The organism is Sporomusa intestinalis (assembly GCF_055383785.1).
Window position 1 is genome coordinate 4,155,588 of sequence record NZ_AP042390.1, and the last position, 922,746, is coordinate 5,078,333.

855 protein-coding genes, 1 other RNA gene, 2 pseudogenes, 11 riboswitches and 2 other annotated features (2 of these 871 running past the window's edge) are annotated in these 922,746 nt (G+C 52.8%); of the genes and pseudogenes, 151 read left to right on the plus strand and 707 right to left on the minus strand.

Annotation, left to right across the window (positions count from 1 at the left end; translation table 11 throughout):
• The 4 genes from ACZ481_RS19340 to ACZ481_RS19355 all read right to left on the minus strand — a co-directional run.
• Positions 1-249: the beginning of a helix-turn-helix domain-containing protein gene (locus ACZ481_RS19340; protein ID WP_464766972.1), read on the minus strand. Its footprint begins 780 nt before the window's first position; only the first 249 of its 1,029 coding nucleotides appear in the window; the start codon lies at positions 247-249; the stop codon falls past the left edge of the window.
• 101 nt (positions 250-350) lie between these two features.
• A complete protein-coding gene (locus tag ACZ481_RS19345) occupies positions 351-1,826 on the minus strand; it encodes an ABC transporter ATP-binding protein (protein WP_464766973.1) in 1,476 nt (491 codons plus the stop codon).
• Positions 1,823-2,650 (minus strand): energy-coupling factor transporter transmembrane component T, encoded by an 828-nt coding sequence (locus tag ACZ481_RS19350; RefSeq protein WP_464766974.1) that lies wholly within the window; start codon positions 2,648-2,650, stop codon positions 1,823-1,825. The genes ACZ481_RS19345 and ACZ481_RS19350 overlap by 4 nt, the downstream gene beginning before the upstream one ends.
• A gap of 68 nt (positions 2,651-2,718) precedes the next feature.
• Positions 2,719-3,312 (minus strand): MptD family putative ECF transporter S component, encoded by a 594-nt coding sequence (locus ACZ481_RS19355; protein WP_464766975.1) that lies wholly within the window; start codon positions 3,310-3,312, stop codon positions 2,719-2,721.
• A gap of 243 nt (positions 3,313-3,555) precedes the next feature.
• Between ACZ481_RS19355 and ACZ481_RS19360 the strand changes: the two genes are divergently transcribed.
• Positions 3,556-4,176 (plus strand): DUF2271 domain-containing protein, encoded by a 621-nt coding sequence (locus ACZ481_RS19360; protein WP_464766976.1) that lies wholly within the window; start codon positions 3,556-3,558, stop codon positions 4,174-4,176.
• A gap of 137 nt (positions 4,177-4,313) precedes the next feature.
• Here ACZ481_RS19360 and ACZ481_RS19365 read toward each other — a convergent pair whose 3' ends face one another.
• Positions 4,314-6,278 carry a methyl-accepting chemotaxis protein gene (locus tag ACZ481_RS19365; protein WP_464766977.1) on the minus strand — a complete coding sequence of 655 codons (1,965 nt, stop codon included), beginning with the start codon at positions 6,276-6,278 and terminating at the stop codon, positions 4,314-4,316.
• Between the two features lie 430 nt (positions 6,279-6,708).
• On the opposite strand from ACZ481_RS19365, the gene ACZ481_RS19370 reads away from it, so the two are divergent.
• Positions 6,709-8,010, plus strand: a complete 1,302-nt coding sequence (locus ACZ481_RS19370) for a methyl-accepting chemotaxis protein (protein WP_464766978.1) — start codon at positions 6,709-6,711, stop codon at positions 8,008-8,010.
• A 246-nt stretch (positions 8,011-8,256) separates the two neighbouring features.
• Here ACZ481_RS19370 and ACZ481_RS19375 read toward each other — a convergent pair whose 3' ends face one another.
• On the minus strand, positions 8,257-8,769 hold the full coding sequence (locus ACZ481_RS19375) for a GNAT family N-acetyltransferase (protein WP_464766979.1): 513 nt from the start codon (positions 8,767-8,769) through the stop codon (positions 8,257-8,259).
• Positions 8,770-8,836: 67 nt separating this feature from the next.
• On the opposite strand from ACZ481_RS19375, the gene ACZ481_RS19380 reads away from it, so the two are divergent.
• The gene (locus ACZ481_RS19380) at positions 8,837-9,754 is read left to right on the plus strand and encodes a cation diffusion facilitator family transporter (RefSeq protein ID WP_464766980.1); all 918 of its coding nucleotides are present in this window, start codon (positions 8,837-8,839) and stop codon (positions 9,752-9,754) included.
• Here the strand turns inward: ACZ481_RS19380 and ACZ481_RS19385 are convergent.
• Positions 9,729-11,972, minus strand: a complete 2,244-nt coding sequence (locus ACZ481_RS19385; RefSeq protein WP_464766981.1) for an ATP-binding protein — start codon at positions 11,970-11,972, stop codon at positions 9,729-9,731. The two genes, ACZ481_RS19380 and ACZ481_RS19385, sit on opposite strands and share 26 nt — an antisense overlap.
• 399 nt (positions 11,973-12,371) lie before the next feature.
• Here ACZ481_RS19385 and nikA point away from each other — a divergent pair, with 399 nt between their 5' ends.
• From nikA to ACZ481_RS19410, 5 genes are all read left to right on the plus strand, one after another.
• A complete protein-coding gene (gene nikA / locus ACZ481_RS19390) occupies positions 12,372-13,955 on the plus strand; it encodes a nickel ABC transporter substrate-binding protein (protein ID WP_464766982.1) in 1,584 nt (527 codons plus the stop codon).
• Between the two features lie 63 nt (positions 13,956-14,018).
• Positions 14,019-14,951, plus strand: coding sequence for a nickel/cobalt ABC transporter permease (gene opp1B, locus ACZ481_RS19395; protein WP_464766983.1), 933 nt, complete (start codon positions 14,019-14,021; stop codon positions 14,949-14,951).
• 1 nt (position 14,952) lies between these two features.
• Positions 14,953-15,798, plus strand: coding sequence for a nickel/cobalt ABC transporter permease (opp1C, locus tag ACZ481_RS19400; RefSeq protein ID WP_464766984.1), 846 nt, complete (start codon positions 14,953-14,955; stop codon positions 15,796-15,798).
• A complete protein-coding gene (locus ACZ481_RS19405) occupies positions 15,795-16,616 on the plus strand; it encodes an ABC transporter ATP-binding protein (protein ID WP_464766985.1) in 822 nt (273 codons plus the stop codon). The genes opp1C and ACZ481_RS19405 overlap by 4 nt, the downstream gene beginning before the upstream one ends.
• Positions 16,610-17,371 (plus strand): ABC transporter ATP-binding protein, encoded by a 762-nt coding sequence (locus ACZ481_RS19410; protein WP_464766986.1) that lies wholly within the window; start codon positions 16,610-16,612, stop codon positions 17,369-17,371. The genes ACZ481_RS19405 and ACZ481_RS19410 overlap by 7 nt, the downstream gene beginning before the upstream one ends.
• 90 nt (positions 17,372-17,461) lie before the next feature.
• Here the strand turns inward: ACZ481_RS19410 and ACZ481_RS19415 are convergent, their stop codons facing one another.
• Positions 17,462-18,745, minus strand: coding sequence for an ammonia-forming cytochrome c nitrite reductase subunit c552 (locus tag ACZ481_RS19415; RefSeq protein ID WP_464770660.1), 1,284 nt, complete (start codon positions 18,743-18,745; stop codon positions 17,462-17,464).
• A complete protein-coding gene (locus ACZ481_RS19420) occupies positions 18,738-19,211 on the minus strand; it encodes a cytochrome c3 family protein (protein ID WP_464766987.1) in 474 nt (157 codons plus the stop codon). The genes ACZ481_RS19415 and ACZ481_RS19420 overlap by 8 nt, the downstream gene beginning before the upstream one ends.
• Positions 19,212-19,637: 426 nt before the next feature.
• Here ACZ481_RS19420 and ACZ481_RS19425 point away from each other — a divergent pair, with 426 nt between their 5' ends.
• The gene (locus ACZ481_RS19425) at positions 19,638-19,685 is read left to right on the plus strand and encodes a hypothetical protein (RefSeq protein WP_246589005.1); all 48 of its coding nucleotides are present in this window, start codon (positions 19,638-19,640) and stop codon (positions 19,683-19,685) included.
• Positions 19,686-20,718: 1,033 nt separating this feature from the next.
• Positions 20,719-21,147, plus strand: coding sequence for a hypothetical protein (locus tag ACZ481_RS19430; protein WP_464766988.1), 429 nt, complete (start codon positions 20,719-20,721; stop codon positions 21,145-21,147).
• A 176-nt stretch (positions 21,148-21,323) separates the two neighbouring features.
• Here the strand turns inward: ACZ481_RS19430 and ccsA (ACZ481_RS19435) are convergent, their stop codons facing one another.
• The 7 genes from ccsA (ACZ481_RS19435) to ACZ481_RS19465 all read right to left on the minus strand — a co-directional run bounded on the left by ccsA (ACZ481_RS19435) (position 21,324) and on the right by ACZ481_RS19465 (position 28,310).
• Positions 21,324-23,519 carry a cytochrome c biogenesis protein CcsA gene (gene ccsA / locus ACZ481_RS19435; RefSeq protein WP_464766989.1) on the minus strand — a complete coding sequence of 732 codons (2,196 nt, stop codon included), beginning with the start codon at positions 23,517-23,519 and terminating at the stop codon, positions 21,324-21,326.
• Positions 23,516-23,887 (minus strand): cytochrome c maturation protein CcmE domain-containing protein, encoded by a 372-nt coding sequence (locus ACZ481_RS19440; RefSeq protein WP_464766990.1) that lies wholly within the window; start codon positions 23,885-23,887, stop codon positions 23,516-23,518. Before ACZ481_RS19440 ends, ccsA (ACZ481_RS19435) begins: the two co-directional genes overlap by 4 nt.
• On the minus strand, positions 23,884-24,528 hold the full coding sequence (gene ccsA / locus ACZ481_RS19445) for a cytochrome c biogenesis protein CcsA (protein ID WP_464766991.1): 645 nt from the start codon (positions 24,526-24,528) through the stop codon (positions 23,884-23,886). The genes ACZ481_RS19440 and ccsA (ACZ481_RS19445) overlap by 4 nt, the downstream gene beginning before the upstream one ends.
• Positions 24,529-24,536: 8 nt before the next feature.
• Positions 24,537-25,214: a heme exporter protein CcmB gene (locus tag ACZ481_RS19450; RefSeq protein ID WP_464766992.1), complete on the minus strand. Its 678-nt coding sequence runs from the start codon at positions 25,212-25,214 to the stop codon at positions 24,537-24,539.
• Positions 25,189-25,803 carry an ABC transporter ATP-binding protein gene (locus ACZ481_RS19455; RefSeq protein WP_464766993.1) on the minus strand — a complete coding sequence of 205 codons (615 nt, stop codon included), beginning with the start codon at positions 25,801-25,803 and terminating at the stop codon, positions 25,189-25,191. Before ACZ481_RS19455 ends, ACZ481_RS19450 begins: the two co-directional genes overlap by 26 nt.
• Positions 25,804-25,957: 154 nt before the next feature.
• Positions 25,958-27,709: an ABC transporter ATP-binding protein gene (locus ACZ481_RS19460; RefSeq protein ID WP_464766994.1), complete on the minus strand. Its 1,752-nt coding sequence runs from the start codon at positions 27,707-27,709 to the stop codon at positions 25,958-25,960.
• A 250-nt stretch (positions 27,710-27,959) separates the two neighbouring features.
• Positions 27,960-28,310 carry an Rpn family recombination-promoting nuclease/putative transposase gene (locus ACZ481_RS19465; RefSeq protein ID WP_464766995.1) on the minus strand — a complete coding sequence of 117 codons (351 nt, stop codon included), beginning with the start codon at positions 28,308-28,310 and terminating at the stop codon, positions 27,960-27,962.
• A 378-nt stretch (positions 28,311-28,688) separates the two neighbouring features.
• Between ACZ481_RS19465 and ACZ481_RS19470 the strand changes: the two genes are divergently transcribed.
• The 5 genes from ACZ481_RS19470 to ACZ481_RS19490 all read left to right on the plus strand — a co-directional run bounded on the left by ACZ481_RS19470 (position 28,689) and on the right by ACZ481_RS19490 (position 33,902).
• On the plus strand, positions 28,689-29,678 hold the full coding sequence (locus ACZ481_RS19470) for a class I SAM-dependent methyltransferase (protein WP_464766996.1): 990 nt from the start codon (positions 28,689-28,691) through the stop codon (positions 29,676-29,678).
• Between the two features lie 23 nt (positions 29,679-29,701).
• Positions 29,702-30,736, plus strand: coding sequence for an ABC transporter substrate-binding protein (locus tag ACZ481_RS19475; RefSeq protein ID WP_464766997.1), 1,035 nt, complete (start codon positions 29,702-29,704; stop codon positions 30,734-30,736).
• Positions 30,733-31,761 carry a FecCD family ABC transporter permease gene (locus ACZ481_RS19480; RefSeq protein WP_464766998.1) on the plus strand — a complete coding sequence of 343 codons (1,029 nt, stop codon included), beginning with the start codon at positions 30,733-30,735 and terminating at the stop codon, positions 31,759-31,761. Before ACZ481_RS19475 ends, ACZ481_RS19480 begins: the two co-directional genes overlap by 4 nt.
• Complete coding sequence (locus ACZ481_RS19485; protein WP_464766999.1) at positions 31,745-32,548, plus strand: ABC transporter ATP-binding protein; 804 nt, start codon at positions 31,745-31,747, stop codon at positions 32,546-32,548. Before ACZ481_RS19480 ends, ACZ481_RS19485 begins: the two co-directional genes overlap by 17 nt.
• Positions 32,549-32,639: 91 nt before the next feature.
• On the plus strand, positions 32,640-33,902 hold the full coding sequence (locus ACZ481_RS19490) for a purple acid phosphatase family protein (protein WP_464767000.1): 1,263 nt from the start codon (positions 32,640-32,642) through the stop codon (positions 33,900-33,902).
• An 82-nt stretch (positions 33,903-33,984) separates the two neighbouring features.
• Here the strand turns inward: ACZ481_RS19490 and ACZ481_RS19495 are convergent, their stop codons facing one another.
• The 21 genes from ACZ481_RS19495 to ACZ481_RS19595 all read right to left on the minus strand — a co-directional run bounded on the left by ACZ481_RS19495 (position 33,985) and on the right by ACZ481_RS19595 (position 52,250).
• Positions 33,985-34,761, minus strand: coding sequence for an ABC transporter ATP-binding protein (locus tag ACZ481_RS19495; protein WP_464770661.1), 777 nt, complete (start codon positions 34,759-34,761; stop codon positions 33,985-33,987).
• A gap of 124 nt (positions 34,762-34,885) precedes the next feature.
• Complete coding sequence (locus ACZ481_RS19500; RefSeq protein ID WP_464767001.1) at positions 34,886-35,977, minus strand: FecCD family ABC transporter permease; 1,092 nt, start codon at positions 35,975-35,977, stop codon at positions 34,886-34,888.
• A 44-nt stretch (positions 35,978-36,021) separates the two neighbouring features.
• Positions 36,022-37,125, minus strand: a complete 1,104-nt coding sequence (locus tag ACZ481_RS19505; protein ID WP_464767002.1) for an ABC transporter substrate-binding protein — start codon at positions 37,123-37,125, stop codon at positions 36,022-36,024.
• 8 nt (positions 37,126-37,133) lie between these two features.
• Positions 37,134-39,137: a TonB-dependent receptor gene (locus ACZ481_RS19510; protein WP_464767003.1), complete on the minus strand. Its 2,004-nt coding sequence runs from the start codon at positions 39,135-39,137 to the stop codon at positions 37,134-37,136.
• Between the two features lie 92 nt (positions 39,138-39,229).
• Positions 39,230-39,979 (minus strand): Rossmann-like domain-containing protein, encoded by a 750-nt coding sequence (locus ACZ481_RS19515; protein ID WP_464767004.1) that lies wholly within the window; start codon positions 39,977-39,979, stop codon positions 39,230-39,232.
• Position 39,980: 1 nt separating this feature from the next.
• A complete protein-coding gene (locus ACZ481_RS19520; protein WP_464767005.1) occupies positions 39,981-41,066 on the minus strand; it encodes an ATP-binding cassette domain-containing protein in 1,086 nt (361 codons plus the stop codon).
• Between the two features lie 4 nt (positions 41,067-41,070).
• On the minus strand, positions 41,071-41,757 hold the full coding sequence (locus ACZ481_RS19525) for a GTP-binding protein (protein ID WP_464767006.1): 687 nt from the start codon (positions 41,755-41,757) through the stop codon (positions 41,071-41,073).
• A gap of 15 nt (positions 41,758-41,772) precedes the next feature.
• Entirely contained in the window at positions 41,773-42,207 is a 435-nt protein-coding gene (locus ACZ481_RS19530) for an ExbD/TolR family protein (RefSeq protein WP_464767007.1), read from the minus strand.
• The gene (locus tag ACZ481_RS19535) at positions 42,204-42,809 is read right to left on the minus strand and encodes a MotA/TolQ/ExbB proton channel family protein (RefSeq protein WP_464767008.1); all 606 of its coding nucleotides are present in this window, start codon (positions 42,807-42,809) and stop codon (positions 42,204-42,206) included. Before ACZ481_RS19535 ends, ACZ481_RS19530 begins: the two co-directional genes overlap by 4 nt.
• A gap of 35 nt (positions 42,810-42,844) precedes the next feature.
• Positions 42,845-43,558 carry an energy transducer TonB gene (locus ACZ481_RS19540; RefSeq protein WP_464767009.1) on the minus strand — a complete coding sequence of 238 codons (714 nt, stop codon included), beginning with the start codon at positions 43,556-43,558 and terminating at the stop codon, positions 42,845-42,847.
• 343 nt (positions 43,559-43,901) lie between these two features.
• Complete coding sequence (locus tag ACZ481_RS19545; protein ID WP_464767010.1) at positions 43,902-44,600, minus strand: type 1 glutamine amidotransferase; 699 nt, start codon at positions 44,598-44,600, stop codon at positions 43,902-43,904.
• A 206-nt stretch (positions 44,601-44,806) separates the two neighbouring features.
• Positions 44,807-45,742 (minus strand): nitrogenase cofactor biosynthesis protein NifB, encoded by a 936-nt coding sequence (gene nifB, locus ACZ481_RS19550; protein ID WP_464767011.1) that lies wholly within the window; start codon positions 45,740-45,742, stop codon positions 44,807-44,809.
• Between the two features lie 2 nt (positions 45,743-45,744).
• Positions 45,745-46,290 carry a pyridoxamine 5'-phosphate oxidase family protein gene (locus tag ACZ481_RS19555; protein ID WP_464767012.1) on the minus strand — a complete coding sequence of 182 codons (546 nt, stop codon included), beginning with the start codon at positions 46,288-46,290 and terminating at the stop codon, positions 45,745-45,747.
• A 32-nt stretch (positions 46,291-46,322) separates the two neighbouring features.
• Entirely contained in the window at positions 46,323-46,760 is a 438-nt protein-coding gene (locus ACZ481_RS19560; RefSeq protein ID WP_464767013.1) for a hypothetical protein, read from the minus strand.
• A gap of 124 nt (positions 46,761-46,884) precedes the next feature.
• Complete coding sequence (anfK, locus tag ACZ481_RS19565; RefSeq protein ID WP_464767014.1) at positions 46,885-48,273, minus strand: Fe-only nitrogenase subunit beta; 1,389 nt, start codon at positions 48,271-48,273, stop codon at positions 46,885-46,887.
• Between the two features lie 66 nt (positions 48,274-48,339).
• Positions 48,340-48,690, minus strand: coding sequence for a Fe-only nitrogenase subunit delta (gene anfG, locus ACZ481_RS19570; protein ID WP_464767015.1), 351 nt, complete (start codon positions 48,688-48,690; stop codon positions 48,340-48,342).
• Positions 48,691-48,706: 16 nt separating this feature from the next.
• Entirely contained in the window at positions 48,707-50,275 is a 1,569-nt protein-coding gene (anfD, locus tag ACZ481_RS19575) for a nitrogenase iron-iron protein, alpha chain (RefSeq protein WP_464767016.1), read from the minus strand.
• 29 nt (positions 50,276-50,304) lie between these two features.
• Positions 50,305-51,132 (minus strand): nitrogenase iron protein, encoded by an 828-nt coding sequence (nifH, locus tag ACZ481_RS19580; RefSeq protein ID WP_464767017.1) that lies wholly within the window; start codon positions 51,130-51,132, stop codon positions 50,305-50,307.
• Positions 51,133-51,200: 68 nt separating this feature from the next.
• Positions 51,201-51,608 (minus strand): P-II family nitrogen regulator, encoded by a 408-nt coding sequence (locus ACZ481_RS19585; protein ID WP_464767018.1) that lies wholly within the window; start codon positions 51,606-51,608, stop codon positions 51,201-51,203.
• A 13-nt stretch (positions 51,609-51,621) separates the two neighbouring features.
• Positions 51,622-51,948, minus strand: a complete 327-nt coding sequence (locus ACZ481_RS19590; protein ID WP_464767019.1) for a P-II family nitrogen regulator — start codon at positions 51,946-51,948, stop codon at positions 51,622-51,624.
• 59 nt (positions 51,949-52,007) lie between these two features.
• Positions 52,008-52,250, minus strand: coding sequence for a hypothetical protein (locus ACZ481_RS19595; RefSeq protein ID WP_464767020.1), 243 nt, complete (start codon positions 52,248-52,250; stop codon positions 52,008-52,010).
• A 241-nt stretch (positions 52,251-52,491) separates the two neighbouring features.
• Between ACZ481_RS19595 and ACZ481_RS19600 the strand changes: the two genes are divergently transcribed.
• A complete protein-coding gene (locus tag ACZ481_RS19600; protein ID WP_464767021.1) occupies positions 52,492-52,737 on the plus strand; it encodes a hypothetical protein in 246 nt (81 codons plus the stop codon).
• 373 nt (positions 52,738-53,110) lie between these two features.
• Here ACZ481_RS19600 and codY read toward each other — a convergent pair whose 3' ends face one another.
• The 31 genes from codY to allC form a co-directional block, all read right to left on the minus strand.
• A complete protein-coding gene (codY, locus tag ACZ481_RS19605; protein ID WP_464767022.1) occupies positions 53,111-53,887 on the minus strand; it encodes a GTP-sensing pleiotropic transcriptional regulator CodY in 777 nt (258 codons plus the stop codon).
• Between the two features lie 275 nt (positions 53,888-54,162).
• Positions 54,163-54,990: a phosphoenolpyruvate hydrolase family protein gene (locus tag ACZ481_RS19610; protein ID WP_464767023.1), complete on the minus strand. Its 828-nt coding sequence runs from the start codon at positions 54,988-54,990 to the stop codon at positions 54,163-54,165.
• 13 nt (positions 54,991-55,003) lie between these two features.
• Positions 55,004-56,221, minus strand: coding sequence for a Tm-1-like ATP-binding domain-containing protein (locus tag ACZ481_RS19615; protein ID WP_464767024.1), 1,218 nt, complete (start codon positions 56,219-56,221; stop codon positions 55,004-55,006).
• A gap of 170 nt (positions 56,222-56,391) precedes the next feature.
• Positions 56,392-57,351: a sugar kinase gene (locus ACZ481_RS19620; protein ID WP_464767025.1), complete on the minus strand. Its 960-nt coding sequence runs from the start codon at positions 57,349-57,351 to the stop codon at positions 56,392-56,394.
• Between the two features lie 96 nt (positions 57,352-57,447).
• Positions 57,448-58,302 carry an SDR family oxidoreductase gene (locus ACZ481_RS19625; RefSeq protein ID WP_464767026.1) on the minus strand — a complete coding sequence of 285 codons (855 nt, stop codon included), beginning with the start codon at positions 58,300-58,302 and terminating at the stop codon, positions 57,448-57,450.
• On the minus strand, positions 58,299-59,348 hold the full coding sequence (gene uxuA / locus ACZ481_RS19630; RefSeq protein WP_464767027.1) for a mannonate dehydratase: 1,050 nt from the start codon (positions 59,346-59,348) through the stop codon (positions 58,299-58,301). The genes ACZ481_RS19625 and uxuA overlap by 4 nt, the downstream gene beginning before the upstream one ends.
• 48 nt (positions 59,349-59,396) lie before the next feature.
• Positions 59,397-60,665, minus strand: coding sequence for a nickel pincer cofactor-dependent isomerase, group 22 (locus ACZ481_RS19635; protein ID WP_464767028.1), 1,269 nt, complete (start codon positions 60,663-60,665; stop codon positions 59,397-59,399).
• Positions 60,666-60,700: 35 nt separating this feature from the next.
• Positions 60,701-61,717, minus strand: coding sequence for a zinc-binding alcohol dehydrogenase family protein (locus ACZ481_RS19640; protein WP_464770662.1), 1,017 nt, complete (start codon positions 61,715-61,717; stop codon positions 60,701-60,703).
• Between the two features lie 107 nt (positions 61,718-61,824).
• Positions 61,825-63,147, minus strand: a complete 1,323-nt coding sequence (locus ACZ481_RS19645; protein ID WP_464767029.1) for an MFS transporter — start codon at positions 63,145-63,147, stop codon at positions 61,825-61,827.
• A 106-nt stretch (positions 63,148-63,253) separates the two neighbouring features.
• Positions 63,254-64,537 carry an MFS transporter gene (locus tag ACZ481_RS19650; protein ID WP_464767030.1) on the minus strand — a complete coding sequence of 428 codons (1,284 nt, stop codon included), beginning with the start codon at positions 64,535-64,537 and terminating at the stop codon, positions 63,254-63,256.
• A gap of 238 nt (positions 64,538-64,775) precedes the next feature.
• Positions 64,776-65,408 carry a corrinoid protein gene (locus tag ACZ481_RS19655; protein ID WP_464767031.1) on the minus strand — a complete coding sequence of 211 codons (633 nt, stop codon included), beginning with the start codon at positions 65,406-65,408 and terminating at the stop codon, positions 64,776-64,778.
• 101 nt (positions 65,409-65,509) lie between these two features.
• Positions 65,510-66,304, minus strand: coding sequence for a methyltetrahydrofolate cobalamin methyltransferase (locus ACZ481_RS19660; protein WP_464767032.1), 795 nt, complete (start codon positions 66,302-66,304; stop codon positions 65,510-65,512).
• A gap of 92 nt (positions 66,305-66,396) precedes the next feature.
• Positions 66,397-67,524, minus strand: a complete 1,128-nt coding sequence (locus ACZ481_RS19665) for a uroporphyrinogen decarboxylase family protein (RefSeq protein ID WP_464767033.1) — start codon at positions 67,522-67,524, stop codon at positions 66,397-66,399.
• Positions 67,525-67,607: 83 nt separating this feature from the next.
• Positions 67,608-68,321, minus strand: coding sequence for a GntR family transcriptional regulator (locus tag ACZ481_RS19670; protein WP_464767034.1), 714 nt, complete (start codon positions 68,319-68,321; stop codon positions 67,608-67,610).
• A gap of 245 nt (positions 68,322-68,566) precedes the next feature.
• Positions 68,567-69,010: a universal stress protein gene (locus tag ACZ481_RS19675; RefSeq protein WP_464767035.1), complete on the minus strand. Its 444-nt coding sequence runs from the start codon at positions 69,008-69,010 to the stop codon at positions 68,567-68,569.
• An 18-nt stretch (positions 69,011-69,028) separates the two neighbouring features.
• Complete coding sequence (locus ACZ481_RS19680; RefSeq protein ID WP_464767036.1) at positions 69,029-70,612, minus strand: DHA2 family efflux MFS transporter permease subunit; 1,584 nt, start codon at positions 70,610-70,612, stop codon at positions 69,029-69,031.
• Positions 70,613-70,633: 21 nt separating this feature from the next.
• Positions 70,634-71,653: an HlyD family secretion protein gene (locus ACZ481_RS19685; protein ID WP_464767037.1), complete on the minus strand. Its 1,020-nt coding sequence runs from the start codon at positions 71,651-71,653 to the stop codon at positions 70,634-70,636.
• A 71-nt stretch (positions 71,654-71,724) separates the two neighbouring features.
• Positions 71,725-72,084, minus strand: coding sequence for a PadR family transcriptional regulator (locus tag ACZ481_RS19690; protein ID WP_464767038.1), 360 nt, complete (start codon positions 72,082-72,084; stop codon positions 71,725-71,727).
• 175 nt (positions 72,085-72,259) lie between these two features.
• Positions 72,260-73,495 (minus strand): pyridoxal-phosphate-dependent aminotransferase family protein, encoded by a 1,236-nt coding sequence (locus tag ACZ481_RS19695; protein ID WP_464767039.1) that lies wholly within the window; start codon positions 73,493-73,495, stop codon positions 72,260-72,262.
• 240 nt (positions 73,496-73,735) lie between these two features.
• Complete coding sequence (arcC, locus tag ACZ481_RS19700) at positions 73,736-74,743, minus strand: carbamate kinase (RefSeq protein ID WP_464767040.1); 1,008 nt, start codon at positions 74,741-74,743, stop codon at positions 73,736-73,738.
• Positions 74,744-74,761: 18 nt separating this feature from the next.
• Complete coding sequence (locus ACZ481_RS19705; RefSeq protein ID WP_464767041.1) at positions 74,762-74,923, minus strand: hypothetical protein; 162 nt, start codon at positions 74,921-74,923, stop codon at positions 74,762-74,764.
• 5 nt (positions 74,924-74,928) lie between these two features.
• Positions 74,929-76,521 (minus strand): L-lactate permease, encoded by a 1,593-nt coding sequence (locus ACZ481_RS19710; protein WP_464767042.1) that lies wholly within the window; start codon positions 76,519-76,521, stop codon positions 74,929-74,931.
• A gap of 10 nt (positions 76,522-76,531) precedes the next feature.
• Positions 76,532-77,938 carry a YlbE family protein gene (locus ACZ481_RS19715; protein WP_464767043.1) on the minus strand — a complete coding sequence of 469 codons (1,407 nt, stop codon included), beginning with the start codon at positions 77,936-77,938 and terminating at the stop codon, positions 76,532-76,534.
• Entirely contained in the window at positions 77,928-79,490 is a 1,563-nt protein-coding gene (gene fdrA, locus ACZ481_RS19720) for an acyl-CoA synthetase FdrA (protein WP_464767044.1), read from the minus strand. Before fdrA ends, ACZ481_RS19715 begins: the two co-directional genes overlap by 11 nt.
• A complete protein-coding gene (locus ACZ481_RS19725; RefSeq protein WP_464767045.1) occupies positions 79,487-80,449 on the minus strand; it encodes an oxamate carbamoyltransferase subunit AllH family protein in 963 nt (320 codons plus the stop codon). The genes fdrA and ACZ481_RS19725 overlap by 4 nt, the downstream gene beginning before the upstream one ends.
• A gap of 222 nt (positions 80,450-80,671) precedes the next feature.
• Positions 80,672-82,108, minus strand: a complete 1,437-nt coding sequence (locus tag ACZ481_RS19730; protein WP_464767046.1) for an NCS1 family transporter — start codon at positions 82,106-82,108, stop codon at positions 80,672-80,674.
• A gap of 57 nt (positions 82,109-82,165) precedes the next feature.
• Positions 82,166-83,518: an allantoinase AllB gene (allB, locus tag ACZ481_RS19735; RefSeq protein ID WP_464767047.1), complete on the minus strand. Its 1,353-nt coding sequence runs from the start codon at positions 83,516-83,518 to the stop codon at positions 82,166-82,168.
• A gap of 12 nt (positions 83,519-83,530) precedes the next feature.
• Positions 83,531-84,889, minus strand: coding sequence for an allantoinase AllB (gene allB / locus ACZ481_RS19740; RefSeq protein WP_464767048.1), 1,359 nt, complete (start codon positions 84,887-84,889; stop codon positions 83,531-83,533).
• A gap of 66 nt (positions 84,890-84,955) precedes the next feature.
• Positions 84,956-86,005 (minus strand): ureidoglycolate dehydrogenase, encoded by a 1,050-nt coding sequence (allD, locus tag ACZ481_RS19745; protein WP_464767049.1) that lies wholly within the window; start codon positions 86,003-86,005, stop codon positions 84,956-84,958.
• A 29-nt stretch (positions 86,006-86,034) separates the two neighbouring features.
• Positions 86,035-86,796: a (S)-ureidoglycine aminohydrolase gene (allE, locus tag ACZ481_RS19750; RefSeq protein WP_464767050.1), complete on the minus strand. Its 762-nt coding sequence runs from the start codon at positions 86,794-86,796 to the stop codon at positions 86,035-86,037.
• Positions 86,797-86,813: 17 nt separating this feature from the next.
• Positions 86,814-88,049 (minus strand): allantoate deiminase, encoded by a 1,236-nt coding sequence (gene allC / locus ACZ481_RS19755; protein ID WP_464767051.1) that lies wholly within the window; start codon positions 88,047-88,049, stop codon positions 86,814-86,816.
• 344 nt (positions 88,050-88,393) lie between these two features.
• Between allC and ACZ481_RS19760 the strand changes: the two genes are divergently transcribed.
• Together ACZ481_RS19760 and ACZ481_RS19765 are read left to right on the plus strand one after the other, a co-directional pair.
• Entirely contained in the window at positions 88,394-90,073 is a 1,680-nt protein-coding gene (locus tag ACZ481_RS19760) for a PucR family transcriptional regulator (protein ID WP_464767052.1), read from the plus strand.
• Between the two features lie 37 nt (positions 90,074-90,110).
• On the plus strand, positions 90,111-90,509 hold the full coding sequence (locus tag ACZ481_RS19765) for a thioesterase family protein (protein WP_464767053.1): 399 nt from the start codon (positions 90,111-90,113) through the stop codon (positions 90,507-90,509).
• 90 nt (positions 90,510-90,599) lie between these two features.
• Here the strand turns inward: ACZ481_RS19765 and ACZ481_RS19770 are convergent, their stop codons facing one another.
• From ACZ481_RS19770 to ACZ481_RS19810, 9 genes are all read right to left on the minus strand, one after another.
• On the minus strand, positions 90,600-91,775 hold the full coding sequence (locus tag ACZ481_RS19770) for a quaternary amine ABC transporter ATP-binding protein (protein WP_464767054.1): 1,176 nt from the start codon (positions 91,773-91,775) through the stop codon (positions 90,600-90,602).
• A 17-nt stretch (positions 91,776-91,792) separates the two neighbouring features.
• The gene (locus tag ACZ481_RS19775) at positions 91,793-92,653 is read right to left on the minus strand and encodes an ABC transporter permease (protein WP_464767055.1); all 861 of its coding nucleotides are present in this window, start codon (positions 92,651-92,653) and stop codon (positions 91,793-91,795) included.
• A 20-nt stretch (positions 92,654-92,673) separates the two neighbouring features.
• Positions 92,674-93,684, minus strand: coding sequence for an ABC transporter substrate-binding protein (locus tag ACZ481_RS19780; protein ID WP_464767056.1), 1,011 nt, complete (start codon positions 93,682-93,684; stop codon positions 92,674-92,676).
• A 169-nt stretch (positions 93,685-93,853) separates the two neighbouring features.
• The gene (locus ACZ481_RS19785; protein WP_464767057.1) at positions 93,854-94,477 is read right to left on the minus strand and encodes a GntR family transcriptional regulator; all 624 of its coding nucleotides are present in this window, start codon (positions 94,475-94,477) and stop codon (positions 93,854-93,856) included.
• A 76-nt stretch (positions 94,478-94,553) separates the two neighbouring features.
• Complete coding sequence (locus tag ACZ481_RS19790) at positions 94,554-95,495, minus strand: phosphate butyryltransferase (RefSeq protein ID WP_464767058.1); 942 nt, start codon at positions 95,493-95,495, stop codon at positions 94,554-94,556.
• Positions 95,496-95,691: 196 nt separating this feature from the next.
• On the minus strand, positions 95,692-96,978 hold the full coding sequence (locus ACZ481_RS19795) for an FAD-dependent oxidoreductase (protein ID WP_464767059.1): 1,287 nt from the start codon (positions 96,976-96,978) through the stop codon (positions 95,692-95,694).
• Between the two features lie 147 nt (positions 96,979-97,125).
• On the minus strand, positions 97,126-98,517 hold the full coding sequence (locus ACZ481_RS19800; protein ID WP_464767060.1) for an MFS transporter: 1,392 nt from the start codon (positions 98,515-98,517) through the stop codon (positions 97,126-97,128).
• A gap of 50 nt (positions 98,518-98,567) precedes the next feature.
• Positions 98,568-99,596: a Nif3-like dinuclear metal center hexameric protein gene (locus ACZ481_RS19805; RefSeq protein WP_464767061.1), complete on the minus strand. Its 1,029-nt coding sequence runs from the start codon at positions 99,594-99,596 to the stop codon at positions 98,568-98,570.
• A gap of 162 nt (positions 99,597-99,758) precedes the next feature.
• Positions 99,759-100,103: a hypothetical protein gene (locus tag ACZ481_RS19810; RefSeq protein WP_464767062.1), complete on the minus strand. Its 345-nt coding sequence runs from the start codon at positions 100,101-100,103 to the stop codon at positions 99,759-99,761.
• Positions 100,104-100,390: 287 nt separating this feature from the next.
• Between ACZ481_RS19810 and ACZ481_RS19815 the strand changes: the two genes are divergently transcribed.
• Positions 100,391-102,058, plus strand: coding sequence for an ABC1 kinase family protein (locus ACZ481_RS19815; protein WP_464767063.1), 1,668 nt, complete (start codon positions 100,391-100,393; stop codon positions 102,056-102,058).
• 7 nt (positions 102,059-102,065) lie between these two features.
• Here ACZ481_RS19815 and ACZ481_RS19820 read toward each other — a convergent pair whose 3' ends face one another.
• From ACZ481_RS19820 to ACZ481_RS19830, 3 genes are all read right to left on the minus strand, one after another.
• Positions 102,066-102,425: an arsenate reductase family protein gene (locus ACZ481_RS19820; protein ID WP_464767064.1), complete on the minus strand. Its 360-nt coding sequence runs from the start codon at positions 102,423-102,425 to the stop codon at positions 102,066-102,068.
• 12 nt (positions 102,426-102,437) lie between these two features.
• Positions 102,438-104,471, minus strand: a complete 2,034-nt coding sequence (locus ACZ481_RS19825; RefSeq protein WP_464767065.1) for a methyl-accepting chemotaxis protein — start codon at positions 104,469-104,471, stop codon at positions 102,438-102,440.
• Between the two features lie 113 nt (positions 104,472-104,584).
• Positions 104,585-104,672: riboswitch (cyclic di-GMP riboswitch) on the minus strand.
• Positions 104,673-104,771: 99 nt separating this feature from the next.
• Positions 104,772-104,912 carry a hypothetical protein gene (locus tag ACZ481_RS19830; RefSeq protein WP_464767066.1) on the minus strand — a complete coding sequence of 47 codons (141 nt, stop codon included), beginning with the start codon at positions 104,910-104,912 and terminating at the stop codon, positions 104,772-104,774.
• 502 nt (positions 104,913-105,414) lie between these two features.
• Here ACZ481_RS19830 and ACZ481_RS19835 point away from each other — a divergent pair.
• Positions 105,415-106,695, plus strand: a complete 1,281-nt coding sequence (locus ACZ481_RS19835; RefSeq protein ID WP_464767067.1) for an MFS transporter — start codon at positions 105,415-105,417, stop codon at positions 106,693-106,695.
• A 62-nt stretch (positions 106,696-106,757) separates the two neighbouring features.
• Here the strand turns inward: ACZ481_RS19835 and ACZ481_RS19840 are convergent, their stop codons facing one another.
• From ACZ481_RS19840 to ACZ481_RS19875, 8 genes are all read right to left on the minus strand, one after another.
• On the minus strand, positions 106,758-107,474 hold the full coding sequence (locus ACZ481_RS19840) for a peptidase C39 family protein (RefSeq protein ID WP_464767068.1): 717 nt from the start codon (positions 107,472-107,474) through the stop codon (positions 106,758-106,760).
• Positions 107,475-107,549: 75 nt separating this feature from the next.
• Positions 107,550-109,523 carry a methyl-accepting chemotaxis protein gene (locus ACZ481_RS19845; RefSeq protein ID WP_464767069.1) on the minus strand — a complete coding sequence of 658 codons (1,974 nt, stop codon included), beginning with the start codon at positions 109,521-109,523 and terminating at the stop codon, positions 107,550-107,552.
• 252 nt (positions 109,524-109,775) lie between these two features.
• Positions 109,776-109,861, minus strand: a riboswitch (cyclic di-GMP riboswitch).
• A gap of 163 nt (positions 109,862-110,024) precedes the next feature.
• Entirely contained in the window at positions 110,025-111,530 is a 1,506-nt protein-coding gene (locus ACZ481_RS19850; RefSeq protein WP_464767070.1) for an acetyl-CoA hydrolase/transferase family protein, read from the minus strand.
• 15 nt (positions 111,531-111,545) lie between these two features.
• Positions 111,546-112,949: an SLC13 family permease gene (locus ACZ481_RS19855; RefSeq protein ID WP_464767071.1), complete on the minus strand. Its 1,404-nt coding sequence runs from the start codon at positions 112,947-112,949 to the stop codon at positions 111,546-111,548.
• 157 nt (positions 112,950-113,106) lie between these two features.
• Positions 113,107-113,889: a LytR/AlgR family response regulator transcription factor gene (locus ACZ481_RS19860; protein WP_464767072.1), complete on the minus strand. Its 783-nt coding sequence runs from the start codon at positions 113,887-113,889 to the stop codon at positions 113,107-113,109.
• Positions 113,846-115,597: a LytS/YhcK type 5TM receptor domain-containing protein gene (locus ACZ481_RS19865; protein ID WP_464767073.1), complete on the minus strand. Its 1,752-nt coding sequence runs from the start codon at positions 115,595-115,597 to the stop codon at positions 113,846-113,848. The genes ACZ481_RS19860 and ACZ481_RS19865 overlap by 44 nt, the downstream gene beginning before the upstream one ends.
• Before the next feature lie 188 nt (positions 115,598-115,785).
• Positions 115,786-117,039, minus strand: a complete 1,254-nt coding sequence (locus ACZ481_RS19870; RefSeq protein ID WP_464767074.1) for a nickel pincer cofactor-dependent isomerase, group 22 — start codon at positions 117,037-117,039, stop codon at positions 115,786-115,788.
• Positions 117,040-117,080: 41 nt separating this feature from the next.
• On the minus strand, positions 117,081-118,586 hold the full coding sequence (locus tag ACZ481_RS19875; protein WP_464767075.1) for an SLC13 family permease: 1,506 nt from the start codon (positions 118,584-118,586) through the stop codon (positions 117,081-117,083).
• A gap of 461 nt (positions 118,587-119,047) precedes the next feature.
• Between ACZ481_RS19875 and ACZ481_RS19880 the strand changes: the two genes are divergently transcribed.
• Positions 119,048-119,941 carry a hypothetical protein gene (locus ACZ481_RS19880; RefSeq protein WP_464767076.1) on the plus strand — a complete coding sequence of 298 codons (894 nt, stop codon included), beginning with the start codon at positions 119,048-119,050 and terminating at the stop codon, positions 119,939-119,941.
• A 137-nt stretch (positions 119,942-120,078) separates the two neighbouring features.
• Here the strand turns inward: ACZ481_RS19880 and ACZ481_RS19885 are convergent, their stop codons facing one another.
• Positions 120,079-120,429, minus strand: a complete 351-nt coding sequence (locus ACZ481_RS19885; protein ID WP_464767077.1) for a hypothetical protein — start codon at positions 120,427-120,429, stop codon at positions 120,079-120,081.
• Between the two features lie 180 nt (positions 120,430-120,609).
• Here ACZ481_RS19885 and ACZ481_RS19890 point away from each other — a divergent pair, with 180 nt between their 5' ends.
• On the plus strand, positions 120,610-120,942 hold the full coding sequence (locus tag ACZ481_RS19890) for a hypothetical protein (protein WP_464767078.1): 333 nt from the start codon (positions 120,610-120,612) through the stop codon (positions 120,940-120,942).
• Positions 120,943-120,984: 42 nt separating this feature from the next.
• Here ACZ481_RS19890 and ACZ481_RS19895 read toward each other — a convergent pair whose 3' ends face one another.
• Entirely contained in the window at positions 120,985-121,455 is a 471-nt protein-coding gene (locus tag ACZ481_RS19895) for an ASCH domain-containing protein (protein WP_464767079.1), read from the minus strand.
• A gap of 425 nt (positions 121,456-121,880) precedes the next feature.
• On the opposite strand from ACZ481_RS19895, the gene ACZ481_RS19900 reads away from it, so the two are divergent.
• Positions 121,881-122,180, plus strand: coding sequence for a hypothetical protein (locus ACZ481_RS19900; RefSeq protein WP_464767080.1), 300 nt, complete (start codon positions 121,881-121,883; stop codon positions 122,178-122,180).
• Here the strand turns inward: ACZ481_RS19900 and ACZ481_RS19905 are convergent.
• The 7 genes from ACZ481_RS19905 to ACZ481_RS19935 are packed head-to-tail and all read right to left on the minus strand — an operon-like array spanning position 122,137 to position 128,700.
• On the minus strand, positions 122,137-122,658 hold the full coding sequence (locus ACZ481_RS19905; protein WP_464767081.1) for a 2-oxoacid:acceptor oxidoreductase family protein: 522 nt from the start codon (positions 122,656-122,658) through the stop codon (positions 122,137-122,139). The two genes, ACZ481_RS19900 and ACZ481_RS19905, sit on opposite strands and share 44 nt — an antisense overlap.
• A 1-nt stretch (position 122,659) precedes the next feature.
• Positions 122,660-123,478, minus strand: coding sequence for a 2-oxoacid:ferredoxin oxidoreductase subunit beta (locus ACZ481_RS19910; RefSeq protein ID WP_464767082.1), 819 nt, complete (start codon positions 123,476-123,478; stop codon positions 122,660-122,662).
• Between the two features lie 12 nt (positions 123,479-123,490).
• Entirely contained in the window at positions 123,491-124,627 is a 1,137-nt protein-coding gene (locus ACZ481_RS19915) for a 2-oxoacid:acceptor oxidoreductase subunit alpha (RefSeq protein WP_464767083.1), read from the minus strand.
• 27 nt (positions 124,628-124,654) lie between these two features.
• Positions 124,655-124,837 (minus strand): 4Fe-4S binding protein, encoded by a 183-nt coding sequence (locus tag ACZ481_RS19920; protein ID WP_464767084.1) that lies wholly within the window; start codon positions 124,835-124,837, stop codon positions 124,655-124,657.
• A 41-nt stretch (positions 124,838-124,878) separates the two neighbouring features.
• Positions 124,879-126,255, minus strand: a complete 1,377-nt coding sequence (locus tag ACZ481_RS19925) for an FAD-binding oxidoreductase (RefSeq protein ID WP_464767085.1) — start codon at positions 126,253-126,255, stop codon at positions 124,879-124,881.
• 12 nt (positions 126,256-126,267) lie between these two features.
• Positions 126,268-127,536, minus strand: a complete 1,269-nt coding sequence (locus ACZ481_RS19930; RefSeq protein WP_464767086.1) for a (Fe-S)-binding protein — start codon at positions 127,534-127,536, stop codon at positions 126,268-126,270.
• On the minus strand, positions 127,537-128,700 hold the full coding sequence (locus ACZ481_RS19935) for an FAD-binding oxidoreductase (protein ID WP_464767087.1): 1,164 nt from the start codon (positions 128,698-128,700) through the stop codon (positions 127,537-127,539). It lies immediately after the preceding gene.
• Positions 128,701-128,979: 279 nt separating this feature from the next.
• On the opposite strand from ACZ481_RS19935, the gene ACZ481_RS19940 reads away from it, so the two are divergent.
• The 3 genes from ACZ481_RS19940 (at position 128,980) to ACZ481_RS19950 (ending at position 130,984) form a co-directional block, all read left to right on the plus strand.
• Entirely contained in the window at positions 128,980-129,699 is a 720-nt protein-coding gene (locus ACZ481_RS19940) for a thiamine diphosphokinase (RefSeq protein ID WP_464767088.1), read from the plus strand.
• A gap of 70 nt (positions 129,700-129,769) precedes the next feature.
• Positions 129,770-129,873: riboswitch (TPP riboswitch) on the plus strand.
• A 63-nt stretch (positions 129,874-129,936) separates the two neighbouring features.
• Entirely contained in the window at positions 129,937-130,599 is a 663-nt protein-coding gene (thiT, locus tag ACZ481_RS19945) for an energy-coupled thiamine transporter ThiT (protein WP_464767089.1), read from the plus strand.
• Positions 130,600-130,834: 235 nt separating this feature from the next.
• A complete protein-coding gene (locus ACZ481_RS19950; RefSeq protein WP_464767090.1) occupies positions 130,835-130,984 on the plus strand; it encodes a small acid-soluble spore protein P in 150 nt (49 codons plus the stop codon).
• 108 nt (positions 130,985-131,092) lie between these two features.
• Here ACZ481_RS19950 and ACZ481_RS19955 read toward each other — a convergent pair.
• The 3 genes and pseudogenes from ACZ481_RS19955 to ACZ481_RS19965 form a co-directional block, all read right to left on the minus strand.
• Positions 131,093-131,383 (minus strand): annotated as a pseudogene (locus ACZ481_RS19955) (ECF transporter S component); the annotation flags it as partial.
• Positions 131,384-131,401: 18 nt separating this feature from the next.
• Complete coding sequence (locus ACZ481_RS19960; protein WP_464767091.1) at positions 131,402-132,889, minus strand: cbb3-type cytochrome c oxidase subunit I; 1,488 nt, start codon at positions 132,887-132,889, stop codon at positions 131,402-131,404.
• Between the two features lie 12 nt (positions 132,890-132,901).
• Positions 132,902-133,330, minus strand: a complete 429-nt coding sequence (locus ACZ481_RS19965; protein WP_464767092.1) for a c-type cytochrome — start codon at positions 133,328-133,330, stop codon at positions 132,902-132,904.
• A gap of 385 nt (positions 133,331-133,715) precedes the next feature.
• Between ACZ481_RS19965 and ACZ481_RS19970 the strand changes: the two genes are divergently transcribed.
• Both ACZ481_RS19970 and ACZ481_RS19975 read left to right on the plus strand, forming a co-directional pair.
• Positions 133,716-135,134, plus strand: coding sequence for an FMN-binding glutamate synthase family protein (locus ACZ481_RS19970; protein WP_464767093.1), 1,419 nt, complete (start codon positions 133,716-133,718; stop codon positions 135,132-135,134).
• A 48-nt stretch (positions 135,135-135,182) separates the two neighbouring features.
• A complete protein-coding gene (locus ACZ481_RS19975; protein WP_464767094.1) occupies positions 135,183-136,583 on the plus strand; it encodes an FMN-binding glutamate synthase family protein in 1,401 nt (466 codons plus the stop codon).
• A 101-nt stretch (positions 136,584-136,684) separates the two neighbouring features.
• Here the strand turns inward: ACZ481_RS19975 and fliB (ACZ481_RS19980) are convergent, their stop codons facing one another.
• From fliB (ACZ481_RS19980) to ACZ481_RS20020, 9 genes are all read right to left on the minus strand, one after another.
• Positions 136,685-137,794, minus strand: a complete 1,110-nt coding sequence (gene fliB, locus ACZ481_RS19980) for a flagellin lysine-N-methylase (protein WP_464767095.1) — start codon at positions 137,792-137,794, stop codon at positions 136,685-136,687.
• 200 nt (positions 137,795-137,994) lie between these two features.
• Positions 137,995-138,582, minus strand: a complete 588-nt coding sequence (locus ACZ481_RS19985; RefSeq protein ID WP_464767096.1) for an LOG family protein — start codon at positions 138,580-138,582, stop codon at positions 137,995-137,997.
• Between the two features lie 122 nt (positions 138,583-138,704).
• Positions 138,705-138,881, minus strand: coding sequence for a helix-turn-helix domain-containing protein (locus tag ACZ481_RS19990; RefSeq protein WP_464767097.1), 177 nt, complete (start codon positions 138,879-138,881; stop codon positions 138,705-138,707).
• Positions 138,882-138,933: 52 nt separating this feature from the next.
• Entirely contained in the window at positions 138,934-140,346 is a 1,413-nt protein-coding gene (locus ACZ481_RS19995; RefSeq protein ID WP_464767098.1) for an aspartate ammonia-lyase, read from the minus strand.
• A gap of 65 nt (positions 140,347-140,411) precedes the next feature.
• Complete coding sequence (locus ACZ481_RS20000) at positions 140,412-141,719, minus strand: amidohydrolase (protein WP_464767099.1); 1,308 nt, start codon at positions 141,717-141,719, stop codon at positions 140,412-140,414.
• Positions 141,720-141,897: 178 nt separating this feature from the next.
• Positions 141,898-143,148, minus strand: a complete 1,251-nt coding sequence (gene dcuC / locus ACZ481_RS20005; protein ID WP_464767100.1) for a C4-dicarboxylate transporter DcuC — start codon at positions 143,146-143,148, stop codon at positions 141,898-141,900.
• Between the two features lie 498 nt (positions 143,149-143,646).
• A complete protein-coding gene (locus ACZ481_RS20010; protein ID WP_464767101.1) occupies positions 143,647-144,972 on the minus strand; it encodes a GTP cyclohydrolase in 1,326 nt (441 codons plus the stop codon).
• Positions 144,973-145,260: 288 nt separating this feature from the next.
• Entirely contained in the window at positions 145,261-145,575 is a 315-nt protein-coding gene (locus ACZ481_RS20015) for a DMT family transporter (protein WP_464767102.1), read from the minus strand.
• 1 nt (position 145,576) lies between these two features.
• Entirely contained in the window at positions 145,577-145,912 is a 336-nt protein-coding gene (locus tag ACZ481_RS20020; RefSeq protein ID WP_464767103.1) for a DMT family transporter, read from the minus strand.
• Positions 145,913-145,991: 79 nt separating this feature from the next.
• Positions 145,992-146,087, minus strand: a riboswitch (guanidine-I (ykkC/yxkD leader).
• A gap of 152 nt (positions 146,088-146,239) precedes the next feature.
• Between ACZ481_RS20020 and ACZ481_RS20025 the strand changes: the two genes are divergently transcribed.
• Both ACZ481_RS20025 and ACZ481_RS20030 read left to right on the plus strand, forming a co-directional pair.
• Positions 146,240-146,458: a helix-turn-helix domain-containing protein gene (locus ACZ481_RS20025; RefSeq protein ID WP_464767104.1), complete on the plus strand. Its 219-nt coding sequence runs from the start codon at positions 146,240-146,242 to the stop codon at positions 146,456-146,458.
• Positions 146,440-146,703 (plus strand): hypothetical protein, encoded by a 264-nt coding sequence (locus ACZ481_RS20030; protein WP_464767105.1) that lies wholly within the window; start codon positions 146,440-146,442, stop codon positions 146,701-146,703. Before ACZ481_RS20025 ends, ACZ481_RS20030 begins: the two co-directional genes overlap by 19 nt.
• A 76-nt stretch (positions 146,704-146,779) precedes the next feature.
• Here the strand turns inward: ACZ481_RS20030 and ACZ481_RS20035 are convergent, their stop codons facing one another.
• The 9 genes from ACZ481_RS20035 to ssrA all read right to left on the minus strand — a co-directional run bounded on the left by ACZ481_RS20035 (position 146,780) and on the right by ssrA (position 156,287).
• Positions 146,780-149,086: a hydratase gene (locus tag ACZ481_RS20035; RefSeq protein ID WP_464767106.1), complete on the minus strand. Its 2,307-nt coding sequence runs from the start codon at positions 149,084-149,086 to the stop codon at positions 146,780-146,782.
• A 49-nt stretch (positions 149,087-149,135) separates the two neighbouring features.
• On the minus strand, positions 149,136-150,143 hold the full coding sequence (locus ACZ481_RS20040) for an isocitrate/isopropylmalate dehydrogenase family protein (RefSeq protein ID WP_464767107.1): 1,008 nt from the start codon (positions 150,141-150,143) through the stop codon (positions 149,136-149,138).
• A gap of 44 nt (positions 150,144-150,187) precedes the next feature.
• Positions 150,188-151,294, minus strand: a complete 1,107-nt coding sequence (locus tag ACZ481_RS20045) for a citrate/2-methylcitrate synthase (RefSeq protein ID WP_464767108.1) — start codon at positions 151,292-151,294, stop codon at positions 150,188-150,190.
• 713 nt (positions 151,295-152,007) lie between these two features.
• Positions 152,008-152,439 (minus strand): hypothetical protein, encoded by a 432-nt coding sequence (locus tag ACZ481_RS20050; protein WP_464767109.1) that lies wholly within the window; start codon positions 152,437-152,439, stop codon positions 152,008-152,010.
• Between the two features lie 770 nt (positions 152,440-153,209).
• Entirely contained in the window at positions 153,210-153,863 is a 654-nt protein-coding gene (locus ACZ481_RS20055; protein ID WP_464767110.1) for a flavodoxin family protein, read from the minus strand.
• A gap of 107 nt (positions 153,864-153,970) precedes the next feature.
• Positions 153,971-154,636, minus strand: a complete 666-nt coding sequence (locus ACZ481_RS20060; protein ID WP_464767111.1) for a Crp/Fnr family transcriptional regulator — start codon at positions 154,634-154,636, stop codon at positions 153,971-153,973.
• 247 nt (positions 154,637-154,883) lie between these two features.
• Complete coding sequence (locus ACZ481_RS20065; protein WP_464767112.1) at positions 154,884-155,108, minus strand: HNH endonuclease; 225 nt, start codon at positions 155,106-155,108, stop codon at positions 154,884-154,886.
• 257 nt (positions 155,109-155,365) lie between these two features.
• Positions 155,366-155,863, minus strand: a complete 498-nt coding sequence (locus ACZ481_RS20070) for an HNH endonuclease (protein WP_464767113.1) — start codon at positions 155,861-155,863, stop codon at positions 155,366-155,368.
• A 77-nt stretch (positions 155,864-155,940) separates the two neighbouring features.
• Positions 155,941-156,287, minus strand: a transfer-messenger RNA (tmRNA) gene (ssrA, locus tag ACZ481_RS20075).
• Between the two features lie 171 nt (positions 156,288-156,458).
• Between ssrA and ACZ481_RS20080 the strand changes: the two genes are divergently transcribed.
• Positions 156,459-157,367, plus strand: a complete 909-nt coding sequence (locus ACZ481_RS20080; protein ID WP_464770663.1) for a DMT family transporter — start codon at positions 156,459-156,461, stop codon at positions 157,365-157,367.
• Here the strand turns inward: ACZ481_RS20080 and smpB are convergent, their stop codons facing one another.
• The 39 genes from smpB to ACZ481_RS20275 form a co-directional block, all read right to left on the minus strand.
• Positions 157,368-157,838 (minus strand): SsrA-binding protein SmpB, encoded by a 471-nt coding sequence (smpB, locus tag ACZ481_RS20085; RefSeq protein WP_144351313.1) that lies wholly within the window; start codon positions 157,836-157,838, stop codon positions 157,368-157,370.
• A 78-nt stretch (positions 157,839-157,916) separates the two neighbouring features.
• Entirely contained in the window at positions 157,917-160,187 is a 2,271-nt protein-coding gene (gene rnr, locus ACZ481_RS20090) for a ribonuclease R (protein ID WP_464767114.1), read from the minus strand.
• A gap of 1 nt (position 160,188) precedes the next feature.
• Positions 160,189-160,584, minus strand: coding sequence for a PaaI family thioesterase (locus ACZ481_RS20095; protein WP_464767115.1), 396 nt, complete (start codon positions 160,582-160,584; stop codon positions 160,189-160,191).
• Positions 160,585-160,604: 20 nt separating this feature from the next.
• Positions 160,605-161,336 (minus strand): alpha/beta hydrolase, encoded by a 732-nt coding sequence (locus ACZ481_RS20100; protein ID WP_464767116.1) that lies wholly within the window; start codon positions 161,334-161,336, stop codon positions 160,605-160,607.
• 178 nt (positions 161,337-161,514) lie between these two features.
• Entirely contained in the window at positions 161,515-163,521 is a 2,007-nt protein-coding gene (locus tag ACZ481_RS20105) for a sodium-translocating pyrophosphatase (protein WP_464767117.1), read from the minus strand.
• 81 nt (positions 163,522-163,602) lie between these two features.
• Positions 163,603-163,833 carry a preprotein translocase subunit SecG gene (gene secG, locus ACZ481_RS20110; protein WP_144351318.1) on the minus strand — a complete coding sequence of 77 codons (231 nt, stop codon included), beginning with the start codon at positions 163,831-163,833 and terminating at the stop codon, positions 163,603-163,605.
• A 189-nt stretch (positions 163,834-164,022) separates the two neighbouring features.
• A complete protein-coding gene (locus tag ACZ481_RS20115) occupies positions 164,023-164,262 on the minus strand; it encodes a hypothetical protein (RefSeq protein ID WP_464767118.1) in 240 nt (79 codons plus the stop codon).
• A 27-nt stretch (positions 164,263-164,289) separates the two neighbouring features.
• Positions 164,290-165,579, minus strand: a complete 1,290-nt coding sequence (gene eno / locus ACZ481_RS20120) for a phosphopyruvate hydratase (RefSeq protein ID WP_464767119.1) — start codon at positions 165,577-165,579, stop codon at positions 164,290-164,292.
• A 12-nt stretch (positions 165,580-165,591) separates the two neighbouring features.
• Positions 165,592-167,133 (minus strand): 2,3-bisphosphoglycerate-independent phosphoglycerate mutase, encoded by a 1,542-nt coding sequence (gene gpmI / locus ACZ481_RS20125; RefSeq protein WP_464767120.1) that lies wholly within the window; start codon positions 167,131-167,133, stop codon positions 165,592-165,594.
• A gap of 22 nt (positions 167,134-167,155) precedes the next feature.
• Positions 167,156-167,905 carry a triose-phosphate isomerase gene (gene tpiA / locus ACZ481_RS20130; protein WP_464770664.1) on the minus strand — a complete coding sequence of 250 codons (750 nt, stop codon included), beginning with the start codon at positions 167,903-167,905 and terminating at the stop codon, positions 167,156-167,158.
• Between the two features lie 21 nt (positions 167,906-167,926).
• Positions 167,927-169,114, minus strand: coding sequence for a phosphoglycerate kinase (locus tag ACZ481_RS20135; RefSeq protein ID WP_464767121.1), 1,188 nt, complete (start codon positions 169,112-169,114; stop codon positions 167,927-167,929).
• 78 nt (positions 169,115-169,192) lie between these two features.
• Positions 169,193-170,200 carry a type I glyceraldehyde-3-phosphate dehydrogenase gene (gene gap / locus ACZ481_RS20140; protein WP_464767122.1) on the minus strand — a complete coding sequence of 336 codons (1,008 nt, stop codon included), beginning with the start codon at positions 170,198-170,200 and terminating at the stop codon, positions 169,193-169,195.
• 19 nt (positions 170,201-170,219) lie between these two features.
• Positions 170,220-171,248 carry a sugar-binding transcriptional regulator gene (locus tag ACZ481_RS20145; protein ID WP_464767123.1) on the minus strand — a complete coding sequence of 343 codons (1,029 nt, stop codon included), beginning with the start codon at positions 171,246-171,248 and terminating at the stop codon, positions 170,220-170,222.
• Between the two features lie 175 nt (positions 171,249-171,423).
• Entirely contained in the window at positions 171,424-173,184 is a 1,761-nt protein-coding gene (pyk, locus tag ACZ481_RS20150) for a pyruvate kinase (protein WP_464767124.1), read from the minus strand.
• 277 nt (positions 173,185-173,461) lie between these two features.
• On the minus strand, positions 173,462-174,655 hold the full coding sequence (locus tag ACZ481_RS20155; RefSeq protein ID WP_464767125.1) for an anaerobic glycerol-3-phosphate dehydrogenase subunit C: 1,194 nt from the start codon (positions 174,653-174,655) through the stop codon (positions 173,462-173,464).
• Between the two features lie 54 nt (positions 174,656-174,709).
• Positions 174,710-175,954, minus strand: coding sequence for an anaerobic glycerol-3-phosphate dehydrogenase subunit GlpB (gene glpB, locus ACZ481_RS20160; RefSeq protein WP_464767126.1), 1,245 nt, complete (start codon positions 175,952-175,954; stop codon positions 174,710-174,712).
• Positions 175,941-177,551 carry an anaerobic glycerol-3-phosphate dehydrogenase subunit GlpA gene (gene glpA / locus ACZ481_RS20165; RefSeq protein WP_464767127.1) on the minus strand — a complete coding sequence of 537 codons (1,611 nt, stop codon included), beginning with the start codon at positions 177,549-177,551 and terminating at the stop codon, positions 175,941-175,943. The genes glpB and glpA overlap by 14 nt, the downstream gene beginning before the upstream one ends.
• 165 nt (positions 177,552-177,716) lie before the next feature.
• Complete coding sequence (gene glpK, locus ACZ481_RS20170) at positions 177,717-179,213, minus strand: glycerol kinase GlpK (protein WP_464767128.1); 1,497 nt, start codon at positions 179,211-179,213, stop codon at positions 177,717-177,719.
• Positions 179,214-179,261: 48 nt separating this feature from the next.
• Positions 179,262-179,987: an MIP/aquaporin family protein gene (locus ACZ481_RS20175; protein ID WP_464767129.1), complete on the minus strand. Its 726-nt coding sequence runs from the start codon at positions 179,985-179,987 to the stop codon at positions 179,262-179,264.
• Positions 179,988-180,267: 280 nt separating this feature from the next.
• Positions 180,268-180,834: a glycerol-3-phosphate responsive antiterminator gene (locus tag ACZ481_RS20180; RefSeq protein WP_464767130.1), complete on the minus strand. Its 567-nt coding sequence runs from the start codon at positions 180,832-180,834 to the stop codon at positions 180,268-180,270.
• Between the two features lie 212 nt (positions 180,835-181,046).
• On the minus strand, positions 181,047-182,468 hold the full coding sequence (gene rpoN / locus ACZ481_RS20185) for an RNA polymerase factor sigma-54 (RefSeq protein ID WP_464767131.1): 1,422 nt from the start codon (positions 182,466-182,468) through the stop codon (positions 181,047-181,049).
• 85 nt (positions 182,469-182,553) lie between these two features.
• Entirely contained in the window at positions 182,554-183,570 is a 1,017-nt protein-coding gene (hypE, locus tag ACZ481_RS20190; RefSeq protein ID WP_464767132.1) for a hydrogenase expression/formation protein HypE, read from the minus strand.
• Complete coding sequence (gene hypD, locus ACZ481_RS20195; protein ID WP_464767133.1) at positions 183,563-184,660, minus strand: hydrogenase formation protein HypD; 1,098 nt, start codon at positions 184,658-184,660, stop codon at positions 183,563-183,565. The genes hypE and hypD overlap by 8 nt, the downstream gene beginning before the upstream one ends.
• Positions 184,644-184,871: a HypC/HybG/HupF family hydrogenase formation chaperone gene (locus ACZ481_RS20200; RefSeq protein WP_464767134.1), complete on the minus strand. Its 228-nt coding sequence runs from the start codon at positions 184,869-184,871 to the stop codon at positions 184,644-184,646. The genes hypD and ACZ481_RS20200 overlap by 17 nt, the downstream gene beginning before the upstream one ends.
• Positions 184,872-184,873: 2 nt before the next feature.
• Entirely contained in the window at positions 184,874-187,144 is a 2,271-nt protein-coding gene (gene hypF / locus ACZ481_RS20205; protein ID WP_464767135.1) for a carbamoyltransferase HypF, read from the minus strand.
• Positions 187,145-187,160: 16 nt separating this feature from the next.
• Positions 187,161-188,531, minus strand: coding sequence for a thioether cross-link-forming SCIFF peptide maturase (scfB, locus tag ACZ481_RS20210; protein ID WP_464767136.1), 1,371 nt, complete (start codon positions 188,529-188,531; stop codon positions 187,161-187,163).
• 95 nt (positions 188,532-188,626) lie between these two features.
• The gene (gene scfA, locus ACZ481_RS20215) at positions 188,627-188,767 is read right to left on the minus strand and encodes a six-cysteine ranthipeptide SCIFF (RefSeq protein ID WP_144351330.1); all 141 of its coding nucleotides are present in this window, start codon (positions 188,765-188,767) and stop codon (positions 188,627-188,629) included.
• 162 nt (positions 188,768-188,929) lie between these two features.
• Positions 188,930-190,018 carry a copper amine oxidase gene (locus ACZ481_RS20220; protein WP_464767137.1) on the minus strand — a complete coding sequence of 363 codons (1,089 nt, stop codon included), beginning with the start codon at positions 190,016-190,018 and terminating at the stop codon, positions 188,930-188,932.
• 97 nt (positions 190,019-190,115) lie between these two features.
• On the minus strand, positions 190,116-190,874 hold the full coding sequence (locus ACZ481_RS20225; protein WP_464767138.1) for a polysaccharide deacetylase family protein: 759 nt from the start codon (positions 190,872-190,874) through the stop codon (positions 190,116-190,118).
• The gene (gene whiA, locus ACZ481_RS20230; RefSeq protein ID WP_464767139.1) at positions 190,867-191,832 is read right to left on the minus strand and encodes a DNA-binding protein WhiA; all 966 of its coding nucleotides are present in this window, start codon (positions 191,830-191,832) and stop codon (positions 190,867-190,869) included. The genes ACZ481_RS20225 and whiA overlap by 8 nt, the downstream gene beginning before the upstream one ends.
• Before the next feature lie 5 nt (positions 191,833-191,837).
• Positions 191,838-193,193 carry a gluconeogenesis factor YvcK family protein gene (locus tag ACZ481_RS20235; protein ID WP_464767140.1) on the minus strand — a complete coding sequence of 452 codons (1,356 nt, stop codon included), beginning with the start codon at positions 193,191-193,193 and terminating at the stop codon, positions 191,838-191,840.
• Positions 193,194-193,249: 56 nt separating this feature from the next.
• Entirely contained in the window at positions 193,250-194,125 is an 876-nt protein-coding gene (gene rapZ / locus ACZ481_RS20240) for an RNase adapter RapZ (protein ID WP_464770665.1), read from the minus strand.
• 215 nt (positions 194,126-194,340) lie between these two features.
• Positions 194,341-196,077 (minus strand): methyl-accepting chemotaxis protein, encoded by a 1,737-nt coding sequence (locus tag ACZ481_RS20245; protein WP_464767141.1) that lies wholly within the window; start codon positions 196,075-196,077, stop codon positions 194,341-194,343.
• A 211-nt stretch (positions 196,078-196,288) separates the two neighbouring features.
• Complete coding sequence (locus tag ACZ481_RS20250) at positions 196,289-197,977, minus strand: putative bifunctional diguanylate cyclase/phosphodiesterase (protein ID WP_464767142.1); 1,689 nt, start codon at positions 197,975-197,977, stop codon at positions 196,289-196,291.
• Between the two features lie 12 nt (positions 197,978-197,989).
• On the minus strand, positions 197,990-198,415 hold the full coding sequence (locus ACZ481_RS20255; protein ID WP_464767143.1) for a response regulator: 426 nt from the start codon (positions 198,413-198,415) through the stop codon (positions 197,990-197,992).
• Positions 198,416-198,516: 101 nt separating this feature from the next.
• Positions 198,517-199,317 (minus strand): Cof-type HAD-IIB family hydrolase, encoded by an 801-nt coding sequence (locus ACZ481_RS20260; RefSeq protein ID WP_464767144.1) that lies wholly within the window; start codon positions 199,315-199,317, stop codon positions 198,517-198,519.
• A gap of 117 nt (positions 199,318-199,434) precedes the next feature.
• Positions 199,435-199,767 (minus strand): phage holin family protein, encoded by a 333-nt coding sequence (locus ACZ481_RS20265; protein WP_464767145.1) that lies wholly within the window; start codon positions 199,765-199,767, stop codon positions 199,435-199,437.
• Positions 199,768-199,955: 188 nt separating this feature from the next.
• Positions 199,956-200,495, minus strand: coding sequence for a methylated-DNA--[protein]-cysteine S-methyltransferase (locus ACZ481_RS20270; protein WP_464767146.1), 540 nt, complete (start codon positions 200,493-200,495; stop codon positions 199,956-199,958).
• Positions 200,489-201,502: an alpha-hydroxy-acid oxidizing protein gene (locus ACZ481_RS20275; RefSeq protein WP_464767147.1), complete on the minus strand. Its 1,014-nt coding sequence runs from the start codon at positions 201,500-201,502 to the stop codon at positions 200,489-200,491. Before ACZ481_RS20275 ends, ACZ481_RS20270 begins: the two co-directional genes overlap by 7 nt.
• Positions 201,503-201,652: 150 nt before the next feature.
• Here ACZ481_RS20275 and ACZ481_RS20280 point away from each other — a divergent pair, with 150 nt between their 5' ends.
• The gene (locus ACZ481_RS20280) at positions 201,653-202,192 is read left to right on the plus strand and encodes a DUF3231 family protein (RefSeq protein WP_464767148.1); all 540 of its coding nucleotides are present in this window, start codon (positions 201,653-201,655) and stop codon (positions 202,190-202,192) included.
• 81 nt (positions 202,193-202,273) lie between these two features.
• Here the strand turns inward: ACZ481_RS20280 and rd are convergent, their stop codons facing one another.
• The 21 genes from rd to ACZ481_RS20385 all read right to left on the minus strand — a co-directional run bounded on the left by rd (position 202,274) and on the right by ACZ481_RS20385 (position 229,065).
• Positions 202,274-202,432, minus strand: coding sequence for a rubredoxin (gene rd / locus ACZ481_RS20285; protein WP_144351342.1), 159 nt, complete (start codon positions 202,430-202,432; stop codon positions 202,274-202,276).
• Between the two features lie 75 nt (positions 202,433-202,507).
• On the minus strand, positions 202,508-204,319 hold the full coding sequence (uvrC, locus tag ACZ481_RS20290; RefSeq protein WP_464767149.1) for an excinuclease ABC subunit UvrC: 1,812 nt from the start codon (positions 204,317-204,319) through the stop codon (positions 202,508-202,510).
• A 6-nt stretch (positions 204,320-204,325) separates the two neighbouring features.
• Positions 204,326-207,160 (minus strand): excinuclease ABC subunit UvrA, encoded by a 2,835-nt coding sequence (gene uvrA / locus ACZ481_RS20295; RefSeq protein ID WP_464767150.1) that lies wholly within the window; start codon positions 207,158-207,160, stop codon positions 204,326-204,328.
• Positions 207,161-207,379: 219 nt separating this feature from the next.
• On the minus strand, positions 207,380-209,455 hold the full coding sequence (gene uvrB, locus ACZ481_RS20300; RefSeq protein ID WP_464767151.1) for an excinuclease ABC subunit UvrB: 2,076 nt from the start codon (positions 209,453-209,455) through the stop codon (positions 207,380-207,382).
• Between the two features lie 27 nt (positions 209,456-209,482).
• The gene (locus ACZ481_RS20305) at positions 209,483-210,724 is read right to left on the minus strand and encodes a PDZ domain-containing protein (protein WP_464767152.1); all 1,242 of its coding nucleotides are present in this window, start codon (positions 210,722-210,724) and stop codon (positions 209,483-209,485) included.
• An 81-nt stretch (positions 210,725-210,805) separates the two neighbouring features.
• A complete protein-coding gene (locus ACZ481_RS20310) occupies positions 210,806-211,942 on the minus strand; it encodes a S41 family peptidase (protein WP_464767153.1) in 1,137 nt (378 codons plus the stop codon).
• 101 nt (positions 211,943-212,043) lie between these two features.
• Positions 212,044-213,174, minus strand: coding sequence for a murein hydrolase activator EnvC family protein (locus tag ACZ481_RS20315; protein WP_464767154.1), 1,131 nt, complete (start codon positions 213,172-213,174; stop codon positions 212,044-212,046).
• 17 nt (positions 213,175-213,191) lie between these two features.
• Entirely contained in the window at positions 213,192-214,079 is an 888-nt protein-coding gene (gene ftsX / locus ACZ481_RS20320; RefSeq protein WP_464767155.1) for a permease-like cell division protein FtsX, read from the minus strand.
• Positions 214,069-214,755 carry a cell division ATP-binding protein FtsE gene (gene ftsE / locus ACZ481_RS20325; RefSeq protein ID WP_464767156.1) on the minus strand — a complete coding sequence of 229 codons (687 nt, stop codon included), beginning with the start codon at positions 214,753-214,755 and terminating at the stop codon, positions 214,069-214,071. Before ftsE ends, ftsX begins: the two co-directional genes overlap by 11 nt.
• Positions 214,756-214,884: 129 nt before the next feature.
• Entirely contained in the window at positions 214,885-215,625 is a 741-nt protein-coding gene (locus ACZ481_RS20330; RefSeq protein WP_464767157.1) for a site-2 protease family protein, read from the minus strand.
• 84 nt (positions 215,626-215,709) lie between these two features.
• Positions 215,710-216,651, minus strand: coding sequence for a transketolase family protein (locus ACZ481_RS20335; protein ID WP_464767158.1), 942 nt, complete (start codon positions 216,649-216,651; stop codon positions 215,710-215,712).
• Positions 216,652-216,835: 184 nt separating this feature from the next.
• Entirely contained in the window at positions 216,836-217,678 is an 843-nt protein-coding gene (locus tag ACZ481_RS20340; protein ID WP_464767159.1) for a transketolase, read from the minus strand.
• A gap of 415 nt (positions 217,679-218,093) precedes the next feature.
• Positions 218,094-218,939, minus strand: a complete 846-nt coding sequence (locus tag ACZ481_RS20345) for a YitT family protein (RefSeq protein ID WP_464767160.1) — start codon at positions 218,937-218,939, stop codon at positions 218,094-218,096.
• 57 nt (positions 218,940-218,996) lie between these two features.
• Positions 218,997-220,085, minus strand: a complete 1,089-nt coding sequence (gene csaB, locus ACZ481_RS20350; protein WP_464767161.1) for a polysaccharide pyruvyl transferase CsaB — start codon at positions 220,083-220,085, stop codon at positions 218,997-218,999.
• Complete coding sequence (locus ACZ481_RS20355) at positions 220,078-222,147, minus strand: DUF5693 family protein (protein ID WP_464767162.1); 2,070 nt, start codon at positions 222,145-222,147, stop codon at positions 220,078-220,080. The genes csaB and ACZ481_RS20355 overlap by 8 nt, the downstream gene beginning before the upstream one ends.
• 59 nt (positions 222,148-222,206) lie before the next feature.
• A complete protein-coding gene (locus ACZ481_RS20360) occupies positions 222,207-222,899 on the minus strand; it encodes an LmeA family phospholipid-binding protein (RefSeq protein ID WP_464767163.1) in 693 nt (230 codons plus the stop codon).
• A gap of 27 nt (positions 222,900-222,926) precedes the next feature.
• Positions 222,927-224,037, minus strand: a protein-coding gene (prfB, locus tag ACZ481_RS20365) for a peptide chain release factor 2 (protein ID WP_464767164.1) whose coding sequence is annotated in 2 segments (ribosomal slippage) — positions 222,927-223,964 and positions 223,966-224,037 — 1,110 coding nt in all. Because the reading frame shifts where the segments join, the coding sequence is not laid out codon by codon here.
• A gap of 13 nt (positions 224,038-224,050) precedes the next feature.
• Positions 224,051-226,573, minus strand: a complete 2,523-nt coding sequence (gene secA / locus ACZ481_RS20370) for a preprotein translocase subunit SecA (protein ID WP_464767165.1) — start codon at positions 226,571-226,573, stop codon at positions 224,051-224,053.
• A 190-nt stretch (positions 226,574-226,763) separates the two neighbouring features.
• Complete coding sequence (locus ACZ481_RS20375; protein ID WP_464767166.1) at positions 226,764-227,468, minus strand: cytochrome b/b6 domain-containing protein; 705 nt, start codon at positions 227,466-227,468, stop codon at positions 226,764-226,766.
• Between the two features lie 13 nt (positions 227,469-227,481).
• Entirely contained in the window at positions 227,482-227,793 is a 312-nt protein-coding gene (locus tag ACZ481_RS20380) for an iron hydrogenase small subunit (protein ID WP_464767167.1), read from the minus strand.
• 12 nt (positions 227,794-227,805) lie between these two features.
• Positions 227,806-229,065 carry a [FeFe] hydrogenase, group A gene (locus ACZ481_RS20385; protein WP_464767168.1) on the minus strand — a complete coding sequence of 420 codons (1,260 nt, stop codon included), beginning with the start codon at positions 229,063-229,065 and terminating at the stop codon, positions 227,806-227,808.
• A 270-nt stretch (positions 229,066-229,335) separates the two neighbouring features.
• Between ACZ481_RS20385 and ACZ481_RS20390 the strand changes: the two genes are divergently transcribed.
• Positions 229,336-229,566 (plus strand): hypothetical protein, encoded by a 231-nt coding sequence (locus tag ACZ481_RS20390; protein WP_464767169.1) that lies wholly within the window; start codon positions 229,336-229,338, stop codon positions 229,564-229,566.
• Between the two features lie 41 nt (positions 229,567-229,607).
• Here ACZ481_RS20390 and hpf read toward each other — a convergent pair whose 3' ends face one another.
• The 32 genes from hpf to ACZ481_RS20550 form a co-directional block, all read right to left on the minus strand.
• Positions 229,608-230,153, minus strand: a complete 546-nt coding sequence (hpf, locus tag ACZ481_RS20395; RefSeq protein ID WP_464767170.1) for a ribosome hibernation-promoting factor, HPF/YfiA family — start codon at positions 230,151-230,153, stop codon at positions 229,608-229,610.
• Between the two features lie 199 nt (positions 230,154-230,352).
• Entirely contained in the window at positions 230,353-230,553 is a 201-nt protein-coding gene (locus ACZ481_RS20400) for a cold shock domain-containing protein (RefSeq protein ID WP_084574156.1), read from the minus strand.
• Positions 230,554-230,655: 102 nt separating this feature from the next.
• The gene (locus ACZ481_RS20405) at positions 230,656-231,375 is read right to left on the minus strand and encodes an amino acid ABC transporter ATP-binding protein (protein WP_464767171.1); all 720 of its coding nucleotides are present in this window, start codon (positions 231,373-231,375) and stop codon (positions 230,656-230,658) included.
• On the minus strand, positions 231,362-232,027 hold the full coding sequence (locus ACZ481_RS20410; RefSeq protein ID WP_464767172.1) for an amino acid ABC transporter permease: 666 nt from the start codon (positions 232,025-232,027) through the stop codon (positions 231,362-231,364). Before ACZ481_RS20410 ends, ACZ481_RS20405 begins: the two co-directional genes overlap by 14 nt.
• A 132-nt stretch (positions 232,028-232,159) precedes the next feature.
• Positions 232,160-232,945, minus strand: a complete 786-nt coding sequence (locus tag ACZ481_RS20415) for a basic amino acid ABC transporter substrate-binding protein (RefSeq protein ID WP_464767173.1) — start codon at positions 232,943-232,945, stop codon at positions 232,160-232,162.
• A 228-nt stretch (positions 232,946-233,173) separates the two neighbouring features.
• A complete protein-coding gene (locus ACZ481_RS20420; RefSeq protein ID WP_464767174.1) occupies positions 233,174-233,470 on the minus strand; it encodes a zinc-ribbon domain containing protein in 297 nt (98 codons plus the stop codon).
• A 598-nt stretch (positions 233,471-234,068) separates the two neighbouring features.
• Positions 234,069-234,662 carry a flagellar filament capping protein FliD gene (gene fliD, locus ACZ481_RS20425; RefSeq protein WP_464767175.1) on the minus strand — a complete coding sequence of 198 codons (594 nt, stop codon included), beginning with the start codon at positions 234,660-234,662 and terminating at the stop codon, positions 234,069-234,071.
• 35 nt (positions 234,663-234,697) lie between these two features.
• Positions 234,698-235,024 (minus strand): hypothetical protein, encoded by a 327-nt coding sequence (locus ACZ481_RS20430; RefSeq protein ID WP_464767176.1) that lies wholly within the window; start codon positions 235,022-235,024, stop codon positions 234,698-234,700.
• Between the two features lie 14 nt (positions 235,025-235,038).
• Positions 235,039-236,880, minus strand: coding sequence for a flagellar filament capping protein FliD (fliD, locus tag ACZ481_RS20435; RefSeq protein WP_464767177.1), 1,842 nt, complete (start codon positions 236,878-236,880; stop codon positions 235,039-235,041).
• Between the two features lie 53 nt (positions 236,881-236,933).
• On the minus strand, positions 236,934-237,290 hold the full coding sequence (locus ACZ481_RS20440; RefSeq protein ID WP_464767178.1) for a flagellar protein FlaG: 357 nt from the start codon (positions 237,288-237,290) through the stop codon (positions 236,934-236,936).
• Positions 237,291-238,507: 1,217 nt separating this feature from the next.
• Entirely contained in the window at positions 238,508-239,767 is a 1,260-nt protein-coding gene (locus ACZ481_RS20445; protein ID WP_464767179.1) for a glycosyltransferase family 2 protein, read from the minus strand.
• A complete protein-coding gene (locus ACZ481_RS20450; RefSeq protein ID WP_464767180.1) occupies positions 239,742-240,617 on the minus strand; it encodes a hypothetical protein in 876 nt (291 codons plus the stop codon). The genes ACZ481_RS20445 and ACZ481_RS20450 overlap by 26 nt, the downstream gene beginning before the upstream one ends.
• On the minus strand, positions 240,614-241,435 hold the full coding sequence (locus ACZ481_RS20455; protein WP_464770666.1) for a type III PLP-dependent enzyme domain-containing protein: 822 nt from the start codon (positions 241,433-241,435) through the stop codon (positions 240,614-240,616). The genes ACZ481_RS20450 and ACZ481_RS20455 overlap by 4 nt, the downstream gene beginning before the upstream one ends.
• A complete protein-coding gene (locus ACZ481_RS20460; protein ID WP_464767181.1) occupies positions 241,339-241,836 on the minus strand; it encodes a hypothetical protein in 498 nt (165 codons plus the stop codon). Before ACZ481_RS20460 ends, ACZ481_RS20455 begins: the two co-directional genes overlap by 97 nt.
• A 1-nt stretch (position 241,837) precedes the next feature.
• A complete protein-coding gene (locus ACZ481_RS20465; RefSeq protein ID WP_464767182.1) occupies positions 241,838-243,367 on the minus strand; it encodes an amino acid adenylation domain-containing protein in 1,530 nt (509 codons plus the stop codon).
• A gap of 49 nt (positions 243,368-243,416) precedes the next feature.
• A complete protein-coding gene (locus ACZ481_RS20470; protein ID WP_464767183.1) occupies positions 243,417-243,665 on the minus strand; it encodes an acyl carrier protein in 249 nt (82 codons plus the stop codon).
• The gene (locus ACZ481_RS20475) at positions 243,655-244,902 is read right to left on the minus strand and encodes a hypothetical protein (RefSeq protein ID WP_464767184.1); all 1,248 of its coding nucleotides are present in this window, start codon (positions 244,900-244,902) and stop codon (positions 243,655-243,657) included. Before ACZ481_RS20475 ends, ACZ481_RS20470 begins: the two co-directional genes overlap by 11 nt.
• Before the next feature lie 122 nt (positions 244,903-245,024).
• The gene (locus ACZ481_RS20480; protein WP_464767185.1) at positions 245,025-246,047 is read right to left on the minus strand and encodes a radical SAM/SPASM domain-containing protein; all 1,023 of its coding nucleotides are present in this window, start codon (positions 246,045-246,047) and stop codon (positions 245,025-245,027) included.
• A 155-nt stretch (positions 246,048-246,202) separates the two neighbouring features.
• Positions 246,203-247,552, minus strand: a complete 1,350-nt coding sequence (locus tag ACZ481_RS20485; RefSeq protein ID WP_464767186.1) for a polysaccharide pyruvyl transferase family protein — start codon at positions 247,550-247,552, stop codon at positions 246,203-246,205.
• 210 nt (positions 247,553-247,762) lie between these two features.
• Positions 247,763-248,692, minus strand: a complete 930-nt coding sequence (locus ACZ481_RS20490) for a glycosyltransferase family 2 protein (protein WP_464767187.1) — start codon at positions 248,690-248,692, stop codon at positions 247,763-247,765.
• A complete protein-coding gene (gene rfbF, locus ACZ481_RS20495) occupies positions 248,674-249,453 on the minus strand; it encodes a glucose-1-phosphate cytidylyltransferase (RefSeq protein ID WP_464767188.1) in 780 nt (259 codons plus the stop codon). The genes ACZ481_RS20490 and rfbF overlap by 19 nt, the downstream gene beginning before the upstream one ends.
• A 23-nt stretch (positions 249,454-249,476) precedes the next feature.
• Positions 249,477-251,372 (minus strand): tetratricopeptide repeat-containing glycosyltransferase family 2 protein, encoded by a 1,896-nt coding sequence (locus ACZ481_RS20500; RefSeq protein ID WP_464767189.1) that lies wholly within the window; start codon positions 251,370-251,372, stop codon positions 249,477-249,479.
• Positions 251,373-251,463: 91 nt separating this feature from the next.
• Positions 251,464-252,633 carry a flagellin N-terminal helical domain-containing protein gene (locus ACZ481_RS20505; protein WP_464767190.1) on the minus strand — a complete coding sequence of 390 codons (1,170 nt, stop codon included), beginning with the start codon at positions 252,631-252,633 and terminating at the stop codon, positions 251,464-251,466.
• A gap of 333 nt (positions 252,634-252,966) precedes the next feature.
• A complete protein-coding gene (gene fliS / locus ACZ481_RS20510) occupies positions 252,967-253,359 on the minus strand; it encodes a flagellar export chaperone FliS (protein ID WP_464767191.1) in 393 nt (130 codons plus the stop codon).
• Positions 253,360-253,414: 55 nt separating this feature from the next.
• The gene (gene csrA, locus ACZ481_RS20515; protein WP_464767192.1) at positions 253,415-253,645 is read right to left on the minus strand and encodes a carbon storage regulator CsrA; all 231 of its coding nucleotides are present in this window, start codon (positions 253,643-253,645) and stop codon (positions 253,415-253,417) included.
• A 2-nt stretch (positions 253,646-253,647) separates the two neighbouring features.
• Positions 253,648-254,106, minus strand: coding sequence for a flagellar assembly protein FliW (fliW, locus tag ACZ481_RS20520; protein ID WP_464767193.1), 459 nt, complete (start codon positions 254,104-254,106; stop codon positions 253,648-253,650).
• Positions 254,107-254,120: 14 nt separating this feature from the next.
• Positions 254,121-254,696: a DUF6470 family protein gene (locus tag ACZ481_RS20525; protein ID WP_464767194.1), complete on the minus strand. Its 576-nt coding sequence runs from the start codon at positions 254,694-254,696 to the stop codon at positions 254,121-254,123.
• 15 nt (positions 254,697-254,711) lie between these two features.
• Positions 254,712-255,977: a flagellar hook-associated protein FlgL gene (gene flgL / locus ACZ481_RS20530; RefSeq protein WP_464767195.1), complete on the minus strand. Its 1,266-nt coding sequence runs from the start codon at positions 255,975-255,977 to the stop codon at positions 254,712-254,714.
• Between the two features lie 11 nt (positions 255,978-255,988).
• On the minus strand, positions 255,989-257,539 hold the full coding sequence (gene flgK / locus ACZ481_RS20535; protein WP_464767196.1) for a flagellar hook-associated protein FlgK: 1,551 nt from the start codon (positions 257,537-257,539) through the stop codon (positions 255,989-255,991).
• Between the two features lie 32 nt (positions 257,540-257,571).
• The gene (locus tag ACZ481_RS20540; protein WP_464767197.1) at positions 257,572-258,069 is read right to left on the minus strand and encodes a flagellar protein FlgN; all 498 of its coding nucleotides are present in this window, start codon (positions 258,067-258,069) and stop codon (positions 257,572-257,574) included.
• 17 nt (positions 258,070-258,086) lie between these two features.
• On the minus strand, positions 258,087-258,380 hold the full coding sequence (gene flgM / locus ACZ481_RS20545; protein ID WP_464767198.1) for a flagellar biosynthesis anti-sigma factor FlgM: 294 nt from the start codon (positions 258,378-258,380) through the stop codon (positions 258,087-258,089).
• Positions 258,381-258,529: 149 nt separating this feature from the next.
• Positions 258,530-258,907 carry a flagellar protein gene (locus ACZ481_RS20550; protein ID WP_464767199.1) on the minus strand — a complete coding sequence of 126 codons (378 nt, stop codon included), beginning with the start codon at positions 258,905-258,907 and terminating at the stop codon, positions 258,530-258,532.
• A 228-nt stretch (positions 258,908-259,135) separates the two neighbouring features.
• On the opposite strand from ACZ481_RS20550, the gene ACZ481_RS20555 reads away from it, so the two are divergent.
• Complete coding sequence (locus ACZ481_RS20555; RefSeq protein ID WP_464767200.1) at positions 259,136-259,807, plus strand: HD-GYP domain-containing protein; 672 nt, start codon at positions 259,136-259,138, stop codon at positions 259,805-259,807.
• 2 nt (positions 259,808-259,809) lie between these two features.
• Here ACZ481_RS20555 and ACZ481_RS20560 read toward each other — a convergent pair whose 3' ends face one another.
• Positions 259,810-260,466 (minus strand): ComF family protein, encoded by a 657-nt coding sequence (locus ACZ481_RS20560; protein ID WP_464767201.1) that lies wholly within the window; start codon positions 260,464-260,466, stop codon positions 259,810-259,812.
• A complete protein-coding gene (gene recD2, locus ACZ481_RS20565) occupies positions 260,460-262,682 on the minus strand; it encodes an SF1B family DNA helicase RecD2 (RefSeq protein WP_464770667.1) in 2,223 nt (740 codons plus the stop codon). The genes ACZ481_RS20560 and recD2 overlap by 7 nt, the downstream gene beginning before the upstream one ends.
• Before the next feature lie 100 nt (positions 262,683-262,782).
• Here recD2 and ACZ481_RS20570 point away from each other — a divergent pair, with 100 nt between their 5' ends.
• The gene (locus ACZ481_RS20570) at positions 262,783-262,926 is read left to right on the plus strand and encodes a hypothetical protein (RefSeq protein WP_464767202.1); all 144 of its coding nucleotides are present in this window, start codon (positions 262,783-262,785) and stop codon (positions 262,924-262,926) included.
• 79 nt (positions 262,927-263,005) lie between these two features.
• Here ACZ481_RS20570 and ACZ481_RS20575 read toward each other — a convergent pair whose 3' ends face one another.
• Positions 263,006-263,218 (minus strand): DUF2922 domain-containing protein, encoded by a 213-nt coding sequence (locus tag ACZ481_RS20575; protein WP_464767203.1) that lies wholly within the window; start codon positions 263,216-263,218, stop codon positions 263,006-263,008.
• Positions 263,219-263,260: 42 nt separating this feature from the next.
• Positions 263,261-263,485, minus strand: a complete 225-nt coding sequence (locus tag ACZ481_RS20580; RefSeq protein ID WP_464767204.1) for a DUF1659 domain-containing protein — start codon at positions 263,483-263,485, stop codon at positions 263,261-263,263.
• Positions 263,486-263,694: 209 nt separating this feature from the next.
• Here ACZ481_RS20580 and ACZ481_RS20585 point away from each other — a divergent pair, with 209 nt between their 5' ends.
• Together ACZ481_RS20585 and ACZ481_RS20590 are read left to right on the plus strand one after the other, a co-directional pair.
• On the plus strand, positions 263,695-263,994 hold the full coding sequence (locus ACZ481_RS20585; RefSeq protein ID WP_464767205.1) for a type II toxin-antitoxin system Phd/YefM family antitoxin: 300 nt from the start codon (positions 263,695-263,697) through the stop codon (positions 263,992-263,994).
• Entirely contained in the window at positions 263,972-264,286 is a 315-nt protein-coding gene (locus tag ACZ481_RS20590) for a type II toxin-antitoxin system RelE/ParE family toxin (protein ID WP_464767206.1), read from the plus strand. Before ACZ481_RS20585 ends, ACZ481_RS20590 begins: the two co-directional genes overlap by 23 nt.
• A 193-nt stretch (positions 264,287-264,479) precedes the next feature.
• Here the strand turns inward: ACZ481_RS20590 and ACZ481_RS20595 are convergent, their stop codons facing one another.
• Together ACZ481_RS20595 and ACZ481_RS20600 are read right to left on the minus strand one after the other, a co-directional pair.
• Positions 264,480-265,055 carry an RNA polymerase sigma factor gene (locus tag ACZ481_RS20595; RefSeq protein ID WP_464767207.1) on the minus strand — a complete coding sequence of 192 codons (576 nt, stop codon included), beginning with the start codon at positions 265,053-265,055 and terminating at the stop codon, positions 264,480-264,482.
• Positions 265,056-265,210: 155 nt separating this feature from the next.
• On the minus strand, positions 265,211-267,124 hold the full coding sequence (locus ACZ481_RS20600; protein ID WP_464767208.1) for an ABC-F family ATP-binding cassette domain-containing protein: 1,914 nt from the start codon (positions 267,122-267,124) through the stop codon (positions 265,211-265,213).
• Between the two features lie 160 nt (positions 267,125-267,284).
• On the opposite strand from ACZ481_RS20600, the gene ACZ481_RS20605 reads away from it, so the two are divergent.
• Positions 267,285-267,872, plus strand: a complete 588-nt coding sequence (locus ACZ481_RS20605; RefSeq protein ID WP_464767209.1) for a hypothetical protein — start codon at positions 267,285-267,287, stop codon at positions 267,870-267,872.
• Here ACZ481_RS20605 and ACZ481_RS20610 read toward each other — a convergent pair whose 3' ends face one another.
• The 29 genes from ACZ481_RS20610 to ACZ481_RS20750 all read right to left on the minus strand — a co-directional run bounded on the left by ACZ481_RS20610 (position 267,873) and on the right by ACZ481_RS20750 (position 297,565).
• Positions 267,873-268,355, minus strand: coding sequence for a glycosyltransferase family 2 protein (locus ACZ481_RS20610; protein ID WP_464767210.1), 483 nt, complete (start codon positions 268,353-268,355; stop codon positions 267,873-267,875).
• Between the two features lie 60 nt (positions 268,356-268,415).
• Positions 268,416-269,081: a response regulator gene (locus ACZ481_RS20615; RefSeq protein WP_464767211.1), complete on the minus strand. Its 666-nt coding sequence runs from the start codon at positions 269,079-269,081 to the stop codon at positions 268,416-268,418.
• 173 nt (positions 269,082-269,254) lie between these two features.
• Entirely contained in the window at positions 269,255-270,052 is a 798-nt protein-coding gene (locus ACZ481_RS20620; RefSeq protein WP_464767212.1) for a tyrosine-protein phosphatase, read from the minus strand.
• Positions 270,053-270,179: 127 nt separating this feature from the next.
• Positions 270,180-270,395, minus strand: coding sequence for a hypothetical protein (locus ACZ481_RS20625; RefSeq protein WP_464767213.1), 216 nt, complete (start codon positions 270,393-270,395; stop codon positions 270,180-270,182).
• Between the two features lie 254 nt (positions 270,396-270,649).
• Positions 270,650-271,942 carry a SpoVR family protein gene (locus ACZ481_RS20630; protein ID WP_464767214.1) on the minus strand — a complete coding sequence of 431 codons (1,293 nt, stop codon included), beginning with the start codon at positions 271,940-271,942 and terminating at the stop codon, positions 270,650-270,652.
• Positions 271,935-273,119, minus strand: a complete 1,185-nt coding sequence (gene yhbH / locus ACZ481_RS20635) for a sporulation protein YhbH (protein ID WP_464767215.1) — start codon at positions 273,117-273,119, stop codon at positions 271,935-271,937. The genes ACZ481_RS20630 and yhbH overlap by 8 nt, the downstream gene beginning before the upstream one ends.
• Positions 273,120-273,157: 38 nt before the next feature.
• A complete protein-coding gene (locus tag ACZ481_RS20640; protein ID WP_464767216.1) occupies positions 273,158-275,086 on the minus strand; it encodes a serine protein kinase in 1,929 nt (642 codons plus the stop codon).
• 399 nt (positions 275,087-275,485) lie between these two features.
• Positions 275,486-275,875, minus strand: coding sequence for a hypothetical protein (locus ACZ481_RS20645; protein ID WP_464767217.1), 390 nt, complete (start codon positions 275,873-275,875; stop codon positions 275,486-275,488).
• Between the two features lie 102 nt (positions 275,876-275,977).
• The gene (locus tag ACZ481_RS20650; RefSeq protein WP_464767218.1) at positions 275,978-276,442 is read right to left on the minus strand and encodes a VanZ family protein; all 465 of its coding nucleotides are present in this window, start codon (positions 276,440-276,442) and stop codon (positions 275,978-275,980) included.
• 104 nt (positions 276,443-276,546) lie between these two features.
• Positions 276,547-277,569, minus strand: a complete 1,023-nt coding sequence (gene galE / locus ACZ481_RS20655; protein ID WP_464767219.1) for a UDP-glucose 4-epimerase GalE — start codon at positions 277,567-277,569, stop codon at positions 276,547-276,549.
• A gap of 39 nt (positions 277,570-277,608) precedes the next feature.
• Positions 277,609-278,526 carry a hypothetical protein gene (locus tag ACZ481_RS20660; RefSeq protein ID WP_464767220.1) on the minus strand — a complete coding sequence of 306 codons (918 nt, stop codon included), beginning with the start codon at positions 278,524-278,526 and terminating at the stop codon, positions 277,609-277,611.
• A gap of 167 nt (positions 278,527-278,693) precedes the next feature.
• A complete protein-coding gene (locus ACZ481_RS20665; protein ID WP_464767221.1) occupies positions 278,694-280,238 on the minus strand; it encodes a capsule assembly Wzi family protein in 1,545 nt (514 codons plus the stop codon).
• A 313-nt stretch (positions 280,239-280,551) separates the two neighbouring features.
• On the minus strand, positions 280,552-281,619 hold the full coding sequence (locus ACZ481_RS20670) for an O-antigen ligase family protein (RefSeq protein WP_464767222.1): 1,068 nt from the start codon (positions 281,617-281,619) through the stop codon (positions 280,552-280,554).
• A 67-nt stretch (positions 281,620-281,686) separates the two neighbouring features.
• Positions 281,687-282,631, minus strand: coding sequence for a glycosyltransferase family 2 protein (locus tag ACZ481_RS20675; RefSeq protein WP_464767223.1), 945 nt, complete (start codon positions 282,629-282,631; stop codon positions 281,687-281,689).
• 79 nt (positions 282,632-282,710) lie between these two features.
• Positions 282,711-283,664 carry a glycosyltransferase family 8 protein gene (locus ACZ481_RS20680; protein WP_464767224.1) on the minus strand — a complete coding sequence of 318 codons (954 nt, stop codon included), beginning with the start codon at positions 283,662-283,664 and terminating at the stop codon, positions 282,711-282,713.
• Between the two features lie 108 nt (positions 283,665-283,772).
• A complete protein-coding gene (locus ACZ481_RS20685) occupies positions 283,773-284,525 on the minus strand; it encodes a lipopolysaccharide kinase InaA family protein (RefSeq protein ID WP_464767225.1) in 753 nt (250 codons plus the stop codon).
• A gap of 87 nt (positions 284,526-284,612) precedes the next feature.
• Positions 284,613-285,377, minus strand: coding sequence for a glycosyltransferase family 32 protein (locus ACZ481_RS20690; RefSeq protein ID WP_464767226.1), 765 nt, complete (start codon positions 285,375-285,377; stop codon positions 284,613-284,615).
• Positions 285,374-286,510, minus strand: a complete 1,137-nt coding sequence (locus tag ACZ481_RS20695) for a glycosyltransferase family 4 protein (protein WP_464767227.1) — start codon at positions 286,508-286,510, stop codon at positions 285,374-285,376. Before ACZ481_RS20695 ends, ACZ481_RS20690 begins: the two co-directional genes overlap by 4 nt.
• Positions 286,511-286,787: 277 nt before the next feature.
• Entirely contained in the window at positions 286,788-287,615 is an 828-nt protein-coding gene (rfbD, locus tag ACZ481_RS20700; RefSeq protein ID WP_464767228.1) for a dTDP-4-dehydrorhamnose reductase, read from the minus strand.
• Positions 287,616-287,634: 19 nt separating this feature from the next.
• A complete protein-coding gene (rfbC, locus tag ACZ481_RS20705; protein WP_464770668.1) occupies positions 287,635-288,192 on the minus strand; it encodes a dTDP-4-dehydrorhamnose 3,5-epimerase in 558 nt (185 codons plus the stop codon).
• A gap of 68 nt (positions 288,193-288,260) precedes the next feature.
• Positions 288,261-289,139 carry a glucose-1-phosphate thymidylyltransferase RfbA gene (rfbA, locus tag ACZ481_RS20710; protein WP_464767229.1) on the minus strand — a complete coding sequence of 293 codons (879 nt, stop codon included), beginning with the start codon at positions 289,137-289,139 and terminating at the stop codon, positions 288,261-288,263.
• Positions 289,140-289,144: 5 nt separating this feature from the next.
• On the minus strand, positions 289,145-290,203 hold the full coding sequence (gene rfbB, locus ACZ481_RS20715) for a dTDP-glucose 4,6-dehydratase (protein WP_464770669.1): 1,059 nt from the start codon (positions 290,201-290,203) through the stop codon (positions 289,145-289,147).
• Between the two features lie 104 nt (positions 290,204-290,307).
• Positions 290,308-291,033, minus strand: coding sequence for a glycosyltransferase family protein (locus ACZ481_RS20720; RefSeq protein WP_464767230.1), 726 nt, complete (start codon positions 291,031-291,033; stop codon positions 290,308-290,310).
• A 174-nt stretch (positions 291,034-291,207) separates the two neighbouring features.
• Entirely contained in the window at positions 291,208-291,702 is a 495-nt protein-coding gene (locus ACZ481_RS20725; RefSeq protein ID WP_464767231.1) for a hypothetical protein, read from the minus strand.
• A 372-nt stretch (positions 291,703-292,074) separates the two neighbouring features.
• Positions 292,075-293,472, minus strand: a complete 1,398-nt coding sequence (locus ACZ481_RS20730) for a sugar transferase (RefSeq protein WP_464767232.1) — start codon at positions 293,470-293,472, stop codon at positions 292,075-292,077.
• Positions 293,473-293,710: 238 nt separating this feature from the next.
• Positions 293,711-293,941: an ElyC/SanA/YdcF family protein gene (locus tag ACZ481_RS20735; RefSeq protein ID WP_464770670.1), complete on the minus strand. Its 231-nt coding sequence runs from the start codon at positions 293,939-293,941 to the stop codon at positions 293,711-293,713.
• Positions 293,942-294,123: 182 nt separating this feature from the next.
• Positions 294,124-295,323: a glycosyltransferase gene (locus ACZ481_RS20740; protein ID WP_464767233.1), complete on the minus strand. Its 1,200-nt coding sequence runs from the start codon at positions 295,321-295,323 to the stop codon at positions 294,124-294,126.
• 5 nt (positions 295,324-295,328) lie between these two features.
• A complete protein-coding gene (locus ACZ481_RS20745) occupies positions 295,329-296,477 on the minus strand; it encodes a glycosyltransferase family 4 protein (RefSeq protein ID WP_464770671.1) in 1,149 nt (382 codons plus the stop codon).
• A 29-nt stretch (positions 296,478-296,506) separates the two neighbouring features.
• Entirely contained in the window at positions 296,507-297,565 is a 1,059-nt protein-coding gene (locus tag ACZ481_RS20750) for an EpsG family protein (protein WP_464767234.1), read from the minus strand.
• Between the two features lie 626 nt (positions 297,566-298,191).
• On the opposite strand from ACZ481_RS20750, the gene ACZ481_RS20755 reads away from it, so the two are divergent.
• The gene (locus ACZ481_RS20755) at positions 298,192-298,956 is read left to right on the plus strand and encodes a transposase (RefSeq protein ID WP_464767235.1); all 765 of its coding nucleotides are present in this window, start codon (positions 298,192-298,194) and stop codon (positions 298,954-298,956) included.
• Positions 298,957-299,035: 79 nt separating this feature from the next.
• Here ACZ481_RS20755 and ACZ481_RS20760 read toward each other — a convergent pair whose 3' ends face one another.
• The 15 genes from ACZ481_RS20760 to ACZ481_RS20830 all read right to left on the minus strand — a co-directional run bounded on the left by ACZ481_RS20760 (position 299,036) and on the right by ACZ481_RS20830 (position 315,973).
• Positions 299,036-299,935: a glycosyltransferase gene (locus ACZ481_RS20760; RefSeq protein WP_464767236.1), complete on the minus strand. Its 900-nt coding sequence runs from the start codon at positions 299,933-299,935 to the stop codon at positions 299,036-299,038.
• A gap of 165 nt (positions 299,936-300,100) precedes the next feature.
• Positions 300,101-301,216, minus strand: a complete 1,116-nt coding sequence (locus ACZ481_RS20765) for a polysaccharide pyruvyl transferase family protein (protein ID WP_464767237.1) — start codon at positions 301,214-301,216, stop codon at positions 300,101-300,103.
• Positions 301,213-302,325 carry an NAD-dependent epimerase/dehydratase family protein gene (locus ACZ481_RS20770; RefSeq protein WP_464767238.1) on the minus strand — a complete coding sequence of 371 codons (1,113 nt, stop codon included), beginning with the start codon at positions 302,323-302,325 and terminating at the stop codon, positions 301,213-301,215. The genes ACZ481_RS20765 and ACZ481_RS20770 overlap by 4 nt, the downstream gene beginning before the upstream one ends.
• A 16-nt stretch (positions 302,326-302,341) precedes the next feature.
• The gene (locus ACZ481_RS20775; RefSeq protein ID WP_464767239.1) at positions 302,342-304,087 is read right to left on the minus strand and encodes a thiamine pyrophosphate-binding protein; all 1,746 of its coding nucleotides are present in this window, start codon (positions 304,085-304,087) and stop codon (positions 302,342-302,344) included.
• Positions 304,088-304,093: 6 nt separating this feature from the next.
• Positions 304,094-305,551 carry a lipopolysaccharide biosynthesis protein gene (locus ACZ481_RS20780; RefSeq protein WP_464767240.1) on the minus strand — a complete coding sequence of 486 codons (1,458 nt, stop codon included), beginning with the start codon at positions 305,549-305,551 and terminating at the stop codon, positions 304,094-304,096.
• Positions 305,552-306,082: 531 nt separating this feature from the next.
• Complete coding sequence (locus tag ACZ481_RS20785; protein WP_464767241.1) at positions 306,083-306,769, minus strand: CpsD/CapB family tyrosine-protein kinase; 687 nt, start codon at positions 306,767-306,769, stop codon at positions 306,083-306,085.
• Positions 306,770-306,790: 21 nt separating this feature from the next.
• Complete coding sequence (locus ACZ481_RS20790; protein ID WP_464767242.1) at positions 306,791-308,251, minus strand: GumC family protein; 1,461 nt, start codon at positions 308,249-308,251, stop codon at positions 306,791-306,793.
• A gap of 30 nt (positions 308,252-308,281) precedes the next feature.
• Positions 308,282-308,914, minus strand: coding sequence for a polysaccharide biosynthesis/export family protein (locus ACZ481_RS20795; RefSeq protein ID WP_464767243.1), 633 nt, complete (start codon positions 308,912-308,914; stop codon positions 308,282-308,284).
• A gap of 343 nt (positions 308,915-309,257) precedes the next feature.
• Positions 309,258-309,464: a hypothetical protein gene (locus ACZ481_RS20800; protein WP_464767244.1), complete on the minus strand. Its 207-nt coding sequence runs from the start codon at positions 309,462-309,464 to the stop codon at positions 309,258-309,260.
• 174 nt (positions 309,465-309,638) lie between these two features.
• Positions 309,639-310,322 (minus strand): helix-turn-helix transcriptional regulator, encoded by a 684-nt coding sequence (locus ACZ481_RS20805; protein ID WP_464767245.1) that lies wholly within the window; start codon positions 310,320-310,322, stop codon positions 309,639-309,641.
• Positions 310,323-310,512: 190 nt separating this feature from the next.
• Entirely contained in the window at positions 310,513-310,779 is a 267-nt protein-coding gene (locus ACZ481_RS20810) for a hypothetical protein (protein ID WP_464767246.1), read from the minus strand.
• A gap of 404 nt (positions 310,780-311,183) precedes the next feature.
• Positions 311,184-311,975 carry a GAF domain-containing protein gene (locus ACZ481_RS20815; RefSeq protein WP_464767247.1) on the minus strand — a complete coding sequence of 264 codons (792 nt, stop codon included), beginning with the start codon at positions 311,973-311,975 and terminating at the stop codon, positions 311,184-311,186.
• A gap of 147 nt (positions 311,976-312,122) precedes the next feature.
• On the minus strand, positions 312,123-313,607 hold the full coding sequence (locus ACZ481_RS20820) for a glucose-6-phosphate isomerase (protein ID WP_464767248.1): 1,485 nt from the start codon (positions 313,605-313,607) through the stop codon (positions 312,123-312,125).
• A gap of 76 nt (positions 313,608-313,683) precedes the next feature.
• Complete coding sequence (gene galU, locus ACZ481_RS20825) at positions 313,684-314,598, minus strand: UTP--glucose-1-phosphate uridylyltransferase GalU (RefSeq protein ID WP_464767249.1); 915 nt, start codon at positions 314,596-314,598, stop codon at positions 313,684-313,686.
• A 13-nt stretch (positions 314,599-314,611) separates the two neighbouring features.
• A complete protein-coding gene (locus tag ACZ481_RS20830; protein ID WP_464767250.1) occupies positions 314,612-315,973 on the minus strand; it encodes a phosphohexomutase domain-containing protein in 1,362 nt (453 codons plus the stop codon).
• A gap of 206 nt (positions 315,974-316,179) precedes the next feature.
• Between ACZ481_RS20830 and ACZ481_RS20835 the strand changes: the two genes are divergently transcribed.
• Positions 316,180-316,518: a hypothetical protein gene (locus tag ACZ481_RS20835; RefSeq protein WP_464767251.1), complete on the plus strand. Its 339-nt coding sequence runs from the start codon at positions 316,180-316,182 to the stop codon at positions 316,516-316,518.
• 99 nt (positions 316,519-316,617) lie between these two features.
• Here the strand turns inward: ACZ481_RS20835 and ACZ481_RS20840 are convergent, their stop codons facing one another.
• Positions 316,618-318,000: a mannose-1-phosphate guanylyltransferase/mannose-6-phosphate isomerase gene (locus ACZ481_RS20840; RefSeq protein WP_464767252.1), complete on the minus strand. Its 1,383-nt coding sequence runs from the start codon at positions 317,998-318,000 to the stop codon at positions 316,618-316,620.
• A 208-nt stretch (positions 318,001-318,208) separates the two neighbouring features.
• Here ACZ481_RS20840 and ACZ481_RS20845 point away from each other — a divergent pair, with 208 nt between their 5' ends.
• Positions 318,209-318,871, plus strand: a complete 663-nt coding sequence (locus ACZ481_RS20845) for a hypothetical protein (protein ID WP_464767253.1) — start codon at positions 318,209-318,211, stop codon at positions 318,869-318,871.
• Positions 318,872-319,078: 207 nt separating this feature from the next.
• Here ACZ481_RS20845 and ACZ481_RS20850 read toward each other — a convergent pair whose 3' ends face one another.
• The 88 genes from ACZ481_RS20850 to ACZ481_RS21285 all read right to left on the minus strand — a co-directional run bounded on the left by ACZ481_RS20850 (position 319,079) and on the right by ACZ481_RS21285 (position 409,734).
• Complete coding sequence (locus tag ACZ481_RS20850) at positions 319,079-320,107, minus strand: CgeB family protein (protein WP_464767254.1); 1,029 nt, start codon at positions 320,105-320,107, stop codon at positions 319,079-319,081.
• 63 nt (positions 320,108-320,170) lie between these two features.
• Entirely contained in the window at positions 320,171-321,193 is a 1,023-nt protein-coding gene (waaC, locus tag ACZ481_RS20855; protein ID WP_464767255.1) for a lipopolysaccharide heptosyltransferase I, read from the minus strand.
• Between the two features lie 19 nt (positions 321,194-321,212).
• The gene (rfaE2, locus tag ACZ481_RS20860) at positions 321,213-321,686 is read right to left on the minus strand and encodes a D-glycero-beta-D-manno-heptose 1-phosphate adenylyltransferase (protein WP_464767256.1); all 474 of its coding nucleotides are present in this window, start codon (positions 321,684-321,686) and stop codon (positions 321,213-321,215) included.
• Positions 321,683-322,681 carry a bifunctional heptose 7-phosphate kinase/heptose 1-phosphate adenyltransferase gene (locus ACZ481_RS20865; protein WP_464767257.1) on the minus strand — a complete coding sequence of 333 codons (999 nt, stop codon included), beginning with the start codon at positions 322,679-322,681 and terminating at the stop codon, positions 321,683-321,685. The genes rfaE2 and ACZ481_RS20865 overlap by 4 nt, the downstream gene beginning before the upstream one ends.
• A gap of 20 nt (positions 322,682-322,701) precedes the next feature.
• Positions 322,702-324,081 carry an LPS-assembly protein LptD gene (locus ACZ481_RS20870; protein ID WP_464767258.1) on the minus strand — a complete coding sequence of 460 codons (1,380 nt, stop codon included), beginning with the start codon at positions 324,079-324,081 and terminating at the stop codon, positions 322,702-322,704.
• Positions 324,082-324,231: 150 nt separating this feature from the next.
• Entirely contained in the window at positions 324,232-325,161 is a 930-nt protein-coding gene (locus tag ACZ481_RS20875) for a hypothetical protein (RefSeq protein ID WP_464767259.1), read from the minus strand.
• A 135-nt stretch (positions 325,162-325,296) separates the two neighbouring features.
• On the minus strand, positions 325,297-326,514 hold the full coding sequence (locus ACZ481_RS20880) for an S-layer homology domain-containing protein (RefSeq protein ID WP_464767260.1): 1,218 nt from the start codon (positions 326,512-326,514) through the stop codon (positions 325,297-325,299).
• A 330-nt stretch (positions 326,515-326,844) separates the two neighbouring features.
• Positions 326,845-328,062: a porin gene (locus ACZ481_RS20885; protein WP_464767261.1), complete on the minus strand. Its 1,218-nt coding sequence runs from the start codon at positions 328,060-328,062 to the stop codon at positions 326,845-326,847.
• Between the two features lie 341 nt (positions 328,063-328,403).
• Positions 328,404-329,630 carry an S-layer homology domain-containing protein gene (locus tag ACZ481_RS20890; protein WP_464767262.1) on the minus strand — a complete coding sequence of 409 codons (1,227 nt, stop codon included), beginning with the start codon at positions 329,628-329,630 and terminating at the stop codon, positions 328,404-328,406.
• A 306-nt stretch (positions 329,631-329,936) separates the two neighbouring features.
• Positions 329,937-330,350 (minus strand): RuvC family protein, encoded by a 414-nt coding sequence (locus tag ACZ481_RS20895; RefSeq protein ID WP_464767263.1) that lies wholly within the window; start codon positions 330,348-330,350, stop codon positions 329,937-329,939.
• Positions 330,351-330,554: 204 nt separating this feature from the next.
• Entirely contained in the window at positions 330,555-331,712 is a 1,158-nt protein-coding gene (locus tag ACZ481_RS20900) for an S-layer homology domain-containing protein (protein ID WP_464767264.1), read from the minus strand.
• Between the two features lie 398 nt (positions 331,713-332,110).
• The gene (locus tag ACZ481_RS20905; protein ID WP_464767265.1) at positions 332,111-333,382 is read right to left on the minus strand and encodes a DUF3084 domain-containing protein; all 1,272 of its coding nucleotides are present in this window, start codon (positions 333,380-333,382) and stop codon (positions 332,111-332,113) included.
• Between the two features lie 36 nt (positions 333,383-333,418).
• Positions 333,419-334,507 carry an LptF/LptG family permease gene (locus tag ACZ481_RS20910; RefSeq protein ID WP_464767266.1) on the minus strand — a complete coding sequence of 363 codons (1,089 nt, stop codon included), beginning with the start codon at positions 334,505-334,507 and terminating at the stop codon, positions 333,419-333,421.
• A gap of 10 nt (positions 334,508-334,517) precedes the next feature.
• A complete protein-coding gene (lptB, locus tag ACZ481_RS20915) occupies positions 334,518-335,237 on the minus strand; it encodes an LPS export ABC transporter ATP-binding protein (RefSeq protein ID WP_464767267.1) in 720 nt (239 codons plus the stop codon).
• Positions 335,238-335,280: 43 nt separating this feature from the next.
• The gene (locus tag ACZ481_RS20920) at positions 335,281-336,021 is read right to left on the minus strand and encodes an LptA/OstA family protein (RefSeq protein WP_464767268.1); all 741 of its coding nucleotides are present in this window, start codon (positions 336,019-336,021) and stop codon (positions 335,281-335,283) included.
• Positions 336,018-336,572 (minus strand): LPS export ABC transporter periplasmic protein LptC, encoded by a 555-nt coding sequence (lptC, locus tag ACZ481_RS20925; protein ID WP_464767269.1) that lies wholly within the window; start codon positions 336,570-336,572, stop codon positions 336,018-336,020. Before lptC ends, ACZ481_RS20920 begins: the two co-directional genes overlap by 4 nt.
• The gene (locus tag ACZ481_RS20930; protein ID WP_464767270.1) at positions 336,572-337,453 is read right to left on the minus strand and encodes a lysophospholipid acyltransferase family protein; all 882 of its coding nucleotides are present in this window, start codon (positions 337,451-337,453) and stop codon (positions 336,572-336,574) included. The genes lptC and ACZ481_RS20930 overlap by 1 nt, the downstream gene beginning before the upstream one ends.
• A 230-nt stretch (positions 337,454-337,683) precedes the next feature.
• On the minus strand, positions 337,684-338,229 hold the full coding sequence (locus ACZ481_RS20935) for a KdsC family phosphatase (RefSeq protein WP_464767271.1): 546 nt from the start codon (positions 338,227-338,229) through the stop codon (positions 337,684-337,686).
• The gene (locus ACZ481_RS20940) at positions 338,229-339,203 is read right to left on the minus strand and encodes a KpsF/GutQ family sugar-phosphate isomerase (protein ID WP_464767272.1); all 975 of its coding nucleotides are present in this window, start codon (positions 339,201-339,203) and stop codon (positions 338,229-338,231) included. The genes ACZ481_RS20935 and ACZ481_RS20940 overlap by 1 nt, the downstream gene beginning before the upstream one ends.
• A gap of 25 nt (positions 339,204-339,228) precedes the next feature.
• Positions 339,229-340,053 (minus strand): 3-deoxy-8-phosphooctulonate synthase, encoded by an 825-nt coding sequence (gene kdsA, locus ACZ481_RS20945; RefSeq protein ID WP_464767273.1) that lies wholly within the window; start codon positions 340,051-340,053, stop codon positions 339,229-339,231.
• A gap of 14 nt (positions 340,054-340,067) precedes the next feature.
• Positions 340,068-340,811, minus strand: a complete 744-nt coding sequence (gene kdsB / locus ACZ481_RS20950; protein WP_464767274.1) for a 3-deoxy-manno-octulosonate cytidylyltransferase — start codon at positions 340,809-340,811, stop codon at positions 340,068-340,070.
• A gap of 15 nt (positions 340,812-340,826) precedes the next feature.
• The gene (lpxK, locus tag ACZ481_RS20955) at positions 340,827-341,981 is read right to left on the minus strand and encodes a tetraacyldisaccharide 4'-kinase (protein ID WP_464767275.1); all 1,155 of its coding nucleotides are present in this window, start codon (positions 341,979-341,981) and stop codon (positions 340,827-340,829) included.
• A 23-nt stretch (positions 341,982-342,004) separates the two neighbouring features.
• Entirely contained in the window at positions 342,005-343,318 is a 1,314-nt protein-coding gene (locus tag ACZ481_RS20960) for a 3-deoxy-D-manno-octulosonic acid transferase (RefSeq protein WP_464767276.1), read from the minus strand.
• A 32-nt stretch (positions 343,319-343,350) separates the two neighbouring features.
• Positions 343,351-345,075 (minus strand): lipid A export permease/ATP-binding protein MsbA, encoded by a 1,725-nt coding sequence (msbA, locus tag ACZ481_RS20965; protein ID WP_464767277.1) that lies wholly within the window; start codon positions 345,073-345,075, stop codon positions 343,351-343,353.
• Positions 345,072-346,223 (minus strand): lipid-A-disaccharide synthase, encoded by a 1,152-nt coding sequence (gene lpxB, locus ACZ481_RS20970; protein ID WP_464767278.1) that lies wholly within the window; start codon positions 346,221-346,223, stop codon positions 345,072-345,074. The genes msbA and lpxB overlap by 4 nt, the downstream gene beginning before the upstream one ends.
• Before the next feature lie 19 nt (positions 346,224-346,242).
• Positions 346,243-347,049 carry an LpxI family protein gene (locus ACZ481_RS20975; protein WP_464767279.1) on the minus strand — a complete coding sequence of 269 codons (807 nt, stop codon included), beginning with the start codon at positions 347,047-347,049 and terminating at the stop codon, positions 346,243-346,245.
• 114 nt (positions 347,050-347,163) lie between these two features.
• Positions 347,164-347,985, minus strand: a complete 822-nt coding sequence (lpxA, locus tag ACZ481_RS20980) for an acyl-ACP--UDP-N-acetylglucosamine O-acyltransferase (protein ID WP_464767280.1) — start codon at positions 347,983-347,985, stop codon at positions 347,164-347,166.
• 192 nt (positions 347,986-348,177) lie between these two features.
• Positions 348,178-348,609 (minus strand): 3-hydroxyacyl-ACP dehydratase FabZ, encoded by a 432-nt coding sequence (gene fabZ, locus ACZ481_RS20985; protein ID WP_464767281.1) that lies wholly within the window; start codon positions 348,607-348,609, stop codon positions 348,178-348,180.
• Positions 348,610-348,628: 19 nt separating this feature from the next.
• Entirely contained in the window at positions 348,629-349,474 is an 846-nt protein-coding gene (gene lpxC, locus ACZ481_RS20990) for a UDP-3-O-acyl-N-acetylglucosamine deacetylase (protein ID WP_464767282.1), read from the minus strand.
• 86 nt (positions 349,475-349,560) lie between these two features.
• Positions 349,561-350,334, minus strand: a complete 774-nt coding sequence (locus tag ACZ481_RS20995) for an amino acid ABC transporter ATP-binding protein (protein ID WP_464767283.1) — start codon at positions 350,332-350,334, stop codon at positions 349,561-349,563.
• Between the two features lie 16 nt (positions 350,335-350,350).
• Positions 350,351-352,726, minus strand: a complete 2,376-nt coding sequence (locus ACZ481_RS21000; protein ID WP_464767284.1) for a hypothetical protein — start codon at positions 352,724-352,726, stop codon at positions 350,351-350,353.
• Between the two features lie 160 nt (positions 352,727-352,886).
• Positions 352,887-353,753 carry a lysophospholipid acyltransferase family protein gene (locus tag ACZ481_RS21005; RefSeq protein ID WP_464767285.1) on the minus strand — a complete coding sequence of 289 codons (867 nt, stop codon included), beginning with the start codon at positions 353,751-353,753 and terminating at the stop codon, positions 352,887-352,889.
• A gap of 9 nt (positions 353,754-353,762) precedes the next feature.
• Positions 353,763-354,380, minus strand: a complete 618-nt coding sequence (locus ACZ481_RS21010) for a YjbH domain-containing protein (protein WP_464767286.1) — start codon at positions 354,378-354,380, stop codon at positions 353,763-353,765.
• Between the two features lie 629 nt (positions 354,381-355,009).
• The gene (gene lpxD, locus ACZ481_RS21015; protein ID WP_464767287.1) at positions 355,010-356,029 is read right to left on the minus strand and encodes a UDP-3-O-(3-hydroxymyristoyl)glucosamine N-acyltransferase; all 1,020 of its coding nucleotides are present in this window, start codon (positions 356,027-356,029) and stop codon (positions 355,010-355,012) included.
• An 18-nt stretch (positions 356,030-356,047) separates the two neighbouring features.
• Positions 356,048-356,470 carry an OmpH/Skp family outer membrane protein gene (locus ACZ481_RS21020; protein ID WP_464767288.1) on the minus strand — a complete coding sequence of 141 codons (423 nt, stop codon included), beginning with the start codon at positions 356,468-356,470 and terminating at the stop codon, positions 356,048-356,050.
• A 56-nt stretch (positions 356,471-356,526) separates the two neighbouring features.
• Positions 356,527-357,468: a hypothetical protein gene (locus ACZ481_RS21025; RefSeq protein ID WP_464767289.1), complete on the minus strand. Its 942-nt coding sequence runs from the start codon at positions 357,466-357,468 to the stop codon at positions 356,527-356,529.
• A 97-nt stretch (positions 357,469-357,565) separates the two neighbouring features.
• The gene (locus ACZ481_RS21030) at positions 357,566-358,036 is read right to left on the minus strand and encodes an OmpH/Skp family outer membrane protein (RefSeq protein WP_464767290.1); all 471 of its coding nucleotides are present in this window, start codon (positions 358,034-358,036) and stop codon (positions 357,566-357,568) included.
• An 87-nt stretch (positions 358,037-358,123) separates the two neighbouring features.
• The gene (locus ACZ481_RS21035) at positions 358,124-359,389 is read right to left on the minus strand and encodes a hypothetical protein (RefSeq protein WP_464767291.1); all 1,266 of its coding nucleotides are present in this window, start codon (positions 359,387-359,389) and stop codon (positions 358,124-358,126) included.
• An 83-nt stretch (positions 359,390-359,472) separates the two neighbouring features.
• Entirely contained in the window at positions 359,473-361,203 is a 1,731-nt protein-coding gene (locus tag ACZ481_RS21040; RefSeq protein WP_464767292.1) for a BamA/OMP85 family outer membrane protein, read from the minus strand.
• A gap of 22 nt (positions 361,204-361,225) precedes the next feature.
• On the minus strand, positions 361,226-361,786 hold the full coding sequence (locus ACZ481_RS21045; protein ID WP_464767293.1) for a hypothetical protein: 561 nt from the start codon (positions 361,784-361,786) through the stop codon (positions 361,226-361,228).
• 189 nt (positions 361,787-361,975) lie between these two features.
• Positions 361,976-362,614: a sigma-70 family RNA polymerase sigma factor gene (locus ACZ481_RS21050; protein WP_464770672.1), complete on the minus strand. Its 639-nt coding sequence runs from the start codon at positions 362,612-362,614 to the stop codon at positions 361,976-361,978.
• A gap of 52 nt (positions 362,615-362,666) precedes the next feature.
• Positions 362,667-367,004, minus strand: a complete 4,338-nt coding sequence (locus ACZ481_RS21055) for a translocation/assembly module TamB domain-containing protein (protein ID WP_464767294.1) — start codon at positions 367,002-367,004, stop codon at positions 362,667-362,669.
• A 163-nt stretch (positions 367,005-367,167) separates the two neighbouring features.
• Positions 367,168-368,514 carry a TolC family protein gene (locus ACZ481_RS21060; RefSeq protein ID WP_464767295.1) on the minus strand — a complete coding sequence of 449 codons (1,347 nt, stop codon included), beginning with the start codon at positions 368,512-368,514 and terminating at the stop codon, positions 367,168-367,170.
• 105 nt (positions 368,515-368,619) lie between these two features.
• Positions 368,620-369,891: an MlaD family protein gene (locus ACZ481_RS21065; protein WP_464767296.1), complete on the minus strand. Its 1,272-nt coding sequence runs from the start codon at positions 369,889-369,891 to the stop codon at positions 368,620-368,622.
• On the minus strand, positions 369,888-370,646 hold the full coding sequence (locus ACZ481_RS21070; RefSeq protein ID WP_464767297.1) for an ABC transporter ATP-binding protein: 759 nt from the start codon (positions 370,644-370,646) through the stop codon (positions 369,888-369,890). Before ACZ481_RS21070 ends, ACZ481_RS21065 begins: the two co-directional genes overlap by 4 nt.
• 21 nt (positions 370,647-370,667) lie before the next feature.
• The gene (locus ACZ481_RS21075; RefSeq protein ID WP_464767298.1) at positions 370,668-371,438 is read right to left on the minus strand and encodes an MlaE family ABC transporter permease; all 771 of its coding nucleotides are present in this window, start codon (positions 371,436-371,438) and stop codon (positions 370,668-370,670) included.
• A 191-nt stretch (positions 371,439-371,629) separates the two neighbouring features.
• The gene (locus tag ACZ481_RS21080; protein ID WP_464767299.1) at positions 371,630-373,456 is read right to left on the minus strand and encodes a SpoIVB peptidase S55 domain-containing protein; all 1,827 of its coding nucleotides are present in this window, start codon (positions 373,454-373,456) and stop codon (positions 371,630-371,632) included.
• 83 nt (positions 373,457-373,539) lie between these two features.
• On the minus strand, positions 373,540-373,854 hold the full coding sequence (locus tag ACZ481_RS21085; RefSeq protein WP_464767300.1) for a biotin/lipoyl-containing protein: 315 nt from the start codon (positions 373,852-373,854) through the stop codon (positions 373,540-373,542).
• Between the two features lie 64 nt (positions 373,855-373,918).
• Entirely contained in the window at positions 373,919-375,346 is a 1,428-nt protein-coding gene (locus tag ACZ481_RS21090) for a phosphodiester glycosidase family protein (RefSeq protein WP_464767301.1), read from the minus strand.
• 123 nt (positions 375,347-375,469) lie between these two features.
• Entirely contained in the window at positions 375,470-375,868 is a 399-nt protein-coding gene (locus ACZ481_RS21095) for a rod-binding protein (protein ID WP_464767302.1), read from the minus strand.
• 155 nt (positions 375,869-376,023) lie between these two features.
• The gene (locus ACZ481_RS21100; protein WP_464767303.1) at positions 376,024-377,145 is read right to left on the minus strand and encodes a flagellar basal body P-ring protein FlgI; all 1,122 of its coding nucleotides are present in this window, start codon (positions 377,143-377,145) and stop codon (positions 376,024-376,026) included.
• Positions 377,146-377,165: 20 nt separating this feature from the next.
• Positions 377,166-377,750 (minus strand): flagellar basal body L-ring protein FlgH, encoded by a 585-nt coding sequence (locus tag ACZ481_RS21105; protein WP_464767304.1) that lies wholly within the window; start codon positions 377,748-377,750, stop codon positions 377,166-377,168.
• A gap of 19 nt (positions 377,751-377,769) precedes the next feature.
• Positions 377,770-378,744: a flagellar basal body P-ring formation chaperone FlgA gene (gene flgA, locus ACZ481_RS21110; protein ID WP_464767305.1), complete on the minus strand. Its 975-nt coding sequence runs from the start codon at positions 378,742-378,744 to the stop codon at positions 377,770-377,772.
• Positions 378,745-378,753: 9 nt separating this feature from the next.
• Positions 378,754-379,536 (minus strand): flagellar basal-body rod protein FlgG, encoded by a 783-nt coding sequence (flgG, locus tag ACZ481_RS21115; protein ID WP_464767306.1) that lies wholly within the window; start codon positions 379,534-379,536, stop codon positions 378,754-378,756.
• Between the two features lie 283 nt (positions 379,537-379,819).
• Positions 379,820-380,557 carry a flagellar basal-body rod protein FlgF gene (gene flgF, locus ACZ481_RS21120; protein WP_464767307.1) on the minus strand — a complete coding sequence of 246 codons (738 nt, stop codon included), beginning with the start codon at positions 380,555-380,557 and terminating at the stop codon, positions 379,820-379,822.
• Between the two features lie 117 nt (positions 380,558-380,674).
• The gene (mreB, locus tag ACZ481_RS21125; RefSeq protein WP_464767308.1) at positions 380,675-381,703 is read right to left on the minus strand and encodes a rod shape-determining protein MreB; all 1,029 of its coding nucleotides are present in this window, start codon (positions 381,701-381,703) and stop codon (positions 380,675-380,677) included.
• Between the two features lie 274 nt (positions 381,704-381,977).
• Positions 381,978-382,238 carry a sporulation transcriptional regulator SpoIIID gene (spoIIID, locus tag ACZ481_RS21130; protein ID WP_144351525.1) on the minus strand — a complete coding sequence of 87 codons (261 nt, stop codon included), beginning with the start codon at positions 382,236-382,238 and terminating at the stop codon, positions 381,978-381,980.
• Positions 382,239-382,348: 110 nt separating this feature from the next.
• Complete coding sequence (locus tag ACZ481_RS21135) at positions 382,349-383,044, minus strand: peptidoglycan DD-metalloendopeptidase family protein (RefSeq protein WP_464767309.1); 696 nt, start codon at positions 383,042-383,044, stop codon at positions 382,349-382,351.
• A 202-nt stretch (positions 383,045-383,246) separates the two neighbouring features.
• The gene (spoIID, locus tag ACZ481_RS21140) at positions 383,247-384,260 is read right to left on the minus strand and encodes a stage II sporulation protein D (protein ID WP_464767310.1); all 1,014 of its coding nucleotides are present in this window, start codon (positions 384,258-384,260) and stop codon (positions 383,247-383,249) included.
• Positions 384,261-384,404: 144 nt separating this feature from the next.
• Positions 384,405-385,658, minus strand: coding sequence for a UDP-N-acetylglucosamine 1-carboxyvinyltransferase (gene murA / locus ACZ481_RS21145; RefSeq protein WP_464767311.1), 1,254 nt, complete (start codon positions 385,656-385,658; stop codon positions 384,405-384,407).
• 262 nt (positions 385,659-385,920) lie between these two features.
• Positions 385,921-386,322 (minus strand): F0F1 ATP synthase subunit epsilon, encoded by a 402-nt coding sequence (locus ACZ481_RS21150; RefSeq protein WP_464767312.1) that lies wholly within the window; start codon positions 386,320-386,322, stop codon positions 385,921-385,923.
• Positions 386,323-386,325: 3 nt separating this feature from the next.
• Entirely contained in the window at positions 386,326-387,735 is a 1,410-nt protein-coding gene (atpD, locus tag ACZ481_RS21155) for a F0F1 ATP synthase subunit beta (protein WP_464767313.1), read from the minus strand.
• A 32-nt stretch (positions 387,736-387,767) separates the two neighbouring features.
• Positions 387,768-388,619: an ATP synthase F1 subunit gamma gene (gene atpG, locus ACZ481_RS21160; RefSeq protein WP_464767314.1), complete on the minus strand. Its 852-nt coding sequence runs from the start codon at positions 388,617-388,619 to the stop codon at positions 387,768-387,770.
• Between the two features lie 6 nt (positions 388,620-388,625).
• A complete protein-coding gene (atpA, locus tag ACZ481_RS21165) occupies positions 388,626-390,149 on the minus strand; it encodes a F0F1 ATP synthase subunit alpha (protein ID WP_464767315.1) in 1,524 nt (507 codons plus the stop codon).
• A gap of 153 nt (positions 390,150-390,302) precedes the next feature.
• The gene (locus tag ACZ481_RS21170) at positions 390,303-390,857 is read right to left on the minus strand and encodes a F0F1 ATP synthase subunit delta (protein ID WP_464767316.1); all 555 of its coding nucleotides are present in this window, start codon (positions 390,855-390,857) and stop codon (positions 390,303-390,305) included.
• Positions 390,851-391,354 carry a F0F1 ATP synthase subunit B gene (atpF, locus tag ACZ481_RS21175; RefSeq protein WP_464767317.1) on the minus strand — a complete coding sequence of 168 codons (504 nt, stop codon included), beginning with the start codon at positions 391,352-391,354 and terminating at the stop codon, positions 390,851-390,853. The genes ACZ481_RS21170 and atpF overlap by 7 nt, the downstream gene beginning before the upstream one ends.
• 87 nt (positions 391,355-391,441) lie before the next feature.
• Positions 391,442-391,693, minus strand: coding sequence for a F0F1 ATP synthase subunit C (atpE, locus tag ACZ481_RS21180; RefSeq protein ID WP_075757102.1), 252 nt, complete (start codon positions 391,691-391,693; stop codon positions 391,442-391,444).
• 57 nt (positions 391,694-391,750) lie between these two features.
• Positions 391,751-392,434, minus strand: coding sequence for a F0F1 ATP synthase subunit A (atpB, locus tag ACZ481_RS21185; RefSeq protein ID WP_464767318.1), 684 nt, complete (start codon positions 392,432-392,434; stop codon positions 391,751-391,753).
• A 10-nt stretch (positions 392,435-392,444) separates the two neighbouring features.
• Complete coding sequence (locus tag ACZ481_RS21190) at positions 392,445-392,876, minus strand: ATP synthase subunit I (protein ID WP_464767319.1); 432 nt, start codon at positions 392,874-392,876, stop codon at positions 392,445-392,447.
• 166 nt (positions 392,877-393,042) lie between these two features.
• Positions 393,043-393,249 (minus strand): AtpZ/AtpI family protein, encoded by a 207-nt coding sequence (locus ACZ481_RS21195; RefSeq protein ID WP_464767320.1) that lies wholly within the window; start codon positions 393,247-393,249, stop codon positions 393,043-393,045.
• Between the two features lie 152 nt (positions 393,250-393,401).
• Positions 393,402-394,556, minus strand: a complete 1,155-nt coding sequence (wecB, locus tag ACZ481_RS21200; RefSeq protein WP_464767321.1) for a non-hydrolyzing UDP-N-acetylglucosamine 2-epimerase — start codon at positions 394,554-394,556, stop codon at positions 393,402-393,404.
• Between the two features lie 116 nt (positions 394,557-394,672).
• Positions 394,673-395,722 carry an MraY family glycosyltransferase gene (locus tag ACZ481_RS21205; protein ID WP_464767322.1) on the minus strand — a complete coding sequence of 350 codons (1,050 nt, stop codon included), beginning with the start codon at positions 395,720-395,722 and terminating at the stop codon, positions 394,673-394,675.
• A gap of 172 nt (positions 395,723-395,894) precedes the next feature.
• Positions 395,895-396,566 carry a nucleoside triphosphate pyrophosphohydrolase family protein gene (locus ACZ481_RS21210; protein ID WP_464767323.1) on the minus strand — a complete coding sequence of 224 codons (672 nt, stop codon included), beginning with the start codon at positions 396,564-396,566 and terminating at the stop codon, positions 395,895-395,897.
• A 319-nt stretch (positions 396,567-396,885) separates the two neighbouring features.
• Positions 396,886-397,347, minus strand: a complete 462-nt coding sequence (locus ACZ481_RS21215) for a deoxycytidylate deaminase (RefSeq protein ID WP_464767324.1) — start codon at positions 397,345-397,347, stop codon at positions 396,886-396,888.
• A gap of 65 nt (positions 397,348-397,412) precedes the next feature.
• Positions 397,413-398,039 (minus strand): uracil phosphoribosyltransferase, encoded by a 627-nt coding sequence (upp, locus tag ACZ481_RS21220; RefSeq protein ID WP_464767325.1) that lies wholly within the window; start codon positions 398,037-398,039, stop codon positions 397,413-397,415.
• 36 nt (positions 398,040-398,075) lie between these two features.
• On the minus strand, positions 398,076-399,311 hold the full coding sequence (locus ACZ481_RS21225; RefSeq protein ID WP_464767326.1) for a serine hydroxymethyltransferase: 1,236 nt from the start codon (positions 399,309-399,311) through the stop codon (positions 398,076-398,078).
• Positions 399,312-399,349: 38 nt separating this feature from the next.
• Complete coding sequence (locus tag ACZ481_RS21230) at positions 399,350-399,904, minus strand: TIGR01440 family protein (RefSeq protein ID WP_464767327.1); 555 nt, start codon at positions 399,902-399,904, stop codon at positions 399,350-399,352.
• Positions 399,905-399,919: 15 nt separating this feature from the next.
• Entirely contained in the window at positions 399,920-400,366 is a 447-nt protein-coding gene (gene rpiB / locus ACZ481_RS21235) for a ribose 5-phosphate isomerase B (RefSeq protein WP_464767328.1), read from the minus strand.
• Positions 400,367-400,424: 58 nt separating this feature from the next.
• Positions 400,425-400,889 (minus strand): low molecular weight protein arginine phosphatase, encoded by a 465-nt coding sequence (locus tag ACZ481_RS21240; RefSeq protein WP_464767329.1) that lies wholly within the window; start codon positions 400,887-400,889, stop codon positions 400,425-400,427.
• A gap of 50 nt (positions 400,890-400,939) precedes the next feature.
• Positions 400,940-401,536 carry a manganese efflux pump MntP gene (locus tag ACZ481_RS21245; RefSeq protein ID WP_464767330.1) on the minus strand — a complete coding sequence of 199 codons (597 nt, stop codon included), beginning with the start codon at positions 401,534-401,536 and terminating at the stop codon, positions 400,940-400,942.
• A 118-nt stretch (positions 401,537-401,654) separates the two neighbouring features.
• Entirely contained in the window at positions 401,655-402,701 is a 1,047-nt protein-coding gene (locus ACZ481_RS21250; protein ID WP_464767331.1) for an L-threonylcarbamoyladenylate synthase, read from the minus strand.
• Positions 402,702-402,795: 94 nt separating this feature from the next.
• A complete protein-coding gene (gene prmC / locus ACZ481_RS21255) occupies positions 402,796-403,653 on the minus strand; it encodes a peptide chain release factor N(5)-glutamine methyltransferase (protein ID WP_464767332.1) in 858 nt (285 codons plus the stop codon).
• 1 nt (position 403,654) lies between these two features.
• A complete protein-coding gene (gene prfA / locus ACZ481_RS21260; RefSeq protein ID WP_464767333.1) occupies positions 403,655-404,722 on the minus strand; it encodes a peptide chain release factor 1 in 1,068 nt (355 codons plus the stop codon).
• Complete coding sequence (locus ACZ481_RS21265) at positions 404,715-405,551, minus strand: DUF1385 domain-containing protein (RefSeq protein WP_464770673.1); 837 nt, start codon at positions 405,549-405,551, stop codon at positions 404,715-404,717. The genes prfA and ACZ481_RS21265 overlap by 8 nt, the downstream gene beginning before the upstream one ends.
• A gap of 134 nt (positions 405,552-405,685) precedes the next feature.
• On the minus strand, positions 405,686-405,895 hold the full coding sequence (rpmE, locus tag ACZ481_RS21270; protein WP_464767334.1) for a 50S ribosomal protein L31: 210 nt from the start codon (positions 405,893-405,895) through the stop codon (positions 405,686-405,688).
• Positions 405,896-406,086: 191 nt separating this feature from the next.
• On the minus strand, positions 406,087-408,168 hold the full coding sequence (locus ACZ481_RS21275) for a diguanylate cyclase (RefSeq protein WP_464767335.1): 2,082 nt from the start codon (positions 408,166-408,168) through the stop codon (positions 406,087-406,089).
• 54 nt (positions 408,169-408,222) lie between these two features.
• Positions 408,223-408,855, minus strand: a complete 633-nt coding sequence (locus ACZ481_RS21280) for a LysE/ArgO family amino acid transporter (protein ID WP_464767336.1) — start codon at positions 408,853-408,855, stop codon at positions 408,223-408,225.
• A 57-nt stretch (positions 408,856-408,912) separates the two neighbouring features.
• Positions 408,913-409,734 carry a carbon-nitrogen hydrolase family protein gene (locus ACZ481_RS21285; RefSeq protein WP_464767337.1) on the minus strand — a complete coding sequence of 274 codons (822 nt, stop codon included), beginning with the start codon at positions 409,732-409,734 and terminating at the stop codon, positions 408,913-408,915.
• A 161-nt stretch (positions 409,735-409,895) separates the two neighbouring features.
• On the opposite strand from ACZ481_RS21285, the gene ACZ481_RS21290 reads away from it, so the two are divergent.
• On the plus strand, positions 409,896-411,014 hold the full coding sequence (locus ACZ481_RS21290) for an HD-GYP domain-containing protein (protein WP_464767338.1): 1,119 nt from the start codon (positions 409,896-409,898) through the stop codon (positions 411,012-411,014).
• Here ACZ481_RS21290 and ACZ481_RS21295 read toward each other — a convergent pair.
• The 6 genes from ACZ481_RS21295 to ACZ481_RS21320 form a co-directional block, all read right to left on the minus strand.
• Positions 410,995-412,095, minus strand: coding sequence for a PP2C family protein-serine/threonine phosphatase (locus tag ACZ481_RS21295; RefSeq protein WP_464767339.1), 1,101 nt, complete (start codon positions 412,093-412,095; stop codon positions 410,995-410,997). The two genes, ACZ481_RS21290 and ACZ481_RS21295, sit on opposite strands and share 20 nt — an antisense overlap.
• A 204-nt stretch (positions 412,096-412,299) precedes the next feature.
• Complete coding sequence (locus ACZ481_RS21300; protein ID WP_464767340.1) at positions 412,300-413,436, minus strand: protease complex subunit PrcB family protein; 1,137 nt, start codon at positions 413,434-413,436, stop codon at positions 412,300-412,302.
• Positions 413,437-413,562: 126 nt separating this feature from the next.
• Positions 413,563-414,468, minus strand: a complete 906-nt coding sequence (locus tag ACZ481_RS21305) for a hypothetical protein (protein WP_464767341.1) — start codon at positions 414,466-414,468, stop codon at positions 413,563-413,565.
• On the minus strand, positions 414,446-415,039 hold the full coding sequence (locus tag ACZ481_RS21310; protein WP_464767342.1) for an RNA polymerase sigma factor: 594 nt from the start codon (positions 415,037-415,039) through the stop codon (positions 414,446-414,448). The genes ACZ481_RS21305 and ACZ481_RS21310 overlap by 23 nt, the downstream gene beginning before the upstream one ends.
• Before the next feature lie 235 nt (positions 415,040-415,274).
• Positions 415,275-416,900, minus strand: a complete 1,626-nt coding sequence (locus ACZ481_RS21315; protein ID WP_464767343.1) for a hypothetical protein — start codon at positions 416,898-416,900, stop codon at positions 415,275-415,277.
• Complete coding sequence (locus ACZ481_RS21320) at positions 416,893-418,068, minus strand: MFS transporter (RefSeq protein ID WP_464767344.1); 1,176 nt, start codon at positions 418,066-418,068, stop codon at positions 416,893-416,895. Before ACZ481_RS21320 ends, ACZ481_RS21315 begins: the two co-directional genes overlap by 8 nt.
• Positions 418,069-418,231: 163 nt before the next feature.
• On the opposite strand from ACZ481_RS21320, the gene ACZ481_RS21325 reads away from it, so the two are divergent.
• On the plus strand, positions 418,232-418,522 hold the full coding sequence (locus ACZ481_RS21325) for a hypothetical protein (protein WP_464767345.1): 291 nt from the start codon (positions 418,232-418,234) through the stop codon (positions 418,520-418,522).
• An 88-nt stretch (positions 418,523-418,610) separates the two neighbouring features.
• On the opposite strand, the gene ACZ481_RS21330 is transcribed toward ACZ481_RS21325, so the two are convergent.
• Entirely contained in the window at positions 418,611-421,544 is a 2,934-nt protein-coding gene (locus ACZ481_RS21330; protein ID WP_464767346.1) for an insulinase family protein, read from the minus strand.
• A 335-nt stretch (positions 421,545-421,879) separates the two neighbouring features.
• Complete coding sequence (locus ACZ481_RS21335) at positions 421,880-423,118, minus strand: Glu/Leu/Phe/Val family dehydrogenase (RefSeq protein ID WP_464767347.1); 1,239 nt, start codon at positions 423,116-423,118, stop codon at positions 421,880-421,882.
• Between the two features lie 316 nt (positions 423,119-423,434).
• On the opposite strand from ACZ481_RS21335, the gene ACZ481_RS21340 reads away from it, so the two are divergent.
• The 3 genes from ACZ481_RS21340 (at position 423,435) to ACZ481_RS21350 (ending at position 426,469) form a co-directional block, all read left to right on the plus strand.
• Positions 423,435-425,300: a sigma 54-interacting transcriptional regulator gene (locus tag ACZ481_RS21340; RefSeq protein ID WP_464767348.1), complete on the plus strand. Its 1,866-nt coding sequence runs from the start codon at positions 423,435-423,437 to the stop codon at positions 425,298-425,300.
• A 185-nt stretch (positions 425,301-425,485) separates the two neighbouring features.
• Positions 425,486-425,758: a hypothetical protein gene (locus ACZ481_RS21345; RefSeq protein WP_464767349.1), complete on the plus strand. Its 273-nt coding sequence runs from the start codon at positions 425,486-425,488 to the stop codon at positions 425,756-425,758.
• A gap of 153 nt (positions 425,759-425,911) precedes the next feature.
• Positions 425,912-426,469, plus strand: coding sequence for a UbiX family flavin prenyltransferase (locus ACZ481_RS21350; protein ID WP_464767350.1), 558 nt, complete (start codon positions 425,912-425,914; stop codon positions 426,467-426,469).
• 58 nt (positions 426,470-426,527) lie between these two features.
• Here the strand turns inward: ACZ481_RS21350 and ACZ481_RS21355 are convergent, their stop codons facing one another.
• On the minus strand, positions 426,528-426,935 hold the full coding sequence (locus tag ACZ481_RS21355; RefSeq protein ID WP_464767351.1) for a VOC family protein: 408 nt from the start codon (positions 426,933-426,935) through the stop codon (positions 426,528-426,530).
• 4 nt (positions 426,936-426,939) lie between these two features.
• Entirely contained in the window at positions 426,940-427,707 is a 768-nt protein-coding gene (locus ACZ481_RS21360; RefSeq protein ID WP_464767352.1) for a histidinol phosphate phosphatase, read from the minus strand.
• 167 nt (positions 427,708-427,874) lie between these two features.
• Between ACZ481_RS21360 and glgA the strand changes: the two genes are divergently transcribed.
• Both glgA and ACZ481_RS21370 read left to right on the plus strand, forming a co-directional pair.
• Complete coding sequence (glgA, locus tag ACZ481_RS21365) at positions 427,875-429,428, plus strand: glycogen synthase GlgA (protein ID WP_464767353.1); 1,554 nt, start codon at positions 427,875-427,877, stop codon at positions 429,426-429,428.
• Positions 429,418-431,970 (plus strand): glycogen/starch/alpha-glucan phosphorylase, encoded by a 2,553-nt coding sequence (locus tag ACZ481_RS21370; RefSeq protein ID WP_464767354.1) that lies wholly within the window; start codon positions 429,418-429,420, stop codon positions 431,968-431,970. The genes glgA and ACZ481_RS21370 overlap by 11 nt, the downstream gene beginning before the upstream one ends.
• Before the next feature lie 52 nt (positions 431,971-432,022).
• Here ACZ481_RS21370 and ACZ481_RS21375 read toward each other — a convergent pair whose 3' ends face one another.
• The 33 genes from ACZ481_RS21375 to gndA all read right to left on the minus strand — a co-directional run bounded on the left by ACZ481_RS21375 (position 432,023) and on the right by gndA (position 467,557).
• Positions 432,023-432,256, minus strand: coding sequence for a hypothetical protein (locus ACZ481_RS21375; protein WP_464767355.1), 234 nt, complete (start codon positions 432,254-432,256; stop codon positions 432,023-432,025).
• Positions 432,257-432,387: 131 nt separating this feature from the next.
• On the minus strand, positions 432,388-432,630 hold the full coding sequence (locus ACZ481_RS21380) for a hypothetical protein (protein WP_464767356.1): 243 nt from the start codon (positions 432,628-432,630) through the stop codon (positions 432,388-432,390).
• A gap of 213 nt (positions 432,631-432,843) precedes the next feature.
• Positions 432,844-434,190, minus strand: coding sequence for a hypothetical protein (locus ACZ481_RS21385; RefSeq protein WP_464767357.1), 1,347 nt, complete (start codon positions 434,188-434,190; stop codon positions 432,844-432,846).
• A 142-nt stretch (positions 434,191-434,332) separates the two neighbouring features.
• Positions 434,333-436,918 (minus strand): TonB-dependent receptor, encoded by a 2,586-nt coding sequence (locus ACZ481_RS21390; protein ID WP_464770674.1) that lies wholly within the window; start codon positions 436,916-436,918, stop codon positions 434,333-434,335.
• A 171-nt stretch (positions 436,919-437,089) separates the two neighbouring features.
• A riboswitch (cobalamin riboswitch) is annotated at positions 437,090-437,270 on the minus strand.
• A gap of 147 nt (positions 437,271-437,417) precedes the next feature.
• Positions 437,418-437,606: riboswitch (cobalamin riboswitch) on the minus strand.
• A 51-nt stretch (positions 437,607-437,657) separates the two neighbouring features.
• On the minus strand, positions 437,658-438,500 hold the full coding sequence (locus tag ACZ481_RS21395) for a hypothetical protein (protein ID WP_464767358.1): 843 nt from the start codon (positions 438,498-438,500) through the stop codon (positions 437,658-437,660).
• A gap of 15 nt (positions 438,501-438,515) precedes the next feature.
• A complete protein-coding gene (locus ACZ481_RS21400) occupies positions 438,516-438,917 on the minus strand; it encodes a hypothetical protein (RefSeq protein ID WP_464767359.1) in 402 nt (133 codons plus the stop codon).
• A 22-nt stretch (positions 438,918-438,939) separates the two neighbouring features.
• A complete protein-coding gene (locus ACZ481_RS21405; RefSeq protein WP_464767360.1) occupies positions 438,940-439,980 on the minus strand; it encodes a type II secretion system protein GspD in 1,041 nt (346 codons plus the stop codon).
• A 284-nt stretch (positions 439,981-440,264) separates the two neighbouring features.
• Positions 440,265-440,446: riboswitch (cobalamin riboswitch) on the minus strand.
• A gap of 256 nt (positions 440,447-440,702) precedes the next feature.
• Positions 440,703-441,551: a methyl-accepting chemotaxis protein gene (locus ACZ481_RS21410; protein ID WP_464767361.1), complete on the minus strand. Its 849-nt coding sequence runs from the start codon at positions 441,549-441,551 to the stop codon at positions 440,703-440,705.
• Positions 441,552-441,655: 104 nt separating this feature from the next.
• Positions 441,656-442,594 (minus strand): tRNA glutamyl-Q(34) synthetase GluQRS, encoded by a 939-nt coding sequence (gluQRS, locus tag ACZ481_RS21415; RefSeq protein WP_464767362.1) that lies wholly within the window; start codon positions 442,592-442,594, stop codon positions 441,656-441,658.
• The gene (locus ACZ481_RS21420) at positions 442,591-443,523 is read right to left on the minus strand and encodes a DMT family transporter (RefSeq protein WP_464767363.1); all 933 of its coding nucleotides are present in this window, start codon (positions 443,521-443,523) and stop codon (positions 442,591-442,593) included. The genes gluQRS and ACZ481_RS21420 overlap by 4 nt, the downstream gene beginning before the upstream one ends.
• Positions 443,520-443,876, minus strand: coding sequence for a cupin domain-containing protein (locus ACZ481_RS21425; protein WP_464767364.1), 357 nt, complete (start codon positions 443,874-443,876; stop codon positions 443,520-443,522). Before ACZ481_RS21425 ends, ACZ481_RS21420 begins: the two co-directional genes overlap by 4 nt.
• Before the next feature lie 154 nt (positions 443,877-444,030).
• Positions 444,031-445,308: a uracil permease gene (gene uraA / locus ACZ481_RS21430; protein ID WP_464767365.1), complete on the minus strand. Its 1,278-nt coding sequence runs from the start codon at positions 445,306-445,308 to the stop codon at positions 444,031-444,033.
• 16 nt (positions 445,309-445,324) lie between these two features.
• The gene (locus tag ACZ481_RS21435) at positions 445,325-446,071 is read right to left on the minus strand and encodes an AIR synthase related protein (protein WP_464767366.1); all 747 of its coding nucleotides are present in this window, start codon (positions 446,069-446,071) and stop codon (positions 445,325-445,327) included.
• A 3-nt stretch (positions 446,072-446,074) separates the two neighbouring features.
• Entirely contained in the window at positions 446,075-446,584 is a 510-nt protein-coding gene (locus ACZ481_RS21440; protein ID WP_464770675.1) for an ECF transporter S component, read from the minus strand.
• Positions 446,585-446,622: 38 nt separating this feature from the next.
• Positions 446,623-447,366, minus strand: coding sequence for a transposase (locus ACZ481_RS21445; RefSeq protein WP_464767367.1), 744 nt, complete (start codon positions 447,364-447,366; stop codon positions 446,623-446,625).
• Positions 447,367-447,489: 123 nt separating this feature from the next.
• On the minus strand, positions 447,490-448,236 hold the full coding sequence (gene pflA, locus ACZ481_RS21450) for a pyruvate formate-lyase-activating protein (protein WP_464767368.1): 747 nt from the start codon (positions 448,234-448,236) through the stop codon (positions 447,490-447,492).
• Between the two features lie 85 nt (positions 448,237-448,321).
• Positions 448,322-450,550, minus strand: a complete 2,229-nt coding sequence (gene pflB / locus ACZ481_RS21455) for a formate C-acetyltransferase (protein ID WP_464767369.1) — start codon at positions 450,548-450,550, stop codon at positions 448,322-448,324.
• A 324-nt stretch (positions 450,551-450,874) separates the two neighbouring features.
• Positions 450,875-451,768, minus strand: a complete 894-nt coding sequence (locus tag ACZ481_RS21460; protein ID WP_464767370.1) for a radical SAM protein — start codon at positions 451,766-451,768, stop codon at positions 450,875-450,877.
• Positions 451,769-451,869: 101 nt separating this feature from the next.
• A complete protein-coding gene (locus ACZ481_RS21465) occupies positions 451,870-453,150 on the minus strand; it encodes a 4Fe-4S dicluster domain-containing protein (RefSeq protein WP_464767371.1) in 1,281 nt (426 codons plus the stop codon).
• Between the two features lie 20 nt (positions 453,151-453,170).
• Entirely contained in the window at positions 453,171-453,800 is a 630-nt protein-coding gene (locus ACZ481_RS21470) for a nucleotidyltransferase family protein (protein ID WP_464770676.1), read from the minus strand.
• On the minus strand, positions 453,797-454,552 hold the full coding sequence (yqeC, locus tag ACZ481_RS21475) for a selenium cofactor biosynthesis protein YqeC (RefSeq protein WP_464767372.1): 756 nt from the start codon (positions 454,550-454,552) through the stop codon (positions 453,797-453,799). Before yqeC ends, ACZ481_RS21470 begins: the two co-directional genes overlap by 4 nt.
• A 1-nt stretch (position 454,553) precedes the next feature.
• Complete coding sequence (locus ACZ481_RS21480) at positions 454,554-454,865, minus strand: XdhC family protein (protein ID WP_464767373.1); 312 nt, start codon at positions 454,863-454,865, stop codon at positions 454,554-454,556.
• Entirely contained in the window at positions 454,858-455,640 is a 783-nt protein-coding gene (locus ACZ481_RS21485) for an XdhC family protein (RefSeq protein WP_464767374.1), read from the minus strand. The genes ACZ481_RS21480 and ACZ481_RS21485 overlap by 8 nt, the downstream gene beginning before the upstream one ends.
• A 186-nt stretch (positions 455,641-455,826) precedes the next feature.
• The gene (locus ACZ481_RS21490; protein ID WP_464770677.1) at positions 455,827-457,131 is read right to left on the minus strand and encodes a nucleobase:cation symporter-2 family protein; all 1,305 of its coding nucleotides are present in this window, start codon (positions 457,129-457,131) and stop codon (positions 455,827-455,829) included.
• A 4-nt stretch (positions 457,132-457,135) separates the two neighbouring features.
• Entirely contained in the window at positions 457,136-459,505 is a 2,370-nt protein-coding gene (locus tag ACZ481_RS21495; protein WP_464767375.1) for a xanthine dehydrogenase family protein molybdopterin-binding subunit, read from the minus strand.
• Positions 459,502-459,957, minus strand: a complete 456-nt coding sequence (locus tag ACZ481_RS21500) for a (2Fe-2S)-binding protein (protein ID WP_464767376.1) — start codon at positions 459,955-459,957, stop codon at positions 459,502-459,504. Before ACZ481_RS21500 ends, ACZ481_RS21495 begins: the two co-directional genes overlap by 4 nt.
• Positions 459,948-460,754, minus strand: a complete 807-nt coding sequence (locus ACZ481_RS21505) for an FAD binding domain-containing protein (protein WP_464767377.1) — start codon at positions 460,752-460,754, stop codon at positions 459,948-459,950. The genes ACZ481_RS21500 and ACZ481_RS21505 overlap by 10 nt, the downstream gene beginning before the upstream one ends.
• A 286-nt stretch (positions 460,755-461,040) precedes the next feature.
• The gene (locus ACZ481_RS21510; RefSeq protein WP_464767378.1) at positions 461,041-461,814 is read right to left on the minus strand and encodes a formate/nitrite transporter family protein; all 774 of its coding nucleotides are present in this window, start codon (positions 461,812-461,814) and stop codon (positions 461,041-461,043) included.
• Positions 461,815-461,930: 116 nt separating this feature from the next.
• Positions 461,931-463,487: an ABC-F family ATP-binding cassette domain-containing protein gene (locus tag ACZ481_RS21515; protein ID WP_464767379.1), complete on the minus strand. Its 1,557-nt coding sequence runs from the start codon at positions 463,485-463,487 to the stop codon at positions 461,931-461,933.
• A 275-nt stretch (positions 463,488-463,762) separates the two neighbouring features.
• Positions 463,763-464,521 (minus strand): amino acid ABC transporter ATP-binding protein, encoded by a 759-nt coding sequence (locus ACZ481_RS21520; protein WP_464767380.1) that lies wholly within the window; start codon positions 464,519-464,521, stop codon positions 463,763-463,765.
• Positions 464,522-464,531: 10 nt separating this feature from the next.
• A complete protein-coding gene (locus tag ACZ481_RS21525) occupies positions 464,532-465,185 on the minus strand; it encodes an amino acid ABC transporter permease (RefSeq protein ID WP_464767381.1) in 654 nt (217 codons plus the stop codon).
• Positions 465,186-465,196: 11 nt separating this feature from the next.
• Positions 465,197-465,961 carry an amino acid ABC transporter substrate-binding protein gene (locus ACZ481_RS21530; protein ID WP_464767382.1) on the minus strand — a complete coding sequence of 255 codons (765 nt, stop codon included), beginning with the start codon at positions 465,959-465,961 and terminating at the stop codon, positions 465,197-465,199.
• Between the two features lie 180 nt (positions 465,962-466,141).
• Positions 466,142-467,557 carry an NADP-dependent phosphogluconate dehydrogenase gene (gndA, locus tag ACZ481_RS21535; protein ID WP_464767383.1) on the minus strand — a complete coding sequence of 472 codons (1,416 nt, stop codon included), beginning with the start codon at positions 467,555-467,557 and terminating at the stop codon, positions 466,142-466,144.
• Positions 467,558-467,728: 171 nt separating this feature from the next.
• On the opposite strand from gndA, the gene zwf reads away from it, so the two are divergent.
• The 3 genes from zwf to pgl are packed head-to-tail and all read left to right on the plus strand — an operon-like array spanning position 467,729 to position 471,162.
• Entirely contained in the window at positions 467,729-469,264 is a 1,536-nt protein-coding gene (zwf, locus tag ACZ481_RS21540; RefSeq protein WP_464767384.1) for a glucose-6-phosphate dehydrogenase, read from the plus strand.
• A 24-nt stretch (positions 469,265-469,288) separates the two neighbouring features.
• Positions 469,289-470,446, plus strand: a complete 1,158-nt coding sequence (locus ACZ481_RS21545; RefSeq protein WP_464767385.1) for a glucose-6-phosphate dehydrogenase assembly protein OpcA — start codon at positions 469,289-469,291, stop codon at positions 470,444-470,446.
• Positions 470,410-471,162, plus strand: a complete 753-nt coding sequence (gene pgl / locus ACZ481_RS21550; protein ID WP_464767386.1) for a 6-phosphogluconolactonase — start codon at positions 470,410-470,412, stop codon at positions 471,160-471,162. Before ACZ481_RS21545 ends, pgl begins: the two co-directional genes overlap by 37 nt.
• A 51-nt stretch (positions 471,163-471,213) precedes the next feature.
• On the opposite strand, the gene ACZ481_RS21555 is transcribed toward pgl, so the two are convergent.
• Together ACZ481_RS21555 and ACZ481_RS21560 are read right to left on the minus strand one after the other, a co-directional pair.
• Complete coding sequence (locus tag ACZ481_RS21555) at positions 471,214-471,990, minus strand: 4Fe-4S binding protein (RefSeq protein WP_464767387.1); 777 nt, start codon at positions 471,988-471,990, stop codon at positions 471,214-471,216.
• An 81-nt stretch (positions 471,991-472,071) separates the two neighbouring features.
• Entirely contained in the window at positions 472,072-472,683 is a 612-nt protein-coding gene (locus ACZ481_RS21560; protein ID WP_464767388.1) for a peptidylprolyl isomerase, read from the minus strand.
• A gap of 216 nt (positions 472,684-472,899) precedes the next feature.
• Here ACZ481_RS21560 and ACZ481_RS21565 point away from each other — a divergent pair, with 216 nt between their 5' ends.
• A complete protein-coding gene (locus ACZ481_RS21565) occupies positions 472,900-473,304 on the plus strand; it encodes a hypothetical protein (protein WP_464767389.1) in 405 nt (134 codons plus the stop codon).
• 371 nt (positions 473,305-473,675) lie between these two features.
• Here ACZ481_RS21565 and ACZ481_RS21570 read toward each other — a convergent pair whose 3' ends face one another.
• The 3 genes from ACZ481_RS21570 to ACZ481_RS21580 form a co-directional block, all read right to left on the minus strand.
• Positions 473,676-475,718, minus strand: a complete 2,043-nt coding sequence (locus ACZ481_RS21570; protein WP_464767390.1) for an LTA synthase family protein — start codon at positions 475,716-475,718, stop codon at positions 473,676-473,678.
• 317 nt (positions 475,719-476,035) lie between these two features.
• Positions 476,036-477,061, minus strand: a complete 1,026-nt coding sequence (locus ACZ481_RS21575) for a molybdopterin-binding protein (protein ID WP_464767391.1) — start codon at positions 477,059-477,061, stop codon at positions 476,036-476,038.
• Positions 477,062-477,087: 26 nt separating this feature from the next.
• On the minus strand, positions 477,088-477,414 hold the full coding sequence (locus ACZ481_RS21580; protein WP_464767392.1) for a DUF1904 family protein: 327 nt from the start codon (positions 477,412-477,414) through the stop codon (positions 477,088-477,090).
• Positions 477,415-477,675: 261 nt separating this feature from the next.
• On the opposite strand from ACZ481_RS21580, the gene ACZ481_RS21585 reads away from it, so the two are divergent.
• Positions 477,676-478,881 carry a hypothetical protein gene (locus tag ACZ481_RS21585; RefSeq protein ID WP_464767393.1) on the plus strand — a complete coding sequence of 402 codons (1,206 nt, stop codon included), beginning with the start codon at positions 477,676-477,678 and terminating at the stop codon, positions 478,879-478,881.
• Between the two features lie 54 nt (positions 478,882-478,935).
• Here ACZ481_RS21585 and yqeB (ACZ481_RS21590) read toward each other — a convergent pair whose 3' ends face one another.
• The 23 genes and pseudogenes from yqeB (ACZ481_RS21590) to ACZ481_RS21700 form a co-directional block, all read right to left on the minus strand.
• Entirely contained in the window at positions 478,936-479,736 is an 801-nt protein-coding gene (gene yqeB, locus ACZ481_RS21590; RefSeq protein WP_464767394.1) for a selenium-dependent molybdenum cofactor biosynthesis protein YqeB, read from the minus strand.
• A 488-nt stretch (positions 479,737-480,224) separates the two neighbouring features.
• On the minus strand, positions 480,225-481,523 hold the full coding sequence (locus ACZ481_RS21595; protein ID WP_464767395.1) for an amidohydrolase family protein: 1,299 nt from the start codon (positions 481,521-481,523) through the stop codon (positions 480,225-480,227).
• 39 nt (positions 481,524-481,562) lie between these two features.
• Positions 481,563-482,897 carry an NCS2 family permease gene (locus ACZ481_RS21600; RefSeq protein ID WP_464770678.1) on the minus strand — a complete coding sequence of 445 codons (1,335 nt, stop codon included), beginning with the start codon at positions 482,895-482,897 and terminating at the stop codon, positions 481,563-481,565.
• A 181-nt stretch (positions 482,898-483,078) separates the two neighbouring features.
• Positions 483,079-483,180, minus strand: a riboswitch (purine riboswitch).
• 35 nt (positions 483,181-483,215) lie between these two features.
• A complete protein-coding gene (locus tag ACZ481_RS21605) occupies positions 483,216-484,037 on the minus strand; it encodes an FAD binding domain-containing protein (RefSeq protein ID WP_464767396.1) in 822 nt (273 codons plus the stop codon).
• Complete coding sequence (locus ACZ481_RS21610; protein ID WP_464767397.1) at positions 484,031-484,498, minus strand: (2Fe-2S)-binding protein; 468 nt, start codon at positions 484,496-484,498, stop codon at positions 484,031-484,033. The genes ACZ481_RS21605 and ACZ481_RS21610 overlap by 7 nt, the downstream gene beginning before the upstream one ends.
• Complete coding sequence (locus tag ACZ481_RS21615; protein ID WP_464767398.1) at positions 484,479-486,611, minus strand: xanthine dehydrogenase family protein molybdopterin-binding subunit; 2,133 nt, start codon at positions 486,609-486,611, stop codon at positions 484,479-484,481. Before ACZ481_RS21615 ends, ACZ481_RS21610 begins: the two co-directional genes overlap by 20 nt.
• A gap of 222 nt (positions 486,612-486,833) precedes the next feature.
• Positions 486,834-487,781 carry an NTP transferase domain-containing protein gene (locus tag ACZ481_RS21620; protein ID WP_464767399.1) on the minus strand — a complete coding sequence of 316 codons (948 nt, stop codon included), beginning with the start codon at positions 487,779-487,781 and terminating at the stop codon, positions 486,834-486,836.
• A 143-nt stretch (positions 487,782-487,924) separates the two neighbouring features.
• Positions 487,925-489,313 carry a dihydropyrimidinase gene (gene hydA, locus ACZ481_RS21625; RefSeq protein ID WP_464767400.1) on the minus strand — a complete coding sequence of 463 codons (1,389 nt, stop codon included), beginning with the start codon at positions 489,311-489,313 and terminating at the stop codon, positions 487,925-487,927.
• A gap of 94 nt (positions 489,314-489,407) precedes the next feature.
• Entirely contained in the window at positions 489,408-490,715 is a 1,308-nt protein-coding gene (locus ACZ481_RS21630; RefSeq protein ID WP_464770679.1) for a nucleobase:cation symporter-2 family protein, read from the minus strand.
• Positions 490,716-491,282: 567 nt separating this feature from the next.
• Positions 491,283-492,638 carry an 8-oxoguanine deaminase gene (locus ACZ481_RS21635; protein WP_464767401.1) on the minus strand — a complete coding sequence of 452 codons (1,356 nt, stop codon included), beginning with the start codon at positions 492,636-492,638 and terminating at the stop codon, positions 491,283-491,285.
• A gap of 221 nt (positions 492,639-492,859) precedes the next feature.
• Positions 492,860-494,188, minus strand: coding sequence for a putative aminohydrolase SsnA (gene ssnA / locus ACZ481_RS21640; protein WP_464767402.1), 1,329 nt, complete (start codon positions 494,186-494,188; stop codon positions 492,860-492,862).
• Positions 494,189-494,201: 13 nt separating this feature from the next.
• Complete coding sequence (ygfK, locus tag ACZ481_RS21645) at positions 494,202-497,312, minus strand: putative selenate reductase subunit YgfK (protein WP_464767403.1); 3,111 nt, start codon at positions 497,310-497,312, stop codon at positions 494,202-494,204.
• Positions 497,313-497,337: 25 nt separating this feature from the next.
• A pseudogene (locus ACZ481_RS21650) lies at positions 497,338-497,475 on the minus strand (Rid family hydrolase); the annotation flags it as partial.
• Between the two features lie 8 nt (positions 497,476-497,483).
• Entirely contained in the window at positions 497,484-500,039 is a 2,556-nt protein-coding gene (xdh, locus tag ACZ481_RS21655) for a selenium-dependent xanthine dehydrogenase (RefSeq protein ID WP_464767404.1), read from the minus strand.
• Between the two features lie 60 nt (positions 500,040-500,099).
• Positions 500,100-501,413: a nucleobase:cation symporter-2 family protein gene (locus ACZ481_RS21660; protein WP_464770680.1), complete on the minus strand. Its 1,314-nt coding sequence runs from the start codon at positions 501,411-501,413 to the stop codon at positions 500,100-500,102.
• 242 nt (positions 501,414-501,655) lie between these two features.
• Entirely contained in the window at positions 501,656-502,606 is a 951-nt protein-coding gene (gene arcC, locus ACZ481_RS21665) for a carbamate kinase (protein ID WP_464767405.1), read from the minus strand.
• Between the two features lie 2 nt (positions 502,607-502,608).
• A complete protein-coding gene (locus tag ACZ481_RS21670) occupies positions 502,609-503,613 on the minus strand; it encodes an ornithine carbamoyltransferase (RefSeq protein WP_464767406.1) in 1,005 nt (334 codons plus the stop codon).
• A gap of 80 nt (positions 503,614-503,693) precedes the next feature.
• Positions 503,694-504,935, minus strand: coding sequence for a YgeY family selenium metabolism-linked hydrolase (locus ACZ481_RS21675; protein WP_464767407.1), 1,242 nt, complete (start codon positions 504,933-504,935; stop codon positions 503,694-503,696).
• Positions 504,936-504,989: 54 nt separating this feature from the next.
• Positions 504,990-506,210 (minus strand): diaminopropionate ammonia-lyase, encoded by a 1,221-nt coding sequence (gene dpaL / locus ACZ481_RS21680; RefSeq protein ID WP_464767408.1) that lies wholly within the window; start codon positions 506,208-506,210, stop codon positions 504,990-504,992.
• Positions 506,211-506,765: 555 nt separating this feature from the next.
• Complete coding sequence (locus ACZ481_RS21685; RefSeq protein WP_464767409.1) at positions 506,766-508,526, minus strand: sigma 54-interacting transcriptional regulator; 1,761 nt, start codon at positions 508,524-508,526, stop codon at positions 506,766-506,768.
• Between the two features lie 169 nt (positions 508,527-508,695).
• Entirely contained in the window at positions 508,696-509,607 is a 912-nt protein-coding gene (gene fliB, locus ACZ481_RS21690) for a flagellin lysine-N-methylase (RefSeq protein ID WP_464767410.1), read from the minus strand.
• Positions 509,608-509,682: 75 nt separating this feature from the next.
• Positions 509,683-510,456: a transposase gene (locus tag ACZ481_RS21695; RefSeq protein WP_464767411.1), complete on the minus strand. Its 774-nt coding sequence runs from the start codon at positions 510,454-510,456 to the stop codon at positions 509,683-509,685.
• Between the two features lie 76 nt (positions 510,457-510,532).
• Positions 510,533-511,759, minus strand: a complete 1,227-nt coding sequence (locus ACZ481_RS21700; RefSeq protein ID WP_464767412.1) for a capsular polysaccharide export protein, LipB/KpsS family — start codon at positions 511,757-511,759, stop codon at positions 510,533-510,535.
• A 438-nt stretch (positions 511,760-512,197) separates the two neighbouring features.
• Between ACZ481_RS21700 and ACZ481_RS21705 the strand changes: the two genes are divergently transcribed.
• On the plus strand, positions 512,198-512,773 hold the full coding sequence (locus ACZ481_RS21705) for a DUF3786 domain-containing protein (RefSeq protein WP_464770681.1): 576 nt from the start codon (positions 512,198-512,200) through the stop codon (positions 512,771-512,773).
• Between the two features lie 83 nt (positions 512,774-512,856).
• On the opposite strand, the gene ACZ481_RS21710 is transcribed toward ACZ481_RS21705, so the two are convergent.
• From ACZ481_RS21710 to ACZ481_RS21735, 6 genes are all read right to left on the minus strand, one after another.
• On the minus strand, positions 512,857-513,309 hold the full coding sequence (locus ACZ481_RS21710) for a HutP family protein (RefSeq protein ID WP_464767413.1): 453 nt from the start codon (positions 513,307-513,309) through the stop codon (positions 512,857-512,859).
• 79 nt (positions 513,310-513,388) lie between these two features.
• Complete coding sequence (hutH, locus tag ACZ481_RS21715) at positions 513,389-514,918, minus strand: histidine ammonia-lyase (RefSeq protein WP_464767414.1); 1,530 nt, start codon at positions 514,916-514,918, stop codon at positions 513,389-513,391.
• A 287-nt stretch (positions 514,919-515,205) separates the two neighbouring features.
• Positions 515,206-516,594 carry an amino acid permease gene (locus tag ACZ481_RS21720; protein ID WP_464767415.1) on the minus strand — a complete coding sequence of 463 codons (1,389 nt, stop codon included), beginning with the start codon at positions 516,592-516,594 and terminating at the stop codon, positions 515,206-515,208.
• Between the two features lie 302 nt (positions 516,595-516,896).
• On the minus strand, positions 516,897-517,094 hold the full coding sequence (locus ACZ481_RS21725) for a hypothetical protein (RefSeq protein ID WP_464767416.1): 198 nt from the start codon (positions 517,092-517,094) through the stop codon (positions 516,897-516,899).
• Between the two features lie 86 nt (positions 517,095-517,180).
• Entirely contained in the window at positions 517,181-517,612 is a 432-nt protein-coding gene (locus ACZ481_RS21730) for a YkvA family protein (protein ID WP_464767417.1), read from the minus strand.
• A 1-nt stretch (position 517,613) separates the two neighbouring features.
• A complete protein-coding gene (locus tag ACZ481_RS21735; protein WP_464767418.1) occupies positions 517,614-519,104 on the minus strand; it encodes an MFS transporter in 1,491 nt (496 codons plus the stop codon).
• A 249-nt stretch (positions 519,105-519,353) separates the two neighbouring features.
• Here ACZ481_RS21735 and ACZ481_RS21740 point away from each other — a divergent pair, with 249 nt between their 5' ends.
• Entirely contained in the window at positions 519,354-521,519 is a 2,166-nt protein-coding gene (locus ACZ481_RS21740) for a HelD family protein (protein WP_464767419.1), read from the plus strand.
• 101 nt (positions 521,520-521,620) lie between these two features.
• Here ACZ481_RS21740 and ACZ481_RS21745 read toward each other — a convergent pair whose 3' ends face one another.
• The 4 genes from ACZ481_RS21745 to ACZ481_RS21760 form a co-directional block, all read right to left on the minus strand.
• Positions 521,621-522,376, minus strand: a complete 756-nt coding sequence (locus ACZ481_RS21745; RefSeq protein WP_464767420.1) for an HD domain-containing protein — start codon at positions 522,374-522,376, stop codon at positions 521,621-521,623.
• A 149-nt stretch (positions 522,377-522,525) separates the two neighbouring features.
• Positions 522,526-523,896 carry a sodium-dependent transporter gene (locus ACZ481_RS21750; protein ID WP_464767421.1) on the minus strand — a complete coding sequence of 457 codons (1,371 nt, stop codon included), beginning with the start codon at positions 523,894-523,896 and terminating at the stop codon, positions 522,526-522,528.
• Between the two features lie 90 nt (positions 523,897-523,986).
• Positions 523,987-525,558 carry a DUF3369 domain-containing protein gene (locus ACZ481_RS21755; protein ID WP_464767422.1) on the minus strand — a complete coding sequence of 524 codons (1,572 nt, stop codon included), beginning with the start codon at positions 525,556-525,558 and terminating at the stop codon, positions 523,987-523,989.
• Complete coding sequence (locus ACZ481_RS21760) at positions 525,551-527,086, minus strand: sensor histidine kinase (protein WP_464767423.1); 1,536 nt, start codon at positions 527,084-527,086, stop codon at positions 525,551-525,553. Before ACZ481_RS21760 ends, ACZ481_RS21755 begins: the two co-directional genes overlap by 8 nt.
• A gap of 224 nt (positions 527,087-527,310) precedes the next feature.
• On the opposite strand from ACZ481_RS21760, the gene ACZ481_RS21765 reads away from it, so the two are divergent.
• The 5 genes from ACZ481_RS21765 (at position 527,311) to ACZ481_RS21785 (ending at position 531,759) form a co-directional block, all read left to right on the plus strand.
• Positions 527,311-528,066 (plus strand): ABC transporter permease, encoded by a 756-nt coding sequence (locus ACZ481_RS21765; protein ID WP_464767424.1) that lies wholly within the window; start codon positions 527,311-527,313, stop codon positions 528,064-528,066.
• On the plus strand, positions 528,063-528,785 hold the full coding sequence (locus tag ACZ481_RS21770; protein ID WP_464767425.1) for an ABC transporter ATP-binding protein: 723 nt from the start codon (positions 528,063-528,065) through the stop codon (positions 528,783-528,785). The genes ACZ481_RS21765 and ACZ481_RS21770 overlap by 4 nt, the downstream gene beginning before the upstream one ends.
• Before the next feature lie 37 nt (positions 528,786-528,822).
• A complete protein-coding gene (locus ACZ481_RS21775; protein ID WP_464767426.1) occupies positions 528,823-529,794 on the plus strand; it encodes an ABC transporter substrate-binding protein in 972 nt (323 codons plus the stop codon).
• 60 nt (positions 529,795-529,854) lie between these two features.
• Positions 529,855-530,066, plus strand: a binding site (T-box leader).
• 50 nt (positions 530,067-530,116) lie between these two features.
• Entirely contained in the window at positions 530,117-530,596 is a 480-nt protein-coding gene (locus ACZ481_RS21780; RefSeq protein ID WP_464767427.1) for an Lrp/AsnC family transcriptional regulator, read from the plus strand.
• Positions 530,593-531,759, plus strand: coding sequence for an aminotransferase class I/II-fold pyridoxal phosphate-dependent enzyme (locus ACZ481_RS21785; protein ID WP_464767428.1), 1,167 nt, complete (start codon positions 530,593-530,595; stop codon positions 531,757-531,759). The genes ACZ481_RS21780 and ACZ481_RS21785 overlap by 4 nt, the downstream gene beginning before the upstream one ends.
• Positions 531,760-531,855: 96 nt before the next feature.
• On the opposite strand, the gene ACZ481_RS21790 is transcribed toward ACZ481_RS21785, so the two are convergent.
• The 4 genes from ACZ481_RS21790 to ACZ481_RS21805 all read right to left on the minus strand — a co-directional run bounded on the left by ACZ481_RS21790 (position 531,856) and on the right by ACZ481_RS21805 (position 536,564).
• Positions 531,856-532,824, minus strand: coding sequence for a P1 family peptidase (locus ACZ481_RS21790; RefSeq protein ID WP_464767429.1), 969 nt, complete (start codon positions 532,822-532,824; stop codon positions 531,856-531,858).
• On the minus strand, positions 532,824-534,104 hold the full coding sequence (locus ACZ481_RS21795; protein ID WP_464767430.1) for a uracil-xanthine permease family protein: 1,281 nt from the start codon (positions 534,102-534,104) through the stop codon (positions 532,824-532,826). Before ACZ481_RS21795 ends, ACZ481_RS21790 begins: the two co-directional genes overlap by 1 nt.
• 295 nt (positions 534,105-534,399) lie before the next feature.
• On the minus strand, positions 534,400-534,600 hold the full coding sequence (locus ACZ481_RS21800; protein WP_464767431.1) for a hypothetical protein: 201 nt from the start codon (positions 534,598-534,600) through the stop codon (positions 534,400-534,402).
• A gap of 50 nt (positions 534,601-534,650) precedes the next feature.
• Positions 534,651-536,564: a [Fe-Fe] hydrogenase large subunit C-terminal domain-containing protein gene (locus ACZ481_RS21805; protein ID WP_464767432.1), complete on the minus strand. Its 1,914-nt coding sequence runs from the start codon at positions 536,562-536,564 to the stop codon at positions 534,651-534,653.
• Positions 536,565-537,037: 473 nt separating this feature from the next.
• Between ACZ481_RS21805 and ACZ481_RS21810 the strand changes: the two genes are divergently transcribed.
• Positions 537,038-538,453: a DEAD/DEAH box helicase gene (locus ACZ481_RS21810; RefSeq protein ID WP_464767433.1), complete on the plus strand. Its 1,416-nt coding sequence runs from the start codon at positions 537,038-537,040 to the stop codon at positions 538,451-538,453.
• A 118-nt stretch (positions 538,454-538,571) separates the two neighbouring features.
• Here the strand turns inward: ACZ481_RS21810 and ACZ481_RS21815 are convergent, their stop codons facing one another.
• Complete coding sequence (locus ACZ481_RS21815) at positions 538,572-539,069, minus strand: hypothetical protein (RefSeq protein WP_464767434.1); 498 nt, start codon at positions 539,067-539,069, stop codon at positions 538,572-538,574.
• A 233-nt stretch (positions 539,070-539,302) separates the two neighbouring features.
• On the opposite strand from ACZ481_RS21815, the gene ACZ481_RS21820 reads away from it, so the two are divergent.
• The gene (locus ACZ481_RS21820) at positions 539,303-540,505 is read left to right on the plus strand and encodes a metallophosphoesterase (protein WP_464767435.1); all 1,203 of its coding nucleotides are present in this window, start codon (positions 539,303-539,305) and stop codon (positions 540,503-540,505) included.
• Positions 540,506-540,595: 90 nt separating this feature from the next.
• Here the strand turns inward: ACZ481_RS21820 and ACZ481_RS21825 are convergent, their stop codons facing one another.
• The 7 genes from ACZ481_RS21825 to ACZ481_RS21855 all read right to left on the minus strand — a co-directional run bounded on the left by ACZ481_RS21825 (position 540,596) and on the right by ACZ481_RS21855 (position 547,696).
• Positions 540,596-541,828 (minus strand): aminopeptidase, encoded by a 1,233-nt coding sequence (locus tag ACZ481_RS21825; protein ID WP_464767436.1) that lies wholly within the window; start codon positions 541,826-541,828, stop codon positions 540,596-540,598.
• Positions 541,829-542,030: 202 nt separating this feature from the next.
• Positions 542,031-542,525, minus strand: a complete 495-nt coding sequence (locus ACZ481_RS21830; protein WP_464767437.1) for a DUF134 domain-containing protein — start codon at positions 542,523-542,525, stop codon at positions 542,031-542,033.
• 160 nt (positions 542,526-542,685) lie between these two features.
• A complete protein-coding gene (locus ACZ481_RS21835) occupies positions 542,686-543,675 on the minus strand; it encodes a DMT family transporter (RefSeq protein ID WP_464767438.1) in 990 nt (329 codons plus the stop codon).
• A gap of 73 nt (positions 543,676-543,748) precedes the next feature.
• Positions 543,749-544,549: a helix-turn-helix domain-containing protein gene (locus ACZ481_RS21840; protein ID WP_464767439.1), complete on the minus strand. Its 801-nt coding sequence runs from the start codon at positions 544,547-544,549 to the stop codon at positions 543,749-543,751.
• Between the two features lie 16 nt (positions 544,550-544,565).
• Positions 544,566-545,477, minus strand: coding sequence for a DMT family transporter (locus ACZ481_RS21845; protein ID WP_464767440.1), 912 nt, complete (start codon positions 545,475-545,477; stop codon positions 544,566-544,568).
• 86 nt (positions 545,478-545,563) lie between these two features.
• Complete coding sequence (locus ACZ481_RS21850; RefSeq protein WP_464767441.1) at positions 545,564-546,901, minus strand: MATE family efflux transporter; 1,338 nt, start codon at positions 546,899-546,901, stop codon at positions 545,564-545,566.
• Between the two features lie 87 nt (positions 546,902-546,988).
• Positions 546,989-547,696, minus strand: a complete 708-nt coding sequence (locus ACZ481_RS21855; protein ID WP_464767442.1) for a hypothetical protein — start codon at positions 547,694-547,696, stop codon at positions 546,989-546,991.
• Positions 547,697-547,957: 261 nt separating this feature from the next.
• On the opposite strand from ACZ481_RS21855, the gene ACZ481_RS21860 reads away from it, so the two are divergent.
• Together ACZ481_RS21860 and larAH10 (ACZ481_RS21865) are read left to right on the plus strand one after the other, a co-directional pair.
• Positions 547,958-549,256, plus strand: coding sequence for an MFS transporter (locus ACZ481_RS21860; RefSeq protein ID WP_464767443.1), 1,299 nt, complete (start codon positions 547,958-547,960; stop codon positions 549,254-549,256).
• A 73-nt stretch (positions 549,257-549,329) separates the two neighbouring features.
• Entirely contained in the window at positions 549,330-550,628 is a 1,299-nt protein-coding gene (gene larAH10, locus ACZ481_RS21865) for an NPN-dependent 2-hydroxyacid racemase, LarAH10 family (protein WP_464767444.1), read from the plus strand.
• Between the two features lie 70 nt (positions 550,629-550,698).
• Here the strand turns inward: larAH10 (ACZ481_RS21865) and ACZ481_RS21870 are convergent, their stop codons facing one another.
• Positions 550,699-551,844, minus strand: coding sequence for a metallophosphoesterase (locus ACZ481_RS21870; protein ID WP_464767445.1), 1,146 nt, complete (start codon positions 551,842-551,844; stop codon positions 550,699-550,701).
• Positions 551,845-552,147: 303 nt separating this feature from the next.
• Between ACZ481_RS21870 and rbr the strand changes: the two genes are divergently transcribed.
• Positions 552,148-552,732, plus strand: a complete 585-nt coding sequence (gene rbr / locus ACZ481_RS21875) for a rubrerythrin (protein WP_464767446.1) — start codon at positions 552,148-552,150, stop codon at positions 552,730-552,732.
• Between the two features lie 119 nt (positions 552,733-552,851).
• Here the strand turns inward: rbr and ACZ481_RS21880 are convergent, their stop codons facing one another.
• The 3 genes from ACZ481_RS21880 to ACZ481_RS21890 form a co-directional block, all read right to left on the minus strand.
• Complete coding sequence (locus ACZ481_RS21880) at positions 552,852-553,217, minus strand: VOC family protein (protein WP_464767447.1); 366 nt, start codon at positions 553,215-553,217, stop codon at positions 552,852-552,854.
• Positions 553,218-553,240: 23 nt separating this feature from the next.
• Positions 553,241-553,975, minus strand: a complete 735-nt coding sequence (locus ACZ481_RS21885) for an MBL fold metallo-hydrolase (protein ID WP_464767448.1) — start codon at positions 553,973-553,975, stop codon at positions 553,241-553,243.
• A gap of 87 nt (positions 553,976-554,062) precedes the next feature.
• Positions 554,063-554,764 carry a two-component system sensor histidine kinase NtrB gene (locus ACZ481_RS21890; RefSeq protein WP_464767449.1) on the minus strand — a complete coding sequence of 234 codons (702 nt, stop codon included), beginning with the start codon at positions 554,762-554,764 and terminating at the stop codon, positions 554,063-554,065.
• A gap of 161 nt (positions 554,765-554,925) precedes the next feature.
• On the opposite strand from ACZ481_RS21890, the gene ACZ481_RS21895 reads away from it, so the two are divergent.
• Both ACZ481_RS21895 and ACZ481_RS21900 read left to right on the plus strand, forming a co-directional pair.
• Positions 554,926-555,318: a helix-turn-helix domain-containing protein gene (locus tag ACZ481_RS21895; protein WP_464767450.1), complete on the plus strand. Its 393-nt coding sequence runs from the start codon at positions 554,926-554,928 to the stop codon at positions 555,316-555,318.
• A 148-nt stretch (positions 555,319-555,466) separates the two neighbouring features.
• The gene (locus ACZ481_RS21900; RefSeq protein ID WP_464767451.1) at positions 555,467-556,678 is read left to right on the plus strand and encodes a DUF401 family protein; all 1,212 of its coding nucleotides are present in this window, start codon (positions 555,467-555,469) and stop codon (positions 556,676-556,678) included.
• On the opposite strand, the gene ACZ481_RS21905 is transcribed toward ACZ481_RS21900, so the two are convergent.
• Entirely contained in the window at positions 556,662-557,744 is a 1,083-nt protein-coding gene (locus tag ACZ481_RS21905) for an MBL fold metallo-hydrolase (protein WP_464767452.1), read from the minus strand. The genes ACZ481_RS21900 and ACZ481_RS21905 overlap by 17 nt on opposite strands.
• Before the next feature lie 107 nt (positions 557,745-557,851).
• Here ACZ481_RS21905 and ACZ481_RS21910 point away from each other — a divergent pair, with 107 nt between their 5' ends.
• Positions 557,852-558,139, plus strand: coding sequence for a hypothetical protein (locus ACZ481_RS21910; protein ID WP_464767453.1), 288 nt, complete (start codon positions 557,852-557,854; stop codon positions 558,137-558,139).
• 60 nt (positions 558,140-558,199) lie between these two features.
• Here ACZ481_RS21910 and ACZ481_RS21915 read toward each other — a convergent pair whose 3' ends face one another.
• From ACZ481_RS21915 to ACZ481_RS21925, 3 genes are all read right to left on the minus strand, one after another.
• The gene (locus ACZ481_RS21915) at positions 558,200-558,766 is read right to left on the minus strand and encodes a CBO0543 family protein (protein WP_464767454.1); all 567 of its coding nucleotides are present in this window, start codon (positions 558,764-558,766) and stop codon (positions 558,200-558,202) included.
• Between the two features lie 468 nt (positions 558,767-559,234).
• Positions 559,235-560,005, minus strand: a complete 771-nt coding sequence (locus ACZ481_RS21920) for a DUF3794 domain-containing protein (RefSeq protein WP_464767455.1) — start codon at positions 560,003-560,005, stop codon at positions 559,235-559,237.
• 76 nt (positions 560,006-560,081) lie between these two features.
• The gene (locus ACZ481_RS21925) at positions 560,082-560,990 is read right to left on the minus strand and encodes a LysR family transcriptional regulator (RefSeq protein WP_464767456.1); all 909 of its coding nucleotides are present in this window, start codon (positions 560,988-560,990) and stop codon (positions 560,082-560,084) included.
• Between the two features lie 140 nt (positions 560,991-561,130).
• On the opposite strand from ACZ481_RS21925, the gene ACZ481_RS21930 reads away from it, so the two are divergent.
• From ACZ481_RS21930 to ACZ481_RS21965, 8 genes are all read left to right on the plus strand, one after another.
• Positions 561,131-562,534, plus strand: coding sequence for an anion permease (locus ACZ481_RS21930; RefSeq protein WP_464767457.1), 1,404 nt, complete (start codon positions 561,131-561,133; stop codon positions 562,532-562,534).
• Positions 562,535-562,586: 52 nt separating this feature from the next.
• Complete coding sequence (locus ACZ481_RS21935; RefSeq protein WP_464767458.1) at positions 562,587-563,432, plus strand: fumarate hydratase; 846 nt, start codon at positions 562,587-562,589, stop codon at positions 563,430-563,432.
• A gap of 11 nt (positions 563,433-563,443) precedes the next feature.
• Entirely contained in the window at positions 563,444-564,001 is a 558-nt protein-coding gene (locus ACZ481_RS21940; protein ID WP_464767459.1) for a Fe-S-containing hydro-lyase, read from the plus strand.
• 55 nt (positions 564,002-564,056) lie between these two features.
• Positions 564,057-565,766 carry an FAD-binding protein gene (locus ACZ481_RS21945; RefSeq protein WP_464767460.1) on the plus strand — a complete coding sequence of 570 codons (1,710 nt, stop codon included), beginning with the start codon at positions 564,057-564,059 and terminating at the stop codon, positions 565,764-565,766.
• Positions 565,766-566,716, plus strand: coding sequence for a succinate dehydrogenase/fumarate reductase iron-sulfur subunit (locus tag ACZ481_RS21950; protein ID WP_464767461.1), 951 nt, complete (start codon positions 565,766-565,768; stop codon positions 566,714-566,716). Before ACZ481_RS21945 ends, ACZ481_RS21950 begins: the two co-directional genes overlap by 1 nt.
• A complete protein-coding gene (locus ACZ481_RS21955; protein WP_464767462.1) occupies positions 566,713-567,585 on the plus strand; it encodes a CoB--CoM heterodisulfide reductase iron-sulfur subunit B family protein in 873 nt (290 codons plus the stop codon). Before ACZ481_RS21950 ends, ACZ481_RS21955 begins: the two co-directional genes overlap by 4 nt.
• A gap of 496 nt (positions 567,586-568,081) precedes the next feature.
• Entirely contained in the window at positions 568,082-569,932 is a 1,851-nt protein-coding gene (gene dnaK / locus ACZ481_RS21960; protein ID WP_464767463.1) for a molecular chaperone DnaK, read from the plus strand.
• 37 nt (positions 569,933-569,969) lie between these two features.
• On the plus strand, positions 569,970-570,968 hold the full coding sequence (locus tag ACZ481_RS21965) for a DnaJ C-terminal domain-containing protein (protein ID WP_464767464.1): 999 nt from the start codon (positions 569,970-569,972) through the stop codon (positions 570,966-570,968).
• Between the two features lie 71 nt (positions 570,969-571,039).
• On the opposite strand, the gene ACZ481_RS21970 is transcribed toward ACZ481_RS21965, so the two are convergent.
• From ACZ481_RS21970 to ACZ481_RS21985, 4 genes are all read right to left on the minus strand, one after another.
• Positions 571,040-573,013 carry a methyl-accepting chemotaxis protein gene (locus ACZ481_RS21970; protein ID WP_464767465.1) on the minus strand — a complete coding sequence of 658 codons (1,974 nt, stop codon included), beginning with the start codon at positions 573,011-573,013 and terminating at the stop codon, positions 571,040-571,042.
• An 84-nt stretch (positions 573,014-573,097) separates the two neighbouring features.
• Positions 573,098-574,024: a diguanylate cyclase domain-containing protein gene (locus ACZ481_RS21975; RefSeq protein WP_464767466.1), complete on the minus strand. Its 927-nt coding sequence runs from the start codon at positions 574,022-574,024 to the stop codon at positions 573,098-573,100.
• 24 nt (positions 574,025-574,048) lie between these two features.
• Positions 574,049-575,281, minus strand: a complete 1,233-nt coding sequence (locus ACZ481_RS21980; RefSeq protein WP_464767467.1) for an EAL and HDOD domain-containing protein — start codon at positions 575,279-575,281, stop codon at positions 574,049-574,051.
• Between the two features lie 30 nt (positions 575,282-575,311).
• Complete coding sequence (locus tag ACZ481_RS21985) at positions 575,312-575,533, minus strand: helix-turn-helix domain-containing protein (protein ID WP_464767468.1); 222 nt, start codon at positions 575,531-575,533, stop codon at positions 575,312-575,314.
• Between the two features lie 135 nt (positions 575,534-575,668).
• On the opposite strand from ACZ481_RS21985, the gene ACZ481_RS21990 reads away from it, so the two are divergent.
• From ACZ481_RS21990 to hsp18, 4 genes are all read left to right on the plus strand, one after another.
• The gene (locus tag ACZ481_RS21990; RefSeq protein WP_464767469.1) at positions 575,669-575,971 is read left to right on the plus strand and encodes a helix-turn-helix domain-containing protein; all 303 of its coding nucleotides are present in this window, start codon (positions 575,669-575,671) and stop codon (positions 575,969-575,971) included.
• Between the two features lie 225 nt (positions 575,972-576,196).
• Positions 576,197-576,751, plus strand: a complete 555-nt coding sequence (locus ACZ481_RS21995; RefSeq protein WP_464767470.1) for a V4R domain-containing protein — start codon at positions 576,197-576,199, stop codon at positions 576,749-576,751.
• Positions 576,752-576,754: 3 nt separating this feature from the next.
• Complete coding sequence (locus ACZ481_RS22000) at positions 576,755-578,401, plus strand: PAS domain S-box protein (RefSeq protein ID WP_464767471.1); 1,647 nt, start codon at positions 576,755-576,757, stop codon at positions 578,399-578,401.
• 255 nt (positions 578,402-578,656) lie between these two features.
• Complete coding sequence (hsp18, locus tag ACZ481_RS22005; RefSeq protein ID WP_464767472.1) at positions 578,657-579,106, plus strand: heat shock protein Hsp18; 450 nt, start codon at positions 578,657-578,659, stop codon at positions 579,104-579,106.
• A gap of 94 nt (positions 579,107-579,200) precedes the next feature.
• Here hsp18 and ACZ481_RS22010 read toward each other — a convergent pair whose 3' ends face one another.
• From ACZ481_RS22010 to ACZ481_RS22080, 15 genes are all read right to left on the minus strand, one after another.
• Complete coding sequence (locus tag ACZ481_RS22010; RefSeq protein ID WP_464767473.1) at positions 579,201-579,764, minus strand: 2-oxoacid:acceptor oxidoreductase family protein; 564 nt, start codon at positions 579,762-579,764, stop codon at positions 579,201-579,203.
• On the minus strand, positions 579,761-580,516 hold the full coding sequence (locus ACZ481_RS22015; protein WP_464767474.1) for a thiamine pyrophosphate-dependent enzyme: 756 nt from the start codon (positions 580,514-580,516) through the stop codon (positions 579,761-579,763). Before ACZ481_RS22015 ends, ACZ481_RS22010 begins: the two co-directional genes overlap by 4 nt.
• Position 580,517: 1 nt before the next feature.
• Positions 580,518-581,585 carry a 3-methyl-2-oxobutanoate dehydrogenase subunit VorB gene (locus tag ACZ481_RS22020; RefSeq protein ID WP_464767475.1) on the minus strand — a complete coding sequence of 356 codons (1,068 nt, stop codon included), beginning with the start codon at positions 581,583-581,585 and terminating at the stop codon, positions 580,518-580,520.
• Positions 581,586-581,601: 16 nt separating this feature from the next.
• Positions 581,602-581,805 (minus strand): 4Fe-4S dicluster domain-containing protein, encoded by a 204-nt coding sequence (locus ACZ481_RS22025; protein WP_464767476.1) that lies wholly within the window; start codon positions 581,803-581,805, stop codon positions 581,602-581,604.
• Positions 581,806-581,852: 47 nt separating this feature from the next.
• Positions 581,853-583,256, minus strand: coding sequence for an amino acid permease (locus ACZ481_RS22030; protein ID WP_464767477.1), 1,404 nt, complete (start codon positions 583,254-583,256; stop codon positions 581,853-581,855).
• A gap of 157 nt (positions 583,257-583,413) precedes the next feature.
• Positions 583,414-584,472: a Glu/Leu/Phe/Val family dehydrogenase gene (locus ACZ481_RS22035; RefSeq protein ID WP_464767478.1), complete on the minus strand. Its 1,059-nt coding sequence runs from the start codon at positions 584,470-584,472 to the stop codon at positions 583,414-583,416.
• Between the two features lie 172 nt (positions 584,473-584,644).
• Positions 584,645-586,417, minus strand: coding sequence for a sigma 54-interacting transcriptional regulator (locus ACZ481_RS22040; protein ID WP_464767479.1), 1,773 nt, complete (start codon positions 586,415-586,417; stop codon positions 584,645-584,647).
• A 191-nt stretch (positions 586,418-586,608) separates the two neighbouring features.
• Positions 586,609-587,568 (minus strand): aminopeptidase, encoded by a 960-nt coding sequence (locus ACZ481_RS22045; RefSeq protein WP_464767480.1) that lies wholly within the window; start codon positions 587,566-587,568, stop codon positions 586,609-586,611.
• A gap of 515 nt (positions 587,569-588,083) precedes the next feature.
• Complete coding sequence (locus ACZ481_RS22050) at positions 588,084-588,914, minus strand: DMT family transporter (protein ID WP_464767481.1); 831 nt, start codon at positions 588,912-588,914, stop codon at positions 588,084-588,086.
• A gap of 59 nt (positions 588,915-588,973) precedes the next feature.
• Positions 588,974-589,741 carry an ABC transporter ATP-binding protein gene (locus ACZ481_RS22055; RefSeq protein ID WP_464767482.1) on the minus strand — a complete coding sequence of 256 codons (768 nt, stop codon included), beginning with the start codon at positions 589,739-589,741 and terminating at the stop codon, positions 588,974-588,976.
• Positions 589,738-590,796 (minus strand): FecCD family ABC transporter permease, encoded by a 1,059-nt coding sequence (locus tag ACZ481_RS22060; protein ID WP_464767483.1) that lies wholly within the window; start codon positions 590,794-590,796, stop codon positions 589,738-589,740. Before ACZ481_RS22060 ends, ACZ481_RS22055 begins: the two co-directional genes overlap by 4 nt.
• A gap of 32 nt (positions 590,797-590,828) precedes the next feature.
• The gene (locus tag ACZ481_RS22065; RefSeq protein WP_464767484.1) at positions 590,829-591,962 is read right to left on the minus strand and encodes an ABC transporter substrate-binding protein; all 1,134 of its coding nucleotides are present in this window, start codon (positions 591,960-591,962) and stop codon (positions 590,829-590,831) included.
• A gap of 28 nt (positions 591,963-591,990) precedes the next feature.
• A complete protein-coding gene (locus ACZ481_RS22070; protein ID WP_464767485.1) occupies positions 591,991-593,301 on the minus strand; it encodes an opine metallophore biosynthesis dehydrogenase in 1,311 nt (436 codons plus the stop codon).
• Between the two features lie 149 nt (positions 593,302-593,450).
• Positions 593,451-594,248: a nicotianamine synthase family protein gene (locus ACZ481_RS22075; protein ID WP_464767486.1), complete on the minus strand. Its 798-nt coding sequence runs from the start codon at positions 594,246-594,248 to the stop codon at positions 593,451-593,453.
• Between the two features lie 706 nt (positions 594,249-594,954).
• Positions 594,955-595,134, minus strand: a riboswitch (cobalamin riboswitch).
• 353 nt (positions 595,135-595,487) lie between these two features.
• A complete protein-coding gene (locus tag ACZ481_RS22080) occupies positions 595,488-596,819 on the minus strand; it encodes a hypothetical protein (RefSeq protein WP_464767487.1) in 1,332 nt (443 codons plus the stop codon).
• A gap of 433 nt (positions 596,820-597,252) precedes the next feature.
• On the opposite strand from ACZ481_RS22080, the gene ACZ481_RS22085 reads away from it, so the two are divergent.
• Positions 597,253-598,359, plus strand: a complete 1,107-nt coding sequence (locus ACZ481_RS22085; protein WP_464767488.1) for a helix-turn-helix transcriptional regulator — start codon at positions 597,253-597,255, stop codon at positions 598,357-598,359.
• Positions 598,360-598,564: 205 nt separating this feature from the next.
• Here ACZ481_RS22085 and ACZ481_RS22090 read toward each other — a convergent pair whose 3' ends face one another.
• A complete protein-coding gene (locus tag ACZ481_RS22090; RefSeq protein WP_464767489.1) occupies positions 598,565-599,995 on the minus strand; it encodes an HD domain-containing phosphohydrolase in 1,431 nt (476 codons plus the stop codon).
• A gap of 112 nt (positions 599,996-600,107) precedes the next feature.
• Positions 600,108-601,799, minus strand: a complete 1,692-nt coding sequence (locus ACZ481_RS22095) for a methyl-accepting chemotaxis protein (protein ID WP_464767490.1) — start codon at positions 601,797-601,799, stop codon at positions 600,108-600,110.
• A 253-nt stretch (positions 601,800-602,052) separates the two neighbouring features.
• On the opposite strand from ACZ481_RS22095, the gene ACZ481_RS22100 reads away from it, so the two are divergent.
• The gene (locus ACZ481_RS22100) at positions 602,053-602,403 is read left to right on the plus strand and encodes a helix-turn-helix domain-containing protein (RefSeq protein WP_464767491.1); all 351 of its coding nucleotides are present in this window, start codon (positions 602,053-602,055) and stop codon (positions 602,401-602,403) included.
• A 378-nt stretch (positions 602,404-602,781) separates the two neighbouring features.
• Complete coding sequence (locus ACZ481_RS22105; RefSeq protein WP_464767492.1) at positions 602,782-603,270, plus strand: hypothetical protein; 489 nt, start codon at positions 602,782-602,784, stop codon at positions 603,268-603,270.
• Between the two features lie 256 nt (positions 603,271-603,526).
• Here ACZ481_RS22105 and ACZ481_RS22110 read toward each other — a convergent pair whose 3' ends face one another.
• The 21 genes from ACZ481_RS22110 to ACZ481_RS22210 form a co-directional block, all read right to left on the minus strand.
• Positions 603,527-604,087 (minus strand): beta-class carbonic anhydrase, encoded by a 561-nt coding sequence (locus ACZ481_RS22110; protein WP_464767493.1) that lies wholly within the window; start codon positions 604,085-604,087, stop codon positions 603,527-603,529.
• Positions 604,088-604,138: 51 nt separating this feature from the next.
• Positions 604,139-605,248, minus strand: coding sequence for a M24 family metallopeptidase (locus tag ACZ481_RS22115; protein ID WP_464767494.1), 1,110 nt, complete (start codon positions 605,246-605,248; stop codon positions 604,139-604,141).
• Positions 605,245-606,261 (minus strand): 4-hydroxy-2-oxovalerate aldolase, encoded by a 1,017-nt coding sequence (gene dmpG / locus ACZ481_RS22120; RefSeq protein WP_464767495.1) that lies wholly within the window; start codon positions 606,259-606,261, stop codon positions 605,245-605,247. Before dmpG ends, ACZ481_RS22115 begins: the two co-directional genes overlap by 4 nt.
• On the minus strand, positions 606,258-607,130 hold the full coding sequence (locus ACZ481_RS22125; protein WP_464767496.1) for an acetaldehyde dehydrogenase (acetylating): 873 nt from the start codon (positions 607,128-607,130) through the stop codon (positions 606,258-606,260). The genes dmpG and ACZ481_RS22125 overlap by 4 nt, the downstream gene beginning before the upstream one ends.
• A complete protein-coding gene (locus tag ACZ481_RS22130; protein WP_464767497.1) occupies positions 607,127-607,924 on the minus strand; it encodes a 2-keto-4-pentenoate hydratase in 798 nt (265 codons plus the stop codon). The genes ACZ481_RS22125 and ACZ481_RS22130 overlap by 4 nt, the downstream gene beginning before the upstream one ends.
• Positions 607,905-608,813 carry a molybdopterin-binding protein gene (locus ACZ481_RS22135; RefSeq protein ID WP_464767498.1) on the minus strand — a complete coding sequence of 303 codons (909 nt, stop codon included), beginning with the start codon at positions 608,811-608,813 and terminating at the stop codon, positions 607,905-607,907. The genes ACZ481_RS22130 and ACZ481_RS22135 overlap by 20 nt, the downstream gene beginning before the upstream one ends.
• A gap of 5 nt (positions 608,814-608,818) precedes the next feature.
• Entirely contained in the window at positions 608,819-609,616 is a 798-nt protein-coding gene (locus ACZ481_RS22140) for a hypothetical protein (RefSeq protein ID WP_464767499.1), read from the minus strand.
• A gap of 23 nt (positions 609,617-609,639) precedes the next feature.
• The gene (locus tag ACZ481_RS22145) at positions 609,640-610,926 is read right to left on the minus strand and encodes a benzoate/H(+) symporter BenE family transporter (RefSeq protein ID WP_464767500.1); all 1,287 of its coding nucleotides are present in this window, start codon (positions 610,924-610,926) and stop codon (positions 609,640-609,642) included.
• A gap of 148 nt (positions 610,927-611,074) precedes the next feature.
• Entirely contained in the window at positions 611,075-612,520 is a 1,446-nt protein-coding gene (locus tag ACZ481_RS22150) for a hypothetical protein (protein WP_464767501.1), read from the minus strand.
• Positions 612,520-613,134 carry a 4Fe-4S binding protein gene (locus tag ACZ481_RS22155; RefSeq protein ID WP_464767502.1) on the minus strand — a complete coding sequence of 205 codons (615 nt, stop codon included), beginning with the start codon at positions 613,132-613,134 and terminating at the stop codon, positions 612,520-612,522. Before ACZ481_RS22155 ends, ACZ481_RS22150 begins: the two co-directional genes overlap by 1 nt.
• A gap of 223 nt (positions 613,135-613,357) precedes the next feature.
• Complete coding sequence (locus ACZ481_RS22160; RefSeq protein WP_464767503.1) at positions 613,358-614,137, minus strand: IclR family transcriptional regulator; 780 nt, start codon at positions 614,135-614,137, stop codon at positions 613,358-613,360.
• A 60-nt stretch (positions 614,138-614,197) separates the two neighbouring features.
• A complete protein-coding gene (gene larC, locus ACZ481_RS22165; RefSeq protein WP_464767504.1) occupies positions 614,198-615,394 on the minus strand; it encodes a nickel pincer cofactor biosynthesis protein LarC in 1,197 nt (398 codons plus the stop codon).
• Between the two features lie 551 nt (positions 615,395-615,945).
• Complete coding sequence (locus ACZ481_RS22170) at positions 615,946-617,157, minus strand: pyridoxal phosphate-dependent aminotransferase (protein ID WP_464767505.1); 1,212 nt, start codon at positions 617,155-617,157, stop codon at positions 615,946-615,948.
• Positions 617,158-617,227: 70 nt separating this feature from the next.
• Positions 617,228-617,989, minus strand: coding sequence for an aspartate dehydrogenase domain-containing protein (locus tag ACZ481_RS22175; RefSeq protein ID WP_464767506.1), 762 nt, complete (start codon positions 617,987-617,989; stop codon positions 617,228-617,230).
• A gap of 10 nt (positions 617,990-617,999) precedes the next feature.
• Positions 618,000-618,833 carry a glutamate racemase gene (gene murI, locus ACZ481_RS22180; protein WP_464767507.1) on the minus strand — a complete coding sequence of 278 codons (834 nt, stop codon included), beginning with the start codon at positions 618,831-618,833 and terminating at the stop codon, positions 618,000-618,002.
• 75 nt (positions 618,834-618,908) lie between these two features.
• Positions 618,909-620,447, minus strand: coding sequence for an N-acyl-D-amino-acid deacylase family protein (locus ACZ481_RS22185; protein WP_464767508.1), 1,539 nt, complete (start codon positions 620,445-620,447; stop codon positions 618,909-618,911).
• A 120-nt stretch (positions 620,448-620,567) separates the two neighbouring features.
• Positions 620,568-621,554, minus strand: a complete 987-nt coding sequence (locus ACZ481_RS22190) for an ABC transporter ATP-binding protein (protein ID WP_464767509.1) — start codon at positions 621,552-621,554, stop codon at positions 620,568-620,570.
• Positions 621,541-622,554, minus strand: coding sequence for an ABC transporter ATP-binding protein (locus tag ACZ481_RS22195; protein ID WP_464767510.1), 1,014 nt, complete (start codon positions 622,552-622,554; stop codon positions 621,541-621,543). The genes ACZ481_RS22190 and ACZ481_RS22195 overlap by 14 nt, the downstream gene beginning before the upstream one ends.
• A 31-nt stretch (positions 622,555-622,585) precedes the next feature.
• Entirely contained in the window at positions 622,586-623,440 is an 855-nt protein-coding gene (locus tag ACZ481_RS22200; protein WP_464767511.1) for an ABC transporter permease, read from the minus strand.
• A gap of 14 nt (positions 623,441-623,454) precedes the next feature.
• Entirely contained in the window at positions 623,455-624,411 is a 957-nt protein-coding gene (locus ACZ481_RS22205) for an ABC transporter permease (protein ID WP_464767512.1), read from the minus strand.
• A 21-nt stretch (positions 624,412-624,432) separates the two neighbouring features.
• Positions 624,433-625,989: an ABC transporter substrate-binding protein gene (locus ACZ481_RS22210; RefSeq protein WP_464767513.1), complete on the minus strand. Its 1,557-nt coding sequence runs from the start codon at positions 625,987-625,989 to the stop codon at positions 624,433-624,435.
• Positions 625,990-626,023: 34 nt separating this feature from the next.
• Here ACZ481_RS22210 and ACZ481_RS22215 point away from each other — a divergent pair, with 34 nt between their 5' ends.
• Together ACZ481_RS22215 and ACZ481_RS22220 are read left to right on the plus strand one after the other, a co-directional pair.
• Positions 626,024-626,200, plus strand: coding sequence for a hypothetical protein (locus tag ACZ481_RS22215; protein WP_464767514.1), 177 nt, complete (start codon positions 626,024-626,026; stop codon positions 626,198-626,200).
• A 176-nt stretch (positions 626,201-626,376) separates the two neighbouring features.
• Positions 626,377-627,276: a LysR family transcriptional regulator gene (locus ACZ481_RS22220; RefSeq protein WP_464767515.1), complete on the plus strand. Its 900-nt coding sequence runs from the start codon at positions 626,377-626,379 to the stop codon at positions 627,274-627,276.
• A gap of 180 nt (positions 627,277-627,456) precedes the next feature.
• On the opposite strand, the gene ACZ481_RS22225 is transcribed toward ACZ481_RS22220, so the two are convergent.
• The 7 genes from ACZ481_RS22225 to ACZ481_RS22255 all read right to left on the minus strand — a co-directional run bounded on the left by ACZ481_RS22225 (position 627,457) and on the right by ACZ481_RS22255 (position 635,396).
• The gene (locus tag ACZ481_RS22225) at positions 627,457-628,641 is read right to left on the minus strand and encodes an MFS transporter (RefSeq protein WP_464767516.1); all 1,185 of its coding nucleotides are present in this window, start codon (positions 628,639-628,641) and stop codon (positions 627,457-627,459) included.
• A 211-nt stretch (positions 628,642-628,852) separates the two neighbouring features.
• On the minus strand, positions 628,853-629,749 hold the full coding sequence (locus tag ACZ481_RS22230) for a uroporphyrinogen decarboxylase family protein (protein ID WP_464767517.1): 897 nt from the start codon (positions 629,747-629,749) through the stop codon (positions 628,853-628,855).
• Between the two features lie 26 nt (positions 629,750-629,775).
• The gene (locus ACZ481_RS22235; RefSeq protein ID WP_464767518.1) at positions 629,776-630,414 is read right to left on the minus strand and encodes a cobalamin B12-binding domain-containing protein; all 639 of its coding nucleotides are present in this window, start codon (positions 630,412-630,414) and stop codon (positions 629,776-629,778) included.
• A gap of 1 nt (position 630,415) precedes the next feature.
• Entirely contained in the window at positions 630,416-631,162 is a 747-nt protein-coding gene (locus tag ACZ481_RS22240) for a GntR family transcriptional regulator (protein WP_464767519.1), read from the minus strand.
• Positions 631,163-631,292: 130 nt separating this feature from the next.
• Positions 631,293-632,720, minus strand: a complete 1,428-nt coding sequence (locus ACZ481_RS22245; RefSeq protein ID WP_464767520.1) for an S-layer homology domain-containing protein — start codon at positions 632,718-632,720, stop codon at positions 631,293-631,295.
• A 74-nt stretch (positions 632,721-632,794) separates the two neighbouring features.
• Complete coding sequence (locus ACZ481_RS22250; RefSeq protein WP_464767521.1) at positions 632,795-634,165, minus strand: uroporphyrinogen decarboxylase family protein; 1,371 nt, start codon at positions 634,163-634,165, stop codon at positions 632,795-632,797.
• Between the two features lie 28 nt (positions 634,166-634,193).
• The gene (locus ACZ481_RS22255; RefSeq protein WP_464767522.1) at positions 634,194-635,396 is read right to left on the minus strand and encodes an MFS transporter; all 1,203 of its coding nucleotides are present in this window, start codon (positions 635,394-635,396) and stop codon (positions 634,194-634,196) included.
• 791 nt (positions 635,397-636,187) lie between these two features.
• Here ACZ481_RS22255 and ACZ481_RS22260 point away from each other — a divergent pair.
• Entirely contained in the window at positions 636,188-636,673 is a 486-nt protein-coding gene (locus ACZ481_RS22260; protein WP_464767523.1) for a CarD family transcriptional regulator, read from the plus strand.
• A gap of 93 nt (positions 636,674-636,766) precedes the next feature.
• On the opposite strand, the gene ACZ481_RS22265 is transcribed toward ACZ481_RS22260, so the two are convergent.
• The 4 genes from ACZ481_RS22265 to pdxR form a co-directional block, all read right to left on the minus strand.
• Positions 636,767-638,023, minus strand: coding sequence for a purple acid phosphatase family protein (locus ACZ481_RS22265; protein ID WP_464767524.1), 1,257 nt, complete (start codon positions 638,021-638,023; stop codon positions 636,767-636,769).
• A gap of 4 nt (positions 638,024-638,027) precedes the next feature.
• Entirely contained in the window at positions 638,028-638,594 is a 567-nt protein-coding gene (locus ACZ481_RS22270; RefSeq protein ID WP_464767525.1) for a 3'-5' exonuclease, read from the minus strand.
• Positions 638,595-638,753: 159 nt separating this feature from the next.
• Complete coding sequence (locus tag ACZ481_RS22275) at positions 638,754-640,418, minus strand: methyl-accepting chemotaxis protein (protein ID WP_464767526.1); 1,665 nt, start codon at positions 640,416-640,418, stop codon at positions 638,754-638,756.
• 79 nt (positions 640,419-640,497) lie between these two features.
• Entirely contained in the window at positions 640,498-641,970 is a 1,473-nt protein-coding gene (gene pdxR / locus ACZ481_RS22280; protein WP_464767527.1) for a MocR-like pyridoxine biosynthesis transcription factor PdxR, read from the minus strand.
• Positions 641,971-642,090: 120 nt separating this feature from the next.
• Here pdxR and pdxS point away from each other — a divergent pair, with 120 nt between their 5' ends.
• Positions 642,091-642,969 (plus strand): pyridoxal 5'-phosphate synthase lyase subunit PdxS, encoded by an 879-nt coding sequence (gene pdxS / locus ACZ481_RS22285; protein ID WP_464767528.1) that lies wholly within the window; start codon positions 642,091-642,093, stop codon positions 642,967-642,969.
• A 7-nt stretch (positions 642,970-642,976) separates the two neighbouring features.
• The gene (gene pdxT / locus ACZ481_RS22290; RefSeq protein ID WP_464767529.1) at positions 642,977-643,570 is read left to right on the plus strand and encodes a pyridoxal 5'-phosphate synthase glutaminase subunit PdxT; all 594 of its coding nucleotides are present in this window, start codon (positions 642,977-642,979) and stop codon (positions 643,568-643,570) included.
• Here pdxT and ACZ481_RS22295 read toward each other — a convergent pair.
• Positions 643,525-643,764, minus strand: coding sequence for a hypothetical protein (locus ACZ481_RS22295; protein ID WP_464767530.1), 240 nt, complete (start codon positions 643,762-643,764; stop codon positions 643,525-643,527). The genes pdxT and ACZ481_RS22295 overlap by 46 nt on opposite strands.
• A 166-nt stretch (positions 643,765-643,930) precedes the next feature.
• Entirely contained in the window at positions 643,931-644,995 is a 1,065-nt protein-coding gene (locus ACZ481_RS22300; protein WP_464767531.1) for a DUF2680 domain-containing protein, read from the minus strand.
• 469 nt (positions 644,996-645,464) lie between these two features.
• Here ACZ481_RS22300 and ACZ481_RS22305 point away from each other — a divergent pair, with 469 nt between their 5' ends.
• Both ACZ481_RS22305 and ACZ481_RS22310 read left to right on the plus strand, forming a co-directional pair.
• Positions 645,465-646,229 (plus strand): DUF2087 domain-containing protein, encoded by a 765-nt coding sequence (locus ACZ481_RS22305; RefSeq protein ID WP_464767532.1) that lies wholly within the window; start codon positions 645,465-645,467, stop codon positions 646,227-646,229.
• 25 nt (positions 646,230-646,254) lie between these two features.
• Positions 646,255-646,614 carry a GIY-YIG nuclease family protein gene (locus ACZ481_RS22310; protein WP_464767533.1) on the plus strand — a complete coding sequence of 120 codons (360 nt, stop codon included), beginning with the start codon at positions 646,255-646,257 and terminating at the stop codon, positions 646,612-646,614.
• 159 nt (positions 646,615-646,773) lie between these two features.
• Here the strand turns inward: ACZ481_RS22310 and ACZ481_RS22315 are convergent, their stop codons facing one another.
• The 19 genes from ACZ481_RS22315 to ACZ481_RS22405 form a co-directional block, all read right to left on the minus strand.
• On the minus strand, positions 646,774-647,664 hold the full coding sequence (locus ACZ481_RS22315) for an HlyD family secretion protein (protein ID WP_464767534.1): 891 nt from the start codon (positions 647,662-647,664) through the stop codon (positions 646,774-646,776).
• A gap of 36 nt (positions 647,665-647,700) precedes the next feature.
• The gene (locus tag ACZ481_RS22320) at positions 647,701-650,133 is read right to left on the minus strand and encodes an ABC transporter permease (protein ID WP_464767535.1); all 2,433 of its coding nucleotides are present in this window, start codon (positions 650,131-650,133) and stop codon (positions 647,701-647,703) included.
• Positions 650,126-650,878 (minus strand): ABC transporter ATP-binding protein, encoded by a 753-nt coding sequence (locus ACZ481_RS22325; protein WP_464767536.1) that lies wholly within the window; start codon positions 650,876-650,878, stop codon positions 650,126-650,128. Before ACZ481_RS22325 ends, ACZ481_RS22320 begins: the two co-directional genes overlap by 8 nt.
• 58 nt (positions 650,879-650,936) lie before the next feature.
• On the minus strand, positions 650,937-651,743 hold the full coding sequence (locus tag ACZ481_RS22330) for a transposase (RefSeq protein WP_464767537.1): 807 nt from the start codon (positions 651,741-651,743) through the stop codon (positions 650,937-650,939).
• 72 nt (positions 651,744-651,815) lie between these two features.
• The gene (locus ACZ481_RS22335; protein ID WP_464767538.1) at positions 651,816-653,576 is read right to left on the minus strand and encodes a formate--tetrahydrofolate ligase; all 1,761 of its coding nucleotides are present in this window, start codon (positions 653,574-653,576) and stop codon (positions 651,816-651,818) included.
• A gap of 586 nt (positions 653,577-654,162) precedes the next feature.
• Positions 654,163-655,860, minus strand: coding sequence for a ribonuclease J (locus ACZ481_RS22340; protein ID WP_464767539.1), 1,698 nt, complete (start codon positions 655,858-655,860; stop codon positions 654,163-654,165).
• Between the two features lie 138 nt (positions 655,861-655,998).
• Positions 655,999-656,877 carry a LysR family transcriptional regulator gene (locus ACZ481_RS22345; RefSeq protein WP_464767540.1) on the minus strand — a complete coding sequence of 293 codons (879 nt, stop codon included), beginning with the start codon at positions 656,875-656,877 and terminating at the stop codon, positions 655,999-656,001.
• A 514-nt stretch (positions 656,878-657,391) separates the two neighbouring features.
• Positions 657,392-658,444 carry a nicotinate-nucleotide--dimethylbenzimidazole phosphoribosyltransferase gene (locus ACZ481_RS22350; protein WP_464767541.1) on the minus strand — a complete coding sequence of 351 codons (1,053 nt, stop codon included), beginning with the start codon at positions 658,442-658,444 and terminating at the stop codon, positions 657,392-657,394.
• Positions 658,425-659,477: a nicotinate-nucleotide--dimethylbenzimidazole phosphoribosyltransferase gene (gene cobT, locus ACZ481_RS22355; RefSeq protein ID WP_464767542.1), complete on the minus strand. Its 1,053-nt coding sequence runs from the start codon at positions 659,475-659,477 to the stop codon at positions 658,425-658,427. Before cobT ends, ACZ481_RS22350 begins: the two co-directional genes overlap by 20 nt.
• A 104-nt stretch (positions 659,478-659,581) precedes the next feature.
• Positions 659,582-659,773, minus strand: a riboswitch (cobalamin riboswitch).
• A gap of 63 nt (positions 659,774-659,836) precedes the next feature.
• Positions 659,837-661,321, minus strand: coding sequence for a UxaA family hydrolase (locus ACZ481_RS22360; protein WP_464767543.1), 1,485 nt, complete (start codon positions 661,319-661,321; stop codon positions 659,837-659,839).
• Between the two features lie 24 nt (positions 661,322-661,345).
• Positions 661,346-662,863: a tagaturonate reductase gene (locus tag ACZ481_RS22365; RefSeq protein ID WP_464767544.1), complete on the minus strand. Its 1,518-nt coding sequence runs from the start codon at positions 662,861-662,863 to the stop codon at positions 661,346-661,348.
• A gap of 22 nt (positions 662,864-662,885) precedes the next feature.
• On the minus strand, positions 662,886-663,899 hold the full coding sequence (locus ACZ481_RS22370) for a zinc-binding alcohol dehydrogenase family protein (RefSeq protein WP_464767545.1): 1,014 nt from the start codon (positions 663,897-663,899) through the stop codon (positions 662,886-662,888).
• A gap of 13 nt (positions 663,900-663,912) precedes the next feature.
• Positions 663,913-665,193 (minus strand): TRAP transporter large permease, encoded by a 1,281-nt coding sequence (locus tag ACZ481_RS22375; RefSeq protein WP_464767546.1) that lies wholly within the window; start codon positions 665,191-665,193, stop codon positions 663,913-663,915.
• 1 nt (position 665,194) lies between these two features.
• Positions 665,195-665,692, minus strand: a complete 498-nt coding sequence (locus tag ACZ481_RS22380) for a TRAP transporter small permease (protein WP_464767547.1) — start codon at positions 665,690-665,692, stop codon at positions 665,195-665,197.
• Between the two features lie 79 nt (positions 665,693-665,771).
• Complete coding sequence (locus ACZ481_RS22385) at positions 665,772-666,797, minus strand: C4-dicarboxylate TRAP transporter substrate-binding protein (protein ID WP_464767548.1); 1,026 nt, start codon at positions 666,795-666,797, stop codon at positions 665,772-665,774.
• Between the two features lie 163 nt (positions 666,798-666,960).
• Entirely contained in the window at positions 666,961-667,608 is a 648-nt protein-coding gene (locus ACZ481_RS22390; protein WP_464767549.1) for a sigma 54-interacting transcriptional regulator, read from the minus strand.
• Positions 667,563-668,801: a sigma 54-interacting transcriptional regulator gene (locus ACZ481_RS22395; protein WP_464767550.1), complete on the minus strand. Its 1,239-nt coding sequence runs from the start codon at positions 668,799-668,801 to the stop codon at positions 667,563-667,565. Before ACZ481_RS22395 ends, ACZ481_RS22390 begins: the two co-directional genes overlap by 46 nt.
• A gap of 829 nt (positions 668,802-669,630) precedes the next feature.
• Positions 669,631-670,797, minus strand: a complete 1,167-nt coding sequence (locus ACZ481_RS22400; RefSeq protein WP_464767551.1) for an ABC transporter substrate-binding protein — start codon at positions 670,795-670,797, stop codon at positions 669,631-669,633.
• A 359-nt stretch (positions 670,798-671,156) separates the two neighbouring features.
• The gene (locus tag ACZ481_RS22405) at positions 671,157-672,524 is read right to left on the minus strand and encodes an N-acyl-D-amino-acid deacylase family protein (protein ID WP_464767552.1); all 1,368 of its coding nucleotides are present in this window, start codon (positions 672,522-672,524) and stop codon (positions 671,157-671,159) included.
• A gap of 383 nt (positions 672,525-672,907) precedes the next feature.
• On the opposite strand from ACZ481_RS22405, the gene ACZ481_RS22410 reads away from it, so the two are divergent.
• The 3 genes from ACZ481_RS22410 (at position 672,908) to ACZ481_RS22420 (ending at position 675,210) form a co-directional block, all read left to right on the plus strand.
• The gene (locus ACZ481_RS22410) at positions 672,908-673,606 is read left to right on the plus strand and encodes a DUF6883 domain-containing protein (protein WP_464767553.1); all 699 of its coding nucleotides are present in this window, start codon (positions 672,908-672,910) and stop codon (positions 673,604-673,606) included.
• A gap of 55 nt (positions 673,607-673,661) precedes the next feature.
• The gene (locus tag ACZ481_RS22415; protein WP_464767554.1) at positions 673,662-673,853 is read left to right on the plus strand and encodes a DUF4926 domain-containing protein; all 192 of its coding nucleotides are present in this window, start codon (positions 673,662-673,664) and stop codon (positions 673,851-673,853) included.
• Positions 673,854-674,769: 916 nt separating this feature from the next.
• A complete protein-coding gene (locus ACZ481_RS22420) occupies positions 674,770-675,210 on the plus strand; it encodes a hypothetical protein (RefSeq protein ID WP_464767555.1) in 441 nt (146 codons plus the stop codon).
• Positions 675,211-675,280: 70 nt separating this feature from the next.
• Here the strand turns inward: ACZ481_RS22420 and ACZ481_RS22425 are convergent, their stop codons facing one another.
• Complete coding sequence (locus tag ACZ481_RS22425; RefSeq protein ID WP_464767556.1) at positions 675,281-676,030, minus strand: 3D domain-containing protein; 750 nt, start codon at positions 676,028-676,030, stop codon at positions 675,281-675,283.
• Between the two features lie 324 nt (positions 676,031-676,354).
• Here ACZ481_RS22425 and ACZ481_RS22430 point away from each other — a divergent pair, with 324 nt between their 5' ends.
• A complete protein-coding gene (locus tag ACZ481_RS22430; protein WP_464767557.1) occupies positions 676,355-676,924 on the plus strand; it encodes a xanthine phosphoribosyltransferase in 570 nt (189 codons plus the stop codon).
• Here ACZ481_RS22430 and ACZ481_RS22435 read toward each other — a convergent pair.
• Both ACZ481_RS22435 and ACZ481_RS22440 read right to left on the minus strand, forming a co-directional pair.
• Positions 676,921-677,283 carry a hypothetical protein gene (locus tag ACZ481_RS22435; RefSeq protein ID WP_464767558.1) on the minus strand — a complete coding sequence of 121 codons (363 nt, stop codon included), beginning with the start codon at positions 677,281-677,283 and terminating at the stop codon, positions 676,921-676,923. The genes ACZ481_RS22430 and ACZ481_RS22435 overlap by 4 nt on opposite strands.
• 56 nt (positions 677,284-677,339) lie before the next feature.
• Entirely contained in the window at positions 677,340-677,822 is a 483-nt protein-coding gene (locus tag ACZ481_RS22440; protein WP_464767559.1) for a GNAT family N-acetyltransferase, read from the minus strand.
• A gap of 226 nt (positions 677,823-678,048) precedes the next feature.
• Between ACZ481_RS22440 and ACZ481_RS22445 the strand changes: the two genes are divergently transcribed.
• Complete coding sequence (locus tag ACZ481_RS22445; protein WP_464767560.1) at positions 678,049-679,263, plus strand: diguanylate cyclase domain-containing protein; 1,215 nt, start codon at positions 678,049-678,051, stop codon at positions 679,261-679,263.
• A gap of 136 nt (positions 679,264-679,399) precedes the next feature.
• Positions 679,400-680,629: an EAL domain-containing protein gene (locus ACZ481_RS22450; RefSeq protein WP_464767561.1), complete on the plus strand. Its 1,230-nt coding sequence runs from the start codon at positions 679,400-679,402 to the stop codon at positions 680,627-680,629.
• Positions 680,630-680,659: 30 nt separating this feature from the next.
• Here the strand turns inward: ACZ481_RS22450 and ACZ481_RS22455 are convergent, their stop codons facing one another.
• The 3 genes from ACZ481_RS22455 to ACZ481_RS22465 all read right to left on the minus strand — a co-directional run bounded on the left by ACZ481_RS22455 (position 680,660) and on the right by ACZ481_RS22465 (position 683,729).
• The gene (locus ACZ481_RS22455) at positions 680,660-681,181 is read right to left on the minus strand and encodes an isoprenylcysteine carboxyl methyltransferase family protein (protein WP_464767562.1); all 522 of its coding nucleotides are present in this window, start codon (positions 681,179-681,181) and stop codon (positions 680,660-680,662) included.
• Positions 681,175-682,227, minus strand: coding sequence for a type III polyketide synthase (locus ACZ481_RS22460; RefSeq protein ID WP_464767563.1), 1,053 nt, complete (start codon positions 682,225-682,227; stop codon positions 681,175-681,177). The genes ACZ481_RS22455 and ACZ481_RS22460 overlap by 7 nt, the downstream gene beginning before the upstream one ends.
• Positions 682,228-682,334: 107 nt before the next feature.
• The gene (locus ACZ481_RS22465) at positions 682,335-683,729 is read right to left on the minus strand and encodes an FMN-binding glutamate synthase family protein (protein WP_464767564.1); all 1,395 of its coding nucleotides are present in this window, start codon (positions 683,727-683,729) and stop codon (positions 682,335-682,337) included.
• Positions 683,730-683,886: 157 nt separating this feature from the next.
• Between ACZ481_RS22465 and ACZ481_RS22470 the strand changes: the two genes are divergently transcribed.
• Positions 683,887-684,342 carry a hypothetical protein gene (locus ACZ481_RS22470; RefSeq protein WP_464767565.1) on the plus strand — a complete coding sequence of 152 codons (456 nt, stop codon included), beginning with the start codon at positions 683,887-683,889 and terminating at the stop codon, positions 684,340-684,342.
• A gap of 78 nt (positions 684,343-684,420) precedes the next feature.
• On the opposite strand, the gene ACZ481_RS22475 is transcribed toward ACZ481_RS22470, so the two are convergent.
• The 3 genes from ACZ481_RS22475 to ACZ481_RS22485 all read right to left on the minus strand — a co-directional run bounded on the left by ACZ481_RS22475 (position 684,421) and on the right by ACZ481_RS22485 (position 687,570).
• Positions 684,421-685,023, minus strand: coding sequence for an ECF transporter S component (locus tag ACZ481_RS22475; RefSeq protein WP_464767566.1), 603 nt, complete (start codon positions 685,021-685,023; stop codon positions 684,421-684,423).
• A gap of 192 nt (positions 685,024-685,215) precedes the next feature.
• Entirely contained in the window at positions 685,216-686,127 is a 912-nt protein-coding gene (locus tag ACZ481_RS22480) for a Na/Pi cotransporter family protein (protein WP_464767567.1), read from the minus strand.
• A 234-nt stretch (positions 686,128-686,361) separates the two neighbouring features.
• Positions 686,362-687,570 carry an MFS transporter gene (locus ACZ481_RS22485; protein ID WP_464767568.1) on the minus strand — a complete coding sequence of 403 codons (1,209 nt, stop codon included), beginning with the start codon at positions 687,568-687,570 and terminating at the stop codon, positions 686,362-686,364.
• Between the two features lie 175 nt (positions 687,571-687,745).
• Here ACZ481_RS22485 and ACZ481_RS22490 point away from each other — a divergent pair, with 175 nt between their 5' ends.
• Positions 687,746-687,949: a hypothetical protein gene (locus ACZ481_RS22490; RefSeq protein ID WP_464767569.1), complete on the plus strand. Its 204-nt coding sequence runs from the start codon at positions 687,746-687,748 to the stop codon at positions 687,947-687,949.
• 169 nt (positions 687,950-688,118) lie between these two features.
• Here ACZ481_RS22490 and accC read toward each other — a convergent pair whose 3' ends face one another.
• The 17 genes from accC to ACZ481_RS22575 all read right to left on the minus strand — a co-directional run bounded on the left by accC (position 688,119) and on the right by ACZ481_RS22575 (position 705,011).
• Positions 688,119-689,519, minus strand: coding sequence for an acetyl-CoA carboxylase biotin carboxylase subunit (gene accC / locus ACZ481_RS22495; RefSeq protein ID WP_464767570.1), 1,401 nt, complete (start codon positions 689,517-689,519; stop codon positions 688,119-688,121).
• Between the two features lie 12 nt (positions 689,520-689,531).
• Positions 689,532-690,485: a DUF979 domain-containing protein gene (locus ACZ481_RS22500; RefSeq protein ID WP_464767571.1), complete on the minus strand. Its 954-nt coding sequence runs from the start codon at positions 690,483-690,485 to the stop codon at positions 689,532-689,534.
• A complete protein-coding gene (locus tag ACZ481_RS22505; protein WP_464767572.1) occupies positions 690,475-691,188 on the minus strand; it encodes a DUF969 domain-containing protein in 714 nt (237 codons plus the stop codon). The genes ACZ481_RS22500 and ACZ481_RS22505 overlap by 11 nt, the downstream gene beginning before the upstream one ends.
• A 43-nt stretch (positions 691,189-691,231) precedes the next feature.
• Positions 691,232-691,696 carry an acetyl-CoA carboxylase biotin carboxyl carrier protein gene (gene accB, locus ACZ481_RS22510; protein WP_464767573.1) on the minus strand — a complete coding sequence of 155 codons (465 nt, stop codon included), beginning with the start codon at positions 691,694-691,696 and terminating at the stop codon, positions 691,232-691,234.
• A 14-nt stretch (positions 691,697-691,710) separates the two neighbouring features.
• Positions 691,711-692,715: a 5-oxoprolinase subunit C family protein gene (locus ACZ481_RS22515; protein WP_464767574.1), complete on the minus strand. Its 1,005-nt coding sequence runs from the start codon at positions 692,713-692,715 to the stop codon at positions 691,711-691,713.
• A complete protein-coding gene (pxpB, locus tag ACZ481_RS22520; RefSeq protein WP_464767575.1) occupies positions 692,712-693,425 on the minus strand; it encodes a 5-oxoprolinase subunit PxpB in 714 nt (237 codons plus the stop codon). The genes ACZ481_RS22515 and pxpB (ACZ481_RS22520) overlap by 4 nt, the downstream gene beginning before the upstream one ends.
• Before the next feature lie 37 nt (positions 693,426-693,462).
• Complete coding sequence (locus tag ACZ481_RS22525) at positions 693,463-694,230, minus strand: LamB/YcsF family protein (protein ID WP_464767576.1); 768 nt, start codon at positions 694,228-694,230, stop codon at positions 693,463-693,465.
• 194 nt (positions 694,231-694,424) lie between these two features.
• Positions 694,425-695,363 carry a 5-oxoprolinase subunit C family protein gene (locus ACZ481_RS22530; protein ID WP_464767577.1) on the minus strand — a complete coding sequence of 313 codons (939 nt, stop codon included), beginning with the start codon at positions 695,361-695,363 and terminating at the stop codon, positions 694,425-694,427.
• Entirely contained in the window at positions 695,360-696,121 is a 762-nt protein-coding gene (gene pxpB / locus ACZ481_RS22535; protein ID WP_464767578.1) for a 5-oxoprolinase subunit PxpB, read from the minus strand. The genes ACZ481_RS22530 and pxpB (ACZ481_RS22535) overlap by 4 nt, the downstream gene beginning before the upstream one ends.
• An 8-nt stretch (positions 696,122-696,129) precedes the next feature.
• Positions 696,130-697,026, minus strand: coding sequence for a LysR family transcriptional regulator (locus tag ACZ481_RS22540; RefSeq protein ID WP_464767579.1), 897 nt, complete (start codon positions 697,024-697,026; stop codon positions 696,130-696,132).
• Positions 697,027-697,142: 116 nt separating this feature from the next.
• Positions 697,143-697,421, minus strand: a complete 279-nt coding sequence (locus tag ACZ481_RS22545; RefSeq protein WP_464767580.1) for a helix-turn-helix domain-containing protein — start codon at positions 697,419-697,421, stop codon at positions 697,143-697,145.
• Positions 697,422-697,671: 250 nt separating this feature from the next.
• Entirely contained in the window at positions 697,672-698,916 is a 1,245-nt protein-coding gene (gene ilvA / locus ACZ481_RS22550) for a threonine ammonia-lyase (RefSeq protein ID WP_464767581.1), read from the minus strand.
• 46 nt (positions 698,917-698,962) lie between these two features.
• Positions 698,963-699,188: a binding site (T-box leader), on the minus strand.
• A gap of 135 nt (positions 699,189-699,323) precedes the next feature.
• Positions 699,324-700,253: a DMT family transporter gene (locus ACZ481_RS22555; protein ID WP_464767582.1), complete on the minus strand. Its 930-nt coding sequence runs from the start codon at positions 700,251-700,253 to the stop codon at positions 699,324-699,326.
• Between the two features lie 143 nt (positions 700,254-700,396).
• Complete coding sequence (gene rocF / locus ACZ481_RS22560; protein WP_464767583.1) at positions 700,397-701,308, minus strand: arginase; 912 nt, start codon at positions 701,306-701,308, stop codon at positions 700,397-700,399.
• A gap of 605 nt (positions 701,309-701,913) precedes the next feature.
• Positions 701,914-703,275: a C4-dicarboxylate transporter DcuC gene (gene dcuC, locus ACZ481_RS22565; RefSeq protein WP_464767584.1), complete on the minus strand. Its 1,362-nt coding sequence runs from the start codon at positions 703,273-703,275 to the stop codon at positions 701,914-701,916.
• 74 nt (positions 703,276-703,349) lie between these two features.
• The gene (locus tag ACZ481_RS22570) at positions 703,350-704,441 is read right to left on the minus strand and encodes a mandelate racemase/muconate lactonizing enzyme family protein (protein ID WP_464767585.1); all 1,092 of its coding nucleotides are present in this window, start codon (positions 704,439-704,441) and stop codon (positions 703,350-703,352) included.
• A 228-nt stretch (positions 704,442-704,669) separates the two neighbouring features.
• Entirely contained in the window at positions 704,670-705,011 is a 342-nt protein-coding gene (locus ACZ481_RS22575) for a DUF3870 domain-containing protein (protein WP_464767586.1), read from the minus strand.
• A 239-nt stretch (positions 705,012-705,250) separates the two neighbouring features.
• Here ACZ481_RS22575 and ACZ481_RS22580 point away from each other — a divergent pair, with 239 nt between their 5' ends.
• A complete protein-coding gene (locus tag ACZ481_RS22580) occupies positions 705,251-706,021 on the plus strand; it encodes an exodeoxyribonuclease III (RefSeq protein ID WP_464767587.1) in 771 nt (256 codons plus the stop codon).
• A 97-nt stretch (positions 706,022-706,118) separates the two neighbouring features.
• Here the strand turns inward: ACZ481_RS22580 and ACZ481_RS22585 are convergent, their stop codons facing one another.
• Positions 706,119-706,976, minus strand: coding sequence for a YitT family protein (locus ACZ481_RS22585; protein ID WP_464767588.1), 858 nt, complete (start codon positions 706,974-706,976; stop codon positions 706,119-706,121).
• Positions 706,977-707,305: 329 nt separating this feature from the next.
• On the opposite strand from ACZ481_RS22585, the gene ACZ481_RS22590 reads away from it, so the two are divergent.
• Positions 707,306-708,295, plus strand: a complete 990-nt coding sequence (locus ACZ481_RS22590; RefSeq protein ID WP_464767589.1) for an asparaginase — start codon at positions 707,306-707,308, stop codon at positions 708,293-708,295.
• 126 nt (positions 708,296-708,421) lie between these two features.
• Here the strand turns inward: ACZ481_RS22590 and ACZ481_RS22595 are convergent, their stop codons facing one another.
• From ACZ481_RS22595 to ACZ481_RS22710, 24 genes are all read right to left on the minus strand, one after another.
• The gene (locus ACZ481_RS22595; RefSeq protein ID WP_464767590.1) at positions 708,422-708,595 is read right to left on the minus strand and encodes a hypothetical protein; all 174 of its coding nucleotides are present in this window, start codon (positions 708,593-708,595) and stop codon (positions 708,422-708,424) included.
• A gap of 27 nt (positions 708,596-708,622) precedes the next feature.
• Positions 708,623-709,393, minus strand: a complete 771-nt coding sequence (locus tag ACZ481_RS22600; protein ID WP_464767591.1) for a DUF7973 family transport facilitator — start codon at positions 709,391-709,393, stop codon at positions 708,623-708,625.
• Between the two features lie 34 nt (positions 709,394-709,427).
• A complete protein-coding gene (locus ACZ481_RS22605) occupies positions 709,428-709,979 on the minus strand; it encodes a BMC domain-containing protein (protein ID WP_464767592.1) in 552 nt (183 codons plus the stop codon).
• 18 nt (positions 709,980-709,997) lie between these two features.
• Entirely contained in the window at positions 709,998-711,329 is a 1,332-nt protein-coding gene (locus ACZ481_RS22610; protein ID WP_464767593.1) for a 4Fe-4S dicluster domain-containing protein, read from the minus strand.
• Positions 711,330-711,359: 30 nt separating this feature from the next.
• Positions 711,360-712,796 (minus strand): aldehyde dehydrogenase family protein, encoded by a 1,437-nt coding sequence (locus tag ACZ481_RS22615; protein WP_464767594.1) that lies wholly within the window; start codon positions 712,794-712,796, stop codon positions 711,360-711,362.
• Positions 712,797-712,809: 13 nt separating this feature from the next.
• On the minus strand, positions 712,810-713,790 hold the full coding sequence (locus tag ACZ481_RS22620; RefSeq protein WP_464767595.1) for a cob(I)yrinic acid a,c-diamide adenosyltransferase: 981 nt from the start codon (positions 713,788-713,790) through the stop codon (positions 712,810-712,812).
• A complete protein-coding gene (locus ACZ481_RS22625) occupies positions 713,787-714,077 on the minus strand; it encodes a EutN/CcmL family microcompartment protein (protein ID WP_464767596.1) in 291 nt (96 codons plus the stop codon). Before ACZ481_RS22625 ends, ACZ481_RS22620 begins: the two co-directional genes overlap by 4 nt.
• Positions 714,078-714,114: 37 nt before the next feature.
• Positions 714,115-714,903, minus strand: coding sequence for a flavoprotein (locus ACZ481_RS22630; protein WP_464767597.1), 789 nt, complete (start codon positions 714,901-714,903; stop codon positions 714,115-714,117).
• 18 nt (positions 714,904-714,921) lie between these two features.
• Complete coding sequence (locus ACZ481_RS22635; protein WP_464767598.1) at positions 714,922-715,542, minus strand: phosphate propanoyltransferase; 621 nt, start codon at positions 715,540-715,542, stop codon at positions 714,922-714,924.
• A gap of 40 nt (positions 715,543-715,582) precedes the next feature.
• Complete coding sequence (pduA, locus tag ACZ481_RS22640) at positions 715,583-715,864, minus strand: propanediol utilization microcompartment protein PduA (RefSeq protein WP_464767599.1); 282 nt, start codon at positions 715,862-715,864, stop codon at positions 715,583-715,585.
• Positions 715,865-715,868: 4 nt separating this feature from the next.
• Positions 715,869-716,393, minus strand: coding sequence for a BMC domain-containing protein (locus ACZ481_RS22645; RefSeq protein ID WP_464767600.1), 525 nt, complete (start codon positions 716,391-716,393; stop codon positions 715,869-715,871).
• Positions 716,387-716,845 carry a glycerol dehydratase reactivase beta/small subunit family protein gene (locus ACZ481_RS22650; RefSeq protein WP_464767601.1) on the minus strand — a complete coding sequence of 153 codons (459 nt, stop codon included), beginning with the start codon at positions 716,843-716,845 and terminating at the stop codon, positions 716,387-716,389. The genes ACZ481_RS22645 and ACZ481_RS22650 overlap by 7 nt, the downstream gene beginning before the upstream one ends.
• Positions 716,846-716,862: 17 nt before the next feature.
• The gene (locus tag ACZ481_RS22655) at positions 716,863-718,686 is read right to left on the minus strand and encodes a diol dehydratase reactivase subunit alpha (protein WP_464767602.1); all 1,824 of its coding nucleotides are present in this window, start codon (positions 718,684-718,686) and stop codon (positions 716,863-716,865) included.
• An 11-nt stretch (positions 718,687-718,697) separates the two neighbouring features.
• On the minus strand, positions 718,698-719,243 hold the full coding sequence (locus ACZ481_RS22660) for a diol dehydratase small subunit (protein ID WP_464767603.1): 546 nt from the start codon (positions 719,241-719,243) through the stop codon (positions 718,698-718,700).
• Between the two features lie 21 nt (positions 719,244-719,264).
• On the minus strand, positions 719,265-719,921 hold the full coding sequence (locus ACZ481_RS22665) for a propanediol/glycerol family dehydratase medium subunit (RefSeq protein WP_464767604.1): 657 nt from the start codon (positions 719,919-719,921) through the stop codon (positions 719,265-719,267).
• A 22-nt stretch (positions 719,922-719,943) separates the two neighbouring features.
• Entirely contained in the window at positions 719,944-721,614 is a 1,671-nt protein-coding gene (locus ACZ481_RS22670) for a propanediol/glycerol family dehydratase large subunit (protein ID WP_464767605.1), read from the minus strand.
• 18 nt (positions 721,615-721,632) lie between these two features.
• On the minus strand, positions 721,633-722,427 hold the full coding sequence (gene pduB, locus ACZ481_RS22675) for a propanediol utilization microcompartment protein PduB (protein ID WP_464767606.1): 795 nt from the start codon (positions 722,425-722,427) through the stop codon (positions 721,633-721,635).
• 26 nt (positions 722,428-722,453) lie between these two features.
• On the minus strand, positions 722,454-722,729 hold the full coding sequence (pduA, locus tag ACZ481_RS22680) for a propanediol utilization microcompartment protein PduA (RefSeq protein WP_464770682.1): 276 nt from the start codon (positions 722,727-722,729) through the stop codon (positions 722,454-722,456).
• A complete protein-coding gene (locus ACZ481_RS22685; protein ID WP_464767607.1) occupies positions 722,726-723,154 on the minus strand; it encodes a EutP/PduV family microcompartment system protein in 429 nt (142 codons plus the stop codon). The genes pduA (ACZ481_RS22680) and ACZ481_RS22685 overlap by 4 nt, the downstream gene beginning before the upstream one ends.
• A 10-nt stretch (positions 723,155-723,164) precedes the next feature.
• Positions 723,165-723,500, minus strand: a complete 336-nt coding sequence (gene eutS / locus ACZ481_RS22690) for an ethanolamine utilization microcompartment protein EutS (protein WP_464767608.1) — start codon at positions 723,498-723,500, stop codon at positions 723,165-723,167.
• 318 nt (positions 723,501-723,818) lie between these two features.
• A riboswitch (cobalamin riboswitch) is annotated at positions 723,819-724,008 on the minus strand.
• A gap of 129 nt (positions 724,009-724,137) precedes the next feature.
• Positions 724,138-724,269: a hypothetical protein gene (locus ACZ481_RS22695; protein WP_464767609.1), complete on the minus strand. Its 132-nt coding sequence runs from the start codon at positions 724,267-724,269 to the stop codon at positions 724,138-724,140.
• Between the two features lie 130 nt (positions 724,270-724,399).
• Positions 724,400-726,781 carry an ATP-dependent DNA helicase gene (locus tag ACZ481_RS22700; RefSeq protein WP_464767610.1) on the minus strand — a complete coding sequence of 794 codons (2,382 nt, stop codon included), beginning with the start codon at positions 726,779-726,781 and terminating at the stop codon, positions 724,400-724,402.
• Positions 726,782-726,990: 209 nt separating this feature from the next.
• Positions 726,991-727,197 carry a hypothetical protein gene (locus tag ACZ481_RS22705; RefSeq protein ID WP_464767611.1) on the minus strand — a complete coding sequence of 69 codons (207 nt, stop codon included), beginning with the start codon at positions 727,195-727,197 and terminating at the stop codon, positions 726,991-726,993.
• Between the two features lie 190 nt (positions 727,198-727,387).
• Complete coding sequence (locus ACZ481_RS22710) at positions 727,388-727,642, minus strand: hypothetical protein (RefSeq protein WP_464767612.1); 255 nt, start codon at positions 727,640-727,642, stop codon at positions 727,388-727,390.
• 1,204 nt (positions 727,643-728,846) lie between these two features.
• Here ACZ481_RS22710 and ACZ481_RS22715 point away from each other — a divergent pair.
• Together ACZ481_RS22715 and ACZ481_RS22720 are read left to right on the plus strand one after the other, a co-directional pair.
• Positions 728,847-729,287 carry a hypothetical protein gene (locus tag ACZ481_RS22715; RefSeq protein WP_464767613.1) on the plus strand — a complete coding sequence of 147 codons (441 nt, stop codon included), beginning with the start codon at positions 728,847-728,849 and terminating at the stop codon, positions 729,285-729,287.
• A 466-nt stretch (positions 729,288-729,753) separates the two neighbouring features.
• A complete protein-coding gene (locus tag ACZ481_RS22720; protein WP_464767614.1) occupies positions 729,754-731,004 on the plus strand; it encodes an NAD(P)/FAD-dependent oxidoreductase in 1,251 nt (416 codons plus the stop codon).
• A gap of 142 nt (positions 731,005-731,146) precedes the next feature.
• Here the strand turns inward: ACZ481_RS22720 and ACZ481_RS22725 are convergent, their stop codons facing one another.
• The 4 genes from ACZ481_RS22725 to ACZ481_RS22740 form a co-directional block, all read right to left on the minus strand.
• Entirely contained in the window at positions 731,147-732,688 is a 1,542-nt protein-coding gene (locus ACZ481_RS22725) for an ATP-binding protein (RefSeq protein ID WP_464767615.1), read from the minus strand.
• Between the two features lie 119 nt (positions 732,689-732,807).
• Entirely contained in the window at positions 732,808-733,125 is a 318-nt protein-coding gene (locus ACZ481_RS22730; RefSeq protein WP_464767616.1) for a circadian clock KaiB family protein, read from the minus strand.
• 247 nt (positions 733,126-733,372) lie between these two features.
• Positions 733,373-735,628, minus strand: a complete 2,256-nt coding sequence (locus tag ACZ481_RS22735) for a heavy metal translocating P-type ATPase (protein ID WP_464767617.1) — start codon at positions 735,626-735,628, stop codon at positions 733,373-733,375.
• A gap of 142 nt (positions 735,629-735,770) precedes the next feature.
• Positions 735,771-736,397, minus strand: a complete 627-nt coding sequence (locus ACZ481_RS22740; RefSeq protein WP_464767618.1) for a hypothetical protein — start codon at positions 736,395-736,397, stop codon at positions 735,771-735,773.
• Between the two features lie 195 nt (positions 736,398-736,592).
• On the opposite strand from ACZ481_RS22740, the gene ACZ481_RS22745 reads away from it, so the two are divergent.
• From ACZ481_RS22745 to ACZ481_RS22755, 3 genes are all read left to right on the plus strand, one after another.
• On the plus strand, positions 736,593-737,603 hold the full coding sequence (locus ACZ481_RS22745; protein WP_464767619.1) for a hypothetical protein: 1,011 nt from the start codon (positions 736,593-736,595) through the stop codon (positions 737,601-737,603).
• A 24-nt stretch (positions 737,604-737,627) separates the two neighbouring features.
• Entirely contained in the window at positions 737,628-737,861 is a 234-nt protein-coding gene (locus ACZ481_RS22750; RefSeq protein WP_464767620.1) for a hypothetical protein, read from the plus strand.
• Positions 737,862-738,086: 225 nt separating this feature from the next.
• Positions 738,087-738,236: a hypothetical protein gene (locus tag ACZ481_RS22755; protein WP_464767621.1), complete on the plus strand. Its 150-nt coding sequence runs from the start codon at positions 738,087-738,089 to the stop codon at positions 738,234-738,236.
• Between the two features lie 42 nt (positions 738,237-738,278).
• Here ACZ481_RS22755 and ACZ481_RS22760 read toward each other — a convergent pair whose 3' ends face one another.
• Positions 738,279-738,839, minus strand: a complete 561-nt coding sequence (locus ACZ481_RS22760; protein ID WP_464767622.1) for a hypothetical protein — start codon at positions 738,837-738,839, stop codon at positions 738,279-738,281.
• Positions 738,840-738,894: 55 nt separating this feature from the next.
• Complete coding sequence (gene ddlA / locus ACZ481_RS22765; protein WP_464767623.1) at positions 738,895-739,992, minus strand: D-alanine--D-alanine ligase; 1,098 nt, start codon at positions 739,990-739,992, stop codon at positions 738,895-738,897.
• 333 nt (positions 739,993-740,325) lie between these two features.
• On the opposite strand from ddlA, the gene ACZ481_RS22770 reads away from it, so the two are divergent.
• Positions 740,326-740,955 carry a flavodoxin family protein gene (locus ACZ481_RS22770; protein ID WP_464767624.1) on the plus strand — a complete coding sequence of 210 codons (630 nt, stop codon included), beginning with the start codon at positions 740,326-740,328 and terminating at the stop codon, positions 740,953-740,955.
• A 97-nt stretch (positions 740,956-741,052) separates the two neighbouring features.
• On the opposite strand, the gene msrB is transcribed toward ACZ481_RS22770, so the two are convergent.
• The 4 genes from msrB to ACZ481_RS22790 all read right to left on the minus strand — a co-directional run bounded on the left by msrB (position 741,053) and on the right by ACZ481_RS22790 (position 743,568).
• Positions 741,053-741,508: a peptide-methionine (R)-S-oxide reductase MsrB gene (gene msrB / locus ACZ481_RS22775; RefSeq protein ID WP_464767625.1), complete on the minus strand. Its 456-nt coding sequence runs from the start codon at positions 741,506-741,508 to the stop codon at positions 741,053-741,055.
• Positions 741,509-741,591: 83 nt separating this feature from the next.
• Positions 741,592-741,954 carry a hypothetical protein gene (locus ACZ481_RS22780; RefSeq protein WP_464767626.1) on the minus strand — a complete coding sequence of 121 codons (363 nt, stop codon included), beginning with the start codon at positions 741,952-741,954 and terminating at the stop codon, positions 741,592-741,594.
• Positions 741,955-742,035: 81 nt separating this feature from the next.
• Positions 742,036-742,335 carry a YtxH domain-containing protein gene (locus ACZ481_RS22785; RefSeq protein ID WP_464767627.1) on the minus strand — a complete coding sequence of 100 codons (300 nt, stop codon included), beginning with the start codon at positions 742,333-742,335 and terminating at the stop codon, positions 742,036-742,038.
• A 423-nt stretch (positions 742,336-742,758) separates the two neighbouring features.
• Positions 742,759-743,568, minus strand: a complete 810-nt coding sequence (locus ACZ481_RS22790) for a D-alanyl-D-alanine carboxypeptidase family protein (RefSeq protein ID WP_464767628.1) — start codon at positions 743,566-743,568, stop codon at positions 742,759-742,761.
• Between the two features lie 225 nt (positions 743,569-743,793).
• On the opposite strand from ACZ481_RS22790, the gene ACZ481_RS22795 reads away from it, so the two are divergent.
• The 8 genes from ACZ481_RS22795 to ACZ481_RS22830 are packed head-to-tail and all read left to right on the plus strand — an operon-like array spanning position 743,794 to position 752,243.
• Positions 743,794-744,714: an ABC transporter permease gene (locus ACZ481_RS22795; RefSeq protein WP_464767629.1), complete on the plus strand. Its 921-nt coding sequence runs from the start codon at positions 743,794-743,796 to the stop codon at positions 744,712-744,714.
• Between the two features lie 3 nt (positions 744,715-744,717).
• Positions 744,718-745,638: an ABC transporter permease gene (locus ACZ481_RS22800; protein WP_464767630.1), complete on the plus strand. Its 921-nt coding sequence runs from the start codon at positions 744,718-744,720 to the stop codon at positions 745,636-745,638.
• A gap of 3 nt (positions 745,639-745,641) precedes the next feature.
• Positions 745,642-746,649 carry an ABC transporter ATP-binding protein gene (locus ACZ481_RS22805; protein WP_464767631.1) on the plus strand — a complete coding sequence of 336 codons (1,008 nt, stop codon included), beginning with the start codon at positions 745,642-745,644 and terminating at the stop codon, positions 746,647-746,649.
• Positions 746,639-747,616 carry an ABC transporter ATP-binding protein gene (locus ACZ481_RS22810; RefSeq protein ID WP_464767632.1) on the plus strand — a complete coding sequence of 326 codons (978 nt, stop codon included), beginning with the start codon at positions 746,639-746,641 and terminating at the stop codon, positions 747,614-747,616. The genes ACZ481_RS22805 and ACZ481_RS22810 overlap by 11 nt, the downstream gene beginning before the upstream one ends.
• A 60-nt stretch (positions 747,617-747,676) precedes the next feature.
• Positions 747,677-748,474 (plus strand): serine hydrolase, encoded by a 798-nt coding sequence (locus ACZ481_RS22815; RefSeq protein ID WP_464767633.1) that lies wholly within the window; start codon positions 747,677-747,679, stop codon positions 748,472-748,474.
• A gap of 17 nt (positions 748,475-748,491) precedes the next feature.
• On the plus strand, positions 748,492-750,093 hold the full coding sequence (locus ACZ481_RS22820; RefSeq protein WP_464767634.1) for a peptide ABC transporter substrate-binding protein: 1,602 nt from the start codon (positions 748,492-748,494) through the stop codon (positions 750,091-750,093).
• A gap of 44 nt (positions 750,094-750,137) precedes the next feature.
• Positions 750,138-751,088, plus strand: coding sequence for a S66 peptidase family protein (locus ACZ481_RS22825; protein WP_464767635.1), 951 nt, complete (start codon positions 750,138-750,140; stop codon positions 751,086-751,088).
• Positions 751,089-751,118: 30 nt separating this feature from the next.
• Positions 751,119-752,243, plus strand: coding sequence for an amidohydrolase (locus tag ACZ481_RS22830; protein WP_464767636.1), 1,125 nt, complete (start codon positions 751,119-751,121; stop codon positions 752,241-752,243).
• Between the two features lie 1,069 nt (positions 752,244-753,312).
• Here ACZ481_RS22830 and ACZ481_RS22835 read toward each other — a convergent pair.
• The 9 genes from ACZ481_RS22835 to ACZ481_RS22875 all read right to left on the minus strand — a co-directional run bounded on the left by ACZ481_RS22835 (position 753,313) and on the right by ACZ481_RS22875 (position 761,407).
• Positions 753,313-753,753 (minus strand): putative toxin-antitoxin system toxin component, PIN family, encoded by a 441-nt coding sequence (locus ACZ481_RS22835; protein WP_464767637.1) that lies wholly within the window; start codon positions 753,751-753,753, stop codon positions 753,313-753,315.
• Entirely contained in the window at positions 753,737-754,000 is a 264-nt protein-coding gene (locus tag ACZ481_RS22840; RefSeq protein ID WP_464767638.1) for an AbrB/MazE/SpoVT family DNA-binding domain-containing protein, read from the minus strand. Before ACZ481_RS22840 ends, ACZ481_RS22835 begins: the two co-directional genes overlap by 17 nt.
• A gap of 452 nt (positions 754,001-754,452) precedes the next feature.
• On the minus strand, positions 754,453-755,289 hold the full coding sequence (locus ACZ481_RS22845; RefSeq protein WP_464767639.1) for a class I SAM-dependent methyltransferase: 837 nt from the start codon (positions 755,287-755,289) through the stop codon (positions 754,453-754,455).
• A gap of 49 nt (positions 755,290-755,338) precedes the next feature.
• Entirely contained in the window at positions 755,339-756,418 is a 1,080-nt protein-coding gene (locus ACZ481_RS22850) for an ABC transporter substrate-binding protein (protein ID WP_464767640.1), read from the minus strand.
• A gap of 35 nt (positions 756,419-756,453) precedes the next feature.
• Positions 756,454-758,460 (minus strand): TonB-dependent receptor, encoded by a 2,007-nt coding sequence (locus ACZ481_RS22855; protein ID WP_464767641.1) that lies wholly within the window; start codon positions 758,458-758,460, stop codon positions 756,454-756,456.
• Positions 758,457-759,305 (minus strand): ABC transporter ATP-binding protein, encoded by an 849-nt coding sequence (locus ACZ481_RS22860; RefSeq protein ID WP_464767642.1) that lies wholly within the window; start codon positions 759,303-759,305, stop codon positions 758,457-758,459. Before ACZ481_RS22860 ends, ACZ481_RS22855 begins: the two co-directional genes overlap by 4 nt.
• 21 nt (positions 759,306-759,326) lie before the next feature.
• Entirely contained in the window at positions 759,327-760,358 is a 1,032-nt protein-coding gene (locus tag ACZ481_RS22865; protein ID WP_464767643.1) for a FecCD family ABC transporter permease, read from the minus strand.
• Between the two features lie 135 nt (positions 760,359-760,493).
• Positions 760,494-761,192 carry an energy transducer TonB gene (locus ACZ481_RS22870; protein WP_464770683.1) on the minus strand — a complete coding sequence of 233 codons (699 nt, stop codon included), beginning with the start codon at positions 761,190-761,192 and terminating at the stop codon, positions 760,494-760,496.
• On the minus strand, positions 761,189-761,407 hold the full coding sequence (locus ACZ481_RS22875; protein ID WP_464767644.1) for a hypothetical protein: 219 nt from the start codon (positions 761,405-761,407) through the stop codon (positions 761,189-761,191). The genes ACZ481_RS22870 and ACZ481_RS22875 overlap by 4 nt, the downstream gene beginning before the upstream one ends.
• Positions 761,408-762,107: 700 nt before the next feature.
• Between ACZ481_RS22875 and ACZ481_RS22880 the strand changes: the two genes are divergently transcribed.
• From ACZ481_RS22880 to ACZ481_RS22950, 15 genes are all read left to right on the plus strand, one after another.
• On the plus strand, positions 762,108-763,766 hold the full coding sequence (locus tag ACZ481_RS22880) for an ATP-binding protein (RefSeq protein ID WP_464767645.1): 1,659 nt from the start codon (positions 762,108-762,110) through the stop codon (positions 763,764-763,766).
• Between the two features lie 5 nt (positions 763,767-763,771).
• Complete coding sequence (locus ACZ481_RS22885) at positions 763,772-764,464, plus strand: response regulator transcription factor (RefSeq protein ID WP_464767646.1); 693 nt, start codon at positions 763,772-763,774, stop codon at positions 764,462-764,464.
• Between the two features lie 158 nt (positions 764,465-764,622).
• Entirely contained in the window at positions 764,623-765,168 is a 546-nt protein-coding gene (locus tag ACZ481_RS22890; RefSeq protein WP_464767647.1) for a 4Fe-4S dicluster domain-containing protein, read from the plus strand.
• Positions 765,168-765,413 carry a hypothetical protein gene (locus ACZ481_RS22895; protein ID WP_464767648.1) on the plus strand — a complete coding sequence of 82 codons (246 nt, stop codon included), beginning with the start codon at positions 765,168-765,170 and terminating at the stop codon, positions 765,411-765,413. The genes ACZ481_RS22890 and ACZ481_RS22895 overlap by 1 nt, the downstream gene beginning before the upstream one ends.
• Before the next feature lie 103 nt (positions 765,414-765,516).
• The gene (locus ACZ481_RS22900) at positions 765,517-766,116 is read left to right on the plus strand and encodes an ABC transporter ATP-binding protein (RefSeq protein ID WP_464767649.1); all 600 of its coding nucleotides are present in this window, start codon (positions 765,517-765,519) and stop codon (positions 766,114-766,116) included.
• Positions 766,088-766,765, plus strand: a complete 678-nt coding sequence (locus ACZ481_RS22905; RefSeq protein WP_464767650.1) for a heme exporter protein CcmB — start codon at positions 766,088-766,090, stop codon at positions 766,763-766,765. The genes ACZ481_RS22900 and ACZ481_RS22905 overlap by 29 nt, the downstream gene beginning before the upstream one ends.
• 33 nt (positions 766,766-766,798) lie before the next feature.
• Positions 766,799-767,461: a cytochrome c biogenesis protein gene (locus ACZ481_RS22910; RefSeq protein WP_464770684.1), complete on the plus strand. Its 663-nt coding sequence runs from the start codon at positions 766,799-766,801 to the stop codon at positions 767,459-767,461.
• The gene (locus ACZ481_RS22915) at positions 767,458-767,829 is read left to right on the plus strand and encodes a cytochrome c maturation protein CcmE domain-containing protein (protein WP_464767651.1); all 372 of its coding nucleotides are present in this window, start codon (positions 767,458-767,460) and stop codon (positions 767,827-767,829) included. The genes ACZ481_RS22910 and ACZ481_RS22915 overlap by 4 nt, the downstream gene beginning before the upstream one ends.
• A complete protein-coding gene (ccsA, locus tag ACZ481_RS22920; RefSeq protein ID WP_464767652.1) occupies positions 767,829-769,991 on the plus strand; it encodes a cytochrome c biogenesis protein CcsA in 2,163 nt (720 codons plus the stop codon). The genes ACZ481_RS22915 and ccsA (ACZ481_RS22920) overlap by 1 nt, the downstream gene beginning before the upstream one ends.
• Before the next feature lie 28 nt (positions 769,992-770,019).
• Positions 770,020-771,192, plus strand: coding sequence for a radical SAM protein (locus tag ACZ481_RS22925; RefSeq protein WP_464767653.1), 1,173 nt, complete (start codon positions 770,020-770,022; stop codon positions 771,190-771,192).
• Positions 771,193-771,196: 4 nt separating this feature from the next.
• On the plus strand, positions 771,197-772,180 hold the full coding sequence (nirJ2, locus tag ACZ481_RS22930) for a putative heme d1 biosynthesis radical SAM protein NirJ2 (protein ID WP_464767654.1): 984 nt from the start codon (positions 771,197-771,199) through the stop codon (positions 772,178-772,180).
• Positions 772,170-772,658: a siroheme decarboxylase subunit alpha gene (gene ahbA / locus ACZ481_RS22935; RefSeq protein WP_464767655.1), complete on the plus strand. Its 489-nt coding sequence runs from the start codon at positions 772,170-772,172 to the stop codon at positions 772,656-772,658. The genes nirJ2 and ahbA overlap by 11 nt, the downstream gene beginning before the upstream one ends.
• On the plus strand, positions 772,655-773,119 hold the full coding sequence (gene ahbB / locus ACZ481_RS22940; RefSeq protein WP_464767656.1) for a siroheme decarboxylase subunit beta: 465 nt from the start codon (positions 772,655-772,657) through the stop codon (positions 773,117-773,119). The genes ahbA and ahbB overlap by 4 nt, the downstream gene beginning before the upstream one ends.
• A 98-nt stretch (positions 773,120-773,217) precedes the next feature.
• The gene (locus ACZ481_RS22945) at positions 773,218-773,694 is read left to right on the plus strand and encodes a cytochrome c3 family protein (protein ID WP_464767657.1); all 477 of its coding nucleotides are present in this window, start codon (positions 773,218-773,220) and stop codon (positions 773,692-773,694) included.
• Entirely contained in the window at positions 773,687-774,976 is a 1,290-nt protein-coding gene (locus ACZ481_RS22950) for an ammonia-forming cytochrome c nitrite reductase subunit c552 (RefSeq protein WP_464767658.1), read from the plus strand. The genes ACZ481_RS22945 and ACZ481_RS22950 overlap by 8 nt, the downstream gene beginning before the upstream one ends.
• 110 nt (positions 774,977-775,086) lie before the next feature.
• On the opposite strand, the gene ACZ481_RS22955 is transcribed toward ACZ481_RS22950, so the two are convergent.
• From ACZ481_RS22955 to ACZ481_RS22970, 4 genes are all read right to left on the minus strand, one after another.
• Positions 775,087-775,620 carry a hypothetical protein gene (locus tag ACZ481_RS22955; RefSeq protein WP_464767659.1) on the minus strand — a complete coding sequence of 178 codons (534 nt, stop codon included), beginning with the start codon at positions 775,618-775,620 and terminating at the stop codon, positions 775,087-775,089.
• A gap of 63 nt (positions 775,621-775,683) precedes the next feature.
• A complete protein-coding gene (locus ACZ481_RS22960) occupies positions 775,684-776,796 on the minus strand; it encodes a [Fe-Fe] hydrogenase large subunit C-terminal domain-containing protein (RefSeq protein ID WP_464767660.1) in 1,113 nt (370 codons plus the stop codon).
• Entirely contained in the window at positions 776,739-777,260 is a 522-nt protein-coding gene (locus ACZ481_RS22965; RefSeq protein WP_464767661.1) for a hypothetical protein, read from the minus strand. The genes ACZ481_RS22960 and ACZ481_RS22965 overlap by 58 nt, the downstream gene beginning before the upstream one ends.
• A gap of 50 nt (positions 777,261-777,310) precedes the next feature.
• On the minus strand, positions 777,311-779,260 hold the full coding sequence (locus tag ACZ481_RS22970; RefSeq protein ID WP_464767662.1) for a TonB-dependent receptor plug domain-containing protein: 1,950 nt from the start codon (positions 779,258-779,260) through the stop codon (positions 777,311-777,313).
• Positions 779,261-779,410: 150 nt separating this feature from the next.
• Here ACZ481_RS22970 and ACZ481_RS22975 point away from each other — a divergent pair, with 150 nt between their 5' ends.
• Positions 779,411-780,094 (plus strand): Crp/Fnr family transcriptional regulator, encoded by a 684-nt coding sequence (locus tag ACZ481_RS22975; protein WP_464767663.1) that lies wholly within the window; start codon positions 779,411-779,413, stop codon positions 780,092-780,094.
• A gap of 68 nt (positions 780,095-780,162) precedes the next feature.
• Here ACZ481_RS22975 and ACZ481_RS22980 read toward each other — a convergent pair whose 3' ends face one another.
• The 6 genes from ACZ481_RS22980 to ACZ481_RS23005 all read right to left on the minus strand — a co-directional run bounded on the left by ACZ481_RS22980 (position 780,163) and on the right by ACZ481_RS23005 (position 787,151).
• The gene (locus ACZ481_RS22980; RefSeq protein WP_464767664.1) at positions 780,163-780,510 is read right to left on the minus strand and encodes an MmcQ/YjbR family DNA-binding protein; all 348 of its coding nucleotides are present in this window, start codon (positions 780,508-780,510) and stop codon (positions 780,163-780,165) included.
• Positions 780,511-780,727: 217 nt separating this feature from the next.
• The gene (locus ACZ481_RS22985) at positions 780,728-781,198 is read right to left on the minus strand and encodes a universal stress protein (protein WP_464767665.1); all 471 of its coding nucleotides are present in this window, start codon (positions 781,196-781,198) and stop codon (positions 780,728-780,730) included.
• A gap of 115 nt (positions 781,199-781,313) precedes the next feature.
• Complete coding sequence (locus ACZ481_RS22990) at positions 781,314-782,867, minus strand: HAL/PAL/TAL family ammonia-lyase (protein ID WP_464767666.1); 1,554 nt, start codon at positions 782,865-782,867, stop codon at positions 781,314-781,316.
• A gap of 62 nt (positions 782,868-782,929) precedes the next feature.
• Entirely contained in the window at positions 782,930-784,471 is a 1,542-nt protein-coding gene (locus ACZ481_RS22995) for a BCCT family transporter (RefSeq protein WP_464767667.1), read from the minus strand.
• Between the two features lie 373 nt (positions 784,472-784,844).
• Positions 784,845-786,530 carry a sigma-54 interaction domain-containing protein gene (locus tag ACZ481_RS23000; protein ID WP_464767668.1) on the minus strand — a complete coding sequence of 562 codons (1,686 nt, stop codon included), beginning with the start codon at positions 786,528-786,530 and terminating at the stop codon, positions 784,845-784,847.
• A gap of 66 nt (positions 786,531-786,596) precedes the next feature.
• A complete protein-coding gene (locus ACZ481_RS23005) occupies positions 786,597-787,151 on the minus strand; it encodes a helix-turn-helix domain-containing protein (RefSeq protein ID WP_464767669.1) in 555 nt (184 codons plus the stop codon).
• A 159-nt stretch (positions 787,152-787,310) separates the two neighbouring features.
• Between ACZ481_RS23005 and ACZ481_RS23010 the strand changes: the two genes are divergently transcribed.
• Positions 787,311-788,015: an AzlC family ABC transporter permease gene (locus tag ACZ481_RS23010; RefSeq protein ID WP_464767670.1), complete on the plus strand. Its 705-nt coding sequence runs from the start codon at positions 787,311-787,313 to the stop codon at positions 788,013-788,015.
• Positions 788,012-788,317 carry an AzlD domain-containing protein gene (locus ACZ481_RS23015; protein ID WP_464767671.1) on the plus strand — a complete coding sequence of 102 codons (306 nt, stop codon included), beginning with the start codon at positions 788,012-788,014 and terminating at the stop codon, positions 788,315-788,317. Before ACZ481_RS23010 ends, ACZ481_RS23015 begins: the two co-directional genes overlap by 4 nt.
• A gap of 3 nt (positions 788,318-788,320) precedes the next feature.
• Here the strand turns inward: ACZ481_RS23015 and dapF are convergent, their stop codons facing one another.
• From dapF to ACZ481_RS23265, 50 genes are all read right to left on the minus strand, one after another.
• Positions 788,321-788,755, minus strand: coding sequence for a diaminopimelate epimerase (gene dapF / locus ACZ481_RS23020; RefSeq protein WP_464767672.1), 435 nt, complete (start codon positions 788,753-788,755; stop codon positions 788,321-788,323).
• Complete coding sequence (locus ACZ481_RS23025) at positions 788,748-788,927, minus strand: hypothetical protein (RefSeq protein WP_464767673.1); 180 nt, start codon at positions 788,925-788,927, stop codon at positions 788,748-788,750. Before ACZ481_RS23025 ends, dapF begins: the two co-directional genes overlap by 8 nt.
• 32 nt (positions 788,928-788,959) lie before the next feature.
• Positions 788,960-790,243: a nickel pincer cofactor-dependent isomerase, group 22 gene (locus ACZ481_RS23030; RefSeq protein ID WP_464767674.1), complete on the minus strand. Its 1,284-nt coding sequence runs from the start codon at positions 790,241-790,243 to the stop codon at positions 788,960-788,962.
• Between the two features lie 145 nt (positions 790,244-790,388).
• Positions 790,389-791,678, minus strand: a complete 1,290-nt coding sequence (locus ACZ481_RS23035; protein WP_464767675.1) for an MFS transporter — start codon at positions 791,676-791,678, stop codon at positions 790,389-790,391.
• Positions 791,679-791,921: 243 nt separating this feature from the next.
• Positions 791,922-793,232: an NPN-dependent 2-hydroxyacid racemase, LarAH10 family gene (gene larAH10 / locus ACZ481_RS23040; protein WP_464767676.1), complete on the minus strand. Its 1,311-nt coding sequence runs from the start codon at positions 793,230-793,232 to the stop codon at positions 791,922-791,924.
• A gap of 617 nt (positions 793,233-793,849) precedes the next feature.
• Positions 793,850-794,401, minus strand: a complete 552-nt coding sequence (locus tag ACZ481_RS23045; protein WP_464767677.1) for a 2-oxoacid:acceptor oxidoreductase family protein — start codon at positions 794,399-794,401, stop codon at positions 793,850-793,852.
• Entirely contained in the window at positions 794,401-795,150 is a 750-nt protein-coding gene (locus ACZ481_RS23050; RefSeq protein ID WP_464767678.1) for a thiamine pyrophosphate-dependent enzyme, read from the minus strand. Before ACZ481_RS23050 ends, ACZ481_RS23045 begins: the two co-directional genes overlap by 1 nt.
• A 2-nt stretch (positions 795,151-795,152) precedes the next feature.
• Positions 795,153-796,220, minus strand: a complete 1,068-nt coding sequence (locus tag ACZ481_RS23055) for a 3-methyl-2-oxobutanoate dehydrogenase subunit VorB (RefSeq protein ID WP_464767679.1) — start codon at positions 796,218-796,220, stop codon at positions 795,153-795,155.
• A gap of 15 nt (positions 796,221-796,235) precedes the next feature.
• Positions 796,236-796,439, minus strand: a complete 204-nt coding sequence (locus ACZ481_RS23060; RefSeq protein ID WP_464767680.1) for a 4Fe-4S dicluster domain-containing protein — start codon at positions 796,437-796,439, stop codon at positions 796,236-796,238.
• An 80-nt stretch (positions 796,440-796,519) separates the two neighbouring features.
• Positions 796,520-797,863: an acetyl-CoA hydrolase/transferase family protein gene (locus ACZ481_RS23065; RefSeq protein WP_464767681.1), complete on the minus strand. Its 1,344-nt coding sequence runs from the start codon at positions 797,861-797,863 to the stop codon at positions 796,520-796,522.
• Positions 797,864-798,204: 341 nt separating this feature from the next.
• The gene (locus ACZ481_RS23070) at positions 798,205-798,942 is read right to left on the minus strand and encodes a FadR/GntR family transcriptional regulator (RefSeq protein WP_464767682.1); all 738 of its coding nucleotides are present in this window, start codon (positions 798,940-798,942) and stop codon (positions 798,205-798,207) included.
• A gap of 54 nt (positions 798,943-798,996) precedes the next feature.
• Complete coding sequence (locus ACZ481_RS23075) at positions 798,997-799,209, minus strand: hypothetical protein (RefSeq protein ID WP_464767683.1); 213 nt, start codon at positions 799,207-799,209, stop codon at positions 798,997-798,999.
• A gap of 221 nt (positions 799,210-799,430) precedes the next feature.
• A complete protein-coding gene (locus tag ACZ481_RS23080; protein WP_464767684.1) occupies positions 799,431-800,597 on the minus strand; it encodes an MFS transporter in 1,167 nt (388 codons plus the stop codon).
• A gap of 103 nt (positions 800,598-800,700) precedes the next feature.
• Positions 800,701-800,925, minus strand: a complete 225-nt coding sequence (locus ACZ481_RS23085; RefSeq protein WP_464767685.1) for a YgjV family protein — start codon at positions 800,923-800,925, stop codon at positions 800,701-800,703.
• Positions 800,926-801,029: 104 nt separating this feature from the next.
• Positions 801,030-801,863, minus strand: a complete 834-nt coding sequence (locus tag ACZ481_RS23090) for an MTAP family purine nucleoside phosphorylase (protein ID WP_464767686.1) — start codon at positions 801,861-801,863, stop codon at positions 801,030-801,032.
• A 32-nt stretch (positions 801,864-801,895) separates the two neighbouring features.
• Entirely contained in the window at positions 801,896-802,966 is a 1,071-nt protein-coding gene (mqnC, locus tag ACZ481_RS23095) for a cyclic dehypoxanthinyl futalosine synthase (RefSeq protein ID WP_464767687.1), read from the minus strand.
• Between the two features lie 2 nt (positions 802,967-802,968).
• A complete protein-coding gene (locus tag ACZ481_RS23100) occupies positions 802,969-803,796 on the minus strand; it encodes a menaquinone biosynthetic enzyme MqnA/MqnD family protein (protein WP_464767688.1) in 828 nt (275 codons plus the stop codon).
• Positions 803,793-804,893 carry an aminofutalosine synthase MqnE gene (mqnE, locus tag ACZ481_RS23105; RefSeq protein WP_464767689.1) on the minus strand — a complete coding sequence of 367 codons (1,101 nt, stop codon included), beginning with the start codon at positions 804,891-804,893 and terminating at the stop codon, positions 803,793-803,795. The genes ACZ481_RS23100 and mqnE overlap by 4 nt, the downstream gene beginning before the upstream one ends.
• A gap of 455 nt (positions 804,894-805,348) precedes the next feature.
• On the minus strand, positions 805,349-806,608 hold the full coding sequence (locus ACZ481_RS23110; RefSeq protein ID WP_464767690.1) for a saccharopine dehydrogenase family protein: 1,260 nt from the start codon (positions 806,606-806,608) through the stop codon (positions 805,349-805,351).
• A gap of 28 nt (positions 806,609-806,636) precedes the next feature.
• Positions 806,637-807,734, minus strand: coding sequence for a carboxynorspermidine decarboxylase (nspC, locus tag ACZ481_RS23115; RefSeq protein WP_464767691.1), 1,098 nt, complete (start codon positions 807,732-807,734; stop codon positions 806,637-806,639).
• Between the two features lie 337 nt (positions 807,735-808,071).
• The gene (locus ACZ481_RS23120; RefSeq protein WP_464767692.1) at positions 808,072-808,740 is read right to left on the minus strand and encodes a class I SAM-dependent methyltransferase; all 669 of its coding nucleotides are present in this window, start codon (positions 808,738-808,740) and stop codon (positions 808,072-808,074) included.
• Positions 808,741-808,761: 21 nt separating this feature from the next.
• Positions 808,762-809,613: a methyl-accepting chemotaxis protein gene (locus ACZ481_RS23125; RefSeq protein ID WP_464767693.1), complete on the minus strand. Its 852-nt coding sequence runs from the start codon at positions 809,611-809,613 to the stop codon at positions 808,762-808,764.
• Positions 809,614-809,712: 99 nt separating this feature from the next.
• Positions 809,713-810,576, minus strand: coding sequence for an isocitrate lyase/PEP mutase family protein (locus ACZ481_RS23130; RefSeq protein ID WP_464767694.1), 864 nt, complete (start codon positions 810,574-810,576; stop codon positions 809,713-809,715).
• A 12-nt stretch (positions 810,577-810,588) separates the two neighbouring features.
• Positions 810,589-812,013 (minus strand): glutamate mutase L, encoded by a 1,425-nt coding sequence (locus ACZ481_RS23135; protein ID WP_464767695.1) that lies wholly within the window; start codon positions 812,011-812,013, stop codon positions 810,589-810,591.
• A 14-nt stretch (positions 812,014-812,027) separates the two neighbouring features.
• A complete protein-coding gene (locus ACZ481_RS23140; protein ID WP_464767696.1) occupies positions 812,028-813,161 on the minus strand; it encodes a PrpF domain-containing protein in 1,134 nt (377 codons plus the stop codon).
• Entirely contained in the window at positions 813,161-815,008 is a 1,848-nt protein-coding gene (locus ACZ481_RS23145; protein WP_464767697.1) for a cobalamin-dependent protein, read from the minus strand. The genes ACZ481_RS23140 and ACZ481_RS23145 overlap by 1 nt, the downstream gene beginning before the upstream one ends.
• A gap of 20 nt (positions 815,009-815,028) precedes the next feature.
• Entirely contained in the window at positions 815,029-815,526 is a 498-nt protein-coding gene (locus ACZ481_RS23150; protein ID WP_464767698.1) for a LeuD/DmdB family oxidoreductase small subunit, read from the minus strand.
• On the minus strand, positions 815,513-816,736 hold the full coding sequence (locus tag ACZ481_RS23155; protein WP_464767699.1) for an aconitase/3-isopropylmalate dehydratase large subunit family protein: 1,224 nt from the start codon (positions 816,734-816,736) through the stop codon (positions 815,513-815,515). The genes ACZ481_RS23150 and ACZ481_RS23155 overlap by 14 nt, the downstream gene beginning before the upstream one ends.
• Positions 816,737-816,745: 9 nt before the next feature.
• On the minus strand, positions 816,746-818,161 hold the full coding sequence (locus ACZ481_RS23160) for a hypothetical protein (RefSeq protein ID WP_464767700.1): 1,416 nt from the start codon (positions 818,159-818,161) through the stop codon (positions 816,746-816,748).
• A gap of 16 nt (positions 818,162-818,177) precedes the next feature.
• Complete coding sequence (locus ACZ481_RS23165) at positions 818,178-819,068, minus strand: NAD(P)-dependent oxidoreductase (RefSeq protein ID WP_464767701.1); 891 nt, start codon at positions 819,066-819,068, stop codon at positions 818,178-818,180.
• 23 nt (positions 819,069-819,091) lie between these two features.
• Positions 819,092-819,676, minus strand: a complete 585-nt coding sequence (locus ACZ481_RS23170) for an amino acid synthesis family protein (RefSeq protein WP_464767702.1) — start codon at positions 819,674-819,676, stop codon at positions 819,092-819,094.
• Positions 819,677-819,733: 57 nt separating this feature from the next.
• Positions 819,734-820,567, minus strand: a complete 834-nt coding sequence (locus ACZ481_RS23175) for a hypothetical protein (protein ID WP_464767703.1) — start codon at positions 820,565-820,567, stop codon at positions 819,734-819,736.
• Positions 820,568-820,569: 2 nt separating this feature from the next.
• Entirely contained in the window at positions 820,570-822,072 is a 1,503-nt protein-coding gene (locus ACZ481_RS23180; protein WP_464767704.1) for an indolepyruvate ferredoxin oxidoreductase subunit alpha, read from the minus strand.
• 13 nt (positions 822,073-822,085) lie between these two features.
• On the minus strand, positions 822,086-823,264 hold the full coding sequence (locus tag ACZ481_RS23185) for an amidohydrolase family protein (protein ID WP_464767705.1): 1,179 nt from the start codon (positions 823,262-823,264) through the stop codon (positions 822,086-822,088).
• 72 nt (positions 823,265-823,336) lie between these two features.
• Positions 823,337-824,656 (minus strand): MFS transporter, encoded by a 1,320-nt coding sequence (locus tag ACZ481_RS23190; protein ID WP_464767706.1) that lies wholly within the window; start codon positions 824,654-824,656, stop codon positions 823,337-823,339.
• A 247-nt stretch (positions 824,657-824,903) separates the two neighbouring features.
• A complete protein-coding gene (locus tag ACZ481_RS23195) occupies positions 824,904-826,262 on the minus strand; it encodes an MFS transporter (protein ID WP_464767707.1) in 1,359 nt (452 codons plus the stop codon).
• A gap of 148 nt (positions 826,263-826,410) precedes the next feature.
• On the minus strand, positions 826,411-826,593 hold the full coding sequence (locus tag ACZ481_RS23200; protein ID WP_464767708.1) for a hypothetical protein: 183 nt from the start codon (positions 826,591-826,593) through the stop codon (positions 826,411-826,413).
• Positions 826,590-828,941, minus strand: coding sequence for a xanthine dehydrogenase family protein molybdopterin-binding subunit (locus ACZ481_RS23205; RefSeq protein ID WP_464767709.1), 2,352 nt, complete (start codon positions 828,939-828,941; stop codon positions 826,590-826,592). Before ACZ481_RS23205 ends, ACZ481_RS23200 begins: the two co-directional genes overlap by 4 nt.
• Before the next feature lie 13 nt (positions 828,942-828,954).
• On the minus strand, positions 828,955-829,428 hold the full coding sequence (locus ACZ481_RS23210; protein ID WP_464767710.1) for a (2Fe-2S)-binding protein: 474 nt from the start codon (positions 829,426-829,428) through the stop codon (positions 828,955-828,957).
• Positions 829,421-830,299, minus strand: coding sequence for an FAD binding domain-containing protein (locus tag ACZ481_RS23215; RefSeq protein ID WP_464767711.1), 879 nt, complete (start codon positions 830,297-830,299; stop codon positions 829,421-829,423). Before ACZ481_RS23215 ends, ACZ481_RS23210 begins: the two co-directional genes overlap by 8 nt.
• A gap of 281 nt (positions 830,300-830,580) precedes the next feature.
• A complete protein-coding gene (locus tag ACZ481_RS23220; protein ID WP_464767712.1) occupies positions 830,581-832,176 on the minus strand; it encodes a sigma-54 interaction domain-containing protein in 1,596 nt (531 codons plus the stop codon).
• A 224-nt stretch (positions 832,177-832,400) separates the two neighbouring features.
• Positions 832,401-833,696, minus strand: coding sequence for a pyridoxal phosphate-dependent aminotransferase (locus ACZ481_RS23225; protein ID WP_464767713.1), 1,296 nt, complete (start codon positions 833,694-833,696; stop codon positions 832,401-832,403).
• A 137-nt stretch (positions 833,697-833,833) separates the two neighbouring features.
• Positions 833,834-834,331, minus strand: a complete 498-nt coding sequence (locus tag ACZ481_RS23230; RefSeq protein WP_464767714.1) for a hypothetical protein — start codon at positions 834,329-834,331, stop codon at positions 833,834-833,836.
• A gap of 118 nt (positions 834,332-834,449) precedes the next feature.
• Positions 834,450-835,655: a GGDEF domain-containing protein gene (locus ACZ481_RS23235; protein WP_464767715.1), complete on the minus strand. Its 1,206-nt coding sequence runs from the start codon at positions 835,653-835,655 to the stop codon at positions 834,450-834,452.
• Positions 835,656-835,850: 195 nt separating this feature from the next.
• Complete coding sequence (locus tag ACZ481_RS23240; RefSeq protein ID WP_464767716.1) at positions 835,851-837,341, minus strand: amino acid permease; 1,491 nt, start codon at positions 837,339-837,341, stop codon at positions 835,851-835,853.
• Between the two features lie 218 nt (positions 837,342-837,559).
• Positions 837,560-838,234: an IS630 family transposase gene (locus ACZ481_RS23245; protein WP_464770648.1), complete on the minus strand. Its 675-nt coding sequence runs from the start codon at positions 838,232-838,234 to the stop codon at positions 837,560-837,562.
• Positions 838,231-838,689 (minus strand): helix-turn-helix domain-containing protein, encoded by a 459-nt coding sequence (locus tag ACZ481_RS23250; protein ID WP_464765965.1) that lies wholly within the window; start codon positions 838,687-838,689, stop codon positions 838,231-838,233. Before ACZ481_RS23250 ends, ACZ481_RS23245 begins: the two co-directional genes overlap by 4 nt.
• 231 nt (positions 838,690-838,920) lie before the next feature.
• Positions 838,921-839,304 carry an aspartate 1-decarboxylase gene (gene panD, locus ACZ481_RS23255; protein ID WP_464767717.1) on the minus strand — a complete coding sequence of 128 codons (384 nt, stop codon included), beginning with the start codon at positions 839,302-839,304 and terminating at the stop codon, positions 838,921-838,923.
• A 10-nt stretch (positions 839,305-839,314) separates the two neighbouring features.
• Positions 839,315-840,172 carry a pantoate--beta-alanine ligase gene (gene panC, locus ACZ481_RS23260; RefSeq protein ID WP_464767718.1) on the minus strand — a complete coding sequence of 286 codons (858 nt, stop codon included), beginning with the start codon at positions 840,170-840,172 and terminating at the stop codon, positions 839,315-839,317.
• 248 nt (positions 840,173-840,420) lie between these two features.
• Positions 840,421-841,260, minus strand: coding sequence for an SDH family Clp fold serine proteinase (locus ACZ481_RS23265; RefSeq protein WP_464767719.1), 840 nt, complete (start codon positions 841,258-841,260; stop codon positions 840,421-840,423).
• Positions 841,261-841,440: 180 nt separating this feature from the next.
• Between ACZ481_RS23265 and ACZ481_RS23270 the strand changes: the two genes are divergently transcribed.
• The gene (locus ACZ481_RS23270) at positions 841,441-842,046 is read left to right on the plus strand and encodes a hypothetical protein (protein WP_464767720.1); all 606 of its coding nucleotides are present in this window, start codon (positions 841,441-841,443) and stop codon (positions 842,044-842,046) included.
• Positions 842,047-842,172: 126 nt separating this feature from the next.
• On the opposite strand, the gene ACZ481_RS23275 is transcribed toward ACZ481_RS23270, so the two are convergent.
• The 3 genes from ACZ481_RS23275 to ACZ481_RS23285 form a co-directional block, all read right to left on the minus strand.
• Positions 842,173-843,138 carry a Bug family tripartite tricarboxylate transporter substrate binding protein gene (locus ACZ481_RS23275; protein WP_464770685.1) on the minus strand — a complete coding sequence of 322 codons (966 nt, stop codon included), beginning with the start codon at positions 843,136-843,138 and terminating at the stop codon, positions 842,173-842,175.
• Positions 843,139-843,435: 297 nt separating this feature from the next.
• Positions 843,436-844,296, minus strand: a complete 861-nt coding sequence (gene yqeB, locus ACZ481_RS23280) for a selenium-dependent molybdenum cofactor biosynthesis protein YqeB (protein WP_464767721.1) — start codon at positions 844,294-844,296, stop codon at positions 843,436-843,438.
• Positions 844,297-844,699: 403 nt separating this feature from the next.
• Positions 844,700-846,295 carry a sigma-54 interaction domain-containing protein gene (locus ACZ481_RS23285; protein ID WP_464767722.1) on the minus strand — a complete coding sequence of 532 codons (1,596 nt, stop codon included), beginning with the start codon at positions 846,293-846,295 and terminating at the stop codon, positions 844,700-844,702.
• A gap of 229 nt (positions 846,296-846,524) precedes the next feature.
• Here ACZ481_RS23285 and ACZ481_RS23290 point away from each other — a divergent pair, with 229 nt between their 5' ends.
• Positions 846,525-847,421, plus strand: a complete 897-nt coding sequence (locus ACZ481_RS23290; protein WP_464767723.1) for a LysR family transcriptional regulator — start codon at positions 846,525-846,527, stop codon at positions 847,419-847,421.
• A 155-nt stretch (positions 847,422-847,576) separates the two neighbouring features.
• Here the strand turns inward: ACZ481_RS23290 and ACZ481_RS23295 are convergent, their stop codons facing one another.
• The 7 genes from ACZ481_RS23295 to ACZ481_RS23325 form a co-directional block, all read right to left on the minus strand.
• The gene (locus ACZ481_RS23295; protein WP_464767724.1) at positions 847,577-848,995 is read right to left on the minus strand and encodes a hypothetical protein; all 1,419 of its coding nucleotides are present in this window, start codon (positions 848,993-848,995) and stop codon (positions 847,577-847,579) included.
• Positions 848,996-849,252: 257 nt separating this feature from the next.
• Entirely contained in the window at positions 849,253-850,050 is a 798-nt protein-coding gene (locus ACZ481_RS23300; protein WP_464767725.1) for a methyltetrahydrofolate cobalamin methyltransferase, read from the minus strand.
• A 39-nt stretch (positions 850,051-850,089) separates the two neighbouring features.
• The gene (locus ACZ481_RS23305; protein ID WP_464767726.1) at positions 850,090-850,731 is read right to left on the minus strand and encodes a corrinoid protein; all 642 of its coding nucleotides are present in this window, start codon (positions 850,729-850,731) and stop codon (positions 850,090-850,092) included.
• 27 nt (positions 850,732-850,758) lie between these two features.
• Positions 850,759-852,282: a sodium:solute symporter family protein gene (locus ACZ481_RS23310; RefSeq protein ID WP_464767727.1), complete on the minus strand. Its 1,524-nt coding sequence runs from the start codon at positions 852,280-852,282 to the stop codon at positions 850,759-850,761.
• A complete protein-coding gene (locus ACZ481_RS23315) occupies positions 852,283-852,549 on the minus strand; it encodes a hypothetical protein (RefSeq protein WP_464767728.1) in 267 nt (88 codons plus the stop codon).
• A 52-nt stretch (positions 852,550-852,601) separates the two neighbouring features.
• The gene (locus tag ACZ481_RS23320; protein ID WP_464767729.1) at positions 852,602-854,050 is read right to left on the minus strand and encodes a trimethylamine methyltransferase family protein; all 1,449 of its coding nucleotides are present in this window, start codon (positions 854,048-854,050) and stop codon (positions 852,602-852,604) included.
• Positions 854,028-854,201, minus strand: a complete 174-nt coding sequence (locus ACZ481_RS23325) for a hypothetical protein (protein WP_464767730.1) — start codon at positions 854,199-854,201, stop codon at positions 854,028-854,030. The genes ACZ481_RS23320 and ACZ481_RS23325 overlap by 23 nt, the downstream gene beginning before the upstream one ends.
• A 1,411-nt stretch (positions 854,202-855,612) precedes the next feature.
• On the opposite strand from ACZ481_RS23325, the gene ACZ481_RS23330 reads away from it, so the two are divergent.
• Both ACZ481_RS23330 and ACZ481_RS23335 read left to right on the plus strand, forming a co-directional pair.
• On the plus strand, positions 855,613-855,894 hold the full coding sequence (locus tag ACZ481_RS23330; protein WP_464767731.1) for a CD3324 family protein: 282 nt from the start codon (positions 855,613-855,615) through the stop codon (positions 855,892-855,894).
• A 288-nt stretch (positions 855,895-856,182) separates the two neighbouring features.
• Positions 856,183-856,677 (plus strand): DUF1062 domain-containing protein, encoded by a 495-nt coding sequence (locus ACZ481_RS23335; protein ID WP_464767732.1) that lies wholly within the window; start codon positions 856,183-856,185, stop codon positions 856,675-856,677.
• A gap of 45 nt (positions 856,678-856,722) precedes the next feature.
• Here the strand turns inward: ACZ481_RS23335 and nuoB are convergent, their stop codons facing one another.
• The 12 genes from nuoB to ACZ481_RS23395 all read right to left on the minus strand — a co-directional run bounded on the left by nuoB (position 856,723) and on the right by ACZ481_RS23395 (position 870,837).
• Positions 856,723-857,454 carry an NADH-quinone oxidoreductase subunit NuoB gene (gene nuoB / locus ACZ481_RS23340; protein WP_464767733.1) on the minus strand — a complete coding sequence of 244 codons (732 nt, stop codon included), beginning with the start codon at positions 857,452-857,454 and terminating at the stop codon, positions 856,723-856,725.
• Positions 857,455-857,469: 15 nt separating this feature from the next.
• A complete protein-coding gene (locus ACZ481_RS23345; RefSeq protein WP_464767734.1) occupies positions 857,470-858,972 on the minus strand; it encodes a hydrogenase large subunit in 1,503 nt (500 codons plus the stop codon).
• A gap of 4 nt (positions 858,973-858,976) precedes the next feature.
• Positions 858,977-860,443, minus strand: coding sequence for a hydrogenase 4 subunit F (locus tag ACZ481_RS23350; protein WP_464767735.1), 1,467 nt, complete (start codon positions 860,441-860,443; stop codon positions 858,977-858,979).
• 6 nt (positions 860,444-860,449) lie between these two features.
• The gene (locus tag ACZ481_RS23355) at positions 860,450-861,067 is read right to left on the minus strand and encodes a hydrogenase (RefSeq protein ID WP_464767736.1); all 618 of its coding nucleotides are present in this window, start codon (positions 861,065-861,067) and stop codon (positions 860,450-860,452) included.
• An 18-nt stretch (positions 861,068-861,085) separates the two neighbouring features.
• A complete protein-coding gene (locus ACZ481_RS23360) occupies positions 861,086-861,991 on the minus strand; it encodes a respiratory chain complex I subunit 1 family protein (protein WP_464767737.1) in 906 nt (301 codons plus the stop codon).
• A gap of 4 nt (positions 861,992-861,995) precedes the next feature.
• Entirely contained in the window at positions 861,996-864,026 is a 2,031-nt protein-coding gene (hyfB, locus tag ACZ481_RS23365; RefSeq protein WP_464767738.1) for a hydrogenase 4 subunit B, read from the minus strand.
• Between the two features lie 43 nt (positions 864,027-864,069).
• A complete protein-coding gene (locus ACZ481_RS23370) occupies positions 864,070-865,470 on the minus strand; it encodes a [FeFe] hydrogenase, group A (RefSeq protein WP_464767739.1) in 1,401 nt (466 codons plus the stop codon).
• Between the two features lie 46 nt (positions 865,471-865,516).
• Complete coding sequence (locus ACZ481_RS23375; RefSeq protein WP_464767740.1) at positions 865,517-865,843, minus strand: 4Fe-4S binding protein; 327 nt, start codon at positions 865,841-865,843, stop codon at positions 865,517-865,519.
• A gap of 88 nt (positions 865,844-865,931) precedes the next feature.
• A complete protein-coding gene (locus tag ACZ481_RS23380) occupies positions 865,932-866,804 on the minus strand; it encodes a formate/nitrite transporter family protein (RefSeq protein WP_464767741.1) in 873 nt (290 codons plus the stop codon).
• Between the two features lie 352 nt (positions 866,805-867,156).
• Positions 867,157-868,623: a sigma-54-dependent transcriptional regulator gene (locus ACZ481_RS23385; protein ID WP_464767742.1), complete on the minus strand. Its 1,467-nt coding sequence runs from the start codon at positions 868,621-868,623 to the stop codon at positions 867,157-867,159.
• 23 nt (positions 868,624-868,646) lie between these two features.
• The gene (locus ACZ481_RS23390; protein WP_464767743.1) at positions 868,647-870,521 is read right to left on the minus strand and encodes a PAS domain S-box protein; all 1,875 of its coding nucleotides are present in this window, start codon (positions 870,519-870,521) and stop codon (positions 868,647-868,649) included.
• Between the two features lie 37 nt (positions 870,522-870,558).
• Positions 870,559-870,837 (minus strand): hypothetical protein, encoded by a 279-nt coding sequence (locus ACZ481_RS23395; RefSeq protein ID WP_464767744.1) that lies wholly within the window; start codon positions 870,835-870,837, stop codon positions 870,559-870,561.
• A gap of 240 nt (positions 870,838-871,077) precedes the next feature.
• Here ACZ481_RS23395 and atoS point away from each other — a divergent pair, with 240 nt between their 5' ends.
• The 6 genes from atoS (at position 871,078) to ACZ481_RS23425 (ending at position 878,675) form a co-directional block, all read left to right on the plus strand.
• The gene (gene atoS, locus ACZ481_RS23400) at positions 871,078-872,919 is read left to right on the plus strand and encodes a two-component system sensor histidine kinase AtoS (protein ID WP_464767745.1); all 1,842 of its coding nucleotides are present in this window, start codon (positions 871,078-871,080) and stop codon (positions 872,917-872,919) included.
• 13 nt (positions 872,920-872,932) lie between these two features.
• Complete coding sequence (locus ACZ481_RS23405; protein WP_464767746.1) at positions 872,933-874,291, plus strand: sigma 54-interacting transcriptional regulator; 1,359 nt, start codon at positions 872,933-872,935, stop codon at positions 874,289-874,291.
• Between the two features lie 501 nt (positions 874,292-874,792).
• Positions 874,793-875,452 (plus strand): acetate CoA-transferase subunit alpha, encoded by a 660-nt coding sequence (gene atoD, locus ACZ481_RS23410; protein WP_464767747.1) that lies wholly within the window; start codon positions 874,793-874,795, stop codon positions 875,450-875,452.
• 1 nt (position 875,453) lies between these two features.
• A complete protein-coding gene (locus ACZ481_RS23415) occupies positions 875,454-876,107 on the plus strand; it encodes a 3-oxoacid CoA-transferase subunit B (RefSeq protein ID WP_464767748.1) in 654 nt (217 codons plus the stop codon).
• 13 nt (positions 876,108-876,120) lie between these two features.
• The gene (locus ACZ481_RS23420) at positions 876,121-877,443 is read left to right on the plus strand and encodes a TIGR00366 family protein (protein ID WP_464767749.1); all 1,323 of its coding nucleotides are present in this window, start codon (positions 876,121-876,123) and stop codon (positions 877,441-877,443) included.
• Positions 877,444-877,490: 47 nt separating this feature from the next.
• Positions 877,491-878,675 (plus strand): acetyl-CoA C-acetyltransferase, encoded by a 1,185-nt coding sequence (locus ACZ481_RS23425; protein WP_464767750.1) that lies wholly within the window; start codon positions 877,491-877,493, stop codon positions 878,673-878,675.
• Between the two features lie 60 nt (positions 878,676-878,735).
• Here ACZ481_RS23425 and ACZ481_RS23430 read toward each other — a convergent pair whose 3' ends face one another.
• From ACZ481_RS23430 to ACZ481_RS23450, 5 genes are all read right to left on the minus strand, one after another.
• Positions 878,736-880,115, minus strand: coding sequence for a VWA domain-containing protein (locus tag ACZ481_RS23430; RefSeq protein ID WP_464767751.1), 1,380 nt, complete (start codon positions 880,113-880,115; stop codon positions 878,736-878,738).
• On the minus strand, positions 880,096-880,980 hold the full coding sequence (locus tag ACZ481_RS23435) for an AAA family ATPase (RefSeq protein WP_464767752.1): 885 nt from the start codon (positions 880,978-880,980) through the stop codon (positions 880,096-880,098). The genes ACZ481_RS23430 and ACZ481_RS23435 overlap by 20 nt, the downstream gene beginning before the upstream one ends.
• A gap of 311 nt (positions 880,981-881,291) precedes the next feature.
• Complete coding sequence (locus tag ACZ481_RS23440) at positions 881,292-882,230, minus strand: ketopantoate reductase family protein (RefSeq protein ID WP_464767753.1); 939 nt, start codon at positions 882,228-882,230, stop codon at positions 881,292-881,294.
• An 11-nt stretch (positions 882,231-882,241) separates the two neighbouring features.
• The gene (locus ACZ481_RS23445) at positions 882,242-882,847 is read right to left on the minus strand and encodes a YitT family protein (protein WP_464767754.1); all 606 of its coding nucleotides are present in this window, start codon (positions 882,845-882,847) and stop codon (positions 882,242-882,244) included.
• A gap of 44 nt (positions 882,848-882,891) precedes the next feature.
• Entirely contained in the window at positions 882,892-883,728 is an 837-nt protein-coding gene (locus ACZ481_RS23450; RefSeq protein WP_464767755.1) for a MerR family transcriptional regulator, read from the minus strand.
• 240 nt (positions 883,729-883,968) lie between these two features.
• On the opposite strand from ACZ481_RS23450, the gene ACZ481_RS23455 reads away from it, so the two are divergent.
• The 4 genes from ACZ481_RS23455 to ACZ481_RS23470 all read left to right on the plus strand — a co-directional run bounded on the left by ACZ481_RS23455 (position 883,969) and on the right by ACZ481_RS23470 (position 887,072).
• On the plus strand, positions 883,969-884,883 hold the full coding sequence (locus ACZ481_RS23455; protein WP_464767756.1) for a helix-turn-helix transcriptional regulator: 915 nt from the start codon (positions 883,969-883,971) through the stop codon (positions 884,881-884,883).
• A gap of 221 nt (positions 884,884-885,104) precedes the next feature.
• Positions 885,105-885,440 carry a nuclear transport factor 2 family protein gene (locus tag ACZ481_RS23460; protein ID WP_464767757.1) on the plus strand — a complete coding sequence of 112 codons (336 nt, stop codon included), beginning with the start codon at positions 885,105-885,107 and terminating at the stop codon, positions 885,438-885,440.
• Positions 885,441-885,479: 39 nt separating this feature from the next.
• On the plus strand, positions 885,480-885,767 hold the full coding sequence (locus ACZ481_RS23465) for a Dabb family protein (protein WP_464767758.1): 288 nt from the start codon (positions 885,480-885,482) through the stop codon (positions 885,765-885,767).
• Between the two features lie 396 nt (positions 885,768-886,163).
• Positions 886,164-887,072, plus strand: a complete 909-nt coding sequence (locus ACZ481_RS23470) for a lysophospholipid acyltransferase family protein (protein ID WP_464767759.1) — start codon at positions 886,164-886,166, stop codon at positions 887,070-887,072.
• Between the two features lie 150 nt (positions 887,073-887,222).
• On the opposite strand, the gene ACZ481_RS23475 is transcribed toward ACZ481_RS23470, so the two are convergent.
• From ACZ481_RS23475 to ACZ481_RS23485, 3 genes are all read right to left on the minus strand, one after another.
• Positions 887,223-887,687 (minus strand): OmpH/Skp family outer membrane protein, encoded by a 465-nt coding sequence (locus ACZ481_RS23475; protein WP_464767760.1) that lies wholly within the window; start codon positions 887,685-887,687, stop codon positions 887,223-887,225.
• A gap of 269 nt (positions 887,688-887,956) precedes the next feature.
• Positions 887,957-888,793 carry a DUF6385 domain-containing protein gene (locus tag ACZ481_RS23480; protein ID WP_464767761.1) on the minus strand — a complete coding sequence of 279 codons (837 nt, stop codon included), beginning with the start codon at positions 888,791-888,793 and terminating at the stop codon, positions 887,957-887,959.
• Between the two features lie 142 nt (positions 888,794-888,935).
• Positions 888,936-890,003, minus strand: coding sequence for a DUF6385 domain-containing protein (locus ACZ481_RS23485; RefSeq protein ID WP_464767762.1), 1,068 nt, complete (start codon positions 890,001-890,003; stop codon positions 888,936-888,938).
• A 176-nt stretch (positions 890,004-890,179) separates the two neighbouring features.
• Between ACZ481_RS23485 and ACZ481_RS23490 the strand changes: the two genes are divergently transcribed.
• From ACZ481_RS23490 to ACZ481_RS23505, 4 genes are read left to right on the plus strand one after another with little or no spacing between them, the layout of a single operon-like run.
• On the plus strand, positions 890,180-892,150 hold the full coding sequence (locus ACZ481_RS23490; RefSeq protein ID WP_464767763.1) for a tetratricopeptide repeat-containing glycosyltransferase family 2 protein: 1,971 nt from the start codon (positions 890,180-890,182) through the stop codon (positions 892,148-892,150).
• Positions 892,147-893,877 carry a glycosyltransferase gene (locus tag ACZ481_RS23495; RefSeq protein ID WP_464767764.1) on the plus strand — a complete coding sequence of 577 codons (1,731 nt, stop codon included), beginning with the start codon at positions 892,147-892,149 and terminating at the stop codon, positions 893,875-893,877. Before ACZ481_RS23490 ends, ACZ481_RS23495 begins: the two co-directional genes overlap by 4 nt.
• Positions 893,874-895,436 (plus strand): tetratricopeptide repeat-containing glycosyltransferase family 2 protein, encoded by a 1,563-nt coding sequence (locus tag ACZ481_RS23500; protein ID WP_464767765.1) that lies wholly within the window; start codon positions 893,874-893,876, stop codon positions 895,434-895,436. Before ACZ481_RS23495 ends, ACZ481_RS23500 begins: the two co-directional genes overlap by 4 nt.
• Positions 895,381-896,889: a glycosyltransferase gene (locus tag ACZ481_RS23505; RefSeq protein ID WP_464767766.1), complete on the plus strand. Its 1,509-nt coding sequence runs from the start codon at positions 895,381-895,383 to the stop codon at positions 896,887-896,889. Before ACZ481_RS23500 ends, ACZ481_RS23505 begins: the two co-directional genes overlap by 56 nt.
• 184 nt (positions 896,890-897,073) lie before the next feature.
• Here the strand turns inward: ACZ481_RS23505 and ACZ481_RS23510 are convergent, their stop codons facing one another.
• From ACZ481_RS23510 to ACZ481_RS23520, 3 genes are all read right to left on the minus strand, one after another.
• Positions 897,074-897,307, minus strand: a complete 234-nt coding sequence (locus ACZ481_RS23510) for a type II toxin-antitoxin system MqsA family antitoxin (protein ID WP_464767767.1) — start codon at positions 897,305-897,307, stop codon at positions 897,074-897,076.
• Complete coding sequence (locus tag ACZ481_RS23515; protein ID WP_464767768.1) at positions 897,307-897,627, minus strand: DUF4258 domain-containing protein; 321 nt, start codon at positions 897,625-897,627, stop codon at positions 897,307-897,309. The genes ACZ481_RS23510 and ACZ481_RS23515 overlap by 1 nt, the downstream gene beginning before the upstream one ends.
• A 738-nt stretch (positions 897,628-898,365) precedes the next feature.
• Positions 898,366-898,554 carry a hypothetical protein gene (locus ACZ481_RS23520; RefSeq protein ID WP_464767769.1) on the minus strand — a complete coding sequence of 63 codons (189 nt, stop codon included), beginning with the start codon at positions 898,552-898,554 and terminating at the stop codon, positions 898,366-898,368.
• A gap of 257 nt (positions 898,555-898,811) precedes the next feature.
• On the opposite strand from ACZ481_RS23520, the gene ACZ481_RS23525 reads away from it, so the two are divergent.
• Positions 898,812-899,099 carry a helix-turn-helix domain-containing protein gene (locus ACZ481_RS23525; protein WP_464767770.1) on the plus strand — a complete coding sequence of 96 codons (288 nt, stop codon included), beginning with the start codon at positions 898,812-898,814 and terminating at the stop codon, positions 899,097-899,099.
• A 437-nt stretch (positions 899,100-899,536) separates the two neighbouring features.
• Here the strand turns inward: ACZ481_RS23525 and ACZ481_RS23530 are convergent, their stop codons facing one another.
• The 20 genes from ACZ481_RS23530 to ACZ481_RS23625 form a co-directional block, all read right to left on the minus strand.
• Positions 899,537-900,820: a zinc-binding dehydrogenase gene (locus ACZ481_RS23530; RefSeq protein WP_464767771.1), complete on the minus strand. Its 1,284-nt coding sequence runs from the start codon at positions 900,818-900,820 to the stop codon at positions 899,537-899,539.
• 21 nt (positions 900,821-900,841) lie between these two features.
• Positions 900,842-902,539 (minus strand): phosphoenolpyruvate--protein phosphotransferase, encoded by a 1,698-nt coding sequence (gene ptsP, locus ACZ481_RS23535; protein WP_464767772.1) that lies wholly within the window; start codon positions 902,537-902,539, stop codon positions 900,842-900,844.
• Positions 902,532-902,819, minus strand: coding sequence for an HPr family phosphocarrier protein (locus ACZ481_RS23540; protein ID WP_464767773.1), 288 nt, complete (start codon positions 902,817-902,819; stop codon positions 902,532-902,534). Before ACZ481_RS23540 ends, ptsP begins: the two co-directional genes overlap by 8 nt.
• Positions 902,806-903,795: a 1-phosphofructokinase gene (pfkB, locus tag ACZ481_RS23545; protein ID WP_464767774.1), complete on the minus strand. Its 990-nt coding sequence runs from the start codon at positions 903,793-903,795 to the stop codon at positions 902,806-902,808. Before pfkB ends, ACZ481_RS23540 begins: the two co-directional genes overlap by 14 nt.
• Positions 903,796-903,813: 18 nt before the next feature.
• The gene (locus tag ACZ481_RS23550; protein WP_464767775.1) at positions 903,814-904,575 is read right to left on the minus strand and encodes a DeoR/GlpR family DNA-binding transcription regulator; all 762 of its coding nucleotides are present in this window, start codon (positions 904,573-904,575) and stop codon (positions 903,814-903,816) included.
• An 87-nt stretch (positions 904,576-904,662) separates the two neighbouring features.
• Entirely contained in the window at positions 904,663-905,094 is a 432-nt protein-coding gene (locus ACZ481_RS23555; RefSeq protein ID WP_464767776.1) for a PTS sugar transporter subunit IIA, read from the minus strand.
• Positions 905,095-905,165: 71 nt separating this feature from the next.
• Positions 905,166-906,578, minus strand: coding sequence for a PTS mannitol transporter subunit IICB (locus ACZ481_RS23560; protein WP_464767777.1), 1,413 nt, complete (start codon positions 906,576-906,578; stop codon positions 905,166-905,168).
• Between the two features lie 245 nt (positions 906,579-906,823).
• A complete protein-coding gene (nudC, locus tag ACZ481_RS23565) occupies positions 906,824-907,690 on the minus strand; it encodes an NAD(+) diphosphatase (RefSeq protein WP_464767778.1) in 867 nt (288 codons plus the stop codon).
• Entirely contained in the window at positions 907,665-909,401 is a 1,737-nt protein-coding gene (locus tag ACZ481_RS23570; RefSeq protein WP_464767779.1) for an amidohydrolase, read from the minus strand. The genes nudC and ACZ481_RS23570 overlap by 26 nt, the downstream gene beginning before the upstream one ends.
• A gap of 48 nt (positions 909,402-909,449) precedes the next feature.
• A complete protein-coding gene (locus tag ACZ481_RS23575) occupies positions 909,450-909,965 on the minus strand; it encodes a MarR family transcriptional regulator (protein WP_464767780.1) in 516 nt (171 codons plus the stop codon).
• 234 nt (positions 909,966-910,199) lie between these two features.
• Entirely contained in the window at positions 910,200-911,471 is a 1,272-nt protein-coding gene (locus ACZ481_RS23580) for a nickel pincer cofactor-dependent isomerase, group 22 (RefSeq protein WP_464767781.1), read from the minus strand.
• 28 nt (positions 911,472-911,499) lie between these two features.
• Positions 911,500-912,663 (minus strand): UxaA family hydrolase, encoded by a 1,164-nt coding sequence (locus tag ACZ481_RS23585; protein ID WP_464767782.1) that lies wholly within the window; start codon positions 912,661-912,663, stop codon positions 911,500-911,502.
• A gap of 4 nt (positions 912,664-912,667) precedes the next feature.
• Positions 912,668-912,979: a UxaA family hydrolase gene (locus ACZ481_RS23590; RefSeq protein WP_464767783.1), complete on the minus strand. Its 312-nt coding sequence runs from the start codon at positions 912,977-912,979 to the stop codon at positions 912,668-912,670.
• 181 nt (positions 912,980-913,160) lie between these two features.
• Complete coding sequence (locus ACZ481_RS23595) at positions 913,161-915,047, minus strand: sigma 54-interacting transcriptional regulator (protein WP_464767784.1); 1,887 nt, start codon at positions 915,045-915,047, stop codon at positions 913,161-913,163.
• A gap of 202 nt (positions 915,048-915,249) precedes the next feature.
• A complete protein-coding gene (locus ACZ481_RS23600; protein WP_464767785.1) occupies positions 915,250-918,321 on the minus strand; it encodes an efflux RND transporter permease subunit in 3,072 nt (1,023 codons plus the stop codon).
• Between the two features lie 15 nt (positions 918,322-918,336).
• Positions 918,337-919,431 (minus strand): efflux RND transporter periplasmic adaptor subunit, encoded by a 1,095-nt coding sequence (locus ACZ481_RS23605; RefSeq protein ID WP_464767786.1) that lies wholly within the window; start codon positions 919,429-919,431, stop codon positions 918,337-918,339.
• A gap of 252 nt (positions 919,432-919,683) precedes the next feature.
• The gene (locus ACZ481_RS23610) at positions 919,684-920,265 is read right to left on the minus strand and encodes a TetR/AcrR family transcriptional regulator (RefSeq protein ID WP_464767787.1); all 582 of its coding nucleotides are present in this window, start codon (positions 920,263-920,265) and stop codon (positions 919,684-919,686) included.
• A gap of 227 nt (positions 920,266-920,492) precedes the next feature.
• Entirely contained in the window at positions 920,493-921,476 is a 984-nt protein-coding gene (locus tag ACZ481_RS23615; RefSeq protein WP_464767788.1) for an ABC transporter ATP-binding protein, read from the minus strand.
• Complete coding sequence (locus ACZ481_RS23620) at positions 921,466-922,254, minus strand: ABC transporter ATP-binding protein (RefSeq protein ID WP_464767789.1); 789 nt, start codon at positions 922,252-922,254, stop codon at positions 921,466-921,468. The genes ACZ481_RS23615 and ACZ481_RS23620 overlap by 11 nt, the downstream gene beginning before the upstream one ends.
• A 23-nt stretch (positions 922,255-922,277) precedes the next feature.
• Positions 922,278-922,746, minus strand: partial view of an ABC transporter substrate-binding protein gene (locus tag ACZ481_RS23625; RefSeq protein WP_464767790.1) — the final stretch only. Its footprint extends 1,100 nt past the window's final position; the window shows 469 of its 1,569 coding nt (coding positions 1,101-1,569); the start codon falls outside the window, past its right edge; it ends in the stop codon at positions 922,278-922,280.

Consider the following 922,746-nt stretch of genomic DNA (forward strand, 5'->3'; position numbering starts at 1 on the left):
CTTGTACAGGGAGTGGTCATGCCTGCCGCCCATGGTCATCTTCTTATAAAAGGTCATATCGCTTATCGATATAGTCATTGAGGGCTTGATAACAATCCGCCGGCAATAGCCCTTGCCGATGGCTGCCGGTATTTCCAGTTCGCTTTGAAACGAATCGGCTCGGAAAATACGGTCAAGTCCGGCACATACCGGGCAATTTTCGTCTTGCGGATTAAATATCTGCTGCTGAGGCACGGCATTATCTATCATGAGCATCCACTCCGCATTATTGATCGTGTAAAAATACAAAACTTATAATAGCTTCTCTACTTTATAAAGTCCTGTTAATCAGATTATAAACGAAACAAGGTTCAAGCAAGGTTAAACAAGCGTTTCAGTTGTATGAAATTATTGTCATCAAGAACAAAATCCGCCCCAATTTTTCCTTCTGCCAAATAGACAATCCTGGTACAGGTCTGCACGATAAACTCATAGTCATGGGTGATGACAAATACCGTCTTCCCCTCTTCCGCAACCTTCTGAATCATGGCAGCAACCCGCCGCATATTTTCTGCATCCAGGCCGCTGGTAGGTTCATCAAGAATCAGCAGCTCCGCCCCTTTGACCAGGGCCACGGCAATCGTCACCCGCTGTTTCTGGCCGCCCGAAAGCGAAGCAGGATGCCGGTTTCTGAAAGGGGAAAGACCAAGACTTTCCATCGCTTCCTCTATTTTAGCCGTTACCTGCGGCATGGCTTCATTTCCCAGCCCCAGTTCCTCCTCCACACTCTCGGTAAACAGCTGGTAGTCGGCATCCTGCATAACAAAATAGGAATGCTGCAAGCGTTTGCCGGCTTTGGCCGGAACAGATGCTATCCTTACTGTCCCTTTCTTTTCCCCCAGCAGCCCGCAAAGAATTTTGGCAAAAGTGCTTTTTCCTGCACCGTTTAAGCCGGCAACGCCAATAATCTCACCTTCTCCGGCCTTAAGGCACATTCTGTCCAGCACCTGCGAGCTGCCCCCATAGCCAAAACATAGACTGTCCAGTTCCAAACAACAGCCTTTCCCTGCCTGGTTGTTTCTATCACGCCGCTGCCAAGCCAGCTTTTCCGGAAAAATGGACCGCAGCCCCTTAGCCAGACGGTCTTCATCAGACATAGATAAAAAGTTCTGCCTGTCATATTCCGCTGTGATTCTTCCTTGCTCCATGTAAATCACCCGGTCGGCCAGGTTTCTTAGATAATGCAGGCGGTGCTCGGCGATAATGACAGTATGGCCCTGCTTTTTCAGCATACACAGAATACCCTGGAGTTCTGCCGTAGCTTGCTGGTCTAAATTAGCCGAAGGCTCATCCAGTACGAAAACAGAGGGACCTGCCGCGTGGACGGAAGCAATGGCAATCTTTTGCTTTTCTCCGCTTGACAACTGGAATATATTTTTCTCCAGCAGCTTCTCAATTTTCATTGCCGCCACCGTATCATGCAGCCGGCGGATCATTTCCGCTCTGGCGATGCCCTTGTTTTCACAGGCAAATACAATTTCGGAGGTAGTGTCCACAGTGAAAAATTGCGAACGGGGATCCTGGAATACAGAGCCGACCAATTGGGCAATCTGATGCAGCTTCATTGCGCGGATACTCCGGCCTGCCAGCAGGACCTCTCCCTGCAGGGACCCTTCATAAAAGTGCGGAATCAACCCGTTAAGCAGCCGGGTAATGGTGGTTTTGCCGCAGCCACTGCGGCCACAGAGCAAAACAAACTCGCCTTGTTTAATCTGCAGGTTTATGGAGGAAATACTCTCATCCCGGTCTGCGTGATAACTAAAACTTACCTCGTTTATCTCAATCACAGCCAGAGCCTCCCTGCCGGCAAAGTGGCAAATACATTGTGGTCCAGATACCAGAGCGCTGCCGCCAACGCAACGAAAAGGCCGGTAATCACTGCATCGGCAAAGAAAATCCGCACCTCCCGCAGCGACGTCCGCCGATTCTCTCCGTCGATGCCCCTGGTCAATGCGGCCGCCGACAGCTCATCAGACAGTTTTACGCTCCGTAACAGCAAGGGCACCAATATATACTCCATTGTCCGGACGGGCTGAAAAACCATTCCCTTGAGAGACAACTCGATATTGCGCATTTTCATGGTGTCCGTAATATAGCCGAGTTCCTCTTTCACCGTAGGCAAAAATCGTAAAAGTACCGCCAGCGGGATAACAACCGTTCGCGGCATGCTCATGTTTTCCATAGCAGTAATAAATTCATTTACCTTTATGGTTGTGACCAGCCAGCTTCCCAGCATGATAATCGGAACAAATTTCATTATGCTGTAAATAAAAACACCCAGCAGCACCTTGACACTTTCTATACCGGCCAAGGCTGTTAAAAAGTCTAGGGCCGAAAAACAAGCAAAAGCTGCCAGAAAACGGATACTTTTTTTACCAATGCCGGAAAACAGCATAATTGCGCCTGCAGCAATTACAAATAAATAGATAGTCATCTTCTGGGCGGTAAAAAAAATGGCGGTACTGAAAACCAGGGACAGGAGAATCTTTAGCCGGGGATCGGTATCCTTCATGGTTTTGCTTCTTTGCCCTAATAACAGGCTCTGTATTTTGCTATCCGGAAAAATGCTTATATCTTCTTGCTTAGTCATCATATCCAACTGCCGTACCATGTTACACCTCACAACTTTTACGTTAATGCCTGCTTCAACACAAGCACCAGATAATTTTAGCAGCACGGTTATACAATGCCGGCTTTAACAAAATGTTTTTTCAAAATCCTTTTGCCGAAAACAGCTCCCACTAAGGCCCCCGCTATAGACACCGCCACCACGCCCGCGAGCAACGGTCCGTTTAACAGTTCAATAAAAGTGTTAATATACCCCGCGTCATAGCCCCGGCTAACCGCCATAGCCCTGTAAGCATCGGCAAAAAATACCAGCGGGGCAAAAGAACCCAGGGAATAGCTGCCAATCAGGACTGCATAGCCGGTTGTAATTCTTCTAAAGCTCTTGTATGAGCCGTAAGTAATAATTTCGCCGATCATTGACGCAATAATAATTGCTATGACCAAAGGCCAGTATATGCCTAACAGCAGCAATACCGTCCCCTGTAAAATGCCACTAACCAGGAATGTGCCTGTTTTGGCAACCTTGACCATAAGCAGCATGAACACCACCCCCAGCGGCACGGCCGCTACCGCCGGCATAAACAGATACGTGGCCGGAAACATGCCCAGAGTCATGCCGACGACCGTAAAAATAACAATAAATACCGCATTCAGCACACCCAAAGTAATTAAGTCCTTAACCTGCAGCTTTTCCTTCCCTTCCATTCCATGATCCCCCTTTTCCGCCATCAGGCATAATAAAGAATCATAGCCAGCAGTTAGGCCCCTGGCTATGAACTTGACTCACTATACAGCCAATCATTGATAATCATTTTCATTTGTTTTTGTTTATTATAGATGATATCATAAAAATTGACAACCCTTTCCAGGAAAGATTTCACAGACCACCCAACCGGCGGAGACTCTTTCCAGGAAAGTATCCAGTTTTACCCACAGGGAGGTTTTGCCATGAGAATCATGAACCTGCTGCTGTTGCTGGTGCTAAGCGCGGCCTTGCTTGCGGCCTGCGGCAATACCAATCAGCCGGTGCGCAACGGTTCGGTCCAGGAGTACTCGTCCCGGACCGGGGCGGAAACGGCGGCGCCGGCGGTAAAAAGCCCGGGCCAGGTCACGGTCAGCTTTGACTATCAGCGTCAGCGCCAAAGAGCCAGTGATCAACTGGCCGTCTGGATTGAAGACACCCAGGGGCGGCATATCCGCACCCTGCTGGTCACCAGTTTCACAGCCAATGGCGGCTATCAGAAACGGCCCGAGGCCGTACCCCGCTGGCAGCAGGCCTTTGAGCCGGCCGGTACCAGCCGCCAGGTACTGGATGCCATTAGCTCGGCCACCCCCGAGTCCGGCCCGGTTGCCGTAAAGTGGGACTGCCGTAATCAGGCCGGCGAGGCGGTTCCCGCCGGTCTCTATGTCTATAAGGCCGAGGCCAATATTGAATGGGCCAAAACAGCGCTCTGGCAGGGCACCCTGCCGGTCGGCAACGAAGCCGCCGAGTCGGCGGCCACCCCTGTCACCGGCGACGGGCTCCTGCTGCAGGCTGTACGGGCCAGCTTTGTACCAACCCCTGAATAACGCCGTCAGCCTGCTCGTTTAACTGATCCAATTTGGGAACTGCCAACTGCATACTCCTACATACTCCCACAGCAAAGGGGCTGTCTCAAACAAGCATTGAGACAGCCCCTTATTGTATTGCCGGCCAACTTATTGATTTATATCTGAAATTTAGCCACCGCCGCCTGCAAATCCTGCGACAACCGGGCCAAAGCCTGACTGGCGGTTGAAATTTCTTCCATCGACGCCAGCTGCTCTTCGATAGCCGCCGAAACCCCCTGGGACTCGCCGGCCGATTTTTTGCTGAAGTCGTCAATCTTCTTCACCGACATGACCGTCTGCTGACTGCTGGCCGCCATCTGCTGGATGGAAGCGGAAATGGCTTGCACCTGATCAGATACCTGGGTAACCACCGCCATAATCTCCTTAAAAGCAACACCGGCGCCGTTGACCACAGCCGTCCCCCGCTGCACCTCCTGCGTGCCTTCATTCATGGCCGCTACCGCCTTGTCGGTCTCGCCCTGGATCTCGCCAATCAGCTCGGCAATTTTCTTGGCCGCTTCCTGCGACTGTTCGGCCAGCTTCCGCACCTCTTCCGCGACCACGGCAAAGCCGCGGCCCTGCTCGCCGGCCCGGGCCGCCTCAATCGCGGCATTTAAGGCCAGCAGGTTTGTCTGCCCGGCAATGCCGGAAATAGTGTCCACAATCTGGCCGATTTCCTTGGACCGCTCCCCTAGCTGCACAACAACCTGGGCCGAGGCATTGACAGTATCCCTGATCTGGTTCATCTGGACAACCGCCTTTTCCACCTCCTGGTCGCCATTTTTAGCTTTATCGGCCGCCTGTGCCGACTGGCTGACCACCTGATTGGCGTCTGCGGCTATTTGCTGAATTCCGGTCGATAATTTTTCCATAATGTCCGTAGTCTCATTAGCCACTTCCATTTGAGCGGCAGCCCCAGCAGCCACCTCCGTAATCGATGACGCAATATGGTTGGCGGCCTGTGTCGATTGTTCCGAGTTGGCCGTAAGCTGTTCGGCCGAGTTGGCGACAAGCCCGGCATTATCCTGAATCTTACGGATAAGCTCGGTCAGGTTGCTGATCATCGCATTAAAGGCCTCGGCCAGCAGCCCAATCTCATCGTTCGCTTTTATCTCCATTTTTTTGACCGACAAATTCCCGGCAGCCACACTTTTGGCGGCCGCAACCAGGGCCAGAATGGGTTTAATGGCAATACCGGCAAGAACAAAGGCAATACCGCCGGTAAGAATAATTAAAAACAAGCCGATAAAGGCCGTATAGGTCGCGTCGTCAATGCTTTTGGCGACAGCTGTGTTATAGGGGATTTCCGTACAAATCAGCCAGCCGGATTTTTCATGTTTCATATAGCTTACCAGCATCTGCTGATTGTCTATCTTCACTTCCTCGGCCCCGCTGCTGCCGCCCAAACCGCGTTGGACAAAAGCAAACCCCGACATGTCCGTCCGTTCCTCCGGCTTTTGCATGTCCTTAGTCGGATGGGCCAGCAGCTTGCCCTCCTGGTCCAGAATATAGACGGTAACCTGATCTTTCGATAAGCCTTTGACAAATTCATTTAAAACTGACAGCTCGACCGTGCCCTGAATAACCCCGTTTACCTTGCCGTCACTGCCTTGCACCGGCGTGGCCAGCACCGAAATAAGATGCCCATTGTCCTTGCTTACAAGCACTTCCGAGATAACCTCCGCCTGTCCCTGCATGGCCAGCTTAAAAAAGTTGCGGTCTGACACATTAGTGAGCCGGAGATCGTCACTTCTGGCAACCTGCGTCCCATTGGCCCCGGTAACGACAATCGGATTAAGATCCGTATACACCTTGGCGGCCTCGGCAATCAGGGGCTTGATGCCGGCCGCATCCTGGGCCCGCACACTGGGGTTGGTCGACAGGACTTTTACCCCGTATAAATTCTTATCAATAAAATTATTTATCTTTTCCTGAACAATTTCCGTTCGCTTCAAATTCTCCGATAAGGCTGTTTCTTTTGCTGTTTCCATCGAATTGTTTAAGCTGATACCCGTAAAAATGATAAGCGGCAGTGAACTGGCAACCAGTAGTGCTAATGTTAGTTTTTTCTTAATGTCCATAAATTGCCTCCTCGTTTTTGAAACAGTTACTGAATTAACTTGCCCCTTAGAAGACGGTTGCGCATCAAACTCCTTTCCTTTACCCTTGATAACTTTATACTCCAGCCTTCCTCTCTATCTAAAGCACCTGGCAATACCAACAGAATAATAAGAAAAATCGTTCTATTCTATTCTACCTGTTCATGCCACTTTATGAAATAAGACAAAAGTCCCATATCACCGGCACCGGCAGGCACTGAGCATACTATTCCAGCCGCGGATGACTCACGGGGACGGTTCTCTTGAGTCAAAAACAAACTCCGGCTTGTACCGGAGCAAGTCTGAGTTTCAACTCCTGTCAAAATTAACAAATTGACAGCAGGTAATTGCTGCCAGCCAGCGAAGATTATATGTATTATTAGCAATACAGCATAGTCGGAGGTGCTGAAGTATGAGTATCAAAAACAAAATAATTATGGTTATGCTTTCATCCCTGCTTATCACCACATTACTGGTAAGTGCACTGCAGTTGTATACTGTCTATCGTTCCTCCGGGCACGACGCAGCCTTCAACCTGGAGATGTTAAACGGAATCTATTCCGGCATCCAGAGCAGTGCCCTGGCCCTGCTCGCCGCCCTGATTATCGTGGGTATCGGCTCCTGGCTGATTGTCGGCCGTTTATTTCAGCCGCTTACGTCTATGGCCAGGGAGGTATCCCGTCTGGGCCAGGGTGACTTAACCCTGGCCATTGACAATAAGTCACAGGATGAAATCGGCCAGCTGTCCGCTGTGATTAACGTAACGGCGGAAAATCTGCGGGATATTGTCGGCACAGTACAAACCAATGCCCGGCTGATCGCTTCCGCCAGCGAAGAATTGGCCGCCTCTACCGATGAAGTGGGCCGGGCAGTCGGCCAGGTGGCCCAAACCGCAGGCGAGATCGCCAAAGGTACGGAAGAAACGGGCCGGATGATGCAAAATGCCGCCAGCCGGACAGCCGAGCTCAGTGAGCTGTCAGGGGCGGTTACCCAGGAAATGCAGCTATTAAATCAAAATGCCCAGTCTATCGGCACAGCGGCGGCCAAAGGTCAGACCGCCATTCACCGGGCCACCGATGTTATTCAGGGCATTGCCGACACTACACAGATTAATGCCGGCCTGGCCGGTAATCTCAGTACAAAATCCCAGCAGGTAAGAGACATTGTGGAGATGATTAACGCCATTGCCGGCCAGACGAACCTGCTGGCCCTGAATGCCGCCATTGAGGCCGCCCGGGCCGGCGAGCACGGCCGCGGCTTTGCGGTGGTGGCCGAGGAAGTGCGGAAGCTGGCCGAACAATCCAGCCAGGCCTCCGCCCAGATTGAAACAATTATCCATGATATGCTGACTGATATCGACAAGGTTGTCAGCGAGTCAGGCAAAGCGACAAGCGCAGTGGCCAACGGGGTGACAACGATCCATGAGGCGAACGCCAGCTTTAGCGATATCAACGACCACATTGCGGCCACGGTGAATAAAGTTACTGCGGTCACGCAGCTGGCCGGGCAGCAGGCCCAGGCCGCCAATGCCCTGAAAGAGGTGGTCCAGAATGTGGCCGCCGTGACCGAACAGGCGGCAGCCGCCACCGAAACAACGGCCGCCAGCGCCGAGGAGGTTAACGCCTCGGTCGAAGAAATCACGGCCAATGCCGCCTCGCTTAGCCAGGTGGCCGGTGAACTGCAGGCTGCGGTCGCCAAATTCAAATTAGCCTGACCGGCTTTGGCTGGTCGCAAACAAAGCAGTAAAAAACGTAACGCCTGTATCTTGGGATAACGCTTTCTCTCCCTTTGGCAAAGCCATGGATGTTATATAAGTTCCGCGGGAGCAAAAAATCCGCCGTTATTCCGGTGACTACGGAACGGCGGATTTTTGGTCCTGCGGATTTGCCCGGCTTCCGCACATTGTGCTGAAAAACCGGGGAATATTAACAAACATAGGTAATAAGATTACTATAAAAAATCAAGCAGGAAAAGTGAAAGAATAGCGAATTTCGATCAGTGGTTTTCCAATGTTAATTTCTTTTTTTGAGCCATCAAAGTGGAAGCCGCTCTTTTCGTAAAACCGACAGGCTCTCTGATTCGCTTCGAGTACCCAAAGGATAACCTGCATGCAGCCGAGTTCACGCAAGCGGGTAAGGCAAAACGAAATGGCTTGATCCGAATAGCCCGTTCCCCACGAGTCAGGGAGGAAATATATTGCGCTGATTTCACCCGTAGTATCCGGTAAGTCCTCATCGCGGGCTTTCCTAAGAATCGCCATCCCAATGGGTTGAGTGTCCCTACTGAAAAGATAGAATTCTTCTGACCGCGTCGGAATCACCTTACGAAAGATATCTGCACGTTTTTCAGAAGTAAATGTATCCAAAAATTCAGCAGGGACAATCCCTTTATAGGCCGCTTGCCAAGATTTTGCATGGATATATCCGATTTTATCGGCCATAGCGACAGTAGCACGTACTGTATCAAGTTTCATAAACGTACCTCATCAGACAAAGTTGTTGTGAAACACCGTAAATACTTTAATACAAGGAGGCAACAGTATGGGGCATCACCAACATCACAGCCACAGCCAGGGCGGGCACGCCCAGGGAAAAAACAATCTGGCCGCGCTGACAACATCGCTGCTTATTACCGCCGGCATTATGATTCTGGAATTTTTCGGCGGGCTGTTTACCAACAGTCTGGCCCTGCTCTCCGACGCCGGCCACATGCTCAGTGACACAACCTCCCTGGGGTTAAGCCTGTTTGCCGCCATGCTGGCGCTGAAACCGCCGTCACCGAAAAAAACCTATGGCTTTTACCGCTTTGAGATTCTGGCAGCATTTTTTAACGGCTTGACCCTGTTTGCCATCGCCGGTTTTATTGTCTGGGAGGCCTATGAACGCTTTTTTGCCCCGCCCCTGGTCAACAGCGGCTATATGATAGGGATTGCGGGCATCGGCCTGCTGGCCAACCTGCTCAGCGCCCGGGTCCTGACCCGGCAGGGAGATATGGAGCAAAGCATCAATCTCCGCAGCGCCTATCTCCATATTCTCGGCGACGCGCTGGGTTCGGTCGGGGCTATTGTCGCCGGCTTATGCATGTACTTTTTCTCCTGGTACTGGGCCGATCCGGTTATCAGTGTTATTGTGTCCCTGCTGATCCTGCGCAGTGCCTGGGCTGTAATCAATGAATCAGTCAACGTACTGCTGGAGGGAACCCCCCCAACCATCAACTGGGAGGAGGTAAAAGCGTCCCTGCGCACGATTGACGGCGTCAGGGATGTCCATGATTTGCATATCTGGACCATTACCTCCGGTCTGGACTCACTCACCTGCCATCTGGTCATTGCGGCGGACAAGGACTCCCAGGTGATCCTGGAGGCCGCCATTTGCCTCATCCGGGACCGGTTTCAAATTAACCATACCACGATCCAGATCGAAACAGCAGACTTTACGCACCAGACCTGCCTGCCCTGACCGGTTGGTCCGTACCAACGGCAAAAACAATCCGAACCGATGTGCCGGCCGGGCTTGACTGTACGTAGATCTCCGCCTGGTGCCGCGCGGCAATCCGGTAACAGACAGGCAGTCCCAGCCCGGTTCCCTCATCCTTGGTCGTCACAAAAGGTATGCCGATTTTCTCCAGAATGGCCGGCGCTATGCCCCCCCCCTGGTCGGTGATCGTAAGCTCGATTGCCGCCCTGCTGACAGCCGTGCTGATTGTCACCAGCCCGCTGTCGGTCATGGCTTCCAGGCCATTACGGACCAAATTAACAATCAGCTGCCTGATTTCATTCTCATCAAAATCAAAATCCGGCAGGTCGGCCAGCTCCAGCCGCAGATCATGGCCTCGGCGCAGCGCGTCGGCCTGCAGCAGGGGCGCAAGCGCCTGGATAATGGCATTAAGATTGGCCCGGCGGATCTCAATCTTCTTATTTTTGGCCAGCGATAAAAACTCGGTAATAATCGCATTGGCCCGGTCGATTTCCTCAATCATAGTAGCGATCTGGGAATGATATTTGGCCAGTTCGGCTTTACGCTGGAAGATCTGCAAATAACCGCGGACTGTGGTCATGGGATTGCGCACCTCGTGACCGATGCCGGCCGCCATCTCCCCGACGATGTCCAGGCGGTCGAGACGGGCCATTTCATATTTATAGCGTTTTATATCGGTAATATCGGTAAACATGCCCAGCAGGCACTGTTCATCCTCCAGCGAGATCACCTCACTGGAAAACAGCACCGTCCGGACTTCCTTGTTATTTGTCACGATATCCACCTCGTGATTCTGGCATTTGCCCTGCTGGTGGAGGATATGGCTGCGCAGCTGCTGCAAACAGCCCTCGTCTTTCCACAGGGAAATCTGATCCGAGGTTTTCCCTACCACCTCCTCATATGTCCGGTTCAGCGCCGTTAAATAGGCCTGATTCACAGCGAGAATCTTCCAGTCCTGGAGGGAAACAATATACATCATCAGCGGATTGGCATGAAAGGCTTTCAAAAACCGTTCCTCACTCAACCGCTGCTCGGTGATATCAATGAGGGTGATTAAATACTGCTCCTCCTCACAATATTCGGTCCTGATCACCGAGATTATGCCGTAACGGTTGTCACCGGCCAGCGTTCTGAACTCAACCAGGCCGGCCGTATAGCCGTTCGCCTGCAGCTCGGTCAGCCGGGCGATGGTGGTGGGCGAATCGGCATTGCCGAAATCCAGCTCGCTTACGGTGCGGCCTGTAATGTCCTGCCGCCCGGCCTGCATAAGCTGCTCGGCTGCGTAATTCACATCCAGGATCATCAGGTCTGTCTGGCGGACGATGGCCATTGGCGCCAGATTCCTGGTGAAAAAAATTTTAAATATGATTTGCTGCTGGTTTAACAATGCCAGCGCATGGTTCAGTTGCGTTTTGGCGGCACACTCCTGTTCCAGCCCTTTGCGCAGGGAGGTGACGGCAGCCAGCAGCGGCGCCAGCTCGGGAAATTGCCGGAGCTGCTCGGGACTGTCGTTTTTGGCTACCACCTGCCTGGCTACATTACCAAGCAAGGTATCAAACTGGCGGAAGGTATAGCGCAAAATCAGCATGGCCCCCACCCATAATAAAAAGAAAGTCGCCCCTGATTGCCAGAGGGCAGCCATGAACGTGCTGTTTACATATTCCACTCTCGCATTGGTCCAGGTAAACCAGGCGACCTCGCCGTCCACCACATGGGGATATAAAACGCTGAGGGTCGGTTGATTCCACAGCGTATTGCGGTCATTGGTAAAGGTAACCGGCCTTTTGGTCGCATAAGCTTGCTCGATGGCCGCCAAACCGGCAGCGGCAAAGGGCCGGTTCAGGATATCCGGTCTGGACGGATAGACGGCAAGCCTTTCATCCTTGATTCCATAACCCAGGCCGCAATGCTTAAAGGTCTGGCCCGCTTCGACCAAAACCGCCTGCAGCTGAGGGTTCAATAACCGTAATTTTTCTGCCTGGGACAGCTTGCGTACGGTCTTGTCCTGCAACAGCCCGGCTGCAGACCGGGGCATCTGCTGGTCTAAATAAACGGCGAGCAGCAATAATTCATGCTCTTTTTGCTGAAAAATTTGCTCTTTCATCATTTCTGCATTCCGGTATACAAAAAAAAGCATCAGTACCGTAAACATAACCGTCGTCAGCAGATACGTCCGTTTAGCCACAGATTCTGGAATCATTTTGCCCTATCCCCTGTCTAACTTAATCTTTGTCGCCGGGTAAACACTGTTGCCCTTATTTGGCCTTAGCGGCAGAACCGCTGTGGCCAAGTCCTATTTCCTGTTTTTTTCCACATATATAATATTTCGCCATTTTTTTCCATCATCCTTCCATCATATCTATACAAATTTGGCAAAAAAGGGGCGTTTTTCAAAGAACGGCTTCCGGCTACCGGTTGCCGTCTTTGTTTTTTATAAGCTCATTAACACGACATCCCCTTTAATTTGTCCCCCGCCTGTTGTCGATAACCGATTGACAAGCCATTAATAAGAATGTTACTATTTAGTAAGATTAATAATGGCTATCAATACCAATTGCCCCTGGTATTGCCGGCCCAACACAACAAAGGAGGCATTCCGTTGCGATTGGGAAAAATACTGGTGTTTTTATTGATAGGGCTGATGGCTCTGGCCGTGGCGGGCTGCGGCGGCCAGGACGGCAGTCAAGCCGCGAAGACCGAACTGGTGTATGCCAGCACCAAGGATATCCGCAATATTAATCCCCACTTATACGGCGGTGAACTGGCCGCCCAGAATATGGTGTTTGAACCGCTGGTCATCAACACGGCCGCAGGCGTCAAGCCGTGGCTGGCCGAGAAATGGGATATTTCGCCGGATGGCAGGGAGTATACCTTCCACTTGCGCCAGGATGTCAGATTTAGCGACGGTACGCCGTTTAACGCCCAGGCCGTCAAGCTGAATATCGATGCCGTACTGGCCAATGGCAAGCGGCATGCCTGGCTGGAAATGGTGCAGCAGATTGATCATGGCGAAGTCCTGGATGAGTTCACCTACAAACTGGTGCTGAAGCAGCCGTATTATCCGCTGCTGGAAGAACTGGGGCTGACCCGGCCTTTCCGGTTTATTTCACCCCAAAGCTTTATCAATGGCGCGACGAAGGATGGTGTCAACGAATTTGTCGGCACCGGACCGTGGATTTTGAGCGAGCATAAAGATAACCAATATGCGATTTTTACCGCCAACGCCAATTACTGGGGGACAAAGCCCCGCATTGCAGCGGTGCGCTGGAAGGTGATGCCTGATCATCAGACAATCCTGCTGGCGCTGCAGAAGGGTGAGATTGACTTATTATTCGGCTCCGATGGCGACATGATTGATCTTGACTCCTTTAAAGCGCTGCAACAGGAAGGAAAATACAAGGCGGTTTTAAGCCATCCGATCGGCTCCCGGTCGATTTTGCTGAATTCATCCCGGCCGGTAACCGCGGATTTGCGAGTGCGCGAGGCTTTCCAGTATGCAGTTGACAAAAAGCAGATCGCAGAAGGGATTCTAAACGGCACCGAAGTCATTGCCGACACGCTGCTGGCGTCGACCGTTCCTTACTGCAATGTGCCGCTGGCGGCCCGCTCTTATGATCCGGAAAAGGCCAGGCAGCTGATGGACGCCGCCGGCTGGGTTCCGGGACCGGACGGATATCACTATAAAAACGGCCAGTTGTGCGAGGTGACCATCTCCTTTAATTCCAACAATGCCCAGGAACGCACGATCAGCGAGTTTATCCAGGGCAATCTGAAGGCCATCGGCGTCAAATTGCATGTCCTGGGAGAAGAGAAGCAGGCGTTTTTTGACCGGCAAAAAAGCGGCGATTTTGATTTGCAGTATTCCCAGTCCTGGGGGCTGCCGTATGACCCGCATACTTATGTGTCGTCCTGGCGGATTCCGGCCCATGGCGACTATCAGGCCCAAAAGGGAGTCGCGAAAAAAGCCTGGCTGGATGACTCAATCGGGAAAATTCTCAGCGAACAGGATAAAGATAAACGGCAGCAATTGTATAATGAGATCCTGACCTATGTCCATCAGGAAGCCGTCTATCTGCCGCTGACTTATTCCCGGATCAAGGCGGTGCATGTTCCCGCACTGCAAGGGGTGGAGTTCAATCCCTCGCAGTTTGAGATCGCTTTTGAAAAAATGTATTTCCAATAAGGAGCCTGGCGGCCGCAAGGAACACCTGCCCCTACGGTGTTCCTTGCGTTTGTATCCGGAGGTATGGATGAAAAATATCTGCTGAGACGCGCCCTCGGGATGTTCCCGCTTTTAATCGGGATATCCTTGCTGGCGTTTTTATTAATTAGCCTCAGCCCCAGTGATCCGGCTGAAGTTGCCCTGCGGGTCAACGAAATTACGCCGACGCCCGAGGTGGTTGCCGCCATGCGGGCAGAGCTGGGGCTGGACAAACCTTTTTTGATCCGCTATAAGGACTGGCTGACCGCATCGGTTCAGGGCGATTTTGGCAAGAGTTTTGTCAGCAAAAAGCCGGTATTTGCCGAAATCAGCCAGGCGTTGCCGGCAACCCTGCTGCTTTCGGCGGCGACGCTGGTCATCGTTGTGGCTGTCAGTGTCGCCGCCGGCGTGTTCTGCGCCGTCTATGAAGGCAGCCTTGGCGATAAACTCATCAGAGGACTGGTGTTTTTTGGAACAGCTATGCCCAGTTTCTGGGCCGGTCTGCTGCTTATGTGGCTGTTTGCGGTGAAGCTGGACTGGTTTCCCACCAGCGGCATGACCGGCTTTAGCTCGGTCGTACTGCCGGCAGTCACCATGTCGCTGGTGTATATCGCCACTTATATCCGCCTGCTTCGCAATACGATGATCGAAAACAAGCAGGAAAACTATGTCCTTTATGCGCGGGCCCGCGGCTTGAGCAGCCGGGCCGTCAACCGGCACATACTGAAGAATTCGCTGCAGTCATCGCTGACCGCGTTTGGCATGTCGATTCCCAAGCTGATTGCCGGAACCGTGATTATTGAAAATATTTTTGCCTGGCCGGGAATCGGCCGGCTGTGCGTTACCGCGATTTTCAACCGGGACTATCCGGTTATTCAGGCTTATGTGCTGTTAATGGCAACGCTGTTTGTGATTTGCAATTTTCTGGTCGATCTGGTAAGCGCGGTCCTGGATCCGCGTATCAGGCAGGAGGAGTAGGATGATTTTCTGGCAACGCCTAAAACAGGATAAACTGGCTATGCTGTGCCTGGCGGTCATTGCCGGCGTGCTGCTGCTCGGAGCGCTGGCTCCGGTCGCCGCTCCGCATGACCCTCTTAAACTGAATGTCGCGGCAAAATATGCGCCAGTCAGCTGGCAATATCCGCTGGGAACCGACCAACTGGGGCGCTGTGTGCTGTCGCGGCTGTTATACGGCATTCAGACTACCGTGGGGCTGGCGCTGGCAACAATGCTGGCAACCCTGGGCATCGGCACCCTGCTGGGATTGGCGGCGGGCTTTTTTCGCGGCCGTGTTGATGAAACGGTCATGCGGCTGTGCGATGTTCTGCTGTCTTTTCCCAGCGAGGTGATGATTCTGGCGATTGTCGGCATGCTGGGGCCGGGCCTGACCAATGTGGTAGTGGCCAACATTGCCGCCAAATGGGCCTGGTATACGCGGATGATCCGGTCGCTGGTTATCCGTTATACGGATCAAAACTATGTCCGTTTCGCCAAAATTGCCGGCTGCGGCACCGGCCACATTATGCGCAAACATTTATTGCCCGGGGTTTTCAGCGACATTATTGTACTGGCAACCCTGGATACCGGCTGGGTGATTTTAAGTATTTCGGCCCTCTCGTTTCTGGGGCTGGGAGTACAGGCGCCAACACCGGAATGGGGCATGATGCTGAATGAAGCCAAAAATGTTATGATTACGCATCCGTGGCAGATGCTGGCGCCGGGACTGGCTATTTTGATCGTGGTGGCGGCGTTTAACTTTCTGGGGGACAGCATCCGCGACGCCCTGGATCCGAAATACAGCCGCCGCCGGGTGGTGACGAAATGAATTTGCTTGAGGTGCGAAATTTAACGGTTTATGACCGGCGTACAGGCGAGATGCTGGTGGAGAATGTGAATTTTGAGCTGCAGGCCAACACTTGCCTGGGCATTGTCGGCGAAAGCGGCAGCGGCAAGTCGGTGGCCTGCAAGTCCTTGATCGGCCTGGCTAATCCCTGGCTGCAAACCGCGGGCAGCGCGCAGTTTGCCGGCAGCGACCTGCTGACCCTGCCGGAGGAGACTTTGCGCCGGATCCGGGCCAGACGGATCTGCATGATCCTGCAGGATGCCATGACCGCGTTTGATCCCTTATGCACTATCGGCAGTCAGCTGCAGGAAACCCTGGTTGGGGCAAGAGGCTATGACAAACAGCAGGCCAAAGCGGTGGCCTTAACGGCACTGGCAAAAATGTGCATCCGTCAGCCGGAAAAAGTCAGCGGCCAATATCCGCATCAGCTGTCAGGCGGCATGCTGCAGCGCTGCATGGTGGCGCTGGCGCTGGCGGTAGAGCCGGATATCGTCATTGCCGATGAACCAACAACCGCGCTGGATTCCATCAACCAGGCCGAGGTAGTGGCGGAATTTCAGCGGCTGCGGGAAATAACCGGCAGCGCGATTATTTTCATTTCACACGACCTGGGAGTCGTACAAAGGCTGGCGCAGCAGGTGCTGGTGATGAAAGCCGGCCAACGGGTCGAATACGGTGCTGCGGAGCAGGTCTTTACCAATCCGCAGCATGAGTATACCCGCTATCTGGTCGCGACCCGGATTGCGCTGACACAGGCTTTCCGCGACGCTAGGGCAGGGAGGCGCCGTGAATCATGCTGACAGTCAACCATATTTTTAAAAGCTATCTGAAGTCAGGCGGCCTGTTTGCCCGGGAACGGCAAATGATTTTACAAGGGATTTCTTTTTCCGTCCGGCAGGGCGACTGCGTCGGCCTGATCGGTGAAAGCGGCAGTGGTAAAAGCACTCTGGCCCGGCTGCTGCTCGGCATAGAGAAACCGGACAGCGGCGAAATCCTGATGGAAGGACGCCGGCTGCGGGACTGGTGTCAGAACTGGCCGGGGCAGATGAGCGTGGTCTTTCAGGATTATACTACCTCGGCCAATCCCCGGTTCACGGTGGCGGAGGTGATTGCCGAGCCACTGTTCCGTCTGGATAAAACGGCCGCCGGCGCCCGGGTGGCGGACTTGCTGGACCGGGTCGGCCTGCCTGCCGGTCTGGCAGGCCGCTACCCGCATGAACTCAGCGGCGGACAATTGCAGCGGGTATGCCTGGCCCGGGCGATTTCCACCCAACCACGGTTTATTGTGCTGGATGAAGCGCTCAGTTCTCTGGACGTATCGGTGCAGGCTCAGGTCGTGGAATTGCTCAGACAGCTGAAAACCGAACTGAATCTGACCTATCTGTTTATCGCTCACGATTTACAGACCGTTGCGAATCTGTGCGATCAGGTGCTGTTTCTTTATCAGGGAAAAATTGTCGAGCAGCTTCCCATCGCCCGGCTGTTTGAAGCTGAGAACGACTATGCCAAAAGGCTGCTGGCCTCGGTGATTCCGTTCGGCGGCTGTCCGGTCTGAAAAAACACATAGCAGCCAACAGAGACACCAAAAAAGGCGCATGGCATGCGCCTTTTTTGGTGTCTTGCGGCGATAACTGCAACCTGTTGCCTACAAACTGTTGGTGCCTGCCGCCTTATTCGCCGCATCAATGGCCTGATGGGCCAAATCAATCGCCTGGCCCAGGGTGTTAAGCTCCTGCACCGGATTGTGGAAGCCCATGCTGTTGGCGGCCGCCACATAATCCCAGTACCACTGGGCCTGCCGCAGCAGCTCGCGGGCGTTGGTCAGTTCCGCCTGACTGACGACAGTGCCGGCGCCGGCCTGTTGAATGGCCCCGTGAGCCCGGGCAATTTTAAGGCCGGCCGTATGCTGGAGCTGCCACACGTTATCCTGATAGGCCTTTACCTGGCTGAATAACAGCTCCGTGCCCTGATTGTGGCAGGGCGAGCAGGATTCATCCAGGGTTTTAAGCGGGCTGGTGATCCAGTGGGAGGTATATTTCTGGCCGTTGCTGCGCATATAGGGCATATGGCAGTCGGCACAGGAAACGCCAAACTTGCCATGCACGCCGTTTTGCCATTCCTCATAATCGGGATGCTGGGCTTTCAGCACAGGCACCTGAGAATCGGGATGGATAAAATCCTGGGCAAAACCGTTGGGCTTAGTGGCGTAATACTCATACATCTGCTGGGGCGTCAGCCCTTTATCCCAGGGGAAAATCACCTTAAACGTGCCTGGCTCGAAATAGTACTCCGAATGACACTGGGCGCAGACATAGCTGCGCATTTCTTCCCGGCTGGCTTTGGTGATGTCAATACCGCGCCTTTGCATAGCCTCGGTAAACGCCGGGTTAATAACCCGCAGCCCCATGGTCTCCGGATCATGGCAGCTTGCACAGTTGACCGGGTGCTTGGCCTGATCCATCAGCTCCGTGAGCGGCTTGGCGGCAAACCCCCAGCCCATTTCCCGGTAGGCCTGTTCGACATAAGGGGTTTTGCAGGTCAGGCAGGCCCCTTTGGCTGCCGGACCAATCCGTTTGGACTCCCGCAAGTCTTCCATCGCATAGGGATGGCCCCGGTCCTCGGTATAGTCCTTGCTAAACGGATTCCCTTTAAAATTAGTATATAATTCCGGCTGCATCGCCGCTTTTTGCACTTTCATACTGCCGCCATAGCCGGTCGGGGACGGCGCCATCTCCAGATTCTTCTGATAGCCGGCATACTGCAGCGGGTAGTTTTTGCCCCATACGGCCGTGTCATATTCGCCGGCCGGAATTTTAACAAGCTTGACTGCCGACTGGGGTTTAAACACCCATACCCGGCAGAGCACAACCCCGGTAAAGACAACAATTAGCGCTAAAAAAGCGATAAGCAGTTTCTGAACCCTATTCAACACGAACACCCTCCTTAACAACAAGCCGGTTGTGGATCAACCCCTGATGGCATTTCGTACAGGACTGCCCGCCGGCGGCCATGGCCGTGTTGGCCACAGTATAAGCATGGCAGCGCAGGCAGTTGCGTTCGACAATAGCCCGGCCTCCGGCACTCAGCCGGATGGTGTCAGGATAATCACGCAAAAATTCATGATACGTGTCATGTATGCCGGTCTGATTTTTAACGATCAGCTTCTCCACCATATTCTCCTGCGGCAGATGACAGTCGCCGCAGCTAAACTGGCGGTGGTTGGAGGCCTGCCAGGTAGCGGCCGCGAACTGCATGGAATGACAGCTGCTGCAAAACGAGGCCTTATCGGCATAGGCGATCCCGCCGCCGGCGACGGCCATGGCCGCCACCGCGGCCAAAGCGCCCAGCAGCAGCAGCTTAAGGCTGTTCTTTTCCAGATATTTTTTCCATCCCACTCAAGCCACCCCTCCGGTCACGGCTGCAGACTTGCAGGCCTGTTTACCATATAGCTTGCCAAACCGGTCATTGTTTATACACTGGGGCAGCTAAAACAAATAAGAAAAATACCGGCGCGGCCTTGACGATAACGGGAATGAGGGTTGCTTATAGCTATTTCTTAACAGTACAGGTATTGGTTTTGCTATTGTCCGCAAGGCATAAAGCACGGGAGAACCGGCCCCTTGTGTTGTCCCGGCAGGAAAAATAAAAGGCCGCCCTCATTCGATGCAGGCGGCAGTAAGCCGTGATAACAATCAGATAAAAAAACGCTTTTGTTCTGGCAGAATATGCTATAATTAGCGTAACAGGTTGTCGAGGAGCGGTTAGCCACTTCCTTTTTAGAAGGAGGTGGTGTGATGACAATGTTTGAGGCAATGTATCTCATGATTGCATTTGCAACACTCGTTGTTTTGATCATAAAAAAGAAATAACCGCTTCCTAGCCAAGGTCCGCGGTTATTTCTTAATAACTCTTACTTTAGGCTAACCGTTCGGTTAGACACCCTGTGGGGCTGGCGTGTTGCAAGCACGTCAGTCCTTTTCTTATATTATACCCACAGATTAAAAAATATGCAACCGGTCAGGGAAAATCTTCAATTAGCCTTTTTGCACACATCAGTTGATCTGGAATGCAAGGGCCGTGTCTTACTTTTGTCATCGCCACAAAAGTAAGCAAAAAGTCTAGGCCCGAAGCCTCCAAAAGCTGAAAAGCCGGGCGGTATTCCTAAAATCCGAAACTCGCTCCGCTCAAACAGTACGGATTTTTTTAACGGCATACCGCCCGGCTTTTCTCCTGCGGAACGCTTTTTCCGGCAAAGGGCCGGGGGGCTATCGGGGTTACGGGGGGCGCCGTCTTTGCTCAAGCTGGGCATTTACCTTGGTTCTCCTTATTTTATAAGGACTTTCAGCCTCTCAAAATTTATAAATTTCTATTATATGAAAAAAACCGCTGGCACGGCATTTCCTCTATACCGTCAGAAAAAATCCCTGGCAGACCCCTTACTCTGCTTGCAATTCCCCGGAAACAGGCTATAATTAGAAATAGGTGGAAATTAAAGTCGCCGTGACCTGCAAGTGTTACCAGCACTTTCAGGCCCGCGCAAGGTGAAAGCAGCACCTACACGTAACAGCAAGCTGTCCACGACGACATTTCTATTATACACCGGGCTTTCGCCCCAGCACAAGCCGGGGGAGGCGCGGGGGTACAAGGGATATGGCCGCAGGCACCGGGCTGTGAGTGCGACACAGACGCAGCAACACATTCATCCCCTCCTCACCCGCCAGTTGTCAGCAGCCGGACCGGCCATAGCCGGGGCTTATTGGGCCTGGGGATTTAGCAGCCATTGAAGCATAAGCGCATGTGTAGGCCACAACCTCGCATGCGCTTTAATTTCCCCCTGTAACCAGCTGGCGGCAGCGCTGCCCTGCAGCCTCCTGCCCCAGCCTCAATATAGGGGGTATATATGTGTTTGACAAAAACGGAACCCGGCTCAGGTCAACCGCTCACACCGCCAGGCCCCGCCGGCGGCCGCTCTGCCGGTTCGGTCCCCGGCGCCGGCGGGATGGCCGCACAGGCCGGGACGGGCTGAAAGGGATGGCAAACCAGGCTTTTGATCAGTATATTATTACCAGGGTCGAAGATATCCTCACCCTGGCCGGCACGGAGGATGCCGGCTACAGCCGGACGGTCAGGGAAGTCGGCGCCGCCCTGGACCGGCTGCTGGGTCTGGCCCGGGTGCTGAAAAGCCAGTATCCGCAAATGACCGGTTTCGTCATGGATTTTGAGGCGCTGACGTCGCTGGAGTCCGGCCAGTCGGCGAAAATTGCCTACAGGCAGGGCCTGCGGGACAGCCGCCGGCTACGCCGGGAGTTTATGACCTTTCTGCAGCAGTAAGGATTGCAGTACCCGCCAGCATAAAAAGAAAGCCCTGAACAGGGCTTTCTTTTTATGCTCTTAGAACTGGTTAATGCCGGCCGCCCGCTTGGCGCTTCCACAGCCTGATGAGCCAGTTCGCTGGCCTGCCCCGGCGTATTGAGCGCCTGGGACGAATTATCAGAGTCTAGCGGGTTCTACCCAACAGTCCTGTCAACAGGACTTTGACCCCTTTGTAAACGCTGGCTGTGTCCTGCCAGCCTGTGCATTCCGGCCCAGCCAGTGCCGGCGGTAATCAGCAAGGCACCCAGCCAGACCAGGTTTATGAGTGGTTTGTGGCTGATTTCCGCCGTCAGCTGCTCCAGGGCCGCCGCGCCCGGCGCATTACGATCCTTAAGCTCGATCATGACCTGGCCCTGTCCCGGCCGGATGCCGGTAATATGCAATTCATACCGGTCTAAGGCCGTGACGGTCGAACCGATAATGCGGCCATTGCGATTGGTAAGTTCAGGTCTTACTTGTTCAGTCCGGTCACCGGCCGTCACCTCGATTAAAGCCTGGACCCGCACCTCGGAAGCCCCGTCCATACCGGCCATCGCAAACCGGACAAAATGCAGGCTTACTCCCTCGTGCAGCAAAGACTGGCCTCTGGACAGCGTCAGTTCAGGCCCGGCCGCCCCCTCCTCGCCGGCAGCCGGAGCTATATACAGGTCGGCAAGCAGCCCCCGGTAAATCCCCGGTTCTCTCGCTGCCGGCAGCCCCTCCCGGTTGAGTTTGGTCACCGACCTTACCGTCCCGGCACCGCCCACGTGAAAGCTATAATAGACCGCAGTTGCCGGCAAATCAGTTTCCGTGCCGGCATAACTGACCTGCCGGCCAAAAACGGTCTGCGGCTGCCCCTGGACAAAATTCACCATGGCCGACTGGCCGGCCCCGCCGGAGGCGATAATGCCGGCCAGCAGCACCGCGACGCCAGCATGGCTGCAGGCCGCCGCGCCCGATATTTTGCCGCTAAAGGCTGCGTAGGCATTAGCCGCCACCGCCGCTGCCGCCAGGCACAGCACCGCGATAAACAGGGGCGGCCGCAACCCCAGCCAGGCTGCTACAGCCAGTCCGGCTGCCATGAACAGGCCGAGCCACCAGTACCGGCGGCCGCCGCCATAAACCCCGCCGCCCCATTTGACCAGCATCCCGGCGCTCAGCGCCGCTCCGGCGGCTACCGCCAGCGGCAGGGTAACCCGGTTATAAAAGTCGCTGCCGACACTGCTGGGGCTGCCCAAAGCCAGCGTCACCAGCGGCGTAGACATGCCGGCAAACACCAGACCGGCAAAAAAGGCCAGCAGCAGGGCCGTAAAGGCCAGGACAAATTCCCGGCTGTCAAGACGGGTATACAACTCGCCGGCCGGCATTTCCGGCCATTTAATAATATACACCACAAAAGCCGCAAACAGAGTCCCGAGTACGGTCAGTCCCAACAGGCCGCCCAGGCCCTCATCGGCAAACGAGTGCGTAGAAAAATCACTTAACACCCCGCTGCGGGTAAGGAACGTCCCATACAGTACCAGGACAAAACTGGCAATGACCCCGGCATAGGCCTGTTTCACAGCACCCGCCCGCACCCTGGCCATGACCAGCAGATGAGCCAGGGCCCCGGCGGCCAGCCAGGGCACCAGGGAGGAGTTCTCTACCGGGTCCCAGGCCCAGTAGCCGCCCCAGCCCAATACCTTGTACGCCCAGAAACCACCGATAAACATGCCGGCCCCCAGGGTGGACAACGCCACCAGCGTCCAGGCGGCGGCTGTATCAAGCCACTCCTGATGCCGCCCGGCCAGCATCGCCCCCAGCCCATAGGCAAACGGCACCGCCAGGGCCGCATAGCCGATAAACAGGACCGGCGGATGAATCACCATCCAGGGATCCTGCAGCAGCGGATTAAGACCGGCGCCGTCCAGCCTTGGTTCAGCCAGCATCATAAACGGGCTCTTGACCAGCAGCAGCCCAAGCAAAACGGCCTGGATCACACTGTAGACCGCCATGACCGGCGCCGGGGCACGCCTGGTCAGGAGCACCAGGCCAAACAAGGCATGCAGCACCAGCCAGAGCAGAAAAGAGCCTTCCTGGCCCGCCCAGAAGGCGGACACCTTGTAGACCAGCGGCAAAGCCTGGGAGGAATAACTGAACACATAGGCGTAATCAAAGCGGCTGTTTACGAGCAGATATAATAAATACGCAGCCGCCACGCCAATCAATCCGGCCGACAGGCAGTATAAAAGCCGGGCATTGCCGGCCAGGGTCCGCCGGCCTGCCTGGCGATGACTCGCCACTACTGAATAGCAGACAGTCGCCAGCAACGCACTCAGCAGCGCCAGCACCACTGCACCATAACCAATCATTTGTCTTCACTCCTATGGTATTTTGACGGACATTTGACCAGCAGCCGGTCTGCCAGAAACTGCCCGTTGCTGTATTGGCCGACCGCCACCACCCCGGTCGCCTGTTCCAGTCCCTCAGGCCTTGCCCCCCGGTACACCACCGGGACTTCTTCCCCGGCATCATCGCGCAGGATAAAAAGAATGGACCGGCCGCCGTCAATAGGGGTTATGGCCGGAACGGCCAGGGTGCCTTTAACCTGAACCGTATTGGGGGCACCTTTCGCCTGGGCAAAGGTCACATAAGGCGTGACTGCGTGTTGAAAGGCAAAAACACTGTAGGCAATAAAGCCGGCAATGACTGCCAGGCAGAGCAGACGGGATTTTTTCACAGCGGCAGCCCCGTTCTCCGGGCCACGCCGCGGACCAGCAGCAGGCCGTACAGCGCAGTCCCCCCGGCCAGCGCCGCCAGCAGCACCGCCAGCATAACCGGTTCCATCGCCACCGTGCCCGCGCTGTTCAGGATCGGCTCGGGATGCAGTGAAAAATACAGACGCGGAATAATAAAGACTAAAAAGGGGACGGTCACAAACGACAGCAGCGCGTACACTGCACTCACGGCAGCCCGCCGCTCCTCGTCGGCAATGGCCAGCCGGAGGGCGAGATAAGCGCCATAGATCAGCAGCAGGGCAAACACGGTCGTCTGCCGGGGGTCCCAATTCCAATAGGCACCCCAGGTCAGCTTGGCAAAAACAGCCCCGCTGACTGTCGCCAGCAGGCAAAAACCGAATCCCAGCCGGACCGAGCAGTCACTCAGATCATCGTAGCTGCCCTTGCCTGTTCGCACATACAAACCGGCGGCCACAGCCGCTACCAGAAAGGCCAGCACCGACACCCACGCCGCCGGAATGTGAAAAAACGCCAGCCGGACCAGATAACCCAGGCCGGCGGCCGGCGGCACCAGATAAAACACGGCCCAGGCCACGCCGGCCAGCCATATTGCCAGTAATGTTGCAGCTAATCTAAGCTTCATACATCCTCCTAATCGTGCCAAAGGTAATCAAACAAAAGTACGCCGGCGGCCACAACAGCCGCATCGTAACCAGCCATAAACACCAGGCTGCTGAAGGCGGGGTCTGTACCGGACAATATCCCGGCAGTCAGACTGATAGAGCTTAAAAACTGCGGCAGCAGTACCGGAAAAGTCAGCACGGTAAAAATAGCCTGCTTGCCCTCGGCATACATAACCATCGCCGCTGTCAGCGTGGACACAGCCGCTATACCGGCGCAGCCTAAGGCCAGTACGGCCAGCAAAGCCGGCCAGCCCGGTATCTCAATCCCGAAAAAAATGATAAACAGCGGCACTACCAGGCAGGCCAGCCCAAGCAACAGGGCCAGATTAAACAACAGCTTGCCGAAAAAAACATCCTGGCCCGCGGCATACACCCGCAGCCCCGTCAGGGTGCCGGCCTCCTGCTCCTGCACAAATACCCGGGCTAAGCCGCTCATGGCACAGAAAAACAGGATGACCCACAGCAGAGCCGCCGCCAGGGCCGGCGGCAAGCCGGCGCCGGCGATGGCCATACTGACGCTGGCCAGTGTTGTTAAGGCAAACATCGCCAAGGCCGCGGCGGCATACTTTGTTCGCAGCTCACACACCGCATCTTTGGCCAGCACGGCCCACACCGGCTGGCTAAAGCTCGATTTTAGTATTGCCATAACGGGCCTCCTCCGCCTCGTTGGTAGCAAGCACAATAGCAGCCTGCTGCCTGGCTGCGCCGGCAATCAGTTCTTGTACCAGCGTTCTGCCGCCGGCATCCAGGTTGGAAGACGGTTCATCCAGCAGCCATAGCGGCGGGTTGATCGCGGCCAGTACGGCCAGTTTCAGCCGCTGCCGCATGCCGGTGGAGTAGGCGGCAACCCGCTCATCGCCAGCCCCGCCCAGACCCAGCCGGCGGCACAACCGGCCCGCTTCCGCCTGTGAACAGGCGATACCCCGCAGCTTAGCCCAGAAAATAATATTCTCCATGCCGGTCAGGGCGCCATACATTGCCAGATCAGGCGATACCAGACCGGTATAGGCGCCTGGCGCCCGCAGGGGACGGCCATTAGCCGGCGTCAGTCTGATCTGCCCTGAACTCGGCCGGACCAGGCCGGCGATAATCTTCAGCAGGGTGGACTTACCGGAACCGTTAGGACCGGTTACCGTCAGACACTGCCCGCTGGCTACCTCGGCCCTAAGGTTGGCAAATAACAGCCTGTGGCCAAATTTTTTGCCAATCTGATCAATAAACAGAGTAATGTCCATCGCTCTAGTTTCTCCAATATCAGGAATATTTACGCTATTATACCATTTAGTCAGTCCATTTGAAATAATAAGTTGCAATTTTCAAACAAAACAGCCCAGACGCAGGCGGCAGCGCTGTCGCTGCCGCAGCCTTCCCCTGCGCCGGCACGGCCACCTAATCTCCCTCCAGCTCATCCAGCCCTTCAAACTGCATCTGATAGTATTTTGCATACAAACCATTCTGTGCCAGCAGTTTTTCATGATTGCCCCGTTCCTGAATGCCATGGTGATTGATAACGATAATCTCATCGGCATTGCGGATCGTGCTCAGCCGGTGAGCCACCACAATGGTCGTCCGGTTTTGGGCCAGCCGTTCCAGCGACGCCTGGATATAGCGCTCACTCTCATTGTCCAGGGCGGAGGTAGCCTCGTCCAGAATCAGGATCGGCGGATTTTTCAGGAACACCCGGGCGATCGCCAGCCGCTGCTTTTGGCCTCCGGACAGGCGGGTGCCCCGTTCCCCCACATAGCTGTCATAGCCGTCGGCAAGCCCCATGATAAACTCATGAATATTCGCGTTTTTCGCGGCCTCTCTAATCTCTTCCTCGGTGGCGGCCGGATTGCCATAGGCGATATTGTCCCGTACGCTGCCGGCAAACATGTAAACATCCTGCTGGACAATACCGATCGCACTGCGGAGGGACTTGAGCGTAACATCCCGCACATCATGGCCGTCAATCAGGACCGCGCCGCCGCTCACATCATAAAAGCGGGGCACCAGGGAACACAGGGTCGTCTTGCCGCCGCCCGAAGGCCCCACCAGGGCCACTGTTTTCCCGGCTTCCATGGTGATATTTACACCCGCGAGCACCTGAGCAGCCTGATTATACCGGAAAGAAACATCCTGGAAAACGATCCGGCCTTTAACCTCGGCCAGCGGTATAGCTGCCGGTTTCTCCAAAATTTCCGGCACCGTATCGATGACTTCCTGAAACCGTTTAAAACCGGAATAGCCTTTTTGAAATTGTTCGGTAAAATTAATCAACACATCAATCGGTCCCATAAAAATACCGATATACAAAGCATATACCGCCAGATCGGTTACCTGCAGCGTACCGCCGGCGACAAAAAAACCGCCGCTGACCAGCACCGCTGTGTACAATAAGCCCTGAAAAAGACCGTTGCCGGCATGAAAACTGCCCATGAGGCGATAGCTGTTTACCTTGGACTCTAAAAACTGCAGGTTGCTGCTGCAGAATTTTTCCCGCTCCAACTCCTCGTTGGCAAAGGATTTGACCACCCGGATACCGGCCAGGCTGTCCTGGACCCGGGAGTTAACCCCGGCAATCTTTTGCCGGTTATCCATAAACACGGCTTTCATCCGCCGGTTTTTATAAATACTGAACACAATCATAACCAGGGTTACCGCTAAAAGAATCAAAGTCATTTTGACATTAAGAAACATCAAGAGTAAAAAGGAGCCAAAAATTTTTAGGGTACAGATGAACACATTCTCCGGCCCGTGGTGAGCCAGTTCGGAAATATCAAACAGATCGGCCACCAGCCTGGACATCATCTCACCTGTATTATTGCGATCATAATAGGAAAAAGACAGCCGCTGGTAATGATCAAACAGGTCCTGGCGCATATCGCTTTCCATCCGGGCCCCCATAATATGACCCCAGGTGGTGATGTAATACTGGCAGGCATAACGCAGGCCGTACAACGCAATCATCCCGGCGGCGACAAGGCTCAATACCCCTTGGATCTCCGCCGGGCTCCGGGTAAAAACACCATGGGTGAGAAAATACAGAATCTGTGGAAAGGTGATGTCCACCAGCGAAACCACCGATGCACAGGCCAGATCGGTAAAAAATAGCCACCGGTACGGTTTATAATATTGAATGAATTTTGACCAAATCGACATAAAAGCCTCCGTTTAGCAAGCGTCACAGCAAGTGATTCCGCCTTATTCTTCAACAAGCGGTATAACCTTATACATTCCAAAAACAACATAAAACTCCTGCTGGCCAGGCAGAAATTACCGTATAACAAAGAGACGGTAATTGTGTCTGCTCTTCAAGCATTAACACAACCACCGTCCCTCGCCGCTATCGGAATCCCGCCCCGGCAAATTCGGCAGCAAAAGCAAGGCAATCTTCGCCATTGCCTGCAGTCTAATTGCAGTCGGAAGAGTTGGGGGATTGCAGTTTCTCGACATCGGCCTTAGACAACCCGGTTAATTCTGCCACCTCGCTTACCCTTATGCCGCGTTTTAGCATACGTAAGGCTATTTCTGTTTTGCCTTCTTCGCGTCCTTCTTCGCGGCCTTCTTCTTTGGCTCCCTCCATGGCGGATACATGGTCCAGCAGGGCTTTCTCTCTCATTTCATATAGATATCGCTCTTTATCCTGCTTCAGGAAAATTTCTTCCGCCGTCAGTGCCTTGCGGATTGCTGGCTCGCTCATGGCAATCGCCTCCAGTTCTTGGGAATTTGTGTTGGCAAGATACATAACCCATTTATCCAACCGGTTCTTCGGGGGTATTCCTTATTATACCAGATATTCACAGAAAAGTTACCTTGGTTTTAAACACATCTGATCTGCTTTTGCTTGTTTGACAAACAAGCAAAGTTATTTCCCTGCTTTTATAAGGCCGGTGCAGGCGGAACTTACCGCCAGTGATGGACGGCGGGAGTGTTTGCTCGATACCAACAGACATAGTTATCGCCCCTTCCTTTCCAGCCAAAAACTAACAAAAACTTATTGCACTTTTACCATTGACGGTTTATTATACTATTAAAGTTTGGTTTAATTTGTTTATGTTTATTGAATTATTGTCTATTCTTCCTCCACCAGACAGACGCTTAAGCAAGGCTCATCACAAACATAGGAGGCCCCGCAACCATGCCGATTCCCCAATTATACGAAAAACTGCCTGTCGATCCGGCCCCGGTCCAAAATCTGCTCACGCAGGGCATTGTTTACGAATTAGCCGCCCTGGCGGCAAAGACAGGCCTGTTTACCGCCCTGACGGTGAGAAAGACCGCAGCTGGACTGGCCCGCGAACTGGCCTGGGACGAAACCATCACCGAGCGGGTGCTGCAGGTCCTGACCCAGGCGGGCTATCTAACCTGCAGCAGCGGGACTTACGAAGCAGTCGCCGCCATGGAAACCTATCTGCATAAGAGCAGCCCCTGGTTTCTGGCCGATTCCCTGCTGCCTGAATTCCCTGCCGGTTCCTTTGCCTGCAGGGTACTGCAGGCCCTTAACACCAGGACCTCTCCTTCCGGTGGTCATAAAAAAGCCCCTAACCAGACAGAACGCCTGCGCGGCATCGGCGCCCGCGCCGTAACCGGTGAATTCGTCCAGACTACGGTGCAGGCGGTCAGCCTGGACCGGAAAAAACATTTATTGGACTTAGGCGGCGGTCATGGTTTTTACAGCATTGCCTTTGCCCAAAAATATCCTGCTCTTGCTGTCACCTTGTTCGATGTGCCGGAGATTGCGGCCCTGGCTGCCGCCTCCATCCACCACTACGGCTTAAGCGACCGCGTCCGGACCCTGGCCGGTGATTTTCTGGCGGCTGATATCGGTTCCGGCTATGATGCCGCGCTGTGTTCTTTGATGCTGTCCCCGTTTACGCTGGCTGCGGTGCTGCCCAAGGTCTACGCAGCCTTACTGCCGGAGGGCACCCTGATTGTCCGGACTCACATCAGGGACGGCTTCCCCAGCCTGGCCGGCAGCATTAACCGCCTGTTCTGCGCCCTCAACGGCCAGCGAACCATGTACACGCTGACCGAGTGGCAAAACTGGCTGGCTGATTACGGCTTTGTCGATGTCCAAACTGCCAATATAACCGATATTGTTGCTGTCCTGACGGCAACCAGGCCATAAATCATAACAGGGAGGATGCATACATGAGAAAAATAGCCCTGGTGCTCAGCTTGTTGTGCCTGCTCTTCTTACTCAGCGCCTGTGGCCGGCAGGACCAGGCGGCGGCCGGCACGGCATTTACCGTGACAGATCAGTTGGGGCGGCAGGTGGAGATTCCCCGCCATATCCAGCGGATAGCGGCCCTGGATCATTTTGAAGGCCAGATTGTGTTCGCCCTCGGTCAGCAGGACAAGCTGGTCCATCAGGCGCTGTACAATAAACTCGGCCAGGCTATGGCCAGGGCCGATGCCGGCTTTAGCACCAAACCCCAGCTCCGTCAGACACAAAAAACCATCACTACCGAGTCGCTGGCTGCTTTAAATCCGGAAATTATTTTTATCAACTCGTCTTTTGACAAAACTCAATTGCAGCAGTTTGAAAGCGCCGGCATGAAGGTAATCGCCGTAAAAGGCGAAACCCTGGCGGACAGCTATGAGGCGGTCAGGCTGATGGCCACCGTGCTGGGTTGTCCGGACCGGGGTGAAAACTATATAACCGCCTGCAACAACCTGCTCCAGCTTGTCAAAGAGCGGACAGGCGCGATCCCGGTCGACCAACGCCCCACCGTCATGTTCTCCGGGCCAAGAGACATTTTTGCCGTTGCCACCGGTGACATGGTGCAGGCCGCTATCATTGAAACAGCCGGCGGCCACAATGTTGCCAGCGAACTGAAAGGCTACTGGATCACAGCCTCGCCGGAACAAGTCTCAACCTGGAATCCAGATGTCATTTTCCTGGGGTCCTCCCAGGATACCTATACCCCCGAAACCTTGTACGCGAATCCTCATTTTGCCACGGTCGCAGCGGCCCGGAATAAACGGGTTTACGCTTTTCCCGCCAACATCGGCTGGTGGGATTACCCGGCTCCTCATCACGTTTTAGGTACAGTCTGGGCGGCCAAGACATTGTATCCGGACAAATTCGCCGATATTGACGTGACCGGAATCGCTGATGAATTCTATGCCGAGTTTCTCGGACATTCCTTTACCGAATTAGGCGGGAAGCTGCAGGAGCCATGAGTAAAAAGCTCCTCTTGCTGCTGACGGTACTGTTTGCCGTTTCTTTCGCCCTGGCGCTGGGAACGGGACGGTATGCCATCAAGCCGGTTGAGATTGCCAGTATGTTTTGCACTGCCGTTGGCTGGAACGGGTGGCTGCCGGCCGTGGCCCCCGAGACCTATCTCATTTTTACGAACATCCGCCTGCCCCGGATCATTATGAGTTTTGTGATTGGCGGCGGCATTTCCATTGCCGGTGCCGTTTTTCAGGGAATCTTCCGCAACCCCCTGGCCTCTCCCGACATTCTGGGCGTGAAATTCGGCGCCGCGTTCGGGGCTGCTTTGGCTATTATGTTTTTTACCCAGCTAACCTTCAGCATCTACAGCCTGGCCTTTGCCTTCGGACTGCTGGCCGTCCTGTCGGCGTACCTGCTGGCCCTGCGCAGCCAGGACCCGTCAGCTTCGGTGCTCGTCATTGCCGGCATTGTCGTATCAGCCCTGTTCCAGGCGGCCTTATCGGTATTGATATACCTGGCCGACCCATATGATAAATTAGCGCAAATCACCTTTTGGCTGATGGGCAGCTTCCATACAGCATCGTGGCTTAAGCTGGCCGGCATCTTCCCGATTATCACCGTTTCCTCCCTGCTCATCTGCCTGTTTAGCTGGCGCCTGAACGTCCTGACTTTAGCGGACGAGGAAGCCCTTGCCCTGGGAATCCCGGTTTTCCGGTGGCGTATGTTTTATATTCTGTTAAGTACATTAATTGTTGCAGCCGCGGTGGCTGCGGTCGGCGCCATACTCTGGGTCAGTCTGATTGTCCCCCACATTGCCCGTTATCTGGTGGGCACAGAGCACCGGCAGTTAATCCCGGTTGCCGGCCTGCTGGGCGGAATCTTCCTGATCCTGATGGATACCCTGGCCCGTTCCCTGCTGGTGGCGGAAATTCCAATTAGTATTGTTACCTCCATTTTTGGTGCGCCCTTTTTGGGCTACCTGATTCAAAGCCGTAAAGGAGGTGCTCTCGGCAGTGACCGTACAAATTAACAACATTACCGCCGGCTATACTAAAGTACCGATTCTTAAAGAGATTAGCGCCGCTTTGCCCGGCGGTCAGTTTTGCGCCCTCATTGGCCCCAACGGCTCCGGCAAAACCACACTGATGCGCTGTATCAACGCCATTCTCACCCCTTTTAGCGGCCACATCCTGGTCGCCGGCCAGGATGTGGCCCGCCTTTCCCGCAGCCAGACAGCCCGGCTGATCGGCTTCGTACCCCAAATCACGCCCAGTGTGTTTGCTTTTACCGTGCTGGAAATGGTGCTGATGGGCAGCGCCGCCCGCCTCAATGCCTGGTCGGCTCCCAGCCGGCAGGATAAGTCCAAAGCCCGGGCCATTTGTGAGGAAATCGGCATACTTCATCTGGCCGCCCAGTCTTTCCAACAGCTGTCCGGCGGCCAAAAACAGTTGGTCCTGCTGGCGCGGGCCCTGTTTCAGGAAACACCGGTCCTGCTGCTGGATGAACCCACATCCCATCTGGATTTTTGCAACCAGCACAAAATGATGAGCCTGGTCCACGATGTCATCAAACGCAAAAATGCCACTGCCCTGATTACGCTCCATGACCCCAATCTTGTCCTAAATTACTGCGACGCTGCCCTGCTTCTGAAAGCAGGGCGCCTCATCAGCGCCGGCCCGATAGAACAGGCCTTAAGCGATGCCAACCTGCAGCAGGCCTTCGGTGAAAACATTCAAACAGATACTACCAGCCGGGGCCTGCAGGTGATTGTCCCAAAGCATATCATCAGCCCCCACAGCAATAAGCAAAATAGTTAAAACACAATTATATAGATACTTACAGCAGGTTATTACGCTTGTACTTTAAAAAAACAGGGAGAGAAAAGCAGTGTTGAGGAAAAGGAAATCAATGAATTTTGTTTTTACAGTATTACTGCTGGCTATCCTTATCGTTTCTACCGCCGGTGTGGAAACAGCCTGGTCGGCTCAAGCTGATCCCCCGTATATCGCATTGACTTGGTCAGATGATCCCAAAACAACGCAGGCCATTAGCTGGCAGACAACTGATCCAGCATTGAACCAAATCCAGTATAGCATGGCAGGAATAGGCAATGATTTTTCAATGACTGTCAAAATAATACCGGCTGAAAGGGAATATATTCAAGACAGCGGGGATACTGTGGCTGTTTATTCAGCGCTGTTAATTGATTTAAAACCGGGAACACGCTATGCTTACCGGATTGGAAATGGCGAAACATGGAGTGAGGTGCATTTTTTTCAGACGGCTGCTGACAATGTAACCCAATTTAAGTTCCTAATTTTCGGTGATTCCCAAAGCACATCCTATGATACCTGGCATAAAACACTCCAGCAAGCCTATCAGGCCCATCCCGAGGCAGCATTTTTTACAAACGTAGGTGATTTGGTTGATGTCGGCCATAACTTTACAGAATGGCAGGACTGGTTTGCCGCCTCACAGGGCGTTATTAACCGGATTCCGGCCATGCCATTAACAGGTAATCATGAAATGTACACACCCGTGTGGAAAGTCAATGCCTTGCCTACGTTGTTTACCGCCCTGTTTCAGCTTCCCCTTAATGGGCCGGAAGGGCTAAAAGAGCAAGTATATTCTTTTGATTACGGCAATGTTCATTTTGTAATGCTTGACAGTCAGGAACGGGAAGAAAAGCAGTTCATACCTGATATGTTGAGCAAACAACGGGATTGGTTAGAAAAGGACCTGGCACTGACTGATAAGCCATGGAAGCTGGTATTCCTTCATCGACCTCCCTATCATAGCAAGTCAGCAACGAGCAATGACAAAATACGCGAGACATTTGCTCCGCTATGGGACAAATATCAAGTGGACGCTGTGTTTGCCGGACATGAGCATATCTACGCCCGGACATATCCGTTGTACGCAGATAGCATAGCCGGCCAGGGAACAGTCTATATCACCACTGGCCGCAGTGGAACAAAATACTATGATCAGGCCGAAGCGAATGTCTGGAATGAAGTGTTTTATAACCCCGTAGACCAGCCAAACTATTTAACAGTCCAGATAGCCGGCGATACGCTGACCGTAAAAGCGTGGAAGCAGGACGGCGAGTTAATTGATGCATGGCATGTAGACAAATCAGCTCCGGCACGGCTGGGAATGGCCGCAAATTGATGCGAAATAATAACCGCTAATCTTGCTCTCCGCTAAAGAGGAAGCAAGCCTAGCGGTTATTTTTCTTTTAGTTGCCTTTCGCTCACGCCAGCAGCGGCAAACAAACCTTCAGTGTTTTTGACTCGCCGGCGTCGATCTCAACCACCTTGACCTTTGTCATATACAGGTCGCTTAAAACAGTATCAGTTACTACTGCTTCCGGACTGCCCAGCGCCACAATCTTCCCCTGTTTCATAATCATTACCCGATTGCATAATAAGAAAGCATGGTTGGGAAAGTGCGAAGTCATAATAATCGAATACCCCTGTTTTGCCAGTTTATCAATCACGCGCAATATCCGTACCTGATTGCCATAATCAAGACTGGCTGTTGGTTCGTCCATGATAAGCAGCCTGGCGCGCTGCGTCAGCGCACGGGCAATAAGGGTCAGTTGCCGCTCGCCGCCGCTGATACGGCTAAACAGGGCATCTGCCAAGTGTAAGATACCCATTTCAGCCAGACTCTCTTGGGCAATAGCATAATCCTTAGCAGCAGGAACGGCAGTAACGTCAATATGAGGCGTACGTCCCATAACAACAATATCCAGCACCCGGTACGGAAATACCGTCGCGGCTGCCTGCGGCACATAGGCCAACTCAGCCGCCAGTTCCCTTGCCGGCATTGCCTGGATTTTTTGGCCTCTGATACGTATACTGCCTGTTCGTATTTTGGCAATGCCCAATAAACATCGCAGCAAGGTCGTCTTACCGGCGCCATTGGGTCCTAAGAGACAAACAACATCCCCGCTGGCAACAGAAAAAGAAATATCTGTAAGCAGATTGCCGGCCGACGGATAAGCAAAACTAATATTCTCTGCCACAAGCAAGTGTATGCCACTCCTTTCTCTACACCTAACCCATCTCCTTAGTGTTGCTGCCAAACCTTCCACAACTGCCAGCTTTCCTCATTTCCCGAATCACAGCCTGTCCTGCGGCAGCATTGGCTCACTCCAGGCCCCGTTTGCTTCTGGCCAGTAAAAAAACAAAGAAGGGCGCGCCAATTAAAGAAGTAAGAATTCCGACCTGGATTTCTATGGCGGCAAGGCTGCGGCTTAAATTATCCATCATCAACAGATATGTGCCTCCCAAAAGCATGGACGCCGGCAGGACGATGGCGAAATTTGCCCCGAACAGCATCCTGGCCGCATGCGGAATCAACAGTCCCACCCATTGGATAATACCGCCAATACTGGTAGCCGCCGCTGCCAGCATGGTAGCGCAGGCCAGCACCGCCAAGCGGGTGGTCCGGACATTGATTCCAAGCGTACGCGCTTCTTCTTCGCCGACACTAAGTACGTTAATCTGCCACCGCAGGCAGTATAGCACTGTCATTGGCAGCAGGATGGGAATAAAGAGCAATATTACGTCCTGGCTGGTAACCTTGGAAAGTCCCCCCATTAGCCAAAAGCTGATTTCCGGCAATGTATTCAGGGGATCGGCCAGATATTTCAGCACCGAAACAAGTGCCTGGAAAAAAGCCGAAACCACAATACCGGCCAGCACCAGCGATATGGTTGATTTATTGCCGAACCACGAACTGATCGTAAGGGCGCTTACCACCGACAGCAGGCCGAAGACAAAAGCCAATGACTCCACCCATATCCAGGACAGGTGGAAAACCATGCCCAAAACGGCACCAAAGGCCGCCCCCCAGGAGGCGCCCAGTATTGACGGCGACACCAGGGGATTGCGGAATAAGTTCTGATAAGCCGCCCCGGACACCGCCAGGGCACTGCCCACCAACAGAGCGGCCATGATTCGCGGCAGCCGGATGTCAAGCACAATGGTTTCCATCGTATCAGTCCCGGCCTGCGGCAATGCCAATAGCTTAGAGCAGAGAATAGCCACTACCATATCCGGGGCAACAGGAAAACGGCCCAGCAAAAATGAGCCAAAAAAGGCGGTTACCAGTATCAGCAGCAGAATAGAAAATTTCCACGCGGTGGTATAGGCTCGCCGCTCGCCGGTACCCCTGCCGCCTTGCGCCACACTGGCCGGTTTAGCTTCCTGCCCGGCCGGTATTGAGCTATTATCCAAAATTACCGTCTCCTCACACCTTGTTCTAGCCTGCCGCATTCCGGTTACTGCACTCTTTGCGCTCTGGCAGCCAACTCGTCCAGCTCCTGTTCGGATAGCTGATAATGATAAAACAATGAATAGAACCGTTTAACTTCAGAACGAAAATCAAAAGGATATACATCCGGATACAGCAAGTTTGCCACCCATCGTATGCCAATAAGACGGCTTACCGCCGGCGGCCGGTCAAACCAGTTAAAAGGTCCTGTGGGAATCTCATATACCTGCCGCGCCTTAACCCCACGGACATTTTGCCACGGTTTCTCCTCCAGGATCATGGGGTAGCTGCTGTCTTCCCCATCGCGGAAATAGCTGATTAATATTATCTCCGGGTTCCAGGCCAGCACCTGCTCCATCGAGACCGGGCTGCGGCCAATAGCACCGCTTGCCGGTAAACCGGGCTCGGCAACATTCAGCCCACCGACAAATTCGATGATTTCCGCATGCCAGGAGCCTCTTGGCTCTGTTTCCAAGCCGCGCCGTCCCTCGGCATAATATACTGTCACCGGGTTGCGTTCCTGTAAGAGCGGTTTCTTTGCGGCCACCAGCTCCATTGTTTCCCGGCAATAGGCCGCTAGTTTGCCGGCCCGCTCTTCGCGGCCCAGCACCTTGCCTGCCGTCAGATACAGCTCTGCCATTTTATTGATATTGTTATCCAGCATGACAACCGGTATTTTGGCCAATTGCTCCAGCTTGTCGGCATACTCCTTATTGGCCGCGTTCATTTCGGTTACCATCAGAATGAGGCTGGGGTTCATCTTGATAATTTCTTCCACATTGCTGACAGAACCGCGGGTAGTCCAGGCAAGCACCGGCAGCTGCTTGTACTCAGGCAAGATATAGTCCGACTGGTCGGCCGCCATATGATAGCTCCAGCCTGCCAAAAGCTCTGGCGCCAGCGTATACATAAGCACCATTTCTACCGGTGATACCGGATATACCTTCTCAATCTTCGGCGGCAAGGTAACCTTCCGGCCCGCCATGTCAGTAATAATCCTGCCATTCTCCGGCACTGCCCCTGAATTCACGCTTCCTTGCCGCCCGCACCCGGTTAAGAACAGGAGCAGGATGACACAAAATAAGATGAGCCGTGTGCTTACCCTTTTCATAACCCCTCCTACAGCATAACGCTTACGCCGGCCATGAAGTTAATGCCGTCGCCCCGGTGGTCATAGGTATCCCAGTATTTAGTGTCAAACAGATTGTTGATATGCAAATAATAGGAAAGATTATCATTTTCCCGATAGTTGAAATTAAGATCCACGGTATGATAGCTATCCAGCTTCTTATAGATATTCCCATAGCTGTTGGGTGAGCTAACACCGGTATTCTTAATATTGCCCAGATAATGGCCGATCAAGGTAGCCTGGAACTTGTCCACAGCGTAGGTTGCGCCGTAATTAAACATGCTGTCAGGCAGATTGGCGGCATCGGTTGTAACCCCGGCATTAGTGTCTTCGGCCTTCAAATACGTGTAATTAATAAAGCCCCTCAGCCGCTTGGAAATGTGTTGGTTATATTCCAGTTCCACTCCCCGTATCTCGGTTTTAGCAATATTGCGATATATCTTGTTTTCATCTCTGTCAATCCGGTTGTCAATGTCATTTTTGAAGACAGCAATGTCCAGCGAGGACTTTTCATTAAACCTATGTTTCCAGCCCAGCTCCTGGTTAGTGGCCTTTTCCGTCTTGGGAACGGCATAACCATCCCTGCGATTGCCGTTAGCCTGCTTGGCGGTAACAAAATTATGGGTTTTGCCTGTCGAAAAACGCAGCGTATTTTTCTCATCCAATTGATGGGTCAGGTTAAATACCGGATCGGTGGTAGAATCGTCAATATCTGCAAGTTCTGCCGCTGTTTTACCCGAAATATTGTCAAAGGCTTGTGTTACCTTGTCATGACGCACGCCGGCGGTCAGATTGGTTTTGCTGTCAAGCTGCCAGCTATCCTGCAGATAATAGCCTACTCGCTTATCGCTGCCGCCGTCAGTGATGCCGCCTGGATTTGTACTGGTACTATCGCCGGAATCCCAGTCAAGCTTGTTGTACTTGACACCAAAGGTGATGGTATTGTTTGGGGCTGCCTGCCAGTCGGCGTTAAGCTCCATACCATTGCCGCTTGAGGTCCAGTCGCTGCTGTACAACATCGGGTTGCTCTTGGTATTGATACCCAGCCTGACATTATTGCCATTCGTTACCTGCAGGGTATTGCGGTCAGTAACGTGGTAAAATTTAACATCATATTTAAACCGGTCATCGACCTTTTGATCATACTGTATGGCGATATTAGTTTGTTTAAAATCCCTGTATCGCCAGTCTCTCACATCGGACTTGCCACCATTTTTTATCGTTGCTGGATTTCCATTGCTATCTAACGTTGTATCACCAGACCATGAATTAGTGGTGGCCGATGTCTCGTTACCAGTCTTTTGATCAATGCCATTGGCGATGTCTCGGTCGGTATTCATATACCAGCCGCTGATTGTCAGGTTCTGGCCCTCGCCCAGCTGCCATTTTATTTGACCGTTGAAATACTCTTTATCAAACTCGGAATGTCTTAGATACCCGTCGCCTTCGCTTTTGCCGGCGGTAAAGGAGTAGCTGGCATTATTATCGCTGCCGCGGTAGGAGATGCTGTGGTCAAAGCGCGAATCCGAGCCGCCCGCCAAATTGAGTTGAAACTGGCCCGGTCCCTTGCCCTCCTTGGTTGTAATTAAAATAACGCCGCCTTTATAGTCTGTGCCGTACTGCACCGGTCCCGGTCCTTTGATTATCTCAATTTTTTCGATATTCTCAACCGGGATGCCGGCCAAATCAGAGGCCGAGTTGGAAGCGATGCCTGATAAGGGAAACACCGGCATGCCATCCATATACACTCTCGTCTGGTCGGTGGCTGCCCCCCGGATACGCACCAGCCGGGCATTCTTATCGGCAGTGGCCATATACAGCCCGGGTACCGTTTCCAGAACCTCAGCCAGGTTTCTCGCTCCTGTTTCCTTAATTTTTTCGGCAGTAATGACCGCAGTAGTAACCAGATAATCGGACAGGGTTGTCGAACGGACCTCCACTTCGTCAATAGCAATTGCCTCTTCGGCCATGACAGGATTAAATGAGCTTAGCAAACAAATACAAACTGCCGGTGGAACAGCCATTTTACTTAGCTTTTTATACATTTGATAATTCCTTCTTTCATAATATTTTGAGGATTAACCCTTTACGCTTTCATTGCCACCTTCTGTCCGGTCTTATAGATCGACCGCCGCTCCAGCCCGGACACAATCCGGGCCACGCCGGCATTATCCTTGACCACAAACCCCGACAGGTCGTTGACCCCAAATGAAAACAGGGCCGGTGCCAGCGGCGTAAAGGGGCCGACAAGGACGACATAGGCGTTTTTCGCCAGTGCGAGCAGCCGGGGCAGGGTTTTATACACCAGACTGCTGCAGCTGAGAACAACAAAATCGCTGACCGGCAGGATATACTCCACCGCCGCCTCCGGGTAGTCCCCCTCGCGGGGTTCCCGTTCGATAATGGTCAGCTCACAGACCGGCTGATACAGTTGTTCAATATAGGGAAAATGGCCTAGTACGGCTACTTTCTTATCTTTGATGACATTCTGATAGGTAATAAAGGGATCACTGGTCCGGTCCTCGCTATACAGGCTGTCGGTAATCACAATGCCGTTGGCAGCCGCCGTCACCGGGGAGTTGTACCAGGCGTTTATCGCCGCCATGCCCACAGAGGCCTCGACAAAGTTCCAGGACTTGATGCATTGGGCCAGTTTTTTCAGCGGCATGCCCAGTGATTTCCGCGTCACCTCCGGTAGGGTATCGCCGGGCAGAACATGGCTGAAGCCAACCCCGCCGCCGCTGCGGACCAAGGCGGCGTAGGTGCCGCAAATCAATTCATCAACAAGGCAGGCCTCGGGGATGCCATCAATTAAAGCATCGTATAATTCCCACATGCTACTCCCCCTCCTTTTCCTCCCGCCCGGGGCCTGCTCCCTCATCGGCAGGCGCCGGCTCGCCAAAGTTGACAGCCAGCGGAGAAACCCTTTCGCCATAACGCAGCTGCTGACGGATAGCCAGCATGATGGCGTCCAGTTTTTCAATCGCACTCAGGCTGTTTATTTCCTCAGCCGAGGTCTCTATAATTTTGTGGATGCCGCCGTTTTTTATCACGATCCGCTTGGTGGCACTTAACGCCAGCAGGGGATCGTGGGTAGAAATTAGGACAATTTTTTCATTTTCCGTCAGCAGGCTGATCGCCTGTTTCCGGTCAATGCCGGCATTTTCAATTTCATCAATCAGCACTATCGGCGACGAACTCATATAGGCCGTATCGGCAATCATCAGGGCCCGCGACTGGCCGCCGGAAAGCTGGGTGACTTTCGTATCCAGGGTGAATTTTTCCCCGGCCAGTTCATTCGCACAGGCAAAACACTGCTGTATCACCGCCTCGGCCTCCTTACACAGCCGGCTTTTGGCATGCATGGCCAGAAATTCGGCCACATTCAAGTCCATGACGAAATTCATGTTCTGCGATAACTGGGCCACCATTTTATTGCCTATAGCAAAGCGTTCCTCATCTGTCAAAGAACGGCCGTTAACCAGGATGCACCGTTTGGTCGGCGTATCGCCCTGAGCCAGGCACTCAATATCGCTCAGCAGGCAGCTTTTGCCTGAACCGGTGGGACCAACAATACTCACAACCTCGCCGGCGGCAATGGTAAGGGTTGTATTTTCCGCTTCCCCCTGCTTATTGCGGCCGCCGAGGATGGTAATCGTCCGGACACTTTCCCGTTCTTCCCGGTTATGGGTCAGCGTGGCCATGAACCTCACCAGTTCTTCCGTCAGGCGGAAGGCATCAAGACCGAATTCCTGCAGCTGTTCCGGCGGGATTTTGTCTAGAGCCCTGGCTACTGTTAGGTCCTGCTGTAGGTTCTGTAAATTATAATTGACAAAAAAATCCTGCACGACCGGATAGGTATGGATAAGCTCAGTTATGGTCCTATTAGTAATGATCTCTCTGATTTTTTCGTTGTCCCCCATGGTCTCACCTGAATTCCATCTTTTTCAGCATTCCCATCTGGTAACTCTCACCGACCCGGGTTTCGCCTGTGCAATAGGCGCATACCGAAGCCGGCATTGAGAAACGCAGCCGCCGGTTTCTCAGGGTTGTAATATCAGCGGCTTTGCTGACCTGCTTGCTGAGCATAAATGCCCCCTGACCGGTAATGCCGTTGACAAACAGGATGCGGGCGCCGGGATTTACCTGCCGGACATTGAACATAAACACTTCCCGTTCAGCCTGAGAGACGATATCGCCCTTGGTAATCAGGACAACATCGGCCAGCTTCAGCATCGGGCCAATTTTCCGGGGGGTATTGATGCCGGAGAGGTTATCAATCACACAAACAGCAAGCACGCCCTGAATATGGGGCGAACAACGGTTGCACAAGCCGGCGCTTTCGCTAATCAGGATATCGAGCCCGCTGCGCTGCCCCCATTCAACAGCATCCTCAATATTGCTGATAAAAAAATGATCAGGGCAAAACTTGCCGGAAAAGCCCACCTGAACCGGGACGCCATATTCCTGATAGCGCAGCTGGTCAAAAGAAGTCAGGCAGTCAAACTTTACCACCCCGGCCGCCTGGCCCTCCTCCCGGAGACAGTCGATCAAGCGGAGAATGACCGAGGTTTTACCGGCAGAAGGTGCCCCTGATACGGTAATAAGTTTCATTAAGCAAGCCCCCCATCAACGCGTTTGCCCGGCTGCCGCCCCTTGACCGTCAGGCTGAACACCAATAGCGATTCTGGCCAGCCCCTGCTGCCGGATAGCAGCCATCAGCGCCACCACCTGTCCGTGCTCGACCCCGCTGTCGGCATTAATAATGACCGGGATTTGTTTGTCCCCCTGACTCTGCTGCACCAGCCGCCGGGCAGCCTCCGCCGGCGTCCCGGCCGGCTCCCCGTCACAAAAGAGCTGGCCGTCTTTGGTTACTGTCAGCACCATTGCGGGCCGGTCCCGGTCCTGTACCCCGGCAGCCTGGGGCAGAGCGACCGGCAGGGTGCTCTGGACCGTCATGGCCAAGGTCGCCAGCATGAAAAACACCAGCAGAAAAAACATGGTATCAATCATCGGTATAATCTCAATCCGGGCCTTTTTTACCGGTTTGCGCGGTATTTTCATTCTGGCTGCTCCTTAGCCGGGTTTAATGCCATTTCCAGGCGCGTGGCATAATGCTCGATAGTTTCTGTTTCCCTTTCGATCCGGGCCAGGAAGTAATTGTAAGGAATAAGGGCAATAACGGCAACCGTAATGCCTGTGGCTGTGGCAATCAAAGCCTCGGCTACCCCGCCGGTAACAGCATGGGGTTGTCCCATGCCGGACAAGGCCATAATTTGGAAAGAATCAATCATGCCGATAATTGTACCCAAAAGCCCCAGCAGCGGCGACAGGGTAATAATCGTATCCAGCACCGGCAGGCCGCGCCGCATCGCGGCCAATTCCTGTACGACCACAGCTTCCATGGCTTTTGCCGGCTGATAGGGCCTGGCCATACCGGCCGCCAGGATGCGGATTAACGGCAGCGGCGACCGGCTTGCCTTGGCGGCGGCTTCCGCCCTGCGGTTGTCGGCGACCATGGCCAGTAAGGTTTCGGCCGGCTTGGCTGCATCCATATTCCGGAAGAAGTAGATACGTTCAAGAACAATAGCGATAGCTACAATTGAGCAGGCTGTGAGGGGCAGCATCATCCAGCCGCCTTGTAACAGTTCATGCACCGGAATCATCTCTCTTTCTGCTTGCAGGTTATGCGGCGGCGCGCTTACTCGGCCTCGTCCAGGCTGAACCGGACTCTTACATCGTGCAGGCTGGCAATCGGCACACCCCCTTCTTTCGCCGGGGCATAGCGCCACTTTTTCACGGCTTGTACGGCAGCCTCATCCAGGATGTCATACCCGCTCCCCGCCTTTACCGCTGCCGCTGTGACCGTGCCATCGGCTTCAATAAAAATACGGACCACGACCGCCCCTTCCCAGCGGGCTTTGCGGGCGGCCTGAGGATAGGCCGGCCTGGAACCGGCAATAAACGCCGGCGGGGTTCTGCCGCCACCGGCAGTATGCCGGCCTTCGCCGGCCCCGACGGCAGCTTGTCCGCCCCGGACAGTTACAGCCACTGCCGGTTCTGCTGCTGCGGCCGGGGCAGCGGCAATTGCCGCTATGCTGCTATCTGCCGCCGGGGCCTGAACGGCAGACACCGGCTGGTTTGCAGCCGGCAGCAGCCGGGAACCCGGACGGTTAGCAGCAGCCGGCGGGGAAGACGGGGAGGGCGGGGAAGCGGCCGGCGGTGCCGTTGTCTCCCTCTCCTCTGCGCCGGTCGCAGCAACAGGGACGATATCCACTTCGATTGCTGCCATCACAGCCGGCGGCGCAACCGGTTCCGGCGGTCCCAGCATAGCCAGACAGGCAATCAGTACTCCGTGGAGCAGCAGCGAGATTCCGGCTGTTTTCCTGTAGGACAATTTGCTGAAATCGTTCATTCCGGCCTCCTCCGGGTTCACAACCGTTGACAGGAAAGAATGGTGCCATGTAAACCCAAACTAGTAAAAATATTACACCCATTGGACATGTAAAAAAATCAACTAAACAGTGTCCTGTGTTGTTTAGTTGATACTGCGTTGTATCCATCCACAATTTTACTTTTTATTCATCTTAATACAAAAACAAACTTAGGTCAATATAATTCTTGCTTTTATGATGCTTTTGTTTGTTTTAATTTGTTTTATTTTGTTAATTTTTTTTTGGCCTTTACCATTTTCAGCAAATAAAAAAAAGCCGGCTTAGCCTTTTCGCCAGCCGGTTTTATAGCAAACACTTCCTTTCCTACAGGGCACCCTCCCGGTACATTTTTTCCAGTCGGGTCAGAAACATTGCCATCCAGGCATTATTTTGTTCGATATATTCCGGGTGAGCCAGCAGTTCTGCCGGGGTTTGAACATATTCGGCCGGAATCATTTCGTCCCGGCAATTTTCTATAAGACCGGCAATGATCTCCGGCGTATTTTCCAGATGATACTGAAAGCCGAATACCCGGTTTTTATAGATGAAGGCCTGATGCCGGCAGGCCTCGCTGGTCGCGATACAGGTGGCAGTAGCCGGCAGTTCGCTGAAGGTATCCCCGTGCCACTGAAATACGATGGGGGCCGGCGGAAAAAAAGAAAACAACGGCGACTGCCGCGCCTGGTCGCTCAGCCTGACCGGGAGCCAGCCAATTTCCTTGCACGGATTCGGGGTCACCTTGCCGCCGATCACATCGGCAATTAATTGTCCGCCGAGACAGAGGCCAATCACTACTTTGCCGGTGTCAATAGCCTCCCGGATAAATGCCTTTTCCGCAGCCAGCCAGGGATAGATTGTTTCTTCATAGATATTCATCGGCCCGCCCATAACCACAAGCCAGTCAAAATCGGCCGGCGCCGGCAAGGTCTGCTCAAGGTATAGCTGCGTGGAGGTCAGCCCATGCCCGTTTTCCCTGGCCCACTGCAAAATACTGCCAGGATTCTCAAAAGGGACATGTTGCAAATAATGAAGTCTCATCTTATCGCCTATCCTTTCCATCTGCTTTGCTTTTGTTCATTCTCTCATAAATAAATAAAAAAGCCAACCCTTAAGCGGACTTGTGCCCGCTTAGTTGGCACTTTATTGTCCGCCTGCTGTTGACACTTCATTGTCCGCCTGCTGACGGTCTCCCCGCCTACCGGTGAAGGACCGCTATATACCGGCAATAATCAAATATGACCTGCGCTAACTCCCGGCTGCCCGTCAGGCTGCAATTGCGGAAAAGGCTCACATTTGCTTACAGAGACAGGCTGGCGGCTGCGAAATGCCGGGGACTGATCTTCTGCCAAAAGGCCAATGGCATCAGCCCGGCATTGCCGACAATGACGCATTTGCGCAAGGTAAGACTGGCACAGATCGCGCATCGCCTCTACTTCTTGCCTGCTGGTCGGGGAATAACCCTGAAAGACACTGCCCGGCACGGGAATCAACGGCATAATATTGGTCATGATCGCCCCCAGGCTTTTTACTTTTTTTACTATTGCCGCGATATGCCTGTCATTAATGCCTTTGATCATAACAATATTAACCTTAACCAGGATGCCATGATCAGCCAATAGCTTTATCCCGGTCAGTTGATTGCCAATCAATCGTTCAGCGGCATCTTCCCCCGCATAGTACTTACCCGAATAATGAATGTGACGGTAGATTTTGGCCCCGATAGCAGGCTCCAGGCAATTTACCGTAACGGTTACATGGTTGATCCCCAGGTCGATAATATCCTGACTGTAATGGGGAAGCATAAGGCCATTGGTGGACAGGCAGAAGATCGTAGCCGGCGATTCGGCTTTGATTAACCTGACACTGCTTGTTACAGTCTCCCAATTGGCTAACGCATCACCAGGGCCGGCAATCCCAACCACACTCAAATGAGGGAGTTCTGCTTTTACCCTGATAAACTTTGCCAGACTCTGGGCCGGGGTCAATATTTCACTGGTCACACCAGGACGGCTTTCATTCACACAGTCACACTTACGGTTACAATAGTTGCAGCTGATGTTGCAAACCGGTGCCACCGGCAGATGCATCCTGGCATATTTATGCTGGGCAGCAAAAGAATAGCAGGGGTGTTTAGCCGTAATTGCCGCTAATTCTTGTTTTTCCATAGCTAATCAGCCCCTTTTCCTAAAGCCTGAAACATATGCTCCGGATCAACTGGGTTTTCTTTGGCTGTGAGTTCTTCCGGCGCAATGGCGTAAACGGCAACCGCCTTGTCATCAAAGGAGGAACGGTATTTATCGACGAATTGGGCTGAAAGCGGGGTTTTAAAAAACCGCGGCATAAACTTTTCCAGAAACTGCGCCAGCACTTGCGTTTTTTCTTCTAAGTCTTTGACCAGAACCGCTTTGCCAAAAATAACAACACTCAGATAGGCGGTATCACATTTAGCCGGTACAGGGTCGGCCACTGTACCGAATTCTTCGAAGACGGTAAAACAGACGGCCGGATTGGCGGCAAGGATACGATTTTTCTTGCCGCTGCCCATGCCATGAATATAGATCTTTCCCTGCCAAAAGACATAATTGACCGGCAAGGCATAAGGCCGGCCGGCAGCCTCACTCATACTTAAGGTGCCTACCCTCTTGCCGGTTAGGAAAGCGGCAATTTTTTCTTTATCCTGGCAGATCCGCTGCCTATAGCTTATCTGTTCCATATCCTCTCTCCTTTCGTTGCCGGACAAACCGGTTAACCGGCGTCTGCACTGGCAAAGGCCGCTCTTACGGCCGCAAGCCTTGTTTGGTCAAACAAGGCTTGCACCTGATTGCACATTGCCAGGACACGGTCTGTGTCGGCTGGTTCGGGAACGCCATGATAATAGTTTTCCAGAGAACAAATTCCAAATATTAAATCCAGTGACCGTATTTCCCGGTTTAATGCCGGCAACACGTCAATCACCAGTTCGACAGCATCCATCAGGCAGGTGTAATTGTGATTACCCGGTTCGACCCCGTATAAATCACATAAAGCAATCAGATAGTTTTCCAGGGCAACGGAAGCGACATTGAACACCACACTGAGGTCCTGGCCTTCATCCAGGAACTGTTCAGCCCGGCGATGGTACACCCGGGCACTGCGATAATCTTCTTCAAACGCCTCTATATCGATGTTGCTGATATCAATCATCGTTCTATCCTCTTTCCTTTATCGATTCTGCCAGCACCCGGCCACTGCCGGGCACTGGCAAAACCCAATGATTCCTGCTGAAGCTGCGCCAAGGGTGAACTCAGGCTACGCTGGCAGTGAATACCTACCAGACATTCAGAACCCATTCCTTGTTTTTCTTGTACTCCATATCGGTGAACAGGGTGTTGGCCATCTGTTCAGCCAGCCAGGTCGCGCCGGCATAGCCGACGACCGGATGCCGGTACAGGCCGGCCCGGTCATAGGTGGGGAAGCCGACGCGGACCATGGGGATATTATAATCAATGGAAACAAACCGCCCCTTGGAATGGCCAAGTATCAAATCAAGCTCCAGGCCCTCGTTTTTGATCCGGTTCTCCAGCTCCCACAAATCGGCATTCATAACAATTTCCATCTTGAAATCAACGTTGGCCTGCAAGGCTTTGATCCTGGGGTCTTCCGGATAGGATGTATTGTCGTCGCCGAGCAGCAGCAATACCGGTTTCATTTCCAGATCGAGACAAAACTCAGCCAGACCGATGACCAGATCAGGATGCCCATAGATGGCGACCTTCTTGTCGGCAAAAAACATGTGCGTCAGGTCGGTCAGGGCATCAATCGCGATGCCCCGTTCCCAGACCAGCGAGGGCGGGATCGGTTTGCCTGTCATGTTTTTCAGGTTCTGCAAAAAGGTATCGGTGTTGCGGATACCGATTGGCGTCGGTCCAATGATGGCCGGGATGTCAAATTCAGTTTCCAGATAGCGGGCAGCCTTAGCCCCTTCATACCGATTCAGGGCAATTGTGCCCAGGGCATTGGCGGTGTCGGTCAGGTCGGCAATCGTCGTATCGCCATGAGCCACGATATTGCCGGCCGGCATCAGGGGAGCGTCAAAATTCTCGATTTCAAACAGGACCGTAGCCTCGACCTGCATGGCTGCCAACAGGTGCTTGATCGCCGTCACATCCCCAGGGTTGACCCAACCGGTAATCAGGTTGACCTTGCCGTTCGGTTCGCTTTTTTTGGCAAAATGGCTGACAAAATCCAGCAGGGCAACATCATAGCCGGTTACCTGGCTGCCTTTAAAGCTGGGGGTATGAATAGGAATCAGGTGAACCTCCCGGTCAGCGTATTTTTCTTTTAATAAGCCGTTATTAAGCTTTAATACCACGCCATCCACATCATCGCCAATCACCTCGGTTGAACAGGTAGTAATGATCGGTATTACCTTAACATGAGGATAGCGCATGAGCAGGACATCTACGGCTTCCTCCACCCGGTGGGTGGCCCCGAATACCGCTCCGTCTTCATGCAATGAAGAGGATGCCAGTTCAAAGCTCTCTTTGAAATGCTGCGAGAACAGGAGACGGACAAACATCACGCAGCCCTGTCCGCCATGAACAATCCCAATGCAGTCTTTTATGCCGATGCTGGCATACTGCGCGCCGCAGGGCTGGCAGGTAAATATCGGGTTGATAACGCCGGCACGCTCTTTTGGTTTTACTTCACAAAACATAGCCATACTCCTTTTCCTGTTTGTTTTGTTCTGCGTCCGCCGTAATGGCCCACAGCCTGTCGCTCTTTAATAATGGACGTCAGTCAATTCTTCATTTAATGAACCGGTAATGGTCAGATAGTCCATGCGCTCTTTAAGCCCGCGCATCAATAGCTTGATCTCCGCTTTGTCCATTGCCGCCAGCCATGGATACCGGGCTTTAAAGGCATCAGCCAGGCACACGGCATCAACCCAGTGGCATTTGTCAATTGGCGACAGATTTTCCACAGGTTCATCACATAGCAACTGCATCGTCTTTGTCAGAATCCCCTCATTTTGCTTCTCCCGGTCCCAGGCGCGGGAGTGGAACTGCCAGAGGCATTTTTTCATAATATAATCCACCAGTTGTTCAATCCTGTCTTGTGTCACATTGTCCATTACTATGCTCGCCTCCTTATACTGCCGAAAGCCTGTTAGACGCTGGCGGAAATACCGGATAGGTCCTGGTGCGCAACTCTGAGACCAGGTCATATTTGCCTGTATATTCCCGCAGGGTTGGGGAAGCGGTTATTTCCGGGCTCAAATTTACATCAGAGAGCATTTTCTGCGTAACAAACCCTTTATCGACAGGAATCTCATCTTTGCTGATATCCAGGCAGGCAAGCTGATGGATCGGTGAATAAATCGCATTATAGATGTCCCGGGCAAACCGGACCCAGCCTTCATAACCCTTCCAGGGACCGTTGTGATAGGCATGGGCATTAAGGTAGGGAACCCGGATTTTCTTGGCTACCTCGCCCGGCCGCTTGCCGGTAAAGATGATGTCGGGCTTTAGGGTTTCCATGGCTTCCAGACCTTCCAGCTCATTGGGGTCATCAATGGCCAGGGCCCCTTCCTCGCAGCGGGCAATGCCTTTTTCCATATCTCCCTGATGGCCGAATTTGGTATATACCGAGACGACCTCAACCCCCATCTCCTCATGAATCACGTGCGCCCAGTGCCAGAGCTTGGAGCCGCCCGGCCAGAGGCATACCTTCTTGCCCTGCAGGCGGGCTTTGTACCAGTCGAGCTCCGGTTTCCACCGGGCAGTGTCTTCATCAATAACAGCCTGGGCCCGGTCTTCGATGCCAAAGAATAAACCAACCTTCCGGAGTGACGCCGACAGCGGCTCAAAGCCAAAGCCGTCGATATCCAGCCGGGGCGTCCCATACCGCACTCTCAGCTCATTGCAGATATACTCGGCTGAGCGGGCGCATTCGAGGACATTCAGATCGGCCCGGTGCATCGCCCGCAGGTCGTCGTACGAGCCATTGCCGGTAAAGGTGGACAAAACCTGAATGCCCATCCGTTTAAAATAACTCTGCATAACCTCCTGGTCGCCCTGAATGTTATATTCGCCCACATAGTTGATGACGTAATCACTGGTGAATTCCGGTTCGACATTGCCTACCTTCTGATTGATCCAGGCAATATTGATCTTGTGATGTCCCCCCGACTGGCTCGGTCCGCCGAAGCCGGGTGAATTGCAGACAAAGATGTCTACTTCCGGCATTTCATCCATGACTTCCTGGGCAACGGCATTGATATCATCCCCGATCAGGGCCGAAGCGCAGGTTTGGTAGAGAGTCATCCGTTTTATAGCAGGAAAAGCCTGGAAAGCTTCAATAATGTTTTGTTTGAGGATTTTTTCCGCCCCGAACACAATATGTTTTTCCTTCATATCGGTCGCATACGTATATTTAAGCTGAAAATTATCATTATCGCTGATATAACGTTTGGTCTGCCAGGTATCGTAGGTGCAGCCGACAGGGCCGTGACTCATATGAATCACATCTTTCATGGGTGTACCGATAACGTGCTTGGCGCCGCAATAGGCGCAGCCCCGTTCCGAGATTGACCCCGGGATGGTATTAAGATATCCGAGCGGCAGGGCTGATGTCAAATCCTCGCCCTTTCCTTTTATCACAGCATGTTTTTTTCTTTCCGGGATGCACTTGCTGCATTCAAACTCATGATATGGCATGGATTTGTTCCTCCCTTACTTTTGTTTCATTAATCGGCAATGCCGTATTTCACAACCATGGCTTCCAGTTCATCCATACTGAGCGGTTTCGGAATAACAAAATCCGTATTCTCGATAATCTTTTTCGCCAGCTCCCCGTATTCACCGGCCTGGTTGCATTCAGCATCATACTCAACAACGGTTTTCTTATTGAACTCGGCCTTTTGCACAATATTATCACGCGGGACAAAATGAATCATTTTGGTGCCGATCGCAGCGGTAAACTCTTCCAGGAACTCTCTTTCCCGGTCTACCTTACGGCTGTTGCAAATGACCCCGCCGAGGCGGACACCGCTTTGCTTGGCATATTTAACAAGGCCTTTGCAAATATTGTTAGCGGCGTAGATAGCCATCATCTCGCCGGAAGCGACAATATACACCTCCTGGGCTTTGCCGTCCCGGATCGGCATGGCAAACCCGCCGCAGACAACGTCGCCAAGTACATCAAAAAACACAAAATCCAGGTCCGGTGTATAGGCGCCGTTTTTCTCCATCAGGTCAATGGCAGTGATAACCCCCCGGCCGGCACAGCCTACCCCCGGCTCAGGACCGCCGGATTCAACGCAGCGAATGCCCTCATACCCGGTTTTGACCACTTTATCCACGGTAATTTTTTCTTCGCCTTCATCACGCAGCATATCCATTAATGTCTTTTGGTTCATCCCGCCCAGAATCAGCCGGGTGGAATCAGCCTTAGGATCACAACCATGGATGAACACCTTTTTATCATAAAAGTGGGCCATGGCCCCGGCCGTGTTTTGCTGGGTAGTTGATTTACCAATTCCGCCTTTACCATATATCGCAATTTTTCTTGGCATTGTTAGCACGCTCCTTTAAAAATGTGATTTTTTCTTAAAGATAACAGTACGAAGGTTTTCGCTGCCGGTTACACAGCGTCCTCACCGGTTTCACCGGTCCGGACCCGAATGGCATCAAAAACCGGCAGGACAAATATTTTGCCGTCACCGACCTTATTATCGGTGCGGTTTACTTCGATAATTTTGGCAATGATTTTGGGTACATCCTCATCGTGAGCGAGAATGGTAAACAGCCGGCGGGGAAACAACCGGGTTCCATCCAGAAACTCGACAATGAACTTTTCCGTCCTGGCTGCATCGTCCTTAGACAGGGTCAGCAACATTTTCCGCCGGTCGGCAATCAGCGTCGGATCGGTAACCAGCCGGCCCCGTCCCAGCACTTTGATGGCGGTGAAACCGGCTACCCCAACTTCCACCAGCGCTTTTTTCGTGGCGCTGACTTTGTTCATCCTGATAACGGCAATGATCTCTTTCATCTTCCGCCCTCCCTTATAATCCGGCGGCACCGGTAGAGACAGTGTACACCTCTTCAACCGGGCTGATAAAAATTTTGCCATCGCCAAAGGCGCCCTCACCCGTGCTCTTGGCATGCTTGATGATCAAGGCTATCAGTTCATCTTTGCTGCCGGCAGGAACCGCCATCATAATTAGATTCTTGGGAATCTCATCATATACGACATCGCCGATTTTAATCCCCATCTGCTTGCCCCGGCCTACAACATCAACGACGGTGGCGGCATGGAAGCCGGCAGCCGACAGCTCGGCAAGCAGTTCGTCTTTTTTCTCCGGTCTAACAATGGCTCGAACCATGATCATAGCGATCTACCCCTTTATTTTTTTTATAAACATTGGGCTGCAAGCTTCTTCTATCCCAGCTACACTTTAACGAACAGGCAGGGCGATAGCAGACGGTCAATTGAGGCTACTGCTTTCTTGATTTCTTCCCTATCGGCCAAAGAAATCAGCTCCGCCTTACAGGCAAGTTCACCTTGATTATCTCTGGCTTTGTCTTTAGCGTGTGTGGCCGAAAACAAAATTCCCGCTGCAATAACGCTTTGTTCATCAGAGCTGCCGCCGCCGGTATGTTTTTTATCTGTGTACAATGCCTCCTTTGCCATAGACTATTCCTCCTATTTTTGTTCTTGAAAAAAGAAAAGCAACTTGTTATAATAAAATGGGTAAATTAAATAAACCTGGTGTCACTGGGAATAAAAGATTTGCCTGTGCTTCATGGGTATTCGTGGTACCCATGAAGCTTTTATTGCGGTATGGCTGCTGACCTGATACAAATCACCTCCTTAACCGGCTAATTTCTCGTTTAAACTTTTCAACACAATCAATTTTTTTAAGCTGCATTGCTTGGAAAAACTGACTGTGGTGATAAGTTTATTTGCTATTGATGATTTTTTTCATAATGTAAAAATGGGTAACCCAAATAAACCTAGTGTCACTGGGGTTTGCCAATGGTTTTCCATCTCGCTGAACCTGCGTCTGCCGGATATTCGTGGTATCCTGCAGACTTTTATTTTACTGTCTGCGGGTAAAAAAAAATCAACCAACCGCACCTTAAGACGGTTAATTGATACCCCGTTGTACCTAAATTAGTATTTATACATAAGATACATCAAATCCGGACTATAGTCAATAATATTTTAGCAAATAAATATCTTTTTTCACAACATAACCAAATTAAAACCATTTTAAAAGTTCCCCGCCATAATGTTTTAGTTTGTTTATGTTAGTTTTTATTCTTTTGTGTTTACTTGAGATATACTCCATCGGCTTATTATATTTTTGCAGAAATATAGTAAGAAAAACGTAAGCCTAGCATTAATGTAATGTTTTTTTAATATTTAAACTATTGAAACAAAAGACTAAATTACATTCCCCGCTGGCTCTGCAACCTGAAAACAACCAAACCCGTCTTAGTTGCGGTTTGGTTGTTTTACTGTCCGGACCAATTGGGGCAAACCAGGGCTTAGTTTTTTTTCTTTTTTAATTCGCCGATTAGATGAGCATTAAGAATCCGGATATTGGTGCCTTTCATTCCCAGCGATTTGGACTCAATTACGCCGGCACTCTCCAGTTTTCTCAGGGCATTGACAATAACCGATCTCGTGATCCCGGCCTGGTCGGCGATTTTGCTGGCTACCACCAAATCCTCATCCCCCTCGACGGCACTGAGAATATTTACAGCGGCATCCAGTTCGGAATAGGAAAGGGTGTTTAAGGCAACCTGGACGGTGGTTCGCCGGCGGGTTTCCTCCTCCATCTTGTCCACCCGGCCCCGGAGCAGGTCCATACCAAGCATTGTAGCCCCATACTCAGCCAGCATAAGATCATTTTCGGTAAACTCCGCATGAAACTTGGCAATAACCAGCGACCCCAGCCGCTTGCCAATGCCAACAACCGGTACCACCAGCGAATACTTTTCCCCCACATGGCATTGCAGCTGGTCAGTAAATACGCAGCAGCCCTCTTCCAGACGGATATTGGTGGTGGTCTCACGGACACTGCGCAATACTTTCATATACTCTTCCGGGAACTGGCGTTGATCCAGCACATCTTCCAGTATGGTGCCGCACTCAAAGCTTTCATACAAAGCATGGCCGAGAATGAGGCCCTCTTTGTCAATCAGGTACACATTGGCTGACATGAATTCGCTGAGCAGTCTGGTAACCTTATTGTAATCCACCTTTTCCGATTCCTGGAGCAGTTTATTTATTTCCCGCGTCTGGCTTAATAATGTCGTCACGGTACAAGCCCGCCTTTCTCGCTAATATTTTTGAACCTATATCAAATCCCTGTAAGGTTAGATTGTTTTCATCACCCCTGATTTTCTTCTGGATTATATTCTATTTCTCATAAACCTGCAGAACTCCTGCCACATCCGACAAGATTTGGCAGGAGTTCTACTTTTTTTCCGCAATTTCTCTAAACTTGCCCTAACAAATTAATGATTCTATGCTGATGTTGTTACATTTTGTATTACTATGAAGTCCTAAAAACCTCACTGCCGCTTCGCGGATTCTATTTTTTTATCGCTTTAAAGGCCTCTGTTTGCTGCTTAATCCCCACTTCTGTTGCAAACCGTTCAATACTGGAAGCACCGAAGAACCCTTCCACAGCCCGGGTATTAGCAATAATATACTGGGCATCTGCCGGTTCGGCGATAGGACCGCCATGACACAGGACAATCAGCTCCGGGTTTACGGCTTTGGCCGCATCGCAAATAGCTTGTACCTTCACGACACAATCAGCGAGGGTCAGCGCGGTCTGGGCCCCGATTGTGCCTTTGGTCGTTAAGCCCATATGGGCCACGATAATATCGGCGCCGGCCCTGGCCATTTTTACCGCCTGCTCGGGATCAAATACATAAGGAGCAGTCACCATATCCAGTTCATGGGCCTGACGGATCATTGCCACTTCCAGGTCATAGCCCATGCCTGTTTCCTCCAGGTTTTGCCGGAATACACCGTCAATGAGGCCTACGGTCGGGAAGTTCTGGACACCGGCAAACCCTTGCTCCTTTAGCTGCTTGAGGAATACTTCCATTATACGGAACGGGTCAGTACCGCACACGCCGGCTAACACCGGGGTGTGCTTAACCACCGGCAGCACCTCGGCCCCCATTTCCACAACAATTTGGTTGGCATCGCCATAGGAAAGCAGTCCGGCCAGCGAGCCCCGGCCTGCCATTCTATATTTCCCCGAATTATAAATAATAATTAAATCAACACCGCCGGCTTCGCCGCTCTTAGCCGATATCCCGGCGCCGGCGCCGGCACCGACAATAATTTTTCCGGCCGCGATTTCCGCTTTTAATTTTTTTACTACTTCTTGTCTTCTTGGCAACATAAAAACCCGCCTCCTATTTTTGTTTCTCCCTTAGCAGCCTGAGCAAGGTTTGTGCAGCTGCCGTAGAAAACTCAGGATCATTAATATTGGCCTCCACCGCAATGATTTCAACAAGCGGATTGGTGATATTCTCTTTGAGTGTCGCAAATAATATGGCATCCTCTTCCGGACCATAAAAAGGCTGGCCGGGGGCATCAATCATGGATACCCCTTGCAGCGGCAGCAACAACGCTGCCTTGCTCCGGCACAGGTTCAGCTTGCCGGCAATAACCAGGCCTAATTGCCTGTTTTCTGCCGCCGTGGTCCGCATCAGGGTCACGGTTGGATTGTGTTTATAAAAGTTACGGCCGCTGTATTTGTCCGGCACCGTGGCAATCGGTCCGAAATTCACCATATCCAAAGCCCCGACAGAAACAACCTGGGGGATCTGATTAAGGGCGGCAGCTTCCAGACGGGTATCGCCGGCTGCCATGTTGCCTCCCATAAGTTGATCACACCATTCAGTTGTGGTAATGTCGAAAACGCCCTCAATATAGCCGTCCCTGATCAGCCCTTCCATGGCTTTCCCGCCTGTTCCTGTTGCATGAAAGATTAGCACTTCATAACCTTGCTGCTCCAAAATCTCTCTGGCCTGATTTACACAGGGTGTTGTGACCCCGAACATGGAGGCGGCAATCAGCGGTTTCTTGGCCAGCACCTGATTCACTTCAAACTTTACCATACCGGCGATAGCCAGCGCGGCATTGGTAAAAATCCTGGTTGAAATCGAATTTAAACCGGCAACATCCACAATGGAAGGATACATAAAAATATCACTGGTGCCAACATACATCGACACGTCCCCGGCGGCCACGGTGGAAACCATCACTTTCGGCACGCCAATCGGCAAAGCCCGCATGCCCGGAGTTACCAGCGAGGTGCCGCCGCTCCCGCCGCAGGAGATGATCCCGTCGAACTTGCCGGCCGCATACAGCTGCGGCAGTAAGATTTCCAGTCCCCGGGAGAGAACATCGGTCGCCTGCGCCCGGTCTTTACTGGCGGCGATAGCTTTGATATCAGCCCCCACCAGGGCGGCAATCTCCTCATTGGAAACATCGGTTGCCAGCTTTGCTGGAAATACGCCGGTATGGATCATAAATGTCCGTAAGCCCAGACTTTGAATCAGCTCCTGCAGATAGGCAAACTCGGCCTGCTTGGAATCAAAGGTCCCGGCAATAGCCACTGTTTTCATCCAATCCCTCCTTGCATTATGTTATTGTCGTATTGCTCAACTTTTATCTTCTCATAATAAAACAATACCGTATTTTCAGATAAAATCATATATATAATTGTCTGATTTTCATGCGTTTATGTATTGTTCAGGAACTCTATCATCTAACTTTGTCAAGGTGCTGGTTAATTTTAAGAATCACATTTAGCGGAAATTAAGTACTCTTCTAATTGAATCTTGGTGGGGTATCCTTCTACATCCCCCTTAACCATAACTGCCAGAGACCCAATAGCATTTCCACGAATTACAGATTCATGTAAGGAATATCCCTCCAGTAGTCCAGATATCACGCCAACTGCAAAACCATCCCCTGCTCCGACTGTATCTATAACCCGATTAACGGAAAATGCCTTTGCATAACCCACTTTAACGCCTGTCTCATCCTTAAAAGAGTAATATGTACCACGTACACCATCTTTCATTACAACGTACTTATTACCCATGTCATGGAATATTTCAGATACTTTATCAAAGTCGGACACACCTGTCATAATTTCAGCTTCCGCCAGACCAGGAAGAATCAAATCAGTCTCTGCCGCAATTTTCATTAATGTTTCTTTTGCCTGTTGTCTATTCCATAGCTGTAATCGTATATTAGGATCAAAAGACACTGTGGCTCCTTGCCGTTTCGCCATTCCTATAGCTGAGAGAGTAGTATTAAAGCAATTCTCTCCTAATGCAGGAAATATTCCAGTAATATGAAGTAATTTTGCGCTGGAAAAATAGTTCTCATCCAGATTTTCCGGTTGATACTGACTTGCAGCAGACCCTTTGCGATAATAATAAACCTTTGGGTCTCCAACTTCGTTTAATTCTTTAACAAGAAGCCCTGTAGGATAGTGGTCTGAAAAAATCACCTGACTAGTATCCACGCCTTCACCGCGGATAGTATTACGTATATATATTCCAAAAGGATCTTGTCCAAGCGAACTTATCCATCCCACCTGATGTCCTACTCGGGAAAGACCTATTGCTACATTGGAATCTGCCCCCGCTATCTTACGAGAATAATTAGTAACAAACTGTAATGAATCACTCTGGTCAGCAACCATCATTACCATGCTTTCGCCAATAGTTATAACCTCTGGCATAAAAACCTCCAAACTCAAGTGGATTGAAAATAGAGATATGAACTTGTTTCATATTGTTGAAACAAGTTCATATCTATCAATCGCCTTAAAATTTTTTTAAACTCCGGAATATGCAGAAAAGCCGCCATCAACCGGCACAACCACTCCGGTTATAAAACCTGCCGCTTTTTCGCTAACCAGCCACAATAATGTTCCAACTAATTCCTGACTTTTACCAAATCTTTCTAATGGGGTTTGTGATATGATTTTTTGTGCGCGCTCTGTCGGCGAACCGTCTGCATTAAGTAATAGCGATCTATTTTGCTCTGTCAGGAAAAATCCAGGAGCAATTGCGTTTACTCTAATACCTACTCTGGACATGTGCACGGCCAGCCATTGGGTAAAATTACTAATCGCAGCTTTGGCACCACTATATGCAGGTATCTTAGTTAATGGAGTAAAGGCATTCATGGAAGATATGTTGATTACAATGCCATCTTTTTTTTGTGCCATATCTTTTGCAAAAACCTGAGTTGGCAGCAACGTTCCGATAAAGTTAAGATCAAAGACAAATTTTATCCCAGCCGGATCCAAATCAAAGAAGGTGACCAGTCCCTTCTGGTCGGTCAGGTCTTCTGTAAACAAATACTCTTTACTGGTTGTCCCTTTCGGGTGGTTGCCGCCCGCCCCATTAATCAGGATATCGCAGGTGCCAAAAGCCTGGGTCACCGCATCTTTGGCCGCCAGTAAACTGTCGGTGTCAAGCACATTGGCCTCAACGCCAATGGCTTTGCCGCCGCTGGCGTTGATTTCCCCGGCTACTTTGTCGGCATTGGCTTTGTTTACATCTAAAATGGCAACTTGGGCTCCACATTGGGCTAAGGCTTGGGCAAATGTGCTGCACAAAACGCCGCCGCCGCCGGTAACAACAGCTACTTTATTTTTCAAGTCTATCTGAAACGGTAAGTTCATTTGCATTTCCCCTTTTCTAAAGCTTCCCAGATTCCGGTTAGGTAGATGGCGCCCAGTGCCCTGTCATACAGCCCGTAACCGGGCCGGCCGGTTTCTCCCCAGATCATCCGGCCGTGATCCGGCCGGACATAGCCGGTAAAACCGACATCATGGTAGGCTTTCATAATTTCGTACATATCCAGCGAGCCGGCCGAACTAAGATGAGCCGATTCTTCAAAGCTATGCTGACCGGTAATCTTGACATTGCGGACATGGGCAAAATGAATTCTGCCCATACCGCCGAAATGACGGATGATTTCCGGCATATCATTGTCCGGGCTTACCCCCAGCGAGCCGCTGCAAAGCGTGAGCCCATTATACGGACTGTCAACCAGCTTGACAAAGCGCTCCAGATTGGCTTTGTCGGTTATAATCCGGGGCAAACCGAAGATAGACCAGGGCGGATCATCCGGATGGATGGCCATTTTGACCTTGACTTCTTCCGCCGTCTTAATGACCCGCTCTAAAAAGTATTGTAAGTTAGCCCAGAGAGTTTCTTCGGTAATTGTCTGGTAGGTTTCCAGCAGGGCTTTCATACCTTCCTTTGTATAGCTGGTATCCCAGCCAGGCAGGTTTAAGTCGCCGGTTAAGGGATTCATTTTAGCTACCGTCTCTTCCTTGTAGATGAGCGCGGTTGAGCCGTCCGGCAGCACATAATCGAGCTCCGAGCGGGTCCAGTCAAACACCGGCATAAAATTATAGCAAACCACCTTGATGCCGGCTTTGGCCAAATTGCGCAGTGTCTCGCAATAGTTGGCAATATACTGGTCCCGGGACGGCAATCCCATTTTGATATCTTCGTGCACTGGTACGCTTTCAATAACCTCCAGTTCAAGCCCATGCCGTTCCACTTTATTTTTGAGTGCCAGAATTTTTTCCAGCGGCCAGACCTGGCCGACAGGCACATCATAGATAGCGGAAACAACACCGGTCATGCCGGGGATTTGCCTGATATATTCCAGCGTAACTTTATCGTTGCCTCCATACCAGCGAAATGTCATTTTCATGTAACTACCCCCCTGTAAAATCGACTATTGGAATAAAGCTGCCACCCATTACCAGAGATTGCCTGCGGCATCAAACGGCATAGCCTGCGGCTCTTCCAGGATTTCGATATTGGATATATGCCGCGCTTCGGCCAGCATGGTCTCGGAAATATAAATATATTCGATATGCAGCGAATTAGGAATCCGTACAATCCTCGGGTTTTTAATATCTATCTCATTGCAGGTTTTTAGGGCAGTTTGAATGGCTTCTTTGTCACTTTTTAAGATCATGGCAATTTTAACACAGTTAACAACAGTGGACGTGATAGCATTCGGATAGGTTTTTTCCAGATCCGCTTTATTGAACAGCCGACGGGTAATCAGGTCGGCTGCGCCGATCCCCACGGCATTGCCGTGGGACTCTTCGCTTAAGTCCAGCACCACCACCCGCTGAGCCTTAATCCCGCCGGTGGCGTACGGTGTGGAAAACGTACCGGTAATATTGGGGTCCATCCCATCGCCGGAATAGTTTTTGCCGATTCTATCGACAATTAAAACATCCGTCTGATCAAATAAGATTGTAGGCATCAGGGTTTTGGCTTCCTGTAATAAGCCAGGCTCCGCTGCCGCAATCTCTTCTTTGGCCAGCGCCACGACCTTACAGGTTTCATCAAAAGGATTTTCTAAAGTGGCCACACCAAACAGAATATTGGCATTCGCCAAAATAGCGTTGCCAAACAGCGGCACAAGTTTGGCCATATGCTTAAAACCGGCGGCATGGCAGGTGTCGGCGCCTTTTTGCTTACCAAGACCAATTGTCAGCATTTTCATGAGTCCTGACTCATACTGCCCCCGAAAGCAGGTATGGGGCTTTATCCGGTTCACCACGATAATACCGTCGGCTTCGGCCGCATACTTGTCAATAAATACCGGGTGCTGCTCGGCCGTAAAACCAATCTGCTTGGTTTCCATCGTCGCCCGGACCGGACAACCGCAAAATTCCTCCGTTATACCGTAGCTGGTTAACACCTCGATCTGCCCTTTGTCAGTAGCCCCGCCGTGACTGCCCATGGCCGGGATGATAAAGGGATACGCACCCTGCGCTTTGGCAAAACTCACTATTTCCCGGAGGATCAGCGCGATATTGGTGACACCTCGGCTTCCCCCGGTTATCGCAATCGTCATACCCGGCTTGATCGTGCCGCTGATTTTCCCCTGCAGCAGTTCTGCACGTACGGCCGCCCGCACATCTTCAAGCTTGGGCCGGGAGAAAATCTGTCTTACTTTCACCATTTTTGGTATTGGGATATCTTTAACTAAATCACTGACAACGCCCATACTTACTCCCCCTCCGTTAGAATAGGGATGGCAGCCTAAATAACGGCCACGACTTTGATAAACTTATCCGGCTGCTTGGCAATGTCAACAACCGCTGCCGGAATTTCATCCAGGGTAACCACTTTGCTGATTAATGGCTCCACATTGACTTTCTTAGTCTGAATCAGTTCGATTGCCTCGGCGAATTCCCCGGCGCTGGTTCTGGAACCTACAATATCCAGTTCTTTTTTGGTTATCATGGCTGTATTTAACGGAATTTCAGCATTCGGCCAGCCAACCAGTGAAATCCTGCCGGCGTATGACACATAATCAAACAGACTTTGGATAGCAGCTTTGGCACCGGAAGCCTCAATAACAACTTCGGCCATTCTGCCCTTGGTAATCTCCTTGATTTTCTCCACTGCGTTTTCTGTCACAGGATTTACCGTATACTTTACGCCCAGGCTATGCGCCAGCTGCAGTCTTTCCGCAATAAGGTCCATAACGATAGGCATCGCCCCATAGCTGACAGCCACCTGCGCCGCCAGCAGCCCGATGGCGCCGGCACCGATAATGAGGACATGCTCGCCCGCCTTTACCCCTGGCCTGTGATTGGCATGCAGCGCGATGGTCAGCGGTTCGATCATGGCTACATGCTTCCAGGCAAATTCATCAGGCACTTTGCTGATTAAATCAACGGGATGGGAAAAATACTCGGTCATGCCGCCGTCAACATGGACACCCAAAACACGTAAGGTTTCGCAGCAGTTGATCCGTCCCAAACTGCAGGGATAGCAGTGATTGCAGGGAATATACGGTTCCACAATGACCTTATCGCCCGCTTCAATCCCCTTGCTGTTTTCCCCAATCTCGACCACTTCACCGCCCACTTCGTGACCAATAACCCGGGGATAGCTTACTAATGGGTTGGTACCTTTAAAGGCGCCGATATCAGAGCCGCAGATCCCTAAGGAGCGAACTTTAATAAGCACCTCACCAGCATTCTGCCTCGCGGCCTTAGGCATGATTGCAATGCCAATTTCATTAGGTTTGTTCATTTTTACAACCTTCATCACAAAAAACTCTCCTCCCAAAATAAATACCTGAGGCATTGGCCGGCAGTTTCACCCAGCCACCGGTCGACGCTTTAGTTGAAATATTCACGAAATTGAATAGCTGCTTATGCGTCTTTGCCATTGCTAACGCCGGCAGCCGTTTTATTGGTTTCCTCAATGCCAGCCGTTATCGACGGCAATGTGAAGGAAACCAGGAAACCGGTCAGTAAGAAGCCGGCAAGAACATATATACCGGTATTCATGCTCCCCATGTTAGTTATAATCCAGCCAACCATGAACGGTCCCATAAAACCGCCCAGATTACCGATGGCGTTGATGATGCCCCGAGCACCACCGGCCACTTCACTGGGAAACAACATCGGCGGGATGGACCAGAATACACCGCTGAAACTTTGTAAAAAGAAGCCGCAGACTACAAGGAATGCAAACGAGAGCCCGATCATATCTTTGGTAAGAACAGATAAGATGAGGGCAATAGCAAAGCCCAAAGCCGGTAAGCCGGTATAGAGCCGCCTGTTGCCGGTATGGTCGGCCCGGGAAGCAACCAAATACTGCCCGATAATAGTCGCAATATAGGGAACAGCTGATAAAAAACCAATGGCAGTCATGCCACTATTGGTAAGTGACTTCAGAATCGTGGGCAGCCACATAACATAACCGTAAATGCCGACATTATAGCACAAATAAATGGTGGTTAATTTCCAGACATTAGGGTTAACCAGTATCTGTTTATACGAAACAGGCGTATCACCGGCTGCCTTGATGCTCTGTTGTTCTTCGGCAATCTTCTGATTGATATAGTCACGCTCTTCTTTGGATATCCATTTTGCCTGATCCGGCCGGTCACTGATAAGCGGCCACCAAACAAAAATCAGCGCAATCGATAGTATCCCTTCCCGAAAGAACAGGCCGCGCCAACCCCATTCACTGATCATCCAGCCGTTAAGCGGCCCGCTGATAATTTGTGCGATCGCAGCATTCATAATAAAGAAAGCATTGGCACGGGCCCGTTCTTCTTTAGGGAACCAATGACTAATAATGGCCAGCATGGCCGGCCAAACCCCCCCTTCGGCCACACCAAGGAAAAAGCGCACTACCATGAGCTGCCATTCATTTTGCACAAGACCGGTAAGAATAGACAATCCACCCCAAAAAACAATGGTGCCGGCAATGAACTTCTTGGCACTGGCACGCTCGGCAAGATGACCACCGGGAATTTGTAATAATAAATAACCAAAAAAGAAGATGCCTGCCGCCATCCCGGCGGCCGTTGCCGTAAGACCAATGTCTTTGTCCATGCCGCCGGCTATGGCGAAACCCAGGTTAGTCCGGTCCATATAGGAAAAGATGTAGACGAGCATGGCTGGTGGAATAATCCGCCACCAGCGTTGCTGGGGAATTTTTTTTGCTGTTGCCTCTAACGCCATTTTATAACCCCCTATTTTCTCCATTGAATTAGTTACAAACAACATACCATAACTTTTTTGGTTTTAACGCATGAAGGTACTGCCGCAGTGCAAACCTATTTTGTGTTTAAGTATTCGGCCCTTGTATCGGCTCTACTTTGCCAAGTCCAAAAATGTAAATCAAAGCACTTACCAGACAAGCCGCACCGGAAATAGCAAGTGCCGGAATGAAGGAGCCTGTCACCGTAATAATATAGCCGGTAACAATGGGACCAAGAATACCGCCGATATTGGATGCACAATTCTGAATTCCGGTTAAAACGGACGTCATATTCCGCGGCGCAATGTCGCCTGCTAATGCCCATATGGATGAGGCTGCAAATGCCAACCCGCCATATGATACGCACAATAAGGCAATCGCGACGATATTAGACTGCGCCAAGCCCGCAAATGCGATTGAAGTAGCTGCAAGCAGACCTACCCCCAGGTTAAGCTTGCGTGAAAAAGTAAGACTGCCCGTTTTTTGATAGGTATAGTCGAGTAGAATACCCCCACTCCATTGAGCTATAATACCCGCCAATGGCGGCAGCATAGCGGAGTATCCCATACTCATCATTTGAATCCCACGTTCTTTGACTAAATAAGTTGGAAACCAGGTAATAAAGAAAAACATGGCATAATTAAATAAAAAGAAACCCAAGCACATAGCGATGATGTTGCGATATTTTAGAAGCTCATACCATTTCATCGGTTGTGTTTTGTCAATACCTTCTTTTTTCGCCTGGCCATCACGAATATATTTTAACTCTAATGCATTAATAGACTTATGCTGTTCCGGGTCCCGGTAATAAGCCATCCAGGCTATAACCCAGAAAACACCGATAGCACCACATATGACAAAAGGAATCTCCCAGCCATACACACTGACCATCCAGGCCACCAGGGGCATCGTAAACGCTGTACCAAATTTTGTGCCGCTGTCAAAAAAAGCCGACACCCGCCCCCGTTCATGATCAGGAAACCACTTTGCGGTAATACCGGTATTACAGGGATACACAGCCGCCTCGCCCGCTCCCATGAACAGGCGGGCGCCAATTAACCCGCCAGTAGTCCTTGCCAAGGCCGTAGCGGCTGTAGCCAAAGACCACCACATGACGGCGCAAGCGAAAGTAATTCGCTGCCCAATCTTATCAGCCAGCCAACCGGCGGGGATCTGAAAAGCCGCATAGCTCCAGAAAAAAGCAGACATGATAACGCCCATTTCGGTAGGTGACAATTGAAAATCTTTCATGATAGCGGGTGCGGCTGCTGACATAACAGTGCGGTCAAGATAGTTAATTACCATTGCAGCCCACATAAACACGGCTATTATCCAACGTACATTAGTCTTTTTGCCTGAATTTTCATTCATGTGCTCACTCCATTCATTTGTATGCTTATTAATTCAAATGAAAGGCAATGGCATGACAGCACTGAGCCGCTCGCGCGATTAGGTCTCCATATTCTCGCTTAAAAAGCCAGACTGTTATAATGCTGTACATAGATTCAGCTCAATAAAAATGGATAGACAATCCATATATACTCACACCCAAAATGCCTTTGCAGGCTACCGTACAACTAACACTTCAGTTATTTACCCCTCTTACAGGCTAACAAAGCTGAGCTTTGCAGATCTCTACGGCCGCCCCGGCGTCGGCTGCATAGGCATCGGCACCAATTTCATCGGCAAAATCCTGGGTTACCGGTGCACCGCCAATAACAATTCGAACCTGGTCCCGGATGCCGGCAGCCTTAATCGCCTGTATCGTAGCGTCAATCTCCCGCATGGTTGTGGTAAGCAGGGCACAAATACCAACGATCTGGGGCCGGTGTTCTTGGATAGCGGAGACAAACCTCTCGGCTGGAACATCAATGCCGATATCGACAACTTCAAAGCCGGCTCCCTGCAGAATCATGGCTACCAGATTCTTGCCAATATCATGCAAGTCGCCGTGAACGGTACCGATGAGAAACTTGCCAATATACTGGCGCTCGCCTGGGGCAAACAGCGGTTCGATAAGCTTAACTCCGGCCTGCATGGCCTTGGCGGCTACCAGCATTTCCGGAACGAATATCTCCCCTTTTTTAAAGTCATCGCCAACGACTTCCATCGCCGGAATAAACCCTTCACCAATAATGACACTGGGACTGATGCCTGCAGCGATCGCTTTGTTTACTAGTTCCTGCACTTTTTTAGCCGAGCCATTCATTGTGGCTTCTTTAATTTGTTCGATGACTGACATCTTCTAACTCCTCCTCTTTTCCTGACAATAAATTATACTTTACCTGGCTTCATGCAATCGACTTCGGGTTTGCAGCAGCCCGGCGCAAACCAATTTTTTCTTTATCCTAAGCGCCCGGCGCGAAATCCCTTGATATACGCCATGCAGTATTCATCCCGACCGGTTAAGGCTTCCCCGGCATAAATGGCCTTAATCATCTCTTTGTTCATGGGATCGCAAATGACGGCGTCCAAGCCGGCAATGATACACATGATCATGAATGACCGGTTCAACAGTCCCCGTCCAGGCAAGCCAAATGACACGTTAGAGAGACCGCAAATGGTATGAATGCCGGGATACTCGCGCATAATGCTGGCAATAGTCTCAAAAACGGCTACGGCCTGAGCGCCATCGGTCGATATTGGCTGAATCAACGGGTCAATATAAATGTCATCCAGTTCTATCCCGTCTTTAGTCAGCCTGTCAATTAGTTTTCCGGCCACTTGGATCCGGTCTTTAGCCGTAGTCGGCATGCCGGTATCATCCATAGCCAGAGCCACAACGCCGGCCCGGTGCTCCCGCACCAGCGGCATAATCTGCTCATAACGGTCCCGTTCCCCGCTGATAGAGTTAATAAGCGCTTTGCCTTTGTGTTCTTTCAGCGCCTGAGCCAAAGCTAGCGGGTTTGGACTGTCAATACATAGCGGACTATCTAGCTGTTCCTGTACTGTTTTTACCAGCCAAACCAGGGCGGCCGGTTCTTCTTCCAATAAAGTTCCGCAATTTACATCCACATATTGACTGCCCGCCTTAACCTGATTTTCGGCCTCCAACTGAATTAAGGCAGCATCCCGGTTGCGTACAGCCGGTTCAATGCCTGGACGACTTGTGTTAATTCTTTCGCCAACGATTAGCATGCAGATAATTCTCCTTTCCCGCCATATATGATAGGCTGTCGTAGTTAACTTTCAATACTTAAAGCTTTAAACTTTAAGCTTAAAATACGTTATTAATAATCTGCATACTCCTTATATGCCTCATACATAGCAATGATATTTTCTGTCGGCACTTCCGGCATAATATTATGAACCTGGGCAAATACAAAGCCGCCGCCGGCTTTAAATATGTCGATATTTTTTTTCACCTGTTTTTTCACATCGTCCGGTGTACCAAAGGCTAGCGTATGCTGGGTATCCACGCCGCCGCCCCAAAAAGTAATTTTACCGCCAAACTCTCTTTTCAACTCGGCAGGGTCCATGTTCTTGGCCGTGATCTGAACCGGATTAATAGCATCCACCCCAATCTCAATCAAATCAGGAATAATATCCCGGATTGCGCCGCAGGAATGAAGCAGAATTTTGCATTCGCATTTTTCTTTTATATGTTTATACAGTGCAGCCTGCCGTGGTTTAATCAGTTTTCTGTACATCCGGGGCGATAATATCAGGCTGGTTTGAGTGCCCAGATCGTCCGCTATTTTTACAATGTCAATATCTTTGCCAATGCGTTCTAATATGAAATCTGTCCACTTCAAATAGAAATCCAGTATCCGGTCTAGGAGAGCTTCGGCTAAACCATCATCAGTTGCCAGGTCAGCATAAAAATCAGCATTGCCCCTTAGCCAGGAAGGCAATCCAAACATGCATTCCCGCAAACCTTCGAGAATTAGGCAATAATCCTTTTTATATGTGCTGATTCTTTCCGCCAAACCTGCCAGTACGAGCTCATTGCAGGGATCGGGAAATTGATATTTATCCAAATCTTCAATAACTTGTGCTGCTGACAAAGGATGTTTATAAAAATTATAGTAATTGCCGTCAGGATTCTCTTTGTAGCCAATATGCCACTGGTCTGTGTATATGCCTGTCTTCTCATCGTACTTCCAAGGCAATTCCGAAATAAATATCGACCTTGTATCACAGCCAAAGTACTGTAAAATGGCTTCATCCGGCACTACTACCTTTTGATTGATGGCTTTGATTTCACTGCCATGATCTGTTATGTTTAAATACTGTTTAAGTCTTTTTTCGACCGTTACATGCATGGTGGTATTGTTTATACCGCCAATATCCAATGGAACCCGGTCCGCCTCCCGGTAATTCAAGGCTGCCAGAACTCTTTCTTTTGGTGTTGTCATGTTTTATATCCTTTCTTTATGTATTACTAACTGCGTAGCGCAATGATCACTAATACCACTCTATGCTTCTGCACTACGGCAGTTTAGTTTTGATTAGTCATAAACTCCAGCATATCGCTTTTAACATTCTCAATATGCTGTTCCAGGTTTTTCACAAGCAAGGACTCATTTTTACTGATCAATGCTTCATAAATCAGGCGATGCTCCCTGAGTGCTGCTTCGCCTCTCTTTAATGGCAAATCACGGTAAATATAGTTATTGAAGGCCATATTAATGGCTTTAAGTTTTTTGTATTCCTTCATCATCATTTCATTGTCAGCCAACGATATCAGGGTTAGATGAAATGCCTGATCAATTTTCAGATGACTGATATAGTTATAGGAGGCATGTTGCTCAGCCAGTTGCTCCATTTGCTGCATTTTAGCCAATAATTTAGCTTTGACGTCAGGTCGGTCATCTATCACCTTGACGGCTAGCCGGGCACTAAAGGACTCATACATGAACCGCATATCATTTACTTCAATAATATCTTTAGGTCCAAATTTTTTTACCTGCATGCCCCGTCGAGGTACTGTCTCGACCAAACCTTCGGCAACCAGTCTGTTCAAGGCTTCCTTTATTGGCGTGTTGCTAATATTGTAAGCCTTTATCAGTTCATCAACGACCAACTTGTGCCCTGGAGTAAATTTTCCCAGACAGATGCTGTTACGAATTTCTTCATAAACAATCTCAGTAAGTGATGGACGCTCAAAACCATTTTCAATCATCTTGTTTTCACCAATCTTATGATTTTTCAAAAATATCAGCTTTATGTTTTAAGCTTAAAACATATTATTATTTTATAGCAAAATCAAGTTTTCCGCAAGAAAATTTAGATAATATTTTTATTTTACATTTTTTCTGACAGCGGAAACTATCTGCGAACTAATTAGATCAGTATATTTATTCCTATACATTAGTAGAAAAAAGGTATAGGTCCCCTATACCTTAACCCGCATCTTTGCCAGCAGTTTTCTGCTATCACATACAGCCTCTTCGCCTGCTATTTCGCAACCATAACAGGGCAGGCAGCGCGATGGAGAACATAACTGCTGACACTGCCGAGTACCAGTTCTTTAATTGTGCCCAGGCCGCGGCGGCCCATAACGATTAAATCATAGCCATTGGCAGCGCAGAAGCTTACAATGACTTCCGGCGGCGAACCGATTTTCATAAAGCCCTGGGCCCGGACGGCAGGCGGCAATTGCTGCAAAGCCTCGTCGATCATCAACTGGCCGGCTTCCTGGAGGTTCTCAAAAACGCGGTCCGGGATATATACGCCCATATTGCTTTGGCCGACCGAGGAGATGACCGCCGCCAGATTCACCACATGCAGGATGCCGACAGAGGCCTGGCACAATCCGGCCAGATAGCCGGCATAGGCCAAAGCCCGCCGGGAATTCTCCGACCCATCTACAGGAACCAGAATATTGCTAAAAGCGAGCATTTCCCTTCCCCCTTTTGCTTAATGACGCTCCGGCGGCCCGGGGCTTGCGTCTGCCTGTTGCCGGCGAATCAGCAGTGCCAGCAAGCCGCCGCCAAAGCACACGATGGCAACGGTATAAAACACATCCTGAAATGACAATATTGTCGCCTGACGGGCAATCATCTCATATAATATCGCTTTGAACATGACATACTGCTGCGGCAGGAAGCCCTGGCCGGTCAGCCAGCCCTGGGCGGCTGTCAGCAGCATGGAGTTGTCCATCCCCTGTTTGCCCCACAGGGCCTGAAGCAGGCGGAATATTTCATTCCCCGAATGGGCAGCAGGATGTAAGTATTCCTTTAATACCACAGTATGATATATTTCTCTTCGCGTCAATAGGGTTTCGGCAAAAACTACGCCCATACTGCCGCCAATGATTTTCGACAGGTTAAAAATGCCGGAGCCGACACCGATTTTATCCCGTGGCAGCGACGACACGGCACAATTGGTCAGCGGTGACATGGTCAGGCCGAGCCCCATCCCAAACAGGGCCAAACGGAAAAAGAAGTCGCGCCGCGAATAGTCCGCGCTGATAGTATCCAGGGAGTAAAGCGCAGCGGCAATCATCATAATGCCGGTAAAGGCCGGCAGACGGGAGCCGAAACGATCGGCCAGCCGTCCGCCCAGCGGCGAAAACACAACCATGGCCGCAGTAAGCGGCAGTAACATCAAACCGGCGGTAGTCGAACTATAGCCGAGGATGGATTTCAGAAAAAACGGCAATAAAAAGTTCCCCCCGAAAAAGGCAACAAAGGATATAAACCCGACCAGGTTGGCCACCGTAAAAGTGGCATTGCCAAATAACCGCATATCAAGCATCGGGTTTTCCACCTTGCATTCCACGGCCAGGAACAAGACAAACGCCGCGAACGCCATATAGAATAATAATAAAATATACAGCGAATCCCAGCCTTCTTTCTGGCCCTGATTCAGGGCCACCAGCAGGGCGCTGATGCTGCTGATCAGCAAAGCAGCTCCCAGGTAATCAACCGTAACCCCGGTGTTGCGGCTGGATTTCGGTATTACGGCCCAGGCGATGATAACACTAAGTACACAAACAGGCCCCACCGAAAAGAAAACCCAGCGCCAGTCAAACAGCTCGATTAAATAGCCGCCGACTGTCGGCCCCAGCGCACTGCCGGCAGCAGCCATCGCACTCCACAGGCCTAATGCCTGACCACGCTCATGGGCAGCAAAGGTTTCGGCCACAATCGTCATGGCATTGGGCAATAACATGCCGGCCCCGATACCCTGAACAACCCGGAAAAAAATCATGCTGGACGAATTTGCCGCCAGACCGCAAAGCAAGGACGCCGCGGTAAACAGGATTAACCCCAATATGTACACCGTCTTGGCGCCAAACTGGTCGCCCAGCTTGCCGGTCAGCGGCAGGGTCGAACCGTAGGGCAGCATATACCCCAGCGATACCCATACAATCGAGTCCATATTGAAATTTAAGGCGGCCATTATGTTCGGGAGAGCAATATTAACACAGCTGCTGACATAGGCGCTCAAAACGGTGCCGAGACAAACAGCACATAAGATAACGTATTTTTTTATCATAATAACCCTTCAATCCCGCTGTCAGCCGGTAATAATCCTGATCACAGCCGACATGCCCGGCTTAAGTACATATTCGGACGCCTCCGCCTGGATCTTGATCGGCAGCCGCTGGGTCACTTTGGTAAAGTTGGCTGCGGTGTTTTCGGTTGGCAGCAAGGCAAACTGCGACCCCGACGCCGGCCCCACCTCAATGACCGTGCCGATAAATTTTTTATTAGGGTAGGCATCAATTGTAAACTCAACCGGCTGGCCCACTTTTACCCGCCCGATGTAGGTCTCCTCAATATTGGCGCCAATCCAGACATCGGCCAGGTTGCTTATACTAAATAGCTGCTGGCCAAAAGAAATGATTTCCCCGTCCTCGGCTGATTTCAGGGCAATTACACCGGCGGCCGGCGCTTTAATGGTTGTATCGGCCAATTGGATTTCGGCATTTTTCAATACGGCCAGGGCCTGCTGCACCTGCGCCCGGGCAATCATGATATCCTCCTGCCGGGAGCCTTCGACACTCAGGCTATACTGCTCCGTGGCAGCACTGTACTGGGCCTGGGCGATCGCCAGGGCCGTCCGGCTGGCATCGCGCTGCTGCACGGCAATGGCGCCCTGCTGATACAGGATTTGATCCCGCTCACTGTTTCTCCGGGCATTTTCCAGATTGGCTTTGGCCTGCAGGGCAGCGGCATTGGCCTGGGCTATCTCCTGCGGTCTGTTGCCGGCCAGCACCGCCGCCAGCTTCGCCTGTGCCACGGCGAGATTGGCCTTCGCCTGCTCCACCTGGGCGGCAAACTCCTGCTGCTCAAGCACGGCCATGATCTGACCGGCTTGGACATTATCACCTTCTTTAACCAGGACTTTGTCGATCCTGCCGTTGATTTTGGCGCTTACGGCAATAATTGTTCCTTTTACCCGGGCATCGTCTGTAGCTACAACCCGGCTGCTGTACAGCCACCACCATAGGCCGCCGGCCAGCAGGACCGCTGCCAGCAGACCACTAATGATCAGCAGGTGTCGGTTACTTAGTTTTGCAGTCCCTGTACTCACAGATTTTTCCCTCACCTTTTCTGATTCTTTCCCTGCATGTACGATAGCTGGGGCAGCTTGTTCCGCTCCTGCTACTGTGACAGTAGATCGGCGCGCAGAATCGCAACCTTCCGCTCCAGTTCCTGCAGCCGTTCTTCGAGCATGACGGCCAGCGCCGGGATGCGGGCGGCACCGGTTTCAGTTATGGTATAAATGCGTTTGCCCCGCGTAACCGGGCTGTTCCATTCGCCGGTAATATATCCTTTTTCCTCCATAATCCGCAATAAGGGATACAAGGCATTGGTATTGGGCGTATAAGCGGTTTGCGTGCGCTGCTTGATTTCTTCTGCCAGTTTATTGCCATGGGCAGGACCCTGCTGCAATATTTTTAATATGTATAAGCCCAAAACCAAGCGCATGTAACTTAAATAATCATTTCTTTTGGCCGACAAGCAAATAGCCTCCTTTATTATTGATATTATTATTAATAATATCAAGTTTTTTTTACCAGGTCAATATATAACGCGCCTTCCTTGCCGCCTGCTGATAAATTGATCCATTGTGCGCACAAGAATAACCGCAGGCCCAAAATTTTTCAGGCCTGCGGTCATCAATCCCCCACCATGTCTATACGGCTGACGGCTGCGCCCGGTATACGGCTAAAGCCGCCTGTACCGCCCGGCCGGCGGGGATAGCCGCTCCATGCCATAGCAGAACGGCCTCTAACGCCCCTAAGACATGGAGGATATTTTTCTGTCGGCAGCTGTAGCCCATTGTCCCAATCCGCCAGATTTTCCCTGTAAGCGGGCCGAAGGAGCTGGCTATTTCAATGTGAAAATCCTCCAGCAGCATGCGGCGGACGGCTTCGCCGTCAATCCCGGCCGGAATCGAAACAGCAGTTACCACCGGCAGCTTGCACACCGGATTGCCGTACAGCTTCAGCCCCATGGCCTGAATACCCTGCATAAGCGCTTTTTCATGCCAGGCATGCCTGGCAAATCTCGTCTCAAGCCCCTCTTCCAGTATAATTCGCAGCCCTTCCCGCAGAGCATACAGCATGGTGGTTGCCTCCGTATGGTGATTCAGGCGGGCCGGACTCCAGTAATCCATCAACTGGCTAAGGTCAAAATAGTTGCTGCGGATCATCCGCTGCTGATTGGTTTTGTATTCGTCAGGCTCCACTAATCCCCGCTCAATCTTTTTCCGCGCCAGCAGCAGGGCCTCGATCCGGGAATTAAAGGTAACCGGTGCCATCCCGGCGGGAACAGATAAGCATTTTTGGGTGCCGCCGATGGCGGCATCAATGTTCCATTCGTCCACCTTAACAGCGGTCCCGCCGAGCGTAGCCACCGCATCGACGACAAACAGAATATCCAAAGCCCGGCAGGCTTCACCAATAGCCTGGAGCGGCTGCATGCAACCGGTTGAAGTTTCGCCGTGAACCATGGCCACGATTTTCGGGTTAAGCTGTTGCATAGCCCGGATAACCACCTGAGGCGCAAATACCTGGCCCCACTCGCTCTCAATTGTTGCAACCTCCGCCCCGTAACGCTCGGCAATTTCCGTAAGCAGCTGGCCAAAACGGCCATAAACCGGAACCAGCACCCGGTCCCCGGGTTCAATAATACTGCCGAGAACCGCCTCAATCCCGGCCCGGGAAGTACCGTCAACGGGAAAAGCCCATTGATTTTCTGTCTGAAAAACAGCTCTGAGCATAGCCATCGTTTCATTCATAATCCCGGTAAATTCGGGATCAAACTGTCCCAGAACCGGGGTACCCATGGCTCGCAACACCCGGGGTTCAGCCTCCACCGGCCCCGGGGTCATCAGCGTGCGTACAGAAGTGTTTAAGTCTTTATACATTAGATCAGGTCTCCTTTTTCTTGCTATTACAGCTGGCAGAGCTCCTGGACAAGCTGTTCTCATTACCATAATTAATTTCAACTTACCACAGGCCGCCGGCCCAGTCAATAAACAGCAGACCAGCAAAAAGGCAAAAAAAAGCAGGCAGCAGCAGGACGTGGCTGTTCAGCCCCATCCTGCTGCTTGTTCTCACGGCGAATGCGCCACCCTTTTGTCTTGTGCCTGCCCGGAACAATTATATTATTGCCCCCTGGCCCTGCTGCCGGTTTTCTGTTCTGCAATCAGGCTCTGTCCCTCCGGCCGGCCGCCCAGGCCAATAACCGTCCCGGTTGCCCCCTGGATAGCGGCACAAATGTTATGTAAGGTAGTGATAACGGCCCGCTTACCGCCCTGTCTGACGAATTCGACGGCAGCCCTGATTTTAGGAGCCATGCTGCCTTCGGGAAACTGGCCGGCAGCTAAATACGCCTCGGCTTGCCATACCGGCAAATAGTCCAGCTGCCGTTCATCCGGCTGCCGATAGTTTATGCATACCTTTTCCACGCCGGTCAGCAGCAGAAGATAGTCGGCTCCCACCATCCTGGCCAGGAGCGAGGAGGCCGCATCTTTGTCGACCACGGCCGCGACACCTGCCAGGCCGGTATCGGCTCTGACAACAGGTATGCCGCCGCCACCGGCGGCGATCACCACCTGACCGGCCCGCAGCAGGGATAGAATCGTATTTTTTTCCACAATATCCACCGGCCGGGGCGAGGGTACCACCATGCGATACCCTCGCCCGCTGTCCTCAATCATTGTCCGGCCGTATTTCCGGGAAATTTCCTCAGCCTCCCCGGCCGCATAGAAGGGACCAATCGGCTTGGTCGGCTGCCGGAAGGCTTGGTCTTCTTTATCAACAAGCACCTGGGTGACAACAGCAGCCACCTCTGCCGCCAAGCCGGCCTTATCCAGTTCATTGCGCAATACCTGCTGGATCAAATAGCCTAGCAGCCCCTGTGTTTCGGCGCCACAGGCATCCAGCGTCCCCTCGGCGACAATGGCGGCCGACAGTTTATGCCGCAGTAAGGTCTGCCCCACCTGCGGCCCGTTGCCGTGGGTGACAACAACCTGATACCCCTGCCGGACCAAGCCGGCTATTTTACTGCAGACAACCCGGATATTGGCAAGCTGCTCATCAATCGTTCCCTGATTATTTTCACTTAATATGGCGTTGCCGCCGATAGCTACCACACAAAGGCCCTGTTGCATACACGCCCTCCTTGCCTCTTATCGTGCTTTCCCCCGTTTTATAAGCGGCCCCGCCATCCCCAGGAACAGCATCAGTATCCCTGCGGCTGCGCAAGCGCTGTTGCCGAGCTGGCCGCCAAAGTACAGTAACGGAAAAGCCAGGATAATCAATACCGGCAAAAATATTGCCAGTTGCTGCATTCTTCTCACCACCCCAGTTGATACGCTGTGAAAATAACCACGCCAAAGACCGCGCACAGCAGCAGGGCCCCGGCCAGAACCCGGCCGATAACCTCGCCTTCCCGGCCGAGAATCCCGGCTGCGGTTGTCCCCAACAGGATTTTGCTGGGGGCAATAATGCTGCCCACGGCACCGCCCGCGGTCTGAGCCGCCAGCAGCGGCGCCTTGTCGATCTGCAGCAGCAGGGCAATCTGCTGCTGAAAGCTGCCGAATAGTATATTGGAAGACAGATTGCTGCTGGTCATAAATGTGCCCAGCAGGCCGATAAACGGGGCGAGAATGGGATAAATCCCGCCGGCCACAGCAGCAACGCCCTGGGCCAGCACGGCTGTCTGGCCGGTCTCATCCATTACTTTGGACATCGAAATCAGGCCAATCACCGCAATCGCAGAAGGAATGGTTTTGCTCAGCGCGTTTTTCATAATGCGCTGCAGCCCGCCGGCCTGTATATAGCCCCAGTGTGCATAGCAGCCATAGCCGCAGACTGCCGCCACCAGCAGAAAGGCGCCGGAATGAATGAGCGGCGCCAGTGGCGCATAAGCCGGGTAGCTATGGGTGGCAAACCCCAGCAGGGTTGTTTTGCCGGCAAATGCCAGGGCAAACTGCCATTGCCCGAAATAGGCCTTAAGGCTGCCATTGAGCAGCACGGTGACAGCAAGGATAATCAACAGCACATACGGCAGAAAGGCCTGCTGAATACGCATTGCCGTGCCGGGCAGCCCGTCGTCAGGCTGTTCGTCCGCCGGGTCGTGCAGTTCTGCCGGCTGACGGTAATAGGTAAGCCTGCCGATAACAAAAATTAGGCCTAACGATAAGGTTACGACCACAAAGTTGCACAGCATCGGATTCAGCAGGGCCAGTCCCATCTGGCCGGCCCCCTGCAGCAGTCCCAGCAGCACTACAGTCAGCGCATTGCGCTGCAGCCCCTTGCAACCACCGGCCAGCAGGGCAATCAGCAGCCCGGCAATAAGGTTTACAACCCCCAGCAGGCCTGTAGACCACAGCACCGTTCGCTGCAGGGTCAGCGGGTCGCTTACATCCACCTGGCTGAGCAAGCCGTCCCAGGCGATCCCCAGGGTCCCGAAGGTATTGCCCCAGGCCTGTCCGAGCATGGTAATCAACACGGCAGTCAGCGGCCGGACCCCCATACTGATGAGCAGCGGCGCGCCTACCACCACCGGTACGCCAAAACCGGTAATCCCCTGCAGAAAACCGACAAAAATCCAGCCGACAGCAAGCACCTGCAGCACCTTATCCGGGGTAAAGCGCTGCATGGCGGCGCGGATGACGGCAAATGCGCCGGCCTCCCGCGACAGTTCATAGATAAGTAACGCCGGCAAGACCACAAGGATGATAGACAGGGAAGACCACATCCCCTTGGCAACTGCCAGGGCAATCATATCGGTCCCGCCGCCAAAAACCAGATAGGCAATCAGTATCGAAAACAGCAGTCCGGCTGACGCCGCCTCATCGCCGCCCCATTTACAGCGCAGCAAGAGCGCCAGCAGCACCAGAATCGGCACCAGCGCCGCCAGCCACGGCACTAAACTAACGGACATAATCCATCACCTACTCTGCTAAAGTTTCGGCAAAGGCCGCCAAAGCTCGTTCAAAGCAGCCATAAGGCGCTTTGACCACACCGGCTCCAATCTGGCCAATTCCGGGCTGCCGGTGGGCCATGCCGGTGTTAATAACCGGCACAATCCCGCTTTCAACCACCTTGCGGATATCAATCCCCAGCGGCACACCCTCAAAATTCATGGTCGCCAGCAGGAACTGGGTACTCTTCGCATAGCAAATTTCCCCCATTTCCCTGGTATAGCGCACGGCATCGGCCTGCGAACCGGCGCCCACAAACCGGACTACCGCCGGCGAGGCCGCCATGGCAACACCGCCCAGCCCGATGACTTCAATGATGGCGCTGTCGCCCATGTCCGGGTTGGCATCCTGCGGGCCGTAGCCGGGAAAATACAGGCCTTCCGGCATATTAGCCGGGGCTGTGAACCATTCTTCGCCGGTGGCTGCGACCTTGACGCCAAATTCTGTGCCGTTGCGGCACATGACGGTAACCAGGGAACTGTCCTGCACGCCTTTAGCCGGATCAGTGGTGGCTTTAGCAGCCGCCATAGCCAGATTAAGGAAAAATTGATCATTGTCGCAGATAAACCGGATAACCTTGGCTTTCTCGGCATTATCCAGGGCAAGCCGGGCAAGCTGAGGGCAAATTTTCCTGGCAAACAGGGAGGAGGCTGCCATGTTGCGCTGGTGCATCTCATCCCCCATCGCTACCGCCTGAGCCATAATAACCTTCAGGTTGATGCCGCCGCTTAAGGCGATGGCCTGATCAAGGGCCGGCCCCAGGCTGTCCCTGAACCAGATCAGCCGCTCAATCACCTCCCGGTCATTGGCCCCAAACCGCATTACCTTACCAAGCCCTTCGTTGATCGAGCAATAGGCCATGTTTCCGAAAGTCTCGTTTTGCACTGTGAACACCGGCATATGGTAGGTTATCATGCCTGTCATCGGCCCGACCGAGCCGTAATGATGGTTGGGGGCCAGCTTTATCTGACCGCCTTTAATCCTCTGTACCGCGGTTTCGTCGTCTTCAGCCAGCCCCTCAAACCGCACGGCCCCTAAAATAGCCCCCTGCAGCGGCCCGCACATGTCGTCCCACCGGATAGGCGGCCCGGCATGTAAAATCGTTGCCCTGGTCAGGCCCGGCAGCACCGTATGGGCCGGTTTAACACCGGTCAGTACCGGCTGCGCAGCGTTGTATATCCGGATAACTTTGTCATTGGCGCCGTTAATACGCTCTTCATACCTGTCCAGTAGCTTGGCCACCATCTTGTTGCCACCGGCCGGCGGCCGCCAGGAGACATGTATTGCCGGCACCTCCTGCCTGGCCAGCGTCTGCGCGAACAGCTCCAAGCCAACATTGACAACCTTCAGTTGTTGATTGAACAAATTATTTGCCATCTCCGCCATTCCTTTCTGTACCAGCTATCATTCCGGCCAGTCTGGCCGCCTCGGCATTGGTCCGGGCCACCAGCACCCCGGCTTGCCGGAGTTTCTCGGCTTGTGCCGCTTTGTTTTGCTCATCCTGGCTGGTCCCGCAGACATAGGCCACAACCGTCAGGGTATTGCCGACGGCCGCCGCCGCTTGCCTGGCGCCGGCAATAACAGGCACTAAAGCCCCGGCCGGATCTTCCCCGGCCCCATAGCCAATGACAATATCCAGCAATAATACGGCCGTCTGCCGGTCGCCGGCAGCCTGCATAATATATTCGTCGCGCAGTGAGCCGTCAATCATCGGATGGGGCCTGCCCCTGGTAAAGTGGTCGTCGCCCAGGTCGATCGCCGTATGCTGGCCTGCCACCGCAATCTCCCGGGTCAGCAGCGGCGGTGCCAAGGGAATATTAGAGTAAATAGGGCCAAGGCTTGCACCTAATATCAGCATGGCTTCGTAACACAGGGTCCCGCCGGCGTACAGGGCCCGGACATAGCGCTGGCCGGGAGCCAGCCTGGCTGCCGCCGTTTCCGCCCAATTCGCCAGGGTCGCGGCCGGCGTAGACAGCACCGGCTGCTTACCGCTTAACAGCGCCGCTTGTACAGCGGCTTCTTCCAGGGTGGCGGCAACCGTTATATTCGCTGCTGCCAGCTTGACAGCACTGCCGAGAAAGCAGAGAACCACCGGTTTACTAATGCCGGCCAGCTTTGTCAGAATCTTTTCCACAACCGGCGCTGCCGGCGGCTTGGAGATCAGCACAAGGAGGCGGGTGTTGCTGTCATTGTTCAACAAGGCAAGCGCCTGCAGCATCGTCGCCGCCCCGATGGCGGCCTTTAAATCCCGGCCGCCGGTGCCAATCGCCTGGCTAACGCCCAGTTCCAGCGCGTCCAGTAGACAGATTACCTCCTGCAAGCCGGTGCCGGCGGCGGAAATCAGGCCAATATCACCGGCTCTGACTTTATTGGCAAAGCCGATCCCTTTCCCGTTAATAATGGCGGTGCCGCAGTCAGGCCCCATAACCAGCAAGCCTTTTTCGGCGGCCATTGTTTTCAGGTAGGCTTCTTCTTCAACGGCAACATTGTCGCTGAATAAAAATACGTTTTTGCCCTGCTTCAGGGCCCGCTCCGCTTCGATCGCCGCATATTCACCCGGAACAGAGATAAAGGCCAGGTTGGTGTCCGGGTCAGCCTGATAAGCCTGGGCTGCCGCCCGGATAACCGGCTGCTCCGCCGTTTGGCTGTCAGCCGCTTTTTTCCCCAGCTGTTCATCGATTTTGGTTAATACCCACTGCACATCCACAGTGGCCGGGGCCCGGAAGGCCAGAATCAAATCATTGGGGCCGGCGTTCTCGCCCTCAGGTCCCAGCAAATCAGCTTCCTGCAAAATAACCCGGTTGGCCGGTGTTCCCATCATAACCGAAACATCATCCAATCCTTCCACCTGTTTTAGCTGTTTGGAAATAAGCATGAGGGTAACTGAATCATAATAGTTGTTCTTGCGTACTATGTTATGGATTTTCATTTGCTGACCCCTTTCTCATCACCGGTTATACCTGCAGCCAGTGCGGTAAAACCACCATATACAAAACCTATTAATAAGTCGGCACCGGAAAAGTGCCCTAACTGCATGAGGTTGCGGGCTTTAGCCAGCATTTCCTGCTTAGTTCCGGCCGTAAAGGCCTGCAGCATTTCGCCAAAGCGCTGATGATACCAGCCCTGGACACCGTATCGCAGATACTCAGCCGACAGCAGGGTGGTCAACCGGGGAGCGTTCCGCCTCAGCAGCCGCGCCATTGCCGCCGCGGCCGGCCGGCAGCGCGGCGGCGGGGTATGGACAAGACCGCCGAGAAACCCGAGCAGAAAATCATCGCCCGAGGGGGTTGAACCAGGACCCAGCCCGAGCAGGCCACAAATCCCTTCAGCCAGTGCCTGCTCCCTGTTTTCCAGGCTGCCGGCAATCAGCCGGCCAATGAGCCGGGGTACTTTTTTTCCGCCCCAGCCGGATATTTCCCCGGCCGGGCCCGGCATTCCGGCAGCATACGCATCAAGATATGCCAGCATGCCGCCCGGCCTGCCGTCGTCCCTATGCAACTGCTGCAGCAACCGCAGGCGCAGCGCAAAATCCCCGTCAGCAGCCGCAGGCTGATAAGCATACCGGCAGGAAAAACGCGGGCAGTCCCCCAGGCCCTCTATTGTCAGAGTCTTACCGATTATAACCGCATCGGCCTGGAACAGCACCTCTTGCTGCCGGTCCAGGCCGGCGCCAAGCCAGCTGCCGGCAAGGTCTACCTCCAGGCCGAAGGGAATGTGCTCCCGTCCGGACCGAACCAGGGTTAGCAGGGCGCCAGCCGCAAAGATATTTACATAGTCCCTGTGGACTGATTGTACCTGCCCGGCCGCCCGCGCCGGCGGCAGCGCCAGCGCGGAGGAAACGGCGGCTGCCTTAAGCCGCAGCATAACATCACCTGCCCTGTGCTTCATTATAATGAATTTTCCAACTTTCCCCCTAGTGCATTTGCGCCAAAAAAATCGATCAGCGCTAGGCACAATGCACACCGCCCCGGATACTCCCGCCTAAAATTCTCCAGCCCTTAGCGCACCGTCTCCCACTGCGATAAATTCTGCCGGGGGAAACAAAAAGCTGCTGCCCATAGTTTTGCACCTATCGGCAACAGCCTCTCCGGCTGATTACGGCTGTCTCAGCTAGCGGTTACCGGCAGGACTGCCAGCCACCGGGGCCTGTTTTTCCGCGAATATCGTACCTTTTCTGAATTCTGAGTCCCTGAAGGCAAACTTCATCAGCAGGATATAAACGGCGCCGGCGACTACAAAGCCGATAACCCATGCCAGTTCCACTTTCAGGAAGGCAGCGCCGGCGCCGATCAGCATGGCCAGAATCGCGCTGGGGTTATAGCCGGCAAAGGGGCCGTCCTCTTTATACAAATCGGCGACATTTACCTTTTGTCTTCTTAAGATGTAGTATTCGATCAGCAGGATTGACACAATGGGCCCTAAGAAGGCCGAATAGATAAGGATGAACAATCCCAACCCCTCGGCTGAGGAATCCTGCACAAGCACCCAGGGGCAGGACCCTAAAGCCAGCAGACCCGATATCGTAACTGCCGTTTTATAGTTGAGCTTGGTAATCAGCGTAATCACATAGGTGGGCGGAATAATGTTGGCGACCATGTTTACGGCTACTGCCCCCATAACAATAAAGGCGGAAACAAAGAAGGTAATATACGGGTTGTTGATGACAATGGCAAACGCCTTTACCGGGTTGGAGATGCCGGTGGCGGCGGCAAGCATGGCCCCTATACATAAGACGAAGCCATAGGCTATCAGAATCGGCAGGAAATAGAGCAAGCCGCGCTTGCCATCACTGATGCCGGCCTTCAATTCGCGGGAATAATCGGCGGCGCTTAAAAAAATAGCCGCATAATTTCCCATAAACATCATAATGAAGGCAAAGAACGGCAAGCCCCAGGTACCCCGGGCATGAACCCACTTGTCAATAATCACCTCGCTGTGGCTGGTCAGCAGGATGCCAAAAACATAAATCAGCGCCACCATGATGACGGTGGAGATCACCGATTCCACCCATTTGATGGCATGAAAGCCGTAGAGCGAAAGCACAATCTGCACAGCCTGAAGCACGACAAAGCAGACAAAAATGTTGTCAAAACTGCCGCCGGTAATAATTTTGGCGATTTCATTCAGCGCCGTACCGCCGATCCAGCTTTGAAACCCGTACCAGATGATGGCGGGAATACCGCGCAGCAGGGAGGATACTATGGAGCCTTTCAGCCCGAAGGACATGCGCAGCTGGACTACATAGGGGATGCCGGTTTGGTAGCCCAGGCGGTCATTCAAGGCGAAAACACCGGAGATGATGGCAATGGCAATAATGGCCGCGGCAAAGGTTTGAAGAATATTCAGGGTTGCGATTCCCGCCACCACCAGACTGGCCCCCAGGGTCATATTGCCCAGGTTGACGCCATCGCCCAGCCACATGAACATATAATCGACCGGTCCCACTGTCCGGCCCGCCTCGGGCTTCGGACTGAGGGACTCATCCACCCCCATATCCGGCCGGACCTCAATAGTTGTGGCAACGCCGCTTTCTAAATTTGTACTCATCGTCAGACTGCACCTTCTCTCTTTTATTCTTTAGCCGCAGTAGGAGCATGCGCCGGCTTAGCCCCGGGGGCGCACATGCTTGCCCATCGGTTTTGCTACAATCCTGCCATTTTTAAACACAGTTGTGCCCCTGAGAATGGTCTGCGTCACAGTGCCCCGGAAAGTGAAGCCGGTATACGGGCTTACCTGATGCTTGTAAAAAAGATCCGCCGCCTGTAGGGAAAAAGCCTTATCCACAGCCACCAGGGCAAAATCCCCGTCATAGCCCACAGCAATCTTGCCCTTGCCCGGAATATTGAATATTTCATTGACATGGCCGGACGCCAGCGCGGCAATATCCTCCAGGGCGACCTTTCTGGCATGGGCGGCATGGGTCAGCAGAGCCGGCAGGGTTGACTGGCAGGCGGAGATGCCCCCCCAGACTGTTAAAAACTCTCCGTCTTTCAGCTGCGGGTCGCAGGGGGAATGGTCTGAGGAAATAAAAGCGATCTCGCCGTTTAACAGCCTGGCCCACAGCTTCGCCTGATTTTTGGCATCGCGAATCGGCGGTGAGCATTTTGCCACAGGTCCCAGCCGTTCCACATCCTCCTCGGTAAGAATCAGGTAATGGCCGATGGTTTCGCAGCAGACATCAACCCCTCTGCGCCTGGCCTCGGTAACAAGCGCCACGGCCCGGGCGGTGCTGATATGGGCAATGATTAATTTGCAGCCTGTCTCCTCGGCCAGGGCAATCATGCGGGCCACATTTTCTATTTCCGTAATAGGCGGGCGGGCGGAAAAATAATCCCGGACTGTGGTTCTGTTATTCATTAGGGCATTAGCGGTCAGCGCTTGCGTAATTTCAGCATTCTCACAATGCACCATCAGCGGCAGACGAAGTTTTGCTAATTTCTCCATCCCTACCAGGGCCGTATAATCGTCGGCCCGGCCAAACTCCTCAATGCCACTGAAGCAGGAGAAAGCTTTAAAGCCAATTACCCCGCACTCCGCCAGCTCGGCCAGCTTATCCAGATTGGTGGGGGTAAACCCGCCCCAGAAGCCGTAATCCACCAGCGAGTCCCGCTGCGCCACCGCCAGCTTGGCCTTAAAATTTTTCGCGTCAAGGGTGCAGGGACTGCAATTAAGCGGCATATCAAAGTACAGCACGCCGCCGCCCGCTGCCAGGGCCCTGCTGCCGGTCATAATGGTTTCCCACTCGGTTCTCCCCGGGTCGTTAAAATGCACATGCCCGTCTGTTACGCCGGGGAATACATGCAATCCCGTGGCATCGATCGTTTCAGCCGCATCACCGGCTATCTCCTCGGCTATTTCTACAATTTTTTCATCACAGACAGCAATATCGGCTTTTTTCAGCCCGGCGGGACAAACAAGCGTCCCGTTGCGAATAAGGACCTCATAGCGCTTATTCACCCAATTCCCTCCTTATTTAATTTTTTTAACAAATTCGCCAAAGCCTTGTTGGCCAACCAGCTTGCCGCCGCTGGCGACAAGCTGGCCCCGGACCAATGTGCATACAGGCAGGCCGACGCCTTTTAAACCCACAAAAGCAGATATTTTATTAACATAATACAAAGATTCCGGGGTAATCTCCCATTCCTGGTCAGGGTCAAAGATAACCAGATCGGCATCAAAGCCTACTTCAATGGCCCCTTTTTTGCCGTATATCCCGAAAACCCTGGCCGGTCCCGCACTCAGGGCCCGGGCAAGCAGGGTCGGGCTGTAGCCTCTCTTGACCACACCCTCACTGAACACCACCTGCATCGTGTTCTGCATGCCGCTGATACCGCCCCAGGCCCCAAAGACGCCATGGGCTTGTTCACTTTTCTCGCTGAGTTCGCAGGGGGAGTGATCTGAACCGATACAGCTTACAGTGCCATTATTTACATAATCCCACATTGCCTCTACAGCGGCCCGGTCCCGCAGCGGCGGGGCACATTTAAACAGGCTGCCGTTGTTGAGAACATCCTGATCGGTAAAGGTCAGGTAATGGGCGCAGGTCTCGGCGGTGACATCGACCCCTTCCAACTGGGCATCCCTGATGATTTTTGCCACTTGGGGGTGGCTTACATGGCAGATATGAATCTTGGCCTGTAGCTCTCTGGCCAGGCTGATGATATTCTGCGTGGCCGTCAGTTCGGCGATAACCGGCCTGGAGTCAAGGAAATCCTGCCAGTCCGGGTTATCCTTCTTCCGGGCCCGGGCCTCCTCCCATTTGATGATGGAATAATCCTCGCAGTGGAAGCCGGCCCGGGCGCCGGCCTGCCGCAAAATCTCCAGCGCTTCTTTCGCCTGGCCGACAGTTAGCGATACATAATCCGGCGAAACCGGACCGATAAAGGACTTGAAAGCAACACAACCCTTTTCGTCCAGTTCGGTCAGCTTGGTCAGATTATAATCCACAAGCCCGCCCCAGAAGCAGTAATCGACATAAGCCCGGGGCGCTACATGGGCCAGCTTGCTGTCAAAAATGCTGCCGTCAGTAAGTGCCGGCTCATTTTGGAGCGGCATGTCCACAATGGTGGTAAACCCGCCCACCCCGGCGGCGGCAGTACCATGGGCATAGTCCTCCCGCCAGTTGTAGCCCGGGTCATTCAAATGCGCGTGGCTGTCGATAGCGCCCGGAAAAATATACTTGCCCGCCGCATCAATGACCTCCGCGCCCGCCACAGCCGCCCCTGGTTCTGTTATGGCGGCGATTTTACCGTCCGCGATGCCCAAGGTGGCGGCAAAAATCCGGTCTGCTGTCACAAGCCTGCCGTTTTTGATAACCAGATTAAACATGATAATACCTCCTCGACAATATCCGGCCTGGAAACAGGCGGGCTTTACCCGCCGCTGCAGCACTGTTTACCTGGCAAAAGCTCCTTTTTTGTCATACGCATTGTTGTGAATCACGTCAGAAACAAGGTAGTTGTAAACATCGTCCACAATCTCAATCCCCTCCCGCTCGTAGTTATGTTCTCTGATAAGACTGGACTGACCGGGATACATAACTGCTGCAAAACCGGGCGCAGGCTTGATATTATTTAAGTCTGTCATCGTTTGGTTTATATTTAGCAGAAATTCATGCAGATCAGTAAAATAGGCGGGATTAATTACAATGTGCAGTTGGCCTAAATTGCGGCCTTCGCTCAAATCATGATACATTGAGCTTACCTTGTTGCCGAAAGGGACCCCCAGCAGCACGCCTGACAGCACATCAACCATCATCTGCAGGGCATAGCCCTTAGGACCGGCAATAGGGACCAGGGCATTGACTTTAAAGGGGTCGGTGGTCGGGGTGCCGGTTTCATCCACCGCCCACGTATCCGAGATGGCTTCTTTCCTGGACCGGGCATGGAGGATCTTGCCCCAGGCCTGAACCGTGGTCGCCATATCCAGCATTAATATCCTGCCATCCTGGCTGGGGGCGGCAAAAGCAAGGGGATGGGTTCCGTAATAAGGCTCCGCCCCGCCGTAAGGAACCACCATCGGATCTGACTGGCACACGGCAATGCCGATAAGCTTTTCTCTTGCGGCTTGCTGCACAAAATAAGATAATGCGCCACTGTGGCCGATACGCCGCACCCCTACGACGGCAATGCCAGTGGCCTGAGCCATTTTCACCGCTTCATCCATTGCCAGCTTGGCAGCAACATGCCCTGCGCCGTTGTCGCCTTCAAATATACCGCTGCAAGGCCCGGTTCGGGTAAAGGCAAAGTTCGGATTCCTATTGGTTCCCCCTTTGGCAATCCGCTCGGCGTAATATTCGACCCGCATGGCGCCATGAGAATGAACCCCCCTGGCATCGGCGTGAACCAGCACATCGGCGACAATATCCGCGTGGTCGCCGCTTAGGCCCGCCCGGCAGAATTTTCTTTTCATCAGTTCTTTCAATTCAGCTCTTCCTATTCTCATGTCGGCACCTCACCCCTTAGTATTTGAGCCTATAAGGCAGCATCACGGTTGCAGTCTTTGGAATAAAGATAAGACAGCTTCTCGCGGCCTACGGCATAAACAGCCTGGGGCACATACGGACCAAACCAGATATAATCCCCTTTTTTGACCGGAATCCACTCATTATCCAGATAATACAGGCCTTCGCCGGAGAATAAATAGGCCCCGTGCTCCTGCACATGTGTCTCGACAAAGGGGTGGCTGCCGGCCGGCTCAAAGGTAAGGATGTGCATATTCATGTCAAAGGCCGGATCTGTTGGCAGCAAGTCAATAATTTTGACATTTTCCATATCTTCATATATTCTTTCGGCTATTTCATTGACATTGCCGACAACAACCCAGGGCTGCGCCCCCTCTATCGGTTCATATTTCTGTTTATATAAAAGGAGCCGGGTTTCACTGTCGGCCAGGTTTTGTACATACAGCTTATCTCCGGGCGGGCAGTACATATAGCCGCCGGCGGCCAGGACAGCAGCCTGCGCCTCGGTGGAGGCTTTTACTTTGCCGGTGATGCAATAGACAAAGGTTTCTATCTCCGCCCCGCCGAAGCCGCGGGTATTCCCGCCTCCCGGCGCCATCGTCACCAGGTAATGGACAAAGCTTGCCCCCATCTTCGGTGAGGCCAGAATCGAAATTTTGCACTGTTCAAACCCCGGTATCACATTATTCACCAGGCCTGCCGGGGGAATGATGGCATAACTGCCGTGCTTGACAACGGCCCTGCTGGCCAATAAGTCTTGCGGATATCCCATAACACGGTTCACTCCTTTTATTTATAGGCTAATTCATATAACGCGCCGGCAAGTGCTTTTACCCCCGCCGCCAGGTCATGGGGATCGGTATACTCCAGCGGGGAATGGCTGATGCCTTTATGGCTTGGCACGAACAACATGGCTGTCGGGACAAAGGGAGCCATAATCTGCGAATCATGCCCGGCCCCGCTGTGCATCATTTTATAACTCAGCCCGTTTTTCTCACATTGCTTTTTGATAACCGCAACAATGGCGGGGTCCAGGGGAACCGGCGCGGCGTCCATCCACATGTCGATGTGGATTTTTACACCGGCCTGGCCGGCAATCTGCTGCATTTTAGCCGTCACTGCCTCTGTAAAATCGGCCAGCACAGCTTTTTGTGTGTGGCGGGCATCCAGCGTAAACAGGGCCTTGCCTGGCACCACATTAACAATATTGGGCTCCAGCTCCACTTTGCCCACAGTGGCTACCAGGGGATCACCGTAACCGGCCGCGCTATCCATAATCGCGCAAATAATACGGCTGGCCGCATAAACGGCATCTTTGCGGTACCCCATCGGCGTTGTGCCGGCGTGATTGGCTTCGCCGGTAAGTTCAATCGTAAAACGCCGCTGGCCGGCAATATGCTCCACGATCCCCACTGATTTTTGTTCCATCTCCAGCACACCGCCCTGCTCGACATGAACCTCCAAAAATGCTTTCAAATCTTGCCTGCCGGCACTGCCCTCGGGCCGGAAACGGAAACCGGCTTTGCCCATCGCCGCAGTAAAGGCTATGCCCTCAAAATCCGCCATCGCTTCCACTTCTTCCCGCCGGGCAAGGCCCAGAATATTCTTTACGCCCCAAAAAGCATAAGGGAAGCGGCTGCCTTCCTCCTCGGCCACGGAAACAACTTCCATATTGCGCAGTGGCTGCCCATACTGTTTTTGCAGGTAATTCAGCGCAATAATCCCGGCAATAATGCCAAACTGGCCGTCATACAAGCCGCCATTTTTCACAGTATCCACATGAGAGCCTGTTAAAATCGTCTCTTCCGGATAAACTGAGCCCGGCAGTTGTCCAAACAAATTGCCGACGTCATCATAATAAACAAGAAAACCTGCCTGCCGCATATACTGCGCTAACGCCTGCTGCGCCTCCACCCACTCCGGTTTGTAGAGGAAACGCGAGACTCCGCCGGTAGCATCTTTGCCAAATTCCCCCAGCCAATGGAGAAGTTTTTCCGTTTCCTGCCCAAAATCAAACGCATCCATTGTTTCCCTCCGTCATCAACTGAATTGCAACATATACAAACTCACCGCCTGGGAGAGCGCTTTCCCCATATTGGTCTCCATGCCCTGAAACCGCGTTTTATAAGCTCTCACGCCTCCTTCCGCCCTGTAAGCTAGGTTAATTATACTGAATGTTTTCATTTTTCCACCAGTGCATAGTTTGCAAATAAAACGGCTGAAACTGTGCATATTGCATATTCATTCAATTCCGACAATATAGCTACGGCCGGCCGGCCGGCGGCGGGAAGAGCCTGACCCAAGCTGGCAGGAATTTGCAGAAGAATGTCGAAACAAACAACATTCTGATGTTGCGGCGGGGGCTGATTATGCATTTACTCATAAAAGATGTCTTACAGCTTTTTCAGGATAAATCGGTATCCCTGGCGGCTGGCTTTGCCGGCCTGGATAATACCGTTATATCCGTAAATATCATGGATGCACCGGATATTCTGAACTGGGTAAAACCAGGGGATCTGATTTTAACGACTGCCTATGTTGCCAAAGACGACCCGGTCCTGCAGGAACGCTTAATCAAAGATCTCGTTGCCACCGGCGCGTCCGGGCTGGGCATCAAAACCAAACGGTTTTTGCCGGAAATTCCCGCTATAATAAAAAAAACGGCCGATGAATTGAACTTTCCCATTCTCGACCTGCCGCTGGCTATGTCCCTGGCGGAAATTATGAACCCGATTATCAGCAATATTGCCAACAGGCAATCCTATGTACTGCACCGGACGATTGAAATCCAGAAGGCCCTGACCAGGGTTGCCATTCAGGGCGAGGGCTTAGGCTCGATTATAACCTGTCTCGGCCAGCTCACCCAATGCCCTGCCGGCTGCTATGATGTCAATGGTGCCCCCCTCGCCCGCTGGCTGCCGGCAAAACTGCCGGGAGTGCCTGGCCCTATTATCAGGCAAATTGCCGCCCGGCTGGAAAAGCAGGTGGAAAACAATGACGAGCTGCAGGGTTTGCTGGCCCGGACAAAATCCCCCTGTATGCAGACTCTGACCCTGGAAAGCGACAGCTATCTGCTCACTTCCTTCCCGGTTATGTCTGACAACGAAACCTTTGGCCATATCTCCATTGTCCAGGTCAATGACACGTTCGCAGATATTAACAGTGTAGCCCTGGAACAAACCTGTATTGTGGCGGCCCTGGATTTCGCCAAGCAGAAAGCAATCGCCCAGAGCCGGCGGCTGCATTCCCGCGACATCCTTGAATATATATTATTTGATGATTTGGCAAAACCTAATGTGGCCGAGGTGTTAACCGGCTCCAGGCTCAAACATGCTAAATTCTTTGAGTGCTGGGTCATTCAACTGGCGGAAAATGAAAGTGTGGTCAATATCCCGGTCCTGTTGACCCGTATTTACAAAACCACGCAGCAACTGGTGACGGCAGCCAGTCCACTGTCCATTGTCTCGGAACGTACAGGCAAAATCATTGTCCTTATGGCCTCTGCCCACAGCTTTGTCAACAATGAACCTCATTGGGGAATCGTATTGCACAACACCCTGACCGGCCTGTACCGGGACCTGACCATCTCAATTGGCGTAGGCACACTGGCTACCAAGCTAAGTGATGCCCGGCAAAGTTTTCATAATGCATTGACCAGTCTGCGCCTGGGCCAGCAGCTAAAAGGCAGTGGCCAGATTACGTTTCCTTATGAAATTGCCTGTTACTCCATGTTAGAAAACGATGATTCCTCCTCCATCCTGGCCCAGGTCTGCCGCTCGATTATTGAAAAACTGGAAATGGGGGACAAACACTCCGGGGCCGATCTATTGCAAACCCTGGAAAAATATCTGGAATGTGACAAAAGCCTGACGGAAACAGCCGGCGAACTGTATATTCACCGGAATACGCTCTCTAACCGTCTGGAAAAAATTATGGACACCGTACATTTGGACTTTGCCAACAAAGAATTGGTGTTTTGCCTGCGCCTGGCGTTGCGGCGGCGCAGGATAAGCGGCGATTACGCCAGAAAAAAAAGGCCGGAACGCTAAAATATAGCGCTCCGGCCACACAGGAAAGGGGATGCACATGGAATTTAATTTACAGACAGGTATGAAAGCAGAAAGAGCAGAACAGGTAACCAGTGAAAACACGGCTATAAAATATGGCAGCGGCGGGGTTGCTGTGTATGCCACGCCGGCCATGATCGGGCTTATGGAAGGGACCTGCCTGGCGGCGGTTGATCCGCACCTGCCGTCAGGCCTGGCCACGGTGGGAATTGACCTTGCCGTCAAACATCTGGCGGCCACGCCGGTTGGCATGACGGTCCGGGCCACAGCCGAACTGACGGAAATCACCGGCAAAAAGCTGGTATTCAAGGTTGAAGCCTATGACGACAGGGAGAAAATAGGGGAAGGCACGCACGAGCGCTATATTATCGAGCTTGCCAAATTCCTGAAAAAGGCTGAAAGCAAAAAACTTCTGTAAACACGAAACCGGGCCGCTGCGCTGACTTGTATACAAGCCAGCGCAGCGGCTCGGTTGTTTTACCAGCTCAGGCGGCAAGCTTTGCTGCGCTTACACAACCAGCGAAGAAAGCACCGCCGCTTTCGTTACAATCCCAACAAGCTGTCCATTGCCGTTAGTAACGGCAATGGGATATTTGGCCTCGGCGGCAACAGGCATCAGTTCCTGCAAGGATACCTCCGGCGTTGTCAGCGGGATATCCCGGATGACGGCTTCCTCCAGGGTAAGCTCGCCACTGCGGACCCGCATAGCATGGTCAAGCGTCAATAATCCGGTCAGCCGCATATTTTCATCCACCATGTAGACACTGGAAACACCGCTGGACCGCATCTGCTGCATGGCCACATGCCAGCCGGCGCCGGCATTAATGATGGCCGACGGGGCGGTCATAACCTGCTTCACCGATAAAATCCTGGTCCTGTCAATATCTTTAATCAGGTTTTCAACATATTCATCTGCCGGTTTTTCCAGCAGTTCCTCCGGCGTGCCGGTCTGAATCAGGCGGCCATCCTTCATAATAGCCACGCGATTGCCAATCTTAAAGGCTTCGTTAATGTCATGAGTGATAAAGATGATCGTCTTGCGCACCTTTTTCTGAATACTTAACAGCTCAAACTGCATATCCCGGCGAATAATCGGGTCCAGGGCCGAAAATGGCTCATCCATCAATAATATGTCCGGATCATTGGCCAGGGCCCGCGCCAGACCAACCCGCTGCCGCATCCCCCCGCTCAGGGCGCTGACCGGATGCTGCTCCCAGCCGGACAGACCGACCATTTCCAGCATGGCCAGGGCTGTCTGCTCGCGCTCCGGGGCCGGCACCTTTTTCACTTCCAGGCCATAGGTCACATTCCCCAATACATTGCGGTGGCTCATGAGGCCAAAGTTTTGAAAGACCATGGCAATATTATTGCGCCGGTAATCCATAAGCTGCTGTTTGGAAAACCGGGTCACATTGGCGTCCTTAAAAAAAATCTCGCCGGCGGTAGGCTGATGCAGCAGGTTCAGACACCGGACAAGAGTGGATTTGCCACTGCCGGACAAACCGATGATCACAAAAACCTCGCCGTCGCCAATCGACAGGTTGACATCAAAAAGCCCCACGGTGACCCCTGTCGCTTTCTGTATCTCGTTTTTTGTGGCCCCGGCCTGCAGTTTTTTAAGAGCCGCGGCCGTGTTGGTGCCAAAAAGCATGCTTAACTGATGTACTCTTAAAATTTCCTTCACGGGGTGGTCTCCTTCCCTTATTGCTTCTTAGCGGCTGAGCCCCCCTGGGTCAGGCGGTCAATAATGATCGCCACAATGACAATCGCAACCCCGGCCGTGAACCCGCGCCCGATTTCCAGGCGGTTGATCCCGATCAGCACTTCCATGCCTAACCCCTTGGCGCCAATCATGGAACAAGTGACCACCATGGCGACAGCCATCATAATCGTCTGGTTCACGCCGGCCATAATGGTTGGCAGAGCCTGAGGAATCTGAACTTTAACCAGTGTCTGGCCCCAGGTGGAGCCAAACGACCGGGCGGCTTCCACCACTTCGGCGTCCACCTGCCTGATCGCATGGCTGGTCAGGCGGATCACCGGCGGTACGGCATAGATTGTGGTGGCGATCACTGCCGGCACCTGTCCCAGGCCGAAAAACATGACTGCCGGTATCAGATAGACAAAGGTCGGCATGGTCTGCATGGCGTCAAGGATCGGCCGGGCGGCCTGATTGGCTCTGTCACTGCCTGACACCAGGATACCGATCGGGAAGCCAATGCACAAGGATATCAAAACAGAGGCGATTACCAGCGCAATTGTTTCCAGCATCAGCTGCCATAGGCCCAGAAAACCAATACTCAGCAGCAGGCAGCTGAACAATATGCCCCGGGCGGGCCGGCCGTTTGTCCGCCAGCCCCATACACCAACCCCAATGACAGTCAGCCACCAGGGGATTAATTCGATCACATATTGAATGCTCAGGGTAAAACCTGATAGTATGGCTTTGATGAAATCAAAGACACCGCCATAGTTTTTGCTCAAATACAGGATGGCCTGGTTAATGGGAGTGCCGATGTCAAATTGCAATACTTCCGGAAATGTCGTAAACAAGTTTTCCATACTCTCTCCCAACTGCGTGATTATTTCAGGGCATTTTTAATTTTCTCGGCCTGTTCGGGTGTTACCCACTGCTGCCATAAGGGCTCATTATTGGCCAGGAACCATTTGGCGGCCTCAGGATAACTGGCCTTCGTCTCATTCATATGGGCCAACGCTTTGGCCGTAATCGCGCTTGATGTCTTATATTTTTTCAGGAACTCAACAACATCCGGTGCTTTCGCCGCCAGATCTTTATTAGTGCTGATCGTGACCCTGATGGCGGCAAAGTCACCTTTGCCTTCAGTGAACGTGTCCGGATCGTAAGGCGTGTCCCCCAGTCTGACCAGGTCATATTTGCCTGTCAGCCAGGTCGGCTCCCAGTAATAGCCCACAATCGGCAGCCCTTTCTCGTAGGCGCTGGTAAATGCCGCCGCCAGAGCAGCATCAGAACCGGGACGGAAATAGGTAAAGTCTTTGTCAAGACCATAGTTCATATACTTTTTATAGAGGATCTTATCGACTTCCCAGCCCGGGATTGCCCCGTAAATACGCCCTTTACCGCTGGTTTCCGGGTCAGCAAAGACCGCTTTGTATTTCTTTAAATCCTGTACAGTCTTCAGGTCTGGGGCCAAGGGCGGGAGATTGCGTGTTGCGTCCCCTGCAATCACATACCGGGGAACGTACAGGCCTTGCGCGTTATCGTCAAAGTTTACGCCCAACTCGACGATATTGCCCTGTTCCACATCGGTTTTGTAATCAGTCAGATTATCGGTCCAGGACTCCATGTAAATATCCAGGTCGCCATTTTTCATGGCCTGATAGGTAAGAGTGGAGGTGCCGCTGGTCTCTTCCACTTTGTACCCCATACCATGCTGGATCATAAACATCGCCACCGCATTGTGAAACTTAATGCTGTCCCAGCCGGCATCGGCAAACTTCAGTGTAGCCTGTTTGGCAGAGGGTTGTTGACTTTGACTGCTGCCGCAGCCGGCAAGCAATATCAGCATAGCCCCAAGGCCCAGCAGCAAAAGTACCGTTTTCCTTTTCAACATATTTTCACTCCTTTTTCTTCACAACTCACAACTTTATTTTAGTATGCAAGTTGTTACTATGTCAAGAAAAAACCGCAAGAATAAACAGGCACGGCCTTGCTTGCTAATCCGCTTAGCGGCTTACAAAGCAATGGCCGTGCCTGCTGCCAAGCAGCTGCTGCGTGCCGGTTCAGCCCTCGGTCATCATCCGTTCCACCCGTTTAAAGACGCCGGTGTCGCCAATAAACAAAATAATATCGGTAGGCATGAAGCAGGCATAGGGGCCCGGCGACACAATCACCTTGCCGTCCCGCTTGATGCCCACGATCGTGGCGCCGGTCCCCTGCCAGAACTGAACATCGCCGATCATTTTTCCCAGCAGCGGGGAATTCAGGGGCACCTCAAACTCCATAATGTGGATGGGGTTGATATTCCGCAGCCGTTCACTAAGATCAAACATATGCTCAATGGTTTCCAGTATCTCCAGGTTCAGGCTGTTGCGTTCCTCAATTTTTTTATAGATATCGGCTTTCAGGTCCCGTAAGTCTTTGCCGGTATTATATTTTTCCAGGTACTGCAGGGCATCTACCCGGGACTTAATTGTTACGCCGCTGCCTGTGTGCACCTCGACAATCCCCATGTCTTCCAGCAAACGCAGTGAACGCCTGATCGTTTCCGGTGATACATTGTATTCACTTGCCAGTAAAGAACGCCCGGATATCCGGGCCCCCTCCTTCAACTCGCCTTTGGCAATACGGGTCGCAATATCCAGGGCAATCTGCGAGTACACCGGAGTATCGATAAAGTTTTTCATGTTGTCCCAACACCTCATAATGGATGGTAACTATCATATCTCATTATCATACAATAAACAGAGCCGTGAATGCAAGTCAGCAGGGCTGCCCAGCGCTTTGTCCGGCCGGTCCGGAAGAATGGCAGGCCAGCAGGATGCCGATGGCGATGGAGTTTAGTTTGGCAATATCGGAATCGGCCCGCGAGGTAAGGACAACCGGGGCTTTGGCCCCAACGACAATCCCCGCTATATTGCCTCTGGCAAAGAACACAATGGATTTATACAATACATTGCCTGCTTCTATAAACGGCATTAACAAGATGTCGGCCTGACCGGCCACCGGATTGACAATCCCCTTATGCCGGGCCGCTGCCACCGATACGGCATTGTCCAGCGCCAAGGGGCCGGCAACCGTGCAGCCTGTTAAGGCGCCGGTTTCGTTCATTGCTACCAGCGCAGCGGCATCCAGCGTGGCCTGCATCTTGGTGTTTGTTTTCTCCACGGCACAGACACAGGCTACCTGCGGGTGGTCATTGCCCAGCGCCCGGGCCACCTGCACCGCATTTTCAATAATTTGCTTTTTAATCAGCACATCAGGGTTAATATTCATGGCGGCATCGGTAATGTAGAACAGCCGGTCATAGCCGCTGATTTCGGCTACCGCCACATGGGACAGGACATTGTCTGTCCGCAGGCCGATGTCCTTGTCAAGGACCGCTTTCAGGATTACGGCCGTATCCACCAGGCCTTTCATAACAACCTGGGCTTCGCCCCGGGCCACAAGCTGTACGGCTGTCCGGCAGGCTGCCGTTTTATCGGCCTGATCAACAATGGTGAAATCTTCGCTCCGGATATGATGGTCCCGGGCAATTTGCCGGATTTGCTCCTCATTTCCCACCAATATGGCATCGGCAATCCCCAGTTCTTTGGCCTGTTGCACGGCAAGCAGCACTTCCGGGTCCTGCGCTACGGCAACGGCGATTGTTTTGGGACCTTTGGCCTGGGCGGTCTGGATAATCTCTGCAAATTTTCTTATCATTTCATTACCCCTTACCCGTTTTTTAAGTTGTGGCATTCATTAGGCATTGTATGTTTCTTCCTCCATTTTACCACAAACCTGGCCACAGTTAGATAAAAAAAAGCCGCGCTTTTGGCGGCGGCCGGCCCAGGGGCCCTCATAGCTTTTTCCAGCCCTGTTGTTCTGGGGCTTGCGCTAGGGAACTCAGTTTTGCCTGTTAAGCAAAAATTCCCTTCATATTGGTTTGGCTTACTTTGTTCCGGATCGCTTCCACATCGGTAAGGTAAAGATTTTTCTTTTTCATACGCTCAAAATACACAGAGCCGGAAAAGGTGTATTTTTTAGTCAGCCCGGACGGAGTCTGCATCTGTTCATTCACGTGGGCAATGGCATCCCCGCAGGCCAGTTCTGGGGAAATTTCAATTGGCCTTTTGCCCAGCGCCACCCTGGCTGCATTATGTCCGGCCAGGGTGCCGGTGACAATGGCCTCGGTATGGCCTACCAGCAGTCCGGACTTTTCGCCGGCACAAAAAACATTGTCCAGCCCTTGCACTTGCAGCGTATTGTCCCGGGGCAGCATGCCGAAGTAACGCATGGAATTGCCAATGCCGCCGGCATAGGGATCTTCAAACCGGGCGTTGGCACAGCCGGGTATTTGCCGCAGCACGTCAAGCGGATAGTAGGCTGACATCAGTTTGGCATGACCCGTATCAAGCAGAATGATATTTTCGGCAAATTCCCGCAGGGCGTATTGCTGGCATGCCTTTTGCCCAAGGGATGCCATGCTTTTTTGCAGGCGCGGCGGCACAGCGATCACACAGACGCCGGTCCGGTCAAGCTGTTCCCGGACTGCAGGCGCGAGGGAATCTTTATGCAGCTTGCAGGAGCCGCTCATCGCCCCAAAGGTGCCATCCTCCTTCTCACCAATTATTTCCTCGACCCCCGCCTTGGCGGCAATGCTGAAACGGGGACCAAAGGTCGGACAGCGATAGATGCACATGACACAGCCATTGCCATATTTCATGCAATTGCCCTGCGGACCGGCAGTGCCTGAGGCATCCACAAACGCATCGCCCTCCGCCTCAATCGCTTCCCCGTGCAGCCGGCTGGCAGCCACGCCGGTGATGTTAGCGCCGGCCAGGACAGCATCGTTGATCCGGGTTTGAAGATGAAGGGTTACACCGGCGGCCTGCAAGGCCTGGCGGACCGCCGGTTCAATTAAGGCTACATCATAAAGGCTGACATGGTTGTGCCCGGGAAAGGAGATGTTTTTATGCCGGGAATGGGCATCACAGATTTGAAACAGCTCACCGCCGCCCATAGCGATACACTCTTCGGTCGCGGTAAACCGGCCATTGTTGCGCATAATCCCGCCCACCAGGCCAGTGCCCAGCAGCATATCGGCCCGCTCAAACAACTCAACCTCGCACCCGGCTTTCCTGGCTGCCAGGGCAGCGGCGGCACCGGACCAGCCGCCCCCGGCAATTACTACTTTCTTGCTCATTGGACCCCTCCTCCGCTTTCACTTGCCCGCAAACTTAAGCAACTTATCAGGCAAGAACAGTCTCTCTGCCATATTATTTAAAATTACCACTGATATTATCCTTGATCCCGGCCTGCCGGTCAGTTGCAGCCGGCGGCCTCTAAAAGGTCAGCCCTTGGCCTCATCCCCCGTGACACCGGTACCAGCCAGCGCCAGCGAGGGAGCAGGCTGTTTTTCTGTCAGTTCGTCCAGGGATTTATTCATGGTTTCCTTACCCAGAACAATAATATCGCAGGCAATAATGGCCAGCACGATCGTAAACATCATAAACACGGTGCCATACTGGTCGGAGCCGGTCATCAGCGCGCCTACAACAATCGGGGCGATAATGCCGCCAGTCCGGCCGCAGGCTGCGGCCCAGCCCACACCGGTAGCCCGCGCCTGGGTGGGATATTGCTCGGCTGAATAGGCATGGGTTATTCCCCAGGCCCCTAAGTTGCAAAAGGACATCACACAGCCCCAGAAGATGATGCTGCCGGCCGAGGTGGCCTGGCCAAACATAAAAGCCGCTAAGGCGCAAACTGCCAATAAGGTCCCCATGGTCGCCTTGCGGCCAACCTTATCCACAAAGTAGGCGGCGGCAAAATAACCGGGAATTTGTGCCAATGTCATATATAACAGAAATTCAAACGAACGGATGAGCGTATGCCCGCTTTGCACCAGCAGCGAAGGCAGCCAGGTAAATATGCCATAATACGAATATACCATGCCAAACCAGAGAACCCACAGACAAATGGTGCGGCGGCGATATAACGGGGACCAGAGGTCCATAAAGCCGAACTTTTTTGCGGTGCCTGCCGCCAGGCAGGGCACCGGCGACGGTTCGCCCACCGGCACACCCAATTCCCGCTCGATTTTGGCAACAAGGATATGGGCTTCGGTATGCAATCCCTTGCTGACAAGGTACATGGCCGATTCAGGCAGTACCCGCCAGACATAAACCACCACCAGCGCCGGCAGGGCGCCGATATAAAAAGCAAGCTGCCAGCCGTATTTAGGAATAACCAGATAAGAAAGCACCGCTGCCAGCAGCCAGCCAACAGCCCAGCTGCTATTTTGCAGCACCAGCATTTTCCCGCGGTGCTTTACCGGCGCATATTCACTCATTAAGGCATTGGCCACCGGCGGCTGGCCGCCGACGCCAGCGCCAACCAGGAAACGGAAAGCCAGCAGAGATTCATAATTCCAGGCCAGGCCGCATAAGCCGGTGCCAATGGCATAGATGCCTAAGGTGGCGACAAAAATTTTTTTCCGCCCGACCCGGTCGGCCAGCGTGCCTGACAAAATGGCGCCAACCGCCATGCCTAACAAGCCGGCGCTGCTGATAAAGCCAATCTGGGCCGGCGACAGGTTCCAGGACCCAATCATTTTTGCCAGCACGAAGGCAATAAGTCCGGTGTCCAGGGCCTCAAAAGCAATCCCTGACCCCATTAACAGTAAAAGGCGGTAATGGAAACTACCCAGGGGAAGATTACCTAAACGGTCTGTTATTGTTGCCATTGTCTTATCCTCCTAATATTACAGGTTTGATAGCGTAACCATGTTCCGGGTTACTCAGACCTCCTTTCTTTATTAACCAGGTACTCACGGGCAATATACTCCGCGTAATTCCTGATCGCCGTGGTGCCCACCTTATAGAAAGGGGTAGAAGTAATCCGTTCGCGAAACAGGACAACCTCCACCGCCGGCAGCAGTTTTTGCAGGGCAGCAGCCAACGGCAGCCCGTTCTCCAGCATTTCCATGGCATGAGAATTGCCAATGACAAAATTAAGGCCTAACTCTGCCGCCGTTTTAACTAACTCGCTTTCCGGCCGCACCCGGCTGATGGAGGCGATGACCGTATCTGCTGCCGGATGCTCTTGCTTTATCTGCACAAGATGCCGGGCGGTAAAACCGGTATGAGGAAAGATATGGATAATAGTCCCCACCTTGTTTTCCCGCCTGCCGACAAGCAGCTGACCGCCTGTGGCCACATTGGTTTCACAGATTTCACTGCAATCGCGCACATTTTTTTCTGTCAGCAGCATTTTTTGCTCCTCATCCATGCCCATAAATTCATTAAGCCTGTCTAAAATAGCGCCGATAGTTGGCACCTCCGCCAGTGCCCTGCCGACATAAACAATATTGCCGGGGGTATTGCCGTAAGCGATATCCACCCGGAAAGCCTGGTGCCCATGGATATAGGCGATACCGGGATGCAATCCGTGGAAAGCCTCATGCAGTTCAAAAACCGCCAGCCCATACAGGTCTAAATAGCCGCGCATGTTGACGCCGCCCGAATTGGCGGCATCCACCACCGGATGATGAGCAATAATGGCATCAACACCGGTTGCCCCGGCCAATTCAATGTTGCACTCGGTCAGGGTCATAGTCACAGCCAGCTTCTTTACCGGCGCTGCTAAATTGCCGCACACCAGTCCCGGCAGCTCCATGCATTCTTTGCCGGGGATATGGGAGGATTTCATGATGACGAATTGATTCGTGCCGCTGAAAATATCTGCCAGGTTCTTAACACAGCGGCCGCCGGTAATTTGATCCAGTGCCGCCAAAACATTGCTTACTCTGATAATGTTGTCCAACCTCCTTGTATATAAAAAAAAGCTACCGCAATGTCCTGCCACCGGCTGCGCATGTTTTACGCAGCCGGCGGCATTACACAAAGCGGTAGCTTTCGGCTCTCCTGCAGAGTTCCTACGACCATCCCCAAATATATTTTTTAATCAGGCTGTTTCCACTTGTACTTAACGCCTGTCCGCAAGCAAAATAAAGGTTACAGCCAGTTCATAGCCAGGCGCATAATCTTTCAGGACACAGAGGACAGGCAGCTCGATTTGCTCAATCAGTTCCTGCTTTAAACGGCGTTTATACTCGTCTAATATCGCCACATCGGCAATGCGGGAGGACATCCGGTCCTGCTGGTCAAGAGCAGCCAAGGCCGGAATACGCTTATGATCGGCGGTAATAATAATCTTGTCTTCCACAAGGGTTACCCGCTGCTTCCGCAGGCCTGTCCCAAACAGGGAAAGATTGACCTGATTATTAATCCGGGCAATCTCTTGCTTTAAATCTGTATCCGGTACTTTCATAACAATCGCTCCTGCCATGCCCGGCCTGCGGCCCAAGCGCTGGCCAATGCTGCTCTTAGCCCGAAAAAAATTACCCCTTACGGTGCGGGCAAAAATAAACCTCCCCGGCTACAAGCCCGGGGAGGTCTTCATTGACCAAGTCTCTTAAATTGTTTATATTTTAACACGTATTTGCTTATCTTACAAGGCAGAAATTGGATTTTTTCGATAATAACCGGGTATATGAGCAGTCATTCGCGGGGATATTGACAAAATACCGATTTGTCACAACAGGAGCCGGGATAGCTATGTTTAAAAAGAAAGTACGCCATATCAACCGCTACCGTGAGATTGCTGCCGCCCTTTTCAGCCAGGGCTTTGACTACATTGTCGAAGAAATCGGGCTCATTCAGAAAATCCCCTATTACCAGCGCGTGCGTCCGGTCATCGCCACCGGCGGTATGAGTGAACGGATCCGGCTGGTGCTGCAGCAATTAGGTCCCACTTATGTCAAGCTGGGCCAGATTGCCAGCACGCGGCCGGATCTGCTGCCCCGGGATCTTATTGATGAGCTGGAGAAACTGCAGGATAAAGTAGCCGGCTTCCCCCTGGCCGGAGTCCGCTCGGTGCTGGAGGCGGAGCTGGGGGGAAAGCTGGAAGAAATATTTTTGCAGTTTGCGCCGGAGCCGCTGGCAGCCGCTTCTATCGGCCAGGTCCATAAGGCCGTGCTCACCAGTGGTGAGACTGTGGCCGTAAAAATTCAGCGCCCCCATATTGCCGCCGCTATAGAAACTGATTTGGAAATTCTGTACGAACTGGCCAATCTGGCTGAACGCCGGTTTCTCTGGGCAAGATCCTACCAGCTGGTAGATATGATTGATGAATTTTCAAAATCACTCCTGCTGGAGCTTGATTATACAAGCGAAGCCCGCAATGCCGAAAAAATTGCCAAACAATTTCTACATAACGACCTGATTTGCATCCCCCGCGTATACTGGCCGTATTCGACGCCCAAGGTGCTGACTGCAGAATATATCGAAGGCATAAAAATCAGCAACAGGGACCTGCTGGCGCAGCAGGGTTATCAGCTCTCCCTCTTGGCCGAACGGTTTGCCAAAGGGATCTTGCAGCAGATTTTTATGGAAGGCTTCTTCCATGGCGATCCGCATCCCGGCAATGTTGTGGTATTGCCGGGAGAAGTCATTGCGTTTCTGGACTTTGGCATGGTGGGCCGCCTCAGCGCGGAAATGAAATATAATTTGTCGTCTGTGGTTATCGGCTTGATGCGTCAGAATGCGGATGAATTGACCAATGCCATTTTCCGGATGGGGACGGTGCCCGATCAGGTCAACAGGCGGCAGCTGCGGGAAGATATTGAGTTGTTAAGGGAAAAATATTATGGGGTGCCTTTAAGCAAGGTCAGTCTGGGAGAGGCAGTCAGCAGCATTTTTGCCGTTGCCCGCAAGCATAAAATTAAAATCCCGGCCGATTTGGTATTAGTCGGCAAAGCCTTGCTGACCATGGAGGGGGTTGTGGAAAAACTTGATCCCAACCTAAGCATTCTGGATATTGCCGAACCCTTCGGCCGGCAGCTGCTGCGAGAGCGCCTGCATCCTAAAAACCTGGCCAGAACCTGGCTGAGGAACCTGAATGACTTTAGTGAGATCTTTTTTCAGTTTCCTCAGCATTACCATGAGCTAAGAGCCATTGTCAGACGCGGCCGCCTGCAGGTGGAGATAGCATTGCCTGAGATCGAACAGATCCTGAAAGCCCAGGACCGTATCAGCAACCGCTTGTCCTTCAGCGTGGTTCTCCTGGCCTTCAGCCTGATTATGTCCAGTATTATCATCAGTTTGAGTATTGCCGGGCAATATTCCCTGTTATGGAAGGTGCCGGTTGTGGAAATCGGCTTCGGCATTGCCATGGTTCTGTTTGGCTGGCTCCTGTACGCCATTATCCGTTCAGGCAAGCTGTAGGCGATTACTAAAGGAGCGCCTCCCATTCAGGCTCTTTAAACCCGACTAACACCTTATCGCCGCTAATCAGCAGCGGGCGTTTCACCAGCATGCCGTCGGTTGCCAGCAAAGCCAGCTGCTCCGCTTCCGACATGGCGGCCAGTTTGTCCTTGAGGGCCAGAGATTTGTATAAACTGCCGCTGGTATTAAACAGTTTGCGGACCGGAACCTGGCTTTTCTGCCACCAGTTATTCAACTCGGCTGCGGTTGGGTTGTGGTCCTTGATATTCCGCTGTTCATAGGTAAGCCCCTGGGCATCAAGCCATTTTTTTGCCTTTTGGCAGGTTGTGCACTGGGGATAACAAAGGAACAGATATTTTTTGTCCATAATTACACACTCCTATAACCGAAATTTCGCGATCCCGGCCTGTAGATCGGCAGCCAATACGGCCAGGCTTTGGCTGGAGGCGGCAATCTGCTGCATTGCGGCCGACTGCTCTTCAGTAGCGGCCGAAACGTTCTGCGCTTCAGCCGCCGTCCGGGCACTGGCAGTGTCAATTTCCTGAATGGACTGCAGCAGGGTGGCATTACTGGCATTTATCCGGCTGACAGCGGCTGCCACCTCCTGGACCTGGTTGGCAATGGCCAGAATGGAATCGGCGATATGATTAAAGCTGTCACCAGTATTATTGACAAGGGCGATACCGGTTTGAATGCCGCTGGCACCGTTTTGGGTAATAACAACAACCTCATTCAGATTGGACTCATTTTTTTCGATTAATTGACTAATCTTATTGGCAGCCTGATTGGACTGTTCGGCTAGTTTCCGGACCTCTTCCGCCACAACGGCAAAGCCCCGGCCCTGTTCGCCCGCCCGCGCCGCTTCGATCGCCGCATTTAAAGCCAGCAAATCGGTCTGGCCGGCAATGGAGGCGATAAGGGTAACAATTTCTCTGATCTCCTGGGAGCTTTGCGTTAATTCGCCAATCGTGGCCTGGGTAGTGTCTGTGTTTTTGCCGATTTCATGCATCTGGCCTACAGCCTGATCCACAGACTGGCGGCCCTGTCTGGCAGCTTCTGTCGTGTCTTCCGCAATATGCGACAGCTCCCGGGTCGCCTGGGAGATCTGATTTACCTGGCCGGCCATTGCCTGGGACTGGGCCGTGATCTCGCGTACAACCGCGACCTGGTTTTCGGCCGCCTGGGCAATTTCGGTAATCGAACCGGCGACCTGATTAGCGGCATCGGCCGACTGGTGCGCACTGGCCGTCAACTCTTCACTGGAAGCGGCCAGTGCTTCGGACTGGGAAAGAACACTGGTTACCAGGGTCCGCAAGCTGCTGCGCATTTGCTGGAACCCCTGCGCCAACTGCCCTATTTCATCCTGGCTAGCGACGCGGGCCTGCTGCTCACGCAGATCGCCCCGGGCCAGCAGCAGGCATTCGTCCCGGATCAGCGTAATTGGCTTCGCCAGCCTTTGACTGAGCAGGATTATGAACAAGGCGGCTAAAATAAGACAAAACAGGGAGCCGCTCAGCATGGCATAAGTGAAGGCAGTCATGGCCTGCATGGCTTCGGCCTCCGGCGCGGTTACAATCAAAATCCACTGTTGTCCGCCCGTTAGCTGGATGGGTGTAAAAACACCGATTCGGGTAACACCGTCAACAAATTTATAGGTTCCCCGCACAGGCTTGCCGGTTTCGGCAGCCGTTGTAAACAGGCCGATAACATGGTCGTCAAGCTCGGCTTCTTTGGTGTTGAGCGCCGGGTCCAGCTTTTTTTCGGTGAAGTTTATTTTACCGACAAGCTCCGGCAGCTTGGGATGAATAATAAGTTTGCCGGTTTTATCGGCAATTGCCCCGTAGCCGGTAGCCAGAAACTGCATATCGGCAATCAGTTCAGTCAGTTTCGCCAGCGAAACAGTACCGGTTAATACGCCTGTAAGCTGCTCGTTATGCAGCAGCGGTACAGCCACATTCACAGCGATTTTGCCGGTGGTCCTGGAAACCAGCACATCGGAAACCACCGTTTTTTTGGTAGCCACAACCTGCTTAAAATATTCCCGTTCGCCCAGCTGGGTAGTCGAGCCGTCCGGGCGCAGGGCGGCACCGTCGGGGGCAATGTAGGTTACATTCTCCAAATTCCCCAGGCGTTTGGCGCAATCCTGCAGGGCCGCCTGCAATTGCTGCCTGTCGGCCGGATTATATAAGGCTTTGTTGGTTGAAAAAGCCTCCAGCTGCATGGCCGCCCCCTGTACATAGGACTCGATCCGGTTAGAATAATCGCTGCCGATTCCCATTGCGTTTTCATCAATGCTTGTTGTCAGGGCTTCTTCGGCCAGGTAATAATTCACCCCCAGCAATAATCCGAACGTCAGCATGAAAAACGGCAGTAAGACGAGCAGGAGCCGGGTTCTGATACTTGTAATTTTCATAGCAACCTGTCCTTTCCATAACTTAATTTTTATTATTTCATCCTGGCAAAGCTCTTACTGGCCGTCAATTGGCAAATGCGGCGGCGGCACAATGTAAAGACTGCCAGGATGCAGATTGCAACCTGGCAGTCTTGAGCGCAAACAGCTTGTAGACCCACGGCTTTGCGTCCCTATCTTTCGATAAGTTTGCCAACATGTTAACTTAGTAGCAAGGCATACAGTCATGTATGTTATCTTTTTAACTATGTTCGAAACCTTTTAGCAAAATCCTGCTAAAATAAGTTAATTTTTTCTTAAATTCTACAAAAAACGACTCCAGGAGGAACCCGGCTTAAGCCAGTAGTCGTTGGCTTTATATTGCTTCTGAATGGCAGCCACTTGTTTCCGGTTGCTGCTGAATTTATTCTTGGCCTGGGTCAGCAATTCCCCATGGGCGGACATGCCGGCCAGGGAAAAACGCCGCCGGGCGCGGGGGGCGCAGGTGTGTCCCCATTTCCCTCTTCTATACTTAAAAAATTACTTGACGGATAATCCGGCGATGACTATACTGGATAGTAAAGGTTTACAAGTTTACAATTGGAAATAACCAGTAAAAGTGATGAGGGAGACAAGCTTGCCGCAGCGTAGCAGAGAACTGACGGATGGTGCGAGTCAGTAACAAACCGGTAAAGTCCAATCACTCCTGAACTGCAAAGCCCAACGGCCAGCACGTAGCGGCCAAGTAAGCTGCGCCGGACTCGGCTCCAACGAGCGCAACCGTTATTTGCTTAGGGTTGTTTGACCTGACGAGAAAACCGCTGTTCACACAGACGGTTAATGAGGGTGGTACCGCGGGATTAATCTCTTGCCCCTTAGATTTATTTAGGGGATAAGGGATTTTTTTATTGTCCCGGGTCCGGCAATATTCCCGGTTTTTAGCATTCTTATTTTGCAGGAGGTCATTATGAACACAAAAGCTACTCAGTTTCGCTGGTTTCTGGCAATCCTTATGTTCCTTATCAGTTTCATCTCTTATATGGACCGCGTCAATCTATCGGTAGCAACGCCGGAGATTATGAAGGAATTCGGGTTCAGCAAAATGGATATCGGCCTGCTGCAGACCGTATTCTTTGTCGGTTATTCACTCATGCAGATACCAGGCGGCATTATGTCCGAACTGTTCGGCCACCGGCTGGTCATTGCAGGGGCCGCCACCTTTTGGTCGGTTTTTACGGCTCTGACGGCGGCCTGCAACAGCCTGCCCATGTTCGCTGTCGTCCGTACACTCTTCGGCATCGGTGAGGGACCGCTGGCCCCCTCCTTCAGCCGCTTCATCTACCGCTGGTTCAACGCCAATGAAAAAGCCCGCGGGGCATCGTTTTTACTAGGCGGGGTATTTTTTGGCCCGGTCGTCGGCCCGGCGGCAACTGTCGCCCTCATGCTGGCCTTCGGCTGGCGTTCGGTCTTTGTTATTTTCGGCCTGGCCGGTATTGTTTTAGCTGCCGCCTGGTATTATTTTGCTACCGAATCACCCCGTCATAATAGATTTGTCAACGCGGCCGAAGTGGCCCACATTGAGGGGAATAACCCCGAGGCTGCCCAGCCCCGGAAGGAACTGGCCCCCTGGCGCGGCTTTCTCTCGGCGCCCCAGTTCTGGGCTATTGGCATCCAGTTTTTCATAACCGATTATATTATGTATGTGTTTTTAGCCTGGCTGCCGCTTTATCTCATGGAAGCGCAAAATTTCTCCCTGCAGAAAATGGGCATTGCCGCGTCTTTCCCCTGGGCCGCACTCTGTCTTGTTACCTTTGCCACCGGCTATTTAAGCGATAAGCTGATTATGGCCGGCGCATCCAAGTATAAGGTCCGGACCCTGTCCGGGGTAGTGGGCCTTGCCCTTTGCTGTGTGTGCCTGTACCTGGGGGCAATTGCCACAACCCCGGTAATGAATGTGTTCTGGCTGACCCTGTCGCTGGGCTCGCTGGGCTTGACCTTCAATGCCGGCTGGGCGGCCTGTATTGATCTTGGCGGCCGGTTTTCCGGCTCGGTTTCCGGCTGGATGAACTTCTGGGGCAACCTTGGCGGCGTGGCAGCGCCCCTGCTGACCGCCTGGATAGCCACTCATTACGGCTGGCAAGCGGCAATCATGACCACTTCCGCCTTTGCCATTATTGGCATGTTCGCCTGGCTGCTGGTCAGGCCTGAACGCCCGCTAGTCCCCAAGCCGGTGCCGGGCCGGCCCTAGTGTCTTGACCACATTATCTTTTATCAAAACACCCAGCCTGCTTGTCAGACTGGGTGTTTTGCTTACTGCCGCCGGGGGACAGCAATAATATACACATTGTTTACTAACTTGCCCGGATCTAAATACTTGGCATCAAACCACATGTCCCGAAACCGCCAGGCATTAAAGGAAGAGATGCCGTCGGGGTTGTTGTCGGTCGTCCACTGGACAGCCGGGTCGGCAAAGAAGATGGAATCAACGCCCGGGGCCGGTGATTCGGAGGCGGCATAGTAACCGGTGACGACCACCCAGTGGCCGCCCCAGTCGATCCACTCCACCAGGGTGGGAATGCCCCGCGCCAGGTTTTCCCGCAGCATTTCCAGGGTTCCGTCATATCCGAGGGTCACCTCAAACCCGTTGTTCTTCAACCACGCTTCTATCAGCTGAGGGGGAGTACCGGGGTTTTCATGGCCCAGGCCGCCGGTCCCCATCTCCCGGGCAAGCCGCATTTCCGTGTCATGGTTCATTTCTGCGTCACTTAATAGCTGATACCAGTGCAACAGTGACATGACCGCCGCCGGACCGCAGGTATAGTCGGTTGTTTGTTGATAGCCCTTGACGCCCAGGGACAGGTAATAGGGATTGGGTTTCATCTCGTAATAGTTGGCGGCGCCGGTGGAGTCCGGCCGCGGCAGGGTTGTTTCTTCTCCTGCCGGCCTGGCCGCGGCCAGGTAGGCAAGAAAAACCAGGCAAACCAGAATAGTTTTCCACCGCGCGACCCTCGCCTGTCTGCTAACCATGCAACCCCTCCTCAATTTTATATATGCTTTTACAGATAATTGTAGAAGAGGGGGGCATCTGACCGGAATAGTAAGCTACACAACGAATTTATTAACAGCTTCTCTGAGGTCCATCGCCAGTTTAGCCAATACCTGGCTTGAGGCTGCAATTTCCTCCATGGCTGCCGATTGTTCCTCGGTCGCTGCCGCCACCGTCTGCGCCTCACCGGCGGTTTTCTTACTCAAGTCATCCATTTGCCGGACCGAACCGACAATCTGTTGGCTGCCATCAGCCATTTGCCTGATGGCGGCAGAGATTTCCCCGATTTGTCCTGATACCTGGGCAACAAGGGCGGTAATGTCCGCAAAGGTCCGGCCGGAGGTGTTAACTACGGCTGCGCCCAGCTTTACTTCGCGTGTTCCTTCCTCCATGGCGGTTACGGCTTTATTGGTGTCAGCCTGAATTTCACTAATCAAGCCGGCGATCTTTTTTGCTGCTTCCTGCGATTGCTCCGCTAATTTACGGACTTCTTCCGCTACCACGGCAAACCCCCGTCCCTGTTCGCCGGCCCGCGCCGCTTCAATAGCGGCATTAAGCGCCAGCAGGTTGGTTTGTCCGGCAATACCGGCAATAGTATCCACAATCTGCCCGATCTCTTTCGAGCGTTCCCCTAAATTGGCGACAACACCGGCTGAACTATTCACCGTCTGTTCAATATGCGCCATTTGTTTAACTGCTGCTGCAACCGATTGATTGCCTTCATCCGCCTTTTCCCTGGCCCGGGCTGATTGCTCCGCCACCTGATTCACATGCATGGCGATTTGCTGAATATTATCTGACAGCTGTTGTACGACAGTGGAAGTAGTATCCGCCACCGTCAGTTGTTCTTCTGTCCGCTTAGAAACACCGGCAATGGAACCGGCTACCTGATTGGCAGCCTGCGACGACTGGTGCGCGCTGGCAGTTAGTTCCTCGGCTGAGGTAGCAACCAGTTCGGACGAGGTATCAATTTTGCGGACAAGCTGGCGCAGATTATCGACCATGATTTCAAAGGCCCTTGCCAAACGCCCCAGTTCATCCTGGGAATGTATATTAATATTCGTTATGCTGAGATCGCCGCCGGCAATACAGTTAGCCATTCCTTCCAGTATTTGCACCGGTCTGGCAATGCGCGCAGCGGTGATCAGGATAACGAAAATAGCGGCAATAAGCACTATGACAATCGTAAGCAATGAAATCCAGGCAAAGGTTTGCAGCTGCGCTCTGGCCTCAGCCGCCGGTACAGTCACGCCGATGGACCAGGAGGTTCCTGTAATGGGCGCGTAAGCCAGGTATTTTTCTATTCCCTCATAGTGGTAGCCGGCGATCCCCTTTTCGCCTTGCAGCATCTTGGCCACTGCCGCCTGTAACGGCGGGGTTGCATGTGGATCATTGTTAATATTCATTTTGTTTACTAGCTCATGATTAGGATGAACAATAATCGTGCCATCTGTCCGCAAAACGTAGGCATAGCCGGTTTGGGCAACCTTTATAGCAAGAATGCGTTTTTCCACTTCTTCAATATTGATGGCCCCCGCTAAAATCCCGACAACGCGGCCAGCCGTTTTGATCGGGGTGGCGACGACGACCACCAGCTTGCCGCTTGTTGGCGATATAATTGGATCAGTAATAAAAGTATTGCCTGCAATCGCACTGGCAAAATAGGGCCGGTTGGTTGAGTTGCCGGCTACACCGCGGGTGTCGACGTAGTTGCCGTCGGCATCAGTCCAAAAAATATTTTCATACAGCTTGTTATTGTTGATTTCCGCGCTAATGTAAGCCACCCGGCTGTCACGGCTGCCATCAATCATAATGGGTGACCGGGCGATTGCCTCCAGTTCCTTTTTATGCCCCTCAAGCCACATGCCGACTGCTTCCCCATTGGTCTGGGCCGTAAGGGCAAGTTCATTCTCAATACCCCGGGTCAGCATTTTTTGGGATTGCCAGTAGTTAAGCCCTGCCAGCACCCCCAGAGCGATCATAAATAAAGCGATAACAATGGCCGCAAGCTTTGCCTTAATACTTTTCATATTCAACATCTCCATTCGTGTGGTCAGTGATCTTTAGCATATATGCACTCTTTGATCATCGCCATATATTATTGGTAAAACCCCTGCCCTTTTCCCAGACCCCCTTCCGTTATTCAGCCCCTGCGTCTCCGGTTTGCCGTGCCTTAATGCAATCTGCAAAACGAATGGATCAGCGCGGGCAGCGTGGCACGCAAATAAATCGATAATGACAGACCTGTCCATGGCAGGCCTGTCATTATCGATTTAAAACCGAATTGCAGCCTGGCAATCATAGGCGTACCGCCTTTAGACCCATGGCTTTGCGTCCTTGCCTTTCGACAAGTATGCCGTTATAGGTACTTACTATTTATATCGTTTAAAAATTCAAAAAGTTTAGTCGTTAAAACGTCTATACTAGTTAAAAGGTAAGGCAAACAAGAAATAAAGCAAAGGGCCTGTGCCAAAAACAGGCCCTTTGCCGGCAATAAACAGACTTCCGCTTGCTTGGCAGTACTTTCCCAATCAGAATTTCATTGTCCCGGTTTCCATGAACCGGCAATGCCAGGACAAGGCTTCGGCCAGGATATGCGGTGTATGCGCCCCGCCGGTCGTCTTCTCAGCTCTGGCAAGATAATCAAGCAAGCGGGGCCGGTAGCCGGGATGGGCACAGTGGCTGATAATTTTCCGGGCCCGCTCTTTGGGGCTTAGCCCGCGGATGTCGGCCACCCCCTGCTCGGTTATAAACACATCTACATCATGTTCCGTGTGATCCACATGGGAACACATGGGAACAATACAGGATATGGCCCCGTTTCTGGCGACAGAGCTGCTGAAAAAGAAGGTGAGGTAGCCATTGCGGGCAAAGTCACCGGAACCGCCAATACCGTTCATAATTTTACTGCCCATGACATGAGTGGAGTTAACATGGCCATAAATGTCAAACTCAATGGCTGTGTTCATAGCAATGACCCCCAGGCGCCGCACTATTTCCGGGCTATTGGCTATCTCTTGCGGCCGCAGGACAATTTTGTCCCTGTATTTGTCAATATTGGCATAAAACCGTTTTAACCCCTGCGGTGATGGCGTAAGCGCCGTACCGGAGGCAAAAGCAAGCTTCCCGGCATCAATTAAATCCAGCATACCATCCTGGATGACTTCAGTGTACACCGTGAGATCGGAGAAGTCCGAGTTCACCAGCCCGGTAATAACCGCATTGGCGACAGACCCGACCCCGGACTGCAGCGGCAACAGGCTGGCAGGCAGTCTGCCTGCCTTGATTTCGCCCTGGAGAAAGCCAATAAGGTGTCCGGTCATGGCCTTAGCATCGGCATCCATCTCGGCCAGCGGGCGAACATCATCAGGTATGTCACTTAAGACAATGCCGGCTATTTTATCCTCCGGGCAGGGAATATACGGTACCCCAATCCTGTCGGCCACATTGACAAGCGGCAGCACTTCCCGGTGCGGCGGATCGCCGGGCGTCAGAATGTCATGCATTCCTGCCAGCGCCAACGGCTGCGTCAGATTTACTTCGATGATTACTTTGTCTGCCAACCGGACAAAAGCAGCGGCGTTGCCAACCGAGGTTGTGGGAATAACATGGCCCTCTTCCGTAATGGCACAGGCTTCAATTATAGCAATATCGACCTTGCCGCCCAGAAAGCCGCAGCGGGCCATTTGCGCCACATGGCTTAAATGCAGGTCGGTATATTGCATGCCGCCGTTATTGATTGCCTGTCTGGTAACAGGATTGGTCTGATAAGGCAACCGTTTTGCAATGCCGCCCACCTGGGCCAAAGCAGCATCAAGCTCCTTGCCCACCGAGGCGCCTGTCCACAGATTTACTTTGAATCCCTCCTGCTGGATGCGCCTAGCCAAAGCCAAGGGTACGGCCTTGGGATAGCCCGAGGGGGTAAACCCGCTTGTCCCGATATTCATGCCCGGCGTAATAAGCGACGCCGCTTGTTCCGCCGCCATGATTTTCGCCTGCAGCGCCTTGCTCCGTATTCTTGCGGATAAATCACTCATAATTCCAACCTCCTCCTATTGTACTACCCCCAGCCATTGCCAATAGGTTAGTACCATAACGCTCATAAATGCTGCCGCAATAATACTCATCACCGCACCGGTTTTAATGATCTCGCCTGAGGTTATATGACCGGTGCCAATAGCAATAGCATTTGGCATATTACTTACCGGGAGCAGATACTGGTGCTGCATGTTCATTCCCATAATGAGCGCAAACGGCAGGGGATTGGCACCAATGGCTGCCGCATGGGCAATCACAATCGGGGTGAGCGCAGTAGTTTTCGGGCCGCCGCCGGTAAAAAATATCTGCAGTGCTGTCACAAGCCAGATAAGAATGATCATTTGTACAGCATGAGGCCTGGTGCCAATCGGCCCGAGCATAGTACCGGCCATCCATTTAGCGGCCCCGGAGGTTACAAGTGCCGTTCCCATAGATAAACCGGCTCCGTAGAGAACAAAAATATTCCAGGGTACTTTTTGTTGCGCCTCTTTCCAGGCCATAATCCCCGCACCGGGCCACAACAATAAGACAACAGCTACTATACCTACCAACACGACATTTACTTTGTGCATCGAGTCTGTAGCCCATAAAGCCAGGGTAACTAAGAACACTGCCAGCGTGTACTTTTCCTGGCGGGAAAGGCTGCCCAGGGAAGCAAGTTCCCTGCGCACATACTCCTGGCCTTGACCCAGGTTGTTGATTTCCGGAGCCCACATTTTCTGGAGCAGGAAAACAGATATTCCCGCCAGCAGGAAAGCAGGCGGAGCACCAATTTTGAACCACTCTGCCCAGGAAACGGTTTGCCTGGTGGCGGCCTCAATTAAACCGACGGTAATGGGGTTGCCAACATGAGCGGTTAGAATGCCGATACTCATCATAGTACCGCTCATGGCGACAATAAACAGCAAAGCCTTAACAATATTGCTTTCTCCCGGTTTGGCACCAAAAGCCTGGCCGATACCAACAATGATCGGCAGCATTAGCAGCGTCCGGGCAGTAATCGAAGGCACCAAAAAGCTTGTAAGCAGCATAACGAGTGCAACCGCCCAATACACCTTTATGGCTGAACCTTGGGCCGAGTTGACCAGCAGCAATGCAATTCTTTTGGATAACCCCGCTTTCTCCATGCACCCAGCCATAATAAAGCCGATAACAATGAGCCAGACCGCGGTATTGGCATAGCCGCCAAAGGCTTCTCCCAGCTTGGTGGCCCCCAGAGCTGCCAGTAAAAACACAATGACAAGGCCGCTGATAGCATCATCAAGCGCCTGGGAAACCCACACAATAATGGCAAAAACAGCCACACCCATTGACTTTTTTCCCGCCAGGCTGAGACCTGTAAGCTCCGGTGTCAGCCAGACAATTCCGCCTAAACAGACAAAGGCTAACAGCAGACACATCCATTTCCGCTTACTCATACTTCCCCTCCCAACCAATAAATTATTTTAATACTCAATTAAATTTTAATTTTCTTGCAAATCAGGAAGCTAGCGCATATTGACCAGCAGCGAAAAATCAGCGACCAGCAACCTATACACAGGACAAGAAAAAACCGCCACTACGGCGGTTTAACTCTTATAGTTCAATATAATCTTTTAACCGGGTAGCATACGCCCGGCCTACCGGCACTTCCTGGCTTTTGCCTGCCCCATTTTTTTGCAGGATAAGTATATAGCCTTTATTAAACCAGGTCGCAATCTCTTTTATCTGATTCACATTGACAATATAATTCCGATGACAGCGGAAAAACCGGTCTGCCGGCAATTTTGCTGCAAAATCCTGCAAAGTCAGTTTTGTCCGGTAAATCCCGCCATCACAGGTCTTGATGTATACAAGCCGGTCTTTAGCATAAACCATCTCAATTTTGTCACTATCGATAATTTCCATCCGGTCGCCCTTTTCCACAGAAAACTTACGAGCAGGGCCTGACTTTGAAAATTCCTTATTGGCAAAGGCCTTGGTCTTTACGCTTGATCCGGCAATCATTTTTTCAAACTTTCCCATAACCCGCAGAATGTCTGCTTCATCATAAGGTTTGAGAATATAATCCATGGCATTTACCGCAAAGGCCTGTAAGGCATATTCGTCATAAGCAGTGGTAAAAACCACGGCCGGCGGCTCTTCGCAGGCAATCAGCCTTGCAGCTACTTCCAGTCCTGTCAGCCCCGGCATCTGAATATCCAAAAAAGCAATATCCGGCCTATGCTTCTTAACCAGCAGCAACGCTGCTTCCCCGTCCTGGGCCCGGCCTGCCACCTGCAGGTCCGGATACGCCTCAAGCAACAAAGTTTGTAATTCATCAGCCATCAATTGCTCATCGTCCGCAATAATAATCTTTACATCCTTCAGCCTTGACATCTGACATCACCGCCTCCTGTAAAGGTACCCGGATAAGCACGCAAGTGCCCTCATCCTTATTACTCTCTATTGCTAGGCCGAACTCCCTGCCAAACAGGCGTTGAATGCGGGCATGAACATTGCTGAGGCCAATGCCAATCCCTTCGGATAATTGAGAATCAGCCGTAAGCTTGTCAAAACTTATTAATCGCTCCCTGGGAATACCAACGCCATTATCCTGCACTTGAATATAGAGCATCGTATTATCTTGCCAAATACGAATCTCAATAATACCGCCGTCTCTTTTTGGGGACAGACCGTGTTTAACTGCGTTTTCCACCAGCACCTGAATTGAAAAAACAGGGATAATGCGGCTGTAGGTCTCCGGGTCAATAACCTTAACGATCTGAATGCGATCACCAAAACGGACTTGTTCTAAATAGATATAATTATCGATAAAGTCCAGCTCTTCTGCTACTGTATTCAGTTCTTTACCCGGTTTTATATGCTGCCTGATCATATGTGACAAATTTTTTATCAATAGTCTCGCTTTTTCCGGGTCTGTCCGGGTGGTCGCACTTATGGCGCCTAAAATATTAAAAATAAAATGAGGATGGATCTGGGCCCGTAACGAGTTATACTCGGCCTGGGACAACAGTACGGCCTGCACTTCCAGTTCGGACTGCAATAACTGCAGGCTTAAAAAATCAGCTATCCCCTGCACCAGTTCGGCCTCATACGGCAGAATCATCCTGTTGCCGGTCTTATAGACCTTAATGCTTCCCTGAAAGCGATTATTAATGATCAGCGGGGCATCGATTACTGCGCTCAAGGGACAAGCATTATAGGGACAGCCGATTTCTTCCCTGTTATTGGTAATAATCGTCTGCCGGGACTGTAAAGCCTGCTTAGTAGCCTTGGTAATAAAGGGCTGACCTACAATATGGTGATCGTCTCCCTTGCCTATGAAAGCCAGAATCTTATCCGTATCGGTTACGGCGACGGCATCAGCCCCTATTTCCGCGTGGATAGTTTCGGCAATGCGCCGGGCAGACTCCAGCGTCAATCCCGGCCGCAGCATACTGCTTGTCTTCTGAATGACACGCATGGCCTGCTGGGCAGCCCTGGCCTGAACTTTGTCCTGCTCCTGGTAAACATCGCGCACAATATAAACGAACAGCATAACACCCAGACTATTGGCTATCGTAGTCGGAATGGCGATCACTCGCTCCAATTCCCAGGCGGCCGCAAAGGAAGTGGAAAAACCAAGTACTATTAGTTTGAGTATGACCTCAGCCCCAAAACCAGTCGCTAATGCTTTGCCAACCCCGATCTTGCGGGCGCCGTAGCGGGAGTATATTAATCCGCTGAGATAACCGACCAGAACATTGGCGGCAACTGCCGGCAGCATTGTAAAGCCACCCATAAAATACCGGGGAACAGCCCCAATAATGCCCGCCCCCAACCCGACAATCGGTCCGCCCAGCAGCCCGCCGACCACAACCCCCACAATCCGGGTGTTGGCAAGGGACCCTAAAACAGGCATCCCCAGATAATTCCCGATTGCGGAAAAAAAACCGAAAACCAAAATCAGAATAACCTTATCCTGCCAGCGGTAATGCGATTGATTCAGCGCCCTGCGAAAAGGCGGCAGCTGAGTGGTAAGGTAGGCGGCCACACCAAGCACGGCAATATTTTTGATGACAACTTCCATTAAACCCTGATTCACAGCGCCGCCCCCCTGCCCATGAGATTTACTTCATTATTGTATCACAAACAATCGTGCTGCAACGTGCCAAAACAGCCAATACCTTTGGTATTTTAAAACCTAATCGGCAGGGTGGCAATATTGATTTGCTCATGGCCTCCGCACCTTGGGCCTGCGGTCAAGGCAGGCTGACGGGCTGCCAACTGCAGCTAGTGGAAGGGTAACAGCAGGCGGTTTTGTGAGTCAAATGGTAATTCCTCTGCGTCCTCAACAATTGCTATTTCTTCCCGTGCGTACAGGTCTTGGGCTACGACTGCCGACACCAGGCATTCTGTCAAAAACAGGGTATTAGGAATAACAACCACCCGTAGTTTCTCCGGCGGAATACTGCTCAGACTATGCTGCACGGCCGCCAGCAGCTTGCGGTCATCCTCATAATGGATAGGGGTAACTGCCCGCATTACAAATGTACTGGTAAGGCAATTAAGATAAGTGGCCTGCCTATCCATCTTGTCAACCAGTCTTTGGGTCACAAAATCGGCCAATCCGATCCCGGTCGCGTTGCCGTGGGATTCTGCCGATAAATCCAGCACCACAATTCGCTTGACCGCCGGCAGCAAAGGCTCAGGCACCCCCTGAATCCGGCTGCGGCCTATGATATTGGTATCAATGCCTGTGCCGCTGAAATTTTTGCCCATTTGCCCGATAATCAGGATGTCAATATCCGCAACCGGCAGCGACGGCATCAGCGATTTTGAATAGGATAAAAGCTCACTTTCTTCCTGGATAAACGCGGTCCTGGCCACACTTTTAATTAAGGCGGTTTCCTCATAAGCGTTTTCAATGATTGCCAGCCCGCCCAGGATGGGGAGCTTGGCCAGGATGACCTCACCAATTTCTCCAAGCAGCCGCGGCAATTCCTCACTGCCAAACCCGTGAAACTGCTTGGCCCCCTGCGGGCCGCCCAGGCCCACAACCAGCATTTTAACCAGGCCGCTCTCCACTTTTCCTTTGAAGGAGGTGTGGGTTTTTACCCGGTTCACTACGAATATGCCGTCAAGCTGCAGGGCCGATTGTAAGACATAGGCAGGAATCCCCGCCCGGGTATGGCCGATGATCTCACACGCTGCACAGGCGACAACCTCAGCGCCGATCGTTGCGGCCGTAAGGCCTAAGCTGTCAAGGACCTCCTGTTGCCCTGCCGCCGTACCGCCGCCATGGCTGCCCATGGCCGCCAGCAAAAAGGGCTCGCCTCCCTGCTGCCTGATATATTGTGCAACCTGACGGAGAAAGACGGCGATATGCCGGATGCCGCGGCTCCCCGCCGTGATGCCAATGCGTTTACCCGCCAGCTGCTGCCTGCAGTTCAACCGGTCAAGTTCGGCCAGAACCGTGCCCGGCCCATCCTCAACCAGCGGTCTGGCAAAAGTCTGCCTGATTCTAACCAGCCTGGGAAAATCCATAAAGATCTGCCCCCTCTTTCCTTCTTACTGTTTTTGCCTGCTTACAGCAAGCCGATCCATTGCCACCAGGTAAAGGCCGTTATAATCCATAACCCCCAGATGATCAGGCCCAGTATAACTGAGGCTTTAAGCTGCTCCGTCACGGTGTAGTAGCCCTTGCCGAACATAATGATATTGCCCATGGTATTGAAAGGCAGGAAGAGCGCGTACGCCATCATAATGGCCAGCGGCATAACAAAGGCTACCACATCAAAGCCCAGCGTTTCTGCCAGGCCGATATAAATAGGTATCATAACTCCGGTCATGGCCGTCGTTGTGGACCAGATAACATGGCTGAAGATACTAAAGCCGAGCAACAGCAGCAGCAGCGGCATCATAGCCACGCTTTCCAGGCCCATGGCGCCCAGCAAGGCCTTAATAATCCACTCAAAGGCCCTGGTTTTCATCAAAGCGGCACTTAAGGTCAAGACACCGCCAAAGTAAACGAACAGTTCCCAGGGCAGCGATTTTTCGGTCTCTTTCCAATCAAGCACGCCGATGCGGGGCGTAAAGATCAGCATGGAAACAAAAAAGGCAACCATCGTGGAATTAAAATTGTGGATGGCGTCGGTTGACCACAGAACAAGCGCCAGGACAAAGTACAGCACGGCCTTCTTTTCGCGGACAGACATCGGTCCCATAGCCGCCAGCTCCTGTTTTATATAGTCCGCTCCCCCGGGCAGGGCCTTTACCTCAGGCGGATACAGCCTGAGCAACAGCCAGCCGGTAATGGCCAGAATAACAAGGTTTGTCGGCAAAGCGGCCAAAGCCCAGTAGCTCCAGGTCGTGTAAACAGAGACCCCGGCCGCAGCCGCAATCATGCCGACGGCAACCGGGTTGGGGATCGTGCCGGTCAGAAAGGCCGAACCGGTAATATTCGAGGTAAAGGTAGTGGCCAGCATAAGGGCCCTGCCAAAATTGCTCTGCCCCGGTTTGGCCTTATAGGCCTCGGCAATCCCATCGACGATAGGCAGCATAGCGGCTGTCCGGGCCGTATTGGAGGGTGTCAGCGGCGCGATAATGAAATTTGCCAGCATCGACGCATACACGGCGCCGGTTGGTGTCCGTCCCAGGATTTTCATCATCTGCAGCGCCAAGCGCTTGGCTACGCCGGCTTGGGTCATAGCTATCGACAACACAAAACCGGTAACCAGCAGCCACAAGGAGGAAGAGGCAAAACCGGCAACAGCAAATTCGGCATTGCGAATAAGCTGTCCGGCATTGTCCAGTTTGCCGTCAGGGTTACCGACCCAGAAATACAGAAGTGTCACAACAAAAAAGGTACTGACGGCAAAGTTGACGCCGATGGTTATCCACGCAACCACGGCGCCGCCAAAAACAGCCAGCAGCTTATGCTGCGTCACTGTCATTGTTGCCGGGGCAGGCAGCCCCCAGATTGCCAGCCCGACTAAAATGGCGGCAATAAGACCGTAACGTCTGCCCCATTCCTCGATAACGCTCGTGCTGGCGCCGGCTTTGGTGTTGACAGGTATATTGGCTTTCCCCACCTAGTTCACTCCTCTCCCGCATAGAATACATTGCCGGCGGTTCCCTAACCGCCAGGGCCTGCCGGCTAACCCTCGCCGGTAACCACAAGCTTGCCGGGATTGCCGCCATTGCTGTTTTTTCATACGTCCCTCCATGTTAGATTGAATATTTAGAAATTCAACTTAATTCTAAATATTAAAGGAAATGAGAGCTATTGTATCCTGACCAACAACAAAAAATCGGTAACCAGCGGCCAATAGGCAAGACAAAAAAAAACGCCGCCCCGTAAGGCGGCTGTATTCATGGCAGCTACTACGCTACTGAAATTACTTCCAAACTGCTGATCCTATCGAAGGCCGGATTTAAACGGAATGCTCACTCTCTTAAAACTATATAATCTATTTTTATCGATATAATCCGACAATTAACTACAAGTCGCACAGAGTATAATATTGATAAAAATTTAAATGAGGGATTAGTAATGGGCCGACTTATTTTTATACTTTTGTTACTTGTATTGCCTTGTCTAGCTTATGCAGAATCAGATGTACCTGGTGTTATTCCAGGTAATGCTTATATTCCTAATGGTACAACAATAGCAGTACAGCTAACCAGCACGGTAAACTCCAAACAGGCTATTAAAGGAGCAGTGCTTGAGGTATCCGCCCTTGAGGATATAACAGTGAATAATACGATAGTAATAGAATCAGGTTCTACAGGCTATGTTTTAATCTCAAATATTCGTCCGCCATCTAAATTCGGCAAAGCAGGTGGTATAGAATTAACTCCGCTGTATATAAGAACGATTAATGGGGTTAAGGTTCCCTTGATGAATGGTATAAAAAACGATGGCCAAGGGCATTCAGCCATTCGAACTTACGAACAAGGCATTGGTGGTGCAGGAGGCGCTGTAGGTGTTGATATTATAGCTGGCTTAGCAGGTATTTTTCTGGTTTATCTTGACCCTAGCCCTGGTAAAGAAGCAATCATCCCAGCCGGCACCATGTTTATTACCCAAATTAATGGTAATGTAGATTTAACAATGCCGTTTAGCAGCTTGGATCAGATAAACAGTTCCAGTGCGGGAGAAAAATTTGATTGGTCAGGCAATTATTATACTAATCGCGGGAAAATGAAATTAATGCAAAAGGGTAATAAGGTCACAGGTTCTTATGAACAAGGTAACGGAAAGCTAGAAGGTACTGTAATTAAAAATACATTAACTGGCTCTTGGAGCGAAGCTTCTAACAGCGGTTATTTTAAATTAACGTATTCATCAGAAGATAAAGCTTTGCAATTGTTCTGGAAACCTAATCATAGCGCTTCCTGGATTGAAGATCAGTTTGCTGTAAAGATTACATCTGGTTATTTATAGCTCTTGCATAAAGAAAACACGGCTTGCGCCGAGCCTTTGGCGCAAGCGGAAGCCGCTGTTGCCCTTATCCAGGGAAAGTTAACCTTTCTAGCAGGATAAAAAAGCCCCGGACCGCAGGCCGGGGCTTTTACCGGGCATTATTGAGGAGGAATACCCTGGTTAATATCTTTCAGTGCCTTTTCATGGCGCTCTTTTTCCATACGTTGACGTTCCTGCCAATCCTCGTCTGTCTCGTTCGGGCGCCGTTTCATTTCTTGTTCATGACGCTGGTTTTCCTCGCGGATTTGTTGGTCACGATCTTTAACCTTTTCTTCATACCGTGGTTGATTATCATTTCCTGTTCCCGGTGCCGGTGCCGGCTCCAACGCTGCGGCGGCGACTGTTGCACCTATCCCAATTTGCATCAGCGCTACCAGCGAATAAACAATAGTCTTTTTAGTTAGCTTGTTGATAAAGCATACCTCCTTTTGTTTATTTGCAATTAGCATAACATGGAAATATGACAAAAATATGACAAGCTGGTAAATAGAACCATCTTTTTCTTTAAAATTGCAGCCGCATTGGAAAATAATAAAAGTTTCACTTTAAAAGAATTTTAAGAACTAATTGTTAAGATAAAGTCGTACCAAACAAGGTACTAAAAAACAATTTAGAAAGAGGTTGAAGATATGTTTACTAAAAATAAAACAGTTTTGTCGCTGGCATTGGGATTAGCGATGGTGTACGGTGCCGGCACCATGTCCGCCTTTGCCGCCCCGAATGAGCAGTTACCGGAAAGGCCGGTTGTTCAAAGTCAGGCTCAGAATAATCACCCCAGCCAACACAAACCAAACTGTGACAAAAAGCATCCAATAAATGAACCATGCAACACAAATGCCAAAAAGCCGCTGCCTCCTAAAGATAAGCAGGATAAAAAACCTATATCCAAACAGCACGATAACAAGAGTCAAATGAATCCTGAATTCGAGAATCTACAGGATGTTCCCAATCGGGACCGATAAACAGTTCTAAGAGAAGTGGTTGAACACTTCTCTTTTTTTCGTTTAACTGCGATCATCCCCGCCTGGCCCCTCCCACTCCCACAGCCGCTGCCGCCCCCTGGCCGGCACCGGCTCAATCCGGCGCACATTGGCGAGTATCCAGGCGTAGCGGCCATGTGTATAATTACCAAGCTCAAGTTCATTGCCCGTGACCCTCATGTTATTTTCTAAAATAGCGGCAACTCTCTGTTCAGTGCCGATCTTTAAGGAGGCTGTACCTCTGACTTGAAGGCAGTCAACTAAGTTAGCTATCGCAATCACCGAGCCTAGGCGAATATGCAACCAATGGTCCGAAACACAACTTACTCCCAAAGCGGTAATAATAGGCAGGCTATAAAACGCCCGCTTCGTTTCCTGCCCCGCGTGAATCGCAATTGGCCCCCGGTACTTAGTCGACCAGCTCCGCGTCTCTATCTGTTTCGCGCCGCCGGCAATTAGGCTTGCCCACGGCTCCAGGATTGTTATGGCTTTCATTGTTCTCCCTCCACTTCAATTATTACTGCTGGTATGGCTTATCTTATTCAGGGAAAAGCTAACTTCGACCATTACGCGAAAGAGGTGCATGATGAGTAATCTATACCAAAGTAAAAAAACCGGCAATTCACCCCGTGTTACCCTTGGTGATCCTAAGACTGTCTCCAACAAGGAAAGTGCTAAAGAAGTAAATTCGATCACTAGGCCACAGTTACCGCAAGAAAAATGACGCTATACCGCCTAAAGGCGGTATTTCTTTTTACACTCCAACCATAACGAAAGAGTTGACACCGTATTCATCCCCATGCATCGCAAAGCAGCCTTCCTGCAGTATATTCGCTTGGTGAATGGTCCAATACAGTATTGGACCATTTGCCAATAGAGCGTGATTAGCTTATAATGGTATCAGTACAGGAGGTGCAGCCATGTCCAAAAAGAAAAAAATAATTAAATGTGGCACCATTAATCCAAACACTTTAAAGATTGCCGGTAAACCGAATCGGGCAATGACTCCCGCAGTAAAACTGGCGCCTATCTGGGTCGACCGCAAAAACGACTATATGCGTCATAAAGAGAAACAAAAAATCCGCTGTTATTCCGATGATTATGGATACAGCGGATTTTATTTATTTTACCTTCATTATTTTATGCAAAGCGATAATTTATGTTCACAAGACAATGTTACACTGCCTGATAACCGGTTTGCAAGGCTAACCTGTTCATAGCCTCCGTACCTTTAGGCACACGGGCCAGAACGGCCTTTTCCATGGCCTCCAGGCTGACAGAGCGGGTAAGCTTTATCATTGTCCCCAGGGCGATAATGTTCGCGAACAGCTCCCGGCCGCACCGTTCTTTGGCCAGCTGGGTGATGGGGACGGCATGCACCTGTTTATAGCCTGCCGGTACGTCGCGGACCAAGGTGCTGTCAACGATCAGCAGGCCTGTGTCCTTCAAATCGGGGCCATATTTATGGAGTGCTTCCTGCGTCATCGCCAGGAGCAGGTCGGGGTTGGCCACTTTAGGGTAATGGATGAGGCTGCTGCTGATGATAACCTCTGATTTGCTGGAACCGCCGCGGGCTTCGGGCCCGTAAGACTGGGACTGCACCGCCTCCTTGCCGTCGGCAATGGCCGCTTCGGCCAGGATAATACCGGCCAGGATCAACCCCTGGCCCCCTGAACCGCTTAATCTGACTTCCATCATATTAACCACGCCCTCCCATCGCCTGTGTAATAACCTGGCCATATTCAGCAGTATATTCCGGCGCCATTTCCTGATGCAGCAAGCCAATCGGGATTTTTCCCGCCAATTGCTCCGGCGTGAGCCTGGCTGCCGCTTCGACCGGCACGGTATTGTCTCGCTGCCAGGCCAACAGGGCGGCCGGTTTTCCCAGTTTGTTCTGGCGGCCAAAGGAAATCGGACAACCGGTCAGGGCCTCCACCACGGCAAACCCCTCATGGACAATGGCCTTGGCGATCAGTCCCGCAAGCTGCTTGGCATGGTAGGTGGTTGACCTGGCAACAAAGGTGGCTCCCGCCCCTTTAGCCAGTTGGGCCAAATCGAAAGCCCGGTCGATATTGCCGTAAGGCGCGGTCGTGGCTTTGGCCTGCCGGGGGGTCAGGGGCGAATACTGCCCGCCGGTCATCCCATAGATATTGTTGTTGTATATAATAACCGTAAGATCAATATTACGTCTGGCGGCATGAATGAAATGATTGCCGCCAATGGCGGTCGCATCGCCATCGCCGCTGACAACAAGCACCTTGTGGCCGGGTTTAGTCAGCTTAATGCCGGTGGCAAACGGCAGCGCCCGGCCATGAGCCGTGTGCAGGGTATCAAAGTGCAGGTAACCGGGAGCCCGGGACGAACAGCCGATCCCTGACACGATGGTCGTCTTATCCTGGTCAAGCCCCAGTTTGTCTATAGCCCGGACAATAGCGGCCGTTACAATGCCATTGCCGCAACCGGGACACCACATATGCGGCAATTTAGGCCGAAAGTATTTTTCCAGTAATTGTTCCACCTTATTTCCTCCTCAGTTGGTGCTGGCCTCTTTAATGACTGCCAGCATTTCAGCCGGTGTAATCGGGTCATTATTCCACTTGGCCAGCGATACCACCCTGGCCCGGCCGGCGACAATCCGCTCGACCTCGCCAACATATTGGCCGTAGTTGAGTTCGGCCACAATTATGGTTTTAGCCTTTTCAGCCAGGGCCGCAATCTGTTTTGCCGGCGACGGCCAGATGGTAACAGGCCGGAACAAGCCGGCCCGGATCCCCTGCTCCCGCGCCCCGGCAATGGCGGCATAAGCCGTACGGGCCGTACCGCCGAAAGCAATAACGGCCACTGCGGCATCCTCTGTATACTGTTCTTCAAAGGTAACAATATCGTCAATATGAGCGGTGATTTTGGTATGCAGCCTGGCAATCAGCTCCTGGGAAGTGGCATTAGCCCCGCTGGGAAAACCGGTATAGTCGTGCGCCAGACCGGTAACATGGAACCGGTAACCGTCACCGTAGGCCGGCATCGGCGGCACACCGTCAGGATCCGGCTCATACGGGCGAAACACCCCCGGTGGCAGGCCGGGCTGCTTGCGGTTAATAATTTTTACCGTCCCCGGTTCAGGCAGCTCAAATTTCTCCCGCATATGACCGATAATTTCATCAAGCAGCAATACCACCGGTGTGCGGTATCGCTCGGCCAGGTTAAAGGCTTCTACTGTCAGGCGGTAACACTCCGGTACGCTGGCCGGGCAGAGCGCGATAACCCCCCTGTCGCCATGCGATCCCCACCGGGCTTGCATAATATCGGCCTGCGCCGGCGAGGTCGGCTGGCCGGTACTGGGGCCCACCCGTTGTACATTGACAATAACACAGGGTACTTCGGCCATAGCCGCATAGCCAATTAATTCCTGCTTGAGGGAAAAGCCGGGACCGCTTGTGGCTGTCAGCGACTTAACACCGGTCAAAGCCCCGCCGATGGTTGCCGCCATACCGGCAATTTCGTCTTCCATCTGAATAAAGGTGCCGCCGACCTGGGGCAGCCGTTTGGCCAACAGCTCGGCCACCTCCGTTGACGGTGTTATCGGGTAGCCGGCAAAAAAGCGGGCGCCGGCGGCAAGTGCGCCTTCTGCGCAAGCATGATTCCCCTGCATCAGTACTGCTTTCGCCATGAATCCATTCCTCCGTTCATTATCCTGTTAATCTGCGGTCACATAAATAGCATAGTCAGGGCATCTGAGTTCACACTGCCCGCAAGCCACACAAGCCTCAGCCCCGGCAACCTCGATCTTTCCCAGTGCGTCGAGCTGCAGCACCTTTTTCGGACAAAACTCAACACAAATCCCACAGCCCTTACAATAACGGGATACCGTTTTCAGCATTTTTCTTCCTCCCCCTCATCAATGTTACAACTATTTTATCGTTACGCATTAAAGAGCTTGCCGGGGTTAAACAGGCCTTGCTCATCGAGGACCTGTTTCAGCTTTTGCCCGGCGGCAAAGCCGGTTTCCCCTGTCTCCCATTTGAGAAACGGTGCTTTCATATAGCCAATACCGTGTTCGCCTGACAACGTGCCGCCCAGAGCCAGGGCCGCCTGGAATAATTCCGCTACCGCCTGCTCCACCCGTTCCATTTCTTCGCGGTCATGCTTATTGCTCAATATATTGGGATGCAGGTTGCCATCACCGGCATGACCGAAAATAACCATCTTTAAGTCATACTTGCGGGCGATCTCGCGCAGGCGGCGGACCATGGCCGGGATCTCGCTGCGCGGCACAGTGGCGTCTTCGGAGATTTTAGTCGGATTGAGCTTGCCGCAGGCCGGGGAAATGGCGCGGCGCGCACGCCACAGTTTATCAATATCAGCCGGGGTGGAGGCTGCCTGGATCTCAGTGGCGCCGCACTGTTTGCACACCTTCATGACATGCCCGGCCTGTCTGGCAATAGCTGCCGCACTGCCATCCACTTCAATCAGGAGAATGGCCTCGGCCTGGACGGGCAGACCCACCTGCAGGTAATCCTCGACGGCGCGGATCGTCAGGTTATCCATAATCTCCAGTGTGGTCGGGATGGTGCCGGAGGCAATCATTTCGCTGACAGTGCGGGCGGCGTCATCAAGGCTGTTAAAAATAGCGAGCAGGGTTTGTTTCGCGCTGGGTTTGTCGACAAGTTTTATATATGCCTTGGTCACAAGCCCCAGTGTGCCTTCGGAGCCGACAAGGAGCATGGTCCAGTCCGGACCGGCCATCTCGCCGTCAAACCGGTTGCCCAGCTCAACGACACGGCCGTCAGGCAAGACAACCTCCAGCCCCAGCACATAGTCGCGGGTGATGCCGTATTTAACGCCTCTGGGGCCACCGGCGCATTCGGCAATATTGCCGCCCATGGTTGAGGTCTTGGCACTGGCCGGGTCAGGCGGGTAGAAAAGGCCGGCCTGATTTACAGCCGCAACAAAATCCTCGGTAATTACCCCGGCTTCGACCACAGCCACCCGGTTGGCCTTATCAATCTCAATAATCCGGTTAAGGCGGGTAAGCACAAGGCAAATGCCGCCCTTTACCGGCACCGAGCCGCCGGATAAGCCGGTGGCCGCGCCTCTGGCCGTTACGGGGATATTGTGTCTGCCGGCCAGTTTAACAACAGCAGCGATTTCCGCCACACTGCCGGGCTTAACCACCACCTCAGGCGGAAAATCGCGGAAGGTAGCGTCAAAAGAATAACAGAGCCTGTCTTCCAACTGGTCCATAACATATTGAGGACCAACCAGTCTTTTTAATTCAGCGATAATTTGCTGTTCCATTTCTCCACCTCCTTAGTCCAGGCCGTAAGCCCTGGCAATAATCTCAGCCGTATGCAGCACCTGCATGGGGCTGCCTTTTTGCCCCAGTCCGTCGGTAATATGCATCCGGCAGGCTGAGCAGCCTGTTGCCAAAATATTGGCTCCGGTCTTTTCCGCGTTAGCCAGTTTCCAGTCATTAATGGTCCGGGCTACGTCATAGTAAGCCATGCTGAAAGTGCCGCCGGCGCCGCAGCATTTGGCGGCATCCTGCATTTCTGCGTATTCCACGCCGGGAATAACCTTTAATAACTGCCGCGGTTCTTTGGCAACGCCCATGCCTCGCACCAGGTGGCAGGGGTCATGGTAGGTAATTTTCGCCCGTACTGTCCGCAGCTCGTTTTTGAGCCCCAGGGCCGCCACAAACTGGGTAATGTCCTGTACTTTTCCGGCAATTGCCTCCCAGGACTTTTTTACGGCCGGATCGGCGATAATAGCGCCGTATTCATGCTGTAAGGCCGACCCGCACGAAGCACAGCCGGTAATGATGGCATCGTAATTGCCGGCTGCCAGCAGCTTGACATTTTCTTCAGCCAGATGCCGCCCTACCTGATAGTCGCCGGAAGTAAACGCCGGAGTTCCACAGCAGCTTTGCCTGGCCGGAATGACGACCTCGGCCTTGTGGTCTTTAAGAATCTTAACAATGGCTTCACCGGCTGCCGGATAGACATAATTCAGCATACAGCCGGTATAAAACGCCACTCTCGCTTGCGGCGCCGTTACCCTGCTGGTTTCCGGCAGCCGGGTTCTTAGCGGCGAGACGGCTAGCGGCGGAATGATCCGGCGCTGACTAAGCCCGGCGCCAGGCACCGGGATACGGGCTAATTTCCCCCTGCCGCCTGGGGCATCTTTAAAGACAAGCCCCTGAAAAGCAGCCCCCATTTTGAGCCCCAGATCAAACAGCCGGCGGTAGGTCAGGCCGGTGAACGCCAGCTTTTTAGCCAGAGGCAGTCCATTGTTGGCAGCCAGGACCTGCCTGGCGCTTAAAAACAACTCATCGGTCCTTACGCCGGAGGGACAGCCGCTGACGCAGGCTTTGCACAATAAGCACCTGGACATGCGGGCCTGCAGCGCAGGGGTCAGCGCTAATTTTCCCTCACTAACCGCTTCCAGCAATTTGACTTTGCCTCTGGCTGTGGTGTTTTCATTGTCGGCGGCTTGAAAAACCGGGCAAACAGACCGGCAGGTACCACAGCGAATGCATTTGACCAGTTGTTTTTGCCATTCTCCGTAATGGTTCGCCATTTATTTCCCCCCTTGCAGCGTCAGGCGATTCAGGATAAGATGCGGGTCAAAAGCCAGCTTGGCTCGCTGCTCAAGCTCGGCCAGAGCACCGCCGCCGGGACCTCCGGCCAGCCGCTCATACTTGCCGGCCGCAATGCCGCCCGCCTGCTTAACAGCCGCCTGCAGCTCGGCAATAAAAGCAGCGTCCGCTTCCGGCCCGGGGCAAGCAATATTGAGTTTGCCCTCCGCCACCTGGCCAAACAGGCCGGCTTGAACGCCACAACGCCTGGCCGCTTCATAACAGGCGCCAATGAATTCGGCCTGACGGGTAAAGGCCAGCTTATATTCATCAGTCAGGACGTACCTGCCGGCCTGATGATAGAGACCGTTCCAGGTAACTGCTGTCTGGCCGCGCCCTTCATAAGCCTCCCGGACCGTCCCGCCCTGCTTTTTAATAAGCGCCGCCGCACTTTTGCTTTGCTCATCGGTTTCTTCCCGCAAGCCGTCAAACTCCAGCATAACCAGCTGACCTTGCCGGTTGTTTGGGAAAAAATCCTGCACCCTGTCATCCACCCACAACAAATAGGCCGGTACCAACCGGCTTTCTCTCAGGTCTTTGACAAAGGCCAACATGGCTTCCAGGCTGGAAAAAGTGACGGCCACCCCTTTGCGCGTCTCCGGCACAGGCAATAATTTCAGCAGAAATTGGGCGGTAATGCCATAATCGGTGTAGGGCGCGTTAAAAAAACGGGTAAAGTCATAACCGGTAACATTCTTGACAGTTTTACCGCCTGTTTTCAATACCTCGCCTGTCGGCAGAACAACCTCCGAGCCCATCAGGAAATGCTTGGCGCTCCCGTATTTCAGGCTGGATAGGTTAGAACAGCCTTCATAAAACAGCTGCCCGACCGTTTTGTGATGATAAAACGGGGTGTCGGCCGGGATAAAACGCAGGCCTTGCGCGCCTAACCGCTCGGCCAGCAGCCCGAGTGTAACGCCGGCCTCGACAGTGGCGACAAGGTTAGCCGTATCAATTTCAATGATTTTATCCAATTTTGCCAAATCGATGGTTACGCCTGCAGACTTTCCCGGCCGGTAGTTATATAGCAGACTGCCAGTATCAGCCGCTGTCCGCACTAGATGCTGCAACTCCTCGCTTGACCGGGGGAACACGGATTGGCTCACGGAAAGACCTCCTTCAGAATATTCTAATATAATAGTAGCGGCTTGTTGCTCCGCGCAACATACAATTACGACCAAACGCAGGAATTGGCTGACGAACCCGCCAAATCAGTCCCCAAACACGAAAACATGGGGATAGAAAACATGGGGACAGGTTATGTGTTTCATCCCCAAGCAGCCCCCGGCCTGGTTTATTGACAGCTCTAATTAAAGGCGAAAAGGATAATAAGGACGCGAGGGTGAAGTAAAGATTTAAAGTATTCGAATGGGACAGGTGTAAACATGGGACATACTGTAAAGCTGCCGCAGGCAGAGCTTATATTTGGCAAACCGCTGCCGGCGGCAACGCTGTTGCTGGCGGCCGGCGGCAGACCGCCGGCCGCAGAATGGTTTCTGCAGCTGGCACCCCAGGCCCCTCTGTGGTGTATCGACAGCGGCATCCATATCAGCCGCCAGGCCGGTATAACCCCGGCCCGGATCATTGGCGACGGCGACAGCGCCAGCCCCGAGGCGTGGGCCTGGGGCAAGAGCCTGGGCGTGCCGGTCGAGGCCTATCCCGCCGACAAGGATCATACCGATTTTCAGCTGGCTTTGCTTAGAGCCCGGGCTATGTACGGTCCGGCCACTGCCGTTGTCACCGGTGTCTGGGGTGGGCGGTTTGACCATACTTTTAGCAATATTCAGTCGTTAGCCGGCTGGGAAGCACTTGGCGGCAAAGGGATTGCCGCCGATGAGTCGGAAGTCATGTTGTTTATAGCAGGCCAGGATACCGTGCGGATAAAAGCGGAGGCCAAGCCTGCCGTCGTCTCCCTGCTTTCCCTGTCCGACTGCTGCCTGGGGGTTTCCATTGACGGCGTGCGCTGGCCTTTGCAGAAAACCGAGCTGCGGCGGGACCGGCCCTACGCCATCAGCAACCGGCCGCTGGCCGCCTGTCAGGAAGTAACGGTAGCGGTGGCTGCAGGCTTGCTGGGGGTTTATCTGCAATGGCCCCATGATAAATAAGAACAAAACTTGCAAAACTTATAAAATACTTGCCGGTTAAACCAAACAGTGCTATAGTGGAATAAAATACCAAATATGCTAGGGGTGCCTGCGGGCTGAGAGATGAAAGCAGATTTCATTAACCCTTAACCTGACCTGGATAATGCCAGCGTAGGGAAGCGACTTGACGTACAGCAAAAGCCGCAGGCCTGCCAGGGCCTGCGGCTTGTATTTATTTTCGAATGGAGGAGAAAAGATATGAACGGCAATCTGCTGGACAACCTGGCAACGATTGCAGCCAGCCCGACCGTACTGTTGACGCTGGGAGGAGTTATTCTGCTGGTCGCAGCGCTGCTGCGCATGAAGAAGATAACATGTAACGCCAGGCTGATGTCCCATATCGGGCTCGCGCTTGCTCTGGCTGCCATTCTGCACGCCTTTAAGCTATACCATATGCCGCAGGGGGGCAGCGTAACTCCCGGCAGCATGATTCCCATACTGCTGATGGCGTTTTTTTACGGCCCCGAGGTTGGGTATCTCACCGGTTTTTTATATGGTATGATTAATTTGATCCAGGACCCCTTTATCCTGCACCCGGTACAGATGTTGTTTGATTATCCGCTGCCCTTTATGGCTTTGGGGCTGGCAGGCTATTTCAAGGGCCGGTACCTGACGGGGGCTGCTGTCGGCATTATGGGACGGTTTATCTTCCATTATCTTTCCGGCATCGTGTTTTTTGCCAGCTATGCGCCGCCGACGGTCTCGCCCTATCTGTATTCCTTCCTGTTTAATGCCAGCTACCTGAGTATTGAATTTATTGTTTGCGTAATTATCATGCGCCTGCTGCCGATTGAACGGATTGAAATGACCATTAAACGGCAGGCATTGGTTGGCGACCATGTTAAAGAAACGAAAGTATAACCCTGATTCCTGGATGAAATTTATACTGTCCCGCCATTGGCGGGACAATGTTTATTACGACGCGGGGACAGGCTACTAGGCTACTGTTTTGCTTGTGGCAAAACAGCACAATTAACCGCAGGTTTTCCACGCATAAAACCAGGTAAGCCGCGCAAGTTATATAGTAAGGTATAAGCACCGGCTAATCGCCGGACTGATATTAATATCCAGCAACTACCGGAGGGAGGAAGAATATATGACGAAACCGGAAGCTTACCCTGTGGATCAGCCCCATCCGCCTAAACGCAGCAAAAATCAGGATAGCGATATGCCGGAACCACTTTCCGGCTCCAAGAAGGTTAAAAATCATAACCACACCGGCCAGCGCCACGGCGAAGGCTCCTAATTCCTTGTCTAACACGCATACGAATAGCCGGCGCACTAACAGCCATTACGGCCAAAAAAGATGCCCTACAGTTCCTGAACTGTAGGACATCTTTTTTGAATAGCTGCTTTACTTGCGGCTTCCTGCCCAGAACCAAACAGCCGCATATTTTCTCGACTTGACCACAACCGGCAGTACAATAACCGCCGCCACGCCGCTCTGAACGAGGTTGCCGGGAATGGATGCCATCGGCACCAGCCAGCTGCCGTAAATAATCCCTGCGGCGCCATAATAAGCAACCACTTTCATGCAACAAGCCGCCGCCAGGATCAGGACATAGGCCGTCAACGTCCGGTTGGTTTCGCAGATGGCGCCGACCGTATATCCCATGAGACCGACAATGGCCAGCGTAAAGGGAGCCCATAAAAACCATGCCCCTTAAGGTTTTGGTTTAAGATACTCATCCAATACCATTTTCGTTTTCCTTAATGCCTGTTCCAGTTTATTCGCCGTAACCACTACTTGTTGAAAGCCGGTGTGAAGATCTTTTAGCGCCATACATTGCTGCTCTTCCAACAGCTTCAGCGAAGGAAAACAGAGCGAAAAACTGCTCCAGGCTTTGTTTATAACTACATAGGTGAGCAGCGAGCTGCCCGCGGCATATACCAGCCCGCCTGCCAGCCGCAGCAGCAGCCAGGGAAAAAGCCCCTGGTTGGTTTGACCAACAGTTAAGCCCAGAACATACCAGAAATGCGACTGAAGGCCGCCGGCAACAAGCAGGGCGACTGACATAATCAATAAACCGCCATTGAGCAGCAGGAGTCCGATCCAGCTAAACAAATAATTTTTTGTGTCAAGTGCGACCTCTGAGAAAAAGATGTAATAGCTCAGGGCCAGCACCAGAAAACCAAAGACGCCAAACACCGCAAGATGGGAGTGGGCGGAGGTTATGTACGTTCCGTGAATATATTTGTTAACAGCCGGAATAGCCATAAAAAAGCCCAGCAGACCGGCTCCAAAAATATGATAAAACATACTGCACGCCAGCATGGCTGTAACCATTTTCTCCCGTTGTCCAAATTGGTAAAAATACTGGACTTTTACCGTCCTCATAATAGAATAAAGCAGTAATAACACCGGCACGATCTGGATTGTGCTAAAGGCGCCGCCGACCCAAATCCAGTAGGCTGGTCCGCCGGTCCAGTAATAATGATGGCCGGTAGCCAGAACACCGGTTACCACCATAACTATCATATCCAAATAAAGTACATTTTCAATGACCCGGCGCTGCATTCCCGGCAGTGTCACCACAACGGCCCCCAGCACGCCGGTGCCGATAAGTTCCAGGCTCATCTCCTCCCACAGATGAACGACCCAGAACTTTAAGAATTCTTCTGCGACCGGATGCGAATAACGCAGGATGTTGGGAATAAAAAAAACGATCAGGGTAAAACTCCCCGCTAACATACTAACCAGCGTGGCCCGGCTTTTTGGTACCTTTGCTGCCATATATGTCCGGATAAGATTATAAAACAGGATGCTGATAGAGATCGCAATCCCCACTTTGAGAGGCGGCAGCGCTTCGAGATATTCAATGCCTGCATTGAACCCAAGGATAAGTGAGCCAAGTATTGTTACTATCGTGACTAACAACAGCCAAAAATTTGCTTCGATTAGTCTTACACTATAGATTTCCCTGCCGGCTTCACTGCAAAAAAAATAGTAGATGATCCCGGTTATGCCAAACAGCGGCCACATAATACTGATATTGAGATGAAAGGCTCTGCCGGCAGTAAATGGAAGCGGCATGGGCACATCGGGAAACACGGTTTCCAAGGCACCGGCCAGCGCGATGATCCCCTGCAGGCCAAAAAATAAAAAAGTGATCAAAGCGTACTTATAACACAGTTTTTGGGAGATTAGCATTATAAGCTCCTTTTACCTTATGTCTTCCGGGTGCTGCCCCGAATGACCGCGGTTATTGGCATCAAGGGGCCAGCCAAGGGTATCAATGGTACTAAGGAATTTAAGATAGGCGGCAATGGCCTCAGCCTCTTGCTCGGTAACCTGGGCATGACGCTTGTGTTTGGCTCCGGTTAATATCGGCGGGTGTACCAGATAGTCCTTAAGTACCGCTTCTCCCCTTTTTTGACAGACCTTCGTAAGGTCGCCCCCTACATAGCCGCCGTTGCCAAAAACAGTATGGCATTCGACGCAGGCTCGCTTCTGAAAGGCGGTTTTCCCCGGTATCGCGTCCGGCGGAACCGGCCGGGCCGAGGAAGCATTAAGGATGGAATGATAGACAAGCAAGGTAAAGAGGCTTATGGTAGCTAACAAAAGACTAATAAAGACATACAATTTGGCCACGGCAACTCCCCCTCTTGCCTATTATTGCCGTATTCAACACAAAGTAGCAGTCTTTACAGCAAGCCGGTCATTGCCGGCCCCATAACCACCCCCTGGTTTAAAGCGGCGCGAAATGTTGAATACTACTGGTAGTCCACCACGCCTAAACCTGCGGTGTTCTTAGCGCGGTATTTCCCGTCCGGCTTCGTTGTCGTCACCTTGCAGATGCCCGCTATGCGCGGCCGCGCAAGTAATAAGAGGCCTGTCACCTACCGGCCTCGTTACGGCAGAACTTACTGAATCAGTTAGCGTCCTTCGCCTTGCCGGGCGAAAAACTTCGCGCAATTCAGCCTATAGCTCAGACTTGGCGGACTAGTAAGCAAAAATCCAGGCAGGGAAAAACATTATGCCAATTATTATCAGTAATTCCCAATTATTGCTGTTGCTGCTGCTGTCACTGCTTTTGGCAGCGGCAGCAGCCGTCTTGCTGGCTAAACCAATTGTGCGCTGTATCATAAACCGGGTCTCGGACGCTGCTTTATCCAAGCTGCTGTCCACTGATTATGAGCGAAACCTGGCCGAGCTGTACCCATCACTGCAGCGGTTTTCCGTGCTAAATTTAATTGAGACAAGCTTACGGGCCGAAACCGGCAAAGGTATAGCCAGGCCGCTAGGCTCACCCAAGCATTTTCCCGGTTATGACCACCTGATGTTTACCCCCCGGCAAATGACGGCCTTCGCCCTGCCCCCAAGTGCGCCCATTGACATGAACGTAACCATCGGCCCGCAAGCGGCAAAACCGCTGACTATAAAAATCCCGCTTATGATTGCGGGTATGGCCTACGGTTTGGCCCTCAGCGAGGAAGCGAAACTGGCTTTGGCCAGAGCCTCGAAAGTGCTGCAAACAGCGACAAATTCCGGCGAAGGCCCGTTTTTGCCGGCAGAACCGGTGGTAGCCGGCAAATTTATTTTACAAATTTGCCGTTGGTCCTGGGGCGGGCGAACAGACCAGGAAATCGCCGCCGCCGATATGCTGGAGGTTCAAATGGGCCAGGGGGCTGATATTGGCACATCCCGCATTGATGCGGTGGAAATCGAGGGCAGGGCGCGCCGACTCGGCGGCTTGGCTGCCGGCGAACCGGCTATTGCCCTGCCTGCCCCGCCCGGAATTCAAACCCCTGCCGATTGGCCTGCGTTTATGAATAAATTGCGCCAAAGAGCCAAGGGTATTCCCATAGCCCTCAAACTTATGGCCACTGACCGGATTGAGGAAGATTTAGCGGTTGCCGTCAGCCTGGGCTTTGATGCGGTCGTGATTGACGGGTCCGGCGGCGGAACGCACGCAACAGCGCCCATTAAGCAGGATGATTTTGGCTTGCCTAACATCTATGCCCTGGTGCGGGCCAAGCGGTATTTGGCGAATAGCGGGATTAGTTTAGTGGCAGCAGGCGGCTTTTCTACGCCAGGCCAGTGCCTGAAAGCGTTGGCCCTGGGGGCGGATGCCATCTACCTGGGTACCGTTCCCCTGTTAGCCCTCGCCCATAATCAAACCATCAAAGCCTCGCCCTGGGAACCTCCCACCACCCTTGTGTATTATAATTCACCGGCGAAAAGCCAGCTTAATATCGGTCAGGCCGCGACCAGTGTGGCTAATATACTGAACTCAATGGTGCTGGAGATGGAGGAGACTATACAGGCCTTAGGCAAGTCTTCTTTACAAGAACTTGGCCCTGATGACCTCGTTGCACTGGATTCCCTGACTGCGACGCTTACGGGTGTGAAACTGCATTCTGATTCAGCCGGACCCGCCGGCCCCCTGGTGTAACCAACAGGAAATATTGAAACAATAATACAAAATCCTTAGGATGGCAAAATGCACATAATCATAACTGACTTCCAGTGGTGGCTGCCGCTCTTATTAGTGGCTGTTGTGCTGACAGCGTTAAGCTTGTCAGCCAAACCTATTTTGCGTTATTTTATTAATCGGGTCAGTGACGACTCCTTAGCAAAACTACTTACCGAGGATTATGATCAGAATCTGGCCGAGCTATATACGTCAATGAAACGGTTATCTGCTTTAAACTTGTTAGAGATGAGCCTACGGGCCGAAACCGGCAAGGTTATAAACCGCCCCCTGGGCTCTCCCAGGCATTTTTTGGGCTATGATAACCTCATGTTCACGCCCCGCCAGATGACCAGATTAGCCCTGCCGGAAGGGGCCAGAATAGATATGACCGTAACCCTCGGACCAACGGCGGAGAAACCGCTGCATATAAAAATCCCCCTGCTGATCGGCGGTATGGCCTATGGCACAGCTCTCAGCGAGGAGGCAAAGTTAGCTTTGGCGCAAGCCGCAAAAACCCTGCAAACGGCTGCCAATTCCGGCGAGGGGCCTTTTCTGCCGGAGGAACCGCAGGCAGCAGGCAAATTTATTTTACAAATTTGCCGCTGGCCATGGGGAGGAAGGACTGACGGCGAAATTGCCGTCGCTGATATGCTGGAGGTACAAATGGGCCAAGGCGGTAACGTAGGGACATCCCGCATCGAAGCCAAGGAGATTGAGGGCAGAGCCCGCCTCCTGGCAGGCGTGGGCCCCAATGAATCCGTACCTGCTCTCCCAGGTCCGCCAGGGTTGCAAAAACCGGAAGATTGGCCGTTGTTTATGAAAACATTACGGCAAAGAGCCAACGGCATTCCTCTAGCCCTAAAAATCATGGCCACCGCTAACCTTGAGCAGGATTTAGCCGTCGCCGTCCAGTTAGGGTTTGATGTCATTGCGCTTGACGGGGCCGAAGGCGGGTCTCACGGCTCGGCGCCGACCAAACAAGATGATTTAGGATTACCGAGTTTATGCGCATTAGTCCGGGCCAAGCGGTTTTTAAAAAATACCGGGATCAGTTTAATCATATCCGGCGGCTACTTTACGCCAGGCCAGTGCCTCAAAGCGCTGGCCCTGGGAGCAGACGCCGTCTATCTCGGCACCATTCCCCTGTTTGCCCTGGTGCATAACCAAATCACGAAAGTCGCCCCCTGGGGGCCTCCCACCGCGCTGGTGTATTATAGTTCCGCCGCTAAAACACAGCTTGATGTCGCCCAGGCCGCGACCAGTGTGGCCAACATACTGACATCCATGGTCCTGGAAATGGAGGAGGCCATGCGAGCCTTGGGCAAAAGCTCTCTCCAAGAGCTGGATGCCGGCGACCTTGTTGCCTTAGACGTACTCACGGCCGAGATTGCAGGCGTGAAACAGGCCTTACCCCAGCCTCCCCCCTGAAGCAATCGCCTGTCTGAAACACGGGGACAGGTGATTTGTTTTTATTCTTCGCCGCTCGTTTTTCGGGCAATTGTTTTCGCCAAAACCCCAGCTGGTAAAGGCTACAATACTTCGCCTAGCCTTACGGCCATTTTTGTGGACGTATAAATGCCATGCTGTTTAATCATAGCAGTTATTTTCTGCGAAAACCAGTGAATATGGCCAAAGAAAGCCGTGTCTACGCTTTGAATGGCTAACATTATTATTTCTTCATCCAGGGTACGCCGATAGAACGCGGCATAGCCTGCCATAAATAACTGAATCGAAGACAATAGCATCATCAGCATAATATAACCAAAGGCCGACCCATTAAAAAAATATATGTTGGTAGTCATAAAATTAACGGCATAGTTCTCCAATACATATGTATAGTGGTTATAGTCCCTGACAATAAATTTTTCCTTGACGGCTTGGAAGTCCGCCAGGGAAAAAGCCTGTTCATCGATAATGGAGCGAATTATCCTGAGGTTAGCGAGGTATTGTTCGGTATAATCATTATCTGTTTCCTGGGTTCTACTGATAATCATTGCGTGCAGGCTTCCTAACGCAGCCTTCAGGTCCGGTTCAGGGAAAATTACAGTTTCCCTGTATTCACTCATCTGCAGGGACTTTTCACCTAAAATAAGCAACCGTTTTTGAAATGACAGATGTCTGTTCTGCAAACCGTTTATAGCCTGCGGTAAAAACTCAAAGTATTGTTTTATACGCTCTATATCGTATTCATCAGTAGAGGAAAGCTCGTAATGATAAAAATTGGGCTGTATCAACCCCTCAGGCATTCCCGGGCTGAAACTGATTTTATTTTGATTGATGATTGTTTTTATTGCTTCCCGGCAAACAAAAATCAGCGAAATTTCTATTCCCCGTGTACTTAAGCCGATGATGCGCGGAAAGGTCTTACAGGCATCAGGCAAATACTCGTAACCATACTTGGCATGTATATCGCATAGATGATTCTTATTTAAAAAGGAACAATGATTGCCGGTGCATTTCAACCTTCTCACCTGATTTGGGCTTACAGCAATATTGCTTTTGATTTCGTCAATGCCCGCGCTGGTTATTTTTTCAAAAGTAGCCTCATCCACCTCAAGGTATGAATCCCATTCTTTATTTCTATAACAGCAGTAGCCACAGGCCCGGCACCTGAAGGCGCCAACATGCGATCCAATCATAGTTCCTCCTCTTTTATCCACCCAATATAGGCAACTCTCTATTGGCATTATATTATATTTGCGACAAAAGATATATGAATTGTAAAAGCATATACAAGCCGCTGTCTTTTTAGCCGCTGCCTAAGCTTAGCAGGCAGCTTTGGATGTACCTCAAATTTTTCCGTCAATACAACAGCCCGCCAATTGGGCGGGCTCTGCGTTTAATCCTGCACAGCGGTAAGCCACCGCGGAACAAACACCGGCGGCTCATAGGAATCAATATAGACTAGAGCCGCAGAAATATCTTCTGTCACAAAGTATAGTTCCTGGCATTCCGGTTTGGCAAATTGCTGACTGATGATTGTCTCAAACTGCTCCAGCAGCTTGTCATAGAAATGGTTGATATTCAGAATGATAATCGGTTTATTATGATACCGCAGCTGCTTTAAGGTTATGATTTCCAGAACTTCCTCCAGGGTGCCGTATCCTCCCGGCAAGGCAATAAAGGCGTCGGAACGTTCGTCCATAGTGGCCTTTCTTTCTCTCAGTCCTTTGGTTACAACAAGTTCATCGCACCGGTCATACACAATGCCCTTAACATGTAATGCCTCCGGAATGATCCCGATAACATGCCCATGGTGCTGGTGCACCGACCGGGCGCAGGCCCCCATCAGGCCGGTGAGCCCGCCGCCGAAAAGGAATAGATGCCCTTTTGCTGCAATCTCCCGGCCCAAAGCGGAGGCCGCCTCGAAATAAACCGGATCGATAGCCCAACTGGAAGAACTATATACGCAAATAACTTTACTCATCGATACCTTCTCCATTTTGCCAAAGTATAAAAAGCGCAAACACCTATTATACTACCACCGTCTGTTGTAACTGTCCACATCTGCCCTGGATATCACTAGCGAAATTATGGAATACCGCCGAGTCATAGTTGCGGAACCATTCCACTTTCCAGCGCTTTGCTCATAAGGCTGATACCGGATTGTGTATAGCCCAATTCACCAGCAGCCTTGATAAAACTGCATGATACAAAAACCGCCATCCATCTGCAAGACTGCAGATAAGCAGCGGCTTCTCTTTTTAAAATTTGTGTGTCATACAAAATATAACCACCAGCTCCATGCAAACTGAAAGCGCATTGATGTTTTTATTTATCATGATCCATGAAGCAAGAATTGTTTACCCGGAATACCCGGCTTACACATCTCACTTGGTGACAGGATAATTTCGAGCTGTTCGTCCGGTAAAAGTTCCTTTTGTTTAACAAGCTCCACAACAGGAATGCCTGTTTCCAAGGCTTCTTTCGCAATGGCGGCAGCTTTTTCATAACCAATATGCGGCGACAGGGCGGTAATAATTCCAATGCTGTTTTTTACTTTAGCCTTACAGCTGTCATAATTGGCCTCAATGCCAGCAATGCATTTTTCATTTAATACCTTAACCGCATTAGTAAGAATGGTCAGCGAGTTAAATAAATTGTACGCCATGACAGGTTCCATGACGTTGAGCTCGAACTGGCCTGCCTCGACTGCTAAACTGACAGCAAGATCATTGCCGATCACCTGGAAGGCTACTTGATTAACAGCTTCAGGAATAACAGGATTCACCTTGCCGGGCATAATGGAGGAACCCGGCTGCCTGCTAGGCAGCCTAATTTCGCTGAGACCGGAGCGTGGGCCGGAAGCCATGAGCCGGAGGTCGTTAGCAATCTTTGATAATGACAGAGCGCACACCTTCAGTTCGCTCGAAAGCGCCGCCAAATCATCGGTATTTTGCGTGGCATCCACAAGATTAGGGGAAGAGCGGAAGGTTTCGCCGGTAAGGAGACTAATCTGCTTAACCACTTCTTCAATATATTCCGGGTCGGCGTTAAGGCCTGTGCCTACCGCCGTAGCCCCCATATTGATATTATAAAAATTCTGCAGCTCACCGCTGATGCGTTTGCCGGCCCGTTTGACAGTCATGGCATAGGCGGCAAATTCCTGCCCCAGCGTAATCGGCACCGCATCCTGCAAATGCGTCCGCCCCATCTTAATGCAATCGGCAAACTCTTCGCTTTTCGCGTGCAGGCTGTTTACCAGAGAGAGCAATTCCTGAAGCAGTCTGTGACCTTTACTGATCGCAGCCAGGCGAATAGCGGACGGCATAATGTCATTCGTAGACTGGGCCATATTTACATGGTTGTTGGGCGATACCAGCGAATAATCGCCTTTATGGCCGCCCAGTTTTTCAATAGCCAAATTGGCGATAACCTCATTGGCATTCATATTCATCGAAGTGCCGGCTCCGCCCTGAATCGAATCGACAACAAATTGCTCATGCCATTTGCCATCAATAATTTCGCCTGCAGCCTGCACAATAGCCGCGCCGATATCTGTCGCCAGCTGACCTGTTTTCATATTGGCCTTGGCGGCCGCTTTTTTCAATATTGCTAACGCGATAATAAATTCTTTGCATAATCCCACACCGCTAATCGGGAAATTATGCACGGCCCGCATAGTTTGAATGCCATAATACACAGCCCCGGGAAGCTTCATTTCCCCTAATGAGTCTTGTTCTATACGCACAGTAATACCCCCATATTGTATACCGAAATAATGTATACAATATTTCTTATGAATTGAATTACAAGCTATTCCTTACGCAAAAGCTCGGCCGCGGCCTGGCCTAACATAGCGGTCGCACTAACCAAGCTATCTTCGTCAAAATCAAAACGTGAATCATGATGCCCGGCTGCCAATTCGGTACCAATCATCAGATAGGCAGCCTGCCCGCCTTGTTGCTGCACCCGTTCCATGAAATAGGTACAATCCTCGCTGCCGCCGATGTTTCCTGCCGGCAATATGCGGGCAAACAAGTTGCTCTTTTCAGCAACCTGCCGTAAACGCCCAACAAGTATCGGATTATTTTCACAGTTGGCGGCACCGCCCATCGGCGACAAAACAAGTTTCACCTCATACATCGCGGCGGCTGCCTCCAGGATCGTAAGCGCTCGCTGGTACATATAAGCATTGATTTCGCTGGTAGTCCCGCGGGTTTCCAGCTTCAATACCGCTTTGTCCGGTATGACGTTGCGTCCGGTTCCGGCCTGCAGTACGCCGACATTGATCCGCGAAGCCCCTTGGCTATGGCGGGAAATAGCGTGCAAATTCAGGGCCGCCGTGGCTGCCGCCAGTAAGGCATTTTGTCCGGTTTCCGGCGCTGCGCCGGCATGGGCGGGAACGCCGGTATAGGCTGCATCAAGCTTCGTCGTCGCCAGGAAACCTACTGTGTTGCAGGTCATCGTGCCTTTTTGCCGCAATCCGATCCCCAGATGCAGGCCGACAAAGAAATCGACATCATCCACAATACCGCGCGCAACCATCGCTTTCGCGCCCCTTACCCCTTCTTCAGCCGGCTGAAAAATCAGCTTTACCGTTCCGGCCAGTTCATCTTTCCTTTCAGCCAGAATTTCGGCCAGGGTTAAGCCAATTGCCGTATGACCATCATGCCCGCAGGCATGCATCGCGCCCGCATTGACAGAGGCGAACCCTTCACGCCAGGGACGGTGTGCCTCCACCATAGCTTCCGCTACATCATTGGCATCCATATCAAAGCGGAATGCTGCCACCGGTCCTGGCTGCCCGCAGCGCAGCACGCCCATTACCCCGGTTTTGCCACCCGTCATTCTGCCTACCCAGTTGGGATCAGCCCCCTGCGCTATAGCTCTTTCCTGCTGGCTGACCAATTCCTGCGGGGATGGTACCCCCATCATCACCTCAGCATCAATCACCGCTTCGCCTACTGCCACCTGATAGCCAAGACGGGTTAAGGTCTCAGCCACGATTGAGGCTGTACGAAATTCCGTCCAGGCTGTTTCTGCATGTTTATGTAAATCGCGGCGGCAATTGACAAGCTGCTCCTTTTTCGCTTGCACTAATTCTAAAATGTCCGTATTCATGCGTTAATCTCCTCGTCAAAATAAGTTAATCCTGACATTAAGGCCTTGCCTATAATTGGCGCACAGTTTCGCCGGCTGTAGCCGTTGCAAGCAAAATCGCAAGCCGCACACCGCCGGGCGATGTACAGACTTGCAGCTTTTGCTTATAATTTTATTGAATACAGCTTCCCGCCTGCTATTAATACATCAAAAGGGCCATGCCGATAATCATAGCCCCCACCATCGGCAGCCAGTTGCGTTTTGTCACTTCCATCGGGTTAACACCGGCAATACCGGCTACAATGATCGTGGCGCCGGCAATCGGCGACATCGTACGCCCAAGCGTACCGCCTAAGGTAGCCATACTGCCCATTTGCATAACTTCCATGCCAAAATCGGCGGCATGAGGTGTAACGGCCTGATTGAAAGCCATCGTCGCCGCATCGCCGGAACCAGTGACAAAGCCCAAAAGGAAAGGCCCAACAGCAGCACACAGCTTGACAATGGCCGGATTATGGAGCATGGCGTCAATAAAGGCCTTGACTAACCCCATTGCCGTCAAGCCTGACACAAATACCCCGGCCGCAATAATAATGCCGATAATTTCACCATAGGCTTTGCCCATACCGTCAAAAAAAGCATTGCTAAGGCCGACAGGATTTTTCCTGGTAACGATAAAAGCCAGGGCACTGCCAATAATCATAGCCTGAGGCACATCCGTTTTTAAAGCGGGTACCAAGGTAGCCCCCAAAAGGAGAAGCAGAATCGGAAACATCGGCATCAGCGCATAAAGCAGATTCACTTTAAAGGAGTTATCCACTTCCAGCCCCGCCGCGTGGTAGCCCTTGTGTTCTTTTTTATAGTAGGCAATAACAGTAATTAAAATTGCAGCCACAATCAGCGACGCAATGTTGGCTTTGAATTGAAAGGCAATAACTTCCATAACCCCTACGCCGGCAATTTTTGCCACAATCGGATTATGTGCCAACCCTGGATTAAGCATACTGCCGTATGTACCGCACTTGACTGCTGCCGCCGCCATGGCCGGATGCACACCGGCAGACATCATCAGCGGCACAAAAATTGCGCCTGCCGCCGCCGCGGTTCCTGCCGCACTCGGCAACGCCACATTGACGGCATAGGTGGCAATCACCACGCCGGGAATCAAAAGCGGGCGAACTTTTCCCAAACCACTGGCCATCAGATTGATTAAATGTTTGTCACATTCGGTAAACCGCATAACCATAGCAAAGCCCATAACAGAACATACGGCCTGAATCAGTCCGGCATTGGTCATGTCTTTGGCAAAGGCGTTCAAAGCCGCCATCGGGGTGCCGGCCACACAGGCCATAAGAATACCGGATACTAACAGCACTAAGCGCGCGTCGTAACGTTTGACTAAAAAGTAAATGGTAATAATGACCAAAATCACACCAATAGTGAGCATCATAGCAAACACCTCTCCCCTTATTGCACTGAAATTCGTTACTTCTTATTGCTGAGTCCTAGCTCCTTTCCGGCTTTTTTCAAACTGGTGGCCTGACTACATTGATTATGATTCCAGTGTAGACAGACCACTAGTACCTCATCTTTCTTAAAAGCGAGGGAATAGTTTGCGTAGATTTTTTCGCAATGCAAGGCGGAGGAGCCGCACATATCGGACATATGTAAGGCGACGACAACGAAGCAGGGCGGGAAAAGATGCGCAAAATATCCTTGGTTTGAAGGGAGATGAGGTACTAGGCAAACCGCATAAGCAGTATGCCGTCATTCCATTTTCAGTCTATTTACGGATATTTCCTTAAATAGCAATTTAAAAAACGAGTTTTACCTCGTACTGTACAACAAAAGCCCTCGTATATAAAAATACGAGAGCTTCATTGCTATGTAATATACTATACTTGCTTTTATGGCCATTGTCAATATATTTTAGCTGAATTTATCTTGATTATGTGAAATGCTCCAGCAGTAAGCGGACATTGATTTTATAGAGTTTACGCGGCCGCCCCTTGGCAAGCATCTCTTCCCCGGCCAACTCAGCCAACCCATTCGCCACCATTATAGTTAAGATTCTTCTGGCGCTGCGGGCCGTAATGGTCAGATATACGGCTAACTCCTCCGCCCCAATCGTATCCTTATCCAGTTTATCAATTACTGCCAGCAAACGATTTACCGTAGTGACGCTGAGGTTTAGTTCGTCCGCCACGCGCTTACAGGCCGCAGCATCGGCCTGCACGGAATATTTAAGGTAGACGGCCGAGCTTAATGGGCCGATCACTTCCCGGTCATCATTGACTGCCAGCCATAAGCCCGTGCCTTTCTGCTGGGCAATGCCCAGGGCACGAAATGCATTTTGTTCGGCGTCATAGGCCGTAACACCGAACCCAATGCCGCCGCTGACCGCCGCCTTTACCTGGCAGGATATTTCTTCCAGAATAGGAATAACCGTAAGTTCATTGGTGATTTCTTCCAGTATGCCCCGGGTAGAATACAAAGTATACTGGCCATCACCCCGGCTTACAAGCGAACCTTTGAGCATTTCGGCATAGTCGATTAAAATCTTGTATAAACACATTTCCATCCGTTTCACATTATAGCTTGAACTGGCCCGTACTATATTATCGTATTCATCAATTGCAATTTCTTGTATCGCCAGTTGAGTTCCTTTAAACCGTTGCGCCAAACAGGAATTTATTGCCACATCCAACGTTGTGCGGATATTGCTCCGTGTCGTCCAGACGCGAATAACAGGTACCCCTAGTTCTTTTAATTTTTCATAAGTTGCCAAAAAACAAGTGACGGCAATATCAATCTTGCCAGCCTGCCATAATTCATAATGATGACTCGCAAAATCCTTGGCCGAAACCACATCGGCAAAAGGTTTAACATAGATGGTAGGCAATGGTAGATTTATGTCCTTAAATGTTTCTTCTACATCGCCCTGACTGTAGGTGTCAAAGCTGATTCTATGGAGCTTCCGTTTTTTAATATACGTAATCTCAAACAAGGCCCGGTATAAGCTGGAGCCGGTGTGGGGGATATAAAACACCGGCTTGTGTGTGGCTACAGACAGCGCATAGTGATATGGCACAATGCCGGAGAATAACCACATATCAAATTCCGGGCAGCGGGCTTGCATAATCTCGGGAACCTGTGCTGCATCCTGATAGATGATAACCTGCGGCGCTAAGATATCGTTTCGTTCCCTTGCTACCGCATAGGCTAAGGACACCGAATCGGAAGGCCCGACAATAGCTATTCGTATCTTTTCCATGTATCTTATTATCTCCCATTCTTTTCCAGCTCAATGGTGCCACTATTCAGCGAGAGAGTCCGGGGACGCTCCTTTGACTCAACTGTACTTTCAAAATTATGCCATTCTTTACTATTCTAGCTAAATCCGGCAAACTCCTTGCGCACAAATAGGGTTGTTGCTTGTAAAAAAAAATCGTATTTTTTCCTCCCGCCACCACTCATACCTGCAAATAAACAGCATAAAACCCGCAAAAAATTACGGGTTTTATGCTTCCTCTGAAGCGCCCATCACTAATCCGAATGATGATTATCCAATCAGCTTTAACCCAACAGCAGAGCTTAGCACAATGGCAATAGAAATAATTCTTGCTAAATCTCTAGGTTCGCCATATACCAACATCCCCAGGATTGCGCCGCCTGCAGCGCCAATCCCCGTCCACACCGCATAGGCGGTGCCCATAGGCAGTGTTTTCATCGCCAGCGCCAGAAAGAAAAAACTCAGGCCAAAGCCGGTAAACAACAGAGCAAAGGCCTGCCAGTTGCGGTCTTTGTGCAGCTTGTTAATCATGGCAACCCCGATCATCTCAAAACCGCCTGCCAGGATTAAAAATAGCCAGTCCATACTATGACACCTCCTGCTCTTGCCGCTTACTCAGCATCTTAAGACTGATAACGCCGCTTAGCAATAAGGCAATCAAGGCGAGCTTGGCCGGTACGACAGGGGCAGCAAACAACAGGATCTCCGCCAGTACGGTCCCCGCTGTGCCAAGGCCGACGAAAACGGCATATACCGTTCCCACGGCCAGATCGCGCCCAGCCATAATCAACAGATAAAAGCTAATGATTATGGCGATTACTGTCCCGCCCCATTCCCCGGCATTATCCGCATGCTTGAGCCCGATTACCCAGCCCACTTCAAAGCAAGCCGCAATAACAACTGACAGCCAGATTTTGTTCATATCGCCTTACCTCCTGCTTTATTATTAACACAATACAGATAAATAAAGCCCGGGAAAATAAGCTGCCCTGTTGCAGCTATTCTCCCGGGCTTTTATCCCTCCGTGCCACAGTCCGTAGACTGTCGTTTTCTCTCGGACCAGACCAGCGAACTGCGGAACCCTAGAAAACAATTTATTATATTGGCTAATATTATACACTGTTGGTTTGCGTTGTCAAGGAGTCTGTATCGCTGGTTGTGTTTAACTTGTCATAATGTCACCTTGTAGATTATCGCGATAAAATGTCACTATGAATAACGAGGTGCATTATCTATTGTCCCAAAAACAATGAATAGGCACAGCATTTTACAGCGGCTAGTTGACGGTTCCCTTACCCTTGAGCAGGCTGCAGCGAGTCTAGCTTTAAGTAAGCGTCAAGTCATTAGGCTAAAGAAAGGATTTGTTCAGGAAGGCCCTGCTATTTTAATCCACAAAATGATGCTACAGGCAAGATTATCGGACTTTGCCTCACGAAACATGAAGGTCTTATGGGCTATGTGGATGTGACACGCCAATTTTTACGCAATCATGGCATTCCTCTTAGCCTATATACTGACAGACACGCTATCTTTCTTTCAACGGCTGCTGCCAGGCTTACCCTTGAGGATCATCTTGCCGGTAAAGTAATCAATGATACCCAGTTTGGCCGCGCTATGAATGAGCTGGGGATTACGCTTATCCCTGCTCGCTCACCGCAAGCCAAAGGCCGCTGGATTACTGTTTTTGTAGGAGAATTACCGGCAAATAAATAGGAAAGCACTAAAAGATATTTTAACTTTTTTATAGGCGCAGCTGCTAGTCCTTACCGCCGCTTTAGCCGCAACCGGCTTAGTTTGCATAGTAATTAATTAAACAACCGGCAAGTATAATGTCCCGGTCCTCGGGGGACAGATTCTCCATTTTCAGGGCAATTGATGTGATTCCGGTGGTACTAATCAGGGAAGCAGAAATTACTTCGGTCCCATTTTTAACAGCCTGGTGAATGTTCGGGATAAAAATGTGGTCATTAACCCGCAGTTTATTTTTATCTTCTGCACCAATAGTAAACGGAATCATTCCCCAGTTAATTAAATTGCTGCGATACCGCTTTGTTGCATACTCAATGGCAATATTAGCGTCTCCCCCCAGTACCCTTTGGGAAGAAGCAGCCTGTTCCCTGGCGGAGCCATCTCCCGGTTTTACCGCAAAGATAACGCTGCCTAGCCCGGTATCCTGAATTAGACGCTGCAATTGTTCCGGTTCGTCGGCACCGTCAGCCAAGATTGGCCGTAAAATAGGCTCCAGTTCCTTGGCCACTACCTCCCCCGGCAGAGTCTGGCGCTTTCGCTCAAGTGCCTGAACCGACTTGGCCCGGCCAACATAGTCAGGATCCTTTCTGGCAAGAGTAAACTCCGCCAGTTTTATCGGGTTGGAACGGAACGAAGAAGCCTCGCCTGACGGAATAAGCTCATCGGTTGTTGTGACAGGGTCATGAATCACTGCCGCCACGCTGAGCAAAAGATGCTTCGGTAAGGCCCGAATTTTAGGCCAGGCAGCAATATTAGGCCCAAAGACGATTTGCTCTTCCGGCTTGGCCTTACTGAATCCCTGGTAGACACGGTTTGCATACACCTGCCGGTTAAACTGATAGGGTATCGCTGCGGCCGGAAAATCAATGTCGGTGGCCGGAGTCAGGATACCGCCGTTCAGGGCGGTAGCTGCTATGGAGCGGGCATCCATCAAAGCAACGGAGGCGATCTGGCCATCGCCCGGCTTGGAGCCTTCCCGGTTGGGGAAATTACGGGTCGTATGCCGAATACTCAAACCATTATTGGCAGGAACATCGCCTGCGCCAAAACAGGGGCCGCAGAAAGCGGTCTTGAGAATAGCGCCTGCCGGTAATAGCTTTTCTATTGACTGGCTGCGAATTAATGCAAGGTTCACCGGTTGACTTGATGGATAAATACTTAGCGAAAACTTGTCAGCGCCGATGGATTTCCCGTCAAGCACCTGGGCCATGGCAGCAATGTTTTCAAACGTTCCGCCCGCACACCCTGCCACGATCCCCTGCTCGACCTGTAAACGACCCTTGACTACTTTGTCCGTTAAGCGGAATAATGCGTCAGGGTTTTCCCATTGTTTTTGCCCAAGTAGTTCAACCTCACGGAGTATTTCCAGCGCATTCCGGTTCAGTTCGGAAATTGGCCAGACGTTGCTGGGATGAAACGGTAACGCGATCATCGGCTCAACCCGGCCTAAGTCCACCGCAATTACTCCGTCATAATAACTCAGCTCACCAGGCTCCAGCCTGCCATATTCCTCCGGACGGCCATGGATGCGATAATACTCGCTCACCTTTTCATCGGTACACCAAATGGAGGACAAGCACGCCGTCTCGGTCGTCATGACATCTATGCCGTTTCGAAAATCGACGGAAAGATTCGCTACACCTGGCCCTACGAATTCCAGTATTTTATTTTTGGCAAAGCCATTGCCAAACACAGCGCCGATAATTGCTAACGCTACGTCCTGCGGCCCAACCCCTGGTACAGGCTGGCCGTCCAGGTATACCGCCACAACGTCGGGGTAAGCAATGTCGTACGTCTTGCCCAGCAGCTGCTTAACCAGTTCAGGGCCGCCTTCGCCGAACCCCATCGTCCCCAACGCACCATACCGGGTATGGCTGTCTGAACCCAGGATCATCTTCCCGCCCCCAGCCATCATTTCTCTCATATATTGATGGATAACCGCCTGGTGGGCCGGAACGTAAATGCCGCCAAACTTGCGGGCAGCGGAAAGCCCGTAGATATGATCGTCCTCGTTAATTGTCCCCCCTACCGCGCACAGGCTATTGTGGCAATTGGTCAAAACGTAGGGTACGGGGAATTCGGTAAGGCCGCTCGCACAAGCGGTTTGAATGATTCCCACATACGTAATATCGTGAGAAGCCAGGGAATCAAAACGAATTTTCAAATGTTGAGCGTCCCCGGTCGTATTATGGGCCTGCAAAATTTGATACGAAATGGTGTTGGTCCAGGCGTTCTCTATATCATTTGCTGAATACTTGCCGGCCCCATACGCCCTTAGTTGATTTTTGTCTTCAACAATTATCCGGCCATTGATAAGGTAAACCCCTCTGTTTATTACTTTAACCATCTTCCCCGCCTTTCCCTACAGCATCATAAACAGCTGCCCCTCATCCGCTCTAGTGGTGCTGTAGTTTTTTTATAATAGCTGCCGTCATCTCCACGGTAGTTGCCGCCCCGCCTAAGTCCGGAGTCCGAATCTGACCGTCGGCCAGCACTTTTTCCAGCGCTGACCGAATTTTTTCAGCCACCGTTTTTTCTCCCAGGTGCTCCAGCATCATTACGCCAGACAAAAGCAGCGCCGCCGGATTAGCCATATTTTTACCGGCAATATCAGGAGCCGTACCATGAACGGCCTCAAAAATTGCCCACTCCGCTCCCAGGTTCGCACCAGGCACCAGGCCCAGCCCGCCGACTAACCCGGCGCATAGATCGGAGATAATGTCTCCATACAGGTTCGGTGCCACTAAAACATCGAATTTCCAGGGGCGAACTACCAGCTGCATGCACAGATTATCCACGATGACTTCATCGTAATCTATAGCCGGGAACCGCTCGGCTACTTCCCTGACACACTGCAGGAACAGGCCGTCAGTAAATTTCATAATATTGGCTTTGTGAACAGCAGTTACCCGTTTGCGGCCCTGGGCGGCGGCATAGGCAAAAGCGGCCTGGGCGATGCGCCGGGAGGCCTCGGCCGTAATAACCTTTAGTCCCACTGCGGCCTGGCATCCCGTCCGGTGTTCCGCCCCGCTGTATAAGTCCTCCGTGTTCTCCCGGAAGATTACCAAATCGACCCCCTCCGGATAGCGCGTCCGGACACCGGGCAACGACTTTACCGGCCGTAAATTACAATATAGATCAAATGTCTTGCGAAGGGTAACATTAATACTGCGATAGCCTTCTCCCACCTGAGTGGCAAGCGGGCCCTTCAGCGCCACCCGATTGGTGCGAATACTGGTTAACGTTTGCTCCGGTAATGGTTCGGCCAAGCGGCTCACCCCTGCCTGGCCGGCATAGCAAACTTCCCAGGTTACCGGTGCTCCCGCAGCCGCAAAAATATGTTGGACGGCCTCGGCAATTTCCGCGCCAATGCCGTCACCAGGTATCAATGTCACTTTATGCATAGATTAGTGCTCTCCTCCCTGTTTCAGCCTGCTGGCTGTTGATACTACCTGTTTTCCAGCGGAATCCACGGCACCTCTTTTTTGCCGGTATAGTGGGCGCGCGGCCGAATGAGCCTATTGTCCTCATGTTGCTCCAGGATGTGTGCCAGCCAGCCGCTTGTGCGGCTAATGGCAAAAATCAAAGTAAACAAATCACTGGGGATACCCAGATACAGGTAAACAGAGGCCGAATAGAAATCCACGTTTGGCAGCAGACCTTTTTTCTCGCGGACTAACTTCTCGATTTCCACGGATATGTCGTACCAGCGGAAATCGCCCGTCCATTCGGCTAATTCCCCGGACAGTTCCCGTAAACAGGCGGCTCTGGGATCGCCATTTTTATAAACACGGTGGCCAAACCCCATAATGAGTTCTTTGTTGGTTATTTTACGGTCAATATAAGCCTCGACGCCGCTAACCTCGCCAATTTCATGCAGCATATTGGCAACCTGCTCGTTGGCGTTTCCGTGCAATGGCCCTTTAAGAGTGCCTATGGCCGATACAATGCCGGAATAGATGTCTGACATAGTGGATACCGTAACCCGGGCCGCAAAGGTTGACGCATTCAACTCATGTTCCGCGTGAAGAACGAAACACCGATCCAGCGCCCTCACGGCAATTGGTTCCGGCTTTTCTCCGGTAAGATGCCACAGAAAGGTTTCTGCCAGCGAATGGGAGGCAAAAGCAGGCAGTTCGACGGGCTTTAAGCCTTTGCGAATCCTGTCAATTGCGGCGACAATAGAGGCAATACGGGCCATAATACGAATTGATTTCCGGTGGTCGGCCGCGAAGGAGTGGTCCATTACTTCGTCGTCAAAATGGGTAAGAAAGGATATACAGGTTCTTAGTTTGGCCATAGGGTTGCCCCACGGAGCATATAAATGCAGCAGATCATATATTCTTTCCGGCAGTACGGCGTTCTCATACAAATCCTGCTTGAGCGCCTTTAGCTCGAGTCGGTTGGGCAATCTTCCATACCAGAGAAGATAGATTGTCTCTTCAAATGAAGCATTCTTTGCCAGGTCCTCAATAGAACAGCCATAGTACCGTAAGACTCCATTTTCTATTGATGATATTGCTGTCTGGCAGACCATTTCATCCAAAGCTCCCACAAAGCTTCACCTCTTTTTTATTTTGTCTTGAACAATCGTCGATTGGCCTAACCAAGAGGATATTTATGCGTTTAGGGTAAAGAAAAAAAGCCTCAGCGGAAAATCGTATTCACGACCTTCCGCTGAGGCTTTTATCCTCACGGTGTAATGCACTTAGTGTGCATCTGCGCCACTCGGTTCTGTCCAGCACTACCCTGCGAATCCCTAGGCACACTCGTTTTTCAATATTGCTTCAATACATATATTATTAATATATGTATTCTTGAGTGCATTATAACACCCGGATTCTAAATGCGCAAGCAATTATAAATAGTCGAAATATTTTCATTTTATTCCATAAACTACAGCCCTGATCCGAAATAAATAAGATTTACTTGCAACTGCCTAGCCAATGCTAAATAAATTACGTTTCGGTTTGGAGTTTTTAAAATAGCTGCTTTCGTTGGATTAACAGTGACAATTGGGAACGTCAGGCTGTACAAAAACAAACTTCCAAAAATGATTCCACCACTTTACTATAAAAAACGATATTATTTAACTAAAACACAGAAAACCGCTTAAGAATCACAACATTCACATCTTTAACCATATATTGGTGATGGAATACAGTATGAATAAGCCGCTGCAGTAATTGGCGTAGCTACCTCCCTTTTATGACAAAAAAGGAGCGTCCCCTGCTGTCAAGCGGAGGAAGTAACCGTTGTACTTCCAGCCTAGCGCTGCTGCAGGAAAGTCATAAACTCCTGGTGGATATGGCTGCAGTCCCGCAAGCCCTGCTTATAGGCGATTTCCGCCGACTGGCCCGATTCCAGGGCTGTGAATGACTCCAATTCCATGACCAGGTCAATCAATTCCGGATACTGGTCCTGCAGTTTTCCGGCCAGCTTCAGCAGACGGTTCAGGAGGCTGCTGACCTCATGAACCGTCTTACGGTAGTCGGCATCATTGGTTTCGGCCAGTTTGAGGATATTGTCCACCCTGGTAAAGATATACTGATTAAAGGCCTCATTTAAGATGTTTTGCAGCATCAGCCGGTCGTCCTGCTCGGCCCCGGGCTGCTGCGGCTCCCAGTTCCGCTCTGCCGGCAGGGCCGACACCAGCCCCGGGCAAACAGGCGAACCGGATGCCATGAATTGATCAGACATATATATACCCCCTATATCAGACTGCGGCCGGTAATTGCCGTCAGCTTTTTTACAGGGGGAAATTAAAAAGAACGCATGCAAAGGGTTTATCCCTACACATGCGTCCTGTGGCGATATCTATTACATACTCAACGCTAATAAGCCGGACAATCCGGCCTGAGCAGCAAGGCGGCCATAAACCGTAGGGTCCCGGTTCCCTGCTGCTAATCATCAGCTGCTGAGACTAGTCGGAATCAATTGCTGCGTCCGTCGCACTCACAGCCCGGCGTCACCCGCCGGCAAAGTCTATTAACCCGCGCGCTCCCGCTTGTGCGGCGGCAGAAGCGCGGTGTATAATAGAAATGTCGTCGTGGACAGCTTGGCTGTTACGTGTAGGTGCTGTATTCACCTTGCGCGGGCCTGGAAGTGCGGGAACACTTCCAGGTCACGGCGACCTTTTAATTTCCACCTATTGTTAATTATAGCTCATTTCGAGCGAATTGCAAGTAAACTAAACCCCACCGGCAGGATTTTTTTCTGACCGGTTGCATATTCTTATACTACTTTTTTTTCGCAGTTCAGATTCAATCAGTCACAGGCATTCTCTATCCAGACGAAGTAAAAAACTGGCTCTTATGACAAATACCCTACGGTTCATTTCTTCTTGGAACCGTAGGGCATGTTTCTTTTATTTACCGTGTCTCAAAGTAAGAACGACAAAGCCCCTTTTGTTATTTACGTGAAAGGTCTTTATCGCATCATTATGTTCGACGCCTATTAAAAACTAGTATTTACCCTTTCTTTGCAAGTGCCTCAGCAATCAGCTTACCCAATCTAACTGCCTCTGCCACTGCCGGTTGTTCTTCAAATTTTTTCACACCGGCTTTTGCTACCGTGGCAGTCGGGCCCAATAGCATCTTTAGACCGGATATCTCACACGTGTCGCCGACACCACATCTGATACAAGGCACGTTGCCTACGACTTTTACCCCACCGAGATAATTCATCCCTTCCTCTATCACATAGTACATGATAGCATTTTGCCCCATAGAAGCCGCTGGCGGCAACTCGGGATTTTCTTCCGGTGCCGCGTGTGTAACAACGGAAACAGCTGGTTTACCTTTCATATAGTTCTTTAAATGGCGATTAGCAAAACATCTCTCTATAAATGCCTTTGTCCGGGAATCCAATGATGAGAAAGGCGTCCATCCCCCTATTACAATTGCGCTTGCTTCCCTGGCTTTTTCTATTAGCATAGGACCGTCGTCATCAATGACACACTTATTCGTGTATGTACATTCTAAACAATGCGTGCAACCAGAGTATTTATAGTCGCTCAATTTAATAAACTCTATTTCCAATCCTGTTGCATCCAATATTGCTTTGACGGCACGATCGGTATTGCTGTTGGGAATAGGTGAACCTGAAACTCCAAGTACTTTCATCTAACATACCTCCCATTTTATCCTTTTATGTAGTAGTGATTGGCTTAATTAAATAATAACTCAGGGAGGTGAAAGATGTTGTAAACTGCTTTACAATAATACTTTTTTTAGATAAGTCGATTTTGATACATGGTAATACACTTGTTGGGCAAGACAATACGCTGACCATCTATGTGAACCAGATTTTCTTTGCGTAATTCACCTAAAACATTGGTTACCATTACACGCGAAGCATTTACCAGACTACCGATATCCTGGTGAGTGAGATCTAGTGCTAGGATGATTCCACCACCAGTTTGTTGTCCATAACTTTCAGCAAGCTTACAGAGCACACTTAAAACCCTTCCTCTTACATCCATAAAAACAGTACGAGACATATTCTCTGTGTATTCATTCATTCTTTTCCCTAAATACTGGACAATTTTCAGGGCTGTTTGAGGACTTTCTAAAAGTTTGACAAATAGTTCTTTAGTGCAACAACAGATAAATGTGTCTTCCATGGCCACGGCACTCATCGTATGCACAGCATTTTCAAAAAATGTGACTTCGCCAAAGATATCCTCTGATTTCATATAGTCGAGCGTAAACTCTTTACCGTCTTCAGATATTTTGTAGAGCCTCACCCTACCAGATTTAATAAGATAAATGGCATCCGCTTCCGTTCCTTGATTGAAGATTGGCTCGTTTTTTCTGTAGATTCGCTTAAGAGCAAGGATGCCGATTTGCTCACGTTCGGCGTGAGACAAAGCAGAAAAGATATCCAAATCTTTCATGCAACGATTAATCATAATCGCATGTTCCTCCAGAAAAGCTTTTGTTCACTTATTCTGCACGCCACCATTTTAGTCCTTCCCCCACTATTATCTTAACACGCAAACGCGGGGACAGGGATATTGTTTCCAACTTTCAACCTGAATCATTATGCATATTGCTTTCTGGGAACCTTTTAAGCCAGCAACTTATTTTAGGCGGTATTGTTCAATCTGATCAGATAGTCCAGTACTTATTCTTATTTCATTTCTAGTATATATATAAGCCCGCTTCTTCCTTTGCCTCATTCTTACAGTTGCTCACAAACGTCTTGGTTCCCATCTCATAGTTACATTTTGCATGACTAAAAGCGATATTGTCCATGTCGTAAAAAAGCTGGGCCGGGTTGTCGCTTAGGACCCAGGATTCCTTGTGATCAATGGTAAATTCGCCGATATCGTTAATTTTCCGGCCACACCGAAAACAGGTATCCATATTGCACTTTTTGGCCAGGTCAAACATTAATATTTTATTCAGCTTTGACTTGGCGGTACTTAGCTTTTCACCCAGGAGCTCTTCTATTTTCTTTGTTCGCCGCTGACACGCAAACGCGGGGACAGGGACATTGTTTCCAACTTTCAACCTGAATCATTATGCATATTGCTTTCTGGGAACCTTTTAAGCCAGCAACTTATTTTAGGCGGTATTGTTCAATCTGATCAGATAGTCCAGTACTTATTCTTATTTCATTTCTAGTATATATATAAGCCCGCTTCTTCCTTTGCCTCATTCTTACAGTTGCTCACAAACGTCTTGGTTCCCATCTCATAGTTACATTTTGCATGACTAAAAGCGATATTGTCCAGGTCGTAAAAAAGCTGGGCCGGGTTGTCGCTTAGGACCCAGGATTCCTTGTGATCAATGGTAAATTCGCCGATATCGTTAATTTTCCGGCCACAACGAAAACAGGTATCCATATTGCACTTTTTGGCCAGGTCAAACATTAATATTTTATTCAGCTTTGACTTGGCGGTACTTAGCTTTTCACCCAGGAGCTCTTCTATTTTCTTTGTTCGCCGCTGATATGGTTTTAATCCGTCATCAGGTGTTTTATGCCGTATTTTATTTGCATAAGAAGCTGTACAGCTAAGACTGCAAAAAAAATGATTACGGCCAGCCCGCAACTGACGCCGTATTTCCTTTTCCTCTTTTTCAAAATCCTTCCCGCAAAAGTGGCATGTTAGACGCATAACAAAACCTCCACCCAATAATATATAATACAGGTCATAAACCCATTATACATCAGGTGGAGGCGACAATCATGTTGTGGTGGAGGCGAGGAGAATCGAACTCCTGTCCAAGAATGTTACTGCATAAGCTTCTCCGAGCGCAGTCGGTGATTTAAAATTTCGCGCCGTTGACGCCCACAGACAGGCTTCGCCGTTGCTATCTCGATAAAGTTTCCCAGTCGGCTCTCCGAGAATTGAGCTTCAGGTATCCCACTAATTGACGCCCTATCCTAGGCCGCGGGAGTGCGCAGGCAGGACGTTAGCATTAAGCTGCTAAAGCGTATTCTTCGTTTGCGTTTACTTTTTTCCACCGTGTTGACGGGCTGATGGAACCCCGGCTCGCTACCTATACCATAACTACCCCTGTCGAAACCAGTACGCCCCCATATCAATAAGGGGATCTGGGATTACTGCTGGATTTGCAAACAAAGCATATACTGCTTTATTCGTTTATTATATCATAAACCTCATGTTCAGCCAAATAAAACTTTTACCATCTTAGTACCCATATACAGGATTAATATTACCTATGCCGAATATATTGGGGCTAGAGGAGGTGATTATCTTGTCATCACAACATACCGGGATGCTGCTGGTCGCAGCTTCAGCCGCCGGCTTTGCCACCCTGGCAATTTTCATTAAGTTTGCTTATGCTGCCGGCGCCAACATTATCACCATTCTGGCCGGACGGTTTGTCCTCGCCGCAATTTGCCTGGCACTTATTCTAAAATGGCGTGGTATTCCGCTGGCAGTCGATAAAAAGTTACTGCGCGACCTCTCGCTGATGGGCGGTTTGGGTTATGGCTCCATGTCCCTGCTGTTCGCCCTCGCGGTCAAATACCTGCCGGCCTCACTGGCGGCAATGCTGTTGTATACCTATCCGGCCATCGTCAGTTTGCTGTCTTTTGGCCTTGGCGACGAACAGTACACCTGGCCGAAAGGGGCGGCGCTCACCATCTGTTTTTCCGGCTTGTTCCTGGTTCTCGGCGTCTCCTTTGAGAATGCCAGCCTGCTCGGCTTTGCTTTTGGCCTGGGTGCCGCTGCCGTCTACTCAGTCTACATTGTTGTCGGCAACCGGCGCCTGAAGCAGGTTGATGCCATGGTTACCACTACCTATGTATGCGCATCGGCGGCGCTCGTTTTCGTTCTGGCCGGGCTCCTTACCGGCAGCTTTACCTGGAGCCTGTCATACCAGGGCTGGCTGGCGATCATTGGTATTGCCCTCATCCCCACTATTGTCGGGATTATGGGCTTTTTTGCCGGCATGAGCCGGATTGGCGCTACCAGTGCTTCCATTATCAGCACCACCGAACCGGTAATAACCGTGCTGCTGTCCGTGATCCTGCTTAATGAAAAAATAACGCCGCTGCAGATCGGCGGCGGCGTACTAATCCTGGGCGGCATATTGATTTTGCAGCTGTGGGCTGAAAAAAGCAAGTGCACACAGGCAGTGGAACAACAATAATTATTCCTTCTGCCTGTCGCGCAACGCCCGTTCCATGTCCCGCTTAGCATCCCGCTCAGCAAGGTCCTGCCGTTTGTCATAGGTATGCTTGCCACTGGCCAGCCCCAGCTCTACTTTGACTTTGCCTCTGGTAAAATACATTTTAAGCGGCACCAGTGTATAGCCTTTTTCCTTAGTCTTGCCAATCAGTTTATTGATTTCATAGCGGTGCATTAAAAGCTTGCGGGTCCGCAACGGTTCATGATTAAAGCGATTGCCCTGCTCATAGGGGCTAATGTGCAGATTGTGCAGCATAAGCTCCGCATTATCAATTCTTGCATAAGAATCCTTCAGATTCGCTTTGCCTGCCCGGAGTGATTTCACTTCGGTGCCGGTCAGAGCAATGCCGGCTTCATAGGTTTCATGAATATGATAATCGTGACGGGCCTTCCGGTTCTCCGTTGCTATTTTTATGCCTGCTTCCTTACTCACCGCTGCTCACCTCTTAGAATCGTCAGATACGCATACCTATTGTAGCTGATTTACCGTCTTACGTCAATTCCGGCCCCATCATTTTTTCGTTGCCCGCGGCTTCTTGGGTTTAGCCACAGCAACCGGTTTCTTTTTAGCAGCGGCTGTTTGGTTTTTAGCAGCGCCGCCGCGCCCCGTCCCCGGACGGCTGCGTTTCTTTTCCGGCTTGCCAACGGCCTGCAGTGATTTTCCTTCCGTTGCCACCAGATAATCAATGGTCCGGTCGGCGGGATTTACCTTGGAGACAATAATCCGGACACTGTTGCCCAGCCGGTAGATATTGCTGGTCCGCTCCCCAATCAGGGCATACTGCTCCTCAACATACTGGTAGTAGTCGTCCTCCAGGCTGGACACCCGGACCAGACCTTCAATGCCATTGGTAATCTCAACGAAAAAGCCAAAAGCGGTTACGCCACTGATAATCCCGTCAAACTCCTCCCCGACAAACTGGGCCATATACTCGACCTTCTTAAGATCCACTGTGGCCCGTTCCGCCTCGGCCGCCGCCCGTTCCCGCTCCGACGAGTGCAAGGCGATCTCTGGCAGCATCACCGATAATTTTTGACTGCGCTTGGCGGAAATATCGCCGGTGGTAAAGGTTTCCCGGATGATGCGATGCACGATCAAATCCGGGTAGCGCCTGATCGGCGAGGTAAAATGGGTGTAATAGGTGGCGGCAAGACCAAAGTGACCCAGGTTCTCGGCATCATACCGGGCCTGCTTCAGTGACCGGAGCATAACGGTACTGATAATGCGCTCCTCCGGCCGGCCGGCAATCTTGCTTAACACACGCTGCAGCGCCATCGGCTGAATTTCCTGCGTTTTCGGGATATGCTGGCCAAAATTGCCCAGCAGCACATTTAACCGGCTCATTTTTTCTTCATCCGGCTCTTCATGCACCCTGAACATAGAGGGTACGCCCAACCAGTGCATATGTTCCGCGACCGTCTCGTTGGCGACCAGCATAAATTCCTCAATAATGGATTCGGCAATGCTCCGGATCCTTTTTTCAATGGCAATGGGGTGCCCCGCCTCGTCCAGCTTAACCTTTATTTCCGGGAAATCGAAGTCAATCGCCCCCCGGCGCATGCGGCGGTCCCGCAGAATCCGGCACAGCCTTTCCATCTCTTCCAGCGGCGCCACCAGGTCTGCATAGGTAGCCCGCAGCTGTTCATCATGGTCGGCAATAATCTGGCGCACAACCGTATAGGTCAGCCTGGTTTTTACCCTGATAACACTGGGAAATATTTCATGATTTATCACCTGGCCGCGGCCGTCGATTTCCATCTGCGCGGTCAGGGCCAGTCGGTCCTCACCGGCATTTAAGCTGCAAATCCCGTTTGACAGGCGTGGCGGCAGCATCGGCAGCACCCGGTCAACCAGATAGACACTGGTGCCCCGGATTCTGGCCTCATTATCCAGAGGCGTATTTTCCCGTACATAGTGGCTGACATCGGCAATACTCACATTCAATAAATAACGGCCGTTTTTGAGGCGCTCCACATAGACCGCATCATCCAGGTCCTTGGCATCCTCGCCGTCAATTGTCACCATATTAAGCGCCCGCAGGTCGCGGCGGCCCAGCAGGTCCTCATCACTTATCGTTGTTTTGACCCGTTCGGCCGCTTTTTCAACCGCCGGTGGAAACTCGGTCGGCAGATTATGTTTCTTAATAATGGATAATATCTCAATCCCCGGGTCGCCCTGGCGGCCTAAAACCTCAATAATGCGGCCTTCGGCACTTTTCTGTTTCTGGGGCCATTCTGTAATTTCAACAACAACCTTGGAGCCGGTTTTAGCGCCCATAAACTCTTCTTTGGGTATGAAAATATCCCGGCCGATTTTCCGGTCATCAGGCAAAACAAAACCGAAATTACGGCTGGCCTCGAAGGTTCCCACCACTTTGCGGTTTGCCCGGGTAACCACCCGGATAATTTCCCCTTCCACAGCTTTACCGGACAGATGCCGTTTGTGCATCCTGGCTACGACCCGGTCGCCGTGCATCGCCCCGCCAATCGCATCCGGCGGAATAAAGACATCCTCAAGCTCCGTGTTTTCCGGAAGAATAAAACCAAAGCCTTTGGTGGTTGCCGAAAATTTACCGACAACAAGGTTCATGCGGTCAGGAATTCCATACTTGCCATAGCGGGTTTTTATGATCGCCGCGGTCGCTTCGAGCTTGTCCAACACCAGCCAAAACTCTTCCAGCTCTTTGCCGCGAATACTCAACCCGTCAGCCAAATCCTCGGCAGTCAGCGGTTTGTACGCTTCTTCCCGCATAAACTCCAGGATTCTTTCAGCTAAGTCCATGTTATTCATCTCCTTTTATCGCAACTATCGCCTTTCCCTCAGCTGTTACTGTTCCATCCGGCAAGGTAATGTTGCCGGCCAGTTCATACATTTTTCCCCGTTGGCCGGTAATCCATCCACTAATCGTTAATTCTTGCCCAATTGGTGTGGGCTGGCGAAACCTAACCTCCAGCCTGGCAGTGACGGCATTAAGTCCCCGGGCATGCAAATAACGGGCCATAACCTCATCAAGCAATGTACTTACCAGTCCGCCATGCATAACACCGTCATACCCCTGATGTTCGGGACCTGGGACAAAAGTAGTCAGATATCGCTGATCTTCTTCACGAAAGGAAAGTTTCATGCCGATGGGGTTACGCGAACCGCAGCCGAAACACCATTGATTGCTCTCGTCCATAATGCACCTCACAGTATTTTTTAAGCCAAAAACTGGTCAAGTTTATGAAAAACAAAATCCCGTTCTACATCAAGGGTAACAATATGACCGGACTTATTGAGCCACACCAGCTGCTTTTCGGCACTGCCCAGCTTATCATAGATATATTGGGCACTTTCCGGTTCCACCGTATGTTCGGTCTTGGATTGTATAATGAGGGCCGGTACGGTAACTGCCGGCAACACCCCTCTGACATGCTTGACAAGCTCCAGCAGGCTGGACAGGCTGCTGAGCGGCGTTACCTCATAAGTAATAGAATATTCCTCAGCGGCATCGGCCAGGCGCTTGCGCTTTTTGGGAACAAAATTGGTAAACAGGCGGTACAGCGGCAGGTATTTCAGACGCTTATTGGCGATATAGATCGGGGCGCTGATAACGGCCAGCCGTCGAAGCGGATATTCACTGGCCAGTTTAAGTGACAGCAGCCCGCCCATGGATAAGCCCACCGCCGCTACGCTGGTGCAAATACCGGTTAACAGGTGATACCCGTCTACGACACTGTCGTACCAGTGAGGCCAGGCAGTTTTCGCCATTTCATCCGGAGTGGTCCCATGCCCCGGCAGCCGTGGTGCAAATACAGTATAACCCAAGTTGTTTAAATATTCTCCTGCCAGGCGCATCTCTGACGGCGCACCGGTAAAACCATGTACCAGCAATACGCCTTTTTCACCGCCTTGCAGGAAAAAAGGCTCAGCCCCTCGCATTAAAGCCACATACAATTCCCCCAATGTCGAAGTAATTTACTCTATCTACTGCGCAGAAGTAATTTTGACGGCCCGGCAGCGGCTGAACAATCCCGGTAAAACAAACCCAATAGTATTATTATACCATTATCTGACACAATAACAAAACGCCAAGCTAAAAAATAGCCTGGCGTTTATAGCAATCAGTTTAGAAGAACAGCAGCGGCGCTATGATGAGCGAGATGGTGCCGGCTACTTTAATCAGCGGATTCATGGCCGGACCTGAGGTGTCCTTAAACGGATCGCCCACAGTATCGCCGATAACGGCAGCCGCATGGGTCGGCGTGCCTTTGCCGCCATATTTGCCGGTCTCAATCCATTTTTTGGCATTATCCCAGGCACCGCCGGCATTGGACATGAAGAGTGCCATCAGTACGCCGGCAGCAGTAGCACCGGCCAGGAAGCCGGCTAACGCTTTTGCTCCCAGAATAAAACCTACCAGGATGGGGGCACCGACCGCGAAGATACCAGGCAGCATCATCTCCCGGATTGCTGCTTTGGTGCTGATATCCACACAGCTTGCATAATCAGGGCGCCCGGTTCCTTCCATAATCCCGGGAATCTCACGGAACTGGCGGCGAACCTCGGCAATCATTTCAAATGCAGCCTTGCCGACAGCTTCCATAGTAAAGGCGCATACCAGAAACGGCAGGGTCGCACCCAGGAAGATCCCGATAATTACAGCCGGCTCCGTCAGATTGATTACCAGATGGCCATCGACCAGCAGGCCGGACAGTTTCGGGTTCTTGGCAATCTCTTCCCCAAACGCGGTAAACAGGGCCAGGGCGGTTAACGCGGCAGAACCAATGGCAAAACCTTTGGCAATGGCGGCGGTGGTATTGCCGACCGCATCCAGTTTGTCAGTGGTTTTGCGGACTTCCGGACCAAGCTCCGCCATTTCGGCGATGCCGCCGGCATTGTCGGCCACAGGGCCAAACGAGTCAACAGCAACAACCATACCGGCCGTGCAGAGCATGCCCATCGCCGCCATGGCAATACCGTAAATGCCGGCCTGGCTATAAGCAACCCAGATGGCAACGGCAAACACCAGCATCGGCAAACCAGTGCTTCTCAGGCCAAGGGCAATACCGGCAATCACATTGGTAGCCGGACCGGTTTGCGAGGCATCGGCAATATGCTGGGTCGGTGCCTTATTATTAGCGGTATAGTATTCTGTGATCATACCAACAAGAACGTTAACAGCCAGGCCGCAGATAACGGCAATGGTAATCCCTACGGCTTTGCCCGGCAGCATGGCACTGGCAATCGCATAGGCAGCAACAGCAACAAGGATATTAGTTCCCCAGATGCCTCTATTCAGAGCCGCCAGGGGATCGCCGTCTTCACTGGTTCTAACCAGGAATGTGCTGACAATGGAGGCAAAAATACCGGCTGCGCCAATCACCAGCGGGAACAGCACGCCGTTAATATTGCCAGGGAACACGGTTTGGCCGATAAGCATGGCCGCAATGGCGGTCGCAGCATAAGATTCAAACAGGTCGGCGCCCATACCGGCGGTATCGCCAACGTTGTCACCCACATTATCGGCAATAACGGCCGGGTTGCGGGGATCATCCTCAGGAATGCCGGCCTCGACCTTACCAACAAGGTCGGCGCCTACGTCAGCCGCTTTGGTAAAAATACCGCCGCCGACACGGGCAAAAAAAGCGATGGCACTGGCGCCAAAGGCAAAGCTGTTAATAACAACAGGGTCGCCGAATACTATGTACAGACCTGATACACCCAGGAGTCCAAGACCGGCAACCGACATGCCCATGACCGCGCCGGCCCGGAAAGAAACCCCAAGGGCTTTATTAAGGCTGGTGCGGGCGGCCTCGGTAGTGCGGGCATTGGATTTGGTCGTGGCCGTCATGCCTACGTACCCGGCAATGGCCGAGCAGACAGCCCCTACCAGGAAAGACACCGCCAATTTGTACCCATCAACGTAAAATAGTATAAAGAAAATGACGATAGTGAACGGGATGAGGGTTTTGTACTGACGATTGAGAAAAGCCATCGCCCCTTCAAAAATTGCCTGTGAAATATCTTGCATTTTGGGGTTACCCGGGCTTTCTTTCAAAACACTAGCCATCAAATAACCGGCAAATGCCAGCGCCACAAGACCAGCAAACGGCGCAATGTACAATAAATCCATGTTCTTACTTTCCCCCTTTGAACTAGACCTCAAAAATACCTCAATATGCTGGAGAGTCTCCAGCAATTGAGGTTAGTGACCCTACTGCATTAATTTGACCAGAATCATGGTAACAATGCCAAACAATGCAGCAATAATAATTGTTGCTTTTGCCAGAATCTCATCAAGCCCTTTGCGCTTGCCGCCAAAAATGGATTCGGCGCCGCCGGCTATTGAGCCTGATAAACCGGCACTCTTGCCTGACTGCAGCACTACCACTGCAATTAATACAATCGAAAGTACTGCCTCCAGAATCATCAGCCCTGTTATCACTTTTTAACCCCCTTCGCGACTGAACCATTAACCCCTGCTGTAATGTGCTTGCCAAGGCCTGACAATATTCTAACACACTTAATTGATACTTGACAATTATTTAGTAAATATTTTCACTATTTTTCCATACATATTTTACCCTTTTTGTAAAAATTTAAACAGCCGGCACTAACCGGCTGTTTATGCATCTTACTGGCGCTGACGGGAGGTTTGCACCGGCTGGTGATAATCAACCCGGGACGCGGTGTTGGTAACATGGGTATTCAGGCGGCTGGTACAGCCAAACCGGCCCTCATCCTGCTGGATTACCTCCATGTCGGAACTGCCGCAATGGTCACAGACCTTATGGCTCAAGCATTCCATCAACTCTGCCTCACACTGGTACAGGTAACCGCAGCTGCTGCACCGAATCAGATATCCCTTCGGCATCTAGTTCACCTCCTTCCGGCGCGAACCTTATCTTAGGTTATAGAAAACTTTCCGGCCCCGGTATTGGGCCAGATCTCCCAGTTGTTCCTCAATCCGGAGCAGTTGGTTATACTTCGCCACCCGGTCGGTCCGGGCCGGGGCACCGGTTTTGATCTGGCCGGCATTCACAGCTACGGCAATATCGGCAATGGTAGCGTCCTCCGTCTCGCCGGAGCGATGGGAGATAACGCAGGTATAACCGGCCCGCTTCGCCATTTCGATGGCGTCAAAGGTTTCGGTCAGGGTGCCGATCTGGTTCACTTTCACCAGGATGGAGTTCGCCGTTCTGCTGGCAATGCCCCGGCTTAAGCGTTCCACATTGGTAACAAACAAATCATCGCCTACCAGCTGAATTTTGCCGCCCAACCGCTCGGTCAGGAGTTTCCAGCCGTCCCAGTCATCTTCCGACATGCCGTCTTCAATCGAAATAATCGGATATTTGTCAACCAACTGACTATAGTATTCCACCATTTCCGCCGGAGTTTTCACAACACCTTCCCCTTCGAGATGGTAATTTCCGTCTGCTTTAAATAATTCAGTGGCGGCAACGTCAAGGCCCAGCATAACCTGCTCACCCGGTTTATAGCCGGCCTTTTCAATCGCTTCAATAATAACCTTGAGGGCTTCTTCATTGGAAGCCAGATTAGGGGCAAAACCGCCTTCGTCCCCGACGGCAGTGGCCAGCTTCCGGCCGGCAAGCACCTTTTTCAGGCTGTGATAGATTTCCGAGCCCATTCGCAGCGCCTCGGCAAAGCTGTCGGCCCCTACGGGCAGCACCATAAATTCCTGCACATCCACATTATTATCGGCATGTTTGCCGCCATTTAAGATATTCATCATCGGTACAGGCAGTTCTTTGGCATTCGTGCCGCCCAGATACTGGTATAAAGTCAGACCCGATGCGGCCGCGGCCGCTTTGGCAACAGCCATCGATACACCCAGGATCGCATTGGCGCCTAATTTTTCTTTGTTCGGCGTGCCGTCAAGCTCCAGCAGCGCCTGGTCTACGCCAAGCTGATCCAGGGCATCCATGCCGACAATCTCCGGCGTAATCAGTTCATTCACGTTTTCCACAGCCTTAAGCACACCTTTGCCAAGATAACGGGCACTGTCACCGTCGCGCAGCTCCACCGCCTCGTAGGCGCCGGTGGAGGCCCCGGAGGGAACAGCCGCCCGGCCCAAGGTGCCGTCTTCCAGTAAAACGTCAACCTCTACCGTGGGATTGCCGCGGGAATCCATAATCTCCCGGGCCAGAATATCAACAATCGTCGTAGACATGTCATTCTCCTCCTATTTTTCCATCAGACTTTTGCCCGTCATTTCCGGCGGCTGTTCCAGACCTGCCAGTTCTAAAACAGTGGGGGCAATATCGGCCAGAATCCCTTCGCGCAGCCTGCGGCCCCGCTGGGACTCGGCCACCATGATAAACGGCACTTTATTCGTAGTATGAGCAGTGAACGGATCACCGGTCACAGAATCTTTCATCATTTCGCAGTTGCCATGATCAGCGGTAATCAGGGTAATGCCGCCCCGGGCCCGCATCGCCTCAACCAAACGGCCGACGCAGTTGTCAACCGTTGTCACCGCCTTGATGGCGGCCTCCAGAACCCCGGAATGCCCAACCATATCGCCATTGGCATAATTGAGGATAATCAGGTCATATTTGCCGGACTGTATCGCCTCAATCACCTTGTCCGTGACTTCCGGGGCACTCATCTCCGGCTGCAGATCATAAGTGGCGACCTTCGGCGACGGGATCAGCACCCTGTCCTCACCGGGGAAGAGGTTTTCCTCACCGCCGTTTAAGAAGTAGGTAACATGGGCGTATTTTTCCGTCTCGGCAATCCGCAGCTGCGTATAGCCGGCTTTGCTGAATACCTCGCCCAGGGTATTGGCCGGATGCCTGGCCGGAAACGCCACCGGCACACTGGAGCTTTCATCATACTGGGTCATACTGGCAAAATACAGCGGAAAGCAGCCGTTGGCCCGCTCAAAGCCGTCAAAGGCGGGATCGGTCAGCGCCCAGGTCAGTTGCCGGGCCCGGTCCGGACGGAAGTTAAAAAAGATAACCCCGTCATTGGGTTTAATGCCCGTATAGCCGCAGCCGGCAATGACTGTCGGTTCGATGAATTCGTCGGTGACCCCCGCCTGATAAGCGGCCTCCACGGCGGCGGCGGCACTGGTCGCCTCCGTGCACTGACAATGAACAATCGCCTGATACTGCTTGCTGACCCGCTCCCAGCGCTTATCCCGGTCCATCGCGTAATACCGGCCGGCAATGGTGGCAATCTCCCCGGTCCCTAGAGCCGCCATTTTTGCTTCCAGGGCGGTAATATAGGTAGTGGCACTGGTTGGCGGCACATCCCGCCCGTCCAGAAAAGCATGGACGTAAACGGTCCCGATGCCGTACCGCTTCGCCAGTTCCAGCAGGGCATACACATGGGTAATGTGACTGTGTACCCCGCCGTCCGACAATAAGCCCATCAAATGCAGCGCCGTACCGGCGGCTTTCGTTTGCTCGCAGATCCGGCAGAGTACGGGGTTGCTGAAAAAATCGCCGTCGGCAATCGCCTTGCTGATCCGGGTAAGCTCCTGGTAAATAATGCGGCCGGCGCCAATATTCAGGTGACCCACCTCGGAGTTCCCCATCTGCCCGGCCGGCAGCCCAACCGCTTCGCCGGAGCAGATAAGCCTGGTTGCCGGGTATAACTCGGTTAGCAGACTGATATGTGGCGTATCGGCCCTGGCAATCGAGTTGAACTCGTCATCCTCACGGCCAATGCCCCAGCCATCCAGAATTACAAGCGCAATGGGCGCTGCTAGTTTTGCCATCGTTTCTCTCCTTTGTCCAGTCTTAATACGTGACCAGTTTACTAAAGGAACCGGCCTCCAGGCTGGCCCCCCCCACTAACGCCCCGTCAATATCAGGTTTAGCCATGAGTTCGGCAATATTATCCGGTTTGACACTGCCGCCATACTGAATCCGGACCTGGTTGGCGGCGTCCGGCCCAAAGCCGGCGGCGACGGTGCTGCGGATAAAAGCGCATACGGCATTGGCGTCGGCCGCGGAAGCCGTGCGGCCGGTGCCGATGGCCCAAACCGGTTCATAGGCAATCACCAGCTGTGCTACCTGCTCGGCCGTAAGTCCGGCCAGGCCGTTTTTCGTCTGCTCGCCCACAACCTGTTCAGTCGCCCCCTGTTCCCGTTCTGCCAGGGTTTCACCGACGCACAGGATAGGAGTCAGGCCGGCCTGGCAGGCGGCTTTTACTTTTAAATTCACAGTCTGGTCTGTTTCCGCAAAATACTGGCGCCGCTCAGAGTGACCGATAATGACATGAGTGCAGCCAATATCCTTGAGCATGGCGGGAGAAACCTCGCCGGTAAAAGCTCCCTGGTCTTCCCAGTGCATATTCTGCGCGCCCAGGCCAATAGCCGAACCGGCCACAATCCCGGCTACCGCCGTCAGGGCGGTAAAGGGCGGACAAATCACAATCTCCACAGCGGTCACAGCCTTGGTCAGGGCTTTGAGCTGCTCGGCCAGCGCTGCACCTTCCCCGGCTGTTTTGTGCATTTTCCAGTTGCCGGCAATAATTGGTTTACGCATCATCTCAACTCCTCACTTATTCTACTTGTCAGCCAGAGCGGCAATCCCCGGCAGTTCCTTGCCTTCCAGAAACTCCAGCGAGGCTCCGCCGCCTGTTGATATGTGCGTAATCTTACCGGCCAGGTTGAGCTTTGCCAGAGCAGCGACCGAATCACCGCCGCCGACGATGCTCTTGGCCCCCAAAGCAGCCACCGCCCGGGCTACCGCTTCTGTGCCGACAGCGAACGCATCGAATTCAAATACGCCCATGGGTCCGTTCCAGACCACCGTTTTCGCTCCCGCTAAGGCCGCGGCAAAGCTGGCCGCACTGGCCGGTCCGATGTCAAGCGCCATCCATTCCGGCGGGATCTCAGCCACAGCCACCGTTTTCCGGGCGGCATCGGCGGCAAACCGGTCGGCCACCACCACATCGGCCGGCAGCAGCAGGCTGACCCCCTTCGCCTTGGCGGCAGCTATAAGTTTGCCGGCCAGTTCCAGCTTATCGGCCTCTACCAGCGATTTGCCGGTTTGATGGCCCTGGGCCGCCAGAAAGGTATTGGCCATACCGCCGCCAATAATCAGGGTATCCACCTTCTGCAGCAGATTTTCGATAACGCCGATCTTATCCGAAACCTTGGCGCCGCCGATGATGGCCACAAAGGGCCGGGCCGGGTCGGTAACCGCCTGCCCCAGGAAGAGCAGTTCTTTATCCATCAGAAAACCGGATACGGCCGGTATATATGTAGTGATGCCATGGACCGAGGCATGGGCCCGGTGGGAAACGCCAAAGGCGTCATTGACCAGAATTTCCGCCAGACCGGCAAGCTGTTTGGCAAAGTCAGGATCATTTTTTTCCTCTTCGCCGTGAAAACGCAGGTTTTCCAGCAGCAGCAGCTGGCCGCCGCTCAGGGCAGCCGACATTTTCCGGGCTTCGGGGCCCACGCAGTCCGCAGCAAACTGGACCTCCCGGCCCAACAGCAGCTGCGACAGCCTCTGAGCCACGGGTTTAAGGGAAAACTCCGGCACAACCTTGCCCTTGGGGCGTCCCAGGTGGCTGGCCAGGATAACAGCCGCATTGTTAGACAGTAAGTATTCCAGGGTGGGCAGCGTGGCCCGGATGCGCGTATCGTCCGTTATATTGCCCGCTTTATCCATCGGGACATTATAGTCTACCCGGACTAGGACTTTCTTGCCTGACACCCGGATATCAGTCAAACTCTTTTTTTTCATATGTCATTCCTCCCGTGTGAGCTTAGAGAGAGGAAGCAATCCCAAACGCTGTCTGAGATTGCTTCTTAATAATAAGCGCTATAGGCCTTTGCCGATAATAAAGCGGATGAGGTCGACAACCCGGTTGGAATAACCCCACTCGTTGTCATACCAGGAAACAACCTTGACCAGATTATCGCCCACCATCATGGTTGACAAACCATCAACGATGGAGGAATGGGGATTGCCGTTGTAGTCTTTGGAAACAAGCTCTTCTTCGGAAAAAGCCATAATCCCTTTGAGTTCGTTGTTGGCGGCTTCTTTAAGCGCGGCGTTGACAGCCTCGGCTGTAGCCGGTTTTTCCAGCTGCGCCACCAGATCGGTAATCGATACATTCGGGGTGGGGACCCGCAGGGCAAAGCCGTTGAGTTTGCCTTTGAGTTCAGGCAGCACCAGCGCCACCGCCTTGGCAGCCCCGGTCGTGGTCGGAATGATCGACATGCCGGCAGCCCGGGCGCGGCGCAGGTCCTTATGGGGCAGGTCGAGAATGTTCTGGTCATTGGTATAGGCATGGACAGTCGTCATTAAGCCTGATTTAATGCCGAATTTTTCCTGCAGGACTTTGGCAAACGGAGCCAGGCAATTGGTCGTGCAGGAGGCGTTGGAGATAACCTGATGGCTGGCCGGATCATATTTATCCTGGTTTACGCCCATAACAATGGTAATATCCTCATTTTTGCCCGGCGCTGAGATAACTACTTTTTTGGCGCCTGCTTTAACATGAGCCAGGGCTTTATCTTTTTCCGTGAAACGGCCGGTCGACTCCACCACAATGTCCACGCCCATAGCCTTCCAGGGCAGGCTGGCCGGATCTCTCTCCGCCAGCACCTTAACCAGCCTGCCGTTAACGGCGATGCCGCCGTCCACCGCTTTAACCTCAGCGTTCATCGTACCGTGAACCGAATCATATTTCAAAAGATGGGCCAGCGTTTTAGCATCAGTCAGGTCATTGACAGCAACGATTTCAAAATCAGGATTGTTGACGGCAACCCGGAAAACATTTCTGCCAATGCGGCCAAAACCGTTAATACCAACTTTAATAGTCATTATGAAATTCCTCCTAAATTTAATTTGTGTTTATAAGTAACCGGATGGCCCTGGCTGCAGCTTCATCAGTGATGAGCACATCCTGGCCGCCGGCGCCGGCTACCGCTAAAATAGCCTTAGCCTTGGCACTGCCGCCGGCTACGGCAATGACAGTGCCGATGCCGGCCAGGTCATCCAGCCGTAAACCAATACTGCTGGTAACATATACAATCTCTCCCGGCAGGGCGCAATACTGCCCCAGAGCTTCCCCCACGGCCCCCCGCTGTTCGATCGCGGCAACAGTCGCTGCCGGCAGCCCCCGCCGCTGCGCCATCTCAACCGCATCGCCAATGCCATAGACCAATATATTGGCTTTTTTAATGAGTTCGGCCACAGTCCGCAGATTGGCGTCACCGGCCAGGATGGCCTCCAGGGTTTCCTCACTGACTCCGTCGGGGATATGCAGCAGGCGGTAACGGCCGCCCAGTTTGCCGGCCAGTACGGCGGCAATGGTATTGGCCTGATACTCGACCACCTCGCCCAGGCCGCCCCGGGCCGGTACAACCATGGTTGTCGGCACGCTGAAGTTAATGGCTTCCGCCACTTTGGCCATCGTTGAGCCGCCACTTACGGCAACAACCATATTATCTCCCAGATGCTGGCCAAGTACACCTGCCGCCGCCCGGCCAAGCTCACGCCGGACGGTGCTGTCGGCCTCGCTGTCGCCGGGGATGATAATCACTTGGTTCAGCTTTAGCCGCGCAGCGAGCTCATCCTCCAGCCCAACCAAGCCATGAAGCAAGCGAATATATTCAGCCAGATCGGCCAGCATCGCCTGCCCTTCGGCCGTCACACTCATGCCAAGCTGGGAAAACTCGACCAGCCCGGCAGACTTTAACCAGTCTACCTGAGCCCGGACAACCCGTTCCCCCATAGCCAGCATTGTCGCCACTGCCCGGCGGCCAACAGGCTGGGCATGCTGAATATACCGCAGGAGATTATACCTTGCTTCAATAATTTGCGTTAATTCCGGCGCAATCTTGCGCTGTAGTTGAATGATCTTCTCCACGCTAATCCCCTTTGGGTCGCAAACTGTCCCGGTTGAACATATTTTGTCCCGTAACGGCAACAAAATTTCCACTTCACGTTAATACTATTCGCCCGGGGTAATGAAATTCCTGCCTTTTTAACAAAAATACGGTATTTTTTTCTCTTACTTGCCCGGCGGCCGGAACAACAGGCTGTCAGCGGGCATTAATCTGACCGTTGTAAACAATGCCGCGGGCCGCATCAACAGTAACGGTTGCGCCATCTGTCAGGCGTTCGGTAGCCCCCTCGGCGCCGACGATAACCGGGAGGCCAAAACAGGTGCCGACAATAGCCGCCTGCGAGGTGAGACCGCCTTCTTCAGCCACAATAGCGGCCGCCTTGGCGGCATACACCGCCGTTTCCTCATCGACAGCCTTGATTACCAAAACAGCGCCGGGCTGAAATTTTTCTCTGATCTCCCTCAGCGACCGGGCAATACAAACCGTACCGGTTGCCGCCGTCCGGCCCACACCGGTGCCCCGCAGCAATATATCGCCAACGACATGCACCCTGATCAGGTTCGTCGTCCCGGCGGCCCCTAACGGCACGCCGGCAGTAACCACAACCAGGTCGCCTTCTTTGACAATGCCGGTGGATAAAGCCCCGCTCACCACATTGGCCACCATTTCATCGGTATTCTGCGACCCTGGCGCCAATACCGGATATACACCCCAGCACAAGAGCAGCCGGCGCAGGGTTTTCTCACTGGGGGTAACAGCCACAACCGCCGACTTCGGCCGGTATTTGGAAACCATTTTCGCCGTATAGCCGGTGTTGGTCGAGGTAAGGACGGCAGCCGCCCCCAATACGTGTGCGACCTGGACACTGGCATGGCTGATGGCCTCGGTTGTCGTTTTTTCCTGCCCCAGCCCTTTCGCCTGCAGTAATTGGCCGAACTGCAAAGACTGTTCGGTGCGCGCCGCCAGTCTGGCCATTGTCTGCACCGCTTCAAGCGGGTATTGGCCGGAAGCGGTTTCACCGCTCAGCATGATCGCATCGGAGCCGTCCAGAATCGCGTTGGCAATATCACTGGCCTCCGCCCGGGTAGGCCGTGGATTGGTCAGCATCGACTCCAGCATTTGCGTGGCGGTAATTACCGGCTTGCCGGCCTGATTGCATCTTTCAATCATCTGCTTTTGCACCAGGGGGACATCCTCTACCGGAATTTCCACCCCCAGGTCGCCCCGCGCCACCATAATCCCGTCGGCTACCTTGAGGATTTCATCAAGCCGCAGAACCCCCTCGGCGTTTTCAATCTTGGCAATGATCTCGATTTCCCCCTGGACGCCGGCCTCTTCCAGCAATTTGCGGATCGCCAGAATATCACCGGCCCGCTGCACAAAAGAAGCGGCAATAAAATCAACGCCCTGTTCCAGGCCAAAACGGATATCGGCCACATCCTGCTCCGACAGCAGCGGCAGCTTGACATACACGCCGGGAGCCGCCACCCGCTTCCGGTCGGAAACAGAGCCGCTGTTCTGAACCGTTGTGACAATGTCCTGCCCGGCAACGCGATCAACCAGCAGGCTGATCAGGCCGTCGGCCAGCAGGATCACATTGCCGGGCGCGATTTCCGTATGCAGCAGCCGATGGTTGACTGACGCCATTTGACTATTGCCCAGTAGCTCCCGGGTAGTCAGGGTAAAGGTTTGGCCCTTGGTCAGCATGGCCTTGCCGCCCGCAAATAAGCCTAAGCGCATTTCCGGTCCTTTTGTGTCCAGCATCAGGGCTACAGGGCTGCCCACAGTCCGGGAAGCCTCCCTGACCATGGCCATCCGGCGGGCATGGTCCGCATGGGAGCCATGGGAAAAGTTAAAGCGGGCTACATTCATGCCGGCGGCAATCATCCGCTCAAGCATACCGGGAACATCTGTACTGGGCCCGGTAGTACAAACAATTTTCGTCTTTTTAAGCATACGCTTCCTCCTGCATCGGCAAATTATGTGCTTATTGTTTTGCTAATTCCATAAATGTGTACAGGGAAACCCAGAGGGACATTTTTAGTCCCACTGCATAAATCCACGTCCCATTATAGCAAAAAAAAATTTTTACTGTTTTTTAACTATTCGCCTGTATTTATAAAAAATCCTGCCAGGCGGAGCCAATATGCCGATTTTTTCCTGCAACCGGGTGCAGCCGGGCACCGGCGGCAGAGCGCCAGGCCCTGCCGGCCGGCGGTGCCACCCCGCCTGACTACAGGCCATAGGCTGCCCGGACTACCGCCACCGGATGAACCGCCCTGACCCCGGTGCCATGGGTAATCTGCAGCCGGCAGGTGCCGCAGTCTGACACCACGGCCGCCGCGCCGCTGTTTTTTACTGCGGCAAAGAGCTGGCTGCCAACCGCCATGGCAATCTCATACCGGTCGGCTTTAAAGCCGTAATTACCGGCAATGCCGCAGCAGCCGGCATCGGCGTCCGTTATCTCAACCCCGGGCAGCAGACGCAGCAGTTCCAGGCTGGGCCGGCCAATGCCCTGCGCCCGGAGATGGCAGGGGGCATGGTACAGATACCGGACCTGCTGCCTGACAAACTCCGTGTTAAGCCGCCCTTCGTCATACCGCTCCAGTAAAAATTCCGCAATATCATAGATGCGGGCCGCGACCGCCCCGGTGCCGTCAATGGCAAACAGCTCCTGATATTCCTGCTTCAGCATCAAACCACAGCTGGTGCAGGCCGTGACGACAGCATACCCCTGTTCAACATATTTGCCCAGGGTACTGACATTGTGCCTGGCCTTGGCCTCCGCTTCGTCCAGATAGCCGCCAACCACCAGCGGCGAGCCGCAGCACACGGCCCCCGCCGGCACAATAACCTCAAACTGATTGGCCTGCAGGACGGCGACAACGTCAAGCCCCACCTCCGGCTGGTTATAGTTCACAAAACAGCCTGGGTAAAAAACCACCTTGCTGGCAAAAGGCTGCTGCCTGATTTTGCGGAACTGGTGCATAAAAGACTGGCGGGCATAGGCCGGCAGCGGTGCTTTAGCCGCTATCCCGATCTGTTGCAGCAGCGCCCGGCTCAGGCTGTTGTCCAGGCCCGAATTGGCCAGCCCCGGCGCTATACCGGCCAATTTAGCCATTTGTTCGCCATGTGACAACAGCCAGTCCCGGAGCGGCGGCTTGTGTGTCTGGCGCTGCCGGGCCCGGGCCTTCATATTGAGTGTGGACACCGGCACCTGTGACGGACAGCTGATATCACAGTTCTTACAATTGGAGCAGTACTCCAGCGCGGCATCAAAATCCGCCTCCGACAGCCGGAACCGTTCCCCGGCCGGCCCTGTCAGCTTCGGCCCCCTGAACTCGCGTACCGCCTGCGTAACCGGGCAATGTACAACACAGGCCGTACAGGCCGTACAGCTATCCGGGGTATTATGATGTTTTTTCATACGTTTTCTCTCCATTAATTAAAATTACCGTACAGGCTTCCGTCTCAGAGTCTGTCAACAGTTCATTCCGGCCGTGTAGCCTGTCACCAGCGCCACGCCGTTGCCTGATTTCTCCCGGCAGTAATCATAGCCGGCCAGGTTGCGGCCGGCAATATACACATTTTCCAGCATTACCCGCCCGCCGGCATCTACCGGCCGCAGCTCGCTATTCACCTGCAGGCCGATCCGGGCAAAAGGCTGGTCCGGGCCGCCAAACAGCTTCAGCCCGCCCCAGTCCTCCCGGTCTGCGGGAGCCTGCACCGGCAGGTGCAGCACCGCTTCCTGCACCGCGTCCGGCCCGGCTGTGATACCGCCGCCCCAAAAACCGCCTGTAGCCAAAATGACCGCCTCCGTGCGGTAAGCCCGCTCACGGTCCATATTGTCTGTGACGATCGCCGCCACCCGGCCGCCGGTCTGTACCGCCCAGGCGGCATGGGCCTGCTCCAAAATCCTGACCCCCAGCTTGCGGGCGTGATTTACCAGCAAAGCCCGTAATCTAAGCCCGGTAATCGCGGTCGGCATAATGACGGTTTCCACAAAGCTGCAGGCCAGGGCCTGTTCCAGCTTATTCCTGACCTCATAATCAGGCCGTACGCCCAAAACAGGGGGAATGACCACAACACTGCCCGGCCTGACGAACCGTGCCAGCTGCTCATAACAGGCCTGCTGCCCGGCCGGGGTGTCAAGCCATCTGGCAATATCCAGGGCGGTTACGTCCCGCCCCCCGGCAAAACCGGGGTCAATAAGCACCGGTTCATACTCCCTGTGCCGGCCGGCGTGGGTGCGTAAGCCGCTGCCGACCAGATCCGGGAAATAATCTTTCAGCCTGGCAAATCCCGCTACCAGCACATGGCTGGCCGTTGCCAGCGGTGCCGGGTCCATGGTTAAAGGCAGCAGACAGCTCGGTTTCAGCGTGCCGGCAGCCGTAGGCAGCCAGTGGTTGGCAGCCAGCGTGCCGGTATAAGCAAAGCCGGCCTGCCGGCAAAGGTCAAGGAAAAACTCGACGGCAGCCGCGACCGCCTGCGGGCCGACTTTGCTGTACGGGTGGTCTGCGGCCAGGTTGCCCAGAGCGGCAGCCGGACTGTCAACCGGGCTATTATCCTCAAGGTACCCCAGCACATCAATGGTACCGCCGCCAATCGCCAGCGTACCGGCGCCGGCGGTCAGCAGCGCAACCTGCTTCCCCCTGCCGGCGGCGGCAATGGCCGCCGTTAACCCGGCTAACCCGCCGCCAATAACAATAACATCATTTGTTCTCATGTTTAACCGCTCCATCTATATTTAATGCCGCCCCGTAAATGCCGCGCAGCAGTTCGGCCTCCCGCAGCTGCTGGCCCCATAACACCGGGCGGATTCCGGTCCAGCGGGCCTCCAGGAAGTCTGTCAGCAGCTGCGGGGCGGACTTGCCTGTAATCAGCTGCCTGGTTGCCGCCACCCCTACGCCGCGAAAACCGCAAAACGCCCCCTGGCAGGTTCCCATCCCCATGCGCGTCTTGCGCCGCACGTCTTCCAGACTATAGCTGGCAGGGTCTGCCGCCATAGCCTCCACCTCGGCCAGGGTAACCATCTCACACTCGCACAGCAGTTGGCGTTTCGCCGGCGCGGCCGCCATTGCCCGGACCACTTCCTCCAGCTTGGGGCCCAGCCGGTCCAGGGCCCGGTTGACGCCGTACGCCGGAAAAAAACGTTTAGCCTGCTGTACGGCGGCGGCCGGCGGCTCTGCCAGCAATGCCTCGGCGGCAGTACGGCACCGGGCGGCAATACCCAGCTGCGTACAGACATGATCAGCCATCTTTTCCGCCATCAGGCGGTAGGTTGTCAGCTTGCCGCCGACAATTGTCGCCATCCCCCGGAGTCCGTCCCGGCTGTGGTCAATAATGGTAAAACTGCGGGATGCGGCCCGGCCGGCGGCGTGGGCATCAGCACTGTACAGCGGGCGGGTGCCGGCAAAAGTCCGGAGAATGCGATAATCATAGATATTTTCGAATACAGGCTGACCAAGCCGCAGCAGCTCTGCCACCTCAGCCGACCGCGGCACCGTATCATCAGGCCGGTCGGCGGCGGACGAGGTGGTGCCCAGGATCGTAATGGAACCGTGGGGAACAAAGATATCGCCGTCAGCCGGCGGCCGCAGCCTGTTGACTACGCGGCTGGTAAACCGGTGATTAAAGGCAATGAGCACCCCCCGGTCAGGCCGGACAGGGACATCCTGGCCGGCCAGGCCGGCCACCTGGCCAACCCAGGAGCCGGCGGCATTCACAATATAATCACAGGTTATTACGCCGGTCTCACCGGTTAGCGTATTTCTAACCCGGACCCCTGCCACCTGTTGATTCACCTGTTCAATGGCTGTTGCGGCCGTGTAGGTCAGCGCCTGCCCGCCGTATTTCCGGGCCGAAAGCACATTCTGCCAGACCAGCCGGAAGCCGTCGACGGCGGAATCCGGCACCCGGTAAGCCGAAACCAGCCGGCCTGTCAGCTGCGGCTCCAGACGCCTGGCCTCAGCCGGTGTTACCGGTATGGCCGGAATCCCCGCCTGCTCACAGGCCGCCAGCCAGACCGGCTCAAATTCCTCCTCGTCTTCCGGCAGTCTGACAAACAGCCCTTCGGTTTCCTCCACAGCCTGCCTGGCAATTTTACGTAAAATATGGTTTTCTTCCATACATTCGCGCGCCGATTCCGCGTCTTTGACCGCATAGCGGCCCCCACTGTGCAACAGTCCGTGAAACCGCGAGCTGGTGCCATAAGCTAAGTCTTTTTGTTCAAGTAATATTGTTTTTATGCCGCGCATGGACAAATCCCGCAGTATACCGACTCCGGTTGCCCCGCCGCCAATAACGACTACAGTAGCTCGCATAGCTTATACTCCTTCGGGAGGTCTGGTACAAAGTACTGGAACCTCCATATTTTTCCGGCGAAAAAAAGGCTAGAGAAGTCCCTCCGGGCCGCTTAGGGCGCAAGAAGGACTTCTCTTCATCTCTAAGTCCGTTTTAACAATATAAAGCCGTTTATCAACAAGGTTCTATTCTTCCCAGTCCATCGAGCGCTTGACAGCTTTTTGCCAGCCTGTATACAGTTTGGCGCTTTGCGCGGCCGCCATCTGCGGCTCAAACCGGGTATCGAGTTTCCAGTTTTGGATAAGCTCCTCCTTATTGTTCCATACGCCGACAGCCAGGCCGGCAAGGTAGGCGGCGCCCAGGGCGGTAGTTTCCGTAACCTGCGGCCGGTCGACCGGAACCCCCAGGATATCGGCCTGGAACTGCATCAGAATATTATTGACAACCGCCCCGCCATCCACCTTAAGCGCCTGCAGTGTAATGGCCGAATCGGCCTCCATCGCACTGAGAACATCTTTGGTCTGATAAGCCATCGAATCCAGGGTGGCGCGGACAACATGGGCCTTGGTCGTTCCCCGGGTCAGGCCCAGAATGGCGCCGCGGGCTGTCATATTCCAATAAGGAGCGCCCAGGCCGACAAAAGCCGGTACCACATACACCCCCTCGGCATCGCTGACTTTTTTGGCAAAATACTCAGAGTCGGGGGCGGCATCGATCAGCTTCAGGCCGTCCCGCAGCCACTGAACTGCTGAGCCGGCGACAAAGATACTGCCTTCCAGGGCATATTCAACCTTGCCGTCCAGGCCCCAGGCAATCGTTGTCAGCAAGCCGTTTTTCGACTCAAATACCCTGTCGCCGGTATTCATCAGCATAAAGCAGCCGGTGCCATACGTATTTTTCGCCATGCCAGGCTGAAAACAGGTCTGGCCGAACAGGGCCGCCTGCTGATCCCCGGCGGCGCCGGCAATAGGCACGGCAGCCCCCAGGAAAACACCAGGGTCGGTAGTGCCGTACACCTCGCTGGAGGGACGGACCTGCGGCAGCATGCCGGCAGGAACGGTAAGGACCGCTAACAGCTCTTCATCCCATTTCAGCTCACGGATATTATACATCAGGGTCCGGGAGGCATTGGAGTAGTCGGTGACATGCACCTTGCCGGCAGTCAGCTTCCAGATCAGCCAGGTATCAATCGTGCCGAATAAGAGTTCACCCCGCTCGGCCCTGGCACGGGCTCCCTCCACATGATCAAGAATCCATTTCACCTTGGTGCCGGCAAAATAAGCGTCGATGACCAGGCCGGTTTTCTGGCGGAACACGGTCTCCAGCCCTTTGTCTTTCAGGTCATTGCAAATATCCATGGTCTGCCGGGACTGCCAGACAATCGCGTTATATACCGGTTTGCCTGTGGCTTTATCCCATACCACAGTGGTTTCACGCTGATTGGTAATGCCGATCGCCGCGACATCGGCCACACTGATGCCGGCTTTGGCCACCACCTCGGCCACAACGCTAATCTGGGAACTCCAGATTTCATCGGCATTGTGCTCTACCCAGCCCGGCTTAGGGAATATCTGGGTGAATTCCTTCTGGGCAACAGCAACAATAGCGGACTCCTGGTCGAATAAAATTGCCCGTGAACTGGTTGTTCCCTGATCGAGTGCCAGGACATACTTTTTGGTCATAACAGCAACTCCCTTGTTTTAATTTATCTTGTAGCTAATGCAGGCGGCCTAGAGTATACCGGCCGCTTTAGCCACGATAACGGCGACGCCGGCGCCAAGCATCGGACCGGCAACAGGAATCCAGGCATAACCCCAGTCTGATCCGCCCTTGCCGGCTATCGGCAGGACCGCATGAGCCAGCCGGGGGCCCAGATCGCGGGCCGGGTTAAGGGCATAACCGGTAGGTCCGCCGAGGCTAAGCCCCAGGGCCCAGACCAGCATGCCCACAAGGTAAGGTCCAAAACCAGGGGCCAGGCTGCCAACAGATTTAGAAAAGATGGCAAAAATCATAGTAATTAAAGTGGCAGTGGCAATAATCTCGCACAGCAGATTGGCAAAGGGGCTGCGGATTGCCGGCGCGGTACAGAAAACCGCCAGTTTGAGCCCTTTATCCTCGGTGATCTCCCAGTGGGGCAGAAAAGCCAGCCAGACGATGGCGGCACCGGCCATCCCGCCTGCTATTTCCGCCACCATCGTCAGGACCGCATGGCCGGGCTCATAGACACCCAAAAACATTTTGGCCAAGGTCACCGCCGGGTTGAGGTCGGCCTGCGGCGCACCGGCGGCGATGGCGCTAAATACCCCCAGCATAACCGCCATGGCCCAGCCGGTGACAATGGTCAGCCAGCCGGCTCCCTCCGCCTTCGACTTGCTCAACAGACAGTTGGCGACAACGCCGCAGCCGAACAGACAAAGCACCATCGTGCCAAAGAATTCTCCAAACAAATTTGTCATCCTAAAATCCCCTTTCGCCCTTCTCCTCTAAACTCAGAATTTTCTGACAAAAAATGCCAATGATCCGCCTCCCGTTCTCACCCCCTCCAAACAAAATAAAAGCCCAAATCAACGCCTCCGCGACAGCATTCTGCCAGGCGAAAATTTGGACTTCTCTTCATCTCTGTCCCTGTATGAACTTCTTTGTTAATATATATTCTGCCTGGCGGAGATAATTCCTGCAAATTTTTAAATTGCGTGAAAATTATTATTTTCACATACAATTTCTGTTAATTAACCCCTACCACAACTCCCGTTTACTGGCACTTACCGCACTAAGCCCGCAGTCTATGGCCTGCTGGACCTCGGCTTTGGTATGCATCAGCCCGCCGCCCAGAATCGGCAGCCCGGTCAGGCTGGCCAGCTCGGCGACCACACTGCAGGGCACCGAGGCCGGCAGCAGTTCCAGGGCATCAGGCTTGTAGCCTTTAAGCAGATTTACCCCGGTTTTAATGGCTTCCGAATCCATTACAAACAGCCGGTGGATCACCAGCATGCCCGCTTCCCTGGCAATCTTGCCAAGCTGGGGCTTGGTGGTAATAATAGCCGACACGCCCATGCGCGCCAAAAACAGAATACCCGCTTTATCCTTGCCAACCCCGCCTAACAGGTCCAGGTGCACCAGTACCCGCTTTTTATGCTCACGGGCCTGAGCCAGCAGTTCGGGCAGGATGTTAATATCGCCGAAAAGCAGGCTGATGCTGGGGCTGGCCGAATGGGACAGGGCATATTTAAAATCCTCATAATTGCGGGGCGCCGGAATAATATACCCGTCACTTAATGACATGATCATGGTGTTTTGCGCCATCCAATCACCACCTTAACGTACTATCAGATTCTTATTCGCCATCGATGGCAATTCCCCTTTTCGTCACTTGGGCTTTTTTTGCCAATTAATGGTATATTTACAACCTCATTGCTGAAGCTAGCAAGTAAAATTTCCCGCCGCAAGGATTTATCCCCAAATAAAAAGACCTCTAACAGGAGCAAGCCTGTTTAGAGATCAAAATATTCACAACATTAATGTCTCTTGCGCCTGCTGGAGGCCGGAATTGCCAGTTCCTCCCGGTATTTAGCCACCGTCCGGCGCGAAACCATAATCCCCTTGCCGTTTAAGAGATCGCTTAACGCCTGATCACTTAAGGGTTGTTTCGGATTTTCGGCAACAATAAGCTCTTTCAGTTCCTGTTTGACCCGGCTGGCGGAAATATCCTCGCCGCCGGCACTTTGCAAACCGGCAGTGAAAAAGGTATTCATGCCAAACACCCCATGGGGGGTAGCTACATACTTATTGGCGGTGGCCCGGCTCACGGTTGATTCATGAACGCCAATCTGCTCGGCCACTTTTTTCATTGTCAGCGGCCGCAAAAATTTGGGGCCATGGTCAAAAAAACCGCGCTGGAGGTCAATAATGGCCTCTGTCACATTATATAAGGTACGGCGACGCTGTTCAATGCTTTTTATCAGCCACACAGCCGCATGGATCCGGCCTTCCACATATTTGCGGGCATCTGTGTCGGCTTCGCGGACAATTTGCCGATAATACGGATTGATTGACAGCTGCGGCACATGATTGTCGTTAATATGAATGACATATTCGTCATTAAGGCGTTCAATCGTAACATCAGGTGTAATATACCCGGGCTGACCGCCGCCAAAAGCGCGGCCCGGCTTGGGGTCAAGGGTGCGGATGATATCAACCGCCTGCTGTACTTCGTGGGGGGTACAGTGCAGCTTGTCTGCAATTTGCTTATAGCGGCCGCACGCCACCTGATCAAGATGTTCGGCAATGATTGCCTTGGCCAGGTCGGTCTCCGGCCCCGCCGGCGTCTGCTGCGCCAGTTGGAGCAACAGGCATTCCTGGAGGTTGCGGGCTCCGACCCCCAGCGGATCAAAGGTTTGAATAATTGCAAGCACATCTTCCGTGCAATCCTCGGCCACCCCCAGCTGAGCTGCTGCCTCGGCCAGGGTGCCGCATACATAGCCATTATCATCAATACAGCCAATCAGGTATTTGCCAACAGTAAGATGAATCGGTTCAAACACCGCAAAATGCAGCTGCATTTCCAGGTAGTCCTGCAACGATACCGCCTGGGCGTCAGCCACTTCCCGGGCCTGGGTCGTCTCCGCCATCCCGGCCTGATTGCAGCCGGATACCGGTGTCCCGCCCAGCAGGTATTCAATCCAGCCGTCAGCCTCAGGCTGATTGTCGTATTCGGCACCTGTTGGCTCAGGCACCGCCGGCGGCTCGTCGCCCTGCTCATGGTCATTCTCATTATAGTTGGCATCAGCCTCTAGCACCGGGTTTTCCAACAGTTCCTTGCCTACCAAAGCTGCCAATTCCATGGATGGAAGTTGCAGAATGGCAATCGCCTGGCGTAATTGAGGAGTCATAATGAGTTTCTGTGTTGTTTCTAATTTAAGTCCATAGTCTAACTGCACACCTGTTAACCCTCCCCCTGTGGCATCCGGCAGACCCTTTGCCTGCCCCTATACCATAATACTATGACAAGCATGAGAAAATATGTCAGCAGATCCGCGGTAATTGTTCGCCTGACAACATATCCAAGAGGCGAAGCCCGCCGACGGCAGTCCTGAGCGCCACCTGCCCGGCCGGCTGGGCTGTTACGGACCCGATTATCCGGGCCGCGGCTGCCAGCGGGTTTTGCCGCAATATCGTCAGAACTTTTCCACTATACTCTTTTTCGACAATAAATACGATTTTTCCTTCATTGGCCAGATATAAAGGATCAAATCCCAGTAATTCACAGACAGCCAGCACTTCCGGCCGCACCGGCAGTGTATTTTCTTCCAGGATCATGCCCACGCCGGCCTCGGCGGCAATCTCGTTGAGCGTGGTTGCCAGTCCGCCCCGGGTGGGATCGCGCAGCATCGCCACCTGCGGCACCTCGGTCAGCACCGCCGCCACCAGCTGGTTGAGCGGGGCGCAGTCACTGGCAATGGCAGCCGGCAGGGTAAGCCCGTGGCGCTTACTCATAACCGCCACGGCATGATCGCCGAGATAGCCGCTGACAATGATATCCTGACCGGGTTTAACACAAGCGGCGCCAATGTTGACGCCAGGCAGCACAACGCCAATCCCGGCCGTGTTGATATACAGGCCGTCAACAGCGCCTTTTTCCACAACCTTGGTATCACCGGTAACAATCGTTACCCCGGCTGCCGCTGCCATTTGGCGCATCGATTCGACAATTAATGTAAGCTCAGACAATAACAGGCCTTCTTCCAGAATAAACCCGGCGCTCAGGTACAAAGCCCGGGCGCCGCACATCGCCAAATCATTGACAGTGCCGCATACGGCCAGCTTGCCGATGTCGCCGCCGGGAAAAAACCGGGGTTTAACCACATAGCTGTCGGTTGTAAAAGCCAGGCGGGCACCGCCGATATCCAGCCGGGCCCCGTCGTGCAGTTCAGCCAGGACCGGATTGGCAAAGGCCGGCAGCATAAGATTCCTGATCAGGTCATGACTGAGGCGGCCGCCACTGCCATGGCCCAGCAAGATGCGTTCCTCCCGCTTATTCACAGTTCCACCGTCCTTGTCCGTATTTATACCAGGCGGCACAGGCCCCTTCGACGGAAACCATGCACGCCCCCACCGGCTGCTCCGGGGTGCAGTGCCGGCCGAAGCAGGGACAGGCCGGCGGGGTAATCAGGCCCCGCAGCACCTCGCCGCAACGGCAGCCGGCCGGCTCCTGCGACCCGGCAACCGCCAGCGGCAGCGCCGCCCGGGCGTCAAACCGCCGCCAGGCGGCCCGTAGCTCCAGGCCGGAGCCGGCTATCAGGCCAAACCCCCGCCAGGCGGCGGCAGCCGGCTGGTACACCTGATCCAGAACGGCCCGGGCGGCCGGATTGCCTTCGCTCTTAACCACCCGCCGGTATTGGTTCTGCAGCTCAGCCTGCCCCTGCTTAAGCTGCTGCAGCAGCATATAAACGCCCTGCAGAATGTCCAGGGCCTCAAAGCCGGTAACCACAGCCGGCACGCCAAATTGCCCGGCCACAAACCGATAAGGTTCCAGGCCGCTGATGGCAGCAGTATGGCCCGGCAGCAAAAAGCCGTCAACCTTTGTTGCCGGTGCGGCCAACAGGGCTTTAAGGGCCGGCGGCACCAGTTTGTGGGCCGACAGCACAAAGAAATTAGTCAGGCCCTGCCTGTCCGCCTCCAGCACCGTGGCGGCTGCCGTCGGGGCGGTGGTCTCAAAGCCGACAGCCAGAAAGATAACCGCCTTGCCGGGATTATCCCTGGCGATAACCAGACTGTCCAGGGCGGAGTAGACAATGCGGATATCGGCGCCGCAGGCCTTCTCCGCCATTAAACTGGACGCCGAGCCCGGCACCCTGAGCATGTCGCCAAAGGTGGTAATAATCGTATCCGGGCGGCGGCTGTAGGCAATGGCCGTATCCAGATATTCGTTAGGGGTCACGCACACCGGGCAGCCGGGGCCGCTGACCAGCTCGACCGCCGCCGGCAGCAGCTGCCGGATACCGGCGCGAAAAATGGCCACCGTATGGGTGCCGCACACCTCCATAAGCCGCACCGGCCTGCTGGCCAGGCAGTGTATGGCGTCCGTAAAAAAGCGGGCGGCCCGCTTCTTTTCTTCAGCTGTCAGCAGCATACTGATCCAACTCCCTGAACAAGGCCAGCGTCCGCCGGGCCTCTTCCTCATCAATCGCCTGAATCGCAAACCCGGCATGGACCAGTACATAATCGCCCACCGCCGCTGCCGGCAGCAGCATGAGGCTGACCTGACGGGTTACGCCGCTAATCTCAACCGTGGCCATATATTCTGTTCGTTCAATAATCCTGGCGGGAACAGCCAGACACATAATCAACGGCTCCTTTCCCCGGCAATAACCGCCTGGCCGAGGGCCAGGCCGCCGTCATTAGGCGGCGTCTGCCGGTGTAGATATATAGTAAGCTCATATTGCGTGAGCATTCCGATAACTTGAGTTAACAGGGTAAGGTTCTGGAAAACGCCGCCGCTTAAGGCGACCTGCCTGATACCGGTGGTCCTGCTGATCGCAGCCACCAGCTCACAGGTGGCTGCAGCCAGGGTAGTATGAAAATCCGCCGCCAGCTGCTGGCTGGGCAGCCCTTGCAGCAACGCCTGGCACAGCGCGGCAAATACCGGTTTAAAATCCAGGATCCGCAGCTCCCCGGCCTCATTGACGTCATAGGGCAGCACCCGGCCCGACGCCCCCTGGGCGGCAAGTTCAAGCTCCACCGCTGCCTGGCCTTCATAGTTAATACGCTGCCTGATGCCCAGGAGCGCGGCCGCCGCATCGAACAGCCGGCCGGCGCCTGAGGACAGCGGGGCGTTAAGGCCCTGGCCGGCAGCCGCCAGTACCAGCTGCCAGCCTGCCGGCAGCTGTTGCACAAACGGCAGCGGCAGCTCGGCAAACCGGGGCCCGTACAGGGCCTGCAGCAGCCAGGCAGCCAGCCGCCACGGCTCTTTGATCGCTTGGGCCCCGCCCGGCAGCGGCAGGTAGGCCAGATGTCCCAGCCGGCGGTAACCGCTTAGGTCGGCAACCAGAAATTCACCGCCCCACAGGGTGCCGTCCGGACCATAACCGGTGCCGTCAAAGGCTACGCCGATAACCGGCCCGCTCAGCCGGTGCTCGGCCATCACAGCCGCAATATGGGCATGATGATGCTGCACGGCCACCCTGGGCAAGGCCAGGGTGGCGGCATACTTTGTTGATAAATAATCAGGGTGCAGATCATGGGCCACCACCTGGGGCACAACATTGAGCAGCTTTTGCCAATGGCCGATGGCCGCAATATAGGCCTGATAGGTCGGCACATTCGTCAAATCGCCGGCGTGGGCGCTCAGAAAAGCCTGCCGGCCGCGGGTCAGGCAAAAGGTGTTTTTGAGCTCGCCCCCTACGGCCAGCAGCGGCGGCAGCTCCCGCCCCAGCCTGACAGGGGCCGGCACATAGCCCCGGCTGCGGCGCAGGAAATAGGGCTGATCCAGCACAGTTCTAACCACGGAATCATCGGCCTGACAGTAAATAGCCCGGTCGTGAACCAGAAAATAGTCGGCAATCGCCTGCAGCCGGGAGACCGCATCGGCATCGTCATAGGCAATCGGTTCGTCGCTGGCATTGCCGCTGGTCATTACCCAGATAGCCTCTGCGGCCAGCAGCAGGATATGGGCCGGCGCATAGGGCAGCATGCAGCCCACATACGGATTCCCCGGCGCAATCATGTCAGCCAGGTCATAGCCTGCCGCCTTGGCCAGCAGCACAATGGGGCGCGCCGCACTGACCAGCAGCTGTTCCTCCGCGGCCGACACCCGGCAGCGGGCTTTGATCGCCGCCAGCGAGCCGGCCATAACGGCAAAGGGCTTGTCTTCCCGGACCTTGCGCCGTCTCAGCCGCGCCACCGCGGCGCCGTCAAAGGCATTAGCCGCCAGGTGATAGCCGCCAATGCCTTTGATGGCCAGGATGGCGCCGGTGGCAATCAGCCGGCCGGCCGCCACAAATATATCCTGTCCGGCCGGGGCTGCCGGTTGGCCGGCCCGGTCCAGCAGGCGGTACTGGGGACCGCACACCGGACAGGCATTCGGCTGGGCATGAAAACGCCTGTCAGCCGGATTGTCATATTCCGCCTGACAGGCCGGGCACATGGCAAACCGGCGCATGGTCGTCGCCCGGCGGTCATAGGGGATATCCTCGATAATCGTATACCGGGGACCGCAGTCGGTGCAGTTGATAAACGGATACCGGTACCGCCGGTCCCGGGGATCAAGCATTTCCCGGCGGCAGCTGGCACAGGTGGCGACATCGGGCGCAACCAGCGCGGTTTTCGCGGCGCCGTCAGCACTGGCTCTGATGACAAAGCCTGTATACCCCTGCGGCTCCCCGGGCCGGACCGTGACCGACTCAATGGCGGCCAAAGGCGGCGCCTGCGCCTGTAAAGCGGCAATAAACGCGGTAAGCCGCTCCGCGGCGCCTTCGGCGGCAATGTCGACTCCCCTGGCATCATTGGCAACCCAGCCGGTTACGCCATAGCGGCCGGCCAGATTATAAACAAAGGGGCGGAACCCCACCCCTTGCACAATGCCGGTTATATGAATATGAACAGCTGCACAATTCATAGCGAACTCCTTAGCGTTAGCTTCCCTCCGCCGGCGTCTGACCGGCAAGCACCAGTTTGGCCTGGATCATAATAGCGCATTCCAGCCGCTTTTTCTGCAATTCACACCCCAGTTCATACGGCTTCAGCAGGTCGTTGTGGAACAAATCGGCGTTGGCATGACAGCCGCCGCTGCAATAAAACCGGGCCCAGCATGCACGGCAGGCCGGCTTATTGAGCACATGGGCCTGACGGAATGTTACCGGCAGCGCTTGATTGACGACCCCGGTATCTATATTGCCCAGCTTATATTCATCGCGCCCTACAAACTGATGACACGGATAAAGATCGCCTTCCGGCGTTACGGCAAAATACTCATGGCCGGCGCCACAGCCGCTCAGGCGTTTAGCCACACAGGGGCCATTGCTTAAATCCAGGTTAAAATGGAAAAAGTCGAAACCCCGGCCGGCCAGTTTGCGCTCCAGGTAGGCCTCTGCCAGTTGTTCATATTGGCGGTACAGCTCCGGCAGGTGCGCTGCCGTCAATTCGTAAGCAGCCGCTTTCGCCACCACCGGCTCCACCGACAACTGACTGAAACCGAGATCGGCCATGGACAGCACATCGGCGGCAAAGTCGAGATTGTAGGCCGTAAAGGTGCCCCGCAGATAATAGTTCTGGTCGCCGCGGGAGTCGGCAACCTGCTTACAGCGCTTGACAACCAGATCATAGCTGCCGCTGCCGTTGACACAGGGCCGCATCCGGTCATGCGTCTCGGCCCGGCCGTCCAGGCTGAGCACCAGGCTGATCTGGTTTTCGTTTAAATATTCAATCAACGGCTCAGTCAGTAACAGGGCGTTCGTCGTCAGCGTCAGCTTGAACACCTTGCCGGTTTCCTTCTCCCGCCGCCGCACATAGCTGACGACATGACGGACCGTATCCATATTAAGCAGCGGCTCGCCGCCGAAAAAATCCAATTCGCAATGGCGGCGCCCGCCGCTGCCGGCAATAATAAAATCAACAGCCTTTTCCCCAATCTCCCGGGACATGAGCCCCCGGGCCCGGCCAAAATCGCCGGTGCCGGCAAAGCAGTAGCCGCAGCGCAGATTGCAGTCATGGGCCACATGCAGGCACAAGGATTTAACCAGCGGCCGGTCGCTGAAAGTCAGCGGCACCGTCAGTTCCGGCGAAAACAACTGCCCGGCCTGTACCAGCTCCGCCAGTTCGGCTACCGCTTCTCTTACCGCCGCCCGCCCGTAGGCCGGCTGCAGGGCGGCAACAGCCTCTGCCGCGTTCGCCCCGTTATAAATATCCAGTATATCGTACGCCAGCTTATCGACAAGATGCACGGCGCCGCTATTAATATCAAGTACAATATAGAGACCGTTTAAATAGAATTTATGAACCTGCATTCCTCTTCCTCTTTCTACCGGAGACGTCTTCGTCTTACAAATGCCTCCCAAAAATACAGCCCCTTGGCCTGTCGGGGCAAGGGGCTATGCTGTGTCTACTTCTGGCAGACCTGATTGCCGACAGTGCAGGAAGTCTTGCAAGCCGACTGGCAGGAAGCCTGGCATTCCCCGCAGCCGCCGGTATGTACAGTTTGAGCCAGCGATGCTTTATTGATAGTCACAATATGCTTTTTCATAGTTAATTCCCTCCTTGCCTACTCAAATATATGGGGTAAACGGTTACTATACTATTTTAGCCTGTTTACCGACAGGAAGCAATAGCCAAACGCACCGGTTGCCAGGAGGACGGTTCTGCGCCCTATGACCAAGAACCGTCCCCCCTGACACGGTTCACTGGATTAGGGCCGGGTGACCGGGGCCAGAATAATTTTGACAGGCAGGTTGGAGGCCCCGGGCGGCGAAAAGGTCAGCCACAGCGACTGGCCGCCGCTGAAGTCGCCGAGATGGTCCATGTCGGTTGACGTCTTACTGCCAAAAAACAGCCTGTCCGCCGGGGTGCCGACGACGGCTTCCTCCTGGTGGCGGTATTTAAGCTTGAGGCCGCCGGCATATTCCCCGCCCCGGGGGTTTAAATAAACAGCGTAGTTTTGTTCAAAGGCGGTTGGCAAAAACACCCTGTACAAAACACCATAATTGCCGTAATTCAGGGCCGGTGAACCGTCTGTCGCATCAATACCGGCCACAAAGACATCCCGCTTATGGTCGGCCAGGGTAATCCCCAGCACGCCGTCACGGCCGGCACGATACACCTGGGTGGGCACAACCAGCCGGTCACGGCCGGCGAACGTCCCCCGCAGGCGCTGACTGTCAGTGGGCAATATCTGCGCTTTGTTAATAAACTCTGCCGGATCCGCATCCACCGGCAGCATCATAACAACAACTTTCACCGGCTCCTTGGTCTGGAAATCATAGATGCCATTGACCAGCGCCTCGGGGACAATCACCGTTTCATTAAGCACCGGTTCCAACAGCGCCGTGCCTTGGGCCGGCACCTCGATCAGTTCGACCTCCTGCTGGTTCAGGTAGTTAAGCTGCGCCATTTTCCCCACGGCCAGATAGTCCAGGCTGGGCCCGCCCAGGCCATACTGATTGACAACAACCTGGGCCGCGGTGCGCGCTTCATTGACAAGCAGCACAACCACCTTTTTTAACTCCCTGGTCGAATTCACATGATGGAAAAAAAGGCGGACATCACCGGCGACTGTGTCCTGATACATAATGCCGTCGGCCGGGACCATCTCCGGGCTGTCCGAAAGCAGCAGCGTTCCGCCCAGTTCCGTCACGGTCACAGGCAGTTCGGTGACCCGGGAAACATCAAAGGGTGCGGTGGGACCGGGGTTAGCTAGTCCCGGCTGGGGGGCTGAGATAAAATTAACGGCTACGGTGACAGCAACGGCGACACCGGCCTGACGAAACCAAGTAAACAAATAGCATACCTCCTAACAGGCCAATCGCCTTCCAGGCAATTATAGCAAACTATCGCCTGGCCGGCAACCTGCAGGAGGATTTTACCAGCACCCCGCGTCAGGGAGCCAGGGCTGCCAGCCTGCCATACAGGTGGGCCCGCAGCAGCCGGAGACGAAACTCCCACAGACCATAGCGGGGGCGGGGGATGTTAACCCGTTTGAGCTGATAGGCATCATCCGCCAGCGTGCCTAAGCCGGGCCGGCCCGTACAGGCGCCGGTATAACCGGCCTGCCGGGCAGCCGCTGCCGTCTCCGGGTTGTACTGCCCAAACGGGTAGGCCAGAAACGCCACCGGCGTCGCCAGGTTGTGCTCAAGCACTTGCTTGGAACGCCTAAGTTCGTCCAGAACCCGGTCCTGGCTGAGTTCGTTCAAGGCTGCATGGCTGTAGGTATGGGACCCGATTTCGATCCCTGCCGCCTGCAGGCCGGCAATTTGTTCCCAGGTCAAATACCCGGCCTGGCCAACCTGGCCGGCGATCACGAACACCGTGGCCCGCAGCCCGTATTTTTGCAGGAGCGGCAATGCCGTCCGATAGTTGTCCTCATACCCGTCGTCAAAAGTAATAATGACCGGTTTGGGCGGCAGCGGCCGGACGCTATGGCCGGCAGCAAAGAATTCGGCCAGGGAAATAGCCGTATAGCCATGACTGTGCAAATACTGCAGCTGTTCTTCAAACTGTTCGGGGTCAAGGCTGTAGATTTCCGGCTCACGGCTGATCTGGTGGTAAGCGAGGATAGGCACACCGCCGGCGGGTGTCAGCAGCAAAAAAAGCACTGCGGCCAGCAGCACAGCCGCCGCTTGTACCAATCTACTCATGCTGCTCCTGTGTCTCTGCCGGCTGCTGGCTGCGCAGCGCTTCGGCAATCTCCCCTAGTTTGCGCAGGCGGTGGTTGATGCCTGATTTGCCGACCCGCCCTTCCAGGGCTTCCACCAGTTCCGACAAGGTCGCTTCCCGGTGGGCGAGCCGTGCTTCGGCGACCTCCCGCAGTGTGGGCGGCAGCTTATCCAGCCCCAGCTGCCGGACAATCAGATTGATACTGTCCACCTGACGCACCGCCGCGTTAACCGTCTTCTGCAGGTTAGCGGTTTCGCAGTTAACAAGCCGGTTTACCTGATTGCGCATATCCTTGACCACCCGGACATTCTCAAACAGCAATAACGCATTATGAGCGCCGATAATCTGGAGAAAGGCGGTAATGGCATTGCCGTCCTTAAGATAGACGATGTAGTCGTCCTTGCGGTCGGTCATCCGCCCCGGCAGGCTGACGGACTTCATAATCCGGACCAGCGACTTGGCCAGTTCCGCGTTGCCTGTAACCAGTTCCAGGTGGTACGACCCTTCCGGACGATTGACAGAACCGCCGCCTAAAAACGCACCCCGCAGATAAGCCCGGCGGCAGCATACTTTCCGGAGAATGCTGCTGTCGGACTGGACATTCAGGCCGTCAGCCCCCATGATCCCCAGCGCGGCCAGCAGTTCATTAACGCCCGGCGAGGGAACAACCCGGACATGATAGGTGTTGCTTTTCTTCAGGCGCCGGCCACGGGTAACCACTACTTCGGTTTTTACATTGGAATAACGCTTGATAAGGCTCAGTACCTTGCGGGTAACAGCAGCATTTTCACTGCTGAAATTAATACCCAGATTGGCATTGCCGCCAATCGCCATCGAACCGCCCATCCGGATTAAGGCCGCCAGTTCAGCGGCCAAACAGCAGCTTTGCTCACCGGTTATACGGGCGAGTTCATTTTTTACTTCAGCAGAAAATGACAAAGTCTTCAGTCCTTTAGTTTTTTAATGCTTTCAGCCATAATATAGTAGTCCAGCAGCCGCATCCGGTCGGAATTGATTTTAAGGTCATAAACCATGGACATGATGGTACGGGACAGGCGGGCCGGATCATGCCGGACCAGATTGGTCTCACTGATCAGGTTGGCCTTAACCACCTTGACGCCCATGGCTTCGATGCGGTCCAGATCAGGCACAACCGGCTGCGCTCCCCGCTGGGCATAAAACTCCCGCAGCTCCGGCGCCACCTCCTGGACATTGACAATGGCCATGTCGATCGAACCCGGGCCGGCATGGTCAATAATTGCCTTAATATGATCGGAAGCCGTGTAGCCGTCGGTTTCTCCCGGCTGGGTCATCACGTTGCAGATATAAATCTTAACCGCGTCGCTTTCCCGCAGCATATCGGCAACGCCTTTTACCAGCAAATTAGGAATTACGCTTGTATACAAACTGCCGGGGCCTAAAATGCAGGCATCGGCCTCACGAATCGCCTCAATGGCACCTTTAACCGGCCTGACATCGGCCGGCGTGATCGCTACCCGCTTTATCCTTTTGCCGGACAGCGGAATCTGCGACTCGCCCTGCACCACCGTGCCGTCCGTCATTTCCGCCAGCAGCAATACAGGCTCGGTGGAAGAGGGCAGGACCTGACCCCGCACGGCCAGTACCTTGCTCGATTCTTTGAGCGCCAGTTCCACATCGCCGACAATCTCCGTCATGGCTGCGATATACAAATTGCCGAAACTATGGCCGGCCAGCTCGCCGCTGCCGCCAAACCGGTGCTGAAACAACTTCTCCATCAGCGGTTCCGTATCGGCCAGCGCCACCAGGCAATTGCGCAAATCCCCCGGCGGGATGATGCCAAAATCCTTGCGCAGCCGGCCTGAAGAACCGCCGTCATCGCCGACGGTCACAATGGCGGTAATATTACTGGTAATACTCTTAATGCCCCGCAGCAGCACCGACAAACCGGTGCCGCCGCCAATGACGGCAATCGCCGGCCCGCGATTGAGCTTGCGTTTTTCGAAAATAATCTCAACCAGCTTATCCGAGCCTTCCGGCACCAGCACACTGATAACCGACCGGATAATCTGCCGCGTGGCCGCCAGCATAATACTCATGCCCAACACAATAATAGTAAGCCCGGCGACGGTAGTCACGGCATAATAATAATTGCCTGTCGTCAGGTAAAACAAGCGGAAGATAGCTTCTTCCACCACACCGATATATTTATAGTTGAAGACAATGGCCAAACCTAAGCTGACGAGAATAACGCCTGCCGAAAATAGCAGCAGCCATCGCTTAAACTTCATTCCTGGATATAACCATTTCAAAAAGTGCATGTAATCACCTGCATCATTCAATCATTTTTTTGATTTGCGCAGCTTCTGACGCCCCATCATTCAATGACGTTGTGCTTAATATCGCGGTGTTCCACATTGACTTTAAAGCCTTTGGCCTTCAAATACTCAAACATCTTTTCCGCAATGAACACCGAGCGGTGCAGGCCGCCGGTACAGCCGATCGCAATAATCAGCTGGCTTTTGCCTTCTTTCACATAATGAGGAACAAGAAAGTCAATCAGGCCGGCCAGCTTTTCCATAAACTGCTGCGTAACAGGCCATTTCCAGATATATTCACCCACCACTGCCTCCTGACCGCTTTTGCGCCGGAGGGACTCCACATAAAACGGGTTGGGGAGAAAACGGACATCCATCACCATATCAGCGTCAAGAGGCATCCCGTATTTAAACCCAAAGGATACAACCGTCACCGTCATGCGTTCCAACTCGCGCTCTTCTGCGAACAACGTTGTTATTTTGCCTTTGAGTTCAGCGGTGGACAGACCGGAGGTATCGATAATATGTGTTGCCCGCCCCCGGATTTGCTCCAGCCGGTCCCGCTCCCGGTTAATGCCCTCGCTGATGCGGCCATGGGGCGCCATGGGATGACGGCGGCGGGTTTCCTTATAGCGGCGGATAATGGTCGCATCGGAGGCTTCCAGAAACAGAATCTCATACAAATGCCCCTGTTTTTCCATTCCCTCCAGCACCTGAGCCAGGGTATCAAAAAACTCGCCGCCGCGAATATCGACCACCAGGGCAATCTTGGAGACCTTTCCCCCCGACTGGGCACAAAGCTCAGCAAATTTGGGAATCAGCATCGGCGGCAGGTTATCCACACAAAAGTAGCCTAAATCCTCCATTGCCCGTATCACCTGAGACTTGCCGGCACCTGACATGCCGGTGATAATAACCAGGCGAAAGTTATCTATCGTCATCGTGAACACCTCAACTCTTCCTCCCCTTATCCTTAACCAAGGCGCCAAATCCTGCTGTTGTGCCAGCGGCCGCAGCCCTTAGCCCGGGCCAGGCTTTCTGCCCCGAAATATATTGCCCCCATTACCTATACATTAATTATAGGGCAGTGGCGGGAAAAAAGCAAAAACAGTTCCCGTCATTGCTGAGCAGGAACTGCCGCTGACCAATGTTATAGCTTAAACTTACTGACAGAAAGGTGCAATTCCTGCGCCATCTGCTGCAGCCCCTGGCCGGAAGCCGCAATTTCCTGCATCGAGGCTGATTGCTCCTGGCTGGCGGAGGCAACCGTCTGGGTCTGACCGGCAATATCCTTACTGCTGGCCGAAAACGCCTCAACCGCAGTAACAATCCGCTGGCTGCCGCCGGCTATTTCTCCAATCGCAGCCGATATTTCCCGGATTTCCGCCGACATAGTGGCAATATGGGCGGCAATGTCAGTAAAGACGCCGCCGGCTGTATTCACGGCCTCCGCCCCCAGCCTGACCTCGCGGGTCCCTGCGGCCATTGCTTTAACCGCCAGGCCGGTCTCGGACTGAATCTCGCCAATCAGGGCAGCAATCTGTTTTGCCGACTGGCCGGCTTGTTCAGCTAAACGGCGCACCTCCTCGGCCACGACGGCAAACCCCCGTCCCTGCTCACCGGCCCGGGCTGCTTCAATCGCGGCATTCAGGGCCAGGAGATTGGTCTGACCGGCAATCCCGGCAATGGCGTTAACAATCTCGCCAATCTGCTGGGAATAGCCGCTCAGCTTGCCGACCACAGCCGCCAGGCTGTTGACCGTTGCTTCAATGTTTTCCATCTGCGACACCGCCTTGCCCACAGTCTGGCTGCCGGCCTGAGCCGCTGCCGCCGTATCCTGCGAAGCGGTTACGACCGTGCCGGCATTGGCGGCGATCTGCTGAATGCCGGCCGCCATCTGGCCGGCCACAGCCAGGGCATCATTGGCGGCCGCCAACTGGCCGTCGGCATCTGCGGCCACATGGGCGATCGATTCATCCACCTGGCCGGCGGCCCGGGCCGAGTTCTCCACAACCGCCGCCAGGGTGTCGGCAGCGGCGGCTACCTGGCCGGCAGAACCCAGGATTTCCCGGATGGTGGTTTTAAAACGGCCCTGCATGGTAGTAAGCGCCGCCGCCAGCTTGCTCAGCTCATCGCCGTCAGCCACCGGCCTGGCCGGGATGCTCAAATCCCCCTCGGCCAGGCTGTTGGCAACCGTAAGCATACTTTCAATCGGCCGGCACACCATGCGGGTAAGCACCAGGCTGAGACCGCCGCCAGCCAGCACGGCAACCAGGGCGACCAGGGCCGTAACCCCTGAAATTCTGTCCATACTCAGATAAGCACGGCCGGCCTGTTCATCAACAATAGCCTTATTATCTTCAACCACTTTTGTCAAAATAGCGGTGATCTGCTCAGAGTAAGGTGTAATCCGGGCATTAATGACAGCGGCTTCCGCTTTCAGCTGCTGGGCCTCGGCCGCATTGCCTGCCGCCAGTTGCCGGTGGTAAGCACGGACAACCGGCGCCAGGTCGTTGACAACCCCGTCGGCATGCTTGCTTGTCAGCTGAATCAGCTTTTGCACATCCGGGCGGGAGCTTTCCTCCACTACATCGACCAGCTGGTGCTCCAGCACTACCGTATTACTCATGGACTGATCCTGCAGCTTGGCAAATTTCTCATCCCCGTAGGCAATAAACCCGCGGGTGGCAGCCACACCGGCGCCAAAACTGTTTTCAATCGCCAGCGCCAGCTGCAGCCGCTTGTTGGCCGTGTCAATCGCCGCCAGGGTCTTGCCGAAGGAATTCATCGACAGGTAAGCTATGGCCCCCAGCATAATAATCAAGCCGAACATGACAGCAAACCCCAGACTGATTTTAGTACCTATCCGCCATTTTCCAAGAACCATATGTATCTCCCCCAGCCGCTAATATCCCCTATATAAAAAAAACGCCAAGCCAGCATTACTACCACTGTACAAAAGCGTCTTTGCTATCACCGATATGTGTTTATAGTGTAATAATACCAGGTTGTCTGTCACTTGACAAGATACACTTTGCCAAAGCGGCCCCGGCCTGCTAAAAATATTTGCACTATTTCAAAAAGAGACCGCCCTGGGGCTACCAGCGGCGGTCCAGCATAGGCTCCACCTGCGCAGCCGGCAGCGGGCGGCTGAACAAATAGCCCTGCATGGTATTACAATTCATCTCCCGCAGAAAGGAACGCTGCTCCGCTGTTTCCACCCCTTCCGCCACCACCTTAAGGCGAAGATTATGGGCTAACACAATAATAGCGGAAATAATGGCCGCATCCTCGGCTGCGCGGGTGGCATCCTGGATAAAAATCCGGTCAATCTTAAGAGTGGTAATCGGGAACCGCTTTAAGTAGCTTAAGGAGGAATAGCCTGTGCCAAAATCATCGATGGCAATTTTTATGCCCATCGCCCCCAGTTCCTGCAGGATAGCGATGGTATAATCGACATCCTGCAGGGCAATGGTTTCGGTTATCTCCAGTTCCAGATACTCCGGGGCCAATCCGGTGGCAGCCAGGATCTGGCTGACCCTGCCAATAAAATTAGGCTGCCGGAACTGGCGGCCGGACAGGTTAACCGATACCACGACCGGCGGATAGCCCCGGTCCTGCCAGGCTTTATTCTGAGCGCACGCCGTCCTGAGCACCCATTCGCCAATGGGCACAATCAGGCCTGTTTCCTCAGCCAGCGGGATAAAGTCCATGGGCGGCACCAGGCCGCGTTCGGGGTGCTGCCACCGGACCAGGGCCTCAACGCCGGTAGTGCGGCCGCTAACGCTGTCAATTAGGGGCTGATAATGCACAACCATTTCATTATTGCTGAGGGCCTGCCGCAGGCTGTTCTCCAGCATAATCCGCTCAAGCACCTTTTCATTCATGCTCTTGGTATAAAACTGATAGCCGGCACCGCCCTGCTCCTTGGACCGGTACATGGCCGACTCGGCATTTTTCAGCAGCGAATCCACATCCTGGCCGTCATCAGGAAAGACCGCAATGCCGACACTGGCGGCCGCATGCCAGGTATAACCGTTCAGGTCGATGGGCCGGCGGATTTCTTCAATCATAATTTCAGCAAAAATGGCGGCAATTTTAGACTCCACCAGCTCGGGCAGCAAAATGGCAAAAACATCGCCGCCAACCCGGGTAACCACTGCCTTTTCCCCTAAGCAGCGGGTCAGTCTGATGGCAATAATACTGATAAGTTTGTCGCCAAGGCTATGGCCTAACGTATCATTAACGACCTTAAAGCGATCAATGCCGACAAAAAACAAGGCCATCATCCTCTGGTTGCGTTCCGCTGCCGACAGGGCCATTACCAGGCGGTCAATCAGCAGCAGGCGGTTGGGCAAACCGGTCGCCCGGTCAAAATAGGATAAATATTCAATCATGGCCTCGGCCCGGCCAAGCCTGATCGCGGTCCGCAAGCCCCGGGACAGAATTTCTTCGGACAGTTTTCCTTTTACCAGATAGTCAGTGGCACCGGCCTTCATGGAATCGACAGCCAGTTGTTCGTCTCCCTGGCCGGTCAGAATAATCACAGGCGTTTTGACGCCGGCCGCCCGGATCGCCGCCAGCACGGCCAACCCGTTATCACCAGGCAGGCAATGGTCCAGAAAAATGCAGTCATAGCCGCCCGCACGGGCTTTTGCCAGGCCGTCGGCGCCATTATCGGCTTCATCAATGACAATGTCGGCGTAGGCCGCCTTCAGCGCCCGTATGACCATGATTCTGTCAACCTGGTCGTCATCAATAAGCAGTATACGGAGTTCTTCAGCCATGCCAAGCCTCCCTTATGGCATTTCACTTAAGGTCCAGTAATGATCCAGTGCCGCCATCGCTTCAACAAACTGCTCAAAGGATACCGGCTTAATGATATAACCGGCAACGTTGAGCTGATAGGCAGCAATAACATCACATTCTTCATCCGAGGTTGTTAAAACGATCACTGTCAGGATTTTATATTCCGGGTCCTGTCTGATGGCACGCAAGAACTCAATCCCGTTCATGCGCGGCATATTGATGTCAAGCAAAACAATACCAGGCCTGCCCATGCCGTCAGCGCCGCTCTGCCCGCGCAGCAGGGCGAGCGCCTCAACCCCGTCGCGGGCGATATACAGCGGATTGGTCAGGTTGATTTTTTTAAAGGCCCGTCTTACATTCATGATATCGACTTCATCATCTTCCACCAGCAGTATACTCATGCTTTTATCCCGCATATTGAGCCTCCCATACTGGTAATGTCCTGGTAATGGGTATTCTCACCGGCGCCTGTAATTTCCTGCTGAACGCTGTCAGAATACAAGGTATTTTTCCAGCTTCATCCTTGCAGTACGTATTTTTCAATCGCTTCCGCCACACCGTCCGCATCATTGGACAGCGTCTCAAGCTGGGCGGCCGCTTTGACGGCGGCACTGGCATTGCCCATCGCCACCCCCCAGCCGGCATACTGCACCATCGCCAGATCATTGCCGCTGTCGCCCAGGGCCATGATCTCCGCTTGCTCAATCCCCAGCCGGTCGGCCAAAAACGCCAGGGCCTGTCCTTTATTGGCCAGCGGGTCGGTAAGCTCCAGAAAAGTCGGTTTGGAAACAGCAATGCTGAGTTTGCCGGCAAAAGCAGCCTTCAACTCGCCGGCAATCTTGACAATCTCGGCCGGGTCGGCCATAATCAGGATCTTGCTGGGGCACCCCTCTTCCGTGTATAAACGGTCGCCCAGCACCACTGCCGGCACCCTGGCCAGCTCGGCATAACGCTGCGCATAGTGGTTAAGCTCAGTCACATGGAGCTCATCATCAACATAGGTCTGGACATGCCAGCCCCGTTCCCGGCACAAGGCCAGGATCTGGTCGGCGAGCTGCCGGGGGACCGGCCTGCTCAGCAGCACTTCGCCTGACAAGCAGGACTTAATCAGCGCCCCGTTATAGGTAATAATCGGCACATCAAGCCCCAGCTGCCGGGCATAAGGCAGGGCCGAGGCGTACATCCGCCCGGTTGCAATCGTTACCGTAACCCCCCTGGCCACGGCCTGCCTGATCGCCGCGCAGGCCCGCGGTGAAACGGCCAGCTTACTGTCCAGCAGGGTGTCGTCCAAATCCAGGGCTATTAGTTTTATCGTCATTGTACCTCTCCTTTGCTTATTGAATACAAGGGCGGAATTCCCGGCGGCCAACCGGTTAGAGCCTGCCCCGCCGCTAACAAAAAAGGAATTTTGCTATTGGCAAAATTCCATAAATATTTACCTGTCCTGTATCACTTTAGACAAGGTAAAGCTGCACAGAGTCATCAGCGATACGCCTGCCAGCAAGGCAATGGCACCGGTTACCTGAAAACCCGGCAGCGCCTTGACGACCATCAGCGGGGTAAAGATGTTCGTCATCATGGTCACACCGCCCAGAGTCAGCATATTAAACGGCAACTCCGCCAGGGCTAACAGCGGTCTGATGGCGGCATTGGCCAGGCCGACAATCGTCGCCCCCAGCAGTGTCCCCCCCAGAGTGTCAACAAAAATCCCCGGCAGTTTGGCCGCCATGACCACCAAAATAAGTGCATTGATTATGATTCGCAACAAAAAACCTGCCACCGGACTTACTCCCTCCTGCCGAATCACCATTTTTTATGTCGGACCGGTACCTATTATTATATCCCACCGGACAAAATTCCCGCAACCTTTTTTTGCCTGTGATTAGCTTGCAGAGGCGTTGACCCTGAACCAGTATTGTTTACAGCCCGGCCCCGTTACCGGTCCTTGCCGGCGGCTTACCGCAAACTGTCAGCAGTTTCCAGCATGAGCAGGGCTTTTTTCAGATCGAGTCCGCCCCCAAAGCCTGTAAGGCGGCCATTGGCCCCCACTACCCGGTGGCACGGCACTACCAGGGGGGTGCGGTTGCGATGCAGAGCCCCGCCTACGGCCCGGCTGGCCCCGGGTTTGCCAATAGCCCGGGCAACCGCCTGATAGCTGACGGTGGTCCCATAGGGGATTGCTGCGGCCGTATGCTGCAGCACGGCTGTCTGAAAGGGGCTGTAGGCGCGCCAGTCAAGGGGAACGGAAAACGTGACCGGAAAGCCCTGAAAATACACTCTCAGGTCACCGGCCAGCTGCTCCGACCACAGGCAGGCCCGGTGACCGGCAGCCAGCGGCCTAACCGTGGCCTGCTGGCACTGAACCTCAGCAGCAGCCAGCTGCGCATCGGGCCGCGGAAAGCCCAGGGCCCACAGGCCGGTGTCAGACCAGACGGCCGCCACCAGGCCCCAGCCGGTAGTGATTATTTGGCTGTAAAGGCTGGCCGGCGCTACCATAATATTTCCACAGGCACATCACTCAGGCCGGCTGTACCGGTCAGGGTCATCGCCGCACTAAGCTCAGCCTTATATTTATTAAGAACAAACGCTACCCCGTCAGCGCCGCCGCCTACCGCCGCAATCGCCAGCGGCCGGCCGAGCAGCACGGCGTCAGCACCCAGGGCCAGCATCTTCAACACATCGGCGCCGCTCCTGATGCCGCCGTCCACCAGGACTGTCATTTTGCCTTTGACGGCTTCCGCCACATAAGGCAGCACCTCGGCCGTACCGGGGGTATGGTCAAGGGCCCGCCCCCCGTGATTGGAAACAACAATGGCATCCACCCCGGCCTGCCAGCAGGCTTCGGCATCATCAGGGGTCATGATCCCTTTGACAATAAACGGGATGGACGTATGATTCTTAATGTATTCAAGCTCCTGCATGGTTTTGGGGCCTACAGGCTGACCGGCATTGGTCATATTTACCAGGGCGGCGGCGTCAATATCCATGCCGAAGGCCGGAGCACCGGCCACGGCGGCCTGCTTGGCCAGCTCGACGATTTTATCCGGCTCCCGCGGCTTAATGACCGGTATGCCCCAGCCATCCTCCCGGCCCATGGCCTCCAGGCCGGCGCCAAAGACAACCGGCACCGGGCCGTCGCCGGTCATGCCGATTGTGCCTGCTTGCCGACAGCCGCTGATGATCGCGGCAGTGTACTCCGCCTCCGGCAAGGCCCCGTTCATATTAAGGGCAATACCGCCAATGGCGGCGCCAATCACCGGCAGCGCCAAATCCAGCCCCAGAATACGGCAGGACAGGTCCGGCTTCCTCACACTGTGAACTGTCCTCAAGTTCAGCCGGCATTCAGCCAGCGCTTGTATATTATGACGAAAGGCTGCACCTGTACCGAGGCCGCCCATACCAGGCACCTCGCCGGCACAGATAATCCCGTTGCATTCTGGGCACACCCGGCAGGCCCCGCGAAATTTCTCCTGCGCTGACCGGCGAATTGTATTTATATCCATACAGCTTCCCTCCCCAGTGAAACATTTGTCTTTTGTTGAAATTCTTTTTTAGCCGGTAAATTCCTGCTGAACCGTTGCCAAACAGGTATAAATTTTATTAACCTGACCATATTACAAAGTAGACAATCGTTGCGCTGAGGAGGTTATGTTATGACTGTGATGGACAAAATTAATTCCCAAACCCGCACAATCATGAATTCCATTTTTGACAAAGAGCCCTTAAACTATATTGAGGCCGCCGGCTTATACGGCATCATTGCCCAGGGCCGTTTCAACATCTCGCTGCTGCAGGTGATGTACAACCATACCACTGACCCGGAGCTGAAGTCCCTTGTGAAGGAAGCGATTGACCGGCATGTGGAAATGACGGTGGAAGCAGCGGAAGACAAGCTGGCCGGCAGCAAAGGCCAAACGCCAAGTCTCCAATCCGTTAAACGCAACCTGCACGATTCCCCGCTCAGCATCCCGGACGACGCCCGGCTGACTGACCGGGAGATCGCCATTGCCGTCGGGACAATGGCCAAGGCTTCGCAAGCCGTCATTCTGACCTGCCTGCATCAGTCCTATCAGCTGGATGTCGCGCTGATGTACCGTAAGGCCCTGGATGACGGCCTGGACTTTGACTACCGCTTATTACAGCTCATGCTGAAAAAAGACTGGCTGCCCCATCTTAATAAAGTCTCGCATTAGCCCTTCGCTCTCAGCCTTTTCTTTCAGCCAGGCTGCTGGCAGTAAAAAAGTCGCGCTCTGCGCGACTTTTTTCTATCTAAATTAAAGCTTTTCAAACTGATCCTTGCCTACCCCGCAAATCGGGCATTGCCAATCCTCGGGGACATCGGCAAAGGCCGTTCCCGGTTTAACGCCATGGTCGAGATCACCCTCAGCCGGATCGTACTCATAACCACATACCATACACTTATATTTTTCCATTGACAATCACTCCTTTTCGCTAATTACACTGCCTGTCTATATTTTACTATTTACGGAACAGGATTGCAAACTAAATTAGCGGCGGAAGAAATGGTATACCGCCTCGGCGGCCGGTGTGCTCATGCCGTCTACCTGGGCCAGTTCGGGGATTGGGGCAGCTTTAATCTTAGCCAGGCTGCCGAAGTGATCCCACAGGGCTTTGCGCCGCTTGGGGCCAATGCCGGGGATGTGGTCAAGGACCGACACCAGGTTTCGCTTTGACCGCAGCTGCCGGTGATAGGTAATGGCAAAGCGGTGAGCCTCGTCGCGGATGCGCTGCACCAGATACAGCGACTGGGAATGGCGCGGCAGGATCACCGGTTCGCTGCTGCCCTCGCGGAAAATATGCTCAAACTCCTTGGCCAGGCCAACAACCGGCACCTCCGTAAGCCCGGCGGCGCGGATCACCGCCAGAGCCGAGCTGAGCTGGCCCTTGCCGCCGTCAATAATAATTAAATCCGGCACAGGCCCTTTGGTGAGCGCCTCCCGGTAGCGCCGGCCCACGACCTCCTGCATGGACTTAAAGTCATCCGGTTTGCCTTCCACTGTTTTCAGCTTGTAGCGGCGGTACTCATTCTTATTCGGCTGTCCGCCTGCAAACACGACCATGGAGGCGACTGTTTCCGCGCCCTGAATATGGGAGATGTCGAAACACTCAATCCGGTCCGGCGCGGCAGCCAGGCCCAGATAGCGCCCCAGTTCAGCCGCGGCCCCGGTCGTTTTGTCAAAGTCGGCCTCCTGCCGTACAGCCTGCTCCTGCAAGACATTGGCCGCATTGCCTGCGGCCATATTGACCAGATCCTTTTTGGTCCCCCGTTGCGGCGTTGCCACCAGCACGCGGCCGCCTTTGACCGTACTCAGCCAGTCTGACAGGAGCTGCTGCTCGGCTACAGGCAGCGGCAGCAGGATTTCCCGGGGAATAAAGGCAGCCTTGCTGTAATACTGCTTGAGAAAAGCCGCCAGGATATCCTCATCGGTCTCCTCTTCGCCGCCAGTCAGCATAAAGTGGTCGCGGCCCACCATTTTACCGCTGCGGATAAAGAAAACCTGGGCGCAAATGCCGGCCGCCGACCGGGCCAGGCCAACCGCATCCTGATCGCCGCTGCCTGTCACAATGTTTTGCTTTTCGATAATCTTTTCCACCGCCGTGAGCTGGTCACGGAGCCGGGCGGCCTGTTCAAACGCCAGTTCCTCAGCCGCCGCCGCCATCAGCCGTCTGAGGTTTTTGACCACAGCATCACTGCGCCCTTCCAGAAACAGTCCCACCGCCTTAATCATCTCGCCGTAGGCGGCCTGATCAATTTTTCCGGCGCAGGGAGCCAGACAGCGTTTAATATGATGTTCCAGGCAGGGGCGCTTGGCATCCAGCCGCCGGCAGGAGCGCAGCGGAAACAAGGTCTTCAGCAGCCGCAGGGTTTCATGGACGGCGCCGGCACTGGTGTAGGGGCCGAAATAGCGGGCCCCGTCCTTCACCACCTTACGGGTGGCATACACCCGCGGATACTCCTCATTGGTCACCTTAATATACGGATAGGTTTTATCATCACGGAGACTGATATTGTATTTGGGGCGGTGCTTTTTGATCAGGTTGCATTCCAGAATCAGGGCTTCTATCTCCGAGGCGGTAATGATATATTCCAGATCGGCGATCCGCGCTACCATTGCCAGTACCTTCGGCGCCTGATTGCGGCTGGACTGGAAATAGGAACGGACCCGGTTTTTCAGATTGACGGCCTTGCCGACATAGATAATCCGGCCTTTCGTGTCTTTCATCAGATAGACACCGGGCTTATCAGGCAGCAGCGCCAGTTTTTCCTCAACAGCAGCAATGCTAGAAATAGCCGGCACCCTCCTTTACTGCCGCGGTCCCCGGGCCAAAACCGGGGCCAGATACTGACCGGTATAGGACCGGGGCACAGCCACCACCTGCTCCGGTGTGCCCTGGGCGACAATCGTCCCGCCCCGGTTGCCCCCTTCCGGGCCAAGGTCAATAATATAGTCGGCGGTCTTGATTACATCCAGGTTGTGCTCAATCACAACCACCGTGTCCCCGCCGTCGACCAGCCGCTGCAATACCTCCAGCAGCTTGTGGATATCGGCGGTATGCAGGCCGGTCGTCGGTTCATCCAGGATATACAGGGTCTTGCCGGTACTGCGGCGGGCCAGCTCGGTCGCCAGCTTGATCCGCTGGGCTTCGCCGCCTGACAGCTGGGTAGCCGGCTGTCCCAGCTTGATATAGCCCAGGCCGACATCCTGCAGCACCTGAAGCTTGCGGTGGATCTTGGGGATGTTCTGGAAAAACTCAACCGCTTCATCCACAATCATATCCAGCACATTGGCAATACTTTTGCCTTTATAGCGGACCTCCAGGGTCTCACGGTTATATCTGGCCCCCTTGCAAACCTCGCAGGGCACATATACATCAGGTAAAAAATGCATCTCAATCTTGATAATGCCGTCCCCTTTGCAGGCCTCGCAGCGGCCGCCCTTGACATTGAAGCTGAACCGGCCCGGTTTATAGCCGCGCATCTTGGCCTCCGGCGTCTGGCTGAATACCTCCCGGATGTTATCAAACAGGCTGGTATAGGTGGCCGGGTTGGAACGAGGCGTGCGGCCAATGGGCGACTGGTCGATATCAATAATCTTGTCAATATACTCCAGACCGCTCAGGCCCTCATGCGCCCCCGGCCGGGCATGGCTGCCGCGATACAGCTGGCTGGCCAGGCCTTTATAGAGAATCTCATTCACCAGGGTGCTTTTGCCGGAGCCGGACACACCGGTAACAGCGGTAAATACACCAAGCGGAAAACGGGCGTTCAGTTTTTTCAGGTTATTCTCGCGGGCGCCGATGATCTCCACCCATTTGCCATTGGGCTTTCGCCGCACAGCCGGCACCGGAATAGCCTTGCGGCCGCTCAGATATTGGCCGGTGACCGATGCGGCGCAGGCTTTTATCTCTGCCACCGTGCCCTGGGCGACAACGGTGCCGCCGCCGGCCCCGGCCACCGGTCCGATATCAATAATGTGATCGGCGGCATACATGGTATCCTCGTCATGCTCGACCACCAGCAGCGTATTGCCCAGGTCCCGCATGTGCTTCAGGGTCGCCAGCAGCCGGTTGTTGTCGCGCTGATGCAGGCCAATGCTGGGCTCATCCAGGATATAGAGCACGCCCACCAGGCCTGAGCCAATCTGGGTGGCCAGCCGGATGCGCTGGGCTTCGCCGCCGGAAAGCGTACCGGCCGCCCGGTCCAGGGTCAGATAATCCAGACCGACATTAAGTAAAAAACCCAGCCGGGCATTGATTTCCTTCAGGATCTGGTTGGCAATAGCCGCCTCCCGGGCTGTCAGTTCCAGGCGGCCGAAAAATTCCTTCGATTCCGCTACGGTCAGCCGGGTTACTTCATTGATGTTCCTGCCGCCGATCCGGACTGCCAGCGCTTCCGGCTTCAGTCGCGCTCCCTTGCAGGCCGGGCAGGGCTTGGAGCTCATATACTCTTCAATCTCCTCCCGGGCCCAGTCGGAGGTCGATTCGCGGTGGCGGCGGGACAACAGGGGGATCACCCCTTCAAAGGTCGCATGATAGGTCTTGTTTTCACCATACATATTCTCATAGCGGAATGTAAACCTGTGCTCGCCGGCCCCGTTGAGGATAACCTCCTTGACAGGCCCGGGCGTCTGCTCCCAGCTGTCATACAGCGTCTGCCCGAAGTGCTCGAGCACCGCCTCCAGCTGGCACATAAAGTAGGAGTTAGAGCTCTTGCTGAGCGGGGCAATGACCCCGTCGATAAAGGCTTTGCCCGGATCGGGGATAATGAGCGCCGGATCAATCTCCAGGTTATTGCCGAGACCGGTGCAGGTTGGGCAGGCCCCAAAGGGGCTGTTAAAAGAAAACATCCGCGGCGCAATCTCCGGCAGGCTGATGCCGCAGTCCACACAGGCAAAATTCTGGCTGAACATCAGCTCATTGGTGCCGCCGACATCGACCGTCAGGATGCCGCCGCCCAGTTTCAGCGCCGTTTCAATGGAATCGGCCAGGCGGGCGGCTACGCCGTCCCGGACGGCAATCCGGTCAACAACCACCTCGATGGTATGTTTTTTATTTTTTTCCAGCTTAATTTCCTCCGCCACATCGCGGATCTCCCCGTCCACCCGCACCCGGACATACCCATTCTTGCGGATGTCTTCCAGAATCTTCTGGTGCTCGCCCTTTTTGCCGCGAATCACCGGCGCCATAATGCTCAGCCGGGCCCCTTCCCCCAGCGCCAGCAGCTGGTCAACCATCTGCTCCACCGTCTGCTGGCTGATAGGCTTGCCGCATTTGGGGCAATAGGGGCGGCCGGCGCGGGCGAACAACAGCCGCAGGTAATCATAGATCTCGGTTACCGTGCCTACCGTTGACCGCGGGTTGCGGCTGGTCGTCTTCTGATCAATCGAGATCGCCGGCGACAAGCCTTCGATATAATCCACATCCGGCTTGTCCATCTGGCCCAGAAACTGCCGGGCATAGGCCGACAGCGATTCCACGTAGCGGCGCTGCCCTTCGGCATAGATGGTGTCAAAGGCCAGGGAGGATTTGCCGGAGCCGCTCAGACCGGTGATTACAACCAGCCGGTCCCGCGGGATGGTAATATCAATATTTTTTAAATTGTGCTGTCTGGCACCTTTAACAACAATACTGTCTGTCATGCTCTGGTTCTCCTCTTTATGCTACTATCTATTAACTGATAGTGATTATTCGACCTTATTATTATACCAGCATTTGTGGCGTAATGGTAGCGTTTACTGTCAACAAAAATACCGCCTGGCTCTTACCGGGGTGACCGGACACGGCGCCACGACAACAGACACCCGGCAGGAAAGCCGGGTGTGGGGGCGGTGCCTTTGCGGTCTGACGCTCCAGCCAGTTTATTTTTTCTGGCGCCTTGACGCTTTGGCGCCGGCAGTTTTGGCTTTCGCCGGTCCGGCCCCGGCTTTTTGCCGGAGTTCCACAACCATATCCCGGAGTTCGGCCGCCCGCTCAAACTCAAGCAGCTTCGAGGCCTGGCGCATTTCTTTTTCCAGATTGGCCGCCAGCTCCAGCATATCTTCCCGGCCCATATTGCCAATACGGTCGGTTTTGTAGGCGCCGGGCGACTCGGCCACTTTGGTTGTTTCGATCAGTTCTTTCACCCGCTTTTCAATTGTCCGCGGGGTAATGCCGTGTTTAACATTGTAGGCCTGCTGAATCTCCCGGCGGCGGTCGGTTTCCTCCATCGCCCGGCGCATCGAGTCGGTAATACGATCGGCATACATAATGACCTTGCCGTGGGCGTTGCGGGCGGCCCGGCCAATGGTCTGCACCAGCGAGGTCTCGGACCGCAGAAAGCCTTCTTTATCGGCATCCAGGATGGCCACCAGCGACACCTCCGGCATATCCAGCCCTTCCCGCAGCAGATTAATACCAATCAGTACGTCATGGACGCCGGCCCGCAGGTCACGGATGATCTCCACCCGTTCAATTGTGGCAATATCGGAATGAAGGTAGTTGACCTTGATGCCCATGCCTTTCAGGTATTCGGTCAGGTTCTCCGCCATGCGCTTGGTCAGGGTTGTTACCAGTACCCGTTCATTGACAGCGGCACGCTGCTTAATCTCAGTCAGCAGATCATCCATCTGCCCTTTTATGGGCCGGATTTCAATCTCCGGATCCACCAGGCCTGTCGGCCTGATAACCTGCTGGGCCACCAGGCTGGCTTCTTTCAGTTCATAAGCGGCCGGGGTGGCCGAAACATAAACAATCTGATTGATCCGGGCCACAAACTCGTCAAAGGTCAGCGGCCTGTTATCAAACGCCGAGGGCAGGCGGAAGCCATTTTCGACCAACGCCTCTTTGCGCGAACGGTCACCGGCATACATCGCCCGGATCTGCGGCAGCGTCACATGGGATTCATCAATTACAATCAGAAAGTCGTCGGGAAAATAATCGACAAGCGTGTACGGGGCTTCGCCGGGCCGGCGGTTCGTAAGATGGCGGGAATAATTCTCGATGCCGGAACAGTAACCCATTTCCAGCATCATTTCCAGGTCATAGCGGGTACGCTGGTCAATGCGCTGCGCCTCCAGCAGCTTGCCGTTAGCCCGCAGCCAGGCCAGCCGTTCCTCAAGCTCGCTTTCAATATCCTGCACGGCCCGCAGCATGTTTTCCCGCGAGGTTACATAGTGGGAGGCCGGATACACGGCAATATGCTTGCGCTCGGCTATAATCTCGCCGGTCACGGTGTCAATCTCCAGAATCCGCTCGACCTCATCGCCAAACAGCTCAATCCGCAACGCCTTCTCACCATAGGCAGCCGGGAAAATCTCAACAATATCCCCCCGCACGCGGAAAGTGCCCCGGGTAAAATTGTAATCATTGCGCTCATACTGGATAGCCACAAGCTTGCGCAGGATTTCATCGCGGTCTTTGATCTGGCCCTGCCGCAGCGACAGCACCAGCCCCCGGTATTCATCAGGCGAGCCTAAGCCGTAAATGCAGGACACGCTGGCGACAATGATGACATCACGCCGCTCAAACAGCGAACTGGTGGCCGAGTGGCGCAGCTTGTCGATCTCATCATTAATGGAAGCATCTTTTTCTATATAGGTATCGGTCTGGGCAATATAGGCCTCAGGCTGATAATAGTCGTAATAACTGACGAAATACTCGACCGCGTTATGGGGAAAAAACTCCTTGAACTCGCTGGCGAGCTGGGCGGCCAGTGTTTTATTATGAGCAATCACCAGGGTTGGTTTTTGCACCTGTTCAATAACCTTGGCAATGGTAAAGGTTTTGCCGGTGCCGGTAGCCCCCAGCAGAACCTGGGCCCGGTCCCCGCCCCGGACAGCGTCGGCAAGCTGGACGATCGCGACCGGCTGATCACCGGTAGGCGTAAACGGGGCTTCCACGGTAAAGGGAACTCCCCCTTCGGTATGGACTGTATTAAGTTTGGGGACAGTTGCCATGAGCCTCACCTCACTGACTTGTTAATTTTAGCGGCGTTTCAACTTGCCCAGCACCCAGTCGAGCAGCCCGTAGCGCTCAGTCGTCATTTCCGCATAAAACTGCTCGTCCCCGTCCGGCACGGGAATAATCCCCAGCCGGCGCTGGCCCCGGGCAAACCGGACCTCTTTCACCAGGGTCCGGCCGTCCCGCTCCAGACTGAGACGGAATTGGTCAGGCGCATGGCTGATGGCAGCGGCCAGCTCAAAGCGGTTATTAACAGGCATGCCGGCCAGGTGGGTGATAATATCACCGGGTTTAATAATCCTGGCAGCCGGCGTATCGGCAACCGTATCCAGGGCCATAAGGCCATAAGGCGGCGGCACAAACCGGGGCGGGGCCTGCATTTCCCGGCGGTTATCCAGCTGGATCAGCAGTTCATGGCCAAGCGGCGAGAGCAGGGCGGCAAACACCGTCAGCCAGGAGTATTTGGCCGACAGCAACGCCAGGGCTAATAACAGCAGGCTGTATACCGCCAGATTCAGGGCCGACTGCAACCGCCGCCGCCGGGGCAGGCTGGCGATGGCCATGTCGGTGTAGCCGAGGGCCGCCACGACCGGGGCCATGACATAGACCCAGCCTGAGCCGGCCGGCGGTTCCTCCGCCAGCGGCAGCAGGGGCCACCATTCCGGCATATGAATCATACCGCCGCCGGCATTGCCTGTCGGCACAGCCACCGCGGCCAGGATCACCAGCGGCAGCGGCCAGAAATTCTGCAGGCTGAATGCCCCCACCAGCCGGCCGTCGGCTTTTTTGATAATCATCGGCATGGAACTATAGCCGCCGCTGATGGCAATCAGCAGGCTCTCCGTGATATGCAGCACGGCCACCAGCGCCAGGACCTGCGGCACATCCACCTCCGGCCAGCCGAACAGTACATTGGCCAGAGCCACCAGGCCGCCGGCATAGGCAAAACATAAAAACCGCATATTGATGAACATCAGCAGTAAAGCGACCGGCCAGATATAGGCCAGCCCCAGCTGATTGAGGGTAACGCCGACCAGGGTTAATAACATGCTGCCGGTAATGCCGCCGATAAGGCCAAAAAAACCGGCCAGCAGGATCTGCTGGGACAGGCTGTAGTTGTATACGCCAAACATTTGCAGCTGCCGTTTCTGGGTCTGCCAGTACTGATAGCCCACCAGCGCCAGGATCAGCAGGAAGTTAAAATTGAAGAGTATCCCTAAGGCCCCACGGATAATGAGTAACGCAATATCTGACCACGGAAACAAGTTGTCTCACCTCAAGCAAGCTTTTAGTCCGGAGAAGGAAGATAAAGGTTGGTCTATAGTCACTATAAACCAACCTGCTGCCTACATTTTACTTTTTAAAACCTCAACCGCTTTATCAAGCTGGATGTCCTTATCCTGGGACTCCGTTAATTCCACATAAATATCAGGCTCAATGCCGACGCCGTTAATCGCCCGGTCTTTGGGGGTGAGGTACTTGGCAATCGTCAGTTTAATGGCTGAGCCTTCATCGAGACGGATGACCGTCTGGACAGACCCTTTGCCATAGGTCTTGGTGCCGACCAGGGTGCCCACACCCGTATCCTGGGCCGCTCCGGCCACAATCTCCGAGGCGCTGGCACTGCCGCCGTTAACCAGGATGGCTACCGGATACTTGGCTGCCGCCAGGTTGGACGAATGGGTCTCCCGGTGTCCGTCGCGGGTAACAACAGAAACGACCGGGCCTTTGGGCACAAGCTGGCTGGCGACTTTAACACTTTCATCCAGCAGTCCGCCCGGGTTATCCCGCAGGTCGAGCACCAGCGATTGGAGGCCTTGCTTTTCCAGCTCCTGCAGCTTGTGGATAAAATCATTGCCGGTGTTTTCATTAAACATCGCAATCCGGATATACCCAATATTGTTCTCGAGCATTTTACCGGCAACCGTTTTAATCTGGATGTTCGAGCGGGTCAGGGTATAATCCTGCAGTTCCTGGCCGCGCATAATCGTTAACACTACCGTGGTGCCTTCAGGCCCGCGGATTTTGCTGACAGCCTCGTCCAGAGCCAGGTCTTTGGTATCGTGACCATCAATTTTGACAATATGGTCCCCGCTTTTGATGCCGGCCTGTTCGCCCGGGGTACCTTCAATCGGGGCCACAACGGTCAGCAGCTTATCCTTGGTACCGATAACAATGCCTACACCGCCAAAAGAACCTTCGGTCTCGATCATAAATTCTTTGAACATTTTTTCATCCATATAAATAGAATGCGGGTCATTCAGGGAGTTAACCATGCCTTTAATTGACCCGGCCAGCAGGGTCTCCAGCGGCACATCCTCAACATACCGGGCTTTGACAACCTGCAGGGCCCGCAATACCCTGACCGTGCTGGCCACATCGGCGGACCAGGCATTCATCAGATACAGGAATCCGGCCGAGGTTGTCAAAAATGTCACTAAAACCAATAGCACTGCACCAAAAATTATTTTACGGCGGCTCAATCAATACACCTCGCTGAAGTCGCGGGTTCGATACCGGACTTATCCCTTTTCATTTTATATTTTTAACTATATGTCAAATTGCCGATAAATATTCTTGCTGCCTACGGCAGATAGCCCAGCGGGCTGACCGGCGTACCATCTTCCCGGACTTCAAAATGCAGGTGCGGCCCGGTTGAATAGCCGGTCGAGCCGCAGCGGGAGATCAACTGCCCTTTCTGCACCCGGTAGCCTGCTTCGACCAGCAGTTCCGAGTTGTGGGCATAGAGCGTCGAGATGCCGCCGCCATGGTCGATAACAACAGCCTTGCCGTAGCCGCCCATCCAGCCGCTGAAGATGACGGTACCGCTGTCAGCCGCCAGAATGGGGTCCCCGTAATCGGCGCCGATATCAATCCCGCTGTGATAGCGCTGGGTGCCGAAAATCGGATGCACGCGCCAGCCGAAGGGGGAAGTGATCGGACCGGCGGCCGGCCAGATCAGCGCGCCGCTGCCCCCTGCCGCCCCGGCCTGGCTGCCGGACTGGATACTACGGATCATTTGCTCGATCTGGCGCGAGGTTTCCATTAATTCCTGATAGGCCTGCTCGGCCGTATCCCGCTCATACACTGCCGAATCCAGCACTTTTTCCCGTTCTTCCCGGCGGGCTTCGATAACCAGTTTTTTGGCCGCCGCCTGCTCTTTAAGCTCGGCAATGGCGGCCTTGTCCCGCTCCAGCTCGGCCCGTTTCTGCACAACAAGCTCCCGTTCGGCCTTAACCTGGGCCACAAGGGCCAGGTCCTGATTAACGACCCGTTTGAGCAGATCGGCCCGGGTGGTGAAATCAGCAAAATCAGTAGCCCCTAACAGCACATCCAGGTAATTGACCTGACCGTTTTTATAAATGTCACGCATCCGTTTATTGAGAATCTGGCTGCGTTCAGCCAGGTTTTTTTCGACCACAGCCAGCAATTCGGTATTGACCTCAATTTGCTGCTCAGTCGCTGCCAGCCTGGATAAAATAGCGTTATATTCATCAGCGGCGGTATCAAGGTCGCCCTGAATGGCCCGCAGCTGGTCGGACACGCTGTCAACCTGCCGCTGGGCCTGGGCCGCCCGGTTCTGCTGGACCGCCATCTCCCGCTGAATCGTTTGCAGCTGCCGTTGTTTTTGATCCATTTCATCAGCCAGGGCCGTGCCGATTACGCCGGCCACCAGCACGACGACAAGGCCTAAAGACAATATCCGTTTGCTCACAAGGGTTCTCCCTCCTGTTACACCTTCATAAAGCGGCGCAGTGAAATCGTACTGCCCAGGGCGCCAATGGCCGCCCCCACGACTAACAACACAATACTGATATGGGTTAAAAACGGGCTCTTCGGAATCAGCGGCAAAAAGGCCAGTGATTCATAGACCTTTTCGGTCAGGACACTGTAGGTCTGGCTCAGGATCAGCACCGCGCACAGGGCGCCGCCAAACCCTAAGATCATGCCTTCAATCATAAACGGCCAGCGGATAAACCAGTCGGTCGCCCCCACATATTTCATGATGCCAATTTCTTTGCGGCGGGCAAATACGGTAATCCGGATGGTATTGGCAATGATAAACAAGGCCGCCAAAGCCAGAAAGCCAATCAGCAGCAGGCCGACGATCCTGATCATCTTCGTCAGGCTGAATAACTGTTCAATTACTTCCTGACCATATTTGGCGGTTTCGACCCCGCTGAGCTGGCTGATCGCCGCCGCTACCGGCTTGACATATTCAGGCCTGTCCACCTTTACCTCAAAAGAATTCGGCAGCGGGTTGGTATCCCCCAGGGCGGTAAGCAGCCCCTGCTGTTCACCCAGCCGGTCCTTGAACTTGACCAGGGCCTGCTCTTTGTCGACAAACATAACCTCGGTTACCCCGTTCAGCTTGGTTATCCTGGTGCCAATCTCCCGCATATCCCTGTCAGATAAGGAATCCTCCAGATATACGGTGATCTGCACCTGCGTTTCCAGGGTTGAGGCCATATGGTTAAGGTTAAGCACCATAATTAAAAACATGCCTAAAATCAGCAGCGACAGAGCCACCGTGCTAATGGAGGCGATGCTCATCAGGCCGTTGTGGCGGAGGGAGGAAACAGCCTCACGCACAAAATACTCAAAGGTCCTAATCTTCATAGCCATATACCCCTTTTACCTGATCACGGACAATACGGCCTTTTTCAATCGCAATAACCCGCTTCTTCAGCGCATCAACGACCGTCTTGTCGTGAGTGGCCATCACAATGGTGGTGCCGGCTTTGTTAATTGTGTCGAATACCTTCGTAATCTCCCAGGAGGTCTCAGGATCCAGATTGCCTGTGGGCTCATCGGCAATCACCACCACCGGATTATTGATAATCGCGCGGGCAATGGCGACCCGCTGCTGTTCCCCGCCGGACAGTTCTGACGGATATGTACGCAATTTATGCCTGAGACCTACCAGTTCCAGCACATTGTGGACGCGCTTCTGCATCTCCCGCCGCGATGCTTCAATTACCTGCATGGCAAAAGCCACATTATCATAAACGGTTTTATTCGGCAGCAGCCGGTAATCCTGAAAGACAATACCCAGGCTCCGCCGCAGGTAAGGCACTTCGGCAGCTGTCATCTCCACAACATTACGCCCGTTAACGGCAAGGCGCCCGCTGGTCGGCAGCTCTTCGCGGAAAATAAGTTTAATGAAGGTCGATTTGCCGGCACCGCTCGGTCCGACTACAAACACAAAATCCCCTTTGCCAATCTCCACCGAAACATCGGCTAACGCCACCGAGCCGTTATGATATACTTTCGACACTTCACTCATGGTAATCAATCCCAAATTACCTCCAACCTGAATTGCAAGACTAAAAACAATGTGTTGTATTCGACATGTTTTGGGAAAAACCTCCTCCATTTTTAATAATATCATTCCCGGCCTGTCATTTTTTTCCAGAATATTACATTATTTCAATAATTCCATGGTGTATAAGGTGGTTATTCCCAGTACGCTCAACAAGCCGAAATACCACCAGGCCACCTTGAGCCGCTGGGCGGCCGTCAGCTGGTAATAGGTGCTGTCCTGATGCTCTTCCCCCCGCCACAGCTCAAACAGGGAAAATAGGAAAATAATTAAGATGAATATATTATGGGTATACAGAAAAACGCCGCCGATAACAAGACTGCCAATCCACCACAGGCGGGGGGAGATGGCGGCGGCGATGCGTTCTCCGTCAAGCGGCGCGCAGGGAATCAGATTAAACAGGTTGAGCAGGCAGGCGGTATAGGCCAAAACCAGTATCAGCATACTGTCACTCCAGAAGTACAGCGCCAGACACAGCAAAGCACTGAGGGTTCCGGCCGCCGGCCCGCCAATCGCGATATTGGCCGTCATTTTCGCATTGACCGGCGGCCGGTTTAAACTAATGACAGCACCGATAAAGGGGATAAAGGTCGGGCCGGTGGCCCGCAGGCCGACAATGCGGGAAGCGACAACATGCCCCAGCTCATGAATCAGCAGGAGCAAAATAAAACCCAGAGCAAACCGGCCGCCGAAGGCGAGGGCATAAAAAGCCAGCGACACCAGCATGGAGGCGGCTGTCGACAGGGCGCCGCCCATCTGTATCAACGCCAGCAAACCGACAAACCCGATTCCGGCCCGGCGCAGTACCCGGCGAGCCAGGTTGATTACTGTCCAGTTGTTCACACAACCCCCTCCTCAAAAAAAATTGAGCCCGCCCATACATAATACATATGCATGGGCGGGCTTCTTTCATGCGTTAAGTCCGTCTTAGGCGTTTTTACGGCTGACGGCCTTCTGAACGGCGGCAACAATCGCCTCGGCCGTCAGATTATATTTTTTCAGCAGGTCACCGGGTGTACCGGATTCACCAAACGTATCCATAACCCCGACTCTTTCCATTGGCACCGGGCAGTTTTCCACAACGATTTCCGCTACGGCACTGCCGAGACCGCCGATGATGTTGTGTTCCTCACAGGTAACAATCGCCCCGGTGTCACGGGCCGCCGCAATAACGGCCTCCTTGTCCAGCGGTTTGATGGAAGCCATGTTCAGCACCCGGGCACTGATTCCCCGGGAAATAAGCTGCTCGGCCGCTGCGCGGGCCGGTGCCGACATAATGCCGCAGCCAATGATCGTCACATCAACCCCGTCGGTCAGCAAAGCGGCTTTGCCCAGCTGGAACTGATAGGCCTCGCCGAACAAATCAGGCACCGCGGCCCGGCCCAGACGGATATATACAGGCCCCTGATACGCAGCGGCAAAATCAATGGCTTGCTTCGTCTCTGTGGCATCGGCCGGAACAATCACCGTCATATTCGGTACCGCCCGCATAATGGCGATATCCTCAACCGACTGGTGCGAGGCACCGTCCTCGCCCACCGTCAGGCCCGCATGGGTGGCGGCAATCTTAACATTAAGCTTCGGGTAGCAAATGGAGTTGCGGATTTGTTCAAACGCCCGCCCAGTGGCAAACATGGCGAAGGTTGACACAAAAGGCAGCTTCCCGGCCGCCGCCAGGCCGGCGGCAGTCCCCATTAGATTCTGCTCGGCAATGCCGACATTAAAAAACCGGTCGGGAAAAGCCTTGGCAAATACATTGGTCTTCGTGGATTTGGATAAATCGGCGTCCAGCACCACCACATTTTTATTGCGCTCGCCCAGGTCCTTAAGGGCCAGACCGTAGGCATCCCTTGTCGCTTGGTTAGCCATGGTTGACTTTGCACCTCTTTCATGGGATGCCGGTTCTGAACGCCCATCTGCTTTGTTGCTCCTGCGATCCGTTGCTCAGCGTACTACGTGTACGCCTCCGCTACGGTTCTCGTCGCGCCTCGCATCTGGACATTCATAACCGGCATCGTGTATATTCATAGTTTTTAAAGAACGTAGTGTAGGATTAGTCCTCCAGTCCTTCTAGCTCTGCTAGGAACAGTTCGCATTCTTCCCGGCTGGGGGCTTTGCCGTGCCAGTCGGCGACATTCTCCATTTTACAGACGCCTTTGCCTTTGACGGTCTTGGCCACAATCATGGTCGGCTTGTCCTTGACCGTCTTGGCGGTCTGGATGGCCTCATAGATAGCATGAAAGTCATGGCCGTCAATGACCAGCACATGCCAGCCAAAGGCCTGCCATTTCTCCGGTATCGGCAGCGGCGACATCACCTCGGCCACCGCGCCGTCAATCTGGAGACCGTTAAAATCGACAAAGGCCGTAAGGTTGTCCAGCTTGTAATGCGCCGCAAACATGGCGGCCTCCCAGATCTGGCCTTCCTCCAGCTCCCCGTCGCCCAGCAGGGCATACACCCGGTAGTCGCGGGCATCAATCTTGGCGGCCAGGGCCATGCCGTTGGCGGCGCTCAGCCCTTGTCCCAAAGAACCGGTCGACATATCGACCCCGGGAATCGCCTTCATCTCCGGATGCCCCTGGAGCCGGCTGTTCACCTTCCGCAGGGTCTGCAGCTCCTCCACCGGCAAATACCCTTTCTCCGCCAGCGTGGCATACAGCACCGGCGCGGCATGCCCCTTCGACAGCACAAACCGGTCACGGTCCGCATCCTTCGCCTTAGCCGGCGACACATTCATCTCCGCAAAATACAGCACCGCAAGCATATCGGCGGCAGACAGGGAACCGCCCGGATGGCCCGACTTGGCTTCCGTCACCATGCTCACAATATTGCGCCTGATGGACTTGGCCCGCCCGGCCAGCTCCCGGAACTGCTCCGGTGTCAACTTCTTAACCATACTTTCTAAACCCCCCATTAGTCTTTATCTAAAATTACGTATATTGCAATTCCAGCAGGCAGCCAACACACCCAGCCCCCATCCCGTAACCCCGTCTACCCCGTCACCCCAATGTCTGCACCGCAGACGAGGCGTCCCCCTGCAACCCCAATGTCCGCACCGCGGACGAGGCATCCCCCCGCACCCCTGCCAACCCCAATGTCTGCCGCCGATCCCAATGTCTGCATAGCAGACGAGGCCGCCACCCCCGTCACCCCATCTCCATTGCATCCGGCAACGAAAATGCCGAGGGCCTGAAACGGGCGAGAAATGCCCAGATGCGAGGCGCACCGGAAGAGCGTGCCGCGCCGCGTACTGGCGTACGCAAGCAAACGCTCTGAGGAGCAACGAAGCAGGTGGGCGTTTATCGCCCGTTTCAGCGAGGGGGGGAGAAGCCTTCGCCGAGGACTTCGTGAGCATCCGCCACAATCACAAACGCCTGACGGTCAATACGGTAGACCAGCTCTTTCATATGGGAGACCTCCCGGGTACTGACCACACAGAAGACGACATCCCGCTCCGACTTGGTATAGGCGCCGCGTCCGGCCAGCATGGTAACGCCCCGGCCCAGCTCGGCCATAATGGCGTTAGCCACCTCGCCGGGGCAGGAGGACATGATAAAAAAAGCTTTCGAGGCACTGGGCCCTTCCTGGACCAGGTCAATAATCTTGGTAGTGACAAAAAGAGAAATAAGTGCGTATAATGACAATTCGGCGCTGCCAAACACAACGCCGGCCAGGGCAATAACAAAAAAATCAACACCCAGCAGCGCCTGGCCGATGCTGATGCCTGTCAGTTTATTGATAATGGCGGCGGCCAGATCGGTGCCGGCGGTTGTCCCCTTAAATTTAAAAACAATGCCCATGCCCACGCCGGCCACTACCCCGCCATAGACGGAATTAAGCAGCAGATCACGCGTTAACACAGGTACAAGCGGGGCCGTAAGATCAATGCTTACCGCCAGGATACCGGCACCCAGCAGGGTGTTCACACCAAAACGGGCGCCCAAAATCTTAAGGCTTAGTAAAAACATGGGGATATCAAGCGCCAGCATGGTCATCCCCACCGGCAGCCCGAAGGTATGATGCAGGACGGTGGCCAGGCCGCTGGTGCCGCCGGCGGCAACCTTATTGGGAATCAAGAAGATATTAAGCGCCAGCGCGGTGATAACCGTGCCCAGCATAATCCCTGCATAGTCCCTGAGCCACTTCCATTTCACCATTGCTCCCCCCTTATTTCGGCATGTTCAGCTGTGCAGCCGTTCCCGGAACGGTTACATTCACTTAATCAGACTGAGCGCGAGTTCGGCGTTTTGAAAAGCTTTATTCCGTAAAATATTAATATGTTCAACCCGCTGATGATTGGTCTGTTTGCGTTCTGTCCACAGCTGCCGCACCCGGCCCAGCAGGTTGCCGGCCGTTACGGTCTTAAGCGTGCCACAGTGCCGTTCACCAATCGTTTCCAAAAAGCGGTCAATTTTAGGATCATAGGAGATGCCGGTCATAGGCACCTGCATCACAGCGGCAAAGATCAGCGCATGCAGCCTGATGCCGATCAGCAAATCCAGATTGCCGACCAGCGACAGCAGCTCACTGGTAGTATATTCGCCAGGCAGCACAGTGCTCTTATTTTTCATCCGGCCGGCGATTTTTTGGGAGACACTGAGATCGTCCGGCCACTGCATGGGAATAAATACGACCCGGGCGCCGAATTCCTCCATCATCTGATCGGCGGCATGAGCCAGCACCTGTTTATAATGACCCCAGTCCTTCCACTCCCGGACGGAGATGCCGATTAAGGGAGCCACCCCCGCCTGCCCGTGCTGCTGGAGGATGGACCGGCCGATTTGCCGGTCAACCGGATGCATGGCCAATACGGGATCAGCCGTTATATAGATGGGGGGGGCCGTTACCCTGAGCCGCTTAAGCTCTTCGTAAGACCCGTCATCCCGCACCGTAATCAGGTCAACCATATTGCCGATATAGCGCATCGCTCCCTGGGCCAGTGTCCCCTGGACGGGACCAATGCCCTGGGCATAAAGCATGACAGGCTTCCCCAGCTTCTTGGCCAGCATCATAATGCTGAGATAATAATAGAGGCTGCGGTCACTGGTCACATCCTGGAGCAAACTGCCGCCGCCGCTGATTAATAACTGGCTTTTGGACATAACCCTGGCGATCTCCGGATAATTAAGCCGGTAAACGGCCCCAACGCCATGGCGCCGCCTGGTATCCTCGGGATCGCCGGAAATAACGGTAATCCCGACAGCAGGGTCAATATCGGTTAAAGCTTCGATCATGGCTGCCAGCATGGCTTCGTCACCGGCGTTGGCAAATCCATAATAGCCTGAAACAACAATTTCACTCATGAACGGCCGGACTCCTTCCCAAACGGGCAATTACAGCCTGGACGATATATACGCCAAGCACGGCGGCCCCACCAATCACCGCCCCTAACAGCATGCCATCCAGGCCACGGATGACCGACATGAAAATAGGTGTGCGCAAATGGGCGAATGTTTCCACCAGCGACCCCTGAGCAATGGTAGCCGTTACGACGAAGATGAATTGGAAAAACCGCGGCCACTGACGATAAACAGCCATTGCCGCCAGTAAAAATGCCGGATGGCCGATAAGAAACTCTTTGCCCCGCGGCCGGGCATACATGAGCTGCTCCAACAGCGCCCGCAGTTTAAGCTCCACAGCCGGTACAGGCACACCGGCAGTATGCCCGGAACGGCCGATAAATACCCAGGCGCCAAAAGCAGCGGCGCCAACAAACAACAAAGCCTTGACTGTCACCGGGTAGTTCAGGATGGCAATGACCTGGCGCCACACATCGCGGGCATCGGCCGGCTTAACCTGTTCAAACAGATTGTACCTGGCAAGATAGGCTGCCGCAACTAACACCAGCGGGGCGACAAAGGTCAGCTTTACGCCGCGGTATATTTCCATCTCCAGAAAAAACCGCACATCACTGAGCACAGCCCCTAAATACAGCCCGCCGGCCAGTGACAGCAGGGTCGTGACAGCAAGAGCGCCCAGGCCGGCAGCAAGAACCCGGCCCATACCGGCCGCGGGGCCAAAGCCCCCTGCCAGCTCCCGGGCCCGCCAGCGGTCAAGCTGCCAGGTCATGGCCAGCGCCGGGAAAATAATAGCACTGGCCAAACCGGCCATCTGCCGGCTTAAGGTACCGCCGCCGCTAAGCACCGGCAAAATCAACACCCCGGCCAGCAGCGCCACCAGCGCGTACTGCCAGCGGGCGGCAAACGGGACAACCAGGGATAAGAAAAGCACCCCGGCCGCTGTCGCGCCCAGCACAATAACAGCGATTAGCCATGGTGCCGGAAAGTAGGGCGCAAAGGTTGTTGCCCTCCCGATAGTAAAGCCTGCTGCTGTCAGTTCCGCCTTAACCCCGGCCACATAGTCAAGGTTTGTTTCAATCAGGGTCTTGCCCGGCTCCGGCTTATCATATTTGCGCAGCAGATTGATCCGGATATTGCGTTCCTGATCGGTGACAGTCCAGCGCTGAATCGCCTCAGCCGCTTTAAGTTTAGGCTGCTCATCCTTAGGAATCGTATACACCCGGGCGGCCTGATAATTATTGGCGGCAGCCAGCTCCGTCAGGCCTTCCTGTTTAAAAAACTGCAGCTGCAGGGGGTGTTCGATCATAGCCAGGGTGAGCTTGCGCTCTTTAAAATGCCTGGCAGTGAGCGGCAGCAAATCAGGATAACCTAAGATTTCATCCCCGACGAACATCATGGCACTCAGATTATTTATGCCGGCTAAGCGGCTGAATACGGCATTGACATCGTCCGGGGTCACCTTGGTATAGTTCGTCGGCCGGGGAACTACATAAAAGCCAAGCTGGTCAACCTTGGCCAGTTCATCGGACGGCAAGCCCAAATTCCATTTAACCACTTTTTCAAAATTAGCTTTGGCAGCCAGCACCGGCCGTTCCCCGCCGGCCAGCAGGGTAACCCGGCCTGGTCCCAGGCGGCGTTCCAGATCGCTCTGCACTTCGGCAAAAACCTTACTATCCTGCCCTGTCACATACACGTCCTCCGCGGCAATCCTGCCCCCGGCAATCAGATTTTGCCAGAACGGATCGGTAAGCGTCCCCGTACGACTCTGGTGGAGAATGTCCGCACCGGGCAATGCCGTTACCTGGCCGTTTTTATTAAGCTTTTCCAGCGTGGTTTCATATACAGCCAGGGAGGTGATGCCTGCCGCCTTAAACCGGGTCAGCAGGCTGTCAGCCGGGACCCCTTCAATTTGTGCCAGTTCCACAAGGTCTTCATACTCCATGACCAGTTCCACGGTGGAATTCGCCTGCTCTATCTTATAACGCTGCCAGTCAACCACCCCTGCCGCCAACAGCCCGATGAGGATGAGGCCGATCAACAGCTTATTATATGTAAAGGTTGTCAAAATCTCTCCACCCTTTTGGAAACCGGCGGTATGCCGTTTCCCTTGAATTACCCGCAGCACTAGGGCCGGTTATCTGTATAGATGGTCACTTGTCCCTGTTCCATAACAATGTCCCGCACATTGACGCCAAACGGCAGTTTTTTCAGATCAAGCAACGCGACCTCGGTCAGCAGGGAGCCGCCGATATTGCCAACAGGGGTATTATTCAGCCAAAACCGGTCGGTTACAAAGGTAATGCTGTGCTTTTCCCGGTCGCCGGCGATCCGGCCCTCCAGCCTGATATCCACCCTGGCAATGCCGCCCAGGGTCAGGACGCTGTCGACCTCCACCTTGCCGGGCGAAAGGGTAACAACGGCATTTTTTACACCTTTTACCGAGCTATTCAAAAATGCCGCCAGCTCCTCCTGGGTAATGGTGGCCGTAATGACAGCATCGTCAACCTGACGCAGCACCAGGGCCCGCTTGGTCAGCAGGGACGGCATATCGACAGCAACACCGGTTAAGGCAATATGCATATTCCGAAAGGCGAGCTTATCGGTTTTAACATCGCTGGCGTCTGCCGACACCCGGTCAAAGGTACCGCCCAGCATGAAAACAGCCGGACTTTTCTCCACTTTGGCCACAACCTGCTTGCTGCCTGTCAGGCCGCCCAGCCCCTGGGCCACAGCATCAGACACCACCTTGGGCAGGATAATCTCAACCGCCGCTAACACCATGGTGAAAAACAGAATGATTGTCGTCAGGCGCTTCATGCCCTACCGCCCCCTTTGCACACGGTACTAGTCCCGTGCATTCAGCTCACTCTTTAAATAGGCTTCCAGAAACAAGTCGATCTCCCCGTCCATGATGGCCTGGACATTGCCGGTCTCGGCCGCGGTACGGTGGTCCTTCACCAGGTTGTAGGGATGAAATACATAAGAACGGATTTGGCTGCCCCATTCAATCGCCTGATAGTCGCCGCCTAACTCGGCCTTCTTTTCATCCTGCCGCTCCCGCTCCAGCTCAAATAACCGGGCCCGCAGCAGCCGCATGCACTGCTCGCGGTTTTGGATCTGGGACCGTTCACTCTGACACTGGACAACAATACCGGTAGGCAGATGGGTGATCCGGACGGCCGAGTCGGTTTTGTTGATATGCTGGCCGCCGGCACCGCTGGCCCGGAAGGTATCCACCCGCAAGTCAGCCGGATTAATCGTAATCTCCACCGAGTCGTCAATCTCAGGCATGACGTCAACGGCGGCAAAGGAGGTATGGCGGCGGCCGCTGGCATCAAACGGGGAAATCCGGACAAGCCGGTGCACGCCCTTTTCCGCTTTTAAATAGCCATAGGCATTGAGACCGCTGATCATCAGGGTCACACTTTTCACCCCGGCTTCTTCGCCGGCCAGAAAGTCCAGTGTTTCCACTTTATAGTTTCTCTTTTCCGCCCAGCGCACATACATGCGCAGGAGCATCTGGGCCCAGTCCTGGGCCTCGGTGCCGCCGGCCCCGGCATGGAGAGTCAAAATGGCATTATTGCCGTCATATTCCCCGGCCAGCATCAACAGCAGGGCCGCCTGCTCCAGGTCCCGCTCCAGGCCGGCAATGGCGGCGGTTACCTCGGGATACACGCTCTCATCGCCCTCTTCCATGCCCAGCTGCCATAAAACAGACAAATCGCTGTGACGGGCCGCCAGGTCACGGTGCTGGCTGATGCTGTCCTTCAGACGGGTAACCTCCTGCGCTATTTTCTGGGCTTCTTCAGGCTGTTCCCAGAAGGCCGGATCGCTCATCCGGTCTTCCAGTTCTTCAATCCGTTCCGATTTGCCGGCAACGTCAAAGAGAAACCCTCATTTCATCAAGCCGCTTGGCCAGGCCCTCAATCGGCCCCCGTAAATCCTCCAAAAGCACACTCTCACTCTCCCTATTTGGCCCCGCAGCAGCGTTTATATTTTTTGCCGCTGCCGCAGGGGCACAGTTCATTGCGGCCGGTGGTATCGGCATTAACGACAGGCTCGGCCGGCTGGCCCTGATTGCCGCCGTCGTCGCCGCCGCGGCCGGCCTGGGCCTGCCGCAGATGATCCTCAGGCTGGGCCTGGGAAATAATATTAACCCGGAAGATATAGCGGACAATATCCTCCTGTACCGATTCAATCATTTGCTGGAACATATCAAAGCCTTCCAGCTTATACTCAATCAGCGGGTCTTTCTGGCCATAGGCCCGCAAACCAATACCCTGCCGCAGCATTTCCATGGCGTCAAGGTGATCCATCCATTTGGCGTCAACGGTTTTAAGCATAACTACTTTTTCCAGTTCACGCATATTGTCCGGGCCAAACAGGGCCTCCCGGCCGCTGTAGGCGGTGTCGGCCGTTTTCATCAGTTCTTCCTTAAGCTCTTCCCGGCTCAGAGTGTCCAGCACTTCCACCTTCAGCTCGCCGGCCGGGGCAAAGAAGCCTTCACAGTATTCAATCAGCCCGGCATAATCCCAGTCTTCCGGATACAGCTTTTCATTGGCATACAGGTCCATCCCGTGATCCACAAGCTTTTCAATCATATTAAAGATGTTTTCTTTCAGATTATCCCCCAGCAGGATTTTCTTCCGCTGGCTATAGATAACCTCACGCTGCTGGTTCATTACATTATCATATTCAAGCACATATTTACGAATGTCAAAATTACGGGCTTCCACTTTCTTCTGGGCCTGCTCGATCGAACGGGTAATCAGCGCATGCTCAATCGGCTCATCTTCCTCCATGCCCAGTTTATCCATAATGCCGGCAATATTATCAGAGCCGAAGAGGCGCATCAGATCATCTTCCAGCGACAGGTAAAAACGGGACGACCCCGGGTCTCCCTGGCGTCCGGCCCGGCCGCGCAGCTGGTTGTCAATCCGCCGGCTCTCATGCCGCTCGGTGCCGATAATATGCAGGCCGCCCAGATCAGCTACCCCGGTCCCCAGGACAATGTCCGTGCCCCGGCCGGCCATATTGGTCGCAATCGTCACCGCCCCGGCCTGGCCGGCCTGCGCAATAATCTGCGCTTCCATTTCATGATATTTGGCATTCAGCACATTATGGGGCACACCCTGTTTTTTGAGCATAGCCGACAGGTCCTCAGACTGCACGATAGAGGTCGTGCCGACCAGCACCGGTTGGGCTTTGCCATACTTTTCGACAATCTCGTTGACAACCGCTTTATATTTAGCCCGTTTGGTTTTAAAGATAATATCAGGAAAATCCTGCCGCTGCATCTCGCGGTTAGGGGGGATAACAACAACATCAAGACTATAAATTTTCCGGAACTCGGGCTCTTCGGTCTTGGCGGTGCCTGTCATCCCGGCCAGCTTCTTATACATGCGGAAATAGTTCTGGAACGTAATCGTCGCCAGCGTCTGGCTTTCCCGCTCGATTTTTACCCCTTCCTTGGCCTCAATCGCCTGATGGAGACCGTCGGAATAGCGGCGGCCGAACATCAGGCGGCCGGTAAACTCATCGACAATAATGACTTCCCCGTCTTTAACCACATAATCGCGGTCCCGTTTCATCAGGGCATGCGCTTTGAGGGCCTGGTTAAAATGATGAGACATCTCGATGTTTTCACTTTCATAGAGGTTCTGCACATGGAGCAGTTTTTCCGCTTTGGCCACACCGCTCTCGGTGGGCGCTACCGTATGGGCTTTCTCATCAATGGTATAGTCTTCGCTTTCTTTTAGTTTGGGCACAACCTTGGCCAGTACATAATACAGATCGGTCGATTTCTCGCCCGGCCCGGAAATGATCAGCGGTGTCCGCGCTTCATCCACTAAGATACTGTCCACTTCGTCGACAATGGAATAATTGAGCGGCCGCTGCACCATTTGTTCCGGGTAAATAACCATGTTGTCCCGGAGATAGTCGAAGCCGAATTCATTATTGGTGCCATATGTAACATCGGCACTGTAGGCCAGTTTGCGTTCATCAAAATCAAGCCCATGGACAATCAGCCCGACAGATAAGCCGAGATAGCGGTATAAGCGGCCCATCCATTCGCTGTCACGCTTGGCCAGATAGTCATTAACGGTAACCACATGCACCCCTTTGCCTGTCAGGGCATTCAGGTATACCGGCAGGGTAGCCACCAGGGTTTTCCCCTCACCGGTGCGCATCTCGGCAATTTTGCCCTCATGCAGGGTTATGCCGCCGATCATCTGCACATCAAAATGACGCATGGCCAGCACCCGGCGCGAGGCTTCCCGCACCACCGCAAAGGCTTCGGGCAGAAGCTCGTCAAGGGTCTGGCCTTTATCAAGCCGGCGCTTAAATTCAGCCGTCCTGCCCGTTAGGCTGGCATCACTCATCCCCTGCAGCTCGGGCTCAAACGCATTGATTTTTTCCACAAGCAGCATCATGCGTTTAATCTCTTTTTCGTTATCATCACCAAATAAGTTTCGTAAAAATTTAAACAAATTATCAACTCCCCGGCAAAACAATGAATCGAAATTAACAAAGTTCAGACTGCGGCAAACAGTCATAGATATAGTATGTGCCTAATATATGATTTTAACAGATTCCTTATATAAAGTCAAAAACTGGACAGCCGGGAAAACAGAAAGAGATTACCCCGCTAGGCGGAATAATCTCTCTTTTCGGCCTGGTCTAACCGGCCTGATGCTGCCCGGGAACGCCGGCTTGGCCGCCAGGGCCCGGGACCGGCTCGATTTCATCGGCTACCCATACCGGGTTATGATGTTTCGCTTCCTCCAGACTCTGGGTCCCGTCGCCAAACATGCACAAAAACTCGCCCCAGTTATAGATGCCGAGAAAGATATGGCCAAATATGGATACGCCCAGGATAATCCCGATCACCAGATGGACCATATCAAACCAGTACATAACCGCTTTCGGGGCTACAGGTAGGAACGCATACAGCGCCCAACCGGTAACGATCAGGATAATGCCGCCAAAAAAGATCATAATACCAAGCTGCTTCTGACCGGAGTTCATTTTCCCCATCGGCGGTACCGGAATGGTTTTGCCTAACAGCATTTTTTGCGGATAGCCGCCGCCTACCAGCAGCCAGTCCTTATCCCGCTGATCCCAGGAAAATATGCGCCGCGTAAAGGCAACAACCCGGTCCAGAGCAAATATCGTATACAGAATACAGGATATAGTAAGAATGCCGGCACCAACAATATGAATCTGCATGATCAGGTTCTGCAGATCATCACCGAACGGTTTCAGCCAGATAAAAAATCCGGTGATCGCCGCCGGTAAAAAACCGAGGATCAACCCCCAGTGGAATAGCCGCGAGATAAGTGGGTGTTTCAGTACCCGCGGGCCGTGTTCATCATGATGGCTCATCAGTCTATCCCTCCTATACCAGCTTAGTCCGGTCTACATATTTAGTATGAAAAAGTTCCTCGGCCAAATGGCTGAGCGGATTATGGGCAAACTTTTTATAGACATCGGTAACCGCCTGATTGTTATGGCTTTGGCGGATTTTGGCCTTTTCATCATCCTTATAGATGCCCTGGGCCCGCATTTTAATGTATTTAGTACGGTCCTGCACCAAATCGGTGGCAACATACGCGCCTGTCCAGAGAACCGCGCCGGCTACGCCGACAATTCCTAAAAACTCACGCCGCGTAACTTTGACGGCTTTTTCCACATAATCATATCGTGCCATAGTGTCCCCTCCTTATGCCCAAGGCAAGACGGCCTTGGCTTTACCAAGCCATGAAGTGCCCATTGGATTGACCGGCTGGCCCCCACCGTTGACACAGCCGCCGGGACAGTTCATGATTTCGATGAAGTGGTACGGCGACTTGCCGGCTTTTACCTCATCCAGCAACGGTTTTACATTCTGTTTCGTGCCATGGGCCACGGCTACATTCAGGGTAACCTCTTTGCCGGTTTTGGCGTCTTTCAGGGTAACACTGGCTTCTTTTACCCCTTTTAGCCCCCGCACCGGTTTGAACTCCAGCACATCAAGCTCTGTGCCGGTGATCACAAAATAGGCTGTCCGCAGGGCGGCTTCCATTACGCCGCCGGTGTTGCCAAAGATGGTACCGGCCCCGCTGTACTGAGCCAGAGGGTTGTCTGTGTCACTGTACTCAGCAACAGTCCGGACATCGATGTTCAGCTTTTTGAACAGGCGGGCCAGATCTCGCGTTGTGAGCACGACATCAATATCAGGATAGCTGCCTGACTTCCCCTGGGTCTGCCAATAGTGGGCGGCACTGTGGAACTCAGGGCGGGAAGCCTCAAACTTTTTGGCGGTACAGGGCATAATCCCCACCATAAACACGTCAGCCGGATCGACCTTCCACACCTCGGTCGCGCCATAGGTTTTTCCCAGGGCGCCGGCCATCATCATCGGCGATTTGGCCGAGGACATATGGGGCAGCAGCTCCGGGTAATACAGCTCGGCATACGTCACCCAGGCCGGACAGCAGGAAGTAAACTGCGGCAATGGTCCTAAGGGATGCGCTGCCGGCTCCCCCAGGGCATAGTGCCGAATCTTGGCAATCAGCTCCATCCCTTCTTCCATGATGGTCTGATCGGCAGTAAAATTAGTGTCCAGAACCTTAAAACCAGCCTGTTTCATCGCCCCATACAGCTTTTCAGTAACCAGGCTGCCCGGCTCCATCCCAAACTCTTCCCCAATAGCGACGCGTACTGCCGGCGCTATTGTTCCCACTACCGTCACCTGTTTGTTCTTCAGCTTGTCGATCACCTGATCCACGACGTCCACAGTATCCTGCGGAGCGCCGAAGGGACAGTTGATAAGACATTGACCACAAGAGACGCAGTTTTCGCTGTTAATCGTGTGGATGGCCCCATATTTGCCCTCGATAGCATCGGTTGGGCAAAAGGCCTTACATGAGTCACAGCCCTTGCATGTCTTGCGGTCAATTTCAATAATGCCGGTTTTTTCCTGTGATTGAAAACCTTTCAAGCCAAAACCTCCTCACCATAAAATTGATTAGTCCTGTTAGCCAGCGGACTTTGTGAAAACTAGAACATTTAAAGCGCGTTTAAGTGCCATAATAAATATAAATGCATACTATAACTGTAATTTATAAACCAGGTCTTGTCAATATTAGGGACTTGCCTCTACAAGTTATTTATTTCACTCAAATAAAAATCGATTAACCGTTTAATTTTTGGCTGCATCGTGCATACTAATATAAAAGGTTAGAGGGGTTTATCACTTGGGAGGGTTACCATGAGCCGTGATGTGTTAAATATACTGGATATTGCCGGCCAGCTTGCCGATTTGAAAGATGTCGATTACAGAAATACCCTGGCAATTGCCGCCCTCATTGAGCTGCTGATCGAAAAAGGCCTGTTCACCAGGCAGGAATTTATGAAAAAATCCCTGGAAATGGAATCGGCATCATTGGCCGAGATTATTATGAAACGCCGTTCGGAACTGCGAAGCCAGCGGCCAATGTAAAAACGAGCCGGGCAGCTGCCCGGCTCGTTTCTGTTCGACAATTAAAATTCGGGTTCAATCAAACCATATTGGCCGTCTTTCCGGCGGTATACGACATTGACCTCTTCCGTGTCGGCATTCATAAACACGAAGAAATCATGGTTGATGAGATTCATCTGCATAACCGCCTCATCGGCACTCATCGGCTTAACAGCAAAACGTTTGGTTTTAACAATGCTGAATTCGTCTTCGCTGTCCAGGTGAGGCACCGGCGGCGCAGCTGGTATCAAATCAGTTTTGAAGCTGCCGCTTTTCAGCTTGCGGGACAATTTGGTTTTATATTTCTCAATTTGTTTTTCCAGTTTTTCAATAACCAAGTCAATGGAAGCGTACATATCTGTCGTAGATTCTTCGCCCCGGAGGAGTATGCCGTTGATAGGCACCGTAACCTCCACAATGTGCCGGCCTTTATTGACGGTGAGGATTGCAGTAATCTCGCCTACGCTGGCACCATCGAAGTATTTTGTGACTTTACCAACGCGTTTGGCGACATAATCTTTTAGTGCAGGTGTGATCTCAATGTTTTTTCCACGTACTGTAATTGCCATACTACCCATCCCCTTTCCTGATCCTATATATCTAATATTCCCTATTTGTTGAAAAATTCCTTTCAAAAAATTCATACTTTATTTTTTTGTGCAGTTTTTTTTACACAATTCCCGAAATTTTCGGCTGATTCTGTAATTTAATAAAATTAAAACCCGGCGATAGCTCTATCGCCGGGTATGATTTATGTTGTTGATCGTCTTATTGCGCTTTATAGACGTTGCTGGCTTGCGGTCCGCGAGCACCGTCAACGATTTCAAATTCAACTTGCTGGCCTTCATTCAGGGTCTTGAAGCCTTGGTCCTGAATAGCCGAGAAATGGACGAACACGTCGCCGCCGTCTTCTCTCTCAATGAATCCGTAACCTTTTTCCGCGCTGAACCACTTAACTTTACCAATCATGTGAAACTCCTCCTAAGATAAACTACAGACCACTTTTTGCAGTCACAAGTGGAAGTATAACATATATTTACAGCAATGTCAACGCGACCGCCCGGCAGAGGCTTACAGGATCTTGGAGAGAAAAACCTGGGTCCGCTCTTCGCGGGCATGCAAAAAGATTTCGTCCGGCGTGCCTTCCTCGACAATCCGGCCTTCGTCCATAAACAGCACCCGGTCGCCCACCTCGCGGGCAAAGCCCATTTCATGGGTGACGACAGCCATGGTCATCCCCTCATTGGCCAGGGTCTTCATTACATCCAGCACCTCTTTGATCATTTCCGGATCAAGGGCCGAGGTAGGTTCGTCAAACAGCATCACTTTCGGCTTCATCGCCAGGGCCCGGGCGATGGCCACCCGTTGCTGCTGACCGCCGGACAGCTGCTCGGGGTAAGCCTGGGCTTTATCGGCAAGGCCCACTTTCTCCAGCAGGCTGAAGGCCGTCTTTTCCGCTTCGGCCCGCGATAGATTCCGGACTTTGACCGGTGCGAGCGAGATATTCTCCAATACCGTCATATGCGGAAAGAGGTTAAAGCGCTGAAAAACCATGCCCACTTCTTCCCGGACCTTATTGATGTTCGCCTCATTGGTAAGCGGGATGCCGTCTACCGTAATCTCGCCCTCGGTCGGCTGTTCCAGATAGTTCATGCAGCGCAGCAGGGTACTCTTGCCGGAGCCGCTGGGGCCGATAATGACGACAACCTCCTGTTCGCTGATATGAGTGGTTACGCCCTTGAGGACATGGAGCTTGCCAAACTTTTTATGTAAGTTTTTAATGCTTATCATCAGTCTTGTACCTCCGCTCAAGATAATCGACAAGGCGGGATATGGTAAAGGTCATTACCAGGTATATAAACGCTACGGTCAGCCAGATTTCAAAAGAGCCATAGGTCCGGGCAATGATCAGTTGGCCGCGCCGCGTAAGCTCCTCAAAGCCGATTACCGACACCAGAGACGAGTCCTTAAGCATGGCAATAAATTCATTGCCCAGCGGCGGAATAATGCGTTTAAACGCCTGGGGCAGAATGATATAGCGCATCGTCTGCGCCCAGGTCATGCCCAGGGAGCGGCCGGCCTCCATTTGCCCCTTGTCGATGGACTGAATCCCGGCCCGGAAGATCTCGGCCACATAGGCGCCGCTGTTGACACTACAGGCGGTAATGGCGGCGATAAACGGGTCAATGCGCTGGCCAACCACCAGCGGCAGGGCAAAATAAATCAGAAAAATCTGCACCAAGAGCGGCGTTCCCCGGATAAAGTCTACATACAAGGCGGCAAGTGTCTTTACCGGCCAGATTGTCGACAAGCGGGCCATGCCGACAAACATCCCGATCAGCAAGCCAAAACCGACACTAAGCGCCGAAATCTGCACTGTAACCCCGGCCCCCAGCAGGAGCAACGGGAACGAACGGATAATTAAATCAAAATCAAAATTCACATTCCTCACCCTTAATTAAAATGTATAAGGTGCATAAATCACATGACAATTATATGCGGACAGGCAGTGGGTGTCAATACGTTTCGACAATAAAAGACGGCGCGAAACATCGCGCCGTTGCCGTTCCAGCCCCTATTGAGGAGGTTTTTTGCCAAACCATTTCACATAGATCTTCTCATATTCGCCATTTTTCTTAAGTTCATCGAGCGCTGTATTGAGCTTGTCGGCCAACTCGGTGCTTTTCTTGGAGGTGGCAATACCATACTCCTCGGAAGTCAGCGGCTCGCCGACAATTTTAGCGTCTTTGCCGCCCGCCTGGGCGATATAATATTCGTTAACAGGCAGGTCATTGACCACGGCATCCACACCGCCGGCTTTAAGTTCCATAAAGGCTTCCGGCGCGGTGTTAAACTCCCGGATTGTGGCATCCTTAATCTTTTTGGCTTCATCAGCCCCGGTTGTGCCGATTTGGACGGCAATCCGCTTGCCTTCCAGATCCTTGAAGGCTTTCAGGGTATCATTATCGGCCTTTACAACCATTGACAGGCCCGATTTGTAATAGGGCTTGGTGAAATTAACCTTCTTTGCCCGTTCTTCCGTGATCGTCATCGCCGAGATGGTGGCATCGATGTTGCCGGCTTCCAGGGCCGGGATCAGTCCGTCAAAATTCATACTCTGGACCTGGACCTCCATCCCCAATTGCTTGCCGATGGCTTTGATCAGGTCCATGTCAAACCCAACATACTCTTTTGATTTCTCGTCCTGGAACTCAAACGGAGCAAACGCAGTATCAGAGCCGACTTTGAGCACTGCGGCCTTAGGCTGTTCCGCCGGTTTGGACGACTGACCACAGCCGGCAAGCCCGAGTACCATGACAAATATAACAAGAACGGATAAGGCAATCAGTTTTTTCGACACATAGGTAACCCCCTTATAAAGTGTTAAAAGATCTATAATGATTATACGATTCTCTGTATATTTAGACAAGTATTTAAACATGTATACATATACAAAATATATTAGTCTACTATTAAAGCACATTCCCCCAATTAGTCCTTATTCGGTGTACTTCAGGGCAAACTAAAAGCCCAGGCATAGCAATCCCGGGCATAGTAAGCTGCAATATATTTAATATGTATTTATGTATTATTGTTCTTTTCTGGCGATAAAGCAGTCACGGCAATAGATAGGACGGTCATTGCGAGGTTTAAATGGAACCTGGGTGGTCACACCGCATTCAGCGCATACGGCCTCATGCATCTCCCGCTGGGTAGACTGAGCATCCCCGCCTTCACGGCTGCGTCTTCTGTTGCCCCGACATTCACGACAACGGGCAGGTTCGTTTTCAAAACCTTTTTCTGCGTAAAACTCCTGCTCCCCTGCTGTGAAAACAAAGTCGATTCCACAGTCCTTGCACTTAAGAGTTCTGTCCTGAAAAGCCATTAACGAAATCCCCTCACCTTATGAATTTAAAAACCACTGCTTAGCCGACCTGGTCTTTGACCCCACACCCGCCTGCTGGGAATTTCGCTAATAGGAGTTAACCCCTCACTACAGTTCCTCTCGGTCAAACTTTAGCCTAATAACCGTCTGTTACTGGGACCGGCAGGGCTTACCTCTAAGCCGCACCATGCTCAAAGCCTCTTTGGGCTCCTTACGTGGGTCGTTTCGCCTGCGACTGGCATCGACTTTCAACCACAGACCTAAGCAAATTGGTTCTTATATTAAATTATAGATTTCACCCCTGAAAAAAGCAAGCACATATTTTCAGATGGTTTGAAAATATGGTGATATTTAACAAAAAAATGCTTAAATTGTCTTAAAAAGGCTGGCGAGCGGTACTGTCAGGCCTGGCAGCCGCCGCGAAGCAAACCTCACCGGCCTTTACCTGACGCACAGCCAGTTGCAGCTGACGGCCTGACAACGGAAGAGTTTTCCGAGAAGATTAAAGCCTGATAAAAAAGTCTGGTGCCTGCCGGAACAGGCGGCAGACACCAGACTGTGAATTTTGTTTTCATTAGCGCCCGGCCTCGCCGCACTGTTAAACGTAGGTGACAAAACTGGAATTAAAGTAGTACTTAGCCTGTTTCTCCAGCACCGACTGGGCCACACTGTTGAGGAGCGGCACCAGGGACCGGTCGCCGACCAGCAGCTGGCGGACCGCGGCCGGATCTTCAGCGGCGGCTTCACGAAAGCGCCGCTCGCTGAACTTCATATTGCCTGTCGCCTGCTCCAGCGTTAACCCGATACTCTCGAATTTTGCCGCTGCCGGCCCCTGCAGCATGGCTTGCACCTGGGCCAGCAATTTCGTGCCTTCACTGTTTAAATAACCATACGATTGCAAGGCCTCGTTCGCCTGGTTGTAAGCACGGACAAGACTGTCAGTGGCAGTCAGCAGCTTAAAGTTGTACACTGAATCGGTCGGCGAGTTTTCATACATTTTTGCAAGCAGGCCGCCTTTATCAAACGCCTTGACTGCGGACTGCAAATTGGTTATGGCTGTGTTCAGGCCTGCCACTTCTTTGTTGACCGCTGCCGCCGACGGGTAAAAAACCGCACCGGCCTGCCGCGGCTGGCCGGTACCGGCCGGGTTCTGCTGATAATCGGTCCGATAGGTTACCGGTAATATAGCCATCGCTGTCTCCTTACTTAGATACTAATGTCAAGACACTAGCTTTTCCGGTCAAAGCGGATGCCGGACACCGTTACGCCAAGGCCATCATAGGAGAGGGACCGGTTATGATTGTTTTTGGTTTTGTTCAACATGGCCCGCAATTGAACCATGATCCGCTGATTATCCTGCTGAATCGCGAACATCATCTGTTTGGCCCGGGCCGGCGGCAAGAAATCAATCTGCCGGCCGTCCAGCTCCGGTTGCAGCCGCTCCCGCTGATCCAGCAACTCATAAAAAAGTTCCATCTCTTCCTGGTCGAGGAATTTAATCATTTCCCGGGTCAGAAACAGATAATCCTCCCACAATTGCCGTGTTGTCTTCACTTACCAGCCACCGCCTAACTGCCAAGCTGCTGCGATAACCAGGTGCTTTGCTGACTTAATTTGGAGATAGCCGCCTCCATCGCGTCAAACTGCCGGTAATAGCGCGATTCGATATCAGCCAGCCGGTTAGTCATTGTCGTCAGCCGTTCCTCATAGTCGGTTAAGCGCTTCGCCAGGTTGCTTGTTGTATCGGTAGTATTGGCTTTACCGGCCTCGGTCTGCAATTTTTGCAGCGAGCCGTACATCTGCTCATAAATCCGGTTGGCCACCCCTTCGCTCGGGATGGTATCGCCGCTGGTACCAAAGATTTTAAACACAATATCCGGGTCTTCCTCCAGGGCTTTCCGCAGATCATCTTCTTTGACATACAGCTTGCCGTTCAGTGCCGACTCACTGTTGAAATTGCCCTCGTCATCAATATAGGAGCCGGTGCCAATGCCGATATCGGCCGCGCTTTGGTATTTGCCTGACAAGCCTTTAATCGGCTCAATGAAACTCAGCCGCAGCTTGTTGACCATATCGGTCAGGATGGGATCGCGGCGCAGCGTGCCGCTTTTGGCTTTTTCCTCCCAGGCTTTGATCTCGCTTTCCTTCATATCCGCCTTCTGGGCGTCGGTCAGCGGGACAAAATCACGGTACTTGTCCTCATTGAGTTCGCTGTTCAAGGCCGAAAGAAAGGTATTATAGGTTTCAATAAACGATTTTACCGTGGCGATCGTTTTATCAATGTCCGATGTTACGTTAATGCTGGTCGGTATCGGGTTCCCCTCGCTATCGGCATAGCTGACTGACTTCAGATTATAGGTGACACCGGAAATAGTAAAATTATTGGATGCCTGCTCCAGTTTGACGCCATCAAGGGTCAGGCTGGCATTTTGGCCGCGTTCGCTCAGGCTCACCAGGCCCAATGTGTCAGCCAGGAAGCTTTGCGACGCAGCGTCATCGCCTTCCAGGATGAATTCATCATTAATGCTGCCGGCTTTGATGACAATGCGGCCATTGGCATCAACAGTAGCCGTCCCGGCACCGACCTCGGCATTTAGTTGGCTAAGGAAATCATTGATTGACGTGGCTGCGTCCAGGCTGATGGTTTTATCCCCCGTCTGGGTCTTAACCGTAAAGCTTAACGGGCCTGTTACCGGCTTGGCTAATTCAGTTGCATCAAAGCTAGCCGTACGGCTTACCATTCCGCTGGTGTCCACAAGCGAACCGGTGCCGCCCAGTTTGAGCTTGGTAAACAGAAAATCCATGCCCTCCGCACTGGTGCCGCTGAAATCAACGTTTGCCGCCGTACCGGTCTTATTGGTATACAAATAAAACCGGTCTAAGGTAGCGTCATAATTGGCCTTTAGATCAATCCCGGCATTATTAATCTGCGTGGCAAGATCATTGAGAGACTTGCTGGCATCGACCGTAATCTCTTTGCCATTAATAGTGAGATTGAATGAAGTCCCTTCAGCATAGCCAAACTGAGCCTGCAAGGAGGTCTTCAGCTTGCCCTCTCCGGTAATGCCGGCACTGCTGGAGAGTTTAACGCCATCGGCCAGCCGGTCGACAATGATACTGTGACTGACATTGGCCGCTTCCCCATTGGCAGTGGCGCTGACGACCGCATCATTCATCGAGGTTACCAGCTTCGGCGACAGGTTGCTTTGCTTCCTGAAGTCCGACACCGTTTTGTTGCGGAATTCCTCAGTCAAGGAATAGATGGTGTTAAAGTCTTTTTTCTTCCATTCCACCTGGGTTTTCTGCTGCCATACCTTATCATACGACGCCCGGCGGGCTTTCATTAAGTCTTTCACAAGCTGATCGACATCCATACCGGAGCCGCTTAAGCCATAGGTACGCATTACCATGTAAATCCCTCCTGAATTGATTCTTGTAGCAAGCACCTGCAATATATCAGTAATTAAGCCTTTTTATCCAGTAAAAAGCCCACGAATTCCCGAATTTTGGCAATGGTATCGAGAAATTCATGAGGCGGAAACTCTTTCAGCACCGTATTGGTCTTGGTATCAACAACCTGCACTATGAGTTTTTTGGTTTCTTCATGCAATTGAAACTGAATATCCGAATTTGCCAGCTGCATAAATTTCGTCATTTCAGCCGACATGGCCTCCAGCTTGTCACGGTCGCTTTCCGCCTCAGCCTCTTTCACTGGCAGCAGGTCCTGGTCAACAGCACCGCCGGCCTTTCCCTCCAACTGGGGATTATAGGCCTTACTATTATAGTTAGTTGCAACTTCAGCCGGCTTCAACAAGTTCATGCAATAAACACCTCAATTTATGCGTTATCACTTATATTATCGGTAATTTTTCATTTTTCTTTAGTGAATTATGTAAAAATAGTTGTCAGCCTCTTCGCAATCTCCACCAAGTCTCACTCATCGACCTCGCCAAAAGCAAAAAAGCAGCCCTGGGGTTATTGGCTGCAATAGACACCACAAAATTCCTGCTCAATTAACTTAAGGTATGACTAATCATAAAATGTTACTACAAAAATCAGAGAGAGGTCACAGCATGTTTGGTATAACTGAAGGGTAAAGGTAGGAATAAAAGCCAGGTTGTTATACCCGCCCAAATTCGCAATAGGCAATGAGGGGGGGATAAGCCACTTGAATACCTGAAAAAGGAACGGAATTCATGAATCTAAGCGACTTTTTGCAACAATACCAAACGATAACTTTCGTTACCAATATTTTTATTTTCGTGTTCTCACAGGAACCAACCGGGGCCAAAGTGCTTCCATAATTGATGCGGCCGTCAATAAGGGTACACAATGAAATGTTCACTTCCGTACTAGCCTTTTCCGAATGTGCCGTCAAGCCGTACAAAGAAAGGAAATTGGGCCGTACTGGACCAGGTAAAGCTCATGTTTCAAATGCCGCCTGTGCGTACTTTTGCCCTTTTGCATAATTCTAATTTCTATATCCTAAATTCTTTATCTTTTGGTATAATAAACCTAAGAACAATTTTTTAGAGGTGAAGGACTGTATGCCATTACGTAACGAATAGCGCGAATATACGTATAAGGATCATTTAAGCTGGCGTGAAGGTAAGCTTGAAGGCAAACACGAAGGCAAGCTCGAAGTTGCCCGGGCTATGCTTAACCAAGACTTGCCCCTGGCAGTTGCCCAATGCACGGCCATTCCTATAAATGAACTAACCAAACTGTTGGAACAGTAAGTACCGGGAACTTCTCCACCTGACATTCTCATAATTTATTGGGGGCGCTCATGCTGAGCTGCCTCTTTTCTTTTGTTATGTGACAACGTTGGCAGTGGTCCATCCCCTGCACACGCTCATCTCCTGTTTCCATTGTATTACGGGGATGGATGTACGTCAAATCTTATGTCAATCTGGAAATGTCCCCACTCGGCTTGGACTCCTTTTCATCTTTGATAATATTATCCAAATACTTATTGTTATAATCACAAGACTATAAATAAGTCAATCCATCAATAAATCAAACCTGACCCCCTCCTTAGCCCTGTAGCCCTGTACGTAATACTCGAATATCCTCATCATCCGGCAGTAATTCTTCTAACTCGGCCAACTTCGTTTTTGCTTTTTCGATTCGACCTTGTCCCATATATATCCTTATTCTAAGCTTATTAAAAGATACCCACCCTTCGGGATACTCTGCCGCTGCACAAGCAAGCTCGCCAATATTACAGTAATCCTCTACCTGCTCGTCCGGTACCTCGCTAAGTGAAAGCAGCCAGTTAGCAACTACTGTGCAAAACTCTTTACGGAAATGCTGATATTCTTGTGCTTGTCCAATATATGCTCCGAAGTTCCCCCGTGCTATCAGCTTTTTTGTGTACTCACAAGTGAACATTTCAATTAAGCCTGTCAGTTTTTTCGTAATGGATATATTGGCATTCAGCAGAACCTTCAAAGTATCCCTGAGTGCATTAAGATATACTGCATAGAGGAAATCCTCGTTGCGTGGATTGATTCCACCAAATGGTTTTAGGTAGTCAAGAGCAGCTTCGTGTAAAATTTGGTCGTTCCGAACCCTCTCAGGGTTCAGCATATAGGAAATAGATTTAGACGATACATAATACTTATGCAAAGATCTCGATAAAATCCCAACGCGTTTCGCATCGCTAAATATACGCAAGCCATTGTAGGTATCTCCGCCGTATATACGGGGAAAACCAGGTGTATTTACATCCTGCACCATATTGCGCAAAGTCCAGCCTTTGTATAGTTTTCCCCAAGTAGTTCTCACAAACTGATGATAAAGTGGAAAATAGTCGGAAAATCCAGTTCCCTCCAATATCAAATTCTGGGGCAGCAAGCGCTGTCCTTGTAATGCATTGTTATCAGCAACGCTTAGAAAATCGCTCCCGCAAGCGGCAATGTCGAGATCATATTTATCAATGAACGCAAGCATTTCTTCAAAGAAGGTCGGTAGATATTCATCATCGGCATCAAGAGTGCAAAAGAAATCATTCTCTTCGATATTGTACGGCAAGAACAGGCACTCTTCCGTTTCCTGATGAGCGTGATTTACTGTATTGTAAAATGATCTGATGCGGGTGTCACGGTTTGCGTATTCCTTGATAATTTTGCGTGTCCCGTCAGTCGAACCATTATCACATAAATAATAGATAAAATCTTGATGTGTCTGATTAAGCACGCTGTCCACAGTCCGTTGTAACGTCTTTTCAGCATTATAGGCATATGTGCGAATATAGATCATTGTGCATTTATCCTTTAGCCCTTCTTTTTTCAAACTTATAAATTTCCTGCCTTAACCTAAAATCAATTGCATCTGTTAGGTCAAATCCTAATTTAAGCATATGTAAAATATACTCATGATTAAAAGCCGCGTGATAATAAGTCCAGTGAGTCTTGCGATATTCTCTGGTCATTCTGGCAAAGTCCTGCTTCCCAAAAATCAGAAATTTACAACTTTTAGAAATCATTTCAAGATACCAACGCCAATCACGACAGTATGGAATATTGCTCATCGAAAATATACAAGTAGTGTTGGGATCATAGCCTTCGGTGGGGGGAAATTCATATTTATTAAGATCGCATAATATCGTTTGATCCGAATAACGTATGTAATCTACAGGGATATATCGGATATTTTCCGGCAAAAATACCTTGACCCGCTCATTTGCTGCACCTAAGTCAATCAAGGTGTCGATCTTGCTAAAATCAATCATTCTTGCCGCAAGTTGTAAAGCGAGGAGCTTCTCTTCGCTTTTTTCAGTCACTTCTAAGCTGGCAGCATTTGCCGCCCTATCACTCCACTCAATGTGTTTCCATAACCTTGGACACTTTTCATCACCGCAAAAACTAATAGCCCACATAAAATGCTTGTTTTCTTCAAATCCCATATCCCTGAGTTGAAATGAAAGCTCCGTACGGTATACAATGGAGCCAATCAAAATTAATATATCATCCTTGTCCTCGTGCAAAAGCTCAGCAGGATGTTTGATCTCTTTTCCGAGATATGTAGTGCCAACCAGGTCAGGATTATTGTCCACAAAGTAGTCAATCCCACGAAAAATTGCATCCTGATCCATCTCATAGCGGACAGCGTAATCAAAACCGCCAAAAATAATATGTTTCATACTTCCCTCTCCATTGACTGTTGTCTTGAGTTAAATCTATCCGTTTTTATTCTCTCTCGCAAGACTTCTATCTTTATCTCTTCTCCTTTATTTTTAAAGCTAGCTAATACAAGCGGCATTTCCCTGCTCAGGAACAAGTAACTTGTCTCTGTAATGGAATAGGCCCCGATATTATGGAAAATAAGCAAATCCCCAATACCGGGATTGCTCATGGGATACTTTTTCAGTACTATATCGTTTATAGTGCATAAAGCACCGCATACAGTCCATTCTTTTATATCTGTAGACAAGCATTCATGCCTGCCTTTTATTACATTCACCTTAGGCGATTTCAAGCCCAGCATCTGGCCATAATAATTTATGTGATGAATTCCTCCGTCAATGATACAATAGCCTTGGTTTTTATTTATTTTCACATCCACAATTTGGGATAGATATATTCCGCATGTGGCAGTAAAATATCTCCCCATTTCCAGCGTTATTTTATACTTTTTTCTAACAGGTGCCAGTAAATCCATCAACTGCTCTAATATAGAAAAATTTTGATTAGCCGCTTCCTTTGAAAAATATTCGATGGGTAGCCCCGGCCCATATTCTACCTCCTGTACCTTATACCCATACTTCTCAAATAAGTGGCCGCAAAACCGGTCCATTTCTTCTATCTCTTTTGCAACCTGCCCCATATTTTTCTTTTGCGTACCGGAAAAATACTGTATTCCTTTTAAATTAACATGTGGATACTCCGTTTTTGCAGAAATAATCCTATAAATATCTGTCGCATCCAGGCCAAACTGATTTCCGCTTGTAAGACGCAGCAATACTGATATTTTTTTTTCATTTTTTTTGAACATTCCGCCAGCAGTTCCCATTGCTGCATGGACTCTACCGTATACCTACCAATACTGTTCTGCAACTGCATAGTATACTCTATATCATTGCTATTCTTATATACCCCAGATAACACAATGCTTTGCATATTCAGGTTTTCACGTTCGCAAATAGCAAACTCCCCCGGCGAGCAGACCTCCAGCCTATCGACAAAAGGCTTTATATAGTGAACCAGAAAAGGATTGGCTTTCATGGCAAAACAAAGTCCGATATCCTCTCCCGCTATTTCCCTTATAGACTGCATTCTTTGCGTTAATTCCTCTATATCAAAAATATATGCAGGCGTTTTATATTGTTCTGCAATATATGCCAATTGATTATATGCAAGCATACTATAAGCCACCTTCCTTTTTCAAACTATCCAGCAACATTGTTCTATCGATTTTACCGTTTTTTGTGATAGGCATTGATGCTAACTGTTCAAATTTTGTTGGTATCATATATTTAGGTAATTTTTGATTTAATTCTTTTATAATTTCGTTTTTTACAGTTTCCCCTTCATAGAAGCATAGTATGTTATTCCCGTCATAGATACAACACGTTCTGACGATGCCGCGAATAGCATCAATAGCCCTCTCAATTTCTCCTAATTCGATCCGGTGGCCCATATACTTAATCTGGAAGTCTTTTCGAGATGAAAAACATAGCTGATTGTTTTGATTATAATACCCTAAGTCTCCCGTACAGTAAATTCTCTCCACAAACCTTTGATTCAACGGATTCTGTATGAAGCTCACATCCGTATCCGTTTTATTATTATAATATCCCATAGATACGGATGTACCGGAAACACAAATTTCACCTATTTTGCCTGTATCATTTTTTTCTATTAATCTGCCATTTTCATCAAGCAAAAACACTCTGTCATTGGGGAACGGCTTGCCTATTGGCAGCACCTCTTCAGCAAACTCTTTTTCCACTATATAATAAAGGCAGTTACAAGTAATCTCTGTTGGCCCATATACATTCACAAAGACGGCATTTGGATATGTTTTTCTCCAAATATGCAATTGTTTTATTGGCATCACTTCGCCGCTAAAGATAACTTTATTAATAAATCCGGGCACTTTATATTGGAAAGCATTTCTTGACGATAAAATACACAAGGCGGATACCGCCCATATTAAAGTTGTGACCTTTCTCTCTTCAAGCAAGTCGATCAGTTCTTTTGGAAATGAAAACTTTCTTTTAGGAATAATCTCTAAAGTCGCCCCCACTTTTACAGCGGAATAAATATCTTTGACTGAAACGTCGAAATCCCATGGCGCCTGATTTCCGAGAATATCATCTGCCTGTATATGAAATAATTGTGTGAAATGATCAATAAAGTCTATGACGGAGCGGTGATTGACAACAACACCTTTAGGCGTTCCAGTCGACCCGGAGGTAAACATAATATATAACGGGTCTATATCACACACACTCTCCCTAATTTCAGCTAACTTATCTTCCTCATCCGGGAAGGTAGTTTTCTCTAGCAGATACTCTATATCCAAAATTTCTTTATTAAATCCTAGTTTCTGAATTTTAGACAGGTTGCCTGTTGTTGAAATAATACATTTTGTTTTCAACATACTGATAATAGTGCCTATTCTTTCAACCGGCAGGCTGGGATCAATAACAGTATAGCAACAGCCTGCATACACAACCCCCCACAAGCCTATTAAGGTTTCACAGCTTTTTTCCATAAAAATAACAATAGGATCCTGTGGACAACAAATATTTATTAAATAGCTCGCAACACCCTTAGCTTTTAATTGCAGTTCACAATACGTATAAGTTGTCTCTTCATATGCACAGGCAACTTTATCCGGAAAATCAGTTGCCGTCTTTTCCAAATATTCCAGTACGCTTTTGCTCATATAGGCACCCGCCCCCGACAATATTGTTTATGACAATATCTGATTTTACTTACTTGGTTGTTTTGTTGCTTGCACAATCTAAAACAAATGCCGCTATAGAATCAATATTTTTAAAATTACTCTCCACTACATTTTCTAAAGGAATTGTAATATTTAACCTTGTTTCCAATTCACTGACTAAAAATACAATACTTAATGAATCCAAAATTCCTTCTTCCAGTAACAGCGTATCATTTCGTATATCACTACAATCCTGTATTTCGCTTAATATCTCTAAAATTAATGCTTTACTTTTCATATCCTGTCTCCTGCATTCTTTTTATTTCCTGTATAATTTTGTCTGCAATCTTATTCCGGCCTTCATAATTGGTAGTTTCATCAGGTGTCGAGCTTGCTGCAAACAACTCTTTATGACAAATATGACTCAAGTCGAGTAGTTCACAGCCATGTTCTTCTATTATATTATTTACAAGTTTTAAATTGTATTGATACGCTTCTTCAAACTTTTCACCAAATAATTCTGTTCCCAGTTCGTAATTAACCGGGGGGACAAACGATAATACATAAAATCCTTGCTTTTTTGCATATTTTAAAATTTTAATTAAATATTGAATGCTTTCTATTTCCGGATTAAGCTTGTACATATAATTCAACTTAAAAAAAAGTTTAGCTGCTTTACTGCTAATTTCCCCCGTTTTGTTCGTAACTGTATCGGCTGAAAACTTGTGAGTGGTAAAAAATTCAGCTTGTATATTCTTAACTCTCTCTTCCGTAAGCTTTACATACTCCTCTAACTCACCGTCATCCGAGTTTTTTACTACATTAAACACCTGGCGAATTAGTTTGGTATGTTGGGATCTGGGCAATAGATGCTGTTTGCCTGTCAATGTTTCAAAATTAATCATAACTACAAAAACATCAGGCTGCATACCCATAGCTGCCTGAGCCTTTAAAACGTGATAGAATGCCCGCATACCCATACCATGCATTGTTAATAATTTTACTTTTTCGTATCCTATTTTTTGAACAATTATTTCAGTTAATGAATTTTTATTGATATCGTGAAATGATATCACTTCGAACATGCAGTCTCCCACGATCAATATTTCATTGTTAACTCTTCTTTTAAATTCAAGCATATATTTATCATATAAATTTGACTGGGGAAAAAGAAAGTTAACACCTTCTATAAGACCTGTTTTTTCTAACTGCTCTTTTATAGGGTATCCTTCTTCTGTTGAAATGAGTATTATGATTTCCTCCAGCATATTGAAAGCAGTTTTCGGTGAGACAATAGGATATTTGTCAATAACGCCTCCCCATTTTTCCGCATTATTATCAGTAAATAAAATATCACTAAATCCTTCAGCTTCCAGAATCACGGATATGAGCGCACCTCTGATTCCGGCTCCGAAAATCATGATTTTCTTGTTTTTAAAAAGATCGGCGTTATTATGAATGCAATGCAAGACAACATCGTAATCTTCCTTGCTGATAGCCGTAGCAGGCCAGGCAAAATTTTTCACTTCTCCCATGTATACGATTCCTTTCTTTTATTCATATTTTTTATATTGAAGAGGTTTACCTATTTGGATGGCCGCTTCGGATAGGGGCGCACTCGAACTTTAAACAAGAATATATTCATATCATGATCGTATCAGGTTCCGACGCTCTCCAACCGGTCTAGTATCGCATCTTTATAAGAATCAAGAACATCCTCAGACGATGTAACCGTATTTACCGGCACAAAACATCCTGCACAAGGAGTATGCTTATGACGAGTTAAGCGCAGATGTTCCTTTAAAAAGTCCAACCGCTGACGGCTATTCCACGCCGCTTGCAAGGTTGTATTGCAAATATTGCCAAGACTCGGCGGCGGTGGCAGATTGGTACACGAATAGATTGCACCGTCAGGGGCTACCCATATCTTATAAAACACCAATGGACAGTAATCCACTTTACTAAATTCGTACCCGAATTTATTCACCATGTCTCCAGGGGCAAACGCTATATTTTTCCACAGCGGAACTGTTTTTTCGACGAACACATCATCGGCAATATCGCCAAACAGCTCATAAAAACGCCGCTCACCATCCTTAGCATCCATTTTCCCCAGTGCAACATCGACAATTTTTATATGAATCCGTAATTTTTTATCTTTGCTCTTATATAACAGCTTCAAATTGTCATAAAACCGCCGAAAGTCGATCTTCGCTCTGCAGGTGCGCTCATATGCTGCAGCATCCAGCCCCTGCAGTGAAACGACAATACGCGTAAATCCCGCTTGCGCGATACGCACAGCGCTTTCTTCTGTTAACAGTGACGCATTAGTATGCATATCAATTTGTTCAGTGACATCCATTTTTTTCAAGAATCCCACCATATCTACAATGTCGGGATGACACAACGGCTCACCATGCCCCGACAATGAGATGACCTTTAACTTTTGTGGAAACTCCATAATTTGTTTCACGGCACGTTCAAAAATCACCGGAGACATCAAACCTTCCGCTGCTGCAAAGCCCCAGCTTTCGTCCTTTTCCCCTGCCCGGAAACAATAGCTGCACCGAAAATTGCAACGCTCACTAATGTCTAAAATAATCGAAAAAGGCGTATGTAGCGGTAGTTGTTCACCTAAAACCGCACGGTTGGTATTATAGGACGGTTTAATACATGCCATTATCTCATACCTCGTTTAACGAAATCTCCAGAAAAATAAATTGGGGGGCACTGAAGCAATCATTATACTGCTATACTGCGTACCCATTTGTTCTGTCCGCTTAGACCAATACGGGTTCACGTTCAAAGTCAAGGATAAATCCGTTCAGGTATATATCATCGCGAAGCCACCCTCTTGTTTCTAATATCATCTTGTGTCACAAAACAGTCGGCTACGATACAATAGCGGCTTTCATTCAGACCAATCTCTTGAAATAACGCTAACGCATCTTCTGTTGCACCCACGGCGCACACAATAACACAAATGTCGTCCATATCTTTCAAAGTATCCGGAGAGCTCATTTGAAGTCCAAGCAACTTCTCGTTCCGATGCCGGTCAAATACGGCTGCTAGTTGTGCGTTTGGAAATTTTGTTTCAATAAGATTTTTCCAGTAATCAGCATTGTTAGCACTTACTCCCCACAGTGCATAACAAATGGGTTCACCGTTTTTATTTTTCCAATATTTACTAGCATATTCCTCAAATCGATATCCATTTTGGTGTGTAACCTTATGCGGGTCTTCATAGTGGAGCCTTTTCTCCCTGGCTTCAAACAGAGAGGTCAACCAAGCTCCCTTGGTTGCACATTCCCCAGCAGTCCCAGCAACTTTGATTCGTTCAATGGCAAAATTGATGAGTTTTTCCTTGATGGGCTCAATATCAGGCACTGCCGGGAACCAGTTGATATCTTGATAGTGATCTCTATCATAAATAGGAATATATTTTTCAATAAACGAAAAACGGATATCCACCTTATCTTTTACCAATACTACCGGAATCCCAAAAGCCGTACAGGGCAACGCAACATGCAACCGCGATGTAATAATTAATCGCGCCATTTTTTGGTAAAAGTCATACTTTGATTTCACAAAACGAAAAATATTTTTATAATCTTTTATTTCGTCTTCATGAAAAATATACTGTTGTGTTGTAAATGACACATCAGAATCCAATATCGACGAGGGAATCCATGGCAATACACTCTTGGGCACATCTGCAAAAATAACGGCTCCACCGGCAGGCTCCTTACATTTTGGAAAAATAGTTGTGAGACAACCGTTAATATATGCCGGAATACCATATTTTTTGAAATAATGATACGAGACTTCATTACGGCATCCTATTGGTGCATAGCGCAGGAAATAGGCATGATTATGCTCGTCTTGCAGAAAGCGATCAATATCGAGATAAGAATCAAGCGCAATTAGTTGCACAGCCAGAAAAACCGGCGTAATTCGAGGTGAAATTGCAATTTTTCCATTAACGATAAAATTGTTAATAGTAAAATTAATCGGAAGCACAATATCTTCGCCATCATAATCTATAACGTCCTGTAACCCAATATACTGAAGCTCCCTCTCCTCAATTCCCATCTGCTCATACAAATATGTTATGGCAAGAAATTGTAAATAATCACCTATGTTAATGCTGGTTTTTCCTGTATTGCAATAATTGGCATACCTCATGACTCACATAACTCCTTTCGACTTAGGTGACTCTTTTTCTCAAACAAAAATAATGTGTTAATATCATGGTTCGGACGTGTGCTTTGCCTTTACCTGCATTTATACTGTTCAAAAACAAAGGAAATAATATTCTAAAGAGATTAATTTGCGGGCAATCTCCTGATACCAAAAGCCGTTAGATAAGCGAATCCACACAATTTAAGAAAAACATCATACATATTTTTCTAGCCATTCTTTTTCAAAGGCTAGTGTACAATTACTGTTAAAAAAATCCGTGCGATAAGTCCGCAATTCCCGAAGCATCGCTTCTAATTGCCGCCCACAATCCTTAATCTCTAATCTGTGAATTTTCTCGACCATGCTGATCATAAACGACCATTCAAAATACCGCCAAACCACCGCACTTACCGGAAACCGCTCCGATAGCCATTCCGTGCGCATCCGGTAGGCAGCAAGATATTCGTCCAGCGTATCCGGCTCAAGCAGGCTATGGTTCGTTGTCCATGCGGAGTTGTTGCTTTCGTGCCTATAAAAAGTGTACTTAGGCAAGCCATAATAGGCAACGCGGTTGGCAAAAGCAAGCAGACAGTGCATTTGCGAAATGTCGTCATACTTGTCACCCTCCGGGAAGCGGATGTGAGCGGCAAGATTCCGTGAGAACAGCTTGGTTGGAAAAGCCATGTTGTATTTTTTGCGCCACATTAGCTCAACCAATGCTTCCTCGGCAGTCATTACGCGGTGTTCGTCAAATATTTTGTCTGCCGCGCCACAAATACTAACCTCAGCGTCGGTTTCGACCACTAATTTGTACAAAAATTCCAGAAAATCCGGATCGCAGCTATCATCATCATCAACAAAGGCTATGTATTCACCTTGTGCTGCATCAAGTCCTGCATTGCGCCCGGAGCCGATATTGCCGCGCTGGCGGTGAAGGACACGAATACGAGAATCCTTCACAGCATATTCGTCGGCAATCGCACCAGAACGATCGGTCGAACCATTGTCCACAATAATAAACTCAAAATCGTAAAACGTCTGGGCGAGGATGCATTCAATCATTCGCCCGACGAGCTTTTCGCGGTTATATGTCAGCATGATTACACTGATTTTCGGCACACCCATCAAGTCCACAACTTCCACGGCGCATTGCCACTGTTCCAGTAGTGTTCCAGGGCGCCTTTATCCCGCTGGGTATCCATGCATTGCCAATAACCGTAGTGCTTGTACACGCCGAGCTTGCCGCTCTGGGTCATACGTTCCATGGGATCACGCTCAAATACCGTGCTGTCACCGTCTATATAATCAAAAACCCCGGGTTCCAATACCATAAACCCCGCGTTAATCCAATTGGTATCCTCCCGCGCTTTTTCGCGGAAGCCGACAACAAGGTTTTTATTTTCATCAAGGTCAAGTACGCCATAGCGTCCGCTCGGCTGCACCGCTGTCAGTGTTGCCATGTGCCCAAGGGTTTTGTGCTCGGCAAGCAGTGTGTTCAAATCGACATTTCCCACACCGTCACCATAGGTCAACATAAATGGTTCTTCACCAACGTACTTTTGAATGCGTTTGATTCTGCCGCCGGTCTGGGTGTTAAGACCGGTATCGACGACCGTCACTTTCCACGGTTCAGAACCATTGGAGTGAACAATCATTTTGCCGCCGTCCGTAAAGTCAAAGGTTACATCTGAGCCATGAAGGTAGTAGTCAGCAAAATATTCCTTTATCACATAACCTTTGTACCCACAGCAGATAATAAATTCATTGAAACCGTATGCAGAATAGTATTTGAGAATATGCCATAAAATCGGACGTTCCCCGATTTCGATCATAGGCTTCGGCTTCAAATGCGATTCTTCACTAATACGTGTCCCTAAGCCGCCCGCAAGTATAACTACCTTCATTTGTAACCCTTCTTTTCTCTGATTTAGACATTATAATTAGTCTTATCCTGCAATATTTCAGCAATTCGCACTCCTATACTACCGGACGCATCAAGCATGCTAAAATTCCAACGCAAAAATTCATAAATATCATTACCTCGATAGCCTGCATCATAAGCCTTAAGAAAAGCTACAGTAGCGTCAACCGGGTTACTCAGGCGGTGCAGGCAGTAGCCCTGATTATAATACAAAGCCGGATGTACCGGAGTGCTTTCAACCAAAGCGCGTTGCACCACATAATCGTAACATTGCAACGCGGCGTGATAATATCCCTCTTTTATAAACAGACTGCCTACAGCGGCCATACCGCCCGGGAATTGATCAGCCAAACTAAGCAGCTTCTTCAGTTCGATTTCATTGGCCCAAAGGCTAAAGGTGCGTACCAAATTAAGGAAAGGCGTTTTGTCTTCATCCGACAAAAACATAAACTCTCCATCATAAGCTTTGAGTAGTTTGGCATAGGCAGAAGGCAATTGTTCCACAGCTTGCGCAATATACCTTTCGTTGCCACTGAGCATGGCCGCCGTTGCTGCCACAACTGCTAAACGCTCGTCTCGATCCTGCACATAGCAGTCTAATGAAGCAGCAAATGCTTTGTCATAATATTTATTAGCTACCAACATTTGTAAAACTACGCAGTCTTGTTTCGGGCACTTTTTCTCCCGCAAACTTGTATAGTAAGCCAGAACTCTGGGCGCCGCATGGTTCACCAAACGGGTAGACAGAAATTCCAAATCGGCTTCATTGTCTATGTCATAAATAGTATTGAGAAAGGAAATAATATCCTGAACCGGTTGGTTCCGGATCAACTTTAATAAACGGTCAAAACTCAGTACATCCAATTTGTCCAATTGCAGGCTTTTAAGATAATATTCAACTGCCGTACCGCAAGCATTGCGGAACTCACTGACCGTCGCCATCAAAGTATAAATTGTGGTAAGATTAACGGCCAGCGAATTTACTTCGATATCCTGATAGTTTTCATGTAAATGCAAAGCTTGCCGTAACATACCAGAAGCAGCATCATACTGCTTAGAATCATATAATAATTTTCCTTTGTAAAAATAAAATAGCGGATGCTGAGGGAATTTGCCGATAGCAATATCTACTTCCTTCATAACCTCACTGCCGGGATAGTCAAGCTGCATCATCGCATCAATTAAAATATTGTGCGTTCGTACATTATGAGCGACTAAATCGATCCCACTATCCAAAAACAAACGTATATATTTAATGACCTTATCCCACTCGTCCAAGGTAAAATAAGAATCTGCGATGTAATAATAATATTCCGGTTTGACAGCAATATCACCGGTTAACTGCCGCAATAATAGAGTCAGGTTTCTTCGTGCTTTTTCCTGCTGTTTGCCCTCAGAATAGCCAGTGTGATAGATGAGAAGCTCCCGCTTATCTGCTAGGCAGGCATTCAGCTTTGAACGCTTACGAAAGTTATACAACATTTCATGAATAGGATTAACATAGCGGATCTGTTTATCATTCTTGAATAGCCGTACATGCGTAATTTCATTGATAATTTGCCGACTGGCTTCATCGATGTTAATCATTTTGCAGGCTACACAATTAAAATCCTTATCCAGTTTTCTCAAATAAGACCGCAGGTTACTGCCAGTGTCGTTGACAAAATATTCATCGGCATCCAAAAAAACAATCCAGTCGCCCTTGGCTTTCGAAATGGCATAGTTTTTTGCATCTGCAAAATCATCGTTCCATCTAAGTTGAAATACTTTAGCACCTAACCGTTTCGCAATTGCAACTGTCTGGTCTGTGGAACCGGTATCAACGACAATGATTTCATCCACAGCAGCATGGTAGCTTTTAATACAACGGGCAATTACTTTCTCTTCGTTTTTCGCAATCATGCAGGCCGAAATTTTCATTATGCCGACTGTCCTTTCTTATAAGTAGAGGCCAGAGTATGCACTCTGGCCTCTATAGATGATATAATTCGGATTACCGGAGAAGTTGCAGCACTCCTTGCGGCTGTTGATTAGCCTGAGCCAGCATAGCTTGAGCGGCTTGAGAAAGGATGTTATTTTTCTGGAAATTCATCATTTCTTTAGCCATGTCTACATCGCGTACGCGTGATTCGGCAGCAGTGAGGTTTTCACTGGAAGCGCTCAGGTTGTTAATAGTATGTTCCAACCGGTTTTGGACAGCACCTAATTTAGAACGTTCAGCAGACACCAGTTCAATTGCATTATTGATAGTAGTGATTGCAGCAGTTGCCTTTTTATAATCGCTTATATCCAAAGCTTTTGCATCTGTACCGCGAACCCCAAGGTCCTCAGCTTTCATTGAGTTCATGCCGATTAGGATATTCTGACCACTATTAGCGCCAATTTGCATGCTCAAAGAATCACCAACAGTAGTTTGAGCAGTTACCGCTTTTTTGACACTGATAGTAATGCTTTCACCCACAGCCAGCGAAGCTAACGAACCGGTCAGTTGAATGTCGCTTCCACCAAAGGAGATCGTATCCCCATCCGTAATACTTGCAGTAATTCCAGCCGGATTTCCAATATCAAAATGAGCATTGGCACCGCTATACTCAACTGTACCACCAGTGACTAAAGTACGGGTAATAATGATCGTACCACTCGTAGCAATATCCGAAGCGGTTGTTGTATCATTAATTTTGATTTCTGCTCTTGTGTTAAGCTGAATGGTAGTTTTAGATTTTTCAGCCTCCACAAGACCTTTTTTACTGCCGTCAATCAGTTTCTGGGTATTGAACTCGGTGGTATTGGCAATACGATCAATTTCGTCAGTCAACTGATTAATTTCCTTTTGAATCTCACCACGGTCAACTTCAGTATTGGTGTCATTACCGGCCTGTACAGCCAGTTCGCGCATCCGTTGGAGAATGCTGTGAGTTTCGTTCAGCGCACCTTCAGCAGTTTGGATCAAGGAAATGCTGTCCTGCGAGTTCCGTTGAGCCTGGTCAAGACCACGGATCTGGCCGCGCATTTTTTCGCTGATGGCCAAACCGGCAGCGTCGTCACCGGCACGGTTGATGCGAAGACCTGAGGACAGTTTTTCCAGTGATTTGCTGGTTTGGTTGTTATTGGCGGACAAACGGTTGTAGGTGTTCAGAGCCGCAATATTGTGATTGATAATCATGATATTATTCCTCCCTGATGTTTTTATGCCTGGGCATCCTTGCCCGGCAGAATGTATTTCAGTGGCTGTCTTCCTGTCCGGCCGGTACAGGAGAGACGGCTACTGATCTTCCCACTAATAATATCGGTAACTTGTCTAAGATACTTAAGGCTGAAATCGCTGATTATAGGAAATTATTTTCCTATAATACGATTTTTCTCGCTTGATCTCCCATTTTCATCTATTCCTAAAAACTTTGTCAAAAATTAGCGGTATTTTATACCAAAAACAAAAACCGGAAACAAGGTTTGCCTTTGTTTCCGGTCTCTTATATTCTGCACAGCCTGTACTCAACTACCGGGCCACGGCCCGCTGGGCTTTGGCGGTTTTCATGGCCTGGCTCCAGGTGTCGCGCAGCTCGGTCAGCATCGTTTTCACTTCTTCCAGCTGACTTCTGTCTTTTTTGATGTTGGCCTGGATCAGGCGGTATTCAATATAATCGTATAATTTATAATACCCCTGTGATATTTCATACTGCATGTCCAGGGTGCACATAAACTCCCGCACAATATCCTGGGCCCGCAGATTGGACGTATTGGCTTTTTCCAGATTGCCTGCTTCCAGTGCCTGCATACTCTCAGCAACAAACCGGATAGCGCCATTATACAGCATCAGTGTCAGTTCTTCCGGGGAGGCCGTCATAATCTGCTGATTTTTATAGGCATTAGCAGTATTAACCGCATTCATAGGCTTAACCCTCCGTTCTTTCATGAAAGCACATAAAGGACGCTGGTGCGCCCTGTTATCCTTTCGTAATCCCTTTTAAAAATTCCATCTTGCTCAAATCAACCGGCTGAGCCGATTGCTGGTTCTCGGCCGCAATCGCGTCATAAATCTCCCCCCGGTAGATCTTGATCTCTTTCGGGGCCTCAATGCCCAGACGGATACTGTCGCCTTTGATATCGACAACGGTAAGCACAATATTGTCACCGATGACAATCCGCTCGCCAACTTTACGGGTAAGAGCAAGCATATCTACTTACCCCCTTTGTCAGCCTGAATAGGCAGGCCCTGGGGAAACAGGCGGTGCCGGACCGTGTACGGAGATTTCTCCAGAACTATTTGCATCGCCATCCGGCTAGCCCAGTTGATGACAATGGGGGCCAGCAGGTTAGCTGTCATTTCTTCCGTTTTTTCCGGGATGCGGACAATATTGACAATCCGCGGCAGATTGTCGTCAGCCAGACCAAGCTCAGCGAGGATTGCGTCTTCAAGCTTGAAGCTGTAGTCTTTAAAAAACGGAAACGGATCGGTAATAACGAAACTCAGATCCGGGTCTGTCGCCGACTGCAGAAAAGCAAAGGGGCTGTCAGGCTGGTACGGCAGAAAAGCAAAGGCATGTTCGGCCGGGAATCCCGGCAGACCGGCGGGAAACCGGATAAGTTCGGCGTCGGCAACCTCTATTTCCCCAAAACGGGTAGACTGTATAAGCATAGGATCCCCCTTAGTTACGCCCTGATATCGATGTCATTATAACCGGTAACCCACATTGTAATGCTGGGGTATTGGACCATGCGGAGATTGAACTGGTACGGCTCATAGTCGATATTGACCGTCCCCCGGATCAGCTCGGTGCTGAACCGGGCCGGGGTCGGGCGGAATTCCGGCTGATGGGCGGTATATTTGATCGCCGGCGGTTCCAACCAGGTCCAGACTACCTCCGGCGTCGACGGGGTATTGGCCTCGGTGGCCAGTTCCGCCACTACATCCTGGCCTGATTCGATCCGGGCCAGCCGGTTGCCTTCATCGGCGATCCGGCCGATCGTCTCCAGGGCGATCTGCTGGCCCCGGGCGGCGTTGTCCCGCGAAAACTCACCGCTGTCCTTAATGCCGTAGGAAGCCCGGAACGGACGCCAGTCAATCTCCAGTTCCCCCTTGGGTTGGCGGATTTCAACGGTGGCCGCTTCGGTATCAAGCAGCAGCCGGGGCGGGGTTGTCGTTAAATTATTGTCCGCGCGGACTGTTGTTATCTCCATTTTAGCAGGTTGCTGAGAAATATTAAGGGTCAGCATAGGGTACTTCATCTCCCCTGTGCAGCGTTAATTTAAGAAATCGACAAGCGACGGCGGCATCAGCCGGGCTCCGACCGACAAAGCGGCCCGGTACACACTTTCGCTTGTTTTAAAATCAATGATGGCCTTGGCAATATCAATGTCTTCATTGGCTCCGACATCGCTGGTAATAATCACATTATTTTTCTCCAGCAGAGCCTGGGCCTGCTCGTACATCGCCATCCGGGCCCCGATCTCGGTCTGGGCGCGGAGAATTTTATCATGGGACTTATCGACAAGATCAATGCCGACCTTGGACAGCCATTGCAGGTCCGGTGTGCCGGCCGCAGCCTGATTCGGTACGGTATAGGTATCGCCAACGGCCGTATAGGCGGAGCTGGTCATATCGTAGACAACATCAGCCGTTGTCGCCATATTCTCCTTCGGGAAGGTAATCTGGTTGCCGCTAATGGTGGCATCCGTTTTCCAGGACAACCCGCCGTCCAGCGAATAGGAGACTTGGGTCGGCAGGCCGCCGGCCACAGCATCGACCCGGAAGGTAAACGGACTGTGGTCGCTCGGGCTGCCGGCATTCAGCTGAGTGCTGCCACCGGCCGGATTGCTCTGGACGTTGGCAGTTTTCCCCTGAAGGGCTTCCTTAATCCGCAGCAAATCATTCAGGATGCCGGCAGTCGTGATCTCCGTGCCACCCTCATTAATGATATTCAGCGGTCCGAACAGATCGGCGCCGTTCAGGCCGACACTATCCTGGGAGGGGGTCACCTCGCCCGGCTGGATCCGCATGGAAATCTTGCTGGTATCACCGGAGTACACAACGGTCTCAAACTGCGTGCCGTCAGCGGCCGTAACCATACGCCGCTTAAACGGTTCGGTCTTGTCCTGCTGGCCGGCAAAGACGTACCTGTCACCAACCTTGGAATTGCCGATCTCAATGGCCTGGTTGATAATCCCGTCCAGCTCCTTGGCAATCGCCTCCATCGCCATATCCGGATTAGAGCTGACCGATTTAATGACAAGCTCCTTGGCCTTGATCATAATCGAACTGAGATCACTCATCGCCCCGTCGGTGGTTTCCATCCAGGAAATCGCATCCTTGACATTCTGGGTATATTGCTCATTCTGCCGCAGATTAATATTAAAGCGCAGGCTCCGGATGGTTTTAACCGGATCGTCGGAGGGGCGATGCAGGGCTTTGCCGTCAGAGAGCTGTTCCTGAATCTCATTTTGCCGCTGCAGGGATTTATTCAGGCTAATCAAGAAATTATGAGTCACCATATTCGTACTTACACGCATAGCTTAGTCTCCTACCTTCCTACGACACCTGTGCCATTAATTAGTTTGTCGAGCATTTCGTCCATGGTGGTCAGCACCCTGGCGGCCGCATTATAGCCTTTCTGGAACCGGATCATATTGCTCATCTCTTCATCCAGATTTACGCCGCACACCGATTCCCGCCAGTTGGTAATCGTATTGACCAGGGTCTGCTGGTTGTCGGTCAGCCGTTCGGCATTTTGGGTCTGGACGCCTAAGGCACCGATAAAGGAGCCGTAAAAGCTGTCAAGGGACGAATTGCCCAGAATACTGGATGTATCCACCTTGAGCTTATTCGCCATCAGAACGGCATTGTCCCCGTTGCCATTCCCCTGCGAAGCCGCGGTTTTGGCCGCGATTTTTTCCACCCCGTTGCTTGCAAAGAAATCCGGATTGACCTGCAACTGTTCGATCCATTTATATTTGGGCACATCGGCCGCCGCTGCCACCCCGAAGATCGCAGTCAGGTCAGAGGCGCTGTAATCGGGATCAGGCTCGCCGCCGGCGCCAAAAAAGTTATTGCCGGTTGAGCCATCCATCCCATAGCCGCTGCGATGAGCCGCATTGAAGTCCTGCAGTAAAAACTGACTGATTTGGGCCAGCTTGTTTAAATAGGCTTTGATGCCAATATCGCTTTCCCGGCCTTCTCCCTGCGCGCTGGCTGCCGTTTTATCCCGGGCGTCAATCAGGCCTTTCAGCTCGCCGGAGGTGAAGTTTACGGTCAGTTGCGTGGAGGCTTCGACCACGTCAACCACCTCATAGCCATAATCGGGGTCCACATGGGATTTGGTTTGCAGCTTGCTGCGTTCATTGCCGTCCACCAGCACCAGCCCGGAGGACTGCACGATATAGTTGCCGGCTTTATCTTCCGTAACCCGGACGTTGACAATCTGCGACAGCTGGTCCACCAGGTAGTCCCGCCGGTCCCGGAGGTCATTGGCGTGATCAAGGCCGCCAACCTCGATCGCGGCAATCTGCTTGTTCAGAGACAGCATCTCGTCCGTAATCTGATTGACGGTGTCCACCCGGATGCCGACAACCGTATTAATATCGGCTGCCATCGCCCGCAGCTGGGTATTGGCCTGCTGAATGGCGTCAACAAGCTCCACTCCCCGTTCCCGCAAAGCGACTCTGGCCCCGTTGTCGGAGGCGTTGGTGGATACTGTATTCCAGGCCTTCCAGTAGGCATCAAGCACAGTCTGGATGCCGGTCTCTGTCGGTTCCTGGAAAACGCCTTCCACCTTGGTCAGGGTGCTGTAGATCGTCTCCCCATAGCCTAAGGTGGACTTTTCCTTCCACATCTGCTGGTCAACAAAGGTATCGCGGATTCTGGTAATGGACTGGGTGGCAACGCCGGTGCCAAGCTGCACCTTGCCATTGCCGCTGTAAATGGTCTGGGGGTTTGTTGACACCAGGTTGACCCGCTGGCGGGAGAAGCCGTCGGTATCCGCATTGGCAATATTGTGTCCCACTGTATCCAGGGACATCTGACTGGCGTAGATGCCTCTGACAACCGTATTTAATCCACCAAATGTCGATCTCATAATCTGCCTCCGTTTTGATGCGATTTCTGGTTTTATGCTCTGGTGTCCAAGATGGCACGGCTGGAACCCTTTTCCAGGGGCTGCCCCTTCGGCAGATAGGTAGGTCCAACCGCACTCTGGCTTAATATGTTAATATTATAATTGATAAAATCCAGCGATTGCTCAATTAATTTGGTATTAAGGCCGTTAATCTCCACAAGGTCTTTGGTCACCTGCTCAAAGCGGTCGCTCAGGCCGCTTAATTCCCGGGCGGTTTCACTGCCGGCACAGGCAATCAGGCTTGACAATGCCGTTGCCGACGGGGCTAAGCCTGCCGCCGCCGCTAATTCCCGGGCCAGGGTTAAGCGCATATTTTCCAGCTTGCCGGCTTCAATAATCAGGACCTCTTCCTGCTTAGTCAGCAATTCAAGCTCCTGCGGTCTGGCCTCAACCAATATATCGCGTTTTTTCCGGCTGAGGACCAGCAACGCCTGATACAGTTCGAGAGTCTGGTTCAGGAGAATGATCAGTTTATCCCACATTGCGGTCATTCGTAACAACCCCCTTTCTACTGCTGGCGTTCATTTTTGGAGTAGGCAATAATTCTATCGGCGAGTTCACGGGCATCAACCTTGTACTCGCCTTTGGCTATCTGTTCAGAAAACAGATTCACTTTATCTTCCCGTACTTCCGGCAGCCCTTTGGCTGTGCGGAGAATTTGATTCAACCCCTGGGCATGAGCGGATAAGATGACTTCATCCGGGCGCTGCGCAGGGCTTGAGCCCGAGTTTTTACAGTTCTTGGTTACCTTGGTTTGTTCGCCATAGATCTTGGCAATATTTTGGATATTTTTGATATTCATAGTGAGCACCTCACACCTCGGGAATTCTTATTAATACTATCGACAAAAATGGCGGGGTTATTAATACCCGCCACAGACGATTAGAGAGGTTTATCGTTCAATTGCGCTCCCTATGTACATATTACTCCCATTATCAACGCTTAGGATTCCTACTCGCGGCCATACATGCGTGAGCGGATTTTTACATCAGGCTCATGCTCTTTATGACGCTCTTCGGTTTTTATCTGATCCAAAATATTTTTGCTGCATTTATTGCATAACCGGCCCTCGGTAATCAGATCACCGCAGCTGTCGCAGGGATAAGAAACACCCCCGATAATACGGCCGCTGCGAAGCAGGCGCAGGATGATTTTATGCTTGACCCCTGTGGCCTGATGAATCTCTTCCATAGTTGCCTTATGGGCATCCCGCAGATACTCCATCACCTTTTCCGCATCGTCTTCCTGTCTGCGGTAGCATTCCGGACAAAGCCTGGCAACATTCTCCACATAGAGCTTGCCACACTCCGGACAGTTATCCAATCCCATAGCGCTGCCCCCTTTACCCTCCATTAACTTTATTATACATGATCAGGCCTTTTTTAGACTAGGCCTTTAGACTCATTTCAAAAATATTGGACATTTTTTTTTAATAAGCCGGCAGGATTATGACAGTTTGTGGCTAATTAACAATATTGCTTATTTTATAGTGTTTTATAAGTGAGATTGCCAAGTCCGTATCTTTGTTACCAGCAATCTCGCTTTTATGTATAAAATATGGAAAACAGGCAGGTATATTATGGAAACAAAAACCATGTGTTGCTTTCCTATGAAAGGCAGTTTGTCGTGTATATGCTAACGCTCATGCAGGATCCTGAAATCTATACCGGTGACACGGAAGCGATCAACGGTATCATCGGCAATTTTATGCAGCTTATTCAATTAAAAAACTCCAAACTATTCTTGCACAGCCAACAGGTTGCCAACTATTCCGTCAGTGTCGCTGCCAAAATGCGGCTGCCCCGGGAAGAGATTGAGCGAATCCGCCTGGCGGCGTTGTTACATGATATCGGCCAGCTTACCGTGCCTAACCAGGTGCTGTCCAAAGTGCCCTATCTGTCAACCCGCGAGATGAGCGTATTCAAAAACCATTGCAACGCCGGCAGTTATATGCTGGAAAACATCCCTTCCTGCCAGGAACTCATTCCCTATATCCGCTATCATCATGAACGGTTTGACGGCACAGGCTACCCCAAACGGCTGAAAGGGGTAAACATCCCGCTTGGCGCCCGCATCATTGCCGTTGCCAACTATTATGACCGCTTCATCAATCCCTGCACCCAGAACTGGGTAAAAACCAAAGATGAGGCGGTGCGCGAGCTGCTCAGCCTGTCCGGCACGGCGTTTGACCCCGAGGTGGTCCGGGCCTTTATTGATGCGCTAGGGTAGGCTTACCTGGCCCCGCCGGCCAGCGCCAGGCCCTGGACTTTGACCGCCCCGGCCTGTTTTAGGACCCTGGCGCACTCGTTCATCGTAATACCGGTGGTAAAGATATCATCGACAAGCAGAATACTCTTACCTTTGATCAAGTCAGGGCGCGTTACCGCAAACGCGCCCTGACTGTTTTTGCGCCGTTCTTTCAGGGTAAGCTCCCATTGCGGCGCCGTCGCCCGCGTCCGGGCCAGCGCCTCCAGCCAGGTAAGCTGCTGCCGCGCCGCCCAGGGGCGGAAGATAAGGACGGTTTGATTAAAACCCCGCTCGCTCAGGCGCTGCCGGTGCAAAGGGACCGGTACGACCGCATCAACCCCGCCATAGCAGCCGGACACCAGCCCATAATCAAGCAGCCGGCCTAACCGGCCGGCCTGCCTGGTCACCCGGCGGAATTTCATATCCCGGATCAGCCGCCGGACCGGGCCGGCATAGGCGACGACTGTCCGGCAGCCGTCCAGGTACACCAGGTTATGGATCGCCACCGCCACCTGCGTGGCCCTGACCAGGCTGCCCAGGCAGGCCCGGCACCAGCCGTGACTGTCCGCCCATTGGCGGCAAACCGGGCAGCGCTGGGGAAAAAAGAGGTCGAGCAGGGCCTCCAGCCAGTCCCTTACCATAAGCTTTCACCCCGCAGGCGTTCCGCCAGCAGCGAATAGCGGCGGCGAGTCCGATCACTCATCACCGCCGTATGGAGCGCGGCCCGGGTGCCGATGAGAATTACCCGCTCCTTGGCCCGGGTAACCGCCGTATACAGCAGGTTGCGCTGCAGCATAATGTGGTGGCCGGGGGTCAGCGGCATGACAACAACCGGGTACTCGCTGCCCTGGCTTTTGTGGACGCTCATGGCATAGGCCAGCATCAGCTCATCCTGCTCACCCTTATCATAGACAACGTCATCTTCCGGATACCGTACCAATAGCTTGCCGTCGGCAATGGCCACAATGTAACCAATATCGCCGTTAAAGACCTTTTTGCTGTAATTATTGCGGATTTGCATGACCTTATCGCCTTCACGCAGCACCTGGTTAACGCCCGGGAGGGCTTCTTTGCCCTCGGCCGGCGGGTTTAAGGCCGCCTGCAGCAGCCGGTTAAGGTTCTCGACGCCGCAGGGCTGGCGGTGCATGGGGGATAAAACCTGCACCTCCCGCCAGATATCAAACCCTTCTCCGGCCAGCTCAGTCTGGCACAGCTCAACCACCGCCCGGGCTGTCTCCTCACCGTCGGTCAGTTCGCGGAACTGAAAGTCAGGGCTGCCGCATTCCGGCAGGCGTCCCCGGTTAATCCGGTGGGCATTAAGCACAATCATACTTTCACCGGCCTGGCGGAATACCTCGGTCAGCCGCACCACCGGGATGGCCTCGGAGCGGATAATATCCTTCAGCACCGAGCCCGGTCCCACGGCCGGCAGCTGATCAACGTCACCGACCAGCACCACCCGGCAGCCGTCAGGCACCGCCTGCAGGAAGCAGCTCATCAGCAGCATATCCATCATTGATGTTTCATCAACAATGACCGCATCGGCGTCAAGGGGATTGTGCTCATCCCGGGCAAACATCGGTTCCTCCTCCGCTCCGCCCCCGGCCTCCAGCAGGCGGTGGATGGTCATTGCCTCGCGCCCGGTTGTTTCACTGAGCCGCTTGGCCGCCCGTCCGGTCGGCGCCCCGAGAATGATCTTACCGCCCTGCTGCTCCAGGAGAGCCAGAATCCCGCGCACGGTTGTTGTTTTCCCGGTCCCGGGCCCGCCGGTCAATACCAGCACCCCGTGGGACAGGGCGGCCGCCAGCGCCTGTCGCTGGGCCGCAGCCAGCGTCATATTGCCGGCTGCTTCCCAGTGATCAATCAAGCTGTCGGTATCAAGCCCTTCGATCGGCTTCGCCGCCGCCTGCAGCTGCAGCAGCCGCTGCGCCACCGCCTGTTCCGCCCGGTATAAATACCGAGGGTACACGAGTGTCATCCCATGAAAGTCCTCGGTGTACAGCTTGCCCAGCTTGATCTGTTCACTGACAACGGCAGCGATATCGGCCTTATCAAGGTTGAGCAGCCGGGCTGTTTCCTCGGTCAGCAGCGCCTCAGGCACACAGCAGTGCCCGGCCAGCCCGGTTTGCAGCAAAGCAAACTGGACCCCGGCCGCCAGCCGGGACGGATGGTCCCGGTCAAACCCCACCGCCTGCGCGATCTGATCGGCCGTACGAAAGCCAATGCCCTTTACCTCCTCGGCCAGCCGGTAGGGATCTGCTTCCAGCACCGCCACCGAATTGGCGCCATAGCAGGCAAAAATCCGGGCCCCATAGGCCCCGGTAACGCCATGCATCTCTAAAAAGAGCATAACCTCTTTCAGTTCGGCCTGCTCGGCATAAGCCTGGCGGATCTGCTCTGCTTTCTTGGCGCCAATCCCTTCTACTTCCGCCAGCCGGTGCGGGTACAGCTCAATAACCTCCAACGTCCGTTCGCCAAAATGGGCCACCAGCCGGGCCGCCATCGCCCGGCCAATGCCCTTAATCGCCCCGGAGGCCAGAAACCGTTCAATCCCCTGCAGCGAAGTCGGCGCCACCCGCCGGCAGTGACCGGCTTTAAACTGCCGGCCATAGCGGCTATGCTCCACCCACTCGCCGGTCAGCGCCACCTGTTCCCCCACCAGCGGGGCCGGGAAACTGCCGGTGACAGCCACCGTACCGTGCCCGCCGTCCAGCTTCAGGCGAAAGACGGTAAAACTGCCGTCGGCCGACTGAAAAGTTATATTCTCAACAAGACCTTCAAGTTTGTTATCCACGCTGCTAGCTCCCAAACATAAGTTCCTGTATGTATTCGCAGTACGGTTAGCAAAATCCTGCATTTTTTTCATAACCGGGGCAGGATTTTTGCGGGCGATGGAGTACATAAACATAAGAATAGTATTATTTACATCAAGTTACATATTGCGAGGCATAACAACTGTGAAAGAAGACATGTACACCTATCACTACTTTCAAAACCGCACGATCATGCGGCCGTCACGGTCGGCCACCTATGTGTTTCATGTGGCCCTGTTCTCCTCCACTGCGTACATTGCCGCCACCCTGCTGTATCTGATCCGCTGATACGGCCGGTGCAAACGTAATGTACATCCAAACGCCCTGTTACAGACTGTAACAGGGCGTTACTATTAGTACCTCCGTTTTATACCAGGGGCACAGTCTCCCGGCTGCGGACCCGGGCCTCCACCGGCGCCGTCAACGCAGCCCCTTTGATGCTGAAAATGTTCCGGGTGATCATCTCCGCCATAACCGCCTGCGCCTCGGCCAGCGTCAGCCCTTCCTTCGGGTCAGGCAGACTGATGCTGACCTCCTTGCCGGCACTGGTGCGAAACACCATTTCCAGGGTTTTAATCATCGCTGTCCCTCCTTTTGTTATGGGTTAATGGATAAAACGGCGTTACTGATTCACCAGCAGGCTGCTGTCCTGGCGGACGATATCCACCAGCGTATGCTGCTGCAGGCTGCCCAGCCCGGCCGCGACCGCATAGAGATCGCTGTCCGCCGCTTCGGACCGGATATTGGCATAGGTCCGGAGTTTGAACACCGGGCTGCCGGTTTCACTGACGCCGGTCTGGACCTTAAGGACCATTTTGCCGCTTTGCGGCGATTTTACCACTGCCATCCAAATCACCCCCTTACCCTCTACATTCCGGCCGACTGCCTTTTTAAACAGGTAAATAAAAAAAACTTACAGCAATCAGCACCACCTGTCCAATAGCACTTTCGGATGTTATTTTCATACAATATTCATCTGTTATTCAGATAATTAATTGTATAATTATCTGAAGCAGGGTATAATATAACTAAGATCTATAAAGGCAGGTGCTTACTATGTCCGTTATTATCCGGCCGATATCGGATTTAACCAAAAAGGTTTCTGAAATTGAGTCCATATGCTTCCAGCAGGACTCGCCCGTTTATCTGACCAAAAATGGTTCCAACCATATGGTGCTGACTAGTCACGAGCATTACGAAAAACTTCTCGCACAAGTTCGTCTCTATGAGAAACTGTTACTGGCCGAAGGGGAAAATCGCCAGGGAGAAATGCTTGATTTTAACACTGTGATGGATGAAATTGATGCGGAAACAGTAGGGGTTTCAGGTAAAAATGACCGAAAAGTACGCTATTGAAATTGCCCCTTCCGCAGCTAAGGATTTAAAAGAAATTATTCGCTTTATTGCCAAAGACAACCCTGTTGCTGCTCAAACTCTGGCAAATTCAATGCGGGATAAAATCAATACCGTACTTACCGCCAATCCGTACTTATGCACCATCCTGTTGGACTATCCGGCGTTGGCAACCGCCGGTTACCGCCGGTTAGTTGCTCACAAGCATTATTCGGTTTTGTACGTAATTGTCGGTTCGTCTGTCAAGATCATGCATATCTGGGATAATCGCCGCAATTGGAATTTAATGCAGTAAACAACCCCCAAAACTACTAATCAGACTCACAGTCTCAGACGGATTGCATAAAGTGATACTTACGTATCATTGCTGAGCTATACCGTCAGCCCTCCGGCATGCAACCAAACGCTCCTGTTGACGCAGGAGCGTTCTTAATTATCCGCTGTGTGTTATACCCTTTATAGACAAATATAAAAACATATTTTATTTATTATACTGCGCCGAAATATTTTCTCAGGCCGGCCAGACCCCGCTGCCGCAGTCCATAAGCCGCCTGCGGCGTAATCCCCAGCCCGGCCGCCGCGGCGGACAGCGTCGCATCCCCCAGCAGGGTTTTAGCAAGGACCAGACGCTGCCTGCCAGGCAGGGCGGCCAACCCCTCGTACAGCATGGAAGCCAAAATGCGGCCCTCGGCTTCCCGGTCAACCTGAGCGTCGGCAACCAAAATAGCCCGCAAGCCCGCTGTACCATCCGTTTCCTCATCACCATCGCCGCTCAGCGGTATCTCCCGCTGCCAGCGCCGCCGTTCCCGCTTAGACAGGTTCCAGACCGCATACCGGACCTGCTGCCTGGCATAACCGGCAAAGGGGATGCCTGTTGACAAATCATAGGCCCGTACAGCCTCAGCCAGGGCCAGCCAGCCTTCGGCGGCGGCCTCCTCTCTGATCGCGGCCGCATAGGGCTGACCGGCCCATTTATACACCAGGCCGGCAAACCGCCGGGCCAGCTCGGCAAAAGCCGCCCGGTCCCCGGCCTGAGCCGCGATAACCAATTCTTCTGCCGTCATTTCCTCACCTGCCGCAAGGAACCGGTTCCTCAAACTCAGCGCTTGCTGCCAGCATAGCACGAACGGCGCGGGAAAACAAAAACCGGCGCGGCCCAGGTCAACACCTGAGCCATGCCGGCACCGCACAAACAAACGCTAACCGGGCCTCCGCCGTCCTATTCGCCGGTTAGCTCCAGCCAGGCCTGATACTTTTCATCCAGCGCCGCCTGCCGCGCGGCGTACGTGTCCGCCAGTTCCCGGCTGAGACCGGCATCGGCATGGCTGGCCGGGTCGTTCAGGCTGACCTCCAGGCCAGCGATCTCCTCCTCCAAAGCAGCGATCTCCTCCTCCAGCTTCTTCACCAGCCGGCCAGGCTCGGGCTTGCGCCAGCTGCCCTTGCCGCCGCCGGCCGGCTCGGTCCGCTCCTGCCGGCCCCCGCCCTTCTTCGCCGCCCCGCCGGCCTGGCTGGCCGCCTGGGCGGCGGCTTTGGCCTGCAGGGCCTTTTTATCGCGGTAATAGCTGTAATTGCCGGCATATTCGGTCAGCTGCCCGTCTGCCAGCTCCACCACCCGGTTGGCCACTTTATCCAGGAAATAGCGGTCATGGGACACCGTCAGGAACGTGCCGGGAAAATTCATCAGGGCCTCTTCCACTGCCTCCCGGGCCGAGATATCCAGATGGTTTGTCGGCTCATCCAGGAGGAGAAAGTTAGCCCCGGCCAGCATCAGCTTCAACAGCGCCAGCCGCGCTTTTTCCCCGCCCGAGAGATCCCCTACCAGCTTGTACACCTCATCCCCCCGGAACAAAAACGCCCCCAGGTAATGGCGGGCCCGCTCCTCACTGAAGGCAAACTCGCCCATAATCTCGGCCAGCACACTGTTGGCCCCGGTCAGCGTCTCATGCTCCTGGGCAAAATACCCCAGCCGCACCCGGCTGCCAAGTTTAACCTTGCCGCCGGCCGGCGCCAGTTCCCCGGTCAGCAGCTTTAAGAGGGTTGTCTTGCCGGCCCCGTTCGGCCCGACCAGAGCCACGCCATCACCGCGCCGCACCAGCAGCGAGGCCCCCTTCAGCACCTGTTTGCCGCCATAGCCGGCCACCGCTTCGCTCAGTTCGGCCACCCGCTCGGCACACTCGGCCGGGGGATTAAAGGTGAAAAAGTCAAAGCTGCTTCCCTCTTCCGGCCGGCTCAGCCGCGCCAGCCGCGACAGTTGACTCTGCCGGCCCCGCGCCTGCTTGGACTTGATGCCGGCCCGGTAGCGGTCGATATAGGCCTCGGTTTTGGCAATATAGGCCTGCTGCTTGGCGTAGGCCTTCTCCTGGGCGGCCAGCTTCGCCGCCTTTTTCTCCAGGTATTCGCTGTAGTTGCCGCTATAATCGGCAATAGCGCCCTCCTCAATGGCCAGAATCCGGCCCACCACACTGTCCAGAAAATAACGGTCATGGGAAATTACCAGCACTGCCCCGGCATAGCCCTGCAAAAACTCTTCCAGCCATTCCACCATCGCCAGGTCCAGGTGGTTTGTCGGCTCATCCAGGTATAAAAAATCCGGCTGACGGATCAAGGCCCGGGCCAGGCAGATCCTGGTTTTTTGCCCACCGGAAAACTCGCCGGTCCGGCGCGTAAGATCCTCCGCCGTAAAGCCGAGGCCAAAAGCCACCCGCCGCACCGTATTGTCAAGCTCATAGCCGCCGCCCCGCTCAAACCGCTCCACTGCCAGCGCATACTCCTTCATCAGCCGGTCAAGGGCCGCCGGCTGCTGCTCCCCGGCAATCGCCGCTTCCAGCCGGCGCATATCGGCCTGCCAGCCCAGCACATCGCCATAGGCGCTCACCAGCTCGTCGTACAGCGTATGCTCGCCTAGGTCGGTATCCTGCTCCACATAGCCGGTCCGTTCGCCCGGCGCCATCACCACCTGGCCGCTGTCAGGCCTCTCCAGGCCTAACAAACAGCGCACCAGCGTCGTCTTGCCAGCGCCGTTGGGACCGATCAGCCCCACCTTCTCGCCGCGCCTGATCTGAAAACTAATCTCCGTCAAAACGGTTTGTATGCCATAGGCCTTGCTCAGGCCGTGAACTTCCAGTACACTCATAGGTCGCCTCCTGTCTGCATACTTATTGTACCTATTAATAGCGGCCGGCACAAGAGCGGCTTACGGCAAAATCGCGCCGTTCCCTTGCCAACCGGGTGTGATTCTGATAACATGGAATTATACAGAACATATGTTTGTCCATTGATGGAGGTACAATCCTATGAGCGAACCGCTAAACGCCTGTACACGTATTGCCGCCATCATCCCCTGCTACCAGCCTGGCGGCGACAGCACAGCCATCATTGCCGTCGATGGCAGCGTCACCAGCCTTACAGCCCGCATACGCACCGTCCTCCGCCGCCTGGCCCGGCTCCGGGCCATCGACCTGGGGGCGCTCAGGTCCAGAACCAGAGCCGCGACGGAACGGCGAAACCTCGAACCCCTGCCGCTGGCCCCCGGGCTTGTCCTGGTGCCGGTCAAAGTCCGCCAGCCGCGGGTAGCCGGCGACACGACCACCGGCTATATTAATTTCCATGCCGTTACCACCGTGGCGGCCAATAAAAACAAGCCTTACCAGACAACAGTCACCCTGGCCGGCAAGACCGAACTCCCGGTGCTCTGGACACCGGCCACCGTCAACCGGCAGCTGGCGTTAGCCCGCCTGGCGGCCACCGCAGCCCCGGCCCTGCCGGTACTGACCGAGGCCCTGCAGGCCACCTTGCCCGGTTACGACCCGGCGCTGCTGAACCTGGCCGTCAAGGTGGCCGAGCTTGTCAACGAAATCGTATGTATGAAACCCCGCCCCTAATTATCCTTCCATCCGGCTCCGGACAGCAATATCGCTCTTCTGCTGCCGCAGCAGGGAAGCGACCACTGCGATAAATTCCTCTGTTTTCAGCCGGGTAGTCAGGTCAAGCACATGCACCACCGAACCCCGGCACAGCGGCATGGCTTCCGATACCGGCCGGAGCGGGCTCCGGGAATGAACAATAGTCAGGGCCGGCATTTCCCCGGCCAGGCGCTGCAAAATAACCGGCGTCAGGTCATCGGAGTCGCAGTCCACCACAACCGCGTCAAACCCGTGGCTGCCTTCCTCCAGCTCCCTGACCAGATACCGCATCAAATCCTCCACTTCATATTCCATATTTTTAAGCAAAATGATCAAACTGGCGTCAGGCAGCCGTACCAAATCCAAGGCAGTAAACCAGTTCCACACATCCTTCAATACATACCACAAACCATACAGTGCCAGTGATACAATCACAATACTCACCGGATATGATAAAAACAAATTATCCTACCCCCTTCCTTTGGGATAGGATAATATATGCGGGCACCGCTTGATTGGTCATTACAAAACCACAATCTTTTGCCTGATCGCGTACAGTACCGCCTGGGTCCGGTCAACCACATTAATCTTGCGAAAAATATTGGTCAGATGGTTTTTTACCGTTTTCTCACTTAGAAACAGCTTCTGGGCAATCTCCTGATTACTCATCCCCTGGCCAATCAGCTGCAGCACTTCTATCTCCCGGTAAGTCAGCCGCTCTTCCTTCCGGCGCTGCGCCATGGCCGTATCATTCCGCTTCTCTTCCTGCCGGGAAAGCTCGCCAAACAACCGCCGGGCCAGAGTCGGGTAGATAAAAGACTGTCCCGCAAAGACCATGCGGATCGCATTGACCAGCATGCCTGGCTCAATGTCCTTTAACAGATACCCAATCGCCCCGGCCTTGATTACCTCAAACACATAGCTCTCATCGTCATGAATCGTGAGAATAATGATCTTAACGGCCGAGTTGGCAGCCTTAAGCCGCCGGGTTACTTCCAGCCCGTTCATCCGCGGCATATTTACGTCAAGCAGAATAATGTCAGGCTTAAGGCGCTCCACCTGTTTAATCGCTTCCTCCCCGTCAGAGGCCTCCCCGATTACGTCAAAATCCGGTTCCAGCGACAGCACATTTTTTATTCCCTGCCTAAGGAGCGCATGATCATCGGCTATTAACAGTTTTATTGACAACAACACTCACCTCCTCGCCGGGCATGTGCAAATATTTACAATATTAAAAAATGTTGCAGATGGGATAATATGTCTACTATTCGCTTCCCCTGTCGGTTTTCCTGCAACCTTCCCGCTCTTCCGCAACGGATAAGACAAAGGTCCTACAGCCAAGTAGGACCTTTTCCTTATCACTAACAGACCCCCAGTTTCATGAATAGTTTTTGCAAAATACCAGGCTTTTTGGTTTGGGCTAACGACTTGATTGCAAAAATCTCCACATCCTGGCTGTTGATGATATGCCGGGGATTGGTAGTCAGTATTTGCCGGGTTTTTTCCGCCCCGATTAAGCCTGTCAGTTTTTCCCTGGTTGCCGCCAGGTCCGGGTTGCGATGCCTGGCGCTGTGGGCGTCGGACCCAATACAGTGCACCATATCCCGGGCCAGCAAAAGCTCCGCCGTCTGCCGGCTGCGCTCTCCCATCCGCCCCATCAGGCTGGAACCGTTGACCTGGGTTAACACGCCCCGTCTGATCCATTCCACCAGGATTTCGGGATCTTTGGCCAGCAGTGGATGCCGCTCGGGATGCGCCAAAACCGGGGTAATGCCGCGGGCCTGCAAACTAAAAAAGAAGTCCTCCGTAAACCCCGGAATATCAATAGCCGGCAATTCGACCAGCATATAGCGGCCGCCGTTCAGACAGTACGGTCCCGGCTCTTTCACCAGCTCGAGAATATCGCGGTGAATGGCAACCTCACCGCCGGGATACACAGGCAGATCCCAGCCGCGCTCCCGGCCCTCGGCCTCCAGCAGGCGGCAGCCGGCCACAATTTGCTCCCAGGCCGGCAGCCATTCGCCCTCAATCACATGCGGGGTGGCGACAATGGCCTTTGTTCCGTTGTTCTGCGCAATCTCCAGCATTTTCAGCGAGGTTTCCAAATCCTTGGCCCCATCGTCAATAGCCGGGATAATATGACAATGTATATCCAGCATCTGATATTATGTCTCCTTTAAATGGCTAACCTTCGTTTTTAGTGTACCTTTTGTCGCCTGGTTTTGTCAATTCTCGCACCGGCAGAAAAACAAATCTCCAGGTCTGAAAAACCTGAAGATTTGGGGTTTAATTATTTATTTTATTCTGCAGGCATTTCTGCGCAAAAGAACAATACTCTTCCATCGTTTCAATAAGCTCCCGGCACTGCTCTGACGACAAGGCCGCCGGCTGACAGTTGGAATGGCCCAATACCTCCCGGTATATATCCTGCAATTGATAATTGCGGTATCCCAATTTCAACAGCTGCTCTTTCAAAAATTCGATGCGTTCCCATTCTGTCACCGCTATCCCCCTTAAACGTCAACAATAATCCGTCGCATTTGCCAGAATAATCCTGACAATTTTAGTTCTTAAGTCCTATTGACATTTATATGTATTCATTATATACAAATTCATTGAGAATGACAATCAAAACATTTCGTTCATTTAAGACAAATTTCGACAAAACTTGTCGCTCCCTAACAAACAATCCCGGCAGCCACAGACTGCCGGGGTTATATATTACCTTGCTTTGCAAGTAGACATAATGCTCGGTCCTAGACAATGATCACCTCTTGCAACCGGTTGCAGCAGATCAGCTTATCTTTGCCCGCCAGCCTGGTCCGGAGCTTGACCCCGTCCCCCCATAGGGCGGCCACCTGCTTGAGGGTCTCTTTGGCATAACCAAGCTCCAGCTCGCGGCCGTCATAGTCATGAGTCAGGATTAACTCGCCTTGTTCGACGGTCGCCGGCGTAATGGCCGGGATTCCGCCCAGGCCGACCGAATTGGCCAGTTGGTCGCGGATCAGCTGCCAGCCGTCTGCGTCCGCCACTTCGGCCACGACCACGTTATCGCCTTCCACCGCGTAAGCAAACAGGTTCAGTTCCCGGCACAGCTCCTCGTTCAGGTAGCGCCGCAGGAAAGACTGATCCCGTTCGTCGGCCCGGATCGCCGGCAGCTTGTCCCGCCCCAGCGACCGGTCCAGGTACTCAAACAGCTTGAAGCCGACATAATAGGGATTGAGCTGCTGCGGATGGGGCCGGACTACCAGGTTATGCCGCTGCAGGAACTCCAGCTGCAGCCCCTGGGGCAGGTCCAGCTGCTGCAGAATCCGGTAATGCCAGTAGCTGGCCCAGCCTTCATTCATGATTTTGGTTTCCAGCTGCGGCACAAAATACAGGCTTTCCTCATGAACAATGGTCACCAGATCCTGTTCCCAGTCCTCCAGCCGGCCTTTGGCCGCCAGAAACGCCAGCAAATCGTTCTGCAGCCGCGGGGGTACGGCCGCGGACCGCTCCTCTGCCAGCGTCTGGCGGGAATCGGCCCTCGCCGGGCCAGTGCGGCTGACCTGGAACCGCAGGGCATGGGCCGCATCCAGGATCCGCTCCACCTTGTCCGGACCGATGCCCGGGTCCTGAATATAGGCCCGGACCCGGTCGGCATGGGCCTTGAAGGTTGCCAGCGTCAGCTCCGCCCGGGTATCTCGCTTAAACAGACGGTTGTTTTTAAAGAAATCGTTATGCCCGTAGACATGGGCCATTGTCAGAATCTGCAGCAGCAGGGTATTGTCCCGCATCAGGTACGCCAGGCAGGGATCGGAGTTAATCACCATTTCGTACGGCAGTCCGCTCAGGTTGTACTGATAAAAGGTCTTTTGCCGCTCGTAGGCCTTGCCAAAACTCCAGTGCGGGTAGTGGGACGGCATGCCGGTATAGGCCTCATAACACAGCATATCCTCGGCGCTGCACAGCTCGAACTGCTGCTCGTAGCAATCCAGGCCAAACTCTGTGGCCAGCTGTTCAATGCGGTCATTCCAGGCCGCCAGTTCCGCCAGCGTATAGTCAGTCATCGTCCTCCCTCCCTGCCGTATCCTTATCCAGAATCTGCCTGAAGGCCGGCCAGACATCATCCTTGCCGGTCATGTGGGCGGTGATAAAATTGCCGGCCTGAACCTTGTCGTCAAATTCCTGTTTGACAGTGCTGACCCAGTGCTGAGCCCCCACCTCGACATAGCCGAACAGATTGCCGGCGGCGCATAGCTGCCGGGCCAGTTCCACCGCCCGGGGGTTGTCCTCCTGCCAGTTGTCGCCGTCCGAGCAGTGGAAGGCATAAATATTCCACAGGCCCGGATTATAGCGCTGTTCAATAATCTCCAGCGCTTTGGCGTAGCCGCTGCTGATATAGGTGCCGCCGGACTCGCCCCGGTGGAAAAACTCGTCTTCACTGACCTCTTTGGCCTCGGTGGTATGGGCGATAAAGCTGATCTCCACCTGCTCGTACTTATAACGGACAAACTGATACAACAGAAAGAAAAAACTGCGGGCCAGATATTTGCGGGTCTGGTCCATCGAGCCGGAGGTATCCATAATGCAGATGACCACCGCATTGGACTGCCGGTCCAGCTCCGGTTTTACCCGGAAATACCGCAGGTCCTCCTCCCGGAAGGGAACCCGGCCGAGCCGGCTGTCCCCGTCTGCGGCCGGCCTCTCGCCGCCCAGGGCGGTCTGCTGCCGTTTGAGCTTCTCAATGACCGAGCGTTTCTTGGCCAGGCGCGGCGGGATGCCCTTGCGCTGGAACCCTGACCGCTTGTAGTTGCGCTCTGTTTCCACCTGGGAAAACTTTTTGCGCTCCAGATCCGGCAGGTTCAGGTCCTCAAACAGGTACTGGACCAGCTCGTCCAGCGTGATCTCGGTTTCATAGATATCCTCGCCCGGCTCATTGCCGGCCTGGCCGGCCCCCTGTCCCGGACCGGGCTGGCCGGTCTTGCCGATGACCTGGCCCCGCTGCTCGCCGCCGCTGCCGGTACCGGTGCCGCCCTGGTTCTGGCCATAGACAAACCGGTATTCCCGGATCCCCTTGATGGGGATCTTAATTTTCTTGTCCCCGCTCTGACCGATGATGCTTTCCTCCGCCACGATGCCACCGACATTTTTTTTGATGGCATCCTCAACCAGCTGCCGGTGCCGCTTGCGGTCCCACTGGGAACGGTCGGTTCCGCCGGCACCTGCGTCTTTGAATATCGCCACAGCTATCCCCGCCTTCCGCTTAATATCCCCTGCCGGGCTTAGTCCCGCCAGAGGTTGTTGGCCGCATATTTCAAGATGACATTGCAGCAATGGTCACAATAGCCGCTCCGGTTCATCTCCGCCACCATCGCCTCATATTTGCCGTCCTGCTCCTTGTCCCGCACCCGGGCCTTGGTCACAACCCGCGACAACTCCCGGACCGAGGCGGTCAGTTTTTTCTCAATGGCCTCCTTGAGCGGTTCGTAGCTCCGGTAGTCGATGGTGCCCTTGTTGCGCAGCAGGGAAAACATATAGGAGGTTACATCCTGCCGGAAGCCGAGGGCGGCCGTGCCGGTAATGCCGATCTGCTCTTCAATCGACTGCAGGAAGGCCACATCCGGTTCCAGTTCCTCACCGGTATTGGGGTCTTTCAGCTTGGTGGCATTGACAAAGGCCTCCGAATGATCCAGGTAGTTGTTAAACAGGCTTTCGGCCTGCTCCTGGTAGCCGTGGATAAAGGCCCGGGTCACCTCTTTTTCCAGCAGCTTGTTGTATTCTTTTTTGATCGTATCCTGCAGCAGGCCCAGATAGCGTTTCTTCTCATCCTCGGCAATCACCATCTCCTTGACCGCCTTCACCAGGGTATCGAGCACCGCCAGCGGGTTGATGCAGTTATGGTCCGATTCGGACAGGGCCGTATCAATGGCTTTCATGATAAAGCGGGTCGAAATACCGCTCATGCCTTCCCGCGGCGCCTCTTCCCGCAGCTCCGTTATATCGACCTTGCGGGTGGAGCCCTTCTCGACAATCTCCTCTCCGTTATAGATGCGGAGCTTGGTCAGGGGCTCGACCTTGGCGGTCGGGGCCAGGCGGGTCATAATGGCAAACATCGACGCCACCTCAATGGTATGGGGCGCGATGTGGGCGTCAAAGGCACTGTGCGTAAGCATTTTGCGATAGATCTTGACTTCCTCGTCCAGTTCCAGGCAATAGGGCACCTCCACCTTGACAATCCGGTCGAGAATGGCCTCATTGGTATGGTCGGACTTAAACTTGTTCCACTCCGCCTCATTGGAATGGGCCAGGATAATGCCGTCAAAATAAATCATCGAGCCCTTGCCGGGCGAGGGGATCGATTTCTCCTGGGTGGCGGTAATCATCGTATGCAGATACTCCACATCATTCTTGAAAACCTCAATAAACTCGACAATGCCCCGGTTGCCCACGTTGAAAGCCCCGTTCAGGGCCAGCACCCGCGGATCATCCTCGGCATACATGTCCATTTTGGAGATGTCGACCGAACCGGACAGCACCGAGGTGTCCTGATTGTTGGGGTCGACCGGCGGCACAACGCCCACCCCTTTCCGGGAGCGGACCGAAAACTCGGACACCGTCACCGGCATCTGTTCAAACTCGCCGTTATATTCGTTTTTGAGGCGGTAACGGCAAACCGGGCACAGGTCCCCCTCAATCTTAACCCCCAGCACCGCCTCGAACTCGGGCCGCAGGTGCTTGGGAATCAGGTGCAGCGGCTCCTCCCGCATCGGGCAGTCTTTGATGACATACACGGGCGGGCTCATCTCCAGCGCTTTTTTCAGCGCCTCCATCAGCGAAGACTTGCCGGCCCCCACCGGCCCCACCAGGTACAATACCTGCCGCGCCTCCTCGCCCTTCATGGCCGCTGAATGGAAATAGCGCATAATCTTCATAATGCTTTTATCAATGCCGTAGAAATCATTCTCAAAAAACTGGTACCGGCGTAAGGTTTCATTGCCATAAATCCGTTTTAACCGGGGGTTTTCCTCGGTTTTTACCAGCTCAACGCCAGGCGCGGCCAACAGCTCATGCATCCGTTGATGGGCCAGCATGGCGACTTTCGGGTTTTCCTTTACAATCGCAAGGTAATCCAGCAGTGTCCCGGAAAAATGCTGATGCTTCCGGCTCTCACGGTCTGTGCGAATCAGACTGGCAAAATCAAAATTACCCATACCTGGCCTCCTTAACGTATTTACTCGGTAACCGGCTGGTGATACAGGGCCTTGCCGGCATCACCCGTTGTTAACCAACAGTGTTTTATATCGCACACACAACACACTCTGTACACCAATCCCCCTATGCCACGGACATTTGTCCTTATTTGTTACTAGTATATCAAAATTATGTAAACTTGTCTAAAGGATGTTTGTGGCAAAAAAAAGCCAGGGCACCCGGCCCGGGCTCCTGGCTTCGTATCCCCTATTAGCACGTACTGGCCGCCCCTTTATCCCTGTGTCTTTTAGACACTTTAAAGCGTGTTAAAAACGATAAAGGCCACGCAAAACAGACTCAGCCACTCTGACTCCATCCTTCCGGTTTACCGGCGGAAGCCTGGCGGCCGGTCAGGCAAGCTACATAGCCCGTTTTAAAGCCTGCATCTCCGCTTCCTGCCGGGTAGTGCGAATTGCCAGCACGTCCAGCACATCGGAATGATGGGCTTGTACCAATTCTATTTTATCTGTCTTATCACCAATTACAGTGATCATCTGGACGACATCGGCAAAACCTTTTTCCAGCTTGTTTTCCAGGGTTACAAAATCTTGCTTCAGTTCAGCAACCTCCTGCTGAAGTCTGGCGCTATCCTGTTTAAGCCCGGTGACATCCTGTTTAAGTCCCGCAACATCCTGCTTGATCCCGGTAACATCCTGACGCAGTTCCTCGGTAACGGCATTGTTGTGGCCTACCATGGTAATCAGTTGGGCCAGCATCTGTTCCAGCCGGTTAAAACGCTCTTCGCTCATTCCCTCTCCTCCTCCCATTCCCCAGTTAGGTTCTGCTTATAGTTTCCGCCTTTTTCCAGTATACCATCGTAGCAGGAAAAATGACAACTTTTCTTTTTCTTATTATCGGCTCCCCTGGCTGCGCCTGTAGCCCCGGCACAAGAGGATGCCCGCCAGAGCACTGCCGCTATCGATCAACACGTCCCGCAGCTCGCCGCTGCGGCCCGGCACATAGACCTGATGCAGCTCATCCAGAACGGCAAACACGGTGCAAAAAAGCATAGCGGCCGCCACCAGCCAGGTCTTGTTCCGGCTGCGGCTATGTAGGCGGAAAGCCTGATAGGCCAGGCAGCCCAGCACAAAATAGTTGACCCCATGGGCCACCTTTCGCACAAACCCGTGTAAATGCAGGACCAGCAGTTGCTGTTCTTTCGCGCTCTGAGCCACAGGCAGCAGGGTTGTCAGCAGGTCAACCAGCGCTTGTACCACCATTTGGCTCAGCCCTTTAGACTCAACGGCGGGCTGCGCGGAAAACCAGATAATCAGCAGCATCCAGCCGCCAAAAAACAACAGTGCTAACGTTTTCATTACCGCCTCCGCCTGGCTACATATGCTGAATGTGCCATGATATTAAACAACCAGCCGACGGTCCTGTTAAGAGACTGGCAGCTGGTTTCCTACCGAATGCTCTGTTATTTATCCTCACCGTCATAACCACAGGGGTTATTCAGCTGCCAGTTCCAGGCATCGCTGCACATATCCTCAATATTTTTCTCAGCCACCCAGCCCAGTTCGGCTTTGGCTCTGGCCGTATCGGCATAGCAGATGTCAATATCGCCCGGGCGCCGGCCGGTAATCACATAGGGGATCGGCCGCCCGGTGGCTTTCTCGAAAGCCCGGACCAGCTCCAGGACACTGTAACCCCGCCCGGTGCCCAGGTTATAGGCAGACAACCCCGGGCCGGCCAGCACTTTGGCCAGCGCCTGCAGATGGCCTTTCGCCAGATCCACCACATGGATATAATCCCTGACCCCGGTTCCGTCAGGGGTATTATAGTCATTGCCGAAAATACTGAGCTTCTCCCGTTTGCCAATAGCCACCTGGGTAATATACGGCATCAGGTTATTCGGGATGTCCTGCGGGTCTTCCCCGATTTTACCACTCCCGTGGGCGCCGATCGGATTAAAATACCGGAGCAGGGTTATGCCCCAGGCCGGATCGGCAGTATGCAGATCGCTCAGGATATCCTCAATCATCAGTTTTGTCCGCCCGTAGGGATTGGTCGCACTGCGGCCGCAGTCCTCGACTAGGGGAATACGCTCCGGCACGCCATAGACCGTGGCCGACGAACTGAAGACCAACTGTTTCACCCCATACCGGGTCATAAGCTCACACAGCACCAGCGTGCCGGTGATATTATTATGGTAGTAGGCAAGGGGCAAAGCAACCGACTCGCCCACCGCTTTGAGGCCGGCAAAATGGATAACTGCCTCAATATCATTCTCGGCAAAGACTTTGTCCAGCTTGTCTCCGTCCCGGATATTCAGCTGATAAAACCTGGGCTGTTTGCCGGTGATGGCCGCAATACGCTGCAGCACCGCCGCTTTGCTGTTGCTGAAATTATCGACGATAATGACATCATATCCGGCCTGGAGCAGTTCCACACAGGTGTGGCTGCCAATATAGCCGGCGCCGCCGGTTACTAAAATAGTCATAGTAAATACCTCTCCTGCTTGTTATTCAGTTCCCCAGCCCTACTCTTTCCGGGTGAATTCTATTTTTTCCTCCCGGGTGCTCCCATTTACCATTATCACCCGGGCTACGGAACCCTGCTCAGGCCAGCCGCCTGCTTCTTTATAAGTATACTGCAGGCTGTCTGTCATGGCAAAATCCCTGACACTGAAATCAGCAGCGGGTTGACGCCCCATTGCCGCCGCCATATCCTGGAGTGTTTCCATCAATATGGCTGCCGATCTTTCTTTGTCAACCGCCTGGTGGATCTGAATGTGCTTAAAGCCGCCGCTCTGCGAGGCCCGCATTGTGACCACTCCATCCAGCGGCCGGGCCGGATCCAGGGGATTCGGCAAGGTTATATTCAGCTGATAGTCTTCATCAGCCTCCAAATCCTGCCCCAGGAAGTAAGGGTTATGTAAATATATTATTTCTTTCGCGGCAATATAATCAACAAAGTTCTCATTACTGGTAAGGCTGGTAAGATACTTGCCGACCATAGCCCGTGCCGGGGCATCGGGAACCAGCGCCAGCAGCCGGGGAATCAAGTCGGTTATCCGCTGCCGCAGTTCCTCCTCATTCACGACCCGCTGATAAACGCCATCCTGGTTTGTGGCATATTTGATTCTCAGTTCTTGCATCAAGTCTGTAAACATACTACTGTAAGCAGCCGGTAAAGGAATGTCCGCAACAAAATCCTCATACCGCCATTCGAATACATAGCCGTCATCGCTTTTGCCGACTACGGTGACGGCAACCGTCATGTTTGCCGAATGGGTTTCGCCATTCTGGGTTCTGCTTTTGATAACCTGATACCTGGCTGTTTCGTGTTCATGCCAGGCAGGCTTAAAACTGACCGGTTCGGCGGCCGCCCCGGTCAGCGGGATACAAATGGCTGCAACTACTATTAGAAGCACCAGGGACAAAATGCGTAAAGGCATATCCTGCAACTCCTTCCAACCTTGGCTGGCCGCGGGGCGAGGGAACTCATTAATGAATATCGCCTATGCCTTAAGTCCTTTACCAGCCGCGCTCACTTAAAATCAATGAATGTCTATCTGGCTTGTGACAATTAACTTAAAAGGACTATAGCCGGTGCTACAATTAATTAATACAGCCAGCGCACACTGATACCGGCAAACTGATCCGTTTCATCCTGCCCGCTATTAAAATTGGCATTACTGATCCGGGCCACGCCAACCTGACCGTCCAGGAACACCCGGTCCTGCAGTTTGGTCTCGTATTGCAGCCACAGGGATTTTGTGGTTTGCTGAACAGGAGCATCCCGATCCTGTTTGACCTGTTTGACATTAAGGGAAAGCTTGCTGTCCTTGTCCAAATAATTGCCAAGCTGCATATAATACTGGTTGGCATTATACCCCATGGGATCGCCAATAAGGTCCCCCTTATACACATAGCCGTTGGTATACAGCTGGTGGCCATACCAGGACTTGCTGGTATTGGCATATTCCACCTTCATATCCCAGGCTCCGTCCTGGCTGAGGCGGGGAATATAAACCCCTACCCGTTCCGCGATTTTCGAGGGCATGTAGTTGGCCTGGTCTTCGCCGTACAACTCGCCATAGACCTGGACCCCGTTCCATTTCGGCACCCGCACTTTAAAATCAAAGCCGGCAATATTGTTCCATTTATCGGCATCAGCATCATCATTTTTACCACTAAGCCAGTCCCAGTAATCGCCACTGCTCAGGCCTTTGCCTTTACCGCCGAGCATCGAGGTAAAGGACAAACCGAAGGTAAAGTTTCGCTGCGGGGTAAAGGTACTCCGCAGCCCCACAAAGGAAGGACCGTCCACCTCGTTGGAATTAAACTTTGTCCGGTTGCTTTCCAGTTCGCTGTATAAAGCAGTAAAGTTCATGTCCCCCAGAAAACGGAAAAAACCGTTAGTCCGATAGGGTTCAAGGTTGGAAACCTTAATTGAAGTCAGCGGTGTCATATTATTGCCGAGAATCAGCGAGCCTGTAGCTCCGTGTCCCCAAAACACCGGGTCTTTGCCCACCTGAATGGAAGTCCCGTTGATCCTGGTTTTGATATAGCCGCTGGTAAGAGCGGCGTCTCCATGCTGGTCATCATCATAGCTAAACCGCGGCACCAGGGCTACAGCCACATCAGGAGCAAGCTTACCAGTCAGCAAGGCTGAGGCAACCACATTGGCGTCCCCACCATAACGATACCCGTTATTATTGTTGTTGAGCGGCTGCTGACCAGCCCGTGGACCACTGTTAGGATTCATGCGGTAACGGAGGCCGTCTCCGTCATAGTTGCCAAACTCCAGACGAACTTCCCGTAATGCCAGCGACGTATCGGCCACGCCCCCAGCCAATACCTCCAACTCCGGCGCCAGTTCGCGCTCCAGTTCATTCTTCATTCCCGCCAGATACGCCGGCACTGGCCGGTGCGCTGCCTCGATCCGGATTTCCGTCAGCCACTGGGCCATTTGCATTCTCGTATACGGCTTTGTCCCATCGGGGATTGATTGCAGATAACCTAAACCATCAAACTTTTCGATGTAGCCGTACAGCGGACTGGCTAAGGGAACATTGGGGGAAACAAGATCAGACGGTGAAGCCTGGGAACTTGCTGATAATGCAGAAACCACCAAAGCCAGAGTTAAAGATTTTTTCCATGCCATAATTAAAGCATACTCCCTTATTAATTCCTCAAGCCCTACAAACTTCAGGTTGGCTATCAATACAACAGACTATATTTTCCATTACTTTATTTATTTTATCATAAGCAGCCCTATGTTGCCAGAGCCATCAGATAACACCTGCTAAAAGCGCTTGCATCCTACAGCATAGCCAGACAATAAGAAAGCCTGCTCTATCGCTCTCTTTAGAGCGATAGAGCAGACTATGTTTATTCCATTCGTTTTATCTGTATTCAGATACACTTGCTTTTACGGCCTACGCACTCCCGGACGAGCAAGACCAGCTCCCTGATCGTCACATCTTTCCCTGAACCGATGTCTTGTTTTTAACGGTATAACTTCTAACAATCCCCAAGGCCAAGCCAATCATGTACATAACAATCAATAAGGTACTCGACTGTTGCAGCGTTTTATCGACCAAACCATGCAGTAATATGGTCATTACGCCACCACTAATTCCCAGCGTTAAGAGCCGGTGGTATTCATTATTTATTTGTGGATAATAGTTATAAACATAAATTCCAGATAAAAAGAAAAACACGATGAACGCAATTGCCGCCAAAATACCGGCTTCCGTCGCATACACTAGAACCTGATTGTGGGCATGCGATACTAATTCTTTGGCCTCAGGCAGCATAAATTGTGGATAGGCCTGCTTGAAGTTTTTAAAACCGACTCCAAACGGGTAGGCCTGAATCATTGCCAGGCTGCTATAAAAAGCATTGAGTCTTTCAGCATTGCTAGACATTTGCAAATCGAAGATGCTTTGTATCCGCATCAGGACATCGTTATAACGGAAACAGAGCACCGCAATGGCGGTCCCACAGACCGATAACAATATTTTATAATTTTTCTCTATAATCAATAGCGCCGGGACCACAATAATTACTGCCAGCCAGGCCCCCCGCGATAAGGAAACAAGCAGGCCCCCAGCCAGCAATAGGAGGGTCACGCTTAATACTGCCTTTATATAGGAATTCTGCTTGCTTAGCAGGATTGCAAGTACCACCGGAATCATGATTTCTATATTCATGGCTAATATATTAGTATTTGTAAAAGGTCCCTGTGGCCGGTTAATACCTAAAAAAATATATTGGTAGATTCCCTGTATGGCACTTATAGCGCTTATCAGCACTAACAGGTAAAGCACAGCCTGCATCCAAACCCGATATTTGGGATTCTGCACAGCTTTATAAGTTGCCAAACATAAAACACTACCGATAATGTGGTAAGTGTACGTGGTGATGCTTCTTCCTGAAGGAAAACTCATGACAGCTGGCAGGGCGAATAGAAGAAAACTTAATAATACCCCAAATATATGATTGCTGGTAATTTTATTTGTAAACATATCTTTCCTTTCCATATGGGTTTTATTAACTCTTTTTAAACTGACTCCCCTATCCTGATATTAGTTTCCACTCTATTCCTACTTATTTTAACAAACCAAGTGCACAGGCTTTCCACAAAAACTGATTTTTAGACATAATAATCCCATACTGTAATTGATGCGTAATCCGAAAATCCATTTTATGAACTGCTAAAAGTTCCTGTATACATTCAGGCTCAGCCAACATATGCAAAGCATCTTGATGCTGTCCATATTTAATCATTCTCCACAACAGTCGATACCGGTGGTAGCCTATATTTTCAGTCAAAGCCCTTAAAGCAGGCGCTGCTTTCAATTTGTCGCTATATTCCTGCATATATTGGACAACTCGCTTAATGGCTTCTAGCCTTTGAAGGCGTATCTGCCATTGAAAGGCGGAGTGACGGGCCGAACCTGGCCTTGTTCGATAGATCATTAATTTTTCCCGAACAGCGTGAACTTTAGCTATACATAGAATTTTCAATAAAAATTCTCCGTCTTCCCCCATCGAACAGCCTTCGGTAAAATTTATATTATACTGACAAAGAAAGGCTTTATCAACAAGCACTGAGCCGATACACATGCCAACTACGCCTTTTAAATAAGGGAGTAAAATATCTCCATCCATATATTGAAACCTAAACTTCTTAAGATATCCGTTTTTCGCCATTGATTGGTATCCGGAAAATACCATATCAACAGGATTTAACTCCTTGGCTGTTACAACTTTCATTAAAAAGGATTTGTCCCACAGATCATCTCCATCTAAAAAAGCCAGATACTTTCCCGCCGCAATCTTCATCCCTTGGTTACGAGCCACAGATACCCCTTGATTTTCCTGCTCATAAAGCCTGATACGTGAATCCTTTTGAATAAAAGAGCGTACAATGTCAGGTGTAGAATCTGTCGAACCATCGTTGATCACAATCAGTTCCCAGTTTTTATATTCCTGATTGATAATTGATTCAATGCTTTCGGCTATATAATCGGCAACATTGAAAGCCGGCATAATGATTGACACAAGACTACTCACTTTCCGCCCTGCCTTTCCTTATATTATTTAGGTATATATCTTCAAACTCTATTTACTAATTTTTGCTTCCATATTTCATTGTTAAATATCTGTAAAACCAAGCAGTTCCTGCAATAATATGGCCTTCAGCAAAAAGTTTTCTTGCATAGATCCTTGCATCACTAGGAATGGAGGGCTGCAGAAGCGGGAGTCCCCGCCATGGCGACAAACTCTCATACTGAGAATAAAGCCTATAAGCTTGCGATTTCTTATCACAGGCTACTTCCCAGGGCTTTGGCCGGGCCGTACAGTGAAGAAAAATTGTGTCATCAGGAATATCCTCACCACTCTCATTTTCTAAAATACAATTCCATTTCCGATCTAGAGTAATCTTTTTGCCTTCTAACACTAAATTAAGCGCATCTTGATCAGGAAAGAAAAAATGGGTCGAGGATTCTGATAGGGTCGATAAAACTTGTTCCGTGATAGTTTGTTTCAACCATTCCTCAACGTTAATCAATATTACACCTGAATTAAAATACGATTCACTCTCTAAATTCAATCTTTTTGATTGTTTAATAGCAGTTCGTGGTATATCGGGAATAACAGCGGCAGGATAATGATTCATATCCAAGTGAATCAGTTCCGATATATTGTTAAGACATATCACATCGGAATCAAGATATAACACTTTATTCCTGTCTTTCAAGATAAACGGCATAAAAAGACGAAAATACATAGGCAACGGAATGTGTTTTAGTACCGGCAGATGAGAAATAAAAGCATCATTAACCTGATAAACATGGATAGCTATCTTAGGAAAATCCATACTAAGCTTTTGCATACGCTCTAAATCCACGTATTCTATCGAACTAGCAAATACATGAAAATCCAGAAATAAATCCGGATTATTAACCGTAATAGAAGTTATAGTAACACCTAATGGACGGGCATACTTTGCATTAATCCCGAAACCAATACTTATTTTATCAGTGCCATTATCAAAATTTGTACCAAACTGATTACTCATAGTTATTGAATTTGCAATAGTTACTGCTAGTTCCACTGAATTCCCCCATCCTTAGTAATAATTCAATCGAAATAACATAATTGAAGTGAAAAGTCTTACGAATAAATTCTAAGTATCTAATTTCATAAACTCATCTAATTTGTCCAAAAATAATTGGATTTCAGATTGACTGACCGGGAAATTTACCCTCCCCAGCTTATAATGCAATCTTTTCACATTCAGTAGCCAGAATAATTTTCTTGGCAGCAGTGGTATAAAATAAATATTATCCACATCAATCAATTGAATCTGGAAATCGTCTTTATCTTTATCAAAATGAATAATAAAATTACCTAGCCAAGGGTCCTGATGTACCAGGCTGAGATTAATTAAACGACTCCACATAAAAGCAAATTGGATAACCATTTTCTTTCTCTGCTCCGAATCATCCTGAGCGCCTTGAAGAAGATAGTCATATAAATCCATGCCAGAAACTTCGCGGGTCACAAATATGCTGTCCGCAGAACGAAAGCCGGTTTTTTTGGTTAAAGCCAATATCGGCTGGGCAATGGGAACACCCGCCGCTCTAAGTTTTGCGGTAATTTGAAAATAACGGACAGCATCGACCGGCCGGAAAAAATTTTTAATTATTTTGCTGGTATCCCGGGGAGTATAGCTTTTCAGATAATAAACTTCCCCCTGAAACTTCATTTTATAGACTTTGGACCTAATATTTCGAATGAGTTCAAAGTTTTCCGCCTCTGCCGCTGTTGATAAACCAAACCAGGCATGCCGGATAATTGCCTCCGCCAGCTCATGAGGCAGCTCATCTTGATAATACAAATTAATTTCAGGGCTATATTCTTGCCGATTAAATGCCATGACCATTGTATCTCCTTACTATTAGCTAACTATAAAGTTCTTCCTTAATTTATCACTTACACCGGCACGATTCAAGCTTTTGCGCTGTCATTTAGAACTACGTCTGCCTATCCTTTTCAAGAAAGCACTAAATCGATCATATCGTTCCCGGCCAACGAGCGCCATCATGAATAACCGCAGGTGCTTCTTGACACGCCTGTTTAAAGGCAGCCAGGATCCTTCAAAATGATGGATTGCATAAGAATTGGGAGTAAGTACGATTTGATGGTTCCGGGGGCTCTTCGGACAAAAGTATTCACTGGGATAGACATGAACATCATCAACCAGAACCTGATACCTATTACCTTCTGCAAATCCATGCTGTTTCGCTAACCCTGTAAGCAGGAAAGTATTTGGCTTGATATCCGCTTTCCCGTTTTCCCGGTAAAAACTGCGGTTTTTATAGTACTCCAGAAGTTCACCTATCCACCAATGCTTGCTGCGGGTTCCTATAATGCCTGTGGAAATGAGGGTACTGTTCTCAAAGCCGGCAAACGCCGGATGCACCAGAAACCGGTCCAAATTTTGCAGCACTTCCACATCCGTATCCATATAAATGCCCCCATATTCATAAAGAACATAGGCGCGAACATAGTCTGATACAAACGCCCAGCGTTTAGCCGCATAAGCCTCACGGGCAAATTTATTGCTATTGATATCAAAATTTTCTTCATTCCATAATCTAATTTCATAATCTGGCAGGTATTTTTCCCAACTGGCGATGCATTCGCGAGCCAATGGCGATAATTCAGCGCCACCAAACCAACAATAATGAATCACTTTAGGGATAACCCTTAATTGAGCCTCACTCATAAGCATACCCCTTTTTTGCTGCACTTTGATCCTGTTTCTTTAATCCGCTCCTGGTATAGGGCTTCTGTTTTTCTAACACAGTTTTCAATACTAAACTTTGCTAATGCCGTATCACGGGCAGCCTGTCCAATTGCATTCTTCCTGGTATCATCTTCCAGAATATGAATCAAATTCCGGGCCAAACCAGACACATCACCGACATCAATCATAAAGCCATTGCAGCCATGATCGATCATTTCGGGAACCCCGGCAATGTTAGTAGCGATAACCGGTTTAGCCATCAGCATGGCTTCAATCACATTAATCGGCAACCCTTCCATTTCGGAGGGGCGTACCACAATATCCGACAGGGTAATAATCTCTGGTATGTCCTGGCGGTAGCCGGTAAAAATAAAATAGTCCGTAAGCCCTAACGCCTGAATACGTTGGCGCAATAAGCCCTCATGGGGTCCGTCACCGACCAGTAAAAACTTAGTATGTGGAAATCGTTGCACTATAGTAGGGGCGGCCTCAATTAAATACTGCTGTCCTTTGGACTTATATAATCTTGCAATCAGGCTGATTACCTTTTCCTGTGGTTTGATCGCCAACTCATCGCCTAAGCCCGCAAGCTGCCGCCGATCGTATTGGGCCGGGTTGTAACGGTCCTGATCAGCCCCGTTGTGGATGGTATGCACCTTTTCCGGCAGAAAGCCAAACTCATAAATAAACCGGTTCCGCAAAAATTCACTAACGGTTATGATGTGGTCATAGATTTTTGCGTGAATTTTTTTACCGTAAGCCCTGTTCCAGGGATCATGAACAGTGACCAAAAACGGAGCTTCGGTCAGATAATTTATATAAGCAGCCACATAGCCCGATGTCCGCTGATGCGCGTGAATAACATCAATATTACACTGTTTTACAATCCCTGCTACTTGGTGCGTCAGTTGAACATAATCCAGGGGATTCTTAGACCGGAAATTTAATACAAATTGCTCTTTTACGATTCCTTCCAACTGTGGCGACCGGTTGGCATGTACGGCTAAATATACGGCCTGGCCGCGTTGAACAAGGCCCTTGACTAAATCAGTTACATGCGTTTCGGCCCCACCTACCGCCCAGGGCTGCGAAAAAACGATCAAGATATTCACTGGCAATTCCTTTCTTATCGTAAAAAATTATTATACAAGAAAAATAATACCTTGTCCCATGGGCTTATTCTACCATACCAGCATTGTATTGCCTAGACGCAACCTGCATAATCCTCCTAGAAGAGTATCCCAGCAGCACACTTTTACCGGCAGCAGCCGTCCTTCACACTGCCTTGCATTAAAGTTTCAGAATGGTACACCACCATTATTCGATCTATATCTGATAGATTTTATAGAAAATAAGGTTGCCCTCTAATCTGACACTTCAACGCACTAATCACAACCCCAAATATTCACGCAGTGCCTGCTGCCATTCACGCATAGGATCCCCCACCGACATTCGCAGCATATAATTATCCAGGACAGAATAAGCCGGACGTTTTGCCGGTCTGACAAACTCAGCGGTTGTTACGGGAATCACCTCAATATCTTTGCCTGTCTGCCGAAAAATCTCACAGGCAAACTCATACCATGAGCACTGTCCCTGGCAGCTGGCATGATAGGTGCCATAGGCATCGTTTTCCAGCAATCGAAAAATTGACCAAGCCAGGTCAACGGTTGAGGTTGGCGTACCAATCTGATCCTGGACTACCCGTAAGGATTTTTGCGTTCCGGCCAGGCGCAGCATGGTTTTGACAAAGTTGTTCCCCTCCCCGTATAACCAGGCAGTACGGATAATATAGTGCCGGCCAAGGATTTGCCGTACGATTTCTTCTCCCTGCCATTTGGTCCGGCCATATACGGTCTGCGGATGGACCGGATCAAACTCACGATACTGGTCAGTGCCTGCACCATCAAACACATAATCGGTACTGATATAGGTCATCCGCGCCCCGGTCTCCAGACAACCGACCGCTATATTCCGGGCACCAATGACATTAACACGGAATGCGGTATCGCTGTCCGTTTCCGCCCCATCCACGTTCGTATAGGCCGCACAATGGATCACTACCTGAGGGTGCACCGCCTGGAAAAGGGAACGAACCTGCTTTCCGTCCGCTATATCCAGAGTATCAACATCAGTCAGGATCAACTCATGGTTTTGCCCTTGCCTGGCAATCTCCCGGCCCAGCTGACCGTGAGCACCTGTTACTAACATCCTCATAAGATCGCCTCCTGTTTTACTATCCACCGAATTGCGGCAGACGCGCCGGATTAATATCACGCAAACGCGGGTAGTCCTGATCTTTTCCCGAAAGTTTGACCTCGGTCAGCGGCCATTCGATCCCGATATCCGGATCGTTCCAGATGATACCGCCTTCAGCGGCCGGTGTATACACATCACTGCATTTATACGCGAAATAGACAGTATCACTGACTACACAGAAGCCATGGGCAAACCCCGGCGGAATCCATAGCTGATGATGGTTTTCGCCGGAAAGAAATGCACCTGCCCAGTGCCCGAAAGTCGGTGAACCCACTCGGATATCTACAGCGACATCAAATACCTCTCCCTGGATAACCGATACTAGTTTCCCCTGGGTATGAGGCTGCTGGTAATGTAACCCCCGCAATACACCCCGTGTAGAAAAAGAGATATTATCCTGTACAAACTCTTCGGTAATTCCAATCGCTTCATACCGCGATTTCTGCCACGTTTCTTTAAAGAATCCCCGCCTATCCCCAAACACCTTGGGTTCCAGAATGACTACCCCCGGTAAATTTGTTTCGATTACTTTCAAATCAGTCCACTCCACTCGCTTGATATTTTATCAAAAAAAGCCTGCCATTACCGGCAGGCTTAGCCTTCCTATTCACTCCTGGCAATCTTCAGGAGATACTGACCATACCCATTGTTCTTCATAACACTGCCTAGCGCGATCAATTCATCGCGCGATATATACCCCATGCGATAAGCGATCTCTTCCGGGCAGGCTACCATCAGTCCCTGCCGCTCCTGAATCGTAGCAATATAGTTCGAGGCCTGCAGCAGTGACTCATGTGTCCCCGTATCCAGCCAGGCATAGCCGCGGCCTAATGTTTCCACCCGTAGTACATTCTGTTCCAAATACAGGCGGTTTAGATGGGTAATTTCCAGTTCCCCCCGCACCGACGGTTTAACTGACTTAGCCAATTCAACCACATTGTGGTCATAAAAGTACAGTCCGGTAACGGCGTAATTGGATTTAGGCTGAAGCGGCTTCTCTGCCAAGCTGACAGCCTGTCCTTTACTATCAAACTCAACGACCCCGTACCGCTCCGGATTACTGACCCAGTAGGCAAAAACGGTTGCACCTGCAGCTTGCTGAACGGCTGCCTGTAATTTTTGGCTGAAACCATATCCATAAAAAATATTATCTCCTAGGATCAGGGCACAACTGTTATGGCCAATAAATGCTTCACCAATAATAAAGGCCTGGGCCAACCCGTCAGGGCTTGGCTGCACGGCATAGGACAACTGAATGCCCCACTGCTCGCCTGTGCCAAGCAAGTTCAAAAAACACTCCCGGTCCTGCGGGGTCGTAATGATTAAGATATCCCGAATACCAGCCAGGAGTAAGGTAGATAACGGATAGTAGATCATTGGTTTATCATAAACCGGCATCAGCTGTTTACTCACTGATTTTGTCGCCGGATACAGACGAGTGCCGGAGCCACCGGCCAATATAATCCCTTTTGTTACTGCCATTGTTGCTATTCTCCCATTCCCAGTCGTTCACGGCGGTAGCTGCCATCGGTGACCCGCTGACACCACTCGCTGTTATTGAGATACCAATTAACAGTCTTGATGATGCCTGTTGCAAAGGTTTCCGCCGGTACCCAGCCTAACTCCCGCTGGATTTTCGAAGCGTCAATGGCGTAGCGTAAGTCATGGCCGGGACGGTCTTTAACAAAGGTAATTTGCTCACGGAACGACTTGCCATCACTGCGTGGACGGTTCGCATCAAGAATATCGCATAAGGTATGAACAATATCCATATTAGTCATTTCATTATGCCCGCCAATATTGTATTTTTCACCGACAGAGCCCTTATCCAATATGGTTAAGATAGCTTGACAGTGGTCCTCTACATACAGCCAGTCGCGTATATTCCGGCCTGTCCCATAGACAGGCAGCGGCTTACCCTCCAATGCATTGAGGATTATAAGCGGGATAAGCTTCTCAGGGAATTGAAATGGCCCGTAGTTATTAGAGCAATTAGTCATCAATATCGGTAAGCCATAGGTGTGGAAATAGGCACGCACTAAGTGATCAGAAGCAGCTTTGGAGGCTGAATACGGTGAATTAGGTGCATAGGGGGTTTCTTCAGTAAAGTAGCCAGTTTGCCCTAAGCTGCCATACACCTCATCTGTAGAAACATGCAAGAACCTGAATTTATTTTTCCCTTCATCGCTTAACTCACGCCAATATTTTCTTGCGGCCTCCAGCAGCGTAAATGTACCATTAATATTCGTTTTAATAAATTCATCCGGTCCATCAATAGAGCGATCCACATGTGATTCAGCGGCAAAATGGACAATCGCTATTGGCTGATATTTAGTTAATAGTTCAGCTACTACCGCCTGATCACAGATATCCCCCTGCACCAAAGTATATCTCGCCTCATTTTTGATATCAACTAAAGAATCCAGGTTCCCTGCGTACGTTAGTTTGTCCAGGTTTACAATCTTAACATCTTGCTGTTTGAGGGCAATATGAACAAAGTTGCTGCCAATAAAACCGGCCCCGCCGGTAACAATAATAGTGCCCATGCTGTATCTCACTTTCTCAAATCTTAGATTTACCTATAGCAGCAGTACATCTGCTTAATTATAATAAATCCTTTATACAAACATCACTCTGCTAAGGGCTTACTTTAATGTTTTCTTTGTATTTTCTTTAGCTTATACTTATTATATTGCAATACAAAAAACCAACTAAACGGGAAAAGATATCGGGCATATTCATGCAGAAATATTAATCGATAGTGGTCATACTTTTCTACGCTTACAGTACCGCAGGCATGGAAACACCAAGGTGTGTCTTGCTTTGGTATTACAACTTGGTATCCCGCTTTGATAAACTCCAGGCACTGAGACATGTCATAAAAGTGCCAGCCATCGAAAATGTCGTCCCGCCAACGGATGTCGTATTGCGAAACCAATATTAAACCATCTAAAAACTTAACTGACTGATAATCATTATTTACATCGCCAAAGCTAAGCAATTTACTTGCGCCTGTTCTATTTTCAAAGACTTTGCCGTATTTCTGTTTTCCGTGCCACCATACTGCGTCTTTGGTTATATCTTTTGAGCCAATTACACCAAGTAAGCCTATTTTAGGATCACCATTAAATACATTAATTATCTTATGGATAAAAAAGCGGTCAATGATAAAAGTATCTTGGTGCAAATAAATCTTGTATTTAGCCTTATTAGAAAGGACTGAGTTATATCCACTTGTAATACTCTTTGCACCTCTAATGGCAATAGTTTGAATGTTTATCCCTGTGGGTACATCAAGTCGGCTAATATAGTCCAAGCATTCGTTATATAAATCGTCGTTGTTAACACAAGTTATAAAACATGCTGTTTCAGTCATATTATCACCTGCAAATAGCTTTTACATAATTATATCATATTAAGCAATTCGTAATTATATATATTTAATTTGTTAAGTATTATGCTGTTTATTATAAAATAGGATTTGATTCTTTTGCTGAATCTTCTCAGCCTGATTGTACATAGTTTCAATTTTTGCCACATAAGCGGAAAATTATTTAAGTATAAAGCACTCTATACCTTCATAAACATAACCCTTATAACCATTTCCAAGCTCACGAAAATTTGTTGTATAAAAATGGTCTTCGGTTGAACTATTGTAATATCTGTGTAAAGGAACTGTTCTCTGGTGACGTTTAGTATAAACGTAGCATTGTATCCCCTCATAAACGTAGCCATCTTTCCCTCTACCAAGTATTCTAAAATCAGTAGTATAAAAATGGTCTCCAGTCCGATTGTTTATATATCTATGTAAAGGAACGGTACCTTGTTGTTGTCGATTATAGACATGACCTTCAATACCTTCATACGCATAACCTTGGCCACCATTGCCAAGTTCATTGAAATCTGTAGTATAAAAGTGGTCTTCAATTGAGCTATTGTAATACCTATATAAGGGTGACATCCCATCGGATTTTTTTGCAGCATAAACATTTAAACCCGGCACTAAAAATATACCTATAAGAATAAGCATTAACAACTTTTTCATTTTTTTATAACCTCCTTTTTGCTTCGCTTAAGGCACAAAACGAAAATAAATTCGTTATAGCTTGTAGCGTTTTTTGTATATGCTTACTATTCAAGAATAGCAATATTACCAGAAATTATGTAGACTTACATCTCTCCTATCCAAATAATGGAACAAATTATAGGTAAGAAACCCATATATTACGATTCGCTTTCATTATTACAATGCTCCTGCATATTAACTTTTCGATATGTGCCAAATCGGAAACCGTCCCCCTTTGGCCTAAAAAACAGGCAGATCTTAGTCGCAGACGCCTGTTTCACCTGCTCAATATATACAGGTAACTGGTGGCTGCCAATATAGCCGGTACCACCCAGTTACCAATAGCCCGCTTTAAGCTCCGCTCGACTTTCTGTCAACGGCCAATTCAGCACGGGCAGCTTGTACCTGCTCCCTTTGTACTGTAACCCCTTCAGTACTGTCTTTAATCAACAAAATCCGAACAGTCTGCAGCATAATTTCCAAATCATTCAGCACTGAGCAGCGCTGAATGTAAATGAGATCATATACCAGCTTGTCCTGCGGTAAAGTATTATACTTGCCATGAACCTGAGCAAAGCCGGTAATTCCGGGCTTGACATTGTGACGATAGTGATAATTTGGGATGGTTCGCTTTAACTGTTCAACAAAAACCGGACGTTCCGGACGCGGACCGACAATACTCATTTCACCGCGAATGACATTCAATAACTGCGGCAGCTCATCCAGTCTGGCAGCACGCAGAAAGTTTCCCACACGGGTAATGCGGGGATCATTCTCTGCAGCCAGTACAGGACCCGACAGTTTTTCCGCATCGGTGCGCATAGTGCGAAACTTATAAATGACGAAATCTTTTTCATCCCGGCCGGTCCGTACCTGTGTATAAAGAACCGGCCCTCTGCCCTCAAGCCGAATCGCCGCAGCCACCGCAATAAAAACAGGCCATAAAACCAGCAACCCAACAACAGCGACTGCCAAATCAAGCCCTCGCTTCATCAGACGGGTTTCCATCGTTGGCCGCAAATACTTGGCCCGAAACACGGGGATGTCATCATATTTATCAAGTTCCGTATTCAGGCAGAACAATTCATAAAAATCCGGGATAAAGGCGACCTGCTTGCCGCTGTTATGCGCCTGTTGAACAATCAATGCTTTCTTAGCAAGCGGCACATCGGAAGCAATGATAATCAAATCTGCCTGTTCCATCTCCTGCCGCCAGTGATTATTGGTTTCATTTCGTGAAAGTAAGCAGCAGCGGACAAAAAAATGCGCAAAGGTTTGACTGGACAAGCGTGCGATAATCCGGTTGCAATCCTGACCTGAACCCATAACCAATACATTTTTCGGCTTCAATCTGGCTTTTTCGATACGCCAATTGATATATTTCCACAGCGAAAGAAGCACAAATTGAAATATCGCCGCAAGTAAGAAGACCGCGCGCGAATGAGACTCAAACAGAAAAAAACTGGCAGCCATTGTAATAATCAGCAATTGAAAGATAGCTACGCCTACACTAATAATTACTTGTGACGCCAGCATTCGCACAATAGATAAAAGACTATTCGCTGTTAATACCAGCCAAGACGCAACAACGACAACAGGAAATAATTGATAATAGGCTAATATTCCCTGTTGCGGCGCAGTTTTTAATGCCCCGTTAACTAATATCGCAAGGATTAAGCCTGTTAAGATAAGAATCGTATCACCCAATAGCAACACTACCCGGCGAATAATGGGAAACCGTCTATGCACGTCAAACGCCACCTTTACAAAGACAAATGATGAACAAAAAACTTAATTATGCTAGAATACGACATTAACTAAGAAATTCCTGCTGTTGTATACAATTCCATATAAATACATTTATTTTCTATTTATAAAACAGTTTAGCTCCCACAAGCTCCAAATATTTCCCTCAAAACCAAACTACTGCTCCATAAGGTACCTTCTGTTGGATATAGCTTATGCACCGAAAAACTGAATGCCTGATTTACCTGATAATCTGCCGGGTAGGGTATACCACTACTGAGATAGGGCGGTGAAAGCCGTGGTGCATGTAAATTCGCTTAACATTTTCAGCATTCTGCCGCGTATTTAAGCTAGCCGCTTCGATAATCACTTGACTTGATGTAACACCCAGCCCGGTTGACACCCGCTTCATAATAACAGCTTCCAGTCCAGAGAACGAGTACACTTGCCTACCTGCGACAACGAAGGGAATCTGTAAATTATGCTTGTGTCATGGGAATCCATTCCTTTTTATTCTTTATGGATATTATTCCTATTTACACAGTTGAAAAAACATTCTCAAAGTTTCAGGACATAAAGCATATCGGCTTCACCTTAACTAAAATATTCCCCTTATTTATAGCACGCACTGTGTCACTTCCCCACATAGACTCACTATTTTAACCTGTCTGCAATTCCTTCTTTGCTAGAGGAATATAAGCTTTCAATTCTCTCCGCAGCCTTCTCCCAACTATGGTATGCTTCGACATATTGACGAGCAGCCTTTCCAATTGCTAAGATGCGCTCCCTATTCTGTATCAGTTCGACAATACACTCGCTAAAAGTTGAGGGATCGTCTCGCACAATAATCTCCTTATCGGCTACTGCACGTATACTTCCCAAGCCTAAAGTAGTTGTTACTACAGGCAGCCCACATGCCATTGCCTCTAAAATTTTATTTTGCATCCCTGAACCGGATTGCATGGGAGCAATCGCAATACCAGCCTGAGATATATATTCAGACATGGAAGCAACATAACCGACCACATGAATCCCATTGACTTTGTTTAATTCCTGTATAGCCGAAGAAGGATTCTTGCCTACTATACAAAACTCAACATCCTGAATCTGTTTTCGTATAATTGAAAAACATTGTTGCACAAACCATAAAACGGCTTCCTGATTAGGCGCATACCCCATATTTCCAGAAAATACAATTTGATTGTATTTTCGTGCACTGGTGATAGCCATCGGTTGAAAACTTCCTAAGTCAACCCCATTGTGTATAATTTGAACATTAGCACTACGAATATATTTGCGATCTTCCTCAGCCACCACAATCAAATACTTGACACGCCCACCGATAGTCGGCTCATAACGACAAATCCGCTGGAATTCGTTTTGGATTACTTGTTTTTTTAAAAACGGCTCTCGCGTTAATCGACGTTTTAAATTAAGTTGCATTGAATCAATTAGTTCTAATATTATTGGCACCTGACAATTTTCCAAATAGGGCACTAATCTAAGTAAAAAACAATGAACGACATCAATTTGATAATCATCAATAAGCCGCTCCAAAGACTCCTGAAACCTTTGCGATCCTGAATAATATAGTACCTGTAAAGGTAATGACGATCGCCAGAAATTCAATCCGATATGTAAAATAGATTTCCATTTAGGTAATTGAATCAAAATTATATCTTTACAAAAATCCTGCAAATGCTCTATGCCTTGTAACTCATCTTCTGTTTCAAAAAAAGAAAGTAAAATAACATTATGCCTTTTTCCCAATGTCCTTATACGATTATAGGCAACAGTTTGATCACCTTTTACCGGAGGATAGGGAAACCGAGGCGTAAGAAATAAAATATTCATACAGCTTATTCGTACCTTTCTAATACCTCTCGGTAAACATCCAATGTCTCTTTCGCCATTCTTAACCACGAAAAGTCCTTCGCCCGAATCAAACCAGCGAAAACTAATTGCTGCCTTAATGCATCATTATGCATGACTGATGAAATAGCAGTCTGCATGCCTTGATTATCTAAAGGATCGACCAGTATCGCTGCCTGACCAACAATTTCAGGAATGGAAGTAACATTTGACGTAATAACAGGGGTACCACATAACATTGCCTCTAAAGGGGGCAACCCAAACCCTTCATATAAAGAAGGATACAGAAACATTAGTGCCCCATTATATAATGCAACCAATTCAACTTCTTCCACAAAAGAGGTAAATATTATATCTTCCCTGAATCGTGTTCTCTGCCAAATTGTGTAGTACTCCGTTTTTTCCCATTTTGGCACACCTGAAATTACCAACTGAAACGGAATTGAATTGCTTTCTCTCAATGCGATATAATTTTCTAAAATGCGCTTCGTATTTTTGCGTGGATCAATTGCTCCTAAAGTAAAAACATAGGGGCTCCTTATGTTAAACTTATTTTTGATTTTCTCTATCAGTACAGAGTCTACTTGTTTAAATTGCCGATTTGCCGCTTCATATATAACTGTAAGATCACCATTTTGCAGTTTAGGAAATTCACCAATAATTTCTTCTTTAGAGAAATTAGAAATAGTTACAACCTTATCTGCATTATAAACAATTCGAGGAACCACCCACCCCCTATATATGCGTCCCATTTTTTGATATAAACTCTTTACTCCCGGAACCACATTGGATTTTTTTAAGTACATCACATCATGTATTGTGATAACTAATCGAATTGATGATGGTAGCCATATAGGAGCAGTATTTCCTGTGCAATGTAGAATATTGATTCCGTCTTTTTGAGCCTGCAGAGGCAACAAAATTTGCTCCCACACTGCATAATTAGCGCATCGCAGTCTCTGTACGCTAAAGTTTTTTTGTGATGGTAAAACCTGCTCTAAGTCGTCCTTATCGGTATATAAGATGTACTGATTACCCTTATCGATTTCAGATAGATTTTGTAGCAAAGCCAGGACATAATTACCAATTCCTCTGCGAGAATGTATGGCAAACCTAGAATCGATTCCAATTATAATATTTTATCACTCCACTTCTTTTACTATAGTTACAGTAACTCAAAATTGAATTTATATTGAATATTACCTCTATCTTCAAACTGATTATAATTATATATTCCGTAGCAAAACCATACTGAGAACAGAAATAATATAAATAAAGCAACTAATACAACTTTTTCTTTAAACTTATACATAAAAAAAACACTGGTAAGAACAAAATAAGTATCAAAATAATATCTTATTCTATATAGTCTCGGGGAAAAACTGCCTAATATCATTATGCATACACCTAATGTATTCATAAACATTATAAAATTTTCGATCCGATTTTTGCTATTGCCCAAGCAAAGGAACAAGCCCCATACAAAGATATAAATAATACTTGCTAGTCCAAGAATAGACGGATTGATTTCCAAATATTCTTTATAATGAGTGATAAAACCAAACATACTAATTACGCTATTTATAATATGAGGAACAATTCCCAGTAAAGAGAGTACTAACGATGCAGCCACTAAAGATACCATTACCCATTTCTTTATGGGGTTAACCCAAAAATAGCAAAAAAACAAAAGCATAGCACTATAATGTATGCTTGCCATTAAGCCGCATATTAATGCGTAGTGAAATATTTTTTTTTCTAAGATATACTTACTTCCCCATAAAAAAATACTTGTGGCTAAAGACTGTCTTATGCTATTAAAAGATCCCCACCACCCCGGAAGAAATATCCCCCACAAACTAATAGCAATAGTCATTTTGGTGTAATCAGCAAAATATATTTTCAATCCTTTCCACAAAAATAGTGAGGTTAAAACACTATAAATTACAAATAGAGCTTGATATTGAAATCCATATAAATGTAATATATTTGATAAAATTTGAAATGACACTTCTGGATAAGCTAAAAAACTTTGACTAGATGATACATAATCGTAAAGCCTAATGTAATTAAAATAATCCGTTCCTATAGCATATCGAAAAGCTGAAAAAAAAGTAAGCATGGATAATAATGCAACCGGTACATAAAGATTCTTATTAGGTAAAAAAAATTGGATGATAACCCCTAAAACTAAAAACATATTAATTCCAATCCAAAAATCCACATCCATCATCCTTGCAGGTTAATTTCGGCTCACCACATTAGCATCAGTTTTTGGACACACTAAAAATAAGATATTATTTAACTATGAATGAGCAAAACTGATTCCAATAAATAAATACAAAAAAATAGAGACAATGACTCCATTCTGTATTATGAATAAGTTCCCACACAAACCATAACCGAAAGGGAATGCAGATGTCTCCAAGCCATAGGATATCAGAAACATCCAAACTACGCAAATTCTTAATCGAGTCTTTCCTTCGCATTCTATTTCTCCAAGCCCGTCTTACGCCATATTGAGGAGTTTATCATAGGGGCTGTGCAGTTTGGCTATCGCTGCAAGGTGGTGGATTTAGTAACGCTTAGTCACGCAGTATGCCACCGAACAACCTACGAAAAATTTTTAAGCCAAGGTGCCTGGAATGAGGAATATATCTGGCGTTCCATCCGCAAACAGTCGCTACAACTGGTCTATCAAAAAGCTCGACAACACGGTGCTCCCCTCTTGTTATCCACGATGATACAATTGCTGAGAAGACAAAGCCTTCGTCACAGGCCAAGTCGCCGATTGAAAAAAAGCAGTTTCATTAATCCCATCTGGAACATCGAAAAGTATGGGGACACCAGATGCTTACCACGATGCTGTCTTGTGCTGGAAAGCTTGTTCCTTACGCGATAGAGCGTTACGATCGTGAGCGCGAAAGCAAAATCGATAGAGTGTGTCATATTGTTGAATCTTTGCCTATGGCTACTGGCGCTGCTTACGGTCTGTGCGATTCCTGGTTTACCTGCCAAAGCGTAATCGAAGCCCATCTAAGGAAAAGTTTTCATCTGATTGGCGGGTTAAAAACCAACCGTGTAATTTATCCCCAAGGAGTTCGCATCCAAATCAAGGAGTTTGCCAAATACATTGAAAAAAACGATGTCCACCTCGTTACCGTGGGACGTAAAGAGTATTGGGTATACCGATATGAAGTTGCTCTCAATGGGATCGATTATGCAGTTGTTATCCTGTGTTGGCCGAAACATTCCTTTCAAATGCAGGGTTGCCTGCATGCCTTCCTTTCTACTGATACCGAGTTAGCCACTCAAACCTTGCTTGCGTATTACAGCCAGCGGTGGCCGATTGAAATCTTTTTTCGTCAAAGCAAAGGCAACTTTGGGCTAAATACCTACCAGGTGCGTTCCGCACAAGCTATCGACAGAATACTTGCGCTAATTGCCCTAACCTATCTCTATTGCGTGATTGGTACGGGAAACTACTGTCGTTTAGGACACAGGCTGAAAGAAGTACGCACTGCTAGCCAACGCGACAAAGTGGCTATGATTTACCATGCTGCGAAAAACAATGTGCCGCTTACAAAAATTTTGGTGAAACTTAAAATTGCATAGGGATAAGCTTAATGTTTTAACTGTGAAAATTTGTTATCATTTTTGCTCATTCATAGATTTAAGATAATTTTATAAAATGTCATTTTTTTATTTTTTTAGTTAACCATTTTTGTGATTTCGGTCTACCCAAAATTCCATCAATGAAACCTAAAAATTTAACTTTGTATAGAACGATTCCCAAATTTTCGATTCGCTCATCTTTAACTAAATAATGTCTTAATGGACCCAATATACAGACCGTACTAACTCTTATGATCCAGTAAAGGCGCGGAAGACATAGAAAGAATTTCTGCGATAACCCAATTGCATATCCATCGCCATACGCATAGCCTAAAGCGACCACAGCGGCCTTCGGTTTTGTGATTAGACTAGGGTGAGCCACCTTAATTGCAGGACATAACACTATAGGAATTTTTTGCGCAATTCCTCGGGCCATTAATACAAAACATTCTCCTGAAAGAGCGGCGTGCTTTGAACCAGCGCCAATATTAGGAAAAGCACCTAGCCTTAGAAATGTTTTCTTATTTATTATAACATTCCATTCTATAGAAAAGCGGGGAAAATTTTTATAATTCACCTGTTGAGCAGACGGCCAGTGTGAGATATACTCACCTTCCACCACCTCTCCCCTTTGGGCTAAAACTATATCATACTTATTGGTTTCTAATAGATGAATTAATGTTAAAACGCCCTCTCTATTACATATAACCAATGCGTCATCATCTAAAAAGAACAAATACTCGCCCTTAGCTAACGTAGCGCCAATATTTCTTGCATTTGCTGCAGGAACTACCTGTGTCAGAATATGCTCTCGTACTGACGGTGTATTACTACAATAATCCGTTCTTTTACCGGATTGATTGACTATAATCACTTCAATTCTAGCATCAAAGATAAACGGTACCAATGATTTCAGTAACAATTGCAAATCCAGCTTAGGTTCAACTACTGGAATTATGATTGAAAGTAGAATGGACAAATAATCCCTCCTCCTACGATATAGTTTATCTTTCGCAATATTGCTTGATTACCCTTATTATCAACCATTTCCTTGCTTTAGAAGACTTTTTGCGTCTTTGAATGTAGTACTTTTGAACCTCGCATTTTTGATAGTCCTGCTAGTATTCGGCTTTTTATTTTTCAATCAAAGATTTAATGAAGCTGTCAAAAAGCTTTTCGCACGTGTTCGCCCTGCTGAGAGGATTTCCTCACATGCTGTGAAATTTATATTAAAAACAGCATTAAGCTGATACCCATTTTTCCTAGTGCCTTTTCGCTCTTGTAACGAAAAGGTATCCAGCAAGGTGTCAATACGCGATATCATACTTTGTTCTACGACTGATACCCGTTCACAACTAACAAAAGGAACTTGCATTAAGATGGAAAAAACCGTTCCATGAAATGAATCTGTATAGACAAGCCGGGCGTGTTCGACTAAATAAATAAATTCATCAGGAGCGCTGCAATAATACTCCAAATTGCTACGGTCTAATACATTGATGATTTTTAAGCTATTCTCATTTGCAATTTTCCTAATTGCCATTGTCGCTTCATCAGGAATTGGCCCCAAAAAATATAACAGTATATAATCCTCTTCCTTATACCAGACAGGCTTGCGGGCAATTTGTTTCCACTCACCGGCAGTAAGCAATAAGGTAGGATCAGCTAAAACCTCAGCTTTGCGTCCTGTCAGTTCATGGACAATATCCGCGCCGGTATGCTCGCGCACAGATATTGCCGTCATTTCATTCAGCCATGTTGTAAAATGTTCATGAACTTCTGATGGCAATGTTGATATACCAAAGCTGGCTGAATAAGCTATGCGTTTTCCCTTGGGAGCAAAGGTGAGAAACTCTAAACCAGTACATTTAAAGCAGGGGTTCCAAACTTGGTCGCTGCCAACAATAAAATAATCATACATGCTGGTTACAGAAGCAGGTATTTTATCGTAATATGCCTTAACGTCGCTAAATTTAATATATTTTGTATTAAACGCTAAAAAAGATTCCTGCCTTTTTAAGGCATAAGGCAGATTAGTTCGGCACCCCTTATAATCTATAATTATTTTTATTAAGCCTTTTATTAGCCCATGTCTCTTAAAAAAACCCCTCCAAGAGAAAGGTACGTGATCACAGTCATAGGTATCTAAAATAGTGTGAGCTATTATATTCATATTTTCCAGAAAATGTTGCAAGGCATAATTTTGCAGGCGATTGCCGTAATTTAGATCTCTAGTAATTGTGATAATTCCTACTTTCATAAAAACCGCTCCATCCTCTTGAACACATCTGCCAGCATATCAGCCATCCCCCTTGGCAAATACCGATAAATCAAATACTTTGCCTTTCCTCTTGCATTAGGAATCTCATCCAATCCTGTCCGTTCTCCTGCCACCTTGTCACTTAATGCCTCTTGCTCCCAGTTAATCTCTCTAAACGAGGGCTGCTTCAGCAAGGCACCTAGGCTCTTTTCCAGCCCCTCCCGAGCAGTTGTAAAATTATTCAAGCCTGTAGCATGTACAATTTTTGCACTGTCAAAAATTCTGTTATAAAATCGGTCATACTCCGCCTGGTAATAGGGTCTATTCGTTCCCAGGTCATACAGGCTGTCCACCCAAATTACCTTAGGAGTTTTACCCGTCTTCTTTCCTATTATCTGTTTGTATAGCTCCAATACTTCTGCCCATGTTAGGGACTCGTCGGTCGTTACCTGATAAATCTCACCCAAGGCAGCATCCTTCCCCACAAGTTCCTTTATGCACCTAGCCACATCATAGGCATAGGAAAGCGTCGTCATACGCGCTGCGATATCTCTTGAAAATACAATACTACGGCCACATAAAGCCCTGTAAAGCCATGACTCTTTTTCATATAATCCTAATTGCAGTCTTCCTTCGCCATAAGTTATGTAAGGTCTAATTACCGTCCAGTTCGTTTTGCCGCAAGCCTTCAGCATGTCCTCCTGTCTCGCCTTTGCAAGGGCATATTCATCTGTCGCAAGGTATACTTGATCCTCGCAGACATCAAGCAATCGGCTACTTGCTTCTCGGATCGAAACCTTAGAGTCTGCATAGACTCTCGCCGAGCTTAAGAAAACGTATTGGCGAGTGGCAGCTAACAAAGCATCCACTCTCGCCTGAAACTCCTTCTGGGTATATACCATGAAATCAACTATAGCATCAAACTGGTTATTCTGCAGGAGCTCCACTAAAAATTTTCTGTCATGCGTATTTCCCTTTATAAAGTGTATGCTGCCCTTGTCTTCTCGCGACTGCCTTGAGGTTACATAAACCGTTGCACCATCATTTGCCAAAAGGTCGATTAAGTAAATCCCCATGGTACCGGTGCCACCTAAAACTAATATTTTCACACTATCTTCTCCATAACTACTTTATCAATTTCTTAAGAGTTTGTACGCCTTTCGGCCCCAGCACTCCTTTAGCTAGTTTTTTGGCAGACCCAAGTGCCGATGTTTCCAGATTATACATTATCTGCAACGCATCGCTTTCATCTTTGCTATCCGTAAAAACCTCAAACACAATTGGCTTGTCCGTTAGATGCGGCAGGAGAAACCGTTCTATATTATTCAGATACTCTTCCTTATTACGTGCACACAAGTATTCAAAACCCAAATCATGCACATAATGCTTTACCAATTCCGGCGACTGATTCCCATAGTGCCCTGCTGCTGCCATATATGCATTCGCATCCTCCTTAAATTTTGCCGCTGGATGGGTATAATTACGAAACTCTGTACCACACCCATTATTCACGAGGATAAGGCGCAGATTATTGCCCACATGGCGATTGCCCAAGGCGTTCATATCATAGAAAAATGCCAAATCACCAATCACACCGAAGTACAACCTGTTTTGATCTGCAAACGAAGCGCCCAAGAGAGAGGAGAATATGCCATCAATCCCAAAGCCCCCAGTATTCGAATATCCCAACACACTCTCAGAAACCTCATAAAAATTCCATGTACGCAGAGAGTTCAATATTCCCAGATGCAGAACACTGTCCTCCGGCAAGCGTGGCAGTGTCTGCCCGGCAATCCATGCATTGGAGAAGGGCAGTTCTGGTATCTTCTCAGCAACCTTCCTGCATTCGCTTTTCCATTCAGACAGGAAGGCATTGCCCCGGCTGCTCCTCCCCGAAGCAAGCTTTACATAGCTTTCAAAGAAATCTTTTTCTTCCATCTCAAAGGTATAGCGGAGCTTTCGAAACGTATCTCGAAGCTCCCCATCAGGGTTCACCCTCCAGACTTCTCTAGCTCTCATGTTAATATAAGCACCGGATATATCGCCTATATGAATAAGCACGTCCATGCTTGCCGCAGATGTACTATATCCTTCCTGACTTAGCACGAGACAAGGATTGACTCGATATTTCCCCTTGTAATTGCTGGTATGATCGCAGAACACAACGGCATCATATGCTTCGCAGAAAGCATCTACCGCCTCTGTCAGGTCTGTTTTCCACCTTTTGTGCGCTCCCACAAAGATACCGATTCTTCCCCCTTTCTTTATCAAAGGAAGTGGATTGCCATAACAGACACGGTTGATCACCTGTACAGCCGGAAGCTCCTTTACAGAAAAATCACCACTGTAGGTGGTAGTCAGATTTACATGAACCGGACCGCCTCCGCGATGGGTCAACGCAAGCAACGCCTTATTCAGCATCACACTATATGCCCACTTATCCTCATCGTTATGTATCGTTGGTATCTGTACGCTTAATGTAGCGATATCATTCATTAATGTGCTTCGATCAATTACCTGTGCAATGTTATGACCGATTCGTCCTGTATGCTGTGTAGAGGTGATGGCAAGCACAGGAAGTTTGCGATAGAACGCCTCCGTAAGCCCCGGAGCATAATTTCTGGAGGCAGTTGCCCCAGTGCAGCTAAGGGCTACCGCCTCCCCGCTTTCGGCAGCAAGGCCGCAGGCTATATAGGCTGCGGAACGCTCATCAACCGACGAATACATTTCAAAATAAGCATCCTGCTGAAGGCTGGCTACCAAGCATACATTCGTAGCACCTGGACTCGCGACTACTTTTTTAACCCCATGGGCTTTCATCAACGCAATTAGCATCTGGGTGTTACGTTCATCCGTGTAAAATGTATCCATAACAATTCATATCCTCTCGTTCTTAAGGCTCATTAGCCGTTTGCTGTTTCCGATAATTACATTTCTTTGCATAAACAATCCGGCCAATATGATAAACGTCATGGAATATCTTATGGCAGCATTATGATATGTGAATAGGTATAAAAATCCTATCAGCATGAATCCGGCAGTAATACCGAGCAGTATCCTTGTATCATATGCCTTGGCATCATTCAGATAATCCCTGCATATTTTCTTCATAAAACAATAGTGCAGAATAGCAAATATCATATAGCAGACCAGTGTAGTGTAACCGGCAGCATAATAACCAAAAAGTTTGATAAAAATATAATTTAAGCTAACGTTGGCAACAGCCCCTGTCAGGGTTGCGAAAGTTATATATTTCGTTTTTTCAAAATAGAATTCAAACACGGCAAAAAAGGTGTATGCAAACATGAAGTATGCACTCATCGCAACCGGAGGTATGATCCAAATTGCATCATAGTATGCGGCGGGAGCAAAAAATGCCACGATTTCTGGAGCAAATGCGATCAGCAGAATGTTCACTCCGGCAATTATCAGAAATGCCGGGTATGCTACTTTAGCAATCCCTTCAATCTGCCTTGCGTTTATTTTTTTATACAGCCAAGGCTCTATTGTCTGCATCAACGCCTGGTTGAAAAGCAGCATGACCAGAGAGACCGAATATGCCAGGCTATATATGCCGGCCTCTGCTTCTCCTACCATGTCCTGAATCATAATGCGATCCGCACTGTTCAATATAGAGGACGAGAGATAGTGCGGAATAAGAGGCAAATTATAGCAGAGTGCATATTTCCAGATTTTCAGCGAGCAGAATTTCTTTCCACTTCTCATCTGGGAAAAGAAAAACCATGTATATGCAATCAATCCCACAAGCGCAGTTCCCAGAATGCGCGCGGTAACCTTGTCGTCAGCATTCAGGACAAAAATAATACACACAACCGGTGTTGCTACTGACACCGCTAAGGTTACCATGACTAAACTGCGGTATCTGAAGTCTACTCTCTGTTCAACAGACCAGAACGCAAATACGGCGCTTGTCCAGATTGTGATAATCATTGCCAGCATCTGTACCATGGTCAACGAAAAGATATTGTTCCAAAATTCATAGAAAAGCAGATAGATTAATGTCCACGCAAGCACCAGCGTCAGGCACAACCCTTGAAATGCTGACGAATATTCACTCCTTCTGCTTTCAAATTTTACAAGTCCCTGGGTGTAAACACCTGCGTACAGGTTCAAAGTAATAAAAACCGCAATAATACTTAACCACGAGGCAAATACATTATACTGTCCATATTCTGCAGTATTAAAGAGTCTCGTAAAAATGGGTGTCGTTATAACATGGATGCCTCTCTGTAGGATGGCACAAACCAAGAACCAAAAAGAGGCCCGAACCTGGACAGGCAAGTTTTTATATTTATTTAGTGCTTTATTAATCATGGAATACCTTCACTTTTTAATGCTGACGCAACAACACATCCCTTAGGGAAAGATGGGGATATTCCCCTTTGTCACAGATGATTTAAATATTACAACCTTACCAACTCAGGCTTGACTCTATCCAGGATTTTATCGCTGACGCCAGAAACCAAAACCCAAAGGGACGATTCCAAAATGATAGAATACATTTTTTATCATTCTACCACTAACTGCCCTACTGCAACCCTGTCAACAGGACGAGCTTCTACACCGCGCTCCTCAAACCCCCGTCTCTCCTTCCCCAACTTCTCCCGAGCAGCCCGATAGGAGGACAAAATCTTCTCTATAAGCCTTATAATCTACTCAGATGTACGCTCCTGAATCTGCAGCAAAGCCAAAGCTTCCTGTAACAGCCCCTTCTTCACCTACTTTAGATTAACCTCTCAAACCGGAGGTACAAGGCAACAAACGGCACCAAGGCAACAATAGCCGCATCAATTAACGCCAGGCACAGCGACACCATTCTCCGTCGCATAAGACCACTCCTCAGTCTTACTTAGCCTTTTTCTCATTCCCATAATAATAGTAATAATACGCGTGCTCCTCTTCAATCTCAACCTTATTCAAAATAACCCCCAGGATATGACCATTCGCTTTCAGCAACAGTTCCTTAGCTTTTTGCGCCATCTCCGGCCTGACATCCCCCGCCCCCAACACCAACAAAATGCCGTCGACACTGGCTGCTAAGACACAGGCATCAGTAACTGCCACTGTGGGCGGCGCATCAATAATCACAATATCGGCCAGCCCTTTCAGGCCGTCAATGATGTCCCGCATCTTGGCCGAGCCCAGCAATTCTGAGGGATTAGGCGGTATGGGCCCGCTGGTCAGCACCTGCAGGTTATCAATGCCGGTATCCTGAATCAAATCAGCTACCGGCCGGTCTTCGACGAGGATGTTGGTTACCCCCCGGTTCCGCTTACCGAAAATCTTGTGCTGAACCGGCTTGCGCAGGTCACAGTCGACGATAATCACCTTTTTGCCTGCCTGCGCCATAGCCACCGCCGTATTGGCCGTTGTCGTCGACTTGCCCTCACCGGGTCCGGCGCTGGTAAACATAATAACCCGCAGGTCACCGTCGACCTTGGCAAACTGAATATTGGTTCTCATCGTCCGGTAGGCCTCGGCAATCGGCGACTTCGCGTCCTCCTGGACAATGAGCTGTCGTTTCTGAGCCATAATTCACCTCTCCCTAAGAAATTAGGCCTTATGGCCGGTCTTGGTTTTTAGAAGTTCTGTAATCCGATTAACCCAACTGGCATTGCGGGACGAGGTGTCACTGTCAAAGTCGGGGATGCTGCCAATGACCGGCAGGTCCAGATACTGCTTGACATCCTCGGCGGTGCGGATGGTTTTATTAATATACTCGGTAAAGAAGGCAATGCCTGTCCCCGCAAACAGCCCCAGAATAGCGGCAATGACAACATTAAGCACCTTCTTCGGTTTAATCGGGTTCTCCGGCGCAATCGCTGTGTCAATGATCTGTACGTCGGTCGGCTCCATGACCTCGCTGATCCGGGCTTCTTCATAGCGTTTGGCCAACATGATGTAGATTTCCTGCGCCACATTGGCGTCACGCGCCACTCTAACCAAGCCTTGTTCTTTAGACGGTAATTTTACAATCTCCTGACTGTCCTCCGCCATTATTTGATCAATTGCCTGCTTTTGCGCAGTAGCGGCAGCTATGTCCACCTGCGCCTGGATTTCCGTCTGCAACAGGCCCTGGTGAATCGGGTTGACCGATGACGCTTCCGCGTTGACAACCCGGGCAATCTCATCATTTAGTTTTGCCTTGGTTTCAGCAATGGCGGCCTGCACAGCTACGACTTTAGGATGTTTCTCCGTGTAATTGGGGGTAAGGCTTACTAATTCAATTTCTAAGTCAGTTAGTTTGGCTTTGTACTGCTGAATCAAGAGATTGTCAGCAAAAGCGCCCGGATGCTGGTTGCCAAGCTGCTGCCGGGCACTCACGAGCTTGGCCTGGGCCGCTGCCAGCGCCACCCGGTTTTCGGCCGCGACTTTATCAATACCGGCCAGTTTAGTCAGCAAAGCCTTGGCTTCTTCCGAAGGGTCTACAATTTTCTGTTCTTGCTTATATTTTTCCAACAGTGATTCCGCTTGCTCCAACTCTTTTTTCGATTCCTGTATTCTTTGGCCAATAAAGTCTTTTACTACCGATTGTTCCGCCCTGATAAGAGTGGTCAGGCGATTAAGAAAGACTTCCACAAGTGTATCGGCAACAAGCTGTGCTTCTTCCGGTGAATCGGCCTGTACTTTTATATTCAGAATTTCTGTATCTTTGACAGGCTGAGTGGTAATTTTCTTAAGCATTTCTTCATAAGTAGGTATATCTTTTTTATCAGTCTGGGTTTTATCAATGACTTCCTGCACTACCGTCCTGCTTTTGAGAATTTCCGCATAAGTAGACATTAATTGTTTGGTTCCCATAGGATTACCGGTAGGTAAATCGGCTAGCAGCGAGCTGCCCAGCCCCTTGGGCTGTTTGACCCTAAGCGTTGTCTCGCCCTCGTAGGTGGGGGGAATGATAAAACTAATCAGTGCTGCAGCAATAACAAATCCAAGAAAGATACCCAGAATTAGTTTTCTTTTCTTTTTTATGGTCTTGATGATATCTCTAAGATCCAGTGTGGTTTCGTCCACTGCGATACCTCCAAATTCAGTTTGGCATAATTAATTGTTGCGCGTCTCACTAATTTGATAAGTGGCCGAAATCCACGGCAGGATATCTCTGGCAAAATCAATCTTATTACTTTTCGTCAGATAAACAATATCACCATCATGTAAGGGAATATTCTGCGACATGTCGCCTTTCTCTATCAGATTAAGCAGATTTACCTTTAAAGGCTTATCTGTCTGATCCTGGCGGATGACATACACCTTCTTCTTGGCAGCATATTTAGTATAACTACCGGCCATGCCAATGGCATCAATCAGGTTATGCTGTTTCTCAATTTCATACATGCCTGGTTTAAACACTTCACCTAGCACATACACACGGGTTGTCCTGAACTTGGCCACATTGACACTGACAACCGGATTTTTCAGGTACTGGCTTAGTTTCGTTGTAATCACGCTGGTCAGTTCACCCGCAGTCATGCCGCCGGCCTGCAGCTCTCCGGCCAGGGGGATAGCAATTTTGCCGTCAGGCCTGATGGGCAGTTCTTCCATTTTCATTTCCTCAAAACCCCAGACCTGGATGGCCAGTACATCTCCTGGGCCCAATTGATAAGCCTGGGCGGAAATGGGCAGCGGCAGGGTCATAATTAAAAATAAAAGAATTAATACGGTTACCGGTCGTCGCATTGTCTCCTCCTTGGCGCCTTTAAATAATTTAATTGAGTCGGTTTCTCACTTCTTTTGTTAGTATTTGACGTTTTACCAGTAAATCCTGCCATTAATGTGTACATAATACGTTTGTTGAAAATGAAAAAGCAACCAAGATGCAGCATCCAGTTGCTTACAGACCGCTGGTTTGTACTGAAACTTACTGGAATACGCTAATCAGCTTACTATAAAAAATTGCAACTCACTCAGCTATATAATTATAAAAAGAGCATATGGGAACTTTAAGTTAATACCACAGAAAGATTGAAAATTCCTTTGCAAACCACAAAAATTTACAATTTTTCTTTCGCCAAATTATGGATTATTTCAACGTTTTACGACATTTAACAGCAAAAGCGACATACTCCTGTAATACTTCTGCCACTTCTCTTGCCTGCTCGGCACTCAGGTCGTTTAGCTTTACCGTCCCTATCGCCTCCTTGATGATACTGTCAATTTGATACTGAACATATCCCAGATTGTTAAGCTGGTTGAGCAAACTCTTGATTTCCCGGTTCTCCGGCATCACTCATCAAACCTCCCCATTATGAATTTAATTACAACATAAGGCCTTCTGTTTACGTTTGTCCTATCTTTCTAGGACTTTATGCCTACTGATGTTTATTATAATCGATTTTTTCCAATCCAGATACTGGTAAAGATAAGATTTTAAGAAATCTTTATATTCAATAAGACTGATTAGTTACAGTCTTTTGCCAATAATTCCAAGCTCCCAGGCCTTAATCAAGGCCTGAGCCCGGTTGTGGACCTCAAGTTTTGCAAATAAGTGATTGATATGGGTTTTGACAGTGCTGAGTTCGACCCTTAGCTCCTGGGCGATTTCCTGGTTAGATAAGCCTGACGCCATCCGTGTCAGCACGGTTGCCTCCCGCCCGGTAAGGGACGGCAGTTCATAAACCGGACTGACCGGCCCTGTTTTTATTCTTACAGTATCGGCCTTGTGTTCTAAAATAATGGCCGCCATGCGCCCAAACCGTTTCAATATGGTGGAGTCCGCTGCTGATAAAACACGGCCGGTGGCTGGGAAACCCACGCCCCAAACGGCAATAACGCTATAGTCCGCATATAGCGGCATGCCCACAACGGAACGAACCTTGTCCCAGCCGTCGGAGCAGTCCCGGGCCCGTCCCGGCCACGCTTGAATATCCTGTATGGATAAGGCGCGGCCTGTTTTCCAGACAGTGCCGGCCAGTGACGGCTCATCGCGATTATGCTTTGCCCCCTGCCAGCGTTCGTAGAAACCGGTACCATATGTTAATTCCAGTTCTGCCTGTTTGTAATTGATGGTATAAATAAAACCGTGAGGGGTGTTTGCCAGCCTGCAGCCGATATGAACAATTGTCTGGTATATGTCCTGCAAATTCACGCATTACCTCCCTCTTCAAGGTTGATGATAACGCCGCCTACTGCCAACAGTCCGGCAGTGGTTATGTAGTACAAAAGCCGGCAAGCAAATACAGGACTTTATTCCTATTGCTTTATTATAAAGAATAGCAAATAAAAAAACCTCAACCATTAGGTGGAGGTTTGTATAAAAATTCTATTTTTTCTAGATTTTAACTCATCGGCAGCAGCCCGCCCTTTATCCTGTTCATAAAACCGAGCCACCAGGGAACTGTCGTTGCCGCCCGCTTGCGGCTTTTTTGCGTGAGGGCAATGTAATCTTCCATGGCTGTCATCAGAATAAGGTATTGGTCGGGTGACAGCTTATTGCTATTAAATGGGCCAAGCAAATCACAGCTTATTTTATTGATCAGATAAGGACCATATCCCAGTTTCATCAATTGCTGCTTGAGGGATTCAAGGTAATCGGTGTTCTCCATTCTATCCCGCCCCCGTCATCCTTACGGGCAATCGGCTGCACTCCCAGCAACGATCGATTGCCTCTTTATATTTTAATTGTAGTAAAATTGCGAAGATTAGACAACATCTTTTATACTACAATATCCCGCACAAACCTCTAGGAAGTGTTACGGAAAACCAATATTCGACGCGATACAGACTATTTTTCTGCTTCCTGTCGAAAAAATATCAGTCTCTATACAATCCGTTTAATTCGAATCAGGACTTTTCACTGATAGTTTATTTTATTATAGAATATAAAGCTTGCAAATTCTTCCACCTTGAGATGGATTTTTGTTTATATTTCCCTGCAACCAGTATGTAAAAAGATGATTCCACAATCACACTCTTTTCAAGATCCCTACGACAGACTCACTGCTTCCGCTCAGCAGGTATTAATCAGGCCAAGCTGCCAGGCCTTCATTAACGCCTGGGTCCGGCTGCGTACCTCCAGCTTGTCAAACAAATGATGGGCATGGGTTTTCACCGTACTAACCTCAACCCGCATATCCCGGGCAATCTCCTGGTTGGACATCCCGTTTGCCAGCCGGACCAGAACAGCCTGTTCCCGGTCCGTGAGCGCAGGCACATGCTGCCTTGGCCTGCACCGGGCAGCCTCCGTCTCGACTTGCTGCCGGTGGAGGTCACTATGCAGCCTGGCGTTATGGAGCGACACAGCGGCCAGGGCGGCAAACCGGCCCAGCAAATCGGCTTCGCAGTCGGTGAGCGCCCTGGTTTTGGTGGAAAAACCCAGGCCAATCACGGCAATTACATCAGCATCCACTCGCAGCGGGATACCTAAAACAGAATGTACGGCATCCCAGCCATGAGGGCGGTCAGTAGCCCGCGCCGGCCATTGCTGAATATTCTCAACCAGTAAAGGCCGGCCTGTTTTCCAGACAGTGCTGGAAACCGACGGTTCTTCCTTTTTCCGGTCCACGCCGTGGTAGTATTGATAAATGCCAGTGCCGTATGTAAGCTCAAGTTTTTCCCTTTGGTCATTTACCACATACAGAAATCCGTGCTGTGTTCTAGTTAACTCACACCCCAGGTGAACAATGGTTTGGTACATTGCCTGCAAATTTAGATTTTTCGCCAGCAGGATGGCAATGTGATACATTGCATCGATCCCGGCTGCCGCCACATTACCAGCAAAAGCATCGGCTTCTCCTGCCATCCTACGTCATCCCTCTTTCCCAACATGCTAACATCAGGTCTACATGCCAAACCACTCCGCCGGGGAGTGGGTGCGGGGTGCTGTTATTCCTGTTCCTGTCAAAAAAAAAAATTCACTCCCGGGAGTGAATTTTTCAACAGGCCTTGTTTATTTAGCTGTCTTCATTGCTTTCAGCATTGGCCCCAGCAGCCGCTTATAGGCTTCTACCCCCGGCTGGTCAAAGGCATCCACATCAGCCAGTTCTCCCTCGTAGGCCACAGATAAGGCCAGCAGGTACAGAAGTTCCCCCAGATGGAAGGCATTCAGGCGCGGCAATACAAAATTGGCATTAAAGCGGTTATCCCGGATCAGCGCCGTCGCATTGGCCTCGCGGGCCGCATCCAGGGCCTGGCTCAGCCTGAGGCCCGCGATATCGGTCAGGCTGGGTGCCGCCGGAAAGCAGTCAGGAATGACGATATCCTCCGGCCACCGACCAACCTGTACAAACTGCACCACCTTGTCCCGTTTGCCGTCCTGGTGCAGCTGAGTCTGGGCATGCATATCGGTCGTCCCGACGGCGACAACCGGCGTTCGGCCGTAGTATATTTCCTGACCGGACCGGTTGGTGCGTTTGCCCAAGGATTCAGCCAACAGCTGGATATACCACTCGGCCACCGCCTTAAGGTGATCGCCATAGGGCATAAAGACCTCGATCTGCCGACCATAGTTGGCCGCCGCCAGGTATTTGAGAGCGGCGTTCAGCAGTGCCGGGTTATGCCGGAGGTCCTCGCTGTGGCAGGCCTCATCCATCGACCGGGCCCCGGCCAAAAAGGCGTCAATATCAAAGCCGGTGCAGGCGGCGGTAATAAGGCCTACCTCGGAAAATACACTAAACCGCCCGCCCACGCCGTCCGGCACCCGGAACACCGGCCAGCCCTCGGCCCGGGCCAGACGGTGCAGCAGCGTCGCCTGCGGCCCCTCGGCCGGGTCGGTGACTGCCACCACCTCGACGGCAATGGCTGGGGCCGCCCGCCGCAGAGCGTCATAGACCACCATAAAGGTTGACATCGTATCCAGGGTCGCGCCTGATTTGGAGATAACCACAAGCGTAACCCGGTACACACCGTCGCCGGCCCCCCCCTGGCAGGCCTTGGTTTTCGCCTCATAGACAATCTGTTCCATTAGCTCGGCCGTCCGGCGGGGATCAATGTTATTGCCGCTGAAATACAGCTTCGGATAGCCCTGCCGCGCCTCCCGGCCCTTGCTGTTCCAGAACTCGCCGCACTGGATATCGAACAACACCCGGTTGCCGAGATAGGAGCCGCCGATGCCGAAGGAGATGACTGCATCCACCCGGTGGCGGAGGGACTGGCCGAAGGCCTTGAGCCTGGCAATGGAGGCAGGGGTGTTGAGGTTGCCGTCCCGGACATAGGGCAGCTGGGTAAACAGCACCTTCTCCGGCCGGCCGTCTTTGGACAGATGCCCGCGCACCTCACCGGTGGCCCGCAGCTCTTCCACCGCCTGGTGAGCCGCCCGCAGGCGGCCCGCTAAGGCGCTGATGTCGGCTGCGGTAACCCGGCCCTCGCCATAAAGATTGGTATAATCGAAGGTAAAACCTAATGGTAATGAAATTACGGTCTTAAGTTCAGCCATGCCTTCATCTCCTCCTATTTCCTATTCGAAAATACCTGGTGTCATTTATCGAAGTTTCAGCTTTGCTGAAACGAGTTCACTTTTCATTATTGGCCGCCGCTGCATCTTTGCCCAGCTGGCCGACAGTCCGCAGCAGGTACTGCAGAAATTTATCCCGCAGGTCCGGCCGTTTCAAGGCATACTCCACGGTTGCCTCCAGATACCCCTGCTTGTCGCCGATATCATAACGGCGGCCTTCAAACTGGTAGGCATAGACCGGCTTGAAAGCGGCCAGTCGCCGCAGGGCATCGGTGAGTTGAATCTCCCCGCCCCGCCCGGGTGGCGTCTCTTCCAGCAGATAAAAAATCTCCGGCTCAATGATATACCTGCCCAGCACGGCCAGCCGCGAGGGCGCTTCTTCCACGGCGGGTTTCTCGATCAGGTCAACGGCCCGCCAGACCTTGTCCTTCACCAGTTCCGGTTTCACGACACCATAACTGGATACTTTATCCTTCGGGACTTCCTGGACCCCCAGTATCGAACCCTGGTAGGCGTCATAGGCATCCATCAGTTGCCGCAGGCAGGGGACATTGGCATCAATAATGTCGTCCCCCAGGAGAACGGCAAACGGCTCATTGCCGACAAACTGCTTGGCGCACAGGACAGCGTGCCCCAGCCCCTTGGCCTCTTTCTGCCGTATATAGTGGATTGTCACCTCGGACAACTCTTCAACCAGTCCCAGCAGGTCGGTTTTGCCCTGGGCCTTGAGGGTCAGCTCCAGCTCAATGGCCCGGTCAAAATGGTCTTCAATGGCCCGCTTGTTGCGGCCGGTAATGATTAGGATCTCTTCAATGCCGGACTGGATGGCCTCTTCGATAATAAACTGGATGGCCGGTTTATCGACAATCGGCAGCATTTCCTTGGGCTGGGCCTTGGTGGCCGGTAAAAACCGGGTGCCAAGGCCGGCGGCCGGGATAATGGCCTTCTTGATTTTTTGATGGGATTTCGTCATACCTTTCCTCCCTCTAGGCTCGTATTATTGCCAGCAGTTCCGCCGTCTTCGCTTCCATCAGCCTGCGGTCGCACCGGGACTCGACATTCAGCCTGAGCACCGGCTCAGTGTTGGACATCCTGACGTTAAACCGCCACTGTTCATATTCCACACTCAGCCCGTCAACCCGTTCCACCTTCAGCGCCCCCGGCACATATTGCTCCTCAATCCTGGCGATGACGGCCCGGGCATCGGCGACCGTGCTGTTAATCTCGCCGCTGACGGGATAGCAGGCGGTCCGTTCACGTAGCAGCTCCGACAGCGGTTTCTCCTCGCGGCACATAATCTCCAGCACCAGCAGCCAGGGGATCATGCCGCTGTCGCAATAGGAGAACTCCTTAAAATAGTGATGGGCCGACATCTCCCCGCCGTAGACGGCATCTTCCCGGCGCATCCGTTCCTTGATGAAGGCATGGCCGCTTTTGGACAGTACGGGAATGCCGCCGGCCTTCTCCACCAGCTCAATCGTGTTCCAGGTCAGACGCGGGTCATAAATGATCTTGGCCCCGGCATAACGCCGGAGGAAGGCCTGGGCCAAAAAGCCGACAAGGTAATAGCCTTCAATAAAGTCACCCTGTTCATCAAACAGGAAGCAACGGTCGAAATCACCGTCCCAGGCAATGCCGATGGCGGCGCCGTGCTCCCGCACCACCCTGGCGGTAGCCTCACGGTTTTCCACCAGCAGAGGGTTCGGCACGCCGTTGGGGAAGGTGCCATCAGGTTCATGATTGACTTTGATCAGCTCGAACGGCAAAAACGGCTCCAGAGCGTCAATAACCGCCCCGGCCGCGCCGTTGCCGGCATTGACAACAACCTTCAGCGGCTTAAGCACCGGCCGGTCAATATAAGTCAGGAGATGGGCCACATAGTCCGGCATAATATTCGCATAAGCAACCTGTCCGGGAGCAATATCCGGGCTGACAGGCGGAAACGTGCCGGTCACAACCTGCTCCTCAATCTCTTTCAAGCCGCTGTCGGCACTGATCGGCCGCGATTCGGCCCGCACCAGCTTCATGCCGTTATAGTCCTGCGGGTTATGGCTGGCGGTGATCATAATGCCGCCGCTCAGCTTGAGGTGGAAGGTGGCAAAATAGATCTGTTCCGTCCCGCACATGCCAATATCGACAACATCGCAACCGGCTTCTGTCAGGCCCCGTACCAGGGCGTTCCGGAAAGACGGACCGGAGAGTCTGATGTCATGGCCGACCGCCACCTTGGCGGCTTTAAAAATATCGACATAGGCCCGTCCAATCCGGTAGGCCATCTCTTCGTTCAGTTCATCAGGTACCCTGCCCCTGATATCATAGGCCTTGAACGCATCCCGTTTAATCTCCATACATCCACGCTCCTTTTTTCCAACTATATACTATATACTACATCCACAAAAAATATTCCTGTATAGGAAGATGTTGACAGGAATATTTTTGGACCGGACTGACTGGCAGGCGCTTTTCCGCTGCTAATAGCTGCTTGTCTATCGGACCGATAAGGGTTAGAATAATAGTAAGATAAAATATTTGGGAAGATGATGTGAAAAGAAACATGGAGACAAAGGAACAGCTCAATCAGCTGCAGGCCATGATGGAGCAGTTGGTCAAAACGGTCGGACACAACAATGCTGTAACCGAGGAGCTCGTCGGCCGGATGGACAGAATGGAAGTCAGGTTTGACAGGCTGGAGGAAAAAGTTGATAAGCTTGACGTCAGGTTAGGTATGCTCGAGACCAAGGTGGGCGCTCTGGAAGCCCAAACGGCAAGCGGTTTTGCCGACATCGTCCAGATGGTTACCGTCCTCGGTCAGAAGGTTGACAAAATGGATGCTGCCCAGCTTCTGCACACGGAAATGGGTGCGCAAGCTGGCCGCCGACTATGTCCAGCATGAAGCGGAAATTTTATTGCTGAAACGGGCCAGATAACGATTTCAAGATTGTCTCTACTGACAAAAAATCCTGGCAGTCTAGGGCTGCCAGGATTTTTATGTTTAAGTCCGTCCGTATACATCATCAAAGCGGACAATATCATCTTCGCCCAGATAGCTGCCGTTCTGGACCTCAATGATTTCCAGCGGCAGCTTGCCCGGATTCGCCAGGCGGTGTTTGGTGGAAGCCGGGATATAGACACTCTCATTGACATGGACCATCTGCTCCTGCTCGCCGATGGTTACCTTGGCCGTGCCGCCGATGACAATCCAGTGCTCGCTGCGGTGATAGTGGAGCTGCAAACTCAGCTGCTGGCCGGGGGTAACGACAATCTTTTTCATTTTGTAGCCCGGTCCTTCGCCGAGCACCGTATACCGGCCCCAGGGCCGGTACATGGTTGTGTGTTCATCAACCTCCCGCCGCCCCCGGTTTCTGAGTTCGCTGACCACATCCTTGACCTTCTGGGACTCGCCCCGTTTGGCGACAACAATAACGTCATCGGTTTCCACCACCAGCACATCCTCCAGGCCGATGCCGGCAATCAGCCGGTTGCGGCCCAGCATGAGCGTATTGTTGCAATCGATGGGTAGGCAGTCGCCATCCAGGGCGTTGCCGTCCTGATCTTTGCCCAGCACATCATAGATGGCATCCCAGGAGCCGATATCATTCCAGTAGGCGGTCAGGGGCGCCATAACTACCCGGGCCGACTTCTCGGCCACCGCATAATCGATGGAGATATTGGGCATGGCGGCAAACTGGTCGACAACCGCCGGCAGCGGCGCCGACGCCAGCTGATAAATGGCCGGTGCATACCGCTCGAACTCTTCCATAATGCAGCCGGCGGTAAAGGCAAACATCCCCGAATTCCAATAGTAGTTGCCTGCCGCCAGATAGGCGGCCGCTGTGTCTTTATCCGGTTTCTCCCGGAAGGAGACGACTTCATAACCGGGGCCGCAGCTGTCGCCGGCCTGGATATAGCCATACCCGGTCTCCGGCTTATCCGGTTTAATGCCAAAGGTCACCACCTTATTCAGCGCCGCTAATTCCACAGCCTGACGCACATTCCCGGCAAAGGTCTCAACCGGATGGATAATATGGTCGGCAGGGGTGACAAACAGGACCTCCCCGCCGGCGCTGCCGAGCTCATCCAGGCAAAAGCGGACGGCCAAAGCAATGGCCGGGGCCGTATTCCGGGCCACCGGCTCCAGCAGGATATGGGCCTCACCGGCCCCGCAGGCTGCCAGCTCGGTTTTTACATGATGCATATATTCCTGATTAGTTACAACAACAATGTCTGCAGCTTTGACCAGTGGCAAAAACCGTTTTACCGTTTGCGTAAGCAGTGAATCGGTGTTGCCAAGCTTTAAAAACTGTTTAGGCAGGCAGGTGCGTGATAAGGGAAACAGGCGCGTGCCGCCACCGCCAGCCAGAATGATAAGTTTCATGCGTTTACTCCCTTGTTTGAAAATACTCTCTGTACTATATCATATTACAATCAAAATAAAACCTCTAGAAAAATCACTCTTTATTTATTACACTTTTTAAAATAACTTGTATCCTCAGCTAAAATCAAGTACTATATTGATTAGAATAATATTATTATATTTAATAATATTAACTGGAATTTGTTTATGTGATTGGAAGGAGTACTTTATGTTGCATTCAAAAAATCGAATTTTATGGAAAATTACCCCCGCAACCGGACTGAATCTGGCTGTTATGCTGGTTATGCTTTGCTTCAGTTGGCTGCTGCCGGCAAACTACGGCGAGGAAAATGGCCCGGTAGAATACCTTCAGCTTGTGGTTTTGGGAATAGCGGCCCTCGTCAGCTTTCGCTCCTTATTCGAACCTCGCTTGCTGCCTAAACGACGTCAGCTGATTGCACTGGCGGGAGTTTTCCTGCTGGTGGCTATTGCCCGGGAACTGAGTTGGGGCCGGGTTTTTTATATGGACAGCTCAGGCTATATCCCGCCGTTAAAAGCCCTTTGGTACGGCCCTGCCGTTTATCCGGTACTGAGCATACTTATTATCAGTTCCCTGTTTTATCTGTGTAGTAGAGGACTGCATTGTGAGCTAGCGACCTGGTTAAAACAGGATAGCCTACCGCTGCTTGATCTAGTTCTCGTTCTGACCGGTATGCTTGTGGCCACTGCCATTGAACACCATAGCGCCGGCTTATTGGGCAGTAGAACTGAGCTGTTCGAAGAATTATTTGAATTAGCAGCCTATTGCTCGGTACTGACTTTTATGCTCAATATCGTATATAATAGCAGTTTCCTACCGGCAGAATCAAAAAAATTGATAAAATTTAGCTAAGCCTAATAGCAGTTTGTGATAGCGCAACTCACAATTGGCGATGCCAACCAATGTCAGAAATCACGAATTGCAATATATATAGACAGGAAAGCAGGTTCGTAAATTTTTTTTAAAAATATATTTTTAATACGACTAATATTTATAGGGATGAACGGAATTGACTACATAATTGTTACCCTGAAAAAGTCTCCCATTCAGGCACTCCTTTTAATTTTGAACCTGCTTTAAAATATGTGCAATGGTAATCAATGTTGAATATTTGTTTTCAACATACTTGCAGCCTTGGTTGGCAATATCTTTTCTTTCATGGTCGCATTTAAGATAATAATCAATTTTTTCTATTAGTTCCCGGGGGTTATGATAAACTGCTAAATGTTCATCAATTTTAAAAAACTTCGCCATATCCTTTCTGGCATCAACTAATTGAAAAGCCCCACAAGCCAAAATTTCAAAAGTGCGTGGGTTGATACCTGTATGTTCGGGGATATGAATATTCAAACATATCTTAGAGCGTTTATAAATTGATGCAACTATATTGGGTTCCACTTTTCTGTTTTCAATAAAATGCTGCAGGGGATCAATTTTTTTTATATATTTCTGTTTTTTCCACCAATATTTATCACTCCAGTAATGCCCATAGACAACAAGTTTCCAGCCGCATTTTTTTGCCTGAACGGCAACTTCATGCAACAGGGCAATACGATTAGGCGTATTACCCCCAACAAAAAAGATGTCAATATCCTGTTCCACCGGGTCAGACTGACCATAGAACCGGGGATCATAGCCAACCGGTATATATGAACAAGCCAGTGAAAACTTAGTGGCGATATATTCCTGATCATTAGGCTCAAAAGAGAAGATTCTGTCATAAAATTTCAATTTGGGTTCATTTTCAGGCAATCGCACAATGCTATCTATTAAGTACAGGATTAGCTTAACATTCTGCTGTTTCAGCACCGCCATTGTTTCATCAAAAATCCATTCACCGTTAATAATTAAGCAAAGATCAGGTTGATAGCTTTGAAAACGCTCAATCAATTTTTTATTCCATTCCCGGTGATACTGTTTTTTAAATGAGCTAACTCCCAGTTTACTGAGTTTTTTTTCCAAATAAGTACAATTCTTATAAAAACTAATCCAGGCCTCTTCAATAGCATCGTGTCCCAACTGCTGCAAGGCCCAGGTTACACTTGACGTATAGTTAAAATAATCAGGTCCAATCACCAATACTCGCATAGGCTTTCCCCTTCCACCACGCGCTTGTTAGCCATGTTGAAAACTGCTAGAAGAAATAGTAACTTACCTAATCAAATTCATCAGCGATTCATATACAAGCTCAGGCTTGATATCAGCCAGGCAATCCAGCTCTTTGGGGCATTTACGCTGCCAGCAGCCTGTACAGGCGTGGCTGGTGGTAAGAACGACATGGCCGTGCCCGCAGGGGCCGTTGCGGTGAGGATCAGTGGGCCCGAACAAGGCCATTACCGGTGTGCCTATAGCCGCAGCCAAATGCATCGGTCCCGTATCACCAGCCACCACCGCCCGGGCATTCTTGATCAGGGCGGCCAGCTGTTTAAGGGAGGTTTTGCCTGTTAAATCAAGCGGCGGCACCGCACTCTGGCCATGAATGGCCTGCATTGCGTTTTGATCGGCACTACTACCAACAAAAACCGGAACCAGGCCGCCGGCAAACAACTTGCCGGCCAGGGTGGCAAAATGGCCGGCCGGCCAACATTTGTTCGGCCAATTGGTGCCGGGAATCAGGACAACATAGGGGTTGTTGCTGCCGAGGCCGGCCTGGCGGGCGATGGCCCCGGCCTGGGCGAACTCGGCGGCGGTAATATTGATGATAAATTCCGGTTCTGCTGCCTGACAGCCTAACGCTCTGGCAACATCCAGATAACGCTCGACAATATGGCCCTGATGGTTGGGGCCGCAGATCCTTTTCCCAATCCAGTCGCTGTGCTCGCGGGCATCGCAATACACCAGCCGCTCCGCCGCCCTGCTCAGCCCGGAGATGGCCGCACTCTTAAATAACCCCTGCAGATCCAGGGCCAGATCAAACCGGTGCGCTCTTAGCCCCCTGATAAACGCCGGGGCATAACGATACAGACCGGCCAGTGATTTACACCGTTTTTTTTCAAAAACAAGGATTTCGTCAATACAGGGGTTATTTGTCAGCACATCATAGGCCGGCGGCTCAACCACCCAGGTAATCCTTACCTGGGGGAAACACTGCTTCAGTGCTGTCGCCACCGGCAGGGCATGGATAACATCACCGATGGCACTCAGTTTCACAACCAGAATATTTTTGTAAGTCAAGGGATTGCCTCCAGTCTCCTCAGGGCTGCCGGCCGCTGATCTTCCTGATGATATTGCTGGAGGACCGGCCGGCCACTTCCGGAATCAGCACAATGCGGCCGCCGCAGGCTTCGACAATCTGGCCTTCGGGCAGGTCTTTGACGCTATAATCGCCGCCTTTGGCATAGATGGCAGGCTGCACCGCCGCGACAAGGTTCCCGGCTGTTGCCTCCGGAAAAATAACCACATAATCGACGGCCCGCAGCGCCGCCAGCACCTCGGCCCGGTCCTGCTGGGCATTAACCGGCCGGGTCGGTCCTTTCAGAGTGCGGACCGATTCGTCGCTGTTGAGGCCGACGATCAGGCAGTCGCCCAAGGCCCGCGCTTCATTCAGGTAACGGACATGACCGGCATGGAGGATGTCAAAACAACCGTTGGTCAAAACAATAGTTTTGCCGGCGGCTTTTAGTTGGGCGGCCAGGGTGCCAATCTCAGCATAAGCAACAATAGTCATAACCCTTGCTCCCCGATGGCCCGCTTTAGTTCAACCGGGGTTGCCGTGGCGGTGCCGGGTTTGCGGACAACAACACCGGCTGCCAGGTTGGCCAGGCAGGCGGCGTCATAGTGAGCGGCACCGGCCGCCAGTGCCAGCATCATGGTAACCACGACCGTATCCCCGGCCCCGGTAACATCATAAACCTCGCTTTTATTGCTGACAGCAATATGGAAAACCGGACCGGACCGTTCAAACAGGGTCATGCCGTCAGGCCCCTGGGTAATTAATACGGCCTCCGCCTGCAAGCGGTCCAGCAGGGTCCGTCCCGCCTGGAGTAAGGCTTCCGGCTCCCGCAGGTCAAGCCCCAGCGCACTGGCCGCCTCCGACTCGTTCTGCTTGACAAGCCGGATGCCCTTATAATTCATAACGCCATAGCGGGAATCAACCATTGCCGGTATATTAGCCTGGTTGCAAGCGGCAATAACCGCTTCCCGGACCGCCGGGGAAACGGAGAAACTGCCGTAGTCGCTGATGACTACGGCATCCATCTCCCTGACATGCCTGGCAATATAGGCCAGCAGGGCTTCTTCCACCGCCGGTTTCAGGGCCTGTTTGCACTCCCGGTCAATCCTGACAATCTGCTGACGGACGGTGGCCTGACCGCCGGCCATTACTCTTGTTTTGGTAATGGTCGGGCGGCTGGTATCAGTAATAAAGCCCCCTGTATCGACACCCTTACCGTTTAATACCTGGGCAAGCTGTAAGCCGGCACTATCCTCGCCGATAACGCCAACGGCAACAACCGCCCCGCCCAGGGTGGCGGCATTATGGACGGCATTAGCCGCCCCGCCGGGAACGACCGTTTCCCCGGCATGCTCAAGAATGAGGACAGGCGCCTCCCGGGATATGCGGGAGATCTTGCCCTCCAGATAGATATCGGCAACCATGTCGCCGATAATCATGATTTTTTTATTTTGCCATTCCTCAACCAGTGTAAGCAGTGTGCGGGACACAGTGTAGTCTCCTTCCGGTATTAAAACTTAATTGTACTAATATCTAGCTTAATCTGATCCCGTTTGGCCCGGTAAGTGACTTTCGCTTCCCAGCAGTGCAGGTTGCGGTACCAAACGTAGTCCACATCGGCCAGGCGGTCTTCATCCATATCATAGCTTTGCTCGATGCTGATCGTATTCATACGGTCAATCTTATAGGCAAAGCCGGCGACAAGCTCACGGTTGATCTCATCGGTATCATACTCAAACAGCTTGGGATTATTCTGGTTATAGTGATACCCGGCCCAGGTGGAGAACCGCTCCGACCACTGCTTGTCAATGGTGGCGTCATATTTAAAATTGGTGGTGGTCGAGTGATCATAGCTTTCCCGCACATGCTGCAGGCCGGCTCCCAGATACAGGTTGCTCGAGCTGCTGAGCTTTATCGGCTCATGGCTGAAGTACAGGCTGTAATCCTGATGCCAGCTTGATTTGTCGTCATCCGACCACTTGCCGTAAATCGCGGTAAACGTATAGTGGACCGGCCAGGAGCCTAATTGGTTGGGATAATAGGAAAACTTAAACTCCGGTTCTTTTTTTATCCAGTTGCTGTCACTATCCCGGAAATGGCCATAGGTCAAATCCAGAGAAAAGTTTTTCTCCCGCTGAATGAAGCCGGCGCTGGGTTTAAAGTCAGCCTGGCTGTAATAGTCCAGATTCGCATACGCCGACAGTTTATCGTCAAAGGGATACTCAATATGCTGCTTGATCGACAGGCCATCATCATTATCATAGCCAATCCGGGGAAAAGCCATGCTGTCTTCTCCTGGTTTCAGCGACTGCCGGTACTTGGGCATGGAAAAGATGACCGTATTGCCGATCCAGAATTTTGCGTTATAGGCAACCATTTGGTCGCCGGGCCAGATCTCAATCTTATCGGCACTGATATGATAATCCGGCACTTCGGCCGGACAGTGGGTTGCCGACCCCTGGCTGACGACATACTGATCAGGCTGCAGGCTGATCTTGTCCCCGGCCACGAATTTATGGCCGATTTTGCCTTTGATTGCTTCCATGCTGCCGGTCTTAAGCTTGTAGTTGTAGACGGTGCGGCTGCCGGACAATACCGCATCAGGCTGGGAAAAATGGGCCTGATCATGGATCCAGATCTCATTGCGCTTGGTATTGCCGTTGATTTGCTCAGCTTCCACCCGCTGCCCTTCATTGGTAATGACTACCTGGCCTTTGGCCAGGATATCACCTGTTTCCTCACTAAACGTCAGTTCCTCGGCTTCAATGGTAATCGGGACCTGACTGGCGGTGGCCGGCTGAGCGGCAGCCACCCGGACCGGGCCTGCCGGTGCCCCGAAGACAATCATGAAAGCCATGAGTCCCAGAATAAGTTTTCTATTATTAGGCATAGCGCTTAATTTCTCCTGTCTGAAATAATGAAAGAAAAAAGGGTACTCTCCCGGTTTAATTCTACAGATTGCTGCATTTTCCTTCATTATGCGCCTAGTAATATGTAGAAAAGCCGCAGTTATGCGGCTTTTCGGGCTGGTTTTTACCGTTTATTTAACTCTGATACCATAAACTTCAGCATCCTCTTTCGTCTGGATATACATCTGGCTGCCAATCGGGATCTCCACATCTTTGCCACTGATAAAAGCACCGCCAATAATCCCCACCGGTCCGAGAATGACCATGCCGGCCACACTGGCACCGGCCGCTTTGGCCATGGACTTGGTCTCTTCTTTGGCCTTGTCGCCTAAGAATGTATTCACACTGCTGCCGTCAATGGCCCCTACTGTATCAAAGCTAATCTCCAGTTTGGCATCACGGCCAAAGTTTTTGGCCTGCCGCACTTCTGTTATTTTGCCTGTGCCAATAGCCCCTTGGGGCAATACCAGCACCCCGCCGATAAATACATCTTCCGCAATCCCTAACGCTACAGAATCACCGACCCGGCTTTGCTTGCTGTTTAACTTGGACAGGGTTTTAACCTTAACCAGGGTATCTTTAACAAGGATAGCAGGCACAATCTCCAGGTTCCCATCGGTATAAGCAAGGTTGAGCAATGCATCCAGGCGGGCATCAAGGGAACCGGCGCCCGGGGTGCCGTTCATCGTCGTTTCCAGTTTTTCAATTCTGGTCTGGATCGGACTGTCGCTTATACGGTGGGTAAGCGTCCACTCAACAGCGTTGAGCTTAATAAGCAAGGAGGGGGTATGCTCATTGGCCTCAAAGAGATAGGTATAAATCTGCTCTACCCGCGGCAGTACGGCATCACTGGTTTCATGTCCATAAAGGTCCTGTTCCACTTTCGTGACCCGGTCCAGCAAGGAACCGGTTTGCGCAGCCCCATATATGCTTTTTTCGGCAATTGCCAGTTTGCCGATAACGGTGAGTTCGCCTGCTGCCTGCGCCGCCGCCGGAACGGCCAGCCCAGAAACAATCAGCATAACAAGGGTAACTAGTGCCACTATTTTCTGTTTGATCATGCCGGTTGTCCTCCCTAATTTGTTGATATAGATTGAATTCGTCATAATAAATCAATATCCTGCCTGTAATCAGGCAGGATATGTCATTTATGGTAAATAAAAAGGCCTGCCGGCATCGCCAGCAGGCCCGGGAGCTTAGAAGAAGAATTCTACCTGTGCTCTGTAGTATTTAGTGTTTTTATCTTTATTAGCGGTAGTAGTGCCGTCAAGATCCGTATAGGAGGAGGTCATCAGGATGTTTTTGGCCGGTGTGTAGTTAAAGCCGATTTCATAGCCTTTACCTTCGCCAATTGCTGAAGTAAGGTAGTCCTGATCAAAGACAGGAGCCATATAGGTGTAGGGATTTAACTCCCGGTAATGGGCATAAACACCGTACGAGCCTGATTTCGCTCTGTTTGCGCCTTTATAGTTAAGCTGCACATAGTAGGAATCGTTCTTGTCTTCATCTTCTTTTGCATAGGCGCCGACAAGTTTAACGTCTTTCAGTAATTGATAATCAAGGCTTAATTCATAAATATTTCGATCGGTGTCGTCATTGTGGAAATAAGCACCGCGAACATTGGTTTTATCAGTAAGAGCATAGCCTAAATTCAATAAATACAAGGTGTCATTCTTATTTTCAGACAGGGCAGTGGTAATAGAGGAAGTAGGATCATGCTTGAACGCGCCAAGATCCACTTTCAGCTTATTGCCGAAGCTGACGAGAGCGCCGTCAACCTGATCATCCAGGACTAAAGCCGAAAGGTAGCTGTAGCGGCCTACCGTTACAGTGGCGTCGCCGACTTTACCGCTGACATTGGCAATGTTAATCACGGTATCGCCATCATTGCCGCCAGTCCGCAATTTTTGGACATTCTGCACACGGGCATTGTAGCTCCAGTCGTTGTTAATCTTGCCATTGATCATTAAGCGGGTACGCAGATTTTGGCTCATATCAGTGGTGCCGTTAAAATCATTGTTTTCATATCGGGCCCGGATAATGCCGGTAATTTTTGTATTATCAACTTTTTTCTCAAGCGCATCCACCCGCACGCCCAGGGTGTTCAGTTCCTCGGCAAATTCGGTCTGCAGGGCAGCCAGTTCCTTTTTGATTTCCGCATCGGCTTTGTCGCTGTTAGCAAGGGCTTTGCCGACAATAGTGGCCATTTCATAGCGGGTGAGAGTTCTGTCACCTCTGTAGGTACCGTCGCCATAACCGGAAATGATGCCGGCCTGAGCCAGCTTGCTTACTGAGTCATAGGCCCAGTGTTTTGCGGGAACGTCGGTAAAGGGGTTTACCGGAGCCGCCAGGGCGGTGCCGGCTACGCTCAGGGCGAATACGGCCGCCAGAGCCAGGGCTGTTTGTTTTTTCATGTGTGTGCCTCCTTAGGTTATTAAAGTTTGGTTTTACGATAAGCGCCTAAGAAGGTAAACTGAGTATCCATGTTTCCTCATAATTCCCCTTGCTAGGTGATGCTTATATCTTGGCGCCTTGCGGCGGAAAGACCGGGTGCATATATATACTGGTTTTTTGGCACAATATTCTTGTGGATACAATATATTCTACATTTAGACATTAATTCCTGCTGCATTTTTCCTAATTTGACGATTTTTTTACAAAGGAAAAATATAAACAGGATTACTTCGCATAGGCTGAAAAAAACCTATTTAAAGTAATCCTGCTTAAGTTGACTTAGAACGAGTTTAGAAGTAGAAGTCTAATTTTGTCATGATGTACTCAGCTGTTTCCCGACTGTCAGCGGAGCCTTCCAGGTCGTTATAGGTGGCGATCCATCTAATATTTTTTGCAGGTATATAGCCGAAACCAATTTCATAGCCTTTACCGTCTTTTGTAACTGTTTCATAATCTAAAGTTGAGGAAATAATAGTGTTTTCTTCGAGGTCACGGTAGATAACCCAGGCGCCAAAGCTCTTAGCGGCGCTACGGTTAGCACCTTTGTAGGAAAGCCGGGCAAGGTAGCCTTTGTTAGCGTCATCGGCATCGCTCTTCAGATAGATACCGGCCAGGTTAACTTGAGGCGTCAGCTTATAATCCAGACCTACTTCATAGAGATCAGACGAATCATTACTGCTGGCCTCAGGCTCCAAATGGAAGTAAGCGCCTTTGAATTTCAGTTTCTTACTGAAGCCATAGCCGAGATTGGCAATGTATATATCGTCTTTTGTAGTCCCAATATAGTTCTGTCTGGCGGCAATGAGATCAACTTTAAGCTTGTCGCCGAAGCTGGCCTGTACGCCGTCAATCGTGTCATCAAGGGCAATACCGTAGGCAGGGGCTACGTCAAAACGGCCAACGGTTACGTCAAGAGCGCCAATCGGGCCATTGACATATGCCCAGTTAAGTTTAGTACTATCATCGTTGCCGCCAGTCTTCAGATCCTGCGTATTTTCCAGGCGGCCAACATAGGTCCAGTCATTATTGATGGCGCCTTGGAATTTTAAGCGGGTACGGAGCTGTGTGGTTTTTTTGCTCGTGGATACGTCGTCAACCGACGTCTTATCCTGATTTTCATATCTTACACGAGCTTCCCCGGTGATTTTTACATTGTCAACCTTCTTTTCCAGGTTGTCGACACGAACACCGAGTTGGTTGAGTTCGGCAGCAAATTCCGTCTGCAGGGCGTCCAGTTCTTTTTTGGTTTCGGCATCGGCTTTATCACTGTTAGCGAGGGCCTTGCCGACAATAGTGGCCATTTCATACCGGGTGAGGGTTCTGTCCCCTCTGTAGGTGCCGTCGCCATAACCGGAGATAATACCGGCTTGAGCCAGCTTGCTTACCGAGTCATAGGCCCAGTGTGTTGCGGGAACGTCCACGAAGGGGTTAGCAGGAGCCGCCAGAGCGGTGCCGGCTATGCTCAGGGCGAATACGGCCGCCAGAGCTAAGGCTGTTTGTTTTTTCATGTTTGTTTTCCTCCTTAAGTTTTAACTTTTTTATAGGCACACTTAAAGAGAGAATCTGAGTGTCCTTGTTTCCTCAACATTCTCTTGATCAAGAGTGCTATATCTTAACGCCTCACGGCGGAAAGACCCCACTTAGCGTATGAATGATTACGCTTTATTCTTAGGCATGAAAAATATTCTACATCCGAAAATCAATTCCTGCCTATTTTTTCCTCCTTAACATAACCTTAATACAGCTTTAACAATTCACTTAAAACTCGCATAGGAAATAAAAAAAGGATTACTTCGCATAGGTCGAAAACCTATTTGAAGCAATCCTTTTTAGTTACCTTAGATGGGTTTTAGAAGTAGAACTCTACTTTTGTCAGGAAGTACTCAGCTTTATCCTGGCTGATAGTAGAACCTTCCAGATCGGTATAGCTGGTGGTCCATTTTGAATTTTTCATTGGTACATAGCTGAAACCAACTTCATAACCTTTGCCGTCAGTTGCAACTGTGCCATAATCCAATGTCGTGGAAATCAAAGTGTTAGCTTCGAGGTCACGGTAGTTGACCCAGGCACCAAAGCTCTTAACTGCTGTACGGTCAGCGCCTTTGTAGGAAATCTGGCCAAAGTAGCCTTTGTCATCGTTATCGGCATCACTCTTCAGGTAGGCACCGGCCAGGTTAACATGAGGAGTCAGCTGATAATCCAGACCTACTTCATAAAGGTCTACCTTATCGTTGCTGCTGGACTCAGGCTTCAGGTGGAAGTAAGCACCGTTGAAGTTCAGTTTATCACTGAAACCATAACCCAGGTTGGCAATATATAAATCGTCTCTTTCGGAAGTTATCACTGAATAGTCATCTTGTGCTCTGCCGGCAATAAGATCAACCCTAAGTTTATTGCCGAAGCTGGCCTGTACGCCGTCAATCGTGTCGTCAAGAGCAATACCGTAAGCAGGAGTTACATCAAAGCGGCCAAGGGTCAGGTCAACGGCACCGATCGGGCCATTCACATAAGCCCAGTTAAGTTTAGTATCGCCCTCATTACCGCCAGTTTTTAAGTTCTGGGTATTTTCAAAACGGCCAACATAGGTCCAGTCATCATTGATAGCGCCTTGTACTTTTAAACGGGTACGGAGTTGTAAGGGTTTGTTTTCTGAGGATACGCCACCAATTTTGAAGTCTTGGTCTTCGTATCTTAAACGAACTTCACCGTTGATTTTTACATTGTCAACTTTCTTTTCCAGGTTGTCGACACGAACGCCGAGGTTGTTGAGTTCGGCAGCAAACTCAGTTTTCAGGGCATCCAGTTCTTTTTGGGTTTCAGCATCGGCTTTTTCGCTGTTGGCAAGGGCTTTGCCGACAATCGTGGCCATTTCGTAACGGGTCAGGGTTCTGTCCCCTCTGTAGGTGCCGTCGCCATAACCGGAAACGATGCCGGCTCTAGCCAGCTTGCTTACCGAGTCATAGGCCCAGTGATTTGCGGGAACGTCCACGAAGGGGTTGGCAGGAGCGGCCAGGGCGGTACCGGCAACGCTCAGGGAGAATACGGCGGCCAAAGCCAGGGCAGTTTGTCTTTTCATTGTTGTTTCCTCCTTAGGTATTTGTTTTTTTTTGCCGGTCATTGTACCTAAAGAAGAACGCATTGAGTGTCCATGTTTCCTCAAAATCTCTTCTTTCGGCGCCTGCCGGCATATCTCTCTATATCTTAACACCGGCATGAAAATACCGGCAGTAAGACCTGAATTTAGCTCGATATGTATTATTTACCTATCTTGCTGATAATACATATTCTACACGGGGGAATATATTCCTGCTTGGTTTGTAAAAAAAATTACAAGCAGGCTATAGTTTCTTGTCATAAAGTTAAAAAAATGGTTGCCAACAGGTTATAACTCCCGAAAATACCGTTCGGCCAGGATAAGGGCCACAAAGTCATCTACCGGTACCGGCGGCACCAGCATGCCGGTTGGCAGCAGGCGTTTCAGGCCCCGGGGCGGATGGCTGCGCCAGTACCGCACCCGGGCTTCATCAGTGGAGCGGTATTCATTGACAGGGATGATGGTCAGGCTGTGGCCCCTCACGGTGATTGCCGCCAGGGTATTCCGGGCCGCCCGGGTTGTCGTGCCGTCGCCGATAAGGACAGTTGTCAGGTTATGGGCCGCCGCCAGGGTGGCCACGGCAGCCGCGAGGTCGGCCGTGGCAATAATGGTTTTATCGATCAGCCCCTCTTTTTTGTGGACGACGGCCAGGCCGCATTTCTCCCGGCCCGGGTCGATTGCCAAAACGAGGTCCGCAGGCACTAAGCATCCCTCCATAACTATATGCGTTTGCCCTGTCTATGTTTCCTGCTGTAATAATAATATCACATTCCGGCGGCAAATAAAAATAATTGCGCCGGGGTCAGGCCTCACACTTTTCACTTTAAGAAAGTAGAAAGTGTGAGGCCTGACCCCGGTCAAAACAAAAAGGACGCCCGCAGGCGTCCTTTTGTTGCGGAATGCTTATTAGAATTTAACGTTGATGGCAGCCTGGGTACGGGCGCCGCCGCTAAGTTCTGTACCGTTTTGATCTTCGAAGTCCTGGTATTTCAGGTTCAGAGTGGTGTTTTTAGCAAGGGCGCGGTCATAGCGTACTTCCAGACCTTTGTAGCCGTTGCTTTCGTTTTTCAGGTTCTGAATATCATTGTGGATATTGGCGAACGGAGAGTTCGCACCGGCTTCTACGTCACGATACAGGGCAGTCAGGCCAAGCTTGTTGAATTTCAGGCCATAAGCAGCTGCATCGGCATCGATGGAGCCATTATCAAAGTTGTAGAATTCGCCAAGAGCAGTTACGCTGTTGGTCAGTTTGATACCTACATTGGCGCCATATACATCGGTTTCATTGTTTGTGCCGTCATCGTAGTTGGCATAGTCGGCAGTAACGGTAGCAGCACCCAGTTTCATGCCATATTCGGCACCATAGATCTTAGTGCTGTCTTTGAGGTTACCGGCATAAGCCTTCAGGTTGCCGGCTTGGGCAGCGATACCGGTCATAGCCGAGTCGTGGAGGAAGCCGTTGCCAAGCACCAGATCCTGGCGGCCAATAGTATTGGTCAGGCCAAGCGCATCAAAGGTTACGTTGGCAGTGTCCAGCTTAACGCCGTCGCCGTTGGAGAAGTCGGCATCATAGTTCAGATTGCCGCTGGTCATGCGGGCATTGAACTTCAGGTCGTTGTTGATTTTGCCGTCAAAGCTTACCCGGGCGCGGAAGTCAGTGTTATCGAAGTCGTCGCTGACGCCATAACGGACACGGGCGTCACCGGAGATTTTCACCATGTTGTCGACTTTTTTATCCAGGGCTTCCACTTTAATGCCCATTTCAGTCAGCTCAGTGGCAAATTCTTTGGACAGCTGGTCAACGATCTCTTTTTGGTCGTTGTTCAGGTTTTTCTGCATGGCCGAAGCCACCATGGATGCCATTTCGTAACGGGAAACGGTTTTGTCGCCTTTAAAGGTGCCGTCTTCGTAGCCTGTGATTACGCCGGCTTGGGCCAGCTTGCCGACAGCATCATAAGCCCAGTGTTTTGCCGGTACATCGGAAAACGGGTTGGCAAATGCCGGTACGGCAAATGCTACGGTCAGCGCAGTGGTAACTGCTGCTTTCAGAAGTCTCTTGTTCATTCGAAAATCCCCCTTGAAATGTTATATTTACATGTGCGGGTGTCGCCACCGACATACCAGGAGGTCTACCCGTTCAGGGGGGAGGGGTTCGAATGAGTATCCACGTTTCCTCAATCTGTCCTTCCTCTCTGCAGGGCTTATTCATGATATGCACCTGCCGCATTCCGCAGGTTTTATGTTAACATAATTTCGACACAGTTGCAATAAATCCTTCTGCTGAACTCCATGTAGTTTTTGGTAAAACTCTTGTAATATAAGCTTTGGTTAGATATGGCAACTGCATCTTGAAGCAGTTATGTACTTTACATAACTAAACTTCATATTGCCTATATTCTGCACAAAAAAAAAGAATCCTGCCTGATAGGCAGGATTCGTGACAGGTATATTGTGTCAATTTTCTAGAAGGCGCTTTTTATCCGGATCTCGATTTGCAGCGGCCCCACCGTATAGGTGTCGGCTTTCGCCTCGGCCGTTAACTCGATTTTGCCATTGTACCGTTTGACCCGGTTCACAACCTCAAAGAGCTGGGATCCGCTCATGCTGCCCACAGTGCCCTGGATCGGGTCAGGCAGAATGCCCTCGGTGACAGCCGCGGCATTTACCTTTTGCAAAAAGAGCATAACCGCTTCCTCGGCCTGCTGGGCATTGGCCGGGGCATTGATCACCTCGCTGTAAACACTCTCGCCTTTATTATATACCAAATGGTTCGGATACAGCTCAATCCGGCCGATAACCGGTTCGCCGTATACCGTATTGCCCACAGTGGAAATACGGACAATAACCTGCTGGTTGGTGTCGGCAATCAGGGCTGCCGCCTGGTCAAACTCCGAGCGGGCAATCCACAGCACCTCCAGCTTTTGCTCAGCCATGTCCAGTTTATCCAGGATCTGCAGATTAGCCCGGTACACAGCCGCCCCCAGGGCGGCCGTGGTCTCGGCCAGCGGCTTGCCGCCATCAATGACTGCGGTGGATAATACCTCGCCGGTCCTAAAGACCACCGTCCCTTCCCGGACACTCTGCAAACCGTTTTTCAGGCTTACGGTCAATTCATTCAACCGGTCCACATCGCTTTGCAAGGCAGTCTGTGCCGCCGTTAACTCGCCCAGTTTGGTGTTGAGACCGGCAATCCGGCTGTCCAGTTCTGTTTTTGTGGCCTGCAGCTTTTTAATATCCCCCTGATATTTGACCAGGTTTTTCTGGGCCAGGGCATAATTGGACTGCAGCTGGGTCAGGGCCGCTGCCGCCTTATCGCGCTCGGCCGTTACCGCATCCAGCTCGGCCATACTCTGGGCCAGGCGGGCGGCATTATCTTGCACCTTGGCCGTGATGGCCACATATTCGGCTGTTTTGGTTTCCAGCTCAGCCCGGCTGCGTTCCAGTTCGGTTGATTTTAAATCCACTTCGCCGGTCAGGGACACCAGTTCGGCTTTAAGCTCTTCCATGCCAAACAGCGCGGTACGGACATCCCAGGATACGGCGGCCATAAACCCCAGGGTAATCGCTGAGATGAGAATCCCTGTAACTATGGTTACAATGATGGAAGTGTGCTTGGGTCTGAGACCAAAGATACTGAGTTTCCTTTTTCCGACTTTTGTACCTAGTTTGTCACCAATATACGCGATGGCGCCGCCCATAACCGCAATTATGGCAATAAGCACTATACCGTACATGGCTATCCCTCCTCTCGCCAACAAATGAAACGCAGCTTAGCGTGATGCTTTATAGATTAAATAGATGCCGGCCACTGTCCCGATAATGTTCGGGATCCAGGCCGCAACCAGCGGTGGGATGGCCCCGCCCTGGCCCAGCGCCGTGGAAACTGTCAGTACGGCATAATACATGAAAATAATGATAATGCTCAGGCCCAGGCCGATGGAAGAGCTGGACCGGTTGGGCGACAGGCCCAGGGGGGTGCCGATCATGGCAAAGACAAAGCTGGCCATGGGAATAGCGACCCGCTGATAAAGCTCGACCTCATAGCTGCCGGTGCTGGCATATTCCTTTTTTAGCACTTCAATATGCTGTTTAAGCTCTGCCATCGACATTTCGTCAGATTTTTTTTGTTCCCGCCCGATTTCAACAGGATCTTTCGTAATCGGCATGATCTGCTCGGTAAACCGTAAGGTGCGGGTAACGCGGCCTTCTGCCGACAGGTCGGTGATCGTACCGTTGTACATAATCCAGCGGTCGGCTGCCCAGATCGCGCTTTCGGCATTCTCAATCCGGACCAGCTGGCCGTCCTCAAATTCCTGTACCGACACCTTGCTCAGGGTATTGGTATCGGCCATAAAGCTCTGGGCATAGGTTAACCGCTCAATCTGCCCGCCCTTAACATCCTTGACAATGATGTGCTCCTGCGATTTGGGCCGGGTATTTTTCTCAATCTCATAGCGCACAATGTTACTATAGCCGGCATTGGCCGCCGGCACAACCTTTTCATTCAGGACAACAGCGGCCATGCTGACCACAAAGGCGATGATCATAACCGGCACAGCCAGCCGGTAAAAACTGAGTCCCCCTGACCGCATGGCCGTGATCTCGCTGGAACCGGACAAGCGGCCGAAGGCCAGCAAGGCCGCCAGCAGCATGGACATGGGGAAGGTTAAGACGATAATCGGCGGCAGACTGTAGAAAAACAGCTTGGTTACGGAAAGGATCGAGGCACCGTATTTAGTTATATATTGAGCAATTTTAAATAGGGTGCTGGTACCGATAAATACACTGGAAAATGCGGCGATCCCGAAAAAGAATGGCCCCAGCAGCTCTTTTAGAATATATTTGTCAAGTATACGCATGCAATTCTCCTTACAAGCTGAAGTTGTGGCCAAGATAATACTTTTTCGCAACCTCACTGTTGGCAATGGTCTCACTGTCGCCGTCAATCAGGATTTGTCCTTCGTTGAGAATATAGGCTTTATCGACAATGCTCAGGGTTTCCCGGACATTATGGTCGGTAATCAGCACCCCGATGCCCCGTTCTTTCAGATAACTGATAATGGCCTGAATGTCGGCCACGGCAATCGGGTCGACACCGGCAAACGGCTCATCGAGCAGAATAAACGCCGGATCGGTGGCCAGCGCCCGGGCAATCTCCACCCGGCGCCGCTCGCCGCCTGACAGCTCCGAGCCCAGGCGTTGGCGAACGTGTTCAACATGAAACTCGGCCAGCAGGCTTTCCCTTTTGGCCACCGCTTCCTCCCGGGTGAGCTTGGTTGTTTCCAGAATTGCCATCAGGTTGTCCTCCACCGACAGCTTGCGGAAAATAGAAGCCTCCTGCGGCAAATAGCCGATCCCGTAGCGGGAGCGCTGGTACATCGGCATATGGGTAATTTCCTCGCCATTTATAAAAATCTGACCGCTGCTGGGGCGCTCCAGGCCGACTATCATATAAAAAGTAGTGGTTTTGCCGGCCCCGTTAGCTCCCAGCAGGCCAACGATTTGCCCCTGCTCGACCCGCAGGCTGACCCCGTTGACTACATTGCGGGTTTTAAAGGTTTTTACCAGATCGCGGGTTTCGATATACATGCTTGCAACATCCTCGCTACTATCTAAGAGTTTGCTCCGTCCGTTACTGCGGGGTTATGACCAGTTTGGTACGGCCCTGGGCGCCCATCGCCTTTTCATCCAGGCGCAGGGTCAGGGTTTCCCCGGTCAGAATATTGCCATCCTGGATGGCACGGGCATTGCCGCTCAGAATTACTTTACTCTGTCCTTGCGGGTCGCCATAATAGGTTGCTATATCGGCGGTGGCATCAAGCTTGCGCGTCGGGCTGACAATATGGACAGAGCCGGTGCCAACCGCCCTCTTCTCCGCGATGAAGGCTTCAATTTTATTAGCAGTCATGGTGCCGTCAGGCATCTCGATTTTAGCATTCGCCGGGACCAGGGCATATTGCGTTGTGGTAACATATTCAATCCGCGGGCCTGTAAGCCGTTGGTCGCCTTTTGTCAGCACCGCCTCCCCCCAGGCAACCAATTGGGTATTGCGGTTGTAGGTTTTGACCTCGGCCGCCGTCAGGGTGGCATCCTCGCTGACGGCCTGTACACCGCCGGTAAGATGCCCCTCCTGACTCTTGGTATTGTACTGGGCCCGGTCCCCGGTCATTACCGCCTGGCCCTGCGTAATCCGGACACCGCCGGTTGCCGTCATCAGGCCGCTGGCGGCGTCATATTCGATGGTCTCAGCCGCAATCTCCACCGGGGTGTTGGCCGGCGGCGCCGCCAGGGCACTCAGGCTGCCTGTATTGACCAGCAGCGCCAGGGTCATAGCCATAGCCGCCGGCCATAAAATCAGTGTTAGTTTTTTCATTCTGTCTTCCCTCCTGTGAGTACCCTGGCCTTACCGAGCACTTTAACTTTTTCCAGCGTGGCGTCTGTCAGGAGCTTATCGCCGGTAATCACCGTATCACCGCGGATCAGGGTGACACCGCCGGTACCGGTAAACAGCTTGGGTTCCCCGCTCCAGCTGGCGGCCGGCGCGGTAAATACGGCGCCGTCACTGGCAGTGGCCCGGATATCGCCCTCCAGGGAGATATCTCTGGTCTTGGCATCAAGTACGGCCCGTCTGGCAATGATCTCCAGCTTTTCCCCGTTTTCCTGATAAAACACGCCTTTCAGGTTGTATAAATAGACGACTTTGCCGTCAGGTTCCGCTTCAATGGTATCGGCACTCAGTTCCCATAACCGCTTGCCATCCTGTTCCTCAATGATGGAACTGCCGGCAAAGGTTAGATTCGCAGCCGGCTGCGCCGGTGTCTGGGGATCGGCGGTCTGCTCGCCGTCCGGTCCCGCCAGCAGATAATAGAGCCCTCCGGCCAGGATCGCAACAACACAAATAATAATCAGATAGTTTTTTTTCATCAAGGCGATTTCACCTCAGTATTCCAGCGCTTTTTAAACCACAACCATTCATCAGGGTAGGTTCTGACCGCTGCTTCAATGATTTTGGTCAGGCGTTTTGTCAGGTTATATAGATCGGCATCGGGATTGCCGGTATCTTCATAGTAAACGGGCGGCTGCAGCAGGATCCGGTGCGTCCCGTCCGCGTTCCGGACAATAAAGCCGGGCACCACCGGGGCCTTAAACTTGCGGGCAAAGACGGCCGGCCCCAGATGGGTTGCGGCCGGCTTCCCCAAAAAATCGACAAATACGCCGTCCCGGCCGGCATCCTGATCACCAAAAAATGCCAGCAGTTTGCCTTTTTTTAGCGCTTTGGCCGCGCCGATGATTTCGCCGGTGCCGCTGGCAAACAGTTCAATGCCAAACAGCTGCCGGTGTTCATTGAGGATACGGGTATGCTGGTCGTTGGGCTGGTTTTTCACAATGTCGGCCACCGGGAACCCGGCCAGGGCCAGGGCGGCGCCGAACCATTCCCAGTTGCCCAGATGGCCGGTCAGAAAAACAACGCCTTTTTGCCCGGCCAGGGCCGATTCCAGATAGTGGCGGTTCTCAAAGGTCACATAATTGTTGATATTCGCCTGATTCAAAACAGGCATTTGGAGTACTTCCAGAAATGTCTGGGTTAACTTGATAAAGGAGCTTCTGATGATGGCTTCCGCCGCCGGCTCAGTCAGGCCGAGACGCTCGCGAATCTGCCTGAGGGCCCGGCGCCGCTGCTTGCCGGCCAGCCGGTAATAAAGGCGGCCCAGCCAGCGGCCGGCAGTAAGCAGGACCCAGTGCGGCAGCAGGCAGACCAAACGGCTGGCCCCTTTCCAAATATGATATTGCCACTCCGGCGGCATATCCCCGGCAGGTTCTAAACGCCCATCTGTGCGATGCTGTTACAACAAACTAATGCCGACCAACTCTACAAAAATAGTCTCATAGGCGACGGTGTTGTTGTCAGTCCGGGCGTTCCCTCCGACGTACTTCCCAGTACGACTACGTTCACGTCCTCCTTCCGCCTAGCAGCTGAACATTTATAACCAGCCTCCACCTCCTGCCACTTTGAATTTACGTTAACATTAATTGTTTATTGGTTTATAGTGAATCGTTCCGGTTTCATATACTGCTGAATCAGGTTGTCCCACAGGCCCCGGGCTTTCAGGATATGCTCGATTACCTCACGCACAGCGCCGTTGCCGCCGTGCCGGCCGGTAATATATTTCGCCGCTGCCCTGACCTCCGGCACCGCATTGCCAACCGCACAGGGCAGACCGACCTGGACCATGACCGGCAGGTCGTTGATATCGTCGCCCACATAGGCAATTTCCTCTAACGCCAGACCGTGTTTGGTAACAAGTTCCTGCAGGGCGGTGACTTTATCCACAGCCCCCTGGTACACATCGCCGATTTTTAGTTCGGCGCCGCGCCGGCGCACCATTTCACTCTCGCGGCCGGTAATGATGGCGGTTTTAAGCCCGGCTTTGTGGGCCAGCGAGATACCGAGGCCGTCCTGGGCGTAAAATTCCTTGACGGTTTCGCCCTCGGCGCCAAAGATAATATGACCGCTGGTCAAAACGCCGTCTACATCAAAAATCAGCAATTTGACTTTTTTGGCCCAGGCTACACTATCCATTATACCACTCCTTGACGCAATAAGTCAGTAAGGTGAATAATACCAATCGCCCGAAACTGACTGTCAACTACTGGCAGCAGGGTAATGGGCCGGGGCTGGTTTTTCTCCATGATATTCAGCGCATGGCCGGCCAGCTTGTCTTTGGCGATGGTTCGCGGTTGTCTGGTCATCAGCTCGCCTACCGGCTTATCGAGAAATTCGTGGCCTTTTTCCAGACTGCGGCGGATGTCGCCGTCAGTCAGCAGTCCCACCAGCTGCATAGTGGCCAGCGACTCGACCACCAGCACTGCTCCCAGACCTTTGGCCGTAATGGCAAATAAAGCTTCTTTCACGGTTTTGTCCGGCGTTACCACCGGCAGTTCCTCGCCGCCGCGCATGACGTTCTCCACCGTCAGCAGCAGCTTGCGGCCCAACGCCCCGCCCGGATGGAACAGGGCAAATTCTTCGGGCGTAAAATTACGGGCCGACAGCAGCGCCACGGCCAGGGCGTCGCCCATGGCCAGCGCGGCGGTGGTGCTGGCCGTAGGGGCCAGCCCCAGCGGGCAGGCCTCTTTTTCCACCGCCACATTCAGAAAGGCATCGGCATTTTGCACAAGGGTGCATTGTTTCCGGCCGGTCATGGCAATAATGGCGGCGCCAATCCTCTTAATGGCCGGCAGGATACTGATCAGTTCGCTGGTTTCCCCACTGTTGGAGATGGCTAACACAATATCGTCGGCAGTAACCATGCCGAGATCACCGTGGATGCCCTCGGCCGGATGAAGAAAAAAGGCCGGCGTTCCGGTGCTGGCCAGGGTTGCTGCTATTTTTTTGCCAATAAGCCCCGATTTTCCCATGCCGGTGACAACGACCCGGCCGGAGCAATGCAAAATCATATTCATGGCAATGACAAACTGATCATTAATACGGGGAATTAAGGCCCGGATCGCCTCCGCTTCAAGCTCTAGGCAGGCCCGTGCTTGTTCAATAGGCATACTACACCCTCCTTGCAGGTTCATGCTATTTATGCTTGCTGACCACACTGTCGATTGCCAGTACATCGGTCAGCAGTTCTTCCAGTTTATCCACATACAGCATATTACAGGCATCCGATTTGCCCTCAGGCGGGTTGTCATGGACTTCCATAAACAGCATGTCAATGCCGGCAGCAGCGGCCGCTCTTGTCAGATAGGGAACAAATTCCCGCTGGCCGCCGGAGCTGGTGCCGGCTCCCCCGGGCAGCTGCACACTGTGGGTGGCATCAAATACCACCGGATACCCCAGGGACCGCATAATCGGCAGCCCCCGGAAATCGACCACCAGATTATTATAGCCAAAGGTGGCCCCCCGCTCGGTCAGCAGGATCTTCTGATTGCCGGCCTCCTCCAGCTTGGCAACGACATTTTTCATGTCCAGCGGCGCCAGAAACTGGCCTTTTTTCACATTGACAACCCGGCCGGTGCGGGCGGCCTGGTAAACCAGGTCGGTCTGCCGGCAGAGAAAAGCAGGAATCTGCAGAATATCCAGCACCTCGGCCGCTTCGTCAATCTGGGTTACACAATGGATATCGCTGACCACCGGCACACCCAGTTCTTTCTTAATATGAGCCAGGATACGCAGACCTTCCTTCAGGCCCGGCCCGCGGAAGGAGTTGTACGCCGACCGGTTGGCCTTATCATAGGAGGCTTTAAAGATATAGGGGATGTTCAGCCGGTCGGTAATTACCTTGATGGCCCGGCCAATTTTCAGGGTCCGTTCCGGCTCTTCGATGACACAGGGGCCGGCAATCAGGGCAATGGGCTGCCCGGCGCCGACGGTAATGTCTTGAATCTGTACTGTATGCATAACATGGCCTCCTTTTATTGTGAGTGATTGCGGAAATAGGCATTAACCCGCTCCAGTTCCTCCGGGGTGTCAACACCGATGGATTTAAAATCGGTCTTCAGCACTTTTATTTTATAGCCATGCTCCAGCGCCCGCAGCTGTTCCAGCGACTCGCTCAGTTCCAGCGGCGTTGGCGGCAAAGCGGCATAGCGCAGGAGGAAGTCACGGCGGTAGGCGTAAATGCCGATATGCTTATATACAGGCAGCGGCCCGCCGGGCAGTTTGTTATTCCGGGGAAAGGGAATCAGGGACCGGGAAAAGTAGAGGGCATAGCCGTCCAGGCTGGCCACAACCTTGACCGCGCTGGGCAGATTGTATTCCTCCTGGTCCATTTCGGTCATGAGAGTAGCCATGGCCAGCCCGGGGCTGTCGTCAAAGGCAGCAGCCAGCAGATCAATAACCTCCGGTTTAATCAGCGGCTCATCGCCCTGCACATTGATGATGACATCTACCGCCGGATAGTGGGCGGCGACCTCAGCCAGGCGGTCGGTGCCGGTGGGATGACTGGCGGCGGTCATGAGTACCTCGCCGCCAAAGCCGGCAACCGCGTTATAAACCAGCTCATGGTCGGTCGCCACCAGGACCGTTGCCGGTCGCCGCGCCTGCTTCGCCCGCTCGTATACATGCTGGATCATCGGCTTGCCGGCAATCATGGCCAGCGGTTTTCCCGGCAGCCGGGTTGACGAATAGCGGGCCGGGATTACACAGAGAAACTTCATGGACAATACCCCCTGTCAGGAACCATGGCTGGTCACCTGTTTTATCAGTTCCATGAGTTCGGCCTGCCCGTCATGAAACCTGACTTCTATTGACAATACATAGACCGGCAGCGGCCGTTCGGAGTGAATAAACTCGGAAGGGATTTTAACGGCGTCTTTATCGGTGGTAATCAGGGCCCGGGCGCTGTTGTCCACCGCCTTCTGCATAATGGCCTGCATCTCGGCCATGGTGTAGTCGTGATGGTCGGGAAATTGCACAGACCCGACAATATCGCCGCCCAGATCGACAATCGTCTTTTCAAAAGACGACGGATTGCCGATGGCCGAGAAAGGCAGCACCGGCTGCCCCTGAATCTTGTCCAGCGGCACTGTCTCCGGCCGTATTCCCTTGTACCATTCTTCAATCTCGATAAAACACTGGGGGGTATGGGTGCTTTCCACAACCAGCGCCTGATCGTTATAGCGGGCTAACGTGCCCTTAATCGTCTCCCGGGCGTTATCGGCCGCCTGGTCAACCTTGGTTAAGAGAAAAGCATGGGCCCGGTTCAGGTTTTGGAGCGGTTCCCGCAGCGTGCCCCGGGGCAGCAGAAAATTGTTGCCGAATACATTCAGGCTGTCAATCAGCACAATATCCAGATCCCGCTGCAGCTGCCAGTGCTGATAGGCATCATCCATGATGATTACCTCCGCCTGGAGTTGATTGACCGCATAACTGCCGGTAATATAGCGGTTGCGGCCAATAATAACCGGCACCCCCGGCAGGCTTTTGGCCAGCAGATAGGCCTCATCGCCGGCTTCCGTCACCGTCATGTAGATCTTGCTGCCGTCCGATACGACCCCCACCTCGCCCTTCCAGCCGGAACGATACCCGCGGTTAAGAATGGCCACTTTATAGCCCATATCCCGGATAATCGCCGCCAGGCGCTGGGCGGTCGGGGTTTTGCCGGTGCCGCCGACAGTAATATTGCCCAGGCTGATTACCTTGCAGGGCAGTTTGTTGCAGGATAAGACGCCTAACCGGTACATGCCCAGTTTGATTGTGACTCCAAGGCCATAAAGGAGCGACATGCCGCGGAGCAGGCCAAGAAGCACGGCTGCCAGCAGGCCGCTTTTTTCGCCATGCACTAATTTATATAGATATACCTGTAGCGCTTCACGCTGATGCATCATATGGTGTTCCGCCTTTTCGCCTGTTAGTTCGTTTGCAGTAAGCCATGGGCCTGCAATACTTCTTTCAAAAGAACAGCGCTTTTCCGGGCCGCGCCCTGATTTTCTTTAATAATGGCCAGGGCCTCGTCGCCCATTTGCCGGGCCGCGGCCGGATTCTGGAGCAGGTTGAGCACCGCCGCGGCCAGGCTGTCGCTGTCCCTGACGGTCTGGCAGGCATTCCGGCCTGACAGCAGGGCATAGGTATCTTTAAAGTTAAACATATGCGGTCCGGTCAAAATCGGTTTGCCATGGGCGGCTGGCTCCAGCAGATTATGGCCGCCGTGGGCAATCAGGCTGCCGCCGATAAAAACGATATCGGCAACACCGTAGATTTTCCCCAGTTCCCCGATGGTGTCAATGATGATTACATGCATAAAATTGCCGCCGGCCTCTCCGGCCAGCTTGGTCCGCCGGGCAGCGGTAAAATTATATTTGCCGGCCAGCTCGGCAATCTCGCCGGCCCGCATGATGTCCCGGGGGGCGATAATCAGCTGCGTGGCGGGAAATTCGGCAACAACCCGGGTAAAAGCAGCCAGCAGCAGATCTTCTTCCCCCTTGTGGGTACTGCCGGCCACGATGACCGTCCCGGGGCTGCGCAGGCGCAGGGCCTGATGCAGCAGGGCTTTTTCCGGGGCATCCAGTTTGGTATAGCTCTGGTCAAATTTGGTGTTCCCTGTTACCACGATCCGGTCGGGATCAGCACCCAGCCTGGTAATATATTGAGCATCAATCGTGGATTGCATGCAAAATTTCACGATGGTGTCCAGCATCTCTTTCAGCACACCGCGAAAATAGGAGTAGCGGCTCAGACTTTTTTCACTAATCCGGCCGTTTACCATCATTACGGGGATATTCAGTTCCCTGGCGGTTTTCAGGAAGTTGGGCCATAACTCGGTTTCCACAAGCAGAAACACCCGGGGCCGGATTTTGGCAATGACAGACCGGCTGAGCCAGGGCAGGTCCAGCGGCGCAAAAATCACCCCGTCCGCCTCGGGCATGATCCGTTTGGCCATATCATAGCCGGAGGCTGTAACTACCGATACCAGTATTGGTATGCCTGGCAGCTCATGGCGGACCTCCTTGACAATCGGGCTGGCCGCCACAATTTCGCCGACTGAGGCAGCATGCAGCCAGATAACGTCTTTACCGGCCAGTTTGCAAATTGTCGCGGCCGGCAGCCAGCCCAGGCTCTGTTTCAGGCGTTCGGCAAAACCTTTTTCCTGAAAAGTCCGTACGGCGAAAACCGGCAAGGCCAGGATTACCAGAATCACGGCCAGAATATTGTAGATAAAGTACATATTGCTACCTCTTTATTGGAATATACAGGGTTTTACTTGTCGGCAAACTGGACCTGGTATAGCTTGCAGTACAGGCCGCCGGCGGCGATAAGCTCCGTATGGGAGCCGCGCTCGACAATCCGGCCTTTGTCCATAACCAGGATGAGATCGGCCCGCTGTACGGTTGACAGGCGATGGGCAATAACAAAAGAGGTGCGGCCAATCATCAGCCGGTCCAGCGCCCCCTGGACCAGTTGTTCACTTTCCGCATCCAGGGCCGAAGTCGCTTCATCCAAAATGAGTACCCGCGGGTTTTTGAGAATGGCCCTGGCAATCGCCACCCGCTGGCGCTGCCCGCCGGAAAGCTTGGAACCGCGCTCGCCGATATGGGTGTCATACTGGTCGGGCATGGCCATAATAAACTCATGGGCATTGGCGGCTTGGGCCGCGGCAATGATTTGTTCCCTGGTGGCTTCCAGGTCGCCATACAGGATATTGTCGTAAACAGTGCCGTTAAACAGGACCGTTTCCTGCGGGACAATCCCGATTTGCTCCCGCAGCGACTGGAGGGTAACTGTTTTAATATCATAACCGTCAATGGTGATACGGCCGCCTTCGGGACTGTAAAAACGGGGGATCAGGTTGGCAATGGTAGTTTTACCGGCGCCGCTCGGGCCCACAATCGCGAGCATTTGTCCCGGCTCGGCCACCAGCGAGATGTCGTCCAGCGCCACTTCCCCCGGTTTATAGGAAAAGGTTACCTGCTCAAAGGCTACCCGCCCGGTAATGGCCGGCAGCGGCCGGGCCCCGGGCATATCCTGTATTTCCGGCTCCGTGTCCAGCACGTCGAACACCCGCTGCGCGGCCGCCAGGGCCCGCTGGATGTTGCCATACACACGGCTCAGCCGTTTGATGGGATTAGTGATATTTACCACATAAATCAGGAACGCAATCAGCGCCCCTGCCGTAAGGTGGCCGTTAATGACCTCGCGGCCGCCGTACCAGATGATGATCGTAACCCCGATCGCGCCCAGGAATTCGACAATCGGCGTTAAGGTGGCCCCCAGCTGGGCGGTTTTCATCTGGGCGCGGAAATTGGAATAGTTCTGCCGGCTGAAGCGGCCGATTTCGTAATCTTCACGGACAAAGGACTTAATGACCCGCACCGCGGCAATTGTCTCCTGCAGGACAGAGGTAATATCGGCTGCCCGTTCCTGCATGACCCGGCTGGCACTGCGCAGCCGCTTGCCAAAAATATTGATGGCCTGGGCCACCAGCGGCAGCGTAATAAAGGTCAGCAGCGATAACTTCCAGTGGATATAAAACATGGCGGCCATCGAGCCGATCAGTATGGCCGACTCGGTTATCGCCTCGATCACGCTGTCTACCAGCGCGTTTTGCAGGGCGGCCACATCGTTGGTGATATAACTCATAATGCTGCCTGTCTGCCGCTTTTCATAATACGACAGGGACAGGCGCTGAAGATGCCGGTATACGGCCTCGCGGATATCAATAACCACCTTTTGGCCGATGTAAGACATCAGGTAGGTCTGGCCAAAAAAGAAAAAGCCGCGCAGCAAATACACAACCACAATACCAACGGCAATGGTATCCAGCATCTGCATATCTTTGGCGGCCAGCACATCGTCAATCACATTTTGAATAATCCAGGGAATCACCAGATTGGCGGCAGACGCCAACAGAATACAGATGACTGCCACAATAAACCGGGGCATGTATGGTTTTACATATCTTAACAGTCGCAGATAGAGTTTCATGTAGATACCTCGCTTGTTGATCGGGACGCTACTGCCAGTATGACCTCGGCCACCCGGTTTACCGCACCGGTTTCTCCAAGCTTTGCCTTTACCTCGGCCAGGTCGGCCAGTACCTGGGTGCGGACTGCCTGATCGGCAATCAGCCTGACCGTCTCGGTCGCAATGGCGTCCGGGGTCACGGCCGCCTGCAGCAATTCAGGCACAATCCTCCGCCCGGCAACAATGTTCGGCAAGCCAATATCAGGTATTTTAACCAGGAGCTTGCCCAGCCAATAGGTCAGGGTCGCCATCCGGTACAGAATGACGGTAGGCGTCCCCATTAAAGAGGTTTCCAGGGTAGCGGTGCCGGACGCCGCAACGGCGGCATCGGCCAGCCCCATCAGATCATAGGGATGCTCACTGGTCAGGGTCACCTTTACCGTACAGACGGCAAGCATGGTTTGCAGCATTTCCCGGGAAATTGTCGAGGCCACCGGCAGATAAAACTGGCAGCCCGGCAGTTTTTCGACAATCAATTCACAGGCGTTCAGCATGACCGGGAGCAAGGTGTCGATTTCCTGCTGCCGGCTGCCTGGCAGCAGCACCACCAGCGGCAGGTCCGGGCGGGCGTTAAAATGCCGGTAAGCCTCCTCCTGGCTGAGAGCCGGCCGGACGATATCCACCAGGGGATGGCCGACAAAAGTGACATCGGCGCCCGCCTCCCGGTAGACTTCCGCCTCAAAGGGAAAAATAGCGGCTACTTTATTGACAATGCCGGCCACGTCCCGGGCCCGGCCCCGCCGCCAGGCCCAGGCCGACGGACTGATATACGATATTACGGGAATGCCTTTTTGTTTGGCGATCTTCGCCAGTCTCATATTAAAATCCGGATAGTCGATAACGACAAGGGCATCCGGCTGTTCTTTGTCCATCAGGGCAGCCAGGTTATCACGCAGGGCAAACAGTTTGCCCAGGTTTTTTACGACCTCGACAAAGCCAATCACGCCCAGGCCGGCAATATCATATACAATCGAAACACCGGCGGCCGCCATCGCTTTGCCGCCCATCCCGAAAAGCTCAATATCCGGCTGTAAAAGTTTCAGGGCGTTGGCCACGGTGGCACCGTGCAAATCGCCTGATGCCTCACCAACGGAGAGCATAATCTTCATGAGGTTCCTCCTGCCGCAGTTAACTTAGGGCGGATATGGCAATCCCATTATGATCCGCCAGAGCCACTACCTGCTGTTTATCCACCACCAGCGTCTTGCCGGCCTCGATTACCAGGGCGACGGCCCCGGTTTCAATCATGGCCTGCAGGGTATCAGGCCCCACGCTGGGGACATCAAACCGCAGGTCCTGATTCGGCTTGGCGGCTTTGGCGACAACAGCCCCGCCCCGGCCCAGCTGGCCGCCGCGGCGAATACAGGCATCGGTGCCCTCAATCGCTTCAACCGCCAGTACGGCCCGGTTTTTCACCACCACGGTCTGGCCAATATCCAGACCGCCGATTTGCCTGGCCATGGCCAGGCCATACTCCATATCGGCCTGTTCAGCCGGGGTTGGCCCGCGTTTGGTCAGTACCCCCGCCGCCGGCAGTAAAGGCCGGATAAGCTGCGTCTGATCCAGAACACCAATGCCGGCGCCGGCAAACTCCCGTACCAGGGCCAGCATCACCGTATCGTCATTCAGATCGGGAAGCCCGGCCAGCAGCTGCCGCATCCGGGCGTCAGGCTGGGCCGCGCCGCTGAACAGGTGCTCTTTCGTAACCTTGCCCAGCATGGTAATGGCGGACACGGCCTCCTGCTTCAATATAGCCAGCAGCCTGTCCAGTTCGCCCAGACCCACTGTATAATATTTGCCGGCAGTCCGGGCCAGCTCACTGTCGACACCGGGCGCAACCGCGATCGCAACCACGGCAAAGCCCATGCCGCGAGCGGCACGGGCAAATTCAACCGGCAACCGGCCAACACCGGCAATAAGTCCTATCGTATTCACACTGATTCCCACCTTATGTAGCAGGCGCGGCCCGGCCGCAGCCTGCACGTTCGTTATCCTGTTCCGTTACCTGCCTGTTATAGGTTTTGCCAAGCGGCGCCCGCCTATACACAGTTAATCGTTAAGATCCTTGCGGCCGCGGCAAATTCCGCGTTCCGCATTCCGGAGAAACCGCAGCATATGCTCCACTTCCTCACAGGATTCAAGGTCCTGCTCCATCACCGCAATGGCCTGGGCCAGGCTGAGACCGGAGCGGTACAAAATCTTGTAGGCTTTTTTCAGATTGCGGCGGGCGACTTCGCTGATGCCGGCGCGGGAGATACCCACGCTGTTTAAGCCGCAGACCTTGGCCGGATGGCCGTCAACAATAACAAACGGCGGAATATCCTGCACCACTTTCGAGGCCCCGCCAACCATCGCGTTGCGGCCAATTTTTACGAACTGGTGAACACCGGCGAGCCCGCCGATCACAGCCCGGTCTTCCACAACAACATGGCCGGCCAGGGTAGCCGCATTCGACATGATGACATGATTGCCGACAACACAGTTGTGGGCCACATGGGTGTAAGCCATCAGCAGACAGTCCGAACCGACCCGGGTCTCTTCCCCTTCGCCGGTGGCGCGGTTAACTGTCGCAAACTCGCGGATTTTGGTATTATCGCCAATAAACACGTAGCTTTTTTCGCCACGAAATTTCAGATCCTGCGGCTCGCCGCCGATCGATGCGCTGGGGTGGATGATGCAGTTGCGGCCAATACTTGTCCAGCCGTCAACCACCACATGGGCGCCAATCTTGGTGCCGTCCCCGATCAGGACATGTTCTCCAATCACGGCATATGGGCCGATTTCCACATCTTTGCCAATACGCGCGCTGGGATGGACGACTGCAGTTTCGTGTATTTTACGTAACGGTATTACAACCGATTCCGGTTTCATATCAGATCAACTCCCTACTAAATTAGAACTATATTATCAGATCCCGTATGCCATTTATTGTTATATATATTCCGACTCAACAGTCGAAATATGACATGCGAAATACAGGTATATTTCGACTTAATTACTCAAATACAGGGATTACTGCAGATTATCATCCGGTTTTCAGTAATTACATCAATATTACGGGTATTATCTGGACGTAAGCGCAAACATAAATTCCGCCTCAGCCACTACCTGACCTTCGACAAAAGCCTCTGCCCACAGTTTGCCCGCCGCGCCGCGCAGCTTGATGATTTCAGCCACCATATACAGCTGGTCGCCCGGCGTTACCGGCCTTCTGAATTTAACCCGGTCCATACTGCCGAACAGAGCCAGCTTGCCCCGGTATTCCTCCGGGTACAGCATGGCAACCCCGCCGACCTGGGCCATGGCCTCTAAAATGAGAACCCCGGGCATAACCGGCCGTTCCGGGAAGTGACCCATAAAAAAATGTTCATTCATTGTCACGTTCTTTATCCCTACGGCCCGTTTCATGGGCTCCAGTTCCAGAATACGGTCAACGAGCAGCATCGGGTACCGGTGCGGAATAATCTCTTGAATCTCAGATGCGGTCAGAATCATTGGAAAGCGCCTCCTCATATCAATCACATACTTGCCTGTAAGCCATTGTTTTTATAATCTGTTTCGCCAGCGTAGTATTCAGCTCATGGCTGGACTTAACCGCAATGACATGGCCTTTTAAGCGGCCAGCCAGCGCCAGATCGCCAATTACATCCAGTATTTTATGCCGGACCAGTTCGTCGGCGAACCGCAGCGGCGTTAAACAGTGGGTGTCATCATATACGATCGTATTCTCCAGACTTCCCCCCAGGGCCAGTCCCTGGGCCTGAAGGGCCGCAACCTCGTGCATAAAGCCGATGGTGCGGGCCGGAGCCAATTCCCGGGCAAAAACTTCAGCAGTAATCTCATAGTCGCCAAACTGAACTCCCAGCAGGGGATGGGGGTTAATGGAGGTAAAGGTAATGCGAAATCCATCATAAGGTAAGATAGTAATAAACTTATCAGGATAACGCACCGTAACAGCCTCCTGAATAACAACCGGCGGCTGGCGCAGCTCCGGCTGACAGACAATGCCTGCCGCTTCAATCAGGGTAAGAAACGGCAGGGAGCTGCCATCGGCGACCGGCGGCTCAACCGAGGATATTTCCACAATACAATTGTCAAGCTCCCGGGCATAAAAAGCGGCCAGCAGATGTTCCACAGTGAAAACCTTGGCTGCTCCCTGCTCCAGGGTTGTGGCCCGCATGGTATTGGTTACATTGGCGGCCCGGGCTGCCACCTGCGGCCGGCCGTCCAGGTCGGTCCGGACAAAAACAATGCCGCTGCCGGCCGGAGCCGGCTTCAGGGTGATCGTGACGTCCCGCCCGGAGTGCAGACCAATGCCGGTATAGGTCACAGATGAAGCCAGTGTGGTTTGGCGATTCATTAAGGTTCCTCCTGAGTTGTCTAATTCCAATTAATTTTACAGGAATTTATCACTTTGTGCAAGTATTAGATTTAGGCAGAGGCTTGTCAGGCGATGCGTTTCCCGGCCAGCGTGCTGGCGCTGGTGCTCAGTTGATATTCGATCAGCTCCTTATACTGGCGGCCCACCCGGGAAGCAGGCTCAACAAATACCTGACTGGGTATCCCGGTTTCCACAACAGCCCCCTTTTCCATGAGGACAATGCGGTCAGCCACATGCAGGGCGAAGGCAATCTCATGAGTAACCACCACCATAGTGGCCGCCCGGTATTTCGCCAGTTCCTCCATGACAATCAGCACTTCCTTGACCAGCATAGGGTCAAGCGAGGCGGTAGGCTCGTCCCACAGCATCAGTTCCGGCTCAAAGGCCAGGGCCCGGGCAATGCCCACCCGCTGCTGCTGGCCGCCCGACAACTGGCCCGGTTTTTGATCAATCGCCTGTTCCATGCCGACTTTGCTGAGAGCTGCCAGGGCTTTGGCATAGGCTTCCTCTTGCGACTGGCCGCCCATGACCAGGCCCAGCATCACATTCTCAATCGCACTCAGGCGGCTGATTAGATTAAACTGCTGAAACACATAGCCGATGCGTTTGCGCATGGCGCGCAGGGCTGGATCATCCAGGCCGGTAATATCCACATTGTCAAAAATAACAGCGCCCTTATCCGGCTCGATCAGCCTGTTGATCATGCGGATAGTTGTTGACTTGCCGCAGCCCGATGGTCCCATAATCACCACTGTCTCGCCCGGCGCTACGGTCAGCTCCAGATTATTAACAGCCACCAGACTGCCAAACTGTTTATACAGGTTTTGGATGCTGAGCACAGGCTTCACCCCCGGTTTATTTAAATTTTACTTTGCGCTGATTCAGTTTTTGCAATAACCCCGGCCGGCCGCTGGGAATAACAATCTCCCGCATGACCTCGTCCATGGTCAGGCCAAGGGCCTCGCCGGCCATGACTTCGGCCTCGGCAACGGGGCTGATTTTCTCGGTGTAACAGGCCACCAGCAGGCCCAGCAGGGCCCCCAGCACCGGTACACCGGCCCAGGGCAGATAAGGAATGCCGCCGCCAGCCAGCATAAACATAGCTGTCAGCAGGGCCGCCCCCACGCCGCTGCCATACAGGCGCTCAGGGGCGCCGATGGCAGCGGCCAGCCGTTCAGCAACCCGGCGCCAGCCGCTGGCGGGGATCTGCTTGCCCAGCCGTTTGCGGCGGATTACGGTCATAATCGCCGTATGGTCAAGCACCAGCAGCAGGAGGGTGGCAATGATAGCGGTCAGGCCGGCCAGGATGCTTTTGACTTCCGTCAGTACCTGGTACAGCTCGCCGCGCGGGTCCGGTTCGATAACCCCCAGCGCGGTGGAGTACAGCGACATATTCGTATGACCGGCCTGTTTTTGCACAACCGGCGTTACCGCACTGATGTCAATGCTGCTGGTGGTCAGAATCTGAATCCGGGCACCCGGAATGACCTGGCCGGCAATAAACCGGTCCAGCAAATTGATGGAATGGTTTATCTCTTCGTCCGTAAGTGCCGGCACCGCGCCGGCAAGGTACTGGATCTGAGCCGTAACCAGGGGGGTATTCAGCTCCTGCAAGGCGCCCAGACGCTGCTGGGCACTGGTAAGGCCGGCTCTGGCCCCCGCCACGTCAAAAGCTTTCAGAGTGGCGATGGTGTTATTGCCATTGGCGGCAATATGGTCGATCGTCGTCTTCGCCCGCCGGGCATTAGCCGCCACATTATCCAGCTGGGCCAGATTGGAGCTTAAGCTGGTCAGATTTTGCTGGGCACCGCTCAGCGTGTCAATGGTGGAGCCCACCTCGCCATTCACCATCCGCAGGACCTGCAGGGAACCGGCCAGCCCGCCGATAGTCCGGGATGAATTGTCAAGCTGGCTGCGGATACCGCTGGTATCGATACCGGCCAGTCCGCTGGTGGCAGCCTGAATAATGCCGCCGGCCGCCTGCAGGCTGGACAGTGTCTGCTCCAGGGCGGTGATACTGCCGCCATAATGTTCAAGCGCCCCCAGGGCAATGGTACTAAGGCTGCTGCTGTCCTGGGCAAAGCCGGGAATCTGACTGACAAGCTTCCCGGTTTCCGTAAGGGCATTGCCTAACTGCTGGCGCGGATTTTTGGCGGCAGCCGTGACAGCCTGGCCGCCGGTCAGGTTTTGTTCCAGCTTGTAGCCGGTCGGCACCTGCCCCTCCTGCTTATTCAGCCAGGCGGCGTCGCCGGTGGTAATCCGGCCCTCAGCGGTACCGTTGGCGGCAAGAACCGTAATCTCGACAATAACATTGCCTTTGGCCGGTGCAGTGCCGGCCTGGGGTCCATTCTCAGCCGTCCCCTGAAAGACAATAAGATCCCCTTTGGCCAGCTGCGTGCCGGCGCCTGGGGTAAGTGTCACCTGGGCCGCATAGGCCTGCAGGAAGCGTTTCAGTTCCAGCATGGTACTGACCAGATAGGTCATGTCGTCATTTTTGCCGTCGACAGATACATTGCCGGCATAGGCCAGGCGCAGTTCCTGCTGCATGGCCTCGGCGATTGTTTCCCCCAGCCGCAGCGGATTGGCCGGTTCACTGCCGACGGGGAAACTGATTTCAATGACCTGATACTCTTGCAAAAAGGTCTTAATGGCCGTATTGACTGCTGAAGATTTATCCAGCGAACTTAAGATCACGCCCACCGAGGAACCGTCGCGGAACACAAACCGCACGCCGTCCAGCCGGGCAATATGCTCCAGCAGCATGGTGCGGGCCCCTTCGGGCACACCCCGCACAGTCAGCCGCGGTTCGGTCATAACCCCGACACTGCCGCCGCCGGGAAGGCTGCCAAAGCTTTTCGCCAGCTCCTCATAGACTTTCTGGGTTTTAAACTGGTCAGGCAAGGCTACGAAAAACGGTGTCTTGCCGGCAATGGTCGGCCCTTCTTTGCTTTTGCCGCCCGGGAACACCTCATTGATAATCTTGTCGATGTGAACAGCCGCGTCCTCGCGGTTCTCTTCCCGCACCTGGACAAGCACGTCATATTCACCATAGTCACCGACAAGACTGGACAGGGTTTGAGAAAAATAACTATTCGCAGCCACCGCGACTGAACCAGCCACCAGCGAGCCTATAAGTACGCTAACAATAAACAGCGTCAGAATATCGCGTTGAATGGAGTCTTGAAAAAACCGTTTCAGAAAATCGAGCTTATTTGTTTTTGCTGTCAGCAATGATTCAGTCACCTCATTTCTGGTGTATATTATATCACGTATATCATTTTTCTGTCCATAAGTATATCAAAAAATCAATATTTGTATATAATGTCAACAAAAAAGAGATTGCCGCCTCTGGGCGCAATCTCTTTTCCTCATCTTATTAATAAAAAATGCTCTATACGGCCGGCGGCCGGGTTTTCCAACGGTTATGAAGCCAGAACCATTCATGGGGATATTGCCGGACATGGTTTTCAATGATCTGTGTCAGCTGCTGGGTTGTCCGGCGGATGTCTTCCTCCCTGTCGGCTGTTTTTTGCACAGTAAGCGGCGGATGAATGATTGCCCGGTGCGTGCCGTCAGGATTGGCAGTAATAAAGGCGGGGACGATCGGGGCATTATTCAGCCGGCCTAAGGCCGCCGCTCCTTGCGGCGTTGAGGCCGGCCGGGAAAAGAATTCCACAAAAATACCATGGCGGTGATTATCCTGGTCCATCAGCAGACCGATAATCTTGCCGGCCCCCAGCAGCTTGACCATCTCCCGGACCCCTTGCTTATAGGTAACATGCATGCCGGCTTTGGTCCGGTATTCGTTGATAAACCCGTCCATAGCCGCATTGGTTTGCCGCTGCACAACCGCCACCAGCGGAAAGCCGTGCATGGCCAGGGCCGCGCCCAAAAGTTCCCAGTTGCCGCTGTGGGCGGTGGCCAGCACGGCCCCGCGCCCCAGCTGCAGAGCGGCTTCCAGGTGTTCCCGGCCGGTAAGCTGGACATACCGGCCGATATTGTCCCTGGTAAGGCAAGGCATATGGAGGACCTCCATAACCATCGGCCCCAACCGCACCGCACTGGCTTTGGCAATGGCCGCTGCCTGCCGCTCGTCCACCTTGAGGCTGCGGCTGATGTTGGCAACCGCCATGCTGCGTCTTTTGGCCGGAACCAGCGGCCAGCACAGAGTGCCGATCAGAACGCCGATGCAATGCCGCAGCCTGGCAGGCAGCAAACATACCAGAGCGCTTAGCCCTTTTACTAAACGATACTGCATAAACCGCTCCTAGTAGGTGTAGGTAAGTCCAATGTAGGTCTCACTGTGGCGCCAGCCGGCATCAATTTTCAAACCCGGCACCACTGACAGGCGGGCGCCATAGTTCATCCGGTCGCCATCCCACTCGGCAATCAGGGTTGTAGCCGGAAAGGTGTTGCTGCCGGTAATTACCCCGACCGGGTTAAAGGTCTTTTCCAGCGAGGCGAATACGCCGTCATAGCGGCCGTCGCCAACACCGGCATGAAGCCGGAAGCCGAAGGGCAGGGCTTTACTGGCGGCGACATAGAAGGTCCGCTGGTCGTCACCGCCGATATCCTCAACCCCCACTGCCAGGCCCGGGGTAACGACAGTCTCCCGCACCAGGCTGTATTTGGCATTAAAGTAGGTTTCATTATCCCGGTTGCTGTCACTGTCATAGCGGAAGCCGGCCACACCCAGCTCCAGCTTTTTGGCCGGACTGAAGACAAAACTGCCGGCGTTTCCTTCCTCCAGGTGATGGTAGCCCAGGGAAAACTGTCCTTCCTGCAGCACATCGGCGGAAGGGGTATTGATCAGCCCGGTTGAGCCGTTAATCGACGGCGCCGCATATACAGGCGCCGCCGCCATCAGGACAGCGGCTGCTGCCAAAAAAGCTTTTTTTCCTCATCGCAAATTCTCCTCACTGCAAAATAATATGAGCAATGAGTACTAATTCCCTGTGATCCGCAAAAATCCTGCTCCCGCCTGCCGCCAATTTGTGGGTTAAAGAATATTTAGACTCACGGGGACGGTTCTTTTGAGTCATTTTTTCTTATATCGCACTTAGAATTCCCGACTTTCAGCCTCTCAAAAAATTGTAAATTCCGGCGGATTAGAAAAACCACTGGCGCAGTCTTGTGGCTTGCGCATAACAAATAAGCCTGGAATACAGGGGAACGGTTTTACTTTTGGCATTGCCCAAAAGTAACAAAAGGTCTAGGCCCGCAGCCTCCAAAAGCTGAAAAGGCGGACAGTATTCCTAAAATCCGAAACTCGCTTCGCTCAAACAATACGGATTTTTTAACGGAATACCGCCCGCCTTCTCTCCTGCGGAACGCTTTTTCCGGCAATGGCCGGGGGGGTTACCGGGGGTGCGGGGGCACCGTCTCTGCTCAAGCCGGGCATTGGCCTTGGCTCCCCTGGTTTTATCAGGACTTGCAGCCTCGCAAAACTTATAAATTCTGATACTACTTACTATAAAGAAAGGAGGTATACGCCAGCGTATACCTCCAGCCATTTTATTTGTTTTCCAGCTGCGCCAGCCGCTGCTCCAGCTCGCGGATTTTCTTGACCATATCCGGCAGCCGGCCAATGGCGGCCTCCGAACGGAGCCACTGTTTGTGCGGACGGGCCGGGAACCCGGCCAGAAAAGAATTGGCCGGCACATCATTAATCGGCGCGGCCTTGGCGGCGAAAACACAGTTGTCGCCAATAACCACGTGGCCCGCACAGCCTGTCTGGCCGGCAAAAGTGACATTATTGCCGATTTTAGCGCTGCCGGCAATCCCTGTCAGCGCCACAAAGTAACAATTTTCCCCAACTGTCACATTGTGGGCCAGATGCACCAAATTATCGATTTTCGTACCGCGCCCGACAATGGTGCTGCCGGTGGTAGCCCGGTCGATACAGGCATTGGCGCCGATTTCGACATCATCCTCAATAATTACATTGCCTACCTGGGGGACTTTCTGATGACGGCCGTCGATGGTAACAAAACCAAAACCGTCACTGCCGATCACAGCGCCGCTCTGAATAATGACCCGGCTGCCCACCTGGCAGTTTTCCCGGACGGTGACCTGGGGATAAATCAGCGTATCGCTGCCGACGGTTGTATTGCGGCCAATATAAGTATGAGGATACAAAATCGTGTTATCGCCGATTACGGCCTGATCATCGACGACGGCATGAGCCATGACGGCCACATTAACGCCAAGTCTGGCGGTGGAACTGACCGCGGCTGCCGGATGCACCCCCGCCGGGATGTCCGGCTTGGGTGTATACAGGCTCAGTAATGTGGTAAAGGCTATCCGGGGGTTTGCGACCCGGATAGCCGGTTTGGGAAATGCTTCCACAGAGTCGGGAATAATTACAGCGGCTGCAGCACACTTACCGGCTTTATCAAGATGAGGCGGCACCGCAAAGGTAATATCCCCGGGACCGGCGTCATCAATATTGGTCACACCGGTAATCTCTATACAGGTCGTATCAGTAACGGTACCGTTAAGCAGGGCGGCAATCTCCATTAATGACTTTTTCACACAACGGCCCCCTGCCTCTTATTGCATTTTCTGAATGACAGCATCAGTAACATCAGTGCCGCCTTGGGCCACACTGTTTTTATACAGTACAACCCCCAGCTTTTGCTCGGTGCTTACCTGCTCGATGGCCTGTTTAATACTGCTGTCAATCTGGCTTTCCAGGTCTTGCTTAACCTTGAGGAATTCGCCATAGGCGGTTTCCTGGCGCTTTTGGAATTCTTCGGCACTAAGGCCGGCTTTGTCCTTTTCCAGCTGATCGCTTAATTCTTTGCCTTTGACATTAAGCTGTTCCTGCAGCGCCTTGACCTTCGGGCTGTCGGACATCACCTTGTTTACATCAAGCACCCCGACGGTCTGGTTGCTGCTGTTACAACCGGCCAGCGCCAGGGCCGCAACCAAAACCAGGACTAGGATCAACGCCATTCTGATTTGCTTGTTCATCAAAAATCCCCCTTTGGAACCTAAGAATAATGTTTAAAATAGTATACGCAGACTGACTATTTCTTAACCGCCGCAATCACTGCGTCGGTAATATCCACTGCACTTACATTGACTCTGTGCCCGGTAAAGACAACATCAAGGCTGCTCTCAGCGGCTACTTTGCCGGCCTGTTCGCGGATATCATTGAGAATCGACTGCTCCAGTGCACTAATCTCCTGCTGTTTCAGCGCCAATTGCTGTTCCAGCGCACTGACACCGGTTGCTGACGGCCGGCTGAGCGAGCCCGTATTGTTCTCAGCTAGGTTGCCGGCCTGGGCAGCCAGCTTTTGACTTATTTCCGCATTTAGCTGTTTGGCATAAGCGGCAAGTTCCTGTTCACTGGCCGCTTGTTCAGGGGCCAGCGCCGCCTCCAGCTTTTTCGACAATTCCTGTTCGCGCGCCGCCAGTTTAGCGGCCTGTTCGGCCTTCAGGTCATCCAGCTGTTGCTTGATGGCGGCCGCTGCTGTTTCATCCATGCGGATGGTCTGCAATTTCAGCTGCAGGTTAAACTGCTGCGGCTGATATTCCTGTTCCAGCTGTCCGGCATAGGTCCTTAACTCAGCGGTAAGTTCACTGTGCAGCTTGCCGGCTTTCTCCGCCAGACGGGCCTGCAGTTCCTGCTGCTTCGCCGTCATTTTAGCATTAAACTCCTGTTCGGCGGCAGCCCGCAGGCCACTCTCGGCCGCTGGCGGCAGCTGCATTGCCGACATTTCCGGCGCAGCTCCGGCAGTCCTGCCGGCCTCGGCCGTCAGCTGCTGCTGCAGAGTAGCAGCCTGTTCTTTCAGCTTCTGCCATTCGGGGTGCTTGGAATGGGCCCTGACGGCTTTATCCATATCGATAACGCCAGCCTGGGGCGCGGCGGGAGGTTGGGTTTCAGGGGCGGGGCGGGCACAGCCTGTCAAAAGCACGGTACCAAGAATCAGGGTTGCCAGCAACCTAATTGGTGTTGCCATTTTCACACCAAATCACCCTCTCTAGATCCATCGTTATTGTGAAGAATAGAAAGCCGAGCACAGGCTAAACCGGCTCGGCTGTAATGACCGGGGCTTTACATTCCTATTTTCCGCCCAGTTTTTTTACCACATCATCGGTGATATCCTGACCGCCATAGACGATGTTGCTCATATCAAGGACAACGGCAAGGCCTTTGGCGTCGGCTACGGATTTAACCGCAGCGTCAATCTGATTCAGGATCGGAGTCCTCAGCTCTTGCTCTTTCAGAGCCAGACGCTCGCGCAGCTGATTATTATAATCCTGTTTTTCTTTATCATTCATGGTTTTGGATTTTTCGTCAAAATCTTTTTGAGCCTGGGCTACCTCATTCTGCATGGTTTCTCTGAACTTAGCAAATTCCGGGGTGGAATTTACCAGGCGCTGGTAATCGACTTTGCCTACATTGGAGGCAGTGCCGGCACCGGCGGCATGACCAATTGTGCTTTGGGTGATTGCCACCCCAAATACACCTAACAGAAATACGGCAACTATAGATACAGCCACAATTTTTGCTACTTTTTTGTTTTTAAACATTCTTTGACCTTCTTTCCTGCCAATTGGCAAATAAATTATTCTCCTCTATTTAACAATTATAACAGCCAGCCTGGCATTGAGCAAGTCTTACAGATTCGCCACCAGCCGCAGCCAGCTTTCTTTGTTGGTGATCACATACTCGGTGCTGAGGAAATCATGGAGCTTGTATCTAACGCCAAACTCATTATATTCCGGCCGGGGCGTGTGCTCAAACCGGATGGTCCAGTTAGCGCCCACATAGTGATTAACCCACAGGGTACTCTCCTGTTCGGAGAAATTATACCGGAAACCGGCCATTGTATTGTCCGTAAACTTGTGCCCCCAGCCTGGCTCGAACTCCCAGGTCAGGTTGTCAGGCAGAAATTCCACTTCCAGGAACACCTCGTCCCGGTTGCCGGTAAATTTGCCGAAATGGAGCTTAGCGGCGGTGTTATTTTCCTCCCGCCCCATATCCAGGCTGCCTTCCAGCATAACCCGGTATTTGCTGGTTTCGGCATTCACGATAATCTGCGTATCCCGGCCCGGCTCCACCAGCGTTGTCAGTTGGAGTCCATACTGGCCGGCAATGGGATGGCCGGCGGCAGCAGCCGTGATCGCCTCCGTAAAATAGTCCTGATGGCGTTCCACAAACGCCACCGGCAAGCCGCGCAGCATGCCTGCCGCCCCGCTGACAGCCGGATCGGCCTTGGCCAGCAGGACATTGGGGATCGTGCGGGATCGCATAGCGACATGCACCGTATCAATCACCGGACCGACCGGCAGCAGCGACAGCTTAATATGGGTTGTCGGCCCGCCCGCAATCTCCAGATTGCTCCGGAATTCCGGCAGCCGGTCTGCCAATAATTCCCGGATGACCGCTGTGGAAACACCACCGGCCCATTCAATGGAATCGACCGGCAGACCTGTCAGGACATTGGCAATCTGCTCTTCCACCCGGCTCATGTCGGTCTGTAGCAGGCCCTGCACCGCCGGTGACAAGTTGCCAAAATCAACCTCCAGGATAACGTCGCGGACCACATCGCCCCAGGGCACCACCTCTACCCAAATATGAGTGGTAGTACCGGGGGTAATCCGGACCTGGCCGACCGTATAGCCGACAAGCACCCGGTCAAATATCTCCCGTACCAGTTTCTCATAACTGTCCTGACTGGCTTGCACCTCACTGACCGTCCGGCCGGCCAGCATCTGCGTGCCGACAGTCGTAACACTGGCGGTCATCCGTTTGGCTACCCTGGCCGGCGGCGGCTCGGCCGCACTAATTGTCACCGTGATTTTGCCCACTGTAGCGGGGGCAGCCAGGCCGGTACCGGTGCCCAGGGTCAGCAGCAGCACCACAAGGCCCAGACAAAGCATGGGTCGCAGGCATTTTGCTATAATAACGCGCACCTCCCTAGTGAACGAGTCAGGCCTGTGGCCTGACTCGTTCGCTGCAACTATTAGAACTGGCCGCCAAAGCTAAAGTGGGTGCGCCCCCCCTGATCGCCTTGAGCGTAATCGATACGAATCGGCCCAATCGGAGTTGTTACCCGGATACCGACACCGACACTGGCATTGAGATCGTCAAGCTTGTACCCTTCACCATCCCAGGCATTACCGATATCGGTGAAGACCACGCCCTGCACCTTGCTGACTACCGGGAACCGGTATTCAACAGAGGCTGCCAGCATTTTGTCGCCATCAAACGCATCATCTTCATAACCACGCAGATTATCTGCGCCGCCCACCGAGAACTCACCGGACTCAGGCATATTGCCGTCGGCATAACCGGCGGTCAGCCGGGCGGCGATTACGTGATTCCGGCCTACTTTATAGTATTTGCGGCCTTCGGCAGTGTATTTGTTGTAGTCGAAATCACCGCCGAACATTTCGCCGGCAAATTCGGCCGACAGGGAGAAACGTGCCCCTTCGCTAGGATTAAACACATTATCCCGGGAATCGAATACCCGCATCAGGGTAACACTATGGGTTTTACCAAAATTATCCTCCAGGTAGCCCTCGTAGTCGGGATCTGTCGAATAATCGACGCCGTCTACTGCTTCCACCCAGGTATCTTTACGGTTTTTATAGGTGATATAATTTTGGACATATTCACCCTGCGGACGGCCGAGAGTAATCTCAAACCCCTTGCGGTTTTTATCGTAACTTGATTCCAGCTTGCCATTATTGTAATAGTCGCTGTACTCGTTCGTCATATCATACACGCTGAAGCTTAACGAGGTTTGTCTGCTGTCAAGCCAGGGACGGGTATAGCTTACTTCATAGTTCTTATTGCTGGCTCCGCCAAACTCCCAGTGGAACTTAACCTTGTCGCCCTTGCCGTTAAAGTTGTTGTCACCCAGTTCCAGGATACCAATCAGGCCGTCGGCCTTGCTGTAACCGCCGCCGATCGAGAAAGTACCTGTTTTCTGTTCCACAACACTGGCCTCAAGCACAACGGCATTAGGCTCCTGGCCGGGGTTCAGCTTCATGTTCACATCCTCGAAATAACCAAGGTTGTACACTTTTTGCATACTGCGGCGCGCATCTTTCACATTGAACGCCTCGCCGGGTTTGACCTTCATTTCCCGGGTAATTACATGGGTCTTGGTCTTTTCGTTGCCTTTGATTACAATGCCTTCGAGGGCCCCTTCATTAATTGTCAGGGTTAATACCCCGCCCGGCGACATGGACACATCACTGACCTTGGCTAAGATATAGCCCTGTTCATGGTAGTAATCCTCGATGGCCCGGACATTGGCGTTCAGCGTCCGGGTATTCAGGACACCGTCCTTACCGGTAGTCACCAGTTCCTTGATTTTATCGGTGCTAATCTTTGTGTTGCCTTTAACAACAATGTCGGTCAATTTTGGGTTTTCCATAACGGTGTAAATCACTTTCACACCTTCAGGCACTTCGGTAAAGTTGGCGACAACATCAAAGAAATAACCCAGGTCATAAATTGCCTGCATATCCTGTTTTATTTTTTCAGCCGACAGGGTATCGCCCGGTTGGATTTTCACCACGCCTTTGACAGTACTTTCATCAATCTGGCTAAGCCCGGTAATCGTTACGGCTGTGGCTGTCTTGCCTTCGACGTCTGCTGCGTAAACAGGCAAAACGAAAGCTGCGGCCATGCTTAAAACAATGATTGCCGCAATATAAAGCTTACAACATCTAATGTTCTTCATGCATTACCTCCTTATCTATTTGTTACTGTCCACGCAACGATTTTCCGGCTAAACGAATCAGTTTGTTAATCTCCTCAGGCGTCAGAGGCACATCTTGGTTTTGCTTGGTTGATGCCGGCTCTGCCGGCTGCTTCTGCGAGGTATCTGTATGTCCCTGATCAGCGGCAGCCGTGTTGGCCTTAGCTGCCGCTGCCGGTGCCGGCGGCACCGGCGGTGTCGTTACCGTACCGGAAATAGCATTGAGCTGAGCCGGACCCTGCTCAACTAGGGTAGCAGGCTGCGTAACCGGCAGCCGGTCCGGGGTGTTGTGGCGGCTTATTCCCCACATATAACTGGCAGTCATACCGCCGGCGGCAACCACAAATGCCAGGCCGACAGCCAGACTGTGCCGCAGGACAGGGTACCGGTACCGCCAGTAGCGGGACCGGTTGACCTCTTTGGCATGCGTAAGTTCGGCCTGAGCCAAAAACAGGTTCAGCTCACCCCGAATATCACTATCTTTGTCAAAAGCTTCTTCCGCCTCTGACAGCCACTGCTGAGCAGAGTTCAGATGCCTGTTAATATTTTGTTTACAATCCGCCACATTCACCACCCCTATTATAAACATTATTTATAGTCCTGGGAAGGGGCCAGATTTTGGTCATTAGCAAACAAGCAAAAACGGGCAATACATACAATTGCCTCGCTATTGCTGCTTATTTCGTCAGCATTTGACTGATTTGCTCACTTTCTCATAGCCAATCAAAACTGGCGAGAAATGCCCAGCCATTTCTCACCAGTTGCCCATCAGCTTGGACAGCATGCCCCGCAAGCGGCGAATGCCTTGCTTTTGCAGGCGGTACACGTGGGAAACGCTTAATTCCATTGATTCGGCAACCGCCTTGGCTTCGCAATTATCAAGATAAACACTGTGCAGAACCTGCTGCTCCTTGGCCGGCAGACGGTCCATGGCGGTTCGCAGCTGATCAACAAGATAGTTGTGCTCAGCCTGGGCTGCTACCTCCGCCCGCGCATCCACAAGTAAATCGCCCAGCGTGGCCTGACTGCTGTCAGCCGCCACCGGGCTGTCAATCCGGACCAGGTTATTATCCTCCCGGGTCAGGTAGTTAAGCATCCGCCCCCGGATGCGATGCACGGCAAACAGGCTGAAAGCCACACCCCGGGCATGATCAAAGCTTTCCACCGCTTCAATCAGGCCGACGGTGCCTTCCTGGATCATATCAAGCATTGTCGCCTCCGGCAGCTGCCAGCGCATGGCGGTTTTAAAAACCAGGGGCTGGTAGCTCTCGATCAGGCGGCGGCGGCAGGCCAGGTCGCCGTTTTTTTTGTAGCCCTGCCACAACACCGCCTCTTCTTCCGGCGTCATGATCCGGATATTTTTTAATTCAGCCAGATATTGACTGAGTATCATTTGTATCATTCCTTTACAGTAACCGGAATCTGGTTGCTATTCGTCTCTATTTTTAAAAGGCAAATCTGGTCTCTATGGTCAGCCGCGTTTCGGCACTACCGCCGAAGTAACCGCCCAGCCCAATGTTTTTGGTCAGGTCATAGCGGAAGCCGACACTGCTGTTATCCTGATCAAGCCCCATGCTGTAGCTTATGAGGAATTTATCGGTAAGGTACTTGCCAATCTCGATATTATACCCCTGGAACTGGTCGGACTGGCTGTTCCGCGCCTTTCTGCTGCCGGTATCAAAGAGGGACGACCGGACCAGCCGGAATTCATCAAGTCCCAGCTTATCCTGCAAAGCACCTTCAATCTCGGCAATAAAGCGCATTTGCAGGCCCGCATCGAGCAGGCTGAGCAACTCATCCCGCCCAAAGGTGCTGTCATTATCGCTGCCGTCATTTTTCGTGAAATAACCGCCGCGCAGGGTTAAGAGCGACATGATTTCCTGCTGGCTCATCGCCGGCTCTGAGGTTAATTTAAGATCCATCTCTGTAGCCGGGCCGTTAATCGCCAGATGAATCCGCGTGCGGGCGAACTTGGATTCCGCCTCCAGTCTGATGACCGGCACGATCGAGCCAAACTGGGTAAATTCGGCACTGCCGCTCAAGATGGTAAAGCGGTTTGTCAGGTAGCGCACCGTACCGCGCCGGACCTCGATCCGGCCTGACGCGGCGGGTCTTTTCAGCGACCCGTCAATTTTAATCTTGCCCGCTGCCAGGAAGTCATACAAATACGGGTTATACATACGCACTTTGTCGCCAACAACCACTTCAATATCCAACCCGGCATTAAAGGGCAATTCACCGCTGTCCGGCATGGCCGGAATATCGACGGTGGCATTGTCAACTGTCACTTTGCCGGCAATAAACGGCCGCGAGTTTTTGCTGGTTACCGCTAACACCCCGTCGACCGGGCCGGCAAAATATTTATGCTTTACCCCCAGCCGGTTTAACGTCAGCATGAGGTTGTAGTCATCAAGCGTTAAGCCGTTGATCCGGGCCGACCCGCCCAGGGAGTAGGAACCGCCGCCCATTTCCCCGTCAAAGGCGTTTATATTTATTGTATCATCTTTAAACTGAATATCAATCCCTACTTTTTGGATAGGGTCCGACAGGGCTTTCAGTTTAACTGTGCCATTGGTCACGGTTAAATGGCCATTCAGAGTCGGCTGGGAGAGGGTGCCGCCGACCGCGATCTCACCGGTGGTGGGGCCTGTGGCCCAGGCAACCTCTTTCGTCAGCATCGGCAGTATCCTGAGGTCAGCATTGTCAAGCCGCAAATTCAGGTCCATGGCATCGGTCCCATCAGCCTGGCCCCGGCCCTGGCTGTTCAGAGCCTTTAACGGCACAACGCCGTAAGCGCTGGCTTTGTACGGCCCCCGCGCCACAAACAGCTGATTGACATGGATGCTGCCGCTGTTATAGATGAGCAGGCCGTAGAGGTTATCAAATTCGGCATTGGCGATACTGCCGTTTTGCACTTCCAAAGACACCGACACATTCGGGTCGGCGGTCACGCCGCTGGCCTGGGCAGTAAAGCTAAACTTGCCGGTAGTCTCAACCGTTGTATCAAATAACGCGGTCAAAATGCCGGTATCGATGTCCCGCCCGCCAATTTCCATATCGATCTGGCCGTTTAAGTCAGCCTGCCCCTGGGCGGCCAATACCCCGTCAAGGCCCTGTCTGGCCATCAGCTTATTGACCGAAATGACCTTATTCCGGAGTTCGGCATCAATGTCAACCGTATCAAACAGGTATTCTTTAATTTTCCCCTTGGCTATCGAACCCCGCAGCACGACATTTGGGTTGCTCATACTGCCGCTTAAAACGATCTCCCCATTGAGACTGCCGCGAATGCCGCGGTCAGGTACATTGGCAAGCGCCAGAATCCCGGCCAGTTCCCCGCCTTCGACCCTTAATAAGCCGTCAATGCCATGAGTTCTAATGTCAACAGCCCCGCTAAACAGGTAACTGCCCTGGCCTTGGGTAAAACGCAGTTCTCTGATGTCTGCCTGCTCATCTTCATAACTAAGCTCGGCGTAGATATCCTTCAGTTCCTGCCCGTTGGCCAGCACGCTGCCGGCCGTCAGGCGGCCGCTGACCGCCGGACTGTTCAGGCGGCCTGTTACCTGGCCTGTCAGGTTGAAAATGCCCGATACCGGGTAGGGATACTCCAGTTTCAGCCTGGCCACATCAATATTTTCCGCTGTCACCCCGAAATTCAGGCTATCGTCGGCAGCCACGGTGCCGGCTAGATTAATTCTGCTATTAAGGGAGTCGATCATCAGATTATTTATGGTTATAACCCCGTTCTCCCGCTGATAGCTGCCTTCGGCACTGGCAATTAGATAACCGGCAAAACTGCCTTCCGATAATTTCAGTTTGCCATATACCGCCAGGTTATCCAGCGGGCCGCTGATTGTCATTTCCTGCTCCAGATTACCGGTCAGGGGCAGGTCGGGCTTAATGATCCGGACCAGGGTTTCGGCCCGGGCCGACCGGGTTGCCAGCGTAAGCTGCACCTCCGGCTGCGCCCCGGCCAGGACTACCTGGCCGGCCAGTTCATGGGCAACCGCCCCGTCATTCAGGGTCACCTGTTCCAAGGTTATCAGGCCGGGCGAGGCGGCGAGACTGCCGCGGGCCTGCCCCAGCTGTTGCTGATTAACCGTCAGGCCGTCCGCCTGAAAGGCCAGCCGGAGCTGAGGCCAGGCAATTGTCCCTGTTAGCTCCCCGGTAAAACCGGCTTTGCCGCCAACCCTGACATTTTCGCCTGCCGGCGCAGACAGGGCTGCCAGCTCAATCCCGTGGCCCTCTAAGGTGATAGCCAGCTTATCGTCCGTCATCGTTCCCTCGGCGGTAACAAGGCCGGTGGGCAAAATCAGATCATAGTGTTTAATGGCCGTAACATTGCCGGTACGTTCGACAATGGCGGTCATCCGGGTATAAGGCAGCCCCTCCAACTGACCGTCGGCCAGGGAGAGTACGGCGGAACCGCTGACTGACTGCCAGTTGCTGCCCTGGCCGCCGGCAGTTACCGTCAGGTCCCCGCTGCCGCTGACAGCAAGCGGCAAATCTTTGATGGCAGCCGTATCAATATGGCTGGCTGTCAGTTGCACCTGATAGCGCTCGGTGCCTGTATCAACCTGTCCTTGCCCGCGCACCTGACCGCCCAGCGCGTGGGTGGTAAACTCAGCAACTGTTACTATTTTGTCGGCATAGCTGACCCGGGCCCGGCTGTCCTGCAGGCTGTAACCTGCAACCTCCAGCCTGTCCGGCGCCGCCAGCTCGGCGGTAACCACCGGGTTGGCCGGCGTGCCGGTCACGGCAGCCTGCAAGGAAACCTTGCCGGCAAGGCCTGTAACTGGCAGCTTGTCGCTAATGGCAGCCAAATCGACACCTGTTGATTCAACCTGAAGGTCAAACACCGGCTGGTCACCGGCGATCCCAATTTTGCCGCGCACCGCCACCGGCTGGCTGTTGACCAAGGCATTGCCGCCAAGTATGTAGATATAATTATTGGTAAAGCTTACCCGCCCCTGCGCCTTTTCCACCGTGAATTCCCCGCTGGCGGCGGCGATCCGGTCCATAACAAACTCACCGGCATAACTTAACCCGGTCTCATTTCTGGCAATGGTAATATCGAAGCCTGTAAGCAAACCGTCAGTAAAATGCAGCGGCGCGCCTGTCAGCAGCAACTGCTCGTAGGCGGCCGGGTTGATGCTGTCGGCCTGGATTGTCAGCGACAGGCTATTTTGGGCAGTATTAATAAACCCTTCCACCCCTAAGGAAGAATGATTGTGGTCTGCTGTCAGTTTTAAGGCAATTTCCCGGCTGTCTTTGACAGTAAGGAGGCCGTCAACAGCCGCCAGCCGCCACTGTCCTTTGCGGGCAGTGACAGTAAGGAACCCCTGTTCAATGACAACCTTGCCGTTGAATACCGGGCTGTCCGGCTGGGTTTCCTGTTTTAAAAATTCGATATTCCAGGTGCCGTCCGCGCCTTCGGTCAGGTCGAGCACCGGCTGGGTAAGGGTGATTTTCCGCAAGGCATCCAGAGCCGTTTGACCGCGCGCCAGGCTGAGCAGGCTGTAATCCACGGTTACCTGCTTAATAACGGCCATATCGCGGCCTTGCTGATCCAATATAATGACATCATTAACAACAGCGGTTGTCAGCCCAACCGCCTGCAATTGTCCGATGGCAACCTGCGTGCCCAGGGCCTGGGTGAGTTCAGTTACCAGTGTATTCTCAAGCTGGGCAAAAACAGCCCGGCTGTGGGTGGACCACCAGCCAAAGGCAGCCATGCCAAGTGCAAGCAAAAGCACTGCTACGAGTGCGGCTTTGGTTCGCATATTGTGCCTCCCTGGCATGTTTGATATCTATGTATTTCGACAGCAGACCGGGTTCTCCTTTTTGTTTTTTTTGGGATTTTATTTGCTTTTGCCCGGTTCCGGGAAGGCTCTGTCAACAGGCAAAAGGCAGAACCGGAAAACCAGTTCTGCCTTCGCTATTGCTTTACTCTACGGTTATACCCATCGCCTTGTCAAGTTTAGCCCGGCTGGTGTTATAGTCATACATAGCCTGGACATAGTCGGTTTTGGCCGAAGTCAGGGCCACCTGGGAATCAATAACATCAAGGTTTGTGCCTACACCGGCACTGTAGCGCACCTGGGCTATCTTATAATCCTCTTCCGCTTTGGTAACGGCTACCTTACTTGTCTCGATGCGTTTCTCGGCTTCCTGCATGTTGAGATAGGCCTGACGGACTTCCAGCTGCACGCTGTCCCGGGCCTGGCGCAGCTGCTCTGACGCCTTGTCAAGACCGGCTTCGGCCCCTTTCACCTGCGATCTGGTAACGCCGCCGTCAAACAAATTGTAGCTGGCATTAATGCCAACAACCCAGTTATTGTTATCGGTGCCGGGAAAGTCTTTATCATTCCATTTCTCGGACGCCGTAGCGGCAATGCTAATCTTATTGCCGCTTTCAGCCACTCTGATGTCCGCTTTGGCAATATCCAGATTAGCCGCTGCCTGCGCCAGGTCAGGGCGGTTGGTCAGGGCGGCGCTGATACACTCTGCCAGCGACTTATCATATTTGGCATAATTCAACTCTTCCTTAAGCACAAGCGGCGTGTCGAGCGGCAGGCCAATCACATTATTCAGGCTTGACACCGCCAGTTCATAGGCATTGTTCGCTTTGATCAGGCTTTGCTCGGCACTGGCTTTTTCCACTTCGGAACGCAGCACGTCCGATTTAGCCACAGTACCGGCATTATATTGGGCCTCCACATTTTTCAGATGGGCATTGAGGCGCTCCAGCGACTCCTCGCTTAATTTGACTAGATTGCGGGTCTGCAAAATGCTGTAATAGCCAGTCGTTGCGTCCAGCTTGACCTGCTGCTGCGAATTGGCAACCCCCAGGTCGGAAACTGTAAGACCCAGTTTGGCTTTCTCAATGGTGCCTTCCAGTTTGCCGCCGGTGTACAGCGGCAGGGTCAGGTCGACACTGTTGGCATACCTGTTATTAATGCTTTCCGCAATGGGAACGGTAAAGGGCTGCTGGTTAGTATCATAGCCAATGCCGACGGAAGCGGCGCTCTTGGTGCGGGTGGCATTGTGGGCCAGCGTTACTGACGGCCCTTTAGCGGCTTTGGCCATCTTTACATCCCAGCCGGCTTTATCCAGTTCGGATTCGGATATTTTTATCGCGGGATTGCTGTTAAGAGCCATATCAATGGCCTCATCAAGTGTAAGTTCTACAGGCGCGGCAAAGCCTGGCAGAGCAGCAGCTGCCAGCAAGCCGCCGGTAATCAAGGCCGACATGCGTTTGGCTAGGCTGCCAGATAATCTAAATTGTGCCATAAAATACTATGACCTCCTTGATGTTATCGCTTTTCAGGATCTGACTGTTCAGTCAGTTACTTATAATTATATGTCCAAGCCCGGACGGTGTCAATGCCAAGGTGATTAGAATGACCGCCGGACGCCGAAATAAGAGGCTTTATCCTCCCGCTTGTTCAGATCGTCGGTCTGACCGACAAGAAAGGTGTCAGGTGCCACCTCATACTGGGTCCGCAGCTTGACCCGCACATCATTGGGATCATAGACATCAAGCGACAGGCGCAATTGACTGCCCATTTTGGCATCAACCCCGACCCCGGCTTTGCCGTCAACCACGCCGAAACGCTGATCAAAGACCGGGCCTCTTTTGCCCAGCTGGAGGTTTAGCTTGCTGTCTTCGCCAATATCACTTACGCCAATGACGGTAAAATCGCCGGGCCCGGTATTAACCGTAATATCGGCATTGCTTTTGTATTTATGGGTATCGGTGTTATACAGGGCTTCCACGTTTGTTTCTGTTTCTATCGCCGCCACCTGGCCCAGCATCTTATTGGCCTTGGCGCTGGCATCACGGGCATTCTTCAGGGTTTCTTTGACATTCTGGGCTGTTTCCGGATCTGTTACCACGCCTTCCAGGGCGGCTGCCATTTTCTCCACCCGGCTGCTGGTTTGTTTCAGGGCCGTAATGGTTTCCCGCAATTCAACAGCAGTCTTGCCGTCATTGTCGACAGCAGCCATCATTCTATCCACCCGGGCGGCAGTATCCCTAAGGCTGCCTGACATGGCCTTCAGATTGGTGACGGCGGCGGTCACATCCCCCTGATTTTGTTCAGCCAGGATGGCCAGCGTAGCCGTCAGCCTGTTTAGATTGGCCGTAATCTCCCGGGTATTTAGGGCCGATTCCTTCAGGGCTGCTCTTACTTTATCATCGGCCAGGACGTCATTAAGGGCCTTAACCAGCGTCCTCACCTCTGCCAGCACCTGATTGGCCGATACCATCAATTCATCCATGCCCTGGGGACTCTCGCCATACACTCTGGTATGGGGGGCTAAAAAGCCTTTGCTCTCCCGGGGCGGCATAATATTAATATATTTTTCCCCTAATAAACCGTCAGACCCGATTGTCAGCGCCGAACCTACCGGTATTTCCACCCCGGGATTCAGCATAATGTCGGCCGCCACGCCGTCAGGCAGAACCTGCACAGCGGTAACCTTGCCGATTTCAACACCGGCATAACGGACAATATTGCCCGGCTTCAAGCCGCTGACCTGAGCAAAAACAGCCTGAATCGGATACCCTTTGTCACCAAAAGTAATGCCGCTTAAATAGGCAAACATTCCGGCAAGCAGCAATAGGCCGGAAAGAGTGACTGCGCCGACTTTGGCCTCGGTATTCATACCCTTCCCCTCCCTTTACGCTCCGGCAGGACGGTCGCCCCGCGGATAAATTTAGCCACAACCGGATTTTCCGACTGTTTGAAGCTCTCCGGTGTACCGCTCTCAATGATGCTGCCGTTATGAATCATGGCGATCCGGTCGGCAATCCGGAAAACACTTGTCATGTCATGGGTCACGACGACCGAGGTGGCATCGATCATTCGCCTGGTACTGACAATCATCCTGTCGATCGTGTTGGCCATAATGGGATCAAGCCCGGCCGTAGGCTCATCATACAGGACAATATGCGGATTAATGGCAATCGCCCGCGCCAGGCTGACCCGTTTTTTCATACCGCCGGACAGCTCGCTCGGCATGGCGTTTTCCTGCCCGCGCAGGCCTACCATGCGCAGTTTGCGGCGTACTGTCCGCAAAATCTCCTCTTCCGGCATGGTGGTGTGCTGCCTGAGACCGAAGGCCACATTTTCCCCGACGGTCATCGAATCAAATAAAGCGGAATACTGAAAAACCATGCCCATCTCCAGCCTGACCCGGCCCAGTTCATCCTCGGTCATACCGGTAATCTCCCGGTTATTGACCCAGATCTCCCCGCTGGTTGGCTTCAGCAGGCCGATGATGAGCCGCAGCAGGGTGCTTTTGCCGGAACCGCTGGGTCCGATAATCACCATAATCTCCCCTTGTTCAATGGTAAGGTTAATGTCCTTGAGTATTTGCCGGCCGCGGAAGTCTATATTAACATGAATGAGTTTGATCATAATTTAACCTCAATTATTTCTTTACCGGTATAACAGGACAGATAAAAAATAGTTGCTGACAAAAATCAGAATGATCGATAAAACAACCGAACCGGTTGTGGCCTGCCCTACACCCTCAGCCCCCTGGGCGGTGGTCAGTCCTTTATGGCAGCCAATCAGGGCAACAATAACCCCGAAAAACATAGCCTTGACCATCCCGCCGATGATATCGTGGGGTATGGCAAACACCTTAATTGAATTAAAGAAAGTGAAGGGACTGATGCCGGCATAGTATTTGGCAATCATATAGCTGCCGAAAGTCCCGATAACATCGGCAAAGATAACCAGTACCGGCAGCATCACCATACAGGCCACCACCCGGGGCACTACCAGGTAGGCAACCGGGTTTACGGCCATGACCCGCAGGGCATCGATCTGCTCGGTAACTTTCATGGAGCCGATTTCGGCCGTAATCGCGGCCCCCACCCGTCCGGCGAAAACCACACCGGTTAGAACCGGCGACAGCTCACGGGCCATGGCTACCGACACAAGCCCGCCAACCGAGGACTGAGCCCCGTATTTCACAAATTCAAAGGCGGTTTGCACCGTCATGACCATGCCGGTAAACAGCATAGTCAGTAAAACAATGGCCAGTGAATCGGCCCCCAGATGCGCCATTTGCCGAAACAGCAGGGTAGTGTTCAGCTGGCGCAGATGAAAAACAGTCTGACTCAACAGGATTAGCACCTGCCCCACATGCTCTAAAAAACTTATAACAATTCGCCCGGTACGGGTGAATAGCTGATTAAGCATAGACCTGCTCCTTAACCCTTATTCGGCTTAGTTGATCTTTAGTAGTATTCAATATTTATTTCTAATTCCCTGCTGCAGGCCGCTTTTTTTACCTGCCTCTATTTTCCTTGCCCGCCTGGTGCTGCCGGGATAAGGCCGGAACGATAAAGGATAAAAGCCGCACTCATGCGGCTTTTATCCTCGATAGCAGTTTATTTTGTAATATTCACCATGACCTGCGTGTCACCATCAATAATATAGTCGGTTGTTACATACACTTTTTGTTTGGCCTCGTCGCCTCTGGCCTGTTTGGCCGCCTCACTGCCGGCAGCGGTGCTGTTGGACGGCTTCATGCCGGTTGTTTCCGGTAATGCCGGGCTGGGAGCAGTCTCAAAGGTACCGGCAAGCGGTTTCACATTTTTACCGGCATTGCCGGCGGCGGCATCAGGCATATTCATTGCAATGGCCTCAACCACGATATCGTTATTCCGGTCCCGGTTAGCGAGTTCCTGGACGGCTTCCGCCAGGGACGTGGGCCTGGCCTTGAGCATGAATAACTTGCTTAGATCCTGTTCCGCCCCGGGCCGCTGGCCAACGATCTGGGCAATAGAAACCATCCCGCCGCCCCGTACAGTCAGCATCAGCGGCCCCGGCTGCTGCTCCTTGGGCACAGTGTAAGTGACATATTTGGTCAGCGGTTCGCCGCGAAACGGTTTTATTTTCACCGCGATATCCACCTTGTCGCCCGGTTTGGCGGCCGCTGTATTGGTTTTTGCTTCAAGAATAGTCGCTGTCCGCCGCTCGTTGTCAATAACCACATTGACCTTAACATCCATGATACTGACAGGGGTAAACTGGTTGCCGCTCAGCAGGGCCAGGGCTTCATGCACCTCAGCGATTGCCAGTTCGCCAATATTGCCCTGCGTGTAAAACATATTCTCCCGCGCCAATACCTCGCCGGGTATACCGGCAGCACTGATCTCAAAGCTGATCCTGGCTGTGCCGGAACCAACCCGGTCGGTGGTTTTTTCAATGGCGTTAAACACGCTGACCGCCGACAGGGTCGGCGCCAGTTCCTCATCCTGCACCACCTGCGCCCATAATTCGTTGGTACGGCCCAGGTTGTTATCGGTAACCGTAATCCGGAGCGGTACTATATTGGGAAATTGGCTGATTGTCCCGGCAATGCCGGCCCCTCTGTCCTGGTTAATCATCCCGATTGTTTCTGTAGATGTACCGACCTTAAAAGAGTTTTCCAGACCGCTGATCGTGGTGTAAACCTCGGCATCGGTCAGAAAATAGTTGACTTTGCCTTTTTTCAGGAAAGGATGGCCAAAAGCCAGCAGTTTATCGCCCTCAACATAGGTTACTGTGCCTAACGCTCCCAGGCTGATATCCCCCCGTACCAGTTGCAAACCGATGGTGCTGCCTGGCTCAACGGTTTTATTATAAACAATCCCGTTATTGGCATCAGCCATGGTGCCGCTCACGGCATAAGGGGTCAGATTATAGGGCTTAAGCTTGTCTGCCAGCATCTTCAGCGCCTGGTCACCAAAACCGGCGGCCATTAAGGGTGTGCTGACTGCGTTGTCGTCCAGAGGAACTGCCGGCGTCTGCAATTCTGCCTGTCCGCCGTTCAACTCCCATAATTTGAGCATGTCGGCAATCGGGGTTACCATCCCGACCTTATGATCGGTCAAGCCCCAGCCGAAAGCGATGGCGCCAATCAGCTTGCCGTTAATATATACCGGACTGCCGCTCATGCCCTGGGCAATGCCGCCTGTCCGCTCAATGACATCGCCATAGGTACGGACAAGGATCAGATCACCGGACGGTCCTTTTTGTTTCATTACTCCCAGAACTTCCACACCAAACTCTTCAATCTGACTGCCTGAAACAACAGTTTTGGCTGTTCCATGCATGCCCTTGACAACCTGCTCAACAGGCATAAATTCAGGCGCAGCTTGCACATAGCCAATCGGCAGCATAATCAGTAACACCGCCAGCGCGGTCAGGCAACGCCTTAGAATATTAAACATATGTTCATCCTTCCATGAAGAAGATTAGGGCATAGCATGTTAGCCTTGCAAAATAATGCTTCCCTGTCATAGGTAGTACTGCCCTACCGCTTAAGCGGTTCAATCCTGACTAAAACATCACCGCTTTTGACTTTGTCGCCCGGCTTTACCAGCACTTCGCGGACAGTGCCGTCGGTGTTGGCACGGACTGCGACCGCCGGGCCGGTCAGGGTATTAACATAAACCAGTATATCGCCTTCCCGGGCCAGGGCCCCGGGAGCCACCAGGCCATTGGCCACAACAGTGCCTGCCAATACACCGCGCTGGTCAACCGTCTGGCCTGCTGCCAGTACCCAGGCTACGGCACCGACAATAACCAGCAACACGGTAATGACCATGATACTCTTTTTATGAACCATACAGAAACACCTGCCTTTGTAGTTTGCTATAGAGGTTTCTCCCCTTTATTATAGCGTATTTTTCTTAATTAGCAACACGGCTTGCAATAATTGCCAATGCGTCGCCGACCCGCCGTTCACGCCGGTCTGAGGGCCTGTTGATGATCTTGCCGTTTAATACCATCTCACTGGAGCCGCCGCCATCAAGATTCATAGCATCCTGCGCTCCCAGTTCCTGCATAAAGAGCGCCAGCTCCAGGAGCGTCATCCCGGTACTGAGCTCCTGCCGGCCGTCAACGACAACCACCAGCAGCTTCCCGTCGGCCTTGAGGCCGATTGCTGTCCGGGGAGCGCGGCCGCCGGCCACATCGGAGCCGAATTCTTCAATTTTAGTTGTTAAAAACACGCTGTTATTTTTAACAAGCATGGGTCCGGCGCCTAAGGCATGGCTGGTTTTATCCCACACCGTCCCCAGCGTCTGCTTCACCTCGACCCGGTCGCCAATGGCCAGACCGGCCAGACGGCTGGCGGCGGCACCGTGGGCGGAAAGGACAAAGCCGGCCGGCGGTATCGACGAATTGCCGGTATTGATGGCAACCACCTCGCCGTTGACAACTACATATTCGCTGCCGAAATCATTACAGCCGGTCGCCGGGGCATAAAAAGGATTGTAAAGAACAAGCTCGTTTTCCCCCCGCTGCCTGTTAACGCCATGTATCATCACGGTCCCCGCATCGGGCAATACAACCTGCCCTTCATAGTGAACCTGATCAATAAGCATCCGGCCGTCAGGCATAATGCCAAGGGCTGTGCGGGGCAGTTCAGGCGTACTGACAATTTCGCCACCGATCTTAAGCAAGCCGATAATCGTCCCGTCGGCCCCAAAATAAGAGCCATTGACAGCAGCTACCGCCCCGGCCCGCTCAGCCATCGGCAGCAAGGGTTCCAGCCCCTTGATCATTCCATTGGACAACACAGGCTGGACCGCAAAACCGGCCTGCAGGTCGACCTCAAGGATATGGGCCCATAACGGACCGCTGGCCTGATTTCTCAGCCAGGATGTATAGGTCAGGCCCGGTGCCGGTTCTTCCACCTGTTTTTGCTCATAGTCTTTAATAATATCAACAACCAGCCGGTTGGGGTCTTTCAGGGTAAATACCTTGTACAAATAGGGAGTTTTCAAATCGACAACCGCTCTGAGCTTGCCTGGCTCAGGCGCGGCCAGGCGTATCCTGGCTACAGTCGGGTCATTGACACTATATTGGGCGACACCTTTATTTACAACCCCCGGCATATCAATAACCAGCCGGAGCGGATTCTCCAGCGTCAATACTTTGTATTCCGGCAAGGCGGAGACATCAAACACAATTCTGACTTTCTCCACACTCTGGCTGAGCCTGATTTTGCTCACTACCGGTTCAGCCGCAGCCCAGGCAGCACTTGGGAGCAGCAGTACAAGCAGGAAGCAACAGGCTGCAAGCAGTGATTTTCTCAGCCGCAGGCAATTGAACATGAAACCACACACTCCTTATGATAAAGTAGCGAAACAGACCTATGCAAGAAAAGACTTGGCTTGTGCCAAATCCTTGCGGGACGACGCCCATTAAGGTATAGTCGGTAGACAAAAGAGGCCAGGCTATCGAGCCTGGCCTTTAACAGAACTTTTACTCAGCTGGCGGTACAGCATGTCGGCCAAGCCCATCCCCCCGGCTTGCGCCATATTTTTGGTTAACTCCGTGTCCAACAGCGATTGCATCGTTTCTTCGCCTGCTGTATCGCCCATGAGCTTAGTTTTAGGCACACTGGCCCGCATTCTCGTCAGCATCATGTTCAGGAAAACCGCTTCCATCTCCTGGCAGGCGGCCTTGAGCTTAGCCTCTTCACGGCCTTTTGCCGGCACAGCTCCCGCCAGCCCGGAGGTTTGAACCGCTTTCTCCAGCCTGGCGGCAAAAGCTGCGCCCTGGCCGGGTACCGCCGCCCCGCCGCCGGCAGGAATGGTGGTGGGCTGTATAAGATTGTTAGGATTTATTTTCAAAATTCACTCACCCCTTATCAGTATAGGCCCGCAGCTGGCTAGAAATGTCCAGCTGCGAGGCGCGACGAGGACGTGACCGCAGTCGTACTGGGAAGTACGTCGGAGGGAGCGCCCGCAGGAGCAACAAAGCAGATGGGCGTTTATAGCCTGCTGCTTTACATGATCTGCAGCTCGGCGTGCAAAGCTCCGGCCGCTTTTATGGCCTGCAGGATGGAGATAATATCGCGGGGTGTGGCCCCTACGGCATTCAGAGCGGCCACTACGTCGCCGACATTGGCTGAAGCCGGCAGAACAATAAGTCCGGCTGGTTCTTCCCGGGCCTCAATGGTGGTATCGGTGGTGACAACGGTGTTGCCGTCAGAGAAAGACGGCGGCTGGGAAACCTCTGTCGACTTGCCGATCTTGACAGTAAGACCGCCCTGAGCGACAGCCACCTGATCAATCGTCACATTGCTGCCAATCACAACCGTACCTGTCCGTTCGTTAATAACAACCTTGGCAACCGTATCAGGCATAACGGCCAGTTCCTCCAGGGCCGCGACAAAACCGACAATATCCTCAGTATAATAATACGGAATATTAATAACTACGGTACCGGGATCTTTGGCCACAGTGATCGGGCCAAAACGCTGATCAATGGCCGCACTGATCCGGTTGGCAGTTGTGAAATCAGGCTGGTTAAGCGCCAGAGTAATCCGGCCGTTCTCTTTATCCGCAAAAGGCATTGGTACTTCCCGCTCCACTAAGGCGCCGGCCGGAATATTAGCGACAGTCGGAAAGTTTTTCTGCTGGCTGGAGCCGCCGGAGCCAAAAATGAAACCGCCGGTGGACACCGGCCCCTGGCCGACCGCATATACCTGGCCATTAGCACCCCGCAGCGGGGTTTGCAGGAGCGTTCCTCCCTGCAGGCTCTTGGCGTCGCTCATAGAAGAAACGGTAATATCGATGGTGTCACCTGGTTTGGCAAAAGGCGGCAGCGTGGCGGTAATCATAACGGCAGCCACATTTTTCGGCTTAATCTGGGACGAGTTGATGACAACGCCAAATGATTTCAGCATATTGGCAATCGATTGCAGGGTAAACACACTTTTATTAGAATCGCCGGTACCAGCCAGCCCCACCACCAAGCCATATCCGGTCAGCTGGTTGTTGCGCATGCCCTGCACCTTGGACACATCCTTAATCCGGGTACTGACCTGGGTTGGAGCGGCCAGGGCCGGAACCGTTATGCTTACAGCCAGTACGGCGGTCAGGAAGATTGCTGTTAATTTGCGCATATTTCCTCCCTTAGTCATCCTTAAAATATAAAGTTGAAGATCTGGGTCAGAATTCCCTGTCTTTGTTTGCTTGCCAGCGGGCCCTTGCCTTCAATTTTAAGCTGGGCATCGGCAACATTGCTGGACAGCACCGTATTGTCGGCCGTAACATCTTCCGGCCTGACAATACCGGTGATGGTAATTTTCTGTTCATCACTCAACTGCTTTATCGATTGCGTGCCGGAGATAACCAGCAGCCCGTTCGGCATGACTTCAGTTACCTTAACCGTAATCCGCCCGGTTACCCTGTTGCTGTTGGCCACCGATCCCTGGGCCTTAAAGCTGTCGGATGAGCCGCCGCTGACCGGATTAATAAAGGTCAGCAGCCCCACACCGGCATCCAGGCTGGTGCTGGCCGATTTCGAATTGGACGCGTTGCCTGTCCGGCTGGCACTGGAAGACTCACTGATAACAATGGTAATAATATCACCGACGGCATGAGCCCGGAAGTCGCTAAACAGGCTGGCTGTCGGCGCCGCATCCAGCCACAGGGAATTGGCCTGTACAGGCAGGACAGGCTGAGACATCAGAAAAAGTAGTAACAGACAACCAATAAGCTTACCCATCCTCAGGACACCTCTTTCGCTATATCTGCGCCAGGACCGTTGTTTCATCTATAATCCTGGCAGTAATTACCTTGCGGGAATTGGCGTTTTGCACCCGGATCGACTGGCCTTCACTGCCGCTTTGCAACGCAATGCCCGGCGCACTCACTTCAATGCCGCCGCTGTGGGCAACAATCCGGACGGTTTTTCCCCGCTTAATCAGTAGCGGTTTTTCCAGTACGTTCTCGCTGAGCGCCGTTCCCGGCGACAATTGCCGTTTCACAGCCAAGCCCATTATTTTATCAGGATCGGTAAAATATCCCGGCGGCATACGCCCGATATCGCGGCGCTCAAAGATTATATTGTCACCACTAATCAGGTCCCGGGGGGCAATGGCCCGGCTGGCAACAGCCACCTGCTCATATTTTTTTATGTCAAATCTGACCCTGACCGAGGTATAAGGCTGTCCGGCCAGGTTAAGGCCGATTTGTACGGTTGTCGGCGCATTATATTTTACCCCATAGGGCAGGTCAAAACTAAAGCCCACAGCCCCTGGCGGCACCAGGAGATCCTGCGTCTGCCCCACCGGCAGGAGCTCAATATCGCTGCCGGTAAGGTGTTCCCGCAGGTATTGGGCCGCCAGAGAGGTAAGCCGTTCACCGGTAATGACCTGAGACAGGGCGGTTACTCTGAACTGCGGCGGCACCTGCCAGGCAAGACCGGTCAAATCGTGACTGGCGTTATGTAAGCGGATTGCTAACAGTTCTGCGGAAAATAGTATGCTCTGCCCCGGCGCCGGCGTCCGCCCCAGCCGGATTTGCTGCAGGCCGGCAATCCGGCCGGCATCGTCGCCGCTGAAGCTGGCAATGTCCCCGAGGGTAAAAAACTGGCCTGTAACCTGCGATTCAGCGGCAACCGTAATGGTCAGCCCCTGGGCCCTGGCGCTAACGCCGTTAAATAATATACCGGCAACACATAGGATCACCATGGTAAGCCGGTATAATTCATTCTTCATTGGTTATTCCTACCGTTTGAGGCTGGCTGCCTGCCCCAGCATATCATCAGCCGTTTGGATGGCTTTGGAATTGACTTCATAAGCCCGCTGGGCCACAATCATGTTTACCATTTCCTCGACCACCTGGACATTGGACATTTCCAGATATTGCTGGGCCAGCGTGCCGGCACCGTCATCGCCGGGGTTGCCTACTACCGGCACCCCTGAGGCCTCGGTTTCCCGGGCCAGGTTGCGGCCCATATTTTCCAGGCCGGCGGGATTAACAAAGCGGGCAATGGTGATCTGCCCGATCTCCTCTGTGCCGGCAGGTGTTGTTGCGCTTACCAGGCCGTCGGCAGAAATAGTCAGCCCTGTTGCATCATCGGGTACCGTAATCTGCGGCTCCAGCGGATAGCCTTCGGCCGTAACCATGCGTCCCTGGGAATCCTTTTTAAAAGAGCCGTCACGGGTATAAGCCAGCGTGCCATCGGGCATGGTGATCTGAAAGAAACCTTCGCCCTCAATCGCCAGATCATAATCATTACCGGTACTTTGGAAATTGCCCTGTCCGTATAGCTTCTGGGTAGCCACCTGGCGTACCCCATGGCCGACCTGAATTCCTGTCGGCAGCTGGGTATCAGGGCCGGTGGCCGCACCAGCCTGGCGAATCGTCTGATACATAAGATCCTGAAATTCAGCCCGGCCTTTTTTGAAACCGGTGGTATTCACGTTAGCCAGGTTATTGGAAATGGTGTCAAGGTTGGCTTGCTGGGCAACCATCCCCGTGCCGGCAGTCCATAGTGCTCGAAGCATAGTAATGACCTCCATTATGATTTTTGTTGCCTAACCGGCCGCGTCAGTCGGTCAGCGGCCAGGGGCTTCCGCTAAGTCCGGCCCCAGGCAGTTATTTTTTTGCTTAGCTATTGGGGACACTAGTGACTTGACCATGTTATATTTTAGTTTTAGGGCGAGACAAAATGGCAAAGGGCAAGGAAGCACCGACGACGCATACTGGAAGGGGTCTGCTAGGAGGGGCTGACGCCGCCATTTGTCATTTTGGCCGTCATCAAACTAAAAAGATAATGTGGTCAAGACACTAGACTTTCCCCACTTCATTGACAGCCTTATCCAGCAACTGATCGTGAGCCTGTACCGTTTTGGCGTTTACCTCATACGCCCGGTAACCGGAGATCAGGTTCACCATCTCAGCCACAATATTGACATTGGATTGCTCCAGCAAGCCTTGCATGATCTTGCCTGTCGCCGGTTGTTCCTCCTGCTCGGTCCGGTAGAGACTGTTGCCTTCTTTTATCACCTGGCGGTCATCGGCAAACGTCACCAGTCTGAGCTGGCCGGCCTCAGCGCCGTCAACAGTGATGCGGCCTGTTTCCTCAACGGAAATTTTTCCCGCCGGAATGGCAATGGCGCCATTTTGTCCCAGAACCGGAAAGCCTTCGCTGGTTACCAGTTCGCCCTGGCCGCTGCGGGTAAAGGCCCCATTTCTGGTATACCGGACACCGGCCGGTGTTTCCACAGCAAAAAAGCCCTGGCCGTCAACGGCAAAGTCGAGCGCATTGCCAGTCGGGCGAATGGCCCCGGCGGTTTGGATGGTCGCGATCTCGTCGATGACGCTCCCCAGCCCCAGCGTGCCGATGGCCGGCACTTCCGGCCCGTCATTAATGCGCTGGATTAACAGGCTGGCAAAATCCTTGGCTATGGCGACATCCTTTTTATAGCCGGTGGTATTGCCATTAGCCAGGTTATTGGCAATGGTATCTGTTCTGGTTGTTTCCGCCACCATCCCGGAAGCCGCAGTATAAATGCCTCGAATCAACGGGCTTCACTCCTTAAAGAATCTATCGTACTAATTATATCGTAATGATTGGTGGTTTTCTTAAGACAAGATTGCCATACAATTGTCAGGCTGCCAATCTTTCGCCGGTGGGGCGTATTAGCCCGCCAGCGTGCCTTTTTTCAGTGTTGTCAGGGTATCCTGCAGGCTTTCCAGGGAGTCAAGGGCTTTACCGGTGCCTAAGGCAACACAGGACAGGGGGTCTTCGGCCAGATAGGTAGGAATGCCGGTTTCCTGATTAATCAATGTATCCAGACCGTGAATCAGCGAGCCGCCGCCGGTCATGACAATGCCGCGGTCCACAATGTCTGCCGCCAGTTCAGGCGGTGTTTTTTCCAGGACGGATTTGACGCATTCAACGATCAGCGCCACTGGTTCGGCCAAGGCTTCCCGTGTTTCCGCCGAACTCATGCGAATGGTTTTCGGCAGCCCGGACACGAGGTCCCGCCCCCGGATCTCCATGCTTTCATTACGGCCGTCGGGGTAGGCAGTGGCAATGGCTACTTTAATCTCTTCCGCCGTACGTTCGCCAATCAGGATGTTATATTCTTTTTTGACATGCCGAATCAGCGCTTCATCAAATTTATCGCCGCCGATCCGCAGCGATTCACTGACAACAATACCGCCCAGGCTGAGTACGGCCACATCGGTTGTGCCGCCGCCGATATCCACCACCATCGCCCCGCAGGGTTCGGCAATCTCCAGACCGGCCCCCAGGGCAGCCGCCAGCGGTTCTTCAATCAGATAGGTTTTACGGGCCCCGGCCTGCATAGCCGCCTCCAGCACCGCCCGTTTTTCCACTGTTGTTACGCCGGAGGGGATACATACCATGATCCGGGGTTTAAAAAAGAAGTTCTTGCCGGCAACTTTTTGAATAAAATGCCTGAGCATGCTTTCTGTAGTGTCATAGTCGGCAATGACCCCTTCGCGCAAAGGCCTGATGGCAATAATGTTGCCGGGAGTCCGGCCCAACATCCGCCGCGCTTCTTCGCCAATGGCCAAAATCCGGTTGCTGTCGCGGTCAATGGCAACCACCGACGGCTCCCGCAAGACAATCCCCTTACCCTTTATGTATACTAAAACGTTGGCAGTTCCCAGGTCGACGCCAATATCCATGGTTCCAAACATGTAGAATCCTTAGCCCCTTTCCAAATCATCGTGCCCGCCTCTCCCTGTCCAACTGTCCGGACCAAAACAAGAAGCCTATTGCAAGATAAATACAAGTGATGTACGTATTCTACAAATATAATTAAATTCCTCTATTTTTCGCTGGTACAGATTATGCAACTTTGCCAGGCCGGTCCCAAAAACCGGCGGGAAAAGCAAAGGCGTTTTGCCTGTTAAAAGAAAAACAGAAGCAAGAAGGCCATGCTCTGCTCCCCTTGCTTCTGTTTGTCTGTTTTTATTCTTCCTCTTTTTCCTCTTTGTACTTCTTTCTGGTAGCCTCACCACCGCGGATATGCCGTTCTGCCTTATTCAGTTCAAGGATATTTTTCACCTTGGCTGCCAGCCGCTTGTTAATCTCAGGAAGACGTTCAATCATATCTTTGTGAACCGTGCTTTTGCTTACCCCAAAGACAGTAGCAGTCTGACGTACGGTATGCTTTGTTTCCATGATGTGGTTGCATATATCCAACACCCTTTTGCGAATATACTCTTTCATCCGGCCTCTTCCCCCTCGCGCCCGTCCTTTTAACCCTTTGCTAACATGTATATGCGGAGGAAAAGAAAAAATGACCTTACGCAAAGGTCATTCCTATTGGGAAAGTTAATTTAATTAATGAGATCCGGAAACAGCTCCCGGGGATCGATGCGAGTGCCGCTGCTGCCCTGGACGGCCAGATGCAGATGTGGTTCCGGTTCACTGGCGCTTATTCCCATCGAGCCGACAGGGCTGCCTGCTTTTATCCTTGTATTTTTGTTGACGGCCACACTGGCCAGAGATCCATAATGCACCGTGTATCTGCCGCTCTGCACAGCAACGGTTAAACCATGCTGCTTATCAGTATATATTTCCACCACTTCCCCGCTTAACAGGGCCGGTACAATCTGGCCTTCTCCACCGCTGATGTCAAGACCGTTATTATACCGCCAGTCCTGGTACAGGGGATGGAACTGCCAGCCGAATTCCCGGATCACGGCCCCGCGCCACAGATCCTGAATGGCCTCATGGCCGACCGCTGTAGCCTGTTGACCAGCTGCAGCCGCAGACAATTCGTCAGCAGGCGGCTGGGGGCCGGCAGGCAATTGGCTGATCGAAACAGCAGGCAAGGGTGGTTGCACTGACGGCAGGGGCTGGACAGGCTCTGACACCGGCGCTGTTTTCGCTACCGGTGGCGTAGGCGCCGGCTCCAGGGTGGTGGCAACCGCAAATACCAGCAATGCCGCTATCGCCAGCAGCCCCCCTGCGGTTAAGACCTGTCCTACGTGGCCGGACCGGGTCAGTTTTGCAAATATTTTTCCAGGCATATCATCCATCACCTCATGGATATTATGCCCAATTTGCCGCTAAATAATCCTGGTTCGGCCTAACGGTTCAGTGCGCTGCCCCTATGCCTGTGAATACAGGCGGGAGATTTTCCGTACTCCTGCTTGTCGCCGGGCAGCCAGCCTCCGGTATGCCGCTTCCGTCGCCGTGGTTTACAAAAATCCCCCCGCATTAGCTTACATTTTAGGAACCAAATATGTTTTTAATCGCCGTGCCTGTGTAGTAGTAGGTTAGTATCTGACGAAAATCCCGGTTGTCTTTGGCCTGGCCATTGGCCCCGTACTGGCACAGGCCGACGCCGTGGCCATAACCAAAGGTTTTAAATATCAGTTTGTCACCGGCCGGGGCAACACTGAAATTAGTCGAGCGCAGTTCCAGCTTTTGCCTTACCTCCAGGCCTGACAGCGTTTTTGTTCCAATCCTGATTTTGTTTACCCGCCCGGAGCCGGTATAGTCGATAATGCCGGCAATACTGGCACTGCCGCCGCTTTGGGCGGCGGCCAGTATCCCGGCATCAGCCCCTAACCGCGCTTCCAGTTCGGCCAGGGTTATTTCCTTGGTATCCTGGTACCGTGGTGATTTCTGGTCCCAGCTGCACGCCACACTTTGCAGGTAAGGATAGTCAAAGCCCCATACTTCCTGGGCGCTGGCCGTTTTTTCCCCGCTGGTGGAATGGAACACGGCGTTAATGGGTTCCCCTTTATAGGTGATAATGAGGCCCCGTGTCTCGCTGGCGGCGCGGCTGACTTTGCTCCAGTATTTAGCGTAGTTTTGACCCCATTTATTTCTTAATATGGTCTCATTATGCCAGGCCTGGCTGTCATTATGATCTGTCGTCACGTCGGCGCCGGGATACTCGCTGGAACCGGTGCCGCCGAACAGGGCTATATGCTTGACAGCATAGGTGCGCGCCGCCACCGCCTGGGCCTTGAGGGCCTCCAGCTCAAATTCCGCCGGCATTTCCGCCGCAACTACCCCTTTTACATAATCTTCAAGGTTCATCGCCACAATCTGGTTGATTTCATGTACATACACTTTAATCGTAATATCCTCGCCCCTGTAAGCAACTTGGTTGCCGGCTGCCGCCGGCTGCCTGCCCCAGTCGCTCACTCCTTGGACTATGAACGCCGGAATTGCAATAACAGTCACGATTACCAGTAGGATAGTATATACTGCCACGTAACGCACCGCGCTCACCTCTACTCAGCGTTATCCACATTATTAATTCATAATATGCAAACAAGCCAAGCGGTATGAGTGGAAAAATACCGAGCGGACCCGCCCCTGTTGGGCAAGTCCGCTCAGTGATGGCAACAGTGCGTATGATAATTATTAGTTCGGCTAACCTACACGTTCAATATTGGCACCAATACCGCGGAATTTTTCCACAAGCCGGTCATAACCCCGGTCAATGTGGTGAATATAGCCAATCTCGGTTTGCCCTTCCGCCACAAGGCCAGCCAGTACCAGCGCCGCTCCGGCCCTTAGATCGGTGGCTTTGACAGGACAGCCTGTCAGTTTGGTAACCCCTTCAACCACAGCGCTGCGGCCGTCGATCTTGATTGCTGCCCCCATGCGTTTTAATTCGTCCACATGCATAAACCGGTTTTCAAATACTGTTTCCGTGACAATACTCGTCCCCTGGGCCACCGTCATCAGGGCCATAAACTGAGCCTGCATATCGGTGGGAAAACCCGGGTAGGGTAATGTTTTGATATCCACGGAGCGGATGCTGCCTGTGGCGCAAACCCTGACGCCGTTTACGTCCTCTTCAATCAGCACGCCGGCTTCTTTTAGTTTGGCAATCACCGGTTTCAGGTGTTCGGTCAGGGCATTTTCCACATATACGTCGCCACCGGTCATGGCGGCGGCGACCATATAAGTACCGGCCTCAATCCGGTCAGGTATCACGGTATGGCAGGCCCCCCGCAACTCGCTGGCCCCTTCAATTCTGATCATTTTGGTGCCGGCCCCGCGAATGTTGGCGCCCATGTGATTAAGAATATTGGCCAGGTCCACAATTTCCGGTTCTTCCGCCGGGTTTTCTATGATCGTCTGCCCTTTGGCCATGCTGGCAGCCATCATGATGTTTTCGGTTGCCCCAACACTGGGAAAGTCCAGATAAATTCTGGCCCCCTTTAATCCCTGCGGCGCCCTGGCCTCAATAAAGCCGTGGCCCATAACGATTTCAGCCCCCAAAGCCTCAAAACCTTTCAGATGCAGGTCTATTGGCCTTGTACCGATGGCGCAGCCGCCTGGCAGGGAGATCTTGGCACAGCCTTCCCGGGCTAGCAAAGGGCCCATAACCAGAAAAGACGCGCGCATCTTCCTGACCAGCTCATAGGGAGCTTCACAGGCAATAATATTGGAGCTGTCAACATATAGTGTTCCTGGTTCAATTTTAACCGCCGCGCCTAAATGCTCAAGCACCTCGGCAATCGTCCGGACATCTTCCAGGTCTGGTATCTCTTCCAGGGTGCTGGGAGTTGTCCCCAGCAGCGTTGCCGCAATCACCGGCAGTACAGCGTTTTTTGCACCGCTAACCTTCACTGTGCCGGACAGGCGATTGCCCCCGCGAACAATTAGTTTTTCCACAAAAGTTTCCTCCCACAACAGCGGTTACTTTACAATGTATAAAGACCGGTTCAACCTGTTCGAATACAAAACTTCACAGTTTTCCTATAATAGTTTATCATTACCCTTATCGCGAAGCAATAGCCGGCGAGTTATAATAAAGTAAAATAAAGCCGTTATGTTCATTTTTGCCAGGATTTAGGCACGTTATTCTATGTAAATTATGGTGTGAGAAAAAAAGAAATGAGACGCTCGGCCGAGCATCTCATTTCTTTGCCTGTGCTTATCTTTTTTCCGCAACTCTTAAACGCATCGTGGCCCGCTTAAGCGCAATCTCGGCCCGGTGGACGTCAATATCTTCCTTGGACCGCAACCGGGCTTCCGCCCGCTCTTTCGCCGCTTCCGCCCGTTTCACATCAATTTCTTCCGGCAATTCGGCGCAGCTTGCCAATATTGTTACCTTCTGGGGACGGACTTCAATAAAGCCGCCGCACATCGCCAGTTGGTTTTCGCCTTCGTCTTTCATGATCCTGAGGGGCCAGATATCAAGACCGGCGATCAGCGGGGCATGGCCTGGCAAAATGCCCAGGTCGCCGTCTGTTGCCCTGGCAATCACCATATTGACGTCTTCAGAGTAGACCATCCTGTCAGGAGTAACAATATCCAGCCGAATCGTATTGGCCATCTATTATTCCCCCTTCATTTTTTGAGCCTTTTCCACTGCCTCGTCAATAGTACCTACCATATAAAACGCTGTTTCCGGCAATTCGTCATGCTTGCCGCTTAAAATTTCCTTGAACCCGCGAATCGTTTCCTTGAGCGACACATACTTGCCGGGAGTGCCGGTAAAGGCCTCGGCCACAAAGAACGGCTGGCTCAGGAATCGCTGGATTTTTCTGGCCCGGGCCACGGTCTGCCTGTCTTCGTCAGACAACTCCTCCATACCCAGAATGGCAATAATATCCTGCAGTTCCTTATAGCGCTGCAGTACCTCCTGGACACCGCGGGCTACCTGATAATGCTCTTCCCCCAATACGTTGGGATCCATGATCCGGGAGGTGGAATCCAGCGGGTCAACGGCCGGATAAATGCCAAGCTCTGAGATTTGACGGGACAATACCGTGGTGGCGTCAAGGTGGGCAAAGGTTGCTGCCGGCGCCGGGTCTGTCAGGTCGTCGGCCGGCACATATACAGCCTGGACCGAGGTAATTGAGCCTTTTTTGGTAGAGGTGATCCGCTCCTGCAGGGCGCCAACGTCAGTACTCAGGGTCGGCTGATAACCAACCGCCGACGGCATCCGGCCCAGGAGGGCCGAAACTTCGGAACCGGCCTGGATAAAGCGGAAGATATTGTCGACAAACAGCAGTACGTCCTGGCCGCCGACATCACGGAAGTATTCGGCCATTGTCAGGCCGGTAAGGCCTACGCGCATCCGCGCTCCCGGCGGTTCGTTCATCTGACCGTATACCAGCGCCGTTTTATCGATAACACCGGATTCAATCATTTCGTTCCATAAATCATTGCCTTCCCGGGTACGTTCGCCTACGCCGGCAAATACCGAGTACCCGCCATGCTCGGTGGCAATGTTGCGGATCAGTTCCATAATCAGTACCGTTTTCCCTACACCGGCGCCGCCGAACAGCCCAATTTTGCCGCCTAGCGCATAGGGGGCAATCAGGTCGACGACCTTGATGCCTGTTTCCAGAATCTGCGTGGAGGTCTCCTGGTCTTCAAACTTTGGTGCCGGCCGGTGGATTGGCCAATAATCATCAGCCGTAACCTGCTCGGGCTTTTTATCAACCGTTTCACCAAGTACGTTAAATACGCGGCCTAAGGTTCCCTTCCCCACCGGTATTTTAATGGGCGCCCCGGTATCCACTGCTTTCATGCCGCGGGTCAGACCGTCCGTAGAGGACATGGCTACACAACGGACGGTGTTATCGCCCAGGTGCTGCATGACCTCTGCTGTCAGTTTTACCTGTACATCACCAACGGTTTCGTCAATGGTGACGGCATTATATATGGCAGGCAGTTTCTCCGGGGGAAACTCAGCGTCAATAACAGGACCGATAACTTGAATAATTCTACCGATATTCACTAGGGTTTCCCCTCCTTAACTTCTTCGCCCTTCTACTTAAGCGCCTCAGCGCCACCGACGATCTCGGATATTTCCCGGGTAATCGTGGCCTGCCGGACTTTATTGTAGTTCAGGGTCAGTTTGGCAATAAGCTCTTGCGCATTATCAGTAGCCGAACCCATCGCCGTCATCCGGGCACCCAGCTCGCTGGCCGCCGATTGCAGCAGCGCCCCGTAAATGACTGTTTCCAGGTAGCGCGGCAACAGCAAACCAAGAACCTCAGCGGCCGATGGCTCAAATATGTACTCGGTCTGGGTATTCGGCTCCCCTTCGCCGATACCGGCTAGCGGCAATAGTTTGAGTGTTGTTGGCTTCTGATTAATAGGCGAATAGAAATGGGTATAAGTCAGATAAAGCTCGTCATACTCGCCGGCGGCAAACTTTTCAGCCATAAGCTGGGCCAGCATGACCGCATCATGATAAGACGGTTTTTCCGAGAAGCCGGTATATTCGCCGTCAATTGTATAACCACGCCGCTTAAAGTAATCGCGGGCTTTACGGCCCACCGTCACCAGTTTGGCATTGTCTTTGCCCCGTACCTGTGGCAATACCTCTTTCATCAGGTTGGACGAGTAGGCCCCGGCCAGCCCTTTGTCGGCACTTAATACCAGATAACCGGTTTGTTTGACCTCGCGCACCTCCAGCAGGGGGTGGGAGGCATCCCGGACATTGGCAGCAACGCTTGTCAGCACTTCTTTGATCTTATCGGTATAAGGCTTGCTGGCAATGGCCCGTTCCTGCGCCCGGCGCAACCGGGCGGCAGCCACCATTTTCATGGCCTTGGTGATCTGCTGAATATTTTTTACGCTTTTAATACGGCGGCGGATATCTCTGGCGCTAGCCATACATTATCACCTCGCCGCTTCAACTTTGACAAAAGTGTCTTTGAATTCTTTCACAGCTTTTTTTATGCCTGCTTCGGTATCGGCATCAAGCACTTTCTTTTCTCTGATGGTTTTGGCCACTTCCGCATAATTGCTGCGCATGAATTTCAGGAAGTCCTGTTCAAACTTGGTAACATCCTCAATCGGCACATCATCAAGATAGCCGTTGATACCGCTATAGATAACCATAACCTGTTCTTCCACAGCCATGGGCACATACTGGGGCTGCTTGAGGATTTCCATCATCCGCTGGCCGCGGTCAAGCTGGGCCTTGGTGGATTTATCAAGGTCTGAGCCGAACTGGGCAAACGCTGCCAGTTCACGATACTGGGCCAGGTCCAGACGCAAACGGCCGGCCACCTGCTTCATGGCTTTAATCTGGGCGGAGCCGCCTACACGGGATACGGACAAACCGGCATTGATGGCCGGGCGGATACCGGAATAAAATAACTCGCCTTCCAGGAATATCTGGCCGTCGGTAATGGAAATCACGTTGGTCGGTATGTAGGCCGACACGTCGCCGGCCAGTGTTTCGATAACCGGCAGCGCGGTAATGGAGCCGCCGCCCAGTTCATTGGACAGTTTCGCTGCCCGTTCCAATAGCCGGGAATGAAGGTAAAATACATCCCCCGGATACGCTTCACGGCCTGGCGGCCGGCGCAGCAGCAGGGACATGGCCCGGTAAGCGGCCGCGTGTTTGGACAAATCGTCATACACGCACAAAACAGAGCCGCCTTTGTACATAAAGTATTCGCCCATGGTGACACCGGCATAAGGCGCGAGATATTGCAGCGGCGCGCTGTCGGATGCGGTGGCGGCGACAATAATGGTGTATTCCAAAGCCCCGGCCTCTTCCAGGGTTTTTACAACCCGGGCCACGGTCGATGCTTTTTGGCCGATGGCGACATAGATGCATATGACGCCCTGGCCTTTTTGGTTAATAATGGTATCAACGGCAATCGCTGTTTTACCGGTGCCACGGTCACCAATGATCAGTTCGCGCTGACCGCGCCCGATCGGTACCATGGAGTCAATTGCCTTGATGCCTGTCTGGAGCGGCTCTTTTACCGACTGTCTGTCGGCAATGCCTGGCGCACGGTATTCAACCGGGCGAAAATCCGTGGTGTTGATCGGGCCTTTGCCGTCAATCGGCTGGCCAATAGCGTTCACAACCCGGCCAACCATGGCCTCCCCTACCGGCACCTGCATGATGCGTCCGGTCCGGCGGACAGTGTCGCCTTCCTTGATCGCAATCTCGCCGCCCAGGAGTACGGCCCCCACATTATCTTCTTCCAGGTTTAAGACCATGCCAAATACTTCATGCGGAAATTCTAATAATTCGCCGGCCATGGCCTTTTCCAAGCCGTGGATCCGGGCGATACCATCGCCTACTTCAATAACGGTACCGACATCATCAACATTGAGGTCTACCTGATAATGCTCAATTTGCTGTTTGATAATCGCCGTTATTTCTTCTGGCCTCATTTTCATAAGTTAAGATCTCACCCCAATCATAAAGTAGACTCAGCTTCAGACAGGGAAAACCCGCTGAACTATAGTCGACCTTATCCAGGGACTTAGCCGTTTGCGCTCCCACTGGCAAGCCGGAGCGAAAGCGGCCTGGTCATCGGATAAAGTCCGCGGCTATACGGCAGTGACTTGGTTCGTCAACAGCGCCGCTTTAAGCGTTTTAAGCTGACGGGCAACACTGCCGTCAATCAGTTTATCACCAATTTTAACGACTACACCGCCGAGCAGTTCTTGATCTATGGCTGTCTTGAGTACAATATTCTTGCCGGTAACCTGGCTCAGCTTGGCTGCCAGGGCCTCAAGCTGCCCGGCGCTGAGCTCCCTGGCAGTAAAGACTTCGGCCTCGGCCATGTTCCTGGCCTCATTGGCCAGGCGTATGTACTCACGGATAATGGCCGGCAGGGCGGGCTCGCGGCGTTTGTCAATCAGGAGCAGCAGGAAGTTCCGGACAAATCCGTCCAAATCTCCGGCAAACACCCGGTTGATTGTTTCCTTTTTGGCAGGAGCCGGCACCAGCGGATGATACATAAGGGTAGCCAAATCAGCGTGTCCGGCAATCGTGGACTCTACCAGCCTGAGCTGTTTCTCCACATTGTCAAGCAAAGCTCTGTCGCTGGCAATTTCATATATGGCCTGGGCATATTTGAGCGCCAACTTATTGATTAGCATGGCAAACCACCTATTTTCTTACCATCCAGGTTGGTGATAAAGTCTTCGACAATCCTGGCGTTGGCGGCATCGTCCATGTTCTGGGCAACGATTTTGGCAGCCGCGGCCACGGCCAGCGTCACCACCTCACCTTTCAGTTCGGCAATGGCAAGATCCCGTTCCCGGGCAATTTCTTCCTGGGTGGCTTTTAACAGCCGCGCGCTTTCTTCGCGGGCTTCTTTCAACATTTGTTCCTTGGTTTGTTCAGCCAGCTTGGCGGCCTTTTCCACAATAGCCTGGGCCTGGGTACGAGCTTCGGCCAGCTGGGCAAGATATTCCTGTCTGAGTTTCTCAGCAGCTTGCTTTTCCTGCTCGGCTGTTTCCAGACTGTCAGCAATTTTGGCCTGCCGGTCAGCCAGCGCCTTCATCAGCGGTTTGTATGCCACTTTCGTTAAGATAGCAACAAGTATAAGAAAATTTATAATTTGCGCTATAAGCGTCGCGTTCAAGTCAACCAATTGAGGGCCCCTCCTCTTTCCGGCGTATAAGGGGAGCGCTGGCAGAAACCACCCTGGTGGTCTGCCAGTCGCCCGATAACGCTTTGATTACTTTATAAACGGATTGGCGAATACCAGTACAATAGCAATAACAGCAGCGATAATCGGAATAGACTCGATCAAACCTACTGATATCAGCATGTTGACAAGAATAGTTCCTTTTGCTTCCGGTTGTCTTGCCATCCCCTCAATCGCTTTGGCGGTAACCGCACCGTCACCGATGCCGGCACCAATGGCGGCAAGGCCGATAGCCAAACCTGCTCCGATGGCAGAGGCTGCAATAATAATAGCTTGTTCCACAAAAAACTCCTCCTTTTTTCTTTGGTTGCAATGTTAAGCATTTACGGTAAGTACTAGTTAGTGATGCCCGTCCTGCAATGAATTTGACAAATACGACATGGCCAGCATGGTAAAAATAAATGCCTGCACAATGCCCACAAACACACTGAAGGCCAGCCAGGCCGTAGGTATGACATACGGCACCAGCATGCCCAGGATGATTAGCAGGATCTCCCCGGCCAGAATGTTGCCAAAAAGACGGAAGGATAAGGTAATCGGTTTGGCCAGTTCTTCGATTATGTTGATAATTACAAAAGGGATATAAGGTTCAAAAAAATGTTTGAAGTATCTGCCCGGGCCCCGGTTCACAATACCCAGAATATGTACAAGGATAACAACCATCAATGCCAGACCCAGTGTTGTGTTAATATCATTGGTTGGCGAGGTAAATCCCGGCACCAGTCCCAGTTCGTTGCCAATGACTAAAAATAAGAACAGGGTTATAATCATTGGCGCCAGTTTCCGCCCCTTTGGCCCCATGGTGTTGTCAATCTGATTCAGCAGGGCGGTAACAACTATCTCCAGGATGTTCTGCCAGCCCCGGGGAACCATATCCAGCCGGCGGGTGGCAACTACTGCCAGGAGTATGACAATGCCCATGACCAGCCATGTCATGTATAAGGTATCGAGATTAAAGGTTAACCCGGCAAATTGCGCGAGCTTATGTCCGCCAATCTCATGGCCTCCACCACCATGTCCCATACTTTCTTTTTCACTCCTTTCCTGATTTTACATTGGACTTGTTAAGGTTGCTTACAAGTCCGGCACTCACGGTTATTACGGCATTAACCATTAATACTATGTGAAGTGAGAACAGTCCCACTACTGCCGCCCAAAAATCAATACCCGGCACATATATTGACAAAACAAGTATCGAAATGGCAAAACTGAACCGGAGAAGCCAGCCGGCCCGCATGGAGGCGACAGCCTTTTCCGGTGGCAGTTCAACACTTTTCTTTACCCGGCGGCACATCAGGAGAAAATAGATCACACTTCCCGACCAGCCTGTCAATAAGCCAGGTATAATAAATAATTTGTCTGAAATAAAAGCGCTAAAAGTTATAAAAAAAACCCAGGCCCCCAAGTGGGCCAGTGTGCGCCGCATCTGCGCGGCGAAGTCATCAGCAAAACCGATTGTAAGCACTTGTCCTCCCAAACTTTTTAGAAAAACCTGGCTTATGCCAAGCCGGCAGGAAGCCGCCTGTACCCTTTAGGGTATAGATTTTTCTTATCCCTTAAATCATGGCCTTGAAATTTTATAAATTCTGATGGGGCTGGAAAACCCGGCTTATGCCAAGTCTTTTACGGTGTCATTTAACAAGCCGCTTATAAGTGCCCCACAGCCCGGCGATCATGCCCAGCACAATGCCCCCCACGGTAAACCAGGGAGCTGTATCCCAGAACCGGTCGGCAGAGCGGCCTAAAAACAGGCCGACGGCCACGGATGCCGCCATATTAAGCCCGATGGATCCGGCTAAACCAAAGGCTGACCACAGCCCGTCATTTTTGCCAGACATAGCATCACCTCTTACCAAGGCATCTTCAGCCTGACGCCGCCCTATTTCGGCAAAATACCCAAAATAGGCTAATACCCGTATGATGTTTCTCCATCAGCAGGCAAAATTCCTGCATAGACATACAGAAAATAATAAAAATTACACCTATTTAACTAAAAATTAAATTCGTCGGGGCGGCTGTCCACTAGCCCGTAGTTGTGCAAAATCGCGGCGACAATCCGCCTGGCCGCCTGCCCGTCGCCATAGGGGTTAACGGCATTGGCCATTTTATGATACTCACAGCCGTCAATCAGTAAACGCCGGGTTTCAGTATAAACACGGTCCCGGTCAGTGCCGATCAGTTTAACAGTGCCTGCGGCCACTGCCTCCGGGCGTTCCGTGGTGTCCCGCAGCACCAGTACGGGTTTGCCAAGGGCCGGCGCTTCTTCCTGAATGCCGCCCGAATCGGTAAGCACCAGGTAAGACCGGGCAATCAAATTGGCGAAAGGCTGGTAGTCGAGCGGATCAATCAGGTGCACCCGGTCCAGTTCGCCCAGTTCTTCCTCCACGACCTGACGGACAAGCGGATTTCTATGTACAGGAAAAACAATTTCCACATCAGCGTGACTGGTAACAATGTCTTTCAGGGCCTGGTACACATGGCGCATAGGCTCGCCCAGGTTTTCCCGCCGGTGGGTTGTGACCAGAATGACCTTGCGGTTAGCATAGTCAATATTTTGGAGCAGAGGGCTGGTAAAGCAATAACTGGCATCAACAGTGGCCATCAGCGCATCAATGACGGTGTTGCCGGTAACAACTACAGCCCCGGGGTCAACATTTTCCTGCAGCAGGTTTTGCCGGGCCGTTGTTGTCGGGGCAAAATGGATGTCAGCCAGCGCGCCTGTCAGCTTGCGGTTCATCTCCTCCGGAAAAGGGGACTGCTTATTGCCTGTTCTCAGCCCGGCCTCCACATGGCCGATCGTGGTCTGGTGATAAAACGCGGCCATGGCCCCGGCAAAGGTGGTGGTGGTGTCGCCGTGGACCAGCACAATATCCGGCTTTTCTGCAACCAGCACCTGATTAAGCCCGGCCATGGCCCGGCAGGTAATATCAAACAGGGTCTGTCCCTTGCACATAATATCCAGATCATGATCAGGGGTAATCCTGAACAGCTGCAGGACCTGATCAAGCATCTCCCGGTGCTGGGCGGTTACAGCCACCACCGGGGTGACAGCCTCAGGATATTTCGCTAACTCCAGTACAACCGGCGCCATTTTTATCGCCTCCGGGCGGGTGCCAAAAACAGTCATTACTTTTATGCGGGACATAAACATTCTCCTCTCGGTCGGCAGTTAGTACCTTGCCAGGGATAACATAAAGCGGGCAATGATTGCCCGCCCTATAACCGGTCTGTTGCGTTATAAGCGCGACTCAAGCCAAGATACTAATGGCTTTTAACTGAATCGGTATTTTTCAGGACACCTTCATTGTTTTTCAACACACCAATCTTTTTCGCCCCCAGAATTGCGACCGTGATAATTGCCAGTAAAATCAAGGCGGCATACACTTTACTTACGGCCGTCAGGGCAATAGCGCTTACGCCCAGGCAGCCGCTGATCACATACATGAGCAATACAGCCTGTTTCTGACTCAGGCCCATTGCCAGCAGGCGATGGTGCAAATGGCCCTTGTCCGGCTTAAATATCGGCCGTCCGCTCATATAGCGGCGGATAATAGCAAAGGCCGTATCCATAATTGGCAGCCCCAGGGCCACGATTGGCACAACCAGCGCGATGGTTGCCGCGCTTTTTACCGTCCCCAGGATGGAGACAGCGGCCAGCATATAGCCCAAAAACATACTGCCTGTATCACCCATAAAAATTTTGGCAGGGTTAAAGTTATGCTGCAAAAAACCAAGGGCACTGCCGGCCAGAGCCGCCGTTAAAATGGCCACTGTCCAAAAATCCTGTTCCAGCGCCACTAACAATATCGTTACCGACGCGATTGTCGATACCCCGGCGGCCAGGCCGTCGAGGCCGTCAATCAGATTAACGGTGTTGGTCAGGCTGACTACCCACAGGATTGTGAGCGGTATCGATAAATAATTAACATAGATCATATCACCAAACGGGTTTGTCAGCCATTCAATGCGAATATCGAACATAATGAGTACAGAAGCAGCCAGAATCTGACCTAAGAGTTTAACCTTTGCCGGCAATTGCTTGACATCGTCAATAATGCCGACTGCCAGAATGACAGTGCCGCCTAACAGCAGACCCCGGATTTCATGAGTGATATGCATACTGAACAGCACAGCCAGCACAAAACCGAAATATATTGCCAGTCCGCCCAGCCGGGGGATGGGAATTGTATGCACTTTACGCGCGTCGGGAGCATCAAGCGCCCCGGCCTTAATGGCCAGATCCTTAATATAAGGGGTGATAAAGTAAGCTGCTGCCAGAGCAACAGTAAAAGCCACTACATAGGTTTGCAAATGCTAACACCTCTTTTCTACGCACCACTCATTGTACCTCATCTGTGTAAAAGTTGTCAATCAGCCCTTAGCCGTCAAATGTTCCTGTATTGGTATTATTTTAATTACCAATAACTATATGAGACATCTATATGCAGTATACCTCGATTTATCGCAACCTTATACCTTTTTTTCAACAATAGCCTTTATGGCGCAGTTTGTCCACATGGGTGGCCACAAGCCCCGGTATGCTTACCGCATGGCGTTCCGCCAGAATATACATCATCGTAAAGCAGCACTGGGCGACATCCAGCAGCTCCAGAGCCGCCCCCCGGTTAACCTCCTGGCTGTCGAGCCGGGCCCGTTCCCCCGACGCGCCGGCATGCTTGCCCAGAAACTGAGTCAGTTCACCAAGTTCCTCCTGAATCTTGCACACCGTTGTCAGCAGGGTAACGTCCGCAATATTCAGGTGAGGCAGGCTGATGTATTTAAAATTGCCGCCATGAAGGTTTTTTATGGTGGTAATCGAGTAGTTCTGGCTACTGTCATACATATATCCCTTGGCAAATAGCTTGGCCAGATGCTCGCCGATCAGGCTGTCGGCATCAATGCCAAAGGAATCCTCCATGACAAAAATCATTGTCACACAAGTCTGGGCAACATCCAACAGCTCCTCTTTCACATCAGCCAGCAGGGAAACCGCCTCCGGCCGGGCACTTAATGCCTCAGGGTCCAATTGCTCCCAGGGCATAAACTTGAGTACGGCCCGGGCCAGTTCTCCGGCCTCTTCCATAGCCTTCAGCAGGGTTGAGTCCAGGGTTGGCGTCAGCGCCTCCAGTTTGGGTAAATAAATAGCTTCTACCATGCACATTCTCCTATAGCAAGGCAGGTTCAGGCATCTGGTACTTCATCTCCCTCAAAACCAAGGATATTTTGTGCATCTTTTCCCGCACTGCTGCGTTGTCGTCGCCTTACATATGTACGATATGTGCGGTTCCTCCGCCTTGCATTGCGAAAAAATCTACGCAAACTATTCCCTCGGTTTTAAGAAAGAGGAAGTACTAGTGGGATACCCGGACCGGCCTAAGATTATGAAGCTGAATTCGCCATGATCAGATAAAATCCCTCTTTAGCCGCGGATTAGAAAAAGCCGCTGCGCCTGGAAACAGGGCAGCGGCTGGTGATTAGCCGAAGCAGATGCATTCAATTCCGGCTTCGGCAATCAGTTGTTCAGCCAGTTTGTCAGGATAGCTGTACTGATAAACAATCCGCGTGATACCGGCATTTAAAATAATTTTGGTACAGGCCGAACAGGGCTGGTGAGTAGAATAAATGGTCGCGCCCCGGATAGAAACCCCATACATAGCCGCCTGAACGACAGCACTCTGCTCGGCGTGAAGACCGCGGCAAAGCTCCTGCCGTTCACCGGACGGAATCCGGTTGACGGTACGGACACAGCCGGTTTCCCCGCAATGGGCCAGGCCGCAGGGGGCGCCGTTATAGCCGCTGGCCAACAGCCGCTGGTCCTTGACAATCACCGCCCCGATCTGGCGGCGCAAACAGGTGGACCTGGTGGCCACCACCTTGGTAATATCCATAAAATATTCATCCCAGGTGGGACGGACAAGGTCTGTCTTACCGCTCATTTTCCTCTACCCCCTTGGCCAAACGGTGTAATAACAATGTATTCCCGGCCCGGGTATAACATGCCTTACTTTGTGCCAAAAATACGGTCACCCGCATCCCCCAGCCCAGGCACAATATAACCATTTTCATTGAGATGACTGTCAACTGCCGCAACATACACCTCAACATCAGGGTGATGGGCATTGACCAGGTTAACGCCTTCCGGCGCCGCTACCAGGCACATCAGTTTAATATTTCTCGCGCCTTTGGCTTTCAGCATATCAATCGCCGCCACCGAGGAACCGCCTGTCGCCAGCATCGGATCAATGACAATCAGTTCGCGCTCAGCCACATCGGTAGGCAATTTACAATAATACTCAACCGGCTTCAGGGTTTCATGGTCACGGTACACGCCAATATGGCCCACCTTGGCGGCCGGGATCAGCTTCACAATACCGTTTACCATCCCCAGACCGGCCCGCAGTATCGGCACAACGCCAATTTTTTTGCCTGACAGCATCTTGCAGGTACAGGTTGTCAGCGGCGTTTCGACCTGAGTCTCCTCCAGCGGCATATTCCGGGTCAGTTCATAGGCCATCAGCATCGCCACTTCTTCTAACAGCTCACGGAACTCCTTGGTCCCTGTTCTTACATCGCGGATCAGCGATAATTTATGCTGAATCAGGGGATGATCGATTATTTTCACCTGCATGTAGTCATCTCTCCTTATGTTTCATCAGGCCCCGCCTTAAGCGTAGAGGGGATATTTACGGCATAATCCGGCAACCAGGGAGCGGGCTTTGGCCTGCGTTTCACTGTCCTCCGGCTTGGTCAGGGTCATGGAGATGATATCCCCGATAACCACCATATCCTGTTCTGTCATGCCCCGGGAGGTGACGGCAGGGACACCGACCCGGATACCGCTGGTAACCATCGGGCTGGCCGGGTCGTTGGGAATTGCATTTTTATTGACAGTAATCCCGATCTCGTCGAGGAGATGCTCCGCCTGCTTGCCGGTAATCTTCTGGGCCCGCAGGTCGACAAGCATCAGATGATTGTCAGTGCCGCCCGATACCAGGCTAAAACCGTTTTGGTTCAGGCGTTCGGCCAGGGCCTGGGCATTTTTCACGATCTGCCCCTGATAGCGGCGGAATTCCTCACTGAGTGCTTCTTTAAAAGACACGGCCTTGGCGGCAATCACATGCATTAGCGGTCCCCCCTGAATCCCGGGGAATATGGCTTTGTCAATCGCCTTGGCATACTGGGCGCGGCACAGGATCATGCCGCCCCGCGGGCCGCGCAGGGTCTTGTGCGTCGTGGTGGTAACAATGTCGGCGTGAGGCACAGGACTGGGATGATAACCGGCAGCCACCAGACCGGCAATATGGGCCATGTCAACCATAAACAGAGCCCCGGCATCGCGGGCAATCTGACCCAGCCGCTCAAAATCAATCACCCGGGAATAAGAGCTGGCACCGGCCACCAGCATTTTCGGCTTGTGCGTCTTGGCCAGCTCGGCAACCTGATCGTAGTTAATGCGATGGCTAGCCTCATCCACGCCATAGGCAACCACATTAAAATACTGGCCGGAAATGTTCACCGGGCTGCCATGGGTCAGATGACCGCCATGGGCCAGATTCATCCCGAGGATCGTATCACCGGGCCGCAAAAAAGCAAAATATACAGCCGTATTCGCCTGCGCGCCCGAATGGGGCTGCACATTCACATGTTCAGCGCCAAACAGGGCCTTGGCCCTGTCAATGGCCAGCTGTTCAACAATATCGACATGCTCGCAGCCGCCATAATAACGATGACCCGGATACCCTTCGGCGTACTTATTGGTAAGCACCGATCCCTGGGCCTCCATTACGGCTTTGCTGACAAAATTTTCCGAAGCGATCAGCTCCAGCTTGTTTTGCTGGCGCTTGCGCTCCAGTTCAATTGCTCCTGCTATTTCCGGGTCCACTCCTGCAAGTATTGTCATAACTATTTCCTCCTCCAAGTAAAGCAAAAATTATTTTGTTAACATATCTCATATACGGCCCGGGCCCCGCCGATTAATTTAGGCCGGGTGCGCGCCGCCGTCAGATAAGCCTGTCCGATGTTGCGCTGCGTTAACCGTACCGGAATAGCAACTTTTTTTATATGCATGCCAATAAGGGTACTGCCGATATCGAGACCGGCATGAGCGATAATGGATTCCACCACCACCGGCTTGACAAATTCCCGCATCGCCTGGGCTGCCAGCGCTCCGCCGGCCTTGGCAACCGGAATGACAGTCACCTCTTCCAGACGGTATTGTTCGGCTACAGAGCGCTCTACAACCAGCGCCCGGTTCAGGTGCTCACAGCACTGGATGGCCAGCGCCACCTCATACCGGGAACAAATTTTCTGCAAACCGGCCAGAATCCGGGCCGCGACCACGTCCGAGCCATAGGAGCCGATCCGGGCTCCCTGCACCTCGCTGGTACTGCACCCTACCACCAGGATTTGCCCCGGTTGCAGACCGGCTGTCCGGATTAGTTCTTCCGCCGCCTGCATTGTCTGCCGGCCAATGATCGACAAATCTGTGTCCATGGGTTATCACTCCCACTACCTCTGGTCTTGTTCCAGAGCCATGATTTTTTCCACCCGGCAGGCGTGGCGCCCGCCGGCAAACTCTGTGCCCAGCCATACCTCAACAATCATCCTCGCCAGACCGGCACCGATGACCCGCTCTCCCAGGGTCAGGATGTTGGCATCATTATGCTCGCGGGACATCCGCGCCGAGAAGACATCATGGCACAACGCCGCCCGGATGCCCTTAATCTTGTTGGCGGCAATATTTACACCAATCCCGGTACCGCAGATAATAATGCCCCGTTCATACGCGCCGCCGGCCACCGCCTGGGCTATCTGACAGGAAACATCCGGATAATCAACAGCTGCAACCGTATATGTACCAAAATCGTGGCTGTCTACCTTCAGTTCAGCCAACAGGGCCTTAATCTCTTCCTTAAGGCGAAAGCCGCCGTGGTCACTGCCAATAGCTACCTTCATTGCGCAACACTTCCCATGTCAAAAAAATTTGTGGATCTTTTCACCTTTTCCACGTGAATTACTTTTTTCCTGCCAAAGTGACAATTTTTCCCCAGGCGGCCTGCAGGTACTGCTGGATCTGCCGGGCACAGTCACGGTACCGGGCCTCACTGCCGCCGTAAGGGTCGGCGACATCACCGGCCTGGCCGGCCAGTTCTGCCAAAGTATATATCTTGCCGGCCACATCCGGCGCCATACCGGCCGCCGCCCGTTTGTGGGCCTGTGTCATCGTCACGATCAGGTCCGCAGTCTGCAGCTGGGCCTGTGATAATTGCCGGGAATAATGCTTGTCCAGCGGCAAGCCGGCCTGACGCATTACAGCCTGCGCCCCGGCTGAAGCCGGCTGACGCCCGGCGGCGATCCCCGCCGACTCAACCTGGATAGTACCGGCCAGCCCGGCCCGGGCCGCCAGGTCGGTCAGGAGCGCGGCCGCCATTGGGCTGCGGCACGTGTTGCCTGTACATACAAACACAATCTTGAACATTCACGATCAACCCCTTATATTCTGTGTCCGTAAAAACTATCTCATACTCGCTAATAAATTGTCGTCCATAAAATATGCAGGCCCAGCAGGACTAAAACAATGCCGCCGATCATCTCGGCCTGCTCGCCGATATAGCGCCCCAGCTTGCGGCCAAGCCCCAGTCCCATCAGGGCGATCACAAAGATAACGGCCCCCAGAATGATACTCAGCCGCAGCAGATCAACATCAATCATGCCCAGGCTGAACCCTGCAGCCAGAGCGTCAATACTGACACTGGCCGCCAGGACAAAAAGCGCGCCCCCGCGCAGGGGATGGCCGGTGGCAGCCGCCTCGGAGCCGCTGATATTTTCCTTAATCATGTTTATGCCCAGACCGGCGAGCACCAGCGCGCCGATGATGGTGGCAAAGTTTTGCACATTGGCGGCCGGCCAGTCAATGTGGTAGGCGCCGACATGTTCAACCACATGGCCCAGCCAGTGACCGATATGGTAACCGGTCAGGATCATGATAATGTGAAATAAGGCAAAAACAATGGCCGACTGGACAATAACCAGCCGCCGCACCTTATTCATGCCGATCGGCACAGCCACTGAAAATAGGTCGGTACCCAAAGCTGCGCTTAAAATGAACAGTTCGAACATGCTCATAATATTCTTCCACCCCTTTACCTACCGGCCGTTTAACCACCAGGCTGCGGCCGGAACCTCATCAAGGCCTGGTAATATATATGTGACGGCAGGGGGCAATATGTGAGCATCACTTGTACTATTCGCGGATAATGCGGTAGCCGGAGGCTTTACGCAGCCTGTTCATTACCGCCAGCCCCAGTCCCTGTTCAGTAATGCCCTCGGCGTAGATAACATCAACCGCTTGCTCATCAAAACTCCGCAGCGCGTTATACAGATTGGCGGCGATAATATCGGCTCCGCCCTGTGGTCCGTACACAGCGGTTATGACCGGGGCCGGCAACAGCGGTGCGGTCTCGGCCGACACAATGGCCCCCACGGACTTGCCTGCCGCCAGCGCCCGGGTCACCTCCCGCTGCAGCAGCCCGGCTGTGCTTTCCGGTCCTGTTTCGATTAAAAACAGGGGCGCCGCCGGTGCATAGTGCGTATATTTCATCCCCGGCGAGCGGGGAACCGCCGGTGAGCCGGCCAGGGCCGGGTCAATCTCGACCGCCCCCAGCACAGCCAGCAGCATTTCGTAAGTAATGCCGCCAGGCCGCAGCAGGGTCGGCACCGGCGTGGTACAGTCCACGACCGTTGACTCCACCCCAATTGCGCAGGGACCGGCATCGATAATGGCGTCAATCCGGCCGGCCAGATCACTGGCCACCGCCTGGGCCGTTGTCGGGCTCGGCCGGCCGGACGTGTTGGCACTGGGAGCTGCCACCGGTACCCCGGCCAGGCGGATAAGCTCCCTGGCAATCAGGGAGTCCGGCAGGCGCACCGCCACCGTGTCCAGACCGCCGGTGACTGCAGCCGGCACATGGGGCTGCCGCTGCACCACCACACTCAGCGGGCCGGGCCAGTAGCGTTCAATCAAAGCCCGGGCGCTGGCCGGAACAGCCACTGCCAGCTGGTCCAGCTGCCCGGGGGCGGCAATATGCAAAATAAGCGGATTGTCAGCCGGCCGCCCTTTGGCCCTGAATATCCCGGCCACCGCCCGGGCATCGAGGCCGTTGGCCCCCAGTCCGTATACAGTCTCTGTGGGAAAGGCCACAAGCCCGCCCTGGCGCAGCAGCTGCGCCGCCGCCTCCAATACCCCCCGGTCGGGCTTGACCGGGTCTACCTTATAATATACAGTACGCACTTCACTTCATCTCCATAATCACCGACTCAACAGAACCGTCCCCCTGAGTCGCATTGACTCAAGGGGACGGTTCTGTTGAGTCACCCTTGAATCGTCAGGTTAAAGAAAATACCACTACCCGCTCAATGCCGGCATAATCCTTGATAATCGCGGCCGCTGTAAGCCTGCTGGCGGTATCCGCCAGCGCCGCCACCGGCCGGGCTTGATTCATGCCAACCTCAACCGCGATAAAACCGCCGGCTTGCAAATAGTCAGCACCGCCGGCCACAATGCGGCGATAAAAATTCAGGCCGTCTGTGCCCCCGGCCAGCGCCAGCCGCGGCTCCTGCCGCACCTCGGCGCTTAACCCGGCAATGTCGCCGTCCGGGATATACGGGGGATTGGACAGGATAGCGTCAAACCTGCAGCCGGCCAGCGGGGCGAACAGATCGCCCTGGTGCAGGGTCAGCCGCGGCAACACCCCGTGCCGGCCGGCATTCTCCCGGGCCGTTGCCAGGGCCGCCGGGGAAATATCCACAGCCATGCCTCTGGCTGTCTTTAGTTTCGTCAGAATGCTGACAATAATTGCACCGCTGCCTGTGCCCAGATCGGCAATATGCGGCTCCGGTCCCGCCGCCAGCCGGTCAAGCACGGCTTCCACCAGGATCTCCGTATCCGGCCGGGGAATCAGCACCGCCGGGCCAACAGCAAAGTCCAGGCCCATAAACTCCTTGCAGCCGGTGATGTAGGCCACCGGCGCCCGCCTGGCCCGCTGCTTGACAGCGTCGCGGTAACCGGCCAGTTCGGCCGGCGTCAGGGGCTGATCAAAATTTGTATATAAATACAGCCTGTCCTTACCCAGGATATGGGAAAGCAGTACCTCGGCATCCAGCCGGGGATTGTCAATCCCCTTGGCGCCAAAATACTGCCTAGTCCAGTTTAAGATTGAACTAATCGTCCACTGTTCAGCCATTTCACTCTACTTCCTTTAGCTTCTCGCTTTGTCCGGTTGTCACCAACGCCGAAATGAGTTCATCCAGATCGCCGTTTAATACGAAATCCAGTTTATGCAGTGTCAGCCCGATCCGGTGGTCAGTCACCCGCCCCTGGGGGAAATTATAGGTCCTGATCCGTTCACTGCGGTCGCCTGTGCCAACCTGGCTTTTGCGGTTTTCCGCCACCTCAGCCGCCTGCTCGGCCTGCGCCAGCTCCAACAGCTTGGCCCGCAGGACCCGCATAGCCTTGTCGCGGTTCTTGAGCTGGGATTTTTCATCCTGGCACTGCACGACCACCCCGGTCGGCAAATGAGTAATCCGCACGGCCGATTCGGTTTTGTTAACATGCTGGCCGCCGGCGCCGCTGGCGCAATAGGTGTCAATTCTAAGTTCATTGGGATTGACATCAATATCGACATCCTCGGCTTCAGGCAATACGGCAACAGTCACGGTTGAGGTGTGAATGCGCCCGCTGGACTCGGTTGTCGGCACCCGCTGCACGCGGTGCACACCGCTTTCATACTTGAGCTTGGAATAAGCGCCGTCGCCCTGGATGGAAAAGACGACTTCCTTAAATCCGCCCAGGTCAGGGGCATTGGCATCAAGCATCTCAACCCGCCAGCCCTGGTTTTCGGCATAGCGGGTATACATCCGGAATAAATCACCGGCAAACAGGGCGGCTTCATCGCCGCCGGCGCCGCCCCGGATTTCAACAATTACGTTTTTGTCATCATTGGGATCTTTGGGCAGGAGGAGGATTCTTAACTCTTCTTCCTGCCTGGCCACTTTGCTCCTGGCCTCGTCATATTCGGCTTCTACCAGTTCGCGAAACTCATCATCCAGTTTATCTTTCAGCAGGTCGCGGGCGTCGTCGATCGCCTGCAAGTTTTTTTTATATTCCCGGAACTTCTCAACGATAGTGACCATCTTGCTGTGGGCCTTGGTCAGTTTCTGCCATTCCCCCATATCAGCCATAACCGCCGGATCGCTGATTCGGCCCTCTAATTCCAGGAATTTATCCTCAAGGGCCTGCAGTTTATCAAGCATTTGTCTTCACCTCTACGTCTTCATCAGGGCGCACCGCGTTCAAGGCGGCAATGGCCACTTCAATCTGGTCATCACTTGGTTCACGGGTAGTCAGCTGCTGCAGCCACATGCCCGGGGTAATGGCGCAGGCTACCCAGCGGGCCCGGCTCCGGCCGGCAAACCGGATAATCTCATACGCGATACCGGCCACTACCGGCAGTAAAATGACCCGGGACAGGATGCGCAGCCACAAATCGGGCCAGCCGAGAAAAGCAAACAAAACAATGCTGACCACCATAACAATGAGTAAAAAGTTAGTGCCGCAGCGGGGATGCAGACGGCTGTGCCGCCTGATATTCTCCACCGTCAGCTCCTGTCCGGCCTCATAGGTATGAATGGTTTTATGTTCAGCGCCGTGGTATTGAAACACGCGCTGAATATCCTTCATCAGGGAAATCCCCAGAATATACAGGAAAAAAATCGCCAGCCGCAAAATTCCCTCGAAGGTGTTCAATAACCGGGAATCTGTCACCGAGCTATGAATATACTTGGCCGCATAGGTGGGAATGATGACAAACAATACAATCGCCAGACTCAGTGAAAATGCCATCGTCATGGCAATTTCCTTAGTTGACAGCGCTTCTTCTTCCTCACCTGCCGCCTGCGCTGAAAATGACAAGGCTTTCAGACCGTATACCAGAGATTCAACTAAGGCCACAACCCCCCGCAGCATCGGTTTTTTTAATAGCGGATAACGGTCAGTTATCGAAGTCAGACGTTCTTTTTGCACCGTAATGGTGCCGGACGGTTCGCGCACTGCGGTAGCAATATATTCCGGCCCGCGCATCATTACCCCTTCGATAACTGCCTGGCCGCCGACAAAAGGCTTTTTCTCACTCACGATAGCCGCCCTCCTTTACTTATAAGTACAGCAGAGCATTCCTGCTCTGCTGCCTTGTTCTTGTTCAATTTGCCAAGCCGCACTTATTCCTGGGCATTGCTGCCATAACGCTTGTTGAATCTTTCTACCCGGCCGCCGGCAGCCACCTGACGCTGTTGACCGGTATAGAACGGATGGCACTTGGAGCAAACATCTACACGCAGTTCTTTTTTTACCGAACCGGTTACGAATGTATTGCCACAGCCGCAAACTACCTTGGCTTCATTAAAATTAGGATGAATTTTTTCTTGCATGTCTTGCACCTCACTTTTTACAGCCACTTAATTTATCCGCTAGCTGTTTGTCATGCCGGAAAAGGCACAACCGGACAAGCTCTTTGGATAGGTTCAACTACGCCTCGCCGGGCCGGTTAAGCGCCGTGGAGGTAAGTTTCACTTTATGCGTAGTAATTATAGCATATCAGGCAAAGAAAGCGCAAGTTCTCTTACGGCAACTTTGCCAATATCGCAATAAATACTTTGGTTAACTCAGGATCAAACTGGCTACCGGCATTTTTCCTGATTTCCGCGATAGCTGCGGCCGGCGCCACAGGCAGCCGGTAGGGCCGTTGATTTGTCATCGCATCATAGGCATCGGCCAAAGCCAGAATACGGCATTCAATAGGAATCTCTTCCGCTTTAAGCCCCAGCGGATAACCGGTGCCGTTCCACCATTCATGATGTTTCAGCACCCAGTCGGCAATAAAGACCAGGTCCGGCGCCGACCGGGCAATCCGGTAGCCGATTTCCGAGTGGCTGCGCATGACGGCGGTTTCTTCGGCCGTCAGCCGGCCGGCTTTAAATAAAATGCCGTCAGGAATGCCGACCTTACCGATATCATGAAATTGGGCAAACAGTTGCAATTCCGCCAGCCTGTTCTCGGAAAACCCGATCTCCGTTCCCAGCAAGTGCACTAAATCCTGCATGCGGGCAGCATGGCCGTCAGTGATAAAATCCCGCACCTCCAGCGCCTTTTTCAAGGTCTGCACGATAGCGCTGCGCGTACTGCGGTTATGAAGCAGCTTATCGCGATACATATAGTTGTCCGCTTCTTTCAGCAGTTCGCCGGCATCATTAGACTGCTCCGTGCCTGTCGCATAACCAATTGACATGCTGAGCGTCAATCCCGGCGTCGCGTGATTGGCACTGCCCACAGCCTCTTTTATCGCCTTGCACAGCCGGGCCACATCCCTAGCCGGGTAATTCACAAGCAGGACGGCAAACTCATCCCCGCCAAATCTGGCGATAATGGCATCAGGCGGACAGGTTGCCCGCAAGACCTCAGCCGCCTTGCGCAGGAGGGCGTCACCGCTGCTATGGCCCAGGGTGTCATTAATCAGCTTAAGACCGTCAACATCAGCCGCCAGCACCTGCACCGTGGCGGACGAATCGTTGGCCCTGTCGATACATTCCTCAAAATAAGCGCGATTATAAAGGCCGGTCAGGGTATCATGGCGGCCGACGTACCTGAGCCTGGACTGGGCCTCTTCCAGTGAGACCAGCATATTGTTGATATTAGCCGCGAGCTCGGTTAATTCGTCCCGGCCGACTACCGGCAGCCTGATTGCCAGATCTTTGCTGGTGGTAATCTTTTCAACAATACTGTTTAGCTTAGTCAGCCGGCTAAGTACATTCCATTCTATCAGCATAAGCATGACAATACCAAAAACCAGACCGGCAGCCAGCAGCATACCGATAAAGTAATTAAGCGTCTGCTGTCCCTGCTGCGAAATTTCCCTTGCCGCCAAAACCCGCAGCAGCAGCGCCGGCTGGCCGTATAAGTCAGACAGGACTGTATAACCTGCCATGTAGGTATCGTCAATTGGCTTAACATATATTTGATCATGATAAGACAAGTAGTCCTGCGCGGAAATAAAATCCGGCGACAGATTATCACCATCCCAGACGGCAAAATCAATCGGCAGCTGAATGCGTTCCGATATTTTCTCCTTTTCCCCCGCGGTCACATAGCGGCCAATAAGCAGTACACCCCGGGCCGGAGCACTGCCGGCACTGTTGGAAACCAGCCCGGCGGCAACCAGCATCTGCCCTGCCGGCAAACGCAGCAGGCCTTTGCAGATACCGGCGGCAGCGGCGCTAGGGGCAACGGGTTTAACAGCCGCAAGTTTTGCCGCCATTGCCGCGGTTAACGGCAATTCCTCCCCTTTATCCCAGTCAAAGGCCCGGGCATAAATAATGCGCCCCGTCAGGTCGGTATACATAACCACATTAAGCTGCTGGGCTATAAATGTTTGCTCCACAAAGTTGGCCTTAATAAATTCCTGACTGCCGGTTTCAATAAAATGATAACTATCATCCCATTGCGACCAATCTGTGACCAAACTTGCTAAAGAAGCAGCTTCATTTTCTATCCCTTTGATCGCCCGCTGTACATTGCGTTCAGTATCGCTTTTCTCCAACTGGCGGAAACCATTGACTAAAATCGTATCAGCGGTAAGAAATATACTGAACAGCAGCAAAAACAGCGTTAATCCAATAATAATGATGCTTTTTTCCCGTAGTGGCACCCTTGTTACCGCCTTTTGCTTCCTATTATAACGGCCATGTCCGTTCCGTAGTATTTAGGGCAAACCGGCCTGATATTCGCCAATCATGCCGCCGGCCAGATAGAGGGCCGCCCCCCAGATAAAAACGGCGGAAAGCTTGCCGATAAACCCCAGCAGCTTACCGGTACTGTCTACATTGCCCATCAGCCTGCCGGCAACAGCCAGCGCGAAAAACCATAGCCAGGAAACGGCAATACAGGCCGCGGTAAACACAGCTTTGTCGCTGCCGCTATAGGTCAAGGAACTTGTCCCGATGACCCCGATGGTGTCCAGGATGGCGTGAGGGTTTAAGAGCGATACCGATGCGGCAAACATAACCTGCCTGGCAGGCGGCATCCCTGTGCTGCCTGCCGTCTGCTTGCTGCCAGGCTGGCTATGCCAGGAAACCCAGCCCATGTAGATTAAAAAAACTATACCTGTACCGATCAGCAGCAGCTTAAGCCAGGCAAAACTCAGGATCACCAGCGACACCCCGAGCACAGCCGCCAGAATAAGCAATGTATCACAGGCCCCTGCGGTCAAAACAGCAGGCAGTGCCTGCCACAGCGTGGTTTGCAGGGCACCTTGCGTAAAAATAAACAGGTTTTGCACCCCCAGCGGTAAAATGAGGCCGAACGCCAGGATCATGCCATGAATAAACGGTTCCATTTTTCTCTCCTCTGCGACTAGTACCTCGCTTTTAAGGGAGATGAGGTACTCGCCCCATCAGTCTCTATATAATTCCGGCCGCCGGTGCTTGAGCAGGGGCAGCTCATCCCGTACTTTTTCTGTTGTTCTGAAATCAATCCTGCCTGTAATCAGGGATTCCACCTCACTGGCCACCGCCAGTACCCGGGCCCAGGGGTCCACAAGCATGGAATGGCCATGCGCCTCATAATCAGCGGCGGCATTCAGTGCCGGCGCGGCCGCAACCACATATACCTGATTATCAACAGCCCGGGCCCGCATCAACAATTCCCAGTGGGCCGGGCCGGTGACCGGACCAAAAGCAGCCGGGTAAATTAAAATCTGGGCCCCTTGCAAGGTCATGGCCCGGGCCAGCTCGGGAAAACGGACATCGTAACAGATCGCTACGCCAATCGTCCCCAGTGAGGTTTTGACAACCGTCATAGTGCTGCCTGCGGTCAGCGTCCTTGATTCCTGAAACATCGTGCCGCCTTTAATAGCCACATCAAATAAATGGATTTTACGGTGGCGGCCAATCAGCCCCCCGCTTTCATCAAAGATAAAGCAGGTATTGTAAATATTGCCGGCCTCATCCCGCTCGGGGATGGAACCGCCTACTACAATCACCTGATATTTGGCAGCACATTCGGCCAACATGGCGATGGTTGGTCCAGTGGAATAGCTTTCTGCATACTCCGGAAACAGCTCGGACTGATAAGGACAGTTAAACATCTCCGGCAAAACCACCAGCCGGCTGCCCCGGGCCGTTGCTTCACCAATCATTTGCCGCGCCCTGTCAATGTTCACCAGCTTATCGGGTATAACCCCCATTTGACATATACCTACCGTAAATACCGACATTAATATATCCCTCCATTGTCTGATGTCTGATATTACCAAGCAAAATAGTATGTTTTTTTAAGAATCAAGATCCTTCCCTGAAGGATTTATTCCCCTAGGCTGTCGAATAACATAGCCTGGCAAATAAATAACTTACATTATAGGGAGGCTCCTTCACATTCATGCAAAAAGTTGCCATACATAGTTTACAGCCTGGCATGGTCATCGCCCGCAACGTTTTCAGTACTGAAGGCGTACTGCTCCTAGGCTCCGGGACAGAATTAAACAATTCCCAGATCGAGCGCTTACGTCATTTTGGTCTGGCAAGCTTATATATAAAAAACCCGTTTACTGATCAGATGGTCGATTCCGACCTTATCGATACGATCCCTGAAGTTGTTCGCGAAGAGACACGGGTTCAAGCGGTGCAGGCGGTGCAGGCGGCTTTTCAAAATATCGCCAGCACGCGCCGGATTGATACCAGGGAGTTTAAAGAAACTGCAGCCTTCCTTACCGATGAGGTGATTAAAAACAGAGGGGCCATGATTCATCTTACCGATATCCGGTCCCGTGACGGCTATACCTTCGGCCACTCGGTAAATGTTTGCGTTTTGTCAACCCTTACCGGTGTCAAGCTGGGCTATACTCTGCCGCAGCTCAGAGAGCTCGCCCTGGGGGCTTTGCTCCATGACACCGGCAAAATGCTGATCCCCAAGGAAATCCTGGTCAAACCGGGTCCCCTTACCGGCGAAGAAAGAAAAATTATGGAACAGCATCCTGACCATGGCTTTGATATTCTCCGCCGCCAAAGCGAGATCCCCCTTATCTCCTCCCATGTCGCCCTGCAGCATCACGAAAAATTTGACGGTACCGGCTACACCCGCCATATGGGCGGTGTAACGATACATCAATATGCCCGCATCGTCGCCATTGCTGATGTTTATGATGCGATTACCTCGGACAGGCCCTATAAAGAGGGCACACTGCCCCACGAAGCCTATGAGATCATGATGTCACTGGCCAATACCCATTTCGATCCCGTCATTCTCAGAACCTTCCTGAGCCAAATCGCCATCTATCCCCTGGACAGCGTCGTCCGGCTCAATACCGGTGAAATTGCCCTGGTAATCAAAGTAATCGCCGGGTTGCAAACCCGCCCTGTTTTAAAAGTCATTGTTGATGCCGAAGGGCGCAGGCAATCCGATGGCGCTGAGATAGATTTAACCAAGCATTTGACTACTTTTATTGATAAAATCTTTACGCCGGCGGAAATACTCAGCCTTAATGCGCATTTAACTTAATAAACAAGCCGGAGGCATCATCCCAGCGCTTGCTGGTTTTTATCAATAGATTAAACCAGTCCACGGCCGCCGCGAAATCCCGCAGATCAAGGTCTGCCGGCAGGCCATTGACCTCCACCAGATCCAATATGCCGTCAGTCACAAAGTAGATCGTATCACCGGCCTGCACCGGCATTTGCAGCTCGGTAATGTCAAGCTCCGGGACGATCCCCAGCAGTGAGCCGCCCGTTTTTATCAAGCCCTGGCGGGCGTTTGTGGCCGCAAAAAAACCCGTAATACCGGTTGGCACCAAAGTAAGCAGCTGTTTTTCAAAATCAAGTTCAAAACACAGCATGGCCGCAAAGGTTTCTTCCGTAAAGTAACGCATGACGGTCTGGTTTATCCAGCGGACTTTATCAACAAGCGGCACCTCCATTAAATAAGTTTCCTGCATAAGCACATTCAGGGCCGAGGTCTGCAGCGCAGTTCCCAGACCGTGGCCGGCTACATCAATCACATAACCTGACAGGATTTGACCGCCCTTAATAAAGGCGTAATGAAAAAAATCACCACTAACCAGATGGTGGGGTTCAAAGATTGTCCGCACACTCACCGGGCCGGCATCAAGATCAGCGGGCAACAGGCTGCGCTGCACCTGACCGGCTGTCTTTATATCCTTTTTTAAGGCCTCCTGCAAACGTACATATTCGGTAATATCCCGGAAAGTGGCGACAATAACCTGCTGACCGCTGTAACTGATCTGGGTTGCCGAAAACTCAACCGTAATTCCCTGCCCGTCTTTGCGCCGGAACGCCTGCTGCCGGCGGCTCCCGCCAGCCGCCAGCGCCTCTTCCAGATCGGCCACAATATCGGCCGAAATGGCCAGATCAGTAATATGAAGCCAAACTACCTCAGCCTCTTCAAATCCCATAATATGCTTGAACCGGTCGTTAGCTTCCTGAATGCGCCAGTTCTCGGCATCCAAGACAATGATCCCGTCACTTGACTGCCGCAACAGCGCGCGGTAGCGCTCATTCCTGGCGTTAAGCACCTCAGCCTGGCGGACCTTTTCCTGCATTTGCTGCTCGACCTGTCTGGCCATATGGCAATTCTGCCTGTATAACCAAGCAGAAATCATACATAGTATTAACAAAAATACCAATAACAAATTGATCCCGTCCATGGATTACCTCCGTCTGATTAACAACTGTTTTTTTATTATATAATATTTTCCTGCCTGAGAAAACAACATAGTTACCATAAATAAAAATGAGATTGCGGCAAACAGGCCGCAATCTCATTTTTTCTACCGATAGCTGATTGTTAATTTATTTTTACTCAACACCTTGCCGTTCTGGTCAACAAACGTAATATCCATACCGCCACGGCTGGAGAAGATCTCTTTATCAAGTACGATATAGTCGGCCGGCTGGGTCAGCGCCATGGTTACGGCTGAACCGCGGCCCGGGCTTTGGGTGCGGACAGTCACCGTCATCTTGCTGCCGTTCACAACCACTTTTTCGATGCCGATACCGTAACCCCCTGACGGAGCTGTGCCCAGGTAGGCAAACAATACGACTTTTTTATCATAATTGATATTTTTTATTTTGCTCAGAACCTGTTCGGGAATCCGCTTATCCTGCTTAAGCTGATAATTATAATCGACAACAGTGGCAAAAGCCATGTCCTTCAGATAGCTCCCTCTCTGCCAGCGCCAGCCCTCATATTTAGTTGTGGAAAACAAGGTTTTGCCGGCAGTTTCAGCCGGGGGAACCGGTTTATACTGACCAAGGACCTTATAGGTTGTCCAGATGGCGTCACCGCCCCCAAACGGCTTAACCAAAATCATGGTATAGTCTTTGCCAGCGTGAGTTACTTTGACGTGTATCTCGCCATGGCGGGCCAAATTGCTTTGTGCCAGCCGTTTCACAATGGTAAAGGTATCCTTGTCGGTGAAACCATACTGTTTTCCTTCCCGCCGCGCCACTTGCAGGGGGTCAAGGCGCCAGCGCTCGTAACCGGCATCGACATTTTGCTGCCACTTAATGACTTTGGCATAATCAAGGTTTTCCACCCCCGGCCCCACGTCAATCCGGCCGGAACCGGCGGCAACACGGCCTGGCAGTTTTACCGAAACCTTAGCAAGACTGTCCACCAGCTCCTGCACCGCAGTCTCCTTCAGGGTAACAGCCGGCATATCCTCCGTCATGGCCGGCAATAACCGCACTTCTGACTGACTCACAGCAGCGGAAGCGGTCTCCGGCCCTTTGGCAGCTGCCGCCCCGGGGAAAGCAGCCAGCAGCATGACTCCCAGACCGGTAACCGTGGCAATACCTTTTATCTGCTTCTTATTAAAATTCATATTTCTAAACCCTTTCTGTTGATTAATTACTGCAAATGACTCATTGGCCAACTCACCTAAATAAACGCCCCGGTTAAACAAAGGTAACGCCCCCTGCCCACAGCAAAGTTTTCCACCAACGCCCGAGCGACTCAGGGGGACGGTTCTTCTGAGTCATTTTTGCCAATAAAAAATGACTCAAGAGAACCGTCCCCTTGAGTCACTGTTTTAATTGGCGATACTTACCTGGGTGAGGGTTTTGGCCAGGCTCAGGAGCTCGGCCTCAGTGGCGGCGCCCTCCAGGGTTACTTCGATGTTGCCAATGGTTACGGTTACTTTGTTGCGGCCAGGCGGTTTGATCTCTACCGATTCGTTGGGAACAGGGGCCGCCATTTTCATCTGCATCTCCGGGGGTCTGGGAGCAGTCCGGAGGCTGCGCTGAGTTTTTGGGCCCTGGGTAATGATAATCTCAGCCGGCGATCCCTGGTGATAAACCTGGCGGATTGTTTTCGTGACCGCATCAATGGTAACAAGATCGGCTTTCCGCTCTGCCAAGGCCAGCATAGTGCCGCTGGCTGCCGGCACCGGCGACTGGGGCGGCATCAGGGCCACCTGGGGCGGTTCATCTGCGGCCGGAGCAACCTCAGCGGCTTCGGGCTGGCCGGCCGGGGGTTCCGGTACTGCCGGCAAAGCCGGGGTCCGGGTCTCAGCCGGCGGGGTGATTAAATCTGGTGGCGGCTGGGTAATGGACGGCGCCGGCGGTGGTTCCGTCTCGGCTGCCGGCGGCATCGTCCTGGCCAGTTGCTGCTCCGGGGTAACCGGCGGCATAACCTGCAGCAAAACCACCAAGACAACAGCAGCAACGGCACTTGTCACGCTGGCAAACCCCCAGGCCAGGCTGCGCTTGCGTTTTTCCCGGGCAATGGTGGTGGCTGCCTGGTCTACCAGGTGGTCAAGCACTGCCGGCGGTGGTGCTGTAACTGTGGAAGCCTGCTTAACCAGACGGGCAGCATGGAGCAGTTCTGTTAGTTCGTCGTCCTGGCTCTCATCAGGCGCCATGCCCCGGTTAAGGGCATCAATGGCGGCTGACAGGGCTTCGGCCTGACTTTTTTCAAATTTGGTATTGTCCTGCACCGGCTTCACCTCCAGTTATGCCCTGCTCGGCAAATAATTCTTTCAGTTTTTTTAACGCCCGCTGCTGCAGCATTTTTACCGCTGCGCCGCTTTTGCCCATAATCCGGGCAGCATCAGCCACTGCCAGCCCCCGGACAATGCGCAGCTCAATAACCTGCCGCTGTTCATCAGGCAAGCGGGCCAGCAGACAGAGTACCGCTTCCCGGCGCTCGGTGTTAAGTACAGCCTCTTCCGGGCGGGAATCAGGATCAATAATCGGTTCATGATAATCGGCAATATCCACAGTCTGAGGGGAACGACCGCGCCGGCGGTAAAAGTCAATGATAAGATTAAGCGCAATACGCGACAAATAGGTTTTAAAAGTGGCATTTGTTTCTTTGTAGCGCGGCAGCGCTGCCAGGGCGCGCAGGAAAGTGTCCTGGGCAATTTCCTGGGCATCGTCCGGATTACTGGTTTTGGCCAGAGCCAGCCGGTAAATAGCAGGCCAATGGCCGGAAACCAAAGCATTAAGCGCGGCCCGGTCGCCTTCCCGGGCCTTGGCAATTATGAGATTTTCATTCTCTGACACCATTGTCACCACTTTTCAGGCTTACATATACTTTAACGTCACAGCAGCCAATAAGTAACGCCGCCAGTTATGTACCTTATAGTATTTTACCCCATTAGAATTTATTAAAATGCAAAGCTGTATTCTAAGGGAGAAGAAAAATCTATACCCTAAAGGGCACAGGCCGCTTTGCCGGCGTCCTGCAGGACCGGGTCCAAGCCAGGTTTTTCCAAAGAATGAGCGAAAAATTGTGAGATGATTATTTAACCAGAAATTCCCCCAGGGTAAGCGGCAGCTCGCCCAGCTTCGCTTTCACCTCGCCGGCAACAGCGGCAAACCCGTCAGCCGCTGCCGGATCGGCAAACCGGACCTTGACATCTACGGTGTGGCCGTCATATAAGCGGAACGAGGTCTCCACCACACCGATGTTCTCTGTTTCCAGACTAAGCCTGAGCCAGGTTTCGATCTCTGTCTGGGCCGGATTATTTTTGTCTTGCTGCTCCTGCTGGTAAATATGGATATGGGCCGGATACGCTGTCTGGCCATCACCGAAATAAAGCGAAGTGGTAAAGGTTAACAGGCTCTGCTGCTCCTGGCGTTCGGCGACAACACCACCCGGCTTGGGCATTGTCTCCGCCAAATTTCTGATAATATTAGCGGCAGACTTCAATTCCTGGGGATTTTTTCCCGGCCAGGCAGCAGCGGCCTCAGCCGGATTTGCCGGGGTATTAGGCACAGCTTTGGCAGCAGCGGACCGCTCCGCCGGGCCGGATGACTCGGCCGCCTGCTCCAGGGCGGCGGCAAACAGGATCAGTTTTTCCGCCAAGGGTCGGGCGGATTTGATAAAAGCCGCCAGGGGTGCCGGCAGGTCCGCCAGACCGGGCCGGGTTTGCAGATCCGGGCGGGCCGGCGGGTTCGGCAGGGCTTGCTGGCCTGGTTTTCCGGGCTGGGCCGGCGGGGCCTGGCGCAGCAGGGTTTGAATAAACTCCCTGATCTCCGGCCGCAGGTTTTTCGCTAGTTCCGGCCGGCTTAACTCCGTCTTCGCCAAATCAGCGGCATCAGCCTGCGCCCCTGCTCCTTCAGGCCCCGGCCGCAGGGGCATTGGCGCCATATCTTTTCCCTGCCTGGCCTGGCCGGGCAGGGGAATAACCGCCGGTTTGCCGGGCGCAGCCGTATTGTCCTGGCGCTCCGGCCTGGCCGGGGTCTTCGCCGGCGTTTCCGGCTCAGGGGACTCGCCCGGGGGCGGAGCCGGTACTGCCGCTCCCGCTCCGGCCTTGGCAGCCGGACTGCCGGGCTGGGCAGCCGCGGCCGGAGCCGCTGCTTGCCCGGCGGGGGCTTGTTCCGGCTGCGGCAAAACGGTGGTGGCAAGCTCCCGCACGGCCCGGGCCGCGGCTTTAAGCTCGCCCGGGGCTAGCTGCCGCCAGGTCCGGGTAAACTCAGTCAGCGCCGCCTGGGCTTTGCCGGCCGGTGTCCCGGCCGGCGCGGTCCCGGTTTCGCCTGCTGCCATTTGCTCCAGCGCCGCCGCCAGGGCCAGCAGTTTATCCGCAGCGGTTCGCGGCGACCGCAGCAGGGCGGCCGCCCCGGCCGGCAATGCCGTTGCCGCCGACTGGGTCTGCTTCAGTATATTTTTGACAAGCTCCTGGATTTCAGGGGCCAGACTGTCAACAAGCGCCGTGCGGCCGGCCAGGGTTTTGCCAAGCTCAGTCAGCCCCGTAGCCGTAAAGCTTGCCAGCGCCAGGAGCAAGGCCGGCGTAGCAGCCGGTTGCGGACTGGCGCTGTTCCGGGAAACAGCCCCGGCCGGCTGCTGATTTACTGCCTGACCGGCGGCTGCGTCCAGCTTAACCGGCATTGCCGGCGCGGGATTATTGCTATTAATATTATTCATATGTAACTACACCTGCCTTCCTCATTCCCACAATAAACACGGCAATACTGACAACAGCTACCAGTGCGCTGCCGTAAAACATAGCCGTATAGCCGAATATTTCACCGGCAACCCCCAAAATAACCGAACCGGCAGTTATGCCCAGGTCCATAAAGGCGGTAAAAAAACCCAGGGCCGCCCCTCTGTCCCGGGGCGGTGTATAATCAACAACCAGCGCGTTAAGGGTTGGCATAAAGGCGCCAAAGCCGAAACCGTATGCCAGGGCGGTAATAAGCAGCATCTCCCTGCTGCTTAGCTGGGCCAGCAGACAAACGGCCCCCACAACCAGCGCCATGCAGGGCAGAATAACGCGCTGCCGGCCAATCCGGTCAGACAGCTTGCCGATAATTATCCGGCTGGCAATTGTACTGGCCGCAAAGGCGGTAAAAAAAATGCCAATATCATCGATTCCCCGCTGCGGCGCAAATAATGGCAAAAAGGCAATAATGACCCCATATGTGGTCGCGCCGCCAAACAAGGCCAGGGCCGGCATCAGCACCTCACACCGCTTGCCGACAGTGATAAAGTCACTTCCCGGCCGGCTGCCGGCAGGGGCAGCCGCCAGCTCCCTAACCGGCAGGATGCAGAGAAAAGCCATCCCCGCCACCGCCGCCGACAAAGCAAATAAATAATGAAAATCACCGGTCCGGCCGATAACCGCCGTACCCCAGGCCGGGAACAAAGCCATGGCCAGGACATTGGCCGTCCCATAAACCCCCATCGCCTCGCCCCGCCGCGCCGGCGGCGCCAAATCGGCAATATAGGCGGCAGCGGCAGCCAGAAAGGCGGCATGGGCCAGGCCATGAAAAACACGCAGCAAATATAAGGGGTAAACAGCCTCAATCAGGCCATAAAGCATAAATAACAGCGTAAAGCAGCCCGCACCGGTCAGCATGATTTTTTTCCGCCCCCGCTGGTCGGCGAGCTGGCCGAAATAGGGTCTGACCACTACAGCGGCCATGGTATACAGGCCGGTAACCAGCCCAACCTGCGCCGCCGTCCCGCCCAGGCTGTCAACATACTGCGGCAGAATCGGCAGCAGCAGATAAAAACTGCCAAAATAGAAAAAATTCGCCAGGCAACTAAGAGTAAAGTTTCTGGACCAAAGTACACTGTCCTGAGGATTCATAACCTACCTCCTTGCAGCATTACCTATATATTTGGCTTGCTTGGCCCCGGTTCCTGCCGGCCGGTTTATTTTTAGACTGTTTTTTACTTAATGGTTTAACATAAGCACACAAATAGTTGCGTGGCGACATAAACTATAGTAAAAGCCATAAGGAGGCAACATAATGGCATCTTTCCAAAGTATGATAACAGGACGCAACTGCAAGCCAAATCCAGTGGTTCAGCTGGTGCCGAGCCAGTCGCTCACTGCCGGTTATTTTTTGTTACAGGTCGAGCCTGCCATTCGTCATGGAATCAGAGAGCTTGAAAGCACAAGTACGCGCCATGCTATGACCGAGTTAGCGCTTATAAGTTATTTAATGGGCATGGGTTTTGAATATCGGACAGCCAAAGTCATTGTGGAGTCCTGGGAAACTGACGACAGCCTGCTGGCGCAGGGGCTACTAAGCGAATAAAGAAAAAGACTGCCTGGCACCGCCCGCACTGCCCTTGGCATATACGCCTAACGCAGTGCGGTCTTGGTGCGGCAATCCTCTTTTCTAACTAATCAATTACCGTAACCAGCTGTCCGAATAACTCTTTATTGGCTTTAATTTTCTGTTCGCCTCCGAGTACGCACAGGTAGTTGGCTTTCATAACCGCATCAACCACCGCGGCCAATTTTCTAATATCGTCCTGCCTGGTCGCCAGTATTTCATCCCGCTCCTGCTGCAGGTCGGCCTGGCTGATATTCCTGATATAGGCGGCATCGGCCCGTTCACCCTTCATTTGCGGTGTCAGCGGTGTGTCCAGGGCACTCATCGTCCCAATAATATATTTGGTCATTTCCCGTTTGCTTACCTGGCTGGCCGTAAAGTTATTCAGATATTGAACAGTCTCGTCATAGACCCTGACGGTTTCAGCCAGATTAGGATCCCGGTACGAGCCAAACACGACGTTGCCACTCCGGTCAAACTGGGCAAAGGCGCCGTAGGCGCCGCCCTGAACCCGGATCCGGTTCCAGAGATAATCGTAGCGCAGAATTGTCTCCAGCACTTTCATGCTGCCATGATACGGATAACCGAGGCGGCGGAAATTGGCGCCTTTGGCAACATACTGCACCTTGCCTGAGGTAAGAAGCCCTTCGTTAAGGGCCTGGGCCTTGAAGCTGAATTTTACCGGTTTAAACTGCCGGGAACCCAGTTTTTCTTTGAGTACGCCAACGCTCTGCTTGAATTTTTCATAATCCTCCCGGGCGCAGGTGACCCCTGCCAGCAGGTTATCCTTATTAAAGATTGTTTGCGCCACAGACGCCAGGGTCCGGCCGATTTCATCCACCCGGTTTTCCAGATTGTCTTCCAGGGCGGCAATAAACTTATAATAGGTCAGCAAGCCGACCTCATTGTATTTGGCTACAGGCGATACATAGGATAACAGACGGCTGGCAACCACCTGCTGGCCGCGGCGGAACAGGGCCGTATCCCAGGCGGCCTTGGTTTCACGGATCAGTTCCTTGAGCCTGCCGCTGTCATTAAACAGGCTGCTGCCGGTTACATCGCCCAAAAGGCCAAACATCTCCGGCAGCTTGTTCACAAGGGCCTTGGCTTTAACCCGGAACATCGGCGTAAAGGTTTCATCATCGGCATTTTCGGAAAAAGCAAAAACGTCATAGGCGAAACCGCCGGTGTGAATATTGATCTCCTTGGCCAGTTCTGTATAGGGCAGCCTGGCCGTATCCACCTTGCCCAATAGATCGGCTAACAAAAACACATACGGCAGTTCCGCCTCGGCTACGGCGCCGATGTTGAAATAAAGGTTGACATAAGCTATCTGATTGGTAAAGTAAGGATGCAGCAGTACCGGTATTCCCTGTTCCTTTTGTTCAATGGTTACCAGTTCTTCCGCTTGGGGATCAATATCTTTCAGTTCCAGCAGCGGGATCGACTCCAGTGCCGCCGGCGAATCAGAGGTTTCCTGCCGTTCCTTTAAGGCCTTGGTTTGCTTGACAAGGGTATCCAGCTGGGCCGGGCTTAGGCTCTCTTTGTATTTGGCTAACTTTTGTTTTAACTCGGCCGACTTTTGGGCGCCAACCTCACAGCTGGGGGTTAAGGCCACAAGGGCCTGGTGGGTATTATTGAGAAGGCAGGTTTTGATCAGTTGTTCAAAATAGCCTTTTTTAGCCTGCTGCTTAATGGCAGCCAGCGCCGGTTCATACGCCAGATGGATCAGCGGATCCGCATCATACAGCCAGCTGTCAAGGCACTTCATATTATAGACAAGACCTTTAGGCCTGTTCCCATAATTTGCTTCCCGGAGATGGAATTCGAAAATATTGACCGACGACTCGACCAGCTTTTTATCAAGGCCTTCGTCAGCCAGTTTTGCCAGCGTGGCTCCAACGGCAGCCTTAAAGTCCTCAATCTGGCCGGGGTTTGCCCCGCTGACGCCAAAGGTCATCGTCGGCTGCAGGATGCTCTTGTTGTAGCTGCCGAATACCTCTTTGCCCAGCCCGGCATCGAGCAGCGCTTTTTTAAGCGGGGCCGCCGGTGTCTCCAGCAGGATATGCTCCAGCATCATCAGCCCCAGATAGCTTTCGGCGTCAGTGGCCTGCCCGGCGGCAATATTGAGGGTAATGTAAGTCTTATCCTTCGTCGACTCCTGCGGCGATACCGGATAATCCACCACTTTAACCACCGTTTCGGTAAAAGGCTTTTGCGGCGGAATCGCCGAATCAACCTTCACTGCCGTAAAATCCTTCAGATAAGCCTCATGCAGGAATGCAAGCTGATCGTCTAAATCGAGATCACCATACAGGAAGATGTAGCTGTTGGCCGGGTGGTAATACTTTTTATGAAAAGCAACAAACTGTTCCTGGGTAAGGTCGGTAATATATTCAGGGTCGCCGCCGGACTCCACGCCATAGGTCGTATCAGGAAACAGCGCCGCATAGATCTGGTGTTCCAGGATGGCGTCAGGCGAGGAAAATACGCCTTTCATTTCATTATACACAACGCCTTTATAAGTAAGCTCGGCCTTCTTGTCAGGCAGATCATAATGCCAGCCTTCCTGCATCAGGATGGCGGGCGTTTTCAGCATCTGGGGATAAAATACCGCATCCAGGTACACGTCCATCAGATTGCGGAAGTCTTTTTCGTTCCGGCTGGCAACAGGATACATCGTTTTATCGGGGAAGGTCATCGCATTAAGAAAGGTGTTAAGCGAACCTTTTACCAGCTCAACAAAGGGTTCTTTAATCGGAAATTTGCGTGAGCCGCACAGGACCGAGTGTTCAACAATATGGGGTACACCGGTTGAGTCTGCCGGTGGCGTACGGAAGGTAACGGAAAAAACCTTGTTATCATCATCATTGCCCAGATACAGCAGACGGGCGCCGCTTTGCTTATGCACAAACAATTTGGCATCAGAGTTGATCTCGGCTACGTGTTTGGCATCCATCAGCTTAAATCCGTGATAGGTCTGGCCAATATTAAAGGACATGCTTTTACCTCACTTTTATCGTTTTATTTTTTTTATCCTATGAATTGCCTTGCCAGGAGGTTAACTATTTTGCCTTTCGTCAGCATGGAACAGTTTTCCTGCAACCACAGGCCGCAATCGCTAATAATAGATTCTCCCGTTTGGCGATAATTAAGCAGATAATTATTATATAATTAGAAAAACTTGTCTTGTGCTAAGTCCTCCAGGACGCCGGCAGAAGCCAAAGATTTTTCTTATCCCTTAGATCACGGTCTTGAAATTTTATAAATTCTGATGGGGCAAAAAAATGCCGGCACTATGCCGACATTTTTTTTGCTCATGCTAAATTGTAGGTTTTAATACCAGCCCCGCAGTTTCATGGCCTCCGTCAGCCGCTCAAGGGCAACAATATAGGCAGCCACCCTGAGGGTGCAGTTATAGTTCCGGCTGGCTTCGTAGACCTTGGCAAAGGCCTCGACCATCATTTCTTCCTGACGGGCATGGACCTCTTTCTCCGTCCAGTAATAACGGTACAGATTCTGGACCCATTCAAAATAGCTGACCGTAACACCGCCGGCATTGGCCAGGACATCCGGGATAATCATAACCCCCCGTTGTTCCAGCAGAGCGTCGGCGGCCGGGGTTGTCGGCCCGTTGGCGCCTTCAGCAATGATTTTTGCCTGTATGCGGCCGGCATTCTCACTGGTAATCTGGTTTTCCAGGGCGCAGGGAGCCAATACGGTGACAGGCAGTTCCAGCAATTCGCCATTGCTGATGGTGCTGGTGCCGGGGAATCCAGCTACCGAATTATGCTCCTTCAGGTATTCCTCTACCGCATAGGGATTAAAGCCGTCCTCCTTATAAATTGCCCCCTGCACATCACTGACCGCCACAACTGTTACCCCAATATCGTACAGCAGTTTGGCCGTAAAGCTGCCCACATTGCCGAAGCCCTGCACCGCTGCCGTGGCTTGTCTGGCATCAATCCCCAGCTTTTTAAAGGCCTCCCGCACGGTAAACATAACCCCCCGGCCTGTAGCCGAGCCACGGCCGGCCGAGCCGCCGATCGTCTTCGGCTTGCCGGTAATCACGCCCGGGGCCAGACGTCCGTAGACTTTGCTGTATTCATCCATCATCCAGCCCATAATCCGCGAATCGGTATTCACGTCAGGGGCCGGAATATCTACATATTCACCAATGACTGGCGCTATTTTTTGAATATACCCCCGGGAAAGGCTCTCCAGTTCGCGCCGGGACAGGTTGCGGGGGTCAACCACAACGCCGCCCTTGCCGCCACCGTAGGGCAGATTTAAAATTGCGCTTTTGAAAGTCATCCAGAAACTCAGGGTCTTTACTTCATCCATCGTAACATGCTGGTGAAAACGAATCCCGCCTTTGGCCGGACCCAGGGCGGTATTATGCTGGGACCGGTAGCCGGTAAATATCTCAAGCCGGCCATCGTCCATAATTACCGGGATAGATACTTCGAGGGTCCGTTCCGGCTCAGCCAGCAGCTTAGCGGCAGCAGGATGGATCTTAATCAGGGCTGCTGCCTTGTCTAACGGGATCTTTGCCATTTCAAAAATGTTTTGCATCTTAACCTCCCGATATGTTTAAATATTCTCACTTTTATTATATTATTTGCCAATGCATTTTGTCTACGGAATACATAATACAAAAATAGCGCTCTATAAGTTAATTATTTCACTATGCATAAAAGTCTTTTCACTGTCATCAACTCATTACGACGGACATAATTATCCCTCATCAATTAATAGTAGTGTAAATTAATAGGGAAAATATGCATGCGCTAAAAATCGGGAAAGGATATTTTCCCCGCTCCCCGAAACATGTATAGGAAATCATTATTGGCTGTACAATTGGCAGCAATTTTTAAGAGGGTGAGCTTGATTGTCAGAAATTGTCCTCATTGCCCCTGACCGCGAGATTGTGGAGTTAGCAGAAAAACTGGGCTTACAGGGCAGGCAAATTTCCTATATTCCCGCCCGCCTGAACGAAGGGGTAACTGCGGCCAAAGCCGCAGTCAGCGCCGGCGCCAAAGTACTGATCACCAGGGGCATAACGTTTCACATGATTCTTAACGCCATTCCCAATGTTCCTGTAATTGAAATCCCCTACACCGGCTACGATATTCTCCGGTCCCGCCTGACAGCCGCCCGCCAGGGCGGCCGGCTGGTTTTGGCGGCGGATAAACAGGTGGCCGACGGCTTTGCCAGTATTGAGGAAATTCTGGAATTGCCGGCCAGCATGCAGGTGCATTTAGAGGACGGGGCAGATATTGATACAGCCATCTTAAGGGCCAGGGACCTCGGGGCAACAACCATTATCGGCAGCCGGGCCGTGGTGGAAGCAGCCGCGGCTTATGGCTTAACCGGCATAACGCTCGCCTCCGGCCGGGAAGGGCTGGAACAGGCCATCAGCCTGGCGGTCCAGCGCCTGTCAAACCAGCGGCTGGAGGAACAGGCCGCCCGCCAGCTGGAAACAATTATTAATTCGATTAATTACGGTGTCCTGGCCATAGATCATACCGGCGCCGTAACGGCCATGAATATTGAGGCGGCCCGGTTATTTAATCTGGCCAAGGACGGCTGGGCGGCAGCGGAAAGCTCTTTCATCCAAAGACTATGGGAGTGTATGGCGACCCGGGAACGTCAGATCGGGGTTGTGGAGCGCATTGGCCGGGACTGTACGATTGCGGTCAGCTTTCAGCCGGTTGTCGTCAGCGGCGAGGTGGCGGGCGCGGTGGCCACATTTCAGCTTATTGACCAGTTGCAGGAATTAGAACAAAAGACCCGGCAGGAGTTATCGCTCCATGGCCGGATAGCCCGGGCGTCTTTTCTTGATATTGAAACCCGCACGCCTGCGATGCACAAGGTGATTGAAGAAGCCAAACGCTTTGCCGGCTATAACAGCACCGTGCTGATCCTGGGAGAAACAGGCGCAGGCAAAGAATATTTTGCCCAGGCCATCCATCAGGCCAGCCCCCGCCGGAACGGACCGTTTGTGGCTGTCAACTGTGCGGCGATCCCGGAAACCATCCTGGAGAGCGAACTGTTCGGCCATGTGGAGGGCGCTTTTACCGGCGCCAAGAAGGGCGGCAAAACCGGGCTGTTTGAGCAGGCCCACGGGGGAACCATTTTCCTCGATGAGATTGGCGAAATGTCCGACTCGCTGCAGGCACGGTTATTGCGCGTCCTGCAGGAGCACCAGGTGTACCGGGTCGGTGACGACCGCGTTATCCCGGTTGATATCAGAGTCATAGCCGCCACGAACCGCAATCTGCAGGCCATGATGGCCGGGCAAAAATTCCGGGCTGATCTGTACTACCGGCTGGCGGTGCTGACAGTGAGCATCCCGCCGCTCAGGGCGCGTAAAGAGGATATCGGCTTATTCGTTCGCTCTTTTATTGCCAATTTCAATCAAAAATTCCATACCTCTGTCAAATATATAGAACCCCAGGGAATTGACCTGCTGGCCCAGTACGACTGGCCGGGCAATATCCGCGAACTGCACAATATAATCGAAAGGCTGGTGGTGCTGGCAACTGCACCGGTTATCACCAGAGAGGAGGTCTGGTCCTGCCTGAAAAGCCTCCTGCCGGACCCGGGCCAGCCTCCGGCCGATCTCAAAGATTTTGAGACACTGGCGATTCGCGAAGCCCTGGCCAAAACCGGGGGCAACCGGCAGCAGGCCGCCAGGCTGCTGGGGATTGGCCGCTCGACCCTGTGGCGAAAATTGCGGGACTTAGACGAATGATTCGAAAAGAAACAGTGGTTGTTTCATTATGAAACAACCACTGTTTCTTGGTATAGGGGAGCGGCCAAAATATGGGCTTTTAATATTTGGCACAGGAATTGCATATTATATAGGTATAAAGCTCTTATTAACGTAAACCCTATAACATAATTACTGCACTAAATTAATACAAAGAGGTGTCGTTTATGCAAGAAATGAAACCCGGCTCCAACCCGGCCCCGTCGCTCCCGCAGAGAACCCCTGGCTTTACATTCTTCACTGCCATCCACAGCCTGTTTATGGGCAAAGCGGAATCCAAGGCCGAAGAAGCCCAGCAGCTGCTGAATCCGCAAATTGAAGAAGCCAATATTGCCGACAGCCTGGACACAGGCAAACTGACCAAGCTGATCAACTATATCAGAGGCGGCGCCCCCTCAGTAGTGTTATTGTCTTCCACTGCCTACGGCCTGCTTGTGTAATTGCTGCGGCCGGAATTGTTCAGGGCTGCAAAAAAAGTAAGACACAATATTCATAAACAGCAATCGGCCTGCCTTTTTCCTGTTGTGTCCGGCTGATATCTGGTATAATCAATTCAGTATCGCCAGTCTGGAATATGAATTGCGGAGGCCAGTATGAAACCGATTGTTGGAATTACCAATGCCACAGGCATGATCTATGCCGTGCGCCTTGTCGAGACTTTTTATTCCCTGGGGGCCGAAACCTGTCTGATCATGAGCCGTGAGGCCGGCGCGGCCCTGGAGCGGGAAACCGATTGCTCATTGACCCGGCTGCAAGGCTTAGTCCGGTATTTTTGTTATGATGATGCCGCTTCCCCGCCCGTCGGGGAGCACGACGCAGATGCCATGATCCTAGTTCCCTGCAGCCTGGCGGCGATTACGCCCCTGGCGCAGGACTTACCGCAGAACGCCCTGCAAAAAACTGCCGCCGGCCTATTAAAATTAAAGAAAAAATTAATTATGGTCACCAGCGAGCCGGTACTGGCGCCGGAGCATTTAAAAATTTTGCTGGCGATGGCGTATAAAGGCGCTACCATTATGCCCTATATGCCCAGCTTCTATCATAAGCCGACCTCGATTGACGATATCGTCACCCATCACACCGGCCGGGTCCTGGACCTGCTGGCGGTTGAACATAACCTGTTAAAACGCTGGGGCGAAGAAATTTTATAACCGAAGCAAAAAAGGGACTGTTGCGGAAACAGTCCCTTTGCGTTTGCTGGACGCCGTATTATTTTTTGAATGAATCGTAAACTACCTTATACTCGGGTGTTGGTGGGATAGATGTATAAATATACAGATGAACCCCGTTCGGGTCATTAACAACAAAGCTGCGTTCGCCCCACGGTTTGTCGACAAGATCCTCGCAAGGCTCCACGCCGGCCGCCTTCAGCCGGCGGTATTCCGCATCCACATCATCCACTTCCAGGGAAATGATAATGCCCGAACCGTGAAAAAACTCCCCCGCATCCCGCTGTGGCTTGGTAAAGCTGATACCGGCCGCCAGACCGGGAGCAATCAGTTCAAGATACCAGTCGCTTTCATAGACCAGTTGAAAATTAAAATGTTTTATATAAAACTCTTTGGATTCAGTCAGTTTATCGGTGCTAATCGTCGTATCAAACCGTGTTATTCTCATAACACTACCTCCCCCACTCCGGTTTACGTTGTTTAAAATAGACTACCTTCAGCCTGCAGGCCTCGGCCAGCGCCTGGCCCACATCCAGCCGGCAGCCGATGTTTTCCGGTATATGCGCATCAGACCCCAGGGTAACCATCCGCCCGCCCAGCTCATAAAACCGCTGATAGATGGGAAGCAGTCTGGCTACCGCTTCCGGACTGGTCAACCGGCGGGTATTGATCTCCAGCGCTTTTTCGTTCTGCACGGCAACCTTTAGGATTTCATCAATCCAGTCGCCAAACTCATGGTAATAAATCTCCGGATCCTCAAACCGCGCATACCGGGCAATATAGTCAATATGACCCAGACTGTCGATACAATCGTACCCCTTCAGACAATCCAGCATTGTCTCGAAATAGCGGCTGTAGGCCTCCATTTTGGTGCGGTTTTGATAGAAAACCTCCTGGTAGATTTCAATATTATCCACAAAATGAATCGAGCCAATCACATAATCAAACGGATAACCGTCAATTATAGCCCGGTTGTCGGCCAGACATTCCGTCCGCATGCCAACCTCGATCCCCAGCAGCAGCTTATCATTCCGGTATTTTGTATAATCCTGCCAATATTGTTCAACATCCAAAGCAACATCAGGCTCCGGCTGGGCCAGATCAACATGCTCGGTAATAGTGATCCCCAGTTTTAATGCGGCGGCACGGCTGATCGCCGTTTCTATCGCCATCTCGGAGTCATCAGAATAGCGGGTGTGAACATGTGTGTCAAATAACAAGCGAATGCCTCCTAATCAGCTAAAGAACTCCTCTATGTATCTATATACCATTTTAATATAAAAATACCCAAACTTCAAACATTGGTTCAGGAATTATTCCCTGCCTAACCGGCTATACTGTATTCTTAGAGCCAGAAAATGCCCCCTGAAAGGAACTGATTAAACGCATGCTCAAAGTACTGTTTATCGCCGGCGAAGCGGCTCCGTTCATTAAAACCGGGGGCCTGGGCACAGTAATTGCTTCCCTGCCGCAGGAACTCAGGCAGCAGGGTGTCGATGCCAGGGTCATCCTTCCTAAATACGGCGGGATTCCGGATAAATACAAACATAATATGTCCGTCAAAGCGTCCTTTTCCGTTCCGCTCTCCTGGCGTTTACAGCCTTGCCGGCTCGAAGAGCTTGCACTGGACGGGCTCCCCTGCTATTTTATCGATAATGAATACTACTTTAATCGCTCCGGCATTTACGGCCATTATGACGATGCCGAACGGTATGCCTTCTTTAGCCGGGCCGTGCTGGAGGCCCTGCCGCAGCTGGGATTTCAGCCCCATATCCTGCACTGCCATGACTGGCAGTGCGGCCTGGTCAGCGTATTCTTAACCGCCCATTACCGGAACCAGCCCTTTTACAATAAGCTTAAGACGCTTTTTACTGTTCATAACCTGAAATATCAGGGCATCTTTCCCAAAGACATCATGGTTAACCTGCTTGATTTAAGCTGGGATTACTTTACCGTCCAGGGTATTGAATTTTACGATCACGTTAATTTTATGAAGGGCGGACTTATTTTTTCCGATGCAATCAACACCGTCAGCCCCACCTATGCCCGTGAAATCCAGCACCCCTATTACGGGGAAAAGCTGGAGGGCGTGCTTGCTGCCAGGTCGGCACACTTAACAGGAATTATCAACGGCATTGATTATACAGACTATAATCCGGCAACCGACCCCGGTATTTTTATCAATTATGACTGGCAGACCCGAGAGCGCAAAACCAGGAATAAACTGGAGCTGCAGAAGCTGCTGGGACTGACCGCAGATGCCGCCCGGCCGCTGTTAGCCATGAACTGCCGCCTGGTGGAAGCGAAAGGTCTGGACCTGGTGCTGCGGGTGCTCACGGAAATCCTGGACAGTGGCGCCCAGATGGTTATTATCGGCCAGGGCAGTGAACACTATCATCAGCTGCTCTGGCGGGCCGCCTGGCTGCACAACGACCGGCTGGCCGCCATTATTCCCTTCAGTGAGGATATGAGCCGGAAGCTGTATGCCGCCGCCGATTTATTTTTAATGCCGTCCCGCTATGAACCCTGCGGCATTGGCCAGCTCATCGCCATGCGCTACGGCTGCCTGCCTGTAGTCCGGGAGACAGGCGGTCTCAATGATACCGTCCTGGCCTATAACGAGCAGACCGGCGAAGGCAACGGCTTCAGCTTTACCAATTATAACGCTCATGATTTTTTACACACGGTCCGGCGGGCCATCGGTTGTTATCACGATAAAAAAATCTGGCATCTGCTGTCCGGCCGGGCCATGCGGACCGATAGCAGCTGGCGTGTACCGGCAGGCCAATACCGGCAGCTATACACCAAGCTGTATGCCGAAGAGCACCTCTATAAATCGCCAATGGCCGCACCGGCTGTCAGACCCGGCCTGGCCCCGCCCCCTATCGCCCCTGCCAGCGACAACCTATTCCCGGTAAAGGAGGTTCCTTATGCACACTGACACCAATCTGTACAATTGCGAGCCGCTGACAGCCCCGGCCACTAAACCGGAGGCAATCTCGGTCACTGCATTCAGAGACAGCTTTGTCGAAAAATTTGCCGCTATGCACGGCAAGCCGCTCGATACAGGGGCTGACTGGGAAAAGTTTGTTACCCTGGCCGCCCTTGTCCGGGAAATCATCAGCAATAATCTGATCGCAACCCGGCAGGAGCGGGCCCGGGCGGAACCGAAACAGGTCTATTACCTGTCAATCGAATTTCTCCTCGGCCGGCTGCTGGCAACCAACCTTGTCAACCTCGGCCTCCGGGAAACCTGTGCGGAAGCGCTTTCCCAGCTTGGCATTCGGCTTGACAGCCTCTTGCCAAAAGAAGAGGACGCCGGCCTGGGCAACGGCGGCTTAGGCCGGCTGGCCGCCTGCTATCTGGATTCGATGGCCGCACTGGGTCTCGCCGGCCATGGCTGCGGCCTGCGGTACCGCTACGGCCTGTTTGAACAGAAAATTATTAACGGGTATCAGCATGAATATCCCGACAACTGGCTCAAAGACCGCAGCTATGTCTGGGAATACCGCCGGCCGGACGAAAAAGTGACAGTCAGGTATGGCGGTGCCGTCAGGGCGCAAACCAATGGCAAAACCTGTTTTATCCAGGAAAACTGCGAACAGGTCATGGCCGTTCCCTATGATGTGCCGGTTGTTGGTTTTCAAAATAAGATTGTCAATACCTTACGGCTCTGGAGTGCTGAAATCGACATTTCCCACTACACCTGCTGCCGGCAGAGCGCCGACTGCAACAGTGTGATCGACTACAAGCACGGGGTCGAGGCCCTCACCGACCTGCTTTACCCTGATGATACCCATTATGAAGGCCGGCTGCTGCGGCTTAAGCAGCAGTACTTCCTGGTCTCGGCCAGCCTGCAGAGCATTGTCCGCAGCTTCCGGCTGAACCACGACTCGCTCCGGCTGCTGCCGGCTAAAGTAGCCATCCATATCAACGATACCCATCCGGCGCTGGCGGTGCCGGAGCTGATGCGCATCCTCCTTGATGACTGCGGCCTGGGCTGGGATGAGGCCTGGCAGCTTACGGTAGCCACCATTTCCTACACCAACCACACCATCCTGCCTGAGGCCCTGGAAAAATGGCCTGTCACCATGGTTGCCCAGCTGCTGCCGCGGATTCACATGCTGATTCAGGAAATCAACGAGCGCACCGGGCGCGAGCTTTGGCACACCTACCCCGGGGATTGGGACCGCATCCGCGCCATGTCCATCGTGGCCGACGGTCAGGTCCATATGGCCCATTTGGCCATTGCCGGCAGCCATTCCGTCAACGGCGTGGCCAGAATTCATACCGAGATCCTCAAGCAAGCCGTCATGCGCAACTTTTATACCTGTACGCCGGACAAGTTTACCAATGTTACCAACGGCATTACCCATCGCCGCTGGCTTTTGACGGCCAATCCCCGGCTGGCGGCTTTGATTACTGATGTGATTGGACCTGACTGGATAAAAAACCCGGCAAAATTAACGGAACTGGCTTCTGCGGCCGGCGACTCCGGCTTCCTGGCGGCCCTGGCCGCTGTCAAGCTTGACAACAAGCGGCAGCTGGCCCGGTATATCAAAGCCAAAAATAACCTTACGGTTGATATTCACTCTATTTTTGACTCCCATATTAAGCGCCTGCATGCCTATAAGCGCCAATTCCTCAATGTCATGCACATTATGGACCTCTACAACCGCCTGCGGGCCGACCCGGCGCTGACGATCGCCCCCCGCACCTTTATCTTCGGCGGCAAAGCGGCGCCCGGTTACTATAAAGCCAAAAAGACCATTAAACTGATTAATACCCTGGCCGACAAGATAAATAACGATCCGGCCATCAGGGACCAACTGAAGGTTGTATTTCTGGAAAACTATAACGTCTCGCTGGCCGAACTGATTATCCCGGCCTCAGACGTCAGCGAACAGATCTCGACTGCCAGCCGCGAGGCTTCCGGCACAGGCAATATGAAATTTATGATGAACGGCGCGGTGACCATCGGCACCCTGGACGGCGCCAATATTGAAATCAGTGAGGCCGCCGGCGCCGACAACATCTTTGTGTTCGGCCTCTCAGCCGGTGAAGTCCTGAACTTTTACCAGCATGGCGGCTATAACCCCCGGGAACTGTATAACAGCGATCCCAGGCTGCAAAGGATAACAGACCAGCTGGTCAACGGCTTTTTCCCGGCCGGGCCGGACGAATTCCGCCTCCATTACGACGACCTGCTGCACCAAGGTGACGAATACTTTCTGCTCCAAGACTTTGCCGGCTATGTCGACACCCAGAACCGGCTGGCCGCAACCTACGGCGATCAACGGCGCTGGCAGCAGATGTGTCTGATGAATATCGCCTATTCCGGCTGGTTTTCCAGTGACCGCACCTTTGCCGAATACGCCACCGACATCTGGCAGCTGACAGAGCCGGTTCCCTTCTGGAGCCAGGACCGGCCCGGCATTTATGACCAGCTGCGGCTGCCAGCCCGGCAGAATGTATTGAGCTGATTTCGTTTTGTAAATGTAGAAAAAGCCGCGAAATTCGCGGCTTTTTCCATGGCTATGCCTGTTCTGCTTCGTCGTCGATCTCGATGGTATCCTCGAACGTATCGAGAATATTTTGATGATGGTCCTCAACGGCATCATTAATCAGCCGCAGCACAGCGTTGGTCTGCTCTTCCGGCAAACCCATGGCAATGATAATATCCATCAAACGATCGCCAAGAAGTTCAACATCATCAGTAAACAGTACCGGGATCTCATCTGTCAACTCCAGCTTTTCCTCATCACACATAATATTACACTCCTCGTCACTGTTATTATCTTTCTCAAACGAAAAGCCCTGCCAGTTGTCCCGGTCAACGCTAATGCTTGATCACTATTATTGTAACACATCTGCCGATAAATAATAGTCAAATCTGAAGATCACGAAAGCTCGCCCTTGATCCGGGCCAGCTCGGCCTGGCTTTCCAAATAATACCAGCGCACCGAATTGCCAAACCGGCACTGAATGGCATGCAGCTTGCCGGCCTGGGCCAGCTGCCGCATTTTGTCCAGCGAAAACCCGTTCGCCGAAAAATAGTTTGCCGAAATAAAGCCTCTGCGTTTCAACCATTTCCGATGCTGCTCAGCTTCTCTGGATTCCAGGGTAACCTGCCAAATCGCCATAGTTATCACAGGCCTTTCTTTGTAATTGCTTTTATTATAGATCAGCCTGTAAACATAAGTGTTAGGGACAGGTAAAATTATTGTTAACAAATTATCAAAACAAAACCCTGTCCCCCTGTTTCCAGAGAACAAGGGGCCTGGACACACGCGCTGTCCAGCCCCCCTGTTCTCTTACTTTTCTGTTAGTCTGGCTATGGCCGCCAGCAGGCAGAATTAATCAAAGCTAAGAATTCTTTGGCCGTTGACAATTTTCAGGCCTGTTTTCTTTTCAGCAGCCTTGCGGGCTTGCTGGGCCAGAACGGAATGGGCGGCGAAGGATTTAGCAACACCGGCCGCTTGGAGCGTTGCACCGGCCCGCGAGGTCAGATCCGGGGCCAGAATGATGGCCGAGTTCAGGTTGCCGCCGCTATAACCGAGCTGGGTCGGGGTGAAGGTTCTGGTAGCCGTGTCAGACGTGCTGGCAGGCAGGCCGGGATAGATGTCGATCTGGTTGCCCTTAACGAACCAGAAACGGGTGCTGTCGCCATAGATGCCCCAGAGGTAGCCGGGGGAATTAATGGTGCTGACATTGGTCCAGGTCGAGGGGGAAGTGAGGTTGGCAACGGTAGTGCGGTAGACATTGCCGAGCATGTTGGCAAACGATGCATTGTAGTTGCCCAGGAATACATAGGCGGTGTTGGCGTCAACGATGGTAATGTCGCGGAAGTCGCCGATCATGCCGCCGGTTTTGGTAACGGTGGTCTTGGTGAAGGTAGCCAGGTCGATGATATCCAGACGGGTGTCGGGATTGGCGAAGCCGGCATTCTGCATGCCGCCTACGGCGCAGACATAGAGTTTGTTGTTATAGTGATCCAGGGTGAAGGCATTTTTGCCGACAGTTATATAGTTTACATAATTCAGATTACCATTTGGTAAAATCGAGAATTTTGCTACAATGCTGTCGGAGTAGACCTCATAGCCGCCGTCGGGATTGATGGTAAACAAGGCATATAGGTTATTGCCAACAACTGCCAGGCCCTCTCCATGAACCGAAGCGCCAGCCGGTACGGGAATGCTCGGCCAAGCCGTCGGGAACTGATAGCTATTTATTTCCGCATATCCATCAGTCATATCTACAACAGCAATTCTTCCCAGATCATAGCCGGTGGCATACAAATAATTACCTCTAGTAGCCACTGCATGCAGATTAGCCACATTACTCCAGCTTGGCGATACAAGCGGGTTCCAGCTGGCGGCAAAGGGATCAATGATTCGGTTCGGCGGTGCTACAGGCGTATAATTGTACTGGCGCAGCACCAGCCGGCTTTCATTGCCCTGGAAGAAGTTAAAGAGCGCCGGATCACCGTTTAGACCGGTAACCTTGGTGCTGGAGGTAAAGGTGGTCGGGTTGCCGGTCCGCTCGCCGCTGATGGCGCCGGCCAGGCCTTGGGAGTAACCGGAATTGACAACCGTATAGCCGAATAAATTCTCCGGCGCGGCCTGGACGGCCGCGCTGCCGATAATGGACAGCGTCATCGCCGTTAAGAGTACCCGTTTCAGAAAACCTGCTTTCAGTTTCATGCGTTTAATCCCTCTTTTCCATTTTTGTTTTAGTCTGCTGGGTTAGAACTACTGCCGGCTTACTGCCGCTCATCACCTCCACTCTGCCAGGACTGGCTTTGTTTGTCATCAGGGCATCACCTCCTTAACCGAATTCCGGTCTTTAATATTTGTACTGCAAGGTTACATAATAAGTGCGCCCCTGGGTCGGATGATCCGGATTTAACGGGTGGGTAATTGTTGACGGCCATGTATTCGGGTTGCCATCGTAGTCCAGACCTGATTTCACATATGTCAGATCCGGGCCTTTGTCAAACAGGTCATTGACCCCTACCGTTACTAGGAGGTCCTGGTCAAATTTATGCTTTACCCCCAAGCCGACGGTAGTCAGCGAGGTTTGTTTTTTCTCCCAACCCTCACCGACAAACATTTGGTCCACATATTTAAATTCCGTAAAAATGCCTGTCTTTTGATCAGGCCGGTAGGTGAGGCGCAGCGAGCCCTCCCATTCGGGGGTATAGGTCATCGGCATATCATAATAAGTGTCCCCGGTCCCTGTCGGATTATTGTACTTGCGTTGCGCATTAACATGCGTATACGTTGCGGCCAGGTTCATATCCCACTTGTCCCAACTGAGATTGGTCTGCAGTTCAGTCCCATTTACCCAGCCTCTGGCAGCATTGCTATAAGACCAATAATCAAAACCGAAGCGGTACAGTTGCAGCATGTTCTCTGATTTCCGCCCAAAATAGGTCAATTGGATATCGGCATCGGCTCCCAGAATACGATCATCCCAGATGGCGCTCACATCCCACTGGGTACCTTCTTCCGGCAAAGGGAAAGCAGATACTAAGCCTTTCTCGTAATCCTTGCTGCCTATCGGTCTGGGAATAATACCGGCGCCGTCACCGGCTATTTCATAGAGGTTTAGCAAACGGTAATATGTCCCCACTGTGGAACGTAAGGTTAGGTTATCATGGACTTTCTTCTTCAAAGCCGCTTGCCAGGTTACTTTGCTGTCTTTTTGTTCATCTGTATGGTTGAAATATAGGTGGTTGGGATCTTTCTCTATCAATCGCGTACTGCGGCCTAACACGGTCGAGGAATTGTAACGCACACTGGGGGTAAACCAGAAATCCTCTGCTTTATTTAAGGTAATGGTATCCTGCAATTGAATATTGAACAGTGTCTGTTCAAAATAGTTGCGGAAACGCAGGCGGGCGTCAGTAAGTGCAACATTCCCGCTATCGTTATCAGTAATCAATCGCGAACCATCAATATCCATTTTTTCCTTCGACCAATTGACCAGGAATTCCAGCAGATGGCGGTCACTAACCTTATAGCTGCCGTCAATGGCTCCGCCAGCCCGGCGGGAATCGTAACTGCTCCAAATAGCGAGCGGCTGTTTGAAATAGGGGTAAGAGGCATTATCGTGTATTATGGGATCATAACTTTCGTTGCGGTAATCCTTATTCTGATCCAGATAGTTAACCGCCCAGCCCCATTCCAGCTTACCGGCAGTGTCCCTGCGCCCCAGGAGTAATTCCTTGGCCGTAAGCTCCTGCCTTTTCGCCCCCATGTAACCAAAATTATCTAAGTCCAGGTAGCTATTCGGATTACCGTAGCCATAGTTGCCTGTCCACAAGCCCCAGGGCAGGTGGCGGTCAACCTTTTTCCAGGTGCCTTTGGCTGTCCAGTGGTCGTCCTGCCATTTGATAATGGCATCGGTATTTTTGTAGTCGTTATTGCGGCGCCAGCGATTTTCATCAAAAATACCTTTCTGCTTATAAAAATCATTTTTAATCTTTTCCTCTCTACCCAGATAGGTTTTTTCTTTCATTTCTTCCCACATAGCTGTTGCATCCGGAGCCGTCATGCCCCAGTCATTCACAAACAGATTAATAGCCTTGGCGTTAAACTCTTCTGTAACAAAAGCCGCCTTTAATTCATCCATAGACGAGAAGCCGGTGTCTATAATTCCATAGCTTTGCAAATTGTTATTAATCCAGGTAAGGCTTTCCGCCATTTTTTTATCAAAATTTTCCTTCTCAATTGCATAAGCATCCTTAACGCCAAAGTTCTTATACCTGAAGTCGCCGTCACTCTGGTCCCTGTTGATCCCCACCATCAGGCTGCCGGTGCCGAGCGGGGCATCAATCTGCAGGCTGCCGGTATAGCCGCCCCAGGACCGTTGCCCCACAGAGGCGGATACATTGGCCGCGGTGGGCCGTTTGGTGACGACATTGATGACCCCGCCCATGTAGGTGCCGCCGAACCGGGCCGGGATATAGCCGCGGTAGACCTCGATCCGTTCCACGTTTTTGACCGGGATGGTAGAAATGTCGGCGGCCGCATCGCCGCCCAGGTTAAACAAGACCCCGTCAACAAACACGCCCACCTGGGCCGCCGTGCTGCCCCGGACACTGACGGTAGTATACTGGCCCTTGCCGTTAACCTCCCGCACATGGACGCCGGGAACATCCTTTAGCAGGTCAGGCAGCGTCTTCTGCTCGCCTTTGTAGTCATCAGGCCGGATGATGGTCACCGTTCCCGGTGACAGCTTGGCCTCCCAGTCGGGGCGTTTGGCCTCAACCGTAATCGCCTCCAGGGCGTATTCCTGAGCGGAGCCGGCAGCGGCGTTCACAGTGTCCTCAGTTGCCTGTGACGACTCGCCGCCGGCTGCGGCCGCCTGGGCAAGGCCGCTGTAGTCCGGGGTCAGGCTGAAGGCCAGGGTACAGGCGATCCCCATCGCCAGGGCTTGTTTGGACAATTTACGTTGTTTCACTGCAAATCTCTCCTCATATGTCTTACTCTTTTCCAAAAAAATTGCTGAGAATGGTAGCCCGATTTAGCTGCTGCTTGCTTCTTACCCTCCCTTCGTACCGTTTGCCTGATCTTCCCCTGTCGCTCGCAGGGTTGGCGAAGACCGTCCTTACAGGCAGTTCTCCTGACTCCAGTTCATCATCAGCCCGGCCTTCCCGGAATATTTCCTCCAGTGGCGTCTGCGGGCTGACTCCGTGTTACAGTGGCGGGACCGCGCCGGCTTCAACCGGACTTCTCTATTAAACCCTCTGCAGGGCACCTGTACGCAGTGAAATACGGCCAAATAAAAAATGGATTTCTCATATAGTCATCCAGGGGCGCTGACTATATGGGAAATCCATTTACCCTCGTTTTAGCAGCAACTTACTGCTATAAACCAGGAACAGACGGCCGCACATAATCCCCTACCCATCGCTCGCAGGTCACCGGTGATCGTTGTATAGGCAGTTCTCCTGACTTCTGGTTCATGGCGCCTCCAAACCTTCCCACGACAGTTGTCCGCATCGCAGTGGCATATCCTGGATTTGCTCCCCATTACAGTGGCGGGACCGTGCCGGTTTTGCACCGGACTTCCCTATTAAGCCCCGTAGGGCACCTATACCTGGCAACTATAAAATTGTCTGACTCAGGCTGCCAGCATTGGCAGCTTACTGCTTCTAGACCGGTTAATACGGATTGCTCAGATAATTACTGGCTCTGACCCGCCGGTCCTGGAAATACTGGATCAGCTCGCCGGGTTTTGTCAGCCAGTTGAGCTGGCGGTACTCCCACACCCAGGGTACGGTAACCTTAACCTCAGTATAACTGTCAAACGCGCCCCAGCGGGCAAAGACCCGGCCCTGGCCAATATCCTGACGGCGCTCCCACAACTGGGTCAGCGGCACCAGCCGGTAACCGCCATGGGCCCCGTCCGGCAGTACTTTGCTTATCGGCCCGGCCGGCTTGTCACTGGCCGGGATCTCATAGATACCGGCCGCCGGTCCCCCCCGTCGGCTCCGGCCGGCAGCAGTAATCTCATGGCTGCCGGGCCGGATATTCAGTACCGGGTGCCGGCCTTCCAGGCGCACCTTCGCGCCCGGCCACGGCCGCCATTTCTTATTGCTGTAGGTCAGCAGCATATCAAGCCGCCCGGTCTGATCAGGCGTTTTGGCCACCGCCAGCAGCACCCCTGTCAGATCATGCTCATGCTCGGCCCGGCCCGTATGGCGCGGATAATACTGGTAATAGCCGATAAAGTAATGGCTGTCGCTTTCCACCACCGAATAATACATAACTCGCTCCAGGGGATAAAACAGCAGATTATACCAGTTATTATTGAGCCGCCAGTCGCGGTCATAATTAACCAGTGTAAATATATTCTGCTGCGCAGTGAGGCCATTACCGGTATCGGCCTGGCAGATAACCGGCGACCACCGGCTGGCAATGTCCGCTGCCGGCACTGCCGAAACCGGCAAGGGAAACCATACGCAATAATATAAAAACAGGATAACTGCTAGACTTTTTTTCATCGTATTGTCACAACGTTACTTCTTGTTATATACCGTAACTTCATCAATTTGATAGACCTCCATATTCCAGGTGCCGCCGCGGGGAGGCGACTGGACAAAAACGCCCTGCCCCACAAACGAGACAAGATTGCCTGTTGCCAAAGCAGTTTCCAGCAGACTTTGCAGCCTTTGCTCGGCCGACCGGATCACAATGCTTTTGCCGGGGGTATCACGGAGATCAATCACCGCATAGAAGCTATTGGCAGGGGCGTAACAGTTTATCAGGGCGACATGACCATACAAATGAACGGCCGGCGGCATTAAGACAACGCCGATAACAGGCTGCGGCCCAGGGGCGGCAAAACCGGTTTGAACAAACGGTATAGAGAAAAATAATACCAACAGGAACAACCGGCTCGCCCGTACTAGGTACCTCATGATCTTGATCCTCCCACTATATTTAATCAATTATCTTTGGCGTCAGCATAATGACCAGTTCCGTCTCCGTCACCTGTTTGGAGGAGGAGTGAAACAGCCCTCCCACCAGCGGCAGCTGCCCTAATATTGGCACTTTGAAGGTATCGCTGGTCTCCTGGCGCTGAATCAGGCCGCCCAGCACAATGGTTACACCACTCTTAACCCTCAGGGTCGCATCGGCCTGGCGGGTGCGGATATTGGGATTGCCATTCTTCGTGGTATCGGTTTTATTGCTCACTTCCGGCTGAATGCGGGTAGTAATAAAGCCGTCTTTGTTGACAGTGGGCGTTACCTCCAGCTTAATGCCGACATCCACATAGATTACGGAGATAATGGGGATGCTGCTTGTCGTCGGCTGCTGGCTTTCAACCGCCAGCTTGTCCCCAATCAGGATCTTGGCCGTTACCCCGTCTAAGGTCGCAATCCGCGGACTGGCCAACAGCCGGCCTTTTTTATTCTCAAGCAGGTGATTGACAACCCCCTGGAGATTTACCCCGTATTTCCCGGTGCCGATCCTAAATTGCAGGTCCTCATAGACAATAGGGGCGGCAGGCAGCTTAAATGATGCCCCCCAGTCGACACCAAGATTGGACAAATCATCACGGTTAATCTCAATGACCTGCACCTCGAACATCACCTGCTGGGGCGGTGTATCGATCTGGGACAGCAGATAGTTAACCTGATCATACACATCCGGGCTGCTCATGATCACCATCGTGTTGCGTACCGGATCGGTTTTAATCTGTTCCTCAGGCACAAGGGCGCTGATGAGGGGTCTGGCCTGGTCCACCTTCAGATAGTTCAACTGCACCACCAGGGGCCGGCCGTAGGCATCAGGCGGGCTGGCAGGCTCAGCCGCATACTCGCTGTCGCTGCCTGCTGCCGGCGGCAAATCCGCCGGGTTATCCGGGGCAGTCTCCAGGCCGGCCGGCAAAGCCAGCGCCGGCCAGGACAACAGCAACAGCAGCAAGGCCAGTACCAGGGAAAAGGCACAACACCGGCGGTAACGGGCCACGATATTCACCGACTTTCCTTGATGTATACTTTATTGGCAGGCCACCCCGCTGCTCAGGTGCAGCATCCGGCATTCGCCGGCCGGGCAGGCCTTGTCGTCGATTGTAAACAGGATGAAACAGCTTGTACGACCTGCAGAAGCACGGGCCCATTCGCAAACAGGCAAATAAAAAGAAGCCGCCTGTGATGTGTGAACTACCCATCAGTCAGGGGCTTCCTGTTTCATACAGGCATAACGCCGGCACAAAAATGCAGAAGAATGCAGCAAATCCCCTCCCCATCTGTCGCAGGTCAACGGTGATTGTTGTACAGGCAGTTCTCCTGGCTTTAGGATCATTGCGCCTCCAAACCTTCCCAAGACGGTTGTCTCAGTGGCATACCTTGGATTTGCTCCCCATTACAGTGGCGGGACCGCGCCGGCCTTGAACCGGCTTCTCTATTATGTCCTGACGGACACCTGTACCAAATTGTATTTATTTATTTTTTATCAATTATTTTGTTATTATTTTATTTCTTTTCTAGATTTTACCACAAATAGTTATTTTTGTCGAAAGTTTTTATCTTTCAAAATTCGACATTTTCCTTGCTCCATTTATTAAATATTAAATTATTTTGCTTACTTCCCGTAACTTCCACAGCAACCATTCTTAATTAAAAACAGCCAGAGCTTATAAAGCCCATGGCTGTCCTTTTTTATAAACAAGAATTACCGCTAAGAAACCCGTATTCGGTTCACTCCGTTATCTGATAGATCTTCCTTGACGCTTCCGCCAGATTGCCGGCCAGTTCGGCCAGGGACTGGCTCGACTTGGCCATTTCATGAACAGCCTCGGTCTGTCCGTTTACATGCTGGTCAATATTGTCGATCTTGCGGGTAAGTTCGGCAATCGCCTGCTGAATGGCGCCTAAGGATGCTGATATCTGGGTAACAGACTCGGCACTGGACACTGCCAGTTTCCGGACCTCAGCCGCCACTACGGCAAAGCCCCGGCCCATTTCGCCTACCCGGGCGGCCTCAATGGCTGCATTCAGCCCCAGCAGGTTTGTCTGGCTGGCCACGTTTTTGATAAAGGTGACAATTTCATTAGTCTGGTTGGCCGTCGCCAGCAGTGTTTTCCCTAATTGGTCAAGCTCACTGCTGGTAGTGGCTAACCCGGAGGAACGGCTGGCCAGTTCCTGCAGCCCTGCTGTCAGTTCCTCGGAAGCGGCCGCCAGTTCGCTGGTGGCGCTGTTGATGCTTTCTATAACGGTGATACTCTGCGTGGTAGTGACGCAACCGACAATGTTGTCCCCTTCCCGGAACGGCAGGGCGCAGGCAATATAGGCAATACCAAAGGGCGATTTATCCTTGGGAACCACCCTGACAACCTGTTGGCCCGCATCAAGGGCCTGTTTACTGGCACCTGACACTACAGGCTCACCGACCCTGATTTTAAGGTCCAGATCGCCGGCCGGCAGATACAGCACATATTTACCGTCACGGATCACGGTAAAACCAATATCAGCCGCAACGATATCATTCATGTAGGGAGCCAAATCGCAAAACATATCCAGAATCTGGTATCCGGTAAGCTGCCTCATAGTTAACATCCTCCCAGACCGGCGCCGGCGCCAGCCTATTCAATATGGAGATTAGATATTCGCCTTTTCGCTAAAAAAACCTTTTTTTCGACAAAATCAACAGATTATTTTCTGATATCCCGGCTCTCCACTACCACCGGCTCGGTCCGCAGTTTACTCACACTAAAACCGTTGATCAGCTCTGCCGCCCTCACAGGCTCAGGCCTGTCCAGCAGGCCGGCTTTATAAGCCAGATAGCCGATAATCGCTTCCGCCCTTACCCCCTGGGCCCGTAAAGCGGCAATGGCCAGATCCTGCTGACGCTTGGACAGCCGGTGACCGTCGGGGGCAAGCAGGAGCGGCACATGGGTAAATGCCGGCGCCGGCCGGCCCAGCAGCCGGTACAGCAACAGCTGCCGGGGCGTGGAATGCAGCAGATCATAGCCCCGTAAGACATGGGTAATGCCCATGGCGGCATCATCCACAACCACAGCCAGCTGGTAAGCGTGAACACCGTCCGCACGGCGGATGACAAAATCGCCAGCCTCCCGGCTGATGTCCTGGCTGACGGTCCCGGCCAGCAAATCGGTAAAGGTGGTTGTTCCCGGCGGCACAGCCAAACGCAGGGACGGCTGCCGGTCCCCCCTGCCGGCAGCCGCCGGCTGGCGCCCGCGGCAGGTACCGGGATAAATCCGTTCCTTATCACCGGCATGCGGGGCCGAGGCGGCCAGTTCAGCCCGGGTACAGGTACAGGGGTATACGAGGCCGGCGGCCGTCAGCTGCTCCAGGGCCGCCTGATACAGGTGACGGCGGGCCTGCTGGCTGTACGGGGCACAGGGCCCGCCGACATCAGGCCCCTCATCCCAGTCCAGGCCCAGCCATTTCATATCAGCCAGCAGCCGCTCGGCATACGCCGGCCGCGACCGCCCCGGATCAAGGTCTTCCATTCTCAGGACCATCCGGCCCCCGCCGGCGCGGACCTGCAGCCAGGCCAGCAGTGCTGTCCAGGCATTGCCCAAATGAATTTCACCGGTCGGGCTGGGAGCAAACCGCCCCCGCATCATTCGCATACCCCCAGCGGGCCGGCCTTTGCTTTCGGTCCGGCAGGCGCCAGTGTGGTCAGGCACACACCGCTTACCACCAGCACCATACCGGCCAGATGCATAAAGGTCATGGTCTCGCCGTATATGGCCCAGGCGATCAGGATGGCATTAACCGGCATGAGGTTGATATAGGCGCTGGCCTTGCTGGCGCCGATGCGGGCAATGCCGATATTAAAGATGATGAAGGCCGCTACGGTGGCAAACACAGCCAGATACAACAGCTCAGCCATTACCTGGCCGGACAGGCGGGGCAGGGTGTGCCAGGCTCCTTCACTAAGAGAAATCAGCGCTAACAAGCCGGCGCCAATCAGGGTTGAAACCGTCGTCGCCAGGGCAGGCTTAACCTTTTTCATTACCACCTTGCCCAGGGAGGTATAGGTGGTCCAGCTGGCTACCGCTCCCAATAACAGCAATTCACCGTAATTCATGGCTAAGCTGGTCAGGGAAGCCAGGCTGCCCTGCGTGATGACCGTCAGCACCCCGGCCAGGGAGGCAGCGATCCCCAGGCCCAGGCGCCAGCTCCATTTTTCCCCCAGGAACATAACGGCAACAAGGGCCGTTGTTACCGGATTTATGACAATTACCAGCGCTCCGGTAATAGCGGAAGTATACTGCAAACCGACAGCAAAAAAATAATTATAGGCCAGGACCCCGCTCAGCCCCAGTCCGGTCAGGCCCAGCCAGTTTTCTCTAATTACTTTGACATCCCATTCGCGGCGGATGGCCAGCCAGCCGCCCAGCAGCAGCCCGGCTAAAAGAAAGCGGACAGCCGAGGCGGTCAGCGGCGGCAGCTCGGACAGGACATGCTTGGTGCTGCCAAAGGCACCGCCCCAGAATAAGGGCACCATCAGCATAATGAAATAGATTGACGCTCCTGTTGTTCGCTTCATGCTTGGCGGTAATCCTCCCTGACAGGCACAAAAACCTCAATCGCTTCCACGTCCTGCTGTATTGTGGCACCATGCTCGACCCCGCCGGGGATTGCCCAGCTGTCGCCCGCCGTCAGCGGGTAATGCTGACCGCCGATGGTCATAATCATCGCCCCGGTGATTAAATATCCCACCTGTTCCTGAGGATGGCTATGCCGCGGCAATTCAGCCCCGGCGGTCAGCGCAAATTTAACCACCATGGCCTGATCGCCGACAGCCAGCGTTTTGCGCCGGATGCCCTCAAGGACAGTAACAAAGCGTTTGTCTTTATCTCTAATAACCAGATAAACCCCTCCCGCGGCATTGTAACCCAACTATATTATACCATTCGCGGCCGCTGAAATTATTCCTGTTGTTTAAAGCCCACAATCCCGGCAATTGCTGCAGCCCTTGTCCGTCGGGACTGATCTTCTTTAAAGAAAAAGGCTCCCGCCGCCTGGCAGGAGACAACAAAACCCGGCTTTTCCCTTATTGCTGCCGGTCTGGCTCAGCCGGCGCATCGTTGGTAAGGCCCAGTTTGTCCAGCAGGGTAAAAGTCAGGCCAATGACAATGGCTACAATCGTGGCCAGAGCCATGCCTTTAAGCGTAACCGAGCCGAAGGTCAGCTGGGCGCCGCTGATGCCGATGATCAGGACAATCGCGGTCAACAGCAGATTCCGTGACCGGTTATAGTCCACCTTGGCATCAATCAGGATGCGGATGCCGGAAGCGGCAATCACCCCGAATAACAAGAGCGATACGCCCCCCATCACCGGGGCCGGAATGCTCTGTATTGCTGCTGCCAGCTTGCCGACAAAAGACAGGATAATGGCCAGCACGGCCGCAACCCCGATCACCCAGACGCTGTACACCCGGGAAATGGCCATAACGCCGATATTCTCGCCATAGGTAGTGTTGGGGGTCGAACCAAAACAGCCTGATAAAATAGTCGATAAACCATTGCCCAGCAGGGACCGGTGCAGACCGGGCGAGGCGGCTAAATCACGGCCGACGATATTGCCGGTAACAACCAGATGGCCAATATGCTCGGCAATCACGACAAGTGACGCCGGCACAATAATGGCAATGGCCTGAAGGTTAAACTCCGGGGCGTAATAGGTCGGCAGGGCCAACCAGGGCGTAGCCCTGACAGCAGCCAGATCAACCAGGCCCAGCAGCAGCGCCAGACCATAGCCCGACAAAATGCCAATCAGGATCGGGATAACAGCCAAAAACCCCCGAAACAGAATTGACCCCAGGATCGTAACAGCCAGGGTAAAGAGGGACACCGTAATGGTTTTCATATCCGGCGCCGCTGCCGTAAGGCCGGCCATACCGGCAGCCACCGGCGCCAGTTCCAGACCGATAATAGCGACAATGGCCCCCATAGCGGCCGGAGGAAAGACAATGTCGATCCACCTGGTTCCAACCACCCGGATACTGAGCGCTACCAGCGTAAAAACAATACCGGCGGCGATAAACCCGCCTAACGCCGCCCCATAACCATATTGGGGCAGGACCAGAAACACCGGTGATAAAAAGGCAAAACTGGAGCCAAGATAAGCCGGAATTTTTCCGCCGGTCAAAAAAATATAGAGCAAAGTCCCGAACCCGTTCCATAAGAGGACGGTGGCCGGATTAACCTTAAACAAAATCGGGACAAGCACGGTGGCCCCAAACATGGCAAACAGGTGCTGCAGGCTCAGCGGCAGTGTTTCCAGGAGCGGCAGCCTGTCCTCCACCTGAATTGTGCGTCTCACTGACATTCCTCCTCCAAAGTTGCTAGCCCTTTACCGGGGTAAGCTCGCCCAGCAGGGTCACAGGGCCGGTAATCTGCCCGGTACGGAAATAGGCGTCACTGACTGCCGCAATCACCACCGTGCTGGGCCCGGCCGACTGATTGATATCAACCCGGTCCTGCTCATAGACTGTGAGCTGCAGCCTGTTATTGCGCGCCAGCTCCTGCATTTCGTATAATATCCCTTTGGAACCGACCGGAATGATTTCATAGACCTCCTCCGCCCTGAGCAGTTGCCTGATAGTGTGATAATCAATCTGCTCTTCCTGCCTGTTTAATACCTCCCGGCCGACTTTCGGCCGGCCAAAGGCAAGGAGCAAAGCCTGGCCTTTAATATTGTTGACCTTCAGTTTTTTCGTCTCCGCCAGGCCAACTGCCGTAATGCCTAAGCCGGTCATCACGGTGGAAAAGTTTTCTTCCGTACTGCCGGTCAGGACAACGTCACTGATGCCAGCCGCTTTCAGTTCTTCCTCAATTCCCTGGATGACCGCTATGCCGGTCGGGTCAAATTCATTACAGATAGTGTTGGTCAGGCAAATCACCTCCGCCCCGGCACAGACAACCTCCATAATCGCAACCCGGGCCGTATATTTGCCGGTAATAAACGGAGTAACCTGCAGCGCATCGCCGGCTTTCAGACCAATACCGCCGCAGCTGTCACAGGCAATCACCATCGTTTTCGCCTGATCCAGCGCGACTAATGTTAAATCTCTTACCTTATTTATTTTCATATATTATTTATCATTCGCCTCTTTTATCGTAACATTGCCCAACATCCGGTAAATAATAACTGCCAGTAACACATTAAGCGCCGCCACGCCGGTGAGCAGCGGCAGCAGCGCCAGGATACCGGCCTGCCCTATCACCGGCATAAGTAACGGCGACAGGATGAGCAAGCCTGCCGGTCCATTGATCGAAACTGCTGCGATTGCTGCCAGGAGCGCCCCGCGCCCGGAAAAGCGGCTGCCGGCGGCAAAGCGTTGATAAACACGGCCAAAAACGGCCATAGTTGCCGCCATAATACCCATTGTGATAATATGAACAAGCAGCGACAGCGGAAAACCCGCCAGCAAGGCTGTCAGGAAATGGCCAGCCGCCGCAATCAGGGCGCCCCGTGCCCCACCCAACAATAGGGTTCCCAGAAATCCGGGCATTGAGTCAAAAGCAATGCTCCCCAGCACTTTAATATTCGCCCCGGCAAAGCTTAAGGCAATAAACAGGGCTGTTAACACATTTGCTCTCACGTCCAAGCTAATCCCCCTCAAGCGCCATACAACGGTGGCTATTTTTTTTCAACAAGCGCCTTACTTACCCCCGTCAGACGGGATATTTGCCTGATGGATAACCCCCGCTGGCGCAGTTCCTTGAGAAATACACTCCGTTGTGCCGCATCTAAGCCTATGAAAGCGCCCGTATCCTCAACGCCGCTAACCTCGCGGAGGATAACTTTTGCTTCCTCATCTGTCAGCCGCAAAGGCTCTTCACTTATATCAAGAACGGCTGCCGCCGCCGGCTGCTGATGGAACCGGATAAATTCCTTCCGGTTCATCAGCCCGGCAACAACTTCCCCGTCGACCAGGTCAGGCGCTCCCAGGTATTCCTGATAACTGCTCCAGGGATATTGAGCCGGTGCCGTGGCCAGACCGGCAGCAACCGGCTTGTTATGGATGTACCTAAGCACCGTTAATAAATAACTGTCATTATCTACCGGTTCACTCCTAAACCGGTCCTGAAACAAATGGCCGCTTCTTTTATATTTCCAATTATAATAATATACATATCTGGCCCCTATTCTTTTAAAGATTTGCTCTAAGCCTTCTGTTTCCGTTTTTAACAATAAATGAATATGATTGCCCATGAGGCAATAGGCGTATATTTTATAGCCGCTGATATGTTTGCATTCTTTTAATACGGCCAGGAATTTTTGATTATCCTCTTCATCGGCTACTATAAACTGTTTATTAATCCCTCTAATTACAATATGGTAGATGCCGCTTGCGCTTTTTACCCGGGCTGCTCTTGCCACGTGACCACCTCATGACCAGCATACCATTTCTGCCAGATATTTGCAAGACAGAACCACCGTCCCCTTGTCTTGACCGGTAATGAATAGAAGCCAGCAGCCGCTCAGGCGGCGCTGGCTCCTTATTTATCCTGCCTTATTTTCGTATAAAACGTCGATCTCCCGTTCCTGCAGCAGAGTCTGCACCTTAATCATATCCTGGGGTGTGGCCGCCGGGACCCCCTCCAGCAGATAAGCTCGGCCCAGCTGGGCCCATTTTTCCCGGCCAAAGGTATGATAGGGCAGCAGTTCTACCGCCGCTTCGCCCGGCAGGGACCCAATCAAGTCAGCCAGAGCGGTAATATCCTCCCTGGTGTTGGTAATGCCGGGAATCACGACATAGCGCAGGACAACAGGCAATACTGACGATACCTGGTTGAGATTGGCCAGGATCCGGGTATTGCCGGCCCCTGTCAGCCAGCGGTGCTTGCCGGGGTCAACCGCTTTAAGGCTGAATAATACAGCATCCGTAAACGGCAGCACGCGCGCCAGGCTTGCTTCCGGGCAGTTGCCGGCCGTGTCCAGGGTCGTATGCACCTTCTGCCCGCGGCATTGCTGAAAGACTTCGGCCACAAAATCCGGCTGCAGCAGCGGCTCGCCGCCGGATAGAGTGATACCGCCGCCTGAGGCTTCGTAGTACCGGCGATATTTCCTGATATCGGCCAGCACGGCTTCGACAGGTATGGTTTTTTCCCCTTGCACCCAGGTATCGGGGTTATGGCAGAATTTGCAGCCCAAAGAGCAGCCGGCCAGAAATAACACATAGCGAATGCCCCGGCCGTCCACGGTGCCGAATGTTTCTATCGAATGATAGTAGCCCAATTGCTGTGACATAATGCCCTCCGTTTACCGACATGGCCTGAGCCTGCCGCCTGGCAGCGGCAGACGCGGAGTGAAAGCTTAAGTAAGCCTGTTTCGCTTACACGGCTTCGTAGAAGGTTCGGCTGATAACCTCCCGCTGCTGGGCCGGCGTCAGTTTGATAAAGTTAACGGCATAGCCGGAGACGCGAATGGTCAGCTGGGGGTATTTCTCAGGCTGCTCCATAGCGTCCTCCAGCACCGAGCGGTCCAGTACGTTGACATTGATATGGTGGCCATTGTTTTCCGAGTAACCGTCAAGGACCGCAGTCAGGTTATTGACCCGGGCCGCGCTGCATTTACCCAGTGCGCCGGGCACGATGGAGAAGGTGTAAGAGATACCGTCGCGGCAATCCTCATAGCTTAGTCTAGTAACGGAGTTAACGGCAGCCAGCGCCCCGCGCTGATCACGGCCATGCATCGGATTGGCGCCCGGGGCAAAGGCCTGGCCGGCTTTGCGGCCGTCAGGGGTTGAGCCGGTTTTTTTGCCGTACATAACATTGGAGGTAATTGTCAGCACGGATAAAGTCTGCTCGGCATTACGGTAGGCCGGATGCTTTTTCAGGTTGGCGGAAAACTCGGCTGTAATCTCCTGTGCCAGCAGGTCAACCCGCTCGTCGTCATTGCCATAACAGGGCGCTTCCCCCACGATTGCAAAATCGGTGGCAATACCCCGTTCGTCGCGAACCGGCCGGACCTTGGCATATTTAATGGCGCTGAGCGAATCGGCGACAACCGACAAACCGGCAATGCCAAAAGCCATCAGGCGGCCGACCTCGGTATTGTGGAGGGCCATTTGCGCCCGCTCATAGGCATATTTATCATGCATATAGTGAATCAGATTCATCGTATTGACATACAGTCCGGCCAGCCAGTCCATGACCAGCGAGTAGTTGTGGCGGACGGCAGCATAATCCAGATATTCGCCGTCAAGAACAGGCAGCACCGGCGCCACCTGCTGGCCGCTGACCTCGTCCCGGCCGCCGTTGATGGCTAAGAGGAGTGCTTTGGCCAGGTTAGCCCTGGCGCCGAAAAACTGCATCTGTTCCCCCACCCGCATGGCGGATACGCAGCAGGCGATCGCATAGTCATCACCGTAAGACGGACGCATCACATCGTCATTTTCATATTGGATAGCGCTGGTATCAATGGATACCTGGGCACTGAATTTCTTAAAGTTTTCCGGCAGTCCGGTGGACCAGAGCACAGTCAGATTGGGCTCAGGCGCCGGGCCAAGGTTGTAAAGGGTATGGAGCACCCGGAAAGAGGTTTTGGTCACAAGCGGCCGGCCGTCAAGCCCAACACCGCCGATGGCCTCCGTTACCCACAACGGGTCACCGGCAAACAATTCATTATAATCCGGTGTCCGGAGCTGCCGCGCCAGTCTGAGCTTGATAACAAGCTGGTCAATGAGTTCCTGGGCAACGGCCTCGGTAATCCTGCCTTGCGCCAGATCCCGTTCCAGATAAATATCAAGGAAGGTCGAAACCCGGCCCAGAGACATGGCGGCGCCATTTTGCTCCTTAATCGCCGCCAGGTAGCCGAAATACAGCCATTGCACGGCCTCGGCCGCCGTTTCCGCCGGCCGGGACAAATCAAAACCGTAGGCTTTGGCCATGGCAATCATATCTTTAAGGGCCCCAATCTGGCGGGCAACCTCTTCCCGCAGGCGAATGACATCCTCTGTCATCGGCCGTTGCGCCAGAGCCTGCAGGTCTTGTTTTTTCGCTGCCAGCAAACGATTAATCCCATACAGGGCGACCCGGCGATAGTCGCCGATTATCCGGCCGCGGCCATAGGCATCAGGCAAGCCGGTAATAATCGCAGTACTGCGGGCCAGCTTCATCTCTTCCGTATAGGCCATGAAGACACCGGTATTATGGGTGGTCGCATGATTATGGTAGATGTCGCTAATGTGTTCATCCAGCTGGTAGCCATAGGCCTCGCAGGCCTGTTCAGCCATACGGATGCCGCCGTTGACAATCACACCGCGCTTCAGCGGGGCATCGGTCTGGAGCCCAACTATCGTTTCCAGCTCTTTATCTATATAACCGGCATCATGAGAGGTAAGGGTTGACACCTTGGCAGGGTCGACAGCAAGAACACCGTTATTCTTAATTTCCTGCTTTATCAGTTCACAGCACTGCTCCCACAGCCTGGTTGTCCGCGTTGTGGGACCTGCTAAAAACTGACTGTCACCGCTATACGGAGCATAATTCTGCTGGATAAAATCACGAACATTGATGCTCTCCTGCCAAACCTGGCCTTTGAATCCTTCCCATGCTTTCATGTGAAATCCCCCTCTTGAATATTCTAATAATTAGTACATAAAACCGCCTGGCATGAATGCCAGGCGGTCGGCCTTCACCTCATACAAAACCGTGTATCCCCTTGCTCCGCCCGGCCTGCAATCGGCAACCATTAACTTCGTAGACAAATTACTTCATCGTTCGAGTTTAATCGACATTTTTCATCTTTGTATTCATTATGCAACACATTGGCAAAGCTTGTCCAGCGATTAGGAAAAAGTAGTTATATTCTAAACTTTTTATATAATCATTAAATTTAAGGGGTAGTTCTTAGAACCACCCCTTAAATTTAATGATATCCATTTTTACTCCACATTGTTATAGGGATCCCAGTCGGTCACGTTGGCCAGCAGGCGCTGGGCCGCCTTAATGTCAGCCAGCAGCCTGTCCTTATCCTTCGGCAGGGTAGCGGCTAAAGCAATATGGTTGGAACTGTGATTGCTCCTGAACAGGCAGTGACTTGCCGCCGGCAGTTCAATGGCACTGATCAGCTGATAGAGTTCACCCATGATTGCCGCCGGCGGCAAGGGCTCAAACCGGCCACATTCAAATTGCTCCAGCAACTGGCTGCCGCGATACAGCATCAGCGTCAGCGCGCTTAGCATATGGGGGCGGATGGCGTTGACCGCCTGGGCGGTGTTATAGGCATGCCGTTCCGAGCCCGCCTTACCGCCAAGACCGGCAATCACCATAACCGACAGCTTAATGCCGGACTCGACAATACGCTGCCCGGCCGCGACAGCCTCTGCCGCTGTGACCCCTTTGTTAACGTCGGTAAGCACACCCTCATCGCCGGACTCCAGCCCATAATAGACCAGCTTCAGCCCGGCCTCACGCAAGGCGGTCAGCTCGGCCGGCGACTTATTCAGCATATCCTTCGGGCCGGCGTAACAGGACACCCGCTGCAGACGGGGAAAAGTCTGCTGCAGGACAGCCAATATCTGCAGCAGTTTGTCGGTCGCCAGCACCAGCGCATTGCCGTCCGCCAGAAAAATGCGGCGGATTTGCAGCGCATACGGTTTGGCCGCCTCAATTTGCGCCAGGATCTCTTCCAGCGGCCGGGTGCGGAACTTGACCGACCTGTACATATTGCAATACGTACAGGCATTGTGGGAACAGCCGATTGTCACCCGCAGAATAAAACTGTAGGCCTCACTTGGCGGGCGGAACACATTGCCCTCGGCCTGATCAAAATACAAGCTGCATCGCCTCTAATCCGACTCAGGGGACGGTTCGCCTGCGTCATTTCATTGGGGAAAAGTGACTCAAGAGAACCGTCCCCTTGAGTCACCAGGGTGCATTAGCGGTCTGTGTATTTTTTGGCCCCGGCGGCGACAGCGCTCAGAAAAGCGGACCGCAGCGGCTTAACCGCCAGCAACGCCTTGACCGGGGCCGATCTCTCGATCACAGCGGCTATGCGTCCCAGCGCCCGGTGGCTCAGGCGGGACGGGTCGTCAAACAGAAAGCTGCTCAGCTTGCCCCGTTCAATTGCCATGGCTACCATGCGGTCAAAGGTTGTCTCCGGAACCACGACCTGCTGCCCGCGCCCTTTCATCCGGATCGCCCCCTGCTTACAGGCCCGGGAGCAAACCCCGCAGCCCAGGCACAGGCTGGTTTCGCCCACCGCCCGGGAGCGGCCGTCAGCCCCGGCGGCAAGCCCGATGGCCTCTACCGGGCAGGCCCGGACGCACAGGCCGCAGCCGCTGCAGGCCGCGGGGTCAATCGCGGCGGCCCAGTTGGAGGTAACGACAGCGCCCCGCAGGTCAAAGGTCTTGATGGCCTGAATCATACCGCAGCAGCAGCCGCAGCAGTTGCACATAAACCCGACCGAGCGCTGGACATTGTCGGCAATTTGCGCCAGTCCGGCCTGTTTGCACTGTTCCAGCACCGCCATGGCGGCACCGGCGTCGGCCGGTTCGGCCATCCCCCGTTTGATCAGCAGTTCCGCCCCCCGGTCAAAGGTAAGGCAGGTCTTCAGCGGCGCCCCACAGGCTTTGTCCAGATGACTGGCTTTATGGCGGCAGGCACAGAGTGATAAACCGATTGTCCTGGCCGACTGAATGACATGGGTGGCTTTTTCCCAGTCAAGCACCTCTGAATAATCGCCGGCCGGCAGGGCTTCTTCCTGCACCAGAGCGCGGCCCAGCTGGGTATTCTGCTGGAATACATCGCGGGCAAAGCGGTCGTCGCGGTACATGTACTCTTCAAATAACTGCGCCAGCTCCCGCATCGGTAAATCATCGCGGGCCCGCATATAGACAAATTCAAAAAAACCAATGACAACCGGCGCCAATACGACATGAGCCTGGCCCCGGTATTCAAAATCAAAGACTAAGCCTTTCTCGGCCATGATCTGTATTTTTTGCTGCAAAGCCTCCACCGGCCAACCGGTTTTGCGGGCCAAGGCGGCAACAGCAACCGGCCGGAGCGGAATCTTTCTGGCAATGGCTGCTTCGGCCGGCGAAAACAGCAATTGCAGAATCCGGATCAGAACCGGCGAGTACGGCGCCCCGGTAAGGTTCTGGTCAAGCCGCTGCTGCAGCAAACGGTATTCGCGTTCGCCGTTAACTATATGTCCCACAAGGCAAGACCTCCCGCGCTTTAGACATTGTCACGCTGTTCATAAGCTGATTGATACAGCTTCGTCAGCCGCTGATACTCTGCCCAGGTGTCGGCGTCATAAAACGGCGCCGGCTCCGGCCAGTCCAGCTGCGTGACCCAGGCCGGATTTGCCTGCATAATTTTGCGGCCGCCGGTGTCACCGGTTAATCCGGCCAGCGCGGCCCGCCAGTAACTGCCGAACAAAACCGGGCTGTGACGCTGCCCCTGATGGCAGGGCACAATAATCGCCTTATCGCTGCCCCGCCGGACAAAGCAGGTCCGGACAGCCTGAATCAGCGCCGTACTAACCAGCGGCTGATCCCCCGGGAAAAACATAATGCCGCGTAAGGGCTGCGCCAGCGTCTGCAGCGCCAGAACAATCGAGGAAGCCTGACCACTCAGCCGGCCGGCATTATACACGGCCCGGACCGAATACCGGGAACACAGCCCGGCCAGTTCTGCCGCCGGCTCCCCGATTACGGCCACGCAGTCCGCCCAGGGCAGGCTGCGCACTGTACTTAGCACATGGGCGGCCAGCGGTTTATCACCCAGGGGCAGCAGCAGCTTCTGCCGTCCCATGCGGCTGGCAGTGCCTGCTGCCAGAATAACGGCACCAATTCCGGAATCTATAGCAAATACACCTCACAGGGCTGCATGCTGCAGCCATAGCCTTCAGTCAGTACCACCCGGGCCAGGCCAGCTCCCGCCAGCGTCGTATCGCCGGCAATCAGTCGGCCGGCCTGCCTGCAGTCAGGGTCCCGGGCGCCGCTGAGCACTAAAACCCTGGTTCCCCGGGCATACTGGAAAATCCCCTGGCGATGTATGACCAGCCGGACAATATCGCGCCAGTGTATCACCTCGCCGGCCTGCTTGTTAATAATTGCCGCCACCAGTTCCGGTCTGTGGGTGGTGGCCGCCGCCAGCGGCCGGCCCACAGCCCCCAGGTTTACCACCCCGGCCGTGACGGTGGTACAGGCCGGGACAACCGGCTCCCGGGCGGACGGGGCCTTAAGCAGTGCCTGGCGGGCGCCATCTGCCTCAACCATAATATTGACCCCGGGGGCACTGGCGGCCAAAAGGTCAATGCCGGCAGGCGCCACACCAATGACTTTCTCTCCCTCCCGCCGGGCAAACCAGCCTACCGGCTGGCCTTGCTGCAGGGCCGCCGCCACCTGCACCGCGCCCCTGGTTATGTCGCCGGTCACTACCAGCTCGCAGCCGGCCACCTGGCTATAGAACATTTTAGTCGTTGCTGTAATTACCACCGGCCAGCCCCGGCGGCCGGCGCCGGCGGCCAGCGACTGCAGCAGCGAAGTCTTGCCGCCGGCACCGACACCGGCCACCACTGCCGGCGGGGTAAGCCCCAGGGCATCCCACAGCATCTTATACCACCTGGACGAATACTTCCATCATTCCCCCGCAGGCCATCCCCTCTTTCGCTGCTGTTTCGCCTGTCATAACTACCTTATAGGTAAAACAGCGGTTATCATCCAGGGCGGTTAGCGCCTGCAGCCGGACTTCGGCCTCGGCACAGCCGCCGCCGATGGTGCCGAGCACCCGGCCATCGCGATACACCAGCATTTGCGCGCCGGCTTTACGGGGGGTTGAGCCCCGGGTGGCAATAATACTGACAAGAGCGGCCTGCGCCCCCGCCTGCTGCGCATCACAAACAGCCTGAACCATCCTGTCATCCATTGGTCCTGCACCTCCGCTTCTCGGACATTGGCCGGCAGCTGGCATCGCTGTTACTGGCCACAATCTCCGCCACTATTCCCAGGGCAATCTCGGCCGGCGTTTCCGCCCCGATATCAAGGCCGATCGGCGCCCGCAGCCGGGCTAATGCAGCCGGATCATAGCCTTCCCCGGTCATGGTGTTGATAACAACCTGCACCCGCCCCTGGCTGCCAATCATGCCGACATAGGCGGCCGGCTGATCAATAACCGCCCGCAGGCACTCCATGTCCGAGCGGTGTCCCCTGGTTACAATAACAATTGCCCCATACCCTGACAGGCTCAGTTCAGCCAGCGCCTGGTCAAAGTTCCGGCAGACGACCTGCTCGGCCTGGGGAAACCGCGCGGCATTGGCAAAATCCGGCCGGTCATCCACAACAGTCACGGCATAGCCAACCATGGCCAGCATCTGTGTCAGCGGCTGGCTAATATGGCCGGCCCCCAGTACCAGGGCCGACTTCCGCCGGGACAGCTTATCCCAGAAAACCCGGTATTGGCCGCCGTTATAGTCAATAGCAACAAGCAGCGGCCGTTTCCATTCGCTCCGGGCGACCTTGTCCATAATCAGCCTGGTAAACCCTTCATCAAGCAGCACCTGTGCATAGCGGCCGCCGGTAATGAGCAGCATTTGCCCAATACCGGCGGCCTGCGGCGCCGGCGCGCTAATCAGGGTAATAATATCCGCGCTGCCCGCGTCTCCGGCCAGCTGCCGGAGACGGTTAAACACCACGTTGTTCATCGCTCCACCCCCAAATGCAATAATGCTTCCAAGACCCCGCCGCCAATCGCCCGGGCTTTATCTGAAATCGTATAGCAATGTTCCTGGCGGCAGCGCGGATCTATGTCGCCAATTTTAAGGCCTGCAAATTAAGTAAAGTAAAGGCGCCAGCCGGATTAGAGGCTGTCGCCATTATTCTTTCGCTAATTAGCCAATATATTCCTGCTTGCCGATGGCCGCCTCGGCCGGCTTATCGGTGCCGTTTAAAACCGCATTCAGGACAATGGCCGTCACACTGCCGGCAGTAATGCCGCTATGCAGGATTATCTGGGCCCAGCTGGGAAAATTGTGATAAAAGTTCGGCACGGCCAGGGTAATCATGCCAATTCCTAAACTAACAGCCACAACCATAATATTATGGGTGCCGTCAAACTGCACCCTGGCCAGGGTCTTGATGCCGCTGGCCGCAACCATGCCAAACATGGCAATGCCGGCGCCGCCCAGTACCGGGCTGGGTATAGCGGCAATAACGGCCGCCAGTTTGGGGAATAAACCCAGCAGGACCAAAATAACCCCGGCAGCAGCCACCACAAAGCGGCTCTTGACCTTGGTCAGGCCGACCAGGCCCACGTTTTGGGCAAAAGCCGTATAGGGAAAGCTGTTTAAAATCCCGCCCAGCATGGTCGAGAAACCATCGGCCCGCAGGCAGCGGGTTAAATCCTGCTGGGTGACAGGCTTGTCAATAATCTCGCCGACGGCAATGCAGTCACCGGTGGTTTCCGTCATAACCACCAGCATGACCAGGACCATGGCCAGGATGGAGGCCAGATCAAATGTCGGCAGGCCAAAGGCAAAGGGGGTCGTAATGCCAAGCCAGCCGGCACTGGCAACCTGCGAAAAATTCACCAGGCCAAAGCTGGCGGCAATGCCGGTGCCGCAGATTAAGCCCAAAAGGACGGCAATATTGCTCAAAAAACCTTTAAAATAGCGGTAGAAGAACAACACCAGCACCAAGGTGAGCAGCGCCAGGCAGATATAGGGAAAGGCAGCAAAATCAGGGGCGGCAGGGTTGCCGCCGGCGGCCCAGCGGACAGCCACCGGCATCAGCGTCACCCCGATAATCGTAATGATCGTACCGGTAACGACAGGCGGGAAGAAACGGATAAGCCGGCTGAAATAGGGACTCAGCAGATAAGTGACAAAGCCGGCGACAATGATGGAGCCATAAATGCCCGTCAGACCGTGGGTCTTGCCAATAATGATCATCGGCGTTACGGCGGCAAAGGTTACCCCCTGGATAATCGGTATCCGGATGCCCATATTCCAGAAACCCAGAGTCTGGATCAGGGTGGCGATCCCGCAGGTAAACAAGTCGGCATTAATCAGATAGATAAGCTGTTCTTTGCTTAAGCCCAAGGCGTTGGCGATAATCAGCGGCACAGCCACGGCCCCGGCATACATGGCCAGGACATGCTGCAGCCCGTAGGTAAACAGCTGGCCAAATGGCAGCATTTCATCAACTGGATGTTTTAACTGGTTGTTTTGCACAATTCTCCCCCTTATTCTGGACCAGACAGTCAGCGGCGCCGCTTGCGCCGCAAAAAGCATTATTATCTTTTATACCCATAAACACCTTTTCCGGTGTGATCGGCAAGCGGGTAACAGCAGCCCCCACCGCATTATAGACAGCATGGGCAATTGCCGGTGGCGGCGTATTGATAACCACCTCGCCAATCGACTTGGCCCCAAACGGGCCTGTAGGCTCATAGCTGGCCTCAAAAGCGACGGTAATCCTGCCGACATCTTTACGGCAGGGAATTTTGTACTGCATAAACGTATTTGTCTGCATCTGGCCGCGGTCATCATATCTGACATCCTCGTACAAGGCCATGCCAATGCCCTGGGCAATGCCGCCCTCGACCTGAATACGGGCCAGGTTGGCGTTAAGCACGGTGCCGCAGTCGACAACCGCCACATAATCAAGCAGTTCGGTAACACCGGTCCCGGGATCGACCTCGACCTCGGCAAAGCCGGCAATGAAAGGCGGGGGCGAGACCGGCGAGCCGTAGGTCGCAAAGCCGGTTAACTGCTGTTTGCCGGCCCCCAGCACCATAAGTTCGGCCAGCTTCTCCAGGCTTATCGACCTGCTGCCGTCAAGGGCAGTCAGGGTTTCGCCGTCAAAATGCAGCTGCCCCGGCGCAACCGCCAGCAGCTTGCTCCCCTGGTCAATAATCTTTTGCTTTAATTCCCCGGCGGCCTGCAGGGTGGCCATACCGGTCACATAGGCGGTGCTTGAGGCATAGGAGCCGGGATCATAGGGAGAAACATCGGTATCGGCGGCGTGAACAAGAATATTGTCCAGCGAGGTTGCCAGCACTTCGGCGGCAATCTGCGCCAGTACCGTATCACTGCCTGTTCCCATATCGGTGGAACCGGTAAGCAGGGTATAGCTGCCGTCGTCATTCAGCCGGATTTCGATGGAGGCCGTATCAATGCCGGCAATCCCCGACCCCTGCATCGTGACAGCCATGCCGATAGCCCGTATTTTGCCGTCCGGCAGAATGCGGCGGGGATACTTTTCGTCCCAGCCGATGAGGGCTTTGCCTGTTTGAATACAGCGGTCCAGGGCCGAACTGCCCAAAGTCTTGCCCTGATACACCAGGCAGGTTTCCCCTTCTCTGATTATGTTTTTCAATCTGAGTTCAGCCGGGTCCATATTGAGCCGCTCGGCCAGCTTGTTCACCGCCGACTCCAGCGCGAATGTCCCCTGGGTAGCGCCGTAGCCTCTGAGCGCCCCGGCCGGCATCTTGTTGGTATACACAGCATACCCCTGATACCGGACGGCCCTGGTTTTATTGTATAAGGGCAGCGTTTTGTCGCCGCACACCATAAAGGTCGTTGAGGCATGTTCGCCATAGGCCCCTGTGTCTGACAGGTTCTCAATATCCAGGGCGCGGATCAAGCCGTCTTTGTCGGCCCCCAGCCGCAGCTTCAGCCGCATGGCATGGCGGCTGGTGGTGCAGCTGAAGGTCTCGGTCCGGCTATAGGCAAACAGGGCCGGGCGGCCGGTTTTCAGTGTCACCAGGCCGGCAAACACCTCGCCGGAACCGGTCTGCTTGCCGCCAAAGCCGCCGCCGATCCGGGGTTTGATCACCCGGACCCTGCTTGCCGGCAATTCCAGGGCCCGGGCCACATGACGCCTGATGTGGAACGGCACCTGCGTCGAACTGACAATAACCAGCCGGCCCTGGTGGTCAAGATAGGTAAAGGCGCGGAAAGTCTCCATCATCGCATGGGCCTGAGCCTGGGTATAATAGGTTTCTTCAATGACAATGTCGCAGTTTTTGAGTTCCTGCTCCACATCCCCGGCCTCAACCCGGTGGCTGGAGCAGATATTGCGGGCTTTGTCCATGCCGATAGCAAAATTGCAGTGCAGGTCGTCTTCGGGGTGAACAACCGAGGTATGGCCGATCGCCTGTTCAAAATCAAGCACCGGTTCCAACACCTCATACTGGACTTTGATTTTCTTCAGGGCCGCAGTGGCTGTTTTTTCATCGACCGCCGCCACGATAGCCACCTCATCCCCCACATAACGCACAACCTGCTCCAGAATCAGGCGATCATAGGGCGATGGCTCCGGATAAGACTGTCCCGCCAGCGTAAACCGGACTGTAGGCACATCCCTGTAAGTCAGAATACACTCTACCCCGGGCACGGCCCGGGCCTTAGTCAGGTCGATTGCTTTGATCCTGGCATAGGCATGGGGGCTTCTGAGAATCTTTACCACCAGCGCGCCGGCCGGCACTAAATCCTCGGTATATACCGGCTTGCCGGTACTAATGGCCAGGGCATCTGTTTTGGCAACTGCTTTGCCTACCCAATTCATTGTTCCGCCACCCCCAGGTATTTTTTAACGGCCCGGAGCTGTCCCTGATAACCGGTGCAGCGGCAAAGGTTGCCTGTCAAATAGTGAATCATGTCCGCTTCGCCGGGGTTGGCCAGTTCCCGCTTCATCGCCAGCACAGTCAGAATAAAACCCGGGCTGCAATAGCCGCACTGATCGGCGCCTTCGGCCGCCATAAAGCGGGCAAAGCCCTCGGCCTCGTACCGGAGGCCTTCGATTGTGGTAATATGCCTGCCCCGGGCCCGGAACGACAACAGCGAACAAGCCAGGGTCGGCCGGCCGTCAAGCCAGACCGTACACAAGCCGCAGCAGGCGGTGTCACAGCCCCGCCTTACACTGAACAAGCCTTGTTTGCGCAGGGTATCAACAAGAAACTCATCCGGCTGAACAGTTAATAAGACCCGCTGATGATTAAGATATAGCTCTATTTGCATGCAGTTACCTCCGTTAGCGCCCGTTGGACTAAGGTCCGGCACATCTGCCGCCGGTATTCGGCCGAAGCCCGCATATTCGCCCCAAAGGGCAATTCGGCGGCTGCCAGTCCGGCCGCCTGCAGCAGGCAGTCGGGCGGCGGCCCGTCACTGCCGGCGCCGGCCAGCAGTGACGCCGCCTGCGCTGCCAGTTTGGCCCGGGTTGGCCTGGCGCCAACGGCAATTTTCCAGTCGCTGTCAAGCCGGGAAGCAGCAACAGTCAGCACCGGAAAATCACTCTGCGAGTTCCGCAGGGCCAGATAGGCTGCCCTACGGTTTGTTTTATGAATAATGATTTTAACTAAAAGATCCTTGCTTCTGGGCATATCAATAAATTCAGCCAGCGCCAGGCGCCCGCCCTGATGGAGTTCAAGCTCCGTATCCAGCGCCAGCAGGGCGGTGAGAAAATCGGAAAAGCCATAACGGGAAAACACCGAGGCGCCGACGGTGGCGACATTGCGGAACTGCACGCCGATAATGCTCTGCACCGACTTGGCCAGGATGCCGCTAAACCACCCGTTCAGAGCCGCGCTGGTCTCAACCTGGCGCAAGCTGGTCATGGCCCCAATCGCAAAATAAGTATCATATTCTTTAATAAAATCCAAGCCAAGGTTAGATAAATCCACCCCGGTGTGAATGGTCTGCGACCCCAGCCGGAGCCAGGCGCAGCCGCCAAGAATAACATTACTCTTTTTGGCAGTCAGCAGCCGGTAGGCCTCCTGCTGCGTAGCTGGCTGCGCTATGTTAAGCAATGTGAACAATTTTTACCCTCCACTGCCGAATGTTCGGTTTATTTTACTTAATATGTTTCGAATTATAACATATAGGCAGCCAAGTGAAAACACATTTCTCTAGCCTTATTTGACATTTATCGCTATTTTTTATCAGTTTTCATCATTTTTCTATAATAATCCCGCATTATTTGCGCTGCGGTTTTTTTCAGCCAGCTTTTATGTTTATGCGCTTTTATTCGAAAAAATCGAACAATCGGGCATACAAAATACCCAGAACCTTCATCAGGCTCCGGGTTGCAGGGCGCTTGCGCCATCAGTTGCAGTCTTTATGGGAAATAAACCAGTAAGAGGCGCCAATCACCAGGGCGCCACCAATCACATTGCCGATAGTAACAAACAGCAGATTATAGCTAAAACCGCCCAAGGAGCCGACTGCCGCCTCCGGCATAAACAGGGCAACCGTCAGCAAGGTCATATTCGCCACACTATGCTCGAAACCGGTGGTGATAAAAGCAAATAAGCACCAGAAAATCATGATCAGCCTGGCTGTTTCGTCCTTCGTGCGGATCGAGCACCACACAGCCAGGCAGACCAGCATATTGCACAATATGCCTTTGGCTACCAGTTCCGTCCAGGGGAGTGACATCTTACTCTGGGCGATTTTGGCAATATATGCCGCGGTAGTGCCTGTAGCCAGACCGGCGGCAATAAACAGCCCGGCCAGTGCAGCCGCTCCCAGCAAATTGCCGGCGAAGCTAAACACATTAACCCTGACCCAATCCAGCACAGTGACCTGTTTGGCCAAGGCCCCGACCGTCATTGTCATATTATTGCCTGTAAACAATTCGGAACCGGCAAAAGTGACCAGACTCAGGGCTATGCCGAAAGACAGCCCCATGGCAATCCGGACAAAAGATAAGTATTCCGGGGACAGCAAACCGCCGATCGTATAGGCCAGCAGCACCGCAAACCCGACGTAGATGCCGGCCAGAGCCGAGGATAATAAATATTTACCGGTACTTGCCCGGAGAAATTGGGCCTTTTTTACGGCTGAGCTGCACAGACTGGCAATATCTTCAGAATACATGTAAACCTCCGGTAAGCTATGATATTTATACCTTTTCCAGATCAGCCACAAAATTATGCAGGCGAACGCTGTCAAATAAAAAGCGGCCTATGACTGCATCACAAACCGCCTGCGGGCTATACAATTTTGGTTGTCCAGTTCTCGACATTCCAGACAGCCGTTACCCAGTCTTCATAGAAATCGGGCTCATGGGAAACAAGCAGAACCGTGCCTTTGAACTCAAGCAATGCCCGCTTCAGTTCGGCTTTGGCCTCCACATCCAGGTGGTTGGTCGGCTCGTCCAGGACCAGCCAGTTCACCTCTTTAAGCATCAGCTTGCATAAACGGACTTTGGCATTCTCCCCGCCGCTCAGCACCAGCATCTGGCTGGTAATATGCTCGTTAGTCAGGCCGCAGCGCGCCAGCGCCGCCCGGACCTCAAAATTCGTCAGACCGGGAAACTCATCCCAGACTTCTTCCATCGCGGTCCGGCTGTTGTTGCGGCCCGACTCCTGCTCAAAGTAGCCTGAATGCAGGTAGTCCCCCAGCATTACTTTCCCCGCTACAGGCGGAATAAACCCCAGCAGGGTCTTCAGCAGGGTTGATTTCCCCAGGCCATTGACCCCCCTGATGGCTACTTTCTGCCCTCGCTCCAGTACAATATCCACCGGTTTAGTCAGCGGTTCATCATAGCCTAATACCAGTTCCCTGGCTTCCACAATAAACCGGCTGGGCGTCCGGGCTTCCCGGAACTGGAAAGTTGGTTTGGGTTTCTCCCGCGGTTTTTCCAGGATCTCCATTTTCTCCAGGCGCTTTTGGCGGCTGTTCGCCATCCCCCTGGTCGCAACCCGGGCCTTGTTCCGGGCAATAAAATCCTCCAGCCGGTCAACCTCCTGCTGCTGCCGCTCATAAGCCCGCGCTTCCTGGCTTTTTCTTACGGCATACAGCTGCTGGAACTGTTCATAGTCACCGGTATAGCGGGTGAGAACGGCGTTTTCGACATGATAAATAACATTGACAACCTCATTTAAAAACGGAATATCGTGAGATACAAGAATAAAGCTATTTTCGTAGCCTTTCAGATATTTTTTCAGCCATTCAATATGTTCAACGTCAAGGTAGTTGGTCGGCTCGTCCAAAATCAGGATAGTGGGATTCTGGAGCAGCAATTTGGTCAGCAGCACTTTCGTCCGCTGGCCGCCGCTCAGGTCGGCCACATCCCGGTCCAGGCCGATATCGCCCAGCCCCAACCCGTTGGCCACTTCTTCAATCTTGGCATCAAGGACATAGAAACCGCCGTGTTCCAGCATATCCTGCAGCTCGCCGACTTCGGCCATCATCTTCTCCACTTCGTCCTCGGTCGCGTCGCCCATTTTATCATATAAACCCAGCATCTCGGCCTCAAGGTCAAACATATTCTGAAAGGCTTCCCGCAGCACAGCCCGGATCGTTTTCCCCTTCGTCAGGACAGAGTGCTGGTCAAGATACCCCACCGTGACCCGGTTGGACCACTCGACCTTGCCTTCATCGGGTGTCAGCTGGCCGGTAATAATATGTAAGAAGGTTGATTTCCCTTCGCCGTTAGCGCCGATCAGGCCGACATGTTCTCCTTTTAACAGGCGGAAGGAAGCATCGGTAAGAATAGTGCGGGCGCCAAAGCCATGGGATACATTTTCAACAGTTAAAACGCTCATTATAAACTCCTCATGCTATTTAACAAATACTTCTTTATTTTATCGCAAAGGCTCCCCTGCTGTCAAAAGCAAATTGCCGCAACACGCGGACGGAAGCATGGGAAGCATGGGGACGTTCTTTTTGCTTCGCAAATAACCAAAAAAATAGAAGCAAAAAGAACGTCCCCGCGCTTCCGGCCCATGCTTCTTCAAAGAGGCGTTTCCGCCCGTTGCTGCTCTTAGCTCATTTCAGACAACTGGCGGGTACTGAAGCTCTGTTCAGTACCCGCCAGGGCTTACACCACTCTTTGTAAAAAAGCCTGCGTCCGGGGCTGCGCCGGCGCCCCAAACAGGGCTGCCGGCGGACCCTGCTCGACAATTTCTCCATTATCCATGAAAATCACACGGTTGGCCACTTCTCTGGCAAAGGCCATCTCATGGGTGACAACAATCATGGTCATATGCTCCTGGGCCAGCCGGCGCATGGCTTTTAAGACCTCGCCTGTCAGTTCCGGGTCCAGGGCGGAAGTGGGCTCGTCAAACAGCATAATGTCCGGGTTCATCGCCAGGGCCCGGGCGATGGCCACCCGCTGCTTCTGCCCCCCTGACAGGCGCGAAGGGTACACATCCCGCTTGTCGGCCAGTCCCACCTTGCCCAACAGCGCCTCGGCCTGGGGGATTATTTCCTCGCGCCTGGCACCTTTGACGGTAAGCGGGGCTTCGATAATATTCTCCAGCACCGTAAGATGCGGAAACAGGTTAAACTGCTGAAATACCATCCCCATCCGGCGGCAGATCCGCCTGGCGTCAGCTTCGGCGGCATAGCGGATTTTCCCGTCAGGCTCGCTGGCGGCAAGCACATCGCCGGCAATCTCGATCCGCCCTTGGTCAATGGTTTCCAGCCGGTTCAGACAGCGCAGAAAAGTGCTCTTGCCGGAGCCGGAAGGGCCGATGATGGCCACAACCTCTCCCTGGGCCACCGTGAGCGAAATGCCTTTTAATACTTCAAGGTGGTTAAACTTTTTCTGAATGCCGACGGCATGTATCATATTCATGGGGATGCTCCTACTCGTCATATACGGCATACTTTTGTTCAAGCTTCTGGAAGATCCAGGTCAGGGCCAGGGTCATCAGCAGGTAAAACACGGCCGCCACAATAAACGGCATGGTGTTGAAATCCCGCTGGACGAGGGCCCGGGTTGTCCTGAGCAGATCATTCATAGCCAATACATAAATCAGGGAGGTATCTTTAACCAGCGTAATCGTCTCATTGCTGACCGGCGGCAGCACTCTTTTTATCACCTGCGGCAGCACAATCCGGCGCATGGTCTGGATATAAGTCATCCCCAAAACCCTGGCCCCTTCATATTGACCGCGGTCGATGGACTGAATGCCGGCGCGGAATATTTCCGCAAAATAGGCGGCATAGTTGAGCACAAACGCCAGCAGCGCGGCCGGAAAGTCAGGCAGCCGGACACCAATATAGGGCAGGAACGGCAGGCCAAAATAGATGAATAACAGCTGCAGCATCAGCGGCGTCCCTCGAAACAGCCAGATATACACCCCTACGGCGCCGCTCAGCGCCCGCCAGCGGGAAATGCGGGCCAGGGCCAGCAGCAGGCCCAGCGGCAGCGCCAGGACGATCGTAGCAAAAAACATCTGCAGGGTCACCACTGTGCCTGCCAGCAGCGACGGTAAAATGCCCAGTATATAATCCATTTAGTTCTTCCTTATTTTACAATATCTTCGCCAAACCACTGCTGGGAAATCTTGGCCGCCGTACCGTCCTGCTTCATCTCATCCAGGGCTTTCTGCAGCTTGTTCAGAAGCTCCGTATCCTCTTTGCGCATGCCCACGCCGTATTCCTCGGAGCCGAAGTTTTCCGTCAGAATGGCATATTCACCGGGCTTTTTGGCTATGTAGTAACGACCGACAATTTCATCCACGACAACGGCATCAAGGCGGCCGGTTGTTAAATCCATCAGGGCGGCCACATTATCGCCAAATGTTTTAAGCTCTTTGAAGGATTTCAGCGTAGCCGCATCTTTTTCGATGGCGTCAATACTGCTGCTGCCTTCCTGGGCGCCGACAACCCGGCCGGCCAGGTCAGCCTTGGTTTTTACAGGCGAATTGGCAGCCACAACGATAATCTGGTGGTTTTCCATATAGGCTTTGGTAAACAGAATATTTTCCCGGCGCTTTTCCGTAATAGTAAGACCGTTCCACAGCACATCCACCCGCTTGCCGCTCAGCTCAGCCTCCTTGCTGCCCCAGTCAATAGGCTTAAATTCCACTTCCATGCCCAGCCGTTTGGAAGCCTCTTTCGCCATATCCACATCAAAACCGGTAATATTATTGTTGTCATCACGGAACCCCATGGGCGGAAAATTATCATCAAGACCAACCACAATTTTTTTCTTGTCACCGCCCCCGCACCCGGCGATCAACACCCCTGCGAATACCAGTGCCAGCATGGCGGCCATCCATTTTTTCATTCTCTACTCCCCCACTCTTTTTTTACTGCATTTCTATTTTACTTTAATGCATTAAAGTTTGGAAGTAATAAAAAGTGCCGTTTTGGTCAAAGGCCTGAATATTTGTAGTGTATTTCTTGGATTTACGGCTTATCTCTTACGTTCTTGTTCTTTTATTAAAGACAAAATTTTTTCGGCCGGTCATGCATACCAGTCATAGTGGAACACCCCCGGCTTATCCAGCCGCTCAAAGGTATGAGCCCCAAAATAGTCACGCTGGGCCTGCAGCAGATTGGCCGGCAGCAGGGCGCTGCGATAGCTGTCGTAATAGTCAAGCGACGCGCTGAGGGCCGGGGTTGGGATTCCCAGTTCCTTACCGGTCTTGGCAGCCAGGCGCCAGTTAGCCTGGGCGTCTGTCAGGGCCTGGCGAAAAAACGGGGCTACCATAAGATTGGGCAGGCTGCGGTTATGCCGGAACGACTCTTCGATCTGGGCCAGGAACCGGGCCCGGATAATGCAGCCGCCCCGCCACAGCAGGGCGATATCGCCATAATTCAGTTCCCAGTGGTAAGCCTTGCCGGCAGCCGCCAACAGATCAAAGCCTTGGGCGTAAGAACAGATTTTTGCGGCATACAGGGCATCGTGAATGGCTGTAATCCATTCGCCTTTATTGCCGCCATAACGCCTGTCAGGCCCTGTCAGCAGGCCGGCGGCCCCCAGGCGCTGCTGCTTATAGGCAGACAGATACCGGGCAAAAACAGCCTGGGTAATCGTCGGCGTAGGTACGCCAAGCTCCAGGGCGCTCTGGCTTGTCCATTGTCCCGTCCCTTTCTGTCCGGCCTGATCTGAGATCACATCGACAACCGGCTGGCCCGTATCGGGGTCCTGCCGGGCCAGGATAGCGGCAGTAATTTCAATCAGAAAGGATTCCAGCACCCCCTGATTCCAGGCGGCAAAGACCTGCTGCAGCTCGCCGGCCGTCAGTCCCAGCCCGTCGCGCATGAGGTGGTAGGCCTCGCTGATCAGCTGCATATCGCCATATTCAATGCCATTATGCACCATTTTTACATAATGGCCGGCGCCGTCAGGCCCAACATACTGACAGCACACGCCGCCCGGCACTTTGGCGGCAATTGCGGTCAGAATAGGCTCCAGCTGCCGGTAAACACCTTGGTCACCGCCGGGCATCAGGCTGGGGCCGGTAAGCGCCCCTTCCTCGCCGCCGGAAACACCGAGGCCGATAAAATGGAACCCTTTTTCCCGGCACTGGCGGCAGCGGCGGCGGGTATCCTCAAAGTGGGAATTACCGCCGTCAATGACGATATCGCCCGGCTCGATATGCTGCTGCAAGGCTTGGAGCATATCATCCACCGGCTCGCCGGCTTTGACCATCAGCAAAATTTTACGGGGTCTGGCCAGCAGGCCGGTAAATTCAGCGACAGAAGCTGCCCCGGCCAGCGGCAAACCCGCCCCCCGCCGCTGTACAAACGGAAATACTTTATCAACAGTCCGGTTATAGACAGCAACGGCAAACCCCTTGCCGGCTATGTTCAGGGCCAGATTCTGCCCCATCACCGCCAGGCCGATGAGACCGATGTCATATTGATTGCTTGGCATATTCCCTCCTGCTGTCTTTAGAATATATATATTATATGTGGTTCCCGCGGTTTTAGCCGCTGCCATCCGGTCATACTATCCACAAGGCCCACAGCAGACGGCAGGGCGGCTGTATAAAAAAGCAGCCGCTTGCTGCTGCCAAATTCTACTGCGACGGAAAGGTTGAACTAGATGGAAGCTGGCTTTACGAACCCGCTTAATGAAGGCTTGGGGCGCAGGCGTTCGGCTGAGCCTTGCACAGTCGTCATCTTCGGCGCATCCGGCGATTTGACAAAACGCAAGCTGATACCGGCCCTCTGCAGCCTGGCCGCCAAAAACCTGCTGGCTGCCGGTTTTTCAGTTGTGGGGGCCGCCCGGACCCCGATGAGTCATGCGGAATTCCGGCAAACCATGCGGGAAGCCGTCAGCCGGTACAGCGATGCCGGGCCGCTGCCTGACATCCTCTGGCAAAACTTTGCCGACGGCATGTTTTATAATACGACAGATACGGCATCACCGTCCAGCTATGAGCAGCTGTCCCGGCTGCTGGCTGAAATTGATTACAGGCGGGGGACACAAGGCAACCGCCTCTTCTTTATTGCCACTCCGCCCGCCATGTTCATCCCGGTTATCCGGCGTTTGCACGAGTCTGGCCTTGCTGCCTCCCCCACCGGCGGCTGGACAAGAATTGTCATTGAAAAGCCCTTTGGGCTGGATCTTGCCAGTGCCAGACAGCTTAACCAGGAGGTGCTCCAGGTTTTTGCCGAAGACCAGGTTTTCCGTATTGATCATTACCTGGGCAAGGAAACGGTCCAGAATATTATGGTCTTCCGCTTTGCCAACGGTATTTTCGAACCGTTGTGGAACCGGCACTATATTGACCATGTGCAGATCACTGCCGCCGAAAGTATCGGTGTGGAAAGCCGCGGCGAATATTACGACCAGGCCGGCGCCTTCCGGGATATGATTCAAAACCATGTCATGCAGCTGCTGACGCTGGTGGCCATGGAGCCGCCGATATCACTGGACACGGACGCTGTACGGGATGAAAAGATCAAAGTGCTGCAGGCCATACGCCCCCTTTGCCCCGCAGCGGCCGGCCGCTGCGCGGTCCGCGGCCAGTATGGCCCCAGCGGCCTGGCAGCCCCGCAGCGTAAAGGCTACCTGCAGGAAAAGAACATTAATCCCCGCTCCGCAACCGAGACCTATGCCGCCCTCAAACTGCTCATAGACAACTGGCGCTGGGCCGGTGTACCGTTTTACCTGCGTTCAGGCAAACGCCTGCATAAACAGGTAACCGAAATTGCGATTCAGTTCAAAAAAGCACCGCACCGCCTCTTTGCCTCAACTGCCGGCGGGGCGGTGGGGGCCAACACCCTGGTATTGCAAATTCAGCCGGATGAGGGCATCGCTCTCAGTTTTAACGCTAAAGTTCCCGGCCAGGCCCTCACGCTCAGGCCTGTCAACATGGCCTTCCGCTATGCCGAAACCTTTGCGCAAAAGTCGCCGGAGGCCTATGCCCGCCTGCTGTTGGATGCCATGCTGGGCGACTCCTCCCTGTACGCCCGGGGCGATATGGTGGAAAAAACCTGGGAGCTGCTGACACCGGTCCTTACCGCCTGGCACCAGTCCCCGCCGGCCATTCCCCAGTATGAGCCCGGCAGCTGGGGACCGGCTGAGGCGGATCAACTGCTGGCCTGTGACCAGCGGCGCTGGCGTCAACCCTAACCACTGATGCAGGAGGCGAACACAGTGCATACCCCTGTTTACACTACAGCCGAACCCGAGCCGGACCGGATTGAACAGGAACTCCGGCGGTTATGGGCTAAACTGGCCCAGACCAGGGACAGCGAAATTCCGCTGATTAAGAAAAATGCCGTCAGTTTACTGGCCGTTGTTGCCGACAGCAAAGGCGCAGCGGCAGTCACCCCGGCCGTTGCCGCCTTGTCCAGGCATCACCCCGGCCGGTTCATTACTATCGTCTTACAGCCCGATCAGACCGGCAGCGGGGAAGCAGACGGCTCCCGCTGCGCTTTAGCCCTGGCCTGTACTGACGACACCTGTTATGAGCACATTGTCATCCCCAATCGTCCGGAAAACAGCAGCCGCCTGCCGCAGCTGGCCAAAATGCTGCTGCCCTATGATCTGCCTGTCATTCTCTGGTGGCGTTGCCCTTTTCAGCCGGAGGAACCCCTGTTTCAGGAGTGTTCTGCCATCGCCGAGCAGGTGATTCTGGACTCCATAACGATGAAAAGTCCGCACAGCGGTTTTGCCAGGATTTTAGAGCTGTTGCCAACCCGGCAGGTCCGGGATATTAACTGGTCACGGTTAACCCCCTGGCGGGCAGCGCTGGCCGGGCTTTATGATCTGGAGGTTTACCGGCCTTTTCTTGCTGCTGTCGACCAGCTGGAGATCAGCTACAGTCACCAGCTGTCCCGTCATCACCTGCTCAATAACAGCCAGGTATTGCTATTATTCAGCTGGCTGGCCAGCCGTCTGGGCTGGAGCCTCCGCTCCGGCCTGACCGAAGAGCAGCCGGCTGTTGGTTACCGCGTAGATGCGGTAACCAACAGCGGCAGCCCTGTTCGCTGCCATTTCCGTATTTTTCCCGCCGGCAGCCACCTGGAGGCCGGCATCAAGCAGATTTGCCTGACCGCCGGCAGTGACCGGTCAGCGCAGTTTAGCATCACCCTGTGCCAGGATAACCGGCATCTCCGGACCCTGATCACACTCCCGGCCAACTCGCCGCCGGCCAAAATAACCAGCCTGGAAACAGGCAGTGAAACCGACCTGATCAGCGACGCCATGCGGCCCGGCCTAAGAGATCATATCTATCAACAAACACTGGAATACCTGGGAGGAAATCCAATGCTATGGAAATTCGGGGCAGGCCGGGACACCGGCTCTTAATATTTGACACCCCCCAGGCCGTGTGGCAAAAAGCGGCCGGATTGTTTGCCGGGGCAGCCGCCCAGGCGATTGCTGCCAGGGGCTGTTTTACAACCGCCCTGGCCGGCGGCTCAACCCCGCGGGGTTTATACCAATTGCTGGCCGCCGGCAAAGACGGACAGTGCATTGCCTGGGAGAAAATATATATCTTCTGGGGCGATGAGCGCTGTGTCCCCCCGGCTCATACCGACAGTAACTACCGTCTGGCCTATGATGCCCTGCTTAGTAAAGTAGCAGTCCCCGGGCACAACATTTTTCCCATGTACACAGGCAATGAACCACCCGCCGCTGCCGCTGCCGCCTATGAGCAAAAGCTGGTCCGGTTCTTCGGCCTCAGGGCCGGCAAGGCACCTGCTTTTGATCTGATTCTGCTGGGACTCGGCCAGGATGGACATACCGCTTCCCTGTTTCCCGGCTCAGCCGCCGTCAGCGAAAGCCGCGCCCTGGTGACAGCCAGTTACGTCCGGGCCCGGGGCGGTTACCGCCTGACCCTTACCCTGCCGGTGCTTAATGCTGCCAGCCGAATCATTTTTTTAGTAACAGGTGAAGACAAGGCGGCTGTGCTAGCGGCGCTTGTTGCCGGCCGGAGCGGAACCATGCCGGCCGGTCTCGTCCGTCCGGCCGGGGAATTGCTGATATTGGCAGACAAGCAGGCCGCCAGGGCTTTACCGGAATGAAACGGCAAAAACCGCCTGCGGTACCGCAGGCGGTTGGGGCATGAGGATTTTTCAGTTGGCCCGGCGGACAGGTACGGCCGCTTCGCACGGCACGGCGGTCTGGCATTTGCCACAACCGTAACGGGGTTTGAACCGCTCAGCAGTACGGTCAAGAAACGCGGCGCACAGATCATTGTCTTTGCCGGTGTTGTCAATGGCCTGGGGCGGGCAGCGCCGGATACAGGCGCCGCATTTGCTGCAGTATTCATCATGACGCTGGTACTTGCGGGGGGTGACCGGAGCAGGGGCGGTAACGATAACACTGCCCAGCCGGCCGGCGGCTCCGGCCTGGGTGATAAAGGACCTGTTCAGGCTAAAAGTGCCCAGTCCGGCGACAAAAGCCACATGCCGTTCCGACCAGTTGCTCTTGCGGCTGACAACGGCAAACCGGGGGTCAAGCCCCGGCGCCACCGCCTGATAACCGGCCTGTTCAAACCATTCCACCAAAAACCGGCGTACGGCATCATTGACAAGCTCCCCCTCAATCCGCGCATACAGCCATTCGACAGCAGGCTGGTCTCCCTGCCTGTTAGCCAGCCGTACAGCCTCGGTAAAAGGAAGAAAATAGGTGATAACCGACTGGGCGCCGGCCAGCCATTCCCGGGGCAGCAAATGCTGGGGACCGACAATGTCTGCCGCTTTCAGGTCCGCAAACAAAACATCAGCGGCACTGGCTACGCCGACAAGCGGCCGGTCAAAGATTTTCCCCAACCCGATTTCAGCAGCGCCATTCAGTGCGGTTTCATTCACAAATCCGGCTATGGCCTGCTCAATTGTTGTCAGTTCCATCGGTTTTTCCTCCCGGCCGTAATAACGTAATACTATAGGAGCTAAGGGTTTCGCCATCCGGCGGCTCGTCCTAATTTAGTGTTATTTCCCGGGCTCAATGGTAATCTTTTTGATGACAACATCCTCCACCGGCTTATCCTGCGCCCCGGTTTTGACCTTGCCGATCGCGTGGACGACATCCATCCCCTCCACGACCTTGCCAAACACGGCATGCTTATTATCAAGCCACGGCGTAGCCTTCAGCGTAATAAAAAACTGGGACCCGCCGGTATTGGGACCGGCGTTGGCCATGGAAATAACCCCCTCCGTATGCTTGAGGTCACGGTGAAACTCATCAGGGATGGTGTAACCGGGCCCGCCGGTCCCATTGCCTTTCGGATCACCGCCCTGGATCATAAAATCCTCAATGACCCGATGGAAAATCAACCCGTTGTAATAGCCTTTATTGACCAGGGTAATAAAATTTTTCGTTGTAAGCGGGGCTTTATCTTCAAACAATTCAATGCGGAAACTGCCTTTTGTTGTCTCAAACAGGGCCACGCTGTTTTTGGCGCTGGCCGTTTCGGCTGCCGGCGGCGGCTTGGGGCTTGACTCCGGCTGATTAGGCAAAGCGGCATTGCTGCCGGCACACCCGGCAGTCAGCAAAACCAGACACATGACCATTACCGCCAGGGCTGTCAGATATTTTTTCATATACCTCACTCTCTTTCTATCTTTTTTTATCCAAATATTAGTATATCACAATCAGTGGACAGTTTCCAATACGCTTTTACCGCTGCTGCCCGGGCTAAAGCAGGACCCAAACCCCGTCACCGGTGCCGCTTTAGGCAAATTTGCAGCCAAGAGCAGGATATACCGGCCTCAATCACGAATAAAACGCCACATAACACTTACGGAGGTCGGTAGGTCATGTTGCGGGTTGCTGCCGTACTTATCACCCTGACTTTGCTGCCGCTGCCCCCGGCCGGGGCAGAGACCATCGGAGCAGGCATTGTAAATACCTATGTTCAGTATACACTGGATACGGAGGTGAATACCACCGATTCCAAGCTTCACCTCAGTTTTGTCGATGACTACTCCGACTTTACAGTCCGCTACTGCCGCAAGTTTAACTATCCGGTCACACCCCAGCTGCTGGCTTTTTCTGATGTCACCTTCGCCGGCAACCGCCATGACGCGTATCTGTCCCAGGCGAATGTGGGACTGGAATATGTCACCCCGCGCCACAGCACGACCTTCTACCGGCGGGTTTATGAAAAAGATGTTGACGTCGAGGACAAATATTACTTTACCGTCGGCGCCAGGTTCAATTAAATAAGAAAAACCGCTAGCGCGGTCCTTTGGCTTTGCCCACGTCAGTTGATCTGGAATGCAAGGGCCGTATCTTACTTTTGCCATCACCACAACAATAAGCAAAAAGTCTAGTACCTCATCTTTCTTAAAAGCGAGGGAATAGTTTGCGTAGATTTTTTCGCAATACAAGGCGGAGGAGCCGCGCATATCGGACATATGTAAGGCGACGACAACGCAGCAGTGCGGGAAAAGATGCGCAAACTATCCTTGGTTTTAAGGGAGATGAGGTACTAGGCCCAGAGGCTCCAAAAGCTGAAAAGCCGGGCGCTATTCCTAAAATCCGCAAACTCGCTACGTGCGGATTTCTTTACGGAATACCGCCCGGCTTTTAGCTAATGGTGTAGCTGCTTGCCGTATTTTATCCGCCACCAGGAAACCGCCCGGGCTGAATCGACCTCCCGGCGGATTGTTGCCTGGTCAGGCGGTTCAAGACCCTGCTTTACCCTATGGGTTTCGGCATAGTCGCTGTCGGCCTTGCCCATAAAGCCGGGTGTTATCCAGAAGCCGTAGTTGATGCCGAATTGATTGCCTTTGGTCAGACTGCGGCCCACCGAGTAATACTCAAACCCCGGCGGGGCGATAAGTTCCAGCAGGGTAGGCACAATATTGATATGGCTGCCGGCCGCCTGGGCGGGCAGGGATTCCCTGGTAATGCCCTTCCCATAGACGACAAAGGGAATGCCGTACCGTTCATACAGCGAAGGGTTTGTTGCAATATTAACCCTGTCGGCATGATCGCCGACAATGACGAACAGACTGTCCGGATATTGTTCACGGGCTTCTTTCACAAACTGGGCCAGCATTTTATCGGCATACCAGAAATGCCCCAGCTTCTTGATCAGCTCCTGATCATTTTTCAGGCTTGCCGGCAGGCCGGCCGCAACAGTTGCGGGATCAAATCCCTCCCGGGCCAGGTCAACTGTATAAGGAGAATGGTTGGATACAGTAAGAATAACGTGCAAGCCCGGTTGCCTGTCACGGATCCGGTCAAGCACCGCCCGGTACAGGAAATAATCGTCACAGCCCCAGACATTGCTGTCGGTGCTCGCAAAATCACCCATGCCGTAAAACGAATCAAAACCCTGGGCCAGAGTAAAATCCCTGAGCTTTTCCCAGGAAGCCGGTCCCGCATACCAGAAATCGGCTGCATACCCCAGGCGTTTCATTTGCGGAGCCAGGGCCGTTTCATAGGGTTCCCGGTAGGATTCAGGCAGATAATTCAGGTACAGATTAGCCTCGGCCAAACCGGTTAATATCCCCATGACGCCGGAGATTGTACACATGCCGTTGGGCAAAAAGCTGTCAACATAGGCGGCTTCTTCCTGGGCTATAATACTTTTCAGGCCGTTGGCAATATTGAGGCTGCTGTACTGGGGCAGCAGCGGCCAGTTGGCATAGCTTTCGCCGATAATCAAAAACACCTGCCGGGGCGGGTTTTGGGTCCCGGCCACCACCTGTTTGCGGAGAAAATCAGCCAGCTCGCCTGATTGTACAGGCCGTTCCGCCAGATAGCCGCCATATTCGACCAGCCGGCCGGGGTCCATGTCCAGACCGGTGGAGGAACTGACCCGTTCATGCAGGACATAGGCCCTGTACAGGGCCTGCACATCATCCAGAATCGCTTCATTAAGCAGCTGGTCCTTGGTAATCCCCGCATTCTCCCAGTCAATATTGTAAGCATAGGTCATCGTGCCGCCAAACCGGACAAAAACAGCCAGCTGATAAACCACAATAAGCAGCGCCGCCCGCAGGGCAATATTCTGATACCACCTGGCAAACCGGGGAAAGGCATAGGTTTTTGCGGCCAGCCAGCGCCTGAGCAACTGGCCCAGGATCATTGCCGTAATGACAGCCGCCAATATCCTGGCAGGCAGATTATATTGCTCCACCACCGTATGGAGGATGGCTGTTACATCGTCATGAAAAGTATTAAACACCAGTTGATTAAAGGCCATGCGAAACTCCTGGTAGTAGGGGATGCGCGCCTGAAACAAAAAGCTGAGCAGGGTAACATACGCCAGCCCCAGGTACAGGCGGATTTTCCCCAGCTTCCGCCAGGCAAAAACCAGCCTGAGACCGGTGCAAAAGATAAGCGGCAGCAGCACCAGCAGGCCGGCGCTCTTCAGGCTGATCCTAACGCCGTAATACAGGGCGGCGGCAATATCACTCACCGTGACGCTCTCACTTAAAAAGGAATGCATAACAGCAATAAAGCCTATGCGAAACAAACAAAAAACTCCCAGTATAAACAGGAATAACTTAAAATCCTGCTGCAACTCACGGCAGAATTCTTCCCAGCTAGCCAGCTTTAACATGAACCCGTTCTCTCCCACCTGCAACAAATAATAACAGCCAAAAAACTGATTTGTAGCCATATCTATTTAGAACTTCGATAGTTTTCTACCTTTTTTGCCAAAATCCTGCTTAATTCAGCAAATCCTTCGCTAAACAATATAAGCAGCCTTGGTCCGCTGGGAGCGAACCAAGGCTGCTTATATTGAAAAAAGCGCGGGGACGTTCATTTTGCTTCGCAGAATGAACAGATCCAGCGAAGCAAAATGAGCGTCCCCATGCTTCGTTTCTCAAAATAAAGCAGCCCCAGTCCGATAAAGTTTCGAACCAGGGCTGCTTGCATTGCTTTTGGCGTGGGTTTTTGCGGGCGGGAATACACCGATTGAGACAGACCCCATTTTTACTTGCCAAAAGGACAATGGGGATATACGCATTCATCACAGGCCAGGCATAAACCGCCATGCCCCAGAGCGGCCAAATCGGCTTTGGTAACCGGAATATCGGCCATGATCCGGGGCAGCAGCACATCAAATACCGTAGTCCGTGAATACATACCACAGGCCGGCATGCCCATAATGATCATACCGTCAAGCTCGGCCAGCATAAACATCGCCCCTGGCAGCACCGGCGCCCCGTAGGTCACGATCCTAGCCCCGGTGGAGCGGATGGCATCCGGGGTAACATCATCCGGGTCGACCGACATGCCGCCGGCGGCGATGACAATATCGGCCCCCTGGGCTTTAAATTCCAGGATACTGGCGGCAATGCGGCTGCTGTCGTCAGGCTGAAAAACAGTAGCCAGCAGCGTGGCACCATATTTATCCGCCTTGCCGGCAAATACGGGCGCATATTTATCGGTAATCCGGCCATAAAACACCTCGTTGCCGGTGATAATGATGCCGATCTTTTTATTTTTCACAGCCTTAACCGCGATTACCGGCTGGTACTGCCGGGCCTCTGCCTCGATCTGTTCGATCAGCTGCCTGTTTATTACCAGCGGAACAATCTTGGCGCCGGCCACTGTCGTCCCGGCTTTGACCAAAGTACCGCTGTGCAGTGTGGCCAGGGCCACATGCTCCGTCATATTGACGGCGGTAACGGCCGCACAGTTCACCACCAGGACCCCGTCGACAGCGGCTTTAATATTGACCCGGCCTTCCCCCGGCGCAGCCAGAACAAGGCCTGGCCCGGCTGCAGCCGCCGCCAGCCGCCGGGCAGCCTCATTTTCGTGCAGTTCCTCCGGCCCCAGCTCAAATAAATAGATATGCTCTTTGCCGATATTCTTAAGCTGTTCAATATCTTCAGGCTGAATAATATGGCCTTTTCTAAAGGCCGGCCCTTTGTACTCGCCGGGAACAATCTTCGTCAGTTCATGGCCTAAGACCATGCCCACAGCCTCTTCCACCCGTACTTTGCGCATTGCCATGCTATCTTCCTCCATCAGGCTTCAACTCAGTAATGCTTCCCGTTTTCATAATAACTGCTTTCCTGCAAAGCAACAAAAAATATTTCTGCCTGGCCGCAGCCGGCACCGGCTATCTGCCGGTAAATCGCGGCCGCAGCCTGGTCCTGAACCTGCTGCCCCCGGTCAAACCAGTTAACCTGAATCAGCGGTGTGACTGACTGCAGCTCGTCCTCCATGATAAACACACTATTGACAGCCTCAATGGTAAAATAATCCCGCGGACAGCCAATAATCCCCTGCAGTTCATCAATAAGCGGCCTGCTGAGTTTTCTAATTTGCTCCTGCTCCAACCCTTTAATAATAAGCTGCGGCATAGTACCTCCCCCACTCGGTTACGAACCGGCCCAGTCACTGAAACTACAGGCTTACCGGTCTCTGCCTTTAATTGTCTCATGCTCTAATACTGGCATATTCCACTGTTTTTGTCAAAACTCCTTTTTACCCCTGGTTATGGCCGGTGCCTTTAGCATTTTTTATGGTTAAGCAGCCAGAAACTGCCGCGTTTGCAATGAACTGTTTCTGCAGACACTAACAAAAATTCATATCAACCTTGGTAAACGAAAGGAGAAAATAATATGTACACCAGCCGCAGAAAAATTGCCAGACGCAAATATAAGCGCCTAGTGGCGGCCCTTGCCGGCGCCGCCGTTGTATCCTCGGCTCTGCTGCCTGGTCTCCCCCTCTCCAAGGTTCAGGCTGCGGAAAAAACGATCGTTGCTTCACCGGCAGCGGAAGCGTCTTCACCCGGGGCGGACCGCGGCGATGCCAGCAAAGAACAGCCCAAGGACCGTACCAATGACAAAAGTCAGGACCGTGACAGGGGCCGTGATAAAGAACGGCCCAAGGACAATCAGAATACTGCCGGCTCCCCGGTGGCAGCCGTTAAAGCCGCTGCCGCCGCCTACGGCTTTGACGCCAGGCGCGACCACTTTACCCTGCAGTCAAGCAGTGACAAATCCGCCGTCGTTTCCGTCCGCAAGGACAATGGCAAAACCTTCAGCGTCCGCTTGACCCGGGATCAGGACAAATGGAAAATCGTGAGTGTTAAAGAAATCAGCAGCGGGGTTATCCAGGGCGGCGATCCGGTGGATGTAGTCCGGGCTAATGCCGGCCGCTTCGGCTTTGACAGCTATCGTGACGCCTTCAGCTTGCTGTCTGTTACCGGCAGCAAAGCCATTGTCCAGGTAAAAACCAGCGGTCAGACTTTCAAGGTCGACCTGGAAAAAAGCAGCGGCAAATGGGTGATCACCACCATCCGCGGCATTGGCAACAGCAAATACCCGGCTACCTACCGTCCGGCCAGCATGTACGGCACGGTGACCACTACCGGGCCGGTAGTGGTTGTCAAAGAACGAACTCTCTATGCGAACAATAACTTTTCCGGCTGGACCTGGAATCAAAGCACCTATCCGGCCGACATAAAATTCGGGGTCCTGCTGACCAAGCCAGCCTTATCCACTGGCGAAGAAATTCCCGGTGTCATCATTGACAAAGTCGAAGCCGTTGATTTTGGCCGTCAATTTGCAGTGTACGCCCATATCGGCTCAGTTGCCGAGAAAGGCTATGGCATCGGCATTGAAAAGGTGGTCCAGACCGGCAATGACCTTACCGTTACCGTCAGAACCAAAAGCCCGCAGGCCAATAGCCGGCTGACAACAACCCAAACCAATGACGTTATCCCTCTTGACCGCCTGTCCCTTAATTTCAATAATCCCGTTACGGTCACCTTTGTTGATCAAAACGGTACTACCTTAAGCACCTACACAGTTCTTAGACAATAATAAAAACCGGAAGGTAACAGGCCTGCCATGAAAACCTCCAATCGTAGTTTTATCCTACGGCTGGAGGCTTTTCTTTCCCAGATGCAGTAAGGCTTCCAGCACCCCGCCGCCAATGGCCCGGGCCTTATCGGAAATGGTATAGCAATGTTCCCGGCGGCAGCGCGGGTCAACATCGCCGATTTTTAACCCCTTTGTAACCGTCAGGCCGCTTTGAATGAGTCCCCGCAGCACACCGGTAATAGCAACCGCTACCGGCACGCCCCCCACATAACCGACAATTTCACCGGCCTGAACCGCAGCCCCGATTTCCCGGCAGCCGGTGAATTCACCGGCAACCGGCGCCTTTATCAGCCGTTCCAGCGTATAGCCACCTACTTCGCCGGGAATGCCGGTGTTGGCAATGGCAGTTCCCCGATAGATTACCCGTCCCAGGTCATGACCGCGCATAGTCTCAATTACGGCATGCACATCGGCGGGTGCGGTAAAACCCGGTCCAACCCCAATGACCACAGGTGCGTCCGTGAGCTTAGTGCCGGTATTCCGTTTGGCAATAATGGCGTCGATCACGACCTGTGGCCGGAGCACCGACACACACCTGGCGGCCGCATCAACAACGACCGGAATACAGCCCGCAGCCAGAGTCGGTCCGATAGCTGCAGCCGTTACCCGCCGGGCCGTCACACCCTCCACCACGGCTTCCCCGTCCACCACCGCCTGGGCGAAGGCGACCGTACGCCTGACAACCGTGGGCCGCGGCAATTCTGTTATGACAATGTTAAACCTACTCTGATAGAGACGGTGGGCAATACCGGTGGCAAGATCACCGCCACCTTTGATAATGATTAATTTATTCATAGTCACTCCCGGTTTAACAGCAAGAGAATAATTCCCTGGCAGCGAATAAGCGTATTTTATCAAATTGATATTTTTTATCATTTTAATAAAACAAATTCTTCTGTGTTTTCCTCCCAAATCGGATTTGTTGGTAATCGCCGGGGCGGTGTCCCCGCCTGCTGCCTTATCAAATTAATAATGTGCAGCCGAACCGGCTTACTCCGGCCGGCTGGCGGCGCGGGCCGGCGGGGCTACCAATACCTTCTGTGTTAAATTAAACTTGCAATTATCGTGCCATTTAGCAAAATTCCGTACCTTCCCAGGCAAAAATCGCGGAAAGCCCTTGTAGGGGGGACCTTTTCCGGACGGCGCGGCTTGCCGGTAACATTTTTACCGCGCTGACAGTGCAAGCTGCATTTCAAGTACTTGAAATGCAGCTTGCACTACTGGCCGAGCAGACGCCGCCATCAGGTGCCGGCGCCTTTTATTTTTGCAACTTTCAGACCGTCCTAACATTGCGGCTCCTCAATTTTCCGGCCGGCTACATATCTGGCGACAATATTTTTATCGTTGCCAATATAAATAAACCGGCTCAGCCTGTCTGCCAGGGTGAACGGCTTGCCGGCCGCAACCGTCAGACTGCTGTCGTCAATAACCAGGGCGTCGAACTCATAGCCTTCTTCAAAGCTGCCCACTTGGCCGAAAAAGCTGCCGCCGCCTTTGGTGGCCAGATACAAGACTTCCGGGATGGTGAAGAACGGCTCCTGCCGGCCGCTCAGCAGCCACTTCAGTTTGGAAACCTGCACCGCCATGGCCATAACTTTGGCGATCGATACCTCATGGCCGCCGGCTATGTCGGAACCCAAACCCACGGGTATGCCGCTGTCAATGCACTTTCTGACCGGTGCCAGGCCGCTGGCTAAGTTAGTATTGGAATAGGGACAGTGGGCCATATACACTTTGTTTTTGGCCATCAGCGCCAGCTCGGCGGCATCATTATGGATACAATGGGCCATTATGGTCGGCTGTTGTCCAAATAAGCCGAATTTATGATAGACACCGGCATAATGAGGACATTCGGGGTGCAACTCCCTGACCCAGGCAATTTCCCCGGTGTTTTCCGCTAAGTGCGACTGAACCGGCAGATTATACTTTTGGGCCAGCCCGGCAATGCCGCTCATCAATGCCGGTGTGCAGCTGGGAACAAAGCGCGGGGTTACAATCGGCTTTACCAGATCATACCGGTCAATGGTAGCTTGGATAAAAGCCTCGGTATCAGCCAGGGATTGTGCGGTTGTTTCGCTGAGAGCAGCCGGCGAATTCCTGTCCATATTGACTTTGCCGACATAACCGCCCAGCCCCGCCTGGGCGAGTAACGCCATTAACCGGGTTGTCGCTGCTGTATGAATGGTGCCGAACAGTACCGCCCGCGTTGTGCCCCACTGCCAGAGTTCCCGCACGAATTTTTTATAAACCCCGGTCGCATAGGTTACATCGTGATATTTCGCTTCTTCGGGAAAAGTATATTGTTCCAGCCAGGGAATAAGCTCCAAATCAAGCCCCACACCCCTGTTGGCAAACTGCGGCGCATGAGCATGCAAATCGACAAAGCCGGGAATGATCAGCTTATCTTGGTAATCGGTTGCCAGGCTGCCCTCATATCCGGCCGGCAATTGGCGATAAAGCCCCTTAATCCGTTTTCCCTCAATAACAATAAAGCTATCGGCGGCAATTTTTAACTCGCCAAAGCCGGGAGTGAAAATAAAATTACCCTTTATGATTTTGCTGCGGTTGCCCAAACCAATCAATTCCTTTCAGCTTATACAATGGCAGCATTCACTTGCTGCTTATTTCATATATAGATGCACAGCGAAAATAACTGCCAGGCCATACATCAGGGGATGGATTTCCCTGGTTCTGCCGGTGGCAAGCTTAAGCAGGGTAAACGCAATGAACCCGAACGCCATACCTTCCACAATACTGCAGGTCAGGGGCATAAGGATGATCGTGAGAAACGCCGGCAAGGCATTGGTGAAGTCGGTGAAGTCAATGCGGGTAATTTCCCCGATCATTAACGCGCCGATGATGATTAAGACCGGTGCCGTGGCCGCGCCGGGGACCAAACCCGCCAGCGGCGTTAAAAATAAAGTAGCCAAAAACAAGACGCCGGTAGTCACGGAAGTTAACCCTGTCTTACCGCCTGCCGCCACACCGGCGGCACTTTCGATATAGGAGGTAACCGTACAGGTACCGAACAGGCCGCCGATCATCGTGGCCCCGGAACCGGCCAGCAAGGCTTTATTAATGTTCGGCAGATTGTTATTTTCATCAAGTAATCCGGCCTTGCCGGAGATGGCTATCAGCGTGCCGATATTATCAAACAAATCGACAATGGTAATGGTAAAAATAATGGATATCAGCCCATACCCTATCGCCGCGCCAATGTCCAGTTGGCCAAACGTGTCGGCCGGCATTGGCGGCACAAACGAAATGATGTCGCTCATACTGGCCGGTACCTTGGTAACACCCATAAACATACCGATGACGGTTGTGGCTAAGATGCCCAGCAGAAAAGCACCCTTGATATTTTTGGCCATTAACAGGCTGGTTATGATTAAACCGATTACAGCCAGGAAAACGCCTGGCTGCTTTAGGCTGCCTAAGGTTAAAATAGTTCCCGGCGCCGGGACAATGAGCCCGGCGCTTTTAAAGCCAATATAAGCGATAAATAAGCCCAGGCCAACGCCGATGGCTGACTTTAGCAGCGGAGGAATCGCCGCAATGATTGCTTTTGTTATATTAGTGATTGCTAAAATAAAGAACAGCACCCCGGAAATAAAAACCGCCCCTAGCGCCGTTTGCCAGCTCAAGCCCATGCTGCCGACCATAACAAAAGTGAAAACAGCGCCAAGCCCCAGGCCCGGGCCCATCGCAATCGGCAGATTGGCATAGATGCCCATCAGTAAAGTGGCTACCGCGGTGGAGAGGATTGTCGCCGCCGTGGCGCTGGCCGGCGGTATGCCGGCGGCAATCAGAAACTGACCGGGAATTACAAAAATCAAATACGCCATGGCAATAAAAGTAGTTAGCCCGGCCATGATTTCTGTTTTCAGAGTGGTTCCCCGCGGTGATAACTGGAAATGCCGGTCTAAAAAGCCATTTTCACGGTGTGTTTTTTCCATTTCTGTTTCCTGCATAATAAACCCTCTCCCGTATAATAATTTTTTAGCTCCCAGCCAAGATAAGTTTTGTCCAAATCGCCTGGCCCGAACCTGGGGCGAAAGCGGAAGCCGATGCGGCTCTTATCCAGGGAAAGTCAACCTTTCTATCCGGACAAAAATAGCCTGACTATGAAAAATAGGCACAACAAATACCTATTCTTATAGTCAGGCTATTTACGGCAACCTGGTAGAAACTCTTGACCCCTATCGTCAATAATATACAAGAATATTTTTGAATTATACAATTGTTTAGGCCGACGGCAGGGCGCGCCGCTGCCGTCAGATGCCGTTGCTCGCCAGAAAGTCCCGCAGCAGATTCATACAGACCGCCTTTCTGTAGGCGGCCGAAATTCTGCCTTGGATGGGGACAATGGCCTGATCATAGGCGGCAAGGTACGCGGCCTTAACGGCCCTGGCCTCGGCCAGCGTTTTACCGGTCAGCATGGCGTCAAGCTCCGGCCGTTTGATGATAACGTCACTGACGGCGCCGAAGGCCGTCATACAGCCGGCGATTTTATCTCCAACCACATCCAGAACCGCCGCGAAGGATACCCGGGAAATAGCCAGCGCCTCTCTGGCGCCCACCTTTTTATAGTAATAGTTGCCAAGGCCGTTCTTTTTCATAAGCACTTCTGCCAGCAGCTCATCCGCCGCCAGCGCGGTCTGCTTCCGGCCAAGATAGAACTCGGTAATGGGCAGCACCCGTTCGCCCCGGTGGCTGACAAGACGCAGTTTGGCGTCTGTGGCCACAAAAATTAAAGCACTGTCCGCCTTGGGCGAGCCGTTGCAAACATTGCCGCCAATGGTGCCAAGGTTGCGGATGGCCGGTGCGGCAATCTGAGATACGGCTGTTTTTAACAGGGGCGGAGCGAGTTCACTTTCCAGGATCTCCGTAAAGGTGCAGGCCGCGCCAAGGCGGATATAGTCGGCATCCTCGGAAATCTTTTTCAATTCGGGAATTTTGCTGAGAAACAAATAGGTGGCGTTCTCATCGGCTTCAATCATCAGATCGGTCCCGCCGCCATAAGGAACGATGGTGGTGTCCCGGCCCAGAATGGCCAGTGCCGCCGGCAAAGATGCCGCCTGGTACCCGTTTACCATAAGCCTTTCCCCTCCCTGGCGGCGCTGCCGATGGCTTCGACGATGGCCTGATAGCCGGTGCAGCGGCAAAGATTGCCGGCAATACCGGCCCTGATCTCCGCTGCGGTGGGCCGGGGATTGCGGGCCAGAATGCATTCAGACGCCAGCAGCATGCCGGGAATGCAAAAACCGCACTGGACTGCGCTGACTGCGGCATAAGCTTTATCCAGCGCGGCAAAACGCGCTGTTGCGCGATATCCTTCGATGGTCATTACCGTACGGCCGTCAATATGCCCCAGGGCGACCATACAGGAGTTAACCAGCCGGCCGTCAAGAATGACCGAACAGGCGCCGCACTCCCCCTCCCGGCAGCCGCACTTTACACCGGTAAGGGCAAACTCCTGCCGCAGTACGTCAAGCAACCGGGCATTGGCTTTGACACTAGAGGAAACCTCCTGGCCGTTAAGAATGAATTGGATCATTGTGCTCCACCTCCTGCAGGACGCTCATGGTATCTTCCGGAGTAAACGGTATTTTATTTATTTTGACCCCCAGGGCGTTTTCCAAGGCGGCAATATAGGCCGGCGCAACCCCGACAACCGGCAGTTCACCGGCTCCTTTCGCGCCGTAAGGGCCATAAGGGTACGGATTATTGATAAATTCGGTGATCAGTGGGGGAACATCCATGGCCGTAGGCACAATATAATCACTGTAGCTGTTATTCCGGATCAGGCCTTTAGCATTATACTCCATTTGCTCCATTGAGGCATAGCCTATTCCCTGCAGCAGGCCGCCCTGCATCTGTCCGTGCAGAATGTTCAGGTCAATGGGCACGCCGACATCATAAATACCCCAGGCGCCGATGATTTTGTGAGTGCCAGTGAGCCTATCCACCTCCAGTTCAATGACATTAACAGACCAGGAATAGGTTGGGTAAGCATCGCCGGTGAAATTCTCCAGATCAAACGGAATGACAAAGTCAGGCTGTACATAACGTTCCTCAATGACTTGCTCCTCACCGGCACGCCAGTCGGCTTTAAGTTTCCCCGCCGCCCGCTGCAGCAGTCCGCCCACGATCATCAGCGACCGGCTGGCGACAGTCGGCCCGGAGTCGGGCACCCGGTCGGTATCCGGGTTGTCAATATATACGCGGTCAAACCCGATCCCCAGCGTATCGGCGACAATTTTGCAGAAGGTTGTTTTTAAGCCCTGGCCAATATCGGTATTACTGGCAAGCACCTCAACCGTACCGTCGGTGTTTTTCCGCAGCTGCACCACCGCCTTGATATAGTCCCGCTCGCCGCTGCCGGTAAAGCCGCAGCCGTGGAAGAACAGCGACAGGCCAATGCCTTTACGGTAGCGTCCGGTTTGCCTTTTATACAGCCGGTGTTTTGTCCGGTAGCCGGTAAGCTCATCCAGCCGCGCAATCATCGCCGGCAACGGGACCGGGAAATGATATTTGCCGCCGGTAGAGGTAGCGTCTCCCTGCCGCACCATATATTTCTCTTTCAGGGCCAGTGAATCCATTCCCAGTTCGCGGGCCACGTGCGCCATCATCATTTCGGCCGCAAAGAACGTCTGCGGCGCGCCAAAACCGCGGTAGGCGCCGGTCGGCACGGTATTGGTTCTGACGGCCCGGCCGGCAACACGCAGGTTGTCAATGCGGTATACCCCGCTGGCGCAAATCAGGCCCCGCTGCAATACAACCGGCGACAGGGTGGTATAAGCGCCGCTGTTGTATAGCACCTCAATATCCATGCCGGTAATTTCACCCTGTTTAATAGCGACTTTGTAAGTACAGATGGACGGGTGGCGCTTGGAAGTAAATTCCATGTCCTCCCGCCGGTCGTAAATCACCTTGACCGGCTTGTTGGCTTTCCTGGCAGCTACCGCTGTCTGGCAGGCCAGGATGGAGGGAAAGGCTTCCTTGCCGCCGAACCCGCCGCCGGTGACATCCTGAACAACCCGGACCGCCTGGGCCCCGCAGCCCAGGACTTTGGCAACCGCGCCGTGCACATAGTAGGGACATTGCATCGACCCGCGGACCGTCATCCGTCCGTCCTGGGGAGCGGCAATGATGCCCTGGGTTTCCAGATAAGCCTGTTCCTGGTAGCCGGTCTGAAAGGTCTCGGTTAATACCAGGTCGGCCTCGGCCAGCGCCTTGCCGATATCACCTTGGGCATAGCTGTAGTTGAAAAAAATCTCAGCGGCTTGGCGCATATCCAGGACTGGTTCCTGTTCCTCGTATACCACAACAATCTCCCGCAGAATCCGTTCCACTTCCCTGCTTGCCGGACCGACCACCATCAAAATCGGCTCACCGACATACTCCACCGTCTCCTCGGCAAACACCGGTGTATCATCCTGCACAATGTGAACACGGTTTATGCCGGGTACATCGTTCCTGTCCACAACCAAATAGCCTGCAGGCAATGCCGGCAGGTGAACAGCGGCGATGCGGGCTTTCGCCTTAGCGGCGTGCAATAGTTTGCCGCAGAGCATACCGTCTGGCCCATGATCATCCACATAAAGAGCGCGGCCGCTTATCTTGGCTGCATGATCTTTTTTCCTGGTTGATTCACTAATCTTCTCCATATCGCACCTCCCAGACCAGGGTAACAAGAATTGAATTTTATGTTAAACAGAGCAACTTCCTGTTTCATAATATTCAACAACTTTGTCTTAAAACCATTATAAAATGGAGACTGATTTTTCGGCAAATTCTTTGTCAAAAGAACTTGCGCCAGCGCCAAACCAGATGAAACACGGGGACAGGGATATTGTTTTCAGGCAATTGTGCCGGGAAAAGGAACTTTCTTATAGAAACGTGCGGTTCATAAACCATCTGTCAAACTCATTTTTTGCATACTGCCGCACGTTTTGTTCAAACTGCTGGAACTTTGCCAGGAATTGAGCGCCTTCCGTGGTCAAGTACGTCTTCCCGCCATTACTGCCGCCATGTTTTCTTGCCACCACGGCATAGCCTAACGCCTGTTCCAGCTGGTTGATCATATTCCAGGCCTTACTATAAGACAGGGCAATATGCCGGCAGGCGCTGCGGACCGAGTGGGTATCCTGAATCAAGATTAAAAGCAGCTTGGTGCGTGAGTTAAAAAACAGGGATTCATGTTCAATGCTTATGCGCAAAAACGGGTGAAGAAGCTGTTGGTTGTGTTTCTGCAGCAGTACATCCCGGCGGCCAATATCATCTATAGTGAGGCGAATTCCTTCATCGTCTGTATCCAGCCGGCAGTTCGCAATGCCAAGATTTTGTATGGCTCCCCCCATTCCCCTGTCACCGTCATAGGCTAAAAGGCGCGGAATCAGTTCGTTGGCAAGCAGGAGAGGATGGCCGGGTTTTCCCTGATAAAACGGTAAAACTACCTTTTCCCGGCAGGCCAGCATTCGCTGCAGGGTTGCCGGCGTAAACAGCGCAGTCGTAACCGGGCTGAACAGGACCTGCTCGCATTTGTTGCGGAGAAACGACAGACCAATTTTAGCCGAATCGAACATTGGGGAAGTTTCATAGTGTTCATTGCGTAAAAAGATAACCCCGTAATCAGCTAAATCATGTTCGATCTCTTCCGCTTTGTAGCCGGTAATGACTACAATCGGTGAAATGCCGGCTTGCTGAAAGGTTAATACGATCCTTTTTACTACGGTGATCGAGCCAATTTTTACTAGCGGACTCAGAACCCTGGGGTCTGTTTTTTTGCCGGCAGCAACAATGATACCGCCGGTTGTTTTGTTTTCCTTTGCTTCCATATCTCTACCTCTTACCAGTGTCTTGGCCATGTTTATATTGTAAAAGCTAATGTGGCCAAGACACTCGGGCATTGTCAAGTTTTGCAGGCGCTTGTTCAGTGGACTCACAGGAGCGCTGTTCCTTATCAGGCTCAGCGGCGGGCTTATAGTCCGCCCGGAGCAAATGGTTTACGGAAGAGGTAGCGGCCCTGGGGCTTCGCTGCCGCCACCCCGTCTTTCACTACCTGCCGGCCACGCAGGAAAACGTGAATGGCCTGGCCTTGCTGCATCATGCCTTCATAGGGACTGTAATCCACGTTGTGCGCGTGCGCAGCCGCCCCAATGATCAAGCGGCGATTTTCGTCCCAGAGCACTAAATCGGCATGGCACCCCGGAGCAATGGTGCCTTTTTGGGGATAAAGCCCAAAAAGCCTGGCCGGCTTGGTGGCCACTTTGTCAACAAACTGGGTGAGGCTTAGCTTGCCCTCTTTGACACCATAGGTGTACAACAGCCCCAGACGGTGCTCCACACCGGGAATGCCATTGGGAATCTGGCTGAAGTCTTCCCGCCCCCGGTCTTTCTGACCGCGAAAATTAAACGAGCAGTGATCGGTGGCGACAGTATCCAGAATACCTGTTCTCAGCCCGTTCCATAAACCGGCTTGGTTTTCCCTGGCTCTGAGCGGCGGTGACATGACGAATTTTGCACAGGCAAAAGTAGGGTCCTGATAGACACTGTCATCCAGCACTAAATACTGGGGGCAGGTTTCAGCAAACACCCTGACACCCCGGGCTTTGGCCTGCGCTACCGTTGCCAGGGCCTCCCGGCAGCTTAGGTGGACAACATATACCGGCGCGTCTGCCATCTCGGCCAGCACTGTCAAGCGGTTAACGGCTTCCTGCTCCACCCGGGACGGCCGGGATAAAGGATGAAAAGAAGGCGCAGTTTTGCCCTGCCGGCGCAACTGCCTGGTCAGATTATCGACAATATCGCCATTCTCACAGTGCACACAGGTGAGAATTCCGCAGTCGCGGCTCTGTTCCAGCACCTGAAACAGGACACTGTCGTCAACCTGCAGGCTATGTTTATAAGCCATGTAGAGCTTGACGGAAGTTATGCCGGCCTCCTGGCTGAGCCACGGCAGTTCCCGGGAAACCTGTTCATTCCAGTCGGTAATCGCCATATGAAACCCGTAGTCGGTGTAGCAGTTGCCGCTGGCCCGCCGCTGCCAGTTGGCCAGGCCCTGCTGCAGTGTCTCCCCTTTACCTTGCGTGGCGTAGTCAATAACGGTGGTAGTGCCACCCAGGACAGCGGCCCGGGTGCCGCTGCTAAAGTCATCGGCCGTAGACATGGTGCCAACAGGCAGATCAAAATGAGTATGGGCATCAATGCCGCCCGGGAATATATAATAGCCCTCTGCCGCCAATACGGTATCGCCGGCCTGCGCCAGCTGACTGCCAACAGCGGCGACAAGCTCCCCCTCAATGCGGATGTCGGCCTGATAACAGTCAGTGCCGGTAACAATCGTGCCGCCGCGTAGAATAATCCCCACAAAAATCTCTCCTTGCTGTATAACCAGCGTTAATCCGGTGCCGCCCAGGGCACCAGGCGACGCTACAGCCAGTCAGGCTGTTCCCTGTTTGCTTCTAGCTGTCGCTCGAAACTCCTTTCCCGGCGGCAACATCATTTGTTGCCATGTTGCCGTTCAGGACAAGGTTGAGAAGAATAGCGGCCAGGCTGCCGGCGGTAATCCCGCTGTGCAAAATTACCTGCAGCCAGTTAGGGAAGCCGTGATAGAATTGAGGGACTGCCAGGGTAATCATCCCGATGCCGATACTGATGCCTACCACCATAATATTATGCGTGCCGTCGAAGCTGACCTTGGACAAAGTCTTGATGCCGCTGGCCGCCACCATGCCAAACATAACGATGCCGGCTCCGCCCAGCACCGGATGCGGTATGGCCGCGATTACCGCCGCCAGCTTGGGTACAAGGCCCAGGGCAATTAAAATGGCGCCGGCCGCCGCCACGACAAACCGGCTTTTTACGCGGGTCAGACCGACCAGGCCCACATTTTGCGCGAAAGCGGTATAGGGGAAACTGTTGAGAATCCCGCCCAGCGTGGTCGAGAAGCCGTCGGCCCGCAGGCATCTGGCCAAATCTTCCTGCTCAATGGGTTTTTCAATAATTTCACCAATGGCGATACAGTCACCGGTAGTCTCAGTCATAACGACCAGCATAACCAGCACCATGGCTGCGATGGAGGCAGCATCAAAAGTGGGCAGTCCAAACCAGAAGGGAGTGGTAATACCAAGCCAGTTGGCCGTGCCCACCGGACTGAAGTTGACCATTCCCAGGGGCATGGCGATAACCGTACCGCAGATCAGGCCTAAAAGCACGGCAATATTACTTAAGAAACCGGTAAAGTACTTATAGAAAAACAAGACAAGGAGCATAACCACAAAGGCCAGGACAATGTTCTCCGCACTGGCAAAATTAGGAGCCGACGGATTGCCGCCGGCCGCCCACATGACGGCAACAGGCATCAGGGTAACCCCGATTATTGTAATAATGGTACCGGTGACGACGGGCGGGAAAAACCGGATCAGTTTGCTGAAATAAGGGGCTACCAGGTAGGTGATAATCCCGGCGACGATAATGGCCCCATAGATTGCGGTCATGCCATGGGTCTTGCCGATGATGATCATGGGGGTTACGGCCGCAAAGGTGACACCCTGAATCATGGGAATCCGGATACCCATATTGCCAAAACCCAGCGTCTGAATCAGAGTGGCAATCCCACAGGTAAACAAATCGGCATTAATGAGGAAAATCAGCTGCTCTTGGGTCAGGCCAATGGCATTGGCAATAATGAGCGGAACGGCAACCGCACCGGCATACATGGCCAGTACATGCTGCAGACCGTAAATAAACAGTTGCCCTGCTGGCAGCATTTCATCAACCGGATGACGCGTATTCTCTGTCACTTTAACATCCCCTCGCGTTAGTTTTCAAGTGGTTGCTCCCATTTTATTCGCGTGGACGGGCCTAGGCTGCGGACGGCATTGCTCAGCTCCTTTCAGAAAAATTTTCATCGCTATACTTATCAGTATCGTGCAAAAATCATGCCAAAAAAGCACTTAGGTAACCGGAAACAATTTGTTGCCGGCCGGCAATCGCCGCCCGGCATAGGCCATATAAAGCCTGGACGGTTAAATAACAATATTGTATTTACCATAACATTCTAAATAATCAATCTAAATTGACTGAACACAGCTGCATAATGCCTTATCAAATTGATAAATTCTATCAATTTGATAAGGCATTATGCTTACCATCCTATTTAATTCCATTTCCTAAGGCCAGCGATCTTATTGCGCTTACATTCTTCACCGTCAATTTATATTTCTATCAAAATGATAATTTTAAATTCACCAAATTACCATACAAAACGCTCCCGCTCTAGCGGGCAATGGGGCTCCCGGACTAAATGCCCTGCAGCTGTTAAAAACCTCGTCCTCTCAGACGCCAAGCAGTTTGCAAACCAGATCATTGGCACGGGCGGCCATTCTTTCTTCATCTATCTGGCAAAGCCGGCCGTCCTTTACTACCACCTTGCCGTTTACCAGGGTATACGCCGCCGGCCGGGCCACGCCCACGGTGCCTGGCAGGGATTTAGGGTCAAACTGCGCCCCGACATATTCGAGGCTATTGCCCTGAATCATAAATAAGTCAGCCGCCTTGCCGACTTCCAAACTGCCGATATCCGTTCTTCCCAGTATTGCGGCGCTGCCGCGGGTAGCCATTTTTAGCAGGTCATAAGCGCTTGGCGCCTTGGCGCTGGTATTCAGGCGGTGTAACAGGTAGGCGGCGCGTATTTCTCCCAGGAGATTGGAGCCGTCATTGCTGGCGCTGCCATCCACTGCCAGCCCCACTGGCACACCCAATTCGAGCATCCGGGGAATCCGGGCAATGCCGGAAGACAGCTTCTGGTTGGAAACCGGGCAGTGGGCGACACCGGTCTTGGTCCTGGCCAGCAGTTGCAATTCCTGTTCATTAAAGTGAATGCCATGGGCAAACCAAACATCGGCGCCAAGCCATCCCAGGCTCTCCATATACGCCAGCGGCCGTAAGTTAAAGTGCTGCAGGCAGTATTCTTCTTCATCCCGTGTCTCGGCCAAATGAGTGTGAAGTCGTACCTTCTTCGCCCTGGCCAGGTCTGCCGTCGCTTTCAGCAGATCAGCGGTAACGCTGAAGGGCGAACAGGGGGCGAGCGCAACCTGCCGCATCGAGTAACGGCTGTCATCATGATACAGGTCGATCAGCCGTTCACTGTCATCTAAAATTTCGTCCAAAGTCTGTACCAGGTCATCGGGCGGCAGACCGCCGCTGCTGCGGCCTCTGGACATACTGCCGCGGGAGGCATGGAAACGGATACCCAGTTGCTCAGCCGCCATAAATTGCTGATCAATAAACTGGCGGGAGCCGGTGTTAGGAAAGACGTAGTGATGATCAAAACAGGTCGTGCAACCGTACTTCAGCAGTTCCCCCAGGCCGGCGCTGGCGCTGTAATAGATGCTTTCCGGCGTCAGTCCCCGCCATATTTCATATAATGTCCGCAACCAGGAAAACAGTTCCAGGTTCTGCACCTGCGGCAAATTCCGGGTAAACGTCTGGTACAGATGATGGTGGGTATTAATCAAGCCCGGATAAACAATCATGCCGGCGGCCTGGATTACTTCCGCCGCCGCCGGACTCGCCGGCCCCAGATATTCAATATGGTTATCCCGGATAAAAATATTCTGATTTTCCAGCACTCTATCGGCGGCGTCCAGCGTGACGATGGCAGCGGCATTTTTTATTAGCAGGGTTGACATTCGCAGGGCCCCCTTTTTTTAACAGAACAACGCAGCTAGGCGGCTAACATGATCCGACAGCTAACCTGCAGGTTGTCTGCTTAATATCATGCCTGGGAAAGCTCCCGGTTCGCACTTCGGCCGGCTCTTGCGGGGAAAGAATGCAGCAGCGGCAGTGAACCGGACATACCCGGCCCACTGCCGCAATCCGCTCTGGGATCAGCTGCGGCCGCAGTATTGCCTTACGGCAGCTTATCCATAGTATCCCACAGGCGCTGCGCGACCTTGCGGGCCTGATCATAAATTGGTCTGACAGCAAAGGGAAATTGCCGGTTTTCCAGCACGATTTTGCCGTTGATGATAACGTCGGTCACATCCCGGGAGTCCAGGCCAAAGGCAATATGGCCACCGATATTGCCCGGTACCAGCGGCGTGGGCGCCTGGTAATCAAGCACGGCCAGGTCGGCTTTGCAGCCGGGAGCCACCCGGCCGAAATCAGCGGCAAAGTACCGTTTTAAAAGCGCATTGCCATTATGCAGGAACGTAAGATAGCTGTCAGGCCACAGGGGACCGCCGGCGTCTTTATGCTTGAAGTAGGCAAACCTCATTTCCTCCCACATGTCGCTGCCCATGCCGTCCGTCCCCAGCACGAGGTTGTTGTACAGGGGCAGTTTCGGGCTGTAGCCAACGGCATTGTTCATGTTGGAACGGGCGTTATGCGCCAGAAAGGCGTCGGCGTCATTAATAATCCCAATATCCTGGTCGGACAGGTATACACCGTGCACCAACAGCGCCTTGTCATTGATCAAGCCAAATTCCTGCAGGCGGACGATTACGTCTTTGCCGTACAGATGATGGCTGTGAGACACATCATAGCGGTCCTCGGCCACGTGCACATGAATGCCCCGCCCTGTCGCCTGCACGGCGTCCCGCATCAGTTCCAGGGCGGCGTCAGGCATCGTTACCGGGGCGTGACCGCCAATCATGGCCTCTACCAGGTGATTGCCGCCGGTCGCCGCTTTGTCGGCTTCACATAGTTCGGCAAAATCAACGTTCTCCTGTACGCCGGCCTCGACTTCCCGCCGGCCCCCATTGCGGTCGGTGGTTTCATAACAGGTAATGCCGCGCAGACCGGTTTCCTCAAACGCCTGTTTCAGGGTTTTGAGCGAACCCTTAATGAAGGCCGGCGAGGCATGGTGGTCAATAACCGCCGTAGTACCGCAGCGGATGGCTTCCAGGGAACACACCAGACCGCTGTAATAAAGAATTTCTTCGTCAATGGCCAGATCCAGCCGCCACCACAAATTTTTCAGCACCGACACAAAGTCGGGGCTGGGGGCAATACGGGCGGTAATGCCTCTGGCCAGGCCGGAATAAAAGTGATTGTGGCTGCAGACAATGCCTGGCATCACAATTTTGCCCCCCAGGTCAAGCACGCGGTCGGCCTCAATACCGGCGGCGGCGCCCGCACCGGCAGCAATGATTTTGCTGCCGTCGACGACAATATCCACGCCGGGCCGGATCGAAGCCGGGTAAAATTCGACAACAGTGGCGTTTTTCAGTACCAGCACAATAATTCCTCCCCTATTCCGCTACCGGGCCAAATAAGGCCGGCCGCCTAGTGTACAGGTAATTAAATATCGCTGCCACCTGGTCGAAAGCAGGATCGCCAGTTGGACCAAGCTGTCCGTTTTGCAAGGCATGGGCCGTCACCACACCCCCGGCTCGCAGCATTACGGTATTACCCTCCACCAGGAAGCCGTTGTTTTGACTAGCGTCGAAGTCGTCGCGGCGGCTGAATACGGTAAGCTTATCGGTGAAGGGGCGGCCTTCCCACGGGCAAAAGCCCGCACAGTTGCCGCATTCGTTGCAGAACGCGTCAAGGTGAATGATCTGACTATAATTGGCGCCGCCAGGCGCCACCGGAATCGGCAGATTGGCACGGTTCGGGCAGACTTCCACACATTTATTGCAGACATAGCTGCACTCCAGGCAGCGGCTGTATTCCCTGTCGCCGGTTGCCGCGTCAACCTGGCCCGGGCCTTCGGCCGTCAGGCTAGCCGCGCCCCGCAGGCCGCATTTTTTGGCCGTAATTTCCTGAACCTGCTCACACCGGGCCCGGGCGGGTGCCGCGGCGGTGCGCAAAAAGCCGGGAACTTCCCGTTCACAAATCGCGTCTGCGGCGCTCCGGCCGTCGGCTATGCACCTGACAATGGAGGAAGCGCCTTGCCGGGCATCGCCGGCTATATATACATTGTCGATATTCGTGACTTGCCGGGCCGCTGTGGTAATGCCCAGTGTGGCCAGCAAAGCCGCGTTGATATCTTCGCCGATCGCGAGGATAATGGTATCGGCGGCAAAGGTCTTGTACTCGCCGGTAGGCTCGCTGCGGCGGCGGCCGCCGGCGTCAGGCCGGCCGGGCCGCATAATCTGGCAGACAAGCCGGCCGGCAGCGTCGATTTTCTCTGGCTTGACCAGGAAATGAAAAGCCACCTGATCAGCCAGGGCCAGTTCGTATTCGGCACGATCGGCCGGCATTTCTTGCCGCGAGCGGCGGTAGACAATGGAACTTGCTTCGACACCCGGCACCCGGAGCGAGGTGCGGCTGGCGTCCATAGCGGTGTTGCCGGCCCCGATGGTAATAACCTGTTTGCCTAATTGGAGGGCTGACGCATCTTTATTGAATTGGGCCAGAAACTGCAGGGCCGGAATGATTTGCGGTTCTTTACCGCCGGCGGCGGTAAGGGTAAAGGGTTTCTCCGCGCCGGCGCCGACAGCGACGACGACATACTTGTACCCTTGTTGTTTGAGCTCGGCCGGTGTGAGCCCGGGGCGGGAATTAAATACAAACTCGACGCCATGGTCCTGGATAAATTGAATGTCATTGTCAATGGTCTCCCGGCTGATCCGGAAATGCGGAATAACGTGCTTCACGGTGCCGCCGGCGCTCGCGCGGGTTTCGTACACGGTCACGCCGATGCCCTGGCGGGCCAAAAAGAAAGCGGCGGCCAGACCGGCCGGGCCGGCCCCCATTACGGCCACTTTTAAGCCGTTCTGGCGTGTAGGCACTACATATTGCCGGCGGTATTCCTCCCCGCCCTGTTCCACCGCCAGCCGCTTGACCTCACGGATTTGTACACAGCCTTCATAATCCAGCCGGGTACAATTATGCTGGCAGGCATGATCGCAGATGGCACCGGTAATCCCCGGCAGGGCATTTTTTTCATAAATAAGCGCCAGCGCCTCGGCATAGCGCTTGTGCCCGACAAGCCGGATGTACTCGGGAATATCCTGACTGATGGGACAGGCCGTCTTACAGGGCGCAACTGCACAGTCCAGGAGCGGCAGCGGCCCTTGAACCGCGGCTTTACGGAAACCCCGGAAATGTTTTTGCGAATAGTGGGCCGTCAGGGCTTTTTCAGCCAACGCTTGCAGCCCGGCAATGTCAATTTTGACCCTTTCCCAGCCCGGCGCGGTCTCCAGTCTCGCGGCAATGGCCGCCAGGCGGGCATAGCCGCCGGGCTTTAAGAGATCGGTAGCCAGCGTGACCGGTTTGATGCCTGTGGCAAATACGTCGGTCACATTGTGTTCGGTAATCCCGCCGGAGAAGGAAATCGGCATTTCCCCCTGAAACTCGGCCGACAGTTTGGCCGCCAGAGTAATGGACAGCGGGAACAGGGCCCGGCCGGACATGTACATTTCGCCGCCTGGCAGCTTGCCTTTAAAATTGACCGATCCTAAGGTATTCGTCAGCTTAACGCCCAAGAAACGCCCGTGGGCGGCCGCCAGTTGCCTGAGCCTTGTCAGCATGGGAACGGCGTCAGTATACTGCAGGTCATGCTGAAAGGATTCTGCCGCCAGTTCGACATAGTCAAAACCGGTTTTATCGAATATGGCGCGCACACCCTCGTAAGTTAGCAGGGTAGGATTCAGCTTCACGTACATGTCAAGCTTTTTCTCAGTCAGCAAATAACCGCAGATTCGCTCGATTTCGGCCGGCGGACAGCCGTGCATGGTCGACAGGGTAATCGACTGGCAGACCTGGCCGGAAATGCGTTCCGTTATCCCGGCCAGCCGCGGCAGCCGTTCTTCCAGGCCGGTGCCCCGGAGGAAGCCGCCCTCCCCAAGCCGTGCCGCCAATTCCGCCAGGCATTGTTTAAAATACGGGTGCTGCGAAGCGTCCCGCAGATTATTTAAGTAGGCATCCATGCGCGGCGACTGAATGCCGGCCAGGTTATAACCGGCGCTCATATTAAAGATAAAGGAACGCCGGCCGCTTTGGCTAAGGCCGAAAACCTCCTCGACCAGGTGCAAAAGCACCCAGGCTTTGATGTACTCCTCATACGCTTTTTCCACCGTGAACTCGCTGGACCACTCGGTGTTGAAGCCTTCGTCGTCGGCGTCAATGCAGGGTTTGGCGACAGGCGGCTCATGTTCCTGCACGGTTTTCAACTCAATAAAACGGGCGCCGGCCAGGTACGCCACCACAATATTCTGGGCTAACTGGGTATGGGGCCCGGCAGCGGGGCCTACGGCCGTCTCAATGGTTTCGCCAAACAGGGCAAAGGTCTGCCGGTTCTTCTTATGGAAAAAATGGCAGGAAGGATAGCCAAAGACAGAGCGATCGGCTGCATATTCTTCAAAAATCCGCGCAATAAGCTGGGGCAGGGGAACTGGTCTCATTAAGTCTCCCATTTGTCATTCCTCCCGGTTATGTTCGTTATTGGCAGAGGGCAACGGCTTCTATTTCCACCAGGGCGTCCTTGGGCAGGCGGGCTACCTCCACGCAGGCCCGGGCGGGGAATTCGCCGGTAAAATATTGGGCATACACCGCATTGACGGCGGCAAAGTCGTCCAAAAATTATATCATTTTTTCCGGCTGTAGGGCGTCTCCTGCAGCGGTAAATCGCTGCGGACTTTGCCGTCCAGCCTAAGGTACGCGGCGGCTACGGCCGGAGCGGTGGGAACCGAGGTGATTTCGCCGACGCCTTTGGCCCCATAGGCCAGTTCGGCTTGGTTCTTTTCGATGATGATACTTTGTATTGCCGGGATATTGCCGGCCCGGAAGAGGCCTAACGTGCCGAATTTAACCTGGGGAATGCCGGCCTGAAGCGGAAAGTCTTCGGTCAGCGCATAGCCCAGGCCCATAACCACACCGCCTTCAATCTGACCTTCCACCCCCAGCGGGTTAATGGCTTTGCCGACATCATGGGCGGCAACCACTTGAAGCAGCTTGCCGGCTGCGTCGACAATGACAACCTGGCTGGCATAGCCATAGGCGACATGGCTGACCGGGTTGGGTTTGTCAGAGCCCATGGGGTCGGTTATCCCTGAGTATTCGCCGTAAAATTCGCGGCCTTCCAGTTCAGACAGGGAGGCTGCCGCCAGGGCTGCTTTAAGCTTCAGGCCCGCCTGGCGGGTGGCCTCGCCGGTAAATACCGTCTGCCGGGAGGCGGTGGTGGTGCCGGAGTCGGGGGTGAGGCTGGTATCCGGGGCAACGGCCGCTATCCGGGAAGCATCCAGGCCTGTCGTTTCCGCTACAATCTGGGTCATAACCGTGACCAAGCCCTGGCCGATACAGGCCGCCCCGGTAAGAATGACGACCTGGCCATTAGCAATTTTCAGCTTTACCCGGCCAATGTCCGGCAGTCCGACACCGATGCCGGCGTTTTTCATGGCACAGGCCAGACCGGCGTGAGGACTGGAGTCAAAAGCCGCTTTAACCGCCAGCAGCGTTTCTTTCAGTGCGGTGCCCTGATCGGTAATTTGGCCGTTAGGCAAGACCTGGCCGGGTTCGATGGCATTGCGCCAGCGTATTTCCCACTGGGACAGGCCTACCTGTTCGGCCAGCAGATTGATATTGGTTTCCATGGCGAAACAGGACTGGGTAACGCCAAAACCCCGGTAGGCGCCGGCGGGCGGATTATTGGTGTAGACACCCAGGCCGGTAATATCCACATTGGCGATCCGGTACGGCCCGGCGGCATGGGTGCAGGCCCGCTGCAACACCGGCCCGCCCAGTGAGGCATAGGCGCCGGTGTCGGCCAGAATCTCGGCTTTCATGGCCGTAATAACGCCATGTTCGTCACAGGCCGTAACAAACTCCATTTCCATGGCATGGCGCTTGGGATGGACAAAAAGGCTCTCCTGCCGGCTCAGCGTATGTTTCACCGGCTGTTTGGCATGCCAGGCCAACAGCGCGGCATGATGCTGCACGGATAAATCTTCTTTGCCGCCAAAGCCGCCGCCCACCATTTTGCTGACAATGCGAACGTCGGTTTCCGCCACTCCCAGCAGGGAAACAATGCCATGATGATCATCGTAGACGTTCTGCCCGGCCGTATACACTGTCAGGGTGCCGTCCGGCTGGGGAACGGCCAGGGCGCTTTCCGGCTCCAGAAAGGCATGCTCGGTAAACGGCGTGGTGTAACGCTGACGGACAACATGCCTGGCCACGGCAATGGCGGCGTCGGCGTCGCCGCGTTTCAACACGGTTTTGGCCAGCAGGTTCCCTTGGGGGTGAAGCGGCGGCGCATCGTTAGCCAGCGCCTGCCGGGGCGAGACCAGCGGCGGCAGTTCCTCGTACTCCACGCGAATTAGTTTGACGGCCGCCTGGGCGATTTCTTTGCTGGCGGCAGCCACAGCCGCCAGGGCGTCGCCGATATAGCGGGTTTTCTCCCCCTCCGCGATAAAGGCCGGCCAGTCGGGAATAATGTGTCCCTGATGGCGGCGCCCGGGAATATCCCTGGCGGTGATGACGGCTGCGACGCCGGCGAGCTCCAGGGCGGGGGAGATATCAATGCGTTTGATCAGCGCCCGCGGGCTCGGGGCCCGTAAAATGGCGGCGTGCAGCATGCCGGCCACATACATGTCGTCCACGTATTCAGCCAAGCCCAGTACTTTGTCACGGGCATCAATGCGCGGCATTCTGTCGCCCACTTTATAGTCACTCTCCGCCGGCGGCGTAAAGCCTTCCCGCAGGGCTTTGGCGGCCTGCAGCACGGCCTGCTCAATTTTTACATAGCCGGTACAACGGCAAATATTGCCGTGCAGCGCTTTTTTCACCTCGGCCGCGGTAGGACAGGCGGTTTTACCCAACAGCGCCTTGGCGCTGATTACCATGCCGGGGATGCAGAAGCCGCACTGTACGGCCCCGGCGGCGGCAAAAGCCCAGCTGTAAATATCTTTTTCCCGTGCGGACAAGCCTTCCACTGTGAGCAGGGTTTTGCCGGCGATTTTGGCCGTTGTCAGCACACAAGCCCGCACGGCCTTTCCCTCCAGCAGCACCATACACGCCCCGCAGGCGCCTTCGGCGCAGCCGTTTTTTACCGAGGTAAGCCGGGCAAAATCCCGCAGGTACACCAGCAGGTTTATGTCCGTGTCACAGACGGCCGGCTGACCGTTGAGTATAAAGCTGTACATACGTAATCCTCCTGTTCAGGACAGGTTTTGCTGCGACAAGCCTCTTAGAAAAACGCCCTTTCAGCAATGATGGCCGGCGGTTTCCGCCATTCCGCCGTCAGCCGCGGCTTTCTTGCCGCATTCATTAAAGAAATAATTGAGGACCAGCGCGCTGACACTGCCGGCGGTAATGCCGCTGTGGAGAATTAATTGGGCAAACTGCGGCAGCTTGTGATAAAAGCCGGGCGCAGCCAGCGGTATAAGACCAACCCCCAGGCTTACAGCCACTATCATGGCGTTATGATTGCCGTCAAATGACACTTTGGCCAGGGACCGGATGCCGCTGGTTGCCACCATGCCAAACATGGCAATGCCTGCACCGCCGAGTACCGGGTGGGGGATGGCGGCAACTACGGCGGCCGCTTTGGGAAATAAACCGAGCGCTCCCAGGATAAGCCCGGCCGCCACGACCACATAGCGGCTTTTAATACCGGATAAAGCCAGCAGGCCGACGTTTTGGGCAAAGGCGGAATGCGGGAAGGTATTCATGATACCGCCCAGCAAGGTGGAAAATGAATCGGCGCGCAGACCGCGGGCCAAATCGTCACTGGTTACCGGTTTGTCGACAATTTCGCCAACCGCAATAATGTCGCCGGTGGTTTCAGTCATGATGACCAGAAACACCAAGGTCATGGCAAAAATAGACGTTAGATCAAAGACCGGCAGGCCGAAAGCAAAGGGAGTAACAATGGCAATCCAGTCGGCGGCAGCTACCTGCGAGAAGTCGGCCATGCCCAGGGGAACAGCCAGCAGGGTGCCGGCCACCAGTCCCAGCAGGACGGCGATATTACTCCAAAAACCGGCCAACAGGCGGTACAGAACAATAACAATGGCCAGTACCGTAAAGGCCAGCGCGATATTGGAAAAGTCGGCAAAGTCCGCCGCCGCCGGATTCCCGCCCCCGGCCCAGCGCACGGCCACCGGCAGCAGCGACACGCCAATCAGGGTAATGATAGTACCGGTGACAACCTTGGGGAAAAAGCGGATCAGCTTACTGAAGTAGGGGCTGAGGAAATAGCCGATGATGCCGGCGGCGATCGTGCCGCCAAAAATTGCCGTCAGCCCGTGTGCTTTGCCTACCAGGACCATAGGCGCTACGGCGGCGAAGGATACTCCCTGCATAATAGGGCTCCGAATCCCCATATTCCCGATGCCCAGGGCCTGGATCAGCGTGGCGATCCCGCCCACCACCAGATCGCACTGAATGAGGTAAATCAGCTGGGCCTGCGGCAAGCCTAATGCATTGGCAATAATGAGCGGTACTGCCACTGCGCCGGCGTACATGGCCAGCACGTGCTGCAGTCCGTAGGTAAATAACTGTCCTTTGGGCAGCATTTCATCAACAGGAGCTACTTTGGTTTTCACTGGTGAGTTGCACCTCTTTTGCCAATATTCGCAATTTTAGTTGTGTGATCCTTACTTGTGAAATGTTTGCACTGCCTATACATCGTAAAGCGGCTGACGGCTTGCTGGTCACATGTCATAACCGCGGATTTTTCTATATCAATCAGTTGCTTTGCCAAACCATGCAAGGTATGGCAGAGATACTCCGGCACGGGAGTACCTCTGCCTTGCCTTTACAACATTACGTGAGTTCCCGTGTTTCCGGCCACCGCCGCTTCCAGCGACTCCGGATTGGTAATAATGGCTTTCCTGCCGCCATTCTCCAGAAAGCGGATGACAGCCTGGATCTTGGGCAGCATGCTGCCGGGCGCGAAATGGTTTTCCTTGACATATTCCTTCAATTCCGCCAGCGTGACTCTGTCCAGGGCTTTTTCGTCCGGCTGGCCGTAGTTTAAATACACTTTCGGCACCCCGGTGGAAATGATGAGTTCATCGGCCTTAACCGCAGCGGCCAGCAGACTGGCGGCAAAATCTTTGTCAATAACGGCATCGACACCGGTGAAGGTGCCGTCTTCCCGGCGGATGACCGGAATACCGCCGCCGCCGACGGCGATCATACAGTAGCCGTCCAGCGCCAGTTTATGGATGACCTCTTTTTCGACAATCTCAAGCGGCAGCGGCGAGGCCACTACCCGGCGGAAGCCCCGGCCGGCGTCGCTTACCATGACCCAGTCGGGATGCTCCTTTTGAATTTTTTCCGCCTGCTCCCGGGTATAGAAGGAGCCGATGGGCTTGGTCGGTTTTTGAAAAGCCGGGTCATTACCGTCCACCACTACCTGCGTAACCAGGGTGATGGCGGATTTGTCCAGGCCTCGTTGCTTAAATTCGTTATCCATAGCCTGCTGGATCTGGTAGCCGATGGCGCCCTGCGTATCGGCGCCGCAGGCCACCAGCGGCACGAAATGCATGCCGGCCACTTCGTTGGCAATTTCCGACCGCCGGAGAATAAAGCCGACCTGCGGTCCGTTGCCATGGGTAATGATGACCTCATACCCCTGCTCGATCATGCCGACAATATGCCTGGCCGTCTCGCAGACGGCAGCGTACTGGTCTTCTACCGTCTGGCGCGTGTTATCCCGGATTAAGGAATTGCCCCCAATAGCGATAACAGCTAATTTAGCCATGCTTATCGGCCGCCCATTAACAGGGTCATTACCGCCTTGGCAGTATGGAGGCGGTTTTCGGCTTCGTCGTACACGATGGAATGGGGACCGTCGATGACCGAATCTTCCACTTCATTGTTGCGGTCGGCCGGCAGGGCATGCATGTACATCACGTTTTTGTCGGCGGTAGCCATTTTGGCCTCGGTGCATTTCCAGGATCTTTGGGCTTTGAGTTTGTCGTCCACTACGGCCACGGCGCCGGCAGCGGCCACACCGGTCTGGTCGGTTACCCAGTTGCCCCAGTTTTTCGGAATTACGATATGAGCGCCGGCGTAAGCTTCGGCCTCATTATCGGTAACAGTGACCGAACCGCCGTATTTTTCGGCATTGGCCTTAGCCTGGGCAATTACCCAGTCAGGCAGTTCCCAGCCTTGCGGATGAGCCAGGACAACATCCATACCGTAGCGGGGGAACAGCAGCACCTGAGATACAGGCACGGAAATCGGCTTTTTGTGGCTTTCGGCATACGCCCAGATAATGGACACTTTGACCCGTTTTAAATCGCCGATTTTTTCTTTCATGGTCATGAGGTCGGCTAAGGCCTGGAACGGGTGATACAGATCGCATTGCAGGTTCATGATGGGCTTTGACGACCATTGGGCCATTTCGGTAAGGTATTTGTTGCCATAGCCCCAGTTGCAGTACCGGCAGGCAATGGCATGACCGAAACGGGACAGAATAATGGCGGTGTCTTTGGCGCTTTCCCCGTGGGCGATCTGCATGCTGCTGGAATCTAAAAAGCCGGCGTGGCCGCCGAGTTGGGCAAACCCGGCCTCCATGGAATTTCTGGTGCGGGTGGATTGCTCGAAAAACATTAAAAACATGGATTGATGCAGTAAATAGGGAGTGGGCACACCCATGGCAAACTTTTTCTTCAGGTCCAAAGAGACCTCAAGCATAGTATCTACTTCTTCTTTAGTAAAATCTTCCAGGTTGATAAAATGTCTTCCTCTGAAAATGGATTGCATTTGTAGATTCCTCCCTGATTTTTTCATAATTTATCTATTATTGTGGTATTACCATAAGGTAACTTAATTTAGCCGGAGCCTTATACCAGATTTTTCGTTTCTTTGGTCATTTTGTCCGCATATTTTTGTGTGTAGATGAGCGGAATAGCAGCATACATGGCGGCGCAGTCAACCAGTTCCTTCTTCCAGGTACGTTCGTTCGGCGCGTGGGCCTGATCTTCATGGCCGGGACCGAAACCGATGCAGGGAATGCCAAACCGCCCCATAATGGCAACGCCGTTGGTCGAAAAGGTCCATTTGTCCACTTGCGGCGCTTCTTTAAACAGGCCCTGGTAGGCATCCACCAGGGTATGACATACGGGATGCTCATTTGCAATCAGCCAGGTCGGGAAGTAGCATTCGGTCGGATATACCAGACCGGTATAAGCCGGCCGCTCATAGGTATACATGCTGACCTCGGCCTTGGCGGCTTGGACTGACGGCAGATTCTTAATTTGCTGGATGGCATACTGACCGGTTTCGCCGGCCGTTAAGCGCCGGTCGATGGAAATCCAGCAGCTGTCGGCTACGGCGCAGCGGGAGGGCGAGGTATGGAAGATTTCCGATACCGCCAGACTGCCTTTGCCCAAAAAGTCATGATCCATAAGGTTTTCGTGCAGGGCCTTTAAATCACTTAGGATGGGACCCATTTTATAGATGGCGTTATCGCCCCGTTCCGGGGCCGAGCCATGGCAGCTTACACCGGTGGTTTTCACCTTGATCTCCATCCGGCCCCGCTGGCCCCGGTAAATTTTGCCGTCGGTCGGCTCAGTGCTGACTACAAATTCGGGCTTAAGCTTATCTTCCTGAATAATGTACTGCCAGCAGAGGCCGTCACAGTCTTCTTCCTGGACCGAGCCGACCATGACCAGGGTATAGTCGTCTTCCAGCCCGAGCTCTTTAATAATTTTGCCGGCATACACCATGGAAGCCATGCCGCCTTCCTGGTCGCTGGCGCCCCGGCCAATAATGATTTCATCATCCTCATAGCCCTGGTACGGATCGTATTGCCAGTTTTCCGGATTACCGACACCCACGGTGTCAATATGGGCATCCATGGCGATAATATGTTGGCCCTGGCCGATATAGCCCAGAATGTTGCCCATCGGATCAATTTCCACTTTGTCAAAGCCGACTTTTTCCATTTCTTCTTTAATCCGCAGGATAACCTGTTCCTCCTGACAGCTTTCGCTGGGGATAGCAATCATATCGCGCAGGAATTTACTGATGTCCGGTTCATACTTTTTCGCCAGTTCCAGGATTTTTTCAAATTCCAGTTTCAAGGTGATGACCCCTTTCGTTTTTGCTTATACGTTGTTCCCGCTGTACAGAGCGGCTTATTTCGCAGGCGCAGGATATTCGCCGTTCCAGACAATATCGCGGTATTTCACCGGATCGGTATCGCCCTCGGTACTGAACAGCAGAATTTTGGACTTTTCATTGAGGCCGAGTTTCTCTTTTGCCGCCGCCAGCTCCGGGTTTGTCATCAGTTCGGCCAGGAGCCCGGCGGGAACAGCCCCCGACTCGCCGGAGATTACTCTGGCGTCATTGCCCAAAGGATTGCCCAGGAGCCGCATGCCTTTAGCCGCCACCCAGTCCGGGCAGGACGCAAACAGGTAGCTATAGTCCCGCAGTACATTCCAGCCGATGGTATTGGGTTCGCCGCAGGCCAGACCGGCCATGATGGTGGCCAGGTCCCCGGTGACAATGCGGGGCCTGCCGTCATTGGCCACTGCCGATTGATACAAGCAGTCGGCCTGATCGGACTCTACGACCACCGTTGGGGGAACGTCACCCTGACTGGCTGAAGCAAAGAAACCTTGCACGGCACCGGCTAACGAGCCTACCCCGGCCTGCACGAACACGTGAGTCGGCTTGTCGACCCCGGCGGCCTGGAGTTGTTCCAGCGCTTCCAGCGCCATGGTACCGTAACCCTGCATAATCCAGGCGGGAATTTCTTCGTACCCTTCCCAGGCAGTATCCTGTACTACCACCCAGCCATATTTCCTGGCATTTTCTGTTGCTAACCGGACGGCGTCATCATAATTCAGGTCGGTAATGGCTGCTTCGGCGCCTTCGGCCCTGATATTCTCCAGGCGGGTAAGGGACGAACCTTTGGGCATATAAACCACCGCTTTTTGCTTGAGCCGGCTGGCCGTCCAGGCAACACCCCGGCCATGATTGCCGTCAGTTGCGGTCGTAAAGGTAATCTCGCCCAATTGTTGCCGGACTGCCGCCGAGGTTAGCTGCCGGTAATCCAGCTTGCTGATGTCCAGCCCCAGACGCTGCGCCAGGTATTTCCCCATCGCATAGGAGCCGCCCAGGACTTTAAAGGCATTCAGGCCAAAGCGGTAGGATTCATCCTTCAGATATATGCCGCCGACGCCCAGATAACTGGCCAGTTCTGCCAAACTCCGCAGCGGAGTCTGGCTATATTCAGGGAAACTCTTATGGAACTCGCGTACTTTGCGAATTTCCTGGCAGCTCAAAAAGTCAATCGATGATTTCTCCGTTTTATCCATCATCTGATTTTTAACCCATTTGATTTTCTGGTCCATTCTTGTACCCTCTTTTCTGGTTTATGTCTGTCTCTGCTAATTACCATTGCAAAGATCGTGCCAATATGTTCAATGCTCTGAAAATTATTCCGGTTAATAGGGAAAGCTTCGTATTCAGGCCATAAACAGGAATAAAACCATATCCTGCCCGCTCTGCGCGTTATGGCCCCAGCCTGACCGGGGCCTGAATTCTCTTATTTTCTTTTATCAAAATAATAACTTTATCAATATGATAAATAGATAAAGAATTGCTACTTTTACGCCCTGGACAGTAGTTTGTTGGCTACAAGGCGTGGTTTTGGCAGCAAGTTTTTATCAGATTGATAAAATAGTACTTGGCTTCAGGTGGGGCTTTAACCCAGCTGAAAGTTAGTCGCCCTTAGCCGGGAACTTAGCCGCTCGCCTGGGCCGGAAGGGGTATAGCTCCCCCTTCCGGCTCCGGCAAGGCCATACTTATGCAGGTAAAAAAATATATGCTCTCTACCCACAAAGAATAAGTTTAAGGTAGAAAGCATATTGCTACGTCACGAAAACCGGTATAAATTACGTTAGCGGCTACTGTGTTTCTTCGATTTCACGTAATTTTCTGTATAGGGTGGCTATGCCAATTCCCAACTGCCTGGCGGCAGCCAGTTTTCCCTGGGTTGTATCCCCAAACCGCCGGACAGCCTGTAAAATGTGTTCCTGTTCCACCTGGCGCAAAGTCTTAACAGCAGCCGGTTCTGCCGGCGCCGGCTGCCCAGCCCGGTTGTCCAGGAAACTCCGCGGCAGGGTATCCGTGGTTAGCCAGCCACTGTCATCGGCCATATTAATCATAAACTCGATGGTATTTTCCAGTTCCCGGATGTTCCCCGGCCAATTGTACTGCAGCAGTATCCCCATGGTTTCGCGGTCAATCCCGCGAATCTTTTTGCTGAACAAACCGCCGTACTTGCCAATCAGGGAGTGCACCAGCGGCTCAATATCTTCCACGCGGCTACGGAGCGGCGGCACCTCGATGGGTATTACATTTAACCGGTAGTATAAATCTTCCCGGAATTTTTTTTCTTTGATGAGTTCTTTCAAGTCCTTGTTGGTGGCGGCAATAACGCGGATATCCAAGGATATCAGCTGGTTAGAGCCAATACGCACGAGTTGGCGCTCCTGCAGCACCCGTAATAGTTTCACCTGCAGATACAGGGGCATATCGCCAATCTCATCCAAAAAGATGACCCCTTTATTGGCCAGTTCAAACTTGCCGATTTTCCCCCGGGGATCGGCGCCGGAGAAGGCCCCCTTCACATAGCCGAATAATTCACTTTCCAGCAGCATGTCAGGGATAGCGGCGCAATTGATACCGATAAACGGCTTATCGCTGCGGTTGCTGACCGCGTGAATGGCTCTGGCCACAACCTCCTTGCCGGTACCGCTTTCGCCAATGATTAAAACGGTGGAATTAGAATCAGCCAGTTTCGTCAGCTTGGTTTTGAGCTGCTCCGTCGCCGGGGAACAACCGACAAGATTATCCAGGGTGACCGGCATATCGACTTTGGTTAAATCATAAATACCGGATTTTACATTTTTTATTTCATTAAATATAAAAATCCGGTCATAGGAAGGCAGGCCTGGTGATACGGACAATAAACTGCCTATGAGAAAATAGGTGGTATTATCAATGACTACTTTGTATTCTTCCACACCCAGCAGGGAATCGCTGGTGGCAGCCATCGCCACCGGTTTGCCGATAGAGTCGGCAGTCAGCTGCAGCTGTTTGCAGGCGCTGTCATTTATCTGGATGATTTTGCCCGCTTCGTCCAGCACCAAGACCCCATTGTCCACATTATTGATGACCTGCAGCAGCACTTCCAGCATCCGCTCATTCCGTTTGCTGTCCTGCCGCTCATAAGCCTTGGCACTGATAAAGCCGGCGATCTGCTCCAGAAACAGCTGATAAAAGCTTAAATCCTGCATGATTTGGTTCCTTTGCGCTTCGGCAAAGCAAATCAGCCCAATAACCCCGATAATCTCCTCGCCCAGGGTAATGGGAGTACATAATTCAAGTTTTTCCTCACAACAGCCCTGCTTGGGACAGCGGCAGCAAAGTTCGTGCCGGCCCGGCTCTTCAATATATTGGGGCTTGCCGGTAGCCAGCACATGCTTATAGACAAAACCTTCCTCCGACATATCTTCATTGATGCCCCGGTCATAGATGCCGGTGCCGGCAATGCGCACTAAGCCGGCATCGACGATTTCCACATCCACCCGGATAACATGGGCAATCATTTTCGCATATTGAATAACAGCGGGCTGAATCTCCTGTAAAACTGATTTTTTCATGTTTTGCTGTCCTTTGGCTTTACTGATTTTTGTGTGGGTACAACCCGTCGAACCGTCTATTTTCTCTAAATTCGCTTGCTGCCGCCTTTCCCCCTGCCTTCTCTGCCAACTTTTATCAGCAGCAACTTTTTCTTTGCTCCCGCCGTTCCGGGCTAAGCGTTCTTCCTATCTAACGCAGCAGCGCCTGCCGGTCATGGCCATACTGCAGCTCCAGCCGCATAATTTCCCGGCCCAGGTCATCAGCTCCCAGCAGCCGCTGCCAGATACGGTTTAACAGCAGCAGCGTCCGGGAAAAACCAAAAATATAAAAAGGTTTCTTAAATAACAGACTAACAAAAAAATTTTCCAGCAAACCGCTGCCTGCCTCCAGCCGGGCAGGCTCGCGGGCGGCAGCCAGTTCCTCCAGCCAGTCGTAGTTGCGGTTAAACAGGGCCGTCAGCTGGCGGGAGATGTCCTGGCTTCCCGCCAGCTTGTCCACGGCCTGTACCGTATCGGCCAGAAAGGCCAGCCGTTCGCCCAGGGGCATCGCCCGGCACTGCAGAAGATCAATAAAATGGCTTTCCAGTTCAAAATAATAGCGAAGAGGCTGCCGGTCCGGCTGCTGCTGCGGATAAATCTCAGCGGCATAGTTGTCAGCAACAAGCTCCAGCGGCGGGTCCTCGGCTCTAATAAGCCGCAGCCCTTCCTCCCGGTCGGCTAGTTCTAATACCGCCGGACAGCTAAAACTCAGGGTGATTTCGAGTCCGCGGGCTGTACTCACCGGGTAACGGGGAAAGGTCCGGCAAACGGCGTCAAGATGGCTGTGGCCGGCCTCTTGGTGCAGCCGGCACAGGTTACCTGCCCCTAAAAACCAACAGCCACCGCCGGCTTGTTTGGCAATATAAGCGTGCTCGCCATAACCACTCCGGCCGGCAAGGACAATAAAAGCCTGCTCAAACTCAGCCGTACGCCCATTGGCGCCAAACAGCGCCTCATTCCGGCGGTAGCTGGCCTTATCCACAGTTACCTGCCACTGATTACGGCAGCAGGTTCCGCACATCTGGCAGGTAAACTGACCAACAATATCAGTATAAATATACATTTGTCTCAATCCATCCGTCATATTTTTTAAAGAAGCACGAGAAGCACGGGGACGTTCATTTTGCTTCGTTTTAATTTAAATCTTAAATATAACACTTTGATGAATTCCCGTTACCCGGGCAACCTGCCGCTGGGTTACGCCTTCTATCCCTTTGATTAGCCTGATTAAATTATTTCGTTTATCTCTACTCAGGCTTTGCAACGCTGAAACAGGTTGTCCATGTAAGAGCTTCCTAATTTCCTCAGCTAAATCTGCATCGTCCTTGTGCTGCTTTACTACAAAATCCATGAATTGATCAGCGTTTTCCTGCTGCATAAAATCAGCAAATTGCTTTATAGCCGCCGCACGGTTACTATTCAGGACAGCTAATACAAATTCAGTATTAGTCAAGCCATCATAAAAATCCTGCTCTTGGTAATAGGCCTGACAGCTGCTCCACTTGTACGCTTCCGGCCTTACTACCATTTTTGCTTTTAAGGGATTATTATGGATATATCTTAAAGCACATAATAAATATGCTTCTGTCTCAATTGGCTCACTTTGAAACCGATTCTGAAAGACATGACCAACCCGGTCATACTTTTCATTATACCACCGGGCATAACTTGTACCGATGCGCTTCATAACAAGGGCAATTTCTTCCTTTTGTTCATGCAGTAAGAGATGAACATGATTCCCCATCAAACAATATCCATAAATAGCATAACCGCCATTAGCCTTGGCACGCTTCAACGTTTCTATAAAGCGGCAATTATCCGCTTCATCAATAAAAATCGCCTGCCGGTTGATCCCCCGCAGCATCACATGATAGATGCCAGTAACACTTTTTTTCCTCGCACATCTTACCATATTTTTCCTCCTTTTTCTTTAATTTTATCAGAATCTGCTGCAAGAAGCAAAATGAACGTCCCCACGTTTCTTTTAATTATTGCAAAATTTTTGCAATCTTTTCGCGGACACTTTGAAAATGTTGCGCATTCGGTTGATGCCATGAGCCTTCTGCTAAATAACAATACCGTAAATAATACAAAAACTTGTCAATTAATTGATGGTCCGGCTCTGCGTTTATAAACGGAATACACGCTGACAGTTGCTCTGATTGGGCAACATGGCAGACAAGGCCCTTTACATTGTAAAATGCATTCCCCAATGTTATAACAGGTTTATGATGTGCTAAGGACTCAATACCTACTGTTGAATTCAGGGTAATAACCCCTTGGGACCGTGCAATTAAGTCAGGCGTTGGATAAAAGCGTAAAAATAAGATATGATCATTTTCGTACCTTGCCTTCAAAGCAGAGTAATCGGCACGGCCAAAATCGGACGGATGCTCCTTGACAACAAGCCAAAGATCTTCGCCGGTGATTGAGTTATACTGTTTTACTGCGTTTACGGCACAATCCACCAGTTCATCCATTGTTCTAAAGTGGGGAGAATACAACAACACCTGCGTATCATCCTGTACCTGGAACGGAAGCAAGAGAAAGTGCTCCGGCAGGATAATCGCTTCCGGTTGTCCCTTCTCTTGCTTTTTCATTAGGTTTTGATACCACTTGCTCTTTATGTTCCGGATTGGCGGGTCCGTATTATATAATTTTGCCAGCAGCTGCGCTTGTGGTACTATAGCATCATAAAAGGAGCGCGGCTTATTCACTAAGCTATTCTGATAGTTAACACCTGTTGGATCGAGGGTAGTTGTATCTCTTAGATAGCCATTTTCAAAGAAGATAGTTTGCTTGCCAAGTTTTCTTGCCACCCTGATGGCAGCTGCCAGGGGAAGATTGATGCCGTTCCATACACATACAAGGTCAATAGGAACACGGCACAGGTATTTATAAAAATACAAAGTTGCATAATATGCCCGGTTTTCGAGAACTGACTGCGAATGCATCCAGCCGCGGAAACCTGTAAAGCCTCGGGTCTTTCCCTTTATTAGCAAAAAACGAATTATATCTGCCAATTCTTTGCTAGTGAAAGCTACACATTCCGGCAGTTCCGGTTTTATCAGCGCACCTGCAAAATCAGGCAAGCCATAATCAATATGGTAAATATCATAGGAATCATTTAAATTTGCGCCTAGCCGGCGAAAATACTGGCTTTGATGCCGGTTTAAGGCTACAAACAGGATTGATGGTCTGCCTTGACTTTTCAAACGATCAGCTCCTGTAAAAAATTATAATTATCTGGATAATAACTTCGCATCTACACTATATATCTCCTTGCTTAGCAAAATATATCCACCTTTAAAAGCTTCCTCTTGAAGGTGGATGTATTAAGAGTATAGAATAATATACAAAATAATAAGAACTAATTGTTTGTACGCAAGCGTAACTTGGGTATCGTATAAACTTACTTTCTTAGAATATTCGTTACAGAGTATTTTACAGTATGTGTTACCAATGGTCCGGTTGAGAAGATTTGTTCACCCTGCATTTCCTACAGCTTGATCTTAATGCTGTGACGAGAAGCAAAAAGAACGTCCCCTTGCTTCTATATATACCAGTTAAGGGAGGGAATTACTCTGGAAAGTAATTATCGTATTGCTTATGACAAAGGCTGGCAGGATCTTGAACTGAAAGCGCCGGCCGAGATCGCGGCCAGTATGGATGTACTGTATCTGAGGGAAAAACAGCAGTTTGTCGTCCCCTATTTAAACGAAAATTATATTGTTGACTGTGCCAATAAAACCATTTGTAAAGAAAAAGACGGTGCTGTTCCCAAAATCGGGGCGGCGATCCTGATCCTGCATTACCTCAGTTTCTTTCAGACCAGGGCGGAAATAGACAACAAGTGGGTCAGCCTAAAAGAAATCCCCAATGGCGGCATGCTCTTTTATCCCGCCTTCCATAAAGATGCCATCTGCGGCCTGATAAAAGCCTTTGGCCACCAGGCCTCGCTCTTGTTGGCGTGCGCCAAGCCACTGGGTGGTCAGCCAGCCGGTTTTGGTGATGCCTCTGCTGTCTTTAGGGTTTTCCCCAAAATCCCCCTGTGTGTGGTTATCTGGGAAGGAGATGAGGAAATTGCGGCCAACGCAACCGTTTTATTTGACCCTTCCATTGCCCAGTTTCTCCATATTGAGAGCGTAATCGGCCTCGGCGGCTATCTCGCCAATGAACTGATCAGGCGGGCTTTGCCGACCTATCGTCAGGGACATGATATCTGGTAATTGCGGCCAGACACAAACAGGCATTATAAGCAGGGTCACCTTGTCAGACAAGGTGACCCTGCTTATTGATAAATGAAAATTGCTTAGATTGGATTAATTCCCAGCCCCAGCACCTCATGCTCATAGCCTTTAATCGGCGCCCCCATATTACCGTACAAAGCCACCGCAATCCATTCCCCGTCCGTATTGTTGCCAGGCAGCTTCGCACCCCGGACAATACAAAACAACAGACCGGCACTGCGCAATACCGTCCCCAGCCCGATTTGCCCCCGGCACATGCCGCTGTAGGCTTCGAACACGGAATGATACAGGGCATGCTCTTCCCGGTAACGCTGGTCAATCAGCCCTTCTTTTTTCGCTGCCGTTTCAACCGCCGCAAAAATTTTGGCTGAATCCATCGAACCCACTTTGCCTTTATACAGCCGGTAACCGAATTCTCCCCCCTGCCGTTTCAGGGCGATTTCATCCTCACCGTCAGACATGATTGTCAAAATTGCCAGTTTACCCAGACTGCCGTTTTTTTCTATGCTGAACATTACTTGCTCCGCCTTTCTTTCACCATCTGCCGCAGGAAACCAGTACCTTAATACCAGTATTGTACCACACCGGAAGCGTTTAATAAATTTTCATCGGCCCAATGGCCGCTTCCACGGCCTTAATCAGCGAGCCGTCGGCGAGCAGCTGATAAATATTCTGAATATCAGGTGCCGGTATCCGGTCTTCGTCCAGATGGGGCACAGCCCGGCGGATCGCTTGATGGGCGGCGCCTGTTCCCTGTCCCGGGGTCAGAGGTGCCAGAAAATCAATGCCCTGAGCTGCTGCTAAACATTCAATCGCCAGGATATAGCGGACATTCTCCAAAATTTCCCGGGCCTGGCGGGCGGCAATTGTCCCCATGCTGACATGATCCTCCTGGTTGGCCGAGGTCGGAATCGAATCCGCGCTGGCCGGGTGGACCAGCACTTTGTTTTCCGACACCAGGGAAGCTGCTGTATACTGGGTAATCATTAAGCCCGAGTCCTCGCCCGGATAGGCGGTTAAAAACGGCGGCAGCTCACTCAGATGAGCGTCCAGCAACCGGTTAATGCGCCGCTCGGAGATATTGCCAAGCTCAGCCAGGGCCAGCTTCAGATAATCCATTACCAGGGCAATCGGCTGGCCATGAAAGTTGCCGCCTGATATGGCTTCACCGGTATCAGGCATAATCAGCGGGTTATCGGTGGCGGCATTGATCTCGATGTTCAGGGTTTCTTCGACTCGCCTGAGGGCATCCTTCGAGGCCCCATGCACCTGCGGGACACATCGCAGCGAGTAGGCATCCTGTATTTTCCCGCAATGAATATGGGACTCAATGATCGGGCTATTTTCTGTCAGCCGCAGCATATTTTCCGTGGTGGCCATCTGGCCGATATGGGCCCTTACCTGGGTAATGCGGGGATCAAAAGCCGTCCGGGTCCCTTTTAAGGCTTCCGTGCACAATGCAGCAGCCACGTCGGCGCTCTTCATCAGGTTGACGGCATCCTCCCATACCATGCAGCCGACAGCGGTCATAATCTGCGTACCGTTAATCAAGGCCAGGCCTTCCTTGCCGCCCAGGGCCAGTGGCTCCAGCCCGCTTTCAGCCAGTGCCTGGGCCCCGCTCATAAGCCTGCCGTTCACATAGGCCTGACCTTCGCCCAGCATAACCAGCACCATATGGGAAAGAGGCGCTAAATCACCGCTGGCGCCGACCGAGCCCTTAGCGGGAATTGCCGGGCAAATGCGCCGGTTCAAGAAGGTCAACAGCATCTCCACCGTGGAAAGCTTGATCCCCGAATAGCCTTTGGCTAAAGAATTGGCCCTTAACAGCATCGCCGACCGCACAACGTCTGCCGGCAGATGCTCGCCCACACCGGTGGCATGGCTGAGGATCAGGTTTTTTTGCAGCTTTTCCCTTTTTTCTTTAGAAATAAAAATCTGGCTGAAATTGCCAAAACCAGTGGAAATACCATACACCGGCGTCTCATCTTCCAGAATTCTATCGACAATGGTCCGGCTGGCCACAATCTGGCTGCGGCCCTGCTCACTTAAGCCGACTTCCTCATACCCGCGGGCCACTTTTACGACATCGGCCAGCGTTAAACTATATCCGTCTAATAATATCATTGTTTGTACCTCCATTTTTTAGAAATTAAAAAGGGGAATAAACTCAATACTGAGTTTACCCCCTAATATCTCATAACTATGGGCAAGCTATCCGTCTAAAAGCGCATTTTCCTAAAAACAGTAAACAACCAAACATATTACCTTTGCCTGCCACACTCTCATATCTAGCATCTAAGGAAGGCAACTTATATATTATGATAGTGGACCCGGCGGCCAAAGTCAAGCCTAATATTTGGTCCCAACAAGGCCGGGGTAGCCGGTTCAGCCTGCTGTTCCTATTTCTCAGCCTATTTGGGTATTGTTGTGGAAGTCTGTTTCGCCTGCGACTTAAATTTATAGCCTAGCCACAGAATGATAAGCCATACCGGGGTCAGGTACATGGAAATACGCCAGTCTCCGCCTAAATACCACATTACCCCAAATACCATTACCAAAAAGCCTATGCAGATATAGTTTGTGACCGGAAACCATACGGCCGGGAATTCAATTTTTTCCCCTGCGGCCACCTTGGCCATGCGGAATTTCATATGGCTGACGCTGATCATCACCCAGCTGATAATGTCGGCCGAGACAACCAGGGCCATCAGGTAGGTAAAGACCTGGCTTTCAATCAGATAGTTCAAAAATACCACCAGGCCCATAAGGAAGGAAGAAAAGAGTATTCCCACTACCGGCACGCCGCCTTTGTTCAACTTCTTGAACATACTGGGAGCATTGCCTTGCAGCGCCAGATTATAAAGCATGCGGCCATTGCTGTACAGGCCGCTGTTATAGGCAGAAAGAGCCGCTGAGATTACGACAACATTCAATAATGCCGCGGCTGAGGAAATACCGATCTTGGAAAAGATCTGAACAAACGGGCTGCCTTCCGCCCCGCCGACCCCCAATTGATTCCAGGGGTAGATCATCAGGATGATTAACAAGGCGCCGACATAGAAAATCAGAATACGCCACATCACCTGATTAATAGCCATGGGAATGGTCTTCTTGGGATTGTCCGCTTCCCCGGCCGTAACCCCAATCAACTCCGTGCCGCCGTACGCAAACATGACAATCGCCAGTGAGCACAGGAAACCTTCCAGTCCATTCGGGAAAAAGCCGCCATAATTCCAGAGATTGCCTACACCGCTGCTGGCGCCGGCCTGTCCGTTTAACAGGAGTATCGTACCAAAAACAATCATACCAATAATGGCTACTACTTTTATAATTGCAAACCAGAATTCAAATTCACCATACAGTTTAACATGAATCAGATTAATCCCTGTAAGTACTGCCCAGCAAACCAGCGCAGTAACCCAGACAGGAATATCGGGCCACCAGAACTGGACGTATTTGCCGACCACCGTCAGTTCGGCCATATTGACCAGTACATAAGCGATCCAGTAGTTCCAACCTGACAGAAAACCGGGAAAGTTGCCCCAGTACTTATAAGCAAAATGACTAAAGGAGCCTGATACCGGCTCATCTACCAGCATTTCGCCCATATGCCGCATAATCCAGAAAATAATAATGCCGCCAATCAGATAGGAAAGCATAACTGCCGGGCCTGCTATTTGGATCGCTTTGGTTGATCCGTAAAATAGACCGGTGCCGATAGCCCCTCCTAAGGCAATCAACTGAATATGCCGATTCTTTAGTCCCCTTTGCATGCTTTCTCCTTGAGAATTTTCGGACACTTTGTTTGCTCCTCTCCATAATGTAAATTTAGTACGTGACTTTCAGAACTTTTGGCTGCAAAGGTCCTGAATAATAAAAAGAAGCAAAACTCAAATAGAGTTTTGCCCCCTAATATCTAATAGCTATAGGCATTTAAAAATTATTTATATAATTTTCTTAACTTTAAATATATTATAAATTGAGCACATATATCTTGTCAATCTATTTCAGAAGTACATTTTAATTTTTCTTATTTGCCTAAATTGTGCAAAAAAAGGCTTATGATGAAGTGCTTCACCATAAGCCTGATAAGCAAGAGGTATTACAGAAAGTCAGAAAAGTTATCCAGTTTCCCCAATACGGTCAGTGTTTCTTTGGCTTCCGCAAACGTAGTGCCCAATTTCTCCACTTTTCTGGTGTTCGTGTTCAATAAGAGAAATTCACCATCGGCAACAGCAACCTGCTCTTCCATATCGTCACTATACCAGAAACTTGTAAAGTCTGACATAACTATGGCCACGTGAATCATCTCCTTAGTTTACTGATATAATGGAATATTCGGCAAAATTCGAGCAATTCCTGCAAACCTACACATAAATAACTGATTTATCCGAAAAATACTTTGTGGAAAATTGCGATTACCAGCACCACCCAGGCAATAGCCGCCACGGCAAGCATACCAAGGATATAAGGCATACGGCGGCCCCATTTTTCACTCTGCCGCCTGCTCTCTGCCAATACCGGCGCCGGCAGCAGACGGGTCAGATACATTGCCGCCGCCGTTACCAGGGTGGCGTCATCAGCAATGCCCATGAGCGGCAGGTAATCAGGCAGGATATCGACAGGGCTGATCAAATAGATAGCCAGCATTGTCAACAACCCCTTTACATATTGGGGAGTCAGTGGATGACGCCATGCATAATATAATATTACCGCATTGTCCCGCAGCATTCTGAGCCAGGCCCAAAACCGGAACAGGGTTCCGCCCTTAATCATGTGATCACCAATCCTGAAGGTTTTTATACGCCACAAATCCACATCAAGTGCCGGCCAGGCTGCTGCTTGCCCGTTTAAGGGAAATCAGGGCGCCTACCACCGCTAACCCAGCGCCTACCAGCAAGGCATCGTGATAACCGGTCATAAAAGCCGTGACCTGCTGGCCGGCGGTAGGCTCGCCAAGACCACTGAGATAGGCAGCACGCCGGTATTCCAGAATCGCTACCGCCACAGCGGTGCCGCATACCATGCCGAAGTTCCTGGCCAGGGCGTTAATGCCGCCGGCCACCCCCAGCTGCCGCGGCTCGACAGCACTCATTACACTGTTATTATTCGGTGACTGAAACAGGCCGTTGCCCAGTCCCATCAGCGCCTGAGCCCCCATAATCAGCCACAGGCTGGCATCCAGCTGCAGCTTTGCTGTCAGCAGCAGCCCGCCAGCCATCAAACTCAGGCCGGCCGTTGTCAACACCCTTGGCCCGACCCGGTCCGACAACGTGCCGCTCACCGGGGCAGTAACCGCCATAACCAGGGGAAAAGCCGACATAATCAAGCCGGTTTTCGCCGGGGCAAAGGCCAGCACATCATGGAGGAAAAACGGCAGCAGCATCGTATTGGTAAACATTGCCGTAAACGAAAGAAAACCAGCCAGGTTGCCGGCTGAAAATGCCATGTTTTTAAAAATGGCTAATTCCAGCATCGGCTGCTCAATCCTGGTTTCATACCAGATAAACACCGCAAAGACAAGCAGGGCGAAGCCTACACAGGACATGGTAGCCAGAGAAGTCCAGCCCCATTCCGTGCCATAGCTCAGGGCGAGCAAAAAACTGACCATACTTGCCGTAAATAAGGCCGCCCCCAGATAATCGATCCGCTCCCGGCACAAATCCCGGTCGGCCGGCAAAATCAGCCGCACCCCGGCATAGCCCAGCAAGCCGACAGGAATATTCACAAAAAATATGGCATGCCAGCCAAAATGCTCAACCAGCAGGCCGCCGATACCCGGACCGCTCAGACTGCCCAAGGCGACTACGGTGCCAACCACCCCTAAGACTTTGCCCCGTTCACTCTGGGGAAAGCAGCTGGTAATAAGGGCCATGGAGTTAGCCATAAGAGCCGACGCCCCCACAGCCTGCAGTACCCTGAACCCAATCAGCAGGCTGACCGAATTGGCAACACCACACAACAGCGAACCGGCAGTAAAGCCGATAAAACCAAAACCATACATATTCCGCCGCCCCCAAATATCCCCCAGCCGCCCCATCAGCGGCAACAGGCTGGTGATAACAAGCAAATACGCGGTAACAACCCACTGGGCGGTGGCAATATCTGTATGTAATGCGGCGGTAATCGGCGGCAAACCGACATTGACGATCGACGAGGTCATTGTCGCCATAAAAGAACCGGTAGCCACAACACCGAAGATTAACCACTTATAATAACTCAGATTCTCTAGCTTCGCCTGCATCATTAGCTCCTCTCGCCGGTTGATTTTCTTAGTTAGTTTATCTTTATATTCCCTGAGAAATTCCACTACCGAAAAGCATTCTCCTCTGGTAAATTAACCCAAACGCTTATATATACAAAAGTTACGTAGTGTGAACACCCTCCAAATGACTCAAGGGGACGGTTCTCTTGCGTCACTTTTTCCAGGCTTTTTCCGCTTCCCCGCCAGAAATACTTGCCAGGCATCACATCAGGCCTTGCTAAACATAATAATCTAGTCCTATAATAATCTAACAGACCTGGAAAACAATTGCTAAGATACGCGAGGTAACCGATTATGAGCAATCATCCTGATTTTCCCCAAGAGCAGCAGCATTTGGCTGCAACCATCCAAGCCATGCGGCAGATTATTACAGATTTAGAGAACGATATGGACGAACGGGTCCATAAAATCAGCCAGTCCCGCTCCAAAAAAGATGAAGTAAGCGCCTATGTCCACTCACTGATGAAAAGCGATCATGCCTGCAAGGCGGCAGACATTGCCAAAGCCCTGGACAGCCCCTATTTCGGGCGCGTAGATTTTCGCGAAGACGGCACCGAGGATTTTGAACCCTATTATATAGGCCGGACCAAAGTGGCCAGACTGGATATAGAAACCGTCAAGGATATACTGGTATTCGACTGGCGGGACCCGGTATCGACAATCTTTTACGAATGTCAGGACGGCCGCGCCAGCTACGAAGTCCTGGGCCGCTATACCTACACCGGCGATGTCCGTCTGAAGCGCCAGTATAAAATTGAGGACAGTCAGCTGATCTCCATGTCTGATGACAATATCCTGAGCAAACTGATGAACCGCCAGCAGGAGTCGCTGATTGCCGATCCGTTCCTGCTGGAACGGCTGCTACAGGGTGCCGGTGACCGCCTTAAGGATATTGTTACCTCCATCCGTTCCGAACAGAACCAGATTATCCGCGAGCCGCTAAACCAGGTCACCATCATCCAGGGTGTGGCCGGCTCCGGCAAAAGCACCATCGGCCTGCATCGCTTGTCTTATCTTTTATACAACGAAAAGCTAAACCCTGAGAAACTTGTCATCATTGCCCCTAATAAGATCTTTTTGGACTACATCTCCGACCTGCTGCCTGAGATTGATGCCCAGGATGTAAAACAAATGACTTTCTCCGACCTGGCGGCAGCGATCATCCAGTTTGAACCGGTTATCAGACCCGCAACGGCTGATACTGAGCCGCTGGCCGCAATGGCCAGATGGAAAGGCACCCCCGAATTTATTAAAGTAATGGAAGTATTTTTAGACAAACGTCTGGAAAAATTCTGTCTGAAACTTAACGATATCAGCCTGTTTGACGGCCAGCTTGTCATCAGCCGGGAACAGCAGCTGGAGAAGGTCCTCGAAGGCGCCAATGTCCCTTATAATGAACGGCTGCGTTCCCTGCAAAAATATATCAGCTTCCGGATAAGGAACTTTATCGAAGTCTATGAAGCCAGGTATAAACGGGGGGAAGCCCGGGCCGACGAAAAAACGGCCGCCCGTTATGCTGTCGAAGGCAATCAGTTTATGGAACGCCATATTGCTAAATGGCCGTTTCTTGAGCTATTAGCCGGCTATGCCGGGCTATTTCAGGATAAACAGGCCTGGCGCAAAGTAAAGCCCTCCGGGTTCACCGTCGATGAACTGGCCGCACATACCCGGGCCACCTTGGAGGCGGGGCAAATCGAACAGGATGACCTGGCCGGGTTGTGTTACCTGAAGCTGCTCCTGGACGGCTTTACTCATGCCGGGAAGTTTGACCATATTGCCGTCGATGAGGGGCAGGATATCAATCTCCTGGAATATATTGTATTATCCCGCCTGTCCCGCAACACATCCTTTACCATTATGGGCGATATGTCCCAGGCCATTCACACCGACCGGGGACTGACAAGCTGGCAGGCGCTGTTGAAGGATGTGTTCGACGAAGCGAAATGCCGTTATTATGAGGTTAACTTCAGCTATCGCTCCGCTAAGGAAATTGTTGATTTATTCAACAAGGTCCTGCCCGCCGGCCGTTCCAAAGCCGTCCCCGTCTATGAAATCGGCCGTCAGCCGGTTATCGAGCAAGCGCCTTCCCCACTGGCAGCACTTAACAGCACCCTCCGCACCATTGCGGAATTCCAGCAGTTAGGCTGCAAATCAATCGGCATACTGACTAAACTGGAAACCGACAGCCTGAAGTTGTATGAAGGTCTGCGGGCCGCCGCCCCCCAGCTCGATAACCTGAACCTGATCTCAGGCAGTGGTTTGAGCTACCACGGCGGCATTACGGTAGCCCCGGTCAGTCTGGCCAAAGGTCTTGAATTTGACGGCGTTATTATCTGGAATGCCGCCGCTGCTAAATTCACCAAGGATGCTCATGACGCCAAGCTGTTATATGTGGCCCTGTCCCGGGCCATGTATTATCTGCATATTATTCACCAGGGCCGGCTTACCCCACTACTATAAAAAAACACGGCTTGCGCCGCCCTTTGGCGCAGGCGGAAGCCGATGTTGCCCTTAGCCGGGAAATTAACCTTTTTATCAGGCAAATGACGTGCCCCGGTGACTCAAGAGAACCGTCCCCTTGAGTCAGTTTTTTCCATGAGTCGGTTATGCACATAGGTCTGCAGCGTGGCTTTGATGGCCCTGCACTCACCGGTATCCGGCAGGGCTGCCAGTTGCCGCTCCAGATGCCCCTCCTCGACCAACTGGGCGAGTGTCCAGTCAAAATAGATGTCGTAAAACCAGCTCAGCCTGATCAGGCGTTTGTCGGCCAGAGTTTTGACATCAAGGTAGGAGAGGACGCCCCCCGGTTTTAACTGGCTGAGCAGCCGGGGCGAATAATCATGATTCGCCTGGACTGGCGGCAGCAGCCTGAAAATATCCAGCTTGTCGGCATCGCGGATCAGCTTGGCAAACAGCAGGGCCTGCGGACAGGCCGGCAGAATCTGCATTTTATTATGATTGGTAATGGCAAAGACGATCACTGCCTGCTCAGCCGCGGTAAAATTGGCCAGCAGGCCGCTGCGGGCCAATTCCTCCGCGCCGGCATCACCATGATCAAAGGACTCGGCATCGACAAAGGTACGGTATTCCGTAATCTGGCGAAAACGGGCAAGATCATGGAACAGGCCGATCACCTCCGCCAGCAGCCTTGACCGCTCTGCAAGCTGTAACTGACCGGCCAGGGCGGCGGCAATGGCAGCCACCCGCTTGCTGTGTTCCTCTTTCAGCAAAACCCTGGCCATGACGAACTCATCCCTGGTATAATACGTCCGGACATAGTCCCCAAACCAGTCATAAAGGTAATCAATTGCAGACAATCCAGTCGCCCCCTTATTTAATAGGAAGAGACGGTTTTGACGAATAAAGTCAGAACCGTCTCTGTTGTTATCAGCTAGTACTAGTATCCGGCTGTCAGGCCGTTCTAATACCGGCAGAGCAAAACTTGCTATTCCCTACGGTGTTTTCCCTATAATTTTACCACACCGATGGAGCTTAGGAAAACCAGGAACAGCAGGGCGGGGGTAATATAGCGAACCAGGAAATAAAACAGAGTAAATAAGCCGGCGGAAATTTTCCCGTTGTTGGTCAGTTCCCGGCGCAGCTCGGAGGTTTTCACAACATAACCGGCAAACAAAGCTACCAGCAGACCGCCGACAGGCATTAAAATATTGGAGGATATATAATCAAAAAGATCAAAGAACCCCTTGCCGAACACGGTATACTGGCCCAAAAGCGCCGAACTGTCCGCCGATAAAGCCGCCAGCGCGCCGAAGGCTAAAATAATAACCGCATTCAGCACAACCGCTTTTTTACGGCCATACCCTTTTTCCTCAGCAAAATAGGCGACAGGCACTTCCACCATTGACAGCATGGCCGTCGTGGCGGCAATGGACGCCAGGAAAAAAAAGGCGACTAACAGGATACTGCCCAGGGGCATCTGGGAAAACACCAGCGGAATGGTCATAAATAACAGGCCCGGACCCGCCCCCGGTTCCATACCAAAGGAAAACACGGCCGGAAATATGGCCAGGCCGGCCAGCATCGACACCACCGTGTCCGATACCGCCACTTTCACAGCGGTGCCAAACAGGTTATTATCCTGGGTAAAATAGCTGCTATAGGTAACCATCGTCCCCATGCCCAGCGACAGTTTAAAAAACGCGAGCCCCAGGGCCGTCAAAATAACGGGCGGGGTAATCTTACTAAAATCGACATTAAAGAGAAAATCAATGCCGGCACTGGCGCCAGGCAGCGTCAACGCCCGGATATCGCACAGCACAATCAACAGAAAAAACAGCGGCATCAGGGTTTTAGTAATGCGTTCGATCCCTTTTTTGACGCCCATGATAAGAATGGCGGCAACCGTAATCATGACAACAACCTGCCAGATTATCGGGCTGGCCGGCCCTACAACCACACTGCCAAACTGAGCCTTGGCCGCCGCTGCGGTAATGCCGGCAAAATCGCCGGCGATGGCTTTAAACAGATACAGGTAGACCCAACCGGCAACACAACTGTAAAAGAACATAATCAAATACACGCCGAATATCGCCATTATCCCGGTATAGCGCCAGGCCGTTTGCGGTTTGAGCTTCTCAAAAGCACCAACGACATTGCGGCGGGTACTCCGCCCCAGGTAAAATTCACTTAACATAACCGGAAGCCCAACCAGAATAATACAGATAAAATACACCAGCAGAAAAGCCCCGCCGCCAAACTCACCGGTAAGATAGGGAAATTTCCAAATGTTTCCCAAACCGACCGCACTGCCTAAAGTGGCAAAAAATACAGCCAGGCCGGATGAGAACCCCTCTCTTTTTTGCTGCGACTCCGCCATTAACATTCTCCCCTCAGTAAACATTATTCCATTTTGTAGTTTACTGTGAAACAAAAGTATCTGTCAATGGTAAATCGACAGCATTCGCTATTATACATCTTTAAAGGTATCTCTAATATGCAAAAAATCCTCCAGATTTGCCAGAAAAAGATCAACAAGCAGGGGGTCAAAGTGGCGGCCCCGTTCACTGGTAAAATACTCAAGGATTTTATCCAGCGGCCAGGCGGGCTTATAAACCCGTTTGCTGCCTAACGCGTCAAAGACATCGGCAATGGCCGTTATGCGGCCATAAATATGAATGTCTTCCCCTTTGATACCGTCCGGATAGCCTGTGCCGTCATATTTCTCATGGTGCTGCAGGGCGATCAGCGCAGCGGCCTGCAGGATTTTACGGTTAGAACTGCGCAGAATCTCGTAGCCCAGAACCCCGTGGGCCTTGATGACCTCAAACTCCTCCGGCGCCAGCTTGCCGGGCTTATTAAGAATAGAATCGGTAATTCCCAGTTTACCGACATCATGCATCGGCGAGGCCAATTTAATCAGCTCGGCTTCTTCCTCCGGCAGGCCGTATTTTAAAGCCAGCAGCTTAGAGTATTCGGCCACCCGCCGCACATGATTGCCGGTCTCCTTGGACCTGGCTTCCGAGAACTCACCGAGGGTAAAAATAATCTCCTTTTGCGTGTCCTCGATCTCCTGGGCGAGAAAACTGTTATCAAAAGTAGCCGCTACTGTCATCCCGAAAATATTGATCAGATTTTTTTCCCAGTCCGACAAGCTGTTTAAGCCTTCTAAATAGATAAAGCTCTCATGCTGATTTTTCCCTTTAAAATACTGAATGAAGCAGTTGTCGGCATGAATGCCGTTTTTACTCTGCCGGGCCTTGTCGATCAGGTCATCAAGATCGCCGGCCGCCATCTGCCTGGCCGGGCAGCCGACAATCCCACAGTATTTCTCGGTACCATCCAATATGTAAAACTCGCCGTTGGCCTCTTTGACTGCGACTAACCCGGAAATGGCCGCGGCCCGGTGACTGGCATTAATACTGAGAATTGATAAGAGCTGTGTCAGCACACAGGCTGCCAGACGCTTCAGCGACTGGGCCTCCAGTAAAGCGGCCGCCGATTCCAGCGTCTTTTCCAGCCCTTTGCGATTATTGTCAAGATTGACGATATCCCGGTAAGACCGGAGCGAGGCAATGATCGTTGTCGTCAGCTTCCGGGCGGTAAGCTCGGTCTTTTCTTTATAATCATTAATATCATAGTCACGGATCACCGTTTCCTCCGGCGCTTCCTGCGGCTGGCCGGTCCTCAGAATGATCCGGGCCAGTTGATTATTCAGTTCTTCCCGGATATACCGGGCCACTTCCAGCCCGGCCTTATTACCATCCATCATAACATCCAGCAAAATTACGGCCACATCCGGGTTGCGCCGCACTAACGCTTTGGCCTCAGCCGGCGAAAAGGCGCTCAAAAACTGCAGGGGCTTGTCTTCAAAGGTAAATTCCCTGAGAATTGTTTTGGTTATCTGATGAATTCCTTTATCATCATCAACGATGAGGATTTTCCACCCGGCACGCTCGCCAGGTTCAAGCTCCGGGGCAAACGCCAGCAGGGTGTCCTTATCCTCGGTGTCAAAAATCAGGTTATCTGCTTCATTACTCATGTTTCAACTCTCCTATTGGCAGCCTTATTGTAAAAATGACGCCCTTACCGGCAGTGCTGCGGCAATGAATTGTGCCGCCAAATCTTGTCGTGACAATCTCTTTAATAATACTAAGCCCCAGTCCCGTATTGCCTTGCTCCTGCTTCGTCGTAAAATACGGCGCAAAAATATGCCCAAGGATGCTCTCGCTGATGCCTTTGCCATCATCGGCATATTCAAGTACCGCCATCCCCTCCGCCTGCATTAGCCTTAATACCATATGTCCCTGTTCCCCCTGTTCATAAGCATGAGTCAGGGAGTTAAGGACCAGATTGGTAATGATCTGCTGCAGGAGGCCAGGGAAACCATGCAGGCGAATATCGGCCTCATACTTTAACTCCAGTGTGTGGCCGGCCTGAGCAAGCCGGGGTTTCAGGGCCGTCAGCACCTGTTTCAGCTGACCGGCAATACTAAATACCCGGCGCTCTTCACCACCGGTTGCCGATTTTCTAAGATTGGCAACCAGGTCGGCCGCGGTTTGCAGGTTTACAAGGATACTGTCCGCTGATTCACTGTAAAAGGTAAGATGTTTTTCCAGATCAGACTTCTTAACAGCACCTTGCTTATATAACTGGGTTAATGTCTCCACTTCCTGCCCCAGATAAGAGGCCGCCATAATACCTGTTCCCAGGGGTGAATTTATTTCATGGGCGAAACGGGCGATTACGCCGGCCGCATCGGTTGCACCGGCGGCCTGGCAGACCGGACTGTCCGCTGCCGGCAGTGGCTTGGCCGGTTCCCCGGGCGTCACACCCTGCCCCGCCGGCGCTTTGCCGCGTTTAACCCCCGGTTCACGGCCAGCCTCATGCAGTGCCTGCCAGGTCCGGGCCAAAACCCTGCGGCTGTGTGCATTCTCGGCCGCTAACTCACGCCGCAGCAGCAAAAAGAAGGTCAGTATCAGGAAGCCAAAGCCCCAGTAGGCTGTATACGGCCCCGGCCAGACGGCTCCGCCTGCCGCCGCCAGCAGGCACACACCCTGGATAGCGGCCAAGATAGTGACACCGGCCAAAACACCCCTGGCGGCAAAGCTGCCGGCAATAGCCCGGGCGACAATAAGCCCCCCCGCAGCCAGACCGGTTCCGGCCGTGATCCCTACCAGCAGTCTGCCGGCCTCCGCCCCGGCCGTGGGACTGGCCGCCGCCCATAAGAGGGCAATTACCGCATAGGCAACATGCAGCCTGGCTAAACGCCCCAGCCAGGCATGATTTCCCTGACACACATAATACGCTACCAAACGGTAGAATGCGGCCGGCAGCAGGCAAGCGGCCAATAGGGCAACCTGCTCCCAAAAAAGGGGAACAGCAATAAATTCCCGCTTGATTTCCAATTGCGCCAACAACCGGATGCCTGTGCACAAAGCCAGCCAGCTAACCGCCGCAAACAGACGGCTGCTGCGTTTGCCAAGCAAAAAAACGGCCAGCGGCATAGCGATGGCAATAGCAAAAAAAAACAAAACCAACAGGGCCCCTTCTATATTGCTATACCCCAACCCCGCCGCCTCCTTTCGCCAGACAAATCAGCTTATCTGTTATTCAAATGGATTTTATTCTCGTCAAATTCTGTATAATCCTGCCGGCACTAAAATAATAAGTCGGCCTTTGTAAGATAATCCAGAAATTGCAGGAATTTACATGCGACGATGTCGAAATTAGCCATAACTCCCTGACGTGCTAGAAACCGGTCACATCCCCCTTGAAGGAGTCAGCCATACCTATGAATTTTTTAAAAGGCCTCGTGCTTCCCACTGGGATTATTCTCGCTTGGATTGCAGTATCCCAGTTCAAATTATTCAGTTTCTATATCCTGCCGCCGCCGGAACAGGTACTGGCAACAGCAGGCTTCCTGCTGAACAACGGCCTGCTCCTAAAACACCTGACAATTAGTTTTTACCGGGTAATTGCCGGCTTTCTCCTGGCCTTTCTGCTGGCTTTTCCGCTGGCGGTCCTGCTTGGCAGCACCCGGCAGGTTGCTCCTTTCCTTAACCCGCTGCTCGAATTTGTCCGGCATATCCCGCCGCTGGCCTGTATCCCGCTGCTGATTCTGTGGTTCGGTATCGGCGAAGCCTCCAAACTTGCCGTCATTATTCTGGCCGCATTTTTTCCGGTTTTTCTGAATACAGTAAACGGTATTCGGCAATGTGACCAAAAGTTATTGGAGGTAGGCGACGCATTTGGCTTCAGCCCCCGGGAAAAAATTCTCCGCATCGTCTTGCCTGCGACCCTGCCTTTTATCATTATTGGTATGCGCCTGGGACTGGGGTACAGCTGGCGGGCGCTGATCGGGGCCGAACTGGTGGCAGCATCGGCCGGCATCGGCTACATGATCCTCGATGCCGAACAAATCTCGCGCTCCGATATCGTAATCATTGGGATTGTTACCATCGGCACGGTCGGCTACCTGATTGACCATCTGTTTCTGCTGCTGACCCGGTATGGCATGCCCTGGGCAAAAAGGACGGTAGACACATGATGGCATTAACCCTAAGCAAGGTGGGAAAAACCTATTCCCTGGCAGCTAAAGAGGTAATGGCGGTGGCCGATATCAGCCTGACTGTGGCAACAGGCAGTTTTGTCACCATTGTTGGCCGCAGCGGCTGCGGCAAAACAACCCTGCTCCGGCTGATAGCCGGCCTGGAAGCCGCAAGCGGCGGCACAATCCGGTTTGACCCGCCGGCTGGCAAAATCGGGCTGGTCTTTCAGGAGCCGCGGCTGATGCCCTGGCTGACGGTGGAAAAGAATATGGCCTTTGCCCTGGGAAAGGAACCGGACCGAGACCGCGTGGAGCACACAGTTGCCCATTATCTAAAAATGCTGAAGCTGGAGGACTTTCGCCAGGCTTACCCGGCGCAAATTTCCGGCGGCATGGCGCAGCGAACCGCACTGGGCCGCACCCTTTGCTATGACCCGGATATCATCCTGATGGATGAGCCGTTAGGGGCGCTGGATGCTTTTACCAGGGCCGGTCTTCAGCAGGAGCTGATCCATATTTTTTTGCTGACCCGAAAAACAATTCTGTTTGTGACCCACGATGTGGACGAGGCCGTACTCCTTGGTCAGCAGGTAATTGTCATGGACAATGGCCGTATCTGTAAAACCGTCCCGGTTCCGCTCGCCTATCCCCGCAATCCGGCCGCGGCGGAATTTTACGCTCTCAGGACGCAGGTACTGCAGGCCATCATGACGGCCTGACCCGGAAGCAAATAAACCTAAAGGAGTGGTGTAACCCATGAAGAAGCTGATTGTAGCTGTGCTGTTTATCCTCTTGGTCCTGACAGCGGCAGGCTGCGGCCTACAGCAAGCAAACCGGCCTGCCGCCCCCAGTCCCGCCACTATTAATATTTCCTATGTCAAACTGCCGCTCAACATCCCTTCCATTGTTGAAAAAAGGTTGGAACTGTTTGAAAAAGAGTTTGCCAGCGACAATATCAAGGTTGCGTTTCCGGAAATAACCGAAGGTCCGAAGATGACAGCCGCCTTGGCGTCCGGTTCGCTGGACTTCTGCAGCGCCCTGGGCGGCACCTCGGCGATACTGGCTGCAGCTAACGGTCTTGATATTAAAATCATCGGCATGTACAGCCGCGCCCCGAAGGCGTTCGTCATTATGACCAGAGATCCCGCAATCCAAACAGCGGCCGATCTGAAAGACAGGACAGTGGCCGGGCCGAAAGGAACCATCCTGCACCAGCTGCTGTTGGCGGCCCTTAAACAACAGGGTATAGCCGGCGAGGCTGTCAAATTCGTTAATATGGGCATTCCCCAGGGGGTTACAGCCTTGATGGCCGGTGATGCCGATGCCGCGCTGGTCGCCGGTCCGGCTGTGCCCAAAGCCCTGGCGGCCGGCGGCCGGATTATTGCCACCGGTGAAGGCCTGCTGGACGCCACCATTGTCATTGCGGTGGAAGGGAAGTTTCTGCGGGATCACCCGGAGCTTGTAAAACGCTATATGAAAGTCCACCGCCAAAGCTTAGCCTATATGCAGCGCCATCCGGACGAGGTATACCGGCTGACGGCGGACGAAACAGGCCTGGCGGTGGAGGATGTCAAAAAAATGGTTGACTGGTATGACTTCAATCCGGCCATCACCGGTGATGACATCCGTGATTTGGAAAAAACCCAGGATTTTCTGCTGCAAAACGGCTTACTTACCCAAACGGTTGAGATACAGAAGTTAATTAAGGATATGAGTACCGAATTTTAATCGCCCAGTGACTTGCCTTGCATTATTTTTTGTGATACTATAATTACAAAATTAATAATGCAGCATGTGATGACAGGGACAGTACCAAAACAGTCTTACCCTCCAGAGAGCCGGCTAGGGTGAAAACCGGCGGAAGCTATTTTGGGAAAGCCACCCTTGAGCTGTAGGCTGAATTTAGTAAGTGCTACCGTTGCCTGGCGTTAACAGGTCAGAGCGAGCCGCTTGCCGGCTAATCTAGGTGGTACCGCGGGAACTATGATCCCGTCCTTTTCTAAGGACGGGATTTTTTATTTTTATTACACCTTGAGGAGGCTATCTATTCATGAAAGAGTTACTGGATTTACTGGAAAAAGACTGTACCCAGCCGCTGGAACAGCTTGCAGCCCTGCTCCGCCGTTCCCCAGACGAGGTCGCCGCTCAGATTAAACAGCTGGAAGCCGAAAAAGTCATTGTCAAATACCAGCCGATCATCAATTGGGAGCAGGTCGGCGAAGACAGGGTAACCGCCATTATTGACGTACGCATTACCCCCCAGCGGGAGGTTGGCTTTGATGCCATAGCCGAACGCATCTGCCGGTTTCCCGAGGTAGTCACCCTGTATCTCATGTCAGGCGCTTATGATTTGAGTGTCATGGTCGAAGGCCACACCCTGAAAGAGGTTTCCCAGTTTGTGGCCACCAAACTGTCGACAATTGATGGTGTTATCAGCACAACGACCCATTTTATGTTAAAACGCTATAAATATGCCGGTGTTATCATTGAAGACCGGGAAGACGACCGCCGGCTGGTGGTGTCGCCATGAGCTGGGCCGACCGCCTGTCACCGGCCGTTAAAGCCGTCCCTCCCTCAGGGATCAGACGGTTCTTCGATATCGCCGCCGAAATGAAAGGGGTTATCTCGCTCGGTGTTGGCGAACCCGACTTTATCACCCCCTGGCATATCCGTGAGAGCTGCGTCCATGGACTGCATAAGGGCTATACAACCTACACCTCAAATTATGGCCTGTTAGAGCTCAGGGAAGCCATTGCCCACACCATTTATACGAATTACAACGTAATTTATGACCCCCGTCAGGAGGTCCTGGTCACCGTAGGCGTCAGCGAAGCGCTGGATCTGGCCGTCCGGGCCCTGCTTAGTCCCGGCGATGAGGTGCTGATCCCGGAACCCTGTTATGTATCGTATCAAGCCTGTGTGATGCTGGCAGGCGGTGTGCCGGTGCCGGTGCCAACAACCATTGACCATGAATTTCGCGTCACTCCCGGGCAATTGGAAAAACTGGTCACGCCCCGCACCAAGGCCTTGTTGATCGGTTATCCCAATAACCCGACAGGGGCCATTATGCCCCAGCAAGAACTGGCGGCAATTGCCCGGTTTGCTGAAGAACATGATTTGATTGTTATTTCTGATGAGATCTATGCCGACCTGACCTACGAGGGAGTCCATACCTGTTTTGCCAGCCTGCCGGCCATGCGTGACCGCACAATCCTCTTAAACGGCTTTTCCAAAGCCTACGCCATGACCGGCTGGCGGATCGGCTATGCCTTATCCAATCCCGACTTTATCGCCGCCATGAATAAGATTCACCAGTATACCATGCTGTGCGCGCCAATTACCGCCCAGTTGGGGGCCATCGAAGCACTTCGCCACGGTAAAGACAAAATGGAGAAAATGGTGGCCGAGTATAACTGCCGCCGCCAGCTTATGCGGGCAGGGCTGCAGAATATTGGTCTGACCTGTTTTGAGCCGAAAGGCGCCTTCTATATCTTCCCTTCCATTAAAGAGACCGGCCTGAGCTCCATGCAATTTGCCGAACAACTCCTGTTGTCGGAAAAAGTAGCGGTTGTTCCCGGCGATGCGTTCGGGAGCAGCGGTGAAGGCTTTATCCGCTGCTCTTATGCCTCCTCCATCGGCAATCTTACGGAAGCCCTGAACAGAATCGGGCGTTTTGTCCAGCAACACGGTTGATGGCACGGGCCGGTACATTGTACTACATTTATAATGAGCAAAAAGCAATGAGCTTGCCGGGCAAGCGCATTGCTTTTTTGCATTATCTCACAATCATTAACAGCGGTAATGAGCGGGCAAATCGCGGCAGCACGTAAAACCGGCCAGCGGCGCCGCCTGGGTTACGGCCCGGATGACCGCCTGTTCAACAGCCTGGGCGGCCAGGATGCCGACGGCATTGACATTGGCTGCCGTCTGGCCGGTAGCCAGCGTAAAAATGGTATCCCCGTCCAAGAGAGTATGGGCCGGGCGAATCGTCCGGGCATAACCATTATGGGCCATAGAGGCCACCTTGTTTGCCTGGCTTTTTGTTAAAACCGCATTGGTCACTACGGCCCCGATTGTTGTATTGCCGGTAAACAGGCCGGCTTGCTGTTCATATCGGTCAATCAGCCCCTGCTCACAGTTAAGGAATTGAAACGGCTCCTCGCTGCAAGCGCCGGCCAGAATTTTGCCGTCCGCCGGATTAATAACATCGCCGAGGCAGTTTACAGCCACAATCGCCCCCACCAGCAGCGTCCCGGCCGTCAGACAGCAGGCGCCGATCCCGCCTTTCATAGCCTGTCCGATGCCATACACCTTGCCTACCGTTGCCCCCGTACCGGCGCCAACAGACCCTTCAGGCACCACCGGCCCCGCCGCCAGACAGGCGGCATAGCCCATGGCTTTGTCCGGTCTGATCCGGTAATCGCCGCAAGTCAGGTCAAACAGGACCGCACCGGCCACAATCGGCACTTTGGTTACGCCAACATCAAACCCGGCCCCCTGTTCCTCCAGATACTGCATAACCCCGGCCGCGGCGTCCAGACCGAAAGCGCTGCCGCCGGCCAGCAGCACCGCCTGCACCTTGTCAACCATATTTACAGGATTCAACACATCTGTTTCCCGTGTACCGGGAGCGCCGCCCCGCACATCAACCCCGGCCACCGCTCCCTGCCGGCACAGGATCACGGTACAGCCGGTGGCGGCGGTAAAATCCTGGGCGTGACCAATCTCAATACCGGCAATGTCAGTCAGTTTTGCCATCAATTATTACCCTCCTTTCGATAGACCAGATGTTCAAGGATTAATGCCGCCGCTACGCCAACGACAAAGCCATTTGTCAACAGCGGCCTGATCAGCGCGGGGATACCGGCAACCACCGGGCCGGGCAAAAAAGCTACCAAGGTTCCCAGCATCAGCGAGAATCCCAGCAGCAGCCCGGTCTCCATACCGCCGGTCCCGGCATGGCTGTCTAACATCAACAGGCCGCCCGCTACTTGGGAACACATGGTGTAAAACAGCAAACTGCCTGTAACCACAGGCGGTATGTACGAGAATATGCCGATAATGCCCGGCGTAAAAGCCAGCAGGATCATGGCCAGTGCAGCAACCGCCACCGGCAGACGGGATGCACAGCCGGTGGCAAGGATAACCCCGCTGCTGAAAGAATAATTAACCGGACCGATAACCCCCAGGCAGCCGGCAAGCACATTGCCCAGACCGGTTACGGCCAGGCCCGCGTTGGTGCGTTTTTCCAGATCGCCGGCAGCAAGCAGAGCGGCCGTACTCTGAATCGACCCCAGATCATTAGCCGTCAGGGCCAAAAAGCAAAATAAAAAAGACAGGATAACAACAGGATCAAAACTCGGACTTACCACTGCAAGCCCCCCGCCGCCCACTGCCGGCGGCAGCCGGGGCTGCGGCCATTCACCGGCCACAAAGGCATAATAAGCCAGGCTGCCCAGAATCAGGGCCCAAATCACCAGGGTTGATTTCAGCGCTGCCGGTAAAAACCGCTGACCGGTGATCAAGGCCAGAATCATCAGCAGGGCAAAGACCAGCTGCGAAAACGGATTATTCCCGCCGGCGAGGATTAGATTTAAAATCGCCGGCAGCATCGTAAAGGCAATCAGCAATAAAACGACGCCCACGACCCGGGGCGTAAAGAGAGCGCTGATGCGGTTGAGCAGCCGCAAACCGCTCAGAATAGTCAGCAGCAGGCCGCAGACGGCAATTGAAAAGTAAGCCGCATCACCGGTTGCGTGTCCCTGACTGGCTATCAGTCCGCTTAACAGCACGGCTGCCGGCCCCACAACCAGCGGCAGGCGGTGCCCCAGCCAAACCTGAGCCAGCATCGTTGCCCCGGTTGCAAAAAAGACCTTTGGCAAATACGTTAACTGGACGCCGGCCGCGCCCGGGCTATGAATACCGGCGGCAATGGTGCCAAGGATAATAATATAAGGAACAACGACCAAAAACCACTGCAGCGAAATAAGGCCTGCTGCCAGGAGCGGCGGCCTCTCGTCAAGCCGGTAATGCAACACCAGTTACTCGCCTCCCCCATCTATTATCCCCTTATCTTCTTGGTTCAGCAGAATATTTCCTCCAAAGACAGCAACACCTTTAACCAAATCAGCCCCACTTGCATACAATGCAACAAATCAGCGCTGGTTAAGCGTAATAGATTAAGAGGGGGACTACTCAATGAGTGGGTTTGGCAAAGGCAGTAATTCGTGTTCAATTATTATTATCATTATCCTGTTGTTGTTTTTCTGCTTCTGCGATAACGATTCGACAAGCTGTTAAGCCTTTAGTACCTTGACTGGATCAAAACCTTGTTCAGCTTGCGGATCTTTTCCCGCCCTGCTTCGTTGCCGTCGCCTTACATAGTCCGATGTGCACGGCCCGCACAGGCACCAGGAAACCATTGCCTACCGGCTCAGTACCGCCGATCGTTATGATGCAGTCAGCGGCCTGGCCTGGCAGGACGAAAATATCTCCCAGCCTAACCTGAATTTTCTCCCTGGTCAAGGTACTCACCTAACCAACAGGCCGCAGTCCTCTCCGGACTGCGGCCTGTTCATCGGCTGTTAGTTTTTATTTACCAGGCTGTCGGCTGTTGCCGCTATTTCCTGGCATTTTGCCGTAACCTCCTGAATGGTGGCCGAAATGCTGGTAATTTCCGAACTTACCGTATCCATCTTTGTTTCCAGGCTATCGGAGATACTAAAAATGGCTTCGATCTGCCCGGCAATCGAATCCACGCTGGCTTGCGTGGAAGCCACCGTAGCTTTGGACTTGTCTGCCAGAAGGCGCACCTCGTTGGCGACCACCGCAAACCCTTTGCCATGCTCGCCGGCCCGGGCCGCTTCAATAGCCGCATTCAGGGACAGCAGGTTCGTCTGGCCGGCAATACCGACAATCTCCGCCGAAGCCTGGGTAAAGTGCTGCAGCTTGGCCTCCACCTCGCGTACACTGTCCCGGAGTTCACTGGCAGTCTGCAGCAAAGACAGCACCTCCAGGTTAATGGCCTCAATGCTTCTGGCATTCTCGCTGCTGCCGAGAGAAACCTCCTGAATGGCGCTGTTTATATCCCTCACCCGTTCCTCCAGACGGCTGGCCGCGGCCGACCGCTCCTCACTCAGGCCTTTCACTGCTGCCATCATTTCCTCAATCTCCCGGTTCTTGCCGATTGCCGCCTGGTGTTCCAGCGCCAGTTCCCGCCGGTTATAATCAATACAATTATCCGGATGATTGAACCCATTGGCAACAGCCTGGGCAAAACTCCGGCAGTTGCCGAAACCGCAGGCATAACAGTTTATATTCTGCGATTCGTCTGTTGTCTTATGCAGCTTGGCAAATACGGGCATAAGGACTGCAGCGGACGAGTCCGGAACCTTAACACGTCCTGACTCGTCCTGATATGTGCGGGTAAAGTCGCTGAGCCTGAGCTCTTTATCAAATTTAGCAAATAAGGCATATACCTTCTTATAAAATGTCTTTTTACTCTGCTCCTTAACCTTGGCCGTTTTCAGCCTGTTCATTAGATAATCGATGTCGTCAATAGGGATATCCTTGGTCGTGCCTGTTCCTTTATTGCAGCCATTCAGGCAGTTAAGAATATCAACCAGCAGGGGCAGCGGCTTGCCGGCCTCCACCCGCCGGGCGTATTCCTCAAGATAGCCGTAGGCGTGCTGCGGCCCTTCCACCTGCCGGATCCAGATGCCGCCGTCGCCGGTGTGGTGCTCGACATTCTCCCGCAACCCGCCCGGTCGGCTGAAAGTAAGACCGATCCCGCAGGTGTCGCCGTCAAAATCAGCCTCCGGGTACTGGGACAAAACAACCTGATTGCGCACAATATATTCCTCCAGTTTCCTAAAGGTAACATTATACGCAACAAGCCCCTGGGTAGTGGTTTCATTAATCTCATCCAGCTTGCCGATACAGGGCGATAAAAAGGCCAGCTTATCTTTAATCCCGGCATATTGCCTGAGATAAACGGCCGTACACAGCATCGGGCTGTGAATAGGCGCCAGCCGGGATATCAATTCCGGTTTATACTTCGCAACATAGTTAACAATCGCCGGGCAGGGCTGGGCAATGACAGAATCAAGCTGCTGCTCTTTGATGGCCTTTAAATAAGCCCAGGTAGTTATATCTGCCCCAAAGGACACATCATAGACGACATTGACCCCCAGCGATTTTAGGTAGCCAAACAACTGTTTATAGGCAAAATGAAACCGCACGGCCGGAGCGGCAATCACGGAAATTTTACCGCCCTGCTTGAGATCGTCAAAAAACCTTTCCGTATCATCAGCGAAGTCCCGGGCCTGGTGGTCACAGACATCGATACACTCCCCACAGTGAATACACCTGGCCTGATCGACCCTGACCTTATTCTGTCCGCCAACAGCATAGGCAATATTGGCATTTACCGGACATTTGGCAATGCATTTGTTACAGCCGGCACATTGTTCCTCATTAGTCAGTAATATATCTGACATACGGCTCCCCCCCAACAAAGATAATGAAAAATTATAATAAGTTCATTTTGTCACATAGGCGATAATTTTCGCTAAATAGTGCCGATATCCTGCTTTATATTAATGGGTATACATAGTCAGACAGGTATTACGCCAAGGTTCCAAAAAAATATTATAGAGTATCTATATACTTTTTTGGAATATAATGTTATAATTATTTTTCAGGGTATAGATATTTAGTAATGCTTTACCCTTAAAACATAGTCAAGCCATGCCATTTAATTGCGTTGCGTCTCTTATTGCGGCGAAAACTGATTTTGAGTTACAGATAAGCACCGGACTCTGAATAAGTTGCTGACTTCGGAATTGATATAAGAATGCTCAGGGGGGTGGCAGGCATTCACAGGCTGCCTGCCCAGCACACCCTACGTATACAATATGTTATCTAGTGGCGATACTATGTAAAAGACAGGAATAAAAGGAGGCAACATTCATTGGAAAAATTCAAAGAGCTAGGAATTAGTGATTTGATAATTCGGGCTCTTACTGATATGGGCTTTGAAGAACCGACCCCCATCCAGCAACAGGCTATTCCCACCTTGCTTACAGGCCGGGATTTAGTTGGACAGGCTCAAACCGGCACAGGCAAAACCGCCGCATTTGGCATTCCTTTATTGCAAAATCTGAAAAATACCCTTGGTGGTATTCAGGGCATCGTGTTAACCCCGACCCGGGAATTGGCGATTCAGGTTGCGGAAGAGCTGAACAAACTTGGCCAGTTCTCACAAATTCGCTCCCTGCCGATTTACGGCGGGCAGGACATCCAACGGCAGATCAGAGCGCTGCAAAGAAAACCGCACATTATTGTCGCCACGCCGGGCCGGCTGATGGATCACATGGACCGTCGCACCATCAGGCTTAACGACATCAAAATGGTGGTTCTCGATGAAGCCGACGAAATGCTCAATATGGGTTTTATTGAGGATATTGAGAAAATCCTCAGCACAACCCCTGAGTCTCGCCAGACTTTGCTGTTCTCGGCCACCATGCCCAGACAGATTCAAAATCTGGCGCAAAAATTTCTGCAAGATCCCGTCCTTATCAGTACTAAAGCCAAAGAAGTTACGGTTCCCCTGATTGAGCAGCATTATTACGAACTGCATGACAGACAAAAATTCGACGTGCTTTGCCGGCTCCTGGACATCCAGTCGCCCGAACTGGCCATTGTCTTTGGCCGGACCAAGCGGCGGGTGGATGAGCTGACCGAGGCGTTAAAAAAACGCGGCTATTCGGCGGAAGGCATTCACGGCGACCTGACCCAGGCCAAGCGGGATGCCGTCCTCCGGCAGTTCAGAGAAGGAATTATCGATATTTTAGTAGCCACAGATGTTGCGGCCAGGGGCCTTGATGTCAGCGGCGTTACTCATGTATATAATTTTGATATCCCGCAGGACCCGGAAAGTTATGTACACCGCGTCGGCCGCACCGGCCGGGCCGGCCAAACCGGCCTGGCGACCACCTTTGTCATTCCCCGCGAACTGGAACAGCTCCGCTCCATTGAACGTATTACCAAGCGAAAAATCATACGTATGACTGTCCCCACAATCAATGATGCCATCGAAGGCCAGCAGCGCCTGGCCATCGAGAAACTGCTCAACCAGATTGAAGAAGGTAACCTCGAACGCTACCGGGGCCGGGCCGAGGAGCTGCTCGCCGAAACCGACTCTGTATCCCTGCTGTCGGCGGCATTGAAGCTGTTAACCAAAGAACCTGACAACACGCCTATTAAAATTACGGAAGAGGCACCATTGCGGACCCGCTCCTTTGGCGGCAAACGCCGTCAGACCGAGCACCGGAAAGATACCGTTGCCGGTAAATCACGCTATAAAACAGGCGGCTATAAAAAATAAAAACCAGCGGCTGGGCCAAACCTTAGCCAATAGCAAAGACAGCTTCCCCTACAGGCAGCTGTCTTTGTCCTTTGCCCGGCAATCCGTTTTTTCCGGCGTGGCTGGCTTTTTTATTGGTTTAATTATTGCGCGCATAATTCCTGGCAATATCATACATGGAGTCAGCAAAGGTTTTCGGTGTAACGGCGGCAAAGTTAGCCGGCTTCTTGGTTTCCTCCAGTAACGTTCCCTGTTCGCTGAATACCCGGCTCTCGGTCACGGCATACAGTTTTTCCTTGAGCTGAAACACCATCTGCATCTCACTGTAGGCGACTTTATCATTTTCCGGCAGCTGCTGTTTGTACTTTTCGGTCAGTTTGCCGATAATCTCCGGGTCCGAAAAAATGGTTTTGACCAGAACATAAACCAGGTTCTTGTCCTCCTCATCCTTGAGCAGCGACTTATTATCAAATGCGAACCTGCCAATATCATTGGTAAAAACATAAGACCAGCGCTGCCGCTCCACCTCCTCGGCTGTGGGTTTTTTCAGCACACTAATCTGCCAGTCCAGCGGCGATTTTTTTGCCTGATCCTCTGCCTGCACCGGCCCGGGCAGCAGCAAGCAGCACAATAGCATGAATAATAATCGTTTCTTGATGGTAAAACCCTCCTCTTGGCCTGAATGGGTGTCAACCTGCTAAAATTATCCTTCGCCGCAGCCCCCCTTGATTCCTTTACACTGCGGGCTTATATAAAAAAACGCTCCGGCCTGTTCCCCATCACCGCTTTTTAATGGTAGGAATATAAGCGGTGAACCTAGAAAAGTATAGGCAGGTCAAAAATCCGCTATGACGCAGTTGGAGGAGATATATGCGTTTTTTTACTATGATGTTCATCCTGCTGGTGGCAGCCGGACTAACCGGCTGGCTCAATTACTTGCTGTTGAAACGCCGGTTTCCCGTTTATCGCCAGCCGGTAGTTCGCTATACCTATCTGTTTATTACGGCAGCAGCCGTCGTTGTGATGATTTATACCCGGCGGCGGAATCTATCACCACTGAATCCGGACGATGAAGTATTGTACTGGCTGCTCTATATGGCCTTAGCCTGGTTATTTGGCCAGCTGGTACTCATGGGGCTGCAGCTAATTTGTTATGCGGCCGAATGGCTCCTAAGCCTGCGCAAGACCAAGCCGGCAGCGCCGGCTCCAGGCCAAGCGGCGATAACAAGGCGGGGCTTTTTACATGGCCTGGCCGCTGCCTTGCCGCTGATTTCAGTGGCAACGGGAGCCAAGGGGATATACGAGGCCCAATCGGAAATGCTTGTGCAACAATACCGGTTGCCGATTCCCGGCTTGCCAGCTCAGCTGCAGGGTTTTAAGATTGGCCAAATAAGCGACACCCATTTGGGGCCATATTTCAGTTTGGACCGCCTGGATACGGTGATCCGGCTGGTCACAGAACAAAAGCCTGACGTGCTGGCCATAACGGGGGACTTCGCCGATGACCTGGGCTTGCTGAAACCGGCCTTGGAGCGCTTGGACCGGCTCCAGCCGCTCATACCCTATGGTATTTATTTTTGCATCGGCAATCATGAATATATCCGTGGTCCTGAACGGTTTCGGGCCGAAATCGCGCACAGCAGGGCCGTGCTGCTGGAAAACGACAGCCGGTTACTTGTTGCCGGGCCGCAGCCGCTTTATTTGCTGGGAGTAGACTATCCCGGTTCTGATTTGACCCGCTCGGCCCTGGACATCAGCGTCAACCGCCGCTTGCAGTGCTTTGCCGACGCCAGCAGGAACATTCCCGCCAGGGCCTTTAAGATTTTACTGGCCCATCATCCTGATTTTCTTATTGACGGTTTTGCCGCGCAAATCCCGCTCACCCTGGCCGGGCACACCCATGGCGGTCAGATAAACCTCGGGGGCAAGCCACTGTTTAGCAACCATCTTTATATGGGCGGCCTGTATCAGGAAAATGGTGTGTACGGCTATGTCAGCCGAGGAGCTGGCCACTGGTTTCCCCTGCGCCTGGGCTGCCCGCCGGAAATCAGCATGTTTACCCTAACCTCATGACAGCCGCCGCTTTTGGTTCGTCACTACGGTAAGCAAAGAACCGTCCGGCCTCACCCATTGTGAAGGCCAGGACGGTTCTTTTTTTCGTCTTTAGGCGAAACTGAAATTACCGTTCGCAAATACCGCAACCGACTCTCCTGCCGCGGTAATGCCCGTAATGTTAAGATCAGCAGTTCCGATCATAAAATCAACATGCACGATCGAGTCGTTGACACCGGCTGCTGCCAGCTCGCCGGCGTCCATGGCCACTCCTTTTTCAATACAGATCGGGTAGGCCTTGCCGATTGCCAGATGGCACGAGGCATTTTCGTCAAACAGGGTATTGTAGAACAGAATATTGGCGTTGGAGATTGGCGAATCATAAGGAACAAGCGCCACCTCGCCCAGATAGTGGGAGCCTTCATCGGTCTCCACAAGTTTCTGTAATACTGCCTGCCCTTTGTCAGCCTTACAGTCAACAATCCGCCCCTCTTTAAAGGTGAGCGAAAATTTATCAATCACCGTGCCATTGTAATTCAGCGGCTTGGAACTGACAACCGTTCCATTAACCCCGGTTTTCTTCGGCAGTGTGAACACTTCTTCGGTCGGCATGTTGGCGACAAATTCGATCCCCCCGGCGGTATATTCCGGGCCGCCAAGCCAGATATGGCCGTCAGGCAGCTCAATCCGCAAATCTGTCCCCAGTGAATTCTGGTAATGAAGCTCTTTGATTTTAAGATCATTTAAGCGCTTCATATTTTGTTTCAGGGCCTGGCTGTGTGCCTGCCAGGCAGCGACCGGGTCGGCCGTATCCACCCGGACAGCTTGCAGAATAGCAGCCCACAGCTGTTCAACAGCCTGGTCTTCAGCCGCCTCCGGGAACACCTTCTGCGCCCAGGCAGTGGTGGGCACAGACACAATGCACCAGGCATTTTTATTGCTCATCAATCTTTCGCGGTACTCTTTCAGCGCTGTGTTACTGGCTTTTTGCACCCGCACAACCCGGTCCGGGTCCACATCTTTTAACAGCTCCGGGTCTGACGCGGCAATACTGACAAAGGCAGCCCCCTGGCGGACATAGGAGAGATAAAACTCTTTCTGCCAGTCAGGGAACTCGTCGAATATCTCTTCCGGGGCCTGGAGGAACCTGATTTTGGCAGACAGTTCATCCTTCCAGTTCATGACAACCTCTCTGGCCCCTGCCTGATAAGCCGCCTCGGCGATGGCCCTGGCAAAAGGCGCGCATTCGAGCGGCGAGTTAATAACAAGTGTCTGGCTTTGTTGAATATTGACACCGGTTTTAACAACAAGCTGCGCGTACTTATTAAGGATTGAAGTGTTCATAGTGGGTCTCCTTTCATGAGCTCATCTTTCCATTACCTATTCTATCCTATAGTATGCTCTTTATCATACAATCAGTAGCTACTATATTCTGTAAAAAGTTGGTCAATTCCTGCTGTCGCCGGGTCTGATCCAGAACAAGCCCGGCCGGCGCGCAAAAACAACAGAAGCGCTATTGGGTTTGCCAATAGCGCTTCCCTGCCTATTAGTTTTCGTGGCTGCCGCCACAGCAGCAGCCTCCCTGACTGTGCTCCTGCCGGCCGCCGCCGCAGGCCTGTTTTACTCCGTTTTCCAGTTTCATTTTCTTCATACTGCCGCATTGGGGGCAGGCCAGCTCGTAACCGTGCTTGCCTCCCTCGGTACAGGGAGCTTCTTCCCAGACCCGGTGACATTCAACACACTCAAATACCCTGTTCTTCATAATATAGTTCCCTCCCTGGATAATGATCGCCCGACCCTCTACCAGCGCCATGGCAATTTTATACCTGGCAGACTGCAAAATTCGCTGATAAGTTGGCCTGGACAAACCCATGACCCCAGCACAGGTAGCCTGCTCCCAGCCCTTATGATCTTTCAGGCGGACAGCTTCCAGCTCCTCCAACTGCAAAACAACCGGCTGCTCGCTGCCCGGCAGGCGGGGCGAAAACTCCCGGCAAAGCGGGGGATCATCAATTAAACCGCAACAACGTCTTCTTGCCATTCTTTATCAGCCTTCCATTCGGGCATATGCTCATTTAAGTATACCCCATATAATCCTACTTATCAATAAGAAATAAAAAATTATCATTGCCGCCGTCTCTAAAATGCCAGGCCGGCCGCGGGTGACTTGCGGCCATCCGTTGTATCCCTGCAAAATTCGACTATTTCCCGGGAAATTCCATTTGTTTTGCAGGAGTTCGTTCATAGCCGGGCGGGATTCCCCCCCGGCCGGCAGCCGGCCCTGTCCGGTCCAGATTCATGACCACAATGGCAGCAAGTGTTAAGGCACCGCCGGCCAGCTGGACCGGCAGCACGCTTTCGCCCAGGATAAAATAGCCGCCCAAAACCCCAACGACAGGCACTAAATTTAGATACAGGGTCGTTATCGCCACATCCAGCTGCTTTAACGCATACATATACAATAAATAACAGATTACCGAACAGCCTACTGCCAAAAACAGGATATGCCAAAACGCAGTGAGCGAGAATGCACGCCATTCATCCCATTCTGACAGGGACAGGGGCAATAAAAACAAGGTTCCCAGCATGGTTTGAAAGGTGGTCATACCCAGGCCTGTATATTTATTCTGCAGCGATTTGTTCACCAGCGTGTAAAAGGTCCAGGCGAGCATTGCCCCCATGACAAAAAGATTGCCGGTAAAGTGTTCAGAGTTGAAATCAAGCTTGCCATTGGCAGTTACGGACAAATACATGCCAATAATCGCAAGCGCCATACCGACTGCTTTCAAGGGTGACAGAGGGGCATGAAAAAACAGCACATCCAGGCTGATGGCAAGAATCGGGATGACGGTGACGATCAGCGAAGCGTTGACGGCGGTTGTCAGCTGCACCCCGGTATTCTCAAAGTAGAAATACAGGGTAATCCCCAGACAGCCTGCCGCTGCCATCAGGGGCAGGTCGGCCTTCGCTATTTTGGCCGCGGGTTCAAGCCGCCTGAGCAGCCCCCAGAGCAATCCAGAGGCAATGACAAAGCGGATAAGCGCCAGCGTAACCGGCGGCACTTCGGCAACAGCAATTTTTATGCTGATGAAAGAGCTGCCCCATAACACAACCGTCAGGAGCATCAATAGATTGGCCAGCAAATACCGGCGATGCCGTAAGGTCATAAGTTGTAAGCGTTGTCTGTACATAGTGCCTCCTGCTTTTTTTCTTTAGCATAGCGAAAAAAGCAGCCAGGCGTATTGTAAAAAATTGCAGAACCGGCTATGTCAGCTTCTGGTATTTCTCCGGCGTCACGCCGGTATGGCTTTTAAAAACCCTGATAAAATGGCTTTGATCATAAAAACCGGCTTCATAGGCGATCTCGGCCATAGGCTTGTTTTGACGCAACTGCTTTTTCGCATAGTTAATCCGCAGCAGCGTCTGGTACGTATGGGGCGGTACCGCAAATTCTTCCTTAAACGCCCGGATAATGGCAAACCGGTTACAGCCGGAGACTTGCTCCAGGGCCGCCAGGGTAATCTTTTGCGCAAAATGAGCGTGCAGGTAGTCTTTAATAACGGTTAACCGGGGCAACGCTTCCAGCCTGCCGCCGGGAAGCGCCGGACTTGCCGCATCGGTTGCCTGCTCCAGCAGCGCAACAATGCTTGCCTCTTTTTCCAGGGGGCCGGAGGGGTTTATCAGGCTTGCAACCAGCTTGTCCATAACGCTAAGGGCCTGCCTATCGGACATAACTTTTACAACCGGGCCATCGCCTGCCCGCCGGCCCCTGGCGGCAAAAAACCGGTTCACCCAGACCACATCCAAAAACAGCATTTTATAGCGCCACGGCTTGTCCGCCTGGGGATTGCAGGCATGGACCATGCCGGCCGGAATCAGCACTACCGACCGGGGTCCAACCGTCAGCAGCCGGCCGGCACACCAAAAGGTGCTGCTGCCATGCTCCACCAGGCCAAGCGAATACTCCTCATGGGCATGCTTTTTATAAGCAAGACGGCTGGAGTCGCATAATTTCAATTCAAAAAACGGCAAATCGGCATCACGGTAAAACTGAACGTCCTTCATACTAAACACTCCCGGTTCAGCCGGTTTTGCCGTCGGCTTCTGCGGCCGCCCGGCCTGCCGGCTGCAGGCCCTGCAGCTGTGTCGACAGCATCCCTGCCAGCATTAAAGCGCAACCGGCTAACTCTCTTACGCCTAAGCGCTCGTCCAGCAGCAAAAAACCGCCCAGAGCGGCAAAAACGGTTTCCATACTGAGTATAATGGCAGCATGGGCAGGGGGCGAGTATTTCTGGCCAACTACCTGCAGGGTGTAAGCGATCCCGACCGAAAAAATACCGCCGTACAACAGAGGGATGAGGGCCCCGGCCACTCCCTCGCTGGTGATTGTTTCAAAATAAAAGGCCGTGCCCAGGCTGAGCAGGGCGCAGGTAATAAATTGGTAAAGAGACAGCTTCAACACATCTACCCTGTTGGCAAAATGGTCAATCAGCAAAATGTGCACAGACCAGAATAAAGCGCCGGCCAGCTCCAGGAAGTCGCCATAGGCAATGGAAAAATCCTCTTTGACACATAACAGGTACAAACCGCTAAGGGCCAGCAGCGAGCCCAGCCAGGTTGCCCTGCTGATGCAATGCTGTAAACAGATGCCCAGAAGGGGAACAAACACAATATAAAGACAGGTAATGAACGCCGCCTTGCCGGCTGTAGTATAAATAAGACCGATTTGCTGCAGGGATGCCCCGGCAAACAGGACGACACCGGCCAGAATTCCGGCCTTCACCGCATTGGCAGGCTCGCCGGCCCGCGGCGGCTGCGCTTTGCGGCCAAAGTGGTAGATCAGCGGCAGCAGCGACAGACTGCCTAACACAAAGCGTATCCCGTTAAAGGCAAACGGCCCAATATGATCCATGCCCACCCGCTGGGCTACGAAAGCAAGCCCCCAGATGGCTGCTGCCAGCAGGAGCAGCAAATTTGATTTTACAGCACTCATTGTATAAACCCCTTTTCATTTCCTAAGCGAAGCAAAGGCAGTAATTATCAATAGCACCACATTACACTTAATACTACAAAAGCCAGTTAATTCCTGCCTTGTGTAACTTTACGCTGCAGCCGGATCAGCCTTAACAGCAGAACTGCCGCCCCTACGGCCAGGCCGGCGATAAACCCCACCCAGTAGCCATACGCGGTCAGGGCCGTGTATTTTGCCAGCAGATAGCCGACAGGCATACCGATGACCCAATAAGACAAAACAGCCATCAAAAAGGTTACCCGCACATCCTTATAGCCGCGCAGGGCCCCCTGAATCGGTGCGGCAATGGCATCTGACAGCTGAAAAAAAACAGCATAGAACAGAAAATTCCGGATCAATTCCAGCACGCCCGGCTCCTGGGTATACAGGCCGGCAATCTGCCGGTTGAAAGCAAACAAGCCGATAGCAAAAAAACCGGCGATTATTATCGCAATGCCAAGGCCCAGCTTGCTGTAAAGCGCAGCGTCATGATACCGGCGGGCACCGACTTCAAAACCGATAACAATTGTCAGGGTCATTCCAATACTCAGCGGCACCATATACACTAACCCGGCAAAATTAATGGCGGCCTGATGGGCGGCAATCACAGCCGTTCCGTATTCAGCCATCAGCAGAGCCACCACGCCAAAAATGCTGACTTCGCAGAATATCGCCAAGCCAATCGGCAAACCCACCGTCAGCAGCTCACGCCAGGTCTTGAGGGAAATGCCGGGAAGGCTGGCAAAAGCGCGATACTCCTTAAACGGCGGTAAATAATGGATAACCCCTATACTAATGAAGAAAAGACACCAGTAGGTTATGGCCGATGCATATCCGGCTCCGGCCCCGCCCAGCCGGGGAAACCCGTAATAGCCAAAGATCAGCAGATAGTTGAGCGCAATATTAATAGGCACCGCACACAGCGTAATCAGCATAGTGACGCGGGTATAGCCCAGAGCATCAATAAAATTCCGGCAGACTGCCGACGCAAACAAAGGCACTACCCCGACAGCCAGCGCGGCCAGAAACCGATAGGCAATATCACGGACAGACGGTTCCAGCTTCATGGCCGCCAGCAAAGGGCCGAGCACCGCCGAACCGCCGGCAATGACAAGACCGCCCAGGGCCAGGGCCAAATAAATACTCTGGATCAGCAGGAACGGCATCTCCTGCTTCCGGCCAGCGCCGTGGTGCTGGGCCAGAATCGGCGTCAGCCCGGCCAGTACCCCGCCAAGCCCGGTAAAGACAGGCATCCACAGGTTGGCGCCAATGGCAACACCGGCCAGATCATAATGGCTTACCTTGCCGGACATGACCGTATCAAAAAAACCGGTGGCCATCAACGACAGCTGGGTAATAAATATGGGTAAAAAAATAATCAGGAATTGTCGTACTTTTTCTTGCACTGAACGGGTTTCTCTCACCTGGCACCTCAAAATTAAGAAGCCAGACCAGCGTCTGGCTTGTCTCCATATTCTGTAATTATATTATCACTAATCCACGTGCCGCGTCCAGTATCGGTTATTTGTTTTATTTTCGAGTATGTGATAACAATATTGCCGGCCCGGGCGGGCAGTTACACTCACCTGGCCGCGGTTGATCAAATCAACTGAGTACAACCCCAGATTGGCAATAAAGGCACACAGATGATGATGAATGCATGCCACGCTTTTCAACTCAGCCGCCAGGGCTTTATCCACATATTGCGGAACGGCGGCAGGCTGGAGAATACTGCTGACAGATTCCCCCTGTTCATCGATATATTCCAGCCACTCCCATTTGAGCGGCAGCGTCTGCAGGTACCGTTGCTTGATGAAGGACCGGGCCTGGCAAACCCAGGCGAACGGGCGATGAACACCGTATTTTTCCGCCCATTCCGCCGCCTGCGCCGTTTGCTCCCGATAAGATAATGCAACCCCCAGGTGGGCGGGCAGTTCGGCATCTACGACCTCAATCCAGAGAAACCGGGCCGGCGGCAGCAGGTTTCCGTATTCCACCTCGCGGGCAAAAGCAGCCGGGCCGGGCAAAGTCTGCGAAAAAGGGGCCAGCAAGGAAGAGGCCTCAAATATTTTGGCCTGCATAGTAATGCTGTTCATATGCTGCCAGAAAGCAGCCATGGTATCAACAACCTGGAACCTCGCCCCCTGCGGTTTGTCAGGCAAGGCGGTTGCCTGCCTTAAAATATCTTTTAATATTTGCATGTAGCCATTAACTCCTGTTGCCTTTTCCACTAATTTTCCCACCCAGCCGCCCGTTTATGTAACCTGTTTTTGGGCAGAATCCTGCCTTGGTCGGGGATTCAGTCCCAGATTCGCTTTTGCCACCGCCGCAGATACAGGTTTTGTTTAATATTGTTGTTTTCGCACCACCCACGCCCTATTGACGGTATATGAAACAATCTCTATAATAATTAACAGGCACTTATATCTTTGTACAACGAACAAAACAGGGGGAAATCTAAAATGCAAACAACACCAACAGCCGCAACCCAAACGGCGGAGTCTGCGCGGCCGACAAGACAGCGGGTAGTGTTAGTGGCCATTCTGCTCCTCACCTTGCTCGTGGCTTACCTGGACAGGGTAAATGTCTCGGTTTTACTTGCGGACAATACCTTCCTCACAGAGATGGGAATTAAAGGCCAGCCTGTCCAAATGGGCCTGTTAATGACCTTATTTTTAATCGCTTATGGCGTGGCCAATGTCGTGCTCAGTCCGCTTGGCGACTACATCGGCCCCCGCAAAGCCATGGCTATCTCCATATTACTGTGGACCATCTCGGTTATGATCGGCGGCTGGGCAATGACTTTTGGCACCATGCTTGTGGCCAGAATCATTCTGGGAATCGGTGAAGGCATGCACTGGCCAATGCAAAGCACGTTTGTGAAAAACTGGTTCCCTCCCAACGAACGGGGCAAGGCCAATGGGGTCTGGCTGATCGGCCTGATGGGCGGTCCGGCACTGGCTATGCCTTTTTTCAGCTGGATTGTATCTACCTGGGGCTGGCGTCCCAGCTTTTTCATCCTGGGGGCCCTGGGTCTTATTCCCCTGGCATTAATCTGGTTTTTTGTCACCGACCATCCGCGGCAGCATAAACGGGTCAATGCGGCCGAGCTGGAGTATATCGAAAGCGCCTTAAAAATTGAGGCGGAAGAAGAAGCCCAAATTAAAACAGAAAGCCTGGGTGAACGGATACGCTCCTTTGTGCTCAATTACCGGTTTTGGCTGCTGACAGTGAATTATTTTTGCATAGCCTGTATCTGGTGGGGCACCATGGCCTGGCTGCCGTCCTACCTTAAAGCGGCCCGCGGGTTCTCCTGGACGGAAATGGGGGCCCTGGCCTCGCTGCCCTATATTCTTGGCAGTGTCAGCATCCTGTTCTTTGGCCATCTGGCCGACAAGCTTGGCCGCCGCGCCCCGTTCATTGCCGTTGCCCATCTCGGCTCAGGCCTCGGCCTTTATTTCGGCGCCACCGCCAACGACAACCTGACCGCCGCCCTGCTGATCTCCGCCGGCATTGCCTCTGTCGCCATCGCTTTGCCCTCTTCCTGGGCCATTCTCCAGCGCATTGTGCCAGGCAAGGCCATCGGGGCCGGCGCTGGGATGATGAATGGCCTGAGCAATGGCGGTTCAGCCTTTGCCCCGGTCTTAATCGGTTTTTTCATCAGCCTGACCGGCAGTTATGTGGGCGGGCTGATGTTCCTGGTCGGTATTGCCGCCCTGGGCTGTGCCTGTATGACAATCCTGTCCCTGCAAAAATATTAATCCCCAAGCGCCCCGTCCTGTTGGCAGGAAATCAGCAAGCAATCTAGTATATGGTTACCTGGAGGGATAAAACATGCTAAAAGAATTTTATTTAGGGCTTGGTGACAGCCAGGTCAAACTAGCACTGCCTGAAGAACAAATAATCCATGTTGTGGAAGGGAAACCGGCGGCGGCGATTGAGGATGTGCCGGCGGCAGTCAAAGCGGCACTCCGGCAGCCGATCGACTCGCCCCCGTTAAACGAAGTGGTACAGGCCGGCGATACTGTGGCCATCATTGCCAGCGATATTACCCGCCAATGGATTAAATATGATCAATTTCTGCCAACCCTGTTAAATGAACTGAATGAGGCCGGCATACCTGACGGCAATATTAAACTGATTGTCAGCCTGGGTGCTCACCGTCACCACACAGAGCAGGAAAACAACCTTGTATACGGCCGGGAAGTAACCGGCCGCATCCGGATTGAACAGAGCTATGCACCGGCCGGCGAAGACTTCGTTTATGTCGGCACAACCACCCGTGGTGTGAAAACATATATCAACAAGCATGTCGTGAATGCTGATAAGGTCATCCTGACAGGGGGGATTGTTTATCACCTCATGGCCGGATTTGGCGGCGGCCGCAAGGCCATTATGCCTGGTGTCGCCGGCTATGCCAGCATTCAGGGCAACCACAGCTTCTGCCTGAATGAGGTTGTCGGCCAGGGCATCAGCCCCAGTTGCATCTCCGGCAAACTGGAAGGCAATCCTATGCATGAGGATATGACCGAAATGGCGGCTATGGCTAAGCCGGCCTTCCTGCTCAATGCCGTTCTCACGCCGGAAGGCAAGTTTGCCCGTTTTGTGGCCGGCCACTGGTACAATGCCTGGCGTGAAGGCTGCAAAACAGTGGAAGATATTTTTGGCGTACCCATTAGCGCCAAAGCCGATCTGGTCATTGCATCGGCCGGCGGCTTCCCCAAAGATATCAATCTGTACCAGGGATCGAAAACCACCGACAACGCCTATATGGCCGTCAAAGAGGACGGCGGTGTCATCATTGTCCTGCTGGAATGCCGTGACATTATGGAACCGCCCGACTTCAGCGGCTGGTTTGACTATGAGTCACTGTACGACCGGGAGCTGGCGCTGCGCAAAGCCTTTACTGTCCCCGGCTTTGTCGCCCTTAAAACCGGCCTGATGGCCAGCAAAGTCCCGTTCATTATTGTCACCCTGCCGGAAAACAGGGCCTTTATTGAAAAAGCCGGCCTAATTGCCGCAACTACCCTCGAAGAGGCCCTGGCGATTGCTGAACAAAAGCTGGGCCGCAAAGACTATACGATCACCGTAATGCCTCACGCCGCCAATACGGTGCCGCTGCTGCAGCGATAACAGCAGCCGGAAGAACAGCCCGGACCTGTAACCACTCAGGTCCGGGCTGCTTTTTTTCTCGGCTGCCGCGCTACTCCCCCTTAAATGTAATCCGGATATCGACAATCTCAGGCTGATTGCCAATCCGTATGGGCGGGCCCCAGGTGCCATAGCCGCAGGAAACAATAGCCTGATACGCGCCTTTGCGCAGATACCCCCAGTCCAGCTCAAACAGCCGTTCTGTCACCAGGTTATTGGGAAAGAACTGGCCATGATGGGTATGGCCGGACAGCTGCAGGTCAACCCCCTGCCGCTGGCCCTCGTCCAGATTCTGCGGCTGATGATCCAGCAGAATCACCGGCAAAGACCGGTCAACTCCCGCCATAACGGCCGGCAAGGTCAGGCGTTTTGTCCCTTCCATCCGGGCCACTGTCGGATCATCCCGCCCCACCACATAAAATTGCTCATTAACCTTTACATACCGGTCACGCAGCACCTGCACCCCGGCCTGCTCCAAAGCCTGGACAGCCAACAAAGCCTGCCCGCCCAGATATTCATGATTGCCCAGAACAGCATACACACCGTACCTGGGGGTCAACTGCCGCAGCAGCGCCGCCATGTTCTGCCCGATAAACAGCTCGGCATCCTCGTCAATCGTATCGCCGGCCAAAAAAACAATATCCGGCTGCAGGCGGTTGACCTGATCTACCATGGCCGCCAGGCGGTCATTGCCGACAATAACCCCAAGATGGATATCCGCAACCAGGACCGCCCGCAGGCCTGTCAATCGGCCCGCCGCTTTCCTGATTGTCACGTCATAGCGGCAGATCCGGGGGTTGCGGCCATTCCAGACCCCGTAAACAAGCAGACAGCCAACCGTCACGGTTACGGCAGCGCCTAACCAGGCTGGCGGCAGCCCCGGCGCGGCCGGCCACAACAAGCCGCCGGCCAAACGCACACTGTCCGCCAAAACCCAGCTTATCACTAAATAATACAGTGCAGCCAGCCAGTAATTGCCGGCAACAGCAGCCAGGCCGCATAACCAACGGGGAATCCGGCCCCGGGCCAGCGGGGCGATTACAGGCGTAACGGCCAGCAGTGCATAACAGCCCCAGTAATAGCCGGCGTAAACCGGCAGAATCGCACCCAGGGATTGGTACAAACGTAAGCCGGTGTAATAGCAGGCTGCTGCGTAAACTAACAAAAACAAGCAGATAATACCAATAAAAGACTTCATTTTTTCTCCTGTAAAATAAAAATAAACTATGTCTACCTACAACTTCCGCGGCGGCGCCGCATTATCCTGCCGGCCGGCAGTCTGCGTCGGTCAGAGCCTGCGGACGTCAAACCTGGCCCTGCCGGGTACCCCGCGCTTACATTGCCCTGCACTTTGGCCGCTTACGTAAACAACTTTTCCCGGCGAGGCAGGATTTTCTCTGTTTTTGCAGTAACTATTAGATTACAAATAACAGCCGGAACAAAACCTTCCGGGTTATTTTGTTGATCCTGCAAAAATAATATGTAAGTGAGGAGATTTGTCATGAAATCATTACAAGGTACAAAAACTGCCGAAAACCTGATGAAAGCCTTTGCCGGCGAGTCACAGGCCCGCACCCGCTATACCTTTTATGCCGCCACAGCGAAAAAAGAAGGTTATGTTCAGATTGCCAACCTGTTCACGGAAACAGCCGACAACGAGAAGGAACACGCTAAGCGTTTCTATAAGTTTCTGATCGACAGCGTAAACGGCGAGATGGTGAACATTCATGCCGATTATCCTGTTGCCTGGGGTGACACCAAGGAAAACCTGCTGGCGGCGGCGAACGGGGAAAACGAGGAATGGTCCGAATTGTATCCTCATTTTGCCGATGTTGCCGACCAGGAAGGCTTTCCGGCCATTGCCGTCGTCTTCAGAAAAATAGCCGAAGTGGAAAAACACCACGAAGCCAGATACAGGAAACTGTATAACAATTTAGTCAATGAAACGGTCCTGAAAAAAGACTGCGCCGTGGAATGGAAATGTAACAACTGTGGCTACATTCACAGAGGCGACCAGGCGCCGGAACTCTGCCCGGCCTGTATTCATCCCAAAGGCTTCTTTGAAGTCTTTGTGGAAGCATATTAATACCTAACACGGCTTGCGCCGAGCCTTAGCCGTTCTTGCTATGCAACAAAGCCGGAACCCTTTCCACAGGGTTCCGGCTACTATTATTATATCCGGTTTTAGCTTTCCTATCAAAATTCCTAAAAGCGTTCAGGCAAAACCTCCAGCCAGTACCCGTCCGGGTCGGCAATAAAGTATATGCCCATCTCCTTGTTTTCATAACAAATACAGCCCATCTGCTTATGGTGTTGATAGGCCTGTTCAAAGTCACTGGTGGTAAAAGCCAGATGGAACTCGTTTTCACCAAGGTTATAGGCTGCCTGCCGCTCCTTCAGCCAGGTCAGCTCCAATTTGTGCGGTGTCTGCCCATCACCCAGATACACGATGATAAAACCTGGCTTTTCAATACGCCGGGTTTCTTCCAAATGCAGCGCGTCTTTATAAAAAGCCATGCTTTTTTCCAGGTTCAGCACATTAATATTATTGTGGGCAAATCTAAAATCCATCACAATTCCTCCCGCTTACATTTTTATTCCCGGCGGCCCCGGGTCCCGCTCAACCACATCTGATTGACAAACCCCTGAATATCCTCGCGTAGAACAACGCCATGGCCTGTACAGAAAAAATCAGGCTGGAAAGCACGCAGCCGGCCTAAGCCGGCAATAAAAGCGGCAAACTCCGCACCGCCGGCAGCCGCCTGCCCGGCAACATACTCGCAGGACCCCCGCCGGATATAGTCACTGGCGGTAACCAGTTCACCGTCCGGCAGGGCTTCGCCAAAGTAGCAGAAAAAATCACCAACAAACAGGACCTTGGTAAGCTGATCATAAATGGCAACCGAGCCGGGCGAGTGCGTGTTGACGAGAACAATCTCAAAATCGCTAAGACCCTCGGCCGTAAACCGCGAGCCCTCAGCCAGCGGCGCATAAGCAGTAAACTGGGCGGCCAGCGGGGCCGGCAGCAACGGTACATCGGCAGAATGGACAAATTTCCGGGCCTGGTCAAAACAGGCAGCGCCCTCAACATGATCATGATGCCCGTGGGTCAGCAAAATATGCGTCACCTGCGCAGGCGTCACGCCAATTTCGCCCAGCGCGGCGGCGATTGCCGGCTGGTATCGCTTCAGACCGGCATCAATCAGGATTGTCTGGCCGTTGCGCCGCAGTACATACATATTGGTATAAGAGGGAACATCCCAGGTCCAGGTATCTTCGACGGCGATTACATAGGCGCCGTCACCCAGAGGGGACAATAAATAATTCATGCGTTCCACCGCCATATTGTTGATAAGATGCAGTTAATTTATATTACCACATTTTACAAGCCCGGGCAACAAACAGCCCGGCCGGGATTATTTCACAACCGGAAACAGTATGGTAAAAATACTGCCGGTCCCCGGTGCCGGCTTAACGTCGATCCGCCCCTGATGCCGTTCCACAATACTGAGGCTGACAGCCAGCCCCAAACCGGTATGGGTCTTTTTGGTGGTAAAAAACGGGTCAAAAATCCGTCTTACCTGTTCCGGCGGAATACCCTGGCCTTCATCCTGAACATACAGCCTTACCCCCTGTTTGTCAAGCACCGTGCCCAGCGTCAGCCTGCCGCTTGTCCCCATGGCTTCAAGGCCGTTGCCGGCCAGGTGCATGAGCAGCTGCTCAATCTCGGCCGCATCCAGATTTACCAGTGGCAACTGCTCGCCTAGCGCCAGCTCGGCGGTCATGCCGTTTTGCGCGGCAGCCTGCTGAATGGCCGGATATGCCTTTTTTACAAGGTCATTAAGGTTTTGCGGGCTCTTTATACTTGTTTTGTTAGGAGCCAGTGATATAATAACGGTTACCAATTCTTCAATCCTGCCTAACTCCTGCCGGATGATGGCCAACGTTTCGTCAGGACAGCAAACTGCTCTTTTCTCCTGTAACTGCAAATAGCCTTTAACGACAGTCAATGGATTTCTAATCTCATGGGCTATCCCCACAGCCATACGCCCGATTACCTCCCGGCGGGCCACCCCGGCTGCCTCCCAGTCATCTGCCTGTGGATAGATAGTACTCACCGCCAACGCCCCCTCATCCCTGTAGCTTTGCTTTTCTTCAGTGTCATTAAGACACTTAATTCGGCAATAATTGTAAAATTCCTTTCCGGCAATGTCTTATGGACACATTAATTGAACCTGGGACATAAGCGCGTTATGGTAATAGTGAGGAGTGTGGGCTTATGAAAACCCTGGGTACAAGAATCAAGCAACTGAGGAATCAGCTGACGCAAGAAGAGTTAGCCGCCATACTTAAAGTGGACCGTTCCACCTTAGCCTCCTGGGAGGTTGACCGCCGCGAACCGGATATTGCCACCTTGAGCCGCATTGCATCCCATTTCCAGGTTAGTATTGACTGGCTTGTGGGCCATAAGCCTGCTAAAGCGGACCAGGCCGCGCGCATGGTTTGGGCCCGGGAGGCTGACGGCGACTACCTGATAACCATTGACAAAGCCTGGGAGAAAGTGATTGCCACTGCTCAGGCCTACGGCGTTGAACCCGCTATGGTTCAACAACTGGTGGAAGTAAACGCCAAAATTGCGTCAACACTGCACCAGAGCCGGCCAAAGAAGTAAACTCAACACTAACGGGATATCCGCCGCCAACCGGCCGGATATCCCGTTCCCTGTTATAGCGAAAAAAACTGCGCCTGCCAGCAGGTATCGCCTTCACCGGCTGGAATACATTCAGGTAACCTATTTTTGCTCAGGAGTTGCTGCCTATATGCTTGCTATAATAAAAATCCTTGTCACCCTCGCCATTATTGTCATCCTGCTGAACCGTAAAGTAAAAATGGGCCATGCCATGCTGACCGGAGCCACTGTATTATGGCTGCTCTCCGGGTATAACCTGCTTCATTTTCAGACGGCGGTAATCGATACCGTACAGAGTCACAGTACCTGGGAAATCGTACTGGCCCTGTATTTTGTCATGTGCCTTGAATACCAGCTGCGAACCGGCGGCATTGTCGACGGCTTAATGACAACCGCCCGCCGGGCCTTGCGCAGTGAACGGATCCTGCTAGCATTAATGCCTGCTTTTCTTGGCTTTTTACCCTCCCTGGGCGGGGCGATCTTCTCGGCCCCCTTAGTGGAAAGCGCCAGCAAGCCCTATCAGCTGACCCCGGAGAAGAAAACGGCAATCAACTACTGGTTCCGCCACATTTGGGAATATACCAACCCGATTTTTACCGGCATGCTGCTCGCCAGCCAGCTTTCCAATATCCCGCTTAGCGCCCTGATCGCCAACATGGCCTGGCTGACCGTCCTGGCAACAGTGATCGGCTGGCTGTTTTTCCTGACAATGCTGAAAAAACAACCGGCCGCGCCGGCGCCGGCCATTGTCAGTCAGGAGGTAGACCGCGGGTATTATTATGTGACAATGGCAGCAGGCCCAATTATAGTAAACTTTATCCTGGTCGTTTTCTTCAACCTGGCCGCTTCCGTTTCCATGGCCCTTGTCGTTGCCGCCATGGTTCTTATGCTCCGCCAGAACCCGGCCGCGATCCGGACGATGCTGGCGCATGCCCTGGATCGTAAACTGCTGTGGGGCATTGTGGCGATTCTGTTCTTTCAAAACATCCTGCACCAAACCGGCGCCATTGATGATATTGCCGTGCTGCTCAACAATCTCGCGATCGCCAATGCGGTTGTGGTTGGGGCCATCGCTTTTATCGCCGGCATTTTAACAGGTACTTCGCAGGGTTTTGTTGCCATAACATTTCCTTTTATCGCGGTTTTGTCACCTGGTGATATCACACTGGCGATGCTCTGCTTTGCCCTGGGCACGGCCGGGCAGATGCTGTCTCCGGCCCACCTCTGCCTCTTGGTGACGCTGGATTATTTTAAAGCCGATTTCCTGAAAACGCTGCGCCCGGTGGCCTGTTTAGAACTCATCATGATTATTGCGGCCTGTGTTGTCACAACCCTCCACTGACAAGCTGTTTCCAGGACAGCATCCCGCCTTTAAGCACATAAACCCTGTCAAAGCCGGCTTTCATTAAGATCTGAGCACCGGTAGTCGCTCTGGCACCAGACCGGCATACAACCACAATCCGTTTGTCTGTATGTTCCTGCAAGCGGGCCAGGCGGGCTGCCAGCCGGCCGATCGGGATATGGAGTATCCCCTCCAGCCGGCCAAGCGGACCGGTCAGTTCCTCCTGTTCCCGCACATCAAGCAGCACCACATTAGTAGGATCCGCTTCCAGCCAGCGGCTTACTGTCTGGGCCTCAACATACCGGACCTGAATCTCGTTGACACCGGCCGCCATCGTCCCTTTGATCTCACAGGCCGGCGTATCGACAGGAATCCAGGCCGCCTGAGGGTCTTGGGCACAGGCGTAATTAGCCGCAAGCACATCACGCATCCAGTCGGCAGGACCCAGCCGCAGGTCTTCCAGGTAGTGAATAAACTCCTCCTTGCTGCGCTGCTTAAGATGGGGATTGCTCTGCCGCTGCCTGCCAAGGGTTGACGGCTGTCTGTTCCGGTATTCATGGGCCGGGCAGACGACCAGTTCAGCCGGTAAAGCACGGAGTTTATGCAGGCTGTCCCAGTGGTCGCCCGGGCTGCCGCCCGGCAGATCGTCCCGGCCGGCGCCGGCATCGTCAAGAAACAGAAAATCCCCGGTTAGCAGCTTATCCCCAACGATCAAACTGATCGAGTCCGGAGTATGGCCGGGGGTATGCAGGACCGTAAGCTCCAGGTTGTTAAACCGAAGGACATCACCGTCGTGCACACGGATACTGACACACTGAGGCGGCGCCGCTGCCTGCATAACATACTCGCAGCCGGTTGCATCCCGTAGGGCGGAGCCGGCAGAGATATGGTCGGCATGGCTGTGAGTGTCAATAACATGGGTAAGGGTCAACCCTTCCGCTGTTAATAGAGCCAGATAATCATTAAAATGGTCAATAACCGGGTCGATGAGAATGACCCGCCGGTCATTTCCGTCACCGATAAGATACGTACGGCAGGCGTGGGGGTTTAACTGCCTGAATAGCATAGCTCACACTCCTCTGGCCAAAGCTGGCTTTGATTATAGTATACCATGGATAATATTAGTAATATCTATGATATAATAAAGAAAAAATTGGACAGGAGGCAGTTACCATGGTTGTCATTAAATTAAAAACCGGCGCCCATCAGGCTTTTCCTGACAAATATAAAACCATAGAGGATTTTTATGAAGATATCGCTACCTATGAAGAGATCATCTTTGAGTATAACGGGCAAAAATATGTTGTTACTTATTACGATAAGAAATTATCCGTCATGCAGTATAATGCTGCCGCTACAGAACAGCACTATCCGTCTCCCCAGGCGTTTGCCGAAAATTTTACAATCGGCGGTACCAGCTTCCGGGAGCTTGTCACCAAAATCAGTGTGCTGGTACGGTAAATAAAGTGCGCCAAAAGCCACCGGCCTCCCCCTAGGAGGCCGGTGGCTTTTGGCTGTCATTTATTCATTACTATTAGTTGTTTGCCTGGCCGCAGAAAAGATTCTTTCTACAACCGCTTTGATCACCCAGGGCATGAGGATATAAATGGGAAAACTATAAATATGCTGCCAGCCAAGCGGCACATACAGCCCCATCGCCACCAGCACAGGCTCACAAATAAAGGCAAACACACCGGCTGTCAGTACACTGATGCCGATAAATTTCCGCCAGCCCGGAAAGTGCTGATATTCCAGCATATAGATCACCGGCAGCGGGCTGGAATCAAAAAAGCTGACAAAAGGAAAAAAGGGCTGCACCTTGTAGGGATACGTCCAGTAGCCTGTTTCGACGCCTAGAGTATCAAGCCTGATAATAATAAAGTGTATGAGCAGTCCGAATAACCACAGCTCCGGCAGTTTTCTCCGGTCAGCCGCGTAATAGAAGATGAGCCACGGCACAATAAGCAAAGCTGCCAGAAACCACCATTGCCAGGTAAACAGGTTATAAGACAGCCAGTATTCAATCCGGGCCTGGGTTAAAGCCTGGGTCAGCTGTACTAATTGCTCATTTGCGGGCACACCGGACATTCAATTCCCCCTCCAGCCTATAAACATAATATAACCTGTTGCCGCCGGGAATTATTCCGGCCGCCGGCCACAGCGACGCGGCCGCGGTCCGCGATTTTTGTCCTGGTGCGCACCTGCACCGCTGTATATTTTTGCCGGCGACAGCACCGGGCCGGAACAGGCAGGCGCTTGGCAGCATGGAAAGTAAGAAAACCGCGATCGCGGTCCTTTGGCTTTGCACACGTCAGTTGATCTGGAATGCAAGCCGTGTCTTACTTTTGTCATCGCTACAAAAGTAAGCAAAAAATCTAGGCCCAGAGCCTCCAAAAGCTGAAGGGCCGGGGGGTTACCGGGTGCGGGGCACCTTCTCTGCTCAAGCTGGGCATTGACCTTGGTTCCCTTATCCAGGGAAAGTCAACCCTTCTCTCAGGATAAAAAAAGCACTATATGGGCTTTCCCGGCCTCACATAGTGCTTATTGCAATGCAACTTATCCCTTGGGTTTATACGGCAGTCCCTGGGTTCCCTGATATAACATAACCTCCCGGTCAGCCATTACCTTAACGGTAACCCGCAGGACAACGGCGACGTCAAAGCGCCGGGTGCAGCGCCGGGGACGTTTGTGCGGTTTGCAATGATGGTCATGATCGTGATCGCAGCCACAGTCAGGCTTGCACTTATGTTTCTTATGCTTCTTGTGCTTATGATGACCGTCATCGCAGTCACAGTCATCATCCCAGTCGTCGCAGTCATCATCATAATCATCGCAGTCGCAGTCATCATCCCAGTCGTCCCAGTCATCACAATCATCATAGTCATGACCCTTTTTTTTGTGCCAATAGGCCCGGCAGTGCTTATCAACATCATAATCCACAAACTCAACGACAACGCCGGCATCGGCGTCCATCCCCCGCCTGGCCCCCGGGATATCGGCATGAGCCGTGAAACGAATCGGCCACACTTCCACGGCGTGCACCGGCTGCCTTGGCCGGCAGGCGACATATAAGGCCTTAACCTCGAATTTTCCTCTGACAATAACCTTATTGTGTATGACATCAACACTGTTAATTTGCAGTCTTTTAACAAAAACATCAACGATTTGCTCAATGGCAGGCTTATGCCGCGGCACAACCACATGCACATCAATCGATTTTTGTACTTCCTGCTCGCCCAGTACCTGCTGGACGACAAGGGACTTCGGGCCGGCGCTGATGCCGGCAGTACAATATTGCGGCCGATCCCATGGTTCTATGTGTGTCATTGTTACCCTCCTTTCGCGTCTTATACCATATATATGCAAAAGAAGGGAAGAAGACAACAGCTGTTGGCGATAATAACTATTTTGCTCCGGTTTCTCCACCCCGGAACTGAGAGGATTTAGTATATTCAACAATAAAATCAATAAAAACCTGAGCCGCCCGGGACAGGTATTTGCCTTTTTTCCAGGCGAGGCCGATTGTGATGGACAAAGGCTCGGCCAGCGGTATACCCACCAGCTGCGGCTGATTGCGCACCACCATGTTCATGAGAAACGAAATACCGGCGTTACTCGCGACCATTGCTTTAATTGTCTCGATCTGGTTGGAAGAAAACACAACCCGCGGGGTGAAACCATGGCGGGCGCATTCTTCGAGGACAAGCCGGCGGTGAAAAAATTCTTCTTTTAACAGGATAAAAGGCTCCTGCTCCAATTGGCTGAAAGCAACCTGGTTGGCCGACCGGAGGGGATGCCCCGCTGCCACGCACAGAACAATTTCTTCCCTGGTTATGGGCGCAGTGTTAAGCACGGTGGAAGACTCCGGCAAAATAATCAGCCCCAGGTCCAGTTCTTCCCTTTCCAGCATTGACCGGGCCGCCAGCGAGCCTTCTTCATATACCGCTAAATCAAGATTGGGGTAGGTGCTCTTAAACAGGTTAAAAATATTGGGGAAAAGATAGGCGCCAATCATCGGCGGCGCCGCAAATTTAATACTCCCCCTGTTCAGCTTGCGAAAATCCTCCATCTCATGCACGGCCTGACGGATGTCAAATAAAATTTTTTTAATGCGAACCTGAAAGGCTTGCCCCTCAGCCGTAATGGCAATCTTTTTCTGACTGCGGTCAAACAGGAATACCCCGAGTTCTTCTTCCAGCTTCTGGATCGCGTTAGTAATCGATGGCTGGGCCACATGCAGTTCTTCGGCCGCCCGGGTAAAGTTCTGCAGTCTGCTGACAGCTTCAAAATATTCAAGTTGACGCAATTCCATGTATGATTCCTCCATTTTTAATAGCTACTCCCTATTGTACCATAGAATATCGATATTTTAATTACTTATACAGCGGTGCTAAAGTATAGATAGGGCGTTATCAAAATCATCAAAAAATTAATAGGGAGGAATTATTATTTGTGAACAGTAAACTTACCAAAGCCCTGGCCACAGTGGCCGTAGGCGCTGCCATCTGGTTTTTCCCGCTGCCGGCGGGGCTTGAGCCGGAGGCCTGGCAGCTGCTGGCAATTTTTGCTGCGACTATCTTTGGCTTTATTGTCCAGCCGCTGCCCATCGGGGCTGTGGCCCTCATCAGTGTGACGTTCACCGCACTTGCCGGCGTACTCAAGCCGGCCGAAGCCATTAGCGGCTTCGCCAACCCCACAATCTGGCTGATTGTTGCCGCATTCTTGTTTGCCAAAGGGTTTATTAAAACCGGTTTAGGCCGCCGCATTGCCTTTATGCTGATAAAAGCCATTGGCGACAGCACGTTAAAACTAGGCTATACCCTGGTCCTCAGCGACCTTATTATCAGCCCGGCCACCCCTTCCAACACGGCCCGGGCCGGCGGCATTCTTTTCCCCATTGTCCGCAGCCTCTGTACAGCCTTTGGCTCCGAACCGGGAACGACTGCCCGCAGAGTAGGCAGCTATCTTATGCAGACAGCCTACCAGGGCAATACGATCACCTCGGCCATGTTCCTGACCTCAATGGCCGGCAATCCCCTCATCGCTCTGCTTGCCGCTAAAACACTGAACATCCACCTAAGCTGGGGGCAATGGGCTTTAGCCTCTGTCGTTCCCGGTACTCTGTCGCTGCTGGTAGTGCCGTACTTCCTGTACAAATTCTACCCGCCGGAGATTAAGAAAACGCCGGAGGCTAAAGCCCTGGCGGCAAAAGAGCTTGAGAATATGGGACCAATGGCCTGGGGCGAAAAAATTGTGGCCCTGGTATTTGCGGGTGCCCTCATTCTGTGGAGCACCTCCCAGTACACCAAACTGGATGCTACGGTTGTCGCCCTCTTAGCCGTCGTGGTCATGCTGCTCACCCAGGTGCTGGAATGGAAGGATGTCCTTGACGAAAAAGGCGCCTGGGATACACTGATCTGGATGGGCGCACTTGTCGGCCTCGCTGATTATCTCGCAAAACTTGGTTTCATCCCCTGGTTTGCCAAAACAATAGCAGCAAGCATTGTGGGCATCCCCTGGCTGGAGGCGTTTATTGTCCTGACCCTCGTTTATCTGTATGCCCATTATGCTTTCGCCAGCCTTACCGCCCATATCACCGCCATGTATCCGGCCTTTATTGCGGTAGCCGTGGCTGCCGGCGCCCCGGCCTATCTTGTTGCCCTGTCACTGGCTTTTATGTCCAATCTCTGCATGTCACTGACCCATTATGCGGCCGGCCCGTCGCCGATTTATTTCGGTGCCGGCTACGTAGACCAGAACACCTGGTGGCGGCTGGGATTCATAATCTCTGTCATCAACCTGATTATCTGGATTGGCCTAGGCTCGGCCTGGTGGAAAATTCTCGGTCTTTGGTAGACCGGATCTATTTTATTGCTTATTGTTTGCAGCTATAGAGAGGAGCGATCACATGCGTACAATCAAAGCCCGGCAAATCACCGACACAGTCGCCAAACTGGCGGTGGATGCCAACTACTATTTAGCGGCCGATGTCTATCAGGCCCTGGTCGCAGGTAAAGAACAGGAAGAATCGCCGCTTGGCCGGGAAATCTTCGACCAGCTCATTACCAATGCCGGCATTGCCAGTGCTGAAAACAAACCCATGTGCCAGGACACCGGGCTCGCCGTCGTCTTTGTCGAATTAGGTCAGAATGTCTGTATCGAAGGCGGCACCCTGGAGGCAGCCATCAATGCCGGTGTCGCCCAGGGCTATACCGAAGGCTACTTACGCAAATCAGCGGTGGCCGAGCCGCTGTTTAACCGGAAAAACACCGGCGACAATACGCCGGCCATCATCCATCTGGCAAGCGTCCCCGGCGATCAGCTTAAAATTGTCCTCGCTCCCAAAGGGGCCGGCAGTGAAAACAAAAGCGGCCTGAAAATGCTGATACCGGCTGACGGGGTGGCAGGAGTAAAGAAGTTTGTTGTGGAAACAATCGAGAATGCCGGTTCCAACCCCTGTCCGCCGATTGTTGTCGGCGTAGGCATTGGCGGCACAATGGAAAAGGCAGCCTGTCTTGCCAAAAAAGCCCTGCTCCGCCCGTTGACTACACGCAATCCCCACCCGGACTACGCCAAACTTGAGGCCGAATTACTTGAACTGATCAATAAAACCGGTATTGGCCCCCAGGGCCTGGGCGGCCGCATCACGGCCCTTGCCGTTAATATCGAGTGGTATCCCACCCATATTGCCAGCCTGCCGGTAGCGGTAAATATCAACTGCCATGCCACCAGGCATGCGGCAGCGCTCTTGTAGGGGGAAAAGACATGGCTGAACAAATTCGTATCACTACACCCCTCACCCAGGAAATAATAAAAAGCCTCAGAGCCGGGGATAGCGTGCTGATTACCGGCGTCATCTATGCGGCCCGTGATGCCGCCCATAAATGTATGGTGGAAGCCCTCGGCCGGGGGGAAGAACTGCCGGTGGATTTAACAGGCCAAATGATTTATTATGTTGGTCCCTCACCGGCGAAACCAGGTGAGCCGATCGGCTCGGCCGGCCCGACCACCAGCGGCCGGATGGATGCCTACGCCCCGCAGCTGCTGGACAAAGGGTTAAAAGGAATGATTGGCAAAGGCTACCGCTCACCCGCGGTTGTCGACAGCATGAAGCACCATGGCGTTGTTTATTTTGTAACCACCGGCGGGGCCGCCGCGCTTATCGCCAAAACAATCAAGTCTTATGAAGTCGTGGCTTACGGCGATCTGGGGCCCGAAGCGCTGGCCCGGCTGGAGGTAGTCGATTTCCCGGCCATTGTGGCCATTGACAGTACCGGAAAAAATGTCTATCAGGAAGGGCAAAAGGCATATCGGCAAGGCTAAATTGGCAGACTGCAAATAGGCTGCGTTATATATAATACTATCATTGAGGTGAACCATGCTTACTTTTGACGTGCTCGTAATCGGCAGCGGCGGCGCGGGCATGCGCGCTGCCCTGGAGGCCGGCCGGCAACAGGGCCTCGCCGTCGGCCTGATGACTAAAATGTTCCCCACCCGCTCCGCCACCGGCTGTGCCCAGGGCGGCATCAACGGCTCCTTGCAGAATGCCGATCCCGGTGATTCTATTGAAAAACATATTTTTGATACCGTAAAAGGCAGCGACTATCTCGGCGATCAGGATGCCATTGAACACTTTATCGGCAGCATGCCTGCCGCCATCCGCGAATTGGATTATCTGGGCGTCCCCTTCTCCCGGGACGGCCAGGGCCGGATTGCCCAGCGCAACTTCGGCGGCGCCTCTTCACCCCGGACCTGTTTTTCGGCTGATGTGACCGGTCATGTTATTTTGCACACCCTGTACGAGCAGTGCCTGAAGCATGGTGTAACCATGCTGGCAGAATGGTACCTGCTGCAAATTGTTGCCGACCAGGGCCGGCTGTGCGGGGTTGTCGCCTATGATTTAAAAGGCGGCCGGATTGTCCCCATTGCCGCCAAGGCAATTGTTGTCGCCACCGGCGGCGCCGGCCGCATGTACTGGCTCCGCACCACCAATCCGTTTACTTCGACCGGCGATGGTATTGCCGCCTGCCTGGAGGCCGGCATCCCGGTCAAGGACCCGGAGTTTGTCCAGTTCCATCCTACCGGCCTCGCCGGCACCGGCATCCTGATGTCAGAAGCCTCCCGCGGGGAAGGCGGCTATCTGCTGAACAACCGGGGGGAACGCTTTATGGCCCGCTATGCGCCGGCCAAGATGGAGCTTGCCACCCGTGACCTTGTATCCCAGGCCATCGAAACCGAGATTAAAGAGGGCCGCGGCTTTGGCGAAGGACTGAGTGCCTACGTGCAACTGGATCTGCGTCATTTAGGCCGGGATAAGATCCTGGAGCGTCTGCCCCAGATTCGTGATCTGGCCATCACCTTTGAACAGGTCGATCCGATCGAGCAGCCGATCCCGATTCGCCCCAGCTGCCATTATTCGATGGGCGGCATCGACGTCATTGACCACCGTACCTGTGCGACCGCTGTGGAAGGCATTTTTGCCGCCGGTGAAGCGGCCTGCGTCTCAGTCCACGGGGCCAACCGCCTTGGCGGCAACTCGCTGGCCGACATTATTGCCTTTGGTCAGTTTGCCGGTCAGGGCGCCGCCGCCTGCGCCAGGCAGCGGCAAGCTGTCGATCAAAATCTGGTTGACCAGGCCTCACAGGCCTGGGAGAAAAAATATGACGCGGTTACCACCAGGGCAACCGGCATTACCACCGCCTCCATCCGCGACCGGCTGGCCGAGGTCATGTGGAACAAGGTCGGCGTATTCCGGACTGGTGATGAAATGCAGGCAGCGCTCACAGCAATTGACAGCCTGCTGCAGGAGTACCAGACCGTGACAGTGCCTGACCAAAACAAGCTCTACAATACAGCCTTTGTCGGCTACATCGAACTCGGCAGCATGCTTACCGTGGCCAAAACAGTCGTTCTTGGCGCCCTGAACCGCAAAGAAAGCCGAGGCAGTCACTGCCGGGCCGATTTCCCCGACCGTGATGACGCCAATTTCCTGAAGCACACCCTCGTGTCCCGGGCAGGCCAGTCCTACAGTATATCTTACCGGCCGGTGGCAATCACCAGCTACCCGCCGGCAGAAAGGAAATATTAATGTGCCAGATAACCTATAAGATCGAACGCTTTGACGGAACAAAAAACTTCATCCAGGACTACACCTTCTCGCATCAGCCGGGCAAAACCATTCTCTGGGGCCTGCTCACCATTAAAGAAACCCTTGACCCCACCCTTGCTTTCACCGCCGCCTGCCGGGCAGCCGTCTGCGGGGCCTGCGCCGTGCGGGTCAACGGCCAGGCCCTGCTGGCCTGCGCAACCCCCCTTGACAGTACGCTGGAGCGCTTCGGGACGACACTGACCATCGGCCCGCTCCAAAACTTTCAGGTGATCCGCGATCTTGTTGTCGACTGGGAGCCGCAGGCGGCGCGGCTGCTGGCGGCCAACACCTGGCTGGATCCCCAAGACGAATTCAGCGCCCAGACCGGCTGCCGCCAACACGCAGCCGATTTTAAAAAAATCAACACCCAGGCCGGCTGTATCCTTTGCGGCGCCTGCGCCTCCGAATGTTCCAAGCTCAGTGCGAACAACAAAGATTTTCTTGAGCCTTTTACCTATTCCAAGGTGTGGAAATTTGTTGCCGATACCCGGGACAAGTCGGCAGCCGAACGCGTCAAAGCAATCCTGGCCCAAGGCCTCTGGCGCTGTTTGCACTGTGTCGAATGCAGCACAAAATGTCCCAAAGGGTTAGCTCCCGCCGAAGATATTGCCCGGCTGCGCCGATTGTCCATCAAGCTCGGTTATACCGATAATCCCGGTGCCCGCCATGCCCTGGCCTTCCTGCAGGATATCGAGGCTGCGGGCCGCCTGAATGAAACGAAACTGTCGGTACGCAGCGCCGGCCTGCTGGGCTCCATGGCCAAATTCCCATTGGCTCTCCGCCTGCTGCGCCGCGGCAAACTCAGGCCCTTCCATTTTCCGGGCAAGGTGCAGGGCCACGCCCAGCTTAAGGCTATCCTCAAGGCCGTAAGGGAGAGTGAAAAACAATGAAATACGCATTTTTCCCGGGCTGTGTGCTGGAGGGAGCGGCCCAAGAAAACTATCTGGCCACTACCGCCGTGGCCCAGGCGCTCGGCATTGAGCTTATTGAAATTCCCGGCTGGACCTGCTGTGGCGCCTCCCATGTACAGGATGTGGACGACCTGGCGGCAACAGCCATTAACGCCCGTCATATCGCCTTGGCCGAGCAAATGGAGCTGCCCCTCCTAACCGTGTGCAATACCTGCACCTTAATGCTGCGCCAGGCTAAGGCCCGGCTCGACAACGGCCAGAAAGAAACGGTCAACAAATTCCTGGCCGCAGCCGGTCTTGCCTATAAGGGCACCAGCGCTGTCACCCATTTGCTGTGGGTGCTGCTGGACGACTACGGCCTCGACCGTCTGCAGCCGCTGGTTCACCGCCCCTTGACCGGTCTGAAAGTGGCCGCCTACTACGGCTGCCATATCCTCCGTCCGCCAGCCCTGATGGACTTTGAAGACCATGGCAATCCCCAGTCGCTGGAAAACCTCATTCGCGCCCTTGGCGCTGTGCCTGTCGACTATGAGGCCAGACTGAACTGCTGTGGCTTCCACGCAACCTATACAGCCAGTGAAGACCTGATCCGCATTACCGGTGAAACCAGTTACAGCGCGGTCAGAGCCGGCGCGGACTGTATCGTGACCCCCTGTCCGCTGTGCCAGATGTCGCTTGACATGAATCAGCCGGAAGGACGGACGGCAGTAGGCTGCCGGCAGGAGATGCCGGTGCTGCATCTGGCCCAGCTGGTGGGGCTGGCCCTGGGGCTTCCCCCGCAGGCCTTAGGGCTGCATCGGCATATTGCCGGCCGCGAGACCATTACCGCCAAACTACAACGCTCCTAACCGGAAACGGTCTGAATCCTGGGTGCAGGACTCAGACCGTTTGCATCACCGGGCCGGCGTACACCTGAGTTTAGCTTAGGTGTTCAGCCGGCTCGCTTTTTTATCCTGATAGGCAGTCATGTCGTTACAACGGCACCAGCAAAGAATGAAAAATGCTATTTTTCAGGATAGAAAGGTTAACTTTCCCTGGCTAAGGGCAGCATCGGCTGCCGCTTTCGCCACAGGCTCGGTGCAAGCCGTGTTTTTTTATCACGCAATGGAAGAATCATAGGTCAAATAAAGTCAAAAAGTCAGAAATAGTTAGACAGCATACGCTTACTAACTGCCATTTTATCTAATAGCCTTACACAGCCTTAAATCAGCTTAAATCAGATAATTAGCGACTCCAATCAATAACAATTATCTGGTAATATGTAATTGTAAACATTTGCATAAAGTAAATATACAAATCGCAATGAGTGCATATGAATAATAACAAATTAGGAGGCGTATCATTATGGCTAAAATAGTAGGTATCGATTTAGGTACAACCAATTCGGTTATTGCCGTACTGGAAGGAGGGCGGCCGACAGTCATTGCCAATGCGGAAGGCAGCCGGACTACGCCTTCCGTGGTATCCTTCCGGGATAAGGAGCGCCTTGTCGGCCAGCTGGCCAAACGGCAGGCAGTGCTCAATCCGGCCAAAACCTTTGCCTCGGTGAAACGGTTTATTGGCCGCCGCAATGATGAAATTTCGGCCGAGGCCAAGCTGGTGCCTTATAAAATCAGCGCCGACGCCAAAAATGCAGTACAGTTTAGCGTCGACGGCACGGCTTACGCCCCGGAGGAAATTTCCGCGCTGGTATTGCGCAAACTAGCGGAAGATGCCAGCAAATACCTGGGCGAGAAAGTCACGGAGGCAGTCATCACCGTTCCGGCCTATTTTAATGACGCGCAGCGCCAGGCCACCAAAGACGCCGGCCGGGTCGCCGGTCTCAACGTGCTGAGAATTATCAACGAGCCCACAGCCGCGGCCCTGGCATACGGGCTGGACAAAAAGAAAAATGAGACCATTCTGGTGTTCGATCTGGGCGGCGGCACTTTTGACGTTTCCATCCTGGAAGTGGGCGACGGGGTCTTTGAAGTCAAAGCCACCAATGGCGACACCCATCTGGGCGGCGATGATTTTGATAAAGCCATCGTCGACTGGCTGGCCGCCGAATTCAAAAAAGATCACGGCATCAACCTGCTGGCCGATAAGCAGGCCCTGCAGCGGCTGACTGAAGCGGCGGAAAAAGCCAAGATTGAATTATCGTCAGTGTCGGAAACCCTGATTAATCTGCCGTTCATCACAGCCGATGCCAACGGCCCCAAACACCTTGACACTAAACTCAGCCGGGCAAAATTTGATGAACTGACCCAGGCCCTGGTGGAACGCTGCCGGCTGCCGGTGGAAAAAGCACTGGCTGATGCCAAGCTGACGGCGGCTGCCGTGGATGAGGTCATACTGGTGGGCGGCTCCACCCGGATACCGGCAGTCCACAACCTGGTCAAAGCCCTGACCGGTAAAACCCCCAACCAAAGCGTCAATCCCGACGAGGTCGTGGCCGTGGGCGCGGCCATTCAGGCCGGTATCTTAAGCGGCGAGCTCAAGGACGTAGTCTTGCTTGACGTAACCCCGCTATCCCTGGGTGTGGAAACAATGGGCGGCGTTATGACCAGGATTATTGACCGCAATACCACCATTCCGACCCGGCACAGCCAGGTGTTCAGCACCGCAGACGACAACCAGCCCGAGGTGGAGATTCACGTGCTGCAGGGCGAACGGGAGATGGCAGCCGGCAACCGAACCCTGGGCCGGTTTAAGCTTGGCGGCCTGCCGCCGGCCCCCCGCGGCGTACCCCAGATTGAGGTCACCTTTGATATTGATGCCAACGGCATCCTGAAGGTAAGCGCCAAAGACCAGGCCAGCGGCCAAGAACAGTCTGTCACCATTACCGGCTCCAGTAATCTGGACAAAGCGGCTATTGACAAAATGGTCGACGATGCCAAGCAGTATGCGGCTGAAGATAAAGAACGCCGCCGCCAGGTGGAGCTAAAAAATGATCTGGACAGTCTCAGCTATCAGGCCAAAACCCTGCTGGAAAAAACTACAGCTACCCTGCCGGCTCACCTAAGCGGCCGCCTCAGCGACGCGGTGGCCCAGGCCAAAGCCGCGGTCGAGCAAAATGCCGCCATCGACAAGCTGCAGCAGGCCAAGACCGAGCTGGAACAGGCCTATGCTCAGGCCAGCCAGTATCAGCCTGCAGCCGCTGACCAATCACCGCCGGCCGGTGACGACAATATTATTGACGCCGAATATGAGTAAAATAAAACCAACAGCCCGGTAAAGGAGGGCGATGCTGATGAAATATATCGATTATTATGAGGTTCTGGGCGTCCCCCGGACAGCATCTGACAAAGAAATAAAGCAGGCTTACCGCCAGTTGGCCCGTCAGCATCACCCCGACCTGCACCAGGGGGATGCCAAACAGGCGGCCGAAGAAAAATTCAAAGCTGTCAATGAGGCGTATGAAGTGCTGGGCGATCCGGAAAAGCGGAGCAAATACGACCAGTTGGGCCGCAATTGGCAGGCTGGCCAGGACTTTGAACCGGCCGGCACCGGTTTTACCTACAGCACTCACAACGCAGCCGATTTTGATCTGGGCGGCTTTGGCTTCAGCGATTTTTTCGCTAACCTGTTCGGCCAGGATTTTGCCCAGCGGCGGCAGGCCGGCCGGCCGGCCAGCTTCAAAGGGGAAGATATTGAGGCCGAAATCAGCCTGTCGATTGAAGAATTGCTAAACGGCACCGAAAAAGACCTGCATCTTACCACCCCCAATGCCTGCACCGCCTGCGGCGGCCAGCGTTTCACCCGCCAGGGCGTCTGCCCGGTCTGCGGCGGTCTGGGCCTGACGGAGGAAACCAAAACTGTCAAAGTCAAAATCCCGCCCGGCCTGCACCCCGGTGCCAGCCTGCGCCTGAAGGGGCTCGGCGGCCTGGGCCATGGCGGCGGGGCCAGCGGCGACCTGTATCTTCACATTAAAGCCGCCTCCCATCCTTCGTGGCAGCTGGCCAACAAGGCGGACCTGACCATGGACCTGACCCTGCTGCCCGAGCAGGCCGTACTGGGCGCGAAAATGCCGGTGTCAACCCCTCACGGCCAGTTGCAGGTAAAGGTCCAGCCAGGCGTCCGTTCCGGCCAGCAGCTGCGCCTCAAAGGCAAAGGCCTGCCCCAGGGTCCTGGCCGCTATGGCGATCTGTTCCTCAAAATCCGCATTGATATTCCGGCCAGACTGACGGAGGAGGAACTGGAATTATACCGCCAGATCCAAAAACTGAAAACGCCGGCAGCAGGGAGTTAATAGTCCGGACGTTGCAGCAGGCAGCCTTGCGCTGCCTGCTGCTGCATTTTTGTAGTCAAACCACTATAGGACTATAGGCGAAAGTCATTTACGGTAGTCTGCAAATCCTGGGCAAGGTTGGCCAATGCCTGGCTGGAAGATGAAATTTCTTCCATGGAAGCCAGTTGTTCTTCCGCCGCCGCCGAAACGCCCTGCGATTCGCTCGCCGATTTCTGGCTAAGAGCAGCCATGGCTGTTATGGAACTGACAACCTGCCGGCTTTCTGACGCCATTTGCTGTACCGAAGCCGAAAACTCCCGCACCTGCAGCGATACACCTTCCACTAAACCGGCAATTTCTCGAAAAGCCTCGCCGGCATGGCTGACAACCTCCGTACCAAGCTTGACTTCCCGTGTACCATTATCCATAGCAGTGACGGCTTGGTCGGTGTCTGTTTGAATTTCGCCAATTAACCCGGCAATCTTCTTGGCGGCATCCTGTGACTGCTCAGCCAGTTTTCTAACTTCCTCAGCTACTACGGCAAAGCCCCTGCCCTGTTCGCCCGCCCGCGCCGCTTCTATCGCCGCATTCAGCGCCAGAAGATTGGTCTGCCCGGCTATACTGGAAATAGTATCTACAATTTGGCCGATTTCTTTAGAACGTTCGCCTAGCTTGGCCACAAGCTGCCCGGACTTGGTTACCGTTACTTCGATAGAATCCATTTGCCTAACAGCCTGCATGGCGATTTCATTGCCATTTCTGGCCTTGTCTGTGGCAGCTGCCGTATGGCCGGCAACCGTGCCTGAATTAGCAGCCATTTGCTGCATGCCTGCTGACATCTGCTCCACAATGGCAGTCGTGTTATCGGCGACCGCCATTTGTTCGCTTGCGCCTTGGGCCACATCAACAATGGAGGCAGCGATCTGATTGGCAGCTTGCGCTGATTGTTCCGCGCTGGCAGTGAGCTGCTGCGAGGAAGCCGATACCTGCGCCGTAGCGTCCTGAACCTGCTGAATAAGCACTCGCAGGTTCCGTGCCATCTGTTCAAAACTATGTCCTAACCGGCCAATTTCATCGTTAGTGTCAATAGGTATCGAGGTTTCTGACAGATCGCCGGCTGCAATACGATTAGCCGCTGCTGCCAGTACCTGAATTGGTTTGGCAATACGCCGTGCAAGCCAGGCAATAAATAAACCGGCGGCAATGAGCACCACGATGATGACTGCAGAAGAAAGCTTGGTAAGTATCGCCAAATCCTCCGCAACCTCCAGCATCGGAACAGTCAGAGCCAAAGACCAGCCTGTTCCCTTTATCGGGGCAAAGGCTACAACCTGGTCAACACCTGCAAACTCATAATTCGTTAAACCGGTTTCGCCTTTTACTTGGCGTGCCGCCGTTTCCCGCAAAGCGGCCGGCAGTTTGTCGTCAGTAACATAGTTTCCTTTCATAGCCACCTCAGCCCCGGGGTGGATGATGATAAGCCCGTCACTTTGCTGTACATAGGCATATCCGGTTTTGCCGACTTTTATCGCCAATACTTTTTCTGCTATGTCTTCTATGCTGATGGAACCGAATAAAGCGCCGGCCACGCCGGCATTGGTCGTAACCGGGACAGCAACATTAATAGACATTTTTCCTGTGGCCGGCGAACGGACGGGGTCGGAAACAGCGGCTTCCCCCTGCAGCGCCTTTTGGATATAGGGCCGATGGCTGAGATTTATCAGCGTTCCCATATTGTTATAACTATCGCCATTGGGTTGAACAAAAGCAAACGACTCATATCTGTCGTTTTTCTTATGAACATCTGCCAAAAAGGCAATAATCTCCTCCACTTTCCCGCTTTGTATGACAGGGCTCAGGGCAATGCCGGCCATCTCCAGCTTGCAGCCGTTTAACCAGGTCTCTATCTCAACCGCAGTCCCTAGCGTTTTTTCCTGCACACTTTTCAGAATGTCTCCAGTAATAATTTGCCGCGCTTTCCAATAATTTACGCCTCCTAATATTCCCATAGAGACCAACACAATAGACAGAATAAATACAGTAAGTTTGGTTTGAATACTTTTCATAAAAAGCTCCCACTCCTTGCATCAGATTTAATTGCACTCTGTGTTATTAGTCCCCACGCCCCGCTGCCAGCAATACCTCCGCTCTTACCTATCGGCTGAATAAAACCGGTATTTGTTCTTGCCATCATTTTTTGCTCTATACATAGCGATGTCGGCCTTTTTAATCAAGGTGTCGGCATCAAGGCCATGCTGGGGATAAAGGGCAATCCCGATGCTTACCGACAAAAAGATTTCGCAGTTGTCCAGGAAAAAAGGATAAATAAACGCCTGCCTGATAGCAGCGGCTGTTGTTTCGGCTGCCGCCGCCACCTCCTGCCCGCTGCCGCTGGTCAGCAGTACAAGAAATTCATCACCGCCAATTCTGGCCAGCATAGCTCCGGGACACAGAATAGCCTTAATCCGCTCCACCACCTGCTGCAAAGCCGAATCGCCGCAGGCGTGGCCCAACCTGTCATTAAGCAGTTTAAAATCATCCAAATCAAGAAACATTACCGCCAGGGCCCTGTTATCCCCGCCTCCGGCGAGCGTATCGTTGATCTGCTCGTAACACCGCCGGCGGTTAGGCAAACCGGTAAGATAGTCATAATTGGCATGATATTGCACCAGGGCGGCAGCAGCCCTGCTTTCCCTGATTTCCTCCTGCAGCGCCGCATTACACGCCTCAAGCGCCGCGATCTTACCGGCTATTGCCGCCAGAATTGCCCCCAGCTGCCCAGGGTGCCCGCCGGCCCGGTTACGGCGCTCCCTATTGTAAAGGAGAAACTGCCAGAACACGCTGCAGAAGACGCACCAGCCGCAGGCAACAAGAAATTGCCCATAAGCCGGGCCATTCCTTATCAGGGCGGCAGCGACCGCCAGGACCGCTATGCATACTATTCCATATAGCAGCAGCAACAGGCGGCTCAGCTTGCGGGGACGGCTGGCCTGATACCCGCGCAGGCCGTTGTAGAGGCTCATAACTGCGCTGCCAAAAGCGATAAAACCAGCAATAAGCAAATTATCCTCTCTCACTTTGTCTTACCTCGCAACCTGGAGTTAATAATTGGCCACAACCTGATCATGGGCCCATAATAAGGATTCACGATAAGATTTGGCCACATCCTGCTCATTGATTCCCAGCTCAGCCACACAATCGGCATAGGCCTGCCAGTCGCCCTGCTCATACGCCCGGATCAGCCGATACAAGGGGGAAAACCGGCTATGCCCTTTTTCCAGGATGGCATCCCTGATCGCCGCGTCCAGCGGGATTTCCGCCAGTATTTCTTCCAGCGGGCGGTCCAGCAGGGCGTCAATATGCGAAAACATCCCCATCAGAAAGGCATGGGCCACCAGGGCGGCCGGCATTCTGCCCGCTGCCAGGCTTTCGGCAAACCGCGCCCGGATCAGCGACCGCAGGATCAATTCCCCCGGCTTATCGTCACCGATGCCTTTTAACGCCAGCAAAGACACCCATTTTATCAGTTCCTTCTGCCCCAGCAGTGTCAGGGCTTGCCGCAAAGAACTGATCCGCTTTCTAAAACCAAACAGGGAGGAATTAATAAATTTCAGCAATTTATAGGACAGGGAAACATCGCGCCTGATAATCGCTTCGATCTGGCTGAACTCTAATTCAGGCCGGTTAATTTCCTGCAGGATATGAAGATAATTTACTTTGTAGCCGGGAAGATTCTTGCCGGACATAACCAGCGGCTTACAAAAGAAATAACCTTGAAAGTAGGAATAGCCCATCTGCAGGGCCGCTTCGAATTCCGCCCTGGTTTCCACCTTTTCGGCCAGAAACTTAAGCCGGTAGCCCTGGAGGCGCCGGATCAGCTGCTGCCGTTCGGCCGGCGGCGTAGTGCGGAAGTCGACCTTAATAATATCGGCGATCTCCACCAGCGGCAAATAAGCGGGCGCGAACGCAAAATCATCCAGCACTAATACATATCCGTCCTGTTTTAGCTGCTTGCAGGCTTTAATAACTGCCGCATCAGGGATTACATCTTCCAAAATTTCCACAGCCACCAGTTTTCGCGGCAGCATCGCGGGTATATTATTTAATAAGGAATTAGCTGTAAAATTAATAAATGCTTTTTTGCCGCTTGTCAGTGTTTCCAGACCAAATAGCAGCAAGCTGTTGGCAACGACATCGTGTGTGGCATGATCGCCGTCTGCACTGTTATAACTGTTGATAAAATTACTGCGAAACAACAGTTCATAGCCAACAACATTCAGTTTATTATCGAATATGGGCTGCCGGGCTACATGGACTTCGCTTTCCTGCATCATGACCATCCTCCTTTCGTCTTAGTTTGCCTGCTAGCGGTTATGCTGCCGGTGATCAACTCCGGTCAATTCCACCAGTGTGACCCCCAGAGCCGCTGCCAGCTGCTGCAGATAGAAAATTCCCGGATTCCTGCGCTTGCCTGCTTCAATCTCGCTGATCGCCGACTGCGGCACCTTGGATATAATTGCCAGTTTGTTCTGGGACAGGCCTCTGCTTTCACGCAATAAAGCCAATTGCTTGCCGAGGTTATTCATTTCATCACCTCCGATACAAACTTAATCATATTTTTATACTTTTTAGTATTATTGTCAATACATATAAGTATATAATTCTTTAATTTGCCTGTGTTACACTAGCTATACGAATCCATATAACAAAGGAGCATGCTCATGAAAATAGGGCAAAAGATCAAAGAAGCCCGGGAAAGCCAAAACATCAGCATGAATCATTTAGCCCAGAAATGCGAAGTTTCCCAAGCGAATTTAAGCCGTATTGAAAGCGGCCAGCAACAACCGGCTTTCGATACACTGGAGCGGATTATCAGTGCGTTAGGATTCTCCCTCGCCGAATTTTTTGCCGACGGCACGCCTGATATCCCCCCTGATATAAGAGCGCTGTTACCTGTTATCCAGACATTGACCGCCAAGCAAAAACAAGCCTTGCAGAAATTTCTGGAGGCAATGCTGCCCTAGTGCTTGCAGGCCGGAAAGGCAACAGGCTTACCTCCATTATGACAGTGCCGGCAAACCCGTTCAATCTCTCAGGCATACAACAAATCAGGCAAATAAACAGGGCTCACTATCCTGCGGGGATAGTGAGCCCTGTTTTTAACGGCAAAATGCTTGAAGGATAAACAAGAAAAATGTCTAAAGTAACAATGTTCCCGTATTGGAGAATTAAGTAGGGAGGTATTGATAATGACCCAAAGATATAAATTCAGTTGGGACCTGTTAGGAGATATTGCCGAAGGCAGGCCAAATCTCGGACCAATGGTCCGGACGGAAATTTACCGCTTGATGCAGTTTAGCTTCCGCGATGTCCTCGAACAAACATATGGGACAGGCGCGACAGACAAGCTGTTTTATCAGGCCGGCCTGCTGGCAGGCAAACAATTTTATCACAACGTAATGAAAGCAACGGCCGCCTTTACTGATTTCAGTGACTTTATCAAAACATTCCAGTCCACCCTGGCCGAAAAGGGAATTGGAATCCTGCGCATCGAAGAAGCCGATCACGCCCGGGGAAGATATGTGCTCAGCATTGCCGAAGATCTGGACTGCGCCGGCTTGCCGGAACTGGATTATGAGATCTGCGTGTATGACGAGGGCTTTATTGCCGGCATTTTTGCAAGCTATACCGGCCGGGCCTATACCGTCAAAGAGGTCGATTGCTGGTGCACCGGCGACCGAACCTGCCGGTTTGTGGCTGAGGTTGCCAACGCTAACCAGCCGGCGCATTGCGGGGAGGTCTAATGCTTGAACCCGGAGTTAAAGACGGAATTAGAGGAAATAATACAGCTCATCCACAGTCTGATTAAGAAAAAAGGACTGCCGCCGGAACTTGCAGACTACGCGGCTGAATCACCGCTGCTGGGACAATTAGTCAGTGACCTTACCGCCATCTGCGAATTTGCCAACACGTTATCTACCGGGGATTTATCCCAAACCTTAGGGCTGCGCGGCTACCTGCCGGGAGCCCTGAAAGCCCTGCAGGCCAATCTCAGGCATCTGACCTGGCAGACCAGCATGGTGGCTGCAGGCGATTACAGCCAGCGTGTTGATTTTATGGGGGATTTTTCTTTATCTTTCAATACTATGATCATCCGGCTGCAGCAGGCGACGGAAAACGAACAGCGCTATATTGGCGAACTGAAAAAAAGCCAGGCTGCCATTGCCGAAAGTGAAAGAAAATACAGGCTGATTGCGGAAAATACCGATGATGTAATCTGGCTGATCGACAAGACGATGAAAATCTGTTACATCAGCCCGTCAATAACCAAGCTGACAGGCTATCTGCCGGAAGAGTTTACCGGAAAAACAGCAGCGGAAACACCGTTGCCGCTCTTACAGGCAATTTTTTCCGAGGCCACACTGGCCTTTGCCGGTGCAGCGACCGGCGAAAAACCGGTCGTCATTGAGAGCGATCAGGTCCGGCAAAATCAAAAAGTGATCTGGACAGAATCACTGGTAAGCATTGCCAGCAACGAGGAAGGGGACTTCGTCGGCTTCCTGGGCGTAACCAGGGATATCAGCGAACGCAAAAAAAACGAGAGCCTTGTCCAGCAGGCATATGAACGAAGAAAAAAAGCCGATTTTTTTAATAAGCTGATCCTCGACAAAAATGTCAGTGAGCCGGAGATGTTCCAGGTAGCCAGGCAGAACAAAATTTTCATCCCCGCCAATTTCTCCTGCCTGGTGCTAATGGCGGCCAACCTGGATACACTGGTCACTGATGAACATAATTTGCACCGCAAACAACAGCTTATTGACGGGGTGATTGATTTCCTCAGCCGGAAGGAAAACACAACGGCCTGGGAAACAGCCGGCGGTATTGCGCTTATATTCCCGGTACCGAAAGCCCCTGACCGGAAAACAGCCGAACGGAAAGCAGCCGGCGAGTATGCCAGAGAATTATCCCTCCATTTCCCCGATCTCCGGCTTATCATTGGGATTGCCAACTTTGCCGCCGGCTTAAGCCTGTTTGCCAGCCGGCTGCATAATGCGGAGGCGGCGGTGGCGATTGGCACCCGCATCTGGCCCGGCCAGCAGCTTTATCACTACGATGATTGTGGTATTTATCAGGTGTTAGCCCCCTTTGCCAGAACAGAAGAAGCGAACAACTATATTAAAAAAACAATTGGTCCGCTTATTGAGCATGATCAAACAGAAGGCATCAATCTTGTGGAAACCCTGGAAAAGCTCCTTGCCGGTTTAAGCTTTAAAGAAATCGGCAACCAGATGTATCTGCATCACAAAACCATCCAGCTGCGCAAGCAACGGATTGAGCAAATCCTGGAAATATCACTTGATTCCTACGAAACGCGGATGACGTTGGCAACAGCCCTGCAGTTAAACAGGCTTACACAGCCGGCAAAGGAACCGGCTGCTCAGCCTAATCATTAACTGACCTCTCTGCCGGCGAATTGCCTTACTAACCCAGCCGTGCCCGCACCGGCCGGCACTTATCTAGAACAGTAAGCAAGCCAACGTAATTTTGCGCTTTGCCCAGATAATGTAAAATAATTCGTCGTAATGTATCAAATTGGCCTTATTTGATTTTATATTACCTTTTGACCTTTACTGACTTTATGCTATCATAAAGCTAAGGAAACCTGCTAAACCGCAGGCAAATAAATTATATTACTGGAGGTTGAGATTATGTTTGATCTGGTACCGTTCCGCAAAAACAGCAACAATCTGGTGAAACGTGGTGACTACTTTAATCAACTGGTCGAAAACTTCTTTAATGAAGATTTTTTTGCCCCCTTTGCGCCCAGTGGCGGCCAGTCCTTCCAGGTGGACCTCACCGAGACGGAGGCTGCCTATCTGATTGACGCCGATTTGCCGGGCATTAACAAAGAGGCCATTGAGGTCGACTACGCCAATAATTATCTGACCATTTCGGCCAAACGGGAGGATGTTGTTGAAAATAAAACCGGCGCTTACGTGCGGCGGGAACGCAAATACGGTGAATTCCGGCGGGCGTTTTTCATTGACAATGTCCGGCAGGACGGCATTGAAGCAGCCTTTGACAACGGGGTGCTGAGAGTAACGTTGCCGAAAGAAACGAAAAAACCCGGCCAACCCAGCCGGATCGAGATTAGATAACAGCACCAGACAGCACCCCATGCTAAAGATCGAGCGCCCGAGATGTTAGCCCCTGCTGTTGCCAATGGCAACAGCAGGGGCTTGGTTCCTATCGTTAACCGGCCGGCCGGGCCTGGGGCCCATGGTCCCGGCTGTAAAGCCAGCCCTGGCGCAAAGCCGCCTGATTCACCGCCACCAGTTGCGGTTTGGCGGCGAATTTTTGGGCAAAGGCGGCAATAACCGATTCCTCCGCCACCACACCGGTGGCAGCCAGCAGCGCCCCCAGCGCGACCATATTAATCATTTTCACATTCCCCAGGTCATTGGCGATTTCATTGATCGGCACCCGATAGACCCTGATGTCCTGCCGTGCCACGGCTTTATCGATCAGGGAACTGTTGACAATCAGCACCCCGCCGGCTTTCACGGCCGCCTCGAACCGGTCTAAAGACGGCAGGTTCATGACCACGGCGGCGGTGGCTTCACTAATAACCGGCGAACCAATCGGCCCATCAGCGATAATCACCGAGCAGTTGGCCGTACCCCCTCTCATTTCCGGACCATAGGACGGCATCCAGGTAACTCTCTTCTGTTCGAGCATGCCGGCATAGGTCAGGAGCTGCCCCATCACCATGACCCCCTGGCCGCCAAAACCGGACATAATAATTTCATGCCTCATTGCTGTCCACCTCCGGCCGCATCTTTATAAATGCCAAGGGGAAATTGGGGCAGCATATTCTCATTCAGCCATTTTTTCGCCTCCAGCGGCGACTTGCCCCAGTTGGTCGGGCAGGTGGAAAGCACCTCAACCAGAGCAAAGCCTTCTCCCCGGAGCTGCACGGCAAAAGCGGTTTTGATGGCAGCTTTCGCCTTGACGATGTTGCCGGGATTATTAACGGAAACCCGGGCAATATACCTGGCCCCGTCCAGGGTCGCCAGCATCTCGGACAGGCGAATGGGGGAGCCGGCCACTTCCGGCCTGCGCCCGGCCGGCGAGGTCGCCGTGACCTGGCCAACCAGGGTTGTCGGCGCCATTTGCCCGCCGGTCATGCCATAAATCGCGTTATTCACAAATACAATAGTAATGTTTTCGCCCCGTGCGGCCGCATGCACTGTTTCCGCCATGCCGATGGCCGCGATGTCACCGTCGCCCTGATAGGTAAACACCACCTTATCCGGCTGCACCCGCTTCAATCCGGTCGCCACAGCCGGGGCCCGGCCGTGGGCCGCGTTAATGGCGTCAATATTAAAATACTGATCCGCCAACACCGAACAGCCCACAGGCACGACCCCGATTGTTTTTTTACGGATGTCCAGTTCATCAATAACCTCTGCCACCAGCCGGTGAATAATGCCGTGCTGGCAGCCCGGACAATAATGGGTTTCCACATCAGTCAGTGCCTGGGGCCGCGCAAACACCCTTTCTTCCATGCTAGTTCCCTCCCTTGGCTGCCAATATAGCCGTAATCTGCCCGTAAATCTCCCCGGGCGTGGGCAGCATGCCCCCGGTGCGGCCATAAAAGTATACTGGTTTGGAACATTGAATAGCCAGATTGACATCTTCCACCATCTGGCCGGCGCTCAGTTCCAGCGTCAGCACAGCTGCGGCGTTAGCGGTCGCCGCAGCCAGGGCGGCCTTGGGAAACGGCCAGAGGGTAACAGGGCGGAACAAGCCTACCTTCAACCCGGCCGCCTGCGCCATTTCCATGGCCGAATAAGCGATGCGGGCGGTTATGCCATAAGCTACCAGCACCAGCTCGGCGTCTGCGGTGCCGATTTGCTCCCAGCGGGTTTCCCGCTCTTGCAGCCGGGCATATTTTGCCTGCAATTGTAGGTTTACCTGTTCCAGTCCTTCAGGATTGAGGACAACCGTATTAATTTTATTCGGGGTTGCCCGCTCGCCGCTGCCGGTAATCGCCCAGGGTTTCTCTACTGCGATCACCGGGCGATCGGCAAAACTCACAGGCTCCATCATTTGCCCCAGGGCGCCGTCAACCAGAATCAGCACCGGATTCCGGTATTGATCGGCCAGATTAAACGCCTGGATGGTAAGATCGGCCATTTCCTGCACACTGTTGGGGGCAAGGACAATGGTATGGTAATCGCCATGGCCGCCGCCTTTGGTTGCCTGAAAGTAATCGGCCTGCCCCGGCTGGATGCCGCCAAGACCGGGCCCGCCTCGCATCACATTCACAATGACGCAGGGCAGCTGGGCGGCGGCGATATAGGAGATGCCTTCCTGTTTTAAACTGATGCCCGGGCTTGACGACGAGGTCATAACCCTGGCCCCGGCACTGGCGGCGCCATAGGTCATATTAATGGCCGCCACTTCGCTTTCGGCCTGTAAAAATGTGCCGCCGACCTGGGGCAGACGCTTAGCCATATATTCAATCAACTCCGACTGCGGCGTAATCGGATAGCCGAAATAATACCGGCAGCCGGCGGCAACAGCAGCTTCGCCAAGGGCCTCGTTGCCTTTCATCAATAGATTTTCTGACACTTCTTCACTCCCTATCTTATTTGTAAATAGCAATCACCACATCAGGACAGGTGCGGGCGCACAGCGCGCAGCCGCTGCACTGGTCCTCATCCCGGCAGGTCGCCGGATGATAGCCTTTACGGTTAAACGTGTCGGCCATAACAATTAGTTTTTGGGGACAGGCGTCGCGGCACAGCTCACAGCCTTTGCATCTGTCCGCCTGGAAGACCGGTCTGGGCATAAACACTTCCTCCTTGGATAAAAGTCAAGGGCTTATCACCCTTACGTTCAGTCATGGGGCGAGCCGTCGGCAGGTTTTGAGGCCATGGTGCTGTTTTTGCGGCTATAGGTAAAATACACGATCATGCCGATTACATACCAGACCGCAAAGAAGGTCAGGGTTTCTACCGGCAGATTGAGCATAAGATACCCGCACAGCAGGACGGCCAGCGGCACAACCACACCAACAGCCGGGCAGCGGAAAGGCCTGGGCACATCGGGCTGGGTCCGGCGAAGCACCCCCACGCCAATCGACACCAGAATAAAGGCAAAGAGGGTTCCCATATTGCAGAGTTCGGCAATAATGTTGATCGGCAGCAAGCCGCTCAGCACCGCCACTACGGCTCCGGCCAGCAATGTAATCACATGGGGTGTATTATATTTAGGATGAATCTTCACCAGGCTTTGCGGAATCATGCCGTCCCGGGCCATTGCCAAAAATACCCGGGTCTGGCCATACATAAAGACCAATAGGACGGTGGTGATGCCGCAGATAGCCCCCAGGGCCACAAGGGCACTGCCGAAATTCATCCCAATGGCCCGCAACGCATAAGCCACCGGTTCGCTGTTGTTCAGGCTGGAATAAGGCACAACCCCGGTCAGGACAGCCGCAACGGCAATATAGAGCACAGTGCAGATAACCAGCGAGCCGACAATGCCGATCGGCACATCCCGGTTGGGATTTTTGCATTCTTCCGCGGCGGTGGACACGGTATCAAAACCGATATAAGCAAAAAATACGATGGCGGCACCGGTAGCCACGCCACCCCAGCCAAAAGGCAGAAACGGCTGCCAGTTTAACGGGTCGACATGCGGAGTGGCCAGAAACAGGAAAAAACCGATACAGGCTAGTTTAATAAAAACCAAAATTTTGTTGAGTCTGGCGCTCTCTCTGGTCCCCAGCATCAATAAATAAGTAAGGAAAGCAGTAATTAAAACCGCCGGCACATTGAGGATACCGCCGTCAGCCGGGACCGCCGTCCAGGCCGTGGGCAAAACAATGCCGGCGGACTTGAGCAGGCCGACCATATAGCCTGACCAGCCGGCTGCCACCGCCGCCGAGCCGATCGTGTATTCACAAATCAGCGCCCAGCCGACGGCAAAGGCCACCACCTCTCCCATCGACACATAAGCAAACGTATACGCGCTGCCGGTGACCGGCACCATGGAGGATAGTTCGGAATAGGCTAAGGCGGCAAAGGCGCAGGCCAGCCCGGACAAAACAAAGGACAGCATGATGCCGGGCCCGGCGTATTTGGCCGCCGCAACCCCGGTAAGCACAAAAATGCCGGTGCCAATGATACAACCGATGCCTAATAAAACCAGATCAGTCGCCCCCAGAGTCTTCCTCAACCCATTTCTTTCGCTGGTCCGGATCAGTTCCGCAATATCTTTTTTACGAAACAGACTCATGTATTTCCCTCCTATCATCTCAGAATATTCGGTTATTTTCCTTTTTAGCTTTCCCTTATGGCGACCTTATGACAACAATCCCCTCCCCAGCGCCGCTAACAGCTATAATACAAATGCCAGCAATGATCCCGGTGCAGGGAGGGGTGGTATGAACGGACTATGGCAACAGCGTTTTTTTCACCTTGCCGATCAGGGCAATCCGGGCTTCCGCCAAAATATCGGCCGCTTTATAGGTCGGAATCCCTTCGCGTTTGGCAATGGCGATGACCTGGGCGATATTATGATAAATACCGTCTACCTTTCGCAGGGCCCGCTCACGGTTATAACCGCCCTGCTGCAGTTCATCAGCCACATTGATAACGCCGCCGGCATTGATAATAAAATCAGGCGCATACAGAATTCCCCGGTCCTGCAGCAGATCGCCATGGCGCGTTTCCTGCAGCTGATTGTTGGCAGCCCCGGCAATAACCCGGCACTGCAACCGGGGCAGGGTTTCGTCATTGACTACAGCCCCCAGGGCGCAGGGGGCAAAGATATCGCACGCCACCCCATAGATCTCCTGCGGCGCAACCGCCCGGGCGCCAAAATCGGCAACAATGCGGCTGACATTCTCCTCACTGATGTCAGTCACAATCAGCTTGGCGCCTTCGTCGTGAAGATGCTGGCAAAGGGTGTAGCCCACATGGCCAAGGCCCTGAACCGCCACTGTTTTCCCCTGCAGCGAATCGGTTCCCCACACCTCGGCGGCACAGGCTTTCATCCCTTTCCAGGTGCCATAGGCGGTGACAGGCGAGGGATCGGCCACGCCCCGGCCCACCACATGGGCGGTTTCAATGCGGATATAATCCATATCTTCGACAGCGGTGCCGACATCTTCCGAGGTAATATACCGCCCGTTCAGACTCTGGACGAAACGGCCAAAGGCCCGGAACAAGGCTTCACTTTTATCGGTTTTGGAATTGCCGATAATCACTGCTTTGCCGCCGCCGATATTAAGCCCGGCGGCAGCGTTTTTATAGGTCATGCCCCGGGCCAGGCGCACGACATCGGTTATGGCCTCTTCCTCGCATTCATACTGCCACATCCGGGTGCCGCCCAGCGCCGGTCCCAGCGTGGTGTCATGAATGCAGATAATGGCTTTCAGGCCGGAAGCCGGATCGTGGCAAAACACCAGTTGTTCGTACCCATGCTGCTCCATCCTTGTAAAAATTCCCATTACAATCCCCTCCTGTAAAAGTGAGTTATCCATCTGCCTATCATTAAACGCAAGAAATATGCCAGACCCAACAAGCCCGCCAACCCTGTGCCGGCCGCAGAAATAAAGAAAATTCACTGCAAGACTTTGCAGCTATTGCAAAATCCTGCAGTGAACTATTTTGCAGCCCCGGTTAAGCCGGGCTGCTGCTGCTCAGGCCATATTTCTCCAGCTTATAGTACAGGGTGCGCAACGAAACATTAAGCTGGCGGGCGGCTTCAGCCCGGTTGCCCCCGCAGCCGGCAATGGCACCGGCAATGGCCCGCCGTTCCGCCTCTTCCAGTATTTCGGCCAGCGTCCGGCGGGCGGCGGCTGCCCCGGCCGGGTTTTCCCGCTCTGCCCTGACACTGTCCCCGGTAACAAGGGGCGGTAAGTGCGCCGCCAGAATCGTATATTCATTAAAGTGCATATTAATCAGCGCCCGGCCAAGAACATTCTCCAGTTCCCGTACATTGCCCGGCCAGTTGTAGGCAGCCAGCACGGCCGCCGCATCGTCGGCAATCCCCTGCACGCTGCGCCCGTATTCCCGGTTGAGTTTTGTCAGCAGATGCCTGGCCAGCTCCGGCAGGTCGCCCAGCCGCTGGCGCAGCGGGGGGATTGTAATCGGCAACACACTAATCCGGTAAAAAAGGTCTTTGCGGAAGTTGCCTTTTTTCACTTCTTCTTCCAGATTCTTATTGGTGGCGGCGATAATCCGCAAATCAAGCGCAAAGGCCCTGACACCGCCCACCCGGGTTATCTCCCGCTCCTGCAGCACGCGCAGCAGTTTCACCTGCAGCGAAGGCGGAATCTCGCCAATCTCATCCAAAAACAGAGTGCCGCTGTCAGCCTCTTCAAACAGCCCTTTTTTACCGCTCTTAAGCGCGCCGCTGAAAGCACCGGCCTCATAGCCAAACAACTCGCTCTCCAGCAGCGTTTCCGGTATTGCTGCGCAATTGACCCGGATAAACCGGCGGCATTTCCGCTGGCTGGCACTGTGGATGGCATGGGCGAACAGTTCTTTGCCGGTCCCGCTCTCCCCCGCCAGCAGCACAGTTGCCGGTGTCAGCGCCGCCCGGCAGGCATTTTCCACCGCCGCCCGCATAACCGGCCCGCTGGCCACAATATCATTAAAAGTATACCGGGCCTGCCCCTGCTGCATCAGGCTGTGCACCTGGTTAAGGCCGGCGGACAGAAATTTATACTCGGAAATATCATGCGCCATGGCCACACTGCCGCGCAGCCGGCCGTCGACGATCAGGGGCGCCGCGTTGATAATGACCTCACGGTTGGCCGGTCCGACCTTGAGCGGCACGCCCCGCACCGCCTCCATCGATTGCATGACACGCAGGTGGACACTCTCGCCCTGGCGGATATCCACGGTGGGTGACTTGCCCATGACCTCTTCCTTACGCATTCCGATCAGCCGCGTATAGGCCGGGTTGACCATGATAATCTTTCCCTGGTCATCGACAACGGAAATGACATCCTGCGAGGTATTAATAATCGCCTCCAGCAATTTTTTCATTTCTTTGATGCAGGTTATCTCCTCGGCCAGCTGGCGGATCTCCGTCATATCCCGGAATACGGCCACCGCCCCCACAATCCGGTTATCCGCATCCCGGACCGGAACCCGGTTGGTCAGGATACAAGCATCACCGGTCTCCTGCCGCTGGTTAAGCTCAGGCAGACCGGTCTCCAGCACACAGTGCAGGCGTGAGCCGGGAATAATGTCCCGGGCATATTCGCCATAGGCCTTCCAGGCCGCAATCCCCAGCAAGCGCTCCGCCGCCGTGTTAAACAGGATGATGATCCCCTTTTTATTGACAGCAATAATGGCGTCATGGGTTGAGTTCAAAATATCCTGCATTTCCCGGCTGCTGATACTCCAATCGTTGCCTGTGATTAAATTACGAACCTTCACCACACACAACCCTCCCCGGCTGCCTTTGTCCGGCAGACGTAAACGTCCACTCTTAATACCATATTTCTCCATGCCTCATTTAATTCCTCTCCTGGGAGTGGACAAATGCCATAAAAAAGCATAAAGTGCGGGTTAACACTTTATGCAAAAACGGTCGGCTGCCAGCCAGCGGGCCAACTATTATTAGGCTGGCGTCAGATCAGATGCTGCCCGTCCTTAATGACGACCTGGCCGTCAATGGTCAGCGTCGGCTTGGTTAAGATACCATCAAGGTGGATAGATACCTGGACTTTGCCGCCAAAAGAGGCGCTGTTGCCGAGGGCAACATGCACCGTCCCCATTACCTTCTCGTCCTCCAGCACCTGGCCGCAGAGGGTGGCTTTGTCATTGGTGCCAATGCCCAGCTCGGCAATATTCCGTGCCGGCCGGCCATATTCGGCCAGCATGGCTTCCAATTTGGCCGCGGCCTCACCGCCGGCAAAACTTGTAACATACCCTTTTTCCACCGTCATGCTAATTGGCTCTGTCAGCACGCCGATACCGGCCATTGCCCCGTCAATCACCAGCAGGCCCTCGGCTGTTTCCTCCAGCGGCGCAATATAGGCCTCGCCGGCCGGCAAATTGCTGAAATCCCCGGCCTGGTGATTGATACCGGTATCGGGCTGGCCCTCCCGCCCTGCCAGAGACAGGGTCAGGTCGGTGCCGGCCGGTGTCGTTATATGCGCCGTTTTTCCCGCACTAAGAACCGCCGCAAACTTTTTGCTGACGGCAGCGATCTGCTGATAATCGGCGCTTAAAGCCCGCGTCATAATCGCTTCGGTAATCCCCGGCAGGGTGGCGATACGCGCACCGGCCTGATTGGCCTCTTTCCGGGCGACCGTATGCGACAGGGAGCGGGATGTAGGTGCCAGCACCACCGCCGCCTGTTTCATCGCGGCGGCAACAGGGGCCGGCGGCTCAACCCCGTCGTTCTTCCGGGGCGTCATCTCCATATAAATTGCTTCGGCCCCGGCCTGCCGCGCTTGTTCCCACAAAGCCCGGCCAATGGTGCGGGTCGGTTCATCAACGACCACCAGCACCGTTTCCCCTGCTTTAACTGCCATACAGTCCCTGATGGCAATTCCCGCACTGTAGTCCAATTCTTTACCCATCATGCTTCCCTCCATCCAATTGATTCTATAACACACCCTGACCGGCCCAGCAGCAGGGCCAGCGGGTCAAGCATTCCATCCCCATCGGGATGACTTGCTTATGTATTTTTAAAAAAGACAATTCGCTATATATATTTTAGGAAAATTTTGAAAATCCTTTTTTTTTGCACAAAAAATAAATATCACTTTATTTTTTACAACTTTACACCGTTTTACTATGTAAATAAAAAACTTATACAATAATCACCCTTATTCAAGATATATTTTGTTCATTATCTCCTTTTCACTGTCGATAAAGCTGCGTTCCCGGCGGAGTACAACCGCAGAAAAGCTGACAATCCGCACCTTTAAGCAGACCGTCAGCTAGCATTTCATCCTCTCTGCCGGGGCCATGTCCGGACCGGCAGCAGCCAACTGCCGGCCAAATGAAACATAATCCCTGTCCCCTTGTTTCTAAACTAAAAGCCGCGAAACTTAACGTTACACGGCAGCCGCGGCTTTTAATCCCTGGGCCAACATTACTTTTTACGTGACAAGGCGATACAAGCCCCGACAATCAGGGCGCCCCCCGCCACAGTCAGGGCATCAGGCACCTCGGCCCAGAAGAGGTAGCCCCAGCCGGCGTTAAAGACAATCCCGATATAGCGGACCACTTCCACAACCACCGCATTCTCATGGGTGAAGGCTTTGGTCAAAAATACCTGTCCCAGCAGCGAAACAACGCCAATGCACAATAGATAAAACAGCTCCAGCCGGTCAGGCAGGACAAAGTCCTGCCACATCAGCGGTATCGATACCAGGGTGGCAGTTATCATAAAATAGAAAATGATCTCATAGGTATGGTGCTTTTTGCTCAGATAGCGGATGGCAATGCCGGCACCGGCAGAAAACACCGCGCTTAACACGCCAAAGAGGGCGTCAGGCGAATAGCTGGAAAAATTAAAGGGTTTAATCGTCAATACGGCGCCCAGAAAAACCACCGGCAGCCACAGCAAGGTCCGGCGCGCCAGTTTCTCCTTCAGGAAAATAGCCGCGAAGATCATAACAAATACCGGTGACAGATTAACCAGAATAATCGTATCGATCAAGGGTATTTTCGAAATGGTATAAAAATAAGTAATCATGTACAAAGCGCCCAATATCCCGCGCAAAGCAAGCGCAGGCACACCTTCGGTCGAAAACGCCACCTTTTCCCGGCGCATCAGGTAATAGATAATGACCGTACCGATAATGCTGCGGAAAAACACTACCTCTACCGCGGGAACCGACAAGCTGACTGCTTTAACCAGGGCGTTCATAATGCTAAATACCAGGGAAGACAAAAGTGCCATGATTACGCCATTTTGCATTTTTTCTTCTCCAATCTCCCCAGAGTATGCCAGGGTCTGGTGCTTACCAGCAGGCCTGTTTAACAGGCCTCACTGGGTCGGATCGGCGTCACCGTGGTATAGCCGCCGGTACTGATACTGACGTCGACCTCAACCTGATACACCTGCTGCAGCAGACGGGCATCCAACACCTCCACCGGTAAACCGGCTTTGGCCAAAGCCCCGTCATGCAATAAGAAAATATGGTCGCTGTACCGGGCCGCCAGGGCCAGATCATGGAGAACCACCAGGGTGATTGTCCCGTTTTGCCTGGTATAGCGCTGGGCAATTTCCATCACCTCAAGCTGGTGGCGCAGGTCCAAAGCGCTGGTAGGTTCGTCAAGCAATAAGACCCGCGGCTTGGAAACCAGCGCCTGGGCCATTGTCACCAGTTGGCGCTGGCCCCCGCTCAGCCGGGAAAAAGGGGCATAGCTGAGGGACAATAAGCCCAGTTCCCTGAGGATCTGCGTCACAGCCTCCAGATGATGCCGCTCGACCTTCCAGCCAAGGTCTTTCACCCGTCCCAGCAGCACCATTTCGAACACCGACAAATTGGTGGCGGTGTTTGCCATTTGGGGCACATAGGCTACCTGCTCCCAGGACAAGGGACTGCCGTCAGCCTCCTGCAAAATGACCCGCCCCTCATGTTTAATCAAGCGGGCAATCGCTTTAATCAGCGTTGTTTTGCCGGTGCCGTTAGGACCAATAATCGCTGTCAGCTTCCCGCCTTGCAAGGCGACCGAAATATTCTTGATGACGGTTTTTTCCTCATAGCATACGCCAATATCAGAAAGCTGCATTGTGATCATTTAAACTCACTCCTTTTCATGATTAAGTACAGCAGGAACGGCACCCCGACCAGCGAGGTAACGATACCAATCGGCACGATGACGCCGGGGATAATGACCTTGGCGGCGATAGAGGCCAGCACCATCAGCAGTACTCCGAACAGGATGGACATGGGCGACAGATACCGCTGGTCCTCGCCCACCAGCATCCGGGCGCAGTGCGGCGCCACCAGGCCGATAAAGCCGACAGTCCCGACGAAGGCCACGGCCCCGGCGGTAAGCAGGGCACTGAAAAAGAACACCTGCAGCCGCAGCCGCTCGGTATTGATCCCTAAGCTGCGGGCCCGTTCCTCTCCGGCCGACAGTGCCGTAAGCTGCCAGACATAACGGGAGGCCAGCAGGGCTGTTACCAGAAAAATCAGGCTGCTGACAGCGACGCCTGTCCAACTGGCCTTCAGCAGGCTGCCGAACATCCAGTAGACAATCTGGGAGGCAACCTCCGGCGTCGACCGGAATTGCACCAGGGACTGGAGGGCCTGAAAAAAGAAGTGCACCACAATGCCGCATAAAATCATGGTCCTGGCCTGCATGCCCTTGGCCCGCCCCAGCATATAAATGGCGAAGCTGCCCAGAAAAGCCATCATCGTGGCCGACAGCGACACATTCAGCCACTGGGCGCCCACAAAGGGGAACCCTGTCAAAAAGGCGATGGCGGCCCCAAAGCCGGCAGCCGAAGAAATCCCCAGCGTATACGGGCTTGCCAGGGGATTGGACAGAATCGTCTGCATCTGGGTGCCGGCCAAGCCAAGCGAAGCCCCCACGGCCAGGCAGGTTAAGGTCATTGGCAGCCTGACAGACCAGACGATGGCACTGGCGATCGTTTCCCCCTGCGGCCCCAGCTGCAGCGCTGTGACCACATCAGGCAGTGTCAGCCACGACGGCCCTGTCATCAAATCAACCAAAAAACCCAGAATCAGGCTGCATAAAGTAATGACAAACACGGCCTGGCGCCGCTTATTAATTTGCCGGTAAATCTCATAGCCTTTAACCGTGTTGCTTTCAGTTGCTATTGCCATAGTATCGGAATTTTTCATAAAGCTGTCCTTTCTTAGTCAGGTAATTTGGTCATAAAGCTGCCGACCGGCTCCACCGGCAGGTATTGCCGGTAAAAATTCTTATGATTGGCAACCGGGTCAACATCCTTAAAGGCCTCGGGGTGCAAGGTTTTGGCTATATATTGCAAATATACATAATCATAGAGGGTCCGCAGCCCGGCATGGTCGACACTGTAAATCTGATTTTGCCTGACGGCGGTCAGCTTATCCCAGCCTGGCCGCTGCTTATAGGGCTGGAGGCGCTGGTGGGTGGTTTCGACCGGAATATCAAACCCCATTAGAATGCATTTTTTTTCGGTCTTGGCCCAGTTTAGACCGGCAAAAAAGATAATCTCCGGATCAGAGGACAAAATATATTCCGGGCTGAGGGCGCCATAACTTTTCACCTTGCCGGCGGCTATGTTCTCCCCGCCGGCCAGGGCCACCATGCTCCCCCACATATAATTGCCATAGCTGTTGCCGTATTCGGTCGGTTCCATATTGCCCAGTTCAAAATAGACCCGTTTGGGTTTTTCCGCGGCCTTGGCCACCCGTTGTTTAACGTCTTCCACCGCAGCCTTGTATTCATCGGCCAGCTTGCGGGCCCGCTCTTCATTTCCCATAACCTTGCCGATAATGAGGGTGCTGGCCACATGCTTATCCACCGTTTGCGCGTTATAATCGACAACCACGACTTTTATCCCCGCATCTTCCAGCTTCTTCACGTTTTCCCCCAGTGTGTCAAACTGGAACGGGGCAACAATCGCCACATCGGGGCGGGCGGCAATGGCTGTCTCCATGCTGAAGGTCCCGGTATAAATGGAGCCTGTATCAATAATCTTTTCCAGGCGGGGCAGGGATTTGGAGTATTTCAGCCAGGAGGAGTAAAAAAAGTCGCGCCATTCTCCTTTAGACATGGCCGCTACCTTATCAAAAGCGTCAGGGCCGCCAATAGCCAGGAAATTTTCATAGTAAAAACCGAGAAAAACCTTCTGCGCCGGCTTGTCCAGCACAATTTCCCGGTCTAAGATATCTTTAAAGCGGATTTCCGTTTTTTCGCCGGTTGTCGCCGCCTGCTGGCTGCCGCAGCCCACCAGCAGCACCGAAAAAATGGCCAGCAGACAAATGAAAAGCATTTTTGTTTTCATAGCTATCACCATCCTTGTTTGTTTGCAGTTAGTTAATGTTTTGCCGCTTGATTTCCGCCAATATGGCCAGGGCCTCCTGTTCCGCCTTACCGTTTATGATTTTTTGGGCAAAACAATCCGCCCCGTTTTCTGCCTGAAAGTTCTTCACCTTGTCCTCAAACATTGTGATTAACGCCAGGGTCTGGGGCATAGGCAGCTGTCTGACCCGGCCTAACTGATAAATAAGCTTGAGTTTTTGATAATCCTCCAGCGGGATTCTGGGCACAAGCCATTTGCCTTCCCGGTTCCGGTAAATTTGTTGATACGGGACGGCCGAAAAATCAAAGTATTTCCCTTGGCTGTCCGGAACCGAAAACGGGTCGATCAAAATGGCCGAATATCTTATGTACAAAAGATATTCCTGCCGTATTTGCTCTGCCTCCATAAAAGTCTCAATATCCTCACGAGACAGCGTGTATTCATGCACCGGATAATTATCATCATTTAAAAATTTTAATAGATTAAGCGGCTGGGCCCCAAAGCTTTGCAGCAGAGCACCAATCTCTTTCCATAATAAAACCATGACCCGAATCGAATGCTGGCTGACCGGCCCCTCCGGGTAGAGCTTGTACAGCGACTTTTGCGAAGTGGTCAGCTTAAAAATCTCATCCAGTGAGAATTCATTGATAAAAAAGGGCGGATGCACATAGGTGGTAATGCTTCTACTCTCGGCTTCCAGCGGCTGATTCACAACGGTGCAGGCTATGCCCAGGCTTTCAAGAAAGCCTTTTACCGCCTCCAGGGCAGGGCTGTCTGGCCTGCTGGCGCCAACATAGATGCGTTTTTTGACAGCCTTCGTCAGCACTGCTAACAGGCTGGCGCTGGCGTCAACAAATTTTGTGGCCGCATAATAGGTGGAAAAACTGATCACGTCAGTATCCGGCTTTATTGGCTGCAGCTGGCTGGTCACCAGCAAATTAGAGCCGATGCCGGGTGAAAGCAGAATAATCGTTTTCACTGCCGCTAACACCTCGGGCCGTAAGGAACAGATCACCTCCCGGTAGCTGTCGCTTGGCGTGCAAATAACTAACGTTTGCCAGATATCCTCCATGGTGTCGTGCGGTTCATAAACATGCCGCACCTGCGCCCGGCCGGCAAGGCGGCTGTGTTTTTCATTCTGCACAGTCGCCTGCAGCCGATAATCGGCTTGCTGCAGCTCTTGTTTAAGCCTGTCGGTGCGGGGCCCGCTCCGGGTGAACAGCCCGATCCGGTCACACCAGCCGCCGTCCAGATTAACGGCGGCCTGTACAGCCGCCGGTCCGGTGCCGACCAGCAGGGTGTTGCCAAAAGGTGTTGCCATATCGCTTTTGCCTTCCTTTCTTGTCCTGATAGAAAGGGTAACTTTCCCTGGATAAGGGCAGCATCGGCTTCCGCTTTCGCCACAGGCTCGGCGCAAGCCGTGCTTTCTTTATACCATGTAGTCGGAAACAGCTTGCCAGGTTTCAGAAATCAGGCCGGCAATCTCGGTTTTTCTAAAATGATAGTGTCATAGATATTCTTATGTTGGCTGAGTTTTGTTTGCTTCCATTCTGAAGACAGATTAATTTCCAGAGGATAATTAAAAATTGATTTTAAGCCGTTGCCATAACGCACAATAATTTTGGCATTGCTTTTCATTGTTGCTTTTACATTGGCCAGGATCTCAAGCTTGTTCTTGACCAAAGAAGCGATAATCACGTGAGTGGCTGATTTACTAAAGGCCAAGTCCTGCAGGCTGGCATTGGAAAACTGGATAATCGAATCAAGACCGACACTTTTCGCCAGTTCACGGGCCAGGGCAACCGCCTCGGCATCAATATCCAAGCCCATAACTTCCGCCTTTGTCTCCTGCGCAATGGTAATCGCCGACACAGGGAAGGCCCCCATACCGATAAACAACACCTTGGATGTATGATCAATACCGGACTTTTCCAGTTCAAGCTTGGCCGAATTCGCCAGTGATTCAATATATTCACTGAGATTTAAGGCCTTATTGCAAGTCAAAACCGATTGATATTTCTCGATATTGCATAACGCTTTTATTGAGGTTTCACGCAAACACTCGGAGTATTCTCTGATATCCGCCTGCGCCTCCCACAATTGCCATTGTTTTTGATTTTCTTCAAAAGTCATGAATTGACAAAGGGCATCAAGTTTGCTTTTCAGTAGCTCAAAACAATCACAACACTGCTGGGAATACATCGTTAATTCTCTGATTTCACATTCCAGCAGCTTTAACGCCAGTAAAAATTGGTATTTGTCTCTCATAGATCCTCCAATTACCCGTCAGGGCTTATCTTCCCACTGTTAGTGAGATTGAGTCAGGACCCATACTCGTGATGGCCTAATAGAGAGAATTCAGCTGTACGCAGTACTTCATCTCCCTCAAAACCAAGGATATTTTGCGTATCTTTTCCCGCACTGCTGCGTTGTCGTCGCCTTACATATGTCCGATATGTGCGGCCCGCGCAAGTAATAAGAGACCCATCACCTACCGGCCTTATGAAAGCAGATCTTACTGAATCAGTTAGCGTCCTCCGCCTTGCATTGCGAAAAAATCTACGCAAACTATTCCCTCGCTTTTAAGAAAGATGAAGTACTAGTAATGTGGCAAGAGCTAACTTGTACAAATTTAGCAAGTTTGGCGAGTATTGCCCCGGTTTATCAAGGGCACCTATTGTATAAAAATTTTTGCAAGCTGGAGTCAATAACTCTCAATAGATATTAATTATCATTATCATTGACGCAGCAATTAAGCTCCCCTTAAGCTTCTAATCCATCAGCTTTTGCGCCCCCTTATTTCATTCTTTTACTAGTTAGGCTTGCCCTGAAAACATAAAGAACCCCCTCCTTTCGACAACACCGAAGGAAGGGGTTTTCTTCTAAATAATCTTTTCCTGAATCATAGCCAAACCCGCCAGGGCACCAGCAATAAAGATTACCTGAAATCGCCTCCCCATCGCGCGTGGGTCAAACGGTGACTGTCAGACAGGCAGTGCTCCTGGCTTAGGATCTTCGCTTGTCCAAACCTTCCCGGGCTGTCAACCCAGTGGTATTTTTGGATTCGCTCCCCCTTACAGTGGCGGGACCGCGCCGGTTTTACACCGGTCTTCCCTTTTAAGCCCATGCGGGCACCTGTCTCGAAATATATATTATATTGTCATTCCTGCCATTCTTTTACTAAAATGGTAGCATTTTGACATAAGCATGTCAAGCTATTTATATTTTCCTCCGGTAAGACCTTTAGAATGTATAACTGCAATCGGTATGACTACTCAAGAAGTACATTAACTCAAGTTTCGTAGATAAAAATGCTTCAAAACCATAAGTTTGAAGATGGTAACAGTACAAAAACACCCTGAAAAGCGGTAAAATGGAAGTGCTAACCCACCCGACATTATCATTGACTTCATCTTTTTTCAAAGAGTTTCAACATTGGCAAAGTCCTGGAGCGCCCTAACAACGGCGTCAATCTTTAAGGTAATGTGAAATGGGCAAAACACAAGCTTAAAATCGATAATTTGTAATTAGATGGTACGACGGTTTATATTTGCTAAAATCTGCCTCATTGCTATCATAGGGCTTCAGATTATAATACCGGGCCTCAAAATTCGCATTTTTTACAAATACATATTGGAAACCGAGGCCGTAACCTTTAGCACCGTCTTTGCCGCTGCCGTTACCGCCGCTTACAACCATGAGGCCAGGATTCCAGTAGGAATTTACCGCATAGTTTCCTAAGTGCAAATAGTCCAGGCTGATTCCGTAGGTGCCGGGTTTATTGTTGTTAATACCCTTCCACAATACTCTGCCCCAGTAACCATGATCCTGAGCGCCTGCGGGCAATTCACCATCACTATTTTTAATATATTCCCCGGTAATCGTCATTTCGCCGCTCTTGGCCTGAAAACCGTAGGCCGTTTGATTAAAATAGGCGCTGTAGGGATCGTTGGTTGTCATCGTATTTAAATGGCCTATTGTTAGATTGGCATTAGGCGCCACTTTTACTCTAAGGTTAGCTAAAAATGCATTGGTTGTAAACCCGCTGCCTGTATAGGCCGATAAATCACCATAACCGGCTGATACTTGTCCTTGCCCAAAATCATAGGTTGTGAAAAAACCATCTATCGAATTATAATCCCAGATCATTCCCTGGCCCAGGGAGGGTATAAACCGTCCAAAAGAGGTGGTTGCTTGCCTGTTTTTCCATAGTAACTCTGCCCGGTCGAAGGTTGGACTATTGGTTTTGGATGTCTTATAACTGTTGGCAACAACGCGTTTGTTGGATTCATTCGTGGCATTGAGGCGTCCGAGAATGGTTAAATGATCGGCGATCTCTGAAGAGAAGTTCAGCCGCACCCGCTGCTGCAGGCGTGTGGTAGAACTATTGTCTTTATCCTTGGCCCCCTGGTTCCAGTTGGTTTGATAACGTATCCGGGCATCGCCTGATAACTTAATAGAGGGTTTGCCTTTTTCCAGTTTATCTAGGCGTTGTTCCACCTTCCTGCTATTATCCGTCCTGTTGATATCTAATTCTGCTGCAAATTCTTTAGCCAAGTTATCAATGATTACTTTTTCCTCAGGAGTAGCTTTATCTGCTTTTGCCATGGCCTTAGCGGTGATAGCGGCCATTTCGCAGCGGGTTAGTATAACATCATCGCGATAAACACTACCGCCAAATCCTTCGACAAGACCGTTTTTCGCTAGTTGCGAAACGGCGGCATACGACCAATGATTCGCCGGCATCACCGAGAATAAACCGGCCGGCTCGGCCAGTACCGTACCGGACATGCTGGCGCTAATGAGTATTCCTAGAGCACTCCCAAGCATTTTTTTCATCAATGATTATCCCCTCTTCCCTATTTTTAACAATATCCCGTAGCGTTGCGGATGCGGATTTCCTCGTTTGAGTCCGGTCAAGCCTGGGCAGTAACCTTTGTTCATGGTTAATAACAACCAGCCCTGAAGCCCTTTTTCTGCATATCAGCAACTGTTCATACCATACCCGAATGGATCAAGGTTCGTGGTCATGCCCCATCAGCGTCCCTCTTTTCATAACATTTTTCCAAAAATCATTGACATAAGATAACTTATTAGTCCAACATGAGCGCCATTGCTATTTGATAATACTTCTCAGAACGATTTCGTATCATATTATAAAATTCCCAGATATATGCAGTCAATCCAAAATTGCGGGAAAATACTTACAACAAAACAAAAAATACTTTATTGAAAATAATTAACTTAAATAGTAAATAGTAAGGAGATGAAAATGTCTAATCCGCCGAATTTTAATCCTTTTGACGCCAAGTTCTTCCGTATTGCTGCTATTACTGAAAGCGGCAAAGATTATTATGAATTTAAAGTAGCCGGTCATTACGGTAAAGGATATGTAAAGCGCTATACTTATAAACAGGGGCTCGGTGTTTCTGTTTCCAGTATGCGCCTCCATGAAGATTTCGTTTATACATTTAAAGTTGACAATAACTTTTTCGAACTTGTGTATATCCAGGCGGGTTATCTAGAAATTTACGATGCCAACAGCAAAAACCACCATCGGGTAACCTCCGGTGAATATTTCTTTAATGTTTCGAAACAAGCCGCCGGTCAGGTTACCCACCCTAAAAATGAAACAGTAAGCTATATCGCGATTAACATTCACCCTGCCTTTATCGATTCATTAGGCAAAACCACCACCGCTATGATTGTCAAAATCAATCAATTCCGTAAAGCCTGCGGCGGCGGCCCGGTTTTTATTGAATCCAGCCCTGACGTTAAAATCCTCCTGGAAAAAATGCTTAATTGTTCCCAGGCTGATGATACTATTCATAATCTTACCCTACAGGCCGCAGTGATTGAACTGTTAGCCTATTGTTTGGCAAGGCTCTCGTTACGATCGACTCCAAACGCTGCGTTGAAATTAAGCCCTACTGACCTTAGCCAATTAAATCTGGCAAAGCAGTTGCTACTGGACAATATGACTGCTCCGCCCTCAATTGCTAAGCTTTCAAAAGAACTTTATCTCAATCCCTATAAATTAAAACTGGGATTTAAGGCCGTGTTTGGCACTACCTTATACGGTTATCTCCGCGATAAAAGAATCGAAAGAGCCCAGTTGCTGCTGAAAACCACTGATCTTATGATCAATACTATCGCCCTGCAGGTTGGCTATGGTAACAGTAGTAGCTTTATTACCAGTTTTAAAAATAAATGTGGAATGACACCAAAGCAGTACCGCCAACAGATCAACAGGGCTTTGCCCAGCCCCCCTAATTCCCCTTTTCCCGGCAGCGGCAAGCTCAGCCCGGACGCTGAGGCGCTGAGAGAACTAGAGCGGGAAAACCGTGAACTGCGGGAGACATGTACGGTCATAGGCTAGAACTCCTTTCCAGGCAAAAGAACCGGGTACGCTTTTTTCGTACTCGGTTCTTTTGCGGATTTATCTTTTTTGCTTTAACTTAATGATATTGGCCGCTCTACCGTCTCTTTAGCCCCAAAATCCAAAAAACAGTCAATAGGGACTCTGGCCCTATTGACTATTTTGCGTAAATAGGCAACACCCGCTTGAAGCTTGGCGCTACTTATTATATATTGGAAACACCACTCTGCTCCGCCGGCCGGTCAAGCAGCTCAATAAAACGCGGCACCAGCTCAGGGTCAAATTTAACCCCGGCCAATCCCTGCAATTCTGCCACCGCGGCAGCGGGAGGTATGGCTTGGCGGTAGGGGCGGCCATAGGTCATAACGTCATAGGCGTTCACGATTTGAATAATTCGCGCCTCAACCGGTATGTCCCGGCCTGTAAGCCCCAGCGGATAGCCTGACCCGTTCCACCATTCATGGTGTTTAAGAATCCAGTCGGCAACCGGGGCCAGTTCGGCCGTCAGCCTGGCCAGATGGAAGCCGGTCTCGGGATGGCGCTGCACAACAGCCCACTCATCGGCCGTTAAGGGCCCGTTTTTTTGCAAAATATTCGCGGGGATCATAATTTTGCCGATATCGTGAAACCGGGCAAACAGCCGTACCAGTTTTATTCTTTCTTCTGTAAAGCCAAGAACGGCCCCCAGACGGGCGGCGTGGTGCCGGATGCGCTCGCCCGGCCGGCCCAGACCGGCATCCCGCAGCAGCAGCGGCTTAATCACAGCATCCAGCAGGCTGGCGCTCATCTGCTGCATATGCTGCATCTTTTCCCGGTACATCCCCGCTTCGGCTCTTTTAACCAGCGAGAAGAAGTCATGCTCTGCTAAATCGCCGACAGCCTGGCCAATTGCCATATGTAACGGCAGCAATTGCTCCTGCTTATTGGTTTCCGCCAGTTGCCGCCTGATGCGCCGGCTGACGGAATCCATGATTTCCGGGGTGGCATGAAAGATAACAACGGCAAATTCGTCACCGCCGGTACGGACGGCAATGCCCTGCTCACTAACGGCATTTTTGATTATGCCGGCTACTGCTTTCAGCCACTCGTCCCCGGCCTCGCGGCCAATAAGATCATTGACCAGTTTCAGATTGTCGATGTCACAGACCAGCACCCCGGCGGCCTGTACCTGCCGCTTGTACAGCTTATAGGGCATCTCCTCAAAGTAGTTGCGGTTATACAGACCGGTCAGAGGGTCATAATAACTGAAGTATTCCAGATATTCCTTGATGCGGATCTGACTGGTAATATCCCGCCCGATACCGATAATGCCGGTAACCTGGCCGGTTTCATCGCAAACAGGCAGCTTGCTGATCTCAAAAAAATGCTTTTTGCCGTCGGCGGCGATCTGATACTCTTTAAAAGTGGCCGTCAACCGCTGCTGACAAACCAGCTGATCCTGCTTCTGGAAATCGGCCGCCCGCTCGGCCGGCTGGAAGTCAAAGTCTGTCTTGCCGATTACATAGTTTTTGGGCAATCCGAACAAGGTATTAAAAGAATCGCTGACAACAAGATAACGGCCATGTATATCCTTCAGCCAGATAAGATCCGAAACATAATTTAATATTGATGCCGCTAGCTGAAAGCTCTGTTCCATACGCTGCCTCCATCCACGGCAGGTCAATTTTTGTTTTATCCAGCCAAATACAGCGGGTCTGAATAAAGGCAGCCCCGGCTTGCGCTGCCGCCAAAACGCCGTGATTTCTCTATCAAATTATAAATCGTTTGGCTGTATTTTGCAATTCTTCCGCCATTTTTGCCAACGCCTCACTGGCGGCGGCAATCTCTTGCGTTGCCGCCGCTTGTTCCTGGGTAGCCGCCGTTACCGACTCAGTATGTCCTGTGGCCTCCTTACTGACATGATCAATTTGCCTGACAGCGGTCACGATGTGCTGGCTGCCGCCCGCCAGCTGCTGAATGGCCGCTGAGATCTCCCTGACTTGCGTGGATTGCTGCTCAATTAAGCTCACAATCGAGCTGAAAACCTCGCCGGTGCTATTGATTACCGCCGTCCCTTCCCGGGTCTCCCGCGTGCCGGCCTCCATGGCCTCGACCGCCTGCCCCGTATCGGCCTGTATCTGCCCAATCAAAGCCGCTATTTGCTTGGCCGCCTCCTGGGACTGTTCAGCCAGCTTCCGGACTTCTTCCGCCACCACGGCAAAACCCCGGCCCTGTTCACCGGCCCGGGCTGCTTCAATCGCGGCATTTAATGCCAGCAGGTTGGTCTGGCCGGCAATACCGGCAATAGTGGCAATAATCTGGCCGATCTCCTGCGAACGGGCCCCAAGGCCGGCAACCGCCGCCGCCGAATGCCTGACCGTATTTTCAATGGCCGCCATTTGCTTAATGGCCTGGTCCACCTCCTGCCGGCCGCTGGCTGCCGCTTGTGCTGTCCGGTCGGAATTTGCCGCCACCATATCCGCATTAGCGGCGATCTGTTGAATCCCGGCCGACATTTGCTCCACTACCTGCATGGTTTCATTAACTGCTGCCAGCTGCCGGTCCGCCCCCTGGGCTACTTTCGTGGCCGTATCGGTTACCTGGTTGGCAGCCCTGGCCGCCTGCTCGGCACTGGCAGTAAGCTCTTCCGACGAAGAGGCAACCTGCTCGGCATTGGCCTGGACATTCCGGACCACGGCCCGCAGATTCTGCACCATATTCTTGAACGCCTGCTGCAAATCGCCGATTTCATCCTGATACTGCACCTCAATCGTATGATTCAGCTTACCGGCCGCAATCTCACCGGCAGTTGCCACCAGCCGGCCGACAGGCCGGGTAATGGCGCGGGCGCTGAAAAAACCGATCAGAATACTGACCGCCATACTCAGCAGGCAAAGAACCGTACTGTATGACCTGGTCGCATGCATATCGGCGCTTGTCCGGTTAAAGCTTAGCTTCATCTGTTGCTCCCGGTACGCTGTATATTCCTGGGCTTTTCCCGTAAGAGCCAGGGCTGCCGGTGTAAGTTCCCGGCCGACCATACTGACCGCCTCTTCGTTTTTACCGGCTATTTTCAGGGGAATGATCTTATTTTCCGCAATCTCCTGATAGTTTCTCGCTAAGCCCTGCAGTTCGCCGACAAGTCTGCGCCCTTCGTCGGTGGCGGCAGAGGCCAGCAGTTCCCCTGTAAGTTTTTCATTCTCCCCGGCCAGCTGCCGGGCTTCATCAAGCATGGCCTGATTGCCGGTCAGCAAATAGCCCCTGATAGCGCTAACCTGAGCGGCTGAATTGAATGTTACCGTATTGGTCTGCAGCAGCCGGGGCAGATCACGTTCCTGCAGCCCTTGCATGATTTGATCGGCCTGACTCACTTTATATACGGTGATGCCGGAGCCAATCCCATTGATCAGCACTACCAGCAAAAAAAAGCCAATCGTCTTAACACCCAAACTTAACCGCATCTCACCAACACCAGCCCATCCTCATTATTTATTGTCGCAAAAAAAATATATCTGGTTAGCAACAGCCTGACTCGGCAGACACAGGTGCCGGCGGCTTGCGCGATTCAACATAAATTACTTTTTTTCGTCAAGTATTGCACTTATAATTATATTTCTTTGTTTCTAAGAATGTCAATGGATTATTTCAAAAATACTAAGAATATCCCCTATTAGACCTTAAGAAAAGCTAAAATATAATAAAGGAGGCATACCAGTGAATCCCAAAATTGCATCAAGGCTGAAACTCGCCCGGGAGCGCCAGAATCTGACTCAGGTTGAGGTCTATCAACTCACTGGGATTAATAACAAGACCTTGTCCGGTTATGAAAATAATGTCAGCGCTCCGGATCTCGACACACTAGTCATTCTTGCAAATCTATATGAAACATCTTCTGATTATCTATTAGGCATCGCGGATGATTACACCCCGAAGCCGTCGTCCCTGGCGCCCATTGATCTTACAGAGGAAATACCCAATCTGCCAGATGAATATAAAGAAATTATCTATGCTATGATTCGGTTGAACAAGCATGCTAAAAAAGGGGCTCGCTGCTGCAAGAAATAAAATTATTGCTGTATTTGCCGCCAAACCTGCGTAACTATCTGAAGATGCTGGAGACCTCCTTCACCCGCCGGCAAAACAAGGCAAAACAGCCGCCGCCGGATTTTGATTAGCTTCAGGCCGCCGGCCGGGCACAAGGGGAAAAAGACTCATTCTCCCTTTTAGGCTTGTAAAAACAGGAGAATGAGTTTTGTTTGGACCTTTATTCCATAATGTCACACATTTGTCATATTTATCTGCTATAATAACTATGACTGTCGTCATAAGTACCGCTTTTTTGTACTGATAACTACCAATAGGACCAATAATGCGGTACGCAGGCGATTTAATATATACATATTTTTTCCGACTGTGAACTTTGCGAAGAAAAGGGGGATTTTTATGAAAAAAACAATACTTGCTCTATCTGCTTTTCTGCTTGTCAACTGTGTCCCTGCCTTTGCCGCGCCGCTCAACGACCTGACTACAGGCCAGACCGCGCTTGGTGTTGACAGCGACACCTTCTATCTTGAACACAAACTTACCGATAACTTTACGCTGGGCTATCAGGACGTGGATCGCGGCCGTTATGGCAGCAGTGATGATATTTACGGGCAGTTGCAGATGACGAATGAACTCCGCGGCATTATCGGCCACCGTGATTTCGACTCTGGCTCTATGTATTTAGGACTGGGGCTAAACGGGCCGCTTTCGCCGAATGCCATCGGTTATGCCTCGTTTGTCGCCAGCGACAAATTCAAGGAGCTGCAGGCCGGGGCCAACTTTAATATTGCCCGCAATGTGGACCTGAACGTCAACTACCATCATTTCATGCCTGACAGGGGCAGCAATGAGAACGGCGTGGGTATTGGCGCCACCCTGAAATTCTAAGACAAAAACTACATAAAAAAATCTGACCTGCTTGGCTGCAGGTCAGATTTTTTTGTCCTGATAGGAAGGTTAACTTTCCCTGGATAAGGGCAACATCGGCTGCCGCTTTCGCCACAGGCCCGGCGCAAGCCGTGTTTTTTTATTGCGCAAAAGTGTCTGGTACAATAAAAAACGGCAATCGTGTATTGCGACATTGTCGCAATATGTGCGATAAATAAGCTAATGCCCAGCCACGCTACCAGCAGGCAGACCTGTGCTAATACCCGCTGACCAGCACAGATACCTCCCCTGTATGGGGCTCAAAGATTAAACCATGGATCGGTACATCGGCCGGGATCAGCGGATTATTCCTTATTCGTTCAACGACTTGCCGCACATTGTCATGAGGATGGTGGAAAGTATCCAGCCAAACGGCCAGCTCATCTTTGATCATTTTTATCGCGTCAGGCGAGATTCCCCTGTTCAGCATTTTATTAATTACAGTATCGGCACTGGAGTGAGCCACACCGCAATCTTCATGGCCGATAACCATGATTTCCTGCACCCCAAGTTCATAGATTGCAATAACCAGACTGCGGATGGTCGCCTCAAACGGCCCGGTCACCGAATTTCCGGCATTTTTAATGACGACGGCATCTTCGCGCCTCAGGCCAAGAGCCGGTTCGAGAAACTCGACCAGCCTTGTATCCATGCAGGTAAATACGGCCAGATTCCGTTTTGGCACTTTGCCAACATAGCTGCCGATTTGTTCATGAATCAGCGCTGTGCTGTCAACAAAAGCTTTGTTTTTGGCAAGCATCTGTTCTAAGACAGTCATATCTTTCCTCCTGCCTTCTTGGTTTTAGCCTTCATGACCGTTCTGCGGTAATTAATAGGCTTGTATCAGCTGGCGCGGGTAATCGGTAAGCAATTCCGAACCATTGTTTGCTATATAAATACAATCTGTCACCCGGGGGCCGCCAATGTCCTGTCTGTAGATGGTAGGCAACAGCAAATCCACCACCATACCGGCTTCCATCCGTTCCTGCCGGCCTTTGCCGATGAGGGGATAAAACTCGGATTGCCGAATACCCACGCCATAGCCAATAACATCAAGAAAGCTTTGGCCGTAGCCATGCTCCTCAACAATCTCCCTGGCGGCAGCATCCACCGCAGCGGCGGTTATTCCCGGCTTAAGAGCGGCAATGGCAGCTGTTTGCGCCTTCAGCAGCAGCTCATATACAGCTCTTTTGCCCTCGCCAATGTCACCAACAGCCACTGTGCGGCACAGTTTGGCACAATACCCCTCATACGTGGCTCCCAAATGGATAACGACAATCTCACCTGGGGCAATTTTCTTACTGCTGGCGCAGGGATGAGTCAGCAGCGACCGGCTGCCGGAAACAACCTGGGGACGAAAGGGAGATCCGCCTGATCCCGCTTTTAACATGGCATACTCCGCCTCGGCCAGGACATCCAGTTCGCGCACGCCTGACACTACCGCCTGCACAGCGGCCGCCATCCCTTGCACGGCAATTCTCCCGGCCTGGCGCATACACTCTACCTCACCGGCGTCTTTCACCGCGCGCAGGCGATAAAAGAGTTCGCCGGCGTTTTTGAACCCCTGCTCCGGAAAATGGTGGCGCAACGTATCATATACGGCAAACCCGACAAAATAGCGTTCAAACCCGATACTGGGTTCGGTATAACCATAGGCCCTGATCCGCTCGACGGTTTTAGATACCAGACTTTCCCCGGGAAACAGATAGCCGTACGTTTTTATACCGGTCTCAGTCCCTACATAACCGGCATCCAGCCATAACGTTACGGCACAGGGTTCCCCCTGGCGCGGAATGATCACAGCCAGACATTCAATCTGGGTCAACCCGGTAAAGTAGATCAGGTTTTCCCGGTTGGTTACCAGCAGGACATCAAGCTTCGTCTCAGCCATCATTTGCTGGGCTCTTTGCAGCCGGTCATAGTAAGGCGCCTTGATCATACGGCCCCCTGCCGGCGTTGCTTGCTCAGTTCAATGGCAACATCGATAATCAGATCCTCCTGACCGCCTACGGTTTTGCGCCGGCCCAGTTCCATGAGAATATCCCGGGAATCGACCCCGAATTTTTCCGCGGCGCGGCGGGCATGGAGCAGGAAGCTGCCATAGGCACCGGCATAGCCGATGACCAGCGCATCATTGCTGATTACCTGGGGGCGATGCAGCAGCGGATCAATGACCTCCTGGCCGACATCCATCAGCTTATAGAGGTTAACGCCGGTTTCATACCCTGTTTTAGCAAGAACTGCTGCCAATACCTCCAGCTGGGTATTGCCGGCACCGGCGCCAAGACCGCGGACCGAGCCGTCGATCAGGGTGGCCCCGGCTTCGATAGCCGCTAAACTATTGCCAACCGCCAGGCCTAAATTATTATGGCCGTGGAAGCCAACCGGAACCTTGACAGCCGCCTTCACAGCCGCAATTTTTTCCTTCACTTCCCCCGGCACCATGGCGCCACCGGAGTCGGTCACATAGACAACATCCGAGCCATAGCTCTCCATCAGTTTGGCCTGCTCAACTACCTTTTCCACCGAGGCCATATGGCTCATCATCAGAAAGCCGATAGCCTCCAGCCCGTGTTTTTTAGCAAAATTGATATGCTGTTCAGCCACATCGGCCTCTGTAACATGGGTGGCAACCCGGACTGTGTGTACATTGTATTCCATGGCAACCTTCAAATCCTCAATCGTTCCAATGCCGGGAATTAACAGCACATCCAGCTTGCAATTTTTCAGCGCCTGGGAAACTGCCGCAAAATACTCTCTGTCGGTAGATTTGGCGAAACCGTATTGCAGGGAGGAGCCGCCAATCCCATCCCCATGGCCAATTTCAACAGTAGTTATACCGGCCTCATCCAAACGCCGGGCAATTCCCGCCATTTGTTCGGCCGACAATGAGTGGCTGATGGCATGCATACCATCACGCAGCGTAACGTCAATTAAACGGATGTGCTTCATGCATTAACCCCCTTCAGTTTGTGCTGGGCATAACGCTCAGCGACGGCAATCGCGGCCGAGGTAATAATATCAAGGTTGCCGGAATATTTGGGCAGATAGTCGCCGGCCCCTTCCACTTCCACCATGGCCACTACCCGGTCCCCGTCCGCATAAGGCTCGACTTTTAAATGATAGCCGGGAACATATTTTTTTACTGTCGCCACCATAGCGTTAATCGCTTCTTTAATTTTATCCATATTACGAGTGTCACACTTGCAGTAAATGGTGTTGCGCATCATAACCGGCGGTTCCGCCGGATTCAGGATGATAATGGCTTTGCCATCCTTGGCCCCACCCACTTTTATCAGGGCACTCCTGGTGGTTTCGGTGAATTCATCAATATTTTGCCGGGTACCGGGTCCGGCGCTTTTACTGGAGATGGTGGCCACGATCTCCGCATATTCAACAGGGACCACCCGGTTGATTGCGGCCACAATCGGGACAGTTGCCTGCCCGCCGCAAGTCACCATATTGACATTGTCCACACCAGCCCCTAAGTTAAGCTCTACTGCCGGTACACAGTAGGGCCCCACCGCGGCTGGTGTTAAATCAATGGCAAAAATCCCTGCTGCTTTTAAGAGTGGCGCATGCATTTGGTGAGCCCGGGCACCGGTGGCATCAAACACGATATCGATATTCGCTGCCTGCAAAATCCCGTGAATGCCCTCAATTGTGGTTTTAATGCCTCTTTCTTCCGCCAGCTTTAATCCGTAAGAGTCGGGGACAATCCCGGCCATGATCACCAGTTCCAAATTCTCGCTACGGGCTATTTTCAGCATTAGGTCTATGCCTATATTACCTGGTCCAACTATAGCGGTTCTTAACTTCACAAAATCCCCTCCTGTTTTTTAAAACGGGCAGATACGCTGCCAATACGGTCAAAATAAAATGTTACATTATCGCCGTCAGCTACCGGGCAGGCGGCGGTAAAGGAACCGGACATGATGACCTCGCCTTTTTTCAGACTGATGTTATATTGGGCCAGCTTATTGGCCAGCCAGGCGACGGCGTTGGCCGGGTGTCCGAGAACGGCAGCGCCGGCCGCGGTCGCCACTATTTCACCGTTTTTCTCCAGCACCAGCCCCATATATCTCATGTCAATATCCGCAAGCGGCGTCAGCTTCCCGCTCAGAATAACCCGCCCGATGGAAGCGCCATCGGCAATGGTGTCCTGAATCTTGATCTTCCAGTCCTTTATCCTGCTGTCAATAATTTCGATGGCCGGCATAATCCCGGCGGTAGCCCGTAAAACATCGGCAACAGTAATACCCGGGCCCTGGAGGTCTTCCTTTAAGACAAAAGCAATTTCCGGTTCGACTTTCGGGGCAATCAGCTCGTTTAAAACAACGGCATCCCCTTCATAGCCCATCATATAATCGGCAATATAACCATAATCAGGCTCAAATACGCCCAGCGCATGCTGCATAGCCTTACTCGTCAAGCCAATCTTTTTTCCGACAATACGATGTCCGTCGGCCAGCCGCAGTTTCATGCCTTCCAGCTGAATGGCATAAGCCTCGTCGTTCGTAAGCGGATACTGATCGGTGAGAGTGGCAATCGCTGTACCGGTCTTCTCTGCCTCATAAAGCGCGGCAGCCAGTTGATTAATGGTGTTTTTTTCCATGGTGACCCCTCCATTTTTGTTGTAATTTCCCCCGTAGAATCCGGGCAAGCTCAGTTGCCAGACCAGCCTGATCCACCAAACCGGCGCGGCAGTATTGTTTTAGGACCGCAGTGGCGGCTACCACCTCATCATGGGGCCCGGGCAAGCTGACAATAGTGGCAAGCCCTACCCTGCCGATGCCAATACGCACCCCATCCTTGACATGTCTCCCGGTTCCTTGTTCAAATTGAACAATATAGGGCGTCAGCGCAGCCGGATCAACCGCTAATAACGCCTCAACGCTAAAATCCTTGTCCTCGGCCCCCACACCGCCGGTAGTAATAATCAGACCAAAGCCGCGATCGACCGCTTCGATCATTTTCCGGCTGATCGCCCCTTTGCTGTCGGCAATCACACCGCCGAACTCTGTTTTATAGCCGTTTTCCGCCAGGGCTTTACAGAGATAGGGGGAATTGGTGTCCTCAATCATGGCCTGTTCCAGTTCAAACCCGGTGGAGTAAACCAGAGCCCGGGCCAGAATATTTTGTTCGATTTCAGTCAGCATAGCCTGCGTCCTGGTCACAATCTGCCCGGACTCCACCGCATCGCAATTAATCAGTCCCATAATCCCCTGGGAATCAATAAAAGTCTCAGGCCTAACCGTAAGGCCGGCAATTTGCCCCAGCCTTGCCAGCAGCAATTTTTCCTTACCGACAAGCTGATTGATTGCAATCGTTTTTTCCAGGATATCCAGACAAAAATGATCTTCCCGCACGTCAATAACCAGTACTTTTTCCGGTGGCAATTCCAGGACCTGGGCTACGCTTGTGGCAATCTCACTTAAGTTTACATCTTTCATCAGGACATTCTGTACACGCAGTTCCGTTTTCTCAAGCAGGTTTAAATTCATGACAGCTAGCTCCCCACCACATCAAGTTTCATGTCTAATAACGGTGCGTCAATAATTTCCATGCCGATATCCAGAATGTCAATATCTTCGGCCTGTAAGCTGCCGATATGCTGCAGGGAAATGCCTTTGGCAAACGCCAGTTGAACCTTGGACCGCCAGCCGGTTGTTCTCAGGCCGGCGCTTACCCTGCGTAAATCTTCCACATTGCCGGTATCAACCATGATAACGCCGGCCCCGCACTCGGCCGCCAACACCGCCTCAGCCGCAATATCACCGCTTTCCCCTTTTAACTGCAGAACCTTTAACTCCGGTCTTGCGCTTACGGCAGCCAGTGTTGCCTTAATGCCGCCCAGCATGCGGACAAAGTTTTTGTCCAGATACAAAAACGGGACATCCACAATCCGAAACTGGGCGCCGCCATGCTGCACTGCCTCTCTGACAAGCTGCTTGATCTCCGGCGGCATTTTTTTCCAGGCGCCGCTCACAATGCGCAGGGAGCCAGCGCTGGCCACCGCCTTGCGGGCGGCAGTGGCAATCCCGGAGGGCTTACTCAACATGCCGATCGCAAACTCTTCGGCAACGGCAATCTCTTTAGGTGTGCCGGTCAGGGTAAGAATGACCTCGCCGGCGGCTACTGTATCGTTGTCTTGTTTATGCAACTGATATTGTAACCGTTGCTCCGCCAGGACTGTCTGGAGCCTCTTACTTCCCGACACTACCCCGTTCTGTTCCGCGGTCAGGCGGGCAGTAAAGATTTTGTCACGCACAGATGCAAAAATTGTGTCACGTATGTCGTTGGCCAATGCCATCCCTCCCATCAATTGAACTAGGCATTTTGCCCGTTTTCATGCTCAAACTGCAACTCTTGCTCTTGCTCCTGACGCTGAGCCATAAAATCCTCGCGTTCCAATATAATGGAGAACAGGAGACCGGCGATAAGCGCCCAAAATGGTGAGCCGATATTAAATATGCTGATATTGGAAACAGCGACAATGAAGGACACGAACGAACCGTATTTGAATCTGCCGGAAAAAGCACCGGCAAAGGCACTGATTAATACGCCAAACATAGCCAGACCTGCCAGCATCGCCGTCAGTTCTTTCGGCACAAGCCCGGCAACAGTAATGGCAACGCCGGCGGAAAGAGAGAAAAGAATCCAAAAAACACCTTCGGAAATAGCAGCAATAAAGCGGAGCGACTTATCCTCTCCGGCGGCCGGGCTGGCGCAAATGGCAGTACTGGGACCGGCAGTAACGCAGGGATGAGCCCCAAAAATGGCATTCAGAACAGTGCCAAGGCCAGGCGCGATGAATATCGAATTGATCGGCAGATTCTTATATCCTTCCGCCATCAAAACACCGACCGCCTGAATATTTTGCACGCCAAGCACCAGAATCGTCAGCGGGACTGTCAGTTCGAAAAAGGCTCTGGCCGTAAATTCCGGCTGCAGAAACAGCACCGGGGTGGCTAATTCAAACTGGAGCACATCCCACTGGGCCATGCCCAGCGTTGTTGCCAGAAATCCGCCCAGAATAATTGACCCCAATATGGGGGGAAATTTCTTAGAGAACCCTTTCAGCGCCGTGAGGGCAAAAAACAGCAGCACCGGCGGACCAATAAGCACCGGCTGATCCTTGATTGCAGTGACCAGATTAACGCCAAAGCTCATCATTACGCCGGCAATCATTCCCAGCATTACCGGCAGCGGCAGATAATTAATGGCCTTTTTTACCAGGCCGGAAACACTGATGATAATGACAAGCAAGGCCACCAAATAGTAGGCGCCCACCGCTTCCGCGTGAGGCAGGTGAGTTAAGGACTTGCCGATGATAATCGCGCCGGGAATACTGTAAGCGGCCACCAGCGGCAGCCGATACTTCAAAGCGTAATAAATGGTTAACAGGCCACCGGTCATATAGATCGCAAACAGCCAGGAAGTAGCGACCTCAGGGGCCAGCTGCCCCTGCTGAGCAGCATTCATGACAATAACGCCCGGACCCATAATACTAAATATTGCGGCGACAAAACCGGTGCCAATGCCGGCGGCATTAGCGTTTTTTACAGCAACCTTCAGGCTTTCGCTCAGTTTATACCCTGGTTCCATCCATGCCATATAAAATCCCTCCTCAATAGCGATTTATTATTTTACTTATTGGGCGATACACTTGCTTCATGCAGAACAGGCACCGGCTGTAGTTTCTTATCGAACAACCTGGAGCCAATATTTAACGTTGGCTGGTTGCCTGAGGTCAAGCGGCGGCTTATTGCCGCTTGACCCCCAAAGGCGAAATACCGCGTTGGCGCAGCCATTTTGGCATTAATTCCTCATCCACCCGTTTGGAGACAGCCGGCGCTTTTGCTTGCAGCAGCTCCAGGAGACTGTGGCTAAGATTCAGTCCGCCAATGGCGCCGTCAAAAATTAACACTTTATCGGTGTTGGTTGTTTTGTAGGCAAACTGCATGGCATTGTCAAGATTGTCAGAAATCACCGCATGTTTGGTATACTCCAGATTCTGGGGATCATTGTCAAAAAGTTCCGCTTGGGCTTTCTTGACCACAATTGTTGGTATCTGTTCCGAGAAAAATGCGCTGGGGTAACCGCCCCAGGCATAGTTGTGAATGACCATTTTAACGGCCGGATTAACCGGCGCAATATCGTCAATCAGCGGCTTGCCGTTTTTGCCGTAAAACGCCTCCGTATACCAGGTATAGGGCGGCAAATCGCCATCAAGGTCAAACAGATCGACGTTGGCCCCCACCATATTGGCATAAATGACGCCGGCGGCAAACACATAGGGCACCGGGCACGGGAAATCCAGGCCCACAATACATTCGTCAATCTCGCCCAGCAAGGTCATAATCTTCCCGTAATAATTAAGACCGACGAAAGTAAGATAGTCATTCAGTTCAAAGAGATCATTGGCAGCCACAACACCGACCACGCCGCTGGGTGCCATATCTAAAAACGCCGTAAAGGCAAATTTTGATTTAACAAACTCTGACTCAAAAATCGACCGGGCTGTAAAATTGGCGCCCCGCGGCCCCAGGTTCTGGTGATACGTGGAACGGGTTTCAATCCGGGCATAACTCATACCAAACGGTTTTACGGCCCGGTCCACATGGCGGTGAAAGTGCACTTCCCGGACGTCACTATTATGGGCATGGACAATCCAGTCGGCATCATACACCGATTTCAGCCCGTACAATGTCCCGATTTCTGTTTTAATCGGAATCCCTTCATCAATGGGGGCGATACATCTGGCTTTCCCTTTAAAATGCACATCCAGTCCATACTGCTTGATATACTCCTCGGTCTCACGGAAACGCAGCCCGTTGCCGGCCCGCAGCCTGATATCGGTGGCGCCCGTCCTGCTCTCGATCTCGTCCCGCACCACTTTCAGGAAGGTCGCATAGGGCTGGCCGCCAAGTAAGGTAAAGCCATGGTGCGAGGCCAGTACATTGACAGAGTGTCCCGGCTTAATCATAGACATGTCAATCTTTTGCAAAGCAGCGACTGCCGCCTGTTTAATCAGGTCAAGCCCGTCCCCTGCCGCACTGGGATAAATGACCTCCGGTGCATCAGGAAACAGCTCCTTGACCATTACCGAAGTCATCTCCGGATATTCGGCCATCCTTTTGGTGAGAAGATTAGGATGGATACCATATTGTGATATTTTTGCCGCTGTCGGTATAATCGGTTTGCGCATCAACGATCCCCCCTATTGCCTTTTGCTTTAATTACCTTTTCCAGAATCTTGATATCTTCGTCAAAATAGAAACCGCTTGTTTTGTATTTTTCTTTGATTTCCGGCGAAATATCCCAGAGTGTGGGCGTAATACCATACCATTGATACCCGTCAGGACGCTCGGGCTCAATGCCGGCTGCTTTCAGGATTCGCAGTATCGGCTGGATGCACTCCACCTTGCACCCCATACGAATGCCTGTCCTGCGGGATATTTCCTCCGGTGTGTTGGCGCCTGTCAGGACGGCTGCGGCTACTTCTTCCGCCCTGGTGGCGGTACAATAGCAGATGATCTGTTCCGGATGCATATGGGCAGTTTCACATAACTCCTGAATTTTTTCGTAAGGAACATCCTCCACATTAACAGCTACCGTATAAGGTTTTTCCAGCTTGACCATCGTAATGGCATATACGGGGCAGCGTTGCTCACAGGCGCCGCAGCCACGGCAAAACTCTTCATTGACAATCGCTTTTTTATCCTTAATCGCAATGGTGGCGGCCGGGCAAACCTTACTGCAGATAGCACAGCCAATACACTTATCGGCCGAAATCGACGGTTTTAAAGAAATGAGTTTCAAATGAATACCTCCCTGTTGAAATAATAAAAATCATCGTAACATCATTGGCGCCACATTCAGCTTTTCTTTTAAGCATCCCCCCCTAGATTGCGCGATAAATCCATGTGGTATTACAGCAAATGCAACAACCTCTCTTGTACGATATTATCGCACACTGTTCATATATATTCGAAAAAAACACGATACGAGTGTGCAGGGACACTTCGTTAGCGTGTTGTACTATTTATCTTTTATAGCCTAACTGGGTTGAGATTGTGTTGGCCGTATCAACGACATCGGCAATAATCTGATCTAATTTTTCCGGATTCATACGTTGCGTAGGGCCGGACAAGCTGATGGCCGCAATAACTTTCCGGCGATGATCGCGTATCGGTGCGGCAATGCAGCGCAGCCCGCTTTCGATCTCTTCATCATCCACAGCATATCCCTGGTGACGGATTGTTTGGAGGTGCTGCTGCAAGGCAGCCCCATCGGTAATCGTTTTTTCTGTAAATTTTTTTAATTGCTTTTCAGAAACTATTTTTTCTACTTCCTCATCCGCCAAACCGGCCAGCAGCATTTTGCCTACACCGGTACAATGGGCCGGGTTGCGGCCGCCAATTTGCGAAGAGATACCAATAGAATGCAAACTGGCCACCTTGTCAATATAAACAACCTCTCCCTGCGATAAAACCCCCAGATGCGCTGTTTCACCATGTTTGGCAACCAACTCCCGCAGCGGCGGCACAGCGAGTTTCCGGATATCCATACTGGAGTGAACAATCTGACCCAGTTCGAACAGCTTCATTCCCAACGAATACCGGGCAGACATCTGGTCCTGCTGTACTAACCCCAGCTGTTCAAGGGTAGCAATAATACTATAGGTTGTACTCTTGCTTAGGCCGACAGTTCTGCTGATATTGCTCAGGCTGTCTTCATTGCCGTTGGCAGCCAGATGGTCTAAAATACTAACCGCCCTGGCAATAGATTGAATCTGCTTACTGTCATTTGTTGAGTTGCGCATATATACACCCTTTTCACTGGTAACGGTAATTTAACTAGTAGCTTAAACAGCCACTGCCACCTACTTAAGCATCAGGTCAAGCAGGGGATCACAGCAACGCAATACCTGCAGCTGAATGGTTTTTAAGGGAATGTTATACTTGACGGCAATGGCCTTGCAGTCTTCAAATTCCGGGGCGATATTCATGACCTTGTCATTCAGCTTGCCAATCTTGACTTTAACCGGGCCCCACTCGGTCTCGATCTTCAGCAGGGAGACATCAATATGCGTAGTTTCGCAGCCCAGAATACGAACCCCCAGGGTACTTGTTTCGGCCAGTAAGATCTGCACCATATCGCTGACCTTGCCGGCTGAGGCCATAACCGTGATTTTGGTGCCGGGCCGGTTCTTCTTCATTAAGATCGAAGTGAGGTACACCTCATGGGCTCCGGCCGCAAACAGGCGCTCCATAACATAGCCGTAAACCTGCGGATTCAGGTCGTCAATATTAGTCTCAATGATCCTGGACTCACCGGCAGCGCCGATGTCATCACGCAGTTCCTTAGCTCCCAAATACAGGCGCAGAACATTAGGAATGTCAATATCCCGGCTGCCAGCCCCATAACATACCTTCCTGGTTATAAAATAAGCCGGCGGTGACCCGAAGCCCTTTGCCAGCGTAGCGACAATGGCCGCACCGGTGGGAGTCACCAGTTCTTTCCTAATATCCCCGGCATAAAAAGGAATTCCGGTTAACAGCTCCGCTGTTGCCGGTGCCGGGACCGGCATAAGGCCATGACTGCATTTGATATAGCCGGCGCCGACATGAAGGGCTGAAGCATATATTTCCTCGATTCCCAGATATTCCAGACCGATTGCGGTCCCGACAATGTCAACAATGGAATCAATCGCCCCAACCTCATGAAAATGAACTTTATCTACAGAAACCCCGTGTACTTTGGCTTCGGCAGCAGCTAAGCGGGAAAATACGGCTAACGAACGCTGTTTGACCGGCTCGGACAACAGGCTGTTTTCAATAATTTCCCGGATATCATTAAAATTCCGGGCAGGCTGGAACCATTTGCTGACATCGACATTAAAATATCTGGCCCTGATGCCATGTTTGGCTACTTCCTTATCAATAAGCTTATATGATGATAAAGATAGTTTTTTCAGCTCTGCTGCAAGGTATTCCAGCGGCATGCCGGCGTCCAGCAGGGCACCAACCATCATATTGCCGCTTATACCCGAAAAGCAATCAAGATAGGCAATCGTCATGCTGCTACTCCTTTTTTTGTGTAGGTGGTTGAACAAACACCATTGCGCATCGTGCGACATTATCGCATATCGTTCGACAATTTTCTTACATCTCTATTCTACATAATAATTTCAATTCCTGCAATAGTAAAAATTTTTTAATAAAGAAAATACGGGCTTGCGCCGAGCCTTAGCGGAAAGGGAAGCCGCTGCTGGCCCTTATGCAGGGAAAGTTTACTTTTTATCAGGAAAAAAAGCAAATCCCCTTTAGTCGGTAAGAGTAACCGGCATAAATCATTTTACTCTCCGTAGCTTTAAAACATGAAAAAAGACGGTCAAAAGTATAAAAGACTTGGCTTGTGCCAAGTCCCTCAGGACGCCGGCAGAAGTCGCCTGTGCCCTTTAGGGTATAGGCGTTCTGCATATCAATAGAATTTATTTGTAAATTTGGCAGATTGAGATAAACGCGCAAGCCCTCACCGCAAAACGGGAAAGCTCGCGCGTTTTTTTACTGTAGACAAAAGGATGCTTTTGGGGCGGTTTGTGGAGGAAAGCCCCAGGGCGGCCAGCACTTATTTGCGGTATCTTTCAATCAGCGCAACCGCCCGTTCAATGGCCTGCACGGCTGCTGCATGATCCTGGGAAAGATTCAGGCGAAAACTATCGGTAAAGTGTGAGCCGAACTCGGTACCGGGTGTGACAGTTACTCCCGCCTGCAGCCGGAGGATTTTGACAAAATCCCGGATATCGACAGTCAGCGCCGGCAGGCGGGGAAAGAGGTAACTGCCGGCCTCCGGCACTCTTACGGTAAGCCCCGTAACCGACCGGAGAATGGGTAATAAGTCATCCCGTATTGCCTTATGCTGCGCAATCCGCGTATCCAGCCACCCGCTTGGCTCGGCAAACCAGGTTTTCAATACGGCCTGGCTGTAGCCGGCGGCGCGCAGGGACACAATGGCCTGCAGTTTCTCCATGCGCTCAATGATTCTGGCTGAGCCAAATGCCACGCCCAGCCGGTAGCCACTCAGCGATTCCAGTTTTGACGGTCCGATAATCGTAATAATCTTCTCCGGATCGATGTCTGTCGCGCACAGATGGGTATAGGTTCTCCCTTCATAAAGCAGCCGCGAGTAGAGCTGATCGACAATAACCGTGGCCCCGTACTGTTGGGCCAGGCCGGCAATGGCGCGAATCTCGGCCGGCGAATAGATTACTCCGGCCGGGTTATTGGGGTTGGAAAATAAAAAGAGCCTGACCCCGGCCTTAAACGCGTTCTCCAGCTGGGTAAGATCCAAACCGGCATATTGTGGGGTGCCCAGATAATTAATTTGAACCGGAAATACCTCGCCCTCAAAGAACTGGACGAGCTTGCGGTTGGCAAAGTAGTCGGGCTCTACAATGGCAACTTTGTCGCCTCTGGCAACAGTGGCGCCGATTGCCAAAAACAGTGCCCCCTGTGTGCCGGGAGTGATAATCAGGCCCTGATCGGCAGAAACCGCCGTGCCGCAGAACCGGGTGAGCTTTTCCGCCAGATCCAGGCGGCTGCTGCCGGCGCCGCGGTACTCCGTGTAGGCCTGCTCGCCGCCGCGCCGGACCCCGGCAATATATTCGTCCAGCGAGCCGGGGATGGGTTCAAAGGCATTTACATCACCATGAGAGAAATCGACCGGCCTGCCCGGTATCGCTTCCCCCCGGAGTCCAATTTCCCCAACATGCTGGCGTACTTCCTGGCCAGGTGCATTATCGACACCGATCTTTGAAAATTTGTCCTGTAACAGACTCATGGTACTTCCCCTTTCATCCTTCAAAATATTTATTTTCAATCACAAACAAACCGCAGAATACGCTATGGGCTTACAGTATTACCAGCCCCTGCCTGGATAATATCCGTCGGATTGACGAGTAGGCAGAAACCGGTGTATAGGCGCCTGTGACCCCTGATCCCGGCTCGCTGACGACATCAATTTTAAAGGTACAGCCCTGGGCTTTGACCTCAATACAATGGGTGTTGCCAGGTGCACCGGGGTCGGAAATAATTATAGAGCGGGTTTCATCAAAGCCCAGCCCGGCCAGGGCAATCGCCGCATGGACATTAACATTGCGCGGATACAGCTTGCAGACCTCGCGGGTTGGTCCCTCGTAAAGAATCGTTCTGCCGGTGTCGGTGCGGCCCAGATTGGCGGGCCGCTTGGTGGTGGTAACGGTAACAGCCTGTAAAACCTCCTTGCCGTCAACTATACCGTCAAGCCCGACAATAGCCCCGTGCGGAATATAAAGCCGCCGCCGGTGGGTTTGGCAAAGGTGCTGCATCCGGTTCAGAAAATCCTGGTCGGCAAAGGCGGTTGCGGAAAAAACAGCCATGTCGGTGAACGGTAAAACGGCCGGTGCCAAATCCAGTACAGCCTGTGCGGTTGCCGCTTCTATGACCAGATCCACGCCAGCGGCGCATTGTTGCCGCATTTCTTCAACCGAATCCGTAATCAGGCTATCGACCTGTTTATCCCCTGCTGCCGACCGGTTAAAAATAAAGGCAAATTCCACGCCATCCCGGGACAATTTCTCGAAAATATATTTGCCGATGGTGCCATAGCCAATAAGACCGACTTTTCTCTTCATGATATTCTCCTTACGCAGTAGTTTTGCCGGTTACCGGGGCTTGGCCCTGATCCAGGTCAAGATACTGAAAGCGGCAATCGGCCACGTCAATGAGCTTACCGGCAATACACCGTATTTTTTCGATATCCGGTTCGGAAAACAACAGCGTACTGGTCGGATTGTCGGTTGTATGCAGTCCCCCGGTTTGCTGGAGGCAATACAGGAGCTGTCTGGCGGTTTCTGGCGCCGGGTCCAGGATCGTAATATCCTCGCCCATAAAACTGCGGATGGCAGGCAGCAAAAACGGAAATGCCGTGCACCCCAGCACCAGGGTATCGATCTGCGCTGCCCGTAACGGTGCCAGATATTCGGCCACAGCCGCTCTGGCTTCCGGCCCTGCCAGGTCACCACGATTAAGGAGGGGCGTAAATTTGGGGCAAGCCGCATAAAAGACCTGAATACCAGGATCCAGCTGCAAAATATCCTGCTTATGCAAGCCCGAACGGACGGTGATCTCGGTGCCGATAACCCCCACCCGTTTGTTCCTGGTAGCAGCAACTGTCACTTCAGGAATGCGGCTCACGCCAATTACGGGCACGCAAAACTCCTGGCTCAGCTGCTCCAGGCCCAGTGCCGTAACCGTATTACAGGCAATCACGATTGCTTTGGCTTGCTGGTTTTGCATAAATTGCATAATCTGTTTCACAAAACTTCTCAGTTCGGCTTCCGGTCGCGAGCCATAGGGCGAGCGGCCGGTATCGCCAAAGTAAATATAGCTTTCCTGGGGCAAAAGTTTCTTAATCTCTTTGTAAACCGTCAAGCCCCCCAGGCTTGAGTCAAACAAGCCAATCGGCTGCTCCTTCACAATAACGCTCCTCCTTACTATACTTACTACTTTTACCATACTGTCTCCTGCCTGCCGGCACCGGGGCGCCGGCATTTAAAAAGACATTCCCTCCTGATAGCGCAGCACGCCTTTTACCCAGACCCGGCAAATCCCGGCCGGCAGTTTTTTGGGTTCGGCGTAGCTGTTGGTATCTGTCACCCGCTCGTAATCGAACAGCACCAGATCAGCAGACATTCCCTCGCGCACCAGGCCGCGATCCCATAGCCGCAGACGCCGGGCCGGTTCATAAGTAATATTACGGATGGCGGTGTGCAGCGGTATGACGCCAAGCTCACGCACGTAGCGCCCCAGAAAACGCGGAAAAGTGGAATAGGCCCGCGGGTGCGGCACGGCGCCGACAATGCCGTCAGTACAAACACAATGATAGGGGCTGCGCATCACCTGCTGCACATCCTCCTCGCACAGGGCGTGGTAAATGCAAATGACTGACGAGCGGGTTTTCTCAAGAATATGAAGCACCGCCACCGCCTCCTCCAGCCCTAAGCGTTTGGCTACGGCGTCGAGATACAGGCCGGCCATCCATTCCCACTCACCGGGGGGGACGGCGGCAATCTGCACGCTCTGGCCGCTGCCGCGCACGTACAGTTCCTGGCGGGTATCTGCCAGAATTTTTTCGTAGAGTTCCGGCTCATGCAGACGCTTATGAAATTCGTCCTCACCGCCGGCATAGGCCCAGCCGGGAGCAATGACCTTCATGCCGGTGCTGCCTGCTGTCCAGGGATACTGGTCAAAGGTGATATCATAGCCTTCGGCCTGGAGTTCCGCCATACGGTCCAGGATTTTGAGCACCTTGCCCCAGTTGAGAAAGCCCAGTGATTTGAGGTGGGAAATCAGCAGCCTGACGCCGCTCTGTTTCATCACCTGCACCATTTCTTCAAACGATTCGAGCAGCCGTCCCATCTCGTTGCGGGTATGCACCATAACGATGCCGTCATGCCGGGCCACCACCCTGCAGACCGCGATAAGCTCCGCGGTGGCGGCATAGCTGCTGGGCGGATAGATCATACCGAACGAAACGCCGCACGCGCCTTCAGCCAGGCTGCGTTCAATGAGACTTAAGATCTGCTCCAGCTCTGCAGGCGTGGGCACCCGGTTTTCGCTGCCCATTACATGCATGCGGATTGTGCCGTGTCCTACCAGGCCAACATAGCGCACGGCGGGATTGACCTTGTCAATTTCCTGCATGTATTCGGCATAGCTCCGCCACCAATACGGGCGGTCTGCCCGGCCGCAGAGAGGCGCCATGTTTTCAGCCAGTTCCTGGACATGGGCGCTGTCAATGGGGGCAACGGAAGATCCGTCCTGTCCGAGCACCTCAGTAGTGATGCCCTGGCCGATTACCTGCAGCAGCCGGGGATCCCGGAAGATCTCAAGCTCGGAATGACTGTGGGTATTGATAAAGCCGGGGGCGAGAATCAGGCCTGCCGCTTCCACTACCTCGCAGCCCGCCGGTGGCAGCGTTCTGCCGATCCGGCTGATGACACCGCCGGCAAGCAAAACATCGGCGATGAAAGGCGGGGTGCCGCTGCCGTCATAGATAGTTGCTCCTTTTATAAGCGTGGGGATAGTCATGCCATTCACTCCATTTCGCGCCAATTCCTTCGGATATGGCGATAAGTGATATAAAATCTTATTTTAATGATTTAAATTCATATTTTATGCTATAGTGAAGTCCGGCGTTGTTCCGGCCGGTTAGTAAAGATGACAGGCAACCCGCCGCCCGGCCGGCATCATTTTGGTCGGGGGAGCTTCTTGCCGGCACTGCTCCCGGACAGCCGGGCAGCGGGTGTGGAAAGCGCAGCCTGACGGCAAATTAAGCGGTGACGGTACGTCGCCTGACAAAATAATACGCTCTCTTTTCCGGTTCAAATCGGTCCGCGGGATGGCGGAAAGCAACGCCTGGGTATACGGATGCAGGGGTTCGGCAAACAAGTCGTCCGTATCGGCCTCTTCCACCAGGCTGCCCAGATACATAACCCCGATTTTAGCGGCAATATGCCGTACCACACTCAAATTATGCGCGATAAACAGATAGGTCAGCGACAAATCCTGCTGTAATTCCGCCAGCAGGTTGATAACCTGCGACTGGGTTGAAACATCAAGGGCCGACACGGCTTCATCGCACACAATAAAACCCGGCCCCACCGCCAGCGCCCTCGCCAGCACAATCCGCTGCCGCTGGCCGCCGGAAAATTCATGGGGGTAACGGTCATACTGCTCCCGGTTTAAGCCTACCCGGTGAAAAAGCTCATAGACCTGCTCCCGGCGGGTATTAGGCGCCCCGAGGTTATGAATATCGAGTACCTCCCGGATAGCCTCACCGACCCGGAGGCGGGGATTCAGGGCGGAAAATGGGTCCTGAAAAACAATCTGCATGTCTTTACGAATCTGCCGCAGCGCCACCCCGTTTAACGTTACGATATCCTGGCCCTGATATAAGACCGCCCCGGCCGTGGGTTCAATCAGCCGCAGCAGCAGACGGCCGGTCGTGCTTTTCCCGCAGCCGGACTCCCCGACCAGGCCGTACGTCGTTCCTTTGTCAATCGCAAAGGATAGGTCGTTAACCGCCTTTACCACCGCCGGCGGCTTAAACAGTTCCTTTTTCCCCGGAAAATGCTTTACTAAATGCTTTACCTGGATTAACGGCTCAGCTTCCCGAACCACCTTACTGCCCGGCATGACACATCACCCTCTCATCCGGATTTTTATAATGCCAGCAGCGTACTTTATGGGCGGTATCAATGGTCTCCAGGCCCGGCGGCGCCGACCGGCAGAGGGCATCCGCCCGGGGACAGCGGGGAGCAAACCGGCAGCCCGGCGGAATCTGCTGCAGGGACGGAACCTTGCCGGCAATCATGTGCAGCGGTTCCCGCCGGTTGCCTTCCAGGGTGGGAATGGAGCGGATCAAGCCGGTGGTGTACGGATGGGCCGGCCGGGTAAACAGGGTTTCCACAGAGCATTCCTCGACAATTTGTCCCAGATACATCACCATGACCCGTGAGCAGACCTCGGCTACCACCCCCAGGTCATGGGTAATCAGAATTATGCCCATATTGATTTTTTGCTGCAACGCCAGCATAAGCTCCAGTATCTGCGCCTGAATGGTCACATCCAGCGCCGTTGTCGGCTCATCGGCAATCAGCAGGCTGGGCTCGCAGGCCAGTCCCATGGCAATCATGACCCGCTGCCGCATGCCCCCCGACAGCTGATGGGGATATTCATGAAGCCGCCGCTCCGGCGCGGGGATTCCCACCAGCTTCAGCATATCCACCGTCCTGGCCAGGGCCTCTTTCCGGCCAAGCCGCTGATGGAGAATGATCGACTCGGCAATCTGATCGCCAACCGTGAAGACCGGGTTTAAGGAGGTCATGGGGTCCTGAAAGATCATGGCTATGCGGTTGCCGCGGATGGCTTGCATTGCGTCCACCGGCAAAGCCAGCAGGTTCTTGCCTTCAAACAGGATTTCCCCCGCAATGTTAGTGCCGCTGTATTCTTCAAACAACCGCAAAACCGAAAGGGAGGTTACACTCTTGCCGCAGCCGGACTCACCGACCAGCCCCACTGTTTCGCCGGCCTGTACCGTAAAGTCAATGCCGTCAACGGCCGTTACCGTTCCCTGCTCGGTCGCAAAATAGGTTTTTAAATTATTTACTTGCAGTAAAGGATAAAGATTGTCCATGTGTCTCATCCCTCATTTTCTGTAGTTAAGATCAGCTTTTGGCTTTGTTGGTGCGGGGATCCAATAGGTCCCGCAACCCGTCGCCGATAAGATTCAGCCCCAGCACGGTCATAACAACGGCGCAGCCGGGAAAGATCATAATCCACCAGGCCTGCCGGATCAGGGTCCGGCCATCATTTAAAATATTGCCCCAGCTTGGCTGCGGCGGCGGTGTCCCCGCCCCCAGAAAGCTAAGGGAAGCCTCAATGATAATCGCGTAGGCGAAGATAAAGGTGGCCTGAATAATTAACGGCGACAGACAATTAGGGGCAATATGGCGCCAGATAATCCTGGCCGGTGTTGCCCCCAGGGCGTGAATGGCCTCAATATAGGTTTGTTCCCGCACCACCAGGGCCGCAGCCCTCACTGCCCGCGCCACCCGGGAGATGTACACCACGCTGATGGAAATAATAACATTTTGAATGGTCGGCCCCAGAGCGGCAATAATCGCAATGGCCAGCAAGATGGTGGGAAAGGCCATCATCCCGTCATTGATACTCATAATGACCAGGTCCAGCCGGCGGTAATAAGCGGAATACAGCCCTAACACCATCCCTCCCAGGGAGGTGATAATAACCACAGCCACCCCCACCTGCAGGGAGATCTGACTGCCGTAAATAACCCGGCTGAACACATCACGGCCAAACTCATCGGTGCCGAACCAATGGGCCGAACCGGGAGGCTGCAGCCGGTCCGCAACCTTCATGGCCAGCGGGTCATACACCGTAATGAACGGTGCCAATACAGCCATCATGATAACTAAGAGCACTAGCATACTCCCTGTTACGGCCAGCCGGTTTGCCAGAAAGCGCCGCAGAATAAGTCGTTTTCTTGAAATAGCTTCCACTGCCAACTCCCCCTTCATCGTGACTGGTCGTCCAGGCGAACCCGCGGATCAATGCAGGCGTACAGAATATCTATGAATAAATTGATAAAAACATAGGCTGCGGCAATCATCAGAATCGTGCCCTGGATCACCACATAATCCCGCCGCAAAACCGAGTTAACAACCAGCTTGCCGATCCCGGGAATGTTGAACACCATTTCGGTTACGACCGCCCCGCCGATCAGGGTGGCAAAGGTCAGCCCGATCACTGTTATCACAGGGATAAAGGCATTTCTCAGGGCATGCTTATAGATAATAACCGGCCGGTTCAGGCCCTTGGCCTGGGCTGTGCGTATATAATTTTCGCCGAGCACCTCCAGCATGGAGGCTCTGGTCATACGGGCAATCAGCGCCGCCTGCATAATCCCCAGCGACAAAGCCGGCAGCAGCAAATATTTAAGATGGTTCAGCAAGCCGCTGGCCAGCGGCTGATAGCCGGCCGCCGGCAGCCAGTTGAGCTTCACGGCAAACAGCAGAATAAAATTGAGCCCCAGCCAGAAGCTGGGAATGGAGATTCCCAATAACCCGGTGATCATTAACAACTGGTCAACCCAGCTGCCCCGCCTGGTTGCTGCCATAACGCCCAGCGGCAGGGCAAATAGTACGGCGATCAGCTCGGCCAGCAGCGACAGGGAAACCGTTGGCCCCAGGTGCTCCCAGATGGCCTGTGTAACCGGCATATTCATAAATATCGAATGTCCCAGGTCACCCTGCAGCACCCCGGAAAGCCAGTGAGTAAACTGAATGTAGAGCGGCAGAGTAAGACCAAGCTGCTCACGCAGCCTGGCCAAATCCGTTTCTGAGGCGTCTGATCCCAGCATAATAGCCGCGGGATCGCCCGGCGTCAGATGAATAATAGTAAAATCAACCAGGGCAACAACGGCCAGCACGGGGATCAACGACAGTATCCGTTTGCAGATATAGCGCAGCATAAGTTTCTTCCCCCTTGCTGATTATTGAACGGAAACATTCCAGAACGGCGACTCCATAAAGTATTTGTACCCTTGTACATAATTCCGGTAGACTACCAGCCCGTTCATATTGCCGAGCTTGACGGTCGGGACGTCTTGCCAGTAAAGCGCCTGGGCCTGACCGAATATTTTCCTGGCCTCCTCAAAGCTGGCGCTGCCCCGGACCTGATCCAGCAGGTTGTCCATTTGCGGGTTGTTATACCAGCCTGCCCACTTCAGACGGGAATCAAGGAACAAGATGGCGGTCGGCTCCCGGAAACCGGAAGAGGTGGTCACAAACATATCCCAGCCGCTCTGGTTCGAGCGTTTGCTGTTTAAGGTCGCCCAGTCATATACCTCCAGCTTGACATTGACCCCGATTTTTTCCAGTTGTTCCTTAACAACCAGCGAGCTCTTGTACATATAATCAAAATCACGGGTTACCAGAAACACCACCGGCTCGCCCTTATAACCGGACTCGGCCAACAGTTGCTTAGCCAGTTCCGGATTTTTCTGGTTGTACTTTTCCTTGCCGTTATCCACATACCAGGCATCCTGGGGGAATACCAGCCCGGCATCCAGTGTATAAAATTCCGGATTGCCTGTTACCGCTTTCATAATGGGGTCCATATCCAGGGCGGCAGCCACCGCCTGACGGGCCTTGCTATTGGCGAACAGCGGATTTTTTTTGTTAAATACCAGATTCAGATAGGTCGTATCCTGGGCAATGGCTGTTTTTAAACCGGCGCTGCTTTTTAACATTTCATAATTATCGAAGGGGATCTCATCAGCGATATCGTATTCACCGGACTGCACACCGGCCACCCGGGTCGCATTGTCGCCCACGGGGATGAAATAGAGATCCTTTACCAGGGCTTCCCGCTTGCCGCCGAGGCCGCTGGCCGGTTCCGGGCGCGGCTTGAAACCGTCAAATTTTGTCAGGTGAATATATTGATCCTGCTTCCATTCCACAAACCGGAACGGTCCTGTACCGACAAACTGTTTCACATTGCCGTCGCCGGCCTCCTCAATAACCTCCTTCGGCATAATCGACGCCCCCTGCGAGGGATAAGCGAGGGAGAACAGCACGGCATTGGAGGCTGCCGGCAGTGTTATGACAAGCGTAGATTTATCAGGGGCGGTAATCTCCGCCTTTCCCAGATTGGCTTTACCCAGAGCGGAATACTTGCGCCAGCGGTCAATGGACGCCAGCACATCCTCAGCTGTCATAAGCTTGCCATTATGGAATGTGATATCCTGGCGCAGCCGCAGGGTTGTGGTTTTGCCATCAGGGCTGACTTCAATTTTTTCAGCCAGCATCGGCACTACCTTGTAGTTTTCATCCAGTGTAACCACGGTGTCATAGATATGCCAGCCCACCTTTTGCGCAATCTGGGTAGTTGTTTTGTGCATATCCAGTGTCGGCGGTGCTGCCGATATTGCCACTTTCAGCTCGTTTTTTTCCTTCTTTGCTGACTCAGGGGCAGAATTAGAGCAAGCGGTTGTTACAAACAAAGCCAGTACTGTGATTACTGCCAAAAGCCATTTACATCGTCTCATGTAGAACCCCTCCTGTTTTTTTTTTGCTGATGCTATGATTTTAACAAAGCTGGCAGCCGGTTATCACCGTCGGTTCAGCCGGCAAACCGAGGCAATAAAAAAAGACACCGCAGTTGTAAGCGCGAAGTCTTCTTTGACTTACCAGCCTTCTTATCAGCTTGTGCCAGCCGTGCCGGGAGCTGCTCCCGTTTTCACGGCCGGCAATAAATAAAAAAAAACGCTTTTAAGCCTATAATCCATAGCCCTTAAAAGCGTCTTTGCTTTCATACAAATTAATTATTTTGTATGAGTAAAGTATAGCTCTTTCCTATTATGCTGTCAAATGATATAATGACATAAATATTATGATTTTTATTCATATGTTATCATTTTTTTGAGGTGAACCACATGAACATTAAAGAGCTTCAGTATGTTGTGAAAATAGCCGAGGAACAAAGCATATCCAATGCGGCCAATCAGTTATTTGTTTCCCAGTCCACCCTCAGCCATGCCTTAAATAAGATTGAAAGCAAGCTGGGAACCGCCTTGTTTGACCGCTCCACCATACCGTTGAAGCCGACGTACGCCGGTAAGGTATTTGTAGAGACAGCGCATAAAATACTGACCCTCAACAAAGAGCTCTATCAGCAAATCCAGGATATCGCCGAGTACAAACGCGGCGCGCTGGTTGTTGGTGTGACCCATCTGGCCGAACGGTATTATCTGCCTATGGTGTTGCCAGGATTCCGCCAAAAATACCCGGGCATTCAGCTTACGATTAAAACAGCAAGCCTGGCTGAACTGGAAAGCCTGCTGCTAAAAAATATGGTTGACTTTGCCATTACCCTGCCCAATACCCATTCGCAGCTGGAATACCGTCCTATTTTCGACATGGAAATCCTGCTGGCCCTGCCCATAAATCACCCGCTGAGCCAACGCCGCCCCGGCCAGGACGGGGAATATCCCGAGCTTGATCTAAAAGAGCTGGCCCGGGAGGAGTTTATTATTCTCCAGCCAGGCCGCATGATCAGGGAGACCGCGCTTGCGGCCTGCAAAACAGCCGGCTTTACCCCGAATATCGGTTTGGAAACCTCCAATTTGGATACGGCCCATGCCTTGGTGGCTGAAGGATATGGCGTTACCTTTATGCTGGATGTTATTTCTTATAATGCTCCCAAGAAAGACAGGGTCGCCTATTTCCGGATCAAGAATTTTAACCTGTACCAAACCTTTTGCCTGGGGTACCTTAAGGGCAAGTATCTGCCAAAGGTAGTCGATGAATTTATGCAGGCGGAAAAAGTTCGCTGATGCCGAGTATGCCACGCGGTTTCCCTGTAAGCGCCAAAAAAACTGCCCCACCCTTGACAGCAGTCAATAGAAAGCTTCCGCTTCAGCTTGCGCTTTCGGCCTCCTCCCTTTCCTGCCTACAACTATTTTTTTACATTTTTTCTCCTTTAATCCTTTAATTAGATTTTTATAGCTTTTACACTAATGTACGCGTTCTTCATACACACGGACGATAACCAGCAGCGCCAGTAGCGGACCTGCCGCTAAAATCCACCAGACATAGTTGAAATTGCCGGTAAAATCCAGTACTTGCCCAATAACCCAGGGACTCAGCAGGGATGCCATCTGGAATAGACAGTTGGCCACACCGTTGGCCGTAGCGGCCCGGGTTATGCCGGCGGTCTGCGATATCAGCACGGTAAGCTGGGGATTAGCCAAATAAGAACTGAAGCCGCCGGCGAAGCCTGTTAAATACAATAGTTCCAGTCTTGTTTGATAGCCGAACAAAATAGTAAATGGTACGACAAGGATAAATGCGATGATCACCAATGGCTTTCTGCGCCCCAGCCGGTCGGATATAATACCGGATACAAGCGGTGCAATAGCCCCCCCTAAGCCATAATATGCCATTACGGTACCGGCCTCACGCACCGAAAAGCCAATTCCCTTAATATAAACATTGGCCCAGGTGGCTGTCCCCAGCTGCAGCCACATTAACAAGAAACCGGCAGCAGAAAGCAACATCAAATCTCTGTTGCCAAATATGTATTTTAAACCTGCTAGAACATCCTCCCGTTTCTTGTCAACACTGTAATTAACTTTCATCAGGAAAAACACCAGCACACCGGCAATGATGGTCAGCATGCCTACGGCCTGAAAAGCGCCCCGCCAGCCAAACAGCAGGTTTAAGTACGGCACAAGAATATTGGTTATCAATATGCCGCTGGAAGGGGCTGCCGTTAATATGCCAAAAGCCAGCCCCTGCTCCTGCGGCGGAAACCATTCCACCAGGGCCCGGGAGCAGGAGGAAAAGACGGCGCCCGAACCTAAACCGGCCAGGATTCGCAGATTAAACCCCACCTCATAGTTGGCGATTAGGGAAAACGAAGCGGTCGCTAGGCCTTCAATAATCAGACACACCGCCAGAATGATCCGCACGCCAAACTTATCCGCCAGGATGCCGGCCGGTATCTGGGTGGCAACATACCCCAAATAAAAGGCGCTCATAAAGGCTCCGGCCTGGCCCATATTCATTCCTAAATCGGGAACAATAACCGAGATTAGCGGCGGCCAGGTAAACCGGGTAATAAAGCTGAATAAAAAGCATAATACGCAAAGAACTAAAATAACCCACCGGTATTGTAAAGAGTCAGTTCTGTTTTGCATAGCGGCCTCCTTGTAATGGGCTAGACGTGTAGACAACTTAAATTATATATACGACATATTTTGACAATATTCCTCTTATTAAAAATATTTAGTTTTATTATTTTGCTTGCAGCTGCTGTGATTCATTCAGAAAACCGGAGTCATTTCTTGGGGAAACAGCAAAGGTCTGGATAGCGGTTTTTACTATCGCAGACCTCCGGCCGTTCTCTATTTATAAATTTCTAATAATTGCATAAACACTTTTTATATTTTCCAGCCGCATCGGCGCAAACAGGCCGCTGCTTGTACCAAAAATAAACCCGCTGCCGCCTGCTGCCGCAGCGGCAATGCGGCGCACTGCCTGGGCAAGCGCCTCGGGCCTGCGCGCTTCAATCAACTCTGCCGGATCCAGATTCCCCCACAGGCAGAGCTTATCGCCATATTGCGCTTTTACGGCCCCGATATCCATACCGGCCAGGGTTTCCAGGCACTGCAGGCCGTCAAAGCCGGCGGCGGCGATATCGGCAAGCACCAGGGCCAGGTTGCCGTCAGAATGGAAAAATACCGGCAGCCCCAGCTGTCTGGCATAGGCAGCCTGGCGGGCCAGCGAAGGAAATAAGGCCTGGCGCAACAGGGAAGGACGGGCAATAACCCCCTGGTTAAAAGCAATGTCGTCAGCAAGAATAATACCGTTTATACCGTTGGCGGCCAGTCTGTCCAGCAGTGACAAATTCAGCTGTTCAACAGCCACCGTCAATTCCCGGAACTCCTCAGGCTGCCGGATCATTCTGGTCAGGAGCGGTTCAAAGCCAAGCAGCTTAAACCCCCAGCCCATGGGGCCGTCAAGCACCGCAAACGTAAACAGGTCAGTTGCTGTCCAATTCTCAAGATCGGCAAAAACCACAGCCTGCGGCCCCGGCAGCCGGGCTGACTCTGCGGCATCAGCCGGATGCAGGCACACGGCATCCAGGCCCAGAGTCTGAACAAATTCCAGCCGGTGGCCAAAGGCAAGCTCAATCGGGCCAAACATGGCCTGAATCACTTCGTCGTCAATTACCAGCTCCGCGCAGGGTATCCGGTCCACAGGCTGGCGGCCAATTGCCGCTGTCACTCTTGTTTTGTGGTTCATACTACCTCCCTGCCGCTTCCGCCTGCTCACTTCTGGGCGATTGCCCGGCTCCAGTCCAGACATATTTCCACACCCCGCCGGGCATCATCGCTCCAGGCATCGGCGCCGGTATACTCTCTTACCTTCTCATTGACCAGACCGCCGATCAGGACCTTGATTTTTGTATTCCGCTCCAGCAGCCGAACCAGCTGAATTGTCCGTTTTAAGGCCTCAAACCCGGGCGACAGCAAGGTGCATAAACACAATATCTGCGCGCCTGATTCGGTTAAGGCCAGCATGAATTTATCAGGCGGCACATCGACCCCCAGATCATAGACCTCGAACCCGTAGCACCGCAGCAGGGAACCGACCAGGTTCTTGCCGATATCATGAATATCCCCCTCAATTGTGCCAAAAACGACTTTGCCGATGAAGGGCTCCTTGTCGGCCAGTTCCACAACAGGGGCAATCATGCCCATAATCTGCGTGAATATCTCCGAAGAAAGGATGAGGTCTCCCAGAAAGTATTCGCCCCGGGAATACCGCTCACCTACGGCAATCAGCCCGGAGCGGCATTCCTCAACAATGTCCAATGGATATACACCGGATTCCAGACCTTGCTTAACCAGTTCGAGCGCCAGCGGCTCATCAAGCTCGCTAATGGCGTTTGCCAGGAGTGCTAACACCTTAACGTTCCCCCTTTAACGGTTGTATATCTGAAATTAATGGGTACCGGTCACTGCGGTAATAAAAAACGCCAATACCCACAGGCTGTTCGTCGCCGGTGTACAGAACCTGCTGCAGCCGCAATACCGGCGAGCCTGGTAAAACCTGCAGGTAGTTGGCGTCAAATTCACTGACGCTCTCGGCCGTCAGCATGGCCTGGCTCCGCACCGGCAGGAAGTCGGTGTGGATGGCGATAATTTCCGAAAAGGCCATATATTGAAATTCATTCTCCAGAATGGGCCGGCCTTTTTTATAACACATATACTTATGCTCAACCGCAACCGCTTCGCCGTCAGCTGTCAGCAGCCGGCAGTAGTATAGAATTCCCTGGCTGGGCAGCATACCGATTTTCCGGGCAAACTCCGGCAATTCCTTGCGAAAACGGACATGAATCAGGCGCTGCCCGGTTTCTTGCCCCTCCTGGGCCATCTTGGCGTTAAACTCATCCATAACAAACACGGCCCGGTCCAGTGACGGCCTGGATACAAAGGTGCCTCGTCCCTGCTGGGCGCTGATCAGGCCCCGTTCAGCCAGCAGACTGAGACATTTGCGCACCGTTGTCCGGCTCAATTCATATTCCCGCCCCAGATCATTCTCCGACGGCAGCGATTCCCCCGGTTTAAACTCACCAGCCAGTATCCGTTGCTCCAATATTGTTGCCAATTGATAAAAGGGCGGTGTAAATGAATTCTTATTAATTCTGTCCATTCCTTGTAGCAGCCACCTTATGCCAGCATTTATCTCTATATTTCTACATGGGCGGAATCTTCCCTGCCTGCCTGGTGAAAAAAGGTGTCAAGAGGGCGACCCCGGGTAACCCCTGGGCCGCCGCAGTTTTTTAGTAGTAGAATTCAAATTTTACCATATAGTTTTTATCAAGACGGTCGGATGCCAGGCTGGTCAGGCCTCTTTCCTTAATTTTGAAATCCTGGTATTCCAGCGACAACAGGAGATTTTTCGCAATGACATTCTGGTAGGCCAGCATCAGCACATTGACATTATCGGTCCCGTGATTGGAAACATTATAGGGCTGGGAGAGATTGCTGACCGCCGTCTGGTCATAGCCGCCGGCACCATTGGGGATAGCCCCGGGATCAATGCTGCGGTATCCGACCAGCCAGGCATCGCTGCCCACTTTCGCCGGGTTGACCAGATTTACCGCCGGATACAGCACAGCCGGTCCCTGGCTGTTGCTGAACTGCACGGCCCAGGCTTTGGGATTGGATCCCAGCCCGTCCCGGGCATTGTCGAGCGAGGTGCCCACATAATCGCCCAGCAGCGTATACTTGCCGAGCTTGTAGTCAAAGCCGGCCGACCAGCCTTGGGACTTGTCATAGCTGCCCCGGTTGGTGTTGAGCAAGCCTGTGCCGTCAGATTTGCTGGTCCCCTCGGCATTGGCCCAGTAGTAGCCTGTCTTAACATTCAGGTCGTTATTCACCTTAAAGCCGACCTGGGCGGTACTCAGCTGATTTTTGTTAGCCTCGGTGGACGGCCTGATGGTGCCTGTCCAGCCTTTGAAGCTGACATCGCCGAACCGTTTATTAATGGTGACACCGTCATAATTCAAAGGGCCGCCGAACAGGCCGGTTGTATAGAAATCAAGGGCCGACCGGCCGACGCGGATATTGTCTGATCCCAGCAGCCCCTGGACCGTCACATTCATGATATCCAGGCTGATCTCCGAGCCGGAGCCGGGATAATTGACGCTGCCGAATTTATTGCTGCCGGAGGTTGTGATCCGGCCGATCCAGGAGATATCCTCATTGATCCGGCCCCAGAATTTGATCCGCTGCCGGAAATCAAACTGCTCCGAGCCGCTTAAGCGTTTGCCTGGATTCGGATCGTTGGCAATAAACCGCATCCGCGTTTCCCCGCCCACCCAGGTGTTGGTCTTGTCTTCCACCTTGGCGACGCGGGCCCCGAGGCGGTTGAGTTCACTGTTAAACTCAGCCGACAGACTGTCGATGAGCTTTTTATTATTTTCGTCGGCACTCTCGAATTGCTCCATGGCTTTGGCCACAATAATGGCGAATTCGTACCTGGTCATGACCCTGTCACCCCGGAAGGTGCGGTCATTGTAGCCGTCAATAATCCCGGCCTTGGCCAGCTTGGCCACCGCGTCATAGGCCCAGTGATCGGCCGGCACATCGCTGAAAGACGTCGCCGCTGCTGCCGACACGGTGCCGGTCAGGGCCGGCGTCCCGGCCATAGTAATACTCATCAGCGCCAGGGGAATGATTGCCAGCAGTTTATTTACCTTTTTCATATAAATACTCCTCCTCCATAAATAACAGCCCTATTTCTAACTCTTTCTCTAATCTCAGGCAGGTATTACGCGAATTACATCGTCCATAGCCACAGCCAGTTAAAGGCCATCGCCTCTAAATCATCCCATGGCTGCTGAATCAAAGCCTCATTCCCCCGTACACCGCCAAGCTCCCTGGCCCTTGTCGCCCAAGGGGTGATCCGGTGCTGCCTGGCGATAGCGTCAGGGGCAAACGCAGCTGCCGCCGGCGGTTTCGGCGCCGGTTTGAGGCTTTTGTCATACCAGCCGTATTTCATAATCGTATCAATCATGGCCCGGAAGTTTTCCGGCTTGGTGTCATAGGGGATATTGCAGCCGCCGTTGATGATAAAGCCGCCGCCTTTGCCCACCGTCTCGCACAAATGCTGCACCCGCTCGGCCACCTCGGCCGGTGTGCCCAGAATAAAGGTGGAATCGGGAATCCCGCCCGCAATAGCCTGCTGCCGGCCAAAATCGGCTTTCGCCTTAAAGATGTCGCCCTGGGTGTCAATATCGCAGAGCACCTTGCCTTTAGGCAGTTCATTAAAATGGTGCCAGTGTTGCTTCCAGTCCCCTTCCAGATAAGCCCGCACAGTATATCCGGCGGCAATTAGTTTTTCCAGCACCTGCTTAAAGGAGGGCCAATAGAAGGTATCGAACTGCTTCGGCGACATAAAACAGGCTTTGTGGGTCGGCACAAAAATCGGGTAGCGCCGCAGCGGGTCGGCCGTGGACAGGGCAAACCGCACCATGACGTCGACCAGCACCTCGCAGGCTTCCATCACCAGCTTGGGCCGGCGGTAGGTATCCATCAACGCGCCCCGCAAGCCGCGCAGCACGTCCCCCAGCACATCAAACGGAGCGATAAAAAGCCCCATGGTAGGCTGCGGCATGCCGCACAGGGTCTGCAATTGCGCCGCCCGGTTGCGCAGGATGTTAATCATCATCATCTGCGCCATACCGGCTTTCAGAAAGGCCATGTGGGAACGGGTTACATCAGGCCGGCCGTATTCGCCCAGGACACGGGGCAGAAATTTTTCCAGCATAAACAAGCCGGGGTTTTCAATAAGCAGCTCATACTCGTCGGCCTGCATATATTCTTCCTCAAGGAACTGGAATTGCTGATTGGGAGGCAGGTCCCGCCCCGGCAGCTTGTAGGTTTTGCAGCCGACCGCATCATACATAGGCGCCCAGACGCGATTGTCCCGTAAGGCGTCAATCTCCGGAAAGTCTGTAATGAAGGCCATCTCCGCCTGCAGCCATTTATCAGGATCATAGATAATCTCCTGATTGGTGGCGCCGGAATATACCTCGGCCAGATAGCAGGAACCGGAGGCAATAGGAATCCTGTCGGTTGGCTCCAGCGCAATCGTAGCCTGATATCTTCCTAATCGCTCATCATATAACTTTTGCATTTCCAGAGACATTGACCATACCTCTCTTCATGTTAATTTATCAGCTGACAGCGGCAGTCTGGCTTTTACGCCCTACAGGCAGCAGCAGGAATATGCCGACAAGCGGTCCTGCCGCCATCATCCACCAGACAGTGTTAAAACTGCCGGTAGCATCAATGGAGAAACCCAGAATCACAGGGCCGATCATCGATGCCAGCTGGAATATAAAGTTAGAAATGCCATTGGCGGTCGCCGCCCACTCTTTACCGGCAAATTCCGAGATTAATATGGTCAGCTGCGGGTTGGCCATATAGGAGCAAAAGCCAAAGGCAAACCCCACCGCACACAGCATACTTAAGGTGGTCTGGTAACCAAAATACACCGTCAAAGGAATAATCGCCACATAAGACAGAATCAGCAGCTTTTTGCGATTGCCCAGCCGGTCGGAAAGATACCCTGATACCATCGGCGCAATTACGCCGCCGATGCCATAAAGAATCATGACCAGACCGGCGTCAGCCAGCGAAAAACCTAATTTCTTGATATAGGCATTGGCCCAGGTGGCAGTTCCCAGTTCGACCCACATCAGGCAAAAGCCGGCGGAAGCGGTCAGCAGAATATCGCGGTTGCTGAATACCACTTTAAATCCACCAAGCATACTTTTTTCACCCTTGGGCTCATCGGTCGTCCGCACCATGAAATAAATAGCGATCCCCAGCAATACGGTGGCAATACCGATAAACTTAAAAGCCCCCTGCCAGCCAAAGGCCTGGTTCAAAGCCGGTACAATATAATTGGATAACACGATACCGCCTGACGGAGCGGCCAGCATAATCCCAAATGCAATCCCCCGTTCTTTCGCCGGAAACCATTCCATCAGAGCGCGCGAGCATGCCGCAAATACGGCGCCAGCCCCCAGGCCGGTCACCGCCCGCAGCCAGAAGCCGGTATCATAGCCCTGCATATAACCCATGCCGAAGGTGGAAATACCTTCCAGAATCAAACTCACCGCCAGGATCAAACGGACACCAAAGCGGTCGGCCAACACGCCGGCCGGGATTTGCGTCACCACATAGCCAAAGTAGAAGGCACTCATAAAGGCCCCGGCCTGAGTCATTTTCATGCCCAGTGCGGGCACAATCACCGGTATCAGGGGCGGCCACGCAAAACGGGTTACAAAAGTAAACAAGAAGCATAAAAACATTAATAACAATACTACCCAGCGGTACTGACTAGACTCGTCCTTTTTCATCGGTGTCTCCATATTAACCTCCTTTTCTAACCTGCGCAGGTTTTCTTAAACTCGCCCTCCTTCCATGCCGGAAAGCGGCATGCCGCTTTCGCCTAGTCGAATACTTGTCTACACAAGTTTTTATTCTACATTATCTGTCAAAATCCTGCATAGTTTTCTAACAATTTATAATATTTTATTATATTAATTATAGCTGCCCACGCTGTGAAAAAATATGCGCAGGCCGCTGCCCCGCGGCCAGGGGTAAGGTCCTCATGCCAGTTAATCTGCTCCTCGCATTTCTATGGTGCCCGGTAATTTTTCTTTGCCTAATTTTTTATTAGCCTGGAATAAAACAGATATTTGCCCAATGCCGCCCGGGCTTTTATCGACTCTATGACAGGCTCCTTCCAGTCTTCCCCTGTCGCTGGCGGTTCCCAGCCCTGATCCCTCCCGGATTGTCCAACTTTTTTCGGCAATGCCCCGCCAAAGCAGTATACCATAATGCTTACCGGCACACACTAAGAACCAGCGGCTTGCATTACAGAAAAAAATTCCCTGTCAGGCCTAAGCCGTTACTCTTACCGGAAATAGGCCTGACCGGAAAAAAGGATTTTGCCAATTGTAATCTCTGATACTACCTTTTCAGCATAATTTGTCCATTTTTTTACTATGCGGCCGAAGAAATTCAGGCTCAAAGCGACAGGATTATAAATTACCGTATTGACGGGCCGAAACACCAATGATATAATTATTGTTTTTAAGGTTGATATTTATCCAAAAATATGTTATAATTAAAAACATCGTTACTAGGGGGTGACTTCATGTTTCAAGTTGGCGATAAAATTTTCTACCCGATGCATGGCGGGGGTATTATCGAGAGCATCGAGGAAAAGGAAATGTTTGGGGAGAAACAGCTCTATTATGTCGTAAATATACCTCATAGAAACATGCAGGTAATGCTCCCTTTTGATAAGACCGAGAAGCTCGGTATGCGCCCGGTTGTCGATCCGGATAAACTTGATGACGTTCTGAGTACCTTCCACAACCATGGAGAAACTGAGTTAATCATGAATGACACACAGCGACAGCGCGTAAACATGTCCAAAATGAAGACAGGCGACATCTATGAGGAAATTGCAGTCATACGTGATTTACTGCGTATCAAAAACAAGCGGAAGCTAGGCATGGCTGACAAGAACATGCTCGATAATGTCCGTCAGATTCTTATCAGCGAGGTCGTACTGGTCAAAGACATTCCTCATGAACAAGCAACTAATTTCTTAGATGAAATGTTTAATGCCAAGTAATGCTTATGGCAAAAACATCCTGGATTTTTTTTCCAGGATGTTTTTTTATTGATTATTGCCGGCGCCTGCATCCGGCTTCCAGCCAAAGGCCGTCTATTTGTTAATTTCCCAGGCGTCAATCAACAGGCCGCTTTGGCTGAACGCCTTGACGCGCAGCCAAGCGGCGCCGGTCTCCACGGTAATATAGGTTGCTGCCGCCACCGGATTATGAAAAAACTGGTTCCACTCTTTCGCAGCCGTATTCCGATAGGTTTTGGTCCCGCTGCGGCCGCTGGCCACGTAAATCGTGCCCCCGGCCGGACTGCCGGCTGCGGTCCCGCCATACAGCGGATAAGTACGGGCATAGACGTGATCATGGCCGGTAAAAACCAGGTCAACATGATACTGGTCAAAAATAGGCCCAAATACCTGCCGGAGACGGGGATCTTCCGGCTGGGGCTTATTGTTGTACAGCGGCCGGTGCATAAAGACAATCTTCCATTTGCTGGCAGTCGCCAGTAAGTCCTGCCGGAGCCAGCGGCTCTGCTTGTCCAGCATATCAGGCTCAAACTGGCGCTGTTCGCCAATCTGACTGTCAAGCATAATAAAATGGACATCGCCATAATCAAATGAATAGGCCTGGCCCTTAAGCCCCTCCGGGCCATTCTGGGGCAGCTTGAACTGGGCCGTGAAAAAAACCGGTTTCGAGAACTGCCGCTCCGGTGTATAAGACTCATGATTACCGGCCACAGGCATGGCCGGAATGGTATCGATAATCCCCCGGGCCGCACTAAACCAGCCGTCCCAGTGGGTATAATCCTGGCCCACATCCACCAGGTCGCCCACATTGGTAAAGAAGACAGCATCCCGGTTAGCCTGAAAGGCCTGCCTTAGCGTTGTTTGCCAAACACCGTAATGAATGCTCTGCGAATCACCGAACACCAGAAACTTAAAGCCCCCAGCCTGGGTGCCGGCGGTGGTAAAGGCCTGAGGCTCGCTCCAGTGCTCCGGGGTCCCCACCCGGTACAGATAACGGGTGCCGGGGGTAAGACCGGTCAGGGTCACCGAATGGATGGCCATATCGCCGGTATTGGTCCGCAGCAGCTCAATACCTGCCGCCGCCCTGGCGCCGGCAGGAAACGCAGTAAAACCAGCCGCTGCCGCATATTCCACCTGACCGCCCACCGTGGCCACTTCTGTCCGCCAGGTAATCGTCTGGGTGGTTGCCGGATCGCCGGTCCAGGTCAGCGTAATATGATCAGGCCGGGCAGTGGGCGCAGCCTGGCCAGCAGCCGGCAGCCAGGCGGCCAGACTAAGCAACAGGACAACAAGCACACAGGAAACTTGTACAACCAAGGGTAATCTTCGCATCGACTCACCTGCCTGGGGATTTGAAATCCCGTAATTTTATCTGCAACATATCGGTTAACTGCATAAAACTGCAGGCCCGGGCCTCGGCTCTGGCCTGCAGGGCAATCAGGGCGCAGACCCGGGCATCGTGCAGGGCGTTGTGATGGGCAAACGCAATGGCAAAACGCCTGGCTAAGGTGGATAACTTATAATTTTCGAGATCTGACCAGACCCTTCTGGCAATATCGACCGTGCAGGCATAGCGAAACGCCGGATAGGGAAGCCCGTATTCATCAAGCATCCCCCGCAGCACGCTGATATCAAAGGCGGCATTATGAGCAATTACGATTTTGTTCTCCAGGTGCGGCCTGATTCTGTCCCACAATTGGGCAAAGGTGGGTTTATCCTTCACGTCGGCCGCGGTTAAGCCGTGCACCTTCGTATTCCAGTAATTGAACTGCAGCACAGGCGGCCGGATAAGCGCATAGGCTGTGCGGACAATGACGCCGTTCTCTACCGTAATCGCCGCCAGGCTGCACGCACTGGCCCGGCTGCTGTTGGCGGTCTCAAAATCAATAGCGACATAATTCATCTTCAGGTAACTCCGCCAGCTTCTGGGGCTGCACCGGCGGCCTTTCTGTTTTTATAAAACATCCCCGGCCAGGCGCCGCAGCGCCATTTCCCCGGTACACAACCGAAAACGCCCTGCCAGATGTCTTTTGTCAGGGCGTTTTTACTTAAAGCGCTGCTACTATATCTTAAACCGGTTAACCACCTGCTGAAATTCCTGGGCCAGGGCTGCCAGGGCCTCACTGGCGGAGGCAATCTCCTGCATAGAAGCCGATTGCTGCTCAGTGGCGGCCGAAACACTCTGGGTCTCGGCCGCCGCATCACGGCTGATGCCGTCAATTTCCCGCACCGTGGCTACAATCTGCTGGCTGCCGGCAGCCATCTGCTGAACCGCCAGCGAAACCTCGCCCACCTGACCGGAGACTTCGTCAATCAGGCTGACAATCTCGCTAAAGGCCAGGCCGGCTGAGTTAACGACAGCGGTCCCTTCTTTCACCTCGCGGGTCCCGGCGCTCATAGCGGCGACAGCCTTGTCGGTATCGGCCTGAATGGTGCCGATGAGGGCCGCGATTTGTTTGGCGGCTGCCTGGGATTGCTCGGCCAGTTTACGCACCTCATCGGCGACAACAGCGAAGCCACGCCCCTGCTCGCCGGCCCGGGCCGCTTCAATAGCGGCATTAAGGGCCAGCAGATTGGTTTGGCCGGCAATCCCGGCAATGGTGTTAACAATCTGCCCGATTGCCTGGGAGCGCGCGCCCAGCTCGCTGACAACAGCGGCCGAGTGGGTAACCGTACTTTCAATATCCGTCATTTTGCTGACCGCCGAGCGGACCGCGTTGTTGCCGGCCTGGGCGGCAGCGGCTGTTTTGCTGGCCATGCCGGCAACTGCGTTGGCGTTGGCGGCAGCCTGCCTAATGCCGGCCGAGATCTTTTCAACAACCGCAATGGCGGCGTCCACACTATGGAGCTGGCTATCAGCCCCCTGTGCCACCTGCGCAATACTGCCTGCCACCTGCTCGGTGGCTCTCGCGGTCTGCTCCGCGCTGGCTGTTAGCTCCTGACTGCTGGCCGCCACCAGCTCGGCATTTGTCATTACATTACGGATAATTTCCTTTATGTTGTGCACCATAGTATTCAGTGTAGCGGCTATAGCGCCCAGCTCATCATCGGCGGCATGGCGTATCGGCTGGGTGAAGTCGCCGCCAGCGTAGAGGCGCGCCTTGTCGACAACCTCCCGGAAAGGCCGGCGCAGGCGCAGCGCCATAACAACACACACACCGCTGATCAGGAGCACGAACCCGCTGACTGCAACCGCCGTCGAACGCACAGCCCCGGCCTCACTGACCGACAGCTGGCTGGCCTGATGCAAAACCGCCGTATTATCCGCGGACAAAGCCTGCAATTCCGCATGGATCCGGACGGCCACAGGCACCAGGGCGGCATGTACCTCCTGGGGCTTGCGCTGGCCGCTGAACACCGCTTTCAGGCCGTCATCATACTCATCAATCAAGCGGATAATCGCTTCGATCTCCTGGCGTTTTTCCGGCCGGGCAATCGCCACATTCTTTTGCAGTAACCCCCGGGCAGTGTCAATGCTCTTTTTATACTGGTCAACCTGACTGGCATCATTATAAAGCGCGTAAGCCCGGTACTGACCGGCGGCATTGGCAAAATGATAGGCGGCCTGCAGCTGCAGCACGGCCCGGTCTTTAGACAGATCAACAACCGCCTGATTGCTGATGATGTTGGTCAAACCATAAAGCGAGTAGCCGGCCAAAAGTATGACACCGGCTAATATTGCCAGGTAACCGGCAATGGTGCGATTCACGATTCCCAGCTTTAACATAAAAAACCTCTCCCTGTAGTACCCGTATCATGTAATATGTATGAATAATCATTATTGATTATACGTCTAATGCCGTTTTTTAGCAAGATAATTCGGGGCGCGGCGCTTCGCCCTGCCCGGCAGCGGCCAGCCGCGCCAGGATGGTTCCCAGCACTGCCAGACCCTGCCGGATTTCGGCCGAACCGGGGGCGGCAAAGCTCAGCCGGATAAACCGGTCCGGAGCAGGCCGGGGAAAAAAAGCCGTACCGGGTGTTAAGAGGATACCCTGCCGTTCGGCCTCCCGGACCAGGGCCTGGGCGGAAACGGTTTCCGGCAGCTCCAGCCAGCAGGTCAAGCCGCCCCGGGGGCGGTGGCACTGAACCGCCGGTAAAAACTGCTCAACCGCCGCCAGCGTGGCCTGAAACCGCTCCCGGTAAATACGCTGCACCGCTGCAATATGGGTTTGCCAGATTCCCTTGCGCAGGTATAAATCAAAGGCCCGCTGCGTTAAGCCGGCGGTGGAGATATCGGAGTGGTGCTTCACGGTTAGAATCGGCGCGACCAGGGGTGGCGGCATCAGCAAAAATGCCAGCCTCAGCCCCGGCATAAAAATTTTAGAAAAGCTTTTCAGATATATGACCCGGTGGTCCCGGTCCAGCGCCTTTAATGGCGCCAGCGGCAGCTCCGAAAAATCAAGCTCGCTGATGTAATCATCCTCCAGAATTACGGCGTTATACCTTCTGGCCAGGCCGATAAGCCGGTTTCTTTTGCTCACAGAGTAGGAATAACCGGTGGGGTTTTGGATATTGGCCATTACATACAGCAGCTTGGGCCGGTAACACTTTATTTTCGCCTCCATATCCTGAATGTCGATGCCGTCGCTGGCCATGTTGATGCCGATAATTTTTGCCCCCCGGGAGCGAAAGGCGGCAATGGCTCCCGGATAGGTAGGGTTTTCAGTAAACACATAATCGCCGAAATTCAGCAGGGCCTTAGCCACAATATCGATTCCCTGCTGGGCGCCCGAAATAATCTGCACATTATCCGCCTGCGCCCTGATCCCCTGCGCCTTTAAGTATAAGGAGACAGCGCCGCGCAACGGCGGAAAGCCCTGACTGTCCTGATAGCTGAAAGCATTGCCCTTATCCCTGTCCAGCACTTCAATCAGGATATTCTTAAAATCATCAACAGGCAATAAATCAGGCGGCGGCATCACGGTGGCAAAATCAATCCCTCCGGCCGGCACCGGCCTGGTGGTCACAACCTCAGCCTCAGCCGCGCCGGCCGGGCTTTCCTCATCAGGCCGGCTGGTTAGCTCCGCTACATAGCTGCCGCTGCCGGCCCGGGAAAACACATAGCCGTTTTGCTCCAGCAACTTGTAGGCCCCCGCCACCGTACCGGGATTAATCTCCAGCCAGGCAGCCAGCTTGCGCACAGGCGGCAGTAAATAGCCGGCGCTTAACTGACCGTTCACAATAAGCTCCCGCAGCTGCTCATATAATTGCACATACAAAGGCTGCTTATCTTTTTTACGCAATTGTATCGATACAAAATCAAAAAAATCCCCGCTCATATTGAGTTCTTCTTCTCCCCTTGTTATAATTACAAAAATTTAGTACCGGCACAATAAAATTGTATCGGTACAATCATTTTAGCAAATACGATTCATTTACGCAAAGAGGAGGACAAAAAGATGTCAGACCGTTACGAACTCAACAAAAACCTGGCCCAAATGTTAAAAGGTGGCGTCATTATGGACGTCACCAATTCTGAGCAGGCCAAAATTGCGGAGGCCGCCGGCGCTGTTGCCGTTATGGCTTTGGAGAGGGTGCCTGCCGATATCCGCCGGGAAGGCGGTGTATCGCGGATGTCCGACCCCAAAATAATCAGGGAAATTAAAGCAGCCGTTACCATTCCGGTCATGGCCAAGGCCCGCATTGGCCATTTTGTCGAGGCCCAAATCCTGGAGGCCATTGGCATCGACTATGTTGACGAAAGCGAAGTGTTAACCCCGGCCGATGATTTATACCACATCAATAAGCATGACTTCAGCATCCCTTTTGTGTGCGGCGCCCGCAACCTGGGGGAAGCGCTGCGCCGCATTGGCGAAGGAGCAGCCATGATCCGTACCAAAGGCGAAGCCGGCACCGGCAATGTCGTCGAGGCAGTCAGGCACATGCGGACAATAGCGGCCGACATACGCCGGGTGAAAGCGGCGCCGCCGGCCGAGCTTATGAGCATCGCCAAAGAACTGGGCGCGCCTTTTGATCTCATTCAGTATGTAGGGGAACACGGCACACTGCCTGTGGTTAATTTTGCCGCCGGCGGCATTGCCACCCCGGCCGATGCGGCCCTGATGATGCAGCTGGGCTGTGACGGCGTTTTTGTCGGTTCCGGCATCTTTAAATCAGGCGATCCGGCCAAACGGGCCAAAGCCATCGTGGAAGCCACCACCCACTATCAGGATGCCGAGTTGTTAGCCCGCATCTCCGCCGACTTAGGCGAGCCCATGGTCGGCATCGAAATTGACAAGCTTGCCCCCTCCGAACGGTTAGCCGCCAGAGGCTGGTAAAACGGCGATGCTGAAAATAGGGGTTTTAGCTTTGCAGGGAGCCGTACGGGAACATCTAGACTGCCTGCGCCGGTTCCCGGCTGTAAAGGGAGTCGAAGTAAAAAAAGCGGCCGATCTGGACGGCATCGACGGCCTCATCCTGCCAGGGGGTGAGTCAACGGCGATTGGCCGGCTGCTGCAGCAGTTTGCGCTGACGCCGGTTATGATTGCCAGAATCCGGGCAGGGTTGCCGGTATGGGGAACCTGTGCCGGCATGATTCTCCTGGCCAGGCATATTGTCGGCCAAACCACCTGCCATTTGGGCCTTATGGACATTACCGTCCAGAGAAATGCCTATGGCAGCCAGCTGCATAGCTTTACCACCGAGCTGCTGATCCCCGGCCTGTCAGCCACACCGGTACCGCTGGTATTCATTAGAGCCCCCTATGTCGTAAGCGCCGGTGCCGCTGTGAAAATATTGGCGGCTGTGGATGATAAAATTGTCGCCGTCGAACAAGACAATATGTTAGCAACAGCATTTCATCCGGAATTAACGGCCAGCCTGGTTTTTCATCGCTATTTCGTCGAAAAGGTACGGGGCAGCAAGTCATCCCCTTCATAGATGATCAGCAGCGGATGCTCCTGGTCTGCAGCCTGGGCGTACGCAGCCGGCTCCGGCTCAGCCAGGCTAAAGCTCTCCACCGCCGTTGCCGGCTCCGAGGCGTAGATGACGGCCGCCACCGGCGCAGCCATAATAAGTAGGGTGGTAAAAAAACTTAAGGTATTGGTTAACAGCCGCTTGAACAATTTTTCCATCTTTACTCTCCCTTAACAATTATTCTCCGGTATCTCATGTCTATATTCTAATCCAATAATTTTAGTTTTTCTTTTGAAAACACCGGCCTGATAAAAAAAAAATAAGCATCTGCCGCGGCAGATGCTTATTTTTTTTGTTACCGAGCTGTAATCAGTTGGTTCAACCTCAGGAATCAGCCTGCTGTGCCTGTTTAGGCAGCGGTCCGGGACCTCTGTGCATCAGGCCTTCGGTATTGATCATCTTGGTCACGCGCTCGTCCATATTGGCTTTCATCTTGTCTGCCTGCTCGGCCGTAAGCCGGCCGGCCTGCACACCGGCATCCAGGCGCTCCGTCATCTGGGCAACCAGGAAGGCCTTCAGCTCCTGCTCAGAAACGCCGTGCTTGCCGGCAACCGCCACCAGCGTTTTTTCCGCCTTCAGCTCGCTGCGCAGCGTCTCGGCATCAATATTCAGGAAGGCCAGCATTTTGTCATTGGCAAACGGGGCATGGCCGGCCCTTGGCCCATGGTGCATAGGCCCCTGGCCATTCATCATCTTGGTCACGCGCTCGTCCATATTGGCTTTCATCTTGTCTGCCTGCTCGGCCGTAAGCCGGCCGGCCTGCACACCGGCATCCAGGCGCTCCGTCATCTGGGCAACCAGGAAGGCCTTCAGCTCCTGCTCAGAAACGCCGTGCTTGCCGGCAACCGCCACCAGCGTTTTTTCCGCCTTCAGCTCGCTGCGCAGCGTCTCGGCATCGATATTCAGGAAGGCCAGCATTTTGTCATTGGCAAACGGGGCATGGCCGGCCCTTGGCCCATGGTGCATAGGCCCCTGGCCATTCATCATCTTGGTTACAAGCTCAGGCATGGCGCTTTTCATTTTTTCAGCCTGCTCGGCCGTCATCCGCCCCGACTGCAGTCCCGCTTCCAGGCGCTGAGTCATCTGGCTTTCCAGGAATGCCTGCAGCTCTTGGGCAGAGACACCCTGCGCCTGGGCAACAGCCACTAACGTTTTACCGGCCTTCATTTCGGCTTTGAATGTTTGCTCATCCATCTTCAGCAAAGCAAGCAATTTACTGTGATCTTCTTTAAAAGCTTTGGCCTTGCCTTCTCTCTTCTCAAACGCCGCCGGCCTGTTGTCCTTGCCGGCATCAGCCGGCGCCGACCCCACGGCAGCCATTGCGATACCGCTGGCGGTAATCGTAACCGCCACCCCTACGGCCAGCAGCCATTTACTGTTTTTATTCATTCTATTTACCATCCTCTCATTTTACATTTCCCTAGCCGAAGCTATAGCTGTATTATGAACCCTGAATTTTAGAAATACTTTTGAAAAAGGAAAAAAACTCCGTCTCCGGGTGACTCAAGGGGACGGTTCTCTTGAGTCATTTTTCGCTGCTGCTCAAGCTTGCTTTATCCTGCCGGTCAGGCTTAACCATCAGCCGCCTGATCCGTTTTTTTGCAAACATTAACGTCCATTGTCTATGACTCCGGGTGACTCAGGGGGACGGTTCTCTTGAGTCATTTTTCGCTGCTGCTCAAGCTTGCTTTATCCTGCCGGCCAGGCTAACCATCAGCCGCCTGATCCGTTTTTTTGCAAACATTAACGTCCATTGTCTATGTTAATTATAGACAATTCCGTTTAATGCCTTGTATTATTTTAGACATTAGCATATAATATCTACGTAGGCAGCAAACAATACAATGAGGTGTTTATAATGAATGATTTATCTGAGCTATTTTGGCAGGCCTCGCTGGCTGAAATAAAGCAGGGCTATATCTATCAGGAGCCGAGTGATGAGTTTACCTGCCTCATCTGCGGGCAAAGCTTCGGCAATGGTATTATTTATCCCCATGGCGCCAAGCTCTATGAAGCGAAAAAATATATCCGGATTCACATTGAACAAAACCATTACTCTGCTTTTGCCTTTCTGCTTACCCTTGATAAAAAGCTGACAGGTCTTACAGACCATCAAAAAACAATTCTGGAGCTCTTTTATCAAGGCCGGAGTGATAACGAGGTGGCCAAAGCCCTCGGCACCGGCAGCACCTCAACCATCCGCAATCACCGCTTCACGCTGAGAGAAAAACAAAAACAGGCGAAAGTGTTTCTCGCCCTCATGGAGCTGCTGGCAGAGCAGCTTCCCCCCAAAAACACCTTCATCACCATTCCCCGTAATTCCAAAAATATTGATGACCGCTTTGCCATCACCGAGCAGGAAAACGCCGCAATTCTGGCCGCCTGCTTTTCCCGGGGGCTTGATGGCCCGCTTGTCGCCTTTCCTCTGAAAGAAAAAAAGCGGGTCGCCATTTTACGGCATCTTATCAAAAAATTCGAACCGGCCAGAACCTATACGGAAAAAGAAGTCAATAGTATTTTAAAACCCCTGTACAGTGATTATGTATTATTGCGCCGTTATTTGATCGAATATGGCTTCCTGGACCGGACCCAGGACGGCAGTTCTTATTGGGTTCTGCCGTAAAAACAAGACAAAGGAGCTGGCAACATTGGACAGACGCAAGGAACTCAAACTGACCTATAAAGAAACACCGCGCCCGATGGGTGTGTATCAGATTAAAAACACGGTTACCGGCAGGCTCTTGGTCGCTAGCGGCATGGACCTGCCCGGCAACTTTAACAGCAACCGCTTTCAATTAAACATGAAGTCCCATCGTAATAAAGAACTGCAGGCCGACTGGAATTTGTACGGTCCCGACGCCTTTACTTTTGAGGTGCTGGAGAGCATTAATCCGGAAAAAACAGCCAAAGAAGACTGGCGCAGCGCCGTGGCGGAGTTAGAGGAGAAATGGCTTGACACCTTGCAGCCCTATGGTGATAAAGGCTATCATACGCCGGCCAAAAAATGAACAGCCTTTACCGACAGGCTGTAAAGAGCAATAACCCCCGGCAGCTTGCGCTGCCGGGGGTTATTGCTTTATTTGCTGTGCATGGTGGCAAAGGCCGGAGCCAGCCCCAACGGTTGACGTCACTTTTTTGACTCAAGAGAACCGTCCCCTTGAGTCAGGTTACAGCCCGGAGGGGGTGATGGCAAGCTGGGCTGTCATATTCCAGCGCAACCGCTCGTCCCAGCTGTCGGGGGCAATGGTAACCGTATAGGTCATGTCGCCCCGTTTTTTCTCGCCATAGGGCCTGATGGACTTCACTTTTCCCGCCAGCTCCAGACCCGGTATGCCGTCAAACGTTAAGGCCACCGGATCATTGAGCTTGACCCTGGCCACCGTAAGCTCGGTTAAATCGTCGCTGCGAATCTCCCATTCGCTTTCATCGGCAATCCGCACTAACACCGTACCGATGCTGGCATGTTCGCCGACCTTGACCTCCAGGAAGGCTACCGTGCCGCTGATGGGCGCTCTAAGCTCAGTTTTATCCAGCAGGCCTTCGGCCTCAACCAGCCGGGCCTCCTGCGTTTTCAACTCGGCCTGCGCCTGGGCCAGGGCCGCCTGATTTCTGTCGGCCGCCGTTTTCGCCTGCTCAAGCTGCTGCCTGGAGGTGGCGCCGGCCGCTACCAGCCGCTGCTGCCGCTCCAGCTCGCGGACCGCATCAGCCAAATTGATTCGCGCCTGCTCCACCGCGGCGGCCGCCCGGCTGATATCGGCGCCGGTACTGCCAACCCGGGCCTGATAATCCTGACGCACCAGCCGGATGAGCGGCTGACCGGCGGCAACCGTATCGCCCTCCCGCACCAGCACCTCGCCCACGGTGCCGTCTACGGGCATCACCATCTGCGCATACCGTACGGGAAAAATAATGCCTTCGGCCAATACCCGGTTATCGGCCTTAACAGGCGCCAGCTCCTGTTTCTCGCCCTGGCGGCTGTTATAAAACCACCAGCCGCCGACAGCCAAGGCCGCAACAATAACAACTGTCAGTACCGGCAGCCAGCCTTTTGCTTTCATCCGCTTCGTCGCCTCGCTTCCCTTTGCTTTGTAATCTTATTCATAACTTAATACTTCCCGTACACTCAGCCTGGCGGCATTCCAGGCCGGCATTAAGCTGGCCAGTACCGACAGCAGGGTGGAAAGCGCCAGCCAGATGCCCACGCCGAGGAAACTGAAGGAAAATGCCAGCGGGCTCTGCAAAAACAGCACGCCGACCTGATAACTGAGCAGTGCGGCCACCGGCAGCGCCAGCACTGCCCCTAACAGCCAGCTCAGGATGCCAATACATAAGGCCTCCACGACAAACACCTTGCCAATAGCCACACCGGAAGCGCCGATGGCCCGCATAATCCCGATCTCCCGCGTTCGCTCCAGGACATTGATTCCCATTGTCCCCATCAGCCCCAGGGCGCCGACAACCGCCAGCAAAAACGCCATCAGCAGTAAAAAAACCGTCAGGATATCAAACTGCGACCTGATCCGCTGCTTTTGCTCCCAGGTAACATCAACATTCTGCACCCGCAGATTGTTCTTTTTCAGGTGTTCTTCCAGCTGGCGGCCCAGCTTGCTTTGCTCCGCCGGCTCGGCCGACTGGGCCACAATCTGGACAGACCGGGCGCCGCCCGCCTCCTGGATCGCCCCGGTAAACCAGGGATAGGGAGCATACACCAGCGGCCCGGTTAAGGTGCTTTTGGCCACACCGACCACGGTAAAGCGCAGCTTGCGGGTGCCGACTTTGATGACCGCCGGACTGCCCACCTGCAGCTCCGGACTGTCTTTCAAGGTTTCCGTATTTACCACCAGCGCGCTTTCGTCCCCGTCCACCAGCCAGCGCCCGGCAATAATCTGAGGCTGAATCATAACCGAGTCAACCGGTGGCGCCAGAATAAAGACATTTTGGCTGGCTTCATCCTCCGACTGCTTGCGTTCATCCCGGAGTATCCGGCCGGAAGAAAACCCCCAGGACTCGGCCGCTTTAACCCCCGGGACCTTCAAAACCTCGTGTTCAATCCGTGAGGCCCGGTAATTCTGGGTAAAACCGACAGATAAATCATAATGGAAATATTCCAGGGCGTCATCCAGGGTCGAATACAGGGAAGACCGGATGGAAAACACGGCCATAAAGACCGTTCCCGCCACCGTCAGCGTTAATAAAGTCAAAGCCAGCCGCCATTTGCGGCGAAAGGTATTGCGCAGGGAGAGCAGCACCGGCCGGGGCAGTTGCTTCAGCCTGTCCAGCAGACGGTCAATATACGTGTCCAGCCGGCTTTTGGCCGCCACAGTGCTCAGACCGTAATCACTGACTGCCTCGCGTACGGTTATGCCGGTACCGCGCCAGACCGGCCAGACAGCCGCCAGGAGGGGAACGACAATGGCGGCCGCCGCCTCTAACAGAAAAACGCCGGCCGGCAGCTCCAGGCCGCCTGAATCAAAGTTGAATACCTGGGCCATAAATCCGGTTACCACCCCGGCGGCCAGCGCCCCGAGGGGGGCGGCAACCGCCAGCGCCAGCACCCCATAGGCCCCCACCAGGATCAAATACATGCGCAAAAGCTGACTGCGTCGGGCGCCAACCGCTTTCATAATGCCGATCTGCCGCACCTGCTGCGTCAGGATCGCCGACACGGTATTAATCAACAAAAAAGTGCCGAGCAGCAGGGACAATACCCCGAGTACCGTTAGCAGCAGCAGCAGGGCATTAATGATCCCCTGCAACTGATGCTCCCCGGGTTTGTTTACCTGCAGCCAGAACACCGTTGTGTCCCCCTGCTCCAGCTTGCTCCAGGCCCGGCGGCCGATAGCCTCAATCGGGGCAGTATCCTTGCCCTGCAGCACCCACGGCTCAACCACAAAATTCACCTGGTCCAGGCGGCGCTCCTCATCCAGCTTCTCCAGGGTATCCATATTGATGTAGCCGTAGGAACGGCCGCTGAACAGACTGGGGATTTGACTGGAATCATACACAATGCCGGTAACCTTCAGCATACGCTTGCGGCCGGCAGCGGTTTCCACCTGAATGGTGTCGCCGGTTTTCACCCCCAGCTCCGACAGCGACGACCGCTCCAGCAGGACATCACCGTCACCGGGCGGCCAGGCCCCGCTCTGGCTTTTAACAAGATTCACCTTTTGCTCCTGATAGTCAGGTATGGCTGTCAGAAACATCTGCCGCCATTCGCCGCCGGCTGTATGCACCCGCAGGTCGACATTGCGCCGCCCCTCGGCTTCTTTGACGCCGCGGAGACTGCGGATACTGTCCACCAGCTCCTCGTCAAAGGGATCGGCATAAATACTGGCGCTGGCCGGCGCCGCCGCCGTCCAGCTTAACGCCAGATCCCGCTCAAACATCAGATAAGAGCTGTAAACCATCCCCACCGCAAAAACGCCGACTGTGATGGAAAGAACGACAAGCAGGGTCCGCAGCTTATTGCCCCATAAATCAGCCAGAACTTTACGCCACCGGGGTGAAACCAGCAAATACCTAAGCATGGCTCCCCTCCCCGGCGGCCAGGATTTGTCCGTCATAAACCGTTACAATCCGGCCGCTGCGGCCGGCCAGATCATTATCATGGGTCACCATCAGGATTGTTTTGCCCTGAGCGGCCAGCTCTTTAAACAAGTCAATAACCACCGTTGCCGTCCTGCTGTCCAGGTTGCCGGTCGGTTCGTCGGCTACCAGCAAGGGCGGATCATTGGCCAGTGACCGGGCAATAGCCACCCGCTGCTGCTGACCGCCGGACAAATTGGCCGGCAGCTTATGGGCCTGCTCCGCCACCCCGACCAGTTCCAGCAGCTCGAGGGCCTGCCGCGGCCTTGCCAGCCGGTCATACATATTGCAGAAATCCATGGGCAGCATAACATTTTCCAACACCGTCAGGGTTGGCAGCAACTGAAAAAACTGGAACACTACCCCGACGGTCCGCCCCCGCCAGACGGCAATCTGGTTTTCCGTCAAGGTATGTACCGGCGTGCCTGCCACCCATACCTCCCCGCTGGTGGGCCGGTCAATACCTGTAATCATATTGATCAGGGTCGATTTCCCACTGCCTGACTTGCCCACAACGGCCACAAACTCACCGCCGGCCACCTGCAGATCCACACCTTTTAAGGCGGTGAACTCACCGGCCCCGGTTACAAAGGTTTTCCGCACCGCCGTAAGCTCGACCGCGGCGGCGGCTGGACGGGGCTCCGGCACTTCCACACTCATCAGCCCGGACAACCATTTTCCCAACATAATTTCCTCCATCTATCCTTGTGACCGACAAGTGACTCAAGGGGACGGTTCTCTTGAGTCAGGCCCGCGCAACAATGCTTTGGCTGATGCCGGTTAGCCGCGCGATTTGCCATGTCGATACTCCCGGTAATTGCTTTATTTTATGTAAAATTTTATTCCGCTTGTGCTTGTCCATGCCTGGCAGCGCTGCCCAACTGTCGCTGCCGATACATTCCTGAATCAAAATCCGGGCCTGGGCATCGGTGGGTCTGGCCGTGTCATTCATCTCAATACAGGCAGCGGCTGCCTGCTCCGCCATAAAGGCTTGCAGGCGCGGCACAGCCTGTTCCGCTTCTGGCGCAAAAATGCCCAGGATAAACGCGGTTGCCGTAATCGCACTGCCGCCTGTGTATTCGGCGTAACTGCTCCAGACGTAGTCCTCGCAGCGGGCCGCCAGCCCGGCCTGCACCGGGTTTTGGTGAATATAACGCAATACGGTTAACAGATAGGATTCGTCTTCAATGACTTCACTTTTAAAGCGGTCCTGAAATAAATGCCCGCACCGCTGGTACTTGCGGTTATACCAGGCCACATAACTGACACCTATTTTTTTGATAAAAGCGGCAATGGGGCTGGGGCCTTCTTGCAGCAGCAGATGGATATGGTTATCCATCAGGCAATAGCCATAGATCAGGCATTGGCAGCCTGTCCCGTATACGCGCAGACAGTCGAGAAATTTTTTCCTATCCTCATTATCGTGGAAAATAACCTGCTTGTTAATACCGCGCAGAATAATGTGATAAATACCGGTCTGACTGTTTTGCCGGGCTTGCCTGGGCATAAAATCTCCCCCTTTCATGATAACATAGCTTGTCTTTTGACTCAAGAGAACCGTCCCCCTGAGTCAGATAAGGGCAAAGCGAAAGCCCCGGAACCGGGGCTTTCAGCAGGATGGATATTAGAATAAGCCACTGACCTTGCCGGTGTTAACATCAACATCGATGCGGCGATAGGCAGGGTCGGAGCTGGTGCCGGGCATCAGGCTGATGGCGCCGGCCATCGGGCAGAGGAACTTGGCGCCGCCATAAACCAGCACGTCGCGGATCGGCAGCCGCCAGCCTTTGGGGACGCCTTTCCAGGTTGGTTCATGCGACAGGGACAGGTGAGATTTAACCATCATTGTGCAGTAGTCGGCATATTTGGGATCAGACTCAAACCGTTTGGCTTTTTCTTCAGCCAGCGGCGCCCAGTCAACGCCATCGGCGCCGTAGACTTCCTTGGCGATCCGCTCAACCCGCTGCCGCAGCGGCATTTCCAACGGATAGAGGTATTGGAAATCGACTTTTTCCTTGCAGGCATCCATAACCGCGTCGGCCAGGTCCAGGGCGCCGTCGCCGCCCTTCAGCCAATGCTCGGAGACAGCGGCGCGGGCGCCGGCCTGTTCGGCAATTCTCTTGACCAGGGCATGTTCGGCCGGGGTATCGGTGTAGAAGGCGTTAATGCAAACAACCGGTTTGACGCCGGACTTCTTGATCATGTTGATCAAATGCACCATATTCTCGCAGCCTTTTTCCAGCAGGCCCAGATTTTCCTTGGTGTATTCATCAGGCAACGGCCGCCCTGGCACTACGGTAGGGCCGCCGCCATGCATCTTCAGGGCGCGGACGGTGGCTACCAGGATCGAGACGTTCGGCTTCAGACCGCTCAGGCGGCATTTCACATTCCAGAATTTTTCAAAACCGATATCGGCGGCAAAACCGGATTCGGTAACATGATAATCAAAGCATTTCAGGCCGATGCGGTCAGCGATGATCGAGGACTGACCAATCGCGATGTTGGCAAACGGGCCGGCATGCACAAAACAAGGCTGGCCTTCCACGGTGGCGCACAGGGTCGGGTTGATGGTATTGCGCATCCAGGCGGTCATGGCGCCGTCGACTTCCAGGTCGCCGGTGGTAACCGGATTACCCTGCCGGTTATAGCCCACCACAATATGCTTGAACCGTTCCCGCATGTCGGCCAGGTCTTTGGCCACAGCCAGGATGGCCATCAATTCGGAGCCGACGGCGATCCCGAACTTGGAGTGCATCATAAAGCCGTCTTTTTTCCCGCCCAGGCCGATAATGATATTGCGCAGGCCCTGGGCGGCAAAGTCCAGAACCCAGCCCATTTCAATATTTTTCGGATCGATATCCAGCCTTTTCAGACCGCGTTTGGCCAGCTCGTCATCGGTATAGTTGGCCTCATGCTGCATGCGGGCGTTTAAGGCTACCATGGCCAGATTGTGGGCGTTCATAATGTCATTGATGTCCCCGGTCAGGCCCAGGGAGAATTCGGTCATCGGAATCAAGAGGGCGTTGCCGCCGCCGGCAGCAGTCCCTTTTACGTTCATAGTCGGGCCGCCCGAGGGCTGCCGCAGGGCGCCGCCGACATTGACACCGCGTTTGCCCAGTCCTTCCATAATGCCGATGGAAGTGGTTGATTTGCCTTCCCCTAACGGGGTGGGAGTGATCGCGGTTACTTCAATGTATTTGCCGTCCGGTTTATCCTTCAGACGGTCAATTACCTTCAGGAAATCAACCTTCGGAGTTCTACCGTAGGGAATTATCTCATCCTTTTGCAGCCCCATCATCTCCTGGTACTGCTCGGTAGTAGGGATATTCCCCTCTGCCGCTTCTGCGATTTGCCAGTCTTTCAATACTGTAGGATCCCAAGCCATAAAAATACATCCCCCTCTTTTAAACTGTTAGATTGGTTTACTGCCTGCAACTAGGTCACGAACTCCCGGAACACCTCCCTGTTGGTCATTTCCTGTGCCTGCATCGGCAGGCACAGGGTAAAGTAAACGGGAACCGGAAAGGAAAAACGCTGCTAGATTTAAATTCCGTACACTCTAGTACTGGTAAAATGCAACTCGCAATTAGTTAAAAGAGCGGATTTCACACAATTCTGAAATTGCATTTTATTGTCCGATTCCCGGTTGCTGCACAGCAACTTATCTATACATCTATGTAACCTTTTGTCATTACTGTTAATTAATCCCACAGTTTTTACATTCTACATTGGAACGCTATTTCCTACCTGCGAAAAATATTTTTTTCACATTTCATAATATTGAATTAAATTCAACAAAATCTTTATAAAAACTATGGCCTTTGACAATATTTTCCCCAGCCCGCCTGGCGCCGGCCTGAGCGTTTAGCCCCGGCAGCTGCGGGCAGCCTGTTTTCCCGCCCGCAGCTGCAAACAAGACCTGCCGGCGCTAAATGGCCTGCAGGTCTTGCGGCAAGAGCTCTGAACAGAGCTTATAAATCCATGATAATGGGCAGGATCATCGGCCTGCGCCCGGTTTTGGAAAACAAAAATTTGGCAAGCGCTTCCCGGATGGCCGCTTTCAGCGGCGCCCACTGGGTAATCGGCTGGTTTTCGAACCGTTCCAGAACCGATTTTACTATTTTCCGCGACTCCTCCATCAAACTCTCCGAGTCCCGCACATAGACGAAGCCCCGGGAAACAATATCCGGGCCGTCAAGAACACAGCCCCTGCTTTTATCAAGGGTTACAACAACAATCAATACCCCGTCCTGGGACAGCTGGCGCCGGTCCCTGATTACAATATTGCCGACATCGCCAACCCCCAGGCCGTCCACAAATATTTTGCCGGCGGTCACCTTGCCGGCCATGCGTCCGGTCTCGGCTGTAAATTCAAAAACATGGCCATTTTCGCCAATAAAGACATTTTCTTTCGGTATGCCCAATTCAATGGCCAGCTTGCTATGATGCTTGAGCATTCTGTGCTCACCATGAACGGGAATAAGGAATTTGGGCCGGGTCAGATTCAGAATAAGCTTAAGCTCCTCCTGGCTGGCATGGCCGGAAACATGAATCCCCGATGTCCGTTCATAAACGACATGAATGCCGGACCGGAGCAAGGCGTCAATCGTGCGGCCGATAGAACGCTCATTGCCGGGGATGGGGCTGGCTGCGATCAGCACCGTATCGCCGTGCGCCAATTCGAGACTGCGGTGATTCCTTGCGGCCAGCCGGCTGAGTGCCGCCATCGGTTCCCCCTGGCTGCCGGTGGTTAAGATCAGCATCTGGTTGTCGGGATAACGGTTGATCTCCTCAACCCCGATCAGAATGCCTTCGGGAATTGTCATATAGCCAAGCTCCTGGGCCTTGGTGATAACGGTTACCATGCTCCGGCCCAGCAGCGCCACCTTGCGCCCGTAGCGGCAGGCTGAATTGATAGCCTGCTGCAGTCGCGGCACATTGGAAGCAAAGGTAGTCAGGATGATCCGCCCCTTGGCGGAACGGAAATGCTCGTCCAGCGCCACACTGACGGTACGTTCCGATTTGGTGTAGCCCGGGCGCTCGGCATTGGTGCTGTCCGAAAGCAGCACCAGCACGCCGTCATTGCCCAGTTCGGCAAATTTGTGGATATCAATCATTTTTCCGTCCACCGGGGTTTGATCGATTTTAAAGTCGCCTGTATGCACAACCGTTCCGATCGGGGTCTTGAAATAAACCCCCAACGCGTCGGCAATGGAGTGATTAACCCGGATAAAACCCACCTCAAACTGACCAAGGGTCAGGCAGTCGCCGGGCCCCACGGGAATCAGATTATGGGCCGAGACATCATATTCCTTAAGCCGTCCTTCTACCAGCCCCAGAGTAAGCCGGGAACCATACACAGGCACATCAACCTGACGGAGCAGATAAAATAAAGAGCCGATATGATCCTCATGGCCATGGGTTAACACAACGGCCCTGATTTTATCTTTATTTTCTATTAGATAGGACATGTCAGGTATCACCAGATCAATACCCAGCATGTCCTCTTCCGGAAAAGCCAGACCGGAGTCCAGGATAATGATGTCATCACCGTAACGGAACACCGTCATATTTTTCCCGATCTCGCCAAGTCCCCCCAGCGGTATAATGAGTAGTTTGTCTTTCTTTTTCAACTGGAACCTCCAATAAATTAATTTAGTTCTTTGCATAATTAGAAACTAGGACCCGGGCAGGTCCTAGCTTTACGCAACGTTACATTGTCATCCGCACCATCTGAGCAAAATTAACGCCGGTCACTAACTAGTATCTTTTATTATATACAACCGGACCGCGTTTTGCAAATAGGGTTATGCCTGTTTTATAAAAGCAATCAGTTTTCGGGCGGCATGCGACAAATACCGCCCTTTCTTCCAGGCCATGGCCAGCTGCAGATACAGCTGGGGATCAGCCATCGGCAGCGTGGTAAAGGCATCGGTGTTAAGCTCCCGGCAAACCTTGCCCGGCAGCAAGGCCACCCCCAGGCGGGCGGCAACAATCTGAGTCATAAGCTCCTGCTGGGAGGTCTCAAAAATAATATGAGGGGTAAAACCGGCTTCTTTGCAGCGCTCAATAATTTTGTCATGCAGGATATAATCATTGCTGTATAAAACAAACTGCTCATCCTTAAGGTCCTGATAAGCAATCACACTCCGGCCGGCCAGGGGATGCCGGGGATGCATGACGATATGAAGCTGGTCGCGGACAAAAGACACCTGTTCATACAGTTCTTCCTCTTCACTGGGCACATAAATGATCCCCATATCCAGTGTACCGTCCTGAATCCCCAGCTCAATTTTCTTGGAGCCATATTCATAGAGTTTGATCTGGATATTGGGATATTCATTTTTAAACTGCCCTAACGACTGGGCAAAATCACTGACGCCGGTAATCGGCGGCAAACCAATATGAATCTTGCCTGTTTGCAGCTTCGTTATGCCATTCAGCTGTACATTGATATTGAGGAAAGAAGACACAATCTGCTGGGCTTGCTCCAGGATTGCCTCCCCGGCATCGGTGAGTTCAACAAACTTGGTATTACGGTAGAATAAGGTGGAACCAAGCTGGGTTTCGAGGTCTTTAATTGTCTTACTGATCGAAGGCTGGGAAACATGCAGGGCCTCGGCCGCCTTGCTGAAGCTTTTTTGCCGGGCCACCTCAATAAAATATTCCAATTGTCTTATATCCACGTAAATTTCTCTCCATTTTCCTTAACTATTAACGATTTAGTGCCTGTAACAGGCATATTTTCCGGCCTGTAAGTATAGACTGTTCCATAAATCACATATTTTTTATTTACAAATCCAAAAAGCAATTGACGTGTACCCCTACTATTTACTATGATACTATTATATCAAAGTTTGCAGAGAATATTACTATATTGTCGAATAATGTAATAATTGAATTATAAATGAAGGGAGAATAGTTTTGAAAGAGTTATTGCAATGTATGGCGATCATATCGTTAATGTTATTAATGCCGCTGATATTTAATTAATAGCAGGCACTCATTCCGTTTTTTCTGAGAAGCTATATTCTCACCCCGCCTTTTATGGCCGGGTGCTATTTTTTTATGCGAAAAAAGCCCGGGCCGGCAGAATTTTCACTGCCACCTGAGCTTTTTCGGTATTTCCGGGCCGCCGCCCAGTTGCTGTTAGCTTACTTGACAACCACCCTGCCGCGGACGGTCCTGCTGGGCCGCCTGCTAATCTTTTACATCCTTAGTCTGCTTCAATGCCCCCGGACCGTCCTGCGCGACAGCGACCTCGGCCTCGCCAAAGGTTTTCATATCATTGATAACATGTTCCGAGGCCTTGACCAGCGACAGACCGAGAGCGGCGCCGATGCCCTCGCCCAAATCGATATCCAGCTTAAGATAGGCCGGTACCCCGCTCAGCGCCAGTGCAGCCTGATGCGCAGGTTCCACCGCAAAATGCGAGCCGATCAGATACGCTTTGACGGCCGGTGCCAGCCTGGTGGCAAGCAGTGCCGCCGCACTTGTGGCCAGGCCGTCCAGGACGACGGCGGCCCGGTGAGCGGCAGCCCCCAGAATGACGCCAGTCAGACCGGCGATGGCCAGGCTGCCGGTTTTGCTGACAACGTCCAGGGGATCGGCGGCATCAGGCCGGTTCACGGCTAAAGCCTGCTGCACAATCTCGGCCAGCGGACTGCCGGCTACCGTCAGGGCCTTGCCGCTGTAACAGGCAACCACCGCGATGCCCGGCGCCGTGCCGCCCAGCCCCATCTCCCCCAGCCCCAGCACGCTGGCTCCCTGGGCGGTCTCTGCGCAGGCAACGGCGATGCCCGCCTCGATGGCCTGAATCGCCTGCTGCCGCGTCATGGCCGGCCCCAGCGTAATATCGCCGGTGCCGTAAGCAACTTTTTTATGGCACAGCTGCGGCCAGTGCGTCAGTTCGGCCGCAACCCCGATATCCACCACCACCGGCCGGGCCTGGACATGGCCGGCAAACGTCGGCAGCGGCGACCGGCCGCGGCAATAGTCGGCAATCCGGCCGGCCGTTGTCTGGCCGGCGGCAGCCATCGCCGCGGCCACCCCGTTGTCGGCGGCCATGACAATGATGCTTTTCCCCAGGTTCCGGGGCCGGGGGCTGCCGGTAATGCCCGCCAGCTGACGGGCTATATGCTCAAAAGAATACAAACTGTTAAGAGGCTTGGTCAGGTTATCCAGCCGTAGCTGACATTTCTCCATCGCCGCGGCATCAAGGGGTTTAATTTGGCTAATCGTCTTTTCCAGCATTCGACTGACCTCCCAGGTTATTCAGCATGTTAACGGTCGCTGTCAGCATATCCACCACGACCGAGGCCCCAATCGCCTCGCCCAGGCGGACCCCCATATCCAGGCAGGCCTCCAGATTAAGGTGCCCCAGGGCAATGATATGGGCCGGTTCCCCGGACAGATGAGAGGCGAACATAAATTCCTTGCTCAGGGGATGGAGCGCGTTGGCGATCAAGGCCGCGGCCGTCGTATTCAGGCCGTCAATTACAACCGGGCAGCGGTTGGCGGCACAGCCCAGGACAACACCGGCCAAAGCCCCGATTTCAAAGCCCCCGACCTTGGACAACACATCAATGCCGTCGCCGGCGTCAGGCTGGTTCAGGGCCAAAGCCCGGCGGACAATATCGATCTTAACCTGCAGGCGGCTGTCTGATATCCCGGTGCCCCGGCCTGTCACCTGCTCCGGCGACAGGCCGGTAAAGGCCCCGACAATCGTGGCGCTGGCGGTTGTGTTGCCAATGCCCATCTCCCCCAGGCTGAAGCAGTTATAGCCCTGCCGGACCCGGTCATTGACGATGTCGATGCCTGTTTCGATTGCCTGTACGGCCTGCTCCCGGGTCATGGCCGGCCCCTCGGTAAAATCCTGCGTCCCATAGGCTATTTTCCGGTGCCACAACCCCGGTACATGCGACATATCGCCGGCCACGCCCATATCGACGACAACCATGTCGGCGCCGCAAAAATTAGCAAAGGCATTGGCGCTGCCGCCCTTTGAGATCAGATAATTGGCCGTCATATGAATAGTGGTTTCCACCGGATACGCGCTGATGCCCTGCCTGGCCACCCCGTGATCGGCCGAGGCCACCACCATGCAGGCCCGGGGAATGTCAGGCTGCAGCCGGCCGGTTATCACCGCATACTGCCGTACCATTTGCTCGAGACGGCCCAGACTGCCTGCCGGCCGCAGCAGCCTGTCCAGTTTTGCCTGTACCTGCTGCCCAATCGCCGGTGCCGGTGCCGTAATGCGCAATAACGTTTCTTGTAGCAAACTCATAATAACCCCCCATTTTTAGTACCTCTTGCTCTTTAACCATTCAGCTGGGGAAAAACAAAGGGCTTTTTTGGGTAGTCCCAAAAAAGCCCTCTTTTCCATGAAGGTGGTGTAACGGTATTAAGGCAGGTCTCCTGGCTCCCGGTTCATCAACACTTACGCCTTCCCCTTGCGAGTGGCATAGGTAAGGTCTTCCCGGTACAGTGGCGGGCCCGCGCCTATATATGGAAGCATTGCCTTCCATACTCGGACTTCCCTATTCTCCCCCGTCAGGGGGCACCTCAACCGTGCAATATATATAATATTCACCGTCATTATAGCAGACGCGCCGGAAGGGCGTCAATGATTAAAACCCAAATCCGCTACAAAGTGACACCGTTTTTAAAAATCGTAAGCTCCCGGAAGCCCATTTTTTCCGCCTGGGTCTGCCGGCCTGAGGCCACGGCCAGCACATAGTCGACAAACACATCGGCCAGCGGTTCCAGCTCCATGCCGGCGAGCAGCTGGCCGGCATCAAAATCCATCCAGTGGCGTTTTTTATTAAACAACTCGCTGTTTGTCGCCACCTTGACCGTCGGCACAACAGTCCCCAGCGGCGTGCCGCGGCCGGTGGTAAACAGGATCAGCTGGCAGCCGGCAGCCGCCAGCACCGTTGTCGCCACCCCGTCATTGCCGGGACCGCTTAACAGGTTCAGCCCCCTGGTCTTCACCTGCTCCCCATAGGCAAGGACATCGGCGACCTTGCCGGTACCGCCTTTTTGCGTACAGCCCAGCGATTTATCCTCAAGGCTGGAGATGCCGCCTTTTTTATTGCCTGGCGACGGGTTCTCATAGATTGTTTGGTTATGGGCGGCAAAATATTCTTTAAAGCCGTTAACCAGCCGCACGGTCTTTTCGAAAACCTCCCGGTTCGCGGCCCTGTTCATTAGAATCGTCTCGGCCCCGAACATTTCCGGCACTTCGCTTAATACGGTCGTGCCGCCCATGGCGGTCAGACGGTCGGAAAAAGCGCCGACCAGCGGGTTCGCGGTAATGCCGGAGAAGCCGTCCGAGCCGCCGCATTTAAGACCGACGATCAGCTCCGAGGCCGGGCAGGCCTGCCGGGAAAACTGCCGGGCGTAGCCGATGAGTTCGCCGATAAGCCGCACCCCTTCGGCAATTTCATCCTCAACCGCCTGGGCCTCCAGGAATTTCACCCGCTCCGGGTTGTAGCTGCCCAGCACCTTTTTGAATTCCCCGATATGGTTGTTCTCGCAGCCCAGCCCCAGCACCAGCACGGCGCCGGCATTGGGATGGGCAACCAGGTCGGCCAGAATTCGCTGGGTGGCCAGCTGGTCCTCGCCCATTTGCGAACAGCCGTAGGGATGCTTAAACTCAAAGATGCCGTCGATATTTTCCCTACTGCCATATTCCCGGGCTGCCTGCCGGGCGATCAGCTCGGCATTTTTGTTGACACAGCCGACGGTCGGCACAATCCAGATCTCGTTGCGGCTGCCGACTTTGCCGTCCGGCCGGCGGTAGCCCTGAAACATTTTTGCTGCCACCGGCTGCAGTTCGGTAAACTCGGGCTTATATTCATATTCCAGGATCTCTCCCAGGCCGGTGGTCAGGTTATGGGTATGGACCCACTCCCCGGCCCTGATATCGGCCGCGGCCAGGCCGATGGGAAAACCATATTTAATAATTTTCTCGCCGGCGCCAATATTGACGAGCGCAAGCTTGTGGCCCCTGTCCACAGCCCCGGCCGCCTTAAGGCGCCGGCCGCCGGCCGTTAATTCCTCGCCGGCGGCAACCGGGGCCAGGGCAACAGCCACATTGTCATTTGCATGAATTTGTAACAACGGCATTGCTATTCCTCCAACCCGCTTCCGCTACTCGACCAATTTGGCCACAGTATCCTGGATACCATGCTCGCAGATATCGTAAAGATAGGCTGTAACCATCGGCGTGAGGCCCGGAACCGTATTAAGATCAGTACCCCAGATGCCGGTATTGCCCAAAATCGCCCGGGCGACTTTGGCGGTGCTGGGGGCACTGCCGTCATAGTCCCGCCAGGCCGCAGCACAAAACTGGAGCGTCGGCAGATCATCCCTCATGCTAAACTCGCCGGCGGCGCGCCGGGCTTTCATGACCGAACCTTCCATGCGGCCGTCTTTGTATACGGAAATCAGGGCCGCCAGCGCAAATACCAGCTTCTCGGGCAGGTCGTCCCGCTGCCGGCAGTAGGCCAGCAGTGACGGCAGATTCCTGGTTTTAAACTTGGCGGACGAATTAAGCAGAATACTCAGCAGGTAATGTGTAATAAACGGGTTCTCAAACCGTTCAATCACACTGCCGGCGAACTCGCTCAGCATTTCCCGGTCAAGCTCGATCGACGGGACAATCTCGTCCCAGATAACCTGGCGGATAAACCGGCCCAGCACCGGATGATCCATCATCTCTTTAACTGCTTCCAGCCCGTACAGATAAGCCACCGGCACCGACGCGGTGTGGGCACCGTTCAGAATGCGGACCTTGCGGGTGCGATACGGCGACATATCGTTTGTCCAGATTACATTCAGCCCTGCCTGGGTAAACGGCAGACGCTCAGCCAATGCCGCCGGCCCTTCAATCACCCATAAATGGAATAATTCCCCCGCTGTCAGCAGCCGGTCACGATATCCCAGATATTGCTCCAGTTCCCCTGCTTCCTCCTTGGGGTAACCGGTGACAACCCGGTCCACCAGCGTATTGACAAACGTATTATGCGCGGACACCCAGGCGGCGAAGGCCGCCGGCAGGCCCCATTCCCGGGCCAGGCGCAGCACAATGGCCTGCAGCTGCTCGCCGTTGCGCTCGATCAGCTCGCAGGGCAGAATGACCAGGCCTTTGGCCGCATCCCCCTGAAAATGCTGAAAGCGGCGATACAGGTAGGCTGTCAGTTTGCCGGGAAAGGAAACAGGCGGCAAATGCTCGGGACGGTCAGCCGGATCATAAATAATGCCGGCTTCGGTTGTATTGGAAACGACAAACTCTATGTCCGGGTTCTCGGCACAGGCCAGGCAGGCCGCCCAGTCCGTGTAGGGATTGATCCCGCGGCTGACAGAGGTTATAATCTCTTTTTGCTCAACAATCCGGCCCGCCTGCAGGCCCCGCAGCAGCAGGGTATATAAACCGTCCTGCTCATTAATGGTGTCGGCCAGTCCTTCGGCAATCGGCTGTACCAGTACAATCCTGCCGTTGAATAAGCCCTGCCTGTTCAGCCGGTGAATCATCCAGTCAACAAAAGCCCGCAAAAAGTTGCCCTCGCCAAACTGGATCACCCGTTCCGGCAAATGGCTGGCGGCAAACACCTCCAGGCCGGCCGGCGGCTGCAGGTTGGCAAAAGTTGCTGCGTTTAATTGGTTCATCTTTTTCCCTCCCGCTATTAAATTAGAACAGGCCAATGACCTTAAGATATCTTTCCGGATGCTCGGAAATGTCCTTAACAGTAGCCGGAATCTCCTCTACCGGCACGGTTTTGGTAACAAGGGCCGCCACATCGACCTCTTTTTCGGCAATCAGGCGCAGGCTTTCCGGGAACAGGCCCACGCTGTTGCGGGAACCGACAATTGTCAGCTCTTTTTTGGTAAAGAGGGCTGTCGGCAGCGGGATTTCATTTTTGGGCCAGCCGACCAGCGAGATCCGGCCGGCGTAAGAAACATAATCAATCGCACTGCGGATGGCCCGGGCGTCGCCGGAGGCCTCGATGACAACCTCGGCCATGCGGTTGCCGGTGATGGCCTGAATCGCCGGCAGCGCATCACTGGCAACAGGATTAACCGTGTATTTGATGCCAAGCTGCCGCGCCAGGGCCAGCCTCTCTTCCACCGGGTCGACGACAACCGGGACCGCCCCTAAGGTCAGCGCATATTGGGCCGCCAGCAGACCGATGGGGCCGCAGCCGGTAATCACCACATGCTCACCGGCCTGAGTCCTGGGCTGGGTAACGGCATGCATGGCTATAACCAGCGGCTCAGCCATCGGCAGAATATCCCAGGGGATAGCGTCAGGTGCTTTATGTACCAGGTGGCGGGGATGGGAAAAATACTGGGCCATGCCGCCATCAATGTGAACCCCCAGCACCGTCAGATTCTCGCAGCAGTTCGTGTGCCCGATGGAACACGGGTAGCAGTGGCCGCAATAGACATAAGGTTCAAGGATAACCCGGTCGCCGACGGCAAACCCGGTTTCATCCGCAGGGATTTCAATGATCTCCCCGGCAATTTCGTGGCCGATGATCCGCGGATAAGAAACCAGCGGATTGGTGCCGCGATAAGCGCCGATATCAGAGCCGCAAATCCCGGCGCTGCGGACGGCAATCAGGATCTGGTCCCGGCCGCGCAGCGGTCTTTCCACCTCGGCGATGGCAATATCGCCGGGGTTTTGCAAATATACAGCTTTCATGTACAGCACTCCTTTACTTGACGAGTTCTGCCAGAATCAGGCTCAGAGGCGGATAATAGGTTGTAACCGCCAGTGTGATCAGCAGCACTACGTAAAATGGTATAATTTCTTTGAGGAATTCATCCATGCGCACCCTTGTCAGATTGCAGGTTAAAAACATGGTTGTCCCAAACGGCGGCGTAATCGCGCCGATAGACAGATTAAAGATCATCGTAATGCCGAAATGCACCGGATCAATCCCCAAAGCATGGACAGTAGGCATCAATAACGGCGTCAGCACAATAATGGCGGCATTGCCGTCCAAAAACATGCCGACAACCAGCAGAAACAGGTTAACCATCAGCAGAAACATCGCCGGACTGTCGGTAAACTCAGTCAGCAGGGCGGTTACATCCCCGGCCACACCTTCCCAGGACAGAATCCAGGCAAAGCCGGCTGAAGCCATCAATATCAGCATAATGGAACCATTGGCCCGGGCCGATTCGGACAGGGCGGCCTTAACATCGGCCCATTTCGTCTCCCGGTAGATAAAGCCGATGATCAAGGCGTAAATAACCGTTACCGCCCCGGCTTCGGTAGGCGTAAAAATACCATAGCGGATACCGCCGAGGATAATAACCATCAGCATCAGGCCCCAAACGGCATCCTTGGCCGCGACCGCCACCTCTTTAAAGGACGGCTTGTGCGTACGGGTGGCTTTATAGCCCCGCTTTCTGGCCACATAGTCAACGGCCACCATCAACAGCAAGGTCAGCAGGATACCGGGTCCCATGCCGCCCAGAAACAGCTTGCCGATCGAGGTGTCGGATACAAAACCGTAAATAATAAGACCAATACCGGGCGGCAGAATCGGTCCCAGCAGGGCCGACGCCGCCGTCAGGGCGGCGGCAAAGGAACGGCTGTAGCCATTGCGTACCATTTCCGGCACCAATACCTTGCAGATCATCGCGGCATCGGCCAGGCCGGCGCCGGAGGGACCGCCAATCAGCGCGCCCAGTATGACATTGGTCTGCGCCAGACCGCCGCGCATATGACCGGTAAGCATATCAGACAGCTTCAGCAGCCGCTGCGTAATCCCCGTATAATTTAATATGGAGCCCAGCATCATAAAAAACGGAATGGCCAGCAGCGGCACATTATCGGCCCCGCCGATCATCCGCTGAATCACCATAACCGGCGACAGGTCATTGGCCACAAAAAAATAAACAAACGTTGACAGGGTGACTGCGAACGCCACCGGCACATTAATGCCGAACAGAGCCAGCATGACGAATGCTGCAATTAAAACCGACATATTACTGTAATTCCTCCATCTTGCATTTTTCCTCTTTACCGGTTAGATGCAGCCAGGTGCGCCGGAGGTAATAGCAAAACATAAAGACGCCGGCAACCGGGAGAGCGGCATCAACAAAAGAATAGGGAATGCCCAGTATCGGCGTCACCTTGCTGGTGGCCAGTATGGACAGCTCGGTCCCGTACCAGATGATCAGGCCGATGGTCACCAGGGTGCAGAGATTGCCAAAAATCGTTATAATACGCCCTGGTCCGGGCGGCAGCTTTCTTGTTAACACATCGATGCTGCAGTGCCCTTCCGCTTTAATCACGGCGGCAGCGCCAAACATGGTCAGCCAGACAAAAGTAAAGATGGTTACTTCCTCCACCCAGCCCCAGGGGCTGCCGATAACATACCGCATAAACACATTGGCACAGGCCAGTAAGATAATAAAAGCCATTAAAATCATGCCGGCAATCTCGTCAAAATTCTTAATAAAATTCCATAGCTGACGTCCCACTGTATCACTTCCTTCCGGCTTGTTACAACCACTGATTAAGCCGGCCCCGGTTGCAGAACCGAGGCCGGGTGATTGTTGTTTACTCTTTAATGATGGAATACACCTTATCCATTACTTCAGGCGGAAACTCTTTGAATTTCTTGGGGAAATCCTTCATGACTTCCTTAAAGGCAGCGCGGTCAACCTCGATGACCTGAACGCCGGCAGCCTTCATTTTTTCTATCGCTTCTTTATCTGCTTTTTCATTCTCTTTTTCCAGGAAACGGCCGGCTTCCTCACCGGTTTCCTTCAACTGCTGCACAACCTCAGGCGGCAGCTTGTCAATAAATTTCTTGCCGGCAATCCAGGTGGACAGATTTACCTGGTGGCGGGTCAGCATCAGGTATTTGGCGCCTTCAAACATTTTGCCGCCATACAATACGGGGATAGGGTTCTCAGCCCCGTTGATTACCCCCTGCATCAGCCCCGGATAGGCCTCGGCCAGCGGCATCGGCGTAGCTACAGCCCCCATGGAATTCATCATTTCGTTGGACAGCTTGATGTTCGGCACCCGGATTTTCAAGCCGCTCAGGTCTTCCGGCTTGGTAACCGGTTTGGTGGCAATCAGGTGACGGTCGCCATAAATCCACTTGCTGTGAACGACATATAAGCCTTTGGTCTCCAGCTTCTGGGAGAGATCTGTAAACAGGTCGCTATCCACTAATTTATACAATTGCTCTTTATTATCAAAAATATAGGGCAGATAGGTTACACCAAACTCAGGCACATAGTCCATCAGGAACCCGCCGTCGGAGATCGTAATGACATTGGCGCCGATTGTCAATTGTTCGGTTACGTCTTTTTGCGAACCAAGCTGAGAGCTGGGGAAATATTGAAACTCAACCTTGCCGTTGCTCTTCTCCTTCATGAGCCGGCCCCATTCGCGGACCGCCTTGTCGTTGGGCTCACCCACGTTATTGCCGTAAGCAATTTTGATGATGATCTTTTCATCAGCCGCTGCTTTGTTCCCGTCTTTCTTGCCGCCACAGCCGGCCAGCGCCAGCGTCAGCCCCAGCATACAGGCTAGCAAGGCCAACACATACCTGTTTTTAATCAGTTTTTTCATGCTTGTACGTCTCCCCCTTTTTTTTAAAGCCCCTCCGGACCCTGTCAGTTTGGGCTAACAGTTCCGGCATAACTAATTAGCAAGAAGTGTGCCAAGCTGAAATCATAGATTCTTTGGCACACTTCGCTATTTTTGTTTCGTATATGAAATTACATCTGTTTCATTATTGAAACAAACCTTTGCTTTTCCGCCATAACGTGACCCGGCTGATCCCCAGCTGTCGGCACACCTCCTCGGAGGAGTGCTGCGCCAACAGACATTTTATAATCTCCGTCTCCATCTGTTTAAGCGAGCCGCCGGCCGGAATGGTAATGGACCGGCCCTGCTCAACCCGGGTCTCCTGCTCGCTGAGCACAGCGGCGATATGGTCAGGCGCAATCAGCTCCTCCCCGCAGTAAGTGACCACCTCGGCAATGTTTCTCAGCTGGCGGATGTTGCCCGGCCAGGAATAGGCCGTCAGCACCTTCATCGCCCCGGCGCTGATTTTGACTTTTTTCCCTTCCCTGGCACTCATGCGCCGGACAAAATGCTCAAACAGCAGCGGGATATCCTCCGGCCGTTCCCGCAGCGGCGGGATGCGCAGCCCCAGCACATAAATCCGGTAATACAGGTCCTGGCGGAAAGCGCCCGTTTTTACCTGTTCGAACAAGTCCCGGTTGGTCGCCGAAATAATCCGCACATCAACAGGTATGATCTTATCATCGCCAATGCGCATAATCTCCTTTTCCTGCAAGACCCGCAGCAGCCGGCTCTGGATCTCAGGCGTCAGCTCGCCAATCTCATCCAGAAAAATCGTCCCCCCGTGGGCCAATTCAACAAACCCTGCTTGCCGCCCTTGCGCGCCCCCGTAAAGGCCCCTTCGGCATAGCCAAACAGTTCACTTTCCAGCAGGCTGGGCGGTATGGAGGCCGTATTGACCGACACGAACGGCCCTTTATGATACTTGCTGTGGTTATGTACGCTCTGGGCGATTACCTCTTTGCCGGTGCCGGTCTCGCCGTAAATCAGCAGGTTCGATTTATAGGTGGCATAGTTTTTGGCCTTGGCAATCAACTGATGCATAACGTCCGACCGGGCGATAATATCGTCAAAAGTACGCTTCGCATATAAACCTTTTTGATAAGAAGAAAAGCGGATTTTTCTCTCAAAGGCCTGAATACTGCTGACCTCCTGGAAGGTAATCACATCGCCCCGTTTTTTATTATTAAATTCCAGGGGAATTATGCGGGCCAGTACGCTATTGCCATTAATGGCAACAATTTTTTCCTGATTGCGGTAATTGAGCAGCTCCCCGATATGGTCGAAGGTCAGCTGCTTGTTGGGCTGTGTACAGATACGTTTTGCCAGATTATTATAGAAACTCACTTTTTTATCACCGGTGACGGCAATAACACCTTCCTCAATATTGTCGATAATCGCCATAAGCTGGGCCGCCTGCAGTTTTTCGCTTTCCTTGGCCCTGACAATCCGGACAGCCTCCTCCAGGGCTTTTCTGATGGAGACCGCGCTGGAATCCAGCAGTTCGGCCACCAAACCGCACTCCCGGGCTGTTTCGTAAGCCATCCGGCAGCCGATTACCGCCTCGATCTTTTGCTCAAAAAACTGCAGCACCGTCTGCTGAATCTCCTGTTCATCAGCACAGGAACGGATATACACCTCCGTATCAGCGATGCAAAAATCGCCCATTGTGCCGTCAAACAAATTGGCCCGGCTGGCAATGCCAATGCGCCGGATGCCCTGCCCGGTAAGCCGGCTCAGCCCGCTGAGCAGATCATTAACAGACATCGTGATCTCCACAACACTCATATTGTCAAAACCGCGGACCTCCTCCGCCACCCCGCCGCGGCTGACAATGACCTCGGTGTCCGGATATTGCCTGACAATGGCTTTGGCCTGCGCATCGCCAGCGACCTCGACAATGACCGGAACGCCCATTTCACTGGCGATTGACTCTGCCAGCTCAGCCATCCCGGGAAAGGGCGCCAAAAACAAGATCGGTATCATGCTTATTCCTCCATCTGCCGTCCTGAAGCTGTCTCTAATTTGAATTTCGCCTAATTTCATTTCTGCAACAGCCGCTAAAATCCTTTTCCCCGGCCCCTCGCAAAATTTGGTATTATTCCTCGCCTAGGCAACAGCGACGGTGGTTCTGTTTTATTTTCAGCATAAGCATGGCTAAGCTCCAGTAAAAAAAGAAGCAAAATGAACGTCCCCATGCTTCTTCTGGCCAATAAACTGAAGCCCTCGCTGGCGCGAGGGCTTCAGTTTATTGGCCAGAGTCTTTGTTCTAGCTACTAGGCAGCCCCAGCAAGCTATGCTTATTAGGTAGCTGACAAGCCAACTGTTGTTACAACTAATTTCCTAAACTGTTATATAATTACTTTCGCCTGTAGAGATTATATAATGTTAATGGGACGGGTACACGGCCCGTCCCAAAACTGAATAAGGAGGTGCGACTTTTGCGCTTTACGACGAAGTGGTTCACAATCACCGTCTCAAGCGGCTTTCTCTGGATAATTTATCAGATCATCAGAGAACTGTGGAAGTAGCCTCCCTATTCCTAATGCAAAGCGCTCCTGTTCTCAGCAGGGGCGTTTTGCTGTATTAACCTATGCTTATTATAACCCATTTATACCAATTGTAAAAGGTTTTGTTGCTAAATACTTGCTAACCTGGTGAACAAACTATTGCTCATTTTCAATTATTCTCTCGGTAATTGTCATCTACTGCAATTTTTTTCACTATCGTTGCTATCACCAATCATTCAGCAAACTATTAGCGGGCTGCCCCTTTGCTAGCAGCAGCCCCTGAACTTGCACTTAATATCAAACCCCTACGGCTTAACAGTCGCCTTATACACCTGCTTGCCATCCTTCATTTCAATAATGACCGCGTTTTTCACCGCATCGTGGGTGGCGTTTAGGGTCGTTGCCCCCGTTACGGCCGGGTAATCCTTAGTTGCGGCCAGGGCCTCGCGGATTTTCGCCGGCTCCAGGCTGTTGGCCCGTTTAATGGCGTCAATCAGCACATTGGCGGCATCATAGCCCAGCACCGCCAGAGCGTCAGGCACCAGGCCGTACTCTTTTTTATAAGCCTCCACAAAGGCCTGGGAATCGGCACTGGTATCATCAACAGAATAGTGATTGGTAAAATAGGTATTATTCAAAGCCGCTGCCGTGCCAATCTCCACCAGCTTCGGCGAATCCCAGCCATCGCCGCCGATGATGGGGCCTGTGATCCCTAACTCGCGCGCCTGTTTAACAATCTTGCCCACTTCCTCATAATAGCCGGGTACGTACAGGACATCAGGATTCAGGGCTTTGACCTTCGTCAGAATGGTTTTGAAATCCTGGTCTTTTTGCAAATAGGCCTCTTCCGCTAAAATACTGCCGCCGCCTTTAGTGAACGACTCCTTGAAGAAAGCCGACAGGCCCTTGCTGTAGTCGCTGCTGTTGTCGACCAGGATAACCGCTTTAGTAAGCTTTAATGTATTAAAGACAAAATTGGCCCCCACCGTGCCCTGGAACGGGTCAATAAAGCAAACCCGGAACGTATATTCCTTCACCTTGCCGCTTTTCTCGTCCACCGTGACCTTGGGATTGGTCGCCCCTACTGCCAGGAACGGCACCTTGACCGATTCGGCCACACTGGAGGCGGCAATCGCATTGGAGCTGGCAAACATGCCGGTCACCGCCACGACCTTATCCTGAGTAGCCAGTTTGGTCATGGCATTGGCTGCCTCCGAGGGTTCACTTTTATTATCGGCAATAACGGCCTGAATCTGTTTGCCCAGCAGGCCGCCTTTCGCATTAGCCTCTTTAATCGCCAGCTTTGCCCCATTGGCGGATGAGTTGCCCATGGTGGCATTGCCGCCTGTCATTTCATTCAGGACACCAATTTTAACCTCATTGGCCGCCCTGTCGCCACAACCTGCCAGCACAGCCCCAGCTAGCAAAGCTGCCACCACCGTGGCGGCGAACCGGAAACCCTTCTTGCGCATATAAACGTCTCCCCTTCTTTTTTTGGCCATAATCATAGTGTCTGCTGTGCATTGTGTTTACAGCTGAGATAAGCCGGCCAATTTGCAGAGTAAATACCATAAAAGTATACTGACAACATACTTTTATAGTATTTTTTCATGCTTTACACTATAGTTCTAGATTATATTACATTAAGGCAAGTTTTTCAAGATGTTCCGTGGTAATTATCACTAATAAATCCAATATTTTTTACCTTTTGTATGCCACCGGCATACACATACCTGTTTAGTCTTTCCAGGAGGTATCATGTTAACATAAATATACCCCGGCAACCTTTTGGTTGCCGGGGTGGCAGGCAGCCTATTGCCGCCGGGCTGCGTTAAATCGTATAATCATAGACCGGCGCAGTGCAGCGGACAGCCTGGCCGGCCCGGGTATTCAGCAGCTGCCCCTTGGCCAGCACCAGCTTGCCGCCGATCAGCACATAGTCAATCCCCTCAGGGACAGCATCAGGCAAGCCAAAATCGGCCTTATCCATAATGCCCTTAATATCAAACACAACCAGGTCGGCATCCATGCCGGCCCGCAAACGGCCCTTGGTATGGAAGCCAAGCGTCTCGGCCGGCAGCAAAGTGGCTTTCCGGATGGCCTCCATAATCGTCAACTCATACCGCTCGCCCACCATTTGCCGGAAATAGCGGGGAAAACTGCCGGCAATCTGGGGATGGCCCTCGCCGGGCGCATACTCGCCGGTATCGGTGGATGGCATGGCATAGGGATGGCTTAAGGCCATGTAAATCTCTTCCTCGATCCCGGTAAACACAACGACCGAGGCCTGCGGGTCATTGGCGCGCAAATCCCTGTACATGTCCATATCCAGCCGCCGGCCGTTATACTTGCCGGTTACCGCCAGGATATCCTCCAGTTTCCAGCCATTGGCCACCATCGACTCCTCGCTGAACAGGACCGCGCCGATATGGCTCGCCCACTGGGTATACATGCCGCTGTCAAAACGGATGTCCAGGCCGTCGGCCCGGGCTTTGTCGATCACCGCCAGCGCCTCATCCATCATTCCGGTGCCATACTGATACACCAAATGGGAGATCTGGACCCTGGCGCCGGTTTGCCGGGCAATATCGATCGCCTCCACCAGCGAATACATATCAATGCTGGTGCGCATCCGCGTATCTACCGATACCACCCGGCCATAGCGGGCGGCCAGCCGGCTGAGCCTGTATATCTCATCATTGGAGCTGCCGGGGGCGTAGGCCAGCCCCAGGGATAAGCCGCAGGCCCCCTCGTTCAGGGCCTTCTCGACCTGATATTCCATCCGGGCCAATTGCTCCGCCGTCGCCGGCTGGTGCGGGTCTGCGGCCCCTACGGCCTCCCGCAGACTCATCGAATGCCCGAACATTTCCGCCTGATTGATAATAAAGCCCTCTTGTTCCTGGGCGGCAAAAAAGGCCTCAATATCCAGCGGGCTCAAACCGCAATTGCCGCCCACGGTTGTGGTGATCCCCTGCCGCAGCGACAGCTCGCCGCAGTAGGCACGCCAGTCCACATGGCCATGGATGTCGATAAAGCCGGGACAAACAATCCGGCCGTTCGCATCAATCTCTTCCCGGCCGTGAATCTCCTGCTGCGTAACCGCAGTGATCTTGCCGGCCTCGATGCCGATATTGCCTTGCCGCCGGGTCAGTTTTTCCGGATCAACTACAATGCCATTTATAATTACGGTATCAAACATCGTATCGCCACCTCGCCGCCTATAGGATTTATCAGGAATAGCCGCTGCCGCGGCTCAAGGTTATCATATCATTTCCCCCGCCTCCAGACAACAAAAAAACAGGCGTAAGCGATTGCGCCTGTTGCTAATCCGGCCCGTTGGGGTTAAGAAAAACAAGAAACCTGTCCCCCTGTTCCTTCCTAATCAGAAATTTTCTTTGATGTTCTCCCTCCGAATGCGTGCCAATATGTACGGATAAAAAATAGGAACTCTATTCACCATTAGCTAATTAACAGAGCCGGTGTTGGCAAATCGGCTATCAAAAAGGAGATGGTATCATTGCGTAAATTATTATTACCTTCCCGCTGTTGGAAAATTGCTCCTAGGAGGGAGGGACGGCAATTATGAACAACAAGGAGCCTGAAATAGTATTCAGACTGGATCAAATGGTCATTACGGCCCCCAAATTTGATTTTCATCAATATCTTGATGAATTAAGCCGGAAACTGGATAACTTCCTCAAGTGGTATCGACCGGACCCTTACAATTCGCTTTTAGAGGATGGCTGGCGGCAGGATTATAATCCCAATTTTCTTCCTTGGCGCGTTAGAAACGGCCCGGACGGAATAGAAATACATCCTGACGACTTGCAGGAATTTTATAAGCAGCAGCAACTTAATCAATCTGTTGCCGACGATGTTTTTGCTATATTTGGCATGGGTATTGGTGGCTTTAGATTAAAGCCACTATCCCAGGGGGCGAGTAAAGCTGTAAAAACTGCAGAACAATTGACTCATGAAAGTGTCACAGTCAAACTTGAAAGATACTTGCTAAACGCCGAACATGTTGACGGTGCAAGTAAGGCAAAGTGGTTTGAGAAAGCACTTGGTTTTACCAAGGAAAATGCTGGCGATTTAGCCAAGCAAATTGTTTTTGACCCTAACAAGGCTGTGAAAACCGCTACCACAGAGTTTGGAACCAAGTATAATCAGGTAATACCTATAACTGGCCCGAACGGCAAAACGATTGATGTAGTGTTTGCCTGGATAGAAAACAACGATGGTGTAGTTCGGTTGATAACTGCAATTCCCACAAAATTGTAAATCGGATATAATAGACATATCGACACGCAATGGAAAGGAGTGCACACAAACGTATATGCTAAAAGAATATGATGTAGTGACTGCGAGAAGAGACTTAAATGAAAAAGTAACGAAAGGTGCCAGGGGTACGGTACTTATTGTTTACGAAGCAAATCCTCCCAAATATGAAGTTGAATTTCTTGATGAAGATGGATACACAATAGATTTGCTAACTTTGTCGGATGATGAGGTCGTGAAGGAAAAATAAGCAGAGAAATATTCTAACTACAAACTCCAGCCAAATTCACTGCAAAAGACTGACGAGACGACACCCCGGCAAACCCCGGTAACCCCCGGCCCTTTGCCGGAAAAAGCGTTCCGCAGGAGAAAAGCCGGGCGGTATGCCGTTAAAAAATCCGTACTGTTTGAGCGCGCAGCGAGTTTACGGATTTTAGGCATACCGTCCGGCTTTTCAGCTTTTGGAGGCTCCGGGCCTAGACCTTTTGTTACTTTTGGGGCAATGCCAAAAGTAAGCCCCATCCCCTTGTACATCCAGAACTATCTGCCATGCATAAAACCCCAAGACCGCGCCAGCGTTTTTCCCGGCTGGGAGCCGGTAAAAAGGAATCCCTTTTTCCAGCCTAAGCCCCCGTACCGGCCGGAAAAATCGCGGCCGCCCGGCCGTCTCTACTTGCAAATTGCCGGAAACAGTCTATAATTAGAAATAGGTGGAAATAAAAAGTCGCCGTGACCCGAAAGTGTACCCAGCACTTCCGGGCCCGCGCAAGGTGTACGCAACACACCTACACGTAACAGCAAGCTGTCCACGACGACATTTCTATTATACACCGGGCTTTCGCCCCAGCACAAGCAGGGGAGGGGAGCACGGGGTACCGGGTGTTGCCGCCGGCGCAGGCTGTGAGTGCGACAGACGCAGCAGACCATGCACTCTTCCCTCAATCTGCCATTGTCAGCAGCGGGGCCAGACGGAACTGACCGGCCTGACTGCCCTGCTGACCGGGCCGGCTAGGGCCGGCTTATTGGTATTGGGGCTTTAGCAATTGACAAAGCCAAACGCATGTGTAGGGTACAAGCCTTCGCATGCGTTTTTTATTTCCCCCTGTAAAAACCCGGGGCGGCGGCCAACGGGCTGCTGCCCCGGCTTACGTATAGGGGGTATACCTGTGTCTGACGCAAACAGAACCTGTCTCCGGCCAGCGGCCGGCCCCGGCGCCCGGCGGCGGCCGCCCGGCCGGCCCGGACCCCGGCGCCGGCGGCCCGGTGCCGGCCAGGCGGACCGGGCCGGACTAAAACGGCTAATAAACCAGACTGTTGATCAGTATATTACGGCCAGGGTGGAACAGATCCTCCTCCAGGCCGGCGCGCAGGATGCCGACTACCGGCAAACAGGCGAGAAAGTCAGCGCCACCCTCGGCCAATTGCTGGCACTGTCCCGGAAACTGAAAGGCCGGCAGCCGGAAATGACCGGTCTGGTTATGGATTTCGAGTCCTGGACAACGCTGGAATCGGGACAGGCGGCGGAAATTGCCTACCGTCAGGGTTTACGGGACAGCCGCGAGGTCTGCCGGGAATTGCTGGCCTGCCTGCAGGGGCCGGATGATTGAAAAACCGCCTGCCAGGGCCCCAAGGCAACTAAAATCCTGCAAACCCTTATGCGGTCTGCAGGATTTTAGCTTAGGCATCCTTGCCCAAAACATGAACCTTAACATTCTTAATGCCAAAATCGTAGGCCTTATCGACCGAGGGCACGGCAACATCAATCCGGTTGCCTTTAATGGCCCCGCCCGTATCCTCGGCCACGGCATACTGGCTTGTACCGTCGGGATATTCAATATAGACCCGGGTACCCAGGGGAATCACCCTGGGATCAACAGCAACGATCCCGGGGCGGACGGTGGTGCCCAAAAAGGTTTTATCCCCCCACTGCCCGTTGTCATGTGCGCCCGGGGCATAAGCAGTGGCTTTAACATCAAGCACCTTGGTGGCATTGGCCGGCGCCTTGTCGGCGGCCGGAGAAGCCTGCACTTTTTTTGTGGTTTGCTTTGTATTTGGTTTTGTATTTTGCTGGGCGGCCTCTTTGGGGCCTGGCTTTGCGGTTTGTGCCGCAACCGGGGTTTTACTCTGCGCCTGCTGGCTGCGCTGGGCGGCGGCGGCTTTCGCCTGGGCTTTGGCCAGCTTCTTCTGGGGCACCCTGCTTTCCGACTTAAAATTAAAAGGCCCCTTCGGGGTTTTGGCCATCTGCTGCGTGGCCTGCGTTGGCTGCGGGGCCTGCTCCGGGGCGGCTGAGGCCTGGGCTGTCGCCGGCACGCCCGGCAGCAAGGCCGAAGTAACCAGGGCCGCCCCGGCGACAGCGGCGGCGGCCGCCATCCGTTTAAACCGGCGTTTAAGAGAGCGGGAATGTTTGCGCTGCGGTTTATGGTGCATCAAATTCGCCTCCTTTCCCAAACTATTATTTATAGTTTCTGTCAAATGCCTGTTTCCATGCACAGCAGTTTTTTACAAGCAAAATTTGTTGTTTTGTTGACAAGCCTGTAAAAAGACTGTTACAATAAAGCCTAAACAATAAAAACTATCTTGTTGGGGACAGGTCCCGGAAGTCGTTAGCGGCAACTGCCAATTGCTGTTATGTCAATATGCTGCCTTCGAAGGGCAAAGCCCTGACAGGGAAGTTTCGCTCCTATACGGCCAAGCGGAGTTTCCCTGCCAGGGCTTTTTGCATTGCCCCCCACACTAACACAGGAGGCTTATATGGACTTATTAAAACAAAGAATCCAGACTGACGGTCTGATTTTGAATAATTCCCTGCTGAAGGTTGACTCTTTTCTCAACCAGCAGATTGACCCTGAACTGATGATGAAAATTGCCGAAGAATTCGTCAGCCGTTTTCACGGCGAAAAAATCACCAAAATACTGACAATTGAATCTTCCGGTATTGCCGCGTCGGTAATGACCGGGCTCATTCTGCGGGTGCCTGTCATTTTCGCGCGCAAGCGCAAACCCAAGGTAACCGGCGATGATGTGTATACGGCCAACGTCTATTCCTATACCAAGGGTGAAAGCAATAACATCATCATCTCCAAACAGTTTTTACAGGCCGATGACCATGTGCTGATTATCGACGATTTTCTGGCCAACGGCGAGGCGGCCACCGGCCTGGCCAATATTGTCGAGCAGGCCAACGCCAAAGTCGTCGGGATCGGGATTGTCATTGAAAAATCTTTCCAGCCCGGCGCCCAGAAATTAGCCGCCGCCGGCTACCGGGTGGAATCGCTGGCCCGGATAAAATCCTTTGCCGACGGCCAGGTCAACTTTCTCTAACCCTGGCCCGGCAATGAGTTTACTTCAATATGAATAACCGTGACATCTGTGGTAGCTATCAGCCGATAGCTGCTTTTGTTTTCGCCTGCCAGCCGTTTCAGAAACCACCGCCGGCCCAGGTCCTTTCTGGTTGGCAGGGACAGGGCCAGCACCAGCCGGCTGGTGCCCTGCGTCAGACAAGCCGGAAACAACGTCTGGCCGCCCTTGCTGACAACCGGATGCGGCACGGCGGCGTTAACCTGGCAAAGAATGATTTCCTGCCCGTCTTTTTCAATCTGCCCGCCAATCTCGCGGATTATATCAGCCTCGGTGCAACCGGCTTTTGGTTCAATTAAAATGGCAAGATTATATATTTTCAAAGCAACCACTCCCTGCAGGCCGTGCCTGATATTGTCCGTGGTCCTGCTGCCGGCCCTTACAAACGCAGGACATCAAATTCTGCCAGCAGCAGACATTTGTCTTTGTTGCCTTCGGCCCGGACGCTCTGGGCCATGGGGGCAAAGCCGGCCTGCTTATACATAGGATTATCCCAGGTGCAAACAATGACCTGAAACTTGTCCGCACCATGGTGAAGCCTGATGCGGCGAAGCCGCTCCTGCAGCATCAGCCCGTTAATGCCCTGATGCCGCCAAGGGGGCACAACCGTAGCCCACGACAATTCATAGACCGAAAACCCGCACATCGACTGGGACCAGGCCGCCACGCCGATTACTTTGTCCCGGACCATGGCCAGAATGAATCTGGCCCGGATATAGCCGTCAATGTCACCATGCAGAAAGGCTCTCATTTCCGCCTTCACATAATGCAGGCTTTCTTCCGCCCAGCCGCTGCTGATAAATACGTTCAGCGCGTCCTCAAACCGGTCTTCTGTTAAATCAGCGAATGTAACGTTGCCCATAACGCTCCTCCTCCTGCTTGTACGCCTGTCTGGCAAAGCAGAGCCATGGCTTCTGACTAAAGGGATTTATGACTTCTGATTCGGTATGGCAAATTATTTTTCCTTTATTTCACTGTGCATAAATATCGACAAATATGTGCTGCTGCCTGTTTCCCGGCAGGGATATTGTCAGGCGGTCACGAAAAAATGCTTAATTCCCCAAGCCGGGCAAGGAGGGTTATATTGCTTGAAGTCGAGCAAATTCATACTTTTATTATTATTTTGCAGCGTAATCAGCATCATTCTTTACTCGCAGCGCTTTTTCACTGCTGAATTATCAACAATTGAAAACAATATTGCCGTCGTGCAAAATCATCATATCAAGCAGTCCCGCATGGTTGTTGATATTCAGACCAAAATCAACAAGGTTCCCCTGCTGCTGTGGAAATATATGCTGGCTGACTCGGAGGAAAAAAAGGCTTACTTTGCCAGGCAGCTGCTGGAACAGATTGGCGAGATTGAAACCGAGCAGCTGGTCACTTTTAACAAAGATTCGGAAGAAATGATCCTGTATAGTTATGTCCAGCAAAACTGGCTCGATTATAAAAATCTGGTTGTCAAAACCATGGCCGCCGACCAAAACAAGGAACCCCTGCTTGCCCTGGAAGCATTGACAACAAGCCTCATTTATCTGGAGCGGGTCAATGACAGCATGAAAATGATTGTTGATTTCCATCAAAATGATGTCTCGCAAAAAACGGCCAATGTTGCGGCCATTGCCGAAAGCTCCAAGCACAATGTATTCATATTCTCCTTTGGCGCTGTGGCCATCTTCCTGTTTGTTGTCTGTATTGCCTTCGGCAAAATCATTTTGACCGAAAAACAGCTGCGCAAACAGGTGCTGGCACTGGCGGAAAAAAATGCCCTCCTGGCCGAAAAGAACATGAGAATCCGGCAGCTGGCTTATGAGGATAATCTGACAGGGTTAGCCAACAGGTATGCCTTCCAGTCCGCCCTGAACAAAGAGTTAAGCGCGGCCTGGCTGAACAACAGCGCCGGCTCAGTCGTTTTTTTTGATATTGACGGCTTTAAACAGGTCAATGACCGCTACGGCCATGCGGTGGGCGATGAACTGCTGGCAACTATCGGTACCCGTATCAAGTCCCTGCTGGACCCGGAAAGCGCTTTCGGCGCCCGCTTCGGCGGCGATGAGTTTGCCCTGTTTTTCCGCAATATTACCGCTGACGGGATTGTGCCGGTCCTGGACAAGCTCTGCAGCGTGGTGTTCGTGCCGGCAGAAATTCAGGGGGTGACGCTCCGGCCCACGGCCAGCATCGGTGTGTCCTTTTACCCTGAGCAGGCCGGCGATGCGGACGGCCTGCTCAAAAAAGCGGATATCGCAATGTATCATGCCAAGAGCAAAAAAAATGCCTGCGTGCTGTATGATGACAGGCTGAAATAAAGCCGGCTCCGGGCTGTTCTTGACAAAGCGGCAACGGCAACGTATACTGACATCACATAAGTGAGAAGTCAATGCTGACCTCCTAACACCCTGGTGTGTTGGGATTTTTTTGTCCAATTCGAAAGGATGATACGAAGTGAATCATGCGGCCCGACAACTAGATTTAGCCAGAATCCTGGCAGAACAGTCTGTCACTACCTGGTTTCAGCCCATTGTCTCCGTCAAGCAGCATGGCCTTGTCGGTTATGAAGCTCTCACCCGCGGCCTGCACCCCGATACGCGGGAACTGATTGCCCCTCACACCCTGTTTTCTTTGGCCGGAGCCGCGAGTCAGCTGGTGGCGTTAGACCGGCTATGCCGGGAGAAAGCGCTGGCAAACTATCAGCCCCTGTCGGCACGCAATGAGCGCTCGCTCTTATTTATCAATTTTGATACGGCCATTATCGATGAAGGCGTCGTCGGTTCAGGCAGCCTGCGCAACAGCGTGCAGCGCCTCGGCTATCGGCCCTCTTCCATCGTCATCGAAATTATTGAATCCAAGGTTTGTGATATCGGGGCCTTAAAGCGTTTTGTCGGCAAGCATAAAGAATTAGGCTTCCTGATTGCGCTCGACGATCTGGGCAACGGCTATTCCAACCTGGACCGGATTTTCCACGTCCGGCCTGATATCATAAAAATCGACCGCTGGCTTGTCAGCGAATTGGATACCGATTATTATAAGCAGGAGCTGTTTAAAGCCCTTGTTTATATGGCCAGAAAAACCGGCTCACTGGTGGTTGCCGAGGGCGTGGAAACGGAGGCCGAAGCCCTGGCCAGCCTGGAATTCGGCGCCGATCTGCTGCAGGGATACTATTTCTGCCGGCCCCAGCCGGTAGACGTCGTCCGCCCCCTGTGCTTCAATCAACAGCTGGCCCATGTGTCGGCCAGTTTCCGGGAGGCGAAACTCAGGCGCATCACTCACGATTGCTGCAAAAAAAATGATTATCATGCCCTGTTGCAGGATGTTCTCGGTCAACTGCGCCAAAGCTCCGCCGGGCAGTTCGAACCGGTCCTGCGGCAGGCGGTGCGCACCACTCCGCTGCTGCAGTATGTATACATACTCAACCACAGTGGCCTGCAGATTACCGACAGCATCGGCCTGGCCGAAGCGGCCGCCGGGCCGTCCTCCGCGATCTTTCAGGCCGATACCCGGGGCACAGACCAGTCCCTGAAAGACTATTACCTGTTTATCCAGGCCGGTCTGGAGGCCTATATGACTGAGCCTTACCGCTCCCTGGCCAACGGCAGGCCTTGCATTACCTATTCTATTGCCTTCCGGGACAATACCAGTGCCGCCTATATCCTCTGTGCCGACTTTACCCCCTAAGGAGTAATCCCCCGCCGCTTCCGGCCGGAGCTAGCGGGGGTTTTCCATGTGCTGCAGGGCTCTTTCCTCGGCCGGAATACGGATGAACAACAGCAGGGCCCCATTGCACAGCGTAGCCACAGCCGCTGTCCAGACGGCGTCAAAGAGCAGCGGCACCGCCGCCAGCTCCGCCGTTACGGCCAGATAATTGGGATGCCGGAAATAACGGTAGGGGCCGCACCGCTTATAGGGCTGGCCGGGAATGACGAGAATCCGGGTATTCCAGCAGCGTCCCAGGCTAAGAATGCACCAGTACCGGAGTAGCTGGGCGGCAATAAACAGGCTCAGCCACAGCGGCCAAACAGCAGATACGCTCCCGGCCGCCTGCCCTTCTATAATCCAGCCGGCCAGCCAGCCGCTGTGGAGAAGGAAAAATAACCGGTAATGGCCGGCTCCGTATTCCTGCGCGCCACTGGCCAGCGCCCGGCGGCGGTTGCTGCGGGCCAGCAGCAGTTCGCCCAGCCGCTGCCCGGCAATGAGCACGGCCATGATCCCGATTGCCCCCGCTACCACCGGAACAATACCTGCTCAGCGCTGAACCCCGGCCCCAAAGCCAGCATCAGCCCGTACCGGTCAACCGGCTGGGCGGTGGCCATAAACCGTTCCAGGACAAACAGCACCGATGCGCTTGACATATTGCCGTAGCCTGCCAGCACAGCATACGCCTCCCGCAGCTTATCAGGCGGCAGGTCCAGGCTGTCCGCATAAGCGCCCAGCACCTTGGCGCCGCCGGGATGGACGACATAATGGACCACATCCGCGACAGCAATCCCGTTTCTGCCGCACATGCCGGCTGCCAGTTCCGGCAAATACCGGCGGATAATACTGGGTATATCCCGCGAAAAACGTACCTGCAGCCCGCCTTCGACAACATCCCAGCCCATAATATCCTCCGTATCGGGAAACAGGGTGCTGCAGCTGTCGATAATGGCCGGACCGTAGCCGCCGGGGGCAATGACAGCGGCGGCGGCGCCATCGGCAAAAAGACTTGTCCCCACAAGATTGGCCTTCGAATAATCGCCGCGCTGGAAGGTTAAACTGCATAATTCAACCGTCACCAGCAACACGGCCTTGCCCTTCAGGGAATAACAGAACTGAGCGGCCCTGGCAAGGCCGGTCACACCGCCGGCGCACCCCAGCCCCCAGACCGGCAGCCGGCAGGTGTCGGGCGGCAAGCCTAAATTTTGGATCAGCCTGGCATCCAGGGTTGGCGTCGCAATACCGGTGGAGGAGACAAAAATAACCATACCGATATCCGTTAGCCCCACACCGGCCCGCTCAATCGCCCGGCTTGCCGCCTGTTCCGCCAGTTCCAGCGCCGTCTGCTCGTATATCCGGTTGGCTTCCGCGAAGGTATGGGGCTGTGCATACCATTCGAGGGGCTGAGATAAATGCCTGACCGCAATCAAACTGTTTTCAAACACCGGCAGCAGCCGGTCAAGGTTGTGCAGACTGTCCCGGAACAGGGTGGCCACAAACCCTTTAATATCCTCCTGCCGCAGACAATAAGCCGGTACTGCCGTTCCCACCGCTAATACTTGCCCGATTTCCACACGCATCCCTCCTGCTGACTTTAAAGCGACTACTATAAAGCTATTGCCGCAGGAATAAAAAATGCCTGTCAGAAAAATTTATTTAGTAAAAATTGTAAGCTGACGTCCCCCGCTTAATGCAAGGGCAGCCCCTCCGGCTGATAATACTCGCCCGGCTGTATTGCCGCCCCCGCCACCTGCCGGTGGCTGGCGGCATAACGGATACCGGCAAACTCGGCCAGTTCCCGCTCCACCGCCACCAGGTCGGTGCGTTCCAGGTCTGATAAGGCCTGCTTGCCGACAGCCTGCGCGGCCAACTGCATTTCCACAGTACAGGAGTTGAGGAAATTAGCCAAATGCCTGGCGGCCTTGTCCACATCAAGCTTATCGGTAATCCGGCCGCTGTACAGCGCCATCTGGGAAGGCGGCGCCTGGGGCAGGGTTTTAACCACTTGCGCCTGCATCGCCGCCATCAGCGCAATGGTGCCGATATACACGGCGTCAGCCCCCAAAGCCAGGGCTTTCAGAAAATGCCCGGGCGTTGTCAGGCCGCCGGCGGCAATAACGCTGAAGCGGTCCCGCAGGTGATTGTCCGCCAGCCAGTCCACCGTCCGCACCAGGGTATGGAAGGTCGGCAGGCCGATATTGTCCTGCAGGGTCGGGTTGGACGATGCCGTCCCCCCCTCGGCGCCATCCACCACGATATAGTCGGCCTGGGTTTGGGCAATGACGGCCAGTTCATATTCTATATAGTCAGTACCGGCAATTTTTACCCCTACCGGCACCTCATACTGCTCTTTCATCGCATTCACCATAGTTATATAATCCTGCGGCGTTTGTTTGCCGGGCATCCTGGCATAGACCGTGTGGCTTTGCCCGGCCTCCAGCTGCCAGGCTTTGCGCAGGTGCCGGCCGATTTGCTCAGCCGGCATGGGCTCATCGACAGCCCCGCCCCAGGCCCCCTGCCCCAGCTGGATCTCGATGGCATCCAGCTGTCCCAGCTGCTGGCGGCCGCTTAACTGGCCGCCCCGGTGATACTGGCCTACCAGATACCTGGCGGCTTCCCGCTCTTCTTCGACAACAGCCGATTCGCCGGTGTTGGTTGACGTGCCTGCCATCGCCGCCCCTTGGGCCAGGGCTATTTTCATCGGCAGGCTCAGGGAACCGCCATAGGACATGCCGGTAATCATAATCGGGATCGCCAGCTGCAGGGGACGCTTAGCCTGAGGGCCAATGACCGTCTTGGTAGCCACCCGGGTATAATCAGGATAAGGCAGTTGAAACAACTGCCGGGGATTAAGCAGTATTTTGTCCCAGGGCGACAGAACCACCGGGCTGCCCAGCGGTCTGGTCAGTTCCTTGCCGGACTCAGCCCGCATGGCCGCCTCCATAATGGCCCGCGGGGATAATTTCTCGGCTACGGTAACCATTAAAAAGGGATTGTCCGGATAATCTTCGGTCAGCATTTTCGCCATCGCCTCATCAGCCATGGGGTCCATCATTTTCATCATCATCCAACTTAATAGCATAGCTCCACCTCCATATTTGTTTAATAGTCTGCCCAATTTGCCGCTATACTTGTAAAGGTCCGGAAAAACTGTGTTTAGCCACCAGCGAACCGGATAAATACCGCCGGATTTCTCATAATAACTAATAGAAACCAACCTTTACAAACAGGAGGTAGCTATGACACTTATAGCGCGTATCAAACTCATACACGCGGTTGTCTGCCTGGTAGTGCTGGCGGGGCTGCTGGCCGGCGGCTGCAACAACAACCTGACGCCCGTTGACCCGAACGGGTCGGCGCCGCCGGCTTCCCCGTCCCCGGCCAACCCGGTTCCGCAGGAACAGAAAGTTACTTATAATTACGGCGACACCGGCCCGATTCAGCTCTCGGCCAACAATCTGGAGCTGACTGTAGGCCAGAAGCTGATCCTGGCGCCGGCCCCCGGCCTTACCAAAAATACCCGCTTTACCTCCAGCGGCGAAAACTTCTTTGGCGATATCATGCAGCAGGAGGGTGACACAGGCACCGGCCAGGTGGTATTTGTCGCCAAGAAAGCCGGCAAAGGCAAACTTCAGATTATCCCCAACACCAATGAGACCAGCAGAGCCATCGATCTGTGGGTAACAGTACGGTAAAACCAACAGCGCCCCCCATGCTGCCGCAGCATAGGGGGCGCTGTTTATTCCCTTGAACCTGTCCGTAAACCGGCAGGGTTAATTTTTGTACCGTTTCTTAATCGCCGTCACAATCGGCACCGTAATCGCAGTGGCAATAATCGCCTCCGGCACTCCGTTCATCAGGGCAATACCGTAAATGACCTTGGCGGTTGTGGCCAGGTCAATTCCCCTCACCTCGGCAAACTGAGCGGCATATAAAACATAAATCATCGTCAGCACACCAAACGTATTGGTAAGCGAACCGACCAGGGCTCCTGTCCCGATCCGCACCCCTTCGTGCTTGTTCCGGGTCCATTTATACGCATAATAGGCGGTAATACCGATAAGCACCCTGGGCAATACGGACACCAGGGGATTAATAAAAGCAAACGACAGAATGTTCGGCGCCATCAGACTCTGGACAATGCTGAACAGCCCAAACAGCAGCCCGATCATGGCCCCGACAGCCGGCCCTTCCAATATGGCCCCGATAATAACCGGGATCTGCATAATTGTCGCCTTGGCTGTCGGCAGCGGAATAAACCCATAGCCCGAAAGCCCCAGGATAATTGATATTGCCGACAACATGCCGACAACGGCAATCTGCCGCACCCCGAATCTGCCTGTAGACCGCAACGCTTCTGATTTTCCCATTCCCATTTCCTCTACCTCCGTTCTTATTCCCGCAGGATATAAGTCGTTTTTTTAGTCTCCGGGCTTCACCAGTCTGGTTAATACTATACCAGCTATCTCGGTGCTCCGCCTAACATATTATCACACTTCAAATAAATTTTGTATAGTTTTTTTTAACTAGTTTTCCGGCTGTAAGCATTCCTGTTCGCCGGCCGGCTGCTACCGCCTGGGTATCAGCAAACAGATTAATTTAGCGAACTGATTGAATACCGGTAATACCATAAGGGAGGAAATAATATTAAACAGGGTGTGGATAACAGCGACCTGGCCGCTGAAGTCACCGGCCAACAGGCCGGCAGCGCGGATAAGCCAATGGGTCAGCGGGTAAAAAATAATAACGCCCAGCACATTCAGGAGGATATGCGACATGGCAACCCGCCTGGCGGCAACAGGGGCGGCGGCACTAAACACAACAGAAGACAAGCAGGAGCCGATATTGTTGCCATAGATCACATAGGCGGCAGTATGGATATCAACAAGCCCCATATCGGCCAGCAGCATTAACAGCACGGTGGCGGCGCTGCTGGACTGAAACATCAGGGTCGCCAGAATGCCGCCCCAGATGCCATACAGGGGCTGGGAATTAGCCAAAACCAGATATTCGGTCATTTCACTCAGCTGAGCCAGACCGGAAATGCCTGTTACCAGCAGCTCCAGCCCGGCAAACAAACTTACCAGGCCGGTGAGAGCCAGTCCCAGGTTGCGCTGTTTGGCGGAGGCACACAACAGGAGCGACAGCGCCAACAGCGGCAGGATATATTCTATGGGCACCGACAGGCTTACCAGCTGCACAGTGGAACAAGTGCCGATATTGGCCCCGAGAATGATCCCCAGGGCCTGACGGAAAGACATATAGTCGGCGCTCACCAGCCCGATGGTAATAAGGCATACGGTGGTACTGCTCTGGAATAAAGCGGCCGTGACCGTCCCCAGCATCAGACCCCGGCCCGGTGTCTTGGTCAGCTTTCCCAGCACCCCCTGCAGCCGGTGCCATAAGGCCTTTTTCAGCCCGTAACGCATGACAAAAATACCGCCCAGCAGCAGGGCCAGCCCCAGCAAGATATTCAGCATCGCCAAACCCTCCGGTTCCAAATTCCTGTTACTACCATATGACGGCGGCCGCCGTCATATGTTTGGTTAGCAGGCGCAAATGAATAAGCACTTGCCCGGACATCCTGGCAAGTGCTTATTCATCCTGGCTGACAAATTAAAACTCCCGCCTCGATAGGTGGCGCCAGTTCAGGTGGAAGTTGACTCTCCCCTGAACCCCCGCAGTTTCAGCTTTGCGGAAACGAGTGCACTTTGTTAACACCGGGTCTGCTGTCTGGTGCGGGCCATTTTCCCGGCCAGTCCCCCCGCCCAAAACACAATACCGCTCAGTACCAGCAACGTGCCGCCGGTGACAAGAAACACCGGTCTGATACCCAGCCAGGAGCTGATGCCTCCGCCCAGCAGCGGCCCGACCATGCTGCCCAGCTGATTGGCTGTCGTTGTCAGGCCGAAGATCCGCCCCTGCGAATTGGCATCACTGCAGGATACGGCAATCGTATTAATCGCCGGAAATACGCCGACGATAAATAACCCATAAAAAAATTGCAGGCCGGCAAACTGATAAATATTACCGGCGAAAAACTGGCTGAGATTAAAAAGGCCGGCTCCGGCAAAAGCGACTGTCAGGATTCTAAGGAAACCGGCGCGCTGCCCCATCCGTCCCCACAGCGGGGCGGCGATGGCGCCGGCCACCCCGGCCAGGCTGTAGACCAGGCCGGCGGTAAACACAACCCCCGCGGCATTCCCCTGCAATTGGATAACATACAGGGTGATCAGCGGCTGCAGGATCATGCTCACGGCCTGCACCGCAAACAGCAGCAGCAGTACAGCCACCAGCCGCCGGTTGCTGAAGGCAGCCCGCAGATCGTCCCGGATACTGCTTTCCGGCTGGACCTGGCCGTGTTTCGGCTCGGCTACCAGGGCCCCCACCATCAGGGTCCCCAGAAAAATGATAACGGCTGCCGCCACAAAGGATAGGCGCATCCCGAACAGATGGGTCAGGGTGCCGCCGATGACCGGCCCCAAGATTCCGCCAGTCAGCAGGGTGGTTTGCATCAGCCCCAGGCTGAAGCCCATTTGGGCGGGCGGGGTTCCGGCCGCCACAATCGCCATTGAGGCGGGAACAAAACCACTGGCCACCCCCTGCAGGACCCTGACGGCAAGCAGGTCGGCCGGATTTCTGACAAAGGCCCCCAGCAGATAAACCGCAGCCAGGCTGAACCCGGCCCGCAGGATCATCCGCCGCCGGCCGCTTTGGTCGGCGCACCGCCCCCAGTAGGGGGCCATGACGGCGGCAACGAAAAAGGTCACGGAAAATATAAAGCCGGCCCACAGGTTCACCCGGTCGGGGCTTACCCCGAGCTCCAGCAGGTAGAGGGGCAAAAAAGGAATAACCATCGTATAACTTGAGCCTGACAGCAAGACTGCCAAGGCTAATGTCCAAAGATTCCTGCGCCAATTCAATAGTAAGACTCCTCAAAATCAAATCCCCGGCCCGGGCTTGTAAATATTGCCTCACCCCCGCCGGCGCAACACACCGCCCAGAATCTGCCATCGCCGGTATAACAGGATATTGCGGCCGGGTAACGAATCATAGTATACAATTGCCGAATTAGAGAGCAGACAAGAAGGTGATGCCATGCTCCGCTTCATTATCAGGAGTTTTCTCCTGGCTGCGGCCTGCGGCCGCGGCCTGCGCGCCCCGCAAGGCGGCTTAGCCGGCAGAAGCCTGGTTATCCTGCGGCCCTGGTACTGCTGCCAGGCTGCCCTCCTGCTGTTGCTGACTTTACATTCACCCTTTCACAGGCTGCTGTTGAAAACAGCCTATGGCCGGGACCGCTAAAGCCCGGGGCAGAAGCAGAAACGGAAGACGACCCTTGATCCCGGCGGGCGGGAAGGGGTCGTCTTTTATTATCTAATTCCAGGGTATCACCGCCATAGGCATATGACTAATTATATCATGGCATTATTTTCATAACAAGAATAAAGCAAGGGCCGGCAATTCATCCCGCCTAAGAGGCGGGAGACTGCCTGCCGCCCGTGGCGGCAGGGGTTTCTTGCCCGGCAGCGCCAGCGTGCTGGCGGCTGTCCAGAAAACCGGTAGTAAAATCCCCGCTTACAAACACAGCGTCTGCCAGCAGTTGTTGATGAAACGGGATGGTTGTCTCAATCCCCGCAATGACAAACTCGGCTAAGGCCCGCTGCATCCGCGCCAAAGCCTCCGGCCGGGTCCGGCCCCAGACAATGACCTTGGCAATCATCGAATCATAATAGGGCGTAATTTCCCAGCCGGGATAGGCGGCACTGTCAATCCGGACGCCAAATCCGCCCGGCGGCAGGTATTGGGTAATAACCCCCGGTGACGGCTGAAAATTTTTCGCGGGATTCTCGGCATTAATCCGGCACTCCAGCGCCCAGCCGCGGCTTTGCACCTCGGCCTGGGTGACGGAGAGGGGCTTGCCGGCGGCTACGGCAATTTGCTCTTTGATTAAATCCAGACCTGTCACCAGCTCAGTGACCGGATGCTCAACCTGGATGCGGGTATTCATCTCCATAAAATAAAACCGGCCGTGCTTATCAAGGAGAAATTCCACCGTGCCTGCCCCCTGATAGTTAACAGCCCGGGCGGCCGCTACCGCCGCCTGCCCCATCTGCTGCCTGAGCGCCGGACTAAGCGCCGGCGACGGGGATTCTTCGACCAGCTTCTGATGGCGGCGCTGAATCGAGCAATCCCGTTCGCCCAGCTGGATTACCCGGCCGTATTGGTCAGCCATAATCTGAAATTCGATGTGCCGGGGCTCTTCCAGAAACTTTTCCAGATAAACATTGGCATTGCCAAAAGCCAGTTCCGCTTCTTTCTGGGCCTGGCGGACCGCCTTGCGCAAGGCCGCTTCGTCGGCGGCTACCCGCATGCCTTTACCGCCGCCGCCGGCTGTCGCCTTAACAATAACGGGGTAGCCAATGGCCGCGGCTACGGTCACGGCTGCCTCAACCTCGGCAATCACGCCTTCCGTGCCGGGAACGACCGGCACACCGGCCTGCTGCATCGTCTGTCTGGCCACCGCCTTATCCCCCATAGACCGGATGGCGGCAGCGGCCGGGCCGATAAATACCAGGCCGCCGGCCGCACAGAGGTCGGCAAAGTCCGCATTTTCCGCCAGAAAACCATAGCCGGGATGAATGGCGTCAGCCCGGGCCGCGGCGGCGACACTCAGCAGGGCGGCGATATTCAGATAACTGCCCTTGGCCTCGGCCGGGCCAATGCAGTAGGCCTCATCGGCCTGCTGCACATGCAGGGCCTGGCGGTCTGCGGACGAGTAAACAGCAACCGTGGCAATGCCCAGCTCCCGGCAGGCCCTGATAATCCGGACGGCAATCTCGCCCCTGTTGGCTATCAGTATTTTTTTAAACATGACACCCCTCCCTTAAAAGACTAGGAAGTACATTAAGAATATGTTGACGGTCAGCAGGATCAGGGCTGTCGGCACCTGGGCCTTGATTACACCGTTCTTGTCAGGCAAATCCAGCAGGGCGGCAGGCACAATGTTGAAATTGGCCGCCATGGGGGTCATTAAGGTGCCGCAATAACCGGACAGCATGCCAATGGAGGCCGCAATCGCCGCATTACCGCCGTGCAGCTGGACAATCAGCGGCAGCCCAATGCCGGCTGCCATCACCGGAAAGGCGGCAAAGGCATTCCCCATGACCATGGTAAACAGGGCCATGCCCACGCCATAAGCCAGGACAACCATAAACTTATTATCGACCGGAATAGCCGAACTGACCAGGCCGGCTACCACCTCCCCGACTCCGGCGGCGGCAAACAGGGCCCCCAGGGTGGCCAGCATCTGCGGCAATACCGCGGCCCAGCCGATAGCGTCAAACAGACGGCGCGATTCCCGCACCGGCTGCAGGCCCTTATCCCGGGTGAGGAGCATGGCGGCCACCAGCGCCAGCACACAGGCAATGCCCAGGCTGACCAGGGTAAGATTCGCTTTCTCCAGCAGTTGCAGGCCGCCCAGCTTGAAATCCCGCAACCCCAGGGTGCCAAATATAGTGAATGCCGGAATTAACAGCGCCGGAAAGAGCAGCCAGTTGCCCAATTTCCTGGCTTTGGCTGTACGCTGCTCAAGGCTTGCTTCCTCGTGCCGGCCTGTGCCGACGCCCCCGAACCCGGCAATCACTGCCATCGCAATCACCAGGATCCCCATATATACGGGACTGATTTTATTGCCGAACAGAAACACCAGCGAATACAAGCCCCAAAAGGTCCCGGTCAGCAAACGCTTGGCATTATTCTTATCCCGGAAGGACAGGAAGGCAACTACCGCAATCAGTGCGCCGAGTACATAATAAACGTGTTCAAGACTAATTAACATGATTGTTCAACTCCTTTGCCGAGGGGCTGCCGGCCAGCGACTGCTGCACCTCCCGCTGAATAGCGCGGTCCAGCAGAAACAGGCGGGTGCCATGAATAATAAAAGCGGCAATAGCAGTGGGAATTCCCCACAGGGCTATTTGCAAAGGCTCCAGGTAGATGCCGTGTTGCTCATAAAAACCTTTCATCAATAAAACCGCACCAAAGGCAATAAAAATATCTTCGCCAAAAAAGAGACCCACATTGTCGGCCGAGGCCGAAAACGCTTTAATTTTGTTCCGCGTATTTTCCGGCAGCGGACCGAATTTGTTTTCCGCCGCCGCCTCGGCCATAGGGGCGATGAGCGGCCGCACCAGCTGGGCATGGCCGCCTAACGCCGTAAGGCCGACGGCAGCAGCCACCTCCCGGATAAACAGATACAGAATCAGGAGGCGTCCGGTAGTGGCAGCCTGGATTTTGCCGATTATCGACAAGGCCTGCTCTTTTAAACCATTGCGCTCCAGCAGGCCGATAACCGGCAGCGTAAGCAGGAATAAAGGCAGATAGCGGTTTTTCACAAAGGCTTCGCCAAAGATAGTAAGAATCCGTTCGACCGACAGCCCGCCGGCCAGGCCTGTGACAATACCGGCGACGACGACGACCAGCAGCGGGTTGAACCTAAGGGCAAACCCAATAATAACGACAACAATCCCCAGAAGAGTCATATCTCTCGCTCCTTCATTTTTTCTTTATCGGCTACAAGCGCTACTAGCTGTTTTGCTCCTCTCTGATTACAAATAGCGGCTGTCCGTATTCCACCAGCTCGCCGTCCTTGACCAGCACCTCCAGGATTTCCCCCTTGACGCCGGCCTCAACCTCATTAAACAGCTTCATGACCTCCAGGACACAAACCACCGTATCGGCACTGACTTTCTGCCCGGGTTCGACAAAAGGCCGGGCTCCCGGCTCCGGCGCGGCGTAAAAGGTCCCAATCAGCGGCGCCGTAATCTTATGGCCGCCGGCCCCGCCGGCTGGCTCGGGCCGCTCCTCCGGCCGGACGGCGGCAGGCTGAGCGGCGGCAGGCCCGGCAGCAGCAGTGGTGGTCGTTACAGGCGCAAGCCCGCCGTCTTTGGCTATCGCCAGCCGGGTCCCCTCCTGCTCCAGTTCAAAGCGGGTAATGGCCGACTGGTTGATCGTTTTAATAAGCTCCATGATTTCAGCAAGTGTAAGCATTGTTTTCCCCCTGATCAAGCTTTTATTTTCAGGCCAATCGCCGCCCGCAGGCCGGCGATGGCTTGTTCCCGTTCCCGGTACAGCCGGGCCGCCTCATGCACAGTAATTTCCGCAAACCGTATTTTGCCGCCCGGTTTTATCTGGGCGACCCTGGCAATATCGACCTGGGCAACCTGGCCGATTTTCGGATAACCGCCGGTTGTTTGCCGGTCGGCCAGCAATATAATCGGCATGCCGTCCGGCGGCACCTGGATAGTCCCCAGGGCTACCGCTTCCGATACCATTTCCAGCGGGGCTGTAAGCAGCAGCGCCGGACCGGCTAACCGGTAGCCCATCCGGTCCGACTGGGGGGTAACGGTGAACACGCTGTCCCGGAATTTAGCCTGACTCTCCTCCGTAAACTCCCCAAACTGGCTGCCCGGCATCACCCGTACCGTCACCGGCTCGGCCTCAGGCCCCGGCCGTTCCCCGCCGGCATACCAGGGCGGATAGGCCACCGGCCCGTGGGCTGCCCGGCCGGACAGCTGCCGGCTGAGCTGGAGCGCAGCCGGCGGCGGGTTAACCGCCAGCACATCGCCGGCCTGCAGGGCCCGGCCCTGATAGCCGCCGATGCCGGCCCGCAGGTAGGTGCTCTTGCTGCCCATTACGGCGGCAATCTGATACCCGCCGGCAACGGCCAGATAAGCCCGGCAGCCTGACCGGCTGCGGCCAAAGGTTAATACACTGCCTTTTTTGATATATACGGGCCGCCCCAGCGGCACCGGCGTGCCGCCGATTGTCGGCGACAAGTCCCCGCCGGTAATGGCCGCCAGCATATCGTTTTCAAACCGGAGGACCGGCCCCAGCAGGGTTATTTCCAGCCCCGCTTCGGTTTCCGCGTTGCCGACTAGCAGATTAGCCACCCGCAGCGAGCAGGTATCCATGGCGCCGCTGGCGATGACGCCATAGCGTTGATAGCCGTAGCGCCCCAAATCCTGCACAGTGGTAAGCAGCCCGGGGCGCAGAACGGTAATGCTCATTGGCCTCCCCCCTTTAAGTCCCGGTATTCCTGCCGATTAATCGGCCGGAACCGGATCATGTCCCCGGCACAGAGCAGGGTGGGCGGATCGGCGGCGGGACAAAACAGGTCTAAGGGTGTACGGCCGATCAGCTGCCAGCCGCCCGGGGTTGTAATTGGATACACGCCGGTCTGCCTGCCGGCAATGCCGACAGATCCGGCCGGGATCGCCGGGCGGGGCGACTCGCGGCGCGGGGCGGCAATCTGTTCCGGCATGCCGCCCAGATAGGGAAACCCGGGCGCAAACCCCAGCATGTACACGAGATACTGGCCGCCGCTGTGCAGCGCAATCACCGCATCCGCCGTGAGGCTGTTGTGTTGGGCCACAAACTCCAGGTCAGGGCCGAATTCGCCGCCGTAACAGACAGGAATCTCAACAACCCGGGGCGTGCCGGGCGGTTCCTGCTCCAGCTTGCTCACAATCGCCTGCAGGCGGGCGGCAACCGTATCGCCGTCAAGCCGGACCGGGTCATAAAAGACGGTAACACTGGCAAAGGCTGCCACATATTCCACCAGCCCCGGAAAAGGATTATTGTCAAGATAGTGACTTACTGCCTTTACCTGCCGGTGCAGTTCCGGATCAATCCCCTGGCCGAAGGCCAGCGTAACGGCCGTTTCGCCAAACGGTACGATACTGACAGACGTCCGGCAGGCAGCTATGGTTTGTTGCAAAATTCATCCCCCCGTTAATAAACTGATTGGCCAGCGGCTAGAGGAAGGTCCCTGCCGGCTGAACCTCAATGGCGGCGCCGGCAAGCGTCTCCCTGATGTGGCGGGCAAAAGCCAGCGCGGCGGCGCCATCGCCATGAATACAGACCGTATCGGCCTGCAGTGCCACCCCGGTTCCGTCCCGGCTGGTTACCTGGCCGGTGCGCACCATGCCGATCACCTGGCTGACCGCCTGCTGCGGGTCGGTAATCAGGGCATCGGGCTGACTGCGCGGCGTCAGTGAGCCGTCGGCCTGGTAGGTCCGGTCGGCAAACACCTCCTGGGCGGCTCTCAGTCCGGCTTTGGCCCCGGCTTTGACCAGTTCACTGCCGGCCAGACCAAACAGAATCAATTCCGGATTCACCTTGTATACCGCTTCCGCGATGGCTTCAGCCAGCTGCGGCTGTCTGGCGGCCATATTATACAGGGCGCCGTGGGGCTTAACATGCTGCATCCGGCCGCCGGCGGCTTTGATAAAGCCGTCCAGCGCCCCAATCTGATAAACGACCATAGCGAACACCTCCCGGGGCGAAACCGCCATTTCGCGCCGGCCAAAACCGATTAAATCAGGCAGCCCCGGATGAGCGCCAAGGGCCACCTGCTGGCGCAGGGCCAGGTTTACGGTGTTGTGCATTACCCCCGGGTCGCCGGCATGAAAGCCACAGGCAATATTGGCCGAGGTAACATACTGCAGTATTTCCGCATCCGCTCCCAGCGTATAGGCACCAAAACTTTCGCCCAAATCACAATTCAAGTCAATCCGGTACATTATTTCCACTCCTTTTTTTTGGTCCGGCTGGCCGGGCATAGAAAAAAGGCACATCAAACAAATATTGTTCTGTTTGAAGCGCCTTTGCTTCTTACAACGTCTCATTATTTTTATGTGTTTTATCATACCACTGTAAACCTTGCAGGTAAAATTGAAAAATTAAATAGGGCAGTTCAAATTTCTTGAACTGCCCGTTAACTGAGCCTGGCCACTGTCTGCAAAAGGTGCTCCGCCGCTTGCAGCTCGGCAATAGCCTCAGGCTCGGTCACCGCGGCGAACCGGATCTTGTCACCGGCCCGGGCCTGGGCCAGTCTGGCTAAATCCACCTGGATCACATAGGCAATTTTGGCGAAGCCCCGGGTAGTCTGATGATCGGCGGTAACGATATAAGGCCTGCCGCTGGACGGTATCTGCACAGCCCCCAGGCCTACGGCATCGGAAACAATATCGGCCTCCTTGCCGATCGGTATAATCTTGGGTCCTGTCAGGGAATAGCCGGCCCGGTCCGACTGGCTGCCAACCACAAAGGTACTGGCATAAAAAGTGTCGAGCGCTGTCCTGGTAAACATTGTATCCTGCGGCCCCGGGAGCACCCGCAGGGTCACCTCCGGCTCATAGTGCCTGATAAATTGTCCGGGCACCCGCCGGGGGACAGCCGGGCAGGCAGCGCCCGCCCCCACATACAAGACATCGCCCTGGCGCAAAGGCCGGCCCTCATAGCCGCCGATTCCGGCCCGCACATAGGTTGACCGGCTGCCGAGCACCGGCGGTACATCAATGCCCCCGCGCACCGCCAGATAAGTGCGAAAACCGCTGGCTGCCGCCGCAAACCGGAGTTCTCCCCGCCGGGGAACGACGAAGGACGACCAGTTGGCAACCGGCCTGCCGTCAAGCTTGCCCTGCATATCGGCCCCGCAAACGGCGACAAACTGCTCCTCATCAAATTTAAACGCCGCCCCCCGGCGGGTCATCTCAATAACGGCAGCATGATCCGGGTTTCCTGCCAGCAGATTGGCCAGCCGGTAGGCATAGCTGTCCATAGCCCCGGCGACAGGCATGCCATACGCCTGATACCCCCAGCGGCCGCCATCCTGGATTGTGGTAAAATCGCCCGGCAACAGCGTGGTAATCATGTTTGTTCACACCTTTTGTCAGCAATATCGGTTTCCAGCTGATAGACGCCGGCGGCGACATCCCGGCGGATGGTAAAATAGTCATCAATCCCAATGCTGGTAAATTGTACATAGTCGCCGGCGGCAACAAGGAACGGGTCGGGCCGCTGCGGCGCAAACGCCTTGAGGGGAGTACGGCCGATAAGCCACCATTCGCCCGGGCTTTCAATCGGATAAAAACCGGTTTGATTGCCGCCGATGCCCACAGAGCCGGCCGGCACCTTGTTGCGCGGGGTTTCCTGCCGCGGCACCTCCAGCTCGGCCGGCAGGCCGCCCAGATAAGGAAAGCCGGGCGTAAACCCCAGCATGTACACCAGATAGGGCTGGGCCGTATGGGCTGTTATCACTTCCCGGACCGACAAACCGGTATACCTGGCGACAAAATCCAGATCCGGCCCCAGCACACCGCCATAGCAGACAGGCACATTGACAATACGGGCCGGTGAATTCGCCATGACCACAGGATTCAGCCGGGCCAGCAAATTCTCAACCAGCCCGGTCAGCACCGGCCGGCTGAGCAGTAAAGGGTCAAAATAAATACTGACCGAACGGTAGGTTGGCACTACCTCCCGGATACCGGCCTGGTCTAAAGCCAGCAGCAATCTGGTAAGCTGCAGGACCAGCGCGTTGATTGCCGGCGAGATAACGGTGCCAAACTCGACAACAAGCCCGTACTCGCCGGCCATTTGCAGTTTGACAGCCGGGGGCATCACCTGCATGCCTCACATCACTCCTTTCCCTTAAGCAGTCTTTCCTGAACCAATTTGATAAACGCCCGGATAGCGTGGGAATGCCATTTGTCTTTATGATACACGAGGTAAGCGCAGGTCTTAAGATCAGCTCCCTGCCACGGCAAGGCGGCCAGCAAGCCAGTTTCGATCTCCTGTTTGACGGCAATCAGCGGCAGGATTGCGATTCCCAGATTGGCAATGACAAATTGTTTAATAGTTTGAATGTGGCCTATTTCCAGCACCGTCCGGGCCTGCACATCGTTTTTAGCCAGGATCTCTTCCAATGCCATTCTGTAACTGCTGCCCGAATCGGTAAAAACAAAAGTCTGCCCCTGCAAATCCTTGACCCTTACTTTTTTCTGCCTGGCAAGCCTGTGCCGCGGCGCTGCCACCATAACGATCGGCTCCGGCCAGAGCAGCTGGCCGACCAGATCGGCGTCCTTAATATTCTTTTCCAGAAAAAAGGCCAGGTCCATCGTGTTTTTCCTCAGCAAGGGTCGGAAATCACTGGCAATACCCAGTTTCAGCTTCAGGCCGACATCTGGATATAATGAAGCATATTCTTTCAATACATCAGTTAAATAATACATGCACAAGGATTCAGGCATACCGATGACAACAGGACCGCGGGGCGCTTCAAAATTCTCAAATTCATTTTTGGCGTCGTCGGCCAGTTTCGCGATCTGCTCTGCATAATCATACAGCCTTTCCCCATCGGTCGTCAGCATAAGCTGATGCCCAAACCGCTCGAACAGCGCGGTATCCAGTTCTTTCTCCAGCAATTGAATATGGGTAGTGACTGTTGACTGGGTGTAGCCCAGAAACTGGGCTGCCTGGGAAAAGCTGCCCAGTTTTACAATCGTGATAAACGTCTTTAATTGCCGTATTTCCAAATAATCAGCCCCTCTCGCCAACAGCTTCTGGGTTAAGGAAAAAGTACCCATATACCTACCGGTTAGTAGGTTATGGGTACTTTCTCTGCAGCCTGGACTATGTCCTGCAAACAAAACTATTTTGTCCGGCCCACGGCGCAAAAACGGCCACAGCCAAAATTTTTAATATAGACGGTACTGCCGTCCTCATCCTGTACAGCCAGACAATCCCCCACCAGTTCCGGCACTGTGGCCTTGAGCAGTACCGCCATCTTGGTGATAAGGCCGCGTCCCGGGCGCCAGCGGTCCGCTTCATAGTGTTCAATCGCCGCCGCCGACACTCCCATCGCCTCTGCCAGCTCTTCCCGCGTCAGACCGCAGCGTTCACGCAAAATCCGGATTCTTTCGCCGATCATATCGTCCCCTCTTTATTCTCCGCCCTTTTCCCAACCTCTGCGTTTCTTGGCCTTGTTGATATACGTTCTGCTTAACTATACTCGCAGCAGCAGCAAAAAGAAAGTGTTGATTAAGGCCACGGCAGTGCAAGGGGAAGGCTGGCCTGCCATTACCGGCTATTGGCCTTATGGCTCTCAGATTATCTCGCTCATGCTGCCTGTTTCAGCCTCGTTCACAGGCGGGGACTGCAGCCGGCCTGGCAAAGCCGCTTTAATATACCTTGCTGATTGCCAGCCCCTGTCTGGCGAATGCCGCTTCAATCTCCTGCACATGGCTATGGCCGTTGGTCTCGACCGTAACCTCCAGCTGGGCCTGTTGAAAACGGTCCATCACCTTGGCCTGATTATGGTCCAGCTTGATCACATTAGCATGCACTGCGGCCAGAATCTGAGCAACCCGCAGCAATTCGCCGGGCTTATCCGGCAGCGTTACCGTAAAACAGAACAACCGGCCCCGGGCGACCAGGGCCCTGCTGATAATTGCGGAAAGGGTGGAGATATCAATATTGCCGCCACTCAGCAGACAGACAATATTTTTGTCTTTGTCCTGCAGCTTTTTAAGCCCCGCCAGCGCCAGCACACCGGCGCCCTCAGCGACCAGCTTGTGTTTCTCCAGCAGGAGCAGGATGGCATCAATGATATCAAAATCGGAAACGGTAATTATATCATCCACGAACTGCCGGCAGAAGGCGAACGTCAGACTGCCCGGCTTTTTGACCGCCGCCCCGTCGGCCATGGTATCCACCTTGTCCAGCGTGCTGATCCGGTTCCGGTCGAACGATTGCTTCATGCAGGCGGCCCCCTCAGGCTCCACCCCAATAATCCGCAGCTCCGGTTTTATCATCTTGGCGGCAAAGGCCAGCCCGCTGATCAAACCGCCGCCCCCGACCGGCACCAGGATTTCGTCAACAGCCTCAAGCTCCGCCATAATCTCCAGGGCCAGTGTCCCTTGCCCCACGATAACATCCAGATCATCAAAGGGATGAATAAACGCATAATCATGCTCTTCTTCCAGTTCCCGGGCCCGCTGATAGGCCTCATCGTAGTTATTCCCGTGTAAAACAACCCGGGCGCCGTGGTTGCGGGTGGCTTCCACTTTTATAATCGGCGTGGTGGCCGGCATCACCACCGTAGCCCGGACTCCGAGCAGTTTGGCGGCATAGCCGACGCCCTGGGCATGATTGCCGGCGGAAGAGGCAATTACGCCTTTGTTTTTTTCAGTTTCACTTAATCTGCTGATTTTATAGTAGGCGCCCCGGATTTTAAAGGCGCCGGTTACCTGCAGATTTTCCGGCTTGATAAACACCCGGTTGCCCGACTCCTGGCTGAAAGCAGGGCTTGGAATCAGCTCTGTCTTTTGTAAAATCGGGCTTAGCTGCTGCCCGGCCAGATAAACGTCGGCCAGTGTGATGGATGAGTTAGGCAATTCAAAACTCCCTTTATGTGTTGCGACCATACACTCCACTCCCTGTCTGTAAATAAAAAACCCGTCCTTGAATTTATTCAAGGACGGGAATACCCGCGTTACCACCTTATTTGCATGCGAATGCCACTCTTCGGTTCAATCAAACCTAAGCCGTGTAACGTGGCTGGCCCGGCATTTCTTACTCGGATTTCGGAAATGCAGTTCTGGAGTGATTTTCTGCCTGATGCCTGTTACCGGCTTTCACCAACTGCCGACTCTCTGCCAACCTTCATCCGGCTTACTATCTCCATCATTACTATTAGCGGTATAATTTGTATACATTATACTATTGTTTATTTCCAGATGTCAATTGTTTATATTTAATTTATACTATGTGTTAATTTTGTGTTTAATATAGCAAAAACCAATCGTCATTGTTACTATCGGCCCGGTAAGGCTCATAATTTTTCGGCAACCAGCTTTTCCCTGTCAACAGCCGGCGGCTTACGCGCTGCCCAAATACCGCCGCTGACAATAAACAAACCGCCGAGGATGTGGGGGGTGCCGATGGCTTCGTCTAAAAATAAAGCGCCGAGTAAGGCCCCATACAGGGGCAGCGTATTATAAAAAACCATGGCGCCGCTCGCGCCAAGCCGGGCCACGCCGGCATTCCAGGCGTAAAAGCCGACAGCGGCCGGCACAATGCCTAAATAAACAATAATCAGAATTAAGCTGACGTCAATCATAACAGGAATCGTTTGCCATTCCACAATAGCCAGCAGGCAAAGCACCGGCAAACCGATAAATATGGAAAAAGCCGTAGCCGCCAGGGAAGAACGGTATTGCATCACCCTGCTGCTAATGACAGAATAAAGGCCCCAGACAGCAACTGCCAGCAGGATAATTAGGTCGCCCCTGTTGAATTGCGCAGTCTGCCAAAAGGCTAAGGACCCGCCTGAGATCAAAACCAATACGCCGATTAAGGCCAGTATGGCGCCGCCAATCTGCCGTTTGGACATGGGCTCTTTGATAAGCCAGGCGGCAAAGAGGCCGGTCAGCAGCGGGGCCAAGCCATTAATAATCGTACTATTGACGGCGGTTGTATAATGCAGTCCCCAATACAGCAGCGGGGAAAAAAGCACGATGCCGGTTAAGGCCATTGCCGCCAGCAGCCGCCAGTCCCGGCCCAGCTTGCGTTCTGCCGGCGGTTGTTGCCGGAGGATAGCCGCAAATAAGAGTGACGCGATAAGAAATCTGGCGCTGGACAGCGTAACCGGGCCGATAGCATCTTTCAATACCCGTCCCAGAGCGATATTGGAGGCCCAGAATAAAGTAGCCAAATTTACACAACCAATCCCGATAATCTGGTTTAGCCTTGCCTGTTTCATATGCCAACCTGCCTTTACTGTTCAGTACGGTTACTTGCCGGGCTGCCGGTAGGGCATACCAAAATTATAGCAAATTCCCGGCGGAAATGAAAACAGGACTGCGCTCTGCAGCAATCCCGTTGTTCTCTGCCGGCATCGCTGTTTTACAATACCCGCGCGCCCAGCAGCGAGCCCAGCAGCGCCACCGCGACCTTCGCGGTTTGATTGCGATGATCCAGCACGGTGTTCACCTCGACAAACTCGGCGCTTGTCACAATATTGGCCGCTGAAATCAACTCCATGGCCAAATGGCTTTCCCGGTAGGTCAGACCGCCGAATACCGGAGTACCCACCCCCGGGGCATGAAGCGGGTCCATAACATCCATATCAAAGCTGACGTGAACGCCGTCCGTATCGGTCGAGACAATCCGGATCGCCGCTTCCATGACCTTTGCCATCCCCAGCATATCCACCTCGTGCATGGTGTAGACGGTAACCCCCAGCTCTTTCAGGAGAATCTTCTCGCCCCGGTCCAGGTCACGCACGCCGATCATGACAAATTTCTGCGGGTCCAGTGTGGCTTTGGGGCCGCCTACACCGGTCAGCCGGTCATGGCCCAGGCCAAAATTCACCGCCACCGGCATGCCATGAATATTGCCGGAAGGTGACGTTTCGGCCGTATTAATATCGCCATGGGCATCGAACCACAGAACCCCCGGTTTTTTTTTATGCTGGAGCACCCCGGACAGGGTACCGATAGCAATACTGTGATCGCCGCCCAGAACCAGCGGAAACCGCCCTTTGCCCATTTCCGCCGCCACTTGCCGGCATAATTCCGTATTGACCCGCTCGATCTCATCCAGGTATTTCAGGTTGGTCCCGTCCAACTGGCACGCGTCCGGCCTGTTCGGGACAATATCGCCTCGGTCGTCAACTTCATAGCCGAGCTCCTCCAGCTTTTCCCGTACCCGGGCATAGCGGATGGCGCTCGGCCCCATGTCGACGCCCCGGCGGTCGGCGCCCAAATCCAGTGGTACGCCGATAAGGGAAATCAGGTTATTGATAGTGGGCTGCATAGGGTATCCCCTTTCCTTCAGGTTTAGTATCCAGCAAGCATATATTACAACGCTGATGGGAAAAAACGGCCGGCAGCCATTGCGGCTGCAGCGGCAACCTGCTGGCAACACTCTAATTCATACTCATTATGCTCTGTATTGCCGGCTTTCATGATAAAACGGCCATTATATATCCGTGTGGTAATTTTATGAAAAAATTATACCATTAGCCTGGCCCTGCTTCAAGACTGATCCGGGATTAGCGGGAACGGCCGGCGCGGTCTTAGACTTTGCACAGAGCAGCTAATTTTGGACAGCAAGGGGATGGCTTACTTTTGGCATTGCCTCAAAAGTAACAAAAGGTCTACCAAAAGCTGAAAAGGCGGGCGCTATTCCTAAAATCCGCAACTCGCTCTGCGCCAACAGTACGGATTTTTTAACGGAATACCGCCCGCCTTTTCTCCTGCGGAACGCTTTTGCCGGCAATGGCCGGGGGGTTACCGGGGCTCAGGGGTTGCCGTCTCTTTGCTCAAGCCGGGCATTGCCCCTGGCCCCCTTGGTTTATAAGGACCTGCACCTCGTAAAACTTACAGCGCCGGGGCTGACCGGATTAGCCCGGAATGGTGCTAATAAAATAATACGAAATTAGCGACGATAATCACCAGCAAGGCCCCGATCATGGGGATGGCCGTCCGTTTGACAACATCAAACGGCGAGACGCCGCCCATGCTGGAGGAGACTACAATTACGGCAGTAATCGGCGATATCGCCCGGGCCGCGCTGGCCGCAAAGTGCATGGGCAGCAGCATAACCACCGGGGCGACCGACATCTTGGCGGCAACCGTGGGGGTTAAGGCGGCAAAGGCGAAAAACGGCGCATTGCCTGAGCCCATAACAACAGAAGCAACAGCGATAATGCCGACCATGACCAGAATCATGCCTGCCGCCCCAAAACCGGAGGACTGGGCGGAGGCGATGATGGCGTCAATTGTACCGATCGTCATAAGGCCTTTGGCAAAGGTTTCACCCGCCACAATCAGGGTGATTACATTGGCCATCTGCAGGCCCAGGCCGTCAAAAAACGACTGGATATCGGCAAAAACCTTTTTCCCGTCCCGGCAACGGATATATTCAAAGATCATGCCAATAGCCACGCCGATAAACATGGCTTTGATAATATCCATCTTAATCCAGGTAATCCACAGGCTGCTAAAAGCCAGAATCAGGACTAACGGCAAAGCCGGCAGTATGGCGTAGATCTTCGGCGGCAGATTGGCGTCGGCCTCTTCCGCCACTAACTCTGTCGCCTTGACTACATGGCCGTCGCGTTTATCAAACCATTTCTGGGTTACATAGTGAAGAACGGCCACAACGGGGATGACCGCAATGGCAATGGGAATCTGATAATTGGTCCAGTACAGGACAGGGTCGATCCCGGCCGTTGTGGCCGACAGGATCGTGCCGGTGTCGCTGGGACTCCAGTCCAGGCAAAGGGTGGTGGCAATTACTGCCGTGGCGGACAGACGGCTGACCCCTAAGCTGATTAACACCGGGAACACGGTGACCATCAGCAGCATAGCCAGGCCGGAGGCACTGTTAATGCACAAACCTAAAAACATGCCCAGTACCCAGGCGCCGGCCATGACCAGATAAGGGGAACGCAGCGCCAGCAGTGGTCTTATTGTCAGTTTAACCAGCGCCTTGCTGGCTCCAATATGGTCCATATAGCGGGCAAAGCCGCCTACAGCCATGATGTTCAGGCCCAGTCCGGCGGCCCGGGAGCTCATTGTCTGCTTAATAAACTCAAAAGCGTCAAACAGCACCGACCCGGTGCTGTCTTTGACCGGCAAAATCTTGCCAAGGCCCAGGGCTACCGCTGCGAACATGAGAATAAGCCCGGCCATAAACAGCACCGGCTGGGGTTTATATTTTTTTACGATCAGATAACCTACCCAAAAAGTCACAAGTAATGAAATAATAATACCCACTTCTTTACCTCCATTTTTTTGTAATGCTAGACGAACCAAGCCTCCCTTAGGCTAACACCCCCTTTATTCTTGTCTTACTTGATCTCCTGCCAGCCTTGCACGTCGGTAATGCCTAAGCCTGGCGCATCCGGAATAAGCAGCCGGTTTTGGGAAAAGCTTACGCCGCCGGCTACCGGGTCCTCGGCCAGCAGCACAGCCGCATCCAGATCTGCTTTGCTGATAATCTTCTTACCGGCCGTCAGGCTGGCCGCCGCCGTAATGCCCACTTTGCTTTCCAGCATACAGCCCATCATGCACTGAATGCCCATAGTTTCGGCCAAATGGGCGATTTTAACGGCATTATGCAGGCCACCGGCTTTCATCAGCTTAATGTTAATCAGGTCGCAGGCCCGCATAGCCAGCAACTGAAATACCTCATAGGCGCCAAAGGCTGATTCGTCGGCCATGATATCGGTTTCGACCTGGTCGGTGACATATTTGAGCCCGGCAAAATCATGGGCCGGAACCGGCTGTTCAATCAACTCGATCGCCAACCCCAGATCCTCAAATTTGCGGATGGTCCGGACAGCTTCTTTCGGACTCCACCCCTGATTGGCATCCAGCCGGATCTTGACGGTACTGCCAACCGCGGCCCGGATGGCCTGCACCCGTTTGATATCCAGGGCCGCATCGGTGCCGACTTTCAGTTTCAGCTCCGTATAGCCTGCCGCCACCGCCGCCAGCGAGTCCTGCACCATTTCTTCCGGGTCGTTGATGCTGATCGTCAAATCAGTGGTTATGTCCTGCCGGTAACCCCCCAGCAGTTTATACAGCGGCAGGCCATGGCATTTGCCAAACAAATCATAAGCGGCAATGTCCAGGGCCGCTTTAGCCGAGCTGTTGTGCAGCATCGCCGTGTCGATTGTGGTCATAATGCCTTCCAGATTATCAATATCCATCCCGATTAATTTCGGGCCGATAGTATCGCGGATGGCGGCGATGATGGAATCCTGGCTGTCACCGGTAATCACAGCCGTGGGCGGAGCATTGCCAAAACCGATTTCGCCGGTGTCGGCAATCACCTTGATGACAATATCCTCGGCCGAATGCACCTCCCGCAAGGCGGTTTTAAAGGGTTTTTTCAGGGGAATGCTCACTTTGCCAATTTTAATCGCCCTAATCTTCATGTTATAAACCTGCTCCTCTCATTGCTCTCATTAATTATATGTAGCTTAACCTCATAAACAGTCCTGCTGTTCATTGGCAAAAACCTTGCTGCCCGGCAGGATAAGAATGAAAAAATCCAGCATAATCAACCTTCTAGCTGCAGAAGGCTGATTATGCTGGATTTTGTTTACGTCTGCGCCGGCGGTCATAAACAGGCGTACGGTAAACAAAGCAGCGATTATCGGTTTTCAGTCGTTTAAATCAAGGGGCATGCCATTCATGATGCGGAAAAACTTTTTTTGCGCGTCTTTGTAGGCAACTAAAATCGCTTTTTGGGATGAGCCGAAATAACGGGTTTCCACCTGCTGCCTGATAAGGTCGAACTCGTCGCGCATACTTTTGCCGACAAATAAGCTGCAGATAAACTCGGCGGTGGTGGCTACTGTCGCCGAACTGCCGCAGGCCACAATCCTGCCGGTTTCCCGTTCCACCACAAAACCAATAAAAAACTGGCCGTAATGGTGAGTAATCGGATTATTCTGCTGAGACTTGGCATTACCGACTATATAGATGGTATTATCCGCAAACATACGCTCTCCCGTTTCGTGTTAATGGAACTTGTTGTACTATTCGCGAAAAATACCTGTTTTCCTTTCGCGGCTCCGCAGATTTTCAATATTTCAATAATTATCGACTCCGGTCCGCAGGGATTGCCAAATAACGCCACCCCGCCCGCCTCAGACGCTGCCATAATACGCCAAGCAGGAAATCGGCTGCTTTACCGGGAATATAATCATCCACACAAATAACTGGAAAGAAAGAGGCTGTTATGAAATTCATTTCCTGGAATGTAAATGGGCTGAGAGCCTGCCTGGGTAAGGGCTTTGGCGAGTTTTTCGCCGGCGCCGGCGCCGATATTTTTTGTATCCAAGAGACGAAAATGCAGCAGGACCAGTCGGAGCTGGTCCTGCCCGGTTATGAGCAATACTGGAACAGCGCGGATAAAAAAGGCTATTCAGGCACTGCGGTTTTTACCCGGCTAAAACCGCTGACCGTTACCTGCGGCCTGGGTATCGAAGAGCATGACCGGGAAGGCCGGCTCATCACCCTGGAGTTTGACCGCTTCTATCTGGTTAATGTCTATACCCCTAATTCCCAGCGCGGGCTGCTGCGGCTGGAATACCGCCTCCGCTGGGAAAATGATTTCAGAAGTTATCTCCTGCAGCTTGACAAAACCAAGCCGGTCATACTGTGCGGAGACCTCAATGTGGCCCACGAGGAAATCGACATCAAGAACCCCAAGGCCAACCGGAAAAACGCCGGCTTTACCGACGAAGAAAGAAATTGTATGACGGTCTTGCTGGCGTCCGGCTTTACCGACTCGTTCCGGGCCTTATACCCGGATACAAGCGATGCTTATACCTGGTGGTCCTATATGATGAATGCCAGAGCCCGCAACATTGGCTGGCGCATTGATTATTTTATCGTGTCCGACAGGCTGAGGGATTCGATTGGCGAGGCCCATATCTATCCGGACATTATGGGCAGTGACCATTGTCCTGTCGGCCTGGAGCTAAAACCGCCCCTGCCGGCGCAATAAGCATCAGGTAAAGGCACCAGGCCGCCCGGGCTTACAGGCAAACGGAAAAAAGGTACCGGGCCGAAACCAGTGTTTCGGCCCAGTACCTTTTATACGGCTAGTGGATTGCCTTTTTCTTAAACCTGCCGCCCATTACCTCATGGACGTCATTAATTGTAACAAAGGCCCCCTCCTCAATCTCGTCAATAATAGACTTCAGCTTAGCCATTTCCAGCCTGGTGACGACAGAATACAAAACATCCTTGCGCTCTTTCGTATATCCGCCCTCACCATGCAGGACTGTGACCCCCCTGCCTAAACGGGCCATCAGGGCAGCGGCAATCTGCTCCGGCCTGTCCGCTACAATCATGACCGCCTTCGACTCATCCAGGCCTTCAATGACGGTGTCAATGACCTTGAAAGCGACAAAATAAGCGACCAGTGAATACATGGCCTTATCCCAGGTAAAGATGAGTCCGGCACTGGTGAGAATAAACAGATTCATGAACATGATACATTCGCCCACAGAAAAGCTGGTGCGCTTATCCATAATAATCGCTACAATCTCCGTTCCGTCCAGCGAGCCGCCGTAGCGTATAATCAGGCCGACGCCCACGCCGATGATAATTCCGCCAAAGACGGCCGCCAGAAATAAGTCATGGGTTAAGCCCGGTATGGGTTGCAGAACCGATACCCAGTAGGCTAAGGACATAATCGAGAACATTGTCGACAAGGCAAACGTTTTGCCAATCTGGGCATAGCCCAGGTAGAGGAAAGGCAGATTGAGCAGCACCAGAAACAGGCCTAATGGCAGGCCTGTTACATAACTGGCCATAATCGACAACCCGACAACGCCGCCGTCAATAATATTGTTGGGAACAAGAAAAATCTCCAGTCCCACTGCTGTTATCATGGTCCCCAGGAACAGCATGGCGTACTTTTGGACCAGCCTCATTTTTTGATGTTTTTTTGGCATGTATAGATAACCCCCAGTATTGGTTCTCCTACTATAACTAGTTAACTTCTTCACGAATTATGCCATCTCCTGCCCATTTTCCACAATAAAATCAGGCGCCTACCGCAAGCCGTCCATTCAAGTGAAGCATTTGTATTTTCCATAAGGATTCGCTTACAAGCCGGCTACGCCGCCGGCGCTTTTCTCCTGTTTACACGGACATCTGCCGGGAATTCGCCGCAGAAATCATAAATAGTGGACAAACCCATACCGTTAGGCCGCCATAAACAGCCAGTTGCATTTATATGGTATTATTATAAAAATAAATAATTCAAGTAAAGGGTGAGGGTATGAAAAATATAACCGTCCTTGCCACCGGGGGAACCATTGCCGGGGTGTCTTCCTTTCCCGCCGGCACAGCCGGCTATCAGCCGGCCGTGGTGCCCATTGAGGAGCTGCTGCAGGACATTGGCTCGCTGCCGGGTATAGCGGCTGTCGCCAGCGAGCAGCTGGCGCAAATAGACAGTGCCGATATGGACCACGGCCTCTGGCTGCAGCTGGCCAGCCGTCTCAATACCCTGTTGCAGCTGCCGGCTGTGGACGGGGTTGTTGTCACCCATGGTACAGATACCCTGGAAGAGACCGCTTATTTTCTCAATCTTGTCGTCAAAAGCCCCAAGCCGGTGGTCCTGGTCGGCGCGATGCGCCCGTCCACAGCCATAAGCCCTGACGGTCCCATGAATTTGTATAATGCCATCGTCCTGGCAGCAAGCCCTGCGGCCTGGGATAAAGGGGTGCTTGTCACCCTGAATGATACGATTAACAGCAGCCGCGATGTCACCAAAACCAACACCTCGCTCCAGGATGCCTTCAAAGCGCCTGAGCTTGGTTATCTGGGCTATATCATCGATAATAAGCCGCATTTTTACCGCATGCCAACCCGCAAGCATACCTATCTGACTGAATTTGACATTACCGGCCTAACCGAACTGCCCCAGGTTGCTATCCTCTACGGGCATGTCAATGATAATGGCACCCTGGCCCAGGCGGCGGTGGCTGCCGGCGCCCGGGGCCTTGTCTATGCCGGCCTCGGCAACGGCAATCTGTCGCGGCACATGCGCCAGGTCCTGGGCAATATGCAGCGGCAGGGAATTGTCGTGGTGCGCGGCACCCGGGTTTGCAACGGGGTCGTCACCCGCAGCGGGGCCCAGGCTGACGGGCAGGCTGACTTTGTCGTGGCCGATACCCTTAGCCCGCAAAAAGCCCGCATCCTCTTGATGCTCGCCTTAATGAAGACCACAAACCCGGCCGAAATTCAAAACATGTTCTGGACTTATTGACAGGTACGGCCGCTCTAGCTTAGAGGATACAGCCTCCTCCCCTTGGCGGCCTGACAGTAAATTTTATACATAGACCGCATTACAAAATGCCCTGGATTTACGTTTTTGTAAGTCCAGGGCATTTTTCTAGTCTTCTTTTTTGGGGGCAGGCCGTATCTGGCAGGAATAGGGATTACAGGCATAGCCGCAAGCAGGGCATTTGTCAAATTTAGTGTCCTTTGGCGCCCAGATATGGCCGCAGGCCGTACATTTAAAACCGTCCACGGTATCGCCTGCAGCGTTCACATGATATTGAGTCATAACATCCCTCCTTAAAATTTTCCTGATTTACGCCATAAACAGGGTAACAAACAAAGTCAGCAGGGCAATTGTCAGCGCCGGCGGATCAATATGGGTGTCGCCGCTGTTCATGACTTTACCAAAAAAATCACCCAGCAAAGCCCCCACTATCCCGAATAAGCCACCGGCCCAGACGCTGCCTGTCGCCATAGCCGCCAGCGCTGCCGGCAGCGCCAGATGGTGGCTTACCGGCCCCACGCCCATAAACTGGAGAAAGATCAGGCTCGTTGCGGCAACCCCGAACCCAATGACCGCATTGTTAGTGACAAGTGAGGCATAACCGGAGATCAGGCCGACACCGAGGCCTAAAACCAGCAGAAAAACGGCAGTCCTGCTGTCAGGCAGGGCATAGCCGCTGAAGAGCCGGCCATTGCCGAAAGCAAGCCGGGCAACAATGCCCGACAGGACCACCGTCAGGGCCACCGTGTCGGTAGGTGTGCCGATACCGGCCAGCAGTTTCTGGACAACCAGCCCGGCAGCCCCAAAGATGCCGCCGACCAGCAGGATAAAGCCATCATTAAGCTTCGCCAGCGGCAGGAGGATATTGTTGCCGGCATCCAGGCCGCGTTTCCCGGCCAGCGCCGTTGCCGCCACCCCGCCGGCAAAAGCAATGTGGGGGCCAAAATAGGGGCCAAAGGCCATATCGGTCATGCCGGCTAACACAAGTATGCCGGCCATAATAAATGCCGGCAGGGCGCCGATTGCCGCGCCAAAAATCCCGCCGCCAAATGCCGCCGCTAGTTCAAATACAGAAAACACGCAGTCTCAGCTCCTTTGGTAAGTATGCAGCCGGTTAAAATAAAGCATTATGCAGGGCTTGATGCGGAGCGGCGAGCACCAGATGATCCACCAGGAAACCATGCTCCTGAATCGCATTGACCCCGGCCCGGACGGCCGAATTAACCGCCCCCACCTCGCCGGTCAGGGAAACGACCGCCTTCCCCCCCATTCCCCGGGCCAGCCGTACTTCCAGCAGCTCAATGGCAGCGGCTTTGGCCGCTGTATCGGCGGCAACAATGGCGGATGCCACTGAATAGGTTTCAATAATCCCCAGCGAGCGGATCTGCTTCACATCGGTGCTGCCTGATAAAGCCTTAAAGATATCGTTATGTATATTGGGCAGCACCGTTTCATCGACAATGTTTTCCGAACCGCCGGCGGCACGGCCGCTGCGGACGGCATTCTGCACGCCGCCGACATCACCGGCTATCATGATAATATATTTGCCGGGGCATAACGAATTCGCCATAATCATTTCCACGTTGGCTGCCTTGAGCATGGCATCGGCGACTAAAAAGCCTTTGGCGATATTCTTGATTTCCATAATTCCAATCGCACGTTTCATCTTTATCCTCCCTGACTGTTACACTGTACGAATCCCAATCCAGGAATCAATCGTATATACTTGCCCGGCAATGCTGGCATGCAGGGCAGCCCCGAGGCCGGCGCCGGCCGGAATGTCCGCGATTAGGTCCCCTTTGCTGACCCTGGCCCCCACCTCGACCACCGGCTGCGCCGGCGCCCCGATATGCTGCGACAATAAGAGTTTTACCTGGGTGGCCGTTACCGGTTGCGGGCTGAGAGGCGCTTGGACATCATACTGGGCCAGCCCCAGACGGTACAGCAGCCGTTTGGTGGGGATCCGCCGGTTTTCCCGCCCCCGGTGCGGGCTCTGCGGTTGCAGGGCATTGGGATTTTTAATGCCGGCTTTGCCAAACTGCTGTTTAAGCTCAGCGTTAACCCGCCGGGGCGACAAGCCCATCGTACAGCCATAGGTCTCACAGGCCCCGCATTCCGAGCAGAGAAAAGCTTTGGTCAGCACCTCGGTCTCATTCATCTGACCGCTGCCGATGGCCTGCATAATCCGGTGGGGCTCCAGCCTGTGGCCCAGCAGATAGCGGGGGCACACATCCGTGCAGGCCCGGCAGTTGCAGCACACGGCTTTGGCCCTGTTGGCAATCACAGGCCAGGGTGTTCTTTTCTGGATCACCAGGGAGTGGGCGGCAGGCAATAAAATGATGCCGCCGGTGGTTTTGGTAACAACGGCGTCGGCGGCAACGAGCCTGCCCATCATCGGTCCGCCGTCAATGATCGCAAAGTCCCTTTCCACCGCGCCGCCGGCCAGCTGAATCACCTCGGCCATGGCCATCCCGACCGGCACTCTTACTGTAAGCGGCTGCCTAACCGCGCCTGTAACCGTAACATATTTCTCGGTCACAGGCCGTCCTTCTAAAGCCCGGGCCACATTAACCAGGGTTTCCACATTGGCGACAATAACCCCAACCTGCAGGGGGATCCCGCCCTCCGGCACAATCCGGCCGGTAACTTCATACACCAGCACCTGCTCATCACCGGCCGGATACATATCAGGCACAAAAAACAATTCAATGTTCGCGGCCTTCATCTGCTGCAGCCTGGCCTTAAGTTCAGCGGTTGCCGCCTCATACTTGCGCTTCAGCCCGATATAGCCGCGCCTGGCGCCAGTGGCCACCATTACGGTTTGCAGCCCTAAAATAAGCTGCGTGCTTTCACTGGCCATAATATTCTGGTGGGCCCTGAGCAGCGGCTCGCACTCGGCGCCATTGACAATAATGCTATCGGCGGCGGCGTTAATTTTTACATGGGTTGGAAATCCGGCGCCGCCGGCGCCGACGACCCCGGCTGCCCTGACGGCAGCGACAATTTTGTCACGCATGACCGCACCCGCCTCCCGCTAGCTGACCGCTCATATGATTGACAGGGCATCGACGAGGACGCAGCGGCGCTGGCGGGTAAAGCTGCGGGCCGACGTCAGCCCCTCGCCGGTAGGTCCGGCAATGGTAAAGGTGGTAAAGCCCTCGCCGCCGACGCCAATACCGGCATAGGACGGGGCATTTTTTACAAAGATGGTGGTTTCCACCGCTTTGGCAAACCGGGTCAGATTATCCACGCTCTGAGAATGCATAACCGCAGTATGGCGGTTGCCATGCTCAACACTGACGGCCAGCTGGATCGCTTCCTCCACATTTCGCACCCGGATCACCGGCAGTACCGGCATCATCAGCTCCTCCAGGACAAAGGGATGATCGGCTGACGTTTCGCACAGGATGACCCGGATATCATCAGGCACGTCGATCCCGATTTGCTTGACAATATACTTGGCATCCTTACCGACAAATTTCTTATTGACGGCATAGGTCTTTTTTGGCCTGTCGGTGCAGCCGCCGGCCGCCAGCTCTTCCTTCTCTGTTAAAATCACCCGCTCCAGCCGTTCGATATCCTGGCCGGAGAGTAAATAACCGCCGTATTTTTGCATGAAGGTAATCAGCCGGTCAGCGACGCTGCTGACCACAATCGCTTCTTTTTCGGCAATACAGGGCAGATTGTTGTCAAAGGAGCAGCCGGCAATAATATCCCTGGCCGCCCGCTCAATATTGGCGCTTTCGTCGACAACCACCGGCGGATTGCCGGCCCCGGCGCCAATCGCTTTTTTGCCGGAGGACATGACGGCTTTTACCACCGCCGGGCCGCCGGTTGCGACCAGCATGCTAATCTGGGGATGCCGCATCATGGCATTGGTGGCCTCCAGCGACGGTTCTGCCACTGCTGTTAGCAGATTGGCCGGGCCGCCGGCTTTGCTGACTGCCTCATTTAACAGTGTAATGGTGGTCAGTGATGTGTTTTTGGCCGTTGGATGAGGGCTGAACACAACAGAGTTGCCGGCGGCAATCATACCAATGGCATTGGAGATAACAGTCTCCGACGGATTGGTCGTGGGGGTTATCGCCCCGATCACGCCAAAGGGCCCCATCTCAATCAGGGTAAGTCCGGTGTCGCCGCTCCAGGCCTCGGTGCGCAAATCCTCCGTCCCCGGCGTGTTGCGGGCCGCCAGTTGATTCTTTAACACCTTGTCGGCTACCCGGCCCATGCCTGATTCTTTTACGGCCATCTCCGCCAGCTGGGCGGCACTGCCATAGGCAGCCTCCCGCATGGCGCCGATCAGTGCTTCCCGCCTTTCAACGGTTAGTCTCCGCAACTGCTTTTGGGCGGCATAAGCGGCAGCCACGGCCTCGTCAATTGTGGCAAAAATCCCGCTGCCGCCTGAGTCCGGCCGGCCTTGCTGCTGCATTCGGGCCATCACTTCGGCCGTTATCCGGGCAATGAGATGCTGGTCAATAGTCATTGGTTTTCCTCCTTTATATAGCTGACAAACCGGCCTGAGCCACCAGTATGTCCTGGTCTACAGACCCGCCGCTTACCCCGATGCCGCCCAGCAAACGCCCCTGTTCGTAGATTGGCAGACCGCCGCCGAATATCACCAGCCGGCCATTGCCGGCCGTATTGAGGCCGTACAGCGGCTGGCCGGGAGCAGCCACAACCGCCGCCTGGGCTGTCGGCATTTGCAGGGCTACGGCGGTATAGGCCTTATCGGCGGCGAGGGCGATACTGGCCAGCAGCGCCTGATCCATCCGTTCCTGGGCGACCATATTGCCGCCGCTGTCAACGACGGCAATAACCATCGGCACCCCCATTGCCTGCGCCTTGGCCTCAGCCGCCGCCAGGGCGCGTTTCGCCTTGGCCAGCAGTGACTCTGACGCTGGCGGCGCCGCGGCTGCCGTTGCCCCGGCCAGCGCTGTCTGCACCTGCCTGGCGGCCTTTGCCACCAGTTCTTCCTGCTCCTTGCATCTTGCCAGTACAAATAATAAATCCGATAAGCGGTTTAAATACAGCAGCACCGACTCCGGCACCGTTTCCTGCCGCCGCAGTGCGACAACACACCGTTCGGCGCGGCGGACGATAGTCCTGGCCAAATCCAGGGCCGCGCTGGCCGCGGTAGCCCCGGGGGTTATAAAATACGGCTGGGGAATACGGCGCTCCTCTAAGCTGTCAATGATGGACTCCAGCCGTGACACATGGCCGGGCGTGATCCGGTAGTTGTGGCCGGGTTCCGGTTCTCTTGTGGCTAAGTCGGCGTTCAACCCAATCAATTCGGCCTGAAGGGTGTGGATAATTGCCCTTGCCCACTCCCTGGCAGTCAGCGCTTTCGCCAGGCCCATGGCCGCATTGGCCTCATCCACAGTGCCATAGGCCTGCACCCTGCTGTTGTCTTTATCCACCCGTTCTTTACTCAACAGGCTGGTTTGGCCTTGATCGCCGGTTTTTGTATACACCTTCATGTGTCCAGCTCCTCAAGCAAATCCTTATTTATCTCCATACTGTCAATAATCCCGATGATAGCGGCATCCACGGCGGCAGCGGGGTTGCCGGTAACATGCCGGGCGGCGCTGCCGGTCACGACCAGCACCGTTTCCCCGGTGCCGGAACCGACGGCATCAATGGCAACAACCGGCTGACCGGCACCGCGGTGCAGGCGGAGAGGCTGCACAATTAACAGTTTACTGCCTGTCAGGCTCTCGTCCTTGGGTGTAGCCACTAAGGTCCCAATTACCTTACCTACCCACATTGCCATCGTCCTCCTGCGTCCAAATCTTTTCCCTTTTTCACTTCACAATAAGGTCCACATGCAATGCCCGGGCGATATCGCGGGCCAGGGGCGTAACAATAGTTCCCCGGGCAATCTCCAGGGTTTTGGTGCCGGCAGCCGCAGCGTCTTTAACCATATCAGCATGCAAAATCCGCTTGCCGGCCGGCGGGTCCGCTGCGCCTGGTTTTATATCTATAGCCCTGGCCAGCGCCGCTTGCGCTGCCCCGGCCATTTTTTCTACCGGTGTGAGCTTGATCCCATAGGCGGCAATTTGTTTCAGGTTGGACGCCAGGGCGGCCCGCAGTGCCGGCAAGGCCCTGGCCATATTGTTTTGGACACGCCGGATATCGTCAGGGTCGGCGGCGTTTACGGCCGCAATCACCGGTTTTCCCAGCTGCAGGGCCTGCAGGATCAGGGTCAGCGCCATTGAGTCCGCCAGGGTATGCGCCAGCTTAGCCGCAGAATTCTGGGTCAGAACCGGAATCAGCAGGACATCGGCGGCCTGCAGCGCCTGGCCCGGATAGGGAGAGGTGCTGGTAACAAGGGGAACCGCAGCGCCCAGCACCTGCAGGATACGGCCGGTGTCCAGAACCTGTTCGGCCGCTGCGGACAGAACAACAGTCAGGCCCGTGTCCTGGCTTTGCAGCTGTTGCAGCTGTTGCAAACCGGTCTCGAACCCGATCGTGCCGCCGGTGAAAACAGCCAGCGCCCGGTAGCGCGGCCCTGCCGGCGGCTCGCCGCTCATCGCGCTTAACTGGCGCAATACCTCGGCTGTAACGGTCGCCACAAGTTTTTCATAGTCCACCCTAGTTCCCCCCATTTGTCACAGACTGACGATGTCACCTGTTTTCAGCTCTGTTGCGTTGGCTTCATCGGTATCGATGTGAAACTCCAGTCTGAAGTCGGGATGGACCCGTACGAGGACATTATCAAAAGTTCCGCCCCGCAAGCCGGGTAATTTCACGCTGACCCGCTGGCCGTCCGTAACCCGCAGCCGCTGTGCGTCCTCGGCCTGCATATGAATATGGCGGGCGGCGCAGATTACGCCCTGCTTGAGGGTAACGGCCCCCAGCGGTCCGACAATAACGACACTGGCTGAGCCCTCAAGCCGGCCCGAATCCCGCACCGGCGGGGCAATACCGAGGGTAAAGCCGTCAGTACGGGCTACTTCAATCTGGGTAACATTCCGCACCGGCCCCAGAATGCGAACCTTGGGGATAATCCCCTTCGGGCCCACCAGCGTAACCGTTTCTTTTGCCGCAAACTCCCCCACCTGTTTCAGGTCCTTCTCTTTGGTAAGGCTATAGCCCGAACCAAATAAGGCTGCCAAATGGTCAGCGGCGATATGGATATGGCGGTTAGAGACACCGACCGGAATACCGGGCGCCGCCCCCATTTCGGCCAGGATTCTGGCCACAACCTGCTCAATTATTTTTTGTTCCACCCGTACACCTCCCCCCTGCAGCACCAATCAGGCTCCATTTTTAAGAACCCATGGCCGGCAAAATCTTTTCCACATCTGTATGGGGGCGCGGGATAACGTGTACTGAAATCAGCTCGCCCACCCGCTGCGCCGCCGCCGCCCCGCTGTCGGTCGCCGCCTTGACCGCGCCGACATCACCGCGCACAAAAACAGAGACTAAGCCGGACCCAATTTTCTCATAGCCGATTAGCTCCACATTGGCGGCTTTTACCATGGCATCGGCGGCTTCAATCGCCCCGACTAAACCCTTGGTCTCTACCATTCCTAACGCCTCACCGCGCATAGCTTCAATCCTCCCTCTGGTTCTTTTTGTAATGAATACAGGTTGTTTTGGCATCTCCCTTGCGCCGGGAACAAGCCGGGTCACCGCATAGGTTGCACACCTCATCCGGCTGCGCCGCCTCTGTATCGCCGCCGACTGCTGCTGCCGGGTCGGGACCGTTTTTTTCCGCAGCGCCCTGGCCTGGGGCCAGCGCCGCCGGCCTGCCGACCCTGCTCTTTTTTTCCTGCCGCCCTTCCCGGGCCGCCCCGACAGTCTCTTTGGTGGTGATCAGCCCCTGCAAACCATGCCCGGGCCGCGGGATAACATGTGAGGCAAAAACAGTGCCGATTTTGGACGCCGCCGCCGTGCCGGCATCAATCGCCGCTTTGACAGCCCCCACATCCCCTGCTATCTTTATCACAACCATACCGCCGCCTTTGGTTAATTCGTAGCCAATCAAGGAGACATTAGCCGCTTTCATTGCCGCATCGGCCGCTTCGAGGCCGGCAGCCAAACCTACTACTTCTATCAGACCCAAGGCGTTTACCATCTGCTTACCTCCCTCTGCTCCCGACCATTTTCCTGCAATATTTTGGCAACCAGCGCCTGAATGTGAGCAACCAGCTGCGCCTCGGTACATTCCATTTCCCAGCTTCGCTCCCGCCTGCCTTTAAAGGGCAGGCCCTTAACCAGGCGGGCGGCGTTGTAGCCGAACTGCCGCCACAATTCCGGACGGCCCGTATCGCCGGCCGTAAACAGGGGTTCATTCGCCGCCAGCTTATGATAATGAATGCAGACTCCGGTCGGGCTGATCCCTAAGCCGGTCCCCAGCCCCGAGGCGGACGCCCCCTGCCAGGCCAGCTTCACCGCATCGCTGCTGTCGCCTGCAAGCCGTGTATAAGGCACCCCTTCTTCTTCCATGCCGGCCTGCACTTCCCGGATTTTTTGCTCGCAGCCGCTATAGTCGGCCACACAAATAACAATACTGGGTTTTATCATCATGTTATTGTTCAGCACGGTCACGCCCCAATTCCGCGGTAGGACAGCACCAGGCCTGTGGCTACGGCATTGCGTGAGCCTTCAGTCCCGCGGATATTCCCGCGCCCGCAGACAACACCATATTGAGCCAGGGCATCGGTAACCATATCGCCTACCTCGAAATCCATCGCCGATCCGCCAACCAGCACGACGAATTCCACATGCCGGATATTTCCGGCCGGGGCAATACGGGCCAGCGACCGGAGCGCATTGGCAACAAAGACCCTTTTTTTGGCCTCCCGCCGGATATGGCGGATTTTGTCCAGCGAATGCTCAAACGGAATCGGCACCATCCCCTCTTCTTTCAGGATTATTACCCTGGCAAAGACATGGGGCGGCAAATGGGCATCATAGAATTTGACCGTGCCGTCCTCCAGTCTGATGTGGTATAAGCTCTCCACCTTGGCCAGCGGATATTTTTTAATGTCCTCGGCCAAGTCGAAATCATTCAGCCCCAGCTCCGAATTAATCAGCATTGTCACCATATCGCCCGCTCCGCCCAGATGAATGGAGGTGACCAGGCCGTCGCCGGTAATCATCGCCGCATCGGTGGAACCGCCGCCCATATCTAAAATTGCCAGCGGCTTGTCTGTCCCCGGCGTGGTTAAGGCGCCATGGATGGCCATATTGGCCTCCACCCCGGCAATCAGCACCCGGATGCCAAACTGTTCGGTCAGCTGATTGGCAATCTGCTGCATCGGCAGCCGGCTGGTTTTGACCATGGCCGCCAGCGCCACCGCGTTTTCCAGAGCAAATTCGCCGGCCAGACCGCCCTGTACTTTCTGGGGGACAAAGGTATCGACCGCAAGAATGTCCTGGATTTTCATCTCGCCGACCGGCTGGCTGGTCAAACCGGCCATTACCTGGCGAACCCGTTCCAGCATGCCGTTGACATTGGTTCCCGGCTCGCCCTGCACGTCTGTCAAGGGCTGTACCCGTTCCACCGCCTCCATAATGGCCTGCGCGCCCAGCTCAACATCAATATCGGCTTTGCCCTGACTGCCCGCCAGGGTGATAAAACCGGCCGGAATGGAGCGGGCTTTTACATCCCCCGCCGGCGTCCGTACGACCACCGCCGAACGGTTGCCGATCAGGGCCCGGGCAATCGGCACCACCAGCTTCGTATCGTCTGCGGTCAGGGAGAACACGGTGGCGATGCCATAGGGATTGCTTAAAGTCTGAATGGTTTTGCCGGCTTCGGCGACCTCTACCGCCGCCAGCATGCCTACCGGCACCTTTTCCAGCAGGGTGACCTCATCAATCACCGGTATTTTCTTGTGCAGCCTGTTGACAATCAGGACGGCGTCATCCTGTCTGGCTATGGCCGCCTGCACGTCCACCCCCCGGCCGGCTGCTGCGTTAATCTGCCGGGCCGCGTCCTCAAAATCAATCCCGCCGGGTATCAGGCAGATAATCCTGTCACCGGCAGCCAGTTGCCCAAGGTCCTCGAATAGAACAGTTATCCCGATCCCCAGGCCGATCCCGCCCGGTGTGGAAGGGTTATGGCCGATCATGGTCGATTCGGTAATAATCGTTTCCGTAATCGTTTCCATGGCGACATCGCCAATAACAGGTGTCGCCTCATTCAGCCTGATTTCATCAAGGTGGTTGAAATCCAGCCCCGCCTGCCCGAGCGCCGCCTGCAAGGCCGTGACAATGCCGGGAACATTGGCTAACGTCCCTTTGATGCCTGTTGTTTTGGTCATGGCGCTCGCCAGATAGCGTACCGGCTGTCCCTGTTCAAAACTGGCCAGGCAAATCTCGGTTGTGGAATTGCCAATATCAATGCCTGCGATTACCGGCATGTACGCTCACCCTACTCTGCCCGGAGCCGGCTGCGGCGCTCATATACCTCGGCGGCCTCTCTTACAAAAGCGGCATTAATTTTCGCGTTGTATTGGGCTTCCAGCTCATCGGCGATGGCTAACAGCTCCCGTTTGGTAGAGCGGTAAGGCCGCAGGGCATTATATATCTCCAGGACGCGGGCATCGGGAATGGCCACCAGTTCGGCCGCCCGGCGCAGGTTGGCGGCAAACTGATAGCGGCCGACCCCGTCGGCAATCTCGGCCTGCAGCCGCAGGGTTTCCGGCGTAATCCGCACATCCTCGGCTTTAATGCTGCCATTGAGCACATTCTCCAGCGTAATATCCGTTATTTTTTTGCCGGTCGGGGTCTGCAACAGTTCCGGCCGTTTACCGGCTAGAGGGTAATCCAGTTCAGGATTCAGGCCTGCAGCCGATCCCTGGAACTGCTGGGGGGCCGGCGCCTGATACAGGCCGGGAGCGGGCGCTCCTCCTGGACCCTGCCCCATTGATTTTAAGACTTCACGCACTATATCTTCCAATACCTTATTATCAGCCATATTGGCCCACCTCCGCCTTATTTAAAACTGGACTTCCAGTTCCACCGGCTTAGCCCCGGGGACTACATGCTCGGTTTCTTTAATATGGAGCACCGCAGCCTTGGCCTGATACTTAGGCCTTGCCATCTGGTCGTTCCGGGTTGGCACCGGTGTCGGCGAATCGCCTTTGCCGTATTTGGCGGCATTGCGGCCAATCTGCCGGTAGGCTTCCAGGTCAAGCAGCGGCGACTGCGGGAACAGCTCCAGATTGCTGAGCGGCGGCAGATCTCGTTGATGAATGATCGTGGTGCCCCGGGACTGAATGCCGATGGCCACGCCGGAACCGCTGAGTTTAGCCGCATCATGGGCAACAAAGGCCACGTCCGAGGTCCGCAAAACCCTTACAATTCTGGCCTGCACCCCCTCTTCCTCAATGCCGGCGATGATTTCCCGCAGCACCTCGCTGTGAGGGATATTGACAATGGTTTTGTTTTGATATTTACCAAAGGCCGGCGCCAGGGCAATGATAATCTCATCCGCCCTGCCGCCGGCGCGGGCCTCCCCTTTTTCCACAAGGGTCATAGCCCGCCCGCCGCTGCTTTTGGGGGTGTTCCGTGCTGTCTGGCCGGCAACCGCAGGGCTCATGCCCTGCAAGACCTGCTGCACGATTTCGCGGATCATTTGCTCATTAACTTGCATTACCATTCACCTCGTTTTTTGATCATACGTCAAAGTCAGACGGCTTGATTGCCTGGCGGATGTTTTTAATCTCGGCCCAGCGCTCCTTGCTCAGGCGATAGCCGGTTCCGGGCCCGCGATAATCATTTTTGTTATTTACGGCGCTGATTACATTCATTTTGCTGTCAAGAATCGCGGCAGTATGTAAATAATCGCCGGCTACCCGCTGCTTCAGCGTGACGAGGGCACTTTCCGCCACATCGCCAAAGCCGTTCTTCGCCAGTGCTTTAACAATGTCAAGCCCGGTGATCCCCCGCTTCATCATCTCTTCGGCCGCTTTCAGGTCCTCAACCACATTGCGCTTGACAATCTCCTTAGTACCGTGGGCATAGGTCACCGCCTCCACCTCGTCATCGGTTATGACCGGCAAACCCAGGTCCCGGAAAACGGCCTGCAGGGCTTTGGCCGCTTTATTGCGCACAGCGATTACCTGTTCCTCGGACACAGGCCGCAGGCCGCCGTCCACCATCAGGTCCCGCTGCACGATATTCCAGTCGTCATAATCGTCGACATCCCAGTTGGAGCCGGCAAACATATTGTCATAATTGGGGCTGGCGCTATAGCCTGAGCAGATAAAGTCGGTGCCGGGCAGCATCTGCATCAACGTGCGGGCCGTACGGCGGATATCGGAATGAGTAAAGGTCTGGTCATTGCTGGAGGCTACCTCCAGGTCCAGCATGGCCGCGCACAGGTTTTCCCCCAGCACGGCCCGGATGCCGGAAGGGACAGCCGCCGGTACGCCGATACAGCTTACCGAACCGTTCTGCAGGCCCTGAACACCGGCGCCGCGGGTCAGCATAATGCAGCGGATCTCCAGGTACAGCATCGATTTGCCTTCGGCATAGCCCATCTGCACTTCCGACCCGGTGCCGGAGGTAAACCGCATCTTCAGCCCGCGGGAGGCATACGCCGAAGCCAGAAAGGCCTTGGACCAGGGGGTATCGTCGCCATCGACAAATACATTTTCCGTCCCGTATACGGAGATTGTCTCCGCATAGGCGGTAATGCCCCGCATGCCCAGCAGCAATTCGGTCGCCTCCTCCAGGGCGCACTGGATCAGCACGCCGCCCCGGCCGGTCTGAGCGCCGACCTGCAGGGCCAGCGCATTAAAGGGGGCATACCGGACAACCGCTACGGTTGTTTCCATTTCGTCAAAACCGCGCAGTGCGGCTTCGGCCGCATCGGCGGCGATTAATACCGGGTTGTCCTGGGTATTGGTTACATGGCATTGGTTGGAGGGGGTTTTGCGGGCCCGCATTTTTTGCATAGCCATCATCATTTCCACCACATTCATGGTGTTGAGCACCGCCAGAATTTTAGCGGCAGTCAGGCCCCGGGCAATTTTGACAACATCTTCCCGGGATACATTAATATCAACAAGCATCTGGGCGATTTTCGCATCGTCCAGCGCCATTGCCTTTTCGGCTATTGCCGTGTCAATGGCATAATCGGCAATAAACTGATCGATAAAGTCAAAGCGGTTGCGGGGCACCCCGTCCATCTCCACCACTTTGCCGTTTTCAATCTTGATACTGGGCTTGGGATCGTTGGGGCTGCTCATGGCTACCAACCCCACTTCCGGCCACTCAACGACAAAACCGTCATTATTTACCGGGCGGGCCGCCAGCATCTCAAAACGTTTTGATCTCTTCACTTTTGTTTTCCCCCTAGTCTATATGTACGGTGTCGCGGATGAGGGCGCCGGTCCGGCCATAGCCTCAAGCACCTTTTTCCCCACTTCTCTGGCGGCAATAACCGACTGCCGGACGGCGCCCGAGTCGCCGGTTACCATCAGAATCACTTCATTGGAAAAGCTGGTGCCGTTGCCGGGGCTGGAATAACCAACCACCTCGACACTGGCCGTTTTTACCGCAACATCAGCCATCAGCACGCCGATTGCCGCCGGGGCGCCCACAATCAGCCCAAAGGCCCGGCCCAGCGGTGCGCCAAAAGCCTTATGTATGGCCAGGCTGGCCCGGGCGGTGTACTGCAGCTCAAGATGGCCGGCGTCATTGGCATACACATCGCCAAAGGTGCGCTCCAGTTCTCCCAAAGCCACCTCAATGGCCCGCCGGGCGTCAGACACCTCCTCGGCGCCGAACAGAATCAGCGAGCCATGGCCGGCGCCGCCTTTCGTGTCCCGGGGCAATTCAATACTGATAATCTCGGTATTCGTGGCTTTGACGGCTTCATCAGCCGCCATAATATGCGGACCGGCCCCGGTCCGGGCGCCAAGGATGCCAATGGACCGGAACTTAGGGTCCAGCTTCATCTTTTCGTGCAACCCCGAATCTACGTTGGCAATGACCAAGCCGACCGTATCGCCGATGGCCGTGCCCACGAATTCCGTAATCCCCGGGCTGACACACACCCGGGGTGTGTCAGCTGCCGGTGCCGCCGTTTTCGGCTCGGTGCTCATACGCTTCTTGATCTCATTCATGACCTGCTCAACCAAATGATCTTCCATCTATTACACCTCCAAAATAGCTGTTATTAAATTTTGGGAATAATTCTTTCCACATCGGTATGGGGCCGGGGGATAACATGAACTGAGATTACCTCACCCACGCAGCCGGCGGCGGCAGCGCCGGCGTCTACCGCCGCTTTGACAGCCCCGACATCGCCCCGTACCATGACGGTAACCAGGCCGGAACCGATTTTTTCATACCCTACCAACACGACATTGGCAGCCTTGACCATGGCGTCGGCAGCCTCAATGGCTCCCACCAGGCCTTTGGTCTCGATCATTCCTAAGGATTCGCCCACTATTTACACCCCCTTTCAGTAAAAAAATCAATTAATGCCGTCAGGCCTTCGCCGGTAAGTGCGGACACATAGAAAAAAGGTCCCCTGACACCGGCTTGCTGCAATCGTGCCCGGGCTTTTTCCCGGTCGGCGCCGGCCAGATCAATTTTGGTGATAATGCCCACGGCCGGCCTGGGAAACATGCCGGCAAACCCGGGCGGCAGCCCGGCCCGGAAATCGGCGGCAGCCTGCACCACAGCGATCAGACTGGCTTCGGCGGCGGTAACCGCCAGCGAGGAATAGAAGCGGGGCATTTGCGCATACTCGCCCGGTGTGTCAATCATGCCGTCACGAAAAAGAATGCTTTGTGTTTTCCGGGCCGTACCGCCGTTATGCTGCAGGGCATTGATCAAAGAAGTCTTGCCGGCGCCAACAGGACCAATCAGCATAATCATCCTGCTAAGACCGGGTCAGGCCGGCGGCGGTAAACCCCAAGCCTTCGGCCAGTAAACCGGTTACCTGCCGCAGCGCGGCTTCTACCGCCGACACATTGCCGGTAATAACGACAGAACCGGTAAACCGGTCCATAAAACCAATCTGGACATGGGCGGTTTTGGTTGCTGCATCGGCGGCAATAATGGCCGCTTCGGAGGGTGTAATCGTTAAAATTCCAATCGCGCCGCTTGTCCCAAGCCCCAGCTTGTCGCATAATTCCTGTTTCGGATTGGCGATTAGGTGAGCCAGTGTCACCTGCTTGCCTGGTACATATTCCTGCACTACTCTTGTTTTTTCCACTACACTATACCTCGCTACCCCTAAAACTCTGCTGCCCGCAACGGGTCCCTGTCTACCAAATGTAAGCCAATTGGCAAATCACGGTTGTCCCCAAAACAAATAAAGGCAATAGGAAAAAGACTTTCAAACAAAGTCTTTTCCTATTGCCTTTTTCTTATGCAGAAATTGTCGAAAAGAAAGGTTTTATTTACACTAACTGACCGCCTGCCTACACCCCGCAGCAACGGTTGCCGGGCCTGAATCACGGCAGGCCCCTGCCAAAAGGGCAGGGGCTCATTGTTATCCTCATCCTTCTGGTAATACCCCTGACGCGGGGGTAAATAACAGCCAGCATAGGCAGGTCTCCTGGCTTGACGGCTTTCAGGCCCCCTGCATCCCCTCCTGCCGGCGGGTATGCGGGCTAACCTCCGTCTACAGTGGCGCGACCGCGTCTTGCGGGATGTCTCCATCCCTCGGAACTTCCCTATTCTCCTCTCGTTTGAGAGGCACCTATGTGGTGGCATATATGCTGTTTATGACCTGCTGTTATCATATACCGCAATTAAAATTTTATACATAAAAATATTAGCGTGTAGCCCAAACAATAAACGCCTGCGGCACATCTTGCTGTGCTGCAGGCGTTTATCACGCTCAGCCGTTATTTGCCCCGGCCACTCTTGCGCATAGGCATTTTATGATTGGAATTTTTCACCTTGCCGGCTTTGGGAAACGGCTTATTATTCTCATTGGCTTTTTTCTTTTTTTCTTGCAGTAAAGCGAGTAAATCCACTGTGAACTCCTCCTTTTTGCCAGTGTCCGGTATATCTCTATTTTACAACACCGCCGGCCGCTGGGGCAAGGCTTGCGGCCACCCGCGGCCCGGCTTGGCTGTCATTTTAACATAGGTAATATTATAGCCTTCAAAGCTCCTGCTGCCAAAATTGCCGGACCCCGCCGGCAATCCGGTCAACCCCCGGCGCACGTACGGCCCCCCGCCATTCCAGGGGGAAAAGCCGCCTGTACCGGGCTTGGGCAAAACGGCTATCAATCAGCAAAATTACGCCCCGGTCCTGCTCGGTGCGGATCACCCGCCCCGCGGCCTGCAGGACCTTGTTCATCCCCGGGTAGATATACGCGTAGGCAAAGCCCTGGCCGTTATTCTGTTCAAACCATTGTCTGATAATCTCCCGTTCCGGGCATACCATCGGCAGCCCCACACCAACAATTACGGCGCCAACAAGCCGTTCCCCGGTCAGATCAATGCCCTCGCCGAATACGCCGCCCAGCACGGCAAACCCCACCAGGGTTTCCGTATTGCCGGCAGAAAACTGCTCCAGAAAGCCGGCCCGCTCGGCTTCCGTCATCTCACCGGTCTGTTTGCTGACCCTGATCTGCGGGTTGTGGAGGGCAAACCGCCGGCTTACTTCCTCCAGGTACCGGTAAGATGGCAGGAATACCAGATAGTTTCCGGTTTTCGCCTTAATCGCGGCGGTAATGCTGTCGACAATCACGTCATAGGTCCCGGCCCTGGTCTTATAGGTTGTGCTGATATGGTCGGCGACCAGGATTCGTAGATTGGCGGCGGCAAAAGGCGAGGGCACGATGATTTTGCCATCGCCCTCCCCGCCCCCTAAGATCTCAAAAAAATATTCCATCGGGGCGAGGGTAGCGGAAAAGAAGACTGTCGCCCGCCCCCGCAGCCCTGCCTGGCGCAGCAGTTCTGCCGGATTAACGCAAAACAGTGTAAGCTGTACCTCTTTATCTAGTTTCTCGACATAGGTTACATACCGTTCATCATAGGTCTCAGCCGTGCGCAAGAAAGCATTCGCCTGGAAATAGAGCTCCAGCAGCTCTTCCCGGAAATCGGCCTGCTCATTTTTCGCCAGCCACTTTTCGGCTGCATCCATAAAGGTTCGCAGCAAGGGCAGGACCTCGCTGAATAGCTGTTCCCGCACATAATAGTCTGCGCCCCCGGCTGCGGTCTTTTCCCCGCATAGTTTGCCTAACTGCAGCAGCAGCCTGTTGATCTTGCCGGCAGTCTTAGCCAGGGCGGGCAGCTCCTTGTTGACCGCTTTCTTAATCTGCATAAAGCTTTGCTTTGTTATCGCCGCGGAAAACATCTCCCTGGCCCGGTCAACAAGATTATGGGCCTCATCAACCAGGAAGCAGTATTGCCCGCCGGGTTCCTGAAAGAACCGCTTCAGATAAACCCGGGGATCGAACACATAATTATAATCACAAATAACCGCATCTGCCCAAAATGCCAGCTCCAGCGATAATTCAAAGGGACAGACTTGGTATTCCCGCGCCTGCTGTTCAATGACCTCGCGGGTAAAAGCCGCCTCTTGCCAGCAGGCGAGCAAGGCCGGCTTAATCCGGTCATAATACCCCGCGGCGTAGGGACATTCCTCCGGCGTACAGGCCGAACCGGGACTGAGACATATTTTATCCTTGGCAGTCAGGGTCAGGGTTTTACACTGCAATCCGGCCTGCCGCAGACGGTCAAAAGCAGCCTCCGCCAACTGCCGGGTTACCGTTTTCGCAGTAAGGAAAAATATTTTTTCCACATGTCCCAGCCCCAGGGCCTTAACAGCCGGAAATATAACGGCCATGGTCTTGCCTGTGCCGGTAGGCGCCTGGGCAAATAACTTAACCCCCCCGCGGATTGTCTTATATACGGCAACCGCTAGCTGCCGCTGGCCGGGGCGAAAGGCAGAAAACGGGAACTGCACCTGGCCGGCGGAGGCATCCCGGCTGACCGCCCAGTCGCCAAGCCGCTTGGCCCACATAACATAGTCGCTGATGAGGGCCTCAAAAAAAACGGCCAGTTCCCGCACCGGGTAGATTTGCTTGAACAGCCTGGTTTCCAGGGTAGCGGCCTGGCAGTAGGTAAGCTGGACGCCAATCTGCTCCAGGCCATGCTGGGCGGCGTACATGTAGGCGTAACATTTGGCCTGGGCCCAGTGCAGGGGGTTGGCTTCGGCCGCCAGCGTTTCAAGCTCCTGGGTGACAGACTTAATTTCATCAATGGTAATCTCTGCCGTGCCTCCTGCCGTTGTTGTTGTAATCACACCGTCAGCCCGGCCGCTAATCTGCAGGACAAGCGCAGACCGCTCCACTGTTATTGTCAGGCTGACCTCCGGCTGATACTCGGCAGTCTGGGACTGCTGGAGCTTACGGTGGATTTTAGCCCCGTCAACCAGGCGCGAGCTCCCGGTGAAGGCTGCAACCAGGTCACCTGCTCTAAGTACAAACTCAACTAAATTGCGGACCGAGGTCTTAATTACTTTATTCTCAGACATAAACGCTTGCCCTCTTGCGATTGTAATTTAGCGCTGCCAATGCAGCTTTACCGGCAGGCAAACTCCTGGCTGCGCGTTTTTCCGCCGGTAAAAGCTAAGCGGCCTTTTCCTATCATCACTGTATAACCAGTCCGGCAAATTGTCAATGAGGCCCAGGAAAACACCCTTAACTCAGCGGCAGCAGCAGCTTTAGTTAAGGGCGCTCAATCTTACAGCTTTTCGTTGGAAGTTATCTGTACTGCCAGCTCACCTTTGGCTGACCGCTTGATTACGCCTTTTTTGCCGGCGCCGTCATCCACAGTGATGGCTTGCAGGTTATGGGCCATCAGAAAATTAAGCACATCCTGTTTGATAAAGGCTTCCCAGTTAAGTTTCTGCGTATTGGCGTCATTTTGATTTAGAATGTCTTGAGTCACTACAATATCCTCCCCGAATTCAACATTGAGCAAAATAGGCGCAGTACAACCACGCATACTTGCTCTTTGCATTATACCCAACATTGGCCCGCTTGCCTAGAGGGCAAATGGGCGCCGTTATCGCCAGCCGTGTTTTTTTATCCGGCCGGTACAAAAAAACTGCGCCAGCTGTATGGCACAGAGTAATGGCTTACGACTCCAATTTTTGAATACGCCTGATTAGCTCCTGTATCTGTTCACTTTCAGGTGAATTTTGCTTTTCCTCCTGCTGCGCCTTCAATAACTGTCTCTGGGCGGCGATAGCAAGCATGACACTGCCCAGGGCCTCAAAAAAGTTTCCCAGGGAATTGAGTTCATCCAGATCAAGTTCCTCTGCCCAGAGGATGGCCAGAATTGCGCTAAGTGCCCCAAGCTGATTAGCTCCAAGTTGAAATAATAATGCCATGCAGCCTCCCCCCTTGCGCAGATTAGCCTCTTATCTGCCGCAGAGTCATACGGTAACCCCTATATAGACTTACGCCGGAACCAGGGCAGATATACATGAATACTTAGCGATTCCCGGCTTCTACATCCATGTTACGGTCAAAGGCTCCTTGTCCCAGTCCATACGATGCTGCATGCACCAGTTTCAATACATCTCATGTTACGGTTCATTAATACGCCTATCTAAAACTGCTCTATTCCTACTGCTCTTCTCTTATACCAATCTTACTAAAACCACGCTATAATGTAAATGGGACGAGAGTCCACTCGTCCCAAAACTGAATAAGGAGGTGAATACCGTGTGGATTTCTCCACGAGTGATTGCCTGGTTAATTATCGCCATAACGATAATGTTACTTAAACCATTAGCAATCACAATTTGGCTCAGGTAGCCTCCCTATTTCAAAGGCAAAGCGCTCCTGTTAGCAGCAGGGGCGTTTTGCTGTATTAATCTATGTCTATTATACCCTATTTATGTGAGATATAAAAGATATTTTCAGCTGGTACTGGAAAAAACCGCGTTGTAATGTAAATGGGATGAGTGCTTACCCGTCCCAGCCGGATAAGGAGATGAGTACTGTGTGGATTTCTCCGCGGGTGATTGTCTGGTTAATTATCGGCCTAACAATAACCTAATCCCACATGTTACTTCAGAAAAACCCCAGCCGGCCAGCCGATCCGTACTTGCAATTTACCGCAAACAGGCTATAATTAGAAATAGGTGGAAATTAAAAAGTCGCCGTGACCTGAAAGTGCGGGAACACTTTCAGGCCCGCGCAAGGTGCCGTAACACCTACACGTAACAGCCAAGCTGTCCACGACGACATTTCTATTATAACCGCACTTCGGCCGCCGCACAAGCGGGAAGCGCGGGGTTAATAGCCGTTGCCGGGGCGCTGCCGGGCTGGGAGTGCGACTGGACGCAGCAAATGATTCGCTCTAGCCTCAGCCGCTAAGGAGCAGCAGCGGGCAAACAGGAATACCGGTTTGTGACCGCCCTTGTTGTTTCGGCCGGGTATGCCGGTTTATTAGCGCTGAGTATGTAACAGACATCGCAACAGAACGCATGTGTAGGGTAAACCCTTTGCATGCGTTCTTTTTAATTTCCCCCTGTAAAATAAGCTGACGGCCATACCGGCCGCAGTCTGAATATAGGGGGTATATATATGTCTGATCAAGCAACAGCAGGCGGTGCCGCTTTTTGTCCGGGGCTGGTTTCCTTCCTGCCGGCAGAGCGGGACCGGGAGCCGCAGCCGCCCGGGGCCGGGCCGGAAGAGCCGGAGGACCGGCTGATGCTGCGCAGCATCTTGACCGAGACCTTTAATCAGTATATCTTTATCCGGGTGGACAGTATCCTCAAACTGGCCAGCACCAACGAGGCCGGCTACAGTAAGACGGTCAGCAAGGTCAGCGCCACCCTCGACCGGCTGCTGGCCCTGGCCGGGGAGCTGCAGGACCAGTATCCGGAATTGCAGGAGCTAGTCATGGATTACGAGTCGTTCACTGGCCTGGAATCGGGCCAGGCGGCGGAAATCGCCTACAAGCAGGGCTTGCGGGACTGCAGCCAGATCCACCAGGAGTTTATGACCTTCCTGCAGCAGCGCTAGCTTGAACGCCAACGGCTCTGCCAGAACTCTTTGTTTATAATTCTTTTATGCCAATAATTCTTCTGCCTGCTGTAGTTTTGTTTCCCCGAGACCGCTTTGTATCCCTGCTGGGATATTCCTGTGGAGTACGAGCAAAGCCGCCAAACAGGCGGCTTTGCTGTGTTTTTGTTTTTTTATTAAACGCCTACTGCCGCCAGCAGTCTTCCCAATGCTGCTGTTTCACCTCAGAAACAAGTTCCAGAACGATACTTTTCCCTAAAGGTGAGTAAATACTTTGATTGTTAGAAACTATCATATCATATATAATAAATATTATTTATTTGTCTTTATCCAGCTTATAGTAGAATTAGCAAAACAATGCTGTTAGATTATCTCCAATTATAATTAATTATCGAAATAGCAGCTACTACTACCATTAGCCGTACTATCTGCAACAGTTACTATATAAGTGAGGGGAGATATTGTTATGCAGGAACAATCACAAACAAAACACATTGTCATCATCGGGGCCGGGTTTGGCGGCATCCGGGCCGTTCGGGCTTTAAGCAAGGCCGGTGTCGGGATAACCTTAATCGACAAGCATAATTATCATCTGTTTCAGCCGCTGCTGTACCAGGTATCAACGGCCACCTTATCCATTGATGATATTGCCTATCCGGTGCGGGCTATGATCAAGCAGCAAAAAAACGTTTTGTTCCGGATGGGCGAGGTAACCGGCATTGATTTTGCGCGCAAGGCGGTGCTGCTTGCTGACACGGAGATAACTTACGACTATCTGGTGATAGCCACGGGCGGCGTTACCAATTACTTTGGGCTTACTGCCGTGGCCAAGAACAGTTTTGGCCTGAAAGACCTGGATGAATCGGTAACCATCCGCAACCACATTCTCCATCAATTTGAACTGGCTGCCTATGAAAAAGACAGGGACAAGCGCCGGGCGCTCTTAACCTTTATCATTGTCGGCGGCGGGCCAACCGGTGTGGAATCGGCCGGCGCCTTGTCGGAATTAATCTATTTGGTCATGGCCAAGGAATATCATACGATTAATTTTAAAGAGGTTCGCATTGTGTTGGTCGAGGCTTCCGACAAGGTGTTGGCGGCAATGCCGGAGGAGTTGCGGGAAACGACGGTGGAAACCTTAATCCGCAAACATGTTGAAGTCCGGCTGTGCGTACAGGTCACTGATTATGACGGGGAACGGCTGGCGATCAAAGGCGGCGAAATAATCCCCACCCGGACAGTCATCTGGGCAGCCGGAATAAAGGCGGCGCCCCTGCTGGACACATTGCACGTCGAACAGGATCAGGCCCGCCGGGCCATTGTAAATGAGTTTTTACAATTGCCCGCGCACCCGGATGTTTTTGTTATCGGCGATGCCGCCCATTACGAATATTGCGGACGGCCTTTGCCCATGATTGCGCCGGTGGCCATCCAACAGGCCGAGACGGCAGCGAAAAACATCAAACAGCTCATAGCCGCAAAACCGTTGGCAAAATTCACTTATAAAGATGTAGGCAGTATGGCGACAATTGGCCGGAATGCGGCCGTTGTTCACATGGGGCATCTGAAGCTAAAAGGCTTTGCCGCCTGGCTCATCTGGTCTCTGGTCCACATTTTACGGTTAATTGATTTCCGGAACCGCTTTGTGGTTTTTATGAAATGGGTCTGGGAATATGTGTTCTATGACAGGCTTGTCCGCATCATTACCCGCCAGTAATCCCGGTTTACGGGGCGTTTTCCTCTTCCTTAGCTACTCATCGTACCACAAGATTGTCCCGCCGCTTCTGTCGCGATACCATGCCGCCTCCGTGAGGGCGGCTTTTTGCTTGTCCCCGGCCGGGAGGTTTTGCAGCCTGAACTCAGTCAGCCAAAATAGTAAACCGGACAAAAAAAGTCGTGCCCCGGGCTGAGGTTTCAACCTCAATTTTTGCCCCATGACTTTCGGCGATCCGGTAGCAAACCGATAAGCCCAGGCCGGTGCCCCCCTCCTTGGTGGTCAGAAAGGGTGTGCCGATTTTGGCTAAAATAGGCTCGGGAATGCCTGGCCCCGTGTCCTGAACAGCCAGTGTTACCGTATTATTATCGATATAAGTCCTGATGGTTACCAAGCCGCGGGATGCCATGGCCTCCATGGCATTACGCACTAAATTCAGGATAAGCTGCCTGATCTCTTTATCATCATAGCAGATAGTGGGGATATCACCGATATCGGCTTGGATTTCATGGCCAAAGTGAAAAGCATCGGCTTGCAGCAAAGGAAATAAGGCATGAATGGTTCCGTTTAAATTGCCTGGTTTGGATTCAATCCGCTTGTTTTTGGCCAGGGATAAAAATTCGGTAATAATTGAATTGGCTCTGTCCAGCTCCTCAATCATGACCATTAGCTGTTCACGATCGTCGGCGTACTTTTCTTTACGCTGGAACAGCTGCAGATACCCGCGCACCGTTGTCATCGGGTTTCTGACTTCATGGCCGATACCGGCCGCCATTTCCCCCACCAGATTAAGGCGGTCCAGGCGGGTCATCTCCTGGGCCAGCAGGCATTGGTCTGTTATATCGGTTAAGGTGACAACATAACCGATGAGATTGTCGTCAGCCTCACTCCCGTTGAATTGGCCGGCATTAATAAGCAAGTGCAATACTTTGCCATCCTGCCGCTCATAGGTGACTTCGATACCGCACGACGAACTGGAAGCGGCAGCCTCGTTTAAACCGAGCCTTAAGCCGTTATCTTCACGAAACAGGGGGATTATTCTGTCAAAGTTATTGCCGACCAGTTGCCCTCCCGCCATAGCAACAGCTGCCGGATTGGCCTGAATAATCTTCCCGTTTTTGTCACAGGCAATAATCGGTTCTTTAGCCTGATTAAATATCATTTGAGTAAACCGCTCGCTGCGCCTTAATTCCGTCAAATCGGTAATAACCAGACAAGTAAGTGTATCCCCGTCAATGGTAATGTTGCTTGCAGAAAGAATGACTGAGGCACAGAAGGCCGCGTTGATTTCAAAACTGCACTCCGTATGGAAACGGCCTGTGCGCGCCGATATAAAAAAAGCAAAGGCCGCTCTGTCCTTTGGTTTTAAAAAATTATATATGGACAACCCTAGGACCTTTTCCAGCGGGGTTTTGACAATATCGGCAAAGTTTTTATTGCAAAACAAAATGGTCCCGTCAGAGGCAATGGTAGCGCAGCCTTCCTGCATTTCTTCCACTAATACCCGATAGATATGATCTGCACCCTTTAAGATATAAACCTGGTCGCACGCAGCATCCGAGCCCAGCAGAGCGTCAACCTCGCCCTGCTTGATCGCGTCCAGCATACTATTAGCTTCCGCAAGCTGCTGGCGAAGCTGGATATTCTCTTTTAATAGAGCATCAATTGAACGATATTTGCGAATCATCTCAGTCCTCACTCTTCGGTAACAATGAATCTGAACTAGCTGGCAACGGACATATCCCTGTAACAGCCGTTAAGGCGCAGGAATTTTTATGTTGGTTATTGCGGCCGTAATCTGACCGCCTAATTAGGCTTTATACTGAGTCCCGCCAGTACACGTTCGGTATTAGATAAATCGCCGACAATTTTGACAAGGGGGGCCGGTAGTTTCCGTACCAAAGTAGGAATAGCCACAATCCGGTCAGTACGCCCCAGCTGCGGGGCTTTAAGCAAATCAATAATCTCAATGCTATACCTGCCGGCAAGATGGGTTTCACAAATCTCTCTTAGATTAGCAAAGGCTTTCATGCATTTGGGGGTCTGGCCGGCTACATATAAACGCAGCAGCCAGGTATCGCGGCCATTGCGCTTAAATAAGCGTTGTTCACCATGGGCATTCATAATTCACCTCCCAAACCCTCCGATTCGACTTATCAGCTGACACATTACCTTGAGCCGCTAATTGAATCTCCGCCTGGATCATGGAAACGAGAGACAGCAGCAAATAATTGATATTCTTATCATATAAGAAAAGTAAAAATCACGCAAATGCTTTCTTAAGCAAATGTTTATAAGGAAAGAATAGTCTATTACAAACAATAACGCCTCTGAGCAGCTCGCTGTCAGAGGCGTTAGCATCGCTTACATTTTACGGCTTTAGACCGGCGGCAAGTTCCTGCTCATAGGGAAGCGTATAGCGGTCACATGCCGGCGAAGCCGGCAGGGGCGGCTTGCTCGCCTGTTCCGGCGCGTAGGAGAGCAGCCGTGTGGAATTAAGTACCACCGCCAGGGTACTGGCATTATGCAGGATTGCAGCCAGAAACGGCGAGATTAATTTGGCAGAGCCCAAGCCCAGGCCCAAAATGTTCGCCCCAATGGCAAACAAAAAGTTTTGCCTGATTACGATTAAGGACCGCTTGCCCAGGCGAACGACGTCGACAATTTTCTCCGGATTGTCTTCCCGCAGCACAATCCCGGCTGTTTCAATCGCGGCGTCAGCTCCGCCCACCCCCATGGCCACGCCGACATTGGCCATGGCCAGCGACGGAGAGTCATTGATCCCGTCGCCAACCATGCCCACTGTATGGCCTTTGGCCTTCAACGCTTGTACCAGTTCAAATTTATCCTGCGGCAGCATCGCCGACCAGGCCGCCTCTATTCCCAGTTGACTGGCGGTTTCTCTAACGACAGTCTCCGCATCGCCGCTGACAATACCGATGTTAATAATCCCCTCGGCCCTAAGATCGCAGATCGCTTTGACGGCATTGGTCCGCAGGGCGTCCTGAATGACAATAACCCCGATTGTCTGCGTCCCGCTGCCAACATAGACCAGGGTTGAATTCTCGGCGTAAGCGCCGGTTAAGGCCGGCAGCCGCGGCGGCATTCTAAACCCCATCTCACTTAAGTACCGCCAATTGCCCACATAGACTGCGTTGCCGTTGACCATTGCCTTAACCCCGCTCCCCACAGTCATTTCACTGTCAGGGACAACAGGCAGGCTTATGCCGCGTTGTTCAGCCGCGGCTTTAATCGCATTGGCCAGCGGGTGGTTGGCATTGGCCTCGGCCGCCGCGGCAACTGTTAAAATCGCATCGGCATTATATTGCTGATGGGCGGAAATGACCTCCGCCACGGCCGGTTTGCCCGCAGTTAAGGTCCCGGTTTTATCAAATAATAAAAAATCCACTTTGCCGGCTTCCTCCAGATAACGGCCGCCTTTAACGAGAATGCCCCTGCTGGCGGCATTGCCGATCGCCGCACTCAGCGCAGTCGGGGTCGCCAGTCCCGCCGCACAGGGACAGGCCACAATCAGGATCGTCATCGTCCGCCGGATATCCCGCGTCAGCAGGAAAACAATAAAAGCCAGGACAAAGGAAAGCGGAATGATCCGGGCTGAGTATTGGTCTGCCAGCCGCTGGATGGGAGCCCGTGAATGGGTGGCTTGCTCGACAAGATGGATAATCCGGGCCACAGAGGTCTCATCACCTACCCTTTCCGCCCGGATATATAAGGTGCCCTGTTCAATCGTGGAGCCTGCCAGCACCTGATCGCCCGCTTGTTTATGAACAGGTATCGGTTCCCCCGTTAAAGCCGCCTGATTGACAACCGCTGCGCCTTCGACCACAGTCCCGTCCACAGGAATTTTGCAGCCCAGTTTGACCGATACCGTATCCGCTTGCTGCAACTGGGCCAGGGGAATGGATACCTCCTGCCCGTCAACAACAATCCAGGCATTTTTCTCATTGCCTTCCAGCATGGCGCGAATGGTCCGGCGCGATCTGTCGAGGGTTAACGTCTCAATCAGGGTGCTTAAGTTAACCAGCCAGACAACAACCAAGCCGGTGGCGCCCTCCCGCAGCAACAGCGACAGCAGCGTGGCTGAACCGATCAGGATTTCATTGTTCAATTTACGCTGGCGGATAATGCTTTCCAGGCCGCTGCGCAAAATGGGCAGGGCTGTAAGCAATGTAACCAAGCCTGTTATTCTTTCCATGCCCCGGGTAATAAGACTGCGGCGGCAGCAATACCTGACCAGGTAATAGAGCAGGGCAGCCCCCCCGAGGGCAACCAGAGCAATTTGGGTGGGAATGGACATATCTTCCAGCGCAAAGGTTTTTTTCGCAGCGGCCCTGTTGGCGTTCAGCCGCGTGCGGTTGGCGGCCGGACCCGGACAGTGATATTGCCGGAGCCAAGAGTACAATACCTGCTCCGATACCCGGGTCTGATCATAATAGATTAATATTTTTCCGGTTTTAGGGTTAGCACTACATTCTTTAATCCCGGTTTGGCTCTTTAAAAATCCGGTCATACGGGCGGCAACAGCGGGATTGGACTGCAGCCGGGGAAAATACAGGCGAATCCGTCCCGGCAATCGATGGACGATATAAGGAAATCCTCCAGACAAGCTACGTCCTCCTTTGAGGTACACAGTACTTTAAAAAATTCCGCTTCCTTGGTGTTCAAATAAAAATAATCCCAGACACTGGGATTATTGTGCCTAGCAAGGCTAACGCCCAGCTAGAATATTATATGGAGGAAGTTTTTGTTTATACGGCGGCTTCGGAAATAGGCAGATGCAGCTTTGCCTTGTGTAATAAAAGCTGCTCTTGAATCTGCTCAATCAGCATGGCTTCACAGGCGAATAAAAAATTAATAATACTGCCCCTGATCCTCTGCCCCAGATCAGCCAGCGCCAGAGCCAGCTGCTGTTTGGCCGAGCAGCCGCAGGTCCCCAGTACGGCGGACGCAATGTCGGCATGGAAAGGGATCAGCCTTTTCTTTACCGGCTTCAGCGCATAATCCCAGACCTTATTGCCCAGAAATTCGATGCACCTGGCGGTGCGCAGGGTAGCGCGGTGTTCCTCGATGATTGCCTGCAAAGGACGCAGGGAGAAGGCCGGGAAAGACCCTTTGAAAACTAACTCTGCCTCGGCGGAAAAACCATGCCGCCGGAGATGAAAATTCAAATGCTTCAACAGCCGGTTCAGCATTTTGCCTTTTTGCAGTTCAACTAATGAACCGGGCCATTCCAGCGGCGTCTTGCGCAAAAGCGCCTCAGCCAGCCGCTGAATCTCTTCCGGCCGGATCCGGGTATATATTTGATGGAACTCCCAACGTATATCTCTTTTGCATTCTACTAATAGCGAATCAATCGGCTGTAAATATGCTGACATAAATTAGAAGCCTCCTTGAAGATAGCGATAATCATTATCATTTAAATTAATTATAGTATATGTTGCCAGCCTTAGTCAATATGCAGACCGCAAAAAACATTTTTTTCACTGAGCAAATCCTGCATAATCTGGATAACTGTGGCAACAATATTCTTGTTTACATTTATTGTATAGAAGCTTCCAGGGAGGGATATAATGTCTGATATAGAAACGCGGTCTGACAGTAAACAGGAAGAACAATGCCACGCTAAAGCCAGTGACAAGTATGATCCCCGTTATGATTCTAAGCGTAAGTCCCGCTCTGACTACAACTATGGTGGTCGACACGCCGGCAGCCGGTGCGAGCCCGGCCCGGACTACGACTATGATCCGCGTTATGACGCCAGGTACAAGCCCCGGCCGGACTACGACTATGATCCGCGCTATGACGCCAGGTGCAAGCCCCGGCCGGACTACGACTATGATCCGCGCTATGACGCCAGGTGCAAGTCCCGGCCGGACTACGACTATGATCCGCGCTATGACGCCGGGTACGAAGCCCGCTCCGGCTACAACTGTGATCCGCGCTGTGATGCCGGGTACGAAGCCCGCTCCGGCTACAACTGTGATCCGCGCTACGCCGCCGGGCCCGAAGCCCGCCCTGCGTTGCGCTACAACCGCCGGCAGCGTATGCGCGAACTGGCGCTCGGAACCGGCAATGATGAAACAGTCCTGGGCCTTGAACAGGTATTTAGGGCCAAGCTTAATGCCATCCACACGTATGAGCAGCGCTTAAACTCCGTGACTGATCCCTATGCCCGCCGGGTATTACAGCAGATGATCAGGAAAGAACGGGCAGAATTGCTGCATTTATCGGAACTAACCGAGCTGGTGGAGCAAAGTCCGGATATGAACAGCTTTACCAGAGGCAAACGCCGGGTAAATCACGAAATAAAAATGCGGACAGGCCAGGATTTGACCTTTTGGTTAGGGGCGGCCGTTGTCGGCGCCGTACTGTTGCCAAGTGTCCGAGAAAAGCTGCGCCCGCTGGCTGTGAAAACAGTCCAGGGGGTAATGGGTCTGACCGATCAGGCCCAGGGCTTATTCAGCGGCATGCGGGAAGATATTGAAGACCTGGTAAGTGAAGCCCAGTTTGAACGTTTTAAGGATTCTCTTGACGACCCGGGCACTACCGGGCCAGTCTCCCCGGAAGAAAGTTCCACTTAATTATCTATGCGCCAGGAGGAAAAATTGGCTACCGTTGAATTATTACAGGAAAAAATGCTGAACGCCCGCCGCGAGTTGCACGAGGCGATTGATATAAGCATTGAACTAAGACGCCAGTCTTCCCAGTCTAAAGAGGCCGTAGTAAAAATCTGGGAAGAATTTATGGGACAATTCTTTGGTTATATTAAGAAAAAAAGCAAAGAATCGAAAGACAACTTGCTTGCAGGCATTTCCTGGACGCGCTTGAAACTTTTCTAGTCTTACATTCCGTTCGGTATTATAACAGCCAGGAGGCCTATGGCTCCTCGCTGTTGTTCTGTTAAGGGGAGGGCGCTTACAATTGGTTGTTGGTATCATCCACCTCCCGCTGCTACCGGCGGCTTTACTGCGGCAGCGGACTTTAGTATCGAGTCTGTACAGCCTAAAGACTGGCGGAATAGATTTGCTACAGGCGCAGATACTACCTTCAGAGGAGGTGGTGTGATGTATTGGATGCTGATGCGGCCCGCAATTGGCTGGGGCACGTTTCTGCTTGTCCACGCCATTGGAATTCCCCTGGTCTACGGTTTAGGCAAAGCCTGTGGAACCAAAGAAGCCGGCCATAAGCAGCTCTGTAAGCCTGAACACTCATAAACCGTCAAAACCCTCTCGCTGTTACGCGGAGGGTTTTGCCGGTTATTCCGTATTTTTTTTAGCGCCGGACCGCCTTTTCCGGGGGGCATCGGGACCAATTTCCGCCACCGGCGCTTCCAGCCCGTCCGGCAGCCGTTCGAGCCCTTCCGTACTTGTCAAGCCAGGGTCCGTTATTTCGCCGCCGGCGGCTGCCGGCGGCTTTGTTTCCCGCCGTTCTTTCGCTTCCTCGACAATGCCCTTAAATTCCCCCTGCAGAGCCTCGGCCTGCTCCTTCACGGCCAGTACACCGGCCGTAGTAGCCACAGCCATCCGGCGCCCTTTAGCCTTGGCGCAGGTCGTCAGGGAGTGCAGCGAACGGCCGCAAGCGCGAGGTTCGGACTCGCGCGCCTCGGCTACAATCCCGGCGGCCTCTGCTTGTAGCCTGGCGGTTACATTTTTTACCCCTTCACCGACAACCAAGGCTCCCTTTGTGGCCTGGACGGCAACGGCCCTCAGTCCCTGCCGGACCGGCGTCAGCGTCAGGGCCAGCACGGCCCCGCCGGCAAGCAATAAGACAGGCGAGCTGCGGCTGATTAGCCGTGCTCCGAAACGTAAAATATTCATGAGACACCTCCTCCTACTGCCTTTAATTTTCCCGCAGCCGGGAGGTTTATGTATGTTAGCTGTAAGTGGTTTGTAAATGCTGTTCCCGGCCATGCCGCTCCAGCGCCAGCTGGATCAGCCGGTCAATCAGGTCCGGATAGCTGATGCCGCTGATTTCCCAAAGTTTGGGATACATGCTGATTTTAGTAAAGCCGGGAATTGTGTTAATCTCATTAATTACGGCTTTGTTATCTGCTGTCAGAAAAAAATCAACCCTGGCCATGCCTTCGCAGCAAAGTACCTGAAAAGCCCGGACCGCAATTGCCTGCAGTTCTTGTTCCACCGGCGCCGGAATATCGGCGGGGATCTGTAGGACCGCCCCGTTCTCATCAATGTATTTTGCCTCATAGGAGTAAAACTCCTGCTGCGCAATAATGGCCCCAACCCGGGAGGCCTGCGGCGCCTCATTGCCTAACACGGCACACTCCACTTCCCGTCCGGCCACAAACTCTTCAATTAATATCTTGGTGTCAAAGCGGAAGGCATTGTCAACAGCTGCCATAAACTGCTCTTTGGTTTTTACCTTGCTCACACCGACCGAGGAACCTGCGTTCGCAGGCTTGACAAAAAGCGGCAATCCCAAGGACTGGGTAATTTCGTCCAAAGGCAAACGGTCCCGGTCCCATTTATAAACAACCATAAACCGGGCGATGGGAATACCGGCATCCCGCAGCAGCCGTTTGGCAACATCCTTGTCCATGCCAATGGCAGAACCCAGGACGCCGGCCCCGACAAAAGGGATATTAGCCAGCTTTAACAGTCCCTGCATCGTACCGTCCTCACCATACGGGCCATGGAGCACCGGAAATATGACATCAACATTGCCGGCTGCCCTGCTGCCGGTAAGCTGCAGGAGTTTTTCCCCTTCCTGCCCCGGCACGATAACAACACCTTTTTCCGTTTTACTTAAGGCAATCGCTTTGGGGTCATTGCTGTTCAATAAAAACTGGGGGCTGTCGTTTAAATGCCACTGCCCGGTTTTATCGATGCCAATCAGGGTTACATCATATTTTTCTTTATCAATGGCGTCAATAATATTTTTCGCCGACTGCAGGGAAACTTCATGCTCAGCCGATTTGCCGCCAAACAAAATTCCCACATTAACCTTCTTCACAGAGACCATCTCCCAACATCTTATTACCTTAATTTATTTCCTCTTTAAAAAGAATATCCCTGCCCGGACAAATTTATAGAGAAAATTACAAAACAGGTAAAAATTATGGACTTGTATATTTTTCATGCCTATTCAGATACAAATCTTTTTTCTGAAAGAAAGGATAATTTAGTAAAATAATTAACAGCTTGTCGGCAGGCTTACGAGTATCATAGTATCGTAGCACTATATGCTTATAGAGGTGGTGAAAGCAGCAGCGGCTTATCTTGCGAATGCTACTCTGCAAGAGTGAATAAGGTTTGTCGGAAATAAGACTTGAAAAGAGGTGCGAGCATGATACTGGGAATTAGTGCCAGTGGCCGGAAAGATGGTGTGACTGCCGCAGCTGTGCAAGCTGTACTCGAAGCGAGCAAATTAAAATATCACTATATTTCTTTGTCCGGGAAAAAAATTAATGGCTGTACCGGCTGTACTCTATGTGCAAGTGACAATTGCTGTATAGAGGCTGATGACTGGAATGAGATCGGCGAGCTTATGAAACAGGCAGATGCCATTGTCTTTGGCGCCCCCAATTATTTCGGCCGCATGAACGCTCTGGGCCATGCCTGTTGGGAACGGACATTTTGTTTTCGTCATCGCGAGGTATTTGATTTAGCAGGCAAGCTCGGGGTTAGTGTCAGTGTGGAATTTGCAGGCGCAAATCCGGTTCTGCCGGAGATTGAACACTATATGAAATGGAACTATATAGTCCCTGTAGCCACTGTGGCCGCCTGCGGGCACGGGCAATGCTACACCTGTGGTTACGGTCACGACTGCGCGGTGGGTAAAGTAGTCAGGGATCACGGCTTTCTCGAACAAATTTCTCCGGCTCAGTTTCCCCTTCACTTTAACGAGCAACCGCTGCCCAAGCTGGAGGCCTACAAAGCCGGCAAAATTTTGGGCTCCATTCTCCGGCACAGATAGCCAAAAGGACTGCCTCGCCTGGGTGTGCAATAAAGCTAAGCGAGGCAGTCCTTTTGTGTTCAGTACAGGACGCAGGACGGTGGTTTGTCTCTTCTGGTCAGCGCTTATCAAACAAATCTACATACTCCCCATAGCCCTCCTGCGCTAACCTTTCTTTCGGAATAAAGCGCAGGGCGGCTGAATTAATGCAGTACCGCAAACCGTCCGGACCGGGTCCATCGGGAAAAACATGCCCCAGATGCGAATCGGCCCCGCTGCTCCGCACCTCGGTCCGGATCATCCGGTGGCTGTGATCGTCTTTTTCCCGGATTTTTTCCCGGGCCAGGGGTTTGGTAAAGCTGGGCCAGCCGCACCCGGAATCAAATTTGTCTTTAGAGCTGAACAACGGCTCGCCTGATACGATATCCACATAGATACCTTCCCGGTCATTGTCCCAGTATTCATTCTGAAAAGGTGGTTCGGTGGCGTTTGCCTGCGTCACTGCATACTGTAGCTTATTTAATCTTTTCTTTAGGTCCTGGGATTTATAGTCTTTTGTTTCTTTGCCGTCCATTAAATCCCCTCCAAATGATAATTGGCTGATTTACGATTGATCTGTTAATTCTAGAAGACACCATCACCGTCTCATCCTCTTTGTTATTTGGCAAACACCGCTTTGATGACCTCTCTGACAATCCTGGCATAGAGAGCAAAGGTCTCGAAACTTTCCCTCAAATCATCTACCGTATCAGTAATTTCATTGGGAATTGACCGAACGGCGCAAGCAGTCTGAACAGTTGCTTCCTTTAAAGTCGCTGTAAGCTCATTGATATTGATGAGCGTTGCTTGAAACAGAGAAATGGTTTCATTAATCTCGCCCTGATGATCCTTGAGAATTCCGTGAACCAGGCCAAGGACGCCTAACGCCCGCCGTAAAACGGCGATTAAATAGCCGGCACCGATAAGCAGCACCACAAATAGGATAAAAAAAGCCAAATCGTATAATGAGATATACATCATTATCCCCTCTTTCGCCTTAATTAATCAATGACGGGCAGGCATTTCTGCCTGCCCGCCGCCATGCTTTCCCTGCTGCAAACGTTATTGCTGGCCCTCTACCGCTACAGTGGAATCCTTCTTGTCGGCGATTGCCTTCTTCGCATCTTCAACCTTTTCTTTGGTTTTTTCAACAATTTCTTTAGCCTTTGCCGGCAGCTCCTTAGCAGCCTGGGCAATGTCGGCCCTTGTCTCCTTGCCGGCTTTCGGTGCCAATAACAGGCCAGCGGCTGCGCCAACAGTCACGCCAACAGCAGCACCAACTGCCGCATTTTGCAAGGTTCTCTTCCGTTCCTTCAGCTTACGCTGTTGCTTCCGTTTTTCAATAATATCAAAAATCGACATACAAACCACCTCCAAAATTATTAGCTTAATTTTACCATACTTTAACAATATCAATTCGACAAATAATGGTAAAACTCCTCCAGGATAATATACATCTGTTGATAAATATTTTCTAAAGTGCTCCTGTTTGCTGTAAAATTCATAAAGCCGAAGTTATTGCTATGATTCTCCCTGCCAGAGGCTTGGTAAGTCCAGGCGGCCGGCTTATAATTATGCGGATCAATACCACCCGCCATACCGGCAGCAGCTCTGCCGGCGTCTCACAACATATTATGGAATGTATCGGGTATGCTAATGTTGTATATTGGCTGACCGCAATTCAGGCTATCCCTTACATTACAACAAACCCCTAGAAACAGTAAGCTTCTAGGGGTTTGTTGATAGCTTGCAACCAGTACAGACCGTCTCTGTTGTTAGAAATCTTTATAAGCCCAACTGCTGAAAACCATAATTCAATAGGCGGGTTGCATCCTCCCAGCGCCGCTCACTGTTTAAAACAACGACAACCAGCTGAACATCCTTACGTTTGGCGCTAGCAACGACACACTCACCGGCAGCATTGGTGAAACCGGTCTTTACCCCGTTAGCCCCCGCATATGTAGCCAACAGCCTGTTGGTATTTCTGGCATGGGTAATACTGCCCCGGCTGACAAAATGGACATCATATTCCCTGGTGGCAACGATGTCGGCAAATACGGGATTCTGCATCCCATATACAGTCATCAATGCAAGGTCATAAGCAGTGGAAAAGTGATTGACCGGGTCCGGCAGCCCATGAGGATTGCTGAAATGGGTGCGGATTGTGCCAATCTTCTCAGCCTTATCATTCATCATCTGGACAAAAGCCGGTATCGAGCCTGCTACACTCTCGGCTACGGCTGCAGCCGCATCATTCCCGGAAACAAGCATCAAGCCATATAAAGCCTCCCGCAGGATCAGGCGGTCACCGGCCCGCAAGTTGAGGCTTGAACCTTCACAGCCGGCCGCTGCCGGACTGACGACAACCACACTGTCCGGGTCACCCTGTTCCAGCGCTGTAATCAGGGTCATGATCTTGGTGGTGCTGGCCGGATACATAACATTGTCCAGGTTTTTCCCGTACAACACCCGTTTGTCGCTGGCCCGCATCACCACAGCCGCTTCGGCCTCCACCTGCGGCAGCACCGCCGCCAGCGCCCCGCTGGCCCACCCCAGAATCATAATAAACACTGCCACGGCTGCCTGCCTTCTCATACCTGTCATGCTCCTTCAGTTATCATATAGAAATTCGGTCCAACACTGCCAAAATTGCCGTTACGGGCTTTTATTCCACAGCCAATTGCCAGTTCCTCCCGCTGAATTGTCCAATTATTTACTTTCGGCCAGGGCTGTCTGCCTGTTATAAAGAGGGATACAAGGACCGGGAGCGAATATAATCTTATTCGCACACGAAAGGGGTGCCCGCGTTTGTTCCGCTATATGGCCAACCGTATCGCCAGCTCGCTGCTGGTTTTGTTAGCGATTATTTCCATTACTTTTTTATTAATGCATGCCATTCCCGGCGGTCCTTTCACCAACGAAAAGAACCTTCCCGCCGCCGTCCTGAAAACCATTGAGGAGCATTATCGCCTGCATGATCCTCTCTGGCAGCAATACCTAGATTATTTAGCCAGCTTAGCCCGGTTTGATCTGGGTCCGTCCTTTAAATATGCCGGCCGGTCCGTTAATGATATCATCCGCGAGAGCTTCCCCGTTTCCCTGCAATTAGGATCTGTAAGCATTGGCCTCGCCATCCTCCTCGGTGTCCCGGCCGGCGCTTTAGCGGCCTTGCGCCAGAACAAATGGCAGGACTATGTCACCATGGTGCTGGCAACCGCCGGCGTGTCGGTGCCCAGTTTTGTCCTGGCCACCGTGCTGGTCTACGTACTGGCTATTCAATTAGGCTTATTGCCTGCCGCCATGTGGGGCGGGGTGGAATATATGATTATGCCGGCCCTGGCTTTGGCGGCTCATCCGATGGCGTTTATCGCCCGCCTGACCCGCGCCAGCATGCTGGAGGTCCTGGCTCAGGATTATATTAAGACCGCCCGGGCCAAAGGCCTGCCGCCAACCCTTATCCTGTACCGCCATGCCTTAAAAAACGCCCTGATTCCGGTCATTACCTACATCGGCCCCATGTCGGCCTCGGTTTTGACAGGCAGTTTTATCATTGAAAACATCTTTGCCATTCCCGGTTTAGGCCGTCATTTTGTGACAAGCATTTATAACCGGGACTACACTGTCATTCTCGGGGTTACCATTTTTTACAGCCTGTTAATCATTGTCCTGAATCTGCTTGTCGATCTGATCTATCCCCTGCTGGACCCCCGCATAAAACTTAATGAGAAACAGGAGGGCTGAAACATGCGGCTGCACAATGATGCTTTTGCCCCCCTCCGCCACGGCAGCCCGGCCGGCGCCCAGCTGCGCCCGGGCCCAACCTACTGGCAGGACGCCTGGCAGCGCCTGCAAAAAAACAAGCTGGCCATGTTCGGCCTGTATACCCTGGTCCTGATTGTCGTTATCGCCATTGTCGGCCCCTGGCTTTCCCCCTTCTCCTACTCGGACCAGGACCTTAGCCAGACCAATAAGCCGCCCAGCGCCGAGCACTGGTTCGGCACCGACAATCTGGGGCGGGACTTATTTACCCGGGTATTGTACGGGGCGCGGGTATCCCTGGCCATCGGCCTTGCCGCCAGCCTGATCAACCTGACTATCGGTGTTGTTTACGGGGGGTTGGCAGGGATTCTGGGCGGCCGTGCCGACAGGATCATGATGAGTATTATCGATATCCTGTACGGCATCCCGCTGCTGCTGTATGTAATTTTACTGATGGTTATCCTGAAACCGGGACTGACCAATATCTTTATCGCCCTCGGCATTGCCTACTGGCTGGGCATGGCCCGGATTGTCCGCGGCCAGATTCTGAGCCTCAAGGAGCAGGAATATATCCTGGCCGCCCGGACCCTGGGCGCCGGCACCTGGCGGATACTGCTGCGTCATCTTATCCCCAACAGCCTGGGGCCTATTATCATCACGATGACGCTCGCAATCCCCGAAGCCATCTTTGCCGAAGCCTTCTTAAGCTTTATCGGCCTGGGGGTGGCTGCCCCGATGGCCAGCTGGGGCGTACTGGCTGCGGAAGGGGTAACCAGCCTGCGGTCCTATCCCTTTCAGTTATTCTTTCCCGCCCTGGCGATCAGCCTCACCATGCTGGCCTTTAATTTTCTCGGCGACGGCCTGCGTGACGCCCTTGATCCCCGTGGCGTTAGCACCAGGAGGTAAACCATGAAGCCATTATTGGATATCCAGGAGCTGGCAGTCTCCTTTGCCACCTACGCCGGTGAGGTAAAGGCCGTGGACCATGTCAGTTTTCAGATATTTCCCGGCGAGGCTGTCGGCATTGTCGGCGAATCAGGCTGCGGCAAGAGTGTAACCGCTCACGCCATTATGCGGCTGCTGCCCACCCCGCCCGCGACCTATAAGCACGGCCAAATCCTGTTTGCCGGTGCCGATCTTTTGCAGCAGCCGGAAGCGGAACTGGAAAAAATCCGGGGCAATGATATCGGTATTGTATTTCAGGATCCCATGACTTCCCTGAATCCGGTCCTTACGGTTGGTCTGCAGATTGCCGAATCCTTGCAGCAGCATCAACAGCTGAGCAAAGCCGCCGCGTATGCCCGCGCCGTCGAATTGCTGCAGCTGGTGGGCATCCCGTCGCCGGAGCAGCGGATTAAGAATTATCCGCACCAGTTCAGCGGCGGCATGCGCCAGCGGGTTATGATCGCTATTGCCCTGGCCTGCAAGCCGAGGCTACTGCTGGCTGATGAGCCAACAACAGCGCTGGATGTAACCATCCAGGCCCAGATACTCACGTTGCTGAAGGACCTGCAGGCGGGGCTGCAGATGTCCATCCTGTTCATATCCCATGACCTTGGCGCCATTGCCGGCATCTGCAGCCGGGTAATTGTCATGTATGCCGGCCGGATTGCCGAAACCGGCACGGCTGAGGATATCTTTCATCATCCCCGGCATCCCTATACCCGGGGCCTCCTGCAATCGGTACCGCGGCTGGATGCCAAGCACCAACAAACCTTAACCGGCATTGAGGGGCAGCCGCCCGACCTGCTTAGGCCGCCGGCCGGCTGCCCCTTTCATCCCCGCTGCCGCCAGGCCATGCGCATCTGCGCCGAGACTTATCCCGCAACCACCCTGATCACCCGGCTGCACAGCGTCAATTGCTGGCTGCAGCATCCCAGCGCCCCCCGGCCGGAGGTGCAGACCAATGACAACTAGGCCGATTCTGTCAGTACGGAAGCTTAAGAAATACTTTGCTATTCAGACCGACTTTTGGGGACGGCCCACAGCCTGGCTGAAAGCGGTGGATGACGTCAGTTTCGACATTGCCGCGGGGGAAACGCTCGGCCTGGTTGGCGAAAGCGGCTGTGGCAAGTCCACAACCGGCCGTTCGATCATCCATTTATACAAGCCCACTGCCGGCGAGATCATCTTTAACGGCACGATCATCAGCAGCAGGCACGACGAGCAGCAGCTACGGCGCACTATGCAGATGATTTTTCAGGACCCCTATGCCTCCCTCAACCCCCGCATGACGATAGGCGACATCATCGGCGAGCCCCTGGATATCCACGGTCTGGCCAGCGGCCGCCGGCGGGCGGAGCGGATTGCCGAACTGCTGCAGCTGGTCGGGCTAAACCCGGGCCACGCCAGCCGTTTCCCCCATGAATTCAGCGGCGGCCAGCGGCAGCGGATCGGCATTGCCCGGGCGCTGGCCATGGAACCGGAATTTATTATCTGTGATGAACCGATTTCCGCCCTGGATGTTTCCATTCAGGCTCAAATCGTCAACTTGCTGACAGACCTGCAGGCCAGGCTGGGGCTGACCTATTTGTTTATCGCCCACGACCTGGCAATGGTGAAGCATATCAGTAAACGGGTGGCGGTCATGTACCTGGGGAAAATCGTTGAAATCGCCGGCAGCGCCGAATTATACGGCAACCCCCGGCATCCTTACACCCAGGCCCTGCTGTCGGCCATCCCCATCCCCGATCCGCTCCTGGAGGCCAACCGGCCGCGCCTGCTGCTGCCTGGCGATATTCAGAGCCCTGTCAATCCCCCCGCCGGCTGCCGGTTTCGCCCCCGCTGCCGCCAGGCCATGCCGCTGTGCGCCGAGCAGGAGCCAGGGCTCGCCGACCTTGGGGCCGGCCATCAGGCGGCCTGCCACCTATATCCCGGCACCTGATTTTCACTTTATATCACCGGGTTTTTGTCTGATTGCCTACCCGGCCAAAGGAGTTTCACTATGGAAAAGCTGCACAAAAAAATCCAGGCCATCCTGGACCAGTATGCCTGCCGCGCAGCGGTTATCGTCAGGCAGCAAAACACCGGAGCCGCGGTAGCCATCAATCCGGCTATGGTGTTCCCGGCCGCCAGCATGATTAAAGTCCCCATCATGATTGAAGTGATGCGGCAGGCGTCAACAGGCAGGCTGTCCCTGGACACAACCGTGGAGATAACCAGCCGGATGCAAACCGGCGGGGCCGGCATTCTAAAAGAGCTGCGTCCCGGCATACAAATGACTGTAGCCGAATTGGTCACACTGATGATTATCCTCAGTGACAACACGGCTACCAATATCCTCATTGACCTGGCCGGCATGGCCGCGGTCAATGCGGCGATAACCGGCCTGGGCCTGCAGTCCACAGTCCTGCAGCGCAAAATGATGGATTTCCCCGCCGCCGGCGCCGGCCGGGAAAACCTGACCTCAGCCGCCGATCTGGCCGGCCTGTTTGCCGGGATTGCCGCCGGCAGCCTGCCCGCCATCCCGCCCCACTGCAACGCCCTGATGCTGGATATCCTGAAAAGGCAGCAGATCCGGGACAAATTGCCCTTTTACCTGCCGGAAGATACTGTTATTGCTCATAAAACAGGAACCCTGGCCGGGGCCGAACATGACGGCGGCATATTATTCGCCCCCGGCGGGCCGTATATTATTTGTGTGCTGACCGCCGGGCTTGCCGCCAATTATGAAGGGCTTCAGCTTGTCGCCGCCATTGGCAAAACCATCTATGATTACCTGGTTTTAGGAGAGATGAAGTAGTGTAAGGAGGAATAACCATGTCGTGTAAAAAACTCTGTGCCGCCCTGCTGCTGCTGGCAATGCTGGCCGCCCTGGCGGCAGGCTGCGGCAAATCCGGCGCCGGCCCCAATGAGCAGGTGTTTCGCTATGCCCTGGAAGCCGAGCCCGCAACCCTGGACCCGGCCAAGTCCACCGCTATCCCTGAGTCTTTGGTGGAACTGCAGATCTTTGAGGGCTTAACCCGGCTTGATGCCCAAGACCAGCCGGCGCCGGGCGTAGCGGAAAAATGGGAGGTGTCCCCGGACGGACTACGCTATGTCTTTCATTTGCGGGCCGGCGCCAAGTGGTCCAACGGCGAGCCTGTTACCGCCCAGGATTTTGCTTTTGCCTGGCAGCGGGTTTTGAGTCCCGAAACGGCTTCGGAAAATGCCTATATGCTGTTCCCGGTCAAAAATGCCCAGGCCTACAATGAAAAAAAACTGCCGGCCGAGGCCTTGGGCGTAAAAGCCCTGGATGAACGGACCCTGGAGGTTACGCTGGAAAAACCCACCGCCTATTTCTTAAGCCTGGTTGCCTTTCATGCCTTTTATCCTGTTCATCAAAAAACAGTCACTGCCAACCCTGCTGCCTGGGCTAACGAGGTGGCTACGTTAATTGGCAACGGCCCCTTCAAAATCAGCCACTGGACCCATAGCGGCAAAATTGAATTTGTCAAAAATGATCAGTATTGGGACAACACCGCCGTAAAGCTGACCAAAATGGAATGGCCGATCAGTGATTCTCAGACCACCCGCCTAGCCATGCTGGAAAACAACCAGGTGGATATGATGGTCGAGCCCCCGGTTGTGGAGCATGACCGCCTTACTCAGGCCGGACTGCTGAAAATATCGCCTTATCTCGGCATCTACTACTATGTCTTTAACACCCAGGCCGTGCCCTTTGACAATCCTCAGGTCCGCAAGGCTTTTGCCCAGGCTGTCAACCGGGAAGACCTGGTTAACAATGTAATCAAGGGCGGTAAAAAGCCCGCATACGCCTGGGTAGCCCCGGGTCTTATCAATCCGGCCAGCGGCAAGGATTTCCGGGAAGAGGGCGGCAACTACGCAGTTGAGGCTGCGGCCCAGGCCAAACAACTGCTTGCTGACGCCGGCTACCCGGACGGCAAGGGCCTGCCGCCTGTTACCCTCACCTTTAATACCAGTGAACTGCATAAATCCATTGCTGAGGCTATGCAGGAAATGTGGAAACAAAACCTGGGTATAACCGTCAATTTAGCCAACCAGGAATCAAAGGTATTCCTGGAGGCCAGAAACCATGGCAACTATCAAATCGCCCGGGCGTCCTGGGTCGGTGACTACGCCGATCCCATGACCTTTATGGATGTCTTTAAAGATCCTGATAATGATGCCAACTACGCCAACCCGGACTATAACCGCCTGATAGAGCAGGCCCAGTCCACACCGGACCAGCAGATCCGGATGCAAGCCATGCATGAGGCGGAAAAAATCCTGTTTGACGACGCCGTTATTATCCCCATCTACTATACAACCCAGCCGTTTATCAGCAAACCCTATGTCAAAGGTTACTTCTGGTCAGTATTGGGCTTAGCGGACTTTAAAACAACCTATATGGAAAAATAGGCGCGCCGGTCCCCTGCGGCGAGACTTTGCAAGGAGTTGATACTATGGCTACCAAGCCCCGGCGCAAACCCCGCCGGCTCCGGCCCGGCGCCACGCTCGGCGTCATTGCCCCGGCCGGCCCGGGCAGCCCGGAACAAGCGGCGGCCGGCCTGGCCTGGCTGGAGCAGGCCGGGTTCCGGATCAAGCAGGGCGCTACCGTCAGTCAGGAACTGGGCTACCTGGCCGGCCCGGACGCGCTGCGCGCCGCCGACCTTAATGCGATGTTTGCCGACCCGGCGGTGGACGGCATCATCTGCCTGCGGGGCGGTTATGGCACGATGCGGTTATTGGAGCTCTTAGACTACGATCTCATCCGGCAAAACCCCAAAGTGTTTGTTGGCTACAGCGACATTACCGCCCTCCATACCAGCATCGGCCAGCGCGCCGGCCTGGTCACCTTCCACGGCCCGATGGTGGCGTCAGATCTGGGCAAAGAGGTGTCTCCGTATACCTGGGAATACTTTCTGCAGGCCGTGACAGCGCCGGCGCCGCTGGGCCTGCTTGTCAATCCGCCCCTGGCCCCGGCGCCTGAATTTATCGTACCCGGCACAGCCGCCGGCCCCCTGGCCGGGGGTAATCTCAGCCTGCTCGCCGCCACCCTGGGCACCCCCTATGAGCTTGATACAACCGGTAAGATCCTCTGTCTGGAGGACGTGGGCGAAGCGCCCTACCGTATCGACCGCCTGCTGACCCAGCTGTCGCTGGCCGGTAAACTCCAGGCTGCCGCCGGCATTGTGTTCGATGTCTGTGCCGATTGTGAAGCAGAAGCCAAACCACCCAGCTTTACCGTCGCCGAGGTGTTGGCTGAACGCCTGGGCAACTTAGGCAAACCGGTACTGATTAACCTGCATTTTGGCCATACTGCCGACAAGGCAACCCTGCCCCTGGGGGTTAACGCCACCTTGCGTACGGAAGACGGCGGGCTTGTAATCACTGAGGCGGCAACCGCCGAATAACACCGGCAGGCTGGGAAACAGGAGGGAAAAATGGATAAACACCTACTGAAGAAGCGTGCAATTGAGTTTATAGATCAGCTGGCGCCTGAACTAAAGCACATCAGCCGCTTTCTCCATACCAACCCGGAACTGGGCCGGCAGGAATACCAGGCTGCCCGGCTCCTGACCGAAGCGGCTGCACGCCAGGGCTTTGCCCTGGAGAAAAATATCAGCGGCTATGAAACCGCCTTTATTGCCAGCAAAGGCTGCCGGGGGCCAAAGATTGCCTTTTTGGCTGAATACGACGCCTTGCCCGGCCTGGGCCATGCCTGCGGCCACAATCTGATTGCCGCCATGAGCTGGGGGGCGGCGGCGGCTTTTGCCGCCGTGGCTGCCGACCGGGCGGTAGCTTATCTGGTCGGTTGTCCGGCCGAGGAAACCAGCGGCGCTAAAGTGGCCATGGCCGCAGACGGTGTTTTCGACAACCTGACGGCCGCCCTGATTATCCATCCGTCCAGCAGCAACGCTATCGGCGGCACGTCCTACGCCACCCATCCGCTGCAGGTAACCTTTCATGGCCGCCCGGCCCATGTGGCCAGTAAAACCGATAAAGGGGTAAACGCCCTGGATGCGCTGGTTATGTTCTACCAGGGCCTGAAACCCCTGCAGCAGACCTTCACCCGGCCAACGATTCTCGGCGGCATTATTACCAACGGCGGCACCGCCCCCAATGTCATTCCGGCCGAGGCCGAGGCCAAACTTACCGTCCGGGCACTGTCCTCCGGCTACCTGGAAGAAACCGTGCTGCCGGCGGTACGCCGACTGGCGGACGGGGTGGCTCTGGCCACAGGCGCGACCGTAACGGCCGTCCATTATGAACCCTTATTTAAAGAATTGATTAACGCGTCCCACCTCATGCCCCTGTTCCAAAACAATATGGCCCAGCTGGGCGAAGCCGTGACCGTGCTGCCGCCGGACGACGCCGGCGGTTCAACCGATGTGGGCAATGTCAGCCACAGGGTGCCGACCCTGCATCCGGACATCGCCATCGGCAGCGGCCTTGTTGCCCATACGCCGGAATTCGCCGCCGCCGCCGGCTCTGATTACGCCCAGGAGCGTCTGCTGGTGGGCGCCAAGGCTATGGCCATGACCGCGATTGACCTGCTGCCTGAATAAATAAATTCCCAATTCAGCTTGATTGACGCCAAAAACAAAGGTGAGAGCAACAGAAAAAATTCTGTTGCTCTCACCTTTCTGGGGGTCAGGCCTTACTATTTACACTAATGATAAAATATGAAGTATGGCCGGAAAAAGAGAAGGCCGGATGTGGTCCGGATGGCAAAACGCCATCATGGAATAACTATGTCCACCTGCTAGGAGTTGCAACTGAACCACTTCTAAAATCAGGCAGGGAATTCAGCAAAGCTACACCCAATATTATAACCGCATCTTTCTGGGGGTCAGGCCTTACTGTTTACACTAATGATAAAATATGATAGCATGGCCGCAAAAAGAGAAGGCCGGATGTGATCCGGATGGCAAGACGCCATCATGGAATAACTATGTCCACCTGCCGGGGGAGTTGCAGCTGAACCACTTTCTAAAATCAGGCAGGGAATTCAGCAAAGCTACACCAAATTATAACCGTAAATATGACAGAATGAGACACCCTGTCGACCAGCCAACTTGCATATCTGGCTGGAAACAGCAGTATCGCGGATACGGAATTTATATTATCCATGCTTGCTAAAACAAAATGAAGGCGAACGAGAAGTATATAGAATATATAGAAGTAAAACTGTCGGAATCTAAGCATGAGTGAATTATTAGAGGGACAGCAAAGCCGTCGACAGAGATGAACTGCAACACCTGGCAGAAAGATTAGTAACAATTTGTGTGAAGTGTAAGGCCTGACCCCACACTCCCCTGCGGAACACTTTTTCCGCTAATGGCCGGGGGTTACCCGGGGTGCCGAGAGCACCGGGCATTGACCTTGGCTCCCCTTGTTTTATACTTTCAGCCTCTCAAAACTTATACTTTCTGATCTACAAAAAAACAAAAGGTTAGAGCAACAGAATAAATTTTCTGTTGCTCTAACCTTACCCTTTCCCAAGGACCACATGAATCTCTATAGCCGCAGCCAGGGTGCCCGCAGGGAGGTCATGCGCTCACTTCGTCCGGCCGCCACCAGAGAACAAAGGTTTTGGTCTGACTTTGGAAAGTAAAATCGTTAACTTTTCTAAAACTAATCCAATATGTGATAACCAAACGTCCGCCAAAAATCAGCAGGCGTATAAACCGCAAAATATTCCTGAATTTCGGCGGTATGGAAATCATAGTCGCCGGTTATTAAAATATCCGGTTGTGCCAAAATTGCAGACACCAAGATAGGGATATCCTTTTCATCACGGATATATGGTGCCCGAAACGCCAAAGGTTCCTCCGGTGTATAGACCATTTCAAATTCTAATGTTGTAATAAACTTATCCCATTTGGCAATATATTGGGGAAATTTGCGATTCATAATTTTGGAAACCTCAGCGATTGAATAGCTGCAAATTACCAGATGGTGTTCTTCAATCAGTAAGGTTAGCACATTACTTGACAAGGAGGAATTGGATAAAATAGCGGATATCAGGATATTGGAATCGATAAAGACACGCATTGCCTTACTTTTTTCGTTCATTCCACATTTCCTCGCGGACTTGTTCTAAATCCGCCAGCAATTCCGCTTCGGTAATTTCCTTTGCCTGTGCCTCTTTACTTAGCGTATCTTGCAGTTCGCGCAAAGCAATTAAGCTGGCCTTTGTAATGACCACCTTTCCATCGTCCTCAATAAAGGCAATCCTATCACCCTCGTTTAACTTTAATAATTCACGAATTGGTTTTGGAATCGTTACCTGTCCCTTCGAGCTAACCCGAGACACCTCCACGCCGCATCCCACCTTTCAAATTCTTTACATCTTTACTTTCTTTACTTTAGTATATCACAAGGCAAAGCAAATTTAAACAAATATATCTGGCTGGAAACAGCAGTATCGTCGGATAGGGAATTTATATTATCCATGTTTGCTAATAACAAAAACGAAGGCGAACGAGAAGTATATGGAATATATAGAAGTAAAACAGCAGACCGAGACTTTTGAGCATCTATATGCCCCTAAGCATGAGCGAATTATTAGAGGGACAACAAAGCGTCGACAGAGATAAACTGCAACACCTGGCAGAAAGATTAGCAACAATTTGTGTAAAGTGTAAGGCCTGACCCCACACTCAAAAAAACAAAAGATTAGAGCAACAGGAAAAATTTTCTGTTGCTCTAATCTTACCCTTTCCCCGGGATCACATGAATCGCTATAGCCGCAGCCAGGGCACTAACAGGTGTTTATGCGCTCACTTCATCCGGCCGCCACCACAGAACGAAGGTTTTGGTCTGCCTCAGCAGCTTAAAGCCGCCCTCCGGCTTGGGCGTTAAATAACGGTCCACATTGCGGCGGTACTGCTCTTCAAATTCCGGGCCGATTTCGCCGACAAAGCGTAGATCTGCGTAGGCTTGCTCGCGGGAAGTATAATCACGCTCAAAACCGTCTTCCACAACCACAATATTCGGATTGGCCCCCATATCGTATACCATGTTAAACATCATGTTATAGCCGAACATGCGGGCATCGGGATCGTGGGGCATTTTTTCCGCCGCAATGCCGGCAAGAAAGTCTAACTGGATCTCCCGCAGACTGGGGGCATTGGCCCAGCCCAGAATAATGACATATTTTCTGGCAATCTGATTGATTTTCGCTAAATCGCCAAAGCCCACGGAGCGCGAGGCAATGGCAATATCATAGTTGCCAACGGTTTCAACCGCGTCCTTTGCCAGCCAGTTCGCCCGCATTGGCGTAATATTGCGGACTCCTTCACGCCTGGCATTCTCCATGCATTTGGTCAGCATCGCCTCGGAAACATCCAGGGCAGTGACGCTCTTTACTTTTTTGGCTACCGGAACAGACAGCCGTCCCGGTCCGCAGCCGATGTCGATTACCGAATCCGCGGCCGACAACGGCATCTGGTCCACCTGTTTTTGGGTGAATTCCCTTTCCAGCTTTGCCATTCCGTCATACATGCCGGCAAAACTGCCCCATTGCTTGGCCTGGGCAGCCTCGTCCAGATTGGCAAACGGCAATTTCCGGTACTTTTGCAAAGCTTGCCAGTTAATTAAGCCTTTCATTATTACACCTCTTTTACCATCAGCCGGTATATTTTTCCCTTTACCTTTATCATTGCCGAACCGGAGGTTTGCCGCTGATGATTCGGTTTGCCTCCTCTACTGAAAGATCATAATGTAAAAAGGTCCGGTAAAAATTGCGGGTTTCCTGAACGATGTCAATATCCTGAAACTTACCAGGGTGTAAAATCTTGGCCGCCCACTGAATCTGCAACGCGGCCTCCGCACCGTACCGGTCCCAGAAAAAAGCCCCCTCCGGATTAATATACACCTGTCCTGTTTGTACCGCCTGCAAGCGCCGCCACTTTTCATCCTGCAGGATTTCGTTCAGCGCTTTCCCGCTGTCTTCCACCCCGTTCAAGGCCAGGGCCGTATTGCCAAAGATAATAACGTCCGGATTCCAGGTTATCACTTGCTCCAGCGTTACTTCACCGCCGGCCTCTGCGGCATTAATGCCCCCGGCGGCCGTTATCCAGGCGTTAATAATAGTATCCCTGCCGTCTATCATTAAAGGCGCAAGCCTTGTAATATGGATCACCTTCGGCTTTTGTTCCCGGGCAATCCCTGCGGTTATCGCCGTGATCCGGTTAAGCTGGTAATCCAGGTAAGCAATATATTTTTCGGCTTGCGGCTGTGCTTCCCCGCCAAGGATGACACCGGTTAACCGGACGCACTCTTTCAGGCTGTCAAAATCGTTAAACATCAATTGCACCACAGGCAGCTTTATATCAGCTATTTTTTGAGCGCTTTTATTATTCAGCGGCAAAAACACAATATCCGGTTTAGCGGCCATAAGGGTTTCCAGGTTTACGCCGGTAGTGTCAAAAGCCGTGACCGCCTGGTTCATCTGCGGATTAATGACCTTCATCCAGGGCCGTTGCGCCGCCGCCGGCGTCGTCGCAACGATTTTATCCCCCGCCCCCAGCATGCACACCACCTCATTATGAGCGGGCCAGGCATCGGCGATCCGGTTAATCTGGGCCGGGATTGCCACTGTGGCGCCACTGGCATCGGTAATCGTGATCTGGTTGGGCTTTGCTGCCGGTTGCGCCTTAAAAGCGTCCTGACAGCCGGCCAGCAGAATAAGTAAGCTAACAAGGCCACCCAACATGATAAGCTTTCCTGTTTTCATTTCTTCCCCCCTGCTTTTGCCGCGCTGCCGCCGTATTAAAATTTCTTGCTGACCTCCAGCCCGTATTCGGCGCCGGCATCATAATAGTTCATGCCCCGGCCATAACGCCGGTCGGTGATATTGCGCCCATAGAGGGTAAGTTTGGTGCGTTCATCGAGGTCTTTGCTGATGTTGGCATCAATGGTGGTATAGCCGCCTAATTTAGTAGCGTCCCCCATCGAACTGGCAAACCGGCTGAGGTGCAGCAGGTTGATATTGGCGGCAATATCGGCCTGTCTATAGTTCAGCGCCACCTGGTAGCTGCTGTGGGGGATATAGCTGTCGTCCAGGGCATCGCTGGAGGTAAAATAAGCATAGCCGGCTTTATAGCCGAGAGTGCCGGACAAACGGCCATGCACCGCCAGTTCCAAGCCTTTGCGCGTCAGATCCCTGCCGGTATAGGTAGTTACATTCATGCCATTCTCTGCATCGTAATACGTTTTTCCCGTAGAAACCCGGGCATCATTGATATCATATAAAAATGCTGTCAGTGAGGTGTTAAGAGCCTTGTTATAGCTGGCCGTAACGCCTGTTTCATATTTATAACGCACTTCCGCAGCAAGCAGCTCGTTGTTTTCCGTAATCAGATACCGGCCCGCGGGCTGACGCGAGTAGGAAAAACGCGAAGACAGTTTATAGACCGGATCCAGCTGATAAGCGGCGCCCAGGGAAAAGCTGACGGCATCCTTATCCCACAGTTCCCCGTACGTCGTGTCATATTGTATATTGCTGCCGCCGCCACCCGTAAAATATTTGGCGACGCCTTTGGTGATATGCTTTCTGTCCAGCCGCGCCCCGGTATCCAGCGTCAGTTTATCATTGACCTGGCGCTCCCCGTACAGGTAGTAGCCGTACAGCTCCTCCTGGCGTTCATAGCCGGCCTGCCCTGAAACCCCGGTTGGCGAATGCCACCACATGGCCTGAACGCCGAATTTCAGCGTATCCCGGCCAAAGTTCAGGGTATGGGCCAGGTTTACTTCGCGCAGGTATTCGTTTTCTTCCCAGCTCGGCTTTATTGACGGTGATGATACCAGCGCAATTCGGCTGGACCGCACCGAGCTATAGCCAAAGCTGAAGGTTGTCGTGCGGTTTTCATCCCATAGTTTCGCCGCATTTGTTGTAAACAGCGTCGTATTAATGGGGTCCCATTTGCCCAGGCTGGTATAGCGGTTCAGATAGCTGCCGTCGGCGTTAAACCATACCTGCTGGCCACTCCAGCCATTGTTGACAATCAGGGTCATATCGGCAAACCAGTCTTCGCCTTTATCCCCGGCTTTCAAAAAATATGTATCAAAATTTCTGCCGTTAAACCAGCCGGACCGGCCGTCACTCCGGTCCTTGGCGTATCCCAGCGCATAATAAGCGGCGTCACCGGTTGTATCGCCATGGACGAGGCTGAATTTTTCCGTAGCAAAAGTACCGTAACTCAGCTTGGCTTTGTCAACAGGTCCGGTTACCTGCAGGGTTTGGATGATAATGAACCCCTGACTAGGCGAGCCGCCCTTGGCAGTATTGGTAGCAAAATTGGCAATAGGACCCAGGGTCAGGATGGAGGCGTCCCGGACAAGGGTGATGGATTCGATCAGGTCTACCGGCAGATTGGCCAAAATACGCGAGGCCTGGGTATCGGGGAAATAGACCCCGTCAATGATGATCCCGATATTATCGCCGCCGCGCGCCTGTACTTTGTAATAGCCTTTATTGCCCCAACGCGTGCCAATAATCCCGCTGCTCCGTTCCAATATTTCCAGCACATCCTTGGGATGCATGGCCTCAATATCTTCCCGGGTAATGACTTCTGTCGCCGCCTGACTGCTGGCCGGAATGGCCAAACGGCTGTATACCGGCGTTTTTGCTTCTGCCTTTTGGGCCTTTACCACAACCGTCGCCATTTCCGGGTCGTTAGCGGCACCTGCTTCCTCCGCCCAGGCGGGTACCGCCGCCCCGACCAGAGTAGACAACACTACGGCGGCCACTGTTTTTCCCAGCTTACTGTTTTTCACAACGCTTCCCTCCTGTTACATACTCTGTCTTTAGCCTGCCTGTTCCCTGCGGGAGCTGTCTGGTCAGCCAACGGGACGCAGGCAGACGCAGCCTGTCCATCACGTAACTGCAATTGAACGATTTGCACATTCACCCCATACGTGTCTTGCAAATATTGCTCGGTAATGACCTGCCGGGGAGTGCCGGTGGTAAAGCTGCCGTCCTTGCCGATGGCCGCCACTTTCGACCCATACCGGAGCGCATGGTTGGGGTAATGGGTGGTCATCAGCACGCCGATGCCGGCTTGGGCGACCAAGTCGCGGATATACTCCAGGACCCGTATCTGGTTGCCAAAATCCAGACTGGCAGTAGGCTCATCCATAATCAGAAATTCCGGCTGCTGCGCCAAAGCCCTGGCAATCAATACCAATTGCCGTTCGCCGCCGCTGATGCGGGTATAGATGCTGTGGCGTAAATAGCCAATGGCTAAGGTCTCCAGGGCCTGTCCGGCTATTTCCATATCGGCAGCCGACGGCGCTCCAAACAGTCCCAGGCGGGCGCTCCGGCCCATCGCGACCACATCAAGCACGGTAAACGGAAAGGGAGGTGTGTGGGCCTGGGGAACATAACCGATTTTTGCCGCCAGCTGCGGCTGGGACCAGTTGGCAATATTTTCGCCATCCAGCAGTATCTTTCCGGACTGCATTTTCAACAACCGCAAAATGGTTTTAAACAACGTGGTTTTTCCCACGCCGTTAGGCCCCAGCAGACACAGGAAATCGCCGGAATGAATTTCAAAGGATATCCCGCTAAGGACCGTTTTGGCTCCATAGCCACAGGCAATATTGTCAACCGTAAGAATCATGCTGCCACTCCTTGCCGGCTGTTAAGCCCAGCCTTTGCGTGTATGTAAGAGGAGATAGAGAAAAAACGGCGCTCCGATTAGGGATGTCAAAATACCTAACGGGACCTCCACCGCAAACAGTGTCCGCGCTAAATTATCTACCAGTAGCATAAATATACTCCCCATAACGATGGCGGCCGGGAGTAAGCTTTTATAATTAGGTCCCACCAGCAGCCGGGACAAATGGGGCACCACCAGGCCTACCAGACCAATGACACCGCTAATGGCCACTGCCGACGCCGTCACCATGGTTGCGCAGACCACAACAATAATCCGCAGCCGGACGGTATTTACCCCTAAGGCCCTGGCCTCTTCCTCGCCAAAGGACATCACATTTAAATTCCAGCGCAGCAGTGTCAGTACAAACAGGCCGGTCCCAATCGGAACCGCGGCCAGATACACATCCCGGTTATTAACGGCAGCCAGGCTGCCCATCAGCCAATAGGTAATCGCCGGCAGGGCGTCATTGGGATCGGCCACATACTTGATCAAGGAAACAAACGCGGTAAACAACGTGCCGATAATAATACCGGCCAGAATCATAAGCAGAATCGTCTCGCCTTTTTGCCCCAGCCAGAGGGTAATCAGGTAAGTCGCCGTCACGGCCGCTAAACCAAAGGCAAAAGCAGCCACTTGAACGCCAACGGCATTCAAGGACAGCAGGATTGCCAGGGCGGCGCCAAAGCTGGCACCGGCCGTCACCCCTAATATGCCGGGGGAAACCAGGGGATTGCGGAACAGCCCCTGATAAGCGGCCCCGGACGCGGCTAAGGCTGCTCCCACCAGAATAGCGGCCATAATGCGCGGCAGCCTGATCTTCAGCATGACAATCTCCATATCCTCTGTCCAGAAAGGTGTCAGGTGTACAATTTTTGACAGCAGAATGCCTAAGGCAATATCCGGGGCAATCGGGTAGCGGCCGATTAGGAAAGACAAGAAAAATACAGCGATTAACACCACGATTAACAGGGAAAGTTTTATCGACGCCGCGGACTGCTCAGTACCTTTTGTCATGTTATCTCCTTCCAATTCCTCCGCCGTATGGCTGCCCTCACCGCGGCTGCGGCAAGCTATCCCGCCTCAGCCGGGCTGTTCCCGGCCGCGCCCCTGCCGGCCGCCCTGTTAAAGCGGCCTGCTGATCTCACTGCATTATTCGAGCTGAAACACAACAGGTACAACAACCCACGCGGGCACCGGCCTCCCGCCTTGATAAGCCGGGCTGAAACGCCAGCGGCGCAGGCCGCGGACCGCCGACCGGTCCACGCTGCTGTACCCCGAACTCTGCACAATTGCCGTATCGCCGACAGTCCCCTGTTCCAGGATTAACACCCGTACCCGTACCGTTCCCGCCCAGCCGCGCACCCTGGCTTCTTCCGGATAGACCGGGGGCGGACTGTCAAGCACATAGGGAAGCCGGCTGGCTCCGCCAGCTGCTGAACTCCCCTGGGCGCCGTTGCCCTTGCCGCCGCCAGCCGGGCCGGCCGGTTCAGCGGCAGCCTGGCCGGCCTGGCCTGTATTTTCCTGCCCCGGCGTTGTTTCATTTACAGCGTTGGCAACGGAAGCGGGAGCCATACCGGCAAAAACCGGCTCTGCCGCCGGCAAATGCCGGCTGTCGGCGGCTGGTGCGTCCCGGCTTGGCGGTAAACCGGGCTCTGCCGCCGGCAGCGGGGCATCAGCCGGATCGTCGCCCAGGTTATACTCGCCCAGTTCCACTTCTATCGGCAGCAACGGTTCCGACCCAGCCTGCGGTTGCTGCGCGCGGAAATAAAAAAAACTAATGCCGGCAACAAGCATCAGATGGACAGTTGCGGACAGGCAAAATGCGATTCCCCAGCGTTTTTGCATCATTGCAGCCACTTGTTATTTTCCATTGCAATTACTGGCAGGGCCATGTCAGCCGCCTTAACCCTCATCACCGCGGCAGTCGCCGCTGCCAGGTTACGCCTTAGGCCAACCCATCGGTTCCTGTTCATCACAAGCCAGACCGGCAGCAGGACCACGGCGGCCGGCAGCGCCATATGACCACCGGCACCGGCTGGCCGCACCTCCCGCTTATACAGCATTCTCCCCCACCTCCGTCCACGATCAGCATACCTGAGCAAAGTCGCGCCTTTACGGGCAAATTATAAAAGAAAAGAAAAATTTACCATATTACACTTATTACGATATTACACAAACTAATATAAGTCAACATACTTCAGCAAATTAACTCTGTTTTATTTGTTTTTATTTGTTTTTGTTACATCTTTTTTATTGGTAACAACAAAATAGCCCCTGCTAATAGACACTGATACAAAAGTGCTTTGTCGTGACAGTGGGCGTGACAGTGGGGACAGTGGGGACGTTCCTTTTTTGGCATAAAAATACACGGGGTAACAATTGCTGCCTGTGAGCGCCGGCACCAGAATCACTGCAAGCGGCTTACTTCCCACTGCTATTGCGCAGCAGGCCGTAAGGACTTATCAATGGCGGCAGGACAACCGCAGCGGCGGAAAAGATCGAGCCTGTCCAGCGCGATTCCCCGGAGTTGCCGACGCGCTTAGAGGCAAAAAGTGTTTTTTACTGAACAGTTTTGCCAGGCTATGTGATATAATATTGCTTAATTATATTGTAAGAAAATTTAGGTTTATCGGCATGGTTAAGCGGGCTGACACAATTTGTTTATAGCAAGGCGGCAGAAGCGTAGTGCGCCAAGACAGCGCCCGGTAGTCTGCCCGCGTTATGTCGGGGAATTTTTCCGGGGAAAAGCGGGGCCGGAAGTATATGCGTTTTAAAAATAGTCTTACAGGAAAGTTCATGGTGGGTATCACTACTCTTACGGTCGTCCTGATGCTGCTTAACCTTGTCTGGAATATCAGGCAGTATAATGCGCAGGCAGAACTGGAAATGAAGGAAAAGGCGGCTGTTATCACCCAGCAGCTTATCGCAATTCGGTCTTTTATTGCCTTAAAACAGGATACCATTAACTACAGTTGTGATGGCAGCTTTGAGTTTAAGCATTTAAACCCCGCTGCCGTAGGCAAAGGCGTCGGCGAAATTTTCAACGGCTACTCGGGCTATAAATTTAAGCAAACCCGTCCGGTTGTGCGCGATCAATACAATGCGCCCGACCAGTATGAACTGGAAGCGATGAAACAGTTCGCCGCCGACAAAAACATCGAGGAACTGTGGGGCTATGATGAGACAGGCGAGCAGCGCGTTTTCCGGTATATGGTGCCGCTCTACTACGATGAATCCTGCCTGCCGTGCCACGGACGACCGGCCGGCGAGCTCGATATGGCGGGGCATCGCAAAGAGGGATTCGCCGCCGGGAATTTTGCCGGCAGCATCAGTATCGTATTGCCGCTGTCTTTGTTTGAGGCGGCGCAGCGCACCAATATTGCCACCCAGGTTACCTTTATTCTGTTTATGGTCCTGACAAACATTGGCTTGACATACCTCATGATGGAGCATATCGTCATTACTCCCATCCAGCAGCTAACAAGCAAGGCGGCGGAGATTGGCAAGGGAAATTTGTCGGCCCAGCTCACCGAAGTCCAGACCTATGACGAAATGCGAGCGCTGGCCGAGGAGTTCAATCTGATGGCCAGCAAACTAAACGAGCTTTACTCCGGGCTTGAGGAAAAAGTAGCCGAGCGGACGGCGCTGTTGTCTGCGGCCAATGAGCGGCTGAGGGCCCAGGGGCGTGAGCTGCAGGCCATGAATGAAAAGCTGGCTGGCGCCGACAGGCTAAAATCAGAATTTCTGGCCGTCATGAGCCATGAGCTGAGGACGCCGCTTACGGCCATTATCGCTTTTACCGAAATTCTGCTGGTCGAGGGGGAGACGCTGAGCAGCCTGCACCGTGAATACTTGCAGGACATTCATGAAAGCGGGTATTTGCTGCTGGGGCAGATTAATGATATTCTCGATATGTCCAAAATTGAAGCCGGCCTGAGCAAGCTTAGCGGCAGCCCGGTCAGGCTTAAAGACGTGCTCGACCACCTGGCCTGCAGCATGTTTCCGCTAGTGAGCAAAAAGCGGCTGGCGCTTACTGTCGACATAGCCGCCGATGTCCCGGTCATTATCGCCGACAGGGATAAGGTTACGCATATTTTTCGCAATTTGCTCGGCAATGCCGTTAAGTTTACGCCGGAGGGCGGCACGGTTGCTGTTCGCGCAACGCGGAACGGCGCCGACGAAATTATGGTTACCGTGGAGGATAACGGCATTGGCATAAGCCAGGGCGACCAGCAGCATATTTTTGATAAGTTTCGTCAGGCCGACAGCGCCGGTTCGCGGGAATATGCCGGCAGCGGCTTAGGATTGTCGCTGGCGCGCAAGCTTATCGAAATGCATGGCGGGCGGATCTGGGTGGAAAGCCAGGTCGGCCGCGGGAGTTCATTTAGCTTTGTTTTGCCTGTTAAAGCAAAGGGGTGTTAAGGACAATGTCCGGCGAAAAAATACTGGTTGTTGATGACGACGCCAAAATACTTAAAATTGTTAAGCATTGCCTGGAGAAGGAAGGCTTTCAGGTGGTAACGGCTGCCGACGGCGAAGAGGCGCTGTCAACGGTGAAAAAGGAGCAGCCTGACCTGGTTATCCTGGACTTAATGCTGCCTAAACTTAACGGACTTGATGTTTGCAGGGCGTTGACGGCCGAATATGCCGTTCCGATCATTATTCTGTCGGCTAAAGGCGATGAGCTTGACCGCATTGTGGGACTGCGGCTGGGGGTCGATGACTATTTGGCCAAACCGTTTAGCCCGGTTGAACTTGTCCTCAGAGTCCAGGCCGTTATCCGCAGGGTGCAAGGCTGGGCAAAACACCCGGTAAGCCAGGTCCTGGAGTACCGGGCCCTGCGCATCGACGCGGGAGCACGGACGGTGACGATACATAGCAAAGCGATCAACCTGACGAGCAAAGAGTTTGACCTATTGTGGCTGCTTGTCAGCAACCGCCAGCAGGTCTTTACGCGGATGCAGCTGTTAAATAAAATCTGGCATAGTGATTATGAGGGTGACGAAAACACCGTTACTGTCCACGTCAGACGGCTGCGTGAAAAAATTGAGCCAGACCCGTCGACCCCTTTTTATATAAAAACAGTCTGGGGGGTGGGCTACAAATTTGCTTGTGAATAAGCCAATGGAGTTTAGCACGCATGGCAGGCTATCAGCCGAGTCCGTGCGTGTTTTAGTTTGCCGGGCCTATATTGTAATACTTTCGTAAGAATTGCTTAATAATTCTGTTATTATCTTTGGTTATGATGGAGAAAAGATAGACCGCAAGGAGGTCCGGCATGGAAAGGAGCGGAAAAACAGCCTTGTTTGTCGGCGGTATCTTATCATTGCTGCTTGGTGGTTTTACCGATAAAAAGCGGGCGCAGGCCTGGCTACGGCCGCCGGGAGCGCTGGCGGAGCCGGAATTTTTGGCCATGTGCCTGCGGTGCGGCAAGTGCGCGGCAGTTTGCCGTCCCCGGGCTATCCGGACAGCAACAGGCCAAGGCAGACTGGCGATCGGTACGCCGTACATAACTCCCCGGCAGGCCGCTGGCGATCTATGCCTTACATGTATTACCGCCTGTCCCAGCGGGGCGCTCAGGCCTGTGGAAAAGCACAAGGTCCGGCTGGGACTTGCCGAAATCGACAAAAACGCTTGCTCTTCCTGGCTTGGTGATGAATGCAAGGTTTGCTATACCAGCTGTCGGTTTTATAATCAGGCCATTAAGCTGGAAGATCATAAGCGGCCTGTTGTTGAGCAGGCGGTCTGCACAGGCTGCGGCGTGTGCGAGCATGTTTGCATCGCCGGGCCGGCCGCCATTACAGTCCGGGCCGGGCAAGGCTGATGAATATTGTAATTGTCCGGAGAACGGTTCAAGTTTTGGCGTTCTCCTTATTGGCGTTGCAGCGGGGGCCGGCGCTGCCGGCAAGTATGCACATGCGGGTGGACGCCGCCGGCAAATCGCCTGTCGACCGCCTGACCTGCACTAACTGCGGCGACTGCGTGGCGGCCTGCCCGGAAATTGTACAATCATGCTTGCAATTGCCAGGCCCAATAGGCCTCCCTGATTTTAATATTTTATTAGTATAAAGGAATTTTCCGGGCAGCACAATGGGCGGCAGCTAAAAATAGGCCGGAAGGCCATGTGCGCAAAAAGGAGCCGGCTATGCAGCAACGTGTCAGTATAGACCTTATGGGTATAACAAAAAAATATGGCAACAACTTTTTGTTCAGTCAGATAACTAAGAGCATTGAGCCGGGCGTATGCCTGGCGGTGACAGGCAGCAACGGTTCAGGCAAATCGACGCTGTTAAAGGTTATGGCCGGCCTGATAAGGCCGACGGCCGGTCATGTCAAAGTACGGGCCGGGGGCCGGGAGCTGAGCGCCAGTGAACAGGCCGGCTGTTTTGGCCTGGTATCACCGGAAATTGTATTTTACAACAATATGACAGGCTTTGAAAATGTTGACTTTATCCTGCAGTCCGCCGGAATCCGTCTGCTCCCGGCGCGCCTGGTAGACTGTTTGGCCACAGTCGGCCTGCCTGGCCGCTGTCACCATTTTGTCGGCGCCTATTCAACAGGCATGCGCCAGCGGCTGAAATTCGCCGTGCTCGCCGCCCTCGAACGGCCTGTATGGCTGCTTGACGAGCCTTCGTCCAACCTGGACGGCGCCGGCAAAATGCTGGTAAAAAGCCTGGTAATGGATGCCCTGGCAAAGAACACAGTTGTTGTGATCGCAACAAATGAAGCGGAGGGAGCTGCCTATGCCGGACAGAAAATTGCGTTGGGTTAGCCGGCTGTGGGCCGTTATGCGCAAAGATGCGCGGTGTGAGCTGAGGAGCCGCTACGCTGTCGGCGCGCTGGCCATGTTCGCCCTGGTTACTGTAGCCAGCATCAGTATGAGCCTGGCCGGAGCCGCACTGCGTCCCGCCCTGGCTGCCGCTTTGCTGTGGGTCAGCCTGTTCTTTTGCGCCATGGCCGGTTTAGCCCGGGTCTTTGTCCTGGAGCAGGAGGCCGGGACGCTGTTTATGCTCCGTCTCTATGCCGACGGGCAGGCTGTTTTCTTCGGCAAGACGCTGTTTAATAGCCTGCTGTTGCTGGCGGCGACAGTATTTGTCGTCCCGCTGTCGCTGCTGCTCTTAGACTTTTCTATCCCCCAGTGGCCGGCTTTTATCGCCGTAGTCGTCCTTGGCGATATCGGCATTGCCGCCATCGCGACGCTGACCGCCCTCATGGTGGCAAGAGCCGGCGGCCAGGGCGCCCTCTTTGCAGTTATCACGTTTCCGCTCTTATTGCCGCAGTTTTTAACGGCGATTGCGGCGACTGCCCAGGTTTTCGACAATACCAGGCCTGGCAGCGATATATTTTTGTTTATGGCCGGGTTCGACGCGGCGGTATTGGCCGCAGCCTCGCTATTATTTGATTATCTTTGGTCTGATTGAAAGGGAGGGTTGTTTGTGAGAACAGACTTAAGCATGTTTGCTACCGGCCTCTTAACAGCCGGCGTTATTTACGCCGTATTCGCTATTGTGCCGCCGGCCGAAGGCCTGGGCGATTTAGTCAGGATTGCCTTTTTTCACATCCCGGTGGCCTGGGTTTCGGTACTGGCGTTTCTGCTGTCGGCGGTCTGGGCCTTTCAGTATTTGCGGACCCGGCGCGCAGAGTATGACAGGCGCAGTTCGAGCGCGGCAGGCCTTGGCTTTAGCTTTTGCCTGCTGGCTACCGTGAGCGGCGCTATTTTTGCCAAACTGACCTGGGGGGCTTACTGGAACTGGGACCCGCGCCAGACAAGCATTTTTGTGCTTCTCCTTATTTACGGCGCATATCTGGCGCTCAGAGCCGCGCTAGCCGACGAGGAGCAAAAAGCCCGGACTGCCGCCGTCTATTCGATTTTTTCCTTTATGACTGTGCCCTTTTTAGTTTTCGTCATTCCCCGGCTTTATTTTTCGCTGCACCCCTCGCCTGTTATCAATAGCAACGGCAGGATCGACATGGACCCGGTCATGCTTTACGTACTGGGAGCGGCGCTTGTGGCTGCAACCGCCATATTTTGGCAGCTGTTTGTCCGGCAGGTAAGGTCCAAACGCCTGCAGGACCAAATGGCTGCCGCTAGTGTAAAGGAGGAGCAGCACCAATGAAAAAACGGCATATCGCCGGCGGGGCGATTATTGTGATTTTTCTTATCTATAGTCTGACGACTTTCAGCAGTGCGCTTACGCCTTATGTTGGTCTGGCTCAGGCCAGAACCGCCCCAGGCGCTGTCCAGGTGCGCGGCGTGCTGGCGTCCGATAAGATAGCTGTGTTTGACAACGGCAGGACAGTAGCCTTTACCCTTAAAGACGAAGCCGGCAATGAGGCTCTCATCGTGTACAGCGGCGTCAGGCCTGACCGGCTGGACCACGCGACAAGCATTGTCGCTGTCGGTACCTTCCGGGGCGACAGATTTATGGCCGAAAAGCTGCTTGTCAAATGTCCGTCCAAATACCAGGGGAGCGTGAAGCAATAATGATTGGTTATGCTGCGGTATTCATTGCCTTAGTTGCGGCCGGGGCCGCCGTATTTTGTTATCTCAATGCGTTTGTAGCCTCTTTTTCCCGCCGCGCTGACAAAAGAGTAGACAGGGGCGAGCGAACAGGGCTCTGCTTGTACCGGTTGTCGGCCGGCGGCGTGATGTGCGCGTCGCTCTATCTGTTTTATATTATCTTGACAGACCAGTTCCAGTTTGCCTATGTATTTGGCCACTCGGCGCGCGACCTCGGCCTTGCCTATAAGTTTTCCGCCTTTTGGGCAGGACAGGAAGGCTCTTTTCTCTTATGGGCTTTGTTTCATGCCGGGTTCGGCCTGATTGCTTTCCCCCGCAAAAATTTTCCCGGCGCTTGGGCTGTGTACTGTGGCGTGCAGTGTATGCTGCTTGTCACGCTGCTGGCCAAGAGCCCGTTTATGATGATTGTCGGGCAGCAGCCCGACGGCTTTGGCCTCAACCCGCTCCTGGAGGATCCCTGGATGGTCATCCACCCGCCGCTGGTGTTTTTAGGCTATGCCGGCCTGGCTGTTCCTTTTGCGTACGCTATCGACGGCATGGTAAGCGGGCGCCATCAGGAGTGGGCCGGGCGCTCGCTGCCGTGGGCGCTGTTTGCCTGGGCGCTGTTGGGCGCGGGTATCTTCATTGGCGGTTTCTGGGCTTATAAAGTCCTTGGCTGGGGAGGGTACTGGGCCTGGGACCCTGTTGAAAATTCGTCGCTGGTGCCCTGGCTGGCCTGCGGCGCTCTCATTCACCTCCAGCTTATTGTCCGCGTCCGTGCAGCGGCTGCGAGACCGGCTTATTTTGCTGCGCTATGCACTTTCGTCCTTGTTATGTACGGCACGTTTCTTACCCGCAGCGGCCTGCTGAGCGATTTTTCCACCCATTCGTTTGCCGATGAAGGTGTCGGCGGGCTGCTCGCGTGCTTTGTGCTGATTACAGCCGTCCTGAGCCTCGGACTGCTTGTTGTCCGCTGGCCTACGCTGCCGGACGGTGCTGTATATCCCGCCATCAAAAGCCGGGAGTTCCACCTCGCGGCAGCGGCCGTTGCTTTTGCCGTTATTGGCGTTATCGTGCTTGTCGGCATGTCTACACCGCTTGTCACCATGCTTATCGGTCAGCCGCAAAATGTCAGCCTAGCCTTTTATAACATGACTACCCTGCCGCTGGCCGCGCTGCTGGCTATGCTGCTTGTCACTGGCCAGCTCGTCGGCTGGGGTGATAATACGGCGCCCCTGCTTACACGCTATTGGTGGCTGGTACTCCTCGGCCATATCGCTGCGATCGCCGCGTTTTGGGGCGGCGTCCGCCCCCTGGCGGCAGTTGTGACGGTCGGCCTGGCAGCGGCGGCGCTGGCCGCCGGCGCGATCGCTGTAGCTACAAAAAAAATAAACCGTTCAGGCGCCTTTGCTCATATCGGTGTGGCGTCCGCGCTCATCGGCATTTTGTTTTCCTCCCTGGCCAGCCAGTCGATGTTCCTTAGCCTGGAAAAAGGCGAAAGCCAGCAGGTACTCGGCGGTACGCTTACTTATCTCGGCGATACCATGCTGGATAACGGCAAAGGGTTTTACCAGAGCTTTAAGCTGGCAGGAACGGCCGACACTGTTGTAGCGGCCCTGACAAAGCTGAACAAAGAAGGACGCCATGCCGCCCATGAACCGGGAATTTACCGCGGGCTGGCAGCCGATATGTACCTGGCGCCTGTCGCCCGGCATGAAGAGAGCCAGCTAAAGGAAATCGGGCTCGGTAAAGAGCAAACTGCCGAGGAGGCCGGGCTGGCAATCAAGCTCATACGCTACGGCATGGGCGGCAACCCGGGCAGCGGCGATATCCGCGTTTACGCGCTCCTGGAGGTAACAAAAGACGGTAAAACGCTGGAAGCCAGGCCTGAACTCGTTTCCCAGGGCGGCCAGATTGTGTCGGTCCCCTTAACAGTCTTTGACCATTATCAGCTTAACCTTGTTGCTGTAAGTCCAAGTCAAAATATGGTCGGCCTCGGTGTAAAAGATCTAACTCAGCCCCCGGAGGAGCGTGTTGACGTTGAGGTTAGCCGCAAGCCGCTCATCAGCCTTGTATGGCTGGGGACTATTTGCGCAACGGCAGGCACGCTGGGAGCCGGCGTAATGCGCATCAGAAAGAAACAGTAACTACGCCCCAATAAAGGAGGTTTTTTCTATGATTGGTTGTACAAAGCTGCTCTGCGGGACGGCAACGGTATCCGATATCGTCAAGTATGGCCGAAGCTCCCGCGGGCTGCCGCCGCATATGCTGCAGTTTTCTGCCGATGCCACGCCAATTGTCGTCTGGAATACGACGAACCGCTGCAATTTATCCTGCCGGCATTGCTATATTGATGCCAAAGACGCGGTGTATGCCGGCGAATTCACAACCCAGGAAGCGAAAGCCTTTATTGACGATCTGGCCGCCTGCCGGGTGCCTGTTTTGCTGTTTTCCGGCGGCGAGCCGCTCCTGCGGCCCGACTTGTTTGAACTGGGCACTTACGCCGGGGAAAACGGCATCAGGCCTGTCATTTCCACCAACGGCACGCTGATTACGCCGTTGGCAGCCGCTCTGATCAAGGCTGCCGGCTTCCAGTATGTCGGCGTCAGCCTTGACGGCAATGAGCAAGTCCATGACAAGTTTCGCGGCCGTTCAGGCTGCTTTGCCGAGACGATACAAGGCATTCGCAATTCGCTGGCTGCCGGCAATAAAACAGGCGTCCGCTTTACCATCAACAGGCTTAATTATCATACGCTGCCTGCTATCCTGGATATTGTGGAACAGGAGGGCATACCCCGCTTTTGCATGTACCATTTGGTGTATGCCGGCCGCGGCCGGGAAATGGCTGAGCTTGACACTACACCGGAACAAAAGCGCGCAACAATGGAGCTGTTGATAAAAAGAACGCAAGACTTCCACCGCCGTGGCATTGAGGTCGAGGTGCTGACAACAGACAACCACGCCGACGGCGTCTATATTCTCCAGCATTTTGAGCGTACGCAGCCCGAGCGGGTCGGGGAGGCCAGGCAGCTGCTCGCTATGCATGGCGGCTGTTCGGCCGGTCAGAAGATGGCTAATGTCGATCCGCAGGGCAATGTTCACGCCTGTCAGTTTTGGGGCCACAAGACGCTGGGCAATGTGCGGCAAACGCCGTTCAGCGCCATTTGGCAGGAAACGCAGGATGAATTTATGCTGAAAATGCGCAGCAAAGCCGCCTACCTGGAAGGGCGCTGCGGCCAGTGCCGCTATAAAGAGCTGTGCGGCGGCTGTCGCATTAGGGCCGAGGCCGTGTCAGGCAATTTGTGGGGCGAAGACCCGGCCTGCTATTTGACCGACTGGAAGGAGTGAGCCCGTGATTATTTCGTGGAATACCACAAAAGCCTGCAATATTCGCTGCCGGCATTGCTATCGCGACGCCGGCGCCGGGCTGCAGGACGAATTGTCTACGACCGAGGGCCAAAAGCTGCTCACTCAAATGGCGCAGGCCGGTTTTAAAATCGTCATTTTGAGCGGCGGCGAACCGCTGCTCCGCCCTGATATCTACGACCTTATCGGCCACGCCAGGGGCGCCGGCCTGCGCCCTGTCCTCGGCACCAACGGCATGCTGATTACGCCGGACGTTGCCGCTAAGCTCAAACAAGCCGGTCTGGCCTGTGCCGGCATCAGCCTTGACAGCCGGGATAAAGCCAAGCATAACAGGTTTCGGGGTGCAGCCCGGGCCTGGGAGCAGGCGGTCGGCGGCATGGCGGCTTGTCGTGAGGCCGGTCTGCCGTTTCAAATTCACACGACGGTGATGAACTGGAATGCCGGAGAAATCACCGCGCTTACCGATTTTGCCGTCGAAGCCGGAGCTGCCGCCCACCATGTGTTTTTTCTCGTCCCGGTCGGCCGCGGCAAAGATATTGCCGAAGAGACATTAAAAACGGCGGCATATGAGGCGCTCTTAACGCGCATTTTGCAAAAGCAGACTGAGGTGCCGCTCGAGATCAAGCCTACCTGTGCGCCGCAGTTTATGCGCATTGCCAAACAAAAAAACATCCCCGTGCGGTTTAGCAAAGGCTGTTTGGCCGGGACGGCCTATTGTGTTATTGTACCGAACGGCGACGTCCACGCCTGTCCTTACCTGCCCCTGCCGGCAGGCAATGTGCGTCAGGACAGCTTCGACGCCATATGGCGAAACAGCCCGCTGTTTGCCGAGTTTCGGCAAACCCCGCTCAAAGGCGGCTGCAGCCGGTGCGGCTTTGACGATGTCTGCGGGGGCTGCCGGGCCAGGGCGTACTACTATTCTGACGGCGATTATCTGGCAGAGGAGCCGTGGTGCAGCTATGGGCGCTGAGGTCTTGTTTGAGCCTGATGAATTTGATGTAAAAGTGCTCAACGCCTTGCAGTATGATTTTACCGTGTCCGAACGGCCCTACCGCGATATAGCCGTAAAGCTGAACACCAGCGAAGAGGCTGTCCTCGAACGGGTCAGGCGGCTGTATGCCACAGGCGTTATCCGCCGGCTGGGCGCCAGCATCGACAGCAGGCGGGTCGGCTATGTGAGCGTGCTGGTGGCGCTTAAGGTTGATAAAGCGCTGGTGCTGCCTGTCGCCAAAGTTGTCAACAGTTTTGCCGGGGTGACGCACAACTATCTGCGTGACGATGAGTTCAACATGTGGTTTACCGTAATTGCGCCCGACCAGAACGCGCTCGGCCATATCCTGGCAACGGTTACAGCCACGCCGGGAGTGGCGGCCATTATGCCGCTTACCGCCAAGCGCGTGTTTAAAGTCAATGTCCAATTTCCGCTGGTTAGGGAGTGTGGAACATGACAGAAACAGAACAGAAGATCATCAGCGCGCTCCAACAAGACCTGCCTGTCGTTGCCCGGCCTTATGCCGCTGTGGCCAAACGCTTGTCGATGTCGGAAGGCCGGTTGTTAAGCGAGATCAGGTCGCTGCTGGAGCGCGGCGTTATCCGCAAGGTAGGCGCCGTGCTGCGCCACCGGCGCGTAGGCATCAAGGCCAACGCCCTGTGCGTCTGGCAGGTGCCTGCAGACAAACTAACGACAGTGGGCGAACTGTTTGCCGCATTGCCTGTCGTTACCCACTGCTATGAGCGGCAGACACAGGCCGGCTGGCCCTATAACCTGTACACAATGGTGCATGCCGGCACGGAAAAAGAATGTCAGGAACATATTGCCGCCATGCAGCGTATGAGCGGCGTCGGCCTGTTCCGGGTCTTATACAGTACCCGCGAGCTAAAAAAAACAAGCATGCGTTACTTTGAATAGAGGGCGTTACTGCCTCGCCCGCGTTATTTCTTCCGGGGTCAATGTCTTCCTGCCGGGGACTAAAGCATTTACCCAAATTATTAAGAAAGGAGGCGATAATGTTGGATACTGGTCAATATTTAAACCGTAATGCGCTCAAGCTTATGGCTATTGGCTGTATTGTTACGGTAATAGGCCTGGCGCTGGCCGGGTTCGGCTACGCCCAGGCGGAGAAGCCTGCGTTTTGCGGGTCCTGCCACTCTATGGATCAGGCGTACGCTACGTGGCACATGTCGACGCACAAGTATATCGACTGCACCGAATGCCATTTGCCCAACAACAATATAGCCGTCAAAATGGTAGCCAAAGCTCAGACCGGTATTAACGATGTCTATCATGAAGTGATGAGAGATTATCCGGCAACCATCAAAGTTTCTAATCAAGGAATGCGGACTGTACAAGACAACTGCCTGCGCTGCCACAAGGCCACGGTGGAAGCTACCGGGATGGGGGCAGGCGGGCAGGACTGCACAAAGTGTCACCGCGGCCTTGTCCACGGGTCCAACATGAGCAAAGGGGGGATAAAGGTTGAGTAAGTCGCAGAAATTTTTGATTGCTTTGCTTGGTGTACTGCTCATTTTCTTTGGGTTTGTTATTGCGCGAATTGGGATATCCAGGCCTGCTGCCACCGTTACATTAGCGAAGATTCCGGCAGGAGAATATGATCCGGCGGTGTGGGGCAAGGTATATCCCCTGCAGTACGAAAGCTATCAGAAAAACCAAGAAATGTCGCCGTCGCCGACAGGCTATGGCGGCAGCGTAAACGTCCAGAAATATGACATGATGCCTGAAAACAAAATGAACTTTAAGGGCATGCCGTTCAGCATCGACTATACCGAAGACAGGGGCCACGTCTTTGCCATGCACGATGTGCGCGAAACCAAAAGGATCGGCCCTAAGTCGCCGGGCGCGTGCCTAACGTGCAAGACGCCTTATGTTGACAAGTTCTACAAAGAATCAGGCTGGGATTTTGCCAAAAAGCCGTTCAGCGAAGTGGCGCAGCAAGTCCCCGACCATGGCGCGATCAGCTGCGCCAGCTGTCATGACCCTGAGACAATGGACCTCAGGGTGACAAACCCGGCCTTTACCGAGGCCATGCAGCGGCGCGGCATCGACGTTGCCCAAGCCAGCCGTGAAGACATGCGCAGCTATGTATGCGGCCAGTGCCACAGCGAGTATTATTTCGCCCCCGGCACCATGCAGGTTGTTTTCCCCTGGGATAAAGGCTTAAAGCCTGATCAGATGTACGAATATTATGCCGGTATGCCGAACGGCTTTACCCAGGACTTCCAGCACCCTGACTCCAAGGCTGCCATGCTAAAAGCCCAGCACCCTGATTTTGAGACATGGGCGAACGGCACTCACGGCCAAGCCGGTGTATCGTGCGCCGACTGTCATATGCCGTATATGCGCAAAAACGGGCAAAAGTACAGCTCGCACCAGATGACAAGTCCGCTTAAAAATCTGGACGCCTCGTGCGGCGCCTGCCATACCCAAGGCGCAAACTGGCTGCTGGCCAAAGTCAGGACTACCCAGGACTACACCTTCCAGGCTATGCAAATGGCCGGCCAGAATGTGGCCAGAGCTCATGAAATTATCGGCAAAGCCAGCCAGGTAGCAGACGCCGACCAGGCAGAACTGGCCAAAGCGCGCGAGCTGGTGCGTAAAGCCCAGTGGTATTGGGATTTTACAGCTGCTGAAAACGGCATGGGCTTCCATAACCCGGACCAGACGCTTAATACCCTGGCTCAGTCCAATGAACTGGCGCGCCAGGCTATCGAGACCGCCAACAGAGCAGCCGGTGTAAACATGTTATAATTATAAGCAGAACGCCTACTTGATTTACAACAAAAAAATGGCAACCGGCAGCAGCCGGTTGCCATTTTTTTTGTTTTGAGGCCTTGCTTACTGCGACGGCCCTTTTGTTCTTACACGATGGTCACATCAAATAATGCTGCCGCCGGCCTGGCCAGGAGAAATTCGGCAATCTCCTCTTTGAGCAGGGCAAGCCGTGCGCCCTCGGCAGCGGTCAGGGTGCCGTCATGGGTTTTATAGGCCAGGGTAATAAATTCCGCCGGCAGCAGGCCGTGTTTTAACGAATATAGGCGTTTGCTGTTCTGATATGTAATTTCAAAGTAATAGCGGCCGCCACAGCCGTCGGCGGCATCAGGCGCCGCTGTGCCAGCGGCCGTCTGGGGGTCAACAAGCATTGCTGCCCGCGATTTTGCCCGGGTGACCATTTCCAAGCCATCAATAATCCCCGGTCCCTGGACGCCAATCAGGACAGTAATTTTCTCCCGCGCCGGCGGCTCAGCCGGCGAAAGCTGGCTAAAGGCCAGCTCCAGCAGCTTAAAGGCCATCGCCACCCCGCCGATAAACTCCCGCCCGTGGTATTTGACCATATCCTGAAAAGAAATGGCAAGCACATCCTGGTGGTCTTTAATTAACAATGCCGGTTCCATAGTTCCTCCTTTACGCTAATCCAATGGGCATCCCTAACCGGGAGACCGCGCGAGCCGCGCCGGTTAGCTCCGGATAAAATCCGCCAGCTGTAATTCCCGGTCAAACCGGCTAAACGTGTCTGCCGCCGTTTGCGTCCGGTTTTGCTCAGGCTGCCGGCTGCCCGGCGCGCGCCGGTTGTGCAGATAAGCGCCCACGCCGGTCCCGCTGTCGCAGCCGCCCGCACAGTTATAGACCTCCGTCAGTGTCGGCAGCGGCTGCTTTTTGACCAGGGCGGCCTGATAATCTGCCAGAAACGGATAGACCGAGCCGGTGCCGCTGATTTTCCGATAACTCCCTGGCGGCAGGTGCCCGGCCAGGCATTCGCAAATCCCGCCGTACGCGGCGAGCGTCTGGCCGTTGCCTTCGCCGGCATCAGTAAAATCCACCGGCTCGTAGCGGTTCAGGTCAATGCCGGCCGCCTGGAGATGCTGCTGCAGCCGGTTGATGGTGATACTGTACTCGATGCCGTACGGCTGAGGCCGGTTCAGGCGGATCTCGCCGCGTTTGGCAATGCAGGGCGATAAAAACGCCAGCTTCTCCCGGACTGCGGCATACTTTTGCAGATAGACGGCAGCGCACTGGAGCGGGCTGTATACCGGCAATAAATGGGCCTGCAGGCGGGGGGCATGTTTACCAATATAATTGTTGACGGCCGCACAGGGCGAGGAAAGGTAGGGCGTGTCCGGATTGCGCCGCAGGATGTGGACATAAGCCCAGATCGTGATGTCGGCGCGCAGCAGGACATTATAAAAAGCGGTAACCCCCAGGGTTCGCAAATAGCCGAACAATCGCCGGTAAGCGGGAAAATGCCGTTGGACGGCCGGCGCCACCAGCAGGGCTAAGGGCTTGCCGGCAGTTAACTCAGCCAGGAAGGACCCAATATCGTCCTGGTAGTCAACCGCCTGGTGCGGGCACCGCCGGAAACAGGCGCCGCAGGTAATACAGTCCTGATTGACAATCGGCTGTACCGACAGACAGCCGTCTTGGCTGCGGCCGAGCGGGCAGGCCGCAAGGCACAGCCGGCAGGTGCGGCAGCGGTGGCCGGCAAGGGTGATTTCCGTCTGCCGCTGCGGCAGTGTCACCGCCCGGCCCACCGGCCCTTTCTCCCTGCTCGTCGTGCTAATACCACAAAACATATGATTCCTCCTGCGACGCCGGTGATCAGCTGGGGCCAGCTCAGCATCATTTTTATCATGACTGCCAGGTTCTCCGGCAGATGGACAAAGGTTAACAGCCAGGCCACCGCCATATACAGGCCGGCCAGCTTCAGCCCGGCCGCCGCCGCAACCGCCAGCCAGCGATTGACCGGCAGCAACACTTTATAGCCAATAATATAGAGGATATTGGCGGCAATCACCGGGATAATCAATACTGGCACAGGCAGGGCCTGCTGCAGATAGGCAATAACGGGGGCGGCAAGCCCCAGCAGCAGGGCCGCCTGCCAGCCGGCGGTTTCCACCGCTGCCAGCAGGCAGGCATTAACGGCACTGCCAATGACAAACATGGAGACAAACGCCGGCACCGGCACAAGCAGGCGCAGGGACTGAAATATAAACATCAGCGCCAATAGCAATGCGGCTCTTGTCATACTGCGATACATGGCATCCTCCCTGTTTCAGTAATACTTGAATACTTGCGCGGACCGGCTGCTTAGAATTTCAGCCGGATTTCGCTGTAGACAAAGGCCCCCTGCAGGGACAGGTCCTCATCTTTCTTGTTGAGCAGGTTTTCCACCCCGACGCTGAAGGTATAATTGGGAGTTAGGGCCTTTTCCAGATTGACGTTCCACAGGGCATAGGACTTATTTTTACTGGCATCCGCACCGGCATCATACAGAAAATCGCCATAAAATTCGCACCAGAGACTGGCCCGGACCGAATCGTGGTCATCATAGGCCAGGCGGGAGGCCAGCTTATGGCGGGCCCGGTTTGTCAGCCGTGAATTGTCCTTGTCATCGGTGGCATCCAGGTTGGTATAATTGGCTGTCCAGGAAAGGGTCTCCGACAAAGGATAGCTCAGCTCGGCCTCCACCCCCTGCAGGGTGGCCTTGTCGATATTCTGATAAGTAACTTGACTGCTGGACAGCCATTCTTCTTCAATCATATTGTCAAGCTTATTGATAAAATAGGTCAGCTTGCCGGTAGCCTTGCCCCAGTCCTGCTCCAGTGAGAGCTCATAGGAATTCGACTTTTCAGACCGGAGTTTGTCGTTGCCAATTAGGGTTACAAAATTGTCATTGCGTTTCACCGATGAGCTGATATAAAGCTGATTGGGGGTGGGACTGCGGAAGCCCTTGGCAAGGTTAAGCTTAAGCCGTGATTCCCCGCTGGCCTCGTAGGTGAGGCCCAGCTTCGGGCTGAGATTGCTTTCAAAGCGATTGCTGTCGTCATAGCGGAGGGAGGAAACGGCCAGCAGTTTGGGCGCCACCTGCCACTGGTCCTGAATATATAACGCAGAATAATCGAGATCAATGCCTGAGCCCGTAAGAACCTTGCCGCCATGGTTCACAGAAAATATTTTCTGACCGGTTCTGACTGCGGTGCCGCGGAATTTTTCCGGCCGGTATTCGCCGCCGTAGGTCAGGATATGCCGGTCCCCGGCCTCCCGGGTCAGGCGGGCTTCGAAACCGGGCAGGGTGCGATGAGAGTCGCCAAAATTCATGAATACGCCGGATGCGGCATTATAAATATCACTTTTCTTATAATACTCGGATAAATAGGCCCGCAGAAAAAGACTGTCGGTGGCCGTCTCCTGTTTGTTGTAGCTCAATGAATAATCGTAGCGCTTATTCTGGTCATGAATTCTCATTCTGGTGGTTCCCGCCGGCGTTTCTTTATAAGCATACTCCTGCGTATCCTCACTCATATAGGCCGCAGTCAGGGTAATGGTTTCGTCTTCTGTCAGCCGGTAATCCACGCTGGTGCTGATATTCTCCCGCTCGCCATAGGGCGCATAAGTTGTCCCGTTGCTTTTAAAGGAGGCGTTATTCTCCAGCCGGGAGCCGGATAGGGTCACCCCGGTTTTGCCCTGCAGCCCCGAATCATAGGTAAAATGATAGCGGTCCTTCCCGCCCCGGTCGCCGCTGCTGAAGGCCCCGTGGCCCAGGCTGGCACTGAAGGCCGGTGCGGCGGCCCGCTTGGTGATGATATTGACCACGCCGCCCATTGCATCGGTGCCGTACAGGGAGCTGACAGGGCCGCGCACAATCTCAATCCGCTCCACATTGGCCAGCGCGATCCGGTCCAATTCATAGTTCTGGTCAATCTCCGACGATATCCGCTTGCCGTCAATGAGGATCATCGAGAAGCGGGACTCAAAGCCCCGGATCGAAATGGCATCCCGGCCGGTGGAGCGGATCATGCTGACCCCGGCGGCCGTGCTGATAATATCTTTTAAGGTGTGGGCCCCCCGGGCTTGCATATCGGCCTGGGTAATCACCTCGACCGAGGCCGGTACTGTTTTTTTCTTCATATCGGTCTTGGTGGCGGTGACCACAACCTCATCCAGGGCAAATTCCTCAGGCTCCACCGCCTGCGCATAGGTAGGGGCTGCCGAAAATGCTAAGGCAGTCAAGGCTACAAGGGCTGTTTTTTTCATCATGTCTCCTCCTCGTATACATCAGCATAGCTTGAATAAAAAACCTTAATGAACGATAATGAAAACCTTTATCATTTGTGTTTAGGTGTATTATAATGAAATTAAAAAATAAGTTGTGTATCCCAGGTTACACATTTGGAGATGGAGTGAAAAATGGAGAATTTTTTCCCGGCGATCGCCAGCTGCCCGCTGTTTAAAAACTGCAGCCGCTCGGACCTGGAGCGGTTTCTGGAACAGGCCGGCTACAAAATCGGCAATTATCGAAAAAACCAGTTCATTTTCAGAATGGACCAGCCGACCACCGACGTGGGGATTATCCTCACAGGCAGTGTCGAGGTGCAGAAAATCTTCCCGTCCGGCAAGGTGGTCAACCTGATCTGCAAGGAAAAAGGCGAACTATTCGCCGAAGGCACGATATTCTCCAGCCTGCCGGCCTATCCGTGCCAGGTTATAGCCCGGGCCAGCACGGACATTATGCTGCTCCCCAAGCAATACCTGATCAGGGCCCTGGCCGACAACAGCGTGCTGCTGGCCAATTTTCTGGCCCTTATGGCCGACAAGCTTGTTTTTTTGAACAAAAAAATTGAGCTGTTGTCCTATTGCTCAATTCAAAGTAAAATTGCCTATTCATTATTGCACTGTATTGCCACCAACGGCAATGGCAGCGTCATCAAGCTGCCGTATACGCAAAAGGCGTGGGCCGAGCATTTGAACGTGTCGCGCCCGTCCCTGTGCCGGGAGCTGAAAAACCTGTGCGACGCCAAGATTCTCCGGGCCGACAGAGGAACCATCACCATTTTGCGGCAGGACAAAATAGAGGCGCTTTTAAATGAATAAGTGGTAATTAGAACATGGACTGAGATAAATTCCGCTCGCGCCCGGCAAAAATCAACGGCAGCCGTTCCTTATTGCCCAGTCCCCTTTCTCCGGCCCAGTGAGTTGAATACCAGTTCATGCGAATGGTCGATCAACCCTTTGATCTCCGCCGCGGGTATCGTGCCATTAAGCACCAGCGTGTTCCAGTGGCGTTTATTCAGGTGATAGCCGGGGGTAACAGCCGGATACTGCCGGCGCAATAGCTCGGAATAGGCGGGATCGCATTTCAGGGACAGAATATCCTGTCCCTGCCGCCGCGACAGCAGGGCAAAGATTTTAGCGGCCACTTTGATGACAATGACATCAGGGCCAAACGGGTAATCTTCCCTGGCTCCCAGTTTAGTCAGGCAATAGGAGTAGCATGCTTTAGAGTTCATAATTTCTCTCCTTTCTCCGGCTGTATGATAAGCCTTTTTGAGATGAATGACAGCGTAGCCTTGTAAGCAAGACAAGTCTAGGCTCTTTACTTATAAGCAGAAAACCGCCCATGTAAAAGCTCTCTGAAAGGAATTTTTTCTTCTCAGAGAGCGATGGTACGCAGAGCACTAATTTATATCAAATAATATCAGAATGGCTTTGTTGCCTGTAATCCGGCTATTCCCCACAAGCATAAGGGACAATGGTAACAGGACAGCCGGCGGCGTTGAGCACCCCGTAGCTGACGCTGCCCAGGACCCCGCCCAGCACCGGATTCATACCCCGGGAGCCCATGATAATCATCCGCACCCCCGTAGTGGCACAGCCGGACACAACCGGAGCACCGGCCATCGCCTCCAGGCAGATTTGCTCCTTGGCATCGCCGATCCGCAACCGGAGCTCATAGTCTATACCGGCCTCAGCCAGTATTTTTCGCGCCGGGGCGGCAGTCTCTGCAAACAGCTGCTCCTGATACTCGCGGATTGTATTCTCTTTAAAAAACATTTTCGTATGGACGGTCTGAAAACTAGGCTGAACATTTAGGACAATCAGTTTTTCCTGCAGCAATTTCGCCATAGTAATCGCCAGTTGCAGCGCTTCGGTGGCATTCCTGGACCCATCGAACGGAACAAGAATATCTTTCTTCATAAAAACCTCCCGCTTTCCAGTCTCTTGTTTTATGGTAATTCGCCGCAGCCGCCGATTCTCCTTTTTTGGCAAGAAACAGAAATGGAAAAAGGAGGTTTTATGCTCTGATTATCGGTTATGCTAACCTGCCAATCCTTGCTTCAACCAACTCAACTATTTTGCACGAATGGATTAAATTCCTCAAGGTATTGATATGAGGATAAAGATAGATATCCTCGCTCATAACCGGCACAGTAAGTGCTATCTCTGCAAGGACAGCCTGAGCCGCCGTCGCCGGCAATCTCTCCCCTTCGAGGAATTGATGCGCCTGGTATACTGACAATAATTCAATCGCCAGGATAAATTCCAGTTTTTCCACAACCTGCCTGGCTTTCTTAGCCGCGTTGTAGCCCATCGCGACATAATCTTCCTGATTGCCGCAGGTTGGTATCCCGTCAATCGTTGCCGGATGCGACAGGATCTTCATATCATTCAGCAAGCCCGCCTGTGTATACTGTGGTATCATCAATCCCGAATTAAGCCCCGGATTTTTGATAAGAAACCAGGGGTAGCCGGAGAGACTGCCGTCTACCAGCCGGTTGTTTCGCCGCTCGGACATCTTGGCAAGAACGGTAGCGGCAATGCAGGCTGAATCCAGCTCAATGCCCACATACGATGAATCCGCGTTGCAGCCGGAAATAGCTTCGCCGTCAGCGCCTTCGGGCCAGAGAATCGGGTTATCACAGCAAGAATTTATTTCTGTTTCAATGGTTTTTAATGCATCTTTCAGAGTTTTTTTGGCAGCCCCGTGCAGTTGGGGTATACACCGAATCGACAGCGCATCCTGTAAGCGGTGATCCCGGAAATGGGCCGCAATCTCCGAATCGTGCAGCACATTTCTTACATTAGCCGCTGTGCTGCGCTGGTCCTCATGGGGCCGGACGCTCATCAGCCTGTCGTCAAAAGCGCGCGTAGTCCCTTTCAGGACTTCCAGCGTCAGCGCACCGATGATATCGGCGCACTTGGCGGCGTTGAGCATGTCATATAAAACCAGCGAACCAATGGCCGTGACGCTGGTCGTGCCGGACACCAGCACCAGGCCTTCCTTGGCCGCCAATGCGGTCGGGGTAAGGCCTACCCGCCGCAGTGCTTCCTTGGCAGGCAGGAGTTCGCCGGCCACATAGGCCTGGCCTTCACCAATCAGCACTAATGCCATATGCGCTTCCGGACTGAGATAGCCGACAGATCCCTCGCCGGGGGCGAACGGCGTGAGACCAAGGTTTAGAAATTGCCGGTACAGCTCTACCGTTTCCAGCCGCGCCCCACTGAAGCCTTGGCCGACATTCTGCAAAACCATGAACATAGTCGCCCGTACTTCTTCAACTGATAAGGGAGACCCCACTGAGGTAGCGTGTGATATCACAATATTTCTTTGCAGCTGCGCTGTTTCCGCCGGTGAAATCACCTGCGTGCAAAGCGCCCCGAAGCCGGTGGTAATACCATACATCACCCGGCTCTCCCCAATCCATTTTTCCACCAGGGCCCGGGATTTTTGAACCCCCTGGCAATAGGCCTCAGAAAACTCCACCTTGGCGCCAAAGCGGGCGACTGCCACCAATTCTTCTATAGTCACCCGGCTGCTGCCAAGAACCACTGTTGACGTATTACGGATATCCTTTTTTTCCGTCATGCTTACTGCCTCCCAGTGAAGGGAAAAACACACCGGCCTTTCCCTCCGATAATGTGCTAATGCTACTCTTCTACTTTGTCAATGAAAAATACTTTAATAGCCGAAGCCACTTGCAAAACAAAAATAAACAATACCATAAACCCGCCGGCTGCCGCCAGGAATTTCACCCCGTCAACCCCCTGAGCGCCGCCGGCATAGGCAACCATAAAGAAAGAAATGGCTCCTATCGAAATACCCCACAGGCATTTTTGCCACAACGGCGGTTCTTCATCATGCTTGGAGTTTTTCGTGCAGATCGATGCAATAGTGGTTGTCATTGCATCAGCGGCAGTGGAAAACGAAATGATAAGTGTAATCATAACTACCGGTATAAGAATAAAACCTGCCGGCAAATTGGCCAGGAAAGCCCACAAGCCAGCCACCGCCCCACTGGCTTTAATTGTGGCGATCAGGTCCACTACTCCTTTCATCTGCCATTCAATGGCCGTCGAACCCCAGATCCCGAACCAGACCAGACCAAAAACAGAAGGAAGTATCCAGTTAATAATCATAAACTCACGAATGGTTCGGCCATATGCGATCATAGCCAGGAAAATTCCCATCAGCGGCGCGTAGGCAATCCATATAGCCCAGTCATATAAGGTCCACCACATAACCAGCGCTTCACCGCCGATATCACCTGGATCAAGGCCCCACAGCCAAAAGTTCTGCAGCCAATAGGCCAGGCTAGCTACCGAGTTTCGGCAGATATACAGCGTAGGTCCGACAACTACCAAAAACAGCAGGATACAATAGAATATTTTGGAGTTGAAAACAGCCAGCCACCTGATCCCTTTATCCACACCCAAGGCTGAAGCGATGGTAAACGTAGCTGTCGTAACTACCGCCAGGGTCAGCCAGATCAGGGGCGCCTGTTTAATGCCGTAAGAAAGTTCCAAGCCGGATGCTACCAACGCAATCCCTGCTCCCAGGGAAGAAGCCAGGCCCAAAGCAATAGCAAGCAAGGACAATGTGTCAATCACATTTGGCCAGATTCCCTTAGTTATTTTTTCTCCGAACAAAGGGATCAATGTTGAAGTTACCGATAACGCTTTCTTCTTGTTGAAGTACATATAGGCTACAAGTAAGCCGCAAAGAGAATACATTGCATAGGGTATAAACGACCAGTTATAAAAACAACGGGCAATCGCATAAATAGCGGCCAGCGGTGTTCCCGGCGCCACACCGGTCTGTGCCATTTCGCCGTAGATATTGCCAAAATAAATAATTGGCTCATTGGCACCGTAAGTAATTACACCAGTGGCAATCCCGCCCTGCAGCGCCATGGCAAACCAGGCCATAAAAGGATACTTAGGCTTGGCATCGGCCCCGCCTAAACGGATACTGCCAAATTTGGAGAAGGTAACAATGGCCACAACAACTAATGCTATAATGGCAATAACCTGATATAACCAACCAAATGTTCTTAATGACCAGAGAAATGAGTTCATGGCCACGTCTGTAAGCAGCTTATTATTGACAATGCCGACTAAGGCAGCCCCCCCCACAACCAGAAAGGATGGCCAAAAAACACCTTTACGTACTTTCTTTGTTTCTACCGACACCTGAGTTGCCTCCCTTGTGCTTTTGTTACGTCACCTGTGTAACCGGAAAAATCCCAGCTTATTCACCTCCGCTTTACTTTCCGGGAGAATATTCACAAGATTACTATTGCAAAAATTATGCCAATTCTAAATAATGTCTCCTATTGGCGGATAATCAGGTAAAACAGGCAGAAAAAAAATACTTTTTCAGCTATTTATACTACAAATAAAATAATCGTTTGTAATTTTATAAAAAATCACAAACGATTTGGGGTTAATTGCCATAAAATCTTTTCGCAAAAAATTCGATTTTTGGTATTTCTTCCTTTAAGCTGATCCATATGCCAACTTTTTTTGCATCTATTGGCAACGTGTAAAAGAAAGCTCGGTTCCATCAGACAAAATAACTGCCAAATAATACGGCACCACTGAAAAAAATTTTTGCACTAATACTTAGTTTCTTCATCCGGTACTGCAAGCTTTGCCTGCTGATCCCTAGTTGTCTAGCGCTATTGGTAATATTCCCCGCTGTGGCCGCAAGCGTCCGGCAGATTAATTCGTATTCGTACCGGTCCATGCATTCAGCAAAAGTCCCGGTGGCTTCAGGCATGGCTATCTTCACCCCCTCGCACTGCGCCGTTAGGGGACTAGTCCCAGCTAATATTAAATAGCCTGGGAGGCATTCCATTGTCAGTATGCCGGCGTCGTCGGCAGTACGGTTAACGGCATATTCAAGGACATGGTGAAGTTCCCTTACATTTCCCGGCCACTCGTATTGTTGAAGCACAGCCAGTACTTCCGCCGCAAGCGCCAGTGGCTCCCGGTGATACTGCCGGCACAGCTCCTGCAGGAAAGTTCGGGCCAGCAAATGAATATCCTGGCCCCGGTCTTTTAACTCAGGAAGATCGATTCTAATGGTTGATATCCGGTAATAAAAATCCATACGGATTTTTTGCTGCTGCATCAGAATATTAAGATCCTCGTTCGCGGCCGAGATGATCCGCACGTCACATTGGATGTATTTACTGCCGCCCACCCGTTGGCAGCGCTTTTCCTGCAATACCCGCAAGAGCTTAGCCTGTATCTCGGGGCTGATGGAATTGACTTCGTCAAGAAAAATAGTGCCGCCGTTTGCCATTTCAAAAAGACCGGCCTTGCTGACACTGCCTGTAAAGGCCCCTTTCTCCGTGCCGAAGAACATGCTCTCAAACAGATTGCCCGGCACGGCGCTGCAATTAATATCAATAAACGGCTTATACCTTCTGGCGCTAAATGAGTGAATGCTCTGGGCCACAAGCTCCTTGCCGGTTCCGGTAGCCCCCACAAGCAGGATGGACGAATCAGTCAGAGATACCTTTTTGGCAAAATGAATCATATCTTTCATATTTTCGGCCTCATGCACAATATCGTCAAAGGTATACAAGGCCGGCTGCTTCACTGGCTCGGTACTGCCGATGTATGCCTCCAGATTGAAAGTTCTGGTTTTAAGCTGTCTTAGTACAGATATATCACTTTCAAAAACAACGGCGCCATATAGAGTGTTGTCAATAATTAAGGGGTAACCGGAATTAATAGTAGTCAGGATTGTCCCGTTTTTCATTTTAAAGCGGTCACACCGGTTCGCAACCGGCTTTTTGGTGCGCAGAATTGTCAGGACCGTACTGTATTCTTCGTTAACATCGTAAATATCAAGCAAATGCCTGCCCAGATAATCACTGCTATTATATCCCTCCAGGGCCTCACTGGCGGGATTGGCAAACAGAAAATACCCGTTGCGGTCGTAGATTTGCACCCCCTCGGCCAGATGCCCGTAAATCTGCTTGTAAAAATCAAGCAGTACGCCGCTACTGCTTACATATAATACGCTGCCATCCGGTTCAGCGACACACTGATAGCGAAAAAACTTGTTGCCAAGCTCCACAATCCCCTGCTCTTTTAGCTCAGCCCCCAACACATGGCTAATTGGCTGACCGATTAAGCCGGCACAAATACCGTCTGCCAGCAGCGCCGGATTTTGCCCAACCGCCTGCACGGCCTGTATGCGAAAATCAACAGTAAGTTTAATAATCAAATCAAGCATAGTTGGGCAGACCTCCATTTCCTGCTTCTTATCCGGACAACCGCCCGCCGGGTACTGCGTTTCCTGCTACAGCGAGTAGTGAATAACCATACTTAACCGTACCGGCCCGGTACCGGGGTTATGATAGGTATGGCGCTTGTCGGCCCGGAAGGTTATCGAGTCGCCTTGCGGCACAATGTATTCTTTATCGTTTGTCAGCAAAGTTAATTCGCCCTCGGCCACAGTAATAAACTCCTGTGTCTTCTCGCCATGGGTATCTGTGCTCAATCGCCCGCCAGGTTCTATTTCCACGATGTACATTTCGAACCGGCGGCCGTCCGCATAGGGGAAGACGGGGTACACCTTATAACGGCCGTCATCCTCAACGAGCGGCTCAATCCCGGCCTTATGCACAACCATTGCCTCGTCCTGGGGGGAGTTAATTATTGAGGTAAAGGAGACCTTCAGTCCTGTGGCAATTTTCCAGATGGTGTTGATGGTGGGGCTGGACTCCCCCCGTTCGATCTGCCTCAGCATGGATTTGCTAACACCGGTAAGGTCGGCAGCCTTCTCCAGGCTTAATTTCTTCTCCGCGCGAATCTGTTTCAGATTATTGGCGATTATCCAATTTAAGTCCTGCAAAATTTACCTCCTCTGTCTTGTAATCAGCCGATTCTATGTTATAATATCCTCAATACGTTATATAAATCATTATATACGTTATAACGAACAGTTTATCCGGTTTATTTTTAATTATAGCATATTGCAGAATGTTTTACCTATGCTGCGACGGAGGGGAAAATGAAAAACAAGGTCCACAGCTTCCAGGAAGGGTTGATCGCCGGCATCCCCCTTATTATTGGTTATTTCCCGGTAGCCATGGCCTTTGGCCTGCTTGCCAAAACAGTCGATATCTCCCTATTGGACAGTTGCCTGTTTTCCCTGCTGGTCTTTGCCGGAGCCAGTCAGTTTATGGCGTTAGACCTTATTAAAGCCGGTATTGCCATGGGTGATATTGTGCTGGCGACATTGCTGCTTAATCTGAGACATGTAATGATGAGCGCCGCCCTTGCCGTACGCCTGCCAGACGTAAAAAAGCGCTGGCTGCCCTGGATTGCTTTTGGTATTACTGATGAAAGCTTTGCGGTGGCCTCTGTACAGCCGGGCAAACTGACCGTGCCTTTTTTGCTGGCTTTACAGGGATTCAGTTATCTGTCATGGGTTGCCGGCACTTTCGCCGGCTATCTGCTGGGCAATGCCCTGCCGGTCTCGGTTAAGAGCGCGCTGGGAGTGGGACTGTATGCCATGTTTACGGCCATCCTGGTGCCTGAGATCAAAAAGTCGGCCAGTATTCTGAGCTTAGCATTATTGGCAGGAATGATCTATGGCGCCAACCACTTCTTTACTCTGCTGCCGCCCGGCTGGGGCCTGATTGCAGCGATTATCCTGGCTTCACTGGCCGGTCTCTTTTTATTAAACGCCGAAGCCGGGGAGGAACAGCCATGACGAAGCATTTACCGCTAATCCTGGCTATGCTGCTTGTTACCTACGGGCCCAGGCTTCTCCCCTGGCTGCTATTATCCAAGCGGCCGGTGCCGCCTTTATTACGGCGGTTTCTGCTCTATATCCCCTACACGGCGCTGGGGGCGTTGATTGGCAAAGGCATCCTGGAAGCCCCTGCAGCCATGACGGTGGCAACCCTTGCGGGCATAGCCGTGGCCGCCGCCTGCTCCTGGTATAAAGGCGGCCTGGTATCGTCTGTCTCAGCCGCGATCATGGCCGTATTCCTGCTCCTGTCGTATCAGTAGAAGTCAGTCCTGCGGGGCCCACAGCTCCGCAGAGAAAAAGCCTTTGCCAACCTGGCTGACTGAGCCTGTCATAAAAACATGGCCGCTTGGCCGGATATCGACGGTAATGATTCCTCCCGGCATATGAACATTAATTTCATTATCAACCAGCCCCAGCTTATAAGCCGCACTGGCAGCCGCACAACTGCTGCTGCCGGAGGCCAGGGTATAGCCGGCCCCGCGTTCCCAGATTTCGATCCGGATATTATTGCGGTCCAGCACTTGCAGGAACTGAACATTAATCCGGTGGGGAAATAAACTATGGGTTTCGATGGCCGGCCCCAGCGCCAGGGCGGTTGCCGGTAAGGCTGCCTCAGCCAGGACGACGCAATGAGGATTGCCGATTGATACACAGGTAACCGCCAAAGGCCGGCCTGCAACCATCAGCTCTTCATTCACGACCTCTCTTGCCGTCAGGGTTCAGTATCTGCAGACAAATCGCGCCGCCCTCGAAGAAAGGGCCGGCAAGAATCCCGTCTGAGCCAATTCCGAAATGACGGTGGCAGATCAGCCGGATGTTTGCCGCCGTCAGCTCAACACCGGCCTTATTGGGATCAATCACTATAGTCATTACCCAGGGCATTGCCATAAGTTTTCATTTGGTTACCCTGCTAATATTCTAAGGATGTTTCCGGACTCATCGAACTGCATGGGTCTCTCTGCTGCCAATAATTCTAAATTAGGTCTGACTAACACTTCTTGCAGCAGGCTTTCAGAGACCTCAATAACCTCAACCTCATTCGTATTGCGAATATGGACAACTCTGGCGTTTTCCGGCTTAGTAATGCCAATGCAGGTTAATGCGGCCCCGATACTTTCCTGTTCGGTAGCAAAATGTATAGGTAATTTCCCTTTTTCGGGAGACTGGGCTGTAATACAATTAAAATAAGTAGACCATAAATCCAGTTTATCCACCAGCTTTTTGGTTGTAAAGTCTGCCAGACCGATACCAGTAGCCATGCCATGACTTTCTACGGTGGTATCCAGTACAACAATTCGCTTTATGACCGGTGTCTCCGGTTCTTTCTGACCAAAAACCTGAATGCGGCCGATAACGTTGGCATCCATGCCGGAACCACTGATGTTTTTACCCATTTCCTCAACAATAAGAACATCGACTTCTTCGAAAGGTATCTTGCCCAGGCTCGACTTTGCCAGCTTTAACAGTTTTTTTTCCGCATCAATAATTTCATCAGGCAGCATAGCTTTGATATGCGCTGTTTGGTGATAATAGTTTTCTACCGTAGCGATGGCGAAGGCTACCGGTAACTGCTTTATGATATATGCACCCACCTCGGTAATCGTTTGTTCATAACCATAATCCAGCGAATACTGGTGTACGGCTAAAGCCCCTTGCGGATTTCCGAGCCCGATTGCGCAGATTTTATGGATACCGCTTTCGATCTCGCCCTCAAATTCAGTATGTTCCTTAACCCGGTTAAAAAGAATGAGTTTATCAAGTTGCCCTGATAGTGTTATATCATTAACATACACAGGTATTCCCTGCTTAGTCGTGCCTATGTGACTGGCTTTATCACCAGCAATGACCGGAACATGGATCGCTTCCGCCCTGATCCCCAGCGAATTTAGCATTTCAACCTGCCCGGCAGCAGTACCGCCGCCATGTGAGCCCATTGCCGGTAAAATAAAAGGTTCTCCGCCAACTTGCTTTACTGCTTCAATTATCACTTCCACGATAATTTTCAGGTTGGCTACACCACGGCTGCCAACAGTTATACCAACCTTTTCTCCAGGCTTAATCCGGTCAGCCACGTTGATCCGTTCTAATTCTTCTCTGACTGCACCTTTAATATCGTTAATGGCTGCTTGCGCTATAATTTGTTTTACCCTCGCCATTTTAGGAAACTTAACAGTTTCTGCGTACATAAATTTCCTCCTAGCAAATTACTCATTTTACAGGTGTTCCCTTTTATCGTACCACCGTAGACCCGGAGGAGAGTCAAGGAACCGTCCCTTGACTCTCGCAGGCGATAACTTTTGCTTTGTTTTATTATTTTGAATATTAAGAATATTATAGGCTGGTAGAATGAGCGCCGTTAGGTTTTGCTTCACTACGCTTAAGTGGGATATCCGGTTTAACAAATAGCCAAGCGATAATTCCAATTACTGCCGATAACGCGGTTAAGATTATAGCCGCCTGCCAACCATAATTAGTGGCTATCCAGGCTGTGAGCAGCGGGGCTATTACACCGCCAATATTCCCCCAGAAATTCATCCAGCCGGAGACAGAGCCCGAGAATTTCCCGCCAAGATCAATACAGGCTGACCAACTGGCCGGGAAGGCCAGGCCCAGCGACCCCAATGACAAAGTGAGCAAAAAAACATTCAGCGTCGGATTCGTGGCAATAGCCCCTAAATAGAGGAATAATGAACAAAGCACTAATCCGGTTATCCCCAGGTAAGACCTCGCTTTAGCTTTGGAAGCGCCTGTCGCCACCAACCGGTCGCTGAATGCACCGACCGAGAGGGTCACAATACACAACGCCGCCCACGGAAACGAGGCAGCAATACCCATTTTGGCCAGCGAAAAATTCTGAGCCTCCATAAGATATAAGGGCAGCCAGGCCAGATACACATACATGATATAGTCCACGATGAAATATTGAATCCCAATAGCCCAAAATTGCGTTGAAGTAATAAAGCTTTTCCACGGCGCAAGCTCTTTTTTATCCTCCTCGGCTGCATTGCGTCCTGCATCAATGTACTTTAATTCTGCGGCCGACACATAAGGACTTTCTTTCGGGGAGTTTTTGGCAAAGATCAGCCAGGCGACTGCGATAAGAATACCGGCCACACCAAAGATGACAAATACGGAACGCCAGCCAAAGGCCAGCATCAAAGCTACGGTTGCTGCAGGTCCAAATACGGGACCAACGAAAGCACCGCTAAGCATAATGGATGATGCTTTCCCCTTTTCCGCCGGATTAAACCAGCGGGCGATAAAAGTACTGAGCGCCGGATAAACGGGACCTTCACCTAATCCAAACGCCCCCCTGACAAGCACCCACTGGGAAAATGTGCTGGCTGCGGCAGTAAGAGCCGTAAACACAGACCACCAGGTAACAGCGGCCACAACAACGATCCGGTGACGAAAATACTCCGCCAGTATGCCGCCAGGCACTTGCATGGCAGCATATCCGATAAAAAAGACTGTTTGGAAAAAACCAATATCCATCTTGGTAAAATTAAATTCCCGCATAATTTCAGGTGTGGCAACCGATAGATTGACCCGGTCCATATAAGACATAAAGGTTATAAGGAACATTAATACCGCTAGTACCCATCTGAAATTTTTTTTCATTTTTTGGCCCCCTTTTTCCATTTCACACGAATGTAATGACAAATCCCCATCTTAGCTAAATTACCGTGTTCTGTGAAGGGACACTCCGCAATTAAACGCAGGTATCGTTACTACCTGCGGCGTTCTTTCACCGGCGTACCTACCTGGTGTGGCGCCGGAGGCGTAGCATAACAGATCTTCTTTACTTGTTAGGATATTTTGCTCGCCCACATTTTTTTCAAGTCATTTATTAGTCGGCTTTCCCTATCTGTCCTCCTTGTTATTTAATACCGGCACAGTATTTGCGGCAGTGGCCATTACCGTAATAGTGTAATCATCCCGCCCCAACTTCGCTTTGGCCAGCGCCAGGGCTTCGGCTGCAGTAGTCGCCGGAATCATACCTGCTTTGCTGATAAACCCGGCATTCTCCTGCTTGGTGACAATGATCAGCGATAATTGACGGGCTATATCTAATAATCTATAGGCCAGAAATCCGGGAATTGTGAAATTAGCCCTTAGCGCCATCTCATGCTCTAACATTGTTGGATATTTAAACCAGTCGCTAAACTCAGCCGGTTCCATAATATCGGGCAGTTCCAGGCAGCAAATAACGACTCCGCCTGGTTTGGCAGCCATATAAGCATTGTCAATTGTCTTTACACCCTGGTATAGGTTAATATCTTTCGGGAAGCCGCCGGCAGACGAGACTACCAAATCAGCCTGGGCAGTAATGGGAATACCATATATTTCATCCACCATTTTCGTTCCGGCCAGCCAGGCTTCGTACCAGTGCCCGGCAACAAACCGGGCAAACTTATTCTCCGGCGTAAACACGGCATTAAGTAAAAAGTCCGGCCTCGCTAAAGCAGCCTGCTCAATCATATCTTCATTCATTTCATTTTCCTCAAGCTTACCGGCAATACAGTTTGGGTTCAGCCCCTTACCAACTTCTTTATGCATGCAAAACAGATGATTGCCTTGGATGGTCTTAAAGCCGCTGATCCCTGGTAATATTGCTTTGCGCCCGCCACCGAAGCCAGCCATTAGGTGGTGAACAATGCCACCAGTCAAAATCAGCTTGTCGGCCTCGGCCACTCGCTTATTAATGTAACAATCGATGCCGCTTTTGGTCTTGCCGGTATACACCAGTTCCGCCTGCTTGTGGCAGTCGTGGTTGTAGACAGCAACCCGATGACATACCTTTTCCCCGCAAAGTATGACAAACTCTGCTTGCGTATTCAACCGGTGGGCACCAGGAGCAATGATAATAAATATGCTCTGATCAGGAATGCCGGCGTCATTCAATTCATCAAGCAAGACCGGGAGGAATTGATTAAAGTTAACCCAGGCCCGGGTAATATCGCTGACAACCACGGCAACCTTATCACCAGGTTTAACAACCGCCTTAAGCGGCGGGGTGCCGATCGGATTGCGAAGCGCCGCGCGTACCGCCGCCGGCACGTCGACAATGGCCGGGCAAGGGTTGCCCAAAACATTGTTGATAATTTTTTCAGCTGGCAGGCTTACCTGCAGCTTGCTATTTCCATAACCAAACTCAAATACTGTTTCCGCCATAAAAAATACCTCCTACTTAATATTGACTAATCCCTACTCACCACAGGAGTTACTAATACCCATCTTTCCTTTGTTGGCTTAACACCTGCCGGCTGCCGCGCGTCGTTTATGGTACTCAAATATCGCCCCTCCCAATTATAAAGTTTTGCGCCTTGGAAAAAATCTAAAAACCTCCTCTCTCATTCCTGGTTTTGTGGAAACTAAAAGAGCATTGCGGCTCAAGGCTTACCTTGAGCCGTTTTTATTTTTCCACCAGCAAAACCTTGAATAATAACTAGTACCTCACCTTTCTTAAAATCGAGGGAATAGTTTGCGTAGATTTTCTCGCAATGCAAGGCGGAGGACGCTAACTGATTCAGTAAGATCTGCTTTAATAAGGCCGGTAGGTAATAGGTCTCTTATTACTTGCGCGGGCCGCGCATATCGGACATATATAAGGCGACGACAACGCAGCAGTGCGGGAAAAGATGCGCAAACTATCCTTGGTTTTAAGGGAGATGAGGTACTAGGTAGAGTGCCAACGTTTTGTTGGGGAACAAATCAAAAACAGAGGAATATATTAGGCGCTGACTATTCTTAATATTCAATTAATTGAAGAGATAATGCTTTGCCGATTCTCACTGCGTTTGCTTGATCTGCATCACAAAATCGTAGCCCCGGTTAAGGGCTTCCTGGTTGGCAGGCACCATGCCGGGCTTCGCGGCAAACTTCTTGGCAAAGGCATTCATCAGCGATTCTTTCTCCACCACAGCTGTGGCCGCCAACAAGGCACCTAAAGCTACCATATTAATCATTTTTACACTACCTAGCTCACTGGCGATTTCATTAATAGGTACAAGATAAGCCTTGACATCATTGCGCTGTGCCGGTTTGTTAACCAGTGAACTGTTGATTATCAGCGCGCCCTTTGGCTTGATTGTCGCCTCAAATTTGTCCAATGAGGGCAAATTCATGATTACTGCCGCCGTTGGCTTGGTGACAATGGGCGCACCTACAGATGACTCGGCGATAATGACCGAGCAATTGGCGGTTCCACCCCGCATTTCCGGACCATAAGACGGCATCCAGGATACATTCTTATTCTCCAGCATTCCCGCATAGGTTAAAAGCTGGCCCATGACCATAACCCCTTGCCCGCCAAAGCCTGACATAATAATTTCGTGTCTCATTATTTCACCTCCTCAATATTTTTATAGACGCCGAGAGGGAATTGCGGCAGCATATTTTCTTTCAGCCATTTTTTTGCCTCTACCGGAGACTTACCCCAGTTTGTGGGACAAGTGGCCACTACTTCTACCAATGCAAAACCTTCGCCGCGAATTTGCACTTCAAAAGCGGTTTTAATTGCTTTTTTGGCTTTAGTCATATTAGCCGGATCATTAACGGAAACACGGGCAATATACTTGGCCCCGTCCAAGGTGGCCAGTAACTCGGACAAACGAATCGGCGAGCCTGCTGATGAAAGCTGGCGGCCATAGGGAGAGGTGGCGGTTATTTGATTTACTAGCGTTGTCGGCGCCATTTGACCACCAGTCATTCCATAAATAGCATTATTTACAAATATCGTCGTTATCTTTTCGCCACGGGCAGCGGCATGCACGACTTCGGCCATACCAATCGCCGCAATATCGCCATCTCCCTGATAAGTAAATACTACACTTTCCGGATGCACCCGTTTTATGCCGGTAGCAACTGCCGGCGCACGACCGTGAGCTGCCTGCTGCGAATCTATGTTAAAATATTGATCTGCCAATACCGAGCAGCCTACAGGCACAACACCGATCGTTTTTTTCTGTATCCCTAATTCATCAATCACTTCTGCCACCAAACGATGAATTATGCCATGCTGGCAACCGGGGCAGTAGTGTGAGGACACATCTACCAGCGATTGCGGTCTAGCAAACAACTTTGCGGCCATTGCTATTTGCCCCCTTTTATTGCAAATATTTTTACTATCTGGTCGAAAACATCCTGCGGGCTCATCATCATGCCGCCGGTGCGGCCATAGAAGTGAACTGGCTTAGAACATTTGATTGCCAGATTAACATCTTCTACCATTTGTCCGGCACTGAGCTCTAGCGTTAAAGCAGCGGCGGCCTGCTCAACCGCCTTCGCCAAAGCCGCTTTCGGGAAAGGCCACAGCGTAATAGGCCGGAACAAACCTACCTTATAGCCTTTTTCTCTCGCTAATTCCATGGCGGAATACGCAATCCGCGATGATATTCCGTAAGCTACCAGCACCAGCTCGGCATCGGCAGTGAAGGTCTCTTCCCAACGCACTTCCCGTTCCTGCAGTAATGCATATTTTTTCTGCAGTGTGTTGTTGACCTCTTCCAGTTTCTCAGGGTTAAGACGAAGTGTATCTATCTGGTTAGGTTGCTCACGCTCCCCCATGCCGGTTGTAGCCCACGGCTTCTTCACCGGAATTACCGGCAGATCATGAAAGTCGACAGGTTCCATCATTTGACCAAGAGCACCGTCGCCTAAAATCATGACCGGATTACGGTATTGATCCGCAATGTTAAAGGCGTGCACGGTTAGTTCCGCCATTTCCTGTACACTATTGGGCGCCACCACGATACAGTGGTAATCACCATGACCGCCGCCTTTGGTTGCCTGAAAATAATCGGCCTGCCCCGGCTGAATACCGCCTAGTCCGGGACCACCCCGCATAATGTTGACAATTACACAGGGCAATTCACCGGCAGCAATGTAGGAGATCCCTTCTTGTTTGAGACTCACTCCCGGGCTGGATGAGGAAGTCATAACCCTGGCACCGGCACCGGCAGCGCCATAGACCATATTGATTGCCGCAATTTCACTTTCCGCCTGCAAAAATACCCCTTGGACTTGAGGTAACCGTTTGGCCATATATTCGATTAACTCTGACTGCGGTGTGATAGGATAGCCAAAATAATACCGGCAGCCGGCGATGACAGCAGCTTCACCGATCGCTTCGTTACCTTTCATCAATACTTTTTCCGACATTTTCCACTCCCCCTTTTATTCGTAAACTTCAATTACTACATCGGGACAAGCCCTTGCACACAGAGCACACCCGACACATTCTGAATCAGCGGGACAAGTAGCAGGATGGTAGCCTTTGGCATTAAAATCCGCCGACATAACAATAATGTTTTTGGGGCACGCATCGAAGCACAACTCGCAGCCCTTACACCTTTCCTCGCGAAAAACTGGTTTTGGCATCCTTCATTCCTCCTTAGGTTTTAATATTATCGGCAACATTTGGCAATGTGACCTCACAGCCTTATACATCCGGCACCTGATTATAGATGTTTATTGCTCTGCCGCCAGATTCCCAATTGTTCAGCTCCCTTGATTAAATCCTCCCGAAACTCCGGGTGGGCAATATTGATAATACGCTCAGCCCGTTCCCAGGTAGAACGTCCTGCCAAATCAGCCACGCCCCATTCAGTCACAAGATAATGCGCCTGGGTGCGGGGATTGGTAACCACTGAGCTTAGGGGTAGATGCTTCAATACTCTTGATGTCATTTGTCCAGTCCGTTTGTCTGTGAAGGTGGACGTAAAACAAATGAAGCTTTTCCCGCCCTGTGAAAGATAGCCGCCAGTCAGAAAATCAAGCTGTCCCCCGGTGCCGCTAAGCTGACGGCTACCGGCTGTCTCGGCTGTCACCTGGCCCAAAATATCGACTTCAACACAATTATTAATTGTCACAAGCTTATCGTTTTTGGCCATAATATGCGGGTCATTGGCGTAATCAATTGGTACCGAGATCAGGGATGGATTGTCATTAGTCCACTCGTATAAATCCTTACTCCCGGCGCAGAAGGAAAATACGCTTTTTCCTTTGTTAATATTTTTTAGGGTATTGGTTATTTTTCCAGCTCGCGTCATGGTCATATAAGCATCAACTAACATCTCCGTATGCATACCTAAATTTTTTAAATCTGACTCGGCAATCATCGTCCCCACCACATTCGGCAAGGCGCCAACACCCAATTGAATGGTAGACCCATCTTTTATTTCCCGCATGATAAATTGCGCAATCTTCTTATCGGTATCAGAAACCTGCACTGGATTAATAACTGGCAGTTCAGGATTATCGCCTTCAACAATGTAATCTATCTCGCGGATATGAATGCAATCTTCCTGTCCGCCAGTTATAACGGGAAGTTGTTTGTTAATCTCCAGGATAACTATTTTTGCTTGTTCAGCAATGGCTTTAGATGCGGAATTGGTAAGGGAAAAATTGAAATATCCATCTGAGCTCATCGGTGGAACAGTAAACATCGCCACATCCACTTCCAGACTTTTACGATAAAACAGCGGCATATTCCGATAAATCATAGGTATATAATTACATAGTCCCCGGTCACTTAACTGTCGCTCATAGCCACTAAAGTGCCAACTGTTATAACAAAAATGCTCTCTGTCGGGATCAATCTCAACGACTTCTAACGGAGTTAATCTCATACCGCCTCTAATTTTTACTTCCCGCAGTTCGTTTTTGCGGGCTGCCAAAGCCTTATCCAAGAGAACAGGCTGAGACAAAACAAAGTTATAATCAACCCAGTCTCCCGATTTAATAACCTTGACAGCTTTGTCTGCAGAAACTAATTTAGATCGATATTCCTGCAATAAATTCATCAAATCTCCTCCACTAAAATACTTACTGCTGATAAAGTTCCTAATGAAATTACAGAGCTATTAATAAGTGCATCTTCAAAAACTATTCGCAAACAGCTTTGTTGTGCTTAGAATGGCAAACCAGTTATGTAATTTATATTTTTAATATTTTGAATTTTTTAAAAAGTTTTTTAGAGAGAAATGGTAGGACTGGTATGACAAGTTAAGCACAAGGCTCTTTATATCTAACTAAAAAGATTTATATCATAACTGGTATTACTGGTATGACAAGTGGTTGTTAATAACGTGCTGAATCAACCCCTAAAGTAACCTGAACCTCCTTCCCGCTGCCATCATTAATTCTACTCATTATTAAAAATTTTTTCACCCGAGAAATTCCCGAACCATTCTGTTACTTCTGCCAAATGCGCTTGCATCAGTTTTTCAGCAGCCTCCGGATCACGGTTTTTAAGCGCATTAAGTAACTCCCCGTGGGCTGTAAAGACTCGCTGGGGAGTCCCTGGCCGCTCATAAAACAGGGGAACAAAGCCAGCAAACAGGTTAAGTAAAGGCCACATCATAATGACAAGCACCGGATTACCGGTGGCTTCTGCCAGACGACTATGAAACCTTTTGTCAGCTTGCAGATATTTTTCGGGAAAATCTAAAAATTTGACCATATCACGGCAATCTTGCTCCAGCTTAACAATTTGCGCTTCAGTGACATTAAGACTGGCTATTTTGGCAACCTCGGGTTCAATAATTGCCCTGGCCTGCATTAGGTTGCCTAATGTAATTGATCCATCGCTCATTAAGCGCTGCACAGGCTCAATGACGGTCCGCAGCCCTGGTTTTCTAATATAGGCGCCTTTACCCTGAACCATGGTTATTAACCCTTGTGATTCAACGACTCTTAGCGCCTCCCGCAATATCGAACGACTTACACCGAGTTGTTCTCCGAGTTCACGTTCTGAAGGCAACTTATCACCTGCACTCAGAATCCCACTATCAATAAATGTACGTAAACGCTCTACAGTAACATCAAAAATATTACCACGCAACAGGCCTTCTCTGTCGTGGAACAGGTGATTAGTACCCATTAAATCGCCCTTTCACAATTATCCTGTATTACTGGTATGACAGGATATTTCATATCAAATAGAGTAATTTTTCTGTGTTTTCAGTTTAATCCACCAAACCCGCTGTGTCAATCTTTTTTTGTTAAAAATACCGGCCTGCCCCGGGAAAAAACGGACGCCAAAATGTTCATAGCCCCCGGTAAAGACCAGCGGTCTGCTGGCTAACACACTGCCGATTACTTGCGCATAGGGTTTTGAATAATCGCAGCGAAATACAACATCGACCACGATCTCATAAACAAAAAACGAAGGTTAAGAAATCCGGCTCATGGTGCCGGGTTTTTCAGCCTTCGTTTTATTTACGACTGCCCAAATGGTTACTTTGTGTTTGACATGTTCTATCTGTAATTTAGATATTACTGCATCTGAGGCCAAATTAATTGTAAAAAACGAACTAATTTTGAAGCTTTTAAACATCCCGTCTGCCGGCCTCTTTCCGCCCCCTCTTGCTAACCCTTCGCACTGGCAGCCCCCGGAAACTGCCTGAATGCCCGCTGACAATACATTGTGTACAGCAGCAGACTGACAGTTGTTGCCGCCAGCATACCCTGCGCACCGCTCAGCTCATATACCCAGCCCAGGCAGGCGGGACCGATGCCGTTGCCGAGAAATAAACAAAAGGCGAACAGGGACATGCAGGTTGACCGCGCTTCAGGCAACAGTTCTGTTGCATAGGTCTGCAGCGTGGTGTGCAGGACAATAAAGCCCAGTCCCAGCAATAAGAAGCCGGCCAGCAACGCCCCCCAGTGAGGTATCAGCCATATCAGGCCAAACGCGCAGGTGAGCAGCGTGGACCCAATTACCGGCATGTTCTGCTGACCAACCTGCCTGATAATCGCACTGATGAAATGACTGCCGCTGAAGGCGGCAAGGCTAAACCCGGCCGTCAGCAAGCCGACGGCAAAGTAATCCAGCCCCAGCACCTTGTTGCCGTAGACCCCCAGATATGTAAAACCGCCAAACAGCAAAATGCCTTCCAGGCCTACTGCCAGATAAACAATCCGGGAGCGGCGGCTGGCAAAAATGCGCTTATACCGTTCTGTCAGCGGAATTTGTTCTTTAGGGGCGGCAGATGCAGTCCGCGCCTGGTGCCGGAAAAAGGCGCCGCCAGCCACCATGCCGGCGATGCCAATGGATAAAAAAATAAACTTCCAGCTAAAAAAGTGGGCCAGCATGGAGCCAAGCACAATGCCCAGCGCCTGGCCGGACATAGAGAGCGACATAAAAAAGGAAATGGCCCGGGGACGCTCCTCAAAGCTGAAGCTGTCGCCAATCTGCGCCAGGGAAACCGGTATAATGCCGGCGGCAAAAGTACCGCTGATAATGCGCAGCAGCAACAGCGAAGTAAAGCTGTCAGCATAGCTGCACGCCAGTTCAGCAAGCGAAAACAAAAAAAGGGCAACCAGAATCGTCTGTAATTTGCCAAACCGCTCGGCAACAGGGCCGTAGACCAGCTGCAATAGGCCATAAGGTATAGCAAAAGCCGAAACCAGTAAACCTGCCGCTGCTTCTTTAATCAGCAAATCGTCGGCAATGGCCGGCAGGACCGGCGCAATGGCCCGGCTGTCGGCATTGACCAAAAAACCGCCAATGCCAAGTATCCATAGTAACTTCATAACACCCCTCCATGATATGAGCGCCGGCAGGCCGCGGCCCAGCCGGCCTGTACAAAGACCTGCCGCTTATTTACCAGGCGGCAGGTCTTGGGCGCGCTGGCCGTTACCCGGGATTTTTCTGAAGCAGATAATACACATTCACACAGACGACAAACAGGTTGGCCAAAATTACAGGCACCGCCTGAATGGCAATGCCATAGACGACAAAAAGCACAGCGCCAATCAGATTGACAAACCGCAGTTTGGTGATCGACTTCATTACAAATGAAACGGCGACCATGGCCGAGGCCAGATACCCCAGCCATTCCACGAAATTAATGGTTTCCATTGCTTATCCGGTCCGATCCTTATCAATATTTAAAAATTACATGATTTTATTAGTATACCATTTTCCCTGGCTCTACACAATTCCGCAACCATGGCCGAGCAAGGCTACTCCGGCGCTCCGTACACCTTCTTCAGCAAGGTGGGTTTACGTAAGTCAGCGCAGCCACAGGTTTGCCGGCCGTCAAGCTCTTTTACTGTATCAAGGAGAATATGGCCGACCGCATGGGCATCTTCATAAAATATCTGGCTGAGTTCACCATGCTGCCAGTCTTTAACAACACCCTCGCCATAGTTTACCACCGTATATAAGCCGGCAAAGCAGGCACCAATCTCCCGCGCCAGATACACCTCAGGACATAAACTCTGGCCGATAATATCGCCATGGCCTTTAAACATGGCCACCTCGGCCGGGCTTTCAAAATGACGCCCGTCGGTAACCACATACACACCGCGCGTGAATACCCGGTTTAACGGCCGGGCCTGAGCAAAATGGAGCAGGCGTTGCCGCAGGTCCGGGCATAGGGCTTGGCGCATGATCAACAGATAATGTCCCTCAAGGCCAATATCTTTACGCATCGACTGATCAATATAGTCGGAGGCCACGACAAAGTCGCGCAGGTCCAGCAAATGATTGACAGAGCCCACGCCGCCTTCAGCCAGGATTTTTTTTACCCCCGCCTCACGCAATAACCAGAATAACTGGCGTGATGCCTCTGCCCTGCTAACCCCGCTGCGCCAGCCATGCATCCGGCAGGTCAGCACATTTCTGCCGGCCAGGGAGAATAGCAGCAATGGCGGCGTTTGGCCGTAGGGAGTATCAAATATCAACTCCCGCGCAATAATTTCCACATCATCCCGCTGTAACTGCTGCGGAAAATCGATTGACAAGGTGCCCGAGCCGCCGATTATGGCCACCTGGGCCAAAGGAATATCCCTCATAAATCCTCCTGACATTTTACTAAAAAAACTTTTTAATAGTACCTGATAATATTATAGGCAGTATCCCGCTGGGCCGCTTTTTTACCTGCACCGCGGATGATATCCACCATATATTCTGTTGACATGTGATTGGCAGTGCCGGCTGCGCGCACCACATTCTCTTCCAGCATAATACTGCCTAAATCATTGGCGCCAAACGCCAGTGTCAGCTGGCCGACAGCCTGCCCCTGGGTAACCCAGGAACCCTGCAAATGTTTGATATTATGCAGATAGAGCCGGGCTACGGCCAATGTCCGCAAATACTCCCAGGCCGGGACTTTCCCGCCCCCCAATTGAGTATTTCCAGGTTGGAAGGTCCACATGATGAAAGCCCGGAAGCCGCCGGTCAGGGCCTGCAGCTCCCGCACGGCCCGCAGATGGTTGATGCGCTGCTGATAAGTTTCTCCCAGCCCGATAACCATGGTCGCGGTTGTCGCCAGCCCCAGCCGGTGCGCGGTTGCCATCGTGTCTAACCACTGCCGGCCGGAAATTTTGGCAGGGCTGACCCGTAACCGGACGGCATCATCAAGTATCTCCGCCCCGCCCCCGGGCAGGGAATCCAGTCCCGCCTTGTTAAGGCGGCTGAGAGTCGCCTGCACGGTCAGGCGCTCCTTCGCCGCCAGATCAACAATCTCCGTCGGTGACAGCGAATGGACGGTAATAGCAAACCGGGCCTTAATGCCGCGCAGCAGTTTTTCAAAATAGGCCAGTCCCAGCTCCGGATGCAGCCCCCCCTGCAGCATGATCTGCGTACCGCCGGCCGCAACCGTTTCCTCGATTTTCTGATAAATGCTTTGCTCATCAAGCACATAGGCATCCGGCGCGCCGGCCTGGCGGTAGAAGGCGCAAAACTTGCACTGATTTGTGCACACATTGGTATAATTGATGTTCCGGTCAATAATAAACGTCACCGGCGAATCGGGATGCTGCTGCTCCCGCATCCGATCAGCGGCCTGTCCCAATTCCCATATATCCGCCGCCTGCAGCAGCAGCAGCGCTTCCTCGTCCGTCAGCGGGAATTTATGCCATTCCCTGTCCAAGATCTGCCGCCAATCGTTCCCCATATTTATACCTCCAGAAAATCCAGCCGCGGGATTTCGGCAATATAGCCCAGCGCGCAAGCCCGGCGGTAGTATTCCAGCAGACCGGTCTGATGGCCGGCATCAAAACCATACTGCAAGGTCATAAAATATTCCTGCAGAAACCCGGCGCTGAACGGTTCCCACCGCGCCGCGTCTTTCGCCACCTGGTCGATACGCTTTTCGCTGTAGCGCAGTGATTTTATAAAAACCCGGGCGACTTCCCGGACCACCTCGGGATTAGCGGCCGCATAACTTCTGCGGATCGCCCAAACGGCAAACACCATTTTAAAGCCGGTAAGTTGTTTCCACTCGGTTCCTAAATCATAGGCGTACAGACCTGGCGGCACCTGATAGTGGATCTGCAAGGCCGGGTCGCCAATCAGCAGGGCCGCATCGGCCTCCAGCAGCATCGCCCCCAGATTCGGCGGCGATTGAAAACAAACGGGGGTAATGCCATAGCCGTCGCGCAATATAATTTTCATCAGGACCTGTGATGTCGCTGAGGTATTGGTTAGGGCTATCCGTTTGCCGCCTAATTCCCCGATGGGAAATTTACTGACAAGAAAGATACTTGTGACAGGGCCGTCACTGCCGACGGCAATGTCAGGAACCATCATAAAATCCTGCCAGTGCCGGGCGTATTCAATCGATGAAATGGGGCAAATATCCAGTTTTTCCTCAATCAGGTACCGGTTTAATTCCGTGGGCGTGCCTTTTATCAGGTCCACGTCCCATAGCACATGGCTTTTTACCAGTCCATAATAAAGCGGCAGGCAATTGATGAACTGAATATGCCCTACCCGCGGCCTCATGCCGTTTCCTCTTCCCGGTGAACCTGCACTTCACCATACAAAGTGTCGCGTTCGACCGGCAGGTGCCCGGTTTCCCGGATTAAGGCAATAATATCGGCCTTGGAAATCCCCAGAGCGGTTTTGGCCCCGGCCGAATGGACGATTTTCTCTTCCACTACCGTGCCATCCAGATCATCGACACCGAAAGCCAGGGATAGCTGGGCAACCGGGACAGTCAACATAATCCAAAAACCTTTGATATGGTCAAAATTATCCAGCATCAGGCGGCTGACAGCAAGCATCTTGAGGTTTTCCCAGGCCGTACTCTGTTTGATATTAGCCAAGCCTGTGTTCTCGGGATGAAAAGGCAGGGGGATAAAAGCCTGAAAGCCGCCAGTCTCGTCCTGCAGTGACCGCAAGGTAAGCAGGTGGTCAATTCGCTCCGCCGGCGTCTCCACATGGCCGTAAAGCATGGTGGCATTGGTATGCAGCCCCAGCTTATGGGCCGTACGGGCCACCTCGAGCCATTCGCTGGCACTGGCTTTTTTCTCACATATCAGTCCCCGCACCCGGTCATTCAGTATTTCCGCGCCGCCGCCCGGCAGGGAGCTTAAACCGGCCGCTTTGAGGACTGTCAGGACCTCGGCAATGCTTTTGCCGGAGATTTTGGCAAAATGTACGATCTCCACGGCGGTAAAGGCTTTAATGTGCAGATGGGGGAACTCGGCCCGGATGGTCTGCACAATATCTGTATAATAGGCAAAAGGCCTGTCCGGATGCAGGGCGCTCACAATATGCAATTCGGTTAGTTCCGGCGCCTGCCTGACCGCTTCGCGCGCAATCGCCAAAGCTTTTTCCTTATCCATTATATAGGCCTGCGGCGCGTCGGCGTCACAGCCGAAGGCGCAAAATTTGCAACGGGCCATGCAAATGTTGGTCAAATTAATATGCCTGTTGACATTATAATATACTTTGTTTTGCGATTTACGGCACTTTACGCTGTAGGCCAGTTTCCCAATCCGCAAAAGCTCGTTGGCTGCCAGCAAATACAACCCGTCTTCCTTGGTAAGCCTTTCTCCCTGATACACTTTTTGTTCAATTAATGTCAATTGATCCAAACAATCATCTCCTCAGCCCAGTAGCAAAATAATTTTTCGGCCTTTGGCAAGGCCAAGGTCTACAAAACTTTGATATTGTAGTCCCGGGATAAAGCTTTCTTTGTTTAGAATTAAAACACTATTCCTATCATATAAAAGATTTGGCCAAAGTGCAAAGGTGAATTGCATGCGGTCTGCTCATTCTGAACTTTCCTGGCGACTACCTCAGACATTTTGCCACCGGCCGGTCTAAGCCAATCAGCCCTGTAAACAACACTTGGTTGACAGCCATATTGAAAAAAAGGCAGAAAAAGTATACTATGATAAAAAAAGACCTGATTAATGAATACAAGCATTCTTCTTATTAGCTGATAACCAGCCACCTACAGAGGCGGGAGTCTTAACCCATCAAATAAGAGCAAAAACTCCTGGCAAATCCCATGGGATTTGCCAGGAGTTTGCTATCTATAATAGGATCAAATAGAATCTAACGACTCAATAACCGGCGCTACAAAGGGTTGCGGTGCTTCAATAACCTCTGTGGGCAGGCCCATCGTCGCCAGCAGTTCCATAAAAGGAGTCGGATCAAGTTCTTCCACATTGACCATATGCTTAACATCCCAGTCGCCGCGGGCGACTAAGATGGCCGCTGCCGCTGCCGGGACTCCGGCCGTATAACTGATGGCCTGGGATTCCACTTCCTGATAGCATTCGGCATGGTCACAGGTATTGTAAATGAAGATTTGGCGCGGCTTACCGTCTTTCGTGCCGCTGATGAAATTGCCGATGCAGGTTTTACCGGTATAACTAACTGCCAGTGAGGACGGATCAGGCAATAGCGCTTTCAGTACCTTGAGCGGCGCAATCTCCACACCCTCCGCTATTTTAACCGGTTTCTCCGAGGTAAGACCAAGATTGGTCAGCACAGAGAACACATTTAAGTAATGTTCGCCAAACCCCATCCAAAACCGAATAGAATTCGCATTAATATTTTTAGACAATGAGTGCAGTTCGTCATGTCCGGTCAGATATACGGAACAGGTTCCCACGACCGGAAATTCATAATCCACTTTAATCGAATGAACTTTTTGCAGTACCCATTTGCGGTCAATCCAGGTCCACACTTTCCTGAATTCACGGAAATTAATCTCGGGATCGAAGTTTGTGGCAAAATACTTGCCGTGACTGCCGGCATTGACATCCAGTATATCAATGGTATCGATTGTATCAAAATATTCCTTTTGCGCGAGCGCGCACCAGGCATTGACAACACCCGGATCAAAGCCGACTCCTAAAATTGCGGTAATCTGCCTGTCCTGACAGCGCTCTTTACGTTTCCACTCATAATTGCCATACCAGGGCGGGTCCTCGCAGACCTTGTCCGGATCCTCATGGATCGCCGTATCCATATACACGGCACCGGTTTCGATGCAGGCCTCCAGCACCGACATATTCACATAGGCCTGACCGACATTGATGACGATTTCCGACTTGGTGTCCTTGATTAATTCAATCACAGCCGGAACATCCATGGCATTGACTGCCCGGGAATACAGTTTTTTCGTTGGATCCTGCAAATGATTTTTGCGCAGTACGCTGTCAATAATTGCGTCGCACTTTTGCTGGGTACGTGAAGCGATACAGATATCACCCAAAACATCATTATTCATCGCGCATTTGTGGGCTACCACATGACCCACGCCACCAGCACCAACAATTAAAACATTTTTCCTCATTTCTTTCTCCTCTGCTAAAAAATTTAATTTAAGATAAATTATTTAAGAAATCCGAGTAAGTGAACTGACGCACAACCTCAACCGTACCATCCAGCCTGCGCACGGCAATCGCCGGCATCTGCAGGCCATTGAACCAGTTTTTCTTTACCATTGTGTAGCCGGCGGCATCGGCAAAACGGATTTGGCTGCCAATTGCCAATGGCTCGGCAAAAGCAAAGGTGCCAAAAACATCGCCCGCCAGACACGAGCGTCCGGCTACCATATAAGTATGGCTGCCGGTTGTCTCCATTTTGGCGGCAAGCCGGTAGATTAACAAATCCAGCATATGCGCCTCAACCGAAGCATCAACAATGGCAATATCCATTTCGTTATGCACAATGTCAACCACACTGGTAACCAGTTCGGTACAGCCGGTAATCGCACTTTCCCCGGGTTCCAAATACACCTGAACATTAAACCTGTCAGCAAAGTCTGCCAGTTTTTTGCTGAATTTGGCCAGCGGATAGCCTTCTTGCGTAAAATACAAGCCACCGCCCAGACTTACCCATTCCAACGCCTGCAAAAACTCGCCATAGTTGTCGCCAAGGATATCAAGCTGCTCGGAAAATGCGGCAAAATCATCATTTTCACAGTTGTAATGAAACATCAGTCCGCTAAGCCGGGGCAGCTGCCTGGCCAGCACCGCCTTGTCTGTCACCCCCAGGCGGGAAAACTTGCGGGCCGGATCGGCCAGATCAAAATGCGAATGGCTGATCCCGGGATTTACGCGCAAGCCCAGCCGGGCTGACTTTACTGCCTCATAATGCCGGTCCAGCTGAGAAACCGAATTAAAGATAATCTTATCGGCGAATTCAGCCACGGCCATGATATCGGCATCTGAATAGCCGACACAATACGCGTGGGTTTCCTTGCCGAATTTTTCGAACCCCAGTCTCGCCTCATAGAGAGAACTGGAGGTGGTGCCAGCCATATACTCACGCATCAGATCAAAGACACACCAGGTGGAGAAACACTTCAGCGCCAGTACCGACCTGGCGCCCGAGAGCTGCTGCACCTGCTGGATAATCTGTAAATTACGCAACAGCTTTTTCTCGTCAATGAGGTAATAGGGGGTATTTAGCTTCATGGTTTAAAACTCCTGTTTAAGTATGTACTAAAAATAACAGTATCAGTCAGTTTATTTTTGCCGGCCGCCTAGGGGGTATATACTATGACATTAATAATAACAAAAATGACGGCATTTGTCGATTATTCTTTAAAAACAACCGTAATTTGCCGAAAAAGTCGATTTACTCCGCCAATGTCGGGCAATGTACGGCAGATGCCGATTCTGACTGCTACCAACAGCGCAAAATGCAAAAAGACGGCCTCCCACCCAAGGCTTCAGGTTTGAGGCTGTCAAGATATTTATTTAGAACCTTATCTTATAAGTATATAATAAAATACGCTATTCCACAACCAGATTATTTTATACCATAGATGCCGGCCTGCATGCCGGAGACCCAAAAAACCTCAACCGTGGAAAAACCGGCTTCAGCCAGCAGCTGCCGGTGAGCGGCCAAGCTTACCGGCAGCAGTTCAAGGCCATACCTGCTGATATGCCTGTCCGCTGCCGCAGGGCTTTTACCGTTCAGCACCTGGGCCTGCCGCCAGCGCTTCAGGCCGATTTGCGTGCCTGTGGCAGTATCAGCCTGAATGGTCTCAAAGGTTATGTAAATCCCCCCGGGTTTAAGCATGCGGTAGCAATTGCCGGTCGCTTGCCTGCGGCCGGCTGCATCTAAATAGTGATGAGCCAGAACGGCTGTAATCACATCAAAATGTTCAATATAATCCAAATCTTCACTGCCGGCCAATACGAAGGCGACTTTGTTGCTTGCCAGTTTCTCTTCAGCAAGCTGCAGCATTGCGGCCGCCGGATCGGCGGCCACAAAGCGGGTTGAGGCAAACTCGGCCATTGCCTTGACAATCAGCGTGCCTGTCCCGCAGCCGGTGTCAAGCCAGATTTGGGGCGGCGGCACGGCTGTTTTGACCAAATCGAGAATTTCATCATGCAATAAATGATAGCGGGGAATCGTCTTGTCGACATTTGCATCATACTCAGCGGCGGCCTGCGAAGTCTTATTATTAGGCATCCTCTACCTCCTGTATTCCCTTTACTGGCAAACCTCCTGACAGTTCAGGGTTTCGGCAATCTGATCCAACTGGGAAACCATTCTGCTCACCTGCTGGATCGTGTCGGCCACCTGGGTTACGGCAACGGCAATCTGGTTGATGGCCTCCTGGGTATCATTAATCTGCGTATAGATAGTTGAACCGTCTGACTTGATATTGCCGATAATGGTCTCAATCCTCTTTACCGAATCGGCACTGGTTGTTGCCAGCTTGCGAATCTCACCGGCCACCACGCCAAAGCCCCGCCCTTGTTCACCAACCCGGGCGGCTTCAATAGCAGCATTGAGCCCCAGCAGATTTGTCTCACTGGTAACACTCCTAATCAGCCCCAGCACCTGATCGGTCTCCTTCACCCGCACCTGTGAATCACTTGCCACCTGGGCCAGCGTCCGGCCGGTGGCGGCGATCTCCTGGGTCTGGGCCGAAATCTCCTGCGTAGTGGCCGCGAGGATGTTCATATTGTCCAGCAGGTCTCCGGCCATCTGTTTCATCGATTCCTGCAGCTCAACCGGTTGGGTAATGGCAATGGCGCCAATCACTTCATCGGCTTCATTGTAAACAGGTATCGCCACCGAGGTATAGGGCAGCCCATACAACGTTTTATCGAACCGCATGGCAATCCGTCTTTTTTCGTGTATGGCGCGATACACCCCGCTGCCAGGCTTTAACGGCTGATCCTTTGGCACTTTTAAATCAAGTTTTCCGCCTGGTTTATACAGGATAAACTTTTCCCGGTCGGTAAGAGTTACCCCTGCATCCTGCTGCAAGGCCTGTTGAATGACCGGTAATGCCCACAGTAGTTTGTCCAAGATCTCTTTATCACTTGCCGACATACTCTTCGCCCCTCTTTTTTACATATAGCAGCCGCCAACAGCCGCAGGCAGGCTGCCAGGTTAAGCAAAAGGCAGGCACCTGCGGCGGTGCCTTGCCAACTATTTCACGTAGGTTGCTTCTATCGCTCTGATCTGCGGTAAGCCAATTAGCTCATTGAACTCGCTGAAAGCAACCATTTGGTCCAGCATGCCGGCGGTAGTTCCGGTTGCTTTCAGATTTTCCATTAAGCGGGTGACGGCCAGCGTTACGGTGTAGGTCGAGGCCGTTGGATAAATAACAAGGCGATAGCCGATAGCCGCCAGTTCCGGCACCGGCAGCAGCGGTGTCCTGCCGCCTTCCACCATATTTGCCAGTACCGGTACGGTAAAGCCGGCGGTAATCTGTTTCATTTCTTCGACACTCTCCGGCGATTCAACAAACAGGATGTCGGCCCCGGCCTCCTCATACGCTTTCGCCCGTTCCAGGGCCGCATCCAGCCCGTGCACAGTCCGGGCGTCGGTCCGGGCGATAATGACCAGGTCGGCATCCCGGCGGGCGTCAGCGGCGGCTTTAATTTTCCCAACCATTTCGGCCTGCGGCACAACCTGGCGGCCAATCATATGGCCGCATTTTTTGGGGGCAACCTGATCTTCCAGCTGAATAGCGGCCACACCGGCCTTTTCATACTCGCGGACGGTGCGCATGACATTAACGGCATTGCCAAAACCGGTATCGGCATCAGCAATAACCGGTATGCCGGCAGCCTCCACAATATTGGCCGCCCGGGCCACCATCTCACTCATTGTCAGCAGGCCCACGTCCGGTTTGCCCAGATGGCTGGCGGCCTGGCCGTAGCCTGTCATATACACTGCCGGGAAGCCGACTTTTTCCACAATTTTGGCTGTCAGTGCATCATGAGCGCCAGGAGCCACAATAATGCCCGGTCCTGCTAATAATTGTCGCAACACGCTAGTTTGTCTCATGCTCATTCCCCTTTAGGTTATCTTAAAATATTTTTTGGCAAACCGGCCGCACTGGTCGGCATAGCGGGCCCCCAGGGCGCCCAGGGCGTACAGTACATACTGTTCATCAATAATAAACCGGGGCCGGACAGGCAATAGGGATATCCCGGGATTTTTAAAAGCCTCAGCCAGAATCCACTCTTTATCAGGCTGGGAAGCGTGAGTAAAAATCCCGCCCACGGCGATCACATATTTTACCCGCCGCAAATCCCGGCCTACCGGGGTTCCCGGTATTACGCCCAGCACCGGGTTCGCCTCCTGGGCAATATACCCGGCATGCCGCTTTAATGCCACTTCAATGGCACTGGCCGCCAGAGCCAGGTCAAACTGTTTCTCCTGTGGCGTCTGGCTGATATGACCGGGGTCTCTCTCCAGGTATTGACAATACGCAGTCAATTGTTCGCTAGCGGCCTGGCTGGGGCCGCCGATTTTGGCCAACACCCCCTGGGGGCCTACTGTTTCCACAATGCCGGTGGCACTGACCCGCAACCCCAGATTACCTTCGACGGTACGGTAGGACGGCTGCTTTTCGTTATTGACGATCAGGCCTTTTTCCTCAATTGTCAGCTCTTCCAGCTCCGGCAGCACCGAGTGGATATCTGTCGTTGCGCCCCCAATATCAATAATCAGGACCTCGCCGACACCGGCCTCCTGAAAAGTCCCTTTTGCCAGCAGTTCCGCGCCCAGCAGCACGGCCCCGGGCGTAGGCACTACTTTCTTATCGGAGACGATATCCAGTAATTTATGCAAGCCTTCAGCCAGGGTAATCTGCTTGATAAACTGCTCATGGATGGCCTCTCTCGCCGGCTTTACCTTTAATTCATGAATTGTCGGCATGACATTGGGAACCCGGACAAAGGGAACCTTATGGCTGGTAAAAATTTCGGCTGCCTGGCCTTGGGCCTCTTTATTGCCGGCAATGATAACCACGGCTTTAATCCGGGACTGAACAATCAGCCGGGCGTTCTCCAGGAGCGACTGCCGGTCGCCGCCGTCGGTGCCGCCAGCCAGTAAAACGATGTCAGGTTTAATCTCCTGCAGTACCTCCAGCCGGTATGCCGGCGAATCTTCATGGCTGATAATCTCCAGCACCCTGGCCCCGGCGCTCATGGCCACTTCTTTGGCGGCTTTGGCCGTTACCCGGGGCATATAGCCGAGAGCGACCATCCGCAGGCCGCCGGCCGCACTGCTGGTAGAAAAAATCCGGGCGTCAGCCGGCACCCGGACGCCGCTTGCCGCCAGGGCCTGCCGGGCAGCGGCAAGGCCTGTGGCAATATCGGCGATTGTCGTAGGTGCCTGCGACCGGGCTACAAATTCGATTTCACCCTGTTCCAGCCGGAAGGCTGTCAATTTTGTATAGGTGCTGCCGACATCAAATACCAGCAGGTCTGCATGCATAGCCTCCACCCCCACTAGGCCTTACTGACGAATACATACCCTTCCATTATCCGGCGGGCCGTACGGGAAAATGCCGCCCGCACCAGCTCGCCCCCGTCCACGGCAGCCTCGATCTCAATGACACCGGCCGGATGGCCGATCCGGACCACGCTGATGTCATCAATATGGGGAATGGCTTCATGGACAAGCGTCCCCGGAATTTTGGCAGCGGCGCCGGTGCAGGCCGTGCCGGTGCCGGGATAGGTCTTATGCAGCACCTGCATAAACATCATTCTGGACAGAAAGTCAACCTGAGCGGCAGCAATTGTCTGGCCTGTCGTAAAATCAATATAATCGGCGGCCGGAGCCACAAAGGCAATCATGGGAAAAGCGGGGCTTTTTTGCGTCGCGGTCTGAACATCAGGGGCCATGCCGATCATCACTGCCGCCTGGGCCCGGATTTCCTCCAGCAGGGACAGGAGCGCCCCATTACCATTCACCTGCTGCGGCGTTTCCCGGCCGGTCATGCCGATGTCTTTGGCTCTGATAAAAACGCAGGGATTGGAAACATCCACAATCGAGACCTGCAGCGGGCCCTTGCTTGTTGCGATAGTGTCCACAGGCTTGCCTGTCGGCAACAGCCTGTCGGTCGCCGAACCGGCGGTGCCGGAGAAATCCATCATGATGCGGGCGCCGGTCCCAGGCACGCCATCAATCTTGCAGTCCCCGTTCACCCGGGCCCGGCCATTGACAGTGGGAACTTCCGCAACCAGAATCCGGCCGGTGTTGGTATTGTGAATTCTTACGGTTGTCAGCGGTTCCCTGGCGGCAACAAAGCCTTCATCAATCGCAAACGGACCCACGGCGGAGGAAATATTGCCGCAGTTGCCTGTGTAATCAATGTAGGGAGCGGTAATGCTGACCTGGCCGAAAGTATAGTCGATGTCCGCCCCCGGATGAGTGGCAGGTGCAATAATGGCCAGTTTGCTTGTCAGCGGGTCTGCTCCTCCCAGGCCGTCAATCTGACGGATATCGGGGCTGCCGAAAATCGCCAGAATGGTTTTGTCCCGTTCTGCCGGGTCCTGGGGCAGATGATTGGCTTTCAAAAACATCGCCTTACTCGTCCCGCCCCGCATAATTACGCAGGGAATTCGCTCTATTTCACTCACTACAAGCCTCTCCTCTCTAATTCCGACTCCGTCCATTTAACACACTGGGCCGGGTCGGTGCCAGGACCGAAAAATCCGTCAACCCCCAGAAATCCGGTTCCTTCATTGGCGATTTTTTCTTCATAAAATGTATGTTCTTCCTCTTTTTCGCTGATCCGGCCCCCGCCGATCAACAGTACCTTGTCCCGCAGTCCCAGCTCCTGCAAGCGGCCTTCCACCCGGGGGAACAGTTCCCGTCCCAGCCCCAGCAGATTGGCAATGCCCACAATGTCGGCCTTGGCCTCAGCCGCTACTTCCGCCACAGTTTCCGGCAGGTTCATGCCCCGCATATAAATGACCTCATAGCCGGCTTTTTCAAATTCCTCCCTGATTAGGTTAACCCCCATAACATGGGCGTCAGCCCCCACGGTAGCCAGTACCATCTTTTGCCTGCGGGTTGGTTTTTTCTCCGGCGGCACCACGACCGGCTCGGCGGTTACCGCCACCCGCTTCTCATCAACGCCCAGCGGCGTATAGCCGGGGATATAGCGTTTAATGCCGTCTTTATCCCGATGGGTTTTTACATGCCGCTTCAAATCCCAGCCGCCGGCGCGGGGGCAATCCATAATGCCCGCCTTGCCGGCCTGAACAATGCGCTCAATCAGCTCATCTTTCCCGTACTGCCGCCAAAAGCCGGCATGGATCTCGGCCGGTGCCAGGGTACGCTCCATTCCCAGCACCCGCTCCAGCACCGCCATCGCTTCCGCCAGAATTTCCTGTTTGCGTTCCTGGATATAAGGATCACGGATGGCGACGGCCACCGTGTTTTCAAACACATTCTGCGTGGCCCAGATGGCTTTGGCCATAGAGCCGCCTGTCGGTATTCCCACCGACTCAGCCGCCTTGGGCCGGTAGAAATGAGCCCCGCCCAGCCTGGCACTCACGGCCATGCGCGCAAAGTGCGCCGCTTCGGCAATCAAATCGCCCGGCGGGTTTTGGAAGGTCTCCGGTACAACAATCAGGCTCTTGCTCCACATCGTTTCCTTGAAGGCCTGCATAACCGCAAGATCAGCCAGCAGATTGAGGCCGGCCACATTCATTTGCACGGCACTCAGCTCCGGCGGCAGCCCCGCTAAAACCCCCAGCCCCTCGGCCAGCAGGCACATGGCTAAGGCCATACCGTCTGTACCGCCAATGTTATTCAGATGCTTATGGGATTCAATCTGTACGAATATGTTGTTCTCAGCACATATCTCCAGGGCCTTAAAGCCATTAACGACCTTCGTTTTATAGTCGTGAATGCCCCGGCCGCCAAAGTGCACATGGATAACCGGGCCGATATCAGTACCGTCAAAGCCGGCAATCAAGGCATTAATGATTGACAGATGGGGCGTGTCGCCGGTGGCGTTGATCCGCATCGGATGAACAGCCCCGCCGCCCAGTTCCACCAGCTTCCGCTCGCCGTCCGGGGTAATGCCGCCTTTACCGCGGGATTGCTCGATCAGGTCCCGCCCTTTCAGGGGATCGATATGGCGGGTTGCCTCGGAATGCACAAAGTGAAACAGGCGAATGCCCAGTTTTTCCGCCATATTGTACATTTCCAGTGATTCCTGATAGGTTTCTTCAGCGGTATTACGCCCTAAAATCGGATTCTGAACAGGAATGCCTGCCATTGCCGCCTGCCGGGCCAGCTCATAAATCCGGTAGCCGCTTCGTTCCACCCCGTTGACCAGCCGGGGATAGGGAGCGGGCAGCCCCTCAACCGTACCGTCTTTGCCAATTGTCGGCATCGCTACGCCGAAAGTCTCCCGGTAAGCGCAGACACTGTCATAATCTTCAATAATAATTTGTTTTGTTCTTTCCTGCACGCTTTATCCCTCCCATGGCTTTAGTTGTTGCTGATGCCCAGCTCTTGCCTGACCCGGTTGATTAAACCACCGGCAGCAATGGTTGCCAGTACATTGGCCGATAAAGCCTGGGCGGCAACCTCCCGCTCCGCTGTGCTGACAATACCCTGAACAAGATCGGCTTCAACCAGATCACCGGTCTGAACATGGCGGCGCAGATCCGCCACCAGCACCGGCAACCCGATATTAATGGCATTGCGCCGGAAAATCCGGGCAAAAGATTCGGCAATAATCAAACTCACCCCTGCCGCCTGCAGCGCCACCGGCGCCTGCTCCCGGCTGGAGCCGCAGCCGAAATTCCTGCCGGCAACAATAATGTCGCCGGCCTGAACCCGGGCCGCGAAATCAGCCTGTTTACTGCCGGCCATCGCATACCTGGCCAGTCCGGAAAATTCTTCCGCCATCGCATAGCCTGGCAGGATCTGATCGGTATCCACGTCATCGCCAAACACCCAGACCTGTCCTCTAAGCCTGTTCATAACAAACGCCGCCTTCCAGTGCTGATGACCCCGGCCGGGTAATCCGGCCGCAGACAGCCGTTACGGCCGCCGTGGCGGCCGAGGCTAAATATACCTGGGCGTCGCGATGTCCCATCCGGCCGGGAAAATTACGGTTGGTCGTGGACAAAATAACATCCCGTTCGGTGCCAAGCCCCTGATGAGCCCCAAAACAGGGCCCGCAGCCGGGATTGGTGACTACGGCCCCGGCATCGCGCAAAATCTTGCACCAGCCGGCCGCTTCCATGGCGGCCAGCACATTTTTTGAGGCCGGGATGACCAGCATGGTAACCGCCGGGTGCACCGGCCGATGCTTAAGAACCTTAACTACCTGCTCCATATCGGACAAACGGCCATTGGTACAACTGCCGACAACAACCTGGGTTACCGCAACCGCTGCCAGCTGGCTGACAGGCTGCACATTCGCGGGCGAATGGGGGCAGGCGGCCACGATATCAACAGTCTCCAGGGCCAGCCGCACTGTTTTTGCCACCGCCGGCGCGGCTGTCTCCTCGCCGCCGAAACAGGCAATCATCGCCCCCATCTCAATGCCCATATTGCAGATTGTCAGCCGGTCATCCATGCCAATAGCGGCAATGCCGGGGCCGGTAAAGACTACCGCCTTGTCAGTCAGTCCCGCCACCCCAAACTCTTTGATCAGGGACAGCACAATATCCTTGCCGCCCACATAGGGCTGCAGCTGCCCGGTCATATACACCTCAACGACCTCCGGCACCTCAAGGTCAATTGTCCCTGTCGCCATCGCCGCCGCCAGCTCGGTGGACCCCACCGGGATCGCAACAACCCCATAACCGCCGGCCGTACAGGTATGGGAATCGGCTCCCACCAGAATGCTGCCCGGCGGCAGCCGGTGCCGCTCGGCCAATACCTGATGAATGACGCCCTCGCCTTTATCATACAGGGTGATCCCGTAGTGGGCGGCAAAATCCTTCATGCTCCAGTGCATGGCTTTGGCCTGTACCGTCGCCGCCGGAAAAATATGATCAATTACCATTACTACTTTGCGGGGGTCAAACACATGGTCAACCCCAATCTGTTCAAACTGTTGAATAGCCATGGGCCCGGTAACGTCATGGGCTGCCACCAGATCAACACGGCAGCGGATATCCTGCCCTGTCACCACGGTCTCCAGGCCTGCGGCCCTGGCCAGATATTCTTCAATAAAATTCATGACGTCCCCCTAATCCACAATCTCAATCCCCAGCTTTTGCGCCACCCGGTACGCTGCGGCCTTGTCTGAGGCCTGCTTGAGCACCAGCCGGCCGCCGCCCCGGTTAAGCGACGATACCAGCGAGTTTTTTTCTGTGGCAAAAATCGTAATCTGCTGCAGCTGGGGCTCCTGAGCCGGCAGGATCTCCACCTCAATCCCCTCACCGGCCACCTTGCTCATTACTTCCCGGTACAACTGGCTGTTGTCGGTACCGGCCCCGTATACAGCCGCCATCAAAATTCCGGGCACATTAATCCCCCGGCGGGCAAACAGTTCCGGATACAACTCGATTTTAACCTTAGTAATCTTGCCTTTGGCCAGATAATGGGCAATCCGGGCGGCGTTAGTCGGTGATCCCACTGCCTGGCTGCTGCCGCCGACAACCGCCTCGCCAAAAGGCTTGACAATCGCATTGGCTTTGCGGGCCATAGCCCGCGCCTCAGCCAGAGCTTGCCTGACCGTTTCATCAATCCGGTCTTTCTCCAGCGCCCGCATATCGTCGCCAATATAGGTTTCCACCGCCGCATTGGTCTTGAAAAAAGGCTCCATATACTGAATGACAACAGGCACCACCTGCTTGGCCGAGACAGGATGCACGGCGGCAGCCATTGCCATCATGACATCGACCGGCACCGTCACCGGGATCGAGGTGTGCAGGGCCAGTTGGGCGGCCAGTTTGCCGATCATAACGCCACCGCCGATATGGGTCGCGCACAACCCGGCTACCATAACCCGCGGTGTACAGGGGTTGGCAATTGTCGGTGATATGGCCAGCACAATCGCCTTGGCCATAGCGGCCGGGCTGCCCCCGGCCAGTTCGACAAAGGCGGCGGCCGCAGCAGCAGCCCCGGCGCCGAAGCCTTCCATATTGCAGCCGGTGGAGGTCTTGCCTACCCGGAAGATGGTGCCGATTTTCAGCATAACAGCGGCAACCCGGGCCACGGTATCCTTATCCTCCAGTTCTTCCAGCATCGCCCTGACAAACCCCGCATAGGTACAGGAATCACCGGTACCGGCACAGGGCTGCAGTCCGACTGAGTGGTTGCCCACCTGGGCCCCCAGGGTATATGTCAGCACTTTATTAAGAAACTCATCAGCCACAAGCTGGGGGGCGCCGGTCTGGGCCACTTCCCGGCCGGTGGTCCCCATCAGAAAGCTCGAGCCGGTTGTCGTCCCGATTTCCACTGCATACAGATTGTGCGCGAAGCTTGCCAGCACGGCTGAATACACTTCTGACCGGGTCATGCCGCTTGTGGCCATTGCTTCCGTGACAATGACCTCACTGACCGGTACCTGTGCCTGGCCGGCTATATCAATACAGTCGCCAATTGTCAGCTCACCGGCTGGCAGACCCTTTTCCGCCATGATTTGTTTGATTTTTTCCATTATCGACCACCGACCTTTATCCCCTTACTTGAATGCCCGCCATTTCTTCCCAGACCTTGATTACCGCTGAAATATCCTCCCGGCCTAAGCCTTTGGCCCTGGCCATGGCAAACACCTGCTGGGCTGACGCCCCTACCGGCAGGGGAACCGCCAGACTTTTGGCTGTTTCCATTGCCAGCTCCAGATCCTTATATTCCAGATCAATGGCAAAACCGGCGGTAAAATGATTGTTCAGAATAAACTTTTCCCCTTTGGCCTCCAGTGCATAGCTGCGGCCGGAGCTTTCCCGGATAATCTCCAGCATCACCCGGGGATCAAGCCCCGACTTGGCCCCCAGCACCAGGGCTTCCGCCACAGCCGCCATGTTGATGCCAAGCAGCAGGTTGTTTACCACCTTCATTGCATCACCGGCACCGCTTGGGCCCACATGGTGGATTTTTTTTCCCAGCCTGTTAAGCAGCGGCAGCACACTTTGCACCACTGCCGTTTCGCCGCCCACCATAATAGTCAGCGACCCGGCCGCTGCGCCGGCAACCCCGCCGCTGACCGGCGCGTCAATATAAGCTACCCCCCGGGCCTGGGCCAGGGCCGCCATCTTTTGCGTGCTGCCGGCGGCAACACTGCTCATATCAATGATGGTCTGGCCGGCTTTGCAACCGGCCAGCACACCCAGCTCACCGGTCAGGGTACTTTCTACAATAGCGGCATTGGGCAGCATCATAATGATCACTGCCGCCGCAGCCGCCAGTTCCCGGGGTGACAGGCACACCGTTGCGCCCTGGGCTGCCAGGTCGCTCATGGCCGCTGCATTGACATCATAGATGTACAACTGCACTTCAGCCGACTGTAATAAATTCTGCGCCATCGGTTTGCCCATGGCCCCAATGCCGATAAAACCAATATTCATGCTTCCACTCCATCCCGGGCCGGTTAGCGCAGGCCGTCTTCCCCTTTTATTTCCTGTACTTGCAAACCACCGATCCGCGGATGAGGCCGCCCCCCCGAGGTCACGGCAACGGCAACCACAATTTCATCGGCTGCCGGCGCATCGTGCAGCCGTACCTCGATGGCATCATAGTGGGTTCTGACAAAAGCGGCATCTTTATAGTGCAGAGGAACGTCCAGCGCCGTTCCCGGTCCGCCCAGCTTTTTGGCGGACGGAATAATGGCTTTGCCGCCGCCGACCGCTTCCCGCATCGGTTTGCCCAGCTTGGGATGAAGAATGGCGGCGCCATGCTCCAGTTCACCGTTCATGCCGATGATCGCCCCTTTGCCATAACTCTCGGCCTGGCCGGCCTCAATGCCCATTGCCGCCACCGCCTTGCGGGCAAGCTCCCCGCCCAGATATTCGCCAATATCGCTGAGCAGGCTTAAGTCTTCCACATATTCACCGGCAAACGGGTTTTTGATCACCGCTATCGCCGCGCATTTTTTAAAAGGCTTATCAACCGCTTTCCTGCCATCCGTCAGAACCTCTTCCACAACAGTTACCAGCTTGCGTATCGTCAGCTCCATACTTCTTCCCCTCCTAAAATTCTTATATCCCTCAGCCCCGCATTGAGCTTATGCATTCTAGAGGGCAACAATAAAGCCCTCCGGCACCATAACCAGCTGCTGTTGAACAAAGACCGCCGCGCCGGCGATAATCCCCTGGTCGTATAATTCGGTGGCCCGGCTCCGGCCGTTCATAAGCGCGGCTTCCACCACTGGCGGCGGCAGCAACCCCACTGCGGTGACAACCTGGTGGCCCCAAATATCGGTATTGGGATCCAGTTGTTCAGCCCGGGCCAGTTTAACCGCCGGATGGCCGACATAGGTGGCATTGCCCAGACTGGTGGCACAGGCATCAGCAATCGCAGCCGTGTCTGCCGCTACGATCGCGGCAGTGGCAATGCCTTTGGTAAAACTGCGTCCGCCCAGGCCGCTTGTCGCTACCCCGCCAATGCCCCGGATGTCAGCCAGCACCAATTTGTGCGTAGGCCGCCGGCCAATGGCCGGCGCTACCCCGACCGCGGTTTTCTGACCGCATGCCAGCCGGAGGGCGATATCGCCGCCATTATTGACAATCGCCTTGGTGGCCCCCCGCGCCTGCAGCCAGTCGGCGGTCAGATCGGCAATGGTTCCAGCTACGGCCGCCATTGGCGTCAGGGTTATATCACCTGTCCGTTGTACCGCTGCCAGCATGCGCTTTAGCACCTCCGGCCAGTCATTGCCGCCCCTTATCGCCAGTTGCGGGCTGGCCGCCGTTTTCTGATGGGCAGCCAGCTCGTACAGTACCTGCACCGCATACTCGGCCGCCTGCTGAGCCGCCCCGGTCAGGGGGCTGCTGCCGGCCAGCGCCTTGATTGTCATTTGGATTGGGCCAAAATCTAGGCTGACCCTGCCCGGAGCCATTACCGTAATCATAGCTAATCTTCCTTTTTTACTGCAGCAACCGGCTTAACAGCGGCAGTATGGCCGCCAATTCTCTCAAAGGTTGCCCGCGTCATCGTATATTCCACCGGGGCTACCGTGGCCGGTGTGGCTACCCAGGTAAAGGCCTGAGGCACCACTTTTTCCACATCAACCATAAAATTAATCCCGCCGCCCGGCAGAATATAGGTCGGAGCGCCGCCAATCGTCAGTTTTACCTCACCCTGATGCACGGCCCGGGATAGCTTAAGCGGGTAGGTTGTCACCCCGGCCCGGGCACTGCCGCCGGTCCCGCCCACATAGACAGCCGATACCCGGGCATCCTCACAGTTGGCGGCAATCAGATCGACTGCGGCCTGAACCTCAGCCGTCAATGGAATTTCCCGGACCGTACCGTCGGCTTGCACCTCCAGCAGTCCGGCCTGCTGCCCGGTTGTCTCGGTAACCAGAATTTTTAAACCTGGCTTGGCCAGTGTCATATCGACGGTTTGTACGGCCTGCAGGGGCCCGGCGATACCGGTCCCGCCCCAGCCATGGCCCTGGTCGCCGAAATAACGGCCCCGCGTACTTTTGCGTCCGTTGGGAACAACACCGCTATAGGTCATGCCAACCTCTTCCCCCGCCCGGTGCTCGCTTAACAGGCCAATGACATGATGATCAAGAATGATCGCTTCATCCACAACCTTACTTAACTGGGCGGCAAACATACCGATAGTCGCACTGCCGCAGCCGACGCGCATTTTCTTTTCCGCCACGCCGTCAATGACCGGCGGCTGGCCCACAGCCAGCTCCAGCTTGCTGCCTTTCTCCACCTGCAATACCACCCGTTCCCCGTTAGCCAGGGCAACAATCGTCCTGGCGGCCATAAACCCGTGTTTGCCGCTCAGGGTATTGGCACCGCCGATGGATAACATTTTGGCACCGTATTCCTCCGTATCAACCATGCCGATTACGGCCCCATCCCTGAACACCCGCGCGCCCTCCGCGCCAATATGAGCGTTGGCGTCAATTTTGACCTTAATGCCGCTGTAGCTGAGCGGCGCCTCGGTAACGACTGTCACGACCTCAATATCCTGAACAGTGCCAGCAACAATATGCGGCGCCGGCTTGCAGCAGGGGTATTCCGTCCCTGCTCCCACGGCTGTAATCAGAGGTTGATCCGGTATTTCCTGGTGCACTGCACCGCTGCGCCCGCTGGCCGCCACTAAGGGGCGGTTGCGCACCAGGGTGCCGCCGACATTGGTGTACCGGCGGCAGGCCCCTTCATAGCCGGGCCGGATTGCGCATTGGACAGGACAAGCACGGCATATTGCCGCCCCGGGGGTGACAGCATCATCCCGGCGTACGGCTCCGCAGGGACAGACGCGCGCGCATACGCCGCAGCCGGTACAGTTTGGCCCCAGCTGCGCGATCCTGTCGACTAAAGCAACAGCGGCAGTAGGACAGTTCTTTATACATAACCCGCAGCCTTTACACAAACTTTCCTCTATTACAATCATGCGCGTTTCCCCCTTAGCCCTGTTTTACACTTACCTTGCCTGCCGCCGGTGGTGTGTTGCGGCTCTTATTCACTTTGATTTCCCCATCAATCAACACCAGCGCCACAGCGGGCAGGTCTCCGGCGGCAATGGCTTCCAGGGCATTGTTGCCGATTGAACCCATCGGCGCATCAATAATAGCCAGATCGGCTTCTTTGCCGGGCGCAATCACGCCGGTATTAAGCCCGTATACCCGGGCCGTATTGCCGGTAGCCATGGCAATCGCCGCCGCGGCCGGAACAGCGGACATACTGGCAAGCTGCACAATCGTGCGCAGGATGCCCAGCGGAATAACCCCGGTGCCGGAAGGGGCGTCATTGCCACAAATAATTCGGTGCAGTTGTCCCAGTTCATTCAGCTTCCGTACCGTCCGGTCGGCTATCTTAGGGTTGCCGCACTGGACAATCTCCAGCGCCAGATCGCTGTCGGTAATCAGTTTATCCACTTCGGCCGGAGAGATGGCCGTCGGTCCGCCATTGATATGGGAAACAACATCAGGCTGCACGGCCAGGACATCTGCCGCCGTCACGGTGGAGCTGCCGGGAATGGAGGTGCCGCCGGTATGCATCATTACCTTCATCCCCTGTGCCTTGGCCCACCTTACCATCGGAGCCGCCTCAGCCGGTTTTTTGATTGATCCCAGCCCGACTTCGCCCACAAGCCATACGCCGTTGGCGGCAAGTTCAGCAAAATCAGCCTCGGTCAGCCCCTGTTCCAGAATGACCGCACCGCCATGAACCTTAACGCCGCCGGGCCGGAGCTTCTGAAAGGAGCGCTGGGCCAGCACCGCCAGGGCCTTCACCCCGGCCGGATCGGTCGGCCGGCCGGGGGTGTGGCACTCGCCGGCCGAGATCATGGTCGTTACACCACCGTGTAAGGAGCTATCTATAAAATCAGCCATTTTCTGCCGGGGGGTATAATCGCCAATGACAGGGTGAACATGGGAATCAATCAACCCCGGCACCACTGTCATTCCGCCGGCATCAATGAGTTTATAGGCAACAGAACGTAAGGCAAGATCATCAATCAGCTTCTTATCACCCACAGCCTCAATCTTGCCGGCATGAATAATAATGGTATCAGCAGGTAAAACCGGCTCGGCAATATTGCCAGAGGCTATCATTCCAATATTCGTTATTGCTGTATAGGTCATGTCAGCCACCTCCTGAAATTTTAAAGAACAGGCAGAGAAACTTGATTTCTCTGCCGATTCTTTTTTATTACACTAATTCAACGCTTTCTGTTTGGTTTCGTCGCCCAGAACGATCATGTCCAAAGCGGCGATAATCAGAACTGCCGTAAACATCATAAACACCAGGGGAATTTTGTCAGGACCGGTAATCATGGCCGCAACGACCAACGGGGCGGCAATCCCGCCAATCCGGCCGAAACCGGCTGCCCAGCCCACCCCGGTGCTGCGGGCCTCTGTGGGATACAGTTCAGGCGTATAGGTATACAGAATCCCCCAGGCGCCAAGGTTGAAAAACGACATCAGGCAACCCCACAGATAAATGTCAAAAGTCGAGGCGGCATTGCCGAACATGTACGCCGACAAGGCGCAGCCGAGCAGGAAGGTGGCCATAGTAGCCTTGCGGCCGAGCTTGTCTACCAGGGCGGCAGCGGTAAAATAGCCCGGAATTTGCGCCACTGTCATCCATAATACAAACTCAAAAGACTGAACCATATTATGGCCGGCTTTAACCAGTAACGTCGGCAGCCAGAGGAAAATCCCGTAATAGGAGAATACGATGCAGAACCACAAAATCCATAAGCAGGCGGTCCGCTTCAAATATTTAGGACTGAACAGCTGCAGCACACTAAACGCCGGGGCTGCGGCCGCGGTTTGCATCTCTGCCAGGGACGGTTTCGGGCCCGGGGCTACGCCCAGTTCTTTTTCAATATTGGTCACCAGCGCATGGGCCTCATCAACCTGGCCTTTCTTCATCAGGAACAGGGCCGATTCCGGCACCGTCCGCCACAGGTAAAAGACATACAGCGCCGGCAGGGCGCCAATATAAAAAGCAATCTCCCAGCCATATTTAGGGATAACCAAATACGAAATGATCGAGGCCGCCAGCCAGCCGAAAGCCCAGGCACTTTCCAGCAGTACAATCATCCGCCCCCGCGATTTAGTCGGGGAATACTCGCTCATCAAAGTAATGGCCACAGGCAGTTGTCCGCCTAAACCAAAGCCAACCAGGAAGCGAAAAAAGAGCAGTGATTCGTAATTCCAGGACAAGCCGCAGGCACCTGTGCCCAGACTATAGATAACCAAGGTTGCGGCAAACACCTTTTTCCGGCCGATATAGTCGGCGATCGTGCCGCCAAGCATGGCGCCGATAGCCATGCCGATCAACCCCACACTGCCAACAAAGCCAACCTGGGCTGAGGTTAGTTTCCAGGTCGCAATCAATTTTGGTAAAACGAATGAGATAATCCCGGTATCCATGGCATCAAAAGCCCAGCCCAGACACATAATCAGCAATAACCGCCAATGGAACTTGCCAAGGGGTAAGTTTCCTAAACGCTCAGTAATCGTAGACACGTAAACAGCTCCTTCATTTTGGATTAGAAACTCGCACTGTCTGCCTCACTAACTTTTTTGCATCGCCTCCATCCAGCTGCACCGTTGCCGCTGTCATGCTACCACCATTGCGGGCAACCGCAGGGTTGCCGCCGTGGATCTATCTATACACCGGTTACAGCCCAGACATCGTTGGCTATGGCTGCGGCCTGCGGGGAATAGCCGTTGTTGCTTAACCCCGTAAACCGATGGTGGACAATGATTATTTTTATTGCAAACTTCGGCCCTGGGTTTCCCGGCCCAAAACAGCCACTGTCAGTCCGGCCAGGATAAAGGCCCCGGCTACGATGGCAATGGCCCCGGTAACACTCATAAAATTAAGGGCATAACCGATAACCAGCGGCGCCAGCATGGAACCCAGGCGCGACCAGGTTGCGGCCATACTTGTTCCGGTTACCCTGACACTGGTGGGATACAGCTCCGGTGTGTAGGTATAGGTTATTCCCCATACCCCGGATACAAAGAAAGAAGTTACGACACCCAGCATCACAACCTGGCTAATCGCCAAGGCACCATAACCCAAGGCCCAACCAAATAAGACTGTAGCTGCCCCTGCCAATAATAGATTGGCAGTCAGAAGCCATTTCCGGCCATACTTATCCATGCCGTAAGCGCATAAGATTTGATTAGGGATATAGGCCAACTGCATAATAACCACATATAGGAAGGACTTGACCATACTATGGCCAGCCTTTACCAATAATGAAGGCAGCCAGGCAAAAAGCCCGTAATAACCGAACATGCCCAAAAACCAGAGCAGCCACAGCATAAGGGTCGTCCGCCAGTACTGCGGCGCAAACAAGGTGCTCATGGCCCCCCTGCCAGCAACAAAAACAGCTGCCATGCCCGCTTCTGTAACAGGCGGTATGACTTTTGTTTTTGCCACCTCTGACTCAATTTGTTCAACAATCGCCAAAGCTTCCCGGCCTTGTCCCTGCAGGGCCAGCCACCGGGGAGATTCCGGCAGTTTTCTCCGGACTACCCAAATATACAGAGCCGGTAAAGCCCCGGCAACAAAAGCCCAGCGCCAGCCATCCTGAATCCCCGGAATAATAAAGTAGGCAAGTGCCGCCGCCGCCAGCCAGCCTATGGCCCAGAACGTATTCAGCAAACCCTGGACCTTCCCTCTGTCCTTCGCCGGGATAAATTCTCCCATCAGCGCAGTAACTACAGGGGTCTCCCCCCCCAACCCCACCCCCACTAAAAAGCGAAAGCAAATTAAGGATGTAAAGTCCCAGGCAAAAGCACAGGCCAGGGAGGCAGCGGAAAACAAAAACATTGTCCATTGAAAAACTGCCTTGCGGCCAAAACGGTCGGCAAGCGGTCCTGACAGAAAAGCTCCGGCCATCATGCCTAATAAACCTGAACTAAGTAATATCCCAACCTGCGCTGAGCTTAGTTGCCAGGCCTGAATCAACGCGGTGGCGATAAAGGTTACCAGACCTACATCAAAAGCGTCAAAGGCCCAGGCGCAACCATTAATAATCAGCAGCTTATAATGAAACCGGGAAAGCGGCAGGCGGTCAAGCCTTGCGGTCACAACCACCGGGGTGCCGTAGTTACTCATAAGCAATCACCTCTGATTAATATTTCAAAATCACCGATCGGTTACCATGATCTGACCTTTTCATGCATCGCCTCCATCCAGCTGCACCGTTGCTGCTGTCATGCTACCACCATTGCGGGCAACCGCAGGGTTGCCGCCGTGGATCTATCTATACACCGGTTACAGCCCAGACATCGTTGGCTATGGCTGCGGCCTGCGGGGAATAGCCGTTGTTGCTTAACCCCGTAAACCGATGGTGGACAATGATTATTTTAATTGCAGTTGCCCTGGCCTCCTGCTGGGGGCAGCCGGAAGATGATCCGGCATGCTTGCCGATAAAATAAGGGCTCACACCGGAGCGTCAGCGCGGGCCTGCAGCCTCGCTAACACTTTCTCCGGCGTAATCGGCAGCTCGGTAAACCGTACCCCGATTGCGTTGTATATGGCATTGGCTATCGCTGCCGCCGTGGGAATCAGGGTTGGTTCACCCACTCCTTTGGCGCCAAACGGGCCGGTTTGCTCCGGCTCTTCCACAATAAAGGGGTGCATTTCCGGTACATCCAGGGAGGTCGGCATAAGATAGGTTGCCAGGTTCTTAGTCAGGATCCTACCTTCATTGACCAGTATTTCCTCTGTTAATGCATAGCCCAGGCCCATCGTGCAGCCGCCTTCAATCTGACCTTCAATATTAACCGGATTAATTGCCTGGCCTACATCATGAGCAGCCACAATCCTGAGGACCTCGACCTCGCCTGATTCAGTATCCACCTCGACTTCAGCAATCTGGGTGGCAAACGCATACGTGGCATAGGGTTTCCCCTGTCCGGTTTCCGGATCAAGGCCGGTTGTGTCCGGATTAAACCAGCCATGGCCAAGAGTAAGCCTGCCTTTCATCCGGCATTGGGCAATACAATCGGCCAATGGCACCGACTGGCCCTTGCCTTTGGGCGGCAATCCCAAATCCAGCCGGCATTCGCTTAAACAGTCTGTCAGGAATTGGGACTGACCGGAAGCAGGCCTGACAAAAAGCTCTTTATGACCAACTACGATATCACCGGGAGCAACCCCCAGCATGGACGCAGCCATATCAATCAGGACTTTTTTGGCTTCCTGCGCCGCCAGGCGCACCGCATTGCCGGAAATATAGGTTTGGCGGCTGGCCGATGACGCCCCGCCGTCGGGAGTAATCCCCGTATCGGCCGATACCACGCGCACATCCTCCATGTTAATGCCGAACTCCTCCGCCACAATCTGCGCCATAACAGTATCGGACCCCTGACCGATATCGGCGCAGCCGGTCAGAACCAGCGCCGTGCCGTCATCCAGAAGATTTACATAAGCTCCGGCCGGATTGGGCAGGCCCGTGTTGCCGATACCATACCACATCGATGCCATGCCGGTGCCGCGCCTCTTATGGCCTTTGCCCCCGGTGCCGGGACTGGTGATTATCGTTTCCGCCGCGGCTGCCGTTTTTTCCAATGTCGGTACAATACCGACACTCTGCTCCAGCTCAGCTCCCGTCGCCGTCACCGCCCCTGGCCGCAACGCATTCTGCATTCTGATCGCCAGCGGCGTTATGCCGATTCTTTCCGCCAGCATGTCCATTTGCGCCTCATGGGCAAAAGCAATCTGCGGCACGCCAAACCCGCGCATGGCGCCGGCTGTCGGGTTGTTGGTATAGACCGTATAGGCTTCAATCGCCACATGGGGAACCTCATACGGCCCGGTCGCGTGCACCGCAGTGCGGGTAAGCGTCCCCGGCCCGTACGAAGCATAGGCGCCGGTGTCACCGATAATTGAGCATTCCAGGGCCAGCAGCTTGCCGGTGGCATCGGCGCCTGTCCTCATTGTAATCAGGCAAGGGTGCCGTTTGGCTGAATTTATAATCGACTCGGTCCGTGAATACACAAGCCTTACAGGCCGCCGCGTTTTCATTGTCAGCAGCCCCAGATGAACCTGGACTGAAATATCCAGTTTCCCGCCAAAGCCGCCGCCGGTCGCAGCCTGAATCACCCGTACCTTGTCCAGGCCCACTTTCAGATTCCGGGCAACCTCTTTGGCGTCAAAATGAGTATTTTGCGTGGATACCCAGATTGTTATTACGTCACCGTCAATTTTCGCTACCCCGGCTTCCGGCTCAATATAGCCGTGCTCAACCATTTGCGTCCTGTATTCCTGCTCAACCACCACCGAACACCTGGCAAAGGCGGCGTCAATATCACCCTTCCGGATTTTACGGACGGCCAGCACATTGCCAGCGGCATAAAGTTGGGGAGCGCTGTCCGCCATAGCGGCCACAGGATCAAACACCGGCGGCAGCACTTCAATATCCGCCTGTATCGCCGCCAGGGCCTGTTCGGCCTGCTCCTCCGTCTCCGCGGCGACTAAGGCCAGCGGATCGCCGATTTTGCGGATCTTCTCATTAATTTTAACCAATACGGGCTCATCTTTCACAATCATGCCGGTGCTGTTAGCTCCCGGTATGTCGTTTCCTGTCAGAATGGCAACAATACCCGGCAGCTTCAGGGCCGCCGACACGTCAAGTGAACGTAATATCCCATGCGGTATGGTACTGCGGAATACTTTGGCATGCAGCATGCCGGCAAAATGAATGTCAGCGGCAAATTGAGCTTTTCCCAGCACCTTGTTCACCGCATCCACCTTCTTGACCGACTGTCCGACAATCCGATATTGGCTCAACCTACTCACTTCCTCATCTTTCGTGACTTTTGGCAACTTTTTCAATCGCGCTGATTATTTTGGCATAACCGGTACAGCGGCACAAATTGCCGGAAATATGCTGGGCAATTTGCTGCCGGGTAGGTTGTGGATTCTCATCCAGCAGGGATTTGGCGCTCAACAGCATACCGGGAGTACAAAAGCCGCACTGTACGGCTCCTTCGGCGATAAACGCCGCCTGCAGGGGATGCAGTTTATCATAGGTGCCCAGCCCCTCCACGGTCAGCACCTCATGCCCTTCAACCTGCCGGGCGAGGATTAAGCACGAATTGACTGTTTTCCCGTCCACCAGCACCGTACAGGCCCCGCAGTCCCCTTCACCACAGCCGATTTTCGTGCCAGTCAGCCCTAGCCGGTCGCGCAGCATATCTACAAGCAGCAGATTTGGCTCCACCGCGATTTCAGTCTTTGCCCCGTTTAATATAAAGGCTATGTTTTTTTTATCCACATTGGCACCTCATTTGCACCTGCTCCAGCGCCGCCGTTAAGCCCCGGTACACAACAACCCGCGCCAGCCGGGTGCGATAACTGGCTTTACTGCGCACATCATCAATCGGCTTTAGCAATTGGGCCGCGATTGCACCGGCCTGAGCAAATGCCTCAACCCCGGCCGGCTTGCCAATCAGCCACTTCTCCAGTTCATATAAGCGAATTGGCGTAGGCGCTACCGATCCAAAGGCAATGCGGGTGTCGCAAATTATACCATCCGCTATTTTCAGCCAGACCGCGCAATTGATAATGGCAATAGCCAGGGCCTTGCGTTTGCCAAACTTAAAAAAGGCCGCTCCCTCATCAGCCTGAATCTGCCTGATTTTAATCCGGCTGATAAACTGGCCGGGCTGTAAGCAGGTCCGGCCCGGTCCTGTAAACAAATCGGCTAATGGCAGTTCCAGAAGATCATGCTGGCTATGGATTCTCACCCTGGCGTCAAGCGCCAGCAAAGCGGGTGCAGTATCGGCAGCCGGCGAGGCATTACAGATATTGCCGCCAACGGTGCCTCGGTTCCTGATCTGCGGTGAGCCGACCTGCCCGGCGGCTTCGGCCAGAATTGCCGCTTTGCCATTAACAAGGGGCGACCGGGCCAGAGTTGTATGGCTGACAAGCGCACCAATTGATAAATAGCCGTCTTCGTCGTCAATTGCCTGCAAATCATCAATCCCGTTTATATCAACCACGGCGGCCGGCATTGGCTGCAGCAGCTTTTCTTTCATTTTGACCAGCAAGTCGGTCCCACCGGCCAGCAGGGCATAGTTGTGCAGCCCGCGCAGCGTGTCAGTCAGGGCCTGAATGCTCTTGGGATTATAATAAGCAAACTCCATTTTTGGTCCACCCCCTCGTTTCCTAGTAACTTACTTAATTTATTTTGCAAGTATCATGCCAAATGGTCAAAAACCTATATTTGGGGGTAAAACATGGCTAAAAACCGCACATTCTGCCTAGTTTCAGCAATGTTTCATCTGATTGGCAGAACTTTATAAATAAAAAGCATTCCACTTATGAAATGCTTTTTGAGAGAATTACCAGGAATGACGATAGTATCCTACTTTATTGCATTTTATTTTTGCAATGCAGCTTCCAAAATCGTAATCGTCCGGCCCCCTCACTGTATGCTCACATTGGTCACAATCCCCAGATCAACCATCTTGCGCCACAAGGTTGTTGTACTGACCCCCAGCAGTTTGGCCGCTTCTCTTTTCGTCCCGCCGGTATATTTTAAAGCATTGATAATTGACTCCCGTTCCACGGCCGCCACCGCGGCCGCCAGCGTGCCAACCTGCCGTGTATCATTGTCCTGTCGTGCGGGGCTATGGATATAATGCGGCAAATGGTTCATCTCTATTGTGCTTTCATTAACACTGACAATATTCATAATATATTCAATGCAGTTTTTCAATTCACGAATGTTGCCAGGCCACTGATAACGGCCTAAATGATAAATGGCCTGATCGGAAATTCCCGTAACAAATTTCCCCAGCAGATTATTAAACTCACTGATGAACAGCTTGACCAGGGCCGGAATATCCTCTGACCGCTCCCGTAAAGACGGCACTTTCAGTTCGACAACATTTAAACGGTAATATAAGTCATTGCGGAAGGTGCCGTTGCTGATCATCTCTACCAGGTCCCGGTTGGTTGAGGCAATGACCCTCACATCAACCCGGAGCGGCTGGCCGCCGCCAATGCGGGTAACCTCCCGTTCCTGCAGTACCCGCAGCAGCTTGCTTTGCAGATTAAAATCCATTTCACTGATTTCGTCCAGAAAGATGGTACCGCCATTGGCCTGTTCAAACGCACCCGGGCTCCCCTTTTTTTTCGCGCCGGTAAAAGCCCCCTCTTCATAGCCGAAAAAACAACTCTCAATCAGTGATTCAGGCAAAGCGCCGCAATTAATGGCGATAAAAGGCTTGCTGCGCCGTTCACTGGCATTATGAATGGACTGGGCAAATAACTCTTTGCCCGTACCGGTCTCACCGGAGATAATGATGGACGAAATGCCCTTGGCCACAAAAGCGGCCCTGCTTTTCATTTTCTCAATAATCTCGCTGGAGCCGATAATATCGGAAAAATTATAACGGGCATACTGAAACTTTTTCACTTCCTCGATGAGCTTTTGCTGCCTGCGCACCCCCTGTTCGTTATTAAAGCCGAACCCAAACTTGCGCGTGATCGGGATGCGCACCGCCACGGCGCCCATGCCGGATATCGATTCGCCAATGACCGGTCGCTGGCTTTGGATAGCCTGCTGGGCGGCAACACTGATCTTACCGATATAATTCCTGTTAATCTGACCGTCGACGCCAACACTGGCTACCCGCCGCCCTTCCTCATTGAACAGCACGGCCTCACCGCCGGCAACCCGGGCGATGAACGGCAAAGCCTGTTTCAGCGACTCCGCTAATTGCTGCTCACATTTCAGCCGTTCAAAGTTGCTGGCGGCAAGCACATAGTCACCTACAGGCAGACTCCAGGCCTCGGCGCCCTCCGTCAGCTGCGACGGGCCGATACTCACCTTGCCGGTACTGCCGGCTTCCCGGGCCAGGTCAAATATCTTGCCTTTTAACGTTTCGACCTCCTGTCCCTGGGAGTCGACCGTCCTGATCCGTATTCCTTGTTTATCTGTAACAGTGGCGTAGCCGCCGGTAATACGCGCAATAGGTAACAGGGCCTGTAACAGGCATTCAAGTAATGCAGACATAACAACACTCCAACTTTAGTTATTTTAGAATTTTTTTGACCGGCAGGCACAAGTCGCACCGGCAAACCAAAAAAAAAGACTTTCTCACAATTTGCGAGAAAGTCTGCTATGACTAAGCGATTAATGTTTAGTTATTATGCGTTTCTTTTATTTTAATGTACAATTATATTTCCTGTCAAGTGATCTTATTCACTTGACATAATTTCAAAAAAAAGGAAACAAACTTACCCCCTGGCGGTCAATACGGCTTTCATCGCCGCACAGGCTTCAGTGATCGTAGCCTCATCGCGCACATAGCACAAGCGGACATAGCCTTCCCCGTTTTCCCCGAAGCAGGAACCGGGCACAACCGCTACCCCGGCTTTCTCCAGGACAAGTTTGGCAAATTCTTTACTGGTAAGGCCGGTGCCGGTAATATTGGGAAATACATAAATGGCGCCTTTTGGTGTGCGGCAAGTGACACCGGGAATTTCATTTATTTTTTCCACCATCAGATCACGCAATTTTTTATAGCGGCCAATCCGCTCCGCCATGAGTTCGGCCGGTGTATTCAGGGCGCTAATGCCGGCATACTGAATAAACGGCGGCACGCAGGTATAGACGGTTTCAAACATCTGCCCCATCTTGGCAATCAGGTCGGCAGGACCAATAGCATAGCCCAGCCGCCAGCCGGACATGGAATGGCCTTTGGAAAAACCGCTGAGAATAATCGTTCTCTCCCGGCACCGATCAACAACAGCCGGTGAATAATGGCAGCAATCATAGAGATTTTCCGCATAAATTTCATCACTGAGGAGATAAATATCCTTTTCTCTGGCAATTTCGGCCACCCGCAGCATTTCCGCTTCCGTCATTACCCCGCCGGTAGGATTCTGGGGAGAGGTAATGATAATCAGGCGGGTTTTATCGGTAATCCTCGATAACAGCTCCTCCGGGTTAAGCCGGAATTCATTCTCTTCCCGCACCGGTACCTTGACTGCTTTTATCCCCAGATAACTGGCGACCGCAATATATACGGCAAAGCCCGGATCAGAAAAAATGACTTCTTCCCCCGGATCGATAACGCAACGCATGACAAAATCAATGACACTGTTGGCCGGCATAATTGCCACCTGGGACACCTCAGGCCTAAAGCCCAGTTTCCGCTCGGTATTATCGCAAACAGCCTCCCGCAGAGGCAGAATGCCAAGGGAATCAACATATTTTATGTGGCCTGCGTCCAGGGCCTCTTTGGTAGCATTAATCACATGCGGATACGGGTCTATATTGGCGTCGCCCACCTCAAACCGGTACACCTTTTTCCCGGCAGCCTCGAGCGCACAGACATTTGTCAATATATCCAGCATCGGCTGGCCTAACAGCCCCCGGGTAAGTTTGGAAAAACCTTTCATGAATAAACACTCCCTCATAACTAATAAGACATCTATCCTGGCAAAAAAAATAACAGCCGGCAAAATGGCAAGAAACGATGACTGGCCGCAAACAGGCAAATCATCGTTCTTGTATTCGTGATATATCATTATTTGTCCTGCATAGTCATACTAAAAAATTACATTAATTAATATTTGCCGCTTTTCCCCCGGCCTGTTGTAAACCTTGGCTGCTCCTGCTGCCGGTCCCCTGCCCGGGAGTCTATGCAGCCCCTCCGGCAAGGTGTTTATTCCACCGGCTCGTACCGGATTTCCCAGGTGAGGGTGCCTTTGCGGCGGCTATCCTTGAAAATTTTCCTTTCATGCATGCTGTAGCCAATAACGATAATTTCCACGGCCCGCTTATCAGGTGAAAAGCTTGTATTTTGGGCGCCGGGACGAATCGTTTCCGTCTCGCCGTTTTCCCATACAATCCTAATCTCCGATTTGTCCGCATTTTCGCCGGTTGCCTGAAAGCTAACAACAGAGACATCCCGGGCCGCCCGCCCGGCAATCGCCTGCCGCAATTCAATCCTCCCCTCGAACGGGACTTCAATCCCGTGAATAATCCGCAAGGAGGGCAGCGGCGTTATCGTAACCCGGTCAGACGGAACCGGCGTGTCCGTTATCTCTTTTTCAGGCCCGGTAAAGCTGTTGCCGGCCCCTGTATACACCATATAGCCGGCGGCAACCGCCACCAGCATGAATACAGCGCCAATCAGGAAACTTTTCCACGACGTTATCATAAACTCCCCTGCCTTTACTGCTAACAGACTCATGGGTGACTCATGGGGACGGTTCTCCTGAGTCTGCTACAACAATGATCTTATTATCTTATTTGTTCTACACAGCCCCGGGCCTCCCCTACTTGCTCACACAGTTCCGGCCCTTTTTTTTCGCCCGGTAGAGAGCGGTATCGGCCGCTTTTATCACTTGCTGTGTTTGTGTATTCTTCTCGCTGCGTTCGGCGACCCCAATACTGACTGTTACAAACAGCTTTTTGCCTGATGATTTTTTTTTGGTTTTGGCCTTGTTCTCTTTCTTACCCTGATAGGTATAGGGAGTTTTCTCCACGGCCAGGCGCAACTCCTCCAGGAAAGGCACGGCATCGGCCGCTTTCGTGTGCGGAAATACGATGGTAAACTCTTCGCCGCCATAGCGGAAAGCCTTGCCGCCGGTCACCTTCTTTAATACGGAAGCGACCAGACGCAAGACATCATCGCCGGTATCATGGCCGTAAGTATCATTAAACTTCTTAAAAAAATCTATGTCCACCATAGCAATAGTATACTCGCCCCGCAATTTCATCAGTTCCTCCTTGAGGGCCCGCCTGGCAGGCAAGCCGGTCAGTTCATCAAGGTAAGCCATGGAGTACGAATCCTGAATCACCGCGATGATGAGCATCATGACTGCGGCCCCAAAAAAGACGGGAATGGCCAGCGGCTGGGGGTAGAGGCGCAAGGCAAGCAGTGTTGCTGCCAATACAGGCAAAATGGCGGTATCGATATGGGTACGGCTCTTTAGCTGCCTGCCAACACTGATTATGCAAGCCACGCCGTAGGCCAGTCCTGCCGCCGGCGGCAGGGCTGTGGCGGCAGCGGCGGCTTCAGCCGCCGCCAGGCTATTAAAGAAACCGAAAAATATCTGATCATGGGAGACGGCTGCCAGCGAAATATAGAATAACTGAAAGCCAATAATGCTAAAGCGCCCACAGCCCCAGGTATTGAAAATACCGCGTTCTTTTAGCAGGGAAAAAATAACTATATTAACAGGCAGCAGCAAGCAGACAACCGGATAAATTACGGCCGGAAAATCAGGCAGCCCCGCGGCAGCCGCCGCCAAATCGCTGAGAGCGTATTGGGTCAGGGCAATTACTGTCGTAATAAAAAAGACCCGGCTGCGGTTAAACCACCAGCTTAACAATAAAGCAACGGCATAAATCGCATAGGCGCTATTGCTGATCATATTGAATAATTCATACTCTGTTGCTAATGCGGCATAAACGACACCGGCAGCAATCAACAGCCCGAAAGGTATGGTCATAATAATTGATAGTAGTTTTTTTGCCATTAATTTTGCGAAATCCCCTTCTATATACATTGATTAAAAACAAAAATCTTATACGTTATTATAGCAAATTACGACATCTATTGTCATTACTTACATCTCCCCGGCCCCTGGGGCAGGTCTTGGCCCTCACCCGTGTCCGGCAAAAAAAAAACAAAGCTGCGCGGCCTTTGTCGGCGCAGCTTTGTTGTATCAGGTTTATTTATTGTCTTTTTTTGGGCCCTGACGGCGGCAAGCCGCCGGCTCCGGGGCGGTCCCCGTCTCACCGGTAAGTTCCTCCGCGGTCTCAAACTGCGCCGCCAGGGTTTGCAGCTTCCGCTTGCCTGCGCCGGTCTTAGCCGGCGAAATTGCGGCGGCTTTGCTGTTCCCGCCTCTGTGCGCCACCAAAAAGATTACGGAAAACAGCGCCACAAAACCCAGGCCGGCAAACAGACCGGCCCCCTGCCCGGGAATGGACGGCATACTGACAATAATCAGCACTATACTCGCCAGGGCGATTAACGAAGTGGCCGGAAAGCCCGGCAGCTGGCACCTGCCCTCCGGCGGGCATCCCTGCCGCTTGCGCAGCTTATAATGGGTTAGCAGAATCACCAAATAAGAGAATAGCAAAGAAAAACCCCCGGAGCTGACCAGAAAAAGGTAAACCTGGGCTGGCAGCAATAAGCCGATTCCCAGCGCTGCCAGCATCGAGAAGCCGGAAAAACCGATCCCCTTATAGGGTATATCGCCTTGATCCTGCAGCCAGGCCGGGGCGTGGCCCTCATCCGCCAGGGACCGCAGCATCCGCCCCAGGCCGAACATGGCCGCCAGCATGGTGGAGAGAATAGCTGTTACCAGCACAATATTAATGATATTGCCTGCCCAGGCAAAATTCCAGCTTGTCAGGGCCGTGACCAGCGGGCTTTGCGCCGGCGTCAAAACGGCTGTCGGCACCAGCAGCAATAACGCGGCAATGGCGGCCACATACAACCCGGTTAAGCCAAAAACCGTATAGGTAATAGCCCGGGGCACGGTTCTCCCCGGTTCAGCGGTTTCCGAGGCCGCCAGCCCGATCACCTCAAAGCCGGCATAAGAGAACATTACAATCAGCATACTGCCGGCCAAACCGGCTATCCCCCCGGGCAGCAGGGGCTGAGCGGCCACGGTGCCGGTGCCTGCCGCCCGCAGACCCGGCATGAGTCCGCTGACAATTGCCAGGCCCAGAATCACAAAACCAACAATGGCAATCAGCTTGATCGCGGCCAGACCGCTTTCCAGTTTGCTCAACCGCTCGGCCCCAAACAGGTTGAGCACGGTGACAATAACAATAATAGCCGCGCCCAGCAGCGGCAGGGCCAGGCCCGGCAGCCAGCCCCGCAGTAATTCCGATACGGCAATGGCCTCACTGGACATTGCCAGCACCAACCCGGTCCAGTATACCCAGCCGACAACAAACCCGGCCGCCGGCCCGTAGGCTTGTTCGGCAAATGTGCGGAACGACCCTGGAGCCGGATCGGCAACCGTCATTTCCGACAAGGCGTATAAAATCGCATATACCAGCGCGCCGCCGGCCAGATAAGCGATAATAATGGCAGGGCCTGCAGCCCGGATGGCAACGGCAGAGCCGAGAAAAAACGAGCCGCCAATCACTGTTCCCAATGCCAGCATGGTTAGCTGCCAGGCCGTCAGACCTTCTCCGTGGTTCTTCAAAATACCCCTCCTTAACAACCTGTAGCGTATATATCAAGTATCTGCGCAGAACAGGTATGTTATGAGTGGAGTATGGCTTACTTATTAATCAGGCAAAAAAAAGAGCCTGAAACAGGCTCTGCCGGTACTATACATAATATTTTAGTCTGAGGCCTAAGCGGCAGTACCAATTAGTCCGGTTGCTCACAACCAAAATCGCTACTAGTACATTGACACAATTAGAATTTAGGATACAACCATTTCAGTTTATCTCTCGCATTATCCGTTGTAAAGTGCCATGAAACATTCTTTGCAGAAGCGTTGCGCCGGCTTTGCCAAGCTCCGATTTGTAGCTGCAATTGCCCCATATCAGAAATTCTCCGATTCAAGCACTGTTTTGTCATGGCACTAAGTTCTATTTCTGCAATATTGAGCCAGCTTCCATGCTTTGGAGTGTAATGTATTTCAAGCCGCTTGGCCAGCTTTAACGCAACCTCTGGCGGGAAGGTTTCATAAAGAGAAGAAAGCGAGTGGGTATTTAGGTTATCCATGACCAAACGAATACGTTTTGCCTGAGGATAATGAACTTCCAAAAGTTCTTGAATTTGCAATGCCCAATCTTTTTTTGTCCGGCGTTGGGTTGCCTGAACCTGTCGCCATCCCCCCAGCGGTTCGGTGAATATGAATAGGCAGCAGGTGCCCTCTCGCGTATATTCATAATCTTCTTTGTGGGCTTTTCCAGGACTCATGGAAAGCGGTTTGCGTTTTTCTCCCAACAGCTGATACGGTTGTTCATCCATGCAAATCAACGGAATTTCCTCATCGTAGGGCAAGGCATATACCTCTAAAATATCTTCCATGCGCGCAACAAACTCACCGTTGTACTGGGGTGGAATGCACCACTGCTTTTTCAGGTGAGGCTTAAGTTCAGTTTTTTTAACGTCCGTCTCACGGTTTCCCGGCTGGCTGTAGGGACTATGGAAAGCTCAATAATCTTTTCTGTCAGCAAGCGGACTGTCCAGCGTGAATAGCCTTTCGGTGGTTCTCCGCAGGCAAGCGCTATGATCCGTGCTTCTTTTTCGCCCGTCACTATGGCGGCCCTTGGGGGAGTTTGCGACTTCTTATACTGGAGGGCATATTCTATGCCATGTTGGCAATAATCCCGAACCGTGTGGTACACCGTTACATCACTCACCCCGCATCGCGCAGCTATTTCCGCTTGGGTAGCGGGCTTACCTACGCTTTCATCTAACAGCAGCAGTACATTGGCTCGTTTCTTATATCCTGCTGCTGTCTTTTTACTATTTAGTATTTCGTTGACTAATTTTTTCTCTTTTTCGCTTAACCGTACAACATATTTCTTGTTCATTTCTATACCTCTATCTTTTTTCTCTCTAAGGTATAGTTTAATGCTAATATCTAATTGTGTCTATATACTAGTGTCTTGGCCATGTTATATTTTAGTTTTAGGGCGAGACAAAATGGCCAAGGGCAAGGAAGCACCGACGACGCATACTGGAAGGGGTCTGCTAGGAGGGGCTGACGCCGCCATTGGCCATTTTGGCCGTCATCAAACTAAAAAGATAATGTGGTCAAGACACTAGCTGACCTGACCGTGCAGTTCGCAGGCTTTGGCGTCGACAACGCGATTGCGCTCATCCACCATGACCACAACCGGTTTTATTTGGCTGGCCTCCTGTTCACTCATCAGCGCATACGTAATAATAATAACCGTGTCACCAGGCTGCACCAGTCTGGCCGCCGCGCCATTCAGGCAGATGATGCCTGAGTTTTCCTTGCCGGTGATCGTGTAGGTCTCCAGCCTCGCTCCATTGTTATTGTTAACAATCTGCACCTTTTCCCCAGGCAAAATATGGGCTGCCCGCAGCAAAGCCGCATCAATGGTAATACTGCCCATATAGTTTAGATTTGCTTCCGTTACAGTAGCCCGGTGAATCTTCGATTTCATCATCGTTATAAACATCGGCTTCCTCCTAAGTATGGCTGGGGCTCAGAATAATATTGTCAATCAGCCGGGTCGCGCCAAACCTGACGGCAACGGCAAGCAAAACATCCTCATGCAGGACAGTTATCTCCTCCAGGGCAGGAAAAGAGTACAGCTCCACATAGTCCACTTCAGCCTGGGGCGCCGACTGGATATGCTGCCGGACGGCTTCTTTGAGCGCCGCCGGATCCTGCTCGCCGGCTGCAGCCATCTCCCGCGCCTTATGTAAGCCCTGACTAAGCACCAGGGCGGCCTGACGCTGCTCCCTGCTTAAATACACATTGCGCGAGCTTTTGGCCAGACCGTCCTCTTCCCGGACAATGGGCACCATGACGATCTCCGGGGCCATATTCAGATCACGCACCATCTTTTTGAGGACAATGACCTGCTGCGCATCCTTTTGCCCAAAAAAAGCCCGGTCCGGCTGCACTATGTTGAATAGTTTCATGACGACTGTGGCCACCCCGCGAAAATGCGTAGGCCGCGACCGCCCGCACAGCTTGTCGGTTACACCGGTTACTTCCACCCAGGTCCCCCATCCGTCCGGATACAACTCCCGCGCCGCCGGGTGAAATACCGCGTCCACACCGGCTGAACGGCAGACCGCCAAATCTTCGGCCCAGGTGCGCGGGTAAGCCGCAAAATCCTCATTCGGTCCAAATTGGGTGGGATTGACAAAAATACTGACAACTACAATATCACAGGTCTTTCTGGCTTGCTGCATCAGGGCCAGGTGCCCGGCATGAAGGGCCCCCATGGTAGGGACAAAACCAATACTTTTCCCCGCCCGTCTGGCGTCAGCAGCCAAAACCCGCATGGCCGCAACGGTTTCAACAATGGTAGCCATATTCCACTCTCCTATCATAATGGGTAAATAAAAAACCTTCCTGCCCGCATAAAGATATACAGACAAGAAGGCCTACTCCACCTGTTGAAGCTCACCCGTCTAAGTCCATAAGGATCCAAGCGGTACGGAAAATGCTTTATTTACCGTTAGTAACAGCCTTCGACAGTATGACCCCGGGGGTATCATCCATCGTAACGGCCGGATTGTATTCATGTTACTATAAAAATCGGGCGGTGGCAATAAAATTCTTAGCCTGCCTGTTTTTTTCCATTATCATAGGGCAGGGGGATATATTGAACCGAGGGACGCTGCTGAGCCGGCTGCGGATATAATTCCATAAGTTCATATACCTCCAACGGCATTTCATCGCAAACAGAAGGCAATTCCATCTCCCGCAATTTTTCACAAGTAATCGGGTAATCATGGGTCCAGCGCCCTTCGGCCAGCATCTTCGCCAACTCCCGGGCTTTGTCGGCCGGCATCTTGTCGAGCAGCAGGGTTTCGACAAACTCCTGTACCTGCCTGACGGCTTTTGCCGCCATATCGGCCAGAATCAGGGTATTGTCGTCAATGCGGTCAATGTTCTTTTGCTGGACGACCTTTAGAATCGAGGCCGCCGGATACTGTCCCAGCTGCGGGTCCACCGGGCCTAAAACGGCATTGGGATCGAGAACAATTTCATCGGCCGCCAGGGATATCATCGTGCCGCCGGACATCGCATAATGGGGTACAAAAACGGTAACCCTCGCCCGGTGCTGCTGCAGGGCTCTGGCAATTTGCTCAGAAGCGAGCACCAAGCCGCCAGGGGTATGCAGTATTAAATCAATTGGCATATCAGCCGGGGTCAGCCGAATGGCCCGCAGAATATGCTCAGAATCCTCCACATTAATATACCGGCTGATCGGGATACCGAGAAGGCTGATTGCCTCCTGCCGGTGAATCAGGCTGATAACGCGGGAGTGCCGCTTCTCTTCAATTTTTCGCAGCAGGGTTAGCCGCCGCACGGCAATACTGCGTTGCTGCAGCATCGGCAACACGGTAAACGACAATAAAACAATCCAGATTATATCAGTAAAGCCAAAATTCATCCAATCACCTCTTTTTACGACATGTTGCTAGATATATTAGACTTTGGCTGCCATTTTTCCTGCAACAGCAAACGGTGGCGATTAAGGCAGTTTTTTACTGCTAAATTTGTTGCTTGCATATACCAGGAATTTAGATCCCGAAAATATGAGACACTAACAATAAATAAGGAGGGATTTAAATTGGAACGAAAAGCAGCCAAACGTAAGCAATTGAGCCATCATTTTCGTCGTAAATATAAACGCTACGCCGCCGCTCTGGCCGGTGCCGCCATTATGACCGGCGCCGCCGCCCTGCCAGGTATCCCGGTTGCCCAAGCCTTTGCCGCTGAAAGTCCCTCATCGGCCCCGGCCGCAACCTATTCAACGCAGGATAAGAATGTAAAAACAACCGTGAAAAAAGTGTATGCTGAAAAAAACCGGCATAAAGACCGCAACGGGCCGCCGGGCCGCGGCTGGCATGAGCACAGGCACAGCTGGCCAGGCCCTAATGAAAACCAGGCCTGGTATCAGGATGGAAAGATTTATTATCGCGGTGATTCCCGCAATAGTGCCAGCTATTACCGTTCCGACTATGCCTATGCTGTCAGCAATCCGGTCGATGTTGTAAAAAGCGCGGCCACGCGCTATGGGTTCAACCGCTATACAGATTCATTCACCCTGCTGTCCCGGACAAGCAACAGAGCCATCGTTGAAGTAATTAAAAGCGACACAGGCCAAATATTTAATATGGTTCTGGAAAGAACCAATAACAATGACTGGCGGATTGTAGGCACACTGGCGAGATAAAGAAAACACGGCTGCACCGGGCCTTTGGCGAAGGTGCAGCCGTGTTGCCTTATCTACTTTGCTGTCCAAGAAAACTATCTGGTAGTACGCTGATCTGCACCTGCCATTCCCCGCATTGCTAGATTATTATTTTTTCTGGGCTTTAATCTGCTCTAATAGACCGCTTTCTTGCAGTGTTTTTTTCAGTTTCTGACTTTCGGCAATCCACTTGGCTTGTGATTCTTCGGGACCTAAATATTCGACAGGCATACCTATATTATCCATATTTTTCTTAAATTCTGGATCAGCAATGATGAGCTTAAACCTTTCTGCCAGCTTGTTTTTAACCGCGGCTGGTATTTCTTTTGGCGCAGCAATGCCATGCCAGTTGTTTAACGTAATATCAAAGCCTTGCTCTTGAAATGTCGGTATCTGTTCAAACACCGGATCGGGGATGCGATGGTCACTGGATACGGCAAGGACTCTTACTGTGCCATTTTTTACATGCTCTTTAATAGAAACGGGGTTAATAAAAATAAGTTGAACGTGTCCCCCTAATAAGGCAGCAGTCATTTCACCGCCACCGGAAAAGGGAACATGATTAATTTTGATACCTGCCTCATAACTGAACATTTCCCCAAGGACATGGGCAAATGAGCCAGTACCACCATGACCCAGCTTTATGGCTCCAGGATGTTGGCGGGCATATATTATCAACTCGTCCAGTGTTTTCCAAGGCTGATCAGTTCTAGCTACTAATACGATTGGCAGTGATGCTATTTGCGCAATAGGCGTTAACGCCGTCGGATAATTATACGTTGTCGATTCATATAAGGAAAGCAATAGCATATCAATACTAGCTATGCCAAGAGTGTAACCATCCCAGCTTGCTCCAGCCAATTCATTCCATCCAATAACACCCGCACCGCCGGGCTTATTTATGACAACCAAAGGCTGTCCTAAATGTTGGAGAGACACTTTTTCCAGGGAACGTGCTGTCATATCCAACCCTCCGCCGACACTGAATGGAACAATTACAGTAATAGGCTTCTCAGGATATTTTTGATTTTTCGCAGGTATTGCTACATGTTCAGTTTCGCTGCAACCCCCTATTATAATAGAAACAACCAAAAGTGATATGGCTAATAATACACTCACTCTTCTCCGCACTGCACGTCCCCCTATTTTCCAAAGTAATTATTGATTTAGACGAACCATAAATAAATTATATGGTAATTTCCATGTCATAAATTGTCATTTAAAGCATAAAATAAAAAAACTGTCGTAATTAAACAACAGTTTACTATCATTTATCATACTTTATATAAAACCATATTCCGGCAAACAGCCCAGCCTGCCCCTACTTCCCCCCTTACCATAGCCGTCTGCGGCAGTAAGGGGGGATCTATTTTAAACGGAATATTTTTTTAGCCAGTTTTGGCAGCTGGCAAACCGGGTTATTCCCTGTTCCAGCCACAGGATTGCTTCCATCACACCCCCGGCGATGGCCAGAGCCTTATCGGAAATGGTGAAACAATGTTCCCGGCAACAACGGGGATCAATATCCCCGATTTTCATACGGGAGAATACCGGCAGGCCATCGTGAAGCAAACCGCGGAGAGTACCGGCGATGGGGGCGAATACAGGCTGTCCGTTAATATAACCGACAATATCGCCGGCGCTTACGTGCTCGCCAATTGCCTGCGCGCTTTGAAAAATACCATTGGCACCGGCCCGCAGAACACGCTCGGCCGAATAACCGCCTATATTGCCGGGAATCCCGGTATTCGGCAGGGCGGGACGGTCGGTCAGCACCCGGCCCAAATCGTGGCCGCGCATGGTTTCGATAACAGCGTGAACATCCCGGCCGGGGATAAAGCCAGGGCCGACGCCAATGACGACCGGCGCATGGCTTAGTAATGTGCCGGTATTTTTTTTGGCGATAATGGCATCAACTACGACCCCGGGAGCAAGAGCAGCAATACAACTCCTGTCCGGGTCAACCAGTACAGGAATCTGCCGCCGCCGTATCGTTGCCGCGGCTTCAGCTAAACCAGCCCTGACAGCCGTAATACCTTCTACTTCCGCCCGGCCATCGTAAACAGCCTGGGCAAAGGCGACCGTACGGCGTACTGCTGTCGGCTGGGCGAGTTCAGTCATGGCGATGGAAAAACCACTGCGAAATAAGCGACAGGCTATGCCTGTGGCAATGTCGCCGGCACCGTGGATAACAACAAGCCGGCAGGCAGGTATTTTGGCAATAAGCGTCAAGGTCACGCCTCCTCTTGGCCATTTGCACCCGGATTACCCCGGCCATCACGGGCCGGCGAACAAGGGGCTTTCACTTTAGATGGCAATAATAAACAATGTATTGCAAGTATCATGCCACTGTCCCCTAGTCGCCGGAAAAAGTCGAAACCAGCTGGAAAACCAGCAATTCCGGTATTAATTTAGCCGTATTTCCCCTAGCCATGCAAAAGACTTATTTCAAATTTGAAATATACTAATGGCAACATCTTATCAGGCCGGCTTTATCCTATTTCATTTATGCAATAGTTTTTCAAAATTGCATTACTCCTGCGTGAAGCGCAGGAACGCTGATTTTTGCTCGCTACAGGCGAATAAATTGTCCCAGACTGCCCGCAGCGCGGGCCGGCAGGCGAGGGATTGCAGGCTAAGTGGCAATAATATTGTTTTCCCGCATTTTTCGCCATAAGGTGGTATTGCTGATGCCAAGCCGCTGGGCCGCACGACAGCGGATATTCCGTTCCTGCTGCAGCACGCGCAAAATAGCCTGCTTCTCCGCTTCCCGCAAAACGGCTGCCAGATTTTCCTCATCACTGCCTTTAGTTTCATTGCGGTTCATTAACGCCGGATAAAACTTCGCCGGCAGATGATGAACCTCCAGCGTATCTTCTTCGGCCTGCACCATATTCAGGGCACTTTCAATGCAATTTTGCAATTCCCGAATGTTGCCTGACCACGGGTAATTTTCAAAAATATCATAGACGGCCTGTGCTACCCGGCTAATGTTTTTACCTAAGACCGGATTGTATTTGCCAATAAAGTACCTCGTTAACAGGGGGATATCCCCGGCCCGTTCTTTCAGCGACGGAACGCGGAGCTCAACGACATTAATCCGGTAGTACAGATCCTCGCGAAAACGCTTTTCTTCTATTAACCGGGATAGGTTCTTGTTGGTGGAGGAAATAATGCGGACGTTGACAGGAATGGGTTTGGTACTGCCGATGCGGGTAACTTCCCGTTCCTGAATCACCCTGAGCAGCTTGGCCTGTAAATCCCAGTCCATCTCGCTGATTTCATCCAGAAAAACGGTTCCCCTATCGGCCGCCTCAAAAACGCCGATATTGCCGTGCTTTTTAGCGCCGGTAAAAGAGCCGTCCGCATAGCCAAATAAATTTGCTTCAATCAAAGTTGACGGCAGAGCGCCGCAATTAATGGCGATAAAGGGGTGATTGCGCCGGTCGCTGAGGTTATGTATTGCCTGGGCAAACAATTCTTTGCCGGTTCCGGTGGCTCCATAAATCAACACGGAGGAAATCCCCTGGGCGACATAATTTACGATGGTTTTGCATTTTTTCACAGCTTCGCTTTCGCCGATAATATCAGACAGATTGTATCTGGCATACTGAAATTTCTTGACCTCTTCCAGCAATTTCTGTTTTTGCGATACCATCATTTCATTATTGAATCCCAGCCCGTACTTCTCCGTGAGGGGAATCCGCACCGCCGTTACCCCCTGCATAGTGATAGATTCACCGATGACCGGCTTTTGCGTCTGCATGGCTTCATAAGCGGCCTGACTGACTTTGCCGATGAGCCTCTCACTTCTCTTGCCGGTGTAATCAGCAGTCTCCAGCCGCCGGCCGCTGTGATCAAACAATACGGCATCACCACCGGCTACCCGGGCAATCATCGGCAGCGCTTTCGACAGTGCTTCCCGCAGTTTCGCGTCCCGTTCCACCCGCTCGACATTGCTGCAGCAAAGTACATACTCACCAATCGGCAGAGCCCAGGCTTCCGCTTCCGCCACAAACGGGGAAGGGCCCACTACCGGCATTTGCCGCTCCCCGGCCTGTCTGGCAATTTCGTCTACCCCGCCCTGATACTGCCGCATCTCCCGCCCCTGTGAATCAACACTTTTCAGCCTTCGTCCCAGTTGATCGGTAACAGTAGCAAAGTCGCCTGTAATACGGGCAATAAAAGGCAAAGCCAGACACAGTTGAGACAACAGTTTGTTATTACCCATAATTTCACCCGCCATACTGTTCTTGTCCTGCAAATGTATGCCCAGTCAGTACAATCCACCCGCAAATGCGGCCTGGAGGGGAATGATGCCGAATTCACCGTTATATATTTGGCTGCAATGAACTAAACCAGTTGCTTACCCTATAGTATAAGTGTAAACTTTATGTTAAAAAAGTGAATTTTTATAATGAAATGGTTGCAAAAAAATCATGTAATGCGGGAAAAGGGAAGTGATTGATTTGACAATTTGGAAATACGAGGTTTTCAGCGCGATTGTCGCCTCAGGCAGTATGGCAAAAGCGGCCGAATTGCTGAATTTATCACAATCCGGTGTCAGTCATGCCCTGGCCAGTCTGGAAGGCGAATTCGGGTTTCCCTTACTGACCAGGGATCGCTCCGGTGTCAGCCTGACCAGCAATGGCACCCAGGTGTTGCCCCATATCCGGCAAATTCTGCATTACAACGAACGGCTGAAGCAGGAAATTGCCGACATTGCCGGCCTGACTGCCGGCACCGTGCGGATTGGGACATTTACCAGTGTGTCTATGCAATGGCTGCCCGAAATCATCACCCAGTTCCACCACTGTTATCCGGCCATAACCATCGAATTATTGGACGGCAATTATGATGAAATTGAGGAATGGATAAAAAATGGGGCCGTTGATTTCGGCTTTGTTTCGCTGCCCACCATGAAACTATATGAAATCATTCCTTTAAAAAAAGACAGGCTGCTGTGCATTCTCCCGGCCCAGCACCGGCTGCGGCAGCAAAACATAATTACCTTTGCCGATATGAAAGAGGAGCCGTTTATTGCCACCAACTGGGGCAGCTATGATGAAATAAAACGGCTTGTAAGCGAGCATAACGTGAAACTGAAGATACAATATGAAGTAACAGAAGCCCGTGCTATTATCACCATGGTCAACAACGGCCTGGGCATCAGTATTCTGCCGGAAATGACCCTGTTACGGTCAGCAGACACTGTTCATACTGTCTGCCTGGAACAATCGCCCGCCCGGACAATCGGTATAGCCGCCCTGTCGCTAAAAAATAGTTCTCCTGCGGCCAAAAAGTTTATTGATGCTATTAAAGCCTGGTTAACCAAACACAACTTACTGGACTTTTAATAAAGAAAATACGGCTTGCGCCGGGCCTGTGGCGAAAGCGGATGCCGCTGCTGCCCTTATCCAGGGAAAGTTAACCTTTCGGTCAGGACAAGCAAATATAGGTGCCAAATCCAGTTTCCTGTTAGCGCCTTAGGCCGTCCTGCAAAAATCGCCGCCTAATCGCCAACATCAATATTCAGTTGGCGGGCGGCCGCCTGTGCTGCCGCCACCGACGGCATGGCCTCTTTGATAACCAGGCACCCGCCGCCTCTGTGTAACGCAGCAATCATTGCAGTTTTGCCTGTTGCATAAATAGTAACCCGCTGTACTTGCGGTGCACAGCTTTCCACAATTTCTATCTTCAGGCCGGAATTAAGCACCTGGTCCATAATGTCCCGGTATAACCCGGCATTGTCGGTGGCCGCACCATGTACCGCCGCCATTAGGATGCCGGGAATATTTATCCCCCGCCTGGCAAACAGTTCCGGATACAACTCGATTTTCACGCCGGTAATTTCGCCTTGCACCAGTGCATGGGCAATTCTCGCTATACCTGCCGGTGATCCCACAGCCTGGCTGCTGCCGCCCACAACCGCGTCACCAAAAGGCCTGATGATGGAACCGGCCTGATCGACCAGCATGCGGGCCTCCGCCCGGGCCTGGGCAAGCGTAGTGTGGAAACGTTCGGTATCGCGCGCTTTTATGGCCGGACTAATATATTGTTCCACAGCCTCATTGGTTTGGAAGAACGGTTCCAGATAACGGCTGACGATGGGCGCAACCTTCCTGGCCGACAACGGCTGAGCCGCGGCCGCCAGCGCAATCATGACATCAGGCGGCACGCTGACCGGGATGGTTGTCTTGACTACCAGATTGGCCGCCAAGTGGCCGATCAAGATGCCGCCGCCTAAATGCGCGGCGCCCAGACCGGAAACCATAACCCGCGGCGTACACGGATTGGCAATGGTCGGTGACAAGACCAGCGTAACCGCCTGCCCCACCTGGCTGGGAGTGGCATCCAGCATCTCGGCAATCACCGCCGCCGTGGCGGCCGCACCGGCACCAAAGCCCTCCATATTACACCCGGTGGACGATTTGCCGGCCCGGAAAATGCAGCCAATTTTTACGATCAGGGCAGCCAGCCTGGCTATCTCCTGTTTATCCGCCAGTGAATCCAGCAGCGTTTTTACCAGGCCGGTATACGTACAGGCGGCGTCACCGGTGCCGGCACAGGGCCTTAGCCCCACCACATGATTGCCGACCTGGGCGCTCAGGGTATACTTCAAGGCCTTATTGACAAACTGGTCGTCAATTAAACATACCTCCTGATCTGCCAGGTCCTGCCCCACGGTTCCCATCAGCAAACTTTTGCCGGAAGTCAGGCCGATTTCCATGGCATACAGGTTGTGGCTGAAGGCGGCCATAACGGCAGAGCCCACTTCTTCCCGGCTCATTTTATTGGTTGCCATGGCTTCTTCGATAACGATGTCACTGACCCGCACCTTCAGCTCATTCGCCAGCTCAATGCACTCCCCCAGTGTCAGACGGCCGAGGGTATATCCCTTTTTCTCCACCGCATCACACAACGTATCCATATATTACTCCTCCTGTCCGCACCAGCCCGCAATGCGCCGCCACCAACACACCTTAAGCCTTGACACTGACTCCGGCCCGGGCACTGCCGCCCCGCCTATACCGCCGCACCTGTCGCGGCTTCTCAATTGGCGGCCAACAAATCAGCCCTTCCCTGGCGGCCGTTTAGCCGCCAGGGCTGCAGGCTGTTTTCGGGGTGTAACCAGACTATGCCTAAGACTAGCCCCCGGCTGTTGCCAGGAGCCGGAGGGTGCACCGCCTAGGCAAGCAAACCGTCGCGATAGGCTGCTAAGTAGTCCCCGCAATACTCATCCTGGTCCAGCAAGGCTCTGGCCGCATAAATAACCCCCATCATGCCCGTGTCGGTCGGATTCAAGATATAGCCATCCATTCCCAGAGCCATTGTTTGCACCACAAATAACCGGTTCAATATTTTACGGGCCGGCAAGCCAAAGGATATATTGCTCAGACCGCAGGCAAAATGCACCTGCGGGTATTGTTTTTTAATCAGCTTAATCGTCTCTAACACCTCTGTGCCCGCCCCGCTGACTACGCTGATTGGTTTTACCAGGGGATCAAAATGAATGTCGCCGGCGGGAACACCAGCAGCCGTAAGCTTGGCATAAAGACTGTTTACTACCCGCAGCCGGTCTGCGGCCGAATTGGGCATCCCGGTATCGTCCATGCACAGAGCCACAATTTTGGCTTTATAGGCAAGCACCAGGGGCAGAACTTCAGCAAACCGTTCTTGTTCATCGGTAATGGAGTTAATCATCGGCTGACCGTACTTGGCAAGAGCCAGGCCGGTTTCCAGCGCCCGTGGATTTGGACTGTCAATGCAGAGCGGCGCTGCCACGGCTGCCTGAATGGTGTTGACCAGCCATGCCATGATTTCCATCTCGTTATGGACTTTATTGCCGCAGTTTACGTCCAAATAGGTAGCGCCTGCTTCCATCTGGGCCAGCGCCACCCGCTGGATGCACCCGGCGTCCCTCTTGTCAACAGCCTCACTGATTTCCTTGCGGCTGGTATTGATCAGCTCACCGATAATGATCATGGTGTCCCTCCTTGTGGTAATGAATTGTACCGCCTGTCCTTAGCCAACCGTCATCTGCACGGCAATTTCCTTGGCGGCGATGGCATCGGCGCAATACGCATCAGCGCTGATTTCATCGGCAAATTCCTGGGAAATGGGGGCGCCGCCGACTAATATCTTGACTTTGTCCCTGAGTCCCGCTGCACTGATGGCGTTGATGGTATCTCTCATGGCCATCATAGTTGTGGTCAGCAGGGCCGATAAGCCGATAAACTGCGGTTCATGCTCTTTTATGGCTTCGACAAATCTCTGCGGCGAGACATCCACGCCCAGATCAATTACTTTAAAGGAGGAACTTTCCAAAATCAGGGTCACTAAATTCTTGCCAATATCATGCAGATCGCCGGCCACTGTGCCGATGATAAAAGTGGTGGTCTGCCTCGTGCCGGCATTATCAGCTCCCAGTAAAGGTTTAAGCAATGCCATCCCGTTGCCCAGTGCCTTCGCTGCCCGCAGAACCTCAGGCACAAACATTTCTCCGGCCTTAAATTTGGGCGCCACGATATCCATACCGCCAAGCAAACCCTTATTAATAATTTCGTCGGCATTGGCACCACTGTCAACTAAGCCCTGCGTAATGGTTGTAACGCCTTTTATGTCTCCTTTGAATACAGCTTCCGCTAATTTATTGAATTCACTCATTGTTGCATTCCTCCTGAAAAAATATAGTTAGTCTTCATAGTAGATCGTTTCGGCTCTTGCCAAAGCACCGTAAAATTCATCAAGCACTTCTTTGTCGGTCTCTTTTGTCATATAGCTAACTACCACCATCAGCACGGCCGAAGCCAGCATCCCGAATACTCCGTACCAGCTGTCGCCCAGGCCATACTGATAGGTAAGAATTACACCGATAACACCGCCGACAGAAGCAAGCAGGGCGGCCGGTGCGGTGGCCCGCCGCCAGTAAAGGGCGGCAACCAGTACCGGAAACATCGGCATGACCAGGGCAATCGCAAACATAATCAAGGTCCACATCAAATCAGGGGGGTTCAGTGCCAGCCACAGGGCCGCCAGGCCTAAGGCGACAACAGCCAGCCGGGCCAGTGTGATATGAACATTGGGGCTGACTTGAAGTTTTAGCAACCGGTTAAGAATGTCCTCCGAGATGATGGAGCCGGCAACCAGCAGGTGCGAGGTCGCCGCCGACAGCCCCTTGGCCAGCGTGCCCCAGATAAATACGGCCATAAGCACGGCGGCAAAGCTGGCGGCCTGGGGCGAAATAATTTTAGTGATTAGCATGGGAATAACCAGTTCGGTGTCGCCGCCCTTCAAGCCCGGCACCATGGCGATGGCCGCAAACCCGATAAACATGGTTCCAGTCCATACAACAGTCTGCAAAAACGGTTGGAAAAACATCAGCCGGTGCTGGCCTTCCATGCTCTTGCCAAAGTATCCGGCCCGGATGAAAACGTCAGGCAGCATAATCGTCCAGCCAATGGCGCAGGCAATGGGATAACCGAAGCGGGCCGAGTATGGCACCCATTGTTCCGGCCCGGGATAAGAAAACCAGGAATTGGTGTTTTGCCAGACACTGGCGACGGCATCAAAGACATTGCCGCCAAAACCGTAAGCAATAGCGCTGATGCCGATTGACCATAAAGCCAGCATGAAGATCCAGGCCTGCACCGTAGCCGCCCAGGCTACTGATTTTACACCACCAAACGGAATGAACAAGAGCGCCGTCACACCGACAAAGACGACGGCACTGGTCTCGGAGATCGCGCCCTGGGTGGCAATGGCGGCCGCTTTGCCGCAGGCAATATAAATAGCCGCAGCATAAGGCATGGACACACAGAAGAAGACGACGGCCAGTACCAGCCGCAGGGTCGGACTCCGGAAACGGTCGACAAAGATATCGGCCTGCGTGGTATAGTTCCTTTGGGTATTCAGTAACCACACTTTATTCATTACAAAATAGGTGAGCACCGGGAACAGCGGAATATAACTCATTTCGGACATAAAATATCCAAAACCGCCGCGATAATAACCGCCTGGCCCTGCAAAGAAAACCCAGGTGCTCATAAGAGCGCCAATATAGGTCATGCACAATACAAACCAGTTGATCGTGTTGCCGGCCGTGTAAAAATGCCGGGCTGATTTATTTTTTTCGCTCCACCAGGTATAAACCCCAAAGGCAATTAGGGCTCCCATGTAGATAATATATAACGCCCAGGTTGTGGAAGCGGATAACATTTACATCCCCTCCCTGGAACCCGCATCGGCATTGCTGACGGCAATGTCCGCAGATTGAGGGGGAATCCGTTTCAGGCGCCGTTGCCTGCTTAGCAATGCCATACCGCCATACACAACAATCCACAGCGGTATAATGGTCAGTGCGCCGTGCCAGAGGGCGGCATTTGCGTCTCCGTAGGCAGGGAGCCCCGGTATATTGTACAGGGTGAAGAATAATACCGTGAGTCCCAGCCACCATTTTTCCGTCTTTTTATATGGTTTTTGCATACTTGTCCCTCCTTTTACTACTGGCCGCCAAGGAACAGCCATATCGCCCCGCTTATTTACCCACAAGCTGCCTGTCAGCCTGCCTGATAATCTCATCCATCTGCCGCAGCACTTCGCCGGCGACAGCGATCGGCTCATAGTTTTCCTTAATTGTGCGGTAAACGTCTTTGGCCCGCGCCAGCATATCCTTGCTGCCGGCCTTTACCCAGTTGGGCCGGGAGTCGCGGTTAAAGGTCGGCAAGCGCAGAGAATCACGGAAATGGTCAAACGTATGATCCATATCAACAAAAGATTCTTTGCCGGTTAAATTCATAATTTCCTGCCAGGCCAGCAGCTCATCACTAATTTCTAAACCACCCAGCATTTTTTCCGTCATGGCAAAAATATCATTGTCAATAATGAGCTGGAGCGGACTAATCGTTTTTGCCACCTCCAGCTGGCCGGCACCGCCCAGAACCGAGGCGCCGGCCAGGGCCAGCATATGGGTAAGGGAAGTTCTTTCCGCTATGCACTGGCCGTCCAGGACAAAGCTGTCTGTCCCGCTGCCGTAACTATGGGCCGGAATATTGTATCCCTCTTCAAACAACTGTATGGCTACCATCCGGCCCAGGGTTGTTTCAATTGGGGATTGGAGGGTATAGGTTGTCAGCATGTCCATGGCAAACAACAGCGGTGTGGCAATAACCGGCAGCCCCGGAGCAATAAGCTGAGCCACAATAATCTGGGCCATCACCTCGGTGGAAGCCAGCAGCGCTATCCCCTGCGGGGTAACCGGCGCGTTGGCCCCGGCCGCCGGCAGGGAGCACGGCTGGATGGGTACGCCGTACAGGCAGCTTTGGTAGAGAGCTTCCATATCCATATATTTGTACTGGAACGGGGGCACCGAACAAGTAATAAAACTGATAATCGGCCTTTTTCTTAACTGCTCTTTGCCGCCGGCCCGGGCCGCCGCCAAATCAAGCAGGTATTTCACATTGGCCGCTTCGTAAGGCTGTACCCAAATATGTTTCTTGCTATGTTCCAATACCGTCCGGAGCGTGTGAATGTCTACGGCTTCCCCCGGAACCGATTTGCCGGAGGTGGAGGGCAATGCGCAAAAATAGATATGCTCCAGGGAATTAACCAGTTGTATCCACTCGGTTACCTCCTCCAGCGTAATATTGTGATAATCGCCGTTTTCGGTAAGGTAGTTCATGCCCCCGGTGCAGGTTCTGGTGTAGAATTTCCCCGCAGGCAGAGGAAAGGTTAAATCATATTGCGGGTCCGGAGCGGCCAGGGTAAAATGTTTTGGTATGCTCTGCAGGGCCCTGGCAATTACAGCTTTAGGAAACTTTACAGTACCTGAAGCCGGTTCCACTTCAGCCCCGGCATTTTGCAGGATTGCCATAACCTGCGGATGGTCAATTTTAATGCCTTTAGTCGATAAAAGGGTTTCGACTTTCTCTTGCATGACCTGGATTTCATTTGGAGTTAGAATTTTAGCGGTAAGCGTTTGAGCCATTTTTATTAATACCTCCTAAAAGTTTTGTCAAGCATGTTGACTTATTTTTTAATACTGCATCAATCATGCCAAAAATTCTGACAATAACTAATCCCGGAACAAAAGACTGCCAAAAATAGCTTGCGCTCACCCCCCCTGCTTTTTTTCTCAAAGCCTTTTTAACTATTGGCTGCTACCTCATTGCAACCGCCCTCCCTGTCATACCCCCACTGCTTACTGGACAGCAACTGATACTAATAGATACTTTTTTCCAATTGTTTGCCGTCATATAAAAGCCTGACAAAACTATATAACGCAATATCTGTGCCAACCAGTTATTTCCCCGGCAGCAGCCGAACCAGACCGGTCTTTTTATCTTGACAGGCATGCCAAAAACACCGTTTATTTGTAGTCAGCTGAGTGTATATCCAGGTAAATTTGTCTGCCAAACTATACTTCTACACCTTTGAATTGTATAAATAAACTTATACAATTCGAATAAATATATTTGTCTATAATACACAATTTTTTCGATAATACACCTGAAGCAAACTATTTTGACTATTTTGTCTTTTAAGATATACAAAATAAACTAATGCCCTTTATTTAAACGACATTTTATATGCACACCAATGTTTGTACAATACGATTTTGAATAGGCAATAAAAAAATACATTCAGGCAGCTCCCGGCAAGCTGCCCTGAACGTATTCAACAAACAGTAATTTTTTTCAATATTGAAAGAATATTGGCGGTATAGCAACAGCAATTGAGTAAAATCAGGCAATTGCAGTACTTTCGAGAATGAAAGGATGTTGCATTCTTGAAAGTGCCGCGCCTGCCGGCGTTTAATTTAAATTGAACCTATTGTATTACAGCCTTTTTGCGCCGAAATGAGTCCTCTGGAAAAGCAAAAGCATTACACTGGAGACAAATGAGGAACCTAAGACGCAAAGCCCTTATTATGCCTAGAAAAAAAAGCAAGCCCTATAGGTGAAGCGCGGGGACGGAAGCGCGGGGACGTTCATTTTGCTTCGCAAAAATTAAAATAAATGACGAAGCAAAATGAGCGTCCCCCTGCTTCCCAGGCGCCATTTCAATAGTAAAAGGCTGTCGGCGCCAATCAACAACAATTGAGTGAAATCAGTTCATTGCGGTACCTTCAGGCATAAAAGATACTTTCATGCCTGAAGGAATGTTTAACTGCCGGGTGACAAGTACATTTAATTGGCAAACCATCAAAATAAACAACGATGAAAAATCTATTTACCCTGCTGCCTGTGCAGATATGGATATGGAGCCAGGCTTAATTTATAGCAAAATTTGCGTTAGTTTCTTATAGCCTGTATCAGTAAAATGAGTCATTTGCTAAACAGTTCAAGCCTGACCCCAGCTTTTTAGCGGCTTTACAGTCATTTGCGTTGGTGCTATGCTTATTATCAGGACATTTAAGGAGGGGTTGAAATCTTATGTTTGATCCAGTCGTTATTATTGCATAGCAAAGGCTATTGCAACTAAACTAATTTTTTATAATAAAATAGCCTTTGCTATTCCTGATGACAGAATTTCTTCATTTAGGAGTGGATGATGAGCTATAAAAAAGCGAAGCATATCCTGCCCACGGAATTACTTGAATTGGTACAGGAATATGTAGACGGCGAATGTATTTACATCCCCAGGAAGTCCGGTAATAAAAAAGAATGGGGAACTAAAACTTCTATCCGTACAGAATTGGCACTTAGGGATAGGCAAATTTATAAAGATTACCAGACCGGAGATAATTCGGGCTATCTGTCGCAAAAGTATTTTCTATCTTTGAAAAGTATTCAAAGAATTATAAGACAGGAAAAAAGGAAAGGCATTTAAAATGAGCCGGTACAGTTTACAGGACTGTACCGGCTCATCTTCTTTTATCAATAGTGTTTAGGGTATGGCTCTTTCTCATTACTTATTACAATGTAAGTAAGAAGCCTTGTGGATAAAGATTAAAAATTAGGAGGAAGCATCTTGAAAAGAATATACGGTTATACTCCACCATTTTATACCTTCCTGTTCATCAATGAAAACCACAGGAAGGAATTACGTTCATGCAAAAGATCATATGGGAGGTGCAATATCTCTCCCCACCATTAGCAATTAGATATTGCAAAAAATGTGCTAAAAAAAAACGGGTATATCTGTTCTGGATTATTTCGAGTTAATGCACAAAGGAAATATTTGGATATTTGGCTAATTTATAAATGCCCCAATTGCAGGACAACATGGAACTCAACTGTATATTCGCGGATCAGTCCTCAAAGTTTAAGGCCCGAACTATTAGAACAGTTTCACACGAACGACAGCACTCTTGTCGAACAATACGCTATGGATATTGAACTATTGCGTAGAAATGGTGCAGAAGTTGGTTTGCCGAATTATAGAATAACCGGAGATGAAATTTGTATTGACAAGCCCACAGAATTGCACATTATAAGCAAATACTCATGTCAATTAAAAGTATCAGCAATTTTACGGGAAAAGTTATATTTGTCGCAAACAGCCTTCGACCAAATGTTAGCTTGCGGACAAATTAAAAGTAATTCAGGGCTTGATTTAAAAAAATGCAAATTACAGAAACACACGTCTATTTTTATAATCCGCTCACTCTGAGGCTGGCTCCAGCGGCAAATGCATTTTTTCCATACAAAGAAACCTTTACTGCAGCCGGTCCAAGGCCAGCATCAGGCCATGGATCAGCGCCTGTGGCCGCGGCGGACAGCCGGGCACGTAGATATCGACAGGCACAATGGCATCAACAGCCCCTCTGATTGCATAGCTGTCGCCGAATACCCGGCCACTGGCGGCACAGGCCCCGACGGCCATGACCAGCTTCGGCCGGGGTGTGGCTTCATAGGTCAGCTGCAGTGCCTGGGTTGAGTTCCGGGTGACGACCCCGGTTACCATCAGCAGGTCGGCGTGCCGCGGCGAAGCCACAAAATCCACGCCATACTGCTGGATATCATAAATTGGATTACACAGATGGGCCAGCTCGAAATCGCAGGCATTACAGGAACCGATATCAACATGCCGGACATGGAGGGAGCGACCCAGCACAGCCCGGATTTTCCGCTTCAGTTCCGGTGCCGTTGCCGCCGCCAGCGCCCCGCCCAGCAGCGCCAATTTATAGTTGCCGGTCTGCTTAAAACAGGCCTTCTCGCAGGTCTCAACACAAAGGCCGCAAAATATACAGGCCTTTTGCTCAATGGTAACCGCTCCCGGGGCCGCTGTAATGGCCCCGGTGGGACAAACAGCGGCGCATTTCCCGCAGGTCTTGCACTCCGCATATTGTACAGCCACTTCGCCCCGGGAGCGCCGGGGCGGCAGGGCTGCCTCCCAGTCTTCCGTTACTGTGCCGGTAGATATGATGGTACGTAATACATTTATCATTTCCATTCCTCCTTCCTATCGGTCGAGGCAGGCATAAGATAATTCGTAGCTTTTATTAATAAGCGGAAAATCCGGGATGATATTGCCGGGGGCGGCCACAGTCAGCGCCGGCCAGTTAGGATAGGCGGCGGCACGCACAAACAGCCGGTAGACGGTGTTATTGCCGCCAGCCATCAGCCAGTGGAGACAATTACCCTGGGGCGATTCACTCCAGCCGAAGCCGGAGCTGTGAGGCGTAATCGCCGGCAGTTCAACCGCCAGTGGTCCGGCCGGCATATTGGCCAGAATCTGACGGATCAGCTGTATCGTCTGATATACCTCATCCACCCTCACCCACAGCCTGGCGGCAACATCGCCGGCGGTATACACCGGGACGTCGAATGTAAGCTCCGAATAGCACCCATAGGGATTATCGCGCCGGCTGTCGGCATCCACCCCCGAGGCCCGCGCCCCCACTCCGACCATCCCCAGATCCAGGGCTGCCTGCCGTGATACAATCCCGGTCGTATTTACCCTGTTCAAAAACTCATCATTATTGCGGAACAGCCCGATCATCGCCGTAAAATCCGGCTCCAGCCCGGCCAGCAGATCAAAAATAAGCTCTGCCAGCTCGTTATTCATATCCTGGCGCACCCCGCCGGGAACTACCAGGCCGCGCAGGAAGCGATGGCCTGTCAGCGCTTCATTAACCCGCATAATGGATTCCTTCAGGCGGGCTCCAGCCATAATCGCCACGGCAAAGCCCATACCGGCACACAGGTTGCCGATATCCCCGACATGGTTATACAGGCGTTCCAGCTCGGCCACCAGGGCCCGCAGATATTGGGCCCGCCGGGGCGCCGCCACGCCGGCCAGCGACTCGACCGCCTGACAGTAAGCGACTGAATGGGCGATCGTGCAAACGCCGGAAATACGTTCCACCTGATAGAAGGCTTTGGTTAGCGGCAGGCCTTCCACCGCCTTCTCAATCCCCCGGTGAACAAAGAACATTTTAGCATCCAGGCGCAGGATGGTCTCCCCTGCCTGGCTGAAGCGAAAATGGCCGGGCTCAATAATGCCGGCATGGATCGGGCCAACCGGCACCTCAAAGACCCCCTCCCCCTCAACGCTGTGCATGTGCCACTGTTTATGCATTGTCGGCACCGGTGTGCGGACCGCGAAATCCTTACGCAACGGATACAGGTTATCAGGCCAGTTTTCATGCAGGACCAGCGGCCGCAAATCAGGATGCCCGACCGGTGTAATTCCGAATAAGTCGTGAATCTCCCGTTCATACCAGGCAGCGGCTGATATTTTGGGTGTCAGGGAGGGAAACTCCAGTGCTCCCACCGGATCGATCAAGGCTTTGACAACCTTGCATTGCCGGCCTGCCGCAAAGACGCAGTAGACGGCATAATTGCCGTTTACGCTGCGTTCATCATTGGCAAACATCGCTGCCAGGCGGCGCCTGCCCTCCTCATATACCGCATATGCGGCTTCTTGCAGCTTAGCTGCGGCAACGCTTGTATATTCAATCACCGGCTTAACCTCCTAAAACAATTTCCGCAGCCTGTACCAGCACGTTATTCACTACCGGCGGCAGATATAGGCCACCAAAAGCAATGATGGCAAAAGAAAACAGCATTGCCATTTTGGCAGTGGGATCAAGCTGGAACTTGCGCAGCCCCTGGGGGGCAGTGCCGAATCCCATCTGTAAGCCATAGTGCATCATGCCGGCAAAAATCCCGGTAAGCAGGAGCAACGTCATGCTGCCCAGCAGCCACTGCTGATTTTCAAACATCGCTAACACAATATAAAACTTGGTTATGAAGACATTAAACGGCGGGGTCCCGGTAATGGCCAGAATGCCGACAATGAACAATGTCGCTACCAGCGGCATGACCCGGGCAATGCCAAAAATTTGTTTGATCTCCTTGGTTTTATACTCCTGCGTAACTACCCCGGCCAGATAAAACAGGGCCGATTTGGCGACAGCATGATTGACAATGTGCAGCAGGGCGGCATAGACGGCAAGCGGTGTGCCAACCCCTAAGCCCAAGGTGATAATTCCCATGTGCTCAACGCTGGAATAGGCCAGCAGCCTTTTCACATCATGCTGCACCAGAATAAAGGGGATGGCGATGGCGATTGACAGCAGCCCCAGAGCCAGCAGCATATACTGGGCAAATTCAGGTCCAATCGAGCCCCGCACGATAATGATATTGCGAACCAGGGCATACAAGGCACAGCTTAAGAGGGCCCCTGACAGCAGCCCGCTGACAGGTGACGGTGCCTGGCTGTGAGCATCAGGCAGCCAGGTATGCATTGGCGCCAGGCCGGCTTTGGTTCCATAGCCAATCAGAATGAAGACAAAGGCAATTTTAACAATAGCCGGGTCCAGACTGGCGCTTATTCTTTTGAGTGTTCCCCAGTCCAGAGCCTGGCCGGCGGCAGCACCTGTACTGACTTGGGCATAATACAGAATCATGGTGCCCAGCAGAGCCAGACAAATGCCCACCGTGCAGATCATAACGTATTTCCAGGCCGCCTCCAGCGAGTCACGGTTAAAATAGAAAGCAACCAGCAAGGCGGAAGCTAAGGTGGTTCCCTCAACAGCCACCCACATGAGGCCAAGATTGCCGACGACAATAACGCTGATCATCGCAAAGCTGAACAGATTAAGCAGGGCGTAGTAACGTGGCACCATGGCCTGCGTAATATGACCGTCGGTAACCTCTTTCTCCATATAAGACAGGGAAAAGAGCGTTGCCGTAAAGGTCAGCAGCGCGACAACAAACAGCATAACCGCGCTTAAATTATCTAAATGAAAATATTCCGAACTAAATACCTGTTGCCGGGTAATATTGGTAATAATCCAGACTAACACCGCACTTGTCGCCAAGCTGCCGGTAAAATTAATTATCTTGATTGTGGTCCTGCTGCGCTGTAATAAGGTTAACAGCCCGGTAACCAGCGGTATTGCCAGCGCAAGTAAAATCAGTTGTTGCATACTCTATCACCCCTTTAACTTCTTAAGCAGGCCTGTGTCAGTAGTCGCAAATGACAGCTTCAGGCGATAAGTCAAAATGACCAGGACAACAACAGCTACTAAAACGTCAAAAAATATTCCCAGTTCAATGATCAGCGGCAAACCCTGGGTAATCGACAGACCCATCAGGTAGAGGCCGTTCTCCATCGTGATCAGACCAATAGTTTGCATTAAGGCCTGACGGCGGGTCATGATCAGCAGCAGGCCGATAAAAGATAAGGCAATCGCGGCCGGCAGGGTGGAGTTGGCGGCAAAACCGGGCAGTGCTTCGCTAATCAGGCCATAGGCCAGAATAATCGCTAACAATGCGGTAAAAGTGGTAAAATTAGGGTTAACAATTTCCCTTTCCTCCTGGAGATAAGGCAAAACCCGGTATAAGGCGTAAGGGATAAGCCCCACTTTAATGACAACAGTCAGGAAAGCGGCAATATACATATGGACTTCACCGGTATGAATGCCGACAATGGCACAGCCTAAGGCGACGATGACCGACTGAACGACGATAATGTTAATCCCCAGCTTCAAGTTTGTCACCCGTGTCAGGAAGACAGCAGCCGACATGAGCAGGATGGTTAATAAATCCATTGCGATCCCTCCCTTTTCTCACTGCGCCACAATTGCCAGCAAGGACAAGCAGCCGGCCGCAGCCATCAGGCCCGGCACCCGGAACAGGCGGATTTTATTGGTGCTGCTTTCAATACAGGCCAGCGCCACGGCCACGGCGAAAACTTTTATACCCAGCCAGGCTGCCGCCAGCGGCGCAGAAGCAATGCCCGGCATATTCCAGGGAATAAACAGATTGACCATCAACAGAATAAATACCAGCTGCTTAATCGCTGCCGCCCAGAAAATCAGGCCCACCGGCCGCCCCGAGTATTCTAACACCATGCCTTCATGAATCATCGTCAACTCCAGATGGGTGTCAGGATTATCCACCGGAATACGGCCGGTCTCCGCTACCGTAATCATCAGAAAAGCAACCGCTGCCAAAACGGCGGAAAACGAGACCGGCGTGCTGGCAGCCGTACCGGCCATTGTTGACAATACAGTTGAATTGGCATTAAGGGCTACGGTAAATAACGTAATCAGCAAAGCCGGTTCCACCAGTACGCTGATAAACATTTCCCGGGAGCCGCCCATGCCCCCGAACGAGCTGCCTGCGTCCAGCGAGGCGGCCGCCAGAAAAAACCGCCCGACCGCAAACAGATATGCTAATACAAACAGGTTGTCAACCTGGATGCCCCTGTCGGTAAAGATTGTCGGGACCAGCGCGGCCGCGCCAAGGGCGGTGGCAAAATAGATATAGGGGGCAAAATGGAAGATCCACGATACGGCCGGCGAAACAACGTGATCTTTTTGCAGGAATTTTATAAAATCGAAGTAGGGCTGGCAGTAACCGGGACCACGCCGGCTTTGCAGCCGCCCTTTGGTATTTTTTATCACACCCTGGATGAGGGGCGCCAGCAAAAATAAGACAATAGTTTGCGCCATTATCGCTGTAACAGACATGTTGTCACCACCTTGTGCCAATAATCATTACTACTACTGTAACTACCATGATATAGCCAATGTACAGCTGCAGGCTGCCGGCCTGAATATGTTTGCAGCGCCTGGCCGCAAACAAAATCCCCGTGGCCAGCGGGCTGTACATATATTCATTGACGAGATGCCGGATATGGACAGTCAGCGACATCTTAACCCCATGATAAGGATTGCGCGACCGGTCTGCTGAAATTTGGGTGACCGGCCGCAGAATACCGCCAAATACCCGGCGAATGGGTTCGGCAAAGCCGGTAGCTGTATATTCCATCCGGGCTGTCGGGATAATACCGCAGGTCCAGGTCTCGCCGGCGGCAACCTTCGGGGCTCCGGCCGCCCGGGCCAAAACGCAGGCGGCAAGAAGGCCGGTGACAATAAGAACGACGACTACCGGCATGGTTATCAGACCAGCTGCATTGCTCTGCTGGGCTTGAAAGCCGACAGCGTACCATTGGCTTGTTTGAAACAAGCCGTCCATGGATACCCCGGTCCGGCCGGCCAGCACGGTTTGCAGCATGCCGGCCAGCCATTGGGGCCAAACCCCGGCGGCTATACAGACCAGGGCCAGCGCGCCCATCCCGGTCAGCATCGTACCGGGAACTTCAGCTGCCTGCTCAGCCTGCCTGCTGCGGGCTCGGGCAAGGAAAGTAACACCAAAGGCTTTTACAAAACAGGCGGCCGCCAAAGCCCCCGTCAAACCCAGCAGGGCAATCAGCACAACTGCGCTCAGCTTGCCGCCCACCCCACCGATTGCGGCGGGCAGAAAGAACAGGGCCTGAAAGGTAAACCATTCGCTGACAAAACCATTAAGCGGCGGCAACGCCGAGATGGCGGCCGCCCCGATCAAGAAGAACAAGGCGGTATAAGGCATCTTTTTGATAAGTCCGCCGAGGTGCTCTATATCTTTGGTATGGGCAGCATGCACTACAGCCCCGGCCCCCATAAACAGCAGCGATTTAAAAATCGCGTGGTTGAATACATGATAGAGAGCAGCCGCCCAGGCCAAGCCAGCCAGCGTTTGCTGCCCGTAACTCATAAACACCATGCCCGCACCAACGCCTAAGAGAATAATCCCGATGTTTTCTACGCTATGATAGGCCAACAGGCGCTTGAGGTCATGCTCCATAATAGCGTACAGAACGCCGAGAACAGCGGAGATAATAGCCAGAACTAATACCAGCCCCCCCCACCAGGCCGGCCCCGCTCCTAAAAAATCAAGGAAAAACCGGGCCAGGCCATAGATTGCCGTTTTTATCATAATCCCGGACATCAGGGCCGAAACATGGCTGGGCGCTGCTGGGTGCGCTTCCGGCAGCCAAATATGCAGCGGCATAACTCCGGCTTTTATACCAAAGCCAATCAGCGCACACAGAAAGATTGCATTTCTCATTGCCTCGGCAAGGGCGCTGCCATTAAGAAACGCAAAATCCAAACTATTGGAACCTGTCGCCAGCAGCAAAAAAGCGATGGCAATAAAGGCGGTGCCCACATGGGTCATTACAATATACAGATAAGCGGCCTTGGTATTTGCGGTCTTTTCATATTCATGGTTAACAAGGAAAAAGGACACTACGGTCATCAGTTCCCAGACAATAACAAAAACAACGACCTGGCTTATTGTCAGCACCAGTACCATCGACAGTAAGAAGGCATTAAATAATGCGGCCAGCACAGCAAACCGGCGGCCGTAATATTCCCGGCTGTAACCCAGGGCATAAACACTGGCGGCAGTGCCGACCACCCCTAAGGCCAGCAAAAAATAGGCCGATAAGTAGTCAATCCGCACTTTCAGCACTCCCAGCGGCGCCCCGGGGGAAAAGGTGATGACCTGCCCCTGCGTCCCTAAAACCGCTAGCGCGCAGAATGCCGCTGCCAAACACCCTGACGCCGCCAAACCGTGCGCAAGATAATTCGTGGTTTTGGCACTGGCCTGAGTGGCCAGGGGGGAGATTATGCCCAAACCGAATAGGGCAAGCCCAACCAGATACAATTGTTCAATAAGCACTAATTTCACTCCTATCCCAGTGTAATATTTGCCACAGGGGTGATTAACCGCAGCGCGGGTAGCCAGGGGCCAGCTTCCGCGAGGTATACTTGGTGTAGAGCAGACGGCGGCTGTTGTAATCATCGAGGAAATATTCATATAGCTTTTGCATATCCGGATTGTCGTGTGATTTTCTGTATTCCAGGTTTTCGTCATGGAGATAAGCACTGCAGGCGCGGCTTTCATAAGCAGCAGCCTTATCGCCCGGCAGCAGTACTTTCGGCTGACCGCCGCCGCTTACGCAGCCATTGGGACAAGTCATCACCTCTATGAAATGAAAATCAGCCCTGCCGGCCTTGATAGCGGCTAACACCGGCGCAACATTTTTCAGCCCGGCCACAACAGCCACCCGGAGTTCGACTTCACCAATTTGGACTTTGGCTGTTCTAATGCCCTCGCCGCCTCTGACAAAATTAAGATTCAAATCAGGAATTGACTGTCTTGTAAGTAGCTCATAGGCAGTGCGCAACGCCGCTTCCATCACCCCCCCGGCAGCCGCAAACAGTGTACCTGCTCCGGTATAGGTCCCCAGCGGCTTGTCAAAAGCCCCTTCAGCCAGGCTATTGAAGTCAATGCCGGCGTCTTTAATTAACTGGGCGAGTTCCCGGGTAGTAATCACAGCATCTACATCCCGGTAGCCGCTGTCTTTCATCTCCGGCCGCTCGCTTTCAAACTTTTTGCAAGTACAGGGGGTAACAGAAACGCTATAGACCCTGGCCGGGTCCACCCCATCCACCTGCGCGCCATAGGTCTTAAAGAGGGCGCCGGCCATTTGCTGCGGGGATTTACACGCGGAGAGATGGGCGGTGAGCTCCGGATAGTCCTGCTCAAGATACTTAACCCAAGCCGGGCAGCAGGAGGTAAACATCGGCAGCACCCCACCCTCGCTAACCCGGTCAATTAATTCATTAGCTTCTTCCATAATGGTTAAATCAGCCGCAAAATTGGTGTCATAAATCCGGGAAAAACCAAGCGTACGCAAAGCAGCCGCCAGCTTCCCCGGTGTCAGAGTCCCCAGCGGCATGCCAAATTCTTCGGCAATAGCGACCCGTACAGCCGGGGAGCACTGCACCATGGTAAACAGCGCCTTATTCGCCAATACATTTTTTAGTTCCGGGGCATTGCCGGTAAAATAGCTGGCAAACATCGGCTCTGTCACCGAAGCAAGCAGGTTGCGTTCTTGGATTTTTTGTTCCCGCGGACTAATGCCGGCAGCGAATGCCGACGCATAGGCGCTGCAAATTTGAATACATTGGCCGCATAATACACACCGCTCATAATTGATTGTCTGCGGCTGCCCCTGTAGCCCCTCGATGGCGTCAACCGGGCAGTTACCGGCACAGAGCCTGCAGCCGGTGCACAACTCCTGGTCGATCCGGACAATACCGGCAGTATTTACTGACATAAACAGCACCTCCTATATTTTAAAAATATGCAAACCTATTGTCTGGTCAATAAATCTTTACCGCAGCGGGAAAAACAACCGCAATCGCTTCCTTAGGGCAGGCAGCAACACAGGCTGGCCGATCGGAAGAGCACGCTATACATAACTTGCAGTTGCCTGCTACCATAACATCCCTGGCAGTTAGGCCGGCCTTGGTTACAGACGCAGCCCCGGCTGTGGCAATAAACAAATGCGGTATAACCGGAACAGCCATAGTTCCTGCCACCTTGGTGCCGGAGCCGGCATGAACCACCGCGCAGGCAAGCTCACAGGCCTTGCAGCCAATGCACTTCTCAGGGTTAACAATAACAAAAGCGTTTACTTGGTCAGCCATGGCTAATTCCTCCCAGCATTTTGATTGGCCATGGCTCCGCTGCCAGGTACAGTGGCTAAGCCAGCGTCGGGAGCCTGCCGGTACGGGGCTACTTTTTCGCGGCTGCAGTGGCAGCGGAAGCACATTTGCCGGCATCGCCGGTTGTATTGCGCAGATAGCTATACCAGTAAAAAGCGGCGACAAACAGGCCAAGACCAACGATATTGCCTAATACGGCCGGAATCCAGTTAGCCATAACCATACTTTCAATTGTCAAAGTATCTGCCTGCGCCCCTAATTTACTGGCCTCGACCACAGCCGGCAGCGTTTTTGCAAACAGGCCGGCCGGCAGATAATACATGTTGGCAATACTATGCTCAAAGCCACTCATCACAAAGGTCATAATCGGGATATAGCAGGTGGCGACTTTGCTGATAATATCTTTGGAGGAGAAGCTCATCCAAACAGCAAGGCCTACTAACCAGTTACATAAAATTGCGCGAAAAAATACCTCAGTCCAGGTAAGGTTTACCTTAGTAACGGCAATCGACAAGGCCGAGGCCCCCAGCAAATGATGGTTGAACTTAAAAAGCCCGGTCAGATGCATAAGCCAGGCAATGAATACCGCACCTACCATATTTCCGATCAACACAATCGTCCAATTCCGCAGTACATCTAGAACACTAATCCTGCCGACGAAGAGCGCAGTCAGCATCAAAATATTGCCTGTAAATAACTCGGCCCCGCAGATTACAACATACATCAGGCCCACGGAAAACACTGAACCGGTAATGAATCGCTGCCAGCCGGCACCGAGTGAAGTAAGATCATGGGCCGCCATGGTTGAGCCTTCTGCCCCAAAGGCAATGAAGCAGCCGGCAAGGATGCCCAGTATAAACAGCTTGCCTGCAGGCATCGTCGCTCTTTTTACCTGTGCTTCCATACAATTCTGAGCAATTTCGGGGGGTGTGCAATAATTCATATAAATTCCTCCTTTTTGGTGAGTAGTCTGTTCCTGCCCGCATCTATGTCAGCGTTGTACATAAACTGATCCGGAATTGGGTTTCACTTTGGCTGCCCGTTCAGCCCTGAATGCATTATTTTAATTGCAAAAAGCATGCCAATAAGGCATGCTCTTGCAGTAATCGAGCTATGTGTTTTTTGATTTATCGAAAAAGTCCAGATTTATCAGGAACTTTCGGAAAATTAAGGTTGTTTGCATAATTCACTTTATAAGTAAACAACCGCTATTTTCAAGGTACCTTATTGCACACAGTCTGCAATAATTGCATACCTGGCTGTTGCAGACTGCAAAAATTACATAGTTGGACAAATTACTTCCCTGATCGCTTTTTGTGCATCCTTTTGAGGCGATAATACAGTGTTCTTACCGATATCCCAAGGTGCTGCGCCGCCTTGGTCTTATTGCCGCCGCACTTTTCCAGCGCTTCTTCCACCAGATGGTCGAGATGTTCCTGCAGCACATAATTTTCCGGCTGCGAAACTGCTTTTTCCGGCCCGGCAGGCATAGCCGGGCTGTCCGGTGTCATGCTGCCCTTGCTGCCAAGTAAATTGCTCAAATGCTCCAGCTTAAGCTCGTCATCATCATGCATAAACGAAACCCATTCCATTGCATTCCTTAGTTCCCGGACATTGCCCGGCCAGGGATAGTGCAACAGGAAATCCGCGGCTGCGTCACTGATATGGGCAAAACGCTTGCCCCGGCGTTGGGAAAAATCCTGCAAAAACAGGAGTGCCAGCGGCAGGATGTCTGCCTGTCGTTCCCGCAGGGGCGGAATAATAATCTGTCCCACTTTCAGCCGGTAATACAGGTCTTTGCGGAATAACCCCTGGGCAATACGCTTTTCAAAATCCAGATTCGTTGCACAGATGATCCGTAAATCTGTTCTAATCTTTTTTAAGCCGCCAACCCGGTAGAAACTCTTCTCCTCCAATACCCGCAGCAGTTTTGCCTGCAGTTCGATAGGGATTTCGGCGATTTCATCCAGAAACAGGGTTCCCCCCATAGCCATATCAAGCTTGCCTTTACTGCCGCGGGCTGTCCCCCCCGTGAAAGAACCTGCTTCATAGCCAAAAAGCTCACTCTCAAACAGGCTGGGGGTTATGGCCGTGCAATTAATATCGACAAACGGCCCGGCATTCTGCATGTTGCCGTAGTGGATCATCCTGGCAATGATCTCTTTCCCGGCGCCGGTTTCACCCTGAATTAATACAGGCAGCGAGCGATCGGTATGGTATTTCTCAGCCTGTTGGACAATCCGCTTCATGTGCTCGGAAAATACCCCGATCCTGGCACTACCGGCTTGTTCGGCTACCGCCTGCGGGAGTTGAGCTAGGCCGGTATCTGCCCCGGCTGCTCCATTTTTCCGCCCCGGTTCCAGGGACTGGGTGACGACATAGGTTTCCGGCATAGACGCCTGGTGTTCCTCCACCCGGCTGAGCACGGCCTTTAGCTCCTGCACATTAATTGGCTTTGTCAGATAATCATAGGCCCCGGCCCGCAGGGCGCCGATGGCCAGGGCAATATCGATAAAACCCGTATACAGTACAAGATCGGCTTCCCGCTGCTGTTTAAGGGACTTTATCTCGCGGATTAAGTCAATCCCCGAGATCCCCCCCATTTTAATATCAGACAGAACCATCTGAAAGTTATTCCCTTTATATAGCTGGAGAGCCTCTTCACCGGACGCGCTCTCGACAACCTGATGCCCAAGCAGTAATAAATAATCTGCCAGAAAAGACCTGCTTTCACTTTCATCATCCACAAGAAGAATATGCATTAACGGCCCCCTTCCTGCCAGTACTAGGTCCCACTGTATACCGGAAATGATACTTTAATTGCCGCACCGCCACCAGGGCTGTTGCCTACACTAATCAAGCCATTGCTGGCGGTAACAATGGAATGAACGATAGATAAGCCCAGCCCCATAGAATCGCCTGATTTGGTTGAAAAAAACGGCTCGAAAATCCGGTCTTTGATCTTATCATCAATACCGGGCCCGTTATCGCTCACTTCCAGATAGACGTTATCCGCATCATGCCAGGTACGGACAACAAGCTCGCCGCTGCCCGCATCAACTGCATCCAGGGCTTGCATTGCATTCATTAGCAGATTGAGCAATACCTCTTCCAGGCGAATTGTTGAGCCATAAACATAAGGCAGATTGGAAGCCAGCTGCTTTTTAACCTCAATCTGCCGGGAAAACAGTTGATTGCTGACCAAAGACAGCGCCTTTTCAATAATATCGTTCAAATTGCATGGTATATAATCATAATTTTGACTATTGCGCAAAAATGAGCGTAAATGATTTACTATATTATCAATTCTATCCACTTGCTGGGAAATATTCAATATGCTCTTGATAACCTCTCCGACCTTCAATTTACCTGTTGACTGCTGGCGTAAAAGGATGGTTTCCGCCAGCAGGCGAATGGCATTTAACGGCTGATTGATCTCATGGGCAATACCGCCGCCAATAATGGCGAGGGTTGTCACTCTTGCGGCCCGTTCGATTGCGGCCCTGGCCTCAGCAATCCTGATTTCGGCTTCTTTCTGGGCGGTAATATCGCGCCCTACCGACTGGTATTCAACGATCTCCCCCTGCTCATTAAACAACGCGCGATTATTCCATTGCACCCAGCGATTGCCCGCAGCGGTGCCAAACTGATATTCAGAAAAGGCCACCGGGTTTTCCGGCGTTAGCCGGTTAAACATCTGCAGAATTGACTCCCGGTGAGCAGGCGGCACAAAATGGATAAAATTCTCACCAATAATCTCGTCCAGCCTTTTGCCAAAATACCGGCAAAACGCGCCGTTAACAAAAGTTAATTTACCGTCTGGCAAAATCCGGCGGATTAAATCCACCTGGTCCTCAACAACAACCCGGTAACGGGCCTCACTTTCCATGAGCTGCTGTTCCACTAGCTTCTGGGCGGTAATATCCCTGCCTACAGACTGAAACTCCAGCAGCCGGCCACAGTCATCAAAAATGGCCCGGTTTACCCATTGCTGCCACCGGACCTGGGCATCGCGGCCAACCAGCCTCCGCTCAGCCATGGCCACCGGCCTGTCAACGGTCAGTGAAAATATCTGTTCTTTAAACCTGTCCCGGTCATCCTCGGCAATGAGTTCCATAACATTGGTCCCGATAAGCTCGTCCATCGGCTTCTCGAAATACCGGCAAAAGGCGCTGTTAACAAAAGTCAGGCTGCCGTCAGGCAAAAACCGGCGGATTAAATCCACCTGATCCTCCACTACCGCCCGGTAGCGGGCCTCACTTTTTTTCAGGGCCTCCTCCGCCTGCCGCCAGGTCCTAACATCGGAGGTAATCATCTGCAGGCCCCCGTCGTCAAAGGCCGTTATGCTCAGTTCCACCGGTAAGCCGGTGCCGTCGGCCCGCAGGCAATGTACCGTGCCGGCCGCCGCTTCTTCCTGCCGGGCGGCCTTGATAAACTGCCTGGCCAGAGAAACATCGCCGGCGGCAATAAACTCATAGATGCTTTTGCCGGTCATATCGGCCTCCTCATAGCCAAACAGCCTTAACCCGCTGGGATTGACACTGACTAAACGGTCGTCGGCATCCATACTGAATACGCCGTTGGCGGTTTTCGCCACAAGCAGCCTGTATCTCGCTGCAAGCCCCTGCCGGTCCTTAGTGCCTTGCTTCCTGTTGCTCATACTCAGTCTCCGATCTGTCTTTATCAAGCCGTAAAGCCTATTGGCTGATAATCCGCACCAGCCGCACGCCAAAGCACTGTTTTATTGCCGGTAAAAACCGGCTCAGCAGAATTGACCTGTACATTTCCCGTTTTGTAATCAGCAGTAACTGGTCATCCACCTGCCGCAGCGAAACCAGGCTGTTAATATATCTGTCAAAATCCGCCTCGCCCATCACGGTCCGCAACTCTGCCAGCGCCGCCGACAGTTGGGGCGCCTCCCGGCCAATCCGCTCAGTGAGGGGGGAAAAAGGAACCGAATACCTTGCCGCAGCCATGCTCATCATTCCACCTTACAACTCATATACTTTTTTCATTCGCCGCCATCACGGCCTCTTCCTCTTCGTCTGGCCGCCGGGCAATCGGATATTTACAGCGCCCGGAAGATCAGCTAGTATTATAATCAGTACGCCCAAGCCAGACTAATGCTGACCTGACATTATATTTTGCCGGCGGCTTGCCGGGCTTTTCCCGGCTGCCGCCCCTGCCGCTATTCATTCCAGCAGAGGAGACGCGCTATGAAACGTTTATTACCCCAAACCTTGCGCAATAAAATGATTTTATTTGCTTTGATTATTGTCAGTATACCAATACTGCTGACCGGCTATGTCACCAAACTCGAAACCCAGGAGGCACTCCTGCTGGAAAAGCAGACCAAATTGTTCGGTATTGCTTTGCTCTTGGACAACTACCTGGGCGCAGGCTACCAGGAGCTGCTGCTGGCCAGCAACGCGCATACCGCCGACCGGGCAACCCAAATAAAAGTATTGAATGCTGCTTTAAAAAAATATACCGATACGGTGACAAGTGTTTACCCCGGTGTCGGCGCCGGCTATTACAGCCGGGAGCTTGACGCGATTATTACCTATGGCCCCAGCAGTAATTACGCCGATAAGGTCGGGCTGGCAATCGACCCGACCCATCCCGGCCGGAAGGTTATGAGTACCGGCGAACGGCGGGTTGAGTTTGCCCCCATGGTCAGAGGCGATATCATGAATGCCATGGTGCCGGTTGTGCGTCACGGCGAAATAATCGGCTATATCTGGGCTAACGAGCTGACAGACGACATTCACGCCCAGATGGCGGCCATGGACTATAACATCTACCTTTCTATAAGCTTAGGTATTATTGCCAGCCTGCTCCTGATCTTCTGGATGACCAGGGGTTTTATTCACAATGTGGAGACAATCAAAAACAGCCTGGAACTGCTGCGCTTTGATTTGCGTCACCGCATCGCTCCCATGGCCGGCGAAATGGGGCAGATCAGTGCTGCCATCAACCATATGGCCCACTCCCTGCTCCATGCCCAGACACTAAACGAAAATATCCTGCATAGCATTGCCGACGGCGTTATTACTGTGGATATTAACGGCACAATAACAAGCGCCAATAAATCGGCCGAAAACCTGACCGGTTTTCTCTGCGCCGAAATTGTCGATAAGCCTTATAAAGAAATCTTTTGCGAAGGCCGCCATTTTAACAGCCTGCTGCTGGACACCCTGGCCACAGGCACCAACTACATCGGGATCGAGATGGAATACCCGGTCAAGAATAAGGACATTTATATCAGTATCAGCACCAGCCGCCTGAAAGACAGCAACGATAAAATTATTGGCGCCGTGGTCGTTTTCAAAGACCTGACCGAGCAGCACCGCCTGCAGGCCCAGATGCTGCGCGCCGAGCGTCTGGCCTCGCTGGGCGAGCTGATGGCCGGCGTCGCCCACGAGATCCGCAACCCGCTTACAGCGATTAAAGGCTTTGTGCAATATCTGCAAAGCGCCGGCAATAAAGCCGAGCGGCAGGAATATATGCCGGTAATCATTAAGGAAGTGGACCGGATCAACCGGGTTATTGAGACTCTGCTGTACTTTGCCCGCCCCTGTCCAACCAATTATCAGCCCCTGGATATCAACAGCCTGATTGAGGAAACACTGGTATTGGTCAAAAATACAGGCACCCAGCATAAAGTGGACTTCAGGCTGCACCTTGACCGGACAGTGCCGTCCATAGAGGGGGACGCCGAACAGCTCAAACAGGTCTTTCTCAATCTGCTGATTAATGCGGTCCAGGCTATTGTAGAGCAGGGTACACTCGAGATTAGGACCTGGCAGGAGCACAGCGATTTTATCCGCATCCGAATCGCAGACAGCGGGACCGGCATTAACAGCGCCGATCTTGACAAGATATTTGACCCCTTCTTCACCACCAAAGCCGCAGGCACCGGTTTGGGACTGGCCGTGGTCCAACGGATCATTAACAGCCACTACGGGCGGATTACCATTCAAAGCGAGCCCGGCAGCGGCACTGTGGTCACCCTGCAGCTGCCGGTCACACATCAGGGAGGCGAGACTGATAAATAATAATTATACAATTATGGTTGTTGACGATGAAGACAGTGTGCGCAAATTATTGTCTGCTGTTTTGAAACGCGAGGGGTACCAGGTGGTGTGCGCCGCCAGCGGTGAAGAGGCGCTGAATAAATTCAGGTCCTTCCAGCCTGATCTGATCATTATGGATATCCGGATGCCGAACATCGACGGCATCACCGCCTTTAAGGAGCTGCGCAAGGTAAGCCAGAATGTCACGGTCATCCTGATGACAGCCTATGCGGCTGTGGAAACAGCCGTGGAAGCCATTAAGCTAGGGGCCTTTGACTATGTGATTAAGCCTTTTGATATTGAAGAGGTTAAGCTCCTGACCAATCGCGCCATTCAGCTGCAAAAAATGTCAGAAAAAATCTTCGTTCTGAATCAGCAGTTGATTGACAGCTACCGGTTGGACAAGATTATTACCAACAGTCCAAAAATGCGGGAGCTATGCCAGAACATGGCTAAAATCGCCCACAGCAACGCTACGGTGCTGATTACCGGTGAAAGCGGCACAGGCAAAGAGCTGATCGCCAATACCATCCATTATAACAGCAGGCGCAACAGCGGCCCTTTTATCAAGATCAACTGCGGGGCGCTGCCGGAAAGCCTGCTGGACAGTGAGTTGTTCGGTCATGAAAAAGGCGCTTTTACCGGCGCGGTCATGCGCCGCCCGGGACGGTTCGAGCAGGCGGATCACGGCACATTATTCCTGGATGAGATCGGCGAGATTTCGCCAAATCTGCAGGTAAAGCTGCTCAGGGTATTGCAGGAGCGGGAATTTGAACGGGTTGGCGGCAATACAACCATTAAAACCGACATCCGCGTACTGGCGGCAACAAACCGGAATTTAGCGGAAATGGTCAAACAGGGCAGCTTCCGGCAGGACCTGTATTACCGTCTGAATGTCGTCTCCCTGCTAGCCCCGCCGCTTAGAGAACGGCGGGAGGACATAGAGCTGCTGGCCGGTTACTTTTTACAAAAATTCACTGCGGAAAATGAAAAAAATATTATGGATTTTGATCCTGATGTTATAAAATTACTGGAACACTACAGCTGGCCGGGCAATGTGCGCGAATTGGCCAATGTTGTGGAACGGGCCGTAATTATGAGTACAGGCAGCCGCATCTTTCCGGAGGATCTGCCCGATCAGCTCAGGCATAGCAGCGAAAGCGACCTTATCAGCACCCTGGGGATCGAAAAAATGGCCGGCAAAACCTTAAAAGAAATGATAAAAAAAGCGGAATGCCTCCTCATTAAAGAGGCATTGCAGCGCAATCAGGGCAATAAGGTGAAAACAGCCAAAGAACTTGGCGTAAGCAGGCGTTCTCTGTTATACAAGATCCAGGAGTATGAGATTGAGTAAGTGTGAAAAAAAGTGCTCACTGCGCAAAAAAATGCGCACTCCCTTATAAAAAACAGGGTTGCTATTTTTTGAGTAATCTGGTTAAAGAAATCTTCAATCTAGTATTTGTAAGCATTCACAAGCTCTGTCGATTTTTCGACAGAGTTTTTTTATTGTTTGGCACGGATTATGCGTAATATGGGGACAGCTTGAAATTCTTGTCGTTTACTATCGAATTTCATAAGCACCAGTACTTCATCTTTCTTAAAAGCGAGTGAATAGTTTGCGCAGATTTTTTCGCAATGCAAGGCGGAGGACGCTAACTGATTCAGTAAGATCTGCTTTAATAAGACCGGTAGGTGATGGGTCTCTTATTACTTGCGCGGGCCGCACATATCGGACATATGTAAGGCGACGACCAACGAAGCAGTGCGGGAAAAGATGCGCAAAATATCCTTGATTTTAAGGGAGATGAGGTACCAGGCTGTATTGCGCCTATCATTCATTCAGCAGGAGGTTAGTATGACAAACAAACAAGCAAGTATTGAGCAGGTTACAGGCTATGTCAAAGACGGCATGACGGTCATGGTCGGCGGCTTTTTAGCGGTCGGCACCCCGGAAAGCCTCATTCAGGCTCTCATTGATCAAAAAATTCAAAATCTGACCCTGATTGCCAATGATACCGGATTTCCCGACAGGGGGGTCGGCCGTCTTGTTGTCAGCCGCCAGGTGAGCAGGGTAATTGCCTCCCATATCGGCACCAATCCGGAAACAGGCAAGCAGATGATTGCCCGGGAACTGGCTGTTGAACTGGTACCCCAGGGCACACTGGCGGAAAGAGTACGCTGCGGCGGGGCCGGTCTGGGCGGCGTGTTAACCCCTACCGGTGTGGGCACCGTCGTCGAAGAGGGCAAGCAAAAGCTCAGTGTCGGCGGCGTGGAGTATCTGCTGGAAACAGCCCTGCGGGCCGATGTGGCCCTGATCCGGGCCAAAAAAGCCGATAAAGCCGGCAATCTTGTTTATGACAAATCGGCCCGCAATTTCAATCCCCTGCTGGCAATGGCGGCCGATTTAGTCATTGCTGAGGTGGATGAGTTGGTGGAAGTGGGCGAAATCGACCCGGATGAGGTTATGACCCCGGGCGTGGTTGTCGATAAAATCGTTTTATTGGGAGGTTGTTAGGATGAATGCAAAAGAGCTCATTGCCAGACGGGTTGCCCTGGAACTGGAAAATGGTAATGTGGTAAACCTCGGCATCGGCCTGCCGACAATGGTGGTTAATTACCTGCCGGCCGGCGTTGACGTAACCCTCCAGTCTGAGAACGGCTTTGTCGGCTTAGGTTCCCTCGCCGGGGAAATCGACCCCAATCTGACCAATGCCGGCGGCCAGCCCTGCGGCCTGATCCCCGGTGCGGCCATGTTTGACAGTGCGACATCCTTCATGCTGATCCGCGGCGGCCATGTCGATGTTACCGTGTTAGGCGGCCTGGAGGTGGATCAGGCCGGCAATCTGGCCAACTGGATGGTTCCCGGCAAAATGGTGCCTGGCATGGGCGGGGCTATGGATCTGGTAACAGGGGCCAAAAAAGTGATTATCGCGATGGAGCATTGCGCTAAAGACGGCTCGTCCAAGCTGCTGCGCCAATGCCGCCTGCCCCTGACCGGCAAAGGGGTGGTTGACCTCATTGTGACTGAGCTGGGCGTATTCCGGGTAACCGGCGACAGCCTTGTCCTGGAGGAGATTGCCGCCGGTGTTGATGTTGAGTTTGTAAAAGCCCGCACCGAGGCGGCCCTGAGCATCAGCCCGGATCTGAAACCGATGCAGAACATTTCGTAGGAGGAATACAGCAATGGTAGGAATTATTTCCCGTTTTTTTACCAGTATCGTTAATAAATATTTGCCTGACCCGTTAGTCTTTGCCATCCTGCTTACTATCATTACCTTTGTGCTTGGCATTACCATAACGCCTCATTCGGCCATGGACATGGTCAATATGTGGGGCGACGGCTTCTGGAATCTGCTGGCCTTTGCCATGCAAATGTCGCTGGTCCTCGTGACCGGCCATGCCCTGGCCAGCTCCGGCCCGGTAAAACGGGGCATGACCGCCCTGGCCTCGGTGGCCAAAACCCCGGCCCAGGGGGTCATGCTTGTAGGCTTCTGTTCCGCCGTGGCCTGTGTCATTAACTGGGGCTTCGGCCTGGTGGTGGGAGCCATGTTTGCCCGGGAAGTGGCCCGGCGGATCCCCAAGTCCGATTACCGCCTGCTGATCGCCACCGCTTATATGGGCTTTTTATCCTGGCATGGCGGCTTTTCCGCCTCAGTGCCGCTGGTAGCGGCCACAGCCGGTAACCCGATGGAAAAAATGGTGGGGCTGATCCCCATCGCCGACACCATTTTTACGAGCTACAACCTGTTCATTACGGTGGGCCTGATCATTCTCGTGCCCCTCATTGCCCGCATGATGATGCCCAAAGAACATGAGATTGTGGCTATTGACCCGGCCCTGCTGCAGGAAGAGGTTTCTGTTGCCAAAAAATTAGGTCCTGACGCCACCTGGGCGGAAAAGATCGAAGAAAGCCCGATACTGGCCTGGATTGTCGGCCTGTTTGGCATTGTCTACCTGGGCACCTACTTTGTCCAAAAAGGGTTTAACCTCAATGTCAACACGGTAAACCTGATGTTCCTGACTGCCGGTATCCTGCTGCATAAAACCCCGATGGCATATGTGCGGGCCATCAGCGCCGCCGCCAAGGGAACAGCCGGCATCCTGATTCAGTTTCCCTTCTATGCCGGCATTCAGATTATGATGGAACACTCCGGCCTGGGCGGGATTATTACCAATTGGTTTGTTGATGTGGCCACAGCCGAGACCTTCCCCCTGATGGCCTTCTTCAGCTCAGCCCTTATTAACTTTGCCGTACCTTCCGGCGGCGGCCACTGGGTTGTTCAGGGTCCCTTTGTCATGCCTGCCGCTCAGGCTTTAGGCGCCGATATGGGCAAAGCGGCCATGGCCATCGCCTATGGCGAAGCCTGGATGAATATGGCCCAGCCGTTCTGGGCGCTGCCGGCCCTGGCGATTGCCGGCCTCGGCGTGCGTGACATCATGGGCTATTGCGTTACGGCCCTGTTATTTTCCGGTGTGATCTTTATTGTTGGCCTGCATTTCTTCTAGACCCTGTAATCAGCCGTAAAAACTTAAACCACTGGAGGTAGATACACATGAGAGAAGTAGTAATTGCCAGTGCCGTCCGCACCGCGATCGGCAGTTTTAACGGTGCCCTGGCGCCATTTTCAGCTGTCGAGCTGGGAGCCCATGTCATCAGCGCGGCTGTTGCCCGGGCCGGTATCGGCACAGACAGTATCGATGAGGTCATATTCGGCAATGTGCTGCAGGCCGGTCTTGGCCAAAACCCGGCCCGCCAGGCGGCGGTCAAAGCCGGTCTGGCTGTGGAAACACCGGCCTATACCATCAATAAGGTCTGCGGTTCCGGCTTAAAAACCGTCAACCTGGCTGCCCAGGCCATTCTTGCCGGCGATGCCGACATTGTGGTTGCCGGCGGCATGGAAAGCATGACAAATGCCCCCTATGTCCTGGACGCCAAAGCCCGCTGGGGCTACCGCATGGGCAACGGCCAAATCACCGATATCATGATCCAGGATGGTCTCTGGTGCGCCTTCAATGACTATCATATGGGCATCACCGCGGAAAACGTCGCCGCAAAGTATGGCATCAGCCGCCAAGAGCAGGATCAGCTGGCGGCCGACTCCCAGCGCAAGGCCGCGGCCGCCATTGAGGCCGGCGCCTTCAAACAGGAGATTGCCCCCCTTGCCGTCAAGACCAAAAAAGGCGAGATAATCGTGGACACTGACGAATATCCCCGGGCCGGAACAACGGTTGAGGCTTTGGGCAAATTAAAACCGGCTTTCAAACAAGACGGCACCGTAACCGCCGGCAATGCCTCCGGCATCAATGACGGCGGCGCGGCCCTTGTCATCATGGCCGGTGACAAAGCCCGGGAGCTGGGTATTAAACCGCTGGCCCGGATCCGTGCCTATGGGGCCGGCGGCGTTGACCCCAGCCTCATGGGGGTCGGCCCGGTGCCGGCAACCCGCAAGGCCCTCGCTAAAGCCGGCTTAACGATCAACGATATTGACCTGATTGAAGCCAATGAAGCGTTTGCCGCCCAGTTTCTCGCCGTCGGCAAGGAATTAGGGTTCGCTCCGGAAAAAGTAAACATTAACGGCGGCGCCATTGCGCTGGGCCATCCAATCGGCGCCAGCGGCGCCCGCATTCTGGTCACCCTGCTGCATGCCCTGGAACACAACAATAAAAAGCTGGGGCTGGCCACCCTCTGCATCGGCGGCGGCCAGGGTGTCGCCACTATTGTGGAAAGAATCTACTAGCCGCTGCCCAATAAAAAAAGTTCTCCCTGGCCAGTCATGGACAGGGAGAACTTTTTTAAATTAAAAAACTCCGGTAATGAACCGTTCCAATTGTTCGATATTGGCGCATGGATACACACCGGTGCAGCCGGGGCGGTATTTTTCCATAATGCAGTCATTGCGCAGCCATTGGTCCTCGGCCAAAGGGTTAAGCCAATACAAAGCCTTGGCATTTTCCCGGACAGCAGGCAAAATTTCACTGCCATCTACCGCGTTCCAGTTGTTTTTGGCATCGCCCAGTATCAGGACTGTTGTGTTTTTACTTAAAACAGTAAGATACTGGCCGGCAAATTGCTGCAATACATTACCGTAATGAGAAAAGCCTGTGCGGTTAAAGCCTTTTAACCTGCTTATTGCCGTTAGCGCGCTGTCTGCATCGTGTTCTTTAAAATAGTCGGTAACCTCCAACAGCTCATCAATAAACAGAAATGACCGGACATTGCTGAATTTATGCTGCAGGGTATATACAAACAGCAGCATAAAATAGCTGAAGCGCCGGACCGAATTGGACATATCGCACAGTAAGCACAGATCAGGCTTGGACGGTTTTCTTGCCGTCCTGACCAGTTTAAAGGCCATGCCGCCTGTCTTCATAGCCGCTTTCAGGCTGTGGCTGATACTGACCCGGCCCCGGCTGGCCACCTGCCGGCGCCGGCCTTTTTTTACAGCCAGTCGGCGCGCCAGCTTTGCCACTTCCCGGGACATGACGGCCAGCTGGTCGCCGGCTTCCAGAAAATTAACGCACAGGGGATTTTGCTGCTTCAGCAGCCGGCTCAAATAATCGGGGCTCATCATTTTTACCTGCCAGCGCTCTATTGCGGCCAGCAGAAAATTTGTCCAGGCCGCCAGGCTGTTTTGGGCACAGTGATAATCGCTGTCACTAAGCCGGCCCTCCCGGTAAACTTCCTCAACCCAGCCCGCCACCTGAAACCAGCCGCTGTCCTGCCGGAGGGCCTGCAGGGCCTCCTCCGGCTTGTCGCTTATACCCGTCAGACTCTGGGTATGACGGGTAACAATAGCATAGATGATGTCCATTTCCTGGTGTAAGACCGCCTCTGCCAGCCGTTGCCGCAGGGCGCAGCCCCCGCCGGCTCGGCCGGCGCCGCCGCCGCCATAACCCGCTTCGTCCGCCGGCTGGCCGGAAAGGGAAAGCACGCCGGTACGGTCGGCCACAAGCTCCGGGTCCGGTTCCAAAAAGAGTTCGATAAGCCGCTGCAAATAACCGACGCCCCATTCGGTTTTCACCATTGTTGCATTTAATATTTGATAGAACACATACTTATCCGGTTGCCTGCCGTTTATCAGTTGCAGAGCCTGTATGCTGTCGGCGATTTCCCGGGTACTGACGGCAACGCCCGACTGCCGGAGTATCCTGGCGATATCAAAGATTAGATATTCCACGCAACCAGTCCTTTTGCTTAACTTTCTCGGCAATGGCCTGACAGTCTTCGCGGTACTTCAAAAGGATGTTTACCGTATTCAGGATCACTTCAGCCGAAAGCCCCGCTACGCCCAGATAACCGAGAACGGTTACCCAGTCAAGGACCTCGCTGATACTGGGGTGTTTTTTTAATTTTTCCAGTCTTACCCGTCTGACAAAAGCCACTGCCTGCTTCCCCAGGTCCTCGTCCAGGGCGGGAAAGTACAGTTTCAGGATTTCAAGCTCCCGCTGCTCACTGGGATAATCCAGGTAAAGATATAAACAGCGGCGGCGCAGGGCATGGCTTAACCGGCGGGTATTATTACTGGTGAGGATGACGGCCGGAATGCTGGCAGCGGTTATTGTTCCGGTCTCGGGAATGGATATTTGCCAGTCTGAAAGGACCTCCAGCAAGAAACTTTCAAATTCCTCATCACTTTTGTCAATTTCATCAATAAGCAGGACGGCGGCTGTGGAACTGCTGATAGCCGCCAGCAGCGGCCTTGCCAGCAGAAACTCCCGGGCATAGATATTCTGGCTCAGGCCGGCCCATTCTTGGCCGGTTGTCGCCTGCGACTGGATATATAATAATTGTTTCTGATAATTCCAGTCATACAGCGCCTTGCTTTCGTCAATCCCCTCGTAACATTGCAGCCGGATAAGCGGGCGGCCCAGGTATTGGCTCCAGGCCTTTGCCAGTTCAGTTTTGCCGGCTCCCGCCGGTCCTTCGATCAGTACAGGTTTGTTTAACAACACGGCTATCCGGAGCAGCATGGCCGTATTAGCGTCGGCAATGTAGCCTTGCTGTTTCAAGCCCTGCCGTAATTCTTCCCATTCATTTTCCACTTTCCCGCCCCCTGCCCGGCACAAAAATCATTCGTCCTGCTTGTGCTCACACCAAATTGGCCGTTTGTACCAGTATAACAAATAATCTGCTCCTTGACCAATAGCGAGTTCGGGCCAAAAGCCGGCACTGCGGGCAGGCTTTAATCCGGCTGGCACGGCCGGATCAAGCAGGCCGACAAACACGCCAGCCGCAACCAGCGCCTTGACTGTGTTATAATTTAGCTGCGGGGCGAGACAAAATGATAAGGGTCAGCAAGCCTGGCCATTGGCTGCTGGCCCTGTGCCCGGAAACCGGCCCCGTGACACGGAATCTAAAACTGCTCTGCATAAGTCTGTTCCATGATTTTAATCAGTTTATACAGCAACGCATTGTGGGGGGTGGGTACGCCCAACCGCAAGCCTTCCCGGTACACAGCACCATTGATAAATTCCACCTCGGTCCGGGTTTTGTTTTTCATATCCAGCGCCGTGGACGGCAGATGAGCATATAGCTCGGGATTAATCGTTGTTTGGCCTCCGTTCACGCTGAGCTGTTCATCGGTAAAACAGATGCCTTTCGCTTTGGCGACCTCAATGACCTCATTTCTGACCGCCTGCATGACTTCGGCCATGCCTTCAGCCGCCAGGGCCTGCCCCATATGTAGCCGTAATAAACCAAACACTACATTGGTGGAATTATTTCTTAGCTTTATCCATACCTCACGGTCTATATCTTCCTCGATAAAAACCTTGATGCCGCTGCGCCTGAATAAGCCGGCAATTTTTTTCATATCATCATTAATAATTTTTTGGGCAGAGCCAAAACAAATCTTCGAATTATTGCCGATAAACGCCCGAATATGGCCTAAAGCCACTGCCTTCCCGGCAAATTCCATAATGCCGTAGAGTATTTTTTCCCGCCGATAGTAATTAGCCAAAATCTCAACATTGCCGATCCCGTTTTGCAGGGTCATAATATAGGTGTGCTCGCCGGCAATGCATTGGGCTGCTTGGGCTGCTGCTGCGGTATGGCAGCCTTTTACTAAAAACAGGATCACATCCATAGTTTCAGGAATCTCACATGGTGCCTGCACGATCTTTATAGCAATATGTTCTTCCCTGTCATGACTGCTGATCTGCAAGCCCTTATGCCGAATATGGCTGACAAGCGCCGGGTTGGCATCGACCAGCCAGACCTCGGCCCCGGCATTTTTCAGCATTGCGCCGGCCAGGCAGCCCATTACCCCGGCGCCAATAATCGCAAATCGCACCTGAATCCCTCCTACAGCCGCTGCTGACAGGCATTTTTCTGCGCTGCCGCGGCAATTCTGCCTTTAAAATAGCTGATAATAGCTGAGGTTATTATAACTGATAAAAGCGAATAAAGACCTTTCTCCATACCAACCGAATAGAAATAGGCAGCCACAATAGTGGCGTCAACCGCAAAGGTTACCCGGCCCGGATCGCAGCCGAAGCTTTTTTGCAGGTATAGGGCTAAGACATTAACGCCCCCTAATGATGCCCCGTTCCAAAATAACAGGGCTAACCCCAGGCCTAATAAGCCGCCGCCGGCAACGGCCCCTACATAGCCTGGCAAAATAAAATCCGGCAGCCAGCGGTTGATTTCCGTAAAGAGAGCAAGCGTTGCCACCGCGAAAAATGTCGCTAACGTAAACTGCCAGCCCATACGAAAAATCGACAGCAGATAAAAAGGGATACTAACCCCCAGTAAAGCCACAGCGAACGTGGTATCAAACAAATAAGCGATACCAAGGGCGATGCCTGTTGTGCCGCCGGTTACCAGATGGGAATGACTGAGAAATATGACCCCGGCGCAAACAAGCCCGCAGCCCAGAATTACATTCAGGAGTTTCCGGAAAATATGCATACCTCCTTCCTTGTCAGACCTTTACTCTATGATATAACCTCCAGTTACTGGAGTGTCAAGAGTGTCACAGGAATCTGAATTTCTGTAACATGCAGGTGTTTCTCGGCCGTAATATAGTCATCTATTATTGTACGTTCAATGGCCTGGCCGGCAATCTCATAACCGGCAGTGTCGATAAAAGCCAGTAATATATCATAGTACCTGGAGGACTGGCTATGATTCCCCCGATAATAGATACAGGCATACTCCCCTTCCGCCAAATACCGGACAAAGGCCTGCTTAGGGTCGGCCAGCGAATCTTCCCAGAATATAAAGACCGAGCTGTATTCCTGAAATCTCCGGGCCTTTAGGTTTGTCCCCGCTACCGTCAGCCCGACCCTGCCGATAAACAACGAAGGCGTAATGCCTGTTGCGTTCTCCAGCTTGCGTAAAGCAAGCTCCCATTCCGGTTCTGTACAAATATACTCGTCAATACTGATAATTCTCCGCCTGGCAATTTCTTTGAGAAAAGGCTGGTCTACCGCCCCAATGGCGAAGGCTTGCTCAAGATCATCAATTCTGTTGGCAAACTGGCTGCTGACCGCCTTGAGGGTCCTTATCCGCTCATGGGTAATACGCTGCCGGCGTTTCAATAGTTTCATAAAAGACTGAATATCCCTGGTGTCCAGATGCTGTTGGATTTCTTTTAAAGAAAACCCCAAAAATTTAAGGTACTTGATTGTATTTAATTGTTCAAACTGTTCGGTTGAATAATAGCGGTAACCAGTATTGCGATCCACCTCAATCGCCTTGAATAAACCGATCTCATCATAATAGCGCAGCGTTTTTACCGGGATATTGTGCAATTTTGCCATTTCGCCGATAGTAAACCTGTTTTTCATGTACTGCTCCCTTCTCGCTACTGGCCTGCACGGCGCAGGCGCTTGCTCAGGCTGCATAAGCACAGCTTGTGTCAGCAAGGTTTTGCTCTATTTTCTCTACCGTTTTCATTTGTCCTGCAAGAATCGGCGGGGCCCGCAGTTTTGCCCGCCGCGGCTAAGTGACCGGGCCAACGGCAGGAAACTATTTAAATATGACATAATTATGTCATATTAGTGTTATAATCAGCTTAGGTGATAAATATGAAAATGAACCGGCTATTTGCGATAACGACAATTCTGCTTAACAAAGGCAGCGTTACCGCCCAGGAGCTTGCTGACCGGTTTGGCGTCTCAACCAGGACAATTTACCGGGATATTGATGTGCTATCGTCAGCCGGCGTGCCCGTGTATATGAACAAGGGGCATGGCGGCGGCATCCATTTGCTGGAAAGCTATACGCTAAACAGAACGCTTATTTCCGAACAGGAGAGCGAAGGCTTGCTGCTGGCAGTGAAAACGCTGCAGGCAACACATTACCCCGAGCTTGACAGGGTTCTGGAGAAACTGGGCGCTATATTTAAAAATACACCGGCTTATGATTGGGTAGAGATCGATTTTTCTCCCTGGGGCAGTTCGCCCAATGAAAATAACAAATTCAATGACATCAGACAGGCCCTGCTGCAGGGCAAAGTCATTCGTTTTGACTATGTAAACGGTGAAGGGCGGAAAAGTACGCGCCTGGCCGAACCGGAAAAACTGCTATTTAAAAATAATGCCTGGTATTTAGCCGCCTATTGCCGGCAGCGCCGGGAACGGCGGACCTTCCGGATCTCACGGCTGAAAAACTTAGCCGTTATGCCCGAAACCTTTGCCCGCAGGCTTTGGCCCGAACAAGCTCTCAACCAGGCAAATGACGCCGCTGGGCAAACACTTATCCCGTTAAAACTCCGCATTCAGGCCGGGGCGCTCAACCGGCTCTATGACTATTTTGCTGATTCCTTTGTCACGCCCAACGCCGACGGCAGCTTTATCCTGGAGGCAGCGCTGCCGGCGGGCGAGTGGCTGACAAGCTATATTTTGTCCTTTGGCAGCCTGGTTGAGGTACTTGCGCCGGAACAGGTCAGACAAACAATCATCAGCCGAATGCAACAAGCGTTAGAAATTTATCAAACGTAGTTTCAAATATGACACACTGTTGTCTTATTACCTCATATATACTGGAGAAAAAACGAGGTGATAGGAAAAATGACCCCACTGGATTTTATTGCGGCTGACCCAGGCCGAAATCTGCTGCCGATTACATGGCAGCAGCTAAGGAAGGGGCTTGGCACTGCTGAGCAAGGAATAAAAAAAGACTGCATAAAGGTATCATAATATGGAAAAGGAGAAAAACTCTGATGTTAAAATTACCCCCAGTTATTGAGGCTTATATTCAGGGTAAGAATAAGCATGACAGCGGTGCAATGCTCGCCTGCTTCGCAGAGGATGCCATTGTCCAGGACGAAGGGCAGGAACTGCACGGACCGGCGGCCATAAAAAAGTGGCTTGACGAAACCAATGCCAAATATAGGGTTACCGTAACTCCCAATCACCTTGTCAATTCTGCCCATGCATTTGTCCTTACTGCCCAGGTTGCCGGCAGCTTTGCCGGCAGTCCGGTTTCGCTCGACTACCATTTTATTATCAGCCAAGACAAAATTAGCCGCTTAAGCATTAGTCTGACAGGACAATAGACCAAAATATGACTTAGCTTGATGTAAGGAGGCACAAACATGATCATTAATAATCAGCTTTTAAAATTAAAGGACAGAAGCAGTGAAAGTATCGCCAAAGCAAGAGACATCCTGCTGAGCATGCAGGGGAAAATTGAATATCTTCGTGATCTGAAAGTGGAAGTCGATATCCGCCATGGAGCAGGCGCCTATGATCTGCTGATGATTGCCAGCTATGACTCTATGGCCGATTTGGAGGCCTATATCGTGCATCCTGTCCATAAGGAAGTAGCTAAATATTTTGCGGATGCACTGGAAAGCAGCGCTGTTGTCTGCTATGAATCCTAAGCCTCACCGGCTCCGGCCTTAGCGTCAGCTTTCTCACTGCAGCTTTTCGGCTTGCTTGGCAGCAAGGAAGAGGGGACAGTGGACTGTTTTGGTAAACAAGACAATCCGCCGTCCCTCTCTTTTTCTTCCTGCCCTGGTGCCAGGTTATGCTTGTGTACCTGTTAAAACCCAGGCAGAAAAAGCAGCAATATCGCTAATCAAATATTACAGGAAAACCGTAAATCCTAGCAAAATTTAGTTCCTAAAAATTAAAGGATGTAATCTTCAGGATTTTGTATTAAAATAGACTTGACCGGCTAGTCCATTTGCATAGTTATAACGTGAACACAAACTATGTAATTTTCCACTGAAGTTGCAAATCACACTTCAGCATATTATTTTGAGAGGAGATAAAATATGCGAGGAAATTTACAATATTTCTTCTTAAAAATGCTCAGTCGACTGATTTGCTTATTGCCATATCGTTTGGTATGCTGGCTTGGCCGGCAACTGGGGATTATCGTCTATTTAGCAGCAGGGCGACAGCGGGAGCGGGGCATCACGCAGGTTGCCGACAGCCTGAAACTTACCCGGGCGGAAGCAAAGGCCCTGATTCGCCGCGTATTTTGCAATCTGGGACAAACGGTGATGGAAGTGCTGTACACACCGGTGCTGTCTCCGCAAAACATCCAGCGGTATGTATCCATTTCCGGCTTGGAACATCTGCAAAAAGCGTTAAGCCAGGGGCATGGGGTAGTGTTTCTGACCGCTCATATGGGTAACTGGGAATGGATGGCGGCCGCGTTGTGTTATGCAGGCTTTCCCATAACGACAATCGCCAAACCGCAACCTAATCCGCAGCATACCCGTATTTTAAATGAATTCCGGACCATGGTCGGGCTGGAGGTATTTAACAGGGGAACATCGGACATGATTAAGGCGGCCCGGGCCCTAAAAAAGGGCAAGGTTCTGGGATTCCTGGCCGATCAGGATGGCGGCACCGAGGGCGTATTCTTTGATTTCCTGGGCAAAAATGCCTCGTCGCCTGTTGGCCCGGCCTACTTCGCCAAAACCTTTAAGTCTGTTATTGTCCCGGCCTTTACCTATCATCGTCCCCAGGGCGGCCACCATGTGGTTATTAAGCCGCCTGTGGCCTATCAGCATTACGATGATCCTGACCAGGAAATCTACCATAACACACTGCAAATGACTAAAGTCATTGAAGAGGCCATATTAGCCTATCCTGACGAATGGATATGGTTCATGAGACGCTGGAATACACAAAAGCCTGCCGCCTCTTCCGCGGTACATGACCGATTTGCTTAAAAAATGTAGCGAGGCCCGGACTGCTTGTCCGGGCCTCGCTGTTGCAAGCTGCCGAATTCGGCCTATGCCCTGCCTGATAAGGAGCATACCGGGAGAGCAGCTCCTCACAGGAAAAATGCAAGGTTGTCAGCCCCTGGCTGCTGGCGGGTTTTAGCGGCTCACTTGCGTGATAACGTCGGCAGTGATATCTGTGCCGCCATAGATAACACTCGCAGCATCAAGGACCACGTTCAGGCCCTTTGCTGCCGCTACCGCCTTAATGGCTGCCTCAATGTTGGCCCGCACCGGGTCCATCAGCTCATCTTCGCGCTGAGCCTGCTGCAGCGCCAGCCTGTTGCTGAAAGCTTTCTTGTCGGCTGCCGGCAGGTCTTGCGTTTGGCTGTCATACTCTCTTTGGGCCTCAGCCCGCAGGTCCTCAATGCGCTGCATAATTTCCTGGATGCCGGGATAGCCGGAAAAGACCTGCTGTAGGTTGACATAGCCGATCGTTTGCTCTTTTTTGGCTTTAGCGGCCAATACCGGCGCCGGCGTTAACATACTAACCATACTAAAAGCGAAAAACGCAATCATGCTGATAATGATCCGTTTACCTATTTTGCTGTTTGCCTGTTTCATAGAATGCACTCCCTTCTCAATTCAGCCTGCTTTCCCTTTATTCCCTTTATTTGGCTAAATTCTATCATAGCCGCTTCTGGTTGTCGAGTTGTTTGTTTACTTTTTGAGGGTATTTCCGGATAATCTCGACCCCTTTTATAAGCGATATCTATATCCGCGCCGGGAAGAACAAGAAAGAGTGGTTTTGTTGAGAATAAGTTTGAAACAAATTCCCTGTCCCCATGTTTCAAAATATAAAGGCCGAAGGCCTTTGTGCAAGCCAAAATTTATCAACAACTGCCTCTTACATATATATTTAGCTCCGTATGCTGCTCCGGTGTGGCCGACTGAAAAGTCAGGCAGGCAAATCTGGCGATCACGCCGGGGACAAAGGTTCTCATGACCCCCGGAGCAATAATCTGCGGGGGGACGTCTGTCATCCAGTTTATGCCGTCAGGGCTAAGCTCAAGCGCAACACTGGCGCTTTGCGTGCCCGTATTAATTACATAATAGGTGTAATTAAAATGCTGGACGTTGAGTTTCGCTGTTGTCCGCACACCGTTGCCGGTTGTTACTCTTTCCTCGGTATCCAGTGTTTGGCAATGATTATCACTAGGCAACGGCTCCGAAAACGCTACTTGTAAAAAAGGCCAGCAACGCGAATCAAAGGCTCTATTGCTACAAAAGCCCAATAATCCAGGCTCTTGCTGATTTCTCATTTGTAAAAGCACCCCCAGGTTTGCGCTGACACCGCTATACCAATCCCTAATCAGTGTTGTAAGGTCAAAAGTTAACCAACCGTCATTGGCCGCAGGTACAACTGTGCTGGCCGCAGGTATGGGGTTAAACAGGATTGCTTTTTTTTTGCACCAGGGTGAAAATATCTGATGCGCATCAATGGTTGGCTCCTCCTGGAAGCAGGTATATTTAAGCACAAAAACATGGAGAGTACCGCGTAAAATCGTCAGGCAAGGCGGTAAAGCCGTTATATCGAAGTCGATAAGTGACTGAAACATCCGCTTGTTACGGCCTACTGTCAATATTTTATTGCTGCAGCGCCGGCGCCGGCAGCGGCTATTCACTAGCGTTATATTCTTAACAGGAGGCTTAATGGTTTTTTCCCCCACCTACTCCGCCCCTCCTTTTTGCCACTCGAAACTAAATATAATTAATAACAGCAGCAGCATCCACAATTTGCTATTATGTATAATTTGCCTCCAAACTGGTCGGAGACAAATTAAGCAGAGCAAAAATCACTAATTCAATATATTACGATGATTGCCCCTGGAAGAAGATCGTAAGATCCACTGCACTGGCGGCATTCACTGCAGCATAGTAGACTCTGGCATATTTAAGAAAAATACCGGAAACTAACCCGGTGGCAGTATTGGGGCTGAGGGTAACGGCCGCACTGTCGTTAAACCACACCACCCCGTCAGGGCTAAGCTGCAGCTGAACCGTGGCCTGGGCATCGGGAGCAGATGTAGCTTCGTTCACTAACCCGAACGAATATGTTGCCACCCCTAAAACGGTATATGTTTCGGATGGTGAACCGGCAATATCAACAAGACCGGTTTTCACTTCAGCTACATCAGTGGTCGACAAGGTGGACACAACCGCTAAGCCGTCGCTGGTAATCAATAAGCCTCCGGTTGGCGGCGTTACACTCAGGCCGGACGCCGGCGCCGTGACAATCAAGCCGTTGGCGGGACCGGTTACGCTCAGGCCTTCGACCGAAGCTGTCACTAAGAGGCCGTTGACAGGAGCCGTTACGCTCAGGCCCGATGCCGGTGCTGTAACGATCAGCCCGTTGGCAGGGCCCGTTACGCTCAGGCCTTCGACCGAAGCTGTCACTAAGAGGCCGTTGACAGGGGCGGTTACGCTCAGGCCCGATGCCGGTGCTGTAACGATCAGCCCGTTGGCAGGGCCCGTTACGCTCAGGCCTTCGGCTGATGCCGTCACTAAGAGGCCGTTGACAGGGGCGGTTACGCTCAGGCCCGATGCCGGCGCCGTGACAATCAAACCGTTGGCAGGGCCCGTTACGCTCAGGCCTTCGGCCGACGCCGTTACTAAGAGGCCGTTGACAGGGGCGGTTACGCTCAGGCCCGATGCCGGCGCCGTGACAATCAAACCGTTGGCAGGGCCCGTTACGCTCAGGCCTTCGGCCGACGCCGTTACTAAGAGGCCGTTGACAGGGGCGGTAATGCTAAGACCGCTAACCGGCGCTGTTACAGATAGATATCCTCCATTTTCTGTTATGAGAGCAGCGTTTTCCGAACCATAAATTTTAATTCGCGCCTGATCGGCTACGTCCTGAATAATCTTAAAATTTGGCATTATCGCGTCGCTTCCTTTCCTTATATTTGCTTTTGTAGATTACTCTACCCACCCTATAATATGTTGCGCCAAAAACTTATGTGACGACTTTTTTGGTTTTATGTAAAGTTTATTCTGAGCGAACGCCGTCTGGCTTCCGGGCATATACTGATAATAAAAAATAATGAGGTATGGCCATGAGCAATAAAATCAGCCTGTGCATGATTGTAAAAAATGAAGAGGTTAATCTGGCCCGTTGTTTACAAAGTGTGGCCGCAGCTGTGGATGAAATTATTATTGTCGATACAGGCTCATCAGACCAAACCATCCAGGTGGCCGAACAGGCCGGAGCTCAGGTCGTCTCGCACCTCTGGCAGGATGATTTCAGCGCGGCCCGCAATGTATCGTTAGAATTAGCCACCGGCGACTGGGTCCTGTTCCTGGATGCCGATGAGGTGCTGGAACCGGGCTCTGCCTGCGGTTTGAGGCAAGCGGCCGCAGCGGACAACGAGGGCTATTTTGTCAAAATCATCAATCTGATCGGTGTGGAAGGCAATCAGGAAGCCTGCCCGGATTTAGTATTCCGGCTATTTCGCAACAAGCCGGAATATCGTTTCCGCGGGGCCATTCATGAGCAGATTGCCGATGTGATTCTGGAAAATAACCGGCAGGCAGCCTTTCAGATCGCTGAGAACATTGTGCTGCGTCATTATGGTTATTTGGACCGGCAGGTCAGCGAAAAAAACAAAAAAAACCGGAACCTGGCCATTATCCAAAAACAAATAGAATGTGAACCCAATAACCATGCGCTGCGTTACCACTACGGCGTGGAACTGTACCGCATCGACAGATTTGCCGAAGCCGCGGCAGAACTGACCAGGGCAGCCAATCATACCGACCCGGGGACGATCTATTATCCCAAACTGTTACGTTACATCGCCTTGGCCCACTATGGGGCCCGGCAATATGAACAGGCCCTGGCGGCCGTTGCGCTGGGCTTAAAGTTTTTCCCCAATTACGCTGATTTATATTACTACGGCGGCTTAATTCAGCTGGAGCTCAGTAATTACGCCGGCGCCTTCGACTGCTTCCAGCATGCAGTCTCCATGCCGGAGCAGCCGGCTTATTATGCACCCTTCAGCGGCAGCCGCGGTTTTCGGGCTTATTATCAGCTGGCCCGGTTGGCCGAGGTCTTTGGCAATGAAGAAGAAGCCTTGCGCTATTACATCCTCAGCCTGCAGGATAATGCGGCTTTTACCCAGCCTTTGCCGGCCATTGTCCGGATACTGAACCCCCGGGAAGACCCGGACTATACCCGAGAGGCAATGGAAAAGCTGTGTGATTTTTGTACAGCCGACGCCAAACGGCTCATTGGCACGGTGTATTTTACCGAAGGGGCGTACCGGCTGGCGCTCGAATATTTCGAGCAGCTGGAACCGGCCGTGCTTGATGATTACACCAATATGCTGAAAGCGATTTGTCTGATTCAGCAAAAAAGAATCCTGGAGGCATTGCGCTTACTGGAGGCCATTCCCCTGAACCACCCGCAATACCCGTTGGCACGGATGAATGCGATTCTCTGCTTCTGGCTAAACAAAAACCGGACAAAAGTCCGCCGGCTGTGCGAGGATTTCCTGGCTGTCGGCCTCTCGGCCGATACCGGTGCGGTCGTCACCATGCTGAAGGACTCTTTATACAAACGGGGCTCAGCCCCGCCTGCCCGCCTGGGACCGGAAGGCATGGCCCTCGTACAGGATATAGTATTGCGGGCCCTGGATCTGCAGGAATTACAGCTTGCCGAGAGCTTGTTGAGCAAGGTTGCCCCGGAAACGACAAAAGAACATGCCCTGGATATTGCCCGGATTTTTGCCCATTACCACTATTGGGAACAAGCCAGAATGTACACCGAACTGTATTTGACGGCCCAGCCGGAGGATGCAGCCGCCTGGTGCCAGTTGGGAGAAGCACTGCAGCATAACCGGCAGGCAGCCGAGGCCGGCCTCTGTTACCGGCGGGCTTTATCGCTTGCCCCCCAGCAGCCGCAATATTATGTCAAACTAATACGCCTATACCAGGCTATGCGCCAGGAGCTGCTGGCGGAAGCGGCCCGCAAATATCCCGACATCCCCCTGTTCCGTGAGCTATTGGAGGAGGCTGCCAAACAATGACCCAGCCACGTATTTCTTTGGCGATGATTGTCCGCAATGAAGCGCCCCGCCTTGGCCAGTGCCTGGAAAGTGTTAAACAGGCAGTGGATGAAATTGTCATTGTTGACACCGGCTCAGCCGATACAACGCTGGCGATTGCCCGCACGTATACACCCAAAGTGTATTCGTACCGGTGGGGCGACGACTTTGCCGCGGCCCGCAATTATGCAATTGAACAAACAACCGGCGACTGGATCCTTTCCTTAGATGCCGATGAGCAGTTGACCGCTGCGCCGGAAGAGTTGCAGGCCTTGGTCAGCCAGCCCGGCTATACCGGCTTTTACCTGCCGCTGCAGGCCTTGAAGGCCGGCAATGAGGAGTATGAATATGACCGCTATATGGTGCTGCGGTTATTCCGGCGGCAGTATCGCTTTACCAGTCCTGTGCACGAATATGTGCGGATCGACACCCCCTGGACGGTCGGCTATGCCTGTGCCCCGGCAATCCGGCATCAGGCCGTGCCGGTCCGGGAACGCAACTCCCGCCGGGGCCGGAATATCCGGCTTTTAAAGGCAGCGCTGCGGACCAGCCCCGCTCCCTGTTTATATTATTATTTAGGGATCGAATGGCTGGGGCTGAACCGCATAGCGCTGGCGATTCCCGCCTTGCAAACCGCCTTGCAGCAACTGCCGGCCGCGCAGGTTATGTTGCGCACACCGGCCGTCCGTCATCTCATCAGCTGTTACCGGCAGTCCGCCAAGCTGATGGCAGCGACCCGGCTTTGTCTGGAAGAGGCTGAAAGCTACCCTGAGTATTGCGATCTTTTTTTTGATGCCGCCGTTCTCTTTGAGCTGCAGGGTGAATACGCCCTGGCCATGAAATGGTTCCAGGAGGCCATTCGCTTAGGACCGCCGCCGCCGGCCTTCTTTCATACCGAAGGAACAGATAGTTACCTGGCTTATTACCATCTTGGCTACTGCGCCGAAAAGCTGGGCCTGGCCAAAGCGGCGCAAACCTACTATGAGCAGGCCGTACATGTCGGTAAAAATTACTGCTATCCCCTCTATCCCTTAATCATGCTGAAACTGGTCCGGCAGCCGGCCGGTGAGGTATTGGCATTTCTCCGGGAACAGGGGTATCTTACAGTTGACGGCCTTGCCGAAAAAATGGCGGAGCTTTTCTGGACTGCGGGCCTCCCGGATCTTGGGGCCCAGTGCTTAACCCCTGATCCTGCCGGCAACGCACCCGTGCCCGAGATATTGGTTGCCTGCCGGCTGTACAGCGGCGACATCACCGGCGCTTTGCAGTCCATTGAGCAAATGCGGCGGCAGGGACTGGCTCTTTCAGCCACAGTAGCCGTAGATGAGATTATCGCCCTTATGCTTGTCCGCCGTTTTCCTGAAGCCCGCCAGCAGCTATGGCGCCTCTGGCAAACGCCGGCCAACCGGCCTGTGTTCCGGGCCGTATTTTGCCTGTATAAGCAATTGTGCCACAATACCACCCTGCCGCCGGCTAATCCCCAGGCCGCGTCTATCCTGCTGGAGATCAGCAACCGCTGCCTGCAGGTCCGGACAACAAAATACTCCGAGCAGCAGGGTTTTACCGCTGTCCTGGCAGCAATCAAGGACATACTCGCCGCCGAGGCCGAATCCTTTGCTTTATTTATCCGTAACCTGACCCTTAAAGAACAGGGTGTGAAACAAAGCCTGGATTACACCTTTTCCACCCTGCGGGGCTTATACCTATGAAGAGCACAACTTCCATTTCTTTATGCCTTATTTCGAAAAATGAGGCCCACTGCCTGGCTCATTGCCTCGACAGTGCCCGGCAGCTTGTGGATGAGATCATTGTGGTTGATACAGGCTCAACCGATGGCACGGCCGAAATCGCCGCCGGCCAGGGGGCCGCCGTGTTTCATTTCTCCTGGACAGACGACTTTGCCGCCGCCCGTAATTATGCGGTCAGCAAGGCCAGGGGCCATTGGATACTGGTGTTGGATGCCGATGAGGTATTAGCGCCCGTATCCCGCCCCGAACTGGTAAGCTACCTGGAACAAACACCGGCGGAGGGCTATTATTTTGAGATCATCAGTTACCTGGACGGCGGCCATAAGACAGTGAACGATTATGTGGTCCGTCTGTTTAAAAATAAGCCTGCCTACCGTTTTAGCGGTTCGATTCATGAACAGGTAGCCGGCAGTATTCAAAGCCATCATCCTGCCGGCCAGCTGCCTGTTGCCCCTTATACCATTCACCACTACGGCTATCTGCCGCAGGAAGCGGCCAGGAAACATAAATTCGAACGCAATACGGCCATTATTCAAAAAGCCCTGCGGCACAACCCCCGGGATCCATTTTTACACTACAGTCTGGCCATTGAGCATTTACAGCGTAAAGACTTCCGCCAGGCCGGCCTGCTGCTGGAAAGCACCCTTCCCCGGCTGGAGGGGACGGAAGGCTATATCCCCCAGGTATTAGCCGCATTATTGCTGACAAAAGTAGCCCAACCGGACGACGCCGGCGCCGAGGCCCTGTTTGGCAACTGCCTGCAGGCGCTGCCTGACAATGGGGACTTGTGCTGCCTGTACGGGGTATGGCTCATGCAGCATAACCGGTGGCCGGAGGCAGTCCCGCTGCTGGCCGGTGCCTTATCAAAAAATCTGGCCCTGGTAACTGCCGGGCAGGTTCATTGCTGCCTGGGGGATGTGTACTTTTTTACCGGTCTGTTTGGCCCGGCCAGTGAACATTATATTGCGGCCTTCACCGAAACGTCGCTGGGTGCATATCCGCTGACCAGGCTATTAACTATGTGGCGCGACCAAGCTGCCCTTCACGCCTGTGTACCGGCACTGAATAAAATCTCCCCGGCGGCCATAACTGGATTATTGCCGCGGCTTAGCCAGCCGGGCCAGGCCGAGCTGACAATTGCCGCTTTGCTGCTGGCTATTCTGGCAAGCGTCAGCACCGGCGATCTTTCGCAGGCTGTTTCCGCCTGCGACACCTATGCCCGGCATTTGGCGGCCCTGGCCCCGGCGCACTGGCCGCAACCGGAAATGTATGGCCTCCTGGAGTACAACGGCAGCAGGCTGCTGCTCCAGAGCCGGCTGCTGGCCTTGTCCGGCGGCCATGCACCCCGCGTGCGGCAGGCATTAACAGAGGACGCGCTGCAAAGTTTGCTGCTGATTGCGGCAGTTGTTCAGCACCGCGTCCCCGCTACTGACCCATTGACATTCTGGGAGGGGGTATTTATCGGTGAAACGCATTTTGCTGGCCAGCCCAATCAGGCAGAAACCGGCCATTCTGGCTGAGTTCCTTGCTTGCCTGCAATTGCTGGACCAAACAGGTTTTACCCTGGAGTTTCTGTTTATCGATGATCATGATTCCCCAAGCGCCGCACTGCGGCAGTTTGCTGCCGCCAATCCGGGGGTTACTGTTTGGCCGGGAACAGAGCAGTCCCGGAATTATCGCTGCGACGAACAGACGCATTACTGGCAGGAAGATATTGTGTGGAAAGTCGCCAAATATAAGGATGATTTCATCCGCTTTGCCCGGGAGCAGCAATATGACTATTTGTTTCTGGTTGACTCGGACCTGGCGCTGCATCCCCAAACCATTACCCATCTGGCCAGCCTCGGCCAAGACCTTGTCTCTGAGGTTTACTGGACCCGGTGGGAGAAGGAATTAATCCCGCTGCCGCAGGTATGGTTAGGCGGTCAGTACCGACTGCATGAGACCGGTGACGGCCGGCCGCTGAGTGAAGAGGAAACCGGCCGGCGCCAGCGGGATTTCATCAGCCGTCTCCACTGCCCCGGAATCTATAAAGTCGGCGGCCTGGGGGCCTGCACCCTGCTGAGCAGGGCGGCGCTCGCTGGCGGTGTTTCTTTCCGCAAAATATATAATCTGGACTTAACCGGTGAAGACCGGCATTTCTGCGTACGGGCCGCCGTGCTGGGTTTGGAGCTCTATGCCGATACCTGTTATCCTCCCTACCATATGTACCGGGAATCAGAGTTGCCGGGACTTGTGCAGCATAAAGAGCAATACGACTACCGGCAAAACCGGCCGGCGCCCCGCCTGACCCTGGCCATGCTGGTGCGCAATGAGGAGCATCGCTATCTGGTGCAGGTCCTAACGCAGGCAGCCGGTTACGCCGACTATGTAGTCATTCTCGACGACGCCAGCACCGACAACACAGTGCAGGTTTGCCGCCGCTGCCTGGCCGCTGTACCGCACCGGATTGTAGTTAACAATGAGGCCGGCTTCCACAATGAAATCGGCCTACGCAAACAGCTCTGGTCTTTAGCCGCCGCCACCGGCCCGGACTGGATTCTCATATTGGATGCGGACGAAATGTTCGAGGACAGTATCGTCCGCTGGCTGCCGTTTTTGCTGCGCAACCCCCTGGCAGATCTCTACCATTTCCGCCTGTATGACATGTGGAACAAAAACCAGTACCGGGAAGACGGCTGCTGGCAGGCGCATCTGCATTACCGGCCGTTCCTGGTGCGCTATCAGGCCGGCTATGAGTATATCTGGCACGAAACCCCCCAGCACTGCGGCCGGCTGCCCCTGAATCTGGGTCATCTGCGGGGAGTTCCCTGCCAAATCCGCCTGCAGCACTGGGGCTGGTCCCGGCCGGCTGACCGGCTTGACAAATACTACCGCTACCAGCAGTTGGACCCTAATGCCCGCTACGGCAGCCAAGAACAGTATCAGTCGATTCTGGACCCTAAGCCCAACCTGATTAACTGGCGGGATTAACACAGGCTCTTAATGCCGCCTGTCAGAATAATCAGGCCTGATTGGCCAGGCAGCCAGAAGCGAAGCAAAATGAACGTCCCCCTGCTTCTCTTTATTGTAAACAGCAAAAAATCCGCCAGGTGTGTGAGCCCTGCGGATTTTTTAAATGTAAGCATGTCGGTTATGTTGATTTTGTGCTGGCTGACTATGCCACTTCACCGGAGAAATTAATGACCGCAATCTCAGCGGCAAAGGATATCCTTAAAGAATTTGCAATCATTTCCAGCTTTTGGGCAGTCTCGTTGGAATAGGACGTTTCGCCGCACTGCGAGCAGACTTGTGACGGTACGTTCTTAATAATGACAATACACTTCCCTAAGTCGACCATAAAAGTAGTCTTTTTATCCTCTAACTGTCCTTTACACATAAAACAAGTCATTATTTGCCCCTCCTTGTCTTTCCATCACTTTTCCATTCGGTAGAACTGGGATAATAGGCCGTGATTAACCAAAGTTCCGAATCGGCAATGCCACATACAACATGAAGCTGAGTCCGGTTGAAATCAATTCCTAGAATTAAGCAGCTAGCATAAGGATAGTCAGCTGGATAACTTTCGATAATTTCACCGGTCAACAAAGCGCTTATGACATCATCCATACTTATATTACGCTGTAAGAGCCTGACCAATACATGATGCGTCCAGCGCAGTGCTTTTTGTTGGCACAGCGTTTGAACCGTCTCTATGTCAAGTTGGTGCATTTTGTCGCCTCCTTATACCGTTACGGCCGGCGTCTTATGCTGGTTAGGCAATAGTAATTTTTATAAACAGTTCCTGACAGGGACTGAAGATCATTTCACTCGCTGCAAACGATACATAGTTTCATCCTGTTCGGCGGCCTTCCGAATTAAAAGGAAATATCTGCTGCTGACCCTCGAATAGGTGCCGCTGTCCGTCAGGCAGTTGCTGCAGTACCCTGCCCACGCCTCCTTGGCTTCTCCTGCCGTACCATTTTGCTTAATTATAGCATAAAACGCTACTGAGTCATATAGCGCGCCCTCCTGATTTGGCAGGAACCCCCTCAGCACTGGGGCTGGTCCCGGCCGGCTGACCGGCTTGACAAATACTACCGCTACCAGCAGTTGGACCCTAATGCCCGCTACGGCAGCCAAGAACAGTATCAGTCGATTCTGGACCCTAAGCCCAACCTGATTAACTGGCATGATTAACACAGACCCTTAATGCCGCCTGTCAGAATAATCAGGCCTGATAGGTCAGGCAGCCAGGAGCCGCAGCAACAAGGAACGTCAGGCTGTGCGACACCAATTGCATTCACCACTTAGCTATTAAAACAGGCACTAATATTAATTTAAAGACAAAAAAACACCAAAATATCGCTGCTGTTCTCCGCTTTTTGGTTTATCTCAACAAGACTTGAAGTTTTTGCACAACCTGACATCCCCTGTGCTGCTCTTAACACTTCTAAATATTTTCTGTATTTATTGACCGTAGAATTCGCGCCGCACAAATGCGAGGCAGTTGTTCAAGGCAACCTCTAGCCGCTTATGTGCTTCTTTTGTATCTTTTTGTTCTCTTTCCAGTCGGTCAATTTCCTCACTTAATTTCTGAATTACATAACAAAGGTGATCATATTCTTGCTTCTTTTCGGCTGATAATCTTAACAGCATTATCATCCCTCAACTCAAACCTTTCAACAATCTTTGATATTTGCACTTAACTTATTGAGGCTTATTTACACGGATGATATCCGGATCTAAAAAATTTCTTCTTTATATTTCCTGGATACGAATCACCAACAACATCCATATTATACCATATACATCAGCAAGTTAGAAAGAAAATATCTAATATAGACAGGTGCGTTAAGTTAATCAGCTCTTTTATAATTAACATATCAAGTGACATGTAGGAGTGTAACTAACGGATGCGAAAAAAGGATACCGATCGATTTTTCCCCATTTACAAAGAAATTGGCCGCAGAATTGCTTTCTTTAGGAGCTTACGCGGATTAAGTCAGGAAGAGCTGGCAGGGAAAATTAATATCAGCACAAGTCATCTTTCTAAAATCGAAGCGCCCAACATACAGGTAAGCTTTTCCTTCGACATGCTTTTAATGATTGCCGAGGGATTGGATATAGAGGTTACAGCCCTATTTGCGCCGATTGATACAATTACCGTTAAATTTAGCGATAATATTCAGATTAACAAATAACCAATTTTAAATCTTAGTCAGCCTGGAGGCTGGCTTTTTTTATTTCTACGGATTTGTACCAAATAACTTTTTCCTATTCCGATTATAAAAGAGGATTTTAGTGAGTTTAGGACAGATAATAAAACAGTAGATCAATTGGAGAGATAAATATAAGCTAAGGAAATAAAGACGAGTAAGGCTTTGAAAGAAAGGTACACCAACCAATTAAGGAAGGTGTACCTTTGCATTATGATCTAAATTACTATCCTGCGCGTTTGTGTTCTAATACTCAGCACTCCATCCCGGCGTTGCATGCTTTCGTAGGTTTTGGCGATAGCTGTGGTTAACAAAATAATCAGGCCTGATAGGTCAGGCAGCCAGGAGCGAAGCAAAATGAACGGTCCCCTGTTCTCGAAAAAAAAAAGCCTGCCGGCGGGCAGGCTCGCTATATATGGCATTTACTCTGAGGCCGCTTGCCGGCCCCCTTCCTGCCAGTTCTTCAGCAGATATTGCTCTGCTTCTGCGCACCACAGGCCTTTGTTGCGGCCTGTGATTTCCGCCAGTTTGGCAAAATGGGGATTGGCGGCCCCCAGTTTGGCAAAATCCTCAATCGCCGTCAGTTCCATATCAATACCGGTATAAATCAGTTTTTTCCCTCCCGGCAGCTGCGGCAGAGCTAAGGTTGCGGCCGCCGCACTGTCGAGGCCGCCGACGTGGGTAACCATGACAGCGGGATTGATGCGTTTCTTTTCCGTCAGCCGCAGCGACTCAAACATGTCGCTGGTATTGCCGCCGGTCGTGCCCATTACATGAGCGGCATTGTAATGAACATTATAATAGTTGAGCAAACCGGCAAAGGCCGTATCGGTCGGACCGGCAAAAAAGTTCAGGCAGCCATCCCGTCCCAGAATTTGATCAGCCTGCTCCACTACGGCCCTTACCGGCGCATACACATGCACATCATCAAATCCGGTCCCGCCGGTAAGGCCCCGTAAATGCGCAGCCACATCGCTGATTGCCGCCGTATTGACAAAAATCAGCTCAATGCCGGCTTGTTTAACCTCAGCCGGGGGGAAAATAGCCTTGGCCCTCGCTATTTTGGCCGCATCCACATCAGTAACCACGAGCATTGCCGGCTGCCGGTCGCCATGCAGGGCGTAATCAATGGCCCCCAGGCCCATGGGCCCGGCTCCGGCCAGAATAGCCAGCTTGCCACCGGCGGCTATGCCCATCCGGTGTTCATAAGACCCCATATCAGTATGATAACTGGCATGGAAAGCGCCAATAATGCAGGACATGGGCTCGGCCAGCGAAGCATCATAATAGGCCTCACCCTCGTATTTCAACAGGCACCCCAGCTCCATGACCTCCTGCGGCAGGATGGCGTAGGTAGCCGCGCCCCCGCAGTAGCGGTAAGAATACCCGGGCGAATCCATGCTGCCCTGATAGTTTAACGCCGGCTGCAGAGCAAACTTCTCACCCGGCGTAAACCGGGACTGCCATTTGGCCCCCACTTCCACAATATTGCCGGCCATTTCGTGGCCGATAATAACCGGCTGTTCAGCAACGTCCCGGGGTACGCGTTTGTGCTCAGGTCCGAGCACAGCCGCCTTATAACTGGACATGCAGATGCTGTCGGAAATGATCTGAACCAGGATTTCATCTGCTTGTAGTGCCGGCAACGCAAAGGATTCCAGGCGCAAATCGTTTTTTCCGTATAGTCTTACCGCCCGCGTTTGCATTTGTTACCACCTCTTATGCATCTATTTGTTATAGCCTGCTAACAGCTCAGTTACTTCCGCCGTTGTGGCACAGGCAAGAACCTTATCGACAAAGCCTTCGCCAGCCATTTTCTCCCGGTCAAAGCCGGCCAGAGCCTGGCGCATCTGCGGCAATAACCCGGGCGACATGCTTAATTCATCAATCCCCAGCCCGGCAAAGAAAGGCGCCAACAGGGGATCGCCGCCGGCCTCGCCGCAGATGCCGGTCCAGATGCCGGCCGCCCGGCCAGCCCGGACCACCTGGGCAATCATGCCCAGCACCGCCGGATGGCAGGCCTGATATAAATAGGCAACAGCACTGTTTTCCCGGTCAACAGCCAAGGCATACTGAATCAGGTCGTTCGTGCCGATGCTGAAGAAATCCACCTCTGACGCCAGTTTGGCGGCCAGCCAGACCGCGGCGGGAACCTCAATCATCATTCCCACCTGCAGAGAACCAACCGGATGGCCCTGACTGACAACAGCCTTGCGGGCCGTTTCCAGATACTGTTTGGCCTGGCGCAGCTCTTCCAGGGTTGCTATCATCGGAAACATCACCGCTGCCGGCCCGGCTGCCGAAGCCCGCCAGATGGCCCGCAGCTGGACGGCAAACAGTTCCGGCCTGTTAAAACACAACCGCAGGGCCCGGACCCCCAGAAAAGGATTCTTTTCTTCCGGCAGCGCCAGCGCCGGCGCCCTTTTATCACCGCCGATGTCCAGTGTCCGGATAACAGTCAGCTGGGGGGCGCAGGCGCTGATTACCTCGCTATAAGCCGCAGCCTGCTCTTCTTCTGTGGGCAGAGCGGTCCCCATAAATAAAAACTCGGTGCGGTACAGGCCCACCCCCTGCGCCTGGAAACGCCGGACCAAAGCAAGGTCGGAGGGATGACCGATATTGGCAGCCAGCGTGATGCCGGTATTAGCCGGGGCTGGTTCTGCCGGCCCTGTTTCAGCGGATTTTTCCGCTGCTCCCGGCAGCGCTGCCAGGTCGGCAAGCGCCACCGCACCGATCCACCCCTGCTCACCGTCAACCGCCACCGCCTCAGCCCTGGTCAGTTCTTCCCAGCCGGCGGCCACGCCGACAACTGCCGGAATCCCATAGGTGCGGGCGAGAATAGCCGCATGGGATGTTTTGCCGCCATGGCGGACAATAAAGGCAGACACCCGGTCTTTCGGCAGCGTAATGGTTTGGGCCGGTGTTAACTCCTCGGCCAGCACGACCCAGCTGCCGGCCGGGGGAAACCGGCTGTCGCCGCTGTCCTTGCCGTGCAAATGCTGCAGCAGCTGCTGCGAAACATCCTGAACATCAACAACCCGCTCCCGAAAATAGGCGTCTTCCAAGGCCGCCAGCATTGTCACCGCTTCGGCCGTTACCTGCTGTACCGCCTGCTCGGCCGGCAGGCGTTTATCCTGAATCCGCAGCGCCATTTCGCCGGTGAAAGCGGGATCACTCAATAATAGCCGGTGAGCGGCAAAAATTTGGGCCAGCCCTTCCCCCTGTTCCCGTCTGACCTGGTCTTCCAGCTGCAGAAGCGCCTGGTCTGCCGAGACAATCGCCTGTTGCAGCCGGTCCAGCTGACTGAGGCTGTCGGCAGGACCGGGATCAGCAGCGGCTGCTCTGGCTGCCGGCCGGAGCAGCCAGGTCCGGCCGGCGGCCAGACCGGCTGAGGCGCCAATCCCCTGCCAGCTTTTTTTAGCCATGCTCAGCCTCCTGCTCTCCCGCTGCTGACAATGCAGCGATCAGCTGCATCAGCTCATTGTCGGCGGCCGTTTCATCTGGTCCGTCCAGCGTTATCTGGACACTGCTGCCTGCCGTTAACCCGAGCGAGAGGACCGCCAGCAGGCTTTTGCCGTCTACTTCCCGGTTGGCTTTTTTTAGCCTGATACTGCTTTGATACCGGCTGGCAGTCTGAACCCACTGGGCAGCAGGCCGTGCATGCAACCCGCTTTTATTATTAATTACGAATTCATGGACAATCATTTTTTCCACCTGCCTTATAATCAGTAGCCGCTGCACCCCCGCTGACCTGGACCTGAGACAGTAATTTCTCCACTTCCTGGACCGGACCGGCCTGAGTGCCGGGCTGAACAACCGAAGCCGTAGCCGCCGCCGTCCCCAGGCGGGCACAATCGGCTAAAGACAAACCCCGGGTTTTACCGACAACAAAACCGGCAACCATAGCATCGCCGGCGCCGACGGTACTGTTAGCGACAACAGCCGGCGGCGTAACCTGCAGTATTTCTGTTTTGTCGGCCACAATGGCGCCACGGGCCCCCATAGTCACAATGACTTCCTGGATTCCCCCGGCCAGCAAGTCGGCAACCGCATTTTTAACCTCGACTGCTTTTGCCAATTCCCGGCCGACCAGTTGTCCCAGCTCTTCCAGATTAGGCTTAATGGCATGGGGAACAGCCTTAATCCCCTCACGCAAAGCGGGGCCGCTGCTGTCAAGGAATACCCTGGCCCCCTGCTGCTGCAGCAGCCCGGTCAACCATCCATACATGTCGGGCGGCGCGCCCTGCGGCAGACTGCCGGCAAGCACAAACCATTGATGCTCTCCGGCCAGCCGGCGGATGACCGTTTCCAGTTCTTCCCGGTCCCGGCTGCCGCAATGTAAGCCCGGGAAATTAATTTCCGTTACCCGGCCGCTTTGGTCGTCAACAATCTTAATGTTGACCCTGGCGGCACCGGCAACCTCAACAAAGCAGTCAGTAATCGCCTGCTTCTGAAAGTACTCATGGAATCGCTTGCTGTTATCCTGTCCGAGAAAACCGGTGACACAAGCCGGGTGGCCCAGGGCCCTGACTACCTTGGCGACATTTATGCCTTTGCCGCCGGGATCAATCCGGTGCGACTGGACACGATTGACCTCTCCCTCCTGAAAATGCGGGATATATACAGTCTGATCAAGGGCCGGGTTCAGGGTAATTGTTACGATCTGCCGTTGTCTGTTCATAGCCGGTCACCTCCCTTGTTAGCCTATTGCCGGGGTCAGGACTTTAGTCAATGCCGCCAGCTGCTGCCTGTCGGTATCGGTAAGGCCGTCATCAGTAATTAATAATTCAATATCCTCAAGGCCGCATATCCGGGACAGGCTGCGCCGGCGGATTTTGGAACTGTCGGCAACCAGAATTTTTTGGCTGCCGGCGCGGAGCATATAGCGCTTGGTTTCGGCTTCCGTCAGGTTGGGCGTAGTAATCCCGAATTCAGGATCAATACCATTCGTGGCCAGAAAGACTTTATCAAAATACATCTTGCGCAACGCATCATTTGTCAGATACCCGACTAAAGCCCGCGTATTTTTCCGCAGCGTCCCCCCCAGCAACACGGTCTCAACCGCCGCTTCCTCGGCAAACACCTGGGCAATATCCATACTGTTGGTGGCGACAGTAATTTTCCTGGTACGTAATAAGCGGGCAATTTCCAGGGTGGTTGTGCCTGAATCCAGGAGCACCGTCTCGCCATCATTGACCAGACCGGCAGCCAGGGAGGCAATCTGTTGTTTTTCCGCGAGAAAGCAAACTTCCTTCTCCTGAAAACTCATTTCAAAACCGGTTTGCACTGAAATGGCTCCCCCGTGGGTTCGCTGGACGAGACCATTGTCCTCCAGTTCCTGCAGATCACGGCGTACGGTAGACTCGGAAACGCCGAAACGCTGGCTCAAACTGCTTACCGTTACAGGGTTGCCTATTCTGATAAGTTGTAGAATCTCCGTTTTTCGTTCTTCGGCAAACATAAATTCCTCCAGTCACATCTAAAGCATCTAAACAGCTATTTAACAAAGCGCCGGCCCGGGACCGTTGCGGCAGATAAGCGAACAAAGCTATTCTATATTTTCTTCAAGATAGGCGAATAACTCCTCTTCACTGTTGGCAGCCAGCAGCTTCTCTTTCTGCCCGGCATCCATCAGCAGGCCGGCCAGCCCGCCCAGCAGGGCAACATGCTCGTCATTATTGCCGGCAATGCCGAAGGCCAGAAATACTTTTTTGCCGTCAACCCATTCAATGCCCCGGGGAATCTTAACGATGGCAATGGCCGTTTTATTCACCAGGCTGCGGCTGTCCTCCGTGCCATGGGGGATTGCGATCCCCTCGGTAATATAAGTGCCGGTATCCTGCTCCCGTTTATGCATAGCGCTGATATAATCAGGCTGCACAGCGCCGGCCGCTACCAGCTGACGCCCCAGAAACTCGACAGTCTCGGCCTTGCTCTTCAGGTCAGACTTTATAAAAACCAGGTTACGGTCAAAACGCATGTTTTCGCTCTCCTTAATTTTCTGTATCGGAAGAAACTAAACCCGTATAAGCTATAAACCGGGACACAGTCTCAGCACTGCTTAATTATCTCGTCATAAACCGGGGTATTAATAAAGTCCTGCACCCCGTATACGCGGGTTCCCGGTGCCGCCACTTTTCTGGCGCTTTCCACCAACCCCGCCGCGGTCAGCACAATGTCTGCGTCCCGGGGGATTTGATTAACCGGGCTGTGGACAACCTCAATCCCTTTTTTTCCGGCCTGGGCAAGTTTTTTCTTCAGCACGGAGACAGCCATAACTGACGACCCCATGCCGGCCTCACAGGCGAAGACAATCTTTTTCACCGGACCGGCTTCTGTAGTTGCCAGCGTCTGGCTGGTGGCAGACCGCTGGACCTGCTCCTCCGCCTTTGCCGGTTTCATCGCCGTAACCAGCTGCTGGGCGCTGGTCAGGTCCGCGCCGCTCTGTTCATCAACATTGCCGCTATAGGCCCGCACAAAGATGCTGGAGACGAGGAAAGAGACAACCGTCCCGACAGTAATACCTGCCAGGACCCCGAGCAGACCCCCTTTGGGCGTCATGGCCAGCAAGGCGAAAATGCTGCCCGGCGAGGGTGTGGCAACCAGACCGGCCTGAAACAGCAGGAAGGTTAAGTCCGCCGCCATGCCACCGGCAATCACCCCAATAATGCACAGAGGGTTCATCAATACATAGGGAAAATAGATTTCATGAATCCCGCCAAGAAAATGAATAATGACAGCACCTGGTGCGGACTGTTTTCCCAGGCCTTTCCCAAATACCCAGTAGGCCAGCAACAAGCCCAGGCCGGGGCCGGGGTTCGTTTCCAGCAGGAAAAAGACAGACTTCCCGAATTCCTTGACCTCGGCAATGCCGATGGGCGAAAATACGCCGTGATTAATCGCGTTGTTCAAAAACAGCACCTTGCCCGGCTCGATCAGCAGGGCTAACAGCGGCAGCAGCTTGGCTTCAGCAATAACCTTCGCGGCACTGCCAAGCAGGGTGGCAATCCCGGCAACCACCGGCCCGATAATGTTATAAGCCAAGATTACCAGGATCATGCCCAGTATCCCGGCCGAGAAATTATTAACCAGCATTTCAAACCCTGTGGGGATTTTGTTTTCAAGCAGCTCATCGCATTTTTTTATAATCCAGCCGCCAAAGGGCCCCATCACCATAGCCCCCATAAACATGGGAATGTCGCTGCCGACAATAACGCCCATAGTGGCGGTGGCGCCGATTACCCCGCCCCGCAGTCCGTAAACAAGGCGGCCACCGGCAAAACCAATGAGGATGGGCAACAGATATTGAATCATCGGTCCGACAAGTTTGGCCAGATTCTCATCAGGGGCCCAGCCGGTGGGAATAAAAAAGGCCGTAATCAACCCCCAGCAAATAATGGCTGCAATATTGGGTATAACCATACCGGCCAGAAACCCACCAAATTTTTGCAGATTTTCTCTCATCTTTCTCCCTCCTTAAGTCTGATTCCGTGTAAGCCCGGTTAGCAATCTCCTGTATTCACCTCGCATTCAGTCATTTTTGCCCGTTTACTAAGTTAAATTTGATATATTTTGCTCATTTATTATTGTTTATGCTCATTATAATTTTATTTTCATTTGTTGTCAATACATTTTGAAAATACAGATTTTTTTAAAGAAAAACATAAAGACAATCTGCCCGGGGCAGATTGTCTTTGTTAGGGGTCTGTTTATCGCCGCTTTTTTTTATTTGCCAGTACCGCTGCTATCAATTTGCCGGCAATAGTATACTTGCCGGGGCAGGGCGGCAGGTCTTCGCTGCCAAACCAGGCGGCTGCATCGATTTCTTCCCCATCGACCTGGATTTCACCGCTTTCATATTCGGCCGTAAAACCAACCATCAGCGAGTCGGGAAAAGGCCAGGGCTGACTGCCGAAATACCTGATATTCCGGACCTTAAGGCCAACCTCTTCCATGACCTCCCTGGCCACACACTCCTCAAAGGTCTCGCCCGGTTCAACAAAGCCGGCAATAACGCTGTACCAGCCGCGCCTGAAATTTCTATTATGAGCCAGCAGCACCTTGTCACCGCGGACGACAGCCACGATAACGGCCGGTGAAATGCGGGGATAATATACAGTTCTACAACCCGGGCACAGTCTCGCCAGCTCACCCGGCTTCAGCTGCGTCGGCCGGCCGCATTGGCCGCAAAACCGGCTTAGCCGGTGCCAGTTTATGATTTGAAACGCCCGGCCGGCCAGCAGGAACAAATCTTCTTCCACCTGCTCCAGCAGGGACCTTAACTCTTTAAAAACCAACCCGGGCGGCAGAACGGCCGTATCATTGATCTCCATGCAGTAACAGGGCCGCCCCTTCAGTTCACCCAAATACTGCCGGCCGCTTAACTGCGGCCCTATTTGTTTAACCTCCTCACTGGTGGGAATGGCCGGCCGCGCTAAACCGTCCCGCAGCAGGATCTGGGCCGCTTTGAAAATAAACATCCAGGCCGGTCCGGCCGCGGCCCCGGCCGGGGCAACAACAGCCGGTCTATAATTTTTATATAAGCCCCGCTCAGCCATAAACCCCTGCGTCCTCATGGCTTTCCCCTGTTTGCGCGCGCTGATAGACCAGCCTGCCGGCAAAATAGGTCTGCAGTACTTTCACCTTGTCAATAGCAACAGGATTGATGGCCAGCAAATTGTGCTCAAGCACAACCAGATCAGCCTGCTTGCCGGCTGCCAGCGACCCGGTCTCATGGTCAATAAACAGGGAATAGGCGCCGTTGACTGTAAAGCTTCGGAGCATGGCCGCCACCGTAACCCGCTCGGCCTTATTCAGCAAATACCGCTCATCATCCCGGTCGGTTATATCTTCCACGCCATAGACCCGGCCGTCGAAGATATTGCGGGTAACCCCGGTTTCAATCGCAAATAGCGGATTAGGCACAGGGGTAATCGGATAGTCGGAGGAGGATATGATCGGCACACCGGCGGCCACAAAGGTCTGCAGCGGATATTCGTATTCAGCCCTGTCCCCCAGGAGCCGGTAGTCAACATTGTGCCACCAGTTGGGTCCTTTGAAATGCCAGTAAGGCTGAACGCTGGCGATAACCTGCAGTTGTTTAAACCGCACGATATCATCGGGGGCAACAAGCTGCAGGTGAGTGATTGTATTGCGGAAATCACCGGCAGGCGCCAGCTGCCGGGCTGCTGCCAACGCGTCAAGGACCTTGCGTGTGGCCCCATCGCCGATCGAATGGACATGAATCTGCAGCCCCCGCCGGTTGGCGGCCGCAAAGGCCTCGTCAAGGCCGCCCCCGTCCCAGAGAAACCGGCCGTAATAATCAGGGCCTTTGCCTGTCGCCAGGGTGTAGGGCGCCAGCAAATAGCCTGTGCCCCCCTCCACAACGCCGTCAGCAAAAAACTTCGCCGTGGTAATCCGGAAATTAGCGGAATCATATTCGGCCTGCAGGTCGCCAATAGCCTCAAGCTGGCTGTGCAGGTCCGCCTGCGGCTGGACCATGATGGCCCCCCGGACATGAAGCGCCAACTGCCCTTGCCGGGCCAAGTGCTGCAGGGCCTGCAGAATCAGCGGCATAAACCGTCCCAAAATCGCCAGTATGCCGGTAATGCCAAAGCTGTGCATCCTGCTTTGAAAGGCCGTCATCGCCTTTATATACTGTTCGAGGGTGTACTGCGGCTGCATAACCAATGAGATGGCACTTTCCTTCACCGTCCCCCACAGCTCGCCGCTGACCGCGTCTTTCTCAATGACGCCGCCCTCAGGCGCCTGCGTTGCGGTGGTTATGCCGCTCATTGCCAACGCCTTGGAATTGACCCACCAGCTGTGGCCGTCCATGGCCCGCAGAATGACGGGAATATCGGGCGCCACCGCATCCAGATACTCCTTCCGGGGACCTTTGTTCAGATCCTCACCGGTAAAAGCACTCCATAGCCAGCCCTGGCCAAAAACCGCTTTGAGGTCCGGCTGCTGCCGGATAAAGTCCCGTACGGCCGCAAGATAGCCTTCCAGGGTGTTGATCCCGAACAACTGCACCTCATAGAGTTCGGTCAGGGCAATGCCTGGCGGGTGAATGTGGCTGTCAATCAAGCCGGGAATGACCATCTTACCCTGCAGATCAATTGTTTCCGTGCCGTCGTCAATATAAGCCGCGATTTGCTCGTTACTGCCAACAAAGAGTATTTTTTCCCCCTTGACGGCGATTGCCTGATGAATCGTATCGTGGGGATCGGCAGTATAGATTACGCCATTCATCATGACAATGTCGGCCAAACGTCCTGTGGTCATTCTCATCACCTGCCTTGTTTTTTATTCCTGTACTGTCACTGCATTTTTTTAAGACTCACTGTCCTGCTTTTCGGGACGAGCCTGAAAGGCGGCAATGAGGTCATCGAGAAATTGGCCGGCAAATGTTAATTCTTCCTGCCTATAGGCGCTAAAAAGCCGGATAAAGCCGGCCTGAGCCTGATCATGCAGGATTGCATGAATCCGGAATACTTTTTTTCCCCGCGGCGTTAACCTATAATATGTTTCTTTTTGGTTGTTCGCCAGCCGCTGGACTTCGATCATATCCTTTTTGATTAATTTTGCCGTAATTTTTGAAATTCCGCCTTTGGTTATATGCAGGCGTTTGGCAATGGCCGTTGTATTGAGTAAGGCATTTCTTTCAATACAGTCGATGACATGGCATTCCGCCAAAGTCAGTCTCACCTGCTGCAGATCTTCCCAGTCCTGCTCTTGTAAGATTGCCTGCAGTATTTTTTCCTCGTAATCCTCAATACTGTTTACATAATAAACGAGGGTTTCCAGCTTGCGCATCAGCGCCTGAACCGTCAAATCTCTGCTTTGCATGCTAATCAACCTAACTTTATCCAGTGTTGTAGGCTTAAGAACTACTTTTCATTATACAATATGTGATTAAAAAATAAAATCAGTCCCGCTAAATAGTTTACAGGGAAACAACAGGCTGTCATCAATTATGCCGGCCCCACCGGGCTGCCGTGCCGGGTCCTCGCCGAATGATGAAAGAACCGGCCCCAGCCTGCAGTTGTGGCAGGTTGGGGCCGGTTATGATTATTGTCCCTGTCAGCCAAGCAGATTGCCGGCTTCATCGAATTTCATCGCCGCCGGTTCACCGCATACTTCAATCGCAGGATTGGCCTGAGCCGCCGGCAAGAGAGCCTCAGAGATAAAAATTTCGCCCAGGTGCAGGGTGTCTTTAATTCTGACCAGCCTGACTTTGGACATATCCCGGGCATTGCAGGTCTTGACCGCAGCCAGCAGGGCTTCCCGGTCATCGGCCATGACCATCGGCAGGCGGGCCGGAGCGGGGGTGGTGTTGGTAATGCAATTGGCATAGGTATAATCAAAATCAATCTTATTAAACAGTTTGCGAGTTGTATAATCGCCGACACCAATGCCGCAGGCGTTGCCATTGGTCGCTTCCGTCAGATCAAGGACTACCAGTTTGTTGACGTCCGGACCGCCGCTGGCATAAGGGGTCGGATACCGCCCGGTTATGTTCGGGTCCATCCCGTCGCCGGATATTTCCTTGCCAATCCGGTCGACAACAAGTACATCAATCTCGTCAAACAGTATCCGCGGCATCTTGGCTTTGGCCTCAAGCAGCAACTGCTGATCCGTTTCCATAATCTTTTCCGCCGGCACCGCAACCAGTGTGGATATTTTATCATAGGCGTTTTCCACCGTGCCGATAGCGAACAGTACCTTGCAGCTGGCAAGCTTGACCTGGGCCATAGCAAAAACATGCTCGGCCATATGCTTAAAGCTGTACATATGGCAGGTCTCCGCCCCCTTTTGCTTGCCCAGGCCGATTGTCAGCATCTTAGCCAGGCCGCTTTCGCAGGGACCCCGGTAGGCGGTATGGGGTTTAACCCGGTTTATAATGACAATTCCGTCTGCTTCATAAGCATATTTATCCATATGGACAGCCAGGCCATTGTCGATTTTGCCAACCTCCACAACCTCCATGGAAGAGCGTACCGGGCAGCCGACGCTTTCCTCCGTAACCCCGAGATTGGCTAATACCCTGGCCTGGCCGGCGGCAGTGGCACCGCCGTGGCTGCCCATCGCCGGCACCACGAAGGGCCGGCCGCCGCGCTGCCGTATCTCGGCCACGGTAAGCCGGACCAGTTCCGGCAGTCTGTCAAGCCCCCGGCTGCCAACGGCAACGGCAATATTCATGCCGTCTTTAATCCGCTCGCCGATACCGGCTTTGGCCAACTCCTGCCTGATCACTGCCGGTATGTCCTGCACCGTTGTTACCTTAAAATTCTGGCGGATTTTAACCATGCGCGGCAGCTCCGTCCCGGTCAGCAGTTCCTGTATAATCCCCATAACAATTCCCTCCAGCCTTTATATCTGACTACATTGTCGGCCCAATGCGCATAATGGCAAAATCATTTTGTCCCAAAACCTCCGCTTTGGTCAGTTTTCCTGAGGCAACGGCCAGCATCTCGGCCACTATGCGTTGCCCGACCTGGGCTACGGTTTCCTCGCCGGTTATGATGGTGCCGGCATTCAGGTCCATATTATCCTGCATGCGCTGGAACATGGCCGTATTGGTCGCCACCTTGATGGTCGGTGCTATCGGCGAGCCGGTGGGCGTACCCCGGCCGGTAGTAAAGACACAAATATGGCAGCCGCCGGCCACCATGCCTGTCAGCTGTTCAATATCATTGCCGGGGGTATTCATAAACACCAGGCCTTTGGCGGTTACCTTTTCCGCCCAGCCGATAACGGCCTGCAGCGGCTTGGTCCCCCCCTTGTACACACAGCCCAGAGACTTTTCCTCAATGGAGGATATGCCGCCCTCGATATTGCCGGGGGTAGGATTGCTGCCCCGCATATCCACACCCATGGTTTTGGCCGAGTCCTCAAACGCCCTGATCGTTGCATAGCACTGGTCCCTGACGGCCGCATTCACGGCCCGTTCGGCAATGATATGCTCCGCGCCGATCAGTTCGGCCGTCTCGGCCAGGATAGCCGTGCCGCCGGCATCGATCAGCAGGTCGCTGGCCGCCCCCAGCGCCGGATTGCCGGAAAGTCCCGAACAGGCATCCGAGCCGCCGCATTCGGTTCCCAGGATCAGTTCGCCGGCATCAACGGCCTGCCGCTGCAAAGCCGACGCGGCGATCATCATCGCCTGCGCGGCGGCGCTTCCCGACTGGATCGCCTTATTCGAGCCGCCCTCATCCTGGATAATAATCGTACGGACCGGCTTATAGGGGCATTGCCGCCTGATTTCGTCAGCCACGTCCTGGGCCCGGATAACTTCACAGCCTAAACCGACGACCACAATTCCATAGACATTGGGATGAATGCCATGGCCGATAAAGGCCCGGGTTGTCTGCTGCGCGTCCTCACCGAGCTGGGAACAGCCATGCTGGTGTTCAACCCAGACAGCGCCCCTTACATTGGCCGCAATCCCTCTTGCCACCTGGTTGGCACAGTTTACAGTCGGCAATACCAGTACATGATTGCGGATGCCGACAGTGCCGTCCGGCCGGCGATAGCCCATAAAATTCATTGCCTTATCCCTCCTGTGTTCCATTCTCTAAATCACCGCGGCCCCGGCAGCCGCCCAGATTATGCACATGGGTATGCCGGCCGGCGGCAATCGGCGCCGTTGCCACCCCGATTACCTCACCATACTTGATGATCTTGTCATCCTTGGCAATATCCCTGATCGCCACTTTATGCCCAAAGGGGATGTTGTCGATCACATGCAGGCTGATTACGGTACCGTCCCTATTGATCGCAATGTCACAGCCGGCGGCAATATCCTCCGTTACGGTGGCAACATTATCCTGTGGTTTCATAACAATCGCTTGGTACTTTTTCACAAATTCGCCTCCAGACCTTACATAATAACGTCAATTTATAATATTAGCAAAATTCATGCCAGGTAGCGCCGGCCTTCCCTGGCGGGTGGCAATGCCTGCAGCCTTCACAGCTATGATATTCCGGTCCGCCATAAACCGGCGCTTCCCTTGAAACAATTATTTGCATCTGAAACAATTTGTTTCATTCATTTGTTTCATTGCGTTTTCTGCCGGCCCGGAGTTTCCGCCAGAGAGTGGTTCTGCTAATCCCCAGCCGCCTGGCAGCCTGGGTATAGTTATATTTTTCTTCAAACAATATCTGTTCAAGGTTGCTCTGCTCCGCCAGCGCAGGTCTAGCCTGACCGGCAGCCCCTGGGGCCTGGCCCGGCAGCTCACGCCTCACTACATGCTCTTCAATAACCGGCCCCTCTGCCAGCAACCGGGCCCGTTCAATAACATTTTCCAGCTCCCTGATATTCCCCCGCCAATACTGCTGCTGCAAAACCCTGATCGCACCCTCGCTAATGTCAGTACCCGTACTGCTGCCTGGCGTTTTGTTCAGGAAGCTCCGGATTAACGCCGGAATATCCTCAATCCGTTCCCGCAAAGGGGGGATATGCAGCCGGAGGACATCCAGCCGGTAATACAAATCAGCCCGGAACTTTTTCCCGTCAACCAGGGACATCATATCCTGGTTGGTGGCTGCCAGCACCCGTACATTTACCGGTATAACTCCGTCAGCGCCCAGCCGCATTACCTCTTTTTCCTGCAAAACCCGCAGCAGCCTGGCTTGCAGCGCCAGCGGCATTTCCCCCACCTCATCCAGAAAGATCGTCCCGCCGTGGGCCAGCTCAAACAGGCCCGACTTGCCCCCTTTTTTCGCCCCGGTAAAAGCCCCCTCCTCATAGCCAAACAGCTCGCTCTCCAGCAGGTTTTCCGGCAAAGCCGCGCAATTGACGGCCACAAACGGCCCTGTTTGCCGGCGGCTGGCATTATGGATGCTTTGGGCTACCCGTTCTTTGCCTGTCCCGGATTCACCGGTTATCAGTACGGTGGCATCATTGCCGGCATAGAGCCGGACCCGCTCCTTGATTGCCTGCATTTGCGGCGAGGAGGCGATTAACTGGTCCAGATGAAATTTGGCCTTGAGGCCGTTTTTGTTTAATTTTTGCCGGACTACCTGTTCAAAGTACTGCAGCTGGGTTACATCCTGCACATTGGCGATGGCGCCGACAATATCCTCGCCCAGCTTAATGGGAAAACGCTTGATTGCAAAAACCCGGCCGCTAATACTCTGGACACTTTCCCGCTCATATTTACAGCCGGTCAGGCATTCCCGCAGGCGGTCGTCCGGAATGATGCTGCCAATGGGCCTGCCCACAACCGCGTCGCCTGCCATTTTATACATCCGTTCCACCGCCGGATTAAAAATAGTAATCTGCTCATTTTTATCAATAGCAATAATCCCGTCGGCCGAGGCATTGATAATTGTCCGGAACAGCTCGGCCTTCTCCCGCTCGCGCCAGCGGACCTGCGCCAGATTGACAGCCTCAATAATGGCTTTGCTGACAGCCTCGGCCGAGGATTCAATCAGTCCAACCCGCAAACCCCGGTCCAGCAGGAGACCGGCCGAGGAGGCATCGCCCAGAAAGGTGCGCAGCCCTGCCTGACAGGCGGCTTCCAGCCGGGCCGGCGCCACTGCTTCATTTTCAATAAAAATCTCCCGCATCGGTACGCCGATCAGTTCCCCCAATTTTTCGCATTCAAATAAAAAACGCCGCATAAATACCACGCCAATGGTGCCGGCAACCTCGCCCATGCTTTGCAGCGCCCGCAGAATATCGAAAGCAGTAACCTGAATTTCAACAACAGGCACATCCACAGCTTTGGCAATCAGCGAGGCGGTTGCCCCGCGGCTGATAATTACATCCGTACCTTTGGCCACCGCCTGGCAGGCTTGCTCCAGGCCCGCTTCCAGCAGGCCGGGGACCACCTCAATCTCGCCGGCCCATTCAAAATCCCGCTTTGCCAGCACCTCATTGGCCGTGTCCGCAATATTGCGCATCGGCGCAATAATGGTTATCCTCATACCTCCACCTCAATTCAGCCCCCGGTCAGCCGGGGGCGCCTGGTATTGCCTCAGCCCGAGTCTGCTGCCAGCCGGACAGCTTGCTTCCCTCTTCATTATACCGGATACCGGTGCCGGCCGCCAACGGAAAGGCTGCCGGCAAATATTACGGAAAAAAGCAGGCCGGACCGTTGTCAACGGTTCCGGCCTGCCTGCAGTCCTGTTATGGTGTTTTGCGGAACATGCGCTGCCAACGGAATCTGCCGTTTTGCAGATCATCAAACAGCGTATAGACAACAGGCACGACCACCAAAGTAAGGATGGTGGAGGTGATCAGACCGCCGATGATGGCATGGGCCATTGGCGCCCGGGCTTCCGCCCCCGGTCCGATGCCCAGGGCTAACGGAATCATCCCGACAATCATGGCCGCTGTGGTCATAATAATTGGCCGCATCCGCTGCACCGCCGCCTCTACCAGCGCCTGGTTGCGCTCGATCCCGGCAGCCCGGCGCTGTTTGGCAAAGTCGATGAGCAAAATGGCATTTTTAGTTACCAGGCCCATGAGCATAATGATCCCGATCAGGGACATAATACTCAGTTCACTGCCCATAACCAACAGGCCGACAATAGCCCCGATGATGGCCAGCGGCAAGGCCAGCATGATGGCAAAGGGATCGATATAGCTCTCGAACTGAGCGGCCAGTACGAAGAAGATGAACAGAACCGCCATCGCCAGCGCCATAATCATGCCGGTAAAGGCATCGTTCATGGATTGGGTCTGACCGGTGGTCACAAATTTATAGCCTTCCGGCATAGTTACTGCCCCAACCCGCTTAGTAAACTCGGTGTTGAATTCACCCAGGGTCGTGCCGCTTAAATTCGCAGAGATTGTAATCTGCTGCTGGTTGTCATAACGCTTAATCTGCGCCGGGCTTGTTGCATACACCGTGTCGGTTACCTGTGACAGCGGCACCATCACGGCTTGGCCGTTGGCCCGGGCCGTGCTGGACAGATATACCTTGTTGACGTCAGCCAGGCTGCGGCGGGCTTCCGGATCAAGGATGACCCTTACATCATAAGCATCGTCATCTTCTTTAAAATCGGTCACAATTTTACCGTTAAACATCGTCTGCAGCGTATCGGCAATGTTGGCCGCCGAGATGCCAAGGTCAGAAGCCCGGTCGCGGTTGACCACAATCTGAGCGTCAGGGTTACCGGCTTCATAGCTGGAGCTTACCTCCACTGTGCCCGGTACGCTGGCGACAATTTGCTGCACCTGCTCGGCGATATCGGCTAATGTGTCCAGCGATTGCCCCTGAATCACAATCGATACAGGCTTGCCGCCCCCCAGGCCTGATTGCTTCGATACACTGATTTCAGCCCCGGGAATCACACTGAATTTCTGCCGGAGATCGGCAATAATATCATTGTCACTCACACTGCGCTCGTTTTTGGCCGACAACTGAGCCATGATATTAATATTATTGGCTTTCGTCACACTATAGGTCATTTTGGCCTCAGGCACCTCATGGATTGTTTGGGCCATGGCGTCGGCCATTTCACTGACCGCCTGCACACTCCTGCCGGGGTCGACAACGGCCGTCACCGTGATTTCCCCATTATCCGCCTCAGGTACAAACGTGGAGCCGAGCAGCGGCATTAGCGCCAGGCTGCCGACAAACAGCCCAACCGCCAAGAGCATAACCTTGCGGCGATGACCTAAAGCCTGCCGCAGGAATTCACCGTATTTTGCGGTTATCCTATCAAACCAGTTACTCCAGGCAAGCCAGGCCTTACTTAACTTGGTAGTGCCTTTAATCTCGGTATGATCCAGATATTTGGCAGATAACATCGGGGTTAAGGTAATGGCGACAAACAGGGAAACCAGTACGCTGGCCGCAACGGTTATACCAAATTCTTTAAAGAACTGGCCGACAATCCCGTTCATCATGCCGACAGGCAGGAACACGGCCACCAGCGTAAACGTAGTGGCCATAACGGCAAGGCCAATCTCGGAGGTCCCCTCAAAAGCGGCGGTTACCTTATCCTTGCCCATTTCCAGATGGCGCACAATGTTTTCAATAACAACAATCGCATCGTCAATCAGCAGACCGACTGCCAGCGACAGAGCCAGCAGCGACATGGTGTTGAGGGTAAAACCCATAACCTTCATCGCCAAAAAGGAAGTAATAACCGATACGGGAATGGCGATACCGGCAATGATTGTACTCCGCCAGTTCCCCAGGAACAGGAATACAATCGCAATCGCCAGCAAGCCGCCGACAACCAGATTAAACTGGACATCCTCTACTGATTCATGGATGTGTACGGAATTGTCGCGCACGACAACCAGTTCGACCCCCGGCGGCAGCTCGCTCTGAATACTGGCCAGCTGCTTCTTGACATTATCAACAACATTGATCGTGTTGCTGCCTGATTGTTTCATGATCTCCAGGCCAAGCGCCGGCTTGCCGTCCAGCTTGGTAATCGAGGTGACATCAGCCGTAGTGTCTTTTATTGTGGCGATATTTTTTACATACAGCTGGACACCGTCCCGCTGGCCGACAGGGATATTCAGAAACTGGTTGGTTGACGTAATATTGCCTACGGCCCGTAAATCCGTTTCCCGCTGGCCGTCGGTGACTTTACCGCCGGGAGACTCAATATTCTCACTCTGCAGGCCATTGATAACCTCCGGCACAGTCAGGCCATAGGCTGCCATCTGGTTGCTGTCCAGACGGATTTGGATTTCCCGGTCCAGGCCCCCCTGGACAGTAACTGAGGCTACCCCGTTAATTGCTTTTAACCGGTCTGTCAGCGTATCTTCGGCAAACACCGTCAGTTCCCGCTGATTGAGATCGCCGGTCAAGGCAATCGTCATAATGGGGGTATCGTCAGGGTCAAAGCGGATGATGGTAGGTGCTTTGGCATCCTGCGGCAGCAATGCCTGGATGCCGCCGACCTTATCGCGCACATCCTGCGCGGCCGTATCGGCGTTGGTCTCCATGGTAAACTGAATAACCGTCGTTGACAACCCTTCGCTGGCTGTTGAGGTGATATGTTCCACACCTGCCACCACATTAACGGCTTCTTCGATCTTTTTCGTCACCTTTGATTCTACCTGTTCCGGTGAAGCGCCGGGGTATTGTACGGTAATGGCGACGACTGGCAATTCAATACTGGGGTATTGATCCACATTTAAGGACATATAACTAACCAAGCCTAAAACTACCAGCGCCAAAATGATTACCGTGGAAAATACCGGACGCTTAATACTAATCTCAGTAAGTTTCATGACCTCTCCCCTACTCTATTGCGTTACTCTCACCGCATCTCCGTCTTTCATGCGGTTGACACTGCTCGTAATCACCTGCGTACCAGGCTGCAAACCGTCCTTGACAGTAATGGTGTTGCCGCTGACATCACCAATCTCAATCTGGCGGCGGACGGCTTTATCATTTTCGACAACGAAAACATAATATAAGCTTTGTTTTTGGACAACAGCCGCTTGCGGTATGGTAAGTACCTGTGCGCTGTCGCCGGTTGTCAGCTGTACATTGGCAAACATGCCTGGCTTCAGCTCGCCGCCGGTATTATCCACTTTAATCTTGGTGCGGAACATCCGGCTGGCCGCGCCTGCTTCCGGATTCATAACCTCGACAACCCCCGGGAATATCTGCCCGGGATAGGCATCGACAGTGATATTGGCTTTTTGGCCGATTTTAATGCGGCCCAAATCTTTTTGCTCGACATTGATTACCGCGTATACCTGGTTAATGTCCTGTACTACCATCAAGGCCGCTCCTGGCGAAACCACCTGGCCGATAGTAGCTGTTTTATTGGCAATCACACCGTCAACAGGTGAATTGATTACGCCATAACTATATTGTTGCTGCGCGCTGCTCTGGTTGGAAGCCGCACTTGATAAATCGGCCTCGGCGGTTTTCAGTTTGGCCCGGGCATTATCCAGCTGTTGTTCGGAAACAGCCCCTTTATCATACAGCATCTGATAACGGTTAAAGTCGTTCAATGCCAGTTCATAGCCAACCTGGGCTTTTCTCACCGCATCACCGGCCTGGCGGGCGGAGTTTGCCAGCTCCACCGACTCCATCCTGACCAGCGGCTCACCGGCCTTAACCTGCTGTCCTTCCTGAACAAGCACCTCTTCAATCCGGCCGGAGATTTTCGCGCTCACCGTGGCTGAGGTCTGTCCCTCCAATGTGCCGTTTAAGGTGAGGCTGGGAACGACCTCGGTATATTCGGTCTGAGCAACGGTTACACTCAGCACATTCTCGGCCGTATTGACTTGTTGTTTATTGGCAAATACACCTGTACGTATAACCAGGGTAATTCCCACTAACAAAATCAGGGGAATAATCCAGTGCTTGGCTTTCCATCTATTCATGCAGACAATCCTCCATTTCAATTAGCAACATTTGACATACCTACCAGTCGGTATGTCAACTTCAAAAATAGTAGCGCTTTTGCAGGCGCTGGTGTCTTGACCATGTGATATTTTAGTTTTAGGGCGAGACAAAATGATAAAGGGCAAGGAAGCACCGACGACGCATACGGGAAGGAGTCTGCTAGGAGGGGCTGACGCCGCCATTGGCCATTTTGGCCGTCATCAAACTAACAAGATCATGTGGTCATGACACTAAGAATTCATCAACGACCACATATTGTTCATCATGCGCTGACGCAGCTCCGGGTATCTAAAGTGGCTTCCCAGTGACTTTTGGCCGTTCACTGTGGCCAAAATATTAGCTGCCAGGGCATAACTGTCCAGACTGCTCTTCAGTTCGCCGTTGTCCACCGCGGTCTGAATCCGTCTGGCCAACGCCTCGCACACCCAAAGCTGAGTTTGCTGAATCCTTTCCTGGATATCGGGGAACAGCTGCATAATATCAATCACAAAATGCACGTGATCGACAGTGCTCTCCCGGTCCAGCCCAAACAGCTTCCGGGAGTATTCCTCAAAGGCATCGTCCACCATGAGCGACTGCAAAACCTCCTGAATGCTCTTTTGATCGCTGAGCAAGTCCGTATATTTTGCTTCAAACCGTTCAAAGAAAAAGGTAAGCGCCGTGCGCAGCAACTCCTCCTTACTGGAGAAATAATGATAGATCCCGCCTTTGGTTATTCCGAGCTCGTTGGCAACATCAATCAGCGAAACCGATTTGTAGCCACGCCGTAAAAACAGGCGGGTTGCTGCAATAATAATGCTCTCTTTGGTCATCTTATCGTCGCCTTTCACAAAGTATGCATCTTTACATACCTACCAGTCGGTATGTTGTTATTATCCCTTAAAAACGGCTTGCTGTCAATAGGTGAGAGAAAAAAATACCGGTCCCGGACTGAGCAGAAACATTACGCCCGGCCGGTTTATAAAACAGGGAATGAGTCCTGTAACTACAGAACCCATTCCCTGCAAACTTCCTGCTGCGGTTAGTCCGGCTTTTGGGGTCAGGCCGGGCGGCTTGGTGATTGCTGCGGCTTCAATAAATGACAGGCCGCACTGTGCCTGGACCCAATCACCTTAAGGGCCGGTTTTTCCTGCCTGCAGATGTCCCTGCGCACCGGACATCTGGTTTGAAACGGGCACCCTGGCGGCAATTCGAGCGGGCTTGGAATCTCGCCTGCCAGCGTGCGCACCGCTGTCCCTGCCTGTTTTTTCACCGGGAAAACGGCCTGCAGCAACGCCTTGGTATAAGGGTGCTGCGCCGCATTCAGCTCGCTGCCGGCAAGCACCTCCACGATATTGCCGAGATACATCACCGCGATGCGATGGCTAATCTGCGATATTAAGGCCAAATCATGACAGATAAAAATCATGGACAAATTCTTTTCCTGTTGTATTCTGACCAGCAGCTCCACGATTTTTTTCTGCACAGATACATCCAGTGCACTGGTCGCTTCGTCGCAAACGAGGATTTCCGGCTCCAGCGCGAGCGCCCGGGCAATGCCGATCCGCTGCCGCTGCCCGCCGCTCATGTTAGCGGGGTAACGGCCGGCAAATTGCTCCGGCAGTTCGACCCGGCGCAACAGGTCTGCCGCCTTTTCCCCCGCCTCGCTGTCTTTTATCAGCTTGAAATTGCGCAACGGCTCGCACAAAATATCCTCTATCATCATTTTCGGATTAAAGGCCTGGGACGGGTCCTGAAACACCATCTGTATATGCCGCCGGCTTTGCCGCGCACGTTCACCCCTAAGCCGCGTAAGATCCTCGCCCCGGTAGCGGATAGCCCCGCTCGTCGGGGCATGGAGCTGCATGATTAGTTTTACCAGCGTGCTTTTGCCACAGCCGCTTTCGCCCACAACGCCAAGCGTTTCTCCCCGGTAAAGCGACAGCGATACATCATCGCAGGCGGTCAGCATACGCCCGTCAGCCACAGGGAAACGTTTCACAACATGTTCAATGGACAGAATCATTTCCTGTTCAGCTGACATAGCGTTCCCCTCCGACCTGCGGCACCGCAGCCAACAGTTCTTGCGTATAGGCCGACTGGGGCCGGGCGATAATCTCATCCGTTCTGCCGGACTCCACGATCCGCCCCGCTTGCATGACGGCCAGCTTATCCGACATATAGGCCGCCACACCGATATTATGCGTCACAATGATGATGGCTGTTTTATCCTTTTGGCAGATCTCCATCATCTCTTTTACTACCTGCGCCTGCGTTGTCACATCCAGGGCCGAGGTCGGTTCGTCCGCCAGCAGCAGGCGCGGTGTGAAAAACATGGCCATGGCCACGCCGACACGCTGGCGCATGCCGCCGCTCAGTTCAAAGGGGTAGCTTTTCATGATATTTTCCGTATTAGGCAAATGCATTTTTTTGAGCATATCCTCTGCCGCCCGGGCTGCCTCTCTTTTTGTCAGCGGCGAATGTTCGCGGATATATTCTACGAATTGACTGCCAATACGCTGGATGGGATCCAGCATGCTCCCACTGTCCTGAAAAACCATGGCGGCCTTTGTGCCGCAGAGGCGAAGCCACTCTTCCGGCGTATTTTCCAGCAGATTTTTCCCTTCAAAGAGAATCCGCCCGCCGCTTACCCGGCCCTCATGCGGCAGGCAGCCCAGAATCGCGCGGATAACCGTTGTCTTGCCGCTGCCGCTTTCGCCGACAATCGCCAGGACTTCCCCCTCATCCAGCGATAAATTCACATCCCGGACGGTTTCACGTTCTCCATAGGCTACCGAAAGCTCCGCTACCTGTAGCAACATTGCAGTTCTCCTTTGTGTGGATTTTATTTTTTCGCTGGTCTGATTTTATTGGTCAGCCAATAATAATCAGACGGATACATCTTCGCGCCGGCAATGGCAGTCGAGCTGATAATGTTGGTTTCCGGATAGCCCAGGAACAAAGCCGCGCCGTCATTCATGATGATCTGCTGAATATCGATGATCAGCTGACGGCGTTTTTGATGATCAAACTCGGAGGAGAGTTCGGCAAACTTCGCATCCAGGGCCGGATTGCTGTAGCCTGAGCCGTTTTGCGGATTGTCGCCGTTGTTGTTTGTCCGCCAGTACCAGTTCAGGAATATTTCCGGATCGCCCGTATTGGCTGTCGTAATATTGGAGATCAGCAGGTCGTATTCCCCGTTAATCCCCATTTTATCGATCAAATTATAGTCCACAGTCTTGATTTTTACATCAAAGCCCACTTTTTTCGCATCTGCCTGCACGGCCTCGGCGTAGATCGGCAGTTCCGCCCGG

What these genes read in the sequence shown, in the direction of transcription:
- ftsX (WP_464767155.1), bottom strand. Translation starts at nt 214,079, where the DNA reads ATGAAGATTAGGACCTTTGAGTATTTTGTGCGTGAGGCTGTTTCCTCC.
- ACZ481_RS20835 (WP_464767251.1), top strand. Translation starts at nt 316,180, where the DNA reads ATGGAGACAAAGGAACAGCTCAATCAGCTGCAGGCCATGATGGAGCAG.
- ACZ481_RS20105 (WP_464767117.1), bottom strand. Translation starts at nt 163,521, where the DNA reads ATGGATTTATTGTACATTGCGCCGTTTGCTGGTCTTGTGGCGCTGGCA.
- ACZ481_RS20830 (WP_464767250.1), bottom strand. Translation starts at nt 315,973, where the DNA reads ATGGAGATTAAACGGGATGCGTTCAAGGCCTATGATATCAGGGGCAGG.
- ACZ481_RS20505 (WP_464767190.1), bottom strand. Translation starts at nt 252,633, where the DNA reads ATGATTATCAATCACAATATTGCGGCTCTGAACACCTACAACCGTTTG.
- ACZ481_RS23065 (WP_464767681.1), bottom strand. Translation starts at nt 797,863, where the DNA reads ATGAATTTATTGCAGGAATATCGATCTAAATTAGTTTCTGCAGACAAA.
- ACZ481_RS23225 (WP_464767713.1), bottom strand. Translation starts at nt 833,696, where the DNA reads ATGATATATCACGAATACAAGAACGATGATTTGCCTGTTTGCGGCCAG.
- ACZ481_RS21940 (WP_464767459.1), top strand. Translation starts at nt 563,444, where the DNA reads ATGGCTGAACAAATTCGTATCACTACACCCCTCACCCAGGAAATAATA.
- ACZ481_RS22945 (WP_464767657.1), top strand. Translation starts at nt 773,218, where the DNA reads ATGTTGGATACTGGTCAATATTTAAACCGTAATGCGCTCAAGCTTATG.
- ACZ481_RS22195 (WP_464767510.1), bottom strand. Translation starts at nt 622,554, where the DNA reads ATGGACAATCTTTATCCTTTACTGCAAGTAAATAATTTAAAAACCTAT.
- ACZ481_RS19895 (WP_464767079.1), bottom strand. Translation starts at nt 121,455, where the DNA reads ATGAAAGCCATAACAATCCTGGAGCCGTGGGCAAGCCTAATTGCCGGC.
- ACZ481_RS19970 (WP_464767093.1), top strand. Translation starts at nt 133,716, where the DNA reads ATGCCAATTATTATCAGTAATTCCCAATTATTGCTGTTGCTGCTGCTG.
- pflB (WP_464767369.1), bottom strand. Translation starts at nt 450,550, where the DNA reads ATGAAAGCATGGGAAGGATTCAAAGGCCAGGTTTGGCAGGAGAGCATC.
- ACZ481_RS22210 (WP_464767513.1), bottom strand. Translation starts at nt 625,989, where the DNA reads ATGAGACGATGTAAATGGCTTTTGGCAGTAATCACAGTACTGGCTTTG.
- rfbA (WP_464767229.1), bottom strand. Translation starts at nt 289,139, where the DNA reads ATGGCAGTAACAAAAGGGATTATATTGGCCGGTGGCTCCGGCACTCGT.
- ACZ481_RS21880 (WP_464767447.1), bottom strand. Translation starts at nt 553,217, where the DNA reads ATGGATTTTAGATTTGCCCACAATAATATTAATGTGCTGAACCTGGAA.
- ACZ481_RS19620 (WP_464767025.1), bottom strand. Translation starts at nt 57,351, where the DNA reads ATGCCAGAGGTTATAACTATTGGCGAAAGCATGGTAATGATGGTTGCT.
- ACZ481_RS23490 (WP_464767763.1), top strand. Translation starts at nt 890,180, where the DNA reads ATGAGCAATAAAATCAGCCTGTGCATGATTGTAAAAAATGAAGAGGTT.
- ACZ481_RS22085 (WP_464767488.1), top strand. Translation starts at nt 597,253, where the DNA reads ATGTCTAATCCGCCGAATTTTAATCCTTTTGACGCCAAGTTCTTCCGT.
- ACZ481_RS21325 (WP_464767345.1), top strand. Translation starts at nt 418,232, where the DNA reads ATGGCATCTTTCCAAAGTATGATAACAGGACGCAACTGCAAGCCAAAT.
- ACZ481_RS19665 (WP_464767033.1), bottom strand. Translation starts at nt 67,524, where the DNA reads ATGACAACACCAAAAGAAAGAGTTCTGGCAGCCTTGAATTACCGGGAG.
- ACZ481_RS21480 (WP_464767373.1), bottom strand. Translation starts at nt 454,865, where the DNA reads ATGGATGACAGGATGGTTCAGGCTGTTTGTGATGCGCAGCAGGCGGGG.
- ACZ481_RS22425 (WP_464767556.1), bottom strand. Translation starts at nt 676,030, where the DNA reads ATGCACCATAAACCGCAGCGCAAACATTCCCGCTCTCTTAAACGCCGG.
- ACZ481_RS21055 (WP_464767294.1), bottom strand. Translation starts at nt 367,004, where the DNA reads ATGCGAACCAAAGCCGCACTCGTAGCAGTGCTTTTGCTTGCACTTGGC.
- ACZ481_RS23420 (WP_464767749.1), top strand. Translation starts at nt 876,121, where the DNA reads ATGGTAGGAATTATTTCCCGTTTTTTTACCAGTATCGTTAATAAATAT.
- ACZ481_RS22595 (WP_464767590.1), bottom strand. Translation starts at nt 708,595, where the DNA reads ATGACTCAATATCATGTGAACGCTGCAGGCGATACCGTGGACGGTTTT.
- ACZ481_RS22325 (WP_464767536.1), bottom strand. Translation starts at nt 650,878, where the DNA reads ATGTTGGGAAAATGGTTGTCCGGGCTGATGAGTGTGGAAGTGCCGGAG.
- atoS (WP_464767745.1), top strand. Translation starts at nt 871,078, where the DNA reads ATGAAACGTTTATTACCCCAAACCTTGCGCAATAAAATGATTTTATTT.
- ACZ481_RS22725 (WP_464767615.1), bottom strand. Translation starts at nt 732,688, where the DNA reads ATGATTCGCAAATATCGTTCAATTGATGCTCTATTAAAAGAGAATATC.
- atpG (WP_464767314.1), bottom strand. Translation starts at nt 388,619, where the DNA reads ATGGCTAGCGCCAGAGATATCCGCCGCCGTATTAAAAGCGTAAAAAAT.
- ACZ481_RS23570 (WP_464767779.1), bottom strand. Translation starts at nt 909,401, where the DNA reads ATGACCACAGGACGTTTGGCCGACATTGTCATGATGAATGGCGTAATC.
- ACZ481_RS21565 (WP_464767389.1), top strand. Translation starts at nt 472,900, where the DNA reads ATGTTGCGGGTTGCTGCCGTACTTATCACCCTGACTTTGCTGCCGCTG.
- ACZ481_RS19515 (WP_464767004.1), bottom strand. Translation starts at nt 39,979, where the DNA reads ATGTGGGAATTATACGATGCTTTAATTGATGGCATCCCCGAGGCCTGC.
- ACZ481_RS21750 (WP_464767421.1), bottom strand. Translation starts at nt 523,896, where the DNA reads ATGGCGGAGTCGCAGCAAAAAAGAGAGGGGTTCTCATCCGGCCTGGCT.
- ACZ481_RS21950 (WP_464767461.1), top strand. Translation starts at nt 565,766, where the DNA reads ATGTGCCAGATAACCTATAAGATCGAACGCTTTGACGGAACAAAAAAC.
- hutH (WP_464767414.1), bottom strand. Translation starts at nt 514,918, where the DNA reads ATGATATTATTAGACGGATATAGTTTAACGCTGGCCGATGTCGTAAAA.
- ACZ481_RS20685 (WP_464767225.1), bottom strand. Translation starts at nt 284,525, where the DNA reads ATGGCATTTAATCGGCAAGAATATAGCCCTGAAATTAATTTGTATTAT.
- ACZ481_RS19585 (WP_464767018.1), bottom strand. Translation starts at nt 51,608, where the DNA reads ATGAAAGAGATCATTGCCGTTATCAGGATGAACAAAGTCAGCGCCACG.
- kdsA (WP_464767273.1), bottom strand. Translation starts at nt 340,053, where the DNA reads ATGCATACAGTACAGATTCAAGACATTACCGTCGGCGCCGGGCAGCCC.
- ACZ481_RS20585 (WP_464767205.1), top strand. Translation starts at nt 263,695, where the DNA reads ATGTCCGTTATTATCCGGCCGATATCGGATTTAACCAAAAAGGTTTCT.
- ACZ481_RS22790 (WP_464767628.1), bottom strand. Translation starts at nt 743,568, where the DNA reads ATGAGAAGGCAGGCAGCCGTGGCAGTGTTTATTATGATTCTGGGGTGG.
- ACZ481_RS21355 (WP_464767351.1), bottom strand. Translation starts at nt 426,935, where the DNA reads ATGAGAATAACACGGTTTGATACGACGATTAGCACCGATAAACTGACT.
- atoD (WP_464767747.1), top strand. Translation starts at nt 874,793, where the DNA reads ATGACAAACAAACAAGCAAGTATTGAGCAGGTTACAGGCTATGTCAAA.
- ACZ481_RS19555 (WP_464767012.1), bottom strand. Translation starts at nt 46,290, where the DNA reads ATGGAACAGATAAGCTATAGGCAGCGGATCTGCCAGGATAAAGAAAAA.
- ACZ481_RS19650 (WP_464767030.1), bottom strand. Translation starts at nt 64,537, where the DNA reads ATGAATGAAAATTCAGGCAAAAAGACTAATGTACGTTGGATAATAGCC.
- ACZ481_RS22865 (WP_464767643.1), bottom strand. Translation starts at nt 760,358, where the DNA reads ATGACAAAAGGTACTGAGCAGTCCGCGGCGTCGATAAAACTTTCCCTG.
- ACZ481_RS23380 (WP_464767741.1), bottom strand. Translation starts at nt 866,804, where the DNA reads ATGAATTATTGCACACCCCCCGAAATTGCTCAGAATTGTATGGAAGCA.
- ACZ481_RS20050 (WP_464767109.1), bottom strand. Translation starts at nt 152,439, where the DNA reads ATGTCTGATCAATTCATGGCATCCGGTTCGCCTGTTTGCCCGGGGCTG.
- flgL (WP_464767195.1), bottom strand. Translation starts at nt 255,977, where the DNA reads ATGCGTGTAAGTACGAATATGGTGACTCATAATTTCTTGATTAGCCTG.
- ACZ481_RS23000 (WP_464767668.1), bottom strand. Translation starts at nt 786,530, where the DNA reads ATGCTTGATTTGATTATTAAACTTACTGTTGATTTTCGCATACAGGCC.
- ACZ481_RS20095 (WP_464767115.1), bottom strand. Translation starts at nt 160,584, where the DNA reads ATGGACGAGAGCAATCAATGGTGTTTCGGCTGCGGTTCGCGTAACCCC.
- ACZ481_RS19800 (WP_464767060.1), bottom strand. Translation starts at nt 98,517, where the DNA reads ATGGCAACAATAACAGACCGTTTAGGTAATCTTCCCCTGGGTAGTTTC.
- ACZ481_RS19795 (WP_464767059.1), bottom strand. Translation starts at nt 96,978, where the DNA reads ATGAGCAAGAAAGTAGTAATTGCCGGGGGCGGCTGGTCCGGTGCCGCC.
- dpaL (WP_464767408.1), bottom strand. Translation starts at nt 506,210, where the DNA reads ATGGACCAGAAAATCAAATGGGTTAAAAATCAGATGATGGATAAAACG.
- ACZ481_RS21765 (WP_464767424.1), top strand. Translation starts at nt 527,311, where the DNA reads ATGAATTTTTTAAAAGGCCTCGTGCTTCCCACTGGGATTATTCTCGCT.
- ACZ481_RS21780 (WP_464767427.1), top strand. Translation starts at nt 530,117, where the DNA reads ATGAAAGAGTTACTGGATTTACTGGAAAAAGACTGTACCCAGCCGCTG.
- ACZ481_RS23500 (WP_464767765.1), top strand. Translation starts at nt 893,874, where the DNA reads ATGAAGAGCACAACTTCCATTTCTTTATGCCTTATTTCGAAAAATGAG.
- ACZ481_RS21105 (WP_464767304.1), bottom strand. Translation starts at nt 377,750, where the DNA reads ATGGGTAAGCTTATTGGTTGTCTGTTACTACTTTTTCTGATGTCTCAG.
- fliW (WP_464767193.1), bottom strand. Translation starts at nt 254,106, where the DNA reads ATGCTTATACAGTCTACCCGTTTTGGGGAAATAGAGGTTGCCGACGCC.
- ACZ481_RS20620 (WP_464767212.1), bottom strand. Translation starts at nt 270,052, where the DNA reads ATGCTGGATATACATTGTCATATTATCCCGGCTATTGACGATGGGGCC.
- ACZ481_RS23285 (WP_464767722.1), bottom strand. Translation starts at nt 846,295, where the DNA reads ATGGGTAATAACAAACTGTTGTCTCAACTGTGTCTGGCTTTGCCTTTT.
- ACZ481_RS21050 (WP_464770672.1), bottom strand. Translation starts at nt 362,614, where the DNA reads ATGATACTCAGTCAATATCTGGCTGAATTAAAAAATATCCGGATCATG.
- ACZ481_RS20475 (WP_464767184.1), bottom strand. Translation starts at nt 244,902, where the DNA reads ATGGGAGAAGTGAAAAATTTTGCCTGGCCTGCTACGGCTATCAGCAAG.
- ACZ481_RS23085 (WP_464767685.1), bottom strand. Translation starts at nt 800,925, where the DNA reads ATGGAAACCATTAATTTCGTGGAATGGCTGGGGTATCTGGCCTCGGCC.
- ACZ481_RS23555 (WP_464767776.1), bottom strand. Translation starts at nt 905,094, where the DNA reads ATGCGTTTTGACCGTAACCTGGTTTTTATAAAGTCTGACCTGAAGAGC.
- pduB (WP_464767606.1), bottom strand. Translation starts at nt 722,427, where the DNA reads ATGGAAGATCATTTGGTTGAGCAGGTCATGAATGAGATCAAGAAGCGT.
- xdh (WP_464767404.1), bottom strand. Translation starts at nt 500,039, where the DNA reads ATGTACAGCTTTATACTCAACGGTCAGCCGGCCGTCTGTGACACGGAC.
- ACZ481_RS19410 (WP_464766986.1), top strand. Translation starts at nt 16,610, where the DNA reads ATGCTGACAGTCAACCATATTTTTAAAAGCTATCTGAAGTCAGGCGGC.
- flgK (WP_464767196.1), bottom strand. Translation starts at nt 257,539, where the DNA reads ATGAGATCGACATTTGGTGGATTAAATACGGTTGTCAGAGGCATCTAC.
- ACZ481_RS21520 (WP_464767380.1), bottom strand. Translation starts at nt 464,521, where the DNA reads ATGAATATGATACATGCCGTCGGCATTCAGAAAAAGTTTAACCACCTT.
- ACZ481_RS19370 (WP_464766978.1), top strand. Translation starts at nt 6,709, where the DNA reads ATGAGTATCAAAAACAAAATAATTATGGTTATGCTTTCATCCCTGCTT.
- ACZ481_RS22045 (WP_464767480.1), bottom strand. Translation starts at nt 587,568, where the DNA reads ATGATGGGTAAAGAATTGGACTACAGTGCGGGAATTGCCATCAGGGAC.
- ACZ481_RS21335 (WP_464767347.1), bottom strand. Translation starts at nt 423,118, where the DNA reads ATGCAAAACATTTTTGAAATGGCAAAGATCCCGTTAGACAAGGCAGCA.
- allE (WP_464767050.1), bottom strand. Translation starts at nt 86,796, where the DNA reads ATGGGATATCCGCAAGACTTATTGGCCAGCAGGGCCGTTGTCAAGCAC.
- ACZ481_RS20115 (WP_464767118.1), bottom strand. Translation starts at nt 164,262, where the DNA reads ATGCCGAAGGGATATCTGATTCGGTGCAGCAGCTGCGGTTACCTGTAC.
- ACZ481_RS19535 (WP_464767008.1), bottom strand. Translation starts at nt 42,809, where the DNA reads ATGATTCCGGTGCATGAACTGTTACAAGGCGGCTGGATGATGCTGCCC.
- ACZ481_RS21085 (WP_464767300.1), bottom strand. Translation starts at nt 373,854, where the DNA reads ATGGTTCATAAAAAGAGTATCATGGTCATTACCGTGTTGCTGGTTATT.
- ACZ481_RS19530 (WP_464767007.1), bottom strand. Translation starts at nt 42,207, where the DNA reads ATGAAAATACCGCGCAAACCGGTAAAAAAGGCCCGGATTGAGATTATA.
- anfK (WP_464767014.1), bottom strand. Translation starts at nt 48,273, where the DNA reads ATGTTTTGTGAAGTAAAACCAAAAGAGCGTGCCGGCGTTATCAACCCG.
- ACZ481_RS22305 (WP_464767532.1), top strand. Translation starts at nt 645,465, where the DNA reads ATGAATGATTTATCTGAGCTATTTTGGCAGGCCTCGCTGGCTGAAATA.
- larC (WP_464767504.1), bottom strand. Translation starts at nt 615,394, where the DNA reads ATGACGATTGCCTATCTTGATTGCTTTTCGGGTATAAGCGGCAATATG.
- ACZ481_RS22875 (WP_464767644.1), bottom strand. Translation starts at nt 761,407, where the DNA reads ATGCTGTATAAGCGGGAGGTGCGGCCAGCCGGTGCCGGTGGTCATATG.
- ACZ481_RS21955 (WP_464767462.1), top strand. Translation starts at nt 566,713, where the DNA reads ATGAAATACGCATTTTTCCCGGGCTGTGTGCTGGAGGGAGCGGCCCAA.
- lpxB (WP_464767278.1), bottom strand. Translation starts at nt 346,223, where the DNA reads ATGAAGATTATGCTCTCCGTTGGTGAGGCATCAGGCGATTTGCACGGT.
- ACZ481_RS23080 (WP_464767684.1), bottom strand. Translation starts at nt 800,597, where the DNA reads ATGAAGTTACTATGGATACTTGGCATTGGCGGTTTTTTGGTCAATGCC.
- ACZ481_RS22250 (WP_464767521.1), bottom strand. Translation starts at nt 634,165, where the DNA reads ATGTCTCTGGAAATGCAAAAGTTATATGATGAGCGATTAGGAAGATAT.
- pdxT (WP_464767529.1), top strand. Translation starts at nt 642,977, where the DNA reads ATGCTGAAAATAGGGGTTTTAGCTTTGCAGGGAGCCGTACGGGAACAT.
- ACZ481_RS23495 (WP_464767764.1), top strand. Translation starts at nt 892,147, where the DNA reads ATGACCCAGCCACGTATTTCTTTGGCGATGATTGTCCGCAATGAAGCG.
- ACZ481_RS22130 (WP_464767497.1), bottom strand. Translation starts at nt 607,924, where the DNA reads ATGGAAAAAAACACCATTAATCAACTGGCTGCCGCGCTTTATGAGGCA.
- ACZ481_RS20590 (WP_464767206.1), top strand. Translation starts at nt 263,972, where the DNA reads ATGACCGAAAAGTACGCTATTGAAATTGCCCCTTCCGCAGCTAAGGAT.
- ACZ481_RS19710 (WP_464767042.1), bottom strand. Translation starts at nt 76,521, where the DNA reads ATGTCCGTTAGTTTAGTGCCGTGGCTGGCGGCGCTGGTGCCGATTCTG.
- ACZ481_RS23090 (WP_464767686.1), bottom strand. Translation starts at nt 801,863, where the DNA reads ATGAGGGATATTCCTTTGGCCCAGGTGGCCATAATCGGCGGCTCGGGC.
- msbA (WP_464767277.1), bottom strand. Translation starts at nt 345,075, where the DNA reads ATGAAACTCTATCTGCGACTGTTAAGATATGTAAAACCATACATGCCC.
- ACZ481_RS23320 (WP_464767729.1), bottom strand. Translation starts at nt 854,050, where the DNA reads ATGGCTCAAACGCTTACCGCTAAAATTCTAACTCCAAATGAAATCCAG.
- ACZ481_RS19365 (WP_464766977.1), bottom strand. Translation starts at nt 6,278, where the DNA reads ATGGACATTAAGAAAAAACTAACATTAGCACTACTGGTTGCCAGTTCA.
- ACZ481_RS23300 (WP_464767725.1), bottom strand. Translation starts at nt 850,050, where the DNA reads ATGATCATTATCGGTGAGCTGATCAATACCAGCCGCAAGGAAATCAGT.
- ACZ481_RS20740 (WP_464767233.1), bottom strand. Translation starts at nt 295,323, where the DNA reads ATGAATATTTTATTTCTTACGCCTCGGTTTCCCTATCCTCCGGTAAAA.
- ACZ481_RS22885 (WP_464767646.1), top strand. Translation starts at nt 763,772, where the DNA reads ATGTCCGGCGAAAAAATACTGGTTGTTGATGACGACGCCAAAATACTT.
- gndA (WP_464767383.1), bottom strand. Translation starts at nt 467,557, where the DNA reads ATGCCAAGCAATCAATATGACATCGGTCTCATCGGCCTGGCGGTGATG.
- fabZ (WP_464767281.1), bottom strand. Translation starts at nt 348,609, where the DNA reads ATGATTCTGACCGCATCTGAGATTCAAGAGATTATTCCGCACCGGTAC.
- ilvA (WP_464767581.1), bottom strand. Translation starts at nt 698,916, where the DNA reads ATGGTCGCAACACATAAAGGGAGTTTTGAATTGCCTAACTCATCCATC.
- ACZ481_RS23610 (WP_464767787.1), bottom strand. Translation starts at nt 920,265, where the DNA reads ATGACCAAAGAGAGCATTATTATTGCAGCAACCCGCCTGTTTTTACGG.
- ACZ481_RS21345 (WP_464767349.1), top strand. Translation starts at nt 425,486, where the DNA reads ATGCAAGAAATGAAACCCGGCTCCAACCCGGCCCCGTCGCTCCCGCAG.
- kdsB (WP_464767274.1), bottom strand. Translation starts at nt 340,811, where the DNA reads ATGAAGTTTCTCTGTGTAATCCCGGCCCGCTATTCGTCAACCCGGCTG.
- ACZ481_RS22685 (WP_464767607.1), bottom strand. Translation starts at nt 723,154, where the DNA reads ATGCTGATTGGTCCTGTTGGCGCCGGCAAGACTTCTTTGATCAATGCC.
- ACZ481_RS20725 (WP_464767231.1), bottom strand. Translation starts at nt 291,702, where the DNA reads ATGAAAAAGTTGTTAATGCTTATTCTTATAGGTATATTTTTAGTGCCG.
- ACZ481_RS21980 (WP_464767467.1), bottom strand. Translation starts at nt 575,281, where the DNA reads ATGATGCAGGAAAGCGAAGTCCATGTAGCCCGGCAGCCCATATTCGAT.
- ACZ481_RS22010 (WP_464767473.1), bottom strand. Translation starts at nt 579,764, where the DNA reads ATGAGGCATGAAATTATTATGTCCGGTTTTGGCGGCCAGGGGGTCATG.
- ACZ481_RS21530 (WP_464767382.1), bottom strand. Translation starts at nt 465,961, where the DNA reads ATGAAAAAATGGATGGCCGCCATGCTGGCACTGGTATTCGCAGGGGTG.
- thiT (WP_464767089.1), top strand. Translation starts at nt 129,937, where the DNA reads ATGAACGGCAATCTGCTGGACAACCTGGCAACGATTGCAGCCAGCCCG.
- ACZ481_RS20360 (WP_464767163.1), bottom strand. Translation starts at nt 222,899, where the DNA reads ATGAAGCGCCTGACGACAATCATTCTGTTTTTCACCATGGTGTTAGCG.
- ACZ481_RS22620 (WP_464767595.1), bottom strand. Translation starts at nt 713,790, where the DNA reads ATGAAGGTGTATACAAAAACCGGCGATCAAGGCCAAACCAGCCTGTTG.
- ACZ481_RS20335 (WP_464767158.1), bottom strand. Translation starts at nt 216,651, where the DNA reads ATGGCTAACCAAGCGACAAGGGATGCCTACGGTCTGGCCCTTAAGGAC.
- ACZ481_RS20890 (WP_464767262.1), bottom strand. Translation starts at nt 329,630, where the DNA reads ATGAAAAGACAAACTGCCCTGGCTTTGGCCGCCGTATTCTCCCTGAGC.
- ACZ481_RS23170 (WP_464767702.1), bottom strand. Translation starts at nt 819,676, where the DNA reads ATGGAGCTGACGATACGCAAGCTGGTAACTGTTGTGGAAGAGGTTCTG.
- ACZ481_RS21920 (WP_464767455.1), bottom strand. Translation starts at nt 560,005, where the DNA reads ATGACACACATAGAACCATGGGATCGGCCGCAATATTGTACTGCCGGC.
- ACZ481_RS21295 (WP_464767339.1), bottom strand. Translation starts at nt 412,095, where the DNA reads ATGGCCAGACAGGTCGAGCAGCAAATGCAGGAAAAGGTCCGCCAGGCT.
- ACZ481_RS20025 (WP_464767104.1), top strand. Translation starts at nt 146,240, where the DNA reads ATGAATAGGCACAGCATTTTACAGCGGCTAGTTGACGGTTCCCTTACC.
- ACZ481_RS22590 (WP_464767589.1), top strand. Translation starts at nt 707,306, where the DNA reads ATGAAAAATATAACCGTCCTTGCCACCGGGGGAACCATTGCCGGGGTG.
- fliB (WP_464767410.1), bottom strand. Translation starts at nt 509,607, where the DNA reads ATGTATATTTATACTGATATTGTTGGTCAGTTTACCTGCCAGATGTGC.
- ACZ481_RS20035 (WP_464767106.1), bottom strand. Translation starts at nt 149,086, where the DNA reads ATGGTTAAAGTAATAAACAGAGGGGTTTACCTTATCAATGGCCGGATA.
- ACZ481_RS20485 (WP_464767186.1), bottom strand. Translation starts at nt 247,552, where the DNA reads ATGAGGTATGCCAATTATTGCAATACAGGAAAAACCAGCATTAACATA.
- ACZ481_RS22880 (WP_464767645.1), top strand. Translation starts at nt 762,108, where the DNA reads ATGCGTTTTAAAAATAGTCTTACAGGAAAGTTCATGGTGGGTATCACT.
- prfA (WP_464767333.1), bottom strand. Translation starts at nt 404,722, where the DNA reads ATGCTTGATAAACTGCAGGCCCTTGAGGATAAATTCCTGGAATTAGAG.
- ACZ481_RS21065 (WP_464767296.1), bottom strand. Translation starts at nt 369,891, where the DNA reads ATGAATACCGAGGCCAAAGTCGGCGCAGTCACTCTTTCCGGCCTATTG.
- atpA (WP_464767315.1), bottom strand. Translation starts at nt 390,149, where the DNA reads ATGAAAATGAGGCCAGAAGAAATAACGGCGATTATCAAACAGCAAATT.
- ACZ481_RS23395 (WP_464767744.1), bottom strand. Translation starts at nt 870,837, where the DNA reads ATGGCTGCGGCAAGGTATTCGGTTCCTTTTTCCCCCCTCACTGAGCGG.
- galU (WP_464767249.1), bottom strand. Translation starts at nt 314,598, where the DNA reads ATGACGAAATCCCATCAAAAAATCAAGAAGGCCATTATCCCGGCCGCC.
- lpxC (WP_464767282.1), bottom strand. Translation starts at nt 349,474, where the DNA reads ATGAATCGCCAAACCACACTGGCTTCATCTGTGACCTATACCGGCATT.
- dnaK (WP_464767463.1), top strand. Translation starts at nt 568,082, where the DNA reads ATGGCTAAAATAGTAGGTATCGATTTAGGTACAACCAATTCGGTTATT.
- ACZ481_RS21280 (WP_464767336.1), bottom strand. Translation starts at nt 408,855, where the DNA reads ATGGAACCGTTTATTCATGGCATGATCCTGGCGTTCGGCCTCATTTTA.
- ACZ481_RS22375 (WP_464767546.1), bottom strand. Translation starts at nt 665,193, where the DNA reads ATGTCGGTTTTAATTGCAGCATTCGTCATGCTGGCTCTGTTCGGCATT.
- ACZ481_RS19635 (WP_464767028.1), bottom strand. Translation starts at nt 60,665, where the DNA reads ATGGGCGTTGTCAGTGATTTAGTTAAAGATATCCCAATACCAAAAATG.
- ACZ481_RS19915 (WP_464767083.1), bottom strand. Translation starts at nt 124,627, where the DNA reads ATGGCGAAAGCAGTACTGATGCAGGGGAATCATGCTTGCGCAGAAGGC.
- ACZ481_RS22890 (WP_464767647.1), top strand. Translation starts at nt 764,623, where the DNA reads ATGGAAAGGAGCGGAAAAACAGCCTTGTTTGTCGGCGGTATCTTATCA.
- ACZ481_RS20270 (WP_464767146.1), bottom strand. Translation starts at nt 200,495, where the DNA reads ATGGTAGCGCCGGCCAGCCTTTACAGCCAAATAATCACTACCGGCTGG.
- ACZ481_RS23575 (WP_464767780.1), bottom strand. Translation starts at nt 909,965, where the DNA reads ATGCAAAGCAGAGATTTGACGGTTCAGGCGCTGATGCGCAAGCTGGAA.
- ACZ481_RS21740 (WP_464767419.1), top strand. Translation starts at nt 519,354, where the DNA reads ATGAGCAATCATCCTGATTTTCCCCAAGAGCAGCAGCATTTGGCTGCA.
- ACZ481_RS20900 (WP_464767264.1), bottom strand. Translation starts at nt 331,712, where the DNA reads ATGAACAAGAGACTTCTGAAAGCAGCAGTTACCACTGCGCTGACCGTA.
- ACZ481_RS22170 (WP_464767505.1), bottom strand. Translation starts at nt 617,157, where the DNA reads ATGAGTCTGTTACAGGACAAATTTTCAAAGATCGGTGTCGATAATGCA.
- ACZ481_RS23445 (WP_464767754.1), bottom strand. Translation starts at nt 882,847, where the DNA reads ATGCATATTTTCCGGAAACTCCTGAATGTAATTCTGGGCTGCGGGCTT.
- ACZ481_RS20645 (WP_464767217.1), bottom strand. Translation starts at nt 275,875, where the DNA reads ATGAGCGAAGAGCGTTTTAACCGGCTGGAACAGATGCTGGCCCAACTG.
- ACZ481_RS22785 (WP_464767627.1), bottom strand. Translation starts at nt 742,335, where the DNA reads ATGTCGATTTTTGATATTATTGAAAAACGGAAGCAACAGCGTAAGCTG.
- ACZ481_RS19715 (WP_464767043.1), bottom strand. Translation starts at nt 77,938, where the DNA reads ATGGCAAATAATTTGTTCAATCAACAACTGAAGGTTGTCAATGTTGGC.
- ACZ481_RS23070 (WP_464767682.1), bottom strand. Translation starts at nt 798,942, where the DNA reads ATGGGTACTAATCACCTGTTCCACGACAGAGAAGGCCTGTTGCGTGGT.
- ACZ481_RS22255 (WP_464767522.1), bottom strand. Translation starts at nt 635,396, where the DNA reads ATGGAGACACCGATGAAAAAGGACGAGTCTAGTCAGTACCGCTGGGTA.
- ACZ481_RS21585 (WP_464767393.1), top strand. Translation starts at nt 477,676, where the DNA reads ATGTACACCAGCCGCAGAAAAATTGCCAGACGCAAATATAAGCGCCTA.
- mreB (WP_464767308.1), bottom strand. Translation starts at nt 381,703, where the DNA reads ATGTTTGGAACCATGGATATTGGCGTCGACCTGGGAACTGCCAACGTT.
- ACZ481_RS23310 (WP_464767727.1), bottom strand. Translation starts at nt 852,282, where the DNA reads ATGTTATCCGCTTCCACAACCTGGGCGTTATATATTATCTACATGGGA.
- ACZ481_RS23540 (WP_464767773.1), bottom strand. Translation starts at nt 902,819, where the DNA reads ATGATTGTCCATGAATTCGTAATTAATAATAAAAGCGGGTTGCATGCA.
- ACZ481_RS21375 (WP_464767355.1), bottom strand. Translation starts at nt 432,256, where the DNA reads ATGTGTGATGAGGAAAAGCTGGAGTTGACAGATGAGATCCCGGTACTG.
- ACZ481_RS19810 (WP_464767062.1), bottom strand. Translation starts at nt 100,103, where the DNA reads ATGAAAGTACCGGATACAGATTTAAAGCAAGAGATTGCCCGGATTAAT.
- ACZ481_RS23530 (WP_464767771.1), bottom strand. Translation starts at nt 900,820, where the DNA reads ATGCAAACGCGGGCGGTAAGACTATACGGAAAAAACGATTTGCGCCTG.
- ACZ481_RS21785 (WP_464767428.1), top strand. Translation starts at nt 530,593, where the DNA reads ATGAGCTGGGCCGACCGCCTGTCACCGGCCGTTAAAGCCGTCCCTCCC.
- ACZ481_RS21805 (WP_464767432.1), bottom strand. Translation starts at nt 536,564, where the DNA reads ATGTCAGATATATTACTGACTAATGAGGAACAATGTGCCGGCTGTAAC.
- ACZ481_RS22760 (WP_464767622.1), bottom strand. Translation starts at nt 738,839, where the DNA reads ATGAATATTTTACGTTTCGGAGCACGGCTAATCAGCCGCAGCTCGCCT.
- ACZ481_RS21575 (WP_464767391.1), bottom strand. Translation starts at nt 477,061, where the DNA reads ATGGCAATGCGCAAAGTACGGGTGGAAGAGGCTGTGGGCATGGTCTTA.
- uxuA (WP_464767027.1), bottom strand. Translation starts at nt 59,348, where the DNA reads ATGAAAATGACATTTCGCTGGTATGGAGGCAACGATAAAGTTACGCTG.
- rfbF (WP_464767188.1), bottom strand. Translation starts at nt 249,453, where the DNA reads ATGAAGGTAGTTATACTTGCGGGCGGCTTAGGGACACGTATTAGTGAA.
- ACZ481_RS20010 (WP_464767101.1), bottom strand. Translation starts at nt 144,972, where the DNA reads ATGGAAAAGATACGAATAGCTATTGTCGGGCCTTCCGATTCGGTGTCC.
- ACZ481_RS19840 (WP_464767068.1), bottom strand. Translation starts at nt 107,474, where the DNA reads ATGGTTAGCAGACAGGCGAGGGTCGCGCGGTGGAAAACTATTCTGGTT.
- lptC (WP_464767269.1), bottom strand. Translation starts at nt 336,572, where the DNA reads ATGAAAAAAAACTATCTGATTATTATTTGTGTTGTTGCGATCCTGGCC.
- pgl (WP_464767386.1), top strand. Translation starts at nt 470,410, where the DNA reads ATGGAAATTCGGGGCAGGCCGGGACACCGGCTCTTAATATTTGACACC.
- ACZ481_RS22740 (WP_464767618.1), bottom strand. Translation starts at nt 736,397, where the DNA reads ATGTCAGCATATTTACAGCCGATTGATTCGCTATTAGTAGAATGCAAA.
- ACZ481_RS19855 (WP_464767071.1), bottom strand. Translation starts at nt 112,949, where the DNA reads ATGAGTAAGCGGAAATGGATGTGTCTGCTGTTAGCCTTTGTCTGTTTA.
- ACZ481_RS22405 (WP_464767552.1), bottom strand. Translation starts at nt 672,524, where the DNA reads ATGTTTGATACCGTAATTATAAATGGCATTGTAGTTGATCCGGAAAAA.
- allC (WP_464767051.1), bottom strand. Translation starts at nt 88,049, where the DNA reads ATGGATGCGTTTGATTTTGGGCAGGAAACGGAAAAACTTCTCCATTGG.
- ACZ481_RS23315 (WP_464767728.1), bottom strand. Translation starts at nt 852,549, where the DNA reads ATGCAAAAACCATATAAAAAGACGGAAAAATGGTGGCTGGGACTCACG.
- ACZ481_RS23305 (WP_464767726.1), bottom strand. Translation starts at nt 850,731, where the DNA reads ATGAGTGAATTCAATAAATTAGCGGAAGCTGTATTCAAAGGAGACATA.
- ACZ481_RS22970 (WP_464767662.1), bottom strand. Translation starts at nt 779,260, where the DNA reads ATGATGAAAAAAACAGCCCTTGTAGCCTTGACTGCCTTAGCATTTTCG.
- ACZ481_RS22460 (WP_464767563.1), bottom strand. Translation starts at nt 682,227, where the DNA reads ATGCGTGTGGAAATCGGGCAAGTATTAGCGGTGGGAACGGCAGTACCG.
- ACZ481_RS21100 (WP_464767303.1), bottom strand. Translation starts at nt 377,145, where the DNA reads ATGCGCAAATTAACAGCAATCTTCCTGACCGCCGTACTGGCTGTAAGC.
- ACZ481_RS22295 (WP_464767530.1), bottom strand. Translation starts at nt 643,764, where the DNA reads ATGGAAAAATTGTTCAAGCGGCTGTTAACCAATACCTTAAGTTTTTTT.
- ACZ481_RS21330 (WP_464767346.1), bottom strand. Translation starts at nt 421,544, where the DNA reads ATGTCCTTTAATATTGGCCAGACCTATCACGGATTTAAGCTGATGGAT.
- ACZ481_RS22145 (WP_464767500.1), bottom strand. Translation starts at nt 610,926, where the DNA reads ATGGCATGGATGGAACCAGGGTATAAACTGAGCGAAAGCCTGAAGGTT.
- ACZ481_RS22515 (WP_464767574.1), bottom strand. Translation starts at nt 692,715, where the DNA reads ATGAGCATTACCGTTCTGCGCCCCGGGCTGCTTACCACTGTGCAGGAT.
- ACZ481_RS19475 (WP_464766997.1), top strand. Translation starts at nt 29,702, where the DNA reads ATGAGAAAAATAGCCCTGGTGCTCAGCTTGTTGTGCCTGCTCTTCTTA.
- ACZ481_RS23390 (WP_464767743.1), bottom strand. Translation starts at nt 870,521, where the DNA reads ATGAGCAACAGGAAGCAAGGCACTAAGGACCGGCAGGGGCTTGCAGCG.
- ACZ481_RS19610 (WP_464767023.1), bottom strand. Translation starts at nt 54,990, where the DNA reads ATGTTGCCAAGAAGACAAGAAGTAGTAAAAAAATTAAAAGCGGAAATC.
- ACZ481_RS23460 (WP_464767757.1), top strand. Translation starts at nt 885,105, where the DNA reads ATGTTAAAATTACCCCCAGTTATTGAGGCTTATATTCAGGGTAAGAAT.
- ACZ481_RS19985 (WP_464767096.1), bottom strand. Translation starts at nt 138,582, where the DNA reads ATGAGTAAAGTTATTTGCGTATATAGTTCTTCCAGTTGGGCTATCGAT.
- ACZ481_RS20450 (WP_464767180.1), bottom strand. Translation starts at nt 240,617, where the DNA reads ATGAAACATATTATTTTTGGCGGTTTTGATTACGCTGTCCGCTATGAG.
- ACZ481_RS22430 (WP_464767557.1), top strand. Translation starts at nt 676,355, where the DNA reads ATGGACTTATTAAAACAAAGAATCCAGACTGACGGTCTGATTTTGAAT.
- ACZ481_RS23525 (WP_464767770.1), top strand. Translation starts at nt 898,812, where the DNA reads ATGCGAAAAAAGGATACCGATCGATTTTTCCCCATTTACAAAGAAATT.
- ACZ481_RS23150 (WP_464767698.1), bottom strand. Translation starts at nt 815,526, where the DNA reads ATGAACAGGCTTAGAGGACAGGTCTGGGTGTTTGGCGATGACGTGGAT.
- ACZ481_RS21615 (WP_464767398.1), bottom strand. Translation starts at nt 486,611, where the DNA reads ATGGAGAAGATTAGTGAATCAACCAGGAAAAAAGATCATGCAGCCAAG.
- ACZ481_RS22615 (WP_464767594.1), bottom strand. Translation starts at nt 712,796, where the DNA reads ATGACTATTGACCAGCATCTCATTGCCCGGATAACGGCCGAAGTGATG.
- ACZ481_RS20820 (WP_464767248.1), bottom strand. Translation starts at nt 313,607, where the DNA reads ATGGCTGAACTTAAGACCGTAATTTCATTACCATTAGGTTTTACCTTC.
- ACZ481_RS22645 (WP_464767600.1), bottom strand. Translation starts at nt 716,393, where the DNA reads ATGGTAAACGCCTTGGGTCTGATAGAAGTAGTAGGTTTGGCTGCCGGC.
- ACZ481_RS21820 (WP_464767435.1), top strand. Translation starts at nt 539,303, where the DNA reads ATGCGTTTTTTTACTATGATGTTCATCCTGCTGGTGGCAGCCGGACTA.
- ACZ481_RS22490 (WP_464767569.1), top strand. Translation starts at nt 687,746, where the DNA reads ATGCTCCGCTTCATTATCAGGAGTTTTCTCCTGGCTGCGGCCTGCGGC.
- ACZ481_RS20470 (WP_464767183.1), bottom strand. Translation starts at nt 243,665, where the DNA reads ATGAAAAGTAAAGCATTAATTTTAGAGATATTAAGCGAAATACAGGAT.
- ACZ481_RS22650 (WP_464767601.1), bottom strand. Translation starts at nt 716,845, where the DNA reads ATGATGATAAAACCCAGTATTGTTATTTGTGTGGCCGACTATAGCGGC.
- pdxS (WP_464767528.1), top strand. Translation starts at nt 642,091, where the DNA reads ATGTCAGACCGTTACGAACTCAACAAAAACCTGGCCCAAATGTTAAAA.
- ACZ481_RS23600 (WP_464767785.1), bottom strand. Translation starts at nt 918,321, where the DNA reads ATGAAACTTACTGAGATTAGTATTAAGCGTCCGGTATTTTCCACGGTA.
- ACZ481_RS20675 (WP_464767223.1), bottom strand. Translation starts at nt 282,631, where the DNA reads ATGCCGGCTTTCAATGTTGCCGATTATATAGCCGAAAGCATTGAATCA.
- ACZ481_RS19960 (WP_464767091.1), bottom strand. Translation starts at nt 132,889, where the DNA reads ATGCTAATCTCCCAAAAACTGTGTTATAAGTACGCTTTGATCACTTTT.
- ACZ481_RS23355 (WP_464767736.1), bottom strand. Translation starts at nt 861,067, where the DNA reads ATGGATTTATTAACCATCCTGCTCATGTCGGCTGCTGTCTTCCTGACA.
- ACZ481_RS20525 (WP_464767194.1), bottom strand. Translation starts at nt 254,696, where the DNA reads ATGAAGTACCCTATGCTGACCCTTAATATTTCTCAGCAACCTGCTAAA.
- ACZ481_RS19850 (WP_464767070.1), bottom strand. Translation starts at nt 111,530, where the DNA reads ATGAGTGATTTATCCGCAAGAATACGGAGCAAGGCGCTGCAGGCGAAA.
- rnr (WP_464767114.1), bottom strand. Translation starts at nt 160,187, where the DNA reads ATGGACTTAGCTGAAAGAATCCTGGAGTTTATGCGGGAAGAAGCGTAC.
- opp1C (WP_464766984.1), top strand. Translation starts at nt 14,953, where the DNA reads ATGATTTTCTGGCAACGCCTAAAACAGGATAAACTGGCTATGCTGTGC.
- ACZ481_RS22215 (WP_464767514.1), top strand. Translation starts at nt 626,024, where the DNA reads ATGATTTTAACAAAGCTGGCAGCCGGTTATCACCGTCGGTTCAGCCGG.
- ACZ481_RS21815 (WP_464767434.1), bottom strand. Translation starts at nt 539,069, where the DNA reads ATGCTATTGTGCTGCTTGCTGCTGCCCGGGCCGGTGCAGGCAGAGGAT.
- ACZ481_RS22770 (WP_464767624.1), top strand. Translation starts at nt 740,326, where the DNA reads ATGATACTGGGAATTAGTGCCAGTGGCCGGAAAGATGGTGTGACTGCC.
- ACZ481_RS22275 (WP_464767526.1), bottom strand. Translation starts at nt 640,418, where the DNA reads ATGTTAAAGCTGGGAATCGTGAATCGCACCATTGCCGGTTACCTGGCA.
- ACZ481_RS21035 (WP_464767291.1), bottom strand. Translation starts at nt 359,389, where the DNA reads ATGCTTTGTCTGGGCCTTGTGGTGCTGCTGCTGACCCTGGGCACCGGT.
- ACZ481_RS22545 (WP_464767580.1), bottom strand. Translation starts at nt 697,421, where the DNA reads ATGATCGGCGAAAGAATCCGGATTTTGCGTGAACGCTGCGGTCTGACG.
- ACZ481_RS20775 (WP_464767239.1), bottom strand. Translation starts at nt 304,087, where the DNA reads ATGGATACATTTTACACGGATGAACGTAACACCCAGATGCTAATTGCG.
- lpxA (WP_464767280.1), bottom strand. Translation starts at nt 347,985, where the DNA reads ATGAAACCGGAATCGGTTGTAATACCGTTACGTAAAATACACGAAACT.
- ACZ481_RS21225 (WP_464767326.1), bottom strand. Translation starts at nt 399,311, where the DNA reads ATGACAATACTTGCAGGAGTGGACCCGGAAATAGCAGGAGCAATTGAA.
- ACZ481_RS21840 (WP_464767439.1), bottom strand. Translation starts at nt 544,549, where the DNA reads ATGAAGGACGTTCAGTTTTACCGTGATGCCGATTTGCCGTTTTTTGAA.
- ACZ481_RS22925 (WP_464767653.1), top strand. Translation starts at nt 770,020, where the DNA reads ATGATTGGTTGTACAAAGCTGCTCTGCGGGACGGCAACGGTATCCGAT.
- ACZ481_RS20920 (WP_464767268.1), bottom strand. Translation starts at nt 336,021, where the DNA reads ATGAAAAAACTAACACTGATTTTATGGCCGGCGGCTATGGCTATGACC.
- ACZ481_RS22900 (WP_464767649.1), top strand. Translation starts at nt 765,517, where the DNA reads ATGGGTATAACAAAAAAATATGGCAACAACTTTTTGTTCAGTCAGATA.
- ACZ481_RS23415 (WP_464767748.1), top strand. Translation starts at nt 875,454, where the DNA reads ATGAATGCAAAAGAGCTCATTGCCAGACGGGTTGCCCTGGAACTGGAA.
- ACZ481_RS22870 (WP_464770683.1), bottom strand. Translation starts at nt 761,192, where the DNA reads ATGATGCAAAAACGCTGGGGAATCGCATTTTGCCTGTCCGCAACTGTC.
- ACZ481_RS22660 (WP_464767603.1), bottom strand. Translation starts at nt 719,243, where the DNA reads ATGGCTGATAATAAGGTATTGGAAGATATAGTGCGTGAAGTCTTAAAA.
- ACZ481_RS21310 (WP_464767342.1), bottom strand. Translation starts at nt 415,039, where the DNA reads ATGGTGTCAGAGAATGAAAATCTCATAATTGCCAAGGCCCGGGAAGGC.
- ACZ481_RS21090 (WP_464767301.1), bottom strand. Translation starts at nt 375,346, where the DNA reads ATGTTCAATTGCCTGCGGCTGAGAAAATCACTGCTTGCAGCCTGTTGC.
- ACZ481_RS20845 (WP_464767253.1), top strand. Translation starts at nt 318,209, where the DNA reads ATGTTGCATTCAAAAAATCGAATTTTATGGAAAATTACCCCCGCAACC.
- ACZ481_RS21845 (WP_464767440.1), bottom strand. Translation starts at nt 545,477, where the DNA reads ATGAGTGCTGTAAAATCAAATTTGCTGCTCCTGCTGGCAGCAGCCATC.
- ACZ481_RS19870 (WP_464767074.1), bottom strand. Translation starts at nt 117,039, where the DNA reads ATGGATTTTCCCAGGCTGGTTAGAATCAGGCAGACTTTTGCCAGACCG.
- ACZ481_RS20235 (WP_464767140.1), bottom strand. Translation starts at nt 193,193, where the DNA reads ATGCACTTTTTGAAATGGTTATATCCAGGAATGAAGTTTAAGCGATGG.
- ACZ481_RS20765 (WP_464767237.1), bottom strand. Translation starts at nt 301,216, where the DNA reads ATGAAAGTAGGAATTATCACAATTACTAGAGATCTAAATTACGGCAAT.
- ACZ481_RS22300 (WP_464767531.1), bottom strand. Translation starts at nt 644,995, where the DNA reads ATGAATAAAAACAGTAAATGGCTGCTGGCCGTAGGGGTGGCGGTTACG.
- ACZ481_RS20600 (WP_464767208.1), bottom strand. Translation starts at nt 267,124, where the DNA reads ATGAGTGTACTGGAAGTTCACGGCCTGAGCAAGGCCTATGGCATACAA.
- ACZ481_RS21080 (WP_464767299.1), bottom strand. Translation starts at nt 373,456, where the DNA reads ATGTTTAATATTCTAAGGCGTTGCCTGACCGCGCTGGCGGTGTTACTG.
- ACZ481_RS23165 (WP_464767701.1), bottom strand. Translation starts at nt 819,068, where the DNA reads ATGAATATTGGTTTTATCGGCATTGGGGCCATGGGCAAACCGATGGCG.
- ACZ481_RS22060 (WP_464767483.1), bottom strand. Translation starts at nt 590,796, where the DNA reads ATGGCAATAGCAACTGAAAGCAACACGGTTAAAGGCTATGAGATTTAC.
- ACZ481_RS19450 (WP_464766992.1), bottom strand. Translation starts at nt 25,214, where the DNA reads ATGGCAATACTAAAATCGAGCTTTAGCCAGCCGGTGTGGGCCGTGCTG.
- ACZ481_RS22270 (WP_464767525.1), bottom strand. Translation starts at nt 638,594, where the DNA reads ATGAATTATGTCGCTATTGATTTTGAGACCGCCAACAGCAGCCGGGCC.
- ACZ481_RS22315 (WP_464767534.1), bottom strand. Translation starts at nt 647,664, where the DNA reads ATGAAAGCAAAAGGCTGGCTGCCGGTACTGACAGTTGTTATTGTTGCG.
- ACZ481_RS19825 (WP_464767065.1), bottom strand. Translation starts at nt 104,471, where the DNA reads ATGAAAATTACAAGTATCAGAACCCGGCTCCTGCTCGTCTTACTGCCG.
- ACZ481_RS20225 (WP_464767138.1), bottom strand. Translation starts at nt 190,874, where the DNA reads ATGAGTAGATTGGTACAAGCGGCGGCTGTGCTGCTGGCCGCAGTGCTT.
- pdxR (WP_464767527.1), bottom strand. Translation starts at nt 641,970, where the DNA reads ATGAGCGGGGATTTTTTTGATTTTGTATCGATACAATTGCGTAAAAAA.
- ACZ481_RS22025 (WP_464767476.1), bottom strand. Translation starts at nt 581,805, where the DNA reads ATGCCCAGACCGGTCTTCCAGGCGGACAGATGCAAAGGCTGTGAGCTG.
- ACZ481_RS20020 (WP_464767103.1), bottom strand. Translation starts at nt 145,912, where the DNA reads ATGAACAAAATCTGGCTGTCAGTTGTTATTGCGGCTTGCTTTGAAGTG.
- ACZ481_RS19790 (WP_464767058.1), bottom strand. Translation starts at nt 95,495, where the DNA reads ATGATAAGAAAATTTGCAGAGATTATCCAGACCGCCCAGGCCAAAGGT.
- fliD (WP_464767175.1), bottom strand. Translation starts at nt 234,662, where the DNA reads ATGGCTATATTACCGGTAACCTATCGGACCGATTATCAGCAGAACCCG.
- ACZ481_RS20465 (WP_464767182.1), bottom strand. Translation starts at nt 243,367, where the DNA reads ATGAGCAAAAGCGTACTGGAATATTTGGAAAAGACGGCAACTGATTTT.
- ACZ481_RS22755 (WP_464767621.1), top strand. Translation starts at nt 738,087, where the DNA reads ATGTATTGGATGCTGATGCGGCCCGCAATTGGCTGGGGCACGTTTCTG.
- ACZ481_RS20795 (WP_464767243.1), bottom strand. Translation starts at nt 308,914, where the DNA reads ATGCGACGACCGGTAACCGTATTAATTCTTTTATTTTTAATTATGACC.
- ACZ481_RS22065 (WP_464767484.1), bottom strand. Translation starts at nt 591,962, where the DNA reads ATGAAAACAAAAATGCTTTTCATTTGTCTGCTGGCCATTTTTTCGGTG.
- uraA (WP_464767365.1), bottom strand. Translation starts at nt 445,308, where the DNA reads ATGTCAGTGAGACGCACAATTCAGGTGGAGGACAGGCTGCCGCTCCTG.
- accB (WP_464767573.1), bottom strand. Translation starts at nt 691,696, where the DNA reads ATGCTTACACTTGCTGAAATCATGGAGCTTATTAAAACGATCAACCAG.
- ACZ481_RS20255 (WP_464767143.1), bottom strand. Translation starts at nt 198,415, where the DNA reads ATGCGGGATAAAAGCATGAGTATACTGCTGGTGGAAGATGATGAAGTC.
- ACZ481_RS20275 (WP_464767147.1), bottom strand. Translation starts at nt 201,502, where the DNA reads ATGGATATAAATACAATTCGCCGGTCAGCGCAGGAGAAATTTCGCGGG.
- ACZ481_RS22980 (WP_464767664.1), bottom strand. Translation starts at nt 780,510, where the DNA reads ATGAACTCTAAAGCATGCTACTCCTATTGCCTGACTAAACTGGGAGCC.
- ACZ481_RS20780 (WP_464767240.1), bottom strand. Translation starts at nt 305,551, where the DNA reads ATGATTAATAAAGCACTAAATAAATATAAAAACTTGCCTGTCCAGGTT.
- ACZ481_RS20640 (WP_464767216.1), bottom strand. Translation starts at nt 275,086, where the DNA reads ATGGGTAATTTTGATTTTGCCAGTCTGATTCGCACAGACCGTGAGAGC.
- ACZ481_RS23375 (WP_464767740.1), bottom strand. Translation starts at nt 865,843, where the DNA reads ATGGCTGACCAAGTAAACGCTTTTGTTATTGTTAACCCTGAGAAGTGC.
- ACZ481_RS22990 (WP_464767666.1), bottom strand. Translation starts at nt 782,867, where the DNA reads ATGACGGAAAAAAAGGATATCCGTAATACGTCAACAGTGGTTCTTGGC.
- ptsP (WP_464767772.1), bottom strand. Translation starts at nt 902,539, where the DNA reads ATGGCTAAAAAAAGCTGGCAGGGGATTGGCGCCTCAGCCGGTCTGGCC.
- ACZ481_RS21315 (WP_464767343.1), bottom strand. Translation starts at nt 416,900, where the DNA reads ATGAATAATATTAATAGCAATAATCCCGCGCCGGCAATGCCGGTTAAG.
- ACZ481_RS23100 (WP_464767688.1), bottom strand. Translation starts at nt 803,796, where the DNA reads ATGAGGCCGCGGGTAGGGCATATTCAGTTCATCAATTGCCTGCCGCTT.
- ACZ481_RS22700 (WP_464767610.1), bottom strand. Translation starts at nt 726,781, where the DNA reads ATGTCTGAGAATAAAGTAATTAAGACCTCGGTCCGCAATTTAGTTGAG.
- ACZ481_RS20260 (WP_464767144.1), bottom strand. Translation starts at nt 199,317, where the DNA reads ATGACGATAAAACTAATAGCCCTGGATTTGGACGACACCCTGCTGGAC.
- ACZ481_RS21855 (WP_464767442.1), bottom strand. Translation starts at nt 547,696, where the DNA reads ATGCAAATATTAAAAGATATTTTAAGGCAGGCAACCGCCTTGCCTGAC.
- ACZ481_RS22895 (WP_464767648.1), top strand. Translation starts at nt 765,168, where the DNA reads ATGAATATTGTAATTGTCCGGAGAACGGTTCAAGTTTTGGCGTTCTCC.
- ACZ481_RS22555 (WP_464767582.1), bottom strand. Translation starts at nt 700,253, where the DNA reads ATGAAACAGGCAAGGCTAAACCAGATTATCGGGATTGGTTGTGTAAAT.
- ACZ481_RS19595 (WP_464767020.1), bottom strand. Translation starts at nt 52,250, where the DNA reads ATGGCAAAGGAGGCATTGTACACAGATAAAAAACATACCGGCGGCGGC.
- ACZ481_RS20065 (WP_464767112.1), bottom strand. Translation starts at nt 155,108, where the DNA reads ATGGATACCTGTTTTCGGTGTGGCCGGAAAATTAACGATATCGGCGAA.
- ACZ481_RS21570 (WP_464767390.1), bottom strand. Translation starts at nt 475,718, where the DNA reads ATGGCTACAAATCAGTTTTTTGGCTGTTATTATTTGTTGCAGGTGGGA.
- ACZ481_RS22655 (WP_464767602.1), bottom strand. Translation starts at nt 718,686, where the DNA reads ATGCCGGTAATCGCAGGCATTGATATTGGCAATTCCACAACCGAGATT.
- ACZ481_RS20040 (WP_464767107.1), bottom strand. Translation starts at nt 150,143, where the DNA reads ATGCATAAAGTGACATTGATACCTGGTGACGGCATTGGCGCGGAAATT.
- yqeB (WP_464767394.1), bottom strand. Translation starts at nt 479,736, where the DNA reads ATGAATAAATTAATCATTATCAAAGGTGGCGGTGATCTTGCCACCGGT.
- ACZ481_RS22360 (WP_464767543.1), bottom strand. Translation starts at nt 661,321, where the DNA reads ATGCCGTTGTTACAAATTCATGCAAATGACAATGTGGCTGTTGCCCTG.
- ACZ481_RS19780 (WP_464767056.1), bottom strand. Translation starts at nt 93,684, where the DNA reads ATGTTGAAAAGGAAAACGGTACTTTTGCTGCTGGGCCTTGGGGCTATG.
- ACZ481_RS22245 (WP_464767520.1), bottom strand. Translation starts at nt 632,720, where the DNA reads ATGAAAAAGGTAAATAAACTGCTGGCAATCATTCCCCTGGCGCTGATG.
- ACZ481_RS20375 (WP_464767166.1), bottom strand. Translation starts at nt 227,468, where the DNA reads ATGAGCCATCATGATGAACACGGCCCGCGGGTACTGAAACACCCACTT.
- ACZ481_RS22800 (WP_464767630.1), top strand. Translation starts at nt 744,718, where the DNA reads ATGCGGCTGCACAATGATGCTTTTGCCCCCCTCCGCCACGGCAGCCCG.
- ACZ481_RS21900 (WP_464767451.1), top strand. Translation starts at nt 555,467, where the DNA reads ATGCTTGCTATAATAAAAATCCTTGTCACCCTCGCCATTATTGTCATC.
- glpA (WP_464767127.1), bottom strand. Translation starts at nt 177,551, where the DNA reads ATGCGAGCTACTGTAGTCGTTATTGGCGGCGGGGCAACCGGAGTCGGT.
- fdrA (WP_464767044.1), bottom strand. Translation starts at nt 79,490, where the DNA reads ATGAAAATCCATAACATAGTACGCAAGAACAACTATTATGATTCAGTT.
- ACZ481_RS19520 (WP_464767005.1), bottom strand. Translation starts at nt 41,066, where the DNA reads ATGGGGGACAACGAAAAAATCAGAGAGATCATTACTAATAGGACCATA.
- ACZ481_RS19625 (WP_464767026.1), bottom strand. Translation starts at nt 58,302, where the DNA reads ATGAACTTACCGTTTCAGATAGACTTGAAAAATAAAGTAGCTGTTGTT.
- ACZ481_RS22605 (WP_464767592.1), bottom strand. Translation starts at nt 709,979, where the DNA reads ATGAAACGTGCGATTGGAATTATGGAAATCAAGAATATCGCCAAAGGC.
- ACZ481_RS23455 (WP_464767756.1), top strand. Translation starts at nt 883,969, where the DNA reads ATGAAAATGAACCGGCTATTTGCGATAACGACAATTCTGCTTAACAAA.
- ACZ481_RS21170 (WP_464767316.1), bottom strand. Translation starts at nt 390,857, where the DNA reads ATGCTAATCAATAAGTTGGCGCTCAAATATGCCCAGGCCATATATGAA.
- ACZ481_RS23035 (WP_464767675.1), bottom strand. Translation starts at nt 791,678, where the DNA reads ATGAAAAAAAATTTCAGATGGGTACTAGCGGTATTAATGTTCCTTATA.
- lpxK (WP_464767275.1), bottom strand. Translation starts at nt 341,981, where the DNA reads ATGATGCATCAGCGTGAAGCGCTACAGGTATATCTATATAAATTAGTG.
- hypF (WP_464767135.1), bottom strand. Translation starts at nt 187,144, where the DNA reads ATGAATTGTGCAGCTGTTCATATTCATATAACCGGCATTGTGCAAGGG.
- ACZ481_RS21400 (WP_464767359.1), bottom strand. Translation starts at nt 438,917, where the DNA reads ATGAGGTACCTAGTACGGGCGAGCCGGTTGTTCCTGTTGGTATTATTT.
- ACZ481_RS19860 (WP_464767072.1), bottom strand. Translation starts at nt 113,889, where the DNA reads ATGTCAAGGCTGAAGGATGTAAAGATTATTATTGCGGACGATGAGCAA.
- ACZ481_RS22965 (WP_464767661.1), bottom strand. Translation starts at nt 777,260, where the DNA reads ATGTATCGCAGTATGACAAGAGCCGCATTGCTATTGGCGCTGATGTTT.
- ACZ481_RS21500 (WP_464767376.1), bottom strand. Translation starts at nt 459,957, where the DNA reads ATGCAAATAGAGCTATATCTTAATCATCAGCGGGTCTTATTAACTGTT.
- ACZ481_RS21910 (WP_464767453.1), top strand. Translation starts at nt 557,852, where the DNA reads ATGGTTGTCATTAAATTAAAAACCGGCGCCCATCAGGCTTTTCCTGAC.
- ACZ481_RS23160 (WP_464767700.1), bottom strand. Translation starts at nt 818,161, where the DNA reads ATGGAAAAAATCAAACAAATCATGGCGGAAAAGGGTCTGCCAGCCGGT.
- ACZ481_RS20935 (WP_464767271.1), bottom strand. Translation starts at nt 338,229, where the DNA reads ATGGATAGTGTAGCCTGGGCCAAAAAAGTCAAATTGCTGATTTTTGAT.
- ACZ481_RS19760 (WP_464767052.1), top strand. Translation starts at nt 88,394, where the DNA reads ATGCATTTACTCATAAAAGATGTCTTACAGCTTTTTCAGGATAAATCG.
- ACZ481_RS19380 (WP_464766980.1), top strand. Translation starts at nt 8,837, where the DNA reads ATGGGGCATCACCAACATCACAGCCACAGCCAGGGCGGGCACGCCCAG.
- anfD (WP_464767016.1), bottom strand. Translation starts at nt 50,275, where the DNA reads ATGCCATATCATGAGTTTGAATGCAGCAAGTGCATCCCGGAAAGAAAA.
- ACZ481_RS22070 (WP_464767485.1), bottom strand. Translation starts at nt 593,301, where the DNA reads ATGGCAACACCTTTTGGCAACACCCTGCTGGTCGGCACCGGACCGGCG.
- ACZ481_RS23060 (WP_464767680.1), bottom strand. Translation starts at nt 796,439, where the DNA reads ATGCCAAAACCAGTTTTTCGCGAGGAAAGGTGTAAGGGCTGCGAGTTG.
- ACZ481_RS22955 (WP_464767659.1), bottom strand. Translation starts at nt 775,620, where the DNA reads ATGGAACCGGCATTGTTAATTAAAGACCACCAGGATGTGCTTGCCATT.
- rd (WP_144351342.1), bottom strand. Translation starts at nt 202,432, where the DNA reads ATGGAAAAATATAAGTGTATGGTATGTGGTTATGAGTACGATCCGGCT.
- gluQRS (WP_464767362.1), bottom strand. Translation starts at nt 442,594, where the DNA reads ATGATGCGGGGGCGGTTTGCTCCCAGCCCGACCGGTGAAATTCATTTG.
- ACZ481_RS21210 (WP_464767323.1), bottom strand. Translation starts at nt 396,566, where the DNA reads ATGGTAGAAGCTATTTATTTACCCAAACTGGAGGCGCTGACGCCAACC.
- ACZ481_RS20540 (WP_464767197.1), bottom strand. Translation starts at nt 258,069, where the DNA reads ATGACCGCAATGTGGGATAAACTGATCATTCTCCTGAACCAGACTCTC.
- ACZ481_RS22385 (WP_464767548.1), bottom strand. Translation starts at nt 666,797, where the DNA reads ATGAAAAAACTGATTAAAAACAGGTATGTGTTGGCCTTGCTAGCCTGT.
- ACZ481_RS23595 (WP_464767784.1), bottom strand. Translation starts at nt 915,047, where the DNA reads ATGAGGATAACCATTATTGCGCCGATGCGCAATATTGCGGACACGGCC.
- ACZ481_RS23250 (WP_464765965.1), bottom strand. Translation starts at nt 838,689, where the DNA reads ATGAACAAGAAATATGTTGTACGGTTAAGCGAAAAAGAGAAAAAATTA.
- atpB (WP_464767318.1), bottom strand. Translation starts at nt 392,434, where the DNA reads ATGGGACATGGTGGTGGAGGCCATGAGATTGGCGGACATAAGCTCGCG.
- ACZ481_RS21925 (WP_464767456.1), bottom strand. Translation starts at nt 560,990, where the DNA reads ATGGAATTGCGTCAACTTGAATATTTTGAAGCTGTCAGCAGACTGCAG.
- dcuC (WP_464767100.1), bottom strand. Translation starts at nt 143,148, where the DNA reads ATGATGCTCACTATTGGTGTGATTTTGGTCATTATTACCATTTACTTT.
- ACZ481_RS23025 (WP_464767673.1), bottom strand. Translation starts at nt 788,927, where the DNA reads ATGACTATAGTGATTGATCCCAATAAGGCCGGTGTTGAGCTGACGGCG.
- ACZ481_RS22720 (WP_464767614.1), top strand. Translation starts at nt 729,754, where the DNA reads ATGCAGGAACAATCACAAACAAAACACATTGTCATCATCGGGGCCGGG.
- ACZ481_RS19920 (WP_464767084.1), bottom strand. Translation starts at nt 124,837, where the DNA reads ATGCTGAAAACGGTATCCCGTTATTGTAAGGGCTGTGGGATTTGTGTT.
- flgM (WP_464767198.1), bottom strand. Translation starts at nt 258,380, where the DNA reads ATGAATATCAAAAATATCCAAAATATTGCCAAGATCTATGGCGAACAA.
- ACZ481_RS21695 (WP_464767411.1), bottom strand. Translation starts at nt 510,456, where the DNA reads ATGGTAAGATGTGCGAGGAAAAAAAGTGTTACTGGCATCTATCATGTG.
- ACZ481_RS22910 (WP_464770684.1), top strand. Translation starts at nt 766,799, where the DNA reads ATGTTTGCTACCGGCCTCTTAACAGCCGGCGTTATTTACGCCGTATTC.
- ACZ481_RS21885 (WP_464767448.1), bottom strand. Translation starts at nt 553,975, where the DNA reads ATGAATTATTTATTGTCCCCTCTGGGTGACGGCGCCTATGTAATCGCC.
- recD2 (WP_464770667.1), bottom strand. Translation starts at nt 262,682, where the DNA reads ATGCAGGATTTTGCTAACCGTACTGCGAATACATACAGGAACTTATGT.
- ACZ481_RS23465 (WP_464767758.1), top strand. Translation starts at nt 885,480, where the DNA reads ATGATCATTAATAATCAGCTTTTAAAATTAAAGGACAGAAGCAGTGAA.
- ACZ481_RS21380 (WP_464767356.1), bottom strand. Translation starts at nt 432,630, where the DNA reads ATGGCGATTTGGCAGGTTACCCTGGAATCCAGAGAAGCTGAGCAGCAT.
- eno (WP_464767119.1), bottom strand. Translation starts at nt 165,579, where the DNA reads ATGTCTACGACGATTGTTGATATTCTGGCCCGGGAGATTATGGATTCC.
- ACZ481_RS19615 (WP_464767024.1), bottom strand. Translation starts at nt 56,221, where the DNA reads ATGAAAACAGTGGCTATTGCCGGGACCTTTGATTCCAAGCAGGCCGAG.
- wecB (WP_464767321.1), bottom strand. Translation starts at nt 394,556, where the DNA reads ATGTCCCGCATAAAAGTAATGACTGTTTTTGGCACCCGCCCGGAGGCG.
- ACZ481_RS22080 (WP_464767487.1), bottom strand. Translation starts at nt 596,819, where the DNA reads ATGAAAAAAATGCTTGGGAGTGCTCTAGGAATACTCATTAGCGCCAGC.
- ACZ481_RS19950 (WP_464767090.1), top strand. Translation starts at nt 130,835, where the DNA reads ATGACGAAACCGGAAGCTTACCCTGTGGATCAGCCCCATCCGCCTAAA.
- yqeC (WP_464767372.1), bottom strand. Translation starts at nt 454,552, where the DNA reads ATGCTGTGGGATGCCCTGGGGCTTACCCCGCCGGCAGTGGTGGCCGGT.
- galE (WP_464767219.1), bottom strand. Translation starts at nt 277,569, where the DNA reads ATGACTATTTTAGTAACCGGCGGCGCCGGCTATATTGGCAGCCACACC.
- ACZ481_RS21775 (WP_464767426.1), top strand. Translation starts at nt 528,823, where the DNA reads ATGAAGAAGCTGATTGTAGCTGTGCTGTTTATCCTCTTGGTCCTGACA.
- ACZ481_RS22160 (WP_464767503.1), bottom strand. Translation starts at nt 614,137, where the DNA reads ATGCGCAACTCAACAAATGACAGTAAGCAGATTCAATCTATTGCCAGG.
- ACZ481_RS22530 (WP_464767577.1), bottom strand. Translation starts at nt 695,363, where the DNA reads ATGATTACCACGCTGTTGCCGGGCGATTTTACCACAATCCAGGATGGC.
- ACZ481_RS23030 (WP_464767674.1), bottom strand. Translation starts at nt 790,243, where the DNA reads ATGTACGCAGAAACTGTTAAGTTTCCTAAAATGGCGAGGGTAAAACAA.
- ACZ481_RS20400 (WP_084574156.1), bottom strand. Translation starts at nt 230,553, where the DNA reads ATGATTGGTAAAGTTAAGTGGTTCAGCGCGGAAAAAGGTTACGGATTC.
- ACZ481_RS19845 (WP_464767069.1), bottom strand. Translation starts at nt 109,523, where the DNA reads ATGAAAAGTATTAAGGCAAAGCTTGCGGCCATTGTTATCGCTTTATTT.
- ACZ481_RS21830 (WP_464767437.1), bottom strand. Translation starts at nt 542,525, where the DNA reads ATGGCAAGAAGACGTTGTTGCGGTTTAATTGATGATCCCCCGCTTTGC.
- glgA (WP_464767353.1), top strand. Translation starts at nt 427,875, where the DNA reads ATGCTCAAAGTACTGTTTATCGCCGGCGAAGCGGCTCCGTTCATTAAA.
- ACZ481_RS23450 (WP_464767755.1), bottom strand. Translation starts at nt 883,728, where the DNA reads ATGAAAAACAGGTTTACTATCGGCGAAATGGCAAAATTGCACAATATC.
- ACZ481_RS19785 (WP_464767057.1), bottom strand. Translation starts at nt 94,477, where the DNA reads ATGAAAAACTTTATCGATACTCCGGTGTACTCGCAGATTGCCCTGGAT.
- ACZ481_RS20560 (WP_464767201.1), bottom strand. Translation starts at nt 260,466, where the DNA reads ATGGTAAGGGACTGGCTGGAGGCCCTGCTCGACCTCTTTTTTCCCCAG.
- ACZ481_RS21790 (WP_464767429.1), bottom strand. Translation starts at nt 532,824, where the DNA reads ATGGCAAAACTGACTGACATTGCCGGTATTGAGATTGGTCACGCCCAG.
- ACZ481_RS20670 (WP_464767222.1), bottom strand. Translation starts at nt 281,619, where the DNA reads ATGGAAAGGAAAGATATGTTTACAAATAAAATTACCAGCAATCATATA.
- ACZ481_RS21635 (WP_464767401.1), bottom strand. Translation starts at nt 492,638, where the DNA reads ATGTCAACCCTGCTAATAAAAAATGCCGCTGCCATCGTCACGCTGGAC.
- ACZ481_RS20030 (WP_464767105.1), top strand. Translation starts at nt 146,440, where the DNA reads ATGGGCTATGTGGATGTGACACGCCAATTTTTACGCAATCATGGCATT.
- larAH10 (WP_464767444.1), top strand. Translation starts at nt 549,330, where the DNA reads ATGCTAAAAGAATTTTATTTAGGGCTTGGTGACAGCCAGGTCAAACTA.
- ACZ481_RS23405 (WP_464767746.1), top strand. Translation starts at nt 872,933, where the DNA reads ATGGTTGTTGACGATGAAGACAGTGTGCGCAAATTATTGTCTGCTGTT.
- hsp18 (WP_464767472.1), top strand. Translation starts at nt 578,657, where the DNA reads ATGTTTGATCTGGTACCGTTCCGCAAAAACAGCAACAATCTGGTGAAA.
- ACZ481_RS23215 (WP_464767711.1), bottom strand. Translation starts at nt 830,299, where the DNA reads ATGGAGTTTGCTTATTATAATCCCAAGAGCATTCAGGCCCTGACTGAC.
- ACZ481_RS22960 (WP_464767660.1), bottom strand. Translation starts at nt 776,796, where the DNA reads ATGTTTTGTGGTATTAGCACGACGAGCAGGGAGAAAGGGCCGGTGGGC.
- ACZ481_RS21965 (WP_464767464.1), top strand. Translation starts at nt 569,970, where the DNA reads ATGAAATATATCGATTATTATGAGGTTCTGGGCGTCCCCCGGACAGCA.
- ACZ481_RS19925 (WP_464767085.1), bottom strand. Translation starts at nt 126,255, where the DNA reads ATGGAACAGCAAATTATCGCTGAATTAAAAAGACTGGTTGGTCCTCAA.
- ACZ481_RS22915 (WP_464767651.1), top strand. Translation starts at nt 767,458, where the DNA reads ATGAAAAAACGGCATATCGCCGGCGGGGCGATTATTGTGATTTTTCTT.
- allB (WP_464767048.1), bottom strand. Translation starts at nt 84,889, where the DNA reads ATGTTTAATCTGGTTATCAAAAACGGCAGGCTTGTGACAGCAGACCGG.
- ACZ481_RS21600 (WP_464770678.1), bottom strand. Translation starts at nt 482,897, where the DNA reads ATGGAAAAAACACACCGTGAAAATGGCTTTTTAGACCGGCATTTCCAG.
- ACZ481_RS23485 (WP_464767762.1), bottom strand. Translation starts at nt 890,003, where the DNA reads ATGCCAAATTTTAAGATTATTCAGGACGTAGCCGATCAGGCGCGAATT.
- ACZ481_RS21410 (WP_464767361.1), bottom strand. Translation starts at nt 441,551, where the DNA reads ATGAGGCAGCTTACCGGATACCAGATTCTGGATATGTTTTGCGATTTG.
- ACZ481_RS23010 (WP_464767670.1), top strand. Translation starts at nt 787,311, where the DNA reads ATGAAAAACAAGGTCCACAGCTTCCAGGAAGGGTTGATCGCCGGCATC.
- ACZ481_RS23475 (WP_464767760.1), bottom strand. Translation starts at nt 887,687, where the DNA reads ATGAAACAGGCAAACAGCAAAATAGGTAAACGGATCATTATCAGCATG.
- ACZ481_RS22825 (WP_464767635.1), top strand. Translation starts at nt 750,138, where the DNA reads ATGGCTACCAAGCCCCGGCGCAAACCCCGCCGGCTCCGGCCCGGCGCC.
- ACZ481_RS21660 (WP_464770680.1), bottom strand. Translation starts at nt 501,413, where the DNA reads ATGCTGCCCAAAGGACAGTTATTTACCTACGGACTGCAGCACGTGCTG.
- ACZ481_RS21860 (WP_464767443.1), top strand. Translation starts at nt 547,958, where the DNA reads ATGCAAACAACACCAACAGCCGCAACCCAAACGGCGGAGTCTGCGCGG.
- ACZ481_RS20595 (WP_464767207.1), bottom strand. Translation starts at nt 265,055, where the DNA reads ATGACGGCAGAAGAATTGGTTATCGCGGCTCAGGCCGGGGACCGGGCG.
- ACZ481_RS23470 (WP_464767759.1), top strand. Translation starts at nt 886,164, where the DNA reads ATGCGAGGAAATTTACAATATTTCTTCTTAAAAATGCTCAGTCGACTG.
- ACZ481_RS23425 (WP_464767750.1), top strand. Translation starts at nt 877,491, where the DNA reads ATGAGAGAAGTAGTAATTGCCAGTGCCGTCCGCACCGCGATCGGCAGT.
- ACZ481_RS22365 (WP_464767544.1), bottom strand. Translation starts at nt 662,863, where the DNA reads ATGAACCAATTAAACGCAGCAACTTTTGCCAACCTGCAGCCGCCGGCC.
- ACZ481_RS21290 (WP_464767338.1), top strand. Translation starts at nt 409,896, where the DNA reads ATGCAAAAAGTTGCCATACATAGTTTACAGCCTGGCATGGTCATCGCC.
- ACZ481_RS22475 (WP_464767566.1), bottom strand. Translation starts at nt 685,023, where the DNA reads ATGGGAATGGGAAAATCAGAAGCGTTGCGGTCTACAGGCAGATTCGGG.
- msrB (WP_464767625.1), bottom strand. Translation starts at nt 741,508, where the DNA reads ATGGACGGCAAAGAAACAAAAGACTATAAATCCCAGGACCTAAAGAAA.
- ACZ481_RS22030 (WP_464767477.1), bottom strand. Translation starts at nt 583,256, where the DNA reads ATGAGTCTGTTTCGTAAAAAAGATATTGCGGAACTGATCCGGACCAGC.
- ACZ481_RS20875 (WP_464767259.1), bottom strand. Translation starts at nt 325,161, where the DNA reads ATGATCAAACAGAAAATAGTGGCACTAGTTACCCTTGTTATGCTGATT.
- pyk (WP_464767124.1), bottom strand. Translation starts at nt 173,184, where the DNA reads ATGCTTAAAAAGACGAAAATTGTTTGTACTACCGGGCCCAGTACAGAT.
- ACZ481_RS20660 (WP_464767220.1), bottom strand. Translation starts at nt 278,526, where the DNA reads ATGCCTTTACGCATTTTGTCCCTGGTGCTTCTAATAGTAGTTGCAGCC.
- nspC (WP_464767691.1), bottom strand. Translation starts at nt 807,734, where the DNA reads ATGAAGCTAAATACCCCCTATTACCTCATTGACGAGAAAAAGCTGTTG.
- ACZ481_RS19640 (WP_464770662.1), bottom strand. Translation starts at nt 61,717, where the DNA reads ATGAAGGTTGTAAAAATGAACAAACCTAATGAAATTGGCATTGCAATC.
- ACZ481_RS22575 (WP_464767586.1), bottom strand. Translation starts at nt 705,011, where the DNA reads ATGTTTGCGGATAATACCATCTATATAGTCGGTAATGCCAAGTCTCAG.
- ACZ481_RS21420 (WP_464767363.1), bottom strand. Translation starts at nt 443,523, where the DNA reads ATGAAGCGAACAACAGGAGCGTCAATCTATTTCATTATGCTGATGGTG.
- ACZ481_RS21670 (WP_464767406.1), bottom strand. Translation starts at nt 503,613, where the DNA reads ATGCAATCCATTTTCAGAGGAAGACATTTTATCAACCTGGAAGATTTT.
- ACZ481_RS20055 (WP_464767110.1), bottom strand. Translation starts at nt 153,863, where the DNA reads ATGAAAGTACTTGGAGTTTCAGGTTCACCTATTCCCAACAGCAATACC.
- ACZ481_RS20575 (WP_464767203.1), bottom strand. Translation starts at nt 263,218, where the DNA reads ATGATTAAAACCCTGGAAATGGTGTTTCGCACCAGTGCCGGCAAGGAG.
- ACZ481_RS23330 (WP_464767731.1), top strand. Translation starts at nt 855,613, where the DNA reads ATGATGAGCTATAAAAAAGCGAAGCATATCCTGCCCACGGAATTACTT.
- ACZ481_RS22400 (WP_464767551.1), bottom strand. Translation starts at nt 670,797, where the DNA reads ATGCGCAAGAAGGGTTTCCGGTTCGCCGCCACGGTGGTGGCAGCTTTG.
- ACZ481_RS20930 (WP_464767270.1), bottom strand. Translation starts at nt 337,453, where the DNA reads ATGCCGCCGGAGTGGCAATATCATATTTGGAAAGGGGCCAGCCGTTTG.
- ACZ481_RS23175 (WP_464767703.1), bottom strand. Translation starts at nt 820,567, where the DNA reads ATGATTACGGTAATGGCTCCGGGCAGGGTCAGCCTAGATTTTGGCCCA.
- ACZ481_RS22730 (WP_464767616.1), bottom strand. Translation starts at nt 733,125, where the DNA reads ATGAATGCCCATGGTGAACAACGCTTATTTAAGCGCAATGGCCGCGAT.
- panC (WP_464767718.1), bottom strand. Translation starts at nt 840,172, where the DNA reads ATGGCTACCATTGTTGAAACCGTTGCGGCCATGCGGGTTTTGGCTGCT.
- ACZ481_RS21150 (WP_464767312.1), bottom strand. Translation starts at nt 386,322, where the DNA reads ATGGCCAATACGATTCGGCTGGATATTGTTACTCCTGACAGGATGGTC.
- ACZ481_RS22370 (WP_464767545.1), bottom strand. Translation starts at nt 663,899, where the DNA reads ATGAAAGCTGTATATTTGCAAAACCCCGGCGATATTGCCATCGCCGAG.
- ACZ481_RS22835 (WP_464767637.1), bottom strand. Translation starts at nt 753,753, where the DNA reads ATGAACGAAAAAAGTAAGGCAATGCGTGTCTTTATCGATTCCAATATC.
- ACZ481_RS22780 (WP_464767626.1), bottom strand. Translation starts at nt 741,954, where the DNA reads ATGATGTATATCTCATTATACGATTTGGCTTTTTTTATCCTATTTGTG.
- ACZ481_RS23180 (WP_464767704.1), bottom strand. Translation starts at nt 822,072, where the DNA reads ATGATTGTAATAGAGGAAAGTTTGTGTAAAGGCTGCGGGTTATGTATA.
- glpK (WP_464767128.1), bottom strand. Translation starts at nt 179,213, where the DNA reads ATGACCAAAAAGTATGTCCTGGCACTCGATCAGGGAACAACCAGTTCA.
- ACZ481_RS22465 (WP_464767564.1), bottom strand. Translation starts at nt 683,729, where the DNA reads ATGCTATTAAGTTGGATGATGATGAAAATGATGGACCCCATGGCTGAT.
- ACZ481_RS21495 (WP_464767375.1), bottom strand. Translation starts at nt 459,505, where the DNA reads ATGAATTGGGTAGGCAAAGCAGTTGCCAAAACAGATGCCCTGGCCATT.
- ACZ481_RS21525 (WP_464767381.1), bottom strand. Translation starts at nt 465,185, where the DNA reads ATGGATTATATACTGGGCATTTTACCGTCGCTGCTGGCAGGCACAGTG.
- uvrA (WP_464767150.1), bottom strand. Translation starts at nt 207,160, where the DNA reads ATGACAGACAGTATTGTTGTTAAAGGTGCCAGACAGCACAATTTAAAA.
- ACZ481_RS23110 (WP_464767690.1), bottom strand. Translation starts at nt 806,608, where the DNA reads ATGAGGAAAAATGTTTTAATTGTTGGTGCTGGTGGCGTGGGTCATGTG.
- ACZ481_RS23385 (WP_464767742.1), bottom strand. Translation starts at nt 868,623, where the DNA reads ATGCATATTCTTCTTGTGGATGATGAAAGTGAAAGCAGGTCTTTTCTG.
- ACZ481_RS22090 (WP_464767489.1), bottom strand. Translation starts at nt 599,995, where the DNA reads ATGGAACAGAGCTTTCAGCTAGCGGCATCAATATTAAATTATGTTTCG.
- ccsA (WP_464766991.1), bottom strand. Translation starts at nt 24,528, where the DNA reads ATGAAGCTTAGATTAGCTGCAACATTACTGGCAATATGGCTGGCCGGC.
- ACZ481_RS21320 (WP_464767344.1), bottom strand. Translation starts at nt 418,068, where the DNA reads ATGAATCCTCAGGACAGTGTACTTTGGTCCAGAAACTTTACTCTTAGT.
- ACZ481_RS19705 (WP_464767041.1), bottom strand. Translation starts at nt 74,923, where the DNA reads ATGCAGCAACTGGCAATATTTTTGCCGGTATTGATTATCCTGGCTTTT.
- ACZ481_RS22050 (WP_464767481.1), bottom strand. Translation starts at nt 588,914, where the DNA reads ATGCAAAATGGCGTAATCATGGCACTTTTGTCTTCCCTGGTATTTAGC.
- ACZ481_RS22175 (WP_464767506.1), bottom strand. Translation starts at nt 617,989, where the DNA reads ATGAAGAGAAAAGTCGGTCTTATTGGCTATGGCACCATCGGCAAATAT.
- csaB (WP_464767161.1), bottom strand. Translation starts at nt 220,085, where the DNA reads ATGAGTGAAATTGTTGTTTCAGGCTATTATGGATTTGCCAACGCCGGT.
- ACZ481_RS23550 (WP_464767775.1), bottom strand. Translation starts at nt 904,575, where the DNA reads ATGTTTGCCGAAGAACGAAAAACGGAGATTCTACAACTTATCAGAATA.
- ACZ481_RS21895 (WP_464767450.1), top strand. Translation starts at nt 554,926, where the DNA reads ATGAAAACCCTGGGTACAAGAATCAAGCAACTGAGGAATCAGCTGACG.
- ACZ481_RS21685 (WP_464767409.1), bottom strand. Translation starts at nt 508,526, where the DNA reads ATGAAAAAATCAGTTTTACAGGAGATTCAGCCCGCTGTTATTCAATAT.
- ACZ481_RS22580 (WP_464767587.1), top strand. Translation starts at nt 705,251, where the DNA reads ATGAAATTCATTTCCTGGAATGTAAATGGGCTGAGAGCCTGCCTGGGT.
- ACZ481_RS20720 (WP_464767230.1), bottom strand. Translation starts at nt 291,033, where the DNA reads ATGACTGAAACAGCATGTTTTATAACTTGTGTTAACAACGACGATTTA.
- ACZ481_RS19525 (WP_464767006.1), bottom strand. Translation starts at nt 41,757, where the DNA reads ATGAAACTTATTACCGTATCAGGGGCACCTTCTGCCGGTAAAACCTCG.
- ACZ481_RS22320 (WP_464767535.1), bottom strand. Translation starts at nt 650,133, where the DNA reads ATGCTTAGGTATTTGCTGGTTTCACCCCGGTGGCGTAAAGTTCTGGCT.
- ACZ481_RS23155 (WP_464767699.1), bottom strand. Translation starts at nt 816,736, where the DNA reads ATGAATTTTATTGAAGAATATCTGGCCAGGGCCGCAGGCCTGGAGACC.
- ACZ481_RS20015 (WP_464767102.1), bottom strand. Translation starts at nt 145,575, where the DNA reads ATGGACTGGCTATTTTTAATCCTGGCAGGCGGTTTTGAGATGATCGGG.
- ACZ481_RS21060 (WP_464767295.1), bottom strand. Translation starts at nt 368,514, where the DNA reads ATGGCACAATTTAGATTATCTGGCAGCCTAGCCAAACGCATGTCGGCC.
- gap (WP_464767122.1), bottom strand. Translation starts at nt 170,200, where the DNA reads ATGACTATTAAAGTTGGTATTAACGGTTTTGGCCGCATTGGCAGAAAT.
- ACZ481_RS22820 (WP_464767634.1), top strand. Translation starts at nt 748,492, where the DNA reads ATGTCGTGTAAAAAACTCTGTGCCGCCCTGCTGCTGCTGGCAATGCTG.
- zwf (WP_464767384.1), top strand. Translation starts at nt 467,729, where the DNA reads ATGGAAGCTGGCTTTACGAACCCGCTTAATGAAGGCTTGGGGCGCAGG.
- nifH (WP_464767017.1), bottom strand. Translation starts at nt 51,132, where the DNA reads ATGCCAAGAAAAATTGCGATATATGGTAAAGGCGGAATTGGTAAATCA.
- ACZ481_RS20910 (WP_464767266.1), bottom strand. Translation starts at nt 334,507, where the DNA reads ATGCGTATACTTGACAAATATATTCTAAAAGAGCTGCTGGGGCCATTC.
- ACZ481_RS19470 (WP_464766996.1), top strand. Translation starts at nt 28,689, where the DNA reads ATGCCGATTCCCCAATTATACGAAAAACTGCCTGTCGATCCGGCCCCG.
- rpiB (WP_464767328.1), bottom strand. Translation starts at nt 400,366, where the DNA reads ATGAAGGTAGCTATTGGCAGTGACCACGGCGGCTTTCGCCTTAAGGAA.
- ACZ481_RS23235 (WP_464767715.1), bottom strand. Translation starts at nt 835,655, where the DNA reads ATGGCAAAAAAACTACTATCAATTATTATGACCATACCTTTCGGGCTG.
- ACZ481_RS20175 (WP_464767129.1), bottom strand. Translation starts at nt 179,987, where the DNA reads ATGACAAATTTGTTTGGAGAATTCTTTGGCACGATGGTGCTTTGTCTG.
- ACZ481_RS20940 (WP_464767272.1), bottom strand. Translation starts at nt 339,203, where the DNA reads ATGCCTATTGAACAAGCACGGGCCTGCCTAGAGCTTGAAGCGGAGGCG.
- ACZ481_RS23295 (WP_464767724.1), bottom strand. Translation starts at nt 848,995, where the DNA reads ATGGATACGTTGTGTGATGCGGTGGAGAAAAAGGGATATACCCTCGGC.
- ACZ481_RS23050 (WP_464767678.1), bottom strand. Translation starts at nt 795,150, where the DNA reads ATGGCCGCAAAGTTGTTTGCTAGACCGCAATCGCTGGTAGATGTGTCC.
- ACZ481_RS22710 (WP_464767612.1), bottom strand. Translation starts at nt 727,642, where the DNA reads ATGGCATTATTATTTCAACTTGGAGCTAATCAGCTTGGGGCACTTAGC.
- ACZ481_RS22830 (WP_464767636.1), top strand. Translation starts at nt 751,119, where the DNA reads ATGGATAAACACCTACTGAAGAAGCGTGCAATTGAGTTTATAGATCAG.
- ACZ481_RS19355 (WP_464766975.1), bottom strand. Translation starts at nt 3,312, where the DNA reads ATGGAAGGGAAGGAAAAGCTGCAGGTTAAGGACTTAATTACTTTGGGT.
- ACZ481_RS20480 (WP_464767185.1), bottom strand. Translation starts at nt 246,047, where the DNA reads ATGGCATGTATTAAACCGTCCTATAATACCAACCGTGCGGTTTTAGGT.
- ACZ481_RS22795 (WP_464767629.1), top strand. Translation starts at nt 743,794, where the DNA reads ATGGCCAACCGTATCGCCAGCTCGCTGCTGGTTTTGTTAGCGATTATT.
- ACZ481_RS19490 (WP_464767000.1), top strand. Translation starts at nt 32,640, where the DNA reads ATGAATTTTGTTTTTACAGTATTACTGCTGGCTATCCTTATCGTTTCT.
- ACZ481_RS20000 (WP_464767099.1), bottom strand. Translation starts at nt 141,719, where the DNA reads ATGAATACGGACATTTTAGAATTAGTGCAAGCGAAAAAGGAGCAGCTT.
- lptB (WP_464767267.1), bottom strand. Translation starts at nt 335,237, where the DNA reads ATGTATATCGAAACCCGCGATCTGGTAAAAACCTTTAAAACCCGCAAT.
- ACZ481_RS21265 (WP_464770673.1), bottom strand. Translation starts at nt 405,551, where the DNA reads ATGATGCGCGGGCCGGAATATATTGCTACCGCAGTGCGCGAACCGTCC.
- ACZ481_RS22975 (WP_464767663.1), top strand. Translation starts at nt 779,411, where the DNA reads ATGGAGAATTTTTTCCCGGCGATCGCCAGCTGCCCGCTGTTTAAAAAC.
- ACZ481_RS21610 (WP_464767397.1), bottom strand. Translation starts at nt 484,498, where the DNA reads ATGATCCAATTCATTCTTAACGGCCAGGAGGTTTCCTCTAGTGTCAAA.
- ACZ481_RS22225 (WP_464767516.1), bottom strand. Translation starts at nt 628,641, where the DNA reads ATGCAAAACAGAACTGACTCTTTACAATACCGGTGGGTTATTTTAGTT.
- ACZ481_RS22440 (WP_464767559.1), bottom strand. Translation starts at nt 677,822, where the DNA reads ATGGGCAACGTTACATTCGCTGATTTAACAGAAGACCGGTTTGAGGAC.
- ACZ481_RS19885 (WP_464767077.1), bottom strand. Translation starts at nt 120,429, where the DNA reads ATGCTAATTGCAAATAAACAAAAGGAGGTATGCTTTATCAACAAGCTA.
- ACZ481_RS21075 (WP_464767298.1), bottom strand. Translation starts at nt 371,438, where the DNA reads ATGCTTAATCAGCTATTCACCCGTACCGGGCGAATTGTTATAAGTTTT.
- ACZ481_RS21370 (WP_464767354.1), top strand. Translation starts at nt 429,418, where the DNA reads ATGCACACTGACACCAATCTGTACAATTGCGAGCCGCTGACAGCCCCG.
- uvrB (WP_464767151.1), bottom strand. Translation starts at nt 209,455, where the DNA reads ATGGCAACTGTCCCCAAACTTAATACAGTCCATACCGAAGGGGGAGTT.
- ACZ481_RS20755 (WP_464767235.1), top strand. Translation starts at nt 298,192, where the DNA reads ATGCTTACCACGATGCTGTCTTGTGCTGGAAAGCTTGTTCCTTACGCG.
- ACZ481_RS21560 (WP_464767388.1), bottom strand. Translation starts at nt 472,683, where the DNA reads ATGAAAAAATATCTGACAGCCCTGGCGGTAATGGTCATGTGTCTGGTT.
- ACZ481_RS21935 (WP_464767458.1), top strand. Translation starts at nt 562,587, where the DNA reads ATGCGTACAATCAAAGCCCGGCAAATCACCGACACAGTCGCCAAACTG.
- ACZ481_RS22265 (WP_464767524.1), bottom strand. Translation starts at nt 638,023, where the DNA reads ATGCGAAGATTACCCTTGGTTGTACAAGTTTCCTGTGTGCTTGTTGTC.
- ACZ481_RS19890 (WP_464767078.1), top strand. Translation starts at nt 120,610, where the DNA reads ATGTTTACTAAAAATAAAACAGTTTTGTCGCTGGCATTGGGATTAGCG.
- ACZ481_RS21825 (WP_464767436.1), bottom strand. Translation starts at nt 541,828, where the DNA reads ATGAACACTTCAATCCTTAATAAGTACGCGCAGCTTGTTGTTAAAACC.
- panD (WP_464767717.1), bottom strand. Translation starts at nt 839,304, where the DNA reads ATGTTTATAACGATGATGAAATCGAAGATTCACCGGGCTACTGTAACG.
- ACZ481_RS22190 (WP_464767509.1), bottom strand. Translation starts at nt 621,554, where the DNA reads ATGCCGGGCAGTAAGGTGGTTCGGGAAGCTGAGCCGTTAATCCAGGTA.
- ACZ481_RS22035 (WP_464767478.1), bottom strand. Translation starts at nt 584,472, where the DNA reads ATGGGAATTTTTACAAGGATGGAGCAGCATGGGTACGAACAACTGGTG.
- arcC (WP_464767040.1), bottom strand. Translation starts at nt 74,743, where the DNA reads ATGCAACAGGGCCTTTGTGTGGTAGCTATCGGCGGCAACGCCATATTA.
- nuoB (WP_464767733.1), bottom strand. Translation starts at nt 857,454, where the DNA reads ATGATAAATGTATTACGTACCATCATATCTACCGGCACAGTAACGGAA.
- ACZ481_RS20815 (WP_464767247.1), bottom strand. Translation starts at nt 311,975, where the DNA reads ATGGCAGGAGAAGCCGATGCTTTTGCTGGTAATGTGGCGGCAGCCGGG.
- ACZ481_RS21245 (WP_464767330.1), bottom strand. Translation starts at nt 401,536, where the DNA reads ATGAGCATGTTCGAACTGTTCATTTTAAGCGCAGCTTTGGGTACCGAC.
- ACZ481_RS22220 (WP_464767515.1), top strand. Translation starts at nt 626,377, where the DNA reads ATGAACATTAAAGAGCTTCAGTATGTTGTGAAAATAGCCGAGGAACAA.
- ACZ481_RS19820 (WP_464767064.1), bottom strand. Translation starts at nt 102,425, where the DNA reads ATGGACAAAAAATATCTGTTCCTTTGTTATCCCCAGTGCACAACCTGC.
- ACZ481_RS20885 (WP_464767261.1), bottom strand. Translation starts at nt 328,062, where the DNA reads ATGAAAAAACAAACAGCCTTAGCTCTGGCGGCCGTATTCGCCCTGAGC.
- ACZ481_RS19655 (WP_464767031.1), bottom strand. Translation starts at nt 65,408, where the DNA reads ATGTCAGTCATCGAACAAATTAAAGAAGCCACAATGAATGGCTCGGCT.
- scfA (WP_144351330.1), bottom strand. Translation starts at nt 188,767, where the DNA reads ATGAAAAAGCATATTGTGACTATCAATAAAGCATCGCTGGCTCAAACT.
- ccsA (WP_464767652.1), top strand. Translation starts at nt 767,829, where the DNA reads ATGATTGGTTATGCTGCGGTATTCATTGCCTTAGTTGCGGCCGGGGCC.
- ACZ481_RS22205 (WP_464767512.1), bottom strand. Translation starts at nt 624,411, where the DNA reads ATGCTGCGCTATATCTGCAAACGGATACTGTCGTTGATCCCCGTGCTG.
- ACZ481_RS22015 (WP_464767474.1), bottom strand. Translation starts at nt 580,516, where the DNA reads ATGGAAGAAAGGGTGTTTGCGCGGCCCCAGGCACTGACTGATGTGGAA.
- ACZ481_RS20500 (WP_464767189.1), bottom strand. Translation starts at nt 251,372, where the DNA reads ATGATTGCGAAAAACGAAGAGAAAGTAATTGCCCGTTGTATTAAAAGC.
- ACZ481_RS22805 (WP_464767631.1), top strand. Translation starts at nt 745,642, where the DNA reads ATGAAGCCATTATTGGATATCCAGGAGCTGGCAGTCTCCTTTGCCACC.
- ACZ481_RS19660 (WP_464767032.1), bottom strand. Translation starts at nt 66,304, where the DNA reads ATGCTAATCGTTGGCGAAAGAATTAACACAAGTCGTCCAGGCATTGAA.
- ACZ481_RS19590 (WP_464767019.1), bottom strand. Translation starts at nt 51,948, where the DNA reads ATGATCATGGTTCGAGCCATTGTTAGACCGGAGAAAAAAGACGAACTG.
- ACZ481_RS19375 (WP_464766979.1), bottom strand. Translation starts at nt 8,769, where the DNA reads ATGAAACTTGATACAGTACGTGCTACTGTCGCTATGGCCGATAAAATC.
- ACZ481_RS23370 (WP_464767739.1), bottom strand. Translation starts at nt 865,470, where the DNA reads ATGTCAGTAAATACTGCCGGTATTGTCCGGATCGACCAGGAGTTGTGC.
- ACZ481_RS19695 (WP_464767039.1), bottom strand. Translation starts at nt 73,495, where the DNA reads ATGTATAAAGACTTAAACACTTCTGTACGCACGCTGATGACCCCGGGG.
- ACZ481_RS23585 (WP_464767782.1), bottom strand. Translation starts at nt 912,663, where the DNA reads ATGAATTTTATGGGCTATCGCCGGCCGGACGGCACTGTCGGCATCCGC.
- ACZ481_RS20580 (WP_464767204.1), bottom strand. Translation starts at nt 263,485, where the DNA reads ATGGCAGTGGTAAAATCGCCGCAAAGCGGCAAAATGGTCCTTAAGGTC.
- ACZ481_RS23515 (WP_464767768.1), bottom strand. Translation starts at nt 897,627, where the DNA reads ATGCACCAACTTGACATAGAGACGGTTCAAACGCTGTGCCAACAAAAA.
- ACZ481_RS19765 (WP_464767053.1), top strand. Translation starts at nt 90,111, where the DNA reads ATGGAATTTAATTTACAGACAGGTATGAAAGCAGAAAGAGCAGAACAG.
- ACZ481_RS23510 (WP_464767767.1), bottom strand. Translation starts at nt 897,307, where the DNA reads ATGACTTGTTTTATGTGTAAAGGACAGTTAGAGGATAAAAAGACTACT.
- ACZ481_RS20440 (WP_464767178.1), bottom strand. Translation starts at nt 237,290, where the DNA reads ATGAACTTGTTGAAGCCGGCTGAAGTTGCAACTAACTATAATAGTAAG.
- ACZ481_RS20155 (WP_464767125.1), bottom strand. Translation starts at nt 174,655, where the DNA reads ATGAAAAAACATCATAATACCCCGGATAGCTGTACGGCCTGTACGGCC.
- ACZ481_RS21620 (WP_464767399.1), bottom strand. Translation starts at nt 487,781, where the DNA reads ATGGAAGCAAAGGAAAACAAAACAACCGGCGGTATCATTGTTGCTGCC.
- ACZ481_RS19815 (WP_464767063.1), top strand. Translation starts at nt 100,391, where the DNA reads ATGTTTAAAAAGAAAGTACGCCATATCAACCGCTACCGTGAGATTGCT.
- ahbB (WP_464767656.1), top strand. Translation starts at nt 772,655, where the DNA reads ATGACAGAAACAGAACAGAAGATCATCAGCGCGCTCCAACAAGACCTG.
- ACZ481_RS22505 (WP_464767572.1), bottom strand. Translation starts at nt 691,188, where the DNA reads ATGACTCTTCTGGGGATTGTTGTCGTTATTATTGGGTTTGCCCTTAGG.
- rfaE2 (WP_464767256.1), bottom strand. Translation starts at nt 321,686, where the DNA reads ATGACTATTGTTGCTTATGCTGAGATTGGCACCCTGGCCGCCCAACTA.
- ACZ481_RS20250 (WP_464767142.1), bottom strand. Translation starts at nt 197,977, where the DNA reads ATGGCTGAAGAACTCCGTATACTGCTTATTGATGACGACCAGGTTGAC.
- ACZ481_RS23135 (WP_464767695.1), bottom strand. Translation starts at nt 812,013, where the DNA reads ATGCATGCAGACCTGCTGGTATTTGATGTCGGCAGCACCTATACAAAA.
- ccsA (WP_464766989.1), bottom strand. Translation starts at nt 23,519, where the DNA reads ATGATTGGTTATGGTGCAGTGGTGCTGGCGCTGCTGAGTGCGTTGCTG.
- upp (WP_464767325.1), bottom strand. Translation starts at nt 398,039, where the DNA reads ATGCAGGTGAAAATAATCGATCATCCCCTGATTCAGCATAAATTATCG.
- ACZ481_RS20420 (WP_464767174.1), bottom strand. Translation starts at nt 233,470, where the DNA reads ATGGCTTTTCAGGACAGAACTCTTAAGTGCAAGGACTGTGGAATCGAC.
- rfbB (WP_464770669.1), bottom strand. Translation starts at nt 290,203, where the DNA reads ATGGGCACTATTATTGTTACCGGCGGGGCCGGTTTTATTGGCAGCAAC.
- ACZ481_RS22815 (WP_464767633.1), top strand. Translation starts at nt 747,677, where the DNA reads ATGGAAAAGCTGCACAAAAAAATCCAGGCCATCCTGGACCAGTATGCC.
- ACZ481_RS20605 (WP_464767209.1), top strand. Translation starts at nt 267,285, where the DNA reads ATGAGCGAACCGCTAAACGCCTGTACACGTATTGCCGCCATCATCCCC.
- ACZ481_RS22625 (WP_464767596.1), bottom strand. Translation starts at nt 714,077, where the DNA reads ATGTGGGTAGGTAAGGTAATTGGGACCTTAGTGGCTACACCCAAGGAC.
- ACZ481_RS21490 (WP_464770677.1), bottom strand. Translation starts at nt 457,131, where the DNA reads ATGCTGCCATTTGGCCAGCTGTTTACCTACGGGCTGCAGCATGTCCTG.
- ACZ481_RS21835 (WP_464767438.1), bottom strand. Translation starts at nt 543,675, where the DNA reads ATGTACAGACAACGCTTACAACTTATGACCTTACGGCATCGCCGGTAT.
- ACZ481_RS20460 (WP_464767181.1), bottom strand. Translation starts at nt 241,836, where the DNA reads ATGCTTGCATATAATCAATTGGCATATATTGCAGAACAATATAAAACG.
- ACZ481_RS19405 (WP_464766985.1), top strand. Translation starts at nt 15,795, where the DNA reads ATGAATTTGCTTGAGGTGCGAAATTTAACGGTTTATGACCGGCGTACA.
- ACZ481_RS23620 (WP_464767789.1), bottom strand. Translation starts at nt 922,254, where the DNA reads ATGTTGCTACAGGTAGCGGAGCTTTCGGTAGCCTATGGAGAACGTGAA.
- ACZ481_RS21580 (WP_464767392.1), bottom strand. Translation starts at nt 477,414, where the DNA reads ATGCCGCAGCTTATTATTAAAGGGTTGGAGCAGGAGCAAATTAGAAAA.
- ACZ481_RS22850 (WP_464767640.1), bottom strand. Translation starts at nt 756,418, where the DNA reads ATGAAAACAGGAAAGCTTATCATGTTGGGTGGCCTTGTTAGCTTACTT.
- rocF (WP_464767583.1), bottom strand. Translation starts at nt 701,308, where the DNA reads ATGCAGCCCACTATCAATAACCTGATTTCCCTTATCGGCGTACCACTG.
- ACZ481_RS20650 (WP_464767218.1), bottom strand. Translation starts at nt 276,442, where the DNA reads ATGAAAACGTTAGCACTGTTGTTTTTTGGCGGCTGGATGCTGCTGATT.
- glpB (WP_464767126.1), bottom strand. Translation starts at nt 175,954, where the DNA reads ATGAGAACAAATGATGTTATTGTTATTGGCGGCGGGTTAGCCGGGTTA.
- ACZ481_RS21755 (WP_464767422.1), bottom strand. Translation starts at nt 525,558, where the DNA reads ATGAGTAATGAAGCAGATAACCTGATTTTTGACACCGAGGATAAGGAC.
- ACZ481_RS20340 (WP_464767159.1), bottom strand. Translation starts at nt 217,678, where the DNA reads ATGGTTAAGAAGTTGACACCGGAGCAGTTCCGGGAGCTGGCCGGGCGG.
- ACZ481_RS19460 (WP_464766994.1), bottom strand. Translation starts at nt 27,709, where the DNA reads ATGTCGATTTGGTCAAAATTCATTCAATATTATAAACCGTACCGGTGG.
- ACZ481_RS23130 (WP_464767694.1), bottom strand. Translation starts at nt 810,576, where the DNA reads ATGAGACAAACTAGCGTGTTGCGACAATTATTAGCAGGACCGGGCATT.
- ACZ481_RS21285 (WP_464767337.1), bottom strand. Translation starts at nt 409,734, where the DNA reads ATGTCGGTATTTACGGTAGGTATATGTCAAATGGGGGTTATACCCGAT.
- ACZ481_RS22115 (WP_464767494.1), bottom strand. Translation starts at nt 605,248, where the DNA reads ATGATCAAGGCGCCTTACTATGACCGGCTGCAAAGAGCCCAGCAAATG.
- ACZ481_RS20345 (WP_464767160.1), bottom strand. Translation starts at nt 218,939, where the DNA reads ATGGTGAAATGGAAGTGGCTCAGGGACTATGCAGGGATTATGCTGGGC.
- ACZ481_RS22150 (WP_464767501.1), bottom strand. Translation starts at nt 612,520, where the DNA reads ATGCGCAAACCGATTATACCGACAGCGGCAAAAATATCACAATATGGT.
- ACZ481_RS22230 (WP_464767517.1), bottom strand. Translation starts at nt 629,749, where the DNA reads ATGAACCACAAAACAAGAGTGACAGCGGCAATTGGCCGCCAGCCTGTG.
- ACZ481_RS21605 (WP_464767396.1), bottom strand. Translation starts at nt 484,037, where the DNA reads ATGGTAAACGGGTACCAGGCGGCATCTTTGCCGGCGGCACTGGCCATT.
- ACZ481_RS22415 (WP_464767554.1), top strand. Translation starts at nt 673,662, where the DNA reads ATGCTAAAAGAATATGATGTAGTGACTGCGAGAAGAGACTTAAATGAA.
- ACZ481_RS21985 (WP_464767468.1), bottom strand. Translation starts at nt 575,533, where the DNA reads ATGAATAACCTCGGCAAGCAATTGGCTTTATTGCGTGAAAGCAGAGGC.
- ACZ481_RS22470 (WP_464767565.1), top strand. Translation starts at nt 683,887, where the DNA reads ATGACACTTATAGCGCGTATCAAACTCATACACGCGGTTGTCTGCCTG.
- pflA (WP_464767368.1), bottom strand. Translation starts at nt 448,236, where the DNA reads ATGTCACAGCAATTGGGCTACTATCATTCGATAGAAACATTCGGCACC.
- ACZ481_RS19645 (WP_464767029.1), bottom strand. Translation starts at nt 63,147, where the DNA reads ATGGCGTTAGAGGCAACAGCAAAAAAAATTCCCCAGCAACGCTGGTGG.
- ACZ481_RS21070 (WP_464767297.1), bottom strand. Translation starts at nt 370,646, where the DNA reads ATGATCAAACTCATTCATGTTAATATAGACTTCCGCGGCCGGCAAATA.
- ACZ481_RS20280 (WP_464767148.1), top strand. Translation starts at nt 201,653, where the DNA reads ATGACTGTGATGGACAAAATTAATTCCCAAACCCGCACAATCATGAAT.
- ACZ481_RS22075 (WP_464767486.1), bottom strand. Translation starts at nt 594,248, where the DNA reads ATGAGAGACAAATACCAATTTTTACTGGCGTTAAAGCTGCTGGAATGT.
- ACZ481_RS20550 (WP_464767199.1), bottom strand. Translation starts at nt 258,907, where the DNA reads ATGGGATTGGATAACTGTCCGGAGTGTGGCAAGCTCTATGTGGAGAAT.
- ACZ481_RS21240 (WP_464767329.1), bottom strand. Translation starts at nt 400,889, where the DNA reads ATGTTCAAGATTGTGTTTGTATGTACAGGCAACACGTGCCGCAGCCCA.
- flgA (WP_464767305.1), bottom strand. Translation starts at nt 378,744, where the DNA reads ATGAAGAATGAATTATACCGGCTTACCATGGTGATCCTATGTGTTGCC.
- ACZ481_RS21515 (WP_464767379.1), bottom strand. Translation starts at nt 463,487, where the DNA reads ATGAGCGTTTTAACTGTTGAAAATGTATCCCATGGCTTTGGCGCCCGC.
- ACZ481_RS20680 (WP_464767224.1), bottom strand. Translation starts at nt 283,664, where the DNA reads ATGAGTAATCAGTTTGGTACAAATTTTGATAATGGCACTGATAAAATA.
- nifB (WP_464767011.1), bottom strand. Translation starts at nt 45,742, where the DNA reads ATGGAAAAACAAGAATTAGCGGCAATTACGGCTAAACACCCCTGCTAT.
- ACZ481_RS19360 (WP_464766976.1), top strand. Translation starts at nt 3,556, where the DNA reads ATGAGAATCATGAACCTGCTGCTGTTGCTGGTGCTAAGCGCGGCCTTG.
- ACZ481_RS20070 (WP_464767113.1), bottom strand. Translation starts at nt 155,863, where the DNA reads ATGCGTCTAACATGCCACTTTTGCGGGAAGGATTTTGAAAAAGAGGAA.
- prmC (WP_464767332.1), bottom strand. Translation starts at nt 403,653, where the DNA reads ATGGCTGAACAGTGGACGATTAGTTCAATCTTAAACTGGACTAGGCAG.
- ACZ481_RS22985 (WP_464767665.1), bottom strand. Translation starts at nt 781,198, where the DNA reads ATGAAGAAAGATATTCTTGTTCCGTTCGATGGGTCCAGGAATGCCACC.
- ACZ481_RS23125 (WP_464767693.1), bottom strand. Translation starts at nt 809,613, where the DNA reads ATGTCGGCAAGTGATAAAGAGATCTTGGACAAACTACTGTGGGCATTA.
- ACZ481_RS20880 (WP_464767260.1), bottom strand. Translation starts at nt 326,514, where the DNA reads ATGAAAAAACAAACAGCCCTGGCTCTGGCGGCCGTATTCGCCCTGAGC.
- ACZ481_RS19900 (WP_464767080.1), top strand. Translation starts at nt 121,881, where the DNA reads ATGTCCAAAAAGAAAAAAATAATTAAATGTGGCACCATTAATCCAAAC.
- ACZ481_RS19505 (WP_464767002.1), bottom strand. Translation starts at nt 37,125, where the DNA reads ATGAAAAGGGTAAGCACACGGCTCATCTTATTTTGTGTCATCCTGCTC.
- ACZ481_RS19880 (WP_464767076.1), top strand. Translation starts at nt 119,048, where the DNA reads ATGGGCCGACTTATTTTTATACTTTTGTTACTTGTATTGCCTTGTCTA.
- ACZ481_RS21555 (WP_464767387.1), bottom strand. Translation starts at nt 471,990, where the DNA reads ATGGAACTGACAACAATTGAGCAGGCCATAGCCGGATTTGTGAATGAA.
- ACZ481_RS22395 (WP_464767550.1), bottom strand. Translation starts at nt 668,801, where the DNA reads ATGATACCGATCTTGTTTTTGGCGCCCTTTCCCGGGATGGCTGAGCTG.
- ACZ481_RS22585 (WP_464767588.1), bottom strand. Translation starts at nt 706,976, where the DNA reads ATGCCAAAAAAACATCAAAAAATGAGGCTGGTCCAAAAGTACGCCATG.
- ACZ481_RS23120 (WP_464767692.1), bottom strand. Translation starts at nt 808,740, where the DNA reads ATGCCTAATAATAAGACTTCGCAGGCCGCCGCTGAGTATGATGCAAAT.
- pduA (WP_464767599.1), bottom strand. Translation starts at nt 715,864, where the DNA reads ATGCGCGGTGAGGCGTTAGGAATGGTAGAGACCAAGGGTTTAGTCGGG.
- gpmI (WP_464767120.1), bottom strand. Translation starts at nt 167,133, where the DNA reads ATGGCAAAACTAGCAGCGCCCATTGCGCTTGTAATTCTGGATGGCTGG.
- ACZ481_RS19830 (WP_464767066.1), bottom strand. Translation starts at nt 104,912, where the DNA reads ATGTCCGCCCATGGGGAATTGCTGACCCAGGCCAAGAATAAATTCAGC.
- ACZ481_RS23360 (WP_464767737.1), bottom strand. Translation starts at nt 861,991, where the DNA reads ATGTCTGTTACAGCGATAATGGCGCAAACTATTGTCTTATTTTTGCTG.
- ACZ481_RS19455 (WP_464766993.1), bottom strand. Translation starts at nt 25,803, where the DNA reads ATGGACATTACTCTGTTTATTGATCAGATTGGCAAAAAATTTGGCCAC.
- ACZ481_RS19540 (WP_464767009.1), bottom strand. Translation starts at nt 43,558, where the DNA reads ATGAACGATTTCAGCAAATTGTCCTACAGGAAAACAGCCGGAATCTCG.
- nudC (WP_464767778.1), bottom strand. Translation starts at nt 907,690, where the DNA reads ATGAGGACGCAGGGGTTTATGGCTGAGCGGGGCTTATATAAAAATTAT.
- spoIIID (WP_144351525.1), bottom strand. Translation starts at nt 382,238, where the DNA reads ATGAAAGAGTATATTCGCAAAAGGGTGTTGGATATATGCAACCACATC.
- fliS (WP_464767191.1), bottom strand. Translation starts at nt 253,359, where the DNA reads ATGAATGCGGTTAATACTGCTAATGCCTATAAAAATCAGCAGATTATG.
- ACZ481_RS20960 (WP_464767276.1), bottom strand. Translation starts at nt 343,318, where the DNA reads ATGTACTTTATCTACAATATTCTGGCCGTGATTCTGGTAATCCTGGCC.
- ACZ481_RS21195 (WP_464767320.1), bottom strand. Translation starts at nt 393,249, where the DNA reads ATGTCTGGCAAAAATGACGGGCTGTGGTCAGCCTTTGGTTTAGCCGGA.
- ACZ481_RS19975 (WP_464767094.1), top strand. Translation starts at nt 135,183, where the DNA reads ATGCACATAATCATAACTGACTTCCAGTGGTGGCTGCCGCTCTTATTA.
- ACZ481_RS23520 (WP_464767769.1), bottom strand. Translation starts at nt 898,554, where the DNA reads ATGCTGTTAAGATTATCAGCCGAAAAGAAGCAAGAATATGATCACCTT.
- rpmE (WP_464767334.1), bottom strand. Translation starts at nt 405,895, where the DNA reads ATGCAAGAAAAAATTCATCCTAATTTTAATGAAGCCAAGGTAGTTTGC.
- ACZ481_RS19905 (WP_464767081.1), bottom strand. Translation starts at nt 122,658, where the DNA reads ATGATGGAAGTCAGATTAAGCGGTTCAGGGGGCCAGGGGTTGATCCTG.
- ACZ481_RS22350 (WP_464767541.1), bottom strand. Translation starts at nt 658,444, where the DNA reads ATGCTGGAAAAGACGATTAGCCAAATTAAACCCCTTGATGCCGCGGCG.
- arcC (WP_464767405.1), bottom strand. Translation starts at nt 502,606, where the DNA reads ATGGCTAAATTAGCTGTTATCGCTATTGGGGGCAATTCCTTAATCCGG.
- ACZ481_RS21485 (WP_464767374.1), bottom strand. Translation starts at nt 455,640, where the DNA reads ATGAACAACGTGGTGTTTAACCGTCTCCGGCAGCTGGCCGGAGACGCG.
- ACZ481_RS23350 (WP_464767735.1), bottom strand. Translation starts at nt 860,443, where the DNA reads ATGCAACAACTGATTTTACTTGCGCTGGCAATACCGCTGGTTACCGGG.
- ACZ481_RS21390 (WP_464770674.1), bottom strand. Translation starts at nt 436,918, where the DNA reads ATGGGGATCGCCTGTACCCTGGCCTTCAGCCTGACCCCGGACTACAGC.
- ygfK (WP_464767403.1), bottom strand. Translation starts at nt 497,312, where the DNA reads ATGGGAGACTTAATGAGACCAGTTCCCCTGCCCCAGCTTATTGCGCGG.
- ACZ481_RS22335 (WP_464767538.1), bottom strand. Translation starts at nt 653,576, where the DNA reads ATGGCTTGGGATCCTACAGTATTGAAAGACTGGCAAATCGCAGAAGCG.
- ACZ481_RS19730 (WP_464767046.1), bottom strand. Translation starts at nt 82,108, where the DNA reads ATGAGTACAAATTTAGAAAGCGGCGTTGCCACAACTATTGAGGTCCGG.
- ACZ481_RS19775 (WP_464767055.1), bottom strand. Translation starts at nt 92,653, where the DNA reads ATGGAAAACTTGTTTACGACATTTCCGGAAGTATTGCAATTTGACATC.
- flgG (WP_464767306.1), bottom strand. Translation starts at nt 379,536, where the DNA reads ATGCTTCGAGCACTATGGACTGCCGGCACGGGGATGGTTGCCCAGCAA.
- ACZ481_RS20905 (WP_464767265.1), bottom strand. Translation starts at nt 333,382, where the DNA reads ATGTACGGTATAGTGCTTATTGCCATAATTGCGGTTATGGGCGGCGCC.
- fliD (WP_464767177.1), bottom strand. Translation starts at nt 236,880, where the DNA reads ATGGTAATGCGTACCTATGGCTTAAGCGGCTCCGGTATGGATGTCGAT.
- ACZ481_RS21005 (WP_464767285.1), bottom strand. Translation starts at nt 353,753, where the DNA reads ATGCAGTATCGTTTAGTAAAAGGGCTAAGCGCTCTGGTATGTTTGCTG.
- ACZ481_RS22055 (WP_464767482.1), bottom strand. Translation starts at nt 589,741, where the DNA reads ATGATCACAATGCAGCTTTCTGATATTGGCGTATGCTATGAGGAAAAA.
- ACZ481_RS20180 (WP_464767130.1), bottom strand. Translation starts at nt 180,834, where the DNA reads ATGGCGCAAAACACCATGATCATGTCATTAAGTGACGGGTATATTATT.
- ACZ481_RS19725 (WP_464767045.1), bottom strand. Translation starts at nt 80,449, where the DNA reads ATGAAGCACAGGGCAGGTGATGTTATGCTGCGGCTTAAGGCAGCCGCC.
- ACZ481_RS23580 (WP_464767781.1), bottom strand. Translation starts at nt 911,471, where the DNA reads ATGGGGATTATACAGGAACTGCTGACCGGGACGGAGCTGCCGCGCATG.
- ACZ481_RS22665 (WP_464767604.1), bottom strand. Translation starts at nt 719,921, where the DNA reads ATGCAAGTTAATGAGCAAATGATCCGCGAAATCGTGCAGCAGGTCTTG.
- ACZ481_RS21020 (WP_464767288.1), bottom strand. Translation starts at nt 356,470, where the DNA reads ATGAACAAGCAAATCAGAATGGCGTTGATCCTAGTCCTGGTTTTGGTT.
- ACZ481_RS21770 (WP_464767425.1), top strand. Translation starts at nt 528,063, where the DNA reads ATGATGGCATTAACCCTAAGCAAGGTGGGAAAAACCTATTCCCTGGCA.
- scfB (WP_464767136.1), bottom strand. Translation starts at nt 188,531, where the DNA reads ATGCAGGTTCATAAATTCTATTTAAACGGTCTCTATATTGTACTTGAT.
- ACZ481_RS20135 (WP_464767121.1), bottom strand. Translation starts at nt 169,114, where the DNA reads ATGAAAAAAAAGAGTTTGACTGATATCCGGGTGTCAGGCAAGAAAGTC.
- ACZ481_RS21915 (WP_464767454.1), bottom strand. Translation starts at nt 558,766, where the DNA reads ATGTCCGGTGTGCCCGCAAATGAGCAATTAGTACAGCTGACCCAGGCT.
- fliB (WP_464767095.1), bottom strand. Translation starts at nt 137,794, where the DNA reads ATGATTGGATCGCATGTTGGCGCCTTCAGGTGCCGGGCCTGTGGCTAC.
- ACZ481_RS22095 (WP_464767490.1), bottom strand. Translation starts at nt 601,799, where the DNA reads ATGCGGTTAAGTTTGGGTGTTAAGACGATTGGCTTTTTTTTGCTGGTA.
- ACZ481_RS21215 (WP_464767324.1), bottom strand. Translation starts at nt 397,347, where the DNA reads ATGAGCGGTAAGACAGACCTTGTCCGTCCCACCTGGGATGAATATTTT.
- ACZ481_RS21135 (WP_464767309.1), bottom strand. Translation starts at nt 383,044, where the DNA reads ATGCCTGGAAAAATATTTGCAAAACTGACCCGGTCCGGCCACGTAGGA.
- ACZ481_RS22110 (WP_464767493.1), bottom strand. Translation starts at nt 604,087, where the DNA reads ATGACTGTCTTAGAACAGATGCTTGCCAAAAACAAAGCTTTTGTTGAC.
- ACZ481_RS21040 (WP_464767292.1), bottom strand. Translation starts at nt 361,203, where the DNA reads ATGAAGAACATTAGATGTTGTAAGCTTTATATTGCGGCAATCATTGTT.
- ACZ481_RS22570 (WP_464767585.1), bottom strand. Translation starts at nt 704,441, where the DNA reads ATGAAGATTAGGGCGATTAAAATTGGCAAAGTGAGCATTCCCCTGAAA.
- ACZ481_RS22715 (WP_464767613.1), top strand. Translation starts at nt 728,847, where the DNA reads ATGTCTGATCAAGCAACAGCAGGCGGTGCCGCTTTTTGTCCGGGGCTG.
- ACZ481_RS22525 (WP_464767576.1), bottom strand. Translation starts at nt 694,230, where the DNA reads ATGTACCGGATTGACTTGAATTGTGATTTGGGCGAAAGTTTTGGTGCC.
- ACZ481_RS22905 (WP_464767650.1), top strand. Translation starts at nt 766,088, where the DNA reads ATGCCGGACAGAAAATTGCGTTGGGTTAGCCGGCTGTGGGCCGTTATG.
- ACZ481_RS20060 (WP_464767111.1), bottom strand. Translation starts at nt 154,636, where the DNA reads ATGAAAGATTTGGATATCTTTTCTGCTTTGTCTCACGCCGAACGTGAG.
- ACZ481_RS23615 (WP_464767788.1), bottom strand. Translation starts at nt 921,476, where the DNA reads ATGTCAGCTGAACAGGAAATGATTCTGTCCATTGAACATGTTGTGAAA.
- ACZ481_RS20690 (WP_464767226.1), bottom strand. Translation starts at nt 285,377, where the DNA reads ATGAGTGAGGCTCAATTAAGGGTTATCCCTAAAGTGATTCATTATTGT.
- ACZ481_RS21510 (WP_464767378.1), bottom strand. Translation starts at nt 461,814, where the DNA reads ATGTATTCTGAAGATATTGCCAGTCTGTGCAGCTCAGCCGTAAAAAAG.
- ACZ481_RS21395 (WP_464767358.1), bottom strand. Translation starts at nt 438,500, where the DNA reads ATGAAAAAAAGTCTAGCAGTTATCCTGTTTTTATATTATTGCGTATGG.
- ACZ481_RS21030 (WP_464767290.1), bottom strand. Translation starts at nt 358,036, where the DNA reads ATGTTTAAAAACAAAAAAGTAGCAAAAATTGTGGCTGTATCTATAGTT.
- ACZ481_RS22185 (WP_464767508.1), bottom strand. Translation starts at nt 620,447, where the DNA reads ATGACTATCCCCACGCTTATAAAAGGAGCAACTATCTATGACGGCAGC.
- tpiA (WP_464770664.1), bottom strand. Translation starts at nt 167,905, where the DNA reads ATGCGTAAACCAATTATTGCCGGCAACTGGAAAATGCACAAAACAGCC.
- ACZ481_RS23055 (WP_464767679.1), bottom strand. Translation starts at nt 796,220, where the DNA reads ATGTCGGAAAAAGTATTGATGAAAGGTAACGAAGCGATCGGTGAAGCT.
- accC (WP_464767570.1), bottom strand. Translation starts at nt 689,519, where the DNA reads ATGTTTAAAAAAATACTGATAGCCAACAGGGGCGAGATTGCCGTCCGG.
- ACZ481_RS23195 (WP_464767707.1), bottom strand. Translation starts at nt 826,262, where the DNA reads ATGAGTAACTACGGCACCCCGGTGGTTGTGACCGCAAGGCTTGACCGC.
- ACZ481_RS19350 (WP_464766974.1), bottom strand. Translation starts at nt 2,650, where the DNA reads ATGGTACGGCAGTTGGATATGATGACTAAGCAAGAAGATATAAGCATT.
- ACZ481_RS22135 (WP_464767498.1), bottom strand. Translation starts at nt 608,813, where the DNA reads ATGAATTTAAACCTGCTTGAGAAAACGGAACTGCGTGTACAGAATGTC.
- ACZ481_RS19835 (WP_464767067.1), top strand. Translation starts at nt 105,415, where the DNA reads ATGAACACAAAAGCTACTCAGTTTCGCTGGTTTCTGGCAATCCTTATG.
- ACZ481_RS22480 (WP_464767567.1), bottom strand. Translation starts at nt 686,127, where the DNA reads ATGCTGAATATCTTGCTGGGGCTGGCCCTGCTGCTGGGCGGTATTTTT.
- pxpB (WP_464767578.1), bottom strand. Translation starts at nt 696,121, where the DNA reads ATGCAGGTGATGCCCCCGGCTGTCAAACTGCAAATGGCCGGCGAGTAC.
- ACZ481_RS22610 (WP_464767593.1), bottom strand. Translation starts at nt 711,329, where the DNA reads ATGCGTGACAAAATTGTCGCTGCCGTCAGGGCAGCCGGGGTCGTCGGC.
- anfG (WP_464767015.1), bottom strand. Translation starts at nt 48,690, where the DNA reads ATGGACAATGTGACACAAGACAGGATTGAACAACTGGTGGATTATATT.
- opp1B (WP_464766983.1), top strand. Translation starts at nt 14,019, where the DNA reads ATGGATGAAAAATATCTGCTGAGACGCGCCCTCGGGATGTTCCCGCTT.
- ACZ481_RS21870 (WP_464767445.1), bottom strand. Translation starts at nt 551,844, where the DNA reads ATGAAGTCTTTTATTGGTATTATCTGCTTGTTTTTGTTAGTTTACGCA.
- ACZ481_RS19940 (WP_464767088.1), top strand. Translation starts at nt 128,980, where the DNA reads ATGGGACATACTGTAAAGCTGCCGCAGGCAGAGCTTATATTTGGCAAA.
- ACZ481_RS22860 (WP_464767642.1), bottom strand. Translation starts at nt 759,305, where the DNA reads ATGATTCTTACGGTTGACAATATTGCCTGTGGCTATGGAGCCAAAACG.
- larAH10 (WP_464767676.1), bottom strand. Translation starts at nt 793,232, where the DNA reads ATGGCGGAAACAGTATTTGAGTTTGGTTATGGAAATAGCAAGCTGCAG.
- ACZ481_RS23185 (WP_464767705.1), bottom strand. Translation starts at nt 823,264, where the DNA reads ATGACCTATACAGCAATAACGAATATTGGAATGATAGCCTCTGGCAAT.
- ACZ481_RS21435 (WP_464767366.1), bottom strand. Translation starts at nt 446,071, where the DNA reads ATGAAAATAAATAAGGTAAGAGATTTAACATTAGTCGCGCTGGATCAG.
- ACZ481_RS21995 (WP_464767470.1), top strand. Translation starts at nt 576,197, where the DNA reads ATGACCCAAAGATATAAATTCAGTTGGGACCTGTTAGGAGATATTGCC.
- ACZ481_RS23265 (WP_464767719.1), bottom strand. Translation starts at nt 841,260, where the DNA reads ATGAATTTTGGCTTTACTGATATAATCTGGATTGTTTTATTGTCGTTT.
- ACZ481_RS20380 (WP_464767167.1), bottom strand. Translation starts at nt 227,793, where the DNA reads ATGGCACGATATGATTATGTGGAAAAAGCCGTCAAAGTTACGCGGCGT.
- ACZ481_RS22810 (WP_464767632.1), top strand. Translation starts at nt 746,639, where the DNA reads ATGACAACTAGGCCGATTCTGTCAGTACGGAAGCTTAAGAAATACTTT.
- ACZ481_RS21230 (WP_464767327.1), bottom strand. Translation starts at nt 399,904, where the DNA reads ATGGACACAGATTTGTCGATCATTGGCCGGCAGACAATGCAGGCGGCG.
- ACZ481_RS19680 (WP_464767036.1), bottom strand. Translation starts at nt 70,612, where the DNA reads ATGATAAAAAAATACGTTATCTTATGTGCTGTTTGTCTCGGCACCGTT.
- rbr (WP_464767446.1), top strand. Translation starts at nt 552,148, where the DNA reads ATGAAATCATTACAAGGTACAAAAACTGCCGAAAACCTGATGAAAGCC.
- ACZ481_RS22240 (WP_464767519.1), bottom strand. Translation starts at nt 631,162, where the DNA reads ATGGACAGAATTAATAAGAATTCATTTACACCGCCCTTTTATCAATTG.
- ACZ481_RS22340 (WP_464767539.1), bottom strand. Translation starts at nt 655,860, where the DNA reads ATGCAAAGAACTAAATTAATTTATTGGAGGTTCCAGTTGAAAAAGAAA.
- ACZ481_RS20200 (WP_464767134.1), bottom strand. Translation starts at nt 184,871, where the DNA reads ATGTGTCTGGCTGTTCCCGCCAGGATTATTGAACGAACAGAATATATG.
- ACZ481_RS21630 (WP_464770679.1), bottom strand. Translation starts at nt 490,715, where the DNA reads ATGCTGCCAGCAGGGCAACTGTTTATTTACGGTCTGCAGCATGTACTG.
- cobT (WP_464767542.1), bottom strand. Translation starts at nt 659,477, where the DNA reads ATGAGTTTGCTACAAGAAACGTTATTGCGCATTACGGCACCGGCACCG.
- ACZ481_RS22260 (WP_464767523.1), top strand. Translation starts at nt 636,188, where the DNA reads ATGTTTCAAGTTGGCGATAAAATTTTCTACCCGATGCATGGCGGGGGT.
- ACZ481_RS19385 (WP_464766981.1), bottom strand. Translation starts at nt 11,972, where the DNA reads ATGATTCCAGAATCTGTGGCTAAACGGACGTATCTGCTGACGACGGTT.
- csrA (WP_464767192.1), bottom strand. Translation starts at nt 253,645, where the DNA reads ATGCTTGCTCTTACCCGTAAAGTTGGCGAGCGGATTGTCATCGGTGAC.
- ahbA (WP_464767655.1), top strand. Translation starts at nt 772,170, where the DNA reads ATGGGCGCTGAGGTCTTGTTTGAGCCTGATGAATTTGATGTAAAAGTG.
- ACZ481_RS21905 (WP_464767452.1), bottom strand. Translation starts at nt 557,744, where the DNA reads ATGCTATTCAGGCAGTTAAACCCCCACGCCTGCCGTACGTATCTTATC.
- ACZ481_RS22845 (WP_464767639.1), bottom strand. Translation starts at nt 755,289, where the DNA reads ATGAAAGGCTTAATTAACTGGCAAGCTTTGCAAAAGTACCGGAAATTG.
- ACZ481_RS20555 (WP_464767200.1), top strand. Translation starts at nt 259,136, where the DNA reads ATGGAAAACAGGCAGGTATATTATGGAAACAAAAACCATGTGTTGCTT.
- ACZ481_RS20665 (WP_464767221.1), bottom strand. Translation starts at nt 280,238, where the DNA reads ATGGCATGGAAAAAATCTTTAACTCTGGCTTTGGTGGTTTCTGCATTA.
- rfbD (WP_464767228.1), bottom strand. Translation starts at nt 287,615, where the DNA reads ATGAGGATGTTAGTAACAGGTGCTCACGGTCAGCTGGGCCGGGAGATT.
- ACZ481_RS23230 (WP_464767714.1), bottom strand. Translation starts at nt 834,331, where the DNA reads ATGATAACGTCGTGGAAAAGTTTCCTGATTGGCGCTGTATTCATGCTG.
- ACZ481_RS23605 (WP_464767786.1), bottom strand. Translation starts at nt 919,431, where the DNA reads ATGAATAGATGGAAAGCCAAGCACTGGATTATTCCCCTGATTTTGTTA.
- ACZ481_RS21970 (WP_464767465.1), bottom strand. Translation starts at nt 573,013, where the DNA reads ATGAAAAGTATTCAAACCAAACTTACTGTATTTATTCTGTCTATTGTG.
- ACZ481_RS19930 (WP_464767086.1), bottom strand. Translation starts at nt 127,536, where the DNA reads ATGGCGAACCATTACGGAGAATGGCAAAAACAACTGGTCAAATGCATT.
- ACZ481_RS20245 (WP_464767141.1), bottom strand. Translation starts at nt 196,077, where the DNA reads ATGGTTCTTGGAAAATGGCGGATAGGTACTAAAATCAGTCTGGGGTTT.
- ACZ481_RS23015 (WP_464767671.1), top strand. Translation starts at nt 788,012, where the DNA reads ATGACGAAGCATTTACCGCTAATCCTGGCTATGCTGCTTGTTACCTAC.
- ACZ481_RS22500 (WP_464767571.1), bottom strand. Translation starts at nt 690,485, where the DNA reads ATGTTAATTAGTCTTGAACACGTTTATTATGTACTCGGCGCACTGATT.
- ACZ481_RS20630 (WP_464767214.1), bottom strand. Translation starts at nt 271,942, where the DNA reads ATGACTGACTATACGCTGGCGGAACTGGCGGCCTGGAATGACCGCATT.
- ACZ481_RS19675 (WP_464767035.1), bottom strand. Translation starts at nt 69,010, where the DNA reads ATGCTCGCTTTTAGCAATATTCTGGTTCCTGTAGATGGGTCGGAGAAT.
- hypD (WP_464767133.1), bottom strand. Translation starts at nt 184,660, where the DNA reads ATGCTGCTGACAGCTGAAGAAAAGAAGCGGGCCGCCCGCTTTTTTACG.
- ACZ481_RS20850 (WP_464767254.1), bottom strand. Translation starts at nt 320,107, where the DNA reads ATGCGAGTATTGGTGATTGGACCTGATTATTTTAACTATACGTCAAGT.
- ACZ481_RS21710 (WP_464767413.1), bottom strand. Translation starts at nt 513,309, where the DNA reads ATGTTCAGCATAGAAAAAAACGGCAGTCTGGGTAAACTGGCAATTTTG.
- hpf (WP_464767170.1), bottom strand. Translation starts at nt 230,153, where the DNA reads ATGGCAATTACAGTACGTGGAAAAAACATTGAGATCACACCTGCACTA.
- ACZ481_RS20785 (WP_464767241.1), bottom strand. Translation starts at nt 306,769, where the DNA reads ATGGCTCAGAAACGACAGCTCATTGTCCAGGAGGACGCGAAGTCGCCG.
- ACZ481_RS21350 (WP_464767350.1), top strand. Translation starts at nt 425,912, where the DNA reads ATGAAACCGATTGTTGGAATTACCAATGCCACAGGCATGATCTATGCC.
- ACZ481_RS20405 (WP_464767171.1), bottom strand. Translation starts at nt 231,375, where the DNA reads ATGATAAGCATTAAAAACTTACATAAAAAGTTTGGCAAGCTCCATGTC.
- ACZ481_RS19560 (WP_464767013.1), bottom strand. Translation starts at nt 46,760, where the DNA reads ATGATTGATATCAGCAACATCGATATAGAGGCGTTTGAAGAAGATTAT.
- ACZ481_RS19480 (WP_464766998.1), top strand. Translation starts at nt 30,733, where the DNA reads ATGAGTAAAAAGCTCCTCTTGCTGCTGACGGTACTGTTTGCCGTTTCT.
- dmpG (WP_464767495.1), bottom strand. Translation starts at nt 606,261, where the DNA reads ATGAAGCACATCCGTTTAATTGACGTTACGCTGCGTGATGGTATGCAT.
- ACZ481_RS21990 (WP_464767469.1), top strand. Translation starts at nt 575,669, where the DNA reads ATGAAAATAGGGCAAAAGATCAAAGAAGCCCGGGAAAGCCAAAACATC.
- ACZ481_RS20870 (WP_464767258.1), bottom strand. Translation starts at nt 324,081, where the DNA reads ATGCCTAATAATAGAAAACTTATTCTGGGACTCATGGCTTTCATGATT.
- ACZ481_RS22745 (WP_464767619.1), top strand. Translation starts at nt 736,593, where the DNA reads ATGTCTGATATAGAAACGCGGTCTGACAGTAAACAGGAAGAACAATGC.
- allD (WP_464767049.1), bottom strand. Translation starts at nt 86,005, where the DNA reads ATGAGAATAGGAAGAGCTGAATTGAAAGAACTGATGAAAAGAAAATTC.
- ACZ481_RS21385 (WP_464767357.1), bottom strand. Translation starts at nt 434,190, where the DNA reads ATGAAACTGAAAGCAGGTTTTCTGAAACGGGTACTCTTAACGGCGATG.
- ACZ481_RS23220 (WP_464767712.1), bottom strand. Translation starts at nt 832,176, where the DNA reads ATGTCTGCATTACTTGAATGCCTGTTACAGGCCCTGTTACCTATTGCG.
- ACZ481_RS22410 (WP_464767553.1), top strand. Translation starts at nt 672,908, where the DNA reads ATGAACAACAAGGAGCCTGAAATAGTATTCAGACTGGATCAAATGGTC.
- ACZ481_RS23045 (WP_464767677.1), bottom strand. Translation starts at nt 794,401, where the DNA reads ATGAGACACGAAATTATTATGTCAGGCTTTGGCGGGCAAGGGGTTATG.
- pfkB (WP_464767774.1), bottom strand. Translation starts at nt 903,795, where the DNA reads ATGAACAGACAACGGCAGATCGTAACAATTACCCTGAACCCGGCCCTT.
- ACZ481_RS20840 (WP_464767252.1), bottom strand. Translation starts at nt 318,000, where the DNA reads ATGAAACTTATCATTCTGGCTGGCGGTGGCGGCACGCGCCTGTTTCCC.
- ACZ481_RS22105 (WP_464767492.1), top strand. Translation starts at nt 602,782, where the DNA reads ATGAAAAAAACAATACTTGCTCTATCTGCTTTTCTGCTTGTCAACTGT.
- ACZ481_RS23560 (WP_464767777.1), bottom strand. Translation starts at nt 906,578, where the DNA reads ATGAGAGAAAATCTGCAAAAATTTGGTGGGTTTCTGGCCGGTATGGTT.
- ACZ481_RS20390 (WP_464767169.1), top strand. Translation starts at nt 229,336, where the DNA reads ATGAGCCGTGATGTGTTAAATATACTGGATATTGCCGGCCAGCTTGCC.
- ACZ481_RS21945 (WP_464767460.1), top strand. Translation starts at nt 564,057, where the DNA reads ATGCTTACTTTTGACGTGCTCGTAATCGGCAGCGGCGGCGCGGGCATG.
- mqnC (WP_464767687.1), bottom strand. Translation starts at nt 802,966, where the DNA reads ATGGGGAACGATTGGCGGCAGATCTTGGACAGGGAATGGCATAAATTC.
- ACZ481_RS20810 (WP_464767246.1), bottom strand. Translation starts at nt 310,779, where the DNA reads ATGGAGAACACCGATTACCTTGAATCCCTCAAGCAGCAATTGATGAAA.